Here is a 922,746-nt window from a genome sequence, read left to right on the forward strand (position 1 = left end):
AGTTTGTATAGACGGTGTAAATGATTGCCATCGCTAAAACGAACAATATGATCGTCCGTTGAATGAATCTCCGCCTTTTTTTTTCCATGAAAACCCTCCCAAGTTATAAGTTTTGTAAGATTATAACATTTTCCCCTATATTCATAATGTTTATATTGTGAATATTTTGTGACGAGCAGGGACGGTTTCGTTAATTGATCCGACCCTGTTGCGTAAGGATTTTTAACTGTTTCACCTCATGGGGCGAAAGGGGACGGTATTCTCCTGGTGCTAGTCCATCTAACGTCAAAAACGCATATCGTTCCCGTTTTAATTTTAAAACCGGATATCCGATTGCATCGAACATTCTTCTCACTTGACGGTTTCTACCTTCATGAATCGTAATCTCAATAATGGCTGTCCCTTTTTTTCGATCACCAGAACGAAATTTTACTTTTGCAGGAGCAGTTACACCATCTTCTAGCTGTATACCGTTTTGTAATTTTTTTAAATCTCGACGGGAGGGAATCCCCTTAACTTTGGCAATATATGTTTTATCCATTTCGAATTTCGGATGCATCAGTTTGTTGGCCAAATCACCATCATTAGTCAATAAAATTAACCCTGATGTATCGAAATCTAGCCGACCGACGGGAAAAATTCGATAATCCAGTTCAGGAAAAAAATCGATGACCGTTTTTCTTCCTTTATCATCGGAGACAGTCGAAAGAACCCCCCGCGGTTTATATAGCAAAAAATATACCGGTTCTTCCTTTTCAACTTTTATTCCTTCTACTTCAATGATATCCTTTGAACTAACTTTTGTACCGAGTTCAGTTACTATTTGTCCGTTGACGGTAACCTTCCCTCCGAGAATCAATTGTTCCGCTTTTCGCCTCGAGGCAATCCCTGCTCTCGCGATTACTTTTTGTAATCTTTCCATTTGTTTTTTCACTCCTGTATCATCTTGTTGCAAAAAATAGGTACCTGACTGAATTATGCCACAATTACATTAGAAAAATAAAGGTATACGCTTTTTCCGATAAAAAAATAAAAATCGGCTGTTTCACACCCGATTTCATTGTACCCTTTTTTCTTTTCATTTTCATCCTCAAATCTATCTCCCAAAAAAGAAACTGACGATCAAAATGCTCGCAACAATTCCGACAATATCTGCTAGCAACCCGATTTTCAATGCATCTCCCATTTTCTTAATTCCAACCGCACCGAAATAAACTGTCAATATATAAAGGGTCGTATCTGTACTTCCTTGTAATACACTGGCGAGTCGACCGATAAACGAGTCCGGACCGAACGTGGCAATTAAATCACTTGTCATTCCTAGGGCTGCCGTCCCTGAAATCGGTCGAATGATGGCGAGTGGAACGATCTCCGCAGGCACTCCGATCCATGCTAAGGCAGGCCGAAGAAGGTTCACAATAAAATCCAACGCTCCGGAGGCACGAAAAATCGAAATGGAAACGAGCATGCCAACGAGAAAGGGGATGATAGATATCGCAATTTTAATGCCTTCCTTTCCCCCTTCCACGAAGCATTCATATGTAGGAACCTTTTTCCATGTTCCATGCATTAAAATGATAAATATGATCAGTGGAATTATCCATAGGGAAACGGTTGAAATGATACCCATCACTTCACCCCGTTTCGGTGTTTTCGATAATAAATATAGCGGTCGATGAGAATTCCCCCCGTTGTAGAACAAAATGTCGCGATCATCGTCGGTAAAACAATTTCCGCAGGGGATATAGAGTCGTAGTTCATCCGTATCGCCAAAACCGTCGTCGGAATAATCGTCAAACTCGAAGTATTGATCACAAGAAACGTAATCATCGATCGGCTAGCGGACGGTCTCCCTCCATTTAATGCTTTTAATTCTTCCATCGCTTTAATCCCGAACGGAGTAGCTGCATTTCCTAAACCGAACATATTCGCCATCATATTTGATAAAATATAGCCCATTGCCGGATGATTCGCCGGTACTTCTGGAAATAGCCTTTGCACGATCGGACGAAACCCTTTTGCAAAGGTATCTAAGAGCCCAGAATGTCTGGCAATATTCATTAAGCCTAACCAAAATACGAGGACGCTAATCAAGCCAATACAAAGGGTAACCGCTTCTTGTGCGCCTTGAAAAACGGCCTCATTCACTTCCTCCATCGTACCGTTAAACATCGCAAATACAATTCCAAATCCAGCCATAAATACCCAAATGAGATTAATCATAGGCATTAACCCCTATAATCATACCGAATAATTGCTTTATCCGTTCAAAAAAGGATGGATGATTCCGAATCTCCCTTTCAAAATAAATAGGTAAAGTATGAACCAATTGATTTTGAAAATATATTTCCGCCTTTCCAACGATCTCCGGTATAGCATCTTTATCCCTTTCCCAATCTTTTTTCGGTTTTAACAACCGGTGCTTAATTCTCACATCTTTCTTTTCTTTCGGTAAGATGGGATAGACAAAGTCTCTTTTTACATATACTTGATTTTGGTAAAAGGGATGTTTAACGACCTCGATCGGACCCTTTTCAACGAGGGGATGGTATTCATATTGATCATATACATATTCAAATAATGCGATATGTTCATTCCAATCGGTTTGGGAAGGGGTATTTAACGTTACGACAATTAATTCCATCCCATTTTTTTCAGCAGTAGAAACGAGGGTCCGTTTCGCTAATTTCGTGTACCCGGTTTTTCCTCCTGTTGAATATTTATACAATCCCGTCAATAAGCGGTTCTTATTCACCCATTTTCGATCCCATTCACCATTTGGGTCTGGAGCATAATATACCTTCGTCCCGAAAATTTCTCGAAATTTTTCATTTTTCATCGCATATTTCGTTAATTGTGCCATATCATAAGCGGTGGAATAATGATCTTTATGGTCATCTAGGCCATGGGGATTGGCAAAATGGGTATTTTTCATACCGATTTGTTCCGCCTTTTCATTCATCAAAAAGACGAAGCCTTCTAAACTTCCTCCAACGTGTTCAGCGATCGCCACGGCCGCATCGTTTCCAGAGCGCAACATTAAACCGTAAACTAAGTCTTCCAATTTGATTTTTTCCAACGGTTGCAAAAAAATTGAAGATCCCTCCGTTTTTGTCGCCCGTTTGCTAACGGTCACCGTTTCATCTAATTGTCCAGACTCAATGGCGATAATCGCCGTCATAATTTTCGTGATGCTAGCAATTCTCGTTTTTTTATGGGCATTTTTTTCAAAAAATACCCGTCCTGTTTTTTCGTCCATAATAATGGCAGCGTTCGATTGGATTTCCAAATTGAAAGCCTCGATTTTTTGAGGAATCCAAGGAATAAAAAACAAGGTGATGAAAAAAAAGAAGAGGAAGCGCTTTGTAACCAAGCCCATACTTGTCCATCGACTCCTTTGGTGTTTTGTACAAGTGTATGGCAGTAGAAAAAAAGATATGAATGGAAGAAGGAATTTTATTGAAAAAGAATGGACAATCCTTTCTCCTTGTCCATTCCTTCAAAAATGGATGCGAATTCTTTTCCATCACATATATATATTCTCCTTTGGTTACGTCGGGGATTTTTTGTTAAAAGGTAAAAAAGTGCAGTAATATCCTTAATATAACAAGGCTTTCCATTTATTTCCCATAGAGGATTTTGATCGAAGGGGGTAAATTCGGTATAATTATCTTCAAAATAGCGGAGATAAAGAACGGAAAAAACTTTCTCCTTTCCATCTTCCACATACGTGACAAAACTTTCATTAAAATAATCTTGGAAGGATCCTTTTACTTTCTCCAACTCGACACCGTGAAAATCAATAATACGCATTTAACCACCCTTTCATCAATCGTTTCCCACCTATAGGGAATATATATTTGAAAAACGATCGATTATTCCCTTTCCTCATTCAGTTGATCGAAAAATAGGTTAGCTTCTTCTTGGAAAAGCGGTTCATTATTTTCATCGGGAAGGGGTGGCAATTCTTGAATATCATTCAATCCAAAATAATCTAAAAACTCCTTCGTCGTCCCGTATAAAATCGCCCGACCCATTCCTTCTTTCCTGCCGACTTCTTGGATTAATCCTTTTGCAATCAACGTTTGAATCGGACGTTCCGTTTTTACACCCCGAATCTCTTCGATTTCCGCTTTTGTGATCGGTTGTTTATAAGCAATGATCGTTAACGTCTCCAATGACGCCTGGGATAAGGATGCTTGATTCGGAGTTTCAACTAATCGTTTTAAATAGATGGCATGGTCTTTTTTTGTGACTAATTGATATGTACCTGCCAACTGGATCAATGTAATTCCTCGATTTTTATTATTCTCATATTCTTCCTTTAACATATTGAGAAGCTCATTGGCCCGATATTCGGGAATATCCATGACTTTCGCGACCTGTTTTAATGTCAATCCTTCATCACCGGCTGCAAACAATAGGCTTTCTAAAATCCCGAGCCATTTTACATTGTCCAAAGTTAACCACCTTCTCTATTGAAATATGTCACATCTTACAGGTTGAATTCATCCGTAGATTGGATAGAAATGATCCAGATATCGTCGAAGTTATCCTTTTGTTGAACGACGATGATATTTCGTTTCATCAATTCTAAAATGGCTAAAAAGGTTACGACGATGATTTTTTTCACTCGTACGGTGAGCAGCTCTTCAAAATGGACCATTTCCTTTTTCACCTTCAACGCATTCATCACTTCTTCCATCCGTTTTTCGATGGATACCTCTTCACGAACGACTTTCGTATGTAACGGTTTTTCCAATCGCTGTCTACGTAATAATTTATGATAAGCCCCTAACATATCATAGATCGTTGCTCTTTTTCCAACAAAATTACTACCGGAACTGGAAGCATATTCCGAAAGATCACTCGGTGGTTTCGTGAACATCATCGCCCGTTGTTTTTCCTTTTCCTTCAAATGATTTGCTGCTTCTTTATATTTTCGATATTCTATTAATCGGGCAACCAATTCCTCCCGAGGATCGTTTTCAAACTCATCTTCAAATTCGACTTGTTCTTCAACATCATCGTATTTCGGCAATAGCATTTCACTTTTGATCGCAAGTAGTGTAGCTGCCATCACTAAGTATTCACTGGCAATATCCAGTTGTAATTCTTGCATCGTATGGATGTATTGCATATATTGTTCAGTTATTTCCGCCATTGGAATATCGTAAATATCGATTTCCAACTGTTTGATCAAATGTAAAAGTAAATCTAAGGGGCCTTCAAAGTCGCCTGTTTTAATTTTCATTTCCATGATCGATCACCATAAACGTATTTTTTCTTAACTAACGATAAGTATAAAAGATATCGAAAGGATCCCAAAGAAGAATTGAACGAAAAAAGGAAGGAAGATTGAATGTATCCAGCTCATTTTATTCAATATTTATTACTATTCCATATTAATCGTGACTACTTCGAATGCCATGAAGTGATGGAGGAATACTGGAAACAGGAAGGGAAAGGGAACTCTTTATGGAAGGGATTGATTCTAATCGCTGTTCTTTTTTACCATTATCGACGAAATAATTTCAACGGTGCGAAAAAACTGATTTCAAAAGCGATCATGAATATCCGAACATGTAAGGATGAAGTGGATCGGCATGGGATCGACAGCGAACGATTGCTCAACATTTTAAATGAAACGGAAGCAGCCATATTACGTAAAAAACCTTATCAACCGATCGCTTTTCCAATTGTCGATAATAAATTAATCAATACTTGTTCGAATACGAACGATCAATTTCTAAAATATTGGTCACAACCGATGGAAAATTCCGATACGTTTATTATACATAAACATTTATTTCGATACGAACAAATTGAAAGACGATAAAATGGTTTCGATGGACCGTATGTATCCGTTCATAAGAAGGGCCTGACTTTTTTCGTCAGGCCGAACCTTCCGTTTTATTGCAATGTTGAAAAAAACTAGCGATCGTATCCGTCGGTACAAATTGTTTGTCTGGAAACATTTCTTGTACGGATTTGACCATTTGTTTACCGATTCCTTGACTCCGATGGGAAGGATTGACAGTAATATGTTGTACTACCATCGTTTTTTCATCCGTTTGTACGAACCCAATCAGTCCGATAAAATCCTCATTGGCTTTCCATAAAAACAGATACCAATTTTCATCGGTTTCATACTGTTTAACCGTCTGTTGCAATCTTTTTAAGTCCTTTTCTTCCGGCATGAAAGATAAAAGACCCATTGCAATTTTTTCAAATATTTTCTTATATCGAATCAGCATAACAAATCCCTCATTATATAAAACTAGTCCTTCATATTCTTTCCCAATCGACATCTTTCATTCTGTCTTAAGGAGCTATGATGAGCCAATAATAACCTCCCCAGAGCAATGCGACAAATAAAAGGGTAATAAACAGGATGATATTTTTTTTCCGCATATCCATCCCCCTATTACATCTTCTACTATTCTACTATATCCAAAGGAAAAATGCTAATCTACCTATAAGAAGAATCCACTACCCTTTTGTAAACTATACCATTATCGTTTGTGAATGAAAAGGGTATTTTATCTTATTTTACGGTTTCATATAACGGTACATCTAATTTCATTAAATCTTCATAACTTTCCCTTTTTATGGCAAGTTGGGATTTCCCATCTTCTACAAATACAACCGCAGGTCTTGGAAGTCGATTATAATTACTCGCCATCGAATAACCATAGGCACCTGTGCAAAAAACTGCTAAAAGATCGCCTGCTTTTGTCTGTGGTAAAGATATATCCCAAATGAGCATATCACCCGACTCACAAGCTTTTCCAGCGATGGAAACGGTCTCCTTCGGTAACTCTAACATTTTATTGGCAACCACCGCCTCGTATTTTGCGTCATAAAGGGCTGGGCGAATATTGTCACTCATTCCTCCATCGACGGATATATACGTTCTTACGCCATGAATTTCCTTTCGTGAACCAATTTTATAAAAGGTCGTTCCCGCATCTCCTACTAAAGACCTACCGGGTTCGATCCATATTTCCGGTATAGGAACTTGAATCCGATTCGCTTGTCGTATGATTTCCTTTCCAATCGCTTCAATATATTTATACGGTTCCAACGGTTGATCCTCATCCGTATACCGAATACCGAAACCTCCACCGACATTGACAATTTCTGGAATAAAGGAAAAATGTTCCTTCCACCTTTCAATATACGTAAATATTTTTTGAATCGCCATAATAAATCCATCGGTTTCAAATATTTGTGAACCGATATGACAATGAATCCCTTTTACTTCCAAATTCGGCTGTGTAAGAGCTAATTCTAACGCCTTTTCAGCCTGACCATTTTGCAGGTCGAAACCAAATTTCGAGTCCTCCTGCCCCGTTAAAATATAATCGTGCGTATGGGCTTCCACACCTGGGGTCATCCGAAGTAAGACCTCCTGTCGAATCCCTCTTTTTTGACAAAACGACTGAAGTCGATTTAATTCATGGAAATTATCGACGACAAAATAACCAATCCCATAATCTAACGCCATCTCCATTTCCTCATCGGATTTATTATTCCCATGAAAATGAATTTTTTTTGGAGGTATATGGGCTTTTATTGCGGTATACAGTTCCCCGCCGGAAACGACATCTAAAGAAAGACCTTCTTCGTTAATTAATTGAAAGATAGCGACCGAGGAAAAGGCCTTCGACGCATAGGCTACATGCCCATTTATATTTAACTGTTTAAAGGCATTGAGAAAGCTCCTCGCTCGATTTCGGATCAAGGATACATCATATACGATCAGAGGAGTCCCATATTTTTCAGCTAGTTTCAACGAATCACAACCACCGATTTCAAGATGGCCATTTTGATTTATTTTCATTGAACCATATAAATGCATCTTATTTCTCTCCTAACCGTTCCTAAATTATAAAAACTTTACCATAACATGTTCCGTTATGCAATGTAGGTATCATTTTTTTCAAAGAATATTGCATAAAATCTGTGGGAATTTGGGGAATTTCCTTACTATGTTTTTTGTTTATATTTATTTCTCGGTTGAACGATGCTCGGTCGAATTTTTGCTCCCGGGGTCGAACGACGAACTAATATTTGCATAAATGCCCTCCAGCGAAAGGGAATCAATGGCCATAAATACGGGGTGTTTAGGGATCGAATCGATGCTAAATACAATAGTAACAACGTTGTTCCTACGATGAAACCTGGAACGTGGAAAATGGCGACAAAAATTAAAAGGAAGACCCTGGCAATTTTATTCGCCACACTCAATTCATAACTCGGTGTAGAAAAGGTGCCGATGGCCGAAACGGAAATATATAGAATGATTTCAGAAATAAAGAGGCCAACTTCAACGGCAATTTCTCCAATTAATACCGCTGCAATAATTCCCATGGCTGTGGAAAGGGGAGCAGGTGTATGAATTGCGGCGATTCGTAAAAATTCGATCCCTATATCTGCTAAAATTAACTGTACGAATACCGGTACATGGGATTCTTCCTTTGGACCGATATAATCGATCGTTTTCGGTAAAAGATCCGGTTCAAGGACAAATAAATACCATAAAGGTAATAAAAATAAGGAGATCCATATCCCAAAAAATCGCGTCCAACGAATCAATGTTCCAACTGCTGCAGACTGTCGATATTCTTCAGCATGCTGAACGTGATGAAAATACGTCGTTGGGGCAATAATAACGCTCGGAGACGTATCGACGATAATTAAAACATGTCCTTCCAATAAATGCGTTGCTGCAACGTCTGCCCTTTCCGTGTATCGAACGAGAGGAAAGGGATTATACCCTTGTTTTACGAGAAATTCTTCAATCATTTTATCTGCCATAGTCAGCCCATCAATTTCAATCTGTTTCATTTCCTTTCGAATAATGTGTAACAAGTTTGTATTTGCCACATCCCGTAAATAGGCGATGGCCACATCCGTCTTCGATCGTTCTCCTACCTTCAATAGTTCGAAACGAAGTCGTTCGTCCCGGATACGTCTTCGAATAAGGGATGTGTTCATAATAATGTTTTCCACAAATCCATCCCGTGATCCTCGTACAACCTTTTCCGTATCCGGTTCTTCCGGTTGCCTTCCCGGGTAACTTCGAACATCGATGATTAATGCTTCCCTTTCCCCCTCAATAAAAAGGACTACTAACCCTGAAAGAAGTTGATCCACGACTTCATCCATCGTCGATACCTTTTCTACAGATTGGATAACAATTCGATTTTCAATCACCTTTTCAATTTTTGTCAATAACCGTTCGTCCTCATTGATTTGAACGATTTCTTTCAACAATTCCGTAATCATATGATTGTCATTTAGTCCGTTTGTATAATAAAGATGAATCTGTTTTTTTCGAACATCGATTTTTCGGACTCCAAGGTCAAAACTCGTTCCTAAACCGATTCGATCTTTCATATATGCTTCCACTTCCCTTAAGTGGGAAGGAATATGTACCATATTCATAAAGCCAACACCTTTCTGTATATGTTGATCGATCCTTCCAACAAAACATCCACCTCCTCCATCGTTTACAAAGTGATAAAATATAACCAATGGAAGAGGGAGCCACAAATTTTCCCGAAGACGACAGCCCCAATTAAATAAATGATTTTTTCTTCCAAATGAATTCGTTTTGCAAGGATGGGAAAAACATTTAAAACCTCCGTTAAAGCTGCAGCTAAACTACCAACAAATATTCCGTAACATAGACCGATTGCTAACAGAAAAATCGGAGGGATGGAAAATTGGGGTTCAAATAAGCTAACATATGATCCAAAGATTGCACCGAATATGACGGCTGCTTCATAAAGAACGATTTTCCTTGCCGTTTTCGTCAGTTGCATCATCCTCGGTATAATCCCCAATACGGTAATGAAAGCGACAAATCCCCCGCCAACTGCCACACCTGCGGAAAGGGAGACGATAACAACGCCGAGCATTTTAATCATAGATTTTTTTCACACTTTCTTTGTTTTCATGCATAATAATATATTGGTCAACAGCCTGCTGGTAATTATTCATTTCCACTTCCAACGGACTCGGTTCTTCATTAAATCGCTTTTTAAACACATGATTAAAAAAAAGAACCATACCGAGACCGAGACCAAAGGAATAAGGAATTTGGAAAATAAGAGGTTTATCTTCCTTTATACCTGTTAACAGAAAGTACAATTTTTGTTGGACTTTTTGCATACTCACATCCTCATGAAAATTCATAATCGTAATTGCTGATCCGATAAAAAGGACGAGCCAAGCAAGGAAAAATAAAATCATTGATGGTTTACGAATTCGATAGATGACTTCGACGATCGTTTGGGCCGGTCCAATCGGTTGAATTTCCAAATCCTTTTCGTACTTCCTTATGGCAGAAATTACAGCCATACAATCGATGACAATCGTATTTTGATCCTGTTTCGTAACCGTATAGACAGGGATTTCCTCCAACCGATGTGTTTGCTCCTTCGATGCGATGATCCGAGCCACATCTTTCACTCGAATTCTATGATTTTCTTTTACTTGAATGCGGTGGCGCATCCGTATGTAAACAATGTTTTTCATTATACTCACATCCCAATAACCTTCTATCCATAGTATTGGAAATGATCTTTCCTTTCATAATCGGCAATTATTGACATTCCCGAAAAAACGAAATAAAAAACCGGTGGAACTATTCTTCTTCCATCCGGTTTTTGATTTGTTTCAAGATTTTCTTTTCCAAGCGGGATACTTGTACTTGTGAAATACCTAGCCGATTTGCCACTTCCGTTTGTGTTTGATCCTTATAATATCGTAAATAAACGATGAGTTTTTCCCGATCGTCCAAATGTTCAATCGCCTCCTTTAAGGCGATTTTATCAAACCATTTTTCCTCGTTTTGGTCACTTATTTGATCCAACAATGTAATCGGATCGCCGTCATTTTCGTATACGGTATCATGAATGGATGCGGGAGCAACAACGGCATCCTGAGCCAACAACAATTCATCGACAGGAATTTGTAAATATTCACTCACTTCGTTAATCGTAGGTGCTCTACCAAATTCCTTCGATAATTCGTCCTTTGCCCTTCTTAATTTGTTACCGACTTCCTTTAAAGACCGACTAACTTTTATTGTACCGTCATCTCGAATAAACCGTTGAATTTCACCAATGATCATTGGGACCGCATAGGTAGAAAATTTCACATTGAATGAGAGATCGAACTTATCCACAGATTTTAATAGACCGATACAGCCAATTTGAAACAAATCATCCGGATCGTACCCTCGATTTAAAAATCGTTGTACGACAGACCAAACGAGGCGCATATTTTTTTGGACAATTTCATTCCTCGCTTCTTCGTCCCCTTCTTGGCTTCTTTTGATTAATATCTTCAGTTCTCCATCTTTTAAAAAGGATTGGTCTGAACCTTTTTTCACTTCCACATCCATAGGCAATACCCCTTAATTGCACGGTGCTTTCGTTTTAGATAACCGTTTCTTCAACTTCACTACCGTGCCTTCCTTCGGTTTCGATTCGATCGTCATTTCATCAGTGAAATTTTCCATGATGGTAAAACCCATTCCTGATCGTTCCAGTTCAGGTTTCGTCGTAAAAAGCGGTTGTTTCGCCTCTTCAATATCCGGAATCCCTACACCTTGGTCACGGATTTCCATTTCCACAACGCTTCCTTCGATTTTTACCTTTACAGAAATGATACCTTCCCCTTGATTTTCATAACCGTGAATAATTGCGTTCGTTACGGCTTCTGATACGACCGTTTTAATTTCCGTGATTTCATCCAATGTCGGATCTAATTGGGCGACAAAGGCGGCGACTGCTACCCGGGCAAAGGATTCATTTTGGCTGACAGCTAAAAATTGCAATTGCATTTCGTTTTTCATTTTCCGACCCCCAATCTTGTTAAAGCGATCTCTTCTGTTTCCTCAAGCCGGATAATTTTAAACAATCCGGACATATTAAATAATCGCTCAACAGATGGAGTCAATGAACATACAATTAAGTCACCACCAAACTGTTTTATTTGCTTGTATCTGCCTAAAATCACCCCTAAACCCGAACTATCCATAAATTCAAGATTTTTTAAGTTCATGACGAGATGGTGAATATTCCATTTTTCAATCGCCTCGGATACTTGCTCTCGTACTTGATCCGATGTATGATGATCCAGTTCTCCACTCAATCGTACGATCAGAACAGATTGTTTTACTTCCAAATCAATTCCTAGACTCACTATACTAAGCCTCCTTATTCCCGTATAGTGAGTCAATTCGCTACTTACCTTTCAAATTCCTTCTAACCGACAAAAGTAGACGTAATTCGAACTTTTCTGATCGATCCTTTTATGATTCGATTTTCATCAAATGTTTAAATGTTCGTTTATATAAAGTCCACCAAGAGGCAGGATGAATCGTTTCCCCTGCTACGAGGGATTTTTCGATAATTGTATTTCCATTTTCGGATATTTTGATCGTTCCGATTCGATCTCCCTTTTTCACAGGAGCTTTCACCTTTTCAAACTCCAATTCCTTTTTGATATTTTCGACTTTTTCTCCTTTTTTAACGAGGATGGAAATCGGGCTTTCCGTCTCGGCTTTCAATTTCTGTTTTTCTCCCTTTTGGACAACAACTTCACCAACCGTTTGGCCCTTTTTATATAAGGGGACCGTTTCAAATTGACTATACGCATAGTCAAACATTTTGGAAATCTGTCTATTCCTCTCTTTCGATGTCGGTGCCCCGAATATTACAGCAATGATTCGCATCCCATCCCTTTTGGCAGTCGCCGTTAAACAATATTTCGCTTCGCTTGTAAATCCTGTCTTCAATCCATCGACACCCGGATAAAATTTCACGAGTCGATTCGTATTTACAAGCCAAAATTTCTTTTTCGTTCCTTCCCGTAAATATGACTCATATTGACCGGTGTATTTCGTAATGATGTCATACTTTAATAATTCCCTTGCCATTATGGCCATGTCTTTTGCACTACTATAATGATCTTCAGCTGGAAGACCGGTGGAGTTTTGGAATTTCGTATTTTTTAAACCTAATTGCTGTGCCCGTTCATTCATCATTTGGACGAACGCCTTTTCCGATCCGGCGATTCGTTCTGCCATTACGACACTCGCATCATTAGCCGATCCGATGGCGATCGCTTGAAGGAGCTCATCGACGGTCATTTCTTCCCCTTCTTCTAAAAAGATTTGCGATCCACCCATACTCGCTGCGTATTCACTCGTTCGTATTTTTTCATCTAATCGAATCTTTCCCTTTTCTAACGCTTCCATCATCAAAAGCATCGTCATAATTTTTGTCATGCTCGCTGGGGATAATCGTTCATCACTATTTTTTTCGTATAAAATAGTTCCTGTTTCCATCTCCATTAATAAAGCGGATTTGGCCTGATCGGCAAGTTCGATCGCTTGTTCTTCCGCATATCCCACCTGTGGAACTAATACACTCAATGCGAGAAAAATAACGGGCAAAAGATATAATCGTCTCATCATTGTCCCTCCAGAAAAAAATATGGCATTGTTCATCGGTTCGGATTCGGAAAGGAATATTCATTCACCTACGTTCATTTCCTCATTGTTTCCAATCTAAACCGTTTTATACAATAATTTCCTCACTTTCCATATAAAATTTTCATTTTTTTAACGACTGTTGCATCAAACTTTAGAAAAGGAAAACTTTTTCCTGAACATGTTTCCCAATCGGTTTAATATTGCTGTCAATGGACAAAAAAACGACTTGAGGAATTGATCGTTCCTCAAGCCGGTAAGTGGTCAAATAAACTTTTCTATTCATTTATAATATCGTGAATAAGTTTTACTGGTTCGATTTTTTCCTTTGATTGGATAATGCTTTCCTTTAGCAATTGTTTTACGTCATCAATCTTTTCCCGATTCGAGTGAATCGTTAAAATGGATTCGCCTTTTGTTACTTTATCACCAATTTTTTTCCGTAAGACGATACCTACTGACAAATCGATGAACGATTCCTTCGTCGCCCTTCCAGCACCTAACAACATCGCTGCAACCCCAATTTTTTCTGCATCCATCGCAGCAATCCATCCATCTTCTTCAGCGGTTAAATCAAAGCGATATTTTGCTTGGGGAAGTTTTTCTGGATGATCGACTACAGAAGCATCTCCACCTTGGGAAGTGATAAAGGTTTTAAATTTTTCCAACGCTCGACCGCTGCGAATCGATTCAATTAACATATTTCTCGCTTCTTCGATGGAATCAGCTTTTTTTGCCAAATATACCATTTGACTACCGAGAGATAAACAAAGTTCTGTCAAGTCCTTTGGTCCCTCTCCCTTCAACGTATCGATCGCTTCTTTCACTTCCAGGGCGTTACCGATTGCCAATCCTAGCGGTTGGTTCATATCGGAAATAATAGCAATTGTGTTCCTTCCGATCCGATTTCCAATTCGAACCATTGCCTGGGCCAATTCCCTTGCTTCCTCCAATGTTTTCATGAAAGCACCGGAGCCCGTTTTTACGTCAAGGACAATACAATCGGCACCTGCTGCGATTTTTTTACTCATAATTGAACTGGCAATTAACGGAATACTAGGCACCGTTGCTGTCACATCTCGTAAAGCGTACAATTTTTTATCTGCTGGAGTTAAGTTTCCACTTTGCCCAACGACAGCCATTTTATTTTCATTCACTAAACGGATAAATTCATCGTTAGAAATTTCCACATGAAATCCGGAAATTGACTCAAGTTTATCGATTGTTCCACCCGTATGCCCTAAACCTCTTCCACTCATTTTTGCAACGGGAACACCAACGGAGGCGACTAATGGACCGAGTACTAACGTCGTCGTATCTCCCACGCCACCTGTCGAATGTTTATCCACTTTAATCCCATCAATTTTTGACAAATCAACTTTGTCTCCAGAATCGACCATAGCCATTGTTAAATCGGTTCGTTCCCGTTCATTCATCCCTTGAAAATAAATAGCCATCATTAATGCACTGGCTTGATAATCAGGAATATCTCCATTCGTATATCCGTTAATGAAAAATTGGATTTCTTCTGTAGAAAGTTCCATTCCATCCCGTTTTTTTTCGATAATATCCACCATTCTCATCATGACCGCGCCCACCTTTATGATTGATTTTTCTTTTAAACCCAACCGTGTTTATTTGTTTATCCATTAATCCATAATTTCTTTAAGAAAACTCTTTCCGTATTTTGGCATTTTAACTTGGAAATTTTCCGCCACTGTCGCACCGATATCAGCGAAGGTTTCTCTAATTGGTAATTCTTTTCCTTCTTTCATTCCTTTGGAATAGACAAGTAATGGTACATATTCACGAGTATGATCCGTTCCATGATGAATCGGGTCGTTTCCGTGATCAGCGGTGATGATTAATAAATCGGTATCTTCCATTTTTTCAAATACTTCTTCTAAACGCTGATCGAATTCTTCCAACGCTTTTCCATATCCGATCGGATCCCTTCTATGTCCGTAAAGGGCATCAAAATCAACGAGATTTAAAAAGCTTAAACCGGTGAAATTCATATCGAATGTTTGTAACAATTTATCCATTCCATCCATATTCGATACGGTCCGTAACGCTTTTGTGACCCCTTCTCCATCATATATATCGGAAATTTTTCCGATGGCAATCACATCGAAACCGGAATCCTTTAACTCGTTCATCACCGTCCGTTCAAAGGGTTTTAAAGCATAGTCGTGACGATTTGCCGTCCGTTTAAATTCTCCAGGTTTTCCGACAAAGGGACGGGCAATGACACGACCGACCATATATTTTTCATCCAAAGTGAGTTCGCGACATATTTTACATATTTCATACAGTTCTTCCAAAGGAACGACTTCTTCGTGGGCAGCGATTTGTAATACGGAATCTGCAGACGTATAAACGATCAGTGCCCCTGTTTTCATATGTTCTTCCCCAAGTTCTTCAATAATCGCCGTTCCACTTGCAGGTTTGTTACCAATAACCTTTCGTCCGGTACGTTTTTCAATTTCATCGATTAATTCCTTAGGAAAACCTTCTGGAAAGACTTGAAAGGGAGTCTGTATATTGAGTCCCATAATTTCCCAATGTCCAGTCATTGTATCTTTCCCTTTAGATGCTTCCTTCATTTTTGTATAGTATGCTAAAGGCTTTTCTGCTTTCGGGATTCCTTTTATTTCCCGAATATTACTTAACCCTAATCTTCCCATATTCGGCATGTTCAGCCCGTTCATCCGTTCAGCGATATGCCCTAACGTATCTGCACCAAGATCGCCAAACTGTTCTGCATCCGGTGCTTCTCCGATTCCTACAGAGTCCATAACAATTAAAAATATTCGTTTAAATGGATAAGTAGTCAATTTCTTTTCCTCCTTTTTCCTGTGACAACGTTTGTTTCATGTCTAACTTCCGAATAAGAAAGCTCCCCAATATGGGCAACCTGTATAAGATGCGGCATTGTTTATCGCCCCAATTTGTATTGTGGAAATGTAAACGTTATATTGCCGACAATTTTATTTTATATGAGTTTTCTTTCACAAACAACAAAAAGAAATAAACCGAGTAACAGAGCATAGATTTAAGCCCTCGGATGGTACTTTCCATAGACATCTTTTAAACGGGATTTTGAAACATGGGTGTATATTTGTGTCGTTGAAATATCTGAATGGCCTAACATTTCTTGTACGGATCGTAAGTCTGCCCCATTTTCTAACAAGTGGGTTGCAAAGGAATGACGAAGGGTATGGGGCGTTAACTCCTTTTGAATCCCCGCCTTTTGTGCCAACTGTTTCAATATTTTCCAAAATCCTTGGCGTGAAAGACGTTTCCCATGATGATTCAAAAATAAAGCATCCGTTCGATATTTCTGCCGAAGGAGTTTCCGACGTCCCTTTCGAATATACGTATCAACTGCAGAAAGGGCGTATTTACCAATCGGAATAATCCGTTCTTTATTCCCCTTTCCGATACATCGGACAAATCCCATCGTAATATGGACGTCTTTAACATTCAAATTGATTAATTCACTAACCCGCATTCCAGTTGCATACATCAGTTCCAACATCGCCTTATCCCTCAAACCGAATGGTGTCGTCTCATCGGGGGATTGAAGGAGAACTTCCACTTCATTTACATTTAATACTTTCGGCAAAGTCATTTCCCGATGGGGCGTTTCAATATGTAAAGTTGGATCAAAATCGGTAATCCTTTCACGTAATAAAAACTGATGAAAGGAACGGATGGACGCGATATGTCTAGCAATCGTGCGGGAAGACTTATTTTCCTGTTTCAACCGATTCAAAAATTGCATAATATCGCTTCTTTGCACCCGATTGAAATCGGAAATATTCAGCTCCTTTTGTAAAAATTGACAAAAGCTATTTAAATCCCTTTTATAAGATTGGATCGTGTTTTCAGCCAGACCCTTTTCAACGATGAGAAAATGGAGGAAATCTTGCATTTCATTTTTCACAATCATTACTCCCCGTTCAAATAAAACAAAATGAGGCGATCCAGCCAGCGAGAATCTTCCCTATCATCCTTTGGTGATAGGACTTTTACCGCTTTCCCTCTCGGCTCCTCATTTTGATTATGTATTCGATATTCTTCATTCAACCACATGATAGCATAATAAAATAAAATCGTAAAACCGGTAAAAAGAAAGAACACTTTAAACATTTCCCAAATAAATTTCAACCATTTCATCCGATCAAACCCTTTAACGAAACGTTTTTACTACAACTTATGCCTGATCGGACAAAAATTATACGTGGTGGAGAAAGTTTTCGAGATAATGAAAAAAGAAAACAATGAATTTAGTCGAACTAATTTCATTGCTTCCATTCTCAATTATTTAAATCGATGCATTTTTTGTCTTCGGCTTTTCCTTCTCATGCTCTTTTTGGCAGCGATGACAAATACCGTGGAAAGTGAGACGATGATCCTTCACTTGGAATTTCCACCTTTTCTCGACGATTACTTCCACATCTTCTAGTAAATCTTCTTGGATTTCCTCGACAGAACCACATTCAATACACACGAGATGATGGTGAAAATGGGCAGCACCTTCCTGTCTTAAATCGTAACGAGATACACCATCACCGAAATTTATTTTGTCGACGATTTTTAATTCCGTTAATAGTTCTAAAGTTCGATATACAGTCGCCAAGCCGATTTCAGGCGATTTTTCCTTTACAAGTAAGTAGACGTCCTCTGCACTTAAATGATCGGATTCATTTTCCAATAAAACCCGTACCGTTGCTTCCCGTTGAGGAGTCAGTTTATAACTGGATGCATGCAGTTGTTTTTTGATTTTCTCAAGGCGATTCTCCATAAAAATGCTCCTCCCTCGCCAGTGTATCATTATTATATCAAATTGAAAGGGAGTTGCAAACTATAATAATTTTAAATAATAAATTATATTTATTATTAAATCATAATATTTATTATATATTTAAAATCCCTCTCATCATTATTGGTGTAATATACGCCTCGATGATTGCTGCAACACATAAAAGAAGAATGGCAATACCAAAAAAAAGACCGTATTCAATAAAAACGGGTGTAAATGGTTGGAATGTGGACCGTATAAATAATTTTTTAATCATTTGCACAGAAAAATGTACCGATACAACCGCCATTGAAAGAAACACTGGTATAATGATGAAATTTTGCGGTAATATAGAAATAATTGCTAAAAATACCCCTTTTAATCCCATTTGTTGAACGAAAAATCCGACGGTAAATCCGATGACCACACCCTTTAAAAAAATCAAAATTAAAATGAGAGGAAGACCGATCATGGAAATACCTAGTATCCACATTAATCCGATATATTTGCTGTTATAACCAATCGAATGCCAAAATACATCCTTCGGTTGAATCGTTTCCTTTTGTTTCAGTTGATTAAAAAATTCATTTAAAATATAAAACAAATCATCCTTTTGGGTAACGCTTAAACTATTCACGAGAATCGCTCCAAATACGACACCCATAATAAACAATACGGTATGAAATATGTACATCGAGGAATGGGTTTGAATATGTTTGTGGATTATATTTGACTTTATCCTTTTCTTCATGGAAACTTCCTCCCAAATCTAAGTTAATAGATTGTATGACCGATTTTCGAGAAGTATTCTATGAAGAAAAGAAAAATCATAGATTTCACCTAAAAATCCCTAAATAAAAAAAAACGGTTTGAAACAACCGCTATTCCACTAGATGTTTTTATTCATCTTTTTTGAGTCAACTAGTTTTCCGTAACGTCCTCCCCCTCCCGCTTCCATCGTGAGATTTCCTTCCCTCGCTTCAATAATCATCGAAGCAATTTCAAAAGGAACGACCTCTTTTAACTGATCGAAAGTGGCATGATGAATAACTCCCATTTCCGTCCCGAAACGATTTAATAACTTTTCCAATCTTTTCGGACCGATCCCCGGGATAAATTCCAAAGGGACTTGGTGGATATAAGGCGGTCGTTTTGGAAAATGGTCCGTATCGGTTAATTCATGAATGCGGACAGAAACTCCTTTGATCACCTGTTTCGATTCACATTTTGGACAAGTTCCCTCGTCTCGTTCCAATGGGGTTTCACAATGCTTACATACACTTCGGTAATACTTCCCAAGAAGGGGATCCAAACCGTAATTCGCCACGATTTTCCGTCCATCTTTTCCTTTTAGAGCGCGAGCGATTTCAGAAAAACTCCCCTTTTCAAGGTGAAGGGATTGATATTCCCTCCCGATTTTCGGTAAAGAATGGGCATCCGAATTTGATAAATACGGGTAACGATGCAATTGGTACAAATGATCAGCCATTTTCGTATCCGAACTTAAACCGAGTTCAATGGCATCGATCAAATCCGGGTCGAATACTTGAGTTAAATCCTTTTCGACTCCCTTCCCAAATAAACTTTTAAACGGGGTGAACACATGGGCTGGAACAAATAGTCCGCCTAGTGCTTTCACAACTCTTTGTAATTCCCTACCCGTCGCATAAATCCTTTGAGAGCTTAAATGGATGTTTTTTACTTTTCGATTTAGCCATTTAGAAAAAACCTTCATCGATTCCAAATTAGGAAAATAGCCTAATACATGAATCGGTCCGTTACAATTCGAATCATATATTTCCAATTCGCTACCGCAAATTAGGGTCGTTTTCCCTTCAAAAAGAAGATTCCCATCGTCTTGAACTATTTTCCCCTTTTCGATTAAATCCTCGATTTCTTCGAGAACCTCTGGACAATGGCAATCGATTACACCGACGATATCGATTCCCTTTTGATTCTTCGCCGTTTGCAAAATATTCGTCAATGTTAAGTTTTTCGCCCCCGTTATTTTTACAGGGCGATTTGCTTTCGTTCTACCAATATGGATGTGAAAATCTGCAAAATATTGCTTCATTCTTACTTCCTCAGCGCCCTTTGAATTTTCCAATATTGAATCGCATAGACAGTTTTCGCATCGTAAATTTTTTGTTCATCAATGAGCGTAAGTGCCTGTTCGAATGTCACTTCATGAAGCCGTAGAAATTCATCCTCTTCCGTTTTCGGATTCTCTACCTTCAAAATATTTTCTGCTTTAAAAAGATGGACCAATTCATCGCTAAAACCTGGCGAAGTGTAAAAGGAAGCGATCGGGTTGAGTTTTTCGCAAGTATATCCCGTTTCTTCCTCCAATTCCCTTTTCGCTGTAGTTTCCGGTGATTCCCCATTTTCCATTTTTCCTGCAGGAATTTCAAAAAGGGATCGTTCCAATGGTTTCCGATATTGTTCAACTAATACTAATTTATCTTCATCCGTAATCATTATGATAGCAACTGCCCCTGGATGTTTGACGATTTCCCGTTTGCTTGTTTTTCCATTCGGCAATTCCACTTCATCCACATGAAGGGTAATAATTTTTCCATCAAAAATCGTTTCTCGTTTCAATGTTTTTTCTTCGAATGTATTCAATGTCACCACTCCTGTTTGAAATAAAAACCACTGTTTTTATATTAGCATAATCCTTTAGCAAAAAAAATGTACGGGTCAGCTCTGAGGAGTAAAAATTCTTCGAGATAAATTGAGCTTCTAGCCCCCAAATTTTGATAAATATGCGATAATTTATCTGGATTTATCAAGATTTAAGGGGGATTTGTGAATGTTAACAAGGAAAGAAAAAAGAGAAAGAGAAAAAAACCAAAACTTTTTCTTCGACTTCGTTAAGATTCAAAATCATTTCTTTAAAGACTTGGTAGATCAACTAAAAAAAGTAAAAGATAAAAGGCATCAAAGCTACATTACCTATGGTCCAGAAACAATCCTTTACACCATTCTTCTTAAAAGTGTATTTGGAATCAAATCAATGAGAAGTATGACCGAATTGTTTAATAAGGATGAATGTATCGAAAATATTCGAGTAGTTTTGGGTTTGAAAGAGCTCAACGAGCTCCCGCATTATGATACAATTAATGACTTTTTAGCAAAGTTGGAGCCAAAAGAGCTTGAAACCATAAGGATTTATCTAATCAAAAAACTTTTTGAAAAAAGATGCTTAGAATCCTTCCGGATTCTAAATAAATATTGGCCAATTGTTTTCGATGGGACAGGTATCCATACATTTAAGGAAAAACACTGTGAACATTGTCTGAGAAGGGAATACAAGGATAAGGAAACCGGAGAAACAAAAGTGGCATATATGCACCATGTTCTAGAAGCCAAGCTTGTGGTAGGAGATATGGTTCTTAGCATCGCTACAGAATTTATAGAAAATGAGTCAGAAAATGTTCCAAAGCAGGATTGTGAGTTAAAAGCTTTTATGAGGCTAGTCGATAAATTAAAGAAAACATTTAAACGTCTTCCTATTTGTCTTATCGCAGATAGCCTTTATGCTTGTGAACCAGTATTTGAAATTTGTGATAAACACAATTGGAAATATATTTTCCGGTTCAAAGAAGATCGGATTAAAACGGTTTCTCAAGAATTCAGAGCAATCCAATCTTTAGAAACGAATGGTAAAAGCTCAGAATATTTCTGGGTCAATGATATTGCTTATAACGATCGTTTGGTAAATCTTGTGGAAAAAGTAAAAGTAACTGAGAATGAGAAAAAACAGGAGTTTCTGTTTATTACAAACTTTCGAATAACTGAAAGGAATGCAGAAATACTTGTTCAGGCAGGTCGAAGACGCTGGAAAATAGAAAATGAGGGTTTTAATAACCAGAAAAATGGTTGGTATGAAATTGAACATGTGAATTGTCATAATTACAATGCACTGAAAAATCATTACTTACTTGTTCAAATAGCTGATATCCTTGTTCAACTATATAAATATGGGTCAAAACTTTTGAAGCAGCTGAAAAAGTCAGCAAAAGAAATATCCTCGAAGCTGTTAGAAGCGATCCGAACCCGCATTATAACAGTCGAGGATTTGAAAAAATGTAAAAAAATACAGGTTAGGTTTACATATACCTAACAATTCTATTATAGCAGAAGGGTGTGATGAATAGGGAGTAAAAAGCAAGTTATCCACAACTTTATAGAAAAATCGCATTAATAGGACTAGTTTTTAAAAATTTTAGAAGGAAAGTAACTGGAAAATTTTACCAACTGTGGATAATTTGAAAATCCCTATTTTGACGAAAAACTTTGAAATATACTCTTCATAGCTGTGTACGGGTATTCCGTATTGCGGTTTCCTAAACGTTCATCATACAATAAAAAAAGGAGGTGTGTTGCGATTGGAAAAGAGAAAATTAGGGAACACAGATCTGTTCGTATCAAAAGTCGGTCTCGGTTGCATGTCCCTTGGAACCGACGAAAAAAAAGCGAGGGAAATCATCGCCTATGCCCTCGATTCAGGGATTAATTTTTTCGATACGGCAGATTTGTACGATTACGGAATAAACGAAAAGATCGTCGGTAAAGCGTTAAAAGATGTGCGGGATCGGGTGATTATTGCTACAAAGGTTGGAAACCGGTGGAATAAAAACAAAGATGGTTGGTTTTGGGGGCCTTCAAAAACGTATATAAAGGAGGCGGTCAAAAACAGTTTACAACGACTCGGAATCGATTATATCGATCTATATCAACTTCACGGTGGTACATTAGAAGATCCGATGGATGAGATTATCCAAGCCTTCGAAGAATTAAAGGAAGAAGGAATGATTCGTCATTATGGAATCTCTTCGATTCGTCCGAATGTCATTCAACAATATGCGGAAAAATCAAAGATCGTCTCTGTGATGATGCAATATAATATGTTTGACCGTCGACCTGAAGAACAGGCGATTCCGTTATTAGTAGAAAAAGGAATTTCCCTTCTCGCCCGTGGACCGTTAGCCAAAGGGTTACTTACAGATCGGTTTTTCGAAAAAGTGAGCGAAGGAATTAAGAAAAACGGCTATATCAATTACCGTTATGAAGAACTAGAAGCTATTTATCATCGATTAAAAGAAACTTTTGGACCGAATCGTTCAATGACGGAAGTAAGCCTTCAGTTTGTCCTTGCAAATCCTGCCATTGCATCCGTCGTCGTCGGTGCAAGTTCCGTTGAACAATTAATCGAAAACGTAAAGGCAAGCAAAACAAAACCGTTAACGGATAAAGAGTTAGAGCAAATTTTATCAGTGACGAAGAAAAACACGTACGAAAAACATCGAATATAAAAAAAAAAGAGAGGCTGGTTCCGCTTCTCTCCTTAGGTAAGAACAATCGATTTTTTCGTGCGGTGGCGATGAATGGAAATATACCATTCATTTAAAAAAAACCAAATAAATAAAATCCGATGATCATTACCCCGATATCAGCTAGTATATGCAAGATCCACGAATTCAAAAAATGATCTGATTTTGCATTCAACCAATTAAATAACATCCCGATGATCCATAGTCCGATTAAAGCGAGTACAATGAGCCAAAAATCGAACCAAAGGGCAAAAATGGCTACGTGGTACACGGAAAATAATATGGAAGAATAAAGATAAGCAAATACTTTTCGATTCTCCCTATAAAAATTCAAAAATAGAAATCCACGAAAATAAAACTCTTCTAAAAGGGAATTTCCGAACGTAATATACAATGCAACCAACAGGAAACCTTTTGGCGTAATTTCCAGACGCGTCATTAAATCATTTAAAATCGCATCCAATGCAATCCATGGAAGAAAGAGGAAAAAAGCAGAAAGGACAATTCCTATGGATAACAGACCGAGGGAAAAACTAATACCTAATTGTTTCCGATCGATCCCTTTTACATTTAAAAATTCCTTCAGTGGCTTTTTCATGATGAATGTAATATAAAATAGCGGGATAAGGAGAAATAAAATGATTTTCGATCCCGTTTTGACGATATAAGATGCACCGATTAATTGTTCGACAACCAACAGCATTCCACAACTCGCTAAACTCAGTATTACGATAATGGGAAGATGCGATCTTTTTAATCGACTCATTTAAATTGTTTCCAATCCAAGTTGCTTTCATCTAATAGCTGTTCGAAGGTTTTGGATTGTTCGCGTCTTTTTCGCTCTTCCCTAATTCGCATTTCTTCCTGCTTCCTCTTCTGTTCTTCCAGTGCCTTTAGTTCCTTCTTTTTTTGTTGTAGACGTGACAATACATTCGAATCGAGCGTCTCTTTGATTGACACTTTGTTTTCCTTTTTGTCCATCGTCCGATGCCTCCTATTAAAATAGAACGATTGTTATATTTTAAATTTTTCGTAATTATTGTATTTTTGTTCGATTATTTTTACAATAAACAGAAAAGGGGATGGTATGATGATTTTACCAAAAAAAGTGACGATTATTGAAGTGGGACCGAGGGACGGTTTACAAAATGAGAAAGCATTTATTCCAACCGATGAAAAAAAGGCATTTATCACCGCTTTAAAAAAGGCCGGATTTAAAGAAATGGAACTCACTTCCCTCGTCTCACCAAAATGGGTACCTCAACTGGCCGATGCGGAAGAAATTATCGAATCTTGCGTCGATGTGGCAACGCGAAATTTCGTTCTCGTTCCCAATGAAAAGGGGGCAAAACGGTTGTATGCATCTAGAGCGAATGCGGTAGCCGTGTTTGTCGGTACAAGCGATACGTTTAACAAAAAAAACATTAATAAAATGACAAAAGAAAGTTTGCGAGAATTAAAACCGCTAATTAGTGATTTCAAAAGGAAAGGTTATTTCGTACGGGCATCGATCTCCACCGCCTTCCACTGTCCTTATGAAGGAAAAATTTCCGAAGAGAAAACCCTCTCCCTTTGTAACCAATTTGTCGACTACGGTGTCGATGAACTTTGTGTAGCTGATACGATCGGGATGGCGACCCCGACGGAAGTTTATTCCCTTTTTACGAAATTAAAGGCGACCTTTCCTAATATTTTGATTTCCGCCCATTTCCACGATACGAGAAAAATGGGACTGGCTAACGTCTTTGCCGCTCTTCAAGCAGGAATTGACCGTTTTGACAGTTCCGCTGGTGGTTTAGGTGGTTGCCCCTTTGCCCCCGGTGCGTCGGGGAATGTGGCGACGGAAGATGTCGTATATATGTTGGAACAAATGGGAATTTCAACGGGCATTCATTTAGACGAATTGACAAAGGCGCTGGCCATCATTCGACCATACCTTTCCCGACCATTGGATTCCGCTTATTTAAAAACAACGGGGCAGTTGTCCTAGCAAATTTATAAAAAATCCCCTCGATGATAGAGGGGAAAAAACAAATGGAGCGGAGAAGGTGGGATTCGAACCCACGCAACGGTTGCCCGTCCTAGCGCATTTCGAGTGCGCCCCCTTAGACCACTTGGGTACTTCTCCATTCATATAATTTATATAAGGAATTCACAACATGAAATATTATACATAAAAAGTTTGCAGTTGTCACTAGTTTTTTAAAAAAAATTTTTCCTAACGGGTTTTGTTTGTACGAGGTGATTGAATTTCTTCCCTTTCAGCGATACGATGAAAATATAGTATATACAATAGGAGGTTGTTTTATGGAAAAGGTAACGATTAAAGTAAATGATAACGGTTCTTATCGGGTGTCTGGCGATGTAGAATTAATCGATGCAGAAGGAAATGTTTTCGAGACGAAAAAAACCTTCTCCCTTTGTCGTTGTGGTTATTCGAAAAACAAACCTTTTTGTGACGGTAGTCATAAGGGGAAATTCGAATCGGTCGTACGCGCAGAAAAAGACGGGGAATAATTTCTCCGTCTTTTTCCTCGCCGATGACCATATGCAAAACGGCTAAGCTACCCATCCAATTCAATCCGATCGATCGCCGCAATCGGAATACAATAGATTCGATTACATTCATCCTTCATCCGCAAACATTTTGAAACGATATCGAAGGAATCGATCCTACCTGTAATCCTTTCATAGCGATGATCTTCATAATAACGTACGGTTACGACTTCTCCCGTCATCCGAGCCCGTTGGACAATTTGATCCATCTGCTCCAACATTTGTCCATCCGGTTCACTTCTTTTTTCCCACTCATCTTCCTTCGTCCATTCCCGCAACAGTTTTACATGTTCAGGGAGCATCATCGCCGTCCATTTTATTCGACCACGGTCGCGAATCATCTACCCACCCCCCTTCATCGCCAACATTCACTCTGGGCAGATCCCTTAAAGGAAAATCGTGGAATTGATTTGCTACATGTAAGATCCCAATATTTTTTACCCAATTTTTTCCGATACGCACACGGAATCGACCCTCAGCACTTTAACTGAATATCAACAGCCACGATTTTTGTGCACGGGACTTCTTTTTGGACAATAAGATACTTGAAACATTACGCTTTATGTCCACCGACGAGTTTCGCACGGATTCTCTCCGTCCCCCCTTCCGCATAGGATACGGCCCGAAGGAGGGATGTGGAACCGAAACGGTAACGAATACGATCCATCGTGTAGCCGAGTTCCCGCTTTTTCCATCGGTCCGGTTCGAACAAATCCAGTTGCATCCATCGATCAGGAACGACGTTAGAGATTGAAATCGATATTTGACGAACGGTGCGTCCGTCGTAATGATTATAAAAAAGTTCCAAACAAACCCGATACACGTCCATCGTAATGTTCGTCGGCCTATCAATCGTCTTCGAACGGTAAAAACCACCGCCCATCTCCTCATAGCTGTATCCGATGCCGAGGCTAATCGTCCGTCCTGCCATTTCATGGGAACGGGCTCGCCGTGCGACTTCTTCACTCATTTCTAAAATAACACGTCGAATCTCCTCTTCCTTTTTATAGTCACGGAGAAGGATTTGACTTTTTCCGAAACTAATTTGTCCGTCCATAATGGGGGCACCGATTTCCGATAAATCAACTCCCCAAGCATGGTAATAGAGCTGATTTCCGATGATCCCAAATTTCCCTTCAAGTGTTGCCAAATCATAATGGGCGAGCTGACCGACGGAAAAAATTCCTAATCCATTTAATCGTTTTTCTAGCCTTTTTCCGATTCCCCACATTCGATGTAATGGAGTGATCGGCCAAAGCTTTTCCGGAACATCCCGATAGGACCAATAGGCGATTCCCGATTGTTTCGCTTCTAAATCGAGGGCTAATTTTGCTAGCAACATATTCGGACCGATACCAATAGCACAGGGGAGCTGAAATTGCCGCTGGATCTCATCGCGAATTTTTTCAGCAATCGTATAGGCATCCCCCCAAAGATAACGGGTACCGTCAATTTTAATAAAACTTTCATCGACACTATAAACATGGATGGCTTCTTTTGGAACATAACGGTAAAGGAGTCGGGTAATTTCCGTTGAAACCCGTAAATACGTCGCCATTTTCGGTTCGACAATATGGATGCGAGGATCATCCGGCACTTCAAACAGACGAGAGCCGGTTTTAATTCCGAATTCCTTTTTCATTTTTGGAGAAGCAGCTAAGACGACGCTTCCTTCCCGATCATGATTCCCCGCGACAACGACATAACTATCCAAAGGGTCAAGCCCTAACATAACTGCTGAACAGCTTGCGTAAAAACTTTTCATATCGATACATAAAATATGTTGGTGGGGCAGTTTACTGTAATCGACCATTCACTTCACTCCTACAAACATATGTTTGTATTTATTCTATACCTTATAGTACACGAATATACGTTCGATTTCAATGGATGGTTATTCCAGCCCTACTTCTTATTACGCTGAATCGCCAATCGGAGGGATCCTTCCTTTTCTTCAAAAATGGGAAAAACAAAAAAACCCGCAACGATAGGCGGGTTTAAAAAAAAACTAACTATAAAACAGACGGTATAATTTCGAAATTTCATATTCCAGCTCGTCCATACTGACGAAACGGGCTTTTCGCAACATTTCCTTTCCTTCCACATAAAGGAGTAGTACCGGGATCGTAAACACGGAAAATTTTTCTGCTACTTCAGGAATCAAGTCTGTATTTACGTAGGCACTTTTTATTTTCGGATAATCTTTTAATAAATCCTTCACTTTTGGTAACAGCGCACGGCAAACACCACAATTAGGTTGGGATACGTAAAAAAATGCCAATTCATTTTCATCGATAAACGAATCGATTTCTTCAATTTTTTCAATGTTAATCATGTTTCGATCTCCTTTCTATGAGATCGGGGACTATTTTCGAAGTAAATTCCAGTAACTTTTCAGAAAGGTAAACCAATTTTTTCGCTCCGAAAAATAACTACGAAATAAGCGTAAAAATTCTGGATACTTTCCTTTATACGGATACCATTGAATTTCCCGATTCCTTTTCCCCCGATCAATAACAATTGCTTTTTCATGACAAAAAATCGTTAAACCTTGTGCACCGTGGTACCGACCGATTCCACTTTCCTTCGTTCCTCCAAAGGGAAGGTAATGATTGGCGACAGATACGATCACATCATTAATATTAACCGCACCGGATACGAGTTTCGATGCTACCCTTTTCGCCCTGTTCATATCCGAGGTCCAAACGCTGGCGTTCAATCCGTATTTGGAATCGTTCGCTAAACGAATTGCCTCTTCCTCTGTATCAAAGGGAAGGACGGACAATACCGGGCCAAAGGTTTCTTCACAAACTAATTCCGTCTCTGGATCGACGTTTGCAATGACCATCGGATCGATAAACATCGTATCATCCCATTGTTTCGGCAATGTTCCTGTTTTCAACTCGGCTCCCTTTTCCAATGCTTCTTCCACTTGCCTTTTTACAATATCCTTTTGAATGCTATACGTCATCGAGCCGATATCCGCATCCATATCAGATCCTTGGACGAGCTTTTCCGTCTCTTCCTTCAATAATTTAAGAAACGGTTCGTATACGCTCCGCTCCACATACAACCGTTCAGCACTCATACAAACTTGACCAGCGTTTGTAAAGGCTGCCCAAACGACACCGCGAGCAGCACGGCGCAAATTCGCATCGGAAAAGATGATGACCGGATCCTTTCCACCGAGTTCTAACGTGGTTGGAATCAGTTTTTCGGCAGCAATCTTTTGAATGATTTTTCCCGTTTTTACCGAACCGGTGAAAAAAATATAATCCGGATCCCCCTCGGTAAAGGCCGCACCGATTTCCTTTCCTCCATGGCCTACTTGAATCGTACCTTCTGGAAGATTCGCCTTTTGGAATAGTTCGTCGATCCATTTTCCAACGAGGGGAGTCACTTCGGACGGTTTTAAAATGACCGCATTTCCCGCAGCTAAAGCACTTAATGCCGGAACGAGGGATAGTTGGAAAGGATAGTTCCACGGGGAAATCACGAGGACAACTCCCCTTGGCATATATTCCACATACGATTTTTTCCCAAACAATAACAAAGGGGTTTTCACCTTTTTCGGCGATAGGACGTGTGGAGCATGTTTAACGATATGATCAATAGCGTCCAAAACAGGCATCACATCGGAAACGAGAGCATCTGTCGGAACTTTCCCTGTATCTGTTGCAATCGTTTCAACAATCGTATCTAAATTGTCTACAATAATCGACTTTACGTTTTTCAAATAGGAAAGTCTTCGTTCGATGGGAAGGTCGCTCCAAGAAATGAATGCCTGTCGAGCCCTTTTATAAAAAATAGGAATTTCTTCTATTTTCGTTTCCGGAATCTCCCCAACCTTTTTCCCAGTTGCAGGATTGATCACCGGTAAATGCGACATAACCGTCCGTCCCCTTTCCTTTTTATTCTCATCATAGGCCGTTCAACGAATAATGGCAACTGATTCACATCGGTTAACGAATCTTTATATGAAAACGTTGATCTTCTCTATGGCGTAGGTAAAAATCGATCATCGAAGGCAGTTGTTCCTTTAAGTCTGGGCAAGAAATTCCTCCCTCAAGTAAATCCCTTTGGGCGATTGTCGAGTCAAATGTGCCTTGCCAAATGAAATAATCCGTAATCTCCTTTTCAACATGTAAGGTACGACGAATGGACGGAAAAGAAAGGAGAAAATTGACAAGTGATAATGGAATCCTTCCCTTCGGTGACCGACCGAGCATTTCCTTTAACATCATTTCATACAGTTCTTCCGCCGTATACGGGTTCGGATCGGTCAAATGATACGTCTTTTTCTCCCCTTTCTTTTCATGGCTTAAATAAATTACAGCATCGACGATAAAATCGATTGGAACGAGATTCACTTTCCCATTTAATTTGCCGACTTTCGGGAAAAATGGAGCGTGTTTTAGACGATAAATGGCGTTTAAAAATAAGTAGGGACCATCAAATTTCGATGTTTCACCGGTTTTCGAATGTCCCTTTATGATTCCCGGTCGAATAATTGTAACAGGTCGTTTTTCCATCACGTCTTTAACGAGTATTTCTGCTTCAAATTTCGTTTCCTCATAATAATTTTTAAATGAGGGCGGACGAACGAGCTCATCTTCCCTCAAGATTCCCTCACGTTTTCCAGCGACATACGCGGTGGAAAAATACACATATCGCTGTAATTCGGATAGATTTAAAACGAATTGATTCATATTTTTCGTTCCGATGACGTTTACCCGATAAGCCACATCCTTAGGAACTGCTAGATCATAAATGGCAGCTAAATGGAACACATGGCTAACCGAGCCTTGCAACTCCTTTACGGTTTCCCGTTCCAATCCAAGATCCCTTTCCGTAATATCCCCGGAAAGAATTTGAAAACGGTCTTCTAAAAGTCCATATTTTTCCATCCATTCCCCTCGAATCGCCTCCGCCTGTTCCTTAAGGGAAGGTAAAACGAGGACATACATTCGTTTAAATTCCATTCCTTTTTCCAGTAAACCGACAATGATTTGATTCGCAACAAACCCAGGAAACCCGGTGAAAAAATAAACCGGTGTCATTTTCTCCCCTCCTCTAAATCCATATCATAACTCCCATTGTCCCCTTGGCAATCCATATAAATTTCCCTTCATTTCCCAAAACCGTGTAGATTTTTCCATCCGATCCGTCGAATGAATGGAAAAAGTTTTCCTCCACTACTTTTTATAAAAAAATGGTTTCCCGATGCGCTCAACGAGTCCCGGAAAAAGGGCATATATTTTACTTGCCGTATTCATAAGAAAGGGCATATTAATTTCCCTTACATCGGAAAACATTTTTGATACAATCTGTTTTGCCACATCTTCTGGATCAAGTACCCAAGAACTAATGGATTGTAAATATTGACCAGATTCATCGGCGGTCGCAAAAAAATTCGTCGCGATGGGACCAGGATTCACCGTTGTAACAAATATACCGAAATCCTTTACTTCCATACGCAAACTGTCGGAAAAGCCGATGACTGCCTTTTTCGTCGCCGAATATACGGCCGACTTCGGAGTTGCGATTTTCCCAGCTTGGGATGCGATATTAATGATATGGCCTGAACGACGTTTTATCATAGATGGTAATACTTCTTTTGTTAACCCAATTAAGCCGAGTACATTGACGTCAAACATTTTTTTCGCCTCACTCACGTCTGTCGTCAATACGTCTTTAAAAAGTCCGACGCCGGCGTTATTTACTAACACATCGATCGATTCATTTTGTAGACGAGTTCGAAAGGTGGTCTCGATTTCTACAAAATTTCCGATATCCATCGGAAATATTTCACAGGAAACGGAATATGTACTTTGTAGTTCTTGGCAAAGATTTGCCAATTTTTCTTCGTTTCTTGCAACTAATAAAAGGCGTGCACCACTTTTTGCACTAAGACGAGCGATTTTTTCACCGAGTCCACTTGAGGCACCGGTGATCAACACCGTTTTCCCTTTTAATTTCTCGTTCATCTATATCACTCCATAACATAATTTTCCTTTAAGCAACCGTGTAGCGAATCGTTCCATCATAATCGATGGCCGTTACAATTTCGCCCAAAGAAGTTAAATAATCCAGTTGACCGACCGTTTCAGAAATGGCTAAATTTAATTCCGATTCACAAGCCTTTGGAAATAGCCGGCTGCATATTTCAAAACCGGTCAATGCCTTTTTATCGAGCATCTCCTTAACTTTCATCGCCCGTTCATGTTGGCGCAAAAGCCGATAGGAAACTAATTCGGAAACGTTAAATATTTCCTTACCGTGACCTGTATATAATGTATGAATCGAAAATTCCTTTATTTTTTTCAACGAATCATTGTATTGGAGTTGGGGCTTCGGCCGATCTGTACCAGGAATGATCGGAGGCTCTAAAATCGGATTGGAAGAAATCGTTGCCAACAAGTGGTCCCCACCGATCATGACACCTCGTTTCTCGTTATATAAACTAATATGACTTTGAGCATGTCCCAAAGTTTCAACAACGAACCATCCGGGTAATCCTGGTATCTCCATTCCTTCTTTCAAATCGTATGCTAACTTCCTTTGGGCTCCAAATTCCAGTATCGCTTCCGATTTTTTCAACACTTTTTCCAATTTTTTCGGAACAGCTAACTCATGGAACATCCTTAGATAAAAGGATCGATATTCCTGTAAAAATGATTGATCCCGAATGAGCCAACGCTCTGCATTCCGATGTCCGAAAACCGGAATATTTTTTAAATGGTCGAGAAAACCGATATGGTCTGGGTGGTGATGGGTCAATACAACCTGTTCAATATCGGACGGTTGTAATTGTAACGATTGAAGTTCATTTAAAAACTTTTCCCAAGCTTCCTGCGTTTTCACACCTGCATCAATCAGTGTTAACATCTCTCCTTTGATTAAATAAACATTCACATCTCCGACTGGAAAAGGGGTCGGTAACGTGATTTTGCTAACATCTCCAATCCATTCTGCCATGAAATAATCCCGTCCTTTTTTGTCAATTTGTTCCCTTCCTTTAGTTTACAAACCCCTTTTTCTTTTGTCACCTTTACAATCCTAGTTAGAAAAGAATGGAATTTACTGGTATACTAATGATAAGAAAAATCGTAATAAGGGGTGATCGTATGGGTGTAAAACTGTTTGAACCATATAGTATTCGACAGGTTACATTCCCGAACCGAATCGTGATGAGCCCGATGTGTATGTATGCATCCGAAAAGGAAGACGGTACGGTTCAAAATTGGCATATTACCCACTATGTAAGTAGAGCCGTCGGACAAACCGGTCTGATCATTCTCGAAGCGACGGCAGTCACACCAGAAGGGCGAATTTCTTCAAAGGATTTAGGCATTTGGGATGATCAACAGATAGATGGATTAAAAAATCTCGTTCAACAAATGAAAACATACGGGGTGAAAACGGGAATTCAGCTAGCCCATGCGGGAAGAAAGGCAACTGTGGCCGGTAATATCGTCGCACCGAGTCCGATTTCCTATAACGAAAAATTTCAAACACCGAAGGAATTAACGAAAAAGGAGATTGCCGATCTTGTTCAAGCTTTTAAAAAAGGTGCCATGCGAGCAAAAGAAGCTGGATTTGATGTCATCGAAATTCATGCAGCCCACGGATATTTAATTCATCAGTTCCTTTCCCCATTAACAAATAAGCGAACCGATGAATATGGCAACACCGAGAAAAATCGGACTCGCTTTTTACGTGAAATCGTCCAAGAGGTAAGGAAAATATGGGAAGGGCCCCTATTTGTCCGCGTTTCAGCCACGGACTATCACCCAGAGGGGTTAAAGGTTCATGATTATATCGCCCTTGCGAAAGAATTAAAAATGGCAGGGGTGGATTTAATCGATGTTAGTTCTGGTGGGATTGTTACAGGAATCAAATACGACACCTATCCTGGATATCAAGTTCCCTTTGCGGAGAAAATTAAACACGGGGCAAATATTCCTGTCGGTGCCGTCGGATTGATCACATCTCCAGAACATGCGGAAGAAATTTTGCAAAACAATCGGGCAGATCTCGTCTTTATCGGTCGAGAGCTCCTACGAAATCCGTACTGGCCATATTATGCAGCGAAAAAATTAGGGGTAGAGATCCCAACTCCAATTCCATACAAACGGGGATGGATATAACATAACAGCTTATATTAAAATGGAAAAACCGCTTTCGTAGCGGTTTTTTAAATGCGAACGACTTTAAAATCGTGAGCGATTTCCGTATTCGGAAAAATTTCTTTCGCTTCCTTTTCCAATTCTGGCCAATCTTTTTTTTCATACCGCGAACTAATATGGGTAATATAGAGCTTTTTCACTCCTGCTCGTTTCGCCACCTCTGCCGCTTGCACCGTCGTTGAATGGTAATATTGATTGGCGATCTCCGCCGAATTTTTATCAAAGGTCGCTTCATGAATAAGAAGGTCCGCATCCTTTGCTAAAGATATACTGCTTTCACAAATCCTTGTATCACCTAAGATCGTAACGATTCTTCCCTTTTTATTCGGACCGAGGTAGTCACGGCCGGAAATTTTTCGACCATCTTCCAATTGAACCGTTTCACCATTTTTTAATTGTTTATAGATCGGCCCAGGCATAATCCCATCCCGTTTCAATTTTTCCACAAGCAAAGATCCCGGTTTATCCTTTTCGACCACTCGATAGCCGAAGGACATAACGACGTGATCGAGCTTTTTCGCACAAATATATAGCCGATCATCCTCATAAATAATTCCCTCTTCGATTTCATGAATTTCCAAATCGTATTTCAAATGGGTTTCGCTTACTTTTAAGGATGTTTCAATAAAATCCCGAATCCCTGCCGGACCGAAAACGTGCAGAGGCTCCGTCCCCTCCAAAAAGGATCGACTTCCTAATAAACCGGGCAAACCAAAGATATGATCTCCATGTAAATGGGTAATAAATATTTTATTAATTTTTCTCGGCTTAATAGATGTATGTAAAATTTGGTGTTGCGTCGCTTCACCACAATCGAATAGCCAAACGGAACCATCATACAAATGTTTTAGCGCAATCGATGTAACATTCCTGTGTTTCGCAGGCATCCCTGCACCTGTACCTAGAAATGTAAGTTCCAACTGATTTTCCTCCAATTCTTCATCAACGTTAAACGATTAGTTTTATTATCTTTCTTTTCCCGCCCGTTTGCAACCATAAACGTTATTTTTGTCTTCTTCAATCATTCCCCACGAAAAACAATTTTTTATAAAAAACTAGTATTTTACAAATAATATGATTAAACGGAAAAAGGGGAGCCCGTATCGTACTATTTGCTATCTGAATTTTTTACTGATAAAATTTGAATAAGATTTCACAGTACTATGTTAAAGCAAAGCGAGGGTGAAAGGTGATAGAAAATAAAGCTCCTGCATCATTGATTTTACTTTTTGGCGCAACTGGTGACTTGGCAAAGCGAAAATTATATCCATCACTTTTTAGCTTATATGAAAAGGGATGGCTATCCAATCGATTTGCCGTCGTCGGTGTCGCTCGTCGGTTAAAAGGGGATGAAGATTTCCGCCATTGGGTGAAAGACTCGATTAGAACATTTGGAAAACCGTCCGCCCGTTTGGAAGAATTTATTTCCCATTTTTATTATCAATCCCACGACGTTTCCGATTCGTCTTCTTATATACAATTAAAAAAATTGGTAGACCGATTGGATGAAACATACAGTTTAGAAGGAAATCGGGTTTTTTACTTAGCGATGTCTCCGGAATTTTTCGGAACGGTCGCAACCCATTTGAAGGAGGACGGTTTAACCGAAACGAAAGGATTTAAACGGCTCGTTATTGAAAAACCGTTCGGACATGATCTTCAATCGGCGATTAAATTAAACAATCAAATTCGCAAAGCATTTTTGGAAGAGGAAATTTATCGTATCGATCATTATTTAGGTAAAGAAATGGTGCAAAACATCGAGGTAATTCGTTTTGCCAACGCGATTTTCGAACCGTTGTGGAACAATCGGTATATATCGAATATTCAAGTGACATCTAGTGAAATTCTCGGAGTCGAAGACCGGGCGAGATATTATGATAAAAACGGTGCTTTAAGGGACATGGTTCAAAATCATATGATGCAAATCGTTTCCTTACTGGCTATGGAGCCACCAATTCGGTTAACAACTGATGAAATCCGTAGTGAAAAGGTGAAAGTCCTAAGGGCTTTGCGTAAAATTAAACCGGAAGAAGTTCATCGATTTTTCGTTCGCGGTCAGTATGATAAAGGAAGGATCAATGGGAAGGAAGTCCCTGCATATCGAGACGAATTAAATGTTGCACCCGATTCGAATACCGAAACATTTGTCGCTGGAAAATTATTAATCGATAATTTCCGTTGGGCGGGTGTCCCCTTTTATATTCGAACTGGAAAACGGATGCGAAAAAAATCAACCGAAATCGTCGTTCAATTTAAAGATATTCCGATGAATTTATATTATAAAAACGGTTCCCATCTCAATCCAAATTTACTCGTCATCAACGTTCAGCCGGAAGAGGAAATCACCCTTCACTTAAATGTGAAAAAAACAGGGAAAATTATGGAAACGACACCGATCAAATTAAATTTTTCAACGCGAAATATCGATGGAATGAATACACCCGAAGCGTATGAAACATTATTATCCGATTGTTTGCGTGGGGACGCTACAAACTTTACCCATTGGGATGAAGTAGCATTGTCTTGGAAGTTTATCGATACGATATCCAAGGTTTGGGAAAAGGAAAAGGGAGAATTTCCAAACTATGAAGCCGGTTCAACGGGACCGAAAGCTTCCGATGAACTTTTGGCAAAGGACGGATTTTGCTGGTGGTCAGATACAGAATTAAACGGAAAAAATTGTTAAAAAATATACGAGGGGCGGTAACATCCATACCCCTCGTTTTTTTTTTCGAAAATCGATAGAATGACTATGAAAAATGAATTAATCCCTTTCCCTTTTTACCGAATCGAGTAAAAAATCTTTACTGAAACTCGTATTTGCCAGATTATCCTTCTTCTGACCTGTTATTCCCTTTTGTATGGCATTTTCCCCAAATTTTTCTTTCAATTGTTCTAACGTTTGAAGCAAAGGTTCTTCCTCTGCGTCTTTTTCGTAAGAAAATAAATCCAACTGTTTATACGCATGCCCTTGATCTACGAGTTCGTTGCCGGTTATGCCGAGTAACCGAACGGGCTTTTTCGTCCAATGTTTTGTAAATAACTTTTTTGCTTCTTGGAAGATTTCCTCACGATTTTGCGTCGGGTTTTCTAATTTTTTACTTCTCGTATGTGTCTTCCAATCATGATATCGAATCATCACCGAAAGACTGCTTGCAAAAACCGATTTATTTTTTAAACGGGCGGAAACTTTATCGGCCAACATTCGTAATGTCGAAAGTAACTCTTCTTCCGATGTTGTATCTTCCCTTAATGTCGTTGAGTTTCCGACGCTCTTATAGTCGTAAATGGAATCGGGATCGACGATACGGGGATCGATTCCATTTGCTCGCTCCTTTAATCGGATCCCGTTAATACCTAATAAGCTCTTCAACTGAATGTCATTTGCTTGAGCCAAATCTTTAATCGTAAACACCCCGATGGTTCGGAGTTTTTCCGCAGTTTTCATGCCGATCCCGTGCATCTGTTCAATCGGTAGCGGCCAAAGTTTTGTAGGGATTTCCCGTTTTCGTAATAAAGTAATTCCCATCGGTTTTTTCATATTTGATGCGGTTTTTGCTAAAAATTTGTTCGGTGCAATACCGATACTCGAAGGCAGATCCAAATCATGCAGCAACCGGGATTGGATGATTTTCGCAAGCTGCAACGGATGAATACTTTGTTCCGTCACATCCATATACCCTTCATCGATTGATACCGGTTCAACCATAGGGGTATACTCCCTTAACAAATCGAACATTTGTCGGGACGTTTTTCGATATAAATCAAAATTCGGTCTTCTCACAATTAATTTTGGACAGATCCGTTTTGCTTCCCATAACGGCATCGTCGTCTTTACACCGTATTTTCTCGCTTCATAACTGCACGTTACGATAATCCCTTTTCGCTGTTCTGGATTCCCGCAGATAGCAAGAGGTTTCCCTTTCAATTCAGGGTTCTTAGCCATTTCCACGGACGCATAGAAACTATTCATATCCACATGAAAGATAATCCTCGGTTTTCTCTCCTGCTTTGTTTTCATCGAATCTGCCTCGCTTTTTTGAAAATCGGCACCCGTTTTCTTATTCCACCACCGATTCCTTTTTCCGCTCTTCCATATAGTCATAAATCTCTCGAATTCCATCGAGCGATTCGATCAGTTGATTCGGATCGATTACGGTAATTAACCGATCGTTCATTTGAATGACATGTTCAAAAAACGATGTTTGCTTGTAATTGATCAATCCAACTTGTTTGACATTTTCCTCATCGGTCTCGATTAATTCCTTTGCCTCTTTCACGAGAAGCGCCATCGGCATGTGTTTCGTTTTCAACACGATCACCCGAACCGTTTCATTGAGTACCTCTTCCTTTTCATATAACACTTGTCGTAGATCGACGACGGGAACGAGATCATCCCGTACGTTCATAATCCCCTTGACATAATTCGGTAACTGTGGGATTGGTGTTAATTGTTCCATCCGCTCAATCGATATAACATGACTGACTTCAATCGCATACTCTTCCTTTTCGACTAAGAAAACAACCCATTTTCTCCGTTCCATTTGTCCACCTCGTACTGTTATTTTTCGTTTCTCCTATTGACCGTTTGAATAATGGACAGTACATATTCAGCTAGCCGATTCAATTGTTCGATCGGCATCCGTTCCTTCGTCGTATGGATTTCTTCATACCCAACACCTAAAACAACCGTTGGGATCCCCATGCCAGCAAATATATTTCCGTCACTTCCTCCACCGCTTTTTTTCAAATGACTTTTTAATCCGATGGTTTCCGCGGCTTGTTGAGCTACTTGAACGACTAAATCATCTTCGTCAAATTGGAAGGAAGGATACATGACTTGTACATCAATTTCAGCTTTCGCACCCATTTCCGAAGCTGTTTCCTCAAAGACTCTTTTCATCGTTTCAACTTGGCGATCCAATTTTTCTTTAACGAGGGATCGGGCTTCTGCCAATATCTCTACCCGATCGCATACGATATTTGTCGCTCTTCCTCCTTCAAAGCGCCCGATATTGGCCGTCGTCTCCTCATCAATTCGACCGAGGGGCATTTTGGAAATTGCCTTGGCACTAACGGTGATAGCGGAGATGCCTTTTTCTGGAGCAACCCCCGCATGGGCGCTTTTTCCGATAATCGTCGCATGAATTTTCGCTTGTGTCGGTGCAGCCGTTACGATCGTTCCGACTTGTCCGTCGCTATCGAGGGCAAAACCGTATTTAGCACGAATTAGTTCCGGATTGATCGCCTTCGCACCAACGAGCCCCGATTCTTCTCCAACGGTAATAATCCACTGAATGTCCCCATGTTGGATGTTTTTTTCCTTTAATACTCGGACCACTTCTAACATAACGGCTAGACCCGCCTTATCATCTGCCCCTAAAATCGTCGTCCCATCCGATACGATATAACCATCCTTTACAGAAGGTTTAATATTTTTTCCAGGGGCTACCGTATCCATATGGGATGTGAAATAAATGGGATCTGCCGACGGATTGTTCCCTTTCAACGTACAAATTAAATTTCCCGCTCCGTGTCCGGTGATCTCCTTCGTATCATCTTCGACTACTTCCAATCCGAGATTTGAAAATTTTTCCTTTAATACAGCGGCAATATGCCCTTCATCTTTTGTTTCTGAATCAATTTGAACAAGTTCGAGAAACTCGTCTAACAGTCGTTTTTGATTAATCACATCGCACCTCCAAAATGATATTACCAAAATAAGTATACCGTTCCATCCCCAATCGAATCAAATATCCCTTTTGTCCGATATTTTTTGAAAAAATCTAAACCCCAATCTATAAAGGGATATTCCCATGCTTTTTCGCCGGTCTCGTTTCCTTTTTCGTTTTCAACATATCGAGGGCTTGGATCAGTTTTATCCGTGTTTCCCGTGGATCAATCACATCATCGACCATTCCCATTTTTGCGGCGACATATGGATTTGCAAATTTTTCCCGATATTCCTTAATCTTCTGCATCCGAACTTGTTCAGGATTGTCACTATTTTGGATTTCCTTTGCGAAAATAATATTTGCAGCTCCTTCAGGCCCCATCACCGCAATTTCCGCATTTGGCCATGCGAAAACTAAGTCGGCTCCGATCGCTTTACTATTTAATGCAACGTAAGCTCCACCATAAGCTTTTCTTAAAATGACGGTAATTTTCGGCACGGTCGCTTCTGAATAGGCATATAAAATTTTTGCACCGTGACGAATGATCCCTCCGTGTTCTTGTTTTACGCCTGGGAAAAATCCAGTCACATCTTCGAAAGTAATAATCGGGATGTTAAAGGCATCGCAAAAACGGATAAAACGAGCAGCCTTATCGGAGGAATCGATATCTAGCCCCCCTGCCATCCATTTCGGCTGATTGGAAACGATTCCGACAACATTCCCTTTAATCCTTCCAAAACCGACGACGATATTTTTTGCAAAATCAGCGTGAATTTCTAAAAAGGATTGGGGATCTACCACTTCATTAATCACGTTTTTCACATCGTACGGCCGAACGGAATCAAAGGGAACGATATCGGGTAAGTCTGGTCGATAGTCCGCTTCCCCTTGATCGTCCATTGTCGGCGGTGTTTCTTGGTTATTGGAAGGTAAATAGCTTAATAGTTTGCGCACAAATAAAAGGGCATCTTCCTCATCGGCAGCTCGATAATGGGCATTGCCGCTGATTGAACTATGTACACGTGCACCGCCTAAGTTCTCACTGTTTATTTTTTCCCCCGTAACGGTTTCAATTACCTTCGGACCAGTAATAAACATTTGACTCGTCCGATCAACCATAATAACAAAATCCGTAATCGCAGGTGAATATACAGCGCCACCAGCACAAGGACCCATAATCACAGATATTTGTGGAATGACCCCAGAATAAATCGAGTTCCGATAAAATACGTGACCGTAACCATCCAAGGAAATGACGCCTTCTTGAATTCTGGCACCACCCGAATCATTTAATCCGATAATAGGAACGCCCGCTTTGGCTGCCAAATCCATAACATTCGCAATTTTTTTCGCATGCATCTCCCCAAGGGCACCACCGAAAACGGTAAAATCTTGAGAAAATAAATAGACCGGTCGCCCATTTATTTTTCCAAACCCTGTGACAACCCCATCTCCAGGCCCTTTAGGTTCATTGAATCGATGTTCAATAAACGGATTCAATTCGACGAATGTGCCTGGATCGACTAGCAGATCGATTCGTTCCCTCGCTGTCAATTTTCCCTTTGCATGTTGCTTATCTATTTTCTCCGGGCCACCCCCCATTTCAATTTCACTTCGTTTATCGTATAATTCGTGAATTTTATCGTAAATATCCCCTTGTTTTGTTTCTTGCATTTTTTCATCTCCCCTTTTCTCCCATTTGTCGCTTATTTTTCAATGTTCTTTGTTCTTTTTTTGGCAAATTTCATATAGAACACCATAGGTCGATTTCGGATGGACAAATCCAACTAACGCATCCCCTGCCCCTTTTTTCGGTGTTTTATTAATCAGACGAATTTGTTGATCTTCTAAAAATGCCAAATCCCGTTCGATATCATCTGTCTTTAATGCAATATGGTGAATTCCTTCCCCTCGCTTTTCCAAAAACGTATGAATCGGGCTATCGGTATGTAACGGTTCTAGCAATTCTATTTTCACATTTCCTGTATCAAGAAAAGCGACTTTTACCCCTTCACTTTCGACAATTTCCGATTTTACATAGGTGAATTGCAAAATATCTGTATAAAAGGGCAATGTTTTGTCAATGGAGTAAACCGCAATTCCGATATGATCAATTCCATGCATTTCGATTCCCCCTCGTATCCCTTTGTCTAATATGCTTTCTTTTTTATCATATATGAATTTTTTTTATTTTTCATCGATTACGTTTTGTATTCGGTTATTTCCGTGGAATCTGTATATTTTAAAAAGGGATTGAAAAAATTTCTCTTGAAAGGTAAATCGATGAACAGGTAAAATAAAACTAACGAGATTGATAGAAAGCGGGGAATCGTACGTTGAGAAATAAACGGGTACGGAAAATCGTCGTATACTTAATGCTTATAGCCATGCTAGCATCAACTTTAATGGCTGGCCTATCCTTTCTATTTTAATCCTCCATTTAAAATAAAGGGGGATCCATCTATTGGATCGCCCCTTTTTCTTTTCCAATTTCCTCAAAACTATCGGTGGAATTCGTAATAAAAATTTTTGTCCCTAAAGGAATTTGTTCATATAAACGGATGATATCATCATTGGTCAATCGAATGCACCCTTCAGAAACATAATGACCGATTGAAGAAGGGGTGTTCGTTCCGTGTAGCCCGTAGATTCTCCCGTTTGAATTCATTGCATCAAAACCGATCCATCGAGCTCCTAATGGATTTTTAGGAGAACCACCAGGTATATTTTTCCTCCGATAATAAGGGTTCACCGCTTTGACGGTCACGGTAAACATTCCCTCGGGTGTTAATTGGGGTGTTTTTCCCGTTGCAGCTGGGAAAATTTCTTGAATTCGTCCCTCATGGATAAAAGCGACTTCATTCGTTCGCTTATTAACGATTAAAAAAGGATCTCCGGGAAGGGGATTTTCCCCAAGGGGCCACAAGGGAGATAAGGTGAGTGCAAGGAAAATCTTTAACATTCGCTCCACAAAAAACACCACCATTTTTTATTATTTTTACCCTTTCCGAATCGATTATGTAACAAAATCGTTCGGAACGAGTAGTTCGTTTTACCTTATCTCCCAAGGGAATAGGAAAGTTGACTTTCTATACTACTTTCGATAAAGGGATAGCATTTTTTCCACCGCAGTAGATACAGGAACTTCCCCTTCGGTTACTTGTTCGATAATGGAAGGTAATTTTTCTTTAATTTCTTCATGTTCAAAAAACGATTGGCGCAGTCGTTCAGTGATCGATGATAAAAGCCAATCCTTCAGTTGCTTTTTTCTCTGTTCATGAAAAAGATGATTTTCTTGTAGATGATGATTAAATTGTTCGATGAATGCCCATATTTCTTCAATTCCTTCACCGGTCAAGGAAGAACATGTGAATGCCTTCGGTTCCCAAAGATCCGTATTTGGACGGATGAATTTTAAAAATTGATTGTACTCATTTTTCGTCTTTATCGCCAATTTTCGATTTTCCCCGTCCGCCTTCGTCACAATTACCCCATCAGCCAATTCAACGATCCCCTTTTTTATCCCTTGTAGTTCATCGCCTGCACCGGTGATCGTCAGCAATAAAAACATATCGACCATCGTTCGTACGTGTACTTCATTTTGTCCAACACCAACCGTTTCAACAAAAATAATTTCATAACCGGCCGCTTCACATAATAAGATCGATTCTCGCGTTTTTCGATGTACGCCGCCCAATGTTCCAGCAGATGGGGAAGGTCGAATAAAGGCGTTTGGCTCCTTCGATAATTGTTCCATCCGCGTTTTATCCCCTAAAATACTCCCGTGGGTAACGGTAGAAGACGGATCGATGGCTAACACGGCTACTTTCTTTCCCATTTGGCATAAATAGGTGCCTAACTTTTCAATAAAGGTGCTTTTTCCTGCACCAGGGACGCCTGTGATCCCGATGCGAATCGATCGACCTGTATAGGGCATTAATAATTTTAATAGTTCCTGCCCTTTATGAAAATCTTCTAATCGATTACTTTCAATTAACGTAATCCCCTTCGCTAAATGGACTCGACTCCCTTTTCGAATCAACTCCGCCATTTGTTCGATGGAAAAATCGTCTCGTCTCAATTTTCGATAACGAATTTTTTTCTCCATCTTTACACTTCCTCATAACCGAGCTGTTTATAAATTTCTTCCAACACCTTTTTCGCCGCTTCGACAATATTCGTTCCGGGTCCGAATACGGCACAAGCCCCTTCCTTCAATAAAAAGGGATAATCCTTTTTCGGAATAACGCCGCCGACGATAATGACGATATCCTCTCGACCGTATTTCCTTAATTGTTCCTTTAGCTCAGGCAAAAAGGTTTTATGCCCGCCAGCCAACGTACTCATTCCAATGGCATGTACATCGTTTTCGACCGCTTGACGGGCTGTCTCTTCCGGTGTTTGGAAAAGGGGACCGATATCCACGTCAAAACCCATATCACTAAAGGCGGTCGCAATCACCTTCGCTCCCCGATCGTGACCGTCTTGACCCATTTTTGCGATTAACAAACGTGGTCTTCTTCCTTCCAAATTTAAAAATTCATCGGTCATCTGTTGGACTTCTTCCACACGGTGGTCGTTACCGAAGGCTTTTTGATACACCCCTTGAATTCGTTGAACATTTGCCCGATGTCTACCTGATGCCCGTTCGATGGCAGTCGAAATTTCCCCTAAAGTTGCTCGCCTTCTTGCCGCTTCGACGGACAGTTCCAATAAATTCCCATGCCCGGTTTTAGCCGCCTCATAAATTTTTTCTAAAATGTCATCTACCTTCCGTTGATCCCGATTTTCTTTTAATTCTCTTAATCTTTCCATCTGTTTTTCCCGAACCTTTGTATTATCGATATCCAATATATCTAACGGATCTTGTTCATCGGTACGATATTTATTCACACCGATAATAACCTCTTTTCCAGAATCGATGAGCCCTTGTCGTTTTGCCGCTGCTTCTTCGATTTTTCTTTTCGGCAAGCCTTGTTCGATCGCCTTCGTCATGCCACCTAATTTTTCAATCTCATCCAGATGGCTCCAAGCCCGATCGATTAAATTTTTCGTCAATGTTTCAACATAATACGATCCTGCCCATGGATCAATAGTCGTTGTTAAATCCGTTTCCTCTTGTAAGTACAGTTGGGTGTTTCTTGCAATTCTTGCGGAAAACTCGGTTGGAAGGGCGATCGCTTCATCCAATGCGTTCGTATGTAACGACTGGGTATGCCCCATAACTGCCGCATGGGCTTCGATCAATGTGCGAACGACATTATTGTACGGATCTTGCTCGGTTAAACTCCAGCCAGATGTTTGAGAATGGGTACGTAACATGAGAGATTTCGGATTTTTCGGATGAAATTGAGCCATGAGCTTTGCCCAAATAAAACGGGCTGCTCGAAGTTTCGCCACTTCCATAAAATAATTCATCCCGATTCCCCAAAAGAAACTGAGACGGGGTGCAAAGGAATCGATGCTAATCCCCGCTTTTAATCCAGTGCGCACATATTCCAATCCATTGGCAAGAGTGTAGGCAAGCTCCAAATCCGCAGGGGCACCAGCTTCCTGCATATGATAACCGGAAATACTAATACTATTAAACTTCGGCATATATTTCGCTGTATAGGCAAAAATATCGGCGATAATTCTCATGGACATTTCCGGTGGATAAATATACGTATTCCGAACCATATATTCTTTTAAAATATCATTTTGAATCGTACCGGATAATTTTTCCTTCTGTACACCTTGTTCCTCAGCCGCAACGATATAAAACGCCATAATTGGCAAAACTGCTCCATTCATCGTCATGGAAACGGACATTTCATCTAGAGGAATACCTTGGAAAAGCCGTTTCATGTCCAATACGGAATCGATGGCCACACCAGCCTTCCCCACATCTCCTGCCACCCGTGGATGGTCGGAATCATATCCCCGGTGTGTTGGCAAATCAAAAGCGACAGAAAGACCCTTTTGTCCCATTTTTAAATTTTTCAAATAAAAGGCATTGCTCTCTTCTGCTGTGGAAAATCCAGCATATTGGCGAATCGTCCACGGTCGGTTTACATACATCAACGGATACGGTCCCCGGGTAAATGGCGGAATACCTGGAAATCCATCCAATTGGGGAGCATCTTCACAATCCTTTTCCGAATAGTGGGTTCGAATCGGAATTTGTTCATACGTTTCATATACTTGATCTTCATCACATCGATTCGTTTTTTCCCCTTTTCCTTTAAATAAAGGGATGCTATTAAAATCTGGTCTCATTTCTTTCCCCCCAAAATATCGATCATCTCGTTGAAAAAGGAAATTTGATCGATCCCAGGATAGAGAAATAAATTTTCCCCTTGACGAATCGATCCATTGTCTTCCACTCCGATCGATTGTTCATGAACGTAAAACACCGGTCGTTCATCTACGTACGGATGAGTGTCTTTTTCAGCATATAAATAACCGAGTAAGACCGGATTTGTTTCTTTCAAAAATCGTTTCACTTTCTCCGGATTCTCTCCTTCAGTACAAATGGAAAGCTCGAGTCCTACTGAAGCAAAAACATTAGAAGTAAAATCGATGATTCGCTTATGGGTTATGTAATCACCTTGTATGATCAACGCAACGTTCCGATTGTTCCCCTTTACTTGTCGTTCGATTTTCATACGACATTGCTCGAAGGGTTCACTGAGACGAAACCGTTGTACCTGCTGTCTTTCTTCCTTCAATGATACCGATTTCACACAGTCTTTTAATGAATATCCTTCCGCCAATTTTATTTGCATATCAACCAACGGCATCATTATATCGGTTTGTTGCCAAGTTTCGCCCGTTTCCATATTAAAGGATATTTGATCTTTCGGATTCGCATAGCGATTCGTTCCTACAAGTACTTTCTTTTCCTTGTTATAATCCCTTTGGCGTACTTCCCGCATTTTGTTTAATTCCTTTTGTATTACACCTTTTGATAGGGCAAAGAGAAATCCTCCCAACTTATCTAACTCGACAAAATACGCCCAAGACCGCTCGATCAACGATTTCGTCAAATGTTCAATAAAATAAGAACCAGCTCCTGGGTCACAAACTTTTGCAAGATTCGCTTCCTCTTTTAAAATATGGTGGGTATTTATACTGAGACGTATCCCCTTTTCACTCGACTGGCCGAGTACTTCATCAAAGGGACTAATATATAAATAATCGACTTGACCGACGACAGATGAAAATGCTTCACTACCACTTCGAATCAAGTTCATGTACGGATCTGTTTTTGTTTTATTTACAAACGATGTACGTGCAAATATTGTCGCATCGATCGGTTTATCAACTCCGTAAGCTTCAAGGAGTTTTTTCCATAAATAACGAAATGCTCGAAGTTTTGCAATTTCCATAAAAAAGTCGGAACTGATGGAAAATCCGACGACGATTTTTTGAAAAATTTCCTTTTCTTCCAACCCTTTTTTACGGAAATGTTCCACATATTCAACAATCTCCAACAATGAATAGGCCAATTGCTGAACCGAATGAGCCCCGTCTTGTTCAAATATGGATGAATTGACAAAAATTGTTTTTAAGTTAGGAAATTGATCTTTCCCATATAAAACCCCGTCTGACCAATTGGCAAAAAGATTATCCCATTCTTTATGCTTTGGATTTTCCATTAACAACTGAAAAGGATCCGTACCGATAAAACCGGATACAGTACGATGATCCAATTTCTTTTTTTTCAACCAATCCGCAAGCAAAACGTAAAAACCGACCGTATATATTTTCCCATCGATAAAAAATGGGATTCGATTGATCGGAATATTTTTCAAAAAATCTTCCATTTTTTCCTTTGTCAAACTTGGCAAAATCGGTAGGGAAATGACGTTTGTTCCCATTTGAAGGACCTTTACCATTCGTTCGTTTATTTCTTCTACCGATTTTCCAGTAACCTTATGCACGATCGACCAGGACGGATTTTTCTTCATACTATTTTGGATTTCTTTCACTTCATCTGGAAGATCATTTTTCGTATACAACGGTTGAATATCGATCTGTTCATACGTTTTTGTCTGATAATCAGACACGGATTTCCCCTTTAATGTTTTTTTTGCAGCTTCGACCCACTCGGAATAGGAAGCTTTGGGAAATGAATGATCCTGCGTCCTTCGAATATTCAATGTTGATTCAAAGTCTTTCACCCTAATCCCCCTGTTTCAATTTTTTCGGAATTCTAATGATATTGTATATTAAAAAATTAGCCGTTGCAAAAAGAAGGCAACGGCTACGTATTTCGACGATTCATTTTTTCATCGTTCTTCAAGCTATTTAGTAAATAGAAATCGTGTCTTTATTCATATTTTCGACAATTTCCTTCACCCGGTTTAAAAATCGACCGGCGACAAGTCCATCAATTACTCGGTGGTCAAGGGACAAACATAGATTTACCATATCACGAATGGCAATCATTCCCCCATCTTTTATGACAGGGCGTTTGACGATTGATTCTACTTGTAAAATCGCAGCCTGTGGATAATTAATGATGCCCATCGATTGGACCGACCCGAAAGAACCGGTGTTATTTACGGTAAACGTTCCTCCTTGCGAATCTTCAGGACGTAGTTGATTGTTTCTCACCTTTTCCGATAGTTCGGCAATATCCCTTGCAATCCCTTTTATTGATTTTTCATCCGCATGCTTTATAACTGGAACAAACAGTGCATCGTCTGTTGCTACGGCGATGGATATATGGATATCTTTGCGACGGATGATTTTATCTCCTGCCCAAGTGGCATTCATTTCCGGAAATTCGATCAATGCTTGGGCAACAGCTTTTACAAAGAAAGCAAAATATGTTAAGTTAAAACCTTCTTTTCGTTTAAACTGGTCTTTTAGAGAATCCCGATACTGGACTAATCCGGTCACATCCGCTTCCATCATCGTCCAAGCATGGGGGATTTCCCTCTTACTTCGGACCATATTTTCAGCAATGACTTTTCGCACACCGGTTACCGGAATTTCCGTATCACCGACATTTGCCTTAACAGGTTCACGCTTTTCCTCTTTTACAGCACTTCCTGTCATTTTTTCAAGTGTGCGTTCTTTACTTTCAACTGTTAATTCTTCTTTTGATTTCGATTGGGATTGTATAAAGGCAAGGACATCTTTCCGAGTAATCCGCCCGCCTTTCCCCGTACCTTTCACCATGGAAAGATCGATATTGTGCTGTTGGGAAAGTTTCAAAACAGCCGGTGAATATCGGTATTTGTTGTTTTGTAAAATCTTCTCATCCTCGCGAGGTTTTTCTTCCTTTGTTACCGTTTTTTCCGTTTGGGGGCGTTCTTCTTCTGTTTCTATCTTGCAAATCACTTCACCCACTTTTAATGTACTTCCTTCCTCGGCGACAATTTCTGAAATTACACCGGTAAAAGAAGATGGAATTTCTGCATTTACTTTATCCGTCACCACTTCTGCAATCGGATCATATTTATTTACTTTATCCCCTTTCGAAACGAGCCATTTACTAATCGTTCCTTCCGTTACACTCTCGCCTAATTGGGGCATTGTAATCGCTTCAATTGCCATATTCTCCCTCCTTAATATTCTGCCAATTCCCTCATCGCTTTTTCAATTTTTTCCGGATTCATCATAAAATACTTTTCCATCGGTGGGGCAAAAGGCATAGCGGGAACATCAGGTCCTGCCAATCGCATAATCGGTGCATCTAAATCATAAAGGCAATATTCAGATATAATGGCTGCAACTTCGCTAATAATACTTCCTTCCTTATTGTCTTCAGTAATAAGAAGTACTTTTCCCGTTTTTTGTGCCGCTTCGATAATCCCTTCCTGATCCAAAGGATATACGGTACGCAGGTCGAGAAGGTGGACGCTAATGCCATCTTCGGCTAATTTTTCTGCTGCTTGTAGGGCGAAGTGGACATTCAATCCGTACGTAATAACTGTAATATCTTCTCCTTCCCTTTTCACATCCGCTTTTCCGATCGGTAAAACGTAATCATCTGTAGGGACTTCTCCTTTAATTAATCGATATGCCTTTTTATGTTCAAAAAAGAGGACCGGATCATCATCCCGAATGGCAGCTTTTAACAATCCTTTTACATCATAAGGAGTTGAAGGCATAACAATTTTTAATCCCGGCTGGTTGGCAAATATCGCTTCCACTGATTGGGAATGGTACAAACCACCATGTACCCCTCCACCGTAGGGGGCACGGATCACGACTGGGCATTGCCAATCGTTATTGGAACGATATCGAATCCTCGCCGCTTCCGATATAATTTGGTTAACGGCGGGCATGATAAAATCAGCAAATTGAATTTCTCCAATTGGTCTAAACCCGTACATTGCAGCTCCGATGGCCACTCCGGCAATCGCGGATTCGGTCAGGGGCGTATCGAGTACTCGCTGTTCACCAAACTGCTCGTAAAGTCCTTCCGTCGCCTTGAATACGCCACCTTTTTTTCCAACATCTTCCCCTAAAACAAAGACTTTCGGATCTCGTTCCATTTCTTCACGAATTGCCATTTTCACCGCTTCTATATATGATACGATCATACCCTTCCCTCCTATTCTTTATATACGTATTTTAAGGCATCTTCCGGTTTTGGATACGGCGCCTTTTCTGCATAATCGGTTGCGTCATTTACGATGTCAGTAATTTTTTTTGATATTTCTTCCGTTTTCTTCTCATCCAAAATGCCGACATCTTTTAAATACGTTTCTAAAAGTAGAAGGGGATCTTTTTTCTTCGCATCTTCCACTTCTTTTCGATCCCGATACGCCCGATCATCATCATCACTGGAATGGGCGGTAAAACGATTCGTCATCGCTTCAATTAATGTAGGTCCCTCTCCACGGCGAGCACGATCGGCGGCTTCTTTAACGACCCGATAAACTTCAAGCACATCATTTCCATCCACGGTAACCCCTGGAATTCCGTAACCTTCTGCTCGTTTTGCCACACTTCCGCCAGCCAATTGCTTGGATAAAGGAACGGAAATCGCATATTTATTATTTTCAACCATAATAATCACCGGAAGTTGATGGACACCGGCGAAATTCAATCCTTCATGGAAATCACCTTGATTCGAAGAACCTTCTCCAAGTGTAACGAAGGAAACGAAGTCTTTCTTTTCCATTTTCGCTGCCAAAGCAAAGCCAACCGCATGGAGCACTTGCGTCGTCACAGGAGAAGAGCCGGTGACGATTCGATTTTTTCGTTGACTGAAATGGTTAGGCATCTGTTTACCACCGGAATTCGGATCTTCCGCTTTTCCAAAGGATGCGAGCATCACATCCCTCGCCGTCATTCCAAAGGCTAATACGACACCCAAATCCCGATAATACGGAAGACAATAATCCTTTGTCCGATCCAAGGCGAAAGCAGCACCGATTTGTGCACCTTCCTGTCCTTGTCCCGATATGACGAAAGGAATTTTTCCGGAACGGTTTAATAGCCATAACCGTTCATCTAAACGCCTTGTCAACAGCATTTTTTCATACATTTCTAAAAGGGTCTCATCGGATAAACCTAATTTTTCATGACGATGTTCCATCATATACCTCCTTTATTTGCTAAAATTTTATTAAAATATTATTCAAAACGGAGCAATCATTTAACCATGAATCGCCTTCCCATCGACGGATAAACTTAATTCTGCAAAGATTTCTGAAAGGGACGGATGGGGATGAATTGTTTGATTGATTTCCCATGGAATGGCATTTAAAAAGAGTGAAAGACTAGCTTCTGAAATTAGTTCGGTCGCCTTTGGACCGATGATATGAATTCCTAATAAATCATCCGTTGCCTCGTCCACAATCATCTTCGCAAATCCATCGGTTTCCCCTTGAATCAACGCTTTTCCAATTCCTTTAAAAGGGAATTTCCCCATTTTAATTTTATAACCTTTTTCAATTGCTTCCTCAGTTGTAAAACCGATACTGGCTGCTTCGGGATTCGAATAAATCGCTTTCGGGACGAGACGGTAATCGAGGGGATCAGGATTTAACCCTTTCATATGTTCCACTGCGATGATTCCTTCTCTGGAAGCCACATGGGCAAGTTGCATTCCCCCAATACAATCCCCGATGGCATATATATGCTTTTCCTCTGTTTGACAAAATGGATTGACTTCGATAAATCCATCTCCGGTTCGAATGGCTGTATTTTCCAATCCGATTCCTTCGATATTCGCTTCTCTCCCGATGGAGACGAGCATTTGATCAGCTTGAAGTTCTTCCAATTCACCATTTCGCTCCATTTGAACCGTTACACGGGAATCCTTTTTGAGGGAATCCGGTATAATTTTTGCTCCTGTAAAAATTTGAATCCCTTTTTTCTTAAGCTGTCTCGTCATTTCTTTACTAATTTCTTCATCTTCCGTTGGTAAGATTCGTTTCGCATATTCCACAATCGTGACCTTCACGTCGAAATCTGCTAACATGGAAGCCCATTCTACACCGATTACTCCTCCTCCGATAATCAACATCGACTTGGGCAATTGTTCTAAACGAAGGGCGTCATCTGATGTTAAAATCATTTTTCCATCAGCTTCTAATCCAGGCAATTGCTTCGGTCTAGATCCTGTCGCAACTAATACGTATTGGGGGATCAATAGCTCGTTGTCTTCTCCATTTCCTTTTTCAACCGAGACCGTACCAGGAAGAGGAGAAAAAATGGAAGGACCGAGGATCCGACCGGTTCCATAATAAATATCAATCTTTCCCCTTTGCATTAAAAATTGGACACCTTTATGTAACGTTTCTACAACATATTGTTTTCTCTCTTGAACCTTTTCAAAATCGAGGGCTACTTTTTCTACCTTCATACCGAATTCTCGACTTCGTTTCACCGTTTGATACACTTCCGCACTTTTCAACAACGTTTTCGTCGGAATACATCCTGCGTGTAAACAAGTACCTCCAAGTTTCTCTTTTTCTACAATTGCCGTTTTCAAACCGAGCTGACTTGCTCGAATGGCAGCAACATACCCCCCAGTTCCCCCTCCTATTATGACCAGATCATATTCTTTAGCCAAAAAAAATCACTCCTTTCCCTATCGATCATTCTTATAATCTCTTTTTTTCGGAATCTTTTTGTATGAGCGATGGGATTATTTTAAACGATTTCGTAAAATATGCTTTTCATTCGGAAGAAAAGTACTTTTCGTTTGACGCATCCGTTCGATTCTCTCTTCTGCCATTCGGTCGGCAGCCAAATAAGTCGGTATTTGGTCTCGTTTTGAAATTTCAAATACCTTTTCCAAATTTGTATAAATTTGTTCGACTTTTTTCATCGCCCGTTCACGCTTATAACCGTATAATTCATCCGCCACATTAATGACCCCACCTGCATTGATCACATAATCAGGGGCATAAACAATTCCCATATCAAAAAGCATGTCACCGTGACGATTTTCCTTCAATTGATTATTGGCAGAACCGGCGATTACCTTTGCCTTTAATTTAGGGATCGTTTCATCATTTAAGACAGCACCTAATGCACAAGGGGAAAATACATCGCTTTCGACTTCATAAATCTCCTTCGGGTCAACCGCCTTTGCACCGAATTCCTCCACGGCTCTTTTCACCGGTTCTTTATGAATATCCGTAACAATTAAAGACGCACCTTCTTCATGTAAATATTTACAAAGATGATAGGCGACATTCCCAACGCCCTGTATGGCTATGACCTTTCCCTCTAAACTTTCCGACCCGAAATATTCCTTTACCGCCGCCTTCATTCCTTTATATACACCGTAAGCTGTTACAGGCGATGGATTCCCAGAAGAACCAAAAGCCGGTGAAATTCCCGTTACGAAATCCGTTTCTTCATGGATGAGATCCATGTCTTCAACGGAAGTGCCGACATCTTCTGCAGTGATATATCTTCCATTTAATCCTTGGATAAAACGACCGAAGGCACGAAATTTTTCTTCGTTTTTATCCTTGCGCGGATCCCCGATAATAACCGCTTTTCCGCCACCGAGATTCAGACCAGCTGCTGCATTTTTATAAGTCATTCCTCGAGCGAGGCGGAGGACATCGTCAATGGCTTCCTCCTCAGATTTATACGCCCACATCCTTGTTCCTCCTAAGGCGGGACCTAACGTCGTATCATGGATGGCGATGATTCCCTTTAAACCAGATTGTTTGTCTTGCACAAAATGGAGTTCTTCGTAATCATATTTTTCCATATATTTTAATATTTCCATCGGTATCTCTCCTTCCTAGATGTACCTTTATTAACAATATAGTGAATAGAGCGTTCCGTCAAATGATAATGCAAAAAGTGTGCCAACGAAGATATGTAAGCGCTTTACGTTTTTTTGAATACGAAACTTGAAAAAAATTGCATTTCCTACAATTTTTTGCATGCAATATTTTTCATGAATTGTTAAAGGGAGTACTTTTCTAACTTATAATACAAATTCCGAATGGAAACACCGAGTTCCTCTGCTGCCCTTGTTTTATTTCCCCCGTGCTTTTTTAAGATTTCAGTAATCACTCGTTTTTCGTATTCTTCTACTAATTCTGGGAGGGACTTTCCTTGATGAAATGAATTTTCCTTCGTTGGATAGGATTGATCAAAATCATTTAATCTCGGTAAATGGGATGTATCGATGTAACTTTCATTATATTCCATAAAAATAATCGCCCTTCCTAGAATGTTTTCCAATTCCCGAACATTTCCAGGCCAATGGTAAGAGGATAAATAATCGATCGCTGCTTTTGTAATTCCTTTTACCTTGCGACCGTAATCCCGATTAATTTTTTCGATAATTTTATCGCATAATGCCGGTAAATCTTCCTTTCTATCTCTTAAAGGTGGGATGTGGATCGGGATTCGATTTAATCGATAATATAAATCTTCCCGAAAATTACCTTTAGCAACTTCCTTTTCTAAATTTTTATTTGTAGCAGCGATAATTCGAACATTGATTGGAATCGGCTTCGTTCCACCTACCTTAATAATTTCCTTTTCTTGAAGGACACGGAGAAGTTTGGCTTGCGTACTTAACTGCATCTCTCCGATTTCGTCGAGAAAAATACTCCCGTTATTCGCTTCTTCAAAAAACCCTTTTTTCCCTCCCCGTTTCGCACCAGAGAAGGCTCCTTCTTCATAACCGAATAATTCACTTTCCAAAAGGGTATCGGAAATAGCGGCACAATTGACGCGAACGAATTTATTATATTTCCGATCGCTTTCATTATGTATAGCGTGGGCAAACAATTCCTTCCCCGTACCGGACTCTCCTTGCAAAAGGACGGTGGCAGGAGTTTTTGCGCCTATTTTTGCTTGTTCTTTTGCAATCATCATTTCTTCAGAATGACCGATAATATCATCAAATGTATATTTCGCTTCCAAAGATCGAATGCGTTCCTTCGCCTTTTCCAATTCTGCCATTAAAGATTTGATTTCCGACATATCGTGAATAACACCGACACTCCCCTTTAATTGGTTGTCGACGATAATCGGTGCAACGTTAACGATGACTTCCCGTTTTTTCGGACCGACCTTCATTTTCACACCGCGAACGGGTTTTTTCGTTTTCAAAACATGGTAATGCATACTTTCCCCTTCAGAAATATCGATTGTCGCTGGTTGTCCATAAACGTCCGACTCCGTTAAACCAGTCAATCGGGTGTAGGCGGGATTGATTAACAATCCCCTTCCATTTTCGTCAACGACAGAAATGGCATCATTGCTAGAATAAATAATCGCTTCAAGCATCGTTTGAATTTCTTTCAAATTCGTTATTTCACTCGCTAGTTGAACGACTTCCGTTATATCCTTAAATACAGCAAAAGCCCCGTGACATTGATTTTTTTCATCGATAATCGGAATTCGGGTTGTAATAACCTTCTTTCCATTTGGAAAAATAAGTTCTTTATTTATCTCCGTCTTTCTTGTTTTTAATGTATCGATCAATTTGGATGTTGGAATCATTTTCTGGACAGGCTTACCAACCGCATCCGTTGTTGATATTCCGGTAATTTTTTCCGCCGCCTTATTGAAGGTCGTAATCGTTCCGTTTTTATCGACGATAATCATTCCATCGTGGATCGAATTGAAAATCAAGTCGTCTCGAACCGTTTTATTTTTTAATTTTTGAATGAGCATTTCTTTTTCTTTCATTAATTGCACGACGATTAAAGCAATGGAACCGGGGATAATCGTATAATCCTTTTTCAACTTTTCCAGCTGGGTGTAAACGGTTGGATCACCCGTTACATCGATGATAATATCGATTGAATCATTTAAATATTTTTTCCAATCGGTACCCCGTTCAATCCCCTCTTTTTCAGCTAATTGCATCCCTTTTGCATTCGGATCTTTATCGATTACAATCTGAACTTTTAATGATTCCATCTCTTTTAAAAGATGTAAAATCGCCTGTCCACCACGCCCCGCCCCGATTACCATGACATTTTGCACGTTTGTCCACCCCTTTAATACGAAAGACAATTCGTCTTTAAGACATTTTAACGAAAATCAACTTTCTTGACAAATTTCCATATTTTAATAATATTTTTGTAAACATTCCATTTTAGAAAGGACATGGTTTATGACTCGATTAATCGCTTTGATTATCCTCGTCATTCCAGGAATCGTCTCAGCCTATGGAGTAAAGTTAATGAGGGATGCGATATTTTCCGAATTGTCCAATCCCTTTTCTTCCATATGGATACAATTTCTCTTTGGTTTCCTCATCTTTTTAGCCGGTGTCTTCTTTATCGGCGGTTTCATTTATCGAAGAGATAAAAAAAGGAAAAAAGTGACAAAACGCCTCGGGAGAAAGCGGTGTACCGATTACAATTGATCCTTTACTTTCCTTGCTAATGCAGGATAATCGCTAATAACCGCAGATGCCCCTATTTCCATGTACATTTTTAAATCTTTTTCTTTGTTTACCGTAAAGGGGCGTACTTTAATGCCTTCTTTTTCTGATATTTGAATCAATTCCTTCGGGGCTACTTTATAATGCGGGTGGATTGCCTTTGCTTTAATCGATTCGGCATAAACCCAAGGCATATATAAGCCTTCCATAAAAAGGGGAGCTGTTTCAATATGGGGGGCTAATCGATAACTATAGACAATCGCATAATGGTTGAAGGAAGAAATAATGATTCGGTCATCTAAATCATATTTTTGAATGAGACCGATTACTTTTTCTTCCAATTCATGATTAGTAACCGAGGTCGTTTTCAATTCGATATTACATATCATCTCCGTTCTTTTAAACCAAGATAAAAATTGTTCCAATGTCGGTATTTTTGCCGGGTATTTGCCAGACTGAAAACGATATCCGGCGTCTAATTTTTGTAATTCGTCTAATGTAAAATCCTTAACAAACCCTTTACCATCGGTCGTTCGGTCGACCTTTTGATCGTGAATAATGACAATCTTCCCATCCTTCGATAATTGGACATCCAATTCAATCCCATCCGCCATGTTTTTCTCAGCTTCGTAAAAGGCAATCATCGTGTTTTCCGGTCGGGTCCCGCTCGATCCCCGATGGGCAAATATTTGAGTCATAAATATCACCTTCTTTATTGTCTCCTTCAAGTATATGCGAAAACATTTCGAAAGGGAAAAATAATACACCGATTTCCGAATACACGCCCTTTTGCGGAATGGGAAATATTTACTAAAAAAAACCAGGAACAAATCGTCCTGATCCGTTTAAAACCCATTAAATTTTTCCTATCCAAATCACCATGATCACAGAAATAGCAATCGGAATACCGTCGAAAAAAATCATGGAAATAGGATCGAATCCTTCTGTCAAACCTTCTATTGTCGGGCCAAAATTCCTGCAAAACCCACGTCTATGACGCCTGATGTTCCAAACGCAACTTATCTGCTACCATCGCGATGAATTCACTATTCGTTGGTTTTGCCCTTGACATGGAAACGGTATAGCCGAACAAATTGGAAATGGATTCGATGTTTCCCCTACTCCACGCAACTTCGATGGCATGACGAATCGCCCGTTCGACTCGACTCGGGGTCGTATTGTATTTTTTTGCAATATCCGGATATAACACTTTCGTAATCGAACCGAGGAGTTCGACATCGTGATAAACCATAGCAATCGCTTCTCTTAAATACAAATATCCCTTAATATGAGCCGGGACACCGATTTCATGAATAATATTTGTAATGCTCGCATCCAAGGTCTTCGGTTTCTGTTTTACGCTTCCCATTTTATATTTCGTCGTACTTTTTCCCTTCGATGTAGTTATACCACTTACTTGCTGAATTTGATGAATTAATTGTTGCATATCAAAGGGTTTTAAAACGAAGTAAGAAGCTCCTAATTCTACTGCCTTTTTCGTCACATCTTCCTGCCCGAAAGCCGTTAACATAATCACCTTCGGAGGTGATTCTTGAGTCCGTATCTCCTCCAGTACGGCCAAACCATCCAAATGGGGCATAATAATATCTAAAAGTAGCACGTCCGGCTTTTGTTTTTCCAAAAGATTTAAGCACTCCTGCCCGTTATTTGCGATTCCGATCACTTCCATATTTTCCTGTTCGTCTATGTAATTTTTGAGCAATGTGGTTAATTCTTTATTATCATCTGCGATACAAACCTTTATTTTCTCCACAAAACTTTCCCCCTCTTATGAATACTTAACATGAGCATTTTGCAGATTTTTTAACCCAAGAGTTACAAGGTTTTTAACGAAATAAAAAAGGACTTCACCCCTTATTTATAGAATTTTGAAGTGACCCAAAAACAAAATTCATAAGGAGGAAGTCACTTTGTATATTCTACAAGAAAGTCTATTTTCCTTTGAAGAATTGCAAATTTTAGAGTCAAAAGAGAAATTACCGATCTTTTTTAGTGCTCTAGATTTGCGTCCTTATGCTAAACAATTGAAAAGTTCTTCACCCCAAGGGGCTGAAGGCTATTGTAGAGAGGGGATATTAAGGGCTCTTATCGCCGCCCCATTAGAAAAAATTGATACCTTCACTGAACTTCACAATCGTTTAAAAAATGATGTGCGCTTTCGATACCAATGTGGATTAGATATTAGTCGTCCTGCACCGTCTATTTCTACGCTAAGTCGGGTGTTTTCAGATCTAACTCGAAAAGGTCTGGCAAAACAGATTTTTCATGATCTCGTCTCAATTGCTCAAGATGAAGGAATAATCGATGGAAGCCATCAAGCCATTGATAGTGCTGCCATCGATGCTTATGAAAAGAAACGACCTAAGAAAAGATGTGAGCATACAGGCAATGCAAATTGGGGTGCTAAGTTTGATTCATTTGGCAATAAAATTACTTGGTTTGGTTATAAGATGCACCTTTCAGTTGATACCAAAAGCGAATTGCCGATGGCAATTGAAGTAACCCCCGCTCATATGAATGACGGAGATGTTGCCCCACAATTAATTGAGCAAGTCAACCAATGTGTAAAAACGAAAATCGAATATTTGATTATGGATGCAGGCTATGACCAACTGAAAAATTACGAATCCGCCAAGAACATTGGGGCACAAGCAATTATCCCATTGAATTTGCGTAATGAAAAAGAACCTCCAGCAGGAATCGCTTCAAATGGAACCCCACGTTGTTCTATGGGATATCATATGACTTATTGGGGATCCGAAAAGAATCAACTTAAGTTTAGGTGTCCCCATGCTACTGGAAAAGTTGATTGCCCTTTGGGCATGACTGCATGTTCTTCTTCCAACTATGGGATGGTTGTAAAAGTAAACACTCTTAAAGATTTACGAAGATATTCGATTCCTCATCGTGATACAAAGCGTTGGAAAGAACTATATAATGAACGAACGAGTGTAGAACGCTGTAATTCAAGAATGAAAAGTTATTTAACCGCAAATTCTTTACACATAAGAGGAATTGAAAAAGTAAAAACCCATATCTATTTAAATGCAATTGTGTTAATAGCTTCAGCACTAGCAATGAACAAGCAAAGTAGAAAGCAAATTGCTATTTAAAAATAATAAAAATTCATAAATTCTGTAAGTATGCTCAAATTTGTGGATTGATCCCTTTCTAAACTTTATCAAAATTATTGTAATAAAACATCTGATTATAATCAGCATTTTTTAAACGCTTTTTTTGTAGAAAATCAAATTTTGCAAAACACTCAACATAAAAACATCGTATTTAAACTTTTCGACAAAACGAAAAAAATTCCTTTTTATTTTTAAAAATATGACCTTTTTCCTATTTCTTTCTTTACAAAAATCGATCATTTTGAAAAAAAGGCAAGGGAATAAACGCTCCCTTGCCTTTAACTTGCCTTTTCCAAATGATTTTTACCGATATCAATTCCCGCTTCATTTAACATCCATTCGATATGGACCCCGTAACCACTTGTTGGATCATTGACGAAAACATGGGTAATAGCTCCGACAAGTTTTCCGTTTTGAATGATCGGGCTTCCACTCATTCCTTGGACAATGCCCCCCGTTTTTTTCAATAATTCCGGGTCGGTAATTTTAACAACCATTCCTTTAGTTGCAGGGAATTTTTGTGGAATGGAGCTGACGATTTCGATATCGAACTGTTCCACCTCATCATTTTCTACTACGGTTAAAATTTTCGCTGGTCCCTTTTTTACCTCCCTGGAAAAAGCGATCGGAATAGGCTGATCCATTAAACCGTTTCGGATATTTTTCCTTAACGTACCATATATGCCGAATTGGTTGTTTTTGTCGATATCGCCTACAATATGTTTTTCCGACAAAAACTTTGCTAATTTTTCACCTGGCGCACCGTTTGTTCCCTTTTGAATCGAAGTAACAGTCGACGGGACGATATAACCTTCTTTAACGATAATCGGCGATTTCGTGTCCATATCGGAAATAACATGGCCTAAAGCGCCGTACTTTTTCGATTTCGGATCATAAAATGTTAACGTCCCAATCCCCGCTGCCGAATCCCGAATAAAAAGACCGAGTTTAAATTTGCCATCGCTTTCATCTTTTTTTGGCGTTATTTCCGTTTTGATCTTCTGCCCTTTTCGTTCAAGGAGAATCGTTAGCTTTTCTCCCTTTTTTCCAGCATTTTGAACGACCGGACCGATTTCATTAACCGTTTCAATGGCATGACCATCGATTTCGACGATAAGATCACCGGCGTGAATGCCCGCCTTTTCTCCAGGTGATAATTTTCCCTTCCCTGTTGAAACTTGGTGAAACCCAACGACGAGCACGCCCTTCGACTGAATTTTTACGCCGATTGATTGTCCACCAGGAATGACTTTTAAATCCTTTAACACATTTACATTGAGCTTTTTTACCGGAATCCCTGCGATATCAAAAATAATTTCGCTTTTTCCGAAGTCTTTCGCTTCTAGGGATAACGCCTCTCCCTTTTCATACACATCGATTGAGTCATTTTCCTTCGACACAGTCGCAACCGCCGCATAAGGTAATTCCATTCTTTGCCCTTCAAATATTGAAATTTCTCGAGGCATATTTAATAATTGTCCGAGTGGAGAAAATAAGCCGACGAAAACAAAAGAAACAAGGAGAATCCAACCGATTATTTTTCGAATACACTCAATTCTCAACCTTTTCACTCTCCTCGCTTCTTATCCACAAAAAAGAACTTACAACTTACAGTAATAATGTAGCCTACGATCCATTGAAATATAATTGCTGTCTGAAAAAAAATACTGTATACACTGGGAAGGTTTGTCTATTTTTCCGCCTTGGGCACTGAGTTGGATTTTTTCTTCCGGGCAATATCCAACATTTCCTTCGCGTGAGTAATCGTTGCTTCCGTTATACTGCTTCCAGAAATCATTCGGGCAATTTCGGTAGTTCTTTCTTCTTCGTTCAAAGTACGGATCGAAGTGACGGTACGGTCCCCTTTCATTTCCTTCGTTATAAAATAATGGTGATCTCCCATGCTGGCAACTTGAGGCAAATGGGTAATGGATAAAACTTGCGAGCCGATGGAAATATGAAAGATTTTTTCACCTATAGATTGGGCGACCCGTCCGCTAACACCTGTATCCACCTCATCAAAAATAATTGAAGTAACCCCTTGATGGGTGGAAAAAATCGTTTTTAGCGCTAACATGATTCTCGAGAGTTCTCCACCAGATGCGATTTTCGCAAGAGGTTTTTTCGGCTCTCCAGGATTCGTACTAATTAAAAATTCTACCTCGTCGATTCCGTCCGGTTTAAAATCCGACCCAGTGTCAAAGTGGACTTCAAATTCGGTCTTTTCCATATATAGATCTTTCAATTCCTTTTGGATCGCTTTCGTTAATTGTTTGGCCATCCGTTTTCGCAAATTGGATAGATGGTTTCCTTCAACGAGTAAATCCTTTTCTACAGAACGTAATTTACTCGTCATCTTTTCAATATAGCTTTCCCGGTTCGTAATTAACTCGATCTCCTCTTCAATTTTTGCTGCATATTCTAAAATTTCTTCGATCGATTTTCCGTATTTTCGTTTCAACTGATGAATTTCACTTAATCGTTCTTCCACCTGATTAATTTTTTCCGGGTCAAATTCGAATTGGTCCAAATATTGCCTTAATTCACCGGTCACATCTTCCAATTGATAATAAAAATTGCTAACTAAATCGTATAGGGATTTAAACTGTTCATCAATTTGTGCAGCATCTTCCAAATGGTTCATGGCCAAACCTAGCCAGTCGAGGCCCTTTTGTTCTCCTTGAAGGGCATCGTATCCCATTTGTATTGCATTATATAGTTGTTCATAATTCATTAATTTTTTCTTTTCTTTAAGGAGCGTATCATCTTCCCCAATCTGTAAATTAGCACCTAATATTTCTTGATGTTGGAAAGAAAGGAGGTCTAATTTTTGTGCCATCTGTTGTTCGTTTTCGGTTAATTTCTGTAATTCCTTTTTTAGTTTTTCGTATTCCCTGAAAATTAATGCGTATTCCTTTAACGTCTTTTTCACTTCATCTCCGCCAAATTCATCCAACAATCGCAAATGGGACGTACGATCCATCAACTCTTGATGTTCATGTTGACCGTGGATATCCACAAGAGTACTTCCTAACTCCCGCAATGAAGAAATGGTAACGAGCTTTCCGTTAATTCGACAAACGCTTTTTCCTGATACATGGATATCCCGTTTTAATACGACCATTCCTTCTTCCACATCAATTCCAATTTCACGCAGTTTCCAAATGGCAGGATGATCATCTTCAATTAAAAAAAGACCTTCGATTTCCGCTTTCGTTGTTCCGTGACGGACAAAATCAACCGAACCCCTTCCACCGACGAGTAAATGAATCGCATCGATAATAATGGATTTTCCAGCACCTGTTTCACCGGTTAGTACGGTAAACCCTTTTTGAAAGGAGACGGTGAGTTCATCGATGATGGCGAAATTTTTTATCGATAATTCGGCTAACATCAGCTTCCCCCCAACTGATTTCATGATAGCATATCTAATATTTTATTTTTGAAAGTTTCCGCATCCCTTTCGCTTCGCATGATGATCAAACACGTATCATCACCACAAATCGATCCGACGATTTCCGACCATTCAAGCTGATCGATCAGGGCGCCAATTGCTTGGGCATTTCCTGGAATCGTTTTTAATACGATGAATTGATTGACCATATCAATTTTTACAAAAACATCGAAAAGGCTTTTTCTTAATTTTTCCAACGGATTAAATCGTCGTTCAACCGGTAGACTATATTTATATCTGCCATTTTTCGAAGGAATTTTTACTAAATGCAACTCCTTTATGTCTCGGGAGACGGTTGCTTGAGTAACGGGAAATCCCTCTTTATGTAAAAGAGCGACAAGCTCATCTTGCGTTTCAATATCGAATTTCGATACAATTTCTGTAATTTTTAAATGCCTTTTTTCTTTGCTCATTTCTTTCACACCCCAAATTTTATCGTAGAACGTCGGTTCAATTCTCTCTTTTCCATTCACTTTTATTTTACACGAAAACCTTTGCAAAGGAGAATAAATTCAACGAAAATCAAAAAAGGGAGAAGGTATTTTCTTCACCTCTCCCTTCTTTCTTTAAAAATGTTCATGGGCTTGTCGAACTAATTCGTCGATATCTTGATTCCAAAAGTTTTCTCCTTGTTTATTCGTTCCCGACCATTTAATGTGCAATAAAAATTCAATATTTCCATCCCCACCAGTAATCGGAGAAAAGGTAATATTGTAAAGATCAAATCCCTCTTTTAAGGAAAAGTCGACAATCTCTTCAATTACGAACCTGTGGGTTTTTGGATCACGAACAATTCCTTTCTTTCCTACGAATTCTTTTCCGGCTTCAAATTGGGGTTTAATTAAAGCAATGACATCACTATCCGGTCTAAGTAGTTCTTTTAAAGGAGGCAAGATCAACTTTAAAGAAATAAAAGATACATCAATACAGGCAAATTGCGGGCGTTCACCTTTTAAGTTCTCCGGTTTCATATACCGGAAATTCGTTCGTTCCATAACCTTTACCCGTGGATCCTGCCTTAATTTCCATGCTAGTTGATTGTAGCCAACATCGATTGCGTAAGAATATTTCGCACCATTTTGCAAGGCACAATCGGTAAAACCGCCCGTCGATGCACCGATATCAATGATCACTTTATCCTTAACCGAGATATTAAATTCCTTTAACGCTTTTTCTAATTTATATCCGCCTCTTGAAACATAAGGCATTTGTTTCCCTTTAATTGTAAGAGGAATCGAAGGAGAAACCTTTTGGCCTGGCTTATCCAATCGTTCTTCATTGGAAAAAACAATACCGGCCATTATGGCACGCTTTGCCTTTTCCCTCGATTCTGCCAAACCCTTTTCAACGAGTAAGTTGTCTAAACGTACCTTTTGTTCTTTCATACATCATGCCCTTTTTTTCTTATTTTGATATTGTTCGATCATCGTTTGGGTGATATTTTCGACAGTTAATCCGACTTCTTTTTGCAAGCTTTTCACATCACCTTGTTCAATAAATCGATCCGGTATACCCATTCGGATAATTTCCGCCGAATGGAATTTATGAACACTGGCAAATTCCAATACAGCACTTCCAAAGCCGCCCTGTAAAACGGCCTCCTCAACGGTAACAATGGGGATGTTTTGCATCAAAAGATTTTTTAACATCTGTTCATCAAGAGGCTTAATGAAACGGGCGTTAATGACTTTGACATAAATACCGTATTTTTCCAACTGTTGAGCTGCTTTCATTGCCATCGGAATCGTCGTACCAAATGTCAGAATGGCACCATCAGCACCTTCCCTTAACACTTCCCAAGAACCAATTGGTATTTTTTGCCATTTTTCATCCAAAGGTACCCCTAATCCGTTTCCTCGAGGAAAACGCATCGCAATAGGGCCGTCATCGTATTTTAAAGCGGTATAAATCATATGTTGAGCTTCATTTTCGTCCTTCGGCATCATCAATACCATATTCGGCAAATGGCGTAAAAAGGCAATATCAAAAACACCTTGATGGGTTTCTCCATCCGCTCCAACGAGTCCAGCCCGATCAATGCCGATAAATACGTTCAAATTTTGACGGCATATGTCATGAACAATTTGGTCATAGGCCCGTTGGAGAAAAGTAGAGTAAATGGTCAAATACGGTTTCATCCCTTCGATGGCAAGTCCCGCTGCCATTGTCGTCGCATGCTGCTCGGCAATACCGACATCGATCACTCGATCCGGAAATTCATTTTGAAACCCTTCCAATTTGCTTCCAACGGTCATCGCTGGAGTAATGGCAACGATTCGAGAATCCTCCCGAGCAAGCTTTCTCACCGTTTCACTAACGATTTTACTCCATGATGGGGGAGAATTGACTGGTTTTACGAAATCCCCTGTCTCAATTTTGTACGGACCGGTACCGTGCCAATTTCCCGTTTTATCACTTTCTGCTGGATAATATCCCTTTCCTTTCTTCGTAATGACGTGAAGCAATACAGGGCCTTCGGTTTTTTTCGCATACTTTAAGCTCTCAAATAACTCATCAAATTGATGCCCGTCTACCGGACCTAAATACGTAAAGCCAAGTTCTTCAAAAAACATTCCTGGGACGAGAAAATATTTGAAACTATCCTTTAATCGTTCAGCAGTGGATGCCATCATATTACCAACGGCAGGAATCTTTTTAAATAAAGATTCGATTTCATCCTTCGCCCGATTATACTTACCTGCTGTACGAATTCTACCTAATAGATTATGGAGAGCACCGACATTCGGAGCAATGGACATTTCATTATCGTTTAAAATAACGATCATATTCTTTTTCTCATGGCCGATATGATTTAAAGCTTCCAAAGCCATTCCACCGGTTAATGCTCCATCACCTATAACGGGGACAACGTAGTACTTTTCACCCCTTAAATCCCTAGCTGTAACCATTCCCATAGCCGCAGACAAACTTGTCGAACTATGCCCCGTTTCCCATACGTCATGCTCACTTTCCGACCTTTTTGGAAACCCGCTTAAACCTTTATATTGCCTTAACGTATCAAATTCCTTCGCCCGTCCCGTCAAAATTTTATGCACGTAAGTTTGATGTCCGACATCCCATACGATTTTATCCCTCGGGCTATCAAACATACGGTGAAGAGCAATCGTCAATTCAACAACACCGAGATTCGGTCCGATATGACCGCCTGTGATCGATAGTTTTTCCACGAGGAATTTTCGTATATCACTACTGAGTTTCTCCAATTCTTTTATAGACAAATTGCGTAAAAAGGACGGGTCCTCGATCGATAGCAAATCCACGTAGGAACACCCACTTTCATTCAATTATCGTTTCCTGTTTTCTTTAATTATAACGATATGAAATTTTTCATCAAGAAATTGAAATAATTTTCCGGCTTGTAAAATGATTTGCTTCGAATAATTGATGGCAAATGTTTTTCCGAACGCTTTACCTCCAACGGTGAATGCAGCGATAAAGCTAGTAAAAAGTACTGAGATGACATATTCCTTAACAGAGCCACTACCGATGGAAAACTGGATTGCCAATTGTACGATGACGATGGCAGAGGCTGTTCCACTGACGATTCCAGCGATATCGCCGATGACATCATTGCAAAATGAAGCCACTTTATCTGCATTTCGAACGATTCGAATCGCATATTTCGATCCGTACACTTTATTTGCCGCCATCGAGTGGAAAGGGATTTCATCGGCAGAAGTTGAGGCAATACCGATCATATCGAATACGATTCCAATGAAAACGATGGTGAAAACAACGATGATTCCTAAAATCCATGTAAGACCATCTAAAATATAATTAGAAAAGATTGAAAAAATAGCCGCTAACACAAATGTGATAACGGCGATCGAAACACTCCATTTTAACGAATTTTTAAAAGTTTTCCTCATCATTCGACTCACTTTGCCTAATAATATGTAAAAAGAGGCGTATAGCCCCTCGCTTGTGATCATGGATAAAATCAACATTGCGGCTTAGGTCCAGTAGGTTTTCCCAAGCAAATACCCGGTGTCGCCAACCAGGCGGTTTCCCTTTAAAATTGCCTTAACCGTGTCGCCATCGATTAGACTGGATTACCACTTAGTCCGCACTCTAATCCTTTATCCACGTTCGTTACGAAACAGTCTAGGAGTTTCCTCGAACAGTTCGAACTAAACCTTAGCCTCTTTTGCAAAGCAGATTTCATACGGACGGAAGAATACGTACTAGCGGCCAACTTTCCGTACCTTTTAACCGTAATCCCCTCGTACTTCACGCAAGGCAGGCTACACTGCCTGTGGCTTTCCCACAAAGACAGGGTTTCACTTTGCAACGGTTGCCCAATTGCAAAGCCTCCGCGGTCAAAGGGTCTACGCCCGCATGCCATTGCGGATCGCCCTTTAACCTTACTCCCAAAAATGACCCAGGGCTGGGCGCCCCAAGCCAAATTCAGAAACTTCATCGATGTGCCCTTTAGTGGATTTTTAGCCCCACCTTCAAGTTCAGTGAACTGACTAGAATACTGCATCACATGAACGCTTTCCATTATATCACAAAGTATTGACATCATCAATACAACTTCAAACAGTAGCGAATCATTCCCTTTCTAAAAGGGAGCATTAATGATCCCGTGAACCGATCAAATCGGTAATCATTTCGAGTTTTTTCGTATGTAAAGGGAGTTCTGCAAGCAATCGTTTCGCTTCAGTTACGTGTCCATTCAATTTTTCTTTCGCTCCATTCAATGTCAATAAACTAGGATATGTGCTTTTATTTTTATTTTTATCACTACCCGTTTGTTTTCCAATTTTTTCTGGTTCTCCTTCGATGTCTAAAATATCATCTTGAATTTGGAACGCTAAACCGATATGGTAGGCAAATTGTTCTAATTTTTCCGTCGTTTCCTGATCTGCATCCGCCAAAATCGCTCCGGCTTTGACACAGAACGTAAGTAATTTTCCCGTTTTGTTGGCATGGATCTTTTGCAATTGATGGATCGAAAGTTGTTGATTTTCCCCCTCCAGATCGGCAACTTGTCCCCCAACCATTCCTTCTGGACCGCTTGCTTTAGCCAACTCTCGAATCAAAACTATTTTTTTTTCACAAGGGAGAACGGAAGATGGAATTTCCGATAATAATTGAAAACTGTATGTGAGTAATCCGTCGCCAGCCAATATGGCCATCGCTTCACCAAATACTTTATGATTCGTCGGTTTTCCCCTGCGCAAATCATCATTATCCATACTCGGTAAATCATCATGGATTAAGGAATACGTATGGATCATTTCAACGCTTATGGCAACTGGAAGGCCATAGGTACCGTCCATCCCAAAAGCGTCTAAAGTTGCGAAAATGAGAAGCGGGCGAATGCGTTTTCCTCCTGCTTCCAAAGAATAGATCATGGATTGTTTTAATGTATCCGGCATATGTAAGTTTTGAATATTTTTCGACAATTCCTCATTTAATAACGTGATGAGTGGCTTCATTTCTCTTTGAAAATCGGTCAATCGGTTATTCCTCCTCTTGTATAACAAAGGTTTCCATTTCCCCTGTTTCCTTGATCACTTTCACCATTTGTTCCTCTGCACTTTTCAATTTCTTTGAACAGATTTTTGCCAATTCCATTCCTTCTTTATATTTGTCAATTGCTTTTTCCAATGGAACATCCCCTTCTTCCAAGGACTCCACAATGGCTTCTAATTTTTCCATCGCCTCTTCGAAGGTGATTGTTTTTTCATCCATTCTCCTTTTCCTCCCCTTTTATTTTTCCAGTTACTTTGGCGTGGATCTGACCATCATTTACTGTAATACGTAACGAGTCATCGATTTGGACATGATCGACACTTTTGATGATATTTCCCCTTTCTCCGTAAGTAATACTGTACCCCCGATCCATAATTTTCAATGGATTTAAGGCTTCCAACGTTCGAATCATACGTTTAAATTCTCCCTCTTTCAATTGAAAGATGGATTCTGCTTGAAATGTTAAACGTTTTCGGGCGTTTATATATTTTTCCTTCGCAAGCAGTAATTTTTGTTCCGGATGATGACGCAAAAGGAGTCGGTTCACATGTTTTAATGTTTGCTGTCGATTCGAAAGTAGTAGTTTCATCGATCGATTCATTCTCTCGAAGGTACGATCGAGCATTTCCATTTTTTGTTCGTACAATTTCTGCGGATTCCGAAAAACATAGGAATGTTTCAATCGGTTCAATTCTCGTTTATTTTCTTCAATGGAATTTTTTATCGTTTTTATTAATCGGATTTTACGATTGTTAATCTTTTCCATTAATTCATTCACACTCGGTACGGCTAGTTCTGCAGCACCGGTGGGAGTGGGTGCACGGAGATCAGCAACGAAATCGCTAATCGTTACATCCGTCTCATGTCCGACGGCAGAAATAATCGGAATCGTCGATGAATCAATCGCCCTTGCCACGATTTCCTCATTAAAAGGCCATAATTCTTCGATCGATCCCCCACCCCTACCGACAATTAAAACGTCCACTTCTTTTCGTTCATTCGCCAGATGAATCGCTTTAACGATAGACTGGGCAGCATCCTTTCCTTGTACGAGGGCAGGGTAAATAAAAATTCGACCTAAAGGATATCGCCGTTTAATCGTTGTAATAATATCCCGAATGGCCGCTCCGGTAGGTGATGTGACTACTCCAATGGAATGTGGATACAGGGGGATGGGCCTTTTTCGTTCTTTTTTAAAAAGCCCTTCCTTTTCTAATTTTTTCTTTAATTGTTCAAAGGCCAAATACAATTCTCCAATCCCATCCGGTTGCATTTCTTTCACATATAGCTGGTATTGACCGTTTGGCTCATATACGGTAACTTCACCTCGAACGAATACGTTCATTCCATCTCCGGGAAAAAAGCGCAATTGGCGGGCATAGTTAGAAAACATAACGGCAGATATCCGAGCATTCTCATCCTTTAATGTAAAATATATATTACCGTTAGAATGTCTTTTAAAATTAGAGATTTCTCCCTTTACAAAAATATTTTGAAGATGGGGATCGAAGTCAAATTTGCGTTTAATATATTTTGTTAAGGCTTTTACCGTCAAATACTGTATTTCATCCATTTTCCTCCCCCTTTATTCGAACGAATTAGCGGTGATGGCGATTTCAATCGGAAAATTCATCCACATTCATTGTTGCCGCCTGAATCGTGTTAGCGAGCAACATCGTTATCGTCATCGGACCAACGCCTCCGGGAACAGGTGTAATCTGTGAGACTTTTGGAAGTACATCAACGGTATCCACATCCCCACATAATTTCCCATTTTCATCCCGGTTTATTCCCACATCAAACACAACGGCCCCTTCCTTCACATCTTCAGCCCTAATGAATCGAGGTTTACCAACAGCGACGATTAAAATATCCGCCTGAAGGGTATATTTTCTTAAATTTTCCGTTTTGGAATGGCAAAAGGTAACGGTCGCATCGTTGTCTAATAAAAGTTGCCCGATCGGTTTCCCGACAATATTGCTTCGACCAACAATCACCGCATGCTTGCCTCGAATGGAAACGCCTGCTTCTTCTAACATAACCATGATTCCTAAAGGTGTGCAGGGAACGAGACTTCTTTCCCCTAATACTCTTTTTCCAATATTGATCGGATGAAAACCGTCGACATCCTTATTTGGATCGATCGCTAAAATTACCTTTTTCGAATCGATATGTTTCGGCAAAGGGAGTTGAACTAATATTCCGTGAACACTAGGATTTTGATTTAGTTGTTCCACCTTTTGTAAAATCGTTTCTTCATCTGTTTCAGCTTCATAATGGTAAACATCTGATTCAATCCCTATTTCTTCGCAAGCTTTCTGTTTATTTCTTACATACGTCATCGAGGCCGAATCATCACCGACGAGGATTACTGCGAGACGGGGGTAAATTCCCATCCCTTTCAACTGAATTACCCGTTTTTCCAACTCTTTTCGTTTTTTTCTTGCGATTTCTTTACCATCGATCAACTTCGTATGCATAATCCCGCCCCTTTTATCACTCAGACTCTAAATGATTTTTGATTTTCGATAAAACGCCGTTGATAAATTTTGGAGACTCCTCATCCCCATACTTTTTTGCAATTTCCACCGCTTCATTGATCGATACGGAATAAGGAATATCCTTTTCAAAAACCATTTCATACGTGGCAATGCGTAACAAATTTCGATCGACGCGCCCTAACCGATCGAGCGTCCAATTTTCCAAATGATTTCCAATCAATTCATCTAATTCCGTTAAGTGATCGATCGTTCCAAAAAATAATGTTTTTAAAAACCCGTCATCTTCCCCTTGTTTTACGATCGATAAAAAGGCCTCGTTCGGTTCGATATTTCCCACATCTACTTGAAAGATTCCTTGTAACACTTTTTCCCTTGCTGTTCTTCGTTTCATATGTTTAATGACTCCTTTAATTGTTTCAAATTTGGCTACAAAAATTTTAGCACAGTTTATCTGAAAAATAAAAGGGCGTAGAAACCCTTTTGGGGCTGTTTAAAAAGTACAGCCCCTTTCACAAAATACACATGATGAATTTTTGGTGGCGGCGCTTTTCGCTTACACGGCACAGCCTTTTCGACTCGCAAGCTCCTCTATCGGTGTCTTCGAATCTTACTGTTTCATAATTAATAGCCAGACACCTTCCCTTTTAGGGACAAATCGGACAGCCGCGCCTTCCCCGTTTTCAAACGAATAAAAAAAGCAGGAGCGTTTTCCTGCTTACAAGTGGCTAGAGGCTATTCTTCTTCCTTTTCCGAATCTTTTTTTGACGATTCAATATACATATTTACGACATGAATATTGATTTCATCAGTTTCTAATCCGGTCATATTTAAAAGGGCTTGATAAATATTATCCTGCATTTTTTGAGCAATTTTCGGAATGGATACGCCAAAATTCAGAACGCAATATACGTCGATCTTTATTTTATTATCGGATAAGTCGACGCGAACGCCCCTTCCGTGGGATTTTTTCCCTAACAGTTCAGCGACACCCGTGGTAAAATTCCCCCTCATCATTGCAACGCCGTCAATTTCAGATGCTGCGATTCCCGCAATGACTTCAATCACTTCAGGTGCAATTTCAATTTTTCCGAGACCGCCCTCACTCATTTCTAATACATTTTCGGCCATCGTCTATGCCTCCTTATTATTTAACTTTAAAACATCATATTCCTCTAAAAATTTCGTGTTAAACTGACCATTGACAAAGGCTTCGTGTTCCATTAATTGTAAATGGAACGGAATCGTCGTGCTAATCCCTTCAATCACATATTCGCTTAATGCCCGTTTCATCCTTTCGATCGCTTCCTTTCGAGTTGGAGCGTGGACGATGAGCTTTGCAATCATCGAATCGTAAAAGGGAGGAATCGTATATCCGGGATAAACAGCGGAATCAACACGTACTCCGAGACCTCCAGGAGGTAAATACATGCCGATTTTTCCAGGAGAAGGTAAGAAATTCTTTTCCGGATTTTCCGCATTAATCCGGCATTCGATTGACCATCCTTGTAAACGAACGTCTTCTTGCTTCAATCGTAACGGTTCCCCCGATGCGATTAAAATCTGTTCTTTCACAAGGTCAACACCTGTAACGAGTTCAGTAACCGGATGCTCGACTTGAATTCGCGTATTCATTTCCATAAAGTAAAATTGTTCATTTCGATAATCATAAATAAATTCAATTGTTCCTGCACCCGTATAATTGACAGCCTTTGCAGCTTTGACAGCAGCTTCACCCATTTTTTTTCGAATTTCTTCAGTTAAGGCAGGAGAAGGGGCTTCTTCTACCAATTTTTGCAATCGACGTTGGATCGTACAGTCTCTCTCACCGAGATGAATTGTGTGACCATATTGATCAGCTAATACTTGAATTTCCACGTGGCGGAAATCCTCGATATACTTTTCAATATACACCCCAGGATTGCCGAAAGCCTTTTCTGCTTCCTCTTGGGTAATTCGAATTCCGCTTTCGAGCTCTTCTTTATTTTTCGCAACGCGAATGCCCTTTCCTCCACCACCTGCTGTCGCCTTTATAATAACAGGATACCCTATTTTTTCCGCAATGTTAAGTGCTTCATTAATATTTTCGATAATTCCATCCGAGCCGGGAACGATCGGTACACCGGCTTTTTTCATCGTTTCCCTCGCCACGTCCTTCGCGCCCATTTTCCCAATTGCTTCAGCACTCGGACCGACGAAGATTAATTGACATTCGTCTACTAGGGAGGCAAAATTTTCGTTTTCCGCTAAGAAACCGTAACCGGGATGAATCGCGTCACAACCGGTCATTTTTGCAATTCCGAGGATATTGGCCATATTTAAGTAGCTATCTTTCGAAAGATTGGGACCGATACAGTACGCTTCATCTGCCATTTGGACATGCAATGCATCCCGATCCGCTTCCGAATAAACGGCAACGGTCTGTATATTTAATTCTTTACAAGCTCGAATAATTCGAACGGCGATTTCTCCTCGATTGGCAATCAATAATTTTTTAATCACATTCCCACCTCTTATTCCGTTTTTACTAAAAAGAGTGGTTGTCCATATTCCACTAATTGTCCGTCTTCTACTAAACAATCGACGATTTCGCCCTTTACGTCCGCTTCAATTTCGTTAAATAACTTCATCGCTTCGACAATGCATACGATCGTTTTTTCCGTCACCTTCGAACCGACTTTTACATACGGTTCTGCTCCCGGCGAAGGAGCTCGATAAAAGGTGCCGACCATCGGAGAAACGATTTTATGGTAATCCCCATCATTTGTTTCAACCTGCTGTTTTTCCTTTTCCCGATTCTGTTGTTCCTCCTGTGGTGACACTTTTACGGATTGTTTGTCGTTCATCCTTTGTTCCGGTTTTTCTTCTACTGGCTTCTTCGGTGCTTCTATAACTGTCGGTTGCTGATTACGACTGATTTTCGATTCAACCATTTGATTTTTTTTCATAACGAGTTTCGTTCCGTTACTTTCATACGTAAATTCATCGATTCCTGATTGATCAATGAGTCGAATCAATTCCCGGATCTCTTGTACTTTTAGCATCGTATACACCCCTTAAAAGTTATGACTAGCTACTAATACTATACGATAAAATTTTACTTTACTTTAAATCGAATGACAAGCTATTGAATTTACCTTTCTTTTTTAGCATGGTACAACCATTTTTAAACGATCGAATGCCAACATTCATTTATGGAATGGAATATATGCATAAAAAAGCGTCCTGCAAATGATTGCCGGACAACTTTTTAACCCCTTTTATTTGGTTTCATTTTCCGTTTGAAAAGCGACGGTGACAAAGGTTGTACCTAGTTCTTTTTTCACCAATTGAATGATTTCATTCGCCTTCGTTTTTGAAGGTTCTCCCCCTTTTACTGTAATACTCACTTCCTTGCCATCGGTCCGTACTAGGGCATCCTCGTAACCTAATGTATTGATGATTAAAGTTTCGAGCAATTGCTCTTTCTCTGTCATTTTATGGAGCCGGTCCATTTCATCCTTCGCCTCACTTCTTTCTTGAGCAGTTAAATCCGTGGAAGCGGCGATTTCCGCTAATTCTTCCATTTTTTTACTCCGTTCATCTTGTAGTTGCATCCGAATTGCTTCAAATGCTTCATCACGGGTAATTTCTGTAATATTTGCCGTAATTTCATCTTCTCCCTCGGTCTGGTCTAAATTGATCCCTTCTCCTGCATTTGTCCATTCTGTTTCATCATCAAAATCTGAGTTTAAATAATAAACAGATAAAACGACGACGAGACTTAACATGGTTAATAACCATACGGTTTGTTTTTTTAGCATCATTTATTGATCCTCCTTCGATCACCTTATTTTTTTGCTAACACCGACACGCGATGACTAGGAACATCCAATGTTCGCATCACAGCCTCTTTAATCCATTTCTGTACTTGGATGTTTTCAGCCCCTTTTGCAACGACTAATACTCCCTCAATATCCGGCTTTTCTGTTTGAGATACAAGGGGAATTTCCTTATCACCTTCACGGATAAACACGAGCTGCTCTTCCATCGAATAATCTTCCACCTTTCGTTTTCCCCCGTTTGCATCGGTTTCATCTGTAATTTGCCGTTTATTTATCGTATTTTTTTCATATATTTTTTTTTCGGATGTACTAACATTGACGACAATGATTACGTCTCGAACTCCGAGAATGTTTTCCAATGCTTCCTTCAGTTCCTTTTCATAGTACTCCTCGTATTCTGCCATCGTTTTTGGATGTCGACTAGAATCGTTCCCGAACGTCTCCACTTCCTTTTCTTCGCCATTTTCGATTGAGGTCGGGATCGAATTCGTTATTTCATTTCCGTTTTTTGAAAGAAAATTGCTAAAGAGCATAATCGCAATGCCTAGGATGAGCAAAAGAATTAAATATTGATTTTTCGATAACGACTGTTTATCGGTTCCCTTTTTATCATTCAACCAATCTTTCAAAGATGACAGCATCCATTTATTTTTCAATTCCCCCCGTTTCCTCCTTCAACTTGTATTTCAATTTTTTCTTTATCGATTCCCCAACGTTGCGAAAGAAACTGAATGATTTGTTCACCATTAAATTCATCGTATTCATTTGAACGGACCGGTTGAACGACAACTTCCCGAACCGGTTCCACATCCCCTTTTTCCCCCGCTTCAAGTATGACGACGATCCGTTTCATTTGTTCCATTAGTCGATCATATTCCATCGGGAGCTCCAATTGGTCCTCTTCAAAATCGAACCGGATTTCCCCGATTGCATAACCGAATGAGTTCATCAGCTCCTTTTCCACATATTTTTCCATTTGGACAGCCGTTTGTTCTAAAATATATGCACGTTGTTGGGCTTGTATTTCTATTTTCTTTTCTTTCAAGGAATTTTGTGTATCGGCATGTGCGTAAAGGGACTCATTTTCAAATTCTTTAATTATTTCTTTTGGATCGAGGGAAATGAATTTAAAAATTGGTGTTAAGATAATTACGATCATAAACAATCCGAGAACCAATTTTACATACTTTTGCATCGACGATTGGGGAAGCAGTAATTCAACTACAGCAGCGAGCATAATGAACAAAATAATATTGGCGATCCAACTAGATATAAATTCCATATCAAACACCGCCTAATGAACCATCAATGTCAAATTCCCTGCTAAAATAATGACGGTTAAACTTAAAAAAAACATGATGGCAACGATTCCTAAGGCAGCAAATAAATAAATCACGCTCTTCGATATCACATCTAAACATGTAATAATAGCACCGCCTCCAAGGGGTTGTAAAAGAGCCGCCGATAATTTATAAATGAATGCGACGAGTAAAATTTTGATTGCAGGAAAAAGAATAATTAATAACATGACGCTTACACCAGCAATTCCTATCGTATTTTTCAAGATCGCTGTTGCACTGATCACCGTATCCGTGGCATCGGTAAACATACGTCCGACAACTGGTATAAAATTTCCAGTCATAAATTTTATCGTTTTCACCGCAACCCCATCTGCTACAGCAACCGCAGTCCCTTGAACGGAGACAACCGCTAAAAAAACCGTCATAAAAAGACCTAAAAGACCAATACTCCAATTGCGTAAAAGGGAAGCTAATTGGGTCGCTTTATAATGTTCTGTTAAAGTGCTGACAATGCTTAACAAAACTGAAAGGAATAATAGGGGGAGGACGATTTTATTGACAAAAATGCCACTGATGTTCGTTAAAAATAGTAATATTGGATGGAAAAATCCAGCAGAAATCGCTCCACCACCTGTCGCAACAAGCGCTAATAAAAGGGGAATAAAAGCGATCGTAAAATGGATCATTTGGTCAATTGTTGAACTAACATATTCCATCGCTATATGGAAACTGTTTAATGCGATGATTAATAAAACGATAAAGACGATGGAATAGGCAATTTTACTCACGATACCTTGCTCGAACGTATTTTGTAACGATTGAAGAAACATGCTGAAAATCGTCAACATCATTAACGTACCCAAAAGTTTTCCATTCGCTACGAGCTCAAAAAAGATAAAATGAAGAATGCCACGAATCCATTCCTTTACGGAAAACTGATCCGTGTTTTTTACGAAATCGGAGAAACTTCCCTTCGCTCCTTCTGGCAAAAATCCACCGTATTCAGTGACGATCATCTCCCAATATTGTTGGATATCACTTAAATCCATCCGGTCAATTTGATCATCAACCAAATCGGTAACATCATCTTTTGTTTCCGCACACACTTCACTTCTACTTGTCCAAATAAACAGCATCGAACAGAGGACGAAAAACCAGATCGGAAATCGCTTCAATCATTTCACCCCGTATTTTTTCAAGATCCTTTTATGATGGAATCATTTGTAGGATCATTTCAATTAATGTTGTAATAATCGGTACAGCCATTGCTAAAATAATGATTTTTCCAGCCATTTCAATTTTCGATGCAATCGTACCTTGACCTGCATCCTTCGTAATTTGGGATGCAAATTCAACGATATATGCAATACCGATAATTTTTAAAATCGTATCCACATATATTTGATTTACTTTGGCATTCCTCGCGATTTCTTCAATCATCCGGATGATTTCATAAATTTGATCGATGAGAAAGAGGAAGATGGCGCTACCGGTAAATATCGTCAATAAAAAGGCAATATTCGGTTTCTGTTCCTTTACGATTAAGGCAAGTAAGCTAGCGATCAGTGCTGTCCCAGTGATTTGAAGGATATCAATAGAACATTCCTCCTTTAATTATGGAATAGGAATACGGACTTAATTTTTTGAAACAAATCATCGACGATGGAAGCTACTTGATACAAAATATATATAAATCCGAATAACGTAACCCATTGGGCATATTCCTTCTTTCCAACTTGATCTAAAATCGTGTGCAAAAATGCCACGACAATTCCTACCCCAGCAATCTTAAATATCACTTCCACATCAATGCCCATACTAACGAATCCTCCCTAATGGCTGTTCGATCACGTCGCATCCGTTCAGTGATGTCGAATGATTGAAAAACTGTTCAAATCAAAATAATGATGATGAACAGACCCGATAATACCCCAAGGCTTTTTACCATTTTCCCGTACGTTTGTTGTTTTTCTGTCGCTTCCCGTTCCACCCTTTCCAAATAGGTCAATGTAAGTTGAATTTGTTTTTGTTGTTGGACGAGGTCATGTCTTCCAAGGGTCTCTCCAAATTGGAGTAATATTTCCAACTCCGAATTTTTCATTGCTGTTTTCGGCCAAATTTCTTTGAGACTTTCTTCCCATGCCTGTTTCGCGGTAATTTCCCTTTCGATCAGTTTATTTGAAAAACAATCGAAAAGAATTTGGATTGGTACTACAAACTGTTTAGAAATTTTCCTAGACGCTTCATGTAATGGTGTGTGACCGTACATAATTTCCGCTTCTAAACTTTGTAACGCGCTTTTCATCATTCGTAATTGGCGGATTCGTTCAGAATAGGATCTGGACACTTCCAATCCGATCCAACTTGAAGCGGCAAGAATAAGAAGTGCACCGATCAGTTTCATTTATATCCCCCTGTTTTACCGTAAATTTCCCTTCCGTTTTCATCCTTTAAGCTAACCACCTTCCCAGGTCCTTGTATTCGTTTTAATTCGAAATATCGTTGGAAGATTTTCTGTTCTAAAATTGGTTTTAAAGTTGGGCGATGCTGAATATCTTCAAAACTTTCACCGTGGGTTGTCATCATTAACCGAACACCGGCGTTCACCGCTTCTAATATTGCTTCCGTATCCTCCTTACGACCGATTTCATCGACTACGAGAATATCAGGGCTCATGGAACGAATCATCATCATCATTCCTTCTGCCTTTGGACAAGCATCCAGTACATCGAGCCGATGCCCGAAAGTCATTTGAGGTACTCCTTGAAAACAACCGGCAATTTCACTTCGTTCATCGACGATACCTACCTTTTGGGCAGGTATGTTCCATCGTTTTGATCCGGTGGACATGATTCTTGCAAAATCCCTTAACAAGGTTGTTTTTCCCGTTTGCGGTGGTCCGATGATCATCGTATGCTTCCAATTGGAGTCATATAGAAATGGAATCCATTTTTCTCCAATTCCGATTTTTTCCTTCGCAATTCGGATATTAAATGAACTAACGTGTCGAATGCCTTTCACTTTTCCATTTTCCAATATAACCTTTCCACCCAATCCGATTCGGTGTCCACCTTCGATCGTAATAAATCCCCTTTTCAATTCTTCCTCTAATGTGTAAAAGGAATGTTTTCCTAATTTTGAAATGAGTTTCTCCGCTTCCGACATGTCCACGAAGTAAGGAAGGAAAACGGTTTTAGTCCCTGTTAAAAGTTCTACCGGACGATTGACTCGAATTCGAATTTCTTCAATATCCTTTATATTCCCATTTGTTATTGCAATAATTTTTTCCTCAATGTCCTTCGGTAAAATCGATAGGATCCCATTCAAAGCGAACGACCTCTTTCGTCAGAATGAAAGTTCTTTCTTTTTTAAATGTATTGCCTAGTTGGACAAAGTATGACTTGCTTTTTTCTCAATTTCGTTCATTGACTGGAAAACCATTTAAAATAGAAAAACGCATCACCTTAACTACTACGGCGATACGTTGGGATCTTCCTACCGAGATCACTTCTCTTTTCTAGCTATATTAGACACATTTTCTTTCTTGAAAACCGACTGGTGAGTTTTCCTTTTTTTCTAAAGGCGATGTTTTTTTAAACGGAAAAAAATTTCGATTCTTTCATTTGAATAATTGGATATGGAAAAAAGAGAGATGTTAAAAAAAAACACTAGATTATGGAGGTCAGTCTAAAATATAATGGTCCATCGACTATTATAATATTAGGAGTATTAAGTTTTTATTGGGAATTTGTATAAAAAACCATTGTATATAAAAAGCCGAGGTGGGAAATTACCACCTTTTTCATCCCTTGCTTGGTCGTTCGTATGAAATAACACCGACCCAATCCAAGTTTATGATTATCCAATATCGGGCGGGGGTATTTTTTGTCAAAGAAAAAAGGCCCCAAACTTTGGGACCTATGATGACCTTTACGCTCGAGACACATAACTTCCATCGACCGTATTAATGATTAAAACATCCCCTTCGTTTACGAAAAATGGAACTTGAACGACAAAACCCGTTTCCAATTTCGCTGGTTTTGATCCTCCGGAAGCCGTATCCCCTTTTATTCCCGGTTCCGTTTCGACGACTTTTAGTTCGACAGTGTTCGGTAGTTCCACCCCGAGGGTTTCACCTTGATACATGATGATATGTACGATCATATTTTCCTTTAAAAAGTTCAATTCGTATTGGATTCGCGATGCAGGCAATTCCACTTGTTCATAGTTTTCCGTATCCATGAAAACGTGGCTATCTCCGTTCGCATATAAATATTGCATCGTGCGGTTATCGATTTGAGCTTTCTCTACTTTTTCACCGGCACGGAAGGTCTTTTCTTGGATGGCACCAGTTCGTAAATTTCTCAATTTTGAACGGACAAATGCCGCACCTTTCCCCGGTTTTACGTGTTGAAATTCCAATACTCGGTAAATTTCACCGCCAACTTCGATCGTTAAGCCTGTCCGAAAATCATTTACAGAAATCATGAATAGATCCTCCTTAAATTACAAAATAATAAGTTCCTTCGTTGAGTGGGTTAACCGTTCATTTCCGTCTTCTGTAATTAAAAGATCGTCTTCGATTCGAACACCCCCAAGATTTGGGATATAAATTCCCGGTTCAACGGTGACAACCATACCGGGAGCAAGAACCGTATCGGATTTCACCGATAAAGCGGGGCCTTCATGGACTTCCAAACCGATACCATGGCCGGTCGAATGACCAAAATATTCCCCGTATCCTTTTTCCGTTATGTAGTCCCTCGGAATAGCATCCGCTTGTTTCCCAGTCATCCCTGGTCCAATTTGTTCGACACCTTTCAATTGGGCCTCGAGAACGATATTGTAAATTTCTTTTAATTCATCCTTCGGTTCCCCAATTGCCACGGTTCGAGTAATGTCGGATACGTAACCGTTATAAATGGCTCCATAATCGAGCGTTACGAGATCTCCCTTTTCAATAGTTTTATTTGTTGCAACACCATGGGGAAGGGCAGAACGAACGCCTGATGCAACAATCGTATCGAAGGATGAAGAAGTGGCACCGATCTTTCGCATGAAAAACTCAAGTTCATTGGATACTTCCAATTCCGTTTTCCCTGGACGGATAAACTCCAATATATGTTTAAATGCTGCATCAGCAATATCCGCAGCTACCTTTAATATCTTAATCTCATCTTCCGATTTTATCAAGCGGATTTTTTCAACGACATTGGAGACAGGAATGAGGGAGGCAGACATTTGTTTTTCGTATCCTTTAAACGTTGCAACCGTCAAATGTTGTTCTTCAAAACCGACCTTCGAAATATTTTTTTCTTTACAAATGCGTTCGACTTCTTCGGCAATGGATCCACGATGTTGTACAATTTCATACCCAACGGCCTGTTTTTTCGCCTGTTGTACATAACGGAAATCTGTAATGATATATGCTTCCTCCTCTGTAATTAATACAACCCCAGCACTTCCAGTAAAATTGGTCATATAGCGCCGATTATACGGGTTTGTGATCAACATGGCTTCAATGCCAAAATGGGAAAATTGATTCCTTAACTTTTCTACTTTTTTCATTTTGTCCTCTCCTTATATGGATTTTTCTCATTTTACCCAATTACAGTGGTAAAAGGGCGATGTAGACGGAATGACCATCCTTTCATTTCTATTAATATCGATTGATACACATATTTTACCATATCGAGGAACAATTCCACTACCTATTCCTCTCCTTTCCCTTCCATCGCTTGTCCTTTTTCCCTTAACATTTCATGATAATCGTAGGAAATCGAATAGCCGATGAAGACTCCGAACAAAACGAACAGACAAAGGGTTGTGATAATCGTATTTTTCGTCAATTCTGTAATCGGATTTAAACTAGGAAATAACGGGTTGAGGATGAAAAATACGAAAAGAAAAAGGGCAAGTCCATAAAAAATACCGACCCAAAAATTTTCGAATTTTTTCAATGTAAAATAATAAATATATGCAGCAACGATTCCAAAAAGGCCTAGGAAGAAGATGGAAAGGGTTGTTCCGATCCAACCGGTTTTCCAATCGCCCAAAGACCATGGCTCCAATATGACGTTCGGATGAATATCTGTAAAGTGAAAAACATTTGCTAGAAATCCTAGTGTTCCCCAAAAGGCTCCACCGAAAAAGCCGGTAATAGCCGATGAGGTGACGACCGATAGCGATTTTTCCCGCGTCTGTTCTTCCAATTTCCGTTGACTCAAAATGATCACCTCCGACTATAGTATGACCGATTGGGCAAAAATTTTTTCCGTTTTTCGAATTTAATAGCGATTTTCGAATATCTTTTGTAAAATAGAATTAGGGACGCTTCGTCGGTATTTGATACATATGCGATTCACCATATTAAAGGAAAATCTTTTTTTACATTTAATCAATGATTGAAGCCTCTATTTTCATCGATTATTTTAGAACGGATAATATATTGATCAAGTAGTTTAAAAGGGAGATTTTTTGCTAATGATGTGATTAGGAGGTGACGATATGAGAGCGAAGACTCCGATTTTTGTGTATATTCTGCTTCTCTTAGCACTCCTTGGATTTATCGCCCTTCTACAAACGAATCCACACGCACTCGTTCGCTATCTTTTAGGGACAGTGATTGTCATTTTCATCCTTTTGCTCTTATTTAAATATATATCCCCAACCAATATGACCCGTAGGGAAGAAGATCGGGCTTTTGCAAAAGCAGCAAAATATTCCAAAAAAAGGATGAAAAAACTTTCGACTAACAACAAAAAAAAGGCACATCGATCTAAACATGCACTTCGTAGAAATCGAAATCATTTAACGGTGATTGAAGGTAAAAAAGGAAAAAAGAAAAGTCGAGCACTCCATTGACTGTCTACTTTTTAACATCTTTCCGAAAGAAGTCTCCCACTTCTAAACGAAGCGAAAGTGGGAGATGAATTTCGGTTAGGCGTAGGTATGAGTTGTCTCTTTTTTTGTGTTATGATATAATCAGTCTTAGAAAAATGAAAGGTTGTTTTACCAATGGAATTAGACAATAATAACCATTCAGTGTTCCCGTTGTATTATCATCTTGTTCTGGTTGTAAAATATCGCAGACAAGGGATTGATGATACCATATCTGACTATGCAAAAGATATGTTTGTGAGACTGGGTAAAAATTACAATATTTCCTTGGTCGAATGGAATCACGATATGGACCATGTGCATATTTTGTTCAAAGCGCATCCGAATAGTGAACTGTCAAAGTTCATCAATGCCTGTAAAAGTGCAAGTTCTCGACTGATCAAAAAGCATTTTCCGCAAGTGAAAGGAAAACTGTGGAAAGAATATTTTTAGTCAAGAAGCTTTTGCCTGCTTACAACGGGTGGTGCACCCATTGAAGTCATAAAAAAATATATAGAAAATCAAGGTATGAAGTGATGGGGTGTCGATATGGCAAACAAAGCCTATCAGTTCCGTCTGTACCCAACAAAAGAACAAGAACAACTGCTCACCAAAACCTTCGGTTGTGTCCGTTTCGTTTACAACAAAATGCTTGAAGAACGCATACAAATTTATGAAAAGTTCAAAGACGACAAAGAAGCTTTGAAAAAACAAACATTTTCGACCCCTGCCAAGTACAAAAAGGAGTTTCCTTGGCTTAAAGAAGTGGATAGCCTTGCGCTGGCAAATGCCCAATTGAATTTGCAGAAAGCGTTTCAAAATTTCTTTTCCGGTCGTGCTGGATTTCCAAAGTTCAAAAACCGCAAGGCGAAACAGTCGTACACCACAAATGTGGTCAATGGCAACATTAAGCTTTCCGATGGCTATATCAAGTTACCCAAACTGAAATGGATCAAGTTCAAGCAACATCGAGAGATTCCTGCCCACCATATCATCAAAGCTTGTACGATCACGAAAACAAAAACAGGAAAATACGATATTTCTATTCTTACAGAGTACGAACATCAACCTGTACCAAAAGAAGTGCAAACGGTTGTTGGCTTAGATTTTTCCATGAACACGTTGTATGTCGATAGCGAGGGTAAGAGAGCCAATTATCCTCGATTCTATCGGCAAGCCTTAGAAAAACTAACCCGAGAGCAACGGGTGCTGTCACGCCGCAGGAAAGGTTCTAATCGTTGGCACAAACAGCGTCTGAAAGTTGCAAAGCTACATGAAAAAATTTCGAACCAACGAAAAGACTTTCTGCATAAGGAGTCGCACAAATTAGCGAAACTTTATGATTGCGTGGTCATCGAAGACCTCAACATGAAAGGGATGTCACAAGCCCTCCATTTCGGTCAAAGCGTTCATGACAACGGCTGGGGTATGTTCACCTCTTTCCTTCAGTACAAATTGGAAGAACAGGGGAAGAAACTGATCAAAATCGACAAATGGTTTCCCTCATCCAAAACGTGTTCATGTTGCGGTCAAGTCAAAGAGTCTCTATCGCTTTCTGAGCGTACATTCCGCTGTGAATGTGGATTCGAGAGCGACAGGGACGTCAATGCAGCAATCAATATCAAACATGAGGGCATGAAACGATTAGCGATAGCCTAACTTGTCCTCGAACCGTGGGGCACATGGGGATCGCTCGGTCAACTTCCCATCATGAGATGGGATTACCCGAGAAGCCTCCACCTCTAAGCGAAGCGTAGGTGGTGGGAGTATGTCACTAGCTCCATCCTTTTAAAAATTTTTCCGCCTGCTCCCTTCCCAATTGAAGGAGAGCTTCTTTTTTTTCTTCTGTCAAAGAAAATTCGCTCGCCATAATTCCTTCAGTCGGGATAAAAATAATATTTTTTTTGTTCATTCCGGATATATATCTAGCATCGTGGGCATCTTTCATAGTCACGAATAAAGCTTCAAATAGTTTGAGGGCATTTTCAATTTTTCTCGGTTCCTGATCCTTTTCGTTTGCACTTAGCTTGATCCCAATAACCGGACGTTTCAACTTCACTTGACTTTGATCGAATAACCACATTGGGAAATTACTTAATACACCACCATCGACGATAATAGCTTTCCCTTTCTTCGTTTTGATTCGAACCGGTTCGAAAAAAAAGGGTAAACTACAACTCATACGGACTGCTTTTGCTACGGAGAAGGTTTGAGGATGAATATGATAATTTCGTAAATCATCCGGAAGAACGACGAGTCGGCCATTGGTCAAATCGGAGGCGATTAAACGTAATTTTCCTGGAGATAAATCGGAAAAAGTGAAGATCCCTTTCTTCTTTAATCGATCCTTAACCCATCCTTCCAATGCATCACCCTTGTACAATCCTAAACGCCAATAAATAGGAATCCATTTTAATATGGAAATAGGAGATTGAAATCTCGGTTCATCCAACATATCTTTTAAATCGAGGGTATTTAATTCTTGGAAAATTTCCTGACTCGTATATCCCGCTGCGAGGAATGCGGCAAGTATTGCCCCAGCACTCGTACCTGCTACCCGTTTAAAACGGATCCCCCTTCGTTCTAATACTTCACACGCACCGATAAAAGCGAAGCCTTTCACTCCACCACCGGAAAATACTCCATCGACATACATACCCATCCCTCCTCCTTATATATGTAAGCGAAAAGGTAAAGGATTAGTACAGATATAAAAAAGCCGCCTCATCAAATTTGAGACGACTTTGCCTAGGTTATATCATTATAAACCGCACTTCAGTTGGGCTCCGCAGTTATCACACGTATTACACCCACCGTGTTCTTTAACTTTCCCCTTCCGACAAATTGGACACGTATTTCCAACTTCCGATCCAATCGTTACATCGGTTGAACGGAGATCTTGAATCGTTTCAACTAACATCACTTTCGGTTTTTCTACTTCTTGTTCTACCGGTTCATCTTGCTCTTCCGCTTTTAAGGTTAAAACTTGGGTATCCCGACTACCATCCACATAAACCGTACCACCCTTTGCTCCACCTTTATAAAGACGTTCATATACTTTTTCCACTTGTTCAACCGAATATCCTTTCGGGGCATTGACCGTTTTACTAATAGAACTATCGACCCATCGTTGAATAACACATTGTACATCAGCATGGGCTTCCGGTGATAAGTCCATTGCCGTTACAAACCAGTGAGGTAAATGATTTTCATCCGCATCCGGATTTCGATCCAAGTATTCTTGAACAATATCAGCTTTTACTTCGATAAATTTACCTAATCTTCCACTACGATAATAGGTGAAGGAGAAATACGGTTCCAACCCGGTGGAAACCCCTACCATCGTACCTGTCGAACCAGTCGGTGCCACTGTTAATAAATGGGAATTGCGAATGCCATATTTTAAAACCCCGTCTCGAATGTCTTCAGGCATTTTTTTCATATAACCGGTTTCCGTAAAGACCTTTCTTAAACGCATCGTGTCTTCCTCTGTCTTTCCGACCAAAAAGGGGAAACTTCCCTTTTCTTTCGCCAATTCAATGGAAGTTTTGTACGCAGTCGTGGCGATCGTTTCAAACACCTTGTCTACAAGCTCATTACCTTCTTCTGAACCATATTCCTTTTCACAATAGATGAGTAAATCAGCTAACCCCATAACTCCAAGTCCAATTCTTCTCTCGCCAAGGGCTTGTTTTTTGTTTTCTTCTAAGAAGTACGGGGTTGCATCAATTACATTGTCCTGCATCCGTACACCAATTTGAACCGTCTGTTTTAATTTTTCAAAATCTACTTCCTTTTTCTTCTTATCTACCATATTTGCTAAATTCACCGCTGCTAAATTACAAACGGAATAGGGGGCTAATGGCTGTTCTCCGCATGGGTTCGTCGCAACAACTTTCTGCCCGTAAGCTTGTGCATTTGTCATTTCATTGGCATTATCAATGAAAAAGATCCCCGGCTCAGCAGAGTAAGTTGCACATATATTAATTAATTTCCAAAGTTCTCGAGCTTTAATTTTTCGATAGGTCCGTATCCGGAAACCTAATTTTTCCCATTCACGAACATCACCAACATGATGCCACTTTTCATTATATTGTTTCATCTCATATTCGTTGTAGCTTTCCACATCTGGAAAACGCAATTCAAAATCTAGGTCCTTCTCCACAGATTCCATAAAATCATTCGTTAAACAGACGGAAATATTTGCTCCGGTTAAAAAATCCGGATTGTGGACTTCATACACGCCACCATCTGTTAATTTTTGTTCAGCATCGTTAATAATTTCTTCCGTAAATCCTCCGTAACCCGGGATATGTTTGAAGTTTTTAATCGCCTCATACATCGTCCGTTCTTGTTCGGTTAAAGGGACAAATTTCAATTTTTCTTCTGCTAATTTTTTAATTTGTTCATCTTCCGTCGATTCAATAAGAAACCGTAAAATACGTGGGTTTTGCATTTTGGAAATAATAAACTCAATGACATCCGGATGCCAAACTGCGAGCATAATCATTTGGGCACCTCTTCGGGAACCACCTTGTTCGACTAAATGGGTTAATTTGGCAATATCGTCGAGCCAAGAAACAGAACCGGATGATTTTCCATTTACGCCCCTCGCTAACGTATTGCGCGGTCGAAGAGTAGATCCGTTCGTCCCAACTCCCCCTCCCCGGCTCATTATCTCCATTACTTGTTTCCGATGTTCAGAGATACCTTCCCGGGAGTCTTGCACGTAAGGCATAACATAACAATTAAAATATGTAACATCCGTTGCTGCACCTGCCCCATAAAGCACCCTTCCTGCGGGGATGAAATTTAATGAAACGAGCTCTTGATAAAATTTTTCAAACCATTCTTTCCGTAATTCATCCGTTTTTTCAACTTCCGACAAACCGGTTGCATTTCTTTTCGCGATTTGTTCATAGAAAATTTCCAACGGCTTTTCAATGACATCTAAAGATCGGGTCACGATTCCTGATTCGATCTCTTCCGGCTTTTCCAATGCTCCCCGATATTCTTCTTCTACTAGGACAGTCGCTTTTTTCTCTTCCCAATGTATATCAAGTATGTATCCGACTCCTCGGGCAGGAAATTTCGGGTCTTCTTTAATCGTTAAAACGACAAAATCCCCTTCTGTTAACGTTAATTTTTCTGTATCTTTAAATGAGTATCGATCCAACATAACGAGTCTTGAGACCCCTTTGAAGGTAATTTTCATATCCTCAGTAATTGGGTGTACTTGAGGAAAAAGTCGGATTGCCTCATTTAATCGTTTAATGTTCAAGGTCGGTTTTTCTCCAGTGGCTATCGTCATCATCCCATCTCCTTTTCTTCGATTTCCATTCCTAAGAATCCTTTTGAAATTACCTTTACCATATCATACAAAAAACCGAAAATCAATATGTTGTATTAAAAATTCATTTCACATACTATATATTGTGTTTATAAGCATATTTGTCGAGATTTGTCAATATGATAAACGAATCATTTTTCATCCGAATGTAAACTCAACAAAAGTTTATTCTACCAAAGGGACGAAAGAAAATAAAGAATGTAGATAAAAAGATATGTTCGTAGTTTTTTCCATTTTGTCAAAAGGACGGTAAAATCCTGCATTGATTCCTAGATACGTAATCATCCTACTTTTGATCAGAAACTGTGGACATATTGTTCTCATTCGTTCATTTTCAGGTTGTACCGACTTTTTTTCTAGGAGTGATGTCTATTAAAAAATTTTCTTTGCCCTTTTCACTGTTCATCTATATAATAGGAATAGTAGGTTCGATTGGAAAGGAGAACATCGATGATTTATGTACTTTTAGGCATCATTATTGCCCTCTTCGGATATGGACTTTACAATTTCTTTTATCAAAAAAAAGTTTTAACCGCTTTAACCCAGGAGGAATTTATTAAAGGGTATCGAAAAGCCCAGCTAATTGATGTGAGGGAACCGAATGAATTTGAATCCGGGCATATTCTCGGCGCAAGGAATATTCCATTATCCCAATTGAAAATGCGTTTAAAAGAAATCCGGGCCGACAAACCGGTCTATTTATATGACCAAACGGGTTCTCGTAGTGGACGAGCCGCTATTATTCTCCATAAAAAGGGATATAATCAATTATTTTATTTAAAGGGTGGCTTTAAAAAATGGACCGGAAAGATTAAAGTCGGAAAATAAAAGGGAGGATTCCCTGCTGAGGCAGGTCGTCCTCCCTTCTTATTTATTCTTTCATATAACGAAGAATCGGTTTCCGTGCGGCTTTTGCTTCATCGAGTCGCTTAACCACCGTCGTATGGGGGGCATCTTGTACGATTTCTGGATTTTCCTCGGCTTCTTGAGCAATTTGAATCATCGTATCGATAAAAGCATCGAGCGTTTCCTTCGATTCCGTTTCCGTTGGTTCAATCATCAATGCCTCTTCCACGTTCAGTGGAAAATAGATCGTCGGCGGGTGAAATCCGAAGTCGAGAAGGCGTTTCGCAATATCAAGGGTCCGTACCCCTAATTTTTTTTGTCTACGACCGCTTAACACAAATTCATGTTTGCAATGGCGATCAAAAGGCAAATCGTAATAGGGACTCAATTTACGCATCATATAGTTCGCATTTAACACGGCATTTTCTGCTACTTTTTTTAATCCATCCGGTCCCATCGTTCGTATATATGCATAAGCTCGAATATTAATTCCAAAATTACCATAGAACGGTTTCACCCTTCCAATGGACTCGGGTCGATCGTAATCGAACGTATACCCATTTTCACCTTTTACCAATACGGGTACAGGAAGAAACGGAATCAATTCCTTTTTAACCCCAACGGGACCGCTTCCTGGGCCGCCACCTCCGTGGGGACCGGTAAAGGTTTTATGCAAGTTGAGATGGACGACATCAAACCCCATATCCCCTGGGCGCGCCTTTGCCAAAATGGCATTTAAATTTGCCCCATCATAATACAACTTTCCTCCAACTCCGTGGACGATTTCGGCAATTTCCAAAATATGCTCTTCAAAGAGACCGAGGGTATTCGGATTTGTCAACATTAATGCCGCTGTATCCTCACCGACAACCCGTTTTAAATCTTCCAAATCGACAAGTCCATTTTCATCGGAAGCGACCGTTACCGTCTCAAAGCCAGCGACCGTCGCGGATGCGGGATTTGTACCGTGGGCGGAATCAGGGATGATGACTTTCGTCCGATGGAAATCTCCGTTTGCTTCATGGAACGCCCGAATCATCATTAACCCGGTCCATTCTCCGTGGGCACCGGCAGCAGGCTGTAATGTCACTTCATCCATTCCGGTAATTTCCTTCAAATGTTCTTGAAGATCATACATCAATTCCATTGCCCCTTGAACCGTCCGTTCATCTTGCAGTGGATGAATATGGACGAATCCCGGAATTCGAGCGAGATCTTCATTAATTTTCGGATTATATTTCATCGTACAAGATCCTAACGGGTAAAAGCCGTTATCGACACCGTAGTTTCTCCGGGACAAGGCTGTGTAATGACGAATAATATCCAACTCGGATACTTCCGGTAATTCCGGATCTTCTTTACGAATATACTCTTCAGGAATTAAGTCCTCCACTTTTGTCTCTTCCAAATCGAATTCAGGAAGGGAATAACCGATTCGACCTTCCTTACTTTTCTCAAAGATGAGCGGAAATTGATCTTGTCCCATCATACTTCCCCCATTTCTTTCACAAAGTAATCGATTTCTTCCTTCGTACGAATTTCCGTCACACAAACGAGTAAATGGTCTTTGAATTTTGGATCGACTTTCCCTAAATCGTATCCGGCGATCATCCCCTTTTCTAACAATCGTTCCGTTACTACTTTCAATGGTTTCTTCGATTTGACGACAAATTCGTTAAACGAGGGACCTTCGAATGGGATTTCAAATCCTTTCTTTTTAAAGGCTTCCTTCGCATAATTCGCTTTACGGACATTTGCAAGTGCCATTTCTCGAATTCCCCTTTTACCTAAGGCTGTCATGGTAACGCTTGCAGCCAACGCAATCAAAGCTTGGTTTGAACAAATATTGGATGTTGCTTTTTCCCGACGAATATGTTGTTCCCGGGCCTGTAATGTTAAAACGAAACCTCTTTTTCCATCCTCATCTGTCGTTTGACCGACCAATCTTCCAGGAATTTTTCGCATCAATTTCTTCGTTGTCGCGAAATAACCGGCATGAGGCCCACCGAAGGATTGAGGAACACCTAACGGCTGTACATCCCCTGTTACAATATCTGCATGAAAATGTCCAGGCGGTGTTAAAATGCCTAAAGCAAGGGGATTGGATGAAACGACAAAATGTGCATTCTGTCCATGGACAATCGGTTCGATCTCCTTTAACGGTTCAATCCGTCCGTAAAAATTCGGATATTGAATAATAACGCAAGCGACCTGATCATCCATCCGATTTTGAAGTGCTTCCAAATCGGTGATTCCATCTTTCATTGGAATTTCTTCCACCTGTAATTTTTGACCTAACGCATAGGTTTTTACAACTTCCCTATATTCCGGATGGGTCGATTGTGAAATCAAAATCGTATTTCTTTTCGTTTGATTACAAGATAAAATGGCCGCTTCTGCTAAAGCCGTTCCCCCATCGTACATGGAAGAATTGGATACATCCATTCCAGTCAATTCACAAATCATCGTTTGGAACTCAAATATGGCTTGTAGTTCACCTTGGGAAAATTCCGGTTGATAAGGTGTATAGGCCGTGTAAAATTCCGACCGAGAAATGACGTGATCGACGATGGATGGTATGTAATGATCGTACACGCCAGCACCTAAAAAGCTAACGTAATTTTGCAAATCCTTATTTTTCCCTGCTAGTCGAGAAAGCTCTTTCGTTAACGTCTTTTCCGATACTGCTTCTTTAATGTTCAGGCGCCCTTCAAAACGGATTTCTTCTGGAATATCCGAAAATAATTCATCAATGCTTTCAACACCGATTTCTTTTAACATTTCCTTTCGATCCTCGGCAGTTGTTGGTAAATACCGGAAATTCATATCCATCCCTCCCGTATGAAGTCTACTCCTTTTTTCGTTTATAAAAGGGCGTAGGTACGATTTTCGCTTTTAATTTTTTATTGCGAATTTCCACATACATTTCTTCCGATGTAGCATAATGTGCGTCGATCAGTGCCAACGCAATATTTTTTTTCAGCAATGGAGATTGGGTACCCGATGTAATAAACCCGATTTCCCGTTCATCGTCGTATACTTTATATCCATGCCTTGGAATTCCCCGGTCAATCATTTCTAGACCGACCAATTTTCGAGGGGAACCTTCCTGCTTTTGTTTTTGTAATACGTCTTTACCGAAAAAGTCAGATTCCTTATTCGTTTTCACAAAAAAGCCTAATCCTGCTTCAATTGGGGAAATATCCTCGGCCAATTCCTGTCCATATAAAGGCAAGCAAGCTTCAAATCGCAACGTATCCCGCGCGCCTAAACCACATGGTAAAAGCCCTTCCTTTTTTCCATTCGTTAAAATTAAATTCCATAAATAAGGGGTGTCCTCGGATCGACAATATAACTCAAACCCATCTTCTCCGGTATAGCCACTTCGACTAACCATCACCTTTACTTCGCCAATCTCCACATCTGCTCGAAATCCAAAAAAGGGTATTTCAGATAAAGAGATGTTTTTTACGAGTTTTTGTAAAATTCCCTCTGCAAAAGGGCCCTGGATAGCTAGTTGTCCATATTGATCGGATTTGTCCTCAATCGTCACATCCCCTGATTTTTGTTTCAAAAACCAATGATAGTCCTTATATGTATTGGCAGCATTTACGACTAGCAAAAAGGTAGTCGGTGACAGACGGTAGACGAGCAAATCATCTATGGTTCCACCCTCTTCATTACACATTAATGTGTACTGGGCTTTTCCTGTAGCAAGTTTCGAAACGTCATTTGTTAACAACCTTTGCAAAAAGGATTCTGAGTTCTTTCCAGATACGAGAATTTCACCCATATGGGAAACATCGAAAAGACCGGCTTTCGTCCTCACCGCCAAATGTTCTTCTTTTATACTCGTAAACTGAACTGGGAGCTGCCATCCGCCAAAATCGATCAATTTTACGCCTTTTTCCTTATACACATCATAAAGCGGCGTCTGTTTCTGTTTGTCCATATTCCCAACCCCTTTCCATTAGATCATCCGTGAAGATCGATTTACTTTCCCTCGGGAAATGATAATTCCCGAAAGAAAGGACATACTAAAGTACGAATGTGTCTGTAACATCTTCATCAAATGTTCAAAGATTTGATATGATATATCATCATCGTAACATCGGAGTACCTTTTCAGCAACTATTTATCGTATGAAAAGGAGAGGGATAAGGTTGGAAGTGAGAATCGATTTCCATCAAACATGGCAAAACGCCTTTTTGCAACGTTTAGAAAGGGATGGACCGTGGTCAAATTGGGAAATATACCAATTGGCACTCGAAGCAGAACAACATACATTCGTTTCTGATTTTGACAACTTACAATCGTTAAAATTTTTACCCGAATTAAAACCTCTTCCCCATCAATTGGAAGCGGTCAAACAAGTCATTGAAAATATGAATGGTAAAGCGATTTTAGCCGATGAGGTAGGATTAGGAAAAACGATTGAAGCAGGCTTGATTTTAAAAGAATATATGATCCGAGGATTGGTGAAAAAAGTATTGATCCTTGTTCCTGCCTCTTTAATCTCCCAATGGGTATTAGAATTAAATAAAAAGTTCTATATTCCAGCAGTACCGTATAAAAAATCGTGGGGATGGAAGGATCAAGACATCATCGTCTCTTCCCTCGATACGGCGAAACGAAGTCCCCATGCTGAGATGATTTTAGAACAAAACTATGATTTTATTATTATTGATGAGGCACATAAATTGAAAAACGCCCAAACGAAAAATTATCAATTTGTTCAACGATTAAAAAAGAAATTTTGCCTGTTGTTAACAGCGACCCCGATTCAAAACAAGGTTGAAGAAATTTTTCACTTAGTTTCCCTATTAAAACCCGGTCATTTAGGCAGTTCCTCTAATTTTTTAAAAAAATATAAAGGAAGCCATCGTAAAGAAATCGACGATGGACTAAAAGATTTAATCCGAAAAGTGATGGTCCGACAAAGCCGTCGGGAAACAAATATTCAATGGACGAAACGACATGTTGAGACGGTAATCATCAATTTTACACCGAAGGAAAGGGAATTTTATGAAATGATTATCAAATTTCCGAAAAAGGAAGCCATATTTGACAACGCTTTTAGTTTATTGACATTAAAACGGGAAGCATGTAGTAGCAAAGAGGCCGTTTTTTTTACTTTGAAAAACATGTTGAAAAAACAAAATCCCCCTTCACCGGCCTTAGTCGATTTTACCAACCAGTTAATAAAAAAAATGGAAGGAATAACCGTCAATTCAAAGGCGGAAAAGGCACTAGATTTAATCCGAAAAATCGATGACAAGGTCATTATTTTTACTGAATATCGAGCTACACAACTTTATCTACAATGGTTTTTCCAAAAACATGGGATTCGTTCCGTACCCTTTCGAGGTGGATTTAAACGGGGAAAGAAAGATTGGATGAAGGAACTGTTTCAAACGAGTGCGCAAGTATTTATTTCAACAGAGGCGGGTGGTGAAGGGATCAATTTGCAATTTTGTAACCATATGATCAATTTCGATCTCCCTTGGAACCCGATGAAATTGGAACAACGGATCGGTCGCATCCATCGCCTCGGTCAACAAAAGGATGTATTTATTTATAATTTTGCTGTTAAAAATACGGTGGAAGAACAAATTTTAAAATTATTATACGAAAAGATCAATCTGTTTGAGCGGGTAATCGGTGAATTGGATGAAATTTTAACAAAATTAAACGTAGGAACTTTACATGAACATTTAACAGATATTTTTGCTACGTCTGAGTCGGAAGGGGAAATGAAGATTAAAATGGATAATTTTACTTCCGTCATCGAATTGGCCCAATCGTTAAAAGGAGATGAACTGGATGCAGCAACAGGAAATTCGTCAATTTCTTAAACGATTTTTCGATGCTACCCAATGTAAAACCGTTCAGGATGACGGAAATGCCTTTACCGTACAACTAACCGTCGACATGGATAAGGCCCTTATGAACCGTCCCTTTTATTGGCACTATATCGAAAAAACCCGAGGGACGCCAAATCCGCAAAAAATCACATTTCTCACCGATTTTTCTAATTCGAATGAATCAAAAGGGGAAAAAATCCATTTCGGTTCTCCACGGCTCCATCAAATTTTCCAATTAACGAAAAAACTCGGTGGATTTATCCGGATGTTTGAAGATCGACCGGGAACCGTTCAAAACCATACGCCACTTATTCCATGGCTATGTATGAACATAAAAGTAAGTTATATTTGCGATCGGAAAAAGGATGAATTCCATTCCATTGGATTAAATTTAATCAATGGGAAGATGTTGGATAATTTCCACTATCTTCTGAAGGATACATCAATGCCTTTATCGATGAAAATGCCTGATTTTGCTTTTACCTTTACTCCCCTTATAAAGCCGGTAAGTGGAATAAAAAGAATTGAACAATATATTCGTTCCCAATTGCAACAAGAAGACCACACGTGGGCGATGGAAGCGAAAAAGCGGTGGGAAAGGGATGAAAAATTACTGAATATTTTTTTTGAAGAATGGGAGGAAAAACCGGAACAGTATGAAATCGAAAAGGAAGCTCTACGGGAACAATATGAACCGAAAATTTCCGTCGATTGTATTAATGGTGGAATCTTTTATTTAACGAAGGATCGATTTCGTTAAGCTTCTATCAATGGGGCTGCCCTAAAAGTACAGCCCCCTTTCTTCGTAGATGATACTTTATAGATTTCATTTCGATGGCGGCACTTTCCGTGAGTACGGCTTAGACTTTTTAACTCGCATCGTTCGTAGGGTCTTCGGCTCATGCTGTTCCCACCGAAATCACCGTCACCTACCCTTTCATAAACATTGGGACTGTTCGGGCAGTCCCTTTCCTTTTTTCCAACGAAATCCTTTTATTTTCTCCGTATTTTTCTTTTGATGATCTGAAACTCTTCCTTCATTGCATAGGGCATGATGCCGAACCATTTATACAAACGTTGATCCCTTTCCTTTTTTTCTAATTTCATCCTCTTCCGTTCTTCCTTCGGTTTATCCAAATGTGAAACCAATGTCTCTGTAAGAAATTTTACATATTCATTTGATTTCAATATGGCTCACCAACCTTTTCATTTTTCTATTCATAGGTTAGACGAAGGAATGAGAAACTAAACGTATTCCGATCATCATCCGATTAAATTTCATTCCAACCGATGATTCGATTGGTTCTTTGATCAAAGGTAATCCAAACGGAATGTTTTCCCCCGTTAAAGGTGTAACAATCGAGGCGAATGGTTTTTTCCTCCTCCGATTCATCCACCGTCTCGAAAATTGCGTAACCTACATCCATTTGGAACGAACCCTGATTCGGTAAATCATTGTTCTTCAAATGATCATTTAATTGTTCCACAGAATAAATGAGTAGCGTTTCCAAATCATAACCGGTTTTCGTCGCAGCAAAAAAGCGTTTTTCCGTCTCATATCTCACCAGGACATGAACGATGATTACGGAAAAAACCATCAATAAAAAAAGCGTAAGGGGTAAAATAAAACCATTTGCTTGATTATTCTTCCACCTCGATATGGGGCGGGATGAAAATCGTTGCTTCGTGCACTGTTCCGTCTTTTCGTTCCACCTGAATGGTGATTCCTTTCGTAGTTTTCTGATAAGAAAAGGATGCAATTGAGAATAGAATAATTTCATGCCCTTTTAAATCTACCCTCCTTCGCAACTGATTCCCATATTTTTCATACAGTATCAATTTTTCATCTTCATAAAGCAATATTCGGTTATAGGTTAAACGGATTTTATCACTGTTTCGTATCTCACTTTTTACCTGATTTACAAACACTTCCCACTCCATTTCATTCAAAAACTCTTCTGTATAATCATGATATTGAAGAAGTGGAACAGTATGGGAAATAAAAATAAGAATCAGCGAAAAAATAAAAAGGGAAAAAAACAGCTCCAACAATGTAAATCCTTTATCGTCTTTGAATCGACCGACAAACACATTTTTCCTCCTGATTTTTTAAAAAATATCGTACACAAATATTTACCGAATTCTCCATCCGTTCAACTGTAACGAAATAATCGGTGTATTTTCCATTAATTTCTGTTTCTAACGGTTCTTCTAAAATATAGTTTATCGTTTGTTCAGTTACGTGAAATGTGGCCTCCTGATCGCTGAAAACTTCCATTCGTTGAATCGTAATATATAGAAAGGCAGGAAGGGTAAAGGATAAAATAATAAGCCAAATGGAAAAAGCAAATAAAAATTCTAAATATATGCTTGCCGATTGGTCACTTCCCATCTTTCGTCTCATAAATTGCAAATCTTCCTTTCCCGATACTAAAAAATATTCGATATTTTTTTTCTCCAATTCGAATTCCTAAGTTGCCAAATTTGCTAACATTGCCATTTGGATGGAAATAAAAATTGGTCATATGCCCCCACATGTCGACCTGATCTGGAAGTTTGCGAGATAACAAAAGCTTTTGTTCAAGCATTCGAAATTCATATTTTTTCGACAATGAATCATAACGAAAAGAAACAGCCGTCTGTTTCGTAATCGCCGTTTGTTGTGCTAAATACAAATCGGCTCTTAATTGATTCAGGACATGATTCCTTTCAATCGTATTCATTGTAGAATAAAAAAAGGGTGGGAGGGTGGCTAAGACAATAACTAAAAAAAATAATACGATTAACATTTCGAACAGGGAAAATCCTTTTTCAGCATTTCCCTCCCCAATTTCGTTCTTAATCCGAAGTATTCTTTTCAACATAAGCGCTGCCTTCTTTTATATGAATTTGGCTTCCATCCGGACAAACGGGATTTTCTTCTAAATATTCTTCATCCATTAAATCGGATATCGATGTAGGAAAAGACTGTTTATCGATATAGTAGGCTTGAATTTGTGCTTGAACCATCTTTACCATCCCGTCACATCCTTTTTCACTAATGCTCTTTTGATTTTTCGTCACGTTCGGAATCGTAATGAGTAAAAGAATCGTCACAACAAATAATACGATCATCATTTCAATTAATGTAAAACCCTTTTCGTTTTTCATAATATCCCCCCACGATCATAATTCGTTAATGAATTGGAATGAAGGTGATAATAAGGAAAAATAGAGAAAAATCAACCAGATCCCGATAAAGAAAAAAATTGTTGGTTGAAGAAATTTCATGAGTCTTTCTACATTTTCTGAGAAACTTTCCATACAATATCGGCTGAATGATTCCAACTCTAAATCCAACTTTCCACTCATTTGTCCATGTCGTATGACGTAAACGAGTTCTGGTTGCCAAAAGGGAATTTTAGATATGGCTTGGTCAAAGGGAATTCCCATAAGCAAATCACCCTCGATTCGCTCTGCACATTCTGAAAGATAATGTTTTCCCGGATCCTTTTTAATAAATGCCAAACTTTCTGCTAAACTTAATCCATTTTTTAAAAATTGGCTGAACTGATACGCAATATAGTACGTATTCATTAATCGAACCAATGAGCCGACAAAGGGAATGGCAACTAACATACATTGAAATTCATAACTCGTTTTCCGTCCCTTCATCCAGTAAAATAAATAAAGGACGAGTAAGAATGGAATAAGAATGATAAACAAAAAGGATACAGGATGGGCGTTGATCCAAAAGAGAATGGAAAGGAATAGATTTGGTTTAATTTGAAAGGACTGATACAAATATTGGAATTGGGGAAGTAGCAACCATTGGAAGAAGAAAAACAAAATACCGATCAATAGAAGGAGAAAGAATGGATAGGCAGCTAATTTTTCCAGTTTCATCCGATCTTCATACCGTCTTTGGAGAATTTCTGCTGCAGTTTGAAGGGCATCGGATAATCGACCGTTTTGTTCCCCGTAAAAACAAAAGCTAACGGAAATGGGATGACATTTCATTTCCTTTAACACTTCATAAAACGGATTTCCATTTTTTAACTGTATTTCGATGTTTTTTAAAGATGCTCGTTTCGACCGTTCCGCTTGAATAGATAAAAAACGAATCGCATCATTCATCGTATATCCCTCATCCAGTAACGTACTCAGCCTTTTGAAGAAGATGGATTGATCTTTAATACTCCACTTTTCTTTCCCCAAAATCATGCACCCATCTTTCATATTCCGTTTTTTGAATAAATCCGAATGCAATCCCTTTACTGATGACCTTCTTTAATGTGGGATAATCCGTTTCCATTTTTCCTCCTTTTATTTCTTGGAGCGCTTCCTTCAATGCTTTCCCATACAAAACTTCGTAAACTGCAGCCCGATTTTTCGACTTCCGCTCACAAAAGGGAGAACAATCATCCCCACATAAGGGACAAATGATTTGTACGAGCCTTTGTGCTGTAACAGCAATGATCGTTTGATCCATTTCATTCCATTGGACACCGAACTCCATTAACCGGTATAGGGCACCCTTCGCATTTTTCGTATGCATCGTCGTTAATACTAAATGACCGGTAAGGGCAGCTCGTACAGCTGTTTTAGCCGTTATTCCATCCCGAATTTCGCCGACCATAATAATGTCGGGATCATGCCGTAAAATCGCCTTCAATCCTGACGCATACGTAATTCCAGCCTTTTCATTTACTTGAACTTGGAGAAGATCATCACTATTTTTTTCCACAGGATCTTCTAACGTAATGACGTTTCGACCTAATGATTTGGATGAATGACGTAATAATGTATAAAGGGTCGATGTTTTTCCAGAACCGGTCGGTCCTGTAAAGATGATTAGACCGTGGGAAACAGTTAATAATGACAACAAAAAATGTGCTGATTTTGGGAATAGGGATAATCGGTTTAATGGAATGGCATCTTCATGGGGAATAATTCGGATCACCATGCTTTCGGCAAAGGTCGAGGGAAGGGTGGATAAACGTAAACCTATTCGTTTTTCCCCTAGTTTTACGGAAAAGGAACCATTTTGCGGTCTTCGTCTTTCCCCGATATCCATTTTTGCCTGAAATTTTAAATGGGAAAGGAGTTTTTCTGCCTCAGAGGGATTTAATTGATATTGGGGAAACAGTTGATTGGAAATTCTGAATAAAATCATAAAATGATCGGATTTAGGTAATATATGAATATCGGAAGCGTGCAAGGAATAAGCCTGAAAAATCATCGTTTCAACCTTTTTTTCAACGGACATCGTTTCGATGGACATCGCTCCTTTCATTTTGATTAATACATATATTCGACACAATCCCCGATATTCCTTCAATATTTTTTAAAATTTTTTATCTAAAAAATTAATCTTTATTGTGATATTGTGAACAATTTTTAACAATCTTTTATCAGCCTGTTAGATACATTTTCATGTTATTAATACTGTATTATAATAAAAGAAAAGTCTAATTGGGGTGTTAAACATGGAGAAAACTCTGAAGATTACAAATGTTTTGGCGGATCCTACTCGATATTCCATTTATGAGTATATTACGAAAAAACATAAAGAAGTAACGGTTCAAGAAATTGCCGACCAATTTAAAATTCATCCGAATGTGGCTCGCCTACATTTGTCAAAGCTGGAAGATGTGGATATGTTAAAATCGGAAAATAAAAAAACGGGAAGAGGGGGACGACCGAGCAGAATTTACAGATTATCTGAAGAGGTAATTGAGCTGAATTTCCCCTATCGTGATTACCATCTTTTAGCCAAAATCGCCCTTGAAGCAATGTTTTCTCTAGGCAGTGTAGCAGAACAAGCCCTATTTGAAACGGGAAAACGGTACGGTGAGGAATTAATGGAACATATGCTGGCAAAACATTCACTTGTAAAAGAGCAAATTTCCTTTGACGAGAAATTAGAAATTTTAAAATCGACCTCTTCTTCCCTCGGTTTCTATCCAGATATATATGTACAAGAAGAGGAAAAGAAATTTTATTTGGAAATTTTCAATTGCCCTTTCCGTGAAATTGCTATGGAACATAGACAGGAAACATGCGACATGCATTACGCCTTTATTAAAGGGTTGATCGGTTCTTTATTTGATGATTTTGAAATCGTCACCACTCAAAACTTATTAGACGGGTGCGATTCATGCGCATATCATGTAAATATTGAAAATTAATCTTTCAAATTATTTACAATTATAACTACGATTATTATAATGAAAATATAATCATTTTTTAATGGGGAAAGTAGTCAACAAAGGGGGAAAATAAATGGATCGGATGTTTCGAGTACTCGCCTTTTGGACGGCGATCTTTAGCCTTTTATTTTTTGTTGGAGGCAGCGAGGAAAATACAAAGATGTATGTAATGTCCTTATTATTCCTCGCACAAACCGGGTTCTTTTTATTACTAGGATATTTGAGACTTTCCGAACGGATGTATATGTATATTTTTGGAGCCTATTTAACGATTTTTTTCGTCGGCTTTACCTACTATACGACTTTTATCATGACCCCGGGAGCCGGCCAATAATCGGTTGAAAAATTCGAAACTTTTCAGGCCTAAAGGATGCACTTCAAACCGCATTCTTTAGGCCTGATTTCATTTAATCGTTCATACATCCAACATTCTCATCCCGGTCTTTTTTTGGACAATGACATGGAAAAGCTCTCCCATCCCTTCCTCTGAAATAAGGGAACGGAGGGCAGCATTTCTTTTCCACCGTTTTGAAAAAGGGGTTCGATCTTCATGATCAACGAGGGCGTCGAATATCCCTATCTTTATGAGAAATTCCCGTTGGGTGAGAAATTCGACCGTTTGAAGCCCCAATTCCCTTCCCCACTCCATAAGGGCGTCGAAATGTATATGACTCGTTATATCGATATCATTCATAACGCTTGGAAGTTTAATAAGTCGGTGATTCCGATATGCCCGTAAAGATCCATTTTTCAAATTCGCCCGATTCAGTTCAAAGAAGGTATAGCCGTAATCAATAATAATCATATATCCCCGTTTCAATCGCTCTGCCAGCTTCCGATACATTTCCTCCATTCGAAGGGGAATTTCTACCCGATGACCATCTTGAATCGTAAAATTCGGGAACCGTTTCAAGTAACGAATGATTCGTTCGTTTTGTAATGGGAGCTTTTGTTCCGAAACTTTCCCTCCCTCCGATGATACCCAAATTTCAAAAATTGTATTTCCTCTTTTTTCTATTACATGGACGGGCAACGCATCGAAAAATTCATTCATGAACATCATTCCTTCAAACGGTTCGAGATGTTCGAGATCCTCTAGAATAAGCACCTGATCATCCTGTACAAGGGACCTTTGCAATTGTCGATGGTACGGGCTTTTTTCTACAGAAATATACTGAAAATCCTTAAAGAAATGAGGAGCTCTTTTTTTACAGTGTGTGACAAAATGGACCATAAATTTCCCAGTTCCACTTCCAATTTCACAGAAAATAGGTGGTAATCGATTCTCTTCCACCTTTTGAATAAAATAATTTGCCATTAAGGTAGCGAAAATAGGGAAGAATTCGGCTGCTGTATAAAAATCAGCCCTTTTCCCAATTTTTTCTTTTTTCGTCATATAATAACCGTTTTTTGGATGATATAGTTTGTCTTCGATCCATTGTTCATAACTGACCATTGGACCCATCCATCTTCCCTTCATCCAATCCTCCCTTTGATCATCCACTTGCCCCATCACCTCCGTTCATCCATAAAATTAGGAAACGGTTTTCCAAGCTAACTGATAAACGGATTCATCTTCTTTTCCTTACCAATATTTGTGATCGGACCGTGACCTGGTAAAACAACCGTTTGATCAGGAAGGGTTAATAACTTTTGCTGAATGGAGGTCATCAATTGTTTAAAATCCCCTCCTGGTAAATCCGTTCGACCAATTCCTTCAGCAAATAACGTATCACCGCAAACGATTAAATTTTCCTCTTTAAAATAAAAGGAAACACTGCCAGGAGAATGTCCCGGTGTTTCGAAAACTTGGAAGGAAAAACCGGCCACTTCCAACCTTCCTTCCGTTCGAATCGACTCATCCGCCCCATTTATTCGAATCGGATTGTTTGGAAAAAATAGACCGGATCCGTTCAACATCGGTTGATCTAACCAATCCATTTCCTTCTCATGGACGTACAAGGGGGCGCCATATTCCATTCGTATGTCATCGGCTGCACCGATATGATCAAAATGGGCATGGGTTAATAAAATCGCCTCCAGTTTCAGTTGCCGTTTTTTTATAAATTCGATAATCCTTTCTGCTTCATTACCCGGATCGATGAAAAGACACCGATCTTCATTTATAAAACAATATCCATTCGTTTCCAAAGGTCCTAACACGAAACGTTCCCATTCCATATTTCCCACTCCTTTCCTAATTATTGTACATGACAAAGGAATAAATTCACATAATTTTTCATATAAAATATCAAAAAATTAGATGAATTTTCCTTTTTCTATTGTTATAATATTGTATATTTGGAAAATAGGAGGGTGTATAATGGGCACAGTCATTATAACAGCTTTAATCACATTATTAGCAATCTATGCGGCCTTTTCTACCTTGAAAAATAAAAATTACCTCGGTTTGATTTTTTCCTTAGCTACGGTTGGTGTCTTTGGCTTTTTTACCATTATGACCATCTTAAAAAGTGGTTTCCCTGAAGCGTAAAAATACTAGGCTTCTCAGTACTGAGTACTGAGAAGCCTAGTTTGTTAAAATTGAATAAACTCCATCATATCGCCTGATTTTAAAGCAATCATCTTTTCGAATAAATGGCCGGTCAAACAAAATTTTCCATCAGGAGAACAATTGAGCGGTGTATTTTCGATTTGATTAAGAAGAACTGATTTTTCCCCACTTTCAAGATTGAATTTCACTAATTGAAATCCTCCTTTATAAATATCAGCTTCCCCATAAGCAATCGGTTCAATCATAATGAATTCTTTCGTTTCTTCAATATAATTGTAGTATGGAATTTGCCATCCTGAAAAAGTGGAAAGATGAGGAGCGTAAAACGAGAAAAACGGTTGCATTTTTTTATCAAAAAATATAAATTCCGCTTCCTTTTCGTCCTTTTCCGAAACACCGATTGCAACATAGGAATCTCCTAGCCGGTCCAAATAATAAAATTCTTTCTCCGGAAAAGCCGTTTCAGTTGAACCCTTCTTATAAACAACCAACGGAGCTGTCATCGAAGGGATATCATAATTCCAATTCAGTAAAATCCAAGAATGATCGCCAAACCAGTATACAAAAGGATGGGGTAATTCGACGGTTTCAATTCTTTCTTCATCAATATGTAAAATATACGGCTGAAACGTCCAGTCTGCATAGAAAGTGACAATTAATATTTTATCTTCCCAATCCCGATTCCATTCATAATCGATTTCACTCGACTCAAATGTTTTTTCTAGAACAAGTTCATCTGTATCTAATCGATAGATTCGAATGGAAGCTTCGTAAAGTAAAGGGGAAGTATGAATTAAAAGATATTTCTTAGATGGACTAATCTTTGCCGAAATAATGGGATGGTCGGAAAAAAAGCGATCTTTCCGTTCTCCATTTTCGATATTGTATGAAAAAATAACGTCCTGTTCACCGTTCGATTCGGAAATTAGTATTTCCTTATTCGATTCCCATCCGACAACAAAACGAAATTGTTCCATATTGGTTTGATAGGTTACGATGGATTCAACGGACGACAACGGTGCCTTCATTTCCGTTCCAATCTCTTTTCCACTATGGTAACGGATTCGTTCAAATTGAGCGTTTTGGCATCCGGAAAGGAACAGAAGAAAGATAGCAAATAGAAATAAAAGGACTCTTTTTGTAAACGACCTCCCCATTCATCTCCCCCTTTCATTGTAGAAATGTCATTATAATAGACGAATAAATGAAAAAAATGTTTCATTTTCTTTAAAAAAAGATAACAAAAATCTTTCAATCCTTTTTTACAATCACAAAAAGAAAAAGCCTAAGTGGCTCCTTGATTACTGGATATTGTATTTACCTTTGATTCCATTTACAAATAAAGGGAAAGAAGAAATACACCTAACATTTCTTCATAAATGGTAGGAAACTGGGAGATTGAAATTGGATTCACCCCCTTCCCCAGTTCAAAGGTAAAGCCCGGTTTTCGATATGTTTGAATAAACCAATCTTTGTACCCTGCATGGCTATCCACATATCGAATGCTTTCATACCCACTTACTCTAGCAAATTCATTTGCTAGTCTTTCCGATTCCTCTGGTTCAAAGTTTTCGTATCCCCAATAAAATTCTTTTCCTTGTGTATGGAATGCTAACATTCGGGAAAATTGACGTTCGTTCGCAAGATTAGCCATTGTCTGGGCCTCCGGTTCTGTCAAAGGGGCATCTCCAGGATAATCCCTTGGAGCAGGTTTTTTCGGTTCTTTCCGTTCCTTCTCAATTTCCCAATTTGCAGGATATTGGTTATTCAAATCAACCCCGCGAATATTTGCTTTCCAACTTGAAAAATCAAGACTTCCCCCATTTATGGCTATAACTTCCTCCTTCATCTTCTCCGGTGGGCCTTTCAATACAAGATTGACCCCATCCGGATTAACCATCGGCACAACTGATACCCGATTTCGATTGTATAAAGGAAGGGAATAAATCCCTCGGATTGGATTACCGTTTACGAGGGAAAGGGCATATTCATTAATCAGTCGCATTAAAACGGGAGTAGTGATCCATTCATTTGCATGGAATGATCCGTTAAAATGAACGGCTCGATCTCCTCGGCCGATGTCTATTTCATAAATTGGCTTTCCTAATACCGTCTTTCCTATATCGTTTAAACGGATAAAAGGATATATTTCTTGAAGACGGTTGATGTGATCTACCATTTTTTCAAAAGAATAATTTTCCACATCCTGTACAATTGGTCCGGTTACTCTTTTCGGTAAATATACGGTCTCATTGATCATTAATTGATTTGGATTTACTTGGGGATTTAATAAAATTAAACCGTACACTGGAAGATTTAATTCCCTTGCTAATTTCCAAAGGGTATCCCCCTTTTGAATTTTTTTCTTATTAGTGATATAGCCAGGAATTTTTACTTCCTCACCAATTTGTAATGTTGTCGGCTCGATATTCGGATTTGCATCTTCAATTAAAGGTAGTGGAACTTGGAATAGGTTACTATAGAGCCAAAAAGTATCTCCCTTCCGTACCCTGACTTTCATCATGATCCCCCTTACCCTTTTTTTCTAATGTTCCTCTACTACAATCACTATTTTTTTTGACAAAAATAACGGAAATCAAACTCGGTTGATTAACGGTTTGTTTATTCTTTCCATTGATTGGGCATTTGTATCCCTATCCATTATATGTGGAACAAAAAATCTACTTGCCTGTACATAAACCGATTCGAAAGAATTATAGTACCGGTCCGGAGGATCAAGGGGGAATTTCATTTTTTAACTATGAATAAAACGCCTCATTCCAAACTGGTAAATAATCCAAATATTGTTCTTCGATGGCAGGAACATAATATACTCCATACGTTTTCAATCCATTTGCGTTTTTCATCGAGGGAAGCTCGACGAAAAATTGATAATAGGGCATCCAATACTTTTCCAAACCCTTTCGATATACGAGCTTTACCTTTTTTACATATTCCATACCTGGTAACGGCTCAGGTACGGTTGTTAAATAATGACCATTTTCTAACCGTTTTTTTGCCTCATCCACCGTTACAATCGGATAATTTCCTACCTCATTTGAAAGATCCGGCTGATTAATACGGATGAAAGAAAGATTCCCTTCTTCATCATTATGAAAAGAGACGGAATGAAAATGATAGTTGATAAGCTGTTCTTCAATTGTTCCTTCCCTGTCGAAAATGCTAATCCGAAAAAGTTGATCTCCGTCAATCGAGTAATCCCCCCCATGGATGTTGATTGTCGGTTTTTTCATTTGAAAGACGTATTGATATTCATCGATGAAAAACTGGGCCACTTTATAAAGTTCGTCATAGGATGCATCATAATAAAAATGAAATTCCTCTGGTAGCTCAATTTCTGGGTGAAATTTAATCGTCGTTAACAATGTTCTGTCGGTTTCTATTGTAATTGAATCTTGTTGAATATAAACTTGTTCTATTTCATACATTTCTTCCGGCACTTCTTTCCCGATGGCAGCATATTTTTCTTCAATCGACTTTATATCTTCATCGGATGGTTTTACTTGGACTTCAGCATTTTCAATCCCAAATAATTTTGCTACCCCTTCTGCTTTTTTCATCATCAATTGTACGAGTTTTTCCGATTGTTTTTCTTCTTTTTCAATATAAGAAGGATTTTTATATACGGGTAACGTTGAAATGTCCACATTCGGATCCCAAGGATTTTCATCGATGATCTCATCCACTTTGTAAGCCATCAATCCTTCAAAACCCATTCCCCCATTTGTAAAATCAATGGTAAGAATCGGTAAATGATCCTTTTGTTTCGTTGGATTCATTATCGGGTCGACTGTTTTTAGTTGACTCAAAATTCCAAAAGCAATAACGACCCCCGCCGCAGCCGGTAAGATCCAATGCCATACATTCTTCCTTTTCTTATAAAATTTTTCTCGGCTAGCTTCTTCAATAAATTGATCATCAATTCCATTCATCTTCTCAAATAATTTTAATCCTTTCATAGGTTGATTCCCTCCTCTTCTAAAAAATGTTTTAATTTCTTCCTACATCGAAAGAGAATCGACTTCACCTTGCTTTCACTAATGCTTAATTCATTTGCAATTGAATGAATAGGTTGTGCATACCAATATCTTTTTACAAAAACGATTCGTTGTTCCACCTTTAGGGATGCTAAAAATCGATTTACATGTTCAATAAGTTGATTTGTTTCCCATTCTTTTTCAACTGACTGCTTACTCGGAATACAACCTTCCAACTCATGGAAAATTTGTTCTATTTCCCCACCACCTCGTTTTTTTGCTCTTAATCTCCGGTATCTGTTAATGGCTATATTTCTTGTAATTTTCCCTAAATATGCTGAAAACATTTTCGGGTAATCATCTGGAATACAACTCCATGTTTTTAAATACGTATCACTAACGCATTCTTCGCTATCCTCGTTATTTTGTAAGATGTTATAAGCGATCCGATAGCAATACCGTCCGTATTTTTTATCCGTTTCAGAGATGGCCCTTTCCTTTCTCTCCCAATACAATTGAATAATATCTCCATCCTCCACTTTTCCTTCCCTCCTCTCTATATATAAAGACAAAAACCATTCTTGTTCGTTGCACAAAAAAATTCAGACCCCCTTTATTGTTGACGACATCTTCCATTTCATTACCATCACTGTTGGTAATGGAAGTTGAAAGGGATGGTTCCAAAAAGGGGGGCTCCAAAAAGTACAGTCCCTTTCATAAAAGCACATTTTCTGGTGGCGTTTTCCGTGTGCACGGTCAAGCCTTTTCGACTCGCAAACTCCGCTAGCGGGGTCTTCGATTCCTATTGTTCCCTGTAGGAGATCATCCGCCCCCTTCCCTTTTAGGGATTAATCAAAGTGCCCCAATCCCTTTCTCAAAATTAAAAATTTATTACTTAATCCTCTATTTCCGTCTATTTTGTGTAAAAATAAAAATATCCGTACTATAGCGAGTACGGATATTAAATATATCTTTCTATTTATTCAATGATTCTACCAGTATTCACATCATAAAATCGAAGTAGATCGCCATAAATAATTTGGTCTGAATAATTAAGTTCATAAAGAATCTTTTGAATGTATTGGTCACCATTTGGTACGTCAATTGGTTCTCCAGTTTTCGTATCATAAAACGTTCCTGTCGTATAGGTGATTTTGTCGGTGACAAATCGGCCATCCCGGAATATGACGGGGTTATCTTTATTCGGTGAAAATAAATCTTGTCCAAAATGTATATCCGTTTTCTTTTCAATTCCAAGCAGATGCAAAATCGTCGGTTTTAAATCAATTTGACCGCCCAATGTTGATATCGTCTCACCCTTTTGACCAGGGATATGAATAATGAGCGGTACCTTTTGCAACTCAACGACATCAAAGGGTGTAATTTCCTTTTCAAAATATTCACCTAAAGCTTCATTATGTTTCTCAGATATTCCGTAATGGTCCCCGTACATAATAATGATCGAATCGTCGTAAATTCCTTCTTCCTTTAACCGTTCAATAAACGTCTTTACTGCCTCATCTTCATAACGAACAGTCGTAAAATAGCGATTTAATATATCACTGGAAGAATGAAAAGGTTGAATATACATATCTTTTTCATCTAAAATAAACGGATGATGGTTCGTTAATGTAATGAACTTAGCAAAATACGGTTTAGGAATCTCCTTTAAATAGTCCATCGACTGTTTGAAAAAGTGGATATCTTTTAATCCCCAACCGATGGAATTTTCCTCGGTTACATCGTAATCTTCCAAACTATAAAATCGATCGTAACCTAAAGATTGATACATCATATTCCGATTCCAAAAGGCTTTATTATTTGCATGGAAAGATGCGACATAATAATTGTTTTCCTTTAAAATTTTCGCAAGAGAAATATATTCATTCCCTGCATGGGTAAAAAATACCGCCCCACGTCCGAGGGGATACAATGAGTTATCTAGGAGAAATTCCGAATCGGACGTTTTTCCTTGACCGGTTTGATGATAGAAATTATCGAAATAGTAACTTTCCTTTATAAAATCATTTAAAAAGGGTGTAATTTCTTGACCATTTACCGTCCGATTAATTACAAAATTTTGGGTGGACTCTAAGGAAATCAAAATGATATTTTTTCCTTTGCCAATTCCGAATAAATCTTGATTTGGTTCCTTATCCATCGAACGTGTGTAGTTGAGGATTTCAACAAGGTCATCACCAGTTGCCAATGCTTTTTGCGCACTCGTTTTTGATTGCAAATAAATATCGTACAACGTGTAATTATAAGGTCCGATATTTTTAACGAGCATTTCTCGATCAAACGTTCTCGTCAACAGTTCCGGACGTTGGATCTCTGCCAAACCTAAATTAAAAAACACGATGGAAGCTGTAGTTAAATAATAAACGCGCCGTTCGACCTTCGAAAAGGATTGGTGTTTCCAAAATTTCGGTTTTTTATAAAGGATAATCGCTAAAATAATAACATCGGTAAAATAAAAGATATCGGTTAAGTTCATTTCCGACATAACGCTAATATCTAAATCGTGAAAATTCCCCGTTTGAAACATAACCGGAATCGTAATAAAGTCATTAAAAAAACGATAGAAAACGATATTGGCATATAAGATCAAGGAAGTGATTAGGCTTACCGAAAAAAGATATTTGTTTCGATATTTTTCATTTATAAACATGGATAATCCGAATACGATTAATAAAAAGCTAACAGGGCTAATTAGTAATATAAACTCCTGCATCTTATTATCAATCGTAATATTAAAAGCGACTTTATATGTAATATACGTCTTCACCCATAATAAAACTGTCGCAAACAAGATTGGTGAAAACTTCGATTGTTTTAATAATTTCATAGTATTACCTCCCAGTATCAATCCGAAATGAAAATAAACACCCCTTATATCTTCCTTAGGGAGAATCCCCTTTTATTGATATTGACGATATGTCTAGCAAAAAGGTTTCAGAAAAAAAATCCATTTCTATGAAAAAATGAAATTCGGGCGTTATTTCATTTTCGGAAAAAGGGAGTTTTCCTTACAAAAACTCCCTTTCTACGGGCAACACGTGGTTTTATAAATCATTCGTTTACGCCTTATCTGTTCGATTCTTTTTCACAAGCCACGCTGCACCAATAACCCCCGCATCATTACCTAACGTTGCGAGTAATATATTCGTATCTTTTTTCGAAGGAGGGAAAGCGAACTGATCATAATAAGATTTAATCGGGGTAAGGAGCGTATCCCCTGCTTTCGAAACTCCGCCACCAACGATAATCGCTTCTGGATTGAGTAAAGCGGCGATATTCCCAAAGGCATATCCTAAATAATAGGCAACTTGATCGACCACTTCTTTTGCCAATGCATCTCCTGCTTCTTTCGCTTCAAATACATCCTTGGAAGTAATGGTTTCCGTCTTGTCATAACGATCCTTTAACATCGAATTTTCCGTCCAACTGGATAATTTTTCCATTGCCAATCGTACGACACCAGTTGCAGAGGCTACCGTTTCCAAACAACCGTTTTTCCCACAATTGCATCGATAACCGTTTTCCGGTTGGACTGTCATATGTCCGATTTCTCCACCACCCCCATTGGATCCGGATACGATTTCACCATTGACAATAATACCGCCGCCGACACCGGTACCAAGGGTTATGCAGATCATATTCTTCAAATCCTTACCTGACCCGAGCCACATTTCACCAAAAGCCGCACAGTTCGCATCATTTTCCACATATGAAGGCAATTGAAGATGCTTTTCTAATTCGGATTTTAATGGGAATTGTTCCCAACCTAAATTTACCGCCCTTGAGATTACACCATCACGTACGACAGGCCCTGGTGCACCCATTCCAACACCGAGAAACCGCTCTTTCGGAATTTGTAATTTTTCGATTTCTTTTGAAAAAGATTGAGCAATGTTCGGGACAATCATTCGACCGTTTTCTGAAATGTCTGTTGGGATTTCCCATTTATGTATAAACTGCCCATCATCATTTATAATCGCCAATTTCGTGGACGTTCCTCCTAAATCGATGGAAAATATATAATCCTTTTTCATTCCAATCTACCTCTCTTTTCCTTTTCCTTTTGAATTTCCTGCCGTAGCAATAAAAGAGCCATTTGATATTCCTTTATATCGATTAATTGGGAGCGGTAAATTTCTTTAAGTTCCGCTTCCATTAGTTCCAAATCACCTAAACGATTTCCCACATAAATAATGCTTCCGTAGGATTTCAATAGTTGTTGAACGTCATAGATCGTCTTCATTCGTTCTATCCTCCCCTACCAAATTCCATTATACACCATCCCACTTCAATGTTCATTGTATTTTTGTAGTAAGGGAAAACAATTTTTCATTAAAAATTGATCGATGTATCCAAAAGTTTCGTAACCAAACTTAATCATACATTTGAAGGGCATCACCCATCAAAGTCCAAAAATTATGCTGCAACTTTCTGTAAAAAGATTTATTTTTTCCTCTCACGTTTTTCCAATCAAACCTTTGTACTAGCTTGTCGTAACAAGGAAAAGGAATCCAATTCGAATAGGATCTAATACAAATCAACATAAAAATAGGTCAAATTCATATATTTTCTACTGAAGCCTCATTTTTACGTACCGATGGGAAAGGTTGGAGAGGAACGGTGAAGAGGGAAACGCTCATTTTATTCTTTATTACAGGACTAATTTTCTTTTCTTATTTGTATTGGGAAAAGGAGAAAATGGAGGAGACGAAAGAAAGCATCACTTACTTTCCTCCCGATCCGAATGCTTCCTTTTTCCAAACAAGTACTGACTTACAATATGAGGGACGAAAAAAGAAATGGTTTGAAATCACCCTCCGATCTTTTTCCAATTTCGACCAAAGGGCTTATTTACGCCAGGATGTGACCTTTCTTTTTGCCAATGGCCGACTAATTGGAAAAGTCAGCAACTGGAAAAGGGATGTACGCGAATTGGAAATGAAGAAAACATTCCCCTTTAATGAAGATGCCCTCTTCCAGGCAATTACTTTTCATCATTCAGAAATCCATGAATCGAACGAGAAAATAACGAGTGTCCAAGCCCTATCGGAGGACGAATTATACGTGGTAAAGACCGGGGCTTCAACGATACACTTCCACGAACCAAAAACAAAAGAGGAAGCGCTGTGGAAGGAAATGCTAGATCAAAAATCAGAAGAAACATTGAAAAATAGTAAACAATTCGCAACACAAACGGGCCATATCCAACCGATCCTGTACGATCCCATCCCGTTAACAAAACTAGCCACCTATTCCAATGAACCGTTCCCCCATTATTCAATGGAAGAAACGAGGAGAATCATCGGACAATTGATGGAGGGATTGTATAAAAATTATTTTTTCGGAATGAAAAATCAGGAGGGGGCAATCATCCCTCCACTCGGTAGTAGTATTCCAATCATTTGGATTCCAAAAAATAAAAATCATTTATTTATTACCATCGAAACATCAGACGGACAGATGATCATACTTCAACAAAACATTCAGTCCTAAAAAAATGATTTATATATTTGGATAAGTAAATCCGTAGTACAACATTCCAGCAGTAAAAATGACTGTGACTAACAGAAAAACCCACCGTTTATTGAATCGGTCTTGTTTTGGTAAATACGATACGCCTGAAGCTAAAAATCCACCGATAAGTCCGCCAATATGACCGGCCATATCGATATTTGGAACGATAATACCTAATAGCAAATTTAACCCAATAACAACGAGAACATTCATACCCATCGTTCGGAAAAACAAACGGGGATAGACGATACCAAAATATAACAGGGCCCCGAAACAACCGAAGATTGCACCACTTGCTCCGGCAGAAATCGTTGGACTGAAAATAAAGCTTGCCAACGATCCGAAAAATCCGGAAAATAAATAGATAAACAAAAATCGGGATCTCCCAAACAATTTTTCCACGATCGTTCCTAAATAGTATAAGGCGATACTATTCATCAATAAATGAATGATTCCGATATGTAAGAAAATGGGGGTAAAAAACCGCCACCATTCCCCGTCTAAAATTAGCGGGTTAAATTTTGCGCCATATTGAATCAGAACATATGGATTCTCGCTCCCACCCATCAATTCCATTAGGAAAAAAACTAGGATTTGTACGACTAGAAACAAATTCGTAAAAAAGGGTTTCCCTGCTTCAAATATTCTCCTTTCCTTTTTCACTTCTTTAGAAGCTAAGTTCATCACCGCATTTTTCACGGTTTCGATTTCATACGGTTCATAATGATCTTTTACTGAATCGATGGACATATTGCCGAAAAATTTTTGGAATTCCGATAAGGAATGTTGAACATCGTTCGTCAAAAACAAGGACGTATAAACGGATACACGTTCATTTTTAACGGCTCTAGACCAGCCTAAATGATCCTCATAATCATTGACAGGTGGAAGGGGAGTAATATACAAACTAAATACATCCAATCGTTTTTTATAAAAGGATTGACGAATCACCTCTCCGTTTCTTTTCGTTCGGACAATATCGTTTCTTAACCAATTACTCCAATCCAGATCCGTTCGAATGATTCGAATCAGAGGAAATGGTTTTTCATAAATATTTTCCAACCATATTTCATTACCGTTCGGTGAGAGATTAATCATTCGGTATTTTTTTTCAGACATCAAATAGTGAACGATTCGCCAAAAAACGTATTCTTCTTTGAAACTCAATCGCTTCCCTACTTTCCCATTTCGTTTTTTCCGATTTCTTCATCTTTTCTTATACAAATACTATATCGAATGATAAAAGAAATTGTAAAGCAGAATTCGTGTTTTCTTTCCTTTTCATCGATAAAAAATAGACAGGTTTCGAACCTGCCTTCTTCTCCTTTTTTCCCGAACTCCTTTATTCGATATTCGAATCCATTTTTTTAGGAAAGAGCGTGAATATCAATCTGTTCCGAAATAAGGGAGATTTCATAAAAAGTGATACAACGAACTTCCGAACGGTTTCATTTTGTAAAACCGTATTCATTAGTTTGTAACGGTTTCGATACATAAAAAAAAGAAGGAAAGCAAACATCAGTTTCCGTATTACACGTATTTTCATACCTTTCACCCTCCTTCCGTTAGTTTCCGATAACTAAACACTTTTTATCCAAAAAATTGATAAAAAAGGAGGGAAAGGATAGAGGTGAAACATATGGATAAGAAATTGACCATATGATTATTTACACCTTGAACTCCTTGAATTTGAACCGTTTTGACTCCACAATGGCTACGACTTTCCGTTATATTTCCACATTTGGAACACCGAAACCGTTCTTGTACGGTTACTCCTAGCACTGAATCGACGAACATGCCAAGTAAACCGAACATCGTTAACAAAAATAGATCCTTTCCACTTATGATCGAAGGCCAAAGGAGTAAAGCGGTGAAACTTACGACAAAAGAGCCAGCAAGTCCCGCCAAAGTACCAAGCATAGATACGGCACCTGAAGTTCCCTTCTCTACTCTTTTTGCCGTAAATAATATCACGGGTTTTTGCTTACTGAATACACCGATTTCCGATGCCCATGTATCCCCATTTGCACTTGCAATACTGACGATAAAACCGATCAACAGTAGCGGATGATCGGTGAGAGCAAATAGTAGACTAAAAAGGCTTGCTATAAAACCGTTTGCAAACACCTGCGCCCCATTCCGCCCTTTTTCCTTATCGATGACTGGTAGATCCATTTGTTTTCGATTTTTTCCCCATTTTGACCAAAAGGTGGATGTGAAAAAAAATAAACCGAGTAACACTAATCCCTTCCATTCCAATCCAGCCCAAATCGCTAGACCAACAAAAATCGATGCGACCATGCCGCTCCAATTTAACGCTTGTATAGATCGGGAAACGATGGAAATGAAAAAAATCCCAAGGACGATGAAAACATCAATTGCCACAGTCGATGACTTCCTTTTCCGTTACGATTAATTCCACCCTTTCATCATGTTTTTCCACGGGAATATCATCTACAATTTGGTCTTGAAAAGCAAGGGAGATTCTTTTTCCACGGAAGTTTTGTAAAAATCGATCGTAATATCCTCCCCCTTGACCAATTCGATGTCCGTTTCTGGAAAAAACAACTCCGGGTACAATAAGTAGTTGGATCTTCTCCTTCTCAATTGCCTCCACCTTTTCTTCATCCGGTTCAAATAATCCGAAATACCCCTTTTCCAACTCATTGAAATATTGGATTTGAAAAAAAATCATTTCCTTTGTAGCGGGTATACATTTTGGAACGGCTACCGTTTTCCCCATTTTCCACGCCTGTTCAATTAAAGCATATGTATCCACTTCAGGAAAAATCGATATGGTAACACCGATGATGTCCGACCTTTTCCAAACATCCGTTTCAAACAAATTTTTTTTAATGGCACGAGATTCTTTGAGATAGTCGGAACGATCCATGTCCATTAATATATTTCGAATCGCCTTTCTTAACTTTTTCTTTTCATTCTTCATCCCATCTTCCCCCTTGAAATAAACATGCATCTTCTAATTATATAAACGATTTTCAACGAAATAACAAATTTTAGAAAGGAAGGAATCAACCCAATTCCCAGTTCAAAGCATAAAAAAACAGCAGGTTCCACTCCTGCTGCTCACTTAGTTTCTCTGTGTAACGTCACTTTCTTATCACGAGGACAATACTTTTTTAATTCCAAACGGTCTGGATTATTCCGTTTATTTTTTGTGGAAATATAATTACGTTCTCCGCATTCCGTACAAGCTAACGTAATGTTTACACGCATACGAATCCCTCCAGTCTTACACAAATTACGACTTTTCTATAATATCATTTTTCCCTAGAAAAAGCTAGTATTTGTTTTAATTGTTTATCTTTCTTAAGCAACTCCTCCTCAGACATCGTTTTCGACATTAGCATCCAAGTGTATGCTCGAGCAACCTCAAAGGGTTCAAGTCGATGTTCAAAGGAATAAAGGCCAATTACATTCCCACAGGCAATTGGGCGGAAGGGAATTTTTCCATTTACGATTTTTTCACACGTTTCTCCCTTTTGTATCACACCGTATTGGTTGAAGGATCGATCTTTAAAAATACCAGACATAAGAAATAGTCCTTTATTATTTGTAAAAAACAGCACATTTTCCACTGGCGATGCAAAGCCATAATGATAATCAGACAGATGTAAATCGTTTTCCACATAAAGTTTCAGAGGAATCGAAAAATTTTTTTTATTTTTAAACGTGATTTCCGATAAATAATCGACACCTCGTAAACTTTTCACTGTTAGGGAAATATGTAATGATTTTACAACAGCCGTTTGTTCATTATTCAAAAATAGTGGGATCATCTCCCCACCTAAATATAAAAAATAGTTCGAACGGATATAAGATTTTAAAGGATTGGATGATTCGTTCGTACCGATTGTTTTCATATTTTCACGTCCCTACCGTTGGCCTTCGCACTCCATCGAAAACCATCTTTTTATTATCGTACCATTAAAAGAATATTTGAACAATAAACAAAATTTGTCGTATTTTGAAAAAGATTTTTCTTTCAATAAAAATTATTAATCTATGCGAATGATAAGGGGTATGGTACACTAGATTGGGGTGATCGATATGGAAAGTTTTTTAATCGGAATTATCATATTTTCTGCCATCCTATTTTTCCTATCTTTCTTTCTTCCAAATCGAACTAAGGAATTAAAGGATGAGATTGAACAATTATCCATCAAACTTTATCAAGAAAACTATCAAATAAAAAAACGATTAAGCCTTTTGGAAGAAGAACTTCTGATGGCCAACGACCTGCCGAAAAGGAATGAAAAACCCGATTTTCACCCGATCATCGTCAATCAAGTCCGCCTGCTCCATAAAGACGGGGTTCCCGTTGAAAAAATCGCCAAGCAAGCTGCATTGACAGAAGATGAGGTGTATGGGATTTTAGATTCGACTGATCGCGGGGTGTGAAAATGGATCGAAAAATTTTACAAGCTTTTTCTCTCGGAATGTTGTTCGTTTCCATCTCCATCTTTTCATATTTTACCTTTTTTCTGGGAGACGAATTGGAACGAGCAAAGCAAACAATGGTTGAACATGGATATACATATATAAAAAAGGATCATTTAAACAACTTAGAAGAACAAATTGCCCAATTGAAAAAGGAAAATACCGAATTACAATCAACGCTTTCGGAAAAAAAAGAGAAAACAGAGGAAAAAGGCGAATCTTCCCAATTGGTAGAAATTGAAATTGAACCGGGAATGGTTTTAGATACCATCGCCCAAATGCTCGAAGAAAAAGGCGTAATCAACAATAAAAGGGAATTTGTAAAATTTGTCGAACAATCGGACAAACAAACAGGAATTCGAACGGGTGTTTTTCATCTTCATGAAAAAATGACCTATGATGAAATAGTATTAATCATAACGAAATAGGGGCTGTCAAAAAGTACAGCCCCTGTCTTCGTAAATGAAAAATTCAGTTGTACCTATTTCGGTGACGGCACTTTCCGCAGGCACGCCTCAACCTCCTCGACTTACGAGGTCGTCTTAGCCCGCCACCTTCCCTTTTATCAACTTAGGGACCGATCGGACAGTCCCTTTTTATAAAAAAACGAAATATTGATGCACCTTTTGCTAAGGAAAAATGTACGTTAATCCTCTTCTGTAACGTTTATTTCCTCATCTTCTGTAGTGGAAGTATCCGATTGCTCCACATCTTCCTTCATTCTCTTCTCCTTCAAATCGAAATACGTTCGTAAAACACGTCGACTGATGACATTGGCAATCGAATACCGTGATCGGGTTCCTTCAAAATACGCATTCGGTGCAACGACCGCAATCGCCACCTCAGGATCATCGTATGGTGCAAAGCCGACGAATGTTAAATTTTCTGTCCGCCTTCCTTTTCCATCATACGTTTGGGCCGTCCCCGTTTTTCCCGCCAAATCATATGGCTCATTCGCAAAATAATATCTTGCCGTCCCTTGTGAGCCATGGGTAACGAGCCAAAATCCTTCTTTAACCCGGTCAATCCATTCCTCTTTCATATCTACCCGATTTAAAACGACCGGCTTAAATTCTTCGACAATCGGGCCTAATTCGTCACTGTTCGTATTCGGTTCACGAATTTCCTTCACAAGTTGAGGCTTCATCCGATACCCTCCGTTGGCGATCGTCGATACGTATTGGGCTAATTGAATCGGCGTGTACGTATCTAGCTGACCGAAACCGTAATAAAGAAGACTTCCTGGTTCAGTCGCTTTTACTGTTCCTTTGATCCCGGTCGCCTCATTTGGAAAGCCGATACCCGTTTCAACACCTAATCCGAACTGGGCGAAATATTTGCGCATCACATCAATTTGACTCGTATCAATAATTAGGGGACCACCCGGTGTATACGTTCCTCCGGCGATCGCTAAAGCAATCTTTGCCATATAAACGTTCGATGATCTTTCCAAAGCTTTTAAATCAGTGATAGACCCCATAGTAGAAACAGAAGAGATCGTAACATTGCCTTTAAATCGCATGACCTCATCTCGTAGTACCGTTCCCGCGGAAATAACCCCCGTTTCATATCCCATCAATACCGTTGCCCCTTTGACCACAGAACCGGGAACGAAGGCATATGTAAACGTACCGTTCGAATAATCAATAAAATCCTTTTCCTCACGATTATATTGTTTTCCTGCCAATGTCAAAATTTCGCCCGTCTTCGGATTCATGACGACGACAAAGGCACTGTCAAAGGTTTCCGTATTTGGATATTCAATCATCGTTAAAATTTCTTCTTGAATGATTTTTTCGACCTCTGCCTGTAATTCCATATCGATTGTTAAGACGACATCATACCCGCTTTTCCCTTCGGATAAAATCTCGGTATCGACCACATTCCCACTTCGGTCGGTCACCGTTTTTACGACAGATTTCTGTCCTTGAAGAACTTGTTCCAACATTTCTTCCAAATAGCTCGTACCGACCCGATCATTTAATTTATACCCCATAGACGTATAATAGTTCGCCTTTTCCGCAGGGATATTTTTCACACTTCCTAATAAATGAAAGGTTTTATCGTAAGTTTTTTCCCGCTCCCAATCGATGGTAATATCGACTCCAGGAAGGTCGCTTAAATGTTCACTCACAAGAGCATACTCTTCATCTGTTACACCTTCATTTTTCACGATAGACGGTGTCAAGGCCGGTGCTCGATACAATTTCCAATAAATACTAGCTAAGTTTAAGTCGACTTCCTTTAAATCTTCTTCAGTTATTCGAGATAGTTTTAATTGGTAAATTTCCTTGTCATTTAAATTTCTTTTCTCTTCTTCCGTTACCTTTTCGTCACCCCTGTTGTTTTCCAAAAGCCAAAGATCTTTCAATTCCCTTGTTGTCACCTTTTCCTTATCATCTCCCATATCAATCAATTCCGTTAATTTTTTCGCGACCTCTAGCAATTCCTTCGGCTGGGGATTAATTGTGGGCGTATATGTAATCGCTTTTCTCGGCGTGTTATAGGCAATCTTTTCATAATTCCGATCGTAAATTTCTCCCCGTGGTACAGCACTGCTTACGGATATTTCATCCGTTTGTTCGACTTGCTTCCGATAATTCTCTCCCTGAACAATTTGGACAATGCCAAGTCGGAGAATCAATACGGAAAATAAAAGAAAAACGATAAAAAATAATATATTCATCCTAACGGGGACATGACTTTTCTTTTTTCTCTTTTGCTTTTTTTTCAACAGACAATCCCTCTTTCCCGTAATACAAGTAATCTACGAGCCTACCATACATATTGTAATAAAAATTCGATCGAATATCCATAGTCCTTTTTACAAGGCATTGGAAGCGGAAAGATTGAAAAATGAGAAAAGGGGAAAAAGGGGAAGCCTTAAAAAGGGGGAGATTCATCCAGATGCACATTTCGGATAAAAACATAAATCAGCAAATAACCGCTTCCAAAAACGACTAATAATATAGGAATCACTATCTTAACCGGAAACAAGGAAATGCCGATCAAAAAGGAGAAAATCGATACCATTCGCCCTATATTTAAAAACACTTCCCGTACAACTACATATTCCACCCGCATTTCGGCTGCATGTCTACTTTTTCCTATTACATCATATGAAGTGGACAAAAACGGAACGAGGACGATCGGATACGCAAAAGCAATCACACCAGAATAAAGCAATAAAAGTGTATAATTCACTTGGAAAATAATGATAAAAATCGACAGGAACAATACCATTCCACCAAACAAAATGGCCGACTTCCGATATCGTTTTCGAATAAACCGTCCGGAAACATAATATGTAATAAACGATACGAAGGAATGGACAAAGGCAAAAGTACCAAGAGCCATTTCACTACCGGTAACAATGTATACGTAAACATTAATAATAAAAGCAAAGATGCCCTCCCTTAATCCTTGGGAAATCGTCGCATTTGTAATCATCTTCCAATTTCGATTTCGCTTTCTTTCTTTCAGCACCGTTAAAAAGAAATAACGTCCTTCAGCGGAACGTCGTTTCATAAAAAAACTGAGAAGGCTAGCTACAGCGAACAAACCGAGGGAGATGGAGAATATAATCATATATCCCGTAAATTGTTCAAACTGAGAAATAATCAATCCTGCCACAATCGGTCCAACCATCCCACCGGCAGAACTTAATACGCCTAAAAACCCATTAAAAAAATCCCGATTATCCGGTTCCGTAATCTCAAAGGTTAACACATTGTATGCCAGCCAATAAAAACCGTAACCAGCCCCGAGTAACCCACCGAGAAAAAACAAATAATTTCCAGCAGAATTTCCACTTAACAACACAGTGACGAAAAAAACAGCTAAAAATACAAGTCCAATCCGAAGCACGACAATTCGATCGACTCTTTTGGCAACTTTACCGGCAATAATAAACGTGATGAACTGAATCATTGCTAGTAAAAAATTATAAAACCCTAAGTGAAAAAAATTACCTGTTTTTTTCCACAAATATACATTCACAAATGTATTCGATAGAGCTACACTTAGTGAATATATTCCTCCGATAGCCAACAATAAACGTAAATCACGGGTTAACCGGTCCTTAAGGTACCATGTTTTTATTTTCAACATTCCAAACGCTCCTTTACAAACGTATTGTTTGTAAAAGGCGATGGAGATATGCAAAAGATACGAGGGAAAAATGTATGGAAATACCCTTTTCTAAATCAATAAAAAAGGCAGGGCATTTCCCCTGCACTTTCTGATCATTACAGACGATCAATTATTTTGCTTCAGCGTATCGTCTTGACACTTCATCCCAATTAATGACATTCCAAAAGGCGGACACGTATTCAGGACGGCGGTTTTGATATTTCAAATAATAAGCATGTTCCCAAACATCGAGACCTAAAATCGGCGTTTTCCCTTCCATAATCGGGGAATCTTGGTTTGCTGTGCTCATAACTTCTAATTCACCATTATTAACGACAAGCCATGCCCAACCGGAACCGAATCGTCCAGTCGCAGCTTTCGTGAACGCATCTTTAAATGCATCAAAGCTTCCAAATTTATGATTGATTGCATCGAGCAACTCGCCTGTTGGTTTACCTCCACCATTTGGCGATAAAATTTGCCAGAAGAAGGAATGATTCGCATGGCCACCACCATTATTTCGAACAGCCGTGCGTACATCTTCAGGTACTGCATCTAAATTTGAAATCACTTCTTCAACCGTTTTATTCTGAAATTCTGTTTTCCCTTCTAACGCTTTATTTAAATTCGTGATATACGTGTTATGATGTTTCGTATGGTGAATTTTCATCGTTTCTGCGTCAATATATGGTTCCAATGCATCATAGGCATACGGTAGAGAAGGTAGTTCGTAAGCCATAGATATTCCTCCTTTTTAATAAGTTATGTACCAATTACAACTTTAGGATACCAAAAGGACCATACTTTTTCAAATAAACCGCCTAATTTTTTTCACCCTTTATCTATTGACATATTTAAATTTATATGATTAATAAAATCCCCGAAATGGATATTCGGGGATTGATTATAACGAATGATTGCATGATTCATTCACTTATGGAAGGAATGATGTTATTTTTTTAGAAAAGCGGGAATCCTTTCGCCGATTATGGATATGTTTACATCGTTGATACGTTTGCTTGTTCCCCTTCCTTTTCTCCGAGAATCGATTCGGCAATATTTACCGAATGATCGCCGATCCTTTCTAAATTAATGACGAGGTCGACGAAAACAATTCCAGCCTGTCAGTCACAAATTCCTTCATTCGTTCGTAAAATATGCCGCTTCCGTAATTTTCTTTCCATTTGGTCGATTTTTTCTTCCTTACAAACAACCGAATTCGCCTTACCTTTATCGTTTTGATCGAGGGCTTCGATTACTTCTGTAACAGTTGATAAGACAAGATCGAACATTTCTTCAATATCCTTAAGGGCATATTCAGATAATTTTACCTTATTATTGATCTTGTATTCCGTTAATTCAACCATGTTTTCAAAATGATCACCGATTCGTTCAATATCTCGAACCGTATCCATTAACGTTGTATGCATTTGTGACTCGTGTGGCAATAGGGAAGCAGACGACAATGCGATTAAATAATCGGTAATTTTATGATCCAAATTATTAATCGCATCTTCCAACGACATCGCTACCTCTGCATGTTTCATTTGACCTGTCAATAAATAACTTCGCGATTGTTCCAATCCTTTTATCGCCAATTTCCCCATCCGGATGACTTCTTCCTTTGCTGCAGCTAAGGCGATGGATGGTGACTGGGTGATGAAGTTCGGATCCAACTGTTTAATTTTATAATCGACAAAGGAATCTTCTCCAGGAATTACCTTCGTCACAAACAGTGCTAAATATCCGATAAAGGGTAATTGGATAAGGGTATTCGTCACATTAAATAAGCCATGGGCAAAAGCTATCGTCATCTTATCATTCAAATCAAGGAATTCTTGTAAAAATAAAACGATTTCCGTAAACGGATGAAGCAAAAGTAAAAAAACAGTAGTCCCTAATAGGTTAAAGACGACATGACTTAATGCAGCCCGTTTTGCTGCAATACTCGCTCCAATCGCTGCCAAAATGGCCGTAATTGTCGTTCCAATATTATCCCCAAACAATACCGGTAATGCAGCATTTAAATCCAATAAGCCATCCGCATACAAACCTTGCAATATTCCGATCGTTGCACTCGAACTTTGTACGGCAACGGTAAAGATTGTACCGACAATGACCCCGAGGACCGGAATGTGACTCATATTGACGGTTAAATCATGGAATAGTTGGAAATCCCGTAACGGTTTCATCCCGTCACTCATCAGTTCTAAGCCGAGAAAAAGAGCTCCGAAGCCAAACAGCACTTGACCCACGTAATGGATCTTCTTATTTTTGAAGAAAAACAGTAAAAATGAACCTGATGCCATAATCGGTAAAGCGTAGGCACCGACGTCAAAACCGATGATAAAAGCGGTAATCGTCGTTCCAATATTCGCCCCCATAATAACGCCGATCGCTTGACGCAAATTCATAAACCCTGCACTGACTAAACCGACAGTAATGACCGTTGTTGCCGAACTACTTTGAATAAGAACGGTGACGACAATCCCCGCTAAAACCCCCATGAGCGGATTGGTCGTAAATGTATCTAAAATATCCCGGAGCCTGTCCCCTGCGGATTTTTGCAACCCCTCTCCCATCGCTTTTATTCCGAATAAAAAAATTCCTAAACCGCCGATAAACTCAAAAATCATCTGCTGAACATCCATATCATTCATTCAACCCCTGCTAGTTAATATCGACATTTTTCGAAACCCGATACAATTATGGCGAAAAGGAAGAAAAAAGTAAATATATTTTTTATGAAATTTACACTGACTTTACAATCTCGTTTATTATTACATTTTTATTACAAATATATTACAAAAGGGATACGTTGTTACTTTCGATTCAATCCATTCTTTCATTTTCTTCTCATAAAAAGATAGATCCAAAAATAGAATAGAATGAAAAGGGAAAAGCAGGATTTGAAGGAGGAAATGGAATGAAACGATTAGCGGGTGTATTTTTCTTTCTTTTATGTATCGTGGCATTGTACGCCGATTTAAAATTCGGGACTTTACCTTCAAACATCGCAAAGGAACAGATCGGGGTAGAGGCAGAAACAATCCCCTTTAAAGAAATGATGGTAAGACGTGGCGATACGGTTTTATCGATTATGGAAAGGCAAGGGGGTTTTCCAAACGTACCATTAGATCAAATTGTACACGATTTTACTCGTTTAAACGATGGTTTAACACCTGAAGAAATTAAGCCTGGCAATTTTTATAAATTCCCCATTTATGACTTACCAGATTCCGATTAACTACTCCAGTTTTCTCTATTTTTTTAGGTCAAGTTAAATTTCCATTTCCCTTCTCATAGCAGAATGGATTTCCATTTCCCTTGATATTCCCATTCAATCATTGATAAAATAGATAAGAAATGTATTGGAATCCACTGTAAAGGGAGAGAAATGTATTGGGTGAAATTACTCATCGTACAAATACACGGCCCGTCCGTGTCGGAAATTTAACCATTGGTGGAAGTAACCAACTTTATATACAAAGTATGACTACAACGAAAACCGACGATGTTGAAGCGACCGTGGAACAAATTCACAGATTAGAAGAAGCCGGTTGCCAAATCGTAAGGGTAGCGGTACCGGACGAACGGGCTGCAAAAGCCATTCCTGATATTAAAAAGCGAATCCATATTCCCCTTGTGGCAGATATCCATTTCGATTACCGCCTTGCATTATTGGCGATGGACGGTGGTATCGATAAAATTCGAATCAACCCGGGAAATATCGGACGCCGGGAAAAAGTAGAGGCCGTCGTCAATCGAGCAAAAAAGGGTGGCATTCCGATTCGGATCGGTGTCAATGCCGGTTCTTTGGAAAAACGGATTTTAGAAAAATATGGTTATCCAACTGCAGACGGAATGGTTGAAAGTGCTCTACATCATATAAAAATTTTAGAAGATCTAGATTTCCATGATATTATCGTATCATTAAAGGCATCGAATGTCCCCCTTGCCATCGAAGCCTATGAAAAAGCGGCAATGGCATTCGACTATCCTCTTCATTTAGGGATTACCGAATCTGGAACTCTTTTTGCCGGTACTGTTAAAAGCGCAGCCGGATTAGGTGCGATTTTAAGCAAAGGAATCGGAAATACCCTCCGTATTTCTTTAAGTGCAGATCCGGTGGAAGAGGTGAAAGTTGCTCGAGAATTGTTAAAATCATTCGGTTTGGCCTCCAACGCCGCAACGCTCATCTCATGTCCGACATGCGGGCGAATCGAAATCGATTTAATTAAAATTGCCAATGAAGTGGAAGAATATATCCAATCGATTAAAGCGCCCATTAAAGTTGCTGTACTTGGATGTGCAGTAAATGGTCCAGGAGAGGCGAGGGAAGCAGATATCGGTATTGCCGGCGCTCGGGGAGAAGGACTACTATTTCGCAAGGGAAAAATCGTCCGAAAAGTACCAGAGGAAATTATGGTCGATGAATTGAAAAAGGAAATCGATTTATTGGCTGAAGAGTATTTACAAAAAGAAACCAACGAAAATTGAAAGAGGCCCCGTTTTATGGGGCCTTTCACTTTAAATATTCCCTAATTGTTACGTTAATGGGTTAGAAAAAAATATTGCCGATTATCGATAGCGCACCGATTACAATCGCTGTTGTTGCAAGACCGGCTACTCCACGATTTCTTGCCATAACCCCGAAGATGATTCCTCCCGTTCCAAATAGCACAGGAGCAGTAAATAAGGACAGAAGGGAAAAAAGAAGGGCGATATAACCCAATCCTCGACTCGATGACCAAGCTGTCGATTGACCTTTTTCCTCGTATACATCAATTGCATCAGTTGTAATGTATTCCTTACCGATTTCTTCTTCAAGATGATCCGCAAAATGCTCGGATTGGAACCTTTCCCTCTCTTCATTATACATCAAGTAAATCCCTCTCTTTCATCTGGGAGCATCTTTAGTATTTGCCACACAAGAGGGATCCAACCAACCAATTTTTGATTGTTTAAACGAAAATGAATTTCTATTAATGATATACGAAAAAATCTATTCATTCAATTTTTCCAATTGGACTGAGTGTGTACTGCCGTATGGTTTTTCAATTGAACAAATTGGAATTCCCGTTTTTTACAGCGATAAACTTAGTCAACCATTGGACTGAACTTCAATTACATAATCGTATAAATAATAATCAATGTTAATGGGTACAATTTTTACAATATCCATAAATTTCAAATTTATGGTCGGAAATAAGATACCCGTCCAATTCCTTCTGAACCTCATCCATCGGACACGTATGAATTTCCTTCGTTTTCCCGCAAGACAAACAAATAAAATGATGATGGTGATGATGAATCGAACAACGAAAACGGAAATGCTTTTCACCAGAAAGCTCGGTCATCTCTAAAATTCCAAGATCTGTAAAAAGCGATAAATTCCTGTAAATCGTATCAAAGCTAATATTTGGATAATCACTTTTCAAGTCTTCCAAAATTTCCTTTGCCGTTACATATCGGTCGGAGTTTTTCAAAAACTCCAACATGTCAATCCGCTTTCCAGTATATTTATATCCTTGATCCTTCAACAACTGAACTGCTTCCTTCATATCCAATTTCATTACCTCCCAGATTGAAATTTATATTGGACATTTTTATACAATATTACAAGTAATAAAATGAAGGCGGCAATGACTACGATCGTTCCCCCGGGAGCCAAATCCAAATAATAGGCGGAAATTAGTCCACCGATGACGGCAATTTCTCCAAATAATACGGACAAAAAAATCATCTGTTTGAAACTTTTGGCGATACGAATGCTCGATGCGACCGGCAAAGTCATTAATGATGACACGAGCAATATGCCAACGATACGCATGGAAATGGCGATCACAAGGGCAACGGTGACGATGAAAATGAAATTGATCGTCTTCGATGGCAATCCCATCGTACGCCCATGCTCTTCATCAAAGGAAAGAAGAAACAACCCTTTGTAAAGAAAAAAGATCGTTACGATCACCATCATACTAATTCCAAGTACGATCAATAAATCGACACGACTGACGGCACTTACACTTCCGAATAAATAGCCGAATAAATCGGTCGTAAAACCATCGGCCATTGATATAAAGATGACGCTGAGGCCGATTCCGAAAGACATAATAATTGGTATCGCTAATTCTTCATAATGCTTATATACTGATCGAAGTTTTTCGATTAATAACGACCCGGTAACGGAAAACACCATTCCACCGTATACAGGATTCAATGTAGAAAAGGACGACCAAAACTTCCCAAGTAATAAACTGAAAGCAATCCCACCTAATGTGATATGACTAAGGGCATCGGCGATCAATGCTTGCTTACGAACGACGATAAACACCCCTAAAATCGGTGCAATCAATCCGATCAATAACCCTGTGATAAAGGCATTTTGCAAAAATTCGTATTTCATGAGGCTTTCGATCATTCCATTCCCCCCTCTTGATGGTCATGGGTCAAAATCTTTACCTCATGGCCGTAAAACGACGATAATTCTTTTTGATCAAATTGTTCAAATTCTGACGAATTCCCATGGAAATATAAATGTTTATTCAAACATGCTACATGACTAACCTTTTTCGAGATGATGCCAGTATCATGGGTGACAATGATCAATGTAATTCCCTTTTCCCGATTTAATTTTTGCATCAATTCGTAAAATGCACTTACCCTTTTCGTATCGATTCCTACAGTCGGTTCATCTAAAATGAGCAGTTCTGGGTCTCCAATTAAAGCTCGAGCGATAAACACCCGTTGTTGTTGACCTCCGGATAGTTCACCGATATTTCGATATAAAAACTCTTCCATTTGCACCGCCTTTAACGCTTCGATTACTTTTTTAACGGTGGTTTTCGGATATGGTTTAAACAGTCCATTTCTTTTCGTTAATCCACTTCTAACCACTTCAAATACGGTAGCGGGGAAAGCTTTATTAAATGCGTTCGCCTTTTGGGAAACAAAACCCACTTTTTCCCAATGGCGAAATCTCTCCAACGGTTCACCGAACAGTAAAATTTCCCCCTGTTGAATTTTCAATAAACCGAGGATTAATTTTAACAAGGTCGATTTCCCCGAACCATTTGGACCGACGATCGCTAAAAAATCTCCTTTATTAACCGTTAATTGTATATTTTTTAATACCCAATCACGATCATATCGATAATTTAAATCCTTCACTATAACGATTGGTTTTCTGTCATCCATCTAAACCTCTTCCTTCAAATCAATTTTGTTAATTAGAATGATTCCGATTTACAGTAATAAATATACATAAAAAAAATCCCTTTGTAAAGCGAGAACACCCTTTTTCTTTTCGTCATTCGGAACGATTTAATTCAAACATCATATATTGTAGGTGGAGGGGATAAAATGAAATTTTTAGAAAATATTATCAATATGAAAATCAGTGGTATTACCGGAAAGGAATTATTAAAATATGGAAGACAATTCGATATTTACGTGACAGAAGATCAAGCGGAAAAAATTGCCCGATTTTTACGGAAAGGAAATATCGATATATTTGACGACCGTGATCGAACGATGGTGATCAAGGAAATTGCCCGCATCACGGATCCGAAAACCGCCAAAAAAGTCAACCAATTATTTATTCAATTGACAAAATAAAGAGGGTATCTGTTCGTCTCGATACCCTATCATTGCTTTACTCAGATTCCATAATTTTTTCTAATATTTGTTCGTCGAAAGTTTCACTTTTCAACATGGCAATTTCATATTTATACGGTGGCTTTTTATTTTTTTTGTCCGTTCCTACATAGGGTGTTTCCAAAATTTTTGGAATATGTTCCAATTGGGGATGATGAACAATTTTGTTTAAAGCCGAAAAACCGATATACCCGAAACCGATATTTTCATGTCGGTCTTTTCTTGAACCCATCGGATTTTTGCTATCATTTATATGCAAAACGTTTATTCGTTCAATTCCGATGATTTTATCAAATTCATTTAAAACACCATCGAAATCTTCTTTTACATTGTATCCCGCATCATGGGTATGGCAAGTATCAAAACAGACGGATAACCGTTCATTATAGGTAACTCCTTCAATAATCATCGCCAGTTCTTCAAAGGTTTTTCCTAATTCAGAACCTTTTCCCGCCATCGTTTCTAAAGAGATTTGTACTTTTGTATCTCTCGAAAGGACTTCATTGAGCCCTTCGATAATTTTCTTCAATCCCACCTGTTCACCTGCACCGACATGGGCACCAGGATGAAGGACAATTTGTTTCGCACCGATGGCTTCCGTCCGCTCGATTTCCTTCTGCAAAAAATCGACACCTAAGGCAAAGGTACGGGGATTTGTCGTATTGCCAATATTAATAATATATGGGGCGTGGACGACAATTTCTTCAATCCCGTTTTCTTTCATATGGAGAAGACCTGCTTCGATATTTAAATCCTCAATTTTTTTCCTTCGAGTATTTTGCGGTGCTCCCGTGTAAATCATAAATGTGTTTGCACCGTAAGATACCGCTTCTTCACTGGCAGCTAGTAGCATTTTCGGACCTGCCATCGACACGTGTGATCCGATTTTTAACATATGTTTCCCCTCTTTCTATCTTTCCTTCCTTAAGGATAACAAGAGTTTATTAGTTAAGGCAATCAATTCAATTTTCCTTTCCGTTTCTGTTTCCGGTTTAATTTCTCCATCTGTTCCCTTAATTTCTTTTTGTAGCCTGGTTTTACTTTTTTTGGAGGTTTTATCCCCTTCGTATTCGTTTTTTCCGTCGGCTTTGTTCGTTTACTCCGTTTATTTCGATGTTGAATGTGAACGATTTCTCCATCGTTTATATCGATTGTATCGAAATAAATCCCCATTTTTTCTAATTTTGTTATTTTTTGTTCATCCTTCGTTTCAAAAAGCACCGTAGAAATACCCTCATACTGTCCCCGTCCTGTCCGACCGGAACGATGAATATAAAATTGAAGATCTGAAGGAAGTTCATAATGGATTACGTGACTCACCCCATCAATATCAATGCCTCTGGCAGCTAAATCCGTCGCAATAATATACTGGTATTTCAAATCATGAATTTGATTCATCATTTTCTTTCGTTCCCGTGGGGTTAAATCCCCATGTATAACCCCTACTTTCAACCCCTTTATAGCCAATTCATCTGCCAATTCATCTACCATCTTTTTCGTATTGGCAAAAACGATAGCCAAAAAAGGATTATATACCTTAAGTAACTGGAATAGCAGTTCTGTTTTGTCCCGATGACGGAGGGGTAACAAAGAATGGTGGATTTTTTTCGGTGTCTTTGTTTTTGGGTCTACTTGAACATATTCCGGTTGTTCCATATATTTTTTCAAAAATGGTTCCAAATGTTTCGGAATCGTTGCAGAAAAGACAAGCATTTGTAAATCCTTAGGCATCCTCACTGCAATTTGGTCAACCATATCTAAAAATCCAAGATCAAGCATTAAATCGGCTTCATCGACGACGAGGTAACGGGCCGTATGTATAGATAAAGCTTCTTCTTTTACTAAATCAATGATTCGACCAGGGGTACCGATTACTAGTTGGGGTTGTTTTTTCAATCCTTCGATATACCGATTTTTATCCGTTCCACCGACGAATAACCGGATGGAAACTTTCGATGTTCCGTCGTATTCTACCAATTCTCGAGCCATCAGATAAATTTGCCTCGCCAATTCGCGAGTTGGAGCGGTAATTACTCCTTGAACTTCTTGAACCGATTCATCTATTTTTGAAAGTATAGGAAGTAAAAAAGCATGGGTTTTACCGGTCCCCGTTTGGGATTGGCCGATGACGCTTTTCCCAGCCAAAACCTTTGGAATTACCCTTTCTTGTACTTCAGTTGGTCGTACAAATTCTTTTCTTTCAAGGGCATCCAATAGATAGGATTTTAATTGAAATTTTTCAAATGGATTTTTCTTCATATAAGATATCTCCCTTATCTCTAATTTCCATCCCAATTGTCTAGTATAGTATTATACAAAAACAAAGGAAAGAACTCCAATTGTTTCATCATACATAACGATTTTTTTTCCGGTGCATATGATACCTAGAGACACGTATGTAGGAGGTGATCGAGTATGCAACCTGTTTTTCAAAAGCGACCGAATCCATTTTATCCTTCCTATCCCCCACCTAATCAATATCCAAGCCCTTTCATGTTTCAAAGATCGAATCTGCCATCCGGATCGGTCGGTAGAGGTGGACGGTTTCGAAATTTATTTTCATTCAATCGACCCAATGCCTTGAATAATCCTATGGATCCCTTTCAAATGAATCGTATGATCCCAACACAAACGGCATCGACGGGTCAAAATATTTGGAATTTAGACCGCATATCTCGTTTTTTAGGCCAAACTCAGCAAGTATTAAATACCGCTCAACAAATCGGTCCCATGATTCAACAGTACGGACCGTTAATTCGAAATTTACCCACCCTCTGGAAATTATATAAAGGGGTAAAATCTGAAGGAAAAGATGAAAATGTAGACGAGCCAACCGATCAATCATTGGAAGAAAACATAGAAACTTCAAATAAAATGAATAGAGGAAAAAGCATGGAACGGAAGAAAAATCCCTTTGACGAAAGGGAAAACATGGATGAAGGAAATGGATACCGAAAGACAAAAAAAAGAAAGAAGGATGAGCCGAAACCATCGGTGCCGAAATTATATATTTAGCAATCAATAAACATGTTTTCTACAATATGAAGAACGATATAATCCAGTTCCATTTTCGCCCTTTGTATTATGTTTAGAACTCCGATATAATAAGTGGAGAAATACAATTCAAAATAGGAGGACTAGGATGGAAGTTATTAAAATTTCTCCACGAGGTTATTGTTACGGAGTTGTGGATGCAATGGTCATCGCCCGCAACGCCGCTTTAGATAAAACGTTACCAAGGCCAATCTACATTCTCGGTATGATCGTTCACAACAAACATGTAACCGATGCCTTTGAGAAAGAAGGAATCATTACCCTTGACGGTAAAAATCGAAAGGATATTCTAAATAAGGTGGAACAGGGTACGGTAATCTTTACTGCCCACGGCGTTTCCCCTGAAGTGCGTCAATTGGCAAAGGAAAAGGGATTGGTTACCATCGATGCCACCTGTCCCGATGTGACGAAAACCCATGTATTGATTAAAGAAAAGACGAAACAAGGGTACGATGTGATCTATATAGGCAAAAAAGGACATCCAGAGCCTGAAGGGGCCATCGGAGTAGCCCCCCATGCCGTCCACCTCGTTGAAACATTGGAAGATGTGGACAAATTAACGATCGAAAATGATCGTATTATCGTGACGAATCAAACGACAATGAGCCAATGGGATGTAAAAGAAGTGATGGATTATTGCTTGAAAAAATTCCCCCAAGCTGAAAAACATAATGAAATCTGTCTCGCTACTCAAGTAAGACAAGAAGCGGTGGCACAACAGGCCAAAGATGCGGACGTTTTAATCGTTGTCGGTGATCCGAAAAGTAATAACTCCAATCGGCTTGCCCAAGTATCAGAACAAGTGGCCGGTACAAAGGCATATCGGGTTGCAGATGTAACCGAAATCGAAATCGAGTGGATCAAGGATGCAAAAAAAGTAGCGGTCACAGCTGGTGCCTCGACCCCTACTCCGATTACTAGGGAAGTAATCAAATTCTTAGAAAACTTCGATGTGAATAATCCTTCCACTTGGATTCGGGAGAAAAAAGTTCCATTAGAAAAGATTTTACCAAAGGTGAAAAAAATGCATCAACGGAAATAGTTTCACATATAAAACGGGGCTGTCCAATAAGCCCGTAAGTTGATGAAAGGGAAGGTTGCAGCAACTGGCGGGAACAGCACGAGCCGAATACCCCACAGACGAGCCTTCGCGTCGAAAAGGCTAGGCCGTGTCCACAAAAAAGCGTCTGTCTTTTGCGATACGTGTATGACCCAAAACAACAATATTTTAGAAAATCTTGTATTTTCAAACAAAGAATGAGTGTCCCAGCTACTATTGGGACACTCTCGTTTACATTATAAAAATTCAAAAGGGTCCGTTCGTACAGAAGAAGGAATAAAGTTCACATCAAATCCTTGTTCTTTACAAATGGAAGCCATCTTTTCAGTTACTTTCTTCTTCATAATTTGTTCAACATGGTGGCCAGGATCAACGATATTTAATCCTTCATTTTTCGCATCGATTGCCGTATGGTAGTACATATCCCCTGTCACATACACATCGGCACCTTTCCTTAATGCCCAAGAATAATATTTATTTCCATCTCCACCTAAAACAGCAACCTTCTTAACCTTTTCTTCCAAATTTCCAATTACCCGAACACCTTTTGCATCGAGGACGTTTTTCACGAATCGGGCAAACTCCCTCAGCGTCATTTCTTCAGGTAAATAACCAATCCGCCCCAATCCGTATACCTCCCCCTCGAGGGCTAACGGATATACATCATAGGCGGGTTCTTCATATGGATGGGCTTGAAGCATTGCTTTGATCAGTGCTTTTTCAATATTTTCGGGAAAAATAGCTTCAATACGAGCTTCCCGGACGGCTTCTAATTTCCCAACCGATCCGATATATGGGTTCGCATCTTCTCCAGGCTGAAAACGTCCTGTTCCTTCCACAGTAAAGGAACAATGACGGTAGTTTCCGATGGCTCCTGCTCCTGCGTTCCCAATGGCGGTTCGAATTCGATCCGCATCTTCCACAGGGGCAAAAACGACTAATTTTTTCAGCGGAATTTCTCCCGTAGGAACGAGCACTTCCCGATCTGTCAATTGTAGCGCGTCGGCAAGCCAATCATTTAATCCACCGGTTGCCACATCCAAATTCGTATGGGCAGCGTATACAGCAATCTCATGTTTCATTAATATTTCAATCATTCGACCTTGAGGGGTATCAGTCCGGATATTTGCCAACGGACGATAAATGGGTGGATGATGGGCTATAATCAGCTGTACATCTTTTTCCAACGCTTCTTTCGCCACCTCTTCCGTAACATCCAAAGCGACTAAAACATTTTTTACCCTTCGATTCAACCGACCGATTTGAAGGCCAATTTTATCCCCTTCCATTGCTAAACGTTTTGGAGAAAATTGTTCAAAAAGTTGAATGATTTCGTGTCCATTAACTGTTTTCACCATCAAAAACCTCCTCATACCATTGTAAATAAGTAGCAAGTTTTCGCCTTTTTTGTTCGATTCCATCCGCCGTTTTCGCATGTTGTAAGTTATTCAAAATATTTATCCATTCGTTTTTTTCCCTCTCCCATTTTTTTTGAAAAATGGGTGAATGCTCTTTTAAAAGGAAGGGACCGAAAAATAATTGTTTTTCCCGACCTTCCTCGGGAAGATCCCAATTTCCCTTTTCCGCAATAAGTAGTTCATAAATATGCCCATCTTCTTCCATTATTTTTTCATCGGTTATTCGCCAATAATTTTCAAATAACCATTTTCGAACGATATAAGCATGAATATTCGGCTGTAGTATAAGCCTTTGAACCCCGTCTAAATGTTTTCGACCTGATTTTAATATGTTTTCAATTAATCCCCCGCCCATTCCAGCGATTACGACACAATTTACATGATCTTCCGGTTGGATAACGGTTAACCCATCCCCTTTTCGAACAGAAATTTTTTCTTGTAAACCGTACCGATTTACATTCGACAAGGCCGATTGATAGGGGCCTTCTGCAACTTCTCCGCTAATTGCGTAACGGATGATTCCTTTTGAAAGGGCGTAAATGGGTAAATAGGCATGATCAGAACCGATATCTGCCAGAATGCTATTTTTCGGAATGAGTAGGGCAATCGTTTTTAATCTTTCCGATATTTCTATCATGAGTTATCACCAAACTTTCTCACACGAATTTCTCCTGCACTAATGGTACCGCATTTATCATAAGATGTGAACCTTTTCCAATCACGAAATCCTTTTTGTGGACAGGGATTGACTTCTCGATGAAATAAAAAACCTGACCAAAGTTGGCCAGATTTTTTTCTAATTCCTTATTTCAAATTCATTAACCAATCGACCATTTCATCCAATTGCTCTTCTGGTACAGTTCCACCAGGCATAATGCCACGACCGTTAACGAGGACATCTTTAATTTCATCTCGACTTAACCGATCGCCAACATTGATTAATGCTGGTCCAGAAGCACCTTCATAATTTTGACCGTGGCAAGCAATACAAGTATTCGTGTATATTTCTTCTGGTGTTTGTGCGACTACCCCTTGCCCATCCGTAGAATCGCCACCGTCAGCCTGACCCTCCCCTTCATACAGACCGATAAATGAAAGGGCAAAGACTAGTCCAATACCAAATGCCATAATGATTAAATAAGGATAAATTGCATTTTTTTTCATTGATTTTCTCCCCTTTGCTCCCTCATAAATTTATACAAACTATTCTTATTTTACTAAAAAACGATCAAGTATGAAAAGGGTTTCCACAGTGTAAATAGGGAATTTCACAAATTCGACACAATTTGTTCGCTCATCATTCATTTCATCGTGCACCGATTTCTCGAGCAATCACCATACGCTGGATTTCAGATGTTCCTTCACCAATCTCCAGAAGTTTCGCATCACGCATATATCGTTCAACATGAAAATCTTTCATATAGCCGTTACCACCGTGAATTTGCACCGCTTGACTCGTTACTTCTGAACACATCTCGGTAGCGAATAATTTACACATTGAAGCCTCTTTCGTAAACGGTTTTCCTTTGTCCTTAAACCATGCGGCTTTATAAACCATATTCCTTGCCAGTTCAATTTTCATAGCCATGTCCGCTAATTTAAATTGAATTGCTTGGAAATGAGTAAGTGACCGACCGAACTGTCTTCGTTCCTTAGCATAACGGAGGGATTTTTCGTAGGCGGCTTGGGCGATACCAACAGCCATGGCTCCTATTCCAATTCGACCACCATCTAATGTTTGTAAAAATTGTTTTAAACCTTCCCCTCGTTTTCCGAGAAGATTCTCCTTCGGTACTCGGACATTTTCTAATACAAGTTCCGTCGTATTGGAAGCATGAAGACCCATTTTTTCATAATGATCTTTCACGTGAAAACCTTCTGCATCTGTTGGTACGATAATCGCACTAATTTCCTTTTTCCCATCCTTTCGATTCGTTACCGCCGTCAAAGGGATAAATTTTGCATAGCTACCGTTTGTAATAAAACTCTTTTCCCCGTTTATAACAAAATCATCCCCATCTTCTATCGCTTTCGTCTCCGTACCGCCAGCATCAGATCCGGCATTTGGCTCTGTTAATCCGAAAGCTCCTAAAGATTCACCCGTACATAATGGGACTAAATATTTTCTTTTTTGTTCTTCCGTTCCGAATTGATTAATCGGGGCTCCACCTAATGAAATATGGGCACTATACGTAATACCTGTAGAGGCACATGCTTTACTTAATTCTTCAACGACGATGGCAAAACTAATCGTATCAGCGCCACCTCCCCCATACTCTTCTGGAAAAGGCAAGCCCATCATGCCGAGATCTGCTAATTTTCGGAAAATTTCAATCGGAAACTTTTTCGTCCGATCCCTTTCTAACGCGCCCTTTGCCACTTCCTCTTCAGCAAAATCCTTGATCGTTTTTTTAATGATTCGTTGTTCCGTCGTTAAATCGAAATCCACATCCGTTCCCCCTTTTCCCGTAATTTGAAACCGATTCCATTTTATTATAAATGTTTTTAAAAAAATATAAAATAGAAATATTCTGTTAAGTTGCCAATTCATTGATCCCGTCTTTAATGTAAGCGTAATCAATTTCGGTAATTTTTAAAAAATTTTGCGAATATCATTTGCAAAATCCCTTTTCTTTTTTTAAAATAGATGAAAAGATATTTGAAAATAAAAAAAGGCTTGTCGAAATGACAAACCGTAAAAAACATATTTTATTCTAGAAAATCCTTTAATCGCTTGCTTCGGCTCGGATGTCTTAATTTACGTAACGCCTTTGCTTCAATTTGACGGATCCGTTCACGGGTAACACCAAATACTTTTCCGACTTCTTCCAATGTTCGGGTCCGTCCATCATCCAAGCCGAACCGGAGGCGAAGAACATTTTCTTCCCGATCGGTAAGTGTATCCAACACATCTTCCAATTGTTCTTTTAACATTTCGTATGCAGCGTGATCTGAAGGAGACGTGGCATCTTGGTCTTCGATAAAATCTCCAAGATGGGAATCGTCCTCTTCTCCGATAGGGGTTTCCAGGGATACTGGTTCTTGGGCAATTTTTAAAATTTCCCGTACTTTTTCCGCCGGTAGGTCCATCTCTTCTGCAATTTCTTCCGGCGTTGGCTCCCTACCTAAGTCTTGCAACAATTGTCTTTGAACGCGGACGAGTTTATTGATCGTTTCAACCATATGAACCGGTATACGAATCGTTCGTGCCTGATCGGCTATCGCACGTGTAATCGCCTGACGAATCCACCATGTGGCATACGTACTAAATTTAAATCCCTTTTTATGGTCAAATTTTTCAACGGCTTTCAAAAGCCCCATATTTCCTTCTTGAATTAAGTCTAAAAACAACATTCCTCTACCGACATAGCGTTTCGCGATGCTAACGACAAGACGAAGGTTCGCTTCAGCTAATCGACGCTTTGCATCTTCATCGCCATTAGCGATTCGCTCGGCTAATTCGATTTCCTCTTCAGGGGTCAACAAATCGACTCGCCCAATTTCTTTTAAATACATGCGAACAGGGTCGTTAATTTTGATACCCGGTGGAACACTTAAATCATTGAGGTCGAATTCCTCTTCTTTTTCTAAATCATCGATCCCAGGATCTTCGTCGGTATCTTGATCTTCATTTTCCTCCGTCAATTGGATGCCTTGATCGGACAATTGTTCGTACAATTCATCCATATGCACCGCATCGAGTTCAAATTGGGCCATTTTTTCCGCAATGGTATCATATGAAAGACTACCTCTTTTTTTACCTAATTCAAACAATTGTTCTTTCGCATGATCAATCGTTAATTCAGGTTCAACTTCTTTGGAACGTGCTGACTTTTCAGCCATTGGTTCCCCTCCTTCCAACCATTAAAGCGTTTTTCGTAATTGCACAATTTCCTGTGCGATTTCAGCAGCTTTTTTATAATCTTTTTCTTGTTCAGCCCGCTTTCCTTCTGCTTCTTTTTCCTTTATTTTTAACAATTTTTGATATTTCAACACATGGTTTAAATAATCGGTCAATTCCTGGTCCGTCAATTCATCTTGAATTTGCATCATCCCAATTTCAGCGACCACTTTTCTCAAATGTGGATCCTTTATAAAGGATAAGAAATGACTTAAATCCGGTTCTTGCCCAGATTCATAGTATGCATATAAATAAGTAATAATCGCTTGATGATCATCCTCATGAAAGGTGTATCCCTTCATCTTTTCCTGAATGAGCGCGGTTATTTGTACGCTTTTTAACATATGGGCAATTAATATACGTTCGGCGTTATAATATGCAGGCATCAACTTTTTATCCTGTTTTTGTATAAACCGATTCAAATTTTTTTCCCGGCGGGCGGACATTCCTCTTTTCAATCGGTAGGAAATTTGCCTTTCCTGTTGTTTTAAAGCCTCTAAGGAAAGGGAAAATTCGTCAGCTAGCCTCCTTAAATATATTTCCTTTTCAATTGGACTTTGTAGCTGACTGATCTCTGTTATTATCTTTTCGATATAAGACAGCCTTTCTCCTTCCGATTCTAAATTTTTTCCACTACGAAATTTTTCCATTTTGAAGGCCATAAAGGTCTGTCTAGCTTCGATGACTTCATGAATAAATTGATCTGAACCGTGTTTTTGAATATATTCATCCGGGTCTTTTCCGTCCGGAACGAGTGCAACTTCCACCGTAAGTCCGGCCCTTTGAAGCATTTCACCCGCCCTTAATACAGCTTCTTTTCCCGCCTCATCGGAATCGAAACATAAGACGATTCGTTCTACATTTCGCTTTAACAATTGAATATGATAATCGGTCAAGGCTGTTCCCATCGTTGCCACACCGTTTGTTACTCCGGCATGATAGGCGGAAATACAATCGGCAAAACCTTCAAATAAAACGGCAAATTGTTTTTTTCTAATCGACGGTCTCGCTCGATGGAAGTTATACAATAATTTATTTTTTTGAAATAACACAGACTCTGGACTATTTAAATATTTCGGTTCACCATCTTTAAAAATCCTTCCAGAAAAAGCAATCGTACTGCCTTTTTGATCATGGATGGGAAACATAATACGCTCTCGGAACCGATCGAAATAAGTCCCATTATCCCGTCTGATAATTAATCCGAGTTGTTCTAATAATGTTTGCTCATAACCCCTTCCCGTTAAAAATTTCAAACTCGTGTCCCAACCATTCGGAGCATAACCTAGTTGAAATTCGTCTATCGTATCATCGGTAAATCCCCGACTGTACAAATAATCAAGAGCCTCTTGTCCTTCCTTTGTATTTACGAGAAGATGATGGTAAAATTTTCTAAGAAGCTCATGCACTTCAATCATCAAGTCATGTTGTTTCACCTTATGTTGGTTCGAAGGGACGCTAGAAAGATTGAGCTCGACATTAGCTTTTTCGGCTAATTTCAAAGCCGCCTCTTGAAAGGAAAGTCCTTCAAGATCCATTAAAAATGAAAAAACATTCCCTCCTGCTCCACAACCGAAACAATGAAAAATTTGTTTTTCTGGAGAAACGGAAAATGAAGGTGTTTTTTCATCGTGAAACGGACATAAACCGAAATAATTTCTCCCCTGCTTTTTTAACTGAACATATTCACTCACGACATCCACAATGTCCACTGAATGGCGAATCTCTTCAATCTTTTCTTCAGGGATCCGTTCTACCATGAGAACAACTCCCTTCCTACGATAATCGATCTTCATTTGAACATTTCTTCGATTCTTACCTTAGAATGGACTGATGAACAACTGTACATTTATTAATTCTACATCACTCAACATTTTCCTTCTCAATTGGACATTTTTTTTAAAAGAATTAAGAAATGTGTCCAATCTTTCTTCTTCACTCTTACGTATGAGTGGAACCTCCACCAAATCCTCCTACCACACTAATAATTTTATTCTTTATATCGTTAGTCTAAACCTACAATCGTTATTTTTCGTACAATTTTTCATTATAATACATCTCTTTCACTTTTTCCACTGTTTTTCATTGGATTCGTATCATTTTTTCCGATTTCTTCAGTTAATTATAATCATATGAAAACAAGGGAAGAATCCGTATGGTAGCCATCCTAAAAAAGAATCCTATTTTCATCATTTCTCTTTTTCGGGCGACCATTTCCTTTCCATGAAAACAAGGGCCAAAATCATAATGGCCCATTTCGCACTATTCGTTGAACAGAGTTTTTTATTTGATGGCATTCGGCAATTTCAGAAAACTTTGTCCTCCTACCTTTTCCTGTTTAAAAAATTGATACTCATTATCATAAGTTTGACTTAATCATTTTTTCAATAATCACATTGGCTGTTTCTTCGACCGCTTTATTCGTAACATCGATACAGTTGCATCCGATCTTGTTTACAACTTCTTCGAAATAGTCCAATTCCTCTTTAACCCGTTTGATATTTGCATAAGTCGCAGTATCCTTCAATCCTAAAGCGATAAGTCGTTCTTTACGAATTTGAATCAGTTTTTCCGATTGAATTTTTAAACCGAAACATCTTTTCGGATCAATTTTTAATAATTGCTCGGGAGGTTCTACTTCCGGAACGATGGGCACATTTGCAACTTTGTATCGTTTTAACGCTAGAAATTGGGAAAGAGGCGTTTTTGAAGTTCTAGATACGCCAATTAAAACGATATCAGCCTTTAAAATTCCGTTCGGGTCCTTACCGTCATCATACTTCACGGCAAATTCAATCGCTTCGATTTTTTTAAAATAGTCTTCATCCAATTTTCGAACGAGTCCAGGCTCATACTTCGGTTCGATGCCAGATAATTGTTGGAATCGATCGAGCAGGGGACCCATAACATCGAAGGCGAAAATCCCTTCCTCTTCAGCCCGATGATTTAAATATTTTCGTATTTCCGGTTTAACGAGGGTAAATACAATCATACCATTGTTCATTTTCGCTAACGAAATGACCTCATCGATCGTCGTCGTATCTTCCACATACGGGACGCGATGAAATCGAATCCCCGATCCGTTAAATTGGCTTAGCGCAGCTTTGGTTACCAATTCCACTGTCTCTCCAACCGAATCGGAAACTAAATAAATAGGTGGTTTGACCATTGTCGGCACCAGCTCCTTACTTATTCTCTGTTAAACAATGAAACGAACGCTTTCGTAATGTTCGTCTTTGTTACTCTTCCAATGACTTCAAACCCGCCATTTTTTTCCTTTACTACTGGAACCGCATCAATCTGCTTTTCAATCAATTTTTCCGCAACATCAATGAGTAAATCGTCTTTCCTACACATCGTAATATTTGGCATTCGGGTCATAATAATATTGACGGGTATGCTCGTTAAATCTTGTTTTCCCATGCTAGCCCTTAATAAGTCTTTTCTTGATAGCACGCCAACTAATAACGTTTGTTCATTTACGACAAACAACGTTCCCACATCTTCCAAAAACATCGTAACGATTGCGTCGTAAACAGATGCGTTTTCTTTGACAACGACGGGCATCGATTGAAATTCTTTTACTTTAATTTTTTTAATATTTTCAGTTAATAACTGGAGCGTATTTTTTCCTGTATAGAAATAACCAACCCTCGGTCTTGCATCCAAAAATCCAGCCATCGTTAAAATGGCTAGATCTGGACGTAATGTAGCCCTCGTTAAATTTAATTTTTCTGCAATATGTTCACCTGTAATCGGGCCATTTTCCTTGACGATCTTCAATATTTGTTCTTGACGTTTGTTTAGCTCGATTTTCCTTCACCACCTTGCCAATGAGCTGGAAAGACATTTTTCTCTACCATTATTTTACCGATATATGTTGAAAATGGGCAAATGACAATATCACATTAGACAGTTGTTTTAAAAGGGAAAGCCGGTTGTTTCGAATTTGTTCATTTTCAACCATAACCATCGTCCGATCGAAAAAGTCATTGATCGAATCTTTTAACCCAATTAATAATCGATAGTACCCTTTACTATCCGTACGATTCAAATGATCCATCAATTTTACATATTGTTCATACAAGTTATGTTCCGTTTCATTTTCAAACAATTCCGGTTGAATAGAAACTTCCACTTCGCATTTTTCTGCAATATGAATTACTCGACTTAAAGCTTCCATATCCGTTTTAAAGGTTGGTTCGTCCTTCATTTCTTGAAGAAGTTCTGCCCTTTCGATTAACGAACGGACGGTCATAACAGGAGAAGACAAAACGGCATCGGTAATATCGTACCGAATTCCCTTTTCATCTAATAAATGCTTGAATCGTAATCGGAAAAATTCTTGTAAATCCGAGAAAATTTCCTCTTTACTCTGCTTTTGGAATGGTCCAGTTAAAGCAATGCTTTCATTCAATAACCCCTCAAAGGACAGTTGCCAATTATGCTCAGCTAAAATCCGAACGACTCCAGCTGCTTGCCTTCTTAATCCGTACGGGTCTTGGGAACCGGTTGGAATCAGACCGACGGCAAACAAAGATACAATTGTGTCGATTTTATCCGCTATGCTAACTACGATTCCAATTTCACTTTCCGGCAATTCATCATCTGCATGTTTCGGTAAATAATGCTCTCGAATCGCCTTTGCAACATCTTTGTTTTCTCCATGGATTTGTGCATACACTTCACCCATGATTCCTTGCAATTCCGGAAACTCTCCTACCATTTGAGTGACCAAATCAAATTTACAAATTTCCGCTGTTCGTAATATGTTCTGTTTCGTTTCTTCAGATTGTTTCATTTCCGAGGAAATATATTCGGATAGTTTTCGAACCCTAGATAATTTTTCCGAATACGTTCCAATATCATCATGATATACAACATGTTTCAGTTTTTCTAAACAATTGGAAATGGATAGTTTTTGGTCTTCCTGATAGAAGAAAACAGCATCCTTCAAGCGTGCACGTAACACCTTTTCATTTCCCCGACGGACCGTATCTAAATGGCGATGATCACCATTTCTTACCGTAACAAAATAAGGGAGCAGTTTTCCTTCCGTATTTTGGACTGGAAAATATCGTTGATGTTCCTTCATCGTCGTAATCAAAACAGGATTTGGTAATTGCAAAAATTCCTCATCAAAAGAACCGTGCAAAACCGTCGGGTACTCGACCAAGTTCGTCACTTCTTCGAGTAAATCTTCGTCGATTGGGATGACCCAATCATGTTGTTCTTCCAGTTGTTGCAATTGAGTGACAATCGCTTCTTTCCGTTTTTGCTGATCGACGATGACATGTTGGGACAACAATTGGTCTTCATATTCCCGAGGATCTTTCAATAAAATCTTTCCACCTAAAAATCGATGTCCGTAAGTCGTCCTTCCACTTTTTATATTCGTAATTTCCAAATCGATCACTTTGTTTCCATATAAGGCGACGAGCCATCGAATCGGGCGAATATATCGAAGATCGAAATTTCCCCATTTCATATTTTTTGCAAACGTTAAACTTGTAATCACTTCATCTAGATTTTGTAAAATCCGAACGGTTTCTTCTCCCTTTTTATGTTTCTTCACAAAAACATATTCGATTCCCTTCACTTCTTTGAAATATATATCCTCGGTTGTTTTTCCTTGACCTTTCGTAAAGCCGATTGCAGCCTTTGTCCAATTTCCCTCTTCATCTAGGGCAACCTTTTTCGATGGTCCTTTCACTTCCTCTTCGATATCTAACTGTTTTGCAGCCACATTTTCGACGAGCACGGCAAATCTCCTCGGGGTCGAAAAGGAATGGACAGGACCAAAGGAAAGATCTTTATCTTGAAATAGTTGTTCAATTTTTGAAACTAACTGTTTTTGTGCATCATGAATAAATCGAGCTGGAACTTCTTCCAATCCAATTTCTAACAAAAAATCATTCGTTTGCATGTTCCTTCTCCTTTCCGTTCAAAAGCATCGGGAAGCCTAAGCTTTCTCTTTCGCGATAATACGTCTTGGCCACACTTCTCGCTAAATTTCTAACGCGGGAGATAAAACCTGTCCGCTCTGTAACGGAAATTGCTCCTTTTGCATCCAACAAGTTGAAGATATGGGAACATTTCAATACATAATCATAAGCAGGATGGACGAGCCCTGCATCTAATTGACGCTGTGCTTCCCTTTCGAAAACGTTAAATAATTGGAAAAGCATATTCGTATCGGACGTTTCAAAAGAGTATTTGGAATGTTCATATTCCGTTTGACCAAAAATATCCCGATAGGTAACACCGTCTGTCCATTCTAAATCGAATACATTTTCTTTATCTTGAATATACGACGCTAACCGCTCAATTCCGTATGTAATCTCCACGGAAACGGGCTTGCATTCCAATCCACCTACTTGTTGAAAATATGTAAATTGGGTAATCTCCATCCCATCTAACCACACTTCCCATCCGAGTCCAGCACAGCCGAGGGACGGATTTTCCCAATTATCTTCCACAAATCGGATATCGTGTTCCAAAGGATCGATTCCTAATGCACGTAGCGAATCCAAGTAAATTTCTTGAATATTGTCTGGCGATGGTTTCATAATGACTTGAAATTGATGGTGTTGATATAAACGATTTGGATTTTCTCCGTAGCGACCATCGGCTGGTCTTCTCGAAGGTTCAACGTATGCCACTTTCCACGGTTCGGGACCGATCGAACGTAAAAAGGTATATGGGCTCATCGTTCCCGCACCTTTTTCTACATCGTACGCTTGCAAAAGTAAACAGCCTTGATTTGACCAATGCTTTTGTAAGGTTAAAATCATCTCTTGTATATTCACTTTTTCCACCTCACCAAAACTCCGTAATTTTAATATATAAAAAACTCCCGTCCGTATGCGTCGATGCATAGGGACGAGAGTTGTTCCCGCGGTTCCACCCTATTTGCCCAAAAGGCCTACTTCATTCAAAAGCCGCTCCGGAACGCCTTCCTTAATTCTCTATGCCCTGGCTTCCACCATCCCAGGTTCGCTTTCATAGAGGTGATTAAGTACTCCTTTCCTTCCTTGCGACAATGTGTTCATTTTTTTGGTATCATATCAAGTCCAACTTATTTTGTCAAGATTGTAAAGGTTATATACTTAATCATCGGTTAGTATCCAATAGTTTTCAGATTCGTTTAACTTATCATATACTGTTAGTATCCATAAAAATATGATTACATTGGCATATGAATGCTTATTTTAAACGTTCCAATTGGTCGATGAATTTTTTCGACTTTAAATACAAACCGGTATATTCTTCATACAGTCCGAAAATACAAGATTCCAATTGGGCTTTTGTCGATTCCTTCACTCGAATTTTCCCTAATCGTTTAATATCAAAATGATAAAATAATCGCAACAACTTGACGACCGGCTGGGAAACTTTTAAATGGTGTGGATCCGTATGTAAACATTTATCGCAAATAATGCCTCCCTCTTTAATGGAAAAGGCGAAAGGCCCTTCACGATTGCCACAGACGGCACACTGATCGACAATCGGTCGAAAGCCAAGTACAGGAAGCATTTTTATTTCAAAAATATTTTTCAAAACTTGAGGTTCCTCACCTTCGGCCAGGTGCTTCAAAATCTCATAAACGAGCTCAAAAAGAAAAGGGTTTCTCTCCCTTTCTTCCGTGCCTTTATCCAATAGTTCGATAATATACGAAGCATAGGCCGTTAAAAAAATATCCTCCTTTATTCCTCGAAAGCTTTCGATAATCTCTCCCTGTTGAATGGTCCCGAGACCGGATGAAATCGATACGAGGAAATAACCGTATGTAAAAGGCTGTGACACGGGGGCTAGCCTACTTTTTGGTTTTTTTGCCCCCCTTGCCACAGCTCCGATTTTTCCAAATTCACGGGAAAAAATTGTAATAATTTTATTCGCTTCCCCGTAATCCATCGAACGGAGAACGATTCCTTCGATTTTTTGAAACAAAGAAGTTCACCATCCGTATTATCGATCAACTTTGGGTCATTGGTTCATCTCGTTCTGGTATTTCGATTTTTTCTATGTTTGGAGCATCTTCCATTTCCTTTTCTATTTCTTTATAAAGAAGGTATGTGTCGATATTTCCTGTTTGGCTAAATACCTTCCAAGTAAAATCAAGCATGGAAAACCCCACCTTTATTTTTTTTTACCAGCCAGCTGACCCTCGTTTGTGCTTTTTATTTTTTCCGAACCGCGTGAAAAGATGAAACGTAAATTTTAACAGCCCAAATATTACCTGTTAATCAATATTCATCTTCTCTATAACCAAATTCTTTTAAAATTCCCGCTTTATTTCGCCAATCCTTTTGAACCTTTACCCATAACTCTAAGTATACTTTCGAACCGAGAAGACGTTCAATATCTTCCCTCGACCGTTTTCCGATTTCCTTTAACATTCGGCCTTGTTTCCCGATGATGATCCCCTTTTGAGAGTTTCGTTCGACGATGATTGCAGCCATAATATGAACGATCCCACGATCATCTTTCTTTTCAATTTTCTCAATTAAAACGGCTACTGAATGGGGAATTTCTTCACGCGTTAAATGCAACACCTTTTCCCGAATAAGTTCGGCGATAATAAACCGCTCCGGATGATCGGTAACTTGGTCCCTCGGATAATATTGGGGTCCTTCGGGCAAATAACGTTTAATCGTCTCTAATAAATTTTCCACATTATTTCCTTGAATGGCAGAAATCGGAATAATTTCGGCAAAATCATACACGTCCTTATAGCTAGAAATAATAGAAAATAGTTCATCCGGATGGACTAAATCGATTTTATTAATTACGAGAAAGACAGGGGTATTAACACCCTGTAATTTTTCAACGATAAATTCTTCGCCTTTTCCAAACTTTTCTTCTGCATTGACCATAAATAAGACGAGGTCTACTTCATTTAATGTATTGGTAGCCACCTTCATCATAAATTGGCCAAGACGATGTTTCGGCTTATGAATCCCCGGCGTATCGATAAAAATCATTTGGGCATCATCCGCTGTCAACACACCTTGGATCTTGTTTCTCGTCGTTTGAGCCTTATCGCTCATAATGGCGATTTTCTGACCGATTACATAATTCAGAAAAGTCGATTTTCCTACATTTGGTCTTCCGATAATCGTAATAAACCCGGATTTAAATCGTTTATTTTCCATGTAAATCCCCCGAATGAAAGGCGCCTGGAAGCAATTTTTCAACCGTCGTTTCCAAAACATCACCTTTTAAATTCGTCAAAATGACTTTCATATCCGGTGGACAAAGTTCACTCATCACTTGCCTGCATGACCCACATGGAGAAACTGGACGGTCCGTATCCGCCACAACGGCAATCGCCACAAATTCCCGATCCCCTTCCGAAACAGCTTTAAAAAGCGCCGTCCTTTCTGCACAGTTTGTAACACTATAGGCGGCATTTTCAATATTGCATCCGTGATACACTTTCCCCTCTTTCGTTAAAAGGGCAGCACCAACGGGAAATTTCGAATATGGAACATATGCTTGATTTCGTGCGAATTTTGCTTCTTCAATTAATTTTTTCGAATTCAAGTACGTCACCTTCTTTTCTTTATTTTACTATAACAAAAAGTAAATGTTAACGATTACAAACGTCTATTTTAGCATTTTAATTAGTTTAAAGGACAATTTTCGGTAAAAATATGATACAACCGATCAGGACACTAGCAATCGCGTATACGAGGCATGCACTCGCTGCGATGTCCTTCGCTTGTTTCGCCACCGGATGGAATTTTTCCTCTACTAAATCAACTGTGCGTTCGATGGCTGTATTCATCAACTCAGCGGAAATCATTCCACCGATTGTTAAAATCAAAATCGTCCACTCAATGCTACTTATTCGAAAATAAAAACCGAAAAAGACAACGATAAACGTGGCTAAAATATGGATTTTTAAATTTTGCTCCCTTTTAAAAGCTAAATAGAAGCCGTTTATAGCAAATCGAAAGGAATGAATGAGTTTTTTCATGGCAAACGGCCTCACCTTGTTAAACCATATTTTTGTAAAATGAGTTCTTGTCTCGTAAACATTTCTTTTTCTTCAGCTTCTGTTTCATGGTTATACCCGAGTAAATGTAAAAAACCATGGACGGAAAGAAAACCGAGTTCCCTCATAAACGAATGACCATATTCTTTCGCTTGTTCCTCTGCCTTCGGTACGGAAATAATAATATCGCCAAGAACCCGTGGCATTTGTTCAGTAATGATCTCCAGTTCTCCCTCCGCCCTTTCCTCCAACGCGAAGGAAATGACATCCGTCGGTTGGTTTTTTCCCCGGTAGTCTCGGTTTATTTCAGTAATCCGTTCGTTATCAACAAAGGTTAAGGATAGTTCAGCTTGCTGTTCGATTCCTTCTTGCTGTGCTGCAAATTCCAATAAACGGATAATTTCCTTTACCTGTTCCTCCGCTAACAAACCCGTTTCATCCGTAAAATCAATCGATACGTTCATTCTTTTTCACCTTCATCTAGTTCTGGATATTTAATCCGATTGTGGAAAATTCCATGTAACGATTCACATAACGTTTTTTCCACCGTCTGTAATTCCCTCATTGTAATATCACATTCATCAAATTGATTGTCATTAATTCGATCTTTAATAATTTTCTTTACTAAATTTTCAATCTCATCCATACTTGGATTTTTCATGGATCGAACGGCCGCCTCCACACTGTCTGCGATGCTGATGACCGCCGCTTCCTTCGTTTGTGGCTTCGGGCCAGGGTACCGGTAATCTTCTTCTCGGACCTCTTTTCCCATTTCCTTTGCCTTGTGATAAAAAAATTGTAGAAGACTTGTGCCGTGATGTTGTAAGGCAATGTCAATGATTTCCTTTGGCATATGGTGCTTTTCCAAAATTTTTGCTCCGTCCGTCGTATGTGCAACAATAATATCTTTACTGACATCGGGAGAGATCCGGTCATGGGGATTATCGATGTTCACTTGGTTTTCGATAAAGAAATTCGGTCTTCGAGTTTTCCCAATATCATGGTAATAAGAACCGACCCTCGCCAACAATCCGTTTGCTCCGATCGCCTCGCATGCTGCGTCAGCCAAATTCGCCACCATCACGCTATGATGATACGTTCCCGGCGCTTCCGTCAAAATTTTCTTTAATAGTGGATGATTCGGATTCGATAACTCGATTAACTTCACCGTCGATAAAATTCCAAAGCCTGCTTCAAAAAAGGGTAATAACCCGATGGATAAAACGGCAGAACCGACGCCGGAACCGATTCCCGTTAATGCATAAAATAAGTATTGCATATAGCTCATTTGTGAATTTAAAACGAACAGCACAGCACCGATAATAAACACATTCACAAGGGAGACGAACAATCCTGCTTGAAATATTTTAGAACGTTGGTTTTGGTTTGTCAAAAAGATAATGCCTGCCATTCCGCTAATTAAAATATAAATTCCAACTGACAAATGAAAACTACCTGACGTTTGTCCATTGAAAATAATCGTTCCACTAATAGCTGAAACAATCAAACTAATAATCGCTAACCGATCGTTAATTAATATTTTTAGTAATAATGTACTCATTGCAGCAGGATATAAATAGGCCAAGTCCACCTGTGTAGAAGAAAGGAAACTAATTCCTTTCATCAACAGGATCGATATAATGAGGATGAAATTGAAAATAAATAATTCTTTTATATCCCCTTTATCATTTTTTCCCCGATGATAAAAAACGACACCTAGTAATAGAATAACGATCATCGCGATACCAATGGAAGGGTAAATCGTTTGCTTCGCATCGACGAGACCGAGCAATTCCAATTGTCGATACACTTCATTAGTGATCAGTTGTCCCTCTTCGACGATAATTTGTCCTTGCAAAATCGTTACGGGTTGGATATTTTCCCCTGCTTGCTCACGTAATTGTTCTGTCGCTTCTGGCGAATAAAATTCATTTTGAATCACCGCATATCTCCCGAGCTCGATCGTCGCTTCCTTTAAATCGCTCGGTAAAGAAATATAACGAATTTCTTCTTCAGCTTGCTTTTTTGCATTTTCCACTTGGGAAGCACTAATCCGTTCGGTCATCACATTATTGACAGCTGTGACAGCAGCATCCCTTGCGATTTCCAAATTATTTTTCGAACTCGTTACAAGGGCTTCTAGCGTCGATTCAGAAAGGTCATTAATCACTTCATCGGTCAGTTTTTCCTTTAACATTTTTACCTTTTCCGATGTCGATGGTTCTTTAAACGGTTCTTCGCTCTCTTCATTCTCCTTCTTTAAAGCATTCACTTCATCCAATACCTCAATGGTAGAATCGAATATGGATGTGATTAAATCAACCCGGTTTTGTGCATATTCCGGTTTTAATACGTATTGAGGCTGGACTTGATTGATTGCTTCAGTCCGTTTTTTTTCTGTCATCTCCTTGTCTTCGATCGTAAATGGAGCTCGAATCGTTTCTTGTGCAATCGAAAACTTCTTTATATCCAGTTGTTCTGGAAGGACATTTCCGTACATCGAAAAAAATAAAACGATACCTGTAACAATCATAAGAAACCATTTGGATACTGTTTTATTGAACCATCGATTCATCATAGAAGATAACTTTTTTCGTTTTTTCATCCCGACCACCTTGTCTTATTGTTCTGGTCATCTAAACTGTTACGAAAAGGGAGAAATGAATCTTGAAAATGTTTCTCAATACTTATACGCGTTTTTGTCGATATCGATAACCAATTCAATCCTAGGAGAGATTCCTTTCCTTTTCCACTCCAAATGAATCATTGTTAAATACGGAGGGGGAACTTGTCCAATTAAACCTCCCCCCGATTTAGGATGTTTGTACGGATATTTCTCCCCCTCATCCTGTTTCCTTTTACGATTGACGTTTGTAGGCAGAGATGATTTTTGCGACTAGTGGATGTCTTACAACGTCGCCTTCTTCTAAATAGATAAACGAGATTCCGGGAATATTTTTTAAAATTTTCTCCACATTGACTAAACCAGAATGAACACCTTTTGGTAAATCGATTTGCGTTTTATCCCCGGTAATAACCATTTTTGAACCAAATCCAAGCCGAGTTAAAAACATTTTCATTTGCGCCTCTGTCGTATTTTGCGCTTCATCTAAAATGACAAAGGCGTCATCTAACGTTCGACCACGCATATATGCAAGTGGGGCAATTTCAATCGTTCCCCGTTCGATTAGTCGCACCGTTTGTTCCGTACCGAGTACGTCGTAAAGGGCGTCATATAGGGGGCGTAAATAGGGATCTACCTTTTCTTTCAAATCACCTGGCAAAAATCCTAAATTTTCACCGGCTTCGACTGCAGGTCTCGTCAAGATAATTCGTTTGACCAAATTATTTCTCAATGCATGGACAGCGAGAACAACCGCCAAATACGTTTTCCCTGTTCCAGCAGGTCCGATACCGAAAACGAGATCATGATTTTTAATCGCATGGACATATTCCCGTTGACCTAATGTTTTTGCACGGATCGGTTTTCCCTTCGCATTTTTCGATATAATTTCTTCGTATAATTCGATAAAATAGTCCCCTTTCCCTTCCCGTTCCATTTGTATCGCTAAGGTGACGTCTCTAAGGCCAATCTGGATCCCCTTTTCGATCAGTTTATACAAATTGACAATTATTTTTCTTGCAGATTGAATCACCCGTTCCTCGTCTCCGATAATACGGATCGAGCCACCCCTTGTAACGATCGATACGTTTAATTCCTTTTCAATCATCTTCAAATTTTGATCATTTGTCCCAAATAATTCATACGGGTTTTCAATCGGTTGTAATTGTAATTCCTTCGTATCCAAAAATAACAACACTCCTCAATTTTGTTGGATAATCGCTTGTGCCTTTGCAATATTTTCAATGACTTCAAATAGGATGGATATTTTTAATGTACCATTGTCCTTCATTTCATGCAAAGTTTTTTCGCTTTCAATGGTTATTTCTTCATCAAGTTGATGATAAAGATCTGCCCTTGCCTTTTGTAAAGCCAATCTTTTCGCTTCTTCATAACTATACGTTTTTGTCACCGTTTCTACTTCATATATTGTTTCTGATATAAACGAAATTGGTAAGGTCCATTTTAAAAATTTGATAGTTGCTTTTGTTTGTTCAATTTCCGATTGGTCAAAATGGGAAGGCTGAACCCCCCAAATGGGGAGTTTGAAATGGAAAAATTCCAAGTACTTTTTCGTTTTCCTTTCACCTGTAAACACCTTCCATTCCGATTGCAATTTGACGGATACATCCGCTTTATACCACGTTTTTCCCCAAACTTTCCCTTCAGCTGCAATCGATTGTTTGTTCTCCTCTGTACCGATGACACCACTGACAAGAATCTGCCCCCGTTTCACATATTCATTTCGTTTAATGACGGGTTGTCCCTTTTCGATAAAATAATCAACGATAACCGCCTCTTTTTTAGCGATTAAATGTTGAGGCGATGCCAACTCCCTCTCTTCCGGTCTTTCCTTTTCTACTACTTGAAAATAATAGGTTGTCCCTTTTAATTTTACACCGATCCATGTAATTTCGTCATTGAGTTCTGTAATTTTCCGTTGAATCGTTTGGGGATCATCGACAAATAGTAATAACTGACCTTTCCGAATTCCCATCCCTTGCAATTGTTTCAATATTTTATACTGGAGCTCAGGACTTGCCCCACGAATTTCAATTTTCCAAATCATATTTGATAAAAGCAGAATTAAGAGGATTGCAAGAAAGATACTGAGAAAAAAACCGGAATAAGACTTTGCTTTTTGATAAAGGAAAGGTAAACCTTTTTTTTCGATAAACCGAATTTTTAGGCGGTGATGGCGAACAGCTTTTTTGAGAAAAGGAATATGTTGAATAGACATCTGAAAGGTTATGGAATGTTCGTCTTCCCTTTTCATATTCCAAAGGGGTACTTGGTCTTTTATTAGTCGATTGACAAATCGTTCGATTCCATCTCCTATCAGTTGCACCGTCACATAACCGAACACGTTTTTCAGCCAACGGTTCTTCATTTTAAGCCTCCTCAATCACGAATAAAAAAAATTTGTTCAATCCTACCTTCCAGCAACAACTCTTCCGGTAAAATCGTTTTAATGACAAAGCCCTTTCCTTTCACCAATAGTTGACCTTGATTCAATAATACCCGAAATTCTTCATCGGTGAATGTTAATAATCCTTTATGATTTTCTATGTATAGGTGAATTGGTCCAACCATTGTAATTCGGGGAAAGTCCATTAAAACATCTTCGGGGAGATCCATTCGTTTTGTCATCCATTTTTTGAGCGTTTGCATCCATTTTTTGCCCATAAAAGAACCCCCTTTTCATCTCATATGTATGAGTGAAAAGGGGGGAATAGCACAGATTTTGACATTTTCAACCGATTTTGCTAAAAGGTTTTATTTGTGAAAATGGTTTGATGAATAAGGTTTTTTTGATCGAGGTGGTCCTAAAATTTCCGACCAAACGATTCCACTAACAACCGTATTTTTAGATACATTCGGAATATACGGACGATTGGACAGCTTTTGTACATTCCGTTTCCGCGTCCTTTCTAATAAGGGCTCGATGGGATCGATTTCCACTATTTCATGGAACGTTGCGGATTGAACCGGTTGAGTCTCGGCAACTTTTTTCGTCTTATTTTCACTGATTACCGTTTGTTTTTCTTGCCATGTGGATTCTGGAATTTTTTGTTCGATTGATCTTCTCATTTCCTCGAAAAGGGATTTATGCTCTTTACGTTCTGCTGCTTTCTTCTTTTCTGTTGGAATACGTTTTTTCTGCTCTTTTTTTTCTCGATCTTGAAAAAGGGAGACGAGAAAACCAAGTATGATTAATATAAACCCTAGATTGCTAAAGAAAAAATCAATCAAGGGGTTTCCCTCCCCTCTTGTTATTCTTCATTGTTCGAATTATTCGAATCGTTAAATTCTTCCTCTGTAGCTTTACCTATCGATTGTCTCATTTGTGTATCGGCCATGATATTTTTATAATTCATATAATCCATTACCCCTAAATTGCCGGAACGGAATGCTTCTGCAATCGCAAGGGGTACTTCTGCCTCTGCTTCAACAACCTTCGCACGCATTTCTTGGACCCTTGCCACCATTTCTTGTTCAGAAGCAACAGCCATCGCACGCCGTTCCTCTGCCTTCGCTTGAGCAATTTTCTTATCTGCTTCCGCTTGATCCGTTTGTAGCATCGCACCGATGTTTTTACCGATATCCACATCAGCAATATCGATCGACAAAATTTCAAAAGCCGTTCCTGCATCTAAACCTTTCTTTAAAACGGTTTGGGAAATTAAATCCGGATTTTCCAATACGGCACCGTGGCTTGTGGAAGAACCGATTGTAGAAACGATCCCTTCACCAACCCGGGCGATGATCGTATCTTCTCCGGCACCACCGACGAGTCGATCGATATTGGCACGAACGGTAATTCTCGCCTTTGCCTTTACTTCAATTCCATCCATCGCAACACCAGCAATAAATGGTGTTTCAATTACCTTTGGATTAACGCTCATTTGCACTGCTTCCAAAACGTCTCGACCAGCCAAATCGATGGCAGCACAACGTTCAAAGGTCAAAGAAATATTTGCCCGTTGCGCAGCAATTAATGCATTTACGACCCGGTCGACGTTCCCACCGGCTAAATAATGGCTTTCCAACTGATTAATGGACACATTCAATCCTGCTTTATACGCTTTAATCAATGGATTGACGATTCGATTCGGGATGACTCGCCTTAAACGCATTCCAATTAACGTAAAAATGCTAATTTTTACCCCTGCAGCAAGGGCGGAAATCCAGAGCATAACTGGAATAAACGAAAGTAGTAAAAGCAATAAAATGAGCGCTGCTGCAATAAGTATTAATAGGAAAATGTCTACTCCACCAAACATCTTTTTTCCTCCTTATCAATTATGTTTCATCTTGATATTCCCGAACGACCACCCTTGGCCCTTCTACCTCAATGACAATGATTTTTTTTCCACTGCCTATAAAGCCGCCTTCGGTTACGGCATCGATTCGCTCGTTTCCAATTAGAATCGTTCCCGATGGTCTAAGGGGGGTAATCGTTGTACCAATTTTGTCAATTAAATCGGTACGGGTTGGATTCGAAACATACCCTTGTTCTGTACTCGTCGAATCCCGTAAAACAATTTTATTAAATAGGGTCATTTTTTTACCAAAAAATTTCATTAAAATCACCATCGCTACGATTCCGACTGTAATCGCAAATAAAAGATTGATCGACATTTCAACAACGTTGTTTCCAGCCACTAAAATGGATAGGAAAATACTTCCTAAACCAATGAGCCCAACAATTCCACCCGGAATAAAAATTTCTACGATGATTAGGACGATTCCTATAACGAATAAAATAATGGACTCATAACCGGCAAGTCCGGCTACAAAATGTCCGTAAAAGAACAGGAGCAAGGAAACGATACCCATGTAACCAGGTATACCGAAACCGGGAGAATACAATTCCAATATGAGGCCGAGACTGGCGATCGATAATAAAATAGGCACGACAATTGGATTCGTAATAAATTCCGCTAATTTTTCGGCAAAGGTTTTATCGACAAATTGGACATCTCTTTCAGTATATCCGAATTGTTTTAAAAGATCCGTTCGACTTTGTACAATTCCATCCGCATACCCGACTTCGACTGCTTCCTTTGCCGTCAAAGTCAAAAGTTTACCCTTCGGTGCTTCGTATTCAGGTAAGTCGATGGACTCATCGATCATTGCAAGTCCATAAATTGGATCTTTTCCTGCCCGTTCGGCGGCATCTCTCATTTTCGAATTCCAATAAGACTGGGCCTTTCGATCTGCAGCCGTCCCGTCTTGGTTAATGACCTCTGCAGCGCCCATATTCCCATTTGGCGACATATAAATATGATCCGTGTTCAAGGCGATATATGCACCTGCGGAAATGGCATCTGGATTAATAAAAGTAACGGTTTTGATTTTTGTTTTCGTCAACAAATCTCCAATATCGACTGCAGTATCGACGAATCCACCGGGCGTATCCATTTCAAAAACGATAAGTTCTGCACCATTTTCCTCCGCCTCATCCACAGCCCGCTGTAAATATTCATACAATCCTTTCGTAATTTCACTATCGATTTTCACATAAAATACGGGCTTATGTTCGGCCAATACTTTAACAGTAGGCATGAGGAGAAAGAAGGAAAGTAAGAAAAGAAAGAATATTCGGATCGAAAGTCTTCTCAATAGTACCCCCCCTTCTTTATTTGTCATATTCTTATTACGTTTAAACACTCGATTAGTTTCATTATAACCATAATTTTTAATGAATTTAACCTACAGAACAAATTGAAATCTCGCGAAGGACGTTTACAATAGCCTTTAGCTTATTTATGTATGGATATACCCTTTGTCTAAAAAAGGGGAAATAAAAAGGTCCCTTAAAATAAGGAACCTTGTATGAATAGATTTTAAGATAAAAGTTTTTGGACGAGCTGGTTAACTTTTGCTCCATCTGCCTTACCTTTTACTTTCGGCATCACAGCAGCCATTACTTTTCCCATATCTGCCTTAGATGAAGCGCCTATATCAGCAATCGTCTGTTCGATAATGGAAATCAGTTCATCATCGGATAATTGTTTTGGTAAATATTGATTGATGTAAGTCAGTTCCTTTTTCATTTTTTCAATTAAATCAGTCCTGCCGGCTTTTTCGAACTCTTGGAGGGAGTCTTTTCGTTGTTTTACTTCGCGAGATAGAACAGTCAACTCTTCGTCATTCGTCAATTGATTTTTGCCAAGCTTAATCGATTCATTTTGAATGGAAGCCTTAATCATTCGAATAACTGAGAGTTTTTCCTTCTCTTTGTTCTTCATCGCTACTTTCATATCTTCATTTAAACGATCGAGAAGACTCAAATTTTTACACCCTCTCTTACCATTTCCGTTTTCTAGCTGCTTCAGACTTTTTCTTCCGTCTTACGCTTGGCTTTTCGTAAAATTCACGTTTTCTAATTTCTTGTAGAGTACCCGTTTTCGATACTTGACGTTTAAAGCGACGCAAAGCATCGTCTAGGGATTCATTTTTACGAACGACTGTTTTGGTCATCTCTTTCCCTCCCTCCGAACAAACCAGCTTACATCAATTTTTTTACCATGTACCTACAAAATTATAATATAATGAGCCATTTCGGTCAACCATCAAGGAAAGAAAATCGACCAAAAGCGGACAATTCGCTCATTTTTTTTTCTTGTGCTCATACAATTGGATTGAGGTGAGGACATGTTTACTGCTATTTTTTTTCTACTGTTTTTGTTTTTGTTTCTCGGAGGACTGACGATTATGCGGACAGGCTTAATGAATTTGTCTGGTAATCGTTTGAAGAAATGGCTCCTCATGTTTACGTCTACTCCATGGAAAGGAATGTTATTTGGAATTTTCGTGACCGTGCTTTTGCAAAGTAGTTCCGCTGTGATGATTATAGTCGTCGGTTTGATTTCTGCAAATCTTTTGACCTTTCGAAAATCGATCGGTATCATTCTCGGTACGAATATTGGAACGACGGCAACGATCGAATTACTCGCTTTCGGAACGGAGGATATTATTTTTCCTTTTCTCATCATTGGCAGTTTATGTTTATTTTTTTCAAATAAACGTTTACGAAGTATCGGCTTATTCTTTTTAGGTGTCGGTTTCATTTTTTTTGCAATGGCTGGGTTTGAAAGGTTAGCAAAACCGTTAGCAAATACCGGATATCTTTCATCATTGTTTGTTCAAATGAATGAAGAGTTCTTGATTGCTACGGGTGTTGGGGCAGTCGTAACCGCATTGATTCAATCGAGCACAGCGATGACAGGTATCGCCATCGGTCTATTGGAGGAAAACATTTTATCCTTGAAAGGGGCCATCGCCGTTATGTTAGGATCGAATATTGGAACGTGCCTAGATACGTTAATTGCAGGAATTGTTGGGGGAAAAGAAGCGAGGTTAACAGCTTATGCCCATATTTGGTTAAATGTTTTCGGTGTTGTTTTATTTCTCCCGATTTTAGAGCCATTCGCCCAATTCAATACGATGTTATCTCCATTTCCCGATCAACAATTAGCCCATGCAAGTTTCTTTTTCAATCTGATCGTTTCTCTTCTCGTTCTCCCCTTTTCAAAACCTTTTTCAATCTTAATTGAAAAAGTTCACGGTTTAAGTCAAACCGATTGATTTATAGGGCAAAAAAGGAAAGGCGAATTCATCAACATCGATTTCCAATTGAACTTCTATGTTCGACCCGATTGTTACAAAAAAGGACTGCTCAAAAAGTACAGCCCTTTCTTCAAAAATGCAATTCGATTGTTTTCATTTCGATAGCGGCCCTTTTGAAAGGTATGACCTAGCCTTTTTAACTCGCATCGTTCGTGGAGTCTTCGGCTCGTTTTGTTTCCACTTGAGCGCCTTCTTTCCTTCATTAACTTAGGGACCGATTGATCGGACAGTCCCTTCTTCCATTCTTTTTAATTACTCAAAAATCGTTTAATAATCTTCGCTTCCCATGAGTCCTTTCATAATTGCAACACCGGCACTGGCACCGATTCGTGTTGCACCGGCTTCAATCATCGCCTTTGCATCTTCCAAACTTCGAACACCACCGGAAGCTTTCACTCCGATATTCGGTCCAACCGTCTCCCGCATGAGTCGTACATCTTCAACCGTTGCACCGCCGGTTGAAAATCCAGTTGAAGTTTTAACAAAATCAGTGCCTGCTTCAACTGATAATTGACATGCCGTGACTTTTTCTTCATCCGTCAAAAGGCTCGTTTCAATAATCACTTTTACAAGGGCTTTCCCTTTGGCCGCTTCCACAACACGGGCTATATCGGTTTTGACCGTTTCTGTATTCCCACTTTTTAACGCACCAATATTGATGACCATATCGATTTCTTCGGCACCCTTTTCGATGGCATCCTTTGCTTCAAATACTTTTGTATCCGTCGTGGTCGCACCGAGGGGAAAACCGATTACTGTACAAACTTTCACATCGGAATCGGAAAGGAGTTCATTTGCCTTTGGAACCCATACAGGATTAACACATACGCTGGCGAATCCAAACTCTTTCGCTTCACTGCATAATTTTTCAATTTGGTCACCGGTAGTGTCCGCTTTCAATAACGTGTGGTCGATAAATTTTGCTAAATTCATGTTTGATCATCCTTTTTTTGTATTTTTAGAGTTGTTATTAAACAACTCGGAACGAAACGAGAACAACCGATTTTTTTCCTATCAAAAATTCGATTATTGGTTTATGACTAGACGTTCATGATCATTTAAATCATCGAGAACACGAACCCATTTCCCTTCACTGTAAGGATATCCTGCTTTCGTAATCTTAACACGGACAATTTGCCCGATCATTTCTTCCGATCCTGGAAAAACAACTTTTATATAGTTATCCGAATATCCTTCAAGAAACGTTCCTTTGGCATCTTCTTTATATACGCCTTCTGGAATCACTTCCAGTTCTTTTCCTTCAAAGCGGGATGTATATTGATTGGCTAGTCGATCCGAAAGACTAATCAATCGATGCACCCTTCTTTCTTTAATTTCCTCAGGTACTTGATTTTCCATACGAGCAGCTGGTGTTCCTGTTCGCTTCGAATATGGGAACACATGGAGTTCAGCAAATTGATGTTTTTCAATAAATTTGTACGTTTCTAAAAACTCCTCTTCCGTTTCTCCAGGAAATCCGACAATCACATCGGAAGTAATGGCTACATCTGGTAACGCTTGTTTCAATTTTAAAATCCGTTCCTCATATTCGGCCATCGTATACTTCCGTCTCATTCGTTTTAATACCGAGTCCGAACCGGATTGCAAAGGTACGTGCATATGGCGAACGATAATATTGGATCGATCAATGACATCGATTACTTCATCCGTTAATTGGCTCGCCTCGATGGAGGAAATCCGTAAACGTTTCAAGCCGCTTACTTCCTTTTCAAGATCTTCAAGTAACATCGCCAAACTGTAGTCCTTTAAATCTTGCCCGTATCCACCAGTATGGATACCCGTTAAAACGATTTCTTTATAACCGGCATCAACCAACTGTTGGGCTTGACGAATAACCGCCTTTGGATCCCTCGAACGCATGAGCCCCCGAGCCCAAGGAATAATACAGAACGTGCAAAAATTGTTACATCCTTCTTGAATTTTTAACGAAGCCCTCGTACGGTCGGTGAAAGTTGGTACGTCCATTTCTTCGAATACTCGATTTTTCATAATATTGTGGACCCCATTAATCGGTTGCCGCATTCGTTTATATTGTTCGACGTATTCGATAATTTTCGTCCGATCTTGGGTTCCGATGACCACATCTACCCCAGGAATGGCTAACACTTCTGCAGGAGATGTTTGGGCATAACAACCGGCAACGCAAATAACCGCATCGGGGTTTTTCCGAATCGCCCGGCGAATTATTTGTCTACTCTTTTTATCTCCTGTATTCGTTACGGTGCATGTATTAATCACGTAAACATCCGCTTTTGAATCAAATTCCACTCGCTCATAACCGTTTTTTTGAAATAATTGCCACATGGCCTCAGTTTCGTAATGATTTACTTTACAACCTAAGGTATAAAAGGCAACTGACGGCATAATAAATCACCTCGACAATTCAAAATGAAAAGATATGGCAGAAAGGGCGTATAACGGAGCCGTTTCCGCACGTAAAATGCGCGGACCTAAACCGATAGAGATAAATCCTTCTTCCTTTAGTTTTTCTATTTCTGCTTCAGAAAAACCTCCCTCAGGTCCAAACATAAGAAAGATGGAATCTCCTTTTTTCACTTGTTGAAGGGTGTTATAAAATTGAAACGACTCCCCGCTCCTCGCCTCCATCTCATAAGCAACGATCTTCCATTTTATTTGGGAAACGATTTTTAAACACCGATCAAAGGAAAGGGGCTCGTCAATTTTAGGAACGACTAATCGCTCTGACTGTTCTGCCGCTTCCTTGGCAATCTTCTGCCAACGGCGCTGTCTCTTTTTCCCTTTTGAATCATCGAGCTTGACAACGGAATTTGTCGCTTGGAACGGAATAAATCGTTTCGCCCCTAATTCGGTCCCTTTCTGAACTACAATATCAAATTTATCCCCTTTTAGTAAAGCACTACCAATCGTCACTTCAATTGGTAATTCCCGGTTTTCTTCCACCCACTCTCTAATTTTAACCGTTACCGATTCCTTTTCAATTTGAAAAAGTTCGCAGATGGCCACTTTACCTTCTGGAAAGACGATCGCTATTTTATCACCTATTTTCAATCGCATAACGTGGACGATATGGTGGTAATCATCGCCGGTAATCGTAATTATTTCCCCGTTTAATTGATGATCATTTAAAAAATAACGTTGCATGGCAACTCCCCGTATTTTATAATTTAACGTTTTTTTGCAATGATCGTCACCCAATCTTCCATCAGTAAAGTTTCATGGATAACGAAATTCGCATCTTGTAGGGCATCTTCCACTTCTTTTCGTTTCAAATTAATAATGCCCGATGCGATGAAATATCCGTCCTTTTCTAGAGAACGGTAAGCATCTTTTGAAAATCTTATAATGATTTCCGCTAACAAATTGGCCACAATGACGTTCGCCTTTTCATCAATTCCATCAAGCAAATTATTTTGCTTAACGGTAACAACATCGTGAACTTTATTTAATTTTATATTCAATTTCGCACTAGTGACGGCGATTTCATCTAAATCGAGGGCGAGGACTTTCCCAGCCTTTAACAGTGCTGCTGCGATACTTAAAACTCCCGAACCGGTACCTACATCGAATACAACATCACCAGGTTTTACCGTTTGTTCGAGTGCTTGAATACTCATTACCGTCGTCGGATGGGTCCCAGTTCCAAAGGCCATTCCTGGATCTAGTTCGATAATTAATTCATCGGTATCGACAGGCTGGTAATCTTCCCACGTTGGCACGATAGTGAAATGTTTTGATATTTTCACTGGATTGTAATATTTTTTCCAAGCTGTCGCCCATTCTTCTTCATTGACTTCACTAATCGTCACTTTATTTTTCCCAAGATCGATATCGTACAATATTAAGTTGTTAATCGCAGTTTTAATTTCTTCCACCGTTTCGCCTAAAAAACTAGTAACGGGCAAATACGCTTTAATGATCACGCCTTCCTCAGGATAATCTTCCGGATTCAATTCGTAAATTTCCCCGTATTGATTTTCCCTGACTTTCATCCGTTCAAAGGAATCTTCAATGACCGCACCGCTTGCACCGGCTTCATATAAAATATTTAAAATTGGCTCGACCGCCTCATTTGTCGTATGGATGCTTATTTCAGACCATTTCAATCTGCGCCCAACTCCAATCGATTATTCTCCTTTAAATGCACGTTTCATTTTTCCAAAAAATGATTCTTCCTGTTCACCCAACGTTTGTCCACTGATTTCAGCAAACTCTCGGAGCAACTGTTTTTGCTTTTCAGTGAGTTTCGTCGGAGTGACGATTTTCACAGTGATATGTTGATCACCGACTCCATTTCCACGAACATTTTTCACACCTTTACCGCGAAGTCGAAATTTCGTGTTCGTTTGCGTACCTGCCGGAATTTTTAATTTTACTTTCCCGTACAAGGTGGGAACTTCAATTTCATCCCCTAGAGCAGCTTGAACGAATGTGATCGGAACTTCGCAGTAAATATCGTCCTCTTCTCGGTGGAAAAATTCATGGGGTTTTACATAAAATACGATATATAAATCACCAGGAGGTCCGCCGTTTACGCCCGGTTCACCTTGTCCGGCTACCCTTAATTGTTGACCGTCATCAATACCTGCAGGGATTTTAATATGGATTTTTTTCCGTTTTTTCACCCTTCCTGAACCGTGGCAAGTTGGACATTTTTCTTTGATGATTTTACCGGTCCCATTACAATGATAACAAACTCTGCGATTGACAATCCGGCCAAAAGGTGTCGATTGTTCCGTGCTTAATTGACCTGTTCCATGACAATAAGTGCATGTTTCAGGTTTTGTTCCCGGTTTTGCTCCCGTTCCATGACATGTATGACATTCTTCTTCCCGAGGAATTTCGATATCCGTTTCTTTCCCAAAAACCGCTTCTTCAAATGTTAAATTCATCGTGTATTGTAAATCTGCTCCTTGTTTCGGTGCATTCGGATCTCGTCTCCTCGATCGTCCACCGCCAAAAAAGGTTTCAAAAATGTCATCGAAACCGAATCCATCGCCAAAGCCTCCGAACCCACCTTGATCGAATCCTCCGAATCCCTGGCCTGTACCGGCGTGGCCAAATTGATCGTATTGGGCTCGTTTTTGATCATCGCTTAACACTTCATAGGCTTCAGCAATTTCTTTAAATTTTTCATCAGCGCCAGGTTCCTTATTGATATCCGGATGATATTTTTTTGAGAGTTTCCGATATGCCCGCTTAATTTCTTCCTTCGTTGCGTCTCTACTGACACCGAGGATTTCATAGTAATCACGCTTACTCATGCTTTTCCACTCCCGATTCAATTACATAAAATTTATTCTACATGAATCCTTTATCTTATGCAATTCCTATTCAATCACATTTTTCATATTTATTGTATTCGAATGAATCATGGGGTTTGATCCATATTTAGACGATGAAAATATGTGAGAAGGATCAGATGGTCAATGTTTGCTTTTCTTCCATATAAAAAGTCAAAGCCAAGCGAACCTGACTTTGACTTTTTATATGTGTATAACTAGTTTTCAAATTGGCGAATGAACGTCGATCCGCTTATCGAAAAAAACCGTGTTCACTCGAAAAGAATTATTGATCATCTTTCACTTCTTCAAAATCTGCATCAACGACATTGTCATCCGGTTTCTTTTCCTGTTGTCCTTGTTGTTCTCCACCTTGTTGTTGGGCTGTTTGTTGATATAGTTTCACCGTTAAATCTTGGACAATTTGGGATAAAGCATCCTTTTTCGCACGAATTTCATCGAGATTATTGTTCTCGATCGCTTTTTTCAGTTCGTTTTTCGCATCTTCTGCCTTTTTAATTTCACTAGTATCCACTTTGCCTTCTAAATCTTTTAACGTTTTATCCGTTGTAAATAATAGTTGATCTGCTTCGTTGCGAAGTTCTGCTTCTTCTTTACGTTTTTTATCGGCTTCCGCATTTTCCTCTGCTTCTTTAATCATCCGCTCGATTTCTTCATCCGACAAACCAGTATTCGATTTAATCGTAATTTTTTGTTGTTTTCCAGTTCCTAAATCCTTCGCACTGACGTTAACAATTCCGTTTTTATCAATATCAAATGTAACTTCAATTTGCGGAACACCACGGGGTGCAGGTGGAATATCCGTCAATTGGAATCGTCCTAAAGTTTTGTTATCTGCAGCCATCGGACGTTCTCCTTGAAGCACATGAATGTCCACCGCCGTTTGGTTATCTGCTGCCGTTGAGAAAATTTGCGATTTCGACGTAGGAATCGTTGTATTTCGTTCAATTAATTTTGTGAATACGCCGCCTAACGTTTCAATTCCGAGAGATAAAGGTGTAACATCGAGAAGTACGACATCTTTCACATCCCCGGTAATTACACCACCTTGAATAGCCGCACCCATCGCTACCACTTCATCCGGGTTAACACCTTTATGAGGATCTTTACCAATTTCCCTTTTAATAGCTTCTTGAACAGCCGGAATTCGCGTAGAACCTCCAACGAGAATTACCTTATCGATTTCATTTGGGGACAGTCCCGCATCTTTTAACGCTTGTCGGGTCGGTCCCATCGTTCGTTCTACTAAATCAGCTGTCAGTTCATCAAATTTCGCCCGGGTCAACGTGACTTCCAAATGAAGAGGACCTTGAGGACCAGCGGATATAAAAGGCAAAGAAATTTGCGTAGTCGTTACACCGGATAATTCTTTTTTCGCTTTCTCTGCAGCATCTTTCAAGCGTTGTAAAGCCATTTTATCGTTGGAAAGATCGATACCATTTTCCTTTTTAAATTGGTCAATTAAGTAATCCATAATCGCCTTGTCGAAATCATCGCCACCTAATTGGTTGTCCCCTGCCGTCGCTCGAACTTCAAACACTCCGTCTCCAAGTTCCAAAATGGAAACGTCGAAAGTACCACCGCCTAAGTCAAAAACGAGGATGATTTGATTTTCTTCTGTTTTATCTAGTCCATAAGATAAAGCAGCTGCAGTTGGTTCGTTGATAATCCGTTCAACTTCTAAACCAGCAATTCTCCCTGCATCTTTTGTCGCCTGTCGTTGGGAATCATTGAAATAGGCAGGAACAGTAATAACCGCCTTCGTTACCGGTTCACCTAAATATTCTTCTGCATAGGATTTTAAATGTTGCAAAATGATGGCTGAGATTTCTTGAGGGGTATATTTTTTTTCTTCTATTTCTACTTTAAAATCTGTTCCCATATGTCGTTTAATAGAGATTACGGTATTTGGATTGGTAATCGCTTGACGTTTAGCCACCTCACCAACTAATCGTTCTCCATTTTTAAATGCGACAACCGATGGGGTCGTACGGTTTCCTTCTGGGTTCGGGATTACTTTCGGTTCCCCACCTTCTAAAACAGATACACAGGAATTTGTCGTTCCTAAATCTATCCCAATAATTTTACTCATAGCTTTTACCTCCTAAAAAGAAAAATTTAGACATTATTCATTTACTTTTACCATCGCCGGGCGAATGACCCGGTCTTTCAATATGTATCCCTTTTGGAATTCCTCAATTACAACGTTCTTTTCATAATTTTCATCATTCCCCTGCATGACAGCATGATGGTAATGAGGATCAAACGGTTTTCCTACCGAATCAATTTGTTCGATTCCATGATTTTTAAACGTCTCTAAAATTCCCCGATAAATCATTTCCATTCCTTCTAATAAGGATTTCCCTTCTTCAGTGTTGACTTCGGTATTTAACGCCCTTTCAAAATTATCTACACTCGTCAATAAATCGGTAGCTAATGCTTGGGACCGATATTTTTCGAGATTGGCGATTTCGTTTTTCATTCGTTTTCGATAATTATCGAAGTCTGCTTGAACTCTCAGTAATCGATCTTCCTTTTCATTCAGTTCCTTTTTCAATTTTTCAATCTGCTCCTCAAGTAAAGAAATTTTTTCATCATTTTGTTGATCTTCTGATTTTTCCTCCATTGGATGATCTTCAATCACTTCAGTCGTTGGCTCTTGTGAAAGAAAGGTATTTCCTTCCTGATCAACGGCAGATTCTAAATTTTCCTTTGCTTTTTCTATTTTTTCCTCTTCCATGCCATTTTCCATTTGTTTTTCTTTTTTTTCATCAGCCATTTCGTCACCTCCTACAAAAACAAAATGGGGATGTCCCCAATTGGCCCAAAATGAATTTCTGTTTTTATTCCTAGATATGGATCAAATTCTTTAATGAAACAACGATTCCAAAACAAATTTGAATCGAAAAGGAATGATGGAGTTAAGAATCGTATAGTCTCGATAAGGAATCAGTCAATTGTTTACTTAACAAGTTTAAAACGGAAATAACCCGTGAATATTGCATCCGTTTCGGTCCTAAAATGGCAATCGTCCCCACTTGATCATCACCTATGCTATACGTTGCAGTAATTAAACTACAATCTTCCATCGCTTGAATACGGTTTTCCGATCCTATTTTTACATTTAATCCAAAGGGCATTTTTCTCAACAATTGATAAACGCCATCTTCATCTTCAATTAAAGAAAAGATTTCTTGAGCCTTTTCCACATCTCGAAATTCCGGTTGTTTCAACATGTTCATTTTACCGCCGTAATATAGTTTCTCATGTTGGTTTATATTGAGTACGTCCGCGATCGTTTGCAATAGATATTCATAATTTTCCATATGATGTTTAAATAGCGTAACGACTTCATGAAACAATTTTTCACGCAAACGAATCAACGGAACGTCCTTTAATCGGCTGTTTAAAATGTTGACCATTTTTTCAATATCCGATCGGGTGATGGTTCCTGGAAAACTAAATAGCTTATGTTCGATATGCCCAGTATTCGTTACGATGATGGCAACTGCAGTATCATCATTTAATGGAACAATTTGAAATCGTTTCAAACGATTTTCCTTCGCTGTTGGTCCGAGTACAATCGCTGTATACTCGGTTAAATCGGACAATATTTTCGCCGAGTTTTGAATGATTTTTTCCAATTCGTAAATCCGTTCGGTAAATAAGGATCTGATTTTATCCAAATCTTGTTGCGAAATCATTTCAGGCGATAAAAGATGATCCACATAAAATCGATACCCTTTTTCCGATGGAACCCTTCCAGAAGATGTGTGGGTTTTTTCAATAAAACCGAGTTCTTCTAAATCCGCCATTTCATTACGGATCGTAGCCGAACTAAAGGAAATATTTGCTTTTTTTGCCAAACTTCTCGATCCGACCGGTTGGGCATATCGAATAAATTCATCAATTATGACTTGCAATATTAACAGTTGCCGCTCCGTTAACATTACCATCACTCCTTTTAGCACTCTTTATTAATGAGTGCTAAATCTATTAATAAGTTAACAAATTGGCCATACAATGTCAATGTTTTAAACTTCAATAAAAGACTGAAATACGACATTGCCGAAAAACAATCCTTTTTTTGTCAATCGGATTTGTCCGTCTCCGACTTCAAGGAGACCTTTTTCGACTAATTGGGTAATTTGCTTATCATAATGGTGTAACGGATCGATACCGTATTTTTGGGTAAATTTCGATACAGATACTCCGGCGGTTTTTCGAAGTCCTAAAAACATCTCCTCTTCCATTTGTTCCTGTTTTGTTAAAGACCGTTTTTCTCTCTTCGGTAAACGGTGTGCATTAACGGCTTGAATATAATGATTTACCGGTCCGATATTTGAAGATCGAATTCCATGTAAATAACTATGGGCACCAGCACCGAATCCATAATATGATTCATTGTTCCAATAAACAAGGTTATGGCGACTTTCCAAACCGGGTTTGGAAAAATTGCTTATTTCATATTGTTTATATCCATAGGACGCCATCTCGTCAATAATAAATTGATACATATCAGCTTCTACATCTTCGGAAGGCAATGGAAGTTTTCCCTTTCGCATCAAATTGTAAAAGATCGTTTTCGGTTCAATAATAAGCGAATAGATGGATGCATGGGGAATTTGTAAGTTTTTAAATTCGAGTAAGGAATGGCGAAGATCTTTCATGGATTGACCTGGTAAACGATACATTAAATCGATACTAATATTTTCAAAATCGTATTTTTTCGCCGCATCTACCGTTTCATATACCTGTTGTACACTGTGGTTCCGGCCGATTTTTTTTAACAATTCGTTATTAAATGTTTGAACACCTAAACTGAGCCGATTAACCCCTCCATCCTTTAGCAGACGGATTTTTTCCCCATTTAAATCCCCAGGATTTGCCTCGATGGTAAATTCTTTCAATGTATTTGTAGGAAGGGTTTGATGGATCGACTCTAATAAAAATTCCAATTGGCTTTCATTTAACGCTGTCGGTGTGCCTCCTCCAATAAAAACCGTTTCTATCAAACTCGTTGGAGCTTCTTCCAACGTCATGTGAATTTCTTTTTTCAATGCGATCAAATAATCATCGACGGGTTGTCTATTTAAATAGACTTTATTGAAATCGCAATAATGACAGATTTGGGTACAAAAGGGAATATGAATATAGACGGCTTTTGCCATATTTTACACCTCATTATAAGAATAGGAAAAGAGGTTAGTTAGGAATTGTTTCCATAAGCTAACCCCATGAAAAATCCGGATCCTTCCAGCTCTCATTTATTTTTTACACGTTTAAAAGTCGTTCGAACATTTCCAACATCAATCCTCATCAATTTTCAAGACAGCCATAAACGCCTCTTGAGGAATTTCAACAGAGCCGACTTGCTTCATCCGTTTTTTTCCTTCCTTTTGTTTTTCAAGCAATTTCCTTTTTCGTGATACGTCCCCTCCATAGCATTTTGCTAACACATTTTTCCGCATCGCTTTAATGGTCGACCTTGCGATAATTTTTGTTCCAATCGCCGCTTGGACGGGTACTTCAAATTGTTGTCTCGGGATGATTTCTTTCAATTTTTCTACGATGACTTTTCCCCTCTCATAGGCCGATTCCCTATGGACGATAAAACTCAATGCGTCCACTTTTTCTCCGTTCAGTAAAATATCCATTTTTACTAATTTAGACGCTTGGTATCCAATTAATTCATAGTCGAAGGAAGCATAACCTTTCGTACTCGATTTTAATTGATCGAAAAAGTCATAGACGATTTCTGATAAAGGTAATTCATAAATTAACGAAACCCTAGTTTCGTCTAAATATTGCATGTCAACGAAATTTCCCCGTTTGTTTTGACAAAGTTCCATGATCGGCCCGACATAATCATTGGGAACCATAATGGTCGCTTTGACAAAGGGCTCTTCAACCCGTTCAATTCGTTGGGGATCGGGCATATTCGATGGATTATCCACTTGAACGAGGGTTCCATCCGTAAAATAAACATGATAGATAACGCTCGGAGCAGTGGTGATTAAGTCAATTTTAAATTCCCGTTCAATTCGTTCTTGAATAATTTCCATATGCAATAGGCCGAGAAAACCGCATCGAAAGCCAAAACCGAGCGCTTGCGATGTTTCCGGCTCAAATTGTAATGCCGCATCATTTAATTGAAGCTTTTCCAAAGCCTCCCGTAAATCATTAAATTTCGCTGTATCGATTGGATACATACCACAAAACACCATCGGATTTAGTTTCCGGTAGCCCGGGAGAGGCTCACTGGCTGGATTTATCGCACTTGTAATCGTATCACCGACCCGAGTATCGCTCACATTTTTGATCGAAGCCGTTAAATAGCCCACATCTCCAACCATTAATTCTTCTTTTTTTACCGGTTTTGGCGAATAGACCCCTAATTCGGTGACTTCAAATTCTTTTCCAGATGCCATCATCCGAATTCGATCTCCTACCTTCACAGTTCCATTTATCACCCGAATATAGGCGATAACCCCCCGATAAGGGTCATACTGGGAATCGAAAATAAGCGCTTGTAAGGGAGCATCCGGATCACCCGACGGCGCAGGAATTTTTTCGACAATTTGATCTAAAATTTCCTCAATTCCAATTCCGGCCTTTGCCGAAGCTAATACGGCATCGGATGCATCTAATCCGATAATATCTTCAATTTCTTGTCGAACCCTTTCCGGTTCTGCGCTAGGAAGATCGATTTTATTAATAACTGGAAGAATTTCCAAGTCATTATCCAAAGCTAAGTACACATTTGCCAACGTTTGTGCTTCAATTCCTTGGGCGGCATCAACAACTAAAATGGCCCCTTCACATGCGGCTAAACTTCTCGATACTTCATATGTAAAGTCAACATGACCCGGGGTATCGATTAAATGGAGGATATATTCTTGACCATCCTTCGCCTTGTACGAAATTTGTACCGCATTTAATTTAATTGTAATTCCACGTTCCCTTTCCAGTTCCATGGAATCTAATAACTGGTCTTTCATTTCCCTCGCAGTTAATGCATGGGTTTCTTCCAATATTCGATCGGCCAACGTCGATTTCCCGTGATCAATATGGGCGATGATGGAAAAATTTCGAATCCTCTTTTGTCTTTCCAATTTTTCTTCACGATTCATCCTTCGTTCACTCCTGTAGAATTAGAGAAAATCACTAGCTTAGATTATATCAGTCCCCCTTTTTAGATTCAATCGAATTATTGAAAAAACACCGTTCTTTTGAAAATAAAAAACAAGGGATGTTCTACCCTTGAAAATGTTCGTTACGATGATTTATTAAAAATGCCCATGATGAAATGCCCAATTTTTTTCGCCATTTCCGTAAAAAAATTAAATGTGGCTATATCCTCCAATTGTTCCCTTTTTTCTTCCAAATCTTTTTTCGCCACCGATTCACCGAAAATCGTTGCCTTATATCCTTTTTCCTCATCATATTGGATCGTAAAGGCATCTTTAAAATTCGGATCCTCATATCCTTTCATTTTCAACAAACCGTTGTTCGCTTCCTGAATCCCAATGAGTACACCGAAAAATAACAACCCGATTCCGAATAGCACTTTTAAAAAAAACCGAATCATTGATATCACCCATTACTTAATTTCATGTTCACATCGACATTCAGTGGGTTATAAAACCGCTACTAGATTGATTAACAGATGGGTGGAGGGATAAGTTTAGCCCGGTTGCAATAATATTTGCCATCCGTTCGATAAACAAGTCTACTTCTTTCGGCGTTACCATTAAGTTATAACCTAAAGGTGTCAACACTTCTTGAATTAAGGATCGTTTTTCTTCTTCGTCAAGGGTGCCGATCATGCCAAAAAACATTTCCCTCTCCTTTTTACCCGGTACGTCCTGTTCCGTTAATTTTCGTTTTTCCCCAAAGGACATACCTAAGGGGGCTAACTTTCGGGAAGGTCGATTTCCTTCATTCAACTCTTTTCCAAAATGTTTCAAAATAAAATCGATTGCATCACTTGTAATCGTTACGGCGTCGACAACGGTAGGGACTCCAACTGAAATGGTAGGGACTCCTAACGTTTCTTCGCTCAGTTCCTTCCGCTTATTTCCAACTCCAGATCCAGGATGGATGCCCGTATCCGATATTTGAATCGTGCTATTAACCCTTTCGATCGAGCGGGATGCCAAAGCATCAACGACGATGACAAAATCCGGTTGAGTTTTTCGAACGACACCGAAGATAATATCGCTCGTTTCAATTCCCGTTACACCCATCACACCAGGAGCCAGTGCACTAACGGGGCGGTAACCTTCCTCGACCGATTCCGGTTGTAATTCAAATAAATGTCTAGTAATCAACACGTTTTCACATACAATTGGACCTAGCGAATCCGGTGTCACATTCCCATTTCCTAAACCGACGATTAAACAAGCGGATTTTTCAGATATATTCATTTTTCTTAAAAGTTTATGCAGTTCCTTTGCAAAAATTTCCCCTGTCCGTTGTTCTTCCAGTTGATTTTTTTTTCGTATCCCGGGGCTTTCGATCGTAATGTAGTTACCAGCCTTTTTCCCAACGATCGATTCTCCTTTTTTCGTAATTTCAATTTCCGTTATTTTTATCCCATCTTCTTCCCGTTCCGATACATGCACCCCTTCAATTTCATCCTCTTTTCGTTCCTTCTCCACCTGTTCTTCGACGATCATATCTTTTGCTTCAATGGCCAAATCTGTACGAACGGAATACGATTCAAACTGATTGTTCAAATTCTTTTCCTCCTTCACCTGAACGAACATATTGAGAACGTTTCATGATATCTTTTTTCATTATTTCCATCCATCATTTTTTTCATACGAAGGGACGTTTTTCGATTCATCCTATTGCATTCTTCCCCTCACTTTGGTAGAATATCATTTGTTCTTAATGTGAAAAATTTGACGAATTCGCCGGTCATTAGGAGGTGAAGAGACTTGGCAAATATTAAATCTGCAATCAAACGGATAAAAAAGAATGAAGCTCGTAGACTTCGCAACAAAGCGATGAAATCAACGATGCGCACAGCTGTAAAAAAAGTAGAAGTGGCCGTTACGAATAATAATTCAGCCGAGGCCAAGGAAGCTTTAGTTGCAGCTGTACGCAAAATCGATAAAGCCGCTTCCAAAGGGGTTATTCATAAAAATGCTGCCAATCGTTATAAATCCCGTCTTTATAAAAAAGTAAATTCATTAAATGCATAAGAAAAAAGGAAAAAACGATCCAAAAACCCGGATCGTTTTTTATGTTTGTAGAAATTTGAAAAAGAATAGTTCCAATAGCCGCTCTTTATTTCCAAAACTCGTTTTTAGTTGATAATCCATCTCCGCCAAAGAATTCATTATTTCCATTAATTGATTGAAGGAAAAGGAACGTCCTTGCTCTAATGCCAATTTCACTCGATAAGGGTGGATTTTTAATTGTCCACTAATGGCCTTTTGTCCATATCCCCTTTTTGAAAGAACCTTCGATTGATAAATTACCCGAAATTGGGAACCGATGGCAGCGGCTATTTGAATTGGGTCCTCATTTTGCTTCAAAAGTTGATAGTAAATTTCCAAAGCTTCATCCAACCGTTTATGTACGACTTTATCAACGAGGGAAAATATATTTGATTCGAAGGATTTTGCAACTAGCAATTCCACCGTCTGTTCATCGATTAGATCCCCTTTTTCTCCGTATAAAAGGATTTTTTCAATTTCGTTATTTAAGGAGGCTAAATTAGCACCCACGTAATGGAAAATTAGATCTAACCCTCGATCCGTTATTTCGAATCCTTCCTCATCGAACTGTTCCCGAATCCATTTTTTCGCATCCCGTTCCGTAAGCGGTTTTGCTTCGATGGATACGGTATTTTTCAATAACAGTTTTGTCAATTTTTTTCGTTCATCTAGTTTTTCGTATGGGGCAATTAACACGAGGATAGACGAGGGAACCGGTTCGTTTATGTAGGATTCAAGGGCGTGTAAATTATGCTCGATCGTTTCTTTTCTCTTTTCAGATGTTAAAAAATACGCCCTGTCAGCGATAACAACCTTTTTATCGCTAAAAAAAGGAACGGTGATACAATCATCGATTACCTGTTCGACCGGCGTCTCCTCCAAATCGTAGGAAGAAAGATTGAATTCATTATCTTGTCCATTTAAGGCATGTTTAATAATCAACCGCTTCGTTTCATCGATTAAATATCGTTCCTTTCCGTATAATACGTAAAGGGGAGCCAATTTATTTTTTCGAATATCTTTCCAAATTTGCAAAACCACGGGCGTCTCTCCGATCTAATATATCTTTTCTTTTATCGTAAAAAAACTGCCAACATTTATCAAGAGAAAAAGGAATTGGTATAAAACCAATTCCCCTTTTATAATAAACGTTGAAACATAAGCCCTAGGAACTTATATCCCAACGGTGTTACATATATTTTTTCCTCCTAATTCCGAAATATAGATGACAACTGTTGTCATGAAAGGAAAAGAACGGCTAGATTTTTTCTAAATATTCAATTATACTAAAACGGAAAGGGGAGGGGTGCTTGTGAACGAATTCGAACAAGATGTTCAATCGAAACGAAATGATTTCGTCGACTCAGTGGTCGGTATGGTCGTATCAGTCGGATTTTTCACAACGATTTTTATTATTGCTACTGTAATTAAAATTTTAGGATCATAACCGATCCGTTCTGAAAAGACTGCCCTTGAAATGGTGCAGTCTTTTCATTTTATCCTATGTTTTTTCAAACAAAAGGTGATTTATTTTTTTAACATCGGTGAAAAATAGCCCTTTGTCATAAAATACCGAAATGTAACTGCACCGTGAATATCCGTTCGATAAATCGTCGCACCTGCTTTTTCCAAATCTTCCAGTACCCTTTCGTGGGGGTGACCATATAGATTATTTTTCCCAACTGATATCACGGCTATTTTTGGACGAATTTGTTGTAAAAACGCCGCTTCAGTCGAAGTGTTGCTCCCGTGATGACCGACTTTTAACACATCCACTTGCATTGTTGGAAAATTTTTTGTCAAATCCATTTCCCCATCCCTTTCTAAATCGCCGGTAAACAACCAATCCAATCCACCGATATGGGCATAAATAACAACGGAGGAATCATTCCCTGAAGGAGCGTACATTTTCGGTGCTAAAATAAAAAATTGGCCATTCCCTATATGCCAACGAATTCCTCGGGACACTTCTTTAACAGGAATCTTCTTTTGTAAAGCAAAACGAATTACTTCCCTTTCCAACTCCCTTTTCTTCGATGTCTTACCTACGATTAATTCACCAACTTTCAATTCGGAAAAGATGTTTTTCGCTGAACCGATATGATCTTGATCACCATGGGTTAGTATCAATTTATCAATTTTCGTCACCCCCTTGCTTTTTAAAAAGGGGATGACGATCCGTTTACCGGGATCGAAGGATTCTTTTTTCCTTTTCCATTCTTCCTCCTCAAAGGGAATGTACCCACCTGTATCAATCAAATAATTTCCTTGATGAAAAGGAAGGCGAATCCATATACTATCCCCTTGACCGACGTCTATAAAAGTCACTTCTCCGAACGGATGAAATTTCACATAGCCGATTTGTAACAAAAAGGGAAGGAAAAAACAAAGGATCATCATCCCTCGTTTCCTTTTCCAATCCTTTTCCATAAGCATAAAACCAATGATAAAAAAGAGATAAAACAGTAATAACATCAAAAGAGGTGGTTTTCCTAAAGTCCAAGTGGCGAGGGGAAAGTCGGCAAACCGTTGGGCAAAACCATTTGCAATTTTCAAGGAAAAAGAGACGATGAAAACGAACGGGGTGGCGAAAAAAGGGATAAATAACAATAGAAAAAAGGATGTAAACGATAAGGGTAAAATTACGACGGAATAGAATGGTACGTAGAAAATATTGAGAATTATACCGAGAAGGGAAAATTCGTAAAAATGAAATAAAAGAATCGGTATCGATCCGAACTGGGCCACCATGGAAACGAACGCGATTTTCACATACCAAGGCCTCCGTTGGCGAATGATCGAACTAGATAAAATTAAAGAGAAGCTGACGGCATACGATAATTGAAACCCAACATGGTAAAGAATATACGGATTGTACAAAAGGAAAAAAAGAAAGGAAATCCCTAAGGCATCTATGGGGTGAATCGCCTTTTTCCATTTAGAAAAAAATATAATCATCCACGCCATCATAACCGCCCGATTTACAGAAGGAGCGCCACCAGCCAAAAGGGCATAGACGGGAAGGAAAAGAAGCAATATATTCCGTGTTGTCTCACGAGTGAAGCCAATTCGAAGAAGAACATAATATATGCCAGCTGTCAATACCGAGACATGCAGACCTGAAATCGCCAATAAATGGGCGATACCTAATTGACGGTAAGATTGGAGTAAATCGCTATCGATTTTCTCCTTCTCGCCAAATAAAAGGGCGGATACAATCGGAGAAACTGTATCCGGATAGGCCTCTTCAATTACCTGAATTCCCTGTTTTCGAAGGAGTCGAATTCGGTCGATGATTGAATCCTTTCCTTTTACACAACTTTGCATGCGTGCGACGTTAAATAGATAATGAATATTTCGCGACTGCAAATACCGTCTATAATGAAACCCATTCGGATTAGACGGTTCCCGAGGAATGGTTATTTCTCCATGTACTTTGCAAAAGGTCCCCGGTTCAAGGATTTGTTCCCATTTTTCCTTCTCCGTCTTCGATCGAAAATAATATTTGAGTAAATATAGATGTCCATCATCCATGGACACAACCGTTTCCATCTCATTCCCATCGATCACAGGATACGTTCGGACCGTTACGATCGTTTCCATCAGTTTGGGATCAGTAATCGGTTCGTTGGTAAATGTAACATAAAAGAGACCGAGCCAGAAAAAATAACTAAGCACAAGGTAAGATAAAAGGTTTTTTCCAATTTTTTTTCGAAAATAAATCCCGAGAAAAAGGCTGATAAAAAAGCCGATAGAGGTGGAATGATAGGTTAGGAAGGCAAAGAGAGCGGATAAGCCAAGATAGGCAAAAAACCCGTATAAAATGGCCACCACTCCTTTATTCTCTTATAAATTTGGAAACAGTTCCTTCGCCCTTTTCCAATACTGGTCCTTTATTTCTTCATCCTTTTCATTTTCCATTCGATTTAATAAATCCCGGACAAACATCGTTTTTTCTTCATGTTTCCAGTCGAATATTTCTTTATCAAAGGGTACTTTTTGCACTTTAACCTTCGCCTGTTCCAAAAGTTCCAATGCAAAGGGATCATTTTTATAATCTTCTGCATAATAAATCGTTTTAATGCCCGACTGAATAATCGCCTTCGTACATTGTAAACAAGGGAAATGGGTGACGTAAATTTCTGCCCCCTCCGTCGATACTCCGAATTTTGCACATTGTAATAATGCATTCATTTCCGCATGAATCGTTCGAACGCAATGATTGTCCACTAAATAACATCCTTTATCTAAACAATGGTCTCCCCCTGCAATTGAACCATTATAACCACCTGCAATGATTCGCTTTTCCCGTACGATCGTTGCACCGACAGATAACCGATTACACGTACTTCTTAACGACAATAAATAGCTTTGTGCCATAAAATATTCGTTCCAAGTTATTCGTTCTCGTTCCATTTTCGTCCTCCTAGGTGGGTCCATCTAAAATTCTATTACTAGTGTAGACATGTTTAATCAGTAGCGTCAATAGAAAAAGGAAGTCGGAAAGGAGGGCCGAAAAATGTATCTGAAAATCCCCTTAACCTTAACGTACGGTTATGGAATCCTTTATTTTTTCAAAGGTCTTCTCTCCAATTCCAGAAATATTCATCAGTTCCTCTATTTCTTTAAAAGGTCCATTTTCTTTTCGATACTGAACAATTGCCTGGGCTTTGCTCGGACCGATTCCCGGTAAGGTTTGCAATAATTGTTCATCCGCATCATTAATATTAATCTGATCCTGTTTCTTTCCACCACCCCCTATAACGAGTGGCGTTTTCTTTTCTTCACCTATTTTCGGAACGTAAATAACCATCTCATCGGTTACCCTTTCAGATAAATTAATTTGATCCACATCTGCCTCATCGGTAAACCCGCCAGCCCTTTGAATCACATCGATGATCCGCTCTCCCTCTTCCACTTTATAAACTCCTAGTTTATTCACCGCACCTTTTACATCGACCATCATTTTTTTATCTTCCTCAATCACCGATGCTTCTTTCTTTTCCTGATCTTCTATCACCTCTTCATCCATAAAAAGGAACGGATTTTCATCAACCGAAACTTGCTGAACTGAATCGGATAATTGGTTATGAATAATATATACTCCGATGGCAAATCCAACGAAAGAACCGACTATTATTAACTTTTTCTTTTCAAGGATCCAGCCTTTAATCGTCTCCCACAGAAGCATAATTCACCCTTTCCTTTCATACAGTTTTATGAAACAGCTTTTTATTGGAGGGAGAAACATGCGGGTTGGATTTATCGGCACTGGAAATATGGGAACGATTTTGATCGAAAGTTTTATTGAAAGCGGTGCAGTTCGGGAACAAGAGGTGATGATTACGAATCGTCGCCTGTTCAAGGCAAAAAAATTGAAAGAACGATATCCACATATTCATCTTGTTCAAAATGCGGAAGAAGTCGCAAAGTGGTCCGACGTCCTTTTTATATGTGTTAAGCCCTTTGACTTCCATCCCCTTTTAAAACAAATTCACAAATTCGTCACGGAGGATAAATGCCTCGTTTCCATTACAAGTTCCATAACCGTTGAACAGTTGGAAACGATCGTTCCGTGTTCATGCGTACGCGTCATACCTAGTATTACGAATCGAGCATTTTCCGGAGCCTCTTTATTAACCTTTGGAAGTCGAACTAGCCCCCCATGGAAAGCAGCGATCACATTATTATTTAAAAATATTAGTCATCCAATTGAAATAGATCAACCATTAACGAGGGTTGCATCCGACATCATCAGCTGTGGTCCAGCATTTATCAGCTATTGTCTCCAAACCTTTATTCAAGGGGCGGTATCGGAAACAGGGATTGATGAAAATGTAGCGACAAAACTAACGGAAGAGATGTTAATTGGGTTAGGGGAATTAATTAAGAAAAATATTTATACATTACCGATCTTACAAGAAAAGGTATGTGTGAAAGGTGGGATTACCGGTGAAGGAATAAAAGTGTTAGAAACTTACCATTTTGAAAAGACGTTCGAAAAAATGTTTCATGCAACGCATTTAAAATATCGAGAAGAATTGGAAAAAATAAAGGGGCAATATGACATTCATCATGAATAATGTATTCGACATAAATTGCGTCAATTCCTTCTTCAAAAATGTTTTCAATTATATAAAATCCGATTCATCGATAAAAATACCGTACAAAGGAAAAACGGAGCCAAAAGCTGGCCCCTTTTTCAAAACAGTTTATTTCGGTTTTTGTGCCGTGAAAAAAATTCGCTCTGTTTGTTCCGTCACCATTTGATCGGCAAAATCCCCCGACACTTCACGTACAACAAAGCCCGTTTCTTCTAACCATTGAACATATTGCTCGATAGTGAACGTTCGTTGCTTATGCAATTCGTCATACCGCTCATATAAACCAGTATGATGATCGTACACAAAAAAGGTTAATTCATGTTCCACCGAGTTAGATGCTTCCCCCGGAAAACTATTCCAAATATAGGAAATTTCATCATCATTATCTGCAAAAGTGTTGCCGATGAATTCACGGATTTTCCCGACGGAATGGACATCAAATAGAAAGAGCCCATTAGGTTGCAATACATCGAATACAGATTGAAAGGTTTTATATACATCTTCCTCTGTTTGTAAATAATTTAAGGAATCACAAAAACTAATCACTACATCGAACGGTCCTATACTTTCTAAATTTCGCATATCCTGTTGAAAAAACGGAATGGTAAACCCTTTACTTTCTGCCTTGTTATGTGCAATTGCTAGCATTTCCTCCGATACATCCACTCCTGTTACGGTAAAACCTCTTTCATATAAACGGACGCTAACTTCTCCTGTCCCGCAAGCAAGATCGAGGACATCTTTCGTTTCCGGCAAAAAGCGACTAATCCCTTTAGCAAAAAAATCCATCCACTTTTCATATGGAGCTTCCTTCATTAATCGATCGTAAAGGGAAGCGAAATATTCATACGTCATATACCTAATTCCTTCTTTATATCTTCCACCGTCGCATCGCCCCATAATTTTTCCAAATTGTAATAATTTCGTTCGTCCCGATGAAACACATGAACGACGACATCCCCGATATCGACTAAAATCCATCGGGCTTCGTCATATCCTTCCATCCTTTTTACCTCATAGCCTGCTTCGTCCAGTCGATCCCTGATTTCATCTGCAATCGCCTGAACTTGTTTATCCGAATTCCCGTGGCAAATTACGAAATAATCAGCAATTAATGAAATACCGACCATATTTAATACGATAATATTTTCTGCCTTTTTATCATCAGCTGCTTTTACTGCGGTCATCAATGCTTCCCGATTCGTCATAAAAAAGCAATCCCTCCTAAATCGCTTCTTAAAAAGTTATCAAAGGATTCCCATTTCCAATAATCATTATTGGGAAACAAAAATCCGTTTTACAAAATCATTATACGTATGAACCGTATCTGGATAAACAGAAACCCGATTTTCTACTAAATGAATAATCGTGTTTTGCAAAGCTTGGAAAACGGCGAGATCCAAATTCCTTTCGGCCAGTTCTCGCACCTGTTCAACGCCAGGAAATGATCGATTCGGCTCGATATAATCGGCTAAAAAGATAACTTTTTCCAATACAGTCATACCCGGTCTTCCGGTTGTATGATATTTTATGGCATTTAAAATCCCTTCGTCATCAATTCCCAATTCCCTTTGTACTAAAATCGCGCCGACCGGGGCATGCCAAAGTTCAGGATGAAAGTCGAGCAATTGTTTCGGTAAGGAAGATTCAACGATTACTCGACGCATTTCTTCATGCGGGCGGTATTTTGCATAATCATGAAAAATTGCAGCCAATTCCGTTTGTCCTAGATCACTTCCATATTTTCTAGCCAATTGAAGGGCTGTATCCAAAACCCCTAACGTATGAATATACCGTTTTTCAGGTAAGTGCTTTTTTATAATCTGTAACGCTTCATTTCTTTCCATACAAACCATGCTCCTCGATATACTGAATGATTGCCTCAGGTAATAAATACTTCACACTCATCCCTTTTGCGATAAAATTACGAATCATGGAAGAAGAAATTTGAATTGAAGGAATTTCTACATAATGAATCGGATAAGTTGTCTCCCGTTTAAATCCGGGTCGATTAACGCCAATAAACGAAATGAGCTTCATTAATTGATCGATCTTATGCCAGTTCGGCAAATATTCTATCATGTCTGCACCGATAATAAAATAAAATTTTTTATCCGGTTCCCGTTTTTTCAGCAAACGAATGGTATCATAAGTGAATGATTTTCCATTTCTTTCCATTTCGATTAATTCTATTTTAAAAGCGGGATGGCCTTCTATTGCATATTTCAACATTTGAATTCGATCGGAATTCGTCGTCGTAGAAGTCTTTTCTTTATGAGGCGGGAGATAATTCGGCATAAACCAAATTTCATCCAATTGGCACTGTTGCCAAACTTGATCAGCGATAATTAAATGTCCGATATGGGGAGGATCAAATGTCCCTCCTAAGATCCCGACCTTTTTCATTGACATCTGCTCCATTTTTCTCAAGGTAATTCAATTCGCTTTTTTTCCTTTGATTCTTTATATAAGACGATCGTATTTCCGATGATTTGAACGATTTCTGCCCCCGTATTTTCCGCTAACTGCTCAGCAATGGTTTCCTTATTTTCCTCACAGTTTTGCAAAACGGACACTTTTAGTAATTCCCTTGCTTCCAGAGCGTCTTCAATTTGTTTAATCATATTTTGATTAACACCTGATTTTCCCACTTGAAAAATCGGGTCGAGATGGTGGGCTTTTGATCGTAAAAACCGTTTTTGTTTTCCTGTTAACATATAATCATGCTCCTTTTAATTGTTTCATCATCTTCTTACGTGCTGATTCAATGTCAGGGTCAATCCCTGTCCAAAGCCAAAAGGACCGGGCAGCTTGATACAAAAGCATATTTATCCCGTTTTCCACAATCGCACCTTTTTTCTTCGCCAACGCCAAAAATTCCGTTTCTAACGGGCGGTAAATTAAATCGAATACGATGGTCCCCTTCTTTAAACAATTTAAAGAAATCGGTAGCTCATGAACATTCGGATACATCCCAACAGGGGTCGTTTGAATGATTAAGTCGTAGTTTCCCATTCGATCATACAATTGTTCCAAAGAAAGAGCTTCACTAAAGTTTTCCGGGGAGTATTTTCCGATCAATCGTCTTGCATTTTCGATCGTTCGATTCGCAACATCAATTCTTTCCACATTTTCCTTATATAGTGAAAAATAAACCGCTCTTGCCGCTCCACCAGCACCGATGACCGCTATTTTCATTCCTGTGAGATTTTTTACAACGGTCTTTAAAGCCCGGATAAAACCGTAACCATCAGTATTGTAACCGATGAATTTTCCATTTTTGTAAACAACCGTATTCACAGCACCGATTTGGATCGCTGTCTCATCCACCTCATCTAAAAGGGGAATAATCGCCTCTTTATGAGGGATGGTGACATTGAATCCTTTTATTCCTTCCCTACGTAGCATTTGAATTCCTTTTTCCAAATCTGATCTTGGAATCAATATTTTCCTATATTCTCCTTCGATATTAGCTTCGAATAAAAATTGATGATGGATGACAGGGGAAAGGGAGTGGTCGATCGGATCACCAATAACACCATATCTATCCAAATCAAATTCCTCCTAGGGCAATGAATGTCTACGATTTATTATATCACGGAATGACCGACCGATTAGAAATCCACCCTTTGAACTCGACAAATGCAATAAAACATATTGTTTCGATTTAATATGTTCGTTCCAGTTATCCGTTAAATTAATGATTTTCGGATAAAAATTCGAACTCCTTTTGGGACATATACTGCCACGGTAACGCCACCTTTAGGAATCGTTACCCAACCGAGACCGGAAAATACGATATCCGTTTTTCCTTCTTCAATGGAAAATTCATGCCGATCGAATGGGGGAACATCATCGATATACTCCTTCGACGGTGGAGATAAAAATTCCCCTCGATGTTTATCATAAAGATCATCAGCCTTTTCCATTTTAGTTCGATGAATCGGTAGCTCATTTGATAAATAACAAACGAAAGAATGTCGATCTCCCTTGATAAAGTCAAGACGAGCCAATCCACCGAAAAATAATGTTTGTCGCTCATTTAATTGAAACACTTTTGGCTTAATTTCCTTTTTAGGCGTAATGATTTTCAAATCGGCCTTGGACACAAAATGAGCCATTTGATGATGATTGATAATCCCAGGTGTATCGTAAATAGCCTTTCCATCATCGAGAGGGATTTCGATCATATCTAAAGTTGTCCCGGGAAAATAAGAAGTCGTAATCACTTGTTCTTCACCTGAAACTTCTTTTATAATCCGGTTAATAAACGTCGATTTCCCAACATTGGTCGCACCGATTACGTACACATCTTTCCCTTTTCGATAATGGTCAATTAAATGAATTACCTTTTGTATATTATATCCTTTTGCCGAGCTAACTAAGGCAACATCGATAGGCTTTAATCCAAATTCCTTTGCCTGGGATCGAATCCAGTGGATTAATTTATTTTCATTTACTGACTTTGGCAAAAGATCCATCTTATTTCCAAGCAATAGAACATCTCCCCGAACCCAACGATGAATTCCGGGTAACCAACTTCCATGAAAATCAAAAATATCAACAATTTTTACAACCAATCCGTCACTTTCACCAATTTGACGGAGAATGTTTAAAAAATCATCATCGGAAAGCTGGACATCTCTTACCTCATTATAATGTTTCAAGCGGAAACAACGTTGACAGAGTACGGACTCCTTTCCGATAGATGACTTTGGCGTATATCCAATCTCATCCGGATGTTCCGTTTGTAACTTCACACCGCAACCGATACATCTCCATTCATTTTCCACTTTCCGTATTCCCCCTTTGCAGCAAACCCTTTTTCATAAAATGACTTAAAATATATCCTTCGATTTTTCGATTGATTTTCGTTTGCCAACCATCTGTATCAGCAACTGGCGTAACAAGAATCGTTCGAAATCCGAGTTTATTTCCACCTAATATATCTGTCAACAATTGATCGCCAACGACAGCGGTTTCCTCTTTTTTCCCATCTAATAATTTTAGTGCGGATAAAAAGGATTTTCCTAACGGCTTTTTTGCCCTCGATATAAAGGGAATTCCTAACGGTTCACTAAAGGCTTGAACACGCTTTTCATTATTATTGGATACGATAATCATTTGAATACCCGCTTCCTTCATCTGTTGAAACCACTGAATGAGGTTAGGAGGAGGTAAAGGCCTGTCCCACTCGGCCAATGTATTATCCAAATCGGTAATCAAACCTTTAATATTCCGTTCTTTTAAAAACTCTGGGGTAATTTGATGGACAGAATTCACGTAATCATCCGGTAAAAACAGTTTCAGCATCTCGTACACCTCGAATTATTCTTTAACGCTTATCATCATATCGAAAATCAGCCTATTTTTCAAAATAAAATTGAAATAGCAAAAAAAAACAGTTCTTTCCGTTTTGTTCGACATATTTTTTCATTTTTCTGATTAAACAAAAAAATATTTCGACAAATTCTTCAATTTTTCCATCCCTGTGAATAAGTTTATTCACAATAATAACAGCGATTTAATCGAAATAAAATAATCTATTCACAATCTGTCCACATTTTATCCACCCCTAATGTGGATAAAATGACCGGTTGTCACGGAAAATATTTTTTGCTAAAGTATGGTTAGTCCAAAACATATTTTGTCTAGTAAATGCATAAACTAATCTTTTTTATTAAGTTGGAGGTGACAGGTGGCGGACCGAACAAAATGAAACATTTATCTGACGATTTGTTGATTGAATCCTATTTCAAAGCGATTAAATTTAATCTCTCTCAAGATTTTATTCGCATGATTGAAAAGGAAATTCACCGCCGATCTTTGAATGTAAAAATCGAAAAATCGTCATAAAAATATGACATGGGAGGTAACATTTTTTCTTCTTTTCCAAATTTAAAAACAGTACGACACTTGCAGCATTCCCCTCGGCGGTGAATATCTCCTTATTTTCTCCTTGCTTTCGATATGAACGGTGCATCACCATCTATTCAACTTCTTCCAACGAAAAAATCGAAAGTAATGATATTTTTTAGATATTGATCCGATTGAAAAAAATAAGAAAATGTCTAAAAACCGTTCTTTCCATTTCCTTTTTGGAAAGGGAAAAAGGGGGTTCCCTTTATTCTTCGATTATTCGACCGAGTAAGGAAAAGGTTAGGAACGTTTTTTTTGTGCCTTTGTCGAACGGTAATATTCATGGAACATTTTCATCAGTGCACGCTTTTCAATACGAGATACGTAACTTCTTGAAATTCCTAACTCCTTAGCAATTTCCCTTTGTGTCTTTTCCCGATTCATATTCAATCCAAACCTACCGATAATAACCTCTTTTTCCCGTTCATCTAATACGTTAATGTATTTTTTTACCTTTTCTAATTCCATATTTAATTGAATCGTATCGATAACATCCTCAGTATCCGATTTTAACACATCGATTAAACTGATTTCATTCCCTTCCTTATCTTGCCCAATCGGATCATGGAGAGATACGTCTTTTTTTGTTTTTTTCAACGCTCTAAGATGCATGAGGATTTCATTTTCAATGCACCTTGCTGCATATGTAGCTAATTTTGTTCCCTTCCCTTCCGAATAACTTTCAATCGCTTTAATAAGACCAATCGTTCCAATGGAAATTAAGTCTTCTTGATCTTCTCCGGTGTTTTCAAACTTTTTTACAATGTGTGCGACTAAACGAAGATTATGTTCAATCAATTTATTTCGAGCTTGTTGATCCCCCTCTGCCATCAATTGTAAATATTTCTTCTCTTCACTGGCAGATAACGGTTGTGGGAAGGCATTATTTTTTACATAGGATACGAAGAAAACGATATCTTTGAAAAATAAAGCAAGGATAGAAAAAAGACCAGACATTGCTACACCTCCATCATTTCACTTTAATCTTTATAAGTTATCCTTATGTCTTTTCAACACCAATTGTGTCTGTCCGGTTTTATTTCTCGAATTCGTAAGTTGTTTTAGGTACATCCCTTTTCATTACTCCCTCTTCATATACTTATTGGCGCATAGTATGTTTGAAGACTTGAAAAACGAAACAAAGAAAGACTCTACCTTTCATTCAAGCCTAACTTCTGACAGAAAAGAGGATGTTAACCAAGAGGAAGTGGAAGGGGAAAATCGGACCAAAGAAAATTCACGGGAACATGTTGAAAACGAAACGGATGAACAAATTGAAAAGGATATAACCGAAAACGAGCAAAAAGATACAGAGAGTAAGGATCAAATTAACGAAAGCTTAATTTAGGATTTATGACTTGTAGCTAAAACCGTATCAAGAGTCGTTGACGGTGATATAGTCGAGTTATCTGGTGGTAGAAAGGTACAATTCATTGGCGTCATTACTCCTAATTCGATAAAACGGACGGAACTTTATGGAAAAGAAGCGAGCAACTATACGAAATCGAAACGAGAAGGAAAACAAGGGTATTTACAAAAGGATGTATGTGAAACAGATCGATATGGCAGGTTGTTAAGACTCGTTTGGTTGGACGTTCCAACAGATCTTATGGACGAATATGAAATAAGAAAAAATGTTTAATACAAATCTCCTTTTAAACGGCTATGCCGAGCCATCGACGTATCATCTTGATGTAACTTATGCGGAATATTTTCGAAAATTTGCCCGTGAAGCTCGTGAAAAAGAAATCGGTTTATGGGCATATGGTGAAGACGGTACAACGAAGGGAGATTTCGATTCCACAGAATTAACGAGTTCAACCATAGTGATAGGATGTCAAATTCAAAATCTAGTCCCTCCAATTCTCCAAACCGTTCAAACGCTGACTATCCTTCTACCCCTTCATCGGGAGAAAGAGAAAGTTTTAAAAATTGTACGGAGCTTAGAAAAGTTTCCTCTAACGGCGTATCGGCTGATCATCCAGCTTATGCACCGAAACACGATCAGGATTAAGAAGGGTGGGCTTGTAAAAGATAATCATCTTCCAATATGAAAGGAGCTGCTCAAAAGTACAGCTCCTTTCTTCGCAAATAAATGGGAGTCATCTCCATTAGGAAGATGGTTTGAATTAGATAGTTAAAAAAACGTATTCCATTCAAAGGTCAACTTTGGATTGCCTGTACAAAATATACAGGTAAAAAGAGAGCCATGATTGTGTAGCGACACCTTTTTTAAAAAGATAAATAATTTTTCCATATAATTACCGAGATATAAATTATGTTCATCTAGTTTTCTATTTTTTCTTCATACGGACTGCTTTTTCAAATAAGTTTCTAAGAAAAACGTTTTTGTGTAAGAAATTAAAACGTAACCAGAAAACATAAACCTTCCCTAAACTAGTTGCGATGTTTTCTCGGGAAGAAACTTGCATTTTTCCAATGAGCCTTGATTATTAACAAGTAAAAATACGGACGCGATCGATGGGATTCTATTACTCCGATTTATTTCATTTCTCCTAATTGTTCCTCGCATTTTTTCCTCGCCCTTTGAAAAAAATAAGCAAATAGAAGGAAGAGAATAGCTCCGATGAAAAGAAGTGCTAGTTTTCCAGTCGGTAAACTCGATCCTTTTATGACGATTCCTAAATATAGAAACGTACTTAAAGCGAGGAGAATTTGACTGTAATTTTTATAATCAACGATTTTTCCTAGTAGTCGATCTTTTTGATTCATCCAATCACCATCCTTCTAAACGTGATAAATCTAGCATAACATGAATAAGGTTCAATTTTTTTAAGCAATTTCAGGAAAAAAAGAAGGATACGGAAAAACACCGTACCCTTGTCCATTTCGGAAATATTTTTTAATATGTTTTCTTACACGTTTAACATTTTCACCATACTCATCACTAGTTGAGCAGAATGAACCGCCGCTTTTTCCAAAAATTGGTCGAAGGAAATTTCCGATTCTTTCCCTGCGATATCCGATAAGGAACGGATAATAACGAACGGTTTTTCATATTGATAACACACTTGTCCAATGGCCGCCGCTTCCATTTCAACTGCTTGTACATCTTCGAAATGGCTGACAATCGTATTCACCCGATTTGGATCATTCATAAATGAGTCTCCGGAGACAATTAAACCGGTTTTCGTTTTTCTATTTATCTCCTTCGCAGAATGAACAGCGATCTCGATAAGCTTTTTGTCCGCAACAAAGGCAGGTGGTAGTTGAGGAACTTGTCCGTATTCATATCCGAAGGCGGTCACATCCACATCATGGTGACGGACTTCTGTCGATATGACAATGTCCCCAATGTCTAGTTCCCGATTTAATCCTCCGGCAGATCCGGTATTAATAATCGATGTTGGATTGTATCGTTCCATCAAAATAGTAGTGGACATACTAGCATTGACCTTACCGATACCAGATTTCAATAAAACGACATCTTTTCCATTTAGTTTTCCAGATGTAAATTGACAATGGGCAATTGTCTCCATCCTTCGATTTTCCATCTGATCTCGGATCATTTTTACCTCTTCTTCCATCGCACCGATAATTCCAATCATGTTTTTATCTCCTTACGATTTTTTATCATTTTCCTGTAAATATTCCAGTTTCGTCGGTTTCCAACCTTTTCCATCCACCCATTCTAAATACACGCGATACACTTGTCCATCATCCTTCGCTTCAATTGTGCCGATTACGTGTTTATTTGGAATTTCTCCCCGTTCAAGCCACCATACGATTAAATTGTCCACCGTTGTATCCGTGGCATAGGCTAGCGCTTGCTCCATTTCGATTCGATCGGTGGATCCTTCATCGTACACGGTTACATGCTCTCCAGTTTGGGATGTTCCAATCGGTTGCCACGAAGGATTAACAACGGTTTTAATCACATTCGGGTCGTCGGATTGTTCTTCCACAATTACACCGGTCTCTTCTCCATCCGTCATTTTTTCTTTTGTTTGTTCATCAGAAGATGGAGATTCTACCTGATTGTCGGTCCCTTCGTCAACGCCATTAGTATTTTCCTCCCCCTCGTTTTCTTCACTGTTTTCCCCTTCGTTCGCCCTTCCATCGTTTACAACTTCTGTCTCATCATTTTGCGAACTACTCGCCTGTTCGTTTTCGGAATTATTTGAAAATAATATAGAATAACCGACGATGATAATCGCCAAAAAGACGATACCAATTAAAATATTTAATATGATATCCTTTTTCCTTCTTTTTTTCGCATGTTGTTCCATCCGTGACCGACGGATTGGCGGATAATAATTTGACATATTCGAACCTCCCCCATTTGAAACATCTAATCTTATATTAAAATAAAATGTCCGATTGTACAGTGAAAAATCAAAAACATTTTGCAACGATTTGTAGTATTGAAAATATTAATTATGGTCATATGCATATAAAAAATTGACAATATCCTTAGTTATGGAAATCGGAGAAGTCGTTTCTTTTTTTGCATCCAATTGAACGACGACGAGTGCATATTTCGGATCCGTAAAGGGAAAGAATCCAGCAAACCACTTGTTGACGAGTTGTTCTTCCCTGTCGGCTACAAATTTTCCCGTTTCCGCCGTTCCCGTCTTTCCTGCCACTTCGTAAGGAAGATCTTGGAGAGCCCTTGCCGTGCCCTTCGGATTAACGACGACTTCCCGTAACAATTGACGCAATTTTTCCGCTGTATAAGGGCTGACCGCTCGTTTCCCTCTATCCATCGGAAAGGAAAAGAAATTCGTACCGTTTTGATATTCGATTGACGAGACAGCACGTACTGAATAAAGTTCCCCGCCCCTTGCAATCGACGCCATCATATTCGCAACAGAAAGGGGGGTTAGCTTCACATTTAATTGTCCGATTCCTACTAGACGGACAAGTCGAGGATCCGTTCGTTCCGTATCGGATAGGAAAATTTGCCCCCGCTCTTCATCCGCTAATTGGGAAAAATCTTGAAAATGAAACACATCCCCTTCCCAACCGACTTGATCGATTAAACCGAACCGTTCCGCATAAGATTCAATTAAATGGGGATCGATTGCAGCGATTTCTTCAGCCATAGTAGCAAAGGTTTGATTACAACTAACTGCAAAACTGTCGCGAAATGTTAATATTCCGTGATCAAATACTTCATCTACTTCCCCATGAATCGTCTTACTACAGTCGAACGTTCTCGACGGGGAATTTCGTTTATAATCGATCGATATTGCGGCGATTACCGTTTTAAAAATCGAACCGGGGAATTGGGGCTTTAACATGTAATTAATCAAGCCACCGTTTTTGTAAGGTGCTTGTTCGTCTATTTTCGGTCTTGACACATTGGCTATAATCGAGTTGGATTCGATATCTAATAATACGATCCCCCCTTTTTCCATCTCATAATGGTCGGCGATGATCTCTAATTGTTTTTGAATATGAAAATCGAGGGTTGTAATAATTTTGATTGGATAGAACGGATTCGACGGATGGATGTATTTCACATCGAGACCGAAAAGAGGTCCACCCCTTCCATCCACGTGGTAAACAAGCTTCGTTTGCTCATCTTGGATTAGAAAGGGATCGAAACTCTTTTCAAGACCGGTGATGCCCATCACCGTCTGATCGGAATAATTTTGATCCGGATACCGATTTTTTAATTCTATTGCATTTTCACCAGTTATTCCAATTAGCTGGGATGCAAACTGATGGGGGCGCTCAAACTGTTTTGTTACAGCAAATACACCTGGAATTTCCAGCGAGTTAATTTGTTCCACTTGCCAATCCTTTAAAACGACTGGGCCATTATCATGAAAAACAACCGGATCCTTTGCTTCCTTTATTTGCTCCAACAATTGTTCTGGAGAATAACCGATCACTTCTGCCACTTTTTCCACATTCCAATCCATCTCTTTCAAAAAAGGGAATAAGATGAGAACAGATCGGGGCTCTGTCGTAAGGGGCGTTCCATGTTTATCGTAAAACTTTCCCCTTCCATTATCGATTACCACTTGTTTCGTCCTTTGTCGAACACTTGCTTCCAATAAATTGATGTTTTCTTTTGAAAAATGTTCCGTATCGATTAATTGAATTTGAGCCAATCGACTTATAAGAATGATTATACCTATTAAACAAACATAGGCTAATCCTTTTATTCGTTTTCTCGTCATCATAAACGCCTCCCTTCCCATTGTTAACGGGATCGGGAGGTTTTAATCGGCCTATTCCTTTTTCTTTATGAAAAATAGTCCTTTCAAACGTAGGAAAAGGGACAGCTTTTCGTATGGAAATTTCAACTGTCCCTTGGTTTTGTTTATTTTACAGCGATAATTTTTACATTATATTCCCCACCGGGCGTTTGAACGGCGACTTCATCACCGATTTTCTTACCTAACAAACTTTTCGCAATCGGTGAATCATTGGATATTTTCCCTTCAAAGGGATCGGCTTCAGCACTTCCCACAATCGTATACGTTTCTTCCTCACCATCTGGGAGTTCAACAAACGTAACGGTTTTTCCTAATGTAACGGTATCGACATTATCTCCATTATCTTCAATAATAACAGCATTTCGAAGCATTTTTTCTAAAAGGGCAATTCTACCTTCAACAAAGGCCTGTTCTTCCTTTGCGGAATCGTACTCGGAATTTTCCGATAGGTCGCCGAAACTTCGAGCGACTTTAATTTTTTCAACAACTTCCTTTCTACGAACCGTTTTTAAATATTCAAGTTCTTTAATAATTTTTTCTTTTCCCTCTTTTGTCATCGGATATTGTTTTTCTGTTGCCATCGTCAATTCACTCCTTAACTATTTCTCCCATAGCAAATTTTATGAACAACCTTCGCTCGGTATGTTCACCCATTGCTTTTATTTTTTTCATTCATCTATTCAGTGTTTTATATCATTAATTATGATATTTTTTCATAAAAATGACTTTTGTTCAAGAATTGTTTGAATTTTCGTTACCATCAAATCGATGGCGACACGATTTTGTCCACCTTCCGGAATGATAATATCCGCATATCGTTTTGTCGGTTCGATAAATTGGTTATGCATCGGTCTGACGACAGATACATATTGATTAATGACCGAATCCATCGTTCGACCCCTTTCCTTCGTATCCCGTAAAAGGCGGCGAATTAGTCGAATATCCGCATCCGTATCGACGAATAATTTAATATCCATTAAATTACGTAATCGTTCATCTTCTAATACTAATATTCCTTCCACTATGATTACGTGTCTCGGTTCGACCCGGATCACTTCCTTTGAGCGGGTGTGTATTTTATAATCGTAAACTGGTTTATCGATCGGTTTATACTGTAACAGTTGTTCGATATGAGAAATTAATAAATCCGTATCAAAAGCCAAAGGGTGGTCATAATTCGTCTTTAGCCTTTCTTCAAAGGTTTTATCACTTTGATCTTTATAGTATGCATCTTGTTCAATCATGACGATGGATTGTTCGCCAAACCGTTCACAGATAGCTTTTGTGACAGTCGTCTTTCCTGAGCCGGAACCACCCGCCACACCGATGACGACAGGTCTTGGGTACATACTAAATCTCCTTCCGCATTAGGTTAAATCGTTTTACCGGTATTTTCGTTTTAAATTGGACGATTTGGAGAGGGTGTCTTGCCGCATCGATTTCATTTCCTTCCTCATCCCATATTTTTCCAATTTCCATCGAAAATTGTTCAATGTCTGGACCAAAAAATTCCACTTTATCCCCCGGTCGAAAATAATTTCGTTGTTGTAACGTTACGATCCCCCTCTCTTCATCATAGTCTAAAACCATTCCAGCAAATTCGTGACTTGGCTTATGACTATGGGTACCGAACATTTGTTCCTTGTATCCTGGGACTCCTTCAAAAAAGGCAGGAGCTGTATCCCGATTGGCACATTTTGATAATTCATAAATCCATTCGGGCTGAATCTTGAAATGATCAGGATCTGCACAATAGGCATCGATGACTTTTCGGTACACACTGACAACCGTCGCAATGTAATGGATCGATTTCATACGTCCTTCGATTTTCAAACTATCAATCCCTAAATCGATCATTTTCGGGATGGACCGAACCAAATTTAAATCCTTTGGACTCATGGAAAATGGGGCATCCTGTTCAACGAACAACGGAAGATCCCGACCATTTTCTGAGCGATACAAAAAGTAATCCCAACGACAGCTTTGGCTGCATCCACCACGATTGGAATCCCTTGCAGTCATATGGTTGCTCAAGACACAACGGCCGGAATAGGCGATGCACATCGCACCGTGAATAAATGTCTCGATTTCGATATCGACTTTTTCTTTAATTTCTCTAATTTCCTTTGCACTCATTTCCCGGGCTAAGACGACCCGATCTAAGCCTTCCTCTTTCCAAAATTGAACCGCCTTCCAATTCGACAAGGATTGTTGGGTACTTAAATGAATTTCGAGACTCGGGGCCACCCTTTTACACGTTTCAATAATGAGTGGATCGGCAACGATAATTCCCGTAACCCCCGCATCTTCAATCCCTTTTAAATATTCCTCCAAGCCGGGGATATTTTCATTATGTGCGTAAATGTTTGTTGTTACATATATTTTAGCACCATGCTTTTTCGCAAATTGCACGCCTTCTCTCATTTCCTCAAGGGAAAAATTATCAGCGTTGGAGCGCAAACCATATTCTTGTCCACCTAAGTAAACGGCATCTGCGCCGTAAAGAATAGCAATTTTCAATTTTTCCAAATTCCCAGCAGGAGCCAATAGTTCAGGCTTTTTCAAAATAACCCGCTTTCTATTTTCTACATAATCCATTTGTTGGGGATGGTTTGGCATTCCATTTCGAGCCTCCTTCATTGAATCGATCAATACACGGTCTCTTTAAAGAAAAATCCCGTATCGAGCGGTCGATCTTTCGGTTGAATGTTTTCAATTTCTTTTAAAAGCGCTTCCTTATTTTGCTCGTACTGTTCCGGATCATTTACATACATATCGATCGCTTTTCGATATAGTTCCGTTACAGTCACGTTATATTCGACCGATTTAAATATGCCATCAATTTTAAAAGAATCGATTCCAGCATCGATTAAATCTCCTAGCTCATCAATGATACAAATATCCTTAGGACTCATAATATGGGTCCCATTTTGGTCCTCAAAAATCGGATATCGATTGTTTCGTTCCGGGTCGAAAAGATACAAGCTTCCACCCTCTTGTTTTTCCCTTACTTCCATCTTTCGACCGAGAAATTCGAAATAATTTCCGATGAGCCGCCGCTTTGATTGAAACATGCACGTCATTCCATGGATTTGGACTTCGATTTCCACTTCCGCATGTTCCTTAATTTCAATCACTTCATCCATACTTAATTCTCGGGCTAAAACAGCTCTTTTCGCTCCCTTTCTGCCCCAATAATTACATGTATACCAATTGGTAGCAGTCGTTTCTGGATTCCAATGAAGTTTCATGTTCGGTGCAACTTCCCGAGCAGTTATTAAAACGGCAGGGTCACCAAAAAGGGCCGCATCCACATTTACCTCGTTCAAAAATTGCATATAGTCTAACAGATTATCTACTTTTTCGTTATGAAAAATTCCATTCATCGCCACATAAATCTTTTTTCCGGAATCATGGGCTAACCGGACGGATTCTTTCACCTGATCTCTCGTAAATTCACCTGCTAATCGGAGCCCATATTCCATTTCCCCGACGACAAAGGCATCTGCCCCTGCATCAATCAGCCATGGGATCTCTTCAACGGACGATGGAGTCACTAACAATTCCGGTTTTTTCATTTTTTCACCCCATTGCTTTTACACTTTCCTATACTTACACTCATTCCGTCACCGACCGGTAATATGACCGTATCGTATGCCGGATGGGTTAATAACCATTGATTATATTCATCGATTTTTTTTCCAATTCGTTGAAGCTTTTTATTTGGCGGTCCAGAATCATAAACATATCCTTTAAATAAAACATTGTCGGTAATGATGACTGCCCGCTCCGTTAAATATTTTTCATAATTTGTAAAAAAGGTTTTATATTGAACCTTTGCTGCATCGATAAATAAACAATCATAGGGAGCATATAACTCCACTTTTTCCACTATATTCAATGCATCTCCTTCTAAAAGGACGATTCGATTCGAAAGTTCTGATTGAAGGATAAACTTTCGTGCCATTTGAATTCTTTGCGGATCTTTTTCTACCGTAACAATTGTGGCATCGGTTGCCATGGCCATTCGAATGGCAGAGTAACCAATGGCTGTACCGATCTCCAATATCGTTTTCGGTTTGTACAGTTTTAAAAGTTGCAGTAAAACTTCCATACTGTACGGTTCCATAATCGGTATATATTCCTTTTTGGCGTAATTCTCTATTTCTTTCAATAGAGGCGATTTTTCAGGTATTTTCTCGTTTAAATACTCCTTTAATTTTCCATCGAGCATTCCTTTATTCCTTTCAACTATAACTAGATTATACAAGAAAAAAGAGCCATTTTAAGGATTCGGGAAATGAAATCCTTATAAATGACGCTTTTTACCACAAAATATAACTTTTTTAATTTTACCACAAAACGTTTAAAAAAGCGACAAAGGATAAAGAAATGTGGATGGTAAAATTGTCGTTTTACGAAAAACGAATGCTAATCACCGATATGTTCTCTGTATTTTTCATTATGTTCTTCCAACGTTTTTGAGAAAAGCACATCACCGGATTTCGTAGCTAAGAAATAATAGTAATCTGTATTTTCCGGGTATAACGCCGCTTCGATAGATACTTCCCCAGCGTTAGCAATCGGTCCCGGTGGCAGACCTTGTATAATATACGTATTATAAGGATCATCAATTTCGTAATCTTTAAAGAATAGCCGATCCCTATGTTCCCCAATGGCATAAATCACCGTTGGATCAGTTTGAAGGGGCATTCCGATTTCCATTCGGTTATAAAATACACTGGCTATTTTTTTTCGATTGATTTCATCCGCCGCTTCTTCCTCAATCAATGACGCCATCGTTAATAACTCGTGAACCGTCATATCTTTTTGTTCCATATCCGGTAAATATTTTTGTATAACTGAATTTGTTTTTGCAATCATTTGACCGATTATTTCCTCGATGGCTGGCTTTTCATCCACAAAGGAATACGTGGCTGGAAATAGATAGCCTTCTAGAGGATATTTAATATCACTTTCCAAGATGGAATCCGTCACTATTAATGGATATGTTTCCTTTTGTGTTTGGATAAACTCCGGATCGTTTAACATTTCCAAAATTTCTTCTTGAGAATAACCGGTTTTTTCTCCGATAATTTTTGCAATTTCTACCAAACGTAATCCTTCAGGAATCGTAATTGTCAGTTTCGCCTCTTGGAATACTTTTCCTGTTTTTAAACTAGCGATAAGTTCATCAAACGTCATGGACGGAGTCAGTTCATAGGTTCCGGCTTGAAAGCTATGTTCATTTTTAAATTTCACATAATACTTAAAAACGGTTGCATCTTTAATGATTCCCTTTTCCTCTAAAATATTCGCGATGGATGTTAGGCCACTTCCCAGCGGAATTTCAACGGTGATTTGTTCTTCACTCGTCGGGTCCAGCGGCTCCAGAGCATTTTTTACGTAAAGAACGCTACCTGTTACTACTCCTGCAATTAACACAAAAATGACTACGACTAAAGGAAAAACGATACGCCTTACTGTTTTTGCCTCTTCATATTTTTCCGCCAAAATTTGTTCCTTCGTCTTTTGATCATTTCGATTACTGTCCATTTTGTTCCTCCTGCCTATATGTAAGAAGGGAATATTTTTTTAAACTAACATAAACTATCCTTGCACCATTATACTATAACCGTTCATTTTGTCATTACTTATTTCTTTTTTTTCAATGGAATATTATTAATTTTTTTGAGGGAATAAAGGAAGGGAGGCAATGGTTTTTATCGCGGTTTTTTGATAGAGAAAATAGGAAAAGAGCATTGAAAAACACTCAATGCCCTTTACAACAACAAACGTCCCGATATTCAGTCACAATCCATTGCCTTTTATAGGTTGAAATCGTTCTTTTCCATCGATCTTTCCGTTGATTATTCTTCCTCTTCTTCTAAAAAGGTTTCCAACATCTCTTCGACTAAATCCCATTCTTCATCTGTTTCAATTGGAAGTAATTTTCCTGATTCTTCACCCGGTGTAAAACTCGAAGCTAAAATTTCAATCTCACCATTTTCATCTTCCTCCGCTCCAACCGGGTAATAAAGAACGTACGATTTCCCGAACTCTTCCGATTCGAACGTGAATAAGATTTCATACAACTCTTCATTCCCATTTTCGTCGATCACGGTAATATGATGATCTCCATGTTCCATTTCTATTCCCTCCAAAGTTTTTGCAGGTCGCCCTACAATTATTTTTCCTTTTATGATCGGCGTTACCCTGTCAGTATTTACAATTTTCCTAATCGATCCAAATAACCTTGTAATATCATAACCGCAGCCATTTTATCGATAATTTTTTTTCGTTTTTTTCTGCTCATATCCGCTTCCAACAAAAGCCGCTCGGCAGCAACCGTCGTCAGTCGTTCATCCCATAACTCGATCGGCACAGAAAATCGTTCTTCCAACTCTTTTGCGAAACGAATGCTCGCTTCTCCCCTGGGACCGATCGTTCCGTTCATATTTTTTGGAAAACCGACGACGATTTTTTTTACGCCGTATTGGTCAATAATTTCCTTTAATTTGGAAAAACCAAATTCTCCTTCTTCCTCGTCGATCGGTATCGTCGTCAACCCTTGGGCAGTCCATGCGAGTTCATCACTGATGGCAACACCAATCGTTTTTGATCCTACATCTAAACCAAGAATTCGCATTTATCTATCCTCTCGTTGATTTGTCAAATAAAATTTCACCAATTCCTCGATAATCTCATCCCTTTCTAATTTACGAATAATATTTCTCGCATCTTTATGTCTAGGGATGTATGCAGGATCGCCAGAAAGCAAATAGCCGACGATTTGGTTGATTGGATTATATCCTTTTTCCTCCAAAGCATCGAACACGTGGAAAAGTACTTGTTTCACTTCTTTTCCAATCGGCTCTTCGGGGAAATGGAATTGCATCGTTCGATCCAGTGAACTCATTGGATTGCACCTCCGTTTTTAAGACTACTATCAAAACGTGTTTTCTTTATTGTACACCAGGAGAGCACTTTATGAAATATTTTTTATCCATTCTTCGGCATAATTCAATGCCTCTTGTAATTTTACGGGATTTTTCCCACCTGCTTGTGCCATATCAGGTCTTCCTCCTCCATTTCCTTCACAAATGGAGGCGACTTCTTTAATTAGTTTTCCAGCATGATAATTGTTCGTTAAATCGTCCGTAACCCCTGCGATCAATTGAACCTTTTGATTATGAACAGCACCGAGGACGATAATACCGGAATGTAATTTTTGCTTTAATTCATCGAGCATTGTTCGCAATTGGCTTCCATCGGATATGTCCACCTTACTAATTAATACATTTATACCGTTAATTTGTTTCTGTTTAGATAGGATTTGTTCCGATTCCAGTCGACCAAGTTTTGCTGCTAACGATTCATTTTCCCTTTGTAATTCTTTCATTTCTCGGAAAAGGGAATCGATCTTTTCTACGATATCTTTTCGGTTCGCCTTTAATTTTTTCGCCGCTATGTTTAATAATTGAATTTGTTCGTTCATATATTGATAAGCTTTTTCTCCAGTTACCGCTTCGATCCGTCGAACTCCTGCACCGATTCCGCCTTCAGATGTAATTTTAAATAAACCGATTGCAGATGTGTTCGCTACATGGCAACCTCCACATAACTCTAAAGAATAATCGCCCATTTTCACGACCCTTACGATATCTCCATATTTTTCACCGAACAGGGCCATCGCACCTAGAGCTTTTGCTTCCTCTAATGGCTTGTACATGATTTCCACTGGAATTGATTTCCAAATTTTATCATTCACGACTTCTTCGATTTTTTCTAACTCTTCTTCTGTAATTTGCCCAAAGTGAGAGAAATCGAAACGTAGTCGATCCGGTTCTACTAACGATCCTGCTTGGTTAACATGGGTGCCTAAAACATCTTTCAATGCTTGATGTAGGAGATGGGTCGCCGAATGGTTCCGCATAATTTTTACCCGATTTTCCTTGTCTACTTCAGCAAAAACTTCTTGACCAGCGATCACCGCACCACTTTTTATAGCGACCCGATGCAAGTTTTGCCCGTTCGGTGCTTTTTGTACATCCAATACTTCCCCAAGGAAATCACCGGATGTCATTTTTCCCCAATCCGCAATTTGTCCGCCACTTTCTGCATAAAAGGGGGTTTGATCTAAAATGATTTGCACTTCTTCTCCCGCCTCTGCTCCATCGATCCGCTTACCATCTTTAAATATTGCTTCTACTTTGGCAGAAGTTTGCAAATGATCATAACCGATGAATCGACTTTCAATCGTTAATTCGCCTAATTCTCCCCCTTGCACCTGCATCGAATCCACATCTTGTCTTGCCTTTCTAGCACGGTCCCGCTGTTTTTCCATTTCTGCTTCAAAGCCGGCCATATCGATTTCCATGCCTTCTTCCTTCACATACTCTTCCGTTAATTCCACAGGGAATCCATATGTATCGTACAATCTAAAAACATCTTCTCCAGACATCTTCTGACTTTTCTTTTCTTTTTCCCTTCGAATAATATCGGATAAAATCGCCAATCCTTCATGTAACGTTTCGTGGAAGCGTTCTTCTTCATTTTTTACAACCTTTTGTATGAAGTTCACCGATTCTTTTACTTCTGGATAAAAATCAACCATGATTTCTGCAACGACAGGAACCAATTCGTACATAAAAGGTCGATCGAGTCCAATTCCTTTTGAAAAACGGGAAGCCCTTCTCAATAGTCGGCGCAATACATACCCTCTACCTTCATTGGACGGAAGGGCACCGTCGGCGATAGCAAAGGTAACTGCACGGATATGATCCGAGATTACTTTAAATGCTATATCTTGCTCTTCCTTTTCTCCATACGAGACTTTTGCAATTTCCTCCGTTTTTTGTATAATTGGCAAAAACAGATCCGTCTCAAAATTAGTTTTTGCATTTTGCACAATCGAGGCCATTCGTTCAAGCCCCATCCCGGTATCGATATTTTTCTTTGGTAATGGGGTATATGTACCATCCGGATTATGGTTAAATTCGGAAAAAACAAGATTCCAAACTTCTAAATATCGTTCATTTTCACCGCCGGGATACAACTCTTGATCATTTGGATCATTCCCAAATTCCGGACCCCGGTCGTAAAAAATTTCTGAGTTTGGACCACTCGGACCTTCCCCAATATCCCAGAAATTTCCTTCCAAACGAATGATCCGTTCTTCAGGTAAACCAATTTTTTCATGCCAAATCGTAAACGCCTCTTCGTCTTCTGGATGAATTGTCACGGATAATTTTTTCGGATCAAGTCCGATCCATGCCGGACTTGTTAAAAATTCCCATGCCCATTCAATCGCCTCTTCTTTGAAATAATCACCGATGGAAAAATTTCCTAACATTTCAAAGAACGTATGATGGCGGGCCGTTTTTCCGACATTTTCAATATCATTTGTCCGAATTGATTTCTGTGCATTTGTAATACGTGGATTTTTCGGCGTAACCCGACCATCGAAATATTTTTTCAACGTCGCCACACCGCTATTAATCCATAAAAGGGAAGGATCATCGACTGGAACTAAGGATGCACTCGGTTCAATAGCATGTCCTTTTGATTGAAAATAATCGAGGAACATTTTTCGTATCTGTGCACTCGTTAAAGATTTCATTTTCCAACCTCCTTAACTATTGTTCAATAAAAAAACTCTTCGCCCAAAAACGCAGGGACGAAGAGGTTCCGTGGTACCACCCTGATTATGGAAGCCCTTTGAATCACCAATAAATCTTGCTTCCATCACTTTAATCACCGTAACGTGGTGAAACGGCAGGGATTAGCTGCACTCCGGAGTAGCCTTCTGTTACCCTTAATCCGGAATTTCTTCCAGCCGCGGAAATTCCTCTCTGACGCGCCCATATCGTATATGGTAGCGTATGGATCAGCGGTAACATACTCGTTCCATCATCGTATTCACTCCTATTTATATCAGGATTATATTCATGAAACAAAATTTTGTCAAATCGATTGTTTTCGAAATTGTTCTAACCCTTGACTAATAGCTGTTTTCAAAATTGCCACGAAAGGGACAGCAACGAGTAAACCGATGATTCCACCAATTTCACCACCAATTAATATGGAAAACATGATTAGCAACGGGTGCATTTTTAAACTTTTTCCGACAATGACGGGAGATAGAATGTTCGCCTCTAAAAATTGAATTCCAAAAATAATCAGTAAAACGAATATAACCATTTTCACCGAATTTGTCGATGCCACGATCACAACTGGAATTGCTCCGATAATCGGCCCAAAGTACGGAATCACATTCGTCACACCTACCAACGTCCCGAAAAGGAGGGGATAATCTAATCCAATAAGCCAAAATAGGAAGGCACTGGCAACTCCAACAGTCCCACATACAATCAATTGTCCTCGAATATAATTGCCTAATGATTCGTCTACATTTTGCAAAAAAGTGACCGTTTGCTTCTGACATCGTTTAGGAATAAAGTGAAAAAAAACCCCCTTTAAATAATCGAAGTCTTTTAACATATAAAAGGTGATAAAAGGAATCAGTAAGATAATCAGTAGTTTATCTGCTAACCAAAAAACGATATGAACTGCTTTTTCCACCAGTCCTTCCATCGACCGATTGAGCGCTTGGAAACTTTCTTCCACTTGTTGTTTAAAAGTAAAGGGCCATCCCTTCGTCTCCGTTTCAACGAAATCGACCCATTTTTCATATTGGTCAAAAAGCAGTGGAGCATTTTCTGACAAATCTTTCAGCTGACGAATAAAAATCGGTGTTCCTTTAAAAATTGCTCCTCCAATCGTTGCAAAAAAAAGAACATAGATGATGAATACACTCAACCATTTTTGTAATCCATAATCCGATAATTTTTTCACAAATGGATGTAAAAGATACGCGATAAATGTGGCAATAAAAAATGGAGCAGTGCCTTTTGCAACTACGTTTACAATCGGTTTCCATAACGGCTCCAATTTGATAAATATGAAAAGAACGGCAAATAAAAGTAAGAAAAAGCCTAGTCTGTAAAACCATTTGACTTTGATGTCCATGACGAACCTCCCTTTTATAGTTTGGAAAACTCGATTCGTTTTATTCCTTTTCGCAAATTGGAAGGTTCGTTAATCAATTCAATGGAAACGATATTTCCTGTTTCAATAAGCTTATGTTTTTCTATTTGTATCAATCTAGTTAACATGTAAGCGACGGTCAGATTCAGAAAACAAATCATCTAAAGAAGAAAGACTACCATCTTCCTCCACTTGATGTGTATGGATCATTCCCTTTGAAACGGACAATTCAATGTAACAATTCCAGCAATAGTATTGGTTCACACCTATTTTCCCAATTTCTTTGCTTCGGCAATTCGGACAGGAAAAATCCACATCAATCACCTCGATCTTTCAATTTTTAACCACTATCATTGTTTACCGAATTGCCGTATTATAAACATTAAGTTAAAAAAAAACGGGACTGTCCAAAAAGTACAGACCCTTTCTTCATAAATGAAATTCGATTGATTTCATTTCGGTAGCATCTCTTTCCGCAGGCAGGCCAAGCCTCGACTCGCAAGCTCATCTTTGAGGGATTCGGCTCGGGCTGTTCCCAGAGTCGACGCCCACCTTTTCTTTAGATCAACTTAGGGACTAAACGGACAGCCCGAAACTTCTTTCATATTTTCGGATTGGGGGATTTTATCATTTAATAATCTAAAAAATCATACGGTGTAGTATTTCCCATGCCAATCATTGGATCAGTTTTCATCAATTCCTCTTCGTAGGATAATAGGGAGTCGGGCTGTTCGATCTTCGACATTAACCTTTCCTTTAACGAGGAATTTCGCAGAGAATCATCGGTACGCATAACGGCCAATTGAAAGGCTTCCTCTTCTCCACAAAGGATTAATTTATTTTTACTACGAGTTACAGCCGTATAAATCAAATTTCGACGTAACATGCGATAATACCCTCGGACGACAGGTAAAATGACAATTGGAAATTCACTTCCTTGAGACTTATGAATACTGCAACAATAAGCCAATGTAATTTGATTCAAATCTTGCTTCGTATATATAACCTCATTTCCATCATAGGAAACGACCAATTGATCCTGTTTCTCTTCATTTTCCTTACTGTAAAAGATTGCTACAATTTCGCCAATATCTCCGTTAAAAACTTGGTTTTCCGGCCGATTCACCAGTTGAAGTACTTTATCGCCAACACGATATGTTACTTCACTAAAGGCCAACTCTCGCTTTTTCCTATCCGAATTTGGATTTAACAATTCTTGCAAAATTTGATTCAATTGGTCGATTCCAGCAGGACCACGATACATAGGAGCTAAAACTTGAATATCCCGTTTCGTAAATCCCTTTTCCTTTATTAAGGTGACAATTTGCTTAATCACATCTGCCATTTGTGCGGTTGTGCAACGGATAAACGACCGATCCTTCCTTTGAATCCGTAAGTCAGGAGGAATCGTTCCATTTTTGATTTGATGGGCTAATTCGACGATGGAAGATCCGTTTTCTTGCCTATATATATCCGTCAAACGAACAGTTGGGATTACGTTAGATGCTAGTAAATCTTTCAATACTTGTCCTGGACCAACGGAAGGAAGTTGATCTTCATCCCCGACGAGGACGACTTGAATCTTTTCAGGTAAAGCTTTAAATAAATGATGGGCTAGCCAAATATCAACCATGGACATTTCATCAATGATAATCAATCGTCCGTCAATTGGATTGTCCTCATTAAATTCAAAGGATTCTACACCGTTCCAACCGAGTAAACGATGAATCGTTACCGCTGGAAGTCCGGTCGATTCACTCATTCGTTTTGCCGCTCGACCTGTCGGAGCAGCTAAAATAATGGGAAAGGGTTCATCTCCCCTATAATCGTTCGGATTCAATGAAAGCCCGTGAAGTTGGGCATATAATTCAACAATTCCTTTAATGACTGTCGTCTTTCCCGTCCCTGGTCCACCTGTCAAAATAAGCATTGGGGACAAAAGGGCCGTTTGGATCGCTTTTCTTTGTGAAGGTGCATAGTCGATGCCTAATCGGTCCTCCAACTCACCAAGGGCGATGAAAAACTCCGAGTCTGGAAATTGATCTTCATAGTCCCTTTGAGCAAGTATTTGTTTTATTTTCGTCGTAAGCCCCTTTTCAGAAAAGAAAATCGATGGGATATAAATTCGATCTTCCTCAACGATTATTTTCCCTTCTTCTTCCAATTTCAGTAATTCATTATCGATATTTTCCAAAGGGATTTCAATATATTGATTCGTTTCCAACAGTTTTTTCACAGAGGAAAGGAGGGCTTCACGATATAAAAAGGAATGCCCTTCTTGAAGACAATCGGTTTCCAATTTATATAGACAACCCGCTTTTATTCGATCTGGATGATTCCCTTGAATACCGAGTTTAAATCCGAGTTCATCCGCCCGGCCAAAGCCGATTCCCTCCACATCTTCCACAAGTCTATAAGGATTGTTTGTAATGATTTCTAACGTTTTTTCTTTGTAAGTTTGATAAATTTTGATTGCCAGTTGGGGACCGAACCCGTATTCGTTCAAAGCGACCATTACTTTCTCCAGTCCTTGGTGTTCCACGAGTTTGTCATAGAGGAGTTTCGCCTTATCCGAAGATAATTTTGGGACCGTATCCAATAGGGACGGGTTTTCCAAAATACGGGAAATCGCATCTTCACCTAACGTCTCCACGATCTTTTCTGCTGTTTTCTTGCCGATTCCTTTAAATAATTCACTGGATAAATATTGAATAATCCCTTGTTTTGTTTTTGGCATATCTTTGCGATAATGGGTGGAAACAAATTGGAGACCATATTTTGGATGTTTTTTTAACGTCCCGTAAAAAACGTACTGTTCTTCGGAATGGAGCTTTGGAAAGTAACCAGTCACAACCGCATTTTTTTCCGTGTAGTTTTCACTTGTTTCCTCTACTTTTATTTTCAATACCGTATACAAATTTTGTTCATTATGAAAGATCGTTACGATCGGACGACCTTTCATATACGATTCCTTCGATTGATCCACTTGCCGAATCCCCCTCTAATTCCTGGGTGATAACTCCGTTTTGCTACGATCTTTTCTCTACCAATCATTATATAAAAGAAATGGGAAAAATAATAGAAGACCGATGTTTTCCCATGTTGAAGGAAAACAACGGTCCCAATGGTTATCCGACATAAGAAAGACGTTTCCCATTTTTAAAAATTTGGTCAATCGTTCCTCCACCTAAACATTCTTCCCCGTTGTAAAACACAACCGACTGTCCTGGAGTAACGGCTCGAATCGGTTCATCGAAGACGATCTTCGCCCGATCATTCTCCAACTGTATAACTGTCACTTTATGATCCGGTTGCCGATATCGAAATTTGGCAGTACATGAGAATTCCTTCGGTTTTGTCCGATCCGAAATCCAATTCACATTTGTTGCAATAATACTGTCAGAATACAAATATTCATTATCGAATCCTTGACCGACCAAAAGTACATTGCGCTTTAAATCCTTTCCGATAACAAACCAAGGATCTCCGGAACCTCCGATGCCTAGTCCATGTCTTTGCCCAATCGTATAATACATAAGCCCGTCGTGTTCACCTTTTACTTTCCCTTCCATCGTTTCCATTTTTCCCGGTTGGGCAGGTAAGTAATGGCTTAAAAACTCTTTAAAATTCCTTTCTCCAATAAAGCAAATGCCCGTGCTATCCTTTTTAGTAGCGGTAGCTAATCCCACTTTTTTTGCAATATCCCGTACCGCTTTCTTTTCCAAATGACCGAGGGGAAACAAAACTTTCGATAACTGTTTTTGATTCAATTGATTTAAAAAATACGTTTGATCTTTGTTCCGATCTTTTCCACGTAACATCTTATATTCTCCATCGATGAATTCCACTCGTGCGTAATGACCGGTTGCGATATAATCCGCGCCAAGTTTTAAAGCATGGTCTAAAAAGGCTTTAAACTTTATTTCTTTATTGCACATGACATCCGGATTCGGTGTCCGCCCTGCCTTATATTCATCCAAAAAGTAAGTAAACACCTTATCCCAATATTCCTTTTCAAAATTCACCGAATAATACGGAATGCCTATTTGGTTACAAACCCGTATAACATCTTCATAATCTTCCGTAGCTGTGCAAACACCAAACTCATCCGTATCATCCCAATTTTTCATAAAGAGGCCGATTACATCGTAGCCTTGCTCTTTCAATAATAGGGCAGCTACTGACGAATCGACACCGCCACTCATCCCTACGACAACTCGTATGTTTTTAGGATCTTTCACTTCGCCAACTCCTTTAGGATGTTAATCTTTTAACAATATCTGCAGTTTTTTCCGCTGCCTTTTGGATATTTTCTTCCGTTAATCCATATCCGAAACTGAACCGAACAGAGTTGAACAATTTTTCACTATGTGCACCAAACATCGCTTTAAGTACATGGCTTGGCTCCACTGCCCCAGCGGTACATGCGGATCCACCGGAAGCGGCAATCCCCTCTAAATCCAAGTTAACGAGCATTTGTTCCACGTTCGTTTCCGGAAAACTAATGTTCAAAATATGTGGTAATCCGTTTTTTAAATCCCCATTGACTTCAAAGGAAATTCCCCGATCATTTAACGTATCGATAAATAAGCGGCGAAGTTGTTCATATCGATGGAAATTTTCCACCCGTTTTTTCATCATTATTTCAATCGCTTTGGCAAATCCAACGATACCGGGCACATTTTCCGTTCCAGCCCTTCGCTTTCTCTCTTGTTCGCCTCCATACTGATGGGGAGTGAATTTAACTCCATTTTTCGCATATAAAAATCCGATTCCCTTTGGCCCATTAATTTTATGGGCGGAAACGGACAACAAATCAACCCCTAAATCTTCACAGTCAATTGGAAGCAAACCGTATGCTTGTACTGCATCCGTATGGAAGATGGCTGAATGATTAGATAAAAGTTGAGCGATTTCTTGGATCGGTTGGATCGTTCCTACCTCATTGTTCGCATACATAACTGAAACGAGAATCGTATCATCCCGTAAATGTTTTTTTAATGTATCTATATCAACTCGACCCGATGAGTCAACGGGTAAATAGGTGACATCAAAGCCATTTATCTCTAAATATTTACACGTTTGTAAAATCGCTGGATGTTCAATACTCGTCGTAATAATATGATTCCCTCGATTTCGATTGGCAAAAGCCGTACCAATGAGCGCTAAATTATCCGCTTCCGTACCACCGCTTGTAAAAATAATTTCATTAAATTTCGCTCCGATTGACTGAGCGGCGAGATTTCTAGCTTGATCTACTAGCCTTCTCGCCTGTCTACCAATCCCGTGTATGCTCGAAGGATTTCCATACGTTTTTTCTAAACAACCGACCATCTCGCGAACCACTTCAGGGTGAACCGGTGTAGTGGCTGCATGATCAAGATAGATTGTATCCATTCAAAAACACCTACTTTTTTCCCTCTTTATCTATTTCTCTCCAAGGAATGAAAATGAAAACCGTAACCTTCTAAATATAAAACATATAACCTGTTTCGTTCGACTCTTCATCGGAATAATCTGCCAAATCTTTCAATGTCGTTTGATCTAATACATTTCGAATGGCATCTCGAATACGAATCCAAAGCTCTCTTTTTGCCGGCTCTTCCTCCTCGATTCCTTCCACGAGACGAATCGGTCCTTCTAACGTACGAATGATATCACCTGCAGTTATTTTATCCGGATCCCTAGATAAAATATAACCACCATGAGCACCACGAACACTTTTCACTAATCCTGCATTTCGAAGTGGGGAGACGATCTGTTCCAAATAATTTTCCGATAAATCGTTCGCTTGAGCAATCGCTTTTAACGGTAACGGTCCTTCTCCATAATTTCTTGCCAGTTCGATCATAATCGTCAATCCGTAACGGCCCTTTGTGGAAATTCTCATGGGAACACCTCAATATTCATCCGACTTTTTTCTATGGAATTATAGCACATTTTTCCCTAATCAACCAGATACATGGCTCGTTATCTTTTTCCGGATTGAAAAATATGGTAGATTAATGATAATGAATACAGATAGGGGAATGAAGATGAGTATCAAACCGTTAGCTTACCGAATGCGTCCTCGAAAAATTGAAGAGGTAATCGGTCAAACCCATTTAGTCGGAAAAGGAAAAATCATCGATCGAATGGTGAAAGCGAGAAATTTATCTTCCATGATTTTATATGGGCCTCCAGGTGTAGGAAAAACATCGATCGCTAGTGCCATTGCAGGAAGCACGAACTACGCTTTCCGCACGTTAAACGCCGTTACGAATAATAAAAAGGATCTGCAAATTGTCATCGAAGAAGCAAAAATGAGTGGGCGCGTCATTTTATTTTTAGATGAGGTGCATCGCCTTGACAAAGCGAAGCAGGACTACCTTCTTCCCTTTTTGGAAAACGGAATGGTCGTATTAATTGGTGCAACGACAGGAAATCCGTACCACGTAATTAACCCAGCTTTACGAAGTCGTTGCCAAATTTTCGAGTTAAAACCATTAGAAACAAAGGATATACAAAAGGCAATATCCTTGGCACTGAAAGATAAAGAACGGGGACTCGGAACATATCCGGTAGAGATGGAAGAAGAGGCTCGTAACTTTTTATCCCAATCTGTCGGTGGTGATCTTCGCAGTGCGTTAAATGCTTTGGAATTAGCTGTGATGTCAACAGATCCGAACGAAGAAGGAAAGATTTTAATTACAAAGGAGATCATCGGTGAATGTGTACAAAAAAAATCCTTTTCCCATGATAAAGACGGTGACCATCATTACGATGTATTGTCTGCCTTTCAAAAGTCGATACGAGGAAGTGATGTGAACGCTGCCCTCCATTATTTAGGAAGACTGATTTTAGCTGGTGATCTTCCAAGCATAAGTCGCCGTCTACTCGTCATTGCCTATGAAGATATCGGCTTAGCGAATCCTCAAGCGGTGATGCGGACCGTTATGGCTGTGGAAACGGCGGAAAAAATCGGTTTTCCTGAAGCGAGAATTCCTTTAGCCAATGCGGTAATCGACTTATGTTTATCACCGAAATCCAATTCTGCTATCACCGCCATTGATGCCGCAATAAAGGATATCGAACAGGGAATTGGCGGAGAAGTGCCAGATCATTTAAAGGATGCCCATTACGTGGGGGCTAAACAATTAGGAAGAGGTCTAGATTATAAATACCCTCACGATTATTCCGGTGGATGGGTAAAACAACAATATTTACCAGATTGTTTAAAAAATCGAAAGTATTACCATCCGAAAACAAACGGAAAATACGAATCCGCATTAGCCCAAGTTTATGAACGCATTAATCGTTTTACCGACAAAAACAATCATTAAGGGAAAAAAGCAGCTGTTCGTGAGCCTTCCAGTTGTTTTTTTTTCAGCTCTTTCTTTGTATGGGAATATCTTCCAAAAATTGGCGTATGACATAGGATGCCATTAAAAGACCAGCAACGGACGGGACGAAGGCATTGGATGATGGGGGCATTTTTGCCTTTCGGATGTTTGAATCATCCTTCCCGACATACTGCCTCACATCTTCTCGGATGACGATCGGTTTTTCATCGGAAAATACGACAGGTACACCTCGGGTAATTCCATCCTTTCGTAATTTCCCCCGAACGACTTTCGCAATTGGATCGGTATGGGTTTTCGAAATATCCGTAATTTGCAATCGGGTCGGGTCCAATTTATTTGCTGCTCCCATACTTGAGATAATCGGAATGCCCCGGTTTAAACATTCTTTAATAATATGAATTTTGTAAACAATCGTATCGGATGCATCTACGACGAAATCAATCGGGTATTGAAAAAGTTCTTCATACGTTTCTTCCGTATAAAACATTTTCAAAGGTGTTACTTTACATTGTGGATTAATATCTGCAATCCGTTCTTTCATGACCTCCACTTTCGATTGACCGATCGTAGAAAGAAGAGCGATAATTTGCCGATTCACATTCGTAATATCGACCACATCTTTATCTACCAAAATTAAATGTCCAATCCCTGAACGGGCAAGGGCCTCTGCGGTAAATGAACCGACTCCACCAATACCGAGGACAAGTACGGTTTTATTTTTCAAACGATTCATCCCTTCCTTACCAAAGGCTAATTCATTTCTAGAAAATTGGTTTAGCATTCTTTCAACCCCGCTTATACCAGATTTACAAAATTATTATACAAAAATAAAAGGAGTCCCAATCGTGCCGTCGTTGAAATGCCATTGTTTTGAACCCGCTCTCGGCAGGTGGGTGCCCTGTTCTAAACTTTACAAGTCCACATAAAGTGGCTTTTGCGCCATTTAGAAACTTCAGGCTCCCAAGGCATAAGTGTTCGGTCAAAACTAGGTGAAACGACGGTCACATTAGGACTCCTTTGTTACTTTGATATTATCATAATTTCAGGTTGGTTTTCAAGCAAAGACAAGAGTGATTCCGCTAAAGGATTTCCTTTCGTGTAACATTTTTTAATAAAAATGATTTCACCCTTATTCATCTTCTTTTGTTACAGAAATGTGGAGTTCCTGCAATTGTTCTTCACTTACTTTCCCTGGTGCATCCGTCAATAAATCATTTGCACTGGCCGTTTTCGGGAATGCGATCGTATCTCGTAAATTCGTTCTACCCGCCAACAACATCACGAGTCGGTCTAAACCGAGGGCGATCCCTCCGTGGGGAGGTGTTCCGTATTCGAACGCTTCCATTAAAAAGCCGAATTGTTCTTCTGCTTCTTTTTCACTAAATCCAAGCACTTGGAACATTTTTTCTTGGATCCCCCGTTCGAAAATGCGTAAAGAACCACCGCCGAGTTCAAATCCATTTAACACGACATCATACGCTTGGGCTCGAACCTTACCTGGGTCAGTATTTAATAGGGGGATATCTTCTCGAACTGGCATCGTAAATGGATGGTGGGCAGCATAATACCTACCGTCTTCCTCGTCATATTCCAAAAGTGGCCAATCGGTGATCCATAGGAAATTCCATTTGCTCGTATCGATGAAACCGAGTTCTTTCCCTAATTTTAACCTTAATGCACCGAGGGCATTAAATACGACAGCATTTTGATCCGCAACAAATAATAGCAAGTCATTCGCTGATGCATCGAAGGAAGCCTGTAATTGGCGAACCTCTTCCTCCGTGAAAAATTTAGCGATAGGTCCAGTCAAACCTTCTTCCGTTACTTTTACCCAAGCGAGTCCTTTCGCACCGTATCGACTCACGAACTCGGTTAAATGATCGATCTCCTTCCTTGAAATATCCTTCGCCTTCCCTTTAACATTGATTCCCCTTACACTACCTCCACTGTTTACAGCATTTGCAAAAACTTTAAATCCACTATGTTGAACGATTTCAGACACATCGACAAGCTCCATACCGAAACGGGTATCCGGCTTATCGGAACCGAATCGACTCATCGCCTCATCGTACGTTAAACGAGGAAACGGTACAGGAATGTCGATACCTTTTACCTTTTTCAAAACATATTTTAGCATCCCTTCCGTTAATTTTATAATTTCATCCCGGTTCATAAAACTCATTTCCATATCAATTTGAGTAAATTCCGGTTGGCGATCAGCTCGTAAATCCTCATCGCGGAAGCAGCGGGCAATTTGATAATAGCGATCACAACCACTTACCATTAATAATTGTTTAAAAATTTGTGGACTTTGGGGAAGCGCATAAAATTCTCCCGGATGAACGCGACTTGGAACGAGATAATCCCTTGCCCCTTCCGGCGTACTTTTCGTTAAAATCGGTGTCTCCACTTCAATGAATTGATTTTCATTTAAGTAATCGCGAATTGCCTTAACCGTGTCATGTCGCAATTTCAACGTATTGAACATAACCGGACGTCTTAAGTCCAAATAACGATATTTCAAGCGCATCTCCTCTGAGACATCCGTTTCGTTTTCAATAACAAAAGGGGGCGTTTTCGATTGGTTAATGACCGTCACTTGTTCACAAGCGATTTCAATTTTTCCCGTTTTTAATTTCGGATTTTCCGTTCCCTCTCCTCTTCTGACCACTTTTCCTTTCACATCTAGTACATATTCATTACGAATACGTTCCGCGGTCTGCAATGCTTCCTTTGACACGTCGGGATTGAAAACGATTTGTACAAGACCTGTTCGATCCCTTAAATCGATAAAAATTAATCCTCCTAAATCCCGCCTTTTTTGTACCCATCCTTTTAGGGTCACCGTCATACCGATATGTTTCTCCGATAATTCTCCACAATAATGGGTTCGTCCAAACATAAGTTCGATTCCTCCTAGTTACTAACGGTTTCTTTTAAATAATCGATTAAATGTTGAAGATCTACTTCCGTTTGATTGCTCGTTTCCATATTTTTTACAACCGCTTTTCTACGAGCGATTTCATCTTCACCAATAATTACGACATAATTGGCTTGTTGACGATCTGCTGCTTTCAGTTGACCTTTTAATTTCCTTCCGACGTAATCCCGATCAGCACTAAGACCAGCGCTTCGCATTTCATCGAGCAAAACAACGGATAAGTCCCTTGCCTCATCACCTAACGCAACAATATAGACATCCAGATGATCCTCTGAATCCAATTGAATACCTTCCGCTTCAAGGGCGGCAATTAACCGTTCAATACTAAGGGCAAAACCGATTCCCGGTGTTTCTGGTCCACCAAATTGTTCCACTAATCCATTGTACCTACCACCCCCGCACAAGGATGTAATCGCACCAAATCCCTCATTGGAACTCATGATTTCAAAGGTCGTATGATTATAATAATCGAGCCCCCGTACTAACGTTGGATCGATCGTATATGGAATATGTAAATCATCCAAATATTTACATACCTTTTCAAAATATGACTTTGAAAAATCGCTTAAATAGTCCAAAATGGAAGGAGCAGAAGACATTAAAGGATGATTTCGATCCACTTTACAATCTAAAATTCGAAGTGGATTTGTATCTAATCGTTTTTGACAATCGGTACAAAATTCATGGATATTTGGGCGAAAATGATCAACTAAAGCTTGTCTATGGGCCATCCTGCTCTCTCTGTCACCTAAACTATTAATGACGAGCTTAACATTTTTCAAACCGGTTGCTTTATAAATATTCATCGCCAGGGTAATAACTTCCACATCGATTGCCGGATCTGAACTTCCGAGTACTTCTACACCGAATTGGACAAACTGCCGATATCTTCCAGATTGGGGACGTTCATAACGGAACATCGGACCGATGTAAAATAATTTGAGCGGCTGATTCGGCGCGCCAAATAGTTTGTTTTCCACAAAGGAGCGGACGACGGAGGCCGTTCCTTCAGGCCGTAAAGTAAGATCCCTTCCTCCCCGATCTTGAAAGGAATACATTTCCTTTTGTACGATATCCGTCGTATCACCAACCCCCCTAGCAAATACTTCCGTATGTTCGAAAATCGGCGTTCGAATTTCTTCATAACGGTATTTTTCCATTAACAGTCGAATTTTTTCCTCAATGAATTGCCATGTTTTCACCTGATCAGGCAATATATCTTGCGTTCCTCGGGGGATTTTAACTTTCAAATCCATTACCTCCTTAATTTCATGTATAAAAAGCCATAATAAAAAGTTCCCGTCCTTGTCATTAAACAAGGGACGAGAACTTTGCTCGCGGTGCCACCCTTCTTGAAGGGGAAATGAATCCATCCTTCCTCTCAAACAGTTAACGCCTGATTACGTAAAACCTTTACTCGTCAAAGGGGTGAAAAAGAAAAAACGACTTACGATTTTCCTTAAGACTTTCAAGGCCTATCCTCGTGAGTGTCTTTCATTCCGTCATCATGGAGGATTGCTTTCAGCCTAGGGCAATCCATCTCTTTCCACGTGGGGCGGAACTACTTCTCTCAGTCGTAAGATCCATCTATAAAATTGTTTTTATATTGATTACATATATTACGAAACCTTTTTCAAATTGTCAAGATAAATTACAAACGTCGATACTTTTTTTTTAAATTCCGTACTTCTCCAATGGACAATCCGAATTCACACGCTAGTTCAAGCATATTTGCATCGTCTTGTTTTTCGATAAAATCGTGAAAATCGACACCGAAAATATCATTTTTCCTAGTTGTCATGCCATTTTTTTCACTCGAATGCATGATATTCATTCCTTTCGATCAAGGGGTTTCTATATATCCTTCCCCTTAATCGAAAAAAATATCATTGCATTCACTTCAGACATAGGATGATTCACTTTTCATCCGAAAAAATGGGTGAAAATTTATTCATTTTTACTTTCCAATATCAATGTGACAGGACCGTCATTAATGAGGGATACGTCCATCATTTCACCGAAACGTCCTGTTTCCACTCGAAAACCCTTTTCTTCCAATCGTTGGTTAAAATACCGATATAAAGTTTCCGCTTTGTCTGGTTTGGCTGCGGCCATAAAATTAGGTCTTCTTCCCTTTCGCGTATCTGCATACAATGTAAATTGGGAAATAGATAAAATTTCACCGCCTACTTCTTCCAACGAAAGATTCATCTTTCCGTTATCATCTTCAAAAATTCTTAACCCTGCAATTTTATCCGCTAAATAGTCCGCATCTTTTTCTGTATCGTCATGGGTCACCCCGACGAGTAGGACGAATCCTTTTTCAATGGAGCCAACGATTTCATCTTGAACGGAAACGGATGCACTTTTCGTTCTTTGCAATACGATTTTCACGGAACCCCTCCTTAATTCATCACACGGCGTACTGCGTAAATATCTGGAATTTGTTTGATTCGATCCACAACTTTTTGCAAGTGGGAAATATTGTGAATGGAAATGGATATTAAAATCGTTGCCATTTTGTTTCGATCAGTCTTACCTGTTACAGCAGTAATATTCGTTTTCGCTTCATTTACCGCTTGCAATACTTCATTTAACAATCCGCTTCGATCGAAACCGTTAATTTCCAAATCCACATTATACTCTTTTTTACTTCCCGTATATCCTTCCCATTCCACAGAGATTAATCGGTCTTGAATATTTTTATCTTTAATATTTGGACAATCAACACGATGAACAGAAACACCCCGACCCTTTGTAATATATCCGACGATTTCATCACCAGGAATCGGATTGCAGCATTTCGACAGTCTGATGAGCAAATTATCTACGCCCTTTACGCGAACTCCTGAATCCCTGCGCTTTGAGCGATTGATCGGCCTTAATTCGGAAACATCCTTTAAAAGAGTCAGTTCCTCTTTTTCTTTCCTTTTCCGGAACTTTTCCGTCAATCGATTTGCGACTTGTGCAGCGGTAATTCCGTTGTATCCCACAGCCGCATACATATCTTCTTCATTCGCAAAATTAAATTTTTCCGCAACCCGTTTCATATTTTCAGCCGTCATTATTTCTTTCAAATCAAAATCGAGATTACGGATTTCCCTTTCCACTAATTCGCGACCCTTGATTACATTCTCCTCTTTTAATTGCCTTTTGAAAAATTGTTTAATTTTATTCTTGGCTTGGGATGTTTGGGCAAGTTTTAACCAGTCCCTACTTGGTCCATAGGAATGCTTTGAAGTTAAAATCTCAACAATATCCCCGGTTTTTAATTTATAGTCAAGGGGAACAATTTTATTATTTACCTTTGCACCAATCGTTTTATTTCCAATTTCCGAATGAATTCGATAGGCAAAATCGATCGGTACAGAGCCGGCGGGAAGTTCAATAACATCCCCTTTCGGCGTAAATACATAGACCATATCGGAAAATAAATCAATTTTCAACGACTGCATAAATTCGACCGCATTTGCCGTTTCGTTTTGAAATTCTAAAATTTCTCGAAACCAGGTAAGTTTTTTCTCGAAGGCGTCCTTTTCAGCAACTTTCTTTCCTTCTTTATATGCCCAGTGGGCAGCGATCCCGTATTCAGCAATCTGATGCATATCGAACGTACGAATTTGAACTTCCAACGGTTCACCCTTTGGACCGATCACAGTCGTGTGTAACGATTGGTACAAATTTTGTTTCGGCATGGCGATGTAATCTTTGAAACGTCCAGGCATCGGTTTCCAACACGTATGGATAATCCCGAGGACGGCATAACAATCTTTAATACTGTTTACAATGATTCGAACAGCTAAAAGGTCATATATTTCATTAAATTGCTTATTTTGTAACACCATTTTCCGATAAATACTATAAATATGTTTCGGTCTTCCGGTGATTTCCGCTTCAATCGGTACTTCGTTTAAACGATTTCTAATTTCATCGATTACATCATGTAAATATTGTTCCCGTTCCGCCCGTTTACGTTTCATTAAATTTACAATTCGGTAATATTGTTGTGGATTCAAAAAACGAAGGGCTGTATCTTCCAACTCCCATTTGATACGGGAAATTCCGAGTCGGTGAGCAAGGGGAGCAAAAATCTCCAATGTTTCATTTGCAATCCGTCGTTGTTTTTCAACCGGCAAAGCTTTCAACGTCCGCATATTATGAAGACGATCGGACAGTTTGATTAAGATGACTCGCATATCTTTCGCCATTGCAACGAACATTTTTCGATGATTTTCCGCTTGTTGTTGTTCATGGGATTTATATTTTATTTTCCCTAGTTTCGTGACCCCATCGACAAGCATGGCAATTTCGTCTCCAAATTCCTCGGCAACTTGTGCCAAGGTGACTGGCGTATCTTCCACCACATCATGAAGGAAACCCGCGGCTAGTGTTGAAGGATCCATCCGCAACTCTGCCAAAATGGAGACAACTTGAATAGGGTGAACGATATATGGCTCACCCGACTTTCGAAATTGGTTAACATGAGCTTTTTTTGCAAATTCATAGGCTCTCTTTACAAGTTCAACATGTTCATCGCTCAAATATCGTTCAATTTTTTCAAAACACTCTTCCGCGGATATAGATTGATCGGTACTCATAAAAAATCACCTTTATTTTCAATGCGTCGTATATGTTGAATTACATATTATTATGATAATATAATTTATAAATCCCACATACCTAGGGGAATTCACCGGCATTTTCAGTAATCGAGACCATTTACGTATTCTTGATTGTATTTATTATTAATAAATTTTATAAAATTGTAAAGTAATTTGTGCTTATTTTTTCAAAAAATTAATATGAATAGCTTTCCAAGACTCGTTCATACGTATAATAAAATCCATCCCAGTATTCATTTCATTTCGTTAAAAATAAGCTTGGCATATGAGCCAAGCAGCTTAGAGAAATGGCCTGTAATGTTCAAACGAGTAAAAGATGGTAATTAATATTGCATCAACGCTTTAATATCGTATCCTATTAGTTTTTCCCGACCGTTTAAATAGGTTAATTCAATAAGAAATGCACAGCCGACGACGACTCCACCTAATTGTTCAACAAGTTTGATCGTAGCATCAATTGTACCACCTGTTGCAAGTAAGTCATCGATAATCAATACTTTTTGTCCCGGCTTTATTGCGTCCTTATGAATGGTCAACACATCTTTTCCATACTCAAGTCCGTATTCCACCTTTACCGTTTCCCTCGGTAGTTTCCCTTCTTTCCGAACGGGAGAAAAGCCAACACCTAGAGCAAAGGCAACCGGACATCCAATAATAAAGCCGCGTGCTTCTGGACCAACGACGATATCGATTTCTTTTTCCTTTGCATATTCGACGATTTGTTCCGTTGCATATTTAAACGCTTCACCGTTATTCATTAACGGGGTAATATCTTTAAATTCAATACCTTTTTTCGGGAAATCATGAACGATTGCCACATATTGTTTCAAATCCATATGATTTTTTCCTCCTTAATCTTTCCAATGGGTAAATAATGATCGAACCATTGTTTCAAATCTCGATATGGGGAATATAACAGTAGCTTCTCCAATCGAACTTCCTCTTGTATTCTTTGATAGGTTGGAGATTCCGACAAATCCCTTTTTTTCTGAATTTCGCATACGGTTACAATCCCATTATTTATTGTAACAAATTCCAATTCAGAAAACACCTTTGTCATAAAATGGACGGTATTTGTTGTCCATCCTCGATATTTTGCTAGTTCCTTTCCATACCGATTCAAATCGAATACTCCCTTTTTAACAAGAAACAAGTAAAACCATTTGAAATGGTCCCTCGTCGGTAGAGTACTAAAATAATTCGTTCCGTCTTGGTAAAAATAAGCGTAAATTCGTGATATCTTTTTGCCTTTAATCAATGATGTTATGATGTTTTCTGAAGGGGGAAAATCTAAAAATACAATATTCATTTCGTCCAATGGGCAATCCTTCGCATCTTCATCCGTATGGATTAGCCTTACGTCCTGGGAGAATTCGGACAATCCGAATTTAGAAAAGTTGCGTTCATCAAATAAAATCAACCGTCGATTTTTTTCAGGTATTTTATGGATCCAACGATGTAGGGGATGATGGCCGCGATAATCAAACAATTGCCACTCATTGACAGAAATGTCTTTTAAATAGATTTGGGGCCTCCGAACTTGGTTCCATTCGTTGATTCCCAATTCTCCGATGAGAGATACGCTCGATAAAGGGGATAGCTGATCTGCGATTTCTCCCATTTGAAAGCCAATGCCATCTACCGAATGGTTTCCATCTGTTGCTGAAAATTTAAAATGATTCAAATCGGCTCCTACTTTTTTTATGTTCGATAATTGAATATCTTTAATTAAAATTTTTGGTTTTGGATGATCAGTACCAAAGGGCGCAAGCATTTGCATTTGCTCAAGACTTTGGAGATCGATTGTGTCCAAAGAAAAGATCCCATCCAATTCGGTAACAGGGATAAAGTCTTCCTCCGTTAATTGTTCGGTTGCTAGTCCGTTTAATCGATCCCGCAAACGATCCACCTTTTCCATTTCAACCGTCATTCCAGCTGCCATTGGATGACCTCCGAAATGAAGCAATAAATCCTTACATTGGCGAAGATTATTGTATAAATGAAAACCCGGTATACTTCTCGCTGAACCTTTAGCCAAGTTGTGTTCAGCATCATAAGAGAAAACGATGGTTGGTCGGTAAAATCTTTCCACAAGTCTGGAAGCGACAATACCTATTACCCCCGGATGCCAATTCTGTTTTCCGACAACAAGAACTTTATCCTTTTCAAGTCCCCTCCGATGAATCTCTTCAACGGCTTCCTTTTCCATTTCATTTACAATTTCCTGTCTTTTACGGTTCATTTCGTTCATTTCTTGTGCCAGTCGTTCAGCTTCTTCGACGTCTTCAGATAAAAGAAGTTCAACGGCTATATTTGCATGTTCTAATCTCCCGGGTGCATTCATCCTCGGGGCAATACTAAAACCGACCGTTTCTTCGTCAATTTCAAGTTGGTTAATTCCCGCTGCTTTCATCAAGGCGGAAAGTCCAATATGGTTCGTTCCTTTTAATAATTCTAATCCCTTTTTGACAAATTGACGATTTTCTCCAGTAAGCGAAACGAGATCGGCGATGGTTCCGATTGCAACGAGGGGAAGGAGATGATAAGGTGGGGTACGCAGTAGAGCACTAGCCACTTTAAAGGCAACCCCGACCCCGGCTAATTCTTTAAATGGATAGGTTGAATCGGGACGTTTCGGATGAATAACGGCTACAGCCTCCGGAAGTTCGGGACCTGGTTCATGATGATCGGTAATAATCAAGTCCATTCCGAGTTGTTTTGCAATTTTCGCTTCATGTATGGCAGCAATTCCGTTATCAACGGTAATAATTAGGTCGACCCCTTCATCTTTTAAAAAGCGGAACGCCTCCTCATTCGGTCCATATCCTTCCAAAAATCGATCCGGTATGTAATAATCCACCTTCGCTCCTAACGTCTTCAATGTAACGAGCAATACGGTCGTACTCGTCACTCCATCGGCATCATAATCACCGTAGACGATCATTTTCTGGCCCTTTTTGATCGCCTCATAAATTCGCTTAACACAAACATCCATATCAGTTAATAAAAATGGATCGAAAAAAGCATCATCTTTTAAAAACTGAACAGCTTTTTCAACCGTATCGATTCCTCGATTGACAAGTAAAGTAGCAACAAGAGGTGTTAATTCCAGCTGTTCCATTAGTTGTTGTATGTTTTCACGATTCCCTTTTCTCAGTATCCATCGTGTCTTTGGCTGTAGCATTAACCTTCACCTCTCAACCTTTCCATTATACAAAACAGATGAAGGGGAATCAATGGAAGAGGGGAATTTCCCCTTGATTGGACAAAAAAAAGACCCGCATGAAGCAGGTCGAGCAAGCAAGTTTATACTTGCGGTTGATCAGAATATTTCTTTCGTTCTTTGTAAGTGACAATAGTTCCCTTTTTCTTTAATTCTTTACCCTTCCAAACTAGCCAAAGTTGTGCGGCGATAAATAGGGAAGAGTATACGCCGATCAATAATCCGATAAGCATAGCTAAAGAAAAGTTCCAAATGGCTTCACTTCCAATTAACAATAGGAGGATCACCGGTAGTAAAGTTGTAATAGATGTACTGATAGATCGAATCAATACTTGCCGCAAACTCTTATTGACGATATCCACCAATTCTTCGTATTTCCGAATCCGTCTTTTCTTTTTCATATGAGCTCGAATTCGGTCAAAGGTGACGATCGTATCATTGACGGAATATCCGATAATGGTTAAAATCGCCGCAACGAAATTCAAATCCACTTCCATCCGTGTCAAACTGAAAAGAGCAATCATGAAAAAGGCATCGTGTAATAGGGCAAGGATTGCCGCGAGAGCCATCCGAATTTCAAAACGAAGGGTCACGTATAAAATCATCCCGATGGAAGCAATTCCCACAGCAAAAATGGCGTTCTTTACCAATTCTCTACCAACAGTTGGAGTAACTACACTGACATTCGGATCGCTACCGTATTTTTCATGGAAATAGTCCTTCAACTCATTGACTTTGTCCTTATCTAATACCCCTTTGTACCGGGCGGAGGCTCGAGTATGATCTTCTCCTGATAAAACGATATCGTTCGTTTCAATGCCAAAGTTTTCTAAATCCTTTTGAATTTCTTCCGTTGTTAACGTTTTGTCTGCCATTACTTCAATTCTCGTTCCACTCGTAAAATCAATAGACAAATTGAGGTGGAAGATAAGTAAGATGACGATTCCAGCACTAATTAATACGGAAGATAGAGTGAAAAAGATTTTCCGATATTTTACGAAATCGAGCGTATCGAATTTTGTCGGAAGTTCCAACGTTTCGTATCCTTCCCGAATATCTTTAACTTCTCCCTTCTTCACTCCAAACCATCCAAGTCGATGATTAAACCAGTTGCTTTTGATAAATAAACCAACGAAAAATCTGGTTAAATAGACAGCGGTAAAAAAACTAACGATGATGCTCACCATCAACATCGTTGCAAAACCTTTTACCGAACTTGTCCCGAAGACGAATAACACAACGGCAGCAATCAAGGTCGTAACGTTCGCATCGAGAATCGTAATAAACGACGATTTATTCGCCTCTTTAAAGGCGGCTTGTAAAGACCTTCCGACCCGTAATTCTTCCTTGATTCGTTCGTAGGTGATAATGTTCGCATCGACCGCCATTCCGATCCCTAGTAAAAGCGCCGCAATTCCCGGTAAGGTTAAAATGGCATTTAATCCGTCATAAATCGCTAGGATTAAATATATGTATACGGATAAAGAAACGGTAGCCACTATTCCCGGTAAACGATAAAAGGCAATTAAAAACAAAAATACAAGGGAAATGCCGATGATTCCGGCCTTTACCGTTCTTTGCAAAGCATCCACACCGAATTGGGCACCGACGGATGTGGAATAAATTTCATCCAATTTCACCGGTAGCGCACCTGCATTTAATAGATTGGCAAGGGTTTGCGCTTCCTCCGGTGTAAAATTCCCCCTAATTTCCACATTCGTACTATTAATCACTTGATCTACGCCAGGTGCGGATATGTATTTCGGATTTTCCTTTTTCGCTTCTTCAAGATAGGAGTCTACCCCTTCCTCGAAATCAAGCCAGATAACCATCACAGGAATATCCTGTTGTAAAACTTTTCTCGTCGCCTCGGCAAATTTCGACGCATCCTTCAATTCTAAAACAACATTCGGTTTTCCGGATTCATCGAAGGATTGTTTTGCAGACCCTTGAACTAAATCTGTACCGTCTAACAATTTATGATCATGAGCATCACGAAACGTTAATTCAGCCGTCGTGGAAAGAATTTCCCGCGCTTCGTTTTGGTCTTCAATTCCCGCAAGTTGTACGCGGATTCGATTTCCTTCCTCAATTTGGATCCTCGGTTCACTTACGCCTAACACGTTAATGCGTCGATCCAATGCTTCAGCGGTACTCGCCATCGTTTCGCTCGTTATTTTCTCACCCTCGTTAACCGGATGCACTTCATACAAAACTTCAAAACCGCCCTGTAAATCCAATCCCAACTTTAATCGTCCTAAAATCGATTCGGTTGTCGTTCCCATTAAACTAAAAAATAATAGGACGAGAAGAAAAAAGGAAATAATTCTACTCCGTTTTACCATGTTATTAATCCTCCTTAAGGAAACACCACAATTCGGTGAACAATTCTCTGTCATTTGCTGGAAAGTCCAATATTTTTATTATGGATTAGCTTCTTTCAGGTGTCAATAGACGTCCAGAGGCATCAGCTATGAAGAGTATATTTCAAAGTTTTTCGTCAAAATAGGGATTTTCAAATTATCCACAGTTGGTAAAATTTTCCAGTTACTTTCCTTCTAAAATTTTTAAAAACTAGTCCTATTAATGCGATTTTTCTATAAAGTTGTGGATAACTTGCTTTTTACTCCCTATTCATCACACCCTTCTGCTATAATAGAATTGTTAGGTATATGTAAACCTAACCTGTATTTTTTTACATTTTTTCAAATCCTCGACTGTTATAATGCGGGTTCGGATCGCTTCTAACAGCTTCGAGGATATTTCTTTTGCTGACTTTTTCAGCTGCTTCAAAAGTTTTGACCCATATTTATATAGTTGAACAAGGATATCAGCTATTTGAACAAGTAAGTAATGATTTTTCAGTGCATTGTAATTATGACAATTCACATGTTCAATTTCATACCAACCATTTTTCTGGTTATTAAAACCCTCATTTTCTATTTTCCAGCGTCTTCGACCTGCCTGAACAAGTATTTCTGCATTCCTTTCAGTTATTCGAAAGTTTGTAATAAACAGAAACTCCTGTTTTTTCTCATTCTCAGTTACTTTTACTTTTTCCACAAGATTTACCAAACGATCGTTATAAGCAATATCATTGACCCAGAAATATTCTGAGCTTTTACCATTCGTTTCTAAAGATTGGATTGCTCTGAATTCTTGAGAAACCGTTTTAATCCGATCTTCTTTGAACCGGAAAATATATTTCCAATTGTGTTTATCACAAATTTCAAATACTGGTTCACAAGCATAAAGGCTATCTGCGATAAGACAAATAGGAAGACGTTTAAATGTTTTCTTTAATTTATCGACTAGCCTCATAAAAGCTTTTAACTCACAATCCTGCTTTGGAACATTTTCTGACTCATTTTCTATAAATTCTGTAGCGATGCTAAGAACCATATCTCCTACCACAAGCTTGGCTTCTAGAACATGGTGCATATATGCCACTTTTGTTTCTCCGGTTTCCTTATCCTTGTATTCCCTTCTCAGACAATGTTCACAGTGTTTTTCCTTAAATGTATGGATACCTGTCCCATCGAAAACAATTGGCCAATATTTATTTAGAATCCGGAAGGATTCTAAGCATCTTTTTTCAAAAAGTTTTTTGATTAGATAAATCCTTATGGTTTCAAGCTCTTTTGGCTCCAACTTTGCTAAAAAGTCATTAATTGTATCATAATGCGGGAGCTCGTTGAGCTCTTTCAAACCCAAAACTACTCGAATATTTTCGATACATTCATCCTTATTAAACAATTCGGTCATACTTCTCATTGATTTGATTCCAAATACACTTTTAAGAAGAATGGTGTAAAGGATTGTTTCTGGACCATAGGTAATGTAGCTTTGATGCCTTTTATCTTTTACTTTTTTTAGTTGATCTACCAAGTCTTTAAAGAAATGATTTTGAATCTTAACGAAGTCGAAGAAAAAGTTTTGGTTTTTTTCTCTTTCTCTTTTTTCTTTCCTTGTTAACATTCACAAATCCCCCTTAAATCTTGATAAATCCAGATAAATTATCGCATATTTATCAAAATTTGGGGGCTAGAAGCTCAATTTATCTCGAAGAATTTTTACTCCTCAGAGCTGCAGAGGCATGGACCTATACTTTCCTTACTAATTTTTTAATTTTCCGTATAAATAACCTAAAATTTGGATTCGTTGCTTTTTCCTAACAATTCCTTTAAATCATCAATTCCTTCCTCTGAAAACAAATCGGGCGCTTGCAATTGTTGAACGGTAGCATAGGAGATAAAATCACTTACCTTGACCTCGAATATATCGCTAACCATTTCATGCAATTGGATCTCATCTTTACGTTTCCGCCATTTCTTAGATACTAAATAATCCCATAATTCCTGTTCTGTAACGTGGGAATAATTCAACAACTTAAATTCTTCCAATTTGCTTTTTAGTACAACTAGGACTTCATCTCGATACTTTTCATAAGGGTGTTCGCTCACGGTTTTTCCCCCTCGTAAAATTGTCATCCTTGTCCAAACTGTCGCATATAATTCAATATATATCATTGTATAAAAAAAATGAAATTTTGAGAAGGCGGGAATGGAATGTCAAAGTTTTTTAAAGGGACTTTGATTCTATTGATTGCCGGATTTATCACCCGTATATTCGGCTTTATCAATCGAATCGTCATCGCCAGAATGATTGGGGCAGAAGGGGTCGGATTATATATGATGGCATTCCCCACATTTATTTTAGTCGTCACGTTGACCCAACTTGGCCTACCGGTCGCCATATCGAAACGGGTGGCGGAAGCGGAAGCGAACGGAGATATGAAAAAAGTAAAAAAAATCCTCGCCATTTCTTTACTAATCACTGGAACATTAGCTTTCATTTTTACGCCTTTACTTCTTATTGGAGCACCTCTTATTGCAGAATTATTTTTTACTGACAAACGAACGATGTATCCATTAATAGCCATCACACCGGTTATTCCAATCATCGCCATGTCTTCGGTGATACGTGGCTATTTCCAAGGAAAACAAAATATGAAGCCAGCCGCTTTCTCCCAAATTTTAGAACAAACGGTACGAATCCTGTTCATCATCCTTTTGACAAAATATTTTTTACCCTACGGTGTCCATATGGCAGCTGCCGGTGTAATGGTTGCCACCATCCTAGGTGAATTCATTTCCCTCGTATATTTAGTGATGATGTTTAAAATAAAAAAAGCGTTTCCTTTGCGAAAAAAATTTTTCCATTTAAAAAACGGAAAGGACATTTTTTATGAGCTGATGCGTATCGCCCTACCTACGACAGGCGGTAGATTGATCGGTTCCGTCTCTTGGTTTTTGGAACCGATCGTCGTGACCCAATCACTAGCTTTAGCAGGAATTACGACCGTCGTTGCTACGAAACAATACGGGGCATTGACCGGTTTTTCGATGCCTTTATTATTTCTTCCCTCTTTTATCACCGTCGCTTTAAGTACAGCTTTAATCCCTTCCATCAGTGAAGCGATGTCTTTGAAAAATTATCCCCTCGTGGAAAAAAGATTACAACAAGCGTTGAAGATTACGATCGTTACAGGCGCACTACCGATTGCCATTCTTTATGTATTAGCCGAACCAATCATGTTGTTCGTATACCAGTCGAAAAGTGGTATAGCGTTCATCAAACTCATGGCCCCATTTTTTATTTTTCAATATTTACAATTACCTCTTTCATCAGCTTTGCAAGCACTAGATCTCGCTAGACAAGCGATGATTAACAGTCTCATTGGGGCAGGTGTTAAACTTTTAACCATTTTCGTCCTCGCTTCCCGACCGGATTTTGGCATTAATGGGGTAGCCATCGGAATCGTCGTCGGTTTCGTTCTCGTTACATTTCTTCATTACGCAACCATTTTAAAAATCGTCCCGTTAAACTTTTACGTTCGTTTATATAGTATCGTCCTTCTCATAACGTTTATGACTAGTTTTGTCGGTTCCACTTTGTTTAAACAACTATACGAAGGCCATTCGTACATTGTAACCATTGGCACGGTAACGTTAGCAATGACACTGCTTTATGCGATTTTCTTATTTCTTTTTCGCATCTTGGACAAGAATTCGATCAAAAAATTATGGCTTTTGTTATCACCAAAGAATGTGTGAACCGTATATACTAATCTTCCTTCGTAATGCGTATCAATCGTTCAACAATCGAATCTCCATTGACCATTGAACTTTTCCAATCGGTTTTCAAAGGGATGGGGACACCATTTTTTCAAATTTACTTTTATAAATGGGTTGTACAACTACCCCTTCCATTTGAAAACGATCAATCCTTTTTATACCTTGAAATCCAACTAGGCTAGTAATATACAAAAAGGTATTGTACACCTTCTTTCTATTACTAAAAACCTATGTTACAAACAGGCAAATTCCCATTCTAAATCTATTTTTCGATTTTTATTCTATTTTAAGTTTGTCCGAATATGATGTTAATAGCACGGTTCATTTTATTGAAAAGAAAGTAGGAGGATTGGAATGAATACTGGAAAACTCATCCACTCGGTATTTTACGGTTTAGGTACGATATACGCCATTGCTGCCTTATTTAGCTTATTGTTTTCTCTCCTATTACGATTTACGTCCCTGCAAGAAAGTGAAATTAGTTATGGAATTACCTTTATTTCCTTCGTTGCCTTATTTGCTGGCGGACTGATTGCAGGAAGAAAAGGGAAGGAAAAGGGATGGCTTTTGGGAATGTTCACTGGACTTTCCTATACGGTCATCAATTTTAGTTTCCAATATCTCGGTTTCGATTCCGCCTTCACTGTGGAACAGATGATTTATTATTCCTTATTTATTCTAACAACAATCGTCGGAGGGATTATTGGGGTTAACAGCATTGGAAATCGTTCACAAGAAGGATAAGCTTTTCGATCGGATGAAATTAAAAAACCCTAGCTTTCACACTAGGGTTTTATGTACTGCTTATTTCCTTTCCGAAGCCTTTTCTACCACTTCACGAATCGCACTTCGATCGTATGTAAGTCGACTTCCATCACCACATTTAATCACGACGGTCGATTCATCAATCGAATCAATGAATCCATGCAAACCACCGATTGTTATCACACGGTCTCCCTTTTCAAGACTCGCTTGCATTTGTTGAACCGCCTTTTGTCTTTTTTGCTGTGGACGGATCAAAAGGAAATAAAAGATCGCAAACATTAATACAAGCATTAATATACTAGAAAACATCGGATTTCCTTCCATACAAATTCCCTCCTCCCTATTAAAAGTTCTTTGCATCAGGTTTATTAAACCCGTATTGCTCAAAAAATTGTTCTCGGAAATCCCCAAGACGATCTTCACGAATCGCTTGACGGATTTGCTCCATTAATTTTAACAGAAAATACAAATTATGATAAGTGGTAAGTCGAAATCCAAAAATTTCATTCGTATGAATCAAATGACGAATATATGCCCGTGAATAGTTTTTACATGTATAACAATCACATTGTTCATCCAAAGGTCGAAAATCTGTGGCATATTTCGCATTTTTTACCACAAGGCGACCGGTACTCGTCATTACTGTACCATTTCTTGCAATTCTCGTCGGTAGTACACAGTCAAACATATCAATTCCTCGAATGACACCATCGATTAACGAATCAGGTGAACCGACTCCCATTAAATAACGGGGTTTGTTCTCAGGAAGAAGTGGAGTCGTATATTCCAATACCCGATTCATCACTTGTTTCGGTTCTCCAACGGACAATCCTCCAATGGCATATCCAGGAAAGTCGAGGGATACGAGATCCTTAGCACTTTGTTTTCTTAAATCTTCATAAGCTCCCCCTTGAACGATGCCAAATAAACCTTGGTCTTTCGGTCGTTTATGGGCTTTCAAGGAACGTTCCGCCCAACGGGAAGTCCTTTCTACTGATTTTTTCATATAATCGTATTCCGCTGGATAGGGGGGACATTCATCGAAAGCCATCATAATATCTGAACCGAGGGCATTTTGAATTTCCATCGCCTTTTCGGGAGAGAGAAATAGTTTTTCTCCGTTTAAATGATTACGGAAATGAACGCCTTCTTCTTCAATTTTTCGAAATTCGCTTAAACTAAAGACTTGGAATCCTCCCGAATCGGTTAAAATCGCCTGATCCCAATTCATAAACCGATGGAGACCCCCCGCTTCCTGAATAACCTCATGGCCCGGTCTCAACCATAAATGATACGTATTACTTAATATAATCCCCGCACCGATTTCTTTTAATTCTTCTGGCGACATTGTCTTTACAGTCGCCAGTGTCCCTACAGGCATGAACATCGGCGTGTCAAAGGAACCGTGGGGTGTATGAATTTTTCCGAGTCGTGCCCCTGTTTGTTTATCTTTTTTAATTAATTCATATCGAATAGCGGTCAAAACAGAACCTCCTTTTTCCATCCAATTCTTGATGTTTTCCCTTTCATTCAACGATATAGCAATCTGAACTTAATTATATTATGAACATCGCATCGCCAAAGCTAAAAAAGCGATAACGCATTTTTACGGCTGTTTCATATGCTTCCAATATACGTTTGCGACCACAAAAGGCACTAACGAGCATTAAAAGAGTCGATTTGGGCAAATGGAAATTCGTAATTAATCCGTCAATGCCTCGAAATGTATAGCCTGGATAAATAAAGATGCTCGTCCATCCACTTTCTGCTTCGAAACGTCCTTCATATTTGGAAGCAATCGTCTCTAGTGTACGGGCGGAAGTCGTACCGACAGCGATAATTTTTCCACCATGTTCTTTTACTTTATTTAACAATTGAGCCGTTTTTTCCGACATTCGATAAAATTCCGAATGCATATCATGTTCTTCTATATTTTGTACCTTCACCGGTCGAAAAGTACCAAGTCCGACATGTAACGTGAGGAAGGCGATATGAACGCCCTTTTTTTGAATATCTTCCAAAAGGGATTCTGTAAAATGAAGTCCTGCCGTAGGCGCAGCAGCAGAACCAACTTCCTTCGCATAAACGGTTTGATAACGGTCGGGATCGTCCAAACGTTCCTTTATATACGGGGGGAGGGGCATTTCGCCTAAGGAATTTAATATTTCATAAAAAATACCATCGTATTCGAATTGTAACACTCGCCCCCCTCCATAGTCCAACACATCGGTACAAACCGCTCGTAGCAATCCGTCACCAAAGGATAGTTTCGTCCCAACCTTTACCCGTTTTGCCGGTTTCACTAATGTTTCCCACTGATTTTCTTCCCTTTGTTTTAACAACAACACTTCGATATGGGCATCGGTTTCCTCTTTCATTCCGAACAATCGAGCCGGCATCACTCGGGTATCATTCAACACTAGACAATCCCCAGGATTTAAATAATCGATGATATGATTAAAACGAGTATGTTGAAATTCTCCACCGTTTTTCGGCACAACCATTAAACGGCTGTCACTCCGATTTTTCAGTGGTGTTTGGGCGATTAACTCTTCCGGTAAATCATAATCAAATTGATCGATATTCATTTTGTCACCAACTTTTTATTTCAGTTTACTTAAGATGAAAAAAATAAGCGAAAGGAGGATGCTAAGAAGAATCGATGTCATAATCGGAAAATAAAAGGTCGCATTCTGCTTTCGAATGACGATATCCCCAGGCAATTTTCCAAAATTGAAAAATTGCATAAGTAACCCGACGAAAAATAGAATGCCCCCAAGAAACATGAGAAATTTTCCGATTTCCGTCATTTTTTCGGAACCTCCATTTGAAAATATTCATATGCATGGGAGGTAGCCACTCTCCCCCTCGGCGTCCGTTGAATGAAACCAATTTGTAATAAATACGGTTCGTATACATCTTCAATCGTTCCCGCCTCTTCACCAATCGTCGCTGCGATCGTCTCTAATCCAACGGGCCCACCATTAAATTTTTCGATCAATGCCATCAATAATTTATGATCAATATGGTCCAGTCCAAGACGGTCAACTCGCATAAAATCGAGGGCTTCCATCGTCAATGGTAAAGAGATCTGACCGTCTGCTTTTACTTGGGCGAAATCCCGGACCCGTCGGAGGAGTCGATTGGCAATCCGAGGAGTCCCTCTTGAACGGGAAGCGATTTCCTCTGCAGCATCTACTTGAATATGTGTTTCTAATAATTTTGCCGTCCGTAAAATGATCTGTTTTAACTGCTCCCGATTATAATATTCCAGGCGACTAATTACGCCAAATCGGTCCCTCAATGGGGCAGATAAACTTCCTGCCCGTGTAGTCGCACCGACGAGGGTAAAGGGGGGAAGGTCCAATCGGATGGATCGCGCCCCTTCCCCTTTCCCGATGACGATATCTAAGCAAAAATCCTCCATTGCAGGATATAAAATTTCTTCGATGGATCGGCTCAGTCGATGGATTTCATCGATAAACAGTACATCCCCCGGTTGAATCGTCGTCAAAATGGAAGCTAAATCACCGGGTCTTTCAATTGCAGGACCTGATGTTGTTCGCATTTCGCCTCCCATTTCTGTGGCGATAATCGATGCTAAAGTCGTTTTTCCAAGCCCGGGTGGTCCATACAATAGCACATGGTCCAATGTTTCTTTCCGCATTTTCGCCGCTTCAATAAATATTTTCAAATTTTCCTTTACATGATCTTGACCAATGTACTCATCAAACGTTTGGGGACGAAGGGACTGCTCCAGTGACATATCCTCCGTCGTAGCCTGTTCCGATACTACCCTTTCTTCCATTTCCGATTCCCCTTATGTTAATCTAGACAAATTTTGTAATGCTAGGCGAATGTATTGATCTGCGGACAAAGATTTATTTTGTAATTTCGGTTTAATTTTTTCAATTTCCTTTTGAGAATAACCTAAAGATTTTAAGGCTAAAAGTGCTTCCTGTAATTCGGAATTGATACTTTCCCCTCGACCTGTTTCCGCTCCCGTTTCCAAATGGCCAAGGAATTCCTGCAACTTCCCTTTTAAATCGAGAATAATTTGTCTTGCTGTTTTTTTTCCGACACCTGGAAAGCTTGTTAAAAACTTTTCGTTCTCCTCTTCAATAGCTGAAGCAATTTGACTCGGCTTTCCTGAAGCTAAAATGGCTAGTGCACCCTTTGGTCCGATGCCAGATACATTCAATAGTTTACGGAAAAATATTCGTTCTTCCCGCGTTTGAAAACCGTAAAGCATTTGGGCATCCTCTCGAACGTAAAAATATGTAAATACCTTCGTCTTCTCTTGATTCAAAGTAAAAAGGTATGGATTCGGTGTAATAATTTGATAGCCGATTCCACCATTTTCCAACACGATGTATTCCGGACTGATGTGCGTTACCGTTCCAATCAAATATTCATACAAATGAATCTCTCCCCATACATACTGAATATCATTTTATCATATTTTTTAGGAACAAACATAATTTCGATTTTTTTCTTTGAAAATGAATAATCGTTGACCGGATCACTAAATGGGAAAAGGCATTTATCTAGGAATAAAATTGGAAAAGTTTTATAATTAAAGAAGAAGGAGGAATTAGAAATGTATGATATAGCCATTATCGGTGCAGGGCCAGCTGGTGCATCGGCCGCCCTTTTCACATCCAAAGCGGGGAAAAAAACGATTATGTTTGACAGCGGTTCGAGTGCAACGAAGCGAGCCCTTTTAAAAAACCATTACGGCGTTTTGGAAATTACTGGACCAGAACTTGTCGAAACAGGAATCAGGCAAGCAGAGGAATTGGGTACGACCGTCCAATCTGAAAAGGTCGTTTCCATTCAAAAGGGTGAAGATGGATTTCACATCGAGACGGAAGCATCGAGTTATGAAAGCAAATATATTATTTTAGCGACAGGTCTTTTAACGGAAATCGGTGAAAAACTAGGTGTAGAAACGAAACCAGGTACAGAACCGAGAATTAAAAAAATATTTGTAACAGACGAAAAGGGAAAAACGAATGTGGAAAATGTTTGGGCTTGTGGAACCGTTGCAGGCGTAAGTATGCATACGATTATTACCGCCGGAGACGGGGCACGTGTAGGAATTAACTTAATTAGTGAAATGGATGGAAAACGATACGTCGACCACGATGTTTTATAAAATACGGATCAAAACAATCTTCGAAAAAAAGATGATCTCAAATCAATGAGACCATCTTTTTTATTGGTCTGAATATTTACTATACGGATAAAATGCTTGAATGACTTGAAAATATGTATCCTTCGAACGAACTGGTATTCCCTTTTTTAATTCTTCCTGTTTCCTTACTTCTAATTTTTTTATATCAATTTGAAAAAAGGAATGAATCACCTTATTCTCATCTGGCTTACCATCGAATATGGATAGGGTTCCATCCTCGGTGATGCCGAAAAATCCGTTTGATTTCAATAACGGTGATATATCATTCACACGTTTTTCTAAAATAATCCTTTCCGCGTTTTGATCCCGCAATTCCCAACCTTGGTCTAAATATCGTTGTAGATCTTGTTGTGAATCATTGACGTATGTAGGAATGACTGTTTCACTCGTTTCTCCGTCTAAATAAGATTGCCTCAAAAAAATAAACAATTTCTTTTGAACGTCTTTACCCACCATCCCATGTATAGCCTCTACATGTAACGGTTGATGAAATAAACAAGGGAATATAATGAACGATAGAAACATCAAGGACCATTTTCCCACTCGATTGTTCAAACACTCCACCTCTTTCATTTCAAGCTAATGTGAGGAAAAGGGAAGGTGAAAATTCCGCCATTCCTAATGACGTTGACTTTCCAATCTTTATTTTTATTTTAAACATAATTCATCCTCATTAATCAGATTGGTTAAATTTTTCACAAAAAAAAGTCAAATTCCCCATATTAGTAGAAAGAGATTAGAATTTTGGTGGAGCGATCGCCAAATTCCGTTTATGTTCGGACAGTTTATGCATCCGTTCGATGATCTTTTGATCTTTCTCCGGTATTTCTTCCCCTTTTAAATACTTATCAATCATTTCATAGGTCGTTCCCATTTCATCCTCATCCGTTTGTCCTTCCCATAATCCGGCACTTGGGGCCCTTTCAATTATTTCCTTTGGGACTCCGAGTTCTTTTGCCAGCTGGCGGACTTCGCCTTTCGTAAAATGGACGAGTGGAACGAGATCAACACCACCGTCTCCAAATTTTGTAAAATAACCTGTATACCATTCTGCTGCATTATCCGTACCTACAACTAAATATCCGTAATTGTTCGCCAAAGTGTATAGCGTCGTCATTCGAAGGCGGGCGCGCATATTCGCATCACCTAAACGCCTTTTTTCATCTTTCCAATCTCCCTTTTCAATTAATTGTTTTTCAATTGTAGAAAAGAGAACGTTTCGTGTCTCAGTCAAATCGATGATCGTATAATCAAGATTGCAATTTTTGACAACCTTCAACGCATCTTCCACATCTTTCGTGTCGCTTTCACATGGCATAATCACGCCCAATGAATGCTCCGGACAAGCTTTTTTTATTAGATGGGCAACGACAGCTGAATCAATTCCTCCACTCACTCCGACTAAAAGCCCGTTGACGTTCGCCTTTTCGACTTGTTCCTTTAGCCAATGTACAAGTTGTTCCACTTTTTCTTTCATCGTTGATCTTCCCTTCTATTTTTAAAAATTATTATACCATAAAATGTTTTTCCTCAAGATTATTTTGGGATTCAGAGTATCGGGTAACCACTTACATGAACCATTTTAGTTAGAACTTGACGAACTAACAGAACGATATCAAAAAAGAAGCAACCGAATTTACGGTCGCTTTATTTATTCATCATCTTCATTTCTTTGATTCATATCTGATGTGAAATAACCGGAATCCATTGGTTGGTAACCCATTGATGGAACTTGAGCCATCGGAGACATCATCCAAGGTCCATAATTCATCCAATTTTCCCCTACAGGTACAGTTTGCCAACCTGGAGCCCAATTTCCTCCCATATTCCCCATCGGCATCGATGGATAATATTGCATCGGATCGGTGGTTTGTGAAAGATTTGAAGATGGACCCATCGGTTGCCAGTTCCCACACATCATTCCCGGTCCCATCATCCCTATCGGAGGACTCGGTACGTATGGCATAAACATCGGTGGTGAAATTTGGGGACTTACTTGTTGATTGTAAGGAGACTCTTCTGAAGGCATTTCTTCCATCGATTCAGCTCCATCCATATACGAAGGAGAAGATGTCCCTGTCGGATCTACCATCATCGCCATTTGTTCTGGTGAAGGAGACATAGTCATCGGCTGCATAAACATCGGCATATGCCCCATTGGCATCGGATAACACGGTATTCCCGTTCCAGGCAATACCGGTGTAACTGGTACACAAGGGATGGATGGATACATCATTTGTGGATAATAAGCGGGTTGTTCTGGCATTTCTTCTGTTTCTATACTTTCTTCCATTTCTGGAATTTCCTCATCAACTTCCGGCATCTCTTTTATCGGGGGCATTTGGGGCGGCATTTGTGGTGGCATCATCGGTTCTGTTTGATCGATTTGCATTTTGGCCATATTTACCATGTAATAATTGTTTATATCGATTTCCGGATGGATCGGCTGTGGATATTTCGGCATAAATATCGGTTTTGGTACTTCCTTTATTTTCTCCTTTGGCATTTCTCCTATCGGCTGCTCCTTTTCCACGGGGATGGTCGGTGGCTTCATTTCTTTGAATGGATGTTCCACTTTCGGATACTCTTTTTTTGTCGGCATTTCTTTTTTATAACTTGGTGCTTCTTTTTTAATCGTTCCACCTGTATTTGGAATTTTAATTTTCATCCCTGGCATAATCATATCTGGGTTAGATAAATGGGTATTCATACTCTTCAACTGTTCGAAATTAACGCCGTATTTTTGGGCAATTTTCCACAACGTATCCCCTTTTTGGACTATGTGGATCTTCACTCATTTCCCCTCCTATTTTCAATTTCCTCTATATTGTATGAAAGATTAGGAAAAATGCTAATCATTCTCGTAAAAACTTATGACATCCGATGGGAATTTATGTGGATTTTCGATTAGCGTTGTTAAATCCGAAAAAAAACTGTCGACGGATCAATCGTTTCCGTCGACTGTTTAACATTTTAAATGTGTTGATATTTAGACGATACGGGATTTTTATTCAATAAATTCAAATTCAAAATCCAAAATACGAACTAGGTCTCCGTCTTTAGCTCCCCGCTCCCGAAGTGCATCGTCCACACCTAAACCGCGAAGCTGTCGGGAAAATCGTCTAACCGACTCATCCCGGGAAAAATCGGTCATTTTAAACATTTTTTCAATCCGTTCTCCTAACAAGCGGAAAGCACCATCTGGATCCCGGGTGATGGAAAAATCCTCCTTTTTCGCCTCATGTTTATATACGACACGGTTAACCCCCGGTTCATGTTGCTCGTGGGTTAACGGAAATTCTGGCGTTACTTCCAACGTATCTGCAATTGCAAATAACAATTCTCGAATCCCTTCCTTCGTCACGGCAGAAATCGGATAAATCGGAATGTCTTCAGTCAAACGTTCCTTGAAATTTCTTAAATTTTCTTCCGCTTCCGGTATATCCATTTTATTTGCAGCGATAATCATCGGTCGTTCCGTTAAGCGTAAATTATATTCTTTTAGCTCATTGTTGATTTTAACAAAATCTTCGTAAGGATCCCGTCCTTCCACTGCTCCCATATCGATTACATGGACGATGACCCGCGTTCGTTCAATATGGCGTAAAAATTGTAAGCCGAGACCTGCACCTTGATGTGCGCCTTCGATAAGGCCCGGTAGATCCGCTATAACGAAACTTCTCTGATCATCCGTCTCCACAACACCTAGATTAGGAACGATTGTCGTAAAATGATAATCCGCAATTTTTGGCTTTGCAGAGGATACGATGGATAAAAGGGTCGATTTCCCGACACTCGGAAAACCAACGAGTCCTACATCCGCTAGTAATTTCAATTCTAAAACGACATAACGTTCTTGTCCCGGTTCACCCATTTCACATATTTCAGGAGCAGGATTTTTCGGTGTGGCAAATCGGGTATTTCCCCGACCTCCTCGACCACCTTTCGCGATAATTGCCTTTTGTCCATGGTGAACCAAATCGGCAATGATCTCACCCGTATCATCATCTTTGACGACTGTACCCGGTGGCACTTTCACGACTAAATCTATCGCATTTTTTCCATGTTGGTTTTTCGGCTTTCCATTTTCTCCTTTGCCTGCTTTAAAATGACGTTTATATCGGAAGTCCATCAATGTTCGAAGTCCTTCGTCCACTTGGAAAACGACATCTGCTCCCTTGCCTCCGTCGCCGCCCGCAGGACCTCCCTTTGGCACGTACTTTTCCCGTCGGAAAGCGACGATGCCATTTCCTCCGTCGCCACCTTTTACATAGATCTTTACTTGATCAACAAACATTTCGTACAATTACTCCTTCCTAAAAGGGAAATATGACGATGTAAATAACCGTTTACACAACTAGTGAAAATTGAAGTGTCTCATGATTGAATTGTACATTCTCTATTGTAAAGAAATCTTCAGTTTGTTTTAAAAAAAATTCAATCCGTTTTGAGTCCCGAATTAAACCGGTAAAATGAATAAAAATTCGAATTTGTTTATTCATTACTTCCATCATAATATACAGTTCATTCTCTTCACCGATAGAAACCACTTCGTTCATGTTTTTTAAAAATTGTTGGAACCAGCTAAACAACTTTTCATCCAATGTACCGTCAGCGGTTCCATCCCCGTTTACTTCGTATTTCAAAAGAATCGGGTACGTTTGGAAAGGATAGGTTAATAAAAAGGTCGATAATTTACGAAAAGGTAAATTGGATAAATTCGCCTCTTGCTTACATTCAAAGATCGTCTCATCAATAATCTCCAACGCTCTTTTTTCATTTCCCACAGATAAATATGATTGAATTAATTGTAGTTTATTCAACCACTCATGTCGCACATGTCGAAGCAGTTCAATCGGTTCCCAATTTTTCATATGAACGGCGCCCCTTTAACAATCCGATTTCCACTATCTGATAGTATAGTAACATAAATTTTTTTCTTTCGTTATCGGAATCATCATTTTTAACAAATGAAATAAGGGGAAAGGTTCATATACGTATATCTTTTGATGAAAAGGAAATTTTAATCCTTTCTTTCACTAAAAAAACCCTAACCAGAATGGTTAGAGTTTTTCATCAAGTTAAGAAGTGAAGTGATTTATGCTTCCTTTGCAACAGGATATACGCTCACTTTTTTCTTATTTCGACCCATCCGTTCAAAACGAACGATACCGTCGATTTTTGCAAAAAGGGTATCATCTCCACCGCGGCCCACGTTTTCACCTGGGTGAATTTTCGTTCCTCGTTGACGATATAAAATCGATCCACCAGTGACGAATTGACCGTCGGCACGTTTAGCTCCAAGACGTTTTGCAATGGAATCACGACCATTTTTAGTCGAACCTACCCCTTTTTTCGAAGCGAAAAATTGCAAGTCCAATCTTAACATCTGTTCCACCTCCCATTATTTGAAGGTAATTTGTATATAGTCAGAATAATTCCGTTCTATGGTTTGTAAAGCAACTAACATCCCTTTCAGAAGAAGTTGAACCTTTTCTTCCGTTTGTTTCGGTAGACTTTTTGGAACCTCGCAATGGAGGTAGCCCCCGTCACCGCCTTGGGTGATATTTAAAAGGGTTCCCGTTAATGCTTCCACCGCATTAACAGCACCAAAGGTTACCGCAGAAACACCGGCACAGACGATATCTGAACCTTTTTCTGCAAAATTCGCGTGACCTTCAACGGTAAAGGATGCAAAATCCTTATCGTTTTTTTGTCGAACCGTTACGGTAATCATCCTTTAAACCTTACCCTTGAACTTTTTCGATCGTTACCTTCGTATAAGGTTGACGATGACCTTGTTTTTTTCGATAATTTTTCTTCGGCTTATATTTGAAAACAATGATTTTCTTTTGGCGTCCATGTTTTTCGACTTTACCGGTGACCGTTGCACCATCGACATATGGAGCACCAACTTTAACACTGTCGCCGCCTACGAAAAGAACCTTATCAAAAGTTACCGTTTCTCCTTCGGCAGCATCCAATTTTTCAACGTAAATCGTTTGTCCTTCTTCTACTTTTAATTGTTTTCCACCTGTTTCGATAATCGCGTACATTTTTGCACCTCCCCTTAAACTCAGACTCGCCACGATCGGGTGTTTTACAAAGTGTAAAATCTTTCCATACCCGGTGTGTGCGGTTGTAGCACGGGTGCTACAATACATAACAAATGAATACTAACATAAAACCATTTAAGTGTCAATAATAGTTGTTGATTTCCCTCGGTCTATTAGAAAAATTTATCCTTTATGAAAATACTTCTCCTACAGTTTGTTGATGGGGGTGCCGTTCAAAATATGCCTTTAAAAAATCCTTTTCAGTCAATCGTTGTTGCCGATCGTTCCTTTTTACAGTAATCGTATGTTCGGCTTCCCGATAAAAATGAGAAACGACATTTTGAATCCAGGTTTCGTTATCGACGTAAATTTCCTTTTTCCGCATTCTTCTCCTTGTTTGATCAACATAACGATCGATTAAAAAGCGGACGAAGATAAAAGGTATTTTTTTCCATTCATCATGCAATGAAAATAGAAGAAAGCAAAATATAAGCCAACCGTTTAAATGAAAGGGTGAGAAAACAAGTAAAAAGATTGAATAAAGAAGTAGAATAAGAAAGGATAGAAAAATCGAACGTCTTAAGGCTACAATATACGGAAAAAAATAACAAAAGGATAATTGTATCAAACGGCCACCATCTAGAGGAAAAATCGGCAATAAATTAAAAAGAAGAATCATCAAATTATATTGGAGAAATAGATCAACCGTTTGTGAAGAAAAAAGTGCCAGTTTGTCGAGAAATAATGCACCGATTGTCATCCATAGATGTTGGAAAGGACCTGATAAAACGACGACCAGCTCCTCTTTTAGTGGATGAGCGCCGCCTTTTTCAAATTCACAAACGCCTCCGAAGGGTAGTAATTGAATCCGCTTAATTTTCCAAGAAAAAAAAACAGCTGCCAACGCATGACCAATTTCGTGAAAGAAAACGATAAAAAGGAGCATGAGTAAATCGATAAAATGGGCTGTGAAAACAGCGATTATCCCAATGATCCAAAAAAGAGGATGGATATGCATCACTTTTATAATGGTGAACAATTTATTCAATATTGATCACCTGTACTGGATCGACAAAGGCATCATCCTTTTTAACGGCGAAATAAAACTCTCCCGCATCTTTTGTTTGTGAAGATGAAACGATACCGATTGATTCCCCAGCTTGAATCGAGTCGTATGTCCGAACGAATATATCCCCAAGTTTTCCGTACCACGTTTCAGTCGTATCCGGATGTTGGATGACAACGGTTTTTCCCGTATCTTCCTTTATTCCTGCGAAAATCACAATCCCTTCCTGTACCGCAGTTACTTGTACGTTTTTCTCCGTCTGGAAGGTCACCCCTTGATGATCAGAATGAAATGTTTCCAATATGACCCCATTGGCAGGTAGGGCAAATTCTCCAGAGCGATTTCTTCGTTCCTGATCGTCAACGGGGAATAAGGCGAGGGGATGTCCAAAGGTGTTTTCATACCAGCTTACCACTTTTGCAAACTGAAAATCTTTCTCCATCACTTGTTTAACTATGTTTTTCATCGGTTCCAATGTATTTACAGGTGTTTTATATAGAAGGGCTACTGCGAAAACGAGACATAGAGATAGGAACACTTTCATCAGAAAAACTTCCTTTTGAAAGAGAGGATGCCCCTTTCGACCCATGCCCTCAAGGGAGACCCAAGGAATTTGTTCCGGATCTTGATATTCCGTATATGGAAAATATGTTTCCCTTCCTTTTTTAATTTGCCTCTTTTTATTTCGATTGAGTTGCTTCCTTTTTTCAATTCGTTTTTTAATTTGTTTTCTTCGATTATCCATCAACACCAACCCTCTTCAATAGAGTCAATCCCTTTTTTAATCATACTTATGACTTGTCCAAAGAAAGTATGCAAAGGGATTGTCCGCTAGTAGAAGAAACCGTTTAATTCGTCAACGGTCGAAAGGATTGTCTTTTCAAAAGGGGGTTAAAAAGGAAGATATTTTCCACTATTTTCATTGGAGATTGAAAAAAGAAGATCGTATAAAGGACTTTAGGATGAAAAAAAGAAAAAAGGGAGGTGCATGTCCTCTCCCTGTCGATCTATATCATTGATGGAATTATGTACGAGCACCGAAAAACTTTTTCAACTTTGTCATCATCCCTTTCGGTGGAGTTTCCAGTTGCTGAAGTGGTACTGATTCCCCAAGTATTCGTCGAGCGATGTTTCGATAGGCGATGCTTGCTTTACTGTTCGGATTTAAAACGATCGGTTCTCCACTATTAGATGCTTTAATAACTTCTTCGTCATCGGCAATAATTCCAATTAATTCAATCGCTAAAATATTTGTCACTTCATCAATATCCAGCATATCGCCTTTTTTTACCATGTTTGTGCGAATGCGATTAATGATTAATTTCGGAGGTTCAATCGGTTTCTTTTCCAACAAACCGATAATCCGATCAGCATCACGAACTGCAGACACTTCTGGAGTTGTGACCACGATTGCTTTATCGGCCCCAGCTACAGCATTTTGAAACCCTTGTTCAATACCTGCTGGACAATCGATAATAATAAAATCAAAGGTTTGTTTTAATTCCGAAACGATTTTTTTCATTTGCTCTTCTGTAACCGCACTTTTGTCACTACTTTGTGCTGCAGGGAGCAAATATAATTGATCTTCAAAACGTTTATCTTTCACTAATGCCTGTTGGAGTTTACACTGTCCCTTTGCCACATCTACTAGATCATAAATAATCCGATTTTCCAGCCCTAACACGACATCTAAGTTTCTAAGTCCAATATCCGTATCAACTAAGCAGACCTTTTTCCCTTGTAAAGCTAAAGCGGTCCCAATATTGGCTGAGGAAGTCGTTTTCCCCACGCCACCTTTTCCGGAAGTAATGACAATCGCTTCTCCCACTTAGATTCCTCCTTCCATGAATCGATTTAAATTCGGCCGGATCGAACGTAAAGCAGCCAATCGATCAATAATGATTTGTCGATTTTCATCAATATAGGCACACTCCGATTCTTGACGACGAATTTCATCTTGGTCCGGTGCCCGATTTAGGCAATCGGCAATGCGAAGCTGCATCGGGTTCATATTCGATGCGCAAATAACCGCCTCTTCATTGCCGTCACATCCAGCATGGGCAATTCCTTTTAATGCTCCGAGGATGAAAATATTCCCCCTTGCTACGACTTTTCCACCCGGGTTCACATCACCGATTAACAACAAGTCTCCCATTACTTTCAAAATTTGCCCGGAGCGTACTACTTTATTTACGACATGGATTTCCGACTCCTGCTTCATTCGTTCCGCGTCTTCTTTTAATATGACATTCGACTCAATGGATTCAATATGTAAATGATGATGAAAATGGACTAATTTTTCAATTTCTTTTTGTTGTTCTTTCGTTAAAATGCGGTTACCTGTATGGACGCGCACATGAACCGATCGGGAATCCTCATCGTTCTTTTGCCCGGATAGTTTTTCTTCTAACTCCTTTAGCAACTCAGAAAAGGAACAACTATCATCAAGGAGCAATAATAACCCGTCTTTTGTTCCTTTCATAATGACTTTTTGCGTCTTTATCATGCTTGCTTTCACCTCAACATAATAAAATTCAACAAAAGCCGGGCATTTCCCTTTTTTGCCAATCAAATTTTTCATTCATTAGAAAAAATCGTCCTATGTTTCTAACGTGACGAAAAAAGGGAAGAAGATTCCAAACTTTCGTAAGTAAACCATCATAACTGGGACGAAAATACATGAAGTGAATCTCTTGTATAACAATCGCTACGTTTGAAACATACCTTTCTCTTCATCTCTTTGTTTTTTAATTTTTTTAAAATAGTTTCTAAGCGGATAAAAAACGATTACGTAAAAGGTGAAATTCATTATGAGGGTTGGAAACAATCTTTCTGATACGAAAGATTGAACCGATTGGTCAGTTATTTGTAACGCATAATAAAAGGCGTAAATACCAAAATCAAAAATGGTAATACCGAATAAACTCACGATCGTTACAATAATAAAATAAGGATGGACAGATTTCATTATTTTTGAAATCACATAAACGGTTGCCGGATACCAAAATAGATGAACGCCTAAAATGTCAACAAATACAATATCAACAACTAACCCCATAACAAACGAATAAATATATGCTGACTTTTCATCGTAATAAATGGCTTGTAATAGAAAAAAAATGAGTAGAAAGCGAGGGACGAACACCCAATTTTCAGAAAATAAAAAGGAAGGAAAAAAATTGGTGAAATTACTTTCAATGCCGAAAAAAATAATTGTAAAAATCGGAATCAACCAATTTTTGTTCATTGTCCATCCTCCGATTCGTCGATATCTGTCGGTTGATCCATCATCCGTTCGACGACAATGACATGTTCGAAGGAATAAAAATTCGCAGCAGGCTTCACATATGCCGTTTTTGTCAAGCCATATTGATCAGCCTCAACTTTTACGACTTCCCCAATCGAAAGACCTTTTGGATACACGCCGCCTAAACCGGATGTCATCACAGTCATTCCTTGTTCAACTTCTTTATCTGAGGGAATTTGCTTAACCAATAACATTTGCTGTTTCTCATCATAACCTTCCACGATTCCGTAAATCGGTTCCTCCCCTTGAATGGAGACATGGATCTTATTCGTTCTTTCTTCCGTCGTTAACAGTTGAACCGTTGATGTCGTTTTTCCAACACTTTTTATTTTTCCAATCATTCCATCGGCAGTAATGACAGCCATATTTTTTTTAATTCCGTGAATCTCACCTTTGTCGATAATAAGCGAATCATTCCAAAGGTCATGTGAACGAGCGATTACCGAGGCCTCTCTAGATTTATAAGAAGCTAAATCCTTTTCTTTCTCCAAAATTTTTTTCAATTCCTCATTTTCCTGTTTCAGCCTTTCCACATCAACCTTTAATTGGGCATATTCATCAAGCCTGCTTTTTAATCGTTCATTTTCTTCATATGTACGGGATAAATCTTGAACATTGTCGACGAAGCCCGCAACAAAATGTGCGGGCTTTGCGACGATAGTTTGCACAAAGCCGGCAGTATCTTTAATAAACTGCTCAGGCCATGATAGGCTATCTCTTTCCCTTAAGGAAAAACCAATCAATGCCACTAAAAGAATAATCCCTACCAATAAAATGACAAGCCTTTTGTTCATAAAAAACTGTGGCACGATTTACACCTCTTCATTTCTCAACGTAAATCTTTAGGTCGATTTTTGAAAACATCGATATTATCCAGTGCTTTACCCGTTCCAATGGCGACACAATCGAGCGGATTTTCTGCAATTAAAACAGGCATATTCGTCTCTTCACTAATCACCTTGTCCAAATTTCTCAAAAGTGCACCCCCACCTGTCAACACAATTCCCCGATCCATAATATCTGCAGCAAGTTCTGGTGGGGTTTTTTCCAAGGTCATTTTAACAGCTTCGATAATCGCATAGACCGTATCATGAAGGGCTTTGGCAACCTCTTCTGCAGTAATTTCAATCGTTTTTGGCAATCCTGTAACTAGATCGCGGCCGCGAATTTCCATACTATCGATTCCTTCGGGCATGCCAGCCGAACCGATTTCCATTTTTATCGTTTCAGCCGTCCGATCACCGATCATTAAATTATAATTTTTCCGAATATAACTGATAATCGCCTCATCCATCTCATCGCCAGCTACTCGGATGGATTGACTCGTTACAATACCTCCTAATGAGATAATAGCTACTTCCGTCGTGCCTCCACCGATATCGACAACCATACTTCCAGTCGGTTCCCATACAGGCAAGTCTGCCCCAATTGCAGCAGCAAAAGGTTCTTCAATCGTATATGCGTCCCTTGCTCCAGCTTGACGAGTCGCATCTTTTACTGCCCGTTCCTCAACGGCGGTTATTCCTGATGGAACACACACCATCACATACGGTTTTCGACCGAATCCTGTTTTCTTATATGCTTGATTAATAAAATATTTCATCATCTTTGCCGTCGTTTCGTAATCGGCAATGACTCCATCTTTCATCGGTCGAAGTGCAATCACATTCCCAGGAGTCCTTCCAATCATATTTTTCGCATCATTTCCGACTGCAACGATCTGTTTTGTATCGGTTTGAAAAGCCACAACAGATGGTTCCCTAAGTACGACACCTTTCCCTTTAATATATACAAGTGTATTTGCAGTTCCTAAATCAATCCCTAAATCTTTCGCACCAATTCCAAACATGGTCCGTATCTCCCTTTCTGAAACAAATTCTGTCTGTCCTATAGCAGATGATGTTACAATTTCTCAATAATTTACGAAAAATGAACGTATTCGTTATCTATCGTACGATCCGCCCAAGGACGTTTTAATAAACCAAGCCATAGACATAATTATATATCAATATCCAAAAAAATAATAGTTACAAATAACCCTTTTCTTTCATACTAACATATCTTTTATCTCCGATGATAATATGATCCAAAATTTCAATGCCCAAAATTTTTCCACTTTCTACTAACCGTTTCGTTACTTCAATATCTTCTCGACTCGGTGTCGGATCGCCTGAAGGATGATTGTGAAGACAAATAATGGAAGCGGCAGATCGTCGGAAGGCTTCGCGGAAAATTTCCCTCGGATGGACGATGGATGCATTTAAGCTTCCGATAAAAATCGTTTGCCGATGGAGTACTTGATTTTTCGTATTCAAATAGAGACAAACGAAATGTTCTTGGGTTAAAAAACGCATATCTTCCATTACATATTTTGCCCCATCTTCAGGCGAACGGATTACATACCGGTCGTGATAAGCTAAATTCGCAATCCTTCGACCTAATTCAACAGCGGCAAGTATTTGAATCGCCTTTGCCGTTCCAATCCCCTTCAACTGAGTTAATTCATCTAAAGAAGCATCCGTTAGCATTCGCAATCCATTAAAATGTTTCAATAATCGTTGGGATAATTGGAGAACAGATTCGGATTTCGATCCGGTTCGAAGCAAAATAGCCAGAAGCTCTTGATTGGAGAGACTTTTGGGACCTTGGTGGATAAATCGTTCCCGAGGTCTTTCTTCCTTTGGAAAATCTTTAATGAACAACGAATCCACGGATATGTTTATAACCTCCTTTTTTAGCTTTTCATTATGCAAACTGATTTTTGCTTCCTTTCAAAGACGTAAAGATCCTTGAATAATTAGTTTTTCTCATTTTTAAAAGGATATCCCATTTTTTTCAGTACACGATAAACCTTTCCAATTGGAAATCCGACGACCGAATAATAATCACCGTGTATTTTTTTTACAAAAAGAGCCCCGTATCCTTGGATCGCGTAGCCACCTGCTTTATCAAAGGGTTCTCCCGATTGAATGTAACGGTCGATTTCTTCATCGGACAGTTCCCAAAAAGTCACATCTGCTTTTCCCACAAATAGCTCCTGTTGTTCTTCGTGTAAAATAGCCGTTCCTGTATATACGGTATGTGTTTTTCCGGATAGAGAGTTGAGCATGTTTTTCGCTTCTTGGGCATTCCTTGGCTTCCCCAAAATTTCATTCCCTATGGTGACGATTGTATCAGCACCAATAACATAAGAGTTATGATAATCTTTCGCCACCGCTTTTGCTTTTTTTCGTGCCAGATTCATAACCGTCTCCTCGGGGGAAGAAAATTGATCCATCCGTTCATCCACTTCGGCAGCTATCACATCGAAGGGTTGTTGAAGCAATTTTAATAGTTCTTTCCTTCGCGGTGAAGAAGATGCTAAGATGAGTTGTGTCAAATCCATTCACCTTCTCTTCATTTTTTCATTGAGCGGATCTCCGTCCCGTTCAAAATACGTACAAAAGGGAGATACTTACGTATTATCGTAACAAACAGCCCTTCGACAAACAATGACAGAAACATCAATTTTCCATTAGAAAAATAACAATTTTCAATAGGAACCTAAGGGCAAATTGAATCTTTGATCGATTTTTGACAAAGGAAATTGAATTTTAGCACACCTTTCTTTTAAAAAATTTCCTCTTCACCGATCATCATAACCCTTTACAAGAAATAAAAATCAACAGCAAATTGCAAAAGTTCGGCTTGTCCTTTTTGCCATTCCTCGACTTTGCGTGTTTTTGAAAAACGTTGGAGTTGTTCATATCCGTTTAACAAAGATTGGTGTAATTGTTGAATCGATTTTTGCTCGATGTTTGTTAGTGAACGTATGTTTTCAATTTCACGGTCGATCGCTTCAAAGTTCCCAACATATTTTTCCCCTTGTAAAAGTGCCTTTGTCCCTTCCTCCACAAGTTGATTAAAAATTGAATAAGCTACTTCTAAAAATTTCTTCTCATCTCCTGTTAAGTTTCGAAAAATCCTTTCTTTCGTCTCGACCTTTTTCGGCCATGTTTCCCCGTAATGGTCGCGAAAAAAAGACGATTCCATTAATTTTTTAGCTGATTCCTCATCATTGATTAACGCGACGAAAACGCGATAATAATCTCCATCGTGAATATAGGCAGCGGGTAATTGATGTTGTTTGTATTGATTTAACAATTGTTTGACAGAATCTTCATTTTGATACGCTCCTTGTTGTAGAAACAAAAGGTCCTTCCCAGGTAAAACGAGCTGTTCGCTCCCAACGTTCCCATTGAAAGCCGGTGCATCCTTTTCCAGGTGCCCGCCTCGAGTTCCATCTTTATCGATCACTTTTAATAAAAAGAAACCGATGGATAGTCCGATTACTACAGCAGAAAGGACGATGATAGACACTTTCATTAGGGACATTTGCTGTTTATTTGAATAAAACGAGGGAAATCTCGTTTTTAATCGTTTATTTTTCTTCGGTTTTTTCTTTATTGTTTTATAGCTTTGTAAAAAATCCCCTTGTTTTGTCACGGCCGTTTCCTTTTTCGTTTGCCAATTATGGATGACAAGATGATCGTCGGTCGATTTTTTCTTCCCATTGATTTTTAAAGTGAACCTTTTTTCCTCCTTTGGGCATTTGTCCACACCCGTCTTCCCCCTTAAAAAGTTTTTTTTATCCTATCACAGTTTGTACAAAAAAGAACGAGACTTTTGTCGCCTCATTGGGAAAGGATTTCGTGAAATTTAGACATTTTTCGAAAAAAGAACAGTGTCATTCGCCCATAACGTTTAAAAAGGAGCAGGCATCACCAGTTACTTCCAGAAAAAATAAAAAAGCAAGTGGAAAAAACAAATTTTCTTACCACTTGCCTACTTTTTAGATTGGTCAGACGCCCTAAAAATGTTGGAATCAACCGACATAAGTGGAAACTCGATTTCTCCCGACCCTTTTTGCACCGTTATAAAGGGCCCGATCGGCATATCGAAGCAATGTGATCGGATCATCCGTATCCTTAGGCGCAGTTGCAACCCCGATACTAACGGTAATTCGGACGTTTAACTTTCTACGAACTTCGGATAAATCATCAAACAAAACAAACGTCCGATCTTCAATCGTCTTTCGAATCCGTTCACCAAATAAATTCGCCCTCTCCTTATCCAAATTTGGAAGAAGTACGACAAATTCTTCTCCTCCGTAACGGGCTAAAAATCCTTTATTTCCGACTAAAACTCGAAGAAGGTCTGCCAGTTGACAAAGAATCTCGTTGCCACTTTGATGACCGTACGTATCATTTACCCGTTTAAAATGATCGATGTCAATAATAAGAAGGGATAAAGCGTGAATTTTCTTTCCATTTAGACGATGAAATTCCCTATCCAGCCTTTCCGTAAAGGCTCGTGCATTATATAAATGGGTTAAGGGACATCGCTCACTTTGATGTTTCGTTTTTTCATAATGGCGAGCATTTTCTAAAGCGATTGCCAAATAGGATGATAGCATATCGATTATGTGTAAATGAAACTTTTCATACATCCGTTTTTTCGTTGAAGCGATAATAACCATGCCGGTTAGCTCGTTATTTTTCATTGCAGGTACCGTTAAAACACTTTCCGCATCATTCGGGACATATCCTTCAAAAATCGGTTTCCATTCTTTCCTTTCTTTATACAATAAGGCCTCTTTAATCCGCCATCGATCTTTCGGAATCTCATCCCATCGAGGCGGGTGGTCGCTATTTGAAGGTTTTTCCCGTTCGTATTTTCTTGATAATTCTAACTGATCTTCGCTGTTTTTTTGTAAAACATATAAATAATCGATAGGAAAAATTTGAATCATATTTTGAATAAAAACATCGAGCACTTCATTTTCTTGCAATCGTTCCGTTAAACGATGTCCGAATTCCACCGCTTTCTTTAAATAGTGGTTCATTTGTTGGCTATTATAATAAATATTTAAAATTAAAAGCATGCTCATTACTGGAAAACCGATCAAAAATGTACTAATAATGCCCATCGTATTGTACAAAAAATACAGAATGAGTCCGATGGGGAAAATACAAATTAACAAAAGGAGTTCCCAAAAAAAATCTTCACTGAAAACCTGCTTTTTCGTCTTATTAAAAATGAAATGAAATAAAGTAAGCAACCCTTGATTAGCGAAAAAATATACGAATATATACCCGATAGCTAAGGTAATAAAAGAAAAGTCATTGATCGTATATTGGTCGTGGCTTCCACCTAATAAATAGTAAAACTGACCACTGATCAATGAAACGAAAGCGAACATCGTGGAATTTAACGGATACCGATACCATTGTTCTCTCGGAAGTTTCAATCGGAAAAGAACAACAAAAACGGCAATTTGAGCTAATATAAGCTCGGTAAACAGTCCAAAATTCAAAAAAGCAGCCAATGTCACCCATTGGGTAATGGAAAGGGGCGTATTATTTACGACTATCGGTAACATTGACGCCCCTATTAAAAGAATGGCAAAACTGAATACACCCAACCAATTCATTTCCCTTTCAAAGGGGGTTATGACATAGGCATACCATGATAAGAGTGGAAATGCGATTGCCCAAACAACCCATACCACTATTCGTCTATTTTTATCAACTAACATTTGAACCACGCCTTAAAAAAGAGATCAACGGTCAGGAAATCGATCTTCCTTTACAAGAACAATTGTTAAATCACATCGTTAAAATCCATTTAAAAAGGAAAACTTTAGAAATATTTTATCAAATTATGTAAAATTTGTCATAATGATTTTATTCATTTTCAAACGTTTGCACAATTTAAGGAATTTAACTTGAACGGTCGAAGGATTTCTTATGTTAACCTGGAATAGCTCCCATCTTTTGTAAAAGGATTTCCTTTCCTATAAACCCTTTTTTTAATTTCGAGATTCGTTTAACGCAAATGGGCGGATTTCCTTATTAGAAAGGAAAGCCTTCACTTCCGAAATAAAATACAAGGATCCAGTTACTATGAGTAGTTCATCGTTATGTAACGTTCGGATTTTCTGTTCTAAATATTGTTGCCAATCTGGTGCCAATTCTTTCCTTGTCGAATTTGATATGCGATACAGGTCGTCAACCTTCGATGCCCTAGGAAAGGAAAATTGTGTAAATACGATGTGATAATCGGTTCGATCCAATTGTTGAACCATCATTTCCAAAGGTTTATCATGTAAAGCAGTAAAAAGAACGGTCCCCTTTTTATCCGGGAAATGTCTTTTTGCTGTTAATATAAGACTTTCCAATCCTTCCTTATTATGAGCCCCGTCAAGGACAATTGCCGGGTTTTTCGACAATATTTCGAATCGTCCAGGCCAAGTCGCCTTTTTTAATCCATTGTAAATAGCCTCTTTCTCTATAACGAATGAATAATACGTATTTAGCAATTCCGCCGCCATAACAGCAACAGATGCATTTCGAATTTGATGGGTGCCTAATAAGGATATCGCTAAAGATTCATATTGGTGGAATAAAGTCGTAACAGTAAATTGTTCTTGGAAATTCCCCTTTTGGATATTATCTGCTCGAAAATGATTTCCGAATTCGTATAATTTAGATTTTTTTTCTTTTGCCTTCTCTTCGATGATTTTTTTTGCCTGTTCATTTAAACTTGCGGTGATAACGGGAACGCCATTTTTTATAATCCCTGCTTTTTCTCGAGCGATTTGATCAATGGTAGAACCGAGAATATGCATATGGTCATACCCTATATTTGTAATTATCGATAAAAGAGGGTGGATTATATTCGTCGAATCGAGGCGTCCACCTAAACCTACTTCGACTAAAACGAAGTCTACCGGATGAATATTTGCAAAATAATAAAAACAGATCGCCGTGATCAGTTCAAATTCCGTCGGTGCACCTAACGAACTGTCCTTTAATTCGTCTGCCAAAGGTTTAATCACCGTAGCAGCTTTTACAAGATCTTCATCTTGAATTGGCTGCCCATTTACACTAATACGTTCATGGAATGTTTCGATATACGGAGAAGTGAAGGTCCCTACTTCAAAACCCGCCTCTTGCAAAATGGACCGTAAAAAGGCCGTCGTCGAACCTTTTCCATTCGTTCCACCAATATGGATCGTCCGAAGGCGTCTTTCCGGATAATCGAGACGTTCCATCATCCATTGCATTCGTTTCAATCCTGGTTTAATTCCTAATGACTTTTGTTCATGAATCCAACGAATGACATCTTCACTTGTTGCAAACATTGAAACATCCCTCCATCATGTTCTATAAAAACCAACCCTTATATAAATTTTATTGGAGAAAAGAGTAAGACGAACCAATACACCACTGTTTCGTCTTACTCTAACACATGTTTCCATCATTTTTTTAGAGTAAAGGTTCGACCGAGTACTCCCCTTTTTCTTTTACTAGTTATACTTTTTTTATACTCCTTTTAACTCTTGAAGTCTAGCTTTTACCATCTCTAGTTTTTCCGTATAGTCTTTTTCCTTCGCCCGTTCTTCTTCCACGACCTTTTCTGGAGCTTTCGTAAGGAAGTTTTCATTCGATAATTTTTTCTGTACCCGTTCAACTTCCTTCATTAACTTTTCCTTTTCCTTTTCCAATCGGGCAATTTCTTCTTCGATGTTGATTAATCCTTCGAGAGGAAGGACGATTTCCACTCCCGTTACAACGGCAGTCATCGCTTTATTCGGCATCTCAATCGATGTATCTAACGTCAACTGTTCTGGATTACAAAATCGTTCAATGTATTTCCTGTTATTATTTATTTTTTGCAAAATGGATTCATCGTTCGCTTTTATGAGCATCTTAATTTTCTTACTCATCGGTGTATTGACCTCAGATCGGATATTTCGCACGGAACGAATAATGTCCACTAACAATTTCATCTCTTCCACAGCTTTTGGATCGTTGAACTCTTCCCGAACTTTTGGCCATTCAGCGACGGTGATCGATTCTCCTTCTACCGGTAAATTTTTCCATATTTCTTCCGTTATAAATGGCATAAACGGATGGAGGAGTCTTAATGTTTGGTCTAACACGTAAGCGAGAACGGAACGGGTCGTCTTTTTCTGATCCTCGTCTTCCCCGTATAAAGGAAGTTTAGCCATTTCAATATACCAATCGCAAAAATCGTCCCAAATAAAATTGTAAAGAGCCCTTCCAACTTCTCCAAATTCGTACTTTTCTGCTAAACGGGTAACCGTTTCAATCGTATCATTGAGACGTGTCAATATCCAACGATCAGCAACGGTCTTTTCACCCGTTAAATCGATCTCGTCCTTCGTTAATCCTCCCATATTCATTAAAGCAAATCTGGATGCATTCCATATTTTATTGGCAAAGTTCCAAACCGCTTCCACCTTTTCCGTACTGAAACGTAAATCTTGACCTGGCGAAGAACCTGTTGCTAGAAAATAACGTAAGGAATCGGCACCGTATTGTTCGATGACTTCCATCGGATCGACACCGTTACCGAGGGACTTACTCATTTTCCTTCCTTGTGCATCCCTAACAAGACCGTGGATTAGTACATCTTGGAAAGGTCGTTTCCCAGTAAATTCAATACCTTGGAAAATCATTCGAGAAACCCAGAAGAAAATAATGTCGTAACCAGTTACTAAACAATTCGTCGGGTAATATCGGTTGTAATCGGAAGACTCCGTATTCGGCCATCCCATCGTGGAAAAGGGCCATAGGGCTGAACTAAACCATGTGTCGAGGACATCCGGATCTTGCTCCCAGTTTTCAATATCCTTAGGCGGATTGGAATCAACATAAATTTCTCCCGTTTCTTTATGATACCAGGCAGGAATTCTGTGTCCCCACCATAATTGGCGAGAGATACACCAATCGCGAATATTTTCCATCCAATGTAAATACGTCTTTTCAAAACGTTCGGGAACGAAATGAACTTTTTCTTCCGATTTTTGCCATTGAATCGCCGCTTCCGCCAACGGCTTCATTTTAACGAACCATTGGGTGGACAAGTACGGTTCGATAACGGCTCCGCTTCTTTCCGAATGACCGACGGAATGAACGTGTTCTTCAATCTTAATAAGTACACCTTGTTCTTGTAGATCTTTAACAATTTGTTTTCGACATTCAAACCGGTCCATTCCGTTATATTTTCCAGCCTTTTCATTCATCGTTCCATCTTCATTCATCACTAAAATCCGTTCCAAATCGTGCCGATTACCGACTTCAAAATCGTTTGGATCATGAGCTGGGGTAATTTTCACTGCACCGGAGCCAAATTCCATATCGACGTATTCATCGGCGATAATCGGAATCTCCCTTCCAACAATTGGCAAGATGACCGTATTTCCAATTAGATGTTTGTATCGTTCGTCATCTGGATGAACGGCTACAGCAGTATCTCCGAGCATCGTTTCCGGTCTCGTTGTGGCGATTTCAATATATCCGGATCCATCTTTCAATGGATAACGCATATGATACAATGCACCTTGTATATCTTTATAGATTACTTCGATATCGGAAAGGGCCGTTTTTGTAACCGGATCCCAGTTAATAATATATTCTCCTCGATAAATTAGACCCTTTTTGTACAGGGAAACGAAAACTTCTTGAACTGCTTTGGACAATCCTTCATCGAGGGTAAAACGTTCCCGACTGTAGTCGAGTCCAAGTCCGAGTTTCGCCCATTGGGAGCGTATATGACGAGCATATTCTTCCTTCCAACGCCAAGTTTCTTCTAAAAATTTACTTCGACCAAGGTCATATCGGGATTTCCCTTCTTTTCGAAGTTTTTCCTCCACCTTCGCCTGTGTAGCAATCCCCGCATGATCCATTCCAGGTAACCAAAGTACGTCATAACCTTGCATTCGTTTCATTCGGGTAATAATATCTTGTAATGTCGTATCCCAAGCATGACCGAGATGTAGTTTTCCCGTTACATTTGGCGGTGGAATAACAATTGAATACGGTTTTTTTTCAGGATCATCGGTCGCTTGAAAAAAACCTTTTTCAACCCACCACTGGTAACGGCCTTCTTCAACGGATTTCGGATCATATTTCGTCGGCATGGAAATTTCCTTACCTTCCATTGTAAAAACCTCCTTATCTTTTTAACATTTTTCATCAAAATATACATCACATCGGATCAGGAAAATAAAAAAACCCCATTCGTGTAAAGGACGAATAGGGATTTCGCGGTACCACCTTTATTCACGGGTCTTATACACTTCCTGAATGTGTAATCCACCCGGCTCTCATTGAAGATAACGGTTTTAACCGGCTTTTGTTACTCGATTTCACAAAAGCTGCTCCTGGGCGACCTTCCAACAGATTTCCTAGGAAACTTCCACCAAAGGTTTCCCTCTCTGAAAGGAAAAAACTGTTGTACTCCTCCCGCTCAAAGCATTTCTTACCTTTCAATTCATTTATTCATTATTTTATTAAAAGGAAATCGCTCCGTCAATCATTATTTCCTGTTTTTTTCTCCTTATACAAAAACAATCGGCATTTTTCGCAAAGTTCAGTATCCTAGATCTTTGACTTATTTTCTTTTTCATTTCATAAGATGATATAAGATAATATTTCTTTTTGGAGGTGGAACGGATGCGAAGAAGAATAAATCCGTATTTAATGCCAAGTTGGTTGCGGACGATTCGAAGGTTAGTAGGTCAACTGATTATCCCTTTTACGATCTTTCAAGCGATTCGAACATTAATCTTTCCGACCACTCTCGATGTCTTTTTGCTTATTTTTTTCCTTCTCATCGCAATCGCCTACTATTTAGATATTTTCTAAAGGAATCGAAACATTCAATCATTCAAGATTATTATTCCGTTCTTCTAATTTCATAACGACATATTCCGTATTTTTTAATAACCAATAATGTTTTGTCAATCTTCTCGTGAAAATATACTCTTTATTCCTCTCCTGGGTAGTTTGATAAGATTGGATGGTGGAAATGATAAATCCAGGCTGGGCTAAATATCCCTTCATTAGTCTTTCCTCCTCGGTTTTAAGTGGAAAATATTTGAAATATGCATCTAACCAATGAAGGCATTGATCGCAATGAAATGGGTAAGTGTGCAACGTTTGTTTCAATAGAGGTAACACATCGAAGAAGGGAGAGGAAAACCGACTTTTTTCCCAACTAATAAAATAGCCTTTCCCTTGATCGGAAAACAAAAAATGATCTTTCCCACTATTTCCGTGAATGAGCACAGAACGGATGATTCCTTCCCTTTCGATTTCATCTTTCCATAAATGTAATTGATGGAAGGCATAATCGTACGCTTTTCGAAACTCATAAAAATATTCAACAAATTTCCATTCAAAGGGAGACATATACCATTTATTTTCACATAGATCGATAAATGCCTCTAAAAAACCGACCTCTCCCTCCCATTTTTCCTTCGTCCGATGATAATGGTTTTCCACCATTTCCTGATCGATCTTCCATTCTTTTACTGAAAGTGTATGGAGACGCCCTAATTCACGGAACAGTTTCTCCATGATGTTTTCATCCTTTTTTTCCGAAAACCAAGGCATTAAATAAAAAAGTTCATCCCCGTAATTGACCGCGTATGTTCCACTGATCGTAGGAAGAATTGGGATGAATTGGTAAAAGCCTTGATTATTCAAATATTGGAGATGGAAAAGGAATCGTTGAAATTGTTGGACAGTCGTTTTTTTTAATGCGAACATACCCTCCCGACTACTGATTTTGTAAACCTTTCCCTTTTTTTCTATCTCATACGGTCGAATTTGATAATGGTTTAAAATCTCAACAATCTCTTCATAATTCATCTTGCATGCATCCCACCTGTTTGTTGAAGTCGATATTTTCCGATGTAAAAACGGTTTGTTTCATGCGATACATAATAAAAAAAAGGCCATTCGATTAGCCTTGTATCGGCCTTCGAATACCACTTTTCATCCGTTAATTCATTTATATGGAGGATCCATTTTTATTTTTAAGATTGATCAGTCGTCCGAATGGACAACCTTTTCATTTTGCGGTATGAATAATACTTGCCCTTCATACACTTCGTGTTGAGTATCTAAACGATTCATGCGCAATAATTGGGAAATTTGTATATCATATTTTTCCGCAATATCGCTTAACTGATCATCTTCCTGTACGATGTAAACGGTCATACGAGTAGATTTCGGCTCTTCCTTTCTCGCAAAATATTCGGTTAACGATATTGGCTTTTCTTCCCCGTTTGTATTTTCCTGGGATTGATAATGGATGTTTTTGTCTTCCCGATCATCTCTATGTTCTTTATCTTGACCCATCGGTTCCTCTAATTTGGAATCATTCATTTCGTCTACCATTCCCGTCCTTTCTTCTGACGTGCGGGAATCATTTGAGGCAGTTGAACGAAAGGCCATCTGTTTTTCCAAATCTTTACCTTGGACGGTGTCTTCGTGCCAAAATTGTTCTAAATCCCTCTGGGAGATCATATCCCCCCGGCTACTTCCAACAAGTTCGAGATTTTCCTTTTTCTCCCCTTTTTCCTGAATTCCATCACTGTATACCGGATCTTTATCTTCCTTTGGAACATCGGCTCTTTCCTTCGATGCATATCCTTTATCCTCTAACTCCCCTTTGTTTGTATCCAATATATCGTTTGATTCCATCGCTTTTTCCGTAACCAGATTTTCTTTTGTTTCATTTGCCAATGATTGATGTTCAATTTTCCGTTCTTTTTTCTCAACCTTTTTTTCCTGTGCATGTTCAATCGAATCCAACGTTAACTCTTCAATCTCATCGGTCGAATGAGGAAAAATTTGAATGGGGATTTGTTCATGGGGTTCACTGACATCTTCTGACTTCTCCCGCTTCGTTGCTTCAACACTTATATCGAATGGTTCCTCTTCTAAATCTTCCAAAGGGGATAGTGAGGGTTCTGTTTCAGGTCTATTGTAATATTGTTCGTTTTCCATAAAATCACTCGTCCATTCCTCATCCGTATCCCTTACGTTCGTTTCTTCCAAATCATTCGTTGGGATTTCATTATAAACACCTGTTACTAAAAGATCCGTTGAAACTTGCAAACAATTATTTTCCACGATACGATAATCGAACATATCAATGAGAAGATCGATTTCATCTATGTTCTTTACCCTCGTCTTCGGAATGGTTATATCAACTGGGAAATGGTAAGAAAATTCACATATTCCCTCATCCCTCGTCTCTAATACATTGGCAAATTTTTGCCCGGTAAAGGATAATGTTTCGTCCTGTTCATCCGATGGTTCTGCCGATTTGTATTCTCCATGAAGATCGAGGGAACCTTGAATCGTTATGAAATGGTTTAATTCTTGAATCGTCACATTCGGTTCCAGAGATAAATTAATGAGTTCTTGAATTTCATCCCCCTTTCGAAACCATACCGTCTCTTCCAACGAAAATTTTAATGTCATCGGTCTATTCGTATTTGTCATGGTCTCCCCCTTCCATTTCTAAAAAGCCCAATATTTCTGTCAATTTCTTTCTAACTTAATACAATGTATGATTTTCTTTTATAATTTATGAAGAAAACCTTGTTTACCCTTATTGATGGATTGCATGATTTTCTGAATAAAAAACAGGACTGTCCAAAATGAACAGTCCCTTTCTTCGTAAATGAAATTCGATTGTTTTCATTTCGGTGGCGACGCATTCCGAATACGCAGCCTACCTTTTCCACTCGCTAGCTCGTCTGCGAGATGTTCGGTTCGTACTGTTCCCACTGGATTCCGCCACTTTTCCTTTCATCAACAATGGGTTTGGTCGGACAATTCCGGTTTGTCTCCTTAACGTAGATTTTCCGTCTAACGAAAAGTGGACTGGATCGTTTTTTACCTAGACTGGGCAATTTTTTGAAACGCGACCTCAGCACTTCGAATTGTTTTTTCAATCAGTTCATCGGTATGGGCGGTGGATAAAAACAACCCTTCAAATTGTGACGGAGGAAGGAAAATGCCTTGATCTGCCATCGCCCGATAATAGTCGGCAAACAATGTTAAATCGGATGTTTTTGCACTTTCATAGTTAACGACAGGTTGATCCGTAAAGAAAATGCCAATCATTGATCCAGCACGATTCACTGTGAGTGGAATATCATATTTTTCAGCAGCCTTCCGGAAGCCTTTTTCCAATTTTTCCCCTTTACGACGAAATTGCTCATAATCTTCTTTTGTCAACTGGCGTAACGTTTCGTATCCAGCCGTCATCGCCAAAGGATTACCGGATAAAGTCCCCGCTTGATAAACAGGACCACTGGGGGCTACTTTTTCCATGATTTCCGCTTTTCCACCATAGGCTCCAACTGGCAAGCCACCGCCAATCACTTTTCCTAAACAAGTAAGGTCAGGTGTAATTTGATATAATCCTTGGGCACTCGCATAATCGGCACGGAATCCAGTCATCACTTCGTCAAATATTAATAACGAACCATAATGCTCCGTAACTTCCCTTAACCCTTCGAGAAATCCTTGAATTGGTGGTACAACACCCATATTTCCAGCAATCGGTTCGACAATAACGGCTGCGATATCATCTCCATATTTTTCGAAGGCAATTTTCACACGTTCCAAATCATTATAAGGTACGGTAATCGTATTTCTTGCTGTGCTTTCCGGTACACCTGGACTATCGGGAAGTCCGAGGGTCGCCACGCCAGATCCTGCTTTAATTAAAAGGGAATCCCCATGTCCGTGGTAACAGCCCTCGAATTTGACGATTTTATTTCGACCGGTATAGCCCCTTGCCAGTCTCAATGCACTCATCGTCGCTTCCGTACCCGAGTTGACCATCCGAATCATTTCTATCGAAGGCACCCTCTCCATTACGAGACGGGCGAGTTTGCTTTCAATAACCGTCGGTGCACCGAAGCTCGTCCCCACTTCTACTACTTCTTTTAAACGTTCTACGACTTTATCATTTGCGTGACCGAGGATGAGCGGACCCCAAGAGAGAACGTAGTCGATATATTCATTGCCATCAATATCGTATATTTTTGCACCTTTTCCCCGTTCCATAAAAATGGGATTCATCCCGACAGCACGGAAGGCACGTACTGGACTATTTACGCCCCCCGGCATCAATTGAACAGCTTCTTCATAAGCTCGTTTCGATCGTTCATATCCCATGTCTATTCCCTCATTTCTATTATGCTTTTTTTCCTTGTTTTAAGGAGGATTCATTTAACCATTTAGCTACGTCCTTTGCAAAATACGTAATGATTAAATCTGCTCCTGCCCGTTTGAACCCAGTCAATAATTCCATAACGATTTGTTTTTCGTCGATCCAACCGTTTAAGGCGGCCGCCTTTACCATCGAGTATTCACCACTTACATTATAGGCAACAATAGGTAGGTGAAAAGCGTTTTTCACATCGCGAATGATGTCCATATACGGCATCCCCGGTTTTACAATGAGAAAATCGGCACCTTCCTCCACGTCTGCCTCCGCTTCCCGTAACGCTTCTAATCGATTGGCTGGATCCATTTGATACGTTTTTCGATCTCCGAATTGGGGAGCACTATCGGCAGCATCTCGAAACGGTCCATAAAAGGCTGAAGCATATTTAACCGCATACGACATAATTGGAACGTACGAAAAGCCATTATTATCGAGTCCTTTCCGAATGGCTTTTACAAATCCGTCCATCATATTAGATGGAGCGATAATATCCGCACCAGCCTTCGCTTGACTAATTGCCGTTTTCACGTGTAATTGTAACGATGGATCATTGGCAACTTCTCCATCGATGATCAATCCACAATGGCCGTGATCCGTATATTCGCAAAGACAAGTATCGGCAATGACAAGCATTTCAGGAACTTCCGATTTAATTAATTGAATCGCTTTTTGTACGATTCCATTTTCATCATAGGCACCCGATCCGACATGGTCCTTTTCGTTCGGAATACCAAATAGTAATACAGCTTTAATACCGAGGGTTTGTAACTCTCGAATTTCATCCGCTAAATAATCGAGGGAAATTTGTTCAATTCCAGGCATGGACGGTACTGGATTTCGAATTTTTTCTCCTTCAACAACGAAAAGTGGATAAATGAGGTCATCTGTGCTCAAATGATTTTCCCGAACTAAATCCCGCATGAAAGCATTTTTCCGAAGGCGCCGATGCCTTTTAAAGTCAATTTCTTCCATGTTCGTTCCTCCCTGTGACTAATCGATTTCCACCTTGTAATAAAGATGTGAATGATTATACGTTTCTTCCATTAAGCGTTTACTTTTTATTGAAAAAAGCATGAATCTCCCTTATTAATCCTTCTATAGTAAATTCATCTGGACAAATATGGACGGGCATTCCGTAAGATTCCAATGCCTCTTTTGTCACTGGTCCGATTGAGGCAATCCACTTTCCATGGATTTGTTCCAGCTTTCCATTTTCCGATAAAATATTCCAAAAATGTTCCACAGTGGATGGACTTGTGAAAATGAGTACACCATCATCTAATTGGGACATTTTTTCCAACAGGCCTTTTCGATTTTCCTCAGGGAAAACCGTCTCATAAATGATTAGTTCATCGACAAAAGCTCCTAATTGGTTAAGTTCATCGCGGACAATTGACTTGGCTAAATTCCCTTTAATTACGCAAATTTTCATTCCCTGTCGAATAAAAGTTTTCATATCTTCTGCTAGTGTTTTACCGGTAAAATGTTTAGGAATAAAATCGACTCGGATTCCCCTTTCCTCTAAATATTTACTCGTTTTTTTTCCAACGGCAGCCACATTTATTTGCTTAGGAATGGAAAGATGATGTTTCTCTACATATTCGAGGAAAAATTTCACCCCGTTTTGACTTGTAAACACAAGCCAGTCATATTTTGAAAGTTGTTGTAAATACATCTGTTCACGTTTCGTCAATTCTCTCTTTCGAAACGAAATCAAGGGAACGAGAATTGGATTTGCTCCATAGTTTTTTAACCCTTCGATTAATGAATTGGCTTGTGAAGGGTCTCTCATAATCAAACAGTTTTTTCCTTCCAACGTCCCCTTTCTTATTGCCAATGTATCGCACCCCCTATACTTCCATCAGCCTTCGATTTGACGTAAAACGTTTGCAATCAATTCCTTAGCTCCCCGTTCACTAAGTCGACTCGCCGCCTGTCGACCTAATGATTCAGGATCTGTTCCTGAAACGTTCTCTTTGTATATCGTTTGTCCATCAGGGGATGCAACGAAAGCGGTCAATTCTAACTCGCCACTTTCCGATCGGGTTGCATGTCCGCCAATCGGTATTTGACAACTACCTTCCATTTCTCCTAAAAAAGTCCGTTCCGCTCGTACAGCTCGATTTGTATCCGGGCAATTAATCCGATCTAGCCATTTTCGAAGATCCAAATCATCCTCACGACATTCGATGGCTAATGCGCCTTGACCGACTGCTGGAATAAATCGAGAAAGGGGTAAGTAGTCCAAATTTTGTTCTTCCAATCCAAGCCGTTTTAACCCTGCAGCAGCTAAAATTATTCCATCATAATCGTTTCCTTTTAATTTTTTTAATCGGGTATCAATATTTCCCCGAATCCATTTAATATGGATGTCCGGTCGATGAACTAACAATTGGGCTTTTCTACGTAAACTACTCGTTCCGATAACCGAACCCTTGGGCAATTCATCCAGCGATTGGCCACTTTTTGTAATTAACACATCCCGAGGGTCTTCCCGTTCAGGAACAGCACCGATGACAAGTCCTTCAGGTAAAATCGCTGGCATATCCTTCATACTATGTACAGCGAAATCGATCTCTTTATTCAATAGGGCATGTTCGATTTCCTTTACAAACAAGCCCTTCCCCCCAACCTTCGACAACGTAACGTTTAATATTTGATCCCCTTTCGTCACAATTTCCTTTATTTCAAATTGGAAAGGGGCGCCAATTTGTTTGAGTTTTTCGATCACCCATTTCGTTTGGGTTCGCGCCAATTTGCTCCGTCTTGTTCCGACGATTATTTTTCTCATCTTCTTCTCCATTTTCTCTTTCCCCTCAAGTTTATTAAAATTCGATCATAGCTTTGAACAGATCTATTTTAAGAATACCAAATATGAAAATTCGAGAATTTTCCTAGCAGGAAGAAATTAATTAAAACGACTAAAAAGGCGGCCCAGTTCCAAAAGGCAAAACGGATACCATTTAATTTTTTATGCATGTTTTGATATAAAATCCAACTGTATACAAGGAGGATGCAAAAGGATCCGATAATTTTCCAATCAATAAGATCGATATCAGGAATTTTAATAAACGCCCATTGCAAACCGAGAATCAATCCTATTAATAATAGGGGAATTCCTAAAAAATTAAAAATGGACGACAGCTTTTCTAAACGGTTCAAGTCACCTAAGCGCCACAATCGTTTTTTCCAGATTTTTCGCTTCAGCAAACGATACTGGAAATAATATACCTGAATTATTCACAGAAATTCAGAAACTTATTATAACTTATGGATTACCAAGCCTTTTCGGCTTTATTGTAATTCATTAAAAAAATGAAAAAAGAATCCATTTCTGTTAAAGTTAAAGTAACCAAAACAAAAACCAAACAGAAAGGACTCTTTATATGGTTACTTTAACGCAAAAAACACTTGATTTCAATCATAAAATTAAATTGTCAAATGATGGAGGTTCTCTTTCCTCCGATACAGGTGAGTTTCTTTTTAGAGAATTCGATGAAAAAATTGGTTTTTCAAAGACTTTAGTTAAGTACTTGAGACTTAACGATTCAAGGAAATATTATCTTCATTCAAATGAAAACTTGTTACGTCAAAAAGTCTATCAAATCATTGCCGGGTATGCGGAAGATGATGCGGCTGATCAGTTGACTCATGATCCTGTGTTTAAGGAAATCATTGAAACTCCAACACTTGCTTCCCAGCCCAGTTTGTCTCGCTTTTATACACGATTTGATAAAGATTCAATTGAACAATTAAATCTGGCTAACCAAGAAATGCTTGATAAGATTCATTGTTTTCGACAATCGAAAGAGTTATTTATCGACTTGGATTCGACTCATTCGGATACATATGGGGACCAAGAATCTTCGTCATATAATACTCATTATGGCACGATGGGTTTTCATCCATTAGTCGCCTTTGATGGTGCGACTGGTGACTTTTTGAAAGCACAACTCCGTCCCGGAAATGTTTATACATCAAATGGTGTGGTGGAATTTATTCGGCCTCTCATTAAACATTATAACGAAATGTTTCCGGAAACTACCCTGTTTCTTCGTGGAGATAGCGGGTTTGCTGTTCCGGGATTATACGATCTGTGTGAAGAAGAATCTGTTTTGTATATTATTCGGTTGAAATCGAATTCACAACTACAAAGTTTAGCGAAGGAATACCATCCTTCTTCCGCACCTTTAGATGTTTCCAAGACGGAAACCTATTATGAAGAAACGATTTACCAAGCAAAATCATGGTCAAAACCAAGAAGGGTGATTATTCAATCGGTACGTCCTGCAGGTGAGCTGTTCTTTACCCATTCCTTTTTTGTTACTAACTTTGAATTAGCTTTTCCTCAAGATATCGTCCGAGCTTATCAAAAAAGAGGGACGATGGAAAACTATATCAAAGAAGCAAAAAATGGCTTTTACTTTGATCATATGAATAGCCACGCTTTTCTAGTGAACGAAGTAAAAATGATGTTAACACTTCTTGCATATAATTTGACCAATTGGTTACGAACTCTTTGTTTTCCGGAAGGTCAAAAAACTATGCAAATTGATACGATACGTACTCGGTTAATTAAAGCGGCAAGTAAAGTCGTGAAATCAGGCAGATCCCTTTACTTCAAACTATCATCGAGTTTTGTGTATCAAAATTTCTTTTGGGATGTACTGAATCGAATTCAAAAACTACAATTGGAATGACCAATAGAATACTTCTCATAACTGAAAAAAATAAATTTTTCAGTCAAGGGGGAAGTATGCCCAAAATACCAGAGTTGTTCTATTGAAAATTCAGTTATTTTATGAATTGGCTACGGTTCTTAATTAAATACCGTTATTTTCAACTAATTTAACAAATTTTATCAAATGGGATTTGTAGCTATGAATATTTCAGGAATATAATATGGAAAACATCGATGAAACGGAAAAAGATGCATATGCCATTAAGGACAATGTTATATGAAGGAACAATGCATCCGAAGCAAAACCCTCAGCTAAAACATTGGATGACCAACGAAAGGGCGCAGCACTAAAAATGACGATTAAAATGAAACCGAAAACATTCGTAAAAAACACGAGGAACGGGATGTTTAAATATCGATTAACAAAAAGGGAAAGGGTAATAAGAACCCATACATAAAAATAAATTCCTTCATAGATCGTCAAAATCGGAAAGCGATTCAACGTATTCATATAGACGATCAGCAGAGAGGTTTGCACGAGCCAGACGGCAAAGAGAAAAATATATGCAAATCGATTAGCCCTCCTGCTATGAAAAAGAAAATCGTAAAAATAGAAACATATACTCAGTGCATAAAGAATCAACATCCATTCATGCAATCGTAAAAGGATCTGTTCACCCATCGGACAAACTCCTTATTGAACGTAAATTTCAAAATGGAGCGGGTACATAAAAAAGGCCCGATTAGGCGGACCTGCTCCAATCCATTTTGTCTCCATCCGATTTTTTATAAGAAATGTTTACGGGTCATAAATTCGGTGGATGCAACATCTTGCTTTCGATGATGGTCCTTCACTGGTTGCTTGATCCATTCATCTTCCCCTTGTTTTAAGTCGAAAATATGTTTAAAGCAATTCAGCGCATCTTCCCCATTCGGTTTGGAAGCGAGTTCTTTAATTTGTACAATCGGATCCTTTAATAATTGGTTCACAATGCTTTTCATATGCTTTCCGATTACTTTTTTCTCCCGTTCACTTAAGTCGGGAAGTTTCTTTTCCAAACTATCCATCGTTTGTTTTTGAATAGTAAATGCCTTTTCCCGTAACGATGCAATTAACGGAACGACATCAAGGGTGTTAAACCATTTGTTAAAATTTAAAGTGGCATCTTCTACCATTTCTTCAATCTGGATAGCTGCACGTTCCCTTTCAGAAATATTCGCTTCTACAATTCCTTCCAAATCGTCAATATCGTAAAGAAAAACGGAAGAAAATTCGTTAATGCGAGGATCGATATCCCTAGGAACGGCAATATCTACGAAAAACATCGGTTTTTGATTATTTAATTTCACTAATTTTTCCACCAACGGTTTCGTAATGATATAATCCTTTGCACCGGTAGAGCTGATAACGATATCCGCATCGAAAAGACGTTTTTCAAATTCGTCAAAGGTACATGCATGGGCAGCGAATTTTTCAGCAACTTTCAAGGCAGTTTCATAGGTCCGATTCATGATCGTAATGTCGGATGCGCCACTACTTTGTAAATTTTTTAACGCCAATTCACCCATTTTCCCCGCACCAATGACTAAAACTTTCTTATTCGACAAATTTCCGAAAATCTTCTTCGCCAATTCGACTGCAGCATAACTGACGGAAACGGGATGATCGGCAATTTCCGTTTCCGAATGGGCCTTCTTTGCGACCGTAACTGCATCTTTAAACAATTGATTGAATATCGTATTTGTTACACCGATTTTTTGAGCTCGAAGAAAACTCAATTTTACTTGCCCTAAAATTTGTGTTTCACCTAAAATCATCGAATCTAATCCACAGGTAACCCGAAATAGATGTTTCACTAACTCGTCATTTTCATAAATGTATAAATATGGTTCGAATGATTCCTTTCGTATTTGAAACCAATCTTCTAAAAACTGTTTAATTTCCTGTTTTCCAGTGTGAAGTTGCTCCACCACCGCATAAACCTCTGTTCGATTACAAGTGGAAATAATAACATTTTCCAAAATGCTTTTCGAATCGTTCAGCTCCAGCATCCCATCTTCTAAATGAGTTTCTTGAAATGACAATCGTTCTCGAATTTCAACCGGGGCTGTTTTATAATTGAGGCCGACGACGATCAATTGCAAATTGGACACCCCTTCTTACCCCTCAGTTCTTTGATCATTCGTTCTTCCCAGAATAATTGAATATGAAAAAATTGATATGGTATGATTAACCATGTTAGAGAAAAATAAGAAATTAAAAAGATTATCCTTTAATAATTAGTACAATAGAAATCTATTTTTACCGTAACAAAAAAGGTTCGAGGTTGCAAGTTATTAAATTGTAACAAATTCGTGAAAAGAGGGTGTTTGATGAAAAGGCTGCGAATTTTTCCAGGTATTGTTTTAATTGGATTTGGGTTATATGCTATTTTACAAGATTTTTTGGCACCTTCTCCTTTATTCCATTGGCCTAGCCTGTTGATCATTATCGGAATTGCCTTTTTGTTCCAAGCATATGCTGGCAAAGAATACGGTTTTATTATACCGTCGATCTTATTCATTGGCCTAGGCGTTCATTTTCATATCGTAACCATATTCGATATTCAATTGGACCATTTCGGAGTCATTCTACTATTCATCGCTTTAGGTTTTTTTCTTCAACAACAAAAAACCCACGCAGGGGCGATGTACGCTTGGTTATTTATTTTTTTAGCACTTTTTCAATTATTTTCTATGAATATTTTTAATTGGTTCGGCTCCGTCGAACGAAAACTGATGGATTTTTATTCCCTTTGGCCGATTGTGGTCATCTTGATCGGTTTATATTTATTTATTTTTAAACGAAATTAATCGATCGATTGAAAAAGTGGAATGGTTGTTTGGGTATTATAATCTTCAGTAGTTATCTTTTGATTGCTCATAAAAAATCGTCCTTTCTGTAACATTCGATTGGTTGCCGAATAATCTACTAGATTGGACGATTTTTTTGTGCTCTTTTTTAATCAAATTCCAGGGAAAATCGATTGATGAAAGGGAAGGAACGGGCTACTTCTTATGGAACAAGACGAACCGAAAACCTTACAGACGAATTTCCGTGTCGAGGACCCTTAAGTCCGTACCTGCGGAAAACGCCACAACCGAAATGAAATCTACTTTATTTCATTTACGAAGAAAGGGGCTGTACTTTTAAACTGCCCCTTCTTCCCATCCTATTCATTTGAAAAATGTTCTTCACCGATCCATTTTTCTAGTTCTCGCCACGCCTCCTCTTTCCCAATCCCCTTTTCCGAAGAAAATAGAACGATTGGGTCAGAAGGGGATAAGTTGAGCGTTTCTTTCACAATGTTTAAATGTTTATTCCATTTACCACGGGGAATTTTATCCGCCTTCGTAGCAATGATAAGAACTGGAATTTGATAATGTTTTAAAAAATCGTACATCAACCGATCGTCTTCTGTCGGGGGATGACGAAGATCAACGATGATGACCACTCCCTTTAATTGGGGTCTCTCCATTAAATATTTTTCAATCATCTTCCCCCAAGATTCCCTTTGTTTTTTCGATACTTTCGCATAACCATAACCGGGAACATCTACGAAATAAAATTGATCGTTAATTAAATAGAAATTCAATGTTTGGGTTTTTCCTGGTTTTGAAGACGTTCGTGCCAGGCTTTTTCTACCGATCAATGTATTAATAAAGGAAGATTTCCCCACATTCGATCGGCCGGCAAGTGCAATTTCAGGTAAATTCCCGCTCGGATATTGTTCGCTCGATACTGCACTAATTATAAATTGGGCATTTTTAATCTTCATTGAATTCACCTGCTATCGCATGTTGTAACACTTCATCCATATGGGAGACGGGAACGAAAGTCAGGCTATTTTTCACACTTTCAGGAATATCATCTAAATCCTTTTCATTCTCCTTTGGAAAAATGATTTTCGTCAATCCCGCTCGATGGGCACTTAATGTTTTTTCCTTCAATCCGCCAATTGGCAAAACCCGTCCACGTAATGTAATTTCTCCGGTCATTCCAACTTCCCTTCGAACCGGCTTTCCAGAAAGGGCGGAAACTAAAGCGGTGGCGATTGTAATTCCTGCTGAGGGACCATCTTTCGGAACAGCACCTTCTGGGACATGTATGTGAATGTCATACTTTTCGTGGAAATCCTTTTCGATTCCTAATTTTTCAGAAATGGAACGAACGTAACTAAAGGCCGCTTGAGCCGATTCTTTCATAACATCCCCTAACTTCCCTGTCAACACTAATTTTCCTTTTCCAGGGACGGGGGCGACTTCAATTTGTAACGTATCACCACCGAATACTGTATATGCGAGTCCCGTTGCGACCCCAATTTGATCGTTCGATTCCTTTTGTCCATATCGGTATAATTTTTTCCCTAAAAATTCTTCTAATTTTTTCTCTGTTACGATCACTCTTTTTTTCTCTTCAGATGTAATGATTCGGGCTGTTTTTCGGCAAATCGAGGCGATTTTCCGTTCTAATTCCCGTACTCCTGCTTCCCTCGTATAATATCGAATAATCGCCATAATCGCGTCATCTCGAATTTGTAATTGGCTCTTTTTTAAGCCATGTTCTTCAATTTGTTTTATAATCAAATAGTCTTTAGCAATATGTAATTTTTCAATTTCCGTATAGCCGGCAATTGATATAATCTCCATACGGTCCCTGAGGGGAATAGGAATCGTCGATAAATCGTTTGCCGTTGCGATAAACATGACCTTTGATAAGTCATACGGTTCTTCAATATAATGATCACTAAAGTTTTTATTTTGCTCAGGATCTAGCACTTCCAAAAGAGCAGCGGACGGATCTCCTCGAAAATCAGAAGACATTTTGTCGATTTCATCTAAAAGGAAAACAGGATTAATCGTTCCTGCTTTTTTCATCCCTTGAATAATTCTCCCCGGCATCGCGCCGACATACGTACGCCTATGTCCACGAATTTCTGATTCATCCCGAACCCCACCTAAAGAAATGCGAACGAATTTACGTTTCAATGATCTGGCGATAGATCTTGCCAAACTAGTTTTTCCAACTCCAGGCGGACCAACTAAACAAAGGATTGGACCTTTCATTGAATTTGTTAATTTTTGGACGGCTAAATATTCTAATACCCGTTCCTTTACTTTTTCCAAACCGTAATGATCTTCATTTAAAATTCGTTCCGCCCGTTGAATATTTAAATCATCCGTCGTCGATTTAGACCAAGGCAAGGCGATTAACCAATCGATATAATTTCGGATTACGGCACTTTCTGCAGATGTATTCGGTATTTTTTCGTAACGGTCCAACTCTTTCAAAGCCGTTTCATAGACATGTTTCGGCATTTTCGCTTCTTTTAATTTTTTCTTTAAATTTTCAACTTCTCCTGTTTTTCCTTCCTTCTCACCGAGTTCCTTTTGAATCGCCTTCATTTGTTCCCTTAAAAAATATTCCTTTTGGGTCCTCTCCATTGAACGCTTAACTCGCTGTCCAATTTTCTTTTCGAGTTGTAAAACTTCCTTCTCATTATTTAATATTGTAATAATACGATTCATACGTTCTTTTACATCAATCGTTTCCAATATTGCTTGCTTTTCTTTTATCTTCAAAGGCAGGTGGGAAGCGATGAGGTCAGCAAGTCTGCCCGGTTCTTCGATATCTTGGACGGTGGCGAATGTCTCTGCGGATATTTTTTTCGAAATTTTTATGTATTGGTGGAAAAAATCCAACATCGTGCGAATCAGTGCTTCTTTTTCCAAATCCTTCGTGTTGTCATCCTCAAATGTTTTTACGATAACGGAATAGTACGTGCCTTTATCGATGATTTTTTCGATTTTTGCCCGTTTTAATCCTTCGACGAGGACGCGAATCGTACCGTTTGGAAGTTTTAACATTTGTTTTACTTGGGCAACGGTTCCCATATGGTATATATCATCTTCATCCGGTTCTTCAACAGTCGCATCTTTTTGAGCGGTCAAAAAAATGAAATGTTCATCTAACATCGCTTTTTCTAACGCATGAACTGACCTTTCTCTCCCGACATCAAGGTGCAATACCATCGTTGGAAAGACAAGTAAGCCTCGAAGCGGTAGGAGGGGAATGGTTTTTACATCCTCTTCACTCATCCGAAAAACCTCCGTTCTTAAATATTAAGCAATTTATCCGCATGTGTTCCATCACCAACCGGCCCATTCCCTCATCGTAAAAAATCCCCTATCCGTAAACGAATACCACGTAAAACCCCAATCCTGGGAAAATGAAATGAACAAAATCGTTTTTTTCATGGATCGATAGAATAGGTGTTTTTAAAAATTTTAACGTATTTATTTAGGGCTGTCTAATCTTAACCTTCGGACTTCCTTTATTATGACAGGTTTTTATGAAAATGAGAAGTAGATCGATGGGACAAATAACCGTTAAATGGTCAAAAACCCAAGTAATATACCGATTAAACGAAGGATTTATAAACTCTCCTTTTGTTGGTATGGATAAGTAAAGGTAGATGACTGATCCTTTTTTTCATTTTTTATCAAGGATCTATCAAAGACTTCTTTAATATGCGAAACCGGTATAATCTCGATATGTTCCATTTGTTGAATCATCGTTTCTAAATTATCCTTTGGGATGAGAACCGCCTTTGCACCTGCTTTTTTTGCCGCCTTTATTTTCGCATAAATACCACCGACCGGTTTTACCTTTCCGTGGATACTAATCTCACCTGTCATGGCAACCGAATTTCGAACCGGTAATTTATAAATTGCCGAATAAATTCCCGTCGCAATGGCAATGCCCGCAGAAGGTCCGTCGATGGGAATGCCACCTGGAAAATTGACATGGATATCATATTCATCCGCCGGTACCCCAAAGGATCGTAAAATGGTAATCACATTTTCGATTGAACCTTTTGCCATGCTTTTTCTTCGAATGGATTTACTTCGATCCCCAATGCTTTCTTCTTCAACGATCCCCGTTATATTAATAGATCCTTTTTCTTCAGCAGGAATGGCAGTCACTTCTATTTCCAATAACGTCCCGTTATTTGGACCGAAGACAGCCAGTCCATTAACGAGACCGATCGTCGGTTTTTCTGCAATTTTCTGTTTTATACGAGGGGTTAGTTGGCTCGTATGAATAATCCATTCGATATCTTCATCCTTGATAACCTTTCGATTTTCTGTTATAGCAATACCTGCTGCAATTTGGATAATATTGACTGCTTCCCTTCCATTTTTCGCATACATGGATAGTTTATCGAGTCCTTGATCGCTAATTTGTAATTTCACTTTTTCCGTAGCTCTTTTAGCAACTTGACGAATTTCATCTTCATCCAGCTCTCGGAAAAACACTTCCATACAACGGGAACGAATAGCAGGAGGGATTTCTTCCGGTTGTCTCGTCGTCGCCCCGATGAGACGAAAATCCGCAGGCAATCCGTTTTGAAAAATATCGTGAATAAAATTTGGAATTTGCGTATTTTCTTCACTATAATAGGCGCTTTCTAAAATGACTTTTCGATCTTCCAATACTTTTAACAATTTATTCATTTGAATCGGATGTAATTCACCGATTTCATCGATAAACAAAACACCCCCATGGGCATTCGTTACAGCCCCTTGTTTCGGTTGGGGTATACCCGCTTGCCCCATCGCACCTGCTCCTTGATAAATCGGATCGTGGACAGAGCCGATTAGCGGGTCTGCAATCCCCCGTTCATCGAAACGGGCGGTCGTAGCATCGATTTCTACAAATTTGGCATCTTCTTTGAAAGGGGATTGGTCCATTTTTTTTGCCTCTTCCAAAACGAGACGTGCCGCAGCCGTTTTTCCAACGCCGGGAGGACCATAAATAATTACGTGCTGAGGATTTGGTCCACAAAGTCCTGCGCGCAATGCTTTTATACCATCTTCTTGACCGATAATATCGGAAAAACTCATCGGTCTCACCCTTTCTGCCAAGGGTTCCGTCAATTGAATCGAGCGCATTTTTTGTAAATTTTCAATTTCCTTTCGTGATTCCCGATCGATGGAAATTCGTTGGGAACGTTGATTTTTTAATAAATTCCAGAAATACAAACCGATAATCGTCCCGAAAAGTAGTTGTATGATTAACACGATCCCTGTTAAATTCATCATCATCCCCTCCATTTTCTGTGTTCTGTACCGTTTTATTATCTCCCTATTTCGACGGGAATAAACGGTTCCTTTTTAAAAGGAGGGGATGATCGTGTACGGGGATAAAAAAAGAAGCAATCAAATATGACTGCTCCTTTTTAAGCATCTAATTACGTAAAATCATTCGATTTTCGTCTTAATAATTACATCGTTATGCGGAATTCTTTTTTTTCTGGTCGATAATCGTTCCATCTTTCAGTACGAGGATCGGTTGCATATTTTCCGCAACACATTCTTTCGTAATAATACATTTTGAAATATCTTCCCTCGACGGCAATTCGAACATGACATCGAGCATAATATCTTCCACGATCGATCGCAATCCTCGAGCACCTGTTTTTCTTTCAATCGCTTTTCGGGCAATTTCCCTCAGTGCCTCTTCTTTAAACTCTAGTTGGACTTCATCCAATTCCAACAATTTTTCAAATTGTTTTACAAGGGCATTTTTCGGTTTCGTTAATATTTGCATCATCGCTTCTTCGTCTAATTTTTCCAAAGTTGTTATGACAGGAAGGCGACCGATAAATTCTGGGATCAAACCGAATTGCAACAAGTCTTCCGGAAGGACTTTCGATAAAAGATCCTTTTCATCCGCTTCCTTCGTATATTCCGAACCGAAACCGATCACTTTCCGACCTAAACGGCGCTTAATAATCGTTTCCAATCCGTCGAATGCTCCACCAACAATAAATAAAATATTCGTCGTATCAATTTGGATAAATTCTTGATGAGGATGTTTTCGTCCTCCTTGTGGCGGAACACTGGCCACTGTCCCTTCCAATATTTTCAACAGTGCCTGTTGAACACCTTCACCGGATACATCACGAGTTATGGATGGATTTTCCGATTTACGTGCAATTTTATCAATTTCATCGATATAAATAATCCCTTTTTCAGCTCGTTCCACATCATAGTCGGCAGCTTGAATCAATTTTAGTAAAATATTTTCCACATCTTCCCCAACATATCCAGCTTCCGTCAAAGAGGTGGCATCGGCTATGGCGAAGGGAACGTTTAAAATTCGGGCCAAGGTTTGAGCAAGTAAGGTTTTCCCGCTCCCTGTCGGTCCAATTAAACAAATATTACTCTTGGCCAACTCAACATCATCGATTTTATTTTTTGAATTGATCCGTTTGTAATGGTTGTAGACGGCCACAGCCAACGCTTTTTTCGCATTGTTTTGGCCGATTACATATTCATCCAATATTTCTTGAATTTCTTTCGGTTTCGGAACATCCTTAAATTCAACTTCCTCTTCCGTTCCTAACTCCTCTTCGATAATCTCGTTACAAAGTTCAATGCATTCATCACATATATAAACGCCCGGACCGGCTACGAGTTTCCGTACTTGCTCTTGGGATTTCCCGCAAAAGGAACATTTCAATTGTCCCTTTTCTTCATTAAATTTAAACAAAATCGTCACCCCTTAAAAATGTAATTTTCATACGATAACACAAGGGTCGTAAAACAAACGATGCGACACATATATTATGTAATGGAATTGTAGCATATTCCTTGATAAAAATGAAAATAAAATGATTGAATCATCTTATATGGGTAGATATGGAAAAACATTTATTTTGTAAATCATTCGTATGTATCGACTATTATTATATGCTCAATGAACATATTTGATAAAACAAGGCACGAAAGGAATCGCGCCTTGTTTTTATTCGGACACATCGTCTGTTTCCATTTTTTATTCGTAAAAATTAAGCAACTGTTTTGCTCGTATCAACAAGTAATTGAACCGCCTTGTTCATTTTGATTTCATCTTTTAATTGATCTAAAGAACCTAAAATTTGTTTTAACTGATCAACAGGTAATTTATACATTTCGGACATTTTTTGTAGTTCTTCTTCCACTTCTTCATCCGTTACTTCAATATTTTCTGCCTTTACAATTGCTTCCAATGTCAAGGTGACGCGAACGCGTTTTTCCGCATCTTTACGCATATTTTCTTTCAAGTCATCGACACTTTGCCCGGTAAGTTGGGTGTAAAGTTCAAGATTTAATCCTTGTTGTTGCAATTGTTGTTCATATTCACGAACCATTCGATCCACTTCATTGTCGATCATCACTTCTGGAATATCAATTTCAGCATTTTCAGATGCTTTTTCTAAAACCGCATTTTCCCGTTTATGCTTTGCATCATGTTCTTTTTGGTCGATTAACCGTTTTTTAATTTTTTCTTTCAATGCATCCAATGTTTCCACTTCATCGTCCACATCGACAGCAAAATCATCATCCAATTCCGGAAGTTGCATCGTTTTTACTTCATGCACTTTTACTTTAAATAATGCATCTTTTCCTGCTAATTCTTCGGCATGATATTCTTCTGGGAACGTAACCTTTACATCCTTTTCATCCCCAGCTTTCACGCCGACTAATTGTTCTTCAAATCCAGGGATAAAGGATCCGGAGCCAAGTTCTAAGGAGTGATTTTCTGCCTTTCCTCCCTCAAAGGGTTCACCGTCGACAAAGCCTTCGAAATCGATGACGACCGTGTCTCCATTTTCAGCAGCTTCATCTTCTTTTACCACTAATTCCGCATGTTTCTTTTGTAAGGAACGAATTTCTTCTTCCACTTCTTCATCGGTTACTTCCGTATCGAATTTTTCCACTTCAATTCCTTTGTACTCGCCTAATTTCACTTCCGGTTTTACGGTTACTACAGCAGTAAAAATTAAATCTTTTCCCTTTTCGATTTGGTCGATATCCACTTCAGGTTGACTTACAGGCTCGATTTTCGTTTCTTCAACAGCCTTCTCATACGCATCTGGTAAAATGATATCCAATGCATCTTGATAAAGGGATTCAACACCAAAACGTTGTTCAAAAATTGGACGTGGTACCCTTCCTTTACGGAATCCTGGCACGGATACCTTTTTTACCACTTTTTTAAATGCTTGATCCAAAGCTTTGTTAAATGTTTCCGCATCCACTTCAACCGTTAATTTTACCCGGTTGTCTTCTAATTTTTCCCATTTTGCAGACATTCCGTTTCCCTCCAACATCTATTGATCATAAATCTTTGTTCTTATAATGAATGTATTACCCGCCCTTTAAAAGGTTCCCAAATAGGATTTTGGGCTCATTTCAGGCAAAAAAATGTAAGAACATATATTTCAACCATATCATTATAACATAGGATTTCATTGTTTCAATACAATTACATGCAAATCCATACAAAAGCATTTATATCTCAAGGTGAAATGTGTCTTCAACTTCCAAAACAAATCGGATTGCATGTGCTAATTCAGAGTTTTCCATTTGAATAGGCTCTTGACTCTCCCCCCCTAAATAGTGATTTACAACGGATGCGATAGCTTCCGACCAAAGGGTAGGATTTGAAAATTGTTGTTCTAACGGATAAACATTAAAAAAGAACCGATCAGCTAGCGTTAAACAATAGTCCATAAACACTGGGTTTTGATGGGAAAATTGCTTTTCAATCTCTTTTTTGACGGAAATGATAAAGGGGACTTCCCCAACTGTATAATAGTAGGCAGGGTTTACAATGACTTCCTTTCCATATTTGTGTACAAGGAAGTTGTGATTCGTACGATATGTAGTCAGTTGAGTTAAAAGAACCGTTTTTATAAAGGGATTCCGATCCTTCCCCTTTAAAAAGGATTCAATTTCATCCATATAAAAGGAAAGATGTTCTTCCTTAATGTTGGAAATCCGTTCAATTGTTTCGGAAAATTTACCACTGAATAAATTTAACGGAACCGGTTTCTGTTGGATAACCGGTTGATTCTTTTCCATTCTTTTGCAAAGGATGTACAATTTTTCATACTGATCGATTTTCTCAAATGGAATATGATTTTCATCCAATAATATCTGGATGATTTGGCATATTTTTTCATATTCGTTTAACTGAAAGAGGATGGATATATACATTTCCATCGTAGAAAAATAATCGCTGGAACCGTTTCTTAATAATTGTTCCACAACTTCCTTTGCCCGTTGAAAGTTTCCCATTTGACTATAAGCTGCAGCCAACAAGGACATCGTTTTCGGATTTTCTTCGTTCAGTTTTTGCGCCTGAAGCAAAAGTGAAAGGGCTTGTTGGGGATCCCCGTTTTCCATCAAAGCTATTCCCTTTTCTAAAAGCCGCTCTTCCAAATTTGGAAAAGGTATTATATTATTCGGGATATGTTTATCCTTTGTCATTTGAACCCCACACTTACTATGGATTTTTTAAAAGTGTATCATTTTTTCTATAAAAAACCAAATATTATTCTGTTCAACGTGCATAACAAATGTGGAAAATGCAAAAAAAAGCTTACCAAAAAAAGGTAAGCAATTTAATCATAGCGTCCCAGACGAGATTCGAACTCATGACCTACAGCTTAGGAGGCTGTCGCTCTATCCAGCTGAGCTACTGGGACATGTACGAATCGAGTTCCTTTTAAAGACACATTTAATTTTAACATATTTGGTCTAATTTTTGCAATAAGTTTTAAGGAGAGGATTCTACATCGTTCATCCCAAAGAAAGGAGCCTTCATTTTAGAAAAGGATTTTTGGGGAAAGTGAAAAAATGAAGCAAGTGGAGAACTACCCGTTATTTTTCCACTTGCTTTCCTCTTTTCAATTCTTTTCTGAAAGTAGCTTACAATTGCTTGTTGTTTCACGATTTTGAGGATGAATACCCACTTTTTGCATTCAACGATAATCTCGATTACGACCGATTAGGCTGAATATTCTTTATTTTCTTGAATGGTTTCCACATCTATACATGATTATTTAAACATTAACGATTGTAAATCTATTTCATTTTACAATGATTGATTTAATTCTCGAACCCTTTGAGCAATTTCACGAATACAATCTTCCGCCTGTGGATATAATCCATATTTATCGATAAAAGCATGATCCATTCCTTTATAACGAATCAAACGGATTCATTTCCGGAAAGCCTTTCCAGCAAGTACACGTATAACGACGGCATAGATCCTAAATGTACGTCATCCGTTCAAACCAATTTAATGTTTTTTTGACCAAAATTGTATGAAATCCCCAACACTTATTATAGAGCCTAAAAAAACGACTGCAAATGCAGCCGTATCCATGTTTCATACAAGTATTAACGAACTTTTCAAATAATAAAGACGTCCCAGGAGAGATTCGAACTCCCGACCGACGGCTTAGAAGGCCGTTGCTCTATCCAGCTGAGCTACTGGGACATAGATGACTTTCATCAAAGACAAGATTAATTATATTCCTTTTCCCTAATATTGTCAATATGTTTTTTTCAATTCCCGAAAGAATGGTTGGTGTTCAAAGACCTCCCTTTGAACACCCGATGAAAGGATCCTTTCTAAAAGATAATTGATCCCTCATCCTTATTTTTAAAAAGAAATTATTTATTTGGAAAATGTTTTTGAAATAGTTTTCCTTTTCCATATTCATACGTATGAACGATTTTTTCCAGGTCCGTCCATTCTAAAATCAAGTACGTTCTTTCTTTCCGCATTCTCGGTAGTCGGAGGCTACCCGGATTCAAAAATAAAATACTACTTTCCTCTTCCATACCTACGATGTGGGAATGGCCGAAACAGACGATATTTGCTCCCATTTCCATCGCTTTATACTTCAATTTGTTCAGCCCGTACTTTACATCGTACAAATGTCCGTGAGTCACGAAAATTTTCCCCATTTTCGTCTCAATGAGTCGTTCATTTGGATAATCACTTCCAAAGTCACAGTTTCCTTTTACCGTTATAAATTCACTGATTGATGGATGATCCGATGGAAGTTCTGAATCTCCGCAATGAATATAGAATTCAACATCTTGATGGGTTTTGATTAACTCATCCAATTCATGGACTAATCCGTGACTATCGCTTGTGATCAATATTTTCATCCATTTCCACCATCCCTAACCAATTCCTCTGTAAACCATCTCTTCAATTTTTGGATGGCTCGCCCCCGATGGCTGATTGTATTTTTTTCTTCGGGATCTAATTCGGCAAAGGTTTTTCCTTTGTCTGGATAGTAAAAAATTGGATCATAACCGAACCCATTCGTCCCTCTCTTTGCAGTTAAAATGATACCATTGCAAACGCCTTCTACGGTAAATGTTTGTTCTTCCGGAATGGTCACTGCAATGGTACATCGAAACTGGGCTGTGCGATCTTCAAAGGGGACATCTTTCATTTCATGTAAAACCTTTTCAATATTGTCGTTATCATTTTTATTTTCTCCTGCATAACGGGCAGAATAAACTCCTGGTCTTCCATCTAGGGCATCAATGGTCAATCCGGAATCATCGGCGATCACGGGTCTTTGCAACAATTTTGCAATCCCTTCTGCTTTTAAAATCGCATTTTCTCTAAAGGTTTTTCCCGTTTCCTCAATATCCGGTGCATTCGGAAAATCAAGCAACGTTTTCACTTGAATGCCATATGGATCAAAAATTTTCTTAAACTCCTTCGCTTTTCCTGGGTTTTTCGTTGCAATGATGATTTCTTTCATTTTTATTCCCCCGATCGTCACCATCTTAGCTTATCGATTTGGCAAATTTTAACCGTATATTTCGATGATCAGAAAAATCAGGTCAAATGTTGACCGATTTTTTCCGCAATTGGTCCGAGTGCATCCCTTTGAATTTGAATTAATTGTTGGATGCCACTTTTCGCGAGTTCCAACAATTCCAATAACTGTTCATGGGTAAAGGTCGATTGTTCACCTGTTCCTTGAATTTCCACAAATCGTTCAGAAGCAGTCATGACGACATTCATATCCACATTCGCTTGAGAATCCTCAGAATAATTTAAATCGAGAATCGTTCCGTGTTCTTCCATAATGCCTACACTCGTTGCTGCTAAAAAGTCGGTAAGAGGAAATTTTTCCAACTTATGTTCTTCGTAATGTTTATTCAGCGCCAATGCAAGGGCGACATATGCGGCAGTAATCGAGGCGGTTCTCGTTCCTCCATCCGCTTGAATCACATCGCAGTCGATCCAAATCGTTTTCTCACCGATGGAATTTAAATCTACAACCGCCCGTAATGACCGACCGATCAATCGTTGAATTTCCATCGTTCTTCCGGAAATTTTCCCTTTGGAAGATTCCCGTATATTTCGTTGCTCAGTGGCACGGGGCAACATGGCATATTCAGCTGTAATCCATCCTTTTCCCGAATTCCGCATAAAAGGGGGAACCTTGTCATCAATCGATGCGGTACAAATGATTTTCGTATCCCCTTGTTCAATAAACACTGAGCCTTCAGGATGCTTTAAATAGTCTGTAATAATGTGAACCGGTCTTAATTCATTTTCCTTTCTTCCATCAATTCGTGCCAAAAGTAACACTCCTTTATCACTTGTCCCCAGTAAAAATATAAAAAATGAATAAGAGGCGGCTTACTGCCCACCCCTCTTCCAACAGTATTAGTATATCAAATTTTCATCGTTAAAAACTACTGGCGTTTACAATTTTCGGACGAGAAACCGGTAATGTCAGTGGTTCTCCCTCCTGAGTGACAAGATTCGTCTCTCCCTTTACTTGGACGGACACACTTTCGATCCCTTCTTCTTCTGTTAAGGATAAAACGATCGTATCCAAAACGGGGCTTGTAATTAATTTTTTATCGTAACTTCCTAAAATATTTTCGTTAAAATTCACTGTCACAACGCCGTCATTCATTATTGGATCTTCCAGCAATTGCACATCCGGCATTAATAAGGTAAATAGTTCCGATTTCATATCCGGTCCTTTAATCAATTCTTCGATAATCGCCCTTGCCTTATCTTCCCTTTTATTGCTAATCCTTTTCGTAACGGGAACATAATAATAATTTTCATCCGTCTGGGCGACGTAATAAACCGTTATCGGATACGTATTCGTCACATCCACTACCGGTTCATTTTGAAAATTGATTCCACTCTTCCTAGATAGTAATGGTTGAATCGGTGTTTTATTTACAGGCATTTCTGTTATCTCCGTACCATTGATTTGAAGCTTTACTGCATCGACCGTTTCAAACTGCGTCATCGTCCATGTCACCGATTGGAGAATTCTCAGTTCATCCTCTGGTGCATACTCTTTAAATTCCTTGGAAAAATCGATTGTAGCGATTCCATCTTTTATGTCGATGGACATTTCTGTGCCCGCAGGTAAAACGGCCCGAAAATCATCCGGTAATAAATTGGTAATTGGTCCACCTTCCACTAAATATTCCAACGCTTGCTTTGCCACACTTTCCGTGATCGGCAGTGAAAAGGTTTTCGGAACAACATAACCGTTTTTATCGATTAAATAGAGCTCAGTTTGTACGGAAGTTGATTGTTCACTTTCATTTTCCTCCAATTGACCCTCATTTTCTTCTAAACCAATTTCTTCCTCATAGTTCACCGTCTCAGGCGGATCTATCTCTTCCTTGCCACTTAATCCAAAGCAACCACTTAAAATAAGCGGGAACAAAAGGAAGACAAATAAAATCCACGTCCACTTCCTCACCGTTACTCCCTCCCCGTCAGTCTGTACTACTATATGTATACGAGCCTACGGGGAAAATAGACCGTACGAAGAAAAAAAATTGGACAACTAGAGGAACAAAAAAGTAAGCATATCGTATGTACAAATGGTTGATCCACCATTTTCAATATGTCACATAACAACCTTTTATGACCGATACCCGTAAATATTAATTATCCTTAACTCAATGTTAAATCCATACACTATTATTTTGAAGAAACCTCTCGATTTACTTGAACATTTGATAAGTTAATCGATTGAACGTCGATATTCTCTAAACATAACCAACTTCTCGCTATTTCTTTAAAACTTGATACACAACCGGTTGTAAAAAAACGATATTTGGGCTTTATATTTGTATCATTTAACGATTTCGTATGATCTAGAATAACGCTTGCTTCTCGAGCCGTCTCCTCTCCAGAGCTAATAATTTGTACATCATCCCCTAAATAATCACGGATTAACGGTTCTAATAGCGGATAATGGGTACAACCTAAAATTAATGTATCAATATCCTTCTTTTTTAATGGTGCCAACGAATTTTCGACGGTTTTTTCTGCAATCGGTCCAGACCATTGTCCACTTTCCACTAGAGGGACGAACTCCGGACAAGCGAGCCCGTAAACGATTGTACGTTTTTGAATCGATTGCAAGGCGGTTTCATACGCTTTACTCCCAATCGTCACTTCTGTTCCGATGACACCGATTCGATTTTTACTCGTCCCTTTAATCGCTGCTCTCGCTCCCGGATGGACGACACCTAAAACGGGTATAGAGAGTTTTTTGCGAAGATGTTGAAGGGCTACGGCAGTGGCCGTGTTACAAGCAATAATTAACATTTTTATTTGAAACCGTTCTAAATATTTTGTCATTTCTATCGTAAATTTCATTATTTCTTCCTTCGGTCTCGAACCATACGGACAGCGGGCCGTATCACCGATATAAACGATCGATTCATTTGGTAATTGTCGGATAATTTCTTTAACTACTGTCAAACCGCCGACGCCTGAATCGATGATACCAATTGGATTTTGTTTCAAAGATCTCTTCAACCTTTCATATTTTCGTGTAATTTCTTTAAATTTTTCTGTAAAACGACGATTTCTTCAGCGGAAAAATTCTCTAATATTTCCTGTAAGTACACCTGTCTTTTTTTTATAACTTCGTCAATCACTCGTACCCCTTCTTCTAATAAATGTACCCGAACAACCCGGCGATCCTTTTCCCCTTTTACCCGTTTCACCAATTGATTTTTTTCCATTCGGTCGATCAAGTCCGTCGTCGTACTGAACGCTAAATACATTTTTTGAGAGAGCTCGCCGATTGTCATATCTCCTTCTTCAAACAACCATTGGAGAGCGACAAATTGGGGTGGGGTTATCGTATAATTACTTAATATCTCCCGCCCTTTTTGTTTAATGATTCCTGCAATATATCGTAGATCCCTTTCAATTTCCGCCACGATTTCCATTTCTTTGTTTTTTTCCTTTTCGATATCCACCAAAAAGCCTCCTATATTAGAAAAATAAATCGTTCAACAGAAAACGGATTACATCAAAAAATGTCTATAATTTATTTTCTACTGTTTTTTTAAAAATTTCAAGGATTATATTTTTCTGGACTGTTTACGATTCAATTCATTTGGATAGAAAAACCGGCTCCCCCAAAAGAGGTAAGCCGGTTTTTTTAAAGCTTTAACTCCCCCATGCGGAGAAGTTCGACGACAGCCTGTGAACGCCCCTTTACTCCAAGCTTTTGCATGGCATTTGAAATATGGTTTCGAACTGTTTTTTCGCTAATAAATAATTCCTGAGCGATTTCCTTCGTCGTTTTATCTTGGACGAGCAGTTCGAATACTTCCCTTTCTCTTTTCGTCAATAACGGCTTATAATTGAATTCATTCTCTTTCAAATACGCGAACCCTCCTTGCCTTCGCCAGCTAGAAAACGCGGGGATGGGTATGAATCGTCACCATATCATATGTGAATATGAAGGGGAGAGTGACTGCTATGTTCACCATTCAAAAGAAATAGGCAAAAAACGGGATGATGCCTTGCCTGAAAAGAAAAAACCCTTTCAAAGGGTGACATTCGACCTAATATAAAGGTGGGAGGAGTTCCTTTCAGTCGTTTGGACAAATATGAATGATCATCGTTTCAATGGTGGAATAACAAAGCTAAAAATAAGATGATTAAGGGGAGAACGATGTGGCTGAATTGTTTACCATAAATTGGTACATAATATCTTTTCATTTTATCGCATATATTCACCTTTTCTTTCCTTAACATTTAAACAGAATCGATGATCCGTTTACGATTTGAAAGTTGGTTCTCCTTCTGATTCAAACTGTTTTAATAACATATCTTTCATACCTTGTTTCCACGGTTCGGGCCTGCCGGTTTGCCTGTTCACTTGTACGATTCTTCCCCGACCGGTAAAACAAAGGGTTCCGTCCCCTTTTTTCCCCATATAATGAAGATCCACGGATGATCGTCCGATTTCGTTTACTTTTACATAAACATGAATTCGATCATCGAAATACATTTGTGCCAAAAAATCGCACTGTAGATCGGCAACCACTGGAATCGTCTCATTATCCGGATCGTTCCAATATTCCATGAAACCAAGATATTTTAAGTATTCAATTCGTGCATATTCAAAATAGGTAAAGGGGACGGTGTTGTTAACATGGCCATACATATCCGTTTCATTAAATCGGACTTGAATCGGGCATGAAAATTCAAATTCCTTTTCCCATTTTTTAAAATCGGAAATGTAAGCTATTTTTTTCATCGAAGCCCTCCTGTTTATGAATGACTATTCATTCGTTTTTCTTTGAAAAGTGAGCCGGTCCAAAATACGAACCTTTGGACCAGCTTCATAACCTCTGCCATTCAATTGTCTTATTATGAATAATCACTTCCGAAGAAATTGCGGAACATTTGAACGGTTACTTCTCTGTTCAAAGCTGCGATCGATGTCGTTAAAGGAATTCCCTTCGGACAAGCTTGAACGCAGTTTTGTGAATTTCCGCAATTGGTGATACCACCTTCACCCATAATGGCATTTAATCGTTCGGATTTGTGCATCGCACCTGTCGGATGGGTATTAAATAACCGGACTTGGGATAAAGGTGCAGGACCGATAAAGTTCGATTTGGAATTCACATTCGGACAAGCTTCCAAACATACACCACATGTCATACATTTGGACAATTCATATGCCCATTGACGTTTCGACTCCGGCATACGCGGACCAGGTCCGAGGTTATGTGTTCCATCAATCGGAATCCATGCTTTCACCTTTTTCAATGAGTCAAACATCCGACTCCGATCTACGATCAAATCGCGAACAATAGGAAAAGTTCGCATCGGTTCAAGGGTGATCGGGTGATCGAGCTTGTCGATAATCGCCGTACATGCCTGTCTCGGTTTCCCGTTGATAACCATTGAACAGGCTCCACAAACTTCTTCCAAACAGTTCATTTCCCAAACGACAGGAGTTGTTTTTTTCCCGTCGGCTGTAACCGGATTTCTTTGAATTTCCATCAATGCAGAAATAACATTCATATTCGGACGATAAGGTATTTTAAAGGTTTCCTTGTACGGTTCGGAATCCGGACCATCTTGCCTAGTGATGATTAAAGTTACTGTTTTTGCTTGTTCTTCCATGATCTCCCTTTTCTCCCCTTTCAGTGTTTTTTCGTATAATCCCGTTTTCTCGGTTTAATTAAGGAAATATCCACGTCTTCATAATGGATTTTTGGTGGCTCTTGTGCTCCGACGAATTTTGCCATCGTTGTTTTTAACCATTCTTCGTCGTTTCGTTCTGGGAATTCCGGTTTATAATGGGCTCCACGAGATTCATTTCGATTGTAAGCACCTAATGTAATAACCCGAGCTAATTGGAACATATTTGCCAGTTGTCTCGTGAACATTGCACCTTGGTTGCTCCAACGGGAAGTGTCGTTAATATTAATATTTTTATAGCGTTCCATTAACTCTTGAATCTTTTCATCCGTTTTTAATAACCGATCATTGTAGCGAACGACTGTTACATTATCCGTCATCCATTGTCCGAGTTCTTTATGAAGGAGATATGCATTTTCAGTTCCATCCATTGCCAAAATTTGGGCCCACTTTTCCTCTTCTTTTTTCAAATAGGAATCATACAAAGAAGAAGGCATTGCATCAGAACTTTTTTCCAATCCGTTAATGTATTCAACTGCTTTTGGCCCTGCGACCATACCACCGTAGACAGCGGACAGTAACGAGTTCGCTCCTAGACGGTTAGCACCGTGTTGAGAGTAATCCACTTCACCGGCTGCAAATAGACCAGGAATGTTCGTCATTTGATCATAGTCAACCCAAAGGCCACCCATGGAATAATGAACAGCTGGGAAGATTTTCATTGGCACTTTTCTCGGATCTTCACCCATGAACTTTTCATAAATTTCAATAATTCCACCGAGTTTGACGTCCAATTCTTTCGGATCTTTATGGGACAAGTCTAAATAGACCATATTTTCTCCGTTAATTCCTAATTTTAAGTCGACGCATACATGGAAAATTTCCCGCGTTGCAATATCCCGGGGCACTAAGTTTCCGTACAACGGATATTTTTCTTCTAAGAAGTACCATGGTTTTCCATCTTTATACGTCCAAACCCGTCCACCTTCTCCCCGTGCTGATTCACTCATAAGACGGAGTTTATCATCCCCAGGAATGGCCGTCGGATGGATTTGAATAAATTCGCCATTTGCATAATATGCACCTTGTTGGTAAACGATGGAAGCTGCTGACCCGGTATTAATGATGGAGTTCGTCGACTTACCGAAGATAATTCCCGGTCCTCCTGTCGCCATAATCACCGCATCGGAACGGAAAGTTTTAATTTCCATCGATTTTAAATCTTGGGCGACAATTCCTCGAGTAATCCCCTCATCATCCAAAACGACGCCTAAAAATTCCCATCCTTCATATTTTTTCACCATGCCCGCCACTTCATGTCGACGGACTTGTTCATCTAAAGCATATAATAGTTGTTGTCCCGTAGTCGCTCCCGCATATGCGGTACGGTGATACAACGTTCCTCCAAAACGTCGGAAATCCAATAATCCTTCTGGAGTACGATTAAACATAACACCCATTCGATCGAACATATGGATGATTCCCGGTGCCGCTTCAGCCATCGCCTTAACAGGAGGCTGGTTCGCCAAAAAGTCACCGCCGTAAATCGTATCATCGAAATGTTGCCACGGGGAATCGCCTTCACCCTTCGTATTCACTGCCCCATTAATTCCACCTTGGGCACAAACAGAGTGAGAACGTTTGACAGGAACTAAGGAAAACAGTTCCACTGGTACACCCGCTTCTGCTATCTTAACCGTTGCCATTAATCCGGCCAATCCACCGCCGACAACGATAATTTTCCCTTTATTCATATTTGTGGCTCACTCCTTAAATCATTTTTTTGGAATTGTCCTTGATGAAGACAAAGTAATTTCAATTTAACAGATACTTAAATCAACCGTATTTTCTGATTTTTTTCCTTATACAAAGGCTAATAAAGCTCTAACACCAATGAAAGATAAGCCCACAAATACTAACAGCGACAAATATGTAAACACCCTTTGAGAACGGGGTGAAACTGTCAATCCCCAGCTAACAAAGAAGGACCAAAGTCCGTTTGAAAAGTGAAATGTCGCCGAAAGAACACCGACAATGTAAAAGGCCAACATATATGGATTCGATAAAATATTTTCCATCATTTGGAAATTAACCGGTACATCGTAAAATAAGTTCGCTAATCTCGTTTCCCAAACATGCCATGAAATAAAAATAATCAAGAAAATACCAGTGAATCTTTGCAATACAAACATCCAGTTCCGGAATGTTCCATACATACGGAGGTTATTTTTTGCTGTAAAAGCGATATAAACTCCGTAAATAGCATGATAAACGAGAGGAAGAAAAATAATAAAAATTTCTAAGAAATATCGAAAAGGCAATTGTTCCATAAAGCCAGCTGCTGCATTGAACGCCTCTTCGCCCCTCGTTGCAAAATGGTTAACGAATAAATGTTGTGATAAGAATACCCCTACAGGAATGACACCTAACAACGAGTGCAGTTTTCGATTAAAAAACTCGTGATTCTCTGCCAACTTTAAAGTACCCCCTCATTCTTAAAAAATAATAAACAAAAAAATTTTAAAACTATAACATTTCTGTGACATATACATTTTACTCCTTTCTTTCATAGGCGTCAAGAAAACGGATACACCTTTAGGAATTATCTAAAAATATTTAAAAGAACATTTCAATTGTTTAAAATTCGATTATTTGATTTTCCCTATGTTTTCCTATCCTTCATGATATATTAAAATAATTTTTACTATCGATAAAAATCGTAAATATTTCAAGGAAAATTGATTATAATAGATTTATAGTAAAGGGGGTAAATTTGTGAAAAAAAAGGAAGATGCCGAAATTACAAATATATCGAATGTATCCATACCCGCCTTCGGTTATGGACTCATTCGAGACGAATTGTTAGAAGATTTACTAGGTAAGGATGGACCGGATATATTATATTGGGCAGGAAAACGTTTAGCTAGGAAATATCCCTTATTTTCAATGGAAGAAGTGAAGGAATTCTTTTTAAATGCCGGTTGGGGCGTTTTGGAAATCAAAGAGGAAAAAAAGGACGAAAAACTATTTTCCCTTTCCGGATCGAGCGTCAGTTACCGTCTACAAACAAACACAAACCCTTCTTTCCAATTGGAAGCGGGTTTTTTAGCCGAGCAATTTGTGCAACAAAAAAAGGTGTATGCGGAATGCTATGAACATCCGAGAAAACAAAGCGGAATTGTGAACTTTACCGTAAAATGGGATCGTCTACCGCTTGAATAAAGTCAAGAGGATTTTCCCATGAAAATTCGAATGTATATCTCTCGTAACGGAACTGTCCGAAAAGTCCCTAAGTTGATGAAAAGGAAAGGTAACGGTCTATCCTAGAACAGCACGAGCCATAAACCCCACGAACGATGCGAGTCGAAATGCTGACCCGTGCCTGCGGGAAGGGCCGCGACATAAATTAATTCAATCAAATTTCATTTACGAAGAAAGGGGCTGTACTTTGGGACAGCCCCTATTTTTACGTGAAATTAATAAGCTAGCTCACTGACCTTTTCCAATTGGAAGGCATTATGCAAAAGATCTGATGCTCGAATCATATGTTTTTCATCCAGTACCACGGATATTTTTATTTCAGACGTGCTGACCATTTTTATAAAAATGCCTTCTGCAGATAGACAGGAAAACATTTTCGCCGCTACTCCAGGATTGGAAATCATCTCGGAACCGACGATCGATACCTTTGCCAAACCGGATTCCCACTCCAAATGATCAAATGGAATGTCTTTCTTTTTACTTTCCAACAACTGGATGGTCGCTTCAAGGTCTTCCGTCTTTATGGAAAAGGAGACACTGTTCGGATTCGATTCTGTTGCACTTTGAATAATGATATCCACGTTAATATGATGTTCAGCTAATATTGAAAAAATAGCAGACAAGGAATGGATTTCATTTGGCACTCCGAACACTTTAATTCTCGTTATATCCTTTTCGAAGGCGACACCCCGAACGATTAAATCTTTTTCCATCGATACTACCTCCTCAACAATCGTTCCTTGTTTATTTTCCATACTCGAGCGAACGACGAGGGGAATTTGATAGTTTTTTGCAAATTCCACTGCTCGGGGATGAAGGACGTTCGCTCCAAGATGGGCCAATTCTAACATTTCATCGTAGGAAATGGACGATAATTGCCGTGCTTTTTGAATGTAGCGAGGATCTGAAGTAAACACGCCTGTCACATCTGTAAAAATATCGCAACGATTCGCTTGTAACATCGCGGCCAATGCGACAGCAGTTGTATCTGATCCTCCTCGACCTAAAGTGGTAATTTCTCCATCGGTCGATATCCCTTGAAATCCAGCCACGATTACAATTTTATCCCTTGCTAACTCCTTTTGAATTCGATCGATTTGAACGGATACGATGCGTGCGCGACCGTGAACCGGTTCAGTAACAATTCCAGCTTGCCATCCGGTCAAACCGATGGCATCAAACCCTTGCTCTTGCAAAGCCATCGTAAATAATGCGACAGTGATTTGCTCTCCGGTAGAAAGAAGCAAATCCATTTCTCGACGATTTTCCCTTACGTTGAATTCACTGGCTAAATGAATGAGTTCATCCGTCGTCTTTCCCATTGCAGATACGGTTACGACGACATCGTTTCCCCTTCGTTTTTCCTCAATAACCCAACTGGTGGCTCGACGAATTTTTTCCATTGTAGCAACCGATGTCCCCCCAAATTTTTGTACGATCATCCCCATAAATATTCCCCCATTTCACATAATTAGATTGAAAAAGCGTCCATTGAAAAACTGCTAAAGGCATATCCATGATCGATTAGGCGTACTGTCTTAAGATACATATCACCCTTATCTCTTAATAAACAAAAACAGGCAAAAGGAAAGAAATCCCATTGCCTGCAAATCCGCAAAAAGCGTATCCACAGCGAGATAGCTCTCCAAGAACGACTCATTCTTGACAGTTCCGCATTTATTCAATGACAGAACCAAGAAAAAATAGAAGTGGACTATTTTTTCTTTCGGCGGTCCTCCCCTTTCCATCCCCTTCTCAGAAGTCCATTCTTCTCCAGGAATGTACTATTGAAGTCCGCACCTCTATCCTCACTACGAGTATTGAAATTTCTAAACATTATATCACATAATGAATCATTCGGCAAATCGAAATGTAAAGGAATTTAATCCTCCTCCGACAATTTTTGCAAAATATTCTCCCCTACTTTTTTCGGAATACCGATGGACAGAAATTCTTCTAACGTTGCCTGCTTCATCTTTTTTAAAGATCCGAAATGTTTGATTAACTTCATTTTCCGTTTTTCCCCTACGCCTGGAATGTCATCTAAAATCGATTGGAACATCGCCTTCCCTCGTATTTGTCTATGGAAAGTAATGGCAAATCGGTGAACTTCATCTTGGATTCGTTGTAATAAATAAAATGCCTGACTATTTCGTGGAAGGGATACGATTTGTAACGGATCACCGAATAATAGATTCGATGTCTGATGCTTTTCATCCTTTACAAGGCCTCCGATCGGAATCGTTAAGCCGAGCTCATCTTCTAAAATTTCTTTAGCCGCCTCAACTTGTCCCTTTCCTCCATCAATTAAAATGAGGTCAGGTAATGGTAAATTTTCCTTTAAAACCCGTGTATATCGCCGACGAATCACTTCTCTCATCGAACCGTAATCATCCGGCCCTTCCACTGTTTTAATTTTATATTTCCGATATTCTTTTTTATCCGGTTTGCCGTTTGTAAATACAACCATAGCCGATACCGGATTTGTTCCTTGAATATTTGAATTATCAAAGGCTTCAATTCGATAAGGTGTATAGATGCCCAGCTCTGTTCCTAACTGTTCAATTGCCTTAATCGTTCGTTCCTCATCCCGTTCCATTAGCAAAAATTTCTCTCGAAGTGCCGCTTCTGCATTTTTTTTCGCTAAGTTAACGAGTTCCTTTTTTTGTCCCCTTTTCGGACGAAGGATTTTCACATTGAGCAATTCCTGGAGCAAATCGCCATCCATTTCTTCAGGCAATAAAATTTCCTTCGGTTTAAAGTGGTTTGCTTGATCGTAAAATTGGACGAGGAAGCTTTGCATCTCTTCTTCCGGCTCTCTGTAAATTGGAAACATGGAAGCATCCCGTTCGATCATCTTTCCTTGGCGAATGAAGAACACTTGTACACATATCCATCCCTTTTCAACTGCGTAAGCGAACACATCCCGGTCGACGAAATCGGTTGAAACCATCGTCTGTTTTTCCATCGTCGCCTCAATATGGGCAATTTTATCCCGATAGTCCTTCGCTCGTTCAAAATCCAATTGTTTGGAAGCCTCATACATTTTTTCCGTTAACTGCTTTTTAATCTCCCGGTGTCCTCCATTTAAAAATTTCGTTATCTCATCGGTCATCCTTTTATACGTCTCCTCTGAAACATCGTGGACACAAGGAGCTAAACATTGACCGATATGGTAATATAAACAAACCCGATTCGGTAATGTGGAACATTTTCGCAACGGATACAACCGATCCAACAGCTTTTTTGTTTCCTTTGCCGCATATACGTTCGGATACGGACCGAAATATTTTCCCTTATCCCTTTTTACCTTTCGAGTGATTATGAGACGTGGGTGTCGTTCAGCAGTTAATTTAATAAATGGAAAACTTTTATCATCTTTAAGCATAACATTGTATTTCGGATTGTATTTTTTAATTAAATTCATTTCCAAAATTAACGCTTCAATATTCGAAGATGTAAGGATGTATTCAAAATCGGCAATCTCATTGACTAAGGCTTGGGTCTTTCCGTCATGGGAACCGGTAAAATAAGATCGTACCCGATTTTTTAATATTTTCGCTTTCCCGACGTATATCACGGTCCCTTGCCGATCTTTCATTAAATAACAGCCCGGTTGATCGGGAAGAAGGGCCAATTTCTCTTGTATGGTTTTCCTTCCGTTCATTGATTTCACTCCATCGAGATTCCAATATTTCTTATAAAATTATACATGATTATCGTCTTTTTTCCATCGTCAATAAATTGTAGAAAGTAAGGAAAGGAAGAATATAAGAAACCGCAACAAGGATGAAATAAAGGGGAATTTTAGGGGAACTGAATTTGGCTAAGTTAGGAATGTATAGAAAAATAGAAGGGGTATACCAAAAGCGTTTTCCCTTTGGCATACCCCTCGACATTCTTTTCCATTATTATAAGTGCTTTTGTATAACTTCAACAAGTGCTTCCTTCGGGCGATAACCGATTACCTTGTCAACAATTTCTCCATCCTTAAACAAAATTAACGTTGGAATACTCATAACACCGTATTTTGCAGCAGTTTCTTGATTGTGATCCACGTCGAGTTTCGTAATTTTTACTTTATCGCCTATTTCCGCATCAATTTCTTCCAATACCGGAGCGATCATTCGGCAAGGGCCACACCATGCTGCCCAAAAGTCCGTCAAAACTAGCCCTTTACTTGTTTCTTGCGCAAAAGTCTCATCTGTTAAATGCGTAATTGCCATTGAAATACCTCCTAATCAAAACTTATCTTACGGTCAGTATAACACCGTTTTGTTGCTGAAGCGAATAAAAAGATTTTGAGAAAAACGATTCAAAGTTAGGCAGGAAAAATTGATCGTTACCTGCCTTTTATTATACCCTACCCCCTACAAAAAAAACAATTATTGAAACTCAGATTCGCCTTTCAACGGACTGTAATCCTTTTTTAAATCGTTAAAACTTCGAAAATTTCGTCTTTTTGGCATCAAAAAACCGTTCCGAATTTTTAAACGGAACGGCTCCATAGGAAAGTTTCCCTTTGTCCCAACTGATCTTCTTGCTCCTATTTTAATCGGAACGGACTGAAGGATTCATCGATTAGGCTTCCACTTTTAATTTTTTAAATTCTTCTGTTAATAACGGAACGACTTCGAACAAATCACCGACAATGCCATAATCAGCGACTTTGAAAATATTAGCTTCCGGATCTTTATTAATTGCAACGATGACCTTCGAATTTGACATTCCCGCCAAATGTTGAATAGCACCTGATATTCCACAAGCAATATATAAATCTGGTGTTACAACTTTCCCCGTTTGACCTATTTGCAAAGAGTAATCACAATATCCCGCATCACATGCTCCACGGGAAGCTCCAACTGCACCACCTAATACATCGGCCAATTGTTGGAGTACTTGGAAACCTTCTTCGCTTTTCACTCCTCTTCCTCCAGCTACAATCACCTTCGCCTCTGATAAATCGACCCCGTCACTCGTTTTCCGAACAACTTCTTTCACAACGGTGCGCAAATCTTTTATTTCCGGTGAAAGGGAGGTAATATCTCCCGTTCTCGTTTCATCCTTTGGTAACGAAGGAATATTGTTTGGCCGAATGGTAACGAAAATTTTTTCGTCTGTGAAAATCTTTTTCTCGAAGGCTTTTCCGGAATAAATCGGACGGGTAAAGACGACATTGCCTCCCTCAATTTCGATAGACGTCACATCAGAAATTAATCCGGTGTCTAATTTTGCTGCAATCTTTGGAGACAAATCCTTTCCTAAAGCAGTATGCCCCATGACGATCGCATCTGGGTTTTCCTTTTCTATAACGGCCATAAGCGCCTGGGAAAACGCATCGGTCGTATATTTTGCCAATTGTTCATCTTCTACAATCACTACCCGATCAGCACCGAAATGAATGAGTGACTCTGCTAAAGGTTTGACCGTCTCTCCTAATAAAAGACCGACGACTTCCCCGCCTTCAGCAATCGTTTTTCCAGCAGAAATTGCTTCAAAGGATACATTACGCAAACTACCTTCTTTCCATTCTCCCATCACTAATACTTTTCGTGTCATTTTCAACCCTCCTGTTCGTATACACGATTAAATAACCTTCGCTTCGTTCCTAAGCAAGGAAACGAGTTCCTTTACTTGTTCATCTAATTCTCCTTCTAAAATTTTCCCAGCTTGTCGCTCCGATGGTAAAAAGATTTCAATTCGTTTCGTTTTTGCTTCCACATCTTCCTCATCCAGATCTAAATCATCCAATTCTAACTCTTCCAATGGTTTTTTCTTCGCTTTCATAATTCCAGGCAAGGACGGATATCGCGGTTCATTTAATCCTTGCTGTGCTGTGACTAAAAGGGGAAGGGTCGCTTCAATTTTTTCTTCATCTCCTTCCACGTCACGAACAAGATTTACACGATCTCCATCAATTTGTAAATCTATGATTGTCGTCACGTAAGGAATATTTAGTAGTTCGGCAACTCGAGGTCCAACTTGTCCCGATCCCCCATCAATGGCTACATTTCCTGCAAGAATGAGATCGATCTCTTTTTCTTTCAAATATTCAGCTATAATTTTCGCTGTAGTGTATTGATCCGCTTCGTCAATATCCTCCTCAGTATTAATCAAGACCGCTTGGTCCGCACCCATTGCTAACGCAGTACGTAATTGTTTTTCTGCTTCTTCTCCACCGACAGTGACAACGGTTACATTCGCACCATGTTCTTCTTTAATTTGAATCGCTTCTTCAACTGCATACTCATCATACGGATTAATGATAAATTCTGCCCCTTCTTCGTTAATTTGACCGTTTGATAGGGTGATTTTTTCCTCTGTATCAAAGGTTCGTTTTAAAAGAACATAAATGTTCATGAAATCTCCCTCCTGTATCCGTTTTTCACAAACCCTAGAAATCACGAATCAACGGATTTCTTATTTCCCAGTGAACACGGGTTCCCTTTTTTCAATAAATGCTTGGATGCCTTCCTTTGCATCTAACGTATCGAATACTTCACCAAATAATTTCGCCTCTTGTTCCACGCCTTCGTAAAATTGGGCTGATTTCGTGTAATTGAGTAAGTTAAGTACTGCCTTCATAGAAGCAGGACTTTTTCTTTCAATTTTTTTCGCTAATTTCATCGTTTCTTCAAAGAGGACCTCTTCCGGATATGAGCGGGAGGCTAATTTCCATTTTACTGCTTCCACACCTGAAATCGGTTCACTCGTTAGCATCATTTCTGCCGCTTTCGAAGTACCTACATATTTTGGCAATCGTTGTGTTCCAGCAAAGCCTGGAATGATTCCTAATTGTAGTTCAGGAAGTCCTAACTTTGCCGTATCACTTACGATGCGAATGTGGCACGCCATGGCTAGTTCTAACGCTCCCCCTAATGCAGCACCGTGAATCGATGCGATAATCGGTTTCGGGTACCTCTCCATCCTTTCAAACAATTGCTGCCCTCTTTTTGCCAGTTCGACGAATTTCGAACTGGAACGCACTGTCGTAAATTCTTTAATGTCTGCTCCAGCTGAGAAAAATCTCCCCTCACCTCTTAAAACGAGTACTCGAACGTCTTTATTCGTTTCCAATTCCTTTAATAATTCGTCCAATTCCTCTAACAAAGAGGAAGAAAGAGCATTGGCAGGTGGCCGATCAATCGTAATGATTGCCGTCTTACTTTCCAATTTCCACTGTAAAAATTCCATTTCCCATCCCCCTTTATATAGAATATATCTTTTTATAATGAACCCCTTTGTTTAGAATGATCCTTTTATTTTTTGGAAGGATGACCGCATCCGTTGATCAACATATAATGGACTTTCGGAGCCAGTTCCACCAAATCATACTTCTGTTCATTCATCACCCATGTTGTGACCGTTTCATCGATCGTACCAAAAATCATTTGTCTAATTAAACGACGATCCAATTTAGCATCAAATTCGCCACTTTCCATTCCCTCTTCAATAATTTGATCGATTAAAACTAAATACCCCTTCAAAACTTCATTAATCTGTCTCCGTAGTTCCTTATTTGTTTGCCGCAATTCCAATTGGGTGAGTACTGCAAGCTTGTTGTCTTCTGATAAAATTCGAAAATGATTTTCAATCAACAAATGTAATTTTTCTGAAGCCTTTTTTTTCTCCTTAATTACATTTTCCAAAGACTCGACAAACTGACCTAACTTTTCTCGAAAAACGGAAATTAAAATATCCTCTTTATTTTTGAAATATAAATAGATCGTTCCGTCTGCCACACCTGCCTGCTTTGCAATTTTGGACACTTGACATTGGTGATATCCCTTTTCTGCAATTGTAATAACGGCTGCATCAATAATTTGTTTGTATTTCGGTTTTTGTGTTTTCATGAAATGACACCTTTTCTGTATAAATTTGATAATGGAATAATATTCTTGAAAAACAATTAGAAATATGAATGAATAATCATTCATATTTCTATAATAATTTTTCCGCTTTCACTTGTCAACCGAAATGAGTACTTGTCCTATTTTAAACAGAAAAAAAAACTCAAAAATTGATGATTTACATCCTCTCTATATTTTTTACAATTATTTACGCCTTCTTTTCTTCCAATTGTTGCTGTTTTTTCTTTTCCTCTTCCACAAGCTGTCTTCTTAAAATCTTTCCGACCGTCGTTTTCGGCAATTCATCTCGGAATTCATAAAGCCTTGGAACTTTGTAAGCAGCCAAATGTTTTCTTGCGAATTCATTAAATTCTTCTTCGGTAGCTTTTGCACCTTCTTTAAGAACGATAAATGCCTTTACCGTTTCACCCCGGTATGGGTCGGGTACACCTACTACGACAACTTCTTGGACAGCAGGGTGTTCATAAAAGACCTCTTCAATTTCACGAGGATAAATATTAAATCCGCTAGCGATAATCATATCCTTCTTCCGATCGACGATATAAAAATATCCTTCCTCATCCATATAACCCATATCCCCTGTATAAAGCCAACCATCTTTCAACGTTTGTTTCGTTTCTTCCGGTCGGTTCCAATACCCTTTCATCACTTGCGGACCACGAATCACTAACTCGCCAACTTCTCCAGGTGGTAATGGCTCATCCGTCTCCAACGAGCGAATTTCTGCATCCGTATCCGGCCAAGGAATACCGATACTTCCTTTCACTCTTTTTCCATCCCATAAAAGGTTAGCATGGGTGACCGGGGATGTTTCTGTTAAACCGTACCCTTCAACGAGTTTTCCTCCGGTAAGTTGTTCGAACTTGTTCTGTACTTCTACCGGTAATGGGGCGGAACCACTGATGCAAGAATCGATCGAAGATAAATCGTATTTTTCAATGTCTGGATAGTTAATCAAACCGATATACATCGTCGGTGCACCAGGGAAAACAGTTGGTCTTTGACTTTGAATCGTCTTCAATAAAAGATCAGGCGTTGGTTTTGGAATTAATACAACCTTATTCCCTTGCATAATCGATAAGATCATCACCGTAGTCATTCCATACACGTGGAAAAGTGGTAGTGCGCCGAGTATAACTTCTTCCCCTTCTTTCAATTTGTACAGCCATTCGACACACATACGTGTATTGCTTGCTAAGTTTTGATGGGTGAGCATTACACCTTTCGGAAATCCAGTCGTTCCTCCTGTATATTGTAATATTGCGATGTCTTCTTTGAAATTCACTTTTATAAGGGGATCGTCCATCATCGGACCTTTCATAATATTTGAAAATAAATGGGTATCTCCTCTATGTTCCACTTTGACAGATATTCCGTATTGTTTCTTTTGAATAAAGGGATAGACCACATTTTTTGGAAACGGTAAATACTCTTTAATTTTCGCCACAATAATATGTTTCAAGTCCGTTTCCTTTTTCACCTTCATAATTCGGGGATACAAAATGTCTAACGCGATAATTGTTTTTGCACCGGAATCCTTCATTTGAAAAGCAATTTCCCGTTCCGTATACATCGGATTCGTTTGAACGACAATACCACCGGCAAACAATATACCATAAAAACTGATGAATGACTGGGGTGTGTTCGGTAGCATAATTGCAACCCGATCCCCCTTTTCGATCCCAATCATTTTCAAATATCCCGCAAATCTCAAGGCAGATTCATACAGTTCTCGGTACGTTAACTCCTTTCCGTTGAAATGGATCGCAATTTTTTCTGGGTATTTTTCTGCCGTATTCTTTAACATTTGTTGCAAGGAAATTTCCTCGTAGTCGAGATTCGGAGATATTTCCGCGGGATAATGTTTTAACCATGGTTTATTACTCATATTCTCCCTCCCCTTGTTATCCGAATATTTCACAAGCAATATACCCTTCCATACTATCATATAAAAAGATGTTAGCGGTTACAAGAGAAATGTGCGATAACTTTGAATTGTTTTAATTTGTAACTTTTTTCACTTATTTTTCTTTTTCATCATTTCCAATTAGGAGTTGAAGTTTTTATAGATCGAGGCTTCCCGTGATCAAAAGGTTTCCTTAGGTTTTTTTCATAATGAAAAAGGATGCCTAACAAAACAGGCATCCTCATCCATGAAGAACGATTAGGAAAAATATAGGAGATAAATGACACCGAAAATGACGAATAAACCTCCTAAGACTAATAATATTTTCGCCAACCTATCCAGTCTTACTCTCTCCCATCTAATCAGAATTTTTATTTCCATTAAACATTCCGATTTCTTTTATTTAATTGACATGATTCCTGCCCCTATAACATAGGATAACCCGATGGAAATAATCATGGCAATAAATCCGACCGCTCGATTATCATTTTTAATTTCTTCATCTATTTTAAATTTCGGAGTTAAAAATTCAAAAATAAAATAGCCTGTTAACATAAGGAAGAATCCGAAAAATCCCCAACCAATCGTGACAAAAATCGTATCGTGATGCATGATAGAATGACGGAAAATATTCGTAATTCCATATATTTTCCCTCCGGTTGCCATTGCAACAGAAATATTTCCCTTTTTGATTTCTTCCCAGTTATTATATTTTGTGACGAGTTCGAAAACTGCCAAGAACACGAGTGTGCAAAGAACGGTAATACTATAATTGGCCGTTTGTAACACGAATTCATTTTCCCAAAAATTGTTCATTCCGATCCCTCATTCATATGTTTTCTATAATGATAACTGATCAACAGTTGTAAATTCTAGTAATTCTTGCTTTTTATAGTTTATAGTGGAAAAGGATAGGACAACTATTTAAATTCGACGACCGTCACACCGATTCCTCCTTCATTGGCATTCCCATATCGAAAGGACTTGACGGCACGGTGATTTTTTAAATAATTTTGTACCCCTGTTCGGAGTGCTCCCGTTCCTTTCCCATGGATGATGGATACGCGTTGGTAACCGGCCAACAGAGCATCATCGATATATTTTTCCAATTTTACCATAGCGTCTTCATATCGTTCTCCGCGTAAATCGAGTTCAATTTGAACGTGATATTCCTTCCCCTTTACCGTCGCAATCGGCTTTGTTTCCACCGTCGGTTTACTTTTGACCAATTCTAATTCCTTTTCATCCACGTTCATTTTCAAAATCCCAATTTGCACTTGCCATTCGTTTTCACTGATTTTTTCGATCAGATGTCCCTTTTGATCGAAACTAAGCACCTTCACTTCATCGCCCGGTTGAAAATGCTGTTTCCCAGCTTTTTTCGGTCGCTGCTCCTTCGGAATCTCCGGAATTGCTTCCGATAATCGTCTTTTTGCTTCGATTAGTTCGTGTTCTTTAATCTCTGCACCTTTTTCCAATTGCATTTGTCTTAACTGTCTTATAATCTCTTCCGCTTCCGCTTCTGCCTGTTCGATGATCGTTTTCGCCTTCAGTTTCGCCTTTTCCATCAGTTGGTCTTTTTGTCTATGATAGTTTTCCCACTCCCCCTGTAAATCCCGATACAATTGTTCTGCCTCATTCAAAATATCCAACGTCCGTTTTTCCTCTTCTTCAGCCTTTCTTTTGCTCATTTCTAAAGAAGCAATCATCTTGTCGATCGTATTCGTTTCCTGATGGATATGAGATTTTGCCCGATCGATAATGGAATCGGGTAATCCTAATCGTTTCGAGATTTCAAAGGCGTTACTTCGTCCAGGAACACCGATCAATAGGCGATATGTTGGACGTAACGTTTCCACGTCAAACTCCACGCTAGCATTCGTGACTCCTTGTCGATTGTATCCGTACGCTTTTAATTCTGGATAATGGGTCGTGGCTATCACCCGAGCCCCGCGACTATGGACTTCATCGAGAATCGACATGGCTAACGCAGCCCCTTCTTGGGGATCCGTTCCTGCACCTAATTCATCGAATAATACGAGACTTTTCGAATTCACCTTTTGTAAAATGTCTACAATATTTACCATATGAGAAGAAAATGTACTTAAACTTTGTTCAATCGATTGTTCATCACCAATATCTGCAAAAACTTCCTCAAATATGGATACTTGGGAGCCATCTTGTGCAGGAATTTGTAAACCGGCTTGTGCCATTAACGTAATCAGTCCTACCGTTTTCAGTGTAACAGTTTTTCCACCTGTATTCGGTCCTGTAATGACGATCGTGGTAAAATCCTTCCCTAATTCAATATCATTAGCCACAACTTCATCTCTTGGGATAAAGGGATGACGAGCCCTATACAACTTCATATACCCGTCTTTATTCATTGTTGGTTTTGAACCTTTCATTTGGGCACCGAATCTCGCCTTTGCAAACATAAAATCCACCTGTTTTAAAATGGACTCCATCTGTTTTAATTCTAGGGCGAAAGTTGCTACTTCATTGGAAAGTGCCGATAATATTTTTTCAATCTCTATCTGTTCCTTCAATTTTGCTTGATGCAAATCATTATTGAACTGAACGACAGATTTCGGTTCGATAAATAATGTTTGTCCAGAGGATGATTGATCGTGAACGATTCCCCCAAAATGGCTACGATACTCTTGTTTAACCGGAATCACAAATCGATCATTTCGAATCGTGATAACAGCATCGGATAACATTTTTTGCGTCCCGGAAGAACGAATAAGCATTTCCAATTTGTCTCGAACTTTTTCTTCAAGATGGCGGATTTCTTTTCGAATTCCACGCAATTGATCGCTCGCCCCGTCTAAAATTTCTCCGTTTTCATCAATCGCCTGTTTAATCAAGCGTTCCAATTCTGTAGGCGGGTGCATTTGTTCCATATTGTTTTTTAAAATGGGTAACGCTTCTTCTTCAATCAGAGGCTGAAGAAATTTTTTCAACTGGCGCGCGGTTTGAATCGTTGATGAAATTTTCATCAGTTCATCGATGGAAAGGATTCCACCGATTTCCGCCCGTTTGACAGATGAAGCGATTGGAAAAATCCCTGAAAGAGGAACATATCCCTTTAATCGTAAAACGGTTGCAGCTTCATCCGTTTCTTCTTGTAATCGTACAATCGTTTCATAATCCGTCGAGGGTAAGAGTTGTTCCGCCAAATCCCTTCCAAGTTCCGACTGGGTAAACTCCATTAATTGCTTGCGTATTTTATAAAATTCTAATACTTCCAACACTTTTCGATTCACGGAGAATGCCTCCTTCATTGATGTTCACTCACAGTTTCAAGTAAATGAATCCGATTTTCCCTCTTTCTTCTGTTTGAAAAAATGAAGGAGCTGATCGGTATCCATCGTATTTAAAACCATTTGTTTGTTTAACCATGCCTTCCTCGCAAACTTCACACCGATTTCCATATTCGCCAAAGATTCCTTTGAATGGGCATCGGTATTGATTACGAATTTGACACCCATCTCTTTGCCAATTTTTACATATTCTGGTTTCAAATCTAATCGTTTAGGATTCGCGTTTATTTCGAGGGCCGTATTGGTTTCCTTCGCTAACTGAAACAATTTTTCAATATCGACCGAATACCCTTTTCGCCTACCGATGATTCGACCGGTAGGATGGGCGATGATATTTACGTACGGATTTTCAAAAGCCGTTTTTAATCGCTTTAAAATTTGCCGTTCCGATTGATGAAAGGCCGAATGAATGGAAGCGATTACCACATCTAACTCCTGTAAAATATCCTCATCCAAATCCAACGACCCATCTGGTAAAATATCGAGTTCGATTCCTGCGAGTATCGTGATATCGGAATATTGATCATTTAATTTTCTGACTAGTTCCAGTTGCCGACGAATCCGATCTTTCGTTAAACCGTTGGCAATTTTCAAAAACTGGGAATGATCGGTAATCGCAACATATGAATATCCCCGTCTACGACACGCTTCTACCATCTCACTAACGGTGTGAACGCCATCACTCCAATTAGAATGCATATGTAAATCGCCTTTGATATCCCCTTCAGAAACTAAATCCGGTAGTTCTTCCACCTTGTCTATTTCCGATCCATCTTCCCTCAACTCTGGTGGAATAAATGGAAGACCGAAATGGGCAAAAAAATCCTTCTCGTTTCTAAAGGTGAAAAAATCTCCCGTTTCAGTATTTTCCACCCCATATTCACTAATTTTTTCCTTCCGAGCCTTGGCAATTTGCCTCATTCGCACATTATGATCCTTTGATCCTGTGAAATGATGTAAAGTGGTGGGGTAACTGTCCGGGGACACGATACGAAAATCGACGGATACATCAAAATCAAAGGAAAATTTGCACGTTATTTTCGAATCTCCAGCATTAATTCGATCTTTTATATTTGGAAATTGTAAAATTTGTTCCCGAACGTATTTCGGATGATTTGTAGCAATGACAAAATCCAAATCTTTTAACGTTTCTTTCAGCCTTCGTAAACTACCAGCTCGAAAGAAGGTTTCGATTCCCTTCATATCGGATAATCGATCCTCCACCCATTTGGCAATCGGAAGCATTTGGGCAAGTGGAATTCGGAACGTTTTTTTATTGAACTGTTCGATTCCTTGTAAAATATTCCGTTCCGTTTTTTCCCCGAATCCCTTTATTTTTCGTATTCTCCCTTCAACACATGCCCTTTTCAACTCATCTAGCGTTTGAATACCCAATTCTTGATGTAGTTTTGCAATCGTTTTTGCACCTAATCCAGGAATTTGTAATAAATATACTAACTCCTTAGGGATTTCTTCTTGTAATTTTTCCAATATTGAGGAATGGCCGGTTGTAATAAATTCGTTAATCAACATTGCAATTCCCTTACCAATTCCCGGAAGTTCCGTTAACTGATCGATTTCCTCTAAGGAGCGATCATCCATTTCCAATACTTTAGCCGCCTTTCGAAACGCCTGGATTTTAAATGGATGGTCCCCTTTCAATTCCATATACAATGCGATTTTTTCCAACAAACGGATCACGTCTTTTTTGTTTGGAACCATAGCAACACCTTCATTCAAAGAGCATGGAATTCACTTCTATAACGAACGAAAAAAGGAATGATACGTATTCTTCAAAGGGAATCATCTCATTTTTACGGTTTCACTGCGTTCTTATCCCAGAGGTTTACCAAATTTCCAATGAGACGAATTCATTCTTTTCAAGGGTTAAGGTAAAAATGAATGGAACATAATAGACTTGTTCCTCAAATGTCCACTTCATGCAAATAAAAACTCCTCTTTTTAAAGAGAAGCCATTCAACTCTAGTTTAACCACATGTCTTGCAATTTTTTCGAAAAAATCGGTGTATGCTCGATGATGCCAGAAGCGATTGAGGAATTTCTAATTAAATCTTGTATGTATTCGATCGGCAACAAAGCAAGAATATAAAGGATGACGAAAAGAATTAAATACACTTCGAAAAAACCGAGCAGGGCACCTAGCCATCCATTCAGTTGCTTAATAATCGGGATATTCGCTAAAAAGTCGATCATCGATCCGATGATATGTAACAATATTTTCACGACGAAGAATATGAGAAAAAAGGCGATTCCTTTGTAAAAGGCCTCTTCCCCATTGACCATATCTAAAACCATTTGCAATGTAGTCCCATCGCCAATCGTTGGATAGGGAATCCATAATGAAAGGCGAAGCGCTAACTCCTCATAGTAAAGGGCAGCTAAAAGGAAAGCGATAAAAAAGCTCGTCAAATGAATCAATTGTAAAACGAGGCCCCTTCTCAGTCCCACGATGAATCCCATGAATAATAAGATTAATAAAATCACGTTTAACATTTCAAACAACCCTTCATTTTATTAATTTTTCTTATAAAGTTGATTTAGTATTTAAAGGAAAAAATCATCTCTCTTTTTCTTCCAACTGTTCCTGTAGTTTCTCAAATTCCATTTTTAATTTCATATATTCATTAACAGCATTCACCGCTGTCAAAACCGCTACTTTGCTCGTATCTAAAAAGGGATTTCGATTGCTAATTTCTTTCATTTTTTCATCGACCGTCATTGCAACCGCACGAATATGGTTCGGACTTTCTGTTCCAACGATCACATATTTCTGCCCATAAATTTCCACCGTAATTCTATTTTTCTTTTCATCAGACAAATCGATTGCCTCCAATCATCGGAATCCTAAACTATATGATAACATGAAAAAATTCAACTTGTGAAGAAGTCGCACCTTATTTCGTACAAAACCTTTTAAAAAAAGGGGGCAATCATTCATTGCCGCCCTTTTCAAGTAGTCTCTTATTTTCTCAATTCAGCTCCATGTGCATCTTTTACAGCCGTCAAAATTTTTTCATGTTCCACGACAACTTCTTCATCGGTTAGCGTCCTTTCGGGATCATAATAGGTCAATGTAAAGGCGATTGATTTTTTACCCGCTGGAACATTTTCACCTTCATATACATCAAACACTTTCACTTCTTTCAACAAGTCTTTTCCAGCATCTTGAATCGTGCGTTGTAAATCACCTGCTGAAATCTCCCGATCGACAATTAATGCGATATCCCGAGAAATACTTGGAAATTTCGGAATCGACGTATAAAGAAGTTCGTCCGTCTCTTTCATTAACAATTCCCCTAAATGGAGTTCGAAGACGAACACATCCTTCACATCATACCATTTCTCCATATCTGGATTGATTTTACCGACAAATCCGATCACTTTTCCGTCCAATAAAATATTTGCTGTTTGTCCTGGATGGAGTCCATCTAACTGACCTTTTTCATAAGTAATGAAACGGGATACGGACAATTTTTCAAATAGGACATCCAAAATCCCTTTTACCGTATAAAAATCAACAGGTTCCTTCTTCCCTTGCCAAGGATGATCCACGTACAAACCGGTCATTGCCCCTGCCAAATGTTCCCTCTCTTCTGGTTGACAATTCTTTCCTTTGGAATAAAAGACAGAACCGATTTCATATAAGAAAACCGTTTTATTTTTACGAGCAAGGTTGTAAGATACGGCATCCAGTAAATGGGGAACCAAACTGAGTCGTAAAACGGAATGGGCTTCGCTCATCGGATTGGCCAATTCAATCGGGTCCGCTTTCTCCATTGCAAACTGGGAATATTTTTCTTCACTCGTCAATGAATAGGTGATCGATTGCATAAGCCCTAACCCTTCTAAACAAGTACGAACTATTCGACGCTTTTTCTGATAAGGGGTCAGACCCCCGAAGGATACGTCCATAGGAAGCGTTTTTGGAATATGGTCATAGCCGTACAATCGAGCAATTTCCTCGTACATATCTTCCGGGAGCCGTATATCCCATCGTCGACTCGGAACGGTGACGGTGAAGCTTTCCCCATTGACTTGGTAAGAGAACTGCAATCGCTTGATAATTTTCTCCACATCATCAACGAATAAATTCGTACCGATTCGCTTGTTTAACTTTCCTAATTCAAAATCGATTTTTACCGGCTCAATCGTCAAGGAATCAGCTTCCACCATTCCTTCCAAAACTTCACCGCCCGCTAATTCGGCAATGAGTTCAGCTGCTCGCTCCGCTGCTTCCCGTACCCGATTCGGATCGATTCCCTTTTCAAAACGGCTGCTCGACTCACTTCTTAATCCGTGATCACGGGAAGCTTTGCGAACGACCGTCCCATTGAAATACGCTGACTCGAGAAGAACAGTCTTCGTATCCGTTTGCACTTCGCTATCCGCTCCACCCATCACTCCTGCTAAGGCGACGGGCTTTATCCCATTTGTAATGACGAGATGATCTTCAGTCAACGTCCGTTCCACATCATCCAACGTCGTTAATTTTTCATCACGCTTCGCCCTCCGAACCACGACTTCCTTTGATCCAAAGCGGTCATAGTCAAAGGCGTGAAGGGGTTGACCATATTCGAGAAGGATATAGTTGGTCACATCGACCACATTGTTATGTGGGCGGATTCCCGAAGCCATTAATCGAGTTTGTAACCATAATGGGGAAGGACCGATTTTTACATTTTTAATGATTTTTGCTGTATATAAAGGATTATCCTGAGGGGTTTCCACCTTCAAGTGAATATAATCGGATGCCCGTTCAGCACTCGTCCTTCCCTTTATTTCTGGTAGTTTTACTTGCCTATTTAATATAGCTCCTACTTCATAGGCTACACCGATCATACTCATACAGTCTGCCCGGTTTGCAGTTAAATCGAGGTCTAAAATGGCATCATCCATATTGAAAAGTGGAACAATCTCCGTACCCACTTCACTTTCCTCAGGCAAAACATAAATTCCATCTGCGTAATCTTTCGGCACGACCTTTGTGGTAAAACCAATTTCTTGTAGCGAACAAATCATACCGTTGGAAACTTCACCACGAATTTTCGATCGTTTAATTTTGATATTCCCTGGAAGTCTGGCTCCCGGCTTTGCAACGATCACTTTTTGTCCAGCAGCCACATTCGGTGCTCCACAAATGATTTGTACCGGCTCTTCTTCTCCAAGATCCACAAGACATCGATTTAATTTATCCGCATTCGGATGTTTCTCGCTTTTCAATACATGACCAACGATTAAATTTTTTAATCCTTCCCCTGGCATTTCAATTCCATCTACTTCAATACCTGCTTTCGTTAATTTTTCTGCTAAATCACTAGGGGTTATGCCATCTAAATCAATGTATGATTGTAACCATTTATACGAAACAAGCATTCTTTTGCCTCCTATTTCCATCATTTTTTCAATTTTTCCAACCACTCTATGATTTGCCTTCAAAAAAAGTAATGAATCGTGTAGAATGGATGTTTCATCGTTCATTTGCCGATTCGTGTTTCTTTATTAAAATGATCGTTTTCCTTCAATCCTTCTGGAAAAATTGATGAAGAAAGCGAACATCATTTGTGTAAAAATGGCGAATATCATCAATACCGTATTTCAACATGGCGATTCGCTCAACACCAACGCCGAAAGCAAATCCACTATATTTCTCAGGATCGAAACCATTCATACGTAATACGTTCGGATGAACCATTCCAGCACCTAAAATTTCAATCCATCCGGAACCTTTACATACATGACATCCTTTACCGCCACATATTTTACAAGATATATCCATTTCCAAAGACGGTTCTGTAAACGGAAAAAAGCTCGGTCGTAAACGTATTTGACGGTCATTGCCAAAGATTTTTTTTGCAAAATACTCCAATGTACCGTATAAATCACTCATTCGAATATTTTCATCGACGACTAATCCCTCGATTTGCATAAATTGGTGAGAATGGGTGGCATCATCATTGTCCCTCCGAAAGGTTTTTCCAGGACAAATAATTTTAATCGGACCTTTCCCCTTCGCCTTTTCCATCGTCCGAGCTTGGACAGGGGAGGTTTGCGTCCGCATAAGAAGGTCATTCGTTATGTAAAAGCTATCTTGCATATCCCGGGCTGGATGATCCTTCGGTATATTTAACGCTTCGAAATTATAATAGTCCGTTTCCACCTCCGGACCTTCCGCTACCGTGTAACCTAAGCCGATAAATAAATCTTCCACTTCTTCAATAACCCTCGTCAATGGATGTCGGTTTCCTACAGTCATCTTTCGACCAGGTAATGTAACATCGATCGATTCCTCCGCTAATTTCCGCTGAATCGCCGCTTGCTCCAATTCCTTCCATTTTTTTTCAATTTTCTCCGTTATCGTTTCCCGGACTTCATTAGCGAGGGCACCGATTTTTGGTCTTTCCTCTGGAGCGAGATTTTTCATCCCTCGTAAAATGTCTGTAATGGGCCCCTTTTTCCCAAGATACGTTATTCGAATTTGTTGGATCTCTTTTAAATCCTTTGCCCCTTCAATATGCTCTAACGCTTCTTTTCGTAATTGTTCCAAACGTTCCTTCACCTTTTTTCCTCCTTTATGTAACTAAGTGTTTCATTCCATAAAAAAATCCCCATCCAAAAAGGGACGAGGATTGATTCGCGGTACCACCCTTATTGATATGCAAATATTTTACATGCATATCCACTTCATTACCGATAACGGCTTTTATGCCGCAACGCCTTTACGCCTTCATTAGAAAAAGCGGTCCCGGCGTGAGCTCATGGGGTGAAATTTCATTTAGGTTCCGCTGAAAATGCTTCCAGTCACGGCACTTTCTCCCTGGAGCGGATACAGCTTACGCCTACCCTAAACTACCGTCCCCACTCATCGCTTCCAATTATTCAAATCTTGTTATCGTATATTATAAAGCTCTTTAAATCGAATTTCAACGTCATTAAACGTTAAATTTCTTTCCCTACAACAGAATCATTTCCTCTTAAATAGTATAGTAAAATTCCCGTTGCCACCGATACATTCAAGGACTCACTTTTTCCAAAGATAGGGATAAAAATATTTTTCGCCGTTTGTTGAAGCAAACTTGGATGGACTCCCCTGCCTTCGTTTCCAACGATCAAAGCAAAGGGCTTACCTGGATCTAGCGTGTACATCGATTCTCCCCCTTGTAAAGATGTACCGTATACAGGAATGGACTCGGATTGGAAGTGACTGATCCATTCACTTAAATCACCTTGAACAATCGGTAAGTGAAAATGACTCCCTTGGGCTGCCCTTAACACTTTCGGATTATACAAATCAACGCTTCCCTTCCCGATAATCACTGCATCTATACCAGATGCATCAGCAGTCCGAATCATCGTTCCTAAATTTCCCGGGTCTTGGACGGCATCAATTAAAAGAAAACGGATGCCCGAAACCTTTGTATCGATCTTTTTTTTACAGACGGCAAAAATCCCTTGGGTCGTTTCCGTTTCGGATAGTATTTTCCCGATAGGATCAGAAATCATTTGAATTCCAACGGACCCGAATGATGTTTCGGTATATTTGGTCATTGATGTTTCCGTAATGATCAGTTCCTCAACAGCCCCGGCTAATAACGCTTCCTGAACAAGATGATCCCCTTCAACTAAATAACGATTGGCCTGATCCCGGCCCTTTTTCGTTAACAATTTTTTCCATTGTTTTACTTTTTCATTTTTTGGCGATTGAATCAGCATTTTATTCTTCCTTTGCTTTAAAATCATCAAATTGAATCGTCACCATTATACTCGATTCTTTATACATATTTCACATTCAATTGTACCAAAATACCATTGATTAATAAAAAGGAGGTTCAATTCATGGATATCAATTTAAGAAACGCCGTCATTCAAAACGTCCAACAAAATACGTTGGAACAATTGGAGGAAACGATTATCGATGCCATTGAAGTGGGAGAGGAAAAAATGTTACCCGGGTTGGGGGTTTTATTTGAAATCATTTGGAAAAATGCCGATGAAAACGAGCAGAAAATGATGTTAGAAACGTTGGAAGAAGGATTGAAAAACAGAAGGTAACATCTACGTCGCTTCAAAGTCAAATATTTTTTACAAATCTCCAATATTTGTTCCATCAATTTTTACTGTTTTTGTCGTACACTATAGGACGATTGTTTTGATTAAAAAGGAAAGGGGCCGCACAATTGGACAGCCCCCCGTTTTTTTAATCGAAGATAATTTTATTGACCGTATCCGAATCGAGTCGTTTAATAAGTTCCGTTAAAAGTTTAACCGTATTTTCATAATCATCCCGATGTAAAATTCCCGCATTGGAATGAATGTATCGGGTTGGAATCGTAATGGCAATCGCAGGAACACCGGTCTTCGTTAAATGGATCGATCCAGCATCAGTACCGCCCCCTGGAATCGATTCGTATTGATAAGGAATGTTCAATTGTTCCGCAACTTGAACAACGAAATCCCGTAACCCTTTATGGGAGACCATAGAAGCATCATAGACGACGATTTGCGGTCCCTTTCCGAGTTTTCCTTGTGCTTCCTTTTCCGTAATTCCAGGCGTATCCCCGGCAATTCCAACATCGACAGCAAATCCGATATCCGGTTCTATTTGGAAACTCGCTGTTTTTGCACCACGTAGACCGACTTCTTCTTGAACAGCCCCGACTCCGTAAACGATGTTCGGATGGTTTTCCTTATGTAGTTTTTTCATAACATCGATCGCTACGGCACAGCCAATCCGATTGTCCCATGCTTTTGCTAATAAATGTTTTTCGTTTTTCATCACGGTAAATTCGAAATATGGTACGATCATATCTCCCGGTCGAACGCCCCAAGACAATACTTCCTCCTTATCCGATGCACCGATATCAATGAACATATTTTTAATATCCGCAGGTTTTTTCCGTGCTTCAGGAGGCAAAATATGCGGTGGTTTTGAACCGATCACACCAGTGATGGATTCACCCTTTGAAGTGACGACCGTTACCCGCTGATTTAGCATTACTTGACTCCACCAGCCTCCGACAGTTTGAAAGCGGAGAAATCCTTTATCATCGATTTGGGTAACCATAAAACCGACTTCATCTAAGTGACCGGCAATCATAATTTTTGGACCGTTTTTTAAACCGACCTTTTTCCCGATTAAACTACCGAGCCCATCGGTGGTCAATTCATCCACATACGGTTCCATATAAGATTTCATTACATTCCGCGCTTCTCTTTCATTTCCTGGGATTCCTTTTGCATCTGTTAACTGTTTCAACATCGTTAACGTATCATCCAACTTTACCAAGACACTAACCTCCTATACATCAAATGATATACATAATTATACTCGAAACTTCTTCAATATGCGAAAAATATTTTTGTTCTCGAAATATTTTTTTAATCCTAAACGGAAAATCCATTGACTTTTTCACTTCACTCATTTAATATTTAAACAGTTTAATAATTAATATATTAAATTAGTTTGGAGGAAAAAATGAATACGTATATCGATCGAATTCATAAAGCGATGCACCAACTTCGAAAATATATCGATTCCGAACTGCAAAATCGGCCGATTACCCATCATCAATTTTTTATCCTTTCAACGATTTCCCGGGAAGGAGCTTGTAAACTTTCCTATTTAGCTGAAAAAATGGGCGTCACACCAAGTGCCATTACGGTGATGATCGATCGACTTGAAAAATTACATTATTTGGAACGCATCCACGATCCGAATGATCGGAGGGTGATTCTCGTTAAATTAACTGAATATGGCGAGAAAACGTTGCAACATTCAAGGAAGGAGAGAGATGAAATTGTAAAAAGAAAGATTTCTCATCTCAATGAAGAAGAAATCAAACGATTAGCAGAGTTGGTTGAAAAAGTAGCCTATTCAACAACTGATCAAGATAATTGAGGTGATTTCATGAGAAAAATGGCTGTTTTTATCAAACCTTACAAGTTTTCCGTAATACTCGTAATCTTGTTCGTATTTTTACAATCCTTATCAGAATTATTTTTGCCTACCCTTATGTCAGATATTATCGACAAAGGTGTAGTTAATGGAGATATCCCGTATATTTGGAAAATTGGGGGAGTCATGGTCCTTGTGGCTGCATTGGGTATGGCCTGTGCCATTTTTGCCAGTTACCATGCATCAAAGACTGCCGCAGGTTTCGGTAGGGATGTTCGAGAAAAATTATTCACCCATGTTGAAAACTTTTCCCAAAAGGAAATCGATCAACTCGGAACCGCTTCTTTAATTACTCGTACGACAAACGATGTAACACAAGTTCAAAATGTATTGATTAACTTTTTACGCATATTGGTGAGGGCACCGCTTATGGCCATCGGTGGCATCATTATGGCTTTAACTCAAGATGTAAAGTTATCACTAATTTTCCTTTTTACTTTACCCATATTAGCAGGAACAATTTTCTTTATCGCCAGAAAAGGAATACCTCTTTTCAAAGAAATTCAGAAAAAAATTGATCGACTAAATAAAATTGTACGAGAAAAATTAATCGGTGTACGGGTCATTCGAGCCTTTAATAAAGAAGAGCGGGAAGAACGACGATTTGACGAAGCAAATGCTGATTTAACAAAAACGACCTTAAAAGTGAACATTATTATGGCTTCCATGATGCCCGCCATGATGCTCATTCTAAACCTATCCACAGTAGCGATCGTTTGGTTCGGTGCCGTTCGAATTGATCAAGGAAATATGGCCGTTGGGGATTTGATGGCCTTTATTCAATATGCGATGCAAATTATGTTTTCATTAATTATGGTTTCCATGGTATTTATTATGATTCCACGGGCACAAGTATCCATCGACCGAATCAACGAAGTACTAGATACGAAACCATCGATAAAAAGTGGAAACAATAAAAACAATAAAAAAACGGAGTTCAATGAAAAAGGATACATTGAATTTCAAAATGTTTCTTTCCATTACCCAGGTGCGGAAAAACCTGCCTTATCAAATATTTCTTTTAGTGCCGGACCGGGCGAAGTAACGGCCATTATCGGAGGGACAGGATCAGGAAAATCGAGCCTCATTCATTTAATTCCTCGATTTTACGATGTAACAGATGGATCGATTAAAGTCGATGGAAAGGATATTCGTGAGTTTCCATTAGATCAATTGAGGGAAAAAATCGGTTTCGTACCGCAAAAATCCGTATTATTTTCTGGTTCAATCGCTGACAATATCCGTTACGGAAAAGAGGACGCGACGGATGAAGAGGTAAAACGGGCAGCGGAAACGGCCCAGGCGCTAGAATTTATCGATCATATGAAAAACGGATTCGATACAGTCATCTCCCAAGGTGGAACGAACATTTCAGGGGGGCAAAAACAACGAATTTCCATCGCAAGAGCTCTCGTTCGAAAACCGGAAATCTATCTGTTTGATGACAGTTTTTCCGCCCTTGACTTTAAAACAGATGCTCGGTTGAGGGAAGCGTTGAAAATGGAAACAGTCAACTCCACCGTCATTATCGTGGCCCAAAGGGTGAGTACCGTAATGGATGCGGATCGAATTATCGTCCTAAACGAAGGAAAGATTGTCGGAATCGGTACCCACAAACAATTGTTGAAATCTTGTTCCGTTTACAAAGAAATTGTATCCTCGCAATTTTCAAAGGAGGAGATCGCATGAATAAACAGGACAGATCCGTTGGACCGATGCATCGAGGACCCGGTCCCACGTTTGGAAGGATGAACGATAAACCGAAAAATTTCAAAGGTACATTTAAACGACTCCTCTCCTACTTAAGCTCAAGTAAATATCGATTAATTTTTGTATTTTTTACAGCCATTTTAAGTACGGTCTTTTCCATCGTAAGCCCAAAATACTTAGGAAAAGCAACGACGAAAATTTTCGAAGGTTTAATGGCAAAAATGCAAAATGTTCCAGGTGCGGCGATCGATTTCGGTTATATTGCCAACATATTGCTCCTTATTATCGGGCTTTATTTATTTAGCTCATTATTTACGTATATCCAACAATGGATCATGGCTGGTGTCACGCAAAAAACGGTTTATCAGCTGCGAAAAGAAGTGGATGAGAAACTTTCCCGACTTCCGTTGAAATATTATGATTCGAGAACCCACGGAGAAATTTTAAGTCGAGTTGTCAATGATGTAGATAATATTAGCAATACGTTACAACAAAGTTTAACCCAGTTAATTACTTCCCTCGTTACACTTGTCGGTGTGATTGTGATGATGATCACCATAAATATTCCAATGACGTTGATCGTCGTTCTGACATTGCCTTTAAGCTTTGTAATTACGCGGATGATCATTTCTAAATCTCAAAACTACTTCGCCGGCCAACAAAAAGCACTCGGTGAATTAAACGGACATGTGGAGGAAATGTTTACAGGGCATCAAATTGTAAAAGCCTATGGAAAAGAGGAGAATTCGATTAGACAATTCAATCGAATCAATGCTGACCTTTATGACTCTGGTCGAAAGGCTCAGTTCATATCAGGGATTATTATGCCGCTAATGATGTTTGTGAACAATATCGGATACGTACTCGTTTCCGTCGTCGGAGGTATTTTCGTTACAAAACGGGCGATCGCCGTCGGAGATGTTCAAGCCTTTATCCAATATGCGAGGCAATTCTCCCAACCGATTACCCAAGCTTCGAATATCGCCAATATCATCCAATCGGCCATCGCTTCAGCTGAACGGATTTTCCAAGTGTTGGATGAAGCGGAAGAAATCCAAGATGAGGAAAAAGCGACGGTGAACGATATTCAAGAAAAAATCCGTTTTGAACACGTCCATTTCCGATATAAGGAAAACGAACCGTTAATTGAGGATTTGAACATCGAAGTTAAAAAAGGACAAACTGTCGCCATCGTAGGACCAACCGGAGCGGGAAAAACGACATTAGTAAATTTACTCATGCGGTTTTATGATGTCCAAAAGGGAAGGATTACCATTGACGGAATCGATCTTCGGGATTTGAACAGACAGAACTTACGTAGCCTATTCGGAATGGTGTTACAAGATACATGGCTATTTAACGGGACAATTAAGGAAAATATCGCTTACGGACGGGACGGAGCAACGGATGAAGAAATTATTCGTGCCGCTAAAGCTGCAAGGGCTGATCATTTTATCCGAACCCTTCCGGACGGATATGAAACGGTGTTAAATGAAGAGGCTTCGAATATTTCCCAAGGACAAAAGCAATTGTTGACAATTGCACGGGCGATTTTAGCCGATCCGAAAATTCTTATTTTGGATGAGGCTACAAGTAGCGTTGATACTCGAACGGAGCTCGTCATTCAAAGGGCGATGGATGAATTGATGAAAGGTCGCACAAGTTTTGTCATTGCCCATCGGCTTTCGACGATTCAAAAGGCCGATCTTATTCTCGTAATGAACCATGGGGAGGTCATCGAACAAGGAACCCATGAAGAACTTCTTAAGGAAAATGGATTTTATGCTGATTTGTATAATAGTCAGTTTAACAGTTCTTTGCGAAAAAAAATCGGATAAAAATAAGCGGAAAAAAGGACGATTCAAATGTGTAGACGACCTTTTTCCGCTTTTTTATACCGATTTCGTTAATATCCCTTATCTTGGCGTAGGTGGTTCAATTCGTTCTTTTGCACATATCCATCATACATATCTTCCCCCGTAAATCCGAGGAGATGACCTAGTTTTATATACGATTGGATCAACGAAAAATACGCTTCTTTATTTTTTAATGTCTTCAACCGATGAATCTGATCAAATACGTTTAAAAAGGCTGCTGTTGCATCAGGCGTTTCCGTCTCCGTTGAAATTGAATACGGCTCATTATCGAATCCTAACTCAATGCCTAATGATAAAATGAAATGGAGACCGTCGACATATTCCTCCAATATCCTTTCCTTTGAAGAAGCAGGTTTTTGGCTCCAAAATTTAAAACATCTCGTTTCATTTGCCAACTCACCAACTTCAACGAACAATGCAAGCAGCTTTTTATCAAATAAATCTTCCCTTTCCAAACCGTGTTCCGATTCAATACGTCGATCTAACGTCCGTTGCATGGAAAACATCGTTCTTAATTCCATTTTTTTCCACCTTTCTTTCTGCTACCCTAGCCATAAAAAAATTATAACAAATTTTATCCATTCCGAAACCTTTTGTCCCCCTTTTCCGTATGAATAATATTAAGATAGATGTGAGAAAATCGACTCATTGGAAAAATATTTTTTTGGAGGGATTGGTTTTGGGAGCATTATTGTTCCGAATCATAATTTTTGCTTTCATCATCTTCCTACTATATACGGGAATACGCTATTTACTACATCCAAAACGTAAATTAGAAATTGCTCACGAACAGAAGAAGTTTTATTTCCTTGACGATCCGAATAATGTACGGAAAAATTTCCTATTAACATATAAGGGAGTGTTATTTGAAGGGGAAAAATATTTAGGCACCACTTCCGATGCCTTTGACGTCGTGACCATTTTCGTCTTTCCAAAAAATGAAAATTCTTTAAAAGGGTTAACAAAGAACGATTTCAAACGAATCGAAGAACATATTTTGCAATATTATCCGAAAGCTAAAATTGATTGGAAAAGTCCGATTAAAGAATTTCTTGAAAAAGACGAAGAAATAACGAACGAACCCTAATCCATTCGTTCATTCCACAATTAAATCGTTGATTTAAAAAAATCATCCCATTTAATGACCATCATTTTTTCACGTAAAATATTAAGCAAAATCGTTAGGGCTAGGAATATTAAAATGATGATAAAGGGAGAAAAGGGCTTTAAAAATTGTCCGAAAGTCGTGTAAAAGATTACGACTGGAATATTTGATAAAAGGGAGCGGAGGGCATAGTCGGAAAAGCTTTTTCGATTTTCAAATAAACAAAAGGAAAGCAATTGAAAATGAATAAATGGAATGAGCTTTAATAACGTAATTTGCCCGGTTGTAAAGGTTGTATACGGGCCGAACCATTTATTTTTAATCCTATACAACTTTTTCGTAACAGATGGAAAAAGAATCAAAACGAGGTATGATACAAAACTAGATAAAGTTAAACCGATTAACGAAAAAAGTGAACCAAAGCCTGTTCCGAATAACACTCCACCGGCGATACATACTACGACAACAGGAATGAAAAAAAACTGACGCAATGTAGAAAAAAGTATGAAGGCAACCGGGGCGAATATGCCACTTGATTCCAAAAAGGATATGATATAAGTTGTTTTTCCTTCCAATCGTTCCACCCTTCGTTTCACAAATTTGCTTCCTTAACGTAAAGAAACCATTTCTATAACCTTATTCATTAAAAGAATATGAATATGTCTGTCCGAAGGGTTTTCTTCCTGCCCCTGCTAAAACATGCTTAAATATAGAAAACAAGCAAACTGGGCAACAATTAGAAACGGTAATCCGAGTTTGAATGAAAGATGTTTGGTTTTGTGCCTGAAAACGTACATACCGATGGTGATTCCCAAGGCACCTCCTAATAATGCCGTCAACCAAATCGTTCGCTCTGAAATTCTCCATTTTTGGCGTTTCGCCCGCCTTTTGTCCATGCCCATTACTATAAATCCGAAAATATTCATTAATATGATCACCACAAGTATTGGTCCGATCATCCTTCTACCTCCCCTCGATCGATTGTAAAAAAACGGCCACCTGAAGAAAAGGTGACCGTTTTTGTTTCTTTATTTATTCAATTGTTCCTTAGCGGTGTTTACCAATTGGGTAAAAGCTTCCGCATCAGAAACAGCCAAATCAGCCAACATTTTACGGTTGATTTCGATTCCTGCCAATTTCAATCCATGCATAAAACGGTTATAGGATAATCCGTTCATCCGAGCAGCTGCATTAATACGAGCGATCCAAAGTTTCCGGAAGTCGCGTTTCCGTTGACGTCGATCCCTATACGCATATTGCAAGGATTTCATTACTTGTTGATTTGCTACTTTATATAAACGATGTTTTGAACCGTAATATCCTTTTGCTAATTTCAGTACGCGTTTACGTCGTTTGCGCGTAACCGTACCACCTTTTACACGTGCCATTGTAAGTCCCTCCTAAAATTCTCTCGATTTGATTTCTAAATCATATGGCGAATACGTTTAAAATCACCGGAAGATACTAAAGCGCCTTTGCGCAATTTCCGTTTTTGTTTTTTCGATTTATTTGCAAAGTTATGGCTTGTATATGCGTGGGAACGTTTTAGTTTTCCTGTTCCGGTTTTCTTAAATCGCTTTGCAGAGCCGCGATGAGTTTTCATTTTAGGCATAATAGTTCCTCCTTAAATTACTTTTCTGTTTTTGGTGCCAAAACTAAGAACATGCTACGACCGTCCATTTTCGGACTGGATTCGACTTGAGCGATATCCGCACATTCCTTTGCCAAACGATCCAAAACCTTTTGGCCGATTTCCTTATGGGTGATGGCGCGCCCTTTGAATCGAAGAGAGGCTTTCACTTTATCGCCCTTTTCGAGAAATTTCCGAGCATTACGCAGTTTCGTATTGAAATCATGCTCATCGATCGTCGGACTGAAGCGAACTTCCTTCACATTGATGACTTTCTGTTTCTTTCTCGCTTCCTTTTCCTTCTTTTGTTGTTCGAACCGGAATTTACCGTAATCCATAATTCTTACGACAGGCGGTTTGGCGTTTGGAGCGACAAGCACGAGATCCAAATTCCTACGGGCAGCAATTGCGAGGGCTTCGGATTTCGACTTTATACCCAATTGTTCGCCATTTGCGTCAATCACACGAACTTCCCGGGCACGGATCCCCTCGTTGACCATCATATCTTTGCTAATATTAAGACACCTCCAAAGGTTAATTGAATTTTACCGTTTGGGAATTCGATATTTTTGATCGGACACTTATCCTTCATCAAAAAAATAGTGCAGGCAAAAACACCCGCACTATTTTTTATATGTTCAAACATATAAAATTCATTCATCTCCGGTAAACCTGCAAACTGCTTGAAAAGCGTCCGTCAGGTGAGAAGCGGGTGCTTCTTCTTTTCCACAAACAGTATTTAAATTACCTTTAAAATATAGCATATGGATTTTTTGCTGTCAATACATTTCTGTCCTAACATTTTTCAATGTTGTTTGATCATCGAATTTTCGACTTTATTTTTGTACCGTTCTTTTTACCTCTTGCAAAATATCTTCAAGAAATTGATCGAAGGAAGCGGTAACGGACTTTTGTTCCCCATATTTTCGGACATTCACTGTTTGATTTGTCATTTCCTGATCTCCTACAACGAGCATATAAGGAATTTTTTGGATTTGGGCTTCCCGAATTTTATAACCAATTTTTTCATCCCTTGCATCCAGTTCAACACGAATTCCAGCACTTTTTAACTTATCCACTACCTGTTTCGCATAGTCATAGTGGGCATCTGGAGATACCGGTATCACTTGAACTTGAACTGGAGCAAGCCATGTTGGAAAGGCTCCTTTATATTCTTCGATTAAATAGGCAACAAAGCGTTCCATCGTCGATACGACACCCCGATGGATTACGACCGGTCGATGGGGTTTCCCGTCTTCACCAACATATGTTAAATCAAATCGTTCAGGGAGTAAAAAGTCCAATTGTACCGTCGATAACGTTTCCTCTTTACCGAGGGCCGTTTTCACTTGAACATCTAATTTTGGTCCGTAAAAGGCCGCCTCTCCTTCCGCTTCAAAATAATCTAAATTCAAATCATCCATCGCTTCCTTCAACATACTTTGTGCCCGTTCCCACATTTCATCATCGTCGAAATATTTTTCCGTATCTTCCGGATCCCGATAGGATAGGCGGAATGAATAATCGGTAATTTGAAAGTCTTCGTACACTTCCATTATCAATTCGACAACTCGTTTAAATTCTTCTTTAATTTGATCCGGTCGGACGAATATATGGGCATCATTTAATGTCATCCCTCGGACCCGTTGAAGTCCAGATAAAGCACCACTCATCTCGTATCGGTGCATCATACCGAGTTCAGCGATACGAATCGGTAATTCCCGATAGCTATGAATCGTATTTTTGTAAACCATCATATGGTGCGGACAGTTCATCGGTCGAAGGACCAGTTGTTCATTGTCCATTTCCATTACGGGGAACATATCTTCCCGATAATGATCCCAATGTCCGCTTGTTTTATATAAATCGACACTTCCAAGAACAGGTGTATATACATGGTCATAACCTAAGCTGACTTCTTTATCTACAATATATCGCTCGATCGTACGGCGAATCGTCGCACCCTTTGGTAGCCAGAGGGGTAATCCTTGTCCGACTAATTGATTGTTCGTAAACAAATCGAGTTCCTTCCCGATTTTTCGATGATCCCGTTGCTTCGCCTCTTCCAGCATATGCAAATAATTTTTCAAATCTTCCTTTTTGAAAAAGGCCGTACCGTAGATCCGTTGCAACATTTTATTATCGCTATTTCCACGCCAATAAGCCCCAGCGATATTTAATAATTTAAATTCTTTAATTTTACCGGTTGAAGGGACATGAACACCTCGACATAGATCGAAAAATTCCCCTTGCTTGTAAATCGTAATCTGTTCATCTTCAGGAATATCGTCAATTAACTCTAGCTTATATTCATCGCCGATTTCCTGATACATTTGAATGGCTTCTTCCCTTGTAACGACTTTCCGTTCGATTACCAAATTTTCATTGATAATCTTTTTCATTTCCTTTTCAATCAATGGTAAATGTTCCGGAGTAATCGATTCATCCAAATCGATATCGTAATAAAATCCATTTTCAATCACCGGCCCTACACCGAGCTTGACATTTTTAAATAGCCGTTTAATCGCTTGAGCCATCAAATGGGCAGTAGAGTGTCGTAAAATATCCAAGCTTTCCGGATCTTTATCTGTCAATATTTGAATGGCCCCATCCTCTTCTAAAGGTGTTCTTAAATCAACGAATGTTTCGTTAAATTTTCCAGCAATAGCCCGTTTTTTTAATCCAGGGCTAATCGAGGCAGCGATTTCCTCCGTTGTCGTTCCCTTCGGATATTGTTTTGTTGCTCCATCTGGAAATGTGATGTTCATCATTTCTGACATCGATTTTTCCTCCCTTTTTCTTTATATCAACGGTTGTACCGCTGTGTGGCAACGATTTTTATTCAGGTTATGGAACTAAAGCAAATAAACCGGAACGTCCTTTACGAGGAAAAATAAAAAACCCGCCCCTAAAACTAGGGGCGAGTATCATCCCGCGGTTCCACCCTGATTCCCGTTTCCGAAAACGCTTTGTTAGAAAACGGCTCATCAAAAGATAACGGTTAATCCGTCAACCATTACTCAGTCAATTTCCGTTCATGGTTGAAGTTTGAAGGGGGTAAGTTTTTTATCCGTGTCGGGAAATTTCCAGCCGATGATTTCCCTCTCTGTAGACCGTAATAAAAAACCCATGTCCTTCGCATCACTTGTTTCATATTCGTTATTTTCTAGTTAAATTGTATTATAAATTCTTTACATGTGAAATGCAAGGGGTGCAGAGAAAAATAGGGGATATAACAGTTTTAAAATTGATTTTTCCATCCTTCTAAAGGAAATATTTGTAATTTTTCTTCAAAAATATTTTTCAAAGTAAAAATAATTCCCTGTTCCGGGTTTTTTGTATATACGTTAATATCATTCGGAGCGATGGAAATGAGCGGAGCAATAATTGCCGAATCTACATAAACGGGATGGCTAGACAGCAGTTTTCGATCGATTTTTTTATACAGATCCAATGGCGAAATTTCCCTTCTATTCTCATCAAAAAAGGAAAATCGATCCCGCTCCACAATATAAATTCGATCCATTTGTGGCGGCCGATTCCGAACAAAATCCCGCAAATAATTTAAAAACATTTGGTAATCTTGCTCCAATTTGTACTCATCGATCGCCATTGTAATATAAGTGGTTAATTGATCGAGGTAAAAACGAAGGCGAAATTTCACAAACGCTTCGAAAGAAAAAGTCTCTTCCCTTTTCAACAATTCCCATATCGCCTCGTCCATTCGTTTTTCTTCATCATTGAAATCGACTAATGAAGAAACGTCTTTTCGTTCCCCATTTGCAATGGATTGAGCGATATCGATAATTTGTAGTTGTTCGACCGAGTCTCGATAATAAAATTCTTCACGTAAAATATTTTTCCACCACTCGATTCGTTTCGCTTTCAATAATTGTTTGAATCCTTGTTTTAACTCAAAGAGTGCTTGTTCCCGATCCTGTTCATCGAAGGTGATCGATAGGCGGAAACCTCGCCTTTCCAGCCGTAGGGAAGGAGCATTTTTTTCCAATCGTTCATATAAAAAAGTTAGATCTTCCGGGTTATGGAAATCGATATTGACCAAGCTTTTCCCCCCTTGAGGAAATCCTGTTTCATATATATGGGAGGCTTGGTCAATTTAGAAGTATTCGTGAAAAATTCATGTCAAATATACATGCTGAAACATTAATTTGTAGAATCCTTCAACCGTTTATTGGAACCGTCGATCATAACAGGCTCCGCTAAAAATTGGATGCGTTCAATAATGCGGGCTGCTTTCACCTTTTCCTCTTCTCCACGTTGGGTATACGCCAAATGATGTTCCAATTCAGCTAAATTAAAATTGGAAGTAAAAAAAGTCGGACGTCTTTCAATCATTCGATGTTGAAGAATCGGACCAAGTACTTCATCCCTTGCCCAACTAGAAACCATTTCTGCACCGATATCATCAAACATAAGAACGGGCGCATTTTTTAATAGTTCCAGTTTTTCCCTCATCGTTTGATCATTGATGGACTGTTTCATTTCTCGAATAAGTTCTGGGACATAAACGATGAAACTTTGAATATTTTTTTCTGCCAAACCGTTTGCAATCGCCCCGAGCAAAAAGGTTTTTCCAGTGCCAAAGGGGCCATAAAGATATAAACCTTTTTGAAAATTGGTTCCGTCATAGGCAATTAGAAATTGTTCAGCCTTTTTAATCGCCTTCAAACGGTTCGGAGTATCGATGTACACATCTCCCATTTCACCGTGCAAACTCTCCTTCGGCATATACAAACAACGAATTAATCCCTCAACCCTTTTTCGCTCATCCTCTTTCATTTTTAATGGACATGGAACATAGTGGACATCGATTCCATTTGCTTTTATTACTAGTTCTGGTTCATACCCGGGAATAATATTTTTACATTGGGCGAGAGAAGAACAATCTTTGCAACCCTTACTTTGTGAAATAAATTCATATAATTTTCCCAAACTCCGGTCGACCATCGATCGGGTAATTTCATTTTTATGTTTTTCGATAAACGCTCGCACATCCTGGTCGGAGAGGATTTCATTTTTTATTCGTTCGAATCGTTGTTGAAAATCTCCCCGTTCATTAAAACGATTTAGTGTATCCCCTATTTTTTTCACAGCATCCACTTCCCTTTTCCGCTGACCTGTATCCGTCACCGGTTTTTATACTTTTTCAATCGTTCCTCCATTTTTTTCTTTTCCTCTTCAAAATTTTCAATTTCTTCATCTTTCACGTTCTGTTGTTGACGATGTTCAAACCAATCGGGCAATTGTTCCGATCGGATCGGTTTTCGTCGATTATTTTGTCGCTTGTCCTTTTGCCACTCCATATATTGTTTATGTTCATTCTTTGCTAACTCCATCGCTTCCTTGACGGTTTTAATATTTTTACGTGCCCAATGGGAAGCAATTTTTTCTACAAAACCCTTTGATAATTTCATATCCGTCCGTAGTAAACAGTAATGGATTAATACATTTGCGACGCCTGGATTTAACTTTTGCTTTAACATCACATTTTCAATTAATTGTAGATCCGACGCAGCAGGTTCAGAACCGTTGGAAATATCTTCTAATAGTTGGCGTGGACTAACCGTTTCCAAATATCGAATAAACCGTTCTTCCTTCGTTTTCGGCACGTTGATATCCGATTGATAAACGGGACTTTGCGTCCGATCGACGAGCTTCGGTAACGATTGATAATGCATAATCGTATACCAATCCCTAGCTTCCTTTCGCATTTTTTCCACATCGATTTCATTTTCTTCATCGATCGATGCAAGAACGATATTTTTCATTTCAATCGGAGAAATTCCATATAAAAATGCCAGCTTCATAATCGTATCTTTCACTTCATCCGTGATCGCTTTTTTAGGGACGAGGGATTCATGCAATCCTGCTAAAAACAAATCGAAATCAAAATGATCCAGCTCCACATGAACGGGCGACGATTCCGGTTTATCCGACATTTTCATCACTTCCTGTTCAGTGGGAACGTCGGATTGGGTAATCGATGAAGCAGAAGAAGCAAATACTTGTTGAAAATCCTTCGTCACCTTTTCGTATTCAGAAATCGAAATTACATCATCACCAAACCACTTTTTCAAGCGAGTATAATAATTTCGTCCCATCTTTTGAAATAAAAAAATGTTCAACAATCCGTCGGAAAAAAATTGCTTTGGTGACAGCGGAGGTTTTAATACGTATAAAAAGGAACGATGGCTTTCTTTTTTTTTCACAAAGGAATCCATTAATCCGATCGCTTCGAGTTTTTGTCTCGTTTCATAAATCGTTTGTAAATTTGAATTCAACACATTCATTAAGTAATAATGGGAATACGGTTCAGATTGTAACCGATTTTCTTCCACCTGGTTCTTCAGCGTAAAATATAAACTAATTGCAAGGGGACCGATTAACGGTTGATATAAAAAAGTCAACACTTTTCCATCTCCTTCGTTAAACGGCCCGTCTACAGAAACAACATATTCATCGGCGGGGATCAATTCTTTCCAGTGGGGATTCATTCTAACATCTCCAAACCATCATTCATGTTCCTCTTCTTTTTTTAACAATTCCTTTAATTCTTCGAGAAATACGTTAAAATCCTTGAATTGTCGATAAACGGAAGCAAAGCGGACATATGCAACCTCATCGATTTTGGCTAATTTATCCATCACCATCTCTCCGATCGTGGCACTTTTAATTTCGGATATGCCCGTGCTTCTCAATTCCCTTTCAATTTCTAACGTCACTTCTTCCAACTGTTCAAGGGAAACCGGTCTTTTTTCACACGCCTTGATTAATCCTCGCAATATTTTTTCTCGGCTAAATTCTTCCCTTGTTCCCTCTTTTTTAATAACGATCAGCGGTATTTCTTCTACCTTTTCAAAGGTGGTGAATCGATAACCACATTGTTCACATTCACGACGCCTTCTAATCGAACGGGCATCATCAACCGGTCTTGAATCGATAACGCGAGTGCTATTACTATGACAGGATGGACATTTCACGATTCCACCTCCTAAAGGTTTTCTTCTTACCCATTAATTTTTCTTCCCTGAAAAAGGAAGTTGTTGGTCTAAATACTTGTAAAAGGATTCCACGACACTTTTCAATTTTGGATATAGGCCAAGGGGAGCAAAACTTTCCGAAGAAATCATAAAATCGACGGAAACTTCAAAGGGTCTTACTTGAATCACAGTTGCAACGATGAACGCTTTCGGATTTTTATGAAGTTGTGCCGCAATTTCTCCCCGTTCTTTCGACGTAGTGGAAACGGTAATGTTCGGATTTTTTTCAAACATATCGATTACTGTTTGATAAACTTTGTCAAAAGCAGTTTTATAATAATGGCTTTTTAAATCGGAATCGAAATGTTCATCTCCTGTTTCACACTGCCTTTGCCAACGCTGAAAAATCGACTTCTTTTTGGCCATACAGATCGTTCCTTTCTTTCAAAATACGATATTTGCCTAATTTTATCATACTATATTTCCACATGTTAAGAAAAGTACAGATTAAAAAGGGGATTCATCTTTTGATTGGTCTGGGGAATAATTGAAATTGATCACGTAAAAAATCTTGAACATGAAAAATCTTTAAACTATCTTGATAAAAAAAGGATGATGTTGACAAACATCACCCAATAGAGAATTAAAGGAGTGCCTTTTGTTTTAAAACTAGATTTTGAACTTGCCCAGTACCCCTCGACAATTCCAATGTTTCCCTTGATTTCGCTTCCAATTTTTCTGCAATATAATTTGCTGCTATATTTGGATCCAAATCACCACAAGTATATACATCGATGCTTGCATATCCGTGTTCTGGAAAGGTGTGGATCGTTAAATGGGATTCGGAAATGATTACAACACCACTTACCCCTTGGGGAGCAAATTTGTGAAAAGCTACTTCCCTTATTTCTGCTCCTGATTTTAAAGCAGCATCCACCAAAATTTTTTCAATGCAATTCACATCATTAAGTTTATTAAACTCACAACCCCAGAGCTCGGATATAACATGTCTTCCTAATGTGTCCATACAAGCTTCCCCCTTTTTTATATTTTTTCATACAAAGGAAAGAATCCGTTTTATAACTACTACGGGGGAAAGTTAGTCCGAAGAGGTCCTAACCCTTTCAGTAGCTATATTACACGAATTATAGTATACTTTCTTTCTTTTATTTTTTCAACATTTGAAACAAAGCTGAAAAACGATAAAAATGGAGATTGGAAGACATGTTTTCTATAAAAATAAAAACCCCTTTCAAACTCAGGGGTTCCGGATCAAAAATCCATTTCTTTTTCCTCGTTGAATCGTTACATCGCTGCCATTTCAACCCGTTTATTCATCTCTTTAGATACGTGTTTCAATAAATCGACGACTCGACAGGAGTAACCCCATTCGTTATCATACCAGGCTAAAACTTTAATCTTTTTCCCTTCCAAAACCATCGTGGATAGTCCGTCGACGATCGACGAATGGGAATTCGTGTTGAAATCGACAGATACAAGGGGCTCAAATGTAATATCCAAGATGTTTTTCAAATGACCTTTACTCGCCTTTTTAAACGCTTCGTTTACTTCCTCAACCGTTACATCTTTTTTTACATCGACGACTAGATCAACGAGGGATACGTTCGGTACTGGAACGCGCAATGCCATACCATGTAATTTTCCTTCCAATTTCGGTAATACCTTTCCAATAGCCTTCGCAGCCCCAGTCGTCGTCGGAATAATCGACTGTGCACAAGCCCGGGCCCTTCGTAAATCTTTATGTGGATTATCGAGATTTTTTTGATCGTTCGTGTATGCATGAACCGTCGTCATAAAACCGTTCACCACGCCAAATTCCTCATCTAACACCTTGAGAACGGGAGCTAGACAGTTTGTGGTACAGGAAGCATTGGAAATAATATGATGCTGTTCCACATTCAAATCATCCTCATTCACTCCGATGACGACAGTTACATCTTCATTTTTTCCTGGCGCAGTTAAAACAACCTTTTTTGCACCTGCTTTCAAGTGCAGATTGGCTTTTTCTCGAGAATTAAATTTACCTGTCGCTTCTACAACGATATCAATATTTAACTCTTTCCAAGGTAAATTCTCCGGATTTCGATCGTTTAATAACTTGATCCTTTTTCCCTCAACAATTAATTCATTCTCTTCAGCTATTACTTTCCCGGGAAATTTCCCGTGTACCGTATCATATTTTATTAAGTGGGCAAGGGTTTCGGCAGGATAACTTGCATTTACTGCAACGATGTCGAAATTTTCTTCTAATATTGCCCTTCGAAAGACCATCCGACCGATTCTCCCAAAACCATTAATCGCAATTCTCCTATTCATAAAAGAGCCTCCTTATAATGATATACCCGTTTTGTTCAATAACCATAAACAGTATATCATATTTTATGATTTATGACTGTTTAAATGTTATTTTTTATAAAAAAAGGCTCTTTTATAGTAATTTTCTTCTGTGGGACACTAGTCTTCAAGATTCAGTTGGCAATATTCCACCTTTTTAATAAGTCGACCAACTGTTTCTTTGAATCTTCGATAGAAAAACGATTGTCAATGATCCCATCCGCCCTTTTTTTCTTTTCTTCAATCGACATTTGGGCGTGAATTCTAGCCTTAGCATCCTCTTCTGACAATTGATTTCGCTTCTTCAACCGTTCAATTTGTGTTTCATAATCAGCATATACGACGATTACCTTCTCCACTGTATGATCTAACCGATTTTCATATAACAGTGGAATATCTAAAAAAACAACCTTCTCTCCCCTTTGTACGGAAGCTTGTATTTCTTCATTCATCTTTTTTCGTACGGCAGGATGAACAATTTCATTTAATATTTTTCGCTTTTCTTCATCATGAAAAACAATATCCCCTAATTTTTTCCGATTAATTTGACCGTTAGACAAAAGAATTCCTTTACCGAATCGTTCGACAATCTGTTCATAGGCCTCTTCTCCAGGCTCGACGACCAACCTTGCCAAAAGATCAGCATCGATGACCGTGTATCCTTTGTCAATTAACATTTTTGAAATCGTGCTTTTTCCCGTTGCAATTCCTCCGGTAATTCCTATAATCATCGTCACAACGAACCCTCCACAATCAAAAATAGACAAAGCTTTCATATTGAACATTCCATCAAGAAAGCCTTTGGCACTTCGGACAAAAATGGGTTCCTCTCCCACCCACTTTAATCTTCTTGATTTCTGTTCCACAAAAAGGGCAAGGGGAACCTTCCTTTCCGTATACGTTCAATTCGAATTGAAACGAACCGATCTTCCCTTGCGCGTTTATGTACGTGCGAATCGTGCTTCCTCCTTTTTCCACCGCTTCTTCCAGCAATCGGATCATTTCCTCTCTCAGTCGGACCGTTTCCCATTCTGTCAAAAGATAAGCCAATTTTTCCGGATGGATATTTGCTCGATACAGTGCTTCATCGACATAAATGTTTCCCAAACCACTGACGACCGTTTGATCTAGTAAAACGGTCTTTATTTTTCTCTTCGTTTTTTTCAACGCATCTTGAAAATATTCATTCGTAAATCGGGAATCAAATACTTCCGGACCTAGTTTGGAAAGGGGAGGCCGATCAAACTCCATACCAATTGGATACATATGCATCGTTCCGAATTTCCGGACATCTCGATAACGCAATTCGGTTCCGTCAGTCATTTGGAAGACAATATGGGTATGGGCATCCATCGGCTCCTCCTTTTTAGTCAAAACATATTTTCCTTCCATTCGCAAATGGGACACAAGGGCACTCCGGTCAAAATAAAAGATTAAACATTTCCCTTTTCTTCCAACCTTTCGAAACGTCTCTCCCTTTAACAAAAGGGCAAATTTCTTCGGATCCGTCGGTTCTTGAATAATTTTCGGCCAGAAAACATGAACTTGATCAATCCTTTTACCAATTACAAGACTTTCCAATGTTCGTCGAATCGTTTCAACTTCTGGTAATTCGGGCATAACCATTTCCTTTCTAACTTGTCGTATAGTCCGCTACCTTTTCGGTTATTTCGCATCAAACCACGTCGGACCGTAAGCATAATCGACTTTTAATGGAACTTTCAATTCAATGGCATGTTCCATACAATCAGGGACGATTTCCTTTAATTTTTCAATTTCCTCTTTCGGTGCCTCAAAAATTAATTCATCATGCACTTGAAGGAGTAGGCGCGTTTTCATATTTTCCTTTTTCAAGCGAAATGCCATGTCGATCATCGCTTTTTTAATGATATCCGCGGCACTTCCTTGAATCGGAGTATTCATAGCTGTCCTTTCGGCAAAACTGCGAACGTTATAATTTCTGCTCGTTATTTCTGGTATATATCGTCTCCGGTTTAGTAAAGTCGTTACATAACCAGTTTGTTTCGCCTCTTGCACGATGTATTCCATATATTCCTTTACTTTCGGATAACTTTCAAAATACCGTTGAATAAACTCGCCAGCTTCCTTTCGGGTAATGTGTAAATTTTGCGAAAGTCCGTAATCACTAATGCCATATACGATTCCAAAATTCACCGCCTTTGCCTGCCTACGCATTTGACTTGTCACTTCATCTTTATTCACATGGAATACGTCCATCGCTGTTTTCGTATGAATATCCATCCCTTGTTTAAACGCCTCAATTAATTGTTCATCACCAGAAATATGGGCAAGTACCCGTAGTTCAATTTGGGAATAATCTGCGGAAAAAATAACCCAATCCTGTTCAGATGGAATAAATGCTTGACGAATTTTTCTCCCTTCTTCCAGACGAATGGGGATATTTTGCAAATTCGGCTCTGTGGAACTCAGCCGACCTGTTTGTGTTAACGCCTGATTAAATCGGGTATAAACTTTTCCCGTTTCTGGATGGATGACTTTTAACAGCCCATCGATATAAGTCGTTTGTAGCTTGACCAATTGCCGATAATGTAAAATCTCTTCGATGATTGGATGAGCATTTTGAAGCTTTTCCAACACATCCGCAGAAGTAGAATAACCTGTTTTCGTTTTTTTCAAAGGAGGCAAACCGAGTTTTTCAAACAGAATTACAGCAAGTTGTTTCGGTGAATTAATATTAAAGGTTTCTCCAGCTAAGGAATATATTTTCTCTTCGATCTTTTTCAACCTTTCTGCGATCTCATCTCCCATTTGAATCAGCCGATTTCGATCGACTTTCACTCCAGTGCTTTCCATATCTGCTAGTATATGAGATAGAGGACTTTCTAAATGAATGAATAAATCATATTGATCATTTTCCTTCAAATCAGTAATAAGCCGATCTTTTAATTCAAAAATCGCATCCGCCTTCCTAACAACATGTTCTGCCCGCTCTTCATCGGTTAAGGGACTTCGTTTTGCTCCTTTTCCGTAAACTTGATCATCGGAAAGAATATCTACATAGCCATGATTTTTCGCCACGTCACTCAAATCGTGAATATGTTCCGATGGATTCAATAAGTAAGAAGCGATCAGTAAGTCAAAGGAGATACCTCTAATTTCGATTCCCCTTTTCCGAAGGGCGACGATGGAGCGTTTAGCATCGTATACGTATTTTTTCATATGTTCATTTTCTAACCATTCGACAAATTGTTTCGAATGGAGGGCCACCTGTTCAGGAATATAATAATTACCATTTTCATTTTTGATTCCAAAACCTAAAATCGGTGCCTGGTGGTAATTATCTTCAATCATTTCCATATATAGAGCACTATCCGTTATTAACATTTCCTCCGATATTTCATGAACGAAGGTAAAAGAGATTCCTTTTAAAGATGTTTCATCTTTTTCTAATGGATTCATTTTTTCTAAAAAGGATTCGAAGCCTAAATCTTTGTATAATGGGATAAGCTGTTGTTCATCGAGCCCTTTATATGCGATGTCCTTTAAGGAAATATCGATCGGTGCTTCGGTAAGAATCGTAGCTAGTTGTTTGCTCATTAAAGCCTGCTCTTTGTAAGTCGTTAAATTTTCCTTTAACTTTTTCCCTCGAATATTTTCGATGGATTCAAGTAGTTTCTCAACCGTTTTATATTCCTTTAACAATTTAATTGCGGTCTTCTCTCCGACTCCTGGTACACCGGGAATATTATCGCTTGTATCTCCCATTAAACCTTTCATATCGATAATTTGTTCTACATCAATCCCGTATTTTTCAAAAATCGTCTCCGGTGTATATACATCCATTTCCGTTACACCTTTTTTCGTTACATAGACAGTCGTCTTTTCGGAAGCAAGCTGAGTTAAATCTTTATCGCCAGAAACGATTCGTACATCGTAACCCGATTGTTCCGCCTGCTTGGATAACGTACCAATGATATCGTCCGCCTCGTAGTTTTCCTTTTCATACTGGGCAATTCCAAAGGCTTGTACCAATTTCCGAATATACGGGAATTGTTCAGAAAGTTCAGGGGGAGTCTTTTGCCTACCGCCTTTATACTCTTTATATGTAGCGTGTCGAAAGGTCGTTTTTCCCGCATCGAAGGCAACTAACATATATGCGGGTTTTTCTTCTTCAATCAATTTCGTAAGCATCATGGCAAATCCATAGATCGCATTTGTATGAATCCCTTTATCATTATTTAAAAGGGGAAGAGCATAAAACGCTCGATAGGCGATACTATTTCCATCAATTAAAATAACCTTTTTGCTCAAAAGGAAAAACCTCCTCTACAAACATGTTAAAACTTTAATCGAATCAAAAAAAGAAAGCCGAATCTCCTATTCCCTATTCTATCATGAATAAAAGGAAATATGGAAACCCGGCTCTCTTCATAAACCCAAGTTTAACGCTATCCTAAAACGTTTTTTTCGTGAAATGATTTTATTCTAAATAACCTTGTAGTAGGCGAGCATATGGTGAATCGGATGGGAGGATAATAACTGTTTTATCATTAATTGTTTTCTTATAGGACTCCAACGTTCGGAATAATTGATAAAATTCCGGATCCTTTGAGAAAGCTTCATTGTAAATTTTTGCAGCTTCTCCTTCACCTTCAGCTCGAATGATTTCCGCATCCGCTTCCGCTTTGGAGATCATTTCCCGAACTTCCCGGTCCGTTTCTGCGATAATTCGTTGCTTTTCTGCTTCACCTTTCGATAAATAATCTTGTGCCGTCGATTCCCGTTCGGAAATCATCCGAGTGAAAACAGACTGTTCGTTTTCATTCGGTAAATCCGTACGTTTAATTCGAACATCGACAACTTCAATACCGTAATTATCCTTTTTTAACAATTCATTAACTTGTTCGGTCACCTGATCATTTAAGCTCCCACGGGAAGATTTTTCATCATCGATAATTTCGTCGTAATTTAGTCTACCTAGTTCCGTCCGAACGACTGAATAAATAAATTCTTCCATCCTCGCTTCCGCACTTTCCATCGTTCGTGCATTTTGAATTAATGCAATCGGATCTGTAATTTTCCAAACGGCATAATTGTCAATCAACATCCGCTTTTTATCCTTCGTATTAATCTCTGCTTCTTGTACATCTAAAGTCATTTGATATTTTGGTAAAGTAGTTACCGTTTGAATAAAAGGAATCTTCATTTTCAATCCAGGTTCTTTAATAACGCGTTTGACTTCACCGAATTGGCGAACGACTTTATATTCTCCTTCTTTAACGATGAACACATTCGTTAAAAGGAGTACGAGAAGTCCAATAAGAATGATAAAGAAGATGCCAAATTTGACCCAAAATTTTACAGGAAAATCATTCCGTTTCTCTTCCATATCGATCACTTTACTCATTCTTATCACTTCCTTCCGTTGTTGACTCCTTATCCGTCGTCACCACATTTTCCAAAGGACGGATCGGGAAATATTTTAATGTTTCACCATCATCATTCATAATATAAATTTCTGCATTTGGAAGAACTTGTTCCAATGTCTCGATAATTAACCTGTCACGGGTGATTTCCGGATTTTTTTTGTATTCTTCATATAACTTATTAAATACAGCTACACCACCGCGGGCCTCTTCAATACGAGCAGCTTTTTCCCCTTCGGCACGGCTGATGATCGCGTCCTTTTGTCCTTCCGCTTCCCGGATTTTTTGATTTCGATATTTTTGCGCTTCGTTAATTTTCGTATTCATCGTCTCACGGGCATCGGTAACGTTCGTAAATGCCGCCCGAACTTCATCATTTGGAAGCTCCACATCTTGTAATTTTACCGCTAAAATCGAAACACCGATATCGTACCGATTGATTAAATCAGTCAATAATTCTCGAACATTCGCTTCAATTTCAGCCCGACCATCCGTCAATGCTTCATCGATTTTTGAACTTCCTATAATACTACGTAAAGACGAACTTGTCGCATTATATAGGATATCCTCAGGATTATCAGAATGAAAAAGAAATTTTATCGGGTCAATTATTTTCCATTGAACGACCATGTCGGCAATGACGATATTTTCATCTCCAGTTATCATTTTCGTATCTTCAATATTATCCGATACAATTTCTCCATCCTTTTCTTCATAACCGAACTGGAGACTAAAGGTTTCTTTCGATAATTTTTCAACGGACTGAATCGGCCAAGGCATTTTAAACTTTAATCCTGGTTCGGTGACAGTCGTTTCTGCCTTTCCAAAAGTTAAAATAACTGCCTGTTCTGATTCATCGACGGTATACCATGATGTAAAGGCAACTAGGCCTAAAATCAATATGCCGAACACAAGGCCGACGACAGTATATATTTGTTTCAAGCTAACCATCGAATCTTCCTTTCTTTTTGATTTTATATTATTTAATACGGTTTAGATCAAACTAGGTTTCATTATTTTACAAACAATAAAAATTTGCCAACTGGAAAATACGAGAAGAAACAACGATTGGACATGTTATGAAAAGATCAGAACTCACCAATGGCATAATTTTATATGATCCGTTATCAGAGTGGCACAAATGGAAATGTCCCAATTTGAAGAGGGGTCAATGCTATGGTTGGAGACCGCGTGATAACCCCTTTCCATTCTCCCCTTTGTATCGGTTCGGTAGTTTAACGATGAAGGTTGAACCTTTTCCTAATTCACTTTCCACCTGGATTTCACCCGAATGGGCTTCAACCAAATGTTTAACAATCGCTAGTCCAAGACCTGTACCCCCAGAGTTTCGACTCCTTGCTTTATCCACTCGATAAAACCGTTCGAAAATTCTTGGAATTTCCTTTGGATCGATTCCTATCCCCGTATCTTTCACGGATAATTGGGTATATTCTTTCCTTTGATCGATCGTAATTTGAACCGTTCCTCCCTTAGGTGTATATGTAATCCCATTGGAGATTAGATTGATTAATATTTGTTTAATCCGCAAGAAATCGCCTTCGATTAACGTTTCCTGTTGCTTTGGATATAAAATTTGAATTTGTTTTTCTTCCGCAGAACTTTCGAGCATGCGAACGGTTTCTTCAATGGCTTGGTTAATATTCATTCGTTCGATTTGTAAGGTGAATCCTTCCTGTTCAATTTTTGATAACTCGAGCAAATCATTAATAAGTGATTGCAACCGCTCACTTTCTTTGTAAATAATCGATAAAAATGTTTCAAGGGCGTCACAATCGTTTTTTGCCCCATCTAACAAGGTTTCCGTAAATCCTTTTATCGAAGTAATCGGGGTCTTTAATTCATGGGAAACGTTGGCAACAAAGTCTTTACGAATTTGTTCTAATTTTTTCAATTCGGTAATGTCATGGAAAACTAACACGATTCCTTTCCATTCATTGTGATAACTAATAATTGGCGCACCATAAATTTCAAAATGTTTCATATAAATTTGAATCGGGATGATAACTTGTTTTCGAATGGTTTGTTCGGTCATAAATACTTCTTCAATAATGTTTTTGATTTCCTCATGTTCGATGAAATCACTGTATAAACGTCCATTGATTTGATCGCCATCGACGTGAAAGGTTTCATTATAGGTCCGATTTGTCAGCCGAATATAGCCTTTATCATCTATTAAAATAAGACCGGATCCCATATGTTCGATGATCGTCATCAATCGATCCGTCTGCATTTCTTGCTCCCTTTTAAACTTTTGTAAATTCCGCGCCAATATGTTAATCGATGAGTTTAATAAATTAAATTCCCCATAATCTTCATATGTCCGGATTTGATAATTTCCCTTTGCCAATTCAATCGCTGCCTTTGTCGCCGATTCCACCGGTTTTATATAGATTGAAGTAATTCGAGATCCGATATATAAAATCATGAAAAAGGCTGACCCCAAACTGAAGAAGAGGATCATCCAGATTTGTTTTGTTACCGTGTTTAGCTCATCGATCATCCGCTCCATTATCAAAATAGCGGAGGGCTGGTTCCCAAATTCGATAACCCTCCAATAATAAAATTGCCCATTTTCAGTTCCTTGGTACAATCCTGAATCTTGATGATGGACATTTTTTAAAATTTTCGAAATCATTTGTTCGCCCGTTTTTTCATACAGCCCTTTCGTACTTTGAAAAATAGGGTTCCCTTCATTCGTAATAATGAAAAACTCCCCATTCAATGTTTCCTTGACGATCTCCATTTGTTCGTCATTAAAAGGAAACAAGCTTCCTTCTTTTTCTAACTGGTTCACAATCAAATCGGTTTCCTTTGTTGTATGTTCTTGAATCGTTCTGACAAAATAATTTTCAAACAATTGACCTAATAAAAAGCCAAGGGCCATGAAAACGACGATAATTAAGGAAATCAGGGCGAAAAATAATTGAAATCGGAATTTTTTCATGCTTTCGGCTCCTCGAATTTGTAACCAAGGCCCCGAATCGTTTTAATATATTTTGGTTTTCTCGTATCCTCCTCGATTTTTTCACGGAGATGGCTAATATGCACATCCACAATCCGCGTATCACCGACGAAATCATAATTCCAAACTGCATTTAAAAGTTGATCCCTGGTCAGCACCCGGCCTTTATTTTTCACTAAATAAACGAGAAGTTCAAATTCCTTTGGAGTAAATTCAATGGGTTGTTCATTTAAATATACTTCATATTGTTCGGGTAAAATCGTCAGTTCTCCAAGTTGGATTTTTTCGTCGTCCCGTTGGTTAGGGATGGACGAATCTTGAAAATTTTGCGTCCTTCTTAAAATGGCTTTTACCCTTGCTACAACTTCTCGGGGACTGAATGGTTTTGTCATATAATCATCCGCCCCTAATTCCAAGCCGAGCACTTTATCAAATTCATCGTCCTTTGCAGTCAGCATTAAAATTGGTGTTTGAATTTGTTGTTTTCGAATTTCTTTACAAACTTCGATTCCATCTAATTTTGGCAACATTAAATCCAAAATTATCAAATCAGGGTTTTCCCTTTCTGCTACATTTAAGGCTTCTTGTCCATCATAGGCCTTCAATACATCGAAACCCGATTGCTTTAAATTGTATTCCAATAGGGTAACGATCGATTCTTCATCATCAACGACTAAAATTGTTTTTGCCATAAAATGAGTCCTCCACTATGTTCAATTCTTATAATCATTATAACAAGTTCCCTCTATAAACCAAAGATATCCATTTTTCCCCGTGTTATTTGAGGAAGGGAAGGAAAAGGGACAAATTTTAATAACTTCCGGGTTCCCATAGCCCCTATGATAAATGAAAAAAGCTGTCTCATACGTATGGGTGTGAACCTTTTTGAGACAGCTTGAATACAATCGAATGTGTTTCCTTTTAAACTAAAGCTTTCATCACATTCCGTACAGATTGGGCAGATTTTTCCAAGGCACGCTTTTCCTCTTCTAATAATTCCAGCTCAATTATTTTTTCGATACCCTTTCCACCGAGAATGACAGGGACACCGAGATAAATTCCGTTAAACCCGTATTCTCCTTCTAAATAGGCGATGGCGGGTAAAATACGTCTCTGATCTTTCAAAATTGCTTCAACCATTTCCACTAATGAGGCAGCAGGTGCATAGTAGGCACTACCATTACCTAATAAGTTCACAATTTCACCGCCACCTTTTCTCGTCCTTTCGATAATCTCTTCTAAACGTTTTTGAGGGATTAATTTTTCAAGGGGTATACCTCCAGCGTAAGAATATCGGACGAGAGGAACCATATCATCGCCATGCCCACCTAGAACAAAACCGGTAACATCTTTAACGGAAACATTTAATTCTTGCGCAATAAATGTGCGAAAGCGGGACGTATCCAATACACCGGATTGACCGATGACTCGATTTTTTGAAAAACCAGATTCCTTAAAAACGGTATACGTCATCGCATCGACCGGATTCGTTAAAACGATAATATAACTATTAGGAGAATATTTCACAATTTCCTTCGTAACGCTTTTCATGATTTTTTGATTCGTCTGTACTAAATCATCTCGACTCATCCCTGGTTTTCGGGCAATACCTGCGGTGATGATTACAATATCAGAATCCTTTATATCCTGATAATCCGATGTGCCGATAATATTTGCATCGAATCCTTGAACGGGGCTTGCTTCTAACATATCTAAAGCTTTTCCCTTCGTAGGCCCTTCAGCGTTTGGTAGATCGATCAAAACGATGTCCCCCAATTCCTTTTGTGCGAGTAAAAAAGCGGTTGTTGACCCAGTAAAGCCGGCACCAATCACCGATATTTTTTTTCTTTTATTGACCATCATTCTCCCCCCTTTTATAAATAACCGGCTGATGCATAACACACAGCCGGTTGAATCCCTTTTTCCCGTGAAGCTTATTCCATATTCTCAATTAATTTCGTACCGAATTCAGAACATTTCACTTCTGTTGCTCCATCCATTAACCGAGCAAAATCATAAGTAACGACTTTGGATGCGATCGTTTTTTCCATCGACCGAATGATTAAGTCCGCTGCTTCATTCCATCCGATATGTTGCAACATTAAGACACCAGATAGGATGACCGATGACGGATTCACTTTATCCAAGCCCGCATATTTCGGTGCTGTACCGTGAGTCGCCTCAAAAATTGCATGACCGGTTTCGTAGTTGATGTTTGCACCCGGGGCAATACCGATTCCACCAACTTGGGCAGCTAAAGCATCGGAAATATAGTCTCCGTTTAAGTTCATCGTTGCCACGACATCAAATTCCTTCGGACGAGTTAAAATTTGTTGTAAGAATATATCTGCAATAGCATCTTTAATAATGATTTTTCCTGCTTTTTCCGCATCTTGTTGAGCTTTATTCGCAGCTTCTACGCCATCTTTTTCTTTAATCCGATCATATTCAGCCCAAGTGAACACACGATCGCCGAATTCTCTTTCAGCAAGTTCATAACCCCAGTTTTTAAATGCCCCTTCCGTAAATTTCATAATATTTCCTTTATGAACGAGGGTTACGGATTTCCGTCCTTCTTTAATTGCATAGTTAATCGCCGCACGGACGAGTCTTTCCGTTCCTTCTCTCGATACTGGTTTAATACCAATTCCGGAAGTTTCAGGGAAACGAATTTTTTGAACGCCCATTTCTTTTTGTAAAAATTCGATTACCTTTTTCACTTCTGGCGTACCTTCTTTATATTCGATTCCTGCATAAATATCTTCCGTATTTTCCCGGAAAATAACCATATCCGTATCTTGAGGACGTTTTACTGGTGAAGGTACACCTTCAAACCATCGGACAGGACGTAGGCAAACAAACAAATCCAATTCTTGACGCAATGCCACATTTAAAGAACGAATTCCTCCACCGATCGGTGTTGTAAGCGGTCCTTTAATTGCGATGATATGCTCCCGAATAACATCCAAAGTCTCTTGTGGCAACCATTCACCGGTTTGATTAAAGGCCTTTTCTCCTGCTAACACTTCTTTCCAAACAATTTTCTTTTCACCACGGTATGCTTTTTCCACTGCTGCATCCAATACACGGGAAGCTGCTCGCCAAATATCCGGCCCCGTTCCATCTCCTTCAATAAACGGAATGATTGGATCATTCGGTACATTTAATACTCCATTTGTTACTGTGATTTTTTTTCCATCCATTTTGTTCAATCCCTCCATCAGTCATGTTGAAGGCTAGGAGCAATTTCTACTCCTAACCTAATCAAGCCCTTGAAAAAGGTCACATGTAAGTTCCCATTCATATTTTACTAAAAAATCAGCGATCTTCCAGTTTTACGTATTCTTGTTTTTTCGGTCCGATGTATTCAGCACGTGGACGAATCAATCGGTTGTTATCGTATTGTTCCAAAATGTGGGCTAGCCAACCGGATACACGACTTACGGCAAAAATCGGCGTAAACAAATCATGATCAATTCCTAGACTATGATAAACAGAAGCGGAATAGAAGTCTACATTCGGTGGAATGTTCTTTTGTCTAGTAACAATTTCTTCAATTTTCACCGACATATCATACCATTTTCGTTCACCGGTTAAAGTCGTTAGTTTTTCAGACATCTTTTTCAAATGTTTTGCACGGGGATCCCCTTTTCGATATACCCGATGTCCGAAGCCCATAATTTTTTCTTTATTTTCCAATTTCCTTTGAATATACGATTCAACATTTTCGATGGAACCGATTTCCGTTAGCATTTTCATCACTTGTTCATTAGCCCCCCCATGTAAAGGACCTTTCAAAGCCCCGATGGCAGAAGTAATTCCTGAATAAACATCCGATAATGTGGCGACACAGACTCGGGCGGTAAAGGTGGATGCGTTAAATTCATGATCAGCGTGAAGTACTAATGCTTTATTGAACGCATCAACGGCAATTTCATCCGGATCTTCCCCATTTAACATGTAGAGGAAATTAGCTGCAAAACTCAAATCTTTTCGAGGTGCAACAGGTTCCAAGCCTTTCCGAATTCTTGAAAACGCCGTCACTAAAGTCGGCATTTTCGCTTGTAAACGAATCGCCTTTCTGTAGTTGGCATCGCTATCCAATAGATCAGCTTCGTCATCAAATAATCCTAAATACGATACGGCGGTACGAAGGGCAGCCATCGGATGTACTTTATCGATGGGATACGTTTTAAAATGTTGGATCACTTCATCTGGAATTTCGGCGTTTTCTGCAAGTTCCTTTTTCAAGTTTTCCAACTCATCTTTTTTCGGCAATCGACGGTGCCAAAGTAGAAAGACGATTTCCTCAAAGGATGAATTTTCAGCTAAGTCATCGATATCGTAGCCGACATAAGTTAATTTGTCATCAATAATCGAACTGATTGTAGTCGTTGCGGCAACTACCCCTTCTAAACCTTTTGTCACACTCATTGGAATCTCCCTTTCTTTATATTTTTATAAAAAACTATTCATTTTCAAAAAAATACTTCCCCTTTTTCAATATACTATCTCTTCCCGTCTATTACCTCCTATTTTTACATAGTTTTTGATAATAAATCAAAATTATTTCGAATAATAAACTTATTATTATGTTTATAAACTTATTTTATTATAGGGATACGAAAATGAAAAAGAAAATGCTTACAAAATTAACTTTCAAAAAAAAATGTGTTTTCTACTATTTTAACGGTACCAAAATATATTATAACTGAATATTCTCCTTTCGTGAATGAATTTTATAAAAAATGTGAATGAAATAATATTTTTTTAAAAAAATAATATGTTTTCATTCCCTCATATGCTGTTTTAATCCGATTTTTTCTGTTTTATGTACAAATCTATACTTTTATATTTTTATAGAAAGGAATCGTGTTCTCTACGATTTTGCTATGAATGAATCGCCTTTTCACCTATAAAGTCACATAAAATTCTATCCTCTATTAAAAAAATTGAAGGTGCTGAAAGAGACTCTTTCCATTTTTTCAAACAGCAGGTACAATAAATATATTGAAGTGTAAAAATATTTCAATTTAGGGGGATGGATGGTTGATACCCGTTTTTTTACAAAGATCGCTCCGATTTTTGTTCGTGATTATCGCAATGGTTTTTATAATCATCGCGGGCTATTTTATTGCGACACTCACCTACCCTTTTATTTTCGCATGGATAATTGCCTTTTTAATGAATCCGCTCGTCAATTTTGTTCAAGTAAAAGGGAAAGTACCCCGACCGTTATCCGTTTTAATCGTTATGATCGCCTTTTTTAGCCTAATTGTAGCCTTTTTCATCTTCCTCATTTCTGAACTAATCTCCGGTACGGAATACTTGGCAAAAACGTTACCTTCACAAATTGTTAATTTAACCGAATACATTGAAAAATGGATTATGGAAAAGGTCGTCCCCTTTTTCAACCAAATCAGTACCTTTTTTGAAACATTGGGAAAGGATCAGCAAAATCAAATTGTCCAAAATATCCAATCCATCGGTACCGAGTTAGCCACGACAATTGGATCCCTTTTACAAAGCTTATTAACGAAAATCCCGACGGTAATCAGTTGGTTCCCAAATGCAGCAACTGTATTAATTTTAACGATTTTAGCCACATTTTTTATTAGTAAAGATTGGTACAAATTAAAAAAAGATGCAGGAAAATGGATACCAATTAAAATAAAAGATAGTAGTATGAAGGTTTATTTAGATTTGCGACGTGCCCTATTCGGTTTTATTCGAGCCCAATTAACATTAATTTCGATTACCGCCATAATCGTTCTATTAGGTCTATTGATCCTTCGCATCGATCACGCAGTAACCATCGCTATATTTATCGGTTTTATCGATTTACTTCCTTATTTGGGAACCGGCTTCGTTTTTGTACCATGGATTATTTACGAAATGATTTCTCAAAATTATTCACTAGGAATTGGACTAGCCGTTTTATATGTCATTGTCATTGTTCAGCGCCAGTTAATGGAACCAAAAGTCGTTTCCACTAATATCGGGATCAGTCCCCTCGGAACGCTCGTTGCCCTTTTCGTCGGTCTGAAACTATTCGGAGTGATTGGACTGATTATCGGACCTATTATCGCCGTTATTATTGTCGCTTTGTACAAAGCAAATATCTTCCATGATTTATGGAATTTTATTAAAGGATAGGAATCCGTCCTTATACTTCGATGGGCAATGGCGGTGAACATAGAAAATACGGGGATGCTAATTCGTCTATAGACGTTTTAACATCCCCGTAAATTATCGAATGATTGTTATCGTTCGGCGATCGATCCATTTCATAAACGCTGTTTTTAACAATGGCTTCACCGTTTTTCTCGTTGGTGGAAGTAGTAAATAAAAACCAGCCACATCCGTTATAAATCCAGGAGTCAATAGGAAGGCTGCACCAAAAAGAATGCATAATCCATCCAGTAAAAGATCACCGGGGGGTTGTCCCATTTCCAATTGACGCCTAACCGAACGAATCGTTTCAAGTCCCTGCTGCTTCGCTAAATAGGCACCTGCAACTCCTGTCAAGATAATGAGTCCAACGGTGATTCCGATTCCAAACGTCTTTCCTGATAATAGCAACACGCCGATTTCCATTGCAGGAAGGACGATAAATATCGGAATAATCCACTTCATTTTTTTCACCGCCTAACAACGTTTACCCTTTTATAACACACTCGCATGCCCTTCGTAAATAATTCCACTTCCCGCATCAACGGTTACTTCATGTCCATCTTTTAAAACTTTAAACGGATCCTTAACTCCAACGATTACCGGAATTCCGAGATTTAACCCAACTACTGCTGCGTGACTCGTTAATCCGCCTTCTTCTGTAATTAAAGCGATACATTTTTCAATGGCAGGCACCATATCCCGATCCGTTGAATGGGTAACTAGTACAGATCGTTCCGTTACCTTTTCTAATGCTTCCTTAGCATTTTGGGCAACGACGACTTTTCCATAGGCTATTTTTCTTCCAATACCTTGCCCTTTCGCCAAAACATTTCCTACGACGTGTATTTTCATCATATTCGTTGTGCCCGCTTCTCCGACCGGAACACCTGCTGTAATAACCACTTTATTCCCATGTTTAATGAGGCCACTTTCCAAACTTTCCTTAATGGACAAATCTAACATTTCATCTGTCGTATTCACTCGTTTTCCAATAATTGGATAAACGCCCCATACAAGTGCTAATCGTTTAAATGTCCTTCGATGACTTGTAACAGCGATAATTGGGGAATGTGGGCGATACTTAGAAATCATTTTTGCCGTATGACCGCTTTCCGTAGGTGTAATCACCGCATCGATTTCGAGATTGATGACGGTATGAGCGACAGATTGGCAAATCGCATCTGTTAAATTATGTTCAATTTCTCGACTACGGATTTTAAGAATTTCCTTATGATCAATTGCCTCTTCAGCCTTTAGGGCAATGTTATGCATCGTTTGTACCGCTTCAATCGGATACAATCCCGCTGCTGTTTCTCCGGATAGCATAATCGCATCCGTTCCATCTAAAATCGCATTTGCCACATCGCTTGCTTCCGCCCTCGTCGGTCGAGGATTCCTTTGCATTGAATCGAGCATTTGGGTCGCTGTAATCACCGGTTTTGCACATTTATTACATTTTTTAATTAAACTTTTTTGAACAAGGGGTACTTCTTCTGCAGGAATTTCCACGCCCAAATCACCGCGGGCTACCATTAATCCATCACTGACTTGCAAAATGTCATCGATATTGTCGACACCCTCTTGGTTTTCGATCTTCGGAATGATTTGAATATGTTCGGCCCCTTTTTGTTCCAATAATTCACGAATTTCTAACACATCCGATGCACGACGAACGAAGGATGCGGCAATAAAATCTACATCCTGTTCAATCCCGAAAAGAATGTCAGCCCGATCCTTTTCCGTAATACCCGGTAATTTTACAGAAACTCCTGGAACGTTGACACCTTTTTTATTTTTTAATATACCGTTGTTTAAAATCTTCGCATGAATTTCCTGATTTTTATGGTCGATATCGATGACTTCCAAACCGATTAAACCGTCATCCAATAATATTTTCGAACCAATATGCACATCATCAATTAGACCTTCATAAGTAATGGAAAATTTTTCTTCCGTTCCTAGTACTTCTTCCATGGAAATAATGACGGTATTTCCTTCCTTCAGTTCCACACTTCCATTTTCCATATTGTGGGTTCGGATTTCTGGTCCCTTTGTATCCAAAAGAATTGCCACATTTTTTCCAGTTATGTTTTCAGCTTTTCGTATATTTTCAATCCGTTTCCCATGTTCTTCATAATCTCCATGGGAAAAGTTTAACCGAGCTACATTCATCCCTGCTTCAATTAACTGGACTAATTTTTCCACCGATTCACTGGCAGGTCCAATTGTGCAAACGATTTTCGTCTTTCTCATAAATGATAATCCTCCTATTTCGGTTAGATTGATAATTCCTTCGACAATTCGAACATTTGCATATCAATTGTATGGGGCTGATCCAATATTTCAGCAATTGGGCGATCGATGATCTCATTATTGACGATTCCTACCGCACGGCCACCTTTACCTTCGATTAATAACTCGACGGCTCGAGCACCCATCCGACTCGCAATCACCCGATCCCGTACCGTTGGAGATCCTCCCCGTTGAATATGACCTAAGACGGAAACACGCACATCCATTTGGATTTCTTTTTTCAATTTCTCAGCAAATTCGACACCGCTCATGACACCTTCTGCAACAATAATGATACTATGTTTTTTCCCTCTTCGTTGACCATGTTTGAGTCGGGCGATAATTTCATCCATCGACTCTTCTGCTTCCGGTATAAGAATGGTTTCCGCACCTCCGGCTAAACCAGACCAAAGTGCGATATCTCCTGCATTACGGCCCATTACTTCGATAACGAAAGTTCGTTCGTGGGATGAAGCTGTATCGCGAATTTTATCAATTGCATCAATAACCGTATTTAACGCCGTATCAAACCCAATGGTAAAATCGGTTCCACAAATATCGTTATCGATCGTACCCGGTACGCCAATGCAAGGGATTCCTAAATTCGTAAGAGCATTGGCTCCGCGATAAGAACCATCTCCACCGATTACGACTAATCCTTCAATCCCGAATTTTTTTAGCTGTTCAACTCCCTTTTGTTGCCCTTCTTTCGTGACAAATTCCGGGCAACGAGCTGAACGTAAAATCGTTCCACCCCGTTGAATAATATCTCCAACGGAACCGATTTCCATTTTTTCAATGTTCCCATTTATAAGTCCCTGATATCCGTTATAAATACCGTATACTTCAATATTATGATAAATCGCTTTTCGCACAACTGCTCGAATCGCTGCATTCATTCCCGGCGAATCTCCACCACTCGTCAAAACGCCCATTCTTTTCACTGCCATCACCTCATTAAAATTATGAATCATTTTATCAATACTATGTTAAATAATATACAATTAACATACCATGAGAAAGCCATGAACTCAACACGATATTTTCAATTAGTAAAATACAGAAAGTTCTATACTAAACGTGAACAATTGAATCTTTCTTGATCGGAAAACGTCGGGAAAATGTGCAGTCCATTACAAAAATATCGTAAAAATGAGAGATTGGAAAACGGGAATTTTAAACTTTTTTTGTCAATTTTAACGTAGATTAATGGAAAATAGGAAAAAAACGTGCTAAAAAAGCACGCTTTTATTGTAAGGTATTTCCTTTTATGAAAAAGAAATACTTCCAATTGTCCTATATTTTTCATAACGATGTTGTACGATTTCTGATTTTGGAATGTCCAAAAGTTGTTGTAAAGATTCTTTTAAAGCTTGGTCGATGAATTTCGCTTGGGCAGCTATATCTTTATGGGCACCACCTTTAACTTCAGGGATTATTTCGTCGATAATTCCCAGTTCTTTTAAATCATTTGCGGTTATTCTCATCGTTTCTGCTGCCCGCTTTGCCAACCCCGCATCTTTCCACAATAGGGCTGCAGCACCTTCGGGAGAAATCACCGAATAGGTGGAATTTTCAAGCATTAAAATATGGTTTGTAACACCAAGAGCTAAGGCACCACCGCTTCCCCCTTCTCCAATGACAATGGATATAGTAGGTACGGTTAATCCTGCCATTTCAAATAAATTTTTTGCGATGGCCTCACTTTGTCCCCTTTCTTCCGCTGCCTTTCCAGGATATGCACCTTTTGTATCGATAAAACAAATGACCGGTCGGTTAAATTTTTCCGCCTGTTTCATCAGTCTTAATGCTTTACGATACCCCTCAGGATGGGGCATACCAAAGTTTCTACGAATATTTTCCTTCGTATCTTTTCCCCGTTGGTGTCCGATAATCGTAACTGGTAGGCCTTTATATATTGCCACACCCCCTACAATCGACTCATCATCACCAAAATATCGATCCCCGTGGCATTCAAAAAAACCTTCGAACAAATGTTCAACGTAGTCCAACGTCGTCGGTCTTTGGGGGTGACGTGCAATCTGAACCCGATCCCACGGTTTTAAATTAAGGTAAATTTCATCTTCTAAATTTTTTAAACGGGCTTCTAATTTTTCCACTTCCGATGTTAAATCGACATTTGCATGTTCAGTAATTTCCCTTAATTCTTTGATTTTTTTCTTCAATTCAATAACAGGTTTTTCAAATTCAAGCTCTACTCCCAAGACATGTCACCGCCCTTTGTGTGCAAATCAAGAATAAATGCCAATTTTTCACGCAATTCCTTTCGATGGATGACTGCGTCGAGTTGACCGTGTTTGAGCAAAAATTCCGCCGTTTGAAAATCTTCCGGAAGCTTTTCCCGAATCGTTTGCTCGATGATTCGTCTACCAGCAAATCCGATTAGTGCCTTTGGTTCAGCAAAGTTATAATCCCCTAAGGAAGCAAAACTTGCAGAAACTCCTCCAGTGGTCGGATGGGTCATAACGGAAATAATGAGGCCACCCTGATCGCTAAACCGTTTTAAAGCAGCGCTCGTTTTTGCCATTTGCATTAAGCTTAATACCCCTTCTTGCATACGGGCACCACCGGAAGCAGTGAAAATAATAAAGGGCAAACGGGACTCTTCTGCCTTTTCAATAGTCCTTGTAATTTTTTCACCAACAACCGAACCCATACTTCCCATACGAAAGGAAGCATCCATAACAGCGATGGTCGTTTTATTCCCTTTTATAGCACCGACACCAGTGACCACTGCTTCATTTATTTTCGCCTTTAAACGATCGTTTTCCAATTTTTCCAAATAACCTGGAAAATCAAGGGGATTTGCAGATTCCATATTTCCGTCCGTCTCTTCGAAGGACCCGTCATCGAGTATACTTGCCAATCGTTCACGGGCATTCATTTGAAAATGGTAATCGCAATGTAAACATACTTTTAAATTTTGGTTTAATTCTTTCGTGAACATCATTTTTTTACAATTCGGACATTTGGTCATAATCCCCTCAGGAACATCTTTTTTTAAATCATTCACCGGTACAGTAGCATAGGTTTTTTTATGCTTCGAAAAAAATTCTTTTAGCAAATTCCTTCCTCCCTATCGAACAATTCAACGTTTGTTCTCCCCGTTACTTTAATTTCATATATTCCAAAAAGAAGTTTATCATCGGTGATCAAAGGAGGTGAAAATCGAACGATAAAGATCGTCCGCTTCCTCCCGATTCCCTTCATTTATAGCTTGTATTAGTCGGATATACCGTTCTTTTCCAACGTGATAATTAACGTTTAATGACGATTCAAAATTAGCTAGAATTCGCCATATTTTTAATAACAAATAGTTATCTGTCTGTTCGAACATTTTTTGAAAACAACGAGATCGATCCTTTTTTTGATTAAAATCGTATGAATCAACGATCGTTTTTTTTTGATCGATTAATAGGTGAATGGCTGCAAGCTCGATTAATTGTTTTGTTTCTGAAACATCTTTTTTTGCATGTTCATTTGTTAAAATAAATCCACTCAAAATTTCCACGAGACGGTGGTTACGGAAATCAGCTATAAAGGTACCTTCTCCTCTTCTCGTTTCAATCAAACCGAGCAATTCTAATGCCCGTAATGCTTCTCGAACCGAAGAACGTCCTACCTTTAACTGCTCCGCTAATTCCCGTTCGGAAGGAAGCTTCCCACCGGGTTTCAATTGATTCTCATCAATTATTTCCTTAATTTTCTTTACAATTTCTAAATATACCTTCGTTTGCCTCCCACGCTCGTTCATTCGACCTCACCATGATTTATTTTCGCTCGTTTCATCGTTTTTTCCTTCACTTCCTCCGGATCAACTCTCTTTCTAGCCACTCCCGTTTCCATCGCAGCCTTTGCTACCCAGGCAGCCACTTCAGGTGCTACGCGGGAGTCGAAGGGATTTGGAATAACATAATCTGGTGAAAGTTCATGATCACTGATTAACCCAGAGATGGCCTCTACTGCTGCTTGTTTCATCTTCTCGTTAATATGGGTAGCTCGAACGTCAAGGGCACCACGAAAGATGCCGGGAAAAGCGAGGACGTTATTTACTTGATTCGGATAATCGGAACGACCGGTACCGATCACAAGGGCACCTGCTTCCTTTGCCTCTTCAGGCGTAATTTCCGGAGTGGGATTTGCCATTGCAAAAATAATAGGTTGATCATTCATCGAATAGATCATTTCCTTCGATAGGGCACCCCCTACGGAAACACCGATAAACACATCGGCACCTTCAATAACGTCTTTTAACAGTCCCTTTCGTTTTTCCCGATTTGTAAATTTTGCTACCTCCGATTTTATACGGTTCATCCCATAAGGACGACCTTCATAAATGGCACCTTTTGAGTCACATAAAATAATGTCCCTTACTCCATAATGATATAACAATTTGATAATTGCGATTCCTGCTGCCCCTGCTCCGTTAGCCACCACTTTAATTTCAGACATTTTTTTCCCAGCTAATTTCAACGCATTCACAAGGCCTGCAACGGTTACGATTGCCGTTCCATGTTGATCATCATGGAATACGGGAATACTAATTTCTTTTTTTAGTCGCTCCTCAATTTCAAAACAGTAGGGAGCAGCAATATCTTCCAAATTAACTCCTCCAAAGGTCGGTTCCAAAAGCTTGACGGTTTCAATCACTTTTTCAACATCTGTCGTATTTAGGCAAATTGGAAATGCATCGACCCCTGCAAAACTTTTGAATAATACTGCTTTACCCTCCATCACAGGCAAAGCCGCTTCAGGTCCAATATTTCCTAGTCCTAAAACAGCAGTCCCATTGGTTACAACCGCAACCGTATTTCCCTTCATCGTATATTCGTAAACTGTCTCTGGTCGATCGTAGATGATTTTACACGGTTCTGCCACTCCAGGAGAATAGGCTAAACTTAAATCCTTTTGTGTTTGAACTGGAACTTTCGTATTTGTTTCCAATTTGCCTTGAAAAGTCCGATGGAGATGTAAAGCTTCTTGTCTAAGCTTCAAAATATGTACACTCCCTTTGGCTTTCATTTTCTAACCATAGACCTTTACAGCATGTCCAACTTTTTCAAAGGAAAAACGTACTGAATGGATCGCGATTTCCATTCAGTGTCTGCAAAAAAGCGACAGATTTTCGATTTTCCACAACATGTAAACCGTGTATCCCTAATTCTTCCGTTCGATTACAGGAGTGGTCTGACCACATAAAGTTTCACTTATCATATTAACATAAATGTCTCGATTGTAAAGAATTCCGTTTTTACGATTTTTTTTAACATTCACGTTTTCCTAAATGATTGAAAAAAACCTTATTTGAAGGCAACATTTTTATCCCCAAATAACCGCTTAATTTTCATCACCCCTTCACTCCTTAAATCGATCCAATATTCATCGGGCAATTGAACAGTCCGTCTTCCACGTTCATAAAATAAAATGACCGGTGTCTTTCCTTGATACTGTTTTAAAATCTTTTTTAATTGAAGGAGTTTTTCATGTTTTTCATCTTGGACAACCCGAATAAATAATCGAAGATCTTTTACTCTTTGTTGCATTTCTTCCGCTAAGTTTGCATCTTGAATGATAAATTGACGTTCCCCATTTCTTTTATCTAAATAACCGACCAATAGCAGAATTTCATCATTTTTTACATAACCACTAATTTTTCTATACACTTCTGGAAAAGCGACCGCCTGAAGATCCCCCGATTCATCACTGATATGTAAAAAGGCCATCGCTTCTCCCCTTTTTGTTCGAATTTTATGCACGTGGGATATGTAAACGAGAACCTTACAATTTCTCTCATGTAACAGTAGTTCAGCCAAATGTTTACAACGTTCGTAATAATAAACGTTTCGGTATATTGAAACGGGATGTTCAGAAACAAAAAGACCTAATACCTCTTTTTCGTATTTTAGTTTGTCATGAATTGGAATTGGTTCTTTTTGTACGTATTTCGGTTGAAAATCAAGCAAACCATCACCCATTAAATGCATTTGTCGGTCTTCCGGTTTCATCAAGCGGGCATGTTCGATCGCCGCATCCAATGAAGCTAGTAAAACTGCTCGGTCCTGTTGAAATTCATCGAAGGCACCGGCATAAATCAAATGCTCCATCGTTTTCCGGTTGACCGTTTTCAACGAAACCCGGAGACAAAAGTCGAATAAGTCTCGGAATGGTCCTTCCTTTCTTGCACGAATAATTTCCTTTAAAGCTTGCATTCCGACTCCCTTAATAGCAGCAAGACTGAAACGAATTCCATCATGATCAACGAAAAATCGGTATTGACTTCGATTAATGGAAGGTCCTTTGACAGCATATCCGAATTGTTTTAACTCCATAATATATTCAGCAATTTTTTCCTCATTTCCGATCACCGATGTTAGCAAAGCAGCCATAAAATGAAGGGGATAATGGGCTTTTAAATAGGCAAGTTGATAGGAAATCATACTATAAGCAACGGCATGGCTCCGATTGAAACCATAATCAGCAAAATGAACGATAATATCATACAATTCATTGGCAACCTTTTCCGAATACCCAGAACGCAAAGCCCCTTGAACAAAATGTTTCCGCTCATGGTCTAGAATATCCCGCTTCTTTTTTGATACCGCACGGCGAAGCAAATCGGCTTCTCCAAGGGTAAAACCGGCAAATTTCGAGGCCACTTGCATAATTTGTTCCTGATAAACGATGACTCCATACGTCTTTTTCAATATATTCTCTAAATCGGGATGGGGATAAACCACCCGTTCCCTCCCGTGCTTTCGATCGATATATAAAGGGATGTTCGACATAGGCCCTGGCCGATACAAGGCGTTTACAGCAACGATATCCTCAAACTCGCTCGGCTTCAATTTCTTTAAAACATTTCGCATTCCTTCCGACTCCAGCTGAAAAACACCCGTCGTTTTTCCTTCCTGAAGCAGAAGAAACGTCTGTTGATCATCAAAAGGAATGTCTTTCAACCGAATGGTTTTCCCTTTTGTTTTTTCAATATCTTTCAAAATATGTTCCATCAACGAAAGATTTCTCAAACCTAAAAAATCCATTTTTAAAAGACCGAGTTCTTCCAAAACTCCCATCGGGTATTGGGTAAGTAATGTGTCCGTCGATCCCTTTTGCAAAGGCACTATATCGAGTAATGACCGATCGCTAATGATAACCCCAGCCGCATGGGTGGATGTATGTCTTGGCAAACCTTCAATTTTTTTTGCAATTTGAAAGATTTGCCTGTACTTATCGTGCTGAACTAATTTTTGAAGTGCAGGCGATTCCTTCAATGCTTCATCTAAAGTAATACCTAATTTGGACGGAACTGCTTTCGATAATTGGCCCAATTCTTGATTAGAAAATTGAAACATGCGGGCCACATCCCTTAACGCCGCTTTTGCTGCAAAGGTTCCAAAAGTAATAATTTGGGCCACCTGATTTTCCCCATATTTTTGTACCACATATCGAATGATTTCATCTCGCCGGTGATCGGGAAAATCGATATCGATATCGGGCATCGACACCCTTTCCGGATTTAGAAAACGTTCAAACAATAAATCATATTTGATCGGATCCACATCTGTTATTCCGAGAACAAAGGCAACGAGGGAGCCAGCTGCAGAACCCCTCCCTGGGCCGACGATGATTCCCTTTTCCTTCGCATAACGAACAAAATCCCAAACGATTAGAAAATAATCGCTAAAATTCATCCTTTTGATAACGTCCAATTCATAGGATAATCTTTTCCAGTACACGTCTTGCGGGTCAGCAATTCGTCCACGTAATCCCTTTTCACACAACTCTTTTAAGTATTCATCTGAGCTGCCATAAGGAACTGGATATTTCGGAATAAACCGTTGATGGAAGGAAAAGCGAACTTCACATTGATCGACCATGTTTTCCAAGTTTTTTAACACTTCCGGATACGTTTGAAGGAGGGATTTCATTTCCCTTTCCGATTTTAAATAATATTCTTTCGAATGTGGCTCAGTCTGTATGTCACCAATTGGTATATTCTTTTTAATCGCTAGTAAGCATTTCCAAGCATAATAATCATCTTTATTCAAAAATCGGACCGGTTCCACTGGAACGACAGGTATTCCCGTGTCGATAGATATTTGGAGAATTTGATCGATAAGCCCTTTTTTCCCCTCGTCTGTATTCGGACGAATGGATAAGAAAAAAGCATTTTCATCAAAAAGGGTTTGGTATTCCTTTGCTTTTTCTAAAGCGGATTCCATTTCACCTTCTAAAAGAAGCTCGTCGATCTCCCCTAGCCCAAAAAAGGAAATAACGAATAAATCTTTTCGTAAACGTACTAACCAATTTAACGGAATTCCAGCCAGTGACTTCGTTTGGATCGCACTAGAAATTTTGATTAAGTTTTGATAACCGAGATACGTTTTTGCAATTAAAATAAACGGATGTGCTTCTCCAGATTCCGTTAAAACATCTACATTAAGCCCGATGATCGGTTTCACATTATGTTTTAAACACGCTTTGTAAAAGGGAATGACCCCGTATAAAACGTTTTTATCCGCCAAAGCAACCGTACGATACCCTCTTTTTTTCGCTTCTTGAACGAGCTCATCCGGCATAATCATACTTTCCAATAATGAATAGGCACTGAACGTGTCCAAATGAATAAATGTCATCGCTTTCCCCACCATTCTACAAATTCGGTGTAGTTTGATTTGTCTATTATTATACTATCATTCGTATGTTTCCACATAGCCATTACAGCTTAAACAGAAGGAGAATTTTCTAAGGGCATCATAATCGAATCCACATGTCCATACATTGTTAATAAGCCATCTATCGAAAAAATGTTTACGGAGGGAACATATCGTTCGAAACGGGAGGAAAAAGAAATGAACGAAGCATTTGTGCCTACTTTTTTCCATAGCTTTTTTATAGCCTTAGGCGTCCTTCTTGGAGGGGCATTATTAGGGGGACTTTCCGCCTTCCTCACAGGAAATCCACCTTTAACTGAAATTTACCGTTTATCAAACAGTTTACGAATATGGGCCATCGTTGCCGCGATTGGAGGAACGTTTGACATGGTATATCGATTTGAACGGGGATTAATTTATGGTGACACCGATGACTTAATTAAACAAATTTTTCTCATTTTAGCTGCACTTGGGGGAGCCCAAACTGGTTCGGTAATTATTAACTGGCTCACCCAGGATCATTTATCATGAGACTTCCAGCAAAACGTTATTATAAAAACGGGCAACGTTTCTTTTTCGGAGTCGTAATCGGTGCTATGATCAGTTGGCTCATTTTTTTATTCATGTTCGGACATATGCAGGAGGAACAGGCGAAAACGATCCGAAAACAAAAGGAACAAATTTTGGAATTGCAAAAGGAAAAAAATATTTGGCAGGAAGATTTTAAAAAACTAAATGAAAAAAATAAACAACTGTTAACGGTTCAAGAAGTAATCGTGAAAATTGAAAATGCGAAAAAATATCGCATCGATCCGTTAAGTGTTTTTGAGGTGGAAGAGTCTATTAAAGAGGATATTAACAATCTACTGGCTAAAGACTTACATCTCGTTTACGAAAGTCGCGATTTATTGAAAAAGGTAATTATGAATAAACAGATTAAAATCAATGATAAACGGTATCGATTAATCATTAAAGAAATGGTTATTTATACGACATTAACCATTCATTTAGAATTAATTTTAGACGATTAATCACGTTTTAATAAAGGGCTGTTCAAAAAGGACAGCCCTGTTCTTCGAAAAAAATAAAGTTCAATTGATTTCATTTCAGTGGCGGCAATTTTCGCGGGTACGACCTGGTCCTTTCGACTTGATCGTTCGTTGTGGCTTCGTCTCGTATTATCCCCGCTGGAGTCAGCCATCTTCCCTTTCATCAATTTAGGGACTCGTCGGACAGTTCCAAATAAAACAGCGATGAATGACTATTTTACTTCGATCTAACCTTTTATTTTATACGTTTTTACAGCCTCGCGAAGATCATCCATTACCGAACCAATTTCCTCCCAACGATAAATCGTTGCCCCGGCTGCTAGCGGATGTCCTCCACCATTATATTTTTTTGCCACTTCATTGACGATCGGCCCCTTCGAACGTAATCGTACCCGAATTTGATCATCCTCTTCAATGAAAAACACCCAAGCGACGATTCCTTTTATTTTTCCTAAAACACTTACCAACAAGGACACTTCCGATGGTTGTAACTGATAGGATGCCATTTGTTCCTTCGTAATGACCACTTTCCCAATCCCATCCGCATCCTTTTCAAAATGTTGTAAAATATATCCCTCGAATTTCACTAAATTTTCGGTCATCTCATACATTTGATTATGTAATTTTGTACGGGAAAAGGGATATTCGATTAATTCACTTGCGTAGCGGAAAGTCTTCGCTGTTGTACTCGGATATAGAAATCTCCCCGTATCTCCAACAATTCCCGCATATAACAATCTTGCCGCCTTTGCATTCATTTTCAATCCCTTATCCTTCACATGTAAAAACCATTCGTAAATCATTTCACTTGTGGAACTTGCGGAAGTATCTACCCAGTTAAGATCACCATAAGGATCTTCATTCGGATGATGATCGATTTTTATTAAATAGTTTCCCAGTTGATAACGATCGTCGCAAATGCGTTCCCGATTAGCCGTGTCACAAACGATTACAAGGGCATGTTGAAAAATGGTATCCGATACTTCATCCATTTGATTCAAATACATAAGCGTCTTTTCATTTTCCCCAACAATATACACATTTTTATCCGGAAAGGAATGTTTAATGATCTCAGCTAGCCCTCCTTGGGAACCGTAAGCATCCGGATCGGGGCGCACGTGCCGATGGATGATGATCGTATCGTATTGAATGATTTTTTCATAGATTTTCTCTTTCACTTTATTACACCTTCTATCTTTTTCATATTCATTCGTCTTCAACCTGTTTCCTAATGGAAGCGTTATAGTAGCATGAAAACGGTATACTCGGTACAATGAAAGAAAATCAGAAGAGGGAGGACGTTCATGGGTATCCTATTATTTTTGATTCTATTCTCTTTAGGATTTTATGTATATTATAAAATCAAATACATACGTTCAAACAACGGGAACGAAAAAAAATGGTTATCGGCGAAATCATCGATTGCTCTCGGTTTATTCGTTGGATTTTTCGGGCTAAATCGCCTATTTATTTCCCAGTCGACGGTTTCCATCGTCATCGGCATCATATTTTTGCTCGTCGGTACCGTAAGCGTTTGGACTGGATTTAAAGCGTATAAATTTTATACACCGTACGTCATGAAAGATGACTAGAAAGGTATTGAAAAGGGAAAGTAGAGCGGTTTATGCTCTATTTTCCTTTTTCATTAACGATCGATAAATTGGAACATTAATAACGCTTGACCGACCATCACGCCATCATGATACACTTCAATAATCGACTTTCCGAATTTTCGTCCCAATTCTAAAATGGTTGGTTTTATTTCTATAATGGAATCCAATTGAATCGGCTTTAAATAATAGACGGTCAATGTTTCTAAAACGAGTTCTCCCCTTTTCAATTTACGGAACGCCAGTTTTGCCGATTCGACAATCACCGATGTAAAGACACCATAAGATAAGTTTCCGTGATGATTCGTCATTTGTGGGGTAATTTCGAATGTAAAAATCGCATGTTGACCTTGGTCGGTTTCTTCTTTCAATTGTTTAGAAATAATATTATCAATCGTCTCAGCTACGTGCGGTTGACGCTGGGCAGTTTGTAAAGCTTTTAACACATCCTGGCGACTGATAATCCCTAGAAGGCGGTTTGTCTCGTCAACGACTGGTAATAATTCAATCCCTTCCCAAATCATCATATGGCTCGCTGTAGCAACGCTCGTATTCGGTGTTGTCGTAATCGGATTTTTCGTCATTACTTTTTCAATCGGGCGATCTTTTTCTTGATGGATGACATCTTTAGCAGTGACAATACCTTCAAGGCGAAAGTCCCCACTGACAATTGGAAAACGGGAATGTCCGGATAATTGGTTAAATTTAAACCACGTATCAACCGTATCGTTTATATTTAAATAATACGTTTGATTTAACGGGATATAAATATCTTCCACAAGCAAAATTTCCTTTTTAATCAATTGATCAAATATGGCCCGATTGATGATCGTTGCAACGGTGAACGTATCGTAGCTTGTTGATATAATGGGTAATTCAAGTTCATCTGCCAGCCGTTTTACTTCTTCTTCCGTATCAAATCCACCAGTAATTAACACTGCTGCGCCAGCCTTTAAAGCGTGCTTTTGGGCATTGACCCGATTTCCGACGATTAACAAGTTCCCCGCTTCCGTATATCGCATCATCGCTTCTAATTCCATCGCACCGATGACAAATTTATTCAGCGTTTTATGCAGTCCTTTTTTTCCACCTAATACTTGTCCATCAACAATATTGACAATTTCTGCATAGGTTAGCTTCTCAATATTTTCCTTTCGCTTCCGTTCAATCCGAATCGTTCCAACCCGTTCAATCGTACTAACAAACCCTTTGTTTTCCGCATCTTTAATCGCCCGATAAGCAGTTCCTTCACTAACGCCTAACTCCTTTGCAATTTGCCGAACGGAAATTTTCACACCGATTGGGAGTTCCTCGATATATTTCAAAATTTGTTCGTGTTTGGTAGCCATTTTTTCACCTTTCATTATTGAAAATTTCAACAATCCTAACTAGCATTATAACAGTTTTTTTCATCTGTATTAATTTTTTTTCATCATTTCATAAAAAAGAAAGGTTATCGTTCTCGAATTCGCCTCGACTGTGGTTGAGTTGGATAACGCAAACGTTCGGCATCTTTTCGTTGAACATATATGTTTTTCCCTTGTTTCGGTGAAAATAATAGACCAACTAAATTTCCCGCAATCGTAAATAGGGCAAATAATAACCAAATCCAAGAAAAATACCCGGCCACTCCTTGTCCATTAAACGGCAAAAGTGGTAAGGCGTAAATTAACAAGCCGATGGAAAACATAAACAATATGAAATATTTCATCCGCATATAACTTCGCCTCTTTCTCAAACATTTTCTCCTTTTCCTAACTATATGCACGTATCGACTGTTTGTATTCAATTATTCCATTTTCATTTTCAAATAAAAAAGAGGGCGTGCATCCCCCTTTTCCGCATCATATTATAATTCCATTCCTTCTCCAGGTTCCAAGATTTTACCGATTCCCGTATCAAGCCTTTGAATAAAATCATTCGGATCTTGTTCAATAACAGGAAATGTGTTGTAATGAATCGGAACGACATATTTTGCTTTAAGTAGTTTGGCCGCATAGGCTGCATCTTCAGGTCCCATCGTAAAATTATCCCCGATCGGCAAAAAGGCAATGTCGATCGGATCTTTGCCGATTAGCTCCATATCGGAAAAAAGTGCTGTATCCCCTGCGTGGTAAATTCTCTTTCCTTCAATTGTCAGCAAAACTCCTGCTGCAGTACCTAAATAATGGAAACCACCTTCCCCATTTTCATAGCCTGTACTATGTAAGGCAGGCGTTAGTTTCACCGTACCGAAATCAAAATCATAACTTCCTCCAATATTCATTCCGTGACTGTTTACCCCTTGACTTGCTAAAAATTGGGCCAATTCAACCATTGAAATGACGAGGGCATTCTTTTTCTTCGCCAATTGCACCGTATCCCCCAAATGATCACCGTGTCCATGGGTAACGATAATATAATCAGGTTGTTCCTTTTCTACCTTTAAATCAGTAAGTCCGTTTCCAGTAATAAATGGATCGATTAAAATTTCCTTCCCCTTCGTCTGAATTTTCACAACCGCATGGCCGTGGTATGTAATTTTCATTTTTAATCAAACCCCCTTTTTTTACATTTAACGAATACATTCGCCATTTTCATTGCAAAATCCTGCAGAAATGTGGTGGAATTTTCGTTTACAACTGGAAATATCGGTGTTAGGCTTATTGTAATCATTCAAAAATACGGAGGGATGGTTCTTATGATCAAGCGTATTCAAACTTTCCAACAATGGTTAAATGAAGAAAAGATCGATGCAGCGATTATTACATCGACAGAAAATGTCTTTTATTTCAGTCGTTTTTACAGTGATCCCCATGAAAGATTGTTGGCAATCGTTCTTTTCCAAAGGGAGGAACCCTTTTTAATATGTCCACTTATGGAAGCAACTTCCGCAAAGGATAAGGGTTGGGACTATCCGATTTTCGGTTATAAAGATACTGAAGATCCGTTACAAATATTAACCGATGAAATAAAAAAGCGAGTTGGAAATGGAACAACATTCGCCGTTGAAAAGAACCATATAAACGCATTTCGCTACGAAACACTTCAACGACAATTTCCCCGCGCTTCCTTTAAAAATGCGGAGGACCAATTAAATCAACAACGACTGATCAAGGATGATGCGGAATTGGAAAAATTAGAAAAGGCTGCTGAACTTGCCGATTATGCCATTCGTGTCGGTATAAATGAAATCAAAGAAGGGGTTACGGAATTACAAATTGTAGCAGCAATCGAATACGAACTAAAGAAAAAAGGGGTGGAAAAAATGTCCTTTCCCACCATCGTTTTGACAGGAGAAAAGGCAGCATCCCCCCACGGTACACCGGGTTTAACGAAAGTAAAAAAAGGCGATTTCGTTCTTTTTGATTTAGGCGTCGTTTACGAAGGTTATTGTTCTGATATTACACGAACCGTCCATTACGGCGGTCCGACAAAAAAGCAAGGGGAAATCTATGAAACGGTTTTACGAGCACAAGAAAAGGCGATTTCCATGAGTCGACCAGGCGTTTCCTGTGGGACATTGGATATGACTGCTAGAAAGATCATAAGCGAAGCAGGCTACGGGGAATATTTTACCCATCGACTTGGACACGGGTTAGGAATTAGCGTTCACGAATTCCCGTCCATTACTGAATCAAATCCCCTTCCTTTAAAAAAAGGAATGGTCTTTACCATTGAACCAGGGATTTATATTCCAAATGAAATCGGTGTTCGTATTGAAGACGATGTGGTTGTGACCGACCATGAAGCCTTGTCCCTCACCCGTTTTCCAAAACAATTGCAAATTATTTCGTAACTTCCTCCCACATATGGGCGAATGCTTAAAACTGGAAATCTTGTTCAAAACATAACCAAAGGATTGACCGATCAGACCTAAGGTAACGGCAGGGAAGATGGTGGCTATTTCTTATGAAACATCACGAACAGAAGCCCATAGACGAGCATGTGAGTTGTAGGGGCTAAACCAATGCCGAAAAAAAGCATCTGCATCGAAATAAAATCAACCGAATTTCATTGACGAGGAAAAGGGACTGTCCGAAAAGTGAGAAATCACCAAATACTAGTAAAACAGAAATGTTGATATATTAAGGTTTTGTAATATTAAAAGGGGCATTCAGAAGTCAAAAATACGACTTTCTGGACAGCCCCTACTTTCGTTAAGGATGAGTTAATTATTTAACACGATTTCTTCTAACAATAATTGTTTTGGGTCGGTGTACTCCATTTGATGGGCTTCCGCTACCCCTTTATGAGTAACATATCCCTTCAATGTATTAATTCCTTTCAACAACGTTTCATTTTCAAGACATGCTCGTTTATATCCTTTATTAGCAATTTGTAATGCGTACGGAATGGTTACATTTGTCAATGCCAACGTGGAAGTACGAGGAACGGCACCGGGAATATTCGGAACGGCATAATGTACAACCCCGTGTTTTACGTATGTTGGTTCGTCATGGGTCGTAACCCGATCGGTCGTCTCGAAAATCCCTCCTTGATCGATAGCAATGTCAACGATGACCGATCCATCCCCCATCTCTTTTACCATCTGTTCGGTAACAAGTTTCGGTGCCTTCGAACCAGGAATTAAAACCGCACCGATGACTAAGTCAGCATTTTTCACCGCTTCATGGATATTGAAAGGATTGGACATTAACGTGTTAATTTCATAGTGGAAAATATCGTCAATTTGGCGAAGTCTTTCCGGATTAATATCGAGAATCGTTACCTTTGCCCCTAAGCCAATCGCTAATTTTGCAGCGTTCGTTCCTGCGACACCTCCACCGATCACCGTTACATTTCCCCGCTGAACGCCAGGTACACCAGATAGCAATATTCCTTTTCCACCGTATACCTTTTCCAAAAATTGTGCTCCCAATTGTACAGACATTCTCCCGGCCACTTCACTCATCGGCGTTAGTAGCGGCAACTGGCCGTTTGGAAGTTGAACGGTTTCATAGGCAATAGCCGTTACATTTTTTTTCAGTAATTCCTTCGTTAATTCTTCTTCATTGGCAAGGTGCAAATAGGTAAAGAGGATTAAATCTTCTCGAAAATATTTATATTCACTTGGCAAAGGTTCTTTCACTTTCAAAACCATTTCCTGACTCCAAGCTTCTTCAGCTGTGTCGACGATTTTCGCACCAGCTTTCATATATTCTTCATCGGTAAAACCACTACCAAGTCCTGCACCTGATTCAATATACACTTCATGCTGATGGTTCACGAGGTGAATAACACCAGCAGGACTCATAGCAACACGATTTTCATTATTTTTTAATTCTTTAGGTATTCCAATTTTCATTTTCATATACCCTCCTGAAATCAATGGATTTATCCAATATTATCATAAAAGGTTGTTTTCGTATCTTCCTTTATCATATAATACAAAACAAAAATACTCACGAAAAACGCTTTCATTTTTAAATCTTTTTTAAATTTTTTTAAAACATAACCTTTATCCTAGTGTATAATAAAAGTATAAGGAGGGATTTTGTATGGCAAATGATTATAAGAAAATTATAGTCGCATTGGACGGTTCGAAGGAAGCGGATTGGGCTTTCAAAAAGGCTTGCGAAATCGCTAAACGAAACGATGGTCAATTATATCTCGTTCACATTATCGATATGCGTTCTTTCGCAACCTTGGAAGCATACGATCAAACCATTGCAGAGAGAGCGAGCAACTATGCAAAAGAAATGTTAGAAAACTACAAAAATGAAGCCTTGAAATTCGGTGTACACGAACCTGAGATCATTATGGAATACGGGTCTCCGAAAGTAAAAATATCGAAGGACATCGCTCAAAATGTTCAAGCAGATTTAATCGTCTGTGGTGCAACTGGTTTAAATGCGGTCGAACGATTCCTAATCGGAAGTGTCTCTGAACATATCGTTCGGTACGCCCATTGTGATGTATTAGTCGTTCGGACGAATAAAGACGATTAAAATGGTATGACTTTTTATCCCTTTCTTTTTGAACTTTATTAAATTATCAACCCGTATCATTCAATGCCCTCTGTTGGTGAAAGAAGATAATAAAAAAGATGTCAAACTTTTGATGGAACAGGAATATCAGAATTTCAATTAGAAACTTGCTGGTTCTGCTATAGAGGACAGGATTCATTAGCCAAAAAAATGGAGTGAAAAACCTAACCGAAGAATTCATTAATTATTAATATTTTCTTGAAAAATGCAAGAGAGACCTGTTTAATTCAAGTCTCTCTTTTATTTGCTAATAATCATCTGAATAAGGACCTTTTACTAAAGGGATCTGTTTTATGAACTTTTTCAATTCGATTCCAAAGTAATTTTCTATATCTCGTTTTAGATTTTGCTCTAATTGAATAAATTCCCTTACGATATAGTCTAAATCGAAAATATTGTACAAATCTTGCTCTGCCCAAATCGATTTCACTCTTGCTTTATTTGAAAATGGAATTAAAGATAGAATAGCACCATCTTCATAATCGTCATATTCAATCGTATAATAATGGAATTCTGGAGTATGTTCATCTGTGACTCTGTTTTTCCATTCGTATAATGCTTTATAGAATTCTAAAATAGCAAGTTCTGTTTCAAAGTATAATTCATTATTGATTTTTATTGTAAGTGTAGCTTCTACCGCTAATATGGTAGGAACATCTCGTTTATCTTTATTTGAAATAATTCCATTATCAACTACAAAATTGTATTCAAAAGTTATTTTACTGGAAATGCTGTCCATATCTTACCATCATATCCTATCACTATTCTTATTTTTGTTTCACCTTTAGTTCCAATCTTTTTTCCTAAGTTTACTTCGAATATGATTCCCCTTTTTACATATATAGCCGAAACATGTTTTATTTGGGCACACTTTTTTCGATATTTTATCATTACAGATTCCTTATTTCATTTCCTTTTCCATTATCCACCGATATTGATAAAACCGTTTCGCATAGTCGGAGACATTTTTTGTAATCCGATAATTCATTCCCGCTCCGATGGCCATACTAATCACCGGAATATTTTGATGTTTTTTCTTTTGGAAAAGCCGAATCACTAACCCTTTCATTAGCTGTAATAATAACGTATTCATCCATTTTTCATCCGTAATATCTTCCAAACCTTCATAAAAATATGGTTGATCCGTATCGTCTAATTCTCTAATTAATTCCTCCCATTCTGCTCGTTGGAATCGTTTCGGTAAAGTTGCCCAACGAAATACTTTTAACGCCAACATCAGTTCATATGGATTTTTTGGATTATAACCATAGGAAGCGGCAATAAATTGTACAGTACGTAAATTGATGATAAGTAATGCTGGTATGTCCGTACTAAGTAATAACGTACTACCTGAACTTGCCATCGTTCCTTGCAATAAAGAATATAAACGATGGGCAGAAATTTGCCGATCGGCTAAATAATTTAATTGAGCAATCGATAATGTTTTCAAGTCTTCTAACTGACGGATAGACTCATTAAATAGTTTTGCTTCTTGAATTATTCGTTCAATTCGATGATCAAAATTTTCCACTTGTTGTAAAGTAAGCTGGATGGAAAATAACCATTGATCCATGCGTCGAAAAATGAGTGAACGCGTGTCCTCAGGTAATATTTGGAACGCCCTATGAACCCATTCATCATATGTATTGGATAAATCGTTCGTCTCCTCGGATAAATTTTCAATCCACTGCTTCAGTCTTCTTGATAATTCCTCTTCTTGTTTCGACAGCATTTTCCAACCCCCCTATCTCCTTCAAAAATCCTTTATGAAAAGTATACCATACGATAGAAAGGTGAAAATCGGAAATGTCTAAAAGAAAAAGCCTTCCTTGTTTAATGGTAAACTTAAGGAAGGATAAATCGAGTAAATTAAGAGGATTTATTCATCGATTTTTGCAATTCGCATAACATCCCGGGCGATCATCACTTCTTCATTTGTCGGAATTACGACCACTTTGACCGGTGAGAACGGATAATTAATAAATGCTTCTGTTCCCCGGGTATTCCGATTGACTTCTTTATCCCAATAGACACCCATAAATTCCAAACCGTGAAGCACTTTTTCCCGAACGATCGGACTATTTTCTCCAATTCCAGCGGTAAAAATAATCGCATCAACGCCGTTCATTCTAGCAGCATAAGAACCGATATATTTATGGATCCGATTTGCAAAAACCTCGAGGGCTAATTGGGCTCTTTCATTCCCTTCATTCGCTTCCGTTTCAATATCCCTTAAATCACTTGAAAATCCGGAAATCGCTAAAAGTCCACTTTTTTTGTTCAAAATTTGTACGACTTCACTAGCATCTTTTCCTGTTTTTTCCATAATATACGGGATTAATGCGGGATCGATATTTCCAGAGCGAGTCCCCATCGTTACTCCTGCAAGCGGGGTAAATCCCATGGACGTATCGATCGACTTACCACCTTCCACCGCAGCAATACTTGCACCGTTTCCTAAGTGACAAGAAATCAATCTTAGTTGGGAAATCGGTCGTTCTAATAACTCCGCTGCCCGGTGGGATACGTATTTATGGGAGGTCCCATGAAAACCGTATTTCCGAATACCAAATTTTTCATAATATTCATACGGAAGGCTATATAGATAAGAACTTTCGGGCATCGTTTGATGGAAAGCGGTATCGAAAACGGCAACTTCAGGAACGTCCGGTAAAATTCGTCGAAAGGCTCGAATTCCAATTACGTGGGCATGATTATGAAGAGGTGCTAATTCTGCTAAATCTTCAATTTTTTGTAAAACATCATCCGTAATTAGGGCGGAATCATTGAAATATTCTCCACCATGCACGATTCGATGTCCGACCCCTTCAATTTCGTCATAAGAACGAATTACACCAAGGGAAATCAATTGATCCAATAAAATTTGAACCGCTACTTCATGGTTTGGAATTTCCTGATTGATTACATGTTTATTCCCATTAAATGTAATAGTAAAGATTCCGTTTTCTAAACCGATTCGTTCGACTAAACCCTTTGTAATTACTTTTTCTTCTGGCATCTCAAATAATTGAAACTTTAACGACGAGCTGCCGGAATTAATGGCCATAATTTTTCTCATTTCATTCTCTCCTCATTACAAATCGTAATTTTATTTTGGACAGCTTATATATTTTCTATTTCATTTCTTAGGTGAAAACAAAAAATGCTCTTCAATTTCACATTAAAACATTGGTTATTTATTTTTTCAATGGTTGTAACAATTTGTTAACGTTATCACAAAGAAGTAATTATATTGTGATATTTCTAACAAAATAATTACTTTTTACTATTTCAAAAGAAGAAAAATAGTTTCTCTTCTTTTTATTTTTCATCTATTTCAGTCATCGCTTGCAATACATGAAAGATAAAACAACAATAGACCTTTGTATCATTAAAAAACGGGCTGTCAATGGATTTGACAGCCCGTTCATGTTCCAATAAGAGCTTTATGTCCAACCTATGAATCATATTTCACAGCAAAGGGACTTTACCCGTTAAGCTTCCCTTTTATTTTCCATAAACCAGCGATTGATTTTTACCATAATCGATTCTACCGCATCTTTATCCTTTAACGAAGGGAGATTGGCCAATAAAACTTCTTTCGGCGGTTTGACCCCTTCTCCATTCTTTTGCAAAATAAGAATACTTTTTCCTAGCCGCCCATCTTTAAACATCGTCGAAGGTAATTGAAACAATGCTTGTATATGTAAATGTTTTTTTATGAACGTATGGAGTTGTTTCGACTCACTTCCTTCAAATAAATTGTTCGGAATAATAAAAAATAAATAACCTCCTGGTTTCGTATATTTCATCCCTTGTTCAATCATTAAATAATGGATGAACGAATGGTCATGACTAGACGTCAATTCAAATGGTTCAGATAAAAATTTGTTTGGATAATATCCAACAGGTAAGTCGCTAACAACCAAATCTACCGGATCAATCAGTAATGGTTTAAGGCTATCTTGATTGTAAAGTTGGATGGAATGCTCTTGTAAATTGGCATTCACATAAGCAATCTTTATCAATAATTCATCCAATTCAACTCCATAAGCCTTTAAAGATGAATTCGGAAGCTGATTCAAAATCGTCGTTAACAAATTTCCCGTTCCGACAGCGATATCTAAAATTGTAAATGTTCGTTTTTCGTTTAAAAATTTCCCAATCAAATAACTAAGAAGAAAGCCGATCGTATCTGGTGTCATTTGATGATGCGGTTGAACATTTTTTCGCATTCCTTTTAAACAAGCAAGTTGAAATGCCTTTCGAATATCCTCCCGCGTATAAGACATGCGATTTATTTCATCATATGCTTTTTCAAGCCTTTTTACCGTCATTTCACTTACGTCCGGTTGAAGCACTTTATTTTGAAAAACATTTTCTCCTGTTTCAATAAGTGCATCTAAATATGTACAATCCAATTCCTTTTCCAATAAGCTTGCAGTTTCATCCAATGTTTGAAACAGACGTTCAACAGTTGTGACTTCCATGTTGGGATCCCCCATTCTTTTCCTCTTTTCACTAATTGTTTATTTTAATATGTTTTCTTTAAGGAAACAAGAAATACATATTCACTCGTATCATCCGAGGGATCCAATGAACGATTATCCGTCTATTTTGCCCGTTTTGCCGCTTCAATGGCCGCTTCATAATTCGGATGGTTCGTCACTTCATCAACATATTCCACATAAGTCACCCGATCGGATGAGTCGATGACAAAAATACTTCTGGAAAGTAAACGTAATTCCTTTATGTGAACACCGTACGCATTCCCGAAAGACAGATCCCGATGATCCGATAACATTTGTACATTGTCGATTCCTGCAGCTCCACACCAGCGGGCTTGAGCAAAAGGTAAATCGACGCTGATCGTTAACACTTTAACCCCTGGCAGTTGGGCTGCTTCTTCATTAAACCGTCTCGTTTGTTCCGCACATACCCCCGTATCGATGGAAGGAACGACGCTGATTAATCGGACATGCCCTTTGGAATCGTTTAACGTTACTTCCGTTAAGTCATTAGCAAGGACCTTAAAATCGGGTGCTTGATCTCCTACTTGAACCGTATTTCCTACTAATGTAACCGGCTTTCCTTTAAAGGTTACTTGTTTCATTAAAAAACCACCTCTATTCTTTGTTTTGTTCTATCATAAATGAAAAATGGAGAAAAAAGCAAATATTTACACGATATTTATATTAGAAATAAAAGAAATCGAAAATAAACCGATGCTCCCATTGCATCGGCATCAGCCAAAAATTAAATTTTATATTGGCGCATCTTCCTTTTGATCACTTTTTCCCTGTGAATCATTCTTGTTCTCACTTTGCTTTCCTTTCTTTTGAGCATTGTCTGACATCATTTGCTGAATTTTTTCCACCATATTCGGTACTAAATCAAAAAGTTTTTCATATAGGTGGGTTCCCTCATCCATGTGAAGCATTTTCACTCCTTGACTATTTACAATTAAAAAGGCAATCGGCTTAATGGATACTCCTCCACCGCTTCCGCCACCAAAAGGTAGTTCACCATTTTCGGATTGACTCGAAGCCCCTTCAACGAAAAATTGGGAACCGCCCGCTGCAAATCCGAAACTTACCTTTGACACCGCTAATATGACACTTCCGTCCGCTGTCTCGATTGGATCGCCGATGATCGTATTCACGTCAATCATTTCCTTTAAATTTTCCATCGCTGTCATCATTAATCCCTGTATTGGATGTTCAGACATGATTTATCCTCCTTTTTTCACTTCGTTTTCCGGATGAATGTTACGGATCTCCCTTTTCCAATAACGAAGGATTTGGATTCCTGCTAAAATAGCATACCCGAGACGTATGCGAACAATACATCGTAAAAACGTTTCAAAAATATTTTGATTGAATATCGGTTGAATATGTACTTTCGGTTTCATTTTTAAACGGGTGTAACGGCTGATCATACCGATAATGTTTCCCTTTACCGTCCATCCTAATCCGATGAAAACCCCTGTTTGAGCAGCATCTTCCATTCCGATTGCGGAACGCCATTCCAATTGATGGACACGCATATATTTTAAAATGCTTTTGCCAATTTGAAGAAATTGGAGAATTTGGTGAAAAATATAATCCATGTCACCGAACGTTTTTACTTCCTGTTTTCTTCCTTTAATCGTTCGATCGATCGTTCTCTTTTTCGGTTTTTGTGATGGACTCGAAGGAAAGCTTTTCTTAAAATGAAGGAGGCCAAAACAAGTTGAAATGTTTATATGGAGGCGATTATCATCGTCTATATACGAATAACTAACATGCAAGCGAATATCGCAGAAAAATAGAAGAAAAAAAAGAAAGAAAAGGATTCCGATCATGAAAAGCATTTTTTCCACAACCTTTCAGCTGCCATTATCGACATAAAAAAATAAAATTAAACAGGGTCAGACCTTTATCTGACCCTGTAATTTTCATGGATGACAGCTGTATCGGAAAAAAAATCGTGCAACCCTTGTTTTTTTGGAAGAAAAGCAACGAGAAAATACAAAAACATAAAACTCGTTGAAATATATCGTCCAATCCATTCGCGGAATAGAACCGTTTTCCATGAAAATTTTTCTTCTGTTAACGGAATCACCTTCAATCCAAAAATCATTTTTCCAAGGGTTTGTCCGAAGTATTTCGTAAGCAACACAAAATATAAGTAAAAAACAACAGCAGAAAGAAACGTATAAGGTGAAAGGAAATCCTCCGTACTCCAATCGAATAAATAAGTAAAGGGCATGACAAAAATTTGCTTCAATCCCCAAACCATAATTACATCCACAAGAAAAGCCCAAAATCGGATCCAAAAACCTGCATAGGCGAATTGATCCTTTTCATCATTCAACAGATTGTGCAACGGAGTATTCGTGCTATTTATCGATTGTTTTTCAATATTTACGCTTTGTTCTATCTTCCCATTTTCCTTATCAAATACTTCATCCATTCGAACACCCCCTATTCAGAATACAAATACATGAGTCGCGGCGAATGATGATGATTCAATAATTGATTGACAATTGTTAACTCCGGATTGTTCCCGAGCATTTTATTCATAGTAAGTCCTAAAATCGATCCGATTCCGAGGTCGTTAGCCACATAACGAACGACTTGAGCATTTTTTAAATTGTAATCGTTCTTCATCGCTTCAATCGTATCATCTAAAAACCCGAACTCATCGATTAGATTTAGTTCCTTCGCTTGTCTTCCGTCATAAATGCGTCCGTCAGCGATTTTTTTCACTTCTTCTTCCGACATATTTCTTCCGTCCGCTATTACTTTGACAAATTCCTCATACGTGTTATCGATCATTTCCTGTAATATTTTCTTTTCTTCCTCCGTCATTTCCCGAGTCGGATTCAAAATATCTTTATACTGCCCACTTTTAATCGTGATCGTGTCAACCCCAAGTTTATCAGCCAATTCAGTCATGTTATATGATTGCATGATTACACCGATGGAGCCTGTAATTGTTTCTTTGCTTGCAAATATTTTCGTCGCTGGAGCCGAAATATAATAGCCACCAGATGCGGCCATTGTACCCATCGAAACATAAATCGGTTTTTCCGTATCTTCCAAGATTTCAGTTAACCGGTCATGAATTTCTGCACTTTCGACTACTCCACCACCGGGGGTATTGACACGTAATACAATACCTTTAACCGTTGAATCTTCCTTTGCCGTCTTCAACTGTTCTAAAAACAATTGATGATTGTAGTCGACATAAGTAAGGAGAGAGCTTCCCCCATCCTGAATCGTTCCATTAACTTCCAAAACTACGATTTTTTTGGTGAGATCCCCTTCTTCTATCACTTCTTCTGAAAATTCCTCATCCGCTGAAAGCCATTCTTCTAACGCTTTTCGTCCATCACCGATCGTGAAAAAAGTCGTCACCGATGTGACCACCGAGATGAAAAACATTAGTACAGCAATCCCTAATGCAATCCAACGTTTTGCGTTCAAAAAAATCCCCCCAAGCATTTTATAATTCATTCATAACATGATAAACTAATTTTAAACGTATGAACGATGTTGCATCAATCGATCAAACCCCTTTAGATCAGAAAGGAGATGGGTGTATGAACCGAAGAAGACAGCTTTATTTTTTTGTGCAACATGAAAAACGATTAGAAAAGAAATTGGAAAACTTAAAAAAACTCGCAATTCAACATGACTTTACGATCGGTGAAAATCATAAAGATGCTAATATCATCGTCAGCGTTGGCAACGATGGAACCTTTCTTCAAGCAGTAAGAAAAACAGGATTTCGAAATGATTGTTTATATGTTGGAATCTCCACAGATAATCTTCCGAGTTTTTATTGCGACTTCCACATTGATGAACTGGATAAAATGGTTGAAGCGGCAACTACTGAACGAATAGAAGTTCGCAAATATCCGATCATTCAAGTGACTGTAAATGGGGAACATCCACCCTTTTATTGTTTAAATGAATGTACGATTCGTTCTTCCATCGTTAAAACCTTCGTCATCGATGTTTATGTGGACGATTATCTTTTTGAAACATTCCGGGGTGACGGAATGATTATTTCTACGCCTACAGGAAGTACCGGATACAATAAATCCGTTCGGGGCGCAGTTGTCGACCCACTGATTCCTTGTTTCCAAGTTAGTGAAATTGCTTCACTGAACAACAATCACTACCGTACGTTGGATTCCTCCTTCATTTTAAGTGGTGACCGAAAATTAACATTGAAAGTTGTACAAGATGGGAACGATTTCCCTTTACTTGCTATGGACAACGAAGCCCTCGGAATTAGCCATGTACAAAAATTAACCATTCAACTTTCAGACCGACGGATCAAAACGGTTAAACTGAAGGACAATTCCTTTTGGCATAAAGTACAAAGAACGTTTTTATAATTTTTCCTACGACGAAATCAATCGGATGTTTATACGTTTACATTTCGTAAAACGCCCATCCCCCTTTCAAAGGATTCTAGCTTAATAGCCGTTTCCCATACAATTTTACGAAAAAAAAGGGGGATGGTTTCATTTGAATGAAAAATTCATTTATCAAAGGACTTCCCTCTACATGGAAGCCTCTCCCTTCTGCCTTTTCTTATAAAGTGCTTTGATATTTGGGTATGTAAATATAATGAGCGCCAACCAAATAAAGGAAAAAGATGCAAACTGTACGGTTGAAAAGCTTTCGTGATATAAAAATACCCCTAATAGGAGCATAAGGGTCGGTGCGATATATTGTAAAATTCCGACGTAGTATAGTGGAATTCGCTGCACGCCTTTCGCGAAAAATAATAACGGTAAAAGGGTCGCTAATCCCGCACCAATTAATACAATATCAGTGAATAAGGATCCAGATAAAAAGGCGGATCTTCCTGTCAATTGCAAATATAAAAAGTAACCGAACGCAACAGGTACGACAAAAAACGTCTCAATCGCAAGTCCCGTTAAAGCATCCATTTGGACAAGTTTTTTTAATAAACCGTAAAAGCCAAAGGTGATCGCCAAGCCAAAAGCAATTAACGGAAAGGAACCGTGGGATACGGTTAAAATGATCACACCTATGCTTGCCAACAAAAAAGACAAGCTTTGGGTACGGTTTAATCGCTCCTTAAAAAAAATAACTCCAAAAAGGACGCTAACTAACGGATTCATATAATAACCGAGACTAGCATCGGTGACATGTCCAGCGTTAACCGCCCAAATATATACAAACCAATTCGTTGTAATGATCATAGAAGCGGTAAAAATGATGACCACTTGTTTTAAATCTTTTCTTAGCGAACGAATAGTATCCATAATTTGGTGCCGGCCATTTATTACTACAAGAAGGAGTATACTGAAAACAAAAGACCAAATAATTCGATGGGTCAATATTTCATCCGAAGATACGTGATCAATTAATTTCCAATAAATCGGTAAAAATCCCCATAAACAATATGCCAATACTGCATATATTACGCCAGCCTCTCGTTGCACTTCCTTCGCGGGAAAATGGCAAGCATTCCCCCACTCCCTCCCCTCATTATTCTCTTTCCCATTCCTCTACTTCGAAGATTTGTGATAAAAATACAATTTGGCCCATCTTTCCATCAGAAAAATAAACCCCTTAGAAAACGAAACGACTCTCTCTTTTCACTTTTACAAATCATCCAAATACGATAAACCGTTTTTAATAAAACGATTAATCATCATCGCCATATCATCTTTCGACACATCCATTCCATTTAATAACCAATCTTTAATTACATGAATCGCACCACTAATCACAAAAGTACTCAAATACTTCGATTCTAACTGATGATCAACTCCATCTAGCCAATGGTTCATCATAAACTGTTTTGCGACGGATTTTAATTTCGTTTCAAACCCGGATTCCCTATTTTTATTTAACAAAATTTGAAAGGTTTTTTGATTATCCTCAATATATTCTAATAATTTTACTGTCATTTTGTCTTCTTCCAACTTAAAACGTTCCAAATAAGAATGGAGATCCTTAATTATTTCCTCTTCAATTTTCGCCAAAAGGTCATATTGATCGGAAAAATGGGCGTAAAAGGTTGAACGGTTAATGTCTGCAAGCATGCAAATTTCCTTCACTGTTATGTTTGAAATCGGTTTGTTTTCCAATAATGTCATTAAACTTTGCTTTAATGCGTAACGTGTATATCGTTTTCGTCGATCTATTTTTTTTACCAACGGACATTCCCCCTTCCGTCCAATGTTTGGCAAATTTGTGACAATTCAACAAATATTGATTATTTGTTGGAATACCGACAGAAATTATAAAACTGTATGTTGTTTTTCCAACACTGTGTTCATATAATATTAAAAGATAAAGGAATAAATGGCAAGAGGGGAGTGAGGAGGATCGACATATCAAAATTTGTCCTTAAATATAGAAGAGGAATTGTCACAATCTTTTTTCTTCTCGCCATCATTGGTTTAATTGCCCAATCGACAGTAAACGTAAACTATAACCTCGTGGATTATTTACCGGATGATTCACCCTCGACCATTGCCATGGACATCGCTGAAGAGCAGTTTAAAGATCCTGTACCGAATGCAAAGGTTATGATTCAAGATGTTTCATTGGTTGAAGCAATTCATTATAAAAGACAGTTGGAAGGGATTGACGGAGTTTCGCAGGTGATTTGGCTAGATGATGTTATGGATATTAAAATCCCTATTGAAATGGCCGATCAAAATATCGTCCAATCCTACTATCGGGATCGAAATGCTCTCATCTCTTTACGAATGGAACAAGGAAAGGAAGCGAAAATTTTAGATGAAATTTACGACTTAATTGGTGAGGAAAATGCGATAGTAGGTGAAGCGGTAAATACGGCTCTGTCACAAAAAATGGCCTTTCAAGAGACGATGTTTGCTACAGCACTAATCATCCCCATAATCATCTTGATTTTGCTTTTATCAACCAACTCTTGGATCGAACCATTATTTTTTTTAACCGCTATTGGCATATCGATCTTAATTAATCTCGGGACAAATGTATTTACCGGAGAAATTTCATTTATTACCCAATCTGTTGCTCCTATTTTACAATTGGCGGTATCCCTCGATTATGCGATTTTTTTATTACACAGTTTTTCCAAATATCGAAGGGACGAATCCGATCCGGAAAAAGCGATGAAGCTAGCGATGAAGGATTCCTTCCCGGCCATTATAGCAAGTGCATCAACGACGTTTTTCGGTTTTTTCGCCTTAACCTTTATGGATTTTAAAATAGGGGCCGATCTCGGTCTGAATCTTGTCAAGGGCATTTTCTTCAGTTTTATCAGTGTCATCTTCTTTTTACCGGCTTTCACTTTAACATTTTACCGATGGATTGACCGAACGAAGCATCGTACGTTCATACCTGATTTTCATAAATTAGGAAAAAAGGTATTAACATTCGGGAAACCCCTATCCATTTTCCTTTTGATTCTTATAATCCCCGCTTTTTTAGCTCAAAGTAAGACGACATTTTTATATGGAATCAATGATCAACCAGAATATACACGGGCTGGAAGAGACCAAATGGAAATGGAAAAAATCTTCGGAAAGCAAACACCTATTGTATTATTGGTAGCAAAGGGAAATATCGTAAAGGAAGAAGAACTCGTCCAAAAAATAGAAGCGTTTCCGTATGTAACCGATGTGGATGCATTTGTACAAACGGTCAGCCCAGTCATACCTGCCGATTTCATTGATGAAAACATCTTCAAGCATTATTATTCCGATCATTTCACTCGAATGATAATCCAAACGAATACTGATGTGGAAGGAAAGGAAACCTTTTCTTTTTTAGACGATTTAAAAAAAACGATCAATACCTTTTATGACGACTGGTACATGCTTGGCGAAAGTGCATCTTTATATGACATCAAACATACGGTGGAAAGGGATAATCGAGTCGTTAATGTTTTAACGGTTGTTACCATTGGGATTGTTTTACTACTCACATTCCGCTCGATTTCCATTCCGGTCATCCTACTTATAACGATTCAATCAGCCGTTTGGTTCAATTTGGCCATTCCATATTTAATGAATACGTCATTTGTGTATCTCGGTTATTTATTAATCAATACGATACAACTTGCCGCCACAGTCGATTACGGAATATTATTTACGGAAACGTATAAAAAACTAAGGATTAAAATGTCTGCAAAACGGGCAGCCATTCGCACCATTAACGAGAAAATCATGGCCATTTTTATCTCGACTTCGATTTTATCCACCGTCGGATTTATTTTAAGGCTAACTTCTTCAAATCCGATTGTATCTTCAGTTGGTTTACTCATCGGTCGGGGGGCATTACTATCCTTTACAATGGTCGTCTTTGTTTTACCCACATTTTTAATTCTTTTTGATCGCATAATCGAAAAAACAACGCTCAAAACAACATTTTATAAGGAGTCGTGAGGATGGGATGAAACGTATATTTACCATTGTATTTATTAGTATTTTTATCATTCCAAGCCTTTTTGCCTCAGCAAACAACAACACATCATCAAAGGCGAAGGAAGACGAACAATTCGGTCGTTTTTCAGAAAAAGAGGAAGTAGTCTACGTCACCCTAAATGAAAAAGGGGATCAAACTGGGATGTATATAGTCAATCGATTCGTCATCGATCGTCCTGGAATAATTATTGATTATGGACCGTATACTCAACTTGAAAATTTAACAGACTTACAAAAGATGGAACAAAATGGAGACGAAATTACCTTTTCAGCAAGTGAAGATCTTTTTTATTACAAAGGGACTGTAGATCATTTGCCCTTGCCTTGGGACTTCGATTTCACCTATCAATTGAATGGTGAGAATGGATCACCGAAAGAATTATTAGGAAAAGATGGGTCATTTAAAATGGAAATCACTATCCGGAAAAATGATAATGCCATGGAAGGTTTTTTTGAAAATTACATGCTACAAATATCCATAGCCTTTCATTCGGGAAAATTTAAAAATCTTAAAGCCGATGAAGGGATTATCGCAAATGTCGGAGAGAACAAACAAGTTCGTTTTACGGTGATGCCTGGAAATGAAAAACAATTGACAATTACAGCCGATGTGGAAAAGTTTCAAATGGGACAGATTGAAATAACTGCCCTTCCTTCCTCTATAGCGATCGACAAACCCGATTCATCCCATATGAAACAAGAATTTACGTCCCTTTCCAACGCAACGTTCGATCTTTATAACGGGATTGCTTCCTTTCATCAAAGTCTCGGGCAATTTTTGGATGGATTCACCAACTTAACGGAAGGTTCTAGCCAATATCAAAGTGGGATGGAAAGGCTGGATGAAGGTTCCCAACAGTTGGTCGATGGGGGAGATTCCATTCTTTCCGCGTTGGAGACATTAAATTCCACTTCATTTCCTTCAAATGAACAAAAATACGAAAACATCCAATTACTACATCAAGCAATTGTGAACATAGAAGAAGGTTTAACGTCAACAATGGATGAATTAGCAAATGTTAAAGAGGGGTACGATCAAGCTTACCAATCGCTCGATACAGCCCTTCGTTCCTTACCGGATACACAAATTTCGGATGCGGATATTCAAAAATTATATGCAAGTAATGCCGACCCCTCCATTATCCATCAGCTGATCGAAAACTACCATGCTTCCGTATCCGTAAAAGAAGCCTACTTTACGAGCCAACCATCATTTCAAATGTTATCTGACAGTTTAGACAACCTTATCGCTTTCTTACAAGGAATGCAGTTCCAATTGCAACAGATCGCCGATGAACTAAATCATTTGGTACAATCCATGCCAACAAAAGACAAAACGAAACAATTACAAGAAGCCCTTCAATCTTTAACAGATACGTTCAAATCCTTCCAAATCGGAGTCAAAGGGTATGTAGCAAATATCCACAATTTAACGAAGGAATACGAAAATATTCATCTAGGAATGAGGCAATTTGCGAAAGGAAAGAACAACGTATTGGAAGGTTCTCAGAAATTACAAAAAGGCGCAATGGCCCTCCACCATGCTACAAAAGATTTGCCAAATGAAGTGGATGAAGAAATTCAAAAGCTATTTTTGGAATACGATAAATCAGACTATAAACCGGTTTCCTTCGCATCTAAAAAAAATACATCCGTCTCTTCCGTCCAATTTGTGATAAAAACAGAGGAATAGGGGCGGGTACTTTCACCCGCCCCTTAAGCCAGCTATATATGAATGTTATTGACCTTGTCCATTTAACTGTTGTTGTGCCATTTGCACAAGGCGTTTCGTAATTTCCCCTCCGACAGAACCATTTGCACGGGAGGTTGTTTCCGGTCCTAATTGAACACCGAATTCTTGAGCGATTTCCGTTTTCATTTGATCAATCGCTTGTTGAACACCTGGAACTAAAAGTTGATTCGAGTTCGAGTTTCGTGCCATCTTATTCACCTCCTTGTGCCCATAGATTATGCATATTTAGGGCAATCATACATCTTCAAAGGAGGTAAATGTTAGTAAGGAGGGGAAAGATATACATATTTTGACTTACCCAATCCACCGATACTTATACATAGTAAAAAAGAGCACGAAAATCGTTAAAACAAGTTTTCAAATAACGATTGCTCCGGTTCCTTTCCCGCTTCAATTTCCAATGTTTCAACACCTTTTACCGCTTTTTCAATCAAGCGTTCATAATCTTCCCTCTCCTCAAATGCTTCCGCCCTATCCAGTTTCGGTTTCGTGATCGGCTGAGCCGGTGTAAAGATCGTACAACAATCTTCATACGGTCGATTGGAAATTTCTAGCGTTTCAATTTCCTCAGCAATTTTAATAATTTCATTTTTGTCCATAGCAATTAACGGACGCAATACTGGTGTGTTTGTTACTTCATTAATTGTAAACATACTTTCTAACGTTTGGCTTGCAACTTGTCCTAAACTTTCTCCAGTAACAATGGCGAGGGCCTTTTGTTTTTTCCGAAGTTCATCGGTAATTCGCAACATCATCCGTCGCGTTATAGTCATCGTATAATTTTCCGGCACGCTTTGTTGAATCGTCTGCTGAATTTCGGTAAACGGAACGATATGAAGGGTAAAACGACCACTAATTTCCGCTAATTTCTTCGCTAAATCGACGACTTTTTCCTTTGACCGAACACTTGTAAAAGGAGGACTATAAAAATGAACACCTTCAATTTCCAATCCCCGCTTCATCGAGACGTAACCTGCAACCGGACTATCGATTCCACCAGATAGCATAAGCATCGCCTTTCCAGCGGAATTAACGGGCATGCCACCAGCACCTTTGATAACTTCACAAGTTAAATATACAGCGTCTCTACGCACTTCCACCCGGAGTTCCAAATCAGGATGATGAACATCTACAGATAAACCGTTTATATGTTTTAACAAATGTCCACCAATTAACCGGTTTAACTCATCGGAAGTGTATGGATAATCTTTATCTGCCCGCTTGGCCGATACTTTAAACGTTTTATTTTCCGCATGTAATTTTTCAAAAAGTTCCCGGGTACTTTCTTTTACGCTATTCAAATCCTTGTCCACTTTCAAAACAGGAGAAAAGGATTGGATACCGAACACTTTTTTCAATTTATTTCCAATTGGTTCCCAATCTTCTCCGTTTAATACAATATAGGCCCTGTCCCGATTCGCTTTAATTTTAATTTTTTCATAATCGCGTAAAATATAACGGAGATGGTCGCGTAACTTATCAACAAAAAATTGACGATTTTTTCCTTTTGTAGAAATTTCTCCATAACGGATTAAAATTTGATCGTATATCATATGGATCCCCTCATCACTGGTAATAATTTTTCAATACTCGATTTAATCACTTTTACCGCTCTTTCTGCCTCTTGAATTGTATTTTCATAACTTAAACTAATCCGAATACTCGATTCGGCTCTTTTTTGATCAACCCCCATGGCCAGTAATGTTTTACTCGGCTCATTTCGTTTCGAAGAACAGGCACTTGTCGTCGAAACGTACAACTGTTTTTCACTAAATGTATTGACGAGCACTTCCGCCTTAAACCCTTCCACAGAAAAATTTAAAATATGTGGGGCAATATGCATTTCTGGGGTGTTGATGGTCGTTTGGTCGATTTTTATCAACTCATGACGCAAATAATCTCGGATTTTTTCCATTTCATGTCGTTTTTGATTAAAATCTTCGAAAGCGAGGCGCAATGCTTTTGCCATCGCCACAATTCCCGGGACATTTTCCGTACCACTCCGGAGTCCTTTTTCTTGATTCCCACCATGAAGGAGTGGCGTTAATTTCACCCCTTCTCGAACATATAGTGCACCCGTTCCTTTTAATCCATGGAACTTGTGGGCGGATATAGTCGCCAAATCGATTTGGCTTTTATGAAAATCAATTGGAACCTTACCAATCCCTTGTACAACGTCTACATGGAATAAAATTTTCGGATAGTTTTGTAATAACGAGCCGATTTCTTCAATAGGCTGAATGACACCAATTTCATTATTTACATGCATGATTGAAACGAGAATTGTATCGTCTCGAATCGCCTTTTTTAAATCATCTAAATGAATTCTTCCATTTTCGTCTACAGGTAAATACGTAATGTCAAAACCATCTTTTTTTAAGTATTCACAGGCGTTCTCGACAGAAGGATGTTCAATTTTTGTCGTGATTAAATGTTTGCCCCGATTTCGAAATTGATTGGCAACTCCTTTAATCGCTAAATTATTACTTTCCGTCCCACCTGATGTAAAATATATTTCCGACTCCCCTACATTAAGTAAAGAAGCGATCTGCCTTCTTGCTTGGGCTAATAATTTTTCAGTTTGTAATCCAAAGGAATGAACTGAAGAAGGATTCCCGTAATAAATGGATGCCACTTTGTGAAATGTATCCAACACCTCTTCGTTCGGTTTCGTAGTCGCACTGTTGTCAAAATAGATCATGATCGATCGCTCCCCCCTTCATGATTCTCGCTCATCTTCTTGTCAAAAAATTGTCCCGACGACTATATTAGTTAGAATGTGGGATTAGGTATGCAACGATTTTGTCCTGAAGATGTTTTAACCAATTTCATTCTAGGCTAAAAGTCAGATGCATAAAAAAGTCCAAAAAAAGGATATCACATGAAGTGATATTCCTTAAATAAAATGATCGATCAACTGCTTCGATTATTTATCTCCGTTGATTTCCTCATTTATAATCGCCTCAATTTTTTTCAAAGCACCTGGCTCAACGGACTCAACGGCAGAAGCTGCCTCTTCCAACGCCTGCCCATAGTCATAACGACGGAAGGCATCTTCGGCTGATAACAATTGTTTATGGATTTCAGGATGTTGACTACGGTATCTATTCCCATATTGAATAATTTTTTCAATGAAAAAGACGTTTTCGACCATTTCATTTACTTGTTGATGAAGTTGATTTACTACTTCTTCCGCCTTTTTCAATGTTTGTTGAACAGCAGTCATAACGAGCGGTTTTTTCTCCAACTGTACAAAACAATCTTCCACGGATTCCGTCGCTTCAAGGAACAAGGTTTCAATATGGAGCGGTATGCCTGGCACATTGCTTCTAGAGATGAGTCGTTTCGTTTCCTGAACGAGATATTTCAGTTCTTTAATTTTTTCCCGTGCATCGATTTCATCTTTACGCAATGTTTGCAACTTTTCCTTAAATTTCTGTTGCTCTTTTTCAATTTCTTCCAATTCACCGATGATTCCTTCTAATTTTTCCCTTATGGCGGAGTAAGCAGATTTCGGTTGAGCCTCTCCAGATAAAATGGCAATTGTTTTTTTCATCGTTAACAGCCGTTCTTCCAACTGTTTCGTCAAATTTTCATCTGCATCCGATAAATGATAGGCTGATTTTACATCCGTCACTTCCTCCTGTAAAGAGCGCGTTTCCTCAATCAATTGATCGATTCGTTTGACAGTCGGTTCCTCATTTTTTTGTATAAATTGTTTCGAATGTACTTCCGCTTCTAGTAAATCATACATTAAGTTCAAGCTATCTTTAATATCTTCAATTCCGGAAGAACATTCATCTACTTCCGTCTTTTCAATCAATTCCTGATAATGATTCAATTGTTTCTCAATTTTTGCCAATTCCTTGTCCAAACCAATATGTTCTAAATAATACCCTTCCTTTTCCATCTCTGAAATGCCGTCTTTAATTTCCTTTAATTGGGAAGGGATATTATGTTCACAATCATTGATTAGTAAGGGAATCATCTCCATTTTCTTTTCGATATTTTGTAATTTCTCTTTCGTATCGAGAAGAATTTCCCTAGCCGTTAAATAATTCCCTTGTTCCGACTCCTTTTGATACATTTCGAATTGGTCGCTAACATAGCTAAGCAACCGTTCCAAGTGGCTAGCAGATTTGCCAAAAACATGACGATGGGCGAGAAGATTTTTCTTTAACAATTTAAACGTGTCTTGCAAGTCGAGAAAATCTTGTCGATTTTGGGCTTCGCTCTCGATAATTTTATTTAATTCTTTGATCATTTCATCGATTTTCGTTTCCGCTTTTTTTAATGTATCTTCAATTTGAACAAATGTATCCTTTGCTTTTTTAAAGCGAAACTTTTCGACATATTCCTCCGCATCGAAAAGCAATTCTTCCACTTCAGGTAAATCGACGGTTACAACTTCATCCCAAGTTTTTCTCCAACGTTCAAAATATTGTTCCGTTTCCCCAGACATATTCAACTGCTTAATCTTCGTTACTTCATCCAAAACCGGACGATTCATCACTTCAATTTTCCATGATTCTAACTGATCGATTTCCGAAAAAAATTTCCGTTTGACAAAAAAACTAATACCTAAAAGAATAATTGCGCCCAAAATAGTTCCGATAATATATTTCATAGTCAGCTTCTGCCCCCTGTTTCTAAACCCGCTTCCTAATCCGTTGAAAAGGTTGTAAAAAAAGATATCCAATGCTTTAATAATACCATGAGTATGGCAATTTTTGAGAGGTATTTTTTATTTTTTTCTTTATTTCCTATCTTTCATCCACAGAAAGGATCGACAATTTGACGATCCATTGCTAAAATGAAACGAAAATAAGGAAGGAGAAGATTCCCATGTCAAACAATTTTTCGATTGCTCCTACGAAAAGGGAAACTTATTCGTTAATCATTAAACAATTAAAATCGTTAGTAGAAGGTGAACCGAATAAAATCGCCAATTTAAGTAACGCCAGTGCTTTATTAAACCAATTTTTAGATCGAATCAACTGGGTCGGATTTTATTTGTTAGAAGATCAACAACTCGTACTCGGTCCATTCCAAGGTTTGCCCGCCTGCGTTAGGATTCCGATTGGAAAAGGGGTATGCGGTACGGCTGCGAAGAGAAAAGAACCGATCATCGTTCCTGATGTTCATGACTTTCCTGGCCATATTGCTTGTGATGCTAACAGTCGGTCGGAAATCGTTATTCCGATGATAAAAAATGGAGAGCTAATTGGCGTTTTGGACATCGATAGTCCGAAAAAAAATCGGTTTGATGAAGAAGATCAAAAATATTTGGTGGAATTTACGGAAGTTCTTTTACAATATATCAATTGAAATGGACTGGAAAGGGAAAAGAGAAAGAACCGAGTTTATCCGTAAGCCATAGCTCGGTTTTTCCCCCGATTTTTCGCCATATACAGGGCTTCATCGGCCCGTTTAAAAAGTTTTAACGGGTGATCCTTCCGTTCCTTTGTCCAATAGGATACACCACAAGATATCGTCACTCTAGGGCTCGTTTCCATTTCTGTTAAAATCACAATTCTCTCCGCTAACATTAACGCATATTTTAAACTTTGATTTGGCAAATAAATGACGATTTCCTCTCCGCCCCATCTTGCGGCAATCCCATCAGATTGGAGCGTCTTCATAATGATGTTCGCAATCTGTTTTAATACTTCATCGCCCACTTGATGCCCATATGTGTCATTCACGGATTTAAAATCATCAATATCAATTAATAAAAAAGCACCGCACTTATCATTTTCCATGGATTGTTTCAACTGCTCATCCAAATAATTTCGACTATACAATTTCGTTAAATAATCCGTAATAACGAGCCGCTCCAGTTCTTCCCGGAAAAGGGCATTCGATAAGGCAAGGGAAGTATGTTGGGTGATGGATTGATACAACCTAAAAGAATCGAAAGAAAAATAGTACGGATTTTTATGTAAACAAATTGCAAATCCGTTAATTTTTCCTTCCCGACGCAGTGGTTCGACCATTACGGAATCAAACGGAAAGTTTTTCACATGATTTGTTTGGATAAAGTTCCCGATGAACAGTGAATCTTTCGACGTTTGGAAATATTCCTCGACAAAGGAAAGAAATGCCTTAGATTCCTTTTGAAAAAAATAATTTGTACTCCCAGGCAAAACGATGAATTCTTTCTGTTTTTTTAAAACGAATCCGACTTCATGGGAGTCAAAGGATTCCTTTATTTCCTTGACGATATAATTCACGATTTCCGATAGATGTAAATTTGAATTTAATTGTTGGGAAACTTTCATCACCAGTCGTAATTCTTCAATTAATTTTTTAGACTGTTGGTATAAATGAGCATTTTCAATTGCATTACTAGCCGTTTGAGCGAGAATCGAGATGAATTTTATATCCGGATGGCCAATGATAATGGATTGGTTCGCCGTAATTTGTAGCACTCCATATATGCCTTGTTTTCCTTTCATCGGAAAATACAAAATGCTTCGTTTCTTCTTCCGATCATCTTCCATCCGAAACTCCCCGCTTAAAAATGCATCCATTAACGCCGAATTTTGTTCCGTGTAATCTAAATATTGAATAGGAAGGCGATTATTATCACTATTAAAATTTGCAAGCAATAATTGGTACGAAAAAGAAGGATACATTTCCTTTAATGACTGGATGACTTCTTCCAGAACCTTTTCCATATCCATTGAAGAATAAAATTCATTCGTTACCCGCTGCAATTTTTGATAACGTCTTTTTTCACTGAGAGTGCCCAATAACTCAATGATTCCTAATAATATTTGGCAAAGGGCGTTTGATAAGCTTTTCCAAAAACGATTTGAATAATGACGTTCTCTCACTTGATCATAAGAAAATAACATCATTCCAAATTCTACACCATTATCTTCTTTTAAAAGCAATCCTTTATTACAACGGTCCGTATGTATAGGTAAATCAACAATGTACTGATTTTTTTCAACATCAGATTGTCCACTTTCCTCATGATTGATAATCGATAAAGAGTTCGTTACATAGGAAATGAAAACGTGTTGGTATTTTTTTAGAAAATCTTTATATACAAAAAAACGGACACATTTGATTGATAGCTCCGTACGGATAATATCCATTAAACTTTGAATATGTTCTTCTAATGTCATTTGATCATCATGAATATGAAATCGATCAAACATACGATTCTTAATTTTTAAAATAATATATTCTTCATTATAGTTCATTCAAGCATCACCTATTTGTTGCAAAAATGGAAAGAAGATGTTCAGTACCTACTCACTTACAACGACCTTTACATCATTTTCCAAAAGAAGCAGCCATAGACTACGATCCACTGTCAAAGGACAAACAGATACAACTTGATCATCTGGTTCCACCTTAAAACGAATCGGATGCCCTCCTGTGGATACAATGATCGTCTTTTCCTCGTCGATTTGAAAGGGTACACCTTCAGACGTCCCTTCTTTCCGATAATGAGTGTCCCGCTTCTCTTCTTTCAGTTGTTCATTAAAAAAATGCCAATTTTCTTGCATTTCCACCCATACACCCGTATTTTCCTTATCCCCTATTAAACTTTCTGGAGCTTTTGGTAATTGACGGGACGCGATGGCAGTAAATCGGTTTTTGTCCGTTCGATCTATTGTATACGTAATTAACCAATGACTCCCATCGTCTGAGCGGTATAAAATCACTTTAGGCGGATCCTTTCGATTTTCAGAAATATGGGTAACCACTACCTTCCAATCGTCTGCCTCTCCCACCGCTCGTTGTCTAAATGAAAAGGCAGCTACAACGAGAAAAATCGCAAAGAAAATAATGGCATAACGAACAATGTTTTCTTTTTTTGACAAGGAAATCACTCTACATCTTTTTAATTTCTTTTATTATAGCATAGGATGATTAAAAAATAGTATATGAAAGAAGTGAATACCCATTTTTCCCACTTAAATAAGATCAGGTAGTTTTTTCAATTTAGCGGGTACATTGAATGATTTAATTAAGTTTGTCAACCAATCGTCTAGAGATTGTAAACAATTCCTAAATGTTAATCTTGACGAAAGGGTAAGAATTTCATATAATGAACTTTGTGTAAAATATGGCAGCCTATGTTTACATGTTTATTCGTTCATTTTGTTACTCTTAAAAAAGAGTTGTACCGTGTAACCCTCTGCTGCTAGGGCGAAGGTGCAGGACAACAAAATGGCGATATACGTTGTGAACAACTGTTTTTATTTTACCAAATAAAAACAATAAAGGAGGAGCTATTTCATGGCTCGTTATACAGGTCCAAGCTGGAAAATTTCCCGCCGCCTCGGCATTTCTTTGAGCGGTACAGGTAAAGAGTTAGAAAGACGTCCGTATGCACCGGGACAACACGGTCCTAACCAACGAAAAAAATTATCTGAATACGGTTTGCAATTGCAAGAAAAACAAAAATTGCGTCATATGTACGGTTTGAACGAACGTCAATTCCGTAACACGTTCGTAAAAGCTGGAAAAATGAAAGGTGTTCACGGCGAAAACTTTATGGTCCTTTTGGAATCTCGCCTGGACAACCTCGTTTACCGTATGGGATTGACTCGTACTCGCCGTCAAGCTCGCCAACTTGTGAACCACGGACATATTTTAGTGGACGGTCGTCGCGTTAACATCCCATCGTACCTTGTAAAACCGGGACAAACGATCGGTGTACGAGAAAAATCTCGTAATTTAGAAATTATTAAAGAAGCAATGGAATTAAATAACTTCATCCCGGATTATTTATCTTTCGATGCGGACAAAATGGAAGGAACGTACACTCGTTTACCTGAACGTGCCGAACTTCCGGCGGAAATCAACGAGTCCTTAATCGTTGAGTTTTACTCTCGTTAATCAAATCATATCGTTTAACAATGTATTAAAAACCCTAGAGCCTTTATATACGAAGGCTTTAGGGTTTTTCTTTATGCTCATGATTTTTATTGAACTAAAGAATTCATAGATGAAAACAAATTATTTTTACTTTTCCACCCTAAAGATGCGATCTCCAGTAGGAAAAAGTTCTCTTTTCTTTTTCCTAAACAAATATCCTCCCTTAACAATCGTTTTAAAACCTTGACAAAACCTTTGTATACCAATAATAATGAAAGTAATTTGAAAGGGAGCCTTGACCTTTCTCACCATTGAAAAAATTGATGGCTCATTCTAGGAGGCTACAATTTGGAACAAAAACCTATAACCCTAAAGGAGTTAAAAGAAGCCGAACGGGAATCGAGAAAACAATTGATCTTAACGGCTACGCTCAATCTTTTTGGCAAAAAACAAATATCGGAAGTAAGTATACGGGATATCGCAAAGGAAGCGGGGATTTCACCGGCTTTAATATACCGCCACTTTCACGACAGGGACGAGTTGTTTTTAGAAGCATTTTTATTGAAAAGTGAAGAGATGATTACCGCCTTTGATTCTATTATTTCGAAAAGAAGAAATGTTTCGATTGAAGAAATTGGTAAGGAATTTATTCACTTTCTGCTCAACAATCCCCTATTCTTTAAGATGATGTCTTATTTTATGCTCGATTATTCATTGAGGGAAGAGCATTTGGATAAGTTTAATACGACGATTCGAGAGTTGTTAGCGATTTTTGACAAAGGATTCGAGGAAAATGGATTAAAAGAAAACATCCGCCTCCATTCCCATGCCTTTTTTTCGTCCCTTAATGGCGTGATGATCACATTTTATAATTATCCGGGAAGAAGTGAAGAAGAAATACGAAATCATATCGAACGATTAGCTTCGTTGATTGGAAAATTGTTTGTACAAGCGACAAAATAGGCAACTCTTTTTTCAATGGAAAAGAGAGCTGCCTATCACTTTATACACACATCCCGATACGTTCTGAAAACTACTGGCTTATTGGAAAAAAATTTGTTATTCTTCATCTATAGTTCTACTTTCTCTATCCAGCAGATAACAAATGGACACATCAGGGATATCCGATTGTTAATGAACTGCTTTTTTTGTTTTTAATACATGTTTTAACACTTTCCCGGATGCATTTCTCGGTAATTGACTTATAAATTCAACGTCTTTTACACATTTATACGAAGCTAAATGTTTTTTACATAGTTGGATGATATCCTCCTCTTTTAATGGAGACGACTTACTTTTGACAACAAAGGCTTTCGGAACCTCTCCCCATTTTTCATCTGGTACACCGACCACAGCTACTTCTACCACATCTGGATGAGAAGCAATGACGTTTTCTAGTTCAGAGGAATAAATATTTTCCCCACCGCTAATAATCATATCTTTTAAACGATCGATGACATAGATAAATCCTTCTTCATCGATTTTACCGATATCCCCGGAACGATAGTCCCCTTCATTTAACACTTTCTTTGTCTCTTCTTCATTTTTCCAATATCCTTTAAAAACTTGTGGACCTGAACATACGATTTCGCCAATTTTATTTGGAGGCAATGGTTCATTGGTGGCGGGATCCACAATTTTTACGTTTCCGTGGAAGACCATCTTTCCCATCGATCGAATTTTATCTTGTCCCATAATCTTCTTCCAAAAGGACACAGCCCCCGTATATTCTGTAATTCCATATACTTGCTGAATGGGAATTCCCAATTGATCATACGCCCGAATTAATGATTCAGGCACTGGTGAAGCCCCACATGTAATATTTCTTAATGATTTATAATTCATTTTTTCTTTATCAAACACCTTTAACATATATTGCAACATAACAGGAACGGTCATCATCGTCGTAATTTTTTCTTCGTCAATCGTTTTCCAAACAGCTATTGGGTCAAAATCTGCCATTAACACGACGGTGCTTCCTGTATGCACATTTGTAATGATCGGAGCGAACCCACCGATATGGAAAAAGGGTGCTACCGATAAAAATCGATCACCGAACCACCAATCGATTGTATGGGACATGCCGAGAGATGCAGCAAGTAAGTTCGTATGGGTAATCATTGCTCCTTTAGGCTTTCCCGTCGTACCAGAAGTATACATAATTAGAATCGTATCATCCCCCTTTGAAACGGGAGTGACTTCTGCGGTAGGAAACGGTTCGATGTATGCATCAAATCGTTCATCTCCTGCTTCCACAGTTTTCAATGGAACATGTTGTAAAACTTCTTTTATTTTTTCTTCAAATTCCACATCATGGACGAGAAGAGTCGGTTCAGCATTTTGTAAAATATAGATGATTTCGCTCGTTTGTAATCGCCAATTGATCGGTACTGTAATCACACCTAATTTTGCAGCACCAAAAAAGGCGGTAATAAAGTCTTCATGGTTTTTACATAACAATGCTATTCGATCACCAGTTTGTATGTTTTCCTGTTGCAAAAAATGGGCAAATTGATTGACCCGTTGATTCATTTCCGAAAAGGAATATCTTTTCCTACCAACATACCCCTCCGTCTTCGGTGATAAATACGCCCGATGCGTCATTAATTCTCCAATGTTTACATTTAACATCTCCCATCCACCTTTCTAAATTCGTTAATTATCCTTTATTAAATTGATATTTTGGCACAATCGGTGCATCTCCAACTTCTTTCCACGCTTGCTCTTGATATGTGAAAAACAAATCATCACAAAACCGGTCCCATTCTCTTGCTTGCTGAATGGATTCTTCATTCGGTTCTGTGGATAAATCAATTCTTTGTAAACGTTCCATTTTTTCAACGAATGTTGCCACAATCGATGGATCTACCCCTTTTAATAAATCCGATATGAATTGGGTCGGTTCATACCAGCTGGATGCACGGGAAAGATCCCGATGAATTTGAGCAAGTAACACATTTCTCGGTCCCTCCCAAAGCTCATTGACCATCGCATCCCGAAACAATCGGGGTAGTGAAGTAAAGTCTTCAATGACTCCATTTCCACCAAATATAGAGATGGCCGTACGGATCGTATCAACCGTATCCTTTGCCGCTTTAATCTTTTGTAATAAAATGAGTTCTCGTAAAATAAATTGTTGCCGTCGTTCCGCTTCCGTTAGTTTTTTCATATGCCAATGTTGTTGTTGAAAAAACATATGATAGATTTTAAATAAAGCTGCCGTCGTTCTTTTGGCCGTAGATTCGATTTCTTTTAATTGGGCTTTCGCAAGCGGGAATTCCTCGATTTTTCTACCGAACACTTCCCGAAATTGACTATATTGTAAAGCCTCCCGAACAGCTCTTAACATAAATGCACTACTTGCTGAACCGATATCTAATCTCGACTTCGTTAAAACAATCCCAACTGCGATCGCGACTCCTTTTTCCATCGGTCCGATTTGATATGCTTTCGCGCCTTCAAAGGTAAGTTCTGCAGATGGTAACTCGCTCGTACCAAGTTTCCACTTTAACCGATTAATGACGTAATTGTTTCTTTCCTTTCGATCCCGATTTTTCCAAAGTGGAACAACGAAAGTCGCCACATGTTCTGTGTTATCCACTCGTGCAGTAACGACTGCATAATCCGCATGGATCGCTGAGCAAAAAAATTTTGTCCCGTAAAGACGATAATGGTCACCAACCGGCACTGCCTTCAATACATTTGCTGGAATGTTGGAGCCTCCTTGAATTTCCGTCATAAATTGGGCGCCGATCCCGTAATCCCCATCGATTCCTTCCGTACAATGCAATAAGATTTCTTTTAGTTCATCGTTTAATTCATGTTCAAACTTCCGTAATAAATCGACGAGACCGTCTGTGCAAGCAACCGGGCACATCATCCCTGCTTCCCCATTATGATGAAATAAAAACCGCTTCAACACTTGTTCCCATTCCGACGTTTCCTTTGAAAAAAGTGCTTCACCAAAGATAATTTTTTCCATTTCTTTTTGTTCATTGGGGCGAACAATTCGGTCAACACGGTGGTTGTACGCATCGAAATGTTCAATTCTCGGATGATGTTCCTCCTTTGCCATTTCGTTCGTCACTTTTCGAAGTTGAATAGAGGTCGTATTTGAAAGTGCTTTCATTTTTTCGTAAAGAACATCCCACTCATCCTTCACGTAAAACTGCACCACTTTTTGTAAAAATTCATTATCAAGAAAATCGTTATAACGGTCACGGATCATTAGAAACTCATCAAAGGAATACGGATTGACCGTTTCTTTTTCCATATATATCTTCCTTTCCTTTAACTTTAGTAATTTTATGATATATTAGAATTTTATGATTGTCAACATTGTTTTTTATAGTAAACAATGTTTACACTAGGATGAAACATGCCGATGTAAAGTTACATCGGTGAAAAAAGCTGAATCACAGTCAACACTTATTTTACGAAGTGCCCATATTTAAAATCACTAAAATTGATAGAAAAAATTTAACAAATGTTATACAGGCTTTTACATGTATAAACGTTATATTAAACAACCCATTTTAGAAATTATAGTTATTTTAATCAAGTTTTTAGAAATTGAACATAGCCGATTTTATAAACATAGAAATTATCTTTTCGCATCTTTTGAAGAAAAAACTTATTTATTTTTATAGTTGATCATTAATTCAATCCACTCTTCTTTCGTATTACAATTGATTAGCTTTTGTACAATCGACTTATTTTCGATAATCGATATCAATATTTCAAACATTCGATCCAAATCAGAATCTGGATCCTTCCGAATATTTAATAAACAAACAAATTGAACCATTTGCTGCTCGTGCCATGGAATTGGATTTTTTAACGTACAAATCGTCCAAAATGTTTCTTTCGTAACGGGTGTAATTGGATGGGGAACGGCGACAAGGTTTCCAAAACTTGTCGGTGCAATGGATTCCCGTTCTAAGACAAGATCAACATAATTTTCTGGTACAAGCTTTTCTTTCGCTAGTTGTTCATATAAAAAATGAATAACTTCTTCCCTACTTTTCAGCGATTGTTTTAAAAAAATTCTTGACGGATGCAAATAATTATGAATTTCATTTTGATGTTCGGTTAAAAGCATTTGAATCATTTGAACATCCTTTTCTTCTAAAAACGTATTGACAACTTGAACGGGGATACTTATATTTTCTTTGATTGGAATTGTGCTAATTATGAAATCGACATCCGATAAATCATAAGATGATAAATTGTAGTAATTGATTATATCAATTACATCCAATTCTTGCTCGAACCTATTTTTTAATCGGTAAGAAAGTAATTTTGCACTTCCGACTCCTGATGCACAAACAACCAATACTTTTTTCATTTTCTTTTTGTTCAGTTTCATCCGCTCAAGAGAAACACCGATATGAAGGGCAATATAGGCAATTTCATCTTCAACAACTTCAATCCCTAAATATTCTTCAATACATTTGCTCGCAATTACAGCTCCTTCAAAGGCGGTCGGATATTTTTTCTTAATATCGTTTCGTAACGGATTTCGAATATTCATTTTGTATCGGAGACGATTCATCGCCGGGCGGATGTGTAAAAGTAACGCTTGAATAAACTCACGATCTTCTGTTAAATCCCAATTCAATTCAGACTTTAATTTTTCCAGCATACAGTTGACAATCGTTCCTGCCTCATCAAATTTACTAAATTCGACTAGTTCCTTCTTATGTAACAGTTTCGTTCCTAGTAAATGGACGATAATGTACTTGATTTCTTCATCAGGGAATTTTAAATCAGTCAAATTTTCCACTTCTTGGATCATTTCAGTAGCAACGATTTTTTCAAAAGGATAATCATCTTCATCAACTTGAATCATCTCTTCGATAACAAATCCTTTTTCAATTCTTTTACAAGCAATAGCAATATGCGTTGCTAAATTTTCTAACGAAATATCGGAAATTTCAATTTTATATTTATTTACTTTTTGGATAATAATTTCTTTAATTTTTGAAAATAAGCTTGGATCGATTAGATGTAAAGATTCTTCTTTTAAAAAGACTTCTTGCTCTCGTTCTAATAACAAGTTTGATAAACAAAGACGTTTCATATATTCATCCCCTACTACTTTTGAACCATAGTGGGGACGATTGATTAATTTTAATTGATATTGTTCAAGATACTCCTTCACAATTTTTAAATCGTTTTGTAAAGTGGACATGGAAACGAACATCTCATCCGCAAATTGTTCTAGTTTAATGAAATCTTTTTCTAAAATTAAACGTTTTAAAATATATAAAACCCTCGTATTTTTATCTATAAAATCACCAGCTAATGGATTTTCCTCTGAAGCAAGCTGATGGAGATAATCAGAAAATTGCTTTTGATTGGTAATATTGAGTATATATCCTTTTCCTCTTATCGATTCAATAAAAAAGCCATGTTCATCCTTATCCTTCTGCAATAACTTTATTTCATTTCGAATAGTCCGATCACTAACCCCTATTTCTTTTGCTAACCAACTTGAAGTAACTGGTTCCTTTGATTTGGATAAAGCCAGTAATATTTCATGTTGCCGTTTTGCTTGAATCGACATTATTTTCACATCCTTTAAGTACTATGATTTTTATAAGAAGGAGCTGTTTTTCAAAGTGAAAGTAAGAAAAAATGGAGTTAAGAAGCCAACTCCATTTTCCAAAAATATACTCAATAGTTTAAAAAAAAATTTATAATCTCAATTCAATCATTCTGTCCATTGTTATTCCAGCTCTTCTCCGTTTGTTTCAATCACATGTTTATACCAATAAAAGGATTTTTTCTTTCGCCTTTCTAACGTGCCATTCCCTTCATTATCTTTATCTACATAAATAAAACCGTAACGTTTCTCCATTTCACCTGTTCCTGCGCTGACTAAATCAATACACCCCCATGGAGTGTAACCAATAACATCAACTCCATCGAGTTCGACCGCCTTTTTCATTTCTCGAATATGATCCCTGAGATATTGAATTCGGTAATCATCGTTAATAGTACGATCTTCTTCCACAACATCTCGTGCTCCAAGACCATTTTCCACGATAAATAGTGGAAGATTATATCGTTCATATAAGACATTTAAGGAGTAATGAAGACCAACCGGATCAATTTGCCAATCCCAATCACTTGCTTCAACATAAGGATTACGAACTATCTTCCCAAATTCTTCATCGGGTTCACTTCCCTCAACCTGTCGAGCACTGACAACTTTCGACATGTAATAACTAAATCCGATATAATCAACGGTACCTTCCTTTAGAATTTTCTTATCTTCCTCCGTATATTTAATTTGTAATCCATTTCTTTCCCAATATTTCTTCATATAATTTGGAATTTCTCCCCGAACATGCACATCTCCGAAAAACCATCGGTTACGCATCGCTTCTGTTGCAAGCATCACATCATCTGGATGGCATGAATATGGATATACGGGGACAAAGGCAAGCATACAACCAATTTGAAAATCAGGATTGATTTCATGCCCTCGTTTCACAACCTTCGCACTAGCAATTAATTCATATAATGCTGCTTGATACATCGTTTGCTCACGATTTTCATCATTTCCATATATGATACCAGAATTGGTAAAACTTGCAAAATCGCTCTTTATATTTGTTTGATTGTTTATTTCATTAAAGGTCATCCAATATTTTACTTGATCTTTGTAGCGATTCATAACTGTTTCAGAAAACTTCACGAAAAAATCAATACATTTTCGATTACGAAAACCACCATATTTTTTGACGAGATTGTAAGGCATTTCAAAATGGGATAACGTCACCACTGGTTCAATATTGTATTTAAGTAACTCGTCGAATAATTGATCATAAAATCGTAGGCCTTCTTCGTTCGGCTCTTCATCGTCACCATTTGGAAAAATACGTGTCCAAGCTATCGATGTACGAAAACATTTAAATCCCATTTCCGCAAATAATTTGATATCTTCTTTATATCGGGAATAAAAATCAATTGCCTCATGATTTGGATAATAAAGTCCTTCGATGACACCATCAGTAATTTTTCTGGGAACACCATACCTACCTGCTGTCATCACATCAGCGACACTGACACCTTTCCCGCCTTTATTCCATCCCCCTTCAAGTTGATGGGCAGAAACAGCTCCTCCCCATAAAAAATCGTCTGGGAATACACTTTTTGTCATTCCACATCATCCTCCATTCGTACAATCATAAGAAAACCATCCATGTATTACAATACAATCGACAATGAAACCGGAATAAGAAGACGGTTCCATTGGAAAAACCGCCTTCTTATTCAAATTAATCTTTTTCTAATTTTTAAAGTATAGCTTCTCCGCCTTTTTCCTGCTCAACTAATTTATTGTCATATAATTTAATGAAAGGGAGATAAATCATGAAAGCAACAACACCATTTATAAGGGATACTACTGCTCCCATGATGTCCCCACCTGTCCCGATAAAAGCACCAATTCCAATTGGTGTTGGCCAAGGTACTTGGGCAATAATCGGATTAACAATATGTAATTTGATCGCCCAATACCCAATCGTTGCTGACGCCATTGGTGCCAAAAAGAACGGTATTGCTAAATACGGATTATACACAATTGGCAGCCCAAATATAATCGGTTCATTAATGTTGAAAATACCTGGGGCTATAGAAGCTCGACCTAAAATTTTCAACTGTTGGGATTTTGCTAAAAAGAGAAGAAAAATAACTAAACCTAATGTAGCACCTGATCCTCCCATTATAACGAAGGAATTTTGAAACTCACCTGCAAATGGAATATTAGCACCATTTATATTTGCTTCCATATTCGCTAAAACAATTGGTGTGATGAATGCACCAATAATATTTGCTCCGTGGATTCCGACAATCCAAAGGGCATGGATTAAGAAATAAATGACCATTAAACCTAACCAGCTACTTGCAATATTCGTAACAAAACTAAATGGAAGAGCTACAATTTTAAATATATCTGTACCAATTGCAACTAATATTCCGTTGATTAATAAAACAACAAAAGCAATGACAAACGCTGGAATTAATGCTGTAAAGGATCGAGAGACACCTTCTGGAACCGCTTCTGGCATTTTAATAATCCAGTTTCTTTTTATACACAAACGGTATAAATGAACAGTAATAGCAGCCATAACGATCGCTACAAATATTCCAGTTGTTCCTAAACGAGTTAAACCACTATCTGCCACTTCCCAACCACTAATGATTTTTGTACTATCATCAATTTGTTGGATCAGTGATACCTTTCCATTTTCTAAAACTAATTGGGGAATCGTCATAAAGAAGGCAAACATTGAAAGTAAAGCACCATTTAACGGATTTAAATTTAATCCTTCTTCTTCAGCATATAATTTCGTATATTCATAACCTATCACAAGATTAAAATATAAAGCTAAAATTCCCATCGTCGCTTTATTTGCTACCATGTATAAATCACTGATCCGAAAAAATGAATTATCCCAAATTCCTTGTAAAAATGTTATAGTCAGTGGTAATACGTTTAATACTAAAAACAATGAACCTACGATAGTGAATGGAATTGAAGCCATACCGGCTGCCATTACTGCACGGACAAAACGGAAAGATGCAATTTTCCCCATCGGTCCCATTAAATTTTTTTCAAGAAAAGCAAATACTTTATTTTCTGATGTCATCGTTTTCCTCATCTCCTTTTATTTAACCAATTTTTCATATTCCTGAATTCGTCTAAATTGCCGATCCTGATTATTATCTATTTGATAAAGGCGATAAAGAACGAAAGCGCTTAATACTACCCCAATCATTAAAACTATTAAAATGAATAGTTTTGAACGATTTTGATTGATCAGAAATGGGTATAATTGAATAAAATATTGAGAAAAACTTGAAACCGACATTAGTACAATATTTGAAGCAAACAAAATGTTAAAACAAATTCGAGTATACTTTGCACGAAGCATCGGATTGTTATAAATTTTTATTTGTTCTATAGTACTCATAATGATCACACAAATAAGCATGAATGGAATTATAATAAGAGTTGATTTACTCATAATCAATGAAATGAACCAATATAAATTGGTAAAAAAGAACATGGCTGTGACATATCTAATAAGTAAATATCTCTGAAAGTACATTACTTTTATACTTTGACGTTTTCGATTTTGTTCAATTAATGCTCTTTCATTCGTATTCATAACAATCCCTCATTGTTTATCCTCAATTCCAATCTATTTTTTTCGTTTAAGTTTTTGTTCATTCTTGAAGAATAAATTAAATTTCCCTCCTTTCCAACGACATTTAAATCAACAAGTCGACAAGTCGATAGGAAAAAATTAAATAAGCTACCTTGTACCTAAAATGAATGAAAATTAATAAGTAACTAAATGATTTCATTATAGCTAAGATGTTTCCAAAGTTTATTTTGGTAATTCTTTCAATATTAAATTTGCTAATTTTTCCACACCTGTAGGAATTGGAATATAGGCTTGGGGTGCGATGTTTACAACTGGTTTTCCAACCCGATTCCCCGCTTCTTTGAATTTTTGAAAATACATCTTTGTTTGTGGACTAACTAAGAATAAATCAAAATCACTGTTTTCTATCATTTTATTTCCCTCACTAGCAGTAACTGCCTCTACTTGAATATCTTCACCTTTTTCTTTGAAAAATTCGGTTGCTTTTTTCGCCATTAGAGAAGACGACATACCAGCTGCACAAATAATCAAGGCTTTTTTCATGATAATTTCCTCCTTTAAAATGTGATCGATTAAATTTTTCAAATTTAAAGATTGCTACCATTGTTTTCAATGACATCTTTATACCAATAAAAGCTTTTTTTCTTTATTCGACGAAGGTCATGTTCACCTTCTTCATGCTGGTTTACATAGACGAGGCCATAACGTTTTTGAAAACCATTTAACCAACTTAAAAGGTCGGTAAAGGACCAAACACAATAGCCAATAATTTCGACTCCATCAGTCATCGCTTCTTGAATGGCCTTTAAATGAGCACGAATATAATCGATCCGGTAATCATCACGAATCGAACCATCTTTTTCCACTTGATCGAATTCCCCAAGCCCGTTTTCACTAATTAAAATGGGTAACCCATATAGATTCAATAATCTCCGAAGTCCGATTCGCAAACCTTGTGGATCAATATTCCAATCCCAATTCGTTCGTTCTAAGTTTTCATTTGCAACCGTTTTAAATAGTCCCGGTACACCGATATCTTCCGCTGTTCCCTTTTTTCCAGTATTATTAAAATGGCCATCCATTGTCACCCCGCCTAATGGGTTTTTCTCATAGGTCGTTGTTTGATAATAGTTGACCCCGAGAAAATCTGGTTTCCCTTCCTGAAGTATGGAAAAATCTCCTTCCTCTACTTTTGGAGCAATCCCTTTACGCTCTAAATATTCCCATGTTGCTTTCGGATATTTTCCATGTACATATATGTCTAACCACCAATGATTCGTGAATTCTTCCGCATTTTCAAAGGCGAGAATATCTTCCGGTTTGGATGAGGCCGGATAAGCAGGGGAATATGCAAAGCTCGGACCAATTTTTCCATCGGGTACATATTTTCGAAATTCTTTAATCGCCACAGCGTTTGCCAAATTGGCATGGTGGTTCACTTGAAAAAACAGTCGATCGTCTTTCACGCCTGGTGGGTGTAACGCAGTTTGGTAACCTAATCGAGTGAAAATATTTTGTTCATTTAAGGAAACCCAATATTTTACCCGATCACCGAATTCTTTAAACAATGTCACACTATAATTTTTAAAGTCCTCGATAATTTTTCTAGATTCCCAGCCACCGTATTCATCTTGTAACGCTTGGGGCAAGTCCCAATGATAAATCGTACAAATTGGCTCGATCTTATGTTTAATCAACTCGTCGATTAATTTATTATAAAAATCCAAACCCTTTTGGTTCACTTCACCTTTCCCGTTCGGATAAATCCGCGTCCAAGCAACGGAAAAACGATATGCCTTCAATCCCATTTCCGCCATTAATGAAATGTCTTCTTTATATCGATGATAGTTGTCGACTGCTACATCTCCATTTGTTCCCTTAAATGTTTTTCCAGGAATACGGACAAACGTATCCCAAATTGAAACGCCTTTATCATCCTCGTTCCATGCACCTTCTACTTGGTATGCTGCTGATGCAGCTCCCCACAAGAAGTTTTTTGGAAACGGTTTAAGTCTTTCATGTAACATTGTTACGACCTCCTAAAATAGAAAAAAATGCACTGATTATAGTTAAACTTTTTATATGTTTGCTAAGAAAAACTCATTTAATTTCATTTACTTTACTATATATTTGAATAATTTCTTTCGCCAAATCGATGACGGTCATCGCATTCATTAAATGATCTTGGGCATGTATCAATAGGATACGAATATCTACTTTTTCTCCTCTTGCTTCTCCTTGAACGAGATCCGTTTGATAACGATGAGCGATACTTAACGCTTCATTTGCCTGATCAATTTTTTGATTGGCGGATTCAAACTCCTCTTTTTTAGCTAGTTCAATCGCTTCCATTGCTAAGGAGCGTGCATTTCCACCATTTAAAATAATTTGAAAACTAATTTCCTCAATATTCATCACAATCACCCTTATAAAAATAATGAACAAGACTGTTTAATATAACAAATATTCATCTTCAAAATTTGAACGTATTTCAACTTCATTAATATTGTTCATTGATTATTTCAACATTCAAAACCTTTCTAATGTCATCATATACGAATACTTTGGTTTATTTAATTGAAAATCTTTCCTTAATTCAACGGAAAACATTACTACAAAAATGAATAAATGGAAGGAGGAAATGGATGAACAAACAAAAAGGTAGAGAATAGAGGAAGAAAATATTAACCATTTAGATTTTCTTAGAACGGAAGATTGACCAATTTATTAAAAGATCTCTGTTGATTTGACAAATTGATAACATGTTCAGAGGTTCTTTATATAGAAAACTTGAACAACTATAAACGTGAAGTAGAACTCAACTCTAAAAGTCATGATTTCACTTCGGTGAAGGGGCGATCTAATATGGCTGTTGTTAGCGTTGTGTCGCCTAGAAACTTCCCTCATTCGCCTGGCCTTTTATTAGAGGTTAAGATGAATGCACATTTGTCATACATTTCGTATATGAATTGAAAAAAACAAATGAGCATCTTGCTGTTCATAAGCCATATACATAACATCATCGATAATAATGAGATCCGACTGAAGCATTCATTTATATTTAATTTTGGATTTATTGCTATATTCAGATTTTAAAGCATATATTAATCGATATGAAGAGCACTTGGTATCCACGCTCAACTTTGCAACGACTAATTCCAGTTGAAATGATTGGACGGGTTTTTTCAGCCATTACAAGTGTCGTTGGTATAGCCCACCCATTTGGTGCACTACTTGGTGGATTTTTCGGCAATTATGTTGGAAGTTCGCTCATTTACTCGATGGGGATTTTTGCGATGCTATTCGTTTCCATCCAGTGGTTGATTCATCCATTGTTAAGAAAAATCCCCAAACCGAAGGAAATGGACCCCTATGAATACGGTTTGGAGATTCGATCTTCCTAAAGTCAGCATTTACTAGAAAACGAGTCAAAATCATCTACCAAAATTGCTGAAACAGGCACCCGGCACGGGAAACATTTTATCTCACAACGAGACGGATGCGATTTCCTGCCGGGTCTTCCGTGACGAAATAATCTCCATCCTTTGTAACGGTCGCACCGATTTGGCGGAGTTTTTCCACTTGTAACTGAAGAGTTTTTTCATTCGGAAAGATGATTTCATACCAATTTAGGCCAACATCGTTTTCTGACGGGGAGGGAACACCAACCCCTTGCCACGTATTAATAGCAATATGATGGTGATACCCCCCTGTCGAAAGGAAGTACGCTTGCGGGTATGTGCTTACGATATGATAACCAAGCCCCTCAGTATAAAAGGTTTTCGCCTCGTCTAAATGGGATACATGAAGATGAATATGTCCCATGATGGTTTCCTTTGGTAAATGCGTCCACGGTTGTTCACTTTCTTTTAAAAGATCATGAAGATCCAATTCCAACGTATCCATATGAACGAGACGGTTTTTCCACTTCCATTGATCACTCGGCCTATCTACATACACTTCAATTCCATTCCCGTCCAAATCGTTTAAATAAATGGCTTCACTAACTAAATGATCTGCTGTCCCGAAAGGATAGCGGATATTTAGTAAATGCTTTATAAACTCTGCTAAATCCTTTCGATTCGGTAAAAGGAGTGCAAAATGATATAATCCACTTGTCCGTTTCGACTTTCGCTTAATTCCCTCTGGTTGTTCTAAAATGACCAAGGGAGTTTTTCCGTCCACTGTTAATTTCGCCATTACATTGTTTTTTTCCAACACTTTGAACCCAAGAATTTTTTCGTAAAATACAATGGATTGGTTTAAATCCATCACTTTTAAACAGACCGTTCCAATATAATAATTTGGATCTTTATGAAATTTACTCATGAAAATTCCCCTTCCCATTTGTCTCGCTTTAAAGTATTTCGATTTCGAGATTTTTATATAAAAAAATATAGTTCCCTTTAAACTATAAATGACTTTGAATATTTTTGTCAATGAAAAGCATCAGCGATGGTTTATGATCTTTATCTAGTATAATGTCTGGCCTCATTTATTTTATAGGGAACTGTTTTTTTAAAGATTGGTTATACCTTGACCCGTTTACTTCATCAATTTTACCTTCTAATCATCCTCCAATTTTTTCTTTAATATTGTTTTTCCTCTTTTCCAATTCAACAAAATATTCCGGATGGGCTCTCATTAATATGGACTTTCTCATAAGAACGAATGTGAACAATAAAGATAAAAGACTTGTTGCCAACATGACCGCCTCTGCACCTACATAATCAAATAATATGCCGTATGAAAACAAACCTAAGGGAACGAGGGCAGAGGATAATGTATTCACGGAGCCGATGACCCGTCCTCGATAGTCTTCCGAAACGAGCTTCATTAATTTCACCGCAACAGGTGTATTCATAAAAATGATGTTGCTTCCTATTGAAAAGGACCAAAGGATAAAGTACAGAAACATGATGTTTTCAGACAACGGGTAGAAAAACGGAACGACCATTAAAGCGAATTGAATAGATAAAACAATGATTAATCTTTTTGCCAAAATAAAGGGATATTGAAATTCTTTTCGAACGGATAAATAAAGGGTTGTTAAAATCATACCAACGGAAAATGCAGATTGTACGAATCCGAATTTTTCGCTGCTCAAATTAAGTTCATTTACTAAAACAAACGGCATACCAACTTGTATAGATGTAAAGAAAAGGCTCACAAAAAGGGATATACTGATTAAATTAGACAATAATACATCATTTTTCACATAACGGATTCCATCGAGTATATCTGATACCATTCCTTTTTTCTTGAAATCCCCATCCTTTTCTTGAACCTTTTTTTGATCTCGTTTCGAAAACAAACGAAAATCCATCGTTAGATCTAATAGAAATGCAATCGTAAAACTGACGATAAATATGATAAAGAAAGAATGTAAAGTAAAGTTTATATAAAGGATTCCGCCGATAACCGGTCCAAGGATACTGCCAATATTTTTCGCTGCATCATTTAAAGCGAATGCATTTTGCGTACGCTTGTCATCAACTAAATTCATAATCGATGAAGTAAAGGTAACCGAATTGAAAAGGGCAGCCGATGATAAAAGAGCGGTTGTCACATAAATTTGTATTAACGAAAATTGGCCGATGATATTGAATATCAATAAACTAAGGACGGCAATGACGGAAGCCAAATGGGATAAAAGAATGGTTCGTTTTTTGTCGTATGTATCTGCTGTATATCCTGCAATCGGTGAAAGGACGATTCTCGGTACACTACTTAACAAAAAGTTAATGGCAAAGTTCGTTGCTGAACCGGTGATTTGAAGAATATACAAACTCATACCAAAGGAATATGTGCTCCACCCGATGTTGGATATTCCTTTACTAATAACAAATGTGATTAAATTGTATGTAGCTTCTTTATTTATTTTTTTATCTTCCATAATCACCCAGTATTTTTATTGAATTTTTTTACTCCAATTGTAGAGTTCAAAGATATATTCAATTGAAAAAACGGATTTGATTAGATGAAAAACAAAAAGGGATGGTTTTCGTAGGTGTTTCGAATCAATTCAATTCGAAAAAAATCTAAACAAATGTGCTTCATTACACCGATGATTCTTTAGCAATCGGTCCAATCGCAATGAAAACCTTTACGAATAATCAGACTACTAAGACCTGGCATTTCGGGCAATCTCCCGTTTAACAATCGGTGCTACCTTCGTTCCTAGAAGTTCGATTGCACGTAACACTTTTTTATGCGGCAACGTTCCAACTGTTAGCTGCAAAAGAAAGCGATCATGCCCGAATATTTCATATTGGTATAATATTTTTTCAATCACTTGTTCTGGACTACCGACAAAATTTGCCCCCTGTAATGAAAGGGAAAACTGAAAATCCTCCTCCGTCATCGGTGGCCATCCCCGCTCCCTACCGATCCGATCCATCATCGTTTTAAAGGCTGGAAATGCAAGATTTGCTGCTTCCTTGGACGAGTCGGCAAGAAAACCGTGAGAATTAATGCTTAGTCTCGGTGTTTGGTGGCCTGCTTTTTGCGCTGCCCTTCGATGATACTCAGCAAAAACTTTAAATCGTTCAGGTAATCCCCCGATAATCGCAAGTGCCATTGGAAGACCAAGGGTCCCAGCTCGGATAGCCGATTGTGCGGTTCCCCCAACAGCTATCCAGATCGGTAAGGGGTTTTGTACCGGACGAGGATAAATTCCGATATTTTCTAGTGATGGACGATACTTTCCTTTCCATGTAACCATTTCAGAATCCCGCAGTTTTAAAAGCAACTCTAATTTTTCTTCAAAAAGCTCATCATAATCTTTCAAATCGTATCCAAATAGCGGAAAGGATTCAATAAAAGATCCTCTACCAACCATAATTTCTGCCCGCCCATTCGTAAGCAAATCTAAAGTAGAAAATTGTTGAAACACCCTTACCGGATCATCCGAACTTAAAACATTGACAGCACTTGTCAATCGGATTCGATGTGTACGGGAACTCGCTGCAGCAAGCACTACCGCTGGTGCAGAAACGGTATAGTCAGGACGATGATGTTCACCGATTCCAAATACATCAAGGCCAACTTGGTCTGCCAATTCAATTTCTTCTAATATGTTTTTCAATCGTTCTTCCGGACTGATTAATAATCCGGTTTCGGGATCGGCCGTCCGCTCTCCAAAGGTGTAAATACCAATCTCCATTTGTTTCCTCCATTTGTTTTCTTTCTGTTTATTTTATCTTATTTTTCTGATAAATCCAAATGGATTTTTTCATTTCGTTGAAAATTTTGAAAGGAGTTGTAAGAAAAACAATATCGATATGTTAAATCCTATGACATTCAGCATATTTTGGAAAATCATACTCCCTAAAGGTGCTCAGCAAACAATATTATAATTTTGTTGAATTGAAAGTTATTTGTAAAGACAGGGGGAAATTTAACTTTAAAACTTATTACCTACAGAAATCGTTTACTTCGTACAAAACAAAGTATATTTTTAATTGATAATTATGGGAAGGTTTTATAAATTTTATTTCAACTTTTTCGATCAAGTAGGAAGCACTACATAGATGACTACCTAGATTTTTACGATAAAATAAGAACGATTGAAACTTGAAAATCTATAAAAACTCAAAAAAATGTTGTTGAAAATATTATTAATAAAGTAGAACATTAAAAAGCCATACATAATCAAAATAGAATTATCCAAAAAAAATTCCAAAAAGATTAAATCCTTTTGGAAACTTACAAATGAATACCAATTTTTTCAATCTATAATACTTGGAAAAGGTGGTTAAAGAAAAGGGATAAACGTTTTACTATAATGTAATATGATTTGAGAAAACCATTTTTCTAGAAATTGTAAACTAATCATTAATACAAAATATATTAATGAACGATTAGTATTACAAAATTTTAATTAATCACTTTACGTTGTTTTTTATATTCAAAATAACTCAATAAAGCAAATACCAATAATATAATCGCTATTCCGATGTAAGGTTTTATCAAAATGGTGATTACAACCATTACGTCAATTGTATCATGTCCCACACCTGCAGCACCATAAGCGGCATAATCATATAGGATCCAAATTGATAAACGGGATCTATTATAGAATCAATATATTCTTCTTCAATTAAATTTTCCTTTAATAAAAGATTTCCCGGATTTCCCGCTGTCTTCATAAATTCCTGCCAAGTGTTTGCCTCAACATCCACTTTAATTAATTTTTCATTTAAAACATGACTAACTTCCTTCAAAATTATGACATCATAATCAATATTTTAAATAAATGTATTTTTATACCATTATTTTAATATGTTTTGATCGCCATGATAATAAAGATAAAAATTTATGAAATTGAAGATACGATTTTATCTTCTTTTATTCTGGTAGAATCGGAATATCGTAATAATTCAGATAAGAATTTATAAGCAATTCCTCTTTCTAAAATATCATGATAAAATTGATTTTCAAAGCTTCTCAAGCAACCGTAGCAACTAGTTTCTTCCGAGCACCCACAAGTTCCTCCTACCTTCTGTTTTGCACTTTTTAATATTCCTATTAGATTCTTTGATATTTTTTTTGCATGCCCTGCTCCACCAGGAACATCATCATACAAAATAATTGAAGTTTCATTTCTATTTTTTCCATTAGCTCGGTATAAACATCCTCCTATTTCATTTCGTGAAATACCGAGTTCAATACTCGCCCCCTCCATAATCGCATATAAAAGTGAGGGCCAGAAACTTCTTTGGTCATATTGAAGTGAAATAAGTGGTAAATTTATTTCTACAACATCAGTAATAAATTCATGTCCTAAGTGCACATTGTACAAATAAGTTTGATCGCATTTTTTACCAAATCTCGTTTTATGTTCGTTAATCTTGTTTCTATGTCTTTTATTCTCAGTTTTTGCTTGTGTAATATATCCACAACGTTTACAAAGTGAGTACCCCATCCCTCCCCCATTATTTACCAAAACCATTTTTCCTCTTGAAGAATATTTTAATTTTATTTTGTATGGACCTATTTCTATCTGTCTTTTAAATGTTTCGGTCAACTCAAGATCTTCATCCACATACGTATCAAATTTCACTCTTGATGGCATCGGTCTTGCTTTTCTTCTTTCGCCTGGATTTCCGGGCGATTCGTCAGCCCGTGTTGAAAATCCGAAAACAGGTTGGACAAAATAAGAATAATTCAAAGGTTCATTACAACATGTTTTTTCCCTTTCTTCAAAAATTGTTCCTAAATCAACATGGTAACTATATAATCTGCCGCAATGTTTACAAATGGCATATTGTTGTACTGGCCACCCTTTCATTTTATTCATATTAAGGGCATATGGTTTCCATACCTTTTTATTTGCAATAATTTCCGAACCAGGAGCAAATTCTGAAATAGCTAATTTTAAATCACGGGAAATATTCACTACTTTTGCCTTTTCACTATTATGAAGGATATCTAAATTCACTACATCAACAGGAAAACCGTACTTTGGTAATACATTATTTGACGATAAAAATCCTAAAATGTTCATTTTCAAATATGTGTTTTGTATTTTAAGAATATTATCACTTGGTTTTCGTTCTTGATCTAGTCGGTTTTTAAGCTTTTCTAACTCATTTAAGATTTCTCGGATATTTGCTTCAGCAAGAACTAACGCTCCTTCCCCATCCTTAATTAAATGGTCAACCCATTTCCAATTTTCAAGATCAACAAATGAGTGAATACTTTTTGTTTTAGGTACGATTAATTTTAATGATTGTAAAATCTCCTCTGGCCTTTCATTTAATAGTTTTTTCAATACCTCTACAGCAGTTCTCTCATTATTTTTTGAAATTTTCAGAAAATCATCTACTGATCCATAATAACTTCTATACTTTCGAAAAAACCAAGCAAGAACAGTAGAAAATATATGTCTTAAAACAATTTTTTCATTATTAATTTCTATATACGGGGGTTTAATCATGCCTTTAATTATTTTTTCAGGGTATTGATAATATGTTAAGTCATGGGACCTTCTTTTCGCATATGTAAGTGAAAAAGCAGTAGATTCCGTTCTTCTTCCTGCACGCCCCGCCCTTTGAACATAATTTGCTGTTTCTGGTGGAACATTTCTCATAAAAACAGCTTCTAATTGTCCCACATCAACACCCATTTCAAACGTAGTTGAGCAACTTAAAACATTCACTTTTCCCTTTTCAAAGCGATTTTGTAATCTCGAAGCATATTCACTTGTTAATTGGGCAGTATGTTCTTGAGCAATTAATGGTAATGGTTTCATATTCGTATATAACTGTTTATAATATGAAAATCTGCTCATTTCCTCTTTATATTTAATTAAACGCCCTTCACAACGAAATGATGGACAAATACCTCTAATATTACTTGTTAGGATCTTTCCACATTTATCACAAATGAACAATGTTTCTGGTTTTTTTACTTGCCACTTCTTATAATTTAGTTTTAAAACAATCCCTTCTTTAGGTATAGGAGTTTCAATAATATAATCTTCTTTAATCCAAAATATTTTAAACAATTTACTGGTAACCAATTCATTCAGAAAAATCCTCGCTTTTTTATGAGCCTCTTCTTTTGAAAAGCCTTTCTGAATATACAACTTTTGTATAAAATCAAGTCTTCTATTATTTGCTTTTTCTTTTGGAAGCCATCCTAAAATTTTATTCCCATACAAACTATGCTCGGCTTCTAATTTAAAATAAACTTCCTTATATCTTGGTGAAAATGCTGAATCTGTTATTGTTACTAAATCTGGAAAAGTGACTGCGTACATTTCTCTTAAAGAATCGAATAGTATCTTATAAATTTCCCATAACTCATCAACTGTAATATCTAAGTCATTCTGAATCCCAGCATTTTTCATATTTAATTTAGACCATTTACTTGGTTTTTCGGGAACAAAAGAAATTAATCCTAGACCCTCTAAACCAATTTGACGTTCGGTGTTCATAAATTCTTTAATTACTATCGTTTGAATTAATTTTTGCTTTTCTATGTCATCTAAATTTGTTTCAAAGAGGTTTTTTTGTTTACCATATTTAACTATTGCATTAACGAGACTATCAATCCTAACATCTTCAAATTCTTGTAAACTCTCAAGTACTTGTATAATAGCATGCCTCCATAGAATATTATTATATTTCATCTGTAAATAAGATGCGAAAAACGCTGCTTCCTGGCGACTATCAGAAAAAATCAATAATTTTCTTCCAAAACTATCATCATCAATATTTTCATCTTCAATAAATAATTTATCATCATCAATTTTAGATTTATCAGGGGGAATGCAAGGATATAATGCCCGAGTTAATACTTCAGTTGCAGGATCATCTGCTGTTCGAAATGGCTTTACGATATTTGGAGTGTGGTTACCACATTTCAAACATGTATTAACTGTATACTCTGACATTTTTAATTTTAATACTTTTATAAATTTATCATTTGGAAATTCACAACAATTTGTTAGTCTTTTTTTTCCAACCGGTTCTATATGGCCACATGCAGTACATAGTACAAACTCATCAACATCAATTTCATTTGTATTATTAATCCCTTCAATAACCATTTCATCATCATCTATAAAAGTTGAACTAATAGCCTCTTTATCAGGATTTAACATGTAATACTCTGGTTTTCTTTTGTTAACACCTTCTATATCAATATCCGCTTCTGCATGAGTGAGTTTTTCTTTTTCTGTTCGACCGACAATATATTCCTGACCACATCTTTGACAATTTGCTAGTTCGAAAGTGACTATAGATTTTCCATCCTTTAATTTGTATGTTTTTTTTCTATCCAAGAATAATATCCTTTCCTTATATAACGAGACATATGCACCCTCCAACGCTTTAACAAACACATGATATCGTGCAGGAAGTAAAGGTATACTATATTGATCTTCTTTAGCCATTGCACAAAGGTTGACAAGTTGGACAATTGCATTTAATCTTTCTTGATTTGAAATGTTCTCATTAACAAAAAATTTTTTTGCTAATTCACTTAGAAGTTTTGGGTTCTCTTGTAATGTTTCTTGTAATTGAATTACATTCAAATCATCTTTAAGATAATTATACAATTCAAGATGATTATTTGTTTTAGCTATTAATAAATAGTCTTTACTAGTTCTTTTAATTCCTCGTACTTTTCGATTAGTAAGATTTACTCTTTCTGATTCAATGATATCTTGAGGATAAAATTTTTCGTGAAATAAATCAGAAGCAAATTTAGCAAGTTCGTTTCTTGCATTTTCTCCTCCTCCTAAGGTAGCACTTGTTGCTACGCACGTTAAGGGCTCTTTTTGAAATTTAATTAACCGTTCTTTTAATTTTTGAATTAACATCGATATTTCTGTTCCTTTTGCACCATTATATGTATGGGCTTCATCCAAAACAATAAATTTCCAATTTTTTGCATTTTCACCAGAAAAAAATGCGTTGTCATCTGGTCGAAGGAGCAAATACTCTAACATAGCATAATTTGTTAATAAAATATGAGGAGGTGTTTTCCTCATTTGTTCCCGTGATATTAATTCGTTTGGAATTAATTCAACATCTGGATTGGTTTTATAAAACAATTCTTCTGCTCTACTTTGATATTCTTCAGTTTCACCTGTGTATCTTCCAAAAGTAATATATGGAAAGTCTTTTAAAATATTCCTTAATCTAGCGATTTGATCATTTGCCAATGCGTTCATTGGATATAGTAATAACGCTCGAACCCCATCATTTAATGTACCCGCTTCTTTTTCTCGTAATAATTTATTTAAAATCGGTAATAAAAAACATTCTGTTTTTCCACTTCCAGTACCTGTAGCTACAATTATATTTTTGCCGCCTTCAATTTTCTTTATGGCAGTTTCTTGATGAATATATAGCGGTCGTTCAAGGGGAAAATGATTTCTTAGTGCATAAAACTTTTCTGAAATAATACCAGCAGCTATTAATTCATTCAAACTTTTACCTTTTTTAAACGGTGGGGTAATTTCAATAAAAGGACCTTTGACAAACTTTCCTTCTTCTTGCAGTAATTTTTTTGCTTGCTTCATCAAACCTTTATCTTGGAAAAAAAACATTGAGTTTAAATATTCGACATAATCATTCTTAATTTTATTTGTTGTGAAAATCGGATTCAAACCCATTCATATCCCGCCTCCTTTTTCATATACAATTCAATAATAATTGCATCCCTATAGTACAATTTTTTACATTTTTCAATTGTATATCTTATTAACTGACTGATTTCTTTTGTTTCTTCCATTAAACCATTTCTAATAAATGAAGCGTATAAAGCAATTAAGCCAATAAAATAACCAATTTCATCGTCTTTTTTTCTTTTTGATATCATTTGGAAAACTTCTTTGAATTGGTTCTTTAATTTACTTTCACATGTGATTTTTAATACATTAGATAAAATTTGCTGTACTTGTTTTAAATCTTTTGTATTATGTTCTCTCCATTCCACAACTAATTGAAGCCTTGTTTTGCCAAATATTTTAGTCTCTTGTACTGAATACTGATCTTGAAATTCCTTTATAAAATTAGCAGTGCTTTTCCCAAGGTTTCTAGGCAATTGTAATGATTGATAAACAAATTGAAAGTATTTTGTAATATAATAAGGTTTCCCAAAATTCTCATCAGAGAGAAATGTTTCCTTAGAACTATTGAATAAATCTTCCTTTATTAAAACACTAAAATCAGAAATCCCCGCCCAATTAAGACCTACAATATTAAATTCCGTTTGAAACAGATTGATAAAACCAAATAAATCTTCATCTACCTTTGCCAACATTTTTAATTGAACATCATTAAGTTTCGGTTTAAAAGTAAGATTTATACAATAAAATTTATACAATAATTGTTTTTTATAAAAAATTGTAAAATTACTATCCAAAACATAACGAAACGATATGTTTTTCTCAAAAATAAATTTATCAAAAATCGAATTTATAATTTTTGACATCATTGATTTACTATCTTTTTTTGAGAAAAATCGATCATATAATATATATATGTTTGATAACCGATCTAAATCTTCTGAAGGATTTACATCAATATTTTTTATTTTATTTTTTATTTTAGATAACCTTTTATGTCTTATTTCTGGCTTTAAAAACCTAGATTTCATAATATCGCTTAATATTATTTCCACTGGTGATAACTCTTTTTTTTCACCTTTTACTTTTATTAATCCTCTTTGAAAATTATTTAGAGTACATACTTCTGATTCCTCCTCTTCAAAAAATAAATTCTCTGATTCTTTTTGAATTAAGTATTTATAAATACCAGGCGCTAAAAAATCAGTTCGAATTGTCGCCACAGTTAGTTTATCTTCAACTTTGAAGTGATATGGGGGCAACCAAGGTTTTAAAAAATTGACCATAACAATTTCTCTTCCCCGCATTGGTCCTTCTTCTTCCCAGTAAATTACGATTTCATCATCATGTTTGTTATATTTACAATTTTTTATAATTATCTCGTTTTGAAAACGAGCGACAATAAATGTTGTAACTATTTTTTCTTTGGAATTAACTAAGGAAATTCGAAGATGAAAATCTAATGTGGATGTGTAAGTATTATTTTGTATCTCGAATAAATAAGTATTCAAAGGTATCCTAAGTCCTTCTTTACCAACAATAAATATTTCATTTTGTAATAAAATTTTCTGCTCGTTATCTACTAATTCGATTTTTAACCTTTGAATATCATTTAAATTTATAAATCCAAATGCAAATAAAAGATAGGGATTCCTAAAATTGGACAACTCTTGTAAAGTAAACGTATAAACTTTATTGGTATATTCAATAACCTCGTTTTCATCTTCCATAATTCCCCATACAATAGGAAGAACATTTATTTTTATCGATGTTTTAAAAATATTTCCATTAAATAAATATTTATATTCCCCAATTAAAAATCGATCATATTTGTTTATTTTAATTATATGATCTATGAATTTTCGTTTATTTATCTCATTAACATTTTCCGCATTAAAAAACTCCAATTCAACGTTTTTTCTCGTTCGTATAGTATATATTTTGCTTGAATACCCATTTAAATATGATGGCCAATATTCGGCTGGATTTATGATAAATTTGCTATCAGGAACAAATTCAAATAATAACCTTTCATTCACACCACTTCTATGCCATATTTTAATTTCATATTCCCCAAAACAATCTTCCTCAATATATTGATCTAGGAAAATCATTGCGTTAAAACATTCAACGGTTATATTTTTTTTATTTAGTACAGAGTTTCCAATTCGATGTTTAATTTCTAAATGCCAATCACCTTTTGTTAATATAGGAACCTTTATTCTAGGTAATTCTGTAAAAGTTTTGGAATTTTCTTGATGAAACAAAGTTTTTCCACCAACAAGAATAGGCTTTTTTTCTGAGCGGACGGGAATAATATTATGTGTACAATGCAAAGATTCAATATTTGTGAGATCAATATTATATATATTGAAATCATTCCAATGTGGAATTTGTGGAAGTTCAACAACAGGTATATCGTGGATATTTAAAATTCTAATGTTGTTTTTGATGAATAAAATTATGGATTGGTTTGGTAAAACTTGTTTTTTTATTAAATTCCCATTTTGATCAAAAACTATATAAAAATTTTTAATACCTTCAATTTCCCATTTAGAAATAATTTGATCATCTAATTTCAATGTAACAATATAAGTTTTTGCGGGTCTTAATGAATATATTTTTTCTTCGGATATTAATACATCCTTTCTTATTAAAAAATCTGCTTTGACGAAAAAAGTTGTTTCATCTATTGTTATTTCCCAGATAAGATAAGAATCGTAGCTTTCTTTTACAATAATACGAGGTAGCTCACAATAAACACCTACTCCTTCCAAATCGACCTTGATTTTTGGTGCAATAATCCGAACATTCTTCCTAGCCTGTAAGCTTTTTTTGACTTTAGGTTTCTCTTTCCAAATTGATATTTGTTCAATTAAACGAATATTATTTCCCGTATTCTCTAATTCATCGTAATCAATTGAATCGTGAACTATCATTTTTTTTGTATTTTGTATAAAATTGTATGCATCTCGCTGTTCCAAAAATTTTAAATATCGCTTTACAGTAATTTCCGTCTTATTTTTTAAATAAGATAGATAATCTTCTACATCAAAATCATCATAAAAAATATCTTCTACAGTATTACTTATCGCTTCAAAGTAATTATTGAGAGCTTTAATTGGTATTCCCGCATGACATAATATTGGTGTGACATATGTATATCCTTCTTCGCCCTCATTTTCAAAGTGATGTAAGTGATACTTACTCAATACTTTTGAAAATATATTAAATAAATTAATCCGACTATTATTTCCTAATTCTCCAACATATTTTTCAACTTTTTTCCAAAATACGCCTTGATTATATTCATAAACAGCACAAAAAACAAGAAACACCGATATACATTCTTCATAAATGTATTGAAATCTTCTATAATTCCAATCAGAATATAAGTCTTTTATTTTTGTTGCCAAATACTTGTAATCATTTTGAGATATAGGTATATCCCCCAATAATCGATACTTAGGTATTTGAGCAATCAGCTTATTATGGATATTCTGAATAGTGTCACCTTCATGAAATAAATCCATAATGCCCCCTCCTAATATAAAAAACTATATAATTTAAATAATATAAAATATAAAATATTGAAAAAGGAAAGCAATCAAATCTTTACAAATTACATTAGAATGTTAAACTAACTCCGTCGAATAACAAATGGATTAATACATAATGCCACTTTAATATATTGAATTTTCAAATTAATTATATCATAAGAATTTATCAAAATGTTGTTTATAGGCATTTCTTTCATTTTAATTTGACTTAACAAATTATTAAAGTTACTAACCAAGAAATTTTGAAAACGTTCTGGATCAAAGTACGAAGATCAAGACATAGATGAGATGGTAGAAAAATGATGCAATTCTTCGGTTTACTCACTGTAGGGAACAATATGTATGGGGAAGGGACGCTAGAATTTAATGACATGGAACAGCTCTAAATGAAAAACGGTCAGCAAAAAGCACTATAGGAAATCTTAAAAAAGTATAAAGAAATTGAAAAGAGATAATACCAAAAGTAACTACCTGTCTCCTATTGAAATCAGGAAACAGGTAGCATAGGTGGTTTCTCTTTGTCTCAAATAAGGATCAATCCAGGTCTCAAGTAGAGATCTTGGTTCCGACCCTTTTTGTCACCTCTTTCCATTTATCGATCAATGATATCTTTCACCTTCATCAACCGGGTGATCGTGCTTCGTTCGCTTTCGTCTAATTTCATTCGAATATATTTTATCGTTTCTTCCAAATCAGGAATGGTTCGGTATTCTAGGGCATTTACCCGCCTTCTTGTCTTTTCAATTTCATCGGCCAAAAGTTGACAGGCCTTTTCCACTTCTGCCAGTTCCAACAATTTCGGAATTGTTTCATTCAATTTTGCGATCGCATCGTCCAATTCAGAAGGGGTTTGTGCACATCCGTATGGGTAAATACTTCCTTCATCCCCTTCCATTTTTCTTTTCATTTCCATGACAGGGACATGAACACCCATTACATTCTTTCTCGAAAGATGAACGGAAATGGATTCTTTAGGAAAGGATATGGACTCCTCCAACATTTCCGGAGCCATTGTGGCCGATGCAAGGAAAAAGTTTTTAAAGGATTGTTCCAACTCTTTTTCGACTTCCATCCGAAGTTCCCTATTTCTTTTGATTAGCACGATGAACTGTCGCATCAGTTCGTCCTGTTTATCCTTTAACAATTTATGCCCCCGGGTTGCTATACCGAGCTGTTTATTCAATTTCGACAGTTCCATCCGGGTAGGGTTCACATTTAATTTGGCCATCTACCTTACCCCTTTTTTCTCCTTTTTGTCTTGTGCCAAGTATTTTTCCAAAAATTCAAAGCGAATTCGTTTTAATTCTTCCCTCGGGATTAAACGCAACAATTCCCAACCGAGGTCCAACGTTTCTATAATGGATCGATTATAATTGAAGCCTTGATTTACATATTTTTCATCGAATTGTTCAGCAAATCGGGCAAAGGCTATATCCACGTCAGATAAAGCGGTCTCACCGAGGATTGTCGCCAACTCCCGTGCTTGAATACCGGATGTGTAAGCCGCATATAATTGGTTCATCGTATCCGCATGATCTTCTCGAGTCTTTCCCTTTCCAATCCCTTTATCCTTTAATCGGGACAAGGATGGGACGACATTTATCGGTGGTTGAATTCCCCGTTTATACAAATCCCTTGAAAGAATAATTTGTCCTTCCGTAATATATCCTGTTAAGTCGGGAATCGGATGGGTAATATCGTCTTCTGGCATCGTCAAGATTGGAATTTGGGTAATGGAACCTTTTTTTCCTTTAATTCTTCCAGCCCGTTCATAAATTGTCGATAAATCCGTATATAAATAACCCGGATATCCTCGTCTACCCGGAACTTCCTTTCTTGCTGCTGATGTTTCCCGTAAAGCTTCGGCATAATTGGTCATATCCGTTAAAATAACGAGCACGTGCATATCTTGATCAAAGGCTAAATATTCCGCACATGTCAAGGCCATTCGTGGAGTTGCAATCCGTTCGATTGCCGGATCGTTTGCCAAATTCATAAACAGCACCGCTCGATCGATCGCGCCCGTTTTCGTAAAATCATCCATAAAAAATTGGGCCTCTTCAAAGGTGATACCCATTGCGGCAAAGACGACGGCGAATTTTTCATCCGAACCTAAAACGGTTGCCTGCCTGGCAATTTGGGCAGCAAGCTCATTATGGGGAAGTCCCGAGGCTGAGAAAATTGGTAATTTCTGTCCCCTTACTAACGTATTTAAACCATCAATACTCGATATTCCTGTTTGAATAAACTCGTCCGGATAGTCCCGAGAAACCGGATTAATTGGAACTCCGTTAATATCTAGCCTTTTTTCCGGAATAATTTTCGGTCCGCCGTCCTTTGGTCTACCTAATCCATCAAAAATCCGTCCAATCATATCTGGAGATACACCGAGTTCCAAAGGCTTCCCTAAAAATCGAACGCGTGTTTCTTTTAAATTCACACCGCTCGATCCTTCAAAAAGTTGAACCATCGCCTTGTCCCGATTGACTTCCAATACTCTACCTCGCCGTTTTTCTCCCGTTTGCAGTTCAATCTCCACGAGTTCTTCATATTTTACCCCTTCGACCCCATCGACGACCATTAATGGACCGACAACTTCAGTGACAGTTCGATATTCTTTAGGCATTCGTCACACCTGCCTTTTTCATTAACTCATTCATGACTTGGATGAATTCCCGATGAATGTCATCAATTTTTTCAATTTCTTCTTCCGGTATAAATTTTGCTCGAGCAATTTTTTCCCTAATCGGCAGTTTTTCGATTTCTTTCAAGTAAACACCCGCTTCTAATGCTTTTACGCCTTGCCGATAAAATTCTAATACTAACTTTAGCATTTTATTTTGTTTCTGAAGGGAGCAGTACGTATCGACTTCATGAAAAGCATTTTGTTGTAAAAAATCTTCCCGAATCGATTTTGCTGCCTCTAGTTTCAATTGATCCGATTCAGACAAAGAGTCGCGACCCACAAGCCGAGCGATTTCTTGCAATTTTGCTTCTTCTTGGAGAAGGGTCATCGCCATTTGTCGATTTTTGGAAAATTCACGATCGATGTTTTGATCCATCCATTCATCGATTTTCCGTTGATATAAGGAATAGGAGTTTAGCCAATTAACGGCTGGAAAATGTCGGGCGTAAGATAAAGCATAATCCAATCCCCAAAAAACCTTTACAATTCGTAATGTCGCTTGAGTAACCGGTTCGGAAATATCTCCCCCTGGTGGCGAGACAGCACCGATAATCGTCACAGCACCTTCCCTTTCATCCTTTCCGAAACAGACGACTCTCCCCGCCCGCTCGTAAAATTCGGCAATTCGAGAAGAAAGGTAAGCTGGAAATCCTTCATCTCCTGGCATTTCCTCAAGTCGACCGGACATTTCCCGTAACGCTTCCGCCCATCGAGAGGTGGAATCTGCCATAATCGCAACCGAATACCCCATATCTCGGTAATATTCAGCGATTGTAATTCCCGTATAAATCGATGCTTCTCTTGCAGCAACTGGCATATTGGACGTATTAGCAATGAGTACGGTTCGTTTCATTAACGATTCACCGGTTTTGGAATCCTTCAATTCGGGAAATTCCATTAACACATCGGTCATCTCATTCCCACGTTCTCCACAACCGACATAAACGACAATCTCCGTATCCGACCATTTTGCCAGTTGGTGCTGGACGACGGTTTTTCCCGATCCAAAGGGTCCAGGAATCGCAGCAGTTCCTCCTTTGGCAACGGGAAAAAAGGTATCAATAACCCGCTGACCCGTAATTAACGGTTCTGTCGGATTGATTTTTCGTTTAAATCCTCTACTTTTTCTTACCGGCCATTTTTGCATCATTTGTAAAGTTCGGTTCCCATCTAACGTACAAATATCATCGGCCACGGTAAATTCGCCCTCACGAATCTCGGTAACCTTTCCAGATATTCCCTTCGGAACCATGATTTTATGAAGGATAACCGGTGTCTCTTGCACCGTACCGATAATATCTCCTTCAGATACTTCATCACCTACCTGTACACACGGTGTAAAATACCATTTTTTCTCCCGATCCAAACGCGGTATGTCCGCTCCCCTAGTTAAAAAATCTCCCGTAAAATCCCGTAACGATTCAAGGGGGCGTTGAATCCCATCGAACATTTTTTCAAGGATACCTGGACCGAGTTCTACAGAAAGAGGCTCTCCCGTCGAATAAACTGCATCTCCAGGCCCGATCCCTGTCGTGTCTTCATAAACTTGGATCGATGCAATATCTCCACGCATTTCAATAATTTCGCCGATCAGTTTATGACCGGAAACTTGCACCACATCATAAACTTTCGCTTCGTCCATGCCCTCCGCTTCTACGAGAGGTCCTGATACCTTAATGACTCTACCCACTTTCACCATCCGTCTACTCCTTTTATAGTAGTTTTGTTCCTACTGCCTTTTCTGCATATTCACTAATCCGCTCCATACCGAGATTTAATGTTCCTTGACTGTTCGGAATAAGAATTACGGCTGGTTTATACAGTTGATCATATCTTCGGATTGTATCCGGTATGAAAGATGCTAATTTTTCCGTAATAAATATGATCGCGTAGCCTTCTTTTGCTAAACGATCGACTGTTTTTCTTGCATCCATAGCATCCGTTGGGGCAAATACGTCGATTCCTAACGCCTTAAATGCCAATATGGAATGTTTATCACCGATCACCGCAATTTTATACATAACTCTCACGCATCCTTTTCCTCACCATTTGAGGTGGGATTTCATTGGCTTTGGAAACGAGGATGATCCGTAAATTTTTCATTTCCGTTTCCTTTGCCAAAAGATAAGCAAAAATTGGTTCAGGACCAAAATGAATATGTTTTGCTTCTCGAATTAACTTTATCAAATAATTATCCATTTCCTTTTCAAAATCTTCAAACCGATTGGTCTCTTTATAAGACTGTAAGGCAGGAATCAAACCCTTTGCTATTTTTTCATTTCGAAAATTTCGGATGATCTGATCGATTGAATCGGTAAAGGAATGGAGAAATTTTTCTTTTTCAATGTTTCCCTTTGACAAAAGCACTTCTTCTAAAAATTTCCGATCTTTTTTTTGCCTTTTTACTCGAATAAGGGTACGAACATTAATAAAATCAATCATTGCCTTAGCATATTCGATAAAAAGGGGCGATTTGATTGCTTCAATTATTTTCAAAAAATGATAAATATATAATCGATCGAGTATGATCCCGATACGTTGTGGATCCCGAGTGATTTTATAATCGGTCAAAACTTCCACAATCGCTGCACGAACGGGTGGATCGACATCTTGGAGATTTTCATTCAAAATAAACGTTTTGATCTGTTTTATATCCATTGTTCCAATTGGTAAATACAAATGGGAGAAATCTTTATCTAAAATAATTTCCTTTAAAAGAACTTTCAAATTATGATAATCGTATTTTAGTCTTAACAGATTGACGATCGATGAATCCGGCGAAACATCGTCCATTATTTGAAATGATCGTTTCAGTTCGGCAAAAAGGATTGTTTCAAAATCATTATTTTCCGTTAAAAGGGAAAAAGAAGAACCATAGTCCGTCTCTTTTAATATTTTCATCGCTTCATCCATCGTACCAGCATCAATTAACCGTTCCAATGTACCAAAGGTAAGGAGCTTTTTTTCCAGCACCCTAGTTCGAACAACCCCTTGGGTAAAGTCCAATCGATCCATCAAACTCACTCCTAGTCATTGAACAATATCTGGGCAACTTCCAGCTCCAGTTCATCCCGATCATATTCCAAGAGGAAATCGACGGAATGGTTCATAATAAATTGTTCACTTCTCAAAAGAAAGCCGGACTCAACGGATTCTTCGTCTGATACAATGACCGAAAGACCTAAATCTTTTACCACATCCCGTTTATCTTCCGGTATGACGAGTACTTCCTTTCCCGTTAACTGCACATCTTTCAAATGGTTTTGTAAAAATAAAACATATTCCCGATTATCCATTCGGATTAGCTTCTCTTTCGCCAAGGAAAAAACACGATCGATGAAATCCCGTTTTACAATGAGAAGCTGGTCTCTTACTTGAATATGGGCATTGGAAATCAAGCGGTCCTTTTCCATATTTCCTTCTCTTTCTGCCCGTTGAATCCATTTTTCTCCGACTTCTTCTGCTTTCAATTTCTTTTTTTGAATGATTTCTTCTTTCTTTCGACTCGCTTCTTCCAAATTTCTATTTGCTTCCCTTTTGGCGTCCGTGATGATTTTTTGAATTAAATTATCCAGATTCGCCAATTTCTTCACATCCTTGCGTAATGGTTATTTTACAAGCGAATTTACTGTTATCATATGTTATTTTTGATATCCTTCCAGCTAGCCATTTTTATAAGAGCCATAATCGGGATGGGATTGAACAAGACAAATTTTCCATTTTCGATTAGAAAGTTACAGAATTAAGTAAAATTAATGAAAGAACGAATGCTAATAGTGCGTATGTTTCAACCATTACGGAAAAAATGATCCCTTTTGTCGTTTGTTGTTCATTTTTTGCTAAAATGGAAACTCCTGCAGCAGCCACTTTTCCTTGAAAAATGGCCGATTTCCATCCGACAAAGGCGATGGGTAAACATGCCATTAAAATAAATAATCCATGAGCTATTTCCATTGTTGAATAGAGTTGTCCCATAGCCAAAAGGGCGATAACGAACCCGTATAGACCTTGGGTACCTGGTAACAATTCCAAAAGCAATGATTTTCCGAATTTTTCCGGTTCTTCAATCATTAATCCGGAGGTCGCTTCCCCGACAAGACCAACGCCGCGAGCTGAACCAATACCAGGCATAATCACGGCTAAAGCTACTCCTAAACCTCCGAATACGACACCGCCGAAATTGACGAAAATCTCTGCAAAATTCATCGTTTCTTCCTCCCTATATTCTCGTTTATTTATTTAATATGAATATATTTTGAATCGCTACGGAATGTTTGAAACGCCTTTCCGCCACCTTCGTAAAATTTCCCGAAGAATTCTACATATGTTAAACGAATAGTGTGCACATAACTCCCTAATAAACTTAAAAAGATATTAAAAGCTTGACCAACGACAAACACAATCAAGCCGAAAATTATGCCAATGATTCCCATCTTAAATAACATTCCGACCATCATATTAATTGCCGATGCGATAAAAGCGCTGGACAAGCCAAGAGCCATCAATCTTGAATAAGACACAAAGTCTCCGACATAACCGGAAATACCGTACAACGTATAAAGTCCACCACCTATTTTTCCACCGATACTTTTACTGTTTCTTCCACCGGTGAATAATATTCCAATCATCCCGATTACCATCATAACTAGACCCGTTTTTTCGATACTTGGCGGAACAGAAAGAAAAAGAGAAGCGACAAAGGCAATTCCGCCTCCTAACGCTAAAAACCAAAAACCTGCGTCAAATATTGCATCCAGTAACCTTCCATTTTTAATGGCTAAATAACCTCGAACTCCTAATGCAAAGAAAATATGCATGATCCCAAAGGCGATAGATAAAACGAGCAATAAGTTGTATTGTTCTTCCATATTGATTAAGGATGGTAACGGAATCAAATCACCAAAAAAGGATCCATACACGATTCCCCAAAAAATGGTGGAATAACTTAAGTAATAGAAAAATTGTAGAAAATTTTTTTGCTGTTGAGTTAGTTTTAATAATTTTAATGCCCCGAACGTTCCTACGAGCAAAATCAATCCGTAACCGATATCAGCCACCATCATTCCAAAAAAAATCAGATAGAAAATAGAAAACAAAGGTGTCGGATCGATTTCTCCATACTTTGGAAGGGCATACATTGCAGTCAATGATTCAAAGGATCGGGCAAATCGGGAATTTTCTAATAAGATCGGTACATTTGGATCATTTTTTCCCGCTTCCCGCATTTCTAAATAATAATCATCCCCACATTTTTGTTCAATTCGTTTTTGAAAATCATCCGCTAATTTTTTCGGAATATATCCTTCAATAATATTGAAATAATCAGTACGTACGTAATTTTTTGTGGCAGTTAATCGCATTTTTTTCAATTGATAATATTCATAGACGATTTCCAAATCCGTTAACTTTTCCGTAAGCTGTTGAAATTGATTTTTCAAATCGGCAAGCCGTTTTTGTTCTTCTTGAAAATCTTTTTTTAATTTGACAATCGTTTCTTTCGGTTCCTCCGATCCGATTAATGTTATCCGTGTAAATTCATGGGCCTTCAATATTTTTCGAATATGTTCAGTTTCCGATCGGTCGGAAATGGATAAAAGGTAAGCGAAATCTTGATCTTCTCCGATTATTGAAAAATACGTATATTGGGAGGAGGCTAGTTGCAGTTCAACCTTTTTTTGAAATCGTTTCGGTATTCTACCGGTAATGACATCGCACGTTTTGATCGAATAAAGAAGTTCGACCGGCACATGTAACGGAATCCAAGGAGTTAGCAACTCTATTTTTGCCTTAATTTGATTTTGTTTATAAAGGATATGTTCTTTTTGACTAACGAGTTTTCTCACTTGTTTATAAAAGGATAGGAAATCGATCGTAATTGCCCTTTTTCCTAATTCTTCAAAGGATAATGACGGTGATCCATTTTTAACTTTTTGAAATATGTTTTGGCGATTTGTATATTTGTTTAACTCATTAATGGAAAACATCAGTTTATGAAGATCATCATCGACAACTTCTAGGGCATCTTCCACATCGATTCCCGTAAGCCCCCATTCTTTAATTTTTTCATTTTCTTTTAAATCTAGAAAATGAACATACTTGAATCGTTGAAGTTCCCGAAGCAAATCTTCTCTTGTTTCCGAAAATACAAACAGGGTGAATTTATTCATTTCAACGATTGCCATTTTTATAAACAATCCTCTCAATAATATAATCGATTGCTGAATTTAGTTTTTTTTCAGCAGCAATTTTTAATTCATCGGCTTGTTTCTTACCATCTTCCATAATCGTCCGAGCAGCAGACTTTCCTTCTTCCCTTTTCTCTTCAATGATTGCTTCGGCCTCTTTCCTTTTTGCTTCTAGCACATTTTCATATGCCTTTTCAGCCAACTTTTCTGCTTCTAAGATGATTTCATTTGCAAGAATTTCCGATTCTTCTATAATTCCCTTCGCCTCATCCTCCGCTTGTTTTATTTTTTCAATTGCTCCGTTCATCGAATCCACCTTCCTTTCAAAAGCAATTGATCGAGTGTATTGTAATTCCAGAACGTTTGTATCAATGGGTGTGAGATATGTGATTTTTTGAACAATAATTCGTGTCATTTACGTAAGCGTTTTCTTTTAAAAAAACCGAGAGATTTTTGTTGTTCATGGAAGTGAATTTACTGTTTGTATTAATAATAAAACAGATGAGAAGTTATTTTTAAAATGTAGGAATCATTGTTGGAGTATAGTGTGAAAATTATATAATTTGTTACAAATTTAACAAAAATTTCTATATATTTATTTTACACAATTTCGACGGTCGTTACAAGGAGCTACCGGGAAATCACCCGTGGCGTGGGTCAAGGTTCCGGTTCCTTTGGCCCACCCTTTTTATGTTTGATTCTTTTTTTCACGATGAGGTAGATTCCAATTCCAATAATTCCAACGAAAAAGAGGATAGGTAACCCCCCGATCACAAAGACGATTATGGTAGAAAATGTGTTTAAAAGAAAGTTGACGCTTTTCTTAAATTGATCTTTCGTTTGTTCCCAAGTATTAAGTTTGGATGAAATTTGTACACTTTTTTCCGACATAAAAATCGTCACTGTTGCCAAATCCGCACGATTTTTTAAATAATTCATCCTTCCGATGATCGATTCGATTTCTTCTTGAACTTCTGCTAAATCTTTTGAAATAGCCAGTAAATCGGTTGTTTTCTCAGCATTTTCCATAAAATTTAGAAGGCGGTCTTCCACGATTCGTTTCGATTTAAGACGGGATTCTAAATCGATATATTCCTCCGTTACATCTTGACCTTGGACAGAACTCTTTTTCACTTTATTGCTTACGTTTTTCACTTGATCGAGAAATGTTTGGAAATGCTCTTGGGGAATTCTTACTGTTACCTGACCTTTCATCTGATTATTTGTTGTTGCAGACATGGATGATTCTACCACGTATCCACCGTTATTCGTAGCGTGCCTGGAAATTTCGTCAAAGGCCTGTTCGTAATCCTTTACTTCAATTTCCAGATAAGCAGTATAAATGATTTTTCGATTCAGATTACTTATATTGCCTTCATCGGGCACTTTTTCTACTTCATCCGCATATGCGCCATCCTCTTCAACAGGTTCGTCATAGTCGACTTCCTGATCATTCCTTTGATTAAATTCTTCTCCAATTGAAGGATCTCCCGAATCAATTCCTACTTGTCCCCCTTCAGATTTGCTTTCATGGCTACATCCAAACAGAATGAAGGTAAAACAAATGATGAATGCAAAAATAGCCTGTTTTTTCATTCCTACCGACCCGCCTTCCATAATATAGTCGACTTTTTTGACGAAACTGGGAAGAAAAGGGTTACATCTTTTCTTCTTTTTTATCATAATTCCCTAGTGACGAATCGTTAAACAACTACAAACGATCTTTTTTGGGAACGTCATTAAAAAATGTCGATCCTAAAATGAATATTCCTCCGATGAATTGGTTGAAACTTAACCATTCGCCTAATATAAGAGAGGACATAATAACTGCAGAAATCGGATCAATATAACTAAAAAGAGCGACAGTTTGACTCCTTAATTTCTTCACAGTTGGAAAATAAAGGACATACGCTATACCGGTATGAACGATACCTATTATTATAAGAAAAAAAATCGATCGAATATCTAGTCCTGTAACGTGGAATCCTTCAGTAAAAAACACGTAAGGAAAAAGGATCATCGTAGCAATCAGTAATTGATTTACGGTCGTTTCAAAAGCAGATAATCCTCGTAAAAATTTATTGATTATAATTACTGATGCATACAATGTAGCTGCAAGCAAGCCATAAAAAATACCAAGTGGATGATGAAATTCTCCAATTGGCGATTCATTTCCTGGATTTAAAACGAACAATAAACCGACGATGGCAGCCATCAAACCGACCCAATTTTGCCACACCATTTTTTCCTTTAACAGAAAAGGAGCCAAAATCATCACGAAAACAGGAGCAAAATAATAACTTAAGGTAGCATTCGTAATGGTTGTATAACGATAGGATTCAAATAAGAAAATCCAATTTAAACCGAGGGCGGCACCGGATATAAATAGTAAGAAGCGATTCCATTTCCCTACTTTGAAAGTTACAGAACGATTCATTGTAAAACTAGCCACAATCAAAAACAGACTTCCGATTACACCTCTGAAAAATGCTATCGTGCCAGATGATAGTTCAATTTGCTTAACAAAAATACCAATACTTCCAAAAATTAACATTACGAAAATAAAAATAAATTTATCCCTCATCATCGTCCTCCAATAGCTTATAAACAAAACGCGATAACAATCGGTTCTCTTGTCCTAGTGAAATTAGAAATTATTTTTTTATAATACGGATATGTCCTAAAATGAAATCGCATGAATGAAAGGTATGAGAAAAACAACATTAGAAAATGAACGAACAATTGTTTTCATACTCCTTTATTCGTATTCGCAAATGCATTGGAAAACAAAATCGTTAGGAGTAGGAAAATTTGATATAAGAAAAACTCAAAGATCTTAATAAAAACAAATATAGGACCCAGATCATCCCCCTCATTCGTTAATGAAAGAATAGGATAAATAGTCGCATAAATACCACCGCATATGGGACCCATTAAAGTACAATCCATAAATTACTAACTCTTCCATATAGTCATTTTTTTATTAGGAAAAATAGGGTTACTAAAGAAAGAAACAATAAAAGAAACTTTATAGGATAAATAAATTTGGTAACTGTGTCATTATAGTTTGTCAGTCTCAAAATTCGACAATGGTTGACCGATCATTCAGCATGTGACATACTCCCACCACCTACGCTTCGCTTAGAGGTGGGGGCTTCTCGGGTAATCCCATCTCATGATGGAAAGTTGACCGAGCGATCCCCGTGTGCCCCACGGTTCGAGGACAAGTTAGGCTATCGCTAATCGTTTCATGCCCTCATGTTTGATATTGATTGCTGCATTGACGTCCCTGTCGCTCTCGAATCCACATTCACAGCGGAATGTACGCTCAGAAAGCGATAGAGACTCCCTGACTTGACCGCAACACGAACACGTTTTGGATGAGGGGAACCATTTGTCGATTTTGATCAGTTTCTTCCCCTGTTCTTCCAATTTGTACTGAAGGAAAGAGGTGAACATGCCCCAGCCGTTGTCATGAACGCTTTGACCGAAATGGAGGGCTTGTGACATCCCTTTCATGTTGAGGTCTTCGATGACCACGCAATCATAAAGTTTCGCTAATTTGTGCGACTCCTTATGCAGAAAGTCTTTTCGTTGATTCGCAATTTTTTCGTGCAACTTGGCTACTTTCAGACGCTGTTTGTGCCAACGGTTGGAACCTTTCCTGCGGCGTGACAGCACCCGTTGCTCTCGGGTTAGTTTTTCTAAGGCTTGCCGATAGAATCGAGGATAATTGGCTCTCTTACCCTCGCTATCGACATACAACGTGTTCATGGAAAAATCTAAGCCAACAACCGTTTGCACTTCTTTTGATACAGGATGATGTTCGTACTCTGTAAGAAGGCAAAATCGAATGAAATAAAAAATGAACACTATTTCCTTTGTTCAATTATTTAATCGACGAAATCGACCAGCGTCTGTATCTTATGTTCTATTCATTTCATCTTAAATGTCTAATAAGAAGTTTAGACTCTGATCCTAGTAAAATTCATCGTCATAAACATTTCTTTTCATCTCAAGTTATACAAACATAACTCGTTTACCCAACTCACGTTTTTCACTGTAAGTAAAACGGGGTCCTAAACAGCCATTGAATGAACAACGAAAAAAAGAAAAGGCTTCCTTTTATAGAAAATTATTTTATAGCTACACCCTTAATAATAAAGTACATAACATTTCCTCCCATAAACGAATTTCACCATCGAAATACTTTTTTCCACTTAATTCGTATATTGGAACAGAGTCATATTTCATCCTTCATAAAAAATCCCCTCCTATATATATAGTTGGTTTGTGCCAACCTTATACAAAGGAGAGAATTCCTATGTCGTAATATTTTATTACACATGTTTGATTAAAAAGTATTTTTTCTTTCCTCTACGAATGATTGAAAATTGGCCTTCGATTTTATCTGAATCGGAAATTACATATTGAATATCCGTAATCCTGTCTCCGTTGATGTAAATAGCACCATTTTGAATGTCTTCCCTCGCTTGTCGTTTTGAAGGGGTGATTTTTGCTTGAACGAGTAACTCGACTAAATTCGTAAGTTCTGGAGTTGCCGTAAAGGACGGAACATCTTTAAATCCTTGTTTGATTTCATCAGCGGTTAACTCTTTAATATTTCCACTAAATAAAGCTTCTGTAATTCGAATAGCTTGGTTTAGTGCTTCCTCCCCGTGGACAAGCTTCGTAACGGATTCTGCTAACGCCCGCTGTGCCATGCGTTTCTCTGGGGTTTCCTTCGTCGCTTTTTCCAATTCCAAAATTTCCTCGTGGGAAAGGAAGGTGAAATATTTCAAGTATTGGATTACGTCCCGGTCATCTGTATTAATCCAAAATTGATAAAACTCATAAGGGGACGTTTTTTCCGGATCGAGCCAAATCGCTCCACCTTCCGTTTTTCCAAATTTCGTGCCATCTGCCTTCGTAACAAGGGGAACGGTTAGTCCATAAGCCGTATTCGAATCACCTTTCACTTTTCGAATAAGTTCAAGGCCAGCGGTAATATTTCCCCATTGGTCACTTCCACCAATTTGTAGGCGACAATTTTCAGTCTCATACAGCTTTAAAAAGTCGATTGATTGAAGGATCATATAGGCAAATTCTGTAAATGATATGCCTACTTCAATCCGAGATTGAACCGAATCTTTGGCCAGCATATAGTTTATTCCGAAATGTTTCCCATAATCCCGTAAAAAAGTGATTAAATCAATTTTATTCGTCCAATCATAGTTGTTTGCAATGATTGCAGGATTTTCTGTCGTGTCAAAATCGAGAAGATGGGATAATTGTCGTTTGATTTTTTCGCTCCATTCGGCGACAACTTCCACAGAGTTTAAGGTCCGCTCTTGTTTTTTTCCACTTGGGTCCCCGATTAACCCGGTCGCCCCTCCGACTAAGGCAATGGGTTGGTGACCTGCCATTTGAAATCGTCGGAGAACGAGTATCGGTAAAAGATGGCCGATATGCATACTGTCACCTGTCGGATCCACTCCACAATAAAGCTTAATTTTTTCCTTCGATAAAAGATTTTCTAATCCTTCTTGATCTGTCACTTGGTTAATTAACCCACGAAACTCTAAATCCTGTAATAAATCCATAAGACATCACTCCTTTTTTCCATTAAAAAAACCCTTCGATGACAATCGAAGGGACGATTTACTCGCGGTACCACCCTACTTACGGAAAAGCATTCCGTCACTTAATAGATTTAACGGTCACCCGCCCATAGCTACTAGTCGTTCGACGTTCCCAATGGGAGCTCAAGGACGTAATTCACCTTCTCCATGTGTACCGATTCCCACCAACCATCGGCTCTCTAAAAACAGGGATGGAAAGGCTACTAAATCCTGTCATTGCCATTTCTTTTCAATTGTTATTGATATTTTAGCACATTCTTTCCTTTTGTCAATTAAGGATTGCAAAGAGTATCCCCATTTTCATGAATCATCCTTCTCTTACCACACGATCCCTCAGTATCCCCTTCCTTTTAGAAGGGCAAATGAATCACTCCCTAAAGGAAGAGGTCAATTTTTCCTACAATCATTTTACCTATCCCTTCTTACTTTTGACACCTTATTTTCTCCCAGACTCATTTAAAAAAAGCTTTCTTACGTTTTCATTTATGCTATAATGAATTTGATTTTAGGAGGTATGTTAATGAAAAAGCATTTCGACAAGTTTTTGGATATAATCAAGCCTATGAAGGATACCATTTTCAGCAAAAAAGCAGCTAAAGCCTTTCGGATAACATATTCTGTCGTTTGGAATCTCATTTTAATTTTTCTCATTTCCGGCGTATTGTTATTCGCTTTAGGAGTTGGCGTCGGTGCAGGTTACTTTGCTTCTTTAGTTAAAGATGAGTATCCGCGCCCCTATGACGAGATGCGAAAAGATATTTATAATTACGAGGAACCATCGGAATTATATTTTGCTAATGGGGAATTTGCTGGGTATCTTCGGTCTGACATCGTTCGAGAAGAAGTGAAACTTGAAGATGTATCAGAATATTTCTTGAATGCGGTAATCGCCACGGAGGATGAAAACTTCGAACATCATAACGGTGTCGTCCCGAAAGCTGTACTTAGGGCTTTGTTTCAAGAAGTGACCAACGCTCCCGTTCAATCTGGAGGAAGCACGCTCACTCAACAATTAATCAAAAACCAAATATTAACAAACGAAGTATCCTTTGAACGAAAAGCGAAGGAAATTTTATTGGCTCTCCGTCTTGAAAATTTTTTTGATAAAGATGAAATTTTGGAAGCGTATATTAACGTCTCTTCATTTGGAAGGAATTCTTCGGGACAAAATATCGCAGGCGTACAAGCAGCTGCAAAGGGAATATTCGGTGTAGACGCAAAGGACTTGAACTTGCCACAGGCAGCATATATTGCTGGTCTCCCGCAAAGTCCTAATGGATACACCCCTTTTACTCGAGATGGAGAAGTGAAAAGTGAAGAAGGATTAGAACCGGGTCTGAATCGGCAAAAAACGGTTTTAAAACGGATGTATGAAAACGGCTTTATTTCCAAAAAAGTATACGATGAAGCCCTCGAATATGATATTGTGAAGGATTTTATCGATTCGGTTGAAACACCGATGGAAAAATATCCGTACTTAATGATGGAAAGTGAACGGCAAGCAATTAATATTTTAATGCAACAATTGTACGAAAAAGACGGATACACGAAAGAAGATGTAGAAAATAGCGAGATTTTATACGAACGGTACGAGGCCTTAGCTATACGCAATTTAAGGCAAAACGGATATAAAATTTATACGACCATTCATAAAGATATTTATGAACAATTCCAAAAAGTCGTCGCAAATTTCAAAAATTATGGTCCGGATAAACCGGAACAAAAAAAGAATGAAGAAACCGGAAAAATGGAAACTGTATATGAAAAGCTGGAAGTCGGGGCAATGCTCATCGATAATGCAACAGGGAAGATTATTAGTTTTGTCGGAGGACGGGACTTTTATGATAATCAACTAAATCACGCAACTCAGGCGTATCGACATAACGGTTCATCGATGAAACCTCTCGTTGTATACGGACCAGCGATCGATATGGGATTGGCTGCACCGGGAACTGTGTTAACTGACGTCGATTTAGGGATTCGTGTCGATGGTAGACCTTGGCCACAAAACTATGCGAAAAAATATTACGGGCTTACTTCTGCACGTGAGGCATTAACCCATTCACATAACGTTTCAGCGGTGTATTTATTTAATGAAATTGCTCAAAATAACCCTGTGAAATATTTGGAAAAAATGGGGATAACTCGCTTAGTTCCTAGTGATTATGAAAATCCATCGGCTGCGCTAGGGTCCACAGCTAATGGGGTTTCCGTAGAAGAAAACACAAACGCCTTTGCCACATTTGGAAACGGTGGTCAATTTATCGATGCATATATGATTGATAAGATCGAAGATCGGGATGGAAATGTCATCTATGAACATGAAAGTAAGCCGGTGGAAGTATTCTCTCCACAATCCGCTTATCTAACAGTCGATATGATGCGAAATGTCGTAAGAAACGGTACAGCACGGGCAATACCTGGCTATTTAAAATTTTCTGCTGATTTTGCAGGAAAAACGGGAACGTCCCAAGAAACGCGGGATATTTGGTTTGTCGGCTTAAATCCGAACATAACGATGGGAATCTGGATGGGATATTCGACACCAAAAACCATTACAAGCGGTTCTATTCATTTGAAACTGTGGGCCCAATTAATGAACGCCACATATGATGTGGATCCGAACATTATTGGACCAAAGGATCGTTTCCAAATGCCGGGTGGAATCGTTAAACGTACGTATTGCGGCGTTTCCGGTTTATTGCCATCGGAAGCATGTTCAAAAGCCGGACTCGTTCAATCGGACTATTTCATTGCAAAATACGTACCGACAGAAACGGACAACAGCCTAATCGAAGGAAAATACGTAACGATTGAAGACAAAAATTATTTAGCATTGAACTCAACACCTGATGAATTTGCCAAATCTGGTTTTATATTAAATCCAGATTTCATTAAAGAAATTGCGCCCCAATTAAAAGAAGATGAGTACGAACAATTAATTCCAAACAATTCGAAATGGAATCAGATTATCGTACCGAGTGCCAAGATTGAAGAAAACGGAAAAAATCCCGCCCCAATAAAAATTGCATTATCAAGTAATGGAATCAAATGGTCGAAACATGGAGAAAAAGACGTAATCGGCTATCGGGTGTATCGAATTCAAGGGGATCAAATAGAACAAATTGGAAGTATCATCGCAGGTGAATCCTTATCTTTCAAACTTTCTGCCACTGGTTTCTACGCTGTCACAGCGGTTGATATTGCAGGAAATGAGTCAGAGTTATCCAATATTATTCAATATGGAACTATCATCGAACAACCGCCGACAGACCAAGAAGATGGGGAAGATGAAACGGATCATTCCGATGATTCGGATGACAATTCAGATGATTCCCCCGAAGAACCGACCGATTCTGGAGTAAATTACGAATCTTAAAAAATTAATCCATATCTAGGGCTGTATATAATACGTTTTTATTGAATGGAAAAAGGAGCACTCCTTATATGTTGGAGTCGCTCCTTTTTTTCATATCGCTTCCTTCCATTTCATACACATTTAACAATTTCACAAAAGGATGTATCGCGATAAACATCCATCAGTGTGTTGTACTGAATTAAGATGTTTATGACAATCAGTCTTCCATCATGGATAAATCTCCTGTCGGTAATCCTAACTCCCACGATTTCAATACTCTACGCATAATTTTTCCACTTCGAGTTTTCGGTAATTTATCAAGAAACTCAATTTCTCGCGGTGCGGCATGGGCTGCTAATCCCTTTTTCACAAACGCTTGAATCTCCTCTTTTAATTGTTCACTCGGCTCATATCCATCCCTTAACGAGATAAACGCCTTTATAATCTCTCCTCGTATTGGATCCGGTTTCCCAATAATTCCTGCTTCTGCTACTGCAGGATGTTCTACTAACTTACTTTCCACTTCAAAGGGACCAACCCGTTCTCCGGAAGTCAAAATCACATCGTCAATTCGACCTTGGAACCAAAAATAACCGTCTTCATCCATATAAGCGGAATCCCCGGAAATATACCATCCGTTCGGAAGAAAATAAGAGGCATATTTTTCTGGATTATTCCAAATTTGTCTCATCATCGATGGCCAACCTTTTTTTATCGCCAAATTTCCCATTTGATACGGTGGAAGCTCCTTGCCTTGATTATCAACGATTGCCACTTCCACACCTGGAATCGGTTTTCCCATCGAGCCTGGACGAATTTCCATGCTCGGATAGTTGCAAACGATATGTGCTCCCGTTTCTGTCATCCACCACGTATCGTGAATCCGAAGACCGAAAACCTTCATTCCCCAACGGATGACCTCCGGATTCAACGGTTCACCGACACTTAAAATGTGCCGTAGGGATGTTAAATCATATCGATTAACGATTTCATCTCCTGCACCCATTAACATCCGAAATGCCGTCGGCGCACTGTACCAAACGGTGACACCAAAATCTTCGAGCGCTTTATACCAATTCTCCGGACTAAACCGACCACCAATAACGACATTCGTCGCACCGACAAGCCACGGACCAAAGATTCCATAAGATGTACCGGTTACCCAGCCTGGATCTGCTGTACACCAATAAATATCCTCCTCTTTTAAATCGAGAACCCATTTCGCTGTCATATACTGTTGAATCATCGCATTATGGATATGTAAAACACCCTTTGGTTTCCCGGTAGATCCAGACGTATAATGTAGAATGAGACCGTCTTCCCGATCGACCCACACGATGTCCAAATTTTTGCTTGCCTTCTCTACCCTTTTATTAAAATCCACATACTTTTCCTTCTCTTGGACATCTTTCCCTACTATGAATATCGTCTTTAAATCCGGTAAGTCCTTCTCCGGTACTCGCTGTAATAATTCTGGAGTCGTTACTAAATATTCAGCTCCACTATCCAATAGACGATCCCGAACGGCTCCCTCCATAAACGCCTCAAACAAAGGACCTACGATCGCACCAATTTTTACACCGCCTAAAATAGCAAAATACAATTCTGGTGATCGAGGCATAAATACAAAAAGACGATCTCCTTTTTTCACCCCATATTCCTTAAAAACATTTCCCACTTTATTCGACCATTCTTTCAGTTCTTTAAAGGTATACTTTTCTAAACGATCGTTACTTCGATAATATAAGGCGACTTTATTTTTCCGAAAGCCTTCAGCATGTCGATCGACCGCCTCATATCCCATATTGACCTTCCCTGATTGATACCAAGAAAAGTTTTTCTCCGCTTCCTCCCATCGAAAATTTTGATACGTTTCTTCGTAATTTTGCAGATGATAATCCCCTTTGATTGGTGATAGCGCTTCCAATATCATAGGAAATCCCCCTTGTCGTAATTTATGTTTCATATTATAGTATGAAATATAGTAATATTCAATTTTTTTATATGCAAAAAACTTCTCAACTAGAAATGAATAAAAAACGTTATCATTGCTTTAACCGTTCTAGTTGTTTATTAGGAGGTGAAGGATTGAAACATAAAAAAACGTATCATCAAATCGAGTGGCCGATCAAAGATAAAACTTTAATTATCGAAGGACCTGTACCACCTGAAAAGTTAGAAAAATATGCTTTCCATGAAGGATTAGTTGCCTTTCGTCCTCCCCAACAACAAAAAAAGGCGTTGATTGGTATTGCCCATCTTGAAGAAGGAAGAATCATTATCGCTAGAGATGGAGACACGGTAATCGGCTACATTACCTTTCTCTATCCCGACCCATTGGAAAGATGGTCAGAAGGAAAAATGGATAATTTATTAGAATTAGGAGCCATTGAAGTCGCACCACCTTACCGTGGACATCAAGTAGGGAAACAACTATTAACGGTATCGATGATGGATGACGCAATGGAAGACTATATAATTATTACAACAGAATATTATTGGCACTGGGATTTAAAAGGGACAGGTTTAACAGTATGGGAGTATCGGAAAGTCATGGAAAAAATGATGAACGCTGGTGGCCTCGTTTGGTTTGCCACCGATGATCCGGAAATTTGTTCCCATCCAGCCAACTGCCTAATGGCAAGAATCGGAAAAAGGGTTGATCAAGAGTCGATCGAAAAATTTGATCGGTTACGATTTATGAATCGATATATGTACTAATAAATCTATTTCCATTGGATAGAAAATACGGAACGGGTGAGAATTTTCTTCGGTCAATCGAAACAACAAGGGGGAAAAAGAATGCTAGTTGAGGAAATGATGGTAACGGATGTCATTACGCTGAAAAAGGAAGACTCCATCAAAAATGCTGTCGATTTAATGAAAGAAAAGAAAATTCGACACTTGCCAATTGTAGATCGGACTAAAACATTAATCGGTATTGTCACTGATCGGGATATTCGTTCAGCTGTCCCATCCATTTTTTGTATCGATAAACAAAAAGAGTTTCTCAATAAACCATTGGAAACAATTATGACAACGGATGTCATTACCGCCCACCCTCTCGATTTTGTCGAAGAGGTGGCAGCTACATTTTATAAACATCGAATCGGCTCCCTTCCGGTTGTAAAGAAAGAAAAACTCGTTGGCATTATTACCCAAACCGACGTATTAAAAACATTCGTTGAGTTAACGGGAACGAATCAACCTGGCACGCAAATCGAAATTCGCGTGCCGAACAAACCCGGAACATTAGCTGATATTTTACAACAAATTCGCCATTTTCACACGAACGTTTTAAGCGTTCTCATCTATCCGGATAAAATGAAAGCTCAATCAAAAATTATTGTACTTCGACTAGGTACGATTAATCCGAATCCGATTATTAATGCGTTGAAAGAGCACCAATACGAAATTTTGTGGCCAAATTTATCGGGGTATCACAATGGATGACAAAATCGCCTTTGTATTTTCAAATAATTTGTTAAACTATAAATTTCGCCAAGGTCATCCCTTTGATCAAAAAAGAATTGAATTAACGATCGACTTATTAAAGGAAATCGGTGCTCTTTCGTCGAGTCAAATGATATTACCTCGGATGGCGACTGATGAAGAGTTACTGCTCGTCCACGATCCTACCTACATTGAGGCGGTAAAAAAGGCTGGAAAGGGAAAATTATCGATTGAACAAGCTGAAAATTTCGGACTCGGTACAGAAGACACGCCTATTTTCCCGAACATGCATGAAGCAAGTGCTATTGTTGTCGGTGGAACGTTAACTGCAGTCGATTTTGTTATGGAACAACAAGGAAAACACGCCCTCCATTTAGGGGGTGGGCTCCATCACGGTTTTCGAGGAAAGGCATCCGGCTTTTGCATTTATAATGATTGTTCCGTAGCTATCCAATACATTCGAAAAAAATATGATGCAAAGGTTCTATATATTGATACGGATGCCCATCACGGGGACGGTGTCCAATGGACCTTTTACGATGATCCGAATGTTTGTACCGTCTCCATCCACGAAACCGGTCGATACTTATTTCCTGGTACGGGAAATATATACGAACGGGGGCACGGACAAGGTTACGGTTATTCTTATAACATTCCATTGGATGCGTTTACAGAGGATGACTCTTTCCTGTTTGCCTATAGAAAAACAGTCTCCGAAATTGCCCGCTTCTTTCAACCGGATGTCATCCTAACTCAAAACGGTGCTGATGCCCATTATTATGATCCTTTAACCCATTTGGCTACGACGATCCGGATTTATCGGGAAGTTCCAAAACTTGCCCACGAACTCGCCCATCAATATTCTGAAGGACGCTGGATTGCATTAGGTGGAGGTGGCTATGATATATGGCGTGTAGTTCCTAGGGCATGGGCATTGCTTTGGTTGGAGATGACAGGACAAGTTGAGAAGGCTACGGGAACTCTTCCGAAACGATGGTTAGAAAAATGGGGGAATCGGTCTCCTGTTTCACTTCCAGAAACTTGGGATGATCCGGAAAATCTTTATCCTCCCATTCCCCGTAAATCGGAAATAGAAGAAAAAAATCGGATTACGGTGGAAAAAGCTTTACAAATATTAAAGGGTTGAACGGAAGGGAGATTCTAAATTTGGAGTTTCCGCAATGCAGTGGCAATATACGGATTAAAACCATTTGACTGCAACAGCTTAATGAGATTGGAATCAGTCACCAAAACAAATCGGTGCCTGAGCAAAATTGTTTGATCCGTTGACAATTTTAAACGTATATAAGAAAGGGACTGTACTTTTAGACAGCCCCCTTTTTCGTTTATTCGTTTACTTCCACATCTCCGTCGCCATCGTAACTAGGATCCATGATAACAATTTCCACGCGACGATTTTTTTGCCAATTTTCCGGTCCGTCATTCGGTGCAATCGGACGAGTATCCGCATAACCAGTCGCAATAAAACGATCCGGATCCAATTGATGTTCGTCAATGAAATAACGAATAACACTACTAGCTCTCGCGGTGGAGAGTTCCCAGTTGGAAGGATATCGAACGGTATGGATCGGTCGGTTATCCGTATGTCCTTCCACCTTTACAATGTTTGGAATTTTTTTTAATAATTCAGCGACCCGGTCGAGAAAATCTTTAGCCGTATCTAATATGATCGCTTCTCCCGTATTAAAAAGAACCTGTTCCGGTAAAACGACCACTACTCCCCTTTCTGTCCTCGTTGCAACAACGACCTCCGTTAAGCCACTTTCCTCGATAAAATTCGATACTTCCGTTAAAAGGGCATTTAAACTCGCATCCCTTTCACCTGAAGTAGCGTCATTTTCATCTTTATCTTCATCGTCATAAAAATCGAAGGCATCATCTGCAGAACCCGGATTTTCAAATGGGATCGAACTCGGATAAAACTCAAATATGGAACGGTCGCGGAACGATTCGGCAATCGCTTTAAACTTCTGCATGTCGATTTGGGACATGGAAAAGAGCATAACGAAGAAGACTAAAACTAACGTAATCATGTCGGAATAGGTAACCATCCAAAAAGGGGCTCCCTTTTTAGATGGTTTTTGTTTCTTTTCATATTTTTTCATCTAGAATGCCTCCTTCTCGGCATTCCGTTCTCTTTCTTCGATTTCACCGTAAGACAAAAAGGCACTTAATTTTTCTTCTAATAATTTTGGATTTTGTCCCGATTGAACTCCTATAACCCCTTCAATAATCACTTGTTTCAAGAAAACTTCTTTTTCCGTTTTCATGCCGAGTTTTGAAGCTAACGGCAAGAAAATGAGATTGGCCAACAAAGATCCATACAAAGTGGTCGTCAAGGCAATTGCCATACTCGGACCTAACGTTGCCGGATTATTCAAATCTTCTAACATAAGAATCAATCCGATCAACGTACCTAACATCCCCCATGCGGGAGCAAATTCGCCGGCCCTTTCCAATAAACTTCGGCCTTTACTATGCCTTTCTTCCATGGCAGAAATTTCGGCTTTCATAATGTCAACGATTGTATCACTTTCGACACCGTCGATAGCAAGTAAAATTCCTTTTTTTATAAACGGATCATCCACTTCTTCCATTTCCGCTTCTAATGCAAGCAGTCCTTCCCTTCTCGCCCGATCCGATAGACGGACGAACAGATCGATTAATTGAGGCAAATTATCCTCTTCTTTGGAAAATGCTTGTTTAATGACGATGAAAATCTGCTTCATTTCTTTAGGAGGAAAACTGATGAACATCGCAGCAGTTAATCCTCCGAATACGATAATCATCGATGGGATGTCGATAAATTGTAGGAATCCGCTGACACCATTTTTCGAAATTACGCCGAAGGAAAATGTTAAAATTCCGAGTAACAGACCAATTGGTGTAAAACTATCAAGCCTTTTCATTCTCTCTCTCCCGTTTTCATTTAAGGAATTATCTCTCTTCCTTTATATCGACATGATTTTTATTTTGTTGAGTTCCGAAACTCAATTCGATGGGGGAGAATGACGACATGTTCCGTTACTTCTTCTTTATTCATATATTTCGTTAACAATCTCATTGCTACAGCACCGATATCATAAAGCGGTTGGACGACTGCACTTAATTGGGGACGAACCATATTGGCAAGTCTTGTTGTATGGGCAGAAATGATTTCAAAATCATTCGGAATGTCGTAACCTTTATCCTGCAATCCATGGGTCACACCGACTGCCATTTCATCATTGCTTACGTATATAGCAGTAGGCTTTTCTTCCAATTGAAGCAATTTTTCTAATGCTTCCATACCCGACTCGTACGTATAATCACCCTCAATAATCAATGCTTCATCAACTGCAATTTCAGCTTCTTCCAATGCCTTTTTATATCCTGCTAAATTTTTTAACCGATTAATTGGTTCATAAATTGGACCGATAACATAAGCGATTCGTTTATGACCTTGTTCGATAAAATATTTCGTCACATCATACGCTGCTTGTTCATAATCGATATTAACGGAAGGAATTTTTCCACTTTCTTCAATCGAACTTGCTAAGACAACCGGCACAGGTGATTTTTCAAATTCTTCAACGAGCTTATTTGTAATATTACCGCCCATGAATAAAATACCATCCACTTGCTTTCCTAACATCGTATTTAATAAGTGAAGTTCCTTTTCTTCATTTTGATCCGAGTTGGATAAAATAATATTGTAATTATACATCGTCGCCACATCCTCAATGCCTCGGGCCAGTTCCGCAAAATAGATGCTGGAAATATCAGGGATAATCACCCCGACGGTCGTCGTTCTTTTACTGGCCAATCCCCTTGCAACAGCATTTGGACGGTAGCCTAATCGCTCAATTACCTCTAATACCTTTTTTCTTGTTGCTGGTTTCACATTTGGATTTCCATTTACCACTCGGGATACAGTCGCCATGGAAACATTTGCTTCCCTTGCCACATCGTAAATTGTAACGTTCATAAATTCACAACTCCTTTAATAAAATATACGCTATTTTTTCTCCTTTTTACGTTCAAATAAAGTTTCTACGTTTATCATACGCTAAAAAACAGATTTTTCGCAATCCATTATTTTTCATTCCCATGCTTTACTTCTCTATAACAAATCATTCCTTTCAAGTATGTCCAAATCCCGATCAGGAATTTTTGAAAAAAACCCTTCTGTTCATTAAAGAACAAAAGGGATTATTGATAATTATAGCACAATATTGAATGATAAAATACAAACATTTGTCAAAAAATCCTTTAATTATTTTGACTAGCCAATGTACTTTACTTCTCAACAATCTCTTTGAAAAACATATCGAATTGACCGAGGTCCATTTGCTGCCTTGCATCAGATAGTGCAACAGCTGGATCCGGATGGACTTCTGCCATAATTCCGTCTGCGCCGATGGCAAGGGCAGCCTTTGCTGCTGGCAGTAATAAATCCCTTCTTCCCGTCGAATGGGTTACATCAACGATCACCGGAAGATGGGTTTCCTTTTTCAAAATTGGAACGGATGTTATATCGAGGGTATTTCTCGTCGCCCGTTCATAAGTACGTATTCCCCGTTCACATAAAATGATTTCCTCATTTCCTTGTGAAACGATGTATTCGGCAGCCAACATAAATTCTTCGATCGTCGCGCTCATCCCACGTTTTAGTAGGACCGGCTTTTTAACCCTTCCCGCTTCTTTCAATAGTTCAAAATTTTGCATATTTCTCGCTCCAATTTGAATCACATCAACATAGTCGAGGGCTCTTTCAATATGGGAAGGATGAACGATTTCACTGACAACAGCTAAATCAAATTCTTCTGCGATCTCCTTTAATATTTTTAGCCCGTCCCAACCTAAGCCTTGAAAATCATAGGGGGAAGTTCTCGGCTTGAAAGCGCCACCTCTAAAAAGTTTCAATCCTTTTTCCTTCACGCTTTTTGCAACTGCACGGGTTTGTTCATACGATTCCACCGAGCAAGGACCGAAAATAAAATGGGGATTTTCATCACCAATGTTTTCACCTTTAATATTAATCACTGTATTCTCTTTTTTATTTTTTCTCGACACGAGCAACGTTTTTTGCTGTTCGATTTCTTGTAACTCTAAAGAAGCTTTAAAAATTTCTTTGAAAATATGTTCGATCGTAGCATCATCGAAAGGTCCATCGTTATGTTGAATCAAACGGTCGAGCATCTTTCTTTCACGAACAGGATCATATCGATTCATACCTTGGGATTTTTTTAATTCTCCGATCTCCTTTGCTAAATATCCCCTTTCGTTCATCAATTCGAGTATTTTAAAATTAATCTCATCGATTTGCTCCCGTAATTGTTCCATTCTTTCCTTCGTCATTTTCACATCTCCTTAAAAGGGAAAACTCTACTTTATATCGAGAAAAAAATATGATAAATTGCAAATAGGATGAAAGGGATAAGCAATCATTATTTAATTATAGAAGATGAAAGGCATATTGTCACGAAACATACAAATTTATGCCATTTTTTAAAAAAGAAGGTGTAAAGATTGGAAGAGAATAATTTTATTTTTGCACTAGATATTGGAACAAGATCGATCGTAGGTATCCTATTAGAAGAAAAAGATAGTCATCATATTGTGAAAAAAGTGATCCTAAAAGAACATAAAGAACGGGCGATGCTAGACGGTCAAATTCACGATGTCATCTCTGTGGCGAATTTAATCCAACAAGTGAAAGAAGAATTGGAAACATCCTACGGCCCCCTTCAACAAGTGTATGTGGCAGCAGCTGGCCGTTCATTAAAAACAGAAAGAACAACGGTTTCAATGAATATTGAAGGTAGAAGACTGAAGCGGGAAGACATTCTTCATCTCGAATTAATGGCGGTTCAAAAAGCAGAGGAACAAATTATTGAAAAATATCGAAATGTAAAAACGAATTATTTTTGTGTTGGCTATTCAGTTTTATATTATTATTTAGACGGAGAAATCATCGGTAATTTATTAGACCAAACCGGATCAGAAGCAAAAATTGAAATTATCGCAACTTTCCTTCCGAAAATCGTTATCGATTCTTTAACAGCAGCATTAAATCGGTGTGGCTTAGAAATCGCCGCCCTTACGCTAGAACCGATTGCCGCCATCGACGTTTTAATTCCGCAGACGATGCGTCGTTTAAATGTCGGCCTTGTAGATATCGGTGCAGGAACATCAGATATTGCCATAACCGATGAAGGTACGATTATTAATTACGGGATGGTACCAGTTGCCGGAGACGAAATGACCGAAGCCATCAGCGATCAATTCTTATTAGATTTTCCGTTGGCTGAGCAAGCGAAACGGCAACTTGTCAAAGGAGATCCGGTAACATTTACGGACATTTTAGGATTTGAACAAACCGTTGAATACGAAGAAATGGTTGAAAAAATGTTACCAGCCATCGATCATGTTGCAGAACAAATTTCCAATGAAATTTTACAATTGAATTCATTTAAATCGCCAAAAGCGGTTATGCTTGTCGGTGGAGGTAGTTTAACTCCTTTACTATCAGAACGACTGGCCGATCGATTACAATTGCCGAAAAATCGAGTCGCAGTCCGAGACGTAAAGGCCATTGGTAACCTTGTCATCGAAGAAGAAATGAACCTAGGACCTGAATTCGTCACACCCCTTGGAATTGCCATAACAGCGAAGAAAAATCCCATTCGGTATAAAACCGTTTTTGTCAATAATATTCCTATCCGAACCTTTGAATTCAAACCTTTAACCGTCGGAGAGTGTATAGTCCAAGCGGGGATAAAAATAAGTCAATTATACGGGAAACCCGGATTGGCCAAAATAATTACGGTCAATGGAAAAGCACGGACGATTTCAGGAACCCTCGGAATGCCGCCAATTTTAAAAAAGAATGGAATTGTATGTTCCATCGATGATTCGGTTGAAGATGGGGATCGAATTATTGCTCAAAAGGGAAAAGACGGTCAATCAACTGCCGTAACAATCGAAGAATTCATCAAAAATGAGAAATTAACGGTCACAATCAATGGGCAGTCGTATTTTTACGAACCGAATGTGAAAGTGAATGGTCAATCGGTGGCACCGAACTACGAAATAAAAGACCGGGATCAAATCGAATGGGAAGAAAAGAAAACAATTGCCGATCTTATTACCCATTTTCATCCTAAACTATTAAAATCGAACGGTACATTCGTCATTACGGTCAATGGAAAAAGGGAGGAAATACCCGCATTCTCTAGGAAAATTCTAAAAAACGGAATGGAAGTCTCACCAAACGATCCAGTCACAAGCGGGGATGATATTCAAATAATAAATGGGGAACGTCCAACCGTTGAACAACTGATCGAACAAAAAGGATGGATGGCTGAAGAAACATTACCGATAACCTTTAACGGACAACCTGTTAACTTGACCAAAAAATTAACGAAAATCTATCGGGACGGGAAAGAATTGTCATCGGATGAAATCGTCTCTCCAGGGGATCAAATAACGATTGAAAGGGAAAAATTTTCCCCGTTTATTTTTCAAGATGTGTTCCGATTCGTTGATTTTCAAATTCCAAAGGAGGCATCCGGTAAATATAAAATGTTACGTAACGGAAAAGAAGCGACATTTTTTGATCCCTTAGAAGCAGGCGATCAGTTGGAAATTAAGTGGGAAACATAACTTTCCCCTTAAAAGAAAAAAATTACCCGTAAAAAAAGTTTATCCATCCGAACGGATCACAAGCGTACGCTATTCCCTCTCAAATGATTTTAAAAGGGGACTATCCCCAATGAAAGGGAAAGTAGCGGCGACCCTAGCAGAAACAGTACGAAGCCCCCCTAGAGGAGTTTGTGAGTCGAGGAGGCTGAGGTCGTTGCCCGAGAAAAGCGCCGCCACCGAAATTCATCATGCTCATTTCATGGAATGGGCTATGCTTTTTGGGCAGCCCCGTGAAGATAGAGAGCAACCACTGCATAAAAATGGCAAGTAGAGAAATTCATCCTTTTCTCCACTTGCCTTTTCTTATCCATTATTTTGAAAAACGAATGCTTTATACCGAATCCAATTCTTCTTGCAACACTCGGTCGATTTCTTCCTTCCGAATGTTCCAATGGGAGGCATGCCACTTAACCTCACCGTTATGAATATAAAATATTTGAGGTGTTTCATGTTTGATGGAAAAATAGTCAGCGATATAATTCGACAATGGACGGCTTTCTTGAACCGCTAAATAATAGGCGGAAAACTCTGGATTAGATTCCGTAAATTGTTGAAATTCCAGAAAAGCATTGTTACTAATCGGACAGGTTAAACTATGTTTAAATAATAAAAAGGACTGGTTATTTTGAAGAATCGAGTCGAAATCCCTCGGCTGTTCTAATTTTTCCATTACCCATTTCCTCCCTTTTAAACCCCTTTTTCGTAACATCGCATACTTACAATACCCCTTATCTACGGCATGGTCCTTTTGAAAGGATGGAAGCTTACTGTTCTTTTACCTCTTGTTCTTTTAATTCCTCTAATTTTTTATCGATTTCTTCGGATAAATCGTGGATAGCTTTTTGTGCATCTTTCAATACATCTTCAGCACTCTGTTCCGATTCCTTCGAAAAAGCTCGGACCTTTTCTACCAAATCTTTCGTCTGATCTTTCACCGACTTCGTAAGTTGGGAGCTTTTTTCGCTAGCATAATCCATAATCTCTGTTCCCTTTTGTACCACTGATTGTTTCAATTGATCAGTCTTTTGAACAGCTTGGTTCAATTGGGCGTTAATATCTGCACGAAGTTCCCTTCCCGATTTCGGTGCGTATAGCATGGCTACAACCGAACCGACTACCCCACCGATAAATGCTCCTAATAAAAAGTCTTTAACCCCTGATTGATTCATTTTTTCTTCCGACATATCAATACCCCCTATAATTTATTGTTCTTTTCAATCTTTTTTTGTTTTTTACGACGACGAATTTCTTCCATCTTTTCCTTTAACTCTGCAACGATATCCGCCCATTGGATAATTTGTACTACTTTTTCTTCATTTTTTTTCAGCTCATTTTTTACATTGCCGGAAAAGGATTGTAATGAATCGTTAAACTGGTAAATCGTCTTTCCTACTTCCTGCACCCCGTTTACTACCGTGTTTAATTTTTCTGATTTTTCTTGAATGTCTTCGGCTAAAGCATTCGTTTTCTTCAACAATTTCCCTGCTTCTTCCGTCACTTCTTTTAATTGAGTCTCCGCCTGACCTAATGTTTTCGAAATTTGTTCCAGCGTTTTGGAAAGAGTTTTTAAAGTGGAGATCAAGTAGACGACTAAAACGGTAAAGGCGATGGCCACAAGAGCCACACTTGCATACAAAATCGCATCCATCCTAAAGCTTCTCCTTTCATTGGACCAAAATCACATTCCCATCTGTTACATCGTACATGCTTTTTCAAAGATTTCCTCTTACTAATCATTAAACCAAATTTTTCTCTAATAATCGAGTCTTCTAAGTACTTTTTTTCTAAGTTGACAAAAAAAGACGCTTCGATTCCAATTGAACAAAAAAAGGCTTAAAACTCCCGTAGTCGGTTCGTTTAAGCCTTAACATTATCCAAAGGTTGGGATGAACATCACCCAACAGAATTGACGAATAAAATATAACTAGAAATAAAGTAAAAAAGGACGATTAGAAAAGAAGGAATCAAATAAGTCCACCGATTTGCAACTTTTTTTCGTAACATCGAATACATAGCAATTACCAATAACACCATCGATGCTAAAACGGTATATAAATGACTGTCGTTAACCGAATGGATTAACGGTTCCCGATACAGTGCATCCGTAATAATTAAGTTAATAAAATTAAACAGACAACTTCCTAAAATGGCCCCGATTGCCAAGTTATAATTTCGTAAACGAATCGATGTAATCACGCTCACCGTTTCTGGTAATGAGGTACTAGCCGCAAGAAAAAAGGAACCGACAAAGGTAGAACCAAGCCCAGTCTCTACGGCAATTCCATCAGCCGCAACGGTCAATAAACTTCCGTCAATGAGTACGAAAGATGCAGTGATGAAAAATAGAACCCAAATAAACTTTAAAGAATACCGATCTAACCGTTTTTTTAACCGTCTGTCGAAGGTTTCAACCGATTCTTTTTCAATAATCTGGCTTGTCCATTGTTTTTCATCACTTTCATTTCCAACGGCCACTTGATAAGTAACCGATTCTACATCAAACATATAACGATCCCGTTCACCGATATCCGCTACGGAGTATTTCGAAACCATCTTCATTCCAATAAAATATACGATCGCAACGACCATCATATCCAATCCAAATCCGAAAATCTCGTAAGAAAAATCCATCGACATCGATAAAGCAACAACTCCCGATAAGACGATGATTAAGCCAGTGTTATAAGCATTTTCCTTATGGGCGTAAAAAAATACCCGCCTTTTTCGAAAAATAATGTCAGCAAAGGCTAAAATCATAATATTATATAAATTACTCCCGAAAATATTTCCCATCGCTAAATCGGGATTGGAGATGATTAATGATGTAAAGCTTGTTGTCAACTCCGGCAGAGCAGCAGCACTTCCTAACAAAAACGAAATAACAAAATCTTTCAACGTCGATTTTCCATCGATTAGGTCTGCCAAAACGGACAAGAAAATGGCTAAAATGACGATTAAAATAGCTGTTACTGTAAATGTTACATAAACCATTGGAATAACTCCTTTAACATATTTAAAAAATCGATCAACCTTCACGATTGAATGAAGTTTTTATTTTAACCATCGAAAAAGTACCTTCCAGATATGTTCAAACTGAAAGGCACTTCGATTCAATCCTAGTGAAGGCTTTCACCTTTCAAACCTGGCCTTCATTGTTTCGATACATTTCATAACTTTCTTGGAATTTTTGAATGTCCCCTGCCCCCATAAAAAGTAAGACGGCATGGTCGAATGTTGCTAAAGGGGATACATCGGACTCTTTTAAAACCTCAGCCCCCTCAATCAATTTTTGCAAATCTTGTATGGACAATTGTCCGTGATGTTCCCGAGCTGAACCGAAAATATCACATAAAAATACTTTATCCGCTTCTTTCAAACTTTCCGCGAACTCTTGAAGAAACGTTTGTGTCCGCGTATACGTATGGGGCTGAAAAATGGCGACAATTGGTCGGTCAGGATATTTTTGTCTTGCCGATTGAATAGTTGCACGGATTTCCGTTGGATGATGGGCGTAATCATCCACAAGAATTTGATTGCCGAGTTTCTTTTCGGAAAAACGTCTTTTTACACCGTGAAAGGTTTTTAGTCGTTCTTGAATGATTTGGACGTCGATATTTTCATAATGGCAAATCGTAATCGTCGCCAAAGCGTTTAAAATATTATGTTCCCCGAAAGTTGGAATGAAAAAGGAAGCGTAAAATGTATTTCGAACGAAAACATCAAAATTCGTTCCTTCCTTCGTCACTTCCACATTCCGGGCTTGAAAATCGTTTTCTTCACCGAACCCGTAATATAAAACGGGAACTTTCGCTTGTATTTTTTGTAAATGTTCATCATCCCCGTAGGCAATAATTCCCTTTTTAACTTGCCAAGCCATCTCTTGGAAGGCGGAGAATACATCCTCGATGTTCGCATAATAATCCGGATGATCAAAATCGATATTTGTCATAATGCAATAATCCGGATGATAGGACAAAAAATGTCTCCGATATTCACAAGCTTCAAATACGAAATATTCCGCATCCTTCGTTCCTTTGCCTGTACCGTCTCCGATCAAATAGGAAGTCGGTTTTGCCCCTTCCATCACGTGGGATAAAAGACCGGTCGTCGTCGTTTTCCCATGGGCACCGGTTACCGCGATACTTGTAAAATTTTCGATAAACTCTCCTAAAAAGCGATGATAACGAATCACGGGAAGATCCATTTCCATCGCCTGTTGTATTTCCTCATGGGTATCTGGAAACGCATTCCCTGCAATCACTACCATGTTCGGCTGAATATTGTCTTTTCCAAAGGGATAAATTTGTATTCCCGCTTGTTCCAATGCCTCTTGGGTAAAATAATGTTTTTCCACATCCGAACCTTGCACATCATATCCATGATCATGAAGTACTTGTGCGAGGGCACTCATCCCTGTACCCTTAATTCCAACAAAATGGTAAATGGTCATACAATAGAACCTCCAAAAGCGATATATGTATTATCTTATGTCATCACGATTTTTTTGATTAAATGGAAAAGTCACCGAAAAATGATTCAACTATGAACGGTTCATTTTTTTGCCTCATAATTATAACATTATTTGTTCCAAAAGACTATTATGCACGAATAAAGCAAAAAAAGGAAGAAAAATACTTTTTTCTCTTCCCTTTTCATCCTTTCACTGCCCAAAAAGCGAACATACATTTTCTTGTAACTTATGAGAACAGATTAGAAAGGAATTGGAATAAACAGTTGTAAATTTACTGAATATTCAATATAATGATACATCATATATTTAAGCTGATGACTCTACTGGTTTTATACAAATGGACAAAACTTTATCCACCTTTTCTTTTTTCCCATATAATGTGAAATGTTCGATCCAATCGTTTAGGAGGGATACTTTGTATTCGATTGAAATCAATCAGGTCACAAAAAGATATAAAACAAAAAGAGGCCTTTTAACTGCGGTAAAAGATGTGACATTGCAAATTGAAAAGAGCAAAATAACAGCTCTATTAGGCCCAAATGGTTCTGGAAAAACAACATTAATAAAAATGATTTGTGGACTAGCAAGTATTGACCAAGGCACCATTTTCGTAAACGATATCGATGTAAAGAAAAAGCGAAAAAAAGCCGTACACCAAATCGGATGTATGTTAGAAGGGGAACGAAACATTTATTACTATTTAACCGTTTTTGATAACTTAAAATATTTCGGATTGTTAAATTTAATACCAAAACAAACATTACATCACCGGATAGAGCAAATCCTTAAACTTCTCGGTTTAGAAGAAAAGAAAAAGGAGTACGCCGCAAATTTGTCGCGGGGAATGCAGCAAAAATTAGCCTTAGCCCTCGTTTTATTAAAAGATCCTGATATTTTACTGTTAGATGAGCCTACATTAGGATTAGACGTTCAATCCTCCAATGACATATTGACGATGCTAAGAAAAATGGCTTTAAACGGAAAAACGATTTTATTAACATCCCACCAACTTGATTTGGTTGAAAAAATAAGTGACCGAATGATTTTTATCAAAAACGGTACGATTATCGAGGATCTACAGTCAAAAGAAAAAGAACAAGATAATCAACAATATGTCTATCTCGATTTAAATATACCGAATCAACAAGTTTTACAGGAGTTGGAACATCTCATTTACATGGAAAGGGAAAATGAACGGATTTGGAAAACGACCCTCGCCCATTTACCGGAAATTTTACAGTACTTAAAGGATCAGCAAGTTACCGTTAAAAACTTAACAACGCAAAGGAAATCATTGGAACAAATTTTTTTAGAACTGGTAGGGGATTCAAATGACTGAAATGATTTATTCCATTAAAGCAGAATTTGTCAAATTCAAAGGGATGTTTATTCGCTATTACATCGATTCGATTAGTGAAATTGTATCCTACGGTTTGTTAATGTTCGGACTCATTTTAACCGTATTTCAAAATTTAACGGGTACAAACGAACAAATTTTTCAACTCATGGTTGGTATTTTTATTTGGTATATTGGTATTAATGCGATTGCGGTTTTTAGTTTTATTTTGCAGGAAGAAATGGTTTTGGGAACACTCGAACAAATTGCCATAACAAAGGTTCCGATTGAAAAAATGTTGTTAGGCAGAGCAATTGGGACATTTATTTTTGATAGTTTAGGAGCGATTGTTTTATCGACCATCTCCTTTTCATTTGTTGCAATTTTTCGAGATCTATCCTTGGAAACGTTTTTTTCATTAAATCTCTCAATCCCTAGTTTAATCATTGTCATCCTATTGACGATGGTTAGTATTTACGGTTTTTCTTTTATTCTTGCAGGATTTTCTTTAGTATTTAAACGAATTGGAGCTATTACGACGTTATTAAATTACTTATTCCTTTTTTTGATTGGACTCGTTATGGCATCGAATCAACTGCCGCCAACCATCGACCTAGTTACTAAACTACTTCCAATGACTTTGGGTGTGATAAATTTAAAACAAGTTATAATCGATTCAACAACTTTGGTTGAACTAGTAAGTACCTATGAATTTTGGTTACTAATCCTCAATTCTGGATTGTATTTTTTCATCGGTTTATCGTTGTTTAAATTGTTATTTAATATATCCATAAAAAATGGGAAATTATCTAGCTATTAATTTTTCATTTTTCCAATCTTAGCCTAATATGATCAAAAAATAAAACCCTCGGTACCGTGCGACAGCCATTGCACGTATCGAGGGTTTTTTGATTTTTTTATTTATTGAATTGATGTAAATCTTGTTCGGTAATTAACACGTCGCGCGGTTTACTTCCCCGTTGTTCCGTAATGATTCCCTTTTCTTCCATCAATTCGATTAAGCGGGCCGCCCGATTATAGCCGATTCGAAAACGCCGTTGGAGGCTGGAGGTGGAAATGCTACCTTGTTGAACGGCAAATTCGCACGCTTCCAAAAAAAGTTCATCTTGATCTGCCATATCCGATTTTTTTATTAACTCTTCTTGTTGAAATAAATATTCCGGCTCTCCTTCTTTTCGCACATGTTCCACAACGGATTCGATTTCATCGTCGGAAATAAACGGACCTTGCAAACGGACCGGTTTCGACGTGCCGTTTTCTAAAAATAACATATCCCCTTTACCAAGAAGTCGTTCGGCACCGCTTATGTCGATAATCGTTCGCGAATCCACTTGGGAAGAAACAGAAAAGGCAATCCGGGTCGGTACGTTCGCTTTAATGAGTCCCGTAATGACATCGACGGACGGTCTTTGGGTCGCAATCAATAGATGGATGCCGCACGCCCTTGCCTTTTGCGCAATTCTGCAGATGGCATCTTCCACATCTGCAGGGGCCATCATCATCAAATCTGCCAATTCATCGATAATAATGACGATAAAAGGCATTTTCTCGCTTTCCTTTTCATTATACCGTTCAATATCTCGGACACCCTTTTCTGCAAATCGTTCGTACCGTCTTTCCATTTCCTCTACTGCCCATTTCAACGCTTGGGTCGCCGCCTTCACATCGGTAATGACCGGGCTAATTAAGTGGGGTATTCCGTTATAAGGGGCAAGTTCCACCATTTTCGGGTCGATCATTAATAGTTTCACTTCATCCGGTCTCGCCTTATAAAGGAGACTGATAATAAACGTATTAATACAGACGCTTTTTCCTGACCCAGTCGCTCCAGCAATCAACCCGTGGGGCATCTTTTTCAGATCGGTAATAACCGGTTTTCCAGCGATATCCAAACCGACTGCTACCGTCAGTGGGGAAGAAGCTTGTTTATATTCATTTTGTTCAATAATTTCCCGTAAAAAAACCGGCCTTCTTTGAACGTTCGGAACTTCGATACCGATCGTATGCTTTCCTGGAATTGGTGCTTCGATTCGTATATCCTTTGCAGCTAAACTTAATTTTAAATCATCGGTTAAATTTGTAATCTTATTTACCTTTACCCCCATTTCCGGGGAAATTTCAAACCTCGTCACGCTCGGTCCTTCCGATGTGGATACGACTTTTGCAGCAACATGAAAACTTTTTAAAGTTTCATTTAATACTTCCACTTGTTCTGCAACCCATTCGATATTGGATGAATGTTCCATCGATCTGTTTAGTAAATGGATTGGTGGCAGGTGGTAAGGTCGTTCTTCATGTTTTTGTTGACGTTTTTTCATATCATCCTTTGTATGTATGAAATCCGATGCCTGTTCCTTCCGCTTTTGCAATTTTTCCCGATCGCTTTTTAACATCAAAACATTAAAAGGCACGGTTTTTTTCCTTTTTGTCGTTTGATGGTTTTCTTCTTCATGTGTCTTTTCCTTCAACTTTTCAGGATATGAGTGAGTTTTTGAAGGATGTGGATTGTTATACTGATTCGAAGGAACCGAATTTTCCGGTTCAACGTTAGATGGCGAGTCGATTTGGTCAGAACTTTCCTTCATTCCTTGACGATCCATATCCGTAGAAATAGGGATTGTTTGTTCTGAATCCTTTTTCGTAAAATTGGATCCTTCCGCACCAAATTTTCGATCCTCTTGTTTGCTTTTTTCCGCTCCTTCGATTTTTTCGATTTCAATGACTTCCCATTCACGATTAACTGATTGAACGGGAAAATGTTCGTTCTTTCCACTTTTCGTTTTTTTTGCAAGTGGAAATTGCTCTTCGACGATTGTATCGACCGTCGTTTTTTCGGCCGCATCCGATCGTTGTTCCAAATGTTTCGGTGAAAAAGTTTCCCCTTCTACACTCATTTCCTTTGAACGATCTATCGCTTCATCCTTCGTCTGATCTGAGATTGGTTTTTCTTCGATTGTTTTTGATGGAATCGACCAATTGAATATAGATTCCCCATCGACCATAGATTCTTCATCTATCACATTTTCTAATGAAATAGGTTTATCAACCGTTGTATTTTTCGTAGGACGAATTTTTTCTTTCCCATCTCTTTTTTCTTCTTCATTTCCACTTTCCGTTGTAAATTTACGTATGGAAGAACGATCTTTCTCCTCCCTTTGAATATCGATATCGAAGGGATATAGTTCAAATTCAATCGGTTCTTCGTTTTTTTCCGTTCTCCGCCTATATCCATATATGGGGGATGGAATTGTTTCCGCATGGGAAATACGCCACTTTCGATTTCCCCCATTCGGACGTTCAGACACATTTTCTACCTGTCGATGCTTATTTTTATGTTCATGTAAATCGGTTTCCTTCATCTCCAGTCTGTCGAACCGTCTAACATTCGGATTATCCCTTTCTGAAAAGGATCTCTGCCTCTTTTTCTTCCTTTCCACTGCAGGGATTTGAAGTTCTTTATCCGGATATTTAAACGTCATCTTCGTTTGTACATCCTTTTGATGAATTTCTATGAGGTGAGATTCTCCATGATCCTTAACATCTTTTTTGTCTGAAAATGAAAACCATTTTTTCAGCCAATCCATCGTATCACTCTTTCATTTTTGCATGTATCATTATTTTACTATAAATAAATAAAAAGAAAAACTGACTCTAAAAAACCCCGTACAACAGTACGAGGTTCCTACATCTTTTCATTCGAATTTTTATGCTTGAAAATCGAACGGTTGACCAACTTCATAACGATCATCTAAAACGAGAATACCTTTTTCCTTCGGGGCATTCGGTAAATTCAATTCCTTCGCCGAACAAATCATCCCCTTCGAAGGTACACCTCTAAGTTCTGCTGGAGAAATCACCAGTCCATCTGGCATCACTGCTCCTACCTTTGCAACGACCACCTTTTGGCCTTTCGCCACGTTCGGCGCACCGCATACGATTTGGAGGGTTTCCTCTCCTACATCCACATGACATACACTCAATTTATCTGCCTTTGGATGTTTTTCATGGCCCTTCACATATCCGACAACAAACTTCGGTGAAAAATCTGCAGTTAGTTGTTCTTGAAACCCTTGATCTTTTAGTAATTGATTCAGTTCATTCAACAATTGTTCATTTCCGTTGACTGGACCGGAATATCCTTCTAAAGAAAAGTAAGTACTCGCTTGAAAAATATTGTATCCAAAGGTTTTATTCGTTTCCCGATCATAAATTCGAACGACATCTTCCTTTTTCTCAACTTCCATGCGTGTCCGATCAATCGGTGTAAGGGACACGATTAATGTATCACCAATGCCTTCTTTGTTGTAAAATAGATTCATCTTTCTACTCCTTTCTCGGTCGGTTTTTTGCCATAATAAAAATCGGTTCTAACTCCCCGTCTTTGTATAGGAATGAAAGGGAGGTAATGGGAACGAGGCCATTTGTAAAAAAATGCATCGACATTTGAGCCAAGATATCATATCCGGTATCGTTTTGAATATCGGCAAAAATAATCACATCTTGATGGGGGATGGAAATCACAAAGGTCCCCTTCACCTTATTTTTCATTTCTTGCAAAAATGTGTCGTTTAAAATTCGACTCGCATCATATCCATCGTTCGTATTTAAAAAATAAAAATCATTTCCGGACACGGAATCCTTTTTTAAAGGGGTCGGAAGGGAACGAACATTAAACATAGCAATTTCACGAATCCGCTTTTGATCCCATTTTTCTTTTTCAACCATCTGTTGATCGATCAAACGATACGTCCGTCCGAGATCGATGGCGTAAAAAATTCGCGTCTCTGCCGTATGATCATCAAAAAGAAGTGGACCTCTTTCTTCCGTTTCGGTAGGGAAAGATGTGGAACGAATGACAGGGTAAATTTTTTTCTCATTTCCTAAAAGGATGGATTCGGCATTCATCGCCGTTAATCCTTCTTCCACATAATAAACGACATCTTCAATCGCCTTTTCCTTGTGCACTTCCCATTTGGATAGGATCGGATTTAATGCAACGGAAATGCCCTTTTTCGTTTCTTTCAACTCCACTCGTAAAGTTTCATTCTCCCGATCATATGTAAACAGACGATCTTCCCGTCCTAGACGTTCCTCTAATATTTTTCTTAATTGTAAAACGGTCATTTTCAATCAAACCATCTCCCGTTTTCAAATCTTCCATCCACTCTTTGACCGATATTTGTAAAAAGGGCTCACTTCCCCCTTGTCAAAGTTCGTTTTAAGGAACATGAATGGATTGTATCCATACTGATATTATCAAAGGTTCGTAATTTAATCCACTTTTTACGAACATTTTCTTGCAAATATACCCTTTGATGAATTGCTTAATGAAATGAAAGCATAAAAGTTTTTAAAATTTAGTAAAAAAAATGAAAATTGATCCGATATAAATTTTATAGTATGTAAAATTTATTAAAATTTAGTAACATTTGATTTTTTTATCATAGGAGGTTTCATCGGTGAACTCGATTAGGAAAAAGTTAGGTGGCATTATTTTTATCGCCGTATTTAGCTTCCTCATTCTTATAGTCTTCAATTTTTTTTACACACATACGATCAATAAGGCAAACTTAGAAAAGGATGCATTTTTAAACATTGCTTTGAAAAATAAACAATTGCTAGAAAAATTTGCTCTAACTCGTTCGAAAGACCAACAATATTTACGTGCACCCACTGAAGAATTGGCGGAAGAAACAAGACAATCGATCGACGAAATTATAAAAGAAGTAAATTCCCTGTTGAACGAATTGGATGATCAATCATCATTTACTGAATCCTTTCAATTGACGAAAGAACAGTTTGAAAAATATAAAGAAGAATTTTCCTTCCTTGAATCATTAAATCAAAAAATAGGATACGATTCCGATACGGGTTTCCAATTGGAACGAAAACGAACAAAAGAAGAACTGGAACAGGCGATTACCAATTTAGACAATGGGAAGTTAAAGGAATTGTTACTACAATTGCAACAAAAAGAAAGTGCGTATTTCGATCATAAGACGGAAGGAAATTTCATCTCAACGATGAATTCTCTTCATCTATTTTCAGAAGAAATAGAAAAACAAATATTGGATGATGATTTACGAAAGCAACTTTCCGAATTGGCAAATAATTATGAAGCTGCCTTTAATCAATTGTACGGAGCGTACGAACAACAAAAACGAATCGTCCTTTTGTTCGATGAAATTGCCGAAACGATTTCAAATACCGTTTCTGAAACAGAAAGCAAAGTAATGGAAGAAGTCGAACAATTGGCAAATAAAACGGAAAATAGCATAACCAAATTCCAATGGACAACAATCGGTAGTAGCCTTATACTAATTGGAATCGTTTTAGGCATTTCATACATCATTTCAAGAAATCTTGTCATCTCCATTTATAAAATTAAAAAGGGTGTACAAACAATTGAAAACGGCAATTTCACATACCGTGTACATGTTAAAGGAAAAGATGAGTTGGCAGAGCTTTCAAAGGCTTTCAACCGAATGGCTGAAAAAGTACAACAATCTTTTTTGAACATATCGGATTCGGCCAATCATATTCAATCGTCGGCGGAAAATTTAGCGACTTTTGTGAAGGAAACAACCGTTCAAAGTGAGGAATTTGGACAGGCAATTCAACAAGTGGCTATCGGTGCAAATGAACAAACGGTACAGATTGAAAAAGGGCTGGGATTGATCAAACAAATGTCCGAATCGATTTACGTAACAAATGAAAAAAGTAAGGAAATCGCCTCAGATGCCGAACAATCGGAAAAAGAAGGCCAAAACGGATTGGAAGTAATCCACGAACTGGAAAAAACGAATCACCATTTCGATGAATTATCGAAAAGTTTGATTACCCAAGTCCAAAAAGTATCAAAGAACTTCCAACAGATAACAAATATCGTCCAAACGATTGAAGAAATTGCTGAAAATACGAATTTACTCGCCCTAAATGCTGCCATCGAATCAGCAAGGGCCGGACATGCAGGTAGAGGATTTGCAGTTGTCAGTGAAGAAATTCGAAAATTGGCAACCCGAGCAAAAAACGAAACGAGAGAAATTCAACAACTTGTCGAACAATTAAATGACGATATTTCCACATTGACAGAAAATGCAGAAACATTCCATCATTATAAAGTCGTCCATGGAAAATCGGTAAATACGACGAAAGACGCGTTTACAAAAATCATTAACCATATGTCAAATATTAACGGTCAAATCATCGATATTACCCGTTTCATAGACAATATGGAAAATATGGGAAATGAAATTGTAAATAAACTCGATGACATTCACCGAATTTCCGAACAATTCGGTGGAGTGGCCCAAGAGGTAAATGCGTCGAGTGAAACCCATATGGAAGCGATCCAGCAAGTCAACCGGGCAGCGAACTCCTTAAGTCAAATTTCCACTTCTTTGCATCAAGAAATCGCCCAATATACAATCACCTTGTCAGACGAAGGAAATCAACATGACAAAAAAAGTCCGAAGAAAAAAAGAAAGACGCGTTTTTTTTGGAAAAAAGGATAATCCCAAAAAGAATCATCATTTTTTTAGAAAACGATTGAAAAGAACATGATTCAATTTTGACACAGGAAGCGCATCCTACGTCCAAATATCACTTGGATTTCACTCCTTTTTTAGAAACATAGTGAAGAGGGAATATTCAATTGACGATATGTACATTTTCAGCAAACAAAGCATATGGATTCCACAAACGGATTTTCTATAAACTTCCCGTTCTATCTAAACATACAGGGGATAAGTAGTGTCCTATTGGTCCTTCAGTTGATAAAAGAGAGGGTGGCGACGAATCCAATGGGAACAGCACGATCCGAAGCCCCCACAGGATCTTGGTTTGCGAGTCAAGGAGGCTAGGTCATGCCCGCAGAAAGCGCCACCACCAATAAGAAATTAACCGCATTTTAAAAGGGGCTGTACTTGTTGAACAGCCCCAATCCTTTCCTTTCAACGAATTCAAATTATCCGTTTTGCAATTGTACGGAAGAGACGATTTCCATCATCATGCCCGCATCATCAGCCAAATCTTTTTTATTCGTTTCCGTTGTCAATTTAATTCCACCAATTCCAACTGTCAACTCGTAAACGTCTTCTTCCACTTCCTTTAATACTATGTACCCGAATCGATCATCGGATTGGAAAGTCTCGTTTAAAAGATAGTCCTCTCCCGTTTCCGCTGTTGCTTCATAAACAACTTGACTTTTTTCATCCTCATTCGGATTGATAAAAAGTAAATACAACTTGTCCCCTCGCGTTAAAATAACATTATTCGGATCCGTCTCATCGACTTCGATTCCATGGGGTAAGTATAGGGAAAGCGTTTCTTTTTCTACATTTGCATTTTTCGCCTTTGCTTCAAAGACTTCCACCGCCTGTTCCTTCGCTTTCTCAGTCTCTTCTTCTAACGTTCCCGTACAGGCTGTTAACAAAGATAGCAACATGATAAGGAACAACCATTTTCGTTTAAAAAGCATATACGTCCTCCTTATTTTTGAATAGAGGCTGTGAATGGATGTATTTATCATACAAAGAAATGTCGAACTTTGACAAGCTTCATTTAGTTTTTAAAAGGATTTTTATTATATTTGTAAAAAACGTCATAAAGATGTAAAAGTATGATTCAATTACTTATTACTAGCCTTTCCTAAAGCAAATGATTTTATGTTATCCGTTCATTCGGTAGATGAATTGCCCCTTTAACATTCGGACGACGTGGGAAAACATTTCTCCCCGGGTAATCAATCCATTGGTAAAAATTCCGATTGCTCCCTCATGATGGCGGATATTTTCCCGCATACAATAATCGTCCATAATCGGACCTAACTCTTCGCCCGTTCTAAGCCTTTCGCTAATTTCATCCGGTAAAAGAATTCGAGCACCTCCAGCAATAATCGGCGAATGGTCCGTCTTTGAATAAAGGGCCCCCCAATTGCAAAGCATTAAACCGTATGGCGTTTCCGTGACACCACCTTCTAAACCGATTCCAAGGTCCGCATTCGTTGTTTCCAAAGCCTTTTTTGCCCGCTGAATCGCTCCTTCAATCGTTTCCTCATCCGAAAAAGGTTGGTCACTAACCCCAGAAGGTACACGTACACTGATAATTTCATCGTTTTCTGAAAATACCCGTTGAACCGCTTCTATTTTTGCTAGATTCGTCGAGCCAATTCCAATTTTCATTTTTCTGTTTCCCTTTCTCACCTATAAAAATTTGTCACAACGTTCGATCGATGATTTTTTCAACTATACATTTCGTTTAATGGTTTCGAAGGTCGTTTGATCTAACGATTTAACTAGACGGACGAGCAATTCTTTCGCAGCCAAATAATCATCCACATGAATAATGGATGCAGACGTATGAATATATCGCGAACAAATGCCGATGACCGCACTTGGCACACCACGATTTGCAATATGCACTTGCCCAGCATCCGTACCTCCGCGGGAAACAAAATATTGGTAAGGTATGTTTTCCGATTCGGCTGTATCTAAAATAAATTCCCGCATACCTCGATGAGTCACCATGGAACGATCTAAAATTCGAACCAGAACCCCTTTTCCTAAATGACCAAATTCTTTTGGATCACCGGTCATATCGTTGGCTGGACTCGCATCGAGGGCAAAGAAAATATCCGGTTGAATCATATAAGCGCTCGTTCTTGCTCCACGTAATCCGACTTCTTCTTGTACCGTTGCCCCAGAATATAAGATGTTCGGTATGGTTTCATCTTTCAATTCTTTTAACAATTCAATTGAAAGACCGCAACCGTACCGGTTATCCCATGCTTTAGCCATTATTTTTTTTCCATTGGCCATCGGCGTAAAAGGACATACTGGAACGACTTGTTGTCCCGGCTTTACACCTAACTTGATAGCATCTTCCCGATCGTCTGCTCCGATATCAATTAACATGTTTTCAATTTTCATCGGCTTTTTTCTCGTTTCTTCATCGAGTAAATGGGGAGGAATGGAACCGATTACGCCAGGAATCGTCCCTTGATCGGTGACGATTTGCACACGTTGGGCTAAAAGGACTTGATTCCACCAGCCACCGATCGGTTGAAAACGAATCATACCGTTATCCGTGATAGATGTGACCATAAAACCGACTTCATCCATATGACCGGCAACCATAACTGTTGGACCGTCACTATTACCCCGCTTGATTCCAAAGATGCTCCCTAAACGGTCTTGAACGACTTCATCTGCATATTTTTCCAGTTCCTTTTTCATAAACTGCCGAACGAGATGTTCATTCCCTGCTACACCTGGAAGTTCCGTTAATGTTTTAAATAGTTGCATTGTTTCCTGATTCACTGTCATACCCCTTTTCCTTAGATTTACGAAATAATTAGCTATGATTATTGTACACAACATTTTCTTCAATGACTATATGTCCTTTTCAAAAAACAGAAAATATTGAACGATGAAATCGAAATGGAATTCTTCTGTCACTATTGTCAATGGTTTTTTCTCAATATACCAGTTAAGCTTTCCCTCCTCTCTAATTTTCGAAAAATAATTTTTTACTTAAAAAAACCTTTACATCTACACCTCACCTTCGATTCCCCCCATATGGAATTTCATTACAAAAAACCGTATACTAATACCATAAATGGGGAATCTGCTTTTGGTTTAAAAAGAAAGGAATGAATCGTATGAAATGGAAAGATTTTTTTACCGGTTTTACAATCGGGGCAGCAATCGGGGTGTTCACAAAAACATATCGAAAAAAAATACATCGCTCTGAAGAGATTTTGAATCTTATAAAAAATGAAATGAATCCATACGGTAAAATCGTTGGATCTTGGATATTGGCTCAACCGGAACGTATGCAAAGTGGAGAAGGGACAACCCTCGTATATAAAGGAGGAATTACACAAATTCGAGAAGGGGAGCGGAAATATATGGATTTTATCGTCGATGCATACACAGGGGAAATTCTTCATTTCGAATAAGCGGATTGCGGGTTGAAAAAGGTCGTTTTATTTGAAAAAGGGTTTACAAAATCTATCATTTACAAGGTATATAAAAATATTTGTGCAATTCCAAAAAATAAATTATAATTATTTTCAGATTATTTCATTTTTTGAAAGGAGTGAGCCCTTTTTAAATTTAAATAGGAATCGAGCAAAAAAGGGGAAGGGGGAAAAATATGTTACAATCGATGACATTCTTTTTCGATCGAATGGTTCGGAAATATTTGCCAGATGCCTTTTTATTTGCCATTCTTTTAACATTGGTTGTCTTTTTACTCGGAGTCTTTCTTACAGACAGCTCGCCTATACAAATGGTCGAATATTGGGGAAACGGATTTTGGAATCTACTGTCTTTTGCCATGCAAATGTCTTTAATCGTGGTTACAGGGTATGTATTGGCGAACAGTCCACCGGTGAAAAAAATTTTAGTGAAAATTAGTCAACTGGCGAAAACACCAAGTCAAGGAATTATTCTCGTTACTGTTGTCGCTTTATTAGCCAATATCATCAATTATGGATTCGGATTAGTTGTCGGTGCTTTATTGGCAATTCATGTGGCAAAACGGATTCCGAAAATCAATTATCGTCTCTTGGTTGCAAGCGCTTACAGCGGGTTTTTAATTTGGCACGGTGGATTCAGTGGTTCAATTCCTTTAACGATTGCAACGGAGGATCATTTTCTTTCGGATTCGATGGGAGTCGTTCCGATTACGGAAACCCTTTTTAGTCCTTTTAATTTATTTATTGTCATTACTTTATTTGTGTCTTTACCATTTCTAAACCGGATGATGATGAATACGCCTTTTGAGCCTGTATCGATTGGGAAGGATGATGGGGTCGATTTTCCAGATTCGACTGCAGCCACCGTCGAGACGGATGATAACGATACATTTGCCGAAAAAATTGAAAATAGTAAACTTCTATCGTTATTTATCGGATTGTTCGGTCTAGTGTATATCGTTTCTTATTTTCTTCAAAAGGGCTTCGATTTAAATATTAATATCGTGAATTTTATTTTCCTATTCCTAGGGATTATTTTTCATCAAACACCGAAATTATTTTTAAACAGTGTGGCCGAAGCGGTGAAAAACGCTGCAGGCATTATCGTTCAATTCCCTTTTTATGCGGGGATTATGGGAATGATGACGGCCTCCGGATTATCCGTCCTTTTTTCCGAATGGTTCGTTTCCATTTCCAATGAAACTACGTATCCCCTTTTCACATTTATTAGTGCTGGGATTGTTAATTTCTTCGTTCCTTCCGGTGGAGGTCAGTGGGCAGTACAAGGACCGATTATGATCCCCGCCGCCATGGAATTAGGGGTAGATACGGCAAAAACAGCAATGGCTGTCGCTTGGGGAGATGCTTGGACGAATATGATTCAACCCTTTTGGGCACTTCCCCTTTTGGCGATTGCTGGTTTAAAGGTTAAAGATATAATGGGCTTTTGCGTCACCATTTTAATATGGAGTTTTATTCCGATTACAATCGGATTGTTATTATTCTAAGTTAGGAAAAGAGACTCCAAAATGGTGATTGAAAGTATGAAAAAAGAGGGGTAGTCGATTGAACAATCATTTCAATCCCCTCTTTTTAATTTATACATGTCATCTTTTTTGATGGACCTTTGCTTTTTTTCTCGATTTGTGAAATCACAATACCTAAAATAATAAGAATGGAGCCGATGAACGTTTCCAACGTTATGTTTTCCCCTAATAAAAGGGAACTAAATAGTAAACCGAATACAGGGACTAATAGGGTGGAGATCGTCGCACTTGCCATATCCACACTGCTGATAATGACAAACCATACCGTAAAACATAGGGCTGAGGCAACGATACCTGTAAACAATACGTACGAAATGCTTAAACCATTCCATTGAATAGGTTCCTTCCATTCTGTAAACATATATGCGATAAATATCCCGATCGTTCCGAAAAACATTTGAAAGGCGGAAGTTTGCAGTTTAGGGAGGGACAGGAGCGTTTTTCGGTAATAAATATTCGATATTGCCCAAGACAATGCGCCGAATAAAATAAGTAATTCTCCAAAAATCGCTTTTCCATCCCGTACAAATAAAATATCAAAGCCGACAATAATCACTAATCCGAACATTCCTAATCCTAATCCTAGTATTTTTTTTATCGACATTTCTTCCTTGAGGAATGGAACCGCTAATAAACTGCTCCATAATGGCATCGAATAGAGTAAAATGGAGGCCTTTCCCGCTCCGATAAACAAAAGCCCATACATAACCGATAAAAATACGAATGTCGTTTGTAACATACCGACAATAGCTAAATGGACCCAATATTTTCTTGCTGGAATTCCAAGCTTCAAGATCGATAATAGGAAAAATAACGTTAACGTTCCCGTACTAAATCGAAAGGTAGAAAAGGCAAAGGGCCCCATATAATCTAATCCCGCTTTCATTAAGACCCAAGCATACCCCCATAGAATCGTAATTAAAATAATCGTTCCCCATAAAAGGTAAGGATTGTTTTTTAAATGGAAATGGCGGTGAAACATATTCCACTCTCCTGACGATGAACTTTAACCTTTTCCAGCCTTTTGAATCGGTAGCGAGCGATGAATTTCATTTGCTTCCCCCCATTGGATCGCCCGATAAACGGCATCATGATAAAAGGTAAACCATACCCCATATTCCTCGCCGAAAGTAATCCATTTTTCCTTTTCTCGAATCGAATCCATCGGGTAATCATCGTAAGCCATCACCCATAATGGGTTTTTGTGGGCGTGGGTTGGCATCAAATCCGCCATATGGATTGCCATTTCCCCTTTCGATTCAATCAACACAATCGCATGGCCAAAACTATGTCCTCCCGTATGCACGATACGAATTCCTGGAAAAACTTCCAACTCATGTTCGAAAGCGACGACCTGATCTTCAATTCCCTTCCAGTTTTTTTCCCAATAGGTCGCTTTCGATCGAATCGTCGGGTTACGCATTTCTTTCCATTCCTTTTCCGAACAGTAAATGGTTGCATTTGGAAACACTGATCCTCGATCATTCGTTAATCCGGAAGCATGGTCAAAATGCATATGGGTCATAAGTACGATGTCGATATCTGATAAATGCAATTGTTTTTCCCGTAATGATTCTTCCAATTTGGATTCTTCCGTTACCCCAAAATTTCGTTTTTGTTTCTCCGTTAATTTTCCATTCCCTATTCCTGATTCAATTAAAATGTTTTTCTTCCCAGTTTCGATTAAGATTGGATCCGTCCGTAACGGGATTTGATTTTTCTCATTGACCGCATATTTTTTTGACCATAACGGTTTCGGAACGACTCCAAACATCGCTCCCCCATCCAAATGGGTCATTCCACCCTTTAGCCAAGTTAACGTTATGTCTCCGATTTTTAATTGATCCATTGCTTCCCATCCCCTAACTATATTTTTTCATTTATTAGATGATTCAGCCTTATTATAACATCCTTATTGAAAGGGGTTCCAAATTTAGGCTGACACTTATTCCTAACCGGCAATCCTTTGGCAAATCCCATCCATTGAAACAAGTACAAACTTTATCACAGATGAAAACGATTGAAATGTTCAAAGACTATTGCACAGCGGGACTGTCCGAATGAGTCCCTAAGTTGTTGAAAGGGAAGGTGGCGGAAACTCCAGCGGGTACAGCACGAACCGAAGACCCTTTAGATGAGTCTGCGAGTCGAGAAGTGTAAGCCGTGCCCGAGGAAAGCGCCGCCACCAAAAATGAAATGAATCGAATTTCATTTACGAAGAAAGGGGCTGCACTTTTTACCCAGCCTCCTGTTAAACTTATTTATTTTTTTCAGGAAATTTCGCTTCACATCGATAAATTCGATTCCCTTTTGCCGAAAATTTCTCTTCATATTCGGTCATAATATTTCCTTTAAAATCACTATGATGTAAATCGAGATTTACATCCGTTAAAATCATGCCGAATTCCGAGAAACTTACGAGGGAGTATTCAAATAATTTCTGGTTATCCGTTTTAAAATGGATTTGTCCGCCATGTTGCATAATCTTTTGATATTTTTCTAAAAATGAACGATGGGTTAAACGCCTTTTTTCATGTCTATTTTTTGGCCACGGATCGGAAAAATTTAAATAAATAACTGAAATCTCTCCAGGTGCAAAAATCGATTCCAATTGAATGGCGTTAATATTTAATAATTTCAAATTCGTTAACTCTGCTTCAATCAGCTTATCTAAAGCGGAAACAATTACACTCGTATAAGTCTCGATGCCGATAAAATTGATATCCGGGTGTTGTTTGGCCATTTCGGTAATAAATTTCCCTTTTCCTGTACCGATTTCAATATGAATCGGATGTTCGTTTTGGAACAGCTCATTCCATTTCCCCTTCCATTGTTCCGGATTTTGGATCACATATTGGGGATAGTTTTGTATTCGTTCCTTCGCCCATGGCTTATTTCGCAATCGCATAGTCAAACACCTCCATTCATCAAGTACGATTCATTTTATAAATACGGTTTTCCAAACAATCCAGTACGGAAAGGATTTTTTCCAAAAATTGCATTTTCCCTTTCGTATAAATTTGTTCCATTCATCCATGATACATAGTAAACAAAAAAGAAAGGCGGATAACGATGCCTCTACATTACACAGATCAGTTACAATTACTAAAGGACCTTTTAGAAGACCATCAATTCGATGGATATGGAACAGTCAATGAATACGAACAAATAAAACGACTCATCGATTCGTTAATGGCAAATGAACAATTGGATGAACAAACGAAGAATGTACTACAAGAAATTTACGATTACGGTCAATTAGGCAAAAATACAGAACCGAATGTACTTATTGAAAATTATAAAGAACAACTTTCCGAATGGATTGATCAAATCGGTTCCTATTCATAAACTTTTAATCGAAAAAATTCTCCCTTCCGAAACGGTAACGGGAGACACTTAAAAAAGAGTATCTAAGTAATCAATCCAAAACAAATACTCTTCCTTTTTTTCCTTTTCGTAAAATAATTGAATCGAATTTAACGTTTGATAAAAAACATACCATTTCATTCGAGTCCGTAAAGAATCATCCAACGTTAATCCATACGTCGAAAGCCAATTTTTCCAATCGTTTTCCGGAATATACCAATATAATAATGGTCCGATATCAATGGCAGGATCACCGATAAAGGCATGATCCCAATCGATTAAATACAAACTACCCGTTTCAGTCATAATCCAATTATTATGATGTACATCGCCATGGCAAACAGCCCATTGGTTATGTTTCGTTTCAGATAGATTTGCTTTTAAATACCGAAATGCTTTCTGAATATTGGAAAGGTGGATTAATCTTGTTTCAAATCGTGCCTCCAATTGTTGGACTAACGTTTCTGACTCAATAGGAAATTTCCCTAAACGGTGAAGCATCGATAATAACGGTTTGGAATGATGGATTTTTTTTAATAAATGGGCTACCCGCTCATCATTCATTTCATAAGGTTCTAAAATTTTTCCCTTAATCCATTGTTGAGCGGTAATTACATCCCCGTTTTCCAATCGTTTCGTCCAAACGAGCTTTGGAACGATTCCTTCTGCAGACAAAACAGCTAAAAAAGGAGAGGAGTTCCTTTTTAAAAATAATTTTTCATCATTATGACATGCATAAAATGCTTCGCCTGTTAAACCGCCTGCAGGGTATATTTCCCAATCATTGCCTAAAAAATGCTTCACCGGGTTCACCTTCATCCGAATTCTAATTGCCGAGTGTATTTTTCGTATATAGAAAAGTTCTTAGGAATTATATTTTAACAAAAACGCTCGAAAAAATATATGACTTTCTGATTGTAGCGTTTCTCAAATGATAACGTCAAGTGGAAATCGAATCTACCAAAAAAATCCCTTCTCCAATCATAAAACGTCATGGAAAAACAGGAAATGGACTTTATTATCTTTCTGATTCATTCATAGCAGGAAGATTTTGATCTGTAAGTGGACACCTCGTCAAGAGAGAAAGAGCACGGGGAACAATCTCAATATCCACATTTCCCACACCCGCATATTCCCCATCTGCATGGAGGAGGGAGGGTAGATCCGTCCGAATACGAATCCGTTTTCCTTGTAATATTTTTACTTCTTTCATATAAATATGCTTACCCCAAAAAACCGTCATAAAAAGCATTAAAATTTTCAGCTTAGATATACCGTGAACGACGATCACTTCTAGTTGACCATCTATCGGATGGGAACCGGGGGATATTTTCATCCCTCCTCCATAGTATGGCTGGTTGGAAACCGTCAAAAACCAAGCCCTTTCAAACACTTCCCTTCTCTCATCAATATCTAAATTAATCGTCATCGGTCGATGGCGAAACAATTCTTTAATTAAAAAATAAACATAAACGAATTTCCCCAATCCGAACCGATTAAGGAACGGTTTTAATTTTGATTCATTCGCACTAACTGCGATTTTCGCATCAAATCCACAGCCGAAGTTATTTATAAAATAGCCATTATTTTCACCGACACCTTGGAATTTACCGACATCTACTAAAATTGGCTCATCCCCAATTAGCGCCAATACATATTCCAATGCCTGATCCGGATCATTTGGAATATAATAGCCCCGTGAAAAATCATTTCCAGAACCTGCAGGAATATAACCGACGATTCCCCGATCAAAGGGGGAGATTCCATTTAACACTTCATGAATGGTTCCGTCCCCCCCAACGGCAATAATATAAGAAAAGGATTCCCGACCTTTCACAATTTTCCTCGCCAATTTTTTCCCATCCCCCCGCTTTTGTGTGAAATAGGATCGGTAGCGGATCTTTCGTTCAATTAATTTTTGTTCAATCCTTTTCCAAATTTTTAAACTTTTTCCGTTTTTTGCAGCGGGGTTAATAATAAAATGAAGATTCATAATCGTCACTCTTTTTCCTTGTTTATTAATATCGACACAAATTCACATTTTTTTATCTTTCATCCACCCTCGATATGGAATTCGTTTTGCAATATTGTAAAATCGACTGGGCTGCTTTCAGTTGCATATGTTTCAATGGGGATGAAAAGGTTTGGATTTTCTTTAACCAAACTTGAAAATTCCGTTGATCGACCAATGTCACACCAAAGGGAGCAGAGGGAAAATCGATATATCCATTCCTCGAAAGGATGATCTTTTTTATCGGTATATCGATGGAATTATGTTGAAAAATACTACGGATAATTGCCTCCATCCGATTTAACTGAATCATCGGATTGACGAATGGCGAATTCTTCCCTTGTGTACGCTTCATCCAAAAGCGCCCTTCTCCTTCAGCGAAAACAGCATCCCGTTCTTCCTCTAAAAATATGAAAAGGAAAACTTCCGTTGGTGTAAGGATGATCGAATCTCCCTCCATCGGGGCTTTTTTTAATAAAAAAATCGGTTTATATAACAATAAAAACGTATCCGGTAGTCGTTGGAGTAAAAATTTTAATTGTTCTTCTCTATAAAAGGATGAATCAACGTAAGAACGTTCCGTTAATGTGGAACTAGCCCATAAAATTTGCACCTGAAAAAGATCATCTAAAAACTGTTTCTTCAATTGATCGATCGATTGTGGAACCGGCTGGTAAGACTTATTTTCTTCAAACCATTCGTCCAGATCCAGATCATTTTTCCGATGGAACCAACCGGTAAGTTTATTTAAAAAAGAACCCCTTTTTTCCTGTGAATCGTCCCATAAGAAATCATCTAGTTTCCCATTCTTATAGGCTTCCTTTTGTTCTTCCCACGATTGCTTCCATTGTTCCCATTGCTTCCTCTTCATTCGAATGAAACGGGGAGGATATTTATATATTCCCGTTTCATATCGGGAAATATAATCTTGTAATTTAATTAATTGTGCCATGAACGTAACCGCCTTTTTCCATGAAGAAAAAATTTCAAATCAATTTCATCGAATCCATCGGTTTCAAGGAAAAACCCCTTATCCTTCCGAACTGTTAATGTATCAATCGTTCATTTAAACAAACGGATTAATACCCGTTCAATGGAAAAATTTCATATGCTTTATATTTCGGTGTTCGTTGAAAATGGGTTTCATACAAAACGATTTCATTCACAGGGAAAGTAAAGGGCATTCCTTCCTCCGTACGGATTTCCCTTTCTATATTCCATGAGAAATCTTTCCTTGAATTCCATTTTCTCGCCAATGTAATATGTGGCCGGAAAGGTTTTGAATCCAATTCATACCCGATTCTTTTGCAAAGGTGATACATACGCTTTTGTAACGTAAATAACGGATCGGAAGGAAATACGTTTGCCCAAAAAATTCTCGGTGTCCTATTTGGACCGAAAATCCCTAGCCCTTTGAATGTTAGCTCGAATGATGAAATGTCATCCGTTTGCATGCGAATCATTTCCGCCGTTTTCAATAATTGATTTTTTTCAACAAAGCCGAAAAAAGCTAACGTAATATGATAATCTTCCTTATGAACCCAACGTTGGAAAGGTAGCGTTCGGGCATATTTTTCTACCCAATCATGTAAAAATTGTTTTGCCTCATCAGGTAATTTCGTAGCGAGAAAATAATGATGTTTACTTTCCATCGTTTAAACCTACTTTCAATCGTAATCCTATTTTAAGGAAAATGGACTAGCATCGTCAAAACATTGGGATTGAATTTCTCGTTCCAACAACCATTGTAATTTTTTTGTCAACAGACCAGGTTTCCCTTCGTTAATTTTTACCTCGTCTACTTCCACAACAGGCGTCACTTCCATTGTTGTACTCGTTATAAAAACTTCATCAGCGCCCAACAACTCATCGACGGTAAAACTTTGTTCAACATAAGGAATTCGTTGCTGTTTACTAATTGCAAGAATTTGTTTTCTCGTAATCCCATTTAAAATGAATTGATCGGCTGGATGGGTCCGCAACAGACCGTCTTTAACAATCCAAACATTGGAAGAACTCCCTTCTGTTACCCTTTGTTCCCGATGTAAAATCGCCTCCGATGCCTGTTTTTCCACCGCCTTTTGTTTTACCAACACATTTCCTAATAAACTCGTCGTTTTAATATCACAACGTAGCCAACGAATATCTTCTGTAATCGCTGCCTTGATTCCCCTTCGTTTCCAATTTTCCTTCTCCCGAATTGGATCCAATAAATAAATAATAACCGTGCCGGATATCCTTTGTGGTATGATATGATTTCTCGGAGAAATGCCTCGAGAAACTTGAATATAAATGTAACAATGCTCTCGTTTGTCGACGTGTAACAAGCGATGGATTCCATCTTCCAGTTCTTTTTTCGAATACGGGATTTCCATATAAATTTTTTTCGCGCTTTCAAACAGCCGATCTAAATGGTCTGATAAAGCGAAAGGACGACCTCCATAGACGGCGATGACTTCATAAATCCCATCTCCAAATTGAAATCCCCGATCTTCAACATCAATTTTCCCCTTTGTTCGCTCAATCAGCTTTCCATTTAAAAACATGTAAGCCATTCACTTCTCCCCTTTGTTCGAATTCAATCCTTTATTCCTTTGCTAATTCATAAATCGCTTGGGCGTAAATAGCCGTTGCCCTTAATAAATCATCGATATCAATATATTCATCCTTTTGATGGGCGATATCCGGTCTACCAGGAAATAACGGACCAAAGGCCACTCCCGATTTTAGTGAACGAGCATACGTGCCCCCACCGATAGACAGTAATTCCGCTTTTTCGCCCGTTTGTTCTTCATATACCCGTTGAAGTGTTTTAATCAGTGGGTCCTTTGGATCAACGTGATGGGGTTTTGAATCGGAAAAATGACCGACTTGGAAACATGTCCTTTGGGCAATTTCTGTAATTCTTTCTTTCACCTGATCGATTTGGCAATGGACCGGGTAACGGAAATTGAAACCGATTTTCCCACCTTGATCCCGATGATAAGTAAAAATACCGATATTCATCGTTAATTCCCCAGTCAAATCGTCTTTACAATCGATCTGTAGTTTTTTTCCCCTCGTATCTTGAAATAAATAGTCATAAATAAAAGTAAAATACGGTTTTGCCTTTTTATCAATTTGTTCATTCGCTAAAAAGGAAGCCAAGTAGAGTCCTGCGTTTACACCGTTTTTCGGTTCCATCGCATGGGCGGATTTTCCCTTGATTGTAAATGTAATCCGATGTTCATCCATATGTACTTTTCCTTCTAAGGAATGGGTTTTTAAAAAGTCTGCGAAATTTTCTGTGATCTCTTCCGGTTTTTCCCGATAAAACAAAACCGCTTTTGCATCGTCTGGTACCATGTTATATCGTCTACCAGAGACAAATTCAATAACTTCAAAGGTTTCATTTTCCGATGTTTTTTCTCCATGATAAATCAGATCGAAATCCGCAATTCCCTTTTCCGCGAAAATAATTGGAAAGTCCGCATCAGGGGCAAAACCTACGTTCGGCATCTCTTCCTTCTGAAAATAATGGGTGACACAACGCCACTCGCTTTCTTCATCCGTTCCAATAATCATCTGTACTCGTTTCGTTAAAGGAAGATTTAATTCCTTCACAATTTTCATCGCATAAAAGGCTGCCATCGTCGGTCCTTTATCATCCAATGCTCCTCTTCCGTACAATTTCCCATCTTTAATTACCCCTTCATAAGGTGGATATGTCCAACCCTCTCCTTCTGGAACGACATCCACATGGCATAAAATACCTACAAGTTCCTTTCCCTCGCCGAATTCGATGTGACCGGCCAATTGATCGACATTTTTTGTAATGAACCCTTCCTGTTCCCCTTTTTTTAACATATATAAAAGGGCATCTCGAACACCTTTTCCGAGGGGAGCATCGTCCGTTGCATGTTGTTCATCTAATACGCTTTTAATTTGGATCAGTTGAACCGCATCTTTTAGCAATGCGTCTTTTCTTTTTTCTACTTCTTCTAACCAATTGATCTTTTTCAATATCGTCAACTCCATTTTCGTTTTTAACAATCTTATTACTATATTTTACGCACATTTTAAAAAAATGCCTACCCCCGTTAAAAAAGAATGTACGGGAATTCAATTATTTCTTTCGTATTCCTTATTATTTTGTAAAAAATAAAAAGGATACATTAAATTGTGAAAATTTTTCATATGTACTGGCATTTTTTCTTACTTCCTGTTATAATCTTTATATTACATTAGCAAGTATTTTTAAGGAGTTGGAAAAAATTCAAAAAATTGGGATGGTTTATTCCCTGTTGTCAAAGTCACCATTTTCATTTCGATAGGGGTGTGGTTTTTTGAAGTATTCAACTGACCGGATGCTAACTCGAATTAAGTCCGTGTACATGTTCATTTGTGAAAAAGGAACCGTGTCTACACAGGAATTAGTTGATGAGTTTGGCACAACCTCTCGAACGATCCAAAGAGATTTAAATGTTTTGGCTTATAACGGGTTAGTCGAAAGCCCGAGCCGAGGCAAATGGACAACGACAAACAAAAAAGTGAAAATTACATCTTAAGTTTGATATAGAAAAATCGCCTTTGTTTTGGCGATTTCTTTTTGTGAATGAAAAATCATCTATGAGAAAAAATTTTGATTACCTCCTCTATTCAAGTCCAACCGATGATCTCAGCCGTTGAATTTCTTCTGCAGTTAATTCCCGATAGGATCCTTCAGGCAAATCTTCATCCAAATACAAAGAACCCATCGATAACCGTTTTAGAAAAATGACTTTTTTATGAACTGCTTCAAACATCCGCTTTACTTGGTGAAATTTCCCTTCTGTAATCGTTAATTCAATTTCCGATCGATCGAGTTCGCTTTTATTAATCGTCAATTTTGCAGGTTTAGTTACATAACCATCATCTAAGCATACACCCTTTGCAAATTGGATTCGATCTTTCTCCGTCACAGGACCGTCTATAATGGCAAAATACGTTTTTTCAACGTGCTTTTTAGGAGATAATAAACGATGGGCCAATTGTCCATCATTTGTTAGTAATAAAAGTCCAACCGTATTTTTATCCAACCTGCCAACGGGAAAGGGATTATATTTTGTATATTCAAAGGATAATAAATCGACGACAGTCCTCTCCCAATCATCCTCCGTAGCGGAAATAACCCCAGGTGGTTTGTTCATCATTATGTAGACAAACTTTTTATATTCGACTTTTTCACTTCCAACTCGAATATCATCAATCGTTGGATCGACATGTACTTTCCCATCGGAGATGATCTGACCATTTACCGACACGATTCCTGATTTTAAGATACTCTTTACTTCTTTACGACTTCCGAACCCACAATTCGATAACAATTTATCAATTCGCATACGTAATCATTCCCTCCCTTTATCCAATTTATGCTAATCTAGGCGTTTACCTCAAGCGAAAGTATTATTGAAACATAAACTAGGTATTAAACGAATGAGGAGGATAGCTTATGATGGATATGATGGATTACTATCGGCAACAACCCTTTTCCCAATCCCCATACCTCCAACAAATCCCAGGTGGGTATGATGGAGCCATACTTCCCGGTGTACAAGGCGCATTTCCAGGAGGACCGGGGTTTTCCAATCAATTGGAACGACTGGAAAGACGAGTCAATCGTTTAGACAGGAGAGTAGACCGATTAGAAAAACAGATGAATCAGCTGGACCGTCGATTACGAAGAGTCGAACGGCAACTCGGTTATTAATATTTTCCTGAAAACCATGATTTTCTTTAATAACGAGGTGACCCACTGGGGATCACCTTTTTATTTATAATTATGAATTTAGTCGCTTTCGAATCATTTTCACTTGATCGGGAAACAATACATGGAGCAATTTCGATTTTGCACTTAAATAAAAATAAACGATGACCCCGACCAATGCACTAAGGGAAATAATAAAAATCGATTGAATTCGGCTTTCTATCGATAAAAATTGTGTAAATAAATGATAGACCAAATATACAACGGCAAACATAGCGATATTAAATAAAATAATTAAAATCGACCGTCTAAATACGAGTCGGTATCGGAAGTGTGCATAATATCGGATCACGAGTAAATGAATGATAATCGCCACCGTATATCCGATGGACGTTGCGATAATTGCTCCTTCCGTTTCAAACCATTTAATTAAAGGAATATTCAAAACGAGTTTTATAAATAAAGCGAAAAGAAGGGTCAGAACCGTAAATTTTTGTTCATTTAACCCTTGTAAAATCGCAGCCGTTACAGAAAACAAAGCGAACAATACGGCCACAGGGGCATATTTTGCTAAAATTTCCGGTCCGAAACCGGTCGGATCGTACCCATAGAAAAATGTATACATCGGTTCGGAAAGAAGGGAAATACCTAAAGATGCCGGTAAGGTTAAATATAACAAAACTTGAAATGTTTGGTTTAACTGCCTTTGCAAATCGTTTATGTTTCTATTCACATAAGAAGCCGTAATTAGCGGAACGAGCGTTAATGAAAAGGCAGTCGCTAAAGAAACAGGAATAATGACGATTTTATGAGCTTTAAAATTTAATGTGGAAAAGTATTGTTCGGACACATTCGCCATTCCAATTTCTGCCATTGCCCGATTGAACGTCAAAATATCCACGAATTGGAACATCATTGTGGCAGAACCAACAATGACAAAGGGTACGGCTGAAACGAAAATTTCCTTATAAATCTCTTTCAGTGAAATATCGATTGTACCTTTATCTCTTTTTAATAAATTGTCTAAATGTGGTTTCCTTTTATACCAATACCAAATTAAAATGGCTAAACTACCGATTGCTCCGACAAATGCAGCAAAGGTCGCCAATTGGACCGCTTCCACTACAGTCCCGTCCATCACTCGTAATATGATAAAAACCCCGATTAGTAAAAAAGTAATCCGCACGATTTGTTCAATGACTTGGGATACAGCGGAGGGCCCCATCGATTGATGCCCTTGAAAAAATCCACGAATCAAACTCATAAACGGAACGATGATTAAAGCGAAACTAACGGCACGAATGACCATCACAACATCCGATACGGTGGAAATTTGATCATCATCGGCAATAATTAGATTTGCAAAAACGGGAGCGAGCATATAAAGGGTGAGGAAAGAAATAAATCCAGACACAAACATAATTGCGAGCCCAGATTGAAACAATTTCCGTCCGACGGCATATTCTTCCAACGCATTATATTTTGATATAAATTTCGAAACAGCTAAAGGAATTCCTGCAGTGCCGATACTTAAAAAAATCGTATAAGGTACATATCCATATTGATACAATGCCGCTCCATGTTCACCAACTAAGGCGTAAAAGGGAATGACATAAAACAATCCGAGAATTTTTGAAATATATGTCCCAAGGGTTAATATAAATGTTCCCCTTAATAATTTTGAAGCCATACAATCCCTTCCCTACATCAACTTTTACATTTCCTTTAGCAAAAACTGACTTCATTTCAACGAAGAAAAAGCTCGAAAAAAATCACTATATGTAGTTTACATGTTTCTCAATCGATTTGACAAATGAATTTTGGACTTTTGTCGAATTTTCCTATTGATTGCTCGAATCCTTATTCCCTTTTCATTACGATATCTTTCCTTTATAATGGGAAAGGCATATAGATTGATTAAGCAGGTGATGATTTTGAATGTTGATGTACTCGTCATCGGTGGTGGACCCGCTGGACTTATGGCAGCAATTGCAGCAGGCGAACAGCAGTCCAACGTTCTACTCGTGGAAAAGGGAAGCAAATTAGGAAGAAAACTGGCCATATCCGGCGGTGGACGTTGCAATGTGACCAATCGTTTACCCGTCGATAAAATCATCCAGCATATCCCCGGAAATGGCCGATTTTTATATAGTGCTTTTTCCATTTTTAATAATGAAGATATTATTCGTTTTTTTCAAAATCTAGGCGTTGAACTGAAAGAAGAAGATCACGGACGAATGTTTCCCGTCAAAAATGATGCCAAATTCGTCGTAAACGCTCTTTTAACAAGACTTGATGATCTCGGTGTCAAAATTCGCAAACACTGTCCAGTCGAAGATATTATTTACGAAAACAATCAAGTGAAAGAAGTCGTTTTAAAAGATGGTGAGCGTATTCGAACGAAGTCTGTCGTCGTAGCTGTAGGCGGAAAATCGGTTCCTCATACAGGCTCTACAGGCGATGGCTATCCTTGGGCAAAAAAGGCAGGTCATACGATTACCGATCTGTATCCGACAGAAGTCCCCTTATTGTCGGATGAACCGTTTATTCAAGATAAAACGCTCCAAGGCCTATCTTTAAGAGACATTTCCCTATCCGTCTTAAATCCAAAGGGAAAACCGATTATTACACATCGAATGGATATGATTTTTACCCATTTTGGTGTATCCGGTCCCGCCGTCCTACGTTGCAGTCAATTTGTTGTAAAGGCGAAGAAAAAATGGAATTTAAAACGGGTCACGTTAAAACTGGATGCCCTACCGGAACAAACGGAAGAAGGAATTTACCATCAACTATTAGAAAAAAAGAAATTGGAACCGAAAAAATTAGTAAAAAATGCTTTAAAAGGATTCCTACCTGAAAGATATTTGCTTTATTTGCTTGAAATCAGTGGAATCGGTCCAGCCAGTTCGGTGGGGTCCATTTCAAAGGAAAAAATCCGCCATTTTTCCAATACGTGCAAAAATTTTCGTTTTACCGTCTACGATACTCAACCATTGGAAAAGGCCTTCGTTACTGGTGGGGGTGTCTCCGTAAAAGAAATCGACCCGAAAACGATGGAATCCAAAAAAATGAAAGGTTTATTTTTTTGCGGAGAAATTTTGGATATACACGGGTATACAGGAGGATTTAATATAACCGCTGCCCTCGTGACTGGACGATTAGCAGGATTAAATGCGGCTAAAATAGTTAATGAATAGGGAGTGGGAGAATCGTAATCGATCCTTTTCTTCTCCCTTTCCTTAAGGGTTCCTTTCCATAGTTAGGAGGACTTTTCTTTAAAAAACATTCAACAACTTTTTACGTTAGGTAAATAATCATTGCTGAAAAACAATAGATTTGCTCTCCATTTGCATCAATTTGTACTTCCACATCGTATTGAAGGTCGATGAAACGGTCCTCGTCTATTTTGGTCAAAAAACGATTCATTTCCTCTTCCAAATCCTTTTCATGTTCGTAATCAAATATTTTCACTTGTATCATTTTTTCTCCCCCATTTTCCTTTTTACTTATTATAGACAGAATTTTCGAAATTCAAACATTCGAACGATTTAATTTATAAAGGATGAAGCTTTTTTAGTTTAAAAAAAGGAGCTGTTCAAAGAGTACAGCTCCTTTCATAAACTGCGGGCATTTTGGTGGCGGATTTTCCACGGCACAGCCAAGGCTTTTAGACTCGCATCGTTCGTGAGGTCATCGGCTCGTGCTTTTTCCACTAAGTCACCGCCACCTTCCCTTTCATCAACTTAGAAACTGATCGAACAACCCCGAAATCGATGAAAAACAGTTTTCCTTATAACAATTAAAAAAGGTGTTTTCAAAATTAATTGGCGACAATATTGACTAGTTTACCAGGTACGACGATAACTTTTCGAACCGTTTTCCCTTCGATTTGATGTTGAATGGCTTCATCTTCCAAAGCCAATTTTTCCAATTCGCTCTTATCTAACTCAGCAGAAACCAACTTTTTCGCTCTCACTTTTCCGTTAACTTGTATAACAATTTCCACTTCCGTCTCAACCAATTTTTCTTCGTCGTATGTGGGCCATTGTCCATAAGCAACCGTTCCGTCGTGACCGAGTTTTTCCCAAATTTCCTCGGTAATATGCGGGCAAACGGGTGACAGTAATTTTATAAATCCTTCTACGTACGTCTTTGGAATTTCTTCTACTTTATATGCCTCATTAATAAAGACCATTAATTGGGAAATCGCCGTGTTAAAATGAAGGGATTCATAATCTTCCGTAACCTTTTTCACCGTTTGATGATACACTTTTTCCAACGGTCCACCTTCCTTTGAAACGATGTTTTTCGAAGGTTGTCCGTCTTCATCGATAAACAATCGCCAAACCCGATCCAAGAACCGTCGCGCTCCATCTAAACCCTTCGTCGACCAAGCGATGGAAGCGTCTAAAGGCCCCATAAACATTTCATATAAACGTAACGTATCCGCTCCGTGGCTTTCGATAATGTCATCAGGGTTTACGACATTTCCCTTCGATTTACTCATTTTCTCATTATTTTCACCGAGAATCATACCTTGGTTAAACAATTTTTGGAAAGGTTCCTTCGTCGGTACAACACCGATATCATACAAAAATTTATGCCAAAAACGCGCATATAGGAGATGAAGAACAGCATGTTCCGCACCCCCGATATATATATCAACGGGTAACCATCGTTTTAATTTTTCTGGATCTGCTAGCATTTTGTCATTGTGAGGATCGATATAGCGCAAATAATACCAGCAACTTCCGGCCCACTGGGGCATCGTGTTCGTTTCGCGACGTCCTTTTTTCCCTGTTTTCGGATCTGTAACTTCCAACCAGTCTTTCGCATTGGCAAGGGGAGATTCTCCTGTTCCGGAAGGCTGAATCTCCTTCATTTTCGGCAATGTTAACGGAAGTTCTTCTTCGGGTACGGTCGTCATCGTTCCATCTTCCCAATGAATAATCGGAATTGGTTCGCCCCAATAACGTTGTCGACTAAATAACCAATCGCGAAGTTTATATGTGACCTTTATCTTACCGATTCCCTTTTCTTCCAACCATTCAATCATTTTTTGAATGGCTTCTTCCTTATTCAAACCGTCTAAAAAGCCCGAATTCACGTGAATTCCGTCGCCGACATACGCCTCACGTTGAATATCTCCTCCTTTGACGACTTCACGGATCGGTAAATGAAACTTTTTCGCAAACTCATAGTCCCGTTCATCGTGGGCAGGAACAGCCATAATGGCACCTGTACCATAACTCATCAAGACATAATCTGCAATCCAAATCGGCATCTTCTCTCCATTTGCCGGATTAATGGCATAACTACCTGTAAAAACACCTGTTTTTTCTTTTGCTAAATCTGTCCGCTCCAAATCGGATTTCGATTGAATTTGTTCGATATAAGCTTTTACTTTCTCCTTTTGTTCATCTGTCGTTATTTTTTCAACTAATGGATGTTCCGGTGCAAGAACACAATACGTTGCCCCAAAAAGCGTGTCCGGTCGAGTAGTAAAGACGACAAACGTATCTTTGAGACCTTCGATCGTAAAAGTAATTTCCGCACCTTCCGAACGACCGATCCAATTTCGTTGCATTTCTTTAATACTTTCCGGCCAATCGAGCTCTTCTAAATCTTCCAAAAGCCGATCTGCATATTCGGTAATTTTTAATACCCATTGCTTCATCGGTTTTCGAATAACAGGATGTCCCCCGCGTTCACTTTTTCCGTCAATGACTTCTTCGTTAGCAAGTACTGTACCGAGGGCAGGACACCAGTTCACAGACACCTCATCAATATAAGCTAGTCCTTTTTCATACAATTTCGTAAAAATCCATTGGGTCCATTTGTAATATTTCGGATCCGTCGTATTAATTTCCCGATCCCAATCGTATGAAAAACCGAGGGATTGTATTTGCCGCTTAAAGGTTTGGATGTTTTTTTCAGTAAATTGTGCCGGGTCATTTCCCGTATCTAAAGCATATTGTTCGGCTGGCAACCCGAAAGCATCCCAGCCCATCGGATGCAAGACGTCATAACCTTGCATTCGCTTCATCCTAGCTAAAATATCGGTCGCTGTATACCCTTCCGGATGACCGACGTGAAGCCCGGCACCTGACGGATACGGAAACATATCTAGCGCATAAAATTTCGGCTTGTTTGGATCCTCCTTCGTTTTAAATGTCTTATTTTCCAACCAAAATTTTTGCCATTTTTTTTCAATTTCTCGATGTGGAAAAGCCATCCTTTTATCCTCCTTTTTATTCCTTTTTTCATTTCGGTTTTGACTACTTTTACGCATTCATTATGACTGAATCCAAATCCATACAAATGTGTTCAAAAGAAAATCCCCTCACCCCAAATACATATTTGGGACGAGAGGACGATCCTTCCCGCGGTACCACCCAAGTTAATATAAGCGCAAAAAATCGAAAGCGCCTATATTCGCTTCATTCAATCCCTTAACGCGGTCAACGGCAAATACTACTACCTTTCGCATTTGCGACTCAAAGGCGAGTTCATGGATTCTCCCGGCTGACTTGCACCGACCGTCAGCTCTCTTGTCGGGTGGATAACCACTACTACTCCTTATCATCGTCCACTTTTTCGTTCATTTTAACGTCTATTATAGAAAACTTTCCCTTGATTTGCAACATTTTTCCTTAAATAGATATGATCAATCGTACAAAGAACATACAAAAAAGTACATATGCTAACGCTCATAAAGGGCATACACATGTCAAGTTCGATTTAATACGAAAATAGATTAGAAACTGGCCCATCTCAACCTTAAATTATTATTTTCCCCATCATTCTGTCTTCTTCATTACCGGGAAAGGCCTGGTAAAAATTAATCTCCCATATATCTTTATTTTTATTAAATTATTCATTCGGTCATCATCACGGTATGCACTTCAATCCCTTTACGCTTGTAAACCAAGATGCTCTTTTAATTGATGACTTAACGCTTGTACTTCTTCAGTATTAGCAAAATAGTACCAGTAATCGCCAATAAATCCTCCGTCCCTTCCTTCAAATCGGAGTTGTTCAATATTTTTTCTCACGTCTGAATACGTTTTTTGTAACTCGACAATTTCACTGAAGGTGAAGTTCGTCTTTACATTATCTCCCAATGCTTTAAAAATATCGTTGTACTTCCAAAGAGTTGAAATATTGGCAGCTTTATTGATCATCGCTTCAATGATTTGTTTTTGTCGAATTTGTCGGCCAAAATCCCCCCGAGGATCTTCGGAACGTATTCTTGAAAAAACGAGCGCCTCTTTCCCTGTTAATTCAATTTTTCCCTTTGGAAAGTGATAGTTCCCATGGGTTAATTCCATATCATTTTCCACTGTAACCCCGTCAAGGGCATCGATAATATCCTTAAACCCTTCCATATTCACTTTCACGTAATAATCGATCGGAATATCTAAAAAATTTTCAACGGTTTTTACGGCCATTTCTACCCCGCCAAAGGCATAGGAGTGGTTGATTTTATCCTTTTCTCCCCGACCATAAATGTCCACATATGTATCCCGTGGAATGCTCAGCATTTTCATCGATTTTTCCTTTGGATTAACTGTGACGACGATCATTGTATCGGAACGTCCTACATCATTCGGCCGTTCATCCACTCCAAGGAGTAAAACGGAAAAGGGATCCCTTTCTTTAACCGATATTTCCTCTTCCCTTTTCGCAGAGTCCCTTTGGATCGGCTCGTGTATAGCATCTAATGTATCATTCGCTTTTATCAATATATCTAAAACGTAACCGATGCCAATTAACAAAATTCCGATTCCAAAAAATATTAATAGACGTCTTTTTTTAAACATTGAAACGATCAACTCCTAACGAACACATGATTGAATAAGCACGACTATTCTTTGAATACATGAGATATAAAATGGAATGATTAATCATTCTTTTCTAAGGCTTTTTTAAATTTCCGAAAGAAACGGATGTTCATAGGCGAATCATTGGATGCAATTATATTTTAGTAGAAAAAGCATTCTCCTTTTAGATAAAAAAAATTCCCCCTATCTCCTTTTATTTTATAGGACGAAAATACTTTCATTTTTGTTTCATTTTTTTTAAAACAATGTCGAAATATGCTTGATTAACCAGAAGGAAAAATCCTCCTTATCGATCGATTCCATGATTACACGGTACTAATCGTTATCTTCCCGTTCGGAATTCAATATAAAGAGCCCAACTAACCAAACCGATTAACAAAATAAACATCATCCAAATCGAAAAAGAAAAAGCGCCTAAATAAAAACTTTGATAAAACAATGCACCGAAGATTCCGCCCAACAACGGGCCGACGATTGGAATCCAAAAATACTTCCATTGGGACGAACCCTTACCAGGAATCGGAAATAAGTAATGAACGATTCTCGGTCCTAAATCTCTCGCTGGATTCAGTGCAAAACTAGCCGTGCTACCAAAGGAAAGGGCTATTCCCATAACTAAAAAGGCAATCAAAAGGAATTTTATTTCATTCGCTTCGACCGTTGCCCAAATAACGAGAATTCCGAACACGAAGGAAAATGTCCCGATCACTTCTGTGAGCAAATTTGCAGGGATATTTTTGACCATTGGTAAAGTAACAAAGGCATTTAATTTTCGCTGTGGATCGGCTGTGATTCGCCAATGGGGTAAAAATTGTAAATAAACGACAATGGCTCCACACATTCCTCCAATCAATTGACCGCTCACATACATAAACACGTCGCTCCAAAAAACTTGTCCGATTGACGCCAAACCGATCGTTAAAGCAGGATTTAAATGGGCAACACCAAAGGGATAAACAGATAGCAATGCCAAACTATAGGCTAATCCCCATCCAAGTGCAATAACGAGCCAACCGTTTCCCGTCAATCTCGTCCCCCGAAGTACTACTCCCGACGTTACTCCTAACCCGAATGCAACAAGGATCCCCGTTCCGATTAATTCGATGAAAAAAATTGACATCAGCATTCCCCTTCCTGATATTCAAAAATCAATTAAGGGATTTAAAACGTATACGAACAACGAACGATTACCTTGCAAAAAATCATTTTGCCATCTTAATTATATATATTGAAAAAAAATACATATGATGAATAATCAAAGCCTAAATCAATTTTTTAAAACAATATGAAAAATTCCGAGAAACAAATTCGTTTCTCGGACATTATCCAAATCCAATCTTTTTTTTATGTCTCATGGAGTTTTTCTACACGTAATCCTCTATCGTAAAGAAAAGTCGTTATCATAGCAAACCCGAATAAAATAATAAGGAGTTGAAATAATACATTCATCCCATAAAGTTCTACAACGATTCCACCGAAAAGGGGACCAATCATTCGACCGACAGTGGCAGCACTATTGACGATTCCTTGATACATTCCCGCTTTTCCCCTCGTTGCCAATTGATCAGCAATGGTTGGAATCGCAGGCCATACAAGCATTTCTCCAAAAGTCAAGATTACCATCGCCGTTAAAAACCCTGTAAAATTCGTAGAATAAGATGCGATGATAAAGGAAAAGATAAAGATTAGTAAGCCAATATAAATTTGTATTTTCAACGTTTTTGCGACATTTCTTACAAATTCGGCCATGATTGGCTGAGCGAAAACGATTAACGCTCCATTGACCGTCCAAAGCAAACTGTATTGTTCCAAAGACACATTGATTTCTTGGGTATATGTTGCAATGGTCGTCTGCCATTGAACATATGCGACCCAACAAATCGCATATCCGATTGAAATAATTAGTAATGCAATGAAATGGCGTTTTTGATGGGCCTCTTTCTTCGTTGACGTAAAAGCGATTTTCATTGACGGAGCGTCCGCATCCGTAGATATCGATTTAAAAGAAATAAAGGCAAGTAGAAAAAAGATAAGATAAAGAACGAAATTTGCCAAAAAAATCAGTTGAAAGGAAATGGAAGCAATATACCCTGCCAAAGCCGTACCGACTGCCACCCCGATGTTTTGAGCCACGTACATGGCATTAAACGTTCTTCTTCCCCCTTCTTTCCAAGCCACTCCAGCAAGCGAAAACATCGCAGGGTTCACCACCCCCGAACCGAACCCGATTATCACCAAAAATAAAGAATAATGGGGCCAACCATGCCAAATAAGCAACCCGAATAACGTGACTAACGTAACCCCTGCTCCAAATGTAATCGTTTTGTATCCTCCAAATTTATCAAAAAAATAACCCCCGGCTAAATTACCAATGACAGAAGCACCGGAATTGGCCATTAATACTAATCCTGCCACTGATAACGACTTACCGAGTTCTTCATGGAGGTAAATTGTATTTAAAGGCCATAAAAAAGAAGCCCCGGTTACGTTAATGACCATACCGACGAGGATCAACCATAAATTCCGTGGCATAAGAAGCCCCCTTTCATAAATTTTAATCCCAAGCTATTTTAGTCTTTATTTTAAAAATCTGCAAATAAAAAAAGTATGATAGTAGGTGAGAAATCGGTGGGAAAATGAATTCTCCCTTCCATCTTTAAAAAATAAACTTTGAATACCTTTCGAACAAGTTTATACCTTTTCCAGTCATTATTATGAAAGGGATAGCGTATTTGAAACATTTGTCCGCTCTTCCATGACGTGGTACAATTATTTTCACGAATGGCTATACTTGAGAGGAGATTGACGATGAACCCTTTCCCCTATTCTATGGACCATAAACGGTACCATACGTGGAATTATCATTTACGAAAACACTTTGGTCATAAAGTATTTAAAATATCGCTAGACGGCGGTTTTGATTGCCCAAACCGCGACGGTACGGTTGCATATGGTGGATGTACCTTTTGTAGTGCAGCCGGTTCCGGTGATTTTGCAGGAAATCGGGCAGAGCCGTTGGAAGTTCAATTTCAAAAAATCAAAAAACAAATGCATAAAAAATGGAAAGATGGGAAATATATCGCTTATTTCCAAGCCTTTACAAATACCCATGCACCCGTACATGTTCTTCGAGAAAAATATGAAACCGTATTGAAACAAGAAGGTGTGGTTGGATTGTCCATCGCCACTCGTCCGGATTGCTTGCCAGATGATGTTGTCGAGTATTTGGCCGAATTAAATGAGCGCACATATCTTTGGGTAGAATTAGGTTTGCAAACGGTTCATGAAAAAACAGCGAACATGATTAATCGTGCCCACGACTTTGCGTGCTATGTCGAAGGGGTTGAAAAGTTACACAAACATAATATTCGTGTTTGTAGCCATATAATAAACGGACTTCCAGGTGAAACGCCAGAAATGATGATGGAAACAACAAAAGCGGTGGCTGACTTAAATGTGGAAGGTATTAAAATCCATCTCCTCCATCTTTTAAAAGGAACGCCGATGGTTAAGCAATATGAAAAAGGATTGCTCCAATTTTTATCCTTTGATGAATACGTACAAATCGTCTGTGATCAATTGGAAATATTACCCCCAGAGATGGTCGTCCATCGAATTACCGGAGATGGACCAATCGATTTGATGATCGGACCGATGTGGAGTGTTAACAAATGGGAAGTATTAAACGCAATCGATCAAGAATTAGAAAGACGGAATAGTTGGCAAGGAAAATATTATCAACCGGCTCATAAGAAAGGGACAAAGGCGTATGGTAATTAAAAATATTCTACCCTTTTCCCATTCACTTTTAGAACAGACCATTCAACCTGGTGATTTCGTCATTGATGGAACAGCGGGGAATGGAAATGATACGTTGTTTTTAGCTAAACTTGTCGGGAAAGATGGGAAAGTTTTCGCCTTCGATATACAAAAGGAGGCGATTGAACGAACGAGGAAACGACTTGAAATGGAGAAAGAAATAGAACAAGTAACACTATTTCTGTCCGGTCACGAGCGAATGAAACAACAGATTCCTAAAAAATACCACGGAAAAATCGCCGCAGGTATTTTCAATTTAGGCTATTTACCTAGGGGAGATCATTCCATCGTCACAAAGGCGAATTCAACGATTGAAGCGGTTAAGCAATTGTTAGAAATGTTAAAGCCAGGGGGCATCATCGTCCTCGTCGTATATCACGGACATCCAGAAGGAAAACAGGAAAAGGACGAATTACTGTCATTTTCCAAAACCATCGATCAAAATAAAGCAGATGTTTTACTGTATACATTTCTTAATCGAAAAAATAATCCGCCGTTCATTATTGCTATCGAAAAGAAAAATTGATAAAAACCCGGTTCAGGTGATGAACTGGGTTTTCATATATTTACCCTTTTTAACAGAAAATCATGATAATAATTCCTTTGCTATGAGCTCAAAGGACTTCAATTTATCTTTAAAATCAAAGGTAATTGAAACCAACATTACTTCATTCGTTCGATATCGTTCACTGAGTCTGTATAATTCTTCTTTCACTTTCCTAGGGCTACCGATGATCATCCGTTTTCGATTCTCCCTGATTCGAGCCAACTCATATGGACGATACGGATATGATAAAGCCTTTTCCGGACTTGGAGTTCCTTTCGTTTCATTATGATAGCCGACCATTAACAACGAATAATCAAGACTGGATGCAATTCTTTCTGCTTCTTGATCCGTTTCTGCACAAATGGCAAAAACTGCGACGATATTTTTTGGCCTTTTATAATAAGAAGATGGTTGAAAATGATTTAAGTAAGATTCCATAATCTTATCCCCACCTTCCCCATTAATAAAATGGGCAAAGGCGTAAGGGAGTCCCATCTTTGCTGCAAGTTTCGCTCCTTCTTCACTTGAACCGAGCATCCAAACATCCGGTTTCGTCTCTGTGATCGGTGAAGCCTTTAAACCATATAAGGGATGTTCCTGCGGTAAATCATCATGTAAATATTGTAAAAGTTCATCCACCTTTTTCGGATATTTGTCCAGTCCCCTCGAGCGACTATCATTTAAAGCAATTGTCGACCTTGGCATTCCCCCTGGTGCACGTCCAATTCCAAGATCGATTCTTCCAGGTGCTAAACTTTCTAGTACACGAAAATTTTCAGCCACCTTATAAGGACTATAATGGGATAGCATCACTCCACCGGATCCAATTCGGATTTTTTTCGTTTTCGCTATTAAATATGCTGCCAGTACTTCTGGAGAAGAACCTGCTAATGAATCAGAATCATGATGTTCGGAAACCCAAAACCGTTTGTATCCCCACATATCCGCTCGGACGGCAAGCTCTACCGTTTCATTTAAGGCGTCTCTTGCAGTTTTCCCTTCAGAGATCGGCGATTGATCTAAAATGCTTAACGAAAGGGACATCTTCCCCAGCCTCCTTGAATTACTGGAAAACTTGTTGCCATTTACGATATAATTTCGCATTCATATAGAAAAATTTTGACTTTAATCCACCAGATTGTAATAACTGTTTTACAATCCCGTCAATTTGCTTATCCATTTTGACCTTTTCATCGGATAAATACAATCCTAACAGCCCCCGATTAATTAATCGATGAAATTTTTCATCCGGTAATCCTTTCGTATATTCATCCGCTTTCTGAATAAACATCACCATACGTCTTCCTAACGTTTTCAAATCGTTATAATAAAAGCAAAAATTCAAATCCCCTTCTAATCGATCCTCTTCTTGGTCGATAAAATAGTCGAGCAATATATGTAATCCCTGAATATAGGGAAAATAACCTTTTAAAATAGCAGTATGATCCTCATGATGAAATTCTTCTCTCATCCCATAGGATACGAGGCAAAAGATGCCTAATGTGGATCCTGCACTGGCGGAAAATTCGTACCATTTAAGTTCTGGAAATTGTTCTTTATGTTCCGAAAACCATTGTTGTAAACGTCTTTCCCGATCATTAGGATGAACATGTTTATGAATTTGCAATTGGCAATAATAATCGCAAAGATTTAATAAACTGCCATGGATGATCGGATAATGAGGAACTTGTTTCAATACCCGTTGACACACCTCTACCAATTCCGCTAAATATCCCCCATCATTTTTTTCATTACGGTACCGATAATAATCCGTATGTTTTGCTCCGACCGTAAGAGCATGCCTCATCGATTCGTGCAATGCTGAAAAATCGAGGGGATCAAGGGATGTACTACGATCACATAAATTATCTAAATAGTCGCTTATCGTTTGATAGGCTACAATAAATGGAATCACCTTTTTATAGTCACTTTTCGCCAGTATCGCGTAAATTGCACCACCTTCGCAATGAAAAGTTTTTGTTTCGATGCTAGAAAGGGCCTGTTTTCGGAGCTCAGGATCCGGGATTTCCCTCGCCCTCTTTTTCCAATAATTCAATTCCTTATGTACCATTGGAAAAATATCTTTATAAGCTCGAATCATTAATGAAATCGCTCGAGTAGGAACATTTCTCATGTTTTGTCCACCTTTTCAATCAAAAATATACGTATGGCAAGAATTATAACCAAAATTCATGTAAAATATAGATAAATATCCTGCATTAAAAGGAGTTGCCAAACGATATGCACAAAATCTACCCTTATAAAGGATTATACCCTAACATTCATGAAACTGCCTATATCGCCGATTTCGTTACGATTACCGGAGATGTGGAAATCGGAGAATATTCAAGCATTTGGTTTCATACCGTCATTCGGGGCGATGTTGCACCGACGAAAATCGGAAAACATACGAATATCCAAGATTTATGCGTGCTTCATCAAAGTCCAAATCTTCCCCTTATTATTGAAGATGAGGTCACTGTTGGTCACCGTGCGATGTTGCACAGTTGTATCATACGTAAAAAAGCGTTGATCGGGATGGGAGCGATTATTTTAGACGGTGCTGAAATTGGGGAAGGAGCTTTTATCGGAGCAGGTAGTCTCGTACCCCCTAACAAAAAAATTCCTCCAAATACTTTAGCCTTCGGAAATCCGGTCAAAGTCATTCGAACGTTGACGGACGAAGATCGACGGGAAATGGAACGTATCGTTCGAGAATATAAAGAGAAGGGACAATTATATAAAAAAATGTCTAGCTAATTCAAATATATCACTGAATCGATTGACAACCATTTTTAGGAAGGAGAGATTATGGATACACTCGTTTTATTCTTTATTTTCATCGGCTTGGCCATATTGTTTTCTATAATCATTTTCAAACATTCAAAAAAAGTACAAATAACTTTCACCCTTTTCCTTGTTGCCTTCTTTCTTTCCCTTTTCTTCTACCGATGGTTGACAACGAACCGAACGGATGGGGACATGATTTTACGAACGAATGCGGAAACATCGATCGATATCGTTAAATTAAGTGATCATGTTCAATTAGATGCACCGGTCATCTCCCAATTTCCCGAACTGGAACGGGGATGTGAAGTAACGAGTTTAGCCATGCTCTTAGGTCATGCAGGTGTTGTTGTTGATAAAATGGAACTGGCAGAAAAAATTAAAAAAAATCCGGAACCGTATGAAAGGAAAAATGGACTAATATATTTTGGCCATCCAAACGACGGTTTTGTCGGTGATATTTATACACGGAATAATCCAGGATTAGGCGTTTATCATAAACCGATTGCCGATCTAGCTCAGGAGTATTTACCTGATGGATCCGTTCTCGATATAACCGGGGAACCATTCGACGTAATTAAACTTCATCTTTCCATGGGACGACCTGTATGGGTAATTATTAATATTCAATATAAAAAATTGGACGATTCAATGTTTGAAACATGGATCACTCCGAGGGGAAAAATTAAAATTACCTATCATGAACATTCCGTCCTAATTACAGGCTACGATGATCAGTTCATTTATTTCAACGATCCGTACGACGGAAAACGGAAAAAAGCGGTGGCAAAAGATTTCATCGAAGCATGGGAACAAATGGGAAGCCAAGCAATCACATATATTCCCTCAGAGAATCAATAAGGGCATGAAGCCATATTTGGAATCATGCCCATTTCATTTTTCAAATTTCTCTAAGCGGATTGAAATTAACTATACATTACTTCCTTCTTTTTTTCCTGTTCGAAATCGTATGTCTTTTCCACGAACACTTGGTGCCAAATCATAAAGATTAAAACCGTCCATATTTTCCGGCTATAATCCCCTTTATTCATTCGATGTGCCTCTAATAAATCGAGAACAAATTGTTTATTGATCAAATCACCAGTCCCACTTTCCTTGATCAGTTGGACCGCCCAATCGTACATTTCCTCCTTTAACCAGTGGCGAATCGGCACAGGGAATCCGAGTTTTTTCCGATTTAATACGTGATCCGGGATAATTCCTTCCGCCGCCCTTCGTAAAATATACTTCGTTGTTCCTTCCGTCGTCTTTAATGAATTTGGAATTTTGGATGCAACTTCGAAAACTTTTTTATCTAAAAAGGGAACTCGTAATTCTAAAGAATGGGCCATCGTCATTTTATCAGCTTTTAACAAAATATCTCCCCGTAACCACGTATGGATATCGATATATTGCATCCTTTCGACAGGATGATATCCCTTTGATTCATCATAAAATGGTTTCGTTATATCTAGGTGATTTAATTGATCGTTATATTGGACAAGCAACCTTCTCTTTTCTTCTTCCCGAAACATTTTCGCGTTTCCAATGTAACGCTTTTCTAAAGGAGTCGTTCCCCTTTCAATAAAGCTTTTCCCCTTCACTCCTTCTGGTAGCAAGTTTGCTATAAAGCGTAGTACATGATGAATCGTCTTAGGAATTTTATTGAAAATCGCTAATGATTGGGGCTCTCGATAAATATTATAACCACCGAATAATTCATCGGAACCTTCTCCAGATAAAACAACCGTTACATGTTTTGCTGCTTCCCTCGATACGAAATAAAGGGGAACACAGGCTGGATCTGCCAGAGGATCATCCAAGTGCCAAATAATCTTCGGCAATTCATTCATGTATTCTTCCGGAGAAATAATATAACTAATATTTTCCACATTCAATTTTTCCGCTGTTTCCTTTGCCACGTCGATTTCGCTATATCCATCCCGTTCAAAACCGACGGAAAAGGTTTTAATCTTCGGATTGTACTCTTTAGCTATGGATACGATAAATGTCGAATCGATTCCACCGGACAAAAAGGATCCGACTGGAACGTCACTTCTCATATGAACGTTCACAGAGTCAAACAAAGCCGATTGAATGTCTTTAATCCATTCATCTTCTCCTTTAATGATCGGCTGAAAGGAAGCTTTCCAATACGTTTTCATTTCGATCGGTTTTCCTACTTCCTTTATAAAATAATGGCCCGGTAATAGTTTTTTGATTTTCTCTGTTAACGTGAAAGGCTCCGGTACATATTGATACGTTAAATAATGTTGAAGAGACTCCTCATCAACTTTTTGATCTTCAATCGCAAGTAAGATACTTTTCTTTTCTGAGGCAAAATACGTTTTCTTCCCATCCACATAATAAAAAAATGGTTTGATTCCAAAGGGATCACGGGCACCAAACATTGTTTTTTCTAATTTATCCCAAATAAGAAAAGCGAACATCCCTCGTAATCTTTCCACTGCCTTTTCTTTTAATTGACTGTATAAGGCAACGATAACTTCCGTATCCGAATGGGTGGAAAAAGTAATTCCCTCTTTTATTAATTCTTCACGTAATTCTTTATAATTATAAATTTCTCCATTAAAAATAATCCAATATCTTTCATTTTCGAAGGATAATGGTTGTTTCCCTGCTTCTAAATCGATTATACTTAACCGTCGAAAACCGAATTGAATATGCTCGCCAAAAAAGTATCCTTCATCGTCTGGTCCTCGATGAGTTATAATATCATTCATTCGTTTAAACGATTGAATGTCTTCATCTGTATACTGTTTTTCTTGATCATGCATACAACCGATAAATCCACACATATATGTCCACCTACTTTATTCAAGTCTCACAAGCTTTAATTTTGGAATTCATTATAGCCAGTTTTATTTCCATTTTATCAAGTTCTATGAAAAAAGTAAAAGCCCCCTAAATACGGGGACTAAATCGACTTCATATTAAAAAACATATGTTCAATAAGCATTAAACTTGTTTTAACTCTAATGCTTCCTTGCGTAAAATATCCGCCTTGTCCGTTTTTTCCCATGGTAAATTTAAATCAGTCCGACCGAAATGGCCATATGCTGCCGTTTGTTTATAAATTGGGCGGCGTAAATCCAACATTTTAATGATTCCTGCAGGGCGGAGGTCAAAATGTTTTCGAACGAGTGCAACTAATGTTTCTTCATTCACTTTCCCTGTTCCAAAAGTATCGATGGAAATAGATACCGGTTCAGCGACACCAATCGCATACGCAATTTGTATTTCACATTTATCAGCAAGACCTGCAGCAACAATATTTTTCGCAACATATCGAGCGGCATATGCTCCCGAACGATCTACCTTCGTCGGATCTTTTCCGGAAAAGGCACCGCCTCCATGCCGAGCATATCCACCATAAGTATCGACGATCACCTTTCTACCGGTTAAACCCGCATCTCCCTGTGGACCACCGATGACGAATCGCCCCGTCGGATTGATAAAAAATTTCGTTTCCTCATCAATCCACTCTTTCGGAATCACCGGTTCAATTACAAATTCAATGATATTTTGTTTAATTTGTTCTAATGAAATTTCAGGATGATGTTGGGCGGAAACGACGATCGTATCGATACGTGTCGGTTTCCCATCATCATCATATTCAACCGTAACTTGGGTTTTTCCATCCGGGCGTAAATAAGGTAATATTTCTTCTTTTCGTACTTCAGCTAATCTTCGGGCCAATTTATGGGATAAAGAAATTGGAAGGGGCATTAATTCCTCCGTCTCATTGCAGGCAAAACCGAACATTAACCCTTGGTCACCGGCTCCTATTTTTTCAATTTCCTCATCGGTCATTTTTCCTTCTCTAGCTTCCAATGCCTCATTTACCCCTTTGGCAATATCCGGTGATTGTTCATCGATGGAGGTTAATACACCGCAAGTTTCGGCATCAAACCCGTATTTTGCACGGGTATAGCCAATTTCCCTTACTGTATCTCGTACGATTTTTGGAATATCCACATAGGATGTCGTTGAAATTTCACCAGCTACGAGAACAAGTCCAGTCGTAATCGTTGTTTCCGCAGCTACACGGGCATTTTTATCTTTCTCTAAAATCGCATCAAGAATGGCATCAGAAATTTGATCACAAATTTTATCAGGATGTCCCTCCGTCACAGATTCTGAAGTAAACAAACGTCGATTTGTCATTCTAAACCTCCTATATTACTGGATTTTAAGTAGCGATTCCTAAGCGGAGTTTTGTAATCAATTGAATAGATATATTGATTTAGCATAAACTCCGAGCTTACAAGGATTTTTGTCGGATACTTGTCTCCCTATTCTTACATTATTTAATGCATCGATCCATTCATCTTCTATTGAAAAATTAAAACTTATGAAAATGAAAAAACCTTCCCTGCTCGAGGAAAGGTATATGTTCGTTATCCCTTTCACTCTTATCGTTCAAGGATCTTCCTTGCTTCAGGCAAGCACCTTGCTCAATACGAGTAGGTTGCCGGGCTTCCTCGGGCCTGTGCCTCCGCCATCTCGGGATAAGAGTATCCGCTCAACAATTAATCTTACCTGATAATGATTCGGTATGTCAATTTTTTTAGTAATTTTCTCAACAATTTTATTCCCTTTTCATTCATAAATTAAAAATAAACCGCTGATCTAATGTTTAAGTTCAGTTCATTTTTCCTTTTTCACTATTTGAACGAACTGTATGTTATGATTTTACACATATATGGGATATGATTTAAAATAAAGGGGGAATTGCAAATTCGCAAAAACTTTTAAGAAATGAAAAAAAACAGGCTTTTCACTGCTTTTTAGTATAGACTAATTCTATAAATGTGTTATACTAATTTTCAGATATAAAATTTTATATAAAGGAAGGTTTTATAATGGAAACGTTAGCAACCTTTGATACATTAAATTCATTATTAAAAGGGGAAAATATTTTAGAACAATTGCCCGTTTCACAATTAGTGGAAAAAATTATCGAAAGAAAGGAAGGGATTCTTACAAACACCGGCGCCATCAGCGTTAAAACAGGAAAATATACAGGTCGTTCACCGAAGGACAAATATATCGTACGTGACCTAATTGTTGACGATAAAATTGATTGGGGACCGATTAATCAACCGATTTCTCCAAAAATTTTCCTTCAGTTATACGATAAGGTGATCGAATATTTAAAAGATCAAAAGGAATTATTTGTTTTTAAAGGATTTGCAGGGGCTGATCCCGAATATCGATTACCTATTCAAGTGGTTACCGAGTATGCATGGCATAATTTATTCGCTCATCAATTGTTTATTCGTCCGAACGAAGAAGAATTGGCGAACCATAAAGCTGAATTTTCCGTTTTGTTTGCACCTAAATTTAAGGCAAATGCTGAAATAGACGGTGTACGATCAGAAACGTTCATCATGATATCCTTCGAACATCGTATCGTTTTAATCGGTGGAACCGAATATGCTGGTGAAATGAAAAAGGCGATATTTTCCGTTATGAACTATCTCCTTCCTGAAAAAGGAGTATTTCCTATGCATTGTTCAGCAAATGTTGGACCAACAGGAGATGTGGCCCTCTTTTTTGGCCTATCTGGGACAGGAAAAACGACCCTTTCTAACGATGCAAATCGAAAACTTATCGGTGATGATGAACATGCATGGTCTCCAAAGGGCGTCTTTAACATTGAAGGTGGTTGTTATGCTAAGTGCATTAATCTTTCAAAGGAAAAAGAGCCTCAAATTTACGATGCCATTTCTTACGGTTCCGTCTTAGAAAACGTCATTGTTAATGAGCGAAATCGTGAACCTGATTTTGATGACGGCCGCTTAACGGAAAATACACGAGTTGCATATCCGCTCCATCATATTACAAATATTATTCAACCAAGCATTGCCGGCCATCCTGAAACGATTATCTTTTTAACGGCAGATGCTTTCGGTGTATTACCTCCAATTGCAAAGCTAACGAAGGAACAGGCAATGTATCATTTTTTAAGCGGATACACGAGTAAAATGGCTGGAACCGAACGCGGTGTTACGAAACCAGAGGCAACATTTTCCGCGTGCTATGGGGCACCATTCTTACCTCTACCTGCCATGCGGTATGCAGAAATGCTTGGGGAACGGATCGACCGATACGGTGTAGATGTATATTTGGTAAACACCGGTTGGACTGGTGGACCATATGGGGTTGGTAAACGTATGGAATTATCTTATACTCGTGCCATGGTCCAAGCAGCAATCCATGGTTCTTTAAAAGATGTACCGACCGAAAAGGAGAACATCTTTGGATTAAATATTCCGATTTCTGTACCTAATGTTCCAGACGCATTATTAAATCCTGAAAATACTTGGGATAACAAAGAAGCCTATCGACAAAGCGCAAAAGAACTCGCTGAAAAATTCCGTTCGAACTTCGAAAAATTTACAGGTGTTCATGAACAAATTATAAAACTTGGAGGTCCTATTGAATAATCTATTGGTTATGTACACTATTCTCCATGAAATCAAAAAAGCTGTCATGAAGGAAAAGTTTTCCTTCAATGACAGCTTTTTTATTGATTAATTTTTAAATGGAGTATCACTAGTTAAAGAGATATCTTCAAGACCCCAGTCCGTTCCATTTTCCAACGTATAGTTTTTCACACGGTTATTAACAGCAGTTAGAGCATAACGATAAAGGGTTGGAATAACCGGTGGATTGTCGATCATCAATTGTTGCCATTTATCATAAACTTCTTTCCGATATTCAGGATCTAGTGCTTTTTCAGAGTTTCCTTCTTCTAATAATTTTTCATTTTCTTCATTTACATAACGCGGGAAGTTAAATAATGCAGTTTTGGAATATAATCCATACGGATCTGGGTCTGTTCCTGTTCCCCATGCACCTTGATACAAGTCTACGTTCGGATCGTCATTTCCCTTTCTTCCAACAAGATCATAGAAGGAGTTAAACTCATGTAAACGTCCTTCAAATAATTCAACGTTGATACCGACATCTTTCCAGTTTTGGATGTAGAACTTCGCTAACGGTTCGGCAGTGTCACCACCACTCATGGATAAGAAAGTCAATTTTAATTCTTCACCATCTGGCGTTTCAACAAATCCGTCTCCGTTTGTATCTTTATATCCAGCATCAGCTAGAATTTGTTTTGCTTTTTCCGGATCATAATTGTACCCTTCAATATCCGGATTATGGTAATCTTTAAAGAATGGAATCATCAAAGTCGATGCTGGAATTCTTAATCCATTATAGTATTCTTTTCCTACCGTTTCGTTATCCATCGCATATCCAATCGCTTGACGCAATGCCACATCTTGAAGTGGTGTATCCTTATCTTGAACAGCTACCTTATTTTCAGCATCCCAACGACCTAATTTAAATCCAATATACGTATAAGCGTTGTCCATAGTTGCTAAGAATTGGAAGTTTGTTGGTTCATAAGCTGGATCATATTGATCAGTCGGGAATTCTGCAATATCAATCGATCCGTTTTCCAACTCTTTCTTAACTTTTGAAGGATCAACCACTTTCAATATAATGGAATCAAGTTTCGGCTTACCACCATAGTAGTTTTCAAAGGCTACAAATTCTACAGATTCACCAGGAACGATATTATTTACTTTGAAAGGACCAAATCCAATAACATCGATATGAATTTTATCCGATGTTGCTAAATCTTTAATCGGAACATCACCATAATGATGTTTTGGTGCTGCATAAGGCCAAAGACCAGTTAAAAGTGATGGGTTCGCTTTTTCAAATTCAATGGTTAATGTTTTATCATCAATAATTTCAATACCAGAAATGGAATCTACTTCCCCTGCATGATATTCCTTCATACCGACGATCGATTGAATGATCGCATCACCGTAACGAACACCCGTATAATCAGGGTGGCCGATGATTTCAAAAGAATATGCATAATCTTCTGCTTTCAACGGTTTTCCATCATGCCAATATACACCGTCTTGAATCATGACTTTAATCTTTTTCCCATCATCAAGCAATTCAAACTTTGCTGCAGACTCTACTTCATTTGACATCCGGTAATATTCATCATAACCGAAGATCGGTTCACTGAAGAATGACAAAATTTCAGCATCTGGTGCACCTTGATAAAATTGCCAATCCAACGTTCCCTCAAATGGAGAAGATGACACAAGTCCATAATTCAATGTTCCACCTTCAATTTCTGCATCATCGTTTTTCACTGTTTTCGGAAAAGTAGTAGGATCTACGACTGTAGAATCATCGTCACCTCCTTGCTGATCCTTATCACCGCCTTCATCTTTAGCACCACTGCTACATGCTGCAAGCGTGAGCAATAGTACCAAGAAGATACTGAAAAACTTTAATTTCCCTTTTGCCATTTTTAATACTCCCCCTTTAACCTAATCTTTGTCTTGCGTCGGCTGCACGTTTTAACGCTTGGCCGACAAAATTTATACACAGCATCATTACTAAAATGAGTAATGCTGCAGGTAACCAAACCCAAATTTTTTCTTCCATAACGACAGGGTTTCGAGAATAACTAATCAATGTACCTAGACTCGGTGTACCTTCTGGCAAACCAAAACCGAGATAGGATAATCCTGTTTCAATCCCGATATTTCCTGCCAAATTCAACGTCATATTGACAATAATAATCGAACTTAAATTCGGGAGGACTTGAAATAACATAATCTTCCTATTTGGTGTCCCTAATGTTTTTGAGGCTGCTACATATTCTAATTCCCTTTCCGCCAGTGTTTTCGATCGAATTAGTCTAGCTTTTCCTACCCAATAAAATGCTGACATAATCAAAATAAAATTCAAAACGTTAAATTTAGGAACCAAGGTAACAAAAACGATGATAATCATTAACGTCGGTAACGTTAATATGAAATCAATAATCCGCATGATAATATTATCTACTAAACCACCAAAATAACCAGCAATTAATCCGAGGGTTATTCCAATCGCAGAAGTTATTAGAGTAATTGCAATTGCGATGGTCAAGGAGTTTCGTGCACCAACGATTAATTGATTAAATACATCCCGACCACCATAATCAGTTCCTAACCAATGGATTGAATTTGGTGGTGAATACTTATTTTTCAAATCAATTCTGTCAATCTGATCTGGACCGATATTCATACTATATACAAAGACGTAAATGACGATCGCAAAAAACAAAATAAGTGAAAATAAGGCAAGTTTATCTTTCATTAATTCCCTGAATATGATTGACCAGCCAGACGGCGATTTTTCAAATTTTATCTCCTTATCATTTCCATTTACAGCAGGTGCTGCCATTTTTATTCCCTCCTTTATGCAAATCGAATGCTGTTAGCTATTAATCGATACGAATTCTCGGATCGACGATGCTTAAAATAATATCAGACAATAGTGTTCCTAAAATCGACAAAAAGCCGAACAGCATAACGAGTATGTTTACCACACTAAAATCCCGCTGCGAAATGGAACTGACGAATAATTGGCCTAATCCAGGATAATTGAAAATTTGTTCAATAAAGATCGACCCACCAAGGATAAAGACGATATCATATCCTAAAAAGGCAGCAACAGGAAGCAATGAGTTCCGAAAAATATGTCTCGTATATACTTTCCGTTCCGGTGTGCCTTTTGCTTTCGCCGTCTTGACGAAATCTTTCAGCTTCGTATCGATTATCTCGCTTCGTAAATATTGAATTGTTCCAACTGTTGATAAAAGAGCGGCAGATATAGAAGGTAAAATTAAATGGTGTAATTTGCTCAAATACCAATCCCAGGTGCCACGTTCTACTTGGACGTCGACGCTTCCTCCAGTTGGAAACCAATTTAATGTATAACCGAATAAAAATAACATAAGCAATGCAAAGACGAACAACGGTATGGCGTAACTGACAAAGTTATATCCTACGATTAATTTGTCCATCCATGAATCTGGATACCGTCCTGCAATAATCCCTAATGGAATGGCAATTAAATAGGCAAATATCAGTGTTAATAAACCTAATAAAAACGTATTCGCCATACGGTTTCCTAACAAATCGGAAATTTTTACATTATGTACATAGGAAATTCCGAAATCCCCTTGTAATAGGTTCCCGATCCATCGGATATATTGTTCATGCCAAGGATCGTTTAATCCTAATTTTTCGCGAAGTTCTTCCATCGTCTCAGGATCTAAATTCGGGTTTGCCACCATTTGTCCCGTTAATGCATCACCTGGCATTGCTTTAGCTAGTAAAAAGATGATGATGCTGAGAAGTAGTAGTTGAGGGATCATAATTAACAATCTTCTGACAATAAACTTTAACATGTAAACTGCTCCTTTCTAAGGTAGTGCAACAGAGTGCGTATCAGATATTTTCTTCAAATCAAATATTTTTCCCTCAGCATCAAAATACTTTTCGTAATTTCTTTCAAACTCTTCATTGACTTCTTTTCTCATTAGTAAATGCTCATCACGTTTTTCTGGGTTTACATCTGGAATTGCTGCGAGCAATCGTTTTGTATAAATATGTTTTGGCTGATTGAAGATATTCTCTTTCGTTCCTTCCTCAACAAGCCGACCTTTATACATAATGCCAATCCGATCGCTCATATGGCGAACAATTCCTAAATCGTGACTAATAAATAGGTAGGTTAAATTATACTCTTTTTGAATATCCTTCATAAAATTCAGTACTTGGGCTTGTACGGAAACATCGAGGGCTGATACAGGCTCATCAGCAATGATAATCTTCGGATTGACGGTCAACGCCCGTGCGATACCGATTCTTTGTCTTTGTCCTCCTGAAAACTCGTGAGGATATTTAAAAATTGAATCGGGACTAAGTCCTACCTTCTCCATCAAATCTTGAACTTTTCTTCTTTCTTCTTTTGGTGATAGTTTTTCAAAGTTTCGAATTGGTTCCGCAATAATATCTATTACTCTTTTTTTTGGATTTAATGAAGAATATGGATCTTGAAAAATCATTTGAATATCTTTTCTATATTTATGAAACTGCCGTCTTTTCAATCTCGTTAAATCGATATCATTAAAAATGATCTTTCCAGCAGTAGCTTTATTTAAACCAATAATGGTTCTTCCTGTAGTCGTTTTACCACATCCGGATTCTCCGACCAAACCGTATGTTTCACCCGGTTGAAGATCTAACGTAATATCATCAACCGCCTTAACATGATCAATAACCCGTCGAAAAAAGCCACCTCGAACTGGATAATAAACTTTTAAATTTTCTACTCTAAGAAATGTCATAATGTAAGTCCTCCGCATCTTTCGGAAAATCAAAATGTTGATAACATGTGCAGCGAACCCAGTGGTTTTTCTCCACTTCACGCAATTTTGGATTTTCTTCATGTGCTTCCTTTTTAATCCAAGGAATCCGTTCAGAAAAACGGCAACCTGTCCTCGGCAATTTTTTTAGCGAGGGTACAATCCCTTGAATTACATGTAATCGATCTCCATCTGCAGCAGATGGAACAGAATTAAATAGCGACCTCGTATACGGATGTAAAGGATTATTAAACAATGTAAACACATCGGCGATTTCTACAATTTCACCTGCATACATAACCGCTACTCGGTCAGCCATTTCAGCGACGACACCTAAGTCATGAGTAATTAATATAATTCCAGTTTTCATTTGATTTTGAAGTTCCCGCATTAAGTCGAGAATTTGAGCTTGTATCGTTACGTCAAGGGCTGTAGTTGGTTCATCTGCAATTAATAATTTTGGTTCACACGCTATGGCAATGGCGATGACTACACGTTGCCGCATTCCACCGGATAATTCATGCGGATATTGCATATACGTCCGTTCCGGATTTGGAATGCCAACTTTATTTAACAATTCCAGGGTTCTTTTTTTCATTTCTTCCTTGGAAAGATTGTAATGATTTTTCATCGTTTCTTCAATTTGATCTCCAATTCTCATCAACGGGTTTAATGCCGTTAACGGATCTTGGAAAATCATCCCCATATCTTTTCCTCGAATATTATTTAATTCATTGGTTGATAAAGATAATAAGTTTTTATTTTGAAAGAGTATTTCCCCTTCCAGTTTCGTATTTAATTCATGGTGCAAACCCATTATGGATAAGGCTAACGCACTCTTTCCACATCCGGATTCTCCGACAATTGCGACAACTTCATTTTCATTGACTGTTAACGATACGTCATCGACCGCCGCATAAAATTCATCTCCTATTCGGAAAGAAGTCTTTAGATTGTTAATTTGTAAAAGCGGCTTTCCCAAAATGTAAACCTCCTAGCACTAAAAATAAAAATATAAGCGAGCATTATTATTTAAAATAATAGTATAAATTAACTATATTTGCAATATATTTTTTTTCTTCAAAAATGAAATAAATTTTTTGTGTTATTTTTAAAGATAATATATTTTCTGTCAAATATATGTAAATGGCTGAATAAGGACAGAATATTAAACACCTTGGATAGACAAATGCCATGATTACTTCAGCGTTTAGGCATTTATTTAAATATTAAGGCAATATTTAATCAATTCGTAGTGTGCAATGTTGTTAATTTATATTGGATTGTCGTAATCCCATCGGAAAGTTCCATTTTATAAATAACCCCTTCACCGACAGGATTATGATCTAGGAAACGTTTTACCTTTAGAGGAGTATTTAATGGGTATAAATGGTACCCCTCTTTTAATAATTGAAAATTATTATCGTTCAATCGTTTTTCTTTACCTTCAGTAACGATCTCAATTTCAAGTTCAAAGGGCATGGCCATTTTGCTCGCTCCTTTTGTTCTTCTTAATATTGAATGTATCAGAAAATGATTGATATTTCTACTGAGGGATTAAAGTTTTTACGGAATATTCGTTAAGTATTTTTCGTCTTTTAAGTATTTATCGCCTTTTTCGTTGATTTCCTGTCTTTTACTGATTCTTCATCCATCGAGCAACCGCTTCTGTAATTTTTCGATTTTCCTTCGGTGGAAAATAATGGGAGAAGTTATCGAAATACCACGTTTCGACTTGTTTTTTCAATGTTCGTGCATATTTTTCTAATTTTAGCGCATGGGAAAATGAAACGTTTTGATCTTGTTTTCCATGAATGATTAAAAGGGGAGAAGATAATTTTTTCATTTCAAATAAAGGGGAACGGAACCGATATAATTTCGGTTTTGAATAGGGTGTCCCTCCAATTACCCGCTTGAGCATTTTTCGTAAATCCATTCGTTCCTCATACGTTAAAAAAATATCAGAAACTCCGCCCCATGTAACGACCGATGTAGCCTCCGGATAGTTGATAGCCGTCCATAAAGCCATTAAACCTCCCCTAGAAATTCCAAAAATATGAATCCGATTGTCCTTTAAACGGGGATGTTGTTTTAACAATTCGAATCCACTAAAGGCATCGAATCGATCCATTCCCCCGAAATCCTCCACCCCTTCTCCTCCTTGATTTCCACGATAAAAAGGAGCGAATACGATGAATCCTTCTTGTGAAAATTGGGCGACTCTTGCCGGGCGCACCTTTCCTTTATTTTTTATACCGCCCCGTAAATACAAAAGTCCTTCAAAGGTACCCCCTTTTTTCGGTTCTGCAAGTAGCCCCTTTACCTTTAGCCCCTCGGATAAATACGTCACGATAAATAAAGAAACATTCGGATTTGGTGACGGAAATAAATCGGATGAAAGGATTTGTCCATTCATTTTACTCCCCCCGTTTTTTGCTCAATTAATCTAAAACAAATTCAATAACCGTTTGCAATAAAGAATTTGAACCGAAAATTGTTGAATCACACATCCCTTATTCCACACATAAACTATGTTGAGAAAAATGGATTCTACCGGTAAAACATTTGATTCCGGTTTGAGGAGGAACGTCTATGAAAAAGTGGCTCGTATTATTTATATTACTCGTTGGACTTGCGGGTTGCAACCAATCGAAAGATACGCTGGATTCGTTGCGCGTTGCAGAAGTTACCCGTTCAATCTTCTATGCCCCCCTTTACGTTGCAATTGAAAAGGGTTTTTTCAAAGAAGAAGGATTAACAATTGATTTACAAACGACATGGGGAGGCGATAAAACGATGACCGCCCTTTTATCGGACGGAGCCGATATCGCCCTTGTCGGTTCGGAAACATCAATTTACGTATATGCTCAAGGCGCCGATGATCCGGTCATTAATTTTGCCCAATTAACTCAAACAGACGGTACATTTTTAGTTTCTAGAACCCAAATGGAAGAATTTACTTGGGAAAAATTAAAGGGAACGACCTTTTTAGGACAAAGAAAAGGGGGTATGCCCCAAATGGTCGGCGAATTCGTGTTGAAAAAAAATGGAATCGATCCCCATAACGATTTAAAGATGATTCAAAATGTCGATTTTGCTAACATCCCGAACGCCTTTGCCTCAGGAACTGGAGAATTTGTCCAATTATTCGAACCACAAGCCAGTATGTTTGAACAACAGGGTATCGGTTATATTGTAGCGTCCTTTGGAATAGAAAGCGGACATATCCCCTATACAACTTTTATGGCAAAGGAAAGTACCATCAATGAACGGGAACAAGCGATTGAAAAATTTACTCGGGCTATTTATAAAGGCCAACAGTGGGTATATGAAAGGGATGCGTCGGAAATAGCAAAAGTCATTCAGCCCTTTTTTGAAGAAACGGAACTGAAATTGATTGAAGTAGTGATCGAACGATATAAAAACCAAAAATCCTTTGCTGAAGATCCGATTTTGGACGAACAGGAATGGGAAAATTTACAAAATATTATGGATGAAGCGGGAGAACTTCCTGAACGAGTCGATTACGAAAAGATTGTAAATACAAATTTTGCTAAAAAAGTTTCAGAGTAATTTGAATTGCATTGAATGTACGACCTATATATATTATCCATTCATTGACAAAGGGAGGCATTTTATGGACGTTTTACAAATTCAAAACATCTCCCACGTATATTTCTCCCAAAAAACGACGACGACCGCTCTCCTTGATGTCAGTCTTTCTGCAAAAAAGGGAGAATTCATTTCTATCATCGGTCCAAGCGGTTGTGGCAAAACGACTCTTTTGTCTATTATGGCCGGACTCATTTCCCCGACAAAAGGAGACGTGTTTATCGATGGGGAACCCGTCCAGTTTGGTAATCGAAAAACGGGATATATGTTACAACAGGATTATTTATTTCCGTGGAAGACGATTGAAGAAAACGCTTTGCTTGGCCTTAAATTGTCGAACAAACTAAATGAAGAAAATAAAATGAAAACCATTGTCTTATTAAACAAAATGGGGTTGACAAATGTAGAAAAAATGTATCCTAAGCAACTATCCGGTGGGATGAGGCAAAGAGTCTCCCTCGTTCGTACACTAGCAACAGACCCGAAATTACTGCTTCTAGACGAACCCTTTTCCGCCCTCGATTTTCAAACGAAACTGAAACTGGAAGAGCTCGTGTTTAATACGTTGAAACAATTCCAAAAAACCGCTGTTCTCGTCACCCATGATATTGGGGAAGCAATTGCCATGAGCGACCGGATTTACTTATTATCTAACGGTCCCGGAACCATTCATGAAATTTTTGACGTTCCAGAAAAAATTCGTAACCGATCACCGTTAGAAGCAAGGAGTCAACCAGAATATAATGTACTTTTCCAAAGGATATGGAAGGAGTTGGAAAGCCTTGCCAACAAAGATGAATATTAAGCTCCTTCATGATGAATACAAAAAAGCTTTAATAAGAAAAAGACGCCAAGTCCTTTTTTTCCAAATGCTTATTTTTCTTTTATTTTTCGCCCTTTGGGAATTATCTAGCAGACTTAAATGGATCGACCCGCTCATTTTTAGTTCCCCATCTAAAATATGGGATTTGTTCCTATCGTTTATGACAGACGGATCCCTACCGAGTCATATAAGCACGACTTTATTCGAAACCATTCTCGGTTTTCTTATTGGAACAGGAGCAGGGGTCATTTTCGCAGCCATTTTGTGGTGGTCACCTTTTTTATCAAAGGTGTTAGATCCATATCTCGTCATTTTTAACGCGATGCCTAAGGTAGCTCTAGGACCGATTTTCATCGTTATTTTAGGCCCAAATATGACATCCATCATTACTATGGGCGCAATCATCGCCGTCATCATTACAACGATTGTCGTATATTCATCCTTTCGAAACGTGGATCCAAATTATGTAAAAGTACTTCAAACTTTTGGGGCCACAAGATTTCAATGTTTTTGGGAAGCTATTTTACCTTCTTCCTTTCCAACGATTATTTCTTCATTGAAGGTCAATGTCGGCCTCGCATGGGTAGGTGTAATCGTCGGAGAATTTTTAGTTTCCAAACAAGGACTCGGATACTTGATTATTTACGGATTCCAAGTATTTAATTTCACTTTAGTCCTATTATCCTTATTAATTATCGCTCTTTTTGCTACGTTGATGTATAAAGGAGTCGAATGGTTGGAAAAAAAATTAATCAAATCAAACGAATAACCGAGACAGTCGTAGGAAACGGATGGACACCCATTGAACAATTTACCATCCGTTTATATCAAATGTTCTCTTCTTAGATAATCCAGACAATATTGCAATACGGAATCTTTCATAATAAAACTATATTCTTCCCCAATATTTTCCGGAAGAAACTCACTTTTTATTAAAGAAGGGCCATCCGTTTCCAAATAATCTTCTTTTTTTTCAATGGCTGATAATTCGGCAAAATAGACGTTTTTTATAATGGGACAGTCCCCCTCGCCCACTTCGTACTGGGCGATGGGCACAAGGGACTTCACAACTCCACCAATTTCTTCATATACTTCCCGAACGGCTGCCTCTTCCAACGTTTCTCCTGTTTCAACTTTGCCTCCGGGAAATTCCAACCCTCGCTTTTTATGTTTCGTCAAAACAAAAAAATCCCGAAATTTGCAAATAACAAATACATGTCGGGCATCTTTACGAAATTCTTTTTTCGAAAATGTTAAACGAACCACATTTCCATAAAAATCTTGAAAAATATACATTTGGATCATTCGTCCTTTCATTTTAAATCCTTCAATCAAAATACCGGTTGAATATAGGCGTCCAAAATAGATATCATTTTTCCCTCTACATTTTACTACTATTTTCCCAAACAATCACAATTCAGAAACGAATTTAAAATAAACACTTACTTCTGTTATTTATTATGTAAATTTTTTTAAATTCTGAAACCTGTTCGCTATATAAACGTATATATAAACAGCAAAATTATTAAAAGGAGTTGATTAAACTGAAAAAAATTGCTCATATTCTTTTCGCCTCCATATTGTTATTTTCTTTAGCAGGATGTAACCAAATAGCTGAAAAAGTAGGGACGAAGGAAGAAACAAGTGTGAAGGAAAAAGAAGAGGGGGAGAGTTTGCTAGACGTTTTTCAAAAATCAATGGATGCGGTATCCTCATTGGATAGCTACTCTATCTATATGGAATCGGAGCAGGAAGTAATTGAAAACTCTACTTCTGAACCGATTCATATGAATATGACATTAGAAATGGACGTAACGACCAATCCGGAAGCAGTACATCAGAAACTTTCCATGTTTGTTCCAGATTTTGAGGATGCTTACGAGATGGAAATCTATTATACGGATCAAGGGTATTTCATGTACGAACCTTTCTCGAACACATGGATGAAAATGCCCGAAGATATGTTCCTAAAAGCTGATCATATCCCACAAGCCAAAACCGACCCTTACATGCAAATCGAACAATTAAAAAAATATATTGACGACTTTTCTTTTAAAGTAAATGACTCTGACTACATCATTTCTTTAAATGTGTCTGGAGACTCCTTTCTTGATTTCGTAAAAGAAGAAACTATTGATTTCCTGAAAGGAGAAGGGGAAAAGGAAATTGAGGAACTAATGGGTTCAGTAAGTCTTAATCAATTAGATTACAAAATTCACATTGATAAAGAAACTTATTTGCTGAAACAAATTGAAATGGTCATGCAATTACAAGTTGATGAAGAAGGAGAAGAAATAAGCTTCTTTCAGAAATCCGTTTTCACATACAAAAATTTCAATACAATCGACAAAATCATCGTTCCTGAGGATATTGTAAATAGCGCGAAAGAAAATGATTTTTAACCAGTAGGGGGTTTTTTCACGATGGGCAAACGTCTGGCCCATTTTTTTATGTTTGCACCGCCGAAAATCATTCCTACCAAATCACCCCACTTCTTGACATTTTATTTCCCACAAAAAAAGTTTTTCAGTTGTTTTCCAAATCGGTTTTCATTAAAATATAATCTATGTTACCGCATCCAATGTTTGAAACATAAGTAGGGGGAAATTTTTATGAAATTTGTGGATGATTTATATGAATATTACAAAGAGAGCTTAACCACCGATGATGATGAGGAGGATATCGATTTATTAGTCGGTTCCATTCTTCAAGAATTATCCCGGGAAGATTTGCTTCATTTATTATCTGAGTTAAGTTACGATGAGTTGTATAAATTAACCGGTACATATATTGCGAACGCTTTACGGAAAAAACGGATGAGAGATTGGACGGCGAACAAACAACATTTTTACCATTAATCGTGAAAAAAGCACAAAAAGCACCCGTTGTCAGTTCAAGCACAAACGGGTGCCAAATTTTCAATCATAATAATTTCTATGTGAATGATTATTTTTATCCACAATAGGTCCGAAGCATCCATATATGTTTTTGCAAGCTGGCACTAATTCCGACTAACAAATCATTTGTCACTTCGTCGCCTTCGTTTTGGGCTAATTCCATCGTCTTTTGAAGCAGTTGGTCAATGGATTGAAAATCATCAATCACTTCTTGAACCATTTCAACATCCGAACCAATTCGCTTCGTCTCTTTTACCGTTGCAAGTTCCAAACATTCCTTTAGTGTGGATATAGGATTTTCTCCTAAAGTTAACAAGCGTTCAGCTACCTCATCCATATATCCGGTTACTTCATTATACAAGTCTTCAAATTTTTCATGTAAACTAAAGAAATGTGGTCCTTTTACGAACCAATGAAAATGATGCAATTTCATATACATAACAGAAAAATTCGCCGTCAACACATTTAAATTTTGTTTCAATTCCACATTCATCATATGACCTCCTAAACGTTTTTTCTTTTAATCAGATCTTTTACTAATATTTTCTAAACATGATACAATTATGTACAAGGAAATGAGCCTTCTTTACGATTTGCGCCTCCTTTCCTTATATTTTATCATAAAAAAAGGAAAAACATGGATACCCAAGTGAGAGGCTATTGAACAATGTTTGAACAAATTATATCAAAAGAAAGAAGATTTAAATATGAAGAGGATTTTATTATGGATCATTGGATTTTATCAAAAGGTGATTTCACCGATTAAACCACCTACTTGCCGTTTTTATCCGACTTGTTCCCATTACGGATATGAGTCTATTCAACGTTTCGGAGCAATCAAAGGCGGTTGGTTAGCCATCAAGCGCATTTTACGATGTCATCCATTCCATCCAGGAGGAATCGACCCTGTACCGAAGGAATGGCCAGGATGGAAAAAGAAAAAAGGTGATTAAGATATAAACCTTGTTTTGAAAGCTTCTTTTTTGGAAGCTTTTTTTTCTTGACAAAAAAATGAATATCATGTATCATTCGGAATGGTTCTAAATCGGAATGAATACGATTTATAAAAATATTGTTTAAGGAGGAAACAATGAAAAAACAAGTTCTTTTTCTATTTAGTTTGATCCTTATGATTGCACCTTTTTTAAGTGGGTGTACAGAATCAGAAAAGCAGAGCAGTGAGTCGGGGGATGAATTTGTCATCTATACGACTGTTTACCCGTTACAATATTTCGCTCAGCAAATTGGTGATGAATACGTACGGGTGGAAACGATCTATCCCCCTGGTGTTGATGAACACACTTATGAGCCTTCGCAAAAAGATATTATTGACATGGCAGAAGGAGATATGTTTCTTTATATCGGATATGACTTGGAGGGATTTGCAGAAAAGGCAAAACCGATCCTTGAAGATGAAGGTGTGAAAACCGTCGCTGTTGGGGAAGCGATTCAACTGGAGGAACAACCTCAAACGGACGGAACTGAAGAACATGAAGATGAACATGCACATGAAGACGAACATGGTGATGGGCATCATCACATCATTGATCCGCACCTTTGGGTCGACCCTGTATATTCAAAAGAAATGGCAAAAGTTATTTTAGACCAATTAGTTGAAGAAATGCCTGATAAAGAAGAAGTTTTCACGAAAAACTATGAACAACTTGCTGAAAAATTAGATCAATTAAACGACCAACTTACTCAATTGGCAACCGAAGCGAAAGTAAAAGAGTTTATCGTCTCCCATGCTGCATACGGTTATTGGGAAAAACGATACGGACTCAAACAATTAAGTATCGCTGGAATATCAAGTGCACAAGAACCTTCCCAAAAACAACTTGAAGAAATCATCGATCTCGTTCATGACTATAATTTGGAATATATTTTAGTGGAACAAAACATCAGTAACAAACTCGTGGATGTTGTAAAGAGGGAAGCAGGGGTTGAAGCATTATCCATTCATAATTTATCCGTTTTAACTGAAAATGATATTGAAGAAAACCGGGATTATTTTTCAATTATGGAAGATAATATTGAAACATTAAAACAGGCGTTAAAAGCTGAATAAAATTGTTAAGGGGGCGGAATACAAAAATCCACCCCCTTTTTACTTATCCATTATTCATTTTCCACCCATTTTCGGAGAAGACGTTTCAAGACTTTATTCGAAGCATTTTTTGGCAATTCATTTAATTGGATCCAACGTTTTGGAACTTTATATTTCGCTAAATGCTCACGACATAAGCGAATCAATTCTCCTTCATCTACGTTCTTTCCTTCTTTAACTACATAAAAGGCCATTGGTATTTGTCCCCATTGTGCATCAAACACACCAACGACGGCAGCTTCCTTCACATGCGGATGGGAAAGAATAATTTGTTCAATTTCTGCAGGATATATATTTTCTCCACCAGATATAATTAAATCCGTCCTCCGATCGACAATATATAGATAACCTTCTTCATCCATATATCCCATATCACCCGTTTTCAACCATCCGTCTACGGTAAAACTTTCTCGATTTGCATCTTCCCTTTTCCAATATCCCCTCGTCACGTTCGGACCTTTAACATAAATTTCGCCGATTTCTGTCGGTTTTGCTTGCACCCCTTCCTTTACAATTTGTAATTGTGAAAAGAAGAGCGGTTTACCGGCTGAACCTAGTTTTGAAAGACTATCTTCCGGAGAAAGAGTAGCGATTTGGGATGCCGTTTCTGTCATTCCGTACGTTTGAAATACGGGAATCTCCTTTTCTTTACAAGTTTCTAAAAGGGATAAGGGGACTCCTCCTCCCCCTAAAAGCATGCAACGAAAATTCGGATGATACGATCGATTGCCAAGTTGTTGAAGCATCCTTTGTGCCATGGCAGTAACAACGGAAATAATGGTTGCTTTTCCAGATATTAACGTTTCGTTGATCGCTTCTTCATCAAATTTTTCAAACAAAATAACCGGAATCCCATAAAGGACACTGCGAATTAAAATCGAATAACCACTAATATGAAACAAGGGAACGGCACAAAGCCATGCATCCCCTTCATGCAAACCAAGATTGATTACGGAACCGATGGCACTCCACCAATGGTTCCCATACGTTTGCATTACCCCTTTTGGGTGACCAGTAGTCCCGGATGTATACATAATTGTACAAAGATCATCCATTGTAAATTGTTCAGTCAATGGGAAGCTCTTTTCTTTTTCTTGCCGAAGTTGTTCAATCGAAATAATCGGATGATCCCATTGATTTTTTAGCCCGTTATGTTGTTCGATTAGCTTTTCATTACTAATTAAAAATATGGCTTCGCTGTCGTTTAATTGATAAAGTAATTCTTCGTCCTGTAGACGGATATTTAAAAGTACGGTTTCACAACCGAGAAGCTGGAGTCCGTGAAGGAGAACGATCGTTTCAGGATGATTATTCAACAATACCCCGATCCGATCTCCTATTTGTACACCGACATGATGGAGTTTTTCCGCAACTGTTTTTGCCTCATCGAATAATTGTTGGAATGTCATCGTGTAATTGTGAAAAAAGATTGCCGGGCGGTTTGGCGTTAAATATGCCCGCTTGATAAGCCAATTTGGAATAATATTCGATTGAACCATCAGTACCATAACTTCCTTTCAAAAAAAGCAGCTTAACGTACGATTAAGCTGCTTTTTTATAATATACATTACGGAAAACGTGGGAATTGATTAAAGTTCGGTTTCCGTTTTTCTTTAAAGGCATCTCGCCCTTCCTTTGCTTCATCTGTTGTATAGTAAAGGAGGGTGGCATCTCCAGCCAGTTGTTGAATTCCAGCTAATCCGTCTGAATCTGCATTGAAGGCTGCTTTTAAGAAACGAATTGCCGTCGGACTTTTTTCCAAAATCTCTTCGCACCATTTTACCGTTTCATCTTCCAGCTGTTCTAAAGGAACAACTTTATTGACAAGGCCCATTTCCAGTGCTTCCTGGGCATTGTATTGCCTACATAAATACCAAATCTCACGGGCTTTTTTATGCCCGACAATTCTCGCCAAATATCCCGCTCCATAGCCACCGTCAAAACTACCGACTTTCGGTCCCGTTTGTCCAAAGATTGCGTTGTCTGCTGCAATCGTTAGATCACAAACGATATGTAACACATGTCCCCCACCGATGGCATATCCGGCAACCATCGCAATCACTGGTTTTGGAATCACTCGGATCAAACGTTGTAAATCTAAAACATTTAAGCGAGGAATTTGATCGTCTCCCACATATCCTCCATGGCCACGAACCTTTTGATCTCCACCGGAACAGAATGCTTTATCTCCAGCTCCTGTTAAAATGATGACTCCAATTTTTGAATCATCGCGAGCATAACTAAAGGCATCGATTAATTCCATCACCGTTTTCGGTCGAAATGCGTTCCTCACTTCTGGTCGATTGATGGTAATTTTTGCAATCCCGTTATACGTTTCGTATAGAATATCTTCATATTCGCGTTCACGAATCCATTCTCTTTTCAATGTATACCCTCCTTATTCATAAAAAAATCCATAACTATTTTACCAAATATTTCACTCTTCTCCACGTGAATTGCATGCCCAGCATTTTCAATTTCTACATATTGGGCATTTGGTAAGGCACTTTCCATCCTTTTCCCAATCCGACAAAATTTCGAATCCTTTTCACCGACGATCAGTTGCACTGGAATTTGAATCTTATTCAACTGGTGCCACCAGGAAGGTTGGGTACCAGTGCCCATCCCCCTTAAACTATTCGCAAGCCCTCGAGGATTTTGTCCCATTCGTTCTTTCCTTATTTTTTGACGAAGGTGATATGGAAGCGTTTTTTGTGTTTGAAAAAGGGGAATATTTTCCCAATAATGGACAAAATATTCAACTCCCTTTTCTTCAATCAACTTTGCTAATTTTTCATCTGAGAAAACCCGTTCTTCCCGCTCAAGTTTTCCTTCCAAACCAGGGGAGCTACTTTCAAATACCAGTTTTTTGACTCTATTGGGATACAGACAAGTAAAAGATAATGCGACCCTCCCCCCCATGGAATAACCGAGAAGATAGACGTTCTCAATTCCTAGACGATCCAAAAATACATTCAAATCAAAACAGGTCGATTCCATCCGATATCGACTTACATCATCGGGACTATCTGTTTGACCATGTCCTGGCAGATCAATGATAATAACCTGAAACTTTTCTTTCCACATTTTTATAAAAGGTCGCCACGTTTCCATGCTTCCTGTAAAACCATGAAGCAATAGCAACGGTTGTCCAGTCCCTGAAATTTCAAATGCATAGGTCATACCGTTTATATCCATCTTCATAACCATCGCTAAACTTCCTTCATTTCTTAAAACTGTATAATCTCCAGTTTTTATTTTCCCAATTCAATCCAGTTTTCTATTTCCCGGGAAATCATTTCCTGCATTTTTCGTCGGAGTTCTGCATTCTTTTTTCGATTTGTAAATACTTCAATCACCGTTAACCCCTCGTTTTTTTTCGCCCTTTCCATCGCCTCTAAAAAGTCAGACCACGATTCCACCTTTTCATATTCCCCATCATATAAGCGCACCCCATATTCAAAGGTCAAGTGTATGGGCGTTCCAAAAAGTGATTCAAAATGAGCCGGTTCTTTCGCTTGGGGAAGCATGGAAAAAATTCCTCCCCCATTATTGTTTAAAAGAATAATAGTTAATTTTAAACCGTATAATTTTGCCAATAACAATCCGTTTAAATCATGATAGAAACTTAAATCACCTATTAATAAGTACGGATGTTTTGCTGATAAACTCACTCCAAGGGCTGTAGAAACGATGCCATCGATTCCATTTAGCCCTCGATTTCCTAAGAGTTCTATCGATTGATCCGTTCGATGAAAATACATATCCACATCTCGAATCGGCATACTATTTCCAACCATTAAAGACGCTTGATCAGGCAACAACTGGTTTAAATAAAAAGCTATTTTCCCTTCACTTAAATCTTCAATCGTAATAGAGGCTAGTTGTTTTTTTACTCTGTTATTGATTTCAATCCAAAAACGTTGCCAATCCGTCTTTCTTTTCGATCCATTTGAATGGTGTTTCAACAACATAAGGCAAAAGGATGCTTCATCACAATAAATCATTTGTGTCGCACTGCCAGCAGGATCTCGCCACCCTTGTCCTCCATCGATGACATATTGGGGAACATCTCGGTGATCTTGTAAATAAAAAAGTAACGATTTTGAAACGGGCATCGCGCCAAAACGGATGATTACTTCTGGCTTCAAAAGCTGACGGGCATGATCCACCCGTAAAAAAGCATCATATGTATCGATAATTTCTTCCTTTTCCCGTGTACCGCTCCTTAAATTCGATAAAGGATCGGCGAGAATAGGATAACCGTAAACTTCTGCTACACGGATGATTGCTTTACGAAACTTTTCATCTGATAATTCCATCGGTCCACAAACAATTACCCCTTTTTCAGGCATTTCCTTTGCAAACATTTGAAAATGTTCATCCCCACAAATTTTTTCGCCAACGGACAGTTGCACACGTTTCTTTAAACCAGCTGAGTATTTCATCGGATCTTTTAAATCGGGGATCAATGGCTCACGCAACGGAAAATTGATATGCACCGGTCCAAAGGGTCTCGTTTTTGCAGTGTATATCGCCCGAGAGCAAATTTCCCTTGCATATCGAGCCATCTCTTCTGAACCTTCAGGAAGGGGCATATCCACAAACCATTTCACATGTTTCCCGTATAAATTTACTTGATCCATCGTCTGTGGTGCACCTACATCCCTCAATTCATGGGGACGATCAGCAGTAATAGCTAAAAGGGGTACTCGGGAATAATACGCTTCAGCAATGGCCGGGAAATAGTTTGCCGCTGCCGTTCCTGATGTACAAAGAATAGCGACTGGCTCATTCGTCGATTTCGCAATACCGAGAGCAAAAAAAGCAGCTGAACGTTCATCGATGTGAACGATCGTCTCCAAATGGGGATGTTCTTTAACGAGCATCGCAATTGGCGTCGATCTTGAACCAGGGCTAACAACAACCTTTTTAATACCTGATTTAGAAAGTTCATCCACAAATGCCCCGATAAAATTTGTTAAATCACTTTGGTGACTCAACATCAATTCCCCCTAACGCCCTTAACATTGGACGGAATTTAATATTCGTTTCTTCATATTCCTTTAATGGATCGGAATCCTTTACAATTCCACATCCAGCAAATATGGAAGCCTCTGTCCCTTTCAGTAGTCCGGAACGGATCGCTACGACAAATTCTCCATTTGATTCATGGTCAACCCAACCGATCGGTGATGCATATAATCCCCGCTCAAATAATTCTAATTCCTGAATAAGGGATATCGCTTTCCCTAAAGGAACACCCCCCATCGCAGGAGTCGGATGCAATTTCTCAACAATTTCAAAAATCGATGTATTTTCCTTTGAAAGAACGCCTTCCACTGGTGTATATAAATGAAGGATATCCCGATTTTCCATAATTTCCGGTTGATTCAGCTTTTTTACATGATCACAATATTGCTGGAAAACTGAGTTGATCATTTCAACAACAAATGCATGTTCTCCTAAATTTTTCTTATCTTGTAACAAATCTCTCTTCATTTCTTCCTTTTCTTGAAACGTTTTTCCAGTTGGAGCTGATCCTGCTACACAAGCAGAAAAAATTCGATTTCCTTCCTTTCGTACGAGTCGTTCTGGTGTTGCACCCAAAAAATGATCTCCATTGTGGGATATGGAGAAAATATAATTATTATTTTGCTGTTTTATCAGTTGATTTAACACATACAAAAAAGGACGTTCCTTTTGGAAAGTTAAACGCAATTCCCTTGCCAATACGACTTTTTTTATATAATTTTCTTTCAATAGCTGTACTGCCTTCCCGACATTTTCAATCCATTTTTCATCGTTTTCATTTTTTATTATCGGTTGATCAAAGGTAAGAGGCGTCAATTTTTCCTCGTTATGAAAAAATAATTGATCCCTTTCTTTTCTTAATCTAGTGATCTGACAAGGCTTGTCCGGAAAACAAAACACATTTGTCGTTAAATATGTACCTTTATCATTTTTTGTAACCAAAAATTTAGGCAAATAAAACAAACCACTTTTAAAATTCTCCCATAAAGAATTCTCTACTTTCATATTCGGCAAGAAGGAAAAACTACCAAAAAGTAATGGCCCCGTCCCTTTTACATTGGTAGGATTATCTATTACCGCTTGATCAAGTATTTCACTCCACTGATTTTGAACATGTTCAAATCGATTTGGATGAGGATTTACACGAATGATTTTTTCCGAACCGACACCCGCTAGTTGAAAATTTCCACTGGAATTTTCCCAATAAAAAGTTTCTTTAGCAACTGATTCAATATTTTTTCTTAAAAATAATAATGGATCTATATTTTGAATTTTTTCCACAACACTTACTAGAATAGCCCGATTAAATTCTTTTGCTTTTTTTCGTCCCTCTTGAATGGTGTGTTGAAAATCGTCGAAAGAGTCCACATCCATCATACATATCACTCCAAAAAAAATATAAATTTTCTACAAAAAACAATATCAATGTTCATTATAACATGAAAATTACTGAATCTGTCAGTTGAACACCTTTGAACTTTGTAAACAATTTCATTATGCAAAAAAGAATTATTTAGTAAGTAATGGAAACTTAATCGACTTCTAGTTGATGTAAGTATAAAACCTTCTACTGATTTAAAAAAAAGGACTGGGTATTCCTAGTTATAACTTTATAATGAATTAACTGTCCTACCTATATTTAACAATACCGAATATCAACAGAATCAATTCGCATAAGACAACCATTTACCCTTTGGTAGATCGGATTCGAACCTTTTGTAATTTAATTTAAATGGAGGGGGAGTTGAAAATATCTAGTGCCTGAAAAAGATTCGTGTCCGTTCTTTAAACATCCTGATATTTTTTATTTGTTCCTATACTAAACCAATTCATGTTCCTTCCAATTTAGACCAAATTAATACGAGCTTATATAGATTTATAATCGAATGAAATAAACCAATTTTTAACACTGGCGGTCAGTCATTTATGAAAAATTTGACACCCTTTCTTTCCTTTCATAAACTTAAAATAAAGAGCGTAGATTAAAAAAACATGAGGAGAGACTTGTATGCATTTCCAAGCAGAACGGAAAGAAATTATACAAAAAAGAAAAAAAGACTGGCGTGTTTGGTGGAAAATGACAAGACCTCACACTTTAACAGCATCCTTTGTACCTGTCACCCTCGGTACCGTTATGGCTTTGGAAATTACCGATATCCATTTCCTACTATTTTTTGCTATGTTAGTGGCCAGTCTTTTAATTCAAGCAGCAACGAATATGTTTAACGAATATTACGATTTCAAAAAAGGACTTGATACGGAAGAGTCGGTAGGAATTGGAGGAACCATTGTAAGAGACGGGGTTCATCCGAAAGTCGTGAAAAATTTAGCTTGGACATTTGTGGGGATTTCGGTATTACTTGGAATTTACATCTGTGCTTCTAGCAGTTGGTGGATTGCTTTAATCGGTACGATCTCCATTCTTGTTGGCTATTTATATACCGGTGGACCCATGCCGATCGCTTACACTCCCTTTGGAGAACTAATGTCTGGACTATTTATGGGAATTAATATTATTTTGATTTCTTATTTTATCCAGGCAGGAACAATTACTACATCTAGTATTCTCGTCTCTATTCCCGTTACGATTTTAATCGGTGCCATTAATTTGTCTAATAATATTCGGGATTTGGATGGAGACAAAAAAAGCGGAAGAAAAACCCTTGCTATTTTAGTAGGAAGGAAAAGGGCCATAAATATATTAGCCTTTTTGTTCGCCATCTCTTATTTATGGATTATCTTTCTCATTATTTTCCAAGGATTCACCCCATGGTTACTGCTTGTTTTATTAAGCATACCTAAGCCTATAACTGCGGTGAAAGGGTTTATTGGGAAAACGATTCCTGCTGAGATGATGCCCGCAATGAAGGCTACCGCCCAAACGAATACATTTTTCGGGCTATTGCTCTCCATCGGCTTTATTTTCTCCTACTACTTTTAAAATAATAATTGAGATCCAAATGAGGGAATATCTATGAATGAAGACATAAATCAAATGATAGCTTCCATCCATCCAGAACGTTTAAATACGTATTGGCCTGGTTTTCATCCGGGTCCTTATGCAATTTATAACGATCGAAATGTTTATATCATGAACCATCCCCATTACAAACATCGCGGGAACCTTTTTCGAAGAATAAAAAGAACCGATGATTTTAAAGCAGACACGCTTATACTTTTTGATGGTCAGCCAACCGCAATCGTATCGATCGACCGATATCAAGACGTTGATCAACTTTATGCCATTCTCATCCATGAGTTATTCCATGGATTCCAATATGTACAAGGAGAAAAACGATTTCCTGATGAACTGCTAGGGGCCACCTATCCGATTTCGTTGGAAAACATCCAATTGCGTAATGAGGAAAGAATGCATTTATTCCATGCTTTAATGGAGCGATCGAGAAAACAAAAATTAAGACATATTAGGGATTTCATATCCAAAAGAGAACGAAGAAAACAATTGATGAACAACCATCTTCATTACGAAAACTTGATTGAAACTATAGAAGGTCCTGCGAGATATGTAGAAGCAAAGGCATATGGGGATCGATGTGGGCTTCCATTAAAAAAAGTCGCTGAAGAATTCGGGGCTGATTTATTAGATGGAATTGAATCGTCCATAAATATACGAAAAAGTTGCTATAGCTCTGGATTGTTTTTATGCCTACTTTTAGATCAACTGGAAATAAACTGGCATAAGGATTTTATGGACGCCGATTTGAGCCTTTATGATTTTTTCAAACAGAAGACAAATAATCATCCAATATCTATTATCCACATTTCCGTGAATAAAGAAACGAAACAAATTGCATCAAATATACGGAATAAGAAAACAGAAGAATTTCGTTCCTTTTACAACCAATCCGGTTTTCAATTAACAATCCGTGCTTCGATGAAAATCTCTAAATTAGATCCGATGAATATTGTCAGTCTCGATCAACGATTATTACATAAAAACTTTGTCAAAATAAAAATCAAAGAAACTACTGTTCTCTTTCAAAAACCTGTTGTAACCCATTTTCAAGAAAATCCTTGGAGCTGCAATGAAGTACAAATAATGCTAGAAGAAAAACCTAAAATCCAAAACGGATTTTTACATCTATACTCCCATCGAATAAAAGGAACTTTGGAAGAAAAAGACGGTATGTTAATTTTTCATCCAGATGCGCCATAACTAAAAAGCGTTCAAATCTTCGGGATAGATTCAAGAAATATTTGATTCTATCCCTTTTTTAGTCCTGTAAATGGAAGCATATTCTAAACATTCCCCGGTATAATCGTTAGAACCGATTCAATAACTATGTTTAAGAACTAAGAACTTTAAGCTCTTAAAGAAGGTATTGTCAAAGAAACAAAACCAGGTCTCCAAATATATGAATACCGCCATCAGCACAATGAAGAAATACATATCTTATATAGAAAACACGTTTAAATATAAATACAACAACGGGGTTTTGGAAGGGATTAATAATAAGATTAAGACGATTAAACTGTTTATGGCATTATAAAAATGTAGGTTTTGGCACTCCTTTTATGTAGGTTCTCCTTGAAGGGAGACAAAAAAATAGCCACTTGCGAACATCCCTTAAATTCATTACACTTCCTGTTGGATGAACTAGTAAAACAGGAGGTAAGATAAGGAGATGTTACAAGTGACCGATATACAGTATATCAGACAAGAAGTAAATAGAAAAGGGTGCAGTTATTCTGATGTCGCAAGGCGAACCAATGTAGATTACCGAACAGTAAAAAAATACGCTGACATGGAAGAATTTCAGCCAAATAAAAAGATAAAAAAATCACAACCGGCTCCAGTTATGGATCCTGTAAAAGACATTGTGGATCAATGGTTGAGAGAGGATTTAAAAAAGAAAAAGAAATATCGACGAACTGCCAAGCGTATTTGGCAACTGTTGGTAGAAAACGAAAATTTTAAAGGTTCTGATCGGACTGTACGCGCATATGTGGCAAAACGCAAGAAGGAATTACTTGAGGAAAGCAATGAGGCTGCATTACCACTTGAGGCGAAGCCAGGAGACGCTCAAGTTGATTTTGGGGAAGCTCCGTTTAAATATATGGGAAAAGTGGTGGATCTCCCCTTTTTGGTCATGTCCTTTCCATCTAGTAATGCTGCATATGTGCAAGTGTTTGAATCTCAAAACCAAGAATGTTTTTTGGAAGGATTGAAGCGTTTCTTCCATCATATTGGGGGTGTTCCATGTAGAATCCGTTTTGATAACTTAACACCAGCAGTAAAGAAAATACTTCCACATGGCAAACGGATTTTAACGGAAGGTTTTCAACAATTTGCCCTTCATTACGGATTTGCTTACGAGTTTTGTAACCCTGACTCCGGAAATGAGAAAGGTCATGTCGAATCAAAAGTCAAGTATATTAGGAACAATATGTTCCTTCCGGAACGGACTATATATAATCTTGAGGATTTTAATCGACAGCTATGGGAAGAATGTGAAAGGGATCATCAACGACAACATTATGAAAAAAAGATAGAAATTGCAAAATTACATGAAGAAGAAAGAGCTGCTTTCCTATGTCTTCCTGCAAAAGAATACACATGTACTCGATATGAAACAGTAAAAGCAGATAAATATGGTTTTATACAGATCGACGCCAAGAAATATTCAACATCTCCCCGATTCGCTAGTCAAACCGTATTGGTCGGGATTACATATAATCGGGTCGATATCATCGATGAAAATGGTGAAATCATTGTTCGACATGAAAGAATATATGGGGAAAAAATGAAGTCCATGAAATGGCAGCCGTATTTGGCTTTAATGGCTAAAAGACCGACGGCCTTGAAATATAGTACATTTTATGAGCAGCTTCCGCACAATTGGCAAAATTATTTGGAAACATGCACATTGGAAGAGAAAAAGAAAGCATTACAACTCCTTTCAGCGATTCTCAAAGACTATGATTTTCATAAAGCAAGCGAGGCATTAGATTTGGCAATGGCTTCTGGCCACCCTTCAATAGAAACGATCAAACATGCCTATATTCAATTGATTTCTGGACAAGGCGATCGTTTTACATTACAGATGATCCATTCGGTTCCGGAACTGCCAAATGTTGTAAGAGGCATGAGCCAATATGATACCGCCATGTTCTCAGAAAGGGGTGGCGAATATGAATGATCTCATTCAACAATATGCCAAAAGATTGAAACTGAGTTGGATTCGTGAACATTACCATGAAGTTAACGCCAGAAATCATGAAGAATATTTATTAAAACTCTTCGAACAAGAGATTGCCCAGCGTGAAAAACGGAAAATCAATTTATTACTAAAATCGGCAACATTGCCAAACAAGTATGGCAAAACGTTTGATTGGAAAGATATTGAACTCGGGCAAGGAATCACCCAAACAGATCTTCTCGATGGTAAATTTATCGAGAGAAAAGAAAATCTTATTTTCTACGGAGGAGTAGGTGTTGGTAAGACTTATCTATCTACTTTGATCGGATTAAATGTCATACGCAAGTATGGAATGAGAGTGAAGTTTTATACTGTTGCCTCTTTGGTCAATCAACTTTTAGAGGCCAATGAGAAAGGATTATTAAATAAGTTTTTTAAGCAGATTGAAAAGCTCGATTTACTGATTTTAGATGAATTAGGATATATTCCCTTACACAAGCAAGGAGCAGAATTACTTTTTCAAGTAATCAGCCTGTGTTATGAACAAAAAAGCATCATCGTTACCACCAATCTTCAGTTTGGACAATGGAATCATATTTTTGGTGATCCGATTTTAACGGAAGCAGTAGTAGATCGGCTCATTCACCATTCCCGTTTAATCTTATTTAAAGGTGAGAGTCATCGTTTAAGAGAATCAGTGTCTAATCGATACTAAAGTGGGTTTGCAGGTGGCTACAAAAAGGCTTGCCATTTTATACATTTTTCTCTTGCCAAATACACGATTAAACGGATTGCTTTTGGATATCGGTGCTTTTATCATTTTAAAAACCGTATTCTTATTACCCATAATTTAGTAACCATAAAAAAAAAGGTGTCCACTGAGTCCAAAATAGAAAATGATTGAAGTTCCATTGGCGGCGACTCCTGCGGGAAAAGCACGAGCCTCGAGACCCCGCGGAAACGTTGTGACGAGGAGGCGGGGCCGTGCCACTGGATGCGCGTCCGCCAATGGAACAAATAACTTCAAAACCTATTTTGGAAGAATGGACTACCCCTTTGCGATTACATTTTACTATGAAAAGTCACTAAATTATCCACCAACACCATTTGACAAAGAACCTTATTATAGAGCCAAAAAAAAACAGGTTTAAATCCTTTGTTGATTTAAACCTGTTTTTGGGAAATGACCCGTACGGGATTCGAACCCGTGTTACCGCCGTGAAAGGGCGGTGTCTTAACCACTTGACCAACGGGCCATGGGAAGCGGAGAAGGCGGGATTCGAACCCGCGCGCCGGTAAGACCGACCTAACGGTTTAGCAAACCGTCCTCTTCAGCCACTTGAGTACTTCTCCAATGGCTCCGCAGGCAGGATTCGAACCTGCGACCGATCGGTTAACAGCCGATAGCTCTACCACTGAGCTACTGCGGAATATATGTATTCACAAAACCAATGGGCCTGAATGGACTTGAACCATCGACCTCACGCTTATCAGGCGTGCGCTCTAACCAGCTGAGCTACAGGCCCATATATTTTATATGGAGCGGGTGATGGGAATCGAACCCACGACAACAGCTTGGAAGGCTGTGGTTTTACCACTAAACTACACCCGCACATATTATGGGCGACTAGTGGGAATCGAACCCACGAATGTCGGAGCCACAATCCGATGCGTTAACCACTTCGCCATAGCCGCCATTATTTAAATTTTGGCTTTAGTGGTGGCTCGGGACGGAATCGAACCGCCGACACAAGGATTTTCAGTCCTTTGCTCTACCGACTGAGCTACCGAGCCTAATAAAATATTTACTATCATCTTTTAAATGGCGGTCCGGACGGGACTCGAACCCGCGACCTCCTGCGTGACAGGCAGGCATTCTAACCAACTGAACTACCGGACCTTATTATTGCGGGGGTAGGATTTGAACCTACGACCTTCGGGTTATGAGCCCGACGAGCTACCGGACTGCTCCACCCCGCGACGATTATATAAACACTTTATTTTGGTATGCTCCGAGTATTCCAACTGTCCCGATTTCGGAATGCTTATTCACCGATGCTTGCGAAATCGGTACAACTCGTTGCTTTTTCGAAGAGGCTTCGCTCGTTGCTCCACCCCGCGATGATTATATAAACACTTTATTTTGGTATAATCTAAGTATTCTGATTAGCATAAGTTCATATTTCATTAAATCAACTTAGAAGCGGAGGAGGAGGGATTCGAACCCCCGCGCGGTTTGACCCGCCTCTCGGTTTTCAAGACCGACCCCTTCAGCCAGACTTGGGTACTCCTCCATAAATGGTGGACCTTGTAGGACTCGAACCTACGACCGGACGGTTATGAGCCGTCTGCTCTAACCAGCTGAGCTAAAGGTCCAACTAATCCGGATTAGAGTTGATATAAATGATAGCGGCGGAGGGGATCGAACCCCCGACCTCACGGGTATGAACCGTACGCTCTAGCCAGCTGAGCTACGCCGCCATAATAAATATTAATTTAATGAAATTTTGTAAAATGGTGGAGCCTAGCGGGATCGAACCGCTGACCTCCTGCGTGCAAAGCAGGCGCTCTCCCAGCTGAGCTAAGGCCCCATCTATTAAGTAAATCGGGAAGACAGGATTCGAACCTGCGACCCCATGGTCCCAAACCATGTGCTCTACCAAGCTGAGCTACTTCCCGCGACTCCAGCGCGCCCGATAGGAGTCGAACCCATAACCTTCTGATCCGTAGTCAGACGCTCTATCCAATTGAGCTACGGGCGCATATAATGCCGAGGACCGGAGTCGAACCGGTACGATAGTCACCTATCGCAGGATTTTAAGTCCTGTGCGTCTGCCAATTCCGCCACCCCGGCATATAAGAGCGGAAGACGGGACTCGAACCCGCGACCCTCACCTTGGCAAGGTGATGTTCTACCACTGAACTACTTCCGCGTTTAATGCGGGTGAAGGGAGTCGAACCCCCACGCCTTACGGCGCTAGATCCTAAGTCTAGTGCGTCTGCCAATTCCGCCACACCCGCAGATGGTGAGCCATAGAGGATTCGAACCTCTGACCCTCTGATTAAAAGTCAGATGCTCTACCGACTGAGCTAATGGCTCATCTTCCATTTAGTGTATAAATATTTTAATAAAGCAAATGGTGCCGGCCAGAGGACTTGAACCCCCAACCTACTGATTACAAGTCAGTTGCTCTACCAATTGAGCTAGACCGGCCTGAATAGATTTTATTATATTAAAAATGAATGGAGGATGACGGGATCGAACCGCCGACCCCTTGCTTGTAAGGCAAGTGCTCTCCCAGCTGAGCTAATCCTCCGTTAGCCTGGCAACGTCCTACTCTCGCAGGGGATCTCCCCAACTACCATCGGCGCTGAGAAGCTTAACTTCCGTGTTCGGGATGGGAACGGGTGTGACCTTCTCGCCATCGTTACCAGACCAATGGACAAATTAAAAAGAAGCAACAAGTATTATTATACACAGTTTTTGCTGTTTTTCAAGAGGAAATTTTCATTCCCTCAAAATTAGATAACGTAAGGCAATAGCCGTATGCGCTCATTTGGTTAAGTCCTCGAACGATTAGTATCCGTCAGCTCCACACGTCACCGTGCTTCCACCTCGGACCTATCAACCTCGTCATCTTCGAGGGTTCTTACTATAGCCGAAGCTATATGGGAAATCTCATCTTGAGGGGGGCTTCATGCTTAGATGCTTTCAGCACTTATCCCTTCCGCACATAGCTACCCAGCGATGCCCCTGGCGGGACAACTGGTACACCAGCGGTGCGTCCATCCCGGTCCTCTCGTACTAGGGACAGCTCCTCTCAAATTTCCTACGCCCGCGACGGATAGGGACCGAACTGTCTCACGACGTTCTGAACCCAGCTCGCGTACCGCTTTAATGGGCGAACAGCCCAACCCTTGGGACCGACTACAGCCCCAGGATGCGATGAGCCGACATCGAGGTGCCAAACCTCCCCGTCGATGTGGACTCTTGGGGGAGATAAGCCTGTTATCCCCGGGGTAGCTTTTATCCGTTGAGCGATGGCCCTTCCATACGGAACCACCGGATCACTAAGCCCGACTTTCGTCCCTGCTCGACCTGTCCGTCTCGCAGTCAAGCTCCCTTATGCCTTTACACTCTGCGAATGATTTCCAACCATTCTGAGGGAACCTTTGGGCGCCTCCGTTACCTTTTAGGAGGCGACCGCCCCAGTCAAACTGCCCACCTGACACTGTCTCCCGAAGCGATTCCACTTCGCGGGTTAGAATTTCAATACAGCCAGGGTAGTATCCCAACGACGCCTCCATGGAAGCTGGCGCTCCCACTTCCACGGCTCCTACCTATCCTGTACAAGCTGCACCGAAATTCAATATCAGGCTACAGTAAAGCTCCACGGGGTCTTTCCGTCCTGTCGCGGGTAACCTGCATCTTCACAGGTACTATAATTTCACCGAGTCTCTCGTTGAGACAGTGCCCAGATCGTTACGCCTTTCGTGCGGGTCGGAACTTACCCGACAAGGAATTTCGCTACCTTAGGACCGTTATAGTTACGGCCGCCGTTTACTGGGGCTTCAATTCGAAGCTTCGTGTTGCCACTAACCTCTCCTTTTAACCTTCCAGCACCGGGCAGGCGTCAGCCCCTATACTTCGCCTTACGGCTTTGCAGAGACCTGTGTTTTTGCTAAACAGTCGCCTGGGCCTATTCACTGCGGCTTTTCAGGGCTATGCACCCCGAAAAGCACCCCTTCTCCCGAAGTTACGGGGTCATTTTGCCGAGTTCCTTAACGAGAGTTCTCTCGCTCACCTTAGGATTCTCTCCTCGCCTACCTGTGTCGGTTTGCGGTACGGGCACCCGGATCCTCGCTAGAAGCTTTTCTCGACAGTGTGAAATCGGGAACTTCGGTACTTCATTTCCCTCCCCATCACAGCTTGATGTATGAGGAAAAGGATTTGCCTCTTCCTCCATCTTGCTGCTTGGACGCGGATATCCATCACCGCGCTTTCCCTATCCTCCTGTGTCCCTCCATTGCTCAAACGGATCCTAGGTGGTACAGGAATATCAACCTGTTGTCCATCGCCTACGCCTGTCGGCCTCAGCTTAGGTCCCGACTAACCCTGAGCGGACGAGCCTTCCTCAGGAAACCTTAGGCATTCGGTGGAAGGGATTCTCACCCTTCTTTCGCTACTCATACCGGCATTCTCACTTCTAAGCGCTCCACCGGTCCTTCCGGTCCGGCTTCGATGCCCTTAGAACGCTCTCCTACCACGGACACGTAAGTGTCCATCCGCAGTTTCGGTGATACGTTTAGCCCCGGTACATTTTCGGCGCAGAGTCACTCGACCAGTGAGCTATTACGCACTCTTTAAATGGTGGCTGCTTCTAAGCCAACATCCTGGTTGTCTCGGCAACTCCACATCCTTTTCCACTTAACGTATACTTTGGGACCTTAACTGGCGGTCTGGGCTGTTTCCCTCTCGACTACGGATCTTAGCACTCGTAGTCTGACTCCCAAGCATAAGTCGTTGGCATTCGGAGTTTATCTGAATTCGGTAACCCGATGAGGGCCCCTAGTCCAAACAGTGCTCTACCTCCAAGACTCTTCGCTTGAGGCTAGCCCGAAAGCTATTTCGGAGAGAACCAGCTATCTCCAAGTTCGATTGGCATTTCACCCCTACCCACACCTCATCCCCGCACTTTTCAACGTACGTGGGTTCGGGCCTCCAGTAAGTGTTACCTTACCTTCACCCTGGACATGGGTAGATCACCTGGTTTCGGGTCTACGACCTCATACTCTGTCGCCCTATTCAGACTCGCTTTCGCTACGGCTCCGGTTTCCCTTAACCTCGCATGAGATCGTAACTCGCCGGTTCATTCTACAAAAGGCACGCCATCACACATTATCGTGCTCTGACTACTTGTAGGCACACGGTTTCAGGTTCTCTTTCACTCCCCTCCCGGGGTGCTTTTCACCTTTCCCTCACGGTACTGGTTCACTATCGGTCACTAGGGAGTATTTAGCCTTGGGAGATGGTCCTCCCCGCTTCCGACGGGATTTCCCGTGTCCCGTCGTACTCAGGATCCACTCGGGAGAGAACGAAGTTTCGACTACAGGGCTGTTACCTTCTCTGGCCGGCCTTTCCAGACCGGTTCGTCTACTCCGTTCCTTTGTAACTCCACATTGAGTGTCCTACAACCCCAAGGGGCAAGCCCCTTGGTTTGGGCTGTTCCCGTTTCGCTCGCCGCTACTCAGGGAATCGCATTTGCTTTCTCTTCCTCCGGGTACTTAGATGTTTCAGTTCCCCGGGTCTGCCCTCCTTATTCTTTCGAATAAGGATACTGTTCGATTACGAACAGTGGGTTTCCCCATTCGGAAATCTCCGGATCGACGCTTACTTACAGCTCCCCGAAGCATATCGGTGTTTGTCCCGTCCTTCATCGGCTCCTAGTGCCAAGGCATCCACCGTGCGCCCTTTCTAACTTAACCAATTTGAACGCGTTACTCGGTTTTGTTTTGCCTTACGTTTATCTAATTTTCAAGGAACAAAATCCATCGAAGAGTTCATTAAGCCTTCCAACCGGAAGGTTGAACCCTCAAAACTGACAAGACGAAGCGTCATTCGTTCATATAGTATCCTTAGAAAGGAGGTGATCCAGCCGCACCTTCCGATACGGCTACCTTGTTACGACTTCACCCCAATCATCTGCCCCACCTTCGGCGGCTGGCTCCCTTGCGGGTTACCCCACCGACTTCGGGTGTTGCAAACTCTCGTGGTGTGACGGGCGGTGTGTACAAGGCCCGGGAACGTATTCACCGCAGCATGCTGATCTGCGATTACTAGCGATTCCGGCTTCATGCAGGCGAGTTGCAGCCTGCAATCCGAACTGAGAATGGCTTTTTGGGATTCGCTCCACCTCGCGGTTTCGCTGCCCTCTGTACCATCCATTGTAGCACGTGTGTAGCCCAGGTCATAAGGGGCATGATGATTTGACGTCATCCCCACCTTCCTCCGACTTTTAGCCGGCAGTCAGATTAGAGTGCCCAACTGAATGCTGGCAACTAATCTCAAGGGTTGCGCTCGTTGCGGGACTTAACCCAACATCTCACGACACGAGCTGACGACAACCATGCACCACCTGTCATCCTGTCCCCGAAGGGAACGCCCGATCTCTCGGGTTGGCAGGAGATGTCAAGACCTGGTAAGGTTCTTCGCGTTGCTTCGAATTAAACCACATGCTCCACCGCTTGTGCGGGCCCCCGTCAATTCCTTTGAGTTTCAGTCTTGCGACCGTACTCCCCAGGCGGAGTGCTTAATGCGTTAGCTACAGCACTAAAGGGCGGAAACCCTCTAACACTTAGCACTCATCGTTTACGGCGTGGACTACCAGGGTATCTAATCCTGTTTGCTCCCCACGCTTTCGCGCCTCAGCGTCAGTTACAGACCAGAAAGCCGCCTTCGCCACTGGTGTTCCTCCACATCTCTACGCATTTCACCGCTACACGTGGAATTCCGCTTTCCTCTTCTGCACTCAAGTCCCCCAGTTTCCAATGACCGCTTGCGGTTGAGCCGCAAGATTTCACATCAGACTTAAAGGACCGCCTGCGCGCGCTTTACGCCCAATAATTCCGGACAACGCTTGCCACCTACGTATTACCGCGGCTGCTGGCACGTAGTTAGCCGTGGCTTTCTCGTCGGGTACCGTCAAGGTACGGCCATTTCCTACCGTACTTGTTCTTCCCCGACAACAGAGCTTTACGATCCGAAGACCTTCTTCGCTCACGCGGCGTTGCTCCGTCAGACTTTCGTCCATTGCGGAAGATTCCCTACTGCTGCCTCCCGTAGGAGTCTGGGCCGTGTCTCAGTCCCAGTGTGGCCGATCACCCTCTCAGGTCGGCTACGCATCGTCGCCTTGGTAGGCTTTTACCCCACCAACTAGCTAATGCGCCGCGGGCCCATCTAGAAGCGTCGGCAAAACCGACTTTCCTTCTTCCTTCATGCGAAGGAAGAACCTATCCGGTATTAGCTCGCGTTTCCACGAGTTATCCCGATCTTCTAGGCAGGTTACCCACGTGTTACTCACCCGTCCGCCGCTAACTTTTAAAGGGCAAGCCCCTTAAAAGTTCGCTCGACTTGCATGTATTAGGCACGCCGCCAGCGTTCGTCCTGAGCCAGGATCAAACTCTCCAAAAAAGTTTGATTGCTCAAAATTTATACGCTTCGTCTTGTTCAGTTTTCAAGGTTCAACCACTTTTTAACAAAAGCGACTTTTCTATTATAACAAAAGGTTTTATCTTTGTCAAGGATTTTTGTTTTTCATCCTTGCGACGAATATTATATTATCAGGTTGCTTTTGCTTTGTCAACAAAATTTATAAATGTTTTTTTAAAAAAATGATTGGTTCCTATACATAAAGAGATACAGAATCGTTCTAAACGTATTTATATAGCGTTATTTCAAGTATTTTCTCTCATGTTTTTAGTTTTTCATTCAATATAAAATGATCAATAATAATGAACCTGCAATATAATATAGCATCTAGTTGTAATGTTTTCAATAATATTTTCTCGATTCGTCTAAATAAATCGTTTGATTATAAGTTTTAAAGGGTTTCGCGATTATCATTTATTCCTTTATTTTTTTCACTTTTATATCCACGGTATGAAAAAAGTCCTAATCCGAACAATACAATCATTCCCCCTACCCATTGGGATAAAAGAACTTTTTCACCTAAAATAAAATAAGCTAAAATTGTGGCTCCTATCGGTTCTAATAAGATCATCATTGAGACGACATTTGTACTAATCCATTTGATCGCCCAATTGAATAAAGAATGGCCTAATAATGTCGGAATAATCGCCAACAGAAGAAAATACAACCATTGTTCGCCATTGTAAGAAAATAGTGGGAAGCGGTTGAATAGTACATATAAAAACAAAACGAAAGAGCTGATTGAATATACGATAAAAGTATAAGTCACGAGTGAGACTCTTTTTCGTACAGTTTGGCCAAATAATAAATATCCTGTAATTAAACCACATGCAACCAATGCTAAAAAGTCACCGTATAACGCTTCATTGCTAACTGTAAAATCACCCCAGCTGATGATAACACTTCCGAAAATAGCGATCAGTCCACTTAAAACTGTTAAAGGAGTTAACGGTTCTTTATAAAAGATATATGTACCAACAAAGGAAAACAGGGGTTGCAATGTCACTAACACCGTTGAACTAGCAACGGATGTGTAATTTAGCGATTCAAACCATAAAATAAAATGAAAAGCCAAAAAAAGCCCTGCAATAGAAGAAAAAAACAAATCACGTCTCGTGATCTTCTTCGTTTCAGGCAAATGTTTAGCAAGATAAAATGGTAGAATAATAAGAACAGAGAAAAAGAGTCTGTAAAAAGCAATGACTCCAGAGGGAACGGACAGTAATTTCACGAAGATCGCCGATGTGGAAACAGATAGGACGCCGACGATTACCAATATATAAGGATTTATTTTCGGTGGATTCATAGAAAAACTCCTTTATTTTTGTATGATGAAAGTAAACGAAAAAATTTAGAACACGTTCTTTCTTCTTTTATTTTATCGGATTCAATTTGTTTTTTTAAGAATTATATTTATGTGTAAAAAGGGGGGATTAAAATGCTAGCTTATTTAGATATGGATTTATTATTAAAATTCAGCTTATCGACCGCTTTAGGATTAATCATTGGCTTAGAAAGGGAGATGAAAAGAAAACCGGTCGGGTTAAAAACGACCCTTGTTATTTCAATCGTTTCTTGTTTACTCACGATCGTCTCGATTGAATCCGCATATAAGGCGACGGGATCCGAATCAGGAGTATCGATTACGATGGATCCACTCCGTTTAGCAGCACAAATCGTGTCAGGAATTGGCTTTTTAGGTGCTGGTGTCATTTTACGCAGGGGGAATGATACCATTTCCAATTTAACGACAGCGGCCATTATTTGGGGAGCAGCAGGGATTGGTATCGCCGTTGGAGCAGGTTTTTACTTGGAGGCAATCGTAGGAGTAATCCTTATTATTATCAGTGTCGAACTGATTCCCACTATTATGACTTTCATCGGGCCGAAGCCTTTGAGGGAAAAAGAAATATCTTTAGAAATCGTCGTTACAGAAAAAAAGGAAATGGAGACCATTTTGGATACAATGAATGAAAAAAAGGTGTCCATTTACAAATTTCGAATTAGGGATTTAAAGGACGGAAGCCACGCCATCCATTTAAAGGTTGGAATTCCCTATAAAATGAAAACGACCGATTTTTATTATCTCGTATGTACAATCCGAGGGGTCAAACATGTCGATTTGGAAAGATTGGATTGATTAACCAATTACATGTAAAATCCATCAGGAAAGAATAGGAAAACAAATCCATCCCATTTCTCAAAAAAAAAACCCTTTTTCAGGGCATTTGTAAAAATAGAAAACGTTTATAACTGTTCCAATCATTTTATTCATCTATTAATTTCAATTATTCCTTTACAATAAACACATCAAATCCTGCCTTCTTAGCTCTTTCTGCCAATGCTTCAGCATTTTTCTTAATTCGAAATGCACCGATTTGCACCTTATACCATTGGGGGGCTTCTCCATCAGATGGTGGTAGAGGTGTTTGTTTTTTCTTTAATTGAAAAGCTTTTACCAAACCGTTCACATGACCCCGGGCGATTTTTTCTAGAAATGTATCATTTTTCAATAGATTTGCATCCTTCGAGCGATCGATAAAGCCGTTTTCCGTTAATAATGCATCCATTTTCGTTTCCCTTAAAACGTGGAAGTTGGCCTGTTTCATTCCCCGATTTCGAAAATCAACTTGTTTTAATACCTCTTCGTGAATAACCTTTTGAAGGTTTTTCGTCCGTGTTGGAACGGTCGTGTAGACATAGCTTTCAAAGCCCGTTCCTCCTCCTGCATTTATATGAATAGAAAGATAAAAATCGGCGTTCCAACTGTTAGCGTTGTTCGTCCGTTCTGATAAACTTACGGTTTGATCTCCCGTTCGGCTCATTCGTACCGATACACCTTCATATTCATTTACCAACATTTGTGATATTTTCCTTGCAATTTTTAAATTAAGATTTTTTTCTAATAATCCATTTCCAACTGCACCGGGGTCAGTCCCTCCATGTCCTGGATCAATAAATATTTTTACCACGATATTCACCTCCCTATATCGTATGACACTTTGGAAAATTGGAATGTGTGAATGGACTTGACAGGTCGCGGAATTATTGGATACCTTTCTATTTGAAAATATAGATGTGAGATCAATTAATGGCTAAGGGAAGTGTATTGAGGAATCGACTGATGAAAAACAGGTGAATTCATGATTAGTGGAATGATTTAGAGGAGTTTCAAAACTACGTTACTTTCCGTTTGTTGGCATGTCATCTTTTTTCACAATCATCTTCGTTTGATCAAATAAACCTGAAGCGGATAAACCGATAATCAACCCGAACATGACCTTTTCCTGAATCGTTTCTACATTTACATATGTGAAACTAGCAATCATCCCAAAAATCAGTGATACAGCGGGCAAATATTTCTTCTTCACCCACTCCAATCGCTTTACGACTTCGGTCAATCCGGTAACAATCGAAATTAAAAACGCAAGTTCAAACATGTTCTCCCCTCCCTTTTTATTATTTTATCGAATTAGGAAAAAAAGAAGCTAGAGGTAAATGAATTATTTTTAAAGAATGTTCAATCAAATTAGATTAAAACTAGTCAGTGTGTAAAACGAACTTGACAACGAACCGAATGAATTATACAATCAAATTGTAAAGAATGTTTTACATGTTAATAGACGTAAAACAGACCACCTTCGAAACAATGGAAAAGGAAAGGAAACGAAATGGAAAATCGAATCAAAGAGCTACGGGAACGGAAAAATTTGTCCCAAGGAAAATTGGCTGAATTGTGCAACGTAAGCAGACAAACGATTAATGCCATTGAAAATAATAAGTATGATCCGAGCCTTCCCCTTGCTTTTAAAATTTCAGAAACATTGGGATTTTCGATTGAAGAAATTTTCAAGTATAAGGAGAGAGGAAAATGAACTCGAGAAAAATTGCTGGATTACTATATGGGGTTGCAACAATCATCGTTCTTGGTTTTTCCATTTACAAAATCGTAATCGGGGAAGAGATTGGATTTAATGAAATCACGACAATCGGTATACTTGTTTCAACCTATTTTACCATGATCACTTGGGGAAGTAGAGAAGAAAAGGATGGGATATTCCCAGACGATGAACTTGGACAACGAATTACAGAAAAAAGTGCAAAAATTGGTTACTTTGTGTTATTGATTGCGATTTTTATTGCATTGGTAGTTGACAAAATAATAAACGGAGATTCTAATATAGTATTATTGCTTTTAATGACGCTAGCTATGGTTACATTACCCACGATTGAATATATATATTCGAAAAAATTTTAATTAGGTAGGTTTAGTTATTTTTAACCCTTGGTTGCATTGAATTGCGATCGCCCACATTCCGATTGAAAACCGAGTGAAAAAAATCACACGCAATATCGATGAAAACGGTATAATGGGGATGATAACTTGATTGAGGTGATATATAAATGAAACTCGTCATCCCAAAGCAGCACGGTGCGTGGGCGATGCTAATCATCCCTTTTCTTTTAAATATGTTTGCTAGTCATCCAAAGTGGGGACATCTTTTTCTCTTTTTCGCATGGCTATTCTTTTATTTAGCGACATATTCATTTTTACAAATGATAAAATTGCGAAAACAGAATTTGTATTTGAAATCCTTTATCCTTTTTCTCATTTTCGCCTTACTTTTCGTATCCGTTCCTTTGTTCAATGAACCGTCTTTATTTTATTTTGGTTTATCCTTACTTCCACTATTTTGTATCAATGTATATTATACAAAAACGAAAAATGAACGGGCGTTTCTCAATGATGTCATAGCGATTATCAATTTCGGTATCGGTGGTCTAGCGAGCTTTTACTATGGGGACCATACAATCGATGAAACGGCGATCCTCCTTTTTTCCCTTCATTTTTTCTATTTCTTCGGAACGATTCTCTATGTGAAAACGATGATCCGGGAAAAGCACAATATTCGCTATAAATATTACTCTTGGCTGTATCACGTTGGGATAGTGTTCGTACTTCTTCTTTCTCAATATTATGCCTTCGCAGTCGCCTTTTTGCCAAGTGCCGTCCGTGCCATCGTCCTTTACGGAAAAAAACCAAAGATGAAAACGATCGGTATGATCGAGATTTTAAATGCAATCTACTTCTTTTTTATACTAATAATGTTTGAAATATAAATCTTCCTATTCATCCTCTTCTATACGTTCTGTATAAACAATGAAACTCCTTTTTCAAATAAACAAATCTTTAAGGGCAAAAAATCCACAGTGGATGCGCCCTTTTTTTATTTTTCAAAAAATGATATTGATCCTTTTCTATTTTTTACATCCCTCAAACTAAGAAACAAAAATCAATCAAAAATCAGTTAAATCATCACGATTTCTTTTCATGACAAATGTCATCTCCAACCAATGACAATCCTTACTTACCTCCCGTTTTCCAAACATCTAAAATAAATGATACTTGGAGGTGTATGGTATGGAATCTGTTGTTAATGTCCAAAATCTGTCAAAAACATATGGCGGGAAATCCGTCGTCCATCATGTTTCCTTTACGATTCAAAAAGGAGAAGTCGTCGCAATTCTCGGACCGAATGGGGCAGGAAAAACGACAACGATGAAAATGATCCTCGGGCTAACCCCTCCGACTTCAGGTAGTGCAACGATTTTCAACACTCAATCGACACAAGTAAAAGTTAAAGAAAAAATTGGTGTAATGCTTCAAGAAATTGATTTGATCGACCGTTTAACCGTCCGTGAACTGATTGAACTGATCCGAAGTTATTATTCTTCCCCGTTATCATTCGAACGGTTAGTAGAAATAGCCGGAATCCGAAGAGAAACATTGAAATCGATGGCTAGTAAATTATCAGGAGGACAAAAGCGAAGGCTCGGGTTCGCCCTCTCTTTAGCGGGAAATCCGGAGTTATTAGTCCTAGACGAACCGACCGTTGGAATGGATATTCATGGGAGGGAATCTTTTTGGGAGAAAATTGCTGATTTGCAAAAGGAAGGGAAAACAATTCTTTTCACCACCCATTACTTACAAGAAGCGGATGAATTTGCGGACCGAATCATCCTTTTTCAAAACGGAAAAGTCATCGCTGATGGAAAACCGAATGAAATAAAAAGCAGAATTCGTTTCGACGCCGTTTCATTTTTGTTAAAGGAGCAAATTCCAATTGATTTCCTTAAAACACTCCCTTCTGTTACCGATGTTTATGTTCAATCGGAACGAATATATGTTGTATCAAAAAATACAGATGACATCTTGCGAACAATTTTTGAACAAAATCTCCCAGTTCATAACATTCAAATTGAAAAAGGAAGTTTGGACGATGCATTCAAACATTTAATGTTACTTGAAAAGGAGCATTTGCAATGAATATGATCAAAAATCAAAGTAAGATGGAAATCATTCGAATATTGCGGGATCCTTATTATCTATTTTGGTCACTTTTTATGCCGATCGTTTTTTATACGTTCTTTACGAAAATATTTACGAATAACTTACCCGATCAAAATCTATGGCAAGCCCATTATTTAATGTCGATGACAACTTTTAGTGTCATGGGTTCAGCAATTATGAATTTAGGGATTCGGATGGTTGAAGAAAATAATAAAGGATGGACCATTTTCCTTCGCGTCACCCCCCTTTCTAATGGAGTATATTTTTTCTCTAAAATGATTGCCCAAACAATCATTCACATACTTTCCGTTGTAGTAATTTTTACGGCAGGATTCATCATTAATCATGTGACCCTATCTATCGAGCAATGGCTGTTCAGTGCCCTGTGGATTATCATCGCATCATTTCCTTTTTTAGCGATCGGAACATTTATCGGAAATATGAAGAATATTAGCGCTGCTACTGCCTTTAGTAATATTTTATACTTGTTACTAGCCTTCCTCGGGGGGATGTGGATGCCCATTGAGATGATACCCGATTCAATCAAAACAATTAGTCAGTGGCTTCCATCCTTCCATTACGGGAATGGTGCGTGGGAAATCATCCGTGGGAATCCTCCAAAATGGAATAATTTTGTTATTTTGCTTGTTTACTTTATTCTTTTTATATTACTATCTATTTATAGAAGAAAAATGCAAACGTCTCGTTCATAAATATGGGGCTGTAGGTTGGATATTTTTGAAAGTGGTGCAATCTATGGATCAAAATAAAAGGAGTTTTGAACTCTTTCCAAAGGAATTTGGATTCTTTCCGTACGTGTTTTTAAGTTATCTACTATTCCCAATCATTTCTATTTCCTTTACGGCAGGAATTAAAAAAATGATTGGGTACTTTCTTCTCGTCATTTTTTTCATCTCATATCGAAGGCTATTTTTCCTTCCATCGGGAAAACAGTTTACCTTTTGGGTCGCCATTCAAATGATTATCGTCTATATTTTTACTTTTTCCTATCATCACTTTTTATTTCTCCTCGGTTTTTACCCTGGGAATTTTATCGGTTGGTATAAAGGAGATCGCCAATTCAAACGAGCGGTTGTAGCATACTTCGCATTTAACTTCCTATTGGTAATCTATTTTTCTTTACAATATCCTATGGAAAAAACTCTCTATTATGTCCCAAATATTATAGCTATGATGTTGTCACCCTTCGCAGTCAGATCCTTTTTTAAAAGAATTGAATTGGAAAAACAACTGGCAAAAGCAAATCAACGGATCGAAGAACTTGTCAAAAGGGAAGAGCGTGTGCGCATCGCCCGCGATCTTCATGATACCCTTGGACACACATTATCCCTTATCACATTAAAAAGTCAATTACTCCAAAAAATGATCAATAAAAATTTAGATCGAGTGAAACAGGAAGCAAGTGATATCGAAAATATTTCGCGAACAGCTTTAAGAGAAGCCCGAAAAATGATTTCCGATATGCGATCAATGAAAATTTCTGAAGCACTGCTTTCAATTGAACAGATGTTCCAGCATGCAGGAGTCAAATGCATTGTCGAAGGAGAAACATATATTAACAATCTCTCCATGTTCACACAAAATTTAATCAGCATGTGCTTAAAAGAGGCTGCAATAAATATTGTAAAGCATAGCAATGCTTCCATTTGTCGTATTGTCATTCAGAAAAAGGACGGGTTTTTTTCCATAAATATTCGTGATGATGGAATCGGATTTAACGAGTCTGTTCAAGAAGGAAACGGATTAAAGGGAATCAGAGAACGGTTATCCCTGATTAATGGTACTGCTCGCTTTGAAAATGTAAACGGAGGAGCCCTCGTCCAATTGAAAATTCCAATCATTATGAAGGAATATAGGGGAGAATGATCCATGATTCGTTTATTAATCGCCGAAGATCAACGCATGCTTAGAGGAGCCCTTGCCTCATTACTCGCTTTGGAAGACGACATTGACATCGTCGCTGAGGTGGATAACGGGAGAGATGCTATTGAAATCATAAAAACGCTAAAACCAGATATTTCTTTACTCGATATCGAAATGCCGATGATGAGCGGATTAGAGGTTGCTGAGGAAGTGAAAAGGGAGGGAATGGATTGTCGAATCATCATCCTTACTACGTTCGCACGTCCCGGTTATTTTGAACGTGCTTTGAAGGCTAATGTATCCGGATATTTATTAAAAGATGGATCGATCGAAGAACTTGTAGCTGCGATTCGAAATGTCATGAAGGGGAAAAAGATTTATTCACAAGAACTAATGATTGCAAGTATAACGGAAGAAAATCCACTAACCGGAAAGGAAATTGAAATTTTACAATTATCAGCAAGGGGAAAATCGACAAAGGATATGGCGAAAATCCTTTATTTATCACCAGGGACGATTCGGAATTATTTATCGGAAATTAACCAAAAGCTTGGTACGAAAAATCGAATCGAAGCGATTGCCGTAGCCGAAGAAAAGGGATGGCTCTGAATAAAACGTCCAACTAAGTAAATATATTTTTTATAATTTAATCAATGAAAAAGCAAAAGGAAGAAAGGGGTAACTGGCTCCCTTTCATCCGAAAGTGGTTAAAAATGAATTCTTTAAAACCGTTCTCTAGTCGCGGGATTAAAATAACGCTTATACATGAAAGTGTATAAGCGTTTTTCGTATGGAGCATACCGGGCTCGAACCGGTGACCTCTTGCATGCCATGCAAGCACTCTCCCAACTGAGCTAATGCCCCATTATAAAAATGAATCTTGTACGTTTCTGACAAAAACAATTATATATCGAATACATTTTTTTTGCAACAGCTAAATTGATTTTTCTTACGATTTGTTACCTGGTCTGCAAAGCATCAAGATCTTCATTTGTACACAAAAACTGATACATTTTTTCTCCATTAATCGACCTCCCATGCTTTTCCTAAAGGAACATTTCATTTACAATAGACTTAAAGTTCAAATAATAAATGACCGATTCTAGCTAAAGGGGTATATTCATGAAAAAATGGCAACGATGGATTCTTTTCTCTATCCTATTCCTGTTTATATTGACAATTTCTGCATGTACACAGGTTAGTAAACCATCAATGAACCATTCTATAAAGATGATGGAACAAACATCCCTCCACGGAAAACACGCGGATTTCTCCTTCGAAAAGAATTCGACACAAACACGATTTGAACCGATTCCCCTTGAACGGGATGAAATCGTAACCGTTGAACAACAAGAAGAATTTGAACCGCAAATATCATACGTGACAAAAACACATGTCAATTTGCGGGAAGGACCATCCACTGACTATCGGATTATCACAACTGTACCAGCGGGAGAAAGGGTGGTTGTTTCGAACGAATCCGAATATTGGTTCGAAGTCGAATACGGTCAGTACAGCGGTTACATTAGTGCTTTATACGTAAAACCGGTTATAACAGCAAGTACGGAAAATGAAGGATTGTCCAAAGATTATACATCTTCCGCCTCGGAAAAACGAATTCCAATTTTAATGTATCATGCCATCGATGAATATAAGGGGAAGGGAATTAAAGAACTGTACGTTACTCCGGAAAATTTTAAAGCACAAATGGAATACATAAAGTCAGAAGGATTTACGCCCATTACCTTTGAAGATTTACCGTACATCGATCGATTTGAAAAACCAATCATGATTACATTCGATGACGGATACAAAAACAATATGAATGCCTATGAAATTTTAAAGGAAATGACTGATTCACAGTTTCAAGGGAAGGCAACCATTTTTATGGTCGGCAAAAAAATTGATACGAAATCCGGATTATCAACAGCCCAGTTAAAAGAGATTAGTAGCTCCGGAATCATCTCCGTTCAATCCCATACGGAGACCCATCCGAATTTAACTGAAACGACCAATCTAACTCCAGAATTACGGGATATTAAATGGAAATTAGAAAATATTACAGGCAAACCAGTGATCGCTTTTGCCTATCCGTCTGGAAAATATGATGAACGGGTGATAGCCGAAACAAAAAAATATTACAAATATGCCGTCACAACAATGCCAGGCATAGCGTCACTGAACAACCCTTATGAATTGAAACGTATTCGAATCAATTATAGTACGAGTTTGGAAACCTTTATCCAACATCTCCAATAATTGAAGTTGGGAAAATGATGATTTTTATCGTAAAAAAAAGGAAGTCCACGCCTTTAAAAAAATCGTCATGAACCTTTTCGTTGAAAATAGTCTAATTCAATAATCCAAAGAAAAATGTATATTCTTTCTCCCAAATGAATGTAAAACAAACGCGGCAACCGTTTCGCCGCGTTTTTTCTGTTACAGTTTCATCCTCTTTTTGACCGATTTTACCCAAAACCCACCATAAATGGTTTTCGGTTCATAGGCGATGATAAAAGCACTTGGGTCCAGATCCTTAATGGTCGTATATAGTTTTAATTCATATTTCCGCGGTGTTAATATTTGCATCGCCATCCGGTCTCCTTCCCATCCGCTCGCTTGCCAAGTCGTTACCCCATATCCTTGTTCCCTTAATGTCTTCGGCAAATCCTTTTCATATTCCTTCGTAATAACATGGACCGTAATATACCCGAGAGCAAGCTTTTCCTCCAGTTTCATTCCGACGATGACCCCAATTCCGTAACCGAGAGCATAGGCGATTAAATTTTGAATTTGATTTAAATTCTCCAAAACGAGTCCCAATCCGACGACATAAATCACAACTTCCACCATACTGATGAACGCTGCTAAATATCTTTGCCCTTTCATCGTAAAAATCATCCGTATCGTAAAAAAAGAAACGTACACGATATTGATTACCAAAATGATAAGAACCATAGTAAATGCTTGTTCAGTCATAGACATCCTCCTAGGGAATTTTATTCGAAATATTACCATTAACTACCATATATGAAAGAAAGCTATAATAAACATATGATTCTTATTCAAACCGTTACTCTTAAACGGAAATTTGAATGGGAAAGTAACGATTGATTCTAAAAAAGTATGGCAAAAAGTTTATACCCTTTCGTCCAATGATTAGACGATTTGGGAAGGAATTCCGAATTCACGATGCATATCATCGCATTTCCCTAGGAGAAGGCTATCCATTAAAGGCGCTTCTCTAAGGATGAAAAAAGGATTTATTTCTTTGTTTTTCTTAACATTACTTTACTTTGGTCGATTTTTCAAAAAATTTTCACCAGCAAACCCTCGCACTTCATCTTCTTTAAAATACTTTAGTAATTTCACAATTAAATTTTGCGTCTGGGATGCATCTTCTAAACCTTTGACTTTTTCTGTAATCCCATCGAAATCGGATCCGAGACCAATTTGATCCACACCACCAAGGGAACAGAAATGATCGATATGTCGAATCAAATCGTCAATCGTCGCGTCTCCACTTTCTGTAATAAAGGGTGGATTGTACACGACGTGAATCATCCCTCCTTTTTTAATTAGGGCTCCTGCTTGCTCATCTGTTAAATTCCGGGGATGATTGCATAACGTCTTTGAATTGGAGTGACTGGCGATCGGATAATCGGCCAATTCCATGACATCCCAAAAACCCCTTTCAGAAAGATGGGAAACATCGGTTAATACTTTATGCTCATTATTCATCTGGACGATTTCTTTTCCAAAAAGGGAAAGACCGCCGCCACGAGGTTCACCGACGCCATCTGCAGCCAAATTTGCCCCATTCCACGTTAATCCAACAGACAATACGCCGAGACGGTAAAGGGTTCGCAAATTGGCAAGGTCATTTCCAATTCCATCTACCCCCTCCAACGTTAAAAAGGCACCGATTTCTCCATCCTTTAGATCCTCAAAGTCATGCCATGTTTTTATCTGCTTCATTTCCGGATTCTTTTTTAAAATTTCTTCATAAAACGTATCCACTTGTTCCAAAATTGCTGAAAATTGTTCAGCTGTTTTCACATTCGGTTCAATGAAAAGAGCAAAGGCCTGGACTTTCACTTTTCCCTTTTGAAGCCGGTACAGATTCGTATCCAATTCCTTTCCATTTCGAAAAGAAAGATTTCCTTTCGATGCCGTCATTTTCCAAAGTGCGTCACAATGAAGATCAATAATGTTCATCTTTTTCCACCCTTTCTTACATGTTTTAACGTGGCTTTTATAATTACAATCATTGTATATCAAGTTGTAACAATGATAAATAACAGATTTTGCAACCGATTTATGATATTTCAAAGGATTGTAGTTCACACTATAACTAGTCATAGCTAACAAGTTTATCGGAACTTTACCATTGATTTATGTTATAAAGTTTCGTTACGCTTTTTCTTTTTTCCCTTTTCACACATGAAGGCGGTTGGTGAAAATGAGATTTCCAATGATACATCGTTTTGAACGGTTTCCATATATTATCCGTTTAATGATTATCGTCACAATCCTTTTAAGCTTATTCGGTCTAATCATTCATTGGATTGAACCAGAACAATTTCCGAGTCTATTTGATGGAATTTGGTGGGCGATTATTACTTCTTCAACGATTGGATACGGTGATTATATTCCGGTAACTCCTTGGGGACGGATCGTTACAATCGTCTTAATTTTAGCAGGAGTTGGCTTTTTATCAACATACTTCGCTGCATTGGCTACCGTGGTCGTTAGGAAACAAAATAAAATTACTAAGGGGACGTTAAAGGTGAAGAATAAAAATCATTTCATCATCATCGGATGGAATGAACGATCAAAGGAAATAATTCATATGATCAGAACAATTTTCCCAGATCGGGCAATTGTGTTAGTTGATTCAAGTTTAAAAAAGAATCCTTTTCCAGAAGATTATCATTTGTACTTTTTACGGGGAACACCCTTTTCCGATGAAATGTTTATGAAGGCAAATTTGAAAGAAGCAAAGATTGTCATGATTACAGCAGATGCATCTAAAAATGAAATCAACGCGGATATGCAAACGATTTTAACGATTGTAGCAGTGAAGGGATTTTCTCCAAACACTTACTGTATTGCTGAAATTTTAACCGAAGACCAGATTGTAAATGCTAAACGGGCCGGTGCCGATGAAATCATTCCATCTAATAAAATTACCGGCTCAATAATGATGCAAACGATTATTAATCGTGGTGTCTCAAGCGCTTTTCTCGATGTATTAAATACGAAAAAAGGAATGCAAATTGAAAGATTAAAAAATCATCCATTTACTGGTTACTCAGTTGAATCGACGATCCGAATTCTCCTACAAGAAAGAAAAACATTAATTGGAATTTATCAACATGGGAATCATTTCATATCTCCATCCCCGAACGATTTTATTCAACAGGATGACCATCTCCTCATCATCAACCATGGAGAAGGGGACTGTCCCCTTTAGAACAGCCCCCTCTCTTCGTTATTTCAATCGTTTTTCCAATTCAGCTTTCTTTTCTTCAAATCCAGGTTTTCCAAGTAATGCAAACATATTTACTTTGTATGCTTCCACACCCGGTTGATCGAAAGGATTAACACCGAGTAAATACCCACTCATCGCACAAGCTTTTTCAAAGAAATAGACGAGATAGCCAAAAGTGTACGCATCCATCGCTGGAATTTTCACAATCAAGTTCGGAACATTTCCGTCCGTATGGGCTAAAATCGTTCCTTCAAAGGCCTTCGTATTTACGAAATCGACGGTTTTTCCGGACAAATAGTTTAATCCATCCAAGTTCTTTTCTTCTTCCTCGATCGTTAATTCATGTCGGGGAGTTTCTACTTTAATAACCGTCTCAAACAAATCCCTACGCCCTTCTTGAACGTATTGTCCTAAAGAATGGAGATCCGTTGAAAAATTAGCGGAAGAAGGATAAATACCCTTTTGATCCTTACCTTCACTTTCACCGAATAGTTGTTTCCACCATTCAGCAAAGTATTGAAGACCCGGCTCGTAATTGATAAGCATTTCAATCGTTTTTCCCTTGTTATATAAAATATTTCGAATGGCTGCATATTGATAAGCAACGTTTTCTTCCAATTCCGACTTACTGAAATCTTCCCTAGCCTTTGCTGCACCAGCCATAATTTGCTCAATATCGATACCACTTACAGCAATTGGAAGTAACCCGACAGCTGTCAAAACAGAATAACGACCACCCACATCATCAGGAATAACGAAAGTTTCATACCCTTCTTCATTAGCAAGAGTTCGAAGTGCACCTTTCACTTTATCCGTCGTTGCATAAATCCGCTTCCGAGCTTCTTCAACACCGTATTTTTCTTGAAGAAGTTTCCGGAAAATACGGAAGGCAATGGCCGGTTCCGTCGTTGTTCCAGATTTGGAAATGACGTTAATGGACCAATCCTTTCCTTCCAATAAATCCATTACGTCTTTCATATATGTAGAACTAATATTGTTTCCGACAAAAATCACTTGTGGAGTATTTCTTTTTTCTTTTGGAAGGGCATTATAGAAACTATGGTTTAACATTTCAATTGCTGCCCGGGCCCCTAAATAGGAACCACCGATTCCGATTACTAAAAGAACATCCGAATCATTTTTAATCTTTTCAGCGGATTTTAAAATTCGGGAAAATTCTTCTTTATCGTAGTTGACGGGTAAATCGATCCAACCGAGAAAATCATTCCCTGCACCAGATCCTTCATGTAAAGCGTGATGGCTCACCTTTACTAAATCTTTCATTTGCGACAACTCATGCTCACCGAAGAAAGTTAAAGCCTTTGAATAATCAAATTGAATATGGGTCATTCCTTTACCTCCAATGACGAAATTTTTTACGACAAAAACACGATTCATTCCCATACTCACTGTAACGAATTGTGAAAAAAATATCAAGATATGGCTGAGTTTGTAAGCGCGCCCAATTGTGAAAGGTTTTTTTCATCAAAGTAACCGATTGAAATGAAATATCATCTTCCCCGTAAAAGTGGATGGTGTTTATAAAGGATTAAAGGGATTGTTCATAAATGGCCCGTACATCTTCTTCCCGTAATTTTTTAAACCGACCGAATTCTCCCTTTTTCATCGCCCGGTCAACTAATATATCGAGATTTTGATCATCGATCCCGTAATCGGCTAACCGACTTGGAGCACCGATCTTCGTCCAAAATTCCCGTAATTTTTCAATACCTTCCAAACCGATTTCTTCATCACTTTTTCCAGTTGGGTCCACATGAAATACCCGTTCTGCTAATTGTCGGAATCGAGCTGGGTTTTCTGTTAACACATGTTTCATCCAATTCGGGAATAAAATGGCGAGCCCTCCTCCGTGGGGAATATCGTAAACAGCGGAAACCGCATGTTCCAAATTATGAGTTGCCCAATCTCCAGCATAGCCCATTTGCACCATTCCATTAAGCGCCATCGTACCACAATATAAAATGGTCTCACGATATTCATAATTCTCCAAATCATTAATCAGCTTCGGTGCTGTTTCCATGACAGTTAATAAAATCGATTCACAAAGCCGATCTTGTAGAGGAGTGTTTGTTTCCACGTGAAAATAATGTTCAAACACATGGGACATGATATCAACAATTCCGTAAATCGTTTGATTCTTAGGAACGGTAAACGTATGGACCGGATCGAGTATTGAAAATTTAGGAAATACAAGGGGTGAACCCCAACCATACTTTTCTTTCGTTTCCCAATTTGTAATTACACTTCCAGCATTCATTTCTGAACCGGTAGCTGCTAACGTTAAAACAGTACCTAGAGGAAGGGCTGCTTTTGGAACAACTTTTTTATCGATGATATCCCACGGATCACCTTCGTATTTTGCTCCTACAGCGATCGCTTTCGTACAATCAATCACACTTCCTCCGCCCACTGCAAGTAAAAATTCGATCCCCTCTTTTTTACATATTTCCACTCCTTTACGAACGGTGGAAATTCTCGGATTCGGTTCAACACCAGGAAGCTCAAACCGTTCCGCTCCAATTTGATCGAGTATATCGACAACTTGATTATACAATCCGTTTCGTTTAATGCTCCCTCCTCCGTACACAAGCAAGACCTTTTTCCCATACTTTGGAATTTCATTGGCCAATTCCCTCAGTTGTCCACGGCCAAAGATTAATTTCGTTGGGTTATGAAAAATAAAATTGTTCATATTTTTAACCTCCTTATTTGCATTATAGTACAAATCGTACATGAACTTATTGAAAAAGGAAAGACTTTATCGCGTGAACTTGTTTGTAAAATTTCATGTGATTGTTACATTTTCTTGAATAGAATAACCCTGTTTGTTCCATTCTATAATTAACGGAGTGATAACATATAAAAAAGGAGGATGAAAATGGGTGGCCTGCAACGATTCGCTCTCGTTTTAACGATTATCGGCGCAATCAATTGGGGATTAATTGGATTTTTTCAATTTGATTTAGTAGGGGCCATTTTCGGTGGTCAAAATGCAGCTTTATCGAGAGTGATTTTCGGACTCGTCGGCATAGCCGGTCTCGTTAACCTCGGATTATTATTTATGCCTTCTGAACAACGGGAACACACACCGGAAACGGGAACCCCAAGATAAGTTTTTGTAATGAAAACTTGATAAAAAAAAGCTGTCCCAAATTTTGAGGCAGCTTTTTAATGTTTTCCATTGATTTTCAATCATAGCCCATTCATATAGATTGTAATTTATCCGAGTACTTTTTGAATTTTTTCAAAGGCCCAATCCAACTCTTCCTTTGTAATAACTAGTGGTGGAGCGAAACGGATCACATTTTCATGGGTTTCTTTACATAACAATCCTTCTTCCTTTAGTTTTTCCGTATAAGGGCGAGCCGATTCGAACAATTCCATTCCGATAAATAGCCCTTTACCACGAATTTCCTTAATAATCGGATTTTTCAATGTTCGTAATTTCCCCATGAAATACTGACCTAATTCGAGGGAACGTTCCGATAATTTTTCTTCAATTAACACATCGAGCGCCGCAATCGACACTGCACAAGCTAACGGATTTCCGCCAAAGGTCGATCCGTGTGAACCTGGATTAAAAACGCCTAAAATATCACTATCAGCTGCCACACACGAAATCGGGAACACTCCGCCACCAAGTGCTTTTCCAAGTATATACATATCGGGTACTACATCTTCCCATTCACAAGCGAACATTTTCCCCGTTCGCCCCAGACCCGATTGGATTTCATCAGCGAGAAATAACACGTTATTTTCACGACAAATCGTATATGCTTCCTTTAAAAATCCTTCAGGTGGGATGACAATTCCCGCTTCTCCTTGAATCGGTTCAATCAAAACGGCCACGGTATTTTCTGTAATAGCAAATTTTAAAGCTTCCAAATCCCCATAAGGAATAACTTTAATTCCTGGAAGTAATGGTCCAAAACCTCGTTTATATTCCGCTTCAGATGAAAGGGAAATCGCCGCAAGGGTTCGTCCGTGAAAATTCCCTTCAAAGGCGATGATTTCTGCTTTATCTTCCGGAACACCCTTTAAGTCATATCCCCATCTTCGTGCAGCTTTCAACGCCGTTTCAACAGCTTCTGCCCCCGTATTCATCGGCAAAACCATTTCCTTACCCGTTAATTTTGCCACTTTCTCATACCAAGGTCCTAATTGATCATTATGAAAGGCACGGGATGTTAATGTTATCCGCTCCGACTGTTTCACCAATGCATTGACGATTTTTGGATGCCGATGTCCTTGGTTTACCGCCGAATAGGCACTGAGCATATCCATATACCGATTGCCTTCCGGGTCTTCTACCCAAACCCCTTCCGCTTTAGAAATAACAACAGGAAGAGGATAATAATTATTAGCCCCATACTTTTCCGTCAATTCGATCAACTGTTTCGAGCGATTCATATAAACTCCCCCAATCCTTTAAGTTATCCATTTCAAATGCACCAATGTTCACACAATTGGATTTTCCCTTTTATTTTACACGAACTTTCACATCGTTGAAAGCGCAAACATAAATTATTCCGGGTCGAGGTTCCGGTTCCTTTGGCCCACCTTTGGCCAACATTCTCCTTTCGTTTTCTTTAAAAAAAGAGCCGTAACAAACGTTTACGACTCTCCGTTATTTTTTCATAGTTCGTTTGACACCAGATTGTTCGATCCATTCCTTCAATTTTTCCTTTAAAGGTTCAAAACCATGATCACCTGGGTTTTCTTTTAAACGGGTTTTACCTGTTTTTTTCAAATGAATGGTCATCGTTCCATTTTCCTCTTCTAATGCTTTTAATGACAAACTAATTTTCCCTGATTTTTCATCTACTGACAAAACCTTTACTGTTACTTCATCGCCAACATTGACATAATCTCGAATATTTTGAACGTAGCGATCGGTAATTTCAGAAATATGGATTAACCCTTGTTGATTATTTCCTATAGAAACAAAGGCACCGTACGATTGAATCCCGGTCACCCTCCCCTTTACAACCATTCCAGCCTGAATTAGGTCTACCATCAAAACACTCCTAAATCATGTATTTCATAATGATTAATTATAACATATGTTATAATAAGCAACAAAATCCCGATTCCAATACGAGCGATTTTTACGACGGATTCAGTCAAAATAAACGGTTTTTTTATAGTATCATTGAAAAATGATTGAATTTTTTAAAAAACGTTCAATTTATGAAACCAATTCAGGTTTCTCTATATGATATAATATATATATCTAAAAAGGGGAGGGATGCGTATGCAAACATTAGGTCAAAAAATTTCCTTTTATCGGAAAAATTTACGAATTTCCCAAGAAGAATTAGCTTTCCGAACGAGGACTGGCGTTCAAAAAATCCAATTGATTGAAAACGATCAATTAGTTCCGAGTAAAGAAATGCTTTTAAAATTATCGACCGTCCTTGAAGTTCCGGTAAGTGAATTGGAAATTGACCGAACCCATTCCGCCATTCATTGATAGGAAAGTTCCAACAAGAATTGTGTTTGGAGGATATTCAATGGAAAAAATGCCGTATGTTTGCAACAATTTTTGTACATTTCCTTTTACTTATCTGATTCGATCTAACATTTTGGAAGGGGGAAGGGATAAACGTTAATCTTTCGTTCTATTCAAAAAAGATTTTCCTCACCGATCCCATCCACCTTCCTCTCTCATAACAATCTTTCCTTTTCGTATTCTTTTCTTCCACAAGGAAAAAATATTTCATTATACAAAGAAATAAATAGGAAAAAACATGTATAAAAAATGGGGGAATGTCAATACTACTCATATAAGGCTTTCTCGTATTCCCCCTTTTTTGCATTGGACAAACATTTACGTTTGTCCTTTTTCTTTTTCCAAAAAGCAAAAACTGTTTTACCCTTTTTTATTTAATGTGATACGATGGGAAAAAGATGATCTAAGGGGGAAAATAATATGGATTTCGACAAAATCATTGAGCGAAAAAATACAGATTCCATTAAGTGGTGTGGAATGGAAAAAATTTTCGGTACAAATGATCTACTGCCAATGTGGGTAGCAGATATGGATTTTTCCCCACCGTTGGAAATACTCGAAGCATTAAAAGAACGAATAAATCATCCCGTGTTCGGTTACAGCATGTTGAAAGAATCGACTTTTACTACCATTCAGCAATGGATGAAAAAAAGATACCACTGGGAAATTTCAGAATCGTGGGTCTTACCAAGCCACGGTGTCGTTACATCGATCGCTTTTTCCATCCAAGCCCTCACAAAACCGGGCGATGGTGTGCTCATCCAAACGCCGGTATATGCACCTTTTTACCAAATGATCGAAGCGAATGATCGGGTCGTCGTGAAAAATCCATTGATTTTAAACGATGGGAAATACGAAATCGATTTTGATGATTTTGAAAAAAAATGTCAATCCGGTGTAAAACTTTTTATTTTATGTAATCCCCATAATCCCGTCGGACGTGTTTGGACAAAAGAGGAACTAGAAAAAATGGGATTCTTATGTGAAAAATATGGGGTGAACATCGTATCCGATGAAATCCATGCTGACATTATTTACAATCCAAATGTACATACACCCATTGCATCCATTAACGAAGATTTGCAAGGGCGAACGATTTCTTTATATGCACCAAGTAAAACCTTTAACATCCCTGGAATCCAATCATCGTTTATGGTAATAAGTAATGAATCCATTCGATTAAAAATACAAAAAACCCAACAAAAAGTTGGATTCCACGGATTAAATGTTTTTGCAAATACCGTTCTCGATGTCGCATATAAACATGGGGAACGTTGGTTAGAAACGTTAATTTCATATTTACAAAGTAATATCGAACTTGCCACCAACTATATACGTAAGGAAATTCCCGAATTGAAGGTAATTCAACCTGAAGGAACTTACTTGTTATGGATCGATTGTCGAGCAACTGGATTATCCGATGATGAATTGAAGGAACACCTCATAAAGAAAGGAAAACTTGCTTTAGAACCGGGGACGAAATACGGGGTTGAAGGAAGTGGTTTTGTCCGAATGAATATCGGTTGTCCAAAACCGATTTTAATAGAAGGATTACGTCGATTAAAGAAAGCATTCCAGGAATAATTTGCAGATATAAAAAATAAGTGATTCATTCCAAAACAATTCGTTTTTCAAAATTGGATTTTAAATTCGGTAAAATAGTAGGGCTGTTCAAAAAAAGTACAGCCCCTTTCTTGAAATGCGTATGATTCATTTCGGTTGCGGCGCTTTTCTGCGGACACAGCCTAGCTTTTTCGACTCGCATTGTTCGTGGGTCTTCAGCCCGTGCTGTTCCCTAAAGGATAGCCACCTTCCCTTTCATCAACTTAAGGACTGATCGGACAGTCCCATTTCTTACCTATAGGCAAGAGTTTTTTAAGAAAATCTAACTTATTTTTTCCGCGATAGGGATCGTTTTATCTCTTCTTCGATTTTTTGTAACCTTTTCTCTTCTTTCCTTGAACGTTTTACGATCCAAATAAAAACCAAAATGCACGCAATTAAAAACAGACTAAAAGAAATAGCCGCAGGAATATATTCCCTTTTATCTTCCGGAAAATAAAGGAAAAGCATTCCTATAACCCAATGTGCCAAACGAATCCCCCCATCCCTTTTCTTTATTCAAACACGGTCATTTTCTTTATTTTCACTTCCTCTAACGGTCGATCCTGTGCACCGGTTGGTAGAGAAGCAATTCGATCAACCACCTCCAACCCATCGATAACATGACCAAATACAGTATGGCGAAAATCCAACCAAGGCGTTCCTCCATTTGCCGCATAATAATCAATAACTTCCTTTGGATATCCGGCTCTTTCCATTTCCCCAATGAAATTTTCATTAAAATTTCGGTTCTGAACAATAAAAAATTGGCTTCCATTCGTATTCGGGCCTGCATTTGCCATACTTAATGCTCCGCGGAAATTAAATAAATTCTTGGAAAATTCATCTTCAAAGGTTTTTCCGAAAATACTTTCTCCTCCCGTACCAGTACCTGTCGGATCACCCCCTTGAATCATAAAATCCTCAATCACCCGATGAAAAATCACCCCATCGTAATATCCGTTCTTCGCATGGGTTACAAAATTTTTAACCGTTTTCTGTGCATACTCGGGAAACAATTTAAATGTAATGATTCCTTCCGTCGTTTCCATTTCAACACGAATTTCTCCATTTAGTACAGAAGATGTCAATTGTGGATACATTTGTTCGCCCATTTTTTCAACTCCTTAAAATAGTAAATAACCTATATTCGCCTTTGATATTATAGGAATTCCAACTCTTTTTCAACTTTCGAATGAAAAGTGGTCGATTTTTCTTTTATCCTGAGATGAAGCAAGATCCTTTTCATGTGAAACGCCCCGTTCCACAGTTTTCGATTCAACCTGAGGAATATGTAAAAATGCGGTCGAAACTTATTGGTAACTCCCAGATTGATTCCGGCTCAGATATTGGGAAATCGAGAAAATAATCATAAAAACAAATTCAAACAATTTTTAAATTTCAATCTAAAATGATAACCTTTCCATCCATTACTTTTCTTTTTATCAATGGAAAATTGCGTTATAATATTTAGGAAAACGAAATAATTTAAGTTTAAGAAGGTGATTGATATAAATGCAGAAAAAAGAAATTTGCTCATCTTATGGATAGCGAATTTTTTCGTAGCTTCAAGCATGACGATGGTTATGCCTTTTTTATCCCTGTATATTGAAACATTTGGTCATTTTAGTCCAGAATATGTACAACGTTGGTCCGGTTTTGTATTCGGTATTACCTTTGTTACAGCCTTTTTCATTTCACCTATTTGGGGGAGAATCGGAGATCAATTCGGATTTAAACCGATTTTATTAATTACAGGAACGGGTCTATCTGTAAGTTTGTTTTTTATGGGATTTATGGATTCCGTCATCGAACTGTTTTTTCTTCGTTTTTTTATGGGGGCAGTTACCGGATTTATCCCCACTTCCATCGCCCTTATTTCATCACAAACTTCAAAGAAACGAGCTGGAGAAGTATTAGGAACACTGCAAACAGGAAATGTTACCGGAACGTTATTTGGTCCCCTCTTTGGCGGGATGTTAGCCGATAGCGTTGGATTTAAATATACATTCGTTTATACCGCCTTTGCAATTTTCGCCGCTACGTTATTTGTATTTTTCGGTGTAGAGGAAAAAAAGAACAAGGAACAGACGTCGAAAAAAAATACGATGTCGAGAAAAGACGTGTTAAGTTTCATTTTTCAACATCGCGTTCTTTTCTCTCTAATGATTATCGCCCTTCTCGTACAAGTAGCTAATTTCACCATTCAACCACTTCTCGCATTATATGTTTCCGAATTAACGAAGGCGAGTGCAGTTGCTTTTCTTGCCGGACTTGCCTTTTCTGCTACCGGTTTTGGAAATCTAATTGCAACTCGAAATTGGGGGAAACTGGGAGATCGAATTGGCCATGAAAAGGTGATGATGATTTTATTACTGGGAGGAGCCATTATTTTTATTCCACAAGCCTTTGTGACAACCCTTTGGCAACTAATCATTCTCCGTTTTCTTTTCGGAATCATGATCGGTGGCATTATTCCTTGTACGACAGCCTATATTCGCCAAGTATCCCCCCTTTCTGTTCAAGGAGAGGTGCAAGGATACAGCACAAGTTTCCGTTTTCTCGGGAACGTCATCGGACCGGCTACAGGTGGTGTAATCTCTGGGTATATCGGAATTTCATCGGTTTTCTTCGTGACAAGTGCTATTTTGATCGTAGCCTTTCTCCTTCTAATTTGGAGTATGAGGAAGGAGCAAGAAAAAATTAAAAAAGGAAATTTTGAGCAAATAGTTAATCATAAATAATGACTTGAACAGCCGTATACGATTTGCGGCTTTTTCTTTTCCTTTTTTTATATACCATTTATAAAATCCACTTCAAATATCCGTTTTCAATAATTTTACAACATTCGTTTTTAAAATTTGTAAACTCGTCTTTCAATATTTAAAGGATTTTTCAAATTTGCATAGAATAATAGAAAAGGATTTATAATTCATACGGTAAGGGAGGGGATTCCTTTGACTATTCAAACATTAACCGATACGTTAGGAATTGAATTGGTTACTCTCGAGGAAGGATTTGTTACCGCTACGATGCCCGTGGATCACCGGACTCGCCAACCGCTCGGATATTTACATGGTGGTGCTTCCGTGGCTCTTGCAGAAACCGTTGCCAGTGTGGGAGCCTTTCAATTAATCGATCGTGAAAAGGAAATTTGTTTCGGTTTGGAAATTAACGCGAACCATCTACGACCGAAACGGGATGGAAAAGTTACTGCAGAAGGAACTGTTATTCACCGTGGTCGTACGACCCAAGTGTGGGAGGTAAAAATCAAGGACGAAAACAATCATTTAATTTGTATCTCTCGTTGTACCATTGCCGTTGTAAAAAAAGAACAGGAAAGGAAATAAAAGACATAAAAAAGGTTTCCAATAAATTTCCGGAAACCTCTTTTCAATCTTCATTTTATAAAAATTTACATCGATTTAAAATGACAATTTGTCAAATAAGAAAAATGCACATTTCATGTTTGTATTTTATGAGATTTTCCCACCTGTATCTTCAGGACTCTTTCGTTTCCCATATCCCACTTTTTCCCTCAAATCATCTCGAACACTTTGATCCCACATGTTCACACCAGTATAATAGGCCGCCCGATTGATTAAGTGACCGCCAACGGGAGATGTTAAAAAGATAAATACGATCGCTAAAATTAGTCTCGTATTTGTATGCCCTTCAGCAGCAAAATAGAGAAAAGTGCCAATCAATATAAACATAACGCCCAACGTTGCACTTTTACTCGCTGCATGGTTTCGCGTATACACATCTGGCAATCGTACCACACCGATTGCAGCAACAAGACTGAAAAAAGCTCCGATCAAAATAAACGCAAGAACAACAAACTCAAGAATTCCGGTCACGATCGAAAATGACCCCCTTTGCTAAAAACTTGGAAAATGCTGCCGTTCCAATAAATGATAAAATACCAATTAACAAAATGACATCGAGAAAGGCATTCGTCTCCATCACGATAGAAACGAGGGCAGTAATACTTACGAGGGTAATTCCAATTGCATCTAAGGCTACGACCCGATCAGGAATGGTTGGACCTTTGATGAGCCTGTAAACATATCCTAAAATTGAAAGGGATAACATCACTAAAACAGCATACAAAAGGATATTAAACATTATCGGCTCACCTCCAAAATTGCCTTTTCAAACGTATTTTTAATACCGTTTACGGCTTCTTCCACATCGGGTACATGAATGGCATGAATGTATAAAATATTTTTTCCATTTTCTTCAAAAACATCGACGACAAGGGTCCCTGGTGTCAATGTAATCAAATTGGATAAAAGCGTAATTTCCCAGTCTTTTTTCAATTCTGTTTCATAGGCAAAGATCCCCGGATGGAAATCGAGTTTCGGTTTTAAAACAATTTTGACAACACTAATATTTGCCTTCAATAATTCATACAAAAACAATAAAGTTAAGTAAATAACCGCCAAAACATTATGCAAATAAAAGCGGGAAGGGAAAAATCTTCTCATAAGGAAGATCATTCCTAAACCGAGTAAATACCCGATCAAGAAGGTAGACGGGTCGTAACTTACTTTTAAAAACATCCAAACAAAGGCGATAAATAAATTTAATACGATTTGAAAGGCCATGGCAATTTACTCCTTTAATACCGCTTCAATATAAATTTCTGGATTCATCAGCGTATCAACGGCTTGAGCAACATACGAATAAACAAATTCGGAACCAAAGCCGTACAATACAGCGATAACCGTTAAAAGAATCGCTGGAATTAATAATTTGTTGTACGAAATCGAATGTTGATCTGGATAATCCTGATCCTTTCCTCCCCAAAATCCGTAAATAAAGATTTTCATAACGGAATACAATACGAGTAAACTTGTCAGTAAAATGATCACCGAACCGATGAGCTCCCCTCTTTCCATTCCACCTTGAATGACAAGCCATTTTCCAACAAATCCACTAAAGGGAGGAATACCGGCGAGGGAAATGGCGGCGATAAAGTATACCCAAGCCAGAACCGGATAATCGTTGATTAATCCGTGAAATTTTTTTAAATTACTCGTTCCGGTAATGTTAACTATGATTCCAATCAATAAAAACAAAGCTGCTTTAATGATCATATCATGAATCAAATAGTAAACCGAACCGGTCATAGAAGTGGTCGTAGCAACAGAAATCCCATACAAAATGACTCCGATTGCTGTAATAATATTGTAGATGATAATCTTTTTGATATCCCAATAGGCAATCGAACCAACGACGCCGATCAAGACGGTCACAACAGCCAAAACGAGTAGTAAATCATGGGTATAACTTTGATCATGGTAAAAAAACAAGGAATAGGTTCTTGCAATCGAATAAATTCCCACCTTCGTTAATAATGCCCCAAGCAAAGTCATAACGGGTACAGGTGGCGCATAGTAAGAACCAGGCAACCAAAAGTAGAGCGGAAAAATTGCACCTTTTAATCCGAACACGATTAAAAATAAAATCGCTATCACGGTTAAAATACCGGGAATCTCCTCTAATAGCCCAATCCGTTGGGAAATATGAGCCATATTTAAAGTGCCAACGATGGAATATAAATAGGCGACGGCAATAACAAATAAAGAAGAGGAGATGACATTAACCGTTAAATATTTGATCGTCTCTCGTAATTGTATTTTCGTTCCACCTAATACTAATAACACATAGGAAGCCATCAACATGACTTCGAAAAAGACGAACAGGTTAAAAATATCTCCGGTTGTAAACGCGCCATTTACCCCTACGATCAAAAATTGAACAATCGGATAATAAAAGTGCTTTTCCCTTCCTTCACCGATACTATAAATGGAATATAAAATCACCGCAAACCCAATAATGCTTGTTGTAAGGACAAGTAAGGAAGAAAGCATGTCCGAAACGAGAGTAATGCCAAAGGGGGCTGGCCAACTACCGATATCAAGGGTTTGAATGCCATCCGTCGAAACATGATGAACGAGCAATCCGGCAATCATTACCGTAACCAAACTTGCTCCAACGGATATCCATCGTTGGATATTGATTTTTTTTGAAATAAACATCAATATTACTGCCGTAAGAAGGGGTACGAAAATTGGTAATACGACTAAATTATTCATTTCCATCTGTACCTCTCAGTTCATCCATATTATCTGTTCCAAGTTCTTGATATCCCCGATAAGCAAGGACGAGAAATAAGGCCGTCACTCCAAAGCTGATAACAATCGCTGTTAAAATCAAGGCTTGAGGGAGTGGATCGGTTACGGGGGTTCCATCTCCATTGACGATCGGCACCGCTCCCTTTTTCAATCCACCCATCGTCAAAATTAGCAAATGGGCTCCGTGGCTTAGTAAGCCTGTACCGATAATCATCCGCAAAATACTTTTCGAAAGCAATAAATACGTCGCACTCGCAAATAAAAATCCGATTAATATTGCCATGAGTAGTTCCATTATTCGCTCTCCCCTATCGTTTGAATAATGGTCAAGGTTACACCGACCACTACGAAGAAAACACCGAGATCAAACAAGGCAGCTGTATGGAGGGAAGTTTTTCCCAAAAGTGGAATGTTGAAGTAATCATGCACATGGGTAAAAAAAGGAACATTGAATAATAAACTTCCCCCTGCTGTCACAACCGAAATGAAAAGCCCGACAGCAATCAGCCACTTAAAATCGAAGGGGATGATTTTTTTCACCGTTTTTATATCGTAAGCGAGCAATAGCAAAATAATTGCCCCTGACGTCATCAATCCCCCGACAAATCCGCCTCCCGGTCGATAATGCCCTTCGAAGAAAAGATGGATGGAAAATAAAATGATGATAAAAAACACGACCTTCGACATCGTTTGTAAAATTAAATCCCCAGATCTCATCCTTCTTTCCTCCTTGCTAATCGAAGTTTAATTAAACCGTACACTCCCAATCCTGCGATGGCCAATACAGATATTTCAAACAAGGTATCGAAACCGCGGAAGTCTACTAAGATGACGTTTACCATATTTTCCCCGCCAGCTGGATCGTACGTATGGTCCACGTAATATTGGGATATGGACGGAAACAATTTCGTACTGTAACTAGAAATAGCAATAAGAGTAACAACGAGACCGACACCAACAGAAATTAAAGCATTGGTCAATTTAAAACGAGTTTTTTCCAAATGGAAATTTCTCGGTAAAAAGTAGAAACAAAGTAAAAACAAAGCGACAGATATGGTCTCGATTACTAGTTGTGTTAATGCTAAATCCGGTGCACGGAACAACACGAAAAAGAGAGATACCGCATATCCAACCGCACCGAGGGCAATGATCGATGTTAAACGGGACTTACTCGCCAAAATGGTCACCGTACCGATAATGACTGCCAAAAACAGTAACACTTCATACAATCCGATATCGGCCAAATTTGTCGATTCAAAATGGAAAGCATGTTTGCTCCACATCGTAAAACTCAAGATAGCGATAAAAAAGGTAAAAATATAGGCTAAATATGTCCGTATGTAACCGGTCATATGCGTTCGGATAAACATATTCGATCCCGTTTCAAGGGAAGGTAATAGGACATCGTATAATTGATTCAACGTTAATTTATTTGGAAATAGTTGATAAATCCGCGTCCATTTCCCTAATGTTAAATACAACAAAATTCCGATTATAATAACGCCAATCGTCATATATAACTCCGGTTGGAAACCGTGCCAATGACTAATATGAATTTCATCGATTGCAAACATCGGCATAATTGTTTCCACAGCTGGTGCAATGATACGATCCGATAATATATTCGGGAAAAAACCGAATATAACGACAAGGGACGCCAAAATTACCGGTGAAATGAGCATACCGAAAGGCGCTTCGTGGGGAGTTTTCGGTAATTTCTCCCGTTGAACTTGTCCGCCAAAGGTTTTCCAAAGGAGAATCATGCTGTATACGAATGTAAATACACTCCCAATCCAAGCGATAACAGGAAATAGGAAACCAATTGAATCGAATCGGAAAATATCCATTTTTACTACCCGAAGCATTCCAGTGAAAAACATTTCTTTACTTAAAAATCCATTGAATGGCGGGATTCCAGCCATGGAAAAGGTGCCAATGAATGCGATCGTAAAGGAAACAGGCATAATCGTCATCAATCCACCTAAACGACGAATATCCCTCGTCCCCGTTTCATGGTCTATGATTCCGGCCACCATAAACAAACTTCCCTTAAAGGTCGCGTGGTTAATTAAATGGAACACGGCGGCAATGGTTGCAACAATAAACAGTTGATTATCGTTACCAAAATGTACTGCTCCAGCACCGACACCTAACAAACTCATAATCAACCCGAGTTGGCTGACGGTTGAATAAGCTAAAATTCCTTTTAAATCCGTTTGTTTGATGGCGTTAAAGGAGCCCCAGAACAAGGTGAAAATTCCGACACCACCGACGAGCCATACCCAATATCCGTTTGCATCGTAGGCAAAAATCGGTGTCATCCGAGCAACTAAATATATACCAGCTTTAACCATCGTAGCTGAATGCAAATACGCACTAACCGGTGTCGGGGCTTCCATCGCATCAGGCAACCAAATATAAAAGGGGAACTGGGCCGATTTTGAAAATGCTCCGAGCAAAATGAAAATCATCGCCGGAAGAAACAACGGATGATTGATAATCGTACTCGTGTTAGCGACCATTTCCTGAATGCTAAAGGTTCCGGTCATAATATAAAGTAGAATAATTCCACCTAGTAAGGACAGTCCACCGAAAACGGTAATAAGCATCGACTTCTGAGCACCGTATCGGGATCGTTCCCGATGATGCCAATAACCGATTAAAAAGAAGGATGAAAAACTCGTAAATTCCCAAAACGTGTATAATACAATGAGATTATCGGATAAAACGACACCGAGCATGGCCCCTAAAAACAAAAGTAAATACACATAAAAGGCATTTAATTGCTCCTGATCCTTCGATAAATAGTAAATGGAATACAAAACGACGAGGGAACCGATACCGGTAATCAATAGGGCAAAAAGTAGACCTAATCCGTCAATTTTTGCCGTAAAATCAACATTAAGTGATGGGATCCAAGAAACGGACTGTACAATCCCTTCTCCTTCTTTTACTTGAGGAAGAAACTGTAGGAAATATATGAAAAGAATAATCGGAAGTAGGAGAACAAACCATCCTGTATGAATTTGTCTCAACCGTTTATAAATATATGGTACGATGATTGCAAATAGAAAAGGCGATAAAATCGCTATATGTAAAACAGACAAATGATACCCTCCTTTTTACCCCATTATGTATGGAAACGTGTATTAAGAAAATCGTTGTATTTTATTCTTGTAACAATCGAACAATCCTTCTTCGTGAATCCCCGAATCAGCTCATACCCTCATAACAACAATGTACATTATACTATAGTTTTCATTATATCGTAAGACCTGCCCGATTTCATAAAAGAGGTTTTGCTTTATCTAATAAATATACCATATATTTAGAATGAAAAAATAAGAACATTTTTCAACTTTTGATTATAAAAAGGGGGATATGGAAATTATATAACTAACCATCTATACAAGAGGAGAGCCCGATGAAAAAACAAATAATCTATTCCATCTTCCTCTTTCTTCTCCTTTTTTTCAGTGCTTGGATCATGAATGAACAGGATGAAAAGCGAAAAAACATAAGTGTTAATCCTCCCCCTTCCTCCAATGAATTTGGTTTACAAATCAAGGCGGAAAAAAAGGGGAAAGATGTGGTTCAAGGTCAAAAAAGACGGTTCGCACCAAGGGAATATGTTAAATTAAAAGCCGAATAAATAAAAAAGGCCTCATTTTGAACATGAGACCACTTTTTTCCTCTCTAAATGGAAATGGTGTACAATTACCAATAATACGGCTTATTCCCTACTCCATATCCGTAGTATGGGGGATACGGTGGATAATAAGGAGGATAGTACGTATAAGGACGCGGTCGAATTAACGCACTTCCTAAAACTCCGCCGAGTAATCCCCCGAGGAATGGCCCTCCAATAAATGGAGCTCCGAAAAAAAACCGATTAGGGTGAATATTTCCAGGACCCGACATATAGGCACCTCCATGTTGAAATTTATCCGCATAATATGTATATGTATTGTCTGCATCATTTGCATGGGCACTCGTCTTCCAAACTTCATTTCTAGAAAAGGATTTGTGAAATGTTCCTAATGATTAATTATCGATAAAAAACTAGGTATAAAAGTGGAAATCACCCACCGTCCTTCTTTTACCATGAAATTGTAAAATACCCTATTCAATCTCCCTTTAGGAAAAACAAGGGGATCTTTTTTAACCAACCGTTCATCCGTTCAATATCTTTCGAAAAAATTCGATCACGACTAATTTTCGGAACAATTTTCCGCGCCTCTTCATAAAATTGTTTCGTCATAGATGCCATTTTATCTACTCCCCGATATTCAAGTGCTTGCAAAGCACAAATACACTCTATCGCTAAACAGGTACGAACATTTTGAATAATTTCATAAGCGTGTCTTGCTGCAGTAGTTCCCATACTTACATGATCCTCTTGGTTTGCCGATGAAGGAATTGAATCGACACTGGCAGGGTGGGCTAGCGTTTTATTTTCGGATACAAGAGAAGCTGCACTGTATTGTAAAATCATTAGCCCCGACTGCAAACCGGGATCCGGACTTAAAAAGGGTGGGAAATCATTTAATTGGGGATTGACTAACCGCTCTGTCCTTCGTTCCGATATATTGGCTAATTCACTCATTCCAATCTTCAAAAAATCCATTGCAAAGGCAATCGGTTGACCGTGGAAATTACCTCCAGAAATAACCTTATCTTCCTCGGTAAAAATCAACGGATTATCCGTTGCCGCATTCATCTCAATTTCTAATTTTTCTTTCACATAATTTAATGTTTGCCAACTTGCCCCGTGTACTTGCGGAATGCAACGAATCGAATAGGCATCTTGGACCCTTTTTTCCCCTTGACGTGTTGTTAGGTGACTATCCGACAAATATTGCCTAATGCGTTTAGCGACCTCCATTTGTTCCACATATCCCCGTACTCGATGAATGCTTTCATAAAAAGCATCGATAATTCCTTGCAAAGCCTCGATCGTCAATGATGCAATGATTTCGCTTTGATAAGCTAATTTTTCTGCTTCTAAATAGGCGATGGCACCGATTGCTGTCATAGCTTGGGTACCGTTAATTAATGCTAACCCTTCCTTTGCCTCCAGTTGAATCGGTTCCAGTTCTTCCCTTTGATAGGCTTTACATGTTGGCACTCGCTCTCCCTTGTAAAAAACTTCCCCTTCTCCGATTATCGTTAAAGCGAGATGGGATAAGGGTGCTAGATCCCCACTTGCCCCAAGGGAACCTTGTTGAGGAATGACAGGAACAATCCCGAGATTTATGAATTGTAATAGGCGTTCTATAATAACGGGACGCACACCGGAATACCCCTTTAATAAAGCGTTGGCTCTAAGTAGACAGATTGTTTTAGCAATCGTTTCCGGAAACGGTTCACCAACTCCACTGGCATGGGATAGAATTAAATTTTTTTGTAACTCTTTCACATCCTGATCTTTAATTTTTACATCGCTTAATTTCCCGAAACCTGTATTAATCCCGTAAACGATCTCGCCGTTTTGAACAATCGAATCGACAGTATTTCTACTTTCTTCCACCCTTTCCCAACTTGCTGGTGATACATCCACTTGTTCTTTTTCAAAAATCACTTGACGTACCTTATCAAGCGTTAAATCATCTCCCGTTAAAATGACCATTGTTCTACCCCCTTATCATATTAACAAACTAAAGGGGCATAGCCGTTGATTTGGCTATGCCCCATATGAATATACGATTCCTTGTTTTGATGAAACCTTTTTCATCGCCATCACATCCGAAACACATATATTTTTATTGTTCGGAATAAACCTTTTTTCTATCGTATCGAGGGGAAGAAACGATGTCAATATTTTTAAAATATTTCATTCGACATTCCAATTCGTTTTGGAAAAATATTTATCAAAACAAAGAAACTATTCTCAAAAAAAAAGCGGTTTTTGCTAACGACGAAAAATCAGATCTTTCTTCTTTTTTTTCTGTTTTGGAGTGACTACTGTTTCAACGAATGGCGGTAAGTTTCCAGGTTTCACATAAATCGCTTTTACATGGGACAGGTTACTGAAACAAACTGGGCAATACCACTTTTCTTTCAAGTTTGCACTAAATGACGGTTCAAAACAACGATTGCAATGTTTCATATACATGTAAAAATCCCCTCTTCATTTGAATTTTCCAACATCTAGTTCTAAATCAATACCTTAATTATGGAAAGTCAACTACTTGATTTTGACTTTAGGTTTTGCTATTCCCCTTGGCTGCTGATTATTTACTAAGTTGATATAACAAAATTCCTCCACTAATAAACATCATTTCATATAATTGGAGATGAAAATATTCCGTCTCGGTGGTGAATAATTTAGATCCACAATTGAAAGAACCCAGCCCAATGTTCCATGGACATTGAAACTCACTTTCCTTTCCCATCTTGAATGGAAATAGAACTGTAAATGTTAACTGTTCCGATTCTCCACTATTTAACGGACGAGCGAAATCAGGGGAAATGGGTTGACCAAAAACATGTATTAAGATTTTTTCATCGAGGTCTTTTCCGCTTATTTTAAAAAAGAAGCAGGGAAGATTTTCCCCGCCACCGTTTACCCTTTTTTAATAATCTCCATTATGTGCCTTTTCATTGGATTCAATATATCCGTCATCTCTTAAATCTTCATCGGTAATTTCTTGACCATCCCATTGGGTTGCTTCGAAGGAGATGGTAATATCTGCCCGGTCACCTTGGAATTTATTTTGGACAAAGCTTCCGTCTGGATTTCTTTCATCGTTATCCATAAATTCAATTTTCACTTCTAGTATATCCACGTCAGACGGATCTAGTGGAATACCAGCATACTTTACATTTTGTACCGATGCTCCATTGATTCGATTACTTTCCGCATCGATATACCGCCTGTCAACCGTATTCCATAATTTCATACGGGCTTCATCAATTTCTTCTTGACTTGCAGGTTTTGAGCTATCCCCATAAACCGTACCGGATGCCAAGTAAAAGTCTTTTAACGTAACTTCTGCAGACTCGGGAATAATATTTACTGGATAATTCGTGCCACCTTCTGCACCGACAAGAATCACACTTACCTTAAATTGATCGAGAAACTCCAATACGTCGTTTTCATTCCAAGTATCTAAATCGTTAGCACCCGGATCGTCATCATCCCTTGGAGTATAATCAGTAAATTGTACATCTTCAATCGCCATTAATACTTCTTTAATCGCAAGGGTTCCACTATTTACAAACTTGATTTTTCGTTCAATTGAATCTCCTGGCTTTAAATTGCTCACTTCAATCGTATAAGGTTGTTTACCGACTTTTTTCAAATCTAAATTCAACGTTCCTGCTTCTACGGAGGCATCTGCATTTTCGATATCATTAAAGGCAGCCCATGTTCCACCAGTAATTAAGGAAATTCCTAAGATGGCGGAAAGAGCACCAGTCGTTAATTTCCTTTTAAAACCCATCTTTTCCCCTCCTATAAATAAACGTTATAAAGTTTCTTCATTCCAATGATGATTTTTAATCATTTTCCCTTTCTTCACCAGGCATTTGTGTTGCTTCAAAATTCAACTTAATCGTTGCCCCTTCACCTTGATATTTATTCTGTTCATACAGTCTGGAATTCGGGTATCTTGTATCGTCTTCTAAAAACTGTAATGTGATAGTAACATCGAACGATTCCCCTGGTAAAAGTGCTGCTACCCCTTCACCTTCTACTGTCATTTTGTGATCTGAAAGATTAGATAATTCCGCTAATGAATAGAACCCGTCATATACATCACTAGATAAAACGACTTGGAATTGATTTAAAAAGTCCTCTAGCGTATTCTCCCCATTGTCAGGCAAATGACCATGTAATACATCTTCCCAGCCTTCAACATCGATATTCAATAAGATTTCATCGATGGCCAATGAACCATTGTTCGTAAATGTTAATGTTTTCGTAATATAATCTCCTGGTTTCATGTTGCTTAAATCAAACAATGTTTCTGGATTGACGACTAAATCTAATGTCCCTGCTGCAATATAGTTATTTGTTGTTTCCACATCGTTGAATGCTGCCCAAGTACCTCCTCCGATAAGTGTTAATCCGAGGGCACCGGTTAAAATGCCTAAACTCATTTTCTTTTTAAAACTCATATCAATTCCTCCTCATATTTTTTTCACCCACAAATGGGTATGTATGTGAACCCCGTTTTCGGGGGTACATCCTACATATTTTTCGGTGCTTCTGTTGCCTTTTCATTTTTCATTTTTCCTTCTATTTCCTTAATCGCTTGACGGATCATGATTATTGAATAACCGAGCAACAAAGCACCGGGAATGATCAATAAAATCGCTGTTCCGATTGGTGTACTAGCAAATTTCAAAAGATAACCTACATAAGGAATCGTCATTCCTGTGTATTTTGCTAAGACGTTATCCGAAATGACAAGATTCGAGTCAGGATCTTCGTTATTGTCTCCTTTTGTTTGATAAAAAACTTTGCCGCTTTGATTCAACACATCAACGATACGGTGTGTTACGATTTGATTGCCTTCGTAAACAAAGGTAATAATATCCCCTTCTTTTACAACCGTTGGATCTTCAAGTTTTTTCACGATAATAATGGACCCTGTATCAAACGTCGGTTCCATAGAACCTGACAATACGATTTTTAATTGATAACCAAATAGTTCCGGTTCTCCTCCAGAAGCCCGAGAACTGATTACGATTACCGTTAACATAATCAATGTTGCGATGAGCAGCCCGTATAAAACATTCCCTGTAATTTTTATGATTTTTTTCAACTTGCTTCACCTCCAATTTGGGTTAGGGGTTTTGTTCTCCGATAATTCCTTCATCCTCTGTTTCTTGGGACGGGTTATTTTCATCCGGTTCATTTTCTTTTTCAAGTTCATCTTCTGGTTCGTTCTCTTCTTCTCCAACCGGTTCATCTTCTGATTCGTTAACTTGTTCCACTTCTTCCATTTCTTCTTCCACTTTTTCTTCCTCTTCTACTGTTTGCTCAGAATCGAAATCATCTGATGACTCATTATTTTGTTCCGTCTGTTTTTCCTCCGTCATCTCTGAATCAGTCGATTCTGATTCTTCCATCGGTTCCTCACTATTCATTTTTTTCTTTTTACAATCGGTTACTTTAATCGTTTCACTCCATAACTCTCCTTTTCCGGGATGTCCAGGTCGTTGATAAACTTTGAATTTATAATTCCCATTCTTCTCAGCAGCAAAGGTTAATGTTGCGGTTTCTCCACTTTCAAGGGGGGGAACTTCTCCTTCTCCCACCTTTTCACCCTTTTTCGGGTTTCCTTTCTTTACAAAATACACTTCATAAGTACTCGGCCCTTCCATCCCCTTAGAATCTTTGCCATTTTGGATCGTAGCCCATATATTTTTACAAACCCCACCTTGATCGATAAAACTTAGAGAACTTTTATCCCAAGAATCTTCTTCCCCATCATCCGAATCCCAGTTAACATGTACAAATCCATGGGTATTTTCCATATCATTAAATAGGGCGTTCGTAGATTCTGATAATAAAACTCCACTGATGATTAAGAGATAACAAAGGGAAGAGACAAGATAACCAATAACGAATCCTTTTGATTTTTTATACTTTCTTGTTCTAGAAACTCGAATTGTCCTCACCTCATTTGTTTCTTATTAAGAACAGCCTGGCATGAATAATCGAAAAGTATGAACAAGATGGTCAATACTAGGACGAGTTCTTTCAAACGTACAATTTGTTCTTTTTATCGAACCTTTATGCATAGTATAAACTAGGCTGTAAAGGAAATAAAATAACAGAATTAGCCGAATTAGTTTAATTTTTTTACATTTTAAGAATATATCTTTAATATTCTCCGGATATCTTAATATTCTTACATTTTACTAATGATAAGAAAAGCAAATAGCAAAAATTGAAATATTTGTTCTTTATTACGAATTATTTGTTGTTTTTATGGATATATGAACCACATGTGATTAGTGTGAAAGGATTAAACAAACAAATTTGACAATAATTTCTATATTGTTCATTCTGAAATTGAATAGGAGAGGCTGCGAACCCTAGGTCTCTTGCACGGGTAGGATCAATATACGGTGGTTCAATGAAGATCATTGACTCATCAAAATATTAGGAGATTATAGACTTCATGACAATACAATAGGACATTTACCGATCCTTACTTTTTACCGATTCTTTTGGAAGAATTTTTTTTCTGAATAAATATAATGTGATTCCACCAATAAGAAAAAATCCCCCATACAATAGCAATTGATAATATGCGGTTGCAGTTGATGGCAATTCAAGTCCATCCCTTTTCGGGTTATAACCTTCAATTGGGAGTATGCCTCCTAGTGAGCCACCTTCTGCATAAAATTTAAATTCCACTTCGGTAAACAAACCTTGATATTCATTTCCTAATTCCATTGGAAAAAGAACAGTTAATTCCAATATTTCATTTTGACCGCTTTTCAAATCTCTTTTTTCCAATCCATCAAATTCAGACATTTTTCCTTGAAATAGGATTTCTGATTCCCCTTTAATAGTTAATTCTAACGCGTTATATAGTTTCGTTGAGCCTGCTGTTTTCTTACTCGATACGATATATTGAAAATCATTTTGACCAGTATTTTTAATTTCAACTTCGCGAACCGCCCAATCACCGGGCTTCAAATTTTTCAAATTGAAAATTAATGTCTCCGGTTTCGTTTGAATATCAATTTCTTTTGGTGCTGTTTCCGATGTCGATTCAGCAAACACAATGTTTCCTAAAAACGAGAACATAAGACTAAAACACAACAGAAAGTAAGCAATTTTTTTTACCATGGATTTACCCCTTTTTCAAAATTCTATCCACTCCTCATTCCCGTGAAGGTGGAGTTGATTGGTCTAAATTCAAATTTTGATTTTTTTGTTGTTTTTCCAATTCGGAAAAAACTCTCCGTAGCATAATGACCGAATAAATAATAAGAAGAACCCCGGGTAAAATTACTAAATATAAAATTCCATTCTTCGATTGGGCAAACTGTACAATATATCCTAAATATGGGATCGTAATCCCAGTATATACAGCTACTACATTTTGTGATCTAACCGGATTTAAATCTTCTGAATCGTTATTATCTCCTCTCGTTCGATAAAGAACTTGATCACCATTGTGTATAACCTCCGTAATTCTATGGGTAACTAATAGGTTATTTTCATTGATAAAAGTAATAATGTCATTTTTTTTAAATTGGTCGGTCTTTTCAACCGGTTCAACGACAATGAGCGAACCCGTCTTAATTCCCGGTTCCATCGATCCAGAAAGAACTGCTTTTAACTGATACCCAAAAAAATTCGGTTCACCTCCCGTTAACTTCGCAGAAATTAAGAAGAATAACATTAAGATCAAAATTCCAAACATGAGGATCGTTATAAAATTGCTAATCCATTTCCGAATCGTTTTCCATTTCATTCAATCTCCCCCTTTTAGTCATTTTTTTCTATTTATTTTCTACTTTTCCTCGATTCGATTGAACAGGATGATCTTTAATTCCATTTACATTTTCTCCATTCGAATCCTTTGATTCTGTTCCGTCCATTCCTTTTTCTTTTTAATTATCATCTTCAATTACTCCAGCATCCAGCTTTTCTCCTTCGTTTTCTTTCGATTTTTTCCCTCCTATTTCACTTTCGGATGATTGTTTTTCCGTATTATTCAAATCGTTGTCGTTACGTTCCTTACTGGGAATATTTATTTTGTCATTGACTTCTTCTCCTAGTTGTTCCCGATGATCTTCATCACATTTGACGACCACTTGTTCACTCCATATTTCTTTTACATTTCTATTTTCCAATCCAAGTGTCTGATACACTTTAAAAACATAGATCCCTTCTTCCTGTACCTGGTAAGAAATTTGAACAATTTCATCCGAATTTAATGGGTGAATCATTCCTTCTGCAATTTTCTTACCATTTTTTTTCAGATTTCCTTCAACGACATAATATACTTCAGATGATGCTCCAGTCATTGAATTCCCGATATTTTGAACATCAACCGAAATGAATATTGGAAGACAACCTTCCTCATTTTCAAAATTCGTTCCAATTATTTTTAGCTCACTTTTTTCCCACCAAGTTTTACTTTGAACTTCAAAGGACGTTTCTTCCCTTTTGATAAATTCGGCCTTCGTACTAGAAGTTAAAAGGGCTAAAATAAAAATCGTTACGTAGAAGATTACAAAGATTTGGGAAATCAAGCACATTTTCTTTATTTTTCTTTTTATGGTTCGATTTTTGCTACTACAAGATTTCCGCACCCTTTGTCCTCCTAATAAACGTTATTTATTATCGTCGAAATATCCGTAACAAAAATATTCCCACGATAATAAACAATGTGGAAAGGTAAGCATGAACTTACCTTTCCGACTTGATTTTTATCGTCTTTCTCCTTCTTCTTGTTCAGCTGTAAATTTCCATTCAAGTTGTAAAGTATCCCCTTGGAAAATATTTTGATCTTCCCCATTATCTACGAATTCAATCATCACAACTAAGTAATCCGATTCACCAGCAGGAATTCCGTCCACTTTACGTTCCCAGAAAAAATAGTCTTCTAATTCAACCGCCAATTCTTCAACGGTCATTTCCGAAAGTTCCTTGATTGTTTTACTTGAAACAACGGTATAGGAATCATCATCCAACCAATGTTCCGGATGACCTAGGTTCCTTATAAAATGAACCAAGAAATGTTCGCCCATGTCCTCCGAACCGTTGTCACCCTTAGCGTCGATTACTTCATAAGAAGTGTCTAAAAGTACTCTCGCGATGTCCAAAGAACCGGTATTTTGCAATTCGAAATAACGTTTCATATAATCTCCAGGTTTTAAATTGTCCACATTGAAGATCACGGACGGTTCGACAGTAAGATCTAACGTACCGGCTGCAAATGTGTTGTTTGACGTTTCCACATCATTGAAGTAAGCAAATGTTCCCCCACCGACAAGTGAAATTCCGAGTGCTGCTGAAATAATTCCAAGACCTAGTTTCTTTTTTAAGCTCATTTTTCTCCTCCTCAAATTGTTTTTTTCTTTTTGTACCTATGTACATAGGAAATACCGGTTTGTTCTTTAACAAGAATATTTACTGTTCTCATTAAAGAACATGTATTTACAGTATACGGGTAATTAAATTGTTTGAAAAGGTTTGAAATATAGCATATTTTCTTTATAAAGAACGTTTTTTTGGTTTTTTCTATGTTTTTCTCAATATATCTTATAATATCTCATTATTTTGTTTTTTTAAAAGAACGTCTAGTTTGCATCTGTTTTGCAAAATCGTTTAATAACTGAACAGCTATAAAAAAAGAAGCACGGATCTTTCCTGCTTCTCTTCAAACGCTCCTTTTCATTTTTTTGTATAATACTCAATCATTCTCTTAATTTCTTACTTGCCATTTTGGTCTTTTTTTATGGGCAAAAAAGCTATTTCTTTTTTTTCTTGCTTCAATACGATTGATGCAGAAAAGGTTCGCTGCCTTCGATGTGGAAATATTGTCTTTTTCTGATTTTGTGTAAATTTCTAGAAGCGAATAGTAAATGGACTTCGTCTTTTTTAAAACCCGCTCCTTATTAATACCGTACAGTTCATCTGACACTTGAATTAGTCCTCCCGCATTCACGATATAGTCTGGTGCATATAGTATTTTTTTCTCGTGAAGAAAATCCCCATGCCGTTGTTCTAAAAGCTGGTTATTCGCTGAACCTACGATAGCTCGAACATTGAATAATTTTATCGTTTTATCGTTAATAATGCCTCCTAAGGCGCACGGGACGAATATGTCTGCTTTCACTGCGTAAATCTCTTCTCCACTGACGACCTTTATTCGTTCATTATGTTCTTTATTTCTTGTAATAAAATCCATAACAACTTGATCGTTTACATCGGAAACATAAAGATGCGCCCCTTCAGCTAGTAATTGGTTTGCTACCTTTGAACCGACTTTTCCAAGACCTTGAATGGCAAAGGATCTCCCCGAAAGATTCTCCGTCCCCCAAAGAACTTGACTCGTCGCTTTAATTCCGTATATCACGCCCAAAGCAGTCGGTATGGAGGAATCGCCACTTCCCCCGTATTCTTCTGGGAGGCCAACGATACAGTTCGTTTCCTTTGCCGCATGAACAAAATCATCTGGCGTCGTTCCCATATCTGTTCCAGTATAAAATCGGCCATTGAGCGATTCAACAAATTGTCCGAAGGCTCGGAATAACTCCGGACTTTTATCTTTGTTTGGATCACCAATGATTACTGCCTTTCCCCCACCAAAGTCTACATCTGCAGCAGCGCATTTATACGTCATCCCTTTTGAAAGACGAAGTACATCATCCAATGCCTCCTCAACAGATGAATAGGGCCACATTCGACAACCGCCCGTAGCAGGCCCGAGGGTCGTGTCGTGAATGGCAATGATTGCTTTTAAACCTGTTGATGGATCGTTGCAAAACACAACTTGCTCATGGTTGGAAATCTTCTCAAACAAATTGCTGGTTAATTCCCCTTCCATAACCGATTTTCCCAAAAGTTCCATCATACCCATTCCCCTTTTCCGTAAAGTTTAAAATTCAATAAACCTATTAGAAAACGCTTTCATTTTGCCGGTATGATTATGTTTTTTTCACTCTGTTCGATTTTGCTAATTTTTTTTGAATTTCTCCCTTTGGTAAAATAACTTGAACAACCTCTCCCTTTCCGATGATCTCTTTTCCATTTGATAATTCAACTTCGGTAACAACTAAGCGATTATCCAACTTTGTAACGACAGCCGTAGCGGTGATTGATGTCCCTAATGTAGCAGGAGCAATATGTTTTACTTTAACCGAAGCCCCCATCCCTTCTTCATCATTTTCTAAAAAGGGGAGTATAATTTTTCTCGACACCCATTCCATATGGTAAACCATAGAGACAGTGGAATAGGCAGGATGTACGATTTTCCCTTCAAATTGGGCGTACATTTCTTCTGTTACATGAAAAGAGATCGTCTCACTTCGACCAATTGCCAATCCAGGTTTCATCCACATCCCCCCTGACGCAAATTTCCATCGCCAGTCGTATGTTCGTAAAAGTTTATCGTCCATTAATATAACGTTATTTCAACGTTATATTAACATTTTGTTATATAATTCGTCAATTGATTCTAAAGATTATCATTTTATTAATCTTTCTTAATTTTCGTTTATTTATAATAGTCATCGATTCTATAAAACAAAATACCATTGTAAACGACTTTTAAAACACCTTTTTTCGGAAAAATGGATACTTAAAAAAGTTGATTGAAGGTCATTGTGCAAAAAAAAAGACAAAAACGAAAGATCCGTTTCTGCTCCTCACACAAATATCTTGATTGATTATGTCTAATTCCTCTAGGCCAAAAGAGTTCGATCACTGGCCAATTGTTCTCCTCGAATTTTATGAAATTCATCTAATAAGTCATCGATGGTTAATTCCTTTTTCTCCTTTTCACGAATGTCCAAAATAATTTGGCCTTTATCCATCATAATTAATCGATTGCCTAATTCCAGTGCCTGTTGCATATTATGGGTAACCATAATCGTCGTTAAGTTTGATTTTTCTACAATTTCCCGGGTCAAATCGGTTATTAATTTCCCACGTGCTGGATCTAAAGCAGCCGTATGCTCATCCAATAAAAGGATTTCCGGTTGAGTAAATGTTGCCATTAAAAGGGAAATCGCTTGCCTTTCTCCTCCCGACAATAGGCCGACCTTTGCATTTAACCGTTCTTCCAATCCGAGATGTAATGATGCTAATGATTGCCTAAAAAATTCTCTTCGCTTTTTCGTTACTCCAAGTCGAAGGGTGCGTTTTTTCGTTCGAGCATAAGCCATCGCCAAATTTTCCTCGATGGTCATAGAAGGTGCCGTACCTGCCATCGGGTCTTGGAACACGCGACCGATGAATCGGGACCGCTTATATTCTGGCATGGAAGTCACATCTTCCCCATTAATCTTCACATAACCAATATCGGGCGTTAAAACACCGGATATAATATTCATCAACGTCGATTTTCCAGCCCCGTTACTCCCAATAACGGTAACAAAATCACCTTTTTTTAAAGATAAATTAATTTGATTTAAGGCGATTTTTTCGTCTAACGTCCCTTCATTAAAAACCTTATTGATTTGATATAACTCAAGCAATCGTCTTCCCCTCCCGTGTTGATGACTTTAACTCAGCGAGCATTTTTTGTTGCCTTTTAACTTTTCGTTTTTTATCTCGATATTTTTCAATCGCCTTTGGAATTGTTAAAGCTAAAATAACGATAATTGCCGTCACTAATTTTTGATCACTCGCATCTAAAATTCCTTGGACAAGGGCAAAACTAATAAAGATTCGGTAAATAATGGATCCGATAATGACCGCCATCGTCGTCCGACCAATCGTTTTCGTCCCAAAAATGGCTTCACCGATAATAACGGATGCAAGACCGATGACAATCATACCGATTCCCATACTAATATCGGAAAACTCGTGGTACTGAGCCATCAAACCTCCAGAGAAGGCGACAAACGCGTTGGACAAACCGACTCCAAGAATAATCAAACCATCTGTATTTGCCGAAAAACTACGAATCATTCGTTTATTATCACCGGTCGCCCGTAAAGCAAGACCAATTTCTGTTTTTAAAAAATAATCCGTAAATAGTTTAAACAATAGGACAATGACAATCATAAATAGGATGATTCCCCATTGCCCGAATCCGACAGATTCAGCCCACGAGTCAACACGGGAAAAAATGGTTTCCGTATTGAGGAGGGGAATGTTCGGTTTTGTCGTGACATTTTCATCCGCCAACCCCATAATTCGTAAGTTAATCGAATATAGGGCAATCATCATCAATATCCCCGATAATAAATTATTAATTTTCCCCTTAGTATGAAGAATTCCTGTAATCGTTCCTGCAATAAACCCAGCAAATAGGGCAGCAATCGAAGCGAGAATTGGTGAGTATCCTTGAAAAATAAGCACTGCAGCAATAGATGCCCCCGTGACAAAACTTCCATCTACCGTTAAATCCGGGAAATCAAGGATCCGAAACGTTAGATATACACCTAGGGCCATAATGGAAAAAATAATCCCCATTTCAACCGCATTCAGTAGAGCAGGCAAAGTCATATCCATCTCTCCATTCCATTTGAATAAGATTAATATAGAAATTAGGGCGCTGGTTCATCAGTACACTACTGCTGTTCCCTCATCAAAGGATGATGTAATACGTCAAAATTACGAACGCGTCGGATGGAATCGTCTCCTTCCCGAATGACCTTTTCAAAAAAACGGGTGGCTGGTTCTGCCAACAATTTATAATAGTTCGTAAACAAAGTCTGTGCTTTTTTCCCATACCATTGTTTTGGTTGTAAACATTCTGGAAGTCCAGGATCGATAAACAAAAATTTTCGAAATTCATGTACGAGCTTCGTTTTTTCGACAAAACAATCGGCATCCGTTTTCTTTCCCTCATTCATCGATGCTATATCCATTTCATATTTTTTTTCATATTGATGGATAAAGTTAGTATATTTTTGATTGATTTCGTCTAAGTTCCAACAAGTCGATACTAATGTTTTGTTCTCTTCGGGGCCTTTATAAGAAGAAACAAAATAATGAACAAAGGGACGAATTTGATATTTATCAATTAACGTATACACTTGTTTAGTTAAATCGTTGGGAGAAATCCAAAGTCCATTGGCGAGCGAACCAAAACCACTCCATACTAATTCCCTTCTAAATTCATCCCGAACATGCCTTTTATCTTCCGGAATGGAGTAGACGAGCATACGCCACTTTCCATCCCATATGTTCGGTTTTAATTTAAATATCCTTTCTGCCGCTTCCTCCATCCTTTCCTTACCGATCGGCGATAAGAAATAATAACTCCGATTTCCTTCCTTCCGAGAATATACCCATCCTTGTTTATGCATCCGCGATATAGCCGCTCGAACCGATTGTTCATTATGTCCAAATTCCTTCAATAATTTTATTAAACTACCAATCCATATTTCCCCTCCGTAATGGCGAATATAATCACCAAAAAGAGTAAAAATCATCGAACGCGTATTTAATGTAACCATCATCTTCCATCTCCACCGTAAATTGATATGGGAACACGTTGAAAGCGTAGATTACTTTATTCCTTTAAAGCGGCGATAAATCAACCGATTTATATTCTATTTGACAATGAATATGTCAATTTGTCAAGTAAAAAACGAGAATTTTATTAAAAAACGTTATTTTTAAAAAATAATTCGGCCCTTTCATTCAATTTATTTCATGCATAGGTGGAGTGAAAACGTTCAATAGAATCATATGTTCTTTGCCCGCTACTGTAGGATTCCTGAAATTTATTTTCCTTTAAAGTTCGGTTTTCTTTTTTCTGCAAAGGCTTGTAAGGCTTCCAATCGGTCATATGTAGGAATCGTTACTTCGTATGCTTTCCCTTCGATCTCTAATCCGGTTTTTAAATCGACATTCATCCCTTGATTAATGGCATATTTTGCCTGTGTTAACGCAATCGGACCATTTTCCATCATTTTTTCTGCTAAACGCATACTTTCCTCCATTAATTCATCCTTTTCCACCACCTTTGTTAACAGCCCAAAGGAAAATGCCTCCTCTGCGGTAAATTTTTTTGCGGTTAAAATTAACTCCTTTGCCTTTGCCTCTCCGATAAGTCGGGGGAGTCTTTGTGTACCTCCAGCCCCAGGAATGATACCCCAACTAACCTCCGTCAATCCCATTTTCGCTTCTTTTACAGCAATTCGAAAATCACAGGCTAACATTAATTCAAAGCCCCCACCAAAGGCATACCCATTGACGGCGGCAATCACCGGCTGGGGAAGGTCGGCGATTTGTTGAAAAACCGTTCGGATTTTATAAACATTTCGCTTTACTTCTTCTACTCCTAAATTCTTCCTTTCTTTTAAATCCGCACCAGAACTAAATGACTTTTCTCCTGCACCAGTAAATATGACAACTCGCACATCTGTATCGTACCGTATGGTTTCCACCACTTCTCCTAGTTCAGTTAACATTTGATAATTAAACGCATTTAAAGCTTCAGGCCGATTTAAAGTAACAATAAGACAGCTGTTTCGTTTTTCTATAGAAATCGTTTCCATGTATGTCATCTCCCTCCATAATGAATTGGAACTAAAGCAGAAACGAATCCATTATTGTAAAAAAATTAATACGTAAAGTTCTCAACGACCGTTGCAATACCTTGTCCGACTCCGACGCACATCGTAGCCATCCCTAAACGTACTTGTCTCCTTTTCATTTCATAGATTAACGTGGTCAATATTCTTGCACCACTTGCACCTAAAGGATGTCCGTAAGCGATTGCTCCACCATTGACATTCACCTTTTCTTCATCCAGTTTCAATTGGCGAATACAAGCAAGCGTCTGGGACGCAAAGGCTTCATTTAATTCAATTAAATCGATATCCTCCAGTTGTAAACCGAGTCGTTTACATACTTTCTTCACTGCATAAATCGGACCAATTCCCATTATTCTCGGTTCGACCCCCGCGATCGCACTGCCTTTATATTTTACAAGGGGACGAATGCCGAGTTGGTCGGCCTTTTTCCTACTCATTAATAAAAGGGCGGCAGCACCATCATTAATTCCGGATGCATTTCCGGCAGTTATGGAGCCGTTAGGAAAAAGGGATGGAAGTTTGGAAAGTTTCTCTATATTTGTATTTGGACGGGGATGTTCATCTTTTTCAACGGTAATTGTCTGTCCGTTCTGATCTTTATATGTAACAGGAACGAGTTCGTTTTTCAATTTCCCTTCTTCGATTGCTTTCGCTGCCCGCCTTTGGCTCATAAAAGCATATTGATCTTGTTCCTCCCTCGATATACAATATTCCCTTGCCACATTTTCCGCCGTTTCTGGCATCGATTCCGTTCCGTACTTTTCCTCTAATATCGGATTAATAAATCGCCATCCGATCGTCGTGTCATACAGTTCCATCGATCCCCTCGGAAAACCATTCTCGGGTTTTGCCATCACGTAAGGTGCCCGGGTCATACTTTCTGTTCCACCTGCGATAAAAATTTCCCCTTCCCCAACAGCAATCGCCCTTGCTGCATAGTTTATCGCATCTAGACCCGAGCCACATAATCGATTTACCGTCGTCCCAGCTACAGTAACAGGCAATCCTGCTAATAAAGCAGCCATTCTTGCTACATTCCGATTGTCTTCTCCCGCTTGATTCGCATTTCCAAATACCACTTCTTCGATTTCATCCAAAGGAACCGTTGGATTTCGCTTAATGAGCGCCTGAATGACGATAGATGCCAAATCATCCGGTCGAACAAATTTTAATGCACCATTGTATCTCCCAATTGGCGTTCGAACCGCATCAACGATTACAACTTCCTCCACATCATCACCTCTTAGGAAAAATTGGGAACAAAGCCTTCGATCTTTCACGGGATACACTTATCATTGATGAAAATATTTGAAACCTTTCGTATTATTTTCCTTTATCAGAATAATCATAAACGCCCCGACCTGTTTTTCTACCGAGCCATCCCGCAGCGACATACTGTTCCAAAAGGGGTGCTGGACGATATTTTTCACCTAATTTTTCATGCAAATATTTTAGATTATTTAATCGGGTATCTAAACCGACCAAATCTGCCAATTCAAAGGGACCCATCGGAAAATTCAATCCGATTTTAATCGCCTTATCGATCTCTTCTGGTGTAGCCACTCCCTCCTGTAACATGAAAAAGGCCTCATTTCCAATGAGAGCACTCATTCGACTCGTAATAAATCCTGGAAATTCGTGAATAACGACCGGTTCTTTCCCGATTTTTTCAGCAAAATTTTTCACCATTCGAACAGTCTCTTCACTTGTTTCCAATCCCTTTGCAATTTCCACCAGCTTCATTTTATGAACGGGATTAAAAAAGTGCATAGCAACAACTTGATTAGGCCGTTTCGTCACCGAACCGATTTCCGTCGGGCTCATTGTTGACGTGTTCGTTGCTAAAATACAATGGGAAGGAGTAAATTGGTCTAGGTTTCTAAACACTTGTTTTTTAATCTCTAACTTTTCAGGAACCGCTTCAATCACGAGGTCGACATTTTTACATGCATCTTGTAAGTTTTTCGTGAAAGTAAGATTCCTTTTCCTTTCATTCATTTGTTCAAGCGATATTTTTCCTCTATTTACTAATTGGATCAAAAGCCGATCGATTTCTCTTTCTGCATCGTTCAAAACCTTTTCATCTATATCGACGATGGTCGTTTGAAACCCCGCATTGGCAAAGACGTATGCAATTCCTCTCCCCATTACACCGGCACCGATGATTGCAACGTTTTTTCCGCCCAATAGACAATCGCCTTCCTTTCTTATTTTCATCATTATTTCCCTTTGAAATTTGGCTTTCTTTTTTCTAAAAAAGCAGCAATCCCTTCCCGATGATCCTCCGTTTTTCCTGCGATTTGCTGTGCATATGCTTCCCCTTCTAACATTTGGGACAAATTGGAATGGAAACTTTCATGCATTTGCTTTTTTATTAAACCGATCGTTTTTGTCGGCATTGAACTTATATGTTTCGCAAATGAATGAACTTCTTCTTCAAATGTTTCGTGGGGAACTAATTTTGTCACAAGTCCGATTTTCGTTGCCTCTTCTGCGGACAACTCTCCTCCGAGTGCAGCCAATTCCAATGCTTTTGCGTATCCTATGATCCTTGGCAAAAAAAACAAATGTCCAGAATCAGGTACGAGCCCTACGTTAATAAAGGCTTCGATAAATTTGGCTCGGCTGGATACGAGACGGAAATCACAAGCCAACGCTAGACTGAAACCGGCCCCTGCTGCGACACCATTTACTGCAGCAATGACCGGTTTTTCCAAAGAGACGATTTCTAAAATAAGTGGATTGTACGTTTCCCGTAAATAATCCCCATAATCCAACTTTTCTTGGACATCTTTCAAATCTTGACCAGCACTAAACGCTCTTCCCTCACCTGTTAAAATTACCGCTCGAATCTGCTCATTCTTTTTCACTTCTTTAAGCGATTGGATGATTTCTTTATGCATTTTTTTCGTAAATGAATTTAATTCACTCGGGCGATTAAATCGAATCCAAGCGACATTGTCTTTTTTCTCAAAAATGATTGTTTCAAACATGTTTTTCCCTCCCATTGACCTCCCATCTTCTTTTAAAAGCCTTGGATCGTTTCGAGTGAATAATTATTTTCCTTTAAACTGGGGGTTCCTTTTCTCAAGAAATGCTTGCATCCCTTCTTTTTGATCTTCTGAGGCGAATAATAAATAAAAGTTTTTCCGTTCAAAATGCATGCCTTCCCTCAATGGTTCATCGATCGCCTTATATACCGCCTCCTTGATCAGTCGAATGGAAAGGGGCGGTTGGTTGGCAATTTTTTCAGCCAATTTCATCGTTTCCTCCATCAATAATTCATTTGGTACAATTTTATTAATAATACCGTATAGGTAAACTTCTGAAGCATCGTACAGATCACCGGTAAACAGCCATTCCATCGCCTTCGTTTTTCCGATGAATTTCGGCAACCATTGGGTTCCCCCAGCCCCGGGCATAACCCCAAGTTTCACTTCAGGAAAACCAAATTTCGTCCTTTCTGCTGCAATCAAAAGGTCACAAGCAAGGGCTAATTCAAATCCACCACCAAGACAATATCCGTGAACTGCACCAATTATTGGTTTTTTTACGGAATAAATTTGATCCCATTCAGCAAAGGGATTTAACCATTCGAGAGAAATTGGATGATCAGAGGCCATTTCTTCTATATCTGCTCCAGCAGCAAAGGCCTTTCCTTTACCGTTGATTACGATGACTCGAACCTCATCATTTTGGTCAAACTGTTTCAAACTCGTAATGATTTCATTGACCATTTCTCGATTCAGTGCATTAAGCACCGATGGGCGATTAAGGGTAATAAGGGCGATTGGGCCAATTTTCTTTTTTTCAATCGATAATTCATTTTCCATCTCCAACATCTTCCCCAAACAAAAATGTCACCAAATCCCCTGCAAAAGCCATAATATCCTTTCCTGATTCCTTCGATTCAGGTGTTTTCGATGCTTCCTTAAACGCCTCCTTCGATTCATAAATCATTTCACACATTAAGTAGTAAGGACTTCCTTCTTTGAACTTTGTAATTTTCATATCTTTTAATCCAGGAATCTTCTTCGTGAGTGGAATATGAAAATGAAAATAATAATTGTCAAAACGGTCTGGATCCTCCGGCTTTTTAAAAAGGGCAATCATTTTATACATATTACGACCTCCTTTATTCATCTTCCTGATTAGGAAAAAATAAATGATTTATTCAAATCCTGTTTTCAAAATAACGAATTTCAGTTGATTAGTTTAAAAATACCGGTTTCATTGCTTCAAATGGATTTTTGCAATGTTTACAATAAAATATACTTCTACATGCGGTTGGACCGAATACGTTTTCCATCAACGTATAGGATGATCCGCAATATGGACAGTCGACAGACCATTCTTTTTCCTTTTCTAACAATTTCGGTGGTGGTGCAATACCGAATTCTTTCAATCGTTTCCTTCCCATTTCTGTAATCCGATCCGATGTCCAAGGGGGATTATAAATAAAAATAACCTCTGCATAATCAATCCCCCTTACTTTTTCCACAGCATCTTTTATTTTTTTTCGAATTAACTCCAATGCTGGGCAACCGACAAATGTAGGTAACACTTGTACAGTCGCCTTCGTACCTTCAACGGAGATTCCCTCAATCATGCCTAAATCAATTACGCTAACAACAGGAATTTCCGGATCTGTCACCGCCTTTAATGCATTGGTAATTTGTTCCTTTAGGGGAGCGTCCATATCCCCCCTCCTTTCCCCATCAGTTTTTAACGTTCTTTCTATATGAAAAATTTGGAAAAAGGGATTACCAAGAAGATGAAGGTTCTTTTTTATAAACTTCGGTTAAGGTTGCCAGCGCTTTCTCTAAATCCTCCGTATGCTCACCGATCCGACCGCTTTTTTTCATCTCTTTCAGTTTCGGAAGCGGTCCTAATTCTAAATTTTCGAATACATCCCCAATGGTATTCATAAATGTTTGTCGAATCACATCCTCTCGATCGATTAATTGATAATTCGCCATTACTTCCCCACGTGGACCGAGGGATAGAACGTCATCGAATTCGTTCCATACTTTTTCGACGGCAACCATCATCCTCGTTTTCGCTTCACCGCCTGCTTTGACCAACTGTTTAAACCAAGTTTCCCAATGGACAAGATGATAATATTGCTCTTTTCGAATATTGATCGCAGCATGTTTCAACGGTTCATAGGAACAATCTTGCAAACAATCGAGCTTAATTTTTTTATTCACATCGTAAAAATAATGGCGAACAACGGTAAAAGCCCAGTCAAATTTCGGTGATTGTAAATACGTCCCCAAACCATTTACTTTTTCTAGCATAATTGCATTTTTCCGTTTTTTTCCGCTTCTTTCATGGGCTAATTCGTCAACCGTTCCCTCCCCCAATTGTTCCAACAATTGATAATACATAAATGCATGACCCATCATGTTTTGTGTGATGGAAGAAAATGCGACATCTTCTTCGATGTGGGGGGCCAATCCAAGCCATTCGGAACCGCGGAAGGCCAATATAAAATCGTCATCTGCAAGCTGAAATAATAATTCGGTTAAAGCAGATACATATTCCTTATTTTGCCTTGCTTCCAGTGCGTTTTTTACGCTTGTCATCTCCCGTTTCCCCCCAAGAAAATATTTCCTTCTCATCGAACATCCGCTGCTCATATTCCCGCCACTTTTTCCGTAAATATCCATATCCTTTCGTCAATCGGTACGATTTATTATCGAGTCTTTTTAACAGATCCCGTTCCTCTTCCGTCATCTTTCGAATATCCGATCGTTTAACGACCCATAGATCGACAACCGGTTCCCTACGCATAAAATTCTCCTGGGCCAAAATGAAGGCCATCTCATGATTCGGTGCTAATAAACTAAATTGATACTGCATCGGCGACGTATGAGAGCGCTTACTAAAAACTTCAAACACTTCGTAAAAACCATGTTCCTTTTGATCTTTTTCAACCATTTTTTTCCCCTTTCCGAAACCTTTATTGCAAGGCTTCCCTTACCCAACGGTTATTGTCATAAGCAATCCGCCGTAATGTTAATCGTTCCATCGATTTCGGACCTTGATTTTTAATAATTTTTTTAAATTCATTCCAATCGGGTTCCTTGTAAATCCATTTCTTATTTTCTTCATCATAGCGTAAGGTTTCATCGGGAATCGTTAAGCCGAGGGAACGGATTCGAGGTACGTATTTCGTTAAAAAATCTTGTCGCAATTCCTCATTTGTTTTCGTTCGAATTTTATATTTTATCGTAATATCTTGTTTTGAGGAGCCAGTAGTTGCAGCACTTTTCGGACCGAAAAACATTAATAGGGAAGGCCACCAACGGATAAGAGCATCTTGTAACATTTCCCTCTGTTGTTTCGAACCTTCCGCCAACGCCAATACAATCGATTCTCCGTGTTGGGCATGAAACACTTCTTCCGCACAAATTCGATGCAATGCTCGTGAATAAGGTCCGTATGAAGCATTTAACATGTTCGTTTGAGTAATGATTGCTGCTCCGTCCACAAGCCATGCGATGATTCCCGCATCTGCCCATGTGGGAGCTTCCATATGAAACACGTTATGAAACTTCAATTTACCTGAAAATAAATCTTCCATTATATTTTCTCTCGTTTTTCCGTAAGGTTTCATTAAGTCTTCTGCCACCCGAAGCAATAATTGTCCATGACCCATTTCATCTTGAACTTTCGCCATAATACCTAATTTCCGGTGAATCGTCGGTGCTTTCGGAACCCATTCTTTTTCAGGAAGTGCACCCATAATTTCACTGATGGCATGCATGGAAATAAGTTTAATTAATGCCATTCGGTATTCATCAGGCATCCAGTCATCCGCTTCAATTTTTTCCCCCGCTTCGATCCGCTCCATAAAATATTCATATTTCTCCTCTTCCGTCCTTTCACCGTACAATTTCGTTAAAGGAGACACAAGGATCACCTACCTTTATATAACGTTTTATTAACGTAATTATAAATTATCGTTATATGATATTCAATATATTTTTGTTTTAATTATGAATATATTTTCTTTTTATAAAAATCTAACATTTTATCGTTTCTTTTCCCTCTTTCAGTCTCCTTTTGAAATTTTCCCTTGCAGTTTTTTCTAAAAACGAATATTATTGTTATTGTGCTAAAAAATGTTCGTATTTAGGAGGCCATCATGTTTAAACTGAAAGAACACAAAACGACCGTAAAAACGGAACTATTCGCTGGTTTTACCACGTTTTTTACAATGGTTTATATCATCGTCGTCAACCCATCTATTTTATCTGGAACGGGAATTCCATTTGAGCAAGTATTTTCAGCAACGATTATTTCGACAGTCGTTGGAACCCTTTGGATGGCCCTTTTTGCCAACTATCCCATTGCCATTGCTCCTGGAATGGGATTAAATGTATATTTTGCCGTCTCCGTTGTCGGTTCCCATGGTGGAATTGAATATATAACGGCTTTTTCCGCCGTATTTGTCGCAGGATTTATCTTTATTCTCCTTTCCGTTACATCCTTTCGAAAAATGTTGATCGAGGCGATTCCTAACAATTTAAAACATGGAATTTCTGCAGGAATCGGTTTATTTATCGCTTTTATCGGTTTTAAAAATACGGGAATCATCACCGCCCATCCAACGAATTTAATCGGGCTTGGAGATCTACATTCCCCTTCCGTCCTTTTAGCATTATTCGGTTTAGTCATCACCTTAGTCCTTATGGCTTTAAAAGTGAATGGTGCACTTTTTCTCGGTATGCTTGTAACAACCATTACCGCAATCTTAACTGGTCAACTTTCATTTGATGGAAACATTATTTCTCTCCCTTCATTACCAGAAGGATTGATTGTTACGAACCCATTTACCGCAATTTCAAATGTAATCGACTATTCTCTATATGCAGTCGTTTTTTCCTTTTTGCTTGTCACCATTTTCGATACGACGGGAACGATGATTGGCGTATGTGAACAGGCTGGCTTTATGAAAGGAAAATCGTTACCTCGAGCAAAGGAAGCGTTGTTATCCGATTCCGTCGCAACGACAGTTGGTTCAATGGTTGGGACGAGCCCGACAACCGCTTATATTGAGTCAACTGCTGGTGTTGCCGCAGGAGGGAAAACAGGTCTGACATCGCTTGTTGTGGCAATTCTTTTCCTTATTTCCTCTTTCTTCGGACCTTTTGTCGGAGCGATATCAACTGTTTCTTCCATCACTGCACCAGCTTTAATTATCGTTGGAAGTTTAATGATGGGAAATGTTGCAAAAATTCATTGGGGAGAGATCGACGAAGCCTTTCCTGCTTTTTTAGTTATTTTATGTATGCCACTTACTTCGAGCATCGCTACTGGCATTGCCCTCGGATTTATTTCCCTTCCGCTTTTGAAAGTTGTCATGGGAAAATGGAGGGAAATTCATCCGATTATGTATATTTTTTCTGTACTTTTTATTATTCAGCTAGCATTTTTACCCCATTAAAAATTGTGCCAAATAGGAAATAAAATAGGCGGGTTGTCCCCCGCCTTTCATTTTTTATTCGATTTTCAAAAATACTTATTTCAAGTCCAACTGTCCAATCAAATCCTTTAACACTTGAACTGATCGAGCAAACATGGCCTTTTCCTCTTTATTTAGCTCTATTTCTAAAACTCGTTCGATACCCTGTCGTGTTACAATGGATGGGACTCCAATATATACATCTTCAAAACCGTATTCACCATCTAAATAAGTCGATACAGTTAAGATAGAATGTTCATCATTTAAAATAGCCTTTGTTAAACGAACGAGAGCCATAGCAATTGCATAATATGTTGCCTCTTTTTTCGCAATGATTTCATAGGCCGCATCCCGAACATGGATGAAAATATCATCGAGATCGCACTGTTTTACTCCTTCTTTTTGTTCCAAATAATCACAAAGAGGAATTACACCGATATCCGCACTACTCCAAACAGGTAACTCCGAATCACCATGTTCTCCAATAATGTAAGCATGGACATTCCGAGGATCAACTTGGAAATATTCGCCGAGCAAAAAACGAAACCGAGCTGTATCTAAAATCGTTCCTGAACCGATCACCTTTTCCTTGGGCAAACCGGAAACTTTCCATACTACATAGGATAATACGTCTACTGGATTTGTTGCGACGATAAATATCCCATTAAAACCCGCTTCCATCACTTGGCTGACGATGGACTGAAATATTTTTGTATTTTTATTTACAAGATCAAGCCTTGTTTCACCAGGCTTTTGATTCGCTCCTGCAGTTAATACAACGATATCCGCATCTTTACAATCGGAATAATCCCCTTGCCATATTTTCGTCCGAGATGGGGCAAAGGGCAGTCCATGATTTAAATCCATGACATCTCCCAACGCCTTTTCCTTATTCATGTCAATTAGGCAAAGTTCAGATGCAACCCCTTGATTTAACATAGTAAATGCAAAACTTGCTCCGACATAACCGGTTCCAACAATGACAACACGGCTCAATTTCTCACCCATTTTTATCACCCCATAAATGTTACATTTTCATGTTATTATCTGTAACTTCCGATCTTTTACTCAAAAAAATATGATTGACACCCATTGGTGACATTGAACTATTAACAGAGTAAACGAGTATACAAGTGTACGACTTTTGAAACATTTTAACTTCATCCTGAAATCGGTAAAAATTACTGTTTTAATTTTCTATGTCTTTTACGTATGTATCAAAAGTTTACAAACGAATATTTTTCCATTAAATTCACTGTTCGCCTTTTCTCACTTATTTTAATACTTTAACTAAGCGTAGTTTCATCACTAACTAATAAATCCGTATAAACAATCGTCAAAAAGCGTGCTTAAATGATCTGAACCCGATTTTTTTGGAAATTTTTGTTATCTTTTCGTTCAAAAAAAGCAGGGACGAAAACGGATTTGTTTTCATTCCTGCTTCTTTCACAAAAACATATTTCTATATAATTACAATTCCTCTTTTCCCTTTATCCCGTTAATGGAGTATGTAGCAACAATCTCTGCTTTTAACGAATGGGATACGGAGCAATATTTATTTTTCGATAATTTAATTGCCCGTACAACTTTATCTTCTGGAAGATCTCCTTCTAATGCGTAATGGATATGGATCCGGGTAAATTTTTTCGGATGTTCCTCTGCCCTTTCCCCTTCCAATTCCATATGGAAGGATGTCGGATTTAACCGCATCTTTTTCATAATCGATATAATATCAATCCCTGTACATCCACTAACCGCTGCCAAAACCAATTCTCCCGGTCTCGGCCCTTTATCCTCTCCACCTACTTCCTTCGATGCGTCAAGAATAATTTCATGACCAGAAGGAACTTGTGCGGAAAAGGCCATATTTCCTTTCCAATCTACTTTTGCTTTCATCTTCTTACTCCTTTCATCTCCAGCATTGGACAGATTTCCTATTTAAAGGGTTTTGCTTAACCTTTATTATAGTATCCATTCCGTTTTTAAAAAAGCATTTAGCTACTAGCATATTTTCTCTCTTTTTTTAAAAAAAACAAATAAAGAAATGCGGAAAGAAGGACAGATAATGCGGATGTGTAATAAATACTTTGATATCCAAATAAATGACTAATTTGACCGTAAATCATTGCTCCGATGCCAATACCGAGATCGAAAAATGAGAAGAACGTTGCATTGGCCATTCCTTTCCGATTTTTCGGCGCTTTTTCAATGGCCCAAGCTTGTAGACCCGGTTGAATCGTTCCAAATCCGAACCCGTACAAAAAGGCGGCGGTAAACAGGGATAGGCTATTTGGAAGCCAAGCGAGTAAGAGCATCGCCATAAAAATAAGTGAGACTCCCGGTAAAAATATGGCCTGATGACCCTTTCGATCATACAGTTGTCCTGCAAATGTTCTTGTAATCATTAACGCAATTGCGTAAATAAAGAAATACCATTGAATCCCTTCCACCCCTTTTTGCACAGTATAAAGGGGTAAAAAGGAGGCGATTCCCCCGAAAGTAGCGGTAATGAAAAATAGGAGAAGAGCCGGTTTCAATGCGGATTTTTCATAAATATCCCATTTATGGGTGACCGGTTCTTTTTCAGCCTTCTTAAAACGAATTTGGATCGATAATAAAAAGGCGGTTAGTCCTAAACCCGCACAAATTAGAAATAAAAGTTGAAATGAGATTTCATCCACTAGCATTAATCCGAGGGACGGTCCGAAGGCGAGGGCTAAATTCCCCGACAATCCAAAATATCCAAGCCCTTCTCCTCGCCTTGAAGGAGGAATTAAATCCGATGCAATCGTTCCCGTTGCTGTCGTTGATAGACCCCAACCTAACCCTTGGATAATCCGTATTCCTAATAAGAAAAAAATGCCGGAAATCACGCTGTAACTACCAACAGACAAAACGAATATGATTAAACCGGTTAAATAAACAAATCCTCTTCCTTTCGACTCTAACGCATGTCCTGAATACGGACGGATCAACAGAGCGGAAAATGTAAAAATACCGACGACAAGACCGATAATTTGGTCATTACCTCCGAGTTGTTCCACAAAAAGTGGCAACGTAGGCAACGTCATTTGAAAACCTAAAAAGATAAAGAAGTTGGCCAAACAAATAAGAATAAAGTCCTTCGTCCAAATTTTTTCTTTTTTCTCAACTGATTGGGTACTGCTGATTTGTCCGTTCATATCGATTAGACTCCTCGCCGACTTTATATTTCAACTAAAGTCCTTGCCATATTATATCAATTTTTTTCGGATTTAGAAATATTTTCATTGAAACATAGAAATTAGAAAAGAGATTCTTTAAAGCTGGGAAAAAGGAAAACGGGATGTAATCGTTTTAATGTGCCCTTTTACGTACATATTTTGTAAAAAAGACTACTTGATCGTGTTTTTTGAAATTCAAAAACCCTATCGAGTAGGTTTTCAAATTGTCTACTCAATAGGGCACATTTTACATTTCTACGTTGGATCTTCCTTCGTCGATTTTCGTATATAAATACGGGTTTCATACGGACGTAAATCGAAAGTTTGGGGCAATGTTTGATCCACATCGGAATAATTCGCCAACAGAAGGTTAAAAGGATGACTTCCACATTCTGAAGGCGTAACAAATTGGACCGTTCGTTCGTGAAAATTGCAAATTATTAAAGCCTGTTCATTTCCAAACGTCCTCGTATAAACGAAAAGGTGGGGATCGTTTTCAAATAACAAATCATATGTTCCGTAAACAAACACATCATATTCCTTTCGGAGACGGATCATCTTTTTGTAAAAATTTAAAATGGAATCAGGGTCTTCCATCTGTTTTTCCACATTGATCGATTGGTAATTCGGATTGATTCCTAACCAGGATTTTTCAGCAGTCGTAAATCCGGCCATCTTCTTCCCGTTCCACTGCATCGGTGTTCGGGAATTGTCCCGGCCTTTTTTCCAAATGACTTCCATTATTTCTTGATGGGTTCGTCCTTTTTTTCGTTCCAATTCATAAAAGTTCCGCATACCGACGTCATTATAGTCCTCAATCCTTGGAAATTGCACATTCGTCATACCGATTTCTTGCCCTTGATAAATATATGGAGTTCCTTTCATAAAAAAATACAGGGCACCGAGCATTTTTGCACTTTCTTTCCAATAGCGTTGGTCGTCTCCCCAGGTCGAAACGCTTCTAGGTTGGTCGTGATTTTCAATAAATAAGGCATTCCAACCCTTTCCTTCCAATCCCTTTTGCCAACGGGTGAGGGTACGTTTCAAATTAAGTACATCGACCCCTTTATTGATTCCTTTGTCCCACAGCTCTAAATGTTCGAATTGGAAAATCATATTGAAATACCCTTTATTCTCACCGACCCAACGTTCCGCATCGTTTACTTTTACACCGTTTGCTTCACCAACAGTCATAATGTCATATTTTTTAAACGTTTTTTCTGAAAACTCTTTTAAAAACTCGTCGATTCCTTCCACGTTCATCATGTAAGGAAAAGCCGGGACGTACGGTAATCCCTTTGGATTTGGCATATCTGGAAGACCGGGTTTCTTTTTAATATGGGAAATGGCATCGATTCGAAACCCGTCAATTCCTTTATCCAACCACCAAAGAACCATTTCTTGTAACGCTTTTCTAACTTCTTCATTTTCCCAATTGAGATCCGGCTGTTTTTTTGAAAATAAATGCAAGTAATATTGATCTGTTTCCCGATCATACTCCCAAGCGGATCCACCAAAAATCGATTCCCAATTATTCGGTTCCTTTCCATCTTTCCCATCTCGCCAAATATACCAATCCCTTTTTGGACTATTTTTCGACGACCGAGACTCGATAAACCACGGGTGTTCATCGCTCGTATGATTGATTACTAAATCGATGATTAGTTTCATTCCCCGTTTATGAATCTCATTTAATAACGTGTCAAAATCGTCCATCGTTCCAAATTCGTCCATGATTGCATGATAGTCAGAAATATCGTAACCATTATCATCATTCGGAGATTTGTACATTGGACAAAGCCAAATCACATTTGCACCTAAATCTTTAATGTAGTCAAGTTTTTCCGTAATTCCCTTCAAATCACCAATCCCATCGCCATTAGCATCCTTAAAACTTCTCGGATAAATTTGATAGACGACACTTTCTTTCCACCACGTTCGTTTTTCCTGATGTAGTTTGTCCATTTATGCACCTCATTTCTTTCGTTGAACATTCCTCGTCTGCTTAAAGTGATAGTTTATATTCAAAGTGATAAAAAAATATCCAATTATTTTCCTTTTAAAACGATTGCTTCATAAGGACGAAGGGTAATCATCTCTTCCCAGTCATCTAGATCGGGATAATTCCAAATCAATGGTTCAACTGGATGAAAGATATTATTTGGTAACTGGTAAGATCTATTTTGGTCAGTAAAGTTACAAAGGATGAGAAGTTTCTCATTTTCATACATTCTCATATATGCAAATATGTTTTCATTTTCTTCATCGAGCAGTTGAAAATCACCGTAGACGATAATCGGATTCCTTTTCCGAAGTTTGATGATTTTTCGATAATAGTGAAAAACGGAGTTTGAATCCTCTATAGCTTGTTTCACATTAATATTTTTATAATTTGGATTGACGCAAATCCAAGGTGTCCCTTCGGTAAAACCGGCATTTGGACTATCATCCCATTGCATTGGTGTTCTAGCATTATCTCGTCCTTTCTCATAAATCGCTTGCATAATTTTTTCCTCTCGTTCATTGCCTTCAATGACTCGCTCTCGATACATATTTAACGTTTCAATATCTCTATAATCATCGATGGTAGGGAATTGAACGTTCGTCATTCCAATTTCTTCTCCTTGATATATAAAAGGAGTGCCTTGGAGAAAATGGAGGAAAGTTGCTAACATTTTTGCCGACTCCACTCGATAGTTTTTGTCGTTTCCAAAACGGGAAACCATCCGTGGTTGATCGTGATTGTTTAAATACAAACTGTTCCATCCGACTCCACTTAGGCCTGTTTGCCATTTATTAATCACCCGTTTTAAATCCGTTAATTTCATCGGACGCAAATCCCATTTCCCTCCAGGACCCGCATCCAAATCCATATGTTCAAAAGTAAAGACCATATTTAATTCATTTCGTTCGGGTGCCGTATATAGCTTCGCCTCATCCACAGTTACACCTGGCATTTCACCGACGGTCATCACATCGTATTTTGATAACACTCGTTCGTTCATCTCTTGCAAATAATCGTGGACTTTCGGACCATTCATAAAATACTTATGTCCGGATACATATTTTTTCCCCCGTTCAATATCCCCATCTGGCAGTCCAGGCACTTTTGAAATAAAATTAATGACGTCCATCCGAAATCCATCGATTCCTTTATCGAGCCACCATGTCATCATTTCATAAATTTCATTCCGCACCTTTTCATTTTCCCAATTTAAATCGGGTTGTTTTTTACTGAACAAATGAAGGTAGTATTCATCAGTTTCCGGATCGTATTCCCATGCGGAACCGCTGAAAGCCGACTCCCAATTATTCGGTTCCCGACCATCTTTTCCCGGGCGCCAAATATAATAATCACGATATGGATTCGTCTTTGACTTTCGTGATTCAATAAACCACGAATGTTCGTCAGACGTGTGATTTACGACTAAATCCATGATTAATTTCATATCCCGTGCATGGGCCTGTTCCAATAGTTCTTCCCAGTCTTCCATCGTTCCGAATTCATCCATAATCGCCTTATAATCGCTTATATCATACCCATTATCATCATTTGGAGAACGATAAACAGGGCATAACCAAATGACATCCACTCCTAAGTATTTCAAATAATCGAGCTTTTCGATGATTCCACGTAAATCACCAATTCCATCTCCATTTGAATCGTTAAAACTCCTTGGATAAATTTGATATACAACGCTTTCTTTCCACCAATGTTTTCCCACTGTAAACGTCTCTCCTTTATGTTTTTTTACAGAGAAAAAATCCGTTTTAACAACATCATTTAAAGAAAACGGCTTTTTGAATCACGATATCCTTTTTTGTGCAAACGATTGCGTAATTTAGATACGCTCTAATCATAACATAGGTTTCATACCTATTCTAGTAGGAATCTTGTTTTATCTAACTACCTATAACAAATAAAAAAATTGCCCATCATCTTGACGATTGGACAATATGCAATCGTGTTTGATTGTTTCCTATAAAATATGTTCTACAGAAATATTGTTGCTTCACATTGGTTTCCTTATGTTTGAACCACCTCTTTTTTTTGAAAGAAGTGTTTTAATGCATGGAACACATCAGCCTTTTGACGGAGGATATAATAACGAAAACGATCGTCTTTAATATGTTTGTAGGAGGACATTAAAGTGCTATGTCTCTGGTATTGGTTCACTTCCCCATAATAAAACATATTGGATCGGTCCATTAGTTCTCCAACGAGTTTTACACAACGGATATTATCTGAAGTTAGATTGTCACCGTCGGAAAAATGTACGGGATATATATTGTATTGATTGGGGTTAAATTTCGATTCGATTAACTCCAATGCCTTTTTGTAAGCGGAAGAGCAAATCGTGCCCCCACTTTCACCTTTCGAAAAAAATTCCTCCTCTGTGACGACTTTCGCTTCCGTATGATGGGCAATAAATGCAATTTCTACCGTTTCATATTTCGATCGTAAAAACCGTGTCATCCAAAAAAAGAAACTTCTTGCCATAAATTTTTCCCATATACCCATACTTCCGCTTGTATCCATCATGGCGAGGACGACAGCTTTTGATTCATATTTGATCTTTTCATTCCATGTGCGAAACTTTAAATCTTCCGGATAAATTGGGAAAAAGGATGGTTTTCCTCTTAGAGCATTCCGTTTAAAAGCAGACATCATCGTCCGTTTCTTATCAATATTCCCCATAAGTCCTGTTTTTCGAATGTCATTGAATTCAATGTCTTTCGTTTGTAATTCATGATCGTCTTTCCGTTTCAAATTTGGTAGCTCCAATTGGTGAAAAAGGGCTTCTTCCAACTCAGCTAAGGACACTTCCGCTTCATAATAATCTTCTCCAGGTTGGTCCCCAGCTCCTTGACCGATCCCAGGACCTTTCTGACTCGAACCATCACGAGCGACCACATCTCCTACTTGACTATCTCCATCTCCTTGACCAACATGTTTATTTTTATCGTAATTATAGCGAATTTTATACTCATCAAGGGAACGTATCGGAATTTTAATGACTTCTTTTCCGTTCGATAAAATAATATTTTCTTCGGTAATTAAATCAGGTAAATTATTTTTAATTGCTTCTTGAACTTTCTCTTTATGCCTTTGTTGATCGTCATGGCCTTTTCGATGGAGGGACCAATCTTCCTGGGAAAGTGTAAATTGACCACTATCCATATAACTCAATTAAACCCCTCCTTCATTTTTTATTCACCTTTCTCCACAAAACCGCATACATTATATGTGTCTAAAATCATATTAAACTTCAAAAATATTTTTCTTATTAAAGCGATAAAGTATTAAAAGAATATTACTTAATCGGGAATTACTTTATACTATGCAAAAGTAAAAGAAAAATTTACACCCATTTTCACGGACATGCTTTCCTTTTGTACATCCTTCATCTTACCCGATAAACCCTTCTGAACAATCACTTATACACCAAATGAAACGCCAAGGAAAAAAGAATGTACACAAGACCTATCCTTTCATTCACCACTATTTCGAAATGATTAATTTTCTCCAATAAAAAAGGGCACCTTCTTTTGGCACCCTTTCATTTCATTAGTTTTTATATGCCTTTTTATACTGTTCAAACTCTTTTTCCGAACAATAAACAAAATGTCCAGGAGCTACTTCACGCATAGCCAATTTGTCGGAATCAGAATATTGGTGGACGGACGGGTTATAACGGATTCTTTTCCGATGACGCTCGTAATCCGGATCTGGTAGTGGAATAGCAGATAATAAGGATTTTGTATACGGATGTAAAGGATTTTTATATAAATCATCACTCGGTGCAAGTTCGACTAATTTCCCGAAATACATAACCCCTATTCGGTCGCTAATATATTTCACCATTGAAAGATCGTGAGCGATAAATAGATAGGTCAAACCGTTTTCCTTCTGTAGTTTTTTCAATAAATTAACAACCTGGGCTTGAATGGAAACATCCAAAGCCGAAATCGGTTCATCGGCAATTATAAATTCCGGCTTTACTGCTAAGGCACGGGCAATCCCGATCCGCTGCCTTTGCCCCCCTGAAAATTCATGGGGATACCGGTTTGCATGTTCCTTATTCAAACCGACCGTTTCCAAAAGATGGTATACTCGATCCATCCGTTCTTTTTTCGACTTGGCCAAACCGTGAATGTCGATCCCCTCTGCAATGATATCGGATACTTTCATACGTGGATTTAAAGAAGCATAGGGATCTTGGAAAATCATTTGCATTTTTTGGTTTAATTCTTTTAATTCCTTATGTTTTTTTACTTTATGAACATCTTTACCTTCATATAAGACCTGTCCACTTGTCGCATTGTAAAGTCGAATAATTGTTCTTCCAGTCGTCGATTTTCCACAACCTGATTCGCCGACGAGACCTAATGTTTCTCCTCTATAAATATCGAAGGATACATCGTCGATCGCCCTTACTTCATTTGGCTTTCCTTCATTGAATATTTTCTTTAAATGTTTCACTTCGATTAATTTTTCAGCCATTTAGCGATCCTCCTTCACAAGCACTGGTTCGGGAAAGTTCCCTGGAAAATCCCGTTTCCGATCTAAAATCATTTTTGGAGGTATAACCTTCGGTGCATCTGGATGGAGTAACCAAGATTTCACGAAATGGGTTTCGGAAACTTGGTACAATGGTGGTTCTTCTTCAAAATCAATTTCCATCGCATATTTACTTCTCCTCGCAAAAGCATCCCCTTTTGGTGGATGGGTTAAATCTGGCGGACTACCAGGAATGGCATGCAATTCTTCTTCAGCGCTACTGTCAAGGCTGGGCATCGAGGCTAATAGTCCCCAAGTATATGGATGTCTAGGATCATAGAAAATTTCGTCAACCGTACCTACCTCAACAATTTGGCCAGCATACATTACCGCGACCCGATCTGCCATATTGGCAACAACACCAAGATCATGGGTAATAAAAATAATCGACGTATTCAATTTTTCCTTTAATTCCTTCATTAATTCCAGTATTTGCGCCTGGATTGTCACATCTAAAGCAGTCGTCGGTTCATCTGCAATCAAAAGTTTCGGTTTCGCAGCGAGGGCGATGGCAATCATTACTCGTTGTCTCATCCCTCCGGAAAATTGGTGCGGATATTGAACATATCGTTCCTCAGCTTTCGGGATTCCAACCATTTTCAACAATTCGATTGCCTTCACTTTCGCTTCTCGTTTTGATACTTTTTCATTTTTAATAATCAGTTCAGAAATTTGTCTTCCAATTCTCATCGTCGGATTTAATGATGTCATCGGATCTTGAAAAATCATGCTAACTGTATTTCCACGGATTTTTTCCATCTGTCGATCCGTTTTTGGTACGATATCTTCTCCATCTAAGATGATTTGACCCTGTTCGATTTTAGATGGAGGTGTGGGTAATAATTTCATAATCGCTTGTGCAGTGACACTTTTTCCGGATCCACTCTCGCCTACAAGTGCAAGGGTCTCACCTTGATTAACAAAAAAATTAACACCTCGAACAGCCTTTACAATTCCGGATTGGGTATAAAAATTGATATGCAAATTATTAATTTCTATGATTTTTTCCACTCGGCACACCTCCTATTTACGCAAACGTGGATCAATTGCATCTCGTAATCCGTCTCCAATTACATTAAAGGCAAACATTGTGATTGAAATGAAGAACGCTGGGAAAAATAATCGCCACGGATAATATTCCATTGCTGATAAACCGTCATTGGCCATCGTACCCCAACTGGCAAGAGGTGGATTCAATCCTAACCCTAAAAAGCTTAAAAAGGATTCAGTAAATATTGCAGACGGAATCGTTAATGTTAAAGTGACTAAAATAGGTCCCATTGTATTTGGAATTAAATGCTTAAATAAAATCCGATTAAAACCGGCACCGAGCGTTCTTGCGGCCAAAACAAACTCCTGGTTCTTTAATTGCAATACTTGTCCCCGAACAATCCGAGCCATATTAATCCATCCAGTAATCGTCATTGCTAAAATCATCGTCCATAAGGATTGACCGAAAACAACCATTAATAAAATAACGAGGAGTAAAAATGGAATTCCGTATAAAATATCTGCGATTCTCATCATTACTTCATCGACTTTACCACCTTTATATCCAGCAATTCCTCCCCATATGATCCCGATAATCAAATCGATTAATGCTGCCATAATACCGATGAACAATGATATTCTAGCACCAATCCAAGTCCTTACAAAAACATCTCGACCTAGTTCATCCGTTCCGAACCAATGTCCCGCAGAGGGGGCTTGATTCGTTGCCGTATAATCATTCGTTCGATAATCATAGGAACTAAATATCGGGGCAAAAATGGCAAAAAGGACTAAAACAAGTAAAATAATTATTCCAAACATCGCCAATTTATTTTTCCGGAAGCGATGCATAGCATCTTGCCAAAAGGTAATACTCTTCTTTTCAATTTTTTCAGCATCTACTAATGTTTGTTCGACGAATTCAAACTTTTCTCTTCCAGGTGATAATAAAGACATAGCTATACCTCCTCTTTTGCCGATACTTTAATACGAGGGTCAATCAGTCCATAAATGATATCAACCATCAAAATCGACAATAACAGGATGATACTATAAAAGGATGTAACCCCCATAATTACCGTATAGTCCCGATTGGTTATACTTTGAACGAAATGCGCCCCAAGACCGGGAATTCCGAAAATCTTTTCAATAACAAAACTTCCCGTAATCACGTTTGCTGTCAATGGCCCCATATAAGATACGACAGGCAATAATGAATTCCGTAGAGCGTGCCTATAGATGATAATCCGCTCATTAAATCCTTTTGATTTGGCGGTTTTTATATAATCATTGCTCAACACTTCTAACATTGTTGAACGGGTTAAACGGGCGATATAGGCAAGGGGTGCCAGGGCTAATGCCACTGCAGGTAAAATCGTATGTCTAAAGGATTCCCATGTAGCAACAGGGAACCAATCTAGCTTCATCGCAAAAACATATTGTAAAAGGGCAGCAATAATAAAGGATGGCACCGATATCCCAATAACCGCTATACTCATCGATAAGTAGTCAACCCACTGGTTTTGTCGAATAGCAGCAAGCACTCCAAGCAAAACTCCAAAGAAGAGTGCAATAACAATCGCTTCCAAACCGAGTTGTAGGGATACGGGAAAACCGTCAGAAATCAAATCGTTCACCGATTGCCCTTTATATTTTATGGATGGACCAAAATCCCATGTTACCACTTTACCTAAGTAATCGAAATATTGTTTATATAACGGTTGATCTAATCCGTAATGGGCATTGAGGTTGGCTTCAATTTCTGGAGGGAGTCTTTTTTCTGAAGTGAAAGGGTTCCCCGGAGCAAGGCGCATTAAGAAAAACGTCACTGTAATAATGACGAATAGTGTAAGCAATATGAAGCCTAGTCGCCTTAAAATGTATTTCAGCAAGTGTAACACCTCCAACATAATTTAAGTATGGGTATATGGTTTTCTCCACATACCCATACTGTGAAAAATGGATATAATTTATTTCTTAATTATTCGAAGTAAGCCCACTTCAATTGAACGTCTCCAAGACCAGAGATTGCAACATCCTTTAAGTTATCCGGTTGTAACCATGCATTTGTATAGAAATAAATTGGAGCGACTGGCATTTCATCGATGAAGATTTCTTCAGCTTGTTTTAACATTTGCATACGGACATCAGGATCTCTTTCTTCTTGTGAGTCGAGCAATAATTGTTTGAACTCAGCGTTTTCCCATCTCGTATCGTTATTTCCTCCATCCTTTTCACGGAATAATTCGAGGAAGTTGATCGGATCGTTAAAGTCACCGAGCCAACCCATACGTCCAATCATAAAGTCGCCATTGTGAAGTTTTTCAATATATACAGCCCATTCTTCGTTTTCCAATTCAGTTTCAACACCAAGATTTTTTCTCCACATATCTTGAATCGCTTGAGCGATTTTTTGATGGGCTTCACTTGTATTGTAAGAAATCGTAATAGTTGGAAGTTCTGATACATCCTTATATCCTAACTCTTCCAAACCTTCTTGCAATAACTTTTTCGCTTCTTCTAAATTGTTATCTTTATAATATCCGTCTTCATTTTCTTGGAACATGCTAGGCGGTACAGCTGCCATCGCAGGGATTTGTCCCGCTTGTAAAATATTATCGGTAATCGCTTGCCGGTTAATTGCGTAACTAAATGCTTTCCGAATTTTCACATTGTTAAATGGTTCAACTTCTGTATTAAATTTGTACCAATAAACACCTGCAATTGGTTTAATATTTAAATCTCCATCTTTCTTCAATTGTGGAATCGCATCGGTTGGAAGTGCGGAGAACGGAGCACCTGCCCAATCCAATTCACCTTTTTGGAACATGGATAATTCGGTGTTTTCATCATCGATCATATGCATATCGATTTTTTCTAATTTTACATTATCCTTATCCCAGTACTGATCATTTTTAACTAATTCAATTTTCGTTCTGTGCTCCCAACTAGCCATTTTAAACGGTCCATTGGAAACATAGTCTTCACCAGCATTTTTATACCAATCCGGATTTGCTTCAGCAATCTTACTATTGACTGGCAAATACGTATAAAATGCTGTCAATTCCAAAAAGTATGGTGTTGGTTGCTCCAATGTAACTTCTAACGTCTTTTCATCGATTGCCTTTACGCCAACTTCATCTAAGCTTACTTTGCCTTCGTTAGCTGCGGCACCGTTTTTCAAATAATACAATTGATATGCATATTGGGATTCATTAGCAGGGTCCAAAGCCCATTTCCAGGCGTATTCAAAGTCTTGAGCGATTACAGGATCCCCGTTTGACCATTTTGCATCACGCAATGTAAATGTATAAACCGTTCCGTCTTCAGAAACTTGAATATCTTCAGCCATAGCATTTTCCGGTTCACCATTTAGACCAATTCGCGTTAATCCTTCAAAGGTATTCCTTAAAACAGATCCAGAGGTACTGTCATTGGCCAATCCTGGATGTAATGAAAATGGTTCGGTTTTAATGTTTACACGAAGATATTGTTCCGTCTTTCCAGAATCTCCAGAACCTTCATCACCATTATCTTTTCCATCGCCACAGGCTGCCAAAATCATACTTGCCGCCAACAAAATAACAAGCAGTAATGAAAAACGTTTTTTCACATTGTTCCCCCCTATTGTTTTTTTTTTCTGAAATCTCCGAATAAGAAAGAAGATTTATAAATTCCATTATAACCTTCTTTCATTTTTTTGAAATACTTTTTATACTTTATTTAAATAATTTAGGAAAAATGATTTTACCATTATTACGTCCTTTTTAACAACTTAAATCGTTTTAATTCGTGTTTTTTACACTATTACTCCGGATTTTGTGCAGCTGCATTTTTAAATAATTGATTTTTTAATAAAATAATTATTTTTTATGGGAATATATATTTTTTATTTTGTTAATTTATTTTTTATTACATAGTTTTTACAACATCTAGTTTTTTCATTGTTGGTCAAATAAACCTGTGTAATTTTTTCCATATTTTTCACTTTACAATTAAAAAAAAACTGAACCCCGTTTTATTTCTCGAGGTTCAGCCCTTTAATTTTGAACGCCCACAATCCTATTGTATGTCATATTCTTTATTCACTAATTCGTTTTCGGAGATATTTGATGAACAGTAAATGAAATAGTTGTCCCATGTCCAACCTTACTTTGAATGTGAAGACCCGAGCCAAAATGCTGTTTTAATCTTCGATCAGTATTGATCAATCCTACACCTGATTTCGTATCCAATCGATTTTCTATCAAAATTTTGCGTATTTTTTCCTCATCCATGCCAACCCCATCATCCATTACAGATATTTTTGCCATGTTTATGTCACCGATAATCTGAATAATAAGCTTGCCACCCTTAATCCGTTTCATAAGGCCATGGCGAATCGCATTTTCAACTAATGGTTGGATGGATAAGAAAGGGACTTTTAGATCATTGCATTGTTCATCGATCATCCATTGGACTTTTAATCGATCTCCAAAGCGTACCTGTTCAATATATAGGTAAGAACGTACCATATTTAATTCCTCTTCGATTGGAATGAGTACATCCATATTTTTAAATTGAAATTTATTTCTTAAAAAGTAACTAAAATTTCCGAGCAAATCACGCATTTTTTCCAGGTCGATTTCGCTTAATGCAATGACTGAATTTAACGTATTGAAAATAAAATGGGGTTGAATTTGTGCATGAAGCCAAGATGATTCCAACTGTAAGTGCTGTCGAACATTTCGTTTAACCATCGTAAGCGTTTCAATTCGTGCACGAAGTTCCAACGGTTCGACCGGTTTTGTTACATAATCATTTGCACCAGCCAAAAATCCACTTTGAATGTTTTTCGGTTGACTCCTCGCGGTAAGTAGTAATATAGGAAGTTCGGTAAGGGTAAATCTTTTACGAATAATTTGGGTCAATTCGTAACCAGACATATTTGGCATCATCACATCCGAAATCACCAAGTCCCAATCTTTATCACATCCGAAATCACCAAGTCCCAATCTTTTTCATCTAATATGGTCAAAGCCTCACTTCCACTTGTTACCATTGTCACATCATATTCCTTCTGAGGAAGAATTGCTTCAAATACTTGAAGATTCACTGGATCATCCTCTACCACTAATATAACTGGACGATGGGAATCCACCTTCATATTTGACGATTTTTCCCGAAGAGATTCGTTTACTTCTGATTTTTTCTTTTGAGCTGTTGGCACTGATTGTCCAATTGACCCAATGGCAGGAAGATTTTCAAGCCGTTCCTTCGCCTTCTGGTTTGCAAGTTCTACAGAAAATGTAAAGTCCGAACCTTTTCCGATTTCCGAATGTACTTCTAATTTTCCTCCATGAAGTTCAACCAACTGCTTTGTTATATTTAAACCTAATCCAAATCCTCCTTCTACCATCGTTTGATTCCTATTTGCCTGCTCATAAGGAAGAAAAACGCGTTTCAGCATCTCATCATCGATTCCAATTCCGGTATCAGAGACGGTAATGTATGCCCGATTATTTTTTTCCTTTGCTCGAATAATAACTTCACCTTCATTTGTATATTTCACCGCATTATGAAGCAGGTTGAAAAAAATTTGTATTATTCTATTTTCATCTGCAAGAACGGGGGAAAAGTCCTTTGGTATTTGATTGATAATTTTTACATGTTTCACATCTACCATTAACTGTAACATGTCGATTACTCCATTTGCGATTGGTTGTATGGTAATTACCTTTTTTTGGAGACGAGGTTTCCCTTCTTGCAAGCTCATTAAATCGAGTAAATCATTTAATAAATAATTCATCCGGTTTCCAACGGATAAAATTGTTTCCAATTCTTTTATGCTTCTTTCATGGAGTAAGTCCCTGTCTCGATTTATTACCGATTGGGTCATATTTAAAATCCCGTGTAAAGGATTTTTAAATTCGTGAGATGTATTTGCTAAAAATTGATCCTTTTGACGGTTCATCCGATGTAACGTAGCAGCAAGATCCTTCGTATTCGCATGGATTTCAAAGTAATTTTTAAACCATATGGACACTAAAAAACCGATCGTTAATAATAGGTCAAATGGATAATGAACAACACTAACTCCATTTTCTCGCCATATTAATGTCCAAACTAAATGGTGAATGAATGCAAGTCCAGATAAAATTAGGAAAAGATATTTATTTACATCTTTACGAAATTTGTTTAATAAAACCGTTCCCGATATTGCCACAGAAATCAAAACGAATAAATAGATGATAGGAAAAATGAGCATAATCTGGGTTGGTGATAAAAAGATGATGATAAATGCGGTGCTTAAATTAACGATCAAAAAAATCAAGGAAATTTTCCGCCAAAACGGAAGTTGTCTATGCTCTGTACTTTCCAACAATGCATAACTTCCGATTAAGGCTGTAGCATTTGCCAATCGAAAATCCCATTCATATCCAATATGAAAAAACTGGTGAAATAGTTTTTCATCACTGCTGAGGGAGTTTCCCAGTGAGGCACAAAACATAAGAAGGGAAAAATATAACAACCTCTTATCCCGGTTGCCTAAAAAATACAAAATAAGTGCATAAATGGCATGAATGAGGAACATAACTGTAGTCAACAGCTGCATAGAAAAGGACCATTTCGTTTCTTTAGCAATTGCTTCCTCAAAACCGAATTTGATTGACCGAGCAATTCCGCTATCCCGAATATCTTCAAAATTGGCTACTTGAATCACAATGTCAATAACCCCATTTGAATCAGCCGTAAACGTTGTGGAATAGGGTAAGTTTTTCGCAACATATTCATTTTTATTTTTTCCAACTTGTCCTGATTTTGCCAATAAACGTCCATTAACATATACTTCAGACGAACTTCGTACACTAGGGATATACATACTATAATTTCGATCTATTTTCGAATCAACGTAAATACGTAAGCGGTAAGAAGCATATCCGAAAGGGGATTCAAGTAAATCATTCCATTTTCCAGGTACTTGAACATATGAATGGATTTCTTCTGATACTGGTCTATCATCCATCAATAATCGATTCGGATAAATCTCCCATTCCCCATCTAATAAAACGACCTTTCCTCCAAGATCATCCCAATGACGTAAATCTAACTGTCCCTTTTCAATCGGTAGCTGCTTTTGATTTGAAAAAAGTTCTACCCATTGTATTCGTAGACTCGATAAGCTACAGATGAACAGAGCAATAATCAATATAATATTTCTATTTTTCATAAATATTTAGCGGGTAGATTCCGCTCAGTTAATCCCCCTTTACAATCGCTTACGTATAGGATTGCATTCATAAGCAATTCATTTTATCATCTAAAAAATCAACATCCCACGAGTAAGGCAAATGAAAGGCATCAAGACGTTTATGGAATAGATTAACGGTATCTATTTCTTTTTTAACTTCCAATTTCGATACCACTTTTCAATCGAATGATTTGGCTTTTCATCGTATTCATCTTCAAGCATTTTTCGTAAAAAATTGTATTGTTTTTCTACAGAGTTATCATCCCCTAATAAATCGTATAATTTCATTAACATAATATAGCTTTGTTCCCTATATGGATGGAGCATTTGTTCACTCTGATGTAATAAAATGGCATCCGTATAATTTTTTTTCGAAATATAATATTCCGATATTTGTTTTTGATAATGATGCCATAAAATTCTTAGCCTTTCCCGCTCTTGTTCCGCCCAATGATATCCATCTTCAGATAAATAATCTCCTTGATATAAAGACATCGTCTTGATCACATTGGATACGTTAGCATCTGTTTCCAAATTCAATTCACTCATTCCCTTTTCCCACAAATCCACATCGAGTTTGACATCATTTAGTTCGAGCATATAACTATTATCAAAACTGGAAATTGTTATATTCATATTGATAGATGCCAATGTTTTCCGAATTTGATAAATGGTAATGTATAGTTGGGAATATCCTTTTTTTTCATCAAATTCCGGCCATAATAATTCCAGTAAAATACCCTTTCGTACGGGACGTTCTCTATGTTGGATGAAAAAAGCAAACAATTCCCGAGCCTTCGATGTTCGCCAACGAACGTCAAGAAAATCGGAACTCGTTAAGGATTTTTTAAAACGTAATGATTGAAAACAACAGACCATTCCTGAAGAATCGGATGGAAGATCGTCTATTTGAATCCTTTTCCTTAATCGACGTACCGTCTCTTCCAGCCTTTTCCTTTGAACGGGTTTAACGATGTAATCAACAGCATCCAAATCGAAGGCTTTTACTGCATATTCATCATAAGCAGTGACAAAAACGATAATCACATCAGGGTAAACTCGTTGAAGCCGTTCAGCAAATGCAATTCCATTTAGTTCGGGCATATTGATGTCAATAAAAACAACATCTGGTCGTTCTTGAATCGACGCATTTAACCCATCGAGTGGATGGCTAAATTTCCCAACAATAGCAATGTTTCCGATACTTTCCAACAACTTTTCCATATGATGTAAAGCTAAAACTTCATCATCCACTAAAATAACTCTCAACCTAATCCCCCTTAAGAACTTAACTTGATTGCTAAATCACCCTTTTCCCATTTCCAAAGAAATTATTTTTGAATCCATACTTAATACGATAGCAATGAACTTTATCGGTGGAAAAAGCCGCTTTAAGCAAAGAATAGGTATAAACTATTCGATCGAGAATAAGCGTTATCTATACAACTTTTTTTATTTGATGCAATCTGTAGTCTAATTGCTTAAAGATTTTCGTATATACGAATAAATTTGCATATGGGCACATTATACCATAAATCACTTTGTTTATATTCAAGGAAAATATCGAAAAAATTAGAAATTTCTACTGATTTTTTAAACAAACACATTTAATTTAAATCGATTAAAACGTAACCTCTTTCTTTTTCAATTGAAATCTCTATTTTCAGTATGTATGAATATTTTTACCTATAAATAAATTAGGGAACCCCATAAAATCTCATTGCGTAAAAATCGATTTGGTGGTTCCCTAAAATGGTAAGTTATGCCGAAATTTATTCCGGGATCAGATTGTTTATTCTTTTTGTCTTCTTCTAATGTTCAAAAGGATCAAACCAACGAGTAGGAAAATCAAGCCAATTGCTAGACCATTGAAAAAGTTTGTAGCCGTATCGGGAAGACTTGTTTCTTCTGAGTGTTTTACCGGCCCATTCGTTTCATTTGAATCAGTAGGAGGCTTTTCTCCATCTTTATCTTGTATTTTCCCATTTGTCACTTGGATTTCAATGGTTTCTTGACCTAATTCAATAGTAAATTTGATCGGCGTTTGATTTAATTCATAACCGTCCGGTGCTTTTGTTTCAACGAATTGATAAGTTCCTGGTTTTAATTGGTGAACGACAATTTTCCCATCTTGATCTGTCTTGAATTCTCCTTGCACTTTCTGTCCATTCGTTGATTGCAATTCGAATACTGCACCTTCCAATACGACAGATTGATCATCTTGATCTACTTTTATTAATTGGACTGAACCAGTTGATAATTCATTAAATGCCGTTACCAAAACGGGGTTCGTTTGACCTTTTTCTATTGTAAATTCGATTGGCGTCGGATCCAGATCATATCCAAAAGATGCCTTTGTTTCCACAAATTGATATTGTCCTGGTCGCAAACGATCGACAATCAATTTTCCGTCCATATCCGTAGTCAATCCCGTTTGAAGGACGATACCTTCTGTTGTTTGTAATTGATATTCTACATCGGATAGAAGGAGCGAATGATTATCCTGATCTACTTTTGTCAATTGGACAGAACCAAGTTGAATTGCATTATAAGCTGTAACTTGAAGCGGTTCTTTCTGTCCTCTAACAATCTCGAATTTGATTGGTGTTACATCCAGTTCGTAATATTCCGGTGCCTTCGTTTCAACAAACTGATATTTACCTGGTCGCAAATCGTTAACGACGATTTTCCCTTCTTCATTTGTTGTTAATCCTTCCTCTAGCACTGTACCATTTTCATCTTGCAACATATATTCAGCGTCTGATAATACGATATTCGGGTCGTCTTGATCTACTTTTGTTAATTCAACAGAACCGAGGATGATTTGATTATCAGCTGTAATTTTTGTTACTTCCGTTTGATTTTGAATAATTGTAAACGGAATCGGTTCTGAGTTAATAGAATATCCATTTGGTGCCTCTATTTCAATAAATTGATAATCTCCTGCTTCTAACTCATCTTGATAAATAATCCCATTTTCATCGGTTGTAAGTTCGGCTACTTTTTCGTATTGATTTCCGACCTTCCGTTGCAATTCAAATACGGCATCTGCCAACGTTTCGTTCGTTTCCCCGTCTATTTTCATTAATTGTACAGCTTGAACGATTTTTTCATTTTCTACTGTAATCTCTTCATTCTGTGAATCAATCGTGACGGTTTGACTGTCTTGGATACCAACAACATAACTTTCGGGTGCGCTTTCCTCTTTTAATAAATAGTCGTTATATAACAAATTCTTGAATATGACTTTCCCATCTTCACCGGTCGTTAAAGTTCGAATGGCAATTTCCCCATCCTTATCATAAAGGGTAAATGTTGCCCCCTTTAGTACATCCTTTGTGGTGGCATCTACTTTTGTCACTTCTAGATTTCCCGTCTCACCGCTTCCAGTACCTGAACCGCCGGTAAGTTTTACGATGATTTTTTCATTCGATTCCGTTTTTTCAGTCGTAATCTGTTCCCCCTCAAAGACCGTTTTGTTCGTTACCTCATCGCCATCTTGTGCGTTAATATAGGACTGGTATTCTAATATATAAGCCGCATCAATGTCATTTAAGAACTTTAATTCAAAAGTTTGTTTTCCTTCTTCATCTGTATTTATATCAAGGGTGTAATCTTTGCCACGTTGTAATTCATTTTCATCGTCCTTTGTCACGTTGCCATTTTCAGATATGTTTGTTCCGTACAGATGAAAGGAATTTTCCAGCAAAATTTGATTTGTACTCGGTTCATCATACAATATCGCATTGGAAACCTTTGATTGCCCAAAATTGATATCGACTGTCCAATCGATGACTTTACCGTTTTGCGTACCCGTTTTATCCGTATATTCTCCACCGTGGGATACCGAAACGGTAGCATTCAGGCTTGTTAAAGGCTCACTTCCATCGAAAAGTAAGGCTGTGTTCGAATATTCCTTTTGAATCAATTGGTCTTGGAGACTTGTTTTGTACGTAATTAAGTAGGCTGTATCAATTGGATTTTTGAAGTGAATTTCAAAACCTGGATTCCCTTCTTCATCTTCTACTTCTTTAATCGTAAAATCTTCATTACGTATTCGTTCATCGCCTTTTTCAACCCCGTTAGCCGAACCCGTTAAATTCATTTCAAAAACTTGAATGGAACCTTCTACGAACGTTTGATTCCCTTCAATATAGTCAATTACCTTGGCCTGATCGATGTTCTTCAGATTGTAATTGATGCCTACTTCCCAAGTAATTTCTTTCGTAATCGCATTGTACGACCCGTTTTTATATCCGTTATTTTTCGTATATTGGTCTGGTTTAAATTGCGCAGTCGCTTCTTTTTGTTGTGCGTCACCGAACTCATCCGTCCAATTCATCATGACTTTATTTTTAAAAGCTTGATTCGTATTTTCCCGTGCTTCACTATTAAACGTTGTTTCGTATTCAATATTATATTGAACTGAAATCTCTTTTAAAAACGTTATTTGAAACCCATTACCGTCTGCGTTTACAGTTAAAGTGTAGTCGGTACCTTCCTCCAATTGTTCCCCACTCGCCGATTTAATCGTAAGCGTTTCAGGAAGGAATGTAAGGCCTTTATTCGTAAATTCGTCCGATAATATGACATTTTTCATCGAATACTCATCTTTATTAAACGAAATTTTCCATGTAGTCGTTTTTGTTTCGTAATTCGTATTTGGATATTTCGAATCATTCGTCTTTGTTAAAATTTGTTGGTAAATCCACCGTGAACCATTCGCATTGATTCCTTCTTCTGATGTTACGCTATTCGTTATTTTTTCATTTCCGAATACACGGTCAATGGTTTTTGTTTGATAAACGATTTTATAAGCAGCATCGATAGCTTCATTAAATTGAAGTTCAAATCCATTTTTCTCCGTAGTCGATGTCGGTGTTACCGTATAATTGTGAAATTCAACGGGATCCTTTGCATCTCCATTTTCATCGATGGTGACTTGGTACACTTTGAATGTTCCGTCAATCAGTTCTTGGGAATCATTGAACAAGTCTGTTAGTTTCGCTTGATCTTTAGAAAGCTGTTTTTCATTATAGTTGTATTGAATTTCCCACGTGATCGTTTGCGTTTTTGAATCATATTTTGTCGATTTTTTTGATAAAGGGGTGCCACGACTGACCGATACGGATGCACCGGCAGATTGTTCCATATCGTCACCAATCAACGTCGCTTCATTAAGATAACTTTTTCCATCTTCATCGGTAATATCCGTCGTAAAGGTGACTCGATAAGCTGAATCAATCTCTTCGGATGTAAATCGAAGTTGAAAATCTTCTCCAGTATCGGTTTTTTCAATGACATATTCGCTCGGATCAACCAAATCACCTTGTTCCACACTGCCGTCCAACTGAACATCGAGTTTATATACATGAATGGAATCCGCTTGTAATTGTTGACCGTCTTGAATCGGATCTCGAAGTACAGCGTTTTTTATTGTTTTCAATTGTTTGTTAAAATCCACTGTCCAATTGATGGTCGTTGCGTTATATGTCTTATCCGGAGTCCCAGTTTTGTCAATTTCAGATCCTGGTTTTGGCTGAAACTGTACAGGGATAGTAATGAAGTGGTCATCTGTAAATGAAAATACAATGTCTTGTTGAACAGACCCTTTCCAATCGGTCGTAAATTCTGTCCATAATTTAAGATTACCTTTAATATTTGAACGTTTTTCGATCTCTTCATTAAACGTCATTGTGACCGTCCCGTCTGTTTTGACTGTAAATGTTCCAATATCGATTGGACCAAAGGTTAATTTTTCGTCTTCAACATCGTTATATACTTTAAATATTTCCGGAAGTTGAAAGGTGAACGTTGAACCCGCGTGATAGCTATGGTTATTTTCAAGCTGATAGGCATATTCGATTTCTACTGCTGAACCTAGGCTTGGATGATTATCTGGATTTTGGTTAATATCGATTATGTCTCCATTTTTATCCTTCATTATCACGTTCGTCATAATATTTTCTGTAATTTCCGCCCCAGTGGTACCCTCTGTCTGCTTAACAGAATCAGAACCCAGTTCTTCGGCATGAATGGATAACGGATTGAAAAAAGCACTAAAACTCGTTTGAAAGAAAAAAAGAATTAATAGGGTAATGTACCCGGTTTTTTTTCTCATTGATCTATCTCCTTCTATCAATCATTTTTGGTTCCACACATATTCCATCATTGCATTTACCCTTTAATTTTTCTTCAACCCCTCTCCATTCCGACATCTAAGGGAATTCATTTTCTCTCGCATACGTAAGTTGAAAAATTTGTGATCTGCATTTGGGGAAAAATCTTGAGGTGGTCTTTTCTATTTCAACATGTTTCAACGGTTGTTGAATTTTTTGAAGAAATATTGACAATAGAAAAATTATGGAGAGAATTAGGTTCATGAGACGTACCTAACGATTTTCTTTGTTGCATCCCATTCCCGAAAGACCATTATAGTAGATGCACCTTTACAAATTCTATACAACCGGATGAATATTTCCTGATAATGGGATTCAATCTGGCAATATCTTTTGGTAGATATTTCGCATAACGACTGATAAGTACTAAGATAAATGGGTTTACGAATTGGATTATTTTTTTATTCGAATGCTATTACAGTTTGATTACCTTTTCACTTGTGCATTGACAATTAGATTTTTCAAATAATTATCAAAATCCAATTTTTCCATTTCACACGCGACTTCTTTAGAAAATTTCTTTTTGTTTCTTTTAACCAATGGTTCTTTTAATCTTTTTTGAAGTGAAATCTTCAAGATAAATCTTTTCCTGTACAGTTTGATTCATACATTTTTTGTTGTTACTTGAATAAAATAGCTTTTTGTAATCAAAAAAAGAGCCGACCGAGTTTTTCTAGTAACCCGGTTTCGACTCTTTTTTATTACCGATTCAGTAAGCTACCTACATAGCGTAACAGTTCATTTGCGGATGTGGAATTGTATCCGTATTCATCGATTAGGCGAGCGACAACTTCATTGATTTTTTTCAATTGTTGTTCATCTGGTGTTTTTGTGGACGTTGTAATTTTTACGACATCTTTTAGATCAGCAAACAGTTTTTTCTGGATGGCTTCCCTGAGCCGATCGTGGGAATTGTAATCGAATCGTTTCCCTTTCCTTGCAAATGCGGAGATGCGAATTAAAATTTCTTCCCGGAAAGCCTTTTTCGCATTTTCAGAAATACCGATTTGTTCTTCAATGGAACGCATTAATTTTTCATCCGGATTAATTTCTTCCCCGGTTAACGGATCCCGTAATTTCGTCTTATTACAGTAGGCTTCCACATTGTCTAGGTAATTGTCCATCAACGTTTTCGCAGATTCCTCATACGAGTAAACAAAAGCCTTTTGCACTTCCTTTTTCGCAATTTCGTCGTATTCCTTTCGAGCGAGGGAAATGTAATTTAAATATTTTTCCTTTAATTCTTCCGTAATGGACGGATGTTGATCTAAACCGTCCTTTAAGGAGCGAAGAACATCGAGGGCATTGATTGAATTTGTTTCTTTTCGTATTATCGTCGATGAAATGCGATTAATGACATATCTCGGATCAATGCCACTCATTCCTTCGTCTGGATGTTCCTTTTTTAATTCTTCCACGTCGATGGAGCTAAACCCCTCCACACTTTCCCCATCGTACAGACGCATTTTTTTAATTAAATCGATATCCGCCCGTTTCGGTTCCTTCAGTCTCGTTAAAATCGTAAACATCGCAGCCACCCGTAACGTATGGGGAGCGATATGCACATGGCTAACATCACTTTGACGAATCATTTTTTCATAAATTCTTTCTTCTTCCGAGACTTTCAAATTATACGGAATCGGCATGACGATAATTCTCGAATGAAGGGCTTCGTTTTTCTTGTTGGAGATGAACGAACGATATTCTGCTTCATTCGTATGGGCTATAATTAATTCATCAGCAGAGATTAACGCGAACCGACCAGCCTTGAAATTTCCTTCTTGGGTAAGGGATAAAAGATGCCATAAAAACTTTTCATCACTTTTTAACATTTCTTGAAACTCCATCATGCCCCGATTCGCTTTGTTTAATTCTCCATCAAACCGGTACGCCCGAGGATCCGATTCCGACCCGTATTCGGCAATGGTGGAAAAATCGATACTTCCTGTTAAATCTGCGATATCTTGGGACTTTGGATCCGAAGGGCTAAACGTACCAATACCGACCCTCCGATCTTCCGAGAAAAAGATCCGTTCCACTAAAACGTCCTCAATCCGGCCACCATATTCCTCCTCTAACCGCATCATATTTAGTGGGGACAAATTCCCTTCAATTCGAATGCCATATTCCTTATAAAAATCGTCACGCAGATGGTTTGGAATGAGGTGTAGAGGGTCTTCATGCATGGGGCAGTCCTTGATGGCATAGACTGCTCCCCGATCGGTTCGGGAGTAGGCTTCCAAACCTCGTTTTAAAAGGGTTACTAACGTGGATTTTCCTCCACTAACAGGGCCCATCAACAATAAAATTCGCTTGCGAACATCGAGTCGTTTCGCAGCCGGATGAAAATATTCTTCCACCAACCGCTCCAATGCGTCTTCCAATCCGAACAACTCGTGGCTAAAAAAGCGGTACACTTTACCGTTTTCAGTCTGCTCTACACCCGCATTTTTAATCATATTATATATACGGGAATGGGCAGACTGGGCTACCCAAGGCTTCTCCTTCACAATTTCCAAATACTCGGCGAATGTACCAACCCACTTCAGTTTTTCCTCTTCTTCCCGATACTTCGCAATTTTATCCAAAATCCCCATTGAACGGAATCCCCCTTTTTAAAATGTTCACTTCCTCCACATGAATGACTCCGTTTTATTCATAAACAATCTATACGTATAAATATATGAATTTCCATAAAAAAAATGTTTAAATCAGCCATGAAAATAGCGAAAAAGAAAATCCATCGTTAAAGTGAAGGTTTCAATCCATTTGCAATACATCACTGTCCACATCATTTCTACACCTTTTTAAAAAATGTAAAATAGTGGAAATTAAAGGTAGGGAAGTTCCATGGAGATGTTTTATTCGCTTATCCCTTTGTAAACTGAACTTTCATGTAATCGTCCCTTAAAAATAAAGATGATAAGTGGAAGAGTAGTATTTATGAAAAAGAGCTACTCTTCCAACTCTCATATACATTAGAACGAATATACTTGAAGTCAGGTTTATTTTTTGATTACTTAATAATAAATCCTTAATTTCTATTTGTTTAAGATTAATATTTACTTCCCTAAAGCTGTAACATAATATCGGAATTTTTCATCACTAAACTTTATATTTCATATCTGATTATATTTATGAAGGCAAAGCATGGTGAAAAAAAGTGACGAAAGATGTGAAAAAACTACTAGAACAAGTACTCACTTTCACTTTTATCATTTTTAGTTTTTATATCTGGAAAACATATTTTCATGATTTATGGTGGATGTTTTTCGTATTATTGATCATCGCCGGAACGCTTCCTTCAATGATCCTTAGTTTTGTTCCTACAAAAAAGACGAATAAAAAAACAAATAGAAAATCTACTACAAATAAAAAGAAACCGTCTACAGCGAAAAAACAAACCGTTACGGGAAATTGTAATGATCGTAAAAGTATTGACAATCTCCTTACTTGCGATTTGAAAAAATTATCCGGTGATGATTTTGAAAAATTATGTTATTTATATTTCAAGGCGCATTATAAAGAAGTGGAACAAACAAAACGTACGAAAGATAAAGGTGTTGACATTATTTTCAAGGATAAAGATGGTTTTAAAGTTGCTGTTCAAGTAAAACATCGATATGTTTCAAAGAATAATGTCACGGTAAGAGAAATTAACGAGTTAAATGGTGCTCGTCGAAACCATCGATGTCAAAAGGCTTTATTTATTACGTCTGCTGGATATACAAGAGATGCTTTAAGACTTGCGGATGAACAGCATATTAAAACGTATGGTTACGAATGGGTGGAAAATAAAATTTTAAAATGGAGAATGAAAGAAGCAAAGAGAAGAAAGTTAATTTAATCGGAGGGTAAAGTACCCCACCTTGTTTTTGGGATACTTTTTTTAAACAACACAAAATATCACCAAATTATTGAATAAATACGGTGTCAAAGCGAAAAAAGGAGCAATATGGAGTGATTTTTCCGTCCGCTTTATTTTAAGAAATCCGATTTATTCGGGAAAAAATCGATGGAATTGGCGTTCTCCTGTAAAAAGAAAAGCCTATACGGGAGCAGAAATTATCAAAGAAATCGATCAAGAAGGGTTTGAACCGATTATATCGGAGGAATTGTTCCGGGAAACAGAAAAACGAATGAAAGAACGAAGCTATATGGCGTTTCGATCCGATAACTACTATCCCTTTTCCGGTGTTGCCAAATGTGCAAAGTGTGGACATAGCTATACTGGACCATTTAAAAAAAGGAGATCCAGAACAATCTATCGTTTTTATAAATGTGCTGGGAGATGCAAATTTGGTATATGCGATAGTCAAGTTGTTGTTGAGGAATCAATCGAAAACGCCTTACTGGGTATGTTAGAATTGGCTAAAACGGAATTAGAATTCGAGGACAAAAATTATTATCCGACCGTTGATAAAAATGAAATTGAAAAACAACTGGAGAAAATCAAAGAAAAGAAAGAACGAACGAAAGACTTATATATTGATGGCGATCTAACGAAAGATCAATACAAAAAGCGTCTTGAAATATTTCAAGAGGAAGAAAAAGAACTCCTTTCCCTTTTAAACAAGGTGGATGAGGATGCAAATATCGAGGAAATAAAAGAAATCTTACAAAACATAAAAAACGAATGGCATAACATGAGTTACGAATCAAAAAACACGCCATCCATTCCATTTTTCAAAGTTTAATGATTGAAATCGTCGAAAACTCAAAACATGGGCGCTATCCAACACCTGCCATTGTAAAAATTATGGGACTGTCCGAAAAGTAAGAAATCACCAAATACTAGTAAAACAGAAATGTTGATATATTAAAGTTTTGTAATATTAAAAGGGGCATTCAGAAGTCAAAAATACGACTTTCTGGACAGCCCCGACAACCCCAATTTTTCTTGGGATGTTGAAAAATAAACTCAATTCTTTAAATCTTATTAATTATTTTTAAACACTCTTCAAGTAATTAAGGGTTGTTATATATAATTAAAATTGATATTTTGTAATTCTTATGTTATTTTGAAATTGTTAAAACCAATAAAGGAGTGGATTAGTATAATGTCATTTGATTTAAGAAAAATTGATCATGTACAACTAGCCGGACCGAAAGGTTGTGAAGATCAAGCGAGGAAATTTTTTGTTGACATTCTAAACTTTGAGGAAGAAGAGAAGCCAGAAACACTAAAATCCAGAGGGGGAGTTTGGTTTAAAAAGGGGGATATTCATATACATATAGGTATAGAAGACCCATTTACTCCCGCAAAAAAGGCCCATCCTGCATTTGAGGTCAAAAATATTGAAAAATTGAAATCCCATTTAATTGAAAATGAAATTAAAATTATTGTCGATGATAAGTTACCAGGTGCTTCAAGATTCTATACTTCGGATCCATTTGGAAATAGGTTAGAGTTCTTGGAATGGTTATAGAAATATGTAAAAAAGTTTTATGTTGTAAGATGTATTTCTTATAATAATTACATATAATTTTTCTCTGGCTCTTGTTATATTTTGAAATAACATCTTATCGAGTTTATATTGAGGTGATCCTGAGGGTCTTGTTGAATCAATCTTACAATTTTGTAGAAAAAATAATTATTAATGACAACCGCAACATTATCGAACTCTTGCCCGATTACCTCATGAGCATTAAAATCGTAATCAGATTGATAACTATCGTAAGGGAGAACGTTATATATGGATGAAGTATAATTAAGTACCTGCCACCCGTTATTTTTAAGTACATCACAAAACATTTTAACATCCTTAGCTTTTGTAAAATATTGAAGATAGAAATTTTTATATTCAATGTTGGGATTTATTTTATTTTTATCAAACAAATTTTGGACAAAAGCACTTAATTCTTTATTTGTACGGATCTTACCTTTTAAATGATATATTTTATATTGGTCCCCTATAGAATCTATCCATTTTTCAATTTTTCCTTTATTTTCGTATTCCCCCAAAAATTGATTCGGATCATAAGAAAAAATACATTTAGCAGATTTATCTTGCAAAACGCTTAATATTTTTTCCATTTGGTTAGAATATGTTCGTTGTGCTTCGTCAAAAATGATAAAATCGATTGAGTTTATTTTTTCTGTATCATTATTAATAAAATTCTTCACAAAATCTTTTATTGAATAAATTTTCCAACCATATTCGTTTTTAAGTTTGTAATGTCCATTAGACAATTTTCCGTTGTGAATAATGACTACATTTTTTTCCTTTTATGTATTCATGTGCAATGTTATAAGTTAATAAGGTTTTTCCAGTGCCAGGATTACCTTTGATAAGAACATATTTAATTTCATTTTGATTCAGCAAAGAAACAATGTCTTTTTTTATTTCTTTTTGATTTCCATTCAAAAAATATTGTTCCTTTATATGCTTGGTAGAATGATAATAAATTAATTGAGCGCATGCACCATTCCTCCAAAATCATTATTGTCAAGAATTAATATAAATTTTCAATCAATATTTTACCTAGATTTATATCCCTTTTCCGGTGTTGCCAAATGTGCAAAGTGTGGACATAGCTATACTGGACCATTTAAAAAAAGGAGATCCAGAACAATCTATCGTTTTTATAAATGTGCTGGGAGATGCAAATTTGGTATATGCGATAGTCCAGTTGTTGCCGAGGAATCAATCGAAAACGCCTTACTGGGTATGTTAGAATTGGCTAAAACGGAATTAGAATTCGAGGACAAAAATTATTATCCGACCGTTGATAAAAATGAAATTGAAAAACAATACGAAAATCTGCATCACCATCCATTCCGGACTTGCGCAACAGCTCTAAAAGTGACATTCTATCTCATAGAAGCCACGGTCACGAAATAACCGGAAAGAGTTTGAAAGAAGAAATATTATTTATGGACGAAACTCCGAATTTCTTGTTCCAAAGCTCAAAAGAGTAATAACTTATTTTTTATCTTTTTCCTCAAATTTCTCAAGTACATCGTAAAGACGCAAGAATGGAAAAATTCCAATCATTAATACTAGCAAATATAAAAGATTCTTTTCGGGAAATAAATAGTTAACAACATAGGAATAGGACGAAAGAAAAAGTACAAGTATTATATATTTTAAAAATGTTTTCACAGTCTCCGCCTCTTAATTATAAATCGCTATCCATCCATTATTAGGTTTTTTATCTCTCTTGTCTAGTTATTTTGCAATTTTCGTGTATATTCTAAGTAATTCATAGCAACATAAACGATAAACCAGGAAAATAAGAGAAAATACAGAGAGAAGGACATTTTCAAACCAAATCCGATCAAATCCAGTTAGTTTCTATTTTTCTCCTAAGAAAAATTGAGTTAATTTTTTTGCAGTTATGAGAGGAATAATAATGAAACTCATGATAATAATAAACATAGTAAGTAATTGCACACCAGATGGCTCAATAAACCAAATTGGAAAAAGATAAGTATGAATCAAATCGAGGAACAAATAGAAGAAAGACAGAGAAACAATAAAAAACAACCAAAAAGCAATGACCCTTTTATTCATGAAATCCCCCTCTATTCAAATAAGTTATTTTAAACTTCTTAGTTGAATCCCTTCAATATTTTTCATATTCCACTTTGAATCAGTGAGAAGATGTTCGTACAAGATATATTTTTTTGAACGAAACGCTGAGTTTCTAGTTCCAAACTAATAAATAGTAATAAATTGTTATTCTTGATCTTGATTTTTGGTCAAATATTTCTCAATTATATCGTAAATTGAGAAAAATAGCATACCTCCAATAATTAATACAGCTATGAAGAGTATATTTCAAAGTTTTTCGTCAAAATAGGGATTTTCAAATTATCCACAGTTGGTAAAATTTTCCAGTTACTTTCCTTCTAAAATTTTTAAAAACTAGTCCTATTAATGCGATTTTTCTATAAAGTTGTGGATAACTTGCTTTTTACTCCCTATTCATCACACCCTTCTGCTATAATAGAATTGTTAGGTATATGTAAACCTAACCTGTATTTTTTTACATTTTTTCAAATCCTCGACTGTTATAATGCGGGTTCGGATCGCTTCTAACAGCTTCGAGGATATTTCTTTTGCTGACTTTTTCAGCTGCTTCAAAAGTTTTGACCCATATTTATATAGTTGAACAAGGATATCAGCTATTTGAACAAGTAAGTAATGATTTTTCAGTGCATTGTAATTATGACAATTCACATGTTCAATTTCATACCAACCATTTTTCTGGTTATTAAAACCCTCATTTTCTATTTTCCAGCGTCTTCGACCTGCCTGAACAAGTATTTCTGCATTCCTTTCAGTTATTCGAAAGTTTGTAATAAACAGAAACTCCTGTTTTTTCTCATTCTCAGTTACTTTTACTTTTTCCACAAGATTTACCAAACGATCGTTATAAGCAATATCATTGACCCAGAAATATTCTGAGCTTTTACCATTCGTTTCTAAAGATTGGATTGCTCTGAATTCTTGAGAAACCGTTTTAATCCGATCTTCTTTGAACCGGAAAATATATTTCCAATTGTGTTTATCACAAATTTCAAATACTGGTTCACAAGCATAAAGGCTATCTGCGATAAGACAAATAGGAAGACGTTTAAATGTTTTCTTTAATTTATCGACTAGCCTCATAAAAGCTTTTAACTCACAATCCTGCTTTGGAACATTTTCTGACTCATTTTCTATAAATTCTGTAGCGATGCTAAGAACCATATCTCCTACCACAAGCTTGGCTTCTAGAACATGGTGCATATATGCCACTTTTGTTTCTCCGGTTTCCTTATCCTTGTATTCCCTTCTCAGACAATGTTCACAGTGTTTTTCCTTAAATGTATGGATACCTGTCCCATCGAAAACAATTGGCCAATATTTATTTAGAATCCGGAAGGATTCTAAGCATCTTTTTTCAAAAAGTTTTTTGATTAGATAAATCCTTATGGTTTCAAGCTCTTTTGGCTCCAACTTTGCTAAAAAGTCATTAATTGTATCATAATGCGGGAGCTCGTTGAGCTCTTTCAAACCCAAAACTACTCGAATATTTTCGATACATTCATCCTTATTAAACAATTCGGTCATACTTCTCATTGATTTGATTCCAAATACACTTTTAAGAAGAATGGTGTAAAGGATTGTTTCTGGACCATAGGTAATGTAGCTTTGATGCCTTTTATCTTTTACTTTTTTTAGTTGATCTACCAAGTCTTTAAAGAAATGATTTTGAATCTTAACGAAGTCGAAGAAAAAGTTTTGGTTTTTTTCTCTTTCTCTTTTTTCTTTCCTTGTTAACATTCACAAATCCCCCTTAAATCTTGATAAATCCAGATAAATTATCGCATATTTATCAAAATTTGGGGGCTAGAAGCTCAATTTATCTCGAAGAATTTTTACTCCTCAGAGCTGTAATTAATACGATCAAATGTAAAAGATTTCTTTCTGGGAAAAAATAATTAACACCATAGAGATATGAGCCTATAATTAATATGGGTGACATACTCCCACCACCTACGCTTCGCTTAGAGGTGGAGGCTTCTCGGGTAATCCCATCTCATGATGGGATTACCCGAGCGATCCCCGTGTGCCCCACGGTTCGAGGACAAATTAGACTATCGCTAATCGTTTCATGCCCTCATGTTTGATATTGATTGCTGCATTGACGTCCCTGTCGCTTTTGAATCCACATTCACAGCGGAATGTACGCTCAGAAAGCGATAGCAACTCCCTGACTTGACCGCAACACGAACACGTTTTGGATGAGGGAAACTATTTGTCGATTTTGATCAGTTTCTTCCCCTGTTCTTCCAATTTGTACTGAAGGAAAGAGGTGAACATGCCCCAGCCGTTGTCATGAACGCTTTGACCGAAATGGAGGGCTTGTGACATCCCTTTCATGTTGAGGTCTTCGATGACCACGCAATCATAATGTTTCGCTAATTTGTGCGACTCCTTATGCAGAAAGTCTTTTCGTTGATTCGAAATTTTTTCATGTAGCTTTGCAACTTTCAAACGCTGTTTGTGCCAACGGTTGGAACCTTTCTTTCTGCGTGATAGAATGCGCTGTTCCTTTGCTAATGTTTCCAATGCTTTACGATAGAATCGAGGATAATTGGCTCTCTTACCCTCGCTATCGACATACAACGTGTTCATGGAAAAATCTAAGCCAACAACCGTTTGCACTTCTTTTGATACAGGTTGATGTTCGTACTCTGTAAGAATAGAAATATCGTATTTTCCTGTTTTTGTTTTCGTGATCGTACAAGCTTTGATGATATGGTGGACAGGAATCTCCCGATGTTGCTTGAACTTGACCCATTTCAGTTTGGGTAACTTGATATAGCCATCTGAAAGCTTAATGTTGCCATTGACCACATTTGTCGTGTACGACTGTTTCGCCTTGCGGTTTTTGAACTTTGGAAATCCAGCACAACCGGAAAAGAAATTTTGAAACGCTTTCTGCAAATTCAATTGGGCGTTTGCCAGCGCAAGGCTATCCACTTCTTTAAGCCAAGGAAACTCCTTTTTGTACTTGGCAGGGGTCGGAAATATTTGTTTTTTCAAAGCTTCTTTGTCGTCTTTGAACTTTTCATAAATTTGTATGCGTTCTTCAAGCATTTTGTTGTAAACGAAACGGACACAACCAAAGGTTTTGGCGAGCAGTTGTTCTTGTTCTTTTGTTGGGTACAGACGGAACTGATAGGCTTTGTTTACCATATCGACACCCCATCACTTCATACCTTGATTTTCTATATATTTTTTTATTCCTTCAATGGGTGCACCACCCGTTGTAAGCAGGCAAAAGCTTCTTGACCAAAAATATTCTTTCCACAGCTTTCTTTTCACTTGTGGAAAATGCTTTTTGATCAGTCGAGAACTTGCACTTTTATAGGCATTGATGAACTTTGACAGTTCGCTATTCGGATGTGCTTTGAACAAAATATGCACATGGTCCATATCGTGATTCCATTCGACTAAGGAAATATTGTAATTTTTACCCAGTCTCACAAACATATCTTTCGCATAGTCAGATATGGTATCATCAATCACTGGTCTGCGATATTTTACAACCAGAACAAGATGATAATACAACGAGAACACTGAATGGTTATTATTATCTAATTTCATTGGTAAAACAGCCTTTCATTTTTATAATACTGATTATATCATAATACAAAAAAGAGACAACTTATACCTACGCCTAACCGAAATTCATCTCCCACTTTCACTTCGTTTAGAAGTGGGGGACTTCTTCCGGAAAGATGTTAAATATTTTAAAAATGTTTTCATAATAACCATCCCTGAATCAATTTCTATCTGCCCATGATTAGGTTTTTTAATCTCTTTAATCCTGGTTCTAGCTATTTTCCCTACATACAACTCAACTAATTATTCCATTTCAATAATAACGATTGTACCGATAGAACTTATGCGAACTTTTAACGCATGGGGGAATAATCTTTGGTGATTTATGAAACATTCATTTCATTTAATTTTGTTCAGATTTGTTTTGAAATCTTAACAATTTTTCATTGCTTAATTTCTTTCTTAATTCATTAAGTAACTATATAATCAAGTTATATAATATTCTTAAAATTATATCTACAATGTTGACCCATACAAATTACTCCTTCTTACCTTTATAGTTTTAGCTTTTGCTATTTTTATTTATGCTGACGATTTCGGTGATCGATATTTCTTATATATCATCTTTTTTGGGATAGTATCTTTTGAGAAAAGGGAAATAAAAAGTTCAAAAAAATTTTATCAAAAATACGGAATTGAAAAAGGATTTTGTATTGGAACGATTACAGAGAATTGAATCTGTCATATTTTTACTAATATTGTTTGGTCGCTTAAAGGTAAATAACATATGGACCTAAATTAAATAATCTCTAAGGGAGTTTATTTAAAATTTAATCGGTGATGATCAAATCGAATATATCCAAATCTTTCGATAATCGTTTATAATGATATTTGAGAGTCAAAAACAAAGGGGGTTCAAATATGGGAACATGGATTATTTTAGGGGTAGCACTTGCTTTCCTCATCGCAATTTTCACAGCTGGTTATGAAGATAAACCAGATCAATTTTGACTGAGTAAGGGTTGAGGATCCTATCCCCTCAACCCATTATTTTGTTCGAAAACGGGTCGAGGTTCCTGTCCCCTCGACCCTTTTTAATATAAGTTTGGAAAGTGTTGTTGGCGTAAAGCCTCATAAACTAATATTGCGGCTGTATTGGATAAATTCAATGACCGAACATTGTCATTCATTGGAATGCGTAGACAACGGTCTTTATTTTTTTCCAATAATTCCTTTGGCAGCCCTGACGTTTCTTTTCCAAACATAAAATAGTATTCTTTCTGTTGGTCACTGTAATCAAAAGAACTATAGTACTCTTTTCCATTCGTTTCAATAAAGAAAAATTCTCCCTTAGGATTTTTTTCAAAAAACTCGTCTAACGAATCGTAATAGACGACTTTGACATAAGGCCAATAATCTAATCCGGCTCGTTTTAACATTTTGTCATCGGTGGAAAATCCTAAAGGACGAATTAAATGTAACGTTGTATCCGTTGCAGCACAAGTTCTTGCAATGTTTCCCGTATTGGCTGGAATTTCTGGTTGATATAATACGACATGAATTGCCACGTTTCTTCACCTTCTAAGTTTTCAATCTTTTTCTTCCGTTGAAATTCAATAAAAATCAATTTAATCTTTTGAATGGTCTACAATTGAAAAAAAACGATATTGAATTTGATTAGTGTATGCGGAGGAATCTTCATAAGACCAATACCGTAGTCGACTGTTCGTCGTTTGAGCATTGACAAGGGGATATCCGTAAGCATCCTTCCCGGTGACGATGGTGGAATGATCGAACCTTCCATCACCTTGGAAATCGTAAAAAATCACATCACCGAGCTGAAGACTTCTCGGATCTTCAACCACTTCCGCCCTAAGACCTTTTGTTGAGGAGGATAAATATAAACATAGAGCATGGGCTACAGACCAGCTGTAACTCCAATTGTTTCCTTGGTACCACCAACCTTTCGTTCGATTCGGGTACCCCCACATCGGTGCTCCACCTGCATGTAAACATTGGGAAATAAAATTCGTACAATTATTTTCAAAGCTTTTATATTTTGGATTCGTATCGTTCCACCAACGATCCGCATATTGAACAGCCTTGATTCGATCGTATTCATAAGGAATTCTTACCGATTGTAAGTCGAGATCAGTACGACTGAAGAACAAATCCTCCTGCTTAATTGGTGTTGGAATTTCCTGATCTTTCAATAAAGATTCTTGATCAAAAGTCGCAACTCTCTTTTCCACTTCTTCTTCCAAATAAAATTGTTCACCTTGTTTAAGTAAAAATGTGAGATGACATATATAATAGTATTTGGTTTGATCCCCTGCATTGATTTTATTTGTAATCTTCGCCCTTGCTTTAACTTTTTTCAAATCTGCTTTCCTTTTCAATAGAAGCAATCGTTTTCGTTCGACTTCTGGAAATTCGCTTTTTTCGTTATGAAAATAATCGTTTATCCTTCTTTGTAACTGGGTTTTCATTTGTTCCAACATTCCAACATACACTCCTTTCCATTGTATGTGTATGTTGGAAGACGGTCAATATTTCAGAAATAGATCCTTTTTTATAAGTAGACGGAGTAGAAGAATTCTAATATATTAAAGTTCGCCTTATTTTAACCGATGGAATCACATATACCAAACAACACGGTCTTTTTATTGCTTCCTTTCCCCATTCAAATTTTCCAATGCTTTTTCCAATTCCTTTAATACGTCCGCATCCTTTTCCCTTTCCTTCGCCTGTAATAAAATCTCATTTACTTTTTTTCCCCCTATTTTCCCAAGGGCCCATGCTGCAGTACCCCGAATAACGGGACGAGGATCATGTTTTAAAACTTGTTCCAAATCGGGAATAGCTGATTCGTCCTTAAAATGTCCGAGGGCGAGAATCGCATTTCGTTGAATCGGTTTTTTTCCTCGCCAAGCACCTGCTGTTTTTCCAAATGTATTTTTAAATTCCCGATTGCTAATGGAAAGGAGAGGTTTTAATCGCGGTTTTGCCAATTCCGGATCCGGCTCAAATTCAGGATGGAAATGAAAATCTTTTCCCTTATTGTATGGACAAACCATTTGACACGTGTCACAACCATATAATCGATTTCCGATTTTCGATCGAAATACCTCTGGCAAAAAATCCTTCGTCTGGGTTAAATAGGAAATACAGATTTTTGCATTAATTTGGCCTCCCTGTACAAGGGCTCCTGTCGGACAGGCTTCTAAACATTTATTACAAGTTCCACATTGGTCTTCAATAGGAGTATCCGGTTCAAAGGGAATATTCGTAATCATTTCCCCTAAATATACATAGGAACCGTATTCTGGCGTAATAATTGAACAATTTTTCCCACTCCAGCCAATTCCCGCTCTTTCTGCAACCGCCCGATCAGAAAGTTCTCCCGTATCCACCATCGATTTGCAACGGGCATTCGGATACCGTTCGATAATAAATGCTTCTAATTTGGCAAGTCGATTTCGTAAAACCGTATGATAATCTTCCCCCCAAGATGAGCGACTGAATATTCCTCTTCGATCTGTTTTCGTTCCTCGTACATGGGTTTTCATTTTTGATGGATATGCTAGGGCGATGGAAATGATCGATGCAGGTTCATCAAAGATTAATGAAGGATTGGTCCGCTTTTCAATATCTGGCTCTTCAAATCCTGAGTGATAATTAAGCTCCCTTTGACGAACAAGTCTTCCTTTTAATGTCGTAAATGGATCTGCTGTTGTAAACCCGATTTTATCAATTCCAATCCTTTTACTATAAGCAATGACTTCTTCTTTTAATTTCCGAATATCCATCCGATCCCCCTCCTTTCCATCTTTCAAGCTAATCAGCAAAAACAATATAAAGGTTATATAAAATCATATCAAAATTTTGTGTAAGAAAATTATCTTGAGTTTCTTAAAAAAGCTTATTTCGTCGTTTTTCCCATTTAGTCTGAAACAAAAATCTCGCTACTTCCTTTTCCTATTAACAACCCTTTTAAACAAGCATGATTCATTAATATAAAAACGCAATGCTTCGTTCTTTTTGAAACAAAACACTGCGTTGGATCAAAATGTATGGAGCGGGTGGTGGGAATCGAACCCACGAAATTAGCTTTTCGTACTTCTAGGCGATCCCGTTAGATAGATATCAGCAAGATTGAAGCTATCGTCCTTTTCACATAGAAGTAAGCGTGTAGCTATCGTTGTCCACTTAACTACACCCGCATAATTATTTCTACCATTATTCTTATTACCCTAATTTAGTCTACATATTCTGGGTAGCCAACAGACACGGTTACTTAAAAACCCCTAAGTTGGGACGAACATTCTTTCACAAAGGGAATCGGACATGGAATGAATTTTACACAAATCTTCGACAGAAACCTGTGAACTGTTTGTCCAAAAATCGTAACAGAAAAAATATACCACCATTTATTCCATTTGTCCAATTTTTTTAACGAATGGAGAAAAAGAATGGAGTGTGTCCAATTTTATTAAATTTGGGAGGTATGTCTCAATGATATGGGGAAAGCAGGCCGGATATTACCATGCCTGCTCGACGCTTGTTCATTCGTTGTTTTCTGAAAATTCTTCAACAAAGGTGGCCAATGTACGTACCATCACACCTGTAGCTCCCGCAGGTCCAAGTTCATAACCTGATTTTACAATAGATGTTCCTGCTATATCTAAATGCACCCATGGCGTATCTTCAGCAAATTCTCCAATAAAGGCCCCACCCATAATCGCATGACCTTCTCTTGAAGGGGAGTTGTTCAAGTCAGCAATTTTACTATTTCTCACTTTTTCCCGATCTTTCTCCGTCAACGGTAATTGCCAAATCATTTCTCCTGTTTCCTTTGAAGCATCGATGATTTTTTCTAACAAAGCTTCGTCATTCGTTATCGCGCCCGTTTTATCTGATCCTAAAGCGACGATTACCCCGCCGGTAAGGGTCGCTACATCAACAAGGACATCTGCCCCATGTTGTTTCGCATATGTAATTCCATCAGCTAACACAAGACGGCCTTCCGCATCCGTATTTAACACTTCAATTGTTTTTCCACTCATCGATGTAATGACATCATCCGGTTTAAATGCCTTTCCACTAATCATATTATCTGTTGAAGGGATGACGGCTACCACATTTTGTTCCGGCTTTCTCTCACCGATAATTTCCATTGCACCGAGTACAGCAGCCGCTCCGCCCATATCCGTTTTCATATTAACGAGACCGTCCCTTGGTTTTAAGGAATATCCTCCCGTATCAAAGGTAATCCCTTTTCCGACAAGTCCGATGACGTTCTTCCATTCCTTTCGACCTTGATATTTTAGTACAATGAGTTTTGGGGGATTTTCTGACCCTTGGTTTACAGCGAGCAGAGCGCCCATCCCTAGTTTTTCCATATCTTCTTTTTCCAATATTTCACATTCAAATCCGTACCGATCAGCTAACATTTTCGCATATTTAGCCAAATGATCCGCTGTTAACAAATTGGAAGGCGTATTGACTAACGTACGGGCGGAATTCGTTGCACGACCGTAAATATATCCAGTTACCAGAGCTTTTTTTATTTCTTCTTCGTTTCCATCATAATAAACGGTAAATTTTTCGATTTCCACATCCGGTTTATTTTCCTTCTGTTTATATCCTTTAAAAGTGTAGGTAGAAAGGATGAAGGATTCCGCGGCTAATTTAGCAACCGTTAATGGGTCCACACGAGCCGTTATGAACGATTGTAAATCTATTGCAAGGGAATCTCCACGATTTTTCTTCACAGTTTGAAAGGCCGCACCGAAGCTTTCTACCAAATCTTCCTTCGTCATCTTTTTCCTTTGACCTAGGCCGACAAATAATAGCCTTTTCGCTCCAATCCATCCGAATGTATGTATAACCGATACTGCCTTTTTCTTTCCAGAAATATCTCCAGATTTTACTAATTCTCTCAAATGATTTTGAAAAGAATCATCTAGTTTTGAAAACCATTCTCCAAATTTTTCGCCTTCTTGAAAAACACCAATAATAAAATATCCTTCTTTATTTTGAAAATTTTGTTTTTTTTCAATATGAAACATATTAGCACCTCCCCTTCCATTATAAAGGAATAAAGGATTAGTGCATACCCTTACGTATGTTCCTTATCCATCAAGTTGTAAAAGATTTATAACGATATATTCAAATATTTCTCAAATTTTAAATCCTTTTGTTTGATAAAATGGGTAGTGGATAGAGGGTGAATATTTTATAATTCTCAATTAACATATTTAATTCTCATTTATTTTTCATCTTCACAAAATCGTCAAATATTTACAAGCCTTTTTAATAGACATTTTTATCTATACTTTTTATTATTAAAATAGATATTTAATAATAATAATTTTAATTGGAGGCGTATTCAAATGACTGAACACACAGTAACAGAAGTACGATCTTTACCAAGAATTGGACAAAAGGCACCACAATTTGAAGCTGTCACGTCCCAAGGAAAAATTCGTTTATCCGATTATGAAGGAAGTTGGCTTATTTTATTCTCCCATCCTGCTGATTTTACACCGGTTTGTACAACTGAATTCATCGCTTTTCAAGAAATCTATCCCCAATTAAGGGAAATGAATACCGAATTGTTAGGACTCAGTGTGGATAGTGTATCCTCCCATATTTCATGGATTCGAAATGTGGAAGAAAAATTCGGTGTTAAACTTGAATTTCCAATTATTGCTGATTTAAATAAAGAAGTTGCCCAATTATACGGAATGATTATGCCGGAAGAAAGCTCAACGGAAACTTCTCGAGCAGTATTTGTAATCGATGATAAACAAATTATCCGGGCGATCATTTATTATCCATTAACAACCGGAAGAAATATGGACGAAATTCTTCGTTTAGTAAAAGCCCTTCAAACAACAGATCAACACGGTGTAGCAACTCCGGCTAACTGGCGAGAAGGGGATAAAGTAATTTTACCAACCCCGCCAAATATTGAAGTGGCTGAAGAACGAATGAAAGATGAAAGTTTAGAATGCGTCGATTGGTATTTCTGCAAAAAACAACTGTAAAGGAGATTTCCCTATGGCGTGTATGACAGATACCGGTCACTTGTCAGAATCGGCAAAAAAACTATTAAAAAGCATTGAAAAGGACAATTTAACAGCGCAAGAAATATCGAAAAAAGTAGGGCTACCCCTTTTTAAGGTGCGTAGTAGCTTAAGGGAAATGGAAGAATTAGATCTTGTTGTAAAAGATGGGGACAAGTTTAAAATGGCCCCGAGAGCAAAAGAATATTTTGGATAAATTAAAAAGGGTGCACTGAACTTTGCACCCTCTTATTTTTTCTCCTTTTGTACAAACTGAGAACGAAATACTTGCATCGCTTCATTCTCATTTAATTTTTCCAGTTGTTCATTCGTTACTTTCCCGTCTCCCTTTTCAATCAAATAAACTTCCACGACTTTTTTTCCCCATTGACTATACACATCTTCCACTGTTTCAAAATACAAATCAATTTTATTTCCTTTAATGGCAGACCCTTTATCAGCGACAACACCGAACCCGTAACCGGGAATAAACAGCACTGTCCCAAGGGGGAATACATTCAAATCAGCAGCAATCGTTGAATACAAATCCCTCTTCACCTTTACGCCGGAATAAGTAATCCCATAGGACGGGTCTCCAGGCCTTTTCCCCGTCGATTCATACCCTGCTGTATAACCTGTTGCAACAACGGTATAACTCGGATATTTTTCCCAATTAAATGCTTCTTCTAAGGAAGGAATTTCCCCCTCAATTTCTTCACTAGAAGAAATCATTTTTCTCGGTGAAAGGGCTTCCTTTAGCGATTTCATTTGATCGCCTATTTTTTTCAATGCATGAAGGAAGACATGATTCCTTGATGAAGATGAATAATCGTTGAGAATACGGGGCTCTTCGAAAAAAATCGTTTGAGCATAAACTCCCGAAACAGATTGAAAGGTCGTTAATATCGCTAAGATAAACAAAATCGTCATGATCAATCGTTTCAACCATTTTTTTGCTTTTTCCATATATTTCACTCCTCCCGAATCTATTTCTTTCCCAATCTGACAGGAAATATTCATCGGGAGAGAGTTTTTGTTCATTTTTTCTTAAAATACTTATTTTTTAAATAGTTAAAACAAAAAAGAGACGATACAAATACAGTTTGTTTGTAATCGTCCCTTTTTAATAATTTCCTTATTCCATTTTAAACTACTACATCTTTATTCCTAAAACATGCGATACCCTTTTTTTCTTAACAAATTCATTACGTATCCGGATAAAATTGCACCTAAAAAGCCAAAGAATAATATGATAATATCCGTAGGGGTTAAAAGAAAAATATTTTCTGCTAAATTTGAAAAGGATTCCTTAGGATTTGTAAAGTAATCTGTGAATGAAACTTCGTCAACGATTAGCAACACGACAATCGGATACAAAATTGCCATGATCCAAGTCATTCGTAATAACATATTTAATATAAAACCGATTCCGAAAAATAAAACAAAAAATAGTACGATAGAAATGAGAACATGTACGATTGATATTTGCATATTGCAGTCTCCCCTTATTGACAACCTATTCAAAATAAGTTTAATGAATGGATATTCAAGAGTCAATTAATAAGGGGGGAAAACCCATTTTTAATCGAATTATTTAGTAAACATTATGCGGCTTTTTTCCCGGACCCTTTACAATTTGGGCAAGTTTCAGAACCACCTAACAATAGTTGAATATAGCCATTTCCTTGGCAATAATCACAAACCCCTTGTTGTTGATCCATCTTTTCCATCCCATTTCACCCCAATTTGATTTTCTTGTAAAGATATCAAATGTTAGCCATATCGAAAAGTTCGATATACCGCCAATCATTCCGATGAAAACGAATACATTATTCGTTTTCACCGCTTTTCTTTTTTATTCTTAAATTTTCAGAAATTTTAAATTAATGTTTGGTCTCAATTATTACCTTATTACAAAAAAGGGGTGCACAAAAAGTACATCCCCTTTCTTCGTAATTGAAATTCGATTCAATTCATTTCGGTAACGGCGTTTCAAGGTAAAGTCTTTTCGATTCGCATCCGTTCGTGGGTCTACAGCTCGTGCTGTTCCCACAGGAGTCTCCGTCACCTTCCCTTGCATCCACTAGGGACTAATTTTGAACAGTCCCGAAAATTAGTTTTCCGATTTTAAAACAGTTTCAATTTTCCTTTTTTTAATACGAGGGATGTTCCACCGATTAAAAACAGTGAGCGATTATCAATCACTTTTTTCATAAAAGATGCTTTGAAACCGGTAATTTTTTTCCCGAATACAATTCCGACAGCGTCATCTTCACCTAAGGAACAAACCGTACCCTTATTATCAAAAACAAATGTTTCTAAATCTTTTTTTCCTTGCAGTAGAAGTTTCAGATTTTTCGCCACCAATTTCCCTTGTTGCATCGCAATTTGTGCCGTAGGAGGATAAGGTCGATTCGTCTCTTTATTGATAACTGCTGAACAATCTCCGATAATAAAAACGTCGTCATAACCTGGTGCTCGTAAATAGGAATCGACGGCTACACGGGCACGAACATTTTCAAAACCGGATTTTTCGATGACGGAATTTCCACGTACACCTGCTGCCCAAACGACCGTATTCGCTTTAATTAATTTCGTTTCTCCATTCCCCTGATCGACGAGAACACCTTCCTTCGTACATTCTTTAATCGGTGTACCAATGAGGAATTCCACACCCTTTTTCTCTAGAACCGATTTTGCATATTTGACAAGTTCCGGATCAAACCCAGGTAGAACGGTCGGTGCCGCTTCAATGCAATAAACTTTTACATTTTCTCGTTTAATTTGATACGTGTCACATAGTTTAGGAATCCGATTGACTAATTCCCCAAGAAATTCAATCCCTGTAAAACCTGCTCCACCAACGACGATCGATAACTGTTCATCGGTGTTTCTTCCATCACTATGATATGTGGAAAACACATATTCAATATGTTCTTTAATTTTTCGTGCACTGTCTAAATTAGAAATCGTAAAAGCATGTTCCTTTAATCCTTTAATTCCGAATGTTTCTGCCTCTGCTCCTAATGCAACGACAAGGTAATCATAGGAAAGTTCTCTCGTTCCTAATTGAACCTTTTTTTCTTCGGGAATAATTTTTTCTACCGTATCTTGAACAAATTGGACTTTTCTTTGATCGATAATGTCTTCAATTGAATAACGTACCCGTTCAGGTTGTAACGTTCCAGCTGCCGCTTCATGTAACCATGTTGTTTCGTAATGGTATGGATGATTATTGACTAAAATGATTTCGGCTTCATTTGGGCTTAAAGATTTTTGCAATTTTACAACAGTTTGTAAACCTCCATAACCTCCACCTAGGATTACAATTTTCTGTTTGTTCATTTGCTGCTCACCTTTCTTTCTCAAAAATTTATATGCTCAAAATCGCACAAATAAAATGAAGAAAAAATAATACAAGATTTATTCGAATTTACGAAATAGTGGATAAACAATTGAAACATTCATTTAACAATTGTTACAGAATGGCTCGAAATTAATCATATTCCTTCTTTCACTTTTTTTCAAGTCGTTACGATCGTCTTTCAATAAGTCTAAAATATGAAATATATGCGACAATTTCATTCTTGTGACCTTTTTGTTTTACTGACACCTTTTCAATCGAATATACTAATTATGAGTAAAAGTTAACATAATGGAGGGATCTTCCTTGAAAGAAGATAAACAAATTTATGATATAACCGTAATCGGTGGAGGACCGACCGGATTATTTACTGCCTTTTATGGAGGTATGCGACAAGCAACGGTAAAAATTATTGAAAGTCTGCCCCATTTAGGTGGTCAATTAACAGCTCTATATCCGGAAAAATATATTTACGATGTAGCCGGTTTTCCGAAAATTCGAGCAAAAGAACTAATCGATAATCTTACGGAACAATTAAAGCGGTTCAAACCGACAATCTGCTTAGAACAATCGGTACAAAGGCTTGAAAAACAGGAAGACGGAGTTTTTAAACTTGAAACGGATCAGGAAATCCATTATTCGAAAACAGTCATCATCACCGCTGGAAACGGTGCTTTTCAACCGAGAAAATTAGAAATTGAACATGCAGAGAAGTACGAAGGGAAAAACCTTCATTACTTTATTAACGATTTACAATCCTTCAAAGGAAAAAAAGTGGCGGTTCTCGGAGGTGGCGATTCAGCAGTCGATTGGGCCCTTATGTTAGAACCGATTGCTGAAAAAGTAACGATTATCCATCGGCGTGACAAATTTAGAGCTCATGAGCATAGCGTAGAAAAATTGAAACAATCTTCCGTAGAGATTGTAACGCCATATGTACCAAAAGATATAATCGGTGATGGTGAGAAAATTTCGAATGTAATTTTGAAAGAAACAAAGGGAGAAAAAACCATTACATTGGACGTAGATGAAGTTATCGTTAACTACGGTTTTATTTCTTCTTTAGGGCCTATTAAAGAATGGGGACTTACCATTGAAAAAAATTCCATTAAAGTAAATTCAAAAATGGAAACGAATATCCCCGGTATTTATGCCGCAGGAGATATATGCACTTATGACGGAAAAGTGAAATTAATTGCCACCGGATTTGGAGAAGGCCCGATTGCCGTGAACAATGCGAAAACGTATATCGATCCGAAAGCGCGCGTCCAACCATTGCATAGTACATCGATGTTTAATTAATATTCACCATTCAATCAATTGCCTATGAAAAAATGGCCTAAAGAATCTTCCAAAGGGAATATTCTTCAGGCCTCTTTAATCTTCCTGTATACTAAATAATATTGTCAAAACATGAATCATTTTAGTCTGGAAAATTTTAATAATCATGAAGAAAACGGAAGGCTAAAAAAGTGTCGAATAGACACTTAACATTTTTCCGGAGCACCTTGTTTTGTTTCCGTTCGAAATGATGAGCCACATCCACACGTGTAAATGGCATTCGGATTATCAATCGTAAAACCTCCGCCCATGAGCGATTGTTTATAATCGATTTTCGTCCCTCGTAAAATCGCAATATCATCTCTTTTAACGAGAACCTTCACACCAAATTGTTCCATGAGCACATCATCGTCTTGCTTCGTATCATCCAAACCGATTCCGTAGGATAAACCACTACAACCGCCGCCTTTGACGGATATTCGGAAGTATGCCCCCTCTTCATTATGTTCCTTCATCACATCTTTTATTTGATAGGCTGCAGCCTCTGTCAATTGTACGACTTCTTGCAAAAAAATCACCTCCAACAAAAAATGATAAAAAGCAAATCCACATTATCCTTGTATTTACAGTATAAACATTCCGATGATTCGATACAATAAGAAATTTCTTCTGTTCATTAAAACATTGGATTTTCTTCCAAATGTTTATATATATTCTCCACCAATTCCTCTGCATTCTCTCCCTTCACCACTTCTCCGTTCACAAGGGCAAATAAGGAGCGTTCGCAAAGGGTGCAGTGGCTAAGGCAATCATATTCGATAATATCCAAATCTGGATCTTGTTCCAATTGTTCCAACGCTTTATATGAACCTCGGGCTAAATTACTAATACAAAATTCAACCATATCGTTGAGCATGGAATCACCCCTTAAGTACAAATCCTACTATTTCCCTTACATTTAGTCAACTAAATCTATCTTTTGTTAAAAAAGATCGCTTTCATTATGGTTGTTATTTTCTTATAATTCCGATATAATTTTCATGGATGCTTAATAAGGAAAACATCGTAAATATAGCAAAAATATTATGATACTAAAAAAATAGTTTCCTAATCTTTTTGAAACGCTAAACGATTACTTTTATTAACTAAACAAAGGGGTTTATTCAAGATGAAAAAACTTGTCGTACTAGGGGGAGGCTACGGTGGGATGAAAATTTTAGAAAAGCTTCTCCCCGTATTGCCAGAAGATGTGAAAATCGTATTAGTGGATCGATGTCCGTACCATTCTTTAAAAACAGAATTTTATGCATTAGCTGCGGGAACAATATCCGACAGTGAAATTCGGGTCCCTTTTCCAAAACATCCGCAATTGGAAACCATTTTTAAAGAAGTTTTGAAAATTGATTTGGAAAAGCAGCTCGTTCATTTGAAGGAATTCGATCCGATTGATTATGATGATTTGGTAATTGGTCTCGGTTGTGAAGATAAATATCATCGCATTCCCGGAGCCAACCAATTTACCTATAGTATTCAATCGATCGAAGAAGCCCGAAAAACGAGCGCAGCATTAAATAGTCTACCAACGAATGCAAAGGTAGCCGTCGTTGGAGCCGGTTTAAGTGGTGTCGAATTGGCGAGCGAACTTCGAGAAAGTCGAGAAGATTTACAAATCGTTATTTTCGATCGGGGAAAAACCATCCTTTCCGCCTTTCCGGAACGTTTAAGCAATTTTGTTAACGAATGGTTTAAAGAACATAATATTCAAGTAGTCAATTATGCAAACATTACGAAAGTAGAAGAAGGCGTTTTATACAATCATGACGAACCGATTCCATTCGATGCCATCGTATGGACGGCAGGTATTCAGCCGAACAAAGTTGTTCAAGAGCTGAATGTAGAAAAGGATCAACAGGGACGTGTCGTTATCTCCGACTATCATCATATTCCAAAATACAATAATGTATACGTCGTCGGTGATTGTGCCAGCTTACCCCATGCTCCAAGTGCCCAACTCGCTGAAGCCCAAGCAGAGCAAATTGCCCAAGTCATATTAAAGAAATGGAAAGGTGAAGAGTTACCAGAATCTCTCCCGAAAATTAAACTGAAAGGTGTTTTAGGTTCCCTCGGAAAAAAACAAGGATTCGGAGTTGTAGCAGATCGGGCTTTAACGGGGAGAGTTCCACGATTATTAAAATCCGGAATTTTATGGCTATACAAATTCCATAAAGGTTAATCTTCCCTATATGATACGGATTTGGTCGGGAACGATGAAACGGGCGTACTGATTCGCCCGTTTCATCGTTTCATTTAACATATCATTTCTACTGGGAACGGTAACCGTATTTTTCCATCTCCGAACAAATTTTTTTCAAATGGGGATTTCCTTCCGCTACCCAATGATCTTCAATCGTAATTACTGGATAAACGAGATCCTCCTCGATAATTTTCCTTGCATATTCCTTCTTTTTCTTATCTTCAGGAGGCTGAAAAATATCCACATAATTAATCGAAAAAGGTTGATTTGGGTATTTTCTCTTTAAAGCCGCCTGTAACCATTCATACGTATCTTTGGAAGATGGTGAATGGACACAACTTGCACATATTTGCTCTGCCCCATAGACGGTAATTTCCACCGGTTTGTGCATTCCATTACCTCCCTTCTTTCATCTTATTGTACAAATTAATAGACCAAATACAAAATAAAAACCATTACATTTTTTTAAAGGGCGAACAAATGGATTTTTAGTAAATTCCTTATTATAATAGTTGTAAGGAAGAAAGGAGTGCGAGCCAATGTCTGAAACCGATATTAAACAACAAGTACAAGAAGTATTAGATAAATTACGTCCATTCCTTCTCCGCGATGGCGGTGACTGCGAATTGGTCGATGTGGAAGATGGCATCGTTAAATTGCGACTATTAGGAGCTTGTGGTACTTGTCCAAGTTCAACTATTACATTGAAAGCAGGAATTGAACGGGCTTTATTTGAGGAAGTTCCTGGTGTCGTTGAAGTCGAACAAGTATTTTAACAAACTGGATAAAAATGGGCTGCTTTATAAATATGTAAAAGCAGCCGATTTTTTTATCTTCAAGATCCATCTTCTCTTTATTCGTATATTTCTGGATTTACTATACTAATAGGTCTTTTTCCATCGAGGACTCGTTTAATATTTTCCACGCTGCGATCCATCATCGCCAACCTCGTTTCCATCGACGCACTTCCGATATGGGGCAAAGCAACTACATTGGGAAATTTTAATAAAGGATGATCTGCACCAATTGGTTCATTTTCAAATACGTCTAACCCGGCTCCTGCAATTTCCCCCTCTTGTAATGCTCGAATCAAATCCTTTTCAACAACAACTCGTCCTCTTCCAACATTGATAAAATAAGCGGTTTTTTTCATTTTCTTAAAAACATCATAAGTAAATAAATTTCTCGTTTCTTCCGTCAACGGAGTTAGACAAAGAACAAAATCCGACTCTTCTATTAATGCCTCAAAGGGACGGTATTCAACGGCAAGTTGTTTTTCCGCCTCCAATTTCCGATGCCGATTATTGTACAAAACGTTCATCTGAAAACCGGATGCCCGTCTTGCCACTGCCTCACCAATTTTTCCCATACCGACAATTCCAAGGGTTTTATGGTGTACATCCGCTCCTGCCAACAACAAGGGGCTCCAACTTGTCCATTTTCCTTTTTTCACATATTCAATCGCTTCCCCTAGACGCCTAGCAACCATCATGATGAGGGAAAAGGCGAGATCTGCAGTCGTTTCTGTTAAAATATCCGGCGTGTGACAGACCGCAATTCCCCTTCTCGTCGCCCCATTGATATCGATATTATCGTATCCGACAGCTAAATTTGCTACCACTTTCAATTTTTTTGCATCGGTATATATTTCCTCATCGATTGGATCGGATAACATAGTAAATAGTGCATCTGCTTTCCTCGATTCTTCAAGTAAAACAGAACGGGGAACCGGTTTATCTTCCCATTCCCACATGCCCACATTCGCGAATGATTTTATTTTGTTCACGATCTGCTCGGGTAATTTTCGCGTAATATACACATACGGTTTTCGATTCAATGGAAGCCCTCCTTTAAATCATACGATTATTCAATGAATTAAATATATTTTATCATAAATCGGTTTTTCGTTCCCAAGCTTTTCCTTTTATCTTCCCTTTAACCAGTCCAATACGATGAGATCATCCGACTTCAATTGAAATTTGGCTATTTCAAACAATTCAACTAAAAACCGTTCGTAATCCCCAGTCTTTTCTAACATGCGTTTTAAACGATGTTCCATCATTCCTTTCACTACTTCCGATTTCGTGGAAAAATACATTTCCACACATTCAATAAAATGGATTGGGAACAGTAATCGAGATATAAGTAGCCGCCAAGAAAAGGTAGATAGAGGTACAACTGACTGGTAATTCATAAAAAACGAACGTAAATCTACTTGATACGGTTCAAAATTGTAAAAAAATTGATATCTTACCCATTCTGCCAAATCCCGACTTGGGTGATCGATGACCCAGTCGAAAGGATTTTTCCAATGGAAGGGAACAGACCACGTCTCGAATGTAAATCGTTCATGAGTAATCGTTCCCCGATCAAAGCGATTTGGATGATCATCGATCGATGCGTCGACGAAATATTGTATTGCATTTTCAATGAAACCAGAATAATAGGGAAAGGATTCGATAAACGATTTTTCAAAGGGCTTCTTCGGTCGTTTGTTTAATTTGTCTCGCCAAAGTGTTTCTAATTGTTGTAGTCGAGCTTCCCACAATTCTTTCCATTTTCCCAACCGATTTAAATGACGTATGGGGTATGCCATAGACATGCCCCGTAAATGAAATTGGGCCAATTCCGTACCGATATGGAGATTTCTTTTGTTCCCTATTTCCTCAAGTCTTAAAAGAACAAAAAACTGATCTCCAGAATGACTAATATACGTGTTTCTTTTCGTTAATTGAAAGAACGGTACGTACTTTTCCCGCATAAGATGCATGTGATGAACCATTGAAAATCGCTCGACAATTTCTTCTTGTTGGCTTTCCAAAACAGGAAAGAGAACATACATATTTCTTCCATCATGAAAAGCTTTATATCCATTTATAGAAATCGCTTTTCCCACATTTAATCCGTACTCATTTTGAAGGAATTGCCTAGTCAATTCCATCCCCCATTTCTAAATTACGGAATAATAAATAACGTTTATGATTGTTTCAAAATGGACAATATTGGTATAATACATTATATGACGTCAATTTCTGTTTCATATGTGTTTTTTTGTTTTGTCATGGTGATCCATGAAAATAATTTGTAAGAAAAGGGGAGAAACCCATGATTGATAAAAATTCAAGTTTTCCAGATCTGGACAAAAAAGCAAGGGAATTATTACATGCACGGGGTGTAACAGAAAAGGATATCGCTGAATTAGTTTATTTCCTACAAAAATCGTATCATCCTGACTTAACGGTGGAAGATTGTTTAGAAAATGTAGAAGCAGTTATGGCAAAACGGGAAGTACAAAATGCCTTATTAACCGGAATCGAATTGGATTTATTGGCAGAACGGGGGATGTTAGACGAACCCCTTCAATCGATTATTCAAACGGACGAAGGACTTTACGGAATCGATGAAATCCTTGCATTTTCCATCGTAAATATCTATGGATCGATTGGATTTACAAATTATGGCTATATCGATAAGTTAAAACCAGGCATTTTAAAGATGTTAAATGATAAAAGTGGTGGAAAAGTTCATACCTTTTTAGATGATATCGTCGGTGCTATTGCAGCTGCTGCTTCAAGCCGTCTTGCCCATCGTGCTGCAAATACGGAGTAAAGAAGAAAGGAACTCATTTTGTAATATTGTACAATTGAAATATTTATTGGAATTCGTGATCCGTTTTCCAATAGAAAACGAATAAAAAACCCCTTGTAGTCGTTCACTTTTGACTCAAGAGGTTTTTTATTATGAAACCATTATATGAATGTCCATTCGGAAAGGGACTCTACCGTATAGGTTGGCTGTTTATCATATTTCGCCAACTGTTCTTTCGTCGTAACCCCTGTATGAACTAAAAGGGTATCGATCCCAGCGCGCATTCCTGCTAAAATATCCGTCTCATAATTGTCACCAACCATGAGCGTTTCTTCCTTTTTCGTACCAATTACGTTCAATGCTTGCTCTGTAATGATTGGCTCTGGTTTTCCAATAAAAACAGGATCGACTTGAGTTGAAACACGAACTAAGGCAGTTAGTGAGCCATTTCCTGGCAAAAAACCCCGTTCCGATGGCAAAGCGATATCTCCATTCGTCGAGATAAATTTCGCTCCGTTTCTTATGGCTAAACAAGCGACTGCAAATTTTTCATACGTTACGTGCCGATCTAGCCCAACAATCACGACATCAGCATCTTCCTTTGCAAAAGTGAAGCCCTTTTTACGAAGTGCATCTTCTAACCCTTCTTCACCGATGAAATACACCTTCGCATCCTTTTTGAAATCGTACACGAAATTTGCGGTTGCCATACTCGTCGTAAAAATTTGTTCCTTTGTAGCCGGAATATCGAATTCATTAAGTTTTTCTGCTACTTGCTCCGGCGTCCTCGTCGAATTATTCGTTACAAATAAATATGGAATACCCCTTGTATTCAATTCACGGATAAATGTCTCCGCCGCATCAATTCGCTCCGTTCCCCTATACATCGTTCCATCCAAATCAATTAAATATCCATTATATCGCATTTAATTTTCTCCTCACCGTTGTTTTACGTCCTATATCTTATCAAAAAAATCGATCCACTTAAACCTTATCTTTCCACATTATATATCAAGTTATTTCCAATTTCATGTTAAAGAATAAAAAAGCCCTATCCAAAAAATGAATAGGGAACTTTCCATTCAAATCTATTTTTTAAATGCGGAAACAGGTCCGAGTTCATTTTCCAAATAATGACGAACGTTTTCCGGAAACTGTTGAAAGGAAGGAAGAGCGATGTTCATCCCGTCATAAATTCGTTGGTGATCAATGTGTAAATAATTTTGTACTAAATCTTTTCGAAAAGGAATGACTGATTTAAAGTTTTCTGCACTACGATTCGAAATGACCTTTTCATCCAGTAATATATCGATAATATCGTCATAACTTCCCGGATCTCTCATAATAAACCCATCTATAATTGCATTGCCAACATCTAGCACAGCGTCAATCATCATATGTACGGATCGTTCCAAAACCGCTTTTTGAAAAGAATCTTTCAACTCACTAACCTTCAAAAACAACGCAATTTCTTTTTCCAAAAAGTCTAACGTTTGTTCAATTTTCTCACGATCAACAAAATACATTTATGTCTCCTCCTAAGTCAAAAAGAATGAAAAAATGGGCACTGAAATTTGCCCTTTGCAGACTTCAATAAGCCTGTTGAAAACGAGACAAATGGAAAAGAAAAACCATTTCGGACGACTTCCGCTTTACTTATCTACTTTTTTCAAAACAAAATATGGACAGCCAAAATTGCAATATTCATACAAGTACTCCGTTAGTGTGCTGATTTTCGTATCCGGATTTGCACGATGATTTCGGTCATCAAAAAAACCTTTCAATCGCAATTGGCCGTATCCCCAATCACCCACAATATAATCGTATCGAAGCAATATATCACTAAACCTGTCACGGAAAGCTTGTTCATTAAATCCATTTTTTCTCTCTTCTACCAATTCATAACAGGCATTATGAATGCAAACCATCGTATCACCCTTTCCATCGGTATATTTATAAAACCGATATTGGAAAATTTCCTAATCTCTTATCCTTTATTATAACGCATTTATCAATTTGTGAGTAGAAATTCGAAGATCACGAAGCTATGGCAAAAATTACACTTATGAACACGGTTCTTTTTCGTAAACTAATAATAAGTTTCAAAAAGGAGGAAAATGAAGTGATTTCGTTCAGAAAGCGATACGTATTTATCTTTATTTTAATTTGTATTTTTCTTCCTTCCTTCGTACATGCCAATACGATGGAACATGAACAATACGATAGACGAATGAATTTATATAAACGGATGGAACAGGTGACAAATATTCCATGGTATTATCTCGCTGCAATCGATCAATACGAACGAAACATTCGAGCTGTTCGCCATGACCTCCCAAAGGTAACTGGTCTTTCTGGGATTTACATACAAAAGGAAAAATGGGTTGGAATTTTGAACCCGAATAAAGATGACGTAGATGCAAAGTCCATTCGCTTCTTCGATGGGATGGGAATGGATGGAAACGGGGATGGAAAAGCGGATCCCCACGATGATGAGGATGTTTTATATACCTTTGCCCACTACCTCCTCCAATATGGGACGGATCATCATCAAATAAAAATCGGGTTATGGAATTATTATAAGCGGGATAAAACGGTGAAAATCATCATGGGAATTGCCAAATTATATAAACAATTCCAACGCATTGATTTACATGAACATCATTTTCCTTTATCTATTCATGTTAACTATACGTATAGGGATACGTGGGGGGATCGGAGAGGATGGGGTGGACGAAGAATCCATGAAGGAACGGATATTTTTGCAGGATTCGGCGTGAATGTGTACTCCACATGTTACGGAGTGGTAGAAATGAAAGGTTGGAATAAATACGGTGGATGGCGAATTGGAATTCGAGACGCTAACAATACATATCATTATTTTGCCCACTTGAACGGATTTGCCAAGGATTTAAACATTGGTGATATCGTCAAACCAGGGCAACTGATCGGCACCGTTGGAAATTCCGGCTATGGACCGCCTGGGACATCAGGAAAATTCCCTCCACATCTTCATTATGGTATGTATAAAGATAATGGGAGAACGGAATGGTCCTTCGATCCTTACCCTTATTTAAAACGTTGGGAGCAAGAAACGAAAAGGAAAAAATGATTTTGTTTTAATTTTCTGAAATCAGAAGGCAACCAAATACAAACCATTCGATTGCCTTCTTTTTCCCTTTAACTTTTTATGATTTTGATTTTCCTCTTGCTTTCATCATTGCGTAAAAAACACTTGCAAAAAATCCACCCCATATAACGATAACCCCGATGACCATCATCACCATTGCATCTAGAGCCATTAACCAGCAACCTCCTTATCATTGGATACTGGAACATCCAACGATTCTTTTTTCCATTTGAATCGAGAAAATACAACACCGAGTAAAATTACACCGATGGCAACTGTCCAGCCGAAGTAGAATAAGAATTCCCTTGGATACCCTTCGTAATCGGACGTTAAGTTTTGGCGAAGCAAGTCAAACATCATGTACCCTAAGATGACAGGTGTAATAAATTTCAAACTAAAGGTCCACCAACTTCCTAACCGAATATCGGAAATCGCGTTGGCATGTTCCTTTAATGGATTCAATTGCTTTAAGAACCAAGCGATAAGAACGACTTCAAACAATCCGGATAAGGCGACACCAAATTGATTAATAAAGTAATCGACGACATCGAGGAAGAAAAGACCGCCTTCTGTTGCATACAATAGGGAAGCGACTGCTGCTAATCCACCACCAATGGTAACTGCCTTTGCCCGGTTCGTATTAAATTTTTCTTGAATTCCAGCAATATACGTTTCTAAAATCGAAATCAAGGATGACAAACCAGCAAAGGTTAATGATAGGAAAAATAATATACCAAAGACTTCATTTAAACTCCCCATTTCGTTAATCACTTGTGGGATCGCTACAAAGGCTAAAAAGACCCCACTCTGAACAACCTCGTTAATCGGCTCCCCAGATGTATAAGCCATAAATCCTAAAGTCGCAAAAATTCCAAATCCGGCTAGTAACTCGAAGGAAGAGTTAGCAAATCCGGTAATAAAGGCGTTGTTCGTAATATCTGTTTTCTTCGGCAAATAACTGGAATAAGTAATCATAATGGCAAAAGCAATCGACAAGCTGAAGAAAATTTGTCCGTATGCAGCAACCCAAACTTTCCCGTCAAAAATCGTATCCCAATTCGGTTTAAAGAATGCTTCTACCCCATCCATTGCACCTGGCAAAAACATGGCACGAATAACAATAATTAAAAATAAAATGGCTAGTAAAGGAATAAAAATTTTATTCGCCACTTCAATTCCTTTTCGTACACCTGCAAATAAAATGGCTAATGTAATCACCCAGACGATTAGCAATGGAATCAACACACCCGGTACGATACTACCGGCAACACCAGGTTCAGAAAGTTTCAAATATTCACCAAGCAAAAACCCCTCCGTGTCGGAACCCCAACTTAAATTAATCGAAAAATACGAGTACGTAATAGCCCATCCGATAATGACCGCATAATATGTGGAGATGACAAAGGAAATAAGCACTTGCCACCAACCCATCCATTCTGCTCCTTTACTCATGCGAGCGAAAGTGAGTGGAGAAGACCCACGATATTTATGCCCTAAAGTAAATTCCAAAATCAAGATCGGAATCCCAGCAGTGAGCAAAGCGATCAAGTAGGGTAAAAAGAAGGCTCCTCCACCATTTTCATAGGCCACAGCCGGAAATCGCCAAATATTCCCTAAACCGACAGCTGAACCGACTGCAGCCAAAATAAATCCAGCTCTCGTTCCCCATTGGACTCGATTGTCCATATATCTATCACCCTCCTATATTTTTTTCCCTAAATTATTGGACGTGTTTAAATGTTAATTATTTTCCAACAATTTAGGATAATTACTAATAAGTATACAACCTTTTTTATTAATTGTCAAAATAATATATTTATATAATTGTTATTTTTTTACTAGAAAAATCGATGCATAAGAGAAACGATGAAATATAGGTTTATATAATGACAGCGGGTTTTCATACCGCCGGGGGTAACTTTTTTTGCAGGAAAATAAATTCAAACAATCACTTTTCCTTTAAAAAGAAACGAAAAAAAGGCTTTACGGAAGTTGTAAACTTCTTCCGAAAGCCACATAAAGGACATTTTACTTTGAGGGAATACAAGAAATTTAATCGTTCCATCAACTACTCCCGATGAAAAATTTGATCCTTCGTCCATTCGATATCCGATTATTCATGTTGTAAGCCCTTGTTTACAGAAACAGATGTCTTTTTACTTACGAAAATCGTAAACAGAATGACAAATAATAGGGAGCTAACCAATCCTATCCAAATCAGTCCGGTAAATCCAATAATGACATAGCCAATCATAGAAGCAATCGCAGCGACCAACGAATAGGGCAATTGGGTAATAACATGATCAATATGATGACAACTTGCACCCGTGGAAGAAAGAATCGTTGTATCAGAAATCGGTGAACAATGATCGCCAAATACGCTTCCTGCCAAAACCGCTGCCATCGACGGGAGCAGAAGCTCAACGTTTGTTGCTGCAGCAATCGTTCCTGCAATCGGTAATAAAATACCGAAGGATCCCCAAGAAGTACCCGTTGAAAAAGCCATAATTCCGGCGACTAAAAATAAAATTACCGGTAAGCATGCGATATTTAAGTTTGAGTTTTCAACAATACCAGCCAAATATTCTCCGGTTTGTAACTCACCAATCAAACTAGCAATCGTCCAGGCGAATAGTAAAATCGAAATGGCTGGTAACATCGATTTTGTTCCGGCGACAAAACCTTTAAACAAAACCTTTCCTCCCATATCTTTTTCGCTCACATGTGTGAAAAAAATGCCGATCGTTACAATCAAACCGATGACTCCACCGATTACTAATGATTTTGCTACATCCGTGTTTTCAAATATCGCTAATAAACTAGCACCCGATCCGGCAGATTCATAACCGGTCCAAATCATCGCACCGATCGTACCGAACATTAAAGCGAAAATTGGCCAAATTAAATCCCTCACTCGCCCATTCTCACTTACTGGAAGATCCTCTTTCAATTCTCCAGGGGCAGTTTTTTCCGGATCATGAACAAGTCCGAACTTTTCGGCACGATTTTCATGCCATTTCATCGGACCAATATTGATATTTCGAATAGCGACGAGAAAAACGAGTAATAATGCAGACCACACGTATAAATTCATCGGAATCATTTGAATAAATGCAGTAAAGGCGGTATAATCCGTAATTTCATTTGCCAATAAAATGGGTACAATCAACGATATAATATAGGCACCCCAACTGGAAATTGGTGAAACGACGCAAATCGGAGCCGACGTGGAATCGATAATATAAGCGAGTTTCGCCCGAGGTACTTTTTGTTCATCCGTAATCGGCTTCGAAATTTGTCCAACAGCAAGGGCATTAAAGTAGTCGTCGATAAATATAACGATTCCCATAATCGCAGTGACCACTTGTGCCCCGGCCTTCGTTTTTACTCGTTGAATAGCCCAACGTCCGAAAGCACGGCTCCCTCCACTAATTGAAATAAATGCAGTAATCACTCCTAGAAGGATGAGAAATAGAATGATAAACACATTCCATGTATTGATTTGTCCTCCGTCGAAAAATATACCTTTCACCGTTTCAACGATTTTTTGAATCATACCTAATAATACGGGAACAAATCCTTCTTGCGTATCGATAGCGAGCAATAGGGCGGATGTTACAATCCCAAGACCTAAAGATAATAATACTCTTCTCGTTAAAATGACCATTACAATTGCCAAAAGCGGTGGTAAAATTGAAAAAATAGAATTTGCCATAAAAAAAATTCCTCCTCGACTCAATTTTGAGGGGAACTCAATTGGACAGAGATGATAGAAATATCGAAACGAACGTTTCAATTTCCATTTACCCGCAATATTTCCAAAGAAATCATTTGAAATAAAAAACGAGTAATGATAGAGAAAACGATCATTACTCGTTACGGGTAATGTTTTCCTCCATCACGATCTGTAGCTCCCCATTATGAGATTTTTCTCTCATAATGACAGTGCCACCCTTATTCAAGGTGACCCCAATAAATATAGATCCGACATCTATATTTATTTCGGCAAAATTTCCTTTCGCGTTTCGATCATCGTTGTCATCCTCACGAAACCTACTCATAAATTTTGCGCCTCTACCCCATCGAATGATGTGTGATAAGGTTTGTCATTATTCATTTTTTTTACTATAACAAGAAATTTGGTAGAAAACAAGGAAAATATCATTTATCATGGCGAACAAAACAAGTTTCACAAAAAAAGAAGTACAACTTTTTTGAGTGAATAGCCTTTATTGATTGGATTCGTCCTTCTCCGGATCCATAGGGATGGTAAATGATGGTGTTAATCCCCCACCATTACTGTAAAATTGAGGAACATCTCCCTTAATCGTACCGGTTGCCAACGGAATCGTTCGTTCGATTACCGTCATTTTCGTCATAAACGGAATGACGATTTGAATTCCGACTTTCATTTTCATCCGAATTTCAAACCATGTGCTATTAATTGCCTGTTCTTGCCAAAGGGTTTCAATATCATAATCGATATCGCCAATAGCATGGAAACGAACGGGAATTTCAGGTCCTAAACTCCCTAAAAGAACATTATCCGTAATCCTTCCTAACGGTACATTAAATTGAATTCCTTCTCCACGTCTTACTTCCACCTTTTCGATTTCTTCATCCGATAAAATAATATGGTCGCTAGAAGAAAAATCTCCTTCCTCCATCGCATTTATATGATTTAATACGCGATTGGCAATATTATTCGATAGTTCAATAATTTTTTGCGTATCGATTGTATATAAAGTGGATTCATCCAATTCTTTTACAACGGTGATTTCATTCAAAGGCAAACCTTCACCAATTTCTTCTTTCACCGCTTTATTCATGACATAGGTTGCAATATTGACTGATCGGGATTCCGCATAAGCTACCAAAACCGGTTTAATCGCAATATTGACGATCCATAATCCTAGGGCGGAAAATAAAAGAAATAAAACGGTAGTAAGCAATAACACATATCGAAAAGGCAAAGGTCTTTTTCGTCGTAAATGTCCCCGATGTATTTTTTGCAAAAAAATCCCCCCTATAAGACATGTTTATGCTTAACTTGGGGGATTTATTGCTTATAAACCTCTTTTTAAAACGACTCGTTTTCTTACATGCGTAATAGTGCCTCTTTGCCCTTCATTCCTTTTTTAATTCCACGTTTTTCAGCTGCGATCGTTACAGACTCCAACGGTGCATCCAGTAACTCATCAATCGTACGAACACCAACTGCCCTTCCAGCAATAATATGTCGATCCCTTAAACGATTATTCAGTAAGTCCACATCGAGGGCTCCACACATAATATAACCATTTTCATTTGAAACGGCTAGTAAATTCGTTTTCGGAAGTTTAACAGAAATGGCAATAAATGTTTTCCCCTGAATTTCGATCGGTTCAATTTCAACCATACGATCGTCCCCTTTCTATCATAACTGTATGATTCGTTCAAATGAATGGTGTGGGTAAACGAACGTATGATTCAACTTTCATTGAAAACTCGCCGATTCATCTCCATCATCTTCGTTATAAGGAAATAATGACCCGAGTTTCCACTTTAATACATCCCGAAGAAATTCCGGTAAAAAGAAGCGTTTCTCCGCACGTAAAAGGGGTGGGAAAAATTTTGCAAAGGCAAACATATCAATCGTTGCTACTAAATATTCCTTTTCCGGATCCAACTGTTTCCCACGAATTTTAATATCAATACCCGAGCCTTTTCCTTGAATATCAATTTGGTCATAAATCATTGCTCCAAAAATTTCACCTCGAAAACCGAATCCCTTAAATTTTAATGTCGTATACTTTTCTTCGATCGTTTGTACGAGAACCTCTTTTAATTTTGCTCCGGAAAGTCGTACTGTACACGGATTTATCGGATGTGGACAAATGCGATGAATGTCGTATTCAGTCACAACACCCTTCTTTAGATCGTCAATTAATATTCCCGCATTAATAAACGAACAATCGGCTTGACACCATTCCGTTAATCCTTCAGTTAACAGGCGATTTAACCTTGTTTCTTTAAACCAATCCGTTTCCAATCGTTCAGGCAATCGAGCAACCGGTTTTTCCAACATCCTTTTTCCTTCTTGGAATAGCGTTTCATCAAATTTTTTGTCATCCTCTTCGAGCGGCAATTCATCGGTTCGAATTAATTCGGCTTTTTTTTCAAGGAGCTGTTTATGTTCCCGATCATATGTCAACTGTACAATTCCTAAATAATCGCCGTATTTTCCCGTACATGCTAGAAGACTTCCATTGATTTCTTTCCCCTTTTCCAACACATGATGGGTATGTGCCCCTAATACGACATCCACCATTGGAAATTCATTTGCAATCCGCTCATCATCCGACAAACCGAGATGGGAAAGAACGACAAGAATATCGACTTTTTCCCTGACAATAGGAATCCAATCGTGTAAGCTAGCAAAGGGATTCGTAGCTACCCAATGGAGGGGACCGTAAAAGTTTGTATAAGGAATCGTTACACCGATTACACCGATCTTTGTGTGCTGGTCAGTTTCAAAAATTTTATATGGAATTGCCCAATCTGGTCTTGTCCCGTCTTCGTTAAATAAATTAGCTAAAATACAATGGAATTTCGCTTCCGTATATAATGACATCAAATCTTCCTTTGAAAGGGTGATCCCTTCATTGTTTCCGATCGTAACAGCATCGTACATACTGTCGTTCAATAATTTAACATTTCCTTTCCCTCGTGTTGCTTCTGTAAAAGGATGGAAGCGATCAATATGGTCGCCAATATCAAAAAGAAGCATCGTTTCTCCCCGCTCTTCATGCATTCGTCTTCTACGTAACACTTCCCTATGAATGCGTGGCCACTTTTGAAAATGGCTATGTAAATCATTCGTATGATAAAGATATATTTGTTCCATTATCCATTTCCCTCTTTTTATCACATCATTTTTTAATGGAGTGTTGATCAACCGTCTAACTGCGTGAATCAAATCCGTTTTTCGATATTATACAATTACTTATTGTTTATGAATCGTTTACTCGAATTATTTCGGTCAATTTTTATATAAAAAAGAGCACTAATTCATTAGTGCCTCAAAATCATCTATTTTTCAACTAATTGAACGATTTTTCATGAAAAATTCCATCGATAGGATGAAAATTCCCGCTTCCCTTTCGAAATGAGAAATCTTGTTAAAATAGGGAACCCCGCCACACAATCGGCGGTGACGGGGAAAATAATAACGATTATCCAATCGAACCTTCCATTTCAAAGCTGATCAATCGATTCATCTCGACAGCATATTCCATCGGGAGCTCTCTAGTAAACGGTTCAATAAAGCCCATGACGATCATTTCCGTCGCCTCTTGTTCGGAAATTCCTCGGCTCATCAAATAAAATAGTTGTTCTTCAGAAACCTTCGATACTTTCGCTTCATGTTCCAAGGAAATATTGTCATTTAAGATTTCATTATAAGGAATCGTATCGGATGTGGATTTATTATCTAAAATTAACGTGTCGCATTCGATATTTGAACGGGCTCCGTCCGCCTTCCTTCCGAAATGGACGATGCCTCGATATGTTACCTTTCCACCATGGCGAGACATGGATTTCGAAACGATGCTCGATGAAGTATTCGGGGCTAAATGGTACATTTTAGCTCCAGCATCTTGATGTTGCCCTTTTCCAGCGAAAGCGATGGACAAAGTCATTCCCCTTGCTCCTTCACCTTTTAAAATAACCGCTGGATATTTCATCGTTAATTTCGAACCGATATTTCCATCCACCCATTCCATCGTCGCATTGGCTTCACAGACGGAACGTTTTGTAACGAGATTATATACATTGTTAGCCCAGTTTTGAATCGTCGTATAACGACAGTATGCATCTTTTTTGACGATAATTTCTACAACAGCCGCATGAAGGGAATTTGTTGTATAAATCGGTGCTGTACAACCTTCCACATAATGGACATGGGCCCCTTCATCTACGATAATTAACGTCCGTTCAAACTGTCCCATATTTTCTGAATTGATTCGGAAATAAGCTTGAAGCGGTGTATCCAATTTCACACCCGGTGGAACGTAAATGAACGATCCACCTGACCAAACCGCTGAATTTAAAGCGGCAAATTTGTTATCGGAAGGAGGAACGACCGTCGCCCAATATTTTTTAAACAACTCTTCATTTTCTTTTAAAGCAGAGTCCGTATCTTTAAAAATAACGCCAAGTTTTTCCAAATCTTCCTTCATATTGTGATACACAACTTCCGACTCGTATTGGGCAGAAACACCAGCGAGATATTTTTGTTCTGCTTCTGGAATTCCCAATTTGTCGAACGTACGTTTAATTTCTTCTGGAACTTCATCCCAACTCCGTTCCGCCTTTTCTGACGGCTTCACATAATAGGTGATATCGTCAAAATTCAATTCTGATAAATCTCCGCCCCATTGAGGCATCGGCTTCGAATAAAAAATCTCCAATGCTTTAAGACGGAAATCGAGCATCCACTGTGGTTCTTCTTTCATTTTTGAAATTTCTTCCACGATTTCCTTCGTCAATCCCCGATTTGCTCGGAAGATTGAGACGTCTTTATCGCGAAAACCATATTTATAATCGCCGATCTCCGGCATATTTTTCGCCATCATTCATTCCTCCATTCTAATAAGAGTATGTTTTTACGGAAATGGGAAGGAAAAAACGGATTCTTCCTTACTCTTCGTGATTAAGTTCGTCCTTAAACCCTTTTTCCAACGCCTTCCACGCCAAAGTGGCACATTTAATTCTAGCAGGAAACTTAGATACACCTTGTAAAGCTTCTGCATCTTCAAGGTCTAAATCCTCATCGGTTTCGTTCCCTTGAATCATATCGTAAAATCGATGGGCAAGTTTTATGGCCGTTTCCCTATCTTTTCCTTTAATCAACTGCGTCATCATCGATGCTGAAGCCATAGAAATGGAGCATCCTTCTCCATCAAATTTCACATCCGTGATGATTCCATTCTCTTCTTTCATCATTACTCGAATCCGATCTCCACATGTCGGATTATTCATATTAACCGTAATGCTACTATCCTCTAATACACCTTTATTTCGAGGCTTTTTGTAATGATCCATAATTACTTGACGATATAATGTATCTAATTGATTAAAAGACATCCGTAAAAAACTCCTTTGCTTTAACGAGTCCCTCCGCTAACCGATCAATTTCATCCTTCGTATTGTATAAATAAACACTAGCCCTTGCCGTTGCTGTAACATTCAACCATTTCATTAACGGCTGAGCACAATGATGTCCTGCACGGACAGCAATTCCTTCCGCATCCAATACAGTGGCCACATCGTGTGGATGAACTTCATCTATATTGAACGACAAAACGCCTGACCTTTGCTTTTGCTTGTTTGGTCCATAAATCGTGATTCCTTCGATGTTCGATAAACGTTCCATCGCATATTCAATAAGATCCCTTTCATGCTTTTCAATAGCTTCCATACCGATCTCTTCTAAAAAGTCAATGGCAGAACCTAAGCCGATGGCTCCGGCAATAATCGGTGTACCTCCTTCAAACTTCCAAGGCAATTCCTTCCATGTCGAATCGTATAAACCGACAAAATCAATCATCTCTCCACCGAATTCTACCGGTTCCATTCGTTCCAACCATTCCTTTTTTCCGTAAAGTACGCCAATTCCTGTAGGAGCACACATTTTATGACCGGAAAAGGCAAAGAAGTCGCAGTCCAAATCCTGTACATCAATTTTCATATGCGGACTACTTTGGGCACCATCCACGACGAGAACGGCTCCTTTTTCATGAACGATTCGAGCAATTTCTTTAATCGGATTGATTGTACCGAGCACATTGGATACATGGGTAATCGCAACGATTTTCGTCCGTTCCGTTACCGTTTTGGCCACATCCTCTAGGGATAGGGTGCCCTCCGATTGCAAAGGAATGTATTTCAGCGAAGCTCCGGTCGATTTAGCAACTTGCTGCCAAGGAATTAAATTGCTATGATGTTCCATCTGCGTGAGAACAATTTCGTCTCCTTTTTTAACATTTGAACGTCCAAAACTTTGAGCAACAAGGTTGATCGCAGTTGTCGTTCCCCTCGTAAAGATGATTTCTTCCGTTGATTGGGCGTTAATAAACCGTTGTACCTTTTCCCTCACCATTTCATAGGCATCCGTTGCCTTCGAACCTAGGGTATGGACACCTCGATGTACATTCGCATTATATTCTGAATAATATTTAGCAATCGCATCAATCACGGATTGGGGCTTTTGTGATGTTGCCGCACTATCTAAATAAACGAGGGGATGTTCATTAACTTGTTGATGTAAAATCGGAAATTGCTTGCGGATGGCTGAAATATCCATTACTGTACTTTCCTTTCAATAACTTCAATCAATTGTTTTTTCACACCTTCAATCGGCAACTGGCTTACAACCGGTTCTAAAAATCCGTGGATAATTAAACGCTCTGCCTCTTCCCTCGGTATTCCCCGACTCATTAAATAATACAATTGAATCGGATCAACCCGACCGACGGAAGCAGCATGACCTGCCAACACATCGTCTTCATCGATCAATAAAATGGGATTGGCATCTCCCCGAGCTTTTTCACTTAACATTAATACACGGGACTCTTGTTGAGCATTTGACTTCGTCGCTCCGTGTTCAATTTTTCCGATTCCGTTAAAGACGGTTGTAGCACGATCCTTTACAACACCGTGTTTTAAAATTGTACCTTCCGTATTTTTCCCAAAATGACGAACCTCTGTCGTGAAGTTTTGTATTTGTTCACCACGACCGATTACGACCGTTTTTGTATCACAAACAGAACCTTCTCCGATTAAATTCGTTTCATTTTCAGAAATCGTGTGACCATCGTTCATCATGCCTAAGGCCCATTCAATTTGCGCATCCCGATCGGTGTAACCTCGACGATTTACATAGGTCGTTACTCCTTTAGCCAATGTATCAACGGCACCAACTCTTACTCGGGAATTGGAAAGGGCGATGACTTCTGTAATAATATTTGCAATTCCTGTCGTTTGATCATTTAAAGAAATGTAGTTTTCCACATAAGTAACCGAGCTGTTTTCATCTGCGACAATCAACACATGATTGATTAGTGGCGCATCCCCATTATCGTGAACGAAGATCGATTGAATCGGTTCAGTCACTTGTACATTTTTCGGAATGTATAAGAAGGCACCTCCGTTTACGAGGGCTGCATGAAACGCCGCCAATCGATGTTCATCCGGTTTTACCCCTTTGGTCATAAAATACTTTTCAACAAGTTCGCCGTGATTTTTCACTGCGGTAATTAAGTCTGTAAAAATAACACCCTGGTCCTTTAATTCATCAGTTAGAGATAAGAAACCGGCCGTTTGATTATGCTGAATGTATAAATTTTTAATACCACCTTCTAAATCGATAAGCCTTCGTAACGATTCCGGCAGCTCTTCCACATTTGAAAAGGGAGCACTATTTACCGAATGTTGTTTAAATTCGATAAAATTCCAGTTCGTAATTTTCGTTTTATCCGGCTTTGGCATAGGTATTTGATCCATTTTCGTAAATGCATCTATTCGACGTTCTTTAAACCAGTTTGGCTCACCATTTTGGGACGAAAAGGATTCGATGAACCCTTGGTCAAACGGATATTGTATTTGTGTAGTCATATTCATCCTCCTAACTGTTCCCCATTAAGCTTCTTGTTCTACTTCTACAGTTTCGTCTTCAATTCCTAATTCCTTCTTAATCCAGTCATATCCTTCTGCTTCCAAACGACGGGCTAATTCTGGACCGCCTGATTTAACGATTCGACCTTGCATCATTACGTGAACATAGTCAGGAGTAATATAATTTAATAAACGTTGATAGTGGGTAATAATTAAGCAACCAAATTCGCTATTTCTCATCGAATTAATTCCCTTTGCAACAACTTTCAATGCATCGATATCTAAACCGGAATCAATTTCGTCTAAAATAGCAATTTTCGGATCGAGCATTAATAATTGTAAAATTTCGTTTCGTTTCTTCTCACCACCGGAAAATCCTTCATTTACATATCGTTGGGCCATGTTCAAATCAATATCCAACAATTCCATTTTTTCATCCATCTTTTTAATGAATTTCATTAATGGAATTTCGTTTCCTTCACCTCGAGTGGCATTGATTGCTGAACGAAGGAAATCAGAATTCGTTACACCACTTATTTCGCTCGGATATTGCATAGCTAAAAATAAACCGGCACGTGCTCTTTCATCTACTTCCATTTCCAATACATCTTTTCCGTCTAAGGTGACGCTTCCCTTCGTTACCTCATATTTCGGATGTCCCATGATTGCTGAAGCCAACGTGGATTTTCCCGTTCCATTCGGTCCCATCACCGCATGGAATTCACCGCTTTTAATTTCCAAATTGACTCCTTTTAAAATCTCTTTTCCGTCTATTGCAACGTGAAGATCTTTGATGGTTAACGTGGTATTAGCCATTTTTTATACCTCCATTTAATCATTGTATAATTTCATTCTTCCTTATTCTCATTTTATTCTCATTCCAATTTTAAAACAAATTAAAATTATTATCAACAATAATAATTTTTCCTGCCCTTTTTTCCCATTATGAATTTTTTTCCTGTTTTTTTCAAGAAAGGATCGATGAACAAAGTGGAGAAACGTTTTGATCGTTTGGATTTTCCTTGTGAAAGAAAGAAGGAGAGAAAACGAACCCTAGCTGATGAAAATATAAAAAAACCAGTGATCAATCCACTGGTTTCATCTTGTCAATCAACGAAAACAGACAAAATTCGTCCTTTATCTTTTTCTTTCAAGAAAATGTAAAAAATGTCTATACACTAGCTTTCAATGATTTTCATTTTTCAATTCTAATTGAGAAAAAACGATTGCTCATCCAATAATACTTTTGGATACAAATGATTTATGACAAAAAAATTCGCTAATCAAAAGCGTTCAAACTAAAATAACATGAATAAACATTTTTAGCAGAAATCTTTTAATTAATTAACGGGAACGACAGCACCGTTCCATTCATCTAAAATATATTGTTGGATTTCTTTAGAGTGAAGCACTTCAATTAATGTTTGAATATCTTCCCTTTGTTCATCTCCACTTCTTACAGCAATAATATTAACATAAGGTGAATTTTCATCCTCGATCGCAATGCTGTCTTTTACCGGATTTAATCCCGCATCTAGCGCATAATTCGAATTGATTGCCACAACATCGCCTTCATTATTTTTATATATAGTCGGTAACAAATCCGGAGCATAATCGTAATCAAACTGGAGATTTTTTAGATTTTCTGCGATATCATCAACCGTCGCCGTTAACGGATCCACCCCATCTTTTAACGTAATTAACCCAGCGTTTTTTAATAAGGATAAAATTCGACCATGATCCGACGTACTATTACTCATAATGACCGTAGCTCCATCAGGGAGTTCATCTAAACTCTCATATTGTTGAGAATAAATGCCCATCGGTTCGATATGAATACCACCCGCATTTTCAAAATCATAACCAAACTCTTCAATTTCTTTATTGTAGTATGGAATATGCTGAAAATAATTAGCGTCCAAATCGCCGTTGTCGAGGGCTTTGTTGATCAGTTCATATTTACTGAATACTTGTATGTCCAATTCGATTCCTTTTTCTTTCAAAATGGGTTTCGCCTTTTCCAAAATCATCGCATGGGGTTCATTCGTTGCTCCAACTACTAATTTTTCATCTTCTCCACCACATGCTGTTAACACAATTGCCAAGAAACCAATGATGATCCATGTTGCAAATTTTTTCATCAAACTTCCTCCTTATCGTTTGTCGATTTTTTTTGTTATATAATCACCCGTAAATTGAATGATAAAAACAATCAATAAAATCACCAGTGTAGCAAAAAGGGTAACATCGTTATTATTTCGTGAAAACCCATCTAAATAAGCATAATCACCTAGTCCGCCTGCACCGATTACACCTGCGATTGCCGTATAACCGACGAGGGCGATGGCAGTTACCGTGATTCCCGATACGATTGCGGGCATCGATTCAGGGAGTAGCACTTTGAAAATAATCGTACTCGTTTTCGCTCCCATCGCCTGTGCCGCTTCAATAACCCCTTTGTCGATCTCCCTTAAGCCGATTTCCACCATTCGTGCATAAAAGGGAGCTGATCCAATAATGAGGGCGGGAATCGCTGCCTCCTTACCGATTATCGTTCCTACTATGATTTTTGTAAATGGCAATAATAAAACGATAAGTATCACGAAAGGTATGGAACGGAAAATATTGACGATCGAGGCGACAAATCCATGGATGATCATATTTTCCCATAAATTATCTTTCGATGTTAAAAATAAAAGTAAACCGAGCAATACACCGATGAAAAAAATCCAAATTAATGAAATACCCGTCATATATAACGTTTCGACGGTTTTCTCCCACGCCTTTTCCCAGTCGACATTCGGGAATAATTGTTCAAACATGCTCAATCACCTCCACCCCGATTTGTCTCGATAGTAAAAACTGGATCGCATTACGGACTTCTTCTTCTTTACCGTCCATATGAATAAATAACGTTCCATACGCCCCATGTCTCGTATGGGATATATTCCCATGTAAAATATTGACGACGATCAATTGCTTTTGAATGAGGGTGGAAATGATCGGTTCTTCGGCGACTTCTCCGACAAAGGTTAATTTTACAATTTTTCCCGATTGGTATTTTTCTAATAGCCGACCAACTGTTTCTTTCATATCCTCCGCATCAGTCACTTGACCGACGAACCGTTTCGTAACCGGCTGTTCCGGATGTTTAAAAACTTCAAGAACCGGACCGGTCTCTACGATTTTCCCCTTTTCCATGACCGCAACCCGATGACAAATTTTCTTAATGACGTGCATCTCATGGGTGATTAAAATAATCGTTAATCCCAGCTTTTTATTAATATCCACGAGCAAGTCCAAAATTGCATCGGTCGTATCCGGATCTAAGGCGGAAGTCGCTTCGTCACTCAGAAGGACTTTTGGCTTGTTCGCCAATGCCCTGGCAATTCCTACCCGTTGTTTTTGACCTCCGCTTAGTTCTGAAGGATAGGCATTTTCCTTTCCTTCTAAGCCAACCAATTGAATGAGTTCCCTCACCCGTTCGTCTCGCTCTTTTTTCGGTATTCCTGCAATCTCTAAAGGAAATGCAATATTACCATAAACGGTTCGTGACCATAACAAATGAAAGTGTTGGAAGATCATACCGATTTCTTGCCTAGCCAGTCGTAACTTCGATTCTTTCATTCGGGTAATATCTTTCCCTTCGATATAAATCGAACCTTCCGTTGGCATTTCTAAACCGTTAAACATCCGAATTAACGTACTTTTTCCAGCACCGCTATATCCGATGATCCCAAAAATTTCCCCTTCTTTGATCTCTAGGTTCACATCTTTTACAGCTACGACCTCCTCCGATTTTGCTGGAAAGATTTTTTTTACATGTTGTACTGAAATCATCCTTTTCCCTCCTCAAGGTCCAATCATCCCACGATTGATGCTAAAATATATCCTCTATTCCTTATATCTTTCCCGATACGAAATACACCAGCCCTTTTCACATACCTTTTTTCTTTCAAATTCGGGGAAGAACAAAAAAATACACAAAAAAACCTTTCCACTAGACGAGTAGAAAGGCATACGAAAATATCTCGAATGTCCTTCCTCTCATCTCTCAAAGTGATCAACACTTTGTGTGAATTGGCACCATTTCAATGGAGACCATTGACGGTTGCCGGGTTTCATTGGGCACATCCCTCCACCTCTCTTGATAAGAGCAAGACATAGATTATTCAATTTTCCGATGTAAGTGATTTTAGCACTTCCCCATTTCCGTGTCAATACATTTTCCCATTTTCTTTATTTCATTAACAAATTACTGCATTCCAGCTAACCAAAAAATCGATTCCAAAAGCAGTAACCGTCGATAAGACCCTTTTGCTTGCAATCCCTTTAATCGAATGGCTTCCAATAATTTTCTTTTTCCTTCAATCACTTCTTCCATTACAGCCTTGGTTCCGGAAAGAATAATCTCACTTTCCATCGTCCCTTCCTCTTGAAAAAGAATCTCCCCTTGGCGAATGGATAGGAAAAAGGATTGCCCGTCCACAACCAACTGAACGAGTAACGGTTCCTTTGGAAAAAGGATTTCTGCATATGGATAAGCTTTCAAAGTAGCTACAAGGCGACTTCCATCCATTTTCATTCTCCTTATCCTAAAAGCGTTGATGAAACTTGCTTTTGCTACCCTTCCTACCTTTCATCGAGAACCGTTTCTTGATCGGTTTTTGTTTTCCGGAAAACGAAATAAAAGTAAAGGGAAGCGATGAAATAGAGCGTTGCAGTGATTGAAAAGACCTTTGCATATCCCCAATACGGACCGCTGTCCATAACGATTGATGTGGAAACGGGGCCCATCAATGCCCACCCTAAATTAAAAACCATTTGATTAATTGAATTCGCCAAACCTTTCATGGAATCCTGCACATTTCCCATAATTAACGAGGATTGAATTGGATTTCCAGCATTCATCAACGCCTGACGGAAAAGGAAGCCAAATGCGGCCAAAAACAAATTTTGTGTGAAAGCGGTTAAAAACAAAAAGGGAAGGGAAAGCAATTGCAAATATACAACAGCTCGCACCTCACCAACCCTTTGGACAACAGCTGGGCCTATGATCATCGCAAAAGCAGTAACCGCCTGACCGAGGGAAATTATTAAACCGATGACCGAGTTGGAAGCTCCGAAACGATCTGCAAAATAAAGATTCAAATACGGGATCACAAGGCCGCTACCAAAACCGATCAATACTTGAGAGATGGCAAATAACCCAATGATTTTTAATCCATTCCGATTCCCACGAAAAAAATCACGCAGGGTAAAGGACCGATTTCGCTCTTTCCTTTCCCTTTTCTTTTCCTTCAACCGAATAACGAAGAAAAAGGATGTAAAATAAATGGCACTCCCAATGATGAGCGTGTATCGGATACTCAATAACGGTGATGTAAATAATAGAAAGATATCTGTCAAAAATCCACCTAATAAGCTCCCAACAACATATGCTGCGGTCATCACTGCAGAATACAAGCTAAAAAGATACACCCTTTCAGAAGGTTGGGAGTTTTCCGCAAGCCACGGAATAGCCGACACTTGTAAAAATGCGACAAAAACACCGGTTAAAAATCCAAATACTTCCAAAATGATTCGTGCCTCTAAAATACCTCTAAAAAAAAGAAGGAATGATGAAAGGGCAATACCAAAAATCATCGCCTTTTTTCGACCAAATTGATCGCTTAAAAGTCCGGCAGGGACAAGTGCTAAAGCTGTTCCTAAAGAAGTTAATGAAATAATTTCCCCATTCACCATATGGGAATATCCAAGTTCACGAATATAAAAATTATAGATGACCATATAAATACCAAAGCCGGTTTGTGAAAGTAACGTTGCTAAAATAGCATATTTTATATTTTTGTTATAACCATGATAACGGGTTTTCCATTGGAGAAAGTACGTCATTTTCCCACCAACCTTAAAGATTCACAGAAAAATTGAATGATAATCCTTTCGTATTCTTTTAATCAAATAAATAGAAACTATTTTTCTTTTATATTTATGAACAGAATTTTTGCACGAAAAAGGCCGCCCAAAATATTTCATTGAAACAGGGCCACCTTTATAACATCTTCACTTTCTCATATAAAAATGGGACGGAGTGGAAAGCGTAAATTTTTTCAACAACCTTTTGATTTTTAAACAATACGAGACAAGGAACACTTTCAATTTGAAATGATTCTGCCAAATCCGGTAAATAATTCACGTCTGATGCCCCCATCGGTAAGTCGGGAAACAAATCATGCAATACCCGAACCATTTTCTCCGCAATCTTGCACGTACCACATAAGGGAGTGTATAAATATAATGCTCCCGATTTTCCACTTTCCAATCGTTTCAAAAAATCTTCTTTTGACCATTGATTCAATTTTTTCTCACCCTCAGTATAACAAATCGCTGTCTACAAATAATTTACAATAAATATTTTCCCTTTACCTTAATATTTGCTTGCAAAAGAACGGCGGATAAATGCTTTTTCGGAGCGGTCGCCACTTCTCTATATTCCCGATGAATATATAAATGTTTCGCATGGGGCAATTCCCTTTTTAACAATTTCCGCAATTTTTCTCCTGATTCATCCGCATCTACGAAAATATACACTTCTTTATCATAAAATTGATCGACTAGTTCATCCAATTTCGTTACACCGATTGTTCCATTTGTACAAATAATATCGACAGGTTCATTTACGATGTCTAGAATCCTTCGTTTATCGGTCATCCCCTCGACAATAATCACCTTTTCATTCAACGGCATCACCTATTCATCCTACGAATCATTTTGATTGGTGGAGTTGCACGAACCTGAATTTCTTTCTATCCGTTTAACGACTCTTGAAAGAAATGATTAAATTTGTCGGTGAACTTTGGAAATATATACTATCCTTACCATGAACGAGTAAAAAAAGAGACGTCCAAAAAGACGCCCTTGTCATGAAGTTTTGATCATTTAAGATTCACTAATCATTGCATCGTATTGTTCTGCAGTTAATAAATTGTCCACATCTTTTACGTCGGAAGGTTCAACAATGATTAACCATGCATTTTCATAAGGAGATTCATTCACGAGTTCCGGACTATCGTTTAATTCCTCATTTACTTCTACTACTTTCCCACTGATCGGCGCATATAGTTCGGAAACGGTTTTCACTGATTCTACACTTCCAAATGGTTCATTTGCCGTAATTTCCGTTCCAACTTCTGGAAGTTCAACAAAAACGATATCTCCTAGCTCTTCTTGGGCAAAATCGGTGATTCCAATACGAACTTTCCCGTCTTCTACCTTCACCCACTCATGTTCTTTCGTATAACGTAATTCCTTCGGTGAACTCATCCTTTAATCCCTCCAAATGGTAGTAAAATTCCGATATACTTTCTATATCATGCCATATAAATGAAGAAAATTGCAAGTGAGATTGTTCAATGACAACTAATCATTCCAATGCTTTTTCATACTGTTTTAAACATTCTTTCCCCATGTATTTTCATAGACAGTTTCATTAAATCCAACCGTAACTTGCTTCCCATCTGTTGCGATCGGACGTTTTAAAAGCATACCGTCTGTTGCCAACACATCCAACATTTCCTTTTCTGACATGGTTTTCACCTGATCCTTTAACCCTAATTCCCGATATTTTTGTCCACTCGTATTAAAAAATTTTTTCAACTCAAGGCCACTTCTTTTATACAAATTTTCTAATTCCTCCCGACTTGGAGGATTTTCTACGATATGAACAGGTTCAAAGGGAATATTCCGTTCTTCAAGCCATTTTTTTGCTTTTCTACTCGTTTGGCATTTCGGATACCAATAAAATGTAATCGCCATGAAATTCCCACCTTTTCTCATTTTTTATCATTATATCACCTACTTACTTTCATCGACTACTATTCCAAGGGTTCGAATCAATCCGTATTTTTCCCATTCAATCGAACGATCCATCATCGCCAAGGAAATCTTTCGAACGGTTGAAACTTCGGATAATTTTTTTATGCTTTACCAGCGGCATATCTACGGCGAACCAATGAATTGCTTGTATTCCAAATAAGTTGATGGTTACAAAATGAATGAAAAAAGACACCGACCTTCAAATTTGTCGGTGCCCCTTTTTAGCTGATTGAATTATACAATATATTTTTCTGCTGCTATAATCGCATTGGCAGCTTCTCGTTTTTTCTGGATGACGTTTATCGGGTTGTACCTTGTTAATTTACGAAGAGCGGATAACATCATCATTAACGTATCGCCTTCTTCGACAGCAATCAGCGTTTCTTTCGCATCTTGTTCAATTTGATTGAACGCTTCTTGGCAGAAGATTTCCGTATATAACAATTTTTGTTTACTTTTTTCGACTCCTACGCGATTCATTGCTTTTTCCGTTCGTAGTACTGCCGATTCCATCGCATAGATGTTGGATACAATGTCTGCAATATTTACTAAAACTTCCTGCTCCTTCTCCAGTTCTTTCCCATATTTTTGAACAGCCAGTCCGGCAACCATTAAAGCAATCTTCTTCGCATTTTTTACTAAATATTTTTGTAATTCGAGCGGTTCATCTCCCGGAATTTCAGGCATAAACATCATCAATTCTTCTTGTAAGTTTTGAGCCTTTTCAAAAAGCGGAAGTTCCCCTTTCATCGCCTTTCGAACGTACATACCTGGAACGAGGAGGCGATTAATTTCATTCGTTCCTTCAAAAATCCGATTAATCCGGGAATCCCGATAGGCCCGTTCGATTTCATACTCTTGCATAAATCCGTATCCACCGTGAATTTGGACCCCTTCATCGACGACGTGATCTAGCGTTTCCGTTGCAAATACTTTATTTAATGAGCATTCAATCGCATATTCTGCAATCGACTGGGCAATATTTTTCCCGTCCTTCGCTTCTTCTTCCGATAAGTTCCCCATTCTTTCATCAAACAATCCAACCGTTCGATAGACGGAGCTTTCCGTGGCATAAATTTTGGAAGCAAGGGTGCCGAATTTTTCCTTCGTTAAATTAAATTCAGCGATCGGTGTTTGGAACTGTTGACGTTCCTTCGCATACTTCACCGTAATTTCGAAGGCCGATTTCGCACCACCTACTGCACCGACTCCCAATTTGTACCGACCAATATTTAAAATATTAAAGGCAATCACGTGGCCTCGACCAATTTCACCGAGTACGTTTTCAACAGGCACTTCCGCATCTTCCAATATTAATGTGCGCGTGGAAGAACTTTTGATTCCCATTTTCTTCTCTTCTGCACCAGTGGATACCCCAGGGAAATCCCTTTCCACGATAAACGCAGTGAATTTTTCCCCATCCACTTTTGCGTATACGATGAACACATCTGCAAAGCCGGCATTAGTAATCCATTGTTTTTCCCCGTTTAAAATATAATGGGTTTTTGCTTCATTTAATTTGGCTACCGTTTTAGCCCCGAGGGCATCGGATCCAGATCCTGGTTCTGTTAAGGCATAAGCGGCAATTTTCTCACCAGTAGCAAGTTCCGGCAAATATTTTTTCTTTTGTTCTTCCGTACCGAATAAAACGATTGGCAATGATCCGATTCCAACGTGGGCCCCATGGGAGATAGAAAATCCACCCGCTTTTGACATTTTTTCAGCGATTAATGCAGAAGTGATTTTGTCTAATCCCAAACCGCCGTAATCTTCCGGAATGTCCGTACTTAATAAGCCGAGTTCCCCTGCTTTTTTCAATAGATTGACCGAATATTCAAATTCATGGTTTTCCAATTTGTCTAAAACCGGTAGAACTTCTTTTTCCACATAATCCTCAGTTGTTTTTGCAATCATCAAATGTTCTTCCGTAAAGTCCTCCGGCGTAAATACTTGATCCGGTCCGATGTCTTCAATGAGAAAGCTACCACCTTTAATGACATGATCCAATTGGTTTGACATTTCCATTCCTCCTTATTCCCCTTTTTTAAAATTCATAAATATAGGTCATTCCAATTCTTCTCCGATCGATTTCAATCCAAGATACCCTCTGTTCATCTTCGTTTATAACAATTCGAATACACCTGCAGCTCCCATACCGCCGCCGATACACATCGTTACAAGTCCAAATTGAACGTTTCTCCTCCTCATTTCATGGATGAGGGTCAACGTTAATTTCGTTCCCGTGCATCCTAACGGGTGGCCGAGGGCAATGGCACCTCCGTTAACATTGACGATTTCCTCTTTAAGCCCAAGTTCTCGGATGACTTGGATCGATTGGGAAGCGAACGCCTCATTTAATTCGATTAGACCGATATCTGACAATTCCAAACCGGCCAATTTTAACGCTTTCGGCACCGCAACAATCGGTCCGATCCCCATTATTTCCGGCTGTACTCCTCCAACAGCAAAGGATCGAAATTTCGCGAGCGGTTTCAATCCTTCTGCTTCCGCCTTTTCCCGGTCCATAATTAAAACCGCAGCTGCTCCATCACTCATTTGGGATGAATTTCCTGCTGTTACGGTACCATTTACAGAAAAGGCAGGTTTCAATTTAGCTAAGACTTCCATGGACGTATCTGGTCGAACGCCTTCATCCGTATCAAAAGTGACGGTTTTTTCTTCCAATTGATTTTTTTCATTGATGGAACGAACGGTTATTTCAACGGGAACGATTTCCTCTTTAAATTTCCCTTCTCCAATTGCCTTGGCAGCACGCTGATGGCTACGAACTGCAAAAGCATCCTGCTCTTTACGAGTAATGCCATATTTTTTTGACACTTGTTCCGCCGTATGACCCATACTCATATAATATTCTGGAGCTTCTTCGGCCAATCGTGCGTTCGGTCGAACAACATGTCCCATCATCGGAACGAGACTCATCGACTCTACTCCACCTGCTAAAATCGTATCTGCCTGGCCGAGCATAATTCGCTCTGCACCGTAGGCGATCGATTGTAAGCCACTGGAGCAATATCGATTGATGGTGATGGCAGGCACCTCGTAAGAAAGCCCCGCTAAAGCACCGATATTTCTCGCCACATTCAATCCTTGCTCTGCTTCCGGCATGGCACATCCGATAATCAAATCATCGATCGGTCCATCATAACCCCCTGCTCGCTTCAACGTTTCCTTCACAACAATCGCACCTAAATCATCCGGCCGCACATTCGCTAACGTACCTTTTCTTGCCTTTCCCACCGGTGTACGACTTCCTGCGACAATTACGGCTTCTCTCATCAACTTTTCCCCCTTTGTTCATTTAATTGTGTCAATATCAATCGTTGTTAGTTACGCAACGGTTTTCCTTTTAAAAGCATATGTTGCATTCGCATTTGCGTTTTCTGTTCGCCGATCAGGCTCAAGAAGGCTTCCCGTTCTAAATCTAATAAATATTGTTCATCCACTTCCGTTCCGAATGGCACCTTCCCTCCGGCGATTACATAAGCTAATTTTTTAGCGATATGGAGATCATAATCGGAAATATAGCCGGATAAATGCATGCTTTGTGCACCCATTATTAACGTCGCATAACCCGTTTCCCCGACGACAGGGATTTTCTTTTTCATAGGGGGTGTATAACCTTTTTCATAGAGATGTAATACGAGTTGTTTCGCATCATAAATTCGATGATCTGGATTCCTACTAATTTGATCCAATTCATTCAAAAAGCCGTTTTCTCGGGCTTCTTTAGCAGAAGTAGAAACCTTCGCCATGGCGATCGTTTCAAATACCCGATTGGCAACTTGCTGTAAATCGAATTTAACCCCCTTGGGCATCCGGTTTAACAATTTGCTATATAGCTCTTTCGTTCCTCCACCACCAGGTATCAGTCCGACCCCGACTTCCACAAGACCCATGTACGTTTCTGGTGACGCCTGAAGTCTTGCTGCTGGTAAACTGACCTCTGCACCGCCACCGAGGGTCATTTGATGAGGTGCTACAACAACAGGTTTCGAACTGTATTTAATATTCAACATTGCTTGTTGGAATTGACGGATGACAAGATCCAATTCGAAGAAATTTCCATCTTGAGCTTCCATTAACATAAGGGCGATATTTGCACCAACACAGAAGTTTTTCCCTTCGTTGGCAATGACCAAACCTTTATAATTTTTCTCCACTTCTTCGATCGATTTATTGATCATTTGAAGAATATCGAGTCCAATCGCATTGTTTTTCGAATGGAACTCAAGAAGGGCTACTCCATCGCCAAGATCGATTAAACTTGCACCGTTATTCTTTTGGATAACTCCCTTTTCCTTTTTTAACAGGCGCAAATGAATTTCCTTTTCGTTTTGTTGAATCGGCAAATATTCTCCTTGATGATAAAAATACCGTTTTCCATTTTCTTCTTTATAGAAAGAAGTGTAACCCTTTTCAATCATTTCTTGAATCCACTTCGGTACTTCCAATCCTTGTTCAACCATTTTTTGCACCGATTGTTCTAAACCGATGGCATCCCATGTTTCAAATGGACCTAACTCCCAACCGAATCCCCATTTCATCGCATCGTCGACAGAAGGTATGTCGTCGGCAATTTCATACACTAATCGACCGGTATATAGGAGGGTCGGGGCAAATATATTCCATAATAACTTCCCTGCTCGATCATCCGCATAGATGAGCGCTTTCAATTTTCCCTTCGTTCCCTTTTGTTGCTTCGCCATTTCCATCGATGGAGTCTTCAATTTTTTCCTCGATTCATACTTCATCGTCTCCGGATTTAATTCCAAAATATCCTTCCCTTTTTTCAAGTAAAACCCTTGACCGCTTTTCGCACCGAGCCATCCTCGATCAACCATATCTTTCAATAGTTTTGGCGTGGCAAAAATCTCCTTTTCCTCTCCATCCACATGTTCATACACGTTATTCGCTACATGAACAAACGTATCGATTCCTACCACATCTAACGTACGGAAAGTAGCGCTTTTCGGGCGTCCGATAATTGGTCCCGTTACGGAATCAACCTCTCCTACGGAATACCCGCCTTTTTTCATTTCCTCAAGAGTAACTAACAATCCGTACGTTCCAATTCGATTGGCGATGAAGTTTGGCGTATCCTTTGCGATAACGACCCCTTTTCCTAAAACATCTTCACAAAATGTTTTCATATATTGAATAACTTCTTCAGATGTATCCTTCGTCGGAATGATTTCTAACAATTTTAAATATCTCGGTGGATTAAAAAAATGTGTTCCGAGGAAATGTTTTTTGAAATCTTCGGATCTTCCTTCCGCCATCCCATGGATAGAAATCCCCGATGTATTGGAGCTGACGATAGTACCCTTTTTTCGATATTGATCAACTTTTTCAAAGACGGATTTTTTCACCTGCAAATTTTCCACAACAACTTCAATGATCCAATCTACTTCTTTCAAACGGTCTAAATCATCTTCCAAATTTCCGACTTCGATCAACTCGATATTTTCTTTTGCCATTAGGGGTGCTGGTTTTTGTTTTAATAATTTTTGTCGATTCGTTTCGACAATTCGATTTCTTACCACCCGATCATCCAATGTTAACCCCTTGTTCTTTTCTTCCTCTGTCAATTCCTTTGGAACGATATCCAACAGTAACGTCGGAATACCTACATTTGCCAAATGGGCGGCAATCCCTGAACCCATGACGCCAGAACCGATTACAGCAACTTTATTGATTTGTTTGACCAATGAATTCTTCCCCCTTTGACATATTTTGAATGAATACTCATTCATTTTTCTGTCAAAAAAATAAACTTCCTCATTTTGCTTATTTTTAATATATATAAATTTTATAAACTTCGCAATATATAAGACTGAAAAAACGGAAAATTATTTTTTCAGGTTCGTATTTGTTAATAGGGCCCGATATTGCTGGGCCCGTTGTATCTTCTGTAACTTGTAGATTAGAAATCTTTTATTTTCTAAAAATACCTTTGAAAACGAAAGCGACGTTAGCGGGTCGTTCAGCAAGTCTACGCATAAAATATCCGTACCAATCCGTACCAAATGGAACATACACCCGCATTTTGTATCCTTCCTTCACTAACTCCAATTGCTTTTCAGGACGGATTCCATACAACATTTGAAACTCAAATTGATCCCTTTTAATCCCCTTTTCTTGAACGAACTTTTTCGTAAAATCAATAATTTGGTCATCGTGGGTAGCCACGGCTGTATAATGACCATTTTCCAAATGTGTAGCAATGATTTTTTTATAATTTTCGTCCACATCTTTTTTGTCTGGAAAGGCCACTTCCGCAGGTTCTTTATAGGCACCTTTGACAAGGCGAAGATTCGGTGCATATTCGTTTAAATCGTTCAAATCCTTTTCCGTTCGATATAAATACGCTTGTAAAACCGTTCCAATATTTCCGTATTTCTGTTTTAACCGTTTAAAAATGTCAAGGGTTTTTTCGCAACGGGTATGGTCTTCCATATCGATCGTAATAAATACGTCATTTTCCTTTGCCTTCGCCATAATCCGCTCCATATTGTTCATCACAGTTTCCTCGGAAATATCCAAACCTAGAGAAGTTAATTTCAACGATAATTGGGCATCTAATTTTTCCCGACCGATTGCTTCAATCGTTTCCAAACAATGATTCGTATGATTGTTTGCCTCTTCCTCCGTATCCACAAATTCCCCCAAATAATCAACAGTGACTGCTAATCCCTTGTCGTTTAATTCCTTTATTTTTTGAACAGCCTCCTCGATCGTCTCCCCTGCAACAAATCGGGACGCTCCGAAACGAAGACCGTACTTTTTCGCCATTTTCGTTAAAAATTTACTTTTCGATAAAAACAAAAAAAAGCTACGTAATACCTTCTCCATATTCTCTTCCCCCACTGTTTCGTAATCTCTGTATCATTATGAAAACCCTTTCTATTCCAATCCTATTTTAGCACGGTTTTTTCGTATCGTAAAAATAAATGTTAACCAATAATGACAATTCTTTAAAAATGAAATTTCATACATACAATTCGACCCTTCGAGGAAAAATACATATATGTTTTAAAAAAGAAGGAGGTTATGAAATGCAAAGGCAAAATCAACCGTACAATGAACAACAATCTACCATGCCCCAACCCCCAAGCATCGTTACAGTAAAAGATGCATTGTATGTAACCGATATGTTGTCCTGGAATTTATTAGCAGCGAAAAAAGCCCATTTCTTTGCAAACCATTGTCAAGACCCGGAAATCCAAAACGCAATTCATAAAGTAGGACAGATGCACCAAAAGCATTATAAAAAAATATTGACTTACTTAAATAAGCAAAATCCTCAAAATTAATTTCTGTTTGTAAGGAGGTAGCGATATTGAACAAACAACATCCGATTCAAAATCCACAAACCCAAGTACCAAATCGTCCAGAAATGAACGATCGGGATTTTATAAACGATATGCTCGCCACAGAAAAGTATTTAACGGATGCTTATAGCACCGCTTTAAATGAGGCGAGCCATCAAGCCTATTATCAAGACTTGTTGAACATATTTACGGAAACACAAAATTGTCAACGGGATTTGTTTAATCTTATGTTTAAAAAGGGTTGGTATAAAATGGATGCTGAACAAAACCAAGCGCTCCAACAAAAATACCAACAATTTTTAAATTACGAAAATCAATTCCCTTATGGTAATGAGCAAACACTTCAATAATCACATGTTCAATTGATTAGATAGATCACCATTCATCACCAATGATAAACGTTAAGGAAAAGAGTGATAATCACAATAAGTTAAAGGGTATAAGGTATCAAGGCACCGCTATGCTTGACCTTTTAACCGGGTGATTACAATAAGCTAATAAGTATATGGTTCCCTTTTAAAAAGGAAATGAGGACTTTTCGTTACAAGCTGAAAGTCCTCTTCTTTTTGTACAAATTGAATTTCCTATAAAAAAACATCTTTTTTACAACAAACCATCTGACCGTTTTCGACGACTAATTGCAGCTTAAAATCGTAACAAAATGGTCTTTATCGGAAATATTCCCAATCAGACGGTTCATGCATCCTCCTTTATTATAGAAAATTTCGTATTGTTTCCACATTCAATCGTGATATACTGTATAAAAGCAGGGTTTGAGTAATCATCAATGTCAAAGGGATTTATTTTTTTACCATATATGGAACTTTTTTAACGAATATACGTATGTCAATTATCCATATAAATAAAAAATCTCTATTTGACGGATCTCGTCTTAGAAAGGAGGGAGACTATGCAAAAATCAAAGGTTCAATTTTGGACGCTAGAAATTTTAATGATCGTCGGAATTATTTACATAAGTACGAAAATCTCTTTCCTTTTTGAACCGATTTTCGTTTTTGTGTCAACATTGTTTTTCCCAATTTTGATTTCCGGCTTCCTATATTTTATTTTAAATCCGATTGTTACCTTTGCAAACAAATATAAAGTCCCACGAACAGTCGGCATCTTAATTTTATATGTTCTTTTTATCGGACTTATTACGCTCGTATCCGCTTTAGTCGGTCCTTATTTGGCAAGGCAAATCTCAGATTTAATCAATAATATTCCTAATTATTTTAATCAATTGAAGGACTTTGTGACCGAACTATCGAGATCTCCCTTTTTTGAATGGGTACAAACCCAAAATTATGTAACGATTGATAAAATTGAAGAAACGGTAACGAACTATGTCTCTGGTATTTCAAAGGCGTTTACAAGTAGCCTATCCGGCGTATTCAATGTTGTTACTAATATTACGTTAGTGATTGCCACCGTTCCCTTCCTCTTATTTTATATGTTGAAAGACGGTCATAAATTGCCCAATGCTATCGTTCGATTTTTACCAACATCCTATCGGAACGAAGGACTTACTATTTTAAAAGATATGAATAAAACATTAGCATCGTATATTCAAGGGCAGTTACTCGTATCTTTATCCGTCGGTACGTTGGCAACGATCGGTTATTTTATTATCGATTTACCATATGCATTGGTTTTAGGAATTATCGTTGCTGTGACGAACATCATTCCATATCTCGGCCCTTTTCTCGGTGCAGCGCCGGCTGTTATCATCGGCTTATTTGATTCTCCACTCTTAGCCATGTGGGCAGTTGTTGTCGTCGTCATCGCCCAACAGATTGATAGCAATTTGCTATCACCACTGATTATCGGAAAACAGCTAGACACCCATCCGGCAACGATTATTATACTATTGCTCGTTGCTGGTAATTTGGCCGGGATTCTCGGAATGATTTTAGCAGTTCCCGTCTATGCTGTTTCAAAAACATTAGTCATCAATCTCGTACGGCTGTATCGATTACATCGGAAACACCAACTGGAAGAACGTATTGAATAAGCCAAATTCAATGGTTGAATACAAATGGATGTTGATATTTCTTCCATCATCATTAAGGTTGATGGAAGTTTTTTTTGAATATGATTACCCACGTTTCCATCAAGGCGAAAACAGAGACATCCAAAGGAATGAAAAGCCGATCATTTTTCTCCCATTGAAAAGTCCTTGTTATTTATTCTCTCCACTAATTGCAAAGGAATCACTCCCATCACTTCATAAAATGAGCAGATAACTGTCCACACTTTTTCCTTTGATTTATAATGGGAAGAAATGGCGGAGTTCGTTACGAGGTGTGTGCGATGAAACTATTTTCCAAAAGAAAAAAGGCGAAAATATCCGTTTGTACAAATAATATCGACCGCTTTTATTCTGATGAACAATTGGAACGGTTGGAAGATTTCGCAGTTCATCATAACATCGATGTACAGGAAATGGAGTGTTTGAGCTATTGTGACGAATGTGCCGTAAAACCGTATGTACTCAAAAATCGAAAATTGATCGATGCTGATACGCCGGAAGAATTATTGGAAAAAATGTCCGCTTATCTTGACCAGCCAAATTGAACAAAAAAACACCCTTCAACTGAATTGGGTGTTTTTTATTTCCATTCAAAAGGAAAATATTCCTAATCGTTCTTCACATCATTATTTCCAAATCTCCGACCGATTCGGTCTTCTTCTTGCAAGAACTTAACAAAATTCTCCATCGCCTTTACCGGTTGCTGTCTCACGATTTGGATATATTGATGTTTTCGTTCTTCTGATACCAATCGACTTTTTTTAATCCGTTCAATAATATATTTAACACCAATTTGTTCAATTTCCTTTTTATACAATCGGGTTTCCTTTAATAATGCAAATCCAAGGGCACCCACAACCGCATAAATTGCAAGGTAAATATACATACCCGTATCCCTTGGTGTAAAAAAGAGCAAATAGACGATATTGAAAATAGAAATTCCAATTAAGGGGAAAGTCCAAATCATATATTTCGATGTCTTTTTTGCAATTGGCATAATCAATTTTTGGATCGCTTCCAACTCTTTTTTAATATTGTCTGGAAAACTGTTCATCATAAAGTTATCCATTATAATCATCCTTTAATTCATATTTCAAATATATCTAACAAAATTTTCCGAAAACAACCATTCAACCTTATCGTATAAAATATATGCCCAAAGTATAAAAAAATGACCCGTTCCTGCGAACTTCTGCAGATAAGGTCTCGTTGATTATTCTTTAGATTCATTCAAAAAGCCTTCTCCTACTTAATTCCATCTTACTAAAATTGAATGTCTTTGTCAAAAAGGAAAACTGTTATGTATAAGATCGTATGAGGCATATTATATTTTATCCTAAAGAGTGTACGACCCATCGTTTCAGTCGGATTGATGAAAAAAGGACCACCCATAGGGATCCAATCTTGATCTGGATGGTCCTTTTTACTGCGATATCGAAACAATATTTTATAGTGAGGATTCCCAATCAATGGGCACGAATTTCTTGACGCATAAACAAAATGTAAGCAATGGTAAAACAAATCATCGTCACCGCAATTAATCCCGTAATCTGTGGCCATATTAACAATAAACTTTGACCGAATGGAAGTGGACCGGCCACCGCCCCCGTCGTTTGTTCAACGGTTAAAACGCCGAGACTTCGAACGGTTGGCGATAAAAGGGTCGTCGTCGATTCGCTGAATAAATAGTTCGGTGATAATCGCATTAAATTTAAAACGAATTCTTGCCTGTTAATCAATTGTTCCACCGACGTAATCGATGAACTGGATAAAATGGGTTTTGATATTAATTCGATAATCATGGAATAAAAAACGCTAAAAAACAACCAAATTGCAATACTTGAAAGAGCTGAAGTTGCCGCCTGACGAAAGACAACGGAAAACAAAATACCGAGATTGAGCCAAAAGGCGATATACACGATGATTAATAAAAGGAAGAATAGAATCCTGAAAAATTCTTCAAAGGTCGGTGGAATTCCGATAATAAGAATTCCGAGGGCCATAAAGATTAAGCCAAGGGCATAAAACAAAACCAAATTCAATAATAGTGCAGCCACAAATTTTCCATTAATCACGTAATCCCTAGGAATCGGTTGAGATAATAAACGGCTTAAAGTCCCCCGATTTCTCTCCGAATTAATAGCATCAAAACCGAGAGCAATGCCGAGTAACGGACCTAAAAATCCGACAAATGTTACGAACGATGGAAGGGTCCCATCTGAAACAGTAAATAGTTTTAAAAATAAATAGGATTGTTTAGCGATTTCCTCCGCATCATTTGATCCTTCAATAGCGTCTTTGATCGTCGTAACAGCCGTATATAAAGATCCGAAACAAGTTAACAAAATAATCGCCAAAAGAATAATGATTCGCCAACTCGTTAAGTAATCGGCAAATTCTTTTCGGACGATAGCAAAAAACACACGATTTCCAACCGATTCATTTTTCTTGCTCGTATTTGTTTCATTTTCTTCCTTCGTCCGGAACCACCTTTTTACAGACGAGGAAATTTTACTGATTTCCATCCGCTTCACGCCCTTCAAAATAACGATGATAGATTTCATCGAGCCCGTAGTTTTTCTTCCTGATTCCATAAAGGGAAGCTCCCGATTCTACAATTACTTTACTAATGGTTGCGGATACGTCCTCTTTACAATACAAATTCATCGAATGTTGGTCGATTTCAACCTTATTTACATTCGGAATAGCTTCTAATTTTTGAACTAGCTCTTCAGATAAAGGCGATGCAGATACATGGATATGGTACGTGTCTTGCAAAAAAAGTTGTTTACTTAAACTTTCGGTCGTTCCCTCGGCAAGTAATTTCCCATTAACAAAAATTCCGACCCGATCACAAATTTGCTGTACTTGATGCAAATGGTGGGAGGACAACAAAACGGTAATGTGTTCCTCCACATTTAATCGGCGAATTAATTGAAGAAATTCCCGAACACCTTCAGGGTCGATCCCTAAAGTCGGCTCGTCTAAAATAATCACCTTTGGATCTTTCATTAAAACATCGGCGAGACCTAAGCGTTGCCTCATCCCCCGAGAATATTTTCCCGTTTTTTTATCTGCAACATCGAGTAAATTTACTTTTTCCAATAAATCTTTCGCTCGTTCTTTTGCGATTCTTTCCGGAATTCCATTTAAGGCGGCAGTATACATCAAATTTTCAAAACCGGTCATATGTTGATAAAAACCTAAATCATCGGGGAGATAACCGACTTCCTTTTTTACTTCAATCGGGTTTCTCGTGGAATCGATTCCATCGACCCGAACCCTTCCCGATGTCGGTTCACTCAATCCTAAAAGCATCAGGATCGTCGTCGTTTTTCCTGCACCGTTTGGACCAAGTAAACCGAAAATTTCCCCTTTTTTTATGGAAAGGGTTAAGTGATCGACCGCATATTGATCGTCATATTTTTTCGTCACTTTATCTAGTTCAATAATTGGACGGGGCACGGTTATCTCCTCCCGTATTTTTTCACGAGATAGTATAGTGCGGCGATGACTCCGATAATAATCAAAATACCGACAATCCCCCAAAGGGTAGATGTTTCAACCGATACTCGGAATGTTGCATCGCTGGAAGTTTCTGGTGCTGAAGCTGTGAAACTTACGACGTAATCCCCAGCAATCGCATCATCTGAGGCATGAATTGTCGCCTTCACAATTTTTTCTTCACCAGGTTTTAATTCAGCAATTGTACTCGTGTCAAATTCCGTTTCCCAATTCGGTGGTGTACTCGATTTTAATGACACATCCAATAACGGCGCTGTTCCAGTATTTTTCACCACAAGGTCGACAACTTTTTTCCCACCTGCAGTAATATCCGTACTTAACCTGCCAGTCGGAGTCGTCAGTTCGATATCGTAAGTCCCCGTAATAACCGTCTCTAATGTCAAATCGGCAGACGTATTACTCGTTGCCGCTTTAATAGGGATTTTATATTCCCCGGCTTCAACATTTTCAGGTGGTGTGACATCGACCGTAATATCCTTCGATTCATTTGGTTCTAAAAGAACAGATGTAATCGAATCGCTACCAGATTTAAACTTCACCGTCCACCCTTCGTCAGTCGATGCACTTAAAGCATAGTTTTGATCACTTGCCGTCCGATTTTTTAATGTAACCGTATATGAGAAGGAGGAATCGGCGTGTCCTTCCAAGTTCGTTTGTTCAGAAGAAAGCTCTGTTTTAAAAGACCCTTGTTCGGTAACCGTTACGAGAAAAGGTAACCGGGCATCATTATTTCCTTCACCATTTGCTACTAAGTTAAATCGATAATCCGCTTTATCTGCATCGAGGGGAATGGTAATTTCTACATTTATTGTTTCTTCACTATTTCCTCGAACAGATAATTGCCTAATATCCTTTCCTCCTGCTGTGATCGAATGTTCCCATCCTTTTGGCAAATTTTCAAATTGGAAAGTTAAATTTAATATCGATGAGCCGGAGTTTACCACATCAACTGAATAATCGATGGTTTCCCCAGGTGTAACCGAAAGACCTGTATATGGCGTAAACAAAGTTAAATTACCAGCCGCATAAGCCTTTTGCCCAGGATGAAATGAAAAAGTAAAAAGTAAGAGGAATGCAAAAAGAATAGACCAAACTTTTTTCATCATCTTGAAATCCCCCTATTTTTTATTCATCCTTAGTACGGAAAAACTCTCCATTTGGATTTGTTTTTTTTAAAAAAAATTGTAGAATTACGATATAGAAACGAAAATTAAACAGCTCTTTCCAAATCTCTTCCACATACCTCATCATGGTATGTGGTATCGATCTTTACAACTATGGAATCATAAGGAACCCTTCCGAAAATTAGAGTAGCACATCACCTTTTTCATTCAACTACGAAAAAAGGTGAAGGAGGGATGATTCATTGGGGGACAAAGAAACCGTTCAACTAATTAAACAAATGAACCTTGGATCTCGACAATCCTTTGATCAATTTTATGAAGCCTTTATCCCTTTCGTATTTCAAATTGCTTATGAAATTTTAGGTGATTATACGGAAGCGGAAGATGTGAGTCAGGACGTATTTTTAGAAGTTTTACAAAAAATCGATCAGTACAATCCGAATAAGGGTTCGATAAAGGCTTGGCTCGCAGTAAAAACAAAAAGCCGATGTCTCGACCGTCTTCGAAAAAAGAAACCGATTTTAGTAAATCGACTAGAAAAAATTGCCCTTGGAAAGGAAAAGGGGGCGGATTTAGAATTTCTTGAACAAATTGAAAAGCGAATTATTCTCGATGCATTGAACCATCTTCCCCCCGAGCAAAGGGAAGCGATTATTCGTTCTTATTTTAATGGGGAAACCCACCGGGAAATTGCCGGTGCGATGAAAAAACCACTCGGTTCAATTAAGTCTTTAATTCGTTATGGATTAAACAATTTGCGGAAACAAAAGAGCATCGTCCATTGGACCGAGCCCAACGGAGGTGATGGAAAGTGAAACGGGCAAAACATATATCTGAACAAAAAATCATCGATTTTCTCTCTGGGGAATTACCGGAAAAAGAAGCGGAACAAATTCAATCCCATTTACACGAATGCGAAAATTGTATGAACATTGCGGTTCGTTGGGGAAAATTGTTAAAAAATACCCATTTACAGCCCGTCCAACCGTCACCGGAATTGAAGGAACAAATGTGGAAAATGGTCGATCGTAAACCGTTGAAAAAAAGGAAGGGATATGTCAAACCAATTGCTACGGTACTCAGTTTTGCCGCTGCAATTAGTTTATTTCTCCTCATCTTCAATGGCAGACCAGAAATGGATAAACCGTATGAAGTAGTGAAAAATGATGAAATACCCTTTGAAACTTTCCATGCTACGCCGAATACGAAACAGTGGAATATTGTACCGACTATGAACCATCAACAAATTAATGGGAATATTTGGATTAATGACGATACGAATGAAATGTTTTTGGAAGTGGACGGTCTTCCCCACTATCGAAACAGGGACTATCAACTTTGGATTATTTATTCCAATAACGATGTGGAAGGGGAGTTACTAATTTTACAAAACGGATCTTCTCGAATTTTTTTCCAAGGAATCGACGTGGAAAAATTCAAGCTTATTAAGGCAAGCGTGGAACCTAAGGGAGGAAGTACCCATCAAACCGGTCCGGATACATTTTTTGTCGATTTCGAGCATTCGCTCCCTTAATATCAAATTTCCGAGCGATTGAAAAGAATAACCGACAGTTTTTTTCAATAAAATATCGGGTTTATTGCAGACTCATCCCTTGGCGAATCAAAAACCAATTAGCCAAGGGTATTTTAATATCGTTTTAAAAACGCCTTCGTTCGTTCATGTTTCGGATTTTCGAACAATTCTTCTGGCGTCCCTTCTTCGACAATTTCTCCCTGATCCATAAAAATGACCCGGTCCGCTACTTCCTTTGCAAAAGCCATTTCATGGGTCACGACAAGCATCGTCATTTGTTCCTTTGCTAAATCCTTCATTACAGTCAATACTTCTCCGGTTAACTCAGGATCTAAAGCGGAAGTCGGTTCATCGAATAGCATGAGTTTCGGTTGCATCATTAACGCCCGGGCGATCGCCACCCGTTGTTTTTGTCCACCAGAAAGCTTTGATGGATAAGCATCCAATCGATTTTGAAGCCCGACTTTTTCTAATAACTGTACACATCGTTCTGATATGGCTTCCTCTGAATCCAATTTTGCCAATTTCGGAGCTAACTCCAAATTTTCCTTCACCGTAAGATGGGGAAACAAATTGAAATGTTGGAATACCATCCCTAATTTTCGCTGTATTTGGCGAATTTCTTTAGGTTTGTTATATATTCCGTTTTTTACTAAATATTCCCCGTCAATATAAATCTCTCCGTCATCGATCGTTTCCAAATGAACGAGGCTGCGCAATATCGTACTTTTTCCAGAACCAGATGGTCCGATCAGTGCCACTACTTCATTTTTTTGAACGGCAAAACGAATCCCTTTGATAATCGGTTCTCCATCAAAGGATTTTTTCACATTGGTCACCCGTAAAATTTCCACCGAGTTCACCTTCCTATTCAAATTTCACTTTCATTTCAATTCGCTTTAAGAAAAAGGTTAAAACGAGCGTAATCATCAAATACATCAATCCAGCTATAAAAAAAGGAACAATCGTAAAATCTCGATTGACGGCCGTTTGAGCATAGTGGAGAAGTTCCGGTACCGCAACGGCATACAATAAGGCCGTATCCTTGACAAGGGTAATCGTTTCGTTTGTCACAGATGGTAAAGTGACTCGAAACATTTGGGGTAAAATAATTCGAGTCATCCTCTGCCACCGATTCATTCCGAGCACCTGTGCCGCTTCATACTGACCTTTATCGATCGCAAGTAACCCCCCTCGGAAAATTTCTGCAAAATATGCTGCATAATTTAAAACAAATCCGATCACTGCTGCAAGAAACCGATCGAGTACTAAATATTGTCCGATCACAGGAATCATCGGAAGTCCGAAACAAAGGACGAGGAGTTGTAACAGTAAGGGAGTTCCCCGCATTACATAGATGTATCCTTTAATAAACCAGACAATCGGTCGAAAACGACTACGGCCAGCCAACGTTATAAAAAGACCTAAAGGGATGGAGATTATGATAACAATGAAAAAGGTAAGGAGCGTCACCTTTGCCCCTTCCAACATCGGACCGGAAATTTTAAGTATATATTCTAACGACATGGATTATCCCCCTAAAAAAGAGGTTGCCTCGGACTGAGTGGACCGAGGTTCCTCCCTTTTCATTTGAAAATTTGTACAAAAATTTTTTCCATCAAATCCAAAACTTTATTTCAAAACTTTATCGACACCGAACCATTTGATCGATATTTCTGCACTTGTTCCGTCCTCATTCATTTGATCTAAGGCAGCTTGTAATTCTTCAAGTAGTTTTTCATTTCCTTTTTTCACTCCGACACCGTATTGTTCCGGAGCTAGTGCTTCATCCAACACTTTATACGTATCCTCTTCCTTCGTCATATAATAATCGATAACGACTTCATCGATTACAACCGCATCGATCCGGCCGGTTTTTAAATCATTTAATGCAAGTACATTGTTGGCAAACTCGGTGATTTCTCCCACTTCCTCACGAATCGGATTGGCATTTAATGCATCGAGAGCGGATGATTGGGCTTGTAATCCGACGGTTTTCCCTTTCAAATCATCCAATTCTGTAATATCAGAATCCTTTAACGTGACAATGACTTGGGCATTTTCCAAATATGGTTTTGTAAATAATACCTTTTTTTTCCGCTCTTCCGTAATCGTATACCCATTCCATATTAAATCAATTCGTCCGCTCATTAATTCATTTTCCTTTGTCGACCAATCGATCGGTTGAAATTTGACTTCCTTGCCCATAATTTCCGCTGCTGCCCTTGCCATATCAATATCGAAGCCGACGATTTCATTGTTTTCATCCCGGAAACCCATCGGTGCAAAGGCATCATCGATTCCGATGACTAACACATCTTTATCCTGATCCTTCTCGGACGATTCAGAATTTGAACAACCAGCAATAACAAGTCCAATTAATAGAAATGATAAAAGTGCAATTACTTTCCCCTTCAATTCATTCCTCCACCTTTCTTTAGTGATCTTCATTGATTATCAAAACATTGATAAGAAGTATGTGTATGTTACTTTAGTCTGCTAATATGATAAATTATTAAATTGATAAAAAAATAATAACACAGGTAATTCCACGTGTCAACAAAAATCTTTCATTTATTATCGAACTAAAGGATTTTTTATTTATTCACCAACCCGATTTGATAAAGAACCGCATTCTTTCGGATTCTCAAAAAATAAAAAAACGACCGCAAACGCAGTCGTTTCATCTATGATATCAAATGTTAAAATTATGTCGATTTTAAATTATGGAGACGGTGGGAGTCGAACCCACGTCCAGAGACATCGCCACTTAGACGTCTACGAGCGTAGTCGATATATTCAATTTTCGCAATTACGTCGGCCTATCGACGGGCTTCGGTAATGCTAGTCTGATTGATCTCTTCCTTCGCCCTCAGACGGCGGGCAACCGGCGTATCCCACTACAATGAGTCCCTGACCCTCCACGTGGGAGATGGAAGGAGGAACAGCCTCGACTGGTTATTAAGCAGCGAGAGCTAAGTTATTGTTAGTTTTGCCATTTATTATAGGCGTGGCGTTTTGACGAGTTCGCCGACTCGGCTCGCAGCCCAAGCTCGATCTGCCCCTGTCGAATCCGAAACGTCCCCGTAGATGATTTAAAGCAGATCAATAGAACCACTGTTATTCAATTGGTATCATAATCCCTTTTGCAACAATTATATTATACCAAAAACAAACGGAATTTCAAAGTCAATTCTTTCCTTTCTGTCTCTACATCTTCTGTTTTTCTCGAAATGCCCGTTCGATCTCCCGCTTCGCTTCTTTTCTCTTTAAATCTTCCCGTTTATCGTATTTTTTCTTACCCTTCGCTAAAGCAAGCTCCAATTTGGCAAATCCATTTTTTAAATATAACTTCGTCGGAATCAACGAATAACCTGCTTCCTTCGTTTCACCGATTAGTTTAGCAATTTCCCGTTTATTCAACAACAGTTTTCTCGTACGTAATGGATCATGGTTGAAACGGTTGCCCTGTTCGTACGGGCTAATGTGCATGTTGTATAAAAATACTTCCCCTTTTTCAATTCGCGCGAAGGCATCCTTTAAATTTACCCGACCAGCACGAATGGATTTAATTTCCGTTCCTTTCAGTACGATTCCCGCTTCATACGTATCTTCTACAAAAAAATCATGATACGCCTTTTTGTTTTGTGCGACGATTTTTCCTATACCTTTAGGCATCGTTCATTCCCCCAGTAATGAATAATTTTAGCAGAATGTAAGCGGAAAAACAATATCGCTTTCCAAAACATCTGTGTCAAGTTTTTTTCTATATTTACGCCTATTTTCCTTTTCAACTGCGATTTTGTCTTTTTTCTAGTGTAAGGGGACAACCTATATTTTAAACGATGGTGGCAAGTGTCGGCACCCATTCATATTAAATATACTACTCCCATAGATTGGTATATATTTGCGGAATTGTCTCATCCTACGTTTCCACATCTTGAAAAAATCGCTAGATACTACATTTTTCCGCAAATCATACGGGTACATTATTGTTGATTATTTTTTCTGAAAGTTATGAAAATCATATAAACTCAACCTATTCGTTGATTCGTATCTGGATTATCCATTCACATCATCCGTTGCGTTAAACGTGAAAAGGATTTTGCTTTTTATTAATGATTATAAGTTTATGTTTTTCCTTCTTTTTATTGCTTATTATCTCATTCCACAAATTAGTGTATATTTCCCGGGATATTTAAATGCACAAAAAGTCCCCGTAGAACTATTTGGAATCATCTATTTTTTCAATCGTAGGTATGTACATGTATAAAAAAAGGCTTTCCAAGATGCTAAAGGAATATTTAGTCCTTGCGAGTTTTATTTTTCTCTCCACCGTCTCAAGATTGTGATGGAAGTTTGGAAAAGCGTATATATATTAGTTTAACCATTTATGCTTTATCAAGAGTGCTCATCGATTCGTTTTGGATGATATTTTCCATCTATTTTAATACGATAGCAAATCACCATTTTTTCTGTGAAAGGAATGACGTGTTAGTGATCCATTTTTTGGATTAGTAGTCTATACAAATGATATTTTTATCCTTATATCATTACGGGAATTTTCGTTAGTATAAGTGGAATCCCCTATTGTTTAGACATCTATCCATCACAAAAGGGGATAAAAACATATATCCAAAGCAGAACCGTACCATCGATGACGGTGTTTCATCGGTTAAAATAAGAAAACTAACCGATCAACACCGTCATCTTTTTTTGATAGAGGGAAATATGAAGGGGATTATCGTTTTTTCTTTCTTCTTTTTTTCTTCGGTACATTTTCATAAAACTTTTTCTTTTTTCCTTTTTTTTCGCCTTTTACCCTGTTTCCATTTCCATCCCTTTTTTTCGACCGGGCGTTGACGATCGTAGGTACGATTTTCCGCTCCCGTTTGGCCCTTCCTTTCATGCCGACAACTTCAAAATCAATTGAGCGCTCATCCTTATTCACCTGTATAACGCGGACGGTAATTTCATCGCCAATTTTAAATACTTTTCCCGTCCTTTCTCCGACCATCGCATATTGTCTTTCATCGAAATGATAATAATCATCGGTCATATAGCTTACATGGACGAGCCCCTCGATCGTATTCGGCAGTTCGACAAACATACCGAAATTCGTTACCGAGCTAATGATTCCATCAAACACTTCGCCAACCTTATCTTCCATATATTCCGCTTTCTTTAAATCATCTGTTTCCCGTTCCGCATCCACTGCCCGTCGTTCCATTTTCGAAGTATGTTCTGCAATTGTTGGAAGTATTTCATCCCACTTTTCCTGGGTTTTTTTGTCCATTTTTCCTTCAATCAGGTACGTACGAATTAGACGATGAACGACCAAATCCGGATAGCGACGGATCGGTGATGTGAAATGGGTATAAAACTTTGTTGATAAACCGAAGTGTCCGATACATTCCGGATCGTATTTTGCCTGTTGCATCGAACGCAACATTACCGTGGAAATGACCATTTCTTCCGGCTTTCCGTGTACCGTTTCGATGATTTCTTGCAATGCCCGTGGATGAACGTCATTCGCCTTACCTTTTACAATCAATCCAAAGTTTGTAATAAATTCAAAAAAACGTTGTAGCTTTTCTTCCTTTGGATTTTCATGGATACGGTAAATAAAAGGCAGATCGAGCCAGTAGAAATGTTGTGCCACCGTTTCATTGGCCACAAGCATAAATTCTTCAATTAATCTTTCTGCAACAGAACGTTCCCTCAATACGACATCGGTCGGCTTCCCATTCTCATCAACTAGAACTTTTGCTTCCTTAAAATCAAAATCAATCGCACCGCGTTCCATTCGTTTTTTTCGAAGAATCGCAGCTAATTGTTCCATCATTTCAAACATCGGAACTAAATCCCGATATTTTTCCCGAAGTTGTTCATCTTTCTCAACTAATATTTTATTGACATCCGAATAGGTCATCCGCTCCGTTGTACGAACTACACTTTGGAAAATATTATGATTCACCACTTCCCCCTGCTCGGTGATTTCCATTTCACAAGATAAGGTAAGACGGTCCACTTTCGGATTCAATGAACAAATACCATTGGATAGCCGATGGGGAATCATCGGAATAACTCGATCGACTAAATAAACGCTCGTTCCCCGCTCATAGGCTTCCCGGTCGATGGCACTTCCTTCGCGAACGTAGTAACTAACATCTGCAATGTGAACACCGAGTAAATAATTCCCGTTTTCCATTCGTTTAACTGTAACCGCGTCATCCAAATCCTTAGCATCCGCCCCGTCGATGGTTACAATCATTTCATTGCGTAAATCCCGCCGGTTTGTCAATTCATCTTCACGAATTTGATCGGGAATTTGTCGAGCTTGTCCCATTACTTCTTCAGGAAATTCCAAAGGCAATCCGTGTTTATAAATAATGGATAGGATGTCCACCCCGGGGTCGTTTTTATGACCGAGGATTTCGACAACTTCCCCCTCGGCACTGGCACGTCCTTCTGGATAAACGGTAATTTTTACGAGTACTTTATGGCCTTCCACCGCACCCTTCGAGGCATTTTTCGGAATAAAAATATCACCGTTAAACTTTTTCTCATCCGGAATGACAAAACCGAAATTCGCACTTTCCACATACGTTCCGACGATATGTGTCGTTCCCCGTTCTAAAATCCGGATTACCGTTCCCTCCGGTCTTTGTCCATGGCTTAATTTTTGCACGCGTACTAAAACGGTATCTCCGTGTAAAGCGTTATTCATTTCTCCTGGTGGAATGAAAATATCATCCATTCCCAGCTCGTCGGGGATGAGAAAGGCAAATCCTTTCGCATGACCTGAAAGTTTTCCCCGTACGAGATTCATTTTTTCCGGCAATCCGTACCGATTGCTTCGGGTGCGGACGACCATTCCCCTTTCTTCCATATGGACGAGGGTTTTCACAAATTGTTTAAATTCGGCCGCATCCGAAATTTCCATCGCTTCTTCCAATTCATGTACGGAAAGTGGTTTTGTCGCTTCCTCCATATAATGTAAAAGTCGATTTATTAATTGCTCTTGCTCCATTTGTAAACCCCCTTTCTTTTTATGTTCATCCAATAATAATATTTTTGAACGAAGAAAAATGGAATATACAGAAACAATCTGACTTTTTTCGTTTCGCTTATTTTTTTACAATGCTGACATATTATTCTTCCCAATTCAGACCGTTTAAAAAGCGTAAAATATCTTCATGCAATTGATCCTTTTCCACATCGATCGTAATGACGTGACCGGATTTTTCGTACCATTTTAAAGACTTATCTGGTGACTCCACTTGTTGATAAATAATTTCCGCACTTTCCAAAGCGATCACTTGATCCTTTCTACCTTGGACGACGAATGTCGGTGCATAAATTAGATCGATATGTTTTCTCACATCGTTAATAAATTGTCCATTTTCTTTCAGTAAATTCCTTAATCCCGTTCGATCGAATCGTTCCATCTCTTTTTGAATTTGTTCTTCTGGCTTTTTTTCTTTTCGTTTATAGGCGACCGCTTTATCTAAAATGCCATTGTACATTCTTTCTTCACTTTGCAAATACATCGGTGCACACATTGGAACAATTCCTTTTACCGGTAAAGAATAAGCGAGTTTCAAAGAAAACACGCCTCCGAGGGATAGACCGACTACAGCAATTTCTTCATGTCCCAATGATTTTAAATATTCATATGCAGCCATAACATCTTCCCACCAGTCTTCTGGCGTGTAATTGAGCAAATTTTCCATCGGTCCACCATGGCCTCGATAAATAGGGGCATGACTCGTATAACCGTTCTTTTCCAAAAATCGTCCGAGCATGCGCACATCAGCACTATCTCCTGAAAAACCATGCAATAATAAAACCGCCCGTTTTCCTCCATGAAAGGTAAACGGTTTAGGAGAAACAATCTTCATAGGACTTCTTCCTTTCTAATCGATCAACCGTAAGTATAACCTTGTTGAATAGGTGAAGGAATTACCCTTCCAATCTAACAAAAACATAGGACATTTGCACATATATTGGTTTTCAGCAAGTTTTTTGAAAATCCAATGATTTTCTATCGGATTTTAGCAAAAATTCCATACTAACCGTTTCGAATATAAGTGTAGCGATGGAAAACCGAACAAAAAATCCTGACCTTTTTCGGCCAGGACCTTATCATTAGTTTCATTATACTCCGAAATAGGCAATCGCGATGGTTATAACAAAAAATAACACGGATAACACGATCGTGATACGTTGTAAAATCAAATCGAGTCCTCGTGCTTTTTGTTTACCAAACAATTGCTCTGCTCCACCGGAAATGGCACCGGATAAACCTGCACTTTTTCCCGATTGCAACAAAACAACTGCAATTAAACCGAGACTAACGATCACTAAAAGAACGATCAAAAACGTATGCAAAATGACCTACCTCCCCAAAAGGACATCCATTCTATACTATGTTAGCATAAAATGAAATGGAAAACAACGTGGATTTTATATTACATCTTTTTCATTGGATTGAATTTTTTTACTCGATTATTCCTTCCTCATCGATTGTAACGACCGGCTTAATGGTCACTTCCATTTGACTATATTCAGAATCCCACCATTGATTGAAATCAAAATTTCTCGTTTTTGATTTAACGAAATGACCAAACCCGATTGGATCAATTTCCTTTTCCTGAAATCGTTTAATCAACTGTGTACAATGTTTTTGAATTTCTTTCTCAAACTTTTTTTCAATTTTTTTAATGAATGAATCCGTTAATTTGTTTCCGGTAAACTCATTAATGGTTCCACCGATTTTTATATGAACGGTTATGTGTAATGGGTCCCGACTTGTCAGTTCAAATCGATTGGTTGAAATAATACTTTGTACAGCAGCTTCTTTCCCATCCACTTCAACCCTATGCAATCCATTACTATATTTATCTGCTAAAAGTTTGAAAAAAAAGGATTGTTCGTTGGATACAACATCGACTATTTTTCCATATTTTAAAAGTGCAACGCCACTGAGTTCGATTTTTGTTTTACTATTTTGTTTAATTAGTGGTAAATAGGGCGTTTTTCCTTGTTGATAAAAATCGCCCATGAACCTTTGTAAATTCGTTTTCGGTAAATCCTCATGACGAATATTATGATCAATAAGCATAGAAATAAAACGGGCATTTCCCCGAAGTCCATATTCCCCCTTAAATAATTCTTTTGCTTTGTTTTCGGAAATGGCCAAATAAATCCCAGAACCAATTGCCGGATCCCGTTGAAAAGCATCAATTAAATCAAGTATTCCCCTTTTCTTTGCCAATTCTAAATCAAAAATGACGATTTCCAAACTACCGAAAGCGATCGGCCGGGCTGCTTGTCGCTCTATATCTTGCAAAATGGTTTTCATAATTTCTCCAGTAGCAGAATAGGTCACATTTTCCGGCTCTGTTTCCTTTTTATAATCGGGATACAGTATAGTCCCTGTAATATCTCCACCTTCTACATAATCAAATCCAATCCCTTCCATTAATATAATCTCATCTAGAATTTCCCGTTCCACACACCCGGAAAGGAGAAGAAAGAAAAATAAAAGTGTGATCAACTGGATCTGTTTCACTGCTTTTTCACCTTCTTGGCGAACATGGTTATAAAATACAAAATAGGGATAAAACAATAATTTGCAAAAAAGCCAATTTTACCTAATAGCTGGGAAACGAAAAGGACCTGACTTCTTTTCATAATCATACTTGTTACGATTAGGACAATCCCTGATATAAAAAGAAGCGCCTGTTTTTGACGGATGAAAAATATTTGTTTTGCTAATCGACTAGCAATCCATAAACTAATACAAATATTCGGTAAAACGATTAAACACCAAGTCGCTATCCCAATATATTCAAACCGCTCCACAAAGGGTAGGCGTATTATTTTCCACATCGTTAATGTCGGCCAATGATTTTTTACTAATTGGGCTTCCGAAAAATAAGAAAAGGACAAAAGGGCTAAATATAAATAGATAGAAATTGTAAATATAATCGCTAAGTAAGCCCATTTTATCGCCTTTTTTGGTTCTTTCAAAAAGGGATAAACAAACAAAATACTTTCAAATCCAAGAATGGAAAGGGACATCTGATAACTACCAAAAAACAGCTCTTTAACGGAGTGATCAAATATCGGTAATAAATTTGTAAAATCCGCATGGGGAACAGTAAATAAAAACAGTGGAAAAATATACATTGGTAAAAAAAAGGAGAAGAAAGAAATTCCAGCTACCGTCCGAAACCCTCCATACACAACATACAAAACGAGTAGAAGGATTACGAGACTGAACCAAAATATGGGTAATTTTGGAAACATCCACACTTGAATCATTTCCACATAATTCCTCAATACCGTAATCGAAAAAAGTGAAAAATACAACATATAAAACAAACCGATGAGTTTACTTATCCATTTTCCAAGGGAAAAAGAAACAATATCTAGCAAATCCCCTTCAATTGTTGTAGTCATTTGGACAATCATCCATATTAGGATGATTGTCCCTATTCCATTGATGATGATGGAAATCCATCCATCATATCCTGTCACTTTTACCAAATCCCGCTGAAAACTTAATATCCCCACTCCAATTTGAATGGAAGCGACAATATAAAATAACATAAACGGGGCCACTTTTTTTTGTTCTGGAATCGGTTTATTCATAACCACTCCCCTATTCATCGATGTCCTTTTTCACTTTTTTTATTACATTTTTTCGATCAAAACGGGACGCCTTTTTCGTACGTAACTGATTAGGGCGTTTACTTTGTTTATAAAATGGTAAGCGAATGAATGCGTCTTTAAAATCTTGAAGGCGAGGTGGATAGATCGGTTCTAAGTACGGTCGACCTAATGATGTTAATCGAATCATATGTGTAAGTAAAAAGGAAAAACAAAGGGAAATGCCAATCAATCCCCAAATATCTCCAACGAGCAAAAACGGAAACCGGAGCAATCGGATCGTATTACCAATCCGATAAACGGGTGTCGTGAAAGAGGCAAGGGCGGCAAGGGCGACAAAAATAAGAAGAACATTACTCGTTAATCCCGCCTCTACACTCGCTGTTCCAATTACGATTCCACCGACAATTCCGATCGTTTGTCCAACCTTCGTCGGTAGCCTAGCCCCGGCTTCCCGTAATAATTCAATTGTCAATTCTAAAAATAATGCCTCAATAATCGGTGGAAAGGGAACGGCCCTTCTCGATGTAACTAAAATTCCAATCAAGTCTTGGGGAATCAGTTCATAATGGTACGTCAATGTCGCAACATAAATTGGGGTAACAAGTACGGAAAAAGCCACGGCAAAAAATCGAATCAATCGAAAAAAAGAAGCAAGAATCCAATTTAAAAAATAATCCTCAAAGGCACTAAAAAATTCCACGATTGTCACCGGACCGATAATGGCATGGGGAGAACCGTCCACAAGCAATACTACCTTTCCTTCGGACAACGTAGCCGCTACCCGATCCGGTCGTTCCGTATCTAAAAACTGTGGAAAGGGGGAATTTTGATTATCGGATATCATTTGAACGATATAGGAACTATCAGCAATATGATCCACTTCAAGATCCTTTATTCTCTGTCTCATCGTATTGATATTTGCTTCATTTGTTATCCCATCCAAATATAAGAGAACTATATTTGTTTTCGATAAAGTTCCTACTTCCAATTGTTCAACAATCAATTCCTTTACTTGTAATCGTTTTCGTATTAAATTCAAATTTTCACTTAATGATTCGACAAAAGCTTCCTTTGGTCCGATAACGCTGAATTCTACTTCAGGAACAGTAATATTGCGAATATTTTCCTTTTTCGCCGAGATAAAGCAATACTGTTGTTCCTTTTCCAAGGTTAACATAACAAAGCCGTTTAAAAGTTTTTTTTCAATTTGGGACGTGTCGTCTGTCAACTGAAGATCTTCGATTGGAAGAATCGATTTGACATCTTCGAGTTTTGTCCACTCGTTTTCAAGTAAAAAAGGCAGGATGTGATCCCGGACGATTTTTTCATCAGTAACCGTTGTTAAAAAGGTTAACGTAAATGTAAGTTTTGTTATTTTATTTTCGTAACAAATCCTTTTATAATCTTGGGATTTTGTAAATACGGTTTTTATACTTTGAACAGATTGTTTTTTCCGTTTCATCGATTGAAACATCCTTTTCCCACTATTGAACGTTTACCCCAATGAAAGTTGCCGAATTTACTTCATATGTAGTATCTCCCTCGATAGGAAAATTATTACGAATATCCATCACTAGAAGAGGGACGATTTGAATGGATTGGTTTTCTTTCTTTTGTAACATCCCAATTAGGAGAAGAATAGTTTTACGTTTTCATTAGCTAGAACGCAACTTAAATTTTCATCGACTTCCCCTTCTTTCCATATTCAGATAACCGAAAAAATGGTCAAAAAAACAGGGACTTTAAAAAGCCCCTGTTTTTATATGGTATTGAATTATTTGGAAAGATTGTAGAATGTTTTCTTTCCTAAATATTGGGCAATATCTCCCAACTGGTCTTCGATACGAAGAAGTTGATTGTATTTTGCAACCCGGTCAGTACGGGAAGGTGCTCCAGTTTTAATTTGACCTGCATTCGTTGCAACGGCGATGTCCGCAATCGTGCTATCTTCTGTTTCACCGGAGCGGTGAGAAATAACAGCAGTATAACCTGCACGCTTAGCCATTTCAATTGCATCGAATGTTTCGGTGAGCGTACCGATTTGGTTCACTTTAATTAAAATGGAGTTGGCAATTCCCTTTTCAATTCCTTGTGCCAATTTTTCAGTATTCGTTACAAACAAGTCGTCACCGACCAATTGGACTTTTTTACCGAGACGTTCCGTTAAAAGTTTGAACCCTTCCCAGTCGTTTTCATCCAAACCGTCTTCAATGGAAACGATTGGATATTTATTGCAAAGATCTTCGTAAAAGTCAACCATTTCTTCGGAAGTACGAACGACGCCTTCCCCTTCTAAATGGTATTTTCCGTCTTCTTTGTTGTATAATTCGGAAGCGGCTACGTCCATTGCAAGCATCACTTCTTCACCTGGTTTGTAGCCCGCTTTTTCAATTGCTTCGATAATTGTAGATAATGCTTCTTCATTTGATTTTAGGCTCGGTGCAAAACCGCCTTCGTCACCTACAGCCGTGTTGTAACCTTTTGCTTTTAATACGGAACGAAGGTTGTGGAAAATTTCTGCACCCATACGTAAACCTTCACGGAAAGTCGGAGCTCCGACAGGCATAATCATGAATTCTTGGATGTCTACCGTATTATCCGCATGGGCACCACCGTTTAAAATGTTCATCATTGGAACAGGTAGTTGTTTCGCGTTAAATCCACCGAGATATTGATACAATTCAACACCGAGGAAATCAGCAGCAGCACGAGCAACAGCCATGGATACACCTAAAATTGCGTTCGCACCAAATTTTCCTTTATTATCCGTACCATCTAATTCGATCAATGCCCGGTCAACACCAACTTGGTCAAGAACGTTAAAACCGACGATTTCCGGTGCAATATGTTCGTTTACATTTTCAACAGCTTTTAACACACCTTTTCCGAGGTAACGACTTTTGTCACCGTCGCGAAGTTCAACAGCTTCATATTCACCTGTGGATGCACCACTTGGAACTAATGCTCGTCCAAAAGCACCGGATTCCGTATATACTTCCACTTCTACAGTCGGATTTCCCCGGGAGTCTAATACTTCACGTGCATAAATATCTGTAATTGTTGGCATATCATTTCTCTCCTTTGCTTTTTCCAATTTTTCAAGATTTCGTTTATTATTTGTTGAAGAATTATTTTTTAATTAAAGATTTTCCAGTCATTTGTTCAGGTTGTTCGATACCTAGTAAATCTAACATCGTCGGTGCTAAGTCGCCTAGGATCCCATCAGTACGGAGGGAAAGACCTTTTTTCGTCACGATGACCGGTACGATATTCGTTGTATGGGCAGTCATCGGTTTCCCTTCTAATGTAACAACTTCTTCCGCATTTCCGTGATCAGCGGTAATAATCGCTGTACCACCCTTTTCTAAAATGAGGTCAACAACTTTTCCAAGGCATTCATCCACCGCTTCCACAGCTCTACGGGTCGGTTCTAATTTCCCAGAATGACCGACCATATCAGGGTTAGCAAAATTTAACACAATCGCATCATATTTATCTTCATTAATGGCTTTGAGAAGGGCATCCGTCACTTCATACGCGCTCATTTCCGGTTTCAAGTCGTATGTGGCAACCTTCGGTGAATTAATGAGAATTCGCTCTTCTCCTGGGAACGGTTCTTCCCGACCGCCGTTTAAGAAATAGGTAACATGTGGATATTTTTCCGTCTCAGCAATTCGCAACTGTTTCAAACCGTGAATCGACAAAACTTCACCTAATGTTTTATCTAAGTTCGTCGGTTTGAAAGCGACATAACCTTTTACCGTTTCACTGAAATGGGTCATACATACGAAATGTAAATGTTTCGGATGTTTCGGTCCACGATCAAAGTAAGGATATTCCTCGTTTGTAAACGTATTGGAGATTTGAATTGCCCGATCTGGTCGGAAGTTATAGAAGATAATGGCATCTTCATCTTGAATCGTTGCCACCGGTTCGCCGTTTTCCTTAACCATAACAGACGGTATAACGAATTCGTCATAAATTCCCTTTTCGTAACTGTCATCGACGAGCTTTAACGGATCTGTATAAGCGGGACCTTCACCGTAAACCATTGCTCGGTACGATTTTTCTACCCGGTCCCAACGTTTATCCCGGTCCATGGAATAATATCGGCCTGAAATCGTCGCAAATTGGCCGACACCATATTCTTCCATTTTTTCTAACGTTTGGGATATATACGTTTTGGCTGTTTTCGGTCCTACATCCCTACCGTCTAAAAATGCGTGTACGTACACATCTTCCACGCCTTGATCCTTTGCCAATCGTAAAAGGGCGAATAAATGACGAATATGGGAATGGACGCCCCCGTCGGATAATAAGCCGAAAATATGAAGGTTTGTTCCTTTTTCCTTCACATGGTTCATTGCAGCTAAAAACGTTTCATTTTCGGCAAATTTTCCCTCACGAATGGAAATATCTACCCTTGTTAAACTTTGATAAACGATTCTTCCTGCTCCGATGTTTAAATGTCCGACTTCCGAATTTCCCATTTGTCCATCCGGTAATCCAACTGCCTCACCGGATGCGCGCAATGTCGCATGGGGAAAATCGTTCCAATAGCGGTCAAAATTCGGTTTATTTGCTTGGGCTACGGCGTTTCCTTTCGTTTCCTCCCGAAGTCCAAAACCGTCTAAGATAATTAATGCAGTGGGAGATTTACTCATTTTTTCCCGCCTCCAGTAGTTGTAAATACGATTCGGGGTCTAAACTGGCACCACCGACTAAAGCTCCGTCAATATGTTCTTGTGCCATGAATTGCTCAATATTGGCAGGTTTCACGCTACCGCCGTATTGAATACGAATCCGATCTGCTGCTGTTTCAGAAAACATTGTTGCAACGACTTTCCGAATATATCCGCACACTTCATTCGCATCTTCAGCAGTAGAGGATTTGCCCGTACCGATTGCCCAAATCGGTTCATAGGCAATCACCGTTTTTTCCACTTGATCTTCCGTCAATCCCTTTAACGCTTCTTTCACTTGGGATTCAACGATTTCCTTCGTTCGGTCAGCTTCCCTTTCTTCGAGGGTTTCACCGACACATACGATCGGAATTAATTGATGTTTAAAAGCGGCATGAACCTTTTTATTTACCGATTCATCCGTTTCATTGAACATTTCCCGGCGTTCGGAGTGGCCGATAATCACATATTTTACACTGAGATCTTTCAATGCAACTGGACTAATTTCACCGGTGAAAGCACCACTTTCTTCAAAATGCATATTTTGTGCACCGATTCCTAATTCCGTTCCATCTACTTCTTGAACGAGTCGATCGAGAAAAAGAGCAGGTGCACAAACGACAGATTCCACCATTTCACCCGATGGAATGTTTCCCTTTACCGCCTTGACAAAGTCCACAGCTTCGCCAAGGGTTTTATTCATTTTCCAGTTTCCTGCAATAATCGGTTTTCTCATAACCATCATTCCTCACTTCTTTTCTTTGGAAAGGGAGATGAAAAAATGTTCCCCATCTCCCCTTTTAAGGTGATTATTTATCATCCAGTGCAGCAACACCTGGAAGAACTTTTCCTTCCATAAATTCTAAAGAAGCACCTCCACCTGTTGATACGTGATCCATTTGATCTGCCAAGTGGAATTTTTCCACCGCTGCAGCAGAATCACCACCACCGATTATTGTAAAGGCATCTTTTGCGTCTGCCAAGCTTTGGGCGACCGCTTTCGTTCCTTCAGCAAATTTGTCAAATTCAAAGACGCCCATCGGTCCATTCCAAATAACGAGTTTGGAATTTAAAATGACATCTCGATAAAGTTCTTGGGTTTTCGGACCGATATCAAGTGCTTGCCAATCGGCAGGAATTTCGTCGATGGAAACGACCTTCGATTCTGCATCTTCAGCAAATTCTTTCGCAACGACTGCATCAACAGGCATATAAAATTTTACGCCCTTTTCATCTGCTTTTTTCATAAAGGATTTTGCCAATTCAATTTTATCTTCTTCTAAAAGGGATTGACCAATTTCATAGCCTTTCGCTTTCACGAAAGTATAGGCTAAACCTCCACCGATAATCAAGTTGTCCACTTTATCAAGTAAATTCTCAATTACACCGATTTTATCCTTAACTTTCGCACCACCGATAATGGCTGTAAATGGTCGTTTCGGATTTTCTAAAGCACCACCAAGAGCAGCAATTTCTTTTTCTAACAAAAATCCGGATACAGCTGGCAAATGTTCCGCAATACCTGCTGTCGAGGCATGGGCCCGGTGAGCGGAACCGAAAGCATCGTTTACATAAATATCGGCAAGTTCTGCAAAAGCTTTGGCCAATTCAGGATCGTTTTTTGTTTCGCCCGGATAGAAGCGAACATTTTCTAATAATAGAACGTTCCCATCTTCCATTTTAGCAATTTCTGCTTTAACCGTATCTCCATATGCTTCGTCCATTTTTCGAACGTCTTTACCTAATAATTCAGCGAGACGTTTCCCTGCTTCCGTCAAGCGCATTTCTTCTACCACTTGACCTTTTGGACGTCCAAGGTGGCTTGCTAAAATAACCTTTGCACCTTGTTCTACCAAATATTGAATCGTCGGTAATGCGGCACGAATTCTCGTATCATCCGAAATTTTTCCATCTTGCATCGGCACGTTGAAATCGACACGGACAAATACTTTTTTTCCTTTTACATCAATATCTTTTACGGTTTTTTTCATATTCTCGGCCCCCTTATTATAATGAGAAGCTTTCGTCGAAAACATACAAAGGGGAGAGGGGAATCGTGTGTCCCCGCTCCCCTTTTCGATCAGGTATTCCGATATGAATTTATTTCATGAAAGGAACGATTAGAGACCTTTATTGGCGATGTATGCCACAAGATCGACAACACGGCAAGAATAACCGTATTCGTTATCGTACCAAGAAAGAACTTTTACCATATTTCCTTCCATAACCATCGTAGATAATGCATCGACTGTGGAAGATACAGAAGTATGGTTGTAGTCACGGGATACTAACGGTAATTCGCTGTAAGCTAAGATACCTTTTAATTCGCCTTCTGCAGCTTCTTTAAATGCAGCGTTCACTTCTTCAACTGTAACTTCCTTATCCAATTCTGCAACAAGGTCAACTAAAGAAACGTTTGGAGTTGGTACACGAACGGCCATACCTGTCAATTTTCCTTTTAATTCAGGAAGAACTAACGCTACAGCTTGTGCAGCACCTGTCGTCGTAGGAATCATGGATTCAGCAGCTGCACGTGCGCGACGATAGTCTTTATGTGGTAAATCCAGAATTTGTTGGTCATTTGTATAAGAGTGAATCGTCGTCATCATACCACGGCGAATACCGAATTTTTCATTTAATACTTTTGCAAAAGGAGCTAAACAGTTCGTTGTACAAGATGCGTTTGAAATTACATGATGGTTTGCTGGATCATATTTTTCTTCATTTACACCCATTACGATAGTAATATCTTCTTCTTTTGCCGGAGCAGAAATAACAACTTTTTTCGCACCAGCTTCGATATGTTTTGCAGCTTCTTTACGAGTTCTAAAACGTCCAGTGGATTCAACTACCACGTCTACGCCTAATTCTTTCCAAGGAAGTTGTGCTGGATCACGTTCAGCAAGTACTTTTACTCGTCGATCAGCTACGACGAAAGAATCTCCGTCAACGGATACATCTTCTTTCAATGTTCCATGTACAGAATCGTATTTAAGAAGGTGAGCAAGCATTTTTGCGTCAGTTAAATCGTTTACTGCTACTACTTCAATTTCCGGATTATTCAGTGCTGCACGGAATACTAAACGTCCAATACGGCCAAATCCATTAATTCCAACTTTTACTGCCATGATATATTTCCTCCTTTGATCTTTTGAAAAATTTATGTTAAAAGGGGATTACCCTTTTAATATCAATTTAGATACTGCTTCATCGGTGACAAGGATCGTATTTTTCGGCGCAATTTTCATATAAGCTTTGATCGCCTTTGCCTTCGATTCCCCACCAGCAACAGCGTAAATCATATCGATTTTATTTAAATCCTCCAATTGCAATCCGATCGTTTGAACTTTGTGTACGACTTCACCATTTTCATTAAAATAATATCCGAAAGCTTCAGCAACGGCCTTTCCCTCAACGATTTTCCTCATATCATCTTCAGAAGTTTTTCTTCTTTTTGCCATCGTGATTGCTTCACCGATTCCGTGAATAACGATATTGGCGGAACGGATTTTTGATAGCACTTCAAACACATACGGTTCATTCTTGAAAAATTCGTAAATATTTTCACTTACTTGATCGGGAACATATAATACCATATGTTTTGAATTCGTTTTTTCAGCCATCACTTCGCAAATGGAATTCGCTTGGTTTTTCACATCTGTCCCAATTCCACCGCGTGCAGGGACGAATAACAGTTCCTTATCACTAAAATCAGAAGTAAGAGCATCGGCAACTGCAGCAATTGTCGTTCCACCTGTCACAGCGATGATGTTTTGTTCCTTCAGATGGTCCTTCATATGATTTAAACAAGCGCGACCTAGTTCATATTTTACCCAAGATGATTCATCCGTATTTCCTGGGACGACGATACAATCCCTCGTTTGCAATGTCTTTTTTAGCGATCTTTCCAAATCGGAAACACCGGAAATATCTCTCATCATGGTCTCCAATTTTTCCAAAATTATTTTTCCATCTTCCGTCAATGACATACCGGCATTTGTTACAGAAACCAATTGTTGCTCTTTCAAAAACTGAATTTCCCCACGAAGGACCCGCTCTGTAATATGTAATGTTTGGGATAAATTCCTCCGACCGACGGGTTGCATGAAATTAATGGATCGAAGGATTTGGAATCGTTTTTGCATAACCTGAATAAGGTCGGGAATTATTCTTTTTTGAACATCAATGATTGAATCCATCGGTAATTCTCCTTACTACAACTTTAATTTTTCATTGGACAATTAAAGTCCCGGTCAATACAATAATGTCCCGTCGATCCCAAAAAATATACGGGCTACCTCCGCCGTTTTTTAGTTGGTCGTATAAAGTCCTATATAGACCAATTATGTCCCGATGATGTTAAAACTTGAACAACTTTTTCTTACATCTTTAGATTATCAAAAGTTCAATCGGAATTCAACCTATTTCTACCATTAATTGTTTTTTTAACATTTCCTTAACAATTTTCCCCGACTGAAGGATTCGTCCTTCCAATTCTATCACTGGAACATACCAATCGTACAGTTCGATGAGTCTGTCATCTTCATCAATATCCCTCTTCTCCCACGTAATGGGAAGTTCTCCTTCTAATTCTTTAAGGATCGATTCTGCCTCGTGGCAAAGATGGCAATTTTTTCGAGAATATACGATTATCTGTTTCATAAACTCCTCCTATATATCCTATACGTTTTCCTGACCATTTGTGTCTGTCACGGTAAATTCTTATTGTTTTTCATTTCACCTAATCGATCTAAGAAAAAATAAAAGTAAAAACATGGACTCGAAATGCATATGATCGTTCAAAAGTTTATTTTCATGAAAGAAGGGGGATATATTATTATAACCCTTCCTCAATCAAACCGCTTTCGTTTTAAAGAAGGTGGGATATTGAGTTGCTCCCGATATTTAGCCACCGTTCTTCGTGATATGTGAATATCTTTCGTTCTTAAAATTTTCACAATTTCTTGATCGGAATACGGTTTTTTCTTATTTTCCCCTTGGATAATTGAAACGAGTTGATGCTTTATATAGTCAGAAGACATGTCTTCACCCATTGGACCATTTTCAACCCTTTGACTAAATAACTGTCTAATGGGCATTGTTTTCACTGGCGTCCGAATAAATTTATTCTTAACCGTTCGGGAAACAGTCGATTCATGAACGTTGATCGCATCGGCAATTTCTTGCATCGTCAGTGGCTTTAGTTCATCGGTTTCACCAAGCAAAAACAACTCTTGACGATCGATAATTTCTTTTACGACGGAAAGAATCGTTTTCCTTCTTTGTTCCATGCTTTTTCGAATCCAATGGTATTGATCCACATGTTTTTGCATATATTTTCGTAATTCTTCCCTACCTGTCATTAACAACTGTTCATAATATGAGTCGTTGAAGGTTATACGGAAATAACGATCTTCATTTAACTGAATAAACCATTTTTCGCCCCGCTTTTCAATTGAAACATCTGGAATGACGTAAGATGGTTGTTCTTTGGAAAAAATCGAACCGGGTTTCGGATTTAATGATTGTACTTCATCAAATAATTGTTGAAGTTGTTGATAGGTCGTCCCTTCTTCCTGTACAATATCCTTCCATTTTTTATCCACAAATTTTTGAAAATGTCGGGAAAGGATTTGCACGTATGGATGATTCGAGGGGAATTTTCGCTTTAACTGTAATATCAAACATTCTTGTAAATTCCTTGCACCTACCCCAGGTGGATCCATTTGTTGAATGATTTCTAATATTCGTTTTCCTTCAAAGACAGAAATATTTAGGAGAGCACTTGCTTCTTCAATATCCATTTCCAAGTAACCGTTTTCATCAATGTTTAAAATTAGAAAATGGAGCCGCTTTTTCTCCCCTTCGGACAAAGGTAGGAATGTTAATTGTTCACGAAGATGATCATACAATGTAACTCCATTACCCAGCGGCACGGTTTCTATTGGCATCCTTTGATTAAATCGATTTTGTTTCATAAAGTCATTGGGGTTAACTAACGAATGAAAATTAGATTCAATTTCAATCAATGGGTTTTCAACAGCCAGTTCTTCGAGAAATGATGCAAATTCCATAGTGGATAATTGCAGTAAAGAAATCGATTGAACGAGCTGTTGTGTCATATGTAATTGGGTCGTTTGTTGCTGAAGTAAATGGTTCCCAATCAATTTTCTCCCCCCTTATTAACATTGTAATATAATTGATCAAAAATGAAATACCGTTAAAGAAAAAATTCACCTTTCTCCCTGTTGATTTTTTTCGACCAATCATATATAATAAGCTTTGTCATTCTAAAATGCCCTCGTGGTGTAACGGATAGCACGCAAGATTCCGGTTCTTGAAATGTGGGTTCGATTCCTGCCGAGGGCGTACAAAAAGACCTTGTTACAGTTGGTTTTTCAACTATGACAAGGTCTTTTTTCGTTAGAATTTTAGACACTTTTCTACCAAGCAAGGAATATTTTCATGCTTTCGTTGATTCAATTATTTATTATTTTTTGTTTTATACCTATCCTCCCCCATTTTTAGTCGAATAAAAAATACACATGAACGATACTGCAAAACTCAAATACATCCGCATCATTACTGTATAAGAGTACATGATATTTTTTATTAAAGATTTTGTTACGATCCGCTATTACCTCAGCTAATATTTCTTGATTTGAATTTCTAAATACCCCTTTATCATTTTCCACTTTGAAAATAATTTTTTCCCCATTTATTTCGTATTCAAAACGACGCATTGACCCTACATCTGGAGAATATTTATCATATAAACCAAATGTTATTTTTTGATTATTCAGATCTATTTTTTCAGAAGACCACGTTTGTCTCCTTACACAGTCATTATTTACAGTTATTTTACACCTTACATTTCCATGTATATCTTTAGTAATTACATTTGAAAACGGTCCATTCCCTCTTCCAAGACTAATATTAATATAGTTTAAACATTCAAAGAATATTTCTAACCATCTATTTTTACGAAATCGCTGAGTATAACCAATCATCTCGCCTTTAGAATTATAAATGATAACAGGCTTTCTTGATTTATTATAAAAATGAAATATTAAAGTATATTTTCTCATATCGTTCATCCTTTAAATTCTAGTGTGCTAGATATCGCATAAGGGGATTAGAAATGTAAACTTGATGACGATGAAAGATAATAAGAAACAAAAACCTACGTTTGTTTTATAATCAACTTATCGGACGACTACACTATTTCTATGAATACTAACCATATTAATTAAAAAGCAGATGAATAAAATAGACAATAAGAATATTCCAATGGTCACGAAAGAAAGTCCAATGCATATTATGAATGCCAAAATAAAAATCCATCCGATCTTCTTACCACAAACCTCTTATTTGATTTATATATTAATACCTATTTTTGTAAATTTACAAATAAATAATAATATTCAATTTGTGGATATGTCAATAATGGTTTGTGCTACGATCTTTTGTAAAATGAAGGAAGATCGAACAGTCCCAGGAATGACATTTGATCTATAGAGAGTTGATATTTCTAAAATTCGTAGTTTAGTAAGTGATTCAGGCTCTGTCATTTTTAATAAATCCCGACTCCAGTATTCCGATTAACAACCCTCGCTCTGTAGCCCTTCGATCGGACGCAAGATTCTAGTTGTTGTAATGTGGGTTCGATTCCTACCGAGGGTCCTAACCCCTTTACCTAGAGTAAAAGGGGCTTTTTCTTTGTTTTGTCGTGATAAAATAGTTTAACTTTTTTACACAACGAATTGATTCGAAAATAAGAAAAGGACATGAATCACATTAATGTTTCATTTTTTGATAATAATCCATAATGCCAAGGGCACTGATCTGCATGTCTAGATTCAAAATAATGTAGACATCATGGTCTCGTGGAATTCCTTTTTCATCTAGTACTTTTTGTACACGAAGGAACATCCGATCAGCTAATACATCATAACCTTTCCCCTCATCCACGGTTCGATTCGCTTCCTCCATGAACACGTCCAACCAGTCCAAAACGCTTTGTAGAGCTATTTGGGGATAATCTGTCATCCCAAAATGACCGAAGTAAATTCGAGACAAATCCATCTTTTGAAAGCGGCGAATCGATTGTTTCATTGCTTCTGGATCGAAATGGTTCGGAGATGTGGTCGGTAAATACAAATGAATCCCTTCTTGGGCAAGTTGTTCATATCTAATTCCTGCTGTATCACCGGTAAACATACCGTTACTGATCGAGTCATATATGCTAAAATGATGACGAGCATGTCCAGGTGTATCGAAAAATGTAAGCTCACGATTCGAACCGATTTTTAACGTATCCCCTTCCCCCTTTACAATTATACGATCATTTGGAATAGGGATCACTGGATCAAAAAAGTCAGAAAAACTATCCCCGTATATCGCCCGCGCTCCACTAACGAGTCGTCTCGGGTCCGCTAAATGTTTCGCACCACGGGGATGGACGACAACTTTCGCATTCGGGCATTGTTGCAGAAGTAAACCTGCACCCCCTGCGTGATCAAGATGAATATGAGTCACGATAATATAGTTTATATCGTTTAGCGTACGACCGATTTTTTCCAACCCTTTTCGAATATATTTAACTGACGGGCTCGGTCCGGTTTCGACGATCGTTAATTGTTCTTCATCAATGACATATATACCCGTCCTTTTCGGGATTTCCATATCAAACCCGTCAATTAAATAAATTTGATTCCCTAATGGGATCGGGTTAGAATCGAACATATGCAACACCCCTTCTATTCGTCAAACTGTTTTCTTCTACTTATACGTTTAAAAGTCATAAATTTCGATAATGCTGAGTAAAAGATACCAACGGGTCCAAAACGCAAAATGGTTCTGATTTTTTCCTAAAACAAATCATTCCATCCTATACAGCCGGATCAAATTGGAAAAACAAACGATAAAAGAACATTAGTCATTTATCAACATGAATCATGCCACCAATTTACAGCGCCACTTTGCATCATAATCCCAATTCCATAACATAGTTAATGAGCTTTAAAACAAAGGAGAAATATGTTTTCGTTTGACCTTTACTGACCTTTATTGTAGAATATACATACAATAGGTGAGATTGGACGATTGTCTATTCCCATTGTTATTAAAATTGATCGATGAGGAGGATTATGTGATGAATTTGATACCTACAGTGATTGAACAAACGAACCGTGGCGAACGCGCTTATGATATTTACTCCCGCTTATTAAAAGATCGGATTATTATGCTCGGCGGTCCGATCGATGACAATGTGGCAAATTCCATTGTCGCCCAATTATTGTTTTTAGATGCGGAAAACCCGGAAAAGGACATCTCCCTTTACATTAACAGCCCGGGTGGTAGTATCACGGCTGGAATGGCCATTTATGATACGATGCAGTTTGTAAAAGCGGACGTACAAACGATTAGTATCGGAATGGCTGCTTCCATGGGTGCCTTTTTACTCGCTGCCGGAACAAAAGGGAAACGGTATGCTCTGCCGAACGCTGAAGTCATGATTCACCAACCATTAGGTGGCGCCCAAGGTCAGGCTACAGAAATTGAAATTGCAGCGAAACGAATTTTATTCTTGCGAGATAAATTGAATAGAATTTTATCCGAAAGAACCGGTCAACCCCTTGAAGTTATTGAAAGAGATACAGATAGGGACAATTTTATGACGGCAGAACAAGCGAAGGAATACGGTTTAATCGATCACATTATCACTCACAATACGATAAAATAATGAAAAATAAGGGTGTCCAACAAACGGGACACCCTTTTTTCGTATGATTACCCTGTTCCCATTTGCCTTTTTCATCTGATCATAGTCGGCATATATAATAAAAGAAAAATTCCATTTCCATTGGGGAATCATTCTTCCTTCTCCAAAAATTGGGCAAGGGCATCGACTGCTTCTTTTTCATCGCTTCCATCGGCAATGATCGTCACTTCAGAACCGGAAGCAATGGCTAACCCCATAATTCCCATAATGCTTTTTGCGTTAACCTTTTTTTCATCCCTCTCTATAAAAATTTCCGATGAAAACCGGTTCGCTTCTTGAACAAATAGGGCTGCAGGACGTGCTTGCAAACCTGCTTTTAATTTAACAACTGCTTTTTTTTCGATCATTTTCTCTTCTCCCCTCCTTCTATTTTAAATTATAATACGATTATTATTTATCTATCATGTTTCCGCTTTCGTTAAAAAAGAAAATTTTTTGAATCCTTTATTTCCAATTACAGGATTGAAAAATACATGAACAAATGAAATACAAATAGAATTTGATCACCTCTTTCTACTGAAATTTACCGAAAACATCGATCAGCTTTGTAAAACAAATAAGCAAAGACAAAATACCCCTAATAACGGAAAATTCCCAAGGGTTCCCTTCCCAAATGAACGCATGAACATGTTTATTTAAATTGAACGGGCTCACCCATCCGTAGTTTTTCGGCTATCTCATCAATTTTCCGAAGGCGATGGTTAATGCCTGATTTACTAATTGTCCCCCCTAACATTTCTCCGAGTTCCTTCAATGATACATCTTGATGTTCCAGTCGTAATACTGCTATTTCTTTTAATTTATCCGGTAATGCATCAAGCCCAATCATTTTATCAATATATTTTATATTATCGATCTGTCGAATGGCGGCTCCAATTGTTTTATTTAAATTAGCCGTTTCACAATTAACGAGGCGATTGACCGAGTTCCGCATATCCCGAACAATTCGAACATCTTCAAAACGCAATAGTGCGTTATGGGCACCGATCACACTCAAAAAGTCAGAGATTTTTTCAGCTTCCTTTAAATAAACGATGCATCCCTTTTTCCGTTCCAATGTTTTACTATTCAAATAAAATTTATTCATCAAAGAACTTAAGGAATCACAATGATCTTTATACGAAGAGAAAATTTCTAAATGATAAGAAGAAGTTTCCGGATTATTCACGGAACCACCAGCTAAAAAGGCTCCCCTCAAATACGCCTTTTTACAACATGATTTTTGAATAAGGGGAGGTGAGATTTCCTGATTGATTTGGAAATGATTCCCTAAGATTTGTAAATCCTGTAATATTTCTTGAACTTCATCCACGATCCGAACGAGATAAATATTGTTTTTCTTTAGACGCATTTTCTTCCGCACTAAAATTTCCACCGAAGCAAAATATTGTTTTTTCAATAACAAATAAATGCGCCTAGCAATGGCCGCATTTTCCGTTTGAATATCGACGATGAGGTGGCGATTAGAAAAGGAAATTGTACCGTTCATTTGTATGAGCGCCGATAGTTCAGATTTCATGCAACAATCATTTACGGGCAAATTCGTTAACTCTTTTTTGATATCAGAAGCAAATGACAATTAGGCACCCCCTTGTTTTCCTACGACGACATGCCGAAAGTTGTTTCATTTTTTATCAACCGATAAATCATTTCCGACACTTTTTTCGTATCGTGCCGAATCGTCCCATCCTCCGTTGAAATAATCGAATCGGAAAGAACATTTAAACCTAAACTCAACAGGGCACCCTTATCGAATAAAACCGGTTCCGCCGACTCACCTTTATACCGCATTTGAATAATTTCAGGAATCATTCCATCATTAACGATGATGGTGTGTAAAAATGGCTCATGTAAATGATCATAGATTGCCTTTACGTGCTCACTAGCGGAATATCCCTTCGTCTCTCCAGCCTGAGTCATTAAATTGCAAATATATACCTTCTTCGCTTTCGCCTTAAGCACTTCTTCCCCAATTTTTGGAACTAATAAATTGGGTAAAATGCTCGTATATAAACTTCCAGGACCAATAATAATTAAATCGGCATCCTGAATGGCATGAATCGCTTCTGGTAACGGCTCAGCATTTTCAGGTGTAATAAACACTCGTTTAATCTTTTTACCGGCTTTAGGTATTTTCGATTCGCCTTCAACAATCGATCCATCCTCCATTTCAGCATGAAGAACGAGGAGTTGATTTGCTGAAGGAAGTACCCGTCCCTTTACATTCAACACCCGGCTTAGTTCATGGACCGCATGGGCAAAATTTCCGGTAATATTCGTCAAAGCAGCTAATATTAAGTTGCCCAAAGAATGACCGGATAAGTCCCCATTCGTTCGGAAACGATGTTGAAACATTTCCTCAATCAGCGGTTCCACTTCTGATAAAGCCGCTAAAACATTCCGAATATCCCCCGGAGGCGGAATATGGAGGTCTTCACGAATTCTACCCGAGCTCCCCCCGTCATCTGCAACAGTAACGATCGCTGTTATATTTAATGGATACCGTTTAATCCCCCTTAGCAGTACGGAAAGACCCGTTCCACCCCCTATTATGACAACCTTTGGTAATTCCATCTTCATCATATTAGCAATTCCTCTCCTATGATAGTTCTTTATGGGAAACCTGTACAAAATAATCTTTCGACAACTGATCTTTTAAGTATTGGGCAATGGCCACGGATCGATGTTGGCCTCCTGTACAGCCAATACCAATAACAAGTTGACTTTTTCCCTCCCTTTTATACAAAGGCAAAATAAATTTTAAAAGATCTTGTAGTTTTTCTAAAAAGCGGATCGTATCGTTCCATTTCATAACATAATTGTACACTTCATCATCTAATCCCGTCTTTGATCGCATATGCTCAATATAAAATGGATTGGGCAAAAACCGGACGTCAAAAACGAGATCCGCATCGATCGGGATGCCATGCTTAAAGCCGAAAGAAACGATATTTACAGTAAACAATTTCGTTTTGCTATTGGAAAACTCGCTTTGAATTTTTTCTCGCAATTCTTTCGGTTTCAATTTGGACGTGTTATAGATCGTTTGGGCACGTCCTTTAATTTCCTCAAGTAATTTCCTTTCCAACTTGATTCCTTCCAATGGTAGCCCAGATTTGGCAAGGGGATGGGATCTTCTCGTCTCCTTATAACGTTGAACCAATGTAGCATCGTCCGCGTCCAAAAATAAAATATGTGGTGTCATCCTAGGTATGTTTTCCAATTCATCCAACACATGAAAGAGCTGATCGAAAAATTCCCGCCCACGTAAATCCATCACAAGGGCAACTTTATTCATTTTATTTTTCGATTCCCTCATTAATTCCAAAAATTTCGGTAACAACATCGGCGGTAAATTATCTACACAATAAAATCCCAAATCTTCAAAACTTCGAATGGCAACCGTTTTTCCTGCACCAGACATTCCTGTTATAATAACCATTTCGATTTGATTGTTTTCTTCCATTTGGGCGTCTCCCCCATTTACAAAATTGTTCCTTCAATGCTCCGATATCTATTTTACCTTTCTTTTAGGTGAACAGAGACATAAAAAATATTTCCAATCACCTTTGATTCTATTGAAAGCGATTCATCGAACCCACTTTTATCGTTCCATCATTCGTCAAAATCTTCATCGGATTAAATCCAATCGATTAGGCCTACAATTCGGGGTTTCCCTCTTCGCTTCCTCATACATCGATTCGATACGATAATAACTGCTCATCTTCCGTATACTCAAAAATCCCGAAAGCAAGACCTTGATCCTTTAAAGCATGTTCCAAAATATAACGGTCACCTTCAGCCATGGGTAAACGATTCAATTCATCGATGGAATGCCATTGTAAAATGCCTTCTTCCGTCACTTGTTTTTCATGGCCTTCACCCTTTTTCACTAAAAAGGTAAACATCATCCATTCTTTTACCGTTAAATCTCCACGTTTAATAAGAAAATTATATATTCCTTTTAAAATCGGCCATTGGATTTGAATCCCCGTTTCCTCGAAAAACTCCCTTTTAACAGATTCGATTACCGTCTCTCCTACTTCCATTTTTCCTCCGGGAATCGTCCACCAATTTCGCCGTGGTTTTTGCAATAAAAGAATATGATTATCCTTTAAATAAATACAATTTGCTACTTTTTGCACGGAAATCACCTCGAAATCAACAACCTAAAAATTTACAAATCTAACGCTATTATACTATAGGTCCATGATGAACAACAATCGAAGGGATATTTAGCTGGATCAATCGGACGTTTCATAAAAAGTGAAGAGAATAAAATTCGAATGAAAACGAGTCGTTCTATTTTATAAAATGAGTTTTGTGAGTTTGGCTTAGGAAAAAACCATTTTAATATTATATCTTTTCCTTTTAACGTGGATAAACGAATTCGTTCAACATAAAGATGAATAAAACGGGCAAATTAATAAATATTTTTCTTCAATAAAAAAAGACACAGGGCAGCCTGCGTCGACAAAATAAATCTTTATATATTAAAGGGGGTCAATTTCTTATTTATATCATACTCGAATATTATTTCACGATTGTTACAGCATAATTAAACGGAATTTACGTTTCCGTTTAGAATTGTAAACAAATTTCACCTTAATCTTACCGTTCCGTTTTCTACTCTTTTCAACAAAATCAAAAACGATTCGACAGAACCTCTCATTTCTGGAAAGTTTTTCTAAAAAAATGATGTTTGACTTCCTGCCTATTGGAATTTTGAAAATTATTGTTATTGATGCTGAGATGAATGGGAGGAATTTTTTCAACCGAAGGAACGCAAAAACGTCGAAGTAATGATGGGGACCTTTGTAAAAAAAGCGACAATCGTACATCCTCTAGGATATGTGTAGAGGCGATGAAATTGTTAACGAGAACAACAAAAAAGGGAGGGTTTGTTTCAAACCACATCCCTTTTTAAAATACTTATATGCTTTAGCCTGCCGTTGTTTTTAATTCTTCCATTAACTGTTCAATATAATGTTGTGCATTTTGAGCTGCAATACTTCCGTCTCCTGTAGCCGTTACGATTTGGCGAAGTTCCTTTTCACGAACGTCTCCTGCGGCAAAAATACCCGGAATTTTCGTTTCCATTCGTTCATTCGTTACTATATAACCATTTTCATTCGTAATTCCTAGATTTTCAAACGGTTTTGTTAATGGAACCATACCAATGTAAATAAATACACCGTCTGTTTTAAATTCCCGTTCCGAACCATCAACCGTTGAAACGAGGGTGACGCTTCCGACTTTTCCGTCCTTTTCATTGATTGATTTTACCGTGTGGTTCCAAATGAAATCGACTTTCTCATTGGCGAAGGCCCGGTCTTGTAAAATTTTTTGAGCACGTAATTTGTCCCGACGATGGACGATCGTCACCTTTTTCGCAAAGCGGGTCAAATACACCCCTTCTTCAACCGCCGAGTCACCGCCACCAACAACGACCAATTCCTTATCTCTAAAGAATGCACCGTCACAAACCGCACAGTAGGAAACACCACGTCCGCTAAGTTCTGCTTCTCCCGGTACACCTAATTTCCGATATTCGGCACCAGTTGCAATAATCACTGCCCGTGCCTTATATTCCGTATGTCCTGCCTTGATTACTTTGTATTCCTTACCGTCGACAATTTCTTTTATATCTCCGAAAGCATATTCTGCACCGAACTTTTTCGCATGTTCGAACATTTTATTAGACAATTCAGGACCTAAGATCGATTCATATCCAGGATAATTTTCTACTTCTTCCGTATTAGCCATTTGTCCGCCTGGAACACCACGTTCAATCATAAGGGTGGATAAGTTCGCACGGGATGCATAAACAGCTGCAGTCATTCCTGCCGGTCCAGCCCCGATAACCACAACATCGTAAATCTTTTCTTCGGACATCTTCTTCACTCCTTAGTTTTTGTCACTACATATATTATGTTCTTATAAGTATAATCTATAAAAGAAGATGCCTGCCGTCTAATGATTTGCTCAAGGTTTCGCCTCAATGGATGAACGTTCACATTCCTGCCTTATTTTTAATCATTTCCACGGTTCCATACCAATTTTATCCGGATGATATTTTAATAAATTTTTCCAAGCAAAGTCCGCCTGTTGTTTTTTTCCAACATAATAGGCTGCACAACTATACCAATAATAAAAGGAACCATCGTCCACGGGAATATGTTTCATGATTTTCCGTAGCCAATAATATCCTTTTTCATATTCGCCGAGAATGGAAAAGGTGACACCTAATTTATAACGATGGTCGATGGAAATCGGGTGGATTTTTTCTAAAGCCGGAAGAAGGGACTGGTAATCTTCTCCGTCATAATAAAGGAAAACGACCATATTGCAAAGGGCGTGTAAATTTCCTGGACTTTTCGCTAAAACCCGCTCCGTTACTTCCTTCGCCAAATCCTTTTTTCCAACGTAATAATACGCTAACGCTAGATTATTATGCGCAGGCCAAAAGTCCGGATGTTTCGTAATCAATTGTTGAAATTCCTCAATTGCCTCGTCATATTTACCATTTTCTAACAGATGCATCGCTTCTTCTTGCCCTTCGATCAATTCCTCATCTTCGAAGTCATTCGACGAAATCGGATCGACATGTTCCTCCTCATTTTCAATAGAGACAATTTCAATCAATTCCAATGCATCTTTCGCAAATTGGCCATCCGGTTCCAAACTGATATATTTATTTGCATGATATAAGGATTTTTTATATAGACCCATATAAGCAAAATTATTTGCCAAAAAATAATGACATTCATGCAAATCCGGATCGATTTCATTTAAAACGTGATAAATAATATCATTCGATTGTTCATATAACTCCAGTTCTCCCAATACGATTGCATATTGGCAGGCGATAATCGGTTCATTAGGCTCCAACTCCATCGCCCGACGTAAATATTTTTTCGCATTTTGTAAATCATGTTTTTGAAATGCTTGAATCCCTTTGGAAAAATAAAATTCACCGCTTGGGATGAAAGAATATATGTTTTCTAGATCGTTTTGGTCGTTATGCATTTGATCATTATTTTGCACAAAAATATCCCCCAACTTCAGTTTATCAATCTATATCATTGGAATTCTTATTGTTTGTAAAACCAAAGATATATTTTATCATATATACAACCGGTTTAAAATAGCATTGACCAAACTTATGAAACTAATTAAAATAGCGAACCCTTTCACCTAATGGAAAACGTATCTCCCTTGATTTTGTAAGCAATGGAAGGACTATCCCTTAAATCCAGTCATAGACAAAAAGTGAATGATTTGGATAGACAAAAACTCCTTTGAAATATACTGATTTTAAAAAGCAGGTAACGATCGATCCTACAGTGATTTCTTCGTTCACCACTTACTTCCACATTTCTCTAAATCTTTTCCATTTGATGAAAAAAACGGCCTAATTTAGTTCGACCGCTTTCCAGTTCCGTATATTGGATCATCTTTCCGTAGTTCATCCAACTGTTCTTTCGTATAAATGATTTTCATCGGATTACCACCGACAAAACTTCCCGCAGGCACATCTTTATGTACTAACGTTCCCGCCGATACGATGGCACCGTCGCCAATCGTTACGCCAGGTAAAATCGTCGTGTTCGCACCGATCATCACTTCATCCCCGATTACGACGTCGCCAAGTCGGTATTCCTTAATTAAATACTCATGTGCCAAAATCGTCGAGTTGTAACCAATCACACAATTCTTTCCAACTTGAATTTTTTCCGGAAACATAATATCTACCATCGCCATTAACCCAAAGGACGTTTTTTCTCCGACTTTCATTTTAAGAAAAGTGCGGTACAGCCAATTTTTTACAGGTAAAAAAGGCGTATACCGAGCGAGTTGAATGACGATAAAGTTTTTCGTCACCTTCCAAAAGGAAACGGTTTTATACATTTGCCAAAGGGAATTCGCCCCATAAACTTCATACCTGGTCGTTTTTCGCATTCGCCTCAACTCCGACGATTTTTAATAAATCCCCCATATGATTAATCATATAGTCCGGTGAAAAACGCTGTAAATAATCTTTCCCTTTTATGGACCATGATACGCCTACGGAACGGGTTCCAGCGTTTTTCGCAGCTAAAATATCATGATTCGAATCCCCCACCATCACAGCTTCCTGAACATCGGACCGCAACAATTCCAACGCTTTGAATATCGGTTCCGGATCCGGTTTGGCGTATTTCACATCATCTAGCGCGATGATGACGGGAAAAAACGGATGTAAATCGGTCGCCTCCAATCCTTTTATAACCATGTCTTTCATCTTCGTTGATACGATGGCCAATTTATATCCCCGTTCGTGTAACGTTTTTACTGTATCATATACTCCAGCGAACGGTTTGATTAACGTATCATGGTGCTGTTTATTAAAATTCCGGTAAAATTGAACCATCTCTTCTGTTTTTTCCGGTAAAATAGAAGCGAATGTTTCGGTAAGGGGCGGACCGATAAAAGAAATACAATCTTCCTTCGTAAACCGACCGGGAACGTAATGGTCAAAGGTATGGCGGAAGGAAGTTAAAATCAATTCATACGTATCTACCAACGTTCCATCTAAATCAAATAAAACTGTCGTAATATTATCTTCCATAGGACATTTCCTTTCCGTTCATCATTTCTACCTTTGTCCACACCGTTCCAATGATAAGGGTCAGTAAAATAGCTGTTAAAAAGCGAATGATAAATAATGGTAGTACCGGAATTCCCAAGGGGATAAAAATCAATGTATCTTCAATGATGGCATGACAAGCAACTAAAAATATGAAAGCGAGGGTCGTATCTTTTTTACTTACACCATCTTCCCGAATGGACTGAAGGAGAACGCCAGCCCCCATCGCCAATCCAAAAATCAAACCGGCCGTTAATGTTAACGACGTATTTTCCTTCATTCCAAACGCCCTTGTTACCGGAGCCATCCATTTGGAAAAAAGATCGAGCCATTTCAAATCCTTTAACACTTGGATTCCGATCATCAACGGAATGACGATCATAGCCAATTGCAATACCCCGATTCCCGCTTTTTCTAATCCCGTTAAAAAGATGGCAATCAATCCTTCCGGTGGTGCGTCCGCTACTGGAACGAATCCATATTTCGCCACTTCACCCCCGCCTGGCCATAAAAGGTGAATCATGACTGCCGATAATAAGGCAAGCCCAATTCGTACCGTTAAAACCACCGACAATCTCACACCAGATTTCACCGCAACGGACGATTCCACCAATAAATTATGGGAAAAGGAAAGCATAACGGCAATAATAAAAACTTCCTTTACCGTGAACTCAATGGATAAAATCGCCCCGATGGCCGCATATAAATTCAAAAGATTTCCTAACACGAGGGGAATGGCCGCATCTCCAGGTAATCCGATCAGTCCCATAAATGGCGAAATCAAATTAATAATCCAAGGTAAAACCGGAGAATGTTGCAATAAAGTTACAATCAATGTAACCGGGAAAATAATTTTTCCTAAATCCCACGTCGTTTCCAATCCGGTTTTCAAACCTTTCCTAAACGACGAAAAAGTCACCACGTCCACCTCCGAACCCTTAGGACATTCCTTCATTAATCTAAGTAACCGGGAACATCCCCTTTTTTCCGTCGATAAATGATAAAAATGACCGATAGAAGGATCAAAACAATTGACATCAGTTGGGCCATTCGAATATTCGTACCGATTAAGTATAGACTATCCGTACGCATTCCTTCGATGAAAAATCGACCGACGGAATACCAAATAAAATAGGTAAAAAACAGTTCCCCTTGCTTTAAATTCACCCTTCGTAAAACGAGTAATAAAATTAAACCGAGAAAATTCCATAGGGATTCGTAAAGAAAAGTTGGATGATAATACGTTCCATCAATATACATTTGATTAATGATAAAATCTGGCAAATGTAGTCCTTCTAAAAATTCCCGCGTCACTTCTCCCCCATGGGCTTCTTGATTCATAAAGTTTCCCCATCGGCCGATCGCCTGCCCGAGAATAATACTCGGTGCCGCAACATCGGCCAATTTCCAAAATGAGATGCCCTTTTTTCGGGAAAAGACGATCGCTGTTACAATCGCACCGATCAATGCACCGTGAATCGCCAAACCGCCTTCCCATATGGCAATGATTTTTCCCGGATTGACCGCATAATAATCCCATTCAAATATGACATAATAAATCCGAGCGGATAGAATCGAAATTGGTACCGCCCAAAGGAGTAAATCAATAAACAGTTCTTCCGATAATCCCCTTCGTCTTCCTTCCCGTGTTGCTAAAATATATCCAAGAACGATACCGCTTCCGATAATTAACCCGTACCATGTAACGGTAAGCGGACCTAGTTTCAAAGCAATCGGATCAAAGGGGGCAATTTGACCAAGCATATCCACCGACTCCTAACCAAATAAATTTCATCTTTCCAACAGAAGAAAGGAATGCACCATATCACGATTCATTCTTCTGTAAACCAAAATAACCCATTTCTAAAACTAGTTGTTGATGAAACGAACGAGATCGTTACTTAACGATAATCATATAGAAAACAAGTGCAATCTTCAATTAATTGTAACAAAACCCTCATATAGTTGAAAGAAAAAATGTTTCTTGCAAGTGGAAGACTTTACTCTAATCGTCACATCGAAAATCCAATAATCGATGACGTGTTTCGTATTTTCCAATCGTACAAAAAACACCGATAGTATTCTTCGTATTTTTCAAGATGTTAACAATGATATGCATTTTATATATTGGGGATTCAATTTAAACGACAAAAGTGAACAGAAACTACCGATCGAAACATTAATCATCTTCATGCTCGTCCAAAATTGTACTTTGCAATTTTTGTGTAAATTGTTTTGCCGCGTTCACTCCCATTCGCTTCAATCGGAAGTTCATCGCAGCCACTTCAATGATGACAGCTAAATTTCGACCAGGTCTTACAGGAATGGTTAGTTTCGGAATTTCCGTATCGAAAATCTTCATTTTTTCTTCTTCGAGACCGAGCCTGTCATATTGTTTCGTGGAGTCCCAGTTCTCAAGATTTATACATAATGTAATTCGCTTATAGGATCGAACGGCACCTGCACCGAACAAGGTCATAACATTAATAATTCCAAGACCACGTATTTCTAATAAATGTTCGATTAACTCCGGTGCATTTCCAACGAGATTATTATGATCTTCTTGACGAATTTCCACACAATCATCGGCGACTAAACGGTGTCCCCGTTTTACCAATTCTAGAGCCGTTTCACTTTTTCCCACTCCACTTTTTCCTGTGATTAATACACCGACCCCATATACATCAACCAATACGCCGTGGATTGCCGTCGTCGGTGCTAAACGTAACTCTAAATAATTCGTCAAATTACTGAGAAGTTTCGTCGTTTTCAATGTTGAACGCATAACGGGTACAGCGCTTCGTTCCGATGCCTCAATTAATTCTTCCGGAACATCCATATTCCGAGTAATAATAATCCCCGGCGTAACGTCCGTACAAAGGCGATTCATCCGTGCCTGTTTATCCTCTTCATTTAATTTTTGAAAAAAGGTAAGCTCCGTTCTTCCTAACAATTGCAAACGTTCTTCCGGATAATAATCAAAAAAACCAGCAATCTCCAAACCTGGCCTAGATATATCACTTGTGGTGATCGGACGATCGATACCTTCCTCTCCACTTACCAATTCCAAATCCAACTTTTCGATAATATCTTTTACGGTCACTTTTGCCATCGGACTTTTCCCTCACTTATGTCAAATTTTCAAAGTATTCCCCTGACTCGTTGTCTAAATTTAAATAACACTTTAGGGATGTCTTTTTCTATTTTTTTCAACGAGGTCCGGTTCCACGATAAACTTCAATTCCATTCTCAATACTAAAAATTGTAACATGTTTTCTATTTTAGCCAAACTATATTTTCCAGTTCCTCATGAATTTTTCTTTTTTTTATATTATAATGAAAACGAATCTATTCTATCAAAAAGCAGGTGACCATAATGAATCGATTCCATGAACCATTTGTTTTAACAGGAAATGTATGTACAGATGGAAAAATGTTGGAAAATCAATCGATTTTAGTAGAAAATGGAACCATTACTTCAATAGGAGATAAAAGTTCCATCCCCGCCGGTTTTAACGGAGAAGTCATCAACATCCCTTCCCCCTACGTAATTGCACCAGGTTTCATCGATATTCATATTCACGGGGCAGGTGGAGCCGATACGATGGATGCCACCGATGAAGCGCTGGAAACGATGGCAAATACGTTAGTCAAAGAAGGAACTACTTCTTTTTTAGCGACGACAATCACGCAAAAAAAAGAAGCGATTGAAAAGGCCTTAGAAAATGTAGCCACCTATATGAAGGAAAAGAATTCACCAGGGCAGGCGGAAATCTTGGGCGTTCATCTAGAAGGTCCTTTTATTAATTCTAAAAGGAAAGGAGCACAACCGGAAGAATATATTCTGGAACCGTCCATCGAACAATTCGACCGTTGGCAAGAAATCGCCTCTGGAACGATTAAAATCGTTACGATGGCTCCAGAAAAAGAAAACGGACTTGATTTTGTTAAACATTTAACAAATACCGGTGTCATTTCTTCTATCGGACATAGTGATGCAAATTATTCCGATGTCGAAAAGGCCGTACAGTCCGGTGCATCCCATATTACCCATTTATTCAACGGTATGAAAGGGCTACACCATCGGGAACCGGGAACAGCAGGCGGAGCTCTTTTGCTCGATGATTTAACCGTAGAAATCATTGCCGATGGATTCCATATTCGTCCGGAAATGATTGATTTAGCGGTTAGACTTAAGGGGCTTGATCGGGTAATATTAATTACGGATGCAATGCGGGCGAAATGGCTACCTGATGGGGAATCGGAACTCGGAGGGCAAGTCGTCATTGTTAAGGATGGAAAAGCGACATTGACGAGCGGTTCACTTGCTGGAAGCATATTAAAAATGAATCAAGCAGTGAAAAATATTATGGATTTTGCTCAGTTATCCTTGCCTGAAGCTGTTAAATTAGCAACAGTTAACCCTGCGAAAAAAATTGGAGTTGACCATCGAAAAGGATCAATCGAAATCGGAAAGGATGCAGATTTTGTAATTATCGATGAACAGATCCAACCGATTATGACGATCACAAAAGGTACCATCGCATTTAAAGGAGTTGAGGGGAAATTTTGAAGTTAATTCAAGTACGTGATTACGAAGAAATGAGTAAGAAAGCTGCAGACATTGTCATTTCTTACGTAAAAGCCAATCCGAATGCCGTTTTAGGGCTGGCAACAGGCTCTACACCAACAGGCTTGTACAAAAACCTAATTGAAGACCATCGAAAAAACGGAACGAGTTACAAAAGTGTACGAACATTTAATCTCGACGAATACATTGGTCTTGACGGCAACCATCCGCAAAGTTACCGGTATTTTATGGATGAACATTTATTTAATCATATCGATATTTTGAAAGAGAACACATCCGTTTTAAATGGGAAAAGTGAAAATCCGGAAAAAGAATGCGAACGTTATGAACAAATGATTCGAGAAGCTGGAGGCATCCACATCCAAATTTTAGGTATCGGGCGAAACGGACATATCGCCTTTAACGAGCCTGGAACGCCATTTACAAGCCGCACTCATATTGTAAAATTGGCCGAAAGTACACGGCAGGCAAATTCCCGATTTTTCCAATCTTTAGATGAAGTACCGACCCATTCCATTACGATGGGTATTGAAACGATTATGGAAAGTCGAGAAATCCTTTTGTTGGCATCTGGCTCTTCAAAAGCTGAACCGATCCGCAAACTATTTACCGAGCCGATTTCCGAGTCCTTTCCTGCATCAATATTAAGAAAACATCCTAATGTTATTGTCATCGCCGATCAAGAAGCGTTAAAGGATACAGATCCAGAAGTGATTAAAGATTATTTAATGAAAGCGTAACGGTTTTTCATAAATCAACAATGATAGAAAAAATGGGGTTCAAGTGGTATATCTTGAAACGCCCATTTTTTTTTGATTTAAATGATTGAAACAGATGCTGTTATTTTTCCAATGCTTTACGTTTTTTCAATCGATTCAGTTGTTCATGAAAGGAAAATACAATCCTTTACGTATTTAGAAGGGCGTTTTTAACAAGAATCAACTTACAATGGTTGAATAAAAATCGAACCGGTTTTCGCTTCCGCATATAGCTTCAACATTTCAGAAGCATCGCTCACCTTTTCGAATACGAAGAGCTTCGATACGAAATCCTTTCTCAATTGCTTTACAAGGATATCGGGAAAATCAACTTGGAGGTTCCCAAGATGGGATTTTAGTTCCCCATAAATGCCTATTTCCGTTGGCAATTTTACGTATACTGAACCGGTTGTACTCCGAATTCGCGCAGTTTCCATATCGGAATTTTTCACGGAAGTCATGATCGTTCCTCCAATCGTTTCCACATCCAACTTTTTGAATTTTCCATCGATGTTTACTTTTCCATTTACAGTTTCCACATCGAGTTCTCCAAAGTCCCCATCAATGATCGTTACTTGCCCGTTGACCGTTTCCAAATCTCCCTTTCTACCTGAGCACGATGCCAGTCGAACTTTCCCATTCGCTGTGTTACAATCCAGTTTTTCCGCCTGTAATTGTTCACAGGTAATCGGACCATTGATCAATTTCACATTAATTTTCCGATACATTTTTTCTGGGATATAAATTTTTGCATTCACCTTCATAAATTTATCCTTTGATTTAAAAAATAAAATCTCATCGGATTGGACAAATTCAATTTCCTTTAAAAATTTTTCTTTTCCCTTTTCTGGGTTGTCTTCCCGATATACTTTCCCTTGACATTCGATTCGAACATCCGTATGATCCCAAACAGAAACGGTCACATCCCCATTCGGTATATCGATATAAATGTTCGTAAACTGTGAGTAATTTTGTTGGAAAACGTGGGATACCTCCACAGAATGATAAAAATCCAAGTCCATTTCTTTAACTTTGCTTACTGCCTGTTCAAAAATATTAGCGAGTTTGTTGGTGGCTGTTTTAAATTTATTTTCCTCTGTTTCCGTAAATTGTTCCTTCTTCAAAAATTCCGTTTCCATGGTCGTACATTTTTCTTTCTGCTGGCCTTCATCTAAATTTTCCAATAGTTTCATCGCTTCTTCCACGCTTAATTCCCCATTTTTTACCCGTTCTAAAATTTGTTTCCTTCTCTCTTCCATGAATCGATCCCTTCCTTTCTTCTTTTAAAATAATTTACTCTTATTTTATTATTACGACATTTTCAAAGAAAAAGTTTCAAAAGGAGTCAAGTGGGTCAAGGGAGTGGGCCAAGTGGGTCAAAAGAACCGAGTGGGTCAAAAGAACCGGAACCTTGTCCCACTTTATAAAAAAAAGGGGGGCGGTCAAGCAGTCGATTTTTTCAACTTGTAGACGCCCCTTTAAATAAAAAACACCCATTTATGTTTATAATGCTTCGTTTTTTCCGCAGATCTTACCGTTCTACACGGCTCTTTTATTCTTTACGTCGCCGATATTTCCTGTACCAATTGTTTCATTCGTTCTTTATCCCGCTTCAATATTTTCTTTAAGTATTGCCCAGTGTAGGAATGTTCCTTTTCCGCAATTTGTTCAGGGGTACCTTTTGCAATGACCGTTCCTCCCCGATCGCCACCTTCAGGACCGAGATCGATAATGTAATCCGCTGTTTTTATCACATCCAAGTTATGTTCGATGACAACGACCGTATCCCCGTTTTCCACTAACCGTTGCAATACATCTAAAAGTCGATAAATATCATCGACGTGAAGACCTGTCGTCGGTTCATCCAAAATATATAACGTACGACCATTCGATCGACGATGCAGTTCGGATGCTAATTTAACCCGTTGTGCTTCCCCACCGGATAAAGTCGTTGCCGGTTGACCTAATTTCATATAGCCAAGGCCAACATCATAGAGGGTTTGTAATTTCCGTTTAATTTTCGGGATGTTCGAAAAAAATGCCAATGCATCCTCAACGGTCATATCTAACACTTCCGATATATTTTTCCCTTTGTATTTCACTTCCAACGTTTCCCGATTGTATCGTTTTCCGTGGCATACTTCACATGGAACATATACATCCGGTAAAAAATGCATTTCAATTTTTATAATCCCATCACCACGGCACGCTTCACAACGTCCACCTTTTACGTTGAAACTGAACCGTCCCTTTTTATATCCGCGCACCTTCGCCTCATTCGTTGAAGCATATACATCCCGAATATCATCGAAGACACCGGTGTAAGTGGCCGGATTCGAGCGGGGGGTTCGACCGATCGGTGATTGATTAATATCGATCACTTTTTCTAAATATTCAATGCCCTTTATTTCTTTATGAGCTCCCGGCTTTATTTTTGCCCGGTGTAAACGTTGCGACAAAGCTTTATACAAAATTTCGTTCACTAACGTACTTTTTCCTGATCCGGATACACCGGTAACCGCGATAAAGGTTCCTAATGGAAATTTCACTTTAATATTTTTTAAGTTATTTTCCTTCGCACCAACAATTTCTAAAAAATGATCGTTCCCCTTTCTCCGCTTGTGAGGAACTGGAATGAATTTTTTCCCGGATAAATATTGGCCAGTAATCGACTGTTCATTTTTCATGACTTCTTCCGGGGTCCCTGACGCAACAATTTCACCGCCATGGACACCTGCTTTCGGACCGACATCAATTAAGTAATCAGCTGCTAACATCGTATCTTCATCGTGTTCGACAACAATTAACGTATTCCCAATATCCCGCATATGTTTTAATGTGGCTAACAATTTATCATTATCCCTTTGATGGAGACCAATCGATGGTTCATCTAAAATATATAAAACACCCGTTAATTGGGAACCGATTTGGGTCGCCAATCGAATCCGTTGGGCTTCCCCACCGGATAATGTCCCAGCTGATCGACTCAAAGTTAAATAATCGAGTCCTACGTTTACGAGAAATCCGAGCCGTTCTTGTATTTCCCGTAAAATTAAACGGGCGATATTCCTTTCCTTTTCCGTTAACTCCAAGTTTTCGAAAAAGACTAATGCTTCTTTTACGGATAAATCGGTCACTTCTCCAATATGGAGTCCACCTACTTTTACCGCTAGAGCTTCCTTTTTCAACCTATATCCTTTACAAGCCGGACAAGCATGTTGAGTCATATATTTTTCCATTTGTTCCTTTACATAATCGGAACTAGATTCCCGGAAACGCCTTTCAATATTTCGAATGACTCCTTCAAATTCAATATAGGCATCCCGCACCATGCCCGTATCGCTTTCATAATGGAAATGAATTGTTTCTCCATTGGAACCGTACAATATTTTTTCCAATTGATGTTCTGGAAGATCCTTGACCGGTGTGTCCATATCGATTCCATAATGATCACACACACTTTTTAAAAGTTGGGGGTAATATTTGGAACTAATCGGCTCCCACGGGGCAATGGCATTTTCGTTTAGCGATAAATTTTTATTTGGGATAACAAGATCTAAATCAACTTCCAATTTCATCCCTAGACCGTCACAGGTTGGGCATGCGCCAAAGGGACTGTTGAACGAAAACATGCGCGGTTCCAATTCCCCAATGGAAAAACCACAGTGGGGACAGGCGTGGAGTTCGGAAAATAGCAACTCTTCTTCGCCGATGACGTCGATGAGCACCCGTCCGCCTCCGAGTTTCAATGCTGTTTCCAACGAATCGGTTAACCGGGCAATGATTCCTTCCTTAATAATAATCCGATCGACCACCACGTCGATGGAATGTTTTTTATTTTTATCCAGTTGGATTTCTTCACTAATCTCCCGCATTTCCCCGTCAATTCGTATGCGAACGAATCCTTGCTTCTTTATATCTTCTAACACTTTTACATGGCTTCCCTTTCGTCCGGATACGATCGGTGCTAAAATTTGTATTCTCGTCCGCTCAGGATATTCAAGGATCCGGTCAACCATTTGTTCAATCGTTTGAGAGGTGATTTCAATCCCGTGATTCGGACAAATCGGTCGACCAATTCGTGCATATAGCAACCGTAAATAATCGTAAATTTCCGTTACCGTTCCGACAGTAGAGCGAGGGTTTCTGCTCGTCGTTTTTTGATCGATGGAGATGGCGGGGGACAGTCCCTCAATCGAGTCGACATCTGGCTTATCCATTTGTCCAAGGAATTGACGAGCATAGGCACTTAACGATTCCACATATCGCCTTTGTCCCTCGGCATAAATTGTGTCAAAGGCGAGGGATGATTTTCCAGATCCAGATAAACCGGTGAGAACAACCAGTTGATCCCGGGGGATTTCCACGTTAATATCTTTCAAATTATGTGTTCGTGCGCCCCTTACAATAATTTTATCTTTCATATTTTACCTTCACCTTTCTGCTATCACCTTACAAAGGGATTTACATTTTTTATAAATCGGAATCCGTTGATGGAAAAGACAACTGTTCCGTTTTTTCAAAGCCATTAAAAATCAACGATAATAAAGCAGACAACAGATCCTTGAAATGCTCTTCGTCGCAAGATTTAGACGTGCGGTGTTTTTTAGACGTTGAATCTTTATGGATGATTTTTTATCACAAAAACGGGACAAAACTTCATTCATTCATGTCGCATCCATTTAGAAAATGACCTTTTCCTTATAAATTCATTTTGGTCAACGATAATCATTGATATTAAAAGTTAAATCCATTATCCTTCTCAAAAATCGGAATATAGATCCTTGTAACAATCAACGGTCAATCTTCAGCTTTTAATTCCATGACCAAATCCCTTAACTGAGCAGCTCGTTCGAAATCAAGTACCCGTGCAGCTTCCTTCATTTCTTTCTCGAGTTTGACGATTAGTTTTTCCCGTTCCTTCTTCGATAATTTTCCATATTGATCGGAAACGGTATATTCCTCTTCTTCCTCCGCCGCATGAGTTGCCCGAATGACATCGCGAATTTCTTTTTGGATCGTTTTCGGTGTAATCCCGTGTTCTTTGTTAAATTGTTCTTGGATAGAACGACGTCTTTTCGTCTCTTCAATGGCCACTTTCATCGAATCGGTAATTTTATCCGCATACATAATGACCATTCCGTTTGCATTCCTAGCCGCTCGACCGATCGTTTGAATTAAAGAACGTTCCGAACGGAGAAAACCTTCTTTGTCGGCATCTAGAATGGCAACGAGGGAAACTTCGGGAATATCTAATCCTTCCCTTAACAAATTAATTCCGACGATTACATCGTATTTCCCGAGACGCAGATCACGGATAATTTCAATTCGTTCCAATGTTTTTACTTCAGAATGTAAATATTGAACTTTTATGCCGACATCTTTTAAATAGTCGGTTAAATCCTCTGCCATCTTTTTCGTCAAAGTCGTAACGAGTACCCGTTCATCCCGTTTGATCCGTTCTTGAATTTCTCCAATTAAGTCATCGATTTGACCTTTGATCGGGCGGACATCGATAATCGGATCGAGTAAACCCGTTGGTCGAATAATTTGTTCCACCATTTCCGGACAATGTTCCAATTCATAAGGACCCGGTGTCGCTGAAACGTAAATAATTTGATGGATATGTTTTTCAAATTCCTCAAAGGTAAGCGGGCGATTATCTAAGGCAGAAGGTAAGCGAAAACCGTGATCGACCAATACTTGTTTTCTCGAACGGTCCCCGTTATACATGCCGCGAATTTGCGGTAAGGTCACGTGGGATTCATCGACAATGATGAGAAAATCATCGGGAAAATAATCTAATAATGTGTATGGCGTCGCACCTGGTTCCCGTAGCGTCAAGTGTCTAGAATAATTTTCTATCCCCGAGCAAAAGCCCATTTCCCGCATCATTTCCAAATCGTATCTCGTCCGCTGTTCCAATCGTTGCGCTTCTAACAATTTATTTTGTTCCCGTAGTTCTTTTAGGCGTTCTTCCAATTCCTTTTCAATATTTTTAATCGCAATTTTCATTTTGTCTTCCCTAGTGACATAGTGGGATGCGGGGAAAATGGCAACGTGTTCCCGATCACCGATAATTTCACCGGTCAATGCATCCACTTCCCGAATTCGATCGATTTCATCCCCAAAAAACTCGACACGGATACAATGTTCATCGCGAGAAGCAGGGAAGATTTCCACCACATCACCGCGTACTCGGAACGTTCCCCGCTGAAAGTCAATATCATTCCGATTATATTGGATATCAACTAGCTTTCGTAACAATGCATTTCGATCGATTTCCATGCCAGTGCGAAGAGAAACGACCAATTCCCGATATTCATCAGGTGAACCTAATCCGTAAATACACGATACACTGGCAACGATAATCACATCTCTACGTTCAAACAAAGCGGAAGTCGCAGAATGACGCAATTTATCAATTTCATCATTAATGCTTGCATCCTTTTCAATATACGTATCCGTCTGTGGTACATACGCTTCCGGTTGATAATAGTCATAATAACTGACGAAATATTCGACCGCATTGTTTGGGAAAAACTCCTTAAACTCACTATACAATTGCCCAGCTAATGTTTTATTGTGGGCGATGACGAGGGTCGGTTTATTTACTTCCTTAATAACGTTGGAAATGGTGAACGTTTTTCCCGTACCTGTTGCTCCGAGCAGGGTTTGGTGTTTTTTTCCCTTTTTTATACCTTCGACAAGTTTTCGGATCGCCTTCGGTTGATCTCCATGGGGATCAAATTTGGAAACGAGTTCAAATTTCTTTTCCATCCACATCGACCTCATACTTTCTATGTAAAATATGAAAAATGACGATGAAAGGAAAAGATGAAAAAACCTTTTCCCACCGTCGAACATTCTCCGTTCATCATTCATTTATTCCCATTTTAACAAAAAGAATTTAAAAGCTCCAGTAATTTACGAACGAACATTCGATTTTGGGTCCGGTTCCTTTGACCCACTTTAATGGGTGTGGGTCCGGATTGAACCAAAAGAACCGGAACCTCGGCCCAATGTAGACAGGAAAAAAAATAGTAGCACGATTTGTATATAACAAACTCGTACTACTATATTGGTCTTTCCAATATTCTTCTTCATATTAAGCAATGGAAGAGACTTTTTCTTTATTAATTGCTCGAATTTGCTTTACATTTAACTTCATAACCATCGATGCGAATAAAGCGAGAAAGAGTAACACTGCAAACACATAAAACGTCATATTATAACTAGAAGTCGCATCCAATATCGACGCAACAATCATCGGTCCAAAAATTCCTGCACAAGACCAAGCTGTCAAAATACAACCGTGAATCGCCCCAAGCTGTTTCGTTCCAAATAAATCACCGATAAAGGCTGGTAAACAGGAAAAACCTCCACCATACATCGACACAATTACATAAAGGAAGATTTGGAAAACGACTGGATTCGATATATTCGGCATTATAATAAATAGGATCATTTGAACGGTAAAAAAGACTAGGAACATATGTTCACGACCGATATAATCGGAAAAACTGGACCAAAGAATTCGTCCCAAACCGTTAAAAAAGCCCATAACCGCAACGACCGTGGCAGCTGCAGCAACCGTCATACCGACTTTATCTTGGGCAATTGGAGATGCGACGGAAATTAACATGATTCCTGCAGAAATATTAATAAACATCATAAACCAAAGTAACCAAAAGCGAACCGTTTTCGCAGCTTCACCTAATGTTAACTGGGCTAAATCATCTTTTTTCTTCTTAACGATGTTCGTTTTCCCCATATTTTTCGGCATATATCCTTCAGGTGGCCGAACGATATACGATGCACCGGATAACATTAACAAAAGGAAAGCGATCCCTAGAATGTAAAAGGTAGAAGATAGCCCTACTGTTTCCATTAACTTCGTAGCTACAGGACTTGTAATAATCGCACCTGCGCCAAACCCCATCACCGCCATTCCTGTCGCCAATCCCCTTTTATCAGGAAACCATTTGACTAACGTGGAAACGGGGGAAATATACCCAATGCCTAGACCAATTCCACCAAGAACACCATAGGTTAAGTAATACATCGGTAAAGAACCGAGCTCAACGGCTAGACCTGTACCCGCCGTACCAATCGAAAAAAAGATTGCAGCAATCGTCGCAGATTTCCGTGGTCCCCATTTTTCCACAAATTTTCCCATTGTGGCTGCGGACATACCTAAGAAAAAAATAGCAATCGTAAAGGAAAGGGTCACTTCCTTACTATTCCACCCGAACATTTCAGCCAATGGATTTTTGAACACACTATAAGCATAAACAGAACCTATAGACAAGTGGATGGCAACAGCTGATAAAGCAATTAACCAACGATTTTTTTTCAAATTCATCACCTCTATCATTTTTGTGAAGAAAGTAACATTAACATTGATAAATCAGTTCCATGGAAAGATAATATTCTTAATATTGTTAAAATTCATCCGAGTATCCGAACGAATTCTAAAGATAAAAATCATTCATTTTTTCTTGGGCTTAAATGAATCATTGTGTGAGGTTACACTAAAAAAGTTGGGCGTTTTTTTTAAAACGGAGTACATTAAATAAAATATTTTTTAAAAAATGGACTTTCCTTCAGTTCATTTTCCAAATGAGCATGATTTAGAATTGATTTGTTTTTTGAGGAAAAAACGGATAGACAATGCAATGTTACCGAAAACAACTATACCATGAATCAACGAAAAAGAGATACGAGGGATTGAACATTTTGTGAATTATATCACAAAAACAGAGCCATTTTGGGTACCAATATATGGATTTTAATCTAGTAAAAAATTATCTTACCTAGTTTTTGTTTTCCATCTATCTTTTTTTGGACGGTATATAATCTGAGATGAATATTGTTAACGTATTTACTTATTTCCAAAGGTATTTTAAAAAATGCATATAGACAAGGCTATTTGTCGTGCCCTTGTTTAAACAATCCCCATTGTTCCGATCACATATTTCTACAAATAACCTTCTTTGTTCTTGTGTTAAAATCTACCAGGCAATTTTTTTAACCCCCTAATTTCCACAGAATTCCTGTGAATTTGTGAAAACTTGATTAGAGTTACAGACGATCCGATCCCGTTTAAAATACCGAAGCTGTGAAGGGCTGAGGGAATGTTGAAAGGCAGATAGGTGCCGATTGACCGTTTTCTGACTGATTTTTTGCAACTAATTGCCTCTTTTCTTATAATGAGCATTTTGCAGATTTTTTAACCCAAGAGTTACAAGGTTTTTAACGAAATAAAAAAGGACTTCACCCCTTATTTATAGAATTTTGAAGTGACCCAAAAACAAAATTCATAAGGAGGAAGTCACTTTGTATATTCTACAAGAAAGTCTATTTTCCTTTGAAGAATTGCAAATTTTAGAGTCAAAAGAGAAATTACCGATCTTTTTTAGTGCTCTAGATTTGCGTCCTTATGCTAAACAATTGAAAAGTTCTTCACCCCAAGGGGCTGAAGGCTATTGTAGAGAGGGGATATTAAGGGCTCTTATCGCCGCCCCATTAGAAAAAATTGATACCTTCACTGAACTTCACAATCGTTTAAAAAATGATGTGCGCTTTCGATACCAATGTGGATTAGATATTAGTCGTCCTGCACCGTCTATTTCTACGCTAAGTCGGGTGTTTTCAGATCTAACTCGAAAAGGTCTGGCAAAACAGATTTTTCATGATCTCGTCTCAATTGCTCAAGATGAAGGAATAATCGATGGAAGCCATCAAGCCATTGATAGTGCTGCCATCGATGCTTATGAAAAGAAACGACCTAAGAAAAGATGTGAGCATACAGGCAATGCAAATTGGGGTGCTAAGTTTGATTCATTTGGCAATAAAATTACTTGGTTTGGTTATAAGATGCACCTTTCAGTTGATACCAAAAGCGAATTGCCGATGGCAATTGAAGTAACCCCCGCTCATATGAATGACGGAGATGTTGCCCCACAATTAATTGAGCAAGTCAACCAATGTGTAAAAACGAAAATCGAATATTTGATTATGGATGCAGGCTATGACCAACTGAAAAATTACGAATCCGCCAAGAACATTGGGGCACAAGCAATTATCCCATTGAATTTGCGTAATGAAAAAGAACCTCCAGCAGGAATCGCTTCAAATGGAACCCCACGTTGTTCTATGGGATATCATATGACTTATTGGGGATCCGAAAAGAATCAACTTAAGTTTAGGTGTCCCCATGCTACTGGAAAAGTTGATTGCCCTTTGGGCATGACTGCATGTTCTTCTTCCAACTATGGGATGGTTGTAAAAGTAAACACTCTTAAAGATTTACGAAGATATTCGATTCCTCATCGTGATACAAAGCGTTGGAAAGAACTATATAATGAACGAACGAGTGTAGAACGCTGTAATTCAAGAATGAAAAGTTATTTAACCGCAAATTCTTTACACATAAGAGGAATTGAAAAAGTAAAAACCCATATCTATTTAAATGCAATTGTGTTAATAGCTTCAGCACTAGCAATGAACAAGCAAAGTAGAAAGCAAATTGCTATTTAAAAATAATAAAAATTCATAAATTCTGTAAGTATGCTCAAATTTGTGGATTGATCCCTTTCTAAACTTTATCAAAATTATTGTAATAAAACATCTGATTATAATCAGCATTTTTTAAACGCTTTTTTTGTAGAAAATCAAATTTTGCAAAACACTCAATTACATATAATACCAAATAATTCCCGTTTCAAGGAAAGCGGATTGACCCCCTAAATTTGGACACATCTTATCTTATTTTAGGTTATTCTCAAAATTTCTCATTTTTTCTTGGCAAGAAGACAAAATCCTCTTGCCTTATACGCGAACTTCTTTGATGATTAACGATTCCGTTTGCGCTTTTTTGTAAAATTCATGCGGTGGAAGATCGAGAATACTCGAATGAATCCTTCGCTCGTTATAAAATTTCTTGTACTCCATCACAGCTTGATAAGCTTCTTTATAGCTATCAAACGCCATTCTTCCTAAACATTCCTCCTCCAGTAAACGATGAAACGCTTCAATATGCGCATTCATATTCGGCGTCCGTGGTGGAATCCGTTCATGTTCGATTCCAAATCTCTCACAGGCGGCTTCAAAGGCATGAGAAATAAATTGCGGGCAGTTGTCTGTCCAAATCACAGGTTTATTTGCCTGTTCAAATTGCTGACGCTTCAATAACGCTCTTTGAAGCGTCTTTACGGCATCGCTTCCTGAACAACTCAACCCAATATGGTAATCAATTACCGAACGGTCATACACATCGATGAGCGATAAAACAAAGAAAAAGCGTTCTTCTCCTTCGATATATCCATATTTCACATCCATTTCCCATAATTGATTCGAACCGGTAATGATACGATTCCGAGCGAGTTTCTTTGGATATTGAATCCGTTTCTCTCGCTGCGGACGTAGTAAATCCATCGCTTTACACAATCGATAAACCTTTTTGTTACTGATCACAAGCTGATGGTCTCTTCTTAACTGAATGGTCAGCTTGCGATATCCGTAGGAAAATCCTCCTTACATCACAAGCTCAGAGAGCCTTTCTTAGATTTGTTCGTCTGACACTTTTTCGCCAGTTGCCGTTAGAGTGTAGCCAGGTGTTGGACGTCCCCCACCTACTGTTTTCTCCTCGACTTTTCCAATCTGCTGATAATAGTAGGTTGAGCGATTGATTTCTACAATCTTCAATACTTTTGTAATCGGATATCCTTTCTTGATCCACTGCTCGGCTACTTCCAATTTTTCAGTAAGTGAGGGTTCTTCTTTTTTATCAAATCACGCAAAATCGCGATTTCTAAATCTTTTTCCCCTAATCGCTTCTTGAGCTGCTCGTTTTCTTCCGCCAGCCGTTTGATTTCAGCTGAAGAGGAAGAGGATACCATTTCTTGTCCTAGTTTTCCTTCTTCATATGCCTTACCCCTCTTTGCACAAGATTCGGGCTAAGCTCGTATCTTCTAGCTACCCTTCTTTCACCACTTGTAGCTTAAAAAAAGAAAACGGAAATCTAGCGATCGATATACTGTCGATACACTTGATTCCCGTATGATCCTAAAAATTTTTCACACATACATTTTGATTTTATTCAATTCGTTTGAATCCTATTTTTCGTTTTTAATTGGTCGTTTTAAAATGCCGAGCAATATTGCGGTGACGAAAGAGCCGATTAAAATTGCCAATGCATATAGCCACGTATTTCCTTCCACAAACGGGATAACGAAAACTCCACCGTGGGGGGCCATTAAGCCGATACCAAAGAACATACTCAACGCTCCCGCTGTTGCCGAACCGATAATAATTGACGGAATGACCCGTAACGGATCGGCTGCTGCGAAGGGGATGGCACCTTCCGTAATAAAGGAAGCACCCATGATGAAATTCGAAATACCAGCATCCCGTTCATTTTTCGTAAACCGATTTTTAAAGAGGACGGTCGCAATCGCAATTCCTAAAGGAGGTACCATTCCACCTGCCATAATGGCTGCATGGGGCATGAATTGTCCTGCTTCAATCATGGCAATTCCGAATGTGTATGCAGCCTTATTAATCGGGCCGCCCATATCAACCGCCATCATTCCACCTAAAAGCAAACCTAACAAAACGAGATTTCCCGTACCTAATCCATCTAACCAGTCGATCAAAAAGAGATTAAAACTTTTCACTGGATCGATCAAAATAAAATGCATGATCAAACCGGTAATCGCGATTCCAAAAAACGGATAGATTAATACAGGTTTAATTCCTTCTAAACTTTGCGGCAAACCACTAAACAGTTTTTTCAAACCTACAACTAAATATCCTGCTAAAAATCCAGCAATTAAACCGCCTAAAAATCCCGCTCCACCTTGTGCAGCCATCAACCCACCAACCATACCGGGAGCCAGTCCTGGACGATCAGCGATACTCATAGCAATGAATCCTGCCAAAATTGGCACCATTAACATAAAGGCGTTTCCACCACCAATGGTGCTTAACGCTGCAGCAAACTCGTTGTAGGAAGGATCGTTCGGATCAGCAGAGTGAATTCCAAACATAAAGGAAATCGCAATCAAAATTCCGCCCCCTACAACAAAAGGAAGCATGTTGGAAACACCGTTCATTAAATGTTTATAAATACCTTTCGTCGGTCCGAATTGGGTTTCTTCTTTTTCCGTACCTTCCCCTTGGTAAACAGGTGCTTCTTGTTTCACCGCTTTTTCCAATAGTTCTTCCGGTTTACGAATCGCATCGGAAACGGGAACCTCGATGACATGTTTCCCTTTAAAACGATCCATCTCCACTTTCGTATCCGCAGCGACAATTACGGCAGTAGCCCGTTCGATATCTTCTTTCGTTAATACATTTTTCTTCCCATCGGAACCATTCGTTTCAACTTTGATCGAAATATTTTTTTCCTTTCCTTTTTCCGTCAATGCATCCGCTGCCATATACGTATGGGCAATACCCGTTGGACAAGCTGTTACGGCAACGATATATGGGCCTTTATTCGTCGAATTTTTTTCTGTCGTATGCGTTTCCTTTTCGTCTGAATCATATTGATCAATAATGGACAAAATTTCCTCTTCCGTTTTTGCCGATAACAAACGGGAACGAATTTCTTCCTTCATTAGCAATTTAGATAATCGGGCCAAAGCTTCTAAATGGGTTTGATTCGCTCCTTCTGTTGCAGCGATCATAAAGATTAAATGGGCAGGTTGATTATCTAAAGTATTTCCAGGGGACAGGAACCCCTATTTCTATAATTTCCCGATTTGAACTTTTGGGAGTAATGCTTCAATTGAGTCCCGACTACATAGATCTTTCGAAAAGGCAGTTGCACTTCCCGATGCAACACCAAATCGAAATGCTTCTAACACATCATTCGTCTTCACAAATGTTCCGATAAATCCAGCTACCAAAGAGTCTCCTGCACCTACGGAATTTTTCACTTTCCCCTTTGGTACCGTTGCTTTCCAAACGCCATCTTTATTGAAATAAAGTGCCCCTTGTTCTGCCATCGATACGACGAGATGTTCGACTCCTTTTTCAATTACTTGCTTACCACAAGTAATGGCTTCTTCCATATTCGTAATTTCCCTTTGAAACAGTTCACCTAATTCATGATGATTCGGCTTCATAAAAAACGGTTTGTAAGAAAGAAGTTGCGCGAGGGGAGGGCCTGAGACATCAACAACCAAGTTCACTCCCCGTTCATCGGCCAATTCGCCAACCTTTTTGTACAAATCCTCTGACCAATTACGAGGTGCACTCCCAGCTAAAACAAGCACATCCCCCCTTTGAAGTTGTCCAATTTTTTGAAAAAAAGAATCGATGTCTTTTTCACAGATTTCCATACCTTGTCCATTAATTTCTGTTTCTTCATCGCTTTTTAACTTAATGTTAATTCTCGTTAACCCTTCTGTTACGACAAAATCGGTTTGTACCCCTTCTTCTTGTAAAATCGTTTCAATGTACTGACCGGTAAACCCGCCAATAAATCCGAAGGCGGTTGACGGTACAGAAAGACGATTCAACACCCGGGATACATTGATGCCCTTTCCACCGGGATATACTTCCGTTCGTTTTGCCCGATTCAATATTCCTGTCTGAAAATCCTCCACCTCGACAATGTAGTCTATGGATGGATTCATCGTTACTGTATAAATCATTGTTCCACAACCTCGATGTTTGTTTTTTGTAAAAAGAGATCCTGCTGTTCGATTTGTAGTTGATCCGTAATAATCGTCGCTGCCGATATATCCGCTATTTTCGCGAAGGAAATTTCATTGAATTTCGAATGATCAGCAAGGACGTATGTGTCCCTCGCTAACTGAATAGCCCGTTGTTTCACCGCAGCTTCCTCTGGATCCGGTGTCGTGTAGCCAAATTCACTATGGATTCCATTTACGCCAAGGAAACATTTATCGAACCGATATTGATTCATACTAAGTAGTGCTCCATTTCCAATGACTGCACCAGTCGTCGGCTTCATAAATCCACCAACAACATAGGAACGGATGCCTTTCTTTAGAAGCTTGTCAATATGATGCAAACCGTTCGTCACGACGACGATGTTTTGATCCTTTGTTAAAAAATCGATCATTTGATGGATCGTCGTTCCTGCATCTAAAAAAATACAGTCACCCTTTTCGATAAGACTTGCCGCGTGTTTTGCAATAATTCTTTTTTCTTGAATGAATTTGGTCGACTTTTCCGCAACATCCGGCTCTGCCAATTTTCCTTGAAGCCGTTCAGCACCACCATGGACCCGTTTTAAATACTTTTCCTTTTCCAAAAAGGCCAAATCCCTACGTATAGTCGATTCCGACGTATTCGTCAGTTTTACAAGTTCTTGAATTGTAACGACCTGTTTTTCCTTTAATTTTTCAATAATTAATTTGTGCCTTTCAACGGTTAACAATGTTATTCCACCTTTAACAAATAAAAATTCAAGGTAAGAAAACGCTTCCTTCAAATTTTAGTTTACGACGACTCCCCTTCAAAGTCAATCATTTTTTATCAAATCCATTCATTTTCAATCAATTTTAACAAAAAAACGGTCATTATTTTTCAAAAATCCGTCAAAAACAGACAATACAGTTAGATTCATTTGCCAAATTCATTCAAAGTCATCCAAAATAACCCAGATATCATCCCGCTCCGATTCCCTTTATTAACGCATAAAAAAGACTGAGGATATATTCCCTCAGCCAATAAATATTATTCGACCATTTTCTTCGCTACTTTTTCAAAAAACTCATCATAATGATCAATGTAAAAATCTGCGCCCTCTTCCCGATTTTGAAAAAGACATGTCTTCGCTCCGATTGCCTGTCCAGGGAGGATATCGAGCAATCGATCGCCGATTACTAAATCGACATGATGCTTCCGATGCAAATATTCATAGGAAGCTGGATTCGGTTTTCGCGGGAATCCATCATCACCTGTTACAATTGCTGAAAAATAATTCGTCCAACCGTGATAATCGATGATTCGTTCTGCTTCCCGTCGAATTTTATGGGTCATAATGACATTTTTCCCGACGCTTTTTAATACCTTTTCAACACTTGGAAACGGTTGGATTTTACTTGCTGGCCACTCCTTTTCCATCTGGCGCATTTTTTCCACAGTGTCCGTTGAAAGACCGAATACGTTCACTGCATGAAAATAAGACACTTTCAACACCTTTAAAACTTCTTCATCGGAAAGATTTTCTGAAATAAATTTTTGAAAAATTTCCGTATACATCGGGTATGTATTAAATAACGTACCGTCAAAATCCCATAGAACCGTTAACGTCTTTAATTTTTCCAATGTTGATCCTCGCTCCTTTATCCCGTTAGTCAACATGCATACATCCCAAAAAGCATTTTCTAAAATTGATGAAGACAAATAAAAAGGGGGCCAATCCCCCAGTCATTTTCCCATAAACATCTACGTTTTTCAATGTTTTCCTGAAATATGCATAAAATTCATCCAATCATTGTTTGCGATTCAAAATTCGTTTTTCGTTACATGTTGGTGGCAGGCGATCGTGTTCGATTGAGCGCAATAACTTTGTAGATGAATGGCATTTCACTCACGAAAATAAGGGTGTAAAATACTCCCACCATCTACGCTTGGCTTATAGGTGGGGGCTTCTCGGGTATTCCCATCTCATGATTGGAAGTTGGCCGATCGATCTCCGTGTGCCCCACGGTTCGAGGACAAGTTAGGTTATCGCTAATCGTTTCATGCCCTCATGTTTGATATTGATTGCCGCATTGACGTCCCTGTCGCTTTCGAATCCACATTCACAGCGAAAGGTACGCTCAGAAAGAGATAGCCACTCCTTGACTTGACCGCAACACGAACACGTTTTGGATGAGGGGAACCATTTGTCGATTTTGACCAGTTTCTTCCCCTGTTCTTCCAATTTGTACTGAAGGAAAGAGGTGAACATGCCCCAGCCGTTGTCATGAACGCTTTGACCGAAATGGAGGGCTTGCGACATCCCCTTCATGTTGAGGTCTTCGATGACCACGCAATCATAAAGTTTTGCTAATTTGTGCGACTCTTTGTGCAGAAAGTCTTTTCGAATGATAGGAAAAATGTCGTAAAATGCTTCTTGAAAATATAGTTCTTTTTTGATATTTTACAATTATTAGTTTAAATGTACAATTTTTACAAAAGAGAAAAAGAAAGAGGGGATTATTATGCCATTGCCTTTAATTCCATTAATCGTAGCGGGAGCAACAGCAGCATCAGCAGCGATCGCTGGCAAGAAAGGTTATGATTCCTATCAAAATATTAAAGAAACAAAAGCCATTGCAGAGAAATTAGAATCAAAATATGGGGTCGCCCATAGTCGATTAGAAAAAGCTCGAAAAGCAACAAATAACACTTTTGAAAAATACGGCTTATTAAAGCTAGAAATATTGGATCATTCTATGAAAAATTTTGTGGATACGTTTAAACAAATTAAAAATGTTCATTTTAAGGACGAAGCAGTAACACAAGAATTCGTCGCAAAAACGGATTTAGAAGAATTCATTGTGGATATTGAAAAACAAGTTGTGAAAGCCAATCATGTTTTTGCAGCTGGTGCCACCTCAATAGCTGGTGGGGGATTAGCAGCAATGGGAGCTATAGGGGCAACAACAGCTTTTGCATCCGCCTCGACAGGAACAGCAATTGCTTCTTTAAGTGGTATAGCCGCTAAAAATGCAACATTAGCCTTTTTAGGCGGCGGAGCATTAAGCGCCGGCGGATTAGGCGTTGCCGGGGGGACAATGGTTCTCGGTGGGATTGCGTTAGCTCCAGCGCTTGCCATTGGCAGTTTAATTTTTTCATCAACGACAGAAAAGAAACTTGAAGAAATGTATAAAAAGAAAGCTGAAATTGAAGCAGAAATACAGAAAATAAATTCTGCAATCAATGTCATGAAGCAAATTGAAAGAACAACGATTGAAATGTATAAAATGACCGAAAGTACAAAAGAATTATTCGATGAAAAAATCAAACAAATGAAGGACGTTATCTATAAAAACGGAGTCGATTACAACAATTATTCTGAAAAAGACAAAAATATTATTTATCAAAATTACAAGCTTGCAGTTATTATGAAAGAAATTTTAAACACTTCCATCCTTACTGAGGACGGTGAGTTAGCTCCAAACTTAAATGACTTTATTAAGGAGCAAAAACAGAAGATTTATCAGTTTGGAGCGCATTAATATGAAGGGTGTCCATCAAAATGACATCAATCATATTGCTGGACAAGTAGCAAGCCAAAGTGTGGAACGTCTAGGCAATAGCTTAAATGAAACAGTGGCAGGGAATCATCGGTTAATTGAGGTTGCCAAACAATACATGAATTGTGATGATAGTATCACGCAAGGCCGTTTATTTGAAATCATTGAAACGAGGAAATTTAACGTTAATGCCGCAAAAGCAGGGGAATTATTAAGGGCTGTAACAACGGAACAGTTAGGGATGCCCCATCATGAAGCCGATGTTCTCATCAAAAATCCGACTGGCGATGTTTTACGGGAAATTCAAGCTAAATCCGGATCAAAGGCTTCTCATCTTGCTAATTATATAAGAGATGAGAAATACAAGGGCATGGATCGATTAGTTAACGTCGAACATGAAAAACGAGTCGAAGAATTGATGAATACCCGCATTGAAAAAGGCGGCATTTTTACAGAGCAGTATAAAGATGCGCAGGCAAACTTAAAAGGACAGCTAGAATACGGAGGAATCTCCAGCGGAGGCACAACATATGAAGAAGCTCTTGAAGCGGCGAAAAATCCCGAAAAGTACGTCTTAAAGTCTAACGCCCAAGAATTATTTTCAGGAATCTCCAATGCGATGATAAGCGGCGCTTTAGCAGGGGCTTTTGTCGGTGGCGCAGTAAATATGACAACGGGCATTTTCAAAGGTGAATTTTCTGTGAAAGAGACAGGGAAAGCGGCTTTAAATAGCGCTACCCGAGGAGGGGTCATCGGCGGCATTGCCTATGGGTTCAAATATTTAGGGAGAAATACCCAAATTATGACCGGTAATGTGGCAGCTGCCCTTGCCAGTTCTGCCGTCAACATGACCGAGAGCACTTATAAATTTTTGACAGGTCAAATTACGACCGAAGAGTACGTCGAACAGCTAGGAAAAAATGCTGTCAGTTGTTTTTCAGGAATTGTCATGACCGCTGCCGGAGGGATGCTATTTGGTCCCATAGGGGCAGCAGTTGCCGGCACAGTATCACTCATTGGTATGAGACAACTGTATAACGTATTTACTTCTGCTCGCGAAAATTTAGAACTGGCTCGTGAGGCAAGACTTAAAGCCGAAGCGTTATCTGCCCTATTAATTGAAAAAGTAAAGGAAGAAGAGCGCGCACTCATAGCCTATTACAAAGAATATGAAGAAACTTTTAAAAATATTAGACACTTCGTCAACTTGGCTATTGCGGATGATACTTTCACCGAACAAGCCATTGTTTCATTAGCTGAAGGATTGAATGTGCAATTCCAATTCGATACCCTTGAAAAATTCTCTGATTTTATGTTAAGTGATGATACCCTCGAGTTATGAAAATATGGTGATCCGTCTCCCAATACGCCAAATACCGGATCGACATAATAGCTCCACAATGGACGAAATCCGTTCATTGTGGAGCTTGCTTTTTACATTGTGCTTCCCTTTGCTACAAATGTTCAATACTTTACTTCTCCCATAATCAATCGGATTTCATTAGTGTTAAAACGACTATTTCGATTGGACGTGATCGAAAAATTCTTCCAATGTCCATCCGTTTTCAAAAATAACCGTCGCCGCTTCCACTCCGATATAACGAAAATGCCACGGCTCGTATTGGTAACCTGTAATAGACTCCTTTCCCTTTGGATACCGGAGAATAAAACCGTATTTATGGGCATTGTTTTCTAACCATTTTCCTTCCGCCGTTTGACCGAAACTTTCCACGAGCTGTTGATTCACACTATAGGCGGTTATATCCATCGTCAAGCCCGTTTGATGTTCACTCGTTCCCGGTTGTGCAACGGCCATCGATGCCTTTTCATATCCGACCGCTTCCACTTCCCGATTAAATAAATAACTTTGTGTTTGATACGACCGAAATCCGGACCGGGCAATCAATGTAATCCCTTCTTTTTTCGCATCTGTAAACATCCTTTCCAACGCAACTGCCGCTTCTTTCCGTAAATAGTTCTGTTCCACATTTTGAAAAACGAAAGGCACATTTGGTAAAACGAGATCACTCGGTCGATAAGTGGACGGTAAGTAGAAACGCTTATTTGCTAAAACTAAAATATTCGTTGGATTTTGAATCGTCTCTTTCCCATCGATCGTTTCAATTTGATTAAAAAATTCGCTTCCTAAAAAATACGTTCCATTTGCGAATGTAAGATCGACTTCCGTTGGTTCAAAATCATTATCCGGCTGTTGGACAGGTTCTTCCTTCTGTTCAGAGGGAGGAGGTTCCGATTCGTTTTCTTCACGATCGATATCAGCTGTTTCCTCTTTCATCATGGCAAAGTAATCTTCCCACGGTTCCAATGCCTTCTCATCGATCGGAATCGTACGCAAGCTCCCATGGGAAACGAATAAAATTTGTTCGTCCGTTAAAGTAGTTGGGCCATTGCTACAACTGGAAAGAAAAAGGACAATAGTAACCGAAAGCGCAAACACCATACTTCGCAATACATCCACCTCTTTAATAAAAATTAGCCGTTCTTTATTAAGAACAAATTTATAAAAATTATTCCTTCCCATTTCATTATATCGGAATCCTTTCGTTAAAGCATCATTTTTCATCATTCAATGATTTTCGATTAATCAGGATCAAACATGTTGGAATTTACTCGATGATAAAATAAGATAAATTTCATTTGTTTTAAATATTCGGTTTTTATTGTTTTTTTCAATATTAACAATATTATTTTTTGTGTTAAAATATTTTAGTAATTTCTTAGAATTCAAGGGGTAGGGTGAAGAATGAAAACATTTCAATCGTTCGATCGAAATATACGTATTCGCTTTTTGTTAACTTTTTTCGCATTGATAAACACAGCAATGGTCATGCCTTATACAGTTGTTTATTTTTCTACTAAAATTGGACCCGAGTTAACGACCATTATGATATTTATTATCGGAACGGTCAGTTTAATCGGGTATATTTTCGGAGGGATAATCACCGATCGTTTTGGTCGGAAAAAGTTAATCATTATTAGTGAAATTTTAACGGGAATTGGTTTTATCATCGTAAGTTACTTTGATTCAATAAAAAATTTTTTTGTACTCCCTATATTAATTTCTTTTAGTATTATTTACTTTTTCCAATCAGCTGCTAACCCTGCATACTCCGCACTACTCATAGATTCCAGCGAAGGACACGATCGAAAGGCAATGTATACGTATTTAACGTGGATCTCAAATATAGCTTTTGCATTAGGAATTCTTCTTGGCGGTTTCTTTTTTGAACATTATTCCTACATTTTATATTTTTTTGTAGGGGCAACGTCTTTCATTTCTGCAATCTGTACATATTTTTTAATTAAGGATTATTACTATGAAAAATTGAAAGATCAAATGGGAAAACAACAAAAGAAACAGACTTCTGAAAAGAAATCGTTCATTCAATCCAATTTAAGGTTATTCTCCGTTTTCTTTATTCTTCTCTATTTAGGTGGATTATTACTCTCTCTCCTTAAAGAACAACTTCCAAACTATTTAAGTGTACGATTCGTTTCAAAGTATCCGATTAGCGAGAATATTCATCTAACTGGTTACAATATGATTAGTCTATTGCATTTGGAAGATACTTTATTAACAGCATTTGCTGCTGGAATTATACTGAAGCTGACTAGGAAATTTTCGGACAAAAGCAACTTATTATTCGGATTAATGTTATTTATATCTGGATATGTTTTTTTAAGCTATTTTATTCACCCAGTACTTCTTTTAATTGGTATGTTATTTATAGCAGTTGGTAAATTAATTTACAATCCAACTTTGTCATCGATCGTTGCGAATGCAGTCCCTGAACATTCTAGAGGTACCGTCTTATCAATATTAGGATTAATGGACGCATTAGGTGGAATTTTATCGGGTTTATTTATTTGGGGAAGTAAATATCTTTCAGAAACGATGATTACTTGGATATTTATTTGTATTGGACTGGTCATCCTATTTATTTATCAAAAAGTATATAGCAAGTATGAAAGGGCAGAAGAGAAGCGAGATTTAAATCGGGATCAGATTTTTAAACAGAATTATTAATTTTTCTTTTTCCATGCATAAAACTGAGGGAGTGGGAAAGTGAATTACGGGTTTCTACAAGAAACTTGAAGCATACGAATACTGCAAAAACGATTATAACGGAGTAAAAATTCTTCAAATACCGCCTCATACCCCAACCGTGCCAGGAGTATGATGAACATTTACTAAAGGGAGAGAAATAGAACGAGAACATGAGAAGAAGTTGAATATAACATGACTAAATTTCGTATTCCAGTATTTGATTGATACGAAAAAATTGAGGGAAAATCCTATTCTCGCAATATATTCGTCGTGTATATAAACTTGATCTATTCCTCGAAACAGTGGGGTATATATGATTACATTTCACAACAAGCATATGCCCTTCAAGCTCATCTATATGTAATGAACTCATTCACTTCTTTATAATTATAAGAACCAGAAATCCCTCTCTTTCTCAACCAAAATCTTTTGGTGAAGAGGTTAAAAAATTATTAACGATGAATTACCTCAGCTATTCATTGAATTCATGTATAACAATATTTCATCCGATTCCCGTACGATTGCTTAGAAAGACTTCGAAATTCATCGAAGAAATGTTTAAGCATTTTAAAACCCCTTATTTATCATTTTTTTGGTAAAATATAGATAATTACAAATGATTGAATAATACTTTATAAAGTGAGGGGGATTCATTTGAAAAATCTTGCTTGGTTAAAAGGTTTAATCTTCGGAATTTTATCTTCTTTATTTTCCGCATGGTTAGTTATGTTTTTTGGGCAAATTTTAGCAGATGGTCTCATGTCTTTTTGGGGTGAACTATGGTTATATTACGCGGTGATCATTCCCTTTGCTATTGCTTTCACCATACTAGGCGTTTACTTTGACAAAAATGAGGTAACAAATAAAAAACGTTGGATGATCAGTTTGCTATGTGCATTTTTTGTCACATGGTTTAGTGGAACAATTGGAGCAATTTTTGGAGAAGCGATCGTAAGGGGCGGTTTAGATACACTACCGATTGAAGATGTTTTAATTTGGGGCACAATTTACGCTTTCATACTTCTTCCTATTACTATATTTTACGCCAGATTTTTGGTGGAATTTCTTTATCATATTATTAGACCGGAACTTAAAGTATCAAGTTAAAAACGAACTCAACCACATGAATGATTACAAGGAATCGTTGAAATGAACAAAACCATTACCGTTTAACATTTTAAAAACGATTAGGAAAAGTTCAAAATTGAAGCAATCCGTTTCGAAAAATGATTGTTAAAATTCGATTCGTTCATTACAAAAGTGGGAGGACGGTTAAATCAGGAACAATTTATGTTTAACACTTTCCCGTATTTCGCAGTTCAATAAACATTGTTTATGATTTAAATAACATTTTCACCATCGGAATAGTTCCTATGAATCTTTCATTATAATTTCCATACTCAAATGCATTTTTTCTTGTTCTTTGTCAAATATTGGGGTAAAAGCTACCGAACTTCCTCTTGGCAGCCTTTACCCCATATGTTTTTATTTGTGCAATCATAAAATCCCTTTCCTCAAACGTTTAAATCTTCGATACAAAAGGCATATCCTTTCATAACTTTCGTATAATTGTTGGCCCGTTCATTTCTATCCTTTTGAAAAATCCTTCCTATAATACCTTTTTCCTTCTCTATAAAAACAGCTAAATCCTACAACCTTTTCCATTCTATCAATAGAAAGAAGCCCATACCTAAAGTGAGATATGGACTACGAAATTTCATTTGTATTCACAAAGACAATTGAAATGTATTTTTGACTCTACTCTATAGCCAAAATTAACAAAGAAGTCCTCTCTCATACCTGTATTTTTTGATAATCGGTTACAAATGTTCAGTCCTTATAGGTAAAATCAATACGGGCGGTTCATCGTGCCGAGATCCTTTCAATCCCTCATAGGTAAGATCAAAACCCGCCTCACAAACGACCGCACGTACGGTTTTTTCCGGTTTCAATCCCTCATAGGTAAGATCAAAACGACCGAGTACTTTTGAAGGAGATCGTGAGTTGGGTTTAGTTTCAATCCCTCATAGGTAAGATCAAAACAATAAATACATGATTATGAATATCTCCACCAACAAAAAGTTTCAATCCCTCATAGGTAAGATCAAAACGTAAATACCGCAAACCCTACTTTAAGAATTTACAACGTGTTTCAATCCCTCATAGGTAAGATCAAAACACTATCATTGCCCTGATGACGGCGATCCAGTAGGGTGTTTCAATCCCTCATAGGTAAGATCAAAACCTGTTGGGTATCGGGCGAGTAGAACATCTTATTTAGTTTCAATCCCTCATAGGTAAGATCAAAACAGAAAACTCAATAATCAAACGAAGAACCGCGCTAATGTTTCAATCCCTCATAGGTAAGATCAAAACGGTCTCACTACATGAGTACAGAGGAAACAAGCTACTGTTTCAATCCCTCATAGGTAAGATCAAAACACTCATCCGAAATGGAAATTAGATCGAGAATTTTTGTTTCAATCCCTCATAGGTAAGATCAAAACCCGTCCGGAATATCGAAAACCGGTACTTCATCTTTGGTTTCAATCCCTCATAGGTAAGATCAAAACGTTCAGCCGTTATGGAAGTTGATGACGTGGAAATGGGAGTTTCAATCCCTCATAGGTAAGATCAAAACTACCCCCTCGCTTTTTTCGTTTCACTCATTTTTCATGTTTCAATCCCTCATAGGTAAGATCAAAACTCATTTTTTTGAGTCTTAGCCATTTTTAAATCCCTCCTAGTTTCAATCCCTCATAGGTAAGATCAAAACAATATGAACAAGAGCATCCGTTTTATAATGGATGCAGTTTCAATCCCTCATAGGTAAGATCAAAACGACGAAAGATGATATTAACGTAGACGAACAATTTGAGTTTCAATCCCTCATAGGTAAGATCAAAACGCGAAACAAACCGCGAATCATCGACGTTTCGCACGTGTTTCAATCCCTCATAGGTAAGATCAAAACCCAAACCAGTCATTTTTTAAAGAAAGTTCGATAAGAGTTTCAATCCCTCATAGGTAAGATCAAAACCCAAAAAATGTTGGTAAATCAACATTTTTCGGTTATTCGATTTTTCAGAAACATTATAACAAACCAGGATTTTTTTGACAACTAGTGGTTAAAAAAGACTGGTAAAACAACGATTAAGAGATATTGTGAAAAAATCACAAACTGTCGTCGATCCCCCGGGTTTTTTGCACTACTGGAGGTCGACGACAATAGGGATTTCGATAGAAGATAATTTTCGATATTTTTTGTAAAATGTTAACTCTCAAAAAAGGAAGCCCTTTATTTTCCTAGATTTGATTTGTAAAATTTTAAAAGATGTTGTTTATAGTCCTTAAAGGATTCATTAAAATGTTTTTCAAGTTTATCATATTTGAGTGGATTTTTTCTCCAACCCGCATGATTAATATCATTCCTATTATCTTTAATTTTATTAATAATCTTCAAAAGTTCTTTGTATTGGAGGAGTTCTTTGATTAACTCATGATCTTCATGATTAAGGAAATTTGCGTGTTCCTTAGGTCTTTGTGTAATTTTAATTGCTTCATTTATTATATCATTCGCTCTCTTCCTATAAGAATATTCTTTCACATCCCAATTTTGGACTATGCAAATAGCTGTAATTACTAATTCATCAGCCAATGTATAAGATTGTTGGTAAAGACCATGGTTATAACACCATTCTATAGCAGCAATACCAGAAAATATTGGATCATTATCCACTAGTGGTTTAATCTCCTGTTCTACGTTAGAAAGTAATTCGTTAAGCGGATTAAAAATTGGTCGTAACATTTCACTCTTAATATTTTCTATGCTATTGATCGCTTCTTCTGCAACTTCAGGAAGTTGAGGGCTCCGATTTGTTTGTAATGAACCTACCAATTCACTCCATGATTTTGCCAATTTTTCTACCTGTTTCGCATCAACAGCATTTTGTCTTTCAACTTTTTGAATCGATTTACTTTTTTCATTTAACCAATCTGATAAACTTTCAACTCTTCCTGTTTTTATAAAAGCATATACGTTTGTAATCCAATCTTGTAATTCAACGAAAGAAGTTAAATCTATAATTGGAAACTTCTTCTCAGCTGATTTGGGATCATAAACACCATAAAAAATTCCATCCACTAAAATATTTTTTGTGATTCTTGCAAAGTGAAGCGATAAAAGGGCCAACATCGGTTGAAATCGAAATGAATGCGTAATATCAAAAACGATACGATCTTCTTTTTCAATTGAATTAATAATTATCTCAAAGAGATTCCAGATTGTATTTATTTCTTGTTTTGATGAAATATCATGTATTTTAATTGTTAGCTTATCTTCATTTACATACTCTTGCAACTGATCGTACAATTTTTCATCGCCTAACCAATTATTATTTTTTGCTTCAGGCGTCAACAACATATGGATCTCATCAATTTTAATCCCTTCGTTTCGATAAATATCCACAATTGCTTTTTGAATATATTCGGTTGGTTTTGCTACAACATCACCTAAATAATATTCACACGTTTCATATCTAGTTGGTCCTAAAAAAGATATCATTTTCCTCTTCATACAATCATCCTCAATTGTTTAATATATATTCGGTTTGGAGAAGAACAAAATGAACACAGAAAAACTATTCATATTCAACGTATTTTCGAAAATTTACATGCTTAAATGTCCTCTGGGTAATAACCGTTCCGTCTTCTTTTATTGTTTCAATAACTTGCCTTTCAGTTGTGGCATAATAAACAGAGTATCCTTGTTTCCGAAGCCAACTCACTAAACTATAAGTTGCACCATATTCTCCTTGTACAATGACTATATCCCCATTATTCAAATGATCCTTCAACCAGTTTATTATGGGAATCAACCATTCATGATTCCAATCTCCTGTAGGAGAAATATTCATCCATAATCGCTTGTATTGTTCCGGAATACAAATTATCTCTTCTGGATGAAATCTTTTTTCCAATTCATGTATCTGTTCAGGTGATAAAGAATGTGAGATTACTGCATATATTTTCATAGCAACTACTCCATTATTACTAAAATTGTTTGTATCAGAATAGGGAAACTCATCAAATCCTAAGATAATGATTTAAATAAGCAATGAAATAATCTATAGTTAGGTTGTACAATCCTCATATAAATAAACCCAACCCATTGTCGATTCACATACATTTCCCCGGTCGATTACCGCTCGTTCAATTGGAAAGGGTTCTGTGCTTTTCTTATACGTTTGACGAATTAATCCCATCGCTTCTTTTTCATTGAATAGATGAACGATAGTATTATCATAAAAGGTTTTCCCGCTTCCGATCCGCAATACGGCTCCATTTCCTTCCCTTTCAAAGGATTCCACATCACTTTTTAACCGTTCATAAAAACCAATCCATGCATTTAAATGGGGGACATATTTTTTTAATTGTTTCAACTCAAAATCCAATGTTTCTTTCGTGAACTGATTAACCAGTTGTAAAATCCTTTTTTCCCCTTTGAAACTGTGATCTTCATACAAGTATTCGAATCTTTTATCTAAATTTATCAGTTGATTTGCTTTCACTTGCAATCGGAAGGAAAATCTCTTATTTTCTGGAATAACTTCCTTTGTTATGGAAATTCCAGTCTTCTTCTTTCGTAAATGATAGCGGATCGTCTTTACAATCCCAATGTCATTTGGGGAAAGGAAATTCGTATCGGATATATGTAAATATTTAAAAACATCCTCTCCCCCTTTTCCAAATAAATCATCGCCGTTTGCTCTTCCATTCCGATCCCTTTGTTGAAGATCATGTAAAGCCTGGGAGACGGTATATCCTTCCCTTTTCCGATGATGATACAACAGGGCTGTTCGAATTGCCCCTTTTATACTGCTTCCTGGAATATATGGACGATTTCCACTTTTGATTAGTTGGTGAATTTCCTCCGTTTTGATGTTAGCATCGGTTTTTATCACAAAAGTAGCTAAATCTTTATAATCGATATTCCACGTAGAAAAAAAGTTTTTCAAAGAATATTTCTGTTGATTGGATCGCCCCTTTGCCATTACCATTTCTACAAACTCATCGATTGCTTGATCAGCTTGATCCATGTCACTAAGAGCTTTTTCAATTTTCATTGGGTCTAAAATATAGACGGTCCCTTCCTTTTCATCGTACACATAATCCGTATAAGGAGATAATTTTTCCCCGTTACCGATATGAACCGGGCTTACGGTTTCAAGCAAAACGTTAAAGAACTTACCCATTACTTTCACCTCCAAAACCAATGAAGATCGGTTTCCCATACAAATAGGTCGCATGCGGAAACCGTTCGGGTCGTACATCCATTAAAGACCCTTCCACTGGTTTCGAAAGAATGCTACCTTCCGAAATCACCATCGTACTTTTTTTCCTTACCCTCTTTCCCCCAAAGGAGTAAACATATCCATTTCGTTGTTCTAATTCATAAGCATTTAAATAACGGACTTCTTCTTTTTTCGGAAACAAAATCGATAGATTCATATGCATTTTTCCCTCAAATTCAGGCTTGGGTGTCTTTTCAATTTTGGCAGCTTGAAAAAACCCTTTCCCCGATGATCTTTTACCACCAATTCCCTCATCGACGAGGAAATGAATCGCTGCTTGAACTTGTTCTGTGAGGGAGCCGTCTACTAAAAAATACATAAACGGTTTGACAAAATAATCTTTTGTCTCACCAAAAACGATTTCCAATTCTTCCCTCGAAAAATGATTGTCGGAACGGGAATTTTTTCGATTGATTTCCACACCAGGATGAATGTTTTTATGAAACATCGATAAATTTTCCAATTCCTCTTCATTGATTGACAGATTCGCTAGTTCTTCTTTCAATGCAGCCATTGATTGATTAAGTATGACTATATCTTCCAAATTCAGGAGACTTCCTCTTTCTTCTTCTTTCCATGACTTGGATAATTTTAAATAAAGGCGTTCGGAAACAAATTGAATCTTCTTTAATTTCTTATGGAAAAAAACATACTCCCTTGTCTCCGGAAAAATATCAATCTTCGGTCTCGGTAAAAAATAAATAGTTTGAACAGATGTATTCTCTGTTTTACGTGCTAAATCAAGTCCGTAAAATAAAGATGAAAATTTGATTCTTCCTTCCTTTAAATCCTGAAAAAATTCATGAATCGTGCTTTCCCCAAACATGATTCCTAAATGATTAGCCAGAGCGGAGACAAGCTGGTCAGAAGAAAAATTTCGTTTTAAGCTCCCGTTCGTATCGCCAAAATGGAACTTCCCACGATTTGGGATCAATAATTTTACTCTCATCATTGACCTTCGTCTCCTACAACTTCCTTAATTTTTTGAATAACTTCCTTTTGATCTAACGTGTCAAAGTGTCCCGAATAAATTGCCGTACCACTATTCCCTTCCTTATAGTCAGCGATTTTTTTGCAAATGATTTCCAAATTTTCAAATTTGATCCGACCATAACCGCGGGATCCATTTCCACCGATATAATCGTCTTCTAATAAACGCATCGCTTCCATTAAATGTTTAAACATGTCTATGTCATCTTCGATCATTAAATTATAAATCAAATTCATTTCGAACACGCTTCCGGCGGGAACCCGTTCTTGTTGCCTCGGATTGTTCGCCTTTCCTTTTAAACGACTAATCGTATTTTCCCATTTCACTTCCGTATAGGCTAATTCCAAATTTGAAAAGATTCCTTCTTTATTTTCCATTTCCTTTTTTATCGGATCATATAAAAACGCATCCCTAACATATAGACGAGTCAATCCCGCCTCAACTTCTTCTTCTTTTTTTGATTTCATTCCCGTACCAAAAATGACGCAAATCTCACAATCTTTTTTTCCGCAATTACAAATCTTTTCCTTATTGTTTTTTCTTTCTAATAAACTTCTTAACTTCCCCTTTAATGAAGAACCCGGTATAAAGGGTACACCTTCAGACGTTTTAATGACGTTATTGTCGATCCCACCGATGGTCATATCCGATTTGGAACCACCGATTGCTAGTCCCGTTAAAGCTTTAATTTGACCATTTATAATAATTTTTCCTAACATATATAGCGCCTCCATTCTATTTCTTTAGTTTGACAAACCCCAATCTTCTTTTTAATCATCTTTATCACCAACAAACTTCAAATAGGCAACAACCGCTTCCATAAATTGTTTAATATTTTCTAAATACGTGTCCGATTGCCGGTCTGCCTGTTTCGCCAAATAATCTAAAATATGCATGAGTTCCGTTACCCTTTTATCTGGATTTCGACCGGCAATATAGGCAAATTGTGGTCGTAATCGTTTAATTTCGCTAATCGATTTAGCCCGATTGATCTGGTCGTACACTTTTCGAATCATTGATGTCGTAACTCCCCCTGCTTTCAAACGTTTAGCATACTTTAAGGTTTGATTACAAAATTCATCATAATCACATTTCTCGAGTATCAATACGTGTTCCTTAAAATACTTTGCGTAATTGCTATACACATTCGTTGCGAAAAATTCTCCTCTTTTTTTTACAAGTGTAAAATAGACCGTTTCTTCATTAGATAAACTTCGACTTAACAAATCATATTTTTCAACTTTATATCGATTTCCATCAAGAGTTTGAACTGTCGATCCTTTTCCTTTTGACGAATATATTTGTCCAAATTTTTCACTCATCATAATCCTCCTTATTTACCTTTCTCGTCGCTAATTCCGCCCATTTTACTGCGGCTGGAATAATCATGATTTGATAAATTTTTTCTTTGTTCTGTGGGTTGAATAAATTATGGATAACAATATTCCGATATTCTTCAATTAATTGTTCGGCCAAATCTTCTTGGAGCATCTGTTCTGGAAAACCCTTTTTCTCGGCCTTTCTATAATCTTCTTTGATTTCCCTTAAATAGTAAGCTAATCGCCAAAATTTCACATGTCGAAAACGACCTTCGAGGGAATCATGCAAGATATTTTTAAAACCGTTCGTGCTTTTTTCCACTTTAAATAAAACGTTTCTACCGTATCTTTGTACCATTTTATAAAGAATCTCTTTAATGCTTTTTACCTTTTCATACTCTTCCCAATTAAATACTTCACCTAGGAAACTAATTTTATTTTTTCTTGGCGGGAGATGATTGGATTGTGTTTCATTACTTTCCCCACTTTTCGCTTGATCTAATGAAGATTCGGTAATTTCTGCCGCTCGAATAATTGGATACGTATAATGAAAGACATTCATCCCTGCTGAAAACGTAACGTATGGATTGTACCCGGTGAATTCTCGGAATTTCGAATAAAATTCCTTCGCAAAATCAAACACCTTTGGCCAACTTCCGACAATATACGTATCATCTCCCCCTGAAAATACGACATATAAATAGTCCGTCCATCTTTTTTCTTGAATTAAATGGTTAATATATCCCCCGAAATACAAATGAAGCATTCGACTGAGGGTAGAAATTTTTGCTATCGATCTTTCTTTTCCTAAGCCAACACCAAAAAGGGATCCTAAATTGTCCACATCCAATTTTAAGTGGGAGATTTTTTGATCCCCCATTTGTTCGTCATCTACCATTTCTACCGAACGTTTGGAAAGATCTTCAAATGTCGCCACTCTACCTTTATTCATCGGTAACCGATAAGCACCAAATTGAAAGCCTGTACATTGATCTTCTAAAAAGTTCGTGCCATTTAACTTATACCAAGCTTCCTCATTGGAATGGAAATTTTCCTTTTTCTTTTGGCGAAATGAAATATGGTATCCTAAGTCATGAAAGATTTCTTGATAATCCTCTTTTTCACCGGAAAGCCAACGTGTTTGGAAAACGATATAGTTCGCATTTTTTAGTTCGTCTGTTAAATCAACAAAACTTTTACATAGTGTGCAAATGGCGTCATGTTCGTCCGATTTGGTTACAGAATGTCTACTAGCGAAAGATCCACATACCTTACATATTTTCTCTTCTTCTGAACCTTGGTCGAGCGGACCAAATATTTGTTCATAGGATGACTCGAGACCTAATTCACTCCATTTTCTTTTTTTCAATTGGTTCGTTTTATTGATGACTTCTTGCCACTTATCAGCAAAATGATGAAAATCCGTTGGTGTAAGAGCGACTGCGTCAAGGGCAAAATAAATTTCTCCTTTGTGGAGTTTCATCAATGTTTTTAAAACCCTATGCCTCGCTTGTTCAAATTGGGTCCTTGATTCATACGGGGCAAGGATAAAGAAATTTCCTCCACCGTTGTATAACAAATTGGAAAAAGGCAGATTCAGTTCACGAAGCATATAGCGAGCGATTACCTCGGATAATAGGCTGACATAAACGGAACGTCCCTTTAAACTTTTCGCCGCCCCTTTGGAAGGGATATTAAAAATAAAAGACTGAATCCCTGAAACATCCCCTTGAATTAAAATAAAACTTGGCTTGTCCGTATGTTGAAAGTGATTCAAATCCGTTTCTGTTATATCTCCATTTTTTATTTGGTCGTAAAGGGAGATAGAAATGGCCGCCGTCGTTTTCATTTCGTCATATAACGAAATTTCTGGTGATTGAAAACTCGAAACGGACCAAAAATATTTTTCCATTAATGAAATAATTTGTTGATTGCTCGTCACTTTCTTTAATTCATTTAGAAACTCATCTATTAATATATCCATCTGGTGTTCAGCCATTTGAACGGGGAAAATATTCTCAAAGGATAAAGGCTTTAACGGATAAACTAGCGATCGTTTTTCTTGTTCGAATAAAGTAGAAAATACCGACTGAAGCGGTTTATATTGTATTTCGTCGCTTATTTTGAACGCGGATACAGATTTTCCTCCGGCTGTCGTGTTCAATTCGGATGCTGCTTTAATTATTTGTTCAAACGGTACAGATCGTTCTTGCTTAAATATAGAAAGATCCTGTTCGAACATCGGGTTTACTTCACTTAAATATCGAAAAGTTTGTTCTAATAGGCTAGTAGAATCGGAAGTGTGAATCATTTTCTTTTGTAAAAAATATGGTTGTAAGTAATAAAAAAACGAAGCAGTTTGAATGAAATTTTTTATGAATAATGGTTCCATTTTCTGTATTCCTCCGCCTCCTTTTTATAAAATGAAAACTAGTTTTACAAACCATTCAACCCCATATCACTCCTTTCCACTTTCAACAACTGGGAATTTATTGTTATTTCTTTCATTTTTTGCTCGATTCCTGCTGTATTTGAAACGTATGATCATTTATTTTTTCACAAATTGGTTTTTCGAATATTCTTGGAAATGGCTTTCCGCTTCATACAAGCCGATTCCCTTTGGAACTTCTCGTTCATATCGATCATGGTCCAACCATAAATAATTGGCATACAACTTATCCTCTTTTTCATCATAGGAATAAGCCAGTCGAAAAACATTGCTCCCGTTACTGGCGCCTTTATACAAATGGAATTTACATTTACTTGAATCAATCGTATTGAAAGTGATTTCATGATACAAATCATCTATCTCGATTCGACTTTTTAATTTGCTAACTAATTTCTGTAATTCATCGAAAATAAAAATCGAATGATGATTGTTTTTTTCAATCAATGAAATGACTTGTTCAGAAAGTAAATATTGGGTTTTGAAAATCGAATCTTGGTACGTCCGTTCTAATAAAAACTCGCCAAACGCACTTAATGAAACATAATCTTCTTCAATCGTAAAAATCGCTGGATAATTTTCCACTAGTTGACGATCGTTAAAAGATAAGTCTTTTAATGGCACATAGTCTTTACTGCACGTACGTAAAAGTTGAGAATGTTCCTGAACAAATTGCTCATCAATACTAAGGGGAACTGGAGGAATTTCAACTAAAATTTGCGTGTTTTCATGTAAATACGACATGGGATAGTTTAAAAATGAACCGACCAAATAACCGAGGGAAGCCATAATTTTATACCCTCCGATCGGTGCGAAACAGGTCGTTTTTGGCTCACCTGCTGATAAAGCCTTGCCTAACAAATGGAGATATTCCGTCGTTTGACTTTTTAAAGCTTTTTTATCAGTAATCGTCATATTGCTATACAAAACTTGGATCGTGACATCAAATGATCTTTCGAAAAGTTCTTTTAATAATTGCCCGCTGACCATTCCACCAATCGTTTTTGTGACGATTAAAATAATCCTAGCTTTTTTGGCCAACTTGTTTCTTTTCCGTAAAGTATGTAACATGGAATACTCCGCACAAATGGCATGTTCATTTTCCGAAATTTGATGAAATATCAACTTGGATTTGTTTATGTACCGATCCACTTCCTCCCACATACTATCGGTCATTTTTTCAATAGGTTCTTGAAGATGTTTGGCGAAAAGTGGTTCAAATGATTCGTCATTAGTTAATGAAAACAGACGATTCCCCTGCAGTATAGAAACGCCACACGTCATAACAACTGTATGGTACATCGAATCACCCACATTTTCATAAAAAATTAGACATTTACTGGTAATAATTCAACAATTTTCTATAAAATCCTTCCCTTTTTATTCTTTTTTTACAAAATATTCATAATTGATTTCGTTTGGGGTTTTTCATGTTTGGAGGGAAAGGAAGTTTTTTCGAAAAGGTAAGATTTAAAAAAGGGTCATAAAGAGGTGGAAAGAAGAGATTTGTGCATAGAAACTTGTAAAAATTTTCGGACACTTCAGGGTAATAGTATAAACAGGATAAAGGGATATGATTTTATCAATCGACATCGAAAAGATATTGGTAAAGAAAAGGAGTGATTACTTGATAGGGTTTCAATTTCTCATAGATAAGATCAAAACCTTGGTCGCTCAAATCGTCATTAACTCGCTTTGCCTCTTCGTTTCAATCCCTCATAGGTAAGATTAAAACAAGGCGACCAAAAAGACGACCAAAAAGGCGACCAAGTTTCAATCCCTCATAGGTAAGATCAAAACACCTTCCGATTATAAAATGAAATACGTTTTAACCTTTGTTTCAATCCCTCATAGGTAAGATCAAAACGATTTTTTTGACGATAGTGGAAATAGAGTGAAAGCGTTTCAATCCCTCATAGGTAAGATCAAAACGCAGAACCTTCCATATTAATACCTCCTTAAATATAGTTTCAATCCCTCATAGGTAAGATCAAAACCCTGTTGCTTTAGAAAGTGATTGTACGGGTATTCAAGTTTCAATCCCTCATAGGTAAGATCAAAACGAACGGAACGGCAGTAACACGGCTAACACTCGCAATGTTTCAATCCCTCATAGGTAAGATCAAAACATACTAGAAACAACACAAGAAATATACGGTGTAGAGTTTCAATCCCTCATAGGTAAGATCAAAACAAGAAAAAGCACATGCACGTATTAAGAATTTAGGCGTTTCAATCCCTCATAGGTAAGATCAAAACCTACTTTTAAACCTTGCCAATTATTCGATTGTCCATGTTTCAATCCCTCATAGGTAAGATCAAAACCGAGGAAGTTGCAAATTGGGCAAAAAATTCGGGTAAAAGTTTCAAGCCCTCATAGGTAAGATCAAAACGATATTCGGTTATTAATTATACCGATTTCTTCATGTTTCAATCCCTCATAGGTAAGATCAAAACGAAATGGTTAAAACAAATCACATTACAAAAAATTGTTTCAATCCCTCATAGGTAAGATCAAAACTGATCGAGTGATTTTGCTTTTCTAATTAGGTTATTGTTTCAATCCCTCATAGGTAAGATCAAAACTTGCTTATGAAGGCGATTCAGTAAACATTCAATTTCCGTTTCAATCCCTCATAGGTAAGATCAAAACCAGGAAAACATGATTTTTGAAGAGAAAAAGAAAAACAGGTTTCAATCCCTCATAGGTAAGATCAAAACAATTCGGCTTTAACGAATATTTTCCATTGAAATGAAGTTTCAATCCCTCATAGGTAAGATCAAAACTCTGTAAAAATGGTTGAGCAATATTTTGAAGGAGTGTTTCAATCCCTCATAGGTAAGATCAAAACGACAAGCATATGCGGGTACTCATCAAAATGATGGTAAAGTTTCAATCCCTCATAGGTAAGATCAAAACTTTGTTGTTAGGCTACCAAAAGAGGACTTAGAACGGTTGTTTCAATCCCTCATAGGTAAGATCAAAACAGACCCGATCCATGTGGACGGGTATTCAAATACGAAGTTTCAATCCCTCATAGGTAAGATCAAAACCCGTTGACAAGCCACCATATGCACAACTCTAAAAAAGGTTTCAATCCCTCATAGGTAAGATCAAAACGATTTTCCTCATTCCTCATCCTACTTATTGATGTCGTTTCAATCCCTCATAGGTAAGATCAAAACTCGGAAATTTATCGAAGAAAACGAAAAAAAATCTGTTTCAATCCCTCATAGGTAAGATCAAAACAAAATAGTCCTTAAAACTGCCCTAACTTTATGGGAGTTTCAATCCCTCATAGGTAAGATCAAAACATAAAAATCATTAAACAGTCAAATTGCTATTCAATGTTTCAATCCCTCATAGGTAAGATCAAAACGCATTGTTACCAGCAATCAAAGCATTGGTCAGCGGAATGTTTCAATCCCTCATAGGTAAGATCAAAACTCGGAATCCGTGACCTTAACGGGTTCCGATGAAATAAGTTTCAATCCCTCATAGGTAAGATCAAAACGAAAACATCGCCGAACACGATCCAAAAAATGAAAAAGTTTCAATCCCTCATAGGTAAGATCAAAACCCCAAAAAAATATTGGTAAATCAACATTTTTGGGTTAGTCGATTTTTCAGAAATATTATAACAAACTGATATCTTTTTGACAACTAGAGGCTTAAAAAGACTAGTAATTCAACGATTGAGAGAGATTGTGAAAAAATCACAATCTGTCGTCGATCCCCCGGGTTTTTTGCACTACTGGAGGTCGACGACAATTATTCTAATATAATATTCCTATTTTTTATAAGTAGAGTACATAATTCATAATATTTTCTATCCACTCCTCCCTCTATAAATATTGACTAATCGATAGTTCAGCCGTTGCTAAAGGTATCAAAATTATTATTTGAACTAATTTTGCTTCCTTATTTTCAACGTATATTTTAAGATTTTTTACTATTTTAATACTGGAAATTTTTTAACAAAACCATCTAAAGTTCATTTAATATGTGCATTTGATGAATATTTCTCAAGTTTAAAGGAATAACTCTTCCCCACCTTTTTTCAATCCCATTTCTTCTCTACTAGTATACTGTCTTGTCCGAAATATATAAAAGATAACAGAGTCTTCATCCTCATCCATGATTCCTTTCAACTCCATTTTTAACTTCACAAAATTCGCTTTCGTAATCTCTCCTTCAAAAACAGAATTTTGTACCCAATGCAAGTATTTTCTACATATTTTCAAAGCTTTACCTACACGTTTTTCGTTAAAATCGTAAACTAATATAATAAACATTTTTTCCTCCTTTCTTTATTTACCATTTCGATTGGTAAGGGGTATATAAATTTTCGCCTAATAAATGCTTTTGTAATTTGTATGCTTCTAAACGAATAAGCCTACGATATGATACTGTTTTTCCGAGATGCCTATGATTTACTGTTGTTTTTAACCTTTTATCGAATTCTGCTACAAATAACTTTTTTCCATTATCATTGAGTAATATTCCATCAACTAATTTTTCAAAATGTTTCTTTGTCAATACTTTTTTATTAATTAAACTAAATATTAAACGATCTACCAATATTGGTTTAAAAATTTCCGCTATATCCAAATTCAAGGAGAATCTTCTAAAGTTAGATGTGTGGAGAAAACCTATTCTTGGGTCCAAGTATGTCTTATAAATTTCACTTAATACCGTTGTATACAACATACTGTTTCCAAAGCTAATTAATGCATTCAGACGATTTTGAGGGGGTCTTCTAGACCTTTTTTCAAAAACAAAATCCGGATGATTTATAATTAAATCAAAAGCCGTATAATATTTTTCTCTAGCATGGCCTTCAATTGACATTAGTTCATCAACATTTGTCATATCCTTTCTTTTTACTTCTTCCAAAAAGCTTTGCAAGCTATTTAATATTTCCGTTATATCCGAGCTTTCTACTGATCTATTTCGATAATATTTCAAAACTTGTCTCATCTGTTCGATTGATCCTTCTACAAATGTTCGTGCTAGTTGCATTCTTTTCGTTTTGTCAAGATAATGTTCCGCCTGTTTGACTGTCACATGACCACTATTTAAATGTTCTCGCGGATAAAATGTTCCGATATAGTATCCATAGTGATTAAAATAATGTAAGCAAATCTCCTTTTGTGATATAAATTCCAAAAATCTTTTTGATACCTCAACCTCTCCAAAAATGTAAATATCATTTGTATCTTCAACAGGAATGTATTTCCTTTTTTCTTCTGTTTCAAAGTATAGACTATTATCCTTTCTTCTCAATCGCCCATTATTGAAGATGTATAATGTTTTTTTCACAAATCATCCCTCCGCCCAACAATATTCCTTATATGCACAATTGCGACAATATTTGATCTTTTTCGGTTCTGGTGGTACTTCCAAATTGGCAATTCGATAAATGTCATTTATGATTTTCTCCAACTTTTCAATTGATTCATCAGTCAACTCCACAGTCTCCTTTTTTCTTTCTTCAGGAAACGTCAGTTCTCCCTTTGCATCAATTCCCATCTTTTTTAATTGATATAAATAGAATAGTAGTTGAAATTTAGCACTCTCTATAAATTTTGATGACTTTTTTATTTCTTGAATAATCAAAGTCTCTCCTTTTTGTTTTATCCGGTCTATTTTTACATTTTCTAAATCCAACTCTTTTTTTTGCCGTTCGTAGCGATATTCGTGAATAAAACGGCCAATCTCAATATTGTCATCTTCTTGATTAGGCGCAATCTCATGAATCATGAGCCACACTTCCCTTGGGCAAATCATATAATACCAAATATCTGTCCCTGTTATATAAACGTCGCCCTTCCCCATAATAATCACCTACCAAATAAATTGATCATCTTCAACTCCCACTTTTAATCCTAGAGTTCCGTCGTAAGCATCCGTATCAAGTAGAATAGGTACTCGTTTTTCAAGATAATCTTCTTTACTAACAACCTTTAACGCTGTATCAACTGAAACATTTAAAACATAATAGTTGAATAAAATCATAAATTGTTTTCTCTCTTCAAATGAGAGTGTTGACATAAACTTATAGTCATCATATTTTTCATATATTTCAAACGGTGATTTCACTTTGAAATGTTTTTTCAACAAGGAAACTGATTCCAGTAAATCCGATTGTTCAGGTTCAAAAGGGATAAATAATGGTAAAGTGAAGTATTGTTCCTTAAAGGGACTAATCTCCGACAATCGATGCCAATTTCCTTCATAAGCATCACCAATCCTAACTAATGCGGTTTCATATGAGTTTTGTCTAAACATTTCTTCATAATATACCTTTACTAATTCTGCTAATTCTAATTCATGGAATGTTTTTTTGGAGAAAATTAATCGGTCTGTAATGCGTTGTAAAGTCTTCGGATAAATCATTGATCGAGTATCCTTTTCATTCCCTCGGTAAAAAGGGAAAACCGTTAGCAAGCCAAGTTGATTATCGGCCATATGTCTATTTACTCTTCCAGCAGATTGTACAATAGAAGGAAAAATTGGAAGTGCCCTTGCTACATGTTGAAAACTAACATCAACCCCGGCTTCTAAAACTTGAGTTGACACTACATATAAAGGATTGGTTGACTTTTTCTCAAGTTCATTTCGGATATTTTTTATTAAAATCTTTTTGTGAATTGGTGTCATTAAACCATGTACAAGATAACTTTTACTAACCGACTGACTAATGTTTTTAAATACTAGGTAGGCATCTTTTACTGTGTTTAAGATAATTGCTTGTGTTTCTCTTTCGTCCTTTTTTAAAAGGTCCACAACGGTATCTTCGTTATATTTTTCATCAGTCACTTGAACAGAATACCGAATATAATCTTTATCTCCTTGGACCATTAAAGGATAGGGAACATCTTTCAGACCGTATTGAAAAGGTGGCATCGTTGCAGATAAAAAAATCACTTTTAAATTAATGAACTTAGCAAGAGCCTCTAATCCGCACAAAAACAAATTCCAAATATCAGGATTAAAAATTTGTGGTTCATCGATAATGATGACAGCATCTTTTAAAAATGCTCTCCTCAATACATCCTGTGATCTTGAGGGAAATATAGCTTTACTAAATTGATGAAAGCTAGTACAAACTACTGAGTTTGCCCACGATTCCATTGCTAATTGACTAAAACCAACTCGCTGATAAGGATCATCATTGACAATAGCTAAAGAATGGTGTTCCAATACTTTTATTGATAATAACTTCTCTATTACAGCTGTTGTCTGTTCCAATATTGATAAATACGGTGCAACATAAACGATTTTTCTATATCCTTGTTTTTTCCCAAACCAAGCAGCCATTTTTAATGAAGTAACAGTTTTACCATATCCGGTTGGCATATTTAACGAATAAAATAGGGAATTTGGATTTTGTTCCAATTGGGAAAAAACTGCTTGTTGAGCCTTTATTCTTGTTATGGATAAGGGATGATTATGATTGATTTTTGCAAATTCTTCAATATGTGTTAAAAACTTTTCAAAGTCTTTTTTCTTAAGCCAATTGGTTTCGACTTTTTTTACATGAAAGCGATCTCCGGAAATGAGTGCAGTTGTCAATTGCCTCCATTTATGTAGTTCAGTCATAATAGGTAACGGTTCCCATTGTTCATATTCCAATCCTAATTCATCATAGACATCCTCAAGGTGAAAACGACATTCTTCAATCCAATGAATAAGTTCTCTTTCATTTAGTAAGATATCATCTAACTCTGGATAATAGTCTTTAATAAACTGAGCCATTCCTTCTAGGTCAAATTTTCCCCAGTCGTATTTTGTCAACCAATTTTCATTGAATAGATCTCCTAACATACTGTGATGATTTTGTATATCATGAATTAACCAAAGCCACTCCCTTTGTTTTTCTTCCCAGTAATTCAATTTTCTCAAAAGATGATAACCTAAATATGAAAACAAAAAAGCCCCGCAGGCTGAATGATTGGGGCCTTTTTTTATATTGGGTGTACGAATGTAGTGTTGCCAGTCTGCATTTGCTTTGGCCAAATCATGACAAAGACCTGCTAACCCGGCTAATTTCACTGTTACACAATCAAAATCATCTTTAAGAAAATATTCTACAGCTTCTTTTACCGCCAGTAAATGATCCGTTAATAATGATCCTGGTCGTGCAATACAAGATTGAAAGGATATTATACTAGGCATATGACATCCCCCTTTACCCTAGTAAGAAGGACATCACCTTCAACATCTTTCTTCCTTCGAAATGTTATTGAATTGCCATCTCTTTCATACAGAAAAGAAATAGATTTCTCAAATATACGTTTTCCTTTGTACTCTAACATAAAACCTCCTGCTCTTTGATAATAACGATGTTCTTCTAAAACCAACTCTTCAATGATATTTGTAGGTACAACGGTATGTGTTTTTACAATGGTTTCTGTCACTTCTTCATTCGATTCACAAATATCTATCAGTTTAGGTTTAGTTAGAGCATATGCTACTCCGAGATAAGTGTGATATACGGAATGTTCAGATTTTAATCGTTCTATCAAATCATCAACAAATTCATGCCCCCCATAATAAATTCGATAAGCAGGATTTACCAGCAGTTCAATCGTTGTTGGACGATTAAATGCATTCCCTGCATCCTTTCCCAACATGGACAGTTGCTGGGCAGATGTAAAAACTGGATTTAACAATTGAATAGCTACTTTATCAGTAGTGATGAAATCCGTCACTCCTAGTATAGATCCTACAAGCCCTTTAGCGGCAGTTGGTGTAATAAAAGGATATGTTAAATGCGTAGCGGTCGTATCCGGTCTTCGGAAATGTGCAATTTTTCCTTTCACATCAAAAATAACGATTTTCATATAAATCCCCTACCATAAAGGTTGCTTATATTGGTCGATCTTTCCTTCTACTTTCAAAGATGGGTGCACCCAAATTCGTACATTTGCAATTTTATCTTTATACATTTCAATCTTTTCCAACATAGCTTCCACATTTATTGAAACGTCTTTGATTGACGACGGTCTTTCTCCGCTACTTCTCCATGCTTCTTTCCCTGGATTTAGACTTACTAAATCTTCTAAATATCCAATTCGGAAAAAGGGATCATTATATTCAACATGGACTAACATTAACGGTTGCTGTTGACCACGACCACGTGCTTGACGATGTTGAGTCCCTTGCCAAAGAGCCTTGAATAACAATTCTTGATCTTCTTTCGACATTTTCGTTTGTTCAGCAATTTTCGCATTAATAACTCCTGGCATAATAAATAATGCAAAGGGTACAATATAGCTTGTCCAAATTGTACCTTGTGTTTTTCCCTCATCTCCATCATTTTTAATATCAGAACTCGGCATCACTACCGTCCCTTGAACATATTGGCTATCAACTGGATGTAGCGAATGTGCCCACCCGAATTGTACGGGACCAGTTAAATTAAATTTTGGTTTGACAGAATAAACGATTCCAAAGGTGCGAACATCAAAGCAGTGGTCAATAAGTACGGATTTCATATTTGTTTTTGCTTCTTTATCTTTTCCAACTTCCTTAGCAATACTTTCCGCTAAGCTTCCACGCCCTAACAATTTTCCCTTTTCATTAACTTTTTCTTGAACGAAAATATAATTTCTTTTGTCTTGTCCGCCATTAGGTTCAGCACTTATTACATAATCTCTCACATCTCTTTTAATACTAACATCACTTAATGATATTCTCCCATCTTCTTCTGGAAACAAACGACGTGCATCACTGTCTTGCAATGGATCTCTGTTTGGAATACCGTCTTTTACAGATTTAATAAAAATAAATTCCCCATTGTTGATACTCATCATTTATTCCTCCTCATTTTTATCTTTTTTATAAAGTAAATATCCAGACCAAAAGGTAGTCATAAATTGGTCTTTTTCGTTGGATAATATTTTTTTGTTATTTGCTTCAATAAAAGCGAGTAATAAAATCCCTAGATTTTTTTCAAAATTAGCAGCCAATTTCATATCCCATTGTTCCTTTAACTCCTTACATCGTAAAATTCCCGATTTCCAAATCATATCAGGAGTTAATTTTGTACCAAACTTCATAACTCGGTGTTTTACATAGTCATCCTTTCCAGTTTTAAACCGATAAGAATTCGAAAATTGCTTTAATAACAACCCTGAAACAAATCCCAATTGTTCTGCTGTTTGTAAGTCGTCTAGTGTTAAAGATCCTTCATGATATTTCGCCAAAAGACTGTTCCAATCACTCAATGTATTCACCCTTTCCTTTAGCCCAATTTCTTCATTATATTTTTGGTAAAAAGCCAAAAACGAATAATGAAAAATGAGTTCATCCACCATTCCCCAATAATCTTCCTTATTTGCTAATTCATTTAATTTTCTAGCAGTTGCTTCATACAAGCGTCTTATACGGATTGGATGTTTGTGAAAAACTGTTTGCATCACACTCCACACATATCCAGGTCCAAAGGCATTACTGATTAGAGACGGTAAAGATTTTATTCGATAAAAAGGAGTCTCGTTATTGATAGAAAAAAATTTTCGGATTTCAAACAAATCGATAGAATTAATTTTTCGAACTATTTTTTGCAAATTTGCCGCAACACTCGGGATAATATCCGTCAACATCATACGAATATGCATGTTACCTCTCGATAAATCACCAGAATAATATAACAAATTCAATCGATGCTCATCGCTAAATTTTGGGATAACCCGATTGATCCCCGCTAATATTTCCAAATGAAGATCTTCCTTCGATAAATTTTCTCGTTTAAGAATTTGACTGTATTTCTTATACAATTGTTGAGAATCTCCATCAATTAATGGGACTACCAACGGAACACCATAAATTGGTTCAAAACTTGTATTCCTCATATTTCTTTTGGCCTCTACATTTGTGATTGGAGCAAACATCTCTTTTAATAATGCATTTGATATGGGAACAGTTATCTGCTTTAAAAATTGGGTCCCATATAAATATGCTTCATACGTTTTTTTGTCGACCTTAATACCATTTGTCCATTCTTTTTTGCCCCAATAGATAGATCTAGGCATTTCCCAAGTAGGAGATAACCAAAGCCAAGATTTATTGTAAATAGAAACAACTTCCTCTTCCCTTTGATTCGTAAATGTGGATACAGCATCTTTTTTATACCCTAATTCCTTTGCCTCAGAAAATTTTGCTTCTAAAATTCCCTCCAAAGCAATTTCGCTATCTAAATAAAGATGATTTTGGGGATGAAGCTTACTTTCACATATCCATAGGAATCTTTTATCTTTTTTATATTCAGGTATTTCTTGAAATGCTTCTGAAGTTTTATCCCAAATATATAAAATACCAAGTTGTTTTTCCTGATCAATAAAGTGTTCATAATGATTACTTAATATTTGTGCAGTTCTTCTTGCAATCTTTTCCAGTTTACTGTCTTCATCATGCTTATAAATGACCGTCTTTTTCAATCTTGGGAACACTACTTCAAAAGCAAATTCTTCTACGTTATTCATTTTTTTTATGTGTGGATCATACATTAGATAAATAGGCACTGGGTATATCCCTTGAGCATTAAGAGGATTCCCGCCGTTAGGATAAATGATTGGAAAAGCCGTATTTCTTCTTCGGTCAACCTCAAAATTTTTATCCTCTCCATCTCCTATTGTCATAAAATGAAAAGCTTCTTTTTCTTCATTCATTTCTATAAGAAACACATTTCGAAAATAATTTTTACAAACTTCATTATCAATGTCTGTCAACCAACGAATGCGCATTTCATTTGATAAATTACTTTTTGCAATAGGGCGCCCGATACGTACGATATCTTCAGCGAGCATTTAATTACCACCTCCTCTTGAAAAAATAAATAAATGGATATATAAATTTGTTTTAACCATATCTATACTGCTCTCCATCCTTTTCTTTAATTCGTATTCTCATTTTTATTCAACACCCCAAACATCCCAAACCCTTGAGAGTTTTTAGACCCAAGTGCTGTGTTATAAAGAAACTCGAGCATATCCTTCGGTCCTTCTAATTCGTAAATGCCATTCCACCCATTGATAATGGTATCTTTGTATTTCGTAATGACTTTATCTTTTGGCGACACCTTTAACGGTTTGATTTTCAACTGTCCTTCAAATGGTTTTTTGAAAAAGGCCTCGTACTTTTTTTTCGCATTTTCTTCAATGAGATGGGAAAAAGCGAGATCATCCGGATCGAAATATTGGGTGATTTTTTTGCCGTTATCCCCTACAAACGTACTGTAGACGGTAACAGGTGATAGCATTTTAATTCGAATTTTTTCACTATAAATGGGGGCTACTTGTTCATATTGCAATTGCTTAACGGTCACATCCGTTTGATGAAGGCGAATTTGGTCCCGCAACAAAAAGGATTGACCGAGAAGATGAATAAATTTTGGAATGGCAGAACTGATGTACCAAGTTATTGGTCCTTTAAAGGTGAGGGATCTTCTTTGGGGATTGAATTCACTTTTTCCGAATAATCGGCTAAATGTGAACGCTTTAAATCGACGGTTTTCATAGGCATACCCAATTTCATGAATAAAATGTTGAAACTCCTGATCGGTTTCTAATAAATGGTAAATCACACCTTGCAATATTCGTTGATAGTTTATGGGTACTTCAGTCTGTTTTTCGGGATTTGAAAAAATAATTTTTAGTCGCATATGTTTCACCTTTTTGTACCTTTTTAATTTAACTTAACAATGTAAAAGCCAAAAAAATATTTTACAAATCTATTAGCCCTCATAGGTAAGATCTTCTATCCTTGTTAGTTTAACTATTTCAATTTTCCTGAACGAAATAAGATAGAATAGCTTGTCAGTTTTATATTAACTGTTTTTTTTGTAAAAATGCAATATTTTATATTTTTCGTTTCAATGGCAAGTTGAATATAGACCGATTCATCTTTTTTCAAAATATTTGTCAATGGTCGAAAAATAAAATCTCACAACCTCTATTTCGAGTCAGCTTCGAGAATCCTATTTAATAGTTCTTTTAATCCTTCATGTACGAATAATAGATGATAGTTATAAAATCTTTTTCTTACAAAAATATATGTGTCTTTTCCATCTGGCGAATAACTAATTGTTCGAACCTCTTCATCATCATGAGGTATCAAAGGGATTTGATCTTCTTCCACTTTATATATGCTCATAATATAGAACATCATCATTTAATAAAAATTCAACTTCATAGACTGGATCATTTTTTAATAGTTTTCTTTCCGACCAGTCCAAATTAGCATACCCTATGTCGTAAATTTGTGCGATCTGAGAAAAATCTGGATCGGAATCTGTGAGAGTCAGTATTACCTTTTCTGTTTTGCTGTCCTTTACAATGAATGAATTAACATCATACGATTGCACAAATGCTTCCCCTATAAATTCTGAATGTTTGCGATCGAACCAACCCCATAAGCTAATGATTCTAGAAACTACTATCATAGTAGTAATAATTTTTTGTCGATCCAAATCACTCCATCCCTTCTTTTATTTTCAAATATCTGAAAGGGTAACAATACTTTATAAAGAAAAATTGATTAATTTTTTATATTCATATCATACAAAATATTTCTGGTCAACATGATACTTCTTTATTCCTCCCACGCAGGAAGGGTGTGAGTATGATTTATGTTCTTAGTGAAATTGATCGATCGTGTTTGATTCTGTTTTATGTGAATCATTAACAAAATGAGTTATATTTTCACTATTTCAATCATTATTTTTAATTGAAATCTTTTTATGTTTATTTATATCTTAATCAGAGAAAATTTCATTACTTTATTGTGTAGTATTTCACAATAAAGTATAATGGGACTTGTAAACGCATTCCCATTTTATGAGGAGTATCCGTAAATTTGATTTTCATGAGCTGAAGTATGAAAAAGTTTTTTATGCTTAAAATAATCCTCGATGGAACTTTAGTTTGAAAATTAATGCGGTGGATCATCTGATTTTTCAACAATCAATAAAGGAGAGTGGACATGATTCAATTTATCCCAATGGGTCACCCACAAGAAACACGGGATATTGCCAATTTAGTCCCTTTCCTATGTTGTGAAGCAGGCGATAACATCACTGCCCAAACGATCGCTGTCGATGGTGGGATGACGATTTAATTCCCCTGTTACATAATCTTAAAAAAAGATTTGAATTAAGATCTATCTATTAACAACCGTTCTTTTGCATGAATGACAAATTCGCTCTCGGTTCCAATAAAGGGCCGAGAGCTTTTTCATGAAAATCGTATATAGTTGATTTCGACCTTAATCCATTTGAAACAATCTCAATCAATCCCATTTCAAACTCACCCATTTCACAAGGAACATGGATTAGATTGAACAGCTAGGAAATATCTTTTATCTAGATTTTAATCCCTCATAGGTAAGATCAAACACAATTTTTCCTTGCTTCCTCGGTTTCATATATTCGTTTCAATCCCTCATAGGTAAGATCAAAACTTTTGGTCATTCGCCCAGAATCACGTTGTTTGGGACGAGTTTCAATCCCTCATAGGTAAGATCAAAACACAGTTAGGCTACGAGAGGTGTTAGAGAAGAATGTAGAGTTTCAATCCCTCATAGGTAAGATCAAAACATAATGAAATCAATCCGTATGACGTTGTAGACTATGGATGGTTTCAATCCCTCATAGGTAAGATCAAAACGATCTTGACTTGTCCATCGGTTGGCTCTGTCCAGGTAGTTTCAATCCCTCATAGGTAAGATCAAAACTCTGACTCGAAAAAGACAAACGGATCGTGAGCACGATGTTTCAATCCCTCATAGGTAAGATCAAAACAGTAACGGATTTACTTACAACTGTACAAAGTGGGGGTTTCAATCCCTCATAGGTAAGATCAAAACTTTACGCAGGTTTGAAACTCTTTTTTGAAAATGTAGTTTCAATCCCTCATAGGTAAGATCAAAACTTAACGTCTTTTGCTGATAGTTTTCCTGATATACCTAAGTTTCAATCCCTCATAGGTAAGATCAAAACCCTACTGCTTCGGCTGCTGGTGCACTTGGTACATGGAGTTTCAATCCCTCATAGGTAAGATCAAAACCCTGTTGGTGATATACTTACGCATTTCTCTTTATTATGTTTCAATCCCTCATAGGTAAGATCAAAACGAATATCTAGGACAAGCTGAAAAGGGGCAAGGTCAGTTTCAATCCCTCATAGGTAAGATCAAAACCTATTTAATTTTGGAGGTTTTAAAAATGGATGAAGGTTTCAATCCCTCATAGGTAAGATCAAAACCACCTATCTCACGATCGGAGCAACGACGAAGAAATGTTTCAATCCCTCATAGGTAAGATCAAAACCCAAAAAATATTGGTAAATCAACATTTTTGGGTTATTCGATTTTTCAGAAATATTATAACAAACTGGGATTTTTTTGACAACTGGTGGTTAAAAAATACAGGGGCATCAACGATTCAGAGAGTTTGTGATAAATTCACAAACTGTCGTCGATCCCCCGGGGTTTTTGCACTACTGGAGGTCGACGACAATTATTTTAAAATAATTCTTTCTAAAATTACAAAAAATGATGGAAAAAGAGTACAATGAATCATACGCTTACCAAGGCGGAAATTTAATTTTCGTCCTCAATAAGCATGAAAACTCATTTTGTCATATGAAATTCCTTCACATTCCTTGAATGATTGAAATGAACGAATCGATGCTACCTTTTTCTTCAACAAAAATCCTTCTATTTATAATATCTTCTAAATTTCATTTAATTTCACCCGCTGCAATCGTAATGCGTTCAGAACAACTGTAACAGAACTAAACGCCATTGCTGCACCGGCGAGCCAAGGAGCTAAAAATCCCATAGCAGCAATTGGGATTCCGATCGAATTGTAAGCAAGAGCCCAAAACAAATTTTGTCGGATGTTTTGAATCGTTTTTCTGCTCATGTAGATCGCATCGGCAATTCCATTTAAGTCCCCACGAATCAACGTCACGTCTGCCGCTTCCATCGCCACATCGGCTCCTGTCCCGATGGCCATTCCTACATCCGCTACTGTTAGAGCAGGGGCATCATTGATTCCATCGCCGACCATCGCCACCTGTTTTCCTTTATCCTGCAAATTTTGAATTTCCTTCGCCTTTTCTTCTGGAAGTACTTCTGCAATCACAGTGGAAATCCCTGTCTCTGTCGCAATCGATTGAGCCGTTCGTTTGTTATCCCCAGTGATCATGACGACATCCAATCCTAATTCGAAAAGTCTGTGGATAGCTTTCACCGATGTTTCTTTAATCGTATCTGCCACGGCGAGAAGTCCTGCAAATTGTCCATCAATCGCAACGAACATGACCGTTTTTCCGTCCTTTTCCAATTGCTCCACTTTCGCAGATACATCCCGAAATTCAATGCCGTTTTCGCCCATCAGTCGCCTCGTTCCGACAAGAACTTTTTTTCCTTGGACGATGGATTCAATACCGAAACCGGGAATGGCATGAAATTGGTCAGGTTCGAAAAGGGAAATTCCTTTTTCACGTATTCCTTCAACAATCGCTTCTGCTAGTGGATGCTCAGAATTCCGCTCTGCAGTGCCAACCAATTGTAATATTTCCGATTCCGTCCATCCTTTTTCTGGAAGTACATCCGTCAATATTGGTTTTCCATTTGTGACCGTTCCCGTTTTATCAAGAACGACCGTATCAATTTTATGGGTCTGTTCCAAATATTCCCCACTTTTAAATAAAATGCCGAATTCTGCTGCTCTACCTGATCCAGCCATAATCGAAGTTGGCGTCGCTAAGCCTAGGGCACACGGACAGGCGATGACCAAAACAGCGATCATGTTTTCCAATGCTAAAGCAAATTGACCTGGTTCCAGCCAAAGGTACCATATAAAAAAGGTAATGATACTTATCGTGACGACAACTGGAACAAAAATACCGGAAATTTGGTCAGCTAACCGTTGAATAGGTGGTTTCGATCCTTGGGCTTCTTCCACCACTTGAATGATTTGGGCCAAAGCGGTATCCTTACCTACCTTCGTCGCTTTCATTTCTAAAAATCCATTTTGGTTGATTGTCGCACCGAATACAAAATCGCCTTCTCCTTTATCTACAGGAATACTTTCCCCGGTTAACATCGATTCATCCACCGCTGATTGCCCCGATAAAATGACCCCATCCACTGGGATTTTTTCACCAGGACGTATTTTAACAATATCCCCAACAACCACTTCTTCCAATGGGACCATGTATTCTTTACCATCTCGAATAACGGTCGCTGTCTTAGGTTTCAGTCCCATCAATTTTTTAATCGCTTCCGATGAACGTCCCTTCGCTTTCGCTTCGAAATATTTTCCGAGTAGAATAAGCGTAATTAAAACCGCACTCGTTTCAAAATAAAGGGCCTGTGGGGATTCGTCTACAGAAAGGGAACGGAAAATTAAATATAGACTATAAAAATACGCTGCAGATGTTCCCATCGCGACTAAAACGTCCATATTCGCACTCTTATTTTTCAATGCTTTATAGGCACCTGTATAAAATTGCCACCCAATTATAAATTGGACCGGTGTAGCGAGGGCTAATTGTACCCACGGATTCATGAAAAGTTCAGGGACGTAAATAAAGGACGTAAAGGAAAAGTGACCGACCATGGTCCACAATAACGGAAAGGAAAGGATTGCAGATAACAGGAATTTGCGCCATTGTTTATGGATGGCATGTTCGCGTCGGTCTTCCACAGCCTCTTTTTGATCCCTTTTTTCCGCTGCCCCGTAACCGAGTTTTTCGATTCGGCTGATGATATCCTCAGTTGATACGAGTTGTGGGTTGTATTCTACCGTTGCGTTTTCTAACGCAAGATTGACGGAGGCTCGGGTAATCCCATCCATCTTGTTCAGACCTTTTTCAATCCGATTCGCACATGCGGCACAGCTCATCCCAGTAATTTCGAATTCTACCCGATCAGTAACTACATCGTAACCGAGATCACGGATTTTTTGTTGGAAAACTGATGGATTGGTTTGCTCCGGATCGTAATTCACGTTCGCTTTTTCCAAGGCTAAGTTTACATTTGCCTGTTCAACACCATCTATTTTTTTCAGTCCCTTTTCAATTCGATTGGCACAGGCCGCACAAGTCATCCCTGATATTTGAAAAGTAACATTCTTTTTATTTTCAGCCATTGATCCCACCTCCATTCGGGTCAAGGGGACGGTTCCTTTCAGGGTGGGTCAAGGGGACGGTTCCTTTGACCCACCCTGGGTCGAGGTTCCTGTCCCCTTGACCCACTTCACCCACCTGGGTCGAGGTTCCTGTCCCCTTTCTATACTTCGTAGCCTTGGTCTTCGATCGCTTCTTTGATCGTTTCCAACGATACGATTTCCGGATTGAATTCCACATCTACCTTTCCTTCTTGAAGGTGGACGACGACCCGATCCACTCCATGTAATGCACCTACGCTTCCTTCAACCGCCTTTACACAGTGTGCACATGACATTCCTTTTACATCCAATGTAACTTTATTCATCGCTTTGTCTCCTTCCAATTTTTATTGCAAATTAAAACGATCATCAAAAAAAGAAGAGATTTGTTTGTAAAGAGTTTTTCCATCGTACAATTTTTGACCATTTCGTACTTCATCGACGAAACAACCCATGGTGTTCTCCCAGCCAACACCATTTCAATCTTCCTACAAAAGGGATCTACTCATTTCAACGCAACAATTCGCTCTCAATACAAGCCAAACATTTTTCACACAAAAAATGCATTCGCTATTTTTTCATCACCCGTTGAATCGTCCCGAGAAATTCGTCCAACACATCCAAATCCCCCTCTTGAATCCGTTCGACGACACATGTTTTTAAATGACCTTCAAGGAGAATTTTGGAAACCCCATTTAAGGCCGATTGAATCGATGCAATTTGGTTTAACACATCATCGCAATACGTATCCTCTTCGATTAGCCTTTTCACACCACGAATTTGACCTTCAATTTTGTTCAAACGATTAATTAAGTTTCTTTTCGTGGCTTCCGAATGATGACTTTTTCGATCACTACACGTACCACAACATACCCCCGATTGCTCGCTTACTTCCATATCAACCATATTCCTTCTCCTTTTCAATGTGTCTATTTTGTCATCTATATATGATGATCAAATCGTCCTACATCCATAGTATACTATACCCCCCTATACTATACAAATCGTTTTTATTCAATTCGAACCTTCTTCCCTCGTCAGTTTCTAATTTTTCATATACGAAAACGCATCACGTAATAATAAACAGTGCCTAACTCTACCCACGATCACAAAAGTCCAAGGAAACTAATTGAAAAACGTTTGCTCAACAGGTTCGTAACTACGAATGTTTCGCTACTTTTTATTAAATAAAGCCCGTTCCAAGTCCATTTTGCACAAGAATGGACATATGTATAAATGATAAAATTGTAAATTAGGATAACTATTCCGATAAAAAATTTATAGTAATTTCCCAACAGATAAAATATTAATACGATTCGTTGTATCTGTTTAAAAGTTATTGTAAAATGCATTTATAATCCTATATGCATATTAGTGAAAGGAGGCCATTTATGGTTTCAAAAGTTTTAAAATGGGTCACTGGTGGAATGGAGGCAATTTTAGGTTTTCCGATTATTGGTGCAAGTATTATTATCGGGTTTCTGTGGACCCCGTTACTCTTCATGTTGATCCTTCATATCGTAACATTAGTCTTTAGTGTAAAAGAAAATACGGAAATCGCACCAAGCATTTTAGGCATCGTTACCTCTTGTGTTGGATGGATTCCATTCGTCGGTATGACTATGCATATCATCACAGCAATTTTATTAATGGTCAGTGCTTCAAAGAAAGATGCTGCTGAGCAATACTGATCCGATTCATTGATCCTCTAAATCCTTTGGGCATATGTTCGAAACTGTAATTTTTATATGTTTTTCCTTCCATCAAATTACAAAAGAAGCAAAATACTACTCTTCATATTAATTAAAAAAAGTGGTGTGAATGATTAAACGTAATTTATATTGTTCTATTTGTGGAAGAGAAAAAAGAAATGTATGTGAAGAGTAAAGTTCCAGAAAAAACGGCGATGGTATAAATGAAAGCATATTTGAAAAACTAGTGCAATCATTTGAAAAGACTGTTATAAAAAAATTAGAATATTAAAGATTTGAATCGGAGGGGCTGTCCGATTAGTCCCTAAAAGGGAAGGTGGCGGGCTATCCTTTAGGGAACAGCACGAGCCGAAGACCCCGCAGATGAGCTTGCGAGTCTAGGAGGCTGAGGCCGTGTCCGCGGAAAGCGCCGCCACAAAATTCATCATGTGCATTTTATGAAAGGGGCTGTACTTTTTGACAACTCCTTTTTTATTTTTAGCGGTCAAAAGTAAAACTTTCTGAAGAAGAAAATACGTGGCAATTGTCAACGGTCAATCGGACTGAGCGAAGCGTAGCGAAGTGAGAGGGAATTTAAAGCGTTGATCATAAGCTCGCACCCGAATCCTTTTGAGCAGAACAACGGCTTTCGATATAAAGGATTGGTGAAGAATGAGGGAAGAACAAGCCTACTGGACTAATGAAGTAGCGGAATCTTTATCCATATCTGATATCACCAAGTGGTGTCTTGAATAGGAAAGACAAGATCATTGTAAAAGGATAGAATAATAGTCGTGCTTTCCTCCCTCGATCGACTAAATTCCTATAATAAATGAATAATTTGTCCAATATTGATCGACTCATTGTTTTTACTTTCAAAGTCGGCACCTAAAGCAACATAATAATGGCCATCTTCACTGTATACGACTTGTTCATCGATTAAGCCAAGGGTTCGATAAATCGACGGCGAAGTTGATTCAGAAAAGTAAGTGGTCCACCGAGAAAAGCAACATTTCCTCGGATCGGTCGTCCGCTTGCTAGACCACCAATCGTTTGATTGACGACCGCTTGAAAAACGAAAGCAGCAATATCTCCCTTTCTCGCCCCTTCATTTAACACCGCTTGAATATCCGTAAAAAAATCGAAAATCGACCTATTTTTTCCTTTCATCCCTATACATTTTGTCTGTTTCTTCTTTCTGCCCGATGGAATAAAATAAAAAAGAAGATACGTGGCTTTAACGAAGGTGGTGGAAAAAGTGGATTGGTTCGGTATTTCCTATAAGGAAAATCCATTTCAAATGTTTTCTGGTACCCATATGTTTGTGCTCGCTCTCTTTTTGTTTGGCGCGTTTATGTTATTTCTATTTAAAAGAAAATTACAAGTGCTCCCATTACGAAAAGTGGAGATCGGCGTAGCATGTTCGCTTATCATTTTCGAACTCGCTTACCATGGGTGGATGTTTAAGAACGGTATTTGGCATGCATACCAATCGCTACCGTTGGAACTTTGCAACATTAGTTTGATTTTCGGTATTTTGTTGTTGCTCACTGAAAGAAAAGGCATTTATGACGTGTTTTTATTTATTTCCCTTTTAGGTGCTACACAAGCGGTTGTCACACCCCTTTTAGATTTTAATTTTCCCCATTTCCGCTTTCTCCATTTCTTTTACACGCATATCACGATGATTTGGATTGCCCTTTATTACACGTGGGTAAAAGGATACTACCCGACGATTCGATCCGTAATGAAAACGGTGTTATTTTTAAATTTCCTTCTACCATTTATTTTGCTCGTGAATCATTTGACCGGTGGAAACTACATGTTTTTAAATCGAAAACCGAAAACAGCGAGCTTACTTGACTATTTAGGACCGTATCCGTGGTATATTGGATCGATGGAAGTTTTATTAATCGTTTTAAGTGTATTGATTTGGATTGTTTTCCGAAAAAAACAGGAGGAAGAAAAAACGAGTGGAGAAAATTAATCGATGGAGAATCGGGAAACATGGAATTCCCGACCTTTTGCAGTTGAACTGTGGAAATGAATATGAAAAGGCATAGTAGGCTACACATTGGTTGAAGGGGAATCGGCCGATTAGATCCCTCTCATTGTTCAATCCTGCTAATCGTCCAGTCACGAAGGAAGCGGGATCGGCCGATTAGATCCAGATCATTGTTTGGAAAAAAAGAAACTCTTGGATTGTCATGGGTATTTACAAAAAAAGGGAGATCCTTGTCCCCCTAACCCACGTCTGTTTCCCATTGTTTTTCCTCATCGATAAAAATCACGCCGAGTTCATGATGTTCCCCTTCATAAAGGGCCCGATTGACGAGACGGACTTCCCTTTGTTCATCGACGACTTCCAATTTACAAAACGCCCGATTTTTTTGTAACGCCGCGTAAAAATTCTTTTCATTTGTAACCGTTCGACCATTGACCTTTTTGATAACTTCCCCGATTTTAATGTTCATTTTTTCTGCTGGTGAACCGGGGATAATGTCCAAAACGACAATTCCCTGTTCATTTTTTGAAAAATAGTATGGATGGGCATTATTTTGGATCCGTTGCAAAATTGGAATGGCGATTCGTCCCACTACCGCAAATAAGATCGCAATAAAGGATACATAGGAATACCAAAAACTGACCAGGCCGATGACCGTAGTGATTAATCCAAGGAAGATTACTTGACGTCCGATTGCCCGAACCCCTTCCGTCGGCAACGTAATTCGTATTTGCTGGGCAAAGCCAATCCAGTACGGAACGAGTATAATCGAAAATGTTTCATTTCCTACCGGAACGATCGGCCAAAAATCGAAGGGGGATGTAAAAATACCCTCTGGAATCAGGACTAATAGGGGAACGAGCCAAAGTCTTTTCGTTTCATGAATACCGACCTTTAATCCCCTCTTACTTCGAATGATTTTTGGAGACGTATGTTTTGACGCATTTCTATGAATCAATAAACCTTCGAGAATAACGAAAAGACCCGTCAGTAGGGCAATTTCAGGTAAAAATGACCCTTGATTTGCCGAAAAATATGCATCGAAAATCGGTGGTTTCCACTGAATCGATTCGATGACCATCAATAGGATAAAGGTCAAACCGAAAGTGAATGCAGGCGAAAGGAGACCCGGTTTTAGCAGAAGGCCAAATAAAAAAAGAATGAAACCTGAAACGATGACGAAGGAAACCGGCAGATGAAAGCCGATTAAAAAAATAATAATCGACAGCAGGACTCCTGGGATCAGCCCTTTCGTTAAATATGTACGAGCCTCATACCATCCATCTTGAATACGAATATGAAAATCTTTTCTCTCCCGTTTGACCCGTTTATAGCCGAGATAAATGGCATAAACGATACCTATATATAACAATGGATGGATAAAAAATTTCCCGATTCCAAGTAGAATTTGAAAAAAAACCTCTTCCAAAGAAGGGCACCCCCTCGTCCAATACGGTTGTTTCTTTTATTTTAGCAAAAATTTTTTGAAAAACCTATATGATTTTGTACCTATCAAATTGGACGAGAAGTAGGATAATTTTCATAAGTGAAAGGGAATTTACAAATAGGCTTGAAGAAAATAACCATTTTATCTATGAATGGGGAGGAATTATGGGAAATAGGTTCGAAATCCCTCGTTCTTTTTTCCTAAGGAGTGAAGACCATTTAAAAAGCATATTCAAAATATTTTAAAGCCATTTGCAACTGCCGATCGTTTTCCAATTTTTCGATTTCACGCATAACGATCCTTTCCATTTGTTGTACAGTCTGATGATCAATCATACCCGTTTTCGGTAATCCATTTACTTCTTGAAACTGTTTGACCGCCTCCTCCGTTTTTTCATTAAAATAACCGTCCATTCGCCCTGGATCAAAACCGATCGCCTTTAAAAGTTCTTGGGCGTATTTCACTTGTACATTGTTCATATCCCTTTCGAGCGGCCGATCCACTTGAATCGGGTGGAGATGGAATAGATTCGATTGCTGTACTTCAATATCCGGCTCGATTCCTTTTCCATGAATCCATCGGCCGTCTGGTGTCAACCATTTATACATCGTTAATTTCATAAACGTCTCGTCCCCCAATTCGATTTGTTGTTGGACAGTTCCTTTTCCAAAAGTTCTCTCTCCAATCGACGGGATTCCCTCCCCTTCCTTTAAGGCCGCAGCTAATATTTCTGAAGCCGATGCACTCCCCTTATCCATTAATACAACCATTGGATACGGTTTTTTCTCCGAACGTTTTGTATATAATGGCTCCCGCTTTCCATTTTTTCCTTCGATTTGAACGAACGGTTTTTGATTTGTAACAATATGCTGGACGATTTCTTCGACTGTCGATAAAAGACCCCCTGGATTACCCCGGACATCGATGATCAACCCGTCGATGTTTTCCCTTTCCAAGACATGCAAATGATGGGCAAAATCTTTCCCCGTCTCTGTGGAAAAGGATGTGATTTCAATATAACCGATTGATTTTTTATGATGCTCGATGATTTTAGAAAAAACCGTCTCAATCGGAATTCGATCGCGAACGACTTCAATGGTTAGCGGCTCTCGAAAACCTTCCCGCATTATTTGTAACGAAACGGTCGTTCCCTTTTCTCCCCGAATCATCATCATTACATCATACACATCCATATCTTTAATTGCTTTTCCATCGACTTTCATAATTTCATCATATGGTTTTAGTCCTGCCCTTTCCGCAGGTGAATTTTTCAGTGGAGAAATAATGACGATTTTTCCATCGACCTCGCTAATTTCCGCACCGATTCCTTCAAAGGTCGATTCCAACGATCGATGGAATTCCTTTGCCTGTTCTTTATTCAAATATACGGAATAGGGATCATGTAATTGATCGAGCATTCCGTCGATTGCGCCTTCGATAAGGGTATTTTCATCCACATCTTCCACATAAGATTGGATAATCATTTGAAAAACCTTCTCCACTTTTGATAAATCGACAGAATTCCTTTTTCGAATCAGATCTGCTTTTGAGTCGAGCATTTGGATTCCGAAATACGTACCTACAGATGAAAGGATGATCGAGCAAATCCATAGTAAAATTAGCGTCCGTTTTTTCAATTTTTCCCCTCCAATAGTACAATCCATATGTTTAAGGAGTGAACGGTCTACCTTTTTCCTATCTTGATTTTCCCTATTTGGAGGCCAACTCCCTTTTCTCATTTTTATGTGTGAATCGGACAACTTATGCAACCTGAAAAAGATGAACGGTTGAGGGCAAACATCGGAAATTAAGCAGATGACAACCGTATCCCATCTTCCCTTGACGAACACCAATTACTAGTAAATATTGGAAGATTATTCTATGCCAAATATCCGTCAACTTCATGACAATGTTCATGAGAAGTTTACAATTTCGACTAAATTCAGATGCTCCGTGAAAAAATGATTGTAGAATTCCATCATTTTGTATTACTATTGATTTGTAAAACTTTAATGAAGGTGAGTGTTGGTTATGGGACGTAAATGGAACAACATTAAAGAAAAGAAGGCCATGAAGGATAAAAACACGAGTCGCATTTATGCAAAATTCGGTCGTGAAATATATGTGGCCGCAAAACAAGGCGTACCCGACCCCGAATCCAACCAAGCGTTAAAATTCGTCCTCGAACGGGCAAAAACATATAATGTTCCGAGACATATTATCGATCGGGCGATTGAAAAGGCGAAAGGTGGTTCCGACGAAAACTATGATGAACTTCGCTATGAAGGTTTCGGCCCGAATGGTTCGATGATTATCGTCGATGCGTTAACGAATAATGTCAATCGGACAGCAGCCGATCTCCGTGCCGCTTTTAATAAAAATGGTGGAAATTTAGGTGTAACCGGTTCCGTCTCCTATATGTTCGACTCTACGGCTGTCATCGGTTTGGAAGGAAAAACAGAAGATGAAGTGTTGGAAATTTTAATGGAAGCTGATCTCGACGTGCGGGATATTTTTGAAGAAGATGACGCGGTGATTATTTATGCTGAACCGGAACAATTCCATGCGGTACAAGAATCGTTAAAAAATACAGGCATTGAAGAATTCACCGTCGCCGAATTAACGATGCTTCCACAAACTGAAGTCACTTTGTCCGGAGAGGCGAAAGAACAATTTGAAAAATTAATCGACGTATTGGAAGATTTGGACGATGTGCAACGGGTCTACCATAACGTAGACTTAGATCAATAAACGAGTTATGTAAAACGGTAAGCTTTTGTTCTCTTAATGGGAATTTTACAATTGACAAAAGGGACTGGTCAACTTGACTTGATAGTCCCTTTTTCCATTCTTCCTTTCATTAATTTCCTTCTTTGAACGAAATGGTCTCATTCCTTCCCTTTAGTTCCCCTCGCGTCTTCTACGGATTCTTTTTTCATTCTTTCCCTATGAAATCCACCTTCTTTCTTTGGAGACCGGATTTAATCTCTCCACTTATTTGAAAAAATTCGCCGTTGGTGTTACTTCTCGCCTATTTGAAAAAAGGATTCTTTTTCAACCCGTCTACTACGTTTCTTTGTAAACTATTTGGTCTGAACGATCCCATTTTTTCAACTACGTCCTTTGTTATGCGAACTTCTTTTACAGATCGATCCATTTTCCAACCAAATTGTTTCCACTCCTCTTTTTGGAAAAAGTCCCCTTGCAACAGGATTTTTCAAGGGGATTCAACTTTTTCGTCCTAGGAAGATCTTCATTTTAGAGGAATATAGCGTTTTTTCCCGTTCGTCGTCGTTGATATTCTCCCCTCTTTTTTCGGCGAAACGGTCCCCCTTTCACGAACATAATCGGTTAATGCGTCGTAATCCTTAACGTGCAACTTCTTGATTTTTCCATCCGCTTGATATTTTGCAAAAGTATCATATCCCTCTTTTCCCTTGGCCAAATATTCCGTTGTTACGAGATGATACGTTTGTTCCGGATCGAGGGGCTGAAATTTTCCTTGTTGATTTTTGATTTCTACCTTTTCAATTCGGGATCCTGCCTCCCTTTTCGGATGGAATGAAAAACGCATCCCGGAAATATGTAAAAATTCTCCGCTTTCATTCGGATACTTTCCTACGCTCGACTCTAAAACATCCACTAAATCCTTACCCTTTATTTCCAAAAGGACGAGCTCGCTTCCGAAGGGTAAAACATTTCGAATTTCGGCCACTGTAATGGTTCCCATTGGAATGGATGTGCGAATGCTGCCCGCATTAATTAAAGCAATTTCCGTTTTCGGATCCTGTTGTTTTGCCTTCCAAAGAAAGCTGTCTGCAATTAAATTACCGAGATTCGTTTCCCGCGTGCGCACCTTTCTTCTGTTCCCTTGCAAATGAACGGTCGTCTTCCCAACCTTCGTATTAGCTAACGGTTCAATTCCTTGTTCATATTTTTTCAATAAACGGGTCAACTTCGGATCCTTTTCTAACTGTTTTTCATCCAATTTTATTAAGTGACCCTCATAATCGGTAAGTACTCCTTTTTCATTAAAGGATACTTGAAGGACGCCAACATGTTCCAAATATTCCCCAGCTTGAACGATGACAGTCGGCTCGTCCTTTTTTATGAAAATCGGGTTTTTTACTTGACTATGGGAATGCCCTCCGATAATACAGTCGATTCCGTCGATTTGTTTCGCTATTTTTTTATCCGCTTTAAGCCCTAAATGGGATAACAAAATAATTTTATTAATACCTGCCAACTCGAGCCGTTCGACCGTGTCCGCCACTTGTTTTTTCCCTTGAAGAAAATGAATGGCCGGATGCGGATTGGAGATGTGCGGCGTTTGTTCCGTCGTTACACCGATAATCCCAATTTCTTCTCCTTCAACCGTTTGAATAATCGCTGGATAAATCTTTCCACCCTTTGCCTGTTTTTTTATTTCCCTCGTAAACAATCGTTGAAAGGTTTCGTCCTTTGAAAAATCGATATTGCTCGTAATCATTGGGAATTTTGCCTCGGTAATAAAATCGGCGAGCGTTTCCGATTCAAGATCAAACTCGTGGTTTCCAATCGTCATCCCGTCATAACCGATGTTATTCATAAATTCAACATCAGCCTTCCCTTTGTATGCTGTGAAAAAAAGTGTCCCTGTAAAAACATCCCCCGCATGAAGGAGAAGTGTAGGTTGGTCCTGTCGTCTATATTGTTTGACAACTGTTGCTAAAAGCGGAAATTGTTCAATATGCCCGTGACTGTCGTTCGTATGAAGAATGGTTATTGAAAAGCTCGATTGGCTCTGATTTGGTTGGTCGGCAAAACTTGGCTCGGGTACAATCCAAAACATTATAATGATCCATACAAAATGGATTACCAGTTTTTTCAGTCGGTTCACCTGTAACGCTCCCTTTACAAATGGTTTGATTTTTTTCTATAATAAATCTTCAAAAATAAGTTCGTTCTTCCCTCCCCATTTTTTATCTCTTTTTTTCTTTGAAAACACATCCTTCGACCATTTCATGGGAAAATTATAAACGGTTGCATGTTCGTTTATAACATTTCACGAAAATACGAGAATATGCAGACCTCCTTTTTGTTTTAGTAAAATAATAAAAACGATATCCCCGATATCACTAACAAACTTTATAGAAATAAACGTATACTTTTCTTTACGAATATTTTAAAGTTTCTCGTTAAAACGGTTTCAAAATTATTAATGAACCGGATTTTATTTATTTTTTTAAAAAAGGAAACCAATATACTGTCTTATCCGTAAATGCTATTGATTTGTTTTTTAAGGAGGGAATACATTGAAAGATGTAGCATTGCAATTGATCAATTTGAAAAAAACGATCAATAAAAAAGAAATCATTAAAGGAATCAGCTTACAAGTCAACCAAGGGGAAGTTTACGGGCTGATCGGCCCAAATGGGGCAGGGAAAACGACAACGATTCGAATGATCGTTGGACTGATGAATATGACCGATGGGGATATAAAAATTCTCGGACAAAGCATTCGACTTAATTTTTCAGATTCGATTCGAAACGTCGGTGCGATTGTAGAGAATCCGGAATTTTATCCGTTTATGACGGGCATGCAAAATTTAAAACATTTTGCAAAAATGTATGATCACCTATCCGAGGAACGCATCAAGGAAGTCGTTTCTTTACTCGGATTGGAAAAGGTTATCCATCAAAAGGTGAAAACATACTCATTAGGGATGCGCCAGCGTCTCGGTATTGCCCAAGCGATTTTACACAAACCGAAAGTATTAATTCTCGATGAACCGACAAATGGCCTAGACCCGGCAGGCATACGGGAGATTCGGGAGTATATTCGGAAATTGGCCGACGAGGAACACGTAGCCGTGATCATCTCTAGTCACCTTCTTTCGGAAATTGAACTGATTTGCGATCGGATTGGCATCATTCAACACGGCGAATTAATTTCCGAACGAATGGTCGATGAACCGGAAGTGGATGAAAACCACCATTCGAAAGTCATCTTTGATGTGAAAGAATTTGAACAAGCTCAAGGAATTTTCAATGAGTTACAGATTCCTTTCGAAGTGGACAAACACCGTCTCATTGCAGAGATGAATCGGGAAAAAATTCCTTCAGTTATCAAAATGTTCGTGGAAAGGGATATTTCAATTTTTGGCGTAACTGCTGTAAAAGCGAGCCTTGAAGATCAATTTTTGGAACTAACAGGAGGGAATGTCATTGAGTAAGTTTTTCAGATTAATCGGTAATGAATTGTTTAAAATTTTTATACGCAAATCGACTTGGGTTATGTTCATTTCTTTGGCGGCATTAGTGATTTTCGGTGCCTTTTTGACAAAGACATTGAATGAAATGAACACGACATACTCGGATAACTGGCGTGAGGAATTGCAGGAAGAAAATGAACAGTTTGAAAAGGAAATAGCAGGTGAAGATGGTGAAGGGTTCGTCGTTACCTACAATGGGGAAAAAATTGCGGAAAACAATTACTATTTGGAAAATGATATTAAGCCGTTAAATTACGGTGCATGGCAATTTACCCTCGATAATGCTGGACTCGTTTCCGTAATTAGCTTGTTCACCATTATTATCGGAGCAGGAATCATTTCCAATGAATACAATTGGGGAACGTTAAAATTATTATTAATTCGCCCGGTTTCACGAACAACCGTTTTATTCAGCAAATTTACGTCCGTATTTGTTTTCGGACTGATTATGATGATCTTTTTAATAGTTTTTTCTTTATTAACTGGTTCCATTTTCTTTGGTTTTGAAGGCTTTAATCCAAAATTTGTCATTTCAACGGCAGAGGGATTTAAACATGTGCCAATTATATCCGAATTACTATCTTCCTATGGATACAAAGTTGTTAATCTCATTATGATGACGACCCTTGCCTTTATGATCTCGACAATTTTCCGCAACAGTTCTTTGGCAATCGGTGTTGGTATTTTCCTACTTATGGGGGGAAATATTATCGTCGGCATCTTATCGAGATACGATTGGGTAAAATATATTTTATTTGCCAATATCGATTTACAACAATATAAAACGGGAAATGTTTTAGTGGAGGGCATGACCTTAGGCTTTTCCGTTACGAACTTAATTGTTCACTTTATTGCATTCCTAATCATCTCTTGGCTTGTGTTTACAAAGCGAGATGTGGTTGCAACGGGAGAATAGCCATAGGGAAATGGGAAAAAAATTGAATAGGGAACAAATTTCTTTTGTAATCTGTTAATCACTTTTTGAAATCCTTTGGTCATGAAAATTGGAAGAATATTATGCACTTATTATTTCCTCAGACAAAGATGATTGTGGCAATGAAGGTGGAATTGATATGGACAAATTGTTTTGCCGGACTAAGGCGAATAAAGGTGATTTGTCCGTCAAGATGGAAGGGGTAGGAATATCCTGTTTCGTCGTGCCAAAGTGAATCAAATGATTTGGCTATCCAAATGCAAGCGATATGAACATATTATTTCGTCAGACCAAAGCGAATAAAGGTGATGAAGAAAAAAAATAAATTCCAAACATGATGATTTTAAATACCGCAAAAACTTTAGCTAATCTTTAATTTTAAACAGGAAAATCGCATCCATGTAATGAAAAATGCCCCGAATCGGTTCTCGTTTCCTTCGGGGCACTTTTATATTCAAATGCACGGGAGTAAATTTATCAAGCCCAATTAAAAATTAATGTATTTTCTCGGATTAACCGCGTTTGACTTCGCGTAGTTCCATTCACCTACATGTAGTTCGAAATGGAGATGAACACCCGTCGAATAACCGGTCGTTCCCATTTTTCCTATAACGTCTCCTTTATTGACGATTTGTCCTTCACTCACTCCCCTTGACAATAAGTGGGCATAAACGGTTGTATATACTTGCCCATCAATATAGTGGGTGATGAAGATAACATTTCCGTAACTGGGGGAATAATAGGATTTACTTACGACTCCTGCTGCCGCAGCATAAACAGGATCACCAGCTACCCCCCTCGTGGTGGCGCCGATATCGATCCCGTAATGGGTCGTTCCCCATCTGGCACCAAATTCGGATGTGACTTGACCTGCTGCAGGCCGCATAAACATGCCGCTACTCGGAGGAACTGTTCCGTTTTTCTTCGCTTCTTCTAATCTTCTTTTTTCCTCTTCAATTCGCTTTTTCTCTAATTCCATCGCTTTTTTGATGGCAGCTTCTTGGGCAGCTAATAATTCTTGTTGCTCTTTGAGATCCATATAGTATTCTTCAATGGCTCCTTCTTCTTCCTTCAACTGCTCCATCACTTGATCCTTTTCAACCCGCTTACTTTCCAATTGGTTTTTTTGCGATTGTAATTGTTCCTTTAATTGCTCCAATTTTTTCTTATCTTGTTCTACCAGTTCTTTCTTTTCTTCTAAACTATCTCGATCTTTTTTATGTTCTTCCAAAATCATTTTGTCCGCTTCGATAATTGCCGAAACAGCGGAAACACGTGATATAAAATCCGTAAAACTTTTCGCTCCAAGCAACACTTCTAAATAACTAATCGTGCCTCCGGATGCTTGTATCGCCCGGGCCCGTTCCATCAACAATTCATCCCGCTTTTTAATTCGCGCTTCCAATTCTTTAATTTCTTCGTTCAATTGGGCAATTTCTTCGTTTTTCTTCTCAATTTCTTGAGTTTTGTTACTGATGTCCTCACTGATCGATTGGATGTCCATATCCAGTTGTTTGATCTCTTGTTTCAGATCTTCCTGCTTATTTTGGATTTCTTCTAATTCTTTTTCCTTTTCAGCCATTTCTGATTTAACTTCGGACGATTTTTCAGTGATTTCTTTCTTTTGATTTTCCAATTCTTGTAGTTTATTCGCAGAAACCGATGTACCTCCCACGACCGTCCCTAAAACGAGCAGGACGGTGAAGATGATGCCCCATGTTTTTTTCATCTACCGCTTCCTCCCCTCTTTATTTTTTGAGTTATGTATAGGAACAGAAAAATGCCTATTTTTTTGGAAGTTGATCTTTTTCCTAGAAAAAGTATGCAATCGAACGGATAGGAGATGGAACAATGAAAGAACAGCAAATTCCAATATTTATTCTTTAACTGTTCTTTCATTGAGTTGTTTAACCTATTAAACTTTCAAAAACTTTCGAACGGATAGTAAACTACCGAGGGTGCCGATTAAACAACCGAGTCCAAGGATTAGCCCACTTACCTCATAAATAAATGGGGTAAATTCCAGCAAACGGATGAAATGCCCTTCTAATTTCGGTTGAATATACGAATAAACTTCTTTATATAAGAAGGCAATTAACGTAATCGGGATAATTGATCCGAGGATGCCTAGCCACAATCCTTCTAAGAAAAACGGCCAGCGAATAAATCCATTGGTTGCACCGACTAATCGCATAATTTCAATTTCTTTTCTTCTTGAATTAATCGTAATTTTAATCGTATTGGAAATAAGAAAAATTGCGGTAAATAGTAATCCGATAATGAGTGCCAATCCGACATTTCGACTCGCATCGATTACATTGAATAGTTTTTCAACTTCCCCTTTTCCGTAATTCACTTTATACACGTAATCGAATGTCTCAATTTGTTTTGCCACTTCCATCGTATCTATTGGATCTTTCGTTTTAATAATAAAAGCATCATTCAGTGGATTTCGTTCTTCATATAATTCTTTGAAAAGATCCCCTTCATCCCCAAAGCTTGTAATTAATTCATCCAATTCCTGTTCTTTCGAGGAAAAGATAATTGATTCGATTTTATCCATCTTTTTCAATTTGTTTAAAAGATCTTCCCGCTCAGTTTCGCCTGCAGTTGTATCGACCAATACTTTAATGGATACATCCTTTTCAATGGATGTGGCCACTTCATTTAAATTCATCAAAATGACATAAAAGACACCGACGAGTAATAAGGTGACCGTTACGGCACTAATCGATGCGAAAGTCATCCAGCCGTTTCTTGCGATGCTTTTTCCACTTTCTTTAATGTGGCGACCGAGTGTTCTAATTTTCATATCCGTAGTCCCCCCGCTGTTCATCCCTTACAATCAAACCGTTTTCGATGGCGATAACTCGATGTTTTTTCGTATTTACGATTTCCTTATTATGGGTTGCCATGATGACCGTCGTTCCTCTTGCATTAATTTCTTCAAAGATTCGCATAATTTCCCAAGAGGTATCCGGATCTAAATTTCCAGTCGGTTCATCGGCAATGACAACGAGTGGAGAATTGACAATTGAGCGGGCGATAGAAACCCGTTGTTGTTCGCCCCCAGAAAGCTCATTTGGAAACATACGGGCCTTATGTTTTAAATTGACCAGTTCCAATACTTCCATAACCTTTTTCTTCGTCACTCGAGGGGACTCTTCGATTACTTCTAGAGCAAAAGCGATATTTTCATATACGGTTAATTTCGGTAGTAATTTAAAGTCTTGGAATACGACTCCGATATTTCTTCGGAAAAGCGGAACTTTACTATTTTTCAACTTCGTAATATCGACTCCGTTTACGATGATTTGTCCACTTGTCGGCTTTTCTTCCCGGTACATCATTTTAATAAACGTCGATTTCCCTGCTCCACTTGCTCCGACAACATAGACAAATTCCCCTTGGTCAATCTGTATATCAATGCCATTTGCTGCAACAACACCATTTGGATATCTTTTATAAACTTCTTTCATTGTGATCATTCTGCAAATCACCTTTATTTTCTGTCTTTTTGTTCAACTGATGTTCTTTCACTGTCTATTTTATATAGGTCTCAAGAATCATTATATCATCAAATTTTGACAAATTAAGATGAAATTATTTTACATTTATATTTCATTTAGGACGATTCACCCAAAAAAAGCCTAGCGTTTGGAAATTTTTCTCGATTTTTGTCAAAATATTTTATTTGCTTATAATTATAAGGAAAAATAAAAAAATGGAAAACATGGTTTTGCAAATTTTACATAGGTATTTTGAACTATAAAACGGGTTGAAGCTTCTAGAGGTCTATGGGGTGGGGGGCATTGGGTCATGGTTCCGGTTCCTTTGACCCGCTTTGGTGGGTCATGGTGGGCCATGGTTCCGGTTCCTTTGACCCGTTGGGGGGTAGGGGTGGGTCATGGTTCCGGTTCCTTTGACCCACTTCGGTTCCTTTGACCCACTTTGACCTAGCGTGGCAGTAACGAAAAAAGTGGGCCGAGAGAACCGGAACCTCGACCCACTTTTTTTACTTTTGTTCGGCTAACCATTCGGCGACTTTTTTCGCGTCATCGCCCTTTAAAATACCTTTAGGCATTGATTTATAACCATTGACGATAATATCTTCAATTTCCTCAGCTGTAAATTTCGATCCAATCTTGTCCAAATCCGGGGCATAGCCTGACTTCAAATCACCCCCATGGCAACTGGAACAGCTTTGCATATAAAGTTCCTCGCCAGATAAATCGGATGAATGGACGTTTTCAGTAGAATCGTTTCCCCCACCACAGGCTGACAACAATCCGACAGAAAGTAAGCCGATGAGCAACATATTCCTTTTTTTCACGAAAATCCCCCTCCTTGGAATAATTTTGGTCCATTTTAATGAAAAGCAAAGTTGGTTTAATTTGAGTATAGCATATCCGATTTTTATATTCCGCAATCGTGCATAGATGCTCGTCACGATCGATCCTCCAAATTGTTTTTCCCCTTTTCCATTTATTAATTATAAGGAAATGGAAAAGGACGGCTTCCCAATTACCGCCGTCCTGAACATTTATTTGATCGTAGAACGTAAATAGGCATCGATAAATCGGTCGATGTCACCGTCCATAACCGCCTGCACATTTCCAACCTCAACATTCGTACGATGATCCTTCACCATCGAATACGGATGGAATACGTATGAACGAATTTGACTTCCCCATCCGATTTCCTTTTGCTCACCACGAATTTCCGCCAATTCCTGTTCCTGTTCTTCAATTTTCCGTTGATACAATTTTCCTTTTAACATTTTCATCGCTTTTTCCCGATTTTGTATTTGTGAACGTTCCGATTGACAAGTAACGACAATTCCGGTCGGAATGTGTGTAATCCGAACGGCGGAATCAGTCGTATTCACGTGCTGACCACCTGCTCCACTGGAACGGTACGTATCGATTTTTAAATCCTCATTCCGAATGTCGATTTGTACATCACCAGTAAATTCCGGCATGACATCGCAGGAAACGAAGGATGTATGCCTACGACCGGAAGCATCAAAAGGAGAAATCCGTACGAGCCGGTGAACTCCCTTTTCCGCTTTCAAATATCCGTAAGCATTATGACCTTTGATTAACAATGTAACACTTTTAATCCCTGCTTCATCTCCTGGCAAATAGTCCAACGTTTCCACTTTAAATCCTTTTTTCTCTGCCCAACGTGTATACATCCGTAATAACATGGATCCCCAGTCTTGGGATTCAGTTCCTCCTGCACCAGGATGTAACTCTAAAATGGCATTGTTTTTATCATACGGGCCGCTTAAAAGCAGTTCGAGTTCAAAATCATTTAGTTTTTTTGTTAACTCTTCCAATTCCGACTCCATTTCCGCTTGTAAATCCGGATCTTCTTCTTCCTTCAATAATTCGAATGTTAATTCTAAGTTCTCGTAAGTTTCGCTTAACTCTTTGAATTCATTAACTTGGTCTTTCAATCCATTTGCCTCATTAATAATGGACTGGGCCTTTTCTTGATCGTTCCAAAAATTAGGATCTGCCATTACTTCATCCAGTTCTTGAATCCGAGCTTCTTTATTTTCTAAGTCAAAGAGACCCCCTAAATTCCGCTATACGCTTAGCTGTTTTTTCCAATTCATTCCGGATTTCCGACAATTCCATCATACATCACCTCTATGAAAAATTTATGTTTTTAAAAAATAGTGGAAAGCTACCTTCCTACATCTGTTTTTCAAACGGTTATTTTCCGGGAAATAATTCGACAGATTCTTCTCTTTTCCTTGCAATTATTGTAGAAGCAAACCATTCGGTTCTGATTGGCCATTCGATTTTACAAAAGGCAGCTCATCACTTTGATTTTCCAACGTTATTATACATAGTACGAGAAAAAAATGCGAGGATTTCCTTTTTCCATGAAAAGAAGGGGGCAAAAAAATCGCTCCCCCTACAGATCATTCCAACCGATGATAAATCAGCTTGACAATCTTTTTATATTTTTCATCGTTTTCTAAAATTGAAACGAAAATGGATTACGATTCGAAACGGCCGTGACAGTTTTTATACTTTTTCCCGCTTCCGCATGGGCAAGGATCATTCCGGCCAACTTTCACTTTTTTACGGATCGGTTTTCTTTTCGGTTTTTCTCCGGAAGAATTTGGCATAACCGCTTGACCTTTAGCGACTTCTTCCCGTTTTAAGTTATTGACAATCTCAGCTTTCATAATATATTTTGCCACATCTTCTTCAATGGATTCGATCATATTTTCAAACATGGCGTATCCTTCTGTCTGATACTCTCGAAGCGGATCGGTTTGTCCATATGCACGGAGATGGATGCCTTGTCGTAGTTGATCCATCGCATCGATATGATCGATCCATTTCGTATCTACTGTTCGAAGTAAAATAACTTTTTCAAATTCACGCATTTTTTCCGGACCGAGCAGTTCTTCTTTTTCATTATAACGCTCGAGAACTTTTTCAAAAATCTTTTCAATGATCGCTTCGGGCTCAAGATTTGATAAATCAGATACCTTAATATCGCCCGGATGTAAGAGATTCGCATCCAAATATTGAATAAGCCCTTCTAAATTCCAATTTTCAGGATTTTCTTCGACAGGAGCAAAAGAATTGACATGTCGTTCAATGACCGTTTTAATCATTTTTTCAACGATTTCACGGAGATTATCCGAGTCGATTACTTCAAACCGTTGTTTATAAATGATTTCCCGTTGTTGACGGATTACATCATCGTATTGCAATAGCTGTTTCCGAGCGTCGAAGTTATTTCCTTCAACCCGTTTTTGAGCGGATTCAACGGCTCTGGAAACCATTTTACTTTGAATCGGTTGGGAATCGTCCATGCCAAGTCGTTCCATCATCGCTTTCATATTATCGGATCCGAATCGACGCATCAATTCATCTTCCATAGACAAATAAAATTGGGTAACACCAGGATCTCCTTGACGACCAGAACGTCCCCGTAATTGGTTATCGATCCGACGGCTTTCATGGCGTTCCGTACCGATGACAGCCAAACCGCCTAATTCTTTTACGCCTTCGCCAAGTTTAATATCCGTTCCCCGACCAGCCATGTTCGTTGCAATGGTAACCGCACCCTTTTGTCCAGCTTGAGCGATGATTTCCGCTTCACGAGCATGGTTTTTTGCATTTAAGACGTTATGGGGAATTCCTTTTCTTTTTAACAATTGGGAGACGAGTTCCGATGTTTCAATCGCCACGGTACCGACGAGCACCGGTTGACCTTTTCGATGGCGCTCTTCGATGTCTTTCACAACGGCGCGAAATTTCCCTTCCATCGTCTTATAAATCAAGTCAGGACGGTCTTCACGAATGACTGGTTTATTCGTTGGAATCACGTATACGTTCATATTATAAATATTTCGAAACTCTTCTTCTTCCGTTTTGGCAGTACCAGTCATCCCTGCTAATTTTTTATACATACGGAAATAGTTTTGGAAGGTGATCGTCGCCATCGTCATGCTTTCATTTTGAATTTCCACGCCTTCTTTTGCTTCGATCGCTTGGTGCAACCCGTCGCTATACCGGCGCCCTTTCATTAAACGTCCGGTAAATTGGTCGACGATGATGATTTCACCGTCTTGTACGACGTAATCCACATCCCGTTGCATAATGACGTTGGCTCGTAAAGCTTGATTAATATGGTGATTCAATGTGACGTGACTAATGTCAAATAAATTATCTATTCCAAAGGCTTTTTCTGCCTTCGTAATGCCTTCTTCTGTCAGTTGAACCGATTTCGTTTTTTCATCAACGGTATAATCTTTATCTATTTTTAATGTTTTGACAAATGCATTTGCTTGCATATACAGTTGGGTCGACTTTTTCGCTGATCCGGAAATAATTAACGGTGTACGGGCTTCATCGATTAAAATCGAGTCTACCTCGTCAATGATCGCGTAGTTCAGCGGTCGTTGTACCATTTGTTCTTTATATAAAACCATATTATCCCGTAAATAATCAAAGCCAAATTCGTTATTTGTTCCGTAAGTAATATCCGCTTGGTAAGCCGCTTGTTTTTCTTCCCTCGTCATATCGTGTAAATTCAAGCCAACGGTCAAACCGAGGAATTCGTATATTTTACCCATTTCCGTTGCGTCCCGTCTGGCCAAGTAGTCATTGACGGTAATGACATGCACACCTTTTCCCTCTAGTGCATTTAAATAAACGGGCATCGTGGACGTTAATGTTTTACCTTCACCCGTTTTCATTTCAGCAATGTTTCCGTCATGGAGAACAACACCCCCCATTAATTGTACGCGAAACGGGTATAGGCCTAGAACCCGTCGACTTGCCTCCCGAACAACGGCAAAGGCTTCAACTAAAAGATCATCTAATGTTTCTCCCTTTTCTAGCCGCTCTTTAAATTCATCGGTTTTTCTCCGCAGTGCTTCATCGGACAATTTTTTCATATCCGGAGCCAAGGCTTCAATTTTATCAGCTATTTTTTCCAAACGTTTCAGTTCTCTTTTGTTAAAATCAAAAATTTTATTTAAAATACTTGCCATACGCACAACGCTCCTTTAAATTAAAAACCTTTTAGCCTTGCGAAAGGATTGTAAAGTTATGAAAATCCGAAAGATAACATATCCAATTCATCGATTACTACTTAGCTTCGAAGGTCATATTTATTCTAACATATTTTTAATATTAACATTATCAGTTATCTGTGACAACAATCGAACTAGGGGGACAGGAACCTTGACCCGGGGAGTTGGGTAGAACCAGAAGGAGTGGGTCAAGGGAACCGGAACCTCGACCCACCCCTGGATCAAAACGGGACAAGAGAACCGGAACCTTGACCCACTTATCCTAAAAAGAGGGCACCGTAAACGAGGGCACCGAGGATAACATAAGCGGGGTGCACTTTTCGAAATTCCAAGAAAAAATAACTAAGTAAAGCAATAATGAAAGTTTGCCAACCACCGATGCCTTGAAATGAGTTGAATAAAAAATCATAGGCAAGAACTCCTAATAAAACCGCAATCACCGGTCGAACATTTTGACTAAGTTGCTTTACCTTCGGGGAATCTTTATATTTTTGTAGAATACTCAATAAACCAATCATCAAGATCAGCGTAGGAGCCACGATGGCAAATATGGCAATGGCGGAACCTAACACCCCACCTTGCACAAATCCGACATAACCGGCCATTTTCGTAGCAATTGGTCCGGGTAAAGCGTTCCCTAGGGCAATCATTTCGCTAAATTCTTGATGGTTCATCCAGCCGTATCGATCGACGACTTCCTTTTCTACAAGGGGAATTGTCCCTGGGCCTCCACCGTATCCTAAAATGCCTGGAATAAAAAATGCGAGAAAAAGATTCCAATAAATCATCGGGCTTTCACCTTTTGTTCTGATTTTGTCGAATCATCCGTTTTCTTAAATAAAGCTGCAATGATTAAAAAGATTATGAGAATCGCAGGATGAATGGATAATGGTTCCATGAGGAGAAAACTTCCTACGAGTAGCAACACAGATTTTAACCAACCAAAGGAACTCTTCGTTCTTTTTACAAATTCCCATGTCAATATGCCCAACATAACACCGACAACGGGAATCACTGCTTTAGACATCCCTTGAACCCACGGTTGGTCTTTGTAACGATTTAAAACCGTCAGAAATATAATCATTAAAAAGACGGTTGGTAAAATTGTCGCTATTAAAGCTACTATTAGGCCTAAAAATCCACCGACCCGATAACCGATATATCCCGCTAATTTTGTAGCAATCGGTCCAGGTAAAGCATTTCCCAAGGCTAAACAATCGGAAAATTCCTCATCGTCCATCCATTTGTACCGTTTTACCACCTCTTTATGAACGAGGGGAATGGAACTCGGGCCTCCACCATAACCAAAAATACCCGCCCGAAAAAAGGCGAGAAAAATATTTATATACTGCACACTTTCACCTTCTTACATTCATCCATTCAAATAGCAAAAATTAATAGATTATCAATTGTATGTATAAAATACATAGTAATGATTATATTTCGTACGTAGTCAAATTAATGGATCAATTTGGGTTTTTTCGTTTACAAAATCAAATTTCTTTCGTTGCCTTTAAGTGTACTAATGATTGTTGAAAATAGCAATTATTAGGGGTGGGCGTGGTGGGTCATGGTTCCGGTTCTTTTGACCCACTTGGTTCTTTTAGCCCTCTGTATGGGTGGGATGTGGTTCCGGTTCCCTTGACCCACCACCTTCACCAAATGGCAATGGCACTATCGGTTCGTTTTTCCGTTCCACCAATCAGTACACCGGTTTTCGGATCTCGCCATATGATTTGTCCTCTTCCAAAGGCACCGTGATCCAATGAGACTTGAATCTCATGTCCTTTTCTCGCCAATCCTTGAGCGATATGATTTGGAAAATTCGGTTCTACAATCACCCGTTTCCCTTCAATCCATTGCCAACGGGGTGCATCGAGGGCAGCTTGAGGATTCAGATGGAAATCAATCATATTCATGACGACTTGCATATGACCTTGGGGCTGCATATATCCTCCCATGACGCCAAAGGGACCAATCGCTGCTTTTCCCTTCGTAATAAAGCCAGGAATAATCGTATGATACGTTCTTTTTCCCGGTTGTAAAGCATTCGGATGGCTGGAATCGAGGGAAAAATCTGCGCCGCGGTTTTGCATCGCAATTCCCGTATCTGGAATCACAATGCCTGAACCGAACCCCATATAATTACTTTGAATATACGAAACCATATTTCCTTCTTCGTCAGCCGTTGCTAAATAGACCGTACCGCTTTTTCCTTGTTGTAATGGTTCGGGCATTCGGGCGGTTTTTCCAATTTGTTCCCTTCTTTTGGCACCGTATTTTTCTGAAAGCCACACATTTACATCTGCTTCCATATGTTGTGGATCCGTAATAAACGCTTTTCCGTCAGTCATTGCTAGTTTCAGTGCTTCAATTTGTTTATGGTATGTTTCAATATCATCCTTCGTGTGAAATTCAAATTCTTTTACAATCGATAACGCCATCAGTGCAACGATTCCTTGCCCGTTCGGTGGGATTTCCCAAATATCGTAACCTCGATAATGGATATGAATTGGGTTTACCCATATCGGTTCAAAAGTGGATAAATCATCTTTTGTTAAAAATCCGTTATGTTTTTTAAAAAAAGCATCGATTTTTTCCGCCAATTCTCCTTTATAAAAACTTTCCCCATTTGTTTCAGCGATTGTTTGTAATGTGTTCGCATGGGCTTCAGAACGCCATAATTCACCAATTTTAGGTGGTCGTCCATCCGGTGCAAAGGTTTCAAACCAATGGAGAAATTCGTCACCTTGAAGGGTTTGTTTATATTTTTTATATGCTAAGTTCCAATATTTTCCTAATGTCGGGCTAATCGGATACCCTTCCTGTGCATAGGTAATTGCCGGCTTTAACGTTTCTGATAAAGGTAGTTTGCCAAATCGTTTCGATAAAGCTACCCAAGCCGCTGGAACGCCTGGAACCGTTACAGGAATCACACCATGGGTTGGCATCTTTTCATACCCACGTTCTTTGACTGCATCAATGGATATGGATTTTGGTGACGGACCACTACTGTTTAACCCGTGTAATTTATCCTTCATCCAGACGATTGCAAAAGCATCTCCACCGATTCCATTGGACGTTGGTTCAACAACCGTTAATGCAGCAGCCGTAGCTATTGCAGCATCAACCGCATTTCCCCCCTTTTTTAAAATGTCCAATCCAGCTTGGGAAGCGAGGGGGTGGGACGTGGCAACCATTCCCCTTTTCGCAAACATGGTCATTCGTTGGGACGCATAAGGGTAGTGTAAAAAGTCCAATATGTTCACCTCTTTATAGTTGATTCACATCCTCGATTACTGTTCACCTTATATGTAATGATAACAATATTTTAACGAAAATCGGGGGATGTGCGTAAATTTTTTGGGTTTTCAAATAATAATCGTTTAGATCCAACAAATTTTACCTGAATTTAAAACAAAATTACCTGAATTCTATCAAAATTTACTTGAATTCAAAATAAATTTACCCGAATTCTTGTTCTATTTCCCTGAATTTCAAAAGATTTTACTCGAATTCCTGTTCTATTTCCACGAATTTCATATGAATTTACTCGAATTTTTGTTCTATTTTCGAATTTCATATGAATTTGCCTGAATTCTAGTTCTATTCCCCTGAATTTCATATGAATTTGCCCGAATTCTAGTTCTATTTACCCGAATTTTAAATGATTTACCCGAATTCTTGTTTCGTTTACCCGAATTTCAAATGATTTTACCCGAATTCCTGGTCTATTTTCGAATTTCATATGAATTTGCCTGAATTCTAGTTCTATTCCCCTGAATTTCATATGAATTTGCCCGAATTCTAGTTCTATTTACCCGAATTTTAAATGATTTACCCGAATTCTTGTTTCGTTTACCCGAATTTCAAATGATTTTACCCGAATTCTTGTTTCGTTTACCCGAATTTCAAATGATTTTACCCGAATTCTTGTTTCGTTTACTCGAATTCCGACCAATTTACCCAAATTCAAAACAAATTTCCTCGAATTCCATAAAACTTTACCCGAATTTAAATAAAATTCACCTGAATTCAAACAATAATTCCCCAGATTCAAAGAAATGTGTGCATACTTCCTTTGATTGAACAAAATTAAAACCCCTGCAATATTGATCATCGCAGGGGTTGGGCTAGACTCAAGTTAGTTCGTTTCGATCAGACCATATTTTCCGTCTTTTCGTTTATAAACGATGTTTGTCGAATTCGTTTCAGCATCAGTATATACGAAGAAGTTGTGACCGAGCATATTCATTTGTAAAACAGCTTCTTCACTATCCATCGGTTTTAAATCAAATCGTTTCACACGAACGATTTCAATTTCTTCTTCCTTCTTTTCTGCTTCGGTAGACGTCGGACCGTTCACAAACACATCCTTCATTCCCGTCTCCCGAACTTTCCGATTAATTTTCGTTTTATGTTTACGAATTTGTCTTTCTAATTTATCAGTTATTAAATCGATGCCAGCATACATATCTTCGTTCATTTCTTCCGCCCGTAACGTAATGTATTTAAGCGGAATCGTCACTTCTACTTTTGTTTTTTTGTCAGGATATACTTTTAAATTGACATGTACGTTCGCATCCGGAGTTTCAGTAAAGTATTTTTCTAATTTAGAAATCTTCTTTTCCGTATAGTCCCGTAAAGCCGGAGTTACTTCAATTTTCTCTCCACGTACAACGTATCTCATGTGCGAACTCCTCCTTTATTATAACTATATATATTATTTCTCTTTTGAATGCATAAAATCCTTCTTTTCAAACTGAAAAATTTGTCGAATTTTCGAATGTTGTCTTGAATCATGATTTATAGAGTTTCATTTCTTCATTTGGGCAGTAATTCTGGGTCAAGGTTCCGGTTCCTTTTTCCCAATTGGGCCAAGGTTCCTGTCCCCTCGGCCCAGTAAGGTTCCTGTCCCCTCCCAAAAAGTGGTGGGTCGAGGTTCCTGTCCCCCCGACCCACTTTATTTTTTTTTGTCGTAGAAGATGCCGTCTGTTTGGAGTTGTGCGTATGGATTTACGTATTTTTGTTGTACCTTTTTTTGTTGGCGGACCTTTTCTAATTCGGATCGGATATTGTTTTTTTCCTCCGACATTAGCCTTACTAATTTTTCATTTAGTTTCATCACTTGTTCAGCTAGTTGTTTTTCCCCACGTGAAAAAGGAGGTGCGATTTGCTTTAGCACCTCTTCCCGTTTTTCAAACAGTTCGTTCATCCGTTGAATCGTTTCATCACGGTGGTTGGCGTCGCTTTCTTCCAACAACCGAATCAATTCCGCAGTGAGTAAATAAAATTGTTTAAGGGGATTCATCACGCTTGGCCGCCTTTGTCGTGCATTTGTTTTCGATTGATTTGAATGACTTGTTTCCACGTATCGCGAAATTCAGTAATAATCGATTCCGCCTCTTCTAAACTTTGCACGCTATTTTTTACATTGGCTTCTATAAGTTTCGACCGAACAAAATCATACAGTGGCAACATTTGATGAGAAATTTCAATGTCCATGTTCAAAGTACTCATGAGTTCGGAAATAATGTCTTGGGCCTTTTGAATATTTTTATTTTTTTCCTCGATGTTATTGTCGTCTAGAGCTTTCTTAGCCAATTGGATGAATTTTAAACAACCGTTGTAAAGCATTAGGGTGAGTTCTCCTGGGGTGGCAGTATTTACGGAATTCGTTTGGTATGCTTGATACGGATTTTGGATCGCCATCATATCCACCTTTCCTTATTAAAAAATCATTTAAAATTAGTTTCCGATTTTTTCTAAAATGGTACGGCATGAAAAAAGGGAAGAAAATGGACACGAAAGATTTCAAATCATAACGGTTTTCCATTCCTCGTCCATTTTCGATTAAGAGAAGAACAATTGTGCCAAGTAGGCAGCTTGACTATTCGCATTTTGTATAGCCGTTTCCATCGCTGCAAATTGATTATAATACCTCGTTTCTAAAACGGTCAACCGATCTTCAAAGGCTTCAATTCGGTCTTCAAGGACGTCCAACTGTTTTCCAATCGTAAATTGGTGGTTGACGGAAAAGGTATTCCCTGCACGTTCTTTCAATAAATCCATCGTCGCATTGACTTGATCCGTCAGACGCCTGATAATTCCCTTCTGGCTATCCGATTCCCCGGTTCCAATAAACAATTTTTCAATCGATTCAGGATCTTTTTCAATCGCTTCTTTCAAAGCGGTCTCATTAATTTCCAATTTTCCGCTTAAATAATTGGTTGTCGTTGTAATCCCAATGGCAGAAAGGGAACGCAATGTCGGATCCATATCATCTTGGGTAACCGGCGAATAAATGCTTGTTCGGCTATTTGTAATAAAGCTGGAAAGGATCGAATCGTTCCGAAGCAGACCGCTTTTTGCCATTTCCTCCCATTTTTCCTGTTGGCTTTCCGTTAATTGCTCCCGCTCATCATCTGTGAGAGGTAAGTAGTCTTTGTACTTCGGTTCATTGAGTTTTTCTTCAATTTTTTCAATCAGTTCATTATATTTTTCTACAAAGCTTTTAATATTTTCAAATAATGTTTCCGTATCATCGTTAACATTTACGGTAATCCGTTCACCTGTGTCATTTCCATCTTCACCGATCGTCGTATTTTTCAACGTAAAGGTAACACCGTTCATAGAAAATGCATTCGATGTCCGTTCGGTACGCAAACCGTTGATTTCAAAGATGGCATTTTTCCCGTCCTCATACGTACCACTTTCAAATTGTAACAATTTATTTATAAAAGCGCCTTCTAATTCGATATCTGAATCGCTCGAATTTAAATTGCCCGTTTCGTTTCGCGTAATCGTCATTTGACCGGTAAAGGAATCATAGTACATCGTGACACCTGCATCACTACCATTCACACGGGATATAACACTGTTTAACGATTCGGCACCTTGGATAAAAAATGTCTCCTTATTCTGGCTACCATCGGTGTTATACGTCGTAAGATCGAAGGAAGTGTAATATTGCTTAGACGTGATTTTTATATCCAATTTCGGCTGATCCTCATCATCTTCAGAAGAGCCATATTTAGCCATTTCTTCTTGCACTAACGATTTAAAATCGTCGTTGAACGTAATTTTTCCGGTCGAGTAGTCAATGGTGCCGACCGTCGTGGAATTGTAAAGAAGGGAATTCCCACTCGTCGTCAATGTTTTATCTCCCATCGTAATCGACACAGAGTCTTCTTTAAGTGCCCCTCGAAGTGTGATGGAAGTCGTATCTTCCGTGATCGTTTTCGTTTCAATCCTTTGATTAGTTACATAGTCAACTTTAATGGTGCTATTCTTATCAATAGTATTTTTAAAGGTCAGTTCGCCTGTTGCTGTGTTGACCAACACTTGATTGTCAGCCAAACCTTCCGATGGCATCGATGTAACGACTTCATACCGTTTTCCGTTCACTTTGACAGATAAGTTTGCTGCATCGATGATTTCTGTTCCTGCTTCCAATTCTAGACTAAAGGAGGTTCCTGCATCTTTCACAATAATCGATTTTGTTTCGACACTTCCCTCTCGCCAATCGGTAAAACCGGTATAGGCGAAATTGTCTTTTTCCGCATACAAACCGTTACTTGGATTAAAATTTTCATTTGTCGAAATTGCGCCTGCATTCACATAATAGGCGGCACGTGCTAATTGGGAAATATTCGAAATCGTATACGTTCCCTTTCCAGCTCCACTAGCTACGGTCGCTGAAACAAGGGATTCATTCGTACTTGTCACCGAACGGGTCCGATAAAAGGAACTGAGCCGCATATTCGTTAATTCCGAACGGAAATTTAAAAGTTCCGTATTCATTTCCCGATATGCGTCCCGCTTCCACTCGAGCAATGTTTTATCTTGCTTCATTTTATCTAACGGAATGCTTTCCGCTTTGATCAAATTTTCCACAATTTCGTCGATGTTCATCCCACTGGCAAGCCCTGTAACACGCATCACCATATCCATTCACTTCCCTTCTACAGCCATTTGGAGAATTTGTCCCTCGTTGTTACGTTCATTATACGATATTTTCAACGTGAAAGGGATTTTACTTAAATCTTTTTGTCCACGATAATGCCCAATTGCTCTGCCATCGCCGCGTATAAATCGAGTAATTTTTTCGGCGGAATTTCTTTAATCACTTCTTTCGTGTTGTCATCAATAATGGTAACATAATATTCGTTTAATTTTTCATGCAGTTCAAATTTCAACGAGGTATGTACTGGTGTTAAAAATTCATTTAATCCATTCACCAGTTCCTTGATTTGCTTTTTATTTTCCGACTGCAAATAACCTTTCATTTCCTTTTGTTCTTTGTCCGTCAAATACTCCAATTTCTCTTGTAATTCAGTCCCTTTTCCTTCCGAGCGTACACCTGGCATGGTCGTTATAACATGTTGTTGGGAAGAGACTTTTTCGATCATCATTGATCCCCCCTACATGCAGATTAAAAAAATTTTAGATTTCGGTTCCGTACCTTCGTGTTACTCTACCGTATATATCGACAAAAACACATGATTCTTTAGGTTTTTATTCGGTAATTACTCGTAAATCACGATCCGGATTTGTTTTTTATATATAGAAAAGTGGTCAAGTCATCCCTTGAATGGGTGCCATTTATCCACTGCTTTTCCAACAAAAAACGATTTACTAAGCATTCTACCGTTTTCGACAAATTTACAAATATGCAAGCCAACAATATGGGGGTTTTTTCGACATTGGTTGAATTTGCATACGTTTTCATCGATAGTCAAAAATTTTGCGGTTACAATTTGGATATTTGACAGATAAACATTCACTAATCCCAAAAAAGGCAAAAAAATGTATTTCTTTCTATCACTTCATCAAAAAAGGGCCGAGGTATCCATAACCTCAACCCACAAATTTGTTTCGACCGGAACTAGCTCCGAAGATCATGACGAGAATATTTACGATCAATAAGGTGACTAAAGGCCACGTCCAAGATCCGGTTAGATCAAACAAAGAGCCGATCAAAATCGGACCGAACGCCGCAAGAACATACCCGAACGATTGGGCCATTCCGGATAACTCAGCCGATTGCCTTGCATTCCGAGCGCGCATACCGATAAAAGAAAGGGCAAGGGCAAAGGATCCATTTAATCCAAATCCAATGAGACTGATTAAAAGAACGAGTATCGGATAAGTGGTTGGTATAAGTAATCCGCCATAACCAACCAAAGATAAAATACTTAGTAATACGACAAACACCGATTGGGACCGGAATTTTGCCGCAATCATCGGCACGAAAAAGCTAGCGGGTAAACCGATAAGTTGGGATAGGGAAAGAAGCCATCCCGCTGTACCCAAATCGAGTCCGTGATGATGGAGGATTTCCGGAAGCCAAGCTACTGTTACATAAAATAAAAAGGATTGTAACCCGGTAAACAGAGCAATTTGCCACGCTAAAGACGAACGCCAAATATTTGTATCCATTCGTTCCGTTCGGGTGACTGGTTCCCCCGTGACTTCAGAAAATCGGGACAGATACACCCAAAGAAAAACGGCGATCACCGCAGGGATTACCCACACGACAAGGGCCGTTTTCCATCCGTAACCGAGACCGGATGCAATCGGAATGCTCACGCCAGATGCGGCTGCGGCAAAAATCCCCATTGCCGTCGTATAAATGCTTGTCATCAATCCTACTTTCAACGGGAACTTCTCCTTTACAATCACCGGCAAAAGGACATTACTAATCGCGATTCCAATTCCGATAAAAAGGGTCCCGAAAAAGAGGAAAAAGGCAGACGTGACCGAACGGGTCAAAATACCGAACACTAAAAGGATCAGCCCAAAAAGAATCGTCCGTTCATTTCCAAAATATCTAGAAATACTCGGTACGATAGGTGATACAACGGCAAAGGCAACTAACGGTAAACTCGTTAAAAGCCCTGCCGCAAAATGGGACAGATGTAAATCCTCTTGAATCATCCCGACGATCGGTCCGACAGAAGTAATCGCCGGACGTAAATTAAAAGCAACAAAAAGAATACCCGAAATTAAAAAGAATACATAGGTCGATTTATGATGAGTAATTGATTTTTCTATGCCCACAAAAAAAGCTCCCCTCAACGTAATTTCATTGATGAAAATAATGCGCAGTTCCAATAACCATTTTTCGAAAAAAAGCGCAATATATACTATATCATAAAATAATAGGTGGGGGGAGGGGAGAAAAAGGTTAAATAGAACGGAAATTTTTAAGTATTCTTGATCTCTCCTTTAAAAATAAAGATATAAATAAAATAATCATCATTTCCGGTCTTCTTTAGTATAAATTGTAATCTCCTTATTTTTTTTGAGTTTCAAATATATCTTTCCATTCATTTTTAGCTTATAATATCTATCTTTATCTCTATATTTTATAATTTTTGCAGGGTTTCCTCCTACTACAGTAAAGGGAGGAACATCCTTCGTAACAACTGCTCCCATTGCAATCACTGCTCCCTCACCAATGGTTACTCCTGGTGCGATCGATACATTTGCTCCAATCCATACATTTTCGCTAATGATAACCTTTCTTAAAATATTTTTTCCATCATAAGGAATACTTTCTAAATCAGGGCTATCATAGTTATGGTTACTTGTTAAAATGGTTACTCTCGGTCCAATAATAGTCCCTTTTCCAATCAATAAACCACCTTGTGCAAAAATATAAGCATCGGGTCCAATGTATACGTTATCCCCGATTTCTATATTCTGACTCATAAAAAACGTTCCTTTATGAATTTCAACGTTTTTTCCTATTTTTTTAAACGGTAACTGTAATCCACCAATATTACTTTTTTGTATTTTTTTGTTTAGTTTGCTTTTAATTATTTTTAATGAATGAATAATTTTTGGTTTGTATTTTTCCTTACCATTTTTGATTTGATGAACAACCTTTTGATAATGATTTTCAATATATTTGACTAACTTTAATACCTTTTTCACCGTAACATCATCAGTAGGAATGACATATTCTAAACAATCAATCGACTTGGCGAAATCAATACATTTCCCACGGTAAGCTAAAGAGATAAAAGGGACGTTCGCAGATGCAGATAAAATATTTGCATGAAGCTTAAAGTTAATGGTCATATAACTTTCACTAATTAATTTTTGTAAAGCATCAGCATCATATACTTCAGAAATCACTTTACATTTTTCATCATTTATTTTCTTCCCTAATCGTAATACTGCAGGAATGTCTTCTTTCCATATTGGGTATATTACTATGGAATAACCTTTAGAAATTAATAACTTGGCTATCTTTACTAATTCTTGTTCAACAGCTTGTTCATTTTTACCAAACACATTATTGTAAGAAGTTCCCCAATTTATTAAAATTTGATGATTTTTCTTTTTTTCAAAATGACTTTCTTTAAGAAATTCATCTGCATAAACTAATGCCGGATCACCGATTTCATCTATCGTATTTTTTACACCAATATTTAATAAGGCATTTTTCGAAAACGGTCCTCTTACACTGAGATAATCAAATTTTTCAAATATATTTCTATACTGATTTGCTATTTGTTCAGATAAGGCAATTGATTGAAGATGATGGCTTTTAAAGAATCCATCTATTCCCGTTCCCCAAGATACAACCGGAATATTTTTGTTGATTGCTTCCGTACAAATATTCAACCAATATGGTATATGTAATAAAGATCCTCCCCCTAAAACAACTAAATCGTAATCTGAAGCATTATATTGATAACCTGGTTCCGTCGAAAAAGCATCAATTTGGACATTTTCAGATTGGTTACTATAACGTTTAAACATCTTTTCAAATAGTTGAAACAATACTTCATCCCCTATATTTTGTTGCCCTAACCAACCAAGATACAAGATTTTCTTTTTTTTACTAATTGTAGGTGTTTCATCCTTCAAATGAAATTCTCTTAATTTCCTTTCTATTTCTTCCTTCAGCTCTCGTTCATCTGTGAATGTCAAAACCTTTTTGTATAATTGAACAGCTTCTTCAGTTTCACCTTGTTGTTCTTTTAAATAGGCTAAATTATATAGGCAATCGACATGGGTTGGATCGATCTCCAATCCTTTTTCTAATACGTTTTTTGCTTCTTCCATTCGTTGCAATTGGATGTAAATAACTGCTTGAATCGAGTAGAGATCGACATCAGTTGGGACGAGTTTTAATGCTTCTTCGACGATTGATAAAGCTTCTTTCCATAAACCTTGTGTAAGGAGAACGTCGATTTGTCCTTTTATTTTTTCCAGTTGTTTTTGTAATTCATCCTTTTTCTTTGTGACCTCAGTTAAAAGAAGTTCAATGCCTTTTTTCATCACCGGATATGCTTCTAACGCTTTTCGTAAATATCGAATGTATAATGCATCACTTTTCCCCTTCTGTTCTTCGGCTCTTAAAAGAAAGATGAAAAACTGATCTTCATCGCGATTCACATCATAAATTCGTTCTTCTTCAATCAAACTTGGGTGATAAATCTGTTTAACGTAATATTTTCCTTCTTGCAAATATCGTTGAAAGAAATAGGCATATTCCTTTTCCGGTATTCGGTCTAAAAGGAAAGAAAAACGCAATAAAGGTTTATGAATCCTTGCCTTTTTCAAATTTTCTTCAAAAGGAAAGTGATCGATATAATCCCGAATTCGTTCATCTAAGTCGTTATATTTTTTGGATAAAAATTCAATATATTTCATCAAATGCGATTCTTGTACGTTAGATAATAAATTGGATAACGGATATTTTTTTTGCAACAAATAATAGATGAGATCCCCATAATAATCTGGTAAGTTGGAAAAATTCATTTTTTCAATAGACGATAGCCATTCCGTTACACTTTGCCTTCCCTTTCCCACGGCCATTCGTATTTTATTTAAAAGACTATATTGATCATTACCGTCAGAAAAGACTTCTGCAATTTTCCAGTTATTTTGTTCGTCTTTCTCGTTTAATCGAATCGCCTCTAACTGTGCATAAAGGATGTTACGATCTTTTTCAGAACATTTTCGATCAGCGAATTCCTTTAAACCATGTAGGTCTTCCGATTCCACATATGCATGAACGATCAACGGAATTAGTTTTGACAGAAAAGACATATCTTTCATTTTCGAAAGATATTCCTTTATTTTTTCATATTCCTTCTCTCGTATGAATAACTGAAATAAATTATAGTATGCTTCGTCAACAAAGCTGATCGTAGAATGGATTATCGTTAAATCAATATGTTCTTTTGCATTATTCACTAAATGAATATAAGTAGCATAATGGTTAATGGCTTCTTTTGTTTTCCCCATGACTTTTTCGGCGTACGCTAAATAAAAGTAAAAATCCATCAGACCATCTTTTGTTCGAATAGCTTCATGACAAATCCTTTCAACATCTAAAAATTTTTCATTATGTACGTAAGCTAACACTAGATCTGTGTATATATACATCATCTTGGATAAATCGAGATGTCTTCTTTTGGCTGTCTCATAAGCCTTTATTGCATACATTAATTCCTCTTTATAATCCTTATGCATTCCGTAAGTCTGACATAATTGATGGAGAATATATACGTTTTTAGGATCGTTTTTTAATTCTTTCAATAAAAGATCGCGATTTCTTTCGAATTTCCTTTGCATTAATGCTTTATCCGTCGATAGATATCCATAATGTTCGAATGTAACATCTAATATAATCGATGGTTCCTTTCTTAACGGTTGTTCGTGAATTTTACCAACGTAGCGAAAGTCTTTGCGATTCTTAAATAGTCTCGGATTCAAATTTATATTAAACCGGTTATTTTCATCATCGACAATGCTTTTGATATTGACAAAACCGGTATTGTATTTTCGATCTTTCCCTGAATGGAAAAACTGAATTAACGATTCCGGATTGGTGATAACTTCATCCCCATCGATAATCAGTAACCATTCTCCTTTCGCGAAGCTGATGGATTTATTCCGCATATGAGCGAAGTCATCATTCCATTCATGGGAAAAAACTTTATCTGTATATTTTTTGGCAATTTCTACCGTATTATCCGTCGATCCGGTGTCTAATACGATGACTTCGCTAGGGATTTTCTCCCGAATCGGAATCATACTTTGTAACACTTTTTCAAGATGTTTCGATTCGTTTTTTACCATCATTACAAAGCTCAGTTTCAATTGTAACTCCCCCGCATCAAACATTCTATTTTTGGAAAAACAGTGGATAACGAGAAGGAAAACTGAACGTTTATCCACTTATCTTTTATAAACTACCCTCGATCCCAATGAAGAAGTTGTTCAACCTTTTTTCGACTTACATGATTATTCTCCGTAAATACCTTTGGAATTCCAGCCAAATAGGCACGAACATGTTCTTTTCCAAATAAATCGATGACTTGTTTAGCTATTTCAGAAACCGAGTCATGAGGATGTGATTGAATAAATTGTTTTAGATCATCACCATACAACCATTGATCGGGTCCGTGTTCATGAAAATTCACAAGGGAACATTTTACCCCGTCATTCTTTTTGGCTGCCAACATACTCCGATACTGAATATCATCACTCGGCAATGAATATCCAAATAAAATAATATGTTTGGCCTTAGAAACAGCTACCTTCATATCCCGTTGAATTTCTTCAATATAAGGAGGATAGCTCCCTTTGAAATTTGTTTGCATGATAATCGGTGTATGGTAGGCATACGTTAAACTCCCGCAATGGGGACATTGCAAAGCATCATAGGCACCTTCTTCATATGCTCTTTTTTCTTCAATTGATTTTGGACGGTTTCCTTTTGCCAATGACGGAATGATACTCGGTGGAAAAAGGCTATCCGTTTTGACTTTCCATTCATTTCCTAGAAAGAAGGTTAGTTTCCCACAATTCGGACATTCGCGAAAACCGTGGCTTCCGTGGGGAAAATAAAATTTCCCAATTCGAACCCTTCTGTCCGTTACATGCTCTTCATTATTTAATCGTAAGACGGCCGTTTCATTCAACGGAAACCATGCTTCTGGGGTCGTCTCTTCAACACTTCGAACCGCCATAAAGTGGGCCATATCATTAAATAATTTTAAAGGTACGTGGTACTTCTTTCCTACTCCAGTTCCTTCCTTTTGGTCATTCCATTCTTTATGGGCATTAAAAATAAACCATAAGAATAGGGGGTCCCAATTCATATTAATAATCGCATAACTAAATAAATAAAATGCCCGTTCATTCAACTCATATTCCCTCGCCCGTTTTAATCCTTCCTCCACCATCAATTCGGTCAAAATTTTTGCAAATCCGTAGTATTGATCAAATAGAGATGATTTTAATTGTAATGATTGAAGATAATTGACTTTATGTAATAGAGAAATAAGAAGTACTAACATATTTCTCGTCGCTTTCATTCGTTCCGGTGGGATGAATTCATTATCTACATAAACCCCCTGTTTCGATTGAATACTCATATCAATTAAATTAAATAAATCTTGCGTCGATAAGATTTTGTCATGACGAGGGCATCTTTTTGTCATTTTTTTCAAGGAAGGCCAGTCGAAAATTTGCAATAGTTCTTTTCTCCGTTTTCGATTGAAACCTATAGTATTTCCATATTTTACGGAATTTTCTGGTTGATCTTCGAAAAATAAAAAAAGTCCCATCATTTCTTCAAGGATTTCTTTCCGTTCCATCTGATAAGCTAAACGAATTCTCTCTTTTAAAGGGATTTTCTCATTAGTTAAAATTGTGATACTTTCTCCAATTCCCTTTGTCGTCGCCATCCCTAATGGTGCAGTAGCACCTGCCCCAATAAAGAAAATCGTTTCCGGCCAATACGGTTGGAACGTTTCCATTATCCAACCCTCATCTCTACTAAGCGAAAACCTTGTCCATTTTCTGTTGTGAGTCCAATAGTGATAATTTTTTGTTGGACAAAAATTTCTTTTATTACATTTTCAAATTCTTCTTCAACAGTAATGTTCACTAGTTGGTGTTTATCGATTGTGCATACTTTTCCATTTTTATATGCCAATAAAATTTCTTTATCACGGTTTGTATTACTTTCATCTCGGTTTGTGATACTTTCATCGGAGAAACGATATTCCTTCGTCGGTTCAATGGAAATGACAAATTGTTGATTTTTATAGGCAATCGAGCGAATGATACATTTTATATAATACAAGGAATTTTCCTCTTCTGATGCCGTTGAAAAATCCTCCCTCTTTAATCCTAGGAAATAAATTCTAGAGTTTTTTTAAGAAAAATCAATTTGATAAAGAATAAAAAAGGATTCAAAAAGTTCCCTTTACAAAAAATTGTAGTTGGTTTTCAAACTACAAATCCATCCTTTTGTTCTATAAATCCGACAATCATAAAAGTCCGTTCAAAAAAAGAGCACTAGAATAACTAGTGCCCTTACTCGAAAACGGAATCTTAACGAAGAAGTTGAAGAACTCCTTGCGGTAATTGGTTTGCTTGGGCAAGCATAGCTTGAGAAGCTTGGGAAAGAATGGAGTTTTTCGTTTGTTCCATCAATTCCTTCGCCATATCTACATCGCGAATACGGGATTCTGCAGCCGTTAAGTTTTCAGAAGATGTGCTTAAGTTGTTAATCGTATGTTCGAGACGGTTTTGGTATGCACCGAGTTTCGAACGTTCAGCAGAAACAGATTTAATGGCATTATCGATAGACGTAATCGCTGCCTCTGCACTTTCCGCCGATGTTAAATCCAAACCATCAATGCCAAGAGATTTTGCAGACATATCATTGATAGACACATTCATCGTTTGGCTTTCATTTGCCCCAATATGCATTGATAATGAATTATTTACAATCGTAATCGTCGTATTATTGCCGTTAGCTATATCTGCATTGAAGTCTAATTTTAATCCACCAATTTCAATATAGGATTTATTATAATCTGTTACACTTACAGAATATGTTGTGGTACCATCAGTTAATGAAAAATCATGATCACCTTCTACTGTAAATGAAATAGTACCATTTCCAGATGCACCGTTTGTATTAATGCTTATACCTTGAAGTGTAACTGTATCCGTTCCATAATTTACATTATTTTGTGAAGCAACTTCTTCTCCAGTAGTTGCATTAATCAATGTAAGTTTCTTCATACCTGCATTTTGCGTATCATCTTCTACTTTTAATTGGTATGTTCCATAACTTGCATCAGCTGGTGTCCCTAAAGTAATATTTGTACTTGAAATACCCGTTCCCGCATCAACAACATTCGCAACTTGTTGATTAGTAGTACCAGTAACTGATAATGTATATGTGCCGGAATCTAACATTGCATTAACAACTTCTACAGAGTCTATATTGGCAGTGTTTGTTCCACCTACAGTTCCCGCACTACCGACATTTCCATTTAATAGTTTTTTCGTATTAAATTCCGTTGTGTCAGAAATTCGGTTAATTTCTTCTGTTAATTGGTCGATTTCCTTTTGAATTTCTGTCCGGTCATCGGCAGTATTCGTATCGTTTGCTGCTTGTACAGCTAATTCACGCATCCGTTGTAAAATGGAGTGGGTTTCGTTCAAAGCACCTTCAGCCGTTTGGATTAAGCTAACACCGTCTTGAGCGTTTTTCGCTGCCATATCCAATCCACGGATTTGTCCGCGCATTTTTTCGGAGATGGCAAGTCCGGCTGCGTCGTCTCCTGCACGGTTAATGCGAAGACCGGAAGATAGTTTTTCCATTGATTTGCTCATTGCGTTGTTTGCAGAGCTTAATTGACGATATGTGTTTAATGCTGCGATGTTGTGATTAATTCTCATTTCGTTTCCTCCTTGAAATTTTTTATTCACGTCCGTGTGAATGGTTCTTTTGGCGTACGGGTCGGCCGCCCCCGTAGTTGCCTACATTCTTAATATCGGAAGAAAAGGAAAAGTGTTTAGCCTTTTCGTTGAAAAAATTTATGGATTTTGGGACTTTTTTACTAATTTGGCTAAATCGCCGGAAAAAATCGTTGCATGTTTGTTTTCCTCTTGAATTTCATCGACAATTTCCCTTCGATAAATATCCACATGTTTCGGAGCGTCTATTCCGAGTTTTACCTGATCTCCTTTGACCGAGACGACGCGGATTTCAATTTCTTCACCAATGACGATCGCTTCACCTGTTTTTCTCGATAAAATTAACATTTGGCCGCCCCCTTTTCCTTATTAGGGGTAGGAAATAGTCGGTGCCTTACGGAATATGTATCATCATTTAAAATGACTTGTTTTCCCTTTTTATTTTTCCAGTTAATCACGATCGGCGCTTGAAGGTTGGCGGTTGTTTTTTCAAAGGGTTCCCGTACCGTTAAAATCGTTAATACTTGAACATCTTCTGGCCTTTCAACCTCCAGTTGTTCCACGACTCCATCATCTAAATCAAATTCATAATCGGGGAAAAACAAAAAGGGAATGGTGACGACAAAGGCGACATTCGCTGTTTGCACCGACTGCATCACCTGATACAATTCATCCTCCGTCAGTGGTAATAACACAAATTGATTTTCCCTTGGAAAGCCAGGGATGCCCTTTTCAAAAGTAATGATTTTCTTTTCATCAATGGCAAGAATACCGTGGTATTTCGTTTGAATGTTCATTTTTTCACCCACATTTGATTTTTTTCTACGATATTTATCGTTTTTCAATTCCAATCCCATCTTATACCGATTCATCAAATAAATGAACGACTTCGATCTTCAGGGAATTCCATTGTCGAATATAGACGGATACGTTTCCAGGCGTGTAATCGTGAATCGGTTTTTGGGGAATGGCTTCGATGATCGGTTTTTGCGGTGTGACGCGAATATCTACTTTTGCCGGTTCATAGTGGATTTTCACGCTCCCGTGGGAAGGGATCCAACCGATAGCAAGCTGCTTTTCCGGACGCTTACTATGTTCCACCGCTTGGGTGATAATTGGATTTCCACCCTTTTCGATCTCCATTAGCTCCCTACCTTCTTGGGCTCGTCTTCCAGTTCCTTCTAATACCGACTGTTTTCCTAATGTTGCCGTATCGCGAACCACCTCAAGAATTGGTTTTCGATTTTGTTCAGCGAGGGCTTGGGATTGATCGATCGTAAGCGTTGCCGGAGTCGTTTCCATTTCTACAATGGCCTTCGGTTGTTCCATCTCGATGATCGCCTTCGGTTGTTCAATTCGTTGCACCGGTTGTTCCGTTTGTAAACCGATCTGCATAAAAGACGATTCCATTCGAAGTTGTGGGATACGCATCCTTCATCCCTCCCCTTTTCTAAATAGGACCGATATTTTTTTCGCTAAATCTGAGTTACTAGTGAATCTTTTCAAACACTAGTGGATAAAAAGGATTCGGAAAAATGAAAAGAAAAACCTAAGAACGTCGAACCGAACATCCTTAGGTTTTGTCCAATCTGTTTCACTCAATTTATCGTAAAAAATCCATTAATGTTGGCTGAATAATGCGGGCACCGACGCTTAGTGCTGCCCGATGAATCGACTCCTGTGTAATGAGTTCGGTAATAACCTTTTCCATATCGATATCTTCGTTTTCCGACAAAATCTTCGTGGCAATGACTTCTTGGCTAGCAATCCGGTCTTCCATCATTTCCACCCGATTTTGTTTTGCACCGACCTCCGCTTGAATTTTCAAGAAACGATCGATTTCCCCATCGATTTCTCCTAGAAAGTTACCGATTTCTTCATCCGTTGCATCCGGATCTTCTAAAGTTGCAATCAGCCTTGCCAGGGTACCACTCTCATCCACGGCTGTTGAAGGATCATCTTCTGTCAAAAGATCGCCGAACAATTCCTTCCCACTTGTATTTACTGGGATGGTAATGCCTGAAAATACTTCAATCTGAATTTCACCATCCGAGAATTCACCGTCCGGACGTTCATTCGTTTTGTCTCCGTTAAAAATATATTTTCCCCCGACTTGTGTGTTACCGATCGTTTTTAATTGTTCCTTTAACTCTTTGACCTCCACGGCGATCGCTTCCCGTTGCGATTCTTCATATGTACCGTTGGACGCTTGGACGACGAGTTCGCGAATCCGTTGTAACACTTTGACCCCGTGGGTAATGGCATCATCCGTCGAATCGAGCCAATTGTTTACTTCCCCAATATTCCGGGAAAATTGTTGCACCCGGTTCAATTCCGTCCGGTATCCGAGGCCAAGCATCGCCACAACTGGGTCGTCGGATGGTCTCGTAATCTTTTTCTGAGACGCCAATTGGTCTTGAAGCTTCCCAAGTTTTCCATAACTATTGCTAACATTTCGAAGGAAATTATTCGATAACATGGATTGGGTTACACGCATGTCGTTCACCGCCTTTCCTATTTCACAATTTATCACTCATCATTCGAGAAAAAGTTTCATCAGTCGTAATTAATTAATAAGTATGACGATCCATTACCGCCCGACAACGCCCATTCCGTTAATAATTTTATCGAGCATTTCGTCAATGACGGTAATCATCCGGGCTGATGCATTATAGGCGTGTTGGAATTTAATAATATTTGTCATTTCCTCGTCTAGTGAAACGCCACTGACCGATTGTCGATTGTACTCGACGGAATCGACCAACACTTGGGTGTTTTCCATATCCTTCGTCGCACTTTGGGATTGGACGCCGAGATCCCCGATGATGCTTGCATAGTACGTATCGAAACTACCATTTAGTCCGGCAGGTAATGTCCCCCCTGCTTTTATATATTCATAACCAGAAAAATCCTTCGTCTTAATATTGGCAAGACGTTTCGCATTTTCGTTATTCCCTGCATTTTTTGATTGATTCGTTGCACTTGGATCAACATAACCTGCTGCGACCTCTGCCGGATCGGTAATAATTACTTGAATCGATGCTGCCGCCGGTTGGGAATCCGTATTATGAGGATCGTCAATATGGAAAAAGTCTTTCCCATCAACACCGTTTATATCGAATCCCTCTCTATGAAGAAAATTAAATTCCTTTACAAAAGCTTCGGTCAGATGATTCAATTTTTCAAGCATATCCGGATATAACCCTTCCACGTCACCACTTGATGTCATATATCCATAACTTTCAATGAGGGCAGAGAGTTCTCCGGAAAAATTGAATTGATCCAATGTCTGGTCGCCAATTAAAATATGATCGACCGGTCCGCGTAATGCATCCGAATAACCCGAATTATCAACGACTTTTAATTCGTCGATGGAAGTTCGACCGGATACTTGATCCACATGGAGAAGGGTGGCCTGTGGCGAATAGGATGAGCCGTCTGATTGGACGATTTCAATATTGTATAGCCCGACAGCGGTCGGTAATGCTTGTCCGTAATTTTTCGGAACCACATTCGTCACTTTTATATTAATCATTTTCGACAACTGGTCGACGAGCTCGTCCCGTTTATCATATAAATCATTCGGCAACTGTCCGTGGGGTTCGACGCTTGCAATCTGTTCGTTTAATTGACCGATTTGGGAAATAATCGAATTGATTTCATTGACTTTCACGTTAATTTCATTGCCCAAATCCGTTTGAATACGAACTAACGAATTGTAATAATATCGAATCGTGTCAGCTACCATTTCTCCCCTGGAGATTACGACTTGCCTTGCTCCGGTATTTTCCGGATGGTTCGCTAAATCTTGCAGGGAATTCCAAAATTGTTCCATAACGCTATGGAGTCCGCTATCTGTCGGTTCGTTCATAATATCTTCCATCTTAGATAACGCAGTCGACAGTGTACTATAGTAACCGAATTTATTGTTTTCCAAACGATATTGGGCATCGAGGAAACTTTCCCTAACCCGCTCAATACTTCCAGCTTGTACACCGGTACCGATTTGGCCGGGAATTTGTGGACGGTTCATGCCTGTTCCGGGGAAGGGAGTCGTTTGGGTGAAATTTACCCGCTGTCTCGTATACCCTTCTGTATTTGCATTGGCGATATTATGGCTCGTTGTATATAATGCGGTTTGTTGTGTATTCAATCCGCGTTTTGCCGTCTCCAATCCGTGGAAGGTAGGAATCATATTGTAACCTCCGATCATTTTTCGTTCAGAAAAGAAAAAACGACACGCCTCCGATGTCTATTTTCACAGTTCATCGAAATTGAATATAAAGGCGGAAGTTTTTCAAATCGCTAAACCCCTTTTTGACCGCTCTTCACGCTTCCGAATTAAACAAGGAAGGGGCATCCCCATCTTGTAAAGTCGGTTTCCCCATATTTCGATTGTATGTCAACGATTCTGGACGGGGCCGCAAAAGTTGCAGGGAAAAATTAACAAATTGTAAAGAGTTTTCGATTAATTGTTGATTCAATTCGTTTTGTTGTTTCATCTTTTGTAAGGTCGTTAGAAGCTGTTCATATACATGTTGTAAAATCGGCCCTTCTTCCTGATCAGCCATTTGTATACATTGGCTAATGGTCGGGAGTTTCTCTTCCGCCGGATATAATCGTCCCAATTCCTTTTCCCGTTCGTTTTCCATCATTTGAATCGCAGAAATCAGTTTTTGTTCTTCTTTCATTAATTCGTTGAGGGCTTCAATCTTTCCTTTTTTAACGATATCGACTTTTTTTATCGCCAAATCGTACAATTTTGTATGAATTTCCAGTTGTTTTTCTAATATCCGTATGAGCCCGCTATGTTTCATCGCCCTCACCTTTTCCATGTAATTACTCGCCCGTTTCCGATTCACGTTTAAATGTTGCAATCATTTTTTCGGCAAGTTTTTGATAATTGATCGTATATGTGCCATTTTCAATTTGTGCCTTTAAGTTTGCGATTCGTTCCTGTCCGACTGGTTCACGTCGTTTTTGCATCTCGATTGCTTCTTGGGAAATTTCGATTTGATCCTTTTTGTTCCCCGTTTTCGTATTCAATTGATCCGCTTTTTGCCAGTCACGCTTATACGGGTTTATTCCAGACGTCCCGTAATTCGTAATTTTCATGTTCCTTCCTCGCTTTCCAGCAAAACTATCTCACTATTTTTTATATCGGTTATTTCATTGGAATGTTTAATGTTTTTCATTTTCTAGTTGCGCTTCGACCGATTCCATGGAAACTGATAAGATTATTGAAGGGAGTTTCATCGTTTTCGATATTTTTCATCGATGGCGTAATACGTTTTTGTTCTCTCTTCTAAATCCTTTTGTCGTTTTTGTTCCTGTTCAAACTGCTCCAACTCGGTTCGAAGTTCCTTTTGGCATTTTTCACATAACTTTCCCTTTTGAATCGGAGCCCCGCATTTTTCACACGGATAACTTAAATTCGGGAAATGGATGAGTCGAATCCTTCCCTTTCGAATAAATTTTAATATTAGTTCTTCTTCCACACCGGTCGCTTCGATCACTTGTGCCATAGAGGCCGTTCGGTTTTCCCGCTTTTTTAAAAAATTATTGACCTTTTCAAAAGCCGCCTCTTCCTCCTGATAACAAACATCACATACATCTCGAATGGACGTTTTCACAAAAACTCTCCCACACCGGGAGCAATTCTCCAGCTTCATTGTCGGCTCCCCCTTTTCATCCTCGTGGTAAACTATCCGTTCCTTTACAATCTATTGGAAAAATCCCTAATCCTATTATACATCGGAAATAGTTGCTGACTTAGACATTTATCGAAAGATCACAAACATTCCTATCCCTATTATATCGACCATCCCCTCCGATGAAAATGATTTCAATAGTTGGTAATATACATTCCATCGGATATACCATCGAGCTTTTCCAGTTGAATCATAGGATACATGAATCTTTCCGTTTCTCCATTCCTTTATGTAATCAAAGGAATTCTAAACACTAAACTATCGCATTGCCCGAATTATCAAAGTCTTTCTATTTCCGGAAGATCCTAAACCCGTTTTCCCCTACACCACCTAATTTTCACAATTTCATCCACAAAGGGATTGATTTTATTTTCATCCTTTTCATCGGCATCATTCGCTCCTTTCTGAATACAAAGGTTGATATAAACGGAAAATTTATGTCACCTTTTCATCGATTAATCCACTGTTACAGATCCATTTATCCCCGGGCAATGGTTAACGATTGGACCCTTTTTGCTCCCGCTTTTTTTAATACGTAGGCAGCGTGGCGTAATGTGGAACCGGTCGTATATATATCATCGATGAGTAAAACGGTTTTTTCCTTTACTTGGATCGGATTGGTTACGGAAAACACTTCCGGTAGGTGAATCCGTTCTTGTCTCGATTTTTTCGCCTGCTTTTCCGAATGGATTCTAGAAAGGATTGAAACTGGATGCATTCCCGCTTCCCGGGCGAGGGCTTCCGCTTGGTTAAAGCCCCGTTCGAAAAGCCGTTCATTACTTAATGGAATCGGTACGATCAAATCGAATTCATTCCTTTGAAGGACTCCTTTTATATCCGCTGCAAAAATTTTAGCGAGGACATAATCCCCCCGATATTTGAATCGGGCGATTAATTCGGCCATAAACTCGTTATATACATACAATGAAATATTTTTTTCCAATACTCCCCGCCATTTTTCTTCCTTTTCCCAAAGGTAACAGTCGTAGCAAATCGCTTCTTTTTTAAATTTTGCAGGCAATTTTTCCATCGGCCGACTACAAAGGGAACATTTTTCTCCCCGAATTTTCTCAAGCTTTTTTTCGCATTTTTCACACAAATAAAACTCCCCTTGATTCAGGAAAAATCCGACCCAACTAATTTCCCTTTTAATATTCCCTTGACAAAGGAAGCATCGATTTTTTTCGTAAATGTCCATGTTTCCCTCCCTTTATTGAACCGTTTTTTATAACACTTTTAATGGGGTCAATCTCGGTTTCTCCTTTCATTCCCATTTGAAAATAGAATGCCTACTATCTCTGCTGGATATATCTCGCATTTTTTAAAATCGATTGGTAGATATTTTTGTGAAAAATACCCTTTTGGATGTCATCAAGCATCGATTACAAATGCCGCAGGGGGCCTCCACCCTTTTGGAAGTCATCAATCATCAATTAACCCCTTTCGTCGAGCTTCCCGGTTCATTCGTAATAGTTGATTCCTTGCCCGAATCATCGCCCGGGTTTTTCCATAATGAAAAAAGGTAATATCCCCTGTTGGAAACTGGGGACTTCTGCCCACCCGTCCGGCGATTTGTACGAGGGCACTTTCTGTAAAAATTTCGCTTTCTGCACCTACGACCGCCACATCGATATTCGGAATTGTCACTCCCCGTTCTAAAATCGTCGTCGTCAATAAAATTGGGATGTTTCCTTCTCGAAATTTTTGGACCTTTTCCTTCCGCTGCGGGTCTTCCGAATGAACGGCTTCGATTTCAGGGGCGTAATGTTGAAACAACGGGAGAGCTCGTTCCATCCATTGGATTTCTGGAAAAAAGATGAATGCTTGTTTACCCATTTCCAATCGTTTTCGAAACCAGACTAGAATCGACTGGGGAATCCGTCCCTTTTGAATCGCACCTTTCCAATTTCCACACCAGTGAAATTTCGGAATCGGTATCCGGTGGCGATGATATCGGGCGGGTAAAATGACACAATTTCGCTTTCCACTAATACATTCCCGCTGCCATTTTTCTTCCGGTGTTGCCGTGAGAAAAATAAGGGAGCCATCTTTCTTTTTTGCCTTTTCCGCCGCCTTTTGCAACATTTCATCTGCTGAAAAGGGGAAGGCGTCCACCTCATCGATGATCATCACATCGAAAGCGCGTTCAAAGCGGAGCAATTGATGAGTTGTCGTAATTACAAGGGGGGCAAACCGATGTCGATCCTCACTACCACCGTACAGGCTAATAACGGGAACATCCGGAAAGGCCTGTTTAATTCTCGGAGTTAATTCGAGAACGACATCTGCTCTCGGCGTTGCAATTGCGATCCGTTTCCCCCTCTCTAACCCATGGGCGATTCCTTCAAAAAGCATTTCCGTTTTCCCTGCGCCACAAACGGCCCAAAGGAGTAGATCCCCTCCGTTTTTAATCACATTTATAATCTTTTCCGAAGCTTCCTTTTGAGAGGGGGACAGTCCCCCTTTCCAGTGGAGGGAATTTGGATAGGAAAAGGAGATTTCCAGTCCACTCCATGTAACAAGGGGTGTACATTCGCTCACCCTTCCCATCATTAAACAGCTTCGGCAATAGACGCATTCCTTCTGGCAACGGGCACATGGAAAGGGAGAGAAGAGGGACAGGTCCGTATTTTTGCATCGATTGCAAATATAATGATTTCCCTTTCGTTCGATGCCATGATAGGAAGTACAAAATCCGAGACGAATTTGTTGTTCGATATATTCAACGGGAAAGGGGAGTTCATCAAAAAGCAACATCCTCCCAGTTAACCATTCCCGTAATTGTTCGTCAATCGAAAGCGTGTCATCGAATCCTTTACCAATAACCACCTGTTTTTCATCATTGGAAATGAACGATTCGGACTTTTTTGACTGATCCTTTTGAGGAAAAATCACCCTTGGCCTCCTTTCGTTCTTTTCATTTCGCTGTAACTTTTGAAATAAAGCGTCCAAATCATTTCGCCCATAACGCTTGTTTTAAATGGAAAATATTTGGAAATCGTTTCGTTAGTGGGATTTTTTGAAGCATCGTTAAAGAATCAATCACAGCCGGCAAGAAGGAAATTTTCCTTTGGCGTATAACTTTAAAATCATATCGAGAACAATCATAAACGATGAAAGGGAAGATGATTTAAAGTCATATGTTTCAATACTTCATTTGCATAATTGTACGTTAGGAAACTATTGGAATGGTAAAGGGAAAGGAAGTTTAATAAACGGTAGAAAAAAAGGGGGTCTTCTAACAGATAAAACAATATTATAAAGCAGGTGAACAAGTGAAAGGGAACAGGAAAAATGTTGCATAAAGATAATCCTAAACGTAAATATTAAATGTTGCATAAAGGTAAACGTAAACGAAAATATTAGAGGAACGGAGGCGATACACTTTCGCCTCCGATGACCATTTACTAATCTAGATTTCTTATTTTTTTATCCATCCGAGTCCCATGGCCCCTTCTCCGAGATGGGTGCCGATTACTGGACCAAAATAACTAATGGTAAATTCCACATTCGGATATTTCGCTTCTAATTTCTCCTTCCATAAAAGGGCTTCTTCCTTCCGATTACCATGGATGATACAGGCCCGATATGCTTCCCCAGATTTCGCATCTTCCCCGAGAAGTTCAAAAATTCGCTCCGTCGCCTTCTTTTTCGTCCGAATTTTTTCAAAAGGAACGATCACTTTATCGACAAGATGGAGAAGGGGTTTCACTTGCAGTAAACTTCCGATTAACGCTTGGGCTGCAGATAATCGGCCTCCTTTTTGTAAATTCGTCAAATCGTCGACCATAAAGTAAGCCCTTGTAGAAGATTTTAATTCATCGAGACGGGCGATAATGGCCTCCGGCTCTTCCCCTTCCATAGCCATCTTAGCCGCTTCTTCTGCATAAAAACCTTGAATCATACAGCTAATCTCCGAATCGTACGGGTACACTTTAATCGAGTCGACCATTTGCCCTGCGGTAACCGCTCCTTGATACGTTCCACTAATGCCGCTTGATAGGTGGATGCTAATAACCGCATCGTATTGTTTGGAAAGCTCTTCGAATAATTCAACAAACATCCCTGTAGACGGTTGAGTCGTCTTCGGTAATTCCTTGCTTTCTCGTAATCGTTCATAAAATTCTTCCGTGGAAATATCTATTTCTTCCTTATACGATTGATCCCCGAAAACAACGCTTAACGGGATTATATGAATATTCAATTTTTTCCGAGTCTCTTCGGAAAGATATGCGGTACTATCAGTAACTACGACGGTTTTCACCAATTTAAAACCTACCTTTCAATTAATCTTGATAAAATGAATCATCCCATATTCCCTTTAAAAAAGCAACGACCTTTTACCGAAAACATTTCATTCAATTTGTTCATCAACCGACTCGGACATTTCCGTATATTTTCCATTGTACAGTCGGAAATTTTGCCACCGATTCTCTACTATATTAAAAGAATTCCTTTGCCAACTTCATTTTTTTAAAAGATGCATGATTTCAATTGGTCAACCCATTTTTTACCTAAAGATGCATGATTCCCTTTGGTCATTCTATATTTTAATGCTAGAACGGTATTTTTCCGCTCCACTGGATTGTTTCACTTTAGGGACGGACATGTTTTTCCGGGGCATGAAAGGAAGCCTTCTTTTTATATTCCATGAAAAGGTAAAAATTCCTGCAATTTTCGCCAAATTCTTCTCTTTCATTCCTGATTTTTATCCGAATGGAATCCAAACAAAAAACCCGTTACTTATTGAAATTTTGTAACGGGTTACACTGGATGAATCGAAAATGAATATTGAATCAGTTCGTTCGAACATTGAGTGACTATTTGATATGACCAACATCGACCCAACCCTTTTTAATCGCTTCAACGACCGCTTGGGTCCGATCTTCACAGTGCATCTTTTGCAAAATATTACTTACATGGTTTTTCACGGTTTTTTCACTTATATATAATTTTTCCCCGATCTTTTTATTACTTTTTCCTTCCGCCAATAGTTGTAAAACCTCGCATTCCCTCCTAGTCAATAAATGATAAGGTCTACGAACCTCGTATTTTTTCTCTGAATCTTGAACATTTGCATTCGTCGTTTCTGCTAATCGACGAAACTCCTTCACGAGATTATGGGTCACTTTCGGATGTAGATAGGACCCTCCTTCTGCAACGACTCGAACCGCTTCAATTAATGCATCCACGTCCATTTCTTTCAATAAATAGCCGGTCGCACCCGTCTGCATCGCATGGGTCACATAGTTTTCATCATCATGAATCGATAATATAATTACTTTCACGGTCGGATACGTTTCGATGAGCCGTCGGGTTGCTTCCACACCATTTACATTTGGCATATTAATGTCCATTAAGACAACATCCGGCTTATATTTTTTTACAAGATCGATTGCCTCAACCCCATCTTTTCCCTCACCAACAATTTCAAAATCTTGTTCAAACTCGAGTATTTTTTTAATCCCTTCCCGATACAACTGGTGATCATCGATAATAACGATTTTTGTCTTTTTAATCCGTTCTCCCTTCGTATTTACCTCATTATTGTTTCCATTTGCAATCAATGTATAATCCCCCTTCTCTTTAAACTTTCCACGACATATCCCATCATTTTCTTCTTAAAATATTTCTAATCCGATTCGATTAATCGTCCTTGTTTAATGGAATCCTAATCATCACCCGGGTCCCTTTTCCAATTTTTGAATCAATTTTTAATTCCCCATCCAATAATTCAACCCGTTCTTTCATTCCCCTCATCCCAAATGATCCTTCCTTCGTCTCTTCCGGGTTAAAGCCAATCCCATCATCCCTAATCACCGCGACGATTTGTTTTTCCATGATTTCCAACTTCACTTGGATCACATTTGCTTTCGCATGCTTTATAGCGTTTTGTACCGATTCTTGAATTAACCGGAATAAGGCCACTTCCATTTGGGAATCGAGCCTTTTTTCCAGACCAATATTTGAAAAGGTAATTTTCGCAGTTCCGCTGTATTCTTCCACCGTTTGTAAATATTTCTTTAATGTTGGAACGAGACCTAAATCATCCAATGCCATCGGTCGCAAATCATAAATGATATGTCGAACTTCATATAATGCATCCCGAACGGTTTTTTTTAAGTTTTTGATTTCTAAAAGGGCCTCGTCCATCCCCCGTTCACGGGATATCTTTTCGATTAAATCGGAACGCATAATGACATTGGCTAACATTTGGGCAGGACCGTCATGTATTTCCCGAGACAATCGTTTCCGCTCTTCCTCTTGTGCTTCGATAATTTTTAATCCGAATTCTTGTTTTTCCTTTGCATCTTGTATATATTCGGAAACATTTTTCATGTCTCCGTTCAAATAATTTAGGACGACTGTCACTTGGGAAACGAGCCGATCCGACCGTTCGATAATTTCCTTTAATCCAACTAATCGTCTTTCTAATTCGTCTCGACGTTCCCGAAGTTGTTTTTCCAATTGCCTTGTCATCGTCAATTTCATTTGCATTCGATGGGCATATTCGTAAGCATCCCGAACCTCTTCTTCCGAGTAATTATTAAAATGCATGCTAACTTCAGACAAACGTTTTCTCGCCGAACGCACTTCCCTATCCAATTTTTCTTCTTCATCGATGACTCTGTTAACCAACTCCTTAATTTGCTTTAACTCTTCATAAATTTGACCGACATCGTTTCGACAACTTTCACCAATTTGAAATATTTCATCTTTACTTTTTCCAACCGTATCGATCATTTTTTCAACAATTTCATCAAGGATTTTTGGATCGATCTGTTTTATAGGCATAGTTTTTCCTCCAGCAATAAACAACCGATTACGCTAATTATATTTTTAAAAAATGATATTGAATAAGATTTATATGTTTAACCTTTAACACTTTTCAACGAAAGATAAGGGTGTCGCGAAACTTTTCTCCTTCCGATAATCAACCTATATTTTATCGTGAAAAAGAAAAAAGGACTATCAACTATGTATGAAAAATTTACCAATCTCCAAAAAATAGTTCTTTTTACCTATATTTTTTCCTTCAATTGCTACTTTTTACCTATTGTAATTCTAAAACCCATTAGACTATCCTACCGATATAAATGGTATTTAATTCCAATTGCTTTTAATCCTTTCTTTTATCATAACACTTTTTTTCGAAGAAAAAGGAGATACTTTTATAAGAAACGTTAAAGAAAGTTTCGACAATCATTCACATTTTCCAACCATTTTTTATGTTTTTCGGTAAACACCTTTAAAAATCGATCAATCTGTTACATAATAGACTTAACAAAGGAAGAAATATGAAAAAACAAGTCGTGTGATTTCCAATGATGGACTTGACCATTATATGAAGGAATTGACGGAAAGATAAAAAAAAGAGGAAAGCCGATTGGCCATTTCCTGTGGAAAAAGCAAAATTTTGAGGAAATTTGAAAGACCGTCCAAATAATCTTGTGGATGTGACTGCCACCCAATTGTTTGGAGGATTGGAAAAGAACATATTTGGCCAATGGAAGTGGGAGGCAATGAGGAAATCGATTCCAAGTAACTCGAAAAACCCATCGAAATGGACCATGGTCTTCGTTCCAATTATCTATATATTTTCTGTTCTTTTCTTTCTAATTCCCGAAGCAACTGATATAGTCTACTTTGGTCATACGAATAAAGATCTGTAAATTTGATAGTATAAATCATTTGATGCTGTTTTGCGAATTCTTCCTTTCGAATTAGTTTACCATATAAATGAAATAACTCGTTCTCCAAATAAAGAGTAAGCGTTAATTCGACATTTTTCCTCACCGAAATATCATGTTCAAACATAAACCGCATGTCTATGTAACCGATATCAACAATCTTGCCAATCCCCTTGTTCTTTTTAGAAGATACAACTGGTTTTCCATCGATTCTACTAAAATAAAACTCGCATCTTCCATTTTGCACTTTTGCCCGAAATAAATTTCTTCTTTTCCTTTGTTTCAACAATGACTCAAAAGATTGTTGATATTTGTATAATTCAGAAATTGTAACATCCTTTGTATAAAGAAGTTTTTTATATTTCAAAATTAAATAAATAGACGCAATTTGAGTGAGTGATAAAACGACTGTAGAAAAGAGAGTAAACACGAATCTCATCCTTACTTTGAACAATCGGCTAGCTTGGTTGGTTTTCCTAGTAAAAAACCTTGTCCATATTGAATGCCTATTTTTTTCGCTACAGAAAGTTCTCCTGGCTTTTCGATTCCTTCCAAAATAAACTTGGTCTTAGAATTGCCGAAATATTGTAAAAGCAACTGAATCAGCTGTTGCTTTTTCGGAGACAGATGTAAATCTTTTGCAAAATACCGATCCAATTTCACATAATCCGGTTCCAATTCAACAAATTTTCGGAAAGGAGATGATCCTGATCCAACATCGTCAATGGCAATCGCAATATTAATCTGTTGTAATTCGGCAATCGTTCGTTTAAATAAGGGAAAATCAACAATTTTTTCCAGTTCACTGATTTCTAATACAATTTTCCAATTATTTGGATTTTGGGATGAAATTTCATGGATGAAATGAGAAAAGGAAGGAAGGTTGATTGTAGAAGGGAATACATTTAAAAACAAATGTTTCCCGTGTATCTTGTTAGACTTTTGTAAACCTTTTAAGGACCATTCCATCGATAATAAGTCTATCTCATTTAATTTGTTCAAATTTTTAGCTATCTGAAATAAGAATAAAGGATTTTGGACAGAATTGCTGCGTAGTAAACTTTCAAAGCCGAATACTTCATTCGTCCCGAGATTTACAATCGGTTGATAATGATGGAAATATATTCCCTTTTGAAAACCATTTCTTAAATCTTGATGATTCATCAATTTCTATCTTCCTTCCAAATTTAAAACATCTTTTGCAAATGAAAAAACGCCATATCATTTCAAACAATTGTCATGGAAAGTTTAATAAAGAGGGATGGGATGTAAGTACCTTCATTATATTAGATAAGAATTATATCGTCAATGATATATTTTTTATCAATTCCATTTTTCTACCAAGGGGTGTTTCTTATGTTAGGTGAACGTTTAATCGAATTAAGGGGCAACCGTACACAAAAAGACGTTGCTCAACAATTAGGAATTTCAAGGGCGAGATATTCCCATTATGAAAATAACTATGCTCAACCAGATTATGATTTGCTCATAAAAATAGCTGATTTTTATAACGTGTCCACAGATTATTTACTTGGAAGAACGAATGAAAAATGGAAGACAAATGAATCCTTTACGACCATTCCGATCGATGAAGTAATCGAAAAATATCCAATCACTTTACATGGGAAAAAACTAGATTTAACCGAGGAAGACAAATGGGCGTTGCTTCTTTTTTTCAAAACGTTGCAAGAGATGAAAAACCAGAAAGCAGCGACAAAACCGAGGGGTGGTAAAAAGGAAGATTGATGTAAAAGGAATGATTTTACACCCGAATATTTCTTCGCTTTCGATTGGAGGATTTCAACGTTTCCGAAAAGGAAGCTTGGATATTCTCCTTTTTTCGAGAGAAAGGAAAGGATTCCGCATAGAAGCACCTCCTTTTTGAGACATGCCCATCTTAAAAAGTAACTGGATAAGAACCCCAAAAACTGGTGAACAAATTCCGTCGTGCCATATATGTATCCCTTGTCACATTTTTCAATCCCTACCGCAATGGGATGATCAAGAGGGCCATCTTTCTTGTCACATCATAAACAAATGGAAATAAGTTAAAGCCGATAATGTGAAATAGTTCCATATATACTTTTCTATTAAAATATTATCTCCCCCTTCAACACATCCATAAACCACCATTTTCATTTTCCATACTGTTTATAACATAAAAATCATTGTTTATTGATGGATCAAATTTTTTACTCATTTTTTCACAAAAATAAGTATGAAAACCATTCTTTTTTTCGTATAATAAAAAATGTAATAAAAAACATAGAAACGAGGGATATAGATGAAAGCAGCATTATGGTATGGTCAAAGAGATATTCGTGTGGAAAATATCGAAGAACCGAAAGCAAAAAAAGGTGAAGTGAAGATTAAAGTCGCTTACACAGGTATTTGCGGTTCTGACTTACATGAATATGTTGCAGGCCCGATTTTCATCCCAGTTGATGAACCTCATCCACTTTCCAAAGACAAAGCTCCTGTTGTTATGGGACATGAATATGCTGGGGAAGTTGTAGAAGTAGGAGAAGGCGTTGAAAATGTGAAAGTCGGCGACCGCGTATGCGTGGAACCGATCTATAACTGTGGTGAATGTCCAGCATGTAAAAGCGGCCATTACAACGTATGTCCCCAATTAGGATTTATCGGATTATCTGGTGGAATTGGCGGATTCAGTGAGTATAGTGTCGTGCCTCAAAAAATGGTACATAAAATTCCAGATAATATGACCTTCGAACAAGGAGCCCTTGTTGAACCGACAGCTGTTGCCGTTCACGCCGTTCGTCAAAGTTCGTTAAAACTTGGTGATACCGTCGCTGTATTCGGTACAGGCCCAATCGGATTACTTGTTATTCAAGCAGCTCGAGCAGCTGGTGCAAGTAAAATTATTGCGGTAGAAGTATCGAAAGAACGTCAAGAATTTGCGAAAAAAGTCGGTGCAGACGTGGTAATCAACCCGTTAGAAACGGATCCGGTTGCGGCCATTAAAGCTGAAACGGGTGGCTATGGTGTAGATGTTACTTTTGAAGTTGCCGGTGTTGAAGTAACTATCAACAATGCGATTGAAGCAACGAAACCAGAAGGCGATATCGTAAACGTAAGTATTTGGGAAAAACCAGCTGCAATTCCGTTAAATAATTTAGTATTAACGGAAAAGAATATGGTTAGCATTATTGCTTATCGAAACATTTTCCCGGAAGTTATTCAGTTAATTGCTAACGAACAAATTAAAGCTTTAGATCTTGTAACTAAATATATTAGCATCGATGATATCGTTTCAGAAGGATTTGAAGCATTAACGGAAGATAAAAAGCAAATCAAAATCCTTGTCGATCCTTCGAAATAAAAAGTCAATCCCTCAATGATAAAGGCGATCCTGTAATCGGATCGCCTTTTTTATCACATCACATCGCCATTTCGTACGATTCTTCCTGTTCTTTTTTTCGATACACTCTGTTATATTTCCAGACAAAATACGTCAAGGAAATAATAATGGAGCCGACGATGAAAATGCCAAGAACTTTTGCATTTTCCCACATAAAGGTGTAATCACCGCTTGAGATCACCGCTTTAAATCCGAATACACTGTAAGTCATCGGTAAAAAGGGATTAAACCATTGAATCGCCTTCGGTACGACTTCAAGGGGAAATGTTCCTGCACTCGAAGTCAGTTGTAATATTAACATAATGACGGCGATGAATCGACCTGGATTTCCCATCATCGTCGCAAGGAATTGAATGATACTCATAAACGTCAAACTTGTAATAATGGTAAATAGGAAAAATAAGGGTACATTTTTCACCTCAATATCGATGCCATACAAAACAACTATACCGATCAGTAATGCTTGAAAAATTCCGACCAATGCCATAACGGAAAACTTACTAATAAACCAACTAAACCCATTTTTCGGAATCCCTGCTGAATCCACTAACGGATAAATAATTGTCATAATTAACGCACCGACGAATAAGCCTAACGAGATGAAATAGGGAGCAAATCCAGTTCCATAGTTTGGCACAGGGTGAATGTGATTCACATTCAATTCGACCGGATTGGCCATCATTTCATATGTCTCGTCATCAGGATGAATATCACTCGTTTCTTCCTTCGCCTCATTTAACTTTGTACTCAGCTCTTCTGTTCCTTGTTGAAGTTCTTGTGTTCCATCGTTTAATTGGCCGACACCTTCATTTAACTGTTCAATCCCATTGGCAAATTGACCGCTACCATCGGATAGTTGAACCATCCCTGATTGCAATTGATTGACACCACTTATAAATTCACCGGATTTTTCACTGGCTTCATGGAGTTTTTGGGAAAATATGTCCATATTTGCCGTATATTTCTGTTGCCCTTGATACAATTGGTCACTTCCTGTGTGTAATGCTACCATCCCTTCTGCCAGTTGTTCAATCCCACTTTGTAATGCCTTTTGTCCATTTTGAATCTCTTCTAATTTGCTGATCATTAAATCAAAGGTTGGATTCACAGCTGCTTGGATTTGTCCTTCAAGAACATCCGCATTGAGTTGTGCTTTCAACCCTGATTTCAATGTGTTAAATCCCGTATCGATCGATTGAATCGTTTGATTGATTCCCGTTGAAATTCCCGATGAAAAAGCCGGTTGCAGTTTCGCTTCCAATTGTTGGACCAATGCAGTTTCATTAGGTGCATTGGCAGTCATTTGTTGAATGATTTTAGCAGTTTGTTCTTTTCCAATTAATGGCTCGAGCTGAGAAGCCAATGCTTCCATTTGTTTTTGGTTGCTTTCGACAATGATATGGGCAACTTCCTCTGCCGTACCCTTCCCTAATTGATCTGCCAATTCAGGTGCCAATTGATTGGACAAACCGCTTTCGATCGATGATTGTAATTGGTTAAGCCCGGTGATCAACCCACCTTCATTGCCGACTAATTGTTCACTTAACTCGGAAGCAAGTTGATCGGGCAATTCCTTTTGTAACTGTTGTAAACCTACTGCAAATCGGTCTGTTCCATCGACGAGTTTAGGAATGTTTTCTTTCGCTTCGTTTAGTCCATCATCTGCTTCTTTTATTCCGTTGGCAAGGGAACCTGCTCCATTTTCCAATTGTTTTGAAGCATCTAGTAGTTGATTCCCTGCTTCATCAAACTGATGAAAACCATCTGAAATTTCCGTTGCTCCCGATGCCAGCTCTTTCACTCCATCTCCAACCGAATTGATTCCTTCATGAAGTTCCAATGACTTTTCGACTAACAATCCGACATTGTCCTTCAGTTCTTGCATTCCATCCTTCAGTTGTTCAGCACCATCATTTAACTGAGTCGCTCCATCACTTGCGGACTGGAACCCATCTGCCATTTCTTCCATTTTTGAAAAAACCGTTTCCGCATAAATGGTTGAAACTTCTTCAGCGATCGTCCTTTGAATTTCCTTTAATGCTGACTCACCAATTTGGCTAGCAAGGAAATTGTAACTGTCATTTGGCAAATAGTTTATCTCCATCTTTTTCGGGGAATCATCCATTAATGTCGTGGCATTTTTTGAAAAATCTTTCGGGATTTCAACGACCATATAATAATCTAAATCATCTAAACCTTCCATCGCTTCCTTTTCCGAAACGATTTGAAAGTCGAAGGCGTCGTTATCCTTTAAATTGTCCGCTAAATCCCGTCCTAAATGCAGCTCCTCGCCGTCAAAATCTGCCCCTAAATCATGATTTATCACTGCAACAGGAAGTTCACTCATCTTTTCGTACGGATCTTTAAAGGACCAAAGAAACATCCCACCGTATATGAGCGGTATAAAAAGGATGACGATGAGCGGAATGAAAATCTTTTTATTTTTTCCTATTTGTTGCAGTTCTTTTAAAAACAAGTAAAATCCATTCAAATTAATCCCTCCTGATGAACTAATTGACCAATTTAGTCAATTGGACAATTACTGTAGAAAAGATGGACCATCACAAATGTGATCATCCTATCCATTCGTATTTTATTTGATTATTATTTTTCCTCATTCATTATGTTTTTTTATTCTCGGATTGCTAGTCCTCGAAAAATATACAAGTCGAGCAGTTCGGACAATTTTTCTTTCGATAACGGAGGATTCTTTTTTTCCCAATCGAAAATTAACGCGATATATATTTTTAATATCACAAACGCGGTAATTCGCGGATCGCATGACCGAATTTCCCCATCTGCAATCGCCTTTTCAATTTGTTTTGCGATGTAGCTAACGATCGCTTCTTCAAAATGATTTTGTGCTTCGACGACTTCTGGCGCACCGAATTTCGCTTCTTCAAATAATTTAATCGCCAACTGATGGGTCATTCGGTATTCCAACATTTTATAAATTGCCCGATGAACTTTTTCATAAAAGGAAAGACCTTCTTCAACTGTTTTTTCTGCTTCATTCTTCATCTCTATAATTAATTGTTGCATAATATGCTGAAGCAGTTCTTCTTTATTTTTAAAATACGTATAAATCGTCCCTTTTCCGACGTTCGCGAGTTTTGCAATTTGATCGATCGTCGTTCCCTTGTAGCCAAACATGGAAAAGGATTGGCCAGCCGCTTCGATTACTTGCTTTTTCCGGTCCACTGTCACCTTCTTTTCCCTCCTGATTGACCGTTTGAATAAAACGGTCATTTTATACATATGCCATTATATGCCTTTTTTTATCGAAAGGCAAGTCGAATGAATAAAAGGAAATGTTTTCTAGAGTTACCCGTTGAACTATTCCTAAAATCCGTTAGTTGAATAAACAGCTTAAAAAAACCTTTTGAATACACCTTTTTGTTGATTTGTATTTTTCAGTAATTGTTTTTTCGTATGAACCTCATTCGAAAAATAGATGATTGCGGTAATGATTCGATAGATTTATAATAAAAAGCGTATGGTTTCGTTTATGACAGGAAGATAGACAAGCACGATTTACTTTGATTGGTCATTTGCTATAGATGTTTTGGATCAAACCCTCTACATGTAAATGGATGATTGGGAAGTACTTCACGTTTCTTAAACAATGAACGTGAAAAACCCGATCAGGTTTGAGGCACGAAAGGAGCGTCGTCTGTGCGGACGAATTATTTAACTGTAAAAGGATACGGGGAACATGAAATCGTCATCCAAAAATCCCGTTTTATCGCATACATCGATCGTGCTGAAACGGAGGAAGAAGCACAAGCCTTTATTCAAAAAATAAAAAAGATGAATTGGAATGCCACCCATAATTGTTCCGCCTATTTAATCGGAGAAAACGACCAAATTCAAAAGGCAAACGACGACGGAGAACCATCGGGAACCGCTGGCGTACCGATGTTGGAAGTACTGAAAAAAAGAAATGTGAAAGATACGGTCGTAGTAGTAACGAGGTATTTCGGTGGAATTAAGCTCGGTGCCGGTGGACTGATTCGTGCATATAGTCGAGCAACTTCAGAAGGATTGGATGCAATAGGGATTGTTGAGAGGAAATTGATGCGCATCATGCATGCGACGATCGATTACCATTGGCTTGGAAAAGTGGAAAATGCGCTTCGTTCCTCCAGTTACCAAATGAAAGATATTGACTATTTGGATAACGTAAGAATAAACACATACATTGAATTTGGACAGGAAACAGTATTTGCCGATTGGATGACGGAATTGACGAACGGACAAATCCAAATCCAAGAAGGGGAAGAATTGTATATGGAAATTCCCGTAAACTAATGTTTGGAAGTAATCAAAAATCCTTACAATCTGCCCATACACTTTTAAAACAATCCTAGATCGTTTCAAACTATTCAAAACATTCCGTCCATAATGTTCGTACATTTGATTGATAAAAACAGGCCATTTAATAAAGGGAGAATGATGGAAATGCAATCTCGAATGGAAAAAAGAATGCGTAAAAAAACAAAACGGAGGAAACGTAGGCTCTGGATTTTCACACCGATCCTCCTCCTATTTACGATCGTTTTCATTTACGGTGTACACTTAGCTACGAAAATTGCAGATGTGACCAATGAAGCACATCAACAGTTAGAACGGGGAGAAACTTCGGAAAAACGGGTTGAACCGGTATATCCTGGTAAGGACAATTTTTCCGTCCTATTTATCGGTGTTGATGAAAGGGATGGTGAGACGAAGAGTCGATCGGACGTATTAATTCTTGCTACCTTTAATAAAGACGACCATTCAATTAAAATGTTGAGTATTCCCCGCGACTCGAGGGTCGATATTCCCGGATATTATACGACGAGAATTAATACCGCCCATTTCCTCGGTGGAGTCGATTTAGCTGTCGAGACGGTAGAAAATTTTCTCGATGTCCCGGTCGATTATTATGTGAAATTAAATTTCGACGCGTTTATTGAAATAATCGATGCCCTCGGTGGAATCACTGTCGACGTCCCTTTCACCTTCACCGAGATGGATAGTGAAGATCATAAAAACGCAATCACCTTACATGAAGGAGAGCAGCATTTGGACGGGGAAGAGGCACTGGCCTTCGTACGAATGAGAAAACAAGATCCCCTAGGTGATTTTGGAAGGAACGAGCGACAAAAGCAAGTCATCAAAGCGGTTATCGAAAAAAGTGCGACCTTTTCATCGGTGATGAAATACGATGATATTTTAAACAGTATTGGAAAAAACATGACGACAAACTTTACTTTTCAAAACATCATCGCCCTTCATCCGTATGCCAAATCGATCCAATCGATTGATTCGTTAAAATTTGAAGGACAGGATGCATATATCGATGGCGCATATTATTTCATCATAAACGAAGATTCCCGAATAGAAATGTCCAATATGCTAAAAGAACATTTAGGCATTGAAAACACGACCGCAGCAGAATAAGACAGAACTCCCTACGAATTTTTAATACTCGATACTTGTATAAAGTGGACGAAAATATGTCCACTTTATTTATTTTTTTGGCGAATCACCCGGACGTTATCAAATAATTTCAATATCGGTTTATATTGATGATGAACTAACCCAACCTTTTCAATTAACAATTCTAAAAAGAACAAAACAAGAAACAGGAGAAATAACGAACCCGATACGGTTGTCATGGAGAAAATAAATGCAGATAACGCGAAAAGGGAACTGATTGCATAAATGAGTATTACCGCTTCCAAATGGGTAAAACCGATATTCATTAAACAATGGTGTAAATGGGATTGATCCGGTTTCGATATGGGACGTTTATGGACGACCCGTCGAACGATGGCTAAAAAAGTATCGGAAATCGGCACACCTAAAATTAATATCGGGACGATAAAGGATATAAACGTAATATTTTTAAATCCGAGAAGCGATAGGACGGATATGATAAATCCTAAAAACAGGGCCCCTGTATCGCCCATAAAAATTTTTGCAGGATAAAAATTGTACGGTAAAAAACCGAGAATACTGCCAACCAATACTAAGGCGATGAGATAAACGTAATGATCATTCATTAAAAATGCCATTCCGGATATGGATATGAGTGCAATAACAGAAACACCTGCAGATAATCCATCTAACCCATCGATAAAATTTATCGCATTTGTCACACCGATGATCCAGAAATACGTGATTGGAATACTTAATTGACCAAAATGCAAAGTCCCTCCAAAGGGTAAGTGGACAAAGTCAACTTGAATATCCCCGAGGAAAATTACGATGGTTGCTGCCAAAATTTGACCGATCAATTTCTCCCATGGCTTCAATCCATGTACATCATCGACGATACCGACCATAATGATGAAAAAACTTCCGACCAAGACCGCATCATGAATTCGATGAACCGGCTCAAAAAGAAAAACACTTATGAGGAAACTTATATATATGGCCAAACCACCTAAAATCGGTATATCACGGGAATGGACTTTCCGTTCATTCGGTCTGTCCATAATTTTCATTTTTCTCGAAAACCCGATCATCAACGGTGTCAATAGTAAAGAAAGAAAAAATGGTAGAAAAAATTGGGCAACCAAAGCAACCCCTCCAATGTTCGTTCTCTCTTTATTTTTTGTTAAAATCGCTGAAACATTTATCCGAATGCTTCCAATTTTTATTTAAAATTCGCGAATCTGCCCTTTCATTTGTTCCCAATGGATTAATGTTACATTGGAGAGTCAATCCTTTAAATTTACAACGAACAAATGCTCCGATTGAACTTTTAAGATGGGGCATTCATTCTCATTTTATGAAGTCGAACCTATTGATATTTCGATGCTTCTTATTAACATTCACCCCTTATTTATTGTAAAATGGTAGAAAAGACGTACTGAAAAAGGTGATTCCATGGTAAAACAAAAATGGCTTAAATGGCTAACCATCCTGTTTTTCGTCATCGGTATAAGTTTAGTCAGCTATTCCCTTTTTCAAATTGGGAAGGGTAAATACAACGTGGAAAAACGAAAAACGGAAGCCCAGGAGCTAATTGACAAGTCCCAACAAAATTCAAAGGAGACAGATGAAGAGGAAGAAGTGCCAATCGTTCCTGAAACAATTGAATTTCAAAAAGGAGAAACGATCGGATTACTTTACGTTCCAAAACTGGATAAGGAACTTCCAATCGTAGAGGGGACGGATGAAGATGATTTGGAATTAGGTGTGGGCCATTATATGGGTACAGGTTATCCGATGCAAAATGACCAAATCGTGTTATCCGGTCATCGGGATACGGTTTTTCGAAATTTTGACCAATTAGAAATCGGTGATACGTTCATCATTAAGCTTCCGTATGGCACATTCGAATATGAAATTTTTGACACCGAAATTGTCCCTGCGGATGATACGACGGTCATCGGGCGTTATTCCGAAGAAAATTTAACTGTGACGACTTGTTATCCATTTTACTTTTTAGGCGATGCACCCGATCGTTTTATCTTTTATGCAAGGCCATTATTTGACACCGATCAATGAAATCCGTTCCAATCGATCGAAAAGAATAACTACATCATTGTTCAACATTTACACGCTTTTTTTGATATTGAAAAATTAATTTGTCTAGCTCTTGACTTACTTTAATCACATTTCGTGAAGAATATCCTTCTTCATTTATTAATTCACACATTTTCTCCCTTAGTTTCTCTATATCTCGATCGAAATGGGGATATAGTGGATTCAAGTTCATCACACCTTTTTTGATGTATCAATTTGTTAAATTTAGCTTATCGAAATATAGGAAAAAAGTCCATATATGCCGGCAAACACTAATAGGACTTTATTCCCATTTTTCGATTATTTGTAACATTTCCCTAATTTTTGTTTATAATATGGTTTAGATGTTTTCCAATTTTTTCGTAAATCGAAATAAATCGTTTCCTCTTTATTTATTTTCAAAAGGAATTGAAACAATATACCCTAAAAAGGCAAAGCCATTGAAAAATGGTGACGCAAAGCTATAGGGACTAAAGCAGCCGGACCGAACGAACGGTTCGCTGCAATGTCAGCCAGCTTCTGAAAGGTATATGTTGATTGCTTTTACCTTGCCTTTAAGGGGAGTCATACATGGATGTAAAAAGTGTAAAATGGTTAGCTGTTGGCGATCGGCTTGCAGAAGACGTTCCAATTGAGGGAGACATCTTAAAAAAAGATACGATTTTATCGATGAACCAAATCTTAGCTCTCCAAGCATCCAATATTAAATACGTAAAAGTTTTCCCTCACTTCCTCGATCGTGAAGACTCATTTCTTTCAAAAACTTCTCCAACAAATCCAGTTGAAATTATGTTTTCGAAAGAAATCTTCTATGATTTTGTGTTTTCAAATGCGAGAAGAGGGCGCTTCCGTACGCTTTTAGAAGCGAAAAATGACTTTTTATTCCTCGAAGATTTATTTACCTATAGTATGTCCAATGAATATGTGAAAAGTTTATTATACGCTTTAAAAACATGGGATCGGTATAGTTTTGACCATTCTTTGGACGTGTTTATCATTGGAAGCCTCTGGTTAAAGGAGCTCAATCCCTCAAATATAGAAACAGTTGGTACGGGCTTTTTAATGCATGACATTGGAAAATTGAAAGTACCTCGAACAATTTTACAAAAACAGGCCAAACTTACCTATGAGGAATTTGATGTTGTGAAAAATCATACAATTTATGGAGAACAACTATTAAAGAAGTTTGGTTTTTCGAAAATACCTCAAACGTTTGCCAAATATCATCATATCCGCCTTGACCAAACCGGTTATCCGAAACAAGTCCCGGATTCTTTACCATGGGAAGTGTATATATTAATGATCGTCGATGTTTTTTCTGCCCTCACTATGGACAGGCCGTATCGAAAAGCCTTTACATTCAAGGAAGCGATCGACATTTTGTTCAAGGAAAAACGAAAATTTAATCCTGATTACGTAAAGGCTTTCATCCGCTTTATTACAGAAAAAGAAAAAGCGATCGAAGTATAAAAGAGAAATCTAATTCCCTTATTGGTTCGATCTGTTGGATCAGTCACATGAAAAAATCGAAACAATAGCTCTATGGAAGCAATCGTCTCCCATTCATTTACATTTCCGGCTATTTCCTTATATAATGAAAAAAGATGTATATTTTACGGGAACTATTTCCGAAGCTACTTGGAGGGAATACTTTGACTGAACTTCGACGCTCAAATAAGCAAAAAAAACGAAAATGGCGAAAAATTGTACTAATTATCATTGGACTCATCGTTCTTGGAATCGGCATTTACATTTTCTCCCTTTGGCGCTCTCTTTCCACCGCATTGGATGCTATGTATCAACCGATTCGGGAAACGTCAGAAAAAAGGCTGGAAGACATCTCATTAGAAAAAAGTGATCCATTCTCTGTTCTTCTCCTCGGTGTAGACGAGCGGGAAGGTGATCGGGGCCGATCGGATACGATGATCGTGTTGACGGTTAATCCGAATACGGAATCCATTGAAATGATTAGCATTCCACGGGATATGCGGACGGAAATCATCGGTCGGGGCACTCTCGACAAAATTAATCACGCCTACGCCTTTGGTGGAGTGGAAATGTCCATCGATACGGTGGAACATTTTTTCGATATCCCAATCGACTATTTTATTCAAGTAAATATGGAAGGGTTTAAGGAAATCGTCGATGCGGTCGGAGGCGTTACAGTGGAAAACGATTTGGAATTTTCCTACGGCGGGGATCACTTTGAAAAAGGAACGATAACGTTAAACGGAGATGAAGCACTAAATTTCGCACGAATGCGGAAGGAGGACCCTCGAGGTGATTTTGGTCGCCAACTTCGCCAACGGCAAATTATCGAAGCGATAATAAAAGAAGGAGCCAGTTTAAAAACTTTAACCAATTACAGCGAAATTTTTACCGCACTCGGTAATAACGTAAAAACGAATTTAACGTTCAATGAAATGGTAAAAATACAAAAACATTATAAAAATGCGGCGAAGGATATTGAGCAACACCAAATTAAAGGATCTGGAGCGATGATCGACGGTATATACTACTACGTTGTACCCGATGAAGAAAGACAAGCTTTACAAAACCTATTAAAGGAACATTTGGAAATTGACGGAGCTTAAGATACATTCCATTGCATGAAAACAGGATTCGGAAAGTACATGCGTTTTATGAAAAAATGGTTGGTGGCGACTCCCTCGAAAAAATCGGGGCGATCCGATCAGTCCCTAAGCTGAGGAAAGGGAAGATGGCCGGCTATCCCTTGTGGAAAAGCACGAACGGAACACCCGACAGACGAGCTTACAAGTCGAAAAGCGGAATGCACCGCCAACGAAATGAAATCGACCGCATTCATGAAAGGATTTGTACTTTTTTCGACAACCCCCGGGATCGAGGAAAACGTCCGCCACCAAAAGAAGGGCTGCAACCTTTTTCCAGCCCTTTTTTTAATTCAATATTTTCATCATTTTTCATGGAGAGAATGCCATTGAACAAAAGCAAACGGAAAATTTTCCTTTTCCATTTCTTTAATATTTAATCGAAAATTTTCGGTATCCCTTTTCTTGATCCGAATAATCAACTTGCATATGTGTAATTTTTATAAAACGATGTAAACCCGTCTTTATCGTTTCTAAAAATTGATCTAGCTCTTCCTTCGTTCCTTCAATTTCCAGTTCGACCCTTCCGTCATCCAAATTTCGAACCCAACCATGAATTCCTTGTTCCAGTGCCTTTTGGTAAACGGAATAACGAAAGCCGACACCTTGAACCCGGCCACTAACAATCACATGGGCAATCATCCAATCCCTCCCTTTACAAAACATCCCACGAAAAAATCAATATGTAAAGAAAGGGGTCCCGGTACATGGACCCCCTATTGATATTCCGTATAAATACGTTCCATGATGAGACGAATTCGGAACTTATTCGATTTCAATCGTTCTCCGTTTCGGTTTTGATGGTTGTAATTTCGGAATTTCCAATTTTAAAATTCCGTTGTCTAATTTTGCTTTAATTCCATTTTCATCGATATCATCGACATAAAATTGTCGAACGAATTCGCCGTAACGTCTTTCTTTCCGAATATATTTATTTGTATCGTCTCTCTCTTCTGTCACTTCATCCCGTTTCGCCCGAATGATCAACCGATTATCTTCCACTTCAATCGTAATATCATCCTTCGTAAATCCAGGTAGTTCCGCCACGACATAATATGCGTCTTCCTTTTCCATCACATCCGTTCGAAAAGAATGTACACTAGGAGATAACGGAGAAATGCTGCTCGTTTGTTCAAAAGCTTCATTAAAGGATTTGGCAATTTGTTCAAATAAATCTTCACTCATTTTACGAAAAGGGGTTAAATCAAACAACGTTTCCTACCTCCTTTTACGAATGATTATCGCCCATCGATCCAAGTTAATAACCGATGAGCCATTTCCTAATCCTATTTTATCCCTAATAGTAAAAAAATTCAAAAGTCAAATTAATCGATTTTTCGCGGTTTTTCTTATATTTTTTCGCCATTTCTTTGACTTTCTTTGACTTTGACTATTTTTGACCTTTTTTAATAACTAATTTAAAACGTTATTTTCTAGTCTTCTAACCACCGAGAATTGCCTTAATGGTTTGTCACCGATAACGAATTGGACTTCCCATCCCTTCACCGGCAAGGCACAGATGGATTAGCCATTAAAAAATGACCAACATTTCGAAAACATGAATCCTAAAGGGAACGATTCAAGATATAAAAAGAGTCCCTAATCCTATCGATTTTCCAATTATTCATTCAAAAATCAAAAGGATTGCCAATGATTTTGTCTCTTTAATTTTTAGTGTTGGTGACTAAACCTAGCACCTTTTTTGATCAAAAAATAGAGACAAGTGACACTCCCTAGTAAAAGCCAAACCCCATTTAAAGGAGTAATGTCACATGTCTCATCATTATTGAAGTTCCATTGGCGGCGACTCTTATAGGGAAAGCCCGAGCCTCAAGACCCCCCGGAAACGTTGTTACAAGGAGGCGGGATCGTGCCACTGGATGCGCGTCCGCCAATGGAACGAATCACTTCAAATAAATTTTGGATGAATGGACAATCTAATCCGATTACATTGTACTGAAAAAAGTCACGAAATTATTCACCAACACGATTTGACAAAGAACCAAGATTTTTTGCTAAAAAAACACCTCCAATTGGTTTCATCAAAAACCATCGGGGTGCTTTTCCAATGTTTACAATTCTTTCACGCTTTCCCTTTCAATAAATTGATAATCCACGATTATTTTCGTTTGTTCCGTCACGCCCTCTTCCATGATATCCTTTAGTAAAATTGCACTTTTATAACCAATTTCAAAAAAGTTTTGCTTGATCGTTGTAAGGGGAGGTGTCGTAAATTCGGAAATGGCTAGTCCGTCAAATCCCGTAACAGATATATCGTCTGGAATCGTATATCCCGCTTCTCGAATCGCCTTCATAACACCGATTGCCATTAAGTCGCTAAAACAGAGGAAAGCGGTCGGTTTCTCATCTTCTAAATACTGTTTTGCCACCGAATACGCATCCTGTTCCTTAAAATTCCCATACAATATATGATCCTCCGACAGCTGTGTATCAAAGGCGTGAAAGGCATCCATCACACCTTTGAGTCGTTCCGTATTCACATAAGCCTCTTTAATTCCAGCCATAATAACGATCTCTCGATGATTTTTTTTCAACAAATATTCCGCCATTTCCCGTGCTGCCTTCCGATTATCAATCGATACACTTCCGATAATATCGCTTTTTTCAACCGGCTCAATATCGATCAATACGCATGGGATGTTTGCATTCATCAATTCCTTAAAATACGAATCATCCGTTCGAATCCCTTGCAAAATGGCCCCACCGATATTCCGTTCTCGACAAAATTGCGTATATGTTTTTTTTCGTTGCTTTTGAGAATCGATTAAATAGATCGCCAATTCATAATCGCTTTCATCGACAGCCGTATAAACCCCTTTAAATGCTTCTAACGAGTTATCGCTATCCTTTTCATCACTATCCATAATCCCTGAGGTTATCATGCCGATCGTCATTAACCGTTTCGAAGACAAATTTTTCGCCACAACATTCGGCGTATAATTCAGTTCTTTGGCGATTTTTAATATTTTTTGTTTCGTCTTTTCACTTATATCCGGGTAATCATTGAACGCCCTCGATACGACGCCAATGGATACCCCGGCTTTTTTCGCCACATCTTTAATCGTTGCCACTACAATCATCCCTTTTATATCCCTGATTTACCATTAAATTCATAACATATTATATACGATTTCCAATGAAAAAAGAAAAACCGCAAACTTCTTCTTTACTTAATGCCTGCTGTTTGATCGTTACTTTTTAAGAAGTATTTATTTAATACAACATATATAATAAAGATCGGTATGATGGAAATGATCGCTCCAGCCATAATTACATCCCATTTTGTCGCATTCATATACTGTTTCGATAAAGCATTCAACCCTTGTGTAAGCATATATTTATCCGGACTGGAGATGAATAGTAATGGTTTCATAAATTCATTCCATACACCCATAAATACGAAAATCGCCTGTGTAGCTAGAGAAGCCCGGGCGTTCGGTAAAACGATGCGGAAAAAGGTACCGAATCGGGTTAAACCGTCGATTGCCGCCGCTTCTTCCACATCCCTCGGGAAATTGATAAAAAATTGACGCATCATGAAAATATACGTAATGTTAATCATCGTTGTGAAAATAATCGAAAAATGGGAATTAATAAGCCCGAGATTCGAAATGACAATATAAAGGGGAATCATCGTCACTTGGGACGGAATCATAATGAGCATCAGGAGCATACTAAACATAAACTGTCTTCCTTTAAAAGGAATCCTCGCTAATGCATATCCGGCCATCGTATTGAAAATCACATTTAAAATCGTAACAGCAAGGGAAACGGTTAACGAGTTTTTCACCCAGGTTGGAAACTGGGATTGGAAAATCGTTTCATATCCGTCGAAACTCCACTTTTCTGGGAAAAAGGTTCCCCCTGCGGAAATTTCTGCCGTCGTTTTAAATGAAGTTAAAATACTCCATAAAAAGGGAACTAATGTTAACAAACCGTATAAAATTAAAATCGTATATACCGTTGTTTTTAATATATTATTTTGCCTTTTCATTTTCATCACCCATTCACTTCGTCCGCCTTCATCACTTTATTAACGATAAAGGTGACCATAAAAATAATGATTCCCAATATAAAGGCCATCGCTGTCGCCCGACCCATATCGTTACTCGTAAACGCCAATTGATAAATATACAACGTAAAGGTTAACGTTGAATTTTGCGGACCTCCGGAACCGTTAGAAAGGATAAATGCTTGGTCAAAAATTTGAAAACAACCGACAACACCCATCGTAATGACATAAAAGGTGACCGGCATTAATTGAGGTACCGTAACGTAGAAAAATTGTTTGATTTTGCCCGCTCCATCGATTGATGCTGCTTCATACAAAACTGGAGGTATATCTTGCAAACCGGATAAAAAAACGATCATAAAATGGGGGACGGTTGAAAAAATATTCATAATCATAATGACCGCCAGTGCTAAATCCGGATTTGTAATAAATTGGACTTTCGTACCGAATAAGGAATCGATCATGTTTACGACTAAACCGTTATTGTTAAATAACCACATAAAGATTAATGTCATCGCTGAAGAAGATGTTAGCGTTGGAATAAACATAATTGAAAGAAAAAGTCGATTAAATTTAATTTTACTATTCAAAAGGGAAGCCAAAACCATCGCAATAATCGTCTGGATCGGTACAACGACCATCACGTATTCTCCAGTATTTTTAAAGGCGGCCCAAAATTTCGGATCACTGAAAATTTTTCCGTAATTATCCAAGCCGACAAATGTTCTCGTGCCCGCCAACAAATCCACTTTAAAAAACATCATATAAAGGGCGTAGATGATCGGTACGAAGGTGAAAATAATAATGACCGCTAACGCAGGCGCCATAAACGTATAACCTTGTAGCAGTCTCCGTTTCCCTGACATGTCATCTCAACTCCTTATAAAGGGAACTTCATACTCGCACAATCGTGTGTGAAAGGAAGGGCTGCCCTCTAGGAAGCAGCCCTAAATGAGTCTCATTTATTCTTGCTGTCTTTCAATCTCAGCATTCGCTTCTTCTTCTGCCGCCTTCATCGCGTCTTCAACGGATAAATCCCCGTTTAATGCTGCTTGGAATTGGTTATCAAAGGATTGGGAAATGATTGGCAATGTAATGCCGGACGTCCAAGGTGTTCCGTATTTCGCACCTTCCACATGTTCTTTTAAATTCGGATCTTCCGTTAAATTCATCTTTTCGGCAACGGAAATACGTGTCGGTAATGTTCCCGATCCTTCACTCCATTGTTGTTGTCCTTCACCAGTCATGTATTTCACGAATTGGAGAGCCGCATCCTTGTTCTTTGTATTCTTTGAAATGGCATATCCGACGGTGAAAATCATCGTTTGTTGTTTACCATTTACAGTCGGTGCAGGTAAAACCTTATATTGAACATCTGGATAATCTTGTTTCAATGCACTTAAAACCCAGTTTCCTTCGATCATAATAACCGCTTTATTCGCTCCAAAGGCTGCACCGGACCAATCCATACCGAGGTCAATTTGCGGGCTTAAAATATACCCTCCGTCTTGTCCAACAACGATGCTTTGCAAGTAATCAAGGGCCTTTTGACTCGATGTGAAGTCTGCCTTGCCATCATCTTTTACTGGATTGAGACCGGAAGCGATAAATGAACTTAAGTGTCTTGCCATCGTTCCGTCAAATACCATCGCTGCTTGACCGTCTTCCAATTTCGTTTGCAATTCTTTCGCAAATTCAACTAAACCTTCCCAATCGGACGGTACATCTTCAATCGTATATCCTGCTTTCTCTAACAAATCCGTATTCACATAGGTTGCCAAAGTGGAATAGTCTTTCGGTAATGCATAAAGATTACCATCTTGATCTTTAAATGCATTTAATAACGGTTGATAAAAATCATCCGGATCTTCTACTTCATCGGTAATATCTAAAAGAACGCCACTGTTAATAAACTTCGGTGCAACATACGCTTCTAAATAAAATACATCTGGAGCATTTTTAGCTGCAAATCGAGCCGTAATCGCATCTTGGAAGTTATCTTGGATTACTTCAATCTCCACGTCGATCCCTGTTTTCTCTTCAAAACTTTTTACCGTCTCTTCCAATGCGTTGGATTCCGCAGGAGAAGACGCCCAAACTGCTAATGTAATCGACTGATCTTTTGAATCATCGGATTTCCCACTATCTTCGTCCGACGAATTACAAGCCGCCAACGTAAATACGAGTGACAACGATAAAAGCACATAAATGAGTTTTTTCATTGACCCTTTTCCTCCTTATATTTGTTTAAATATATGTGAAATGTTCTTGTATTCTTTGTTTAAACCGGTTCGATACATCCCTACTATAAAACAGGTGAAGGGAATACCGACTTTTGAAGGGAATACGATGCTGTATTTCCAAACATTTCATCCATTGTCATTTTTAATAAATCGTGATACCCTTATTCTTATATACGCTTTCTTCTTCCGTATGTCAGAATGGATTTCTGAACATACGGTTTTTTTCTTTTTTGCCCTTTTTTATTGATCCCAACGATCCCCCTTCCTCCGGTTTCATATAAGAATACAAGGACATTTACCACCGGCTAAAAACATTTTTCAAGATGGAATTTGTTTCCCATTCAACATAACAGAAAAGCATTTACTGTTAAAGTTGGATTTCTAGTTCCCCATGACAAATCATATTTTCTCCTCGGACATTCAGCGGTATATCTTTTCCGTTATGCGTCCGGATCATTAACGAGGACTTTGTCACTTTGATTAAGACAGGTTCACCTCTCCAATAAATGGTAAACTCCATCTCCTCCCAATGGTCCGGCAATCTTGGATGGAATGATAACTGATCACCTGTAAGCCGAAGACCTGCAAATCCGCAAACAGCCGCTTGCCATATCCCACCGATCGATGCTGCATGAATACCATGATCCGACGAATGCATAAACGGTCCTAAATCGATTTCTGCTGCCCTTCGAAATAGGGAATAGGCTAATTCGGTCTCCCCTATATCATTTGCTAAAACTGCATGGGTGGATAAACTTAAGGAAGAATCATGCAATGTTCTCGGTTCGTAGTAATGGAAATTGGCCCGTTTTACCTCTTCATTGAAAAATGGCTCTACTTGATTTAATAAATAGAACATAACGAGCACGTCTGCTTGCTTCGTAACTTGCATTTGATTTACTTGTTCTAAATTATAGTCGAGGAATAATGTACCGACTTTTTTACTCTGTTTATATTTCGTTAAATCGATCTCTTTCAATTGTAAATACGTATCATCTTGTGGGATGACAAGATCCGCATTCGGTTGGGGCAAATAAAGTTTTTCCGATCGCTCCAACCAAAGAGGGTAAGCCTTTTCCAAATGTAGTTTTTCATTTAACTGTTTCAGTAACGATTGGTTCTCCCGTTGAAGTTTTTCATAATACTTGATTGCTAACTGCAAATTGAAATGGGCCATATAATTTGTGAAAGCATTATTGTTTACATGTTCTTTATATTCATCGGGACCAATCACATCGTTAATATGGTATCTCCCGTGTGTTTCATCCCATTCTAGACGACTCGCCCAAAATTTCGCCGTATCGAAAATCATTTCATAACCGTACCGATTCATGAAATCTTGGTCACCGGTAATTTGGTAATATTGGTAAACGGCAAATGCGATGTCGGCCGTAATATGCTGCTCAATAAATCCTGACCATATTTTCGTTTGTTTTCCCGTTACAATATCCACTGCTCCCCAAACCGGCGTAACTTCGCCATCGGATGGCCAAGCAGCTTCCCACGGATACATCGCACCTTCGTAATTGTTTTCCTTCGCTTTTTTTCTTGCCCCTTCCAAACCTAAATAACGATACGTTAAAAGGGACCTTGCCACCTTAGGATTCGTATAGGTGAAAAATGGTAAAATGAAAATTTCCGTATCCCAGAAGGAATGACCTTTATAGCCTTCACCACTAAGTGCCTTCGCACCGATTCCCATCCTTTCATCATGGGCAGGTGCCATCGCTGTTAAATGATAGATGGCAAACCGTAATGATAAAAGATCGAAGCCATCTTTACTTTGAATGTGTAAATTATAGTGATTCCAAACGCGTTCTTCCCACGTTTGAACATGCTTTTTGAACAATCCATCGTAACCGATTTGTAAACTATCTCGTAAATCTTGTAAAGCCACATCTCGCAACTGTTGGAAGGATATACCTTCCTCAGAGAAGGGACGATCAATGCTCGTGTAGACGTTCGTTATTTTTTCCATCTCCAATTTGTCCCCAGGATTTAGTTCCGCCTCAAAAGTAAGCCAAATTTTTCTACGATCGATGTGCATCCGTTGATTTTTAATCTCTTTTCCATTTACCGTAACTTGATGGGCGGAATTGATCACGACATCAACATTGGATTCGGTCGTATGTTGGAGAAGTTGGAGAAATTGTTTATCGAAAATTCGTTTTTCCCCTTCAAGGAAATGTTGAGAACCACTGTTTGTCATCCGACCATCGATCCCCGAATCAAAGGATATGGAAACCGGTTTATTTACACTTTCAATTTCCATTTTCATGCCTATTAAATGTAAATTTTCGAGGGAAACGAACCTGCGAAAGCGAAAGCGTAATATTTTTCCCTTTGGCGATGTCCAATCAAATTGTCGAACGAGCTCAGCATTCTTTAAATTTAACTGACGTACATAATTTTCCGTTTTCCCTAATTCTAAACTGAATCGCTCCCCATCTATACGAATGTCGATTCTTGTAACATCAGCAAGATTTGGTAATTCGGTGACTTCCCCTTCACCAAATTTATTAAAAGTACCATTAACAAATAAATTGCGAACTTCTTTTAAGTACGGTTCTTCTGTAGCCGAACGAAGGCCCATATAACCGTTCCCTAAATACATGATTGATTCACATTTCCCAAGGGTATCCGGAGAAAATTTCGTTTCGGATACGATCCAATTTTCGTATTTCCCTTTACCGAGCGTATAGTCCATCATTATTGAAAAACCTCCATCAAAAACGTTTTTGTTTTGTTCAAAAATTTTTTCTGCTAAACTATTTCTTCGTAAAAACTAGGTGTCGTTCTTCGCTTAAAACGTTACAATTCGTAGCTAAATGTTTTTCGGAAGATCTATCATCAACCTTCCTCTAATAACAAAGAGAAAAGGGAACTACTCACCTTTAAATCAAATCTTTGAGAACGAAGCTAAAGAACAAAAACGTTTTTGTATTGTTCAAAAAACATATATCGGTTCCTTTTGGCCGATATCCGTTTTTTCCAAAAACGTTTTTGTATATAGGAATAATAAAACGCTTTCAATACCATTTTCATTTTTATTGTACTACCAATATTTCAATTGGTCAATAAAAATATGAAATGGGGTTTTGTCTATTTTTTTACAAAACTATTTATTTGTTTGTTCATCTTCCCTTTCCCTTTAATTCCTTTGGTAAAAATGGGCAATATTGTTTAAAGGATTTCTATAAGCAATTTCAAGATCCCTTTCGCCATCCAAGCAAACCAAATTGATTCCATATTTCGAAAAAAAGGGGGATAAATTTTAATCATGATTGAAAATTCCATAGGCAACCATCTCTTTCATCGAAGCAAACCATCGTTCATCGGAAATGGGGGAGGAATTGGGTATGGAAATCGTTTGGAAAATCATGCCGATAATTAATTCATCTGGTAAATGGGACTTAATTTTTCGTTGTTTTTTTCCCTTTTCAATCAACTGTTGTAGTCGTTCATACATCTGTACATGCATTTGATTCAGTTTTTTCTTATTTTCCGCCATCCGTTCATTCCCCTGTTTAGGTATCAAAAAAATCATACCGAGAACTTGATGAATCTTATCATGTTTCAAAATAGCTCGGAGTAAAAATTCGAATTGGTTTTCAAAGTCGCTGATCTCATCCAATTTTTTCAAATCACTCATAAACTGGTTCATTTCATATAACATAAAGTCAGAAATGAGTTCATCCTTGTTTTCGTAATATTTATAAATGGCAGCTCTCGTAACACCCAATTCCTTGGCCAATAGTCGGATGGTAAATCCCTCATACCCGAGTTCCAGCAATAATTTTTTCGTTTTTTGAAAAAGATCTTCTGTCGTAAATTTCCTTTCCCTAGCCATCGAATCCCCCCATGACAAATTAGTCAAAATCTTACTCCCCGCCTGGAAATATAGACGGGGAGGTGAGAGCTGTTATCGGTTATGTGATGAAATGAATGGTCGTGAAACGTTTGAACAAAGCTGTGGCGACAATTATGTTCCATATTTGAGTTCATGTTGGAGAGGAATTTCTTCAAATCGTATTTCCATGTAACAACGGAACATATTACCGCAAGATTGATGCAGCCATTCGCGTAAATGTATGTCTTCTCCCTCGTATTGCAATAGAGTAAACCATAATATTTTCTGGAACGGCAATCCCCATTAATCCGGTATCCCCAATATGGTGGATATCTGCGCCGGCCATTTTATTGTATAGGGCAATCCGTTTAATCGTTTCCTCATCGGCCCCCTCTTGGCTCGTCCCAATGGTTGTCATGACGAGTGCACCAGCGCTTTTTGCCGTTTCAACTAATTTGGATAATTTGTCTAAAGATGTCCCTGGAACTGTGCCCACTCCGGGAAGTAAAATGACATCTGCACCAGCTTCTACAAATTGGCGAACGACTTCTTCCGACACTATATTTATACCCGCTTCACCTTTTACTCCAGCTCCATGCATCTTTCCAGCGATAATCAATCCGTCCTTTCCAAAGGCTTCCCTCGCCAGTTGAATGGATTTCGTGATTTCTTTGTTCGTCACACCTGTTTTCGGATTTCCCGTCAAACAAACAAAATCTGCTCCAAGTTCCTTTGCTTTTTTCAAGGATTCCAAGGTAGCCATTCTTCCTTCAGATAATGTCGAAAGCGTTTCTGCTCCCCTTGCATCGAGATCGACCGGTTCTAAGTTTACCCCGACGGGTCTGCCAACCAATTCCTTTACTTTTCGCAACAATTGATTAGGCGAAACCCCTTCCAAGCCTTCGATTTTTGGATGATTTACATCGAAAAAATTTAACAAAATCAAATCCGCTCCGAATGCAGCTGCATATTCCGCATTCGTTAAACCAGGATATAAGGGGGAAGCGGTACAAATGACTTCAGAAACCATCGTACGCCCTTCCGACGCATCGATCGCCCTTTTCAAATCTTGTCCAGTCATTTTTTGAAAATCCGATGCTGTACAGTTCAATAACCTTTTCATTGATTCATCTCCCTTAAAAGAATAGTTAAATCCATCTCGCTTTTTTATCCAGTATTATTTTTGTTATATAGTAAATATATATAAAAGAGCAAGGGATAAAAAGCCTCTTTTCTTTTGTTCAGAATTTAGTCGAAAATTTGTTAATTTATTTTACTTAATTCAACCCCGATTATATTGTATTTTCGTGCATTTAATGGTAACATAACTTTAAAGGAAATTGAATATACACATGTGACTGATTCGATCAGGCATGGTGGTTTACATTGAGGCGTCGTCCCTCTTTAAACCATCATGCTTTTTTATTTCCCATTTAAATGAAAGGAAGTTAGAAGAAATGTTTACATTTTTTAAAAAACGTCGTAGTTTAACCATTATTGCACCGATGAGTGGAAAATATATACCGTTAGAAAATGTTCCCGATCCGGTATTTAGTGAAAAAATTATGGGAAACGGTATTGCCATTGAACCGACTGACGGAAACGTTTACTCCCCAATCGATGGAGAAGTCATATTGATTCCTCCGACGAAACATGCGATCGGACTTCGGGCGGTAGACGGAACTGAAATCTTAATTCATATTGGTTTAGAAACCGTTACATTGGATGGTAATGGCTTTCACCTACTTGTTGACGTTGGGGACAAAATAACTGTGGGTCAAAAACTTGCGGAAGTTCAACTCAATTATATACGAACCCATGCCAAATCAATCGTAACACCCATTGTCATTACAAACGATTCGGACGGAAAAAAAACCTATACAATCCCGAATCCTAAAGAAGTCATTGGCGGAAAAACAGAAGTACTCACGATAACCGAAAACTAGTAAACGGTGGTGACCCATGAGGATTTATAAAATATTAAATAATAACGCCGTGATCGTCAAGGACGGTGGGGTAGAAAAAATAGCAATCGGTCCGGGTATCGCCTTCAACAAACAAAGAAATGATGTGATTAACCCTAAAAAAATCGAAAAATTATTCGTGATGGAAGAAAATGAAAAATTACAGCAACTACTCAAACGAATTCCTGAAGAACATTTTCTCATTTCAGAAACAATTATCTCCTATGCGGAAAAACAAATGGATACGAAATTAAGCGAACATATCCACATTCAGCTTACCGATCATATTTCCTTTGCCATCGAAAGGATCAAGGAAGGGATTCATCTTCGAAATAAACTGTTGAACGAAATCAAAATATTATACAAAAAGGAATTTACCATTGGGCTTTGGGCCATTGATTATATTAAACAACATCTTCAAATTGAAATGGATGAGAATGAGGCAGCTTTTATCGCTCTCCACTTGCATACGGCAAAGCAAAAGGGAACAGATTTAAAGGATGCCATTCGGCAAACGACGATCATTCAAGATATGGTAAAAACGATTAAAAGTCTTGTCCAAATTGACGTACAGGAAGATGATTTAGCTTATCACCGATTGATTACCCATCTACGTTACGCTTTGGCACGGACGAATAAATACGAGATTCGTACTTTGGATGATGAAATTACGGAAATGATCCAAAAGAAATTACCCTTCGCCAATCATTGTGCACATGTTTTAGCAAAAAATGTTGCTGAAAAATATGATATCCACTTTTCCGAACAAGAACTGGCATACATTACGTTGCATATTGAACGATTACGAAAAAAATAAAATCGAACAATTTATTTCACCTAGCAACGCAGGCACTCAAACATTCGATTCCATTTAAGGAGGTGATGAATAAAAAATAGAAGTTTCAAACCCGTCGTCCTTATTTTCGTTATTGACTCATGGATTGGTTTCACTGTAAAACCCGTTTAAAAACAAAGAAATGATTGGAGGAAAAAACAATGGTCATGAAGTACGTGCAAAAGCTTGGACGGTCTTTAATGTTACCAGTAGCCGTTTTACCAGCAGCCGCAATTTTAATGGGGATCGGATATGCGATTGACCATGAAGGTTGGGGTGCAGGAAACGCGTTAGCAGCTTTCTTCATTAAGGCTGGGGAATCAATTATTGGAAATATCCCGATTTTATTTGCCGTCGGTGTTGCCCTCGGAATGGCGAAAAAACGGGATGGTTCAGCCGCACTAAGTGGTCTCGTCGCCTATCTTGTCACGACAACCCTTCTGTCCACCGGGACGGTTGCGATGCTACAAGGAGTTGACGTGGCAGCAGTAGATCCGGCTTTCGGCAAAATTGGAAACGCCTTCGTTGGGATTTTATCCGGAATTATCGCATCTATTTGTTACAATCGATTCCATCATGTGAAACTGCCGGATGCCCTTGCCTTCTTTAGTGGAAAACGTCTTGTACCGATTATGACCGCTACGTCGATGATCGTCATCTCTGGCTTATTGTTCTTTATTTGGCCACCATTGTACGGGGGACTTGTCTCCTTTGGGGAAACGATCGCGAAACTCGGTGCAGCTGGCGCTGGATTATACGGATTTTTCAACCGACTTCTCATTCCAACCGGATTACACCATGCCTTGAACTCCGTGTTCTGGTTTGATGTGGCAGGAATCAATGATATTGGAAACTTCTGGTCCGGAAAAGGAGAACTAGGTGTAACCGGAATGTATCAAGCTGGTTATTTCCCGATTATGATGTTCGGACTTCCAGCAGCTGCCTTAGCGATGTATCATACGGCGAAATCAAATAAGAAAAAAACCGCCGCATCCTTATTATTTGCAGCAGCCCTTGCATCCTTTTTAACCGGTGTAACAGAACCGATTGAATTCGCCTTTATGTTTTTAGCACCAGCCCTTTATCTCGTTCATGCCGTTTTAACCGGTATTTCCTTATTTATTGCATCCGCGTTCCATTGGACAGCTGGATTCGGTTTTAGTGCAGGTTTGATTGACTTTATTTTAAGTTCCCAACTCCCTCTTGCAAATCAACCATATATGTTGCTCGTTCAAGGACTCGTTTTTGCTGTTATTTACTACTTCCTATTCCGTTACTTAATTGTGAAATTCAACTTGAAAACACCTGGCCGGGAAGATGATGAGGAAACAAAAGAAATTCCTTTAGCACCTGGAAAAGAGAGATTTGCTGTAATGGCAGCACAAATATACGAAGGTTTAGGTGGTGACGAAAACGTCATCTCCGTTGACAATTGCATTACCCGTCTTCGTGTAGAAGTAAAAGATATGAAAAAAGTCGATCAAGGGAAAATTAAAGCGACTGGAGTCCCAGGAATTAAAGAGGTCGGTCCGCAAAATATTCAAGTGGTCGTCGGAACAAATGTCCAATTTGTCGCCGATGAAATCGCTAAACTGCGGAAGGAATAATCTTATCGTTAAGCCAATAGCAGGTGGGGAAATGGTGTGTCAACATACCATTTCCCCTCTTTTAATGGATATTGAAAAGGTTCACCATTTGAATCGATTTAACCGAACATGTCAAATTTATCGTCCGCGAAAATTCGGCCGCCTTTTTTCTAAAAATGCGTGAACGCCTTCTTTGAAATCATCGGAAGTATAAGCATCGATTGCCATTTTTTCGATTTCCACCGAACTTTCCACCGAACCCCGAAAAATATCCTCAATTATTTTTTTTGCACCGGAAAGGGACATTGGAGCATTTTTCGCTAACATTTTTGCATATCGATATGTTTCTTCCACCAACTCCTCCGATGGAACAATTCGATTAACAAGTCCCATTTGAAAGGCTTCCTCCGCATCAATGATTCTTCCGCTAAACAATAAATCCTTCGCTCGGGAAGGTCCGACTAAATCGACTAACCGTTTCGTTCCCGAAGTATTGTAAACGAGTCCTAATTTCGCCGGTGTAATACCAAATTTACCCGTCGAATCGGTAAATCGGAAGTCGCAGGCAAGGGCGATTTGGCAACCCCCTCCGACACAAAAGCCTTGAATAAGAGCGATGGAAGGCTTTGGTGAATCGATGATTACCTTTTCCAATTTTGATGGAAGTTCATTAAAGGCGACCGCCCTTTCCCGATTATGATAAATCCCTTTAAATTCGGTAATATCCGCACCGGAAGAAAAGGTCGTCTCAATAGAACTTCGAAAAATCATCACCTTCACTTCTGGATTGTTCGTACATTGTGTAACGATATGAATCAGGGACTCCCACATCTCCCAACGGATGGCATTTTGTTTTTCTGGTCGATTAATAACAATCGTCCCAATTCCGTCATCGATTTGTAAAAAGACATCCTTTTTCACTTCGCTCAACCGATTTCTTTTCACCAATTGATCAACCCTCATCTTTCCTAACCAGTGTTTGGTTACATTATAGCTTACATCGAGGAATTCGGAAAATCGGGAGGATTAAGGAGAATTGTATTAAAAAATTAAAAAATTAAATTTTTTCAAGGTCATTTATTCGTTTTCACTAATTAAAATGGGGAATTTTTGCCGGAAAATTAAATTTTTACTTGTTTTTTGAAAATTGAAAATTAGACACCCGTTCCCTCCCTATGTATTTTAAATATACCCGGGAATCTAATAAAAGGCGCGCCTTTTAGAAAGGAATGGAAATGAAAACATTTGAAGAAATCGAAAAGGAAATGCGCCCGATGATTTTCTCCATCATTCGTGGATTAAATATTTACAAAAACTACGATGAATATGTGCAAATCGGCTTAATCGGTTTGTGGAAAGCATATATTACGTACGATCCAAAAATAGGAGCCTTTCCAACCTACGCATATCACTATATTCGGGGAACGATTTTGACGGAATTACGAAAGGAGAAGAAAAAGGAGGAACGAGAACTGCAAGTAAAGGAGGAAGATTGGAAAATCATTGGAGGCTCTGTCCATGATGAACTCTTTATCCATCAATTTATTTTTGAAGAACTGTTAGCCAAACTTCCAGAGAAAAAGCAACAACTCGCTCGTCTTTATTTCTACGAAGGGATCGAACTGAAAGAAATTGCGAAACGATTCCAGATCGGTTACTCAACAGCGAAGCTTTGGAAACGGGAGGTGATCCATTATTTAAGAAAGGAATGGGAAAATGAGTATTGATACCTTCGGATTTCAATGAAAAATTGGGCGGTTATTATATACTCCGCCCAATTTCCATCCTTTTTTCAGTCCAATATCATCGGGAATTTCAAATCGTTGTTATCCAGCTTGTTGAACCTTTTCTTCTTTCTCTTTTCTTTCTTTGATCCATCGATTCACAAAAACGGTAATCGCACCGTCCCCCGTTACATTCGTCGCCGTTCCTAAGCTATCCTGTGCTAAATATAAAGCAATCATTAGGGAAATCATCGTTTGATCGAAATGTAGCATCGCCTCCAACAGCCCTAAGGCAGCCATCACCGCTCCCCCAGGGACACCGGGTGCTGCGATCATCGTTACAGCTAACATTAGGATAAACGGCAAATATTCCGCAAAGGTCGGAAGATTTCCAGACAATAACATGACACCCATGGAACTAATGACGAGGGTAATCGTACTTCCAGCTAAGTGAATATTGGCCAAAAGCGGAATCGTAAATTCTGCCACACTTTCCTTTACTCCTGTCTTTTTCGCTTGGGCCAATGTCACGGGAATCGTTGCTGCCGACGATTGGGTACCTAGGGCAGTAAAATAGGCTGGCGACATCGTTTTTAATAATTGAAACGGATTTTTCTTGGCAACGGTCCCACTAGACAAATATAAAATAAGCAAATAAGTAATGTGTAAAATTACGATTAGAACAAACACTTTCGCAAACAATGATACAATCGTCTGAACTTGTCCGCCAAAGGTCATGTTGGCGAAAATTCCAAAAATATGAAATGGTAAGAGTGGAATAATAACGTTATTAATTAGTTTTTCAATGATTTTTTGAAAATCTACAAACACGTGATATAAAGCCTTTTCCTTCAATACGGACAATCCAATTCCAATCACAAATGCGAGAATTAACGCACTGACCACATTCATAATCGGAGGAATCTCCACTTCAAAATACGACGAAAGTAGAAATTCTTCCGGATTTTCCGCATCGACTAAGCTTTGTCCAGTTAGCAGTTGGGGCAAAACCGCTTGTCCGACAAAAAAGGCGACCGTCCCCGCCAAAATGGTTGAAAAATAGGCAATGGCTGCCGTCCATCCGATCAGCTTTCCAGCCCCTTTCCCTAAACTACCAATACCCGGTACGATAAAGCCAAGAATAATCAGTGGGATTACAAAGCTTAAGAAATTACCGAAAATCCCGTTAAACGTAGCAAATACCCGAATGAACGAATCAGGGGAAAAACTTCCAAATAAAATACCAAGGATGATGGCAACAATAATTTTAGGTAAAAGACCGATGTTCCGTAACATTGTTTTGTCCTCCTGTATTATACATTTGTTTTTATAAGGTATACTTTACGATATTTGTGAGAAAAAGACAACCGTTTTGTTTTTTACAATTTTGGAAATTTCCTAGGTTCATTTTTTTTGGGGATTTCCTAGAATAAATGGAGAAATGTGTTTTCCTTCGCCATTTCAACATCGAAGGTTGAAGGAATGATTAGGGGATCAGAGAAAGTCTTTCCAATAAACATACTTATAAACGGTGCATGGAACATCTTTTCCATATTAAAAAAAGATGTCAAACTGTTGGGAAACTCGATGAAAAGAAAAAAAGACTTGTCCCTCCTTACATCTGAGAACAGGGGAGTGTTTACACACGTGAGTCACAGATCGGAGTGATCAAGTGTGTATGCTCAATTATTAACAATTTTAATGGAACTTATCAAGTACTAAAATGGGATTATTTACCATTTAAGGATGTGACTTAGAAGGATGCCTTTGAGAAGATGAAAAAAGGAAGCATGGTCGAAGAGGAGCCGATTGCAGAAACATAAGGAAAAATCAATCATCTGTATCGATTAATGATTTGTTGTTAATTCCATTTTGATGCAAATAACTGCCTGATCCACATGTTTTAAGTATAGTTTTCCTTTCCCGATTACAATACGATTTGTATAACAAAAGAAAAGACCAAAAAACCACTTCACAAGTTAAATCTGTGAAATGGTTGAATTTACAAGTATGGAATTTTCAGTGAATCCGAGTTTCAATCCTTTAAGTTATAAAAAGCACAAAAAAATCGGGAAGACAGGATTTGAACCTGCGACCCCCACGTCCCGAACGTGGTGCTCTACCAAGCTGAGCTACTTCCCGACGATTCTTCAATTGCGAACATCAAACATTATATCATTTCTATTTTAAAAAAGCAATAGGGAAAAGTATTTTCGGAAATCTACAAGTTTGATTATATAGTCAATATTCCTTTTTGTCTATATGAAAATGTTTTAAACGGAGCTTTGATAAAATAGATCGAGGTCCTTCATAAAACAGTGACCTCAATCCTTGTGCGAAAATCCATTCCTTATCCTTATTCCCTGCCTAAAACCTTCATCCATCCTTTTCCCCAATGAATATGTTTATCATTAATTTGCATTTTCCTCGGGACATAAGCCAACCAAACAGATTAATTCTTTAGCTTTGCAGATAACATTGTCGTTCGTTCATTTTATTTACTCTGTATAATTGGGAGGATGTGCGTTCTAATTCATTCCGACTCGGTGTTGCCACGGGTTTACAAACGCTACCTCCCGATACAAATGGCTGGCAGATTCCTCACGATCATTCATTTTTCCTTCTAAACGAGTAAGGAGCGAGTTGTTAAACGTTTAGTCCCATTTAATAAAAGGGAATTACATTCTGAAAGAAACCTTCAAACACATGGCCAATCATTGAAAATAACATATCACTAAAAAGATTGATTGTGAAAAACGTCAAAACATAGACGATTAGCGTTCCATAAAGGAGATCGATACCAGCTTTTCTCCCTTTGGTATAGCTCATCAATACAAAGGGAGGAGCAATAAAAATAGCTGATGTAAAGCCTAAAAATAAAAACATGAAAAATATTCTCATATTTAAAAAGGCCGTGATAAAGGCTAGAGCAAAGATCGCAACGAAGGGAACGAGCATCGTTCCAAATCGGGAAATGACATCTTGAATGGTAGCAGGTATTTTACTAATTTTTATCACTAGAAAAATATATAGGCCTATGAGAAGGACAAAGAGTACCGATCCAATGAAAGGTTTTAGAAAGAGATTGAAAAACGGCTTTTCAATCCACTGTAATACATCGAATAAGGAAAAGTAAATAATCATTGGAATAAAAATCGAATAAAGACCGATTGTAATGAAGCTATTCATTTGTTGCTCCTTACCAACTTTTGAAGCCTCTTGATAAGGATTTTTTAATACCGTCAAGAAATATTGGAAATATCCCTTCGACAATGTTTTGACCGTTTCCAACTTATCGTGATCTTGAACCGTTTGCTGTCCGTTTTCTTGTTCTCCTCCAGGAAACTCCCTTTGATCCTTTGAATCGGTATTTTCCATTAAAGGGGTGCCACATTTTATACAGTAGTTCCCTGAATCATTTTCGTATTGACAATTTGGACATTTCAAATAAAACACACTCCTTTTTCCTTAGAATGGATCCATCCTTTACAGTTGATCGGTACGAAAAAACTCACACACTTTTCACCTCTCCTTTGAACCGATCTCGGAGAATAAGTCATTGGATCCTCATATCTATGTATATCATAAAAATACATACAATCATACACTCGTTATATGTAAAAAAACAATTTTCCCTATTTAAAAAGAAAAAAGATTTATGAAAATATAAAAATCATTCGAATGAATGCTATTTCTTCCTTTTTCATATGTTGATTCGTTTAAAAAAAAAAGACAGGTTCATTCTTTCACCTGTCAATTATAATTTCAACCAAAAATGCATGTTATTCATCGTTAAATCGACCTTTGGAATATCGGTCATTTTCTTTTCGTATTTTAGAAAATAAAGGAAATTATTAATGTCTTTTAATACCTCTGTAAAACTAACTTCAGCGAAATTTTTTTCTCGGTGATATTTAATGTAGCTATACAATACCTTTTCATCAATAAATTCAATGAAATAAATATTCGTATATGTATAGACGTAAAATAGAATTCGATCAAGGGAGTGGTGTAATTGTTGGAGAAAAGGACTGTACGATTTAATTTGAAATTGTTTGACTAAAAGCTCATAGCGCGTCGTTTCCTTCAATGTTTTCATTGCAACATTTTCCTTTCCAACATTCATTTTTCTGGTCCTACAAAAATATCAACACTAGAAAAGGCGCAACCGAAACAATAGGAAACTGACAAACTATTCGCTCTATTAACTGAAAATTCACAAATTTATCCGAATACAACTCCGCTCCCTGTTCAATTCAATTAAACGGTGAAAGACCGATGATAGAACATCAGTATTCTGTACGGCACAATCCCGTACATGGTAAAAAATAAATGTATTTCATTGGCAACCAGGCGATCATAGTTTAAGCATTTAACCTTAGACCCTAGGCTTTGCGTCCTACCCTTTCGGCGTAGTTTGCCTTTTTCAATGTATGAATATTTTGTAGAGAACCATTATTTTACAAATTAAAGTTTAATATACGTTCGATAAAAAAACAATTATTTCGTCAATTTTTTTCAAAGTTTTTGGTGAAAATTCGATATTATTATTTATAATTTAACAAATTTTACTGTTTATCGCTATTTTTCGACATAAACATAGTCGCCAATTATTTTAGTTGGCGACTTCTCCCAAATCCTTCGACAAGATCTGTAGAATATTCGATTTAATCGTCATCGTTTTACATGTTTAAAATTTGGACTCCCTTACGATCCAACGGCAATGATTTTACCGTTCCCTTGATACCTAAATTAGAATAAACCTTCTCCATATAAGGGACGAACAAATGATTTTCCTTTTTCGTTATTGCAATAGTCGTCGGTCCCGCACCACTGATTGCAAAGCCTAATGCACCGTATTCCTTTGCTGCCCTTTTCAACTGGTGAAACCCCGGAACGAACTTTTTTCGATACGGTTGATGAAGCCGATCATCCATCGCCTCCCATATAAGGGACCATTCCTTCTTCGCAAATGCGGCCACAAGTAAAGCCGAGTGGGTTAAAGCATGGATCGATTCTTCCTTTGAATAGGTTGTAGGTAACACATGACGTGCCTGAGCGGTTGAAAGTTTCTCCTCGGGAATGAAAGCAACTGCCATCAAGTTCTCCGGAGGTTTCATTTTGGTAAAAGCATATCCCCCTTCTTCCCTTTTAGCTCCTATAAAAAGACCCCCAAATAAAGAAGCACCGACATTTTCCGGATGTCCCTCCATCTCGGCAGCTAATTGAAACAATTCCTCCTTTTTGAGCGGTTCCCCTGCTAAAAGATTTGCTCCGACCATCCCACCAACAATCGCTGCCCCGCTACTTCCTAATCCTCTAGCAACCGGGATCCCAATATCGACTATTCCTTCCAGTTCAGGTGGTTTTTTCCCCGTTTCACGAAATAATTTTTCCACAGCTCGATAGATGATGTTACTTTTTCCAGAAGGCAGCACTCCATCGGATTTTCCTTTGTATTGAAAATGGGTATGATCGGAAATTTTTAAATGAATCGTCGTATACATTTGTAAAGCCAATCCGATTGAATCGAAGCCGCTTCCGAGATTAGCGGTACTTGCGGGAACGCGTATTAATACTTGTTTCCCCATTCTCATCCCCCCTCTTTTCAACCCTCCCAAAAGGAATCGATCGATTTGTCTACCTAATGCATAACCTTTTTTCATAAGCGACCACTCAAGTTGAGTCTCTTTCATTTCCATCGTAAAAAATTGTTTTTTCGGTAGATCGATCATCTGTTTGAAAACGATACGTATTTTTGTAAAGATGTCCAACTATGACCCGATACCATTCTCGCTCATATTCTTTATTAAAGAAGAAACAACGATTGGAAAAAGCAAGATTTCCCCGTTTAGGCATATTCCGTTAACACTTTCCTTACCGATTCGTATTCGCCTTGCACCCTTTTTATATCAAAGGGCTTATTCAAGACGATATCTGGATCCTTCAATCCATTTCCAGTCAGCACACAAACAACCGTTTCCCCCTTTTCAATCAAACCGTTTTTCCGATGTTTGATTACCCCAGCTAAGGAAGCAGCCGAAGCAGGTTCTGCAAAAATACCTTCCTTTCGGGCAAGTAGTTGCTGTGCTTTAAGGATTTCCACGTCGGTCACGGAATCGATCCGTCCCTTTGATTGTTCAATGGCGTCCGTCGCCTTTTTCCAACTCGCCGGATTCCCAATTCGAATCGCCGTTGCAATCGTCTCCGGTTGTTCGATTACCTTTTTCTTTACAATGGGTGCCGCTCCTTCCGCTTGGAAACCGAACATGCGCGGGAGTTTTTTCATCCTTTTCCTTTCCTTGTATTCAGTAAATCCCTTCCAATAGGCGGAAATATTTCCTGCGTTACCGACGGGAATGGCTAAAATATCCGGTGCTTCTCCGAGCTCATCGACAATTTCAAAGGCGGCGGTCTTTTGACCTTCCAACCGGTACGGATTCACCGAGTTGACAAGGGTGATCGGTTGATGGTTCGAAATTTCTTTTACGATCGACAAAGCCTGATCGAAATTCCCTTGAATAGCGATTATTTTCGCTCCGTACATCACCGCCTGACTTAATTTTCCAACGGCGATTTTTCCATCCGGTATGACGACATAACAGTTCATATTCGCCCTCGCTGCATAGGCGGCAGCAGATGCGGACGTATTGCCTGTGGATGCGCAAATAATCGACCGACTTCCCTCTTCTAACGCTTTGGCAACGGCCATCACCATGCCCCGATCTTTAAAGGATCCGGTCGGATTTACCCCTTCATATTTAAAATATAAATGAAGATCCAGTTCATCGGATAAATGTTCCGCCTTAATTAAAGGTGTATTTCCTTCGTGAAGGTGAACATTCGGCGTATTGTCTGAAACCGGTAAAAGCGATCGATATTTTTGGATAATACCTGCCATCTTCCTCATCCTTCCACTCGATAACAACTTTTTACTTCTTTGATAAAATCCGACTGTTTGAGCAAATCCAACACATGCTCAATGCTTTTTTTCGAAGCAAAATGGGTGACTAAAATGAGTTCCGCTTGACTTTGATCCCCAATATACGGTTTCTGGAATACCTTTTCCAAACTAATTTCCTCTTCTGCCATCCATTCGGCAATTTTTGCTAAAACTCCGCATTCATCTTGAACGATTAATCGTAGAAAAAACTTGGCGTATATCGTCTCCTTTCCTTTCAACACTTTTTCCGAATAAGAAAGGGGCATATGTTTACCGGTCACACCGAGTTGAATATTTTTCACCACGGACACTAAATCGGACAAAACGGCGGTGGCTGTCGGCAATTCCCCCGCTCCCGGTCCGTAAAACATCGTCTCTCCAACTGCTTCCCCATACACATAGACCGCATTGAACACATCATTGACTGCTGCAAGGGGGTGGGTATCTTTCACGAGGGTTGGCTCCACACTTACTTCAATTCCCCATTCATCCCGCTTTGCAATGCCAACTAATTTCATCGTGTAGCCCAGCTGTTTGGCAAAGTTCAAATCTTCCACCGTTATCCCACCGATTCCTTTACATGACACATCGTCCACATTGATTCCTGTATGAAAACCGAGGGATGCAAGGATCGCCATTTTCCTTGCAGCGTCCAATCCATCCACATCGGACGTTGGGTCCTGTTCTGCATAGCCGAGACGTTGGGCCTCTTTCAATGCCTCTTCAAAGGAGACCGCCTCCCTCATCATTTTCGTTAAAATATAGTTCGTCGTCCCGTTGACAATACCGATCATTTTTGTAATCCGGTCGGAAGAAAATCCATCGGTAATCGTTTTTAAAATCGGAATACCCCCTGCCACACTGGCCTCATAATACAGATCACAACCGCACCTGGCCGCCAATTGGAGCAATTCATCTCCATAGAGGGCCATTAAATCTTTATTCGCCGTAACCACATGCTTCCCCTTTTCCAACGCTTTTTGGATATACGTTTTCGCCGGTTCAATCCCACCCATCACTTCGATAACAATATCGATATTCGGATCATTCAAAAGGGTCGAAGGATCAGTTGTTAATAACCCATGTTGAACGGATAAGGGACGTTCTTTCAACGGATCTTTAATTAAAATCCGTTCAATATGGATGGAAACCCCCGTTTGTTTATATAAATCTTCCTGGTACGCATGAACTAGACGGACGACACCCGTTCCAACCGTACCAAAACCGATCAGTCCAATGTTCACTTCCTTTTTCCCCATCATTTCTCCTCCAAAAAATTTATTCCGTTCACATCTTCTGTCCGTCACCCTTTCCTGTCTGAATCGTTCCCTATAGCTTCCGAATCATTTTTCTATCCGTCGAAAAAAAACAGATATAGGAAAGGGGATGTTTGACCAGTATTTGTTCTTTTGTAATATACATTTGTTTTTATATAGTGTACATTTTATATAATTTTCCCGAAAATGACAATGATAAATTTTGACGAGATGGAAATCATTCTTACCATCGTTCACATAAAAACTAGGTCACAGAAATTTGGAAAGATTCAACCTACGTTATTTTTAAACGGAACGAATGGTGCGAATTGGTCTTTTCGAAAAGAAGGAAATTTTTTGAAAGGAGCAGTAAACATGTTCTTACAGAAGGAAAGGGGATTCTTTCATTGCCAGCTTCAATGGTGGAGTTTCGATTAATCGTTGATCCATTAGATCTAGACAGGACTGAAAGAATTCGAATTTTGAAAAATACGTTCCGAATATGGGAATGAATACTCAACAGTCTTGTTGAGTTTCATGGGGAAAAATGGTAAAATAAATGAAACTACGGAAATGGAGGGTTCCATGAATGTACAGACTTCGATTCCAAACTTTGAACCAATAATTGGATAGGTCAAAGTCTCTGCTTGTGTTGCAGAGAAGGGGAATCGGTCTGCCATTTTTTCGGAACTACTCGTTTCATACGGAAAAATTTTAGGCAGTTTTGCTGCTTTTTGTTTTTTGTATATACAAATGGGCAAATACGATGAAATAAATAACGGCAGTAAAATGTTTCCGAAATCGGTCCATCCGCTTTTTTTCGGAACATTCTATCATCCTCCCTTTTTTCAACACAGGTAGAGATTCGGCCTGTGTATTTATTTTAGAAAAAATGGGAGGTTTTTTTATGAAAAGAAAGGCGATTTTAGTTGGTGTGAATGTAAATCGTTTAGATATGGAATTCGAATATTCGATGAATGAACTGAAACATTTAGCTGAAGCGTTAAAAATCGAATCGGTTGCAACGGTGACGCAAAAACTACCGACAATTCATCCATCCTCTTATATTGGTAAGGGGAAACTAGAAGAATTGCGGATATTGGTTGAAGAAATGGATCCTGATGTGATTATTTTTGACGATGAATTGTCAGCATCACAAATCTCCACACTAGAATCAAAATTAAATTGTGATGTAATCGACCGAACGATGCTCATCCTTGATATTTTTGCCGAGCGAGCGAAAACGAAGGAATCCCAACTGCAAGTCGAAATTGCCCGGTTAAAATATATGTTGCCAAGATTAGTCGGAAAGGGCATCAGTTTAAGTAGACAAGGAGGCGGGGCTGGATTTCGAAACCGTGGTGCCGGGGAGACGAAACTCGAATTGGATCGGCGCAAAATTGAAAACCGGATTAGTCAGTTGAACAAAGAATTGGAAAAAGTGATACAAGAACGGGCCACCCAACGAAATTTACGGCGAAAAAACAGACTTCCAATCGTTTCGCTAGTCGGTTACACGAATGCAGGTAAATCGACAATCATGAACGCCTTCATCGAAAAATACAATATGGGAGAGGAAAAACAAGTTTTGGAAAAAAATATGCTCTTTGCCACGTTAGAAACGTCCGTCCGAAAGATCCGAATGGAAAACAATCAAACCTTTTTATTAACGGATACGGTCGGATTTATTAACAAACTTCCCCACCATCTTGTAAAGGCCTTTCGTTCCACATTGGAGGAAGTGGTTGAAGCGGATGTAATCGTTCACGTTCTGGACTTTTCCGATCCGAATTATCGAGATCATATGCACTTGACGAATCAACTTTTAGAAGAGATCGGTGTAAGGGATGTACCAATTATTTATGCTTATAATAAAGCGGACGTAACCGAACATTCCTTTCCTAAAGTAGTGGGAGAAAAAGTTTTTCTATCCGGAAAAAAACGGATTGGAATCGAAGAACTTTCGGATGTCATTCGGAAAAAAATTTTCCCAGACACCGTTCAATGTGAACTATTCATTCCGTACGCACAAGGTGAAGTCCTCTCTTATTTTTATGATCATGCCCATGTGCTGTCAAAGGATTATGTGGAAGAAGGCACGAAGCTTCTCGTCGGATGTAGCCAATCGGATGCTAGATTTTATCAAAAATACATCACCCGTTAAAATGAGGTACAAATTTTAGCGCACCGGATTTGTCCGGGCGCTTTTTTATAGAGTCCCAATTCCTACTAATTTCATCAAAATAGCCGGACCTTTTTCAAAAATTATCGAAATTTTTTTATTAACAATCTTTTATTTTGCAATTTTTGATATATAATGATGATAACCGAAAATAAAGGAGGTCTCCCCATGCAAATTCGGAATCATTTTGTGAAAAAGAGTCTTGTTAAATATGTAACAGAAGACTACACGATTCAACAAGCGCGGGAACATTTGGAAAAAACCGGTTTCCGATGCGTTCCGATTTTAGACAAAACCGAAACGAAATTTTTAGGAAATGTGTATGAAATCGATACGTATAAATATGAAGGCTCCCTCGATGATCCTGTGTTGAATATTGCGGATAATCAGGATGCGATCATTCGAGAAGAAGAACCGTTTTTCCGCGTATTTTTTACGATTCGAAAATTGCCGTTTTTGGCAGTTTTAGATGAAAATGATGAATTTATCGGTATTTTAACCCATTCGAGTGTCATGGATGTGGCTGAAGATGCCTTTGCCGTACATACGAAGGGATACGCCTTTACGATTGGAACTTTCGATTTCGATCATACATTGGCCCGATTGACGACTTTGGTTAGTAAATACACACCGATTCAATCGTTAATTACATTACACAGTAAAAACTTCGTCCGACAAATTGTTTTTACAATTCCAGAAACAACGGATGAAAAAACGGTTCAAAAACTTCGAAAGGCCTTAATCGATGATGACTTTAAAATCGTGCATGAGGAAAAATTGTCTTAGCAATGTTTCTAAGGGAAGGAAACTGGATAATTTTTTCATCGTCAACTCAGGCAGATGAATATTCCAAAATGGGAAATCCCTTGCTGACATGATTTCAATATTGTTGAAAAGGAAAACACTCCATTCTTTTGCCGATTGGATGAAGTGTTTTCTTTTTTGTATGAAAATTCTTTCCCTTAAATCCATTCGTTTCTGTTATGGAAATCCGGACAACCGCTTTTTATGATTCATCCCCACTTTTTTTCATAAATTCCACCGTCCGCTTTAATCCTTCTTCATAGGGGGTTTTTGGTAGCGGACCGAGTTCCCTTTCATATTTTTCTCCGGATAAAAATATCGGTTGTTCATATAAATAAAACATTTCCACAACTTCACGCAAATTTCGATCGAATAAGCCAAGAAGTTTGATTTTCCATTTTGTGATCGTCCTCACCTTTTGACGATACCCGGTTAAATGTCGAACATAACGAATGATCTCTTCTCCCGTGATCCCTCCATAACCTGGGATATTCCAGTTCTGACCGTAAGCTTTTTCCGTTAATGCGAGTGAAACGAGGGCTTTAGCTCCATCCGGTGTAAAAATATATTCCCTTTTTAATGTCGGATCACCGACGAATATCGCCTTTTTATTCTTCATGACATTTTCAAGAAAATAATGCATGACCGAATTTTCTGCATTTGGACCGTAAAAGTCTGGAAAATGGGCGATCACATATTCCACCCCCGACTGTTTAATCATCTGTTCCATTTGCAAGCGAATTTTTCCCTTTTTTGTATGGGGGTTTTTCGGTTTTCGCTCCGTTACTTTTCCTCCGCTTGCCCGTCCGTAAGCATAAATATTGTCAACGACGGCAAGTTTTGCACCATTTTGTTTTGCTGCTTCCAAAATATTTTTCGTACTCACCGGAAGTTTCTCCGCCCATTGTACATACGGGAAACCTGCCGCATGAAAAATAATATCCACATCTTTTGTCGCTTCAAGGATATCTTGAAATTGCAAAAGATCTCCCGTAAACAACTCGACATCGGTCCGGTTTTTATACAATTTTTCTAAACGTTCTCTATTTCTAGCAAACGCTCGAACATGGTATCCCCTTTCCACTAACTCATTTACGATGGAATACCCCATTCCTCCAGATGCTCCTAGAACTAACATTTTTCTCATTTGTTTTCCTCCTTTTTCATTGAAGGTGAAATTAATCTATTTGCCTATTTTTGAATCTTCCCAATTGACCAGTGGTTAATTAAAGATATACGACATTGCATAAATTATTTGTCCATTTATGTTAGTAAATCCTTTTAAGTAAGAAATCGACATGGTCTGCTGCCGTATCTTTTACTTGTTCATAATTTGTTCCATTACGTAAATACTCTGTAACAAATCCGTGCAGTGATAAAAAGATGGACCAAATTTCCTTTACAGACAATTTGTGTTCAGATAATTCATAGACAGCATTGGCAAATTTTTGATAAACAATGTTCGGCTTTTCACTTAGAAAATATTGAACATCTTCATCTTTAATAAGGAAAATGATTTCATAATGGTTTTGATAGGTCATTCCAAATTCGATGAAGCCAAGTAAAATTTCCTTTAATTTTTCGTCTGCATCGATATCCCGATTCAAAATTTCTGTCAATTTTTGTTCAAGCATACCGAAAAATTCTTCGACAATTGCATAAAACAATTCGGCTTTGTTTTTAAAATGGTAATAAATTGCCCCGTGACTACAGCCTAACTGTTTTGCAATTTGTCTGACAGATACATGTTGGTAACCCTTTTCAATGAACAAATCTTTTGCCGCATCCATAATCATTTGTCGAGTGAGTTCTTGTTGTGCTTCCCTTCGTGCCAAAGCCGTTCCTCCTTAATTGACCACTGTTCAATTAAATCTTATCATGTTTTTTTCACTTTGTCGATGGATTTTTAAAGGTATTTTTTGGGAATTTATTTTTTCGATAACGACCGTTTTTTTCGATTAAAAATCAGAAGTAGTGGAAATGGTTGTTGCCAATAAAACCAATAGGAGATAAAAAAGGCATGTTTCCGTAACATAAAAAAAGGGCTGTTGAAAATTTACAAACTGATTATTTTGGATCGTACAGCCCCTTTCTTCGGAAATAAAATGCGATTCATTTCATTTCGGTGGCGCCGCTTTCCGGAACACAACCTAGCCTATTCGACGCGCATCCATTGTAGGATCTTCGGATCGTGCTATTCCTTCTGAGTTGTGGCCACCTTCCCTTTCATCAACTAGGGACTGATTCAACCAGTCCCTAGAAAAGATGCCCTTATGGATTTTTTTATGCAATCCGTATATTATCGCCATCGCCTCCACTTTTTTCAAAAATTCATCCATAGAAACTGGTTCCACTTGAGTAGAAATGGCGGTCGGGATAAGAACTGGTTAGATATTAGGATGACTCAGGTTGACACCGATGTTCGTTCTGTTCACCTATCGATTATTTCCATCTATGACATGCTCCCACCACCTACGCTGATGCTTAAAGGTCGTGCTTCTCGAATCATCCTATCGAATAAGGGAAAGTTTACCGAGGAATCTCCGTGTGTCCAAAGGTTCGAGTTAAACGAAGTAATAAAAGTGACCGTCTTTCTGTTCCCGATGAATTTCACCTTTCAATCGTAAATATTCCAGGTGGGCAACTGTTTCTCCGATGGCAAATCGGGTTTCGTGAATGGTTTCAATGTTTGGGAATAATACTTTACTAATCTCGTAAACGGTGCTTTTTTTCTTAAGGGCATCCAACGTTTTATTCAATCGGGTTTCATGATGCTTTTTAATTTCTTCGATTCGCCCATTTGCTCCATAAAACGGTTTTCCGTGACCCGGGATGACAAAATCGACAGCTAATTTTTCAATTTTTTGTAATGATTGTAAGTATGTGGCTAAGGGATTCGGATCACCGTGAAACCAATAGGAAATATTCGGTGTAATCTTTGGAAGGATGTGATCGGTCGCAATTAAAACCTTTTGATCCCGATTATAAAAAACGATGAGCCCATCGGAGTGACCCGGAGTAAAAAGAACTTCATATTCCAGCTTTCCGATTTGGAATCGTTCCCCCTCTTGAAAATAGTGGGTAATTTTCGGATAAGGGGTCACCCTTGGAACAAACTCCCTCGTATTTTCAACCATTGCTGTTGCAACCGATTTTGGGATGCCTGCCAAAGCATAATGGCCATGTAATTCCTTTAAAAATTGGTCGGTCCAAACTTTTAAACCATTTTCCGCATCGATTTTCGGCATGGACACCTTCGCCCCCGTTTCCTGTTGCAGACCACCTGCATAGCCGAAATGATCCGGATGATAATGGGTGACGAAAATATCGCTTACCTCTTTTCCATCCAATTCCTCTTTCCATCTTTCCTTTGAATACCGATTATTTAGCCCTGTATCGATGACGATCCATCCCTTTTCCCCTTCAGCAAGGAGACAATTAACATGATTTAAACGAAAGGGAAGATCTAATCGAACGAGCTTCAATCCAATTTGTTCTAACAATGTTTGCACCCTTTCTTTTTAAACTTGGTCCGAGGGGACAGGAACCTCTACCCACGAGGGGACCGTACTGGGTCAAGGGAACCGGAACCTCGGCCCAGTTTTGGTTTATTTTCCTGAAAACACAGGTTTTCTTTTTTCGAAAAAGGCCTTTACGCCTTCCTGACAGTCTTCCGATTGCAATAGTAACGCTTGAATCGTAATTTCTTGCATCAAATTCGATTCATTTCCCATGTCTGAAGCATTGTTCACTAAATATTTGACAAATTTATTGGCTAGAGGAGGACCGTTTACAATCCTTTGGGCAAATCGGGTAGCCTCTTCCAGTACATCCCCCTCGGCAATCCGGTTCACAAGCCCCTTGGATTCGGCTTCTTTTGCAGAAATGGTGGCACCTGTCGAAATCCATTCCTTTGCAACCGGTAAAGATACATTTTTTACCAAATTTTTTACTAAACCTAAATCCGGAATTAGACCGATATTCGAAAAACTAAAGGAAAAGGCCGCATCTTTATGGGCCACAACCATATCCGTCGCAAGAGCCAAACTAAATCCGGCTCCTGCGGCATAACCGTGTACAGCACTTATGACATACTTATCCAAATTTCGAATCGTTTCCTCTAACTTTGTTGCCCTTTTCATCCAAAATGTAATTTCTGCTGTGTTTTTCAATTGTTGAAAGGATGAAATATCTCCTCCCGCACAAAAGGATTTCCCTTCGCCGGATAAAAGGATAACATTTACATCCTCATCCCTATCCGCCTCTTGAAAGGCATCGATCAAACCTTCAATTAATTCGATTGAAAGGGCATTTAATTTTTCTGGCCTGTTCATCTTCACATAGGCAATCCGATCCTTCTTATAAACATTAACGATACTCACCGTATATCCACCTCAATTTCTTAAGTTTTTTTAGGCAAGAGTGGGACAAGGGAACCGGAACCTCGACCCACTTTCCAGAAAATGGTGGGCCAAAGGAACCGGAACCCCTGCCCACTATGAGTGAATGTTCATTCATTTTGGGTGAAGTGATATGCCCCCTTTATAATCTTTTCCTTTGCGTTGTTGTATTCATTTGTCAATTCCTCAACAATTTCTTCAACGGACTGGATTTTTGTAATGGAACCGACGCCTTGGCCCGCTGACCATACATCCCGCCAGGCTTTCACTTCTGTATTCGCTAATTCGGATAAATCGATTTTTTCCTTCTTTTTCAATCGTTCCGGATCTAAACCTGCATTTTTCATACTCGGAATTAAAAAGTTCGCATGAATTCCACTGATGGCATCGGTGTACATAATATCTTCAATCGTGGATTCGATAACCATTTCCTTATACTTTTCATTAGCCCCGCTTTCTTCCGCCGAGATAAATCGGGTTCCAATATAGGAAAAATCCGCTCCTAAAATTTCCGCGGCGAGGATATCTTCTCCCTTTGAAATGGCACCAGCTAAAACAATCGGACCATCCCAAAACCGTTTCACTTCATGAATGAACGCAAAGGGATTGTACGTTCCTCCATGACCTCCCGCACCACTGGAAACGAGTACTAAACCGTCCGTTCCCTTTTCAATCGCCTTTTTCGCATACTTCACATTAATGACATCGGAAAAGACGACTCCACCGTATGCATGGACGACTTCAACTACGGGGGAAGGATCACCTAATGACGTAATAACAAGGGGTGGTTCATATTTTTTAATTAACTGCAAATCCTCTAGAAACCGTTTATTTGTCCGATGGCTAATAAAATTAATTCCCCATGGAGCGATTTTTTTGTCCGGGTGCTTCTCTTTCGCCTCCTTTATGCCCTCCACAATTTCTTGCAACCACTGTTCCAATTGTTCACTCGTACGAGCATTCAAAGCCGGGAAAGTTCCAATAATACCTGCTTCACAGGCCTTGATGGTCATCTTTGGATTGGAAATGATAAACAGCGGTGCCATTATAACTGGTAATGTGACGGATTCCTTTAAACGTTCTACTGCATTCATCGACATTGTTCACCTCCATTAATTTTTTCATCGTTGCCATTGAATAAACGGATGGACCAGGTGAAAGTTCAATCCATTAGTCCGTAACCATTTCCCAATCCGCTTTACAAAAATCCACCACTATATTCATAGTATAATGGATAAAATCTATTTTCCAATATTCCGATTTATCAAAAGTTTACATCGCTCTTTTCATGAAAACAAAGAGAGTCGGAAATTATGACCGACAAACCGATCAATCTTTTTCAAAAAACGATTTTTACGTTGGTGTGTCCTATTCTTTATGCACTTTGGAATAACATGTAAAAATCATGAAAAGTCGTCTCCCACTTTTTTATGTGAATAAGCGGGAGACTGTTCTCAAAATCCAAGTGACGTTTTTCAAAATTCCTATATTAGAGTTAGCCGTACCACGCATACCAAACATCTCGAAAACAGTAAACAGTTAATCCGCTAACGAAAAGGAGGAAGTGGTTTACTAACCGAATTTAACCATCACGATTCAGAAACTTTTAATCGTTCAGCTACATATTCACGCAATTTCGCTTTCAAAAACTTTCCAACGGTCGTTTTCGGAATTTCATCGAGGAAGAGAACTTCATCGGGAAGCCACCATTTTGCAAACTGCGGACGTAAATAGTCGATTAGTTCTTCTTTCGTCGCCTGCTTTCCTTCTTTCAATACGACACAAGCTACCGGACGTTCCATCCATTTCGGGTGGGGAACGGCAACAACTGCTGCTTCCAGTACCGCATCATGGGTCATTAAAGCATTTTCTAGATCAACGGACGAAATCCACTCGCCACCACTTTTAATCAAGTCCTTCGTTCGGTCGACGATTTTGATAAATCCTTCTTCATCAATGGTGACCACATCTCCAGTATGTAACCACCCGTCCTTAAACGATTCCTTTGTCCGTTCATCTTTATAGTATTCTTTGGCAATCCATGGACCACGTACTAACAGCTCGCCCATTTCCTTTCCATCCCGTTTCACTTCTCCGTTTTCATTGACGACTTTAATTTCTAACCCCGGTACAACAACTCCTTGTTTCGCACGAATTTCCAATTGTTCTTCATAAGGCAAATTTTGTTGGTAGCTTTTTAACTTGGAGATCGTTACAAGTGGTGTCGTCTCCGTCATTCCATAAGCATGGAAGAATGGAATATGGAATTTCTTTTCATACGCTTGTATAATTCCCTTCGGTGCTGCTGAACCGCCACATAACACACCTCGTAAACTATCCGTTTTATATTTTTTCTTTTCAAATTCATTCAACAGACCAATTAAAATGGTTGGAACTCCCGCGGTAACGGTCACATGAAATGTCTCGATTAATTCGGCTAAATCCTTTGGAGTCGGCATCGGACCGGGAAACACTTGTGTTGTACCATACCATGTGGAAGCGAAAGGAGTACCCCACGCATTTACGTGAAACATCGGAACAACGGGCATGATAATATCCGATTCGGAAAGGGCTACTGTATCCGCCAAACCTAGAGCCATAGCATGTAAAACGATTCCCCGATGAGAATACACGACACCTTTAGGTTTTCCCGTTGTTGCAGACGTGTAACACATTCCAGCCGCATCGTTTTCTTCAATATCATTAGGGAACTCAAAGTTTTTATCGCCGATTTCCAATAACTTTTCATAGGAATAAACGTTGGAAAAACCCGTTTTCGGTAATTCGTCCGCATCCCCCATTACTACAATTGCTTTCACCGTATTTAAATGATCTCTCACCTTTTCCAAAACGGGAAGAAGCGTCGCGTCAACAAAAATGATTTTATCTTCAGCATGATTAATGACGTAACTTAAATGGTCTGGTGAAAGGCGAATATTAATCGTATGCAAAATCGCCCCTATACATGGAATGGCAAAATACGTCTCCAAATGACGATGATCATTCCATGCAAAGGTGCCGATTCGATCTCCCTTTTCTACCCCGAGCTTTTTTAAAGCGCTTGCAAGAGACCGGGTTCTTTCCCCCATTTCTTTGTACGTATAACGGAAGATTCCTTTCGTCGTTCGGGAAATAATCACCTTTTTCGGATAGTATTTTTCTGCCCTTTCCACCATTTGGGTTAAGGTTAATGGCACATCCATCATCATATTTCATTCCCCCTTTGTTTTCGTCCCTTTAAAATTTCTCCCATAACGGTCCCCATCCAAAATTTAAACGATTGAATCCGTGATGAATCATCCTCAACGATTCATGTCAAAAAAGCAGGCAATCCCCTCCTTTAAAAAATAGTGCTGTCTTTTCACGAGGTTTTCTCCAAATCTAACATTATTATTAATTTAATGATTCTTATTGTAAGCGTTTTAATTTTATGCATTGTGAAAAAATTATTTATACTAAAATTCTAATTTTTCTATCTTTAATGTCAAGTGTTTTTGTTTGAATTTTATAAAAATATTTTCCATTCCGCCCATTTCTTTCAAAACCGTCCCTACCTTCATTCAAATGACATGAAAAGAAATCCCTAATGAAAAAAATTAAACTGCTGTATGGGAAAAATAAAAATCCCATTTCTTTATCGTCCACCACCAATCCTCAGTAAAAAAGAAGGATTTCACTTATTCTCGAACTTTTCCATTTTTTGACCCTATGTAATTTTGATACCCAATAAATTAGCGTATAAGACACGTAAAACCTCCCCCTCTTCACCTTATAGAAGAATCAACCGTTCGAAAAACTATCTGCACTTTCCTTTCTAGCTTTTCCACAAATCAGGGGCGAAGTGATGAAGAAGGCGAGGTTAGCCCGTATTTTTTATAATTTCATACATATAAATATTCTAAATCAGGTAGGAATCGTATACTGACAAATCGTGATTATAAGGTCAATACCTTTTGTCCAATGAATTGTAAAAGTTATATAAAATCTCCACTTTCCATTAGGCGATTGTTTGAGGAAAAGAACTGTTTCATACTAGTTGAAAGGCTTCATTGTTATATCGATGAAATCGGATGCCCCGACCTTATAGCTTGACGAATTTTATACTTTAACACTTTTCCAGAAGCATTTCGGGGAATTTTCTTCTCTTCAATAATCTCTGAAGGAATTTTGTATCCAGCTAAATGTTTCCTACAAAAGGTCTTAATTTCTTCATGATCCAATTTTCCCCCCTCTTTCGGAACAATAATGGCTACTACCCGTTCTCCCCATACTTCATCAGGGGCTCCAACTACAGCCGCCTCTAAAATTTGTGGATGGCGATACAATACGTGCTCTACTTCGGTTGAATAAATATTTTCTCCACCGCTAATAATCATGTCTTTTTTTCGATCAACTAGGGTAATATAGCCATCTTCATCAATAATTGCCAAATCTCCCGTATATAACCACCCATCCTTAATCGTTTTCGCTGTTTCTTCTGGTTTGTTGTAATATCGCTTCATCATCATTTCACTTTTGAGAATCATTTCTCCTACTTGTCCCGGATACACATCCTTATTCATTTCATCCACTACACGAACTTCCGTATTTAACATTGATTTGCCACCGGCACCGATTTTCGTCTTATGTTCTTCAGGTAATAAATAAACACCTCCAGGACCACCCTCCGTTAATCCACACAAATTGTAAAATTGGTCCGTTCCAAAAAACGCCATCGATTTTTCTAACAAGGCGATGGGCATCGGTGCTGCTCCATAAGCACAACGCTTTACCGATGATAAATTGTATTCTTCAGCATTCGGTACTTGAAGGAGAAAATTATACATCGTCGGTATACCAAAAAAGAAACTGATATGATATTTCTCTATATCTCTTAACACGTCCATCGGTTGAAACTGCTGATGAACGATTTGAGTGCACCCCAAATAAGTACCGGTAACAGTAAATAAATTTAATTCGGCAGAATGAAACATCGGTGCCACATGTAGTAACCGATCTTCCGGGCCTAATTTTAAGATGATAGCGGTTGACAAAGCAACATGAATGATCCGATGGTGGTCAAACAATGCCCCTTTCGGATATCCTGTTGTACCGGAAGTATACAATATTTCCGCGTCATCCCGTTCATCAACGGTTATATCCGGTTCTGAACTATTTTCCGAAATCATATCGGACAAGCTCATTTGTTCCGGCAAAGGGGTTTGATCAACACAAACCATATATTTCAACTGATGGTTATCTTTCCCTGCTTCTTGGATAAGTTCCCGATACGTTCCGTCAAAAAAGACACATACCGAATCCGAATCTTGTAAAATATATGCTGCCTCCCTTGCTGTTAAACGAAAATTAATTGGGACCGCAACAGCACCAGCCTTTAATATTGCATAAAATACGATCATAAATAAATCGGAGTTTTTCATCATTAACGCCACTTTATCTCCCTTTTGAATCCCCTTATTCAATAGGCCGTTTGCTAATTTGTTTACCTCCTGATTAAATTGAGCATACGTATATTCTTTTTCACCATAAATTATCGCCTTTTTTTCCGGAATTCTTCTTGCATTACGTGCTAATGTTAAACCGATATGCAATGTTCTCCCTCCTATTTTTTAAATATTCTGTATTTTATGCGCAAAGGAATTTATCTTCGCCTATGTGATGTTTTCATTCATCCGATTCCGTAGTTACACCTCGATATTCTTCAATTTCTCTTAAAATGTCCGATGTATGCTCTCCATGTTTTGGTGCAGGCGACCGGATTTTACCAGGTGTTTCCGATAGTTTAATCGGAATTCCGATCTGTTGGACAGTGTGTCGTTCACCGCCAATCCGTTCAATCATTTTCCTAGCTTGAATTTGTGGGTGACGAATCATTTCTTGAAAACGTAAAACTGGAGATACACAGGCTTCACTTCCTTTGAAAATTTCCATCCACTCGTCCAACGTTTTTGTAGAAATTACCGATTGTATTTCGGCTTTCATCCACTCCTGTTTACGCTGCGGGGAATAGAGCAAGGGAATAAGGTCTGTTTTTCCAATCCGTTGACAAAATACTTTCCAAAATTTCGGCTCCAATGCTCCTACTGATAGCCATCGATCATCCTTTGTTTGATAAATGGAATAACAAGCTAACTCCCCGGTAAGGAATTCGTTCAAATATGAATCTTCATCTCCCTTCATGAAAAAATTCGGTAATGTTGTCTGCATCCAGGCAAGGACACCATCCAGCATAGAAATATCAATAAACTGGCCTTTCCCCGATCGTTCCCGTTCAAAAAGGGCAAGGAGAATTCCTACGATTGCCGGATATGCCCCACCTCCAAGATCAGCAATTTGCACGGCTGGGATTGACGGCTTTCCATCAGTTCCACGATTTATATTTAAAAAACCAGCGTAACTAATAAAATTAATATCATGTCCTGGCATCTTCGCATATGGACCCGTCTGCCCGTAACCGGTTATTGCACAATATATTAGCTTTGGATTGACTTTTTTTAATATTTGATAACCGAGACCGAGCCGTTCCATCACACCCGGCCGGAACGATTCGATGACCACATCGGCTATCTTGACCAATTTCAAAAATTGATCCTTTCCACTCTCTTTCTTCAAATCAAGGATGATGCTTTTTTTATTTCGGTTTAACGAATGGAATATCGCACTACTTTCATCCACTTTCGGTTCGAATTGTCGTGCATAATCTCCGACTTTCGGATCTTCAATTTTAATCACTTCCGCTCCGAAATCAGCTAAAACCATTGTCGCAAAAGGACCGGGAAGGAGACGGGTTAAATCTAAAACACGAATGGATGATAAAGGCAAAAACATCCCTCCCTTCTTTTTCATTTATTTCCTTATCCGATCGATGATCTATTTTCATGACAAGTTTCCGATTGTTCCCCACCCCAACGATGTATTTTCAAAAGGGAGTCAAACGAGTCGGGTCAAAGCCTACTCGGAACGATGGCAATAAAAGGTCGATGAAGAAGAAGGTGTAAACGGACTGAGTTAAAACCTGCTTTTATAATTTCAACAAAGGACAACTGTCATTCGAAGCCAAAACGAACCGAGTGATTCCATATCCAAATAAGACCAGTTTGACTTATCAATCCAATCTTTCAATAATGGTCGCATTAGCCATCCCAAATCCTTCACACATCGTTTGAAGTCCGTATTTTCCACCGGTCCGTTCCAATTCATGCATCATCGTAATCATGAGCCTAGCTCCACTTGCACCTAAAGGATGACCGAGGGCGATGGCTCCACCGTTCGGATTCAATTTTTTCGAATCGGCACCTGTTTCTTTTAACCAGACAATTGGAACGGATGCGAAGGCTTCATTCACTTCGAATGCATCAATGTCATCAATGGAAAGACCAGCCTTTTTTAACACTTTCCAAGTGGCAGGAATCGGACCGGTGAGCATCAATGTCGGATCAGAACCGACCACCGTTCGAGCAATAATGCGAAACCGTGGCTTTAGTCCGAGTTGTACCGCCTTTTCCCTTGACATGATCAACAAGGCTGCAGCCCCATCGCTAATTTGGCTCGAGTTTCCTGCAGTAATTTGTCCCTGTTCATGAAAAGCCGGTTGCAATGCAGCGAGTTTTTCTATGGACGTATCCGTTCTCGGGCCTTCATCCTCCTTTACCACCTCGACCGTTCCATCGGGATGCTCCACTTCCACCGGTATAATTTCCCTTTCAAATCGCCCGTTTCGTTTTGCAACAATCGCCCGATGGTGGCTTTCCAATGAAAACGCATCCATTTCTTCCCTACTTATCCCCCACTTGTCGGCGATTCGTTCCGCAGATAATCCTTGATGAATGATGTCATATTTTTTCGTTAATTGTTCGCTAAAGGTAACGCCCAAAGTGTTGGATCCGATTGGAACCCGAGACATGCTTTCCACACCGCCGGCTATGACCACGTCCATATCTCCACTTAATATTGCTTGAGCAGCGAAATGAACGGCTTGTTGACTTGAACCACATTGCCTGTCGATTGTCACGCCGGGAACGTCCATCGGTAATCCTGCAATTAATGCCGCTTGTCTCGCAATATCTTGTGATTGCTCGCCCACTTGGGTGACGCAGCCATAAATCACATCTTCAATCATTTTTGGTGAAATTCCAGTCCTATTTATCAATTCCTTTATTGGTTTGGCTGCTAGCTCTTCCGCACGTATTCCGCTTAACTTTCCTTTTTTCTTTCCAATCGGTGTTCGGACTCCTTCTACAATCACCGCTTCCCGCATTCTCTTTCCCCTTTCCTCGTTATAATGAACAGTTCTAAGAAATCGTTTAATCCCCTACCTTCTATACAAAAACGTATGTTAGTGGGATTTGTAAAAATGATTTTTCTTTGCAATCGGTTGATCGATTCCCATTACAAACCGATATTTTTTGCGATGATTTGTTTCATAATTTCGTTCGTACCTGCATAAATGGATGTCACAATAATGTCTCGATACCTTCTAGCAATCGGATATTCTTCCATATATCCGTACCCGCCGTGAAGCTGCAAACATTCCCCCGCTATTTTTTTCGCTACATCGGTCACCCACCATTTTGCCATCGACACTTCGGTTACAATCGATTTTTTTGCCGTATGATCTTCAATGAGTCGATCGACGAAAGTACGACCGATTTCCAGTTCCGTTTTCATTTCCGCTATTTTAAACTGGGTGTTTTGAAACTTAGAGATCGGCTGTCCAAAGGCGGTTCTTTCCTTGACATATTCGATCGTTTCCTCCAACATCATTTCCGCAGCTTTTAAACTTTGGATTGCGACGAGTAATCGTTCTTGCTGAAGTTTTTCCATCAAATAGAAAAAGCCTTTTCCCTCTTCTCCGAGAAGATTGTCTTTCGAAACGCGGGCATCTTCAAAAATGAGCGTACTCGTGTCATTTGCATGTTGCCCAATTTTTTCCAATTTTTTCCCTTTTGAAAAGCCGGGGGTTCCCGCCTCCACGACAAATAAACTGATCCCTTTATGAGGTGGATTTGCATTCGGATTCGTTTTTGCAACAACAATGACCAGATCTGCTGAATATCCATTTGTAATAAATGTCTTTTCTCCGTTTAATATATAATGATCACCTTCTCGGATTGCAACCGTTTTAATGCCTGCTAAATCCGAACCTGCCCCCGGCTCTGTCATCGCAATGGCTGAAATGAGATCGCCACGAATAGCCCCAGGAATCCATCGTTGTTTTTGTTCTTCTGTCCCATAGGAGTCGATGTATGGCATAACAATGTCGTTATGTAATCCGATCCCAATTAATCCAGATCCTACCCGTTCCAACTCTTCATTTAACACGACGGAATAGCCAAAATCTGCCTGAAACCCTCCGTATCGTTCCTCTGCCTGTGGAAATAGAAACCCTTGTTTACCTAATTTTTTCCAAAATGAACGGGGAACTTGTTTTTCCTTTTCCCATTCGTTGTAATAGGGAATCGCTTCCTTTTCTAAAAATTTTCTTAAAGAGTCGCGAAAAATATCATGTTCTTCTTTTATAAACGCTCTTTTCAAAGGATTCACCCCATTTTATCGGTCCGTTTCTCATCCGTTTTTTCCCAAATTAAAACTAGCCGTATCCACTTGTTATTTTTTATTTCGGCTGCATGCGAATCGCACCATCTAGACGAATCGTTTCACCATTTAACATTGGGTTTTCAATTATGCTTTTCACGAGCATTCCGTATTCATTAGGATCACCGAGCCGCTGTGGAAATGGGGTCATTTTTCCTAACGCTTCCCGTGCCTTTTCCGGTAAAGTAGAAAAAAGTGGTGTGTTAAAGAGTCCCGGTGCAATCGTCATAACCCGGATGCCAAAGGGTGCCAAATCCCGTGCAACTGGTAGCGTCATGCCGACAACGCCCCCTTTCGATGCACTGTACGCTACTTGACCAATTTGCCCTTCAAAGGCTGCTACCGATGCGGTATTAATGATCACACCCCTTTCCCCATGTTCATTCGGTTCATTTTCGACCATTTTTTCTGCAGCAAGTCGAATCATGTTAAACGTTCCAATCAAGTTCACTTGAATAACTTTCGAAAAGGATGCTAAATCATGGGCACCATTTTTTCCGACGGTTTTTTTAGCAATGGCAATTCCAGCACAATTGACGAGAATATGGATGCCGCCGAATATTTCTATCACTTCCTTAATACCGGATTCAACACTTTTTTCATCAGCTACATCCACCTTTACAAAATGGACCTGGCTCCCGAGTTCTTCCTTTAAGCTTCGTCCCCTTTTTTCATCCAAATCGAAAATGGCTGCCTTCCCTCCACTTTCTACAATTTTCCGGACAGTAGCCTCTCCCAAACCGGAAGCTCCCCCCGTTATGACGGCCACATGGTTTTCTACATTCATTCTCCCTTTCCCCCTTCGTTTGTAAGATTCATTTTTTTCTTGCAGCGTTGAATAGCAAGTTAAAACAATCCGATAGATTCGTAGACCCATTTTTAAAAAACCTTAAACAGGTAAATTGTTTTAACCGCTTACATTTCTTCGGTTGAATTTTCTCCTCCTTTCAAAAGAATCCGCAATAAATAATCCGAAATGGTCTCCGCCAGCTCCTTTACATCCTTTTTTCCTTCTGGCGAATACCATTGGACAACCCAGTTCATTGCACCAAGTAAAAGATTTCTAACGATTTTCACATCGACCGGGTGAAAAACCTTTTCTTCCACACCCATCGTGATGATTCGGTCAAAATAGGACTCATATTGTCCACGTAGATGCAATATTTTCTCTAAATATTGTTTTTCAAAAACTTGTTCCGGTTTGATACCAATGGAAAAACCCATCCTCTCTCTAATGACGAACTCGATATGTTTGATCATCGCCCGGCGCAGTTTTTCGGTCACATTTCCTTGTTCTTCTATCACATTTTTTATATTTTCAATGCTTTCTTGAATTAGCATTGCTTGCGTCTGATAGATTAAATCTTGCTTGTCCTTAAAATAATAGTAGATGGATCCCTTCGTCATATATAGATGGGCGGCTATATCTTCTAAAGTCGTTTTATGGTATCCCTTTTCCGATATGATTTTTACTGCTGATCGTAAAATATCTTCCCTTTTCTTCGCAATCTTTTTTTCCCGCAATGACAATGTAATCACCCTTTGAATTAATCCTATTGAGTGGAAATAATTTGTTATAAAAATTCTAATTGTTCAGTTTTTGTATGTCAAGTCAATTTTTTATATTTTTAGAAAAAAATGAATATATTTGTTGGAAGATGGCATGTTTTGAATGCGGATTGAAAAATGATGGTTGTGGAAAAAATGGAAGAGTCATGTGAAACTTTTGGCAGGTATTGTTATTACTATTTGGTTTTAGAATGAAAAAAGCATCTCTAAGTTGAACAATCCACTTAAAGATGCGTCCTTTACGTTACAGTTTGTTTTCCGGGTATCTTTCTAAATCGATGATATCAAAGCCGATGAATCCCTTATAATCTTCTTTAGAAAATAAGAAGTCTATTCCTAAAAAATGATATTTACTTACTACTTCTTTTTCATTCATACGAAAAGAATATTTATGTTCATTTTTCGTATATATATTTTTTTCTTTAACTAAATTTTTAAGGCCGAGTGCCTCTTCACCAAATAATTCTAAACCAACGATTTTCCCTTCTGTATCTATATCTAAAGATATAAAAGGATTAACTTCTAGTTCTTCCGTTTCCTCGATGGTGTATTTGTATTTTTTTGTAAATACATAAATATAACCGAACCCGGATTCATGATCAAAACTAATTCTCTTACCCATGTATATCACCCTTTTTTTGTTTTACCCATCTTGCTTTTAGTCTACTTTGTAAGGGAAATATATTTTACAAAAAATAGAGTCTAAAAAATAAACACGCTTTAGACTGGATGAACAAAGTTTTCATCGAATCGTCCGCTTTTTTATCAACTACACTCGAATTTCATGTGCAACAATTGGCAACTGCCAGTCGATCTCTTCCTGCCCGATTTCTCGTAAGATTTCATTCGTTTTCGAAAAAGGTTTGCTCCCGAAAAATCCTCGGTGGGCAGATAACGGGCTTGGATGGGGTGATTTAATAATATAATGTTTCGTCGTGTCAATTAACGATATTTTACTTTGGGCAGCACTTCCCCATAATATGTAGACGATTGGATGATCCTTTTTATTTAACTGTTCAATGACCATGTCTGTAAATTGTTCCCACCCTTTTCCTTTATGGGAATGGGCGATTCCTTTTCTTACGGTCAGTACTGTGTTCAATAACAATACCCCTTGCTTTGCCCAAGGGACTAAATATCCATCTTTCGGTAGCGGACAACCGATATCATTTTGTAATTCAATGAATATATTTTTTAATGATGGCGGAAAAGGGACGCCTGGTTTTACAGAAAAACTGAGTCCATGGGCTTGATTCGGTCCATGGTACGGATCTTGTCCCAAGATGACCACCTTCACTTGATGAAAGGGGGTGTAATGGAGGGCATTGAATATATCGTACATATCCGGATACACTGTGTAAGTTGCATATTCTTTTTTCAAAAATTCTCTCAACTGTAAATAATACGGTTTTGTAAACTCTTCTTGTAAAAGAGGGGCCCAATCGTTTTTTAAAATAGTCTTTTTCATGGTGATCACCCTAACGATTTTTCTTCTATTATAGCAGAGGGACTGTCCCCAAGCATAATAGATGATAAAATCGGAATCATTCCGTATTATAGTTTATATGAAAAAATGAATCAAAAGGGAGAGAAAAAATGAATCAAAAGGTTGAAAGAGGATTACGCTACTTTCCAATTGCTTTATTCGCTAGTGTGATGGGGATCTCTGGCGTAACGATATCTCTAAAACTATTTGAAAACATGTGGGAAATCGGCCATGGTATATCTACTACTTTTCTTATTTTCGCTAGCCTGCTATTTTTGATTAACGCGATTATACTTCTTCATCGACTTATTCGATTTAAAGAGGATGTGAAAAAAGATTTCAATCATCCCGTGCGAATGAATTTTTTTGCGGCAATTTCCATTAGTTTATTGTTATTAAGCGTTCCCTATTATGAAATCAACGAGCTTTTGTCCTTTTACCTTTGGATCGCCGGGGCAGTTCTTCAACTGATCTTTACTTTATTTATTCTTACGAAGGTCATTTGGAAACATACCTTCGAAGTGCCCCAATTTAATCCGGCTTGGTTTATTCCGATCGTCGGAAATCTCGTCGTTCCACTAGCTGGGGTGTACCATGCTGGGGTGGACATAAATTGGTTGTTTTTTAGTTTGGGGATCTTTTTTAGTATCGTCTATATTACTTTGTTTTTGTATCGTATGTTTTTCCATCCAGTACTTCCCCCGAAGTTAAGGCCGACTTTTTATATTTTATTAGCACCTCCTGGAGTAGGGATGGTTTCTTATTTGAAGTTAGTAGGTGAATTGGATTCTTTCGCTTATATTTTATTTGGAATCGCCTTTTATATTGGACTGCTATTGTTATTTCAATTCAAACGATTTTTTACAATCCCATTTTTTATTTCATGGTGGGCGTATCTCTTCCCGTCCGCAGCGGTTACGAACGCGACGTATTTTATGTATGCGGAAACTGGAAAAGTATATTACAGTTGGCTATTTCAACTTCAAGTGGCCGGCTTACTCGTCTTGGTCGTATATTTGCTATGGAAAACAATCCAATTAGCGATAAACAAATCCCTATGTTTGAAAGAAGAATAATAAATCAACATGTGGAGTGGGTCGGGGTTCCGGTTCTCTTGACCCAGCAGTGGGTCGGGGTTCCGGTTCTTTTGGCCCACTTTCAAACTTCCAAAATTTGGTGGGTCGGGGTTCCGGTTCCTTTGGACCACTTTGGAACAAAGAAAGAGACCTTCGTTTTTTTGGGAGGTCTTGTTTTCCAGAGGCTATCCCCTTATCCTACTGAGGCAACATTCCTCCATCCACCGTATAAATGGAACTTGTTACATAAAATGCATCATCAGATAAAAGGAACATGGCAACATTAGCAACTTCATCTGGATTTCCATACCTTTTCATTGGAACGGCTTCCGCATAAGCTTTTTCTACTTCTTTCGCAGCACCTGGAGCCATATTTTCTTCAATTTGTCTCATCATTCGCGTATTGATGACTCCTGGAGCTAAAGCATTAATGCGAATTCCTAGTTCAGCCAATTCTGCTGCAACGACTCTTGTCATCCCAATGACCGCATGTTTCGACGTATTATAAGCGATCATTCCAGGTGCTCCCATTAGACCTGCCACAGATGCAGTATTCAAAACTGCTCCTTTCCTTTGTTTTTTCATAACAGGGATTACATATTTTAATCGTAAAAAGACACCACGAACATTAACATTTAAAACGAAATCAAAAACATCAGTCGGATAGTCTTCTACTAGTGCGTATTTCCCTTCCACACCCGCATTATTGAAAAACGCATCGATCTTTCCAAACTTTTCAACTGTCTTTTCTACGTAATTTTTCACATCTTCTTCTTTTGAAACATCAGCGGCAATCGATAAGACGCGTTCATCACTTAAAGCCAACTCTTTCTCCACTGCCCTCAAAGCCTCTAAATTTAAATCTACTAAAGCAACCGAGGCTCCCTCACTAACGACTTTTTTCACTAACTCCTACCCGATACCTCTTGCTGCACCCGTTACAAGTACGACCTTCCCATCAAATTTCCCGATTATAGCCCTCCTTTTGTTGTAAGCGATTACATTTTAATTATTGTTAAAAATTAAATTAATCAAGTAATTTGTGGGTCAAAGTTCCTGTCCCCTTGACCCACTTCGCACCTACTTTAGGACACCTGGGTCAAAGTTCCTGTCCCCTTGACCCACTTCCTGTCCCCTTGACCCACTTCGCTCCTACTTTAGGACACCTGGGTCAAAGTTCCTGTCCCCTCGACCCATCCCAATGGGGCGATGAGACGGTGACAACGTTTGTGATGAATCACATCTATATTTGTAAGCGAATTCACTTATAATAAGACTATGAAGGGAGGATGCGCTATGCTTGATCGAAATAGTTTGGAATTATTTCATTATTTAGCAACTGTTCGTCCAATCTCAATCGAAGTTGTTCTAAAGACAAAAAAAATTTCATCCAGACAATTTTTTTATTCCTTGGACAAAATCAATTACTGGTTAAAACTTAGACATCTCCCTGAAATTACGATTGATCAAAATCAATTATCCATCCCTTCTGAAATGATTGATTTTTGGAATCAAAACAAGGATGTGCTATTTCATAAAACGTATGTTTTCAATGGTGAAGAACGAGCTTTACTTTTACTCATTTACACTTTTATTCGTACAGATTTGCTTTCCCATGCTCACTACCAATCATTATTGAATGTGAGCAAAAACACAATCACAAGCGATATTAAAAAGGCGAATGAAATAAGTAAAGACTTTCGCGTTCAAATTCATTATTCAAGGGAAAAGGGGTTCCACTTAAAGGGACAGGAAGATGACAAGCGCAATTTAATTTTAAAGTGCATCTCCTTATTTTCTTCCCACCCAAGAAGGGGCGAAATTTTATCATTTGTTTTTTTCGCTCATAATTTGGAAGACCAATATGCAAAATATGAAAAAAAGATGATTCAGCTGGCTACACAATATCATCTCACCTTTATCGAAGGGCGAATGTTTGAGTTTATTTATTTGCTGCAGATGGTCCATATCCGACAAAAGGAAAAAAAATACATTCAAATTTATTCCGGAACGATGGAATTTTTAGGAAAACATAACATGTATGAAGCGGCAAAAGCTATTCAAAAACAGTTGGAAGGATCCTTACTACCAGAAGAACTTACGTATTTAACGATGTTATTACTCGGCATTACCGTTGGAAATGTTCCGGCACATTCTTCCACCATTTTAACGGAAGTAACGAAAAAAATGATTCAAGATTTCGAACGGTATACATGCATCCAAATTGAAGATAAACAAAAAGCATTCGAATCCTTATTCGGTCATTTTCAACCGGCCTATTACCGAATGTTGTATAAAATTCCGATTACAAATCCGTTATTAAAGGAAATTAAAGAAGAACACCACACCATTTTTCAAATCGTTTCAGAGGTCATGCGGCCGATTGGAGAGATGTTAAATATTGAAATTCCAGATGAAGAAATTGGTTTCCTCTCCTTACATTTCGGTGCCCTGTTAGAAAAGGAATCAGTAATTGACGAACAAGGTTATCGAGCGATGATTGTTTGTCCAAACGGTATTAGTTCAAGCCTAATGGTCGAAACGTATCTTAAAAATTTATTTCCGATGTTCACTTGGGTGACATCTATTTCAAAAGATACCTTTTTAAAAATGGATCCCAATGAATACGATATGATCTTTTCCACCATTCCGCTCGATACGACAAAGCCGTTATTTATCGTAAAACCGATTATGAATGAGGTGGAAAAAAAGCATTTGCAACATGCCGTTTTTCAATATTTATCAACTAAACCTACGTCCTACCCGACACCAGAACAAATTATAAAAATTGTGGAAAAACATGCATCCATCAAAGACAAAAAAGGGCTGACCGAAGCAATTTCCAAACTGTTATACGGTCAACCTGAAACAACACACATTAGGGGGAACCAACCGATGCTCAACGAATTATTAACCGAAGACATGATTCAATTTCAACAAAACGTTTCCGATTGGAAGGAAGCGATTGCGATTACCGCCAAACCGCTGTTAGAAAAAGGAGCTATCACTCAAAGTTATATCGATAAAATGATTGAAAACGTAGAAGAAATCGGACCTTATATCGTTATTCACCCAGGTATCGCCATTCCCCATGCCCGACCGGAATTTGGCGTAGAAAAATTAGGGATGAGCTTTTTAAAACTAACAGAACCGACGAACATTTTAAATGAAGAAAAAAATCAAGTGCAAATTCTCATTTGTCTAGCAGCCATTGACAATAATAGTCATTTAAAGGCGCTATCACAATTAACGAAATTACTTGGCAATAAGGAAAGTTTAAACCAATTGTTCGCTGCCACTTCAAAAGAAGAAGTTCTCGAACTCATCCAAAGCTATTCAGATCAGTAAGTTGTCCATATTTTATTTAAGGAGGTGGTTGGTAAAGGATTATCACTTTGTCCACGACGGGAAAGGAATACATGGAGCTAAGAAATTTTTCAAAAGGTTGAATGATTTTTGCACATTTACACCATATTAAACGTCAGGAGGGGTTTATGATGAAAATTTTAGCGATTTGTGGATCAGGTCTTGGAAGTAGTTTTATGTTAGAAATGAACATTCAACAAGCACTGTCAGAACTTGGCGTCGACAATATTGAAGTGGAACATTCCGATTTAAGTTCAGCAACAAGTGATGCAGCCGACCTATTTGTCATGGCAAAAGATATTGCGGAAGGTGCAAGCCATTTAGGAGAAAGAATCGTATTAGAAAGCATCATCGATCAAGATGAATTGAAAACAAAACTAAAATCCAAATTAGAAGAGATGAATATTTTATAACCTTATTTATAAAATAACAAGGAGGTTTCCCAATGTTTGAAGGACTATTGAAATTAATAATGGATATTTTGAGTCAACCTGCCGTACTTGTCGCTCTTATTGCCCTAATTGGATTACTGATTCAAAAGAAACCGGTTTCTGACATAATTAAAGGAACAACAAAAACATTTTTAGGATTCATCGTTCTTTCTGCAGGTGCGGGAATTTTGGTCGGTTCATTAGATCCATTTGGGCAAATGTTCCAAGAGGCCTTTAATGTAAACGGTGTCGTACCGAATAACGAGGCAATCGTTGCGATGGCGTTAACCGAATTCGGTTCGACGACGGCACTTATCATGTTTTTCGGTATGATTGCAAATATTTTAGTTGCCCGTTTCACAAATTTAAAATATATCTTTTTAACAGGTCATCATACGTTGTACATGGCTTGTTTAATCGCCGTTATTTTAGTCGTAGCCGGACTTGAAGGTTTCCAATTGGTCTTTGTCGGTTCTTTAGCACTCGGTTTTATTATGTCTTTCTTCCCGGCACTTGCCCAACCGTTTATGCGGAAAATAACTGGAAATGATCAAGTTGGTTTTGGCCATTTTAGTACACTCGGTTATGTTTTATCCGGTGCAATTGGAAAAGTTGTAGGTAAAAACTCCCGCTCCACGGAAAAAATTAATTTCCCGAAAGGTTTAGGATTTCTTCGAGATAGTTCTGTTAGTATCGCTTTAACGATGACTATTCTTTATCTCATTGTTGCAGTCGTTACTGGGCCAACTTTTATTGAAGAAAACTTAAGTGGCGGCACACATTATCTCGTTTATTCTGTGATCCAAGCAGTTACGTTTGCAGCAGGCGTATTCGTTATCCTCTCAGGTGTTCGTTTAATTTTGGCGGAAATTGTTCCAGCATTTAAAGGGATTTCGAATAAACTTGTTCCAAATGCAAAACCAGCTCTCGACTGTCCGATTGTTTTCCCATATGCACCAAATGCTGTTTTACTTGGATTCTTCTGCAGTTTCCTAGGTGGGATTGTTGGAATGTTCGTTCTTGGAATTTTCGGTGCAATAATTATTCTTCCAGGTGTTGTTCCTCATTTCTTTACTGGTGCAACAGCAGGGGTATTTGGTAACGCTACAGGTGGAATTCGCGGAGCAACAATCGGTTCATTCTTTAATGGTCTATTGATCACCTTCTTACCTGTATTCCTTATGCCTGTATTAGGTGACCTAGGATTTGCGAATACGACGTTCTCTGATGCTGACTTTGCTGCTTCTGGAATCTTCCTCGGATATATTACTAATTGGTTTGGAGCTGTTGGCGTAACGGTTGCGATTATAGCACTTGTTGCCATTCCAGTCGTTATGTATATGTTTCGTAAAAAACCAGCGAACGATTCAACGAGTATGTAATCGCATTGTTAAATGGATTAGTGAATGTAATCCTTAATCACAATACAAAATCCGAAACCTTTTAAAAAATGAGTTTTGTAAGTATGGAAAAATTCCGAAACCGCTTTTCAGACCAACAAGATCTGAATCTTTTTTGAAAAACGTCACCTGCTTGAAAGGTATGGTTAAATTGGAAAACAAACAAATTTTATCCATAATCACCAACCATTCAAGATTTGGTTCGATTTTGAAAAAAAGTCATCCCTTTGGAATACTCTGGGAACAGTGATTGTGGTCGTTGGGATTCCATCGTAATTTGTTAACTTTTTTACAAAATCATTAATTGTTTAAAAAGTAAAAGCGAGTTAACACATACATTTTTGAAAAATTGAAGAAATTTTTGTTTCGCTTTTCGGAATGCTCATTAACAATTTTTATATGGGTTCGGATCATCGATACATCAACGCCATTTTATCAACCTTGAAATGACTCCGAACCTCATTTTTCTTTTCAACAAACTAAAGGGGGTTTATGATGAACGATTTAGAATTATTTAGAGATCAGATTCGTTTATGGACATTAAAGCAATTACATCATTTAGGTTTCGGTCATTACGGTGGAAGTCTCTCTATTGTTGAAACTCTTGCCGTATTATACGGAAAAGAAATGAATGTCACGACGGAAAATTTTAAAGAAGTCGATCGTGATCATTTTATTTTGTCAAAGGGACATGCTGGACCAGCCCTTTATGCAACACTTGCTTTAAAAGGATTTTTCCCGATGGATATGCTTCTTACGTTGAACCAAAACGGAACAAAATTACCTTCCCATCCGGATCGTAATTTAACACCGGGAGTGGAAATGACAACCGGTTCATTAGGACAAGGTTTTTCCGTAGCTGTTGGAATGGCTACTTCTTTAAAATTATCCGGATCGACCCATTATACGTACACGATCGTCGGTGACGGGGAATTAAACGAAGGTCAATGTTGGGAAGCAGCCCAATTTGCCGCTCACCACCGTTTAAATCGTCTCGTTGTGCTTGTCGATGAAAACAAAAAACAGCTCGACGGTTGGACGAAGGATATTATTGAAACATTCGATTTGGCGGACAAATTCCGTTCGTTCGGTTTTTGGAGTACAAGAGTTGATGGTGCAGATATGGAGGCGATCCATCAAGCAATCATCGAAGGTAAAGAGCAAAAGGAAAAACCGATTTGTATTATTTTGGATACAACGAAGGGACAAGGAATTCCGTACTTAGAAGAAAAAGAAGCAAACCACCACATCCGGCCTTCCGATGAAGAAAAAGACATTATCAGACAAGCAATTGAAGAACTCGAGAAAAAGGTAAGTGAAAAGGAGGCTGGCCGATGAGTATGACGGAATTGAAACTTGAAGAAAAAGAAATGCGTCAAGTGTACTCGGAAACCATTTTGGAATTAGCGAAAAAAGATCCAAATGTCATTGCCTTAGACGCAGATTTAATGAGCTCGATTAGTTTGAATAAAATTTCACCCCAAATCAGTGATCAAGTTATTAACTGTGGAATTATGGAAGCGAATATGATGGGGGTTGCTGCAGGTTTTAGCTTAACGAACAAAATCCCATTCGTTCATACCTTTGCCCAGTTCGCCACACGCCGAGCCTTCGATCAATTGTTCGTTTCCCTTGCTTATGCAAAACTAAATGTGAAAATTCTTGGCTCTGATGCGGGTGTAACTGCAGAACATAACGGTGGAACACATATGGCGTTTGAAGACCTCGGCTTAGTTCGTCTCATTCCGAACGCAACCGTTTATGAAGCAAGTGACAGTACGATGTTACGGAAACTTTTGATACAAAATTATAAAGAATACGGTGTCCATTACATTCGTACGACTCGAAAAAAAGCAGTGAAAATTTACGATGAGAACGAAACCTTCCCTAAAGGTAAAGGAAAATTGTTAAGGGATGGAACGGACGTATGTATTGTTGCTTCCGGAATCATGGTGGCCGAAGCATTACAAGCAGCCCGAGAACTGGAGAAAAAAAGTATCGATGCAATGGTGATCGATATGTACTCCATTAAACCTGTGGATGCAGAACTGTTAACTTATGCAGCAGAAAAAACAGGTTTGATTATTACAGCAGAAAATCATAATGTCATTGGCGGACTCGGTAGTGCCGTAGCCGAAACCCTTTCAGAAATTAAACCCGTTCCAATTAAACGGGTAGGAGTTCGGGAAAAATTTGGTCAAGTCGGAAAAGTTGAGTACTTAAAAGAATTTTACGGACTCACAGCAAACCATATTGCAAACATCGCTTTAGAAAATTTAGGTAAGTAAATGTGAAGGTGCATTCTTGAATGAGGATGCACCTTTTTTCAATTTTTCCCGCCCCAAATCTGGTTCTATTTACCCGAATTTCAAACAAATTTACACGAATTCTCGTCCCATTTCCCAAAATCATGACAAATTTACCCGAATTCTCATTCTATTTACACGAATTTCAAACAAATTTACCCGAATTCTTGTCCCATTTCCTCGAATCCCGACCAATTTCCCTGAATTCTCGTTCTATTTACCCGAATTCCAAACAATTTTACCCGAATTCCAGTTCTTTTTCCCCGAATCCTGACCAATTTACCCGAATTCCCATTCCATTTCCCTGAATTCCATACCGATTTACCCGAATTACGGTTTCTTTTCCTCGAATCCCGACCAATTTCCCCGAATTCTCGTTCCTTTTCCCTGAATTCCTAACGAATTTACCCGATTTCCAGTTCCTTTTCCTCGAATCCCAACCAATTTCCCTGAATTTCATACCGATTTACCCGAATTCTTGTCCCACTTCCTCGAATCCTGACCAATTTCCCCGAATTCTCGTTCCTTTTCCCTGAATTCCTAACGAATTTACCCGATTTCCAGTTCCTTTTCCCCGAATCCTGACCAATTTACCCGAATTCCCATTCCATTTCCCTGAATTCCATACCGATTTACCCGAATTCTTGTCCCATTTCCTCGAATCCCGACCAATTTACCCGAATTCTCGTCCCATTTACACGAATTCCAGTTCCTTTTCCCCGAATCCCAACCAATTTCCCCGAATTCCCGTCCCATTTCCCTGAATTCCTAACAAATTTGCCCGAATTACGGTTCCGTTTCCCCGAATCTCAACCAATTTACCTGAATTCTTGTCCCATTTCCCTGAATTCCAAACCGATTTACCCGAATTCCAGTTCCTTTTCCCCGAATCCTGACCAATTTACCCGAATTCCCATTCCATTTCCCTGAATTCCATACCGATTTACCCGAATTACGGTTTCTTTTCCTCGAATCCTGACCAATTTACCCGAATTCTTGTCCCATTTCCCCGAATCCCAACCAATTTCCCCGTATTCCGGTTCCTTTTCCTCTAATCCCGACCAATTTCCCTGAATTCTCGTTCTATTTACCCGAATTCCAAACAATTTTACCCGAATTCCAGTTCTTTTTCCCCGAATCCTGACCAATTTACCCGAATTCCCATTCCATTTCCCTGAATTCCATACCGATTTACCCGAATTACGGTTTCTTTTCCTCGAATCCTGACCAATTTACCCGAATTCCCATTCCATTTCCCTGAATTCCATACCGATTTACCCGAATTACGGTTTCTTTTCCTCGAATCCTGACCAATTTACCCGAATTCCCATTCCATTTCCCTGAATTCCATACCGATTTACCCGAATTCTTGTCCCACTTCCTCGAATCCTGACCAATTTACCCGAATTCTCGTCCCATTTCCCTGAATTCCAAACGAATTTACCCGAATTTCAGTTCCTTTCCCTCGAATCCCGACCAATTTACCCGAATTCTCGTCCCATTTACACGAATTCCAAATGAATTTACCCGATTTCCGGTTTTACTTCCCTAAGTTCAGACCGATTTACCCAAATTTTTACAGTAATTTTTGAAATTCCAACCAATTCTCATAAATTTTCGTCCCGTTCCCTTAAATTCCTAACAATTCCCCCCAAATTCTGTTCCGATTTCCCCAAAAATCAAACAAATTCCCCCAAATTCTGTTCCGGTTTCCCCAAAAATCAAACGATTTCCCCTAAATCAACCTGTTTTTAATCAACAAAATGTGATAGAATTATTCAAAAAAAGACAATATTTTTGAAAGGGGTTTTTTATGATCATTAAACCTTACGCAATTCCCTTCGATGTGCTACAGATTGAAGCTTTGGAACGGAGGATACCGCGCTCCCATCCGAAAAAAGGACAAATTCAGCAAGAACTGAAAAAACATATGTTTGGACAGCAAGGTGAAAAAGAGGTTTTTTACCAGTTACAATTTCTTCCCGAAAAACATTTCTACCTTTTCCACAACCTTCGCCTAATTGAAAACGAACGTGTATTTCAAATCGATATACTCGTCCTTCATCCCAACTTTATTACGATTATTGAAGTAAAACATTTTAAAGGAAATATTTCTTTCAACGATATCGGTCAACTCGTTCACGAATCGGGAGAAGTATATGATCATCCGATAAATCAAGTAGAAAAACATAAATTGCAGTTTCAAAACTGGTTGACCTATAATAACTTCCCGATTCCTCCAATCGAAACATTTGTTGTATTAGGGCCGGCTACCAAATTTTTACCGAATAATACGTACACGAAACATATTCAAAAACTCGTCCCGACTTCCACGATTCTCCCAACCATCCTTGAATTAGCCCAAAGATACAAAAAACCGATTTTTCGAAAAAACCAGATCGATCAATTATGTACAACTGTCCAATCCGCTCACACCCCATTACAAAAAAATGTATTGACGAACTTCCAAATACAATCGGAGGATTTAATACAAGGCGTTCTTTGCCCCATTTGTGCAACAACTGTAATGGACAGAATTCATGGCAAATGGTTTTGCTCCGCCTGCGAAATTAAAGAGGAAAAGTGTCATATTCATGCCTTTAACGATTATTACTGTCTTATTAAAGAAACCATTACGATTAAAGAAGCGAAACAGTTTTTAAACATACATCGTTATGATCTTGTAAAATATTTAATTAAAAAAGAACAATATAAAAAAATTGGAAAAACAAAAGGTACGAAATATGTATTAACCTTTAAAAAAGTGTAATCATTTTTTATTCCTCTCAAAAAAACAGTTGTAATAACTCAAAACAACGGATTATCCGCTTCTTACAAACATCGGCATAAACTGGGCTAATTTTTAAAAAACTCCTTCCCATTACGAAATTCCCATTACAAAACACAAATGATACGAATTATTGATCTTCCACCCTACCTTATACCTTCAATCAATTCCTTCACAAATCCGTTTGAACATTCCCCTATTTACAAAAGATTTACATTTTATTAAAACCGGATTAATCATTATCAATTAAGGTGAAAGTGTAAGAAACATTCATGCCAATTTTAGGGGGAATTCATTCATGTTAAAACGGAAAAAATTTTGGTTATCATTTTTACTTGTGTTTACCATCGGATTCATCGCAGCGTGTGGACCAAAAGAAGAGGATTCAACAAGCGGATCGGATTCAGAACAAACTGAGCAATTAGAAGGAAAAATTGCCATCGACGGTTCATCCACGGTTTTTCCTATTATGGAGGCTACAGCAGAAGAATATAAGATTGTTCAACCGAAAGTACAAGTTTCCGTCGGTGTATCCGGAACCGGTGGGGGATTTAAAGCATTTATCGCTGGCGAAACCGACATTAGTAACGCTAGCCGCCCGATTAAAGATGAAGAAGCGGAAAGCTTAAAGGAAAATGGAATCGAGTATACGGAATTTCAAATCGCCTATGACGGATTGTCCGTAGTTGTAAATAAAGATAATGATTGGGTCGATTACTTAACGATTGAAGAGTTGAAAAAAATGTGGGTTGAAGATGGAACGGTAAAAACTTGGGCTGACATTCGCGAAGGATGGCCTGAAGAAGAAATTAAATTTTACTCTCCTGGAACGGATTCAGGAACGTTCGATTACTTTGATGAAGTGATTTTAGACGGTGAACAAATCGTTCAAAGCGCAACCCTTTCTGAAGATGACAACGTGTTAGTTACTGGTGTAACAGGTGATGTAAACGCCATTGGTTATTTTGGATATGCGTACTATATCGAAAACAAAGATCGATTGAAAGTCGTTCCAATTGACGGAGGAAACGGACCGGTTGAACCGACAAATGAAACAGTTGAAAGCGGCGAATACAGCCCACTATCCCGACCACTATTCATCTATGTGAAAAACGAGTCAGTGAAACGTGAAGAAGTTTACGACTTTGTAAAATTCTTGTTGGAAAACGCTGGTGAACTAGCAGAAGAAGTTGGATACGTGAGCACTCCACAAGAAAATTATGATCAAGCTTTAGAACAACTTGAAAATCTAAAGTAATATTACTCGAACAAATCAAAAAAGATGAGAAGCAAAATTGGATGCTTCTCATCTTGCCATTATACCAAATCATTTCAAATGTTATTCCAATACTAATTTTCATCCCTTTACTTCTATTCATATCGAAGTCTATTTTCTCAAAATAAACCGGACAACAAATCTCTACCGTTCAAATAGATGATTTTCCCTTTTTCATCTTGTCTTTATGAAAGGAGTTTCAACCATGGCCTCATCAAATGGTAGTGCAGCAGTTTCTGTACAAAAATTAATTGAAGAAAAAAAGAAAAACCACCAATCGGCAAGAAAAAAAATCGAGAACATCGTACCCATTCTTTTATTTTCTACGGCAACCGTTTCCGTTTTAACGACTTTGGGCATTCTTTTTACCCTTTTATTCGAAACGTTTACCTTTTTTAAGGATGTTTCCATTGTGGAATTTCTAACTTCCAAAACCTGGTATCCTTTTTCCGAACCTGGTCATTACGGAATTTTACCACTGATTTCCGGGACGCTTCGAGTAACGGGCATTGCGATGATTGTTGCTGTTCCTTTAGGACTTGCAAGTGCCGTTTATTTAAGTGAATATGCATCGGATCAAACGAGAAGGGTAATCAAACCGATTTTAGAAGTATTAGCCGGTGTTCCAACGATTGTTTACGGGTTTTTCGCTTTGACGTTTGTCACACCGATATTACAAAAAATCATTCCTTCACTGGAAATTTTCAATGCCCTAAGCCCCGGCATTGTCATTGGGATTATGATAACTCCAACCATTGCCTCTTTATCTGAAGACGCGATGTCCGCCGTACCGAATGCCATTCGAGAAGGCGCATTGGCACTAGGAGCGACGAAACTGGAAGTCACCGTGAAAGTTGTGTTACCTGCTGCAATCTCAGGAATCATCGCATCGGTCGTTTTAGGAATGTCTAGAGCAATTGGGGAAACGATGATCGTCTCGATTGCAGGTGGCTCTACACCGAACACTGGATTTGATATCACCGGACCGATTCAAACGATGACCGCCTATATTGTTCAAATCGCACAAGGAGACGCAGGATATGGAACGACGATTTATTACAGTATTTACGCAGTTGGGTTTACCTTGTTCCTATTTACCCTCGTGATGAATTTGATCGCCCAATGGATGTCGCGACGTATTAGGGAGGAATATTAAAATGAAATTCATCGATCATCAAAAAGTTTTACAACATACAGGACCGAGAAGAAAACTGAATAAAATATCCAAATATTTATTTTTCTTGGCCACCCTCCTATCCTTATTTGTCTTGGCCATTTTATTAGCTCGGATTTTATTTCAAGGATTCCCTTATTTAGACTGGCAATTTTTAAATAGCTTACCTTCAAGAAAACCGGAAAAGGCAGGAATTTACACCGCTTTGATCGGAACGATGTGGCTGATGGCAGTCGTCATCCCTGTCACATTTATTCTTGGCGTCGGTACTGCAATCTACTTGGAAGAATATGCGAAAAAAAATCGTTTCAATACATTTTTACAAGTGAATATTTCCAATCTTGCAGGAGTTCCATCCGTCGTGTACGGACTTTTAGGTTTGACGATTTTTGCTCGAGCACTTCATTTAGGAACGAGCGTACTTGCAGCTGGGTTAACGATGAGTTTACTAATCTTACCTGTAGTTATCGTTTCAAGTCAGGAGGCAATTCGTTCTGTACCGAAAGAACTAAAGGAAGCATCATACGCGATGGGGGCAACAAAATGGCAAACGATTCGAACAGTCGTGTTACCTGCCGCCTTACCTGGAATTTTAACTGGATCGATTCTCGCTTTTTCACGGGGAATTGGAGAAACTGCACCCCTTGTCGTAATTGGCGTACCACTTTTTCTCGCTGTGTTACCTAGCAGTTTTCTCGATTCATTTACTGCACTGCCAATGCAAATTTATAACTGGACGAGTCGACCCCAAGAGGAATTCCATGCCCTCGCTGCAGCAGGAATTATCGTTTTACTAGGAATGTTAATCATCATGAACTCAGTGGCCGTTTGGATTCGAAATAAATTCCAAAACAGATATTAACGACTAGAAACCATGTGAAACCGTAATTTCTTTTACAATCAGAACAACGGAATTCACCGAATCATATGCGCATTCTTCATCATTAAATTGGAAGTCTGTAGTGGTTAGGTTCGAATAGACGTATGGGTGAGTGAAAGTGAACGAATAAGGAGGATTTAAAATATGTCCATAACTGCAGAGCTTCGAAAAGAAATGAAAAAAACAACAAATGAGTTAAGCCACATCGAAGAACCTGCTCAAAAACAAATCGTATATCAAACGAAAGAATTAAATCTTTGGTACGGTGATACCCACGCGCTAAAAGATATTCATCTCGATATTTATGAAAATGAAATTACAGCTATTATCGGCCCATCTGGTTGTGGTAAATCTACATTTATTAAAACGTTGAATCGGATGGTTGAACTCGTACCGATTGTAAAAACATCTGGAGAAATCCTTTACCGCGGTCGAAATATTTTTGATAAAACGTATCCGGTGGAAGAATTACGCACAAAAGTCGGAATGGTGTTTCAAAAGCCGAATCCCTTCCCGAAGTCGATTTACGACAACATTGCATACGGCCCAAGAATTCACGGAATCAAAGATCGAAAAATTCTCGACGAAATTGTAGAAAAAAGTTTACGTAACGCGGCCATTTGGGATGAAGTAAAAGATCGTTTAAAAGAAAATGCGTACGGCTTATCTGGTGGGCAACAACAACGCCTTTGTATCGCTCGAGCCCTCGCCATCGAACCGGATGTCATTTTAATGGATGAACCGACATCTGCTCTCGATCCGATTTCGACTTTAAAAGTGGAGGAGCTCGTCCAAGAATTAAAGGAAAAATTTAGCATTATTATCGTGACCCATAATATGCAACAAGCTGCCCGAATCTCTGACAAAACCGCATTTTTCCTTAATGGGGAAGTAATTGAATACGATCAAACGGACAAGATTTTCTCCACACCGAAAGACAAACGGACAGAAAATTATATCACCGGTCGATTTGGATAATCGATTTTGTTTGAATGGTTCTCGGTGACCCGTTCAACAATTCGGTGACATTTTAATTCATTCAACTGATTCTTAAGGAAAAATTTTTTATACGATTACCGAACGTCGGGAGATTTTTAATAGAAAGGATGGGAATGTTCAATGACTGCTAGGGAATTTTTTGATGAGGAATTAAGGGGATTGCAAGACCAATTGTCGGAACTTTGTCATTTTGCCCAACGTGCTTTAGATCGGGCTTTAGAGGCCTTTGAAACGCAGGATATTCAAGCTTCTCAAGAAATAATCGACGACGATGACAAAGCAGATTTATTGTACGAAGAAATTATTGACAATGCCATTATGATTATTACAAAACAACAACCGGTAGCAACGGACCTTCGAAAAATCATTATGACCATCCGAATTGCGACCGATTTTGAACGGGTTGCCGATTTTGCCGTCAACATCGCTAAATCGACCATTCGATTAGGGAAAAGGACCGATCCTTCGATGATAGGAGTATTAACAAATTTACATCGAATGTATGAAATATCCAATCAAATGTTAATCGAAGGACTCAATGCTTTCAAGGAAGAAGACGTGAAACTTGCAAAAATCGTGGCAGAAATGGATGACGAAGTAGATCGATTGTACGGTGAAACGATCAAAGAATTGTTTAACATCCATCAGAAAAATCCAGACCATATCAATTACGTAACCCAATTACTTTTTATTTGTCGCTACTTAGAACGTACCGCCGATCACATAACAAATGTAGCGGAAAATACGGTGTATTTAGTAAAGGGAAAACATATCGATTTAAATGAATAATCCCCTTGTATTTAAGGGGATTCATTTGATGTTCATTTGGGAGATACGGATTCGGACTCTGGATGATTGACCGTTTTGTGAAATAAATCGGGAATCCATCCTTTGTTCGTTTTGAAGAAAGGTATAGTTTTTTATTTGAAAAATCAAGAAACATTACGTTGAATTGGAAGACTTAGAAATTCCTTCGATCATTAGTTTTTTTACCCTTCATGTGAATTCGTTTGATTCCTAGCATTTTCTTCGGATGCCGGATGAATCGATTGGTTCTTATATTCTTTTTGATAACAAATAGATTTATTTAATTCTATGACGTTAGTTAAACCGGGTTCAGTTCCCGATATTCCCTTGTTTTTTTGCTGATTGGATTCCAGTCCATTGACTGTTTACAAATATTCCCTTGAATGGTTAAAAATTCGAACTTTCGTTGCATATGGGAAGGGGATTTGAACTTTAGTAATTTGATAATGAATGCGTATATTCGTAATGATTTTTAGATTTTTTAAATTGAAAAATCACATCTAAATTTGAACCATAAGAAATCTGAAATCTATTTGTCAGTCGATTAAATCGATCACTTTATATCATTTTTAAAAAAATGTTATAGAATTAATATAATTTTTTAAGTGTTTTACAACAATTTTACATTTGAATATGTTTTAATTATAATAGAGTCGCAAAATTTTGCGACAATAACTCATATGGGGGTGTTAATTGCGTAGTTAGATATTGAACTTATTTTTCACACTCAACACGCAATAATAAAAAACGCATATGGGAGGAGAAGGAAACGTGAAATTTTTGAAAAATCGTTTACTCATCGCTGTATCATTACTTGTATTATTAGTGAATTATTCCTTACCTTTTGGACAAGTATCTTTCGCAGCAGAAACCGATGGTAATACATTTGATTTAACCATCATGCATGTAAACGATACTCACGCTCATGTTGAACAGTTCCCCTTTCTTAGTACCGCAGTGGAACAAATTCGTGCTGAAAAACCGAACAATTTGTTGTTGCACGCTGGAGATGTTTTTTCCGGAACGCTCTATTTTACCGTGCATAAAGGTTTAGCTGATGTTGATTTTATGAATAAAATTGGTTTTGATGCGATGGTATTTGGAAACCATGAATTCGACAAAGATTCAGAAACGCTTGGTAATTTCGTAAATAAAGCCGAATTCCCACTTGTTGGGGCCAACATCGATTTTACAGGCGATTCGATTTTAGGAAAATATGTGGAGTCAACAATTGGTCAACCAGGGGAAGGCGGTAAAATTTACCCTGCAATTGTAAAAGAAGTAGATGGAGAGTCCATTGGTATTATCGGATTGATTACGGAAGAAACACCTTCGATTTCTAGCCCTGGGGAAAATATTCTCTTCCATAATGCCATTGAAAAAGCGACTCAAACAGTGAAACAACTGGAAGAAATGGGAATCGACAAAATCATTGCATTGACTCACTTAGGATATAAAGCAGATGTGGAAGTTGCAAAAGCTGTGGATGGAATCGATGTGATCGTCGGTGGCCATAGTCATACAGAACTTCCTGAAGGTACATTGATTGAAAAAGATGAACCAACCGTTATCGTGCAAACAGGAGATAATTTAAACAACTTAGGTGTATTAGATGTCACCTTTGATGAAAACGGTGTCGTTACTGAATATTCTACAGCGTTACTTGCTTTAGAAGAGAAAAGTGATGAAAACCCAGAAGGCTACGACGCTGACGAAGAACTTAGTGATTTGGTTAAATTATATTATAAAGATGTAGAATCATTACAAAAACAAGTTGTCGGTGAAACAACCGTTGTGCTAGACGGAGAAAGAGCCAATGTACGTACGAAGGAAACAAATCTTGGAAATTTAATTGCAGACGGCATGGTTTGGAATATGCAACAAATTAAGCCGGAAGTCACGATTGCCTTGCAAAATGGTGGAGGAATCCGTGCTTCGGTTGATAAAGGAGAAATCACATTAGGTGAAGTTCTTACGGTTATGCCTTTTGGAAACATGCTCGTATATATGGAACTAACCGGTGATGAAATTTGGCAAACTCTTGAACATAGTGTAAGTAAATATCCAGAAACCAATGGAGGATTTTTACACGTATCCGGTTTAAAATTCACCTTCGATCCAGAAAAACCTGCTGGGGAACGAATTGTATCGATCGATGTGAAAAATACGGAAGGAAAATACGAACCGATTAATAAAGAAGCTACGTATTATGTTGCTACAAACTCCTTTACAGCTAAAGGTGGCGATGGATACGATGTATTGGCAAAGGCAACGGAAGAAGGTCGCATGGTAAACGTTGATATGCCAGATTATGAAGTATTCACTGCTTACCTAAACCATCTTGGAGGAACGGTTTCTCCATCCGTTGAAGGTCGAATCGTTGCACTCGGTGTCGATGATCAACCAGCAGATGATACGGAAGAACCTGCTGATCAAAACGACTCAGAAAAACCTGGTGACTCATCCGATGACCAAACATCCAGTGAAGATGAAGGAAAAACATTACCAAACACTGCAACGGATCATGGTAACATCCTATTTATTGGTCTATCTCTAATTGTTGTCGGTTTCGTCGTATTCCTTTATTATAGAAAGCAAAGAAAATTTATTTAAGATAAAGTGATAAAATAAGCGCCCAAGCTAAAACTCTTGGGCGCTTTTTATAATTGTGGGTCAAGGTTCCGGTTCTTTTGTCCCACTTCTTTTGTCCCGCTTTATTTCAATTGAACGGTTTTGACTTCGTTCGGTTTTATGAAAAGGGTGAAGGTTCCTTGTTCCACATCTAATGAGTGAAGATAGGTTTCGTTTAAATTCACCTCACTCGCTTGTTGGGCACCTTTCATCTTAACATTCACACCTTGTTCGCTCGGATTATAAAGACGTAGTACAAGGGCGTCTTCTTTTTCCGCCTTTTTCAACGTGCTTATGACTCCAACCGTTTCACCGATTTCCTCCAATAAACTAAAGTTAGCTGGTGTATGAATTCCGGATGGGTTTAGTTTCATCGCATCATACGGTATTTTGTTATATGTTTCAATCTTTGTTGTATATTCTTTTCCAATACGGGCTATTTTAACACCATCAAAGGTTCCCGCATACGTGGTAATGGCAAAATCCAATTCCAATTTTCCAATCATTTGGGAATCAGGAGTCGGTAATTTTATTCCAGACGGTCTTCCCGGTCGACGAATCAGTTCTTCTTTTCCAAGAACACCAATAGATCGGAACAAAGTAATGGCAATCGTATCGAATTTGTCACCGACGATTTCATATTCACGGGTACTGTTTGTTAGAACAAATACTCCACGATTATCGTTTGCTAATCCGACGAATGAAAGCATCGGATATATTGCATCCGGACGTTCTGACCATCCTTCTTTTTCCCAAACTCCCATCGCTTCATCAAAAACTCCCCGCTTAATCAATCCAAATTGATTATCAGCAAATGAAACCCTCGATGCAATTTTCGTTGGAACCAATACTCTTAACCGATGATCCTTCGCATAGTTTTCAATTTCTGCATGAATATGAAGAATCGGTTTCGATTTTGCAACGGTAATATGCCATTTTACATCAACTGAACAATCCGTTTCGCCATTTTTTCGTGCTTCAAGATCAGATGGAACCGGTAAACATAAGGATATCGTAATTTCGCCTCCGTATTTATTTTGGCGAACGATCGATTTTGCTTCAACATCATGGCTATAAATCAATTTTTCACCAAGTAACGGGGAATAATCATACTCATCACCATCATCTCCCCCATTTTCTAAAAGAAGAACTTGGTCAAATAGCTCATTCGTCTGCTTATCAAAAATTTTCAACGTACCGTTTTTGTTGACGGAAATCGAATAAAAATCCGTTTCAATTGTGTTCACTTCTTTGAACGAATGATCCATTGAATTTTCACCTTCTAAAATAAAATACGTCTTGTAACCCATTGCTGGAATCGTATCTTTCAATTGAACGGTGTATTTGTAAAATGGATCATAGTTCCCGTAATGAACGATTTGTCGATCGATTAAACCGGGATCGATAACTTCTTTTTCCAACACTTCAAAATCGATTCGGTTCCCAGTTTCGTCTTCCAATTGGAAAGAACTTAATTTCGTAATAATCGTTGCAGTAAAGACTTCGTTTCGTTTGTAAGGTAATAAATTAAATGCAGTTAACCGATCTTCTGTGCGATCCGTTTGAATGGCGTCAGTAATTTTTCGTTTGTAAAATTCGATGAGCTGGTCGGTTTTTTCCTCTGCGATGAAAAGTCGGTTTCTGATTTCCCGATGCACTTTATCCGAACAGCAACAGCCGATACTGTCGTGGGCATGATTTTTCATAATTTCCTTCCAAATGAGTTCAATCAACCCGTGATGATATTCAAAGCCTAACCGATACCAATGGAGGCAAGGGGTTCTAAAATATTCGTAATTTTATTTTCAACCCGTGTATTCGCAGCTTTAATATCCATACGGGTCAAGTAAATACTCCGATGGACGCGCATATATTTTCCGTCTAAAAATTCACCTTGAATCGTATGGAGTGATTGATTTTTTTCAATTTCTTCAAATAGATTTTCATATTTGCTCAGGAAAAAATTTCGATCAGGGTACAGTTTTTTCAATTTCTCTATAATCGTAAAGATATTTTTTTGTATCGGCATTTGGTCGTGTCCATTAGGCAGTAAAATATGGTCGGAAGTCGCACCTTTATCTAACACGGACAAATATTTATCCATTCGCTTTTTTAGCTCTTCTTCATTTTCCGGCAAATACTTTCCAATTGCGTAACCAAGTGGTAATAATTGAACAAGCACTTTTGATCCGTCATCACTTTTCCAATAAAACTCTGTTCGATCGGTTCCGTGACGTTCCGATGCCCCCCTCCAAAACATCGCCCGTTTTATGCCGAATCCATTTAAAATCATCGGCATTTGCGCAGATTGCCCAAAGGAGTCTGGCAAATAACCAATCATCATCGGTTCCCCGTATTGTTTACTATCTTTTATTCCATAGAGTAAATTCCGCACGATCGACTCTGCTCCGACGACCATTTCATCCGTTTGCGTGTACCACGGACCGATAATGAGTTTTCCTTGTTGAATGAGCTTTTTTACTCGATCTTTATTTTCCGGTTTCACAGCGAAATAGTCTTCTAAAATAGAGGTTTGTCCATCTAATACATAGTATGGGTAGTCGGGATTGTTTTCGAGCATGTCCATAATTTCTTCCATATTGTTAACGAGTAAAATTCGTGATTCTTCTGTTGAGAAGTACCATTCCCGATCCCAATGCATGTGTGGTACAATATGCACATTCTTCATTTTATTCACTCCCGTAATTCTCTTTGATGTCATTGGTGGGTCGGGGTTCCGGTTCCTTAGGCCCAGCTTCTGCCGGGTGGGTCGAGGTTCCTGGGTCGAGGTTCCGGTTCCTTTGACCCATTCTGACCCACTCCGTTACTTTGATCCATGGCCGTTTCCATAATTTGGTGGGTCAAAGTCCCCGTCCCTTTAACCCACTTGAGGTTCCGGTTCCTTTGGCCCACTCGTTTCCTTTGGCCCACTCTGACCCACTCCGTTACTTTGATCCATGGCCATTTCCATAATTTGGTGGGTCAAAGTTCCCGTCCCTTTAACCCACTCACCAATTAATGCTGCACCAAGCCAAATGAGTCCAGCTAATAAAATCGGTTGACCGTCAAGTAAACCTAATGAGAAAATACCCGCTCCAGGTACACTTAACTCAATTCCGTAATAAGCAACTATTGCCCCCGTTACCATTGAACCGATAATGAAAGAAGATAATACACGTAACGGGTCACTAATAGCAAACGGGATCGCTCCCTCTGTAATTCCTGCTAAACCGAGTAACCATGTTTGTTTACCGATTTCTTTTTCTTCTTTATTAAATAATTCTTTTCCTAAAACTGTCGCCCCCGTTACAGAAAAGGCTGAGACCATCTTTACGGATGCGAATGTGGCATAGGGGACAAAATTTCCATTCGCCATCGATGCAATACAAAACGCATAGGCTGCCTTATTGACCGGTCCCCCTAAATCCGTCGAAACCATTGCACCGATTACTGCTCCTAAAATTAATGCATTCGATGTCCCGGATAAACCGTCTAACCAATTCGTTAAACTCACATTTATCCACGCTAATGGTTCACCAACAATAAGTAACATTATCGAACCTACTACAAGGGTACCGACAACCGGATAAATCCAGAAACTGACAAATCCAGCAAACGTCCCTTTTGGTTGAACCGTTTTCTTTAACCACTTCATAAAATAACCAGCAAGTAAACCACCCAACATCCCGCCTAAAAATCCACTTCCAATTAAGTTCGCCGCCAAACCTGCTGCAAAACCAGGTCCTAAAGCAGGTTTATCTGCAATGGAGTAGGCCATGTATGCTGCTAATACTGGTACCATTAACTGACCGAGTAGTCCTCCGCCTAGTTGTCGTAAATACCAAAGCCACGATCCTTCACTTTGATAAAGATCTTGAAGTCCAAAGGCTTGTGCAATAAATACGGCAGCGGTTAGCGTCATTCCACCAGCAATAATGATGGGGATCATATACGAAATTCCGGTTAATAGTGAATCCTTCATTTCTATCTGCCATGTTTTTTTACCCGAATCTTCCATCCCTTCACCATTCGATGTGGATTTGTACTCCCCTTTCGATTCGGTTTCTGATAACTTAACAGCTTTTTCAATTAACGATTTTGCATTTTTTAAAGGGGTGGCAACCGTTGTTTTTACTTTAGGCAAATGGCTAAATCGTTCTTCATCTTTAATGGCCACATCATTTGCAAAAATAACCGCATCTGCCATTTTCAATCGTTCTGCCGAATGCCGATCTTCAATCCCGTTTGCCCCTTGTTTTTCAACGAATACTTTCACACCGAGTTCATTCCCAGCCTTTACAAGGGCCTCCGCTGCCATGTACGTGTGAGCAATTCCAGCAGGACAAGCAGTAACAGCTAAAATCGTTTTATTTAATTTCATTTCATTGGACGTAACCTTTACCTCGTCTGCATCCAAATTGTTAAAAAGTTCCATCCGATCTTTCGAAGAAATAAGCCGTTGTTTATATGTTTCATCCGTCAATCTAGTGACAAGTTCAGACAACACATTCAAATGGGTACTTCCGCTTTCTGATTCTGGAATTGCAAGTAAAAAAATAAGTTTCACTTGATTATTCGGATCAATACTTTCCCAATCCGTAATCGGCTGTTTTACAGTGGCTACAGCAAAACTTGCTTCCTTTACAACATTTGATTTTCCGTGGGGAATGGCTAATCCGCCTTCAAATCCTGTTGGAGATAATTTTTCTCTATCCAAAACCGCTTGGAAAAACGATTTTTCAGAAGTCACTTTCCCATTTTCATATAACTTGTTTACTAAAAAAGAAATCGCTTCATTTTTTGATTTAAAGTTTTCATCAACAAAAACTAAGTCAGGTGAAGTTAATGACTTTAATTCCATTCGAATCCCCTTCCCTATAAGCGTTTTCATTTATTACCTGCCTTGTAAATGGGTTCATTATTCGCTCATATCTTAACAAAAAAAAAGAAGAAGAACGGATTCTTCTTATTTTTAAACAAAAAAATTAGAGTTATATTTTTTTCCTGTGTATTTTTTCACTTAATCAATAAGTTGTCCAAATAATTTGAGATAATGCATATAGGACAACCATTATAGGACTTGGATCTGTAATATTGTATCCATTCATTTCCTTTCTAGGTGCATAACAATATAATGGGATATCTGCCATTTGCTGGAGGGGATTGCGAATAAAGTGGGTTAAAGAAATGATTTGTACACCTCTTTTTTTCGCTTCTTCTGCTATTTCCAGCACAAGGGGGGTTTTTCCCGATAAACTAATGCAAAAAAGTACATCCTTTGGACCCATTTTTTTTAAATAATAGAGGGTTTCATGCCGATGGACCGAAAAATAGGAAGGTTGATCGATAACTTGTAAATTTCTTTTTAACTGGTAACAAAAGTCTACATTATCACCGACTGCAAAAAGGAGGACGTGTTTCGCTTCTTTCATTAGTTTTGCTGCATTTGAAAGAAGTTCATGATCAATGAGTTCAAAGGTTTTTTGTATGTAGGAAAAAGAACTGCTTTGGACAACCTGTTGATCATTTTCCAATTCATTTTTCAAACTATTTTTCAAATGGGAAAATCCATCATAACCGAGTTTTTTTGCCAGTCGCATAATTGTATTTGGAACCGTATACAACTGATTTGCCAACGTTTGAATCGGCAGTGTAGTTATTTCCTTTTTATGATTCAATATATATTCAATAATTTGGTCATCTGTATCATTCAATTTATACTCGTATTTTTGAACCCGTTCATGAAATTGCATTTTCAACACCCCTCTCTTATTATAACAGTGAATTTGGATCGTTAAAATTGGAGGTTTTTCATATGGACATTTTAGTCGCTTTAGATTCTTTGAAAGGGAGCATCTCTTCAAAACATGCAAATGAAGTAGTGAAAGAAGGATTACTGCTTGCAGATCCCGATTTTCGGGTACACACAGTGCCAATTGCCGATGGAGGAGAAGGTACGGTAGAAGCCCTCGTTGAAGGAATAAATGGGGTTTATAAACAAGTGGAAGTTACGGGGCCCCTCGGAGAGAAGGTACAAGCCCGATACGGTATTTTAGGAGATGGAAAAACAGCTGTGATCGAAATTGCTGAAGCGTGCGGATTTCCACTGGTTCCAAAACAAAAACGAAATCCTCTGTACACAACGTCTTACGGAGTCGGGGAAATGATTCTGGATGCCGCTAAAAATGGTTGTAATGAATTTATAATCGGTTTAGGTGGAAGTGCTACAAATGATGCGGGAATCGGAATGCTACAAGCGTTAGGATTTCAGTTTTATGATGAACAGGGAATCGAAGTTGGTCAAGGGGGACAGTCCCTCTCGAAGGTTGCTCATATAAATGATCGAAACGTTTTTCAAATAGTAAAGGAAGGCTCTTTTCTTGTTGCCTGTGATGTGAATAACCCACTTTATGGAGAAAATGGAGCAGCATATGTATTTGGTCCGCAGAAAGGGGCGGATGTAAAAATAGTAAAACGACTCGATACCGGTTTACGACATTTTGCCAAAATCGTTTTGGACCAATTTCATCTTAATCTCCAATCGATTCCTGGAGCTGGTGCCGCTGGTGGATTAGGTGCAGCATTTGCCGGATTTTTACAAGCAAAACTCGTTCCAGGTGTGGAGTTAATTTTTCATCAAATTCGTTTGGAAAAAACGGTTAGTAAAATGGATTTGATCATTACTGGAGAAGGGAAATTGGACAATCAAACCAATTTTGGGAAAGCCCCTGCAGGCATTGCAAAACTGGCGAAACGATTTGGCGTTCCCGTTGTTGCAATAGCAGGTGATGTTCGAAAAGCAGACCAACGTTTACACGAACAAGGAATCGACGCCTATTTTTCGATCATCCCTGGCCCTATGGATTTGGAGAAAGCGATGGAACCATGTACCACAAAAGAAAATTTAAAAAGAACCGGAGAACAAATCGGACGAATCATTCGTTTACTTCATGGGTCAAGGGGACAGGTACTTTGACCCGGGGACTGGAACCTCAAAGTGGGCCAGGGGAACCGAAGTGGGTCAAGGGGACAGGAACCTTGAACCATGGACAGGAACCTCAACTCAGGGGAGCAAATCAAAAAAGTGGGCCAGGGGAACCGGAACCTTGACCCACCATTTTCTGGGAGTGGGTCAAAAGAACCGGAACCTCGACCCACCCTGGGAGTGGGTCAAAAGAACCGGAACCCCGACCCACCCCCTTTATTTGTGGGTGTAATTTTCTATGCTTTTTTTTAATTCATTGACAAAAGACTCTTGGTAACAGGCTTTCTTTTGTTCTTTCAACACATCCCTCAATTCAAACAACTCTGAATTTCGTATAGAATCCAGTTTCGATAAGCGATCGGCAATATCCTCTTCTGAAAGATAGTTTAAATACGTTTGTTTTTCCATTTTCCAAAGGATGACTTTATCTTTGTAACGGGTTTTCATTCGATCTGCAATTAATAGACCCTCTGGATCCATGTCACCTGAATAAAAGATAGTTGCACCGGATTGAACAATGAGATCTAACAATCGCCATCCGGCCATTCTTACTTGACCATGAGTACAAACGATTGGGACTTTAGGAAGTGCATCCATCATCATAGATGCAACACCTGAATTTTCCACTACCCAAACAGTATTTCCATGTATAGGCCAAATTTTATCTACCTTCATTAATTCCTTCATCGGAACGTTCATAACGGTTCTGCTCTCACAAGCTGCTTTCCAGACCGGATGGACCTCCTCTGTTGATGCCAGTAATTGTTGACAAGTGACGAAATTCCAAAGATCGTCGCGAAAAATACCGTATTCTGCCAATAAATCATTTAATTCTTCCACTGTTTTTGGCATCGTCATCCGATTGTTACCTTTTCGAAGCTGATCGACAAATAACATATGGTGCAATAGTTTTCCTGCCGTTCTTTGACTATCAAAATAATGGGGATTCCCCGAAACTCGTTCAGAAAAGAAAGGTAATCGTTCAAACTCCCCTTGTTTTGGAAGATAAGTGAACGCGCGGTATGCCATAATGATTTTTTCATACAAATCTTCATCATTTTGCTTGTATAGGGACCAAATCCACCGCGTATCTGGACTTTTTTCAGCAAGCCTTTGTAACCACCAATGTGCACCTGGAATCTCTTCCAAAAGGGATTGAATAAACGCTTCTTCCCTTTCGTGTTCTAATCGACGTTCTTCTTTTTTGGAGATGATTTTTTCACCGAGTACTTTTTCCATAATGTCGAGCAATGTATATTCTGAAAAGCTAGTTTTCGCTAATTCCTTTTCAAAGGCTTGTAAGGATACGGTACCTTTTTGAGAAAGTTTTGCCTTCGATATGCCATAAAATCCAGCGATGGCCTCCAGTTCATCATCGGCAAATCCTTTTAAAGAAACAGATCCACCGACTCGTCCCAAAGAACGATATTTTTCTTTAAACAAGGCGAATAATTTCATAAACCCTGGTTCTTCCAGAAATACTTGGAGTTTATGATCAATTTTTCTGTCCATTAGTTCTTTCTTCCCTTTCATATTAAACAGATCTTTCCACTTTTTCTCCAACCCCATCATCATTTGCTAAAATCAAATAACACGACGATGACAAAAACCCTACTTGTTCCCATTTTTTACAATCATTATTTATATTTTCGTAAATCCGCCTCATCCCTTCAGTTTCAAACAACATACTAGATTCTCTGCATGTTTTTATTTCGTACTTCGCTCCTATTTTCTCCGCTAAATGAAATATTCGGAACATCTATCTTTCATTCCCAATACGAACGACTACTTACCCCCCTTGAACAACACGACGATTTTCAAATCTCATGCTTATTTTTATTTCGTACAATTCGTACACAACCCGTATTTCTACTATCATCTGGTTTTCAAACAACATTACGACTCGCTGAATATTTCTTCGTCAAATGTATCCTCAATTCTCGTTCGTTTTTTTCCATCCCAGTGGTAACGAATAACGGTGACGTAATCGGCATTTTTCGGTCGAATCAATTCGCAAATGGATAAACTACTAATAGTATCATAATCCCCCCAGAGACTTTGGGAATTCATTATATAATCGAATCCAAGTGTTTCCACGACTTCAAACATATCTCGAATATTGTTTTCGTCTACCCCGGCAAAAGCCTCATCAAGGGAAATAATATATGGTGCACTCTCAGCTGCCTCTTTATATCTAGAATAAGCTGCTGTAAATAAAGGAATGTACATGGCCATCGCCTTTTCACCGCCACTAAAGCGATAAAAGGCATTATTTGTCAACTCTCTTTTTGGTTCCCCGGCCCTTTTGTAATATAAAATAAAAGTAAACCATTTCCGATAATCCAATACTTCCTTCAGCACTTGATGGAGCGTATTTCCTTCATTCCGTAACTCAATCAGTTCCTTTGCCTTGGCAATTCTCGATCGGAAATGTTTCGTGATTTTTTCCAAATCCTCTTCACTCAAAAATTTGCTATTCCGTTGTAAAAGTTGAACGAGATCCTTTGTATCCAATTCATCCTCCGAATCGGCAGTCAATGGTTTCCATGCGATTGAAAAAGTTAATCCTGATGAAGTATCCCGTTCCTTCATAATTTGATCCATCTGTTTTACCCATAATTCTGCCCGCTGAATCCGGGTGCGTAAAATTTTTCCAACAGTGTTTAAAATAATATCTTCATATAATTGTCGATCTTGTTCGTCTAATAGATTTCGCTCTTTCTCCAATTCTTCTTCAAGTTGATTTGCGACAAAATAGGGACTGACCCTCATACCAAAATAATCGAGCTCAATTAATTTCCTGCCTTTACTATTTTTCCATTCGGCAATAAGCGGTTCGTATTGTACGCCAAAATCTTCTCGGAACCAATCGGGTGTTTCCACCTCTTCCATATATTCAACCATTCGATATTCGGTTAAATAATCTTGTTCACTGTAATACGATTTTGTCAAAAGTTCCAAAATCTTCGCCTTCTCATATTTCGTATATTCTTTTTCAAAGGCTTCATACAACGTTTTCGGATTATCGATTTCCACATCGAAAAAGTTCCGTTCCTTTTCTTTTTCAACTAACAATCGCCAAGCATCGGTCATATTTTCCCAAAAACGAAAATCCGTACGTGCTTCCTCTAATTTTTCCTGAACGCGTTCTTGTTTCGATTTTTGTCTAGGAATAGTTTTGTGAATTTGTTCTAACTGCTCAACCGCCTCTTTCAATTCGGTCAATACTTGCTGAATACGAGTTCGTACTTCATCGATTCCTTTCATTTGCAATTGTCTTTCAATGGATTTGACTTCCTCTTTCAAATAATAAATTTCACTTGTTTTAACATTTTGTTCTCCTTTGTTTTTATCCAAATCTTCTTCCAATTCTTTAATCCGTTCGAGAATCGAATCCAACTGACTTTCGATGGACACAATTTGAACCGCTACATTTCTTAGCTCGTATAGTCGATCCAAATACATATTTGCCGCTTCATATGCTTTTGTAATCGGTTCTTTTTCCAAAACGATATTCAAGTGGCGGCCCATCTCTTTTAACGCTTTTTTCTCAGAAGACCAATTAGCATGAACTTTTTTCCATTCGTCATCAATTTCAGAAAGTTTGTTTTGAGCGAGTTCGATTTCCTGTTTTTTATGAGATATTTGCCGATAAAGATCTTGTAAAAAATCATCCTTTGGTAAATCCTGTTTCCATTGTCCAATCTCGTTTAATTCCGACTGAAGCTCGCTAATAATCTCTTCCAGTTGAGCCAATTCCTTTTCCAATTCAGCAATTTTTTCTGACCAAATACGAATTTGTTCTTGCTGATGTCGTTTTCGAGAGCTGCGTCCGATAAACTTCGCAGGTCCGTCAAAGGGTGCATGTCCAACAAGACAACCGATGGAATACGTACCGTCCACATCGATATGGAATCCTGTTTCATCTCGATCGAGGGGAATGCTCCGGAGCACTTCATCGACTTTGGCACTGGAGATAGAACTATTTTCATCCAAATCTGGCATTAAATAATCAGCTAACGTATATCCGAGTAGTTTCGGTTCTGGAATAAAAACCGCGTCTTCTTCAGGTGTAACATCCGTATCGGTAATTAGACTATCTAAAATACCGACCCGTTTCAAAGTAGATTCGATGCGTTCCCGTTCATCTTCCGTTACGTGATCCCGAAATTCGACGGCAGCATAAAAGGGTAAAAAGTTTGTTCCTTCTTCTTGCAATTTTGTTCGGAATCGTTCCGTACCTTCACTCCTTTCCGGATCCAACATCTTTTGCGATTTAATCCGCTGAAGTTCTTCTTCTGCTTCTTCAATTTCCCGTTTCTTTTCTTCCATTTTCCGTTCGGTCGCATCCAATTCTCCTTTTACATTACCTTCGTAAGTAAGGATGGCTTTATACAGTCGTTCCCGAACTTCTTCAAATCGGGTTTCTTCGTATAAGCCTTGGATTAAACGGGAAAGATGCTGTATTTCCGTATGTGCAAATTCCAATTTTGGATGGTCTTCAATCCATTGGAAAATTACGGTTTCTAACTTTTGATGTTCCTCTTCAAACCATTGTTCCAAATGATCCTTTTCCTTTTGTAATTCGTCGACGACAAATTTTTGTTTCGATGATTTTCGTTGCAATTCAATATGTCTTTCATGAAGTTGTTCGATGCGTTCCACACGTCTTCCCATTTCATTTAAAAGTTTTTGATGTTCCTTCGCCTCTTTGATCCATATTGTGAAATCGAAATCGGTAAGCGCTGTTCTGTGGAAACTTTCTTCATTGATTTCGTGCTGAGAGAATGCTGCCAGTTGTCCTTCATCTGCCAACTCATCTAATAAATTTTCTTTCCTTTTTGTTAAGTGAAGTAAGGATGATTCTTTTTCTTGTCGTTCATTCCAAGCTTTTCGAAGTTTTTCATTCAATTCATCCTGTTTCTTTTCCAACTGGAGAATATATTCTTGCTGACGGTTGATTTCCCTTTGTTTATCCTCTTTTCTTTTCTCCAAAGACCATACTTCATGATTTGATAAATTTTCCTTTTCCTGTTCGATGAAGGATTTTTTTTGCTCCCAACGGATCTGTTCGTTTTCTAGTTGCTCAATTTCCAATTGCAAATCAGATGCTTGCTTTTCTAAATGGCGGACATTTTCTTCGGCGGCTTTCTTTTTTTCTTCCGCTTGCCACCATTGTTTCGCCCTTTCACCAAATATAAATTTGTTATAAGAATCATATACTTTTTTCAACCGTTGAACAGATGCGTATTCTCTTTCCAATTGCTCCAACTGCTGTCTCGTCTGATCCATGTTATCTATCGTATCGGACAAATGGCGCAATTCATCATCGGTTAAAGGTGGAAGGGCACTTTCCAATATCTCATAAATAACGGTCGGTCTAAAATCTTTAGATAACTTTGGGCTTCGCAGTTGAATCAATAATTTAATTAAATCATCGAAGGCTTCCAATGAGGAAAATCCGAAAATATATTTGTTGACCAGTTCCATATATTCCTTTTGCGTGTGGACGACAAATCCTCCTGCCCCAATGCGATTTTCCAATTCTTTGGCTGAGAGGGGAATTTTTTCACCAAACTGTTTTTGATATAATGAAAAATCAATCCCGATCCGACGGTTATCCTTAATTATAAAATACCAAGACTTCAATCCTTTATTTCGTTTCGCTTGCATACCAATTCCAGTCGTCATGTACTGATTAGTCGCTTCCTTTTTATATTCGATGAATAAATAGCCAGTCCGTTCATCTCGATCGACGACTTCTTTTTCTCCGATTAAATAATCTTCCATTCGCCTAGCCCGAGAACCGAATGGGTCGAGCCGATCCGGTGTCTTTTTTCCATCTAGCAAAATGGGGATAAAACTTTGCATCGTTACCGATTTTCCTGAACCGTTCGCACCCCTTAACAACATTTTTCCTTCTGAAAAAGGGAGAATTTCATCATCGTAATACCAAAAATTGAATAATCCTGCCCGATTTGGAACCCATTTCGCATTTTTCATCGCTTATTTCCCACCTTTTAAAAAATCTTCCGGATAAGTACCAGCCAAAACACCCATCAACGGTTTGATTTTGATTAGTGATGTTTCATCATCCACTTCAGCCATCATCCAATCTTGTAACATGTTTAAAACTTCGATTCGGACGTTGTTCATCGTGTTTTCTCGTAAATACTTCGTCCAACCAGCTCCAAAAGAGTCACGCAATTCCTCGAGAATTTGGTTCAATTCCCCTTCCGTCAATACGATTTCTCCGTTTTCTTGAGGTTTGAACTGTTCTTTATGATCGTGTAAATATTTCGATAGTTGTAAAATAACATCCGTTTGCCCTTTCGCATCCGGAAATACAGTTTGATATTGTTTCGGTTCCGAATTGGAAAGAAAAGCGGTGTTTTTATATACGTGAAGGTGATACGGACTATGGCTTTGAATATCTTCTGTTAACCGATTACGGAAATTACGTATATATAGGAAGTCGGGATCTTGGTTGTCTAATCGTTGCACACCAGGTGAGAAAAACAATTTTCGATATACCCTTTTCCGTCTTTCATCTTCTTGCATCAATTTCCAATCTTCCTTTACTAGGTCTTCCCAACTTGTAAAGGTAGAAAAATCATCGGGATATGAACGCATAAAATACCGGCTGTAAACCGTTGCTTCGTATAGCACTTCTTGTTGTTCGTCCCGCTCGTATTTCGATAAATCTCCATCAATTTGTTTGATAAGATGAAATTCTATTAATATTTTAATCGCCCGAATCAAAGATTTTCGATGAATGTATAATGTCCAATCTAATTCGTCTTCACCGGGATAGTTCGCTTGGATTTCTTGACTTAGTTCTGAAAGCAAAAACTGTTCGTCAGCGGATTTCCCTTCTAAAAAAGCCAGCGCTGTGCAGAAAATCGCATAGTCCATCGGTTCTTGAAATTCTTGTATTCCCATCCATCCCTCAGGCTCCACCGGAATTTTTTCTAATTTGATAAAATGTTGATGGATGATAAGTTTTAACCCAAATTTATCGGAAATATATCTGCGTAATACTTTCTCCCGTTCCCGAATAAGTCTGTACCATTCCGGATGCTCACTCCGTAAAATCCAGTAATGATTGAATAATAAGTCCAATCCTTGAATGGCTTTCTCGTCAAAATGAAAGGATACATCCGCCATTGGAATCCTCCTCTTTGTGATGCTAAGTTTTTTCGTACGTATCTATATTTTGAAGTTTGCGGATCGTCTGTTTTCCCATTTCCAATGCCCGTTTTGTTTTTCAATGTGATCGTCGATTAGTTTTTTCGATAAATCAAATTCATTTACCGTTTTGTATTTTTTTCGAGAATTCTATTTTTACCTTAAGCAAGTTGAGAAAGCGATGCGGTTTTCGTATCGTTTTTTATTGCAAGTCTTTCTTCAACATAATTAAAGAGAAAAATTGTTGTTCACTCAGATTTGCTCAAATATACAATCGGGCATCGTCAATTCCCCGTCTTCCGATTTCAGTACGATCATTTTATCTTTATTGATCGTAACCTTTATTTCCATTCCATAATCCGTTTTCACGATTCGATTTTCCGATTGCATTGCTTTCGTTATCCATCCTAGCAATAATTTTCGAATAAAAGGTTCTACCATTGGAAGTTCAGATAATTGGATCATTCCATTTTTCATATATTTTATGATTAGCTGTTCTTCCTTTTTTCGTTCTTTCAAATATTTTTGCCGTTCTTTCAGTTTTTTTTCAACATTTGAAATGGCTGCACCTGGTTTTGTTTTTTCTCGATAATGATTTGTTCTCGGTTTGATTGTCAACATGACCGGATCATCGTCCCAAACATCTGCATACATGTTATCCGTTGTATCTTCTACTAGGTGGAGATGTTTAACGGTTATCGCACCGAAGACGACAGAACTTAGTCGATGGGCTTCACCAATCGTACGACATTCCGAAAACCATTTTGCCAAGTGTAAATAATCATTCATCCGGCTACGAAAATGTTGTTGCCGCTCACTAATTCGTTGAACATATCGAGTAATCCTTCGAATCATTTCATTCGTTTGTGTCTGTAAAATTTCTAGTTCACTTTGTTGGGTACTCGTGCCTAGAAACCATTGACGGAGACTTGCCCATAATTCCTCGTATTCAGACTTCCATTCATCAATGGAGGAAGACACGTCTTCCAAACGGGGAATCGATTGTCGGTGTTCGATGAGTTTGGCAATAAATGTTTCCAATTTAGTTTTGTTCATTTCTTTTAATCGTTCTTGAATTTGCAATGAGGTTTTTTGTAACGATACAATAAAATCCCTTAAGTACGCTGTAAATTGATTTTTATAAACGAGGAACGCTTCCGTTTGCATACGTTGATCGGTTTTCTCACTATTTATATAGGCAATATAATCTGCTGTACTCGTACGGATCGTCTGGAAGTAGCGAAAGACGTCATCCCACAGACGCATATAATATTCGGGACTTTTCGTCAGATCAGTGGTGAGTTCATTTTGCAAATTGATTAATGCTTGAAGAAGCCTTTCAAACTGGGAACGCTCTAGTGACCCTTGAAAATTATCACCGGTCATTTTTTCTAAGGACACGAGCATCCGTTCAATTTCAATCGTATAAGGTGTGGGTTGATAGCGGAAACGTTTCTTTTTGTACTCCTCCACCGTTTTTGCATTCGTCATGTCTTGTCTTGCAATTAAATTGTTCCATTTTACTAGTTGGGCTAATTGCTGATGAAGTTGTTCTTCTTCATAATCATGGAAGGCGGGAATAGAGCGTAAATATTCCAAGATCTCTTCCGGACTAATAAAATCCCGCATTCGCTCATGTTGACGATAAAAATAGCGCAAAATCGTCCGATATTGAGTTGCGGAATCAGCTGTTAAGTAGCTCGCTTCAATCACTTTTTTCATCGGTAGTTCCACAAAAATCATCCTTATTCGTCTTCATTTTCTTATTTTCTATTATATATATTTATATATGGAATTGATAGGTATGAGTGGTGGGTCAAGGGGACAGGTACTTTGACCCGGGGGAGCAGATCAAAAAAGTGGGCCAAGGGAACCGGAACCTTGACCCACCATTTTCTGGGAATGGGTCAAAAGAACCGGAACCTCGACCCACTCCGGGGACAGGAACCTCAAAGTGGGCCAAGGGAACCGGAACCTTGACCCACCATTTTCTGGGAATGGGTCAAAAGAACCGGAACCCCGACCCACCAAAGTGGACCAAAAGAACCGGAACCTCGACCCACTTATATTTTTCTTCTGCGGTAGAAAGATTGAATAGAAAATGCTACAAGTAGAAGTAGCGTTCCTACCAACAGAGAATTATAATAACTTGTTGAAGTATTTGGTAATTGATTTTTCGTTGTTGCATCCCTAGGTGTTTTCGCATTGTCAGACGATTTGTCACCTTGATTCTCATTACTTGTTCCACTGGTTGGGTTTTCTCCATTTGAATTTGTTGGCTTTTCAGATGAATCTTCACCAGTTTGATCCTCGTCATCCGAAGGCGTTGATTGATTATCATCTGGATTGTTAGTTTCTTCTGACGGTTGGTCTCCACTATTGTCTTGATCATCTGGCGTTGTCGATTCTTCACCATCAGGGTTTGTAGGATTGCTTGGTTCTTCACTATTCTTTTCCGCACTCATTTTAATAACTACAGTTGTGAGCGGGTCAATTGTAATACGATCTTTCGTCAAAATAACACCTGTTAGTTCAGAAACTTCTTCAGTGCCCGCCTCATCATCATCTACCAAAATGATTCCATTGGTTAAATCTTCACTTAAAGTTAGCGTACGTTGTTGATCATCTGCATTCACGAATACGTAATATGCATCTCCATTCGTCGCTTCGTTTCGATATCCGATAATTAAATCCTCATTTTGAATCTCTGGTGCATTGATTAACGAAACGTTCTGATCAACAAGATCTTTTTCCCCTAATCGGAAAGCATCGGTTGATTTTCTTAATTGAATCAACCCCGCCGTATATTCAGCTGTCGTTGTGTGTAACGGATATGTTGTTTGATCCGTAATCTTTGCCCATTCGATGGCATTAATCGCATCGGAAGAATCGTAAGAATCATGAATAAAATACGGATAAACAAATGGATTCCCGTTTTCATCTGTCATATATGTAGACTTATATGGAGGAGTATCCGTATTCACTCGATATTGTTTTGTACGACCATACTCTTGCCCAGCATGGAGAAATGCTGTTCCTTGAGAAGTTAAAATTAATGAGTTCCCAAGACGAATCCGTTTTTGAATTTCTTCTTCATAATACTCGGGATCTTTTTTAATCGATTGGGCAATGACATCATGTAACGTTAAATTATCATGTGCAGCAATATATTGGATCACATCCCCCGGATCATCCGCTACGAAATTCCCTGGTTGAGCTTTTATATTGTTAAAAATCACTTGAATATTTCTTGCCCCACCTGTAATAAATCGGGGTTGTCCCTCACTTCCATAACCGGATTTCAGTTCGTTTCGAATTTCATCGGAAAAAACTGCGACACTGTCCGTAGACTGCATCCATGTCTGATCAGCCGGTTGATGAGGTTCATTATCATCTCCCGTATACGTGAGCCAACCTTCACCGAGCATAAGAATATTTGGATTCAATTTTTTTGCTTCATCATAGGCAAGTTGAATCGTCTCCGCATCATGGTCGCCCATCATATCAAATCGAAAACCATCCACTTTAAATTCATCAACCCAATAGGTGATTGAGTCAACTAACAATTTTCTCGTCATTTTATGGGTCGTTCCTAATCGTCCTCCACCAAAACTTTCTTTCGGGTTGCCATTTACATCCATAAAATGGTAGTAGTTCGGCACTAAGTTTTCAAACAATTCCATTTTTGCCGTATGGTTATATACGACGTCTAAAATAACTCCCATTCCTCGTTTATGAATCTCATCGATTAACGTTTTAAATTCTTCAATTCGAAGTTCTGGGTTATCCGGATTTTCCGAATACATGCCGCTTAATGAAAAATAACTTTGTGGGTCATATCCCCAGTTGTAATTGTTGTTTTGAGATGAGTATTCCGATTCCCGTTCATGATTTTTCCACTCATCCGCATAGTAATAACTCATAACCGGTAGAAGCTGAATATGGGTGACACCTAATGATTGGAGATAATCCAATTTTTCAATAAAAGAAGAAAATGTTCCGAATTGGGCATTCAACTCGTCTTCAATACTTGGGTCCGATGTAAAGTCACGAACATGTACTTCATAAATGATCGCATCTTCCCTTTTTTCATACCCATTAATATTGGCAAAATTTAATTCAGGTCCAATTGCCGATGGATCCACAATCGCAGCTTTTGCAAAAGGATCTGTCCCACCGGATTCGGGGTTTTTCCATCTAGCTAATGATTTCGCATATGGATCGAGGGCTATTTTCGTTTCACCGTTATGGGTAATTTTGTAATGGTAATAATACCCTTTCAAATTTTCCAAACCGGTGTTGTCTTTGTTTAACGTAACTTCCCATACACCTCGGTCACCAAGTGTCATTGGAATATCATCCATGACGACATTGTTTTGGTCATCTTTGTCATATAAAATAATGGAAACTTGTTCCGCTTTGGGCGACCATAATTTAATGGTAGCGCTCCCATCTTTGTTTAAGGTTGGTCCAAGTTCACCGTCATAGGCGTATAATTCATCGATTAATTTCCAGCTACCTGATGCATGAATGATATAGTCGCCAAATGCAATCGTATACGGTTGACCTTCTAATGGAAATTGACCAATCAATTGCACCTTTTGTTCGTCTAAAATAACCGCATCCTCTACATTCATTTGATCGCCTGCATTATTTTTAACAACGATCGTTTCTAATAGACTTTCTTTTGTCAAATCCTCTGTTTTCGAAAATAATAACTGGATTTTATTTTCCGATAAAAGTTCACCGGATATTAATTCGGTTGGAATTGTTCCGTATGGGTTTGTATACACGTGTTCATCTCCATCGTTTATAAAAATTTGGTCCGTATTTGGAATTGGAAGTGTCTGTTTGTAATCTTGTGTTTGCTCTGATGTTGCCTTGTTTACAAATAAAAATCCAATTTCATTTCCATCTTCTTTAATCTTAATATCGAAATAGGCACCATGCTTTCCTACTCCATCCGCATCAAAGGCACCATTTGGCCAACCGTCGACCGATTCTGATGGTGTTTCTACATCACCCCATGTCCATATCCCCCAGTTGTCATATTCGTTATTTCCTCTTTGATAATGAATTCGAATGGTATTTTCAGGGAGTTCAACCGGTTCGACAATAAATACATCGTCTGATCCTTCTTTAATCCAAACTTCATTAATCCCGGGATGGAAAAGATCTAAACTTTTATCTCCCCCATCTTTGTCACCAGTAATCACATTTAGTACGAGAAATCCAATATTTTTTGCATTATATTTGATTGGAATATCGAGATACACACCGTAGTCGTCCTGTTGATCAATAATAAACGGAGTACCCCCACTTGGCCAATTTTGTGAAGGCATTTCCACATCGCCCCACAACCATAGACCAAGATTTTCATAGTTTCCATCTGTACGTTGATAGTGAATTCGTAATGTATTTTCTGGAATGTCTGTGACCTGATCGGAATTTAATGATAATGTTTCGGCTAAATTACTAGAAGCATAAGTAAGATTGCTAGTCGAAAAAATAAGTAAAAAGGTTGTTAAAAAAACGATAAATTTCTTAATACGTCCTTTCAAAATTTTCACTCCTTCTCGTCTAAAACTAGGTCCTAAAGTGTAAGAAGATACTATTTGTTAAATGATGAAAAGATCCCTCCTTCCAAATGATCCTTTTATAAACTCAACTTTCGCGAATCAATTTGCTCGTGAAGTACGGGTATTCGGTTTTGTTTGTTCAACGCTTCTTTCTAAAAGTACACTAAGAGCGAAAGTTGAGGTGGTAATGGGTGAACATAAAAATTAAATTGGTGCAATCAAATTATAAAAATTCGTGCAACCGGTTGCATCAGAGGGTAAAAATTATATTAGATTATGAAATTAACATTGTTTATTTTTTTATCGGGCAAACGTTTGCATAAATTGCGCATGGAAACGCTTGCAATTCCAAACTTAATCATATCGTACTATTTTTTAGCCACTGGGTCAAGGGGACAGGAACTTCAACCCGCCAAATTTTGGAAGTGGACCAAAGGAACCGGAACCTCGACCCACCCTTCGAACTGAAGTAACCGGATGGGGCAAATTTCCTGAATTATAGGCATGTTTATCTGAATTACATGCGGGTTCACCTGAATTCCTGAGTAATTTCCCCGAATTCAGCACAATTTTCCCTGAATTATAAGCACGTTTACTTGAATTACGTGTCAGTTTCCCCGAATTCCTGACCAAATTCCCCAATTGGACCAAAAGAACCGGAACCTTGACCCCAATTTCCCCTGAATTATAGGTACATTTACCTGAATTACATGTCAGTTTACTCGAATTCCTGACCAAATTCCCCAAATTCGGCACATTTTTCCCTGAATTATGGGCATGTTTGCCTGAATTACGTGCCAATTTACCCGAATTCTGTCTAACTTTCCCTGAATTATGTAACAAAACCACCCGAAATCGATCCAACTTCCCCCAAAGTGGGCCAAGGGAACCGGAACCTTGACCCGCTCTAACAAAACCACCCGAAATCGATCCAACTTCCCCCAAAGTGGGCCAAAAGAACCGGAACCCCGACCCACTTCTCGTTTACAAATATGAAGAAATTTTAAATTTTTTGTTAAGCGAATAATATAATTTTATAAAAATTCTATATTTATTATATTCCTTTCTGGAAATTCATGATAAAATAATTCGGGGATAGCAACTAGGCGATACATCATTTCCTTGGTTTGGGGGTGGTTTATGCGGTTCAGGCCAGAATGAGAACTAGCTGATCATTTGTCAACCAGTCGCGGGATTATCACACCATTTTTCAGGAGGAGAAATGATGAGATTCATAAAACATCGCGGTTTAATTTTAGCAGCTATTTTTGCATTACTACTAAACTACATTATCCCTTTCCAAAACATTTCACATGCATCAGATATAGATGCGATTTCCGTAGAAGAAGCGATTGCTAACAATAGCGGAACAGGTACTGTAACCGGTTATATTATTGGAACGGTTAAAAGCTGGGCTAATTTTGAAACGGAAGAACCTTTCTCAGTCGAAACAAACTTAGCCCTAGCCGATGATCCGAATGAAACGGATCCTGATAAAATTTTACCCGTGCAACTACCAAAGGGAGATATTCGAAATGATTTTAACCTAGTCGATCACCCAGAATATCTCGGTAAAAAAGTATTTATTACAGGAACATTGACAGCATACTTTGGCGTACCGGGATTAAAATCTCCCTCCGAAATGTGGTTAGATGGGGAAGAACCTCCTGGTGATGTTGAAGATCCTATTCCAACTCCTATACCAAGTCCAAGCATAAGTGAAATTCAAGGCGATGGTCATACATCCCCTTACAAAAATCAACAAGTTAAGGACGTTGAAGGAGTTGTCACTTTCGTCCAAGATGATAAAAATTTCTTTATCCAATCAGTCGTTCCTGATGACAATCCGAACACATCTGAAGGAATTCTAGTTTATTCTGGGCGCGGACATTCTGTAGAAGTTGGCGACTTAGTTAAAGTTAGTGGAACCGTCAAAGAATGGGTCATCATTGGTAGTAAAAAAGATGTCGATCTACCGGTTACAGAAATTAATGCATCAAATATTACGGTTGAAAAATCTGATCAACCGTTGCCAGAACCGGTAGTTTTAGATCCACCAACGGACGTAATCGATAATGACGCTTTTGCCATATTTGACCCAGAGGAAGATGCGATTGATTATTATGAATCATTAGAAGGTATGCTTGTTTCTGTGGAAGATCCTGTTGTAGTCGGGCCACAAAAATATGGTGAAATTCCTGTTTTAGCAAAAATAGATGAAGAGAAAGCGTTTACGAATGTAGGTGGAATATTATTAACGGAAGAAACAGCTAATCCTGAAAGAATATTTATTGATATTTCCAATAACGCTTTTATAGCAAAAACTGGTGATCAATTCGATGGTATGGTAACTGGTGTTTTATCCTTCGATTTTAGCAATTTTAAAATACTTACAGACGAAGAAGATTTACCCGAACTTATTGAAAGAGAATATACCCTTCCCGTTACCACATTAAAGGGTGATGAAGATTCTTTAACAATTGCTTCTTATAATATTGAAAACTATTATAAAGGTTTGGATAAAAAAACGACGAAAATTGCCAATTCGATTGTCAATCATTTAAACTCACCCGATATTATTGGTTTAGTCGAAATGCAAGATAATGACGGACCTGCGGATTCAGGTACGACGGAAGCAGATGAAAACTATGAAGCACTCATTTCAGCCATTGAAGCTGCCGGCGGACCGACATACGATTGGGCTGATATTGCTCCAGAGGACAAAATGGACGGTGGCAAACCTGGTGGAAATATTCGGGTAGGATTTTTATATAATCCCGATCGTGTACAACTTGTTGATGGAAAACGAGGTACAGCAACAGAGGCCGTTGATTTTGTCAATGGTTCATTAACATTGAACCCAGGAAGAATCGATCCGACCAACCCTGCTTTTGATGACAGCCGAAAACCGATTGCTGCACAATTTACCTTTAACGATGAAGACATTATCATCATCAATAGCCACTTTAATTCAAAAGGTGGAGACGATCCGCTATTCGGTATTAATCAACCACCTACATTGAAAAGTGAAATTCAACGGATGCAAATCGCCGAAGTAGTTAATGGATTCGTCGATGACATTCTTGAAGAAGATCCGAATGCAAATGTGGTTGTTATGGGAGACTTGAATGATTTTCAATTCTCCAACCCGGTAAAAGCTTTACAAGATGATATTTTAGTCAATTTAGTAAATAAAGTCCCTCTTAAAAAACGATATACGTATATTTACGAAGGGAATTCCCAAGTTTTGGATCATATTTTAGTCACCCATAACTTGGCAGACGATGCGGAAGTTGACATTGTTCATTTGAACTCCGCATATATGGAAGCTCATGGACGAGCATCCGATCACGATCCAATTTTGGCCCAATTGAATTTTGATGAAGAAGATCCCATTTTACCAGAAGAAGATTTTGATTTGACGATTATGCATACGAACGATACCCACGCCCATGTGGAGCAATTCCCATTTTTATCTACTGCTGTTCAAGAAATTAGAGCAGAAAACCCGAATAATTTATTGCTACATGCAGGGGATGTTTTTTCGGGAACCCTTTACTATACCGTTTATGAAGGATTGGCTGATCTTGAATTTATGAACACAATTGGGTTTGACGCTATGGTATTCGGAAACCATGAATTTGACAGCGGTTCGGAAGTTCTCGGTAACTTTGTAAAAGATGCAGCATTCCCGTTTGTTAGTTCAAACATCGATTTCTCTAGTGACTCGAATTTAAGTCCATACGTACAAGCGAATATCGGACTACCAGGTGAAGGTGGAAAAATTTACCCGGCAGTTGTAAAACATGTTGATGGAGAGCCAATCGGTATTATTGGGTTAACGACAGAAGAAACTCCTTCGATATCCAGTCCTGGTGAATCAATCGTCTTCCATGATGTTATTGAAAAGGCAAGCGAAACTGTAGAACAACTAGAAGATATGGGAATTGACAAAATTATTGCCTTAACTCATTTAGGTTATAAGAGCGATTTAGAATTGGCAAAATCCGTTGAAGGAATTGATATTATCGTCGGCGGACATAGCCATACGGATCTTCCTGAAGGTGTCTTAGTTGATGAAAAAGCTGAGCCTACAATCATCGTTCAAGCAGGCGACAACTTAAATTATTTAGGGAAACTGGATGTCACTTTTGATGAAAATGGGGTTATCATCAATCACGATGCAGAATTACTCAATTTGGAAGAATATGAAAAAGATACTGCACTTCAAGAAAAGGTTGACGAGTATACTGCAGGATTAGAGGAATTACTCAAAGAAGTTGTTGGAGAAACAAAGGTTGCTTTAGACGGTGAAAGAGAAGACGTACGATCAAAGGAAACGAATCTTGGAAACTTAATTACAGACGCCATGGTATGGAAAATGCAACAATTCAAACCAGAGGTAACTATAGCATTGCAAAATGGCGGAGGAATTCGAGCATCCATCGACGCTGGAGAAATAACGATGGGTGAAGTCCGTACTGTCATGCCATTTAATAACACCCTCGTGTTTATGGAATTAACCGGTGAAGAAATTTGGCAAGCGTTAGAACATAGCGTAAGCAAATATCCTGAAACAAACGGAGGATTTTTACATGTATCTGGTTTGAAGTTTACCTTTGATCCGGAAAAACCAGTTGGCGAACGAGTGATCTCCGTCTATGTTAAAAATAGAGAAAACGTTTCAAATGCCAGCGTGTCAATAAGTTCCTTATCGATTGCACAAAGTAATGATCAAGAATATGTTCCAATCGACAAAAACGCCACGTATTTTGTAGCCACGAACTCCTTTATTGCAAAAGGTGGGGACGGTTACGAAATGCTGGCAAAAGCAACCGAAGAAGGTCGAATGACAAATATTGACATTCCTGACTACGAAGTTTTAAGCGAATACTTGCAATACCTTGCTAAAACTGGACAAGATATTCCTACAGTTGAAGGAAGAATCATTGCTCTCGGACAAGAAGATAACGGTCAAGATCCAGGTAAAGATGAATCCCCTGGAACGCCAAGTGAGGACCAAGATTCCGGAGATAAGCAGGATTCTAAAGATGGTGAACAAACCTCTGGAGCAGATGATCAAAATAATAAACTACCGAATACTGCAACAGAGAATGGAAACTTGCTTGCTATCGGAATGTTACTTATGATGGTAAGCCTCATCCTATTCGTATATTATAGAAACCGGAAGCAATTCATTTAAATTTGAGCGCCCAAGGATAACTCCTTGGGCTTTTTAATGGGGACAGGAACCTTGAGGGTGGGCCAAAGGAACCGGAGGGTGGGCCAAAGGAACCGGAACCTTGTCCCACCAAATTTTGGAAGTGGGCTGAAAGAACCGGAACCTCGTCCCAGTTTGTCCTGAATTATAAGCACGTTTCCCTGAATTACGTATGTATTTACCTAAATTCCTGACTAAATTCCCCGAATTCAGCACAATTTTCCCTGAATTGCATGCGAATTTACCCGAATTCCTGAGTAATTTACCCGAATTCTGTCTAACTTTCCCTGAATTATGTAACAAAATCACCCGAAATCGATCCAACGTTCCCCGAATTGGACCAAAGGAACCGGAACCTCGTCCCACTCGGCTTAATTTTCCCTGAATTATGTGCCAGTTTACCCGAATTCATGACCAAATTCCCCGAATTCAACACAATTTTCCCTGAATTACATGTGAATTTACCCGTTTTCCTGAGTAATTTACCCGAATTCTGTCTAACTTTCCCTGAATTATGTAACAAAATCACCCGAAATCGATCCAACTTCCCCCAAATTGGGCCAAAGGAACCGGAACCTTGACCCGCTCAAAAGAACCGGAACCCCGACCCACCAGAACAAAACTGGTTCAAAAGTATCCGAACCTCGACCCACTGTTAAAGTGATGGAAACGTTGTATAATATAATAGTGATGAATATGGGGAAGGTATGATTTCATTTCCTAATTTAAATAAATAGTTGAAAAGGTGAAGTTTTATTATGGTAACGCTTAAAGATATTGGCAAAGAAGCAAATGTGAGTGTCATGACCGTATCCAATGTAATCAATAAAATTAGTCATCAACTCAGAATCGAAACAACTGTTAGCGGTAGGGTTAAAATTATTTAACGGACAGTATTCAACGGACTACGGCGGATTATTTGCTGCCACTTCCATTTCAATCATTCCAATCATTATCGTTTATATATTCTTCCAAAAACGATTTATTGAAGGAATTGCAGGCGCTTCCGTAAAAGGATAATGGGGACAGGAACCCCAAAATGGGGGACTGGAACCTGGTGGGCCAACGGTGGGCCAAGAGAACCGGAACCTTGACCCACTCGGAATCCCGACCCACCCCAAGAGATAGTTAGGAGGGATTTGAATGAAAATGAGAAAAAAAGAAGATGACCCAAAGGCCATGAAGAAGGCAATCATCAAAGGGAAAAATTACCGCTTTACCGTTTTGACAGAGAAATTGATTCGACTGGAGTATTCCGAACATGGAACTTTCGAAGACCGGGCGACCCAAACGGTCATTAACCGGAAATTTCCGTTGCCAAAGTTCGAAGTGGTTGAGCGACAAGATCAGTTGGAGATTATTACCGACCATTTCCATTTGTATTATACGTACGGCCCCTTTTCCAAACACTCCTTATGGATCGATGTGAAAAACAACTACAGTCATTATCGGAACCGGTGGTATTATGGTGAGCCCTTTGAAACGTTGAAAGGAACGGCCCGAACGTTGGATCAAGTGGACGGGGCGCTACCATTGGAAGAAGGGATCCAATCGAAAAACGGTTTTTCCATCATCGATGATTCCAAATCGTGCATTCTGGCCAATGAGGAGACAATTTTGCCGAGGGAGCCGGGACAAGTCGACTTATACTTTTTTGCCCACGGCAGGGACTATCTTGCCGGGTTACGGGATTTTTATACATTAACCGGCACAACCCCGCTACTCCCCCGCTTCACCCTCGGAAACTGGTGGAGCCGGTATTGGAAGTACGACGAAGAGTCGTATAAAAACTTAATTCGCCGTTTTCAAAAGGAAGACATCCCCTTTTCCGTAAGCGTCATCGACATGGATTGGCATCTTGTCGATATTCCAGAAAAATATGGAAGCGGATGGACGGGCTATACGTGGAATAAAGAACTGTTCCCAGATCCGGACCGGTTTTTACAGTGGCTTCATAATCAAGGAATGCATGTTACGTTAAATGTTCATCCCGCAGACGGGGTCAGACCCCATGAAGAGATGTATGAACGGATGGCAAAGGCGTTAGGGGTCGATGTGGAAAAAGAACATCCGATTCCCTTTGATATTACCGACAAAAAATTTCGCGATGCCTATTTCAAATTTTTACATCATCCAGAAGAAAAAAGAGGCGTTGATTTTTGGTGGATTGACTGGCAACAAGGGACGACGAGTAAAATCCCTGGTGCCGATCCCCTTTGGCTGTTGAACCATTTCCATAGTTTGGATTTCCAAAAACGAAGAAAACGACCGCTTATCTTATCCCGCTATGCAGGGGTGGGCAGTCACCGCTTTCCGATCGGTTTTTCCGGAGACACGGTCATTTCATGGGATTCCTACCGATTCCAACCGTATTTTACCGCAACTGCGTCAAATATCGGCTATACGTGGTGGAGTCATGATATCGGGGGCCATTTTGAAGGGGAAAAGGACGATGAACTAGCACTCCGGTGGCTTCAATTCGGTGTGTTCAGTCCGATCATGCGTCTTCATAGTTCCAGCAGTCCCTTTAACGGAAAAGAACCGTGGCGATATCCGGAACATATTTCCAACATTATGAAAAAGTACTTGCGGTTGCGCCATCAATTCGTCCCGTACTTGTATACGATGAATTGGCGTACTCACCGTAACGAACATCCGCTTATGATGCCTATGTACTATTTGTATCCGATGGAAAATGAAGCCTATGAAGTGCCCAACCAATATTTCTTCGGAAGCGAGTTAATCGTCGCACCGGTTACAGAAAAAATCGATCGGGACCTGCAACTTGCACCGGTTACCCTTTGGCTACCTGAAGGAAATTGGATCGACTTTTTCACAGGAAGGATGTACAAAGGTGGCGGCAAACTGAAATTGTTCCGGGGACTCGAACAAATACCGATTTTCGCAAAAGAGGGGGCGATTGTTCCATTAGCCAAACATCAACCGGGAAAAAATACGATCGAAAACCCGACTGAGCTAGAAATTATCGTCTTCCCTGGTAAATCGAATACGTTCTCCTTATACGAGGATGACGGAATGAGCCTTGAATACGAAACGGGCCATTTTGTGGAAACAAAAATGGAATGGAATTGGGAAGAGAAAACATTTACTATTGATTCTGCAGAAGGGGATCGGTCCGTTATTCCAGAAAAAAGAAATATATGGATTCATTTCCGAGGCGTACAGGATTGGAAACATGTGAAGGTACAGGTGGATGGAAAAACGATTCCTGTAAAAGGACAATACGACACAGAAACAAATACGTATACGTTCATTGTCGAAAACTGGAACGTGAAAACAAAACTGGCGGTGCAAATTGTTGATGAAAACATCATGAAGACGGAACACGATTATAAAGAAGGGATCTTCCAATTGTTGAATCGGGCACAAATCTCCTTCCCTTTAAAAGATCGGATTTATAAAATCGTGAATGAAACGGACGACAAATGGAAAATCATCCGCCAATTGCGAACGATGGACTTGAGTGAGATGTTGTTTGATGCGATTTTGGAGGAGTTGGTGTAATCCCTTTCCTCCCTTCCTCTAATGAAAAAAATAAATTCAAACGATGGATTTAAACGGGGTTTTATTTGATGCGATTTTAGAGCGGATAGATAGTAATTAGATATATATCGTTTTTGATGGGAGGGTTATCGTTTTTTAAAAATCATTTCGTGTATGTAGGTTGATACGGTCAAAAGTAAAAAATAATCTTAATGATTAACATAAAAACGAATCCTTAAATTTTCTAAAATACATTTATAATCAATCGGCAATTGAAGCTGGATCATTTCGTTTAACCAAAAAAGAGAGTAGTTCATTTTGAGCATAACCTCATTATTGAACTACTTTTTTCTATATGAACGGTATTTAACCCATCTAAAAGCAACGAAAACGTGCCGAATTGTGACAAAAGCATATTTTATAAATTTCATTCAGATTCTATATTTGAAGATAATAAATTTACACGTTAAGGTTTAATCATCTATATTCTTTAAGATAAATCAGCATTTGCAACATTAGCATCATTGGGAAAATAAATGTTTTCATATTTAGCACCATTTACATCAAAACCTAAATAACGATATTCACCGTTACCTTTCAAATTCCCACTGCTATCCATTCCGACATATCCATAGCCCTTTTTAAATAACCCTTTATTAGAAATTGTATCGGTTGTTCCTTCGGGTTGATGGGCATTTTTAAAATCGTTTCCTGGAACATCTTTGTATGTACCATATACAACAATTCCAGTTTGTTCCCACAACTCGTAGTTAAATGGGTATCCATCTATATTACATGCTTGAATATTAGAAGGGGGTGTGGGTCCAGTATAGGCACATGCATTAGACTTTGCATTTACACCATAACTTGTTAAAGAATAAAAAATTCCAATGACTAGAAAAAGGACTGCCATACCCAAAGGTAATGGCAGTATGTGATTTTGTTTCCTAACATTCATTTTTATCACCTTCTATTAAGGGATAATGAAAATATAATACATTTCGGTACTCATAGATGGTTGAAAAATGACTTTTTTCCCATTTACAGTAATTTGATAACGTTTCAAATTGTCATTTTTAGCCGGTTCTATATTCTTTTCAAGGTGTTCAATAAACTGGGTAACGTCATCATCGAAGAGATATGAAAAGAATGGTAATAGCGCTTCTTTGTGTCGTTCCCAAGCTCCTGTTGCTGTACTGACAATCAGAGTATAGGAATTTCCGCTAGGATCAAAAGAAACGGAAAAATCACTAAGTGGAGCACCAAATGCCGTTAGAATATCATTCAATCTTGCTAATTCTTCTTGGTATCTTGTTTGATCTTTAAAATATAAATACTTTAATACCGCATTAGAATATGTTGTAAATCCTTTGGATTTGTCTTTATTTGTGATTAATACCTCATAAGCTTTTTTCATTTCCGTAGTAGGGAAAACTACTGGTTTCACTTCTCCGTTGGCATAAGGCCAATTTACATAAGGTAAAGCGGAGAGATCAGGATTAAACGGTTTCCGTTTTGATTTGTCTAACATTCGACTTAAAACAGTAACCGCTTCGGCTCTTGTCACCGGTTTATTGACTCCAAATATGTTGTTTCCTAAGCCAATCATAATCCCTTTTGTATACACTTGAAGAATAGATTGATATTGATGCTTGACTTTGTCTAAATCTTTTATTTCTGTTTTAGCTAGTAGAGCGTAATTCCATTCTTCCGGAATTTCTGAAAGGAGATTCTTAACTGATTGATTTACAAGATAAGATACATCTTCCCTCGTTAATGGGGTTGTATAGTCATCATTCCATCTGGACCACCGTTCATGTTCATTGATTATGCCCATATTATCTGCTTGTTCAACAAATGGTTGCGCCCAGTATCCTTGCGTCGCATTTTTAAAGTCAAACCCTGGACTCCCATAATCGATGACATAGCGACTGTAAGCATCCATTTTATTATAGATTTCACTTTTCCAATAACGGTCCCCATTTGCTTGTTCTTCGGATACAGCCATGAAAATCATTTTTAAAAATTGACCCACAGTCACAGGATCATTTGGTCGAAATGTACCATCAGGGAATCCGTTGATGATTCCTTGTTCGACCATTTCGTAAATAGCACTTTCTGCCCAGTGTCCTTTAATATCCTTAAACGTTGTTTTCTCAGCGGCATCTGCAGACACTGGTGAAAAGAATGTAGTAACCATTAAGACTGTTGCGATTGCCAATAACCCAAACTTTTTCATACTTTTCTCCCTCCATTTTTGTTTTGATTTCGGTTCCCAAACAAAAAACCTTTGGGCAACGATTTGTTTAACAGTAGCCTAAACTACTGTTTTTCAACTCGAAGCCCAACGGCGTGAGGTTTAATCGAACACTAATTCTAAAAAAAGTCTTTGGAAAATTAAAAGATGTTAACAATGTAATCATAGCAGAAATATGAGATTCGTAATAATTATTAACATCTTACGTTTTCCTCAAGTTTTTCCTGAAACTCCCCGAATCAAGCTTATTAGATACAGGAAAAATCAGTCCGCCAAAAAATAATCCATGCTTTTCCATTTTTATCAATGTTCGATAAATCTGGGAAATTGGTTGATTCATTGATGAATTCACCGGTTCCATTCCCTAATTATGTTCGCACTCCTCATTAAAGCAACGAGTGTAAAAGAGTCCTTAATAGTCCCTTCAAGGGCCATTTTATAAGCTAGGTCAAAAGGTATTTTTACAATACGGGTAATTCCTTCTGAAATTTGCAATCGATTAGAAGCTAAAATGGTATTTTTCCCTAAAAATAAATGGATTTGACTGTCTGAAATACCTGAATCTGTATACATCGATCCAAGTGGAACAATTTGTTCACAGACCGCATCGATTTCTTCTTTCAATTCTCTTTTTGCCGTTTCCAAAGGATTTTCACCTTTTTCCTGAAAACCACGAGGTATTTCCAATACTTTCATATGGATGGGTTCTCGGTATATTTCGATAAAAAAAACTTCACCCTCCTTTGTAAGTGGCAAAATAGCCGCTCCACCCTTTTTATTTTTTAACGAAAGAATATTATGTTGAACATGTACTTCAAAATAATCATTTTTATAAATTATCTTTTTTTCCACTGTCTCCCGCCTATCTATCATTGTAATGAATTTAACGAAAAAGAT

The 922,746-nt window shown here is 38.4% G+C and carries 822 protein-coding genes, 28 tRNA genes, 3 rRNA genes, 2 other RNA genes, 10 pseudogenes, 3 CRISPR repeat arrays, 6 riboswitches and 7 other annotated features (2 of these 881 cut by a window edge); of the genes and pseudogenes, 173 read left to right on the plus strand and 692 right to left on the minus strand.

Annotated elements, in window-relative coordinates:
- From resA to OE105_RS06835, 8 genes are all read right to left on the minus strand, one after another.
- Positions 1-88: the 5' end (the start) of a thiol-disulfide oxidoreductase ResA gene (gene resA, locus OE105_RS06800; RefSeq protein WP_275422012.1), read on the minus strand. It extends 443 nt beyond the left edge of the window; the window shows 88 of its 531 coding nt (coding positions 1-88); its start codon is at positions 86-88; its stop codon lies beyond the left edge, outside the window.
- Positions 89-190: 102 nt separating this feature from the next.
- Positions 191-922 carry a pseudouridine synthase gene (locus OE105_RS06805; protein ID WP_275422013.1) on the minus strand — a complete coding sequence of 244 codons (732 nt, stop codon included), beginning with the start codon at positions 920-922 and terminating at the stop codon, positions 191-193.
- Between the two features lie 174 nt (positions 923-1,096).
- On the minus strand, positions 1,097-1,630 hold the full coding sequence (locus OE105_RS06810; RefSeq protein WP_275422014.1) for a spore maturation protein: 534 nt from the start codon (positions 1,628-1,630) through the stop codon (positions 1,097-1,099).
- Positions 1,630-2,223 (minus strand): nucleoside recognition domain-containing protein, encoded by a 594-nt coding sequence (locus tag OE105_RS06815; RefSeq protein ID WP_275422015.1) that lies wholly within the window; start codon positions 2,221-2,223, stop codon positions 1,630-1,632. Before OE105_RS06815 ends, OE105_RS06810 begins: the two co-directional genes overlap by 1 nt.
- On the minus strand, positions 2,216-3,289 hold the full coding sequence (locus OE105_RS06820; protein WP_275422016.1) for a D-alanyl-D-alanine carboxypeptidase family protein: 1,074 nt from the start codon (positions 3,287-3,289) through the stop codon (positions 2,216-2,218). Before OE105_RS06820 ends, OE105_RS06815 begins: the two co-directional genes overlap by 8 nt.
- 167 nt (positions 3,290-3,456) lie before the next feature.
- A complete protein-coding gene (locus OE105_RS06825; RefSeq protein WP_275422017.1) occupies positions 3,457-3,813 on the minus strand; it encodes a hypothetical protein in 357 nt (118 codons plus the stop codon).
- Between the two features lie 62 nt (positions 3,814-3,875).
- Positions 3,876-4,460 carry an SMC-Scp complex subunit ScpB gene (scpB, locus tag OE105_RS06830; protein WP_275422018.1) on the minus strand — a complete coding sequence of 195 codons (585 nt, stop codon included), beginning with the start codon at positions 4,458-4,460 and terminating at the stop codon, positions 3,876-3,878.
- Positions 4,461-4,495: 35 nt separating this feature from the next.
- Entirely contained in the window at positions 4,496-5,260 is a 765-nt protein-coding gene (locus OE105_RS06835) for a segregation/condensation protein A (RefSeq protein ID WP_275422019.1), read from the minus strand.
- Between the two features lie 102 nt (positions 5,261-5,362).
- Between OE105_RS06835 and OE105_RS06840 the strand changes: the two genes are divergently transcribed.
- Positions 5,363-5,839 carry a DUF309 domain-containing protein gene (locus OE105_RS06840; protein WP_275422020.1) on the plus strand — a complete coding sequence of 159 codons (477 nt, stop codon included), beginning with the start codon at positions 5,363-5,365 and terminating at the stop codon, positions 5,837-5,839.
- A gap of 55 nt (positions 5,840-5,894) precedes the next feature.
- On the opposite strand, the gene OE105_RS06845 is transcribed toward OE105_RS06840, so the two are convergent.
- The 17 genes from OE105_RS06845 to OE105_RS06925 all read right to left on the minus strand — a co-directional run bounded on the left by OE105_RS06845 (position 5,895) and on the right by OE105_RS06925 (position 20,945).
- Positions 5,895-6,257, minus strand: a complete 363-nt coding sequence (locus OE105_RS06845) for a GNAT family N-acetyltransferase (protein WP_275422022.1) — start codon at positions 6,255-6,257, stop codon at positions 5,895-5,897.
- 290 nt (positions 6,258-6,547) lie between these two features.
- Positions 6,548-7,864 (minus strand): diaminopimelate decarboxylase, encoded by a 1,317-nt coding sequence (gene lysA / locus OE105_RS06850; protein WP_275422023.1) that lies wholly within the window; start codon positions 7,862-7,864, stop codon positions 6,548-6,550.
- 128 nt (positions 7,865-7,992) lie between these two features.
- A complete protein-coding gene (locus OE105_RS06855; protein ID WP_275422024.1) occupies positions 7,993-9,453 on the minus strand; it encodes a spore germination protein in 1,461 nt (486 codons plus the stop codon).
- A 65-nt stretch (positions 9,454-9,518) separates the two neighbouring features.
- Positions 9,519-9,938, minus strand: coding sequence for a stage V sporulation protein AB (locus tag OE105_RS06860; RefSeq protein WP_275422025.1), 420 nt, complete (start codon positions 9,936-9,938; stop codon positions 9,519-9,521).
- Positions 9,931-10,548, minus strand: coding sequence for a stage V sporulation protein AA (locus OE105_RS06865; protein WP_275422026.1), 618 nt, complete (start codon positions 10,546-10,548; stop codon positions 9,931-9,933). Before OE105_RS06865 ends, OE105_RS06860 begins: the two co-directional genes overlap by 8 nt.
- 109 nt (positions 10,549-10,657) lie before the next feature.
- On the minus strand, positions 10,658-11,419 hold the full coding sequence (sigF, locus tag OE105_RS06870) for an RNA polymerase sporulation sigma factor SigF (RefSeq protein ID WP_275422027.1): 762 nt from the start codon (positions 11,417-11,419) through the stop codon (positions 10,658-10,660).
- A gap of 12 nt (positions 11,420-11,431) precedes the next feature.
- Positions 11,432-11,872 carry an anti-sigma F factor gene (gene spoIIAB, locus OE105_RS06875; protein ID WP_275422028.1) on the minus strand — a complete coding sequence of 147 codons (441 nt, stop codon included), beginning with the start codon at positions 11,870-11,872 and terminating at the stop codon, positions 11,432-11,434.
- Positions 11,869-12,222, minus strand: coding sequence for an anti-sigma F factor antagonist (spoIIAA, locus tag OE105_RS06880; RefSeq protein ID WP_275422029.1), 354 nt, complete (start codon positions 12,220-12,222; stop codon positions 11,869-11,871). The genes spoIIAB and spoIIAA overlap by 4 nt, the downstream gene beginning before the upstream one ends.
- Before the next feature lie 109 nt (positions 12,223-12,331).
- Positions 12,332-13,498, minus strand: a complete 1,167-nt coding sequence (locus OE105_RS06885) for a D-alanyl-D-alanine carboxypeptidase family protein (protein WP_420842580.1) — start codon at positions 13,496-13,498, stop codon at positions 12,332-12,334.
- A 293-nt stretch (positions 13,499-13,791) separates the two neighbouring features.
- Entirely contained in the window at positions 13,792-15,096 is a 1,305-nt protein-coding gene (locus tag OE105_RS06890) for a pyrimidine-nucleoside phosphorylase (RefSeq protein ID WP_275422119.1), read from the minus strand.
- Between the two features lie 66 nt (positions 15,097-15,162).
- The gene (gene deoB / locus OE105_RS06895) at positions 15,163-16,311 is read right to left on the minus strand and encodes a phosphopentomutase (RefSeq protein ID WP_420842591.1); all 1,149 of its coding nucleotides are present in this window, start codon (positions 16,309-16,311) and stop codon (positions 15,163-15,165) included.
- A 257-nt stretch (positions 16,312-16,568) separates the two neighbouring features.
- Positions 16,569-17,462, minus strand: a complete 894-nt coding sequence (gene xerD / locus OE105_RS06900; protein ID WP_275422032.1) for a site-specific tyrosine recombinase XerD — start codon at positions 17,460-17,462, stop codon at positions 16,569-16,571.
- A gap of 5 nt (positions 17,463-17,467) precedes the next feature.
- A complete protein-coding gene (locus OE105_RS06905; protein WP_275422033.1) occupies positions 17,468-17,695 on the minus strand; it encodes a YqzK family protein in 228 nt (75 codons plus the stop codon).
- Positions 17,696-17,843: 148 nt separating this feature from the next.
- Positions 17,844-18,323, minus strand: coding sequence for a ferric iron uptake transcriptional regulator (gene fur, locus OE105_RS06910; protein WP_275422034.1), 480 nt, complete (start codon positions 18,321-18,323; stop codon positions 17,844-17,846).
- 112 nt (positions 18,324-18,435) lie between these two features.
- Positions 18,436-19,071 (minus strand): stage II sporulation protein M, encoded by a 636-nt coding sequence (spoIIM, locus tag OE105_RS06915; RefSeq protein WP_275422035.1) that lies wholly within the window; start codon positions 19,069-19,071, stop codon positions 18,436-18,438.
- A 138-nt stretch (positions 19,072-19,209) separates the two neighbouring features.
- Entirely contained in the window at positions 19,210-20,394 is a 1,185-nt protein-coding gene (locus OE105_RS06920) for an endonuclease Q family protein (RefSeq protein ID WP_275422036.1), read from the minus strand.
- Between the two features lie 2 nt (positions 20,395-20,396).
- Complete coding sequence (locus tag OE105_RS06925) at positions 20,397-20,945, minus strand: NUDIX hydrolase (protein ID WP_275422037.1); 549 nt, start codon at positions 20,943-20,945, stop codon at positions 20,397-20,399.
- Between the two features lie 187 nt (positions 20,946-21,132).
- On the opposite strand from OE105_RS06925, the gene OE105_RS06930 reads away from it, so the two are divergent.
- Both OE105_RS06930 and OE105_RS06935 read left to right on the plus strand, forming a co-directional pair.
- Positions 21,133-22,446 (plus strand): transposase, encoded by a 1,314-nt coding sequence (locus tag OE105_RS06930; RefSeq protein WP_015865126.1) that lies wholly within the window; start codon positions 21,133-21,135, stop codon positions 22,444-22,446.
- Between the two features lie 265 nt (positions 22,447-22,711).
- Complete coding sequence (locus OE105_RS06935) at positions 22,712-23,638, plus strand: aldo/keto reductase (protein ID WP_275422038.1); 927 nt, start codon at positions 22,712-22,714, stop codon at positions 23,636-23,638.
- 91 nt (positions 23,639-23,729) lie between these two features.
- Here the strand turns inward: OE105_RS06935 and OE105_RS06940 are convergent, their stop codons facing one another.
- Both OE105_RS06940 and OE105_RS06945 read right to left on the minus strand, forming a co-directional pair.
- A complete protein-coding gene (locus OE105_RS06940) occupies positions 23,730-24,359 on the minus strand; it encodes a CPBP family intramembrane glutamic endopeptidase (RefSeq protein WP_275422039.1) in 630 nt (209 codons plus the stop codon).
- A 59-nt stretch (positions 24,360-24,418) separates the two neighbouring features.
- A complete protein-coding gene (locus tag OE105_RS06945; RefSeq protein WP_275422040.1) occupies positions 24,419-24,637 on the minus strand; it encodes a YqkE family protein in 219 nt (72 codons plus the stop codon).
- Positions 24,638-24,746: 109 nt separating this feature from the next.
- Between OE105_RS06945 and OE105_RS06950 the strand changes: the two genes are divergently transcribed.
- On the plus strand, positions 24,747-25,646 hold the full coding sequence (locus OE105_RS06950; protein ID WP_275422041.1) for a hydroxymethylglutaryl-CoA lyase: 900 nt from the start codon (positions 24,747-24,749) through the stop codon (positions 25,644-25,646).
- Positions 25,647-25,696: 50 nt separating this feature from the next.
- On the opposite strand, the gene OE105_RS06955 is transcribed toward OE105_RS06950, so the two are convergent.
- Positions 25,697-25,784 (minus strand) — tRNA-Ser (locus OE105_RS06955).
- A 179-nt stretch (positions 25,785-25,963) separates the two neighbouring features.
- On the opposite strand from OE105_RS06955, the gene OE105_RS06960 reads away from it, so the two are divergent.
- Positions 25,964-26,173: a CDGSH iron-sulfur domain-containing protein gene (locus tag OE105_RS06960; protein ID WP_275422042.1), complete on the plus strand. Its 210-nt coding sequence runs from the start codon at positions 25,964-25,966 to the stop codon at positions 26,171-26,173.
- 47 nt (positions 26,174-26,220) lie between these two features.
- On the opposite strand, the gene OE105_RS06965 is transcribed toward OE105_RS06960, so the two are convergent.
- The 7 genes from OE105_RS06965 to OE105_RS06995 form a co-directional block, all read right to left on the minus strand.
- Positions 26,221-26,553: a YolD-like family protein gene (locus OE105_RS06965; protein WP_275422043.1), complete on the minus strand. Its 333-nt coding sequence runs from the start codon at positions 26,551-26,553 to the stop codon at positions 26,221-26,223.
- Positions 26,554-26,765: 212 nt separating this feature from the next.
- Entirely contained in the window at positions 26,766-28,025 is a 1,260-nt protein-coding gene (locus OE105_RS06970; protein WP_275422044.1) for a Y-family DNA polymerase, read from the minus strand.
- 195 nt (positions 28,026-28,220) lie between these two features.
- Positions 28,221-28,547 (minus strand): thioredoxin family protein, encoded by a 327-nt coding sequence (locus OE105_RS06975; RefSeq protein ID WP_275422045.1) that lies wholly within the window; start codon positions 28,545-28,547, stop codon positions 28,221-28,223.
- Positions 28,548-28,577: 30 nt separating this feature from the next.
- Complete coding sequence (locus tag OE105_RS06980) at positions 28,578-30,101, minus strand: aldehyde dehydrogenase family protein (protein ID WP_275422046.1); 1,524 nt, start codon at positions 30,099-30,101, stop codon at positions 28,578-28,580.
- A 73-nt stretch (positions 30,102-30,174) separates the two neighbouring features.
- The gene (locus tag OE105_RS06985) at positions 30,175-31,272 is read right to left on the minus strand and encodes an SDR family oxidoreductase (protein ID WP_275422047.1); all 1,098 of its coding nucleotides are present in this window, start codon (positions 31,270-31,272) and stop codon (positions 30,175-30,177) included.
- A 135-nt stretch (positions 31,273-31,407) separates the two neighbouring features.
- Positions 31,408-32,199: an SDR family NAD(P)-dependent oxidoreductase gene (locus OE105_RS06990; protein WP_275422048.1), complete on the minus strand. Its 792-nt coding sequence runs from the start codon at positions 32,197-32,199 to the stop codon at positions 31,408-31,410.
- A 28-nt stretch (positions 32,200-32,227) separates the two neighbouring features.
- Complete coding sequence (locus OE105_RS06995) at positions 32,228-33,190, minus strand: MBL fold metallo-hydrolase (protein ID WP_275422049.1); 963 nt, start codon at positions 33,188-33,190, stop codon at positions 32,228-32,230.
- Between the two features lie 149 nt (positions 33,191-33,339).
- On the opposite strand from OE105_RS06995, the gene namA reads away from it, so the two are divergent.
- On the plus strand, positions 33,340-34,362 hold the full coding sequence (namA, locus tag OE105_RS07000) for an NADPH dehydrogenase NamA (protein ID WP_275422050.1): 1,023 nt from the start codon (positions 33,340-33,342) through the stop codon (positions 34,360-34,362).
- A gap of 47 nt (positions 34,363-34,409) precedes the next feature.
- Here the strand turns inward: namA and rnz are convergent, their stop codons facing one another.
- Positions 34,410-35,321, minus strand: a complete 912-nt coding sequence (rnz, locus tag OE105_RS07005) for a ribonuclease Z (protein ID WP_275422051.1) — start codon at positions 35,319-35,321, stop codon at positions 34,410-34,412.
- Between the two features lie 269 nt (positions 35,322-35,590).
- Between rnz and zwf the strand changes: the two genes are divergently transcribed.
- Complete coding sequence (gene zwf, locus OE105_RS07010; RefSeq protein ID WP_275422052.1) at positions 35,591-37,090, plus strand: glucose-6-phosphate dehydrogenase; 1,500 nt, start codon at positions 35,591-35,593, stop codon at positions 37,088-37,090.
- Between the two features lie 78 nt (positions 37,091-37,168).
- Here the strand turns inward: zwf and OE105_RS07015 are convergent, their stop codons facing one another.
- The 5 genes from OE105_RS07015 to mce form a co-directional block, all read right to left on the minus strand.
- Positions 37,169-38,425, minus strand: coding sequence for a DNA polymerase IV (locus tag OE105_RS07015; protein WP_275422120.1), 1,257 nt, complete (start codon positions 38,423-38,425; stop codon positions 37,169-37,171).
- Between the two features lie 40 nt (positions 38,426-38,465).
- On the minus strand, positions 38,466-38,948 hold the full coding sequence (locus OE105_RS07020) for a chemotaxis protein CheW (protein WP_275422053.1): 483 nt from the start codon (positions 38,946-38,948) through the stop codon (positions 38,466-38,468).
- Between the two features lie 17 nt (positions 38,949-38,965).
- Positions 38,966-40,096: a M20/M25/M40 family metallo-hydrolase gene (locus tag OE105_RS07025; protein WP_275419508.1), complete on the minus strand. Its 1,131-nt coding sequence runs from the start codon at positions 40,094-40,096 to the stop codon at positions 38,966-38,968.
- Positions 40,097-40,202: 106 nt separating this feature from the next.
- Complete coding sequence (locus OE105_RS07030; RefSeq protein WP_275419509.1) at positions 40,203-41,753, minus strand: acyl-CoA carboxylase subunit beta; 1,551 nt, start codon at positions 41,751-41,753, stop codon at positions 40,203-40,205.
- A 39-nt stretch (positions 41,754-41,792) separates the two neighbouring features.
- Entirely contained in the window at positions 41,793-42,203 is a 411-nt protein-coding gene (gene mce / locus OE105_RS07035) for a methylmalonyl-CoA epimerase (RefSeq protein ID WP_338030897.1), read from the minus strand.
- 212 nt (positions 42,204-42,415) lie between these two features.
- On the opposite strand from mce, the gene prli42 reads away from it, so the two are divergent.
- Positions 42,416-42,511 carry a stressosome-associated protein Prli42 gene (gene prli42 / locus OE105_RS07040; protein ID WP_275419510.1) on the plus strand — a complete coding sequence of 32 codons (96 nt, stop codon included), beginning with the start codon at positions 42,416-42,418 and terminating at the stop codon, positions 42,509-42,511.
- Between the two features lie 29 nt (positions 42,512-42,540).
- On the opposite strand, the gene OE105_RS07045 is transcribed toward prli42, so the two are convergent.
- From OE105_RS07045 to OE105_RS07090, 10 genes are all read right to left on the minus strand, one after another.
- Positions 42,541-43,041 carry a L,D-transpeptidase gene (locus OE105_RS07045; RefSeq protein ID WP_275422122.1) on the minus strand — a complete coding sequence of 167 codons (501 nt, stop codon included), beginning with the start codon at positions 43,039-43,041 and terminating at the stop codon, positions 42,541-42,543.
- A 132-nt stretch (positions 43,042-43,173) separates the two neighbouring features.
- A complete protein-coding gene (meaB, locus tag OE105_RS07050) occupies positions 43,174-44,187 on the minus strand; it encodes a methylmalonyl Co-A mutase-associated GTPase MeaB (RefSeq protein WP_275419511.1) in 1,014 nt (337 codons plus the stop codon).
- A 2-nt stretch (positions 44,188-44,189) separates the two neighbouring features.
- Positions 44,190-46,337, minus strand: coding sequence for a methylmalonyl-CoA mutase (gene scpA / locus OE105_RS07055; protein WP_275419512.1), 2,148 nt, complete (start codon positions 46,335-46,337; stop codon positions 44,190-44,192).
- Positions 46,334-48,244, minus strand: coding sequence for a methylmalonyl-CoA mutase family protein (locus tag OE105_RS07060; RefSeq protein WP_275419513.1), 1,911 nt, complete (start codon positions 48,242-48,244; stop codon positions 46,334-46,336). Before OE105_RS07060 ends, scpA begins: the two co-directional genes overlap by 4 nt.
- A gap of 127 nt (positions 48,245-48,371) precedes the next feature.
- Positions 48,372-49,628: a dihydrolipoamide acetyltransferase family protein gene (locus OE105_RS07065; RefSeq protein ID WP_275419514.1), complete on the minus strand. Its 1,257-nt coding sequence runs from the start codon at positions 49,626-49,628 to the stop codon at positions 48,372-48,374.
- A gap of 11 nt (positions 49,629-49,639) precedes the next feature.
- Positions 49,640-50,620, minus strand: a complete 981-nt coding sequence (locus tag OE105_RS07070) for an alpha-ketoacid dehydrogenase subunit beta (RefSeq protein WP_275419515.1) — start codon at positions 50,618-50,620, stop codon at positions 49,640-49,642.
- Between the two features lie 11 nt (positions 50,621-50,631).
- Positions 50,632-51,624, minus strand: a complete 993-nt coding sequence (locus OE105_RS07075; protein ID WP_275419516.1) for a thiamine pyrophosphate-dependent dehydrogenase E1 component subunit alpha — start codon at positions 51,622-51,624, stop codon at positions 50,632-50,634.
- Between the two features lie 57 nt (positions 51,625-51,681).
- A complete protein-coding gene (gene lpdA / locus OE105_RS07080) occupies positions 51,682-53,103 on the minus strand; it encodes a dihydrolipoyl dehydrogenase (RefSeq protein ID WP_275419517.1) in 1,422 nt (473 codons plus the stop codon).
- A 75-nt stretch (positions 53,104-53,178) separates the two neighbouring features.
- Positions 53,179-54,279 (minus strand): Leu/Phe/Val dehydrogenase, encoded by a 1,101-nt coding sequence (locus OE105_RS07085; RefSeq protein ID WP_275419518.1) that lies wholly within the window; start codon positions 54,277-54,279, stop codon positions 53,179-53,181.
- Between the two features lie 182 nt (positions 54,280-54,461).
- A complete protein-coding gene (locus OE105_RS07090; RefSeq protein WP_275419519.1) occupies positions 54,462-56,504 on the minus strand; it encodes a sigma 54-interacting transcriptional regulator in 2,043 nt (680 codons plus the stop codon).
- Between the two features lie 130 nt (positions 56,505-56,634).
- On the opposite strand from OE105_RS07090, the gene OE105_RS07095 reads away from it, so the two are divergent.
- Complete coding sequence (locus OE105_RS07095; protein WP_275419520.1) at positions 56,635-56,889, plus strand: DUF2627 domain-containing protein; 255 nt, start codon at positions 56,635-56,637, stop codon at positions 56,887-56,889.
- On the opposite strand, the gene OE105_RS07100 is transcribed toward OE105_RS07095, so the two are convergent.
- Together OE105_RS07100 and spo0A are read right to left on the minus strand one after the other, a co-directional pair.
- The gene (locus tag OE105_RS07100) at positions 56,880-57,605 is read right to left on the minus strand and encodes a glycerophosphodiester phosphodiesterase (protein WP_275419521.1); all 726 of its coding nucleotides are present in this window, start codon (positions 57,603-57,605) and stop codon (positions 56,880-56,882) included. The genes OE105_RS07095 and OE105_RS07100 overlap by 10 nt on opposite strands.
- Positions 57,606-57,898: 293 nt before the next feature.
- Positions 57,899-58,681: a sporulation transcription factor Spo0A gene (gene spo0A, locus OE105_RS07105; protein WP_275419522.1), complete on the minus strand. Its 783-nt coding sequence runs from the start codon at positions 58,679-58,681 to the stop codon at positions 57,899-57,901.
- A 157-nt stretch (positions 58,682-58,838) separates the two neighbouring features.
- Here spo0A and OE105_RS07110 point away from each other — a divergent pair, with 157 nt between their 5' ends.
- On the plus strand, positions 58,839-60,041 hold the full coding sequence (locus OE105_RS07110; RefSeq protein ID WP_275419523.1) for a transposase: 1,203 nt from the start codon (positions 58,839-58,841) through the stop codon (positions 60,039-60,041).
- A gap of 299 nt (positions 60,042-60,340) precedes the next feature.
- On the opposite strand, the gene spoIVB is transcribed toward OE105_RS07110, so the two are convergent.
- The 25 genes and pseudogenes from spoIVB to OE105_RS07235 form a co-directional block, all read right to left on the minus strand.
- Positions 60,341-61,624 carry a SpoIVB peptidase gene (gene spoIVB / locus OE105_RS07115; RefSeq protein WP_275419524.1) on the minus strand — a complete coding sequence of 428 codons (1,284 nt, stop codon included), beginning with the start codon at positions 61,622-61,624 and terminating at the stop codon, positions 60,341-60,343.
- Positions 61,625-61,752: 128 nt separating this feature from the next.
- Positions 61,753-63,456 (minus strand): DNA repair protein RecN, encoded by a 1,704-nt coding sequence (gene recN / locus OE105_RS07120; RefSeq protein WP_275419525.1) that lies wholly within the window; start codon positions 63,454-63,456, stop codon positions 61,753-61,755.
- A gap of 20 nt (positions 63,457-63,476) precedes the next feature.
- Positions 63,477-63,929: a transcriptional regulator AhrC/ArgR gene (gene ahrC, locus OE105_RS07125; protein WP_275419526.1), complete on the minus strand. Its 453-nt coding sequence runs from the start codon at positions 63,927-63,929 to the stop codon at positions 63,477-63,479.
- Between the two features lie 109 nt (positions 63,930-64,038).
- Positions 64,039-64,901, minus strand: a pseudogene (locus OE105_RS07130) (TlyA family RNA methyltransferase).
- A gap of 3 nt (positions 64,902-64,904) precedes the next feature.
- The gene (gene dxs / locus OE105_RS07135) at positions 64,905-66,797 is read right to left on the minus strand and encodes a 1-deoxy-D-xylulose-5-phosphate synthase (RefSeq protein WP_275419528.1); all 1,893 of its coding nucleotides are present in this window, start codon (positions 66,795-66,797) and stop codon (positions 64,905-64,907) included.
- Positions 66,798-66,821: 24 nt separating this feature from the next.
- Entirely contained in the window at positions 66,822-67,409 is a 588-nt protein-coding gene (locus OE105_RS07140; protein WP_338030898.1) for a hypothetical protein, read from the minus strand.
- Positions 67,410-68,114: 705 nt separating this feature from the next.
- Entirely contained in the window at positions 68,115-68,981 is an 867-nt protein-coding gene (locus OE105_RS07145) for a polyprenyl synthetase family protein (protein ID WP_275422124.1), read from the minus strand.
- A 25-nt stretch (positions 68,982-69,006) separates the two neighbouring features.
- Complete coding sequence (gene xseB, locus OE105_RS07150) at positions 69,007-69,237, minus strand: exodeoxyribonuclease VII small subunit (protein ID WP_275419529.1); 231 nt, start codon at positions 69,235-69,237, stop codon at positions 69,007-69,009.
- Positions 69,230-70,591, minus strand: a complete 1,362-nt coding sequence (xseA, locus tag OE105_RS07155) for an exodeoxyribonuclease VII large subunit (RefSeq protein WP_275419530.1) — start codon at positions 70,589-70,591, stop codon at positions 69,230-69,232. Before xseA ends, xseB begins: the two co-directional genes overlap by 8 nt.
- Before the next feature lie 43 nt (positions 70,592-70,634).
- Positions 70,635-71,498, minus strand: a complete 864-nt coding sequence (gene folD / locus OE105_RS07160) for a bifunctional methylenetetrahydrofolate dehydrogenase/methenyltetrahydrofolate cyclohydrolase FolD (protein WP_275419531.1) — start codon at positions 71,496-71,498, stop codon at positions 70,635-70,637.
- A 16-nt stretch (positions 71,499-71,514) separates the two neighbouring features.
- On the minus strand, positions 71,515-71,910 hold the full coding sequence (gene nusB, locus OE105_RS07165; RefSeq protein ID WP_275419532.1) for a transcription antitermination factor NusB: 396 nt from the start codon (positions 71,908-71,910) through the stop codon (positions 71,515-71,517).
- Between the two features lie 341 nt (positions 71,911-72,251).
- Positions 72,252-72,647, minus strand: a complete 396-nt coding sequence (locus OE105_RS07170; protein ID WP_275419533.1) for an Asp23/Gls24 family envelope stress response protein — start codon at positions 72,645-72,647, stop codon at positions 72,252-72,254.
- 3 nt (positions 72,648-72,650) lie between these two features.
- Positions 72,651-74,018, minus strand: coding sequence for an acetyl-CoA carboxylase biotin carboxylase subunit (gene accC, locus OE105_RS07175; RefSeq protein WP_275419534.1), 1,368 nt, complete (start codon positions 74,016-74,018; stop codon positions 72,651-72,653).
- 11 nt (positions 74,019-74,029) lie between these two features.
- Positions 74,030-74,560, minus strand: a complete 531-nt coding sequence (gene accB, locus OE105_RS07180; protein WP_275419535.1) for an acetyl-CoA carboxylase biotin carboxyl carrier protein — start codon at positions 74,558-74,560, stop codon at positions 74,030-74,032.
- A 216-nt stretch (positions 74,561-74,776) separates the two neighbouring features.
- Positions 74,777-75,322: a SpoIIIAH-like family protein gene (locus tag OE105_RS07185; protein ID WP_275419536.1), complete on the minus strand. Its 546-nt coding sequence runs from the start codon at positions 75,320-75,322 to the stop codon at positions 74,777-74,779.
- Between the two features lie 23 nt (positions 75,323-75,345).
- On the minus strand, positions 75,346-75,996 hold the full coding sequence (gene spoIIIAG / locus OE105_RS07190; protein ID WP_275419537.1) for a stage III sporulation protein AG: 651 nt from the start codon (positions 75,994-75,996) through the stop codon (positions 75,346-75,348).
- Positions 75,993-76,622: a stage III sporulation protein AF gene (spoIIIAF, locus tag OE105_RS07195; RefSeq protein ID WP_275419538.1), complete on the minus strand. Its 630-nt coding sequence runs from the start codon at positions 76,620-76,622 to the stop codon at positions 75,993-75,995. The genes spoIIIAG and spoIIIAF overlap by 4 nt, the downstream gene beginning before the upstream one ends.
- Positions 76,623-76,634: 12 nt before the next feature.
- On the minus strand, positions 76,635-77,777 hold the full coding sequence (gene spoIIIAE / locus OE105_RS07200; protein ID WP_275422125.1) for a stage III sporulation protein AE: 1,143 nt from the start codon (positions 77,775-77,777) through the stop codon (positions 76,635-76,637).
- 70 nt (positions 77,778-77,847) lie between these two features.
- A complete protein-coding gene (gene spoIIIAD, locus OE105_RS07205) occupies positions 77,848-78,231 on the minus strand; it encodes a stage III sporulation protein AD (protein ID WP_275422126.1) in 384 nt (127 codons plus the stop codon).
- 20 nt (positions 78,232-78,251) lie between these two features.
- Positions 78,252-78,458: a stage III sporulation protein AC gene (gene spoIIIAC, locus OE105_RS07210; protein WP_275419539.1), complete on the minus strand. Its 207-nt coding sequence runs from the start codon at positions 78,456-78,458 to the stop codon at positions 78,252-78,254.
- A gap of 74 nt (positions 78,459-78,532) precedes the next feature.
- Positions 78,533-79,045 (minus strand): stage III sporulation protein SpoIIIAB, encoded by a 513-nt coding sequence (gene spoIIIAB / locus OE105_RS07215; protein WP_275419540.1) that lies wholly within the window; start codon positions 79,043-79,045, stop codon positions 78,533-78,535.
- Positions 79,042-79,968, minus strand: coding sequence for a stage III sporulation protein AA (gene spoIIIAA / locus OE105_RS07220; RefSeq protein WP_275419541.1), 927 nt, complete (start codon positions 79,966-79,968; stop codon positions 79,042-79,044). The genes spoIIIAB and spoIIIAA overlap by 4 nt, the downstream gene beginning before the upstream one ends.
- A 603-nt stretch (positions 79,969-80,571) precedes the next feature.
- Positions 80,572-81,129 (minus strand): elongation factor P, encoded by a 558-nt coding sequence (gene efp, locus OE105_RS07225; protein WP_275419542.1) that lies wholly within the window; start codon positions 81,127-81,129, stop codon positions 80,572-80,574.
- Positions 81,130-81,147: 18 nt separating this feature from the next.
- Positions 81,148-82,209 carry a M24 family metallopeptidase gene (locus tag OE105_RS07230; protein WP_275419543.1) on the minus strand — a complete coding sequence of 354 codons (1,062 nt, stop codon included), beginning with the start codon at positions 82,207-82,209 and terminating at the stop codon, positions 81,148-81,150.
- A 143-nt stretch (positions 82,210-82,352) separates the two neighbouring features.
- Positions 82,353-82,877: a YqhR family membrane protein gene (locus tag OE105_RS07235; RefSeq protein ID WP_338030899.1), complete on the minus strand. Its 525-nt coding sequence runs from the start codon at positions 82,875-82,877 to the stop codon at positions 82,353-82,355.
- Between the two features lie 271 nt (positions 82,878-83,148).
- On the opposite strand from OE105_RS07235, the gene OE105_RS07240 reads away from it, so the two are divergent.
- The 3 genes and pseudogenes from OE105_RS07240 to OE105_RS07250 all read left to right on the plus strand — a co-directional run bounded on the left by OE105_RS07240 (position 83,149) and on the right by OE105_RS07250 (position 85,179).
- Entirely contained in the window at positions 83,149-83,505 is a 357-nt protein-coding gene (locus tag OE105_RS07240) for an SA1362 family protein (protein WP_275419544.1), read from the plus strand.
- A gap of 153 nt (positions 83,506-83,658) precedes the next feature.
- Positions 83,659-84,057, plus strand: a pseudogene (gene tnpA / locus OE105_RS07245) (IS200/IS605 family transposase).
- Between the two features lie 12 nt (positions 84,058-84,069).
- Positions 84,070-85,179, plus strand: coding sequence for an RNA-guided endonuclease InsQ/TnpB family protein (locus OE105_RS07250; protein ID WP_275419545.1), 1,110 nt, complete (start codon positions 84,070-84,072; stop codon positions 85,177-85,179).
- Positions 85,180-85,294: 115 nt separating this feature from the next.
- Here the strand turns inward: OE105_RS07250 and OE105_RS07255 are convergent, their stop codons facing one another.
- A complete protein-coding gene (locus tag OE105_RS07255) occupies positions 85,295-86,176 on the minus strand; it encodes a patatin-like phospholipase family protein (protein WP_275419546.1) in 882 nt (293 codons plus the stop codon).
- 105 nt (positions 86,177-86,281) lie between these two features.
- Positions 86,282-88,831, minus strand: a complete 2,550-nt coding sequence (locus OE105_RS07260; protein WP_275419547.1) for a vitamin B12-dependent ribonucleotide reductase — start codon at positions 88,829-88,831, stop codon at positions 86,282-86,284.
- Between the two features lie 489 nt (positions 88,832-89,320).
- Between OE105_RS07260 and OE105_RS07265 the strand changes: the two genes are divergently transcribed.
- Complete coding sequence (locus OE105_RS07265) at positions 89,321-89,698, plus strand: rhodanese-like domain-containing protein (protein ID WP_275419548.1); 378 nt, start codon at positions 89,321-89,323, stop codon at positions 89,696-89,698.
- 43 nt (positions 89,699-89,741) lie between these two features.
- On the opposite strand, the gene gcvPB is transcribed toward OE105_RS07265, so the two are convergent.
- From gcvPB to gcvT, 3 genes are read right to left on the minus strand one after another with little or no spacing between them, the layout of a single operon-like run.
- Positions 89,742-91,205: an aminomethyl-transferring glycine dehydrogenase subunit GcvPB gene (gene gcvPB / locus OE105_RS07270; protein ID WP_275419549.1), complete on the minus strand. Its 1,464-nt coding sequence runs from the start codon at positions 91,203-91,205 to the stop codon at positions 89,742-89,744.
- Positions 91,202-92,542, minus strand: coding sequence for an aminomethyl-transferring glycine dehydrogenase subunit GcvPA (gcvPA, locus tag OE105_RS07275; RefSeq protein WP_275419550.1), 1,341 nt, complete (start codon positions 92,540-92,542; stop codon positions 91,202-91,204). The genes gcvPB and gcvPA overlap by 4 nt, the downstream gene beginning before the upstream one ends.
- Positions 92,543-92,564: 22 nt before the next feature.
- On the minus strand, positions 92,565-93,668 hold the full coding sequence (gene gcvT, locus OE105_RS07280; protein ID WP_275419551.1) for a glycine cleavage system aminomethyltransferase GcvT: 1,104 nt from the start codon (positions 93,666-93,668) through the stop codon (positions 92,565-92,567).
- A gap of 211 nt (positions 93,669-93,879) precedes the next feature.
- Here gcvT and OE105_RS07285 point away from each other — a divergent pair, with 211 nt between their 5' ends.
- Entirely contained in the window at positions 93,880-95,571 is a 1,692-nt protein-coding gene (locus OE105_RS07285; protein ID WP_275419552.1) for a DEAD/DEAH box helicase, read from the plus strand.
- Positions 95,540-96,340: a YqhG family protein gene (locus tag OE105_RS07290; RefSeq protein WP_275419553.1), complete on the plus strand. Its 801-nt coding sequence runs from the start codon at positions 95,540-95,542 to the stop codon at positions 96,338-96,340. The genes OE105_RS07285 and OE105_RS07290 overlap by 32 nt, the downstream gene beginning before the upstream one ends.
- Positions 96,341-96,573: 233 nt before the next feature.
- Here the strand turns inward: OE105_RS07290 and OE105_RS07295 are convergent, their stop codons facing one another.
- The 8 genes from OE105_RS07295 to comGA all read right to left on the minus strand — a co-directional run bounded on the left by OE105_RS07295 (position 96,574) and on the right by comGA (position 100,882).
- Positions 96,574-96,768 carry a YqzE family protein gene (locus OE105_RS07295; RefSeq protein WP_275419554.1) on the minus strand — a complete coding sequence of 65 codons (195 nt, stop codon included), beginning with the start codon at positions 96,766-96,768 and terminating at the stop codon, positions 96,574-96,576.
- A gap of 83 nt (positions 96,769-96,851) precedes the next feature.
- A complete protein-coding gene (gene comGG / locus OE105_RS07300) occupies positions 96,852-97,145 on the minus strand; it encodes a competence type IV pilus minor pilin ComGG (protein ID WP_275419555.1) in 294 nt (97 codons plus the stop codon).
- Positions 97,146-97,221: 76 nt separating this feature from the next.
- Positions 97,222-97,671, minus strand: a complete 450-nt coding sequence (gene comGF, locus OE105_RS07305) for a competence type IV pilus minor pilin ComGF (RefSeq protein ID WP_275419556.1) — start codon at positions 97,669-97,671, stop codon at positions 97,222-97,224.
- Positions 97,643-97,984 (minus strand): hypothetical protein, encoded by a 342-nt coding sequence (locus OE105_RS07310; protein ID WP_275419557.1) that lies wholly within the window; start codon positions 97,982-97,984, stop codon positions 97,643-97,645. The genes comGF and OE105_RS07310 overlap by 29 nt, the downstream gene beginning before the upstream one ends.
- On the minus strand, positions 97,962-98,444 hold the full coding sequence (gene comGD / locus OE105_RS07315; protein ID WP_275419558.1) for a competence type IV pilus minor pilin ComGD: 483 nt from the start codon (positions 98,442-98,444) through the stop codon (positions 97,962-97,964). The genes OE105_RS07310 and comGD overlap by 23 nt, the downstream gene beginning before the upstream one ends.
- Positions 98,419-98,730 (minus strand): competence type IV pilus major pilin ComGC, encoded by a 312-nt coding sequence (gene comGC / locus OE105_RS07320; RefSeq protein ID WP_275419559.1) that lies wholly within the window; start codon positions 98,728-98,730, stop codon positions 98,419-98,421. Before comGC ends, comGD begins: the two co-directional genes overlap by 26 nt.
- A 15-nt stretch (positions 98,731-98,745) precedes the next feature.
- Positions 98,746-99,777, minus strand: coding sequence for a competence type IV pilus assembly protein ComGB (gene comGB, locus OE105_RS07325; RefSeq protein WP_275419560.1), 1,032 nt, complete (start codon positions 99,775-99,777; stop codon positions 98,746-98,748).
- Entirely contained in the window at positions 99,752-100,882 is a 1,131-nt protein-coding gene (gene comGA, locus OE105_RS07330; RefSeq protein ID WP_420842502.1) for a competence type IV pilus ATPase ComGA, read from the minus strand. Before comGA ends, comGB begins: the two co-directional genes overlap by 26 nt.
- A 166-nt stretch (positions 100,883-101,048) precedes the next feature.
- Between comGA and OE105_RS07335 the strand changes: the two genes are divergently transcribed.
- Together OE105_RS07335 and OE105_RS07340 are read left to right on the plus strand one after the other, a co-directional pair.
- The gene (locus OE105_RS07335) at positions 101,049-101,750 is read left to right on the plus strand and encodes a helix-turn-helix transcriptional regulator (RefSeq protein ID WP_275419561.1); all 702 of its coding nucleotides are present in this window, start codon (positions 101,049-101,051) and stop codon (positions 101,748-101,750) included.
- Between the two features lie 94 nt (positions 101,751-101,844).
- Positions 101,845-102,105, plus strand: coding sequence for a DUF2626 domain-containing protein (locus OE105_RS07340; protein WP_275419562.1), 261 nt, complete (start codon positions 101,845-101,847; stop codon positions 102,103-102,105).
- 81 nt (positions 102,106-102,186) lie between these two features.
- On the opposite strand, the gene OE105_RS07345 is transcribed toward OE105_RS07340, so the two are convergent.
- Positions 102,187-103,284: a class I SAM-dependent methyltransferase gene (locus OE105_RS07345; protein ID WP_275419563.1), complete on the minus strand. Its 1,098-nt coding sequence runs from the start codon at positions 103,282-103,284 to the stop codon at positions 102,187-102,189.
- A 41-nt stretch (positions 103,285-103,325) separates the two neighbouring features.
- A complete protein-coding gene (locus OE105_RS07350; protein ID WP_275419564.1) occupies positions 103,326-103,952 on the minus strand; it encodes an MBL fold metallo-hydrolase in 627 nt (208 codons plus the stop codon).
- A 142-nt stretch (positions 103,953-104,094) separates the two neighbouring features.
- On the opposite strand from OE105_RS07350, the gene OE105_RS07355 reads away from it, so the two are divergent.
- A complete protein-coding gene (locus OE105_RS07355; RefSeq protein ID WP_275419565.1) occupies positions 104,095-104,265 on the plus strand; it encodes a DUF2759 domain-containing protein in 171 nt (56 codons plus the stop codon).
- Between the two features lie 44 nt (positions 104,266-104,309).
- Here the strand turns inward: OE105_RS07355 and OE105_RS07360 are convergent, their stop codons facing one another.
- From OE105_RS07360 to OE105_RS07390, 7 genes are all read right to left on the minus strand, one after another.
- Positions 104,310-105,443 carry a YqgU-like beta propeller domain-containing protein gene (locus OE105_RS07360; RefSeq protein ID WP_275419566.1) on the minus strand — a complete coding sequence of 378 codons (1,134 nt, stop codon included), beginning with the start codon at positions 105,441-105,443 and terminating at the stop codon, positions 104,310-104,312.
- 176 nt (positions 105,444-105,619) lie between these two features.
- On the minus strand, positions 105,620-106,807 hold the full coding sequence (locus tag OE105_RS07365) for a M14 family metallopeptidase (RefSeq protein WP_275419567.1): 1,188 nt from the start codon (positions 106,805-106,807) through the stop codon (positions 105,620-105,622).
- A 238-nt stretch (positions 106,808-107,045) separates the two neighbouring features.
- Positions 107,046-108,266: a hypothetical protein gene (locus OE105_RS07370; RefSeq protein ID WP_275419568.1), complete on the minus strand. Its 1,221-nt coding sequence runs from the start codon at positions 108,264-108,266 to the stop codon at positions 107,046-107,048.
- Entirely contained in the window at positions 108,263-108,823 is a 561-nt protein-coding gene (locus tag OE105_RS07375; RefSeq protein ID WP_275419569.1) for an RNA polymerase sigma factor, read from the minus strand. Before OE105_RS07375 ends, OE105_RS07370 begins: the two co-directional genes overlap by 4 nt.
- 440 nt (positions 108,824-109,263) lie before the next feature.
- Entirely contained in the window at positions 109,264-111,132 is a 1,869-nt protein-coding gene (locus OE105_RS07380) for an LTA synthase family protein (protein WP_275419570.1), read from the minus strand.
- 232 nt (positions 111,133-111,364) lie between these two features.
- Positions 111,365-112,339: an ROK family glucokinase gene (locus OE105_RS07385; RefSeq protein WP_275419571.1), complete on the minus strand. Its 975-nt coding sequence runs from the start codon at positions 112,337-112,339 to the stop codon at positions 111,365-111,367.
- Positions 112,336-112,548 carry a YqgQ family protein gene (locus OE105_RS07390; RefSeq protein WP_275419572.1) on the minus strand — a complete coding sequence of 71 codons (213 nt, stop codon included), beginning with the start codon at positions 112,546-112,548 and terminating at the stop codon, positions 112,336-112,338. Before OE105_RS07390 ends, OE105_RS07385 begins: the two co-directional genes overlap by 4 nt.
- 377 nt (positions 112,549-112,925) lie before the next feature.
- On the opposite strand from OE105_RS07390, the gene OE105_RS07395 reads away from it, so the two are divergent.
- Complete coding sequence (locus tag OE105_RS07395) at positions 112,926-113,798, plus strand: hypothetical protein (protein WP_275419573.1); 873 nt, start codon at positions 112,926-112,928, stop codon at positions 113,796-113,798.
- Between the two features lie 9 nt (positions 113,799-113,807).
- Here OE105_RS07395 and OE105_RS07400 read toward each other — a convergent pair whose 3' ends face one another.
- From OE105_RS07400 to OE105_RS07420, 5 genes are all read right to left on the minus strand, one after another.
- Positions 113,808-114,986: a rhomboid family intramembrane serine protease gene (locus OE105_RS07400; RefSeq protein WP_275419574.1), complete on the minus strand. Its 1,179-nt coding sequence runs from the start codon at positions 114,984-114,986 to the stop codon at positions 113,808-113,810.
- A 423-nt stretch (positions 114,987-115,409) separates the two neighbouring features.
- Positions 115,410-116,204, minus strand: coding sequence for a DUF92 domain-containing protein (locus OE105_RS07405; RefSeq protein ID WP_275419575.1), 795 nt, complete (start codon positions 116,202-116,204; stop codon positions 115,410-115,412).
- The gene (locus OE105_RS07410) at positions 116,194-116,766 is read right to left on the minus strand and encodes a 5-formyltetrahydrofolate cyclo-ligase (protein WP_275419576.1); all 573 of its coding nucleotides are present in this window, start codon (positions 116,764-116,766) and stop codon (positions 116,194-116,196) included. Before OE105_RS07410 ends, OE105_RS07405 begins: the two co-directional genes overlap by 11 nt.
- Positions 116,767-116,906: 140 nt before the next feature.
- Positions 116,907-117,056 (minus strand): 50S ribosomal protein L33, encoded by a 150-nt coding sequence (rpmG, locus tag OE105_RS07415; RefSeq protein ID WP_275418199.1) that lies wholly within the window; start codon positions 117,054-117,056, stop codon positions 116,907-116,909.
- Positions 117,057-117,100: 44 nt separating this feature from the next.
- Positions 117,101-117,703 (minus strand): hypothetical protein, encoded by a 603-nt coding sequence (locus OE105_RS07420; RefSeq protein WP_275419577.1) that lies wholly within the window; start codon positions 117,701-117,703, stop codon positions 117,101-117,103.
- A gap of 187 nt (positions 117,704-117,890) precedes the next feature.
- Between OE105_RS07420 and OE105_RS07425 the strand changes: the two genes are divergently transcribed.
- Positions 117,891-118,241 carry a hypothetical protein gene (locus tag OE105_RS07425; protein ID WP_275419578.1) on the plus strand — a complete coding sequence of 117 codons (351 nt, stop codon included), beginning with the start codon at positions 117,891-117,893 and terminating at the stop codon, positions 118,239-118,241.
- A gap of 2 nt (positions 118,242-118,243) precedes the next feature.
- The gene (locus OE105_RS07430) at positions 118,244-118,708 is read left to right on the plus strand and encodes a hypothetical protein (RefSeq protein WP_275419579.1); all 465 of its coding nucleotides are present in this window, start codon (positions 118,244-118,246) and stop codon (positions 118,706-118,708) included.
- Between the two features lie 218 nt (positions 118,709-118,926).
- Here the strand turns inward: OE105_RS07430 and OE105_RS07435 are convergent, their stop codons facing one another.
- From OE105_RS07435 to OE105_RS07450, 4 genes and pseudogenes are all read right to left on the minus strand, one after another.
- On the minus strand, positions 118,927-120,966 hold the full coding sequence (locus tag OE105_RS07435) for a peptidoglycan D,D-transpeptidase FtsI family protein (RefSeq protein ID WP_275422129.1): 2,040 nt from the start codon (positions 120,964-120,966) through the stop codon (positions 118,927-118,929).
- A 197-nt stretch (positions 120,967-121,163) separates the two neighbouring features.
- Positions 121,164-122,390, minus strand: a complete 1,227-nt coding sequence (locus tag OE105_RS07440; RefSeq protein WP_275419580.1) for an MFS transporter — start codon at positions 122,388-122,390, stop codon at positions 121,164-121,166.
- 151 nt (positions 122,391-122,541) lie between these two features.
- Complete coding sequence (locus OE105_RS07445) at positions 122,542-123,150, minus strand: superoxide dismutase (protein ID WP_275419581.1); 609 nt, start codon at positions 123,148-123,150, stop codon at positions 122,542-122,544.
- A 259-nt stretch (positions 123,151-123,409) separates the two neighbouring features.
- Positions 123,410-125,071, minus strand: a pseudogene (locus OE105_RS07450) (Na/Pi cotransporter family protein).
- A 266-nt stretch (positions 125,072-125,337) separates the two neighbouring features.
- On the opposite strand from OE105_RS07450, the gene OE105_RS07455 reads away from it, so the two are divergent.
- Both OE105_RS07455 and ispG read left to right on the plus strand, forming a co-directional pair.
- On the plus strand, positions 125,338-125,658 hold the full coding sequence (locus OE105_RS07455) for a hypothetical protein (protein WP_275419582.1): 321 nt from the start codon (positions 125,338-125,340) through the stop codon (positions 125,656-125,658).
- 164 nt (positions 125,659-125,822) lie between these two features.
- The gene (gene ispG / locus OE105_RS07460) at positions 125,823-126,911 is read left to right on the plus strand and encodes a flavodoxin-dependent (E)-4-hydroxy-3-methylbut-2-enyl-diphosphate synthase (RefSeq protein WP_275422130.1); all 1,089 of its coding nucleotides are present in this window, start codon (positions 125,823-125,825) and stop codon (positions 126,909-126,911) included.
- Positions 126,912-126,972: 61 nt separating this feature from the next.
- Here ispG and OE105_RS07465 read toward each other — a convergent pair whose 3' ends face one another.
- The 4 genes from OE105_RS07465 to OE105_RS07480 all read right to left on the minus strand — a co-directional run bounded on the left by OE105_RS07465 (position 126,973) and on the right by OE105_RS07480 (position 129,611).
- Positions 126,973-127,296: a hypothetical protein gene (locus tag OE105_RS07465; RefSeq protein WP_275419583.1), complete on the minus strand. Its 324-nt coding sequence runs from the start codon at positions 127,294-127,296 to the stop codon at positions 126,973-126,975.
- A 271-nt stretch (positions 127,297-127,567) separates the two neighbouring features.
- Complete coding sequence (locus OE105_RS07470; RefSeq protein ID WP_420842503.1) at positions 127,568-127,987, minus strand: Fur family transcriptional regulator; 420 nt, start codon at positions 127,985-127,987, stop codon at positions 127,568-127,570.
- Complete coding sequence (locus OE105_RS07475) at positions 127,987-128,835, minus strand: metal ABC transporter permease (protein ID WP_275419585.1); 849 nt, start codon at positions 128,833-128,835, stop codon at positions 127,987-127,989. Before OE105_RS07475 ends, OE105_RS07470 begins: the two co-directional genes overlap by 1 nt.
- A complete protein-coding gene (locus OE105_RS07480; RefSeq protein WP_275419586.1) occupies positions 128,832-129,611 on the minus strand; it encodes a metal ABC transporter ATP-binding protein in 780 nt (259 codons plus the stop codon). Before OE105_RS07480 ends, OE105_RS07475 begins: the two co-directional genes overlap by 4 nt.
- A gap of 165 nt (positions 129,612-129,776) precedes the next feature.
- On the opposite strand from OE105_RS07480, the gene OE105_RS07485 reads away from it, so the two are divergent.
- Positions 129,777-130,031, plus strand: a complete 255-nt coding sequence (locus OE105_RS07485; RefSeq protein ID WP_275419587.1) for a DUF2624 domain-containing protein — start codon at positions 129,777-129,779, stop codon at positions 130,029-130,031.
- A 37-nt stretch (positions 130,032-130,068) separates the two neighbouring features.
- Here the strand turns inward: OE105_RS07485 and OE105_RS07490 are convergent, their stop codons facing one another.
- Positions 130,069-130,965 (minus strand): deoxyribonuclease IV, encoded by an 897-nt coding sequence (locus OE105_RS07490; RefSeq protein WP_275419588.1) that lies wholly within the window; start codon positions 130,963-130,965, stop codon positions 130,069-130,071.
- A 62-nt stretch (positions 130,966-131,027) separates the two neighbouring features.
- Entirely contained in the window at positions 131,028-132,329 is a 1,302-nt protein-coding gene (locus tag OE105_RS07495) for a DEAD/DEAH box helicase (RefSeq protein ID WP_275419589.1), read from the minus strand.
- A gap of 156 nt (positions 132,330-132,485) precedes the next feature.
- Between OE105_RS07495 and vrrA the strand changes: the two genes are divergently transcribed.
- Entirely contained in the window at positions 132,486-133,085 is a 600-nt protein-coding gene (gene vrrA / locus OE105_RS07500; RefSeq protein WP_275419590.1) for a VrrA/YqfQ family protein, read from the plus strand.
- 127 nt (positions 133,086-133,212) lie between these two features.
- A complete protein-coding gene (locus OE105_RS07505; RefSeq protein WP_275419591.1) occupies positions 133,213-134,166 on the plus strand; it encodes a 4-hydroxy-3-methylbut-2-enyl diphosphate reductase in 954 nt (317 codons plus the stop codon).
- Between the two features lie 254 nt (positions 134,167-134,420).
- Here OE105_RS07505 and OE105_RS07510 read toward each other — a convergent pair whose 3' ends face one another.
- The 25 genes from OE105_RS07510 to rpsU form a co-directional block, all read right to left on the minus strand.
- Positions 134,421-135,539: a Nif3-like dinuclear metal center hexameric protein gene (locus OE105_RS07510; protein WP_275422131.1), complete on the minus strand. Its 1,119-nt coding sequence runs from the start codon at positions 135,537-135,539 to the stop codon at positions 134,421-134,423.
- Entirely contained in the window at positions 135,526-136,239 is a 714-nt protein-coding gene (locus OE105_RS07515) for a tRNA (adenine(22)-N(1))-methyltransferase (protein WP_275419592.1), read from the minus strand. The genes OE105_RS07510 and OE105_RS07515 overlap by 14 nt, the downstream gene beginning before the upstream one ends.
- Before the next feature lie 167 nt (positions 136,240-136,406).
- The gene (gene cccA, locus OE105_RS07520) at positions 136,407-136,766 is read right to left on the minus strand and encodes a cytochrome c550 (RefSeq protein WP_275419593.1); all 360 of its coding nucleotides are present in this window, start codon (positions 136,764-136,766) and stop codon (positions 136,407-136,409) included.
- 142 nt (positions 136,767-136,908) lie between these two features.
- The gene (locus OE105_RS07525; RefSeq protein ID WP_275419594.1) at positions 136,909-138,051 is read right to left on the minus strand and encodes an acyl-CoA dehydrogenase; all 1,143 of its coding nucleotides are present in this window, start codon (positions 138,049-138,051) and stop codon (positions 136,909-136,911) included.
- A gap of 260 nt (positions 138,052-138,311) precedes the next feature.
- The gene (gene rpoD / locus OE105_RS07530) at positions 138,312-139,445 is read right to left on the minus strand and encodes an RNA polymerase sigma factor RpoD (protein ID WP_275419595.1); all 1,134 of its coding nucleotides are present in this window, start codon (positions 139,443-139,445) and stop codon (positions 138,312-138,314) included.
- A gap of 21 nt (positions 139,446-139,466) precedes the next feature.
- Entirely contained in the window at positions 139,467-141,263 is a 1,797-nt protein-coding gene (gene dnaG / locus OE105_RS07535; protein ID WP_275419596.1) for a DNA primase, read from the minus strand.
- A 599-nt stretch (positions 141,264-141,862) separates the two neighbouring features.
- Entirely contained in the window at positions 141,863-142,672 is an 810-nt protein-coding gene (locus tag OE105_RS07540; protein WP_275419597.1) for a pyruvate, water dikinase regulatory protein, read from the minus strand.
- A 20-nt stretch (positions 142,673-142,692) separates the two neighbouring features.
- Positions 142,693-143,286: a transcriptional regulator CcpN gene (ccpN, locus tag OE105_RS07545; protein WP_275419598.1), complete on the minus strand. Its 594-nt coding sequence runs from the start codon at positions 143,284-143,286 to the stop codon at positions 142,693-142,695.
- 79 nt (positions 143,287-143,365) lie between these two features.
- Positions 143,366-145,429, minus strand: coding sequence for a glycine--tRNA ligase subunit beta (glyS, locus tag OE105_RS07550; protein WP_275419599.1), 2,064 nt, complete (start codon positions 145,427-145,429; stop codon positions 143,366-143,368).
- The gene (gene glyQ, locus OE105_RS07555; protein ID WP_275422132.1) at positions 145,416-146,312 is read right to left on the minus strand and encodes a glycine--tRNA ligase subunit alpha; all 897 of its coding nucleotides are present in this window, start codon (positions 146,310-146,312) and stop codon (positions 145,416-145,418) included. The genes glyS and glyQ overlap by 14 nt, the downstream gene beginning before the upstream one ends.
- 397 nt (positions 146,313-146,709) lie before the next feature.
- Complete coding sequence (recO, locus tag OE105_RS07560) at positions 146,710-147,453, minus strand: DNA repair protein RecO (protein ID WP_275419600.1); 744 nt, start codon at positions 147,451-147,453, stop codon at positions 146,710-146,712.
- Positions 147,454-147,478: 25 nt separating this feature from the next.
- The gene (locus tag OE105_RS07565; protein WP_275419601.1) at positions 147,479-147,628 is read right to left on the minus strand and encodes a YqzL family protein; all 150 of its coding nucleotides are present in this window, start codon (positions 147,626-147,628) and stop codon (positions 147,479-147,481) included.
- 121 nt (positions 147,629-147,749) lie between these two features.
- Positions 147,750-148,658 (minus strand): GTPase Era, encoded by a 909-nt coding sequence (gene era / locus OE105_RS07570; protein WP_275419602.1) that lies wholly within the window; start codon positions 148,656-148,658, stop codon positions 147,750-147,752.
- Positions 148,648-149,049: a cytidine deaminase gene (locus OE105_RS07575; RefSeq protein ID WP_275419603.1), complete on the minus strand. Its 402-nt coding sequence runs from the start codon at positions 149,047-149,049 to the stop codon at positions 148,648-148,650. Before OE105_RS07575 ends, era begins: the two co-directional genes overlap by 11 nt.
- Positions 149,050-149,134: 85 nt before the next feature.
- Positions 149,135-149,485 (minus strand): diacylglycerol kinase family protein, encoded by a 351-nt coding sequence (locus OE105_RS07580; RefSeq protein ID WP_275419604.1) that lies wholly within the window; start codon positions 149,483-149,485, stop codon positions 149,135-149,137.
- Between the two features lie 11 nt (positions 149,486-149,496).
- The gene (gene ybeY, locus OE105_RS07585) at positions 149,497-149,967 is read right to left on the minus strand and encodes an rRNA maturation RNase YbeY (protein WP_275419605.1); all 471 of its coding nucleotides are present in this window, start codon (positions 149,965-149,967) and stop codon (positions 149,497-149,499) included.
- On the minus strand, positions 149,964-152,108 hold the full coding sequence (locus OE105_RS07590; protein WP_275419606.1) for an HD family phosphohydrolase: 2,145 nt from the start codon (positions 152,106-152,108) through the stop codon (positions 149,964-149,966). Before OE105_RS07590 ends, ybeY begins: the two co-directional genes overlap by 4 nt.
- A 253-nt stretch (positions 152,109-152,361) precedes the next feature.
- The gene (locus tag OE105_RS07595; protein ID WP_275419607.1) at positions 152,362-153,312 is read right to left on the minus strand and encodes a PhoH family protein; all 951 of its coding nucleotides are present in this window, start codon (positions 153,310-153,312) and stop codon (positions 152,362-152,364) included.
- Positions 153,313-153,327: 15 nt separating this feature from the next.
- Complete coding sequence (yqfD, locus tag OE105_RS07600) at positions 153,328-154,515, minus strand: sporulation protein YqfD (RefSeq protein WP_275419608.1); 1,188 nt, start codon at positions 154,513-154,515, stop codon at positions 153,328-153,330.
- A gap of 11 nt (positions 154,516-154,526) precedes the next feature.
- Complete coding sequence (gene yqfC, locus OE105_RS07605) at positions 154,527-154,811, minus strand: sporulation protein YqfC (protein WP_275419609.1); 285 nt, start codon at positions 154,809-154,811, stop codon at positions 154,527-154,529.
- A gap of 90 nt (positions 154,812-154,901) precedes the next feature.
- Positions 154,902-155,378, minus strand: coding sequence for a hypothetical protein (locus OE105_RS07610; RefSeq protein WP_275419610.1), 477 nt, complete (start codon positions 155,376-155,378; stop codon positions 154,902-154,904).
- Between the two features lie 20 nt (positions 155,379-155,398).
- The gene (floA, locus tag OE105_RS07615; RefSeq protein WP_275419611.1) at positions 155,399-156,409 is read right to left on the minus strand and encodes a flotillin-like protein FloA; all 1,011 of its coding nucleotides are present in this window, start codon (positions 156,407-156,409) and stop codon (positions 155,399-155,401) included.
- Positions 156,410-156,428: 19 nt separating this feature from the next.
- Complete coding sequence (locus tag OE105_RS07620; RefSeq protein ID WP_275419612.1) at positions 156,429-157,751, minus strand: NfeD family protein; 1,323 nt, start codon at positions 157,749-157,751, stop codon at positions 156,429-156,431.
- A 224-nt stretch (positions 157,752-157,975) separates the two neighbouring features.
- Entirely contained in the window at positions 157,976-158,422 is a 447-nt protein-coding gene (locus OE105_RS07625) for a GatB/YqeY domain-containing protein (protein WP_275419613.1), read from the minus strand.
- A gap of 16 nt (positions 158,423-158,438) precedes the next feature.
- On the minus strand, positions 158,439-158,612 hold the full coding sequence (gene rpsU / locus OE105_RS07630; RefSeq protein WP_275418157.1) for a 30S ribosomal protein S21: 174 nt from the start codon (positions 158,610-158,612) through the stop codon (positions 158,439-158,441).
- 174 nt (positions 158,613-158,786) lie between these two features.
- Between rpsU and OE105_RS07635 the strand changes: the two genes are divergently transcribed.
- Entirely contained in the window at positions 158,787-159,719 is a 933-nt protein-coding gene (locus OE105_RS07635) for a Na/Pi symporter (RefSeq protein ID WP_275419614.1), read from the plus strand.
- Between the two features lie 309 nt (positions 159,720-160,028).
- Here OE105_RS07635 and deoC read toward each other — a convergent pair whose 3' ends face one another.
- From deoC to gpr, 12 genes are all read right to left on the minus strand, one after another.
- The gene (deoC, locus tag OE105_RS07640; RefSeq protein WP_275419615.1) at positions 160,029-160,694 is read right to left on the minus strand and encodes a deoxyribose-phosphate aldolase; all 666 of its coding nucleotides are present in this window, start codon (positions 160,692-160,694) and stop codon (positions 160,029-160,031) included.
- A 93-nt stretch (positions 160,695-160,787) separates the two neighbouring features.
- Complete coding sequence (mtaB, locus tag OE105_RS07645; protein WP_275419616.1) at positions 160,788-162,146, minus strand: tRNA (N(6)-L-threonylcarbamoyladenosine(37)-C(2))-methylthiotransferase MtaB; 1,359 nt, start codon at positions 162,144-162,146, stop codon at positions 160,788-160,790.
- 6 nt (positions 162,147-162,152) lie between these two features.
- Entirely contained in the window at positions 162,153-162,905 is a 753-nt protein-coding gene (locus OE105_RS07650; RefSeq protein WP_275419617.1) for a 16S rRNA (uracil(1498)-N(3))-methyltransferase, read from the minus strand.
- A gap of 23 nt (positions 162,906-162,928) precedes the next feature.
- Positions 162,929-163,867 carry a 50S ribosomal protein L11 methyltransferase gene (gene prmA / locus OE105_RS07655; RefSeq protein ID WP_275419618.1) on the minus strand — a complete coding sequence of 313 codons (939 nt, stop codon included), beginning with the start codon at positions 163,865-163,867 and terminating at the stop codon, positions 162,929-162,931.
- A 21-nt stretch (positions 163,868-163,888) separates the two neighbouring features.
- Complete coding sequence (gene dnaJ, locus OE105_RS07660) at positions 163,889-165,025, minus strand: molecular chaperone DnaJ (RefSeq protein WP_275419619.1); 1,137 nt, start codon at positions 165,023-165,025, stop codon at positions 163,889-163,891.
- 304 nt (positions 165,026-165,329) lie between these two features.
- On the minus strand, positions 165,330-167,156 hold the full coding sequence (dnaK, locus tag OE105_RS07665; protein WP_275419620.1) for a molecular chaperone DnaK: 1,827 nt from the start codon (positions 167,154-167,156) through the stop codon (positions 165,330-165,332).
- 33 nt (positions 167,157-167,189) lie between these two features.
- Positions 167,190-167,843, minus strand: coding sequence for a nucleotide exchange factor GrpE (gene grpE / locus OE105_RS07670; RefSeq protein ID WP_275419621.1), 654 nt, complete (start codon positions 167,841-167,843; stop codon positions 167,190-167,192).
- Between the two features lie 142 nt (positions 167,844-167,985).
- Complete coding sequence (gene hrcA, locus OE105_RS07675) at positions 167,986-169,014, minus strand: heat-inducible transcriptional repressor HrcA (RefSeq protein ID WP_275419622.1); 1,029 nt, start codon at positions 169,012-169,014, stop codon at positions 167,986-167,988.
- 84 nt (positions 169,015-169,098) lie between these two features.
- Entirely contained in the window at positions 169,099-170,235 is a 1,137-nt protein-coding gene (gene hemW / locus OE105_RS07680; protein WP_275419623.1) for a radical SAM family heme chaperone HemW, read from the minus strand.
- 138 nt (positions 170,236-170,373) lie between these two features.
- Positions 170,374-172,197, minus strand: a complete 1,824-nt coding sequence (gene lepA, locus OE105_RS07685; RefSeq protein ID WP_275419624.1) for a translation elongation factor 4 — start codon at positions 172,195-172,197, stop codon at positions 170,374-170,376.
- Positions 172,198-172,340: 143 nt separating this feature from the next.
- On the minus strand, positions 172,341-172,655 hold the full coding sequence (locus tag OE105_RS07690; protein WP_275419625.1) for a DUF3679 domain-containing protein: 315 nt from the start codon (positions 172,653-172,655) through the stop codon (positions 172,341-172,343).
- A gap of 40 nt (positions 172,656-172,695) precedes the next feature.
- Positions 172,696-173,835: a GPR endopeptidase gene (gene gpr, locus OE105_RS07695; RefSeq protein WP_275419626.1), complete on the minus strand. Its 1,140-nt coding sequence runs from the start codon at positions 173,833-173,835 to the stop codon at positions 172,696-172,698.
- A 174-nt stretch (positions 173,836-174,009) separates the two neighbouring features.
- On the opposite strand from gpr, the gene rpsT reads away from it, so the two are divergent.
- A complete protein-coding gene (gene rpsT, locus OE105_RS07700) occupies positions 174,010-174,276 on the plus strand; it encodes a 30S ribosomal protein S20 (protein ID WP_275419627.1) in 267 nt (88 codons plus the stop codon).
- 39 nt (positions 174,277-174,315) lie between these two features.
- Here the strand turns inward: rpsT and holA are convergent, their stop codons facing one another.
- Positions 174,316-175,335, minus strand: a complete 1,020-nt coding sequence (gene holA / locus OE105_RS07705) for a DNA polymerase III subunit delta (RefSeq protein ID WP_275419628.1) — start codon at positions 175,333-175,335, stop codon at positions 174,316-174,318.
- Positions 175,336-175,606: 271 nt separating this feature from the next.
- Here holA and OE105_RS07710 point away from each other — a divergent pair, with 271 nt between their 5' ends.
- Positions 175,607-175,741 carry a YqzM family protein gene (locus OE105_RS07710; protein ID WP_275419629.1) on the plus strand — a complete coding sequence of 45 codons (135 nt, stop codon included), beginning with the start codon at positions 175,607-175,609 and terminating at the stop codon, positions 175,739-175,741.
- 80 nt (positions 175,742-175,821) lie between these two features.
- Here OE105_RS07710 and OE105_RS07715 read toward each other — a convergent pair whose 3' ends face one another.
- The 3 genes from OE105_RS07715 to OE105_RS07725 form a co-directional block, all read right to left on the minus strand.
- Positions 175,822-178,125, minus strand: a complete 2,304-nt coding sequence (locus OE105_RS07715) for a DNA internalization-related competence protein ComEC/Rec2 (protein WP_275419630.1) — start codon at positions 178,123-178,125, stop codon at positions 175,822-175,824.
- Between the two features lie 15 nt (positions 178,126-178,140).
- Positions 178,141-178,710 carry a ComE operon protein 2 gene (locus OE105_RS07720; protein ID WP_275419631.1) on the minus strand — a complete coding sequence of 190 codons (570 nt, stop codon included), beginning with the start codon at positions 178,708-178,710 and terminating at the stop codon, positions 178,141-178,143.
- 127 nt (positions 178,711-178,837) lie between these two features.
- Positions 178,838-179,485, minus strand: coding sequence for a helix-hairpin-helix domain-containing protein (locus OE105_RS07725; protein ID WP_275419632.1), 648 nt, complete (start codon positions 179,483-179,485; stop codon positions 178,838-178,840).
- Positions 179,486-179,543: 58 nt separating this feature from the next.
- Here OE105_RS07725 and comER point away from each other — a divergent pair, with 58 nt between their 5' ends.
- Positions 179,544-180,377 (plus strand): late competence protein ComER, encoded by an 834-nt coding sequence (comER, locus tag OE105_RS07730; RefSeq protein WP_275419633.1) that lies wholly within the window; start codon positions 179,544-179,546, stop codon positions 180,375-180,377.
- Positions 180,378-180,506: 129 nt separating this feature from the next.
- Here comER and OE105_RS07735 read toward each other — a convergent pair whose 3' ends face one another.
- The 8 genes from OE105_RS07735 to OE105_RS07770 form a co-directional block, all read right to left on the minus strand.
- The gene (locus OE105_RS07735) at positions 180,507-181,253 is read right to left on the minus strand and encodes a class I SAM-dependent DNA methyltransferase (RefSeq protein WP_275419634.1); all 747 of its coding nucleotides are present in this window, start codon (positions 181,251-181,253) and stop codon (positions 180,507-180,509) included.
- The gene (gene rsfS, locus OE105_RS07740; RefSeq protein ID WP_275419635.1) at positions 181,250-181,606 is read right to left on the minus strand and encodes a ribosome silencing factor; all 357 of its coding nucleotides are present in this window, start codon (positions 181,604-181,606) and stop codon (positions 181,250-181,252) included. Before rsfS ends, OE105_RS07735 begins: the two co-directional genes overlap by 4 nt.
- 66 nt (positions 181,607-181,672) lie before the next feature.
- The gene (gene yqeK / locus OE105_RS07745) at positions 181,673-182,245 is read right to left on the minus strand and encodes a bis(5'-nucleosyl)-tetraphosphatase (symmetrical) YqeK (protein ID WP_275419636.1); all 573 of its coding nucleotides are present in this window, start codon (positions 182,243-182,245) and stop codon (positions 181,673-181,675) included.
- Complete coding sequence (locus OE105_RS07750) at positions 182,232-182,804, minus strand: nicotinate-nucleotide adenylyltransferase (RefSeq protein WP_275419637.1); 573 nt, start codon at positions 182,802-182,804, stop codon at positions 182,232-182,234. The genes yqeK and OE105_RS07750 overlap by 14 nt, the downstream gene beginning before the upstream one ends.
- A 20-nt stretch (positions 182,805-182,824) precedes the next feature.
- Complete coding sequence (gene yhbY, locus OE105_RS07755; protein ID WP_275419638.1) at positions 182,825-183,115, minus strand: ribosome assembly RNA-binding protein YhbY; 291 nt, start codon at positions 183,113-183,115, stop codon at positions 182,825-182,827.
- 4 nt (positions 183,116-183,119) lie between these two features.
- The gene (aroE, locus tag OE105_RS07760; protein WP_275419639.1) at positions 183,120-183,950 is read right to left on the minus strand and encodes a shikimate dehydrogenase; all 831 of its coding nucleotides are present in this window, start codon (positions 183,948-183,950) and stop codon (positions 183,120-183,122) included.
- Between the two features lie 140 nt (positions 183,951-184,090).
- Entirely contained in the window at positions 184,091-185,191 is a 1,101-nt protein-coding gene (gene yqeH, locus OE105_RS07765; RefSeq protein WP_275419640.1) for a ribosome biogenesis GTPase YqeH, read from the minus strand.
- A complete protein-coding gene (locus OE105_RS07770) occupies positions 185,181-185,711 on the minus strand; it encodes a YqeG family HAD IIIA-type phosphatase (RefSeq protein ID WP_275419641.1) in 531 nt (176 codons plus the stop codon). The genes yqeH and OE105_RS07770 overlap by 11 nt, the downstream gene beginning before the upstream one ends.
- 402 nt (positions 185,712-186,113) lie before the next feature.
- On the opposite strand from OE105_RS07770, the gene sda reads away from it, so the two are divergent.
- On the plus strand, positions 186,114-186,254 hold the full coding sequence (gene sda / locus OE105_RS07775) for a sporulation histidine kinase inhibitor Sda (protein WP_275419642.1): 141 nt from the start codon (positions 186,114-186,116) through the stop codon (positions 186,252-186,254).
- A 303-nt stretch (positions 186,255-186,557) separates the two neighbouring features.
- Here sda and sigK read toward each other — a convergent pair whose 3' ends face one another.
- Positions 186,558-187,274, minus strand: coding sequence for an RNA polymerase sporulation sigma factor SigK (gene sigK / locus OE105_RS07780; RefSeq protein ID WP_275419643.1), 717 nt, complete (start codon positions 187,272-187,274; stop codon positions 186,558-186,560).
- 169 nt (positions 187,275-187,443) lie between these two features.
- Between sigK and OE105_RS07785 the strand changes: the two genes are divergently transcribed.
- The 3 genes from OE105_RS07785 (at position 187,444) to OE105_RS13990 (ending at position 188,371) form a co-directional block, all read left to right on the plus strand.
- Positions 187,444-187,665 (plus strand): hypothetical protein, encoded by a 222-nt coding sequence (locus OE105_RS07785; RefSeq protein ID WP_275419644.1) that lies wholly within the window; start codon positions 187,444-187,446, stop codon positions 187,663-187,665.
- Positions 187,666-187,773: 108 nt separating this feature from the next.
- Entirely contained in the window at positions 187,774-187,959 is a 186-nt protein-coding gene (locus OE105_RS07790) for a thermonuclease family protein (RefSeq protein WP_275422133.1), read from the plus strand.
- Entirely contained in the window at positions 187,952-188,371 is a 420-nt protein-coding gene (locus tag OE105_RS13990; RefSeq protein ID WP_476729659.1) for a hypothetical protein, read from the plus strand. Before OE105_RS07790 ends, OE105_RS13990 begins: the two co-directional genes overlap by 8 nt.
- 448 nt (positions 188,372-188,819) lie before the next feature.
- Here OE105_RS13990 and OE105_RS07800 read toward each other — a convergent pair whose 3' ends face one another.
- From OE105_RS07800 to cymR, 20 genes are all read right to left on the minus strand, one after another.
- Positions 188,820-189,050 carry a YrhC family protein gene (locus tag OE105_RS07800; protein WP_275419646.1) on the minus strand — a complete coding sequence of 77 codons (231 nt, stop codon included), beginning with the start codon at positions 189,048-189,050 and terminating at the stop codon, positions 188,820-188,822.
- 143 nt (positions 189,051-189,193) lie between these two features.
- A complete protein-coding gene (gene mtnN / locus OE105_RS07805; RefSeq protein ID WP_275419647.1) occupies positions 189,194-189,886 on the minus strand; it encodes a 5'-methylthioadenosine/S-adenosylhomocysteine nucleosidase in 693 nt (230 codons plus the stop codon).
- 12 nt (positions 189,887-189,898) lie between these two features.
- The gene (locus OE105_RS07810) at positions 189,899-190,603 is read right to left on the minus strand and encodes a YrrS family protein (protein WP_275419648.1); all 705 of its coding nucleotides are present in this window, start codon (positions 190,601-190,603) and stop codon (positions 189,899-189,901) included.
- A 108-nt stretch (positions 190,604-190,711) separates the two neighbouring features.
- Positions 190,712-192,469, minus strand: a complete 1,758-nt coding sequence (locus tag OE105_RS07815; protein ID WP_275419649.1) for a peptidoglycan D,D-transpeptidase FtsI family protein — start codon at positions 192,467-192,469, stop codon at positions 190,712-190,714.
- Positions 192,470-192,612: 143 nt separating this feature from the next.
- The gene (gene greA, locus OE105_RS07820) at positions 192,613-193,089 is read right to left on the minus strand and encodes a transcription elongation factor GreA (protein WP_275419650.1); all 477 of its coding nucleotides are present in this window, start codon (positions 193,087-193,089) and stop codon (positions 192,613-192,615) included.
- 132 nt (positions 193,090-193,221) lie between these two features.
- Positions 193,222-193,857 (minus strand): uridine kinase, encoded by a 636-nt coding sequence (udk, locus tag OE105_RS07825; protein WP_275419651.1) that lies wholly within the window; start codon positions 193,855-193,857, stop codon positions 193,222-193,224.
- Position 193,858: 1 nt separating this feature from the next.
- On the minus strand, positions 193,859-195,127 hold the full coding sequence (locus OE105_RS07830) for a peptidase U32 family protein (RefSeq protein WP_275419652.1): 1,269 nt from the start codon (positions 195,125-195,127) through the stop codon (positions 193,859-193,861).
- Positions 195,128-195,156: 29 nt separating this feature from the next.
- On the minus strand, positions 195,157-196,086 hold the full coding sequence (locus tag OE105_RS07835; RefSeq protein WP_275419653.1) for a peptidase U32 family protein: 930 nt from the start codon (positions 196,084-196,086) through the stop codon (positions 195,157-195,159).
- Complete coding sequence (locus tag OE105_RS07840) at positions 196,083-196,742, minus strand: O-methyltransferase (RefSeq protein ID WP_275419654.1); 660 nt, start codon at positions 196,740-196,742, stop codon at positions 196,083-196,085. The genes OE105_RS07835 and OE105_RS07840 overlap by 4 nt, the downstream gene beginning before the upstream one ends.
- 197 nt (positions 196,743-196,939) lie before the next feature.
- Positions 196,940-198,064, minus strand: a complete 1,125-nt coding sequence (gene mltG / locus OE105_RS07845) for an endolytic transglycosylase MltG (RefSeq protein WP_275419655.1) — start codon at positions 198,062-198,064, stop codon at positions 196,940-196,942.
- Between the two features lie 314 nt (positions 198,065-198,378).
- Positions 198,379-198,657, minus strand: a complete 279-nt coding sequence (locus OE105_RS07850; protein WP_275419656.1) for a DUF1292 domain-containing protein — start codon at positions 198,655-198,657, stop codon at positions 198,379-198,381.
- 77 nt (positions 198,658-198,734) lie between these two features.
- Complete coding sequence (gene ruvX, locus OE105_RS07855) at positions 198,735-199,157, minus strand: Holliday junction resolvase RuvX (RefSeq protein ID WP_275419657.1); 423 nt, start codon at positions 199,155-199,157, stop codon at positions 198,735-198,737.
- Complete coding sequence (locus OE105_RS07860; RefSeq protein WP_275419658.1) at positions 199,158-199,427, minus strand: IreB family regulatory phosphoprotein; 270 nt, start codon at positions 199,425-199,427, stop codon at positions 199,158-199,160.
- A 69-nt stretch (positions 199,428-199,496) separates the two neighbouring features.
- The gene (gene alaS, locus OE105_RS07865) at positions 199,497-202,130 is read right to left on the minus strand and encodes an alanine--tRNA ligase (protein WP_275419659.1); all 2,634 of its coding nucleotides are present in this window, start codon (positions 202,128-202,130) and stop codon (positions 199,497-199,499) included.
- Between the two features lie 344 nt (positions 202,131-202,474).
- Positions 202,475-203,539 (minus strand): AI-2E family transporter, encoded by a 1,065-nt coding sequence (locus OE105_RS07870; RefSeq protein WP_275419660.1) that lies wholly within the window; start codon positions 203,537-203,539, stop codon positions 202,475-202,477.
- Positions 203,540-203,674: 135 nt separating this feature from the next.
- Positions 203,675-203,872 (minus strand): hypothetical protein, encoded by a 198-nt coding sequence (locus OE105_RS07875; RefSeq protein WP_275422134.1) that lies wholly within the window; start codon positions 203,870-203,872, stop codon positions 203,675-203,677.
- 316 nt (positions 203,873-204,188) lie between these two features.
- Positions 204,189-206,519, minus strand: a complete 2,331-nt coding sequence (recD2, locus tag OE105_RS07880; RefSeq protein ID WP_275422135.1) for an SF1B family DNA helicase RecD2 — start codon at positions 206,517-206,519, stop codon at positions 204,189-204,191.
- Between the two features lie 166 nt (positions 206,520-206,685).
- A complete protein-coding gene (mnmA, locus tag OE105_RS07885) occupies positions 206,686-207,762 on the minus strand; it encodes a tRNA 2-thiouridine(34) synthase MnmA (protein WP_275422136.1) in 1,077 nt (358 codons plus the stop codon).
- Positions 207,763-207,811: 49 nt separating this feature from the next.
- Entirely contained in the window at positions 207,812-208,954 is a 1,143-nt protein-coding gene (locus tag OE105_RS07890; protein ID WP_275419661.1) for a cysteine desulfurase family protein, read from the minus strand.
- Positions 208,955-209,024: 70 nt separating this feature from the next.
- Positions 209,025-209,447 (minus strand): cysteine metabolism transcriptional regulator CymR, encoded by a 423-nt coding sequence (gene cymR, locus OE105_RS07895; RefSeq protein ID WP_275419662.1) that lies wholly within the window; start codon positions 209,445-209,447, stop codon positions 209,025-209,027.
- A gap of 145 nt (positions 209,448-209,592) precedes the next feature.
- On the opposite strand from cymR, the gene OE105_RS07900 reads away from it, so the two are divergent.
- Positions 209,593-210,879 carry a replication-associated recombination protein A gene (locus tag OE105_RS07900; RefSeq protein ID WP_275419663.1) on the plus strand — a complete coding sequence of 429 codons (1,287 nt, stop codon included), beginning with the start codon at positions 209,593-209,595 and terminating at the stop codon, positions 210,877-210,879.
- Between the two features lie 43 nt (positions 210,880-210,922).
- Here OE105_RS07900 and OE105_RS07905 read toward each other — a convergent pair whose 3' ends face one another.
- From OE105_RS07905 to OE105_RS07960, 12 genes are all read right to left on the minus strand, one after another.
- Positions 210,923-211,681: a tRNA threonylcarbamoyladenosine dehydratase gene (locus tag OE105_RS07905; protein ID WP_275419664.1), complete on the minus strand. Its 759-nt coding sequence runs from the start codon at positions 211,679-211,681 to the stop codon at positions 210,923-210,925.
- A gap of 51 nt (positions 211,682-211,732) precedes the next feature.
- A non-coding RNA gene (ssrS, locus tag OE105_RS07910) (6S RNA) lies at positions 211,733-211,916 on the minus strand.
- Positions 211,917-212,029: 113 nt separating this feature from the next.
- Complete coding sequence (gene aspS, locus OE105_RS07915; protein WP_275419665.1) at positions 212,030-213,802, minus strand: aspartate--tRNA ligase; 1,773 nt, start codon at positions 213,800-213,802, stop codon at positions 212,030-212,032.
- A 14-nt stretch (positions 213,803-213,816) separates the two neighbouring features.
- The gene (hisS, locus tag OE105_RS07920; protein WP_275419666.1) at positions 213,817-215,091 is read right to left on the minus strand and encodes a histidine--tRNA ligase; all 1,275 of its coding nucleotides are present in this window, start codon (positions 215,089-215,091) and stop codon (positions 213,817-213,819) included.
- Positions 215,092-215,156: 65 nt separating this feature from the next.
- Positions 215,157-215,428 (minus strand) — a binding site (T-box leader).
- A 64-nt stretch (positions 215,429-215,492) separates the two neighbouring features.
- Positions 215,493-215,666, minus strand: coding sequence for a hypothetical protein (locus tag OE105_RS07925; protein ID WP_275419667.1), 174 nt, complete (start codon positions 215,664-215,666; stop codon positions 215,493-215,495).
- A gap of 122 nt (positions 215,667-215,788) precedes the next feature.
- Positions 215,789-216,235 carry a D-aminoacyl-tRNA deacylase gene (gene dtd, locus OE105_RS07930; protein WP_275419668.1) on the minus strand — a complete coding sequence of 149 codons (447 nt, stop codon included), beginning with the start codon at positions 216,233-216,235 and terminating at the stop codon, positions 215,789-215,791.
- Positions 216,236-216,246: 11 nt separating this feature from the next.
- Entirely contained in the window at positions 216,247-218,439 is a 2,193-nt protein-coding gene (locus OE105_RS07935; RefSeq protein ID WP_275419669.1) for a RelA/SpoT family protein, read from the minus strand.
- A 347-nt stretch (positions 218,440-218,786) separates the two neighbouring features.
- Entirely contained in the window at positions 218,787-219,299 is a 513-nt protein-coding gene (locus OE105_RS07940; protein ID WP_275419670.1) for an adenine phosphoribosyltransferase, read from the minus strand.
- Complete coding sequence (gene recJ, locus OE105_RS07945) at positions 219,290-221,647, minus strand: single-stranded-DNA-specific exonuclease RecJ (protein WP_275419671.1); 2,358 nt, start codon at positions 221,645-221,647, stop codon at positions 219,290-219,292. Before recJ ends, OE105_RS07940 begins: the two co-directional genes overlap by 10 nt.
- A 122-nt stretch (positions 221,648-221,769) precedes the next feature.
- Entirely contained in the window at positions 221,770-224,031 is a 2,262-nt protein-coding gene (secDF, locus tag OE105_RS07950; RefSeq protein ID WP_275419672.1) for a protein translocase subunit SecDF, read from the minus strand.
- Positions 224,032-224,350: 319 nt separating this feature from the next.
- A complete protein-coding gene (locus tag OE105_RS07955; protein WP_015865126.1) occupies positions 224,351-225,664 on the minus strand; it encodes a transposase in 1,314 nt (437 codons plus the stop codon).
- Positions 225,665-225,831: 167 nt separating this feature from the next.
- Positions 225,832-226,149 carry a post-transcriptional regulator gene (locus tag OE105_RS07960; protein WP_275419673.1) on the minus strand — a complete coding sequence of 106 codons (318 nt, stop codon included), beginning with the start codon at positions 226,147-226,149 and terminating at the stop codon, positions 225,832-225,834.
- A 105-nt stretch (positions 226,150-226,254) separates the two neighbouring features.
- Here OE105_RS07960 and spoVB point away from each other — a divergent pair, with 105 nt between their 5' ends.
- Both spoVB and OE105_RS07970 read left to right on the plus strand, forming a co-directional pair.
- Positions 226,255-227,802, plus strand: coding sequence for a stage V sporulation protein B (gene spoVB / locus OE105_RS07965; RefSeq protein ID WP_275419674.1), 1,548 nt, complete (start codon positions 226,255-226,257; stop codon positions 227,800-227,802).
- 375 nt (positions 227,803-228,177) lie between these two features.
- Positions 228,178-228,567 carry a TIGR04086 family membrane protein gene (locus OE105_RS07970; RefSeq protein WP_275419675.1) on the plus strand — a complete coding sequence of 130 codons (390 nt, stop codon included), beginning with the start codon at positions 228,178-228,180 and terminating at the stop codon, positions 228,565-228,567.
- 60 nt (positions 228,568-228,627) lie between these two features.
- Here OE105_RS07970 and yajC read toward each other — a convergent pair whose 3' ends face one another.
- The 6 genes from yajC to ruvA all read right to left on the minus strand — a co-directional run bounded on the left by yajC (position 228,628) and on the right by ruvA (position 233,008).
- Complete coding sequence (gene yajC, locus OE105_RS07975; RefSeq protein WP_275419676.1) at positions 228,628-228,912, minus strand: preprotein translocase subunit YajC; 285 nt, start codon at positions 228,910-228,912, stop codon at positions 228,628-228,630.
- Between the two features lie 19 nt (positions 228,913-228,931).
- Positions 228,932-230,071 carry a tRNA guanosine(34) transglycosylase Tgt gene (gene tgt / locus OE105_RS07980; RefSeq protein WP_275419677.1) on the minus strand — a complete coding sequence of 380 codons (1,140 nt, stop codon included), beginning with the start codon at positions 230,069-230,071 and terminating at the stop codon, positions 228,932-228,934.
- Positions 230,072-230,144: 73 nt separating this feature from the next.
- Positions 230,145-231,176 carry a tRNA preQ1(34) S-adenosylmethionine ribosyltransferase-isomerase QueA gene (gene queA / locus OE105_RS07985; protein WP_275419678.1) on the minus strand — a complete coding sequence of 344 codons (1,032 nt, stop codon included), beginning with the start codon at positions 231,174-231,176 and terminating at the stop codon, positions 230,145-230,147.
- A 15-nt stretch (positions 231,177-231,191) separates the two neighbouring features.
- On the minus strand, positions 231,192-231,398 hold the full coding sequence (locus OE105_RS07990) for a DUF2905 domain-containing protein (protein WP_275419679.1): 207 nt from the start codon (positions 231,396-231,398) through the stop codon (positions 231,192-231,194).
- A complete protein-coding gene (gene ruvB / locus OE105_RS07995; RefSeq protein WP_420842592.1) occupies positions 231,395-232,354 on the minus strand; it encodes a Holliday junction branch migration DNA helicase RuvB in 960 nt (319 codons plus the stop codon). Before ruvB ends, OE105_RS07990 begins: the two co-directional genes overlap by 4 nt.
- A gap of 54 nt (positions 232,355-232,408) precedes the next feature.
- Positions 232,409-233,008: a Holliday junction branch migration protein RuvA gene (gene ruvA / locus OE105_RS08000; RefSeq protein WP_275419681.1), complete on the minus strand. Its 600-nt coding sequence runs from the start codon at positions 233,006-233,008 to the stop codon at positions 232,409-232,411.
- Between the two features lie 180 nt (positions 233,009-233,188).
- Here ruvA and OE105_RS08005 point away from each other — a divergent pair, with 180 nt between their 5' ends.
- Positions 233,189-233,746 (plus strand): FAD-dependent oxidoreductase, encoded by a 558-nt coding sequence (locus OE105_RS08005; protein WP_275419683.1) that lies wholly within the window; start codon positions 233,189-233,191, stop codon positions 233,744-233,746.
- A 60-nt stretch (positions 233,747-233,806) separates the two neighbouring features.
- On the opposite strand, the gene OE105_RS08010 is transcribed toward OE105_RS08005, so the two are convergent.
- From OE105_RS08010 to OE105_RS08110, 21 genes are all read right to left on the minus strand, one after another.
- Positions 233,807-234,340: a BofC C-terminal domain-containing protein gene (locus tag OE105_RS08010; protein WP_275419684.1), complete on the minus strand. Its 534-nt coding sequence runs from the start codon at positions 234,338-234,340 to the stop codon at positions 233,807-233,809.
- Between the two features lie 181 nt (positions 234,341-234,521).
- Positions 234,522-235,262, minus strand: a complete 741-nt coding sequence (gene nadE / locus OE105_RS08015) for an NAD(+) synthase (RefSeq protein WP_275419685.1) — start codon at positions 235,260-235,262, stop codon at positions 234,522-234,524.
- 174 nt (positions 235,263-235,436) lie between these two features.
- On the minus strand, positions 235,437-236,579 hold the full coding sequence (locus OE105_RS08020; RefSeq protein WP_275419686.1) for a LysM peptidoglycan-binding domain-containing protein: 1,143 nt from the start codon (positions 236,577-236,579) through the stop codon (positions 235,437-235,439).
- A gap of 213 nt (positions 236,580-236,792) precedes the next feature.
- Positions 236,793-238,082: a GTPase ObgE gene (gene obgE / locus OE105_RS08025; RefSeq protein ID WP_275422137.1), complete on the minus strand. Its 1,290-nt coding sequence runs from the start codon at positions 238,080-238,082 to the stop codon at positions 236,793-236,795.
- A gap of 52 nt (positions 238,083-238,134) precedes the next feature.
- Positions 238,135-238,659 (minus strand): Spo0B C-terminal domain-containing protein, encoded by a 525-nt coding sequence (locus tag OE105_RS08030; RefSeq protein ID WP_275419687.1) that lies wholly within the window; start codon positions 238,657-238,659, stop codon positions 238,135-238,137.
- Positions 238,660-238,883: 224 nt separating this feature from the next.
- Positions 238,884-239,174 (minus strand): 50S ribosomal protein L27, encoded by a 291-nt coding sequence (rpmA, locus tag OE105_RS08035; RefSeq protein WP_275419688.1) that lies wholly within the window; start codon positions 239,172-239,174, stop codon positions 238,884-238,886.
- Positions 239,175-239,189: 15 nt separating this feature from the next.
- Positions 239,190-239,522 carry a ribosomal-processing cysteine protease Prp gene (locus OE105_RS08040; protein ID WP_275419689.1) on the minus strand — a complete coding sequence of 111 codons (333 nt, stop codon included), beginning with the start codon at positions 239,520-239,522 and terminating at the stop codon, positions 239,190-239,192.
- A gap of 10 nt (positions 239,523-239,532) precedes the next feature.
- Positions 239,533-239,841: a 50S ribosomal protein L21 gene (gene rplU, locus OE105_RS08045; protein ID WP_275419690.1), complete on the minus strand. Its 309-nt coding sequence runs from the start codon at positions 239,839-239,841 to the stop codon at positions 239,533-239,535.
- Between the two features lie 12 nt (positions 239,842-239,853).
- Positions 239,854-239,936, minus strand: a sequence feature (ribosomal protein L21 leader region).
- Between the two features lie 95 nt (positions 239,937-240,031).
- A complete protein-coding gene (locus OE105_RS08050; RefSeq protein ID WP_275419691.1) occupies positions 240,032-240,889 on the minus strand; it encodes a M50 family metallopeptidase in 858 nt (285 codons plus the stop codon).
- Complete coding sequence (locus tag OE105_RS08055; protein ID WP_275419692.1) at positions 240,882-241,652, minus strand: M23 family metallopeptidase; 771 nt, start codon at positions 241,650-241,652, stop codon at positions 240,882-240,884. The genes OE105_RS08050 and OE105_RS08055 overlap by 8 nt, the downstream gene beginning before the upstream one ends.
- A gap of 279 nt (positions 241,653-241,931) precedes the next feature.
- Complete coding sequence (gene minD / locus OE105_RS08060) at positions 241,932-242,735, minus strand: septum site-determining protein MinD (RefSeq protein WP_275419693.1); 804 nt, start codon at positions 242,733-242,735, stop codon at positions 241,932-241,934.
- Positions 242,736-243,413 (minus strand): septum site-determining protein MinC, encoded by a 678-nt coding sequence (gene minC / locus OE105_RS08065; RefSeq protein WP_275419694.1) that lies wholly within the window; start codon positions 243,411-243,413, stop codon positions 242,736-242,738.
- Between the two features lie 201 nt (positions 243,414-243,614).
- Positions 243,615-244,154 (minus strand): rod shape-determining protein MreD, encoded by a 540-nt coding sequence (gene mreD / locus OE105_RS08070; RefSeq protein ID WP_275419695.1) that lies wholly within the window; start codon positions 244,152-244,154, stop codon positions 243,615-243,617.
- Positions 244,151-245,023, minus strand: coding sequence for a rod shape-determining protein MreC (gene mreC, locus OE105_RS08075; RefSeq protein WP_275419696.1), 873 nt, complete (start codon positions 245,021-245,023; stop codon positions 244,151-244,153). The genes mreD and mreC overlap by 4 nt, the downstream gene beginning before the upstream one ends.
- A 20-nt stretch (positions 245,024-245,043) precedes the next feature.
- On the minus strand, positions 245,044-246,063 hold the full coding sequence (locus OE105_RS08080; RefSeq protein WP_275419697.1) for a rod shape-determining protein: 1,020 nt from the start codon (positions 246,061-246,063) through the stop codon (positions 245,044-245,046).
- Positions 246,064-246,241: 178 nt separating this feature from the next.
- Positions 246,242-246,925, minus strand: coding sequence for a RadC family protein (radC, locus tag OE105_RS08085; protein ID WP_420842506.1), 684 nt, complete (start codon positions 246,923-246,925; stop codon positions 246,242-246,244).
- 86 nt (positions 246,926-247,011) lie between these two features.
- Positions 247,012-247,593, minus strand: a complete 582-nt coding sequence (locus OE105_RS08090) for a Maf family protein (protein WP_275419698.1) — start codon at positions 247,591-247,593, stop codon at positions 247,012-247,014.
- A 266-nt stretch (positions 247,594-247,859) separates the two neighbouring features.
- Positions 247,860-248,813 (minus strand): SPOR domain-containing protein, encoded by a 954-nt coding sequence (locus OE105_RS08095; protein ID WP_275419699.1) that lies wholly within the window; start codon positions 248,811-248,813, stop codon positions 247,860-247,862.
- 265 nt (positions 248,814-249,078) lie between these two features.
- Positions 249,079-250,791, minus strand: a complete 1,713-nt coding sequence (locus OE105_RS08100; protein ID WP_275419700.1) for a sensor domain-containing diguanylate cyclase — start codon at positions 250,789-250,791, stop codon at positions 249,079-249,081.
- Positions 250,792-251,064: 273 nt separating this feature from the next.
- Complete coding sequence (locus OE105_RS08105) at positions 251,065-252,399, minus strand: bifunctional folylpolyglutamate synthase/dihydrofolate synthase (RefSeq protein WP_275419701.1); 1,335 nt, start codon at positions 252,397-252,399, stop codon at positions 251,065-251,067.
- A 180-nt stretch (positions 252,400-252,579) separates the two neighbouring features.
- A complete protein-coding gene (locus tag OE105_RS08110; protein ID WP_275419702.1) occupies positions 252,580-255,225 on the minus strand; it encodes a valine--tRNA ligase in 2,646 nt (881 codons plus the stop codon).
- Positions 255,226-255,308: 83 nt separating this feature from the next.
- Positions 255,309-255,546, minus strand: a binding site (T-box leader).
- A 193-nt stretch (positions 255,547-255,739) separates the two neighbouring features.
- Between OE105_RS08110 and OE105_RS08115 the strand changes: the two genes are divergently transcribed.
- On the plus strand, positions 255,740-255,931 hold the full coding sequence (locus OE105_RS08115; protein ID WP_275419703.1) for a hypothetical protein: 192 nt from the start codon (positions 255,740-255,742) through the stop codon (positions 255,929-255,931).
- Positions 255,932-255,949: 18 nt separating this feature from the next.
- On the opposite strand, the gene ysxE is transcribed toward OE105_RS08115, so the two are convergent.
- The 7 genes from ysxE to OE105_RS08150 all read right to left on the minus strand — a co-directional run bounded on the left by ysxE (position 255,950) and on the right by OE105_RS08150 (position 263,504).
- On the minus strand, positions 255,950-256,939 hold the full coding sequence (gene ysxE / locus OE105_RS08120; protein WP_275419704.1) for a spore coat protein YsxE: 990 nt from the start codon (positions 256,937-256,939) through the stop codon (positions 255,950-255,952).
- Between the two features lie 177 nt (positions 256,940-257,116).
- Entirely contained in the window at positions 257,117-258,583 is a 1,467-nt protein-coding gene (locus OE105_RS08125) for a LysM peptidoglycan-binding domain-containing protein (protein ID WP_275419705.1), read from the minus strand.
- Positions 258,584-258,979: 396 nt separating this feature from the next.
- Positions 258,980-260,272, minus strand: a complete 1,293-nt coding sequence (hemL, locus tag OE105_RS08130) for a glutamate-1-semialdehyde 2,1-aminomutase (protein WP_275419706.1) — start codon at positions 260,270-260,272, stop codon at positions 258,980-258,982.
- A gap of 19 nt (positions 260,273-260,291) precedes the next feature.
- Positions 260,292-261,296 (minus strand): porphobilinogen synthase, encoded by a 1,005-nt coding sequence (hemB, locus tag OE105_RS08135; protein WP_275419707.1) that lies wholly within the window; start codon positions 261,294-261,296, stop codon positions 260,292-260,294.
- Positions 261,297-261,375: 79 nt separating this feature from the next.
- Complete coding sequence (locus OE105_RS08140; protein WP_275419708.1) at positions 261,376-262,161, minus strand: uroporphyrinogen-III synthase; 786 nt, start codon at positions 262,159-262,161, stop codon at positions 261,376-261,378.
- Positions 262,162-262,185: 24 nt separating this feature from the next.
- A complete protein-coding gene (gene hemC, locus OE105_RS08145; protein WP_275422139.1) occupies positions 262,186-263,115 on the minus strand; it encodes a hydroxymethylbilane synthase in 930 nt (309 codons plus the stop codon).
- Between the two features lie 68 nt (positions 263,116-263,183).
- Positions 263,184-263,504: a cytochrome c biogenesis protein CcsA gene (locus tag OE105_RS08150; protein ID WP_275419709.1), complete on the minus strand. Its 321-nt coding sequence runs from the start codon at positions 263,502-263,504 to the stop codon at positions 263,184-263,186.
- A 206-nt stretch (positions 263,505-263,710) separates the two neighbouring features.
- On the opposite strand from OE105_RS08150, the gene OE105_RS08155 reads away from it, so the two are divergent.
- Positions 263,711-265,024 (plus strand): IS1380-like element ISBco1 family transposase, encoded by a 1,314-nt coding sequence (locus OE105_RS08155; protein ID WP_017550355.1) that lies wholly within the window; start codon positions 263,711-263,713, stop codon positions 265,022-265,024.
- A gap of 189 nt (positions 265,025-265,213) precedes the next feature.
- Here OE105_RS08155 and OE105_RS08160 read toward each other — a convergent pair whose 3' ends face one another.
- Both OE105_RS08160 and hemA read right to left on the minus strand, forming a co-directional pair.
- Positions 265,214-265,687, minus strand: a complete 474-nt coding sequence (locus tag OE105_RS08160) for a HemX family protein (RefSeq protein ID WP_275419710.1) — start codon at positions 265,685-265,687, stop codon at positions 265,214-265,216.
- Between the two features lie 104 nt (positions 265,688-265,791).
- Positions 265,792-267,150, minus strand: a complete 1,359-nt coding sequence (gene hemA, locus OE105_RS08165) for a glutamyl-tRNA reductase (protein WP_275422140.1) — start codon at positions 267,148-267,150, stop codon at positions 265,792-265,794.
- A 228-nt stretch (positions 267,151-267,378) separates the two neighbouring features.
- On the opposite strand from hemA, the gene OE105_RS08170 reads away from it, so the two are divergent.
- Positions 267,379-267,858, plus strand: a complete 480-nt coding sequence (locus OE105_RS08170) for a hypothetical protein (RefSeq protein ID WP_275419711.1) — start codon at positions 267,379-267,381, stop codon at positions 267,856-267,858.
- Between the two features lie 359 nt (positions 267,859-268,217).
- On the opposite strand, the gene yihA is transcribed toward OE105_RS08170, so the two are convergent.
- The 19 genes from yihA to OE105_RS08270 all read right to left on the minus strand — a co-directional run bounded on the left by yihA (position 268,218) and on the right by OE105_RS08270 (position 287,841).
- Positions 268,218-268,823, minus strand: a complete 606-nt coding sequence (yihA, locus tag OE105_RS08175; protein ID WP_275419712.1) for a ribosome biogenesis GTP-binding protein YihA/YsxC — start codon at positions 268,821-268,823, stop codon at positions 268,218-268,220.
- Positions 268,813-271,143: an endopeptidase La gene (gene lon, locus OE105_RS08180; RefSeq protein ID WP_275419713.1), complete on the minus strand. Its 2,331-nt coding sequence runs from the start codon at positions 271,141-271,143 to the stop codon at positions 268,813-268,815. The genes yihA and lon overlap by 11 nt, the downstream gene beginning before the upstream one ends.
- Before the next feature lie 336 nt (positions 271,144-271,479).
- Positions 271,480-273,147, minus strand: a complete 1,668-nt coding sequence (gene lonB / locus OE105_RS08185; RefSeq protein ID WP_275419714.1) for an ATP-dependent protease LonB — start codon at positions 273,145-273,147, stop codon at positions 271,480-271,482.
- A 193-nt stretch (positions 273,148-273,340) separates the two neighbouring features.
- Entirely contained in the window at positions 273,341-274,603 is a 1,263-nt protein-coding gene (gene clpX / locus OE105_RS08190; protein ID WP_275419715.1) for an ATP-dependent protease ATP-binding subunit ClpX, read from the minus strand.
- 298 nt (positions 274,604-274,901) lie between these two features.
- Positions 274,902-276,188 carry a trigger factor gene (gene tig / locus OE105_RS08195; RefSeq protein WP_275419716.1) on the minus strand — a complete coding sequence of 429 codons (1,287 nt, stop codon included), beginning with the start codon at positions 276,186-276,188 and terminating at the stop codon, positions 274,902-274,904.
- 199 nt (positions 276,189-276,387) lie between these two features.
- The gene (locus OE105_RS08200; RefSeq protein ID WP_275419717.1) at positions 276,388-277,368 is read right to left on the minus strand and encodes a tetratricopeptide repeat protein; all 981 of its coding nucleotides are present in this window, start codon (positions 277,366-277,368) and stop codon (positions 276,388-276,390) included.
- 144 nt (positions 277,369-277,512) lie between these two features.
- A tRNA-Arg gene (locus tag OE105_RS08205) sits at positions 277,513-277,586 on the minus strand.
- A gap of 723 nt (positions 277,587-278,309) precedes the next feature.
- Positions 278,310-278,383: transfer RNA gene (locus tag OE105_RS08215), tRNA-Arg, on the minus strand.
- Between the two features lie 176 nt (positions 278,384-278,559).
- Complete coding sequence (locus tag OE105_RS08220; RefSeq protein WP_275419718.1) at positions 278,560-279,063, minus strand: metallophosphoesterase family protein; 504 nt, start codon at positions 279,061-279,063, stop codon at positions 278,560-278,562.
- Positions 279,060-279,674 carry an XTP/dITP diphosphatase gene (locus OE105_RS08225; RefSeq protein WP_275419719.1) on the minus strand — a complete coding sequence of 205 codons (615 nt, stop codon included), beginning with the start codon at positions 279,672-279,674 and terminating at the stop codon, positions 279,060-279,062. The genes OE105_RS08220 and OE105_RS08225 overlap by 4 nt, the downstream gene beginning before the upstream one ends.
- 77 nt (positions 279,675-279,751) lie before the next feature.
- A complete protein-coding gene (gene rph / locus OE105_RS08230) occupies positions 279,752-280,504 on the minus strand; it encodes a ribonuclease PH (protein WP_275419720.1) in 753 nt (250 codons plus the stop codon).
- A 109-nt stretch (positions 280,505-280,613) separates the two neighbouring features.
- Positions 280,614-281,660, minus strand: a complete 1,047-nt coding sequence (locus tag OE105_RS08235) for a GerMN domain-containing protein (protein ID WP_275419721.1) — start codon at positions 281,658-281,660, stop codon at positions 280,614-280,616.
- Between the two features lie 224 nt (positions 281,661-281,884).
- Positions 281,885-282,718 carry a glutamate racemase gene (gene racE / locus OE105_RS08240; protein WP_275419722.1) on the minus strand — a complete coding sequence of 278 codons (834 nt, stop codon included), beginning with the start codon at positions 282,716-282,718 and terminating at the stop codon, positions 281,885-281,887.
- Positions 282,719-282,726: 8 nt separating this feature from the next.
- On the minus strand, positions 282,727-283,149 hold the full coding sequence (locus tag OE105_RS08245) for a MarR family winged helix-turn-helix transcriptional regulator (protein WP_275422141.1): 423 nt from the start codon (positions 283,147-283,149) through the stop codon (positions 282,727-282,729).
- Between the two features lie 215 nt (positions 283,150-283,364).
- Positions 283,365-283,589 (minus strand): helix-turn-helix domain-containing protein, encoded by a 225-nt coding sequence (locus OE105_RS08250; protein ID WP_275419723.1) that lies wholly within the window; start codon positions 283,587-283,589, stop codon positions 283,365-283,367.
- Between the two features lie 399 nt (positions 283,590-283,988).
- Positions 283,989-284,471 carry an acyl-CoA thioesterase gene (locus OE105_RS08255; protein ID WP_275419724.1) on the minus strand — a complete coding sequence of 161 codons (483 nt, stop codon included), beginning with the start codon at positions 284,469-284,471 and terminating at the stop codon, positions 283,989-283,991.
- Positions 284,472-284,584: 113 nt separating this feature from the next.
- Positions 284,585-285,349 (minus strand): succinate dehydrogenase iron-sulfur subunit, encoded by a 765-nt coding sequence (sdhB, locus tag OE105_RS08260; protein WP_275419725.1) that lies wholly within the window; start codon positions 285,347-285,349, stop codon positions 284,585-284,587.
- A 20-nt stretch (positions 285,350-285,369) separates the two neighbouring features.
- Positions 285,370-287,121, minus strand: coding sequence for a succinate dehydrogenase flavoprotein subunit (gene sdhA / locus OE105_RS08265; protein WP_275419726.1), 1,752 nt, complete (start codon positions 287,119-287,121; stop codon positions 285,370-285,372).
- A 108-nt stretch (positions 287,122-287,229) separates the two neighbouring features.
- On the minus strand, positions 287,230-287,841 hold the full coding sequence (locus OE105_RS08270; RefSeq protein WP_275419727.1) for a succinate dehydrogenase cytochrome b558 subunit: 612 nt from the start codon (positions 287,839-287,841) through the stop codon (positions 287,230-287,232).
- Positions 287,842-288,142: 301 nt separating this feature from the next.
- On the opposite strand from OE105_RS08270, the gene OE105_RS08275 reads away from it, so the two are divergent.
- On the plus strand, positions 288,143-288,589 hold the full coding sequence (locus OE105_RS08275; protein ID WP_275419728.1) for a YslB family protein: 447 nt from the start codon (positions 288,143-288,145) through the stop codon (positions 288,587-288,589).
- Positions 288,590-288,843: 254 nt separating this feature from the next.
- Here the strand turns inward: OE105_RS08275 and OE105_RS08280 are convergent, their stop codons facing one another.
- From OE105_RS08280 to OE105_RS08355, 16 genes are all read right to left on the minus strand, one after another.
- Positions 288,844-290,076, minus strand: a complete 1,233-nt coding sequence (locus OE105_RS08280; RefSeq protein WP_275419729.1) for an aspartate kinase — start codon at positions 290,074-290,076, stop codon at positions 288,844-288,846.
- Positions 290,077-290,258: 182 nt separating this feature from the next.
- A riboswitch (Lysine riboswitch) is annotated at positions 290,259-290,441 on the minus strand.
- A gap of 69 nt (positions 290,442-290,510) precedes the next feature.
- A complete protein-coding gene (uvrC, locus tag OE105_RS08285; protein ID WP_275419730.1) occupies positions 290,511-292,295 on the minus strand; it encodes an excinuclease ABC subunit UvrC in 1,785 nt (594 codons plus the stop codon).
- 244 nt (positions 292,296-292,539) lie between these two features.
- Positions 292,540-292,854 (minus strand): thioredoxin, encoded by a 315-nt coding sequence (trxA, locus tag OE105_RS08290; protein ID WP_275419731.1) that lies wholly within the window; start codon positions 292,852-292,854, stop codon positions 292,540-292,542.
- 355 nt (positions 292,855-293,209) lie between these two features.
- Positions 293,210-294,187, minus strand: coding sequence for an electron transfer flavoprotein subunit alpha/FixB family protein (locus OE105_RS08295; protein ID WP_275419733.1), 978 nt, complete (start codon positions 294,185-294,187; stop codon positions 293,210-293,212).
- Between the two features lie 27 nt (positions 294,188-294,214).
- Positions 294,215-294,988, minus strand: coding sequence for an electron transfer flavoprotein subunit beta/FixA family protein (locus tag OE105_RS08300; protein WP_275419734.1), 774 nt, complete (start codon positions 294,986-294,988; stop codon positions 294,215-294,217).
- Between the two features lie 60 nt (positions 294,989-295,048).
- Entirely contained in the window at positions 295,049-295,822 is a 774-nt protein-coding gene (locus tag OE105_RS08305) for an enoyl-CoA hydratase (RefSeq protein ID WP_275419735.1), read from the minus strand.
- A gap of 65 nt (positions 295,823-295,887) precedes the next feature.
- Entirely contained in the window at positions 295,888-296,481 is a 594-nt protein-coding gene (locus tag OE105_RS08310) for a fatty acid metabolism transcriptional regulator FadR (protein WP_275419737.1), read from the minus strand.
- A 205-nt stretch (positions 296,482-296,686) separates the two neighbouring features.
- The gene (locus OE105_RS08315; RefSeq protein WP_275419738.1) at positions 296,687-298,387 is read right to left on the minus strand and encodes a long-chain-fatty-acid--CoA ligase; all 1,701 of its coding nucleotides are present in this window, start codon (positions 298,385-298,387) and stop codon (positions 296,687-296,689) included.
- 417 nt (positions 298,388-298,804) lie between these two features.
- Positions 298,805-299,221, minus strand: a complete 417-nt coding sequence (locus OE105_RS08320) for a DUF350 domain-containing protein (protein WP_275419740.1) — start codon at positions 299,219-299,221, stop codon at positions 298,805-298,807.
- 104 nt (positions 299,222-299,325) lie between these two features.
- Positions 299,326-301,674 (minus strand): endonuclease MutS2, encoded by a 2,349-nt coding sequence (locus tag OE105_RS08325; RefSeq protein WP_275419741.1) that lies wholly within the window; start codon positions 301,672-301,674, stop codon positions 299,326-299,328.
- 36 nt (positions 301,675-301,710) lie between these two features.
- Positions 301,711-303,453 carry a DNA polymerase/3'-5' exonuclease PolX gene (polX, locus tag OE105_RS08330; protein WP_275419742.1) on the minus strand — a complete coding sequence of 581 codons (1,743 nt, stop codon included), beginning with the start codon at positions 303,451-303,453 and terminating at the stop codon, positions 301,711-301,713.
- 261 nt (positions 303,454-303,714) lie between these two features.
- A complete protein-coding gene (locus OE105_RS08335; protein WP_275419743.1) occupies positions 303,715-304,245 on the minus strand; it encodes a CvpA family protein in 531 nt (176 codons plus the stop codon).
- A gap of 64 nt (positions 304,246-304,309) precedes the next feature.
- A complete protein-coding gene (gene zapA, locus OE105_RS08340; protein WP_338030901.1) occupies positions 304,310-304,570 on the minus strand; it encodes a cell division protein ZapA in 261 nt (86 codons plus the stop codon).
- Positions 304,571-304,713: 143 nt separating this feature from the next.
- The gene (gene pheT / locus OE105_RS08345; protein ID WP_275419745.1) at positions 304,714-307,125 is read right to left on the minus strand and encodes a phenylalanine--tRNA ligase subunit beta; all 2,412 of its coding nucleotides are present in this window, start codon (positions 307,123-307,125) and stop codon (positions 304,714-304,716) included.
- Positions 307,126-307,270: 145 nt separating this feature from the next.
- Positions 307,271-308,308, minus strand: a complete 1,038-nt coding sequence (pheS, locus tag OE105_RS08350; RefSeq protein ID WP_275419746.1) for a phenylalanine--tRNA ligase subunit alpha — start codon at positions 308,306-308,308, stop codon at positions 307,271-307,273.
- Between the two features lie 380 nt (positions 308,309-308,688).
- The gene (locus OE105_RS08355) at positions 308,689-309,462 is read right to left on the minus strand and encodes a TrmH family RNA methyltransferase (protein ID WP_275419747.1); all 774 of its coding nucleotides are present in this window, start codon (positions 309,460-309,462) and stop codon (positions 308,689-308,691) included.
- Positions 309,463-309,585: 123 nt separating this feature from the next.
- Between OE105_RS08355 and sspI the strand changes: the two genes are divergently transcribed.
- Positions 309,586-309,801, plus strand: coding sequence for a small acid-soluble spore protein SspI (sspI, locus tag OE105_RS08360; protein ID WP_275419748.1), 216 nt, complete (start codon positions 309,586-309,588; stop codon positions 309,799-309,801).
- A gap of 145 nt (positions 309,802-309,946) precedes the next feature.
- On the opposite strand, the gene OE105_RS08365 is transcribed toward sspI, so the two are convergent.
- Positions 309,947-311,035: a M42 family metallopeptidase gene (locus tag OE105_RS08365; RefSeq protein ID WP_275419749.1), complete on the minus strand. Its 1,089-nt coding sequence runs from the start codon at positions 311,033-311,035 to the stop codon at positions 309,947-309,949.
- Positions 311,036-311,224: 189 nt separating this feature from the next.
- Here OE105_RS08365 and OE105_RS08370 point away from each other — a divergent pair, with 189 nt between their 5' ends.
- Genes OE105_RS08370 through OE105_RS08380 form a run of 3 tightly spaced genes read left to right on the plus strand, consistent with a single transcriptional unit; the run spans position 311,225 to position 315,252 of the window.
- Positions 311,225-311,647: a MarR family winged helix-turn-helix transcriptional regulator gene (locus OE105_RS08370; protein ID WP_275419750.1), complete on the plus strand. Its 423-nt coding sequence runs from the start codon at positions 311,225-311,227 to the stop codon at positions 311,645-311,647.
- 9 nt (positions 311,648-311,656) lie between these two features.
- Positions 311,657-313,393 carry an ABC transporter ATP-binding protein gene (locus OE105_RS08375; RefSeq protein ID WP_275419751.1) on the plus strand — a complete coding sequence of 579 codons (1,737 nt, stop codon included), beginning with the start codon at positions 311,657-311,659 and terminating at the stop codon, positions 313,391-313,393.
- Positions 313,390-315,252, plus strand: coding sequence for an ABC transporter ATP-binding protein (locus OE105_RS08380; protein ID WP_420842509.1), 1,863 nt, complete (start codon positions 313,390-313,392; stop codon positions 315,250-315,252). The genes OE105_RS08375 and OE105_RS08380 overlap by 4 nt, the downstream gene beginning before the upstream one ends.
- A gap of 68 nt (positions 315,253-315,320) precedes the next feature.
- Here the strand turns inward: OE105_RS08380 and OE105_RS08385 are convergent, their stop codons facing one another.
- Positions 315,321-315,812: a dUTP diphosphatase gene (locus tag OE105_RS08385; protein WP_275419752.1), complete on the minus strand. Its 492-nt coding sequence runs from the start codon at positions 315,810-315,812 to the stop codon at positions 315,321-315,323.
- A gap of 158 nt (positions 315,813-315,970) precedes the next feature.
- Between OE105_RS08385 and OE105_RS08390 the strand changes: the two genes are divergently transcribed.
- Complete coding sequence (locus OE105_RS08390) at positions 315,971-316,378, plus strand: sigma-w pathway protein ysdB (protein WP_275419753.1); 408 nt, start codon at positions 315,971-315,973, stop codon at positions 316,376-316,378.
- Between the two features lie 20 nt (positions 316,379-316,398).
- On the opposite strand, the gene OE105_RS08395 is transcribed toward OE105_RS08390, so the two are convergent.
- The 23 genes from OE105_RS08395 to citZ all read right to left on the minus strand — a co-directional run bounded on the left by OE105_RS08395 (position 316,399) and on the right by citZ (position 340,207).
- Positions 316,399-316,992, minus strand: coding sequence for a TVP38/TMEM64 family protein (locus tag OE105_RS08395; protein ID WP_275419754.1), 594 nt, complete (start codon positions 316,990-316,992; stop codon positions 316,399-316,401).
- 96 nt (positions 316,993-317,088) lie between these two features.
- On the minus strand, positions 317,089-317,355 hold the full coding sequence (locus OE105_RS08400) for a DUF1294 domain-containing protein (RefSeq protein ID WP_275419755.1): 267 nt from the start codon (positions 317,353-317,355) through the stop codon (positions 317,089-317,091).
- A 69-nt stretch (positions 317,356-317,424) separates the two neighbouring features.
- The gene (gene rplT, locus OE105_RS08405) at positions 317,425-317,784 is read right to left on the minus strand and encodes a 50S ribosomal protein L20 (RefSeq protein WP_275419756.1); all 360 of its coding nucleotides are present in this window, start codon (positions 317,782-317,784) and stop codon (positions 317,425-317,427) included.
- 35 nt (positions 317,785-317,819) lie between these two features.
- Positions 317,820-318,008, minus strand: coding sequence for a 50S ribosomal protein L35 (gene rpmI, locus OE105_RS08410; RefSeq protein WP_275419757.1), 189 nt, complete (start codon positions 318,006-318,008; stop codon positions 317,820-317,822).
- A 17-nt stretch (positions 318,009-318,025) separates the two neighbouring features.
- Positions 318,026-318,529: a translation initiation factor IF-3 gene (gene infC, locus OE105_RS08415; RefSeq protein WP_275419758.1), complete on the minus strand. Its 504-nt coding sequence runs from the start codon at positions 318,527-318,529 to the stop codon at positions 318,026-318,028.
- An 87-nt stretch (positions 318,530-318,616) separates the two neighbouring features.
- Positions 318,617-318,756, minus strand: a sequence feature (ribosomal protein L20 leader region).
- A gap of 106 nt (positions 318,757-318,862) precedes the next feature.
- Entirely contained in the window at positions 318,863-320,806 is a 1,944-nt protein-coding gene (gene thrS / locus OE105_RS08420; protein WP_275419759.1) for a threonine--tRNA ligase, read from the minus strand.
- A gap of 133 nt (positions 320,807-320,939) precedes the next feature.
- Positions 320,940-321,177 (minus strand) — a binding site (T-box leader).
- Between the two features lie 90 nt (positions 321,178-321,267).
- Positions 321,268-322,089: a sporulation protein YtxC gene (gene ytxC, locus OE105_RS08425; protein WP_275419760.1), complete on the minus strand. Its 822-nt coding sequence runs from the start codon at positions 322,087-322,089 to the stop codon at positions 321,268-321,270.
- 101 nt (positions 322,090-322,190) lie between these two features.
- On the minus strand, positions 322,191-323,177 hold the full coding sequence (gene dnaI, locus OE105_RS08430) for a primosomal protein DnaI (protein ID WP_338030902.1): 987 nt from the start codon (positions 323,175-323,177) through the stop codon (positions 322,191-322,193).
- Positions 323,174-324,541 (minus strand): replication initiation and membrane attachment family protein, encoded by a 1,368-nt coding sequence (locus tag OE105_RS08435; RefSeq protein ID WP_275419762.1) that lies wholly within the window; start codon positions 324,539-324,541, stop codon positions 323,174-323,176. The genes dnaI and OE105_RS08435 overlap by 4 nt, the downstream gene beginning before the upstream one ends.
- 18 nt (positions 324,542-324,559) lie before the next feature.
- The gene (gene nrdR / locus OE105_RS08440) at positions 324,560-325,027 is read right to left on the minus strand and encodes a transcriptional regulator NrdR (RefSeq protein ID WP_275419763.1); all 468 of its coding nucleotides are present in this window, start codon (positions 325,025-325,027) and stop codon (positions 324,560-324,562) included.
- 33 nt (positions 325,028-325,060) lie between these two features.
- Entirely contained in the window at positions 325,061-325,453 is a 393-nt protein-coding gene (locus tag OE105_RS08445; protein WP_275419764.1) for a cytosolic protein, read from the minus strand.
- Between the two features lie 217 nt (positions 325,454-325,670).
- Positions 325,671-326,054: an adenosylmethionine decarboxylase gene (gene speD, locus OE105_RS08450; RefSeq protein WP_275419765.1), complete on the minus strand. Its 384-nt coding sequence runs from the start codon at positions 326,052-326,054 to the stop codon at positions 325,671-325,673.
- Between the two features lie 278 nt (positions 326,055-326,332).
- A complete protein-coding gene (locus OE105_RS08455) occupies positions 326,333-327,364 on the minus strand; it encodes a glyceraldehyde-3-phosphate dehydrogenase (RefSeq protein ID WP_275419766.1) in 1,032 nt (343 codons plus the stop codon).
- 152 nt (positions 327,365-327,516) lie between these two features.
- A complete protein-coding gene (coaE, locus tag OE105_RS08460) occupies positions 327,517-328,119 on the minus strand; it encodes a dephospho-CoA kinase (RefSeq protein WP_275419767.1) in 603 nt (200 codons plus the stop codon).
- Between the two features lie 52 nt (positions 328,120-328,171).
- Entirely contained in the window at positions 328,172-329,002 is an 831-nt protein-coding gene (gene mutM, locus OE105_RS08465; protein WP_275419768.1) for a DNA-formamidopyrimidine glycosylase, read from the minus strand.
- 45 nt (positions 329,003-329,047) lie between these two features.
- On the minus strand, positions 329,048-331,675 hold the full coding sequence (polA, locus tag OE105_RS08470) for a DNA polymerase I (RefSeq protein ID WP_275419769.1): 2,628 nt from the start codon (positions 331,673-331,675) through the stop codon (positions 329,048-329,050).
- Between the two features lie 169 nt (positions 331,676-331,844).
- Positions 331,845-332,771 (minus strand): protease modulator HflC, encoded by a 927-nt coding sequence (gene hflC / locus OE105_RS08475; protein WP_275419770.1) that lies wholly within the window; start codon positions 332,769-332,771, stop codon positions 331,845-331,847.
- Entirely contained in the window at positions 332,764-333,741 is a 978-nt protein-coding gene (gene hflK / locus OE105_RS08480) for an FtsH protease activity modulator HflK (RefSeq protein WP_275419771.1), read from the minus strand. The genes hflC and hflK overlap by 8 nt, the downstream gene beginning before the upstream one ends.
- A gap of 223 nt (positions 333,742-333,964) precedes the next feature.
- Positions 333,965-335,755 carry a two-component system histidine kinase PnpS gene (pnpS, locus tag OE105_RS08485; RefSeq protein ID WP_275419772.1) on the minus strand — a complete coding sequence of 597 codons (1,791 nt, stop codon included), beginning with the start codon at positions 335,753-335,755 and terminating at the stop codon, positions 333,965-333,967.
- A complete protein-coding gene (locus OE105_RS08490; RefSeq protein ID WP_275419773.1) occupies positions 335,752-336,465 on the minus strand; it encodes a response regulator transcription factor in 714 nt (237 codons plus the stop codon). Before OE105_RS08490 ends, pnpS begins: the two co-directional genes overlap by 4 nt.
- Positions 336,466-336,694: 229 nt before the next feature.
- On the minus strand, positions 336,695-337,633 hold the full coding sequence (gene mdh, locus OE105_RS08495) for a malate dehydrogenase (protein ID WP_275419774.1): 939 nt from the start codon (positions 337,631-337,633) through the stop codon (positions 336,695-336,697).
- A 74-nt stretch (positions 337,634-337,707) separates the two neighbouring features.
- Complete coding sequence (gene icd / locus OE105_RS08500; RefSeq protein ID WP_275419775.1) at positions 337,708-338,976, minus strand: NADP-dependent isocitrate dehydrogenase; 1,269 nt, start codon at positions 338,974-338,976, stop codon at positions 337,708-337,710.
- 115 nt (positions 338,977-339,091) lie between these two features.
- On the minus strand, positions 339,092-340,207 hold the full coding sequence (citZ, locus tag OE105_RS08505; RefSeq protein WP_275419776.1) for a citrate synthase: 1,116 nt from the start codon (positions 340,205-340,207) through the stop codon (positions 339,092-339,094).
- Between the two features lie 615 nt (positions 340,208-340,822).
- Here citZ and ytvI point away from each other — a divergent pair.
- Entirely contained in the window at positions 340,823-341,929 is a 1,107-nt protein-coding gene (gene ytvI, locus OE105_RS08510; protein WP_275419777.1) for a sporulation integral membrane protein YtvI, read from the plus strand.
- A gap of 93 nt (positions 341,930-342,022) precedes the next feature.
- Here ytvI and OE105_RS08515 read toward each other — a convergent pair whose 3' ends face one another.
- The 8 genes from OE105_RS08515 to dnaE all read right to left on the minus strand — a co-directional run bounded on the left by OE105_RS08515 (position 342,023) and on the right by dnaE (position 352,896).
- Positions 342,023-342,409, minus strand: a complete 387-nt coding sequence (locus OE105_RS08515; protein WP_275419778.1) for an FxsA family protein — start codon at positions 342,407-342,409, stop codon at positions 342,023-342,025.
- A 30-nt stretch (positions 342,410-342,439) separates the two neighbouring features.
- Positions 342,440-344,200, minus strand: a complete 1,761-nt coding sequence (gene pyk / locus OE105_RS08520) for a pyruvate kinase (protein WP_275419779.1) — start codon at positions 344,198-344,200, stop codon at positions 342,440-342,442.
- Positions 344,201-344,223: 23 nt separating this feature from the next.
- Entirely contained in the window at positions 344,224-345,183 is a 960-nt protein-coding gene (pfkA, locus tag OE105_RS08525) for a 6-phosphofructokinase (protein ID WP_275422144.1), read from the minus strand.
- 324 nt (positions 345,184-345,507) lie between these two features.
- Positions 345,508-346,464 carry an acetyl-CoA carboxylase carboxyl transferase subunit alpha gene (gene accA / locus OE105_RS08530; RefSeq protein WP_275419780.1) on the minus strand — a complete coding sequence of 319 codons (957 nt, stop codon included), beginning with the start codon at positions 346,462-346,464 and terminating at the stop codon, positions 345,508-345,510.
- On the minus strand, positions 346,455-347,324 hold the full coding sequence (accD, locus tag OE105_RS08535; RefSeq protein ID WP_275419781.1) for an acetyl-CoA carboxylase, carboxyltransferase subunit beta: 870 nt from the start codon (positions 347,322-347,324) through the stop codon (positions 346,455-346,457). Before accD ends, accA begins: the two co-directional genes overlap by 10 nt.
- Before the next feature lie 78 nt (positions 347,325-347,402).
- Positions 347,403-348,014, minus strand: a complete 612-nt coding sequence (locus tag OE105_RS08540) for a FadR/GntR family transcriptional regulator (protein WP_275419782.1) — start codon at positions 348,012-348,014, stop codon at positions 347,403-347,405.
- The gene (gene ystJ / locus OE105_RS08545) at positions 348,011-349,255 is read right to left on the minus strand and encodes an NADP-dependent malic enzyme (RefSeq protein ID WP_275419783.1); all 1,245 of its coding nucleotides are present in this window, start codon (positions 349,253-349,255) and stop codon (positions 348,011-348,013) included. The genes OE105_RS08540 and ystJ overlap by 4 nt, the downstream gene beginning before the upstream one ends.
- Positions 349,256-349,560: 305 nt before the next feature.
- Entirely contained in the window at positions 349,561-352,896 is a 3,336-nt protein-coding gene (dnaE, locus tag OE105_RS08550; RefSeq protein ID WP_275419784.1) for a DNA polymerase III subunit alpha, read from the minus strand.
- A 216-nt stretch (positions 352,897-353,112) separates the two neighbouring features.
- Between dnaE and ytrH the strand changes: the two genes are divergently transcribed.
- Together ytrH and ytrI are read left to right on the plus strand one after the other, a co-directional pair.
- A complete protein-coding gene (gene ytrH, locus OE105_RS08555) occupies positions 353,113-353,445 on the plus strand; it encodes a sporulation membrane protein YtrH (RefSeq protein WP_275419785.1) in 333 nt (110 codons plus the stop codon).
- A complete protein-coding gene (gene ytrI / locus OE105_RS08560; protein WP_275419786.1) occupies positions 353,442-353,945 on the plus strand; it encodes a sporulation membrane protein YtrI in 504 nt (167 codons plus the stop codon). Before ytrH ends, ytrI begins: the two co-directional genes overlap by 4 nt.
- Positions 353,946-354,190: 245 nt before the next feature.
- Here the strand turns inward: ytrI and OE105_RS08565 are convergent, their stop codons facing one another.
- Entirely contained in the window at positions 354,191-355,141 is a 951-nt protein-coding gene (locus OE105_RS08565) for a DHH family phosphoesterase (protein WP_275419787.1), read from the minus strand.
- A gap of 126 nt (positions 355,142-355,267) precedes the next feature.
- Here OE105_RS08565 and OE105_RS08570 point away from each other — a divergent pair, with 126 nt between their 5' ends.
- Entirely contained in the window at positions 355,268-355,555 is a 288-nt protein-coding gene (locus tag OE105_RS08570; protein WP_275419788.1) for a YtpI family protein, read from the plus strand.
- A gap of 53 nt (positions 355,556-355,608) precedes the next feature.
- Here OE105_RS08570 and OE105_RS08575 read toward each other — a convergent pair whose 3' ends face one another.
- The 3 genes from OE105_RS08575 to OE105_RS08585 all read right to left on the minus strand — a co-directional run bounded on the left by OE105_RS08575 (position 355,609) and on the right by OE105_RS08585 (position 358,100).
- Positions 355,609-356,922, minus strand: a complete 1,314-nt coding sequence (locus OE105_RS08575) for a DRTGG domain-containing protein (protein WP_275419789.1) — start codon at positions 356,920-356,922, stop codon at positions 355,609-355,611.
- Positions 356,923-357,026: 104 nt separating this feature from the next.
- Positions 357,027-357,311 (minus strand): hypothetical protein, encoded by a 285-nt coding sequence (locus OE105_RS08580; RefSeq protein WP_275419790.1) that lies wholly within the window; start codon positions 357,309-357,311, stop codon positions 357,027-357,029.
- Between the two features lie 111 nt (positions 357,312-357,422).
- Positions 357,423-358,100, minus strand: a complete 678-nt coding sequence (locus tag OE105_RS08585) for a metal-dependent hydrolase (protein WP_275419791.1) — start codon at positions 358,098-358,100, stop codon at positions 357,423-357,425.
- A 153-nt stretch (positions 358,101-358,253) separates the two neighbouring features.
- Between OE105_RS08585 and OE105_RS08590 the strand changes: the two genes are divergently transcribed.
- On the plus strand, positions 358,254-359,351 hold the full coding sequence (locus OE105_RS08590) for a M24 family metallopeptidase (RefSeq protein ID WP_275419792.1): 1,098 nt from the start codon (positions 358,254-358,256) through the stop codon (positions 359,349-359,351).
- 372 nt (positions 359,352-359,723) lie between these two features.
- On the opposite strand, the gene ald is transcribed toward OE105_RS08590, so the two are convergent.
- Positions 359,724-360,860 carry an alanine dehydrogenase gene (gene ald / locus OE105_RS08595; RefSeq protein ID WP_275419793.1) on the minus strand — a complete coding sequence of 379 codons (1,137 nt, stop codon included), beginning with the start codon at positions 360,858-360,860 and terminating at the stop codon, positions 359,724-359,726.
- A gap of 193 nt (positions 360,861-361,053) precedes the next feature.
- On the opposite strand from ald, the gene OE105_RS08600 reads away from it, so the two are divergent.
- Positions 361,054-361,503 carry a universal stress protein gene (locus OE105_RS08600; protein WP_275419794.1) on the plus strand — a complete coding sequence of 150 codons (450 nt, stop codon included), beginning with the start codon at positions 361,054-361,056 and terminating at the stop codon, positions 361,501-361,503.
- 286 nt (positions 361,504-361,789) lie between these two features.
- On the opposite strand, the gene OE105_RS08605 is transcribed toward OE105_RS08600, so the two are convergent.
- The 10 genes and pseudogenes from OE105_RS08605 to sppA all read right to left on the minus strand — a co-directional run bounded on the left by OE105_RS08605 (position 361,790) and on the right by sppA (position 369,512).
- The gene (locus OE105_RS08605; RefSeq protein ID WP_275419795.1) at positions 361,790-362,281 is read right to left on the minus strand and encodes a DUF7878 domain-containing protein; all 492 of its coding nucleotides are present in this window, start codon (positions 362,279-362,281) and stop codon (positions 361,790-361,792) included.
- A pseudogene (locus OE105_RS13995) lies at positions 362,257-362,352 on the minus strand (SAR2788 family putative toxin); the annotation flags it as partial. The pseudogene OE105_RS13995 and the gene OE105_RS08605, both read right to left, overlap by 25 nt.
- Positions 362,353-362,443: 91 nt before the next feature.
- Entirely contained in the window at positions 362,444-363,274 is an 831-nt protein-coding gene (locus OE105_RS08610) for an EcsC family protein (RefSeq protein ID WP_275419796.1), read from the minus strand.
- Positions 363,275-363,421: 147 nt separating this feature from the next.
- Positions 363,422-364,621: an acetate kinase gene (locus OE105_RS08615; protein WP_275419797.1), complete on the minus strand. Its 1,200-nt coding sequence runs from the start codon at positions 364,619-364,621 to the stop codon at positions 363,422-363,424.
- A gap of 415 nt (positions 364,622-365,036) precedes the next feature.
- Positions 365,037-366,032, minus strand: coding sequence for a class I SAM-dependent methyltransferase (locus OE105_RS08620; RefSeq protein WP_275419798.1), 996 nt, complete (start codon positions 366,030-366,032; stop codon positions 365,037-365,039).
- Positions 366,033-366,154: 122 nt separating this feature from the next.
- Positions 366,155-366,655 (minus strand): thiol peroxidase, encoded by a 501-nt coding sequence (tpx, locus tag OE105_RS08625; protein ID WP_275419800.1) that lies wholly within the window; start codon positions 366,653-366,655, stop codon positions 366,155-366,157.
- 150 nt (positions 366,656-366,805) lie between these two features.
- Complete coding sequence (gene ytfJ, locus OE105_RS08630; RefSeq protein ID WP_275419801.1) at positions 366,806-367,270, minus strand: GerW family sporulation protein; 465 nt, start codon at positions 367,268-367,270, stop codon at positions 366,806-366,808.
- A gap of 3 nt (positions 367,271-367,273) precedes the next feature.
- Complete coding sequence (locus tag OE105_RS08635; RefSeq protein ID WP_275419802.1) at positions 367,274-367,894, minus strand: DUF2953 domain-containing protein; 621 nt, start codon at positions 367,892-367,894, stop codon at positions 367,274-367,276.
- Positions 367,895-367,959: 65 nt separating this feature from the next.
- Positions 367,960-368,496 carry an RDD family protein gene (locus OE105_RS08640; RefSeq protein WP_275419803.1) on the minus strand — a complete coding sequence of 179 codons (537 nt, stop codon included), beginning with the start codon at positions 368,494-368,496 and terminating at the stop codon, positions 367,960-367,962.
- Between the two features lie 11 nt (positions 368,497-368,507).
- Positions 368,508-369,512: a signal peptide peptidase SppA gene (gene sppA / locus OE105_RS08645; RefSeq protein WP_275419804.1), complete on the minus strand. Its 1,005-nt coding sequence runs from the start codon at positions 369,510-369,512 to the stop codon at positions 368,508-368,510.
- A 116-nt stretch (positions 369,513-369,628) separates the two neighbouring features.
- Between sppA and OE105_RS08650 the strand changes: the two genes are divergently transcribed.
- The gene (locus OE105_RS08650) at positions 369,629-370,432 is read left to right on the plus strand and encodes an NAD kinase (protein WP_275419805.1); all 804 of its coding nucleotides are present in this window, start codon (positions 369,629-369,631) and stop codon (positions 370,430-370,432) included.
- Between the two features lie 168 nt (positions 370,433-370,600).
- Here OE105_RS08650 and rarD read toward each other — a convergent pair whose 3' ends face one another.
- Positions 370,601-371,512 carry an EamA family transporter RarD gene (gene rarD / locus OE105_RS08655; protein WP_275419806.1) on the minus strand — a complete coding sequence of 304 codons (912 nt, stop codon included), beginning with the start codon at positions 371,510-371,512 and terminating at the stop codon, positions 370,601-370,603.
- A gap of 162 nt (positions 371,513-371,674) precedes the next feature.
- Positions 371,675-372,232, minus strand: a complete 558-nt coding sequence (locus OE105_RS08660) for a TetR/AcrR family transcriptional regulator (RefSeq protein WP_275419807.1) — start codon at positions 372,230-372,232, stop codon at positions 371,675-371,677.
- 324 nt (positions 372,233-372,556) lie between these two features.
- On the opposite strand from OE105_RS08660, the gene OE105_RS08665 reads away from it, so the two are divergent.
- The gene (locus tag OE105_RS08665) at positions 372,557-374,455 is read left to right on the plus strand and encodes an efflux RND transporter permease subunit (RefSeq protein ID WP_275422145.1); all 1,899 of its coding nucleotides are present in this window, start codon (positions 372,557-372,559) and stop codon (positions 374,453-374,455) included.
- 7 nt (positions 374,456-374,462) lie between these two features.
- A complete protein-coding gene (locus OE105_RS08670; protein WP_275419808.1) occupies positions 374,463-376,187 on the plus strand; it encodes a hypothetical protein in 1,725 nt (574 codons plus the stop codon).
- A gap of 45 nt (positions 376,188-376,232) precedes the next feature.
- Here the strand turns inward: OE105_RS08670 and OE105_RS08675 are convergent, their stop codons facing one another.
- The 4 genes from OE105_RS08675 to ezrA all read right to left on the minus strand — a co-directional run bounded on the left by OE105_RS08675 (position 376,233) and on the right by ezrA (position 380,874).
- Positions 376,233-376,436 carry an alpha/beta-type small acid-soluble spore protein gene (locus OE105_RS08675; RefSeq protein ID WP_275419810.1) on the minus strand — a complete coding sequence of 68 codons (204 nt, stop codon included), beginning with the start codon at positions 376,434-376,436 and terminating at the stop codon, positions 376,233-376,235.
- Positions 376,437-376,591: 155 nt separating this feature from the next.
- Positions 376,592-377,800 carry a tRNA uracil 4-sulfurtransferase ThiI gene (gene thiI, locus OE105_RS08680; RefSeq protein ID WP_275419811.1) on the minus strand — a complete coding sequence of 403 codons (1,209 nt, stop codon included), beginning with the start codon at positions 377,798-377,800 and terminating at the stop codon, positions 376,592-376,594.
- Entirely contained in the window at positions 377,797-378,948 is a 1,152-nt protein-coding gene (locus tag OE105_RS08685) for a cysteine desulfurase family protein (protein ID WP_275419812.1), read from the minus strand. The genes thiI and OE105_RS08685 overlap by 4 nt, the downstream gene beginning before the upstream one ends.
- 225 nt (positions 378,949-379,173) lie before the next feature.
- Positions 379,174-380,874, minus strand: coding sequence for a septation ring formation regulator EzrA (ezrA, locus tag OE105_RS08690; protein ID WP_275419813.1), 1,701 nt, complete (start codon positions 380,872-380,874; stop codon positions 379,174-379,176).
- Between the two features lie 218 nt (positions 380,875-381,092).
- On the opposite strand from ezrA, the gene OE105_RS08695 reads away from it, so the two are divergent.
- Positions 381,093-381,575, plus strand: a complete 483-nt coding sequence (locus OE105_RS08695) for a GAF domain-containing protein (RefSeq protein ID WP_275419814.1) — start codon at positions 381,093-381,095, stop codon at positions 381,573-381,575.
- 35 nt (positions 381,576-381,610) lie between these two features.
- Here OE105_RS08695 and OE105_RS08700 read toward each other — a convergent pair whose 3' ends face one another.
- Together OE105_RS08700 and OE105_RS08705 are read right to left on the minus strand one after the other, a co-directional pair.
- A complete protein-coding gene (locus OE105_RS08700; protein WP_275419815.1) occupies positions 381,611-383,461 on the minus strand; it encodes a sensor domain-containing diguanylate cyclase in 1,851 nt (616 codons plus the stop codon).
- 48 nt (positions 383,462-383,509) lie between these two features.
- Entirely contained in the window at positions 383,510-384,088 is a 579-nt protein-coding gene (locus OE105_RS08705; protein WP_275419816.1) for a hypothetical protein, read from the minus strand.
- Between the two features lie 418 nt (positions 384,089-384,506).
- Here OE105_RS08705 and rpsD point away from each other — a divergent pair, with 418 nt between their 5' ends.
- Both rpsD and OE105_RS08715 read left to right on the plus strand, forming a co-directional pair.
- A complete protein-coding gene (rpsD, locus tag OE105_RS08710; protein ID WP_275419817.1) occupies positions 384,507-385,109 on the plus strand; it encodes a 30S ribosomal protein S4 in 603 nt (200 codons plus the stop codon).
- Between the two features lie 327 nt (positions 385,110-385,436).
- Complete coding sequence (locus OE105_RS08715; protein ID WP_275419818.1) at positions 385,437-386,051, plus strand: TetR/AcrR family transcriptional regulator; 615 nt, start codon at positions 385,437-385,439, stop codon at positions 386,049-386,051.
- A gap of 168 nt (positions 386,052-386,219) precedes the next feature.
- Here OE105_RS08715 and OE105_RS08720 read toward each other — a convergent pair whose 3' ends face one another.
- The 9 genes and pseudogenes from OE105_RS08720 to OE105_RS14000 form a co-directional block, all read right to left on the minus strand.
- Positions 386,220-387,719: a class I adenylate-forming enzyme family protein gene (locus OE105_RS08720; RefSeq protein WP_275419819.1), complete on the minus strand. Its 1,500-nt coding sequence runs from the start codon at positions 387,717-387,719 to the stop codon at positions 386,220-386,222.
- Positions 387,720-387,747: 28 nt separating this feature from the next.
- The gene (locus OE105_RS08725; protein WP_275419820.1) at positions 387,748-389,361 is read right to left on the minus strand and encodes an acyl-CoA dehydrogenase family protein; all 1,614 of its coding nucleotides are present in this window, start codon (positions 389,359-389,361) and stop codon (positions 387,748-387,750) included.
- 360 nt (positions 389,362-389,721) lie between these two features.
- Positions 389,722-391,656, minus strand: a complete 1,935-nt coding sequence (locus OE105_RS08730; protein ID WP_275419821.1) for a BglG family transcription antiterminator — start codon at positions 391,654-391,656, stop codon at positions 389,722-389,724.
- A gap of 162 nt (positions 391,657-391,818) precedes the next feature.
- Positions 391,819-393,258 carry a 6-phospho-beta-glucosidase gene (locus OE105_RS08735; RefSeq protein ID WP_275419822.1) on the minus strand — a complete coding sequence of 480 codons (1,440 nt, stop codon included), beginning with the start codon at positions 393,256-393,258 and terminating at the stop codon, positions 391,819-391,821.
- A 136-nt stretch (positions 393,259-393,394) separates the two neighbouring features.
- A complete protein-coding gene (gene celB, locus OE105_RS08740) occupies positions 393,395-394,750 on the minus strand; it encodes a PTS cellobiose transporter subunit IIC (RefSeq protein ID WP_275419823.1) in 1,356 nt (451 codons plus the stop codon).
- Between the two features lie 744 nt (positions 394,751-395,494).
- A complete protein-coding gene (locus OE105_RS08745; RefSeq protein ID WP_275419825.1) occupies positions 395,495-395,815 on the minus strand; it encodes a PTS cellobiose transporter subunit IIB in 321 nt (106 codons plus the stop codon).
- 44 nt (positions 395,816-395,859) lie between these two features.
- Positions 395,860-397,299 (minus strand): glycoside hydrolase family 1 protein, encoded by a 1,440-nt coding sequence (locus OE105_RS08750; RefSeq protein ID WP_275419826.1) that lies wholly within the window; start codon positions 397,297-397,299, stop codon positions 395,860-395,862.
- 73 nt (positions 397,300-397,372) lie between these two features.
- A complete protein-coding gene (locus OE105_RS08755) occupies positions 397,373-397,687 on the minus strand; it encodes a PTS lactose/cellobiose transporter subunit IIA (protein WP_275419827.1) in 315 nt (104 codons plus the stop codon).
- Positions 397,688-398,038: 351 nt separating this feature from the next.
- Positions 398,039-398,417, minus strand: a pseudogene (locus OE105_RS14000) (ATP-binding protein); the annotation flags it as partial.
- On the opposite strand from OE105_RS14000, the gene OE105_RS08760 reads away from it, so the two are divergent.
- Complete coding sequence (locus tag OE105_RS08760) at positions 398,386-398,676, plus strand: hypothetical protein (RefSeq protein WP_275419828.1); 291 nt, start codon at positions 398,386-398,388, stop codon at positions 398,674-398,676. The pseudogene OE105_RS14000 and the gene OE105_RS08760 overlap by 32 nt on opposite strands.
- Positions 398,677-398,752: 76 nt before the next feature.
- Here OE105_RS08760 and OE105_RS08765 read toward each other — a convergent pair whose 3' ends face one another.
- The 19 genes and pseudogenes from OE105_RS08765 to tyrS form a co-directional block, all read right to left on the minus strand.
- Positions 398,753-399,601: a VOC family protein gene (locus OE105_RS08765; protein ID WP_275419829.1), complete on the minus strand. Its 849-nt coding sequence runs from the start codon at positions 399,599-399,601 to the stop codon at positions 398,753-398,755.
- 241 nt (positions 399,602-399,842) lie between these two features.
- Positions 399,843-401,168 carry an MFS transporter gene (locus OE105_RS08770; RefSeq protein WP_275419830.1) on the minus strand — a complete coding sequence of 442 codons (1,326 nt, stop codon included), beginning with the start codon at positions 401,166-401,168 and terminating at the stop codon, positions 399,843-399,845.
- A 228-nt stretch (positions 401,169-401,396) separates the two neighbouring features.
- Positions 401,397-402,437 (minus strand): LLM class flavin-dependent oxidoreductase, encoded by a 1,041-nt coding sequence (locus OE105_RS08775; RefSeq protein ID WP_275419831.1) that lies wholly within the window; start codon positions 402,435-402,437, stop codon positions 401,397-401,399.
- Positions 402,438-403,263: 826 nt separating this feature from the next.
- Positions 403,264-403,497, minus strand: a complete 234-nt coding sequence (locus tag OE105_RS08780; protein ID WP_275419832.1) for a PTS sugar transporter subunit IIA — start codon at positions 403,495-403,497, stop codon at positions 403,264-403,266.
- Positions 403,498-403,589: 92 nt separating this feature from the next.
- Positions 403,590-408,401, minus strand: coding sequence for a DEAD/DEAH box helicase (locus OE105_RS08785; RefSeq protein ID WP_275419833.1), 4,812 nt, complete (start codon positions 408,399-408,401; stop codon positions 403,590-403,592).
- Complete coding sequence (locus OE105_RS08790) at positions 408,392-411,889, minus strand: hypothetical protein (protein WP_275419834.1); 3,498 nt, start codon at positions 411,887-411,889, stop codon at positions 408,392-408,394. Before OE105_RS08790 ends, OE105_RS08785 begins: the two co-directional genes overlap by 10 nt.
- Before the next feature lie 619 nt (positions 411,890-412,508).
- Positions 412,509-413,144, minus strand: coding sequence for a V-type ATP synthase subunit D (locus tag OE105_RS08795; RefSeq protein ID WP_275419835.1), 636 nt, complete (start codon positions 413,142-413,144; stop codon positions 412,509-412,511).
- Positions 413,145-414,542, minus strand: a complete 1,398-nt coding sequence (locus OE105_RS08800) for a V-type ATP synthase subunit B (protein WP_275419836.1) — start codon at positions 414,540-414,542, stop codon at positions 413,145-413,147. It lies immediately after the preceding gene.
- Entirely contained in the window at positions 414,535-416,301 is a 1,767-nt protein-coding gene (locus tag OE105_RS08805; protein WP_275419837.1) for a V-type ATP synthase subunit A, read from the minus strand. The genes OE105_RS08800 and OE105_RS08805 overlap by 8 nt, the downstream gene beginning before the upstream one ends.
- Positions 416,302-416,314: 13 nt before the next feature.
- Positions 416,315-416,623: a V-type ATP synthase subunit F gene (locus OE105_RS08810; RefSeq protein ID WP_275419838.1), complete on the minus strand. Its 309-nt coding sequence runs from the start codon at positions 416,621-416,623 to the stop codon at positions 416,315-416,317.
- Positions 416,616-417,617: a V-type ATP synthase subunit C gene (locus OE105_RS08815; protein ID WP_275419839.1), complete on the minus strand. Its 1,002-nt coding sequence runs from the start codon at positions 417,615-417,617 to the stop codon at positions 416,616-416,618. Before OE105_RS08815 ends, OE105_RS08810 begins: the two co-directional genes overlap by 8 nt.
- An 11-nt stretch (positions 417,618-417,628) precedes the next feature.
- Positions 417,629-418,186 (minus strand): V-type ATP synthase subunit E, encoded by a 558-nt coding sequence (locus tag OE105_RS08820; RefSeq protein WP_275419840.1) that lies wholly within the window; start codon positions 418,184-418,186, stop codon positions 417,629-417,631.
- A 142-nt stretch (positions 418,187-418,328) separates the two neighbouring features.
- Positions 418,329-418,808 carry a V-type ATP synthase subunit K gene (locus OE105_RS08825; RefSeq protein WP_275419841.1) on the minus strand — a complete coding sequence of 160 codons (480 nt, stop codon included), beginning with the start codon at positions 418,806-418,808 and terminating at the stop codon, positions 418,329-418,331.
- 29 nt (positions 418,809-418,837) lie between these two features.
- Complete coding sequence (locus OE105_RS08830) at positions 418,838-420,784, minus strand: V-type ATP synthase subunit I (RefSeq protein WP_275419842.1); 1,947 nt, start codon at positions 420,782-420,784, stop codon at positions 418,838-418,840.
- Positions 420,771-421,094, minus strand: coding sequence for a hypothetical protein (locus OE105_RS08835; protein WP_275419844.1), 324 nt, complete (start codon positions 421,092-421,094; stop codon positions 420,771-420,773). The genes OE105_RS08830 and OE105_RS08835 overlap by 14 nt, the downstream gene beginning before the upstream one ends.
- Before the next feature lie 350 nt (positions 421,095-421,444).
- Positions 421,445-422,383 carry a DUF4349 domain-containing protein gene (locus OE105_RS08840; protein WP_275419845.1) on the minus strand — a complete coding sequence of 313 codons (939 nt, stop codon included), beginning with the start codon at positions 422,381-422,383 and terminating at the stop codon, positions 421,445-421,447.
- Positions 422,384-422,498: 115 nt separating this feature from the next.
- Positions 422,499-423,371: a DMT family transporter gene (locus OE105_RS08845; protein WP_275419846.1), complete on the minus strand. Its 873-nt coding sequence runs from the start codon at positions 423,369-423,371 to the stop codon at positions 422,499-422,501.
- A gap of 644 nt (positions 423,372-424,015) precedes the next feature.
- Positions 424,016-424,630 (minus strand): annotated as a pseudogene (locus OE105_RS08850) (RNA-guided endonuclease InsQ/TnpB family protein); the annotation flags it as partial.
- 497 nt (positions 424,631-425,127) lie between these two features.
- Positions 425,128-426,390: a tyrosine--tRNA ligase gene (tyrS, locus tag OE105_RS08855; protein WP_275419847.1), complete on the minus strand. Its 1,263-nt coding sequence runs from the start codon at positions 426,388-426,390 to the stop codon at positions 425,128-425,130.
- Positions 426,391-426,436: 46 nt separating this feature from the next.
- Positions 426,437-426,655 (minus strand) — a binding site (T-box leader).
- Between the two features lie 294 nt (positions 426,656-426,949).
- Between tyrS and OE105_RS08860 the strand changes: the two genes are divergently transcribed.
- The gene (locus OE105_RS08860) at positions 426,950-429,808 is read left to right on the plus strand and encodes a transglycosylase domain-containing protein (protein WP_275419848.1); all 2,859 of its coding nucleotides are present in this window, start codon (positions 426,950-426,952) and stop codon (positions 429,806-429,808) included.
- A 196-nt stretch (positions 429,809-430,004) separates the two neighbouring features.
- Here the strand turns inward: OE105_RS08860 and acsA are convergent, their stop codons facing one another.
- Positions 430,005-431,720 carry an acetate--CoA ligase gene (gene acsA / locus OE105_RS08865; protein ID WP_275419849.1) on the minus strand — a complete coding sequence of 572 codons (1,716 nt, stop codon included), beginning with the start codon at positions 431,718-431,720 and terminating at the stop codon, positions 430,005-430,007.
- A gap of 155 nt (positions 431,721-431,875) precedes the next feature.
- Between acsA and OE105_RS08870 the strand changes: the two genes are divergently transcribed.
- The 3 genes from OE105_RS08870 (at position 431,876) to OE105_RS08880 (ending at position 434,387) form a co-directional block, all read left to right on the plus strand.
- Entirely contained in the window at positions 431,876-432,508 is a 633-nt protein-coding gene (locus OE105_RS08870) for a GNAT family N-acetyltransferase (protein WP_275419850.1), read from the plus strand.
- Between the two features lie 81 nt (positions 432,509-432,589).
- Positions 432,590-433,240 carry an acetoin utilization AcuB family protein gene (locus tag OE105_RS08875; RefSeq protein ID WP_275419851.1) on the plus strand — a complete coding sequence of 217 codons (651 nt, stop codon included), beginning with the start codon at positions 432,590-432,592 and terminating at the stop codon, positions 433,238-433,240.
- The gene (locus OE105_RS08880) at positions 433,233-434,387 is read left to right on the plus strand and encodes an acetoin utilization protein AcuC (RefSeq protein ID WP_275419852.1); all 1,155 of its coding nucleotides are present in this window, start codon (positions 433,233-433,235) and stop codon (positions 434,385-434,387) included. The genes OE105_RS08875 and OE105_RS08880 overlap by 8 nt, the downstream gene beginning before the upstream one ends.
- 199 nt (positions 434,388-434,586) lie before the next feature.
- Here the strand turns inward: OE105_RS08880 and motS are convergent, their stop codons facing one another.
- The 4 genes from motS to OE105_RS08900 form a co-directional block, all read right to left on the minus strand.
- The gene (gene motS / locus OE105_RS08885; protein ID WP_275419853.1) at positions 434,587-435,366 is read right to left on the minus strand and encodes a flagellar motor protein MotS; all 780 of its coding nucleotides are present in this window, start codon (positions 435,364-435,366) and stop codon (positions 434,587-434,589) included.
- Positions 435,367-436,170, minus strand: coding sequence for a flagellar motor protein MotP (gene motP / locus OE105_RS08890; RefSeq protein ID WP_275419854.1), 804 nt, complete (start codon positions 436,168-436,170; stop codon positions 435,367-435,369).
- Between the two features lie 59 nt (positions 436,171-436,229).
- Complete coding sequence (gene ccpA / locus OE105_RS08895; RefSeq protein WP_275419855.1) at positions 436,230-437,228, minus strand: catabolite control protein A; 999 nt, start codon at positions 437,226-437,228, stop codon at positions 436,230-436,232.
- Between the two features lie 311 nt (positions 437,229-437,539).
- On the minus strand, positions 437,540-438,601 hold the full coding sequence (locus tag OE105_RS08900) for a bifunctional 3-deoxy-7-phosphoheptulonate synthase/chorismate mutase (RefSeq protein ID WP_275419856.1): 1,062 nt from the start codon (positions 438,599-438,601) through the stop codon (positions 437,540-437,542).
- A 171-nt stretch (positions 438,602-438,772) separates the two neighbouring features.
- Here OE105_RS08900 and OE105_RS08905 point away from each other — a divergent pair, with 171 nt between their 5' ends.
- Positions 438,773-440,908, plus strand: coding sequence for a cell division protein FtsA (locus OE105_RS08905; RefSeq protein WP_275419857.1), 2,136 nt, complete (start codon positions 438,773-438,775; stop codon positions 440,906-440,908).
- Positions 440,909-441,278: 370 nt separating this feature from the next.
- Here OE105_RS08905 and ytxJ read toward each other — a convergent pair whose 3' ends face one another.
- The 5 genes from ytxJ to murC all read right to left on the minus strand — a co-directional run bounded on the left by ytxJ (position 441,279) and on the right by murC (position 445,397).
- Complete coding sequence (gene ytxJ, locus OE105_RS08910) at positions 441,279-441,617, minus strand: bacillithiol system redox-active protein YtxJ (RefSeq protein WP_275419858.1); 339 nt, start codon at positions 441,615-441,617, stop codon at positions 441,279-441,281.
- Positions 441,618-441,711: 94 nt separating this feature from the next.
- Positions 441,712-442,131 (minus strand): YtxH domain-containing protein, encoded by a 420-nt coding sequence (locus tag OE105_RS08915; protein ID WP_275419859.1) that lies wholly within the window; start codon positions 442,129-442,131, stop codon positions 441,712-441,714.
- A gap of 11 nt (positions 442,132-442,142) precedes the next feature.
- On the minus strand, positions 442,143-442,595 hold the full coding sequence (locus OE105_RS08920; RefSeq protein WP_275419860.1) for a DUF948 domain-containing protein: 453 nt from the start codon (positions 442,593-442,595) through the stop codon (positions 442,143-442,145).
- 245 nt (positions 442,596-442,840) lie between these two features.
- Entirely contained in the window at positions 442,841-443,938 is a 1,098-nt protein-coding gene (locus tag OE105_RS08925) for a sodium:calcium antiporter (RefSeq protein ID WP_275419861.1), read from the minus strand.
- A 145-nt stretch (positions 443,939-444,083) separates the two neighbouring features.
- Positions 444,084-445,397 carry a UDP-N-acetylmuramate--L-alanine ligase gene (gene murC, locus OE105_RS08930; RefSeq protein WP_275419862.1) on the minus strand — a complete coding sequence of 438 codons (1,314 nt, stop codon included), beginning with the start codon at positions 445,395-445,397 and terminating at the stop codon, positions 444,084-444,086.
- 436 nt (positions 445,398-445,833) lie between these two features.
- Here murC and OE105_RS08935 point away from each other — a divergent pair, with 436 nt between their 5' ends.
- On the plus strand, positions 445,834-446,757 hold the full coding sequence (locus tag OE105_RS08935) for an ABC transporter ATP-binding protein (protein ID WP_275419863.1): 924 nt from the start codon (positions 445,834-445,836) through the stop codon (positions 446,755-446,757).
- Complete coding sequence (locus OE105_RS08940) at positions 446,750-447,574, plus strand: multidrug ABC transporter permease (protein ID WP_275419864.1); 825 nt, start codon at positions 446,750-446,752, stop codon at positions 447,572-447,574. The genes OE105_RS08935 and OE105_RS08940 overlap by 8 nt, the downstream gene beginning before the upstream one ends.
- A gap of 97 nt (positions 447,575-447,671) precedes the next feature.
- Here the strand turns inward: OE105_RS08940 and OE105_RS08945 are convergent, their stop codons facing one another.
- From OE105_RS08945 to OE105_RS08955, 3 genes are all read right to left on the minus strand, one after another.
- Positions 447,672-450,359, minus strand: coding sequence for a DNA translocase FtsK (locus OE105_RS08945; protein WP_275419865.1), 2,688 nt, complete (start codon positions 450,357-450,359; stop codon positions 447,672-447,674).
- Positions 450,360-450,479: 120 nt separating this feature from the next.
- Positions 450,480-451,094 carry a YtpR family tRNA-binding protein gene (ytpR, locus tag OE105_RS08950; RefSeq protein WP_275419866.1) on the minus strand — a complete coding sequence of 205 codons (615 nt, stop codon included), beginning with the start codon at positions 451,092-451,094 and terminating at the stop codon, positions 450,480-450,482.
- Positions 451,095-451,098: 4 nt separating this feature from the next.
- Positions 451,099-451,899, minus strand: a complete 801-nt coding sequence (locus tag OE105_RS08955) for a DUF1444 domain-containing protein (RefSeq protein ID WP_275422146.1) — start codon at positions 451,897-451,899, stop codon at positions 451,099-451,101.
- Positions 451,900-452,234: 335 nt separating this feature from the next.
- Here OE105_RS08955 and OE105_RS08960 point away from each other — a divergent pair, with 335 nt between their 5' ends.
- Positions 452,235-454,289 (plus strand): methyl-accepting chemotaxis protein, encoded by a 2,055-nt coding sequence (locus OE105_RS08960; RefSeq protein ID WP_275419867.1) that lies wholly within the window; start codon positions 452,235-452,237, stop codon positions 454,287-454,289.
- Between the two features lie 452 nt (positions 454,290-454,741).
- On the opposite strand, the gene OE105_RS08965 is transcribed toward OE105_RS08960, so the two are convergent.
- The 3 genes from OE105_RS08965 to OE105_RS08975 form a co-directional block, all read right to left on the minus strand.
- A complete protein-coding gene (locus OE105_RS08965; RefSeq protein ID WP_275419868.1) occupies positions 454,742-455,254 on the minus strand; it encodes a hypothetical protein in 513 nt (170 codons plus the stop codon).
- A gap of 190 nt (positions 455,255-455,444) precedes the next feature.
- Positions 455,445-455,957: a DUF84 family protein gene (locus OE105_RS08970; protein WP_275419869.1), complete on the minus strand. Its 513-nt coding sequence runs from the start codon at positions 455,955-455,957 to the stop codon at positions 455,445-455,447.
- A 63-nt stretch (positions 455,958-456,020) separates the two neighbouring features.
- The gene (locus tag OE105_RS08975; protein WP_275419870.1) at positions 456,021-457,094 is read right to left on the minus strand and encodes a M42 family metallopeptidase; all 1,074 of its coding nucleotides are present in this window, start codon (positions 457,092-457,094) and stop codon (positions 456,021-456,023) included.
- Positions 457,095-457,435: 341 nt separating this feature from the next.
- Here OE105_RS08975 and OE105_RS08980 point away from each other — a divergent pair, with 341 nt between their 5' ends.
- On the plus strand, positions 457,436-457,735 hold the full coding sequence (locus OE105_RS08980; protein WP_275419871.1) for a PepSY domain-containing protein: 300 nt from the start codon (positions 457,436-457,438) through the stop codon (positions 457,733-457,735).
- A 197-nt stretch (positions 457,736-457,932) separates the two neighbouring features.
- A complete protein-coding gene (locus OE105_RS08985; RefSeq protein ID WP_275419872.1) occupies positions 457,933-459,264 on the plus strand; it encodes a short-chain fatty acid transporter in 1,332 nt (443 codons plus the stop codon).
- An 85-nt stretch (positions 459,265-459,349) separates the two neighbouring features.
- Here the strand turns inward: OE105_RS08985 and OE105_RS08990 are convergent, their stop codons facing one another.
- The 3 genes from OE105_RS08990 to trmB form a co-directional block, all read right to left on the minus strand.
- Positions 459,350-460,285: a DMT family transporter gene (locus OE105_RS08990; protein ID WP_275419873.1), complete on the minus strand. Its 936-nt coding sequence runs from the start codon at positions 460,283-460,285 to the stop codon at positions 459,350-459,352.
- A 24-nt stretch (positions 460,286-460,309) separates the two neighbouring features.
- Complete coding sequence (locus OE105_RS08995) at positions 460,310-461,152, minus strand: YtnP family quorum-quenching lactonase (protein WP_275419874.1); 843 nt, start codon at positions 461,150-461,152, stop codon at positions 460,310-460,312.
- Positions 461,153-461,560: 408 nt separating this feature from the next.
- On the minus strand, positions 461,561-462,211 hold the full coding sequence (gene trmB, locus OE105_RS09000; protein ID WP_275419875.1) for a tRNA (guanosine(46)-N7)-methyltransferase TrmB: 651 nt from the start codon (positions 462,209-462,211) through the stop codon (positions 461,561-461,563).
- A gap of 164 nt (positions 462,212-462,375) precedes the next feature.
- Between trmB and OE105_RS09005 the strand changes: the two genes are divergently transcribed.
- Complete coding sequence (locus OE105_RS09005) at positions 462,376-462,651, plus strand: YtzH-like family protein (RefSeq protein WP_275419876.1); 276 nt, start codon at positions 462,376-462,378, stop codon at positions 462,649-462,651.
- A 48-nt stretch (positions 462,652-462,699) separates the two neighbouring features.
- On the opposite strand, the gene OE105_RS09010 is transcribed toward OE105_RS09005, so the two are convergent.
- From OE105_RS09010 to pepV, 6 genes are all read right to left on the minus strand, one after another.
- Entirely contained in the window at positions 462,700-463,473 is a 774-nt protein-coding gene (locus OE105_RS09010; RefSeq protein WP_275419877.1) for a phosphotransferase family protein, read from the minus strand.
- A gap of 214 nt (positions 463,474-463,687) precedes the next feature.
- Positions 463,688-464,662: a diacylglycerol/lipid kinase family protein gene (locus tag OE105_RS09015; RefSeq protein ID WP_275419878.1), complete on the minus strand. Its 975-nt coding sequence runs from the start codon at positions 464,660-464,662 to the stop codon at positions 463,688-463,690.
- Between the two features lie 52 nt (positions 464,663-464,714).
- Positions 464,715-465,632, minus strand: a complete 918-nt coding sequence (locus tag OE105_RS09020; protein WP_275419879.1) for a nuclease-related domain-containing protein — start codon at positions 465,630-465,632, stop codon at positions 464,715-464,717.
- A 127-nt stretch (positions 465,633-465,759) separates the two neighbouring features.
- Positions 465,760-466,332 carry an RNA 2',3'-cyclic phosphodiesterase gene (gene thpR, locus OE105_RS09025; RefSeq protein ID WP_275419880.1) on the minus strand — a complete coding sequence of 191 codons (573 nt, stop codon included), beginning with the start codon at positions 466,330-466,332 and terminating at the stop codon, positions 465,760-465,762.
- A 27-nt stretch (positions 466,333-466,359) separates the two neighbouring features.
- The gene (dat, locus tag OE105_RS09030) at positions 466,360-467,235 is read right to left on the minus strand and encodes a D-amino-acid transaminase (protein WP_275419881.1); all 876 of its coding nucleotides are present in this window, start codon (positions 467,233-467,235) and stop codon (positions 466,360-466,362) included.
- 31 nt (positions 467,236-467,266) lie between these two features.
- Positions 467,267-468,682, minus strand: coding sequence for a dipeptidase PepV (gene pepV / locus OE105_RS09035; protein ID WP_275419882.1), 1,416 nt, complete (start codon positions 468,680-468,682; stop codon positions 467,267-467,269).
- A gap of 323 nt (positions 468,683-469,005) precedes the next feature.
- Between pepV and OE105_RS09040 the strand changes: the two genes are divergently transcribed.
- Positions 469,006-469,227, plus strand: coding sequence for a DeoR family transcriptional regulator (locus tag OE105_RS09040; protein ID WP_275419883.1), 222 nt, complete (start codon positions 469,006-469,008; stop codon positions 469,225-469,227).
- Between the two features lie 87 nt (positions 469,228-469,314).
- Here OE105_RS09040 and OE105_RS09045 read toward each other — a convergent pair whose 3' ends face one another.
- On the minus strand, positions 469,315-470,040 hold the full coding sequence (locus tag OE105_RS09045) for a pseudouridine synthase (protein WP_275419884.1): 726 nt from the start codon (positions 470,038-470,040) through the stop codon (positions 469,315-469,317).
- Between the two features lie 110 nt (positions 470,041-470,150).
- Here OE105_RS09045 and OE105_RS09050 point away from each other — a divergent pair, with 110 nt between their 5' ends.
- The gene (locus OE105_RS09050) at positions 470,151-470,408 is read left to right on the plus strand and encodes a hypothetical protein (RefSeq protein WP_275419885.1); all 258 of its coding nucleotides are present in this window, start codon (positions 470,151-470,153) and stop codon (positions 470,406-470,408) included.
- Positions 470,409-470,478: 70 nt separating this feature from the next.
- Here OE105_RS09050 and OE105_RS09055 read toward each other — a convergent pair whose 3' ends face one another.
- On the minus strand, positions 470,479-472,095 hold the full coding sequence (locus tag OE105_RS09055) for a putative polysaccharide biosynthesis protein (RefSeq protein WP_275419886.1): 1,617 nt from the start codon (positions 472,093-472,095) through the stop codon (positions 470,479-470,481).
- A 244-nt stretch (positions 472,096-472,339) separates the two neighbouring features.
- On the opposite strand from OE105_RS09055, the gene OE105_RS09060 reads away from it, so the two are divergent.
- Positions 472,340-473,605, plus strand: coding sequence for a BaiN/RdsA family NAD(P)/FAD-dependent oxidoreductase (locus tag OE105_RS09060; protein ID WP_275419887.1), 1,266 nt, complete (start codon positions 472,340-472,342; stop codon positions 473,603-473,605).
- A 100-nt stretch (positions 473,606-473,705) separates the two neighbouring features.
- On the opposite strand, the gene OE105_RS09065 is transcribed toward OE105_RS09060, so the two are convergent.
- The 5 genes from OE105_RS09065 to OE105_RS09085 form a co-directional block, all read right to left on the minus strand.
- The gene (locus OE105_RS09065) at positions 473,706-473,888 is read right to left on the minus strand and encodes a sporulation protein Cse60 (protein ID WP_275419888.1); all 183 of its coding nucleotides are present in this window, start codon (positions 473,886-473,888) and stop codon (positions 473,706-473,708) included.
- Between the two features lie 340 nt (positions 473,889-474,228).
- Positions 474,229-476,643 carry a leucine--tRNA ligase gene (gene leuS, locus OE105_RS09070; RefSeq protein WP_275419889.1) on the minus strand — a complete coding sequence of 805 codons (2,415 nt, stop codon included), beginning with the start codon at positions 476,641-476,643 and terminating at the stop codon, positions 474,229-474,231.
- Between the two features lie 123 nt (positions 476,644-476,766).
- Positions 476,767-477,003, minus strand: a binding site (T-box leader).
- A gap of 319 nt (positions 477,004-477,322) precedes the next feature.
- Positions 477,323-478,231 (minus strand): LCP family glycopolymer transferase, encoded by a 909-nt coding sequence (locus OE105_RS09075; protein ID WP_275419890.1) that lies wholly within the window; start codon positions 478,229-478,231, stop codon positions 477,323-477,325.
- A gap of 343 nt (positions 478,232-478,574) precedes the next feature.
- Positions 478,575-479,372: an MIP/aquaporin family protein gene (locus OE105_RS09080; protein ID WP_275419891.1), complete on the minus strand. Its 798-nt coding sequence runs from the start codon at positions 479,370-479,372 to the stop codon at positions 478,575-478,577.
- A gap of 224 nt (positions 479,373-479,596) precedes the next feature.
- Positions 479,597-480,784, minus strand: coding sequence for an MDR family MFS transporter (locus OE105_RS09085; protein ID WP_275419892.1), 1,188 nt, complete (start codon positions 480,782-480,784; stop codon positions 479,597-479,599).
- Between the two features lie 276 nt (positions 480,785-481,060).
- Here OE105_RS09085 and mnmL point away from each other — a divergent pair, with 276 nt between their 5' ends.
- A complete protein-coding gene (mnmL, locus tag OE105_RS09090; RefSeq protein ID WP_275419893.1) occupies positions 481,061-482,032 on the plus strand; it encodes a tRNA modification radical SAM protein MnmL/YtqA in 972 nt (323 codons plus the stop codon).
- A complete protein-coding gene (mnmM, locus tag OE105_RS09095; protein WP_275419894.1) occupies positions 482,022-482,597 on the plus strand; it encodes a tRNA 5-(aminomethyl)-2-thiouridylate-methyltransferase MnmM in 576 nt (191 codons plus the stop codon). The genes mnmL and mnmM overlap by 11 nt, the downstream gene beginning before the upstream one ends.
- 60 nt (positions 482,598-482,657) lie before the next feature.
- Here the strand turns inward: mnmM and OE105_RS09100 are convergent, their stop codons facing one another.
- Both OE105_RS09100 and OE105_RS09105 read right to left on the minus strand, forming a co-directional pair.
- On the minus strand, positions 482,658-483,662 hold the full coding sequence (locus OE105_RS09100; protein ID WP_275419895.1) for an LLM class flavin-dependent oxidoreductase: 1,005 nt from the start codon (positions 483,660-483,662) through the stop codon (positions 482,658-482,660).
- Positions 483,663-483,681: 19 nt separating this feature from the next.
- Positions 483,682-484,752 (minus strand): tetraprenyl-beta-curcumene synthase family protein, encoded by a 1,071-nt coding sequence (locus OE105_RS09105; protein ID WP_275419896.1) that lies wholly within the window; start codon positions 484,750-484,752, stop codon positions 483,682-483,684.
- A gap of 107 nt (positions 484,753-484,859) precedes the next feature.
- On the opposite strand from OE105_RS09105, the gene OE105_RS09110 reads away from it, so the two are divergent.
- The gene (locus OE105_RS09110) at positions 484,860-485,378 is read left to right on the plus strand and encodes a gamma carbonic anhydrase (protein ID WP_275419897.1); all 519 of its coding nucleotides are present in this window, start codon (positions 484,860-484,862) and stop codon (positions 485,376-485,378) included.
- A 51-nt stretch (positions 485,379-485,429) separates the two neighbouring features.
- Positions 485,430-486,266, plus strand: a complete 837-nt coding sequence (locus OE105_RS09115) for a C39 family peptidase (RefSeq protein ID WP_420842513.1) — start codon at positions 485,430-485,432, stop codon at positions 486,264-486,266.
- Positions 486,267-486,331: 65 nt separating this feature from the next.
- Here OE105_RS09115 and asnB read toward each other — a convergent pair whose 3' ends face one another.
- The gene (asnB, locus tag OE105_RS09120) at positions 486,332-488,167 is read right to left on the minus strand and encodes an asparagine synthase (glutamine-hydrolyzing) (protein WP_420842593.1); all 1,836 of its coding nucleotides are present in this window, start codon (positions 488,165-488,167) and stop codon (positions 486,332-486,334) included.
- On the opposite strand from asnB, the gene OE105_RS13940 reads away from it, so the two are divergent.
- On the plus strand, positions 488,129-488,263 hold the full coding sequence (locus OE105_RS13940; RefSeq protein WP_420842514.1) for a hypothetical protein: 135 nt from the start codon (positions 488,129-488,131) through the stop codon (positions 488,261-488,263). The two genes, asnB and OE105_RS13940, sit on opposite strands and share 39 nt — an antisense overlap.
- A 121-nt stretch (positions 488,264-488,384) precedes the next feature.
- Here the strand turns inward: OE105_RS13940 and metK are convergent, their stop codons facing one another.
- A complete protein-coding gene (gene metK, locus OE105_RS09125; RefSeq protein WP_275419899.1) occupies positions 488,385-489,593 on the minus strand; it encodes a methionine adenosyltransferase in 1,209 nt (402 codons plus the stop codon).
- Between the two features lie 245 nt (positions 489,594-489,838).
- A riboswitch (SAM riboswitch) is annotated at positions 489,839-489,944 on the minus strand.
- Positions 489,945-490,291: 347 nt separating this feature from the next.
- Here metK and pckA point away from each other — a divergent pair.
- Entirely contained in the window at positions 490,292-491,878 is a 1,587-nt protein-coding gene (gene pckA / locus OE105_RS09130; RefSeq protein WP_275419901.1) for a phosphoenolpyruvate carboxykinase (ATP), read from the plus strand.
- Positions 491,879-491,965: 87 nt separating this feature from the next.
- On the opposite strand, the gene opp4A is transcribed toward pckA, so the two are convergent.
- The 7 genes from opp4A to OE105_RS09165 form a co-directional block, all read right to left on the minus strand.
- Entirely contained in the window at positions 491,966-493,777 is a 1,812-nt protein-coding gene (gene opp4A, locus OE105_RS09135; protein WP_275419902.1) for an oligopeptide ABC transporter substrate-binding protein, read from the minus strand.
- A gap of 16 nt (positions 493,778-493,793) precedes the next feature.
- Positions 493,794-494,702: an ABC transporter permease gene (locus OE105_RS09140; RefSeq protein WP_275419903.1), complete on the minus strand. Its 909-nt coding sequence runs from the start codon at positions 494,700-494,702 to the stop codon at positions 493,794-493,796.
- 40 nt (positions 494,703-494,742) lie between these two features.
- Complete coding sequence (opp4B, locus tag OE105_RS09145) at positions 494,743-495,711, minus strand: oligopeptide ABC transporter permease (protein ID WP_275419904.1); 969 nt, start codon at positions 495,709-495,711, stop codon at positions 494,743-494,745.
- Positions 495,712-495,726: 15 nt separating this feature from the next.
- Positions 495,727-496,653, minus strand: a complete 927-nt coding sequence (locus tag OE105_RS09150; protein WP_275419905.1) for an ABC transporter ATP-binding protein — start codon at positions 496,651-496,653, stop codon at positions 495,727-495,729.
- Positions 496,640-497,656 (minus strand): ABC transporter ATP-binding protein, encoded by a 1,017-nt coding sequence (locus OE105_RS09155; RefSeq protein WP_275422148.1) that lies wholly within the window; start codon positions 497,654-497,656, stop codon positions 496,640-496,642. Before OE105_RS09155 ends, OE105_RS09150 begins: the two co-directional genes overlap by 14 nt.
- Before the next feature lie 260 nt (positions 497,657-497,916).
- Entirely contained in the window at positions 497,917-498,159 is a 243-nt protein-coding gene (locus OE105_RS09160) for a DUF2584 family protein (protein ID WP_275419907.1), read from the minus strand.
- Between the two features lie 148 nt (positions 498,160-498,307).
- A complete protein-coding gene (locus OE105_RS09165) occupies positions 498,308-499,087 on the minus strand; it encodes an alpha/beta hydrolase family protein (RefSeq protein WP_275419908.1) in 780 nt (259 codons plus the stop codon).
- Between the two features lie 176 nt (positions 499,088-499,263).
- On the opposite strand from OE105_RS09165, the gene OE105_RS09170 reads away from it, so the two are divergent.
- The 3 genes from OE105_RS09170 (at position 499,264) to OE105_RS09180 (ending at position 501,875) form a co-directional block, all read left to right on the plus strand.
- Positions 499,264-500,244, plus strand: coding sequence for an ABC transporter substrate-binding protein (locus tag OE105_RS09170; RefSeq protein ID WP_275419909.1), 981 nt, complete (start codon positions 499,264-499,266; stop codon positions 500,242-500,244).
- A 64-nt stretch (positions 500,245-500,308) separates the two neighbouring features.
- Positions 500,309-501,088, plus strand: a complete 780-nt coding sequence (locus OE105_RS09175; RefSeq protein WP_275419910.1) for an ABC transporter ATP-binding protein — start codon at positions 500,309-500,311, stop codon at positions 501,086-501,088.
- Positions 501,078-501,875 (plus strand): ABC transporter permease, encoded by a 798-nt coding sequence (locus OE105_RS09180; protein ID WP_275422149.1) that lies wholly within the window; start codon positions 501,078-501,080, stop codon positions 501,873-501,875. The genes OE105_RS09175 and OE105_RS09180 overlap by 11 nt, the downstream gene beginning before the upstream one ends.
- Before the next feature lie 53 nt (positions 501,876-501,928).
- Here the strand turns inward: OE105_RS09180 and ytkD are convergent, their stop codons facing one another.
- Complete coding sequence (ytkD, locus tag OE105_RS09185; RefSeq protein ID WP_275422150.1) at positions 501,929-502,402, minus strand: RNA deprotection pyrophosphohydrolase; 474 nt, start codon at positions 502,400-502,402, stop codon at positions 501,929-501,931.
- Between the two features lie 239 nt (positions 502,403-502,641).
- Between ytkD and OE105_RS09190 the strand changes: the two genes are divergently transcribed.
- Both OE105_RS09190 and OE105_RS09195 read left to right on the plus strand, forming a co-directional pair.
- Entirely contained in the window at positions 502,642-503,508 is an 867-nt protein-coding gene (locus OE105_RS09190; protein WP_275419911.1) for a DUF6612 family protein, read from the plus strand.
- Positions 503,509-503,718: 210 nt separating this feature from the next.
- Complete coding sequence (locus OE105_RS09195) at positions 503,719-503,964, plus strand: DUF6154 family protein (RefSeq protein WP_275419912.1); 246 nt, start codon at positions 503,719-503,721, stop codon at positions 503,962-503,964.
- Positions 503,965-504,058: 94 nt separating this feature from the next.
- Here OE105_RS09195 and OE105_RS09200 read toward each other — a convergent pair whose 3' ends face one another.
- A complete protein-coding gene (locus OE105_RS09200; RefSeq protein WP_275419913.1) occupies positions 504,059-504,496 on the minus strand; it encodes a Dps family protein in 438 nt (145 codons plus the stop codon).
- 214 nt (positions 504,497-504,710) lie between these two features.
- Between OE105_RS09200 and yidD the strand changes: the two genes are divergently transcribed.
- Positions 504,711-504,956 carry a membrane protein insertion efficiency factor YidD gene (gene yidD, locus OE105_RS09205; RefSeq protein WP_275419914.1) on the plus strand — a complete coding sequence of 82 codons (246 nt, stop codon included), beginning with the start codon at positions 504,711-504,713 and terminating at the stop codon, positions 504,954-504,956.
- A 137-nt stretch (positions 504,957-505,093) separates the two neighbouring features.
- Positions 505,094-506,071, plus strand: coding sequence for a metal ABC transporter solute-binding protein, Zn/Mn family (locus tag OE105_RS09210; protein ID WP_275419915.1), 978 nt, complete (start codon positions 505,094-505,096; stop codon positions 506,069-506,071).
- A 50-nt stretch (positions 506,072-506,121) separates the two neighbouring features.
- Here OE105_RS09210 and OE105_RS09215 read toward each other — a convergent pair whose 3' ends face one another.
- From OE105_RS09215 to OE105_RS09235, 5 genes are read right to left on the minus strand one after another with little or no spacing between them, the layout of a single operon-like run.
- Positions 506,122-507,618, minus strand: coding sequence for an o-succinylbenzoate--CoA ligase (locus OE105_RS09215; RefSeq protein WP_420842515.1), 1,497 nt, complete (start codon positions 507,616-507,618; stop codon positions 506,122-506,124).
- Between the two features lie 59 nt (positions 507,619-507,677).
- Entirely contained in the window at positions 507,678-508,481 is an 804-nt protein-coding gene (gene menB / locus OE105_RS09220) for a 1,4-dihydroxy-2-naphthoyl-CoA synthase (protein ID WP_420842594.1), read from the minus strand.
- A gap of 11 nt (positions 508,482-508,492) precedes the next feature.
- Positions 508,493-509,314, minus strand: a complete 822-nt coding sequence (gene menH, locus OE105_RS09225; RefSeq protein WP_275422152.1) for a 2-succinyl-6-hydroxy-2,4-cyclohexadiene-1-carboxylate synthase — start codon at positions 509,312-509,314, stop codon at positions 508,493-508,495.
- Positions 509,315-509,364: 50 nt separating this feature from the next.
- Positions 509,365-511,113, minus strand: a complete 1,749-nt coding sequence (gene menD / locus OE105_RS09230; RefSeq protein ID WP_275419917.1) for a 2-succinyl-5-enolpyruvyl-6-hydroxy-3-cyclohexene-1-carboxylic-acid synthase — start codon at positions 511,111-511,113, stop codon at positions 509,365-509,367.
- The gene (locus tag OE105_RS09235; RefSeq protein ID WP_275419918.1) at positions 511,097-512,521 is read right to left on the minus strand and encodes an isochorismate synthase; all 1,425 of its coding nucleotides are present in this window, start codon (positions 512,519-512,521) and stop codon (positions 511,097-511,099) included. Before OE105_RS09235 ends, menD begins: the two co-directional genes overlap by 17 nt.
- 631 nt (positions 512,522-513,152) lie before the next feature.
- Between OE105_RS09235 and OE105_RS09240 the strand changes: the two genes are divergently transcribed.
- The 6 genes from OE105_RS09240 to OE105_RS09260 all read left to right on the plus strand — a co-directional run bounded on the left by OE105_RS09240 (position 513,153) and on the right by OE105_RS09260 (position 518,159).
- Positions 513,153-514,085, plus strand: coding sequence for a 1,4-dihydroxy-2-naphthoate polyprenyltransferase (locus tag OE105_RS09240; protein WP_275419919.1), 933 nt, complete (start codon positions 513,153-513,155; stop codon positions 514,083-514,085).
- A 33-nt stretch (positions 514,086-514,118) separates the two neighbouring features.
- On the plus strand, positions 514,119-515,321 hold the full coding sequence (locus OE105_RS09245) for a hypothetical protein (RefSeq protein WP_275419920.1): 1,203 nt from the start codon (positions 514,119-514,121) through the stop codon (positions 515,319-515,321).
- Positions 515,322-515,520: 199 nt separating this feature from the next.
- On the plus strand, positions 515,521-515,655 hold the full coding sequence (locus tag OE105_RS13945; RefSeq protein WP_420842595.1) for a transposase: 135 nt from the start codon (positions 515,521-515,523) through the stop codon (positions 515,653-515,655).
- Positions 515,656-515,790: 135 nt separating this feature from the next.
- The gene (gene istA, locus OE105_RS09250) at positions 515,791-517,305 is read left to right on the plus strand and encodes an IS21 family transposase (RefSeq protein ID WP_275419921.1); all 1,515 of its coding nucleotides are present in this window, start codon (positions 515,791-515,793) and stop codon (positions 517,303-517,305) included.
- Positions 517,298-518,020 carry an IS21-like element helper ATPase IstB gene (gene istB / locus OE105_RS09255; protein WP_275416613.1) on the plus strand — a complete coding sequence of 241 codons (723 nt, stop codon included), beginning with the start codon at positions 517,298-517,300 and terminating at the stop codon, positions 518,018-518,020. The genes istA and istB overlap by 8 nt, the downstream gene beginning before the upstream one ends.
- 13 nt (positions 518,021-518,033) lie before the next feature.
- On the plus strand, positions 518,034-518,159 hold the full coding sequence (locus OE105_RS09260) for a hypothetical protein (RefSeq protein WP_275419922.1): 126 nt from the start codon (positions 518,034-518,036) through the stop codon (positions 518,157-518,159).
- Between the two features lie 330 nt (positions 518,160-518,489).
- Here the strand turns inward: OE105_RS09260 and OE105_RS09265 are convergent.
- The 25 genes from OE105_RS09265 to OE105_RS09385 form a co-directional block, all read right to left on the minus strand.
- Positions 518,490-518,561, minus strand: a tRNA-Glu gene (locus tag OE105_RS09265).
- 8 nt (positions 518,562-518,569) lie between these two features.
- A tRNA-Ser gene (locus tag OE105_RS09270) sits at positions 518,570-518,658 on the minus strand.
- 2 nt (positions 518,659-518,660) lie between these two features.
- Positions 518,661-518,735: transfer RNA gene (locus tag OE105_RS09275), tRNA-Asn, on the minus strand.
- 22 nt (positions 518,736-518,757) lie between these two features.
- A tRNA-Ile gene (locus OE105_RS09280) sits at positions 518,758-518,831 on the minus strand.
- 12 nt (positions 518,832-518,843) lie between these two features.
- A tRNA-Gly gene (locus tag OE105_RS09285) sits at positions 518,844-518,917 on the minus strand.
- A 10-nt stretch (positions 518,918-518,927) separates the two neighbouring features.
- Positions 518,928-519,000, minus strand: a tRNA-His gene (locus OE105_RS09290).
- A gap of 23 nt (positions 519,001-519,023) precedes the next feature.
- Positions 519,024-519,099 (minus strand) — tRNA-Phe (locus tag OE105_RS09295).
- Positions 519,100-519,128: 29 nt separating this feature from the next.
- A tRNA-Asp gene (locus OE105_RS09300) sits at positions 519,129-519,205 on the minus strand.
- Between the two features lie 6 nt (positions 519,206-519,211).
- Positions 519,212-519,285, minus strand: a tRNA-Met gene (locus OE105_RS09305).
- A 224-nt stretch (positions 519,286-519,509) separates the two neighbouring features.
- Positions 519,510-519,599: transfer RNA gene (locus tag OE105_RS09310), tRNA-Ser, on the minus strand.
- 5 nt (positions 519,600-519,604) lie between these two features.
- A tRNA-Ile gene (locus OE105_RS09315) sits at positions 519,605-519,681 on the minus strand.
- A gap of 31 nt (positions 519,682-519,712) precedes the next feature.
- A tRNA-Met gene (locus tag OE105_RS09320) sits at positions 519,713-519,786 on the minus strand.
- A gap of 34 nt (positions 519,787-519,820) precedes the next feature.
- Positions 519,821-519,896: transfer RNA gene (locus OE105_RS09325), tRNA-Ala, on the minus strand.
- Positions 519,897-519,910: 14 nt separating this feature from the next.
- A tRNA-Pro gene (locus OE105_RS09330) sits at positions 519,911-519,984 on the minus strand.
- Between the two features lie 9 nt (positions 519,985-519,993).
- A tRNA-Arg gene (locus tag OE105_RS09335) sits at positions 519,994-520,067 on the minus strand.
- 6 nt (positions 520,068-520,073) lie between these two features.
- Positions 520,074-520,159: transfer RNA gene (locus OE105_RS09340), tRNA-Leu, on the minus strand.
- A 7-nt stretch (positions 520,160-520,166) separates the two neighbouring features.
- Positions 520,167-520,238, minus strand: a tRNA-Gly gene (locus OE105_RS09345).
- 6 nt (positions 520,239-520,244) lie between these two features.
- A tRNA-Leu gene (locus OE105_RS09350) sits at positions 520,245-520,326 on the minus strand.
- A 3-nt stretch (positions 520,327-520,329) separates the two neighbouring features.
- Positions 520,330-520,405 (minus strand) — tRNA-Lys (locus OE105_RS09355).
- 38 nt (positions 520,406-520,443) lie between these two features.
- A tRNA-Thr gene (locus OE105_RS09360) sits at positions 520,444-520,519 on the minus strand.
- Positions 520,520-520,549: 30 nt separating this feature from the next.
- Positions 520,550-520,622: transfer RNA gene (locus tag OE105_RS09365), tRNA-Val, on the minus strand.
- Positions 520,623-520,626: 4 nt separating this feature from the next.
- A 5S ribosomal RNA gene (gene rrf, locus OE105_RS09370) occupies positions 520,627-520,741 on the minus strand.
- 121 nt (positions 520,742-520,862) lie between these two features.
- Positions 520,863-523,791 (minus strand): 23S ribosomal RNA (locus OE105_RS09375).
- 154 nt (positions 523,792-523,945) lie between these two features.
- Positions 523,946-525,496: ribosomal RNA gene (locus tag OE105_RS09380) — 16S ribosomal RNA — on the minus strand.
- Together the 16S, 23S and 5S rRNA genes with 21 tRNA genes alongside form the textbook arrangement of a ribosomal RNA operon.
- 409 nt (positions 525,497-525,905) lie before the next feature.
- A complete protein-coding gene (locus OE105_RS09385) occupies positions 525,906-526,820 on the minus strand; it encodes a DMT family transporter (protein WP_275419923.1) in 915 nt (304 codons plus the stop codon).
- A 132-nt stretch (positions 526,821-526,952) separates the two neighbouring features.
- Here OE105_RS09385 and OE105_RS09390 point away from each other — a divergent pair, with 132 nt between their 5' ends.
- The gene (locus OE105_RS09390) at positions 526,953-527,654 is read left to right on the plus strand and encodes an MgtC/SapB family protein (protein WP_275419925.1); all 702 of its coding nucleotides are present in this window, start codon (positions 526,953-526,955) and stop codon (positions 527,652-527,654) included.
- A gap of 148 nt (positions 527,655-527,802) precedes the next feature.
- Here OE105_RS09390 and OE105_RS09395 read toward each other — a convergent pair whose 3' ends face one another.
- Both OE105_RS09395 and OE105_RS09400 read right to left on the minus strand, forming a co-directional pair.
- On the minus strand, positions 527,803-528,486 hold the full coding sequence (locus OE105_RS09395; protein WP_275419926.1) for an N-acetylmuramoyl-L-alanine amidase: 684 nt from the start codon (positions 528,484-528,486) through the stop codon (positions 527,803-527,805).
- Between the two features lie 210 nt (positions 528,487-528,696).
- Positions 528,697-528,954 carry a holin gene (locus OE105_RS09400; protein WP_275419927.1) on the minus strand — a complete coding sequence of 86 codons (258 nt, stop codon included), beginning with the start codon at positions 528,952-528,954 and terminating at the stop codon, positions 528,697-528,699.
- Positions 528,955-529,185: 231 nt separating this feature from the next.
- Between OE105_RS09400 and OE105_RS09405 the strand changes: the two genes are divergently transcribed.
- The 7 genes from OE105_RS09405 to OE105_RS09435 all read left to right on the plus strand — a co-directional run bounded on the left by OE105_RS09405 (position 529,186) and on the right by OE105_RS09435 (position 534,359).
- Positions 529,186-529,389, plus strand: a complete 204-nt coding sequence (locus OE105_RS09405) for a helix-turn-helix transcriptional regulator (RefSeq protein WP_275419928.1) — start codon at positions 529,186-529,188, stop codon at positions 529,387-529,389.
- A complete protein-coding gene (locus tag OE105_RS09410; protein WP_275419929.1) occupies positions 529,386-529,772 on the plus strand; it encodes a hypothetical protein in 387 nt (128 codons plus the stop codon). Before OE105_RS09405 ends, OE105_RS09410 begins: the two co-directional genes overlap by 4 nt.
- 146 nt (positions 529,773-529,918) lie before the next feature.
- Positions 529,919-530,635 carry a YwiC-like family protein gene (locus OE105_RS09415; protein WP_275419930.1) on the plus strand — a complete coding sequence of 239 codons (717 nt, stop codon included), beginning with the start codon at positions 529,919-529,921 and terminating at the stop codon, positions 530,633-530,635.
- Positions 530,636-530,936: 301 nt separating this feature from the next.
- Complete coding sequence (locus OE105_RS09420) at positions 530,937-531,842, plus strand: ABC transporter ATP-binding protein (RefSeq protein WP_275419931.1); 906 nt, start codon at positions 530,937-530,939, stop codon at positions 531,840-531,842.
- Positions 531,839-532,579, plus strand: coding sequence for an ABC transporter permease (locus OE105_RS09425; protein ID WP_275419932.1), 741 nt, complete (start codon positions 531,839-531,841; stop codon positions 532,577-532,579). The genes OE105_RS09420 and OE105_RS09425 overlap by 4 nt, the downstream gene beginning before the upstream one ends.
- Before the next feature lie 31 nt (positions 532,580-532,610).
- Complete coding sequence (locus OE105_RS09430) at positions 532,611-533,753, plus strand: sensor histidine kinase (protein WP_275422153.1); 1,143 nt, start codon at positions 532,611-532,613, stop codon at positions 533,751-533,753.
- A gap of 3 nt (positions 533,754-533,756) precedes the next feature.
- Positions 533,757-534,359 carry a response regulator transcription factor gene (locus OE105_RS09435; protein WP_275419933.1) on the plus strand — a complete coding sequence of 201 codons (603 nt, stop codon included), beginning with the start codon at positions 533,757-533,759 and terminating at the stop codon, positions 534,357-534,359.
- A 182-nt stretch (positions 534,360-534,541) separates the two neighbouring features.
- On the opposite strand, the gene OE105_RS09440 is transcribed toward OE105_RS09435, so the two are convergent.
- Positions 534,542-534,614 (minus strand) — tRNA-Ala (locus OE105_RS09440).
- A 258-nt stretch (positions 534,615-534,872) separates the two neighbouring features.
- Here OE105_RS09440 and OE105_RS09445 point away from each other — a divergent pair.
- Entirely contained in the window at positions 534,873-536,009 is a 1,137-nt protein-coding gene (locus OE105_RS09445; RefSeq protein ID WP_275419934.1) for a polysaccharide deacetylase family protein, read from the plus strand.
- A 180-nt stretch (positions 536,010-536,189) separates the two neighbouring features.
- On the opposite strand, the gene OE105_RS09450 is transcribed toward OE105_RS09445, so the two are convergent.
- Entirely contained in the window at positions 536,190-536,729 is a 540-nt protein-coding gene (locus OE105_RS09450) for a DUF2179 domain-containing protein (RefSeq protein ID WP_275419935.1), read from the minus strand.
- Positions 536,730-537,041: 312 nt separating this feature from the next.
- Positions 537,042-537,968, minus strand: coding sequence for a dipeptidase (locus tag OE105_RS09455; RefSeq protein WP_275419936.1), 927 nt, complete (start codon positions 537,966-537,968; stop codon positions 537,042-537,044).
- A 244-nt stretch (positions 537,969-538,212) separates the two neighbouring features.
- Between OE105_RS09455 and OE105_RS09460 the strand changes: the two genes are divergently transcribed.
- Positions 538,213-539,226 carry a potassium channel family protein gene (locus OE105_RS09460; protein ID WP_275419937.1) on the plus strand — a complete coding sequence of 338 codons (1,014 nt, stop codon included), beginning with the start codon at positions 538,213-538,215 and terminating at the stop codon, positions 539,224-539,226.
- A gap of 18 nt (positions 539,227-539,244) precedes the next feature.
- On the opposite strand, the gene OE105_RS09465 is transcribed toward OE105_RS09460, so the two are convergent.
- Together OE105_RS09465 and OE105_RS09470 are read right to left on the minus strand one after the other, a co-directional pair.
- Positions 539,245-540,594 carry a glucose-6-phosphate isomerase gene (locus OE105_RS09465; RefSeq protein ID WP_275419938.1) on the minus strand — a complete coding sequence of 450 codons (1,350 nt, stop codon included), beginning with the start codon at positions 540,592-540,594 and terminating at the stop codon, positions 539,245-539,247.
- A 199-nt stretch (positions 540,595-540,793) separates the two neighbouring features.
- Positions 540,794-541,957 (minus strand): iron-containing alcohol dehydrogenase, encoded by a 1,164-nt coding sequence (locus OE105_RS09470; RefSeq protein ID WP_275419939.1) that lies wholly within the window; start codon positions 541,955-541,957, stop codon positions 540,794-540,796.
- A gap of 186 nt (positions 541,958-542,143) precedes the next feature.
- On the opposite strand from OE105_RS09470, the gene OE105_RS09475 reads away from it, so the two are divergent.
- Positions 542,144-542,377, plus strand: a complete 234-nt coding sequence (locus OE105_RS09475; protein ID WP_275419940.1) for a DUF378 domain-containing protein — start codon at positions 542,144-542,146, stop codon at positions 542,375-542,377.
- A gap of 107 nt (positions 542,378-542,484) precedes the next feature.
- Here OE105_RS09475 and OE105_RS09480 read toward each other — a convergent pair whose 3' ends face one another.
- Positions 542,485-543,675 carry an ornithine--oxo-acid transaminase gene (locus OE105_RS09480; RefSeq protein WP_275419941.1) on the minus strand — a complete coding sequence of 397 codons (1,191 nt, stop codon included), beginning with the start codon at positions 543,673-543,675 and terminating at the stop codon, positions 542,485-542,487.
- Between the two features lie 217 nt (positions 543,676-543,892).
- Positions 543,893-544,282: a S1 domain-containing post-transcriptional regulator GSP13 gene (gene yugI, locus OE105_RS09485; RefSeq protein WP_275419943.1), complete on the minus strand. Its 390-nt coding sequence runs from the start codon at positions 544,280-544,282 to the stop codon at positions 543,893-543,895.
- A 237-nt stretch (positions 544,283-544,519) separates the two neighbouring features.
- Here yugI and OE105_RS09490 point away from each other — a divergent pair, with 237 nt between their 5' ends.
- On the plus strand, positions 544,520-544,738 hold the full coding sequence (locus OE105_RS09490) for a helix-turn-helix domain-containing protein (RefSeq protein ID WP_275419944.1): 219 nt from the start codon (positions 544,520-544,522) through the stop codon (positions 544,736-544,738).
- 459 nt (positions 544,739-545,197) lie between these two features.
- Complete coding sequence (locus OE105_RS09495; RefSeq protein WP_275419945.1) at positions 545,198-546,361, plus strand: MalY/PatB family protein; 1,164 nt, start codon at positions 545,198-545,200, stop codon at positions 546,359-546,361.
- Positions 546,362-546,667: 306 nt separating this feature from the next.
- On the opposite strand, the gene OE105_RS09500 is transcribed toward OE105_RS09495, so the two are convergent.
- Both OE105_RS09500 and OE105_RS09505 read right to left on the minus strand, forming a co-directional pair.
- A complete protein-coding gene (locus tag OE105_RS09500) occupies positions 546,668-546,871 on the minus strand; it encodes a hypothetical protein (protein WP_275419946.1) in 204 nt (67 codons plus the stop codon).
- 23 nt (positions 546,872-546,894) lie between these two features.
- Entirely contained in the window at positions 546,895-547,482 is a 588-nt protein-coding gene (locus OE105_RS09505; protein ID WP_420842596.1) for a peptidylprolyl isomerase, read from the minus strand.
- 408 nt (positions 547,483-547,890) lie between these two features.
- Between OE105_RS09505 and OE105_RS09510 the strand changes: the two genes are divergently transcribed.
- Positions 547,891-549,123, plus strand: coding sequence for an MFS transporter (locus OE105_RS09510; RefSeq protein ID WP_275422154.1), 1,233 nt, complete (start codon positions 547,891-547,893; stop codon positions 549,121-549,123).
- Between the two features lie 213 nt (positions 549,124-549,336).
- Entirely contained in the window at positions 549,337-549,729 is a 393-nt protein-coding gene (locus tag OE105_RS09515) for a hotdog fold thioesterase (protein ID WP_275419948.1), read from the plus strand.
- Positions 549,730-549,855: 126 nt separating this feature from the next.
- On the opposite strand, the gene mnhG is transcribed toward OE105_RS09515, so the two are convergent.
- The 7 genes from mnhG to OE105_RS09550 are packed head-to-tail and all read right to left on the minus strand — an operon-like array spanning position 549,856 to position 555,629.
- Positions 549,856-550,239 carry a monovalent cation/H(+) antiporter subunit G gene (gene mnhG, locus OE105_RS09520; protein WP_275419949.1) on the minus strand — a complete coding sequence of 128 codons (384 nt, stop codon included), beginning with the start codon at positions 550,237-550,239 and terminating at the stop codon, positions 549,856-549,858.
- The gene (locus OE105_RS09525; protein WP_275419950.1) at positions 550,223-550,507 is read right to left on the minus strand and encodes a Na(+)/H(+) antiporter subunit F1; all 285 of its coding nucleotides are present in this window, start codon (positions 550,505-550,507) and stop codon (positions 550,223-550,225) included. Before OE105_RS09525 ends, mnhG begins: the two co-directional genes overlap by 17 nt.
- On the minus strand, positions 550,507-550,989 hold the full coding sequence (locus OE105_RS09530) for a Na+/H+ antiporter subunit E (protein ID WP_275419951.1): 483 nt from the start codon (positions 550,987-550,989) through the stop codon (positions 550,507-550,509). The genes OE105_RS09525 and OE105_RS09530 overlap by 1 nt, the downstream gene beginning before the upstream one ends.
- 6 nt (positions 550,990-550,995) lie before the next feature.
- Entirely contained in the window at positions 550,996-552,483 is a 1,488-nt protein-coding gene (locus OE105_RS09535) for a Na+/H+ antiporter subunit D (RefSeq protein WP_275422155.1), read from the minus strand.
- Positions 552,476-552,817, minus strand: a complete 342-nt coding sequence (locus tag OE105_RS09540) for a Na(+)/H(+) antiporter subunit C (RefSeq protein ID WP_275419952.1) — start codon at positions 552,815-552,817, stop codon at positions 552,476-552,478. The genes OE105_RS09535 and OE105_RS09540 overlap by 8 nt, the downstream gene beginning before the upstream one ends.
- The gene (locus tag OE105_RS09545; protein ID WP_275419953.1) at positions 552,817-553,239 is read right to left on the minus strand and encodes a Na(+)/H(+) antiporter subunit B; all 423 of its coding nucleotides are present in this window, start codon (positions 553,237-553,239) and stop codon (positions 552,817-552,819) included. Before OE105_RS09545 ends, OE105_RS09540 begins: the two co-directional genes overlap by 1 nt.
- A complete protein-coding gene (locus OE105_RS09550) occupies positions 553,236-555,629 on the minus strand; it encodes a Na+/H+ antiporter subunit A (RefSeq protein WP_275419954.1) in 2,394 nt (797 codons plus the stop codon). Before OE105_RS09550 ends, OE105_RS09545 begins: the two co-directional genes overlap by 4 nt.
- 317 nt (positions 555,630-555,946) lie before the next feature.
- On the opposite strand from OE105_RS09550, the gene OE105_RS09555 reads away from it, so the two are divergent.
- The gene (locus tag OE105_RS09555; RefSeq protein ID WP_275419955.1) at positions 555,947-556,174 is read left to right on the plus strand and encodes a hypothetical protein; all 228 of its coding nucleotides are present in this window, start codon (positions 555,947-555,949) and stop codon (positions 556,172-556,174) included.
- Positions 556,175-556,239: 65 nt separating this feature from the next.
- Here the strand turns inward: OE105_RS09555 and OE105_RS09560 are convergent, their stop codons facing one another.
- The 25 genes from OE105_RS09560 to paaA all read right to left on the minus strand — a co-directional run bounded on the left by OE105_RS09560 (position 556,240) and on the right by paaA (position 578,578).
- Positions 556,240-556,443, minus strand: coding sequence for a hypothetical protein (locus OE105_RS09560; RefSeq protein ID WP_275419956.1), 204 nt, complete (start codon positions 556,441-556,443; stop codon positions 556,240-556,242).
- A gap of 205 nt (positions 556,444-556,648) precedes the next feature.
- Positions 556,649-558,151, minus strand: coding sequence for a histidine ammonia-lyase (hutH, locus tag OE105_RS09565; protein WP_275419957.1), 1,503 nt, complete (start codon positions 558,149-558,151; stop codon positions 556,649-556,651).
- A gap of 946 nt (positions 558,152-559,097) precedes the next feature.
- Positions 559,098-559,967 carry a TasA family protein gene (locus OE105_RS09570; RefSeq protein ID WP_275419958.1) on the minus strand — a complete coding sequence of 290 codons (870 nt, stop codon included), beginning with the start codon at positions 559,965-559,967 and terminating at the stop codon, positions 559,098-559,100.
- A gap of 55 nt (positions 559,968-560,022) precedes the next feature.
- Positions 560,023-560,643, minus strand: coding sequence for a TasA family protein (locus OE105_RS09575; protein ID WP_275419959.1), 621 nt, complete (start codon positions 560,641-560,643; stop codon positions 560,023-560,025).
- Positions 560,644-560,714: 71 nt separating this feature from the next.
- Positions 560,715-561,293: a signal peptidase I SipW gene (sipW, locus tag OE105_RS09580; RefSeq protein ID WP_275419960.1), complete on the minus strand. Its 579-nt coding sequence runs from the start codon at positions 561,291-561,293 to the stop codon at positions 560,715-560,717.
- A gap of 22 nt (positions 561,294-561,315) precedes the next feature.
- Positions 561,316-562,152, minus strand: a complete 837-nt coding sequence (gene tapA, locus OE105_RS09585) for an amyloid fiber anchoring/assembly protein TapA (protein ID WP_275419961.1) — start codon at positions 562,150-562,152, stop codon at positions 561,316-561,318.
- Between the two features lie 526 nt (positions 562,153-562,678).
- Complete coding sequence (locus tag OE105_RS09590) at positions 562,679-563,335, minus strand: TasA family protein (RefSeq protein ID WP_275419962.1); 657 nt, start codon at positions 563,333-563,335, stop codon at positions 562,679-562,681.
- Positions 563,336-563,369: 34 nt separating this feature from the next.
- Entirely contained in the window at positions 563,370-563,966 is a 597-nt protein-coding gene (gene sipW, locus OE105_RS09595; RefSeq protein WP_275419963.1) for a signal peptidase I SipW, read from the minus strand.
- 139 nt (positions 563,967-564,105) lie between these two features.
- Positions 564,106-564,810, minus strand: coding sequence for an amyloid fiber anchoring/assembly protein TapA (gene tapA / locus OE105_RS09600; protein ID WP_275419964.1), 705 nt, complete (start codon positions 564,808-564,810; stop codon positions 564,106-564,108).
- Positions 564,811-564,927: 117 nt separating this feature from the next.
- Positions 564,928-565,551, minus strand: coding sequence for a TasA family protein (locus OE105_RS09605; RefSeq protein WP_275419965.1), 624 nt, complete (start codon positions 565,549-565,551; stop codon positions 564,928-564,930).
- 374 nt (positions 565,552-565,925) lie between these two features.
- On the minus strand, positions 565,926-567,050 hold the full coding sequence (locus tag OE105_RS09610) for a Glu/Leu/Phe/Val dehydrogenase dimerization domain-containing protein (protein ID WP_420842597.1): 1,125 nt from the start codon (positions 567,048-567,050) through the stop codon (positions 565,926-565,928).
- Positions 567,051-567,150: 100 nt separating this feature from the next.
- The gene (locus OE105_RS09615; protein ID WP_275419967.1) at positions 567,151-567,558 is read right to left on the minus strand and encodes a thioesterase family protein; all 408 of its coding nucleotides are present in this window, start codon (positions 567,556-567,558) and stop codon (positions 567,151-567,153) included.
- A gap of 348 nt (positions 567,559-567,906) precedes the next feature.
- Positions 567,907-568,701: an ABC transporter ATP-binding protein gene (locus OE105_RS09620; RefSeq protein ID WP_275419968.1), complete on the minus strand. Its 795-nt coding sequence runs from the start codon at positions 568,699-568,701 to the stop codon at positions 567,907-567,909.
- Positions 568,694-569,677, minus strand: a complete 984-nt coding sequence (locus OE105_RS09625; RefSeq protein WP_275419969.1) for an ABC transporter permease — start codon at positions 569,675-569,677, stop codon at positions 568,694-568,696. The genes OE105_RS09620 and OE105_RS09625 overlap by 8 nt, the downstream gene beginning before the upstream one ends.
- Before the next feature lie 65 nt (positions 569,678-569,742).
- Positions 569,743-570,636, minus strand: a complete 894-nt coding sequence (paaX, locus tag OE105_RS09630) for a phenylacetic acid degradation operon negative regulatory protein PaaX (RefSeq protein ID WP_275419970.1) — start codon at positions 570,634-570,636, stop codon at positions 569,743-569,745.
- A gap of 267 nt (positions 570,637-570,903) precedes the next feature.
- A complete protein-coding gene (locus OE105_RS09635) occupies positions 570,904-571,680 on the minus strand; it encodes an enoyl-CoA hydratase-related protein (RefSeq protein ID WP_275419971.1) in 777 nt (258 codons plus the stop codon).
- 65 nt (positions 571,681-571,745) lie between these two features.
- On the minus strand, positions 571,746-572,951 hold the full coding sequence (locus tag OE105_RS09640) for a thiolase family protein (RefSeq protein WP_275419972.1): 1,206 nt from the start codon (positions 572,949-572,951) through the stop codon (positions 571,746-571,748).
- A gap of 91 nt (positions 572,952-573,042) precedes the next feature.
- The gene (locus OE105_RS09645; RefSeq protein WP_420842516.1) at positions 573,043-573,939 is read right to left on the minus strand and encodes a 3-hydroxyacyl-CoA dehydrogenase; all 897 of its coding nucleotides are present in this window, start codon (positions 573,937-573,939) and stop codon (positions 573,043-573,045) included.
- The gene (locus tag OE105_RS09650; RefSeq protein WP_275419973.1) at positions 573,939-574,712 is read right to left on the minus strand and encodes an enoyl-CoA hydratase-related protein; all 774 of its coding nucleotides are present in this window, start codon (positions 574,710-574,712) and stop codon (positions 573,939-573,941) included. Before OE105_RS09650 ends, OE105_RS09645 begins: the two co-directional genes overlap by 1 nt.
- Positions 574,713-574,775: 63 nt before the next feature.
- Entirely contained in the window at positions 574,776-575,552 is a 777-nt protein-coding gene (locus OE105_RS09655; protein WP_275419974.1) for an enoyl-CoA hydratase/isomerase family protein, read from the minus strand.
- Positions 575,542-575,841, minus strand: a complete 300-nt coding sequence (locus OE105_RS09660; protein ID WP_275419975.1) for an EthD family reductase — start codon at positions 575,839-575,841, stop codon at positions 575,542-575,544. Before OE105_RS09660 ends, OE105_RS09655 begins: the two co-directional genes overlap by 11 nt.
- Before the next feature lie 88 nt (positions 575,842-575,929).
- The gene (gene paaD, locus OE105_RS09665; RefSeq protein WP_275419976.1) at positions 575,930-576,418 is read right to left on the minus strand and encodes a 1,2-phenylacetyl-CoA epoxidase subunit PaaD; all 489 of its coding nucleotides are present in this window, start codon (positions 576,416-576,418) and stop codon (positions 575,930-575,932) included.
- Between the two features lie 64 nt (positions 576,419-576,482).
- Positions 576,483-577,307, minus strand: a complete 825-nt coding sequence (gene paaC / locus OE105_RS09670) for a 1,2-phenylacetyl-CoA epoxidase subunit PaaC (RefSeq protein ID WP_275419977.1) — start codon at positions 577,305-577,307, stop codon at positions 576,483-576,485.
- A complete protein-coding gene (gene paaB / locus OE105_RS09675) occupies positions 577,267-577,662 on the minus strand; it encodes a 1,2-phenylacetyl-CoA epoxidase subunit PaaB (protein WP_275419978.1) in 396 nt (131 codons plus the stop codon). Before paaB ends, paaC begins: the two co-directional genes overlap by 41 nt.
- A gap of 22 nt (positions 577,663-577,684) precedes the next feature.
- Positions 577,685-578,578, minus strand: coding sequence for a 1,2-phenylacetyl-CoA epoxidase subunit PaaA (gene paaA, locus OE105_RS09680; protein ID WP_275422157.1), 894 nt, complete (start codon positions 578,576-578,578; stop codon positions 577,685-577,687).
- Between the two features lie 294 nt (positions 578,579-578,872).
- On the opposite strand from paaA, the gene OE105_RS09685 reads away from it, so the two are divergent.
- Complete coding sequence (locus OE105_RS09685; protein ID WP_275419979.1) at positions 578,873-580,174, plus strand: NCS2 family permease; 1,302 nt, start codon at positions 578,873-578,875, stop codon at positions 580,172-580,174.
- 75 nt (positions 580,175-580,249) lie between these two features.
- On the opposite strand, the gene OE105_RS09690 is transcribed toward OE105_RS09685, so the two are convergent.
- The 16 genes from OE105_RS09690 to OE105_RS09760 all read right to left on the minus strand — a co-directional run bounded on the left by OE105_RS09690 (position 580,250) and on the right by OE105_RS09760 (position 606,954).
- Positions 580,250-581,200 carry an L-lactate dehydrogenase gene (locus OE105_RS09690; protein WP_275419980.1) on the minus strand — a complete coding sequence of 317 codons (951 nt, stop codon included), beginning with the start codon at positions 581,198-581,200 and terminating at the stop codon, positions 580,250-580,252.
- A gap of 462 nt (positions 581,201-581,662) precedes the next feature.
- Positions 581,663-582,088 carry an OsmC family protein gene (locus tag OE105_RS09695; RefSeq protein WP_275419981.1) on the minus strand — a complete coding sequence of 142 codons (426 nt, stop codon included), beginning with the start codon at positions 582,086-582,088 and terminating at the stop codon, positions 581,663-581,665.
- A 98-nt stretch (positions 582,089-582,186) separates the two neighbouring features.
- A complete protein-coding gene (locus OE105_RS09700; RefSeq protein WP_275419982.1) occupies positions 582,187-583,374 on the minus strand; it encodes an MFS transporter in 1,188 nt (395 codons plus the stop codon).
- Between the two features lie 276 nt (positions 583,375-583,650).
- Positions 583,651-585,360 (minus strand): glycoside hydrolase family 13 protein, encoded by a 1,710-nt coding sequence (locus OE105_RS09705; protein ID WP_275419983.1) that lies wholly within the window; start codon positions 585,358-585,360, stop codon positions 583,651-583,653.
- 83 nt (positions 585,361-585,443) lie between these two features.
- The gene (locus tag OE105_RS09710) at positions 585,444-587,120 is read right to left on the minus strand and encodes a glycoside hydrolase family 13 protein (RefSeq protein WP_275419984.1); all 1,677 of its coding nucleotides are present in this window, start codon (positions 587,118-587,120) and stop codon (positions 585,444-585,446) included.
- A gap of 302 nt (positions 587,121-587,422) precedes the next feature.
- Positions 587,423-588,577 (minus strand): sporulation protein YhbH, encoded by a 1,155-nt coding sequence (gene yhbH / locus OE105_RS09715; protein WP_420842598.1) that lies wholly within the window; start codon positions 588,575-588,577, stop codon positions 587,423-587,425.
- Between the two features lie 387 nt (positions 588,578-588,964).
- Positions 588,965-589,900 carry an ABC transporter ATP-binding protein gene (locus tag OE105_RS09720; RefSeq protein WP_275419986.1) on the minus strand — a complete coding sequence of 312 codons (936 nt, stop codon included), beginning with the start codon at positions 589,898-589,900 and terminating at the stop codon, positions 588,965-588,967.
- Entirely contained in the window at positions 589,901-590,968 is a 1,068-nt protein-coding gene (locus OE105_RS09725; protein WP_275419988.1) for an ABC transporter ATP-binding protein, read from the minus strand.
- Between the two features lie 12 nt (positions 590,969-590,980).
- Positions 590,981-591,904 carry an ABC transporter permease gene (locus OE105_RS09730; protein WP_275419989.1) on the minus strand — a complete coding sequence of 308 codons (924 nt, stop codon included), beginning with the start codon at positions 591,902-591,904 and terminating at the stop codon, positions 590,981-590,983.
- 2 nt (positions 591,905-591,906) lie between these two features.
- Positions 591,907-592,839 (minus strand): ABC transporter permease, encoded by a 933-nt coding sequence (locus OE105_RS09735; RefSeq protein WP_275419990.1) that lies wholly within the window; start codon positions 592,837-592,839, stop codon positions 591,907-591,909.
- Between the two features lie 89 nt (positions 592,840-592,928).
- Complete coding sequence (locus OE105_RS09740; protein WP_275419991.1) at positions 592,929-594,560, minus strand: peptide ABC transporter substrate-binding protein; 1,632 nt, start codon at positions 594,558-594,560, stop codon at positions 592,929-592,931.
- Between the two features lie 475 nt (positions 594,561-595,035).
- On the minus strand, positions 595,036-595,941 hold the full coding sequence (locus OE105_RS13870) for a histidine kinase (RefSeq protein WP_338030903.1): 906 nt from the start codon (positions 595,939-595,941) through the stop codon (positions 595,036-595,038).
- Positions 595,896-598,157, minus strand: coding sequence for a hybrid sensor histidine kinase/response regulator (locus tag OE105_RS09745; protein WP_338030904.1), 2,262 nt, complete (start codon positions 598,155-598,157; stop codon positions 595,896-595,898). Before OE105_RS09745 ends, OE105_RS13870 begins: the two co-directional genes overlap by 46 nt.
- 162 nt (positions 598,158-598,319) lie before the next feature.
- Positions 598,320-599,447, minus strand: coding sequence for a response regulator (locus OE105_RS09750; protein ID WP_275419992.1), 1,128 nt, complete (start codon positions 599,445-599,447; stop codon positions 598,320-598,322).
- Positions 599,448-599,970: 523 nt separating this feature from the next.
- A complete protein-coding gene (locus tag OE105_RS09755; RefSeq protein WP_275419993.1) occupies positions 599,971-604,299 on the minus strand; it encodes a SpaA isopeptide-forming pilin-related protein in 4,329 nt (1,442 codons plus the stop codon).
- A 759-nt stretch (positions 604,300-605,058) separates the two neighbouring features.
- On the minus strand, positions 605,059-606,954 hold the full coding sequence (locus tag OE105_RS09760) for a PrkA family serine protein kinase (protein WP_275419994.1): 1,896 nt from the start codon (positions 606,952-606,954) through the stop codon (positions 605,059-605,061).
- 566 nt (positions 606,955-607,520) lie between these two features.
- On the opposite strand from OE105_RS09760, the gene OE105_RS09765 reads away from it, so the two are divergent.
- The 3 genes from OE105_RS09765 to OE105_RS09775 all read left to right on the plus strand — a co-directional run bounded on the left by OE105_RS09765 (position 607,521) and on the right by OE105_RS09775 (position 609,786).
- Positions 607,521-608,204, plus strand: a complete 684-nt coding sequence (locus OE105_RS09765) for a restriction endonuclease (RefSeq protein WP_275419995.1) — start codon at positions 607,521-607,523, stop codon at positions 608,202-608,204.
- A gap of 70 nt (positions 608,205-608,274) precedes the next feature.
- Positions 608,275-609,054 (plus strand): recombinase family protein, encoded by a 780-nt coding sequence (locus OE105_RS09770; protein ID WP_275419996.1) that lies wholly within the window; start codon positions 608,275-608,277, stop codon positions 609,052-609,054.
- Positions 609,055-609,417: 363 nt separating this feature from the next.
- A complete protein-coding gene (locus tag OE105_RS09775; protein ID WP_275419997.1) occupies positions 609,418-609,786 on the plus strand; it encodes a VOC family protein in 369 nt (122 codons plus the stop codon).
- Positions 609,787-609,860: 74 nt separating this feature from the next.
- Here OE105_RS09775 and OE105_RS09780 read toward each other — a convergent pair whose 3' ends face one another.
- Positions 609,861-610,550, minus strand: coding sequence for a DNA/RNA helicase domain-containing protein (locus OE105_RS09780; RefSeq protein WP_275419998.1), 690 nt, complete (start codon positions 610,548-610,550; stop codon positions 609,861-609,863).
- A complete protein-coding gene (locus OE105_RS13950) occupies positions 610,543-610,725 on the minus strand; it encodes an nSTAND3 domain-containing NTPase (RefSeq protein ID WP_420842519.1) in 183 nt (60 codons plus the stop codon). The genes OE105_RS09780 and OE105_RS13950 overlap by 8 nt, the downstream gene beginning before the upstream one ends.
- A 78-nt stretch (positions 610,726-610,803) precedes the next feature.
- Here OE105_RS13950 and OE105_RS13955 point away from each other — a divergent pair, with 78 nt between their 5' ends.
- Positions 610,804-611,202, plus strand: a complete 399-nt coding sequence (locus tag OE105_RS13955; protein ID WP_420842520.1) for a recombinase zinc ribbon domain-containing protein — start codon at positions 610,804-610,806, stop codon at positions 611,200-611,202.
- 1,116 nt (positions 611,203-612,318) lie between these two features.
- Here OE105_RS13955 and OE105_RS09785 read toward each other — a convergent pair.
- From OE105_RS09785 to OE105_RS09820, 8 genes and pseudogenes are all read right to left on the minus strand, one after another.
- On the minus strand, positions 612,319-613,632 hold the full coding sequence (locus OE105_RS09785; protein ID WP_015865126.1) for a transposase: 1,314 nt from the start codon (positions 613,630-613,632) through the stop codon (positions 612,319-612,321).
- 309 nt (positions 613,633-613,941) lie between these two features.
- A pseudogene (locus OE105_RS09790) lies at positions 613,942-615,051 on the minus strand (RNA-guided endonuclease InsQ/TnpB family protein).
- A gap of 12 nt (positions 615,052-615,063) precedes the next feature.
- The gene (tnpA, locus tag OE105_RS09795) at positions 615,064-615,462 is read right to left on the minus strand and encodes an IS200/IS605 family transposase (RefSeq protein ID WP_275419999.1); all 399 of its coding nucleotides are present in this window, start codon (positions 615,460-615,462) and stop codon (positions 615,064-615,066) included.
- A 1,052-nt stretch (positions 615,463-616,514) separates the two neighbouring features.
- A complete protein-coding gene (gene trmL, locus OE105_RS09800) occupies positions 616,515-616,988 on the minus strand; it encodes a tRNA (uridine(34)/cytosine(34)/5-carboxymethylaminomethyluridine(34)-2'-O)-methyltransferase TrmL (protein ID WP_275420000.1) in 474 nt (157 codons plus the stop codon).
- 60 nt (positions 616,989-617,048) lie between these two features.
- Positions 617,049-617,921, minus strand: coding sequence for an amidase domain-containing protein (locus OE105_RS09805; protein WP_275420001.1), 873 nt, complete (start codon positions 617,919-617,921; stop codon positions 617,049-617,051).
- A gap of 162 nt (positions 617,922-618,083) precedes the next feature.
- Positions 618,084-619,229, minus strand: coding sequence for a tRNA epoxyqueuosine(34) reductase QueG (queG, locus tag OE105_RS09810; RefSeq protein WP_275420002.1), 1,146 nt, complete (start codon positions 619,227-619,229; stop codon positions 618,084-618,086).
- A gap of 265 nt (positions 619,230-619,494) precedes the next feature.
- A tRNA-OTHER gene (locus tag OE105_RS09815) sits at positions 619,495-619,643 on the minus strand.
- Between the two features lie 342 nt (positions 619,644-619,985).
- Positions 619,986-621,491, minus strand: coding sequence for a leucyl aminopeptidase (locus tag OE105_RS09820; protein WP_275420003.1), 1,506 nt, complete (start codon positions 621,489-621,491; stop codon positions 619,986-619,988).
- A gap of 324 nt (positions 621,492-621,815) precedes the next feature.
- Here OE105_RS09820 and OE105_RS09825 point away from each other — a divergent pair, with 324 nt between their 5' ends.
- Together OE105_RS09825 and OE105_RS09830 are read left to right on the plus strand one after the other, a co-directional pair.
- Positions 621,816-622,472 carry a peroxiredoxin gene (locus OE105_RS09825; RefSeq protein WP_275420004.1) on the plus strand — a complete coding sequence of 219 codons (657 nt, stop codon included), beginning with the start codon at positions 621,816-621,818 and terminating at the stop codon, positions 622,470-622,472.
- Between the two features lie 13 nt (positions 622,473-622,485).
- Entirely contained in the window at positions 622,486-622,707 is a 222-nt protein-coding gene (locus tag OE105_RS09830) for a hypothetical protein (RefSeq protein WP_275420005.1), read from the plus strand.
- 32 nt (positions 622,708-622,739) lie between these two features.
- Here OE105_RS09830 and OE105_RS09835 read toward each other — a convergent pair whose 3' ends face one another.
- The 4 genes from OE105_RS09835 to OE105_RS09850 all read right to left on the minus strand — a co-directional run bounded on the left by OE105_RS09835 (position 622,740) and on the right by OE105_RS09850 (position 625,835).
- Positions 622,740-623,456, minus strand: a complete 717-nt coding sequence (locus OE105_RS09835; protein WP_275420006.1) for a 3D domain-containing protein — start codon at positions 623,454-623,456, stop codon at positions 622,740-622,742.
- Positions 623,457-623,657: 201 nt separating this feature from the next.
- Entirely contained in the window at positions 623,658-623,981 is a 324-nt protein-coding gene (locus OE105_RS09840) for a YuiB family protein (protein WP_275420007.1), read from the minus strand.
- A 113-nt stretch (positions 623,982-624,094) separates the two neighbouring features.
- On the minus strand, positions 624,095-624,211 hold the full coding sequence (locus tag OE105_RS09845; protein WP_420842599.1) for a YuiA family protein: 117 nt from the start codon (positions 624,209-624,211) through the stop codon (positions 624,095-624,097).
- 406 nt (positions 624,212-624,617) lie between these two features.
- Entirely contained in the window at positions 624,618-625,835 is a 1,218-nt protein-coding gene (locus tag OE105_RS09850) for an NAD(P)/FAD-dependent oxidoreductase (protein WP_275420009.1), read from the minus strand.
- Between the two features lie 325 nt (positions 625,836-626,160).
- On the opposite strand from OE105_RS09850, the gene OE105_RS09855 reads away from it, so the two are divergent.
- Positions 626,161-627,156, plus strand: a complete 996-nt coding sequence (locus OE105_RS09855; protein WP_275420010.1) for an NAD(P)/FAD-dependent oxidoreductase — start codon at positions 626,161-626,163, stop codon at positions 627,154-627,156.
- Between the two features lie 185 nt (positions 627,157-627,341).
- Here OE105_RS09855 and OE105_RS09860 read toward each other — a convergent pair whose 3' ends face one another.
- Both OE105_RS09860 and OE105_RS09865 read right to left on the minus strand, forming a co-directional pair.
- Positions 627,342-627,650, minus strand: a complete 309-nt coding sequence (locus tag OE105_RS09860; RefSeq protein WP_420842600.1) for a HesB/IscA family protein — start codon at positions 627,648-627,650, stop codon at positions 627,342-627,344.
- A gap of 161 nt (positions 627,651-627,811) precedes the next feature.
- The gene (locus OE105_RS09865) at positions 627,812-628,051 is read right to left on the minus strand and encodes a YuzB family protein (protein ID WP_275420012.1); all 240 of its coding nucleotides are present in this window, start codon (positions 628,049-628,051) and stop codon (positions 627,812-627,814) included.
- A gap of 252 nt (positions 628,052-628,303) precedes the next feature.
- Here OE105_RS09865 and OE105_RS09870 point away from each other — a divergent pair, with 252 nt between their 5' ends.
- Positions 628,304-629,368, plus strand: a complete 1,065-nt coding sequence (locus OE105_RS09870; RefSeq protein ID WP_275420013.1) for an NAD(P)/FAD-dependent oxidoreductase — start codon at positions 628,304-628,306, stop codon at positions 629,366-629,368.
- An 88-nt stretch (positions 629,369-629,456) separates the two neighbouring features.
- Here OE105_RS09870 and OE105_RS09875 read toward each other — a convergent pair whose 3' ends face one another.
- The gene (locus OE105_RS09875; protein ID WP_275420014.1) at positions 629,457-629,780 is read right to left on the minus strand and encodes a YuzD family protein; all 324 of its coding nucleotides are present in this window, start codon (positions 629,778-629,780) and stop codon (positions 629,457-629,459) included.
- A 148-nt stretch (positions 629,781-629,928) separates the two neighbouring features.
- On the opposite strand from OE105_RS09875, the gene OE105_RS09880 reads away from it, so the two are divergent.
- Positions 629,929-630,165: a NifU family protein gene (locus tag OE105_RS09880; protein WP_275420016.1), complete on the plus strand. Its 237-nt coding sequence runs from the start codon at positions 629,929-629,931 to the stop codon at positions 630,163-630,165.
- Between the two features lie 77 nt (positions 630,166-630,242).
- Here the strand turns inward: OE105_RS09880 and OE105_RS09885 are convergent, their stop codons facing one another.
- Both OE105_RS09885 and yutH read right to left on the minus strand, forming a co-directional pair.
- Positions 630,243-631,226, minus strand: coding sequence for a 2-hydroxyacid dehydrogenase (locus OE105_RS09885; RefSeq protein ID WP_275420017.1), 984 nt, complete (start codon positions 631,224-631,226; stop codon positions 630,243-630,245).
- 87 nt (positions 631,227-631,313) lie between these two features.
- Positions 631,314-632,324, minus strand: coding sequence for a spore coat putative kinase YutH (gene yutH, locus OE105_RS09890; protein WP_275420018.1), 1,011 nt, complete (start codon positions 632,322-632,324; stop codon positions 631,314-631,316).
- Positions 632,325-632,494: 170 nt separating this feature from the next.
- Here yutH and OE105_RS09895 point away from each other — a divergent pair, with 170 nt between their 5' ends.
- Positions 632,495-632,998 carry a phosphatidylglycerophosphatase A family protein gene (locus OE105_RS09895; RefSeq protein ID WP_275420019.1) on the plus strand — a complete coding sequence of 168 codons (504 nt, stop codon included), beginning with the start codon at positions 632,495-632,497 and terminating at the stop codon, positions 632,996-632,998.
- A 140-nt stretch (positions 632,999-633,138) separates the two neighbouring features.
- Here the strand turns inward: OE105_RS09895 and OE105_RS09900 are convergent, their stop codons facing one another.
- From OE105_RS09900 to OE105_RS09910, 3 genes are all read right to left on the minus strand, one after another.
- Positions 633,139-633,903 carry a TIGR01457 family HAD-type hydrolase gene (locus OE105_RS09900; RefSeq protein WP_275420020.1) on the minus strand — a complete coding sequence of 255 codons (765 nt, stop codon included), beginning with the start codon at positions 633,901-633,903 and terminating at the stop codon, positions 633,139-633,141.
- Positions 633,904-634,065: 162 nt separating this feature from the next.
- A complete protein-coding gene (gene hepT / locus OE105_RS09905; RefSeq protein WP_275420021.1) occupies positions 634,066-634,503 on the minus strand; it encodes a type VII toxin-antitoxin system HepT family RNase toxin in 438 nt (145 codons plus the stop codon).
- A gap of 126 nt (positions 634,504-634,629) precedes the next feature.
- Positions 634,630-634,905, minus strand: a complete 276-nt coding sequence (locus OE105_RS09910) for a YutD family protein (protein WP_275420022.1) — start codon at positions 634,903-634,905, stop codon at positions 634,630-634,632.
- A gap of 197 nt (positions 634,906-635,102) precedes the next feature.
- On the opposite strand from OE105_RS09910, the gene OE105_RS09915 reads away from it, so the two are divergent.
- Entirely contained in the window at positions 635,103-636,089 is a 987-nt protein-coding gene (locus OE105_RS09915) for a M23 family metallopeptidase (protein WP_420842601.1), read from the plus strand.
- A 76-nt stretch (positions 636,090-636,165) separates the two neighbouring features.
- Here OE105_RS09915 and OE105_RS09920 read toward each other — a convergent pair whose 3' ends face one another.
- The 24 genes from OE105_RS09920 to OE105_RS10035 form a co-directional block, all read right to left on the minus strand.
- On the minus strand, positions 636,166-636,279 hold the full coding sequence (locus OE105_RS09920; RefSeq protein WP_275420023.1) for a MetS family NSS transporter small subunit: 114 nt from the start codon (positions 636,277-636,279) through the stop codon (positions 636,166-636,168).
- Positions 636,279-637,793, minus strand: a complete 1,515-nt coding sequence (locus OE105_RS09925; RefSeq protein ID WP_275420024.1) for a sodium-dependent transporter — start codon at positions 637,791-637,793, stop codon at positions 636,279-636,281. Before OE105_RS09925 ends, OE105_RS09920 begins: the two co-directional genes overlap by 1 nt.
- Positions 637,794-638,220: 427 nt before the next feature.
- Complete coding sequence (locus tag OE105_RS09930) at positions 638,221-639,822, minus strand: Na+/H+ antiporter NhaC family protein (RefSeq protein WP_275420025.1); 1,602 nt, start codon at positions 639,820-639,822, stop codon at positions 638,221-638,223.
- 185 nt (positions 639,823-640,007) lie between these two features.
- Positions 640,008-640,192: riboswitch (Lysine riboswitch) on the minus strand.
- A 144-nt stretch (positions 640,193-640,336) separates the two neighbouring features.
- A complete protein-coding gene (gene yunB / locus OE105_RS09935) occupies positions 640,337-641,122 on the minus strand; it encodes a sporulation protein YunB (RefSeq protein ID WP_275420026.1) in 786 nt (261 codons plus the stop codon).
- A gap of 83 nt (positions 641,123-641,205) precedes the next feature.
- Complete coding sequence (locus OE105_RS09940; RefSeq protein ID WP_275420027.1) at positions 641,206-641,505, minus strand: YunC family protein; 300 nt, start codon at positions 641,503-641,505, stop codon at positions 641,206-641,208.
- Positions 641,506-641,583: 78 nt separating this feature from the next.
- The gene (locus tag OE105_RS09945; protein WP_420842521.1) at positions 641,584-642,993 is read right to left on the minus strand and encodes a bifunctional metallophosphatase/5'-nucleotidase; all 1,410 of its coding nucleotides are present in this window, start codon (positions 642,991-642,993) and stop codon (positions 641,584-641,586) included.
- 328 nt (positions 642,994-643,321) lie between these two features.
- Positions 643,322-644,719: a Fe-S cluster assembly protein SufB gene (sufB, locus tag OE105_RS09950; RefSeq protein ID WP_275420028.1), complete on the minus strand. Its 1,398-nt coding sequence runs from the start codon at positions 644,717-644,719 to the stop codon at positions 643,322-643,324.
- A gap of 67 nt (positions 644,720-644,786) precedes the next feature.
- Positions 644,787-645,233 carry a Fe-S cluster assembly sulfur transfer protein SufU gene (sufU, locus tag OE105_RS09955; protein WP_275420029.1) on the minus strand — a complete coding sequence of 149 codons (447 nt, stop codon included), beginning with the start codon at positions 645,231-645,233 and terminating at the stop codon, positions 644,787-644,789.
- A complete protein-coding gene (locus OE105_RS09960; protein WP_275420030.1) occupies positions 645,223-646,452 on the minus strand; it encodes a cysteine desulfurase in 1,230 nt (409 codons plus the stop codon). The genes sufU and OE105_RS09960 overlap by 11 nt, the downstream gene beginning before the upstream one ends.
- Positions 646,452-647,762, minus strand: coding sequence for a Fe-S cluster assembly protein SufD (sufD, locus tag OE105_RS09965; protein WP_275420031.1), 1,311 nt, complete (start codon positions 647,760-647,762; stop codon positions 646,452-646,454). The genes OE105_RS09960 and sufD overlap by 1 nt, the downstream gene beginning before the upstream one ends.
- 24 nt (positions 647,763-647,786) lie before the next feature.
- A complete protein-coding gene (gene sufC / locus OE105_RS09970) occupies positions 647,787-648,578 on the minus strand; it encodes a Fe-S cluster assembly ATPase SufC (RefSeq protein WP_275420032.1) in 792 nt (263 codons plus the stop codon).
- Positions 648,579-649,102: 524 nt separating this feature from the next.
- Entirely contained in the window at positions 649,103-649,903 is an 801-nt protein-coding gene (locus OE105_RS09975; protein ID WP_275420033.1) for a MetQ/NlpA family ABC transporter substrate-binding protein, read from the minus strand.
- Between the two features lie 12 nt (positions 649,904-649,915).
- A complete protein-coding gene (locus OE105_RS09980) occupies positions 649,916-650,584 on the minus strand; it encodes a methionine ABC transporter permease (RefSeq protein ID WP_275420034.1) in 669 nt (222 codons plus the stop codon).
- Positions 650,577-651,602, minus strand: coding sequence for a methionine ABC transporter ATP-binding protein (locus OE105_RS09985; RefSeq protein WP_275420035.1), 1,026 nt, complete (start codon positions 651,600-651,602; stop codon positions 650,577-650,579). Before OE105_RS09985 ends, OE105_RS09980 begins: the two co-directional genes overlap by 8 nt.
- Before the next feature lie 204 nt (positions 651,603-651,806).
- Positions 651,807-651,919, minus strand: a riboswitch (SAM riboswitch).
- Positions 651,920-652,017: 98 nt separating this feature from the next.
- Entirely contained in the window at positions 652,018-652,341 is a 324-nt protein-coding gene (locus tag OE105_RS09990; RefSeq protein WP_275420036.1) for a hypothetical protein, read from the minus strand.
- A gap of 53 nt (positions 652,342-652,394) precedes the next feature.
- Positions 652,395-653,657 carry an MFS transporter gene (locus tag OE105_RS09995; protein WP_275420037.1) on the minus strand — a complete coding sequence of 421 codons (1,263 nt, stop codon included), beginning with the start codon at positions 653,655-653,657 and terminating at the stop codon, positions 652,395-652,397.
- A 157-nt stretch (positions 653,658-653,814) separates the two neighbouring features.
- On the minus strand, positions 653,815-654,120 hold the full coding sequence (locus OE105_RS10000) for a thioredoxin family protein (RefSeq protein WP_275420038.1): 306 nt from the start codon (positions 654,118-654,120) through the stop codon (positions 653,815-653,817).
- A gap of 44 nt (positions 654,121-654,164) precedes the next feature.
- Positions 654,165-654,509 carry a toprim domain-containing protein gene (locus tag OE105_RS10005; RefSeq protein WP_275420039.1) on the minus strand — a complete coding sequence of 115 codons (345 nt, stop codon included), beginning with the start codon at positions 654,507-654,509 and terminating at the stop codon, positions 654,165-654,167.
- Between the two features lie 192 nt (positions 654,510-654,701).
- Positions 654,702-655,085 (minus strand): glycine cleavage system protein GcvH, encoded by a 384-nt coding sequence (gene gcvH / locus OE105_RS10010; RefSeq protein ID WP_275420040.1) that lies wholly within the window; start codon positions 655,083-655,085, stop codon positions 654,702-654,704.
- Positions 655,086-655,211: 126 nt separating this feature from the next.
- A complete protein-coding gene (locus OE105_RS10015; protein WP_275420041.1) occupies positions 655,212-655,577 on the minus strand; it encodes an arsenate reductase family protein in 366 nt (121 codons plus the stop codon).
- A gap of 294 nt (positions 655,578-655,871) precedes the next feature.
- Positions 655,872-657,656 carry an acyl-CoA dehydrogenase family protein gene (locus tag OE105_RS10020; protein ID WP_275420042.1) on the minus strand — a complete coding sequence of 595 codons (1,785 nt, stop codon included), beginning with the start codon at positions 657,654-657,656 and terminating at the stop codon, positions 655,872-655,874.
- Positions 657,657-657,758: 102 nt separating this feature from the next.
- Complete coding sequence (locus tag OE105_RS10025; RefSeq protein WP_275420043.1) at positions 657,759-658,934, minus strand: acetyl-CoA C-acetyltransferase; 1,176 nt, start codon at positions 658,932-658,934, stop codon at positions 657,759-657,761.
- 47 nt (positions 658,935-658,981) lie between these two features.
- Positions 658,982-661,321 (minus strand): 3-hydroxyacyl-CoA dehydrogenase/enoyl-CoA hydratase family protein, encoded by a 2,340-nt coding sequence (locus tag OE105_RS10030; protein WP_420842602.1) that lies wholly within the window; start codon positions 661,319-661,321, stop codon positions 658,982-658,984.
- 271 nt (positions 661,322-661,592) lie between these two features.
- Positions 661,593-662,510, minus strand: a complete 918-nt coding sequence (locus OE105_RS10035) for a proline dehydrogenase (protein WP_275420045.1) — start codon at positions 662,508-662,510, stop codon at positions 661,593-661,595.
- A 203-nt stretch (positions 662,511-662,713) separates the two neighbouring features.
- On the opposite strand from OE105_RS10035, the gene OE105_RS10040 reads away from it, so the two are divergent.
- The 4 genes from OE105_RS10040 (at position 662,714) to OE105_RS10055 (ending at position 665,566) form a co-directional block, all read left to right on the plus strand.
- Entirely contained in the window at positions 662,714-662,971 is a 258-nt protein-coding gene (locus OE105_RS10040; RefSeq protein ID WP_275420046.1) for a hypothetical protein, read from the plus strand.
- Between the two features lie 83 nt (positions 662,972-663,054).
- The gene (locus OE105_RS10045; protein WP_275422160.1) at positions 663,055-663,339 is read left to right on the plus strand and encodes a spore coat protein; all 285 of its coding nucleotides are present in this window, start codon (positions 663,055-663,057) and stop codon (positions 663,337-663,339) included.
- A 560-nt stretch (positions 663,340-663,899) separates the two neighbouring features.
- Positions 663,900-665,003: an AI-2E family transporter gene (locus OE105_RS10050; RefSeq protein ID WP_275420047.1), complete on the plus strand. Its 1,104-nt coding sequence runs from the start codon at positions 663,900-663,902 to the stop codon at positions 665,001-665,003.
- Between the two features lie 299 nt (positions 665,004-665,302).
- Positions 665,303-665,566: a DUF1450 domain-containing protein gene (locus OE105_RS10055; RefSeq protein WP_275420048.1), complete on the plus strand. Its 264-nt coding sequence runs from the start codon at positions 665,303-665,305 to the stop codon at positions 665,564-665,566.
- 62 nt (positions 665,567-665,628) lie between these two features.
- Here OE105_RS10055 and OE105_RS10060 read toward each other — a convergent pair whose 3' ends face one another.
- The 4 genes from OE105_RS10060 to OE105_RS10075 all read right to left on the minus strand — a co-directional run bounded on the left by OE105_RS10060 (position 665,629) and on the right by OE105_RS10075 (position 669,652).
- Entirely contained in the window at positions 665,629-666,090 is a 462-nt protein-coding gene (locus OE105_RS10060; RefSeq protein ID WP_275420049.1) for a YwnF family protein, read from the minus strand.
- Positions 666,091-666,487: 397 nt separating this feature from the next.
- Complete coding sequence (locus OE105_RS10065; protein ID WP_275420050.1) at positions 666,488-667,546, minus strand: ABC transporter permease; 1,059 nt, start codon at positions 667,544-667,546, stop codon at positions 666,488-666,490.
- Complete coding sequence (locus OE105_RS10070) at positions 667,533-668,486, minus strand: ABC transporter ATP-binding protein (protein WP_275420051.1); 954 nt, start codon at positions 668,484-668,486, stop codon at positions 667,533-667,535. The genes OE105_RS10065 and OE105_RS10070 overlap by 14 nt, the downstream gene beginning before the upstream one ends.
- 2 nt (positions 668,487-668,488) lie before the next feature.
- Positions 668,489-669,652, minus strand: coding sequence for a COG1470 family protein (locus OE105_RS10075; RefSeq protein ID WP_420842522.1), 1,164 nt, complete (start codon positions 669,650-669,652; stop codon positions 668,489-668,491).
- A gap of 296 nt (positions 669,653-669,948) precedes the next feature.
- On the opposite strand from OE105_RS10075, the gene OE105_RS10080 reads away from it, so the two are divergent.
- Complete coding sequence (locus OE105_RS10080; RefSeq protein ID WP_420842603.1) at positions 669,949-670,485, plus strand: RNA polymerase sigma factor; 537 nt, start codon at positions 669,949-669,951, stop codon at positions 670,483-670,485.
- Positions 670,482-671,204 (plus strand): anti-sigma factor, encoded by a 723-nt coding sequence (locus OE105_RS10085; RefSeq protein ID WP_275420053.1) that lies wholly within the window; start codon positions 670,482-670,484, stop codon positions 671,202-671,204. The genes OE105_RS10080 and OE105_RS10085 overlap by 4 nt, the downstream gene beginning before the upstream one ends.
- Before the next feature lie 113 nt (positions 671,205-671,317).
- Here OE105_RS10085 and OE105_RS10090 read toward each other — a convergent pair whose 3' ends face one another.
- The 19 genes from OE105_RS10090 to rpoN form a co-directional block, all read right to left on the minus strand.
- Complete coding sequence (locus OE105_RS10090; protein WP_275420054.1) at positions 671,318-672,058, minus strand: amino acid ABC transporter ATP-binding protein; 741 nt, start codon at positions 672,056-672,058, stop codon at positions 671,318-671,320.
- A gap of 13 nt (positions 672,059-672,071) precedes the next feature.
- A complete protein-coding gene (locus OE105_RS10095) occupies positions 672,072-672,731 on the minus strand; it encodes an amino acid ABC transporter permease (RefSeq protein ID WP_275420055.1) in 660 nt (219 codons plus the stop codon).
- Positions 672,732-672,836: 105 nt separating this feature from the next.
- The gene (locus OE105_RS10100; protein ID WP_275420056.1) at positions 672,837-673,622 is read right to left on the minus strand and encodes an amino acid ABC transporter substrate-binding protein; all 786 of its coding nucleotides are present in this window, start codon (positions 673,620-673,622) and stop codon (positions 672,837-672,839) included.
- 306 nt (positions 673,623-673,928) lie between these two features.
- Positions 673,929-674,290: a transfer-messenger RNA gene (ssrA, locus tag OE105_RS10105) on the minus strand.
- 124 nt (positions 674,291-674,414) lie between these two features.
- Positions 674,415-674,882, minus strand: a complete 468-nt coding sequence (gene smpB, locus OE105_RS10110) for an SsrA-binding protein SmpB (protein ID WP_275420057.1) — start codon at positions 674,880-674,882, stop codon at positions 674,415-674,417.
- 1,063 nt (positions 674,883-675,945) lie between these two features.
- Positions 675,946-678,237 carry a ribonuclease R gene (rnr, locus tag OE105_RS10115; RefSeq protein ID WP_275420058.1) on the minus strand — a complete coding sequence of 764 codons (2,292 nt, stop codon included), beginning with the start codon at positions 678,235-678,237 and terminating at the stop codon, positions 675,946-675,948.
- A gap of 121 nt (positions 678,238-678,358) precedes the next feature.
- The gene (locus OE105_RS10120; protein WP_275420059.1) at positions 678,359-679,108 is read right to left on the minus strand and encodes an alpha/beta hydrolase; all 750 of its coding nucleotides are present in this window, start codon (positions 679,106-679,108) and stop codon (positions 678,359-678,361) included.
- 256 nt (positions 679,109-679,364) lie between these two features.
- On the minus strand, positions 679,365-679,598 hold the full coding sequence (gene secG, locus OE105_RS10125; protein ID WP_275420060.1) for a preprotein translocase subunit SecG: 234 nt from the start codon (positions 679,596-679,598) through the stop codon (positions 679,365-679,367).
- Between the two features lie 109 nt (positions 679,599-679,707).
- A complete protein-coding gene (locus tag OE105_RS10130; RefSeq protein WP_275420061.1) occupies positions 679,708-680,781 on the minus strand; it encodes a Ger(x)C family spore germination protein in 1,074 nt (357 codons plus the stop codon).
- Complete coding sequence (locus tag OE105_RS10135; protein WP_275420062.1) at positions 680,778-681,866, minus strand: GerAB/ArcD/ProY family transporter; 1,089 nt, start codon at positions 681,864-681,866, stop codon at positions 680,778-680,780. The genes OE105_RS10130 and OE105_RS10135 overlap by 4 nt, the downstream gene beginning before the upstream one ends.
- Positions 681,867-681,876: 10 nt before the next feature.
- Positions 681,877-683,349 (minus strand): spore germination protein, encoded by a 1,473-nt coding sequence (locus tag OE105_RS10140; RefSeq protein ID WP_275420063.1) that lies wholly within the window; start codon positions 683,347-683,349, stop codon positions 681,877-681,879.
- A 312-nt stretch (positions 683,350-683,661) separates the two neighbouring features.
- Positions 683,662-684,954, minus strand: a complete 1,293-nt coding sequence (gene eno / locus OE105_RS10145) for a phosphopyruvate hydratase (RefSeq protein ID WP_275420064.1) — start codon at positions 684,952-684,954, stop codon at positions 683,662-683,664.
- A 61-nt stretch (positions 684,955-685,015) separates the two neighbouring features.
- A complete protein-coding gene (gene gpmI, locus OE105_RS10150) occupies positions 685,016-686,551 on the minus strand; it encodes a 2,3-bisphosphoglycerate-independent phosphoglycerate mutase (RefSeq protein WP_275420065.1) in 1,536 nt (511 codons plus the stop codon).
- A complete protein-coding gene (gene tpiA, locus OE105_RS10155) occupies positions 686,544-687,305 on the minus strand; it encodes a triose-phosphate isomerase (protein ID WP_275420066.1) in 762 nt (253 codons plus the stop codon). Before tpiA ends, gpmI begins: the two co-directional genes overlap by 8 nt.
- A 73-nt stretch (positions 687,306-687,378) precedes the next feature.
- A complete protein-coding gene (locus OE105_RS10160) occupies positions 687,379-688,560 on the minus strand; it encodes a phosphoglycerate kinase (RefSeq protein ID WP_275420068.1) in 1,182 nt (393 codons plus the stop codon).
- A 129-nt stretch (positions 688,561-688,689) separates the two neighbouring features.
- Positions 688,690-689,697, minus strand: a complete 1,008-nt coding sequence (gap, locus tag OE105_RS10165) for a type I glyceraldehyde-3-phosphate dehydrogenase (protein WP_275420069.1) — start codon at positions 689,695-689,697, stop codon at positions 688,690-688,692.
- 48 nt (positions 689,698-689,745) lie between these two features.
- Entirely contained in the window at positions 689,746-690,768 is a 1,023-nt protein-coding gene (locus OE105_RS10170; RefSeq protein WP_275420070.1) for a sugar-binding transcriptional regulator, read from the minus strand.
- A gap of 217 nt (positions 690,769-690,985) precedes the next feature.
- Positions 690,986-691,231 carry a glutaredoxin family protein gene (locus OE105_RS10175; RefSeq protein ID WP_275420071.1) on the minus strand — a complete coding sequence of 82 codons (246 nt, stop codon included), beginning with the start codon at positions 691,229-691,231 and terminating at the stop codon, positions 690,986-690,988.
- A gap of 188 nt (positions 691,232-691,419) precedes the next feature.
- Complete coding sequence (gene rpoN / locus OE105_RS10180) at positions 691,420-692,736, minus strand: RNA polymerase factor sigma-54 (protein ID WP_275420072.1); 1,317 nt, start codon at positions 692,734-692,736, stop codon at positions 691,420-691,422.
- A gap of 130 nt (positions 692,737-692,866) precedes the next feature.
- On the opposite strand from rpoN, the gene OE105_RS10185 reads away from it, so the two are divergent.
- Positions 692,867-692,938 (plus strand) — tRNA-Arg (locus tag OE105_RS10185).
- A 155-nt stretch (positions 692,939-693,093) separates the two neighbouring features.
- Here the strand turns inward: OE105_RS10185 and OE105_RS10190 are convergent.
- Positions 693,094-693,657, minus strand: a complete 564-nt coding sequence (locus OE105_RS10190) for a tubby C-terminal domain-like protein (protein ID WP_275420073.1) — start codon at positions 693,655-693,657, stop codon at positions 693,094-693,096.
- Between the two features lie 709 nt (positions 693,658-694,366).
- Positions 694,367-695,314 carry an MBL fold metallo-hydrolase gene (locus tag OE105_RS10195; protein ID WP_275420074.1) on the minus strand — a complete coding sequence of 316 codons (948 nt, stop codon included), beginning with the start codon at positions 695,312-695,314 and terminating at the stop codon, positions 694,367-694,369.
- A gap of 409 nt (positions 695,315-695,723) precedes the next feature.
- On the opposite strand from OE105_RS10195, the gene clpP reads away from it, so the two are divergent.
- Entirely contained in the window at positions 695,724-696,314 is a 591-nt protein-coding gene (gene clpP, locus OE105_RS10200; RefSeq protein ID WP_275420075.1) for an ATP-dependent Clp endopeptidase proteolytic subunit ClpP, read from the plus strand.
- A gap of 128 nt (positions 696,315-696,442) precedes the next feature.
- Here clpP and OE105_RS10205 read toward each other — a convergent pair whose 3' ends face one another.
- The 12 genes from OE105_RS10205 to hprK all read right to left on the minus strand — a co-directional run bounded on the left by OE105_RS10205 (position 696,443) and on the right by hprK (position 708,094).
- Positions 696,443-696,700 carry an HPr family phosphocarrier protein gene (locus tag OE105_RS10205; protein WP_275420076.1) on the minus strand — a complete coding sequence of 86 codons (258 nt, stop codon included), beginning with the start codon at positions 696,698-696,700 and terminating at the stop codon, positions 696,443-696,445.
- A 284-nt stretch (positions 696,701-696,984) separates the two neighbouring features.
- Positions 696,985-697,932 (minus strand): DNA-binding protein WhiA, encoded by a 948-nt coding sequence (whiA, locus tag OE105_RS10210; protein ID WP_275420077.1) that lies wholly within the window; start codon positions 697,930-697,932, stop codon positions 696,985-696,987.
- 20 nt (positions 697,933-697,952) lie between these two features.
- Complete coding sequence (locus OE105_RS10215) at positions 697,953-698,936, minus strand: gluconeogenesis factor YvcK family protein (RefSeq protein WP_275420078.1); 984 nt, start codon at positions 698,934-698,936, stop codon at positions 697,953-697,955.
- A 16-nt stretch (positions 698,937-698,952) separates the two neighbouring features.
- Complete coding sequence (gene rapZ, locus OE105_RS10220) at positions 698,953-699,819, minus strand: RNase adapter RapZ (RefSeq protein WP_275420080.1); 867 nt, start codon at positions 699,817-699,819, stop codon at positions 698,953-698,955.
- Positions 699,820-700,042: 223 nt separating this feature from the next.
- Positions 700,043-700,498 (minus strand): NUDIX hydrolase, encoded by a 456-nt coding sequence (locus OE105_RS10225; RefSeq protein WP_275420081.1) that lies wholly within the window; start codon positions 700,496-700,498, stop codon positions 700,043-700,045.
- A 796-nt stretch (positions 700,499-701,294) separates the two neighbouring features.
- Positions 701,295-702,248 (minus strand): thioredoxin-disulfide reductase, encoded by a 954-nt coding sequence (gene trxB, locus OE105_RS10230; protein WP_275420082.1) that lies wholly within the window; start codon positions 702,246-702,248, stop codon positions 701,295-701,297.
- Between the two features lie 141 nt (positions 702,249-702,389).
- Complete coding sequence (locus tag OE105_RS10235) at positions 702,390-703,400, minus strand: tetratricopeptide repeat protein (protein WP_275420083.1); 1,011 nt, start codon at positions 703,398-703,400, stop codon at positions 702,390-702,392.
- 372 nt (positions 703,401-703,772) lie between these two features.
- Complete coding sequence (locus tag OE105_RS10240) at positions 703,773-704,315, minus strand: acyltransferase (protein ID WP_275420084.1); 543 nt, start codon at positions 704,313-704,315, stop codon at positions 703,773-703,775.
- Entirely contained in the window at positions 704,293-704,964 is a 672-nt protein-coding gene (ppaX, locus tag OE105_RS10245; protein ID WP_275420085.1) for a pyrophosphatase PpaX, read from the minus strand. The genes OE105_RS10240 and ppaX overlap by 23 nt, the downstream gene beginning before the upstream one ends.
- Positions 704,954-705,901 carry a nucleoside recognition domain-containing protein gene (locus tag OE105_RS10250; RefSeq protein WP_275420086.1) on the minus strand — a complete coding sequence of 316 codons (948 nt, stop codon included), beginning with the start codon at positions 705,899-705,901 and terminating at the stop codon, positions 704,954-704,956. Before OE105_RS10250 ends, ppaX begins: the two co-directional genes overlap by 11 nt.
- Before the next feature lie 35 nt (positions 705,902-705,936).
- Positions 705,937-706,746: a prolipoprotein diacylglyceryl transferase gene (gene lgt, locus OE105_RS10255; protein WP_275420087.1), complete on the minus strand. Its 810-nt coding sequence runs from the start codon at positions 706,744-706,746 to the stop codon at positions 705,937-705,939.
- Between the two features lie 415 nt (positions 706,747-707,161).
- Positions 707,162-708,094 carry an HPr(Ser) kinase/phosphatase gene (gene hprK / locus OE105_RS10260; protein WP_275420088.1) on the minus strand — a complete coding sequence of 311 codons (933 nt, stop codon included), beginning with the start codon at positions 708,092-708,094 and terminating at the stop codon, positions 707,162-707,164.
- Between the two features lie 264 nt (positions 708,095-708,358).
- On the opposite strand from hprK, the gene nagA reads away from it, so the two are divergent.
- Positions 708,359-709,555, plus strand: coding sequence for an N-acetylglucosamine-6-phosphate deacetylase (gene nagA / locus OE105_RS10265; RefSeq protein WP_275420089.1), 1,197 nt, complete (start codon positions 708,359-708,361; stop codon positions 709,553-709,555).
- Complete coding sequence (gene nagB / locus OE105_RS10270; protein WP_275420090.1) at positions 709,552-710,313, plus strand: glucosamine-6-phosphate deaminase; 762 nt, start codon at positions 709,552-709,554, stop codon at positions 710,311-710,313. The genes nagA and nagB overlap by 4 nt, the downstream gene beginning before the upstream one ends.
- Positions 710,314-710,516: 203 nt before the next feature.
- On the opposite strand, the gene OE105_RS10275 is transcribed toward nagB, so the two are convergent.
- From OE105_RS10275 to OE105_RS10290, 4 genes are all read right to left on the minus strand, one after another.
- Positions 710,517-711,590 carry a DUF4097 family beta strand repeat-containing protein gene (locus OE105_RS10275; RefSeq protein WP_275420091.1) on the minus strand — a complete coding sequence of 358 codons (1,074 nt, stop codon included), beginning with the start codon at positions 711,588-711,590 and terminating at the stop codon, positions 710,517-710,519.
- 300 nt (positions 711,591-711,890) lie between these two features.
- A complete protein-coding gene (uvrA, locus tag OE105_RS10280; RefSeq protein WP_275420092.1) occupies positions 711,891-714,755 on the minus strand; it encodes an excinuclease ABC subunit UvrA in 2,865 nt (954 codons plus the stop codon).
- A gap of 376 nt (positions 714,756-715,131) precedes the next feature.
- Positions 715,132-717,111, minus strand: coding sequence for an excinuclease ABC subunit UvrB (gene uvrB, locus OE105_RS10285; RefSeq protein ID WP_275420093.1), 1,980 nt, complete (start codon positions 717,109-717,111; stop codon positions 715,132-715,134).
- Positions 717,112-717,439: 328 nt separating this feature from the next.
- The gene (locus tag OE105_RS10290; RefSeq protein ID WP_275420094.1) at positions 717,440-718,696 is read right to left on the minus strand and encodes an L-lactate MFS transporter; all 1,257 of its coding nucleotides are present in this window, start codon (positions 718,694-718,696) and stop codon (positions 717,440-717,442) included.
- A gap of 974 nt (positions 718,697-719,670) precedes the next feature.
- On the opposite strand from OE105_RS10290, the gene OE105_RS10295 reads away from it, so the two are divergent.
- A complete protein-coding gene (locus OE105_RS10295) occupies positions 719,671-720,873 on the plus strand; it encodes a transposase (protein WP_275419523.1) in 1,203 nt (400 codons plus the stop codon).
- A 291-nt stretch (positions 720,874-721,164) separates the two neighbouring features.
- On the opposite strand, the gene OE105_RS10300 is transcribed toward OE105_RS10295, so the two are convergent.
- The 6 genes and pseudogenes from OE105_RS10300 to OE105_RS10325 form a co-directional block, all read right to left on the minus strand.
- Positions 721,165-721,809 carry a DDE-type integrase/transposase/recombinase gene (locus tag OE105_RS10300; protein WP_275420095.1) on the minus strand — a complete coding sequence of 215 codons (645 nt, stop codon included), beginning with the start codon at positions 721,807-721,809 and terminating at the stop codon, positions 721,165-721,167.
- Positions 721,810-722,450: 641 nt separating this feature from the next.
- Entirely contained in the window at positions 722,451-724,025 is a 1,575-nt protein-coding gene (locus tag OE105_RS10305; protein ID WP_420842523.1) for a PTS fructose transporter subunit IIABC, read from the minus strand.
- Positions 724,026-724,085: 60 nt separating this feature from the next.
- Complete coding sequence (gene pfkB / locus OE105_RS10310; protein ID WP_275420096.1) at positions 724,086-724,997, minus strand: 1-phosphofructokinase; 912 nt, start codon at positions 724,995-724,997, stop codon at positions 724,086-724,088.
- The gene (locus tag OE105_RS10315; RefSeq protein ID WP_275420097.1) at positions 724,994-725,749 is read right to left on the minus strand and encodes a DeoR/GlpR family DNA-binding transcription regulator; all 756 of its coding nucleotides are present in this window, start codon (positions 725,747-725,749) and stop codon (positions 724,994-724,996) included. The genes pfkB and OE105_RS10315 overlap by 4 nt, the downstream gene beginning before the upstream one ends.
- Before the next feature lie 299 nt (positions 725,750-726,048).
- Positions 726,049-726,642, minus strand: a complete 594-nt coding sequence (locus tag OE105_RS10320) for an HAD-IA family hydrolase (RefSeq protein ID WP_275420098.1) — start codon at positions 726,640-726,642, stop codon at positions 726,049-726,051.
- Between the two features lie 397 nt (positions 726,643-727,039).
- Positions 727,040-727,405, minus strand: a pseudogene (locus OE105_RS10325) (RNA-guided endonuclease InsQ/TnpB family protein); the annotation flags it as partial.
- Positions 727,406-727,523: 118 nt separating this feature from the next.
- Here OE105_RS10325 and OE105_RS10330 point away from each other — a divergent pair.
- Both OE105_RS10330 and OE105_RS10335 read left to right on the plus strand, forming a co-directional pair.
- Entirely contained in the window at positions 727,524-728,543 is a 1,020-nt protein-coding gene (locus tag OE105_RS10330) for a hypothetical protein (protein ID WP_275420099.1), read from the plus strand.
- Between the two features lies 1 nt (position 728,544).
- Positions 728,545-729,903, plus strand: a complete 1,359-nt coding sequence (locus tag OE105_RS10335; RefSeq protein WP_275420100.1) for a hypothetical protein — start codon at positions 728,545-728,547, stop codon at positions 729,901-729,903.
- Between the two features lie 174 nt (positions 729,904-730,077).
- Here OE105_RS10335 and OE105_RS10340 read toward each other — a convergent pair whose 3' ends face one another.
- Entirely contained in the window at positions 730,078-731,148 is a 1,071-nt protein-coding gene (locus OE105_RS10340) for a M15 family metallopeptidase (RefSeq protein WP_275420101.1), read from the minus strand.
- A gap of 177 nt (positions 731,149-731,325) precedes the next feature.
- On the opposite strand from OE105_RS10340, the gene OE105_RS10345 reads away from it, so the two are divergent.
- The gene (locus OE105_RS10345; protein WP_275420102.1) at positions 731,326-732,609 is read left to right on the plus strand and encodes an MFS transporter; all 1,284 of its coding nucleotides are present in this window, start codon (positions 731,326-731,328) and stop codon (positions 732,607-732,609) included.
- A 675-nt stretch (positions 732,610-733,284) separates the two neighbouring features.
- The gene (locus tag OE105_RS10350) at positions 733,285-733,737 is read left to right on the plus strand and encodes a hypothetical protein (RefSeq protein ID WP_275420103.1); all 453 of its coding nucleotides are present in this window, start codon (positions 733,285-733,287) and stop codon (positions 733,735-733,737) included.
- 772 nt (positions 733,738-734,509) lie between these two features.
- A CRISPR array of direct repeats spans positions 734,510-735,670; the repeat unit is 30 nt; unit sequence GTTTCAATCCCTCATAGGTAAGATCAAAAC.
- A 258-nt stretch (positions 735,671-735,928) separates the two neighbouring features.
- Here OE105_RS10350 and csx2 read toward each other — a convergent pair.
- The 18 genes from csx2 to OE105_RS10440 form a co-directional block, all read right to left on the minus strand.
- Positions 735,929-737,206, minus strand: a complete 1,278-nt coding sequence (gene csx2, locus OE105_RS10355) for a TIGR02221 family CRISPR-associated protein (protein WP_275420104.1) — start codon at positions 737,204-737,206, stop codon at positions 735,929-735,931.
- Positions 737,207-737,270: 64 nt separating this feature from the next.
- The gene (gene csx20 / locus OE105_RS10360) at positions 737,271-737,663 is read right to left on the minus strand and encodes a CRISPR-associated protein Csx20 (RefSeq protein WP_275420105.1); all 393 of its coding nucleotides are present in this window, start codon (positions 737,661-737,663) and stop codon (positions 737,271-737,273) included.
- 99 nt (positions 737,664-737,762) lie between these two features.
- Positions 737,763-738,884, minus strand: coding sequence for a type III-A CRISPR-associated RAMP protein Csm5 (gene csm5 / locus OE105_RS10365; RefSeq protein ID WP_275420106.1), 1,122 nt, complete (start codon positions 738,882-738,884; stop codon positions 737,763-737,765).
- On the minus strand, positions 738,877-739,932 hold the full coding sequence (csm4, locus tag OE105_RS10370; protein ID WP_275420107.1) for a type III-A CRISPR-associated RAMP protein Csm4: 1,056 nt from the start codon (positions 739,930-739,932) through the stop codon (positions 738,877-738,879). Before csm4 ends, csm5 begins: the two co-directional genes overlap by 8 nt.
- Positions 739,932-740,693 (minus strand): type III-A CRISPR-associated RAMP protein Csm3, encoded by a 762-nt coding sequence (gene csm3, locus OE105_RS10375; RefSeq protein WP_275420108.1) that lies wholly within the window; start codon positions 740,691-740,693, stop codon positions 739,932-739,934. The genes csm4 and csm3 overlap by 1 nt, the downstream gene beginning before the upstream one ends.
- Before the next feature lie 51 nt (positions 740,694-740,744).
- Positions 740,745-741,296: a type III-A CRISPR-associated protein Csm2 gene (csm2, locus tag OE105_RS10380; protein WP_275420109.1), complete on the minus strand. Its 552-nt coding sequence runs from the start codon at positions 741,294-741,296 to the stop codon at positions 740,745-740,747.
- The gene (cas10, locus tag OE105_RS10385) at positions 741,289-743,685 is read right to left on the minus strand and encodes a type III-A CRISPR-associated protein Cas10/Csm1 (protein ID WP_275420110.1); all 2,397 of its coding nucleotides are present in this window, start codon (positions 743,683-743,685) and stop codon (positions 741,289-741,291) included. The genes csm2 and cas10 overlap by 8 nt, the downstream gene beginning before the upstream one ends.
- A 156-nt stretch (positions 743,686-743,841) precedes the next feature.
- Positions 743,842-745,041, minus strand: a complete 1,200-nt coding sequence (locus OE105_RS10390) for a putative CRISPR-associated protein (protein WP_275420111.1) — start codon at positions 745,039-745,041, stop codon at positions 743,842-743,844.
- A gap of 333 nt (positions 745,042-745,374) precedes the next feature.
- A CRISPR array of direct repeats spans positions 745,375-747,320; the repeat unit is 30 nt; unit sequence GTTTCAATCCCTCATAGGTAAGATCAAAAC.
- 451 nt (positions 747,321-747,771) lie between these two features.
- Positions 747,772-748,035 (minus strand): CRISPR-associated endonuclease Cas2, encoded by a 264-nt coding sequence (gene cas2 / locus OE105_RS10395; protein WP_275420112.1) that lies wholly within the window; start codon positions 748,033-748,035, stop codon positions 747,772-747,774.
- 19 nt (positions 748,036-748,054) lie between these two features.
- The gene (gene cas1b, locus OE105_RS10400; protein WP_275420113.1) at positions 748,055-749,062 is read right to left on the minus strand and encodes a type I-B CRISPR-associated endonuclease Cas1b; all 1,008 of its coding nucleotides are present in this window, start codon (positions 749,060-749,062) and stop codon (positions 748,055-748,057) included.
- Positions 749,063-749,065: 3 nt separating this feature from the next.
- Positions 749,066-749,578, minus strand: coding sequence for a CRISPR-associated protein Cas4 (cas4, locus tag OE105_RS10405; protein ID WP_275420114.1), 513 nt, complete (start codon positions 749,576-749,578; stop codon positions 749,066-749,068).
- A gap of 9 nt (positions 749,579-749,587) precedes the next feature.
- The gene (gene cas3, locus OE105_RS10410; RefSeq protein WP_275420115.1) at positions 749,588-751,921 is read right to left on the minus strand and encodes a CRISPR-associated helicase Cas3'; all 2,334 of its coding nucleotides are present in this window, start codon (positions 751,919-751,921) and stop codon (positions 749,588-749,590) included.
- A complete protein-coding gene (gene cas5, locus OE105_RS10415; protein ID WP_275420116.1) occupies positions 751,909-752,589 on the minus strand; it encodes a CRISPR-associated protein Cas5 in 681 nt (226 codons plus the stop codon). The genes cas3 and cas5 overlap by 13 nt, the downstream gene beginning before the upstream one ends.
- A 9-nt stretch (positions 752,590-752,598) precedes the next feature.
- Positions 752,599-753,558, minus strand: coding sequence for a type I CRISPR-associated protein Cas7 (locus OE105_RS10420; RefSeq protein ID WP_275420117.1), 960 nt, complete (start codon positions 753,556-753,558; stop codon positions 752,599-752,601).
- 3 nt (positions 753,559-753,561) lie between these two features.
- A complete protein-coding gene (locus OE105_RS10425; RefSeq protein WP_275420118.1) occupies positions 753,562-755,556 on the minus strand; it encodes a hypothetical protein in 1,995 nt (664 codons plus the stop codon).
- Positions 755,557-755,642: 86 nt separating this feature from the next.
- Complete coding sequence (gene cas6, locus OE105_RS10430; RefSeq protein WP_275420119.1) at positions 755,643-756,410, minus strand: CRISPR-associated endoribonuclease Cas6; 768 nt, start codon at positions 756,408-756,410, stop codon at positions 755,643-755,645.
- Positions 756,411-756,700: 290 nt separating this feature from the next.
- Positions 756,701-756,901, minus strand: a complete 201-nt coding sequence (locus OE105_RS10435; RefSeq protein WP_275420120.1) for a hypothetical protein — start codon at positions 756,899-756,901, stop codon at positions 756,701-756,703.
- A complete protein-coding gene (locus OE105_RS10440) occupies positions 756,888-757,217 on the minus strand; it encodes a hypothetical protein (protein ID WP_275420121.1) in 330 nt (109 codons plus the stop codon). The genes OE105_RS10435 and OE105_RS10440 overlap by 14 nt, the downstream gene beginning before the upstream one ends.
- Before the next feature lie 512 nt (positions 757,218-757,729).
- Between OE105_RS10440 and OE105_RS10445 the strand changes: the two genes are divergently transcribed.
- The gene (locus tag OE105_RS10445; RefSeq protein ID WP_275420122.1) at positions 757,730-757,864 is read left to right on the plus strand and encodes an SDR family oxidoreductase; all 135 of its coding nucleotides are present in this window, start codon (positions 757,730-757,732) and stop codon (positions 757,862-757,864) included.
- A 248-nt stretch (positions 757,865-758,112) separates the two neighbouring features.
- A CRISPR array of direct repeats spans positions 758,113-759,073; the repeat unit is 30 nt; unit sequence GTTTCAATCCCTCATAGGTAAGATCAAAAC.
- A 405-nt stretch (positions 759,074-759,478) separates the two neighbouring features.
- Here OE105_RS10445 and OE105_RS10450 read toward each other — a convergent pair.
- From OE105_RS10450 to OE105_RS10460, 3 genes are all read right to left on the minus strand, one after another.
- Complete coding sequence (locus tag OE105_RS10450) at positions 759,479-761,905, minus strand: heavy metal translocating P-type ATPase (RefSeq protein WP_275420123.1); 2,427 nt, start codon at positions 761,903-761,905, stop codon at positions 759,479-759,481.
- Between the two features lie 140 nt (positions 761,906-762,045).
- On the minus strand, positions 762,046-762,249 hold the full coding sequence (gene copZ, locus OE105_RS10455; protein WP_275420124.1) for a copper chaperone CopZ: 204 nt from the start codon (positions 762,247-762,249) through the stop codon (positions 762,046-762,048).
- Between the two features lie 244 nt (positions 762,250-762,493).
- A complete protein-coding gene (locus OE105_RS10460; protein WP_275422162.1) occupies positions 762,494-762,820 on the minus strand; it encodes a metal-sensitive transcriptional regulator in 327 nt (108 codons plus the stop codon).
- A gap of 494 nt (positions 762,821-763,314) precedes the next feature.
- Here OE105_RS10460 and OE105_RS10465 point away from each other — a divergent pair, with 494 nt between their 5' ends.
- Entirely contained in the window at positions 763,315-763,614 is a 300-nt protein-coding gene (locus OE105_RS10465) for a hypothetical protein (RefSeq protein ID WP_275420125.1), read from the plus strand.
- 939 nt (positions 763,615-764,553) lie between these two features.
- Here OE105_RS10465 and OE105_RS10470 read toward each other — a convergent pair.
- Positions 764,554-764,784, minus strand: coding sequence for a hypothetical protein (locus tag OE105_RS10470; protein WP_420842524.1), 231 nt, complete (start codon positions 764,782-764,784; stop codon positions 764,554-764,556).
- An 88-nt stretch (positions 764,785-764,872) separates the two neighbouring features.
- Here OE105_RS10470 and OE105_RS10475 point away from each other — a divergent pair, with 88 nt between their 5' ends.
- On the plus strand, positions 764,873-765,601 hold the full coding sequence (locus tag OE105_RS10475) for a YwaF family protein (protein ID WP_275420126.1): 729 nt from the start codon (positions 764,873-764,875) through the stop codon (positions 765,599-765,601).
- Positions 765,602-765,857: 256 nt separating this feature from the next.
- On the opposite strand, the gene OE105_RS10480 is transcribed toward OE105_RS10475, so the two are convergent.
- Entirely contained in the window at positions 765,858-767,048 is a 1,191-nt protein-coding gene (locus OE105_RS10480; RefSeq protein WP_275420127.1) for a PDZ domain-containing protein, read from the minus strand.
- 236 nt (positions 767,049-767,284) lie between these two features.
- On the minus strand, positions 767,285-768,703 hold the full coding sequence (locus tag OE105_RS10485; RefSeq protein ID WP_275420128.1) for a S41 family peptidase: 1,419 nt from the start codon (positions 768,701-768,703) through the stop codon (positions 767,285-767,287).
- A gap of 394 nt (positions 768,704-769,097) precedes the next feature.
- Here OE105_RS10485 and OE105_RS10490 point away from each other — a divergent pair, with 394 nt between their 5' ends.
- Positions 769,098-769,817 (plus strand): YebC/PmpR family DNA-binding transcriptional regulator, encoded by a 720-nt coding sequence (locus OE105_RS10490; RefSeq protein WP_275420129.1) that lies wholly within the window; start codon positions 769,098-769,100, stop codon positions 769,815-769,817.
- 502 nt (positions 769,818-770,319) lie between these two features.
- On the opposite strand, the gene OE105_RS10495 is transcribed toward OE105_RS10490, so the two are convergent.
- Positions 770,320-771,945, minus strand: a complete 1,626-nt coding sequence (locus OE105_RS10495) for a bifunctional metallophosphatase/5'-nucleotidase (RefSeq protein WP_275420130.1) — start codon at positions 771,943-771,945, stop codon at positions 770,320-770,322.
- 415 nt (positions 771,946-772,360) lie between these two features.
- Here OE105_RS10495 and OE105_RS10500 point away from each other — a divergent pair, with 415 nt between their 5' ends.
- Both OE105_RS10500 and OE105_RS10505 read left to right on the plus strand, forming a co-directional pair.
- Positions 772,361-773,281: an ABC transporter ATP-binding protein gene (locus tag OE105_RS10500; protein ID WP_275420131.1), complete on the plus strand. Its 921-nt coding sequence runs from the start codon at positions 772,361-772,363 to the stop codon at positions 773,279-773,281.
- Entirely contained in the window at positions 773,274-774,236 is a 963-nt protein-coding gene (locus OE105_RS10505) for an ABC transporter permease (RefSeq protein ID WP_275420132.1), read from the plus strand. Before OE105_RS10500 ends, OE105_RS10505 begins: the two co-directional genes overlap by 8 nt.
- Before the next feature lie 505 nt (positions 774,237-774,741).
- Here the strand turns inward: OE105_RS10505 and OE105_RS10510 are convergent.
- The 35 genes and pseudogenes from OE105_RS10510 to OE105_RS10675 form a co-directional block, all read right to left on the minus strand.
- On the minus strand, positions 774,742-775,983 hold the full coding sequence (locus tag OE105_RS10510; RefSeq protein ID WP_275420133.1) for a murein hydrolase activator EnvC family protein: 1,242 nt from the start codon (positions 775,981-775,983) through the stop codon (positions 774,742-774,744).
- A gap of 186 nt (positions 775,984-776,169) precedes the next feature.
- A complete protein-coding gene (ftsX, locus tag OE105_RS10515; RefSeq protein WP_275420134.1) occupies positions 776,170-777,066 on the minus strand; it encodes a permease-like cell division protein FtsX in 897 nt (298 codons plus the stop codon).
- Entirely contained in the window at positions 777,056-777,742 is a 687-nt protein-coding gene (gene ftsE, locus OE105_RS10520) for a cell division ATP-binding protein FtsE (RefSeq protein ID WP_275420136.1), read from the minus strand. Before ftsE ends, ftsX begins: the two co-directional genes overlap by 11 nt.
- A 527-nt stretch (positions 777,743-778,269) precedes the next feature.
- Positions 778,270-778,587: a c-type cytochrome gene (locus OE105_RS10525; protein ID WP_275420137.1), complete on the minus strand. Its 318-nt coding sequence runs from the start codon at positions 778,585-778,587 to the stop codon at positions 778,270-778,272.
- Between the two features lie 210 nt (positions 778,588-778,797).
- A protein-coding gene (gene prfB / locus OE105_RS10530) for a peptide chain release factor 2 (protein ID WP_275422163.1) occupies positions 778,798-779,899 on the minus strand; the annotation gives its coding sequence in 2 pieces (ribosomal slippage) (positions 778,798-779,826 and positions 779,828-779,899; 1,101 coding nt in all).
- A gap of 368 nt (positions 779,900-780,267) precedes the next feature.
- Entirely contained in the window at positions 780,268-782,784 is a 2,517-nt protein-coding gene (gene secA, locus OE105_RS10535) for a preprotein translocase subunit SecA (RefSeq protein WP_275420138.1), read from the minus strand.
- 299 nt (positions 782,785-783,083) lie between these two features.
- Complete coding sequence (locus OE105_RS10540; protein WP_275420139.1) at positions 783,084-783,614, minus strand: chromate transporter; 531 nt, start codon at positions 783,612-783,614, stop codon at positions 783,084-783,086.
- Positions 783,611-784,180 (minus strand): chromate transporter, encoded by a 570-nt coding sequence (locus OE105_RS10545; RefSeq protein ID WP_275420140.1) that lies wholly within the window; start codon positions 784,178-784,180, stop codon positions 783,611-783,613. The genes OE105_RS10540 and OE105_RS10545 overlap by 4 nt, the downstream gene beginning before the upstream one ends.
- 301 nt (positions 784,181-784,481) lie before the next feature.
- A complete protein-coding gene (locus tag OE105_RS10550) occupies positions 784,482-786,086 on the minus strand; it encodes a gamma-glutamyltransferase family protein (protein WP_275420141.1) in 1,605 nt (534 codons plus the stop codon).
- Positions 786,087-786,970: 884 nt separating this feature from the next.
- A complete protein-coding gene (hpf, locus tag OE105_RS10555; RefSeq protein WP_275420142.1) occupies positions 786,971-787,516 on the minus strand; it encodes a ribosome hibernation-promoting factor, HPF/YfiA family in 546 nt (181 codons plus the stop codon).
- A gap of 273 nt (positions 787,517-787,789) precedes the next feature.
- A complete protein-coding gene (gene fliT / locus OE105_RS10560) occupies positions 787,790-788,137 on the minus strand; it encodes a flagellar protein FliT (RefSeq protein WP_275420143.1) in 348 nt (115 codons plus the stop codon).
- Positions 788,137-788,538 (minus strand): flagellar export chaperone FliS, encoded by a 402-nt coding sequence (gene fliS / locus OE105_RS10565; protein ID WP_275420144.1) that lies wholly within the window; start codon positions 788,536-788,538, stop codon positions 788,137-788,139. Before fliS ends, fliT begins: the two co-directional genes overlap by 1 nt.
- Positions 788,539-788,679: 141 nt before the next feature.
- Complete coding sequence (gene fliD, locus OE105_RS10570) at positions 788,680-790,779, minus strand: flagellar filament capping protein FliD (protein ID WP_275420145.1); 2,100 nt, start codon at positions 790,777-790,779, stop codon at positions 788,680-788,682.
- A gap of 86 nt (positions 790,780-790,865) precedes the next feature.
- Positions 790,866-791,237, minus strand: a complete 372-nt coding sequence (gene flaG / locus OE105_RS10575) for a flagellar protein FlaG (RefSeq protein ID WP_275420146.1) — start codon at positions 791,235-791,237, stop codon at positions 790,866-790,868.
- 448 nt (positions 791,238-791,685) lie between these two features.
- On the minus strand, positions 791,686-792,888 hold the full coding sequence (locus OE105_RS10580) for a CynX/NimT family MFS transporter (protein WP_275420147.1): 1,203 nt from the start codon (positions 792,886-792,888) through the stop codon (positions 791,686-791,688).
- A 309-nt stretch (positions 792,889-793,197) separates the two neighbouring features.
- Positions 793,198-793,332, minus strand: a pseudogene (locus OE105_RS13960) (DapH/DapD/GlmU-related protein); the annotation flags it as partial.
- A 567-nt stretch (positions 793,333-793,899) separates the two neighbouring features.
- Positions 793,900-796,977, minus strand: a pseudogene (locus OE105_RS10585) (polysaccharide pyruvyl transferase family protein); the annotation flags it as partial.
- Positions 796,978-797,045: 68 nt separating this feature from the next.
- A complete protein-coding gene (locus OE105_RS10590; RefSeq protein WP_275420149.1) occupies positions 797,046-798,617 on the minus strand; it encodes a hypothetical protein in 1,572 nt (523 codons plus the stop codon).
- Positions 798,617-798,946 (minus strand): hypothetical protein, encoded by a 330-nt coding sequence (locus OE105_RS10595; RefSeq protein ID WP_275420150.1) that lies wholly within the window; start codon positions 798,944-798,946, stop codon positions 798,617-798,619. Before OE105_RS10595 ends, OE105_RS10590 begins: the two co-directional genes overlap by 1 nt.
- A gap of 251 nt (positions 798,947-799,197) precedes the next feature.
- The gene (locus OE105_RS10600) at positions 799,198-800,559 is read right to left on the minus strand and encodes a flagellin N-terminal helical domain-containing protein (protein ID WP_275420151.1); all 1,362 of its coding nucleotides are present in this window, start codon (positions 800,557-800,559) and stop codon (positions 799,198-799,200) included.
- Positions 800,560-800,697: 138 nt separating this feature from the next.
- Complete coding sequence (gene csrA, locus OE105_RS10605) at positions 800,698-800,925, minus strand: carbon storage regulator CsrA (protein WP_275420152.1); 228 nt, start codon at positions 800,923-800,925, stop codon at positions 800,698-800,700.
- Complete coding sequence (fliW, locus tag OE105_RS10610; protein ID WP_275420153.1) at positions 800,919-801,374, minus strand: flagellar assembly protein FliW; 456 nt, start codon at positions 801,372-801,374, stop codon at positions 800,919-800,921. Before fliW ends, csrA begins: the two co-directional genes overlap by 7 nt.
- A gap of 61 nt (positions 801,375-801,435) precedes the next feature.
- The gene (locus OE105_RS10615; RefSeq protein WP_275420154.1) at positions 801,436-802,008 is read right to left on the minus strand and encodes a DUF6470 family protein; all 573 of its coding nucleotides are present in this window, start codon (positions 802,006-802,008) and stop codon (positions 801,436-801,438) included.
- 172 nt (positions 802,009-802,180) lie between these two features.
- Entirely contained in the window at positions 802,181-803,074 is an 894-nt protein-coding gene (gene flgL, locus OE105_RS10620) for a flagellar hook-associated protein FlgL (protein ID WP_275420155.1), read from the minus strand.
- Positions 803,075-803,167: 93 nt separating this feature from the next.
- A complete protein-coding gene (gene flgK, locus OE105_RS10625; RefSeq protein WP_275420156.1) occupies positions 803,168-804,772 on the minus strand; it encodes a flagellar hook-associated protein FlgK in 1,605 nt (534 codons plus the stop codon).
- A 133-nt stretch (positions 804,773-804,905) separates the two neighbouring features.
- A complete protein-coding gene (locus OE105_RS10630) occupies positions 804,906-805,412 on the minus strand; it encodes a flagellar protein FlgN (RefSeq protein WP_275420157.1) in 507 nt (168 codons plus the stop codon).
- A 4-nt stretch (positions 805,413-805,416) separates the two neighbouring features.
- Complete coding sequence (flgM, locus tag OE105_RS10635) at positions 805,417-805,692, minus strand: flagellar biosynthesis anti-sigma factor FlgM (RefSeq protein WP_275420158.1); 276 nt, start codon at positions 805,690-805,692, stop codon at positions 805,417-805,419.
- A 137-nt stretch (positions 805,693-805,829) separates the two neighbouring features.
- Positions 805,830-806,249 carry a TIGR03826 family flagellar region protein gene (locus OE105_RS10640; protein WP_275420159.1) on the minus strand — a complete coding sequence of 140 codons (420 nt, stop codon included), beginning with the start codon at positions 806,247-806,249 and terminating at the stop codon, positions 805,830-805,832.
- Between the two features lie 517 nt (positions 806,250-806,766).
- Positions 806,767-807,486 carry a ComF family protein gene (locus OE105_RS10645; RefSeq protein ID WP_275420160.1) on the minus strand — a complete coding sequence of 240 codons (720 nt, stop codon included), beginning with the start codon at positions 807,484-807,486 and terminating at the stop codon, positions 806,767-806,769.
- 224 nt (positions 807,487-807,710) lie between these two features.
- Entirely contained in the window at positions 807,711-809,183 is a 1,473-nt protein-coding gene (locus OE105_RS10650) for an ATP-dependent helicase ComFA (RefSeq protein WP_275420161.1), read from the minus strand.
- 526 nt (positions 809,184-809,709) lie between these two features.
- Complete coding sequence (locus tag OE105_RS10655) at positions 809,710-810,552, minus strand: DegV family protein (protein ID WP_275420162.1); 843 nt, start codon at positions 810,550-810,552, stop codon at positions 809,710-809,712.
- Positions 810,553-811,108: 556 nt separating this feature from the next.
- On the minus strand, positions 811,109-811,852 hold the full coding sequence (locus OE105_RS10660; protein ID WP_275422164.1) for a response regulator transcription factor: 744 nt from the start codon (positions 811,850-811,852) through the stop codon (positions 811,109-811,111).
- An 82-nt stretch (positions 811,853-811,934) separates the two neighbouring features.
- Positions 811,935-813,083 (minus strand): sensor histidine kinase, encoded by a 1,149-nt coding sequence (locus OE105_RS10665; RefSeq protein WP_275420164.1) that lies wholly within the window; start codon positions 813,081-813,083, stop codon positions 811,935-811,937.
- Positions 813,084-813,875: 792 nt separating this feature from the next.
- Positions 813,876-814,409, minus strand: a complete 534-nt coding sequence (locus tag OE105_RS10670) for a PilZ domain-containing protein (protein WP_275420165.1) — start codon at positions 814,407-814,409, stop codon at positions 813,876-813,878.
- Between the two features lie 11 nt (positions 814,410-814,420).
- Positions 814,421-815,143 carry an EAL domain-containing protein gene (locus OE105_RS10675; protein WP_275422165.1) on the minus strand — a complete coding sequence of 241 codons (723 nt, stop codon included), beginning with the start codon at positions 815,141-815,143 and terminating at the stop codon, positions 814,421-814,423.
- Between the two features lie 192 nt (positions 815,144-815,335).
- Here OE105_RS10675 and OE105_RS10680 point away from each other — a divergent pair, with 192 nt between their 5' ends.
- Both OE105_RS10680 and OE105_RS10685 read left to right on the plus strand, forming a co-directional pair.
- Positions 815,336-815,725 (plus strand): helix-turn-helix domain-containing protein, encoded by a 390-nt coding sequence (locus OE105_RS10680; protein ID WP_275420166.1) that lies wholly within the window; start codon positions 815,336-815,338, stop codon positions 815,723-815,725.
- A gap of 538 nt (positions 815,726-816,263) precedes the next feature.
- Complete coding sequence (locus tag OE105_RS10685; protein WP_275420167.1) at positions 816,264-817,322, plus strand: 2,3-butanediol dehydrogenase; 1,059 nt, start codon at positions 816,264-816,266, stop codon at positions 817,320-817,322.
- A gap of 58 nt (positions 817,323-817,380) precedes the next feature.
- Here OE105_RS10685 and OE105_RS10690 read toward each other — a convergent pair whose 3' ends face one another.
- The gene (locus tag OE105_RS10690; RefSeq protein WP_275420168.1) at positions 817,381-819,852 is read right to left on the minus strand and encodes a YhgE/Pip domain-containing protein; all 2,472 of its coding nucleotides are present in this window, start codon (positions 819,850-819,852) and stop codon (positions 817,381-817,383) included.
- Between the two features lie 140 nt (positions 819,853-819,992).
- Positions 819,993-820,568: a TetR/AcrR family transcriptional regulator gene (locus OE105_RS10695; protein WP_275420169.1), complete on the minus strand. Its 576-nt coding sequence runs from the start codon at positions 820,566-820,568 to the stop codon at positions 819,993-819,995.
- A gap of 468 nt (positions 820,569-821,036) precedes the next feature.
- On the opposite strand from OE105_RS10695, the gene OE105_RS10700 reads away from it, so the two are divergent.
- Both OE105_RS10700 and OE105_RS10705 read left to right on the plus strand, forming a co-directional pair.
- Positions 821,037-821,672 carry a YigZ family protein gene (locus OE105_RS10700; RefSeq protein WP_275420170.1) on the plus strand — a complete coding sequence of 212 codons (636 nt, stop codon included), beginning with the start codon at positions 821,037-821,039 and terminating at the stop codon, positions 821,670-821,672.
- Between the two features lie 150 nt (positions 821,673-821,822).
- Positions 821,823-822,806: an LCP family protein gene (locus OE105_RS10705; protein WP_275420171.1), complete on the plus strand. Its 984-nt coding sequence runs from the start codon at positions 821,823-821,825 to the stop codon at positions 822,804-822,806.
- Between the two features lie 65 nt (positions 822,807-822,871).
- On the opposite strand, the gene OE105_RS10710 is transcribed toward OE105_RS10705, so the two are convergent.
- A complete protein-coding gene (locus OE105_RS10710) occupies positions 822,872-823,876 on the minus strand; it encodes an MraY family glycosyltransferase (protein WP_275422166.1) in 1,005 nt (334 codons plus the stop codon).
- 364 nt (positions 823,877-824,240) lie between these two features.
- Between OE105_RS10710 and OE105_RS10715 the strand changes: the two genes are divergently transcribed.
- Positions 824,241-824,864, plus strand: coding sequence for a class D sortase (locus OE105_RS10715; RefSeq protein WP_275420172.1), 624 nt, complete (start codon positions 824,241-824,243; stop codon positions 824,862-824,864).
- A gap of 34 nt (positions 824,865-824,898) precedes the next feature.
- Here the strand turns inward: OE105_RS10715 and OE105_RS10720 are convergent, their stop codons facing one another.
- A complete protein-coding gene (locus OE105_RS10720; RefSeq protein WP_275420173.1) occupies positions 824,899-825,069 on the minus strand; it encodes an aspartyl-phosphate phosphatase Spo0E family protein in 171 nt (56 codons plus the stop codon).
- Between the two features lie 233 nt (positions 825,070-825,302).
- Positions 825,303-825,406, plus strand: a riboswitch (cyclic di-GMP riboswitch).
- A gap of 46 nt (positions 825,407-825,452) precedes the next feature.
- Here OE105_RS10720 and OE105_RS10725 point away from each other — a divergent pair.
- Together OE105_RS10725 and tagU are read left to right on the plus strand one after the other, a co-directional pair.
- Complete coding sequence (locus OE105_RS10725; protein WP_275420174.1) at positions 825,453-826,352, plus strand: HD-GYP domain-containing protein; 900 nt, start codon at positions 825,453-825,455, stop codon at positions 826,350-826,352.
- 182 nt (positions 826,353-826,534) lie between these two features.
- Positions 826,535-827,476: a polyisoprenyl-teichoic acid--peptidoglycan teichoic acid transferase TagU gene (tagU, locus tag OE105_RS10730; protein ID WP_275420175.1), complete on the plus strand. Its 942-nt coding sequence runs from the start codon at positions 826,535-826,537 to the stop codon at positions 827,474-827,476.
- Between the two features lie 405 nt (positions 827,477-827,881).
- Here tagU and OE105_RS10735 read toward each other — a convergent pair whose 3' ends face one another.
- From OE105_RS10735 to OE105_RS10775, 9 genes are all read right to left on the minus strand, one after another.
- On the minus strand, positions 827,882-828,154 hold the full coding sequence (locus OE105_RS10735; protein ID WP_275420176.1) for an acylphosphatase: 273 nt from the start codon (positions 828,152-828,154) through the stop codon (positions 827,882-827,884).
- A gap of 123 nt (positions 828,155-828,277) precedes the next feature.
- Positions 828,278-828,724 (minus strand): Hsp20/alpha crystallin family protein, encoded by a 447-nt coding sequence (locus OE105_RS10740; RefSeq protein WP_275420177.1) that lies wholly within the window; start codon positions 828,722-828,724, stop codon positions 828,278-828,280.
- Between the two features lie 860 nt (positions 828,725-829,584).
- The gene (locus OE105_RS10745) at positions 829,585-830,613 is read right to left on the minus strand and encodes a LacI family DNA-binding transcriptional regulator (protein ID WP_275420178.1); all 1,029 of its coding nucleotides are present in this window, start codon (positions 830,611-830,613) and stop codon (positions 829,585-829,587) included.
- Between the two features lie 86 nt (positions 830,614-830,699).
- Positions 830,700-831,527 (minus strand): carbohydrate ABC transporter permease, encoded by an 828-nt coding sequence (locus OE105_RS10750; RefSeq protein WP_275420179.1) that lies wholly within the window; start codon positions 831,525-831,527, stop codon positions 830,700-830,702.
- A gap of 5 nt (positions 831,528-831,532) precedes the next feature.
- Positions 831,533-832,411, minus strand: a complete 879-nt coding sequence (locus tag OE105_RS10755; protein ID WP_275420180.1) for a carbohydrate ABC transporter permease — start codon at positions 832,409-832,411, stop codon at positions 831,533-831,535.
- A 96-nt stretch (positions 832,412-832,507) separates the two neighbouring features.
- Positions 832,508-833,767, minus strand: a complete 1,260-nt coding sequence (locus OE105_RS10760; protein ID WP_275420181.1) for an ABC transporter substrate-binding protein — start codon at positions 833,765-833,767, stop codon at positions 832,508-832,510.
- Between the two features lie 388 nt (positions 833,768-834,155).
- On the minus strand, positions 834,156-836,498 hold the full coding sequence (locus OE105_RS10765) for a glycoside hydrolase family 65 protein (RefSeq protein WP_275420182.1): 2,343 nt from the start codon (positions 836,496-836,498) through the stop codon (positions 834,156-834,158).
- Between the two features lie 564 nt (positions 836,499-837,062).
- On the minus strand, positions 837,063-837,638 hold the full coding sequence (locus OE105_RS10770) for a TetR/AcrR family transcriptional regulator (RefSeq protein WP_275420183.1): 576 nt from the start codon (positions 837,636-837,638) through the stop codon (positions 837,063-837,065).
- A 205-nt stretch (positions 837,639-837,843) separates the two neighbouring features.
- Positions 837,844-838,761 (minus strand): DUF7916 family protein, encoded by a 918-nt coding sequence (locus OE105_RS10775; protein ID WP_275420184.1) that lies wholly within the window; start codon positions 838,759-838,761, stop codon positions 837,844-837,846.
- 334 nt (positions 838,762-839,095) lie between these two features.
- Here OE105_RS10775 and OE105_RS10780 point away from each other — a divergent pair, with 334 nt between their 5' ends.
- The 3 genes from OE105_RS10780 to nagE all read left to right on the plus strand — a co-directional run bounded on the left by OE105_RS10780 (position 839,096) and on the right by nagE (position 842,044).
- The gene (locus OE105_RS10780; protein WP_275420185.1) at positions 839,096-839,584 is read left to right on the plus strand and encodes a PTS sugar transporter subunit IIA; all 489 of its coding nucleotides are present in this window, start codon (positions 839,096-839,098) and stop codon (positions 839,582-839,584) included.
- 16 nt (positions 839,585-839,600) lie between these two features.
- The gene (locus tag OE105_RS10785) at positions 839,601-840,419 is read left to right on the plus strand and encodes a PRD domain-containing protein (protein ID WP_275420186.1); all 819 of its coding nucleotides are present in this window, start codon (positions 839,601-839,603) and stop codon (positions 840,417-840,419) included.
- Positions 840,420-840,598: 179 nt separating this feature from the next.
- On the plus strand, positions 840,599-842,044 hold the full coding sequence (gene nagE / locus OE105_RS10790; protein ID WP_275420187.1) for an N-acetylglucosamine-specific PTS transporter subunit IIBC: 1,446 nt from the start codon (positions 840,599-840,601) through the stop codon (positions 842,042-842,044).
- A gap of 117 nt (positions 842,045-842,161) precedes the next feature.
- Here the strand turns inward: nagE and OE105_RS10795 are convergent, their stop codons facing one another.
- Positions 842,162-842,968 carry an enoyl-CoA hydratase/isomerase family protein gene (locus tag OE105_RS10795; RefSeq protein WP_275422167.1) on the minus strand — a complete coding sequence of 269 codons (807 nt, stop codon included), beginning with the start codon at positions 842,966-842,968 and terminating at the stop codon, positions 842,162-842,164.
- A gap of 290 nt (positions 842,969-843,258) precedes the next feature.
- On the opposite strand from OE105_RS10795, the gene OE105_RS10800 reads away from it, so the two are divergent.
- Complete coding sequence (locus tag OE105_RS10800) at positions 843,259-843,750, plus strand: sigma-70 family RNA polymerase sigma factor (RefSeq protein ID WP_275420188.1); 492 nt, start codon at positions 843,259-843,261, stop codon at positions 843,748-843,750.
- Between the two features lie 99 nt (positions 843,751-843,849).
- On the opposite strand, the gene OE105_RS10805 is transcribed toward OE105_RS10800, so the two are convergent.
- The 7 genes from OE105_RS10805 to OE105_RS10835 all read right to left on the minus strand — a co-directional run bounded on the left by OE105_RS10805 (position 843,850) and on the right by OE105_RS10835 (position 851,949).
- Complete coding sequence (locus tag OE105_RS10805; protein WP_275420190.1) at positions 843,850-845,043, minus strand: dicarboxylate/amino acid:cation symporter; 1,194 nt, start codon at positions 845,041-845,043, stop codon at positions 843,850-843,852.
- Between the two features lie 772 nt (positions 845,044-845,815).
- Positions 845,816-845,889, minus strand: a tRNA-Pro gene (locus tag OE105_RS10810).
- Positions 845,890-846,411: 522 nt separating this feature from the next.
- The gene (locus OE105_RS10815; protein WP_275420191.1) at positions 846,412-847,194 is read right to left on the minus strand and encodes a zinc ribbon domain-containing protein; all 783 of its coding nucleotides are present in this window, start codon (positions 847,192-847,194) and stop codon (positions 846,412-846,414) included.
- A gap of 310 nt (positions 847,195-847,504) precedes the next feature.
- The gene (locus OE105_RS10820) at positions 847,505-847,873 is read right to left on the minus strand and encodes a hypothetical protein (RefSeq protein WP_275420192.1); all 369 of its coding nucleotides are present in this window, start codon (positions 847,871-847,873) and stop codon (positions 847,505-847,507) included.
- A 215-nt stretch (positions 847,874-848,088) separates the two neighbouring features.
- Positions 848,089-848,179: riboswitch (cyclic di-GMP riboswitch) on the minus strand.
- A 250-nt stretch (positions 848,180-848,429) separates the two neighbouring features.
- Entirely contained in the window at positions 848,430-849,338 is a 909-nt protein-coding gene (thrB, locus tag OE105_RS10825) for a homoserine kinase (protein WP_275420193.1), read from the minus strand.
- Between the two features lie 260 nt (positions 849,339-849,598).
- On the minus strand, positions 849,599-850,648 hold the full coding sequence (gene thrC, locus OE105_RS10830; protein WP_420842525.1) for a threonine synthase: 1,050 nt from the start codon (positions 850,646-850,648) through the stop codon (positions 849,599-849,601).
- A 5-nt stretch (positions 850,649-850,653) separates the two neighbouring features.
- On the minus strand, positions 850,654-851,949 hold the full coding sequence (locus OE105_RS10835) for a homoserine dehydrogenase (protein ID WP_275420194.1): 1,296 nt from the start codon (positions 851,947-851,949) through the stop codon (positions 850,654-850,656).
- Between the two features lie 904 nt (positions 851,950-852,853).
- Between OE105_RS10835 and hflX the strand changes: the two genes are divergently transcribed.
- Positions 852,854-854,110, plus strand: coding sequence for a GTPase HflX (gene hflX, locus OE105_RS10840; protein ID WP_275420195.1), 1,257 nt, complete (start codon positions 852,854-852,856; stop codon positions 854,108-854,110).
- A 186-nt stretch (positions 854,111-854,296) separates the two neighbouring features.
- Positions 854,297-854,914 carry a cyclic di-AMP binding protein CbpA gene (gene cbpA / locus OE105_RS10845; protein WP_275420196.1) on the plus strand — a complete coding sequence of 206 codons (618 nt, stop codon included), beginning with the start codon at positions 854,297-854,299 and terminating at the stop codon, positions 854,912-854,914.
- Positions 854,915-855,134: 220 nt separating this feature from the next.
- Here the strand turns inward: cbpA and OE105_RS10850 are convergent, their stop codons facing one another.
- The 15 genes from OE105_RS10850 to OE105_RS10920 form a co-directional block, all read right to left on the minus strand.
- Complete coding sequence (locus OE105_RS10850) at positions 855,135-856,079, minus strand: SDR family NAD(P)-dependent oxidoreductase (protein WP_275420197.1); 945 nt, start codon at positions 856,077-856,079, stop codon at positions 855,135-855,137.
- A 121-nt stretch (positions 856,080-856,200) separates the two neighbouring features.
- Positions 856,201-856,728: a TetR/AcrR family transcriptional regulator gene (locus OE105_RS10855; protein ID WP_275422168.1), complete on the minus strand. Its 528-nt coding sequence runs from the start codon at positions 856,726-856,728 to the stop codon at positions 856,201-856,203.
- A gap of 768 nt (positions 856,729-857,496) precedes the next feature.
- Positions 857,497-858,435 carry an MBL fold metallo-hydrolase gene (locus tag OE105_RS10860; protein ID WP_275420198.1) on the minus strand — a complete coding sequence of 313 codons (939 nt, stop codon included), beginning with the start codon at positions 858,433-858,435 and terminating at the stop codon, positions 857,497-857,499.
- A gap of 105 nt (positions 858,436-858,540) precedes the next feature.
- A complete protein-coding gene (locus tag OE105_RS10865) occupies positions 858,541-859,314 on the minus strand; it encodes an enoyl-CoA hydratase/isomerase family protein (RefSeq protein WP_275420199.1) in 774 nt (257 codons plus the stop codon).
- Positions 859,315-859,442: 128 nt separating this feature from the next.
- A complete protein-coding gene (locus tag OE105_RS10870) occupies positions 859,443-860,432 on the minus strand; it encodes an NAD(P)H-dependent flavin oxidoreductase (protein ID WP_275420200.1) in 990 nt (329 codons plus the stop codon).
- 489 nt (positions 860,433-860,921) lie between these two features.
- The gene (locus OE105_RS10875) at positions 860,922-862,538 is read right to left on the minus strand and encodes a long-chain fatty acid--CoA ligase (protein ID WP_275422169.1); all 1,617 of its coding nucleotides are present in this window, start codon (positions 862,536-862,538) and stop codon (positions 860,922-860,924) included.
- Between the two features lie 244 nt (positions 862,539-862,782).
- Positions 862,783-862,977 carry a hypothetical protein gene (locus tag OE105_RS10880; RefSeq protein WP_275420201.1) on the minus strand — a complete coding sequence of 65 codons (195 nt, stop codon included), beginning with the start codon at positions 862,975-862,977 and terminating at the stop codon, positions 862,783-862,785.
- 407 nt (positions 862,978-863,384) lie between these two features.
- Positions 863,385-864,923, minus strand: coding sequence for a class I adenylate-forming enzyme family protein (locus OE105_RS10885; RefSeq protein WP_275420202.1), 1,539 nt, complete (start codon positions 864,921-864,923; stop codon positions 863,385-863,387).
- Between the two features lie 73 nt (positions 864,924-864,996).
- On the minus strand, positions 864,997-866,160 hold the full coding sequence (locus OE105_RS10890) for a CaiB/BaiF CoA transferase family protein (RefSeq protein ID WP_275420203.1): 1,164 nt from the start codon (positions 866,158-866,160) through the stop codon (positions 864,997-864,999).
- A gap of 277 nt (positions 866,161-866,437) precedes the next feature.
- Positions 866,438-867,589, minus strand: a complete 1,152-nt coding sequence (locus tag OE105_RS10895; RefSeq protein ID WP_275420204.1) for a thiolase family protein — start codon at positions 867,587-867,589, stop codon at positions 866,438-866,440.
- A gap of 131 nt (positions 867,590-867,720) precedes the next feature.
- Positions 867,721-868,866, minus strand: coding sequence for an acyl-CoA dehydrogenase family protein (locus OE105_RS10900; protein ID WP_275420205.1), 1,146 nt, complete (start codon positions 868,864-868,866; stop codon positions 867,721-867,723).
- Positions 868,867-868,945: 79 nt separating this feature from the next.
- Entirely contained in the window at positions 868,946-869,713 is a 768-nt protein-coding gene (locus OE105_RS10905; RefSeq protein ID WP_275420206.1) for a 3-hydroxyacyl-CoA dehydrogenase, read from the minus strand.
- 128 nt (positions 869,714-869,841) lie between these two features.
- Complete coding sequence (locus OE105_RS10910; protein WP_275420207.1) at positions 869,842-870,456, minus strand: TetR/AcrR family transcriptional regulator; 615 nt, start codon at positions 870,454-870,456, stop codon at positions 869,842-869,844.
- Between the two features lie 283 nt (positions 870,457-870,739).
- Complete coding sequence (locus OE105_RS10915) at positions 870,740-871,117, minus strand: DUF2283 domain-containing protein (RefSeq protein ID WP_275420208.1); 378 nt, start codon at positions 871,115-871,117, stop codon at positions 870,740-870,742.
- Between the two features lie 147 nt (positions 871,118-871,264).
- Positions 871,265-871,963: a uracil-DNA glycosylase gene (locus OE105_RS10920; RefSeq protein ID WP_275420209.1), complete on the minus strand. Its 699-nt coding sequence runs from the start codon at positions 871,961-871,963 to the stop codon at positions 871,265-871,267.
- Positions 871,964-872,091: 128 nt separating this feature from the next.
- Here OE105_RS10920 and OE105_RS10925 point away from each other — a divergent pair, with 128 nt between their 5' ends.
- A complete protein-coding gene (locus OE105_RS10925) occupies positions 872,092-873,057 on the plus strand; it encodes an SLAC1 anion channel family protein (RefSeq protein ID WP_275420210.1) in 966 nt (321 codons plus the stop codon).
- A gap of 198 nt (positions 873,058-873,255) precedes the next feature.
- On the opposite strand, the gene OE105_RS10930 is transcribed toward OE105_RS10925, so the two are convergent.
- The gene (locus tag OE105_RS10930; protein ID WP_275420211.1) at positions 873,256-873,963 is read right to left on the minus strand and encodes an SDR family NAD(P)-dependent oxidoreductase; all 708 of its coding nucleotides are present in this window, start codon (positions 873,961-873,963) and stop codon (positions 873,256-873,258) included.
- A gap of 390 nt (positions 873,964-874,353) precedes the next feature.
- On the opposite strand from OE105_RS10930, the gene OE105_RS10935 reads away from it, so the two are divergent.
- The 5 genes from OE105_RS10935 (at position 874,354) to OE105_RS10955 (ending at position 880,542) form a co-directional block, all read left to right on the plus strand.
- On the plus strand, positions 874,354-876,405 hold the full coding sequence (locus tag OE105_RS10935) for a BglG family transcription antiterminator (protein WP_275420212.1): 2,052 nt from the start codon (positions 874,354-874,356) through the stop codon (positions 876,403-876,405).
- 149 nt (positions 876,406-876,554) lie between these two features.
- Positions 876,555-876,836 carry a PTS sugar transporter subunit IIB gene (locus OE105_RS10940; RefSeq protein WP_275420213.1) on the plus strand — a complete coding sequence of 94 codons (282 nt, stop codon included), beginning with the start codon at positions 876,555-876,557 and terminating at the stop codon, positions 876,834-876,836.
- A gap of 32 nt (positions 876,837-876,868) precedes the next feature.
- Positions 876,869-878,236, plus strand: coding sequence for a PTS ascorbate transporter subunit IIC (locus OE105_RS10945; protein WP_275420214.1), 1,368 nt, complete (start codon positions 876,869-876,871; stop codon positions 878,234-878,236).
- Between the two features lie 513 nt (positions 878,237-878,749).
- A complete protein-coding gene (locus OE105_RS10950) occupies positions 878,750-879,592 on the plus strand; it encodes a transketolase (RefSeq protein ID WP_275420215.1) in 843 nt (280 codons plus the stop codon).
- Positions 879,589-880,542 (plus strand): transketolase family protein, encoded by a 954-nt coding sequence (locus OE105_RS10955; RefSeq protein WP_275420216.1) that lies wholly within the window; start codon positions 879,589-879,591, stop codon positions 880,540-880,542. The genes OE105_RS10950 and OE105_RS10955 overlap by 4 nt, the downstream gene beginning before the upstream one ends.
- Before the next feature lie 567 nt (positions 880,543-881,109).
- On the opposite strand, the gene OE105_RS10960 is transcribed toward OE105_RS10955, so the two are convergent.
- Together OE105_RS10960 and OE105_RS10965 are read right to left on the minus strand one after the other, a co-directional pair.
- On the minus strand, positions 881,110-881,316 hold the full coding sequence (locus OE105_RS10960; RefSeq protein ID WP_275420217.1) for a hypothetical protein: 207 nt from the start codon (positions 881,314-881,316) through the stop codon (positions 881,110-881,112).
- A gap of 104 nt (positions 881,317-881,420) precedes the next feature.
- On the minus strand, positions 881,421-881,708 hold the full coding sequence (locus OE105_RS10965) for a hypothetical protein (protein ID WP_275420218.1): 288 nt from the start codon (positions 881,706-881,708) through the stop codon (positions 881,421-881,423).
- A 665-nt stretch (positions 881,709-882,373) separates the two neighbouring features.
- On the opposite strand from OE105_RS10965, the gene OE105_RS10970 reads away from it, so the two are divergent.
- The 7 genes from OE105_RS10970 (at position 882,374) to OE105_RS11000 (ending at position 891,097) form a co-directional block, all read left to right on the plus strand.
- Positions 882,374-883,330 carry a nuclease-related domain-containing protein gene (locus OE105_RS10970; protein WP_275420219.1) on the plus strand — a complete coding sequence of 319 codons (957 nt, stop codon included), beginning with the start codon at positions 882,374-882,376 and terminating at the stop codon, positions 883,328-883,330.
- A gap of 316 nt (positions 883,331-883,646) precedes the next feature.
- The gene (locus tag OE105_RS10975; RefSeq protein WP_275420220.1) at positions 883,647-884,606 is read left to right on the plus strand and encodes a PstS family phosphate ABC transporter substrate-binding protein; all 960 of its coding nucleotides are present in this window, start codon (positions 883,647-883,649) and stop codon (positions 884,604-884,606) included.
- Between the two features lie 223 nt (positions 884,607-884,829).
- Positions 884,830-885,780, plus strand: a complete 951-nt coding sequence (gene pstC / locus OE105_RS10980; RefSeq protein ID WP_275420221.1) for a phosphate ABC transporter permease subunit PstC — start codon at positions 884,830-884,832, stop codon at positions 885,778-885,780.
- Between the two features lies 1 nt (position 885,781).
- Positions 885,782-886,660 (plus strand): phosphate ABC transporter permease PstA, encoded by an 879-nt coding sequence (pstA, locus tag OE105_RS10985; protein ID WP_275420222.1) that lies wholly within the window; start codon positions 885,782-885,784, stop codon positions 886,658-886,660.
- 192 nt (positions 886,661-886,852) lie between these two features.
- Positions 886,853-887,656, plus strand: a complete 804-nt coding sequence (pstB, locus tag OE105_RS10990; protein WP_275422170.1) for a phosphate ABC transporter ATP-binding protein PstB — start codon at positions 886,853-886,855, stop codon at positions 887,654-887,656.
- Between the two features lie 141 nt (positions 887,657-887,797).
- Positions 887,798-888,466: a phosphate signaling complex protein PhoU gene (gene phoU / locus OE105_RS10995; RefSeq protein ID WP_275420223.1), complete on the plus strand. Its 669-nt coding sequence runs from the start codon at positions 887,798-887,800 to the stop codon at positions 888,464-888,466.
- Between the two features lie 789 nt (positions 888,467-889,255).
- Entirely contained in the window at positions 889,256-891,097 is a 1,842-nt protein-coding gene (locus OE105_RS11000; RefSeq protein ID WP_275420224.1) for a bifunctional metallophosphatase/5'-nucleotidase, read from the plus strand.
- 101 nt (positions 891,098-891,198) lie between these two features.
- On the opposite strand, the gene OE105_RS11005 is transcribed toward OE105_RS11000, so the two are convergent.
- From OE105_RS11005 to OE105_RS11020, 4 genes are all read right to left on the minus strand, one after another.
- A complete protein-coding gene (locus tag OE105_RS11005) occupies positions 891,199-892,821 on the minus strand; it encodes a glycoside hydrolase family 38 C-terminal domain-containing protein (RefSeq protein WP_275420225.1) in 1,623 nt (540 codons plus the stop codon).
- A 47-nt stretch (positions 892,822-892,868) separates the two neighbouring features.
- The gene (locus OE105_RS11010; RefSeq protein ID WP_275420226.1) at positions 892,869-893,804 is read right to left on the minus strand and encodes a glycoside hydrolase family 38 N-terminal domain-containing protein; all 936 of its coding nucleotides are present in this window, start codon (positions 893,802-893,804) and stop codon (positions 892,869-892,871) included.
- 189 nt (positions 893,805-893,993) lie between these two features.
- Positions 893,994-895,976 (minus strand): PTS 2-O-a-mannosyl-D-glycerate transporter subunit IIABC, encoded by a 1,983-nt coding sequence (gene mngA, locus OE105_RS11015; protein WP_275420227.1) that lies wholly within the window; start codon positions 895,974-895,976, stop codon positions 893,994-893,996.
- Between the two features lie 163 nt (positions 895,977-896,139).
- Positions 896,140-896,868, minus strand: a complete 729-nt coding sequence (locus OE105_RS11020) for a MurR/RpiR family transcriptional regulator (protein ID WP_275420228.1) — start codon at positions 896,866-896,868, stop codon at positions 896,140-896,142.
- Between the two features lie 62 nt (positions 896,869-896,930).
- On the opposite strand from OE105_RS11020, the gene OE105_RS11025 reads away from it, so the two are divergent.
- On the plus strand, positions 896,931-898,091 hold the full coding sequence (locus tag OE105_RS11025) for a glycerate kinase family protein (RefSeq protein WP_275420229.1): 1,161 nt from the start codon (positions 896,931-896,933) through the stop codon (positions 898,089-898,091).
- Between the two features lie 225 nt (positions 898,092-898,316).
- Here the strand turns inward: OE105_RS11025 and OE105_RS11030 are convergent, their stop codons facing one another.
- From OE105_RS11030 to OE105_RS11050, 5 genes are all read right to left on the minus strand, one after another.
- Entirely contained in the window at positions 898,317-899,612 is a 1,296-nt protein-coding gene (locus OE105_RS11030; RefSeq protein ID WP_275420230.1) for a TIGR02679 family protein, read from the minus strand.
- 384 nt (positions 899,613-899,996) lie between these two features.
- Entirely contained in the window at positions 899,997-904,103 is a 4,107-nt protein-coding gene (locus tag OE105_RS11035) for a TIGR02680 family protein (RefSeq protein WP_275420231.1), read from the minus strand.
- A 3-nt stretch (positions 904,104-904,106) separates the two neighbouring features.
- Positions 904,107-905,267, minus strand: a complete 1,161-nt coding sequence (locus OE105_RS11040) for a TIGR02678 family protein (protein ID WP_275420232.1) — start codon at positions 905,265-905,267, stop codon at positions 904,107-904,109.
- Between the two features lie 273 nt (positions 905,268-905,540).
- Complete coding sequence (locus OE105_RS11045) at positions 905,541-907,022, minus strand: TIGR02677 family protein (RefSeq protein WP_275420233.1); 1,482 nt, start codon at positions 907,020-907,022, stop codon at positions 905,541-905,543.
- Positions 907,023-907,351: 329 nt separating this feature from the next.
- Positions 907,352-910,849: a pullulanase gene (locus OE105_RS11050; RefSeq protein WP_275420234.1), complete on the minus strand. Its 3,498-nt coding sequence runs from the start codon at positions 910,847-910,849 to the stop codon at positions 907,352-907,354.
- 1,243 nt (positions 910,850-912,092) lie between these two features.
- On the opposite strand from OE105_RS11050, the gene OE105_RS11055 reads away from it, so the two are divergent.
- The 3 genes from OE105_RS11055 to OE105_RS11060 all read left to right on the plus strand — a co-directional run bounded on the left by OE105_RS11055 (position 912,093) and on the right by OE105_RS11060 (position 919,613).
- Positions 912,093-916,070, plus strand: a complete 3,978-nt coding sequence (locus tag OE105_RS11055; protein ID WP_275420235.1) for a 5'-nucleotidase C-terminal domain-containing protein — start codon at positions 912,093-912,095, stop codon at positions 916,068-916,070.
- Positions 916,071-916,846: 776 nt separating this feature from the next.
- Entirely contained in the window at positions 916,847-916,975 is a 129-nt protein-coding gene (locus tag OE105_RS13965; RefSeq protein WP_420842528.1) for a LacI family DNA-binding transcriptional regulator, read from the plus strand.
- A gap of 256 nt (positions 916,976-917,231) precedes the next feature.
- Positions 917,232-919,613: a glycoside hydrolase family 31 protein gene (locus tag OE105_RS11060; protein WP_275420236.1), complete on the plus strand. Its 2,382-nt coding sequence runs from the start codon at positions 917,232-917,234 to the stop codon at positions 919,611-919,613.
- Positions 919,614-920,082: 469 nt separating this feature from the next.
- On the opposite strand, the gene OE105_RS11065 is transcribed toward OE105_RS11060, so the two are convergent.
- The 4 genes from OE105_RS11065 to OE105_RS11080 all read right to left on the minus strand — a co-directional run.
- Positions 920,083-920,550, minus strand: a complete 468-nt coding sequence (locus OE105_RS11065; protein WP_275420237.1) for an Athe_2463 domain-containing protein — start codon at positions 920,548-920,550, stop codon at positions 920,083-920,085.
- A 15-nt stretch (positions 920,551-920,565) separates the two neighbouring features.
- Positions 920,566-921,831: an S-layer homology domain-containing protein gene (locus OE105_RS11070; protein WP_275420238.1), complete on the minus strand. Its 1,266-nt coding sequence runs from the start codon at positions 921,829-921,831 to the stop codon at positions 920,566-920,568.
- A 366-nt stretch (positions 921,832-922,197) separates the two neighbouring features.
- Positions 922,198-922,701, minus strand: coding sequence for an NUDIX hydrolase (locus OE105_RS11075; protein WP_275420239.1), 504 nt, complete (start codon positions 922,699-922,701; stop codon positions 922,198-922,200).
- Between the two features lie 17 nt (positions 922,702-922,718).
- Positions 922,719-922,746 carry the final stretch of a hypothetical protein gene (locus OE105_RS11080; protein ID WP_275420240.1) on the minus strand. The gene runs 1,241 nt beyond the window's last position, so the window shows 28 of its 1,269 coding nt (coding positions 1,242-1,269); its start codon lies off the right edge, out of view; the stop codon is at positions 922,719-922,721.

The organism is Fervidibacillus halotolerans, from assembly GCF_026547205.1.
Lineage (GTDB): Bacteria > Bacillota > Bacilli > Bacillales > Caldibacillaceae > Fervidibacillus > Fervidibacillus halotolerans.

Coding starts and splice junctions, on each gene's coding strand:
- OE105_RS06805 (WP_275422013.1), bottom strand. CDS start 922: ATGGAAAGATTACAAAAAGTAATCGCGAGAGCAGGGATTGCCTCGAGG.
- OE105_RS06810 (WP_275422014.1), bottom strand. CDS start 1,630: ATGGGTATCATTTCAACCGTTTCCCTATGGATAATTCCACTGATCATA.
- OE105_RS06815 (WP_275422015.1), bottom strand. CDS start 2,223: ATGATTAATCTCATTTGGGTATTTATGGCTGGATTTGGAATTGTATTT.
- OE105_RS06825 (WP_275422017.1), bottom strand. CDS start 3,813: ATGCGTATTATTGATTTTCACGGTGTCGAGTTGGAGAAAGTAAAAGGA.
- OE105_RS06835 (WP_275422019.1), bottom strand. CDS start 5,260: ATGGAAATGAAAATTAAAACAGGCGACTTTGAAGGCCCCTTAGATTTA.
- OE105_RS06840 (WP_275422020.1), top strand. CDS start 5,363: ATGTATCCAGCTCATTTTATTCAATATTTATTACTATTCCATATTAAT.
- OE105_RS06845 (WP_275422022.1), bottom strand. CDS start 6,257: ATGCTGATTCGATATAAGAAAATATTTGAAAAAATTGCAATGGGTCTT.
- lysA (WP_275422023.1), bottom strand. CDS start 7,864: ATGCATTTATATGGTTCAATGAAAATAAATCAAAATGGCCATCTTGAA.
- OE105_RS06855 (WP_275422024.1), bottom strand. CDS start 9,453: ATGAATATGGTACATATTCCTTCCCACTTAAGGGAAGTGGAAGCATAT.
- OE105_RS06860 (WP_275422025.1), bottom strand. CDS start 9,938: ATGATTAAAATGCTCGGCGTTGTTATCGTCTCCCTTTCCGCAGGTGTG.
- OE105_RS06865 (WP_275422026.1), bottom strand. CDS start 10,548: ATGAAAAACATTGTTTACATACGGATGCGCCACCGCATTCAAGTAAAA.
- sigF (WP_275422027.1), bottom strand. CDS start 11,419: ATGGATGTGGAAGTGAAAAAAGGTTCAGACCAATCCTTTTTAAAAGAT.
- spoIIAB (WP_275422028.1), bottom strand. CDS start 11,872: ATGAAAAACGAAATGCAATTGCAATTTTTAGCTGTCAGCCAAAATGAA.
- OE105_RS06885 (WP_420842580.1), bottom strand. CDS start 13,498: ATGATGAGACGATTATATCTTTTGCCCGTTATTTTTCTCGCATTGAGT.
- OE105_RS06890 (WP_275422119.1), bottom strand. CDS start 15,096: ATGAGAATGGTGGATATTATCGAAAAAAAACGGGATGGAATGGAACTT.
- deoB (WP_420842591.1), bottom strand. CDS start 16,311: ATGGACTCTGTAGGAATCGGAGAAGCACCGGATGCAGAACAGTTTGGC.
- OE105_RS06905 (WP_275422033.1), bottom strand. CDS start 17,695: ATGAAATGGTTGAAATTTATTTGGGAAATGTTTAAAGTGTTCTTTCTT.
- fur (WP_275422034.1), bottom strand. CDS start 18,323: ATGGAGAATCGCCTTGAGAAAATCAAAAAACAACTGCATGCATCCAGT.
- spoIIM (WP_275422035.1), bottom strand. CDS start 19,071: ATGAAGAAAAGGATAAAGTCAAATATAATCCACAAACATATTCAAACC.
- OE105_RS06920 (WP_275422036.1), bottom strand. CDS start 20,394: ATGAAGCAATATTTTGCAGATTTTCACATCCATATTGGTAGAACGAAA.
- OE105_RS06930 (WP_015865126.1), top strand. CDS start 21,133: ATGTTAACAAGGAAAGAAAAAAGAGAAAGAGAAAAAAACCAAAACTTT.
- OE105_RS06940 (WP_275422039.1), bottom strand. CDS start 24,359: ATGCTGTTGGTTGTCGAACAATTAATCGGTGCATCTTATATCGTCAAA.
- OE105_RS06945 (WP_275422040.1), bottom strand. CDS start 24,637: ATGGACAAAAAGGAAAACAAAGTGTCAATCAAAGAGACGCTCGATTCG.
- OE105_RS06950 (WP_275422041.1), top strand. CDS start 24,747: ATGATTTTACCAAAAAAAGTGACGATTATTGAAGTGGGACCGAGGGAC.
- OE105_RS06960 (WP_275422042.1), top strand. CDS start 25,964: ATGGAAAAGGTAACGATTAAAGTAAATGATAACGGTTCTTATCGGGTG.
- OE105_RS06965 (WP_275422043.1), bottom strand. CDS start 26,553: ATGATTCGCGACCGTGGTCGAATAAAATGGACGGCGATGATGCTCCCT.
- OE105_RS06970 (WP_275422044.1), bottom strand. CDS start 28,025: ATGGTCGATTACAGTAAACTGCCCCACCAACATATTTTATGTATCGAT.
- OE105_RS06975 (WP_275422045.1), bottom strand. CDS start 28,547: ATGATTAACATTGAAAAAATTGAAGAAATCGATTCGTTTATCGATGAA.
- OE105_RS06980 (WP_275422046.1), bottom strand. CDS start 30,101: ATGTCGCATTTACCGGTGATCAATCCTGCAACTGGGAAAAAGGTTGGG.
- OE105_RS06985 (WP_275422047.1), bottom strand. CDS start 31,272: ATGACACCGGTTTATTTTTTCACCGGGTTTCCTGGGTTTGTTGCGAAT.
- OE105_RS06990 (WP_275422048.1), bottom strand. CDS start 32,199: ATGAACGAGAAATTAAAAGGGAAAACGGTGTTGATCACCGGTGCCTCA.
- OE105_RS06995 (WP_275422049.1), bottom strand. CDS start 33,190: ATGGCAGAATGGATTGGAGATGTTAGCAAAATCACGTTACCGACCCCT.
- namA (WP_275422050.1), top strand. CDS start 33,340: ATGGGTGTAAAACTGTTTGAACCATATAGTATTCGACAGGTTACATTC.
- OE105_RS07015 (WP_275422120.1), bottom strand. CDS start 38,425: ATGAAAACAAAGCAGGAGAGAAAACCGAGGATTATCTTTCATGTGGAT.
- OE105_RS07020 (WP_275422053.1), bottom strand. CDS start 38,948: ATGGAACGGAGAAAATGGGTTGTTTTCTTAGTCGAAAAGGAAGAGTAT.
- OE105_RS07030 (WP_275419509.1), bottom strand. CDS start 41,753: ATGCAAGAAACAAAACAAGGGGATATTTACGATAAAATTCACGAATTA.
- mce (WP_338030897.1), bottom strand. CDS start 42,203: ATGCATGGAATTGATCATATCGGAATTGCGGTTTACTCCATTGACAAA.
- OE105_RS07045 (WP_275422122.1), bottom strand. CDS start 43,041: ATGTTAAAGATTTTCCTTGCACTCACCTTATCTCCCTTGTGGCCCCTT.
- meaB (WP_275419511.1), bottom strand. CDS start 44,187: ATGGAGAAAAAAATTCGTTATCGAAAATTGAGACGAGACGATTTTTCC.
- scpA (WP_275419512.1), bottom strand. CDS start 46,337: ATGAGACCAGATTTTAATAGCATCCCTTTATTTAAAGGAAAAGGGGAA.
- OE105_RS07065 (WP_275419514.1), bottom strand. CDS start 49,628: ATGGCAATTGAAGCGATTACAATGCCCCAATTAGGCGAGAGTGTAACG.
- OE105_RS07070 (WP_275419515.1), bottom strand. CDS start 50,620: ATGATCGTATCATATATAGAAGCGGTGAAAATGGCAATTCGTGAAGAA.
- OE105_RS07075 (WP_275419516.1), bottom strand. CDS start 51,624: ATGATGGAACATCGTCATGAAAAATTAGGTTTATCCGATGAGACCCTT.
- OE105_RS07085 (WP_275419518.1), bottom strand. CDS start 54,279: ATGGAAATATTAAAATATATGGAAAAATATGATTACGAAGAACTCCAT.
- OE105_RS07095 (WP_275419520.1), top strand. CDS start 56,635: ATGACTCGATTAATCGCTTTGATTATCCTCGTCATTCCAGGAATCGTC.
- OE105_RS07100 (WP_275419521.1), bottom strand. CDS start 57,605: ATGACTCAAATATTTGCCCATCGGGGATCGAGCGGGACCCGACCGGAA.
- recN (WP_275419525.1), bottom strand. CDS start 63,456: ATGTTAGCCGAATTATCGATAAAAAATTTCGCCATCATCGATGAACTC.
- ahrC (WP_275419526.1), bottom strand. CDS start 63,929: ATGAGCAAAGAAAAAAGGCATTTAAAAATTACAGAAATTGTATCGAAA.
- OE105_RS07140 (WP_338030898.1), bottom strand. CDS start 67,409: ATGATGAGGAAAACTTTTAAAAATTCGTTAAAATGGAGTGTTTCGATC.
- OE105_RS07145 (WP_275422124.1), bottom strand. CDS start 68,981: ATGAAGCCACTCATCACGTTATTAAATGAGGAATTGTCGAAAAATATT.
- xseB (WP_275419529.1), bottom strand. CDS start 69,237: ATGGATGAAAAAACAATCACCTTCGAAGAGGCGATGGAAAAATTAGAA.
- xseA (WP_275419530.1), bottom strand. CDS start 70,591: ATGGATGAAATACAGTATTTGACGGTAAAAGCCTTAACAAAATATATT.
- folD (WP_275419531.1), bottom strand. CDS start 71,498: ATGCATACGAAGTTGATCGATGGTAAAGAAATCGCAAGAAAAAAACGA.
- nusB (WP_275419532.1), bottom strand. CDS start 71,910: ATGAAACGAAGAACAGCAAGGGAAAAAGTGTTACAAGGAATCTTTCAA.
- OE105_RS07170 (WP_275419533.1), bottom strand. CDS start 72,647: ATGGCCGAAAATGTATTAGAAATGAGTGAGGGCGGTCTCGGAAAAATT.
- accB (WP_275419535.1), bottom strand. CDS start 74,560: ATGCTAAAAGTACAAGAGATCCGGGAATTGATTCGACTCATTGATCAA.
- OE105_RS07185 (WP_275419536.1), bottom strand. CDS start 75,322: ATGATGCTAAAAAAACAAACCGTATGGTTATTAACCATGTTAAGTCTC.
- spoIIIAF (WP_275419538.1), bottom strand. CDS start 76,622: ATGGAATTTATATCTAGTTGGATCGCCAATATTATTTTGTTCATTATG.
- spoIIIAE (WP_275422125.1), bottom strand. CDS start 77,777: ATGCTGTTTATTTGGACAAGTAGAAGTGAAGTGTGTGCGGAAACAAAA.
- spoIIIAC (WP_275419539.1), bottom strand. CDS start 78,458: ATGGGCATTGATGTGGAAGTGATATTTAAGATTGCTGGGGTAGGAATT.
- spoIIIAB (WP_275419540.1), bottom strand. CDS start 79,045: ATGAAACTGATCGGTGCACTTCTTATTCTTGCCGCTTCAAGTTGGATC.
- efp (WP_275419542.1), bottom strand. CDS start 81,129: ATGATTTCTGTAAATGATTTTCGGACAGGCTTAACGATCGAAGTTGGC.
- OE105_RS07230 (WP_275419543.1), bottom strand. CDS start 82,209: ATGAAAAAAGTAGAAAAGTTAAGGAATCAATTTTCCCATTTTGGCATT.
- OE105_RS07240 (WP_275419544.1), top strand. CDS start 83,149: ATGAGAGCGAAGACTCCGATTTTTGTGTATATTCTGCTTCTCTTAGCA.
- OE105_RS07250 (WP_275419545.1), top strand. CDS start 84,070: ATGGCAAACAAAGCCTATCAGTTCCGTCTGTACCCAACAAAAGAACAA.
- OE105_RS07255 (WP_275419546.1), bottom strand. CDS start 86,176: ATGTATGTCGATGGAGTATTTTCCGGTGGTGGAGTGAAAGGCTTCGCT.
- OE105_RS07260 (WP_275419547.1), bottom strand. CDS start 88,831: ATGACGATAGCCACTGGAGAAAAACCGACCTTGAACATTAAACGATTA.
- OE105_RS07265 (WP_275419548.1), top strand. CDS start 89,321: ATGATTTATGTACTTTTAGGCATCATTATTGCCCTCTTCGGATATGGA.
- gcvPB (WP_275419549.1), bottom strand. CDS start 91,205: ATGATGGGACAAGATCAATTTCCGCTCATCTTTGAGAAAAGTAAGGAA.
- gcvPA (WP_275419550.1), bottom strand. CDS start 92,542: ATGAATTTCCGGTATTTACCAACAACTGCCGAGGATCGAAAGGAAATG.
- gcvT (WP_275419551.1), bottom strand. CDS start 93,668: ATGGACAAACAGAAACAGACGCCGCTTTATGATGTGTATAAGGAAAAA.
- OE105_RS07290 (WP_275419553.1), top strand. CDS start 95,540: ATGCAGCAACAGGAAATTCGTCAATTTCTTAAACGATTTTTCGATGCT.
- OE105_RS07310 (WP_275419557.1), bottom strand. CDS start 97,984: ATGAGACGAAAGATGGGAAGTGACCAATCGGCAAGCATATATTTAGAA.
- comGD (WP_275419558.1), bottom strand. CDS start 98,444: ATGTTGAAAAGAATACTTCGGATTAAGAACGAAATTGGGGAGGGAAAT.
- comGC (WP_275419559.1), bottom strand. CDS start 98,730: ATGAAAAACGAAAAGGGTTTTACATTAATTGAAATGATGATCGTATTA.
- OE105_RS07335 (WP_275419561.1), top strand. CDS start 101,049: ATGGAGAAAACTCTGAAGATTACAAATGTTTTGGCGGATCCTACTCGA.
- OE105_RS07340 (WP_275419562.1), top strand. CDS start 101,845: ATGGATCGGATGTTTCGAGTACTCGCCTTTTGGACGGCGATCTTTAGC.
- OE105_RS07345 (WP_275419563.1), bottom strand. CDS start 103,284: ATGGGGCAAGTGGATGATCAAAGGGAGGATTGGATGAAGGGAAGATGG.
- OE105_RS07350 (WP_275419564.1), bottom strand. CDS start 103,952: ATGGAATGGGAACGTTTCGTGTTAGGACCTTTGGAAACGAATGGATAT.
- OE105_RS07355 (WP_275419565.1), top strand. CDS start 104,095: ATGGGCACAGTCATTATAACAGCTTTAATCACATTATTAGCAATCTAT.
- OE105_RS07360 (WP_275419566.1), bottom strand. CDS start 105,443: ATGGGGAGGTCGTTTACAAAAAGAGTCCTTTTATTTCTATTTGCTATC.
- OE105_RS07365 (WP_275419567.1), bottom strand. CDS start 106,807: ATGAAAGTCAGGGTACGGAAGGGAGATACTTTTTGGCTCTATAGTAAC.
- OE105_RS07370 (WP_275419568.1), bottom strand. CDS start 108,266: ATGAAAGGATTAAAATTATTTGAGAAGATGAATGGAATTGATGATCAA.
- OE105_RS07380 (WP_275419570.1), bottom strand. CDS start 111,132: ATGAAATTATTAAAACAATCGAAGTTTTCACCAATCTTGTTTGCGACA.
- OE105_RS07385 (WP_275419571.1), bottom strand. CDS start 112,339: ATGAAAAAGGATTATATATTTTCCATCGATTTAGGAGGAACGTCCACG.
- OE105_RS07390 (WP_275419572.1), bottom strand. CDS start 112,548: ATGAAGACGATCTATGACGTTCAACAACTATTGAAATCCTACGGAAGC.
- OE105_RS07410 (WP_275419576.1), bottom strand. CDS start 116,766: ATGAAGAATGAAAAGAAAAAGTTAAGAAAGGCGATTCGAAATATATTA.
- rpmG (WP_275418199.1), bottom strand. CDS start 117,056: ATGCGTGTAAACATTACGTTAGCTTGTACGGAATGCGGAGAACGTAAT.
- OE105_RS07420 (WP_275419577.1), bottom strand. CDS start 117,703: ATGAAAACAATCGGTACGAACGAATCATCCAATCCTTTAAAATCTTAT.
- OE105_RS07425 (WP_275419578.1), top strand. CDS start 117,891: ATGGAAAGTTTTTTAATCGGAATTATCATATTTTCTGCCATCCTATTT.
- OE105_RS07430 (WP_275419579.1), top strand. CDS start 118,244: ATGGATCGAAAAATTTTACAAGCTTTTTCTCTCGGAATGTTGTTCGTT.
- OE105_RS07435 (WP_275422129.1), bottom strand. CDS start 120,966: ATGAATATATTATTTTTTATCGTTTTTCTTTTATTTTCCGTATTGATT.
- OE105_RS07440 (WP_275419580.1), bottom strand. CDS start 122,390: ATGTTGAAAATAAAAACATGGTACCTTAAGGACCGGTTAACCCGTGAT.
- OE105_RS07445 (WP_275419581.1), bottom strand. CDS start 123,150: ATGGCTTACGAACTACCTTCTCTACCGTATGCCTATGATGCATTGGAA.
- OE105_RS07455 (WP_275419582.1), top strand. CDS start 125,338: ATGAAACGATTAGCGGGTGTATTTTTCTTTCTTTTATGTATCGTGGCA.
- OE105_RS07470 (WP_420842503.1), bottom strand. CDS start 127,987: ATGAAATTGGATATGAAGGAAGCAGTTCAGTTGTTGAAGGATCAAGGA.
- OE105_RS07475 (WP_275419585.1), bottom strand. CDS start 128,835: ATGATCGAAAGCCTCATGAAATACGAATTTTTGCAAAATGCCTTTATC.
- OE105_RS07480 (WP_275419586.1), bottom strand. CDS start 129,611: ATGGATGACAGAAAACCAATCGTTATAGTGAAGGATTTAAATTATCGA.
- OE105_RS07485 (WP_275419587.1), top strand. CDS start 129,777: ATGAAATTTTTAGAAAATATTATCAATATGAAAATCAGTGGTATTACC.
- OE105_RS07490 (WP_275419588.1), bottom strand. CDS start 130,965: ATGTTAAAAATCGGATCACACGTGTCGATGGCAGGTCCGAAAATGCTA.
- OE105_RS07495 (WP_275419589.1), bottom strand. CDS start 132,329: ATGAAGAAAAATCCATTTGAAAAATTTCAATTAAAATCCTATCTATTG.
- vrrA (WP_275419590.1), top strand. CDS start 132,486: ATGCAACCTGTTTTTCAAAAGCGACCGAATCCATTTTATCCTTCCTAT.
- OE105_RS07505 (WP_275419591.1), top strand. CDS start 133,213: ATGGAAGTTATTAAAATTTCTCCACGAGGTTATTGTTACGGAGTTGTG.
- OE105_RS07515 (WP_275419592.1), bottom strand. CDS start 136,239: ATGATAGAAATATCGGAAAGATTAAAAACGATTGCCCTACTCATTCCG.
- cccA (WP_275419593.1), bottom strand. CDS start 136,766: ATGAAAAAAAATGCAATTTATCCTTATTTAATCATTATGGCATTTGGT.
- rpoD (WP_275419595.1), bottom strand. CDS start 139,445: ATGGCTGAAAAGTCAGCACGTTCCAAAGAAGTTGAACCTGAATTAACG.
- dnaG (WP_275419596.1), bottom strand. CDS start 141,263: ATGGTAGAACGGATCCCTGAAGAAAAGATTGAAGAGATTCGCCATTCA.
- OE105_RS07540 (WP_275419597.1), bottom strand. CDS start 142,672: ATGGTCAAACCACCTATTTATTTAGTTTCCGATTCGGTTGGAGAGACA.
- glyS (WP_275419599.1), bottom strand. CDS start 145,429: ATGCAAACGAATGATTTTTTGTTAGAAATTGGATTGGAAGAAGTTCCA.
- OE105_RS07565 (WP_275419601.1), bottom strand. CDS start 147,628: ATGCTTGATTTTACTTGGAAGGTATTTAGCCAAACAGGAAATATCGAC.
- era (WP_275419602.1), bottom strand. CDS start 148,658: ATGGAAAATAAACGATTTAAATCCGGGTTTATTACGATTATCGGAAGA.
- OE105_RS07580 (WP_275419604.1), bottom strand. CDS start 149,485: ATGAAAAAACTCATTCATTCCTTTCGATTTGCTATAAACGGCTTCTAT.
- ybeY (WP_275419605.1), bottom strand. CDS start 149,967: ATGAACGTATCGATTGATTTTACGGATGAAACGGGTTTGTTAGCGGAG.
- OE105_RS07590 (WP_275419606.1), bottom strand. CDS start 152,108: ATGAAAAAACGAAAAAAGTTATCTTCTATGATGAATCGATGGTTCAAT.
- yqfD (WP_275419608.1), bottom strand. CDS start 154,515: ATGAAGAACCGTTGGCTGAAAAACGTGTTCGGTTATGTGACGGTGCAA.
- yqfC (WP_275419609.1), bottom strand. CDS start 154,811: ATGGGCAAAAAATGGATGCAAACGCTCAAAAAATGGATGACAAAACGA.
- floA (WP_275419611.1), bottom strand. CDS start 156,409: ATGTTTGGTGGAGTAGACATTTTCCTATTAATACTTATTGCAGCAGCG.
- rpsU (WP_275418157.1), bottom strand. CDS start 158,612: ATGACCAAAACAGTCGTTCGTAAAAATGAATCCCTAGACGATGCTTTG.
- OE105_RS07635 (WP_275419614.1), top strand. CDS start 158,787: ATGTTTACTGCTATTTTTTTTCTACTGTTTTTGTTTTTGTTTCTCGGA.
- deoC (WP_275419615.1), bottom strand. CDS start 160,694: ATGAATTTAGCAAAATTTATCGACCACACGTTATTGAAAGCGGACACT.
- mtaB (WP_275419616.1), bottom strand. CDS start 162,146: ATGCCGTCAGTTGCCTTTTATACCTTAGGTTGTAAAGTAAATCATTAC.
- OE105_RS07650 (WP_275419617.1), bottom strand. CDS start 162,905: ATGCAACGTTATTTTTTAAATGATCATCAATTAAACGGGGAAATAATT.
- dnaJ (WP_275419619.1), bottom strand. CDS start 165,025: ATGAGTAAGCGTGATTACTATGAAATCCTCGGTGTCAGTAGAGACGCA.
- dnaK (WP_275419620.1), bottom strand. CDS start 167,156: ATGAGTAAAATTATTGGGATAGATTTAGGAACGACAAATTCCTGTGTA.
- grpE (WP_275419621.1), bottom strand. CDS start 167,843: ATGGCTGATGAAAAAAAAGAAAAACAAATGGAAAATGGCATGGAAGAG.
- hrcA (WP_275419622.1), bottom strand. CDS start 169,014: ATGTTAACGGAGCGGCAACTGTTAATATTGCAAGTCATAATTGATGAA.
- hemW (WP_275419623.1), bottom strand. CDS start 170,235: ATGGCAAAAGCCGTCTATATTCATATTCCCTTTTGTACCCAAATCTGT.
- lepA (WP_275419624.1), bottom strand. CDS start 172,197: ATGAATCGTGAAGAAAAATTGGAAAGACAAAAGAGGATTCGAAATTTT.
- OE105_RS07690 (WP_275419625.1), bottom strand. CDS start 172,655: ATGATTCGGTTTTTTTTAAAAGTGCTATTCGGAATCGGGTTGTTATTT.
- gpr (WP_275419626.1), bottom strand. CDS start 173,835: ATGTTCGTTCAGGTGAAGGAGGAAAAGAATTTGAACAATCAGTTTGAA.
- OE105_RS07720 (WP_275419631.1), bottom strand. CDS start 178,710: ATGGAACGAGAACGAATAACTTGGAACGAATATTTTATGGCACAAAGC.
- OE105_RS07725 (WP_275419632.1), bottom strand. CDS start 179,485: ATGCTTCTGTGGGAGACGATTAAAGGCTGGATCCTTGAAAAGAAAAAG.
- comER (WP_275419633.1), top strand. CDS start 179,544: ATGCGGGTTGGATTTATCGGCACTGGAAATATGGGAACGATTTTGATC.
- OE105_RS07735 (WP_275419634.1), bottom strand. CDS start 181,253: ATGACGTATGAATATTTCGCTTCCCTTTACGATCGATTAATGAAGGAA.
- rsfS (WP_275419635.1), bottom strand. CDS start 181,606: ATGACGAATCGGGAAGCATTGATGACCGCAGTAAAAGCAGCTGATGAT.
- yqeK (WP_275419636.1), bottom strand. CDS start 182,245: ATGGAAAGAAATGAAGCGTTACAGATTATAAAAAAGCACTTACCTGAA.
- OE105_RS07750 (WP_275419637.1), bottom strand. CDS start 182,804: ATGAAAAAGGTCGGGATCTTAGGAGGGACATTTGATCCTCCCCATATC.
- yhbY (WP_275419638.1), bottom strand. CDS start 183,115: ATGTTAACAGGAAAACAAAAACGGTTTTTACGATCAAAAGCCCACCAT.
- OE105_RS07770 (WP_275419641.1), bottom strand. CDS start 185,711: ATGCTGAAACTGTTTTTACCGGATGATTACGTGAATTCTGTCCATCAA.
- sda (WP_275419642.1), top strand. CDS start 186,114: ATGAAACATTTATCTGACGATTTGTTGATTGAATCCTATTTCAAAGCG.
- sigK (WP_275419643.1), bottom strand. CDS start 187,274: ATGTCTGGTCTTTTTTCTATCCTTGCTTTATTTTTCAAAGATATCGTT.
- OE105_RS13990 (WP_476729659.1), top strand. CDS start 187,952: ATGTTTAATACAAATCTCCTTTTAAACGGCTATGCCGAGCCATCGACG.
- OE105_RS07800 (WP_275419646.1), bottom strand. CDS start 189,050: ATGAATCAAAAAGATCGACTACTAGGAAAAATCGTTGATTATAAAAAT.
- mtnN (WP_275419647.1), bottom strand. CDS start 189,886: ATGATTGGAATTATCGGTGCGATGGAAGAAGAGGTAAAAATGATCCGA.
- OE105_RS07810 (WP_275419648.1), bottom strand. CDS start 190,603: ATGTCAAATTATTATCCGCCAATCCGTCGGTCACGGATGGAACAACAT.
- OE105_RS07815 (WP_275419649.1), bottom strand. CDS start 192,469: ATGACGAGAAAACGAATAAAAGGATTAGCCTATGTTTGTTTAATAGGT.
- greA (WP_275419650.1), bottom strand. CDS start 193,089: ATGGCAACAGAAAAACAATATCCGATGACAAAAGAGGGAAAAGAAAAA.
- udk (WP_275419651.1), bottom strand. CDS start 193,857: ATGTACCCAAGACCTGTCGTCATCGGTGTGGCGGGTGGTTCCGGCTCA.
- OE105_RS07830 (WP_275419652.1), bottom strand. CDS start 195,127: ATGCCAAACCATCCCCAACAAATGGATTATGTAGAAAATAGAAAGCGG.
- OE105_RS07835 (WP_275419653.1), bottom strand. CDS start 196,086: ATGAAAAAACCGGAATTGTTAGTGACTCCATCGTCCGTTGAAGAGATC.
- OE105_RS07840 (WP_275419654.1), bottom strand. CDS start 196,742: ATGCTCGATGGAAAATTAAAGGAGTATTTAAACGAGAAAATACCTGAA.
- mltG (WP_275419655.1), bottom strand. CDS start 198,064: ATGGACAGTAATCGAAATGATCAAAAGACGAAGGAACAAATTTTGGCG.
- OE105_RS07850 (WP_275419656.1), bottom strand. CDS start 198,657: ATGGAACATGGAGATCATCATATTACCGTGATCGACGAAAATGGGAAT.
- ruvX (WP_275419657.1), bottom strand. CDS start 199,157: ATGCGAATTCTTGGTTTAGATGTAGGATCAAAAACGATTGGTGTTGCC.
- OE105_RS07860 (WP_275419658.1), bottom strand. CDS start 199,427: ATGAGTTCACTGGATCGAACGATGCAATTCCATTTCCCCGAAGAGCCG.
- alaS (WP_275419659.1), bottom strand. CDS start 202,130: ATGAAATCTTTAACGAGTGCACAGATACGAAAAATGTTCCTCGATTAT.
- OE105_RS07870 (WP_275419660.1), bottom strand. CDS start 203,539: ATGGACATCAAAGTCAAATGGTTTTACAGACTAGGCTTTTTCTTACTT.
- recD2 (WP_275422135.1), bottom strand. CDS start 206,519: ATGAAAGGTCGTCCGATCGTAACGATCTTTCATAATGAACAAAATTTG.
- mnmA (WP_275422136.1), bottom strand. CDS start 207,762: ATGAGTGGCGGTGTCGATTCGTCAGTAGCTGCCCTATTATTGAAAGAG.
- OE105_RS07890 (WP_275419661.1), bottom strand. CDS start 208,954: ATGGATACAATCTATCTTGATCATGCAGCCACTACACCGGTTCACCCT.
- cymR (WP_275419662.1), bottom strand. CDS start 209,447: ATGAGAATTTCCACAAAGGGCCGTTACGGATTGACGATTATGATCGAA.
- OE105_RS07900 (WP_275419663.1), top strand. CDS start 209,593: ATGAGTATCAAACCGTTAGCTTACCGAATGCGTCCTCGAAAAATTGAA.
- OE105_RS07905 (WP_275419664.1), bottom strand. CDS start 211,681: ATGCTAAACCAATTTTCTAGAAATGAATTAGCCTTTGGTAAGGAAGGG.
- aspS (WP_275419665.1), bottom strand. CDS start 213,802: ATGTTTGGACGAACCCATTATTGTGGAGAATTATCGGAGAAACATATC.
- OE105_RS07925 (WP_275419667.1), bottom strand. CDS start 215,666: ATGCATTCGAGTGAAAAAAATGGCATGACAACTAGGAAAAATGATATT.
- OE105_RS07935 (WP_275419669.1), bottom strand. CDS start 218,439: ATGAGTACCGATCAATCTATATCCGCGGAAGAGTGTTTTGAAAAAATT.
- OE105_RS07940 (WP_275419670.1), bottom strand. CDS start 219,299: ATGGATTTGAAACAATATGTGGCAATCGTTCATGATTTCCCGAAAAAA.
- recJ (WP_275419671.1), bottom strand. CDS start 221,647: ATGCTACAGCCAAAGACACGATGGATACTGAGAAAAGGGAATCGTGAA.
- secDF (WP_275419672.1), bottom strand. CDS start 224,031: ATGGTAAAACGGAGTAGAATTATTTCCTTTTTTCTTCTCGTCCTATTA.
- OE105_RS07955 (WP_015865126.1), bottom strand. CDS start 225,664: ATGTTAACAAGGAAAGAAAAAAGAGAAAGAGAAAAAAACCAAAACTTT.
- spoVB (WP_275419674.1), top strand. CDS start 226,255: ATGTCAAAGTTTTTTAAAGGGACTTTGATTCTATTGATTGCCGGATTT.
- OE105_RS07970 (WP_275419675.1), top strand. CDS start 228,178: ATGAATACTGGAAAACTCATCCACTCGGTATTTTACGGTTTAGGTACG.
- yajC (WP_275419676.1), bottom strand. CDS start 228,912: ATGGAAGGAAATCCGATGTTTTCTAGTATATTAATGCTTGTATTAATG.
- queA (WP_275419678.1), bottom strand. CDS start 231,176: ATGAATATCGATCAATTTGATTATGATTTACCGGAAGAGTTAATCGCC.
- OE105_RS07990 (WP_275419679.1), bottom strand. CDS start 231,398: ATGACGGAAATCGGAAAATTTCTCATGTTTCTTGGGGGCATTCTATTT.
- ruvB (WP_420842592.1), bottom strand. CDS start 232,354: ATGTCACTGGAGCAGTCCCTTCGTCCCCAAACGTTTGATGAGTACATT.
- OE105_RS08005 (WP_275419683.1), top strand. CDS start 233,189: ATGTATGATATAGCCATTATCGGTGCAGGGCCAGCTGGTGCATCGGCC.
- nadE (WP_275419685.1), bottom strand. CDS start 235,262: ATGAAAGAAAAAGTGGAACAACTTGTACATTGGCTAAAGGAACAAGTC.
- obgE (WP_275422137.1), bottom strand. CDS start 238,082: ATGTTTGTTGATCAAGTAAAGATCTATGTAAAAGGTGGCGACGGAGGA.
- OE105_RS08030 (WP_275419687.1), bottom strand. CDS start 238,659: ATGAAAAATTGGGAACCGATTGAACTGCTTCGACATGTGCGACATGAG.
- rpmA (WP_275419688.1), bottom strand. CDS start 239,174: ATGTTAAGATTGGACTTGCAATTTTTCGCTTCGAAAAAAGGGGTAGGT.
- OE105_RS08040 (WP_275419689.1), bottom strand. CDS start 239,522: ATGATTACCGTAACGGTTCGACAAAAAAACGATAAGGATTTTGCATCC.
- rplU (WP_275419690.1), bottom strand. CDS start 239,841: ATGTACGCGATTATCGAAACAGGTGGAAAACAATTAAAAGTAGAAGAA.
- OE105_RS08055 (WP_275419692.1), bottom strand. CDS start 241,652: ATGGATAATCGAAGAAAACAAATTAAAAAACGAATTGAAAAAAGGAAG.
- minC (WP_275419694.1), bottom strand. CDS start 243,413: ATGATAAAGACGCAAAAAGTCATTATGAAAGGAACAAAAGACGGGTTA.
- mreD (WP_275419695.1), bottom strand. CDS start 244,154: ATGAACAAAAATTGGTTGATTCCGATTTTTACAATTATTTTTTTCGGC.
- OE105_RS08080 (WP_275419697.1), bottom strand. CDS start 246,063: ATGTTTGGAATTGGTGCGAAAGATTTAGGGATTGATTTAGGAACTGCA.
- OE105_RS08100 (WP_275419700.1), bottom strand. CDS start 250,791: ATGTTAGTTGATAAAAATAGACGAATAGTGGTATGGGTTGTTTGGGCA.
- OE105_RS08105 (WP_275419701.1), bottom strand. CDS start 252,399: ATGTTTGCAACAAGTGAAGATGTCATTCGTTGGATTCATGAACAAAAG.
- OE105_RS08110 (WP_275419702.1), bottom strand. CDS start 255,225: ATGGAAGGTAAGGAAATTTCCATGCCGACGAAATATGATCCGAAATCC.
- OE105_RS08115 (WP_275419703.1), top strand. CDS start 255,740: ATGCGAAGAAGAATAAATCCGTATTTAATGCCAAGTTGGTTGCGGACG.
- ysxE (WP_275419704.1), bottom strand. CDS start 256,939: ATGAATTATGAAGAGATTGTTGAGATTTTAAACCATTATCAAATTCGA.
- OE105_RS08125 (WP_275419705.1), bottom strand. CDS start 258,583: ATGACAAATACGAATAGACCGATGACATTAAAATTTTCGTTGGAAGAG.
- hemL (WP_275419706.1), bottom strand. CDS start 260,272: ATGGGATATGAACGATCGAAACGAGCTTATGAAGAAGCTGTTCAATTG.
- hemB (WP_275419707.1), bottom strand. CDS start 261,296: ATGGAAGAAATTGACTTTAAAAGGCATCGGCGCCTTCGGAAAAATGCT.
- hemC (WP_275422139.1), bottom strand. CDS start 263,115: ATGAGAAAAATAATCGTCGGAACAAGACGGAGCAAATTGGCGCGAACC.
- OE105_RS08155 (WP_017550355.1), top strand. CDS start 263,711: ATGGTTACTTTAACGCAAAAAACACTTGATTTCAATCATAAAATTAAA.
- OE105_RS08160 (WP_275419710.1), bottom strand. CDS start 265,687: ATGGGTGAACAGATCCTTTTACGATTGCATGAATGGATGTTGATTCTT.
- OE105_RS08170 (WP_275419711.1), top strand. CDS start 267,379: ATGAAAAGGCTGCGAATTTTTCCAGGTATTGTTTTAATTGGATTTGGG.
- yihA (WP_275419712.1), bottom strand. CDS start 268,823: ATGAAGATTAAAAATGCCCAATTTATAATTAGTGCAGTATCGAGCGAA.
- lon (WP_275419713.1), bottom strand. CDS start 271,143: ATGAGTGAAGAGGATGTAAAAACCATTCCCCTCCTACCGCTTCGAGGC.
- lonB (WP_275419714.1), bottom strand. CDS start 273,147: ATGAATTTAACAGGGATCGTGTTAATCATACAACTACTTTTCGGGACG.
- tig (WP_275419716.1), bottom strand. CDS start 276,188: ATGTCTGCAAAATGGGAAAAATTAGAAGACAACCGGGTAAAATTAACG.
- OE105_RS08200 (WP_275419717.1), bottom strand. CDS start 277,368: ATGACAAAGGATAAACATATCCCGAATAATATAATACCTTTTCCAAAT.
- OE105_RS08220 (WP_275419718.1), bottom strand. CDS start 279,063: ATGAAAATATTGATCACAAGCGATAGTCACGGATTAGTCCATGAATTG.
- OE105_RS08225 (WP_275419719.1), bottom strand. CDS start 279,674: ATGAAAGAAATCATCATTGCAACGAAAAACCCAGGAAAAGCGAAGGAG.
- OE105_RS08245 (WP_275422141.1), bottom strand. CDS start 283,149: ATGGAAATCGTGGCGGAAATTGAAAGGGATCTACGATATATTGCAGGA.
- OE105_RS08255 (WP_275419724.1), bottom strand. CDS start 284,471: ATGAAAAAAATAGCTTACATTTCCGATTTTAAAAAATGGGAAAAGGAA.
- sdhB (WP_275419725.1), bottom strand. CDS start 285,349: ATGGAAGAACAAGCAAAAACAGTAACTTTAATCATCACTAGGCAAGAT.
- sdhA (WP_275419726.1), bottom strand. CDS start 287,121: ATGAATAAAGGGAAAATTATCGTTGTCGGCGGTGGATTGGCCGGATTA.
- OE105_RS08280 (WP_275419729.1), bottom strand. CDS start 290,076: ATGGGGATGATCGTACAAAAATTTGGGGGGACATCGGTTGCTACAATG.
- uvrC (WP_275419730.1), bottom strand. CDS start 292,295: ATGAACGGAAGGAAAACCATACAAGAGAAATTGGCCCTTCTTCCCGAT.
- trxA (WP_275419731.1), bottom strand. CDS start 292,854: ATGGCAATTACGCATTTAACAGATGAGACTTTTGCGCAAGAAACAAGT.
- OE105_RS08295 (WP_275419733.1), bottom strand. CDS start 294,187: ATGACACGAAAAGTATTAGTGATGGGAGAATGGAAAGAAGGTAGTTTG.
- OE105_RS08300 (WP_275419734.1), bottom strand. CDS start 294,988: ATGAACATTTATGTTCTTTTAAAACGAACCTTTGATACAGAGGAAAAA.
- OE105_RS08305 (WP_275419735.1), bottom strand. CDS start 295,822: ATGGAATTTTTACAGTGGAAATTGGAAAGTAAGACGGCAATCATTACG.
- OE105_RS08310 (WP_275419737.1), bottom strand. CDS start 296,481: ATGAAAACACAAAAACCGAAATACAAACAAATTATTGATGCAGCCGTT.
- OE105_RS08315 (WP_275419738.1), bottom strand. CDS start 298,387: ATGAGTAATAAACCATGGTTAAAACATTATCCCGCGGAAATATCTCCG.
- OE105_RS08320 (WP_275419740.1), bottom strand. CDS start 299,221: ATGAACAATTTTTGGGAAAATGAATTCGTGTTACAAACGGCCAATTAT.
- polX (WP_275419742.1), bottom strand. CDS start 303,453: ATGGTTCCAAACAAAAAAGACGTGATCCGTTTGTTGGAAAAAATCGCA.
- OE105_RS08335 (WP_275419743.1), bottom strand. CDS start 304,245: ATGTTAAACGTGATTTTATTAATCTTATTATTCATGGGATTCATCGTG.
- pheT (WP_275419745.1), bottom strand. CDS start 307,125: ATGCTTGTTTCGTATAAATGGTTACAATCATACATTGATTTAGATGGC.
- OE105_RS08355 (WP_275419747.1), bottom strand. CDS start 309,462: ATGCTGATTCAATCGCCAAAAAATGAAAAAGTAAAACAATGGAAAAAA.
- sspI (WP_275419748.1), top strand. CDS start 309,586: ATGGATATCAATTTAAGAAACGCCGTCATTCAAAACGTCCAACAAAAT.
- OE105_RS08370 (WP_275419750.1), top strand. CDS start 311,225: ATGAATACGTATATCGATCGAATTCATAAAGCGATGCACCAACTTCGA.
- OE105_RS08375 (WP_275419751.1), top strand. CDS start 311,657: ATGAGAAAAATGGCTGTTTTTATCAAACCTTACAAGTTTTCCGTAATA.
- OE105_RS08380 (WP_420842509.1), top strand. CDS start 313,390: ATGAATAAACAGGACAGATCCGTTGGACCGATGCATCGAGGACCCGGT.
- OE105_RS08385 (WP_275419752.1), bottom strand. CDS start 315,812: ATGGAATTAAGAACGATGTTTTCCATGCAACGGACGTTAGATCGACGT.
- OE105_RS08400 (WP_275419755.1), bottom strand. CDS start 317,355: ATGATCGGACCAATACTTGTGGTGATCATATTAATGAATATTTTCGGA.
- rplT (WP_275419756.1), bottom strand. CDS start 317,784: ATGGCACGTGTAAAAGGTGGTACGGTTACGCGCAAACGACGTAAACGC.
- rpmI (WP_275419757.1), bottom strand. CDS start 318,008: ATGCCTAAAATGAAAACTCATCGCGGCTCTGCAAAGCGATTTAAGAAA.
- infC (WP_275419758.1), bottom strand. CDS start 318,529: ATGATGGTCAACGAGGGGATCCGTGCCCGGGAAGTTCGTGTGATTGAC.
- thrS (WP_275419759.1), bottom strand. CDS start 320,806: ATGTCAGAAATGATGAACATCACATTTCCAGATGGAGCAACAAAACAA.
- OE105_RS08435 (WP_275419762.1), bottom strand. CDS start 324,541: ATGAATCCCCACTGGAAAGAATTGATCCCCGCCGATGAATATGTTGTT.
- OE105_RS08445 (WP_275419764.1), bottom strand. CDS start 325,453: ATGGCCAAAAAGAAGTCGATTTTTCAGCGTTGGCAAAGGCAGTGTGAA.
- speD (WP_275419765.1), bottom strand. CDS start 326,054: ATGGACACATTAGGAAGACATGTTATATCCGAGCTCTGGGGTTGTGAG.
- OE105_RS08455 (WP_275419766.1), bottom strand. CDS start 327,364: ATGAATAGGAGAATTGCGATTAATGGTTTTGGGAGAATCGGTCGGATG.
- mutM (WP_275419768.1), bottom strand. CDS start 329,002: ATGCCCGAATTACCAGAAGTTGAAACGATTCGACGAACATTGGAAAGT.
- hflC (WP_275419770.1), bottom strand. CDS start 332,771: ATGAGTAAAGTGATCGATATGGAAGAGAAACGGAATGATTTTCCTGTA.
- hflK (WP_275419771.1), bottom strand. CDS start 333,741: ATGGTTAGCTTGAAACAAATATATACTGTCGTCGGCCTTGTGTTCGGC.
- pnpS (WP_275419772.1), bottom strand. CDS start 335,755: ATGAAAAAATTCCGATTTCAATTATTTTTCGCCCTGATTTCCTTAATT.
- OE105_RS08490 (WP_275419773.1), bottom strand. CDS start 336,465: ATGGCAAAAACAATTTTAGTCGTTGATGATGAAGAATCGATCGTTACC.
- mdh (WP_275419774.1), bottom strand. CDS start 337,633: ATGGTCAATAAAAGAAAAAAAATATCGGTGATTGGTGCCGGCTTTACT.
- icd (WP_275419775.1), bottom strand. CDS start 338,976: ATGGATGGAAAAAAAATCACAGTAACAAATGGAGTATTAAATGTACCG.
- citZ (WP_275419776.1), bottom strand. CDS start 340,207: ATGAGTGTGACAAAAGGTTTAGAAGGGGTAGTTGCCGCAACGACTACA.
- OE105_RS08515 (WP_275419778.1), bottom strand. CDS start 342,409: ATGAAGTGGATTATTCCGATATTTATCGTCCTTCCTGCAATGGAAATC.
- pyk (WP_275419779.1), bottom strand. CDS start 344,200: ATGAGAAAGACGAAAATCGTTTGCACAATTGGACCTGCCAGTGAATCG.
- OE105_RS08540 (WP_275419782.1), bottom strand. CDS start 348,014: ATGAACGAGCGTGGGAGGCAAACGAAGGTATATTTAGAAATTGTAAAG.
- dnaE (WP_275419784.1), bottom strand. CDS start 352,896: ATGACATTTATTCATTTGGACACGTTCAGTGCCTATTCATTATTGGAA.
- ytrH (WP_275419785.1), top strand. CDS start 353,113: ATGAACGAAGCATTTGTGCCTACTTTTTTCCATAGCTTTTTTATAGCC.
- ytrI (WP_275419786.1), top strand. CDS start 353,442: ATGAGACTTCCAGCAAAACGTTATTATAAAAACGGGCAACGTTTCTTT.
- OE105_RS08570 (WP_275419788.1), top strand. CDS start 355,268: ATGGGTATCCTATTATTTTTGATTCTATTCTCTTTAGGATTTTATGTA.
- OE105_RS08575 (WP_275419789.1), bottom strand. CDS start 356,922: ATGGCTACCAAACACGAACAAATTTTGAAATATATCGAGGAACTCCCA.
- OE105_RS08585 (WP_275419791.1), bottom strand. CDS start 358,100: ATGAAAATTACATACCACGGCCATGCGGTTGTGAAAATTCAGACGAAG.
- OE105_RS08590 (WP_275419792.1), top strand. CDS start 358,254: ATGATCAAGCGTATTCAAACTTTCCAACAATGGTTAAATGAAGAAAAG.
- ald (WP_275419793.1), bottom strand. CDS start 360,860: ATGAAAATTGGAATACCTAAAGAATTAAAAAATAATGAAAATCGTGTT.
- OE105_RS08600 (WP_275419794.1), top strand. CDS start 361,054: ATGGCAAATGATTATAAGAAAATTATAGTCGCATTGGACGGTTCGAAG.
- OE105_RS08605 (WP_275419795.1), bottom strand. CDS start 362,281: ATGGACAGCATTTCCAGTAAAATAACTTTTGAATACAATTTTGTAGTT.
- OE105_RS08610 (WP_275419796.1), bottom strand. CDS start 363,274: ATGCTGTCGAAACAAGAAGAGGAATTATCAAGAAGACTGAAGCAGTGG.
- OE105_RS08615 (WP_275419797.1), bottom strand. CDS start 364,621: ATGAGAAAAATTATGGCCATTAATTCCGGCAGCTCGTCGTTAAAGTTT.
- OE105_RS08620 (WP_275419798.1), bottom strand. CDS start 366,032: ATGGAAGTCACAACTGTTGAACGTCTGTTTCAAACATTGGATGAAACT.
- tpx (WP_275419800.1), bottom strand. CDS start 366,655: ATGAAACAAGTAACCTTTAAAGGAAAGCCGGTTACATTAGTAGGAAAT.
- ytfJ (WP_275419801.1), bottom strand. CDS start 367,270: ATGTCTGAACATCCAATACAGGGATTAATGATGACAGCGATGGAAAAT.
- OE105_RS08635 (WP_275419802.1), bottom strand. CDS start 367,894: ATGCTTTTCATGATCGGAATCCTTTTCTTTCTTTTTTTTCTTCTATTT.
- OE105_RS08640 (WP_275419803.1), bottom strand. CDS start 368,496: ATGGATGAAGTATTTGATAAGGAAAATGGGAAGATAGAACAAAGCGTA.
- OE105_RS08650 (WP_275419805.1), top strand. CDS start 369,629: ATGAACCGAAGAAGACAGCTTTATTTTTTTGTGCAACATGAAAAACGA.
- OE105_RS08665 (WP_275422145.1), top strand. CDS start 372,557: ATGGACATCGCTGAAGAGCAGTTTAAAGATCCTGTACCGAATGCAAAG.
- OE105_RS08670 (WP_275419808.1), top strand. CDS start 374,463: ATGAAACGTATATTTACCATTGTATTTATTAGTATTTTTATCATTCCA.
- OE105_RS08675 (WP_275419810.1), bottom strand. CDS start 376,436: ATGGCACGAAACTCGAACTCGAATCAACTTTTAGTTCCAGGTGTTCAA.
- thiI (WP_275419811.1), bottom strand. CDS start 377,800: ATGATATACGATCAAATTTTAATCCGTTATGGAGAAATTTCTACAAAA.
- OE105_RS08685 (WP_275419812.1), bottom strand. CDS start 378,948: ATGATCTATTTTGACAACAGTGCGACTACGAAACCGAACGAAGAGGTG.
- ezrA (WP_275419813.1), bottom strand. CDS start 380,874: ATGAAATATATTATCGGAACTATTTTGGGCGCAATTATTCTTTTAGGT.
- OE105_RS08695 (WP_275419814.1), top strand. CDS start 381,093: ATGTCAAACAATTTTTCGATTGCTCCTACGAAAAGGGAAACTTATTCG.
- OE105_RS08700 (WP_275419815.1), bottom strand. CDS start 383,461: ATGAACTATAATGAAGAATATATTATTTTAAAAATTAAGAATCGTATG.
- rpsD (WP_275419817.1), top strand. CDS start 384,507: ATGGCTCGTTATACAGGTCCAAGCTGGAAAATTTCCCGCCGCCTCGGC.
- OE105_RS08720 (WP_275419819.1), bottom strand. CDS start 387,719: ATGTTAAATGTAAACATTGGAGAATTAATGACGCATCGGGCGTATTTA.
- OE105_RS08725 (WP_275419820.1), bottom strand. CDS start 389,361: ATGGAAAAAGAAACGGTCAATCCGTATTCCTTTGATGAGTTTCTAATG.
- OE105_RS08730 (WP_275419821.1), bottom strand. CDS start 391,656: ATGTCGATTCAAGCAAAACGGCAACATGAAATATTACTGGCTTTATCC.
- OE105_RS08735 (WP_275419822.1), bottom strand. CDS start 393,258: ATGACAAAAAGTGTATTCCCAGACGATTTTTTATGGGGAGGAGCTGTT.
- celB (WP_275419823.1), bottom strand. CDS start 394,750: ATGACATCAGAAAATAAAGTATTTGCTTTTCTTGAAAAAAATTTAATG.
- OE105_RS08745 (WP_275419825.1), bottom strand. CDS start 395,815: ATGAAAAAAGCCTTGATTATTTGTGCAGCTGGTATGTCGTCTTCTCTA.
- OE105_RS08750 (WP_275419826.1), bottom strand. CDS start 397,299: ATGTTACATGAAAGACTTAAACCGTTTCCAAAAAACTTCTTGTGGGGA.
- OE105_RS08755 (WP_275419827.1), bottom strand. CDS start 397,687: ATGAATATTGAGGAAATTAGTTTTCAAATTATTTTAAATGGTGGAAAT.
- OE105_RS08760 (WP_275419828.1), top strand. CDS start 398,386: ATGAAGAGCACTTGGTATCCACGCTCAACTTTGCAACGACTAATTCCA.
- OE105_RS08765 (WP_275419829.1), bottom strand. CDS start 399,601: ATGAGTAAATTTCATAAAGATCCAAATTATTATATTGGAACGGTCTGT.
- OE105_RS08770 (WP_275419830.1), bottom strand. CDS start 401,168: ATGGAAGATAAAAAAATAAATAAAGAAGCTACATACAATTTAATCACA.
- OE105_RS08775 (WP_275419831.1), bottom strand. CDS start 402,437: ATGGAGATTGGTATTTACACCTTTGGAGAGCGGACGGCCGATCCCGAA.
- OE105_RS08785 (WP_275419833.1), bottom strand. CDS start 408,401: ATGGGTTTGAATCCGATTTTCACAACAAATAAAATTAAGAATGATTAT.
- OE105_RS08790 (WP_275419834.1), bottom strand. CDS start 411,889: ATGGATTTATTTCATGAAGGTGACACTATTCAGAATATCCATAATAAG.
- OE105_RS08795 (WP_275419835.1), bottom strand. CDS start 413,144: ATGGCCAAATTAAATGTGAACCCTACCCGGATGGAACTGTCGAAATTG.
- OE105_RS08800 (WP_275419836.1), bottom strand. CDS start 414,542: ATGCCTAAAGAATATCGAACTGTCACTGAAGTTGTCGGTCCATTAATG.
- OE105_RS08805 (WP_275419837.1), bottom strand. CDS start 416,301: ATGGTGAAAGTGGGTAGAGTCATTAAGGTATCAGGACCTCTCGTAGAA.
- OE105_RS08810 (WP_275419838.1), bottom strand. CDS start 416,623: ATGTATAAAATTGCGGTGATCGGTGATAAACATTCCATATTGGCATTT.
- OE105_RS08815 (WP_275419839.1), bottom strand. CDS start 417,617: ATGGATCGATTGGACTTTACCCAAGGGGTTGTTCGAACTAGGGTGCTG.
- OE105_RS08825 (WP_275419841.1), bottom strand. CDS start 418,808: ATGAATTTTGCAGAGATTTTCGTCAATTTCGGCGGTGTCGTATTCGGA.
- OE105_RS08830 (WP_275419842.1), bottom strand. CDS start 420,784: ATGGCAATCGTTGAAATGAATAAATTCACCCTGTTTGTATTTTCGGAA.
- OE105_RS08835 (WP_275419844.1), bottom strand. CDS start 421,094: ATGAACGGAGCAATTGAAAAAATAAAACAAGCGGAGGATGAGGCGAAG.
- OE105_RS08840 (WP_275419845.1), bottom strand. CDS start 422,383: ATGAAAAAACAGGCTATTTTTGCATTCATCATTTGTTTTACCTTCATT.
- OE105_RS08845 (WP_275419846.1), bottom strand. CDS start 423,371: ATGAGGGATAAATTTATTTTTATTTTCGTAATGTTAATTTTTGGAAGT.
- tyrS (WP_275419847.1), bottom strand. CDS start 426,390: ATGGATTTATTACAGGATTTAGAGTTTCGTGGGTTAATTAACCAAGTG.
- OE105_RS08860 (WP_275419848.1), top strand. CDS start 426,950: ATGAAAAAGCATTTCGACAAGTTTTTGGATATAATCAAGCCTATGAAG.
- acsA (WP_275419849.1), bottom strand. CDS start 431,720: ATGATATTGGAAGCGCTATCACCAATCAAAGGGGATTATCATCTGCAA.
- OE105_RS08875 (WP_275419851.1), top strand. CDS start 432,590: ATGCTAGTTGAGGAAATGATGGTAACGGATGTCATTACGCTGAAAAAG.
- OE105_RS08880 (WP_275419852.1), top strand. CDS start 433,233: ATGGATGACAAAATCGCCTTTGTATTTTCAAATAATTTGTTAAACTAT.
- motS (WP_275419853.1), bottom strand. CDS start 435,366: ATGAAAAAATATGAAAAGAAACAAAAACCATCTAAAAAGGGAGCCCCT.
- motP (WP_275419854.1), bottom strand. CDS start 436,170: ATGAAAAGGCTTGATAGTTTTACACCAATTGGTCTGTTACTCGGAATT.
- ccpA (WP_275419855.1), bottom strand. CDS start 437,228: ATGAACGTTACAATTTACGATGTGGCAAGGGAAGCAAATGTTTCCATG.
- OE105_RS08900 (WP_275419856.1), bottom strand. CDS start 438,601: ATGACGAAGGAAAGAATGGAACAATTACGGGAGCAAATCGATGAGATT.
- ytxJ (WP_275419858.1), bottom strand. CDS start 441,617: ATGGAAAAATTAGAACAGCCGAGGGATTTCGACTCGATTCTTCAAAAT.
- OE105_RS08915 (WP_275419859.1), bottom strand. CDS start 442,131: ATGTCGGAAGAAAAAATGAATCAATCAGGGGTTAAAGACTTTTTATTA.
- OE105_RS08920 (WP_275419860.1), bottom strand. CDS start 442,595: ATGGATGCGATTTTGTATGCAAGTGTGGCTCTTGTGGCCATCGCCTTT.
- OE105_RS08925 (WP_275419861.1), bottom strand. CDS start 443,938: ATGGTTTATGTAACATTTACAGTAACAGCTATTTTAATCGTCATTTTA.
- murC (WP_275419862.1), bottom strand. CDS start 445,397: ATGACCATTTACCATTTTGTTGGAATTAAGGGTACAGGGATGAGTGCC.
- OE105_RS08940 (WP_275419864.1), top strand. CDS start 446,750: ATGACTGAAATGATTTATTCCATTAAAGCAGAATTTGTCAAATTCAAA.
- OE105_RS08945 (WP_275419865.1), bottom strand. CDS start 450,359: ATGGATTGGCTGAAAAAATGGTTTTCATTTTCAGACAAAAAAGATGTT.
- ytpR (WP_275419866.1), bottom strand. CDS start 451,094: ATGAATCTATTTTACAACAAAGAAGGCATTGGTGATACATTAATCGTG.
- OE105_RS08955 (WP_275422146.1), bottom strand. CDS start 451,899: ATGACCGTTTTACAATTAAGAAAAATATTAGAGGAACGTCTAGGACGG.
- OE105_RS08965 (WP_275419868.1), bottom strand. CDS start 455,254: ATGCTTTTTAAACGAAAATGGTTGTTCCTTATCATGTTGCTATCTTTG.
- OE105_RS08970 (WP_275419869.1), bottom strand. CDS start 455,957: ATGAAAATTGGAATTGGCTCGACGAATCTAGCAAAAATAGAAGCGGTT.
- OE105_RS08980 (WP_275419871.1), top strand. CDS start 457,436: ATGAAATGGAAAGATTTTTTTACCGGTTTTACAATCGGGGCAGCAATC.
- OE105_RS08985 (WP_275419872.1), top strand. CDS start 457,933: ATGTTACAATCGATGACATTCTTTTTCGATCGAATGGTTCGGAAATAT.
- OE105_RS08990 (WP_275419873.1), bottom strand. CDS start 460,285: ATGTTTCACCGCCATTTCCATTTAAAAAACAATCCTTACCTTTTATGG.
- OE105_RS08995 (WP_275419874.1), bottom strand. CDS start 461,152: ATGGATCAATTAAAAATCGGAGACATAACGTTAACTTGGCTAAAGGGT.
- trmB (WP_275419875.1), bottom strand. CDS start 462,211: ATGCGATTGCGAAATAAGCCATGGGCGAAGGAACGAATACAAAACTAT.
- OE105_RS09005 (WP_275419876.1), top strand. CDS start 462,376: ATGCCTCTACATTACACAGATCAGTTACAATTACTAAAGGACCTTTTA.
- OE105_RS09015 (WP_275419878.1), bottom strand. CDS start 464,662: ATGAATCTTCATTTTATTATTAACCCCGCTGCAAAAAACGGAAAAAGT.
- OE105_RS09020 (WP_275419879.1), bottom strand. CDS start 465,632: ATGGCACAATTAATTAAATTACAAGATTATATTTCCCGATATGAAACG.
- thpR (WP_275419880.1), bottom strand. CDS start 466,332: ATGGAAAGTAAACATCATTATTTTCTCGCTACGAAATTACCTGATGAG.
- dat (WP_275419881.1), bottom strand. CDS start 467,235: ATGGCTTACATGTTTTTAAATGGAAAGCTGATTGAGCGAACAAAGGGG.
- OE105_RS09045 (WP_275419884.1), bottom strand. CDS start 470,040: ATGCGAATTGATAAATTGTTATCGAATTGTGGGTTCGGAAGTCGTAAA.
- OE105_RS09050 (WP_275419885.1), top strand. CDS start 470,151: ATGATGGATATGATGGATTACTATCGGCAACAACCCTTTTCCCAATCC.
- OE105_RS09055 (WP_275419886.1), bottom strand. CDS start 472,095: ATGGCTTCAAAATTATTAAGGGGAACATTTATATTAACCCTTGGGACA.
- OE105_RS09065 (WP_275419888.1), bottom strand. CDS start 473,888: ATGATACAAGTGAAAATATTTGATTACGAACATGAAAAGGATTTGGAA.
- leuS (WP_275419889.1), bottom strand. CDS start 476,643: ATGGCTTTTCCACATCGAGAAATTGAAAAAAAATGGCAAAAATTTTGG.
- OE105_RS09075 (WP_275419890.1), bottom strand. CDS start 478,231: ATGTTTAAAAAAAGACGTCTATTAATATTTTTTGGAATCGGAATTTTG.
- OE105_RS09080 (WP_275419891.1), bottom strand. CDS start 479,372: ATGTCAATTTTTTTCATCGAATTAATCGGAACGGGGATCCTTGTTGCA.
- OE105_RS09085 (WP_275419892.1), bottom strand. CDS start 480,784: ATGCCACGGAATTTATGGTTGATCCTCGTCGGTATGGTCATTAACGTA.
- mnmL (WP_275419893.1), top strand. CDS start 481,061: ATGAACCCTTTCCCCTATTCTATGGACCATAAACGGTACCATACGTGG.
- mnmM (WP_275419894.1), top strand. CDS start 482,022: ATGGTAATTAAAAATATTCTACCCTTTTCCCATTCACTTTTAGAACAG.
- OE105_RS09100 (WP_275419895.1), bottom strand. CDS start 483,662: ATGTCCCTTTCGTTAAGCATTTTAGATCAATCGCCGATCTCTGAAGGG.
- OE105_RS09105 (WP_275419896.1), bottom strand. CDS start 484,752: ATGAGAAATGTTCCTACTCGAGCGATTTCATTAATGATTCGAGCTTAT.
- OE105_RS09110 (WP_275419897.1), top strand. CDS start 484,860: ATGCACAAAATCTACCCTTATAAAGGATTATACCCTAACATTCATGAA.
- OE105_RS09115 (WP_420842513.1), top strand. CDS start 485,430: ATGGATACACTCGTTTTATTCTTTATTTTCATCGGCTTGGCCATATTG.
- OE105_RS13940 (WP_420842514.1), top strand. CDS start 488,129: ATGAGTTATAATATCATTCATTCGTTTAAACGATTGAATGTCTTCATC.
- metK (WP_275419899.1), bottom strand. CDS start 489,593: ATGACAAATCGACGTTTGTTTACTTCAGAATCTGTGACGGAGGGACAT.
- pckA (WP_275419901.1), top strand. CDS start 490,292: ATGGAAACGTTAGCAACCTTTGATACATTAAATTCATTATTAAAAGGG.
- opp4A (WP_275419902.1), bottom strand. CDS start 493,777: ATGGCAAAAGGGAAATTAAAGTTTTTCAGTATCTTCTTGGTACTATTG.
- OE105_RS09140 (WP_275419903.1), bottom strand. CDS start 494,702: ATGGCAGCACCTGCTGTAAATGGAAATGATAAGGAGATAAAATTTGAA.
- opp4B (WP_275419904.1), bottom strand. CDS start 495,711: ATGTTAAAGTTTATTGTCAGAAGATTGTTAATTATGATCCCTCAACTA.
- OE105_RS09150 (WP_275419905.1), bottom strand. CDS start 496,653: ATGACATTTCTTAGAGTAGAAAATTTAAAAGTTTATTATCCAGTTCGA.
- OE105_RS09160 (WP_275419907.1), bottom strand. CDS start 498,159: ATGGCCATGCCCTTTGAACTTGAAATTGAGATCGTTACTGAAGGTAAA.
- OE105_RS09165 (WP_275419908.1), bottom strand. CDS start 499,087: ATGAATGGACAAATCCTTTCATCCGATTTATTTCCGTCACCAAATCCG.
- OE105_RS09170 (WP_275419909.1), top strand. CDS start 499,264: ATGAAAAAGTGGCTCGTATTATTTATATTACTCGTTGGACTTGCGGGT.
- OE105_RS09175 (WP_275419910.1), top strand. CDS start 500,309: ATGGACGTTTTACAAATTCAAAACATCTCCCACGTATATTTCTCCCAA.
- OE105_RS09180 (WP_275422149.1), top strand. CDS start 501,078: ATGAATATTAAGCTCCTTCATGATGAATACAAAAAAGCTTTAATAAGA.
- ytkD (WP_275422150.1), bottom strand. CDS start 502,402: ATGTATATTTTTCAAGATTTTTATGGAAATGTGGTTCGTTTAACATTT.
- OE105_RS09195 (WP_275419912.1), top strand. CDS start 503,719: ATGAAATTTGTGGATGATTTATATGAATATTACAAAGAGAGCTTAACC.
- OE105_RS09200 (WP_275419913.1), bottom strand. CDS start 504,496: ATGAATGTGGAATTGAAACAAAATTTAAATGTGTTGACGGCGAATTTT.
- yidD (WP_275419914.1), top strand. CDS start 504,711: ATGAAGAGGATTTTATTATGGATCATTGGATTTTATCAAAAGGTGATT.
- OE105_RS09210 (WP_275419915.1), top strand. CDS start 505,094: ATGAAAAAACAAGTTCTTTTTCTATTTAGTTTGATCCTTATGATTGCA.
- OE105_RS09215 (WP_420842515.1), bottom strand. CDS start 507,618: ATGGTACTGATGGTTCAATCGAATATTATTCCAAATTGGCTTATCAAG.
- menH (WP_275422152.1), bottom strand. CDS start 509,314: ATGAAGATGGATATAAACGGTATGACCTATGCATTTGAAATTTCAGGG.
- OE105_RS09235 (WP_275419918.1), bottom strand. CDS start 512,521: ATGATGGATGTGGACTCTTTCGACGATTTTCAACACACCATTCAAGAG.
- OE105_RS09240 (WP_275419919.1), top strand. CDS start 513,153: ATGCATTTCCAAGCAGAACGGAAAGAAATTATACAAAAAAGAAAAAAA.
- OE105_RS09245 (WP_275419920.1), top strand. CDS start 514,119: ATGAATGAAGACATAAATCAAATGATAGCTTCCATCCATCCAGAACGT.
- OE105_RS13945 (WP_420842595.1), top strand. CDS start 515,521: ATGAATACCGCCATCAGCACAATGAAGAAATACATATCTTATATAGAA.
- istA (WP_275419921.1), top strand. CDS start 515,791: ATGTTACAAGTGACCGATATACAGTATATCAGACAAGAAGTAAATAGA.
- istB (WP_275416613.1), top strand. CDS start 517,298: ATGAATGATCTCATTCAACAATATGCCAAAAGATTGAAACTGAGTTGG.
- OE105_RS09385 (WP_275419923.1), bottom strand. CDS start 526,820: ATGAATCCACCGAAAATAAATCCTTATATATTGGTAATCGTCGGCGTC.
- OE105_RS09390 (WP_275419925.1), top strand. CDS start 526,953: ATGCTAGCTTATTTAGATATGGATTTATTATTAAAATTCAGCTTATCG.
- OE105_RS09400 (WP_275419927.1), bottom strand. CDS start 528,954: ATGTTTGAACTTGCGTTTTTAATTTCGATTGTTACCGGATTGACCGAA.
- OE105_RS09405 (WP_275419928.1), top strand. CDS start 529,186: ATGGAAAATCGAATCAAAGAGCTACGGGAACGGAAAAATTTGTCCCAA.
- OE105_RS09410 (WP_275419929.1), top strand. CDS start 529,386: ATGAACTCGAGAAAAATTGCTGGATTACTATATGGGGTTGCAACAATC.
- OE105_RS09415 (WP_275419930.1), top strand. CDS start 529,919: ATGAAACTCGTCATCCCAAAGCAGCACGGTGCGTGGGCGATGCTAATC.
- OE105_RS09420 (WP_275419931.1), top strand. CDS start 530,937: ATGGAATCTGTTGTTAATGTCCAAAATCTGTCAAAAACATATGGCGGG.
- OE105_RS09425 (WP_275419932.1), top strand. CDS start 531,839: ATGAATATGATCAAAAATCAAAGTAAGATGGAAATCATTCGAATATTG.
- OE105_RS09435 (WP_275419933.1), top strand. CDS start 533,757: ATGATTCGTTTATTAATCGCCGAAGATCAACGCATGCTTAGAGGAGCC.
- OE105_RS09445 (WP_275419934.1), top strand. CDS start 534,873: ATGAAAAAATGGCAACGATGGATTCTTTTCTCTATCCTATTCCTGTTT.
- OE105_RS09450 (WP_275419935.1), bottom strand. CDS start 536,729: ATGACTGAACAAGCATTTACTATGGTTCTTATCATTTTGGTAATCAAT.
- OE105_RS09455 (WP_275419936.1), bottom strand. CDS start 537,968: ATGAACATTATTGATCTTCATTGTGACGCACTTTGGAAAATGACGGCA.
- OE105_RS09460 (WP_275419937.1), top strand. CDS start 538,213: ATGAGATTTCCAATGATACATCGTTTTGAACGGTTTCCATATATTATC.
- OE105_RS09465 (WP_275419938.1), bottom strand. CDS start 540,594: ATGACCCATATTCAATTTGATTATTCAAAGGCTTTAACTTTCTTCGGT.
- OE105_RS09470 (WP_275419939.1), bottom strand. CDS start 541,957: ATGAACAATTTTATTTTTCATAACCCAACGAAATTAATCTTTGGCCGT.
- OE105_RS09475 (WP_275419940.1), top strand. CDS start 542,144: ATGGGTGGCCTGCAACGATTCGCTCTCGTTTTAACGATTATCGGCGCA.
- OE105_RS09480 (WP_275419941.1), bottom strand. CDS start 543,675: ATGAATCGCTCGAAACAGTTGATCGAATTGACGGAAAAGTATGGGGCT.
- yugI (WP_275419943.1), bottom strand. CDS start 544,282: ATGGTAGACCTAATTCAGGCTGGAATGGTTGTAAAGGGGAGGGTGACC.
- OE105_RS09490 (WP_275419944.1), top strand. CDS start 544,520: ATGCAAACATTAGGTCAAAAAATTTCCTTTTATCGGAAAAATTTACGA.
- OE105_RS09495 (WP_275419945.1), top strand. CDS start 545,198: ATGGATTTCGACAAAATCATTGAGCGAAAAAATACAGATTCCATTAAG.
- OE105_RS09505 (WP_420842596.1), bottom strand. CDS start 547,482: ATGTATCCACAATTGACATCTTCTGTACTAAATGGAGAAATTCGTGTT.
- OE105_RS09525 (WP_275419950.1), bottom strand. CDS start 550,507: ATGTTTAATATCCTTTTGTATGCTGTTTTAGTGATGTTATCCCTTTCA.
- OE105_RS09530 (WP_275419951.1), bottom strand. CDS start 550,989: ATGGCCTTTCAAATCGTATTAAATTTATTTATCGCCTTTGTTTGGATG.
- OE105_RS09535 (WP_275422155.1), bottom strand. CDS start 552,483: ATGAATAATTTAGTCGTATTACCAATTTTCGTACCCCTTCTTACGGCA.
- OE105_RS09540 (WP_275419952.1), bottom strand. CDS start 552,817: ATGGAACTACTCATGGCAATATTAATCGGATTTTTATTTGCGAGTGCG.
- OE105_RS09545 (WP_275419953.1), bottom strand. CDS start 553,239: ATGAGATCTGGGGATTTAATTTTACAAACGATGTCGAAGGTCGTGTTT.
- OE105_RS09555 (WP_275419955.1), top strand. CDS start 555,947: ATGAAAAAACAAATAATCTATTCCATCTTCCTCTTTCTTCTCCTTTTT.
- OE105_RS09560 (WP_275419956.1), bottom strand. CDS start 556,443: ATGTCGGGTCCTGGAAATATTCACCCTAATCGGTTTTTTTTCGGAGCT.
- hutH (WP_275419957.1), bottom strand. CDS start 558,151: ATGGTCATTTTAACGGGAGATGATTTAACGCTTGATAAGGTACGTCAA.
- OE105_RS09570 (WP_275419958.1), bottom strand. CDS start 559,967: ATGGGTTTTAAAAGGAAATTAACGACTGGTGCTCTTTCCGCCATCTTA.
- OE105_RS09575 (WP_275419959.1), bottom strand. CDS start 560,643: ATGAGTTTTAAAAAGAAAATGAGTTTAGGCATTTTAACCGGTGCCCTC.
- OE105_RS09590 (WP_275419962.1), bottom strand. CDS start 563,335: ATGGTAAAAAAAATTGCTTACTTTCTGTTGTGTTTTAGTCTTATGTTC.
- sipW (WP_275419963.1), bottom strand. CDS start 563,966: ATGAAATGGAAAACGATTCGGAAATGGATTAGCAATTTTATAACGATC.
- OE105_RS09605 (WP_275419965.1), bottom strand. CDS start 565,551: ATGAGCTTAAAAAAGAAACTAGGTCTTGGAATTATTTCAGCAGCACTC.
- OE105_RS09610 (WP_420842597.1), bottom strand. CDS start 567,050: ATGGAAGGGGAATTAACCAGCAATTTGTTTGAGAAGATTTCCAACCAT.
- OE105_RS09615 (WP_275419967.1), bottom strand. CDS start 567,558: ATGAAACCTGGATTGGCAATTGGTCGAAGTGAGACGATCTCTTTTCAT.
- OE105_RS09625 (WP_275419969.1), bottom strand. CDS start 569,677: ATGACTTTGCCTGCTCTACTGAATGCGGTTGAAATGGGGATTATTTTT.
- paaX (WP_275419970.1), bottom strand. CDS start 570,636: ATGATGGTTACATTAAATACGCGTTCGATGATTTTTACTCTTTTTGGT.
- OE105_RS09635 (WP_275419971.1), bottom strand. CDS start 571,680: ATGGAAACGATTTCTATAGAAAAACGAAACAGCTGTCTTATTGTTACT.
- OE105_RS09645 (WP_420842516.1), bottom strand. CDS start 573,939: ATGATGAAAATAAGAAAGGAAGGCGATTGTCTATTGGGCGGAAAAAAC.
- OE105_RS09650 (WP_275419973.1), bottom strand. CDS start 574,712: ATGTTTGAAACAATCATTTTTGAGAAAAAAGACAATGTCGCTTGGATT.
- OE105_RS09655 (WP_275419974.1), bottom strand. CDS start 575,552: ATGGAAAATGAATTATCGATTGAAAAAAAGAAAATTGGCCCAATCGCC.
- OE105_RS09660 (WP_275419975.1), bottom strand. CDS start 575,841: ATGTATAAAATGATTGCCCTTTTTAAAAAGCCGGAGGATCCAGACCGT.
- paaD (WP_275419976.1), bottom strand. CDS start 576,418: ATGGACGCTCCCCTAAAGGAACAAATTACCAATGCATTAAAGGCGGTG.
- paaC (WP_275419977.1), bottom strand. CDS start 577,307: ATGACAAGCGTAAAAAACGCACTGGAAGCAAGGCAAAATAAGGAATAT.
- paaB (WP_275419978.1), bottom strand. CDS start 577,662: ATGGTTGAAAAAGATCAAAAGGAACATGGTTTTTACGAAGTGTTTGAA.
- paaA (WP_275422157.1), bottom strand. CDS start 578,578: ATGGAGCGGATCGAAGCGGGGGAAAAAATTGAAGCGGATGACTGGATG.
- OE105_RS09685 (WP_275419979.1), top strand. CDS start 578,873: ATGTTTAAACTGAAAGAACACAAAACGACCGTAAAAACGGAACTATTC.
- OE105_RS09690 (WP_275419980.1), bottom strand. CDS start 581,200: ATGGGTGAGAAATTGAGCCGTGTTGTCATTGTTGGAACCGGTTATGTC.
- OE105_RS09695 (WP_275419981.1), bottom strand. CDS start 582,088: ATGAAAGCAAAAGTAGATTGGAAAGGAAATATGGCCTTTTCCGCACAA.
- OE105_RS09700 (WP_275419982.1), bottom strand. CDS start 583,374: ATGAACGGACAAATCAGCAGTACCCAATCAGTTGAGAAAAAAGAAAAA.
- OE105_RS09705 (WP_275419983.1), bottom strand. CDS start 585,360: ATGGACAAACTACATCAGGAAAAACGAACGTGGTGGAAAGAAAGTGTC.
- yhbH (WP_420842598.1), bottom strand. CDS start 588,577: ATGGATAGTGGTCAATTTACACTTTCCCAGGAAGATTGGTCCCTCCAT.
- OE105_RS09720 (WP_275419986.1), bottom strand. CDS start 589,900: ATGGCTGAAAAATTAATCGAAGTGAAACATTTAAAGAAAATATTCAAT.
- OE105_RS09730 (WP_275419989.1), bottom strand. CDS start 591,904: ATGTCTTTATTATCACCTGGAAGAGAAAAGTTTGAATTCGTCGAACAA.
- OE105_RS09745 (WP_338030904.1), bottom strand. CDS start 598,157: ATGAAAAATAGAAATATTATATTGATTATTGCTCTGTTCATCTGTAGC.
- OE105_RS09755 (WP_275419993.1), bottom strand. CDS start 604,299: ATGAGAAAAAAAACCGGGTACATTACCCTATTAATTCTTTTTTTCTTT.
- OE105_RS09760 (WP_275419994.1), bottom strand. CDS start 606,954: ATGGGGATTTTGGATAAAATTGCGAAGTATCGGGAAGAAGAGGAAAAA.
- OE105_RS09775 (WP_275419997.1), top strand. CDS start 609,418: ATGTCATTTGATTTAAGAAAAATTGATCATGTACAACTAGCCGGACCG.
- OE105_RS09785 (WP_015865126.1), bottom strand. CDS start 613,632: ATGTTAACAAGGAAAGAAAAAAGAGAAAGAGAAAAAAACCAAAACTTT.
- tnpA (WP_275419999.1), bottom strand. CDS start 615,462: ATGAAATTAGATAATAATAACCATTCAGTGTTCTCGTTGTATTATCAT.
- OE105_RS09805 (WP_275420001.1), bottom strand. CDS start 617,921: ATGTTGGAACAAATGAAAACCCAGTTACAAAGAAGGATAAACGATTAT.
- queG (WP_275420002.1), bottom strand. CDS start 619,229: ATGGATATTCGGAAATTAAAAGAAGAAGTCATTGCTTATAGTAAAAGG.
- OE105_RS09820 (WP_275420003.1), bottom strand. CDS start 621,491: ATGTTTCATATTGAAAAAAAACAAAATTTTCAAAATAAAGAAGGATAT.
- OE105_RS09825 (WP_275420004.1), top strand. CDS start 621,816: ATGACTGAACACACAGTAACAGAAGTACGATCTTTACCAAGAATTGGA.
- OE105_RS09830 (WP_275420005.1), top strand. CDS start 622,486: ATGGCGTGTATGACAGATACCGGTCACTTGTCAGAATCGGCAAAAAAA.
- OE105_RS09835 (WP_275420006.1), bottom strand. CDS start 623,456: ATGGAAAAAGCAAAAAAATGGTTGAAACGATTGATCATGACGATTTTG.
- OE105_RS09840 (WP_275420007.1), bottom strand. CDS start 623,981: ATGCAAATATCAATCGTACATGTTCTCATTTCTATCGTACTATTTTTT.
- OE105_RS09845 (WP_420842599.1), bottom strand. CDS start 624,211: ATGGATCAACAACAAGGGGTTTGTGATTATTGCCAAGGAAATGGCTAT.
- OE105_RS09850 (WP_275420009.1), bottom strand. CDS start 625,835: ATGAACAAACAGAAAATTGTAATCCTAGGTGGAGGTTATGGAGGTTTA.
- OE105_RS09860 (WP_420842600.1), bottom strand. CDS start 627,650: ATGAAGGAACATAATGAAGAGGGGGCATACTTCCGAATATCCGTCAAA.
- OE105_RS09865 (WP_275420012.1), bottom strand. CDS start 628,051: ATGCTCAACGATATGGTTGAATTTTGTATTAGTAATTTAGCCCGAGGT.
- OE105_RS09870 (WP_275420013.1), top strand. CDS start 628,304: ATGAAAAAACTTGTCGTACTAGGGGGAGGCTACGGTGGGATGAAAATT.
- OE105_RS09875 (WP_275420014.1), bottom strand. CDS start 629,780: ATGCACAAACCGGTGGAAATTACCGTCTATGGGGCAGAGCAAATATGT.
- OE105_RS09880 (WP_275420016.1), top strand. CDS start 629,929: ATGTCTGAAACCGATATTAAACAACAAGTACAAGAAGTATTAGATAAA.
- OE105_RS09895 (WP_275420019.1), top strand. CDS start 632,495: ATGATTGATAAAAATTCAAGTTTTCCAGATCTGGACAAAAAAGCAAGG.
- OE105_RS09900 (WP_275420020.1), bottom strand. CDS start 633,903: ATGCGATATAATGGATATTTAATTGATTTGGATGGAACGATGTATAGG.
- hepT (WP_275420021.1), bottom strand. CDS start 634,503: ATGTATTTTGTTGATCGTGAGAAAATTGAACAAACGTTAGACTTTTTG.
- OE105_RS09910 (WP_275420022.1), bottom strand. CDS start 634,905: ATGGTTTGCATTCATAATGCCTGTTATGAATTGGTAGAAGAGAGAAAA.
- OE105_RS09920 (WP_275420023.1), bottom strand. CDS start 636,279: ATGGCTCTAGATGCAATGGTGATGATGGTCATCGGGGTTATCGTTATA.
- OE105_RS09925 (WP_275420024.1), bottom strand. CDS start 637,793: ATGGACAATCGAGTCCAATGGGGAACGAGAGCTGGATTTATTTTGGCT.
- OE105_RS09930 (WP_275420025.1), bottom strand. CDS start 639,822: ATGGCAAATTCTATTTTTTCAATTTTACCACCGCTTTTGGCAATTGTA.
- OE105_RS09940 (WP_275420027.1), bottom strand. CDS start 641,505: ATGGTTGAAATTGAACCGATCGAAATTCAGGGGAAAACATTTATTGCC.
- OE105_RS09945 (WP_420842521.1), bottom strand. CDS start 642,993: ATGGAACAAATATATCTTTATCATACGAATGATTTACATAGCCATTTT.
- sufB (WP_275420028.1), bottom strand. CDS start 644,719: ATGGCGAAAAATATGCCGGAGATCGGCGATTATAAATATGGTTTTCGC.
- sufU (WP_275420029.1), bottom strand. CDS start 645,233: ATGTCTTTTAATCAATTAGATACATTATATCGTCAAGTAATTATGGAT.
- OE105_RS09960 (WP_275420030.1), bottom strand. CDS start 646,452: ATGGATATTTCAGCCATCCGCAAGCAATTTCCGATTTTACATCAACAA.
- sufD (WP_275420031.1), bottom strand. CDS start 647,762: ATGACTACACAAATACAATATCCGTTTGACCAAGGGTTCATCGAATCC.
- sufC (WP_275420032.1), bottom strand. CDS start 648,578: ATGGCTAATACCACGTTAACCATCAAAGATCTTCACGTTGCAATAGAC.
- OE105_RS09975 (WP_275420033.1), bottom strand. CDS start 649,903: ATGAAAAAATTTGCAACATGGATCATCATTGGTTTCTTGGCAATTGTG.
- OE105_RS09980 (WP_275420034.1), bottom strand. CDS start 650,584: ATGTTTGAACAATTATTCCCGAATGTCGACTGGGAAAAGGCGTGGGAG.
- OE105_RS09985 (WP_275420035.1), bottom strand. CDS start 651,602: ATGATTTCAGTACAACATGTAAAAAAAATCTTTCCAGCAAAATCGGAG.
- OE105_RS09990 (WP_275420036.1), bottom strand. CDS start 652,341: ATGGATGGAAGTCGCCTTGTAGCTACTTTGAAAGCTTATCCATATGCA.
- OE105_RS09995 (WP_275420037.1), bottom strand. CDS start 653,657: ATGACGTACTTTCTCCAATGGAAAACCCGTTATCATGGTTATAACAAA.
- OE105_RS10005 (WP_275420039.1), bottom strand. CDS start 654,509: ATGCCGTTGAATGAAAAGGTGATTATTGTCGAGGGGATGACCGATAAA.
- gcvH (WP_275420040.1), bottom strand. CDS start 655,085: ATGAGTTCACCGAAGGAATTACGTTATACGAAAGAACATGAGTGGGTG.
- OE105_RS10015 (WP_275420041.1), bottom strand. CDS start 655,577: ATGGCGATTACATTTTATTGGTATCCGAAATGCCAAACGAGTAGAAAA.
- OE105_RS10020 (WP_275420042.1), bottom strand. CDS start 657,656: ATGTCAAACCAATTGGATCATGTCATTAAAGGTGGTAGCTTTCTCATT.
- OE105_RS10025 (WP_275420043.1), bottom strand. CDS start 658,934: ATGAGAGAAGCCGTAATTGTCGCAGGAAGTCGTACACCGGTGGGAAAG.
- OE105_RS10030 (WP_420842602.1), bottom strand. CDS start 661,321: ATGGGTTCAGGGATTGCCGCCCATTTGGCAAATGTAGGTATTCCGACG.
- OE105_RS10035 (WP_275420045.1), bottom strand. CDS start 662,510: ATGGAGAAGGTATTACGTAGCTTTTTTTTGTTTTTATCGAAAAGTAAA.
- OE105_RS10040 (WP_275420046.1), top strand. CDS start 662,714: ATGCAAAGGCAAAATCAACCGTACAATGAACAACAATCTACCATGCCC.
- OE105_RS10045 (WP_275422160.1), top strand. CDS start 663,055: ATGAACGATCGGGATTTTATAAACGATATGCTCGCCACAGAAAAGTAT.
- OE105_RS10050 (WP_275420047.1), top strand. CDS start 663,900: ATGCAAAAATCAAAGGTTCAATTTTGGACGCTAGAAATTTTAATGATC.
- OE105_RS10055 (WP_275420048.1), top strand. CDS start 665,303: ATGAAACTATTTTCCAAAAGAAAAAAGGCGAAAATATCCGTTTGTACA.
- OE105_RS10060 (WP_275420049.1), bottom strand. CDS start 666,090: ATGGATAACTTTATGATGAACAGTTTTCCAGACAATATTAAAAAAGAG.
- OE105_RS10065 (WP_275420050.1), bottom strand. CDS start 667,546: ATGGAAATCAGTAAAATTTCCTCGTCTGTAAAAAGGTGGTTCCGGACG.
- OE105_RS10075 (WP_420842522.1), bottom strand. CDS start 669,652: ATGATGAAAAAAGTTTGGTCTATTCTTTTTGCATTCCTCTTACTTTTT.
- OE105_RS10080 (WP_420842603.1), top strand. CDS start 669,949: ATGAACCTTGGATCTCGACAATCCTTTGATCAATTTTATGAAGCCTTT.
- OE105_RS10095 (WP_275420055.1), bottom strand. CDS start 672,731: ATGTCGTTAGAATATATACTTAAAATTTCCGGTCCGATGTTGGAAGGG.
- smpB (WP_275420057.1), bottom strand. CDS start 674,882: ATGCCTAAAGGTATAGGAAAAATCGTCGCACAAAACAAAAAGGCGTAT.
- rnr (WP_275420058.1), bottom strand. CDS start 678,237: ATGGAGCAAGAGCAATTAATAAATCGACTTTTACATTATATGGAGGAA.
- OE105_RS10120 (WP_275420059.1), bottom strand. CDS start 679,108: ATGAAGATTGTTTCTCCTAAACCGTTTACCTTTCATGGAGGAAAACGG.
- OE105_RS10135 (WP_275420062.1), bottom strand. CDS start 681,866: ATGAATAAACCGATTCCAGAACAAAAAAAAGTGGCCCCGTTTATGTTA.
- OE105_RS10140 (WP_275420063.1), bottom strand. CDS start 683,349: ATGAAACGGAAAAAACAATCTGTTCAAAGTATAAAAACCGTATTTACA.
- eno (WP_275420064.1), bottom strand. CDS start 684,954: ATGCCAACAATTACAGATATTTATGCACGTGAAGTATTAGACTCCCGG.
- gpmI (WP_275420065.1), bottom strand. CDS start 686,551: ATGAGTAAATCTCCCACTGCATTAATTATCTTAGACGGTTTTGGACTT.
- tpiA (WP_275420066.1), bottom strand. CDS start 687,305: ATGAGAAAACCGATTATTGCAGGAAACTGGAAAATGAATAAAACCCTT.
- OE105_RS10160 (WP_275420068.1), bottom strand. CDS start 688,560: ATGAAAAAAACCGTAAAAGATATTGATGTAAAAGGAAAAAAAGTATTT.
- gap (WP_275420069.1), bottom strand. CDS start 689,697: ATGGCAGTAAAAGTTGGAATTAATGGATTTGGCCGTATTGGACGTTTA.
- OE105_RS10170 (WP_275420070.1), bottom strand. CDS start 690,768: ATGGATTCAATCATTGATGTTCAAAAAAGAATAATTCCCGACCTTATT.
- OE105_RS10175 (WP_275420071.1), bottom strand. CDS start 691,231: ATGAAACAGATAATCGTATATTCTCGAAAAAATTGCCATCTTTGCCAC.
- OE105_RS10190 (WP_275420073.1), bottom strand. CDS start 693,657: ATGAGAAAATATACTTTAATATTTCATTTTTATAATAAATCAAGAAAG.
- OE105_RS10195 (WP_275420074.1), bottom strand. CDS start 695,314: ATGTTCGATTCTAACCCGATCCCATTAGGGAATCAAATTTATTTAATT.
- clpP (WP_275420075.1), top strand. CDS start 695,724: ATGAATTTGATACCTACAGTGATTGAACAAACGAACCGTGGCGAACGC.
- OE105_RS10205 (WP_275420076.1), bottom strand. CDS start 696,700: ATGATCGAAAAAAAAGCAGTTGTTAAATTAAAAGCAGGTTTGCAAGCA.
- OE105_RS10215 (WP_275420078.1), bottom strand. CDS start 698,936: ATGATGAAGATGGAATTACCAAAGGTTGTCATAATAGGGGGTGGAACG.
- rapZ (WP_275420080.1), bottom strand. CDS start 699,819: ATGGAAGAAAACAATCAAATCGAAATGGTTATTATAACAGGAATGTCT.
- trxB (WP_275420082.1), bottom strand. CDS start 702,248: ATGTCCGAAGAAAAGATTTACGATGTTGTGGTTATCGGGGCTGGACCG.
- OE105_RS10240 (WP_275420084.1), bottom strand. CDS start 704,315: ATGCGAAAAACGACCAGGTATGAAGTTTATGGGGCGAATTCCCTTTGG.
- ppaX (WP_275420085.1), bottom strand. CDS start 704,964: ATGGAAGATAATATTACGACAGTTTTATTTGATTTAGATGGAACGTTG.
- lgt (WP_275420087.1), bottom strand. CDS start 706,746: ATGCTTGGTCAAATTGCCCCCTTTGATCCGATTGCTTTGAAACTAGGT.
- hprK (WP_275420088.1), bottom strand. CDS start 708,094: ATGGCAAAAGTGACCGTAAAAGATATTATCGAAAAGTTGGATTTGGAA.
- nagA (WP_275420089.1), top strand. CDS start 708,359: ATGAATCGATTCCATGAACCATTTGTTTTAACAGGAAATGTATGTACA.
- OE105_RS10275 (WP_275420091.1), bottom strand. CDS start 711,590: ATGGAAGAGAGAAGGAAACAAATTTTAGAACGGGTAAAAAATGGGGAA.
- uvrA (WP_275420092.1), bottom strand. CDS start 714,755: ATGAAAGATAAAATTATTGTAAGGGGCGCACGAACACATAATTTGAAA.
- uvrB (WP_275420093.1), bottom strand. CDS start 717,111: ATGGAAAAGAAATTTGAACTCGTTTCCAAATTTGATCCCCATGGAGAT.
- OE105_RS10290 (WP_275420094.1), bottom strand. CDS start 718,696: ATGAATTTGAAAAAAAATCGTTGGTTAATTGCTTTATCAGCTGTTGCC.
- OE105_RS10305 (WP_420842523.1), bottom strand. CDS start 724,025: ATGATCGCTGCAACAGAAGGAGCGAATCAAACCCATTTAGAAGCTTTG.
- pfkB (WP_275420096.1), bottom strand. CDS start 724,997: ATGATTTATACAGTAACGATGAATCCATCCATAGACTACATTGTCGAG.
- OE105_RS10330 (WP_275420099.1), top strand. CDS start 727,524: ATGCCATTGCCTTTAATTCCATTAATCGTAGCGGGAGCAACAGCAGCA.
- OE105_RS10335 (WP_275420100.1), top strand. CDS start 728,545: ATGAAGGGTGTCCATCAAAATGACATCAATCATATTGCTGGACAAGTA.
- OE105_RS10340 (WP_275420101.1), bottom strand. CDS start 731,148: ATGATGAAAAATGATGCTTTAACGAAAGGATTCCGATATAATGAAATG.
- OE105_RS10345 (WP_275420102.1), top strand. CDS start 731,326: ATGAAAACATTTCAATCGTTCGATCGAAATATACGTATTCGCTTTTTG.
- csx2 (WP_275420104.1), bottom strand. CDS start 737,206: ATGAAGAGGAAAATGATATCTTTTTTAGGACCAACTAGATATGAAACG.
- csx20 (WP_275420105.1), bottom strand. CDS start 737,663: ATGAAAATATATGCAGTAATCTCACATTCTTTATCACCTGAACAGATA.
- csm5 (WP_275420106.1), bottom strand. CDS start 738,884: ATGGGTAAGTTCTTTAACGTTTTGCTTGAAACCGTAAGCCCGGTTCAT.
- csm4 (WP_275420107.1), bottom strand. CDS start 739,932: ATGAGAGTAAAATTATTGATCCCAAATCGTGGGAAGTTCCATTTTGGC.
- csm3 (WP_275420108.1), bottom strand. CDS start 740,693: ATGTTAGGAAAAATTATTATAAATGGTCAAATTAAAGCTTTAACGGGA.
- csm2 (WP_275420109.1), bottom strand. CDS start 741,296: ATGAGTGAAAAATTTGGACAAATATATTCGTCAAAAGGAAAAGGATCG.
- cas10 (WP_275420110.1), bottom strand. CDS start 743,685: ATGGAACCATTATTCATAAAAAATTTCATTCAAACTGCTTCGTTTTTT.
- OE105_RS10390 (WP_275420111.1), bottom strand. CDS start 745,041: ATGTACCATACAGTTGTTATGACGTGTGGCGTTTCTATACTGCAGGGG.
- cas2 (WP_275420112.1), bottom strand. CDS start 748,035: ATGTTTATTATATTAGTTTACGATTTTAACGAAAAACGTGTAGGTAAA.
- cas4 (WP_275420114.1), bottom strand. CDS start 749,578: ATGGGGAAGGGCGACGTTTATATAACAGGGACAGATATTTGGTATTAT.
- cas3 (WP_275420115.1), bottom strand. CDS start 751,921: ATGCCTAGTATAATATCCTTTCAATCTTGTATTGCACGACCAGGATCA.
- cas5 (WP_275420116.1), bottom strand. CDS start 752,589: ATGAAAATCGTTATTTTTGATGTGAAAGGAAAAATTGCACATTTCCGA.
- OE105_RS10420 (WP_275420117.1), bottom strand. CDS start 753,558: ATGAGTATCAACAATGGGGAATTTATTTTTATTAAATCTGTAAAAGAC.
- OE105_RS10425 (WP_275420118.1), bottom strand. CDS start 755,556: ATGCTCGCTGAAGATATCGTACGTATCGGGCGCCCTATTGCAAAAAGT.
- cas6 (WP_275420119.1), bottom strand. CDS start 756,410: ATGCGACTAAAAATTATTTTTTCAAATCCCGAAAAACAGACTGAAGTA.
- OE105_RS10435 (WP_275420120.1), bottom strand. CDS start 756,901: ATGAGCATATATAAAGTGGAAGAAGATCAAATCCCTTTGATACCTCAT.
- OE105_RS10445 (WP_275420122.1), top strand. CDS start 757,730: ATGATTCAATTTATCCCAATGGGTCACCCACAAGAAACACGGGATATT.
- OE105_RS10450 (WP_275420123.1), bottom strand. CDS start 761,905: ATGGCTGAAAATAAAAAGAATGTTACTTTTCAAATATCAGGGATGACT.
- copZ (WP_275420124.1), bottom strand. CDS start 762,249: ATGAATAAAGTTACATTGGATGTAAAAGGAATGTCATGTGCACACTGT.
- OE105_RS10460 (WP_275422162.1), bottom strand. CDS start 762,820: ATGGAAGTAAGCGAGCAATCGGGGGTATGTTGTGGTACGTGTAGTGAT.
- OE105_RS10465 (WP_275420125.1), top strand. CDS start 763,315: ATGGTTTCAAAAGTTTTAAAATGGGTCACTGGTGGAATGGAGGCAATT.
- OE105_RS10470 (WP_420842524.1), bottom strand. CDS start 764,784: ATGAAAGGAAAAAATAGGTCGATTTTCGATTTTTTTACGGATATTCAA.
- OE105_RS10490 (WP_275420129.1), top strand. CDS start 769,098: ATGGGACGTAAATGGAACAACATTAAAGAAAAGAAGGCCATGAAGGAT.
- OE105_RS10510 (WP_275420133.1), bottom strand. CDS start 775,983: ATGAAAAAAACATGGGGCATCATCTTCACCGTCCTGCTCGTTTTAGGG.
- ftsX (WP_275420134.1), bottom strand. CDS start 777,066: ATGAAAATTAGAACACTCGGTCGCCACATTAAAGAAAGTGGAAAAAGC.
- ftsE (WP_275420136.1), bottom strand. CDS start 777,742: ATGATCACAATGAAAGAAGTTTATAAAAGATATCCAAATGGTGTTGTT.
- secA (WP_275420138.1), bottom strand. CDS start 782,784: ATGGCAAGTATTTTAAATAAAATTTTTGATTTTAACAAAAGAGAACTG.
- OE105_RS10540 (WP_275420139.1), bottom strand. CDS start 783,614: ATGATTTATTGGAATCTTTTTCTCGCATTTTTTATTCCAGGCATTTTA.
- hpf (WP_275420142.1), bottom strand. CDS start 787,516: ATGAGATACGTTGTACGTGGAGAGAAAATTGAAGTAACTCCGGCTTTA.
- fliT (WP_275420143.1), bottom strand. CDS start 788,137: ATGAATCCCCTTAAACAATTTTATTTACTCACTGCGGAATTGATTCGG.
- fliS (WP_275420144.1), bottom strand. CDS start 788,538: ATGGCGATCCAAAATCCGTATCAAGCATACCAAACGAATTCCGTAAAT.
- fliD (WP_275420145.1), bottom strand. CDS start 790,779: ATGGATATGGTGATGCGTGTTACAGGGCTTGCCAGTGGGATGAACATC.
- flaG (WP_275420146.1), bottom strand. CDS start 791,237: ATGATCGAAAAAGTCTCTTCCCAACAACATGTTATAACGACCATGCCA.
- OE105_RS10590 (WP_275420149.1), bottom strand. CDS start 798,617: ATGGAAACGTTCCAACCGTATTGGCCGGAAACGATTTTCTTTATTGGG.
- OE105_RS10600 (WP_275420151.1), bottom strand. CDS start 800,559: ATGAGAATTAATCACAACATCGCAGCATTAAACACATATCGTCAATTA.
- csrA (WP_275420152.1), bottom strand. CDS start 800,925: ATGTTAATTTTATCGAGAAAAACAGGTGAAGCGATCGTCATTGGTGAA.
- fliW (WP_275420153.1), bottom strand. CDS start 801,374: ATGAACATTCAAACGAAATACCACGGTATTCTTGCCATTGATGAAAAG.
- OE105_RS10615 (WP_275420154.1), bottom strand. CDS start 802,008: ATGCGTATCCCACAACTTCGAATGGAATCGTCTTTTATGCAGATCGGT.
- flgL (WP_275420155.1), bottom strand. CDS start 803,074: ATGCGTGTAACCCAATCCATGTTATCGAATAATTTCCTTCGAAATGTT.
- flgK (WP_275420156.1), bottom strand. CDS start 804,772: ATGATTCCTACCTTCCACGGATTGGAGACGGCAAAACGCGGATTGAAT.
- OE105_RS10630 (WP_275420157.1), bottom strand. CDS start 805,412: ATGGAAAAGGTGAGGGCGATGAAACATAGCGGGCTCATACGGATATTA.
- flgM (WP_275420158.1), bottom strand. CDS start 805,692: ATGAAAATTACGAATTACGGGACGTCTGGAATAAACCCGTATAAGCGT.
- OE105_RS10640 (WP_275420159.1), bottom strand. CDS start 806,249: ATGAAGCTGGAGAATTGCTCCCGGTGTGGGAGAGTTTTTGTGAAAACG.
- OE105_RS10645 (WP_275420160.1), bottom strand. CDS start 807,486: ATGGACATTTACGAAAAAAATCGATGCTTCCTTTGTCAAGGGAATATT.
- OE105_RS10665 (WP_275420164.1), bottom strand. CDS start 813,083: ATGCCTATAAAACAGATCGATCCAAAAATCCTTGATGAAATTGTTGAA.
- OE105_RS10675 (WP_275422165.1), bottom strand. CDS start 815,143: ATGAATCATCAAGATTTAAGAAATGGTTTTCAAAAGGGAATATATTTC.
- OE105_RS10680 (WP_275420166.1), top strand. CDS start 815,336: ATGTTAGGTGAACGTTTAATCGAATTAAGGGGCAACCGTACACAAAAA.
- OE105_RS10685 (WP_275420167.1), top strand. CDS start 816,264: ATGAAAGCAGCATTATGGTATGGTCAAAGAGATATTCGTGTGGAAAAT.
- OE105_RS10705 (WP_275420171.1), top strand. CDS start 821,823: ATGCAATCTCGAATGGAAAAAAGAATGCGTAAAAAAACAAAACGGAGG.
- OE105_RS10710 (WP_275422166.1), bottom strand. CDS start 823,876: ATGATCGGGTTTTCGAGAAAAATGAAAATTATGGACAGACCGAATGAA.
- OE105_RS10715 (WP_275420172.1), top strand. CDS start 824,241: ATGGTAAAACAAAAATGGCTTAAATGGCTAACCATCCTGTTTTTCGTC.
- OE105_RS10725 (WP_275420174.1), top strand. CDS start 825,453: ATGGATGTAAAAAGTGTAAAATGGTTAGCTGTTGGCGATCGGCTTGCA.
- OE105_RS10735 (WP_275420176.1), bottom strand. CDS start 828,154: ATGATTGCCCATGTGATTGTTAGTGGCCGGGTTCAAGGTGTCGGCTTT.
- OE105_RS10745 (WP_275420178.1), bottom strand. CDS start 830,613: ATGATTGTAGTGGCAACGATTAAAGATGTGGCGAAAAAAGCCGGGGTA.
- OE105_RS10750 (WP_275420179.1), bottom strand. CDS start 831,527: ATGAAAAGGCAAAATAATATATTAAAAACAACGGTATATACGATTTTA.
- OE105_RS10755 (WP_275420180.1), bottom strand. CDS start 832,411: ATGTCAGGGAAACGGAGACTGCTACAAGGTTATACGTTTATGGCGCCT.
- OE105_RS10760 (WP_275420181.1), bottom strand. CDS start 833,767: ATGAAAAAACTCATTTATGTGCTTTTATCGTTGTCACTCGTATTTACG.
- OE105_RS10765 (WP_275420182.1), bottom strand. CDS start 836,498: ATGATGGACTATACGCTCGGTAAAGGGAAATACGAAAATTGGATCGTA.
- OE105_RS10770 (WP_275420183.1), bottom strand. CDS start 837,638: ATGGCTAGGGAAAGGAAATTTACGACAGAAGATCTTTTTCAAAAAACG.
- OE105_RS10775 (WP_275420184.1), bottom strand. CDS start 838,761: ATGAAAAGGTTATTGAACTGTACAGCATCGGATTTTCAAAAAATGACT.
- OE105_RS10780 (WP_275420185.1), top strand. CDS start 839,096: ATGTTTACATTTTTTAAAAAACGTCGTAGTTTAACCATTATTGCACCG.
- OE105_RS10785 (WP_275420186.1), top strand. CDS start 839,601: ATGAGGATTTATAAAATATTAAATAATAACGCCGTGATCGTCAAGGAC.
- nagE (WP_275420187.1), top strand. CDS start 840,599: ATGGTCATGAAGTACGTGCAAAAGCTTGGACGGTCTTTAATGTTACCA.
- OE105_RS10800 (WP_275420188.1), top strand. CDS start 843,259: ATGAAAACATTTGAAGAAATCGAAAAGGAAATGCGCCCGATGATTTTC.
- OE105_RS10805 (WP_275420190.1), bottom strand. CDS start 845,043: ATGTTACGGAACATCGGTCTTTTACCTAAAATTATTGTTGCCATCATC.
- OE105_RS10820 (WP_275420192.1), bottom strand. CDS start 847,873: ATGAATGTTGGAAAGGAAAATGTTGCAATGAAAACATTGAAGGAAACG.
- thrB (WP_275420193.1), bottom strand. CDS start 849,338: ATGGGGAAACAAGTATTAATACGCGTTCCCGCAAGTACCGCTAATCTC.
- thrC (WP_420842525.1), bottom strand. CDS start 850,648: ATGGCAGGTATTATCCAAAAATATCGATCGCTTTTACCGGTTTCAGAC.
- OE105_RS10835 (WP_275420194.1), bottom strand. CDS start 851,949: ATGGGGAAAAAGGAAGTGAACATTGGACTGATCGGTTTTGGTACGGTT.
- hflX (WP_275420195.1), top strand. CDS start 852,854: ATGAAAAGAAAGGCGATTTTAGTTGGTGTGAATGTAAATCGTTTAGAT.
- cbpA (WP_275420196.1), top strand. CDS start 854,297: ATGCAAATTCGGAATCATTTTGTGAAAAAGAGTCTTGTTAAATATGTA.
- OE105_RS10850 (WP_275420197.1), bottom strand. CDS start 856,079: ATGAGAAAAATGTTAGTTCTAGGAGCATCTGGAGGAATGGGGTATTCC.
- OE105_RS10855 (WP_275422168.1), bottom strand. CDS start 856,728: ATGATTATGGATGCGGCAAAAGATTTGTTCATTGAAAAGGGTTACCAA.
- OE105_RS10870 (WP_275420200.1), bottom strand. CDS start 860,432: ATGTCGATGAATGCAGTAGAACGTTTAAAGGAATCCGTCACATTACCA.
- OE105_RS10875 (WP_275422169.1), bottom strand. CDS start 862,538: ATGATGGATGTGCCATTAACCTTAACCCAAATGGTGGAAAGGGCAGAA.
- OE105_RS10890 (WP_275420203.1), bottom strand. CDS start 866,160: ATGTTTTTGCCTTTATCATCCATTCGTGTTTTAGATTTAACCCGTCTC.
- OE105_RS10895 (WP_275420204.1), bottom strand. CDS start 867,589: ATGCGGGAAGCGGTGATTGTAGAAGGAGTCCGAACACCGATTGGAAAG.
- OE105_RS10905 (WP_275420206.1), bottom strand. CDS start 869,713: ATGAATGTAGAAAACCATGTGGCCGTCATAACGGGGGGAGCTTCCGGT.
- OE105_RS10915 (WP_275420208.1), bottom strand. CDS start 871,117: ATGGGTAAGAGAATTAGTTTTGATCATGAATCCGGGTTCGGTTATATT.
- OE105_RS10920 (WP_275420209.1), bottom strand. CDS start 871,963: ATGAAAAAGACTATTTTAAAAAACGATTGGGCCCCTCTTTTACAAGAA.
- OE105_RS10925 (WP_275420210.1), top strand. CDS start 872,092: ATGAATCAAAAGGTTGAAAGAGGATTACGCTACTTTCCAATTGCTTTA.
- OE105_RS10935 (WP_275420212.1), top strand. CDS start 874,354: ATGCTTGATCGAAATAGTTTGGAATTATTTCATTATTTAGCAACTGTT.
- OE105_RS10940 (WP_275420213.1), top strand. CDS start 876,555: ATGAAAATTTTAGCGATTTGTGGATCAGGTCTTGGAAGTAGTTTTATG.
- OE105_RS10945 (WP_275420214.1), top strand. CDS start 876,869: ATGTTTGAAGGACTATTGAAATTAATAATGGATATTTTGAGTCAACCT.
- OE105_RS10950 (WP_275420215.1), top strand. CDS start 878,750: ATGAACGATTTAGAATTATTTAGAGATCAGATTCGTTTATGGACATTA.
- OE105_RS10955 (WP_275420216.1), top strand. CDS start 879,589: ATGAGTATGACGGAATTGAAACTTGAAGAAAAAGAAATGCGTCAAGTG.
- OE105_RS10960 (WP_275420217.1), bottom strand. CDS start 881,316: ATGGGACGGGAATTCGGGGAAATTGGTTGGGATTCGGGGAAAAGGAAC.
- OE105_RS10970 (WP_275420219.1), top strand. CDS start 882,374: ATGATCATTAAACCTTACGCAATTCCCTTCGATGTGCTACAGATTGAA.
- OE105_RS10975 (WP_275420220.1), top strand. CDS start 883,647: ATGTTAAAACGGAAAAAATTTTGGTTATCATTTTTACTTGTGTTTACC.
- pstC (WP_275420221.1), top strand. CDS start 884,830: ATGGCCTCATCAAATGGTAGTGCAGCAGTTTCTGTACAAAAATTAATT.
- pstA (WP_275420222.1), top strand. CDS start 885,782: ATGAAATTCATCGATCATCAAAAAGTTTTACAACATACAGGACCGAGA.
- pstB (WP_275422170.1), top strand. CDS start 886,853: ATGAAAAAAACAACAAATGAGTTAAGCCACATCGAAGAACCTGCTCAA.
- phoU (WP_275420223.1), top strand. CDS start 887,798: ATGACTGCTAGGGAATTTTTTGATGAGGAATTAAGGGGATTGCAAGAC.
- OE105_RS11005 (WP_275420225.1), bottom strand. CDS start 892,821: ATGAAAAATCATGCCCACGACAGTATCGGCTGTTGCTGTTCGGATAAA.
- OE105_RS11010 (WP_275420226.1), bottom strand. CDS start 893,804: ATGAAGAATGTGCATATTGTACCACACATGCATTGGGATCGGGAATGG.
- mngA (WP_275420227.1), bottom strand. CDS start 895,976: ATGGAATTAAAGTCATTAACTTCACCTGACTTAGTTTTTGTTGATGAA.
- OE105_RS11020 (WP_275420228.1), bottom strand. CDS start 896,868: ATGCAATTTCATGAACGGGTTCAAAAATACGAGTATAAATTGAATGAT.
- OE105_RS11025 (WP_275420229.1), top strand. CDS start 896,931: ATGGACATTTTAGTCGCTTTAGATTCTTTGAAAGGGAGCATCTCTTCA.
- OE105_RS11030 (WP_275420230.1), bottom strand. CDS start 899,612: ATGGACAGAAAAATTGATCATAAACTCCAAGTATTTCTGGAAGAACCA.
- OE105_RS11035 (WP_275420231.1), bottom strand. CDS start 904,103: ATGAAAAATGCGAAATGGGTTCCAAATCGGGCAGGATTATTCAATTTT.
- OE105_RS11040 (WP_275420232.1), bottom strand. CDS start 905,267: ATGGCGGATGTATCCTTTCATTTTGACGAGAAAGCCATTCAAGGATTG.
- OE105_RS11055 (WP_275420235.1), top strand. CDS start 912,093: ATGAGATTCATAAAACATCGCGGTTTAATTTTAGCAGCTATTTTTGCA.
- OE105_RS13965 (WP_420842528.1), top strand. CDS start 916,847: ATGGTAACGCTTAAAGATATTGGCAAAGAAGCAAATGTGAGTGTCATG.
- OE105_RS11060 (WP_275420236.1), top strand. CDS start 917,232: ATGAAAATGAGAAAAAAAGAAGATGACCCAAAGGCCATGAAGAAGGCA.
- OE105_RS11065 (WP_275420237.1), bottom strand. CDS start 920,550: ATGAATGTTAGGAAACAAAATCACATACTGCCATTACCTTTGGGTATG.
- OE105_RS11070 (WP_275420238.1), bottom strand. CDS start 921,831: ATGAAAAAGTTTGGGTTATTGGCAATCGCAACAGTCTTAATGGTTACT.